Below are 922,746 nucleotides of genomic sequence, written 5' to 3' on the forward strand. Positions count from 1 at the left end.
ACCGCGCGGACCCGCTGGCCCATCGGCCCGATGCAGGCGCCCTTGGCGTTCACGCCCTGCACGGTGGACCGGACGGCGATCTTGGTGCGGTGACCTGCCTCACGGGCGATCGCCCCGATCTCCACGGTGCCGTCGGCGATCTCCGGCACCTCCAGCGCGAAGAGCTTCTTCACCAGCGCCGGGTGCGAGCGGGACAGGGTGATCTGCGGCCCACGCATCCCCTTGGTCACGTGCACCACCACGCAGCGGATCCGCTCGCCGTGGGTGTACCGCTCGCCGGGCACCTGCTCGGACTGCGGCAGCACGCCCTCCAGCTTGCCCAGGTCGACGCTGACGATGCCCTTCTCGCTGCGCGCCTCGTGCGCCTGCACCACGCCGGTGACCAGGTCGCCGTCGCGGCCGACGTACTCGCCGAAGTGCACCTCGTCGGTGGCCTCCCGCAGCCGCTGGAGGATCACCTGCTTGGCGGTCATCGCCGCGATCCGGCCGAAGTCGTGCGGGGTGTCGTCCCACTCCCGTACCACGCTGCCGTCGTCGTCCAGCTCCTGGGCGTAGACCAGGGCGGCGCCGTTCTTGCGGTCGATCTCCACCCGGGCGTACGACTCGGCGCCGTCGGTGTGCCGGTAGGCGGTCAGCAACGCGGTCTCGATCGCCGCGAGGATCGTGTCGAACGGGATCTCCCGCTCGCGCTCCAGTGCGCGCAGCGCCGCGAGGTCGATGTTCACCTCTCCTCGTCCTCCACATCATCGTCGTCATCTTCGTCGGTGTCGTCGCCGACCTCGTCGATCTCGTCCGCCTCGTCGATCTCGTCGAGGCGGTGGAACTCGACCTGCACCCGGCCGGGGCCCAGCTCGGCGTACCGGTGCTCCACCGGACCGGATTCGGTCTCCAGCACCACGCGCTCGTCGTCGGCCGCCACCACCCGACCGGTGACCTGCCGGTCCACGGCGGGCTCCCCGGCCCGGACGGTCACCTTGACCAGTCGGCCGGCGTTGCGCCGCCAGTGCCGGGGCAGGGTCAGCGGGCGGTCCACCCCGGGGGAGCTGACCTCCAACTGGTACTCCCCCGCCACGATGTCCCCGCCGGACTCCTCGGCCGCGTCCAGCGCCGCCGAGACCGCCCGGGAGACGACCGCGACCGCGTCCAGGTTGATCCCGCCGTCGGCGTCCACGATCACCCGGACCACGTGCCGGCGGCCGGCCCGGGAGACCGAGACGTCCTCCAGGTCGTAGCCCGCCCCGGCGACCACCGGCTCGATCACCGCGCGCAACCGGTCACGACGGGCGGCCAGGTCACCCCGGGATGCGCCGGCACGGTCGCCGCCCCGGGGACCGTCGGTGCGGCGGGAGCGTCCCGCCGGCGCCGTCGGCCTGGTGGCACGGCCACGCTGCGTCATCTGGGCACCCTTCTCCTGGTCGGCGGCGGTCGTCGGACCGGCACGCCGGGACGCCACCGGGGCGGCAGCGCCGGTGGCTGCGCAGAGCGTAACGCGCCGTCGGTACGGCGGCCCCGGCGGCGCACCGACGGCGGTCGCCCGGCGGACGGCGGGGATGGTGTTGACTTGTCCGGTGGCCACGGGCAGAACAATGACGCACCACGACGGAACGGGGCAGTCCCGGCGTACCGTGCTGCGGGCCGGCGCGCTCCTGGCGGCCGGCGTCGCCGCCGTACCGCTGACCGGGTGCGGTCTTCTCGACCGCGACGACCCGCCCCCGCCGCCCGACCCGCTGGAACCCCTCGCGGCCGAGGCCCGGTCGCTGGCCGACCGGCACCGGGCCGCGATCGCCGCCGACGCGGGGCTCGCCGCCCGGCTCACCCCGATCGCCGACGCGCACGCCGCGCACGCCGACGAGCTGCGTCGGGTGATCGGCCGCCCCGAACCCTCCGCCGCGGCGTCGCCGGACCCGTCTCCCGCCGGGGGTGACCGGGCCGCCGTGCTGGCCGCGCTGCGCTCGGCCGAGCAGCAGGGCCGGGACAACGCGGCGAAGGCGTGCGCCGACGCGCCGGGCGACCGGGCCGCGCTGCTCGGCGCGATCGCCGCCGCCCGCGCCACCCACCTGGAGGCGTTGAAGTGAACCGCTCCACCGCTCCCGCCACGCCTGGCGACGCGCTCGCCGGCGCGTTGACCGCCGAGTACGCCGCGATCTACGCCTACGGCCCGATCGGGGTGCACCTCACCGACGCCGACCGGCGGGCGGCCCGCGCCGCCGAGGCGGCCCACCGGTCCCGGCGCGACGCGCTGGTGCTCCAGCTCAGCTCCGCCGGGGGGACGGTCCCGGCCGACCAGGCCGGCTACGCCCTGCCGTTCCCGGTCACCGACCGGGCCGCCGCGCTGCGGCTGGCCGTGCAGGTGGAGGAGCGCACCGGGGCGTTCTGGCGGGCGGCGCTGCCGGTGACCACCGGCGCGGACCGCACCCGGGCGCTCAACGCGCTGACCGACTGCGCGGTACGGGCCACCCGGTGGCGGCGCAGCGCGGGCCTGACCCCACTGACCGTCCCGTTCCCCGGCAGCCCCACCTGACCCACCGGCCGTACCCTGCGGTTGCGGTCCGCATACGGGGTATGCATACTCCGTCGCATGTCCATCCGTCACGGCCTGCTCGCCCTGCTGGAGCGCGGCCAGATGTACGGCTACCAGCTCCGGGCCGCGTTCGAGGAGTCGACCGGCTCGACCTGGCCGCTGAACATCGGTCAGGTCTACACCACCCTCAACCGGCTGGAGCGGGACGGCCTGGTCCGTTCGCTGCCCGAGCACGAGGGCGGGCAGCGGCCGTACGCCATCACCGATGCCGGACGGGCGGACCTGGCGCTGTGGTTCGTCACCCCGATCAGCCGCAACGACCGCCCCCGCGACGAACTGTCCATCAAGCTGGCCCTGGCGCTGACCACCCCCGGGGTGGACGTGCGGGCGGTGGTGCAGACCCAGCGTGGCGCGACCATGCGCACGTTGCAGGAGCTGACCCGGCTCAAGTACACCAGCGACCGGCCGGAGGACCTGCCCTGGCGGCTGGTGCTGGACGCGATGATGTTCCAGGCCGAGGCGGAGATCCGCTGGCTCGACCACTGCGAGACCAGCCTGGTCCGGCACCGGCCGGCGGCCCCGACCGCACGCAGCGGGTCACCGCCGGAGGTGGTGGAGCGGGCCGGCGAGGAGGCACACCGGTGACCGGCCCCGGCGGCGCGGTGCTCGAACTGCGCGACGTCCACCGCACCCACGGGGGTGGGGAGGCCGCCGTGCACGCGCTGCGCGGGGTGAGCCTCGCCGTACGACCCGGCGAGCTGGTGGCCGTGATGGGTCCCTCCGGCTCGGGCAAGTCGACACTGCTCACCCTGGCCGGTGGGCTGGACCGGCCGACCGCCGGGGAGGTGCTGGTCGAGGGGGAGACGCTCGGCACGCTCGACGGGCGGCGGCTGGCCCGGCTGCGCCGTCGCCGGATCGGCTACGTCTTCCAGGATCTGAACCTGCTCGGCAGCCTCACCGCCGCCGAGAACGTGGCCCTACCGCTGGAACTCGACGGGGTCGGCGTACGGCCGGCCCGGCGGGCGGCCCTGGCGGCGCTGGAGGAGGTCGGCCTGGACGGGCTCGGCGGACGCTTCCCCGATCAGATGTCCGGAGGGCAGCAGCAGCGGGTGGCGATCGCGCGGGCGCTGGTCGGCGAGCGGCGGCTGGTGCTGGCCGACGAGCCGACCGGGGCGCTGGACTCGCAGACCGGGGAGGCGGTGTTGCACCTGCTGCGCCGCCGGGTCGACGCGGGCGCGGCCGGGGTGCTGGTCACCCACGAGGCCCGGCACGCGGGCTGGGCCGACCGGGTGGTGTTCCTCCGCGACGGTGTCATGGTCGACTCCACCGCGCCGCTGGCCGGGGTTGAGCACCTGCTCTCCGGAATCGGCCGGTGACCGCCCCGCCCCGAACGGCCGCGCGGCCCGACGTGAGGGACCGGGTGGGCCCGCCCGGTCGGCTCGCCGGCACGGTCGGGTCCTGGCGGGCGGCGCTGCGGATCGCCCGGCGGGAGGCGTGGCGGGCGCGGGGGCGTACCGCGCTGGTGCTGACGATGATCGCCCTGCCGGTGGTGGTGCTGAGCTTCGTCGCGGTCACCTACGACATGGCCGACCTCACCCGGGAGGAGAGCTTCGCCCAGCGGGCCGGCACCGCCGACGTCGAGCTGAACTGGGTGGCGGAGAACCCGATCCACCAGGACTCCTGGGGGGACACCAACTGGGCCCGCACGGGTGATCAGGTGACCCGGGAGCGGCCGGTGGGCCGGGCGGAGATCGAGGCGCTGCTGCCGGCCGGCAGCCGGGCCAGCCGGGTGAGCTGGTGGGTGCCGTTCGAGGTGCGGATCGGCGACCGGACCAGGACCCTCGACGGGCGGGCGCTGGACCTGACGGATCCGGTGGCCCGCTCGACGGTGCGGCTGCGGTCCGGGCGGGTCCCCACCGCGCCCGACGAGGTCGCGGTGAGCGCCCAGGCCGCCGCCCGGCTGGGCGTACGGGTGGGCGGGTCGGTCGACGCCGCCGACGGCACCCGCCGGTGGCGGGTGGTCGGCGTGGTCGAGTTCCCCGACCAGCTCGGGGAGATCGTCGCCCTGACCCCGGCCGGGCTGCCCCGGGACGGGCGGAGCTACGACGAGAGCTGGCTGGTCGACCTCCCCGGCCCGGTGGACGCCACGCTGGTGGACCGGCTCAACGCGCACGGCGTGCTGGTCAGTGCCCGGAACCCGGTGCCGGGTGCCCAATCCCCCGACGGGTCGACGCTCGACCTGCCCGACCCGGTGCTGGCGAGCAACGCGGTGCTGGTCGGCGGCCTCGGTCTGCTGGAGGTCGTCCTGCTGGTCGGCCCGGCCTTCGCCGTCGGGGTCCGGCGACGGCGGCGGGACCTGGCGCTGGTCGCGGTGGCCGGCGGCGACCCGGTGCACCTGCGACGGATCGTGCTCGCCGACGGGGTGGTCCTCGGTGGGCTCGGGGCCGCGTGCGGGCTGCTGCTCGGGGTCACCGCCGCGCTCGCCGGCCGGTCGCTGGTCGAGGAGCACCTGCTGGGGACGCGCAGCGGGGGCTACCGGGTCTTCCCGGCGGCGCTCGCCGCGATCGCGGCGGTCGCGGTGCTGGCCGGGGTGCTGGCCGCGCTCGCACCGGCGCTGGCCGCCGCCCGGCAGGACGTGGTGGCCGGGTTGGCCGGTCGCCGGACCGCACCCCCGCACCGCCGCCGGTGGCTGCTCATCGGGGTGGCGCTGACCGTGCTGGGCAGCGGCACCGCCGCCCTGGGCGCCGGCCGGGGCGACACCCCGGTGATCCTCGCCGGGCTGATCCTGGGTGAGCTGGGCCTGGTCTTCTGCACGCCCACCCTGATCGGGCTGCTGGCCCGGCTCGGCCCGCTGCTACCACCCGCCCCCCGGATCGCGCTGCGCGACGCCAGCCGCAACCGCTCGTCGGCCGCCCCAGCCATCTCCGCGGTGATGGCCGCCGTCGCCGGCAGCGTCGCCCTGGGCGTCTACGTGGCCAGCGACGACGCCCGCAGCCAGGCCGACTGGCAGCCGGGGATGCCGCCGGGCCGGGTGCTGCTGCTGCGCGGCGACCGGGACTCCACCGCCCCGCTGCCCCCGCTTCCGCTGATCACCGAGCGGGTCCGGGCCGAGCTGGGCACCGACGCCGTGCTGCCGGTGGCGGTGCCCGGCTGCACCCAGGTGCGACGCCCGAGCGCCTACTGCACGGTCGCGCCGGTGCTGCCCGCCGGCCGGGCCTGCCCGTACGACGCGGAGTCGTACCGGACGGCCGAGGTCCGCCGCGAGGCGCTGGCCGACCCGCGCTGCGTCCCGCCGGTCCGCATCGTCAGCGGTTTCTACCTGCCCGCGATGGTCGACGACGGCGCCGCCCTCGGGGTGCTCAGCGGTGCCCCGGCGGCCGAGGTGGCGGCGGCGACCGCCGTGCTGCGGGCCGGCGGCGTGGTGGTGACCGACCCCCGCTACCTGGTCGACGGCCGGGTGACGCTCCGGGTCGACCGGTCGGTCGACGAATCCCGCCCGACGGTGGCTACCACCGTCACCCTCCCCGGTCACCTGCTGCGCGACGGGCTGCCGGTGGACCGGCTGGTGCTCTCCCCCGCCGCCGCCACCCGGGCCGGCCTGCGCACGGAGCCGCTCGGTTTCGCCGTCGACACCCGGTCCGCGCCGACCACCGCGCAACTCGACCGGGTGGTCACCGCGCTGCGGCCGTTGCTGCCGGTGACGGCGCAGATCGAGCGGGGTCCGCCCCGCTCGGAGCAGCGGCCGGTGCTGCTCCTGCTGGCGGCCGGCGCCGGGGTGATCACCCTGGGCGCGGCCGGGGTGGCCACCGGGCTCGCCGCGGCGGAGGGCCGCCGGGACCTCTCCACGCTCGCGGCGGTGGGGGCCAGTCCCCGGGTACGCCGGGTGCTCTCGCTCTGCCAGGCGGGGGTGATCGCCGTGGTGGGCTCGGCGCTCGGCATCGCGGCCGGACTCGGCTCCGCGCTGATCATCCTCACCTCGACGAACCGCCAGTACGCGCAGACCTGGCCGACCCAGACGCCGTACCCGGTGGTGGTGCCCTGGCAGACCCTCGGCGTGCTGGTGGTGGTGCCGCTGGTGGCGATGCTCGGTGCCGGCCTGTTCACCAGGTCCCGCCTCACGGTCGAACGCCGGCTGGACTGAGCGGCCCGCCGGAAGCCGGTGGGTGCGCACACCGCGTCGACCAGGCAGACTGGCCGGATGCCCGTACTCGGAACCCTCACCCGGCGGCTCGGTCACCACGAGTGGTTCGGTGCCACCATGCGCCTGCTGGTCCCCGCCGACCGGCTGGTCGGGCGGCTGACCCGGGGCCGGGTGGTCGCGCTCGGGTTGGTCCCCTCGCTGATCATCACGACCACCGGCCACCGCTCCGGCCTGCCGCGCAGCAACCCCCTGCTGTACGTGCCGGACGGCGACGGGTTCGTGGTGATCGGCTCCAACTGGGGCCAGCCACGCCAGCCCGGCTGGGTGCTGAACCTGCTCGCCCGGCCGCAGGCGGAGGTCGCCGTCAAGGGTCGCCGGCTCGCCGTCCGCGCCGACCTGGCCGCCGGGGCCGAGCGGGACCGGCTCTGGCAGTTGCTGGTCACCGAGTGGCCGGCGTACCGGACGTACGTGCAGCGGGCCGGCGGCCGGGAGATCCACATCTTCCGGTTGGCCCCGACCGGTCCCGACCTGTCGTGACCGTGCCGGAGCCGGCGGCCGGGGTGGACCCGGACGATCCACGCTGGCGGGTCGCCGGTCGGACTGCCGACGCGGCGCGGCGACGCTTCCCGGCGGACATCCTGGCGGTGGCCGTGCACGGCCCGCTGGCGCACGGCGACGACGACGGTGGCGGGGACGCCGAGGTCGGCCTGCTGCTGGTCACCTACCGGGCGGGCGGCGGGCCGGCCCCGTCGACCCGGCGGGTGGACGGGGTGCTGGTCGCGCTGACCGTGGTCGACGCCGAGAGCTACCTGCGGCAGGCCCGGACGCTGACCCCGGCCTGGCCGCTGACCGCCGACCGGTACGTCACCACCGTCGCGCTCCACGATCCGACCGGCTGGCTGCGTACCCTGCGCGACGAGCACCTGGGCCGGCTGGCCCGGGCCCGGCCGGCCGAGTTCAGTGCCGCCGCGCGGGCGGCCTGGTACCGGGGTTGGGCGGCGCACGCCCGCGCGGCCCGGCTCGCCGAGTGGTACGAGACCGACCAGGCGCTGGTGATGCTGGGCGAGGCGCGGCTGGCGGCGGCCACGGTCAGCGGCCTGCTCAGCCGCACCTACTTCCGTGACCCGGGCGACGCGGTGCGGCGTACCGGGTTGGCCGGCGCGGACATGACCGAGGTGGGCCGGGTGCTGACCGGGCAGGCCGAGGAGCTTGCCGCCCGGGGCCGCCCGGTCGACGGCACGGTGGACGACCTGCTCGCCAGCTGAGCCCGAGGTCAGCCGAGCCCGCCCTGCACCCCGATGAGCATCCCGATCAGGTAGGTCGCGCCGGCCGCCGCCACACCGAGCAGCAGTTGCCGCAGCCCGCCGGCCCACCACGGGCGACCGGTGAACCGGGCCACGACCGCGCCGGCCGCGAAGAGCCCCACCCCACCGACGGCGAGCGCCAGGGCCAGGCTGGTGGAGCCGAGCAGGTAGCTCAGCAGGGGGATCAGCGCGCCGACGGAGAAGCAGAGGAACGACGAGATCGCCGCCGCCCAGGGGCTGGGTTGCTCGTCGGGGTCGACGCCCAACTCCTCCCGGACGTGCACCCGCAGCGCCTCCTCCGGGTTGCGGCGTACCGCCTCGGCGACCTGGTTGGCCAGGTCGCGGGGCAGGCCCCGGGCCACCCAGGCGTCGGACAGCTCGCGGGCCTCGGCCTCCGGGTGGCGTTCCAGCTCGCGGCGTTCCTTGGCCACCTCGGCGGCGACCTGCTCGTTGGCCGACCGGACGCTGGTGTACTCGCCCAGCCCCATCGAGATGGCGCCGGCGACCAGGCCGGCGGTGCCGGTCAGCACGATGCTGTGCGCCGACACCCCACCGCCGCCGACCCCGGCGATCAGGGCGATGTTGGTGACCAGGCCGTCCATCGCGCCGAACACGGCGGGCCGCAGCCAGCCGCCTGACACGTCCGCGTGGTGCGCCTCGCGCAGCGCGGCCGGGGTGTCGGTCACGGCAGGGTGAGGATCTCGAAGCCGTCGTCGGTGACGACGAGGGTGTGCTCGAACTGGGCCGTCCACTTCCGGTCCTTGGTGACGACCGTCCAGCCGTCGTCCCACATGTCGTACTGGTAGGTGCCGAGGGTGATCATCGGCTCGACGGTGAAGGTCATGCCCGGTTCCATGATGTCGGTGGGCCGGGGGCTGTCGTAGTGCGGCACGTACAGGCCGCTGTGGAAGGCCTCGCCGATGCCGTGGCCGGTGAAGTCGCGGACCACCCCGTAGCCGAACCGCTTGGCGTACGACTCGATGACCCGCCCGATCACGTTGATCTGCCGGCCGGGGCGCACCGCCCGGATGCCGCGCATCATCGCCTCGTGGGTGCGCTCGACCAGCAGCCGGGCCTCCTCGCTCACCTCACCCACGCAGAAGGTGGCGTCGGTGTCGCCGTGCACCCCGTCGAGGTAGGCGGTGACGTCGACGTTGACGATGTCACCGTCGGCGAGCACCGTCGAGTCGGGGATGCCGTGGCAGATGACCTCGTTGATGCTGGTGCAGCAGGACTTGGGGAAGCCCCGGTAGCCCAGCGTCGACGGGTAGGCGCCGTGCTCGACGAGGAACTCGTGCACCACCTGGTCGATCTCGTCGGTGGTGACCCCGGGCTTGCAGTGCTCCCCCGCGAGCTGGGTGGCCTGCGCCGCCAACCGGCCGGCGACCCGCATCTTCTCGATGGTCTGCGGGGTCTGCACGTGCGAGCCGCGCCACTGCTGGGGTTGCTTGCGGCCCACGTACTCCGGGCGGGCGATGTGGTCGGGGACCGCTCGCCACGGGGAGAGCGTGCCGGGGGTGAGCGGGGCACGGACGGTCATGACGACAGCCTATCTCCGTAGGGCGGAGGGCCTCCCGCACGGCCCGGCGGTTGTTGCCGCCCACCGGGCTGTGCAATGGTGGCGGGGTGGATCCAGGGGGCGCACCGCCGGTGTTCTCCGCGCGCGCGGAGGTCACCGGGGACCACGTCCGCGTCACGGTGACCGGCGAGGTCGACATGGCCACCGCCGACACCATGGTCCAGACCACCCTCCGTGAGCCGGCCCGGCAGGTCACCCTGGATCTGCGCGCGGTCACCTTCTTCGACTCCGCCGCCATCCACGCGGTGGTCCAGCTCGCCCGGCGTTTCCCGAAGACACTTACCGTGTTCCCGTCCCGGCAGGTCAGCCGGGTGCTGGAGATCTCCGGCCTCGGCGACCAGGAGTGGCTGCGCCCACTCTGACCCGGGCTCCGGCTCAGTCGGCCAGCCGGCGGCGCAGCGACACCTCGGTCCCCTCGCCGGTACGGCGTACCGTCAGCTCGCCCAGCGCCTCGATCAACGCGAGCCCGCGGCCCCGGAACCCGGCCCCGGTCGACTCCCGCCAGCGGCCACTGTCACGCACCGTCGCCACCACCGTCCGGTCGACGATCGACACCTCCACCCCGATCGTCGGCTCCGCCGGCGCGACCGGGTGCTCGATGGCGTTGGCGGCGGCCTCGGACACGGCGACGATCAGGTCGAACAGGTCGTTCTCGCCGACGCCGTGGGCAACCAGGAAATCCTCCAGCCGCTTACGCAGCACGCTGAGCCGGGTCGGGTCGGCGGGCAGCCGCAACGCGAACCGGTTCAGCTCGGCGGCCTCCAGCGCCAGCACCGCGACGTCGTCGTGCCGGTCACGCCCGTCGACCCGCTCCACCACGGCGTCCACCAGATCGGCGACGTGCCCGCCGCCGGTGCCCGCGCCGGCGTCCGCCCGAAGCTGGGCGAGCGCCGCGTCGATGCCGGCCTGCCGGTCCTCGATCAGCCCGTCGGTGTAGAGCAGCAACCGACCGCCGGGGGCGAGTCCACCCTCGACGGTGCGGTAGTCGGTGCCGGTGAGCGCGCCGATGGGCGGCCCGAGGGCCCGCTCGTGCAGGAAGGCCACGTCGTCTCCTCGGATCAGCAGGGGGGACGGATGACCGGCGCTGGCATACCGCAGCCGGCCGGTGCGCGGAGTGAAGGAGAGGCAGAACACCGTGGCGTACGACTGCCGCTCGGTCGAGCCGACCAGCCGGTTGAGCCGGGTCAACGCCTGCCCCGGGTCGTAGCCCTCCAGCAGATAGGCCCGCAGGCCGTTGCGGAGCTGACCCATCGCGGCGGCGGCCTGGACGCCCTTGCCGACCACGTCGCCGATGACCAGCACCACCTCGTCGTCGCCGGTGCCGATCACGTCGTACCAGTCGCCGCCGACCTCGACGTCGGTGCTGCCGGGCAGGTAGCGGCTGGCCACCACCGCGCCGGGGAGCTGGGGCAGCGAACGCGGCAGCAGGCTGTGCTGAAGGGTGGTGGCGATCCGGTGTTCGGCCTCGTAGAGCTGGGCGTTCTCCAGTCGTACGCCGACCAGGCGGGCCAGTTCCCCGACGGCGACGTGCTCGGTGCCGTCGCCCTCCCGCCGCCAGACCCGCAGCTCGCCGAGCTGCCCACCGGTGCTGCCGGTCAGCGGCAGCACCTGGGACGGCTGGTCGGTGCCGGGGCCGCCACCGTCGGCCTCGTGCCGTACGCCGGTGACCGTGGTGACCGACACCCGGGCCGCATCGGCGAGGTGCAGGGCGTGCCGGGCGGCGACCCGGACCACGTCGGCTGTCGACTTCGCGGTGTTGACCGCCACGGCGGCGTCGGCGAGCGCCCGCAGCCGGCGGATGATCTGCCCACGCAGCTGGCCCAGCTCGACGTTGGCCCGGACCCGGGCGATCAGCTCCGCCCCGGAGAACGGCTTGGTGAGGTAGTCGTCGGCGCCCACCGACAGGCCGGCGACCGCCTCGGCGGAACCGGCCCGCGCGGAGAGCAGCACGATCGGCACGTGCCGGGTCGCCGGGTTGGCACGCAGCGCGGTGACCAGGCCGAAGCCGTCCAGCCGGGGCATCATCACGTCGGTGAGCACCAGGTCGAACGGGCCCGCGGTGGCCTGCTGGAGGGCCACCGCGCCGTCCGGCACGGCCACCACCTCGTACTCGGGGCTGAGCAGCCGGGAGACGTGTTCGCGCAGGTCGGCGTTGTCGTCGGCGAGCAGGACCCGGCCGGACCTCCCGGGTTCGCCGGTGGCCGGATCGGGCCGCCCGCCGGCCTGGTCGGGCCGGTCGGTCCACCGGGCGGTCTCCGCGACGTGGAGCGTCGCCTGCGCCGACTCGCCGGTGGGCAGCGGTGCGGCGGCGGCGACCCGGTCGGGCGGCAGGTGCGCGGAGCCGAACGGGACGGTCACGGTGACCGTGGTGCCGTGGTCGACCCGGCTGGTGGCGGCGACCGTGCCGCCGTGCATCTCGACCAGTTCACGGACGAGGGCCAGGCCGATGCCGGTGCCCTCGTGGGTACGCGAGCGGACCCCCGGCACCCGGTGGAACCGTTCGAAGACGTGCGGCACTTCCTCGGCGGCGATGCCGACCCCGGTGTCGGTCACCTCCAGCCGTGCCGCGCCGTCGGCAGCGGCCACCCGGACCCGGATCTCGCCGTCGAAGGTGAACTTCAGCGCGTTGGAGAGCAGGTTGAAGACGATCTTCTCCCACATGTCGCGGTCCAGGAGGACCGGCGCGGGCAGCGGCGGGCAGTCGACCACGAGCCGCAGCCCGGCCCGCTCGGTCGCGGAACGGAAGGTGCTGGCCAGCCGGGAGGTGTATTCGGCCAGGTCGGTGGGCTGGTAGTGGGCGGTCAGCCGGCCGGACTCCAGCCGGGAGAAGTCGAGCACGGTGTTGACCAGCTTGAGCAGGCGCAGCGCGTTGCGGTGCATCACGGTCAGCCGGTCGAGGTGCGCGGCGGACAGCGTCGGGTCGGCCAGCAGGTCCTCCAGCGGGCCGAGGACGAGGGTCAGCGGGGTGCGGAACTCGTGGCTGACGTTGGCGAAGAAGTTGGTCTTGGCGCGGTCCAGCGCGGCCAGTTCGGCGGCGCGGGCCCGCTCCTGCTCGTACACCCGCTGCTGGCCGACCACCCGGGAGACCTGCGCGGCGATCAGGCCGAGGAAGTCGCGGTACTCGTCGGTGAACGGCAGCCGGGCGGACCGGCCGACCACCAGCGCCCCGGCGGGCTCGCTGGTGGCGGTGAGCGGCAGCACCATGGCCCGGGTGGCGGCGTCGCCCGGCACCGCGCCGAGCAGTTCGGCCACCTCGATCTCGGCGGCCACCCCACCGGCGGCGACCCGGGCCAGCGTGGCCGGCAGCTCGGCCGGCACCCGGGCGGGATCGACGCCGCTGACCCCGGCCGGCACCGGCCGATCGGTCTCGTCGGTCAGGTAGACCAGGGCGAACGGGACGTCGGCCCGGTGCCCGTCGAGCACCGCCGCCGTGGCCCGCCCCAGCTCGGCCATGCTGCCGGCCGCGCCGAGCCGGGAGCCGAGTTCGGCCAGGGCCCGCAGCCGGCGTTCCCCGACGACCCGGCCGGTGGTCTCGTTGACGAAGCAGAAGACGCCGTTGACGCTGCCGTCGTCGTCGCGGATCGGGTCGTAGGAGATGTCGAAGTAGACCCGCTCGACGAAGCCGTGCCGGTCGAGCAGGAACGGGTGGTTCTCGGCCCGGTAGGACTCACCGCTGCGGCACACGCCGTCGAGCAGGGGGCCGAGCACGTCCCAGGTCTCGGCCCAGTGGTCCCGGGCCGGCCGGCCGAGCGCGACGGGATGCTTGTCGCCGATGGTGGGCCGGTAGGCGTCGTTGTAGAAGGCCAGTTGGTCGGGGCCCCAGAACATCACGATCTGGGCCCGCGAGGAGAGCATCATGCCGATGGCGTGACTCAGCGCCGCCGGCCAGGTGTCGGGGCTGCCGAGCGGGCTGGCCGCCCAGTCGTGTCCGCGCAGCCGGCGGCCCATCTCGCCGCCGGCCGTGAACGCCCCGGCCAGCCACGGCGGCAGCACGGGGTCGACGGACGACAGCGCGGACCGCCCTCGTCCGTCCTCGCCCCCACGGGCCGAGCTCATCCGCGCCCCCTGCTTCGGCCGGTCGTGCCCCCCATAAACGCCTCGGCTCACGCCGGTCGCGTCCGTCTTCTACCCCGACGGATCAGGAACGTAACGCATGGGTTCGAACGGACGCTGGTAACCCGTGCCTCATCCTGCCGTCATCTGCCCGACAGCGCACGGTGAGGGGCGGTCCGCTCAGAAGATCGGCAGGCCGTCGATGCTGGCCGCGTTCTTGGTCGCCCGGTAGGTGACCAGATCCTCGGCGGTCCGCCGGGAGTGTGAGGTGAGCAACAGGTCCCGGTCGCCGCGGTAGTCCATCAGGGGCACCGCGTAGCCGCAGGAGTCGCTGACCCGCTCCACGGTCACCCCGATCACCGCCCGGACGGCGTGCACGTCGGGCGGCTCGGGGAAGTCGGCCAGCAGCGCCGCGTAGCCGGGGTCGGTGACCGGGGTGGCGACGCCCCGCCCGTGCAGCCGGACGATCTTGGGTGGGCCGTCGAAGGCGCAGAACATCAGCGTGATCCGGCCGTTGTCGCGCAGGTGGGCGATCGTCTCCGCGCCGCTGCCGTGGTAGTCGAGCCAGGCCACCCGGTGCGGGCCGAGCACGACGAAGGTGCCCCGCATGCCCTTGGGTGAGACGTTGACGTGCCCGTCGCCGCCGCTGGGCGCGGTGGCCACGAAGAACATCGGCTGCGCCTCGACGAACTCCCGCAGTCGCCCGTCCAGCGCCGGATACACGGTCCCCATGCGGTCATCCTGCCGCTGCTGACCGCATTCCGGGACAGATTTCCCGCTTTATGGGAAGCGTCAGCCCTCCCGGGCCGCCCTCACCAGGGCGGTCACCGGACGCGGGTCGTCGTCGTTCTCCGGATGCCACTGCACCCCGAGCAGGAACCGTCGCGCCGGGTCCTCCACCGCCTCCACCACCGCGTCGTCGGCCCAGCCGGTGACGGTGAGCCCGCCCGGATCGGCCACCGCCTGATGGTGGTACGAGTTGACCCGGTCCACCCCGGCCAGCACCGACGCCGTCCGGGTCCCCGGCGCGAACCGGACCGGATGCGCCCCGTACACCCCGGGGGCGGGGCGGTGCCGGTCGTGACCCACCACGTCCGGCAGGTGCTGGTGCAGCGACCCGCCGTACGTGACGGCCAGCAACTGCATGCCCCGGCACACCCCGAGCACCGGCAGGTCCACGGCGAGCGCGGCGGCCAGCAGCGCCGACTCACCGGCGTCCCGGTCGGGCCGGGGCTCGGTACGCGGGTCCACCGGCTGGCCGTACCGGTGCGGGCCGACGTCGGCGCCCCCGGCCAGCAGCAGCCCGTCGAGCACGTCGACCACGTCGGCGTCCAGCTCGTCCGGGGGCAGCACCACGGCCCGGCCCCCGGCGGCGGTCACCGAGCGGACGTACGCCTGCGGCACCAGCGACGCCGGCACGTCCCGCCAGACCGCCCAGCTCGCCGGCTCGACGTACCCGGTGATCCCGATCAGCGGACGGGCCCGCCGGCCGGACCCCCCGGGCCGGGTGACGCGGGCTGGCGGGCCGGGCCGGTCGGATCCGCTCACAGGGGGGTGACGTACGCGCCGGTGATGCCACCGTCGACGACGAACTGCGCGGCGGTCATGAACGACGCGTCGTCGCTGGCCAGGAACGCCACCGCGGCGGCGATCTCCTCCGGTGCGCCGAACCGGCCCATCGGCACGTGCACCAGCCGGCGGGCGGCCCGCTCCGGGTCGGCGGCGAACAGCTCCATCAGCAACGGGGTGGCGACCGGGCCGGGACACAACGCGTTGACCCGGATGCCCTCCCTGGCGAACTGCACGCCCAACTCCCGCGTCATCGCCAGCACCCCGCCCTTGCTCGCGGTGTACGCGATCTGCGAGGTGGCCGCCCCCATCAGCGCCACGAAGGAGGCGGTGTTGATGATCGAACCCTTGCCCTGCCGGCGCATGTGCGCAATCGCGTACTTGCAGCACAGGTAGACGCTGGTGGTGTTGACCCGCAGCACCCGCTCCCAGGCGTCCAGCCCGGTGTCGAGGATGGAGTCGTCGTCGGGCGGGGAGATGCCGGCGTTGTTGAACGCCACGTCGACCCGGCCGTGCCGCTGCACCACCCCGTCGAAGAGGTCCCGCACGGCTGCCTCGTCGGCGACGTCGGTGTGCACGTACTCCCCGCCGACCTCCTCGGCGGCCCGCCCGCCGGCCTCGTCGTCGATGTCGACGCAGACCACCCGGGCCCCCTCGGCGGCGAACCGCCGCACGGTGGCCAAGCCGATCCCGCTGCCCGCCCCGGTCACCACGGCGACCCGGTCCTGTAGCCGACCCTGCACGCGCATCACTCCTCTGTGCTGATGAAGACGTTCTTGACGTCGGTGAAGGCGTGCAACGCGTCCGGGCCCAGCTCACGGCCGAGCCCGGAACGCTTCATCCCACCGAACGGGGTCCAGTAGCGCACCGAGGAGTGCGAGTTGACGCTGAGGTTGCCCGCCTGGACCGCGCGGGCCAGCCGCAACGCCCGGCCGACGTCCCGGGTCCAGATCGAACCGGACAGGCCATACTCGGTGTCGTTGGCGAGCCGGACCGCGTCGGCCTCGTCGTCGAAGGGGAGCACCGAGACGACCGGCCCGAAGATCTCCTCCCGCCAGTGCCGGTCGGCCGGGGAGTCGGCGAGCAGCACCGTCGGGGCGTGCCAGAAGCCGGGGCCGTCGGGGCAGGTGCCGGTGAACGCGACAGTCGCGCCGTCGAGGTAGCCGGCGACCCGGTCCCGGTGGGCGGCGGAGATCAACGGTCCCATCTCGGCGGTCTCGGCGGCGGGGTTCTCCACCCGCAGCGCCCGGACCGCCGGTTCCAGCAACTCCAGGAACCTGTCGTAGACCGGGCGCTGCACCAGGATCCGGGAGCGGGCGCAGCAGTCCTGGCCGGCGTTGTCGAACACGGCGTACGGCGCGGTGGCCGCCGCTTTCTCCAGGTCGGCGTCGGCGAAGACCAGGTTGGCGCTCTTGCCGCCCAACTCCAGGGTGACCCGCTTCACCTGGGCCGCACAGCCGGCCATGATCCGGGTGCCGACCTCGGTGGAGCCGGTGAAGCAGACCTTACGCACGGCCGGGTGGGTGACGAACCGTTCGCCGACCACGTCGCCCCGGCCGGGCAGCACGGTGAACACGCCCTCCGGCAGGCCGGCTTCCCGCCCCAACTCCGCCAGGCGCAGCGCGGTCAGCGGGGTCAGCTCGGCGGGCTTGAGCACGACCGTGTTGCCGGCGGCCAGCGCCGGGGCGAACCCCCAGGCGGCGATCGGCATCGGGAAGTTCCACGGCACGATCACCCCGACCACGCCGAGCGGTTCGTGGAAGGTGACGTCCCACCCGCCGGGCACCGGAATCTGCTGCCCGGTCAACCGCTCCGGCGCACCCGCGTAGTAGTCGAGCACGTCACGGACGTTGCCCGCCTCCCACCGCGCATTGCCGATGGTGTGCCCGGCGTTACGCACCTCCAGCTGCGCCAACTCCTCCAGGTGGCTGTCGACCAGCCCGGCGAACCTCCGCAGCACCCGCCCCCGCTCCCCCGGCGCAACCAGACGCCACCCCTCGAACGCACCAGCAGCCCGCCCGATCGCCGCATCCACCTCCCCCAGCCCGGTCTCCCCCACCTCCCCCACCACATCCCCACTAGCCGGATCAACCACCCGCGTCACGCCCCACCCCTTTCCCCGTCGATCTTGGAGTTGTGGTACCCCGCACAAACCACATACCGCCACATATCGTCCACCACAACTCCAAGATCGACACGGGCAAGGGGTGGGGGTGGGGGCGGGGGCGGGGGCGGGGGGTGGGGGTGGGGGTTAGAGGCGTTCGAAGCCACGGGTTAGTTCCCAGTCGGTTACGGCGGCGTCGAAGGCGGCCAGTTCGACCTTGGCCTGGTTGGCGTAGTGGGCGTGGACCTCGTCGCCGAAGGCCGAGCGGGCGATCTCGGAACCCTGCCAGAGGGTCAGGGCGTCGCGGAGGGTTGCGGGGACGCGCTCGGCGGCCGGGTCGTCGTAGGCGTTGCCGGTGCACTCGTCGGCCAGCTCCAGTTCCTGCTCGATGCCGTGCACCGCCCCGGCGACCAGGGCGGCGATCGCCAGGTACGGGTTGACGTCCGCGCCGGGCACCCGGTTCTCCACCCGCATCCCCTGCCCGTGGCCGACCAGCCGCAGCGCGCAGGTGCGGTTGTCGGTGCCCCAGCGCAGCGCGGTCGGCGCGAACGAGCCGGGCTGGTAACGCTTGTAGGAGTTGATGTTGGGGGCGAACAGCACGCTCATCTCGCGCATGGTGGCGAGCAGCCCGGCCAGCACCCGCTGCCCGGTGACGCTGAGCTGCGCCGGCCCGTCGCCGAGCATCGCCGAGCGGCCGTCGACGTCGCGCAGCGAGAAGTGGATGTGGCAGGAGTTGCCCTCCCGGGCGTTGGGCTTGGCCATGAACGTGATCGACACGCCCTCCTGGGCGGCGATCTCCTTCGCCCCGTTCTTGTAGATCACGTGGTGGTCGGCGCAGGCCACCGCCTCGTCGTAACGGAAGGCGATCTCGTGCTGGCCGAGGTTGCACTCCCCCTTGGCGCTCTCCGGGGTGAGCCCCGCGCCGGCCATCTCGGTGCGGATGCGACGCAGCAGCGGCTCCACCCGGGCGGTGCCGAGCAGCGAGTAGTCGACGTTGTACTGGTTGGCCGGGGTGAGGTCGCGGTACCCGCGCCGCCACGCCTCCTCGTACGAGTCGCGGTAGAGGACGAACTCCAGCTCGGTGCCGGCGTACGCGGTCAGCCCGTGGTCGGCCAGCCGGTCGAGCTGCCGGCGCAGGATCTGCCGGGGTGAGGCGACCACCGGGCCCGACCCGTCCAGCCACTCCAGGTCGGCCAGCAGCAGGACGCTGCCCGGCTGCCACGGCATCCGCCGCAGGGTGGACAGGTCGGGGCGCATGGCGAAGTCGCCGTAGCCGCGTTCCCAGCTCGACATGGCGTACCCGTCGACGGTGTTCATGTCGACGTCCACGGCGAGCAGGTAGTTGCAGCCCTCGCTGCCGTTGGCGACCACCTGGTCGAGGAAGAACGGGGCGTGGAACCGTTTGCCCTGGAGGCGGCCCTGCATGTCGGTCAGGGCGAGCACCACCGTGTCGATCTCGCCCTCGGCGACGGCGACCCGGAGCTGTTCCAACGTGAGCGGGGCTTTCCTCATCCGTGCGCCTCCATCACCAAGGTCTACCGGGCCGAGCGGATCACCGTCAATGCCCCGTCCGGGCGGGCCGGCAAACCCCCCGGGCCGGGGTGGTCCGGCCGGTCCCGGTCCGGACCCGGCGGCCCGGTCCGCGAGCGCCCGCCCGCGCCCCGGAGCCGGACGCGACGCGACGCGCGGAACGAGCGGAAATTGTCGTACGCACAACGACGGAAACGCTTTCCCAAAGGCGGGAAAGAAGCGCCGCGACACGCCACTCATCCGTTCGGACACATAGCCGACCACACCGATCGGTAATCGCGCGGCGACCTTGCGTGGAAGTTGGAACCCTTGCCAGAATTTGAGCCGGCCGGTGCGACGCACGGCATTTTGTCGGCCGATCCGCACGACCACTTCCCCTGACCTGCCGCGTATTCGCGCGCAATGCGTCGACCGGTCACCGGAGCGTGGATGTTCGGCCCTCTCGGTCGCACCGGGCCGGCCGGCCCAGAAACACCCGAACTGCTCCATCACGACGCACCGAAGGACGCGTAATGACGAGAGTACGTCCCAGTGGGAAGCCCCGGGCCCTCGCCGCCCTGGTGGCGATCGCCGTTTCCGCCGCGCTGCTCGCGGTGGCCAGCCCGACCCAGGCGGCCCCCCGCACCGCCGGTGCCGATGCCGCGCGGCCGGCGGCCGGATCGTCCGCCACCGACGGCGCGCGGGCCGGTCGCCTCGCGCCGCTGTCCACCGGGGCCACCGGCGTGTCGGCGGGTTCCGCCGGCACCCTCGCCTCGACCTCGGTGACGGGGACCGTCGGTTCCATCACCGTCACCTGCACGCTGACCCCGAGCACCCCGTTCGTCTACTACGGCGGCCCGTACGGCGGCGGCGAGGAGGGCCTGGCGGCGGTGCAGTGCACCTATCCGGTCTGGGCGATCCAGGTCGAGGTCGCCCTGTTCCGCTACGGCACCCAGGTCACCTACAACACCAAGACGGCCTACAGCACCGTCCTCGGCAACGTCGACACCGAGTACCCCCGGTACACCGGCGAGTACAAGACGGGTGCGGACGCCTTCATCACCTGGAACTACGGCGGCCCGACCACGTTCATTCCGCTCACCTTCAGCAACAGCGTCTATCTCTGACGGTCACGCCGGGCGGCCCCGGCCGGAACCCGTCAGGGTTCCGGCCGGGGCCGCCCGTGGTCGCCCCGCAGGGCTCGTGGTCAGGCCGGTCCGTCGACCCGGGCGGCGTCCACCGTCGGTGCCGTCGGCTCGGGTACGTCGACCGTCCGGCGCGGGCCGGTGAACCACTTCCGGGCCGAGGCGTACCACCAGATGCCCACCCCGAGCAGCACCCCGCCGACGGCCAGCGGCGCGTAGTTCACCGCCGACCAGCTGAACTCCGCGTTGCCGGGCACCCCGGCCGGCACGATCGGCAGCACGAAGTACACCGAGATGATCACGATCTCGACCACCGCGATCCAGCCGAGCAGCTTGTATTTCCGGCCGAGCGTCCACGGGCCCGGCTCGAACCGGTCGCCGAGGCGCAGCCGCAGCGCGATCGGGATGACGAAGGACAGGTAGAGGCCGATCACCGCCACCGACACCACCGCGTAGAAGGCGACCGGGATGCCGGACGGGCTCTCGTAGAGCGCCGGCAGGGTGAGCACCAGGCCGGCCAGCGTCGCCCCGATGATCGCGTTGGCCGGGGTGCCGTTGCGGTCGACCTTGGACCACAGCCGCCAGCCCGGCACCGCCCGGTCGCGGCTGAACGCGTACGTCATCCGGCTCATCGAGGTCACGCAGCTCATCCCGCAGAAGAACTGCCCGATGGTGGAGATGATGATGACCGTCTTGAAGAAGAACGGGGTCAGCGCGGATTCGAAGATGGCACCGGAGAATCCGCCGGCCGCGTTGACCGCGTCCACGTCGGTGGCGGCGAACAGGAACGCCAGCAGCAGGATCCACCCGCCCACCGCCGAATAGAAGATCGACCGCCACAGCCCCTTGGCGGCGGCCTGCGACGCGCCCCGGGTCTCCTCGGACACGTGCGCGCAGGCGTCGAATCCGGTGATCGTGTACTGGGTGAGCAGGAATCCCAGCGGCAGCACATAGAACCAGAACGTCAACCCGCCGGTGTCACCGTCACCGAAACCGGAGTTGTTGAACCGCTCGGTGAACACGAACTGGAAACTCTGGTGCCGGTCGGGCACCAGCAGCAGGATGGCCACCACGGCGGCGGCGCCGGCCACGTGCCACCAGACCGACACGTTCTGGAGTACGTCGATGATCCGGTGCCCGAAGATGTTGATCAGCCCGTGCAGGGCCAGGATGATCACGAACAGGACGAACGCCTGCCGCAGCGTCCCCTCCCACCCGTCGAAGAGCGCCGACAGGGTCAGGTTGAGGAAGGTGGCGCAGCCGTAGTCCACCGACGCGGTGACCGCGACCAGGCCGATCAGGTTGAGCCAGCCGGTGAACCAGCCGTGCACCGGCCGGCCCATCTTCGCCGCCCACCAGTAGATCCCCCCGGCGGTCGGGTACGCCGAGACCAGCTCGGCCAGGCAGAACCCGATGATCAGGATGAACAGCGAGATCAGCGGCCAGCCCCAGGAGATGGCGACCGGCCCGCCGTTGTTCCACGCCTGGCCGAAGGTGGTGAAACAGCCGGCCAGGATCGAGATGATCGAGAACGAGATGGCGAAGTTGGAGAAGCCGCTCCACTTCCGGTGCAACTCCTGCTGGTAGCCGAGTTCGGCGAGCCGTCGGGCGTCGTCGTCCGGCGCGTGCGGCCCGGCTGCCGGCGGTTGCCCGTTCCCGGCTGTCGGCGGTTGCCCGGTGGTCGGCGGGGGCGTTGTGGCCACAGCACACCTCCCTGAGGTGGTACCCGGAACTACCCGGGTGATCCCCGGGTGCGCCCGAGTCTCGTCCCGCCGATCACGACGGTCAATCCATTCCCGGTACCGAACCCGTTACATAATGTCACCCGACCGGACGGTAATCAGGTTGCCCCGCACCTCGCACCGACGCATGCTTGAGCCCGTGACCAGGCCCGATCGCGACGGGCCGACGCCGGGCACTCGGCAGGAGCCCGGCACCACGGCGGCGCGGGACGCCCACCTCTCTCTCACGTACGGCGTCGTGCCGTACCCGACGGGCGTCCCGCCCCGCCACCCACTCCCGCCCTGATCCACTCGCCTGGGCCGATGTTGCGGTATCCGCCGGGCGTGGACACCGCAACATCGACCCAGAAGAGTCGATCTTGCTGCCGATCCTGCACGGCCCTCAGCCCCGGGCCCTGGCCCAGGACAGGAAGCGCTCGGTCATCCCGGTGGGCGGGTGGGCCGGGTGGAGTTGGGTGAGCTGGTTGGTGGCCTCGCGCATCAGGGTGCCGAGATAGATCAGCAGGGACATCCGGTCGTGCCGGTACTCGGTGAGCAGCGCGAGCTTGGCCGGCTGGCACGGCCACTGCCGGCCGCAGTTGCGGCAACGCCACAGCGGACGCATCGCGACGTGCGGGACAGGCGGACGAACCACCACCATCACCGCCCCCACAGCGCGGCGGCCTGCGCCTCGTCGTCGATCAGGTCAGCCGACCACAGGAACCGACCGACGCTCCCGACCATCCGGCAGGGCGGCGTCCTCATGCTCCTCCACCACATGACCGAACCCTTCATGTCGACCTCCTCGCGTGTCTGGGAAGGGGCCGCTCCCACTGGCCAGTAAGGGAGCGGCCCCCGCGAAGTCGGCCCCGACACCGTCCCGCCAGAGCCGACCCACCTGAGGCAACCTTGCCCAGCGCAACGGGATCAGTACACGACGTTAATCTATGCTCAGGGACGTTCGTGACATCCATGATGGAGGCGGGATGAACCACGCACTTCAGGAGGCCATGGCCGAGGTCGGCGAGACAGCAGAGAGTCTTGCTGCTCAAACAGGAGTCGACCCCAAGACGGCAGCGCGCTGGATATCGCCGGGACGTGTGCCGCAGCCCCGCCGACGTGTGACCGTGGCCGCGATCCTGGGCCGGGACGTTGGTGACCTATGGCCCGACGTCCTCAAACGCCGCGAGCCACAGTGGCTGAGAAAATGGGTCGACTGGGAGCGCGAAGCGGTCGCGCTGCGGTGGTACGAGCACACCTGGGTTCCCGGCCTACTCCAGACCGAGGGGTACGCCCGAGCCACGCTGGCACACAACCTGCTACCCCCGGACGAGATCGATGAGCGCGTGGCATCGCGGCTCGATCGCAGTTCCATTCTCACCAGCGGCAGGCCACCGCAACTCGTCGCCGTCATCGACATGGCGGCGTTACGCCGCCCCATGAAGAGTCACCCCGCCGCGATGAAGGAACAGCTCATCCACCTGGCCGAGATGGCCGAGCTACCGCACGTACAGATCCTCGTGGTGAGTGAGGAAACCGGGCTCTACCCTGGACTACAGGGCGGCTTCATCCTTGGCACTCTTGCCGACGGCTCAGTAGTCGCGCATCTCGATCACCAAGTGCGAGCACAGGTGGTGGATGAGACCGATGACCTTGTTACCCTCCAGCGAACGTGGGAGATGATCAGAGGCGAAGCCTTCTCCCGCAGGCAATCACTCAACCTGATCAAGGAAGCGGCGCACACATGGACTTGACCGGCGCACAGTGGCGCAAGAGCACCAAGAGCGGCAGCAACGGCGGCTCGTGTGTCGAAGTGGCGGACAATCTGCCCGGCGTCGTCCTCGTCCGCGACACCAAGGACCGTGCCGGCGGCACCCTCGCCTTCGCTCCGGACACCTGGCAGTCGTTCGTCGACCTGGCCAAGCAGATCGGCCCCGCTGCCTGACCTTCCCCGACCATCGCCGGCCCGCCACGTCTTGATCGACTCGCCTGGGCCGATCTTGCGGTGTCCCGGCGGCCGAATACCGCAACATCGACCCAACCGAGTCGACCTTGCCGGGCGCTCCCGTGGGTGGCTCCGGCCGCTGTCGTGGGGGTCAGGTGAAGAGGAGGCCGGCCACCCAGAGGGCGGCGATCACCAGGCCGGCCAGGAACTCCACCATCATCGACAGGCCGGCCGCCTTCAACGCCTGCACGGTCGCCGGCCAGGCGAGCTGGTTGCTGCCCAGCCGCAGCCGCTCGGCCCCCCACACCCCGCCGACGAAACCGATCACCAGGCCCACCACCGGGATGACGAAGAACCCGACCAGCCCGAGCAGACCCCCGACGAGCAGCGACGACGTCGGCACCCCGGTGCGCTTGAGGTTGCGCCCCGGCCAGGCGTACTTGATCACGGCACCGGCGGCGGCGACCACGGTGGCGGCGGCGAGCACCGCCCAACGCCCCGGCCCGGCGCCGCCGAAGATCGCCCAGAGCAGCACCCCGCCCCAGCACAGCGGCAGCGCCGGCAGGCCGGGCACCACCACCCCGGCCAACCCGGCGACGATCGCGATCGCCGCGATCACCGAGAACGCCGCCTCACCGTCGGTCAGGCTCACCCCGCCACCTCTCCCCCGCCCGGTCCCGCCCCGGTCCCGCCGCGCAGCCGGGCGGTGATCTGGTCCGCCGGGGCGGGCGGGCCGAACCAGCGCCCCTGCCCGGTGTCGCAGCGCAACGCCCGCAGCCGTTCGGCCTGTTCCTCCGTCTCCACCGCCTCGGCGGTCACCGACAACTCCAACGCGTGCGCCAACCGGACCAGGGCGTCGACGATCCGTACGTCCCGATGGTCGGGCGAGGAGTCGCCGCCGTCACCCCGGATGCCCTCGACGAACGGGCCGGCCAGCTTCAGGCAGTGGATCGGCAGCCGCCGCAGGTACGCCAGGTTCGAGTAGCCGGTGCCGAAGTCGTCGATGGCCAGCCGTACGCCCAGATCCGCCAACCGGTACAACGACCGTAACGGCTCCCCGGCGGTGCCCATCACGGCGCTCTCGGTCAACTCCAGCTGCAACAGCTCCGCCGGCAGGCCGCTGCGGCTCAGCGCGCTGGCGACGGTGTCCACGATGGCCGGGTCGTCGGCCTGCCGGGCGGCCAGGTTGACGCTGACCACCAGTTTGGCCTCCGGGAACTCCCGGTGCCAGGCGCGGGCATCGCGGCACGCCTGCCGCAGCACCCACTCGCCCAGTCTGACGATCAGCCCGGTCTCCTCGGCCAGGCCGATGAACCGGTCCGGGCCGACCAGGCCCAGCTCCGGGTGGGCCCAGCGGACCAGCGCCTCCACGGCGAGCATCGAGCCGTCCAGCAGGGACACGATCGGCTGGTAGTGGACCACGAACTCGCCCCGGTCCAGTGCCGCCGGCAGACCCGCGGCCAACGCGGACCGGGCGATGTCGGCGGCGCTGCGCTCCGGGTCGTACACCGCCCAGCGGCCCCGGCCCTCCGCTTTCGCCCAGTACAGCGTGGTGTCGGCGGCCTTCATCAGCTCGGACACGCTGGTCTCGCTGGCCGGGCACTCGACCACCCCGACGCTCGCCGACACGGCGAGCTGGTGGTCGCCGACGAGCACCGGGGCGGCCACCGCGGCGAGCGCCAACTCGGCGACACCGACCGCGTCGTCGATGCCCTCGCCGCCGTTGACCAGGATGACGAACTCGTCACCACCCATCCGGGCCACCAGGTGCCCCTGGCCGATGACACAGTCGGACAGCCGCCTGGCGATGGTGACCAGCAGCCGGTCACCGAGGTCGTGGCCGAGACTGTCGTTGACCGCCTTGAACCCGTCCAGGTCGAGGAAGCAGACGCCGATCCGCTGCTCGGGCCCGGCGTCGGCGAAGACCTGGCCGAGCTTCTCGAAGAACAGCGTCCGGTTGGGCAGGCCGGTGAGCGGGTCGTGCAGGGCCTGGAACCGCAGCCGCTGCTGGAGTTCGTACCGTTGGGTGATGTCCTCGATCATCGCCACCGTGAACCGGGGGCGGCCGTCGTCGTGCCGGATCAGCGACACGGCCAGGTCGGTCAGGACGACACTGCCGTCCTTGCGGTAGTAGCGCTTCTCCACCCGGACGCTGTCGTGCTTGCCCTCGATCAGCTCCTGGTACAGCTCCCACATCCCGGCTGCGTCGTCGGGGTGGAACAGCGACGCGACGTTGGTCTGCCGCAGTTCCTCCGGGGTGTAGCCGAGCATGTCGGCGAAGGACTGGTTGACGTCGATGATCTGGCCGTCGATGCCGGCGATGCCGATGCCGATGACCGCCCCGGTGAAGACCGCCCGGAACCGCGCCTCGCTGTCGCGCAGCGCCCGCTCCACCGAGTCCCGCGCCTGCCAGGCCGAGCGGGCGATCCGCTCCTGCTGGCTGAAGGTACGGTCGCGCAGCGCCCGGCCGAACCCGGCGGCCAGCCCACCCTGCAACGCGGCCACCCGGACGGCCAGGTCGGGCGGCGGGTCGTCGGGGGGCAGCACCCGCTGCGGTAGCTGTTCGCCGAGCGCCCGCACCGACCAGTCCAGGATGCGCGGTTCGGTCAGGTGCGCCTCCACCAGCGCCCGGCCCACCTCCTCCGCCGGGGCGGCGGAGAAGTCCTCGGCGAGCAGGGCCCGCGCCAGCCGTACGGTGTGCGTCAGCAGCAGCCGCTCGGTCTCGTCCGTGCTCATCGGCACGAACCCGAGCCGGCGTACCGCCCGTGCCCAGTCGGCGGCGTAGCCCTGTGCGCCCGGACGGGACGCGTCGGTGCCGCCGGGGTCCGGAACGGCGGACATGGTCGGCTCAGCCGGCGGGACGGTCGTACCGGGCGACGCCGCCGAACGCCCCGAACCGCTCGGGATGCTCGTCCACGTCGGACGGGGAGTCGGGCCGCCACAGCGGCATGTGCACCACGCCGGGCTCAAGCAGCGTCCAGTCGCCGAAGAAGCCGGTGATCTCGGCACGGGAGCGCAGGGTGATCTCGGTGTCCGTGCGCGCCGAGAGGCGCTGCGCGTCGAGCATCTCCTGGGGCTGGTCCTCGAAGGTGGAGTGGGAGATGACCAGGAAGCTGCCGGGTGCGGCGGCGGCCCGCAGGGTGGCGAGGACGTCGGCCGGGCGGTCGGCGTCGGGGACGAAGTGCACCACCCCGGCGAGCAGGATACCCAGCGGCCGGTCGAAGTCGATCAGGCCGCTGGACCGGGCCTCGTCGAGGATCAGCTTCGGTTCCCGCAGGTCGGCGTGCACGGCGACGGCCCGGTCGTTGCCGGTGAGCAGTTCCCGGCTGTGCGCCACGGCGACCGGGTCGATGTCGACGTAGACGATCCGGGCCTGCGGGTTGGCCGCCTGGGCGACCTCGTGGACGTTGCCGACGGTGGGGATGCCCGAGCCGATGTCGAGGAACTGGTCGATGCCGGCGTCGAGCAGCGCCCGCACCGCACGGCGCAGGAACTCCCGCCCGGAGCGCATGGTGGCCGCGAGGTTCGGGGTCATGCTGGCGATCTGCTCGGCGAGCCGCCTGTCGATCTCGAAGTTGTGCGCGCCGCCGAGGAAGTAGTCGTAGACCCGGGCGGCGCTGGGCCGGCTCAGGTCGATCTCGGCGGGAAGTCCGTCCGACGTCTGCATCGCTGGCCCCCAGTTCGTCGCCGCGGTGCGGGAGGGCACCGGTGTCGACGGCGTGCGCGGGCACGCGGAGCCGCACCGGCCGACCCGCGGATCGTGTGGTGCTGACCACTCTAGGCCCGTCCGCCCAGGTACGGGAGATCAGCGGAGCCCGATCTGTGCCCGGGACCGGCAGGTCGGAGCCGCCGGACGAACCGTGGTCACGCTGCGCGTCCGCCCGCGCACCACAGGCCACCGTGGCGCGTCCGGATGCCTCAGTCGACGGATTCCAGCAACAGCGAGATGCCCTGCCCCACCCCGACGCACATGGTCGCCAGGGCCCGTCGGCCGCCCCGGCGACGCAGTTCCAGGGCGGCGGTCAACGCCAGCCGGGCCCCGCTGGCCCCCAACGGGTGCCCCAGGGCGATCGCCCCGCCGTTCGGGTTAACGTGCTCGGCGTCCTCCGGCAGGCCCAGTTCGCGCAGCACCGCGATCCCCTGCGCGGCGAACGCCTCGTTCAGCTCGACGACGTCGACGTCGGCGAGGGCGACGCCGAGCCGGTCGAGCAGCCGGCGGGTGGCCGGCACCGGCCCGATCCCCATGATCCGGGGCGGTACGCCGGCCGCCGCCGCGCCGCTGACCCGGGCGAGCGGGCTCAGGCCGTACCGGGCCACCGCCGCCTCGGACGCGACCAGCAGGGCCACCGCGCCGTCGTTGACCCCGGAGGAGTTGCCGGCGGTGACGGTGCCGCCGGCCCGGAACGGGGTGGGCAGCGCGGCCAGCTTCGCCAGCGTCGTCTCCCGGGGGTGCTCGTCGACCTCGACCAGCTTCGTCTCCCGCCGGCCGGCCGGCACGGTCACCGGCACGATCTCCTCGGCGAACCGGCCGTCGGCCTGCGCCTTGGCGGCCCGCTGCTGGGAACGCAGCGCGAACTCGTCCTGCGCATGCCGGTCGACGCCGAACTCGGCGGCCACGTTCTCGGCCGTCTCGGGCATCGAGTCGGTACCCCACCCCGCCGCCATCAGCGGGTTGACCAGCCGCCAGCCGAGGGTGGTGTCGTACACCTCGGCGGCCCGCGAATACGGCGTGGCGGCCTTCGGCATGACGAACGGGGCACGGCTCATGCTCTCGACGCCACCGGCGAGCACCAGGTCGGCCTCCCCGGCCACCACGGCACGGGCGGCGGTGGCCAGCGCGTCCAGGCCGGAGCCGCAGAGCCGGTTGACGGTGCTGCCCGGCACCTCCTGCGGCAGGCCGGCCAACAGCGCCGCCATCCGGGCCACGTTGCGGTTGTCCTCACCTGCCTGGTTGGCGCAGCCGAGCACCACGTCGTCGACCCGCTCCCAGTCCACCGCCGGATGCCGGGCGACCAGTTCGCGCAGCACATGGGCGGCCAGGTCGTCGGGGCGCACCCCGGCGAGGACGCCGGCGTACCGGCCGATCGGGGTACGGACTCCAGACACGAGGTAGGCCACGGTCATCGACGCACGTCCTTCGGGGATGGGAAGGGGCTGGCGGTCCCGGCGTCACCCGGGTCACGGGGGACGTCCGCCGTCAGGATATCCACGCCCGCGCCGGACGCCGCCCCGGCCGGGTCGCACGACAGGTCAGGCGGGCGTACGCCGGATAGGTTGGCGGTATGACCCGGGCCCAGTTCAGCGCAGAGACCTCCGGCGGCGGGGCGTTCGTCCGCCAGCCCAACCGGTTCACCGGCCGGGTCACCCCGCACTCCACCTCACCCGAGGGCGGTGGGCCGGACGACCAGGGGCGCTGGCCGTTGGAGGCCGACCGGTACCGGCTGATCTGGTGCCGGGCCTGCCCCTGGGCACACCGGGCCATGATCGTGCGGGGCCTGCTCGGGCTGGACGGGGTGATCTCGCTGGGCACGGTCGACCCGATCCGCGACGAACGCGGGTGGCGGTTCACCCTCGACCCGGACGGCTTCGACCCGGCGCTGGGCATCGGTTTCCTCTCCGAGGCGTACCTGGCCACCGATCCGGACTACACCGGCCGGGTTACCGTGCCGGCGCTGGTGGACACGCTCACCGGCCGGGTGGTCACCAACGACTACCCGCAGCTCACCCTCGACTTCTCCACCGAGTGGCGACGCCTGCACGCCCCGGACGCGCCCGACCTCTACCCGGTCGCGCTACGCCCGGAACTGGACGCGCTGATGGCCGAGATCCACACCGACGTCAACAACGGCGTGTACCGGTGCGGCTTCGCCACCTCCCAGCAGGCGTACGACGAGGCGTACGCGGCGCTGTTCGCCCGGCTGGACGTGTTGTCGCAGCGGCTGGCCGGCCAGCGGTACCTGATGGGTGACGCGATCACCGAGGCGGACGTGCGGCTGTTCACCACCCTGGTCCGCTTCGACGTGGCCTACCACGGGCACTTCAAGTGCAACAGGCAGAAGCTGACCGAGCTGCCGGTGCTCTGGGCGTACGCCCGGGACCTGTTCCAGACCCCGGGCTTCGGCGAGACGGTGGACTTCGACCACATCAAGCGGCACTACTACGCCACCCACCGTGAGATCAATCCCACCGGCGTGGTGCCGGCGGGACCGGACACCTCCGGCTGGCTCACCCCGCACGGCCGTGCCTGACGCCGCCCGTGCCGTCGCCGGCCGGGTCGCCGCCGGCTTCGTGCTGCTCGGCGCGGTCGCGGTGACCGTCGCCGTCGGGGCCGGTCCGGGTGGCCCGTGGCGCGGGTACGTCAGCGAGGCCGGGGTCAGCGACAGCGCCTTTGCCTCGACGTACCGGATGGGGGTGTTCGCCCTGGCGGCGGCGCTGCTGTCGCTGGCCGCGGCGCTGCCGGTGACGCTGCGGCTCGCGGCCGGCCTGCTGCTGACCGGCGCGGCCGGCACCGTGCTCTCCGGTGCGGTGACGTGCAGCGCCGGTTGCCCGCTGCCGCCGTTCGAGGCGGCGACCCCGGCCGACCTGGTGCACGCCGGGGCGAGCATCGTGGCGGCCGGGGTGACCGTGCTCGCGATGCTGGTGGTCGGGTTCCTCCGGCCGGCGACGCCGGGGCTGCGCCGGGTGGCCCGGGTCGCCGGGGTGGTGGCGTTGCCGGTGGCCGGGGCGGTCGCGCTGGGCCTGCTGACCGTGGGCCGGGGCGACCTGGTGGCCGGGCTGGAACGGGTGTTGCTGGTGCTCTGCGCCGGCTGGGGCCTGTGCACCGCGCTGCTGCTGTCCCGGCACCGGCCGACCGCTGACGGACCGGCCGACCGGGCCGGGCCCGTCGTGCCCGGTGCCCGTGAGCACGTCGAACGTGACGAACGGGTCACCGGGTCGACAACGTCCGTGTAAGGAGCCTCACCCGGATCGGTCCTTCCAGCTCGCGCCCGGCCGGGAGTAGCGTCGACAGGCGATGACCAATGTCTGGCACCTCACCGTGCGCCTGTACGTCGACCTCCGACGGCAGGCCAGTGGGGTCTGTCCGGCGCAGCCACGCTCCTGACGCTGCCGCCGACCGACCCCTACCGACATTGGACCCGCCCTGATGGCTTCCACCCTGCGCAAGTTCCCCTTCTCCGCCCAGATCCTGCTCGGCCTCGTGCTCGGCGCGGCGCTGGGCTTCCTCGCCCGTGCCAACGACCTGAGCTGGCTGGCCGGCACCCTCGACACCGTCGGCGGGCTCTTCGTCCAACTGCTCAAGCTGGCCGTCCCGCCGCTGGTCTTCACCGCGATCGTGGTCAGCGTGGTCAGCCTGCGCGGGGTGGCCAACGCCGCCCGGCTGGCGCTCAAGACGCTGCTCTGGTTCGGCGTCACCGCGCTGATCGCGGTGAGCCTCGGCATCGGCATCGGTCTGCTCACCGACCCGGGCCGGGGGGTGAGCCTGGACGTCGGCGGCGCGACCGCGCCGAAGACCACCGGCTCGTGGACCGACTTCCTCACCGGCATCGTGCCGACCAACCCGGTCGGCGCGTTCGTCGAGGGCAACGTGCTCCAGATCGTCTTCCTCGCCCTGGTCGTCGGTGCCGCCGCACTGCTGGTCGGCGCGGCCGCCGAGCCGTTCGTCGAGGTCAACCGCGCGGTGCTGGCCATCGTGCAGAAGGCGCTGTGGTGGGTGATCCGGCTCGCCCCGATCGGCACCCTCGGCCTGATCGGACACGCCGTCGCCGCGTACGGCTGGGACCTGCTGGCCCCGCTGGCGAAGTTCACCACCGCCGTCTACGTCGGCTGCGCCATCGTCCTGTTCGTGGTCTACCCGCTGCTGCTGGTCACCGCCGGGCGGCTCAACCCGCTGCGGTTCTTCGCCGGCGCCTGGCCGGCGATCGAACTGGCCTTCGTCTCCCGCTCCTCAGTGGGCACCATGCCGGTCACCCAGCGTTCCGTCGAGCGGCTCGGCGTCCCCCGCGAGTACGCCTCCTTCGCGGTGCCGTTCGGTGCCACCACCAAGATGGACGGCTGCGCCGCGATCTACCCGGCGCTCGCCGCGATCTTCGTGGCCCAGGTCTTCGGGGTGGACCTCGGCATCGGCGACTACCTGCTGATCGCCTTCGTCTCGGTGGTCGGTTCGGCCGCCACCGCCGGTCTGACCGGTGCCATCGTCATGCTGACCCTGACCCTGAGCACGTTGGGCCTGCCGCTGGCCGGTGCCGGCCTGCTGCTGGCGATCGACCCGATCCTGGACATGATCCGCACCGCCACCAACGTGGCCGGGCAGGCCGTCGTGCCGACCATCGTGGCCGCCCGCGAGGGCATCCTGGACCGCGACGCCTACGCCGCCGCCGGCCGGCGCGACCTGACCGCCGCCGACCCGGCCGCCGCCGACGGGACCGCCGCCCGGCCGGCCCGCCGCGACGACCTCGCGCCGACGCCCGCCTGAGCACGCCGGCCGCAGCCCCGGCCGGGCCCTCCCCCGGACACGCCGACCCGCCCCGCACCGCCACCCGCCCGTACCGGAGGATCACCCGCATGAGTGCCCTGTTCACCCCGCTCGCCCTGCGCGGCGTCACCCTGCCCAACCGGATCGCCCTCGCGCCGATGTGCCAGTACAGCGCCGGCCCGGACGGGCTGCCCACCGACTGGCACCTGGTGCACCTCGGGTCCCGGGCCGTCGGCGGTGCCGGCCTGGTCGTCACCGAGGCCACCGCGGTCGTTCCCGAGGGACGGATCAGCCCCCAGGACACGGGCATCTGGTCCGACGCGCACGTCGACGCGTGGCGGCCGGTCACCGCGTTCGTCGCCGGCCAGGGGGCGGTGCCCGCCGTGCAGCTCGCCCACGCCGGGTTCAAGGCCAGCACCTGGCGGCCGTGGGCGGCCGAGCGCGGCGGCGTGCCTGACGACGAGGGCGGCTGGACGCCCGTCGGCCCCGGCGTCGAACCGTTCCTGCCCGACTACCGGCGGCCGACCGCGCTGGACGAGGCCGGGATCGCCGGGGTGGTGTCGGCGTTCGCCACCGCCGCCGGCCGGGCCGTCGACGCCGGCTTCGCCGTCGTGGAGATCCACGCCGCGCACGGCTACCTGCTGCACGAGTTCCTGTCCCCGCTGACCAACCACCGCACCGACGGTTACGGCGGCGACCGGGCCGCCCGGATGCGGCTCACCCTGGAGGTCGCCCGCGCGGTCCGCGCCACCGTCGGCGAGCAGGTACCGGTGCTCACCCGGATCTCCGCCACCGACTGGGTCGAGGGCGGCTGGACGGCGGACGACAGCGTCGCCCTCGCCGCCGAGCTGGCCGCGACCGGCGTCGACCTGGTGGACGTCTCCTCCGGCGGGGCGTCGGCCCGGGCGACCATCCCGGTCGGTCCCGGCTACCAGGTGCCGCTGGCCGCCCAGATCCGGCGCGAGGCGGGCGTACCGACGGGTGCGGTCGGCCTCATCGTCGAGCCGGAACAGGCCGAGCAGATCGTCGTCGCCGGTGAGGCCGACCTGGTGCTGCTCGGTCGGGAACTGCTCCGGGACCCGTACTGGCCGCGCCGGGCCGCCGCGAAGCTCGGTGCCGGCCCCGACTGGCCCGACCCGTACGCCCGCGCTTTCTGACCATCCGCCGACCGGCAGGCGGCGACCACTGCGGGGAGAGTTGTTGTCGCTGGAGCGACGACAACTCTCCCCGATCCCGCCCGACCGGGCGGGGGCGGGCGCGGGTGCCCGGGTCAGCCGGCCAGGTGACCCCAGTCGTCCTCCAGGTCCCGCCACCCGCCCTGGGCGGCGACCGTGCCGTCGACCAGCACCACCACGTGGTCGGCGCGGACCAGCGCCGCCCGTTTCGAGGTCGAGCCGACCACGGTCACCCCGTGCTCCCGCAACGCCGCCCACAGCGCCAGCTCGGTGGTGACGTCCAGCGCGGACGACACGTCGTCGGCGACCAACAGTTCGGTACGCGGGGCGAGCGCCCGGGCCAGCGCCAGCCGCTGCAACTGCCCGCCGGACAGCCGGGTGCCCTTGTGCCCGATCAGCAGCCCCAGCCCACCGCCGCCCGCCAGGTCGTGCTCCAGCTGGGCGGTGCCCACCGCCCCGGCCGCGTCCACGTCGTGACCGAGGGCGATGTTGTCGGCGACCGTGCCGGAGAGCACCCGGGGCAGCTGACCGACGTAGCCGACCTGCTGGGGGCGCAGGAACAGCTCCGGCTCGGTCACCGGCTCGCCGTTCCAGCGCAGCTCACCGACGTGGTGCACGATCCCGGCCAGCGCCCGCAGCAGCGACGACTTGCCGGAGCCGACCGGCCCCACCACCAGCACCAGCCGGCCCCGGTCCACGGTCAGGTCGACGTCCCGTACGGCGAGGGTGCCGTCGGAGTGCAGCGCCCCGAAGCCGGCCAGTTCCAGGCGGCGCAGCGGCCGGCGCGGCGGCGGCTGCGGCGTCGGGGCGGTACCGGCGGCGAGGTCCACCCCCGGCACCTCCGCCGAGTACGCCCCGATCCCGGCCATCGCCACCGTCCGGCGGGTCCACACGCGCGCCGACGGGTACTGCGAGACCAGGGACGCGGTGGTCCAGGCGAACCAGCGGGCCGCCCCGAGGGTGGAGACGGCGACCAGGGTGGCACCGGCGGAGAGCCCGCCGGTCAGGTAGAGCGCCCACGCCGCGATCGGCAGCAGACCGCTGGCCACCGAGGGGGTGGAACGCGCCCACACCTGCACGGCGATCTCCCGCCGCTGCCGGTCGCTGCGTACCAGGTCCAGCGCGGAGAGGTGGTCGAGCACCGGCCGGGTCGCCCCGGCGAGCTTGACCGTCCGGGCCGCCGACAGCGAGGAGACCAGCGCGGTGGCGAAGGCGGCGCGGGCCGCCACCGTGTCCCGGGCGGAACGCTCCAACCGGGGGCCGAACAGGGTCGCGGCGAGCCCGGACACGGCCATCGTGCCCACGAAGAACAACGCCGGCACGAGACTGCCCGTGATCAGCGTCATGGTCACCATCGTCACCAGGGCGATGAGCTGGTCCATCAGGTTGTCGGCGAGCTGCACGACCCGTTCGGTGTCCCCGCTCTGCGCCACCACCTCGGCCGGGGTGTGCCGGCTGGTGCGGCGCGGGCCGGTCTGACCGTGCACCAGCCGCAGGCTCATCCGCAGCATCTGGCGTACCCACCACTGGGGGAACCGCAGGTTGGTCCAGTAGGGCAGCGGCAGCACGATCACCAGCGCAGCGGCGATGCCCAGCGCCGGCAGCCACGGGTCACCGCCGTCGACGACGTCCGCCCACAGCCAGGGCAGCACGCTGCCGTCCAGGCCGAGCACGGTGATCACCATGAACAGCGCGACCGACAGCATGCCGAAGCGTGGGTCGTTCAGGCCCAGACGCAGGATCTCCCGCATGGTCCGCGCGGGCGGCAGCGGTGGCAGCGGCGGCGGGTCCTGCTTCGGTACGGCCACCGCCGCCCGCCCGGCCGGCCCGGTCCCCCGCACGGCGGCGACCCGGCCCGGCCCGTCGGGATCCGCCCCGTCGAGACCCGCTCCGGTGTCGTCCGGCCGGGCCGGGGACGTCGCGTCGGCGTCCGGCCAGCCGGCAGGGCCGTCCAGCAGGTCCACGCCGCCCCGGCTGGCGGACCGGCCCGCACCGACCGGGGTGTACGCGGCGGCGTGGCTGGTGGCGAGCAACTCGGCGAAACGGGCCGAGGAGCGCAGCGGGCCGGCCTCCAGGACCGCCCCGTCGGCCATCACCACCACCTCGTCGCAGCGCCGCACCGACGACAGCCGGTGCGCGATGATGATGCCGATCCGGTCGGTGAGCAGGCGTTCGGTCGCCTCGCGTACCCGGGTCTCGGTGACCGGGTCCAGCCGCGCGGTGGCCTCGTCGAGGATCACCACGTGCGGGTCGCGCACCAGGATGCGGGCGAACGCCACCAGCTGTTCCTGGCCGGCGGAGAGCACGTGGCCGCCCTCGCCCAGCCGGGTCCGGATGCCGTCGGGCAGTTCCGCGACCCACTCCGTGAGCCCCAGCTCGGCCAGCGCCCGGGGCGCGTCGTCGAGCAGGTCCGGGTCGAACAGGGCCACGTTCTCGGCGAGGGTGCCGGCGAGGATCTCGGTACGCTGCGGCACCACCGCGATCCACCGGCGCAGTTCCTCGACGTCCAGGTCACACAGGTCGGTGTCGCCGAGCAGCACGGTCCCGCGCGGCACCTCGACCGCCCGGGTGAGCACCTTGGCCAGCGTCGACTTGCCCGAACCGGTCCGCCCCACCAGCGCGTACGACCGGCCGCGGACGAAGCTGAGCCGGACGTCGCGCAGCGCGGGCGCGCGCTCGTCCTCGCCGGTGGCCGGGTAGCGGAAGGTGAGCCCGCGCAGGGTCAGGTCGCCGTCGGTGGGGGTGAGGCCGCCGGAGGGTTCCTGCCTGGAGTCGGAGAGCAGCAGCACCCGGGCCCAGGCACCGAGCGCGTACTGCAGGTGCGGCACCCAGCGGGCGAGGTGTTCGACGGTCGCGCCGAAGCTCAACGCGAGCAGCCAGATCGCCGTCAACCGGGCCCCGTCGACCCGGCCGGTGGTCAACGCCCAGGCCCCGGCGAGCACCACCCCGGCGATCCCGACCCGGATGGTGCCGGCGGCGAAGGCGGTGACCCGCGCCGACATCAGGAAGACCCGGCGGCAACGGGCCAGCACCTCGGCGGCCCGTCGGGCGTACAACCGCAGCACGTACGGCTGGGCGAGACTGGTACGGACGTCGTCCTGGCCGTGTACCGCCTCCTCCATCACGGCCGCCAGGTCCGACCAGGCCTCCTCCTCGGACATCCGGGCCGGGGCGATGGCGGCGGTGGGTCGGCGCAGCAGCGCGACGAGCAGCACCGTGAGCAGCAGCATCGCCACCCCGGCCGGCCACCAGACGAACAGCGCGCTGACCGTGGCGAGCAGACAGAGCACCAACCCCTGTACCAGCCGTACGCCGGTGTTCCGCAGCTCGGAGGCGACCTGGTAGACGTCGTTGTCGATCCGGTCGAGCAACTCGCCGACCGGGGTGCCCTCCAGGGTGGGCAGATCCTGCCCGAGGGCGACCCGGCAGAGCCGGCGACGCACGTCGGCGGACCAGTCGGCGGTGATGCCCGCCATCAACAGCGCGATCACCAACTCGCCGAAGACGGCGACGACCAGCGCGACGACCAGGGCGGCGAACCACCCGGCCGAGCGGTGCACCAGCACCGGGCCGGCGACCGCCGAGGCGGCGGCCTGACCGGCGGCACCGAGGACGACGAGGACGATCACGACCGTCACGCGGCGTGGCGCGGACGCCCAGAGATCACGGAGCAGGCGCATGGAAATTCCCTCCGGAACTCGGGGTGGCGGTACCCCCCAGCCTGACCCCCCGCCCCCCTCCCCTCAACGCATTTACCACCAACCCACCCACCCCCGACCCCCCACCCCACCCCACCCCGCCCCGCCTCGCCCCGCCTCGCCCCACCCCACCCCGCCCCGTCCCGCCCCGGTGATCAAGAGGTTTGCGTCAATGTTGATCTTCAAATTGCCCTAAACCTCTTGATCAACTGACCTAAACCTCTTGATCACCGGGACGGGGCGGGGGCCGAGAAGGCGAGAGGGTGACCAACAGGGTGGGGCCGCGGCCAACCGGAGGGGCGGAGAGGCCGGGACGAGGCGGGCGGAGAGGTCGGGGCGGGGCGAAGAGGTCGGGGCGGGGAGCGGATGAGCGGGTGAACGGGTGAGGGGCGGGGTGGGGTGCCCGGGAAGGCCGGGTGGGTGGGCAAGCGTCCGGGAGATGGCAGGGACCGGAAAGCGACAGGGACCGGAGCGGCGACGGGACCGGTGATGGGTCAGAAGAGGATGGTGGCGAGGGTGCCTACGCGGTGGAAGCCGCAGCGTTCGTAGACCCGGCGGGCGGGGCGGTTGAAGTCGTTGACGTAGAGGCTGACCGTGGGGGCCACCCGGAGCAGCGCGTCGCGGACGACGGCGGCCATCGCGGCGCTGGCGATCCCGCGTCCGCGCCAGGTGGGGGCCACCCAGACGCCCTGGACCTGGGCGGTACGGCGGGTCACCACCGCCAGTTCGGCCTTGAACACGACCTCGCCGTCGACCATGCGGGCGTACGCCCGGCCGGCGCGGACCAGGTCCTCGACCCGTCGGCGGTAGGCCCGGCCGCCGTCCTCGGCCAGCGGCGAGACGCCGACCTCCTCGGCGTACATGGCGACGGCGGCGGGGAAGAGCAGGTGCACCTCGTCGGGGCGGACCCGGCGCACCTCGGGGTCGACCGGGATGGCGGGCAGGGTGTCGACGGCCAGGAGCGGCTGGTTGGGGCGGACGTCGCGGGCCGGCCCCCACTGGTCGGCGAGCCGGTCCCAGAGGCCGAGCACCGCATCGGCGCGTCCGACGATGGAGGAGCAGAGCCGTTCCTCGCCGGAGAGCTGCTCGGCGAAGGCGGCGACGGCGGAGTCGGTGGCGAGGATCGGGGTGAGGTTGCCACCGAGCCAGCAGATCGACTCCAGGTTGCGGCGGGTGCCGTAGCCGAGGATGCGGCCCTCGGCCCGCCACCAGGCGAGACCGCGCGCGGCGACCCGCTCGGCGACCTGCGCGCCCGCGAACGGGTCGAGGTCGAGCAGCCGTTCGACGGCACGCCGCTCCGACTCTCCCAGTTGGCGTACCGGCACCGTCAGCACGGTTACCAGCCTGCCAGATCAGGGCGGTGCTTCGCCGGGTGACCGGCACAGCCACCAGAGGACTTGTCGACAACACATTGCCGATATATCGTTGATGCATCAGCGACAGCACGATGAAGGGACGACATGATGGGATTCCACCGTCGGATCCACGCACTGCAGGAGGCCCGGCAGCGCGGCTTCGGCTTCCCGCCCATGCCCCCCGGCCCGCACGGGCACGGCGGTTGGGGCGGCGGCCGGGGTGGGCGCGGGCGGGGCCGGGGACGCCGACCCAACGTCCGGGCCGCCGTGCTGGCCCTGCTCACCGAGCGGCCGATGCACGGCTACGAGATGATCCAGGAGATCGACTCCCGCACCGGCGGGGCCTGGCGGCCCAGCCCCGGATCGATCTACCCGACTTTGCAACTGCTGGAGGACGAGGGCGTCATCGCCGCCAGCACCGACCCGGCCGGCGGCGGGCGCAAGCGGTTCGACCTGACCGATGCCGGCCGGGAGGAGGCCACCACGGCCGCGCAGACCCCGCCCTGGGCGGAGTTCGCCGAGGACACCGTCAACAGCTGGCACGACATCCGCGACGCGGGCGCGCAGGCCATGCACGCGCTGCGCCAGGTGATGATGACCGGCACCGACGACCAGCGGGAACGCGCTGCCCAGGTGCTCGACGAGACCCGCCGCAAGCTGTACGCGATCCTCGCCGAATCGGAGTGACCGCCGGGCACCCGGCACCCCGGCGACCCGCGACGCCCTGGCCCGGCACGGCGAACCCCGCCGGCCGGGCCAGGACCACCACAACCGCCCGAGCCGGATCTCCTCGAAGGTGCGGGCCACCTTGAAAGTCGCGCCCACCGGTGCCGAAGCATCCCGGCGACGCTCAACCACGTACCCGAAAGGGCGGCCCTCCCGGCGGGAGGACCGCCCTTCTCGACGGTGGGTCAGTGCACGGTGACCGTAGGGCCGGGGACGAGGTCGCGCAGTTCCTCGGGGATCTCCGCACCCATCTCGTCGGCGATCCGCAGCGCCTCCTCGATGAGCGTCTCGACGATCTGCCCCTCGGGGACGGTCTTGACGACCTGACCCTTGACGAAGATCTGCCCCTTGCCGTTGCCGGAGGCGACCCCGAGGTCGGCCTCGCGGGCCTCGCCCGGCCCGTTCACCACGCAGCCCATCACGGCGACACGCAGCGGGACGGGCAGCCCCTCCAGGCCGGCGGTGACCTCCTCGGCGAGCTTGTAGACGTCCACCTGGGCCCGGCCGCAGGACGGGCAGGAGACGATCTCCAGCCCGCGCTCGCGCAACCCCAGCGACTCCAGGATCTGGTTGCCGACCTTGATCTCCTCGACCGGCGGGGCCGACAGCGACACCCGGATCGTGTCGCCGATCCCCTCGGCCAGCAGCGCGCCGAAGGCGACAGCCGACTTGATGGTGCCCTGGAACGCCGGGCCGGCCTCGGTCACCCCCAGGTGAAGCGGGTAGTCGCACTGCTCGGCGAGCTGCCGGTACGCCCGGATCATCACCACCGGGTCGTTGTGCTTGACCGAGATCTTGATGTCCCGGAAGCCGTGCTCCTCGAACAGCGAGCACTCCCACAGCGCCGACTCGACGAGCGCCTCGGCGGTGGCCTTGCCGTACTTGGCGAGCAGCCGCTTGTCCAGCGAGCCGGCGTTGACGCCGATCCGGATCGGCGTACCGGCGGCGGAGGCGGCTGCGGCGATCTCCTTGACCTTGTCGTCGAACTGGCGGATGTTGCCCGGGTTGACCCGGACGGCCGCGCAGCCGGCGTCGATCGCGGCGAAGACGTACTTCGGCTGGAAGTGGATGTCGGCGATCACCGGGATCTGCGACTTGCGGGCGATCGCCGGCAGTGCCTCCACGTCGTCCTGGCTGGGCACGGCGACCCGGACGATCTGGCAGCCGGACGCGGTCAGCTCGGCGATCTGCTGGAGGGTGGCGTTGACGTCGGAGGTGAGGGTGGTGGTCATCGACTGCACCGAGACCGGGGCACCCCCACCGACCGGCACCGAGCCGACCATGATCTGGCGGCTGGCCCGGCGCGGGGCGAGCGGCGGGGGCGGTACTGCGGGCATACCGAGACTGACAGCGGTCACTTCAGGCACTCACCTTGTGAAGAGCGTGATGGGGTTGACGATGTCCGCGGTGGCGGTGAGCAGCGTGAACGCGCCGCCGATGAGGATGACCGCGTACGTGATGGGCATCAGCTTGAGATAGTCGACCCGGCCCGGGTCGCGCCGGCCGATCCGGGCGTAGAGCCAGGAGCGGGCCCGTTCGAACCAGGCGATGGCGATGTGGCCGCCGTCCAGGGGCAGCAGCGGCAGCAGGTTGAACACGCCGACGAAGAAGTTCAGCGAGATGAACAGCAGGACCAGCAGCTGCCAGACGCCGTTCTCCAGGGCTTCGCCGCCGAGCCGGCTCGCGCCGACGACGCTGATCGGGGTGTCCTTGTCGCGTTCGCCGCCGGTGACGGCCGTCCACAGGGCGGGGATCTTGTCGGGGATCCGCTTGATCGCCTCGTAGGTGCCGACGGCCAGGTCCTTGGTGTAGCCGGCGGTGGCCGGGATGGCCTCGACCGGGCCGTAGGTGACGTTCGCCGGGACGCCGGGCGGGAGCATCGGGCCGGCGACTCCGAGGGCGGAGACGGTGACCGGGGCGCCGTTCGGGTCGTCCAGCGGCCTGCGCTGCACGGCGGCGAGGTCGGCCCGGACCTCACCGGACACGCCGTCGCGCTCGTACCTGATGGTCGCGGGCTGGCCCGGCGGCAGGTCGCGGACGGTCTTGACCAGCGCGGTGTAGTCGGCGACCGCCACCCCGTTGATCGCGACGATCTTGTCGTCGTCGCGCAGCCCGGCCTGCTTGGCGGGGCTGACCGGGTCACCGGGGGCGCACTCGCGGACCGCGTCGGTGGGGACGACACACTCGACGACCTTGACGTGCGCCGGGAGCGGGTTGGGAAGGTTCTTGTTGGGCAGGCCCATGAACATGGCGGCCAGCCAGATCGCGACGACGGCCAGCGCGAAGTGGGTGACCGAGCCGGCGGACATCACGATCGTCCGCTTCCAGACCGGGTAACGCCACATCGCCCGCTTCTCGTCGCCCGGTTCGACGTCGTCGTCCTGCGGCGTCATGCCGACGATCTTGCAGAATCCGCCGAGCGGGATGGCTTTGAGGCCGTACTCCGTCTCACCCCGGCGGAACGACCAGATGGTCGGCCCGAAGCCGACGAAGTAGCGGGTGACCTTCATGCCGAACGCCTTGGCGGTCAACATGTGACCGGCCTCGTGCAGGCTCACCGAGATGAGGATCGCCAGGGCGATCACCACCACCCCGAGCAGATAGAGCATCAGGCTTCCTTCCCCGACCCCGAGATGATCTCCTGCGCGTGCGCGCGCGCCCACGATTCGGCGGCGAGCACGTCCTCGACGGTACCTGGTTCACCGAAATCGGGAGCCTCCTCCAACACCCGCCCGAGGGTGTCGACGATGCCGAGGAACGGTAGCCGGCCGGCGACGAACGCCGCCACGCACTCCTCGTTGGCCGCGTTGTAGACCGCCGGACGGCAGCGGCCCGCCATGCCGGCCGCCTTGGCCAGCGCCACCGCCGGGAACGCCTCGTCGTCGAGCGGGGCAAACTCCCAGGTGTGGGCGGTGGTCCAGTCGACGGCGGTGGCGGCGTCGGGCACCCGGTCGGGCCAGCCGAGGCCGAGCGCGATGGGCAGCCGCATGTCCGGCGGGCTCGCCTGGGCCAGCGTGGAGCCGTCGACGAACTCAACCATCGAGTGGATCACCGACTGCGGGTGCACCATCACGGTGATGTCGGCGTAGGGCACGTCGAACAGCTCATGCGCCTCGATCACCTCCAGCGCCTTGTTGACCATGGTGGCCGAGTTGATCGTGACGACCGGCCCCATGTTCCACGTCGGGTGGGCGAGCGCCTGCTCCGGGGTGACAGCGGCCAGCTCGTCGCGCCGCCGTCCCCGGAACGGTCCGCCGCTGGCCGTGACGACCAGCCGCCGCACCTCGCCGCGCGTCCCGCCGCGCAGGCACTGGGCCAGCGCCGAATGTTCCGAGTCGACCGGCACGATCTGCCCCGGCCGCGTCACCGCGGCCTTCACCAGCGGGCCGCCGGCCACCAACGACTCCTTGTTGGCCAACGCGAGGGTACGACCACAGCGCAGCGCGGCCAACGTCGGCGCGAGCCCGAGCGACCCGACGACCCCGTTGAGGACCACGTCGCAGGGCCACTGCGCCAGCTCCGTCATGGCGTCCGGGCCGGCGATGATCTTCGGAAGCTTGAAGTCCCCGGTGGCCCAGCCGCGCCGGCTCGCCTCGGCATAGAAGGCGAGTTGGAGATCCTGCGCGGCGGACGCCTTGGCCACCCCGACCGCGTCCACGCCCAGTTCGAGCGCCTGGGTGGCGAGCAGGTCGACGTTGCCGCCGCCGGCACCGAGCGCCACCACCCGGAACCGGTCCGGGTTGCGCCTGACGATGTCGATCGCCTGGGTGCCGATCGAACCTGTGGAGCCGAGCAGGACGAGATCCCGGGGAGTTGTCACCCGGCCATTCTGCCCCGTACGCGCTGTGCGCCGGCTGGGAGCCTCACCCCTCGACGTCACCCTCCCCGCCCTCCCCCTGCCCCAGCGGTTCCGCCTCCTCGACCGGTGCCTCCTCACCCAGCAGGTCGGCCGGATCGATACTGAACGCGAAGGGCTGCCGCATGACGAACGTCGTCCCGGCGGCAGCCGCCGCGACCGGTCGGTACTCCCCGTCGGCCAGCTCGTAGAGCGCCAGGGTGGGGACCCGGTTGCGCAGGTCGACCCGGAGGAAGAAGGGAACCCCGGCGGCGGCGTACTCCCGGGGGCGGTCGATCACGCCGGGACCTGCGACCTGGGACGGGCCGATCTCGCCGAGCAGCACCGCCGCCGCCACCGGCATGGCTCGTCGGCCTCTTCCCGGTTGGCGCAACACCGCGAGGTGCGGAACCAGGAGATCATCCTGTGCGGTCAGGGTCACCGACCAGCCCGCCCACCACCCGTGGGGTCGGCAGGCCCGGCTGATCAGATACGCCAGCTCCCGCTGGGCGGTCCGCTGGTCGTAGTCGCCATCGGGTGAGATGACGACACTGCCGCGAAGCACCTCCACCCGGGGGCCGTTGTGGGGCGGCACAAGGTCGAGCGCCCGCCGCGCGGTCCATGCCTCGTTGCGCTCCCACAGCGCTTTGTCGTGCCTGGCCCTCATCGCCGCAACCTGCCCCCGGGAACGCACCTATGCCCTGCCCACGAGGCCGGTCGACGCGAACTGCGGGCCGCATGGACCACCGTCACACAGCATCCGCCAGAGCGGTCGCACAGCAGGTGCGGCCGACACCGACGAAGACCGGTGTCACCGAATCCGTCGGAGACGGTGCACACGTACGTGATCCGGGTTCCGCTTCCCCAACGGTCAGACGGAGATGAATTCCCCGACTCGTCCGCGGCGGCCTCCCCTGCCCCGACACCGCAGATGTGCGTCGGCTACCGGCGACTCGCTAGGGTGCCCACCCTGGTCGCGGCTACGAAGCTCGACCAGGCAGCGGGCGCGAAGGTCAGCGTGGGGCCGCGTCGGTCCTTGCTGTCCCGCACCCCGACCACCAGCGGCAGATTCGTCGCCACCTCCACACAGGTGGCACCGCCATTGTCGCTGCGGGTCGACTTGCGCCAGATCGCGCCGATCAGCTCCATGACTCCACAACTCCCGTACGAGATCCCGGGACACGGACGGCCCTCACACCGACACATCGACGTCATCGGGCCGCGACGAGTCGGTCACTGGCGGACGCCGAGGGTGCCCGCCCTGGTCGCGGCCACGAAGCCGGCCCAGGAGGCGGGCGGAAAGGTCAGCGCGGGGCCACCACGGTCCTTGCTGTCCCGCACCCCGACCACCAGCGGCAGATTCGTCGCCACCTCCACACAGGTGGAGCCACCGTTTCCGCTTCGAGTGGACGTGCGCCAGACAGCGCCGGTCAAATCCATGACTTCGCCAACTCCTGTATGAAGTCTCGGGATGCTCGACGGGGCAGTGCTTCGCCGCGCACGGTCTCCCACTTGCGCTGAAGGGTATCAACGTCCTCGGGTCTGTCCGTGACCTGCGCGCGAAGCTGGTTGTCCAGGTGAGCCACGTCCAGCCCCTCTGGTGTCCTTGCCAGGATGAAGGGACCAGCCAGGCCGGCGTGGGCACCAGCCCCAGCCGGCACCACATGCACATGAACGTGCGGCATCCCGGTCACCTTCAACAGGTGCTCGAACTGCTCGACCATCAACGCGGGCTCACCAACGACCCGGCGTAGTGCAGCTTCGTCCACCAACGCGATGAACTGGGGAGCGCTGTCCCTGAGCAGAACCCCCTGCCGCTCCATCCGTGACGTCAGACTCTGCTCCACCTCCGGCGGACGAAGGAGGCCGCCCCACTCCAGGACCGCGCGGGCGTACGCCTCGGTTTGCAGGAGGCCGGGGATGAGGGAGGGCTCGAACCAGCGGATCAAGGTCGCCTCCCGCTCCACGCTGATCCACTCGCGTAGCCACGGGGGCGCGGAGTCGGCGCGGACCAGGGCGAGCAGCCGTTCGAAGAGGCCGCCGGCCTCCAGGGCGGCGTCCGCGCGGGTGATGAAGTCCTGCGAGGGCGTGCGGTGGCCGATCTCGACCATGCCCACCAGCGACGACGAGTAGCTGATCCGTTGGGCCAGGTCCTCCTGACTCAGCCCACGCTCCCTGCGCGCCCGGCGCAGCTCCGCCCCGAGGAATTCCAGGGTCGACATCGGTCCACCGGTCATCACACCTCCACCACAGGTCTGCCATCCGCCGCCAACGTCGACCACCGCACCGCCCCCGGTCGGCACACCCGTCGCTGAGGCCACGCGCCGCCTTCCGACAGTAGTCGCGTCCACAGCAGAGTGTGAACAGGCTCACGGAGGGAGCAGGCGGATGAGGAAGCGCGACAGGCCGGTACCGGTGACGCCACGGCATCGGCGGGACTGGTCCCGGTGGGGTCGGTACTGCACCTGTGGGCTGCGCTGGCCGTGCCCGGACCGGCTGGTCGCCGTACCGCTGCGGGAACCGCCACCGCCCACGTTGCCCGCGCCCCGGCACCACCTGTGGAACGGTCCCACCGCTGTGTACTGGGTGGGCGCGGCGGGCCTGGTCACCCGGGGCCAGGCCCACCGGGCGAACGGCCGACACCGGTGACCCCGCCGACGGGCGGCGCACGGCGCGGGCGACCGGCGTCGGCCGTGACGCCGCCGGACGACGCACGACGGGGACGGTCACTGTCGGCGGTGACCCCACCGACGGACAGCTCACGGCAGGGGCGGCCTGCACCGGTGACCTCGCCGAAGGGTGACGCGCGACGCAGGTGGCCGGCGGGCGGTCGGCCGGACGGCTTCGGTCGGCACGTCTTCGCGCGGCCCGCCTGGCGGTGCCGGGCCTGTGCCGCCCCGTGGCCCTGCCAGCCGGCCAAGCTGGGCCTGCGGCGGGAGTACGCCCACGACCGGCCGGCGCTGGCCATCTACCTCTGCCTGCTGATGCACGACGCGATCGCCGATGCGTTGCGGGTCGGCACCGGCCCGGTCGACCCGGCCGCCTACTTCACCCGGTTCCTCGCCTGGACCCGCCACGACCGGCCACCACCCGACCCGCCATCCGGGTCGTCGCCCGCAGCCGCGCCCGTCGACCTGGGTTGATCGACACAAGAGGGCCGAGGTGGGGGTGTCCTCGCCGACCGGACACCCCTACCTCGGCCCCACTGTGTCGATCATCGCCCCGGGACCGGGCCGGGGACGACGGTCAGGCGTAGGTCTCGAACTCGGCGACCTTCGGGGTGGCGGCAGAGCTGTTGATCCGGAAGGTGACCTTCTTCAGCGAGGTACGGGCGAAGGTGATCACCCCGGCCCGGCTGCCGGAGGCCAGCACCGCGCCGGTGTCGCCGTTGAGCACCTGCCACGAGGTGACGCTGCCGACCGAGCCGGACGCCTCCCGAATGTTGATCGAGGAGATGCTGGTGGCGGAGCCCCACTTGATCGAGATGTCACCGGTCGACCCGGCCGGGGACCAGAAGGTGCCCATGTTGCCGTCCCGCACGTCGCCGTAGCTCGTACCGCTGGCCTTGCTGGAGCCGTCGGAGCCGGCGCCGATGCTGAGGTTGGTCCCGCCGGGCGTGCTGGTGGGCGGCGGGGTGGTCGGGGCCGGGGTGGTCGGCGCGGGCGTGGTCGGGGCCGGGGTGGTCGGGTTCGGGGTGGTCGGCGTGCAGCTTCCGTTCGACTCCTTGAGACCCATGTTCGCGCCGGCCGTCTGCCGGACGATGTCCGGCACGCAGCTCGCCCCGTCCAGCCGGTAGGAGTACGGGATGCTGACGCTGGTGTTCGACGGCATACCCGGGCCGGCGGGGTTGGTCTCGCTGCCGGGGCTGGACCAGGTCACGTTGTCCAGGATGTTGCCGCTGGCCTGCCAGTAGCCGGCCTCGCTGGTGTAGAAGGTGCCCAGCACGTCCCGGGAGTTCTTGAAGTAGTTGCTCTCCACCTTGGCCCGCGCGCCGGCCCGGGAGTTGATTCCCGACTCGTTCAACTGCACGTACGAGTTGTTGTAGATGTGCGCGATCCCGCCCCGCAGCAGCGGCGTACGGGAGTCGATGTTCTGGTAGAGGTTGTGGTGGAAGGTGACGAAGCCGTTGCCCCGGTCGCTCTCGCTGGAGCCGATCAGGCCGCCCCGCCCCGAGTTGCGCAGGATGCTGTACGACAGCGTCACGTACTGGACGTCGTCCTTCATGTCGAACAGCCCGTCGTAGCCCTCCGACTCGCCACCCGACGCCTCCAGGGTGGTGTGGTCGACCCAGACGTTGCGCACGCTGCTCTCCATGCCGATGGCGTCCCCACCGTTGGAGGTCGGCGAGCCCGACTTCTTGACGTTCCGGACCGTCACGTTCTGGATGATGATGTTGCGGGAGTCGCGGATGTGGATGCCGAGCTGGTCGAAGACCGCCCCGCTGCCGACCCCGACGATGGTGACGTTGCTGATCTCCTTCAGTTCGATCTTGTCGGCGGCGGTGTTGCAGCTGCTGCCGGAGACCTTCGTGGTGTTGCCGTGGTTGATGGTGCCCTGCACCTCGATGACGATCGGGGTGCTGCTGCTGGCCCGGTTGCACAGCGCCGCGTGGATCGCGGTGCCGGTGCTGGCCCGTACGGTCTGGCCGCCCGCGCCGCCGGTGGTGCCGCCGTTCTGGGTGGCGTAGCCGCTGGCGCTGCCGGCCGCCGCCGACGCCTGGTGCACCGGCAGGGCCACGCAGATCGCGGCACCGACGGCGGCCGTGGCCAGCCCCGCCTGGACTCGTCGTGCAACTGGTCGTCTCATCCTCGCGTCACCTTTCTCATTACCTGGTGGTGGTGCCGCTGCCGGGTGGTGTGGTGCCCGGTCGGGCGGCGGTGATGACGGTGGTCCTGTCGGACCTCTGCGCGCCGGGGACGGGCCGGGCCTTCGCGGCCGTCAGGCGGAGTCGACGGCCGGCCAGGGATGTCTGCGCCGGTGGTCGGGTCGACCCGCTCGCCGTGCTGCCGCGCACGGCGAACTGGCGCCTGCGGCGGTGGTGGAACTCGCCGTGGCACCCGCACTGAGCATCTGGAAAGCGCTTTCCACAAGCGAGGATAGGGTGGCGTCTATCGATACCGCAAGATGTCGTCCGGAATGCGGCTAATGACCGCCCAACCGCCGGCCAGCCGCTAGTGATCCACTCGCTGGGGCCGATGTTGCGCCATCCCGGCGCCATGACACCGCAACATCGGCCCAGTTGAACCGATCACGGCCGGCACACGGGCGTGACGCGGGATCGTGATGCGTGGCGGCGGGTGACAGGGGGAAGAACATCGCGATGGGCGACGCATGGCAGCGTACGAAGCGGATCACCAGTGCCGCGTTCCGGCCGGTACGCGGACGGGACCTCTCCCTGCACGCCGCCGCGATCACCTTCTACGGGGCGATCGCCGTGGTGCCCGTCGCCCTGCTGGCGATCTGGCTGACCTCACTGGTGGCCGGGGCGGACCGGGTACGCCGGCTCACCGCGTACGCCGTGGAGACGCTGCCGGACGCGATCGGTGCGCCCGACGCGGTGGACGCGCTGGTCAACGCCGGGGTGCAGTTGACCCCGCTGTTGGCGTTGGCCTCCCTGCTGCCCGCCTCGCTCTACGGTGAGGGGCTGCGCCGGGCGTTCGTCTCGGTGGCGACCGCGCCGAACCCGGACGAGTCGCTGGTGGGCTGGCGGGGGCGGTTGCTGCTGCTGCCGCTGCTCGCCCCCGCCCCCGCCCTGCTGCTGTCGATCCTCATCGCGCTGCCCACCACCACCCGGCTGATCCGGCAGGGTGGCTGGGTCGCCGCGCTGGGCATCGTGCTGTCGTTCCTGGCGGTGTGGCTGGTGCTCACCCCGGTCCTGATGTGGGTGTTCCGGGTGGTCGGGCCGGCCTCACCGGACTGGCTGTCGACGTTGGCGGTCGGCTCGTTCACCGCCGCCAACCTCTCCGGCTTCCTGCACGGCTTCGTGCTGTTCTGCTCGCTCCCGCTGGATCTCGGGGTGCCGTTCGGCGGGTTCGACCCGGTCGGGGCCGGCGTCGCGGTGCTGCTCTGGCTCTACCTGTTCCACGTGATCGTGCTGGCCGGCTACTCGGCCACCCTCGCGTTGTCCCGTTGGCGGGTCGGCCGCGCCGCCGCCTCCGGGTCGGCGTCCGGCTCCGAGGCGTCGGGGGTCGGCGACGCCGCCGGGGCGTCGGTCTCGCGCAGGCCGTAGCGGGCCCAGAACCGGGCCAGGGGCGTCGGGGCCCACCAGTTCCACCGGCCCAGCAGCCGCATGGTGGCCGGCACGAGCAGCGCCCGGACCAGGGTTGCGTCCACCACGATCGCCACGATCATGCCGACGCCGATCAGCTTGATGTAGGCCATCCCGCCGGTGGTGAAGCCGGCCACCACGATGATCAGCAACAGCGCGGCGGCGGTGATGATCCGACCGGTGCGTTGCAGGCCGGCGGCGACCGAGGCGGTGTTGTCGCCGGTGCGGTCCCACTCCTCGCGGACCCGGCTGAGCAGGAACACCTCGTAGTCGGTGGCCAGCCCGAACAGCACCGCGAGCATGAGGATGAGGTTGCTCGGCTCGATGAACCCGGTGGAGGTGAAACCGAGCGGCCCGGACAGGTGGCCGTCCTGGAAGATCCAGACCACCACGCCGAACGACGCGCCGATCGACAGCAGGTTCATCAGCACCGCCTTGACCGGCAGCACCACCGAGCCGAAGGCGAGGAAGAGCAGCAGCAGGGTCGCGCCGGCCATCAGCAGCGCCATCCACGGCAGCCGGTCGCCGAGGCTGTCCAGCAGGTCGACGTCGGCGGCGGGCCGGCCGCCGACCAGCACCTGCGCCCCGGCCGGGCCGGGCAGGTCGCGCAGCGTCCGCACCAGGTCCCGGGCGGCGTCGCCGGTCGGCTCCCCCGGGTAGCTCACCGACAGCAGGGTGGACTCCCCCTTCGCCGCCGTGACCTGCACCCCGGTCACCCCGGGCAGCGCCGCGATCCGGTCGGCGAACGGGCGTACCGCATCGGCCGACGCGCCGGAGACCAGCACCTCGACCGGGGCGATCGTGCCGCCGGGGAACTCGGCGGCGATCCGCTCGGAGACCACCCGGGGCGCGGCGTCGGCCGGCAGCACCCGCTCGTCGACCCCGCCGAAGGTGATCCGCGCGAACGGGGTGGCCAGCACGCCGAGCAGCACCGCGACCCCCACCAGGTACAGCACCGGCCGGCGCATCACGCTGCGCGCGATCCGGGCCCAGGCACCGCCCGCCGCACCCGCCGCCGGCCGCCCACCCCGCGACCCCCGCCGCCACGGCAGCGGTACGCGCACCGCGTCCACCCGGTGGCCGAGCACCACCAGCAGGGCCGGCAGCACGGTCAGCGCGGCCAGCATGGCGATCAGCACGGCGGCCATCCCGCCGAAGCCCATCGAGCGCAGGAACGGCTGCGGGAAGATCAACAAACTGGCCATGGCGAGCGCGACGGTGAGCCCGGAGACGAAGACGGTCCGGCCGGCGGTGAGCATGGTGCGCCGGATCGCCTCGGCGACGGGCCGACCGGCGGCCAACTCCTCCCGGAACCGGCTGACCACGAACAGTGCGTAGTCCACCGCCATCCCGAGGCCGATCAGGGTGATCACGTTGATCGCGAAGATCGACACGTCGGTGACCAGGTTGACCAGGCGGACCGCGATGAACGCGCCGAGGATGGCCAGCCCACCCACGAGCAGCGGGGTGCCGGCGGCGACCAGCCCACCGAAGATCAACACGAGCAGCACCAGCAGCACCGGCATGGACAGCAGCTCGGCCCGGGTGATGTCCTCGGTGCTCTGGGTGGTGGCCGCCTCCTGGAACGCCACCAGCCCGCCGACGTCGGTCCGCAGCCCGGGTGCGTCCAGCGCGGGCCGCAACGCCGTGAACTGCGCCGAGCGGGCGTCCTCGTCGCCGCCGGTGAGCTTGACCAGCCCATAGGTGGCCCGGTGGTCGGTGGCGACCAGCGCGGGCGCGGGCGCGTCGTACCAGGTGGTCACCTCGGCCACCTCGGCACGCTGGCGCAGCGCGGCCACCGTGGCGGTGACCGGGTCACGGAACCGCGGGTCCTCGACGGTGACGGTGTCGCTGGACCACAGGACGATCACGTCGGCGCCCTGCCGGCCGAGTTCGACGGTCACCCGCTGCACGGTCCGGCTGGACTCGCTCGACGGATCGTCGAAGCCGCCCCCGCTCAACTCGCCGAACACCCCGGCACCCCAGGTCGCCCCGACGGCCATCAACACCCCGGCGACGGCCAGCACCACCCACCGGGCGCGCACCACCACCCGCCCCCACCAGGCGAACATCGGCCTCTCCCCTCGTCGACCCGCCGACCCGTCGTCGCCCGCCTCCGGGCCGCCGGCCGGCGTCGGCCCCGCAGCGATCGCCGTCCACTATTGCAACAAGCGTTCACGTTCGACGGGCCGGGCCGGTCGCCCCCGGGTGCCGGAGCGGGCGGGGCACCGCTTCCCGTGGTGACCGGTATGCCTGTGGGTCATATTTATGCCGCTCAGGCATACCGGGTTCCGCGCCTGATGCTGCCGACACCCGCTCGCCCCGGGTCAGCCGGACCCCGGCCCGGGTCAGCAGGCCGACCCGGATCAGCCGGGCGGCCCGCAACAGCCGGTCGAGGCGGCATACTTCACGCCCCGCGCCGCACTAGGCTGCGCAGGCATGAGCGATGCGAGTGAGCTGCCGTCCCGCGCCGACGTCGTGATCGTCGGATCGGGGCACAACGGGCTGGTCTCCGCCGTCCTGCTGGCCCGCGCCGGGCTGGACGTGCTGGTGCTGGAGGCAGCGGAGGTGATCGGCGGGGCCACCCGCACCGAGAACCCGTTCCCGAAGGTGCCCGCGCTGCGCCACTCCACCGGGTCGTACCTGCTCGGGTTGATGCCGCCGGAGCTGCTCGCCACCCTCGACGTCCGGATCCCGGTGCTGCGTCGCGACCCGCACTACTTCCTGCCCACCCCGGGTGGGCCCGGTGCGCCTTACCTGCTGTTCGGCAGCGACACCACGGCGACCCGGCGGCAGCTCACCGAGTTCTTCTCCCCCGCCGACGTGGCCGCCGACGACGCGCTCCAGGCCGAGCTGGCGCAGCTGCGCGCCGACCTGGCCCCGGCCTGGCTGGCCGAGCCGCTGCCGGTGGAGCAGACCGCCGAACGCCACGTCCGCCCCGCCCTGCGGCAGGTCTTCGTCGACCTGGTGCGTGGTTCCGTCGCCGACTACCTGGCCCGCTTCGACTTCCGCTCCGAGCTGCTGGTCAGCATGTACGCGGTCACCGACGGACTGTCCGGCCTCAACGCCGGCCCCGACGACCCCGGCACCGGCCACAACTTCCTGGTGCACAACATGTGCCGGCTGCCCGGCGCGGACGGCACCTGGATGATCGCCGAGGGCGGGATGGGCACCGTCTCGCGTACCTTCGCCGAGGCCGCCCGGTCGGCCGGGGCGACCATCCTGACCGGTGCCCGGGTCGACGCCGTCACCCTGTCCGGGGGCGCGGCGTCGGGCGTCCGGCTCGCCGACGGTCGGGAGGTCGCCGCCGAGGTGGTGCTCGGCGCGTGTGACCCGTACCGGCTGATGGAGCTGGTGCCCGACGGCGCGCTGCCGGCGGAGCTGGGCGCGCGGATGGCGGCGGTCCGCCGGCCCGGCACCACCCTCAAGCTCAACCTGGCGCTGACCGGGCTGCCCCGCTTCTCCTGCCTACCGGCCGACGCGCCCAGCCCGTTCGGGTCCACCATCCACCTGCTGCCCGGGTCGGCGTCGCTGGTCGGGGCCGGCGGCGAGTCGCCGATGGCGGCGCTGCGGGCGATGTGGGCCGACGTGCAGGCCGGGCGGCTGCCCGACGAACCGACCATCGAGTGGTACCTGCACACCACCGTCGACCCGTCGCTGTCCGACCCGGCCGGGCACCACTCGTCGGCGCTGTTCGTCCAGTCGGTGCCCTACACGCTGGCCGGCACCGACTGGGACACCGCGCTGCCCGGCTACGTCACCCGGCTGGTGGAGATCTGCGAACGGTACGCCCCGGGCACCGGTGACCTGATCGCCGACGCGGTGCCGCTGCCGCCGCCCGGCATCGAGGCGCACTTCGGCATCACCGGCGGGCACATCCACCACGTCGACAACACCGTCTCGTTCACCGACCGGATGCCGTACGCCACCGGCATCGACGGGGTGTACGCGGGCAGTGCCGGCTGCCACCCGGCGGGCAGCGTGATCGGCGCGGCCGGCCACAACGCCGCCCGACGCATCCTCGCCGACCTGGGCCGCTGACACCCGCCCGGCCGCTGACACCCGCCCGGCCCGTGCCCCCGCTCACGTGGGGGCCGGGCGGGAGGACGGCAGGTCGCCCGGACCCCGGATCAGGTAGAGCCCGGTGAGCAGGAAGTACGCCGCGAGGCTGAGCACCGGGTCGACGAAGGAGATGCCGAACGCGACCACGTAGAGCACCGGACCGAGCAGGAACCGGCGGGCCACGGCGCGGGCCAGCCGGGGGTCCAGCCCCGGGTCGAGCAGCCGGCGGCGGCGGGCCCACCACCAGCTCAGGTTGAAGAACAGCGCCTCACCGAGCACCGTGCCCACGTAGAGCGCGGCGGTCAGCCGCTGGTCGGCGACGGTGCCCCGCAGGTTGTCGGCGAGCAGGCTGGCCGCGAACGGGATCGCCGCCACGAACAGCAGCAACAGCAGGTTGAGCACGAGCAGCAACTGGTCGACCTTGACCACGTACCGCCACATGTTGTGGTGGGTCAGCCAGACCTGCCCGACGATCACGAACGTGATCACGTACGCCAGGTAGGCGGGCCACTCGTGGAACAGCGCCCCGGGCAGATCCTGCCCCTCGGGCCGCTGCGGGCTGAGTTGGAGCAGCTCCACCGCCATCAGGGTGAGCACGATCGCGATCACCGCGTCGCTGAACGCCTCCACCCGCGACGCGTCCCGCTCCTTCTCCCGCCGCTGCCCAAACTCATACTCGTCCTCCCCCTCACCCCCCACCCCCCTCACCTCCCACCCTCCCCCCTCCATTGCCTGTGTCGATCATGGAGTTGTGGTGCCCGGGATGTGCCGGTTCAGGGCCTTTGTGGCCCAGCACAACTCCATGATCGCCGGAAACGGGGGTGGGACGGGGGTGGGGGACGGAGGGGAGGGAGGGAGGGGGAGGGGGTTAGGGGCGGGTGGCGCGGATCTTGTGGCCGACGCTGGTCAGGCAGCGGCCGGAGGGCAGGTCGAACTTCCAGCCGTGCAGCTGGCAGGTGAGCTGGTCGCCCTCGACGATGCCGAACCGGGTCAGGTCCGCCTTCAGGTGCGGGCAGCGGCGCTGCACCACCCAGTCGCCCAGGGTGACGTCCTCGGCGTCGACGGCCCGCTCGTGCTCGTCGTACCAGCCCTCGGCGTACTGGAGGCGCTCGGTGGACAGGCACTTGAAGAAGGCGTAGACGAACTCGTTGTACTGCCCGATCCGGGCCGCCGAGAACCGGCAGGACAGGAAGAGCGAGTTGACCCAGTCAACCTCGTCGATGTACAGCAGGTGCTCGATCAACGCCCGCTCGGTACGGAACCGGTACCGGACCTTCTCCTCGGCGTACGGCCGGACCTGCTTGCCCGGGAAGTCCACGACGATCGACTCGATCTCGGAACCGTCGTAGCCGACCAGGTCGAAGCGGACCGGGCCGCCGACCCCCTTGGCCAGGTAGATCGACTCGTCGAGCAGCGGCTCGATCCGGCGCTTCATCCCGGCCAGGACATCGATCTCGGGGTGCCGCCAGGACGCCTTCTCGGCCTCGATGACGCCGCGCTTACGCTCCCGCATCTCCTCCAGGTGGGCCTTCTTGTTGGCGAAGAACTCCTCGACCGGCTGCGGGTGGGTGGTGGTCGCGCCGGAGGTGGTCACCTCGGCGACGCTGCCCGGCAGTAGCACGATGCCGTTGGTGCCGCCGACCTTCGCGTACTCGGACAGGAACACCGACTGGTCCGGGAAGATATTGCCCTCGTCGCCGTGGATGTCGTTGAACTGCCACAGCGCGTCGTCGAGGAAGCACGGCGGGCCGGCGATCGGGAAGACGTGATCGGCCTTCAGGTCGTCGATGTAGCGCCAGGTGCGGTCGAACTGCCGTTCCCGCTTCTGCTTGCCGAACGCGGTCTTGGCCGCCTGCGGCAGCTCGTAGACCATCGGGTACCAGATCGCGCCGGAGAACTGGAGCAGGTGCGCGTGCACGTGGCCCAGCTCGGCGAAGACGGTCAGGTCGGTGGGGCGGGCGTCGTTCTGGTTGAGCAGGCGGACCCCGTCGTACTCCACCCAGAGCGACGAGTCGCCGATCGGGCCGTCGGTCGGGCTGGTCAACGCCTGAATCATGATCTTCAGGCCGCCGTCCAGCTCCACCACCTGCTCGTTGGGGGCCCGCAGGAACTTCGTGAAGCCCAGCGCCCGCAGCTCGTCCTCCATCTCGGAGGTGGGGAACTCGGGCAGCAGGACGGTGGCGTCCTTACTCACGAACTCGCGCAGGTGCTTGGCGTCGAAGTGGTCCCGGTGCAGGTGCGACACGTACAGGTAGTCGACCCGGCCCAGGGTCTCCCAGTCGAGCAGGGAGTTGTCGGGGAACGGGAACCACGAGGCGAAGTAGGCCGGATTGACCCACGGGTCGCACAGGATGCTGCCCGCAGCCGTGTCGATCCGCATGCTGGCGTGTCCCGTACCGGTCACTCGCACCGCAGTCCCCCTCAAACAGACAATCAAGGTGTACGTCAGAACGCTACCGGAGGCAGTGTGGTCGACGGCCCGCGACGCCGGTAGAGCCGACCCGCCCCACCGGGAAGGGGTCCATCGGCCCGGGTGCCGCACCGGCCAGCCGCCCACCCGGTCGCGTGGTCCTGCGCCGCACCGCGCCCCCAGCAGGGCGGACCCCGCACCGGGCCCGGGGCGGGGCGTGCCAGACTAACCGGAGATCCGATCGCGAGGGAAGGACCGACAGTGGCAGGAAGCGAGCCGGTAACCGCGCCAGATCAGCACAGGCCCGGGCACCGCAAGGCCGGGCGGATCGGCGCGGTGCTCTCCGCGTTGGCGCTGCTGGCGATGCTGTGCGGCAACCACGAGGGCAAGGTCGAGGAGATCTGGCTGGTCGGCCTGGCGGTGCTGTTGCTGGCGATCGTCGTCGGCGACGCCGTGCTGCGTCGCAGCGGGCTGCGCTCCTGACGCACCGCCCCCGCAACGCCACGAGGGCCCATCCCCGGCCGGGGATGGGCCCTCGTCACGTGTGGTGGATCACCTGCCGAAGAGGATGTCCTGCACGTCCTTGAGCGCGGCGTCGACCTCGGCCTCGAAGTAGCCGCCCGGCACCAGCGGAAAGCGCAACGTGTCCAGGTCCTTCGGGTTCACCGGCATCTGGTTGCGGCCCTGCATGCCCCCGAGCAGGCTCTCGAAGAACCGGTCCACCTGGTCCGGGTCGTACCCGCTGCCGAACCGGCGCACCTGGAAGCTGCGTCGGATCTGGTCGACCCGGTACAGCTCGCTGCCCGGCGGGCCGGCCATCGGCGGGCCCACCATCGGCGGGCCACCGACCGGCGGACCCATCGGCGCGGGCGGGCCACCCAGCGGCGGACCACCCAGCGGCTGCGGCGGCATCGGCGGCGGGCCCACCGGACCCCGGCCACGCATGTCCCGTGGGTCGCGCTCAAGCATCCGGTCCCGCTCGGGCATCCGGTCGTGCTCGGGCATCCGGTCCAGCATGCGGTCGTGCTCGGCCATCCGGTCCGGCATGCGGTCCCGCTCGGGCATCCGGTCCCGGTCCAGCATGCGGTCCCGCTCGGGCATCCGGTCCCGGTCCGACATCCGGATCTCGGCGGTCATGTCGGCGCGGCCGTGCCGACCCGCCTCGAACCCGTCGAACCGCTGCTCGTCGGGGGGCCCGTAGCCACTGCCCGGACCGGCCGGCAGGCCACGCGGCGGCGGACCGCCGTGCCCCATCGGCCCACCCGGACCGGGGCCCATCGGCCCACCCGGACCGTGCGGCCCACCCGGACCTGGCCCCAACTGGCCGCGCGGGGCGTCGTAGCCGCCACGAGGGGCGTCGTAGCCACCGGCGAAGGCACCCGTCGGCTCGTCGTAGCGGCTGCCGTAACGGTCGGGCGGGCCGGGCTGCGCCGGCATGGCACGCGGCGGCATCGGCGCTGGGGCCGGCGGGAGGCCCCGGTGGTCGTCACGCATCGGCGGGGCGAGTCGGTCCGCGCCGCGTGGGTCGGCACCGCGGCCACTCGGGGTGGACCGCTCCTCCAGCTCGGCCAACTGCCGCTCCACCCGGTCCAGGTGCAGGTCGACCTGCCACTCGTCGTAGCCGTTGAAGCGGACCCGGAAGACGACGTCGTGCACCTCCTGGGAGGCCACCGGAGCACCGACCGGCTGACCGGCGAGGGTCGCCTCAACCCGATCCAGGAAGGCGTCGACCTCGTCGACCTTGTAGCCCCGGCGGAGCGCCTTACGCCGGAAACGCTGACCCTGACTCGCCACTATGTCTCCTGGTCTCGTACCGCTACGCCCGGTCGCGCCCCACGCGCCGCCTCGCTGTCACTGTCCCCCGCCGCAGCCAACTGCCCGCACGCACCGTCGATCTCACGCCCCCGGGTGTCACGCACCGTGGTGGACACGCCGGACTCGCGTAACCTTCTGACGAACTCCCGTTCCACCGGCTTGGAGCTGGCGTCCCACCGGCTGCCCGGCGTCGGATTGAGCGGGATGAGGTTGACGTGCGCCGACCGACCGGCCAACAGGCGTCCGAGCAGGTCGGCCCGCCACGGTTGATCGTTCACGTCCTTGATCATCGCGTACTCGATCGACACCCGGCGCCCCGTCGTCGCCGCGTAGTCCCACGCTGCGTCCAGCACCTCGGCTACCTTCCAGCGCTGGTTGACCGGCACGAGTTCGTCGCGCAGCTCATCATCGGGCGCGTGCAGCGACAACGCAAGGGTCACCGAGAGGTCTTCGCTGGCCAGTCGGCGGATGGCAGGCACCAGGCCGACCGTGGAGACGGTGATGTGACGCTGCGACAGACCCAACCCCTCGGGGGCCGGCGCGACCAGCCGCCGGATCGCCGTGACGACCCGGGAGTAGTTGGCCAACGGCTCACCCATGCCCATGAACACGACGTGCGACAACCGGGGCGGCGACCCGGCCACCGCGCCCGAGGCGGCGACCCCGGCCAGGTAGACCGCCTGGTCGACGATCTCGGCGGCGGACAGGTTACGGGTCAGCCCGGCCTGGCCGGTGGCGCAGAACGGGCAGGCCATCCCGCACCCCGCCTGGCTGGAGATGCAGACGGTCACCCGGTCCGGGTAGCCCATCAGCACGCTCTCCACCAGCGAACCGTCGTGCAGCCGCCACAGCGCCTTGCGGGTGGCGCCGTCGTCGCAGGCCAACTCGCGGACCGGGGTGAGCAGCCGGGGCAGCAGCGCCCCGGCCAGCCGGTCCCGGCTGGCCGCCGGCAGATCGGTCATCTCGGCCGGGTCGCGGACCAGCCGACCGAAGTAGTGGTGGGAGATCTGCCGGGCCCGGAAGGCCGGCTCACCCAGCTCGGTGACGAGCGCCCTGCGGCCCGGCAGATCGAGATCGGCGAGGTGCCGGGGCGGCATCGCCGGGCGGCGGCCGGGGGCGTCGGGGTCAACGGGGATCACAGGCAGGCTCGTCATGGCTGGTCCAGTCTGTCACGCCGTGTGCCGCAGCCGCCCGGCCGGAGGTGCCGAATCGACAGCCACCGCCGGGACCGCCCGGGTGGTACGGCGTGATTCATCCCTCAGCCCACCACCGGAACGAGGACCGCCAGCAGCAGATAGGCGGTGGGTACGGCGAACAGAATCGAGTCCAGCCGGTCCATCAGCCCCCCGTGCCCCGGCAACAGGCTGCTCATGTCCTTCACGCCCAGATCCCGCTTGATCATGGACTCGGCGAGGTCGCCCAGCACCGCCGCCACCGAGACCGCCATGCCGAACAGCGCGCCCCACCAGGGAGCCACGTCGAAGAGCAGCCAGAGCAGCAGGGCACTGCCGACAGCCGCCGCGACGAGCGAACCGGCGAACCCCTCCCAGGACTTCTTCGGGCTGATCCGCGGCGCCATCGGATGCTTGCCGAAGTTCGCCCCGGCGGCGTACCCGCCGGTGTCGGAGAGCACCACGCCGACCACCGTGACCAGCACCCGCAGGTGTCCGTCGCCGGGGGCAGCCGCGAGCAGCGCCGCGAAACCGCCCAGGAACGGCACGTAGACAGCGATCAGGGTGGCCGCGGTGATGTCCCGTTGGAAACCGGCCGGGCCGTCCCCCAACCGCCAGATCATCGTGCCCAGCACGGTGACCAGCAGGCCCAGGCTGAGCGCATCCGGGCCCGCGAACCAGGCCAGCCCGATGGTGAGCACGCCACCGGCGAGCAGCGGCACCAGCGGCGGACGGGCGCCGCTGCGCCGCACCGCGCGGGCCATCTCCCAGATGCCGACCCCGATCGCGGCGGCCAGCACGGCCAGGAAACCGGGGAGGAAGAAGAACAGCGGCACCAGGACCAGCGCACCGAGCCCGAGACCGACCCCGATCGCGGCCGGCAGGTTGCGTCCGGCCCGGCCGGTCGACGGCTGCGGGGTGGCCGGCCGGTCGGCGCTGGCCCGCCGCCGCCCCGGGGACCGCCGGCCGGGCGGCGGCTCCGGCGGGTCGGCGTCGTCCCCCGGCCGGGCGGCGTCGTCGCGGACCGGGACGAACGGCGAGGTGGGCGCGGCGTCGTCGCGGACCGGCGTCAGGTGGGCGGTCGGGGCGTCGTCGTCGCGGACCGGGGGCAGCTGCGAGGTCGGGGTGTCGTCGGCGAACGGCCGGCCGGCCGCCGGATCGTACGGACCGTCAGGCGACTCGTCGTGCCGACGCACGGGGGGCCGGGGCGGGGCCTGCGGCACCGCGGACAGCTCGGTGCCTGACTGCCGGGGGGACCACGGTTCGACCTCCCGGTCCGGCCAGGGCAGCGCCGGGGGACTGTCGGACCGCTCCCAACCACGGGGCTCGGTGCCGCTGTAGGGGTCGAGGGGGGACATCACGTGCCGGACGACGGTACGAGTGCCACCACATGACGCAAGACCACAACCATCCCCTACCCGCGTGACAACGTCGGTTGACCGGCCCGACGGCCGGTCGATCCCCGCCGTTCACCGCCCGGTGGCCGGGAATCGTGCCGAGCCTACTGCACGGGCCGGCCGGGCACGGTGGACGCCGGGCCCGGCGGCCAGCGGTGGCGTCCGTGCCGCCCGACCGACGCCCCGTGCCGTCGGCCCGTCACCGCACGGAACCGGTGGGCCCCCGCGTGGTCCCCCGCCGGCCGGTGCCCCTCGACGACGACGGCACCGGAGCGACGCCGCCGTGAGGCGGTGCCGCGCCGGTGCCGTGGCAGCCGGGAGGTCAGACCTCGAGCAGCTCCGACTCCTTGTGCTTGACCAGCTCGTCGACGGTGGCGACGTACCGCTGGGTCAGGTCGTCGAGTTCCTTCTCGGCGCGGCGGCCGTCGTCCTCGCCGACCTCGCCGTCCTTGACCAGCCGGTCCAGCTCTTCCTTGCCCTTGCGGCGGATGTTGCGGACCGCCACCTTGGCTTCCTCACCCTTGTGCCGGGCCACCTTGATCATTTCGCGGCGGCGTTCCTCGGTCATCTGCGGGAGCAGGATGCGCAGCTGGTTGCCCTCGTTGTTCGGGTTCAACCCGAGATCCGAGTCGCGGATCGCCTTCTCCATGGCGTTGATCTGCGAGTTGTCGTACGGCTTGATGATGACCATGCGCGGCTCCGGCACCCCGATGGACGCCATCTGGGGCAGCGGGGTGGGCGTGCCGTAGTAGTCGATGACGACCTTGGAGAACATGGCGGCGTTGGCGCGACCGGTACGGATGGCGCCGAACTCCTCCTTGGCGTGCTCGACCGCACGCTCCATCTTTTCCTCGGCCTCGAGGAGGGTGTCGTCGATCACCGGTCTCCTCGCCTCCTTCTGTTGCTCGTCGTGGGCTGATCTGCTGATCTGGTGCGGAGGACCGCTGCGGTGGCCGGCGGGATCGGTCAGGCGGTGATCAGCGTACCGATCTTGTCGCCGCCGACCGCCCGGATGATCGTGTCCTCGCCCTGGGCGCCGAAGACCAGCATCGGCAGCCCGTTCTCCATGCAGAGGCTGAACGCCGCCGCGTCGGCCACCCGCAGGTTTCGCTGCAACACCTCGGAGAAGGTGATCGAGTCGAACTTGCTGGCGGCCGGGTCGATCCGGGGGTCGGCGCTGTAGACGCCGTCCACGCCGTTCTTGCTCATCAGCACCACGTCGGCGCGGATCTCCAGTGCCCGCTGGGCGGCCACCGTGTCGGTGGAGAAGTACGGCATCCCGGCACCGGCCCCGAAGATGACCACCCGACCCTTCTCCAGGTGCCGGATCGCCCGCAGCGGAATGTACGGCTCGGCGACCTGGGCCATCGTGATCGCGCTCTGCACGCGCGTCTCGATGCCCTCCTTCTCCAGGAAATCCTGCAACGCCAGGCAGTTCATCACGGTGCCGAGCATGCCCATGTAGTCGGCGCGGGCCCGGTCCATGCCGCGCTTCTGCAACTCCGCGCCGCGGAAAAAGTTGCCGCCACCGACCACCACGGAGACCTGCACACCACGGCGGACCACGGTGGCGATCTGCCGGGCGATGGCCTGCACGACGTCGGGGTCGACGCCGATCGCCCCACCGCCGAAGACCTCACCGGAGAGCTTCAGCACCACCCGACGGGCACGGCCGGGCGGCGGCGCCGTCGGGTCGTCCGCCTCCAGGCTCCGGTCGTTCACAACCTGCGTCATCCGCCCCGCCCCTCCCGCGCGCGCGTCGACCGCGCCGCGTCACCGCGTACCTGCCCGATGCCGACCCTATGTGACGAGGAGGCCGCGGTGCCTGTCGCGTACACCAGCGGCCTCCTCGTCGACGTTGCGTGCCCGTCCCGGCGCGCAACGCGCCCGGACGGTGGCGGCTCAGGCCTGGCCGACCTCGAACCGGACGAAGCGGGTCACCTCGATGCCGGCCTCGGTCAGCACCTGCTTGACGGTCTTCTTGTTGTCGGAGACCGACGCCTGCTCGATCAGGACGTAGTCCTTGAAGAAGGCGTTCACCCGGCCCTCGACGATCTTCGGCAGGGCCGCCTCGGGCTTGTTCTCCTCGCGGGCGGTCTGCTCGGCGATGCGCCGCTCGGACTCGACGACCTCGGCCGGCACCTCGTCGCGGGTGACGTACTTCGGGCGCATCGCGGCGATCTGCATCGCGGTGCCCCGGGCGTCGGCGTCGGCGGCCTCGTCGGACTTGCCGGTGTACTCCACCAGCACGCCGACGGCCGGCGGCAGGTCCTGGCTCTTGCGGTGCAGGTAGACCGCGACGGTGCCGTCGAGCTTGGCGAAGCGGTTCAGCACCAGCTTCTCGCCGATCTTGGCGGACTGCTCCTGGATCAGGTCGGCGACGGTCTTGCCGTCCAGCTCGGTGGCGAGCAGTTCCTCGGCGGTGCCGACGCCGCTGCGCTCCCCGTGCTCGACCAACTGCTGGGCCAGCGCGACGAACGCGTCGGTCTTGGCCACGAAGTCGGTCTCGCAGTTGAGCTCCAGCAGCGCCTTGCCGGAGTGCGCGACGAGGCCGTTGGCGGCGGTCCGGCCGGCCCGCTTACCGACGTCCTTGGCGCCCTTGACGCGCAGGATCTCGACGGCCTTGTCGAAGTCGCCCTCAGCCTCGGTGAGCGCCTTCTTGCAGTCCATCATGCCGGCGCCGGTGAGGTCGCGGAGCTTCTTGACGTCCGCGGCGGTGAAGTTGGACATGACTCTCTCTTCGGTGTTGAGACTGCGGTGGGTGGTCTGAGGTGGCGGGCAACCCGGCCCCGGGGCCGGAGCTGCCGGCAGTGACCGCCGCATCCCGCCGCCCGAACCGGCGGCGGGATGCGGCGGCGCGGTCACTCGGCGGCGGCGGTGGCCGGCTGCTCGGTGGTGACGGCGGGCTGCTCGGCGGCAGCCGGCTCCTCGGCCTTCTTCGGCTCGAGCAGCTCGCGCTCCCACTCGGTCAGCGGCTCGTCGCTGCCGACCTGGCCCTCCGGCTTCTCGTCGCCACCACGACGCCGGCCGGAACGGGCGATCAGACCGTCGGCGACGGCGGCGGCCACGACCTTGGTCAGCAGCTCGGCGGAGCGGATCGCGTCGTCGTTGCCCGGGATCGGGAAGTCGACCTCGTCCGGGTCGCAGTTGGTGTCCAGCACCGCGATCACCGGGATGCCCAGCTTGCGGGCCTCGTCGACGGCGATGTGCTCCTTCTTGGTGTCGACGATCCAGACCGCGGCCGGGAGCTTCTGCATGTCCCGCAGACCACCGAGGGTCTTGGTGAGCTTGGTCTTCTCCCGGAACAGCTGAAGGGTCTCCTTCTTGGTGTAGCCGGCGGCGGTGCCGGTCAGGTCACCCAGCGCCTCCAGCTCCTTCATCCGCTGCAGCCGCTTGTACACCGTCTGGAAGTTGGTCAGCATGCCACCGAGCCAGCGGTGGTTGACGTACGGCTGACCGACCCGGGTCGCCTGCTCGGAGATGGCCTCCTGAGCCTGCTTCTTGGTGCCGACGAACAGGATGCTGCCGCCCTCGGCCACCGTGTTGCGCACGAAGTCGTACGCCTTCTCGATGTAGTCGAGGGTCTGGCGCAGGTCGATGATGTAGATGCCGTTGCGCTCGGTCATGATGAAGCGCTTCATCTTCGGGTTCCAGCGCCGGGTCTGGTGCCCGAAGTGGACACCGCTCTCCAGCAGCTGACGCATGGTCACGACGGCCATGGTGGGGTACTCCTCAAGATCCCTGGTTGTTCCGCCCGACCGGTGGCCGGGCGTCCTGGCGCCTGGTCGCCGGCCATGGTGGGCCCGACGGGATCGGGACCAGGGAGGCCGTCGCCCCACGACGAGACGTGGGGAGGGCACGCGAGGTCGACCGCGCAAGGCGGTCGCCAAGAGCCCAGTGTACGCCCCCACCCCGCCACCCGGCCCCGGGCTCCCCTCCGGCGAAAGGACGGCCCCGGCACGGCCGGCTGGTGGGCCTGTTTCCCCCCGCATCGACCGGTCCCGGCAGGTGGGCCTGTTTCCCCCGCATCGACCGGTCCCGGCTGGTGGGGTATGGGCGGGCTTCCCGCGCACCGGCCGGTCCCGGCGGTGGTGGCACGCCGGACGGTGCAGGGGGTCAGCGGGCGGCCAGTGCGGCGGCGACGAAGAGGACCAGCCCGACGGTGAGGTAGGCGGTCGGCGGGCGCAGCCAGCCCCGGTCGCCGTCGGCCATCGCCAGCCCGCCGGCACGCAACCCGTACAGGCCACCGGCGAAGATCGGCAACCCGACCGCCAGGAAGATGCCCACGACGACGTGTGACACCGGGACCGGATCGCCGGTCAGGCCGTGCAGCAGCACCCGCAGTGCCGGGATCTCGAAGACCAGCACCGACAGGCCCAGCAGCGCCGCCAGCGCCGGCCGCCGGGTGCGGTAGACGCCGTCGGAGGCCGGCCCACCCGTCCGGTACGCCCCGTCGGGGCCGGCCACGCCGTCGGGACGGGGCACGACCGGCGTCATCGGGCCGGTCGGCACCTCCAACGGGGAGGGCTCGGCCGACCGGTGCGGTTCGACGATCGGATAGTTGCCCAGCGCCGCCGGCCGGGCCGGCTCGGAGCCGGCCAGCGGACCGGCCCCGCCGACCCCCAGCACGCCGGAGTCGGCGGCGAACCGACCCGTGCCGCCGTCAGCCGCGCCGAGCCGACCGGCACCACCCGACCGGCCCGGGTCGCCGCCACCCCGGTCCACCCCGGGGCCGGTCAGCAGGCCCGCCCCGGTGTCACCGGCGCCCCGTACCGGGAGGCCACCGAGCGCCCCGACACCGGTGTCGCCGCTCGACCGGGCCACGCCGAGCGGGCCGGTCCCGGTGTCACCCACGCTCCGCCCCAGGCCGGTGTCCGCCAGACGGCCGGTCCCGGTGTCACCGATGCCCCGGGGCGAGCCGCCGAGCGCTCCCGTGCCGGTGTCCCCGAGCGGACCGGAGTCGGCGACGCCGGCCTCGCGGGCGGCCCGTCGACCCACCCGGTCGGTGGGAAGTTCGCCGGATACCTCCGGTTCGTCCCGACGGAGCCGGGTCGGCCGGTATCCGGCGGAGTCGCCCCCACCGTCACCCAACGGGTCGGCCGCGTCGAAGCGCCCCGGATCGAGGCGGTTCGCGTCCGCGTACCGGCCCTCTTCGGCGGCCCGCTGGTCGGGTGTGCGCAACTCGTCGTACCGGCGCACCCCGCTCGCCGTCCGCCAGTCCGGGTCGTCGTATGCGCGGTCCCGGCCGGCCGGGTACCAACGCGACTCCTGATCTTCGGGGTAGCTCCGTCGTGCGTCCACGTCCGGCACCGTATGCGACCGACCCGTCCGACGCCATTCGCAGGTCGGGCCGCTCGGCAGGACCGATCGGACGGATCATCCCCGGTGGCCGGCCCACCCCGGAGCAGGGCAAATCCGGGTTTCCATAGCACGTCGCGACCTTGATCGTCCGTTCGTCCACAGGCCCCCGGGTTGTCCACAGCCGGGACCACGGGGGTCGCGTCCCGCCCACCACCACCCGGACCCTGGCGGTCATGACCAACCGGAACCAGGCGATCGGCGCGTACGGCGAACGGTGCGCCGTACGCCATCTGATCGGGGCCGGGCTGCGCCCGGTGGCCCGCAACTGGCGCTGCCGCGCGGGCGAGATCGACGTCATCGCCTGGGACGGCCCGGTACTCGCCTTCTGCGAGGTGAAGACCCGCCGGGGGGACACCTACGGCAGTCCCGCCGAGGCGGTCGTCCCGGCCAAGGCCCGACGGTTGCGCGGGCTCGCCGTCCGCTGGTTGGCCGAGACCGGGACCACCGCCGACGAGATCCGGTTCGACGTCCTGGCGGTTCGGCTGCCATCGGCCGGGCCGGCCCGGGTCGAGCACCTCAAGGGGGCCTTCTGATGACCGGCGGGAGCCGGGACGACGACCGGCGGGCCGGCGGGTGGGTCCGGTCGGGGGTGGCACGGTGAGCTACGCCAAGGTGCTCGGGGTGGGGTTGGTCGGCGTCACCGGTCACCTGGTCGAGGTCGAGGCGGACCTCTCCCCCGGGCTGCCGGCGGTGGTCATCTCCGGGCTGCCGGACACGGCCCTGCACGAGGCACGGGACCGGGTCCGGGCGGCCGTGGTCAACTCGGGGCAGCGCTGGCCCAACCGTCGGATCACCCTCAACCTGCTGCCCGCCACGCTGCCCAAGTACGGCTCGGCCTTCGATCTGGCCATCGCGGTCGCCCTGCTCGGTGCCGCCGGTGAACTGCCGCTGCTGCCGGTGGAGGGGGTGGTGGTGCTCGGCGAGTTGGGGCTCGACGGGACGGTCCGGCCGGTCCGTGGCGTACTGCCGATGGTCACCGCCGCCGTGCGCGCCGGGCTGGACCGGGTGGTCGTACCGGTGGGCAACGCGGCGGAGGCGGCGGTGATCCCCGGGGTACGGGTCCGCGCCGTCGACACCCTGCACCGGCTGGTGGCCTTCATCCGGGACGGCACTCCCTTGCTCGAACCACCCCCACCCGGCCCCGTCGAGGCGGTGGCCGGGCCGGATCTCGCCGACGTCGCCGGGCAGGGCCTGGGCCGACGCGCGGTGGAGGTGGCGGCGGCCGGCGGACACCACCTCTCCCTGCTGGGGCCACCCGGTGCCGGTAAGACGATGCTGGCCGAGCGGTTGCCGTCGATCCTGCCGGAACTCGACGACGCCGCCGCGCTGGAGGTGACCGCGCTGCACTCGATCGCCGGCATCCTGCCCCCCGACGGCCGGCTGCTGCGCCGTCCACCGTTTCAGGCACCGCACCACTCGGCCACCGTGGCGTCCCTGGTCGGCGGCGGCTCGGGACTGGCCCGGCCGGGGGCGCTGTCGCTGGCGCACCGGGGTGTGCTCTTCCTCGACGAGGCCGCCGAGTTCAGCAAGGCCGCGCTGGAGGCGTTGCGGCAACCACTGGAGAGCGGGCAGGTGCACCTGACCCGGGCCCGGGGCGGCACCCGGTATCCGGCCCGGGTCCAGTTGGTGCTGGCCGCCAATCCCTGCCCCTGCGCCCGGCCCGGGGGCGACACGCTGTGCGAATGCAGTCCGCTGGCGCGCCGGCGGTATCTCGGCCGGCTCTCCGGTCCCCTGCTCGACCGGATCGACGTACAGGTCAGGGTGCTGCCGGTGCGGGCGGCCGAGCTGATGGGCACCGACCCGGACGGTGAGCCGTCGGCGGCGGTCGCCGCCCGGGTGGCGGCGGCGCGCGGGGCAGCCGCCGAACGGTGGGCTGCGGTCGGGCACCGGCTCAACGCGGAAGTGCCCGGCCCGCTGCTGCGCCGCCCACCGTGGCGGCTCGCCGCCGGGGCGACCGCCGAGTTACGCGGTCGGCTCGACCGGGGTTCGCTCTCGGCCCGGGGCTTCGACCGGATCATCCGGCTCGCCTGGACGATCGCCGACCTCGACGGCCGGACCCGGCCCGACCGTGACGACGTCCGGGAGGCCATCGGCCTCAGAACAGGGGAGGAAGCGTGACCAGCATCGAGGACCTGCACGCCCGGGTGGCGCTGACCTGGCTGGCCGAGCCGGGCACCCGGTCGGTCCACCAGCTGGTGGGTCGGCTGGGTGCGGTGGACACCCTGGAGCTGCTGCTCGACGGTGGGGCGCCCGACGACACGTTGCGGGCGACGGTGGCGGCCCGGCTGGAGGCCGGCGACCCCAGGGCGGTGGCCGCCGAGGCGGTGGCACTCGTCGACCGGCTCGGCGCGCGGATCGTCTGTCCGACCGACGACGAGTGGCCCACCCCGCTGGGTGACCTGGAACGGCTCGAACTGCCCGGGGCGACCCGGAAGGTCGACCGGGAGACCGCCCCACCGCTGTGCCTGTGGGTACGCGGTGGATGGCCGCTGGCCGAGGTGCTGGACCGCTCGGTCGCGGTGGTCGGCGCACGGGCCGCCACCGGGTACGGCGTGCACGTCGCCACCGAACTCGGGTACGGCTTGGCCGACCGGGAGTGGACGGTGGTCTCCGGCGGCGCGTTCGGCATCGACGCTGCCGCCCACCGGGGCGCGTTGAACGCCGGTGGGGTGACGGTGGCGGTGCTGGCCTGCGGGGTGGACCGCCCCTACCCGATGGGCAACTCCGCGCTGTTCGACCGGATAGCCGAGACCGGCCTGCTGGTCAGCGAGTGGCTGCCGGGTGCCGAGCCACTGCGTCCCCGCTTCCTGGTCCGCAACCGGGTGATCGCCGCCGGGACCCGGGGCAGTGTGCTGGTCGAGGCGGCCGCCCGCAGCGGAGCGGCCCAGACCATGCACCGGGCGATCGCCCTCCGCCGTCCCTCGATGGTGGTGCCCGGCCCGGTCACCTCGGCGCTGTCCGTCGGCGCACACGAGCTGCTCCGCGAGTACGGGGACACCCGGCTCGTCACCGGGCTCGCGCACGTGCTGGAGGAGGTGGGCCGGATCGGAGTCGACCTGGCGCCGCCCGCCCGGGGTGCGGCCCGCCCGACCGACATCCTCGACGACGAGGCGACCATGGTGCGCGAGTCGATGCCCCGACGCGGCACGGTTGGCGCGGACGTGCTCGCCGCCCGGGCCGGCGTTCCGGTCCGGACGGCGTTACGCAAACTCGCCCTGCTGGAGGAGTTGGGCCTGGTGGCCCGCCGGGACGACGGCTATGCCCTCACCCGGCCCCCGTCACGCTGAGGTGGAGGCGACGGATGCCACCCGAAGGTGCCACCCCGGTGGACGGGTTGGAGTGCGATGATCGCTGCCGTGTCGATTCCCCGTCGTTCCGTCCTCGGTCTCGGGTTCGCCGCCGCCCTCGGGCTGACCGGCTGCGCGCAACACCCGCCCGCCGGGTCGGCCGGTTCCTGGGCCACCCCCTCCCCCGGTGACGGCCCGCAGGGCGGACAGGGCGCGGCGGCCGGCCGGCCGGGGGCCGCCGCCCGGGGTGCCGCCCCGACCGCAGCGAGCAAGCCGCGCACGCTCACCGTGGCGCTCCAGCGTTACCTCCAGCCCACCGCCGAGAACCCGAAGCATCCGACGTACGCCGGGGCGGTGGTGCTGGCGACGACCGACGGCGAGCCGACCGACCACCTGGCCGTCGGTGAGGCGCTGCGCTACGACGCCGGGCCGGTGCTGCTGCCGGCGGCGAAGCGGGTCGCCATGCGCCCCGACTCGATCTTCGATCTGGCCTCGCTCACCAAGGTCTACACCGCGATCCTCACCCTGCAACAGGTCGACAGTGGCCGGATCGATCTGGACGCTCCCGTGGTGCGGTACCTGCCCGGGTTCACCGGCGTCGGCAAGTCCACCGTCACCGTGGCGATGCTGCTGGCCCACACCAGCGGCCTACCGGTCGGGGCGAAGGTGACCGGCTACTCGACGATGGCGCAGCGGTGGCAGGCGGTGCTGGCCACCCCGCTGGTCAGCGGTGCCACCCCGGGCACGGTGTTCCGCTACTCCAGCGTCGGTCTGATGGTGGCCGGGAAGATCGTCGAGCAGGTCACCGGGCTCACCCTCGACCGGGCGCTGAAGACCTACCTGACCACCCCGTTGGGGCTGCGCTACACCGGGTTCAACCCCAACACCTGGCTCAGCGCGGCCGACCGGGCCAACCGCCTGGTCGCCACCGACGCCCGTTCCTCCCGCGGACTGCTGCGGGGTGTGGTGCACGACGACGTCGCCAACCACCTCGGCGGGGTCGCCGGCCACGCCGGGATCTTCGCCCCCGCCGGGGAGGTGGCGGTCATCGGGCAACTGCTGCTCGACGGCGGCAGCCACGGCGGGAAGCGCATCCTCGCGGAGAACACCGTCGCCCGGATGCTGCGCAACGCCAACACCGGGTTGCCCGCCGTCGACCCGGACCGGCCGGGACGCACCTCCGACCACGGCCTCGGCGTGGTGCTCAACCAACCCTGGTTCATGGGCAGGCTCGCCCGACCCGCCACCTTCGGGCACACCGGGTTCACCGGCACCTCGTTCCTGGTCCAGCCCGACCGTCGCCGGGTGCTGGTGCTGCTGACCAACCGCGCCCACCCGAACTGGAGCTGGGCCGACCCGGACCCGGCCCGGGTCGCCGTGGCCGACACGTTCGCCTGACCGCAGGTCGGCGTCGGTGCCGCCCGCTCGCGCATCCCGCCGGGCGGGCCGCTGCAAGGGAATCCGCACCTGCCCGGCGGACGGACCGGTCTCCGGTGGCCACCGCCGGGAACCTGGCCGGGTCCGGGCCTGTCGCCACCCGTGGTCGTCCGTAAGCTGGCCCGATGGACCCGGACGACCGCGCGGTGACAGGACGGCGACCGTCGATCCGCCGACGCAGGGCCGTCCCGGCCGGGACGGCGCGGTGAGCCGGGACGGCGCGGGGACCCGGGCCACCCATCAGGCGTTGCCACCGGCCATGCGGGACGCGGTCGACGGGTTCGCCGCGCACCTGGCGCAGGTACGCAACCGCTCCGCGCACACCGTCCGGGCGTACGTCGCCGACCTGGTCTCGCTGCTCGACCATGCGGTCCGGATGGGCTGCACGGCCCCCGCCGACCTGGATCTGGGCGTGTTGCGCAGTTGGCTGGCGAAGCAACGGACCACCGGCGCGGCATCCAGTTCGTCGGCCCGACGGGCCGCTGCGGCGCGTACCTTCAGCGGCTGGGCCCACCGGTCCGGCCTGACGGCGACGGACGTGGCCGCCCCGCTGGCCACCCCGAAGACGCGGCGGGAACTGCCTGTGGTGCTTCGCGCCGACCAGGTCGCCACCCTGGTGGAGGCACCGGGCCGGGACCGGTCCGCCGCCCCGGGCCACGACGGCGGTTCCCCGCAGCACAGGTCCCCGGGCGACGGGCCCGGCGGGCCTGGTCACTCCGGTGCCGGCGGGCCTTCGGCGCAGGTGGACCCGGCGGACGAGGCGGTCCTGGTACGTGACCGGGCGCTGCTCGAACTGCTCTATGCGACAGGCGCGCGGATCAGCGAGGTGTGCGGTCTGGACACCACGGACGTCGACCGGGAACGTCGGGTGATCCGCGTCCTCGGCAAGGGCAACCGGGAACGGACGGTCCCGTACGGGTTGCCGGCGCAGCGGGCGGTCGACAGGTGGTTGGCGGCCGGCCGACCCGAACTGGCCGGTCCGGACTCCGGGCCGGCCCTGTTCCTCGGTGCCCGGGGCGGGCGGCTGCACCCGACGATGGCCCGGCGGATCGTCGCCGGGTACGCGCGGGCCGCCGGGTTACCGCCGACCAGCCCGCACGGGCTCAGGCACTCGGCGGCCACCCATCTGCTGGACGGCGGGGCCGACCTGCGGGCGGTGCAGGAGCTGCTGGGGCACTCGTCCCTGGCGAGCACCCAGATCTACACCCACGTGTCGGTGGAACGGCTCCGCGCCGCCTACCGTCAGGCCCACCCCCGGGCCTGAGCGCCCCGCCGGCCGCACGCGGGGTGTGGTGAGCGGCGACGATCGGTCCGGCCGCCCGGCGGGGTGCGGGCTACGATCGCCCGATGAGCGTCCCGACGCCACCCGAGTCGATTCCCGGGGCCCGACTGCTCTTCACCCTCGACCCCTCGGTCAGTTACCTCAACCACGGGGCGTTCGGTGCGGTGCCGCTCAGCGTGCAGCGCACCCAGCAGCGGCTGCGCGACGAGATGGAAGCCAACCCGCAGCGTTTCTTCGGCATGGCGCTGGTCGAACGGTTCGCCCACACCCGACGGCACCTGGCGGCTTTCCTCGGTGCCGATCCGGAGGGCACCGCCCTGGTCGGCAACACCACCACGGGGGTGGCCGTGGTGCTCCAGTCGCTCGGCCTGCGCCCCGACGACGAGGTGCTCGGCACCGACCACGGGTACGGCGCGGTGAACTACTCCGTCGCCCGGGAGTGCCGTCGCACGGGCGCGACCACCCGTACCCTGCACCTGCCCCGGTTTGCCACCGACGCGCAGATCGTGGACATCGTTCGGGCCGGCCTGCGGCCGGGGCGTACCCGGTTGCTGCTGGTCGACCAGCTCACCTCGGCCACCGCCCGGGTGCTGCCGGTCGCCGCGCTGGTGGCGGTGGCCCGGGAGCACGGCATTCCGGTCCTGGTGGACGCCGCGCACGTGCCCGGGATGCTGCCGGTGCAGGTCGACGCGATCGGGGCCGACTTCTGGGTGGGCAACCTGCACAAGTGGGGGTTCGCCCCGCGCGGCACCGCCGTGCTGGTCGTCGCCCCGTCGTGGCGGTCGCGGATCGAGCCGTTGGTGGTGTCCTGGCAGCAGGCCGAGGGTTTCCCGGGCAACGTCGAGTGGCAGGCCACCCTCGACTACACGAGTTGGTTGAGCGCCCCGGCCGGTCTCTACGCGCTGCGCAGCCTCGGCATCGAGCGGGTCCGGGAGCACAATGCCGCACTGGCGGCGTACGGGCAGCGGGTGGTCGGGGACGCGCTCGGGGTGGCCCCGACCGACCTGCCCGACCCGGGCGGGCCGGGGGTGGCGATGCGGATCGTGCCGTTGCCGGCGGGTGTCGCCGGCACCCTGGAGGAGGCTGCTGCCCTGCGGGGCCTGATCGCCGAACGCCTCGCCGCCGAGGTCGCGGTGATGGCCTGGCACGGGCGGGGTTGGCTGCGGCTGTGCGGCCAGGTCTACAACACCCCCGACGAGTACGAGCGGCTCGCGGCCCGACTGCCGGCGTTGCTGGCCGGGCGGGGCTGAGCCGACGCCGGCGGAGCGCCGACCGCACCGGCAGGGTGCCGCGTCGTCCCGCCGGGCGACCCCGTCCGGCCCGGCACCCCATCGTCGACCACCACCGGTGGGGGCGGGCGCGTCGCCGCTGGCCGGACGGCGTCCCGTGGCGGTTTCGCGGGTCGGGTGGAAGCCGGCGTCGACGGTGGAGCCCGGTCCGATGCCGGGGCTGGGGCCGGCCGTCACCGGGAGCAGGCGGACCCGGCCGAGCCCCAGCAGGGCCAGCGGGTCGAGGTACTCCGGGCCGCGTCGGGCACCCCAGTGCAGGCAGCCCTCGGCCGGTACGGCCGTCAGGGGGCAGCCCGGGTGCCCGGCCAGCAGCACGCCCACCGCGGCACCGGCCGCCACCACGTCACCGGTGCGCACCCGGGGACGTACCGGCTCGTAGGTGGTCCGTAGTCCTTGCGGGTGGCCGACGGTGACCACCGGCCGGCCGGCGACCATGCCGGCGAAGAGCACCGTGCCGGCCCCGGCGGCCCGGACGGCGACACCGGGCGCGGCGGCGAGGTCCACGCCCCGATGGCCGGCGAGCCAGGGCATTGGGGGTGGGTCGAACGGGCGTACCGGCCGGGGCGGACCGTCGAGTGGCCACCGGAACGCCGGTGTGGGCGCGGCCCGGAGGGGGGCGGATCGTGGCGGGGGCGGCCGGACGGGGAGCCCGTGTGAGCCGAACACGAGCACGGCGACCCCGAGGGCCGTCACCTGCCGTAGTCCTGTGCGCATCACCGCAGCATGCCGGGATCGCACGCGTCGTGCCGCGCACCCGGTGTCCGCTGTGGATGACGGGGCGGGCTGTGGAAAACGCCCGACGGGCCGGTGGATCTGCTATGCCGCCCGCCGCCGGGGCGGAACGACGACGGTGCCGGCCACCGCCGGGGCGGAGGGAGCACTGCCGGTCGCCGGGGCGGAGCGACCACGGTGCCGGCCGGCGGACCGGTCTAGGCTGGCGGGATCGCAGTGCGGCGCGGACCGGGAGGCCACCGATGACCACCATGGACGACGTGAGCCGGCCCTCGCGGGTCGCCGGGCCGGACGAGGCGATCAGCCCGGAGGAACTCCAGCTGGCCGCCCGCAACCACGGCATACCGCTCGAAGCGTTGCGGTACGACGTCACCCCGGCCGGCCTGCACTATCTGCTCATCCACTACGACATCCCCGACCTCGACCCGGCGGCCCACACGTTGACCGTGGCCGGGGCGGTGGGTCGGCCGCTCCGGCTCGGGCTGGCCGAACTGCGCGAACGCCCCCGGGTGACCCACCGGGTGACGCTGGAGTGCGCCGGCAACGGCCGGGCGCTGCTGCACCCGCGCCCGGTCAGCCAGCCCTGGCTGGTGGAGGCGGTGGGCAACGCCGAGTGGACCGGCACCCCGCTGGCGCCGTTGCTGCGCGAGGCCGGGATCGCCTCCGACGCGGTGGACGTGGTGTTCACCGGTGCCGACCACGGCGTGGAACGCGGGGTGGAGCAGGACTACCAGCGGGCCCTGCCGGTGGACGACGCGCTGCGCGACGAGGTGCTGCTGGCGTACGAGATGAACGGTGCTCCCCTGCTGCCCCAGCACGGCGCGCCGCTGCGGTTGATCGTCCCCGGCTGGTACGGCATGGCGCACGTCAAGTGGCTGCGCACGATCAGCGTGCTGACCCGGGAGTTCGACGGCTACCAGAACGCGGTGGCCTACCGGCTGCGGCGCGACGCCGACGACCCGGGGGTGCCGGTGACCCGGATCGAGCCCCGGGCGCTGGTCCGGCCGCCAGGTTTCCCGGATTTCATGTCCCGGACGCGGATGCTGCGGCCGGGCCCGTGCACGGTGGACGGACGCGCCTGGTCGGGGCACGGCCCGGTGGTGGCGGTGGAGGTGACCACGGACGGCGGGGCGAACTGGTCGCCGGCCATCCTGGACCCGCCCGCCGGCGGCGGGTGGTCGTGGCGACGTTGGCGGTACGAGTGGACGCCGCAACCCGGCCGCTACGCGCTGGGAGCGCGGGCGACCGACGCGTCGGGGCGGACGCAGCCGGTGGAGCAGCCGTGGAACCGGGGCGGGTTCGCCAACAACCTCGTCCAGCGGGTCGACGTGGTGGTCATCGGGGAGTGAGGGCGGTACGGGGCTGGTCGGGGCCCGGCGTCGGCGGGTGGGGCGTCGACGCCGGGCCGCCGGTCAGCTACCGAAGCCCGAGTCGGCGGGCAGCGAGATGTCGGGCTTCTCCAACTCCTCGACGTTGACGTCCTTGAACGTCATCACCCGGACGTTCTTGACGAAGCGGGCCGGACGGTACATGTCCCAGACCCAGGCGTCGTGCATCTCGACCTCGAAGTAGACCTCGCCGTCGGAGTTGCGCACGTGCAGGTCCACCTGGTTGGCCAGGTAGAAGCGGCGTTCCGTCTCCACCACGTAGGAGAACTGACGGACAATGTCGCGGTACTCCCGGTAGAGCTGCAGCTCCATCTCGGTCTCGTACTTTTCGAGATCTTCCGCGCTCATCGCACTCCGCCTTCCATGACCACATCTTCCCCCACCGGTGCCGGAGGCCGAGGCTGCTCGCCCAACGCCACGCCGACGGTACCCCCTGTCGGCCCCGAGCGCTCCATCGGCTCGGGGGCGGCTGCGCCGAGCGGCCGGCGGGCCCGGGGCGGGGCACCCTCCCGGCCGGAGACGGCGGCCACGTTGACGTACGAGAACCGGTGCTCCACGCAGGGCCCCCGCTCACGCAGCGCCTCGGTGTGCTCGGCCGTGACGTACCCCTTGTGCTCGGCGAAACCGTACCCCGGGTGGCGTGCGTCCAGCTCCACCATGATCCGGTCCCTGGTGACCTTGGCCAGTACGCTGGCCGCCGCCACGCAGGCCGCCACCCGGTCGCCCTTCCAGACCGCCAGCCCCGGCACGTCCAGCCCGTCCACCCCGAAGCCGTCGGTGAGCACGTACTCCGGTCGGGTGGTCAACGAGGCCAGGGCCCGGCGCATCGCGGCGAGGTTGCACACGTGCAGCCCCCGGGCGTCGACCTCCTCGGCCGGGATGACCACCACCGCGTACGCCAGGGCGCGGGCGACCACCTCGGCGTAGACCCGCTCCCGGCTGGCCGGGGTGAGCAGCTTGGAGTCGGCCAGTCCCTCGATTTCGCCGCGTCGTCCCTCGGGGAGCACCGCGGCGGCGGCCACCAGCGGGCCGGCGCAGGCCCCCCGGCCGGCCTCGTCCGCGCCCGCGACGTGCCGGAACCCGCGTCGTTGCAGGGCGCGTTCCAGCGCATAGAGCCCACCGTCGCGGCGCACCACCGTGCGCGGCGGGGTCAGCACGACGCCTCCGGGGCCGGGGCGGCGGCCAGCACCTGGGTGAGCAGGGCGGCCAGGTCGGTGGGGTAGAACCGATCGGCGGTGTCGGCCAGTTCGGCCGCCGACCACCAGCGGTGCCCGGTGACGCTGGCCCGCTCGATCGCGTCGAAACCGGCCGTGTCCACGTCCCAGGTGGGCACCCGCACCACGAAGAACTCCTGTTCCTGGCGGTACCACACGCCGTCGAAGGGAAACTCGATCGTCTCGGTGCGGACCGACCGGCCCAGTTCGGCCGGCGTCAGCCGCAGCCCGGTCTCCTCGGCCAACTCCCGGGCGGCACCGACCGCCGGGGACTCCCCCGGGGTGAGCCCACCGCCGGGGGTGAACCAGTACCGGTGACCCGGGCGGGCCGGGTCGACGCCCTCGAAGAGGAGCACCCGGCCGGACGCGTCGACGAGCAGCACCCGGCCCGCACGACGGGGGTGGAAGACGGTCACCGCACCAGCCTGCCAGACGGTGCCGGCGGTCGGCCACGCCCGGGGCGGGCGCAGCCGGTCAGGGGTTGGGAATGTCGTCGAACGACTTCGGCACGGTCAGCCAGGTGGCCCGGTCGAACGGCCAGAACACGGTGAAGGCCCGGCCCACCACCTCGCCCTCGGGGATGGTGGCGCTGTCGATGTTGCGGCCGGACTGCTGCCAGTGCTCCAGGGAGTCCCCGGAGGCCGAGCGGTGGTCACCCATCACCCAGAGCCGCCCCGCCGGGACGGTGATGTCGAACTCCTGGTCGGCGGGCTTGTCCTGCTCGCCGTTGGCGGAGTAGATGTACGGCTCGTCGAGGGACTTGCCGTTGATGGTCAGCCGGTCCTGCGCGTCGCAGCAGACCACGTGGTCACCGCCGACCCCGATCACCCGCTTGATGAAGTCCTCACCGTCGGGGTTGCCGCTCCACTCGGTCGGCGCCTTGAACACCACCACCTCGCCGCGGTGCGGTGAGCGGAAGTCGTAGACCAGCTTGTTGACCAGCACCCGATCGTCGATCTTGAGGGTGTTCTCCATGGACGGCGACGGGATGAAGAAGGTCTGCAGCACGAATGCGCGGACCAGCACCGCCACCAGAATCGCGACGCCCAGGAGAATGGGCAGCTCCTTCCAGAAGGAGCTGCGCGGCTTTTCGGTCTGCTCGTCAATCACGGGTGGAGCCTACGTCGCCGGAGCCGACGGGGCCGCCCGGAACGCCGGAGGTGTTGCGGCCACCCGGCCCGTCGTCGCCGTTCCCGTCGTCGGATCCGCCCCCGGTCAACGGGCCGGGCGGGGTCACGGGCCCACGCCCGTCGCCCGGACCGGGTGACGGCGGCGAGCAGGGCGGCGACCGGGAGGAGCAGGACCACGTCGCCGGTCGGGGTCGGCCGGACCGGGGCCGGGGCGGTGTTCGCGGCGGCGGAGTCGGACAGCTTGGCGAAGGTGGCGGGCACCGGCAGCGACGTCCACCGCGACGACGGCCACACCACCATGAACGCCCGGCCGACCACGTTGTCGATGGGCACCGGGCCCTGGCAGCGGGCGTCCTGGGAGACCAGCCGGTGGTCACCCATCACGAAGATCTGCCCCGGGGGCACGACCACCTCGTCGAAGCGGCGGGACCGGCACTCCTTCGGGTTGGGTGGCACGTCCAGCGGGGAGTCGCGCACCACGTACGGCTCGTCGAGCGGGATGCCGTTGACCATGACCCGACCCTGGTCGTCGCAGCACTTGACCCGGTCGCCAGGGAGCCCGATCACCCGTTTGATGAAGTCCTTCTCGCCGGGGCGGCTCACCCCGACCAGGTCGCCGAGGGTGCGTCCGACCTTGCCGGCGGCACCGGTCGGCGGCACCGGATTCTCCTGGGCGACCCACTTGTCGGTGCCCCGGAACACCACCACCTCGCCGCGCAGCGGGTCGCGCATGTCGTAGACGACCTTGTTGACCAGCACCCGGTCGCCGATGAGGAGGGTGTCCTCCATCGAGCTGGACGGGATGAAGAAGGCCTGGAGCAGGAAGGTGCGGATCAGCACCGCGAGGCAGAACGCCACGATCAACAGCAGGGGCAGCTCCTGCCAGAGGGGCATCTGCCGACGGGCGGGACGGGCCCGCCGACGCCACGGGTCCGCTGTGCCGTTCGAGTCAAGCACCTGCACCACGCCACTCCCCGGTCCGCAGAAACGACACTACCGCCCGGGGGCCTCGTCGAGGCCCCACGGGCGGCAGGGACGATCGGAGCGCCGCGACCTGTCGTCGCGACGCCACCCGCCGGTCTGCGCCCGTACCGATCAGCGTAATGCGCTCTGGTCGATACGACATCCGCGCAGGTCAGGCGGCGTGGCGAACGGAGATCAGCTGGGCTGCTTCTCGCGCTTCTCCTTGATCTTGGCCTTCTTGCCGCGCAGCTCGCGCAGGTAGTAGAGCTTGGCCCGGCGCACGTCACCGCGGGTCACGACCTCGATCCGGTCGATACCCGGGCCGTTGAGCGGGTACGTCCGCTCCACACCCACGCCGAAGCTGACCTTGCGGACCGTGAAGGTCTCGCGCAGACCGTCACCCTGGCGGCGGATGACGACGCCCTGGAAGATCTGGACCCGGGACCGGTTGCCCTCGACGACCCGCGCGTGCACCTTGACGGTGTCACCGGCCCGGAAGTCGGGGATGTCGGTACGCTTCGACTGGGCGTCAAGGGCGTCCAGGATGTTCATCGCTGCGTCCTCGTGATGCTCACGGCGCACCGTCACTCGGTGCGCGGATGGGTGATTCTGATCCCCGGGTGGTTGCCGGCGGGCCGACCCCGGTCGGGAATCCTCGCAGCCATCCGCGGCGCGGACGGATGCGGCAACCCCTCTACTTTGCCACATCCCCCGGGGGCAGGGGAAAGCCACCCCGGTCCAGCGCGGCCACGTCCCGTTTGTCGAGGATCTCCGGGGACAGCGCGGCGATCAGGTCGGGCCGTCGGCGGGCCGTCCGGGTCAGCGCCTCGTCGCGCCGCCAGCGGGCGATCCGCCCGTGGTCGCCCGAGCGGAGCACGTCGGGCACCTCGTGCCCCCGCCAGCTCGCCGGTTTGGTGTACATCGGGGCTTCCAGCAGGCCGTGGGCGTGCGATTCGTCGTCCAGCGAACCGGCGTTACCGAGCACCCCGGGCAACAGCCGGGTGACCGCCTCCAGGATCACCAGCACCGCGACCTCGCCGCCGAAGAGCACGTAGTCGCCGAGTGAGACCTCGGTGACCTTCAGCCGGGTGGCCGCGTGGTCGAGCACCCGTTGGTCGATGCCCTCGTACCGGCCGCAGGCGAAGAGCAGGTGCGACTCGGCGGCCAGCTCGTGCGCCATCGCCTGGGTGAACGGCACACCGGCCGGAGAGGGCACCAGCAGCCGGGGCAGGGTCAGGCCGTCCGGGGCCAGTTCGTCGGGGGCCAACGCGTCAAGCGCCTCGCCCCACGGCTCGGGCCGCATCACCATGCCCGGCCCGCCGCCGTACGGCGTGTCGTCGACCGTACGGTGCACGTCGTGGGTCCAGGCCCGCAGGTCGTGGACGGCCAGCCGGAGCAGGCCCTGCTCCCGGGCCCGCCCGATCAGGGACAGGTCGAGCGGGGCGAAGTACTCCGGGAAGATCGACACGATGTCGACGCGCATGTGGGTGGCTTCCGGCTAGAGGTCGAGCAGACCGGCCGGCGGGTCGACGACGACGCGTCCGCCGGCGAGATCGACCTCCGGGACGATCGCCTTGACGAACGGGATCAGCGCGCTGCCCCCCTGCGGGCGGCGCAGGACGAGCAGGTCGGAGGCCGGCGCGTGGTCGATCTTCGCCACCTCGCCGAGGTGCTCACCGGCCGGGGTGACCACGGCCAGGCCGACCAGCTGGTGGTCGTGGAACTCCTCCGGGTCCTCCGGCGGGGCGACGGAGGCGCTGTCCACCCCGAGCAGGGTGCCGCGCAGCGCCTCGGCGGTCTCCCGGTCGAGCACCCCCTCGAAGGCCACCAGCATCCGCCCCTGGTGCCAGCGCGCCGACTCGATGGTCAGCTCGCCGGGAACCTCGTAGACCACACCGGGATCGACGGTCGGGGCCGGTTCGGCCTCGCCCCGGCGCGGTGCCGCCGCCCGGGGCGTCGCCCCCGGCTCGGTGCTGAGCACCGCGCCGGGGGCGAACCGCGCTTCGGGCTCGTCGGTCCGCACCTCCACGGTGACCTCACCGCGGATGCCGTGCGGCTTGCCGATCCTGCCGACGATGAGCAGCATCAGTACGAGTCGACGATGTCGACGCGCACCCCGCGCCCACCGATGGAGCCGATCACCTGACGCAGCGCCTTGGCGGTCCGCCCGGACCGCCCGATCACCGTGCCGAGATCCTCCGGGTGCACGCGGACTTCCAGCCGCTTGCCCCGACGGGAGTCGACCATGCGGACGCGCACGTCGTCCGGGTGGTCGACGATTCCCTTGACCAGGTGCTCCAGGGCGGGACGCAGCGGCATGTCAGGCCTGCTCACCGGCGTCGGCAGCAGCAGCCGGGGCCTCGGCCGGGGCCTCGGTCTTCGGCGCCTCGGTCTCGGCCGGGGTCTCCGCCTTGGCGGCGGCCTTGCGGGCCGGCTTGGCCGGGGTCTCCGGGGCCAGGCCGGCAGCGGCCTTCGCCTCGGCCTCGTACGCCGCCTTGCGGTCGGCGCGCTCGGCGGCGACCTTGAGCGGCGGCGGGGCCGGCAGGCCCTTGAACTTCTGCCAGTCGCCGGTCAGCTCCAGCAGACGCTGGACGGCCTCGCTCGGCTGCGCGCCGACCGAGAGCCAGTACTGGACCCGCTCCGACTTGACCTCGATGATCGAGGGGTCTTCCTTCGGCTGGTAGACGCCCACGAACTCGATCGCGCGACCGTCACGCTTGGTGCGCGAGTCCGCGATGACGATGCGGTACTGCGGGTTGCGGATCTTGCCCATCCGCAGGAGCCGGATCTTTACGGCCACAGTTGTTTCGCTCCTGTTGCGATTTCACCGACCCGGCGACGGGCGGTGCACGGGTGAGCGTCGACCGACACAGTGGGGTTGGGCCGGAGACTGCTCGATGGACTGGCGACGCGCCCGGGTTAGAGGGCGCCGGACGCGCGCCGGATACCAGCGACCCATTCTGCCAGATCACCCGCCGAACACTCACATCGGGCCGGCCCACCGGCACGGCCGACCGGCCCGACCCTCACGGCGACCCGTCCAGAGTGATCCGCATCACACTTACCGTGCGGGTGGCCGGTCCCAGCCGGGCGGCAGCTCCGTCGGGGTCGTCCAGTCGGCTGGCGGGACGAAGTCGCACCAGGTGCCGTCGAACGGGAACTCGCCCGCCTCGGCGAGGGCGATCACCCGCTCCCCCTCGGCCCGGACCGCCTTCTCGTCGGCCACCCAGTAGTGGTCGGGGAAGGCGAGCCGCTCGGTGAACTCGCCCTCGTCCTTCCACTGCCAACTGAGGTCGGGGCGGACCACCACATCCAGGTCCTGGTCGACCACGTCCACCCCGGCCACCGGTCCGTCGTCCCACCGGACGCCGGGCTCCTCCAGATTGACGTACCAGGCGACGAACCGGTCCTGCTCGTCGCGGAAGAACCAGACCGAGTGGGCCGCGCCCGCAGGCAGGAACTCCAGCAGCGGCGGCCCGTTCCACCGGCCCCGGGCCAGCCGGTACGACGACGCGATCCACTCGGTGAACGGCATCGCCCGCATGCCCAGACCCGCCTCGGACACCTCGTGCGCCACAGGCGTGTCCCGGGCCACCCAGAGCAGCAGGCCCCGGTCGTCGTCGAGCACCACCCGCGCCGGCCGGACCCACCCGATCCGGCCACGCCGCACGTTCCGGTGCAGGATCAACTGACCCGGTTCGAAACGCATCACACCTCCACAGATCGGGACGGGATCGCGACGCTCCGGCCCGGCAGCCCCGCCCCCGGGGCGACGGTGCAGCCGGGACCGACGTGCGGCCGGCTCCGGGTGCCGGTTGCGGAGCGAGGCGGAGCGCCGCGCCCACGGCCGGTCGGGACCCGGACGCCTGACCTGCGGGACCCCGCATACCGGGTCGGCCTGCGGGACCCCGGGGCCGGATCAGTAGGCGCGGGCCAGGATGGCGGTCAGGTCCGGCTCGTCCTCGCTGTCCGGGACGGAGCCGTCGGCGCGCAGCAGGCACCGGACGGTGACGCCCTGGCCGTTGGCCTCGGCCTCGCCCGGCACACCGACGGCCGACCAGGGCACCATGGCCCAGCCGGTGGCCGCCGCCTCGATCGCCTCGGCCAGGGTGGACACCGTGACGGTGCGGGACCGCCGGTGGGCCAGTGCCTCGTCGTGCAGCGCCTGCTGGTCGGCCTCCAGGGCGGCCAGGACCGCGCCGACCACGTCGGCGACCGGGGTGGGGGCCTTCGAGCCGTCCGTCCGGCGGACCACGACCGCGTTGCCGGCCGCCAGGTCGCGGGGCCCGACCTCGACGCGTACCGGATAGCCGCGCAGCTCGGCGTCGACGGCCCGGCGGCCGAACGCGGTGTCGGTCCGGTCGTCGAGCGCGACCCGGACGCCGGCGTCGCGCAGCGCGTCGCGCAGCTTGGCCGCCGCCTCGCCGACGCCGTCGCCCGCCTTGACGATCATGACGTACGCCTGGATCGGAGCCAGTCGTGGCGGCACCCGCAGCCCGTTGTCGTCACCGTGCGCCATGATCAGCCCACCGAGCATCCGGGTCGAGGTGCCCCAGGAGGTCGTCCAGGCGTGCTCCCGGCCACCCTCGGCCGAGGAGTAGCTGATGTCGAACGCCTTGGCGAAGTTCTGCCCCAGCTCGTGACTGGTGCCGAGCTGGAGCGCCTTGCCGTCGCCCATCATGCCTTCGCAGGTGTAGGTGGCGGTCGCCCCGGCGAACCGCTCCCGGGTGGTCTTCAGCCCGACCACCACCGGGATGCCCATGACGTTGACCATCAGGTCCTCGTACGCCTCGTGCAGGATCTTGCGGGCGTAGGCGCGGGCGTCGTCCCGGGTGGCGTGCGCGGTGTGCCCCTCCTGCCAGAGGAACTCGCTGGTACGCAGGAAGATCCGGGGACGCAACTCCCAGCGGACCACGTTCGCCCACTGGTTGAGCAGCAGCGGCAGGTCCCGGTAGGAGTCGATCCACTTGGCCATGAACTCGCCGATCACCGTCTCGCTGGTGGGGCGCACCACCACCGGCTCGGCGAGCTGCTTGCCGCCACCGTGGGTGACCACCGCCAGCTCCGGCGAGAAGCCCTCGACGTGCTCGGCCTCGCGCTTGAGGTAGCTCTCCGGGATGAACAGCGGGAAGTAGGCGTTCTCCGCGCCGGCCGCCTTGATCCGGGCGTCCATCTCGGCCTGCATCCGCTCCCAGATGGCGTAGCCGGCCGGTCGGATGACCATGGTCCCCCGGACCGGGCCGTTGTCGGCCAGCTTCGCCTTGGCGATCAGGTCCTGGTACCAGCGGGGAAAGTCCTCCGCACGGGGAGTGAGCACGCGAGCCATGACCGCACATCCTATGCGCCCCCCGGCGGGTCGGCGCAGCCGGGCGCGCCCGCACTACCATCTGCCGTCATGCTCTGCGACCCGGCACCGGCCCTGGCCCCGCTCGCCGCCCGCTGGGTGGCCTGGGTGGCCGCGCACCGTCAGCCGATCAACCCGGTCAAGGACGACACCGGCCGGCACGGCGGGCGTCACCAGCCAGACGACGTGTGGTTCCTCGCGGGCACGTTCGGTGGCGGGGTCAGCCGGCGCTGTGTGGTGCCGGCGGGCCGTCCGCTGTTCTTCCCGGCGTTCAGCTACTGGCAGCTCGGCCGCCGCGACGAGCCGGCCGAGCCGATGCCCGACGCCAGCGGGCACGCCGAACTCGACGGGGCCGCGGTGCCGGTACAGCCGGCCGGCTCCGCCGCCTCGTTCCCGGTCCGCGGGTTCTTCAACAACGTCGTCACCGCCTGGCCGTGGCCGGTGCAGGTCTCCTGCTGGGGGCTGTGGGGGCTGGTGCCGCCGCCGACGCCGGGCACGCACCGGCTGAGCTTCGCCGGCCACGACGGCGCGCGGTTCTGGGTCGAGGCCGAGTACGAACTCGACGTGCGCTGAGCGGCATCCGTGGCCGTCGACCGCCGTGGTCGGCGGCGGAACCGGCGCGCGGGCCGGGCAGCCGTCGACCCGGCCGGTCAGCGGACCACCCGGCCGCGCAGGACGATCCGGCTGGGCATCCGGACCACCCGCAGGTCGCGGCGCGGGTCGTCCGGGTAGACGACCAGGTCCGCCAGGCCGCCCTCGACCAGGCCGGGGAAGCCGAGCCACTCCCGGGCCCGCCAGGAGGCGGCGGCGAGGACGTCCACGGCGGGCATGCCGGCCTGCTCGTGCAGCAGCAGCATCTCCTCGGCGGCCAGCCCGTGGTCGATCCCGCCGCCCGCGTCGGTGCCCACGTAGATCGGCACCCCGGCCTCGTGGGCGGCCCGGACCACCTCGGGGAAGCGGTCGCGAAGGGCGAGCATGTGGTCGGCGTAGCCGGGGAACTTGGGGCGGGCCGCGGCGGCGATGCCCCCGAAGGTCCGAATGTTGATCATCGTGGGGACCAGCGCGGTGCCCTGCCGGGCCATCAGGTCGATCAGGTCGAGGCTCAGCCCGGTGCCGTGCTCCACCGAGTCCACCCCGGCCCGCACCATGATCTCCACGGCCGACTCGCTGAACGTGTGCACCGCCGCGCGTACCCCGGCGGCGTGCGCGGCGGCCACGGCGGCGGCCATCGTGTCGGCGTCCCAGGCCGGGGCGAGGTCGCCGACGCCCCGGTCGATCCAGTCGCCGACCAGCTTGACCCAGCCGTTGCCGGCGGCGGCCTGCGCGGTGACCGCCGCGGTCACCTCCGCCGCGTCGACCTCCAGCCCGATGTCACGCAGGTAGCGCTTCGGCGGGGCGACGTGCCGCCCGGCGCGGGCCAGTCGCGGCAGGTCCGGTTCGTCGTCGAGTTCGGGGTACGGGTACGGCGAGCCGGCGTCGCGCAGCGCGAGCACCCCGGCGTCCCGGTCGGTACGGGCCAACGTGCGGGCCTGGTCGAGCGAGGTGACCGGGGTGGCGCCCCGGGCGATGCCGAGGTGGCAGTGGGCGTCGACCAGGCCGGGCAGCACGAACCCGGAGTCGGCGACCGTCTCGGCGTCGGGCACCGGGTCGAAGGTGACCCGGTCGCCGTCGAGCCAGACGTCCCGGACCTCGTCGTCGGGCAGGAGCACACCGCGCACATGCAGAGCCATGCGCACAGTCCTACCCGATCACTGCCCGTCGGGGGCGAGCAGGTCGTTCTTCCGGACGGTCAGCGCCGGCAGGTCGACCGAGACCTTCCACGGCGACTCGGTGACGAACAGGTCCTCGGTGTGGGTGATCTGCTCGTAGTCGCGGCCACCGGGACCGAGCGCGTACTCGGTCAGCGTGATCCGCTCCTGGAGCGGGTCGACCACCCAGTACGAGCGCACCCCGGCGTGCGCGTAGACCTTCGCCTTGTCGTACATGTCGCGGAAGGTGGAGGTGGGTGACACCACCTCCACGGCGAGCAGGGCGTCCTCGACGGGGACGGGCGACCGGCCGGCGTGCCGGCGGTGGATCGCCACCACGTCGGGCCGGGGCTCGTTGCGGCGATCGACCCGCATCGACAGGTCGAAACTCACGAGGTGATCCGACGGGCAGTTGACTTCGACAGCGAGCAACAGACGGACGCACAGGTCCTGATGCAGGGCAGTGGGGGACGGCACGATCAACCTTCCGTTGATCAGTTCGTACGGAAGGTCCTTCGGCAGGTCGCCGAGGTCGTCGACCGTCCACTCGTGCCGTTCGGGCAGGATCGGGGCCGCGGTCATGACATCTCCTTCCAGGGGGCGGAACCACCCTAAGCGCCCACCCCGTCGCCCACCGTAACCGACACGCGTCAGCGGGGCCGGTTGTCGCCCCTGCCGAGCTTGTTGAAGTCGATCTTCGGAAGCTTGAAGCCCGGCGGCAGCCCCTGGCCGCCGGCCAGGTCGTTCGGGTCCATCCCCGGCGGGAGCTGCGGCATGCCACCGGGGAAGCCGCCCGGCAGCCCGGCGCCCGCGCCGCTGCGCGGCCGGTTGCCACCCTTGGTGCCCTTGCGCTTGTTCTTCGGCGACTTGGTGGCCTTGCGCCGGCCCCCACCGGGCAGGCCCATCATGCCGCCCATCTGCTTCATCATCTTCTGCGCGTCGGCGAAGCGGTTGAGCAGCTGGTTGACGTCCATCACGGTGACCCCGGAGCCACCGGCGATGCGGGCCCGCCGGGAGCCGTTGATGATCTTCGGGTTGGTCCGCTCGGCCGGGGTCATCGACCTGATGATCGCGGTGACCCGGTCGAAGTGCTTGTCGTCCAGCTCGGCGAGCTGGTCCTTCATCTGCCCCATGCCGGGCATCATGGCCAGCACGTTGGCGATCGGACCCATCCGCCGCACCGCGATCAGCTGGTCGAGGAAGTCCTCCAGGGTGAACTGCTCGCCGCCCATCAGCTTGGCGGTCATCTTCTCCTTCTGATCGGTGTCGAAGGCCTGCTCGGCCTGCTCGATCAGAGTGAGGACGTCGCCCATGCCGAGGATCCGGCTGGCCATCCGGTCGGGGTGGAAGACGTCGAAGTCCTCCAGCTTCTCACCGGTGGAGGCGAACAGGATCGGCTGGCCGGTGACCTCCCGCACCGACAGCGCGGCACCACCCCGGGCGTCGCCGTCGAGCTTGGACAGGACCACACCGGTGATGCCCACGCCGTCGCGGAACGCCTCGGCGGTGCGGACCGCGTCTTGGCCGACCATCGCGTCGATGACGAAGATGACCTCGTCGGGGTCGACCGCGTCCCGGATGTCGGCGGCCTGCTGCATCATCTCGGCGTCGATGCCGAGCCGGCCGGCGGTGTCGACGATGACGATGTCCCGGGCGGCCCGCTTCGCGTGCTCGATCGAGGCGCGGGCCACCTGCACCGGGTCGCCGGTGCCGTTGCCGGGCTCCGGGGCGTACACCTCGACGCCGGCGCGGCCACCGAGCACCTGGAGCTGCCCGACGGCGTTGGGACGCTGAAGGTCGGCGGCGACCAGCAACGGCTGGTGCCCCTGGGCCTTGAGCCAGCGGGCCAGCTTGCCGGCGAGGGTGGTCTTACCGGAGCCCTGGAGGCCGGCCAGCATGATCACGGTCGGCGGCTGCTTGGCGAACTGGAGCCGACGGCCCTCGCCGCCGAGCACGTTGATCAGCTCTTCGTTGACGATCTTGACGATCTGCTGGGCCGGGTTGAGCGCCTGGGAGACCTCCGCGCTGCGGGCCCGCTCCTTGACGTTGGCGATGAAGCCCTTCACCACCGGCAGCGCGACGTCCGCCTCCAGCAACGCCAGGCGGATCTCGCGGGCGGTGGCGTCGATGTCGGCGTCGGTGAGCCGGCCCTTGCCGCGGAGCTTGGTGAAGATTCCGGACAGGCGGTCACTCAAGGTGTCAAACACGCGAACATCCCGTATGTCGTCAGCGGCGGGCACAGGTGCGGCCGGGCCGGCTGTCCAGCCCACCGTTAGGGTAGCCCGCCGGCCGCACGCCCGCTCCGGCCCCGCGCGCCGCGCCCGCACCGTGCCCGAGCACCGGCCGGCGGCGGGCCGCCCACGACGCGCCCGCCGGCCCGACCGGCCGCCGGGCACCGGCGTCGCCCCGGGCGGTTGCCGGCGGCCCTACACGGCGGCGAGGACGGCGGCCTCGACGCGGTCCCGCTCCTCGTCCGACGGCCAACCACCGACCAGGTAGAACGCGTCGACCACGTCGCCGCCGAGGGTGGAGATCCGGGCGGCGCGCACCTGCGCCCCGGCCTCGTCCAACGCACAGGTGACCCGGTAGAGCAGACCTGCCGCGTCGGCCGCGCGCAGCTCCAGCAGCACCGCGTCGGTGGCCGCCTCCCGGTGCCAGACGACCCGGGGAGCCGCTCCCGCACTACGGGCGGCCAGCGCCCGCCCGCGCAGCCGTTGGGTCACCGAGACGTCACCGGTGACCGCGCGCCGCAGGTCGGCGCTGAGCGCGATCGGGTCCGGGGCCAGCCCGTAGCGCGGCTGCACCCGACACTCGACCAGGGCCCGACCGTCGATCGTGGCGGCGTCCGCCGAGATCACCTCCAGCCGGTGCAGGGCCAGGCAACCGGCGACCGTGGCGAGCAGCCCCCGCCGGTCGGCCGCGGCCACCGCCACCCGGTCCTCGGTCAGGTGTACGACCGGCAGCGGCCCGGAGACCAGCGCCGGGTCGGGGGCCGGCGGGGCGGGGACCACGCCGGTGTCCAGGGTGGTCCGGACCCGGGCGACCAGCTCGGCGATCAGCCGCTCCTTCCAGCCGGACCAGGCGGCCGGCCCGGTGGCGGCGGCGTCGGCCAGCACCAGGGCGTGCAGCAACTCCAGGGTGGTGGTGTCGCCGACCCGCTCGGCCACCCCGGCGATCGTCTTCGGGTCGGACAGGTCGCGGCGGGTCGCCACGTCGGGCAGGAGCAGGTGCAGCCGGACCAGCGTGCCGATCAGCGCCGCCTCCTCGGCGGGCAGGCCGATCCGGGTGGCCACCGCCTCGGCCAGCGGCGCTCCGACGGTGGAGTGGTCGCCGTCCAGCCCCTTGCCGATGTCGTGCAGGAACGCGCCGATCAGCAGCAGGTCGGGGCGCTCGACGTCGCGGGTGTGCCGGCTCGCCTCGTACGCGGCCTGCACCAGATGCCGGTCGAGGGTGAACCGGTGCACCGGGTTGTGCTGGGGCAGGCTGCGCAGCCGGGTCCACTCGGGCAGCCAGCCGTCGATCAGGCCGTACCGGTCGCAGGTCTCCCAGGCGGGCACCAGGCCGGGGCCGGCACCGAGCAGGGTGACGAACGCGGCCCGGGCGGCCGGCGGCCAGGGCGCGGGCAGCGGCGGGCAGTACGCGGCCAGCCACTCGCAGGTGGCCCGCGCGATCGGCAGCCGGTGGGTGGCCGCGGCGGCGGCGATCCGCAGCGACAGGCTCGGGTCGGGGCGGGCCCCGATGGCGGTCCGGGCGAGCACCAGCTCACCGTCGTGCTCGACCACGTCCCGGGCGACCGGGCGGCGCAGCGGCCGGCCGTCGGTGCCCCGGCGACGGCCGGAGCGGAGCCGGTCGGCGGCCCGCCAGGCGTCGTCGAGCGCGTGGCTGACGGTGCGCGCGTCACCGGCCACCCGGCGCAGCAGGGCGTCACCGTCGCCGGAGTCCGCCCGCGCCCCGGTCTCGGCGGCCTCGGTCGACGACTGGCGCAGCCCGAGCAGCGCGGCCACCCCGGCGCGTTCCTGGGCGACCAACCGGTCGACCCGGCGGCCCACCTGCTGGTGCAGGGCGTCGCGGGTGTCCAGCAGCCGCAGGTGGGCGGCGCGGACGGCGGGACGCAGCGCGTCGGTGATCCCGGCGGTGGCGATGGCCCGCAGGATGCCCACGTCACGCAGCCCGCCGGCGGCCTCCTTGAGGTCGCCTTCGAGCAGGAAGGCCAGCTCGCCGTGGGTACGCCAGCGCACCTCGGTGATCTCCCGCAGGGCGGGCAGCTGGCGGACGGCGGTCCGCCGCCAGTGGTCGGTGGCGGTCCGGGTGAGGGTGTCGGCCAGCACCCGGTCGCCGGCGACGTACCGGGCGTCGAGCAGGGCGAGGGCGACCTTGACGTCGTCCTGGGCCACCGACAGCGCCTCGGCGAGGGTCCGCACGGAGTGGTCGAGCCGGACCCCGGCGTCCCAGATCGGGTACCACAGCGAGGCTGCCAGCTCGTCCACCCCGGCCACCCCGGCGTGCAGCAGCACCAGGTCGAGGTCGCCGTAGGGGGCGCACTGCCGGCGGCCGAGGCCGCCGACGGCGATCAGCGCGATGCCCTCCCGGGCCGGCAGCAGGTGGTGCAGCCAGGCGTCGAACGCCCCGGCCCGGGCGACCCGGGCCGGTTCGCCGATGCCCGCGGGAACCCCGACGACCCCGTCGACCAGGAGGTCCGTCTCTGCGTCGGTGCTGTCGTCCGACGCGTTCCTCCTGGTCGACGAGGTCATCTACAGGTCCTCCTACAGGGCGTCGAGGCCGCGCTCGCCGGTACGGACCCGGACGACCTCTTCCACGCCGGTCACCCAGACCTTGCCGTCACCGATCTTGCCGGTACGGGCGGCGGCCACGATCGCGTCGACGACCTTGTCGACGTCCATCTCGTCGGTGAGCACCTCGACCCGGATCTTGGGCAGGAACTCGACCGTGTACTCGGCACCCCGGTAGACCTCGGTGTGCCCCTTCTGACGCCCGTACCCCTGGACCTCGCTGACGGTCAGGCCGGCCACGCCGAGAGCGTGCAGGGCCTCCTTCACCGCGTCCAGTTGGTACGGCTTGATGACCGCGGTCACCAGCTTCATGTCCATGCCCTCCATTCTCCGAACGTTAACCGGCGACCTTCTCGTCCACCGGCGCGGCGGCCGGCTCGGAGGCCTTCGCGCCGCCCGGGGTGATCCCGGCCATCGCGAACGCCCCGCCACCGGCACCGCCGGTGCTCGGGGAGAGGTCGTAACCGCTCTCCGCGTGCTCGCTGATGTCGATGCCCTCGACCTCGTCCTCGGCCTTGACCCGGAAACCGAGGGTCTTGTCGATGACGAAGGCGAGCACCCAGGCGACACCGAAGGACCAGGCGGTCACGATCAGGCCGGCGAGGGCCTGGCGGCCGAACTGGGTCACACCGCCGCCGTAGAACAGACCGTCGGAGGCGCCGACCACGTCGCTGATCGCGGCGTTGACCGAGTTGGTGGCGAACAGGCCGAGCCACAGCGACCCGATCCAACCGCCGACGAAGTGCACGCCGACCACGTCGAGCGAGTCGTCGTAGCCGAGCTTGTACTTCAGGCTGATGGCCAGGGCGCAGACCACACCGGCGACGATGCCGAGCAGGACCGCGGCCCAGGGGGCGATGAACCCGCAGGCCGGGGTGATGGCGACCAGACCGGCGACGGCACCGGACGAGGCACCGACCATGGTCGGCTTCTTGTCCTTGATCCACTCCACCGCGATCCAGCCGAGCACCGCCGCGGCGGTGGCGAGCTGGGTGTTGATGAAGGCCAGCCCGGCGACCGAGTCGACGGTGAGCTCCGACCCGGCGTTGAAGCCGAACCAGCCGAACCACAGCAGGCCGGCGCCGAGCGCGACCAGCGGGATGTTGTGCGGCTTCATGCCCTCACGCGGCCAGCCCAGCCGCTTGCCGAGCACCAGGGCGACGGCCAGGGCCGCCGCACCGGCGTTGATGTGCACCGCGGTGCCACCGGCGAAGTCGAGCGCGTGGATCTTGGCACCGATGATGCCGCCGCCCCACACCCAGTGGGCGACCGGGAAGTAGACCAGGGTGGCCCAGCCGAAGGCGAACAGCAGCCAGCCGCCGAACTTGGCCCGGTCGGAGATCGCGCCGCTGATCAGCGCGACGGTGATCACCGCGAAGACCATCTGGAACGCCATGAACACGTACAGCGGGACGCCGATGCCGCTGGGGTTCTCCGCCGTCGCGCCCCACAGGTCGGTCTCGGCGAGGAAGGTCTTGGTGCCCAGGTACGCACCGGGGTCGCCCCAGAAACCGTTGACGTCGGTCCCGAAAGCAATGCTGAAACCGTAGAACCACCACAGAACAGAGATGAGCCCGATGGCAGAGAAGCTCATCATCATCATGTTGAGCACGCCCTTGGCCCGGTTGAGGCCGCCGTAGAACAGCGCCAGTCCGGGGGTCATGAGCAGCACGAGAGCGGTCGAAACCAGCAGCCAAACGGTGTTGCCGCCGTCGATCGTCGGTGCTTCAGGCACGCTGGCCTCCTAAAGGTGAAGTTCCCTCCTTCGCGGCTTCCGGGGCAGCGTCGCCCGTACGCCGGTTGCGCGGAAGCTTGGCCGGCTGCTGTTTCCTGGACCGACACCCCTCGATTTCCGACACGTGACGGGTTGTTTCCGGCGTGTGAAGAACCCCGATCATGAAAACTCGGATACGAAAGAGTGGCCGTTCGGCAACGAACGGCCACTCTTTCCCCGTTGCGGTCGGTCGGAGGGGTGTTCCGGGGCACCGCACGCGCGGCGGGGCCGCACTTCAGCGCAGGGCGTACTCCAGGGCGTGCCGTTCGTAGTCGAGCAGGCGCAGATCGCGCATCGGGCGACGGAGGTGACCCTTGTGCACGATCCGGACGAACGCCGGCTCCCCCGCCGCCGCCATCCGCCGGATGCCCTCCACGTGGTCGACGATCCGCTTGCGGATGGTCCGGATCAGCCGGTGCCGGTCCCGGGGGATCAGCCCGTACGCGTCAGCGAACAACCGCAACCGGCGGGGCCGGTCCGGGTGCTTCCAGCCGAGCGTGATCGAGTCCCGGTCGGCGAAGATCGGCACCCAGGTCCAGGCCGCGTACGCCACGTCGTAGATCCGGGCCCCGGGCGAGGCGAGGTCGAAGTCGATCAGGCCGAGGGTGCCGTCGGGCCGCCAGATCACATTGTGCGGGGCGGCGTCGTGGTGGCAGATCACCTCGGTGTCCGGTGGCGGCGGGCCGAACGAGCGCCAGACCGCGCCGGGCGGCGGGGCGAAACCGTACTGCGCGTCGTGGAACATCCGCAGCATGGTGGCCACCGTCACCAGCGCCTCGTCGGTGACCCAGTGCGGGGCCAGCGGGTACTCCCCGCACTCCCCTTCGAGGTAGGACAGCACCTCCCGGTTGCGCTCGTCCATGCCCAGCGCCCGGGGAGCGCCGGTGAACCCGACGTACTCCAGGTGGCGCAGCAGGGCGTGCACGGAGGGCGTCCACGGGCCGGCGTTGCGCCGGACGGTGTCGCCGACCCGGACCACGGTGCTCACGTTCCCGCCGTGCAGCGGGATCTCCTGCGAGGTCACGTACGGTCTCCCCAGGCCCGGCGACGCATGGCGGGGGTCACGCCACCCGGCGTACGCGCGATCGTCGTTGCTCACCGCGAGGTTACGCGTCCCGGGCGAGCGGCTCGGTGCCGAGCAGCGCGTCGACGAACTGCGCCGGGTCGAACGGGGCCAGGTCGTCCGCGCCCTCGCCGAGACCCACCAGCTTGACCGGGATGCCGAGCTTGCGCTGGACGGCGATCACGATGCCGCCCTTGGCCGTCCCGTCGAGCTTGGTCAGCACCACGCCCGTCACGTTCACCACCTCGGTGAAGACCCGCGCCTGTTCCAGCCCGTTCTGCCCGGTGGTGGCGTCCAGGACCAGCAGTGTCTCGTCGATCGGGCCGTGCTTCTCGACCACCCGCTTGACCTTGCCCAGCTCGTCCATCAGGCCGATCTTGTTCTGCAGCCGGCCGGCGGTGTCGATGAGCACGGTGTCGGTGCCGGCGTCGATGCCCCGGCGGACCGCGTCGAAGGCCACGCTGGCCGGGTCGGCGCCCTCCGCGCCCCGGACCGTCTCGGCGCCGACCCGGCCGCCCCAGGTCTCCAACTGGTCGGCGGCGGCGGCCCGGAAGGTGTCGGCCGCGCCGAGGGTGACCGAGCGCCCGTCGGCGACCAGCACCCGGGCGATCTTGCCGCAGGTGGTGGTCTTGCCGGCACCGTTGACCCCGACCACCAGCAGCACCGCCGGCACGCCGTCGCGGCCGGTGGTGCGCAGCGACCGGTCCAGGCCCGGGTCGAGCGCGGTGACCAGCTCGGTGGCGAGCAGGTCGCGCAGCTCACCGGCGGAGCGGGTGCCGAGCACCCGGGTCCGCTCGCGGAGCCGGTCGACGATGTCCCGGGTGGCGTCGATGCCGACGTCGGCGGTGATCAGACTGTCCTCGATCTCCTCCCAGGCGTCCTCGTCGAGGTGGTCCCGGGCGAGCAGGCCGAGCAGGCCCTTGCCGAAGGCGTTCTGCGAGCGGGCCAGCCGGGACCGCAGCCGGACCAGCCGGCCGGCGGTCGGCTCGGGGACCTCCAGCGGCGGGGCCGTCGCCACCGGCGGCTCGACCAGGACACCGGTGGACAGGTCGGACCCGGCCGCCTCGACGGGCGGCCCGGCCAGGTCCTCCTCGGCCCGGGTGTCGACCTCGGTCTGCGGCAGCGGGGGTTCGGCACGCCGACGCAGCCGGGGCACGACCAGGCCGAGGCCGCCGAGGATCAGCACGCCGAGCAGGGCCAGTGCGACGAGGAGGTAGTCCGTCATGCCGAAATCCTGTCAGATGCCGACGACCGCGTCCCACTCACGCCCTCCAGACCCGGGCGAGCTGCGGGTACGCTCGCCGCTGCCGGGGGTGACCCACCCGCCCGCGGGGTAGCAGAGATGAACCGTCTTCTCCTCGGAGGTGCCACCCATGCCCGAGCCTCGCCTGCTCATCGGCCCGTTGCTGCGCCGGGTCGTCGGCACCCGGGCGACGGTGTGGGTGGAGACCAGCGGGCCCGCGGTGGTCACCGTCCGCACGGCCGACGGCGCCACCGGCTCCGCACCGACCTTCTCCGCGTACGACCACCACTACGCGCTGGTGGTGGTGGAGGGGCTCACCCCGGACCACGCCACCACCTACGAGGTGCTGGTCGACGACGAGCTGGTCTGGCCGGTGGCCCGGGACGGCTTCCCGCCCAGCGTGATCCGGACCAGGGCGGCAGACGACCGGGACCAGCCGGTCAGCCTGATCTTCGGGTCGTGCCGGGAGACCACCCAGCACAACACCGCCCGCAAGCTGCCCCCGGACGCGCTCGACGCGTACGCCCGCCGGCTGATGGCCGCGCCCGACCCGGACGACCTGCCCGACCTGCTGGTGCTGCTCGGTGACCAGGTCTATGCCGACGTCACCTCGCCCACGGTCAAGCGGCTGCTCAAGCGGCGTCGGCGGCGGCCGAAGGACGCCCCGGCCGACCAGGTGGTCAGCTTCGACGAGTACACCAAGCTCTACCTGGAGTCGTGGCGCGACCCGGAGATCCGCTGGCTGCTGTCCACCGTGCCGAGCGTGATGATCTTCGACGACCACGAGGTGATCGACGACTGGAACACCTCGAAGTCGTGGCGGACCGACATGCGCCAGCAGGCCTGGTGGGCCGAGCGGATCCGCAGCGGCCTGGCCTCCTACTGGGTCTACCAGCACCTGGGCAACCTGGCCCCGGACGAGATCGCCGCCGACCCGCTCTACGCCAAGGTCGTCGCCGCCGAGGACGCCACCGACGTGCTGCGCGAGTTCGGCGAGCGGGTCGACAAGGAGGCCGACGAGGCGCACGACACCGAACGCTGGCGGGCCGTGCAGTACCAGTGGAGCTACGCGCTGGACCTGGGCCGCACCCGGCTGGTCATGCTGGACAACAGGTGCAGCCGGGTGCTCGAACCGGGTGCCCGGTCGATGCTGCCGGCCGGCGAGTGGTCCTGGTTCCTGGACCGGGCCCACGGGGTCTACGACCACCTGGTGGTCGGCGCGTCGCTGCCCTGGCTGCTGCCGCCGGGCATCCACCACGTGGAGGCGTGGAACGAGAGGCTGGCCGACTCGGGCCGGCCGTGGGTCGCCGGGCTGGCCGAGAAGCTGCGCCGGGCACTGGACCTGGAGCACTGGGCCGCGTTCCGCCGCTCGTTCGACGCCCTCGGCGCGCTGTTCGTCAGGCTGGGCAGCGGCGTCCCGGCCACCGCCGGGGACCGGGTCGGCGCGGGGCCCGCGTACCCGGCGCCGGCGTCGATCAGCGTGCTCTCCGGCGACGTGCACCACTCGTACGTGGCCCGCGCCCGGTTCGACGATCCGGCGGTGCGTACCCCGGTGCACCAGCTCACCTGCTCCCCGATCCACAACCAGGTGCCGGCGGCGATGCGCCCGCTGATGAAGCTGGGTTGGAGTTCCGGGCCGGCGGCGGCCACCCGGGCGCTGGCCCGCTCCGCCGGGGTACGCCGCCCGACGGTGCGCTGGAAGAAGCTCGCCGGCCCGTACTTCGGCAACGCGGTGAGCACGCTGCGCCACACCGGACGCGAGGCGGTGGTGCTGATCGAGGGCACCACCAGCGACGGGCACCTGCGTGAGGTGGCCCGGCAACGGCTCTCCTCGGCGAAGTGACCTCCGCCACGTACCCTCGGTGCCGTGGACGATCATCTGCCGGAGACGCTGCGCGTGCTGGAGCACGAACTGACCGCGTTGCTCCGCCGGGGGCGGGCGTTGTCCTGGGAGATCGCCCGGGAGGTGCACCCCAACCTGGAGCCGAACGCGTACGGCCTGCTGCTGTGGCTGCGCCGGTCCGGGTCGACCCGGTTGACCGACCTGGCCGCCGAGCTGGGTATCGGTAAGGGCACGTTGAGCCGGCAGATCCAGGGGTTGGAGACGTTGGGGCTGGTGCGCCGCGACCCGGACCCGGTCGACCGGCGGGCGGCGCAGCTGCGGCTGACCGAGGAGGGCACCAGGCGCTTCGACGCGGCCCGGTCGGCCCGGATGGACCAGATCAACAGGTCGATGGAGACCTGGCCGAAACGGGACGTCGAGGAGTTCGCCCGCCTGATGCACCGGTTCAACGAGACCTTCTGAACCCTGGCTCTGTTCCCCGGGCCGGGGGAATAGAGCCACGTCACGTCCGGTTGTTGCTTGAGGCAACGAACGCTTACGGTTGCCCGAGGCACCCTTTTCACCATCAGCGGAGGCAGCGACGATGACCCAGGCGACAGCGCCCACCCGGGCGACCGGCGTCGAGATGACCCACCGGCAGATCCTGGAGGCCCTCTCCGGACTGCTGCTGGGCATGTTCGTCGCGATCCTCTCCTCCACGGTCGTCTCCAACGCGCTGCCGCGGATCATCACCGAACTCAGGGGCGGCCAGTCCGCCTACACCTGGGTGGTCACCTCGACCCTGCTGGCGACCACCGCGACCACCCCGATCTGGGGCAAGCTCGCCGACCTGACCAGCAAGAAGATCCTGGTCCAGCTCTCCCTGGTCATCTTCGTGCTGGGCTCCGTGCTGGCCGGGCTGTCCCAGTCCACCGAGCAGCTCATCGCCTGCCGGGTGCTCCAGGGGGTCGGGGCCGGCGGCCTCACCGCCCTGGCCCAGGTGATCATGGCGACGATGATCGCGCCCCGCGAACGCGGCCGGTACAGCGGCTACCTCGGCGCGGTGCTGGCCCTCGGCACCATCGGCGGCCCGCTGATCGGCGGCGTCATCGTCGACACCTCCTGGCTCGGCTGGCGCTGGTGCTTCTACGTCGGCGTGCCGTTCGCCATCGCCGCCCTGGTGGTGCTCCAGAAGACCCTGCACCTGCCGGTCGTCAAGCGCCAGGTGAAGATCGACTGGTGGGGCGCCACCCTGATCACCGCCGCCGTGTCGCTGCTGCTGATCTGGGTCACCCTGGCCGGCGACAAGTACGACTGGCTGTCCTGGCAGAGCGCCGTCATGGTGACCGGCGCGGTCGTGCTCGGCACGCTCGCCGTCCGGGTGGAGAACCGGGCCAGCGAGCCGATGATCCCGCCGCGGCTGTTCCGCAACCGCACCATCACCCTCGCCGTCGTCGCCAGCATCGCCGTCGGCGTGGGCATGTTCGGCGCATCGGTCTTCCTCGGCCAGTACTTCCAGATCAGCCGGGGCGAGAGCCCGACCATGTCCGGCCTGATGACCATGCCGATGATCCTCGGCCTGCTGGTCTCCTCCGTCGTCGTCGGCCGGATCATCACCCGGACCGGCCGCTGGAAGCGCTACCTGGTCGCCGGTTCCGCGCTGCTCACCGCCGGCTTCGCGCTGATGGGCACGATCCGCTACGACACCCCGTACTGGCACCTTTCCATCTACATGGCGCTGATCGGGCTCGGGCTCGGCATGACCATGCAGAACCTCGTCCTCGCCGTGCAGAACACCGTCGCCGCCCACGAACTCGGCGCGGCCAGCTCGGTGGTGGCGTTCTTCCGCAGCCTCGGCGGCGCGGTCGGGGTCTCCGTGCTCGGCGCGGTCCTCGGCCACCGGGTCAAGGACTACATCGCCGACGGCCTCACCGCGCTGGGCATCCCGGCCTCCGGCTCGGGCAGCGGCGGCGTCCTGCCCGACGTACACACCCTGCCGGGCCCGATCCGGATCGTGGTGGAGAGCGCCTACGGCCACGGTGCCGGGGACATCTTCCTGGCCGCCGCCCCGTTCGGGTTGATCGCCCTGATCGCGGTGATCTTCATCAAGGAGATCCCGCTGCGCCAGCACACCGGGGACGCCGCGACCGACACCGTCACGCAGGAGTCCGCCGTCGCGGCGGGCGCCGGGGCGGCGGTGGTCCGTACCGGGACCGACCGGTGAGCATCCCCGTCGAGCGTGAACAGTACGGCCCGCAGGCCCGCCCGCAGCAGTTCGAGCGGGGCACCGACGGGCCCCGGGTGGTGCTGGTCGGGGTCGACGGCAGCCGGACCTCGCTGCGGGCCGCCGCCTACGCGGCGGGGCTGGCCCGTCGACAGTGCGCCGGACTGGTGGTGGTCTTCGTCAGCGCCCCGGCCGGCTACGCCAGCATGATGCCCGCAGTGGTGGCCGGGGCGGTCCAGCAGACCCACGACGAGTTGGCCGACGAGCTACGGCAGGAGTGCCGCCGGGGTGCGGAGGAACTGGGCCTGCCGGTGACGTTCCTGTGCCGGCGCGGGGACGCGTACACCGAGCTGCGGGCGGCGGCCGACGAGTCCCGGGCGGACCTGGTGGTGGTCGGCTCCTCCGAACAGGCCGGGCACCGGCTGGTCGGTTCCGTCGCCACCCGGCTGGTCCGCACCGGCCGCTGGCCGGTCCTCGTCGTCCCCTGACCGGACCGGGTCCGGGGAATGTCGGACCGGTCGGCGAGGATGCCCGGCATGACCTGGCGTGCACCGGAGATCACCCGGACCCCTGAACTTCCCGTCGGCGACGAGCGGGCCATGCTGGAGAGCTGGCTCGACTACCACCGGCAGACCCTGCTGCTCAAGTGCGCCGGGCTGACCGCCGAGCAGTTGCGCACCCCGAGCGTGCAGCCGTCGACACTGACCCTGCTCGGCCTGGTCCGACATCTCGGCGAGGTGGAGTCCTGGTGGTTCCGGGAGAACTTCGCCGGCCAGCAGGTCGACTACCCGTACTTCACCCCCGACGATCCGGACGCCGACCTCGACGTCAGCCATGCCGACGCCGAGGCCGACTTCGCCACCTACCACCGGCAGGTCGAACTGGCCCGCGCCGCCGTCGCGGGCCGCTCGCTCGACGAGACGTTCACCGAGGTCGGCACCAAGAAACGGACCTTCAGCCTGCGCTGGGTCTACCTGCACCTGATCGAGGAGTACGCCCGGCACAACGGCCACGCCGACCTGATCCGGGAACGCCTCGACGGCGTCACCGGCGAGTGATCCCGCCGCCGGTCGGCGCAGCCGGCCTGGACGTACTCCTGGCCGGCCTTGTGCACCCCGACGACCGTGGTCCCCTGACCGCTCTCCGCCCGTGGGCACGGCACCCGATCGCGGCCCGCGGACACCCGTCGTGACCGGATGACCGACCATCACCGTCCGCGAGATGGCAGCAGCGCTCCGCAGCGCCGATGAGCGGCGTGCGTCCACACCGGATGATGGAGACATGGGTGAGGTCTTCCGCCGCCGCCCGCCCGGCAGGCGGGTGGTGGTGCTGTTGGTGGCGGCGTTGCTGGCCGCCGCCGTGGCCATCGTGCTGCTCCGTCGTCCCGCCGATGGCACAACGCTGCGCCCCGGCTGGGCCGGCACCGAGCAGGCCGGCTGGATCGCCGGCATCATCAGCGCGGTGTTCTCCCTGGTCGGCACCGTCGCCGCCGTACAGGCCCTGCGCGTCGGCCGATCCGACCGCGCACCGGCGACCGGCCGTCTGGTGCAGGTCGGACGAGTGCCGCAGTCCGCATCCTGGTTCCAGGACCGACGCGCGCAGCTGGACCTGACCCGCGTCGCCCGGACCAGTCGCACCGCGGTGCTCACCCAGGTGCTCTCCGGTATGGGCGGTGTCGGCAAGACCCAACTCGCGGCCCAGTTCGCCCGGCGGCTGGCCCACACCGGCGAACTCGACCTGCTGGTCTGGATCACCGCCATCAGCCGGGACGCCATCCTCGCCGGTTACGCCCAGGCGGCCCGGCAACTCCACCTGGTCGATCCGACCGTGGACCCGGAGCAGGCCGCCTCGACGCTGCTGAACTGGTGCGAACGCACCGACCACCGCTGGCTGGTGGTGCTGGACAACCTCGACACACCGGCCCATGCGGCCGGCTGGTGGCCGCCCGACAACCGCCACGGGCGCACGATCGTCACCACCCGCCGACGCGACGCCGTCCTCGCCGCCGAGGGACGCGTCCTGGTCGAGGTGGGGCTCTTCAGCGAGGTCGAGGCCGCAGGTTATCTGCACCGGGCCATCGCCGACCCGGGCCGGCTGGCCGAGGCCGGACAACTCGCCGCCGATCTCGGCCATCTGCCGCTGGCCGTCGCCCAGGCCGCCGCCTTCATCCGGGACCGGGGGCTCGACTGCGCCGGCTACCGCCGGCTACTCACCGACCGCCGGCGGCGGCTCGACGAGTTGGTGCCCCAGCCGGACGCCCTCCCCGACGACCACCGGGCGACGGTTGCGGCAACCTGGTCGCTGTCTATCGACGTCGCGGACGCGGCGGTTCCCACCGGCCTGGCCCGGCCGGTGCTGAACCTCGTCGCGCTGCTCGACCCCAACGGTGTCCCCACCGCGCTGCTCACCACCGCGCCCGTCCTGGCCTACCTCTCCGACGCCCGCGGGGCCGACGGCGCGGTTACGACAGATGTCGACGACGTGGATCGAGCCCTGCACAACCTGCACCGGCTCAACCTGATCACGCACGATCCGCATGGGGGTGCCCTGCGGGCGCATGCACTGGTGCAGCGCGCCACACGCGACCAACTCGTCGAGAAGCAACTCGCCCGGATCACCCGGGTCGCCGCCGGCGCGCTGCTGAGCCGGTGGCCCGAGACCGAGACCCGTCCCGCCGTGAGTCAGGCGTTCCGGGCCAACGCCGTAGCGCTGCACGACCACGTCGGCGACCTGCTGCTCGCCAACGACCTGCACGACGTGTTGATCCGCCTCTACAGCAGCCTGGGGGAAGCTGGACTGGTCCGGGCCGCCTGCGCCGGCTCGGAGCAGGCCATCGCCGACTCCGCCCGGCTGAACGGGCCGGACCATACCGCCACTCTCGCATTCCGCCTGCTGCACGCCTTCTACCAGGGGCGGGCCGGAGATGCCGCCAGGGCTGCGGAGGAGTTCACCACGCTGACTGCCGACTGCGTCCGGGTGCTCGGCCCGGACGCCCACCTCACCCTGACCACCCGGCACAACATCGCCTTCTGGCGGGGGGAGGCGGGCGACCCCGCCGGTGCCGCCGAAGCCACCGCCGAGGTCCTCGCCGACCGGCTCCGCGTGAACGGCCCAGACCATCCGGAGACGCTGAACACCCGAGGAAGCCTGGCCTGGCTACAGGGAGAGGCGGGTGAACATGCCGAGGCAGTCGTCGCACTCCGTGAACTGCTCGCCGACTGCCGGCGGCTACTGGGTCCCGAACACCACGTCACCCTGAAAGCCCGCAGCGGCCTGGCCTTCCAGCTCGGCGCATCCGGAGATCACGCCGCCGCCGTTACCGAGACCCGGACCCTGATCGCGGACTACACCCGGATTCTCGGCGTCGAACATCCACTAACGCTGACCGCGCACCGGAACCTGGCCTGGTGGCAGGGCTGCACGGGAGACCCGCAGGGTGCCACCGAAGCCCTGGAGGAGCTGCTCGCCACCTGCCTGCGGGTGTTCGGATCGGACCATCGGCTCACCGCGGACGCCACCGACGCCTTGACGTACTGGCGGCAGCATGAACAGTCCGACATCATCAGCGACGAGTGACCCGCCCGCCCGGGGTCAGAGCCCCAGCGCCGCCCGCAGGTAGCGCAGACCCTCCGGCCCGCTCCACCGGTACGCCGACAGCCCCGCCGCCCGCGCCCCCCGGACCGCCCAGTCCTCGTCGTCGACGAAGAGCACCCGGGCGGGCGGGGTCTCCAGGGCGGCACAGGCGGCCTGGAAGTACTCCTTCGCCGGCTTGTGCACCCCGACCACCGAGGAGTTGACCACCACGTCCAGCTCGCCGACCAGACCCAGCTCGGCGAGGTCGGTGTCGAGCAGGTCGGTGGCGTTGGTACCGAGACCGACCCGGACGCCACCGGCCCGCGCCGCGCGGACGAGGGCCAGCACGTCGGCGTCGACCTCGCCCCGGTAGCGCTGCCACTGCTCGACCGCCGCCCGCGCCCGCTCCGGGCCGACCGACTCGCTCAGCGCGTCGGCCACACTGGACATCCAGTCGGCGTGGCTGACCTGCCCGGTCAGCACCGGTTGCAGCCGCCCCCAGTGCATGGCGATCTCGCCGAGCACCCCGGCGGCGAGGCCGTACTCCCGTTCGACGCCGGCGGCCACCGCCGGGTCCCAGTGCCGCAGCACGCCGTCGAAGTCGAGCAGGAGCGCCGTCGGCCGTTCCCGTGCCACTAGTGATTCTCCTCGTGTCCGTCGGACCGCTCGGCGTCGGTCCGGTTGAGCCGTTGGCTGATCACCTGGGTGACCCCGCTGCGCATGGTCACGCCGTAGAGCGCGTCGGCGATCTCCATGGTCCGTTTCTGGTGGGTGATGACGATCAGCTGGCTCTTCTCCCGCAACTGGGCCAGCAGGGTGATCAACCGGCCCAGGTTCACGTCGTCGAGGGCCGCCTCCACCTCGTCCATGATGTAGAACGGGCTGGGCCGGGCCCGGAAGATCGCCACCAGCATCGCCACGGCGGTCAGCGACCGTTCGCCGCCGGAGAGCAGCGACAGCCGTTTGATCTTCTTGCCGGGCGGCCGGGCCTCCACCTCCACGCCGGTGGTGAGCAGGTCGTCCGGCTCGGTGAGGATCAACCGGCCCTCGCCGCCGGGGAACAGCACCGTGAAGACCTGCTCGAACTCGCGGGCGGTGTCTTCGAACGCGCTGGCGAAGACCTCCAGGATGCGCTCGTCCACATCCTTGACCACGGTGAGCAGGTCACGGCGGGTGGCCTTGAGGTCCTCCAGCTGCTCGGAGAGAAACTTGAAGCGCTCCTCCAAAGCGGCGAACTCCTCCAGCGCGAGCGGGTTGACCTTGCCGAGCAGGGCCAACTCCCGTTCCGCCTTGGCGGCCCGCTTCTCCTGCACCGGCCGCTCATAGCGGACCGGCTCGGGCACCGGCAGGCCGTCGCGTTCGGCCGCCGCCACGTCCACCGGGGTCGGCGGGACGGGCTGGGTCGGGCCGTACTCGGCGACCAGGGTCTCCACGTCCAGGCCGAAGTCCTCGGCGGCCTTGGCCTCCAACTGCTCGATGCGCAACCGCTGCTCGGCCCGGGCCACCTCGTCCCGGTGCACCTGGCTGGTCAGCCGCTCCAGCTCCGCGCCGAGCCGCTTCGCCGCGCCGCGTACCTCCTGGAGTTCGGCCTCCCGGGCGGCGCGTTCGCGGGCGACCGCGTCGCGGTGCTCCTCGGCCCGCGCGATGGAGGTGCCGAGCCGGGTCAGCGCCTCGCGGGCACCGCCGACCACGGCGCGGGCGATCGCCGCGCCCCGGGTCCGGGCCGCCCGCCGGGCCGCCGCCCGCTCCCGGGCCGCCCGCTCGGCGGTGGCCTGCCGGGCCAGCGAGTCGGCCCGGCCGGCGATCGAGGCCACCCGCTCCTCGGCGGTACGCACCGCGAGGCGGACCTCCATCTCGTTCTGCCGGGCCCGGGGCACCATCGCGGCGAGTTGGTCCCGTTCCTCGGTGGAGGGTTCCGCGTCGATCGGGGTGTCCTCGGCCAGCCGCAGCCGTTCCGCCAGCTCGGCGAGGGCGGCCAGGTCACGTTCCCGGGCCGCCTCGGCGCGGGACCGGCTCTCGCCGAGCCGGTCGGTCTCCGCCTTCGCCGACCGGGCCGCCGCGCCCAGCTCGGCCAGCCGGCGGGCGGCGGCGTTGCGGTGGCTCTCCGCTTCCCGCTTCGCGGCGGCGGCGTGCTGCACCGCCTCCTTGGCCGCAGTCACCTCGGCCCGGGCGTCGACGAGTTGTTCGCGCAGCTCGGCGGCCGTCCGCTCAGCGGTGTGCCGGTTGGTGCGGGCCTCCTCCACGGCGGCCTGCACCTCGATGAAGCTGGCCGCCTTGGCCGACCCGCCGGCCGCCGCGTACGCCCCGACCACGTCACCGTCCGGGGTGACCGCGCGCAGCTCCGGGTTGCCGGCGACCAGCTCGGCGGCGGCGGCGAGGTCGTCGACCAGCGCCACGTCGCGCAGCGCCCGGTGCACGGCGGGACGCAGCTCGGGGGCGCACTCCACCAGGTCGGGCGCCCATCTGGCGGTCTCCGGCAGCCGGGGGCGCAGCGCGTCGGCGGAGCCGGTCATGCCGGGGCCGGCGGGGCTGCCGACCAGCAGGCCGGCCCGGCCGGCGTCGGAGATCTTCAGCAGCCGCATCGCCTCGACGGCCTCGTCGACCCCGGTGACCGCGACCGCGTCGGCCAGCCCGCCGAGCGCGGCGGCGAGCGCGGCCTCGTGGCCGGCGGCGACGGTGAGCAACCCGGCCAGGCTGCCCAGCAGACCGGGCACCTCGTCGGCGCGGGCGAGCAGCGCCCCGGCACCGTCCTTGCGGCGCAGCCCCAGGGCGAGCGCCTCCTCGCGGGCCTTCCACGTCGCGGCGTCCTTCTCGGCGGCCCGCTCGGTGTCGGCCAGCGCCCGGACGGTGGCCTGCGCCCGCTCGTGGGCGGCCACCGCCTCGGCGTGCCGGTCGTCGAGTTCGGCGTTGTCCCGGTCGGCCTCGGTGGACTGTTCGGCGACCGCGTCCAGCTCGGCCTGGGCCTGGTCGGCGCGGGCCAGCGCGTCGGCGTGGGCGGCGGCGAGCCGGTCGATCTCCTCACCGGCGCTGGTGGTCCGCGCCTGCGCCGAGTTCACCTGCCCGGTCAGCCGGGCCAGCCCCTCCCGCCGGTCGGCGATCGCCTTGGCGGCGGCGACCAGTTCCCGCTCGGCGGCGGCGAGCTGCCGTTCCAGCTCCTGCCGGTGCTCGACGGCCTCGGCGAGCCGGATCTGGTCGTCGGTGAGCGCCGCGCGCAGCTCCTCCTCCTGCTCGCGGACCCGCTGCGACTCGGCCTCCAGCTGGTCGGGGTCGCGGCCGGGGCGCTCGTCGTCGCCGGTGGCGCTGAGGTGACGCAGCCGCTCCCGGGCCAGTTGCTCCACCGAGCGGAACCGTTCGGACAGGGCGGAGAGCTTGTACCAGGTATCCTGGGCGGCGGCGAGCAGCGGCGCATCCTCGGCCAGCGCCGCCTCCAGCTCACCGAGGCGGCCCTGGACCTCGACGTGCTCACCCTCGATCTGTTCGCGCCGCTCCCGCAGCGCCGTCTCGTCGGCGATCTCCTTGTCCAGGGTGACCCGCAGGGTGTGCAGGTCGTCGGCGAGCAGCCGGAGCCGGGCGTCGCGCAGGTTGGCCTGGATGGCGGCGGCCCGGCGGGCCACCTCGGCCTGTCGCCCCAGCGGCTTGAGCTGACGGCGCAGCTCGGCGGTGAGGTCGGTCAGCCGGTTGAGGTTCGTCTGCATCGCGTCGAGCTTCCGCAGCGCCTTCTCCTTGCGCTTGCGGTGCTTGAGGACGCCGGCCGCCTCCTCGATGAACGAGCGGCGGTCCTCCGGCTTGGCGTGCAGCATGCCGTCCAGCCGGCCCTGACCGACGATGATGTGCATCTCCCGGCCGATGCCGGAGTCGCTGAGCAGCTCCTGGATGTCGAGCAGCCGGCACGAGTCGCCGTTGATCTCGTACTCGCTCTCGCCGGAGCGGAACATCCGGCGGGTGATGGAGACCTCGGTGTACTCGATCGGCAGCGCGCCGTCGGTGTTGTCGATGGTGAGGGTGACCTCGGCCCGGCCCAGCGGCGCCCGACCGGCGGTGCCGGCGAAGATGACGTCCTCCATCTTGCCGCCGCGCAGCGCCTTGGCACCCTGCTCGCCCAGCACCCAGGCGATCGCGTCGACGACGTTGGACTTGCCGGAGCCGTTCGGGCCCACCACGCAGGTGATCCCGGGCTCCAGCTTCAGCGTCGTGGCGGAGGCGAAGGACTTGAACCCCTTCACCGTCAGACTCTTGAGATGCACCTGTCCGATCCTCGTCCGGTGGCCACCGCAGGCATCGCGGGCTGCGCGGACCTGATGAACCCGCAGACTAACCCGTGGGTACGCGGTGACCGGCACGCGACCCGCCCCGGCATCCCCGGTCGCACCGCGCACTCGGGGGTGGAATTGATCGGAGTGCGCCACGCCACATCGGTTCGCAAGATCGCGAATTGGTGGGCGGTAGAAATGTGGCGGACAGCACTGCGCGCCGGCACAAAAGTGTCGGCGCGCTTTTTCGCGGTGGTGCTGTTCAGTTTTCTGCGATGCCGAGGATCAGGTGAGCGCCGGCTCGGCCAGCCGGAGGAGGTCGTCCACCTCCGCCGCAGCCGCCGCGAGCCGATCGTTGTCGGCACGCAGGCGCGTGATCTCGAACTCCAGGGCCTGGACCCTGGAACGCAGTCGGGTGACCTCGTCGAGCAGACGCCGGTCGGGCGCTGCACCTACGTGGCCGTAGAGGGCCTTCGCCATGCTGACTCCTTGATATGCGCTGCCGGAAAAGCCGGCCAACGCGCGCCCATTTCGTGTTCGCGACTACTACCAGGCCATCGGAATCCGGGCGTGGCTGGGCGCGACTGGCGACACCTACATATTGAGCGACAACCCCTCGTTCGTCAAGTTCTCGCAGGCCGTAGATCATCTCCACGTCTGCCCTGTGCACTTGCCGAGGGGGCCGCAAGGCTCGGACACTCTCTGTCCGGACTTCTTGACTCTACGCCTCCCCCGCCGGGTACGGTGACCCTGAACGGTCGCCCCGCCTTAACTCTTCCTTAGCCACATTGCCGCTGTTCCGTGGCCGCCGTAGCGTCACCCCGGCCCGCAAGCGACCCGTGGAGGCGACAGGCGTGTACGGCTGGACCGATCCGAACGACCCGGACGCCGCATACCGACGGCCGCAGCCGTCGACGGACGACCCGGCCTGGCTGACCGACCGTCCCGAGCCCCGCTCGGCGTACCTCTTCGGTGACGACCCGACGCCGGACGGCCCGGATCGGACCGGCCCCGACCCGGCCGGCACCTCCGCCGGGCGCTTCGCGGGTGGACCCGACCGCTGGGCCGCCGGACCGCCCCCCGCCGGTGACCACCGGACCGACGCGGCACCCGGCCAGCACCCGGCGGAACCGACCGGAACGTGGCGGAACGAGCCGGCGGACCGGTGGCGCGACGAGCCGACCGGCCGGTGGACCGCAGCGGCCGCCGAGCAGTGGCCGGCCACCGACCGGACCGACCGTCGGCAGGACGAACCGACCGGGACCTGGCAGGACGACCGGACCGACCGCTGGCAGGCTGACCAGACCGGTCCCACGCAGGGCGGGCACGCCGGTTCGTGGCAGGACACGCCGACCGGGCAGTGGCAGGGCGAATCCGACGGGCAGTGGCAGGGCGAACCGGCCGGTGGCTGGCAGGGCGGGCACGCCGACCGGTGGCCGGACACGCAGGGCGGGCACGCCGACCGGTGGCACGGCGAGCCGGCCGGGACGTGGGGTGGCGAGCAGGCCGGGCCGTGGCACGGCGATGCCGCCGACCGCTGGCAGGACACCCACGGTGAGCCGGCCGACCGGTGGCAGGACGAGCAGACCGGGCAATGGCAGGGCGAACCGGCCGGGACGTGGGGCGGGGACACGCACCCGGCCACCGAGCAGGACGGGCCCTGGGTGGGCGGAGCGGACGGGCGGCAGGCGTACCTGAGCGGAGCCGGTTCCGGGCCTGCCGACCGGAACGCCACCGTGCTTGCCTCGGCGGTCGTGCCGGCCGGCGGACCGACGACACCCACCGGCGACGGCCGGCCGACACCCACCGGCCCCGGCCGGCCGCGTCGCCGGCTGAAGCGTCCGGTGCTGATCGGTGGGGCCGCCGCGGCGGCGACCCTGGTGGTGAGCCTCGGCATGGGCGCGCTGCTGCTGCCCGACGACGACGGCAACGCCGACCGGGCCGCCCTCGACGAGCCGGTGGCCACCGCGCCGGTCATCCCGGACACCGCCCCGGACACCAGTGCCCCGGCCTCCCCCAGCGCGTCGCCGAGCCCGGCACCGACGTCGGCGAGCCCGTCGCCGAGCCGGACCGCCACCCCGACGCCCACCCCGAGCCGGACCCAGGCGGCGTCGCGGCAGACCGCCCGGGGCGGCTCCGGCACCGTGGCCCCGGCCGCCCCCACCACCACCCGGGCGGCGGCCAGCGGCGGCGGTGGGGGCAGCCAGGCCCAGCAGGTCGTCGACCTGGTCAACGCCGAGCGGGCCAAGGCCGGCTGCGCGGCGGTCACGGTGGACGCCAAACTGACCCTCGCCGCCCAGCAGCACAGCCAGGACCAGGCCGACCACGAGACCATGACGCACACCGGCAGCGACGGCAGCAACGCCGGGCAGCGGCTGGACCGGGCCGGCTACGCCTGGCGCACCTACGGCGAGAACGTCGCCTGGAACCAGCAGACCCCGGCCGCGGTGATGGACGCCTGGATGAACAGTTCCGGTCACCGGGCCAACATCCTCAACTGCGCGTTCACCGAGATCGGCGTCGGGGTGGCCAACGGCAACGGGCCGTACTGGACGCAGGACTTCGCCGCCCCGCGCTGACCGGGGACGGCCGGCCCCCGGCGACGACGTGACCGCGTCGTCGCCGGGGGCTTCTCGTTTGACGGGGTGAGGCGTGCGGCGTACCGCACGGGACCCGGGAGCCGCCGATGCGCATCCGGCCGTCAGCGTCCGCGACGCGCGGCGGGTCACCCCTGCCCACCCGGCCGCCGCGCCACCACCCGGCTCGCCGGGTGCTGCCGGCCACGCTGGCGCTCGCCCTGCTGACCCCGGTGTACGCCTGCCGTCCCGACCTCGGACCGCCCGGTGCACCGACCCCGTGGCCGACCGGCGTGGCCCGGCAGTGGCGGTGGCAGTGGCAGCTCACCGGCCCGGTCGACACCACCGTCGACGCCGACGTCGTGCTGCTCGACCCGGTCCGGGTGAGCACCGCCGAGACCGGGGAACTACGTCGGCGTGACCGGCGGCTGATCTGTCACGTGCCCGTCGGGACGTACGCCGGCACGGACCCGGACGCCGACCGCTACCCGGCGGCGGTGCGCGGCGGTGCCGCCGGACGGCCCGGCACCCGGTGGGTGGACGTCAGGCGGTGGGACCTGCTGCGAGCCGTCCTGGCCGACCGGTTCCGGCTCTGCCGGGGCAAGGGGTTCGGCGCGGTGGCCCTCATCGACGCCGACGGGTACGCCCACCGGTCGGGTTTCCCGCTCGGCTTCGACGACCAGTTGCTGTTCAACCGACGGGTGGCCGGGCTGGCCCGCTCCCTGGACCTCTCCCCCGGCCTGGTCGGCGACGTCGATCAGGTGGCCGCCCTGGCCCCGGACTTCGACTTCGCGGTCGACCAGGAGTGCGTCAGGTTGCGCCGCTGCGCCCGGCTGCTCCCCTTCGCCGACGCACACAAACCGGTGTTCCACGTCGAGTACGCCGGTGACCCGGAGCAGTTCTGCGTGACCAGCACCGGCTACGGCTTCGCCTCGATCCGCAAGCACCGGCAGCTGGACGCCTGGCGGGTGCCCTGTCCCGGCGTCGGCGGGCCGGTCCCCGGCACACCGCGGTGACCCGGACCGCGCGGTGCGGTCCGGGTCACCCGTGCCGCCGGTCACGGCGCTGCACCACCCGGGCGGGCGGCCACCGGCGGCGGGTCGGTCGGCCGGTCAGTGTGCCCCGACCAGCTCCGGCGTCGGTTCGGCCGGCGGGGTGGCGGCCTGCCGGTCGCGGCGGCGCAGGAAGCGGGGGGCCCACCAGTTGGCCTCGCCGAGCAGGGTCATCACCGACGGCAGCACCACCGCCCGGATGATCGTGGCGTCCAGCAGGATCGCCGCCGCCAGCCCGATGCCGAGCTGCTTCATGTCGATCGTGCTGAGCGAGGCGAAGATCGCGAACACCCCGACCATCACGATCGCCGCGCTGGTCACCACCCCGGCCGAGGAGGTGATGCCGTAGGCGACCGCGTCGGCGTTGGACCGGCCGGCGCGGATGCCCTCCCTGATCCGGCTGACCACGAAGACGTGGTAGTCCATCGAGAGCCCGAAGAGCACCACGAACAGGAACAGCGGTAGCCAGGAGACGATCGCCCCCATCGAGGTGAAACCGAGCAGGTCCTGCGCCCACTCGCCCTGGAAGACCAGCACCAGCAGGCCGTAGGCGGCCCCGGCGGAGAGCAGGTTGAGCAGGATCGAGGTCAGGGCGACCACCACCGACCGGAACGTCCAGGTCATCACCAGGAAGGTCAGCGCCAGCACGAACGCCATCACCAGGGGCAGCTTCTCCTTGATGTGCCGGGCGTAGTCCTCGCTGGCGGCGACCCCGCCGCCCACGGCGTACTCGACGCCGGGGATGCCGCGCAGCGCGGCCGGCAGCAGGTCGTCGCGGAGTTCGTGCAGGGAACGCACCGCCCGGTCGTCCCGGCTGGCGTACGGGGTGGCCACCTCCAGCACGGACACCCGGCGGTCCGCCGACACCTCGATCTTCGGGCCGTCCGCCTCGGCCGGGGCGAACAGCGGGTCGGCGGCGGCGGTACGGGCCAGCCCGGTCAGCGCGGCCCGCACCCGGTCGGCCTGCTCGGCGGGGGCCCGTACGGCGACCGTGTGGCTGGTGCCGGTGCTCGGGAAGGCGGCGGTCAAACGGTCGTACGCCTGCATGGCCGGGGTGGTCCGGGGCAGGTCCTCCATGCCGGGGAACTTCAGCTTCATGCCGAGGGCCGGAGCGGCCAGGGCGAGCAGCAGCCCCACCGAGACGATCAGGGTGGCCCGGGGTGCGCGCAGCGCGGGCCGCAGCACCGCCGGCCAGAACCGGGGCCGGGCCGGCTGCCCGTGCCGCCCGGCGCGGGGGGCGGTGAGCCGCCACAGCAGCGGCACCCGGGGCCGGTCCACCCAGCGGCCCAGCTTGGCCAGCAGCGCCGGCAGCACGGTCAGCGAACCGGTCACCGCGACGGCCACCACCAGGATCGAACCGACGGCGAGGGAGGAGAAGACCACGTCGTCGGCGAGCATCAGGCCGGCCATCGAGATGATCACCGCGAAGCCGGAGACGACCACGGCGTGCCCGGACGTCTCGGCGGCGATCTCCACCGCGTCCAGCCCGGACCGGCCCTTGGCCCGTTCCTCCCGTTCCCGTCGGACGTAGAACAGCGAGTAGTCCACCCCGACGGCCATCCCGATCAGCAGGATCACGCTGGAGGTGGTGTCGGTGGCGGGCACCAGGTGGGAGGCGAGGGTGGACAGTCCCATCGCGGCGGCCACCGAGGAGAGCGCCAGCAGCACCGGCACCCCGGCGGCGATCAGCGCGCCGAACGCGACGATCAGGATGGCCAGGGTGACCGGCAGGCTGAGCAGCTCGGCCCGCTTGAAGTCCCGGCCCAGGGTGTCGTCCAGCGCCTGGTTGATCGACGGCCCACCGACCTGCTCGATCCGCAGCTGCGGGTGGGCGGTCTGGACCCCGGCGGTGGCGTCACGCAGCGGCTGCACCCGGTCGGCGGCGGTCTCCGGGTCACCGGCCATGGTGACCGGCACCAGCAGCGCGGCACCGTCGGCCGACGGCACCGGCTCGCCCACCGACGCCACCCCGGTGACCTGCCGCAGCCGGTCGGCCGCGTCGGTCGCCGCGGCCTGCGCGGCGGCCCGGTCCAGGGTGCCGGTACGCGGGGTGATCAGGATGTTCTCCACCGCCGGGTCGGTGAACTCGCCCGAGGTGACGATCACGTCGGCGTGACCGGACTCGCCGATCGCCTGGTCGGCCTGGGTGGCCTCGTTCAGGCCGGCGGCGTTGCCCCCGACGAAACACACCGCCACGAAAACCACCCAGAGCGCGATCGCGCGCCACGGGTGCTCCGCGCTCCACCGTGCCAACCGCACCGTCACCGGTCTGCCGCCCATCTGAGTCGGGCCCCCTTCCCGCCGGCGCCCTGCCGACCGTGCTGACGCTAGGGACGGCGACGCCGGGGCACATCGGGGAACGGCCCCGGCCCGCCCCCGAGGACGCGGGAGCGGTCGGGCCGGGCCGACCGGGACGACCGATCGGGTGGATCGGGGAAAATCCGGCGGCGTCCCGGGGTGGCGGCGGCGCGGCACACCGGCGCAACCCCGAACCGGATCGGGGTCAGCCCCTGAGGGCACCCCGGGGCCGGGGCTGACAGCGGGGGCAGCTGTACGACGACCGGTTCATGAACGCCTCCCGACGGATCGGCGCGCCGCACCGCCGGCAGGGCTCACCCTCCCGGCCGTAGACGTTCAGCGACCTGTCGAAGTAGCCGCTCTCCCCGTTGACGTTGACGTACAGGTCGTCGAAGCTGGTGCCGCCCTGCGTGATCGCCTCGCCGAGGACGTCCCGCACGTGCCCGAGCAGCCGGCCCGCAGCGGGGGCGGTCACCGCGTCGGTCGGGCGGGCACCGTGCAGCCGGGCCCGCCACAGGGCCTCGTCGGCGTAGATGTTGCCCACCCCGGACAGCAGCGTCTGGTCCAGCAGGGCCCGCTTGACCTCGGTACGCCTGCGGCGCAGGGCGGCGACGAACCCGGCGTCGGAGAACTCCGGGTCCATCGGGTCGCGGGCGATGTGGGCGATCTCGGCGGGCAGTTCGGCGCCGCCCTCGCTGACCGCGAGCCCGCCGAACGTCCGCTGGTCGACGAAGCGCAGTTGCGGGCCGTCGTCGGCGAACCGGAACCGGACCCGCAGGTGCAGTTCGTCGGCCGCCTCGGCCGGCTGGAGCAGCAACTGCCCCGACATGCCCAGGTGGCCGACGAGCGCGTCACCGCTGTCCAGTGGTAGCCAGAGGTACTTGCCGCGCCGCCGCACGTCGGTCACCGTCCGGCCGGCCAGCACGTCGGCGAAGTGCGCCGCGCCGGGCAGGTGCCGTCGCACGGCCCGGGGGTGACGCACCTCCACCGTCGCGATCCGCCGGCCGGTGACCCACTGGGCCAGCCCCTGCCGTACGGTCTCGACCTCGGGCAGTTCAGGCACGGCCCAGTCCCGCCTCGGCGGTTTCGTCCCCCGCCGGCACCGCCGCGTCGGCGGCCGGTCCGTCGCCGTCGGCCCCCACCGTGCCGTCGCCGCTGGACCCGGTCGGGCTATCGCCGGTGGACCCGGGCGACGCGTCGGCGTCGGCGTCGGCGTCGGCCGGCCCGGTGCCGGCCCGGTCCTGCTCGGCCTGGGCGGTGAGTTCCCGCCAGGCCGCCTCGGCGGCCCGCTGCTCGGCCTCCTTCTTGCTGCGCCCCTCCGACCCGCCGTAGCGGTTGCCGGCCACCACCACCCAGGCGGTGAAGGTCTTCAGGTGGTCCGGGCCGGTGCCCTCGATCCGGTACTCGGGCACCCCCAGGCCCAGCGCGGCGGTCAACTCCTGGAGGCTGGTCTTCCAGTCCAGCGCCGCGCCCCGGCCCGCCGACTCGGCCATCAGCGGATCGAACAGCCGGTGGATGACGACCGCCGCGGTGTCCAGCCCGTGCTGGAGGTAGATCGCGCCGAGCAGCGCCTCCAGGGTGTCGGCCAGGATGCTCGCCTTGTCCCGCCCGCCGGTGGTCTCCTCGCCCTTGCCGAGCAGCAGGTAGGCGCCGAGCCCGTCCGGGCCGAGGCCCCGGGCCACGTCGGCCAGGGCACGCATGTTGACCACGCTGGCCCGCAGCTTGGCCAGTTGCCCCTCGGGCAGGTCGGGGTGGTTACGGAACAGCGCCGTGGTGATCACTACACCGAGCACCGAGTCGCCGAGGAACTCCAACCGCTCGTTGGTGGGCAGCCCGCCGTTCTCGTACGCGTACGACCGGTGGGTCAGGGCCCGCTCCAGCAGCTCGGCGTCGAGTGTCACCCCGAACGCCGCCTCCAGGTGGCTGACGGGTGCACGCCGCCGCTTGTCGTTGCTCATGTTCCTACCTCTGCTTCGGTCCCGCCGGGGTACGCGGGCGGATGACCCGCGTGCCGGGCGACGGGTGCGTTCTGGACCGCCGGGTCGGCCGGCGCGGGTCCGCTGTCCACGGCCACCCCGTGGACCCGGTCGGCGGCGGAACGGGTGGGGGCGTCCTCCCGCTCCGGGTCTGTTCCATCGTCTGCGGGAACGAGCGCGACCTGCTCCCGGACCTGGTCGGTGGCCCGGCGACGCCAGAGGTGGGCGGCCAGGGCGATACCGGAGGCGACGTCGTCCGGGGTGGCCGCGCCGTGGCAGACCACCACCGTCCCGGCGACCCCGAGCAGGGCCGCCGCCCGCGGCGCCCCGCCGCTGGCCGGTGGGCCCCCGGCCATCGCGTACGCCCCCTCGATGGCCTTGAGCAGGATGTTGCCGGTGAAGCCGTCGGTGACCACCACGTCGGCGCGGATGCCGGACGTCACGTCGTACCCCTCGACCAGGCCGACGTAGCGGGCGTCGCCGGGCAGCGCGGTGGCGGCGAGCAGGGGGTCGGCGGTGCGGCGCGGGCGGTCCCCCTTGCCGGCCTCGGTGCCGACCGAGAGCAGGCCGACCCGGGGGGCGGCGACGGCGTGGGCGACGGCGGCGTAGGCCGCGCCGAGCACGGCGTGCCGGGCCAGGGTGGCCGGGCGGGGTTCCAGCGAGCCGCCGACGTCGAGCAGCACCACCGGGCCGGAGACGGCCGGGAGCGTCGCCACCAGCGCGGGCCGGCGCACGTCGGGCCAGCGGCCGAAGCCGAGGGCGGCGGCGGAGACGGTGGCGCCGGTGGACCCGGCGGAGACGAGCGCGTCGGCGGCGCCGTCGCGGACGGCGGAGACGGCGGCCCGGACGGTGCTGTCGGCGCGGGGCGTGTGCTCGGTCGGCCCGGCGGCGGTACCGGTGGCGCGGATGGTGATCCGGGTCCGTTGCGCCGGGGTCAGGGCGTCGACGATCCCGGCCGCGACCTCGGTCGGGCCGACGAGCAGCAGGTGCAGGTCCGGGTCGGCCCGCACCGCCCGCAGAGCGCCGTCAACCACGACGGCGGGAGCATCGTCCCCGCCGAGGAGGTCAACGGCGATCCGCGCGGTGCCCGGCCCCCTCGTCGCGCCGGCCGGATCAGGCCGGACGGCATCGGAGGGGGCCGGAGCACCGGGCGATCGCCGGGGTGCGCGCGCCACCCGACCTGTGGTCGGGGGTGTCACTCGGCGTCCAGGTCAGACCTCGAGGACCTGGCGGCCGTTGTACGTGCCGCAGACGGAGCACGCCGCGTGCGGCAGCTTGGGGGACTTGCACTGCGGGCAGGCCACGGTCGCGACCACAGCCGCCTTCCAGTTCGCCCGGCGGGACCGGGTGTTGCTGCGCGACATCTTGCGCTTGGGGACGGCCACGGTTCCTACTCCTCTGTACGGTTCAGTTGCGACAGGCTCGCCCAACGCGGGTCGATCTGCTGGTGGCTGTGATCGGCCGGCAGATCGTCCCGGTGCACCCCGCATTCGGGGCACAGTCCCGGGCAGTCCTCCCGGCAGAGCGGGTTGGTCGGCAGCGTGAGCACCACCGCGTCCCGCAGCGCCGGCTCCAGGTCGATCAGATCGTCCTGCATCCGGCCCACCTCGTCCTCGTCGGTCGTGATGTCCGTGGTGCTGTTCTCGTACGCGTACAGCTCCTGGACGTTCACGGTCAACGAGTAGTCGATCGCGCGCAGGCAACGACCGCACTCGCCCTGGACGGGACCGGTCACGGTCCCGGAGACGAGCACGCCCTCGGACACCGACTCCAACCTCAGGTCGAGGTCGAGGTCCGCGCCCTCCGGCACGCCGATCAACTCCACGCCGAGGTCCGCCGGTGCCGGCACGACCCGCCGATGCGTACGCAACGCGCCAGGGCGACGCGGCAGGTCCCTCGTGTCGAGGACCAGCGGCGCCCTGGGGTTGAGTGATGAAGGCGAGTGTTTGGGCATAGTCAGACTCCGGCCGGTGAGAGGCCGACAAAAAAGGTTACCTGGGCGACCGCCGGGTCGTCGAACCGGGGGCGACGCCCGACCCGTCCGTCGGTGGGATGAGGTGCCGCTCAGAAGGGTAACGGGCGTTCCGCCTCGTCCCCACCGAAGGTGCCGATCTCCCGCAGCGCGTGCATCTTGTCCCGCCCGCGCTCGATCGAGGCCAGCGCCCGGGTGAGGAACTGCTCGAAGTTCGCCAGCGCGGTGTCGACGTAGTCGTCGACCTCCTCGCGCAGCCGCTGCGCCTCGGCGCGGGCCTCGGCGATGATCCGGGCCCCCTCGTGCTCGGCGGAGACGGTGATCTCGTTCACCGAGACCAGCCGGGCGTGTTCCGCCTCACCCTCGCTGATGATCCGGTCGGCCTCCCGCTTACCGGCCTCCATGATCTTGTCCCGCTCCTCCAGCAGGGCGGCGGCGCGGCGCAGGTCGGCGGGGAGGTCGGCGCGCATCTCGTCGAGAGCGGCGATCATCTCGCCCCGGTCGACCATGCAGTTGTTGCGCGACATCGGGACGGAGCGCGCCTGCTCCAGCACGCCGATCAGTTCGTCGATGCGATCGAGCGGGTCCACCGGTACCTCACCCCTGTCGTTCGTCTGCCGACCTACATGATGCGGCCTGCGCCCGACTTCGGCGCTGCACCACATGATGTCGTGCCCCGGCCACCACCGCCGCCACCACCCCGCCCCGACGCGCCGCCCGGTCCGCTGCGGCCCCGCCTCCGGCTGGCCGGGGGCGTACGGTCAGGGACGCGGGACGGTCAGCCGGGCCTGCAGCGCCCGGCGGACGGTGTCGGGCACGTGGGAGGAGATGTCGCCGCCCCACTTCGCCACGTCCTTGACCAGGCTGGAGGAGAGGAACGAGTAGAGCGGGTTCGTCGGCATGAACAGCGTCTCCACGCCCGCCAGGCCGATGTTCATCTGCGCCATCTGCAACTCGTAGTCGAAGTCGCTGACCGCCCGCAGGCCCTTGATCAGCACACTCGCCTCCTGCGCCCGGCAGAAGTCGACGAGCAGCCCCCGGAAGGACGCGACCCGGACGTTGCCGTACGAGGAGGTCACCTCGCGGAGCATGTCGATCCGCTCCTCGACGGTGAACAGACCGCTCTTGGACTGGTTCACCAGCACGCCGACGATCACCTCGTCGAAGAGCCGGCTGGCCCGTCCGATGATGTCGAGGTGGCCGTTGGTGACCGGGTCGAACGAGCCGGGACACACCGCACGTCTCATGATCGGCGACCGTACCAAAGAGTGGTCTCGCCGTAACGCCGGCTGCGCCCGGCAGTGATGCCCTGCACCCAGTCGACCGGGCCGCCCCGGGTGGACCGCTCGACCACCACCAGCGCGTCGGGGGCCAGCCAGTCGTGCTCCACCAGCCCGGTCAGCAGGGCGGTGATCTCGTCGTCCGGCACCGCGTACGGGGGGTCGGCGAAGACCACGTCGTACGGCGCGTCGCCGGGCCCGGCCGCGACCACCCCGGCCACCCTGCCGGTGACCAGCCGGGCGGCAGGGGCGGCCCGCAGCGCGGCGACGTTCTCCCGGATCACCCGGGCGGCGCGGGGGTCGGACTCGACGAGCAGCACGTGCGCCGCACCCCGGGACAACGCCTCCAGGCCGACCGCGCCGGAGCCGGCGTACAGGTCGGCGAAGCGTGCCCCGTCCAGGTCCACCTCGGCGCTGACGGCGCTGAACAGCGCCTCCCGGACCCGGTCGGAGGTCGGCCGGGTGCCGCCGCCGGCGGGTGCGGCGATCCGGCGTCCGCCGAGCGTGCCGGCCACGATCCGGGTCACGGTCTGCCCCTGTGCATGCCTGTGACGCTACGCGACGGGCAGCGCGGGCCGGCGACGCGGTGCACCCCGACCGGGTGACGGAGTGATCACTTCGGGTATATCAATGATCTCATATGCATAACAACACTCCGGGTGCCGGCTGTGCACTGTGTCCGTATCGACGGGCCCACTAGGGTCGGCCCGGTGCCGGTGCCGCTCCGCCGGCCAGGGCGCCGCACCGGCGTCGTCACGGCACTCCCAAATCCTGCCGTGACCCGGCAGACGCCACCCCCGCCGCGCCCTGACGCATCTTCACCCCGGGAGTACGCGTGATCCGTCCCCCGCTGTCGCCACGGCGACCGCTCGCCGTGACCGCCGCCGCGCTGGCCGGCCTGGCCACGGCCCTCGCCCTGACCGCCCCGGCGGGCGCCACCTCAGCCTCACCGTCGCCGACGGCCACGCCGACGGCGACCGCCACGCCGAGCGCGACGGCCACCACCCCGCCCGGCGGGGAGCCCGCGCCGTCCTGCGTCGCCGCCGCCGACGCGCGCTACACGCACACCTTCGACGGGCCGGCCGGCAAGGCGTCGATCACGCTGACCAACGGCCCGCTGTGCCGGGGTGAGGAGCAGGACCTGGCCCTGGTGTCGTACGTGACGCCGTCGGCGAAGTTCGCCGTCCCGCAGTACGTGCTCGACAAGTCGATCAAGAAGTTCACCGGGGTGGCCCCGGGCGAGCTGGGCGTGGCCACCCTCGACTTCGCCGTCGAGGTGCCCAACTGCTACACCCAGGTCGACTTCGTCTTCGGCAGCAAGCTGATCGACCCGCTGACCGACACCAGCGACCGGTACGGCGACCGCAAGGTCGGCAGCCCGAGCGGCATCGGCGCCCGCTCCACCGGCCCGAGCGCCTGGTACAACGGCGGCTCGGGCACCTGCTCGGCGGCACCGGAGGTGATCGCCGAGTCCGACTGCGACGGCAACGTCGAGCTGACCCTGGTCAACCGCAGCGGCAACGCCGAGGCGACCTTCGCCATCGTCGGCAGCGGCGGCTTCACCGAGAAGGTGACCGTCCCGCTCCGCAAGATCGAGACCCGCAAGCTCAGCGCCGGCGAGGCGCAGGAGATCACCGTCACCGCCCCCGGCATGAAGGACTTCACCGGCGGCTGGCAGAAGCCCGCCGACTGCCAGCAGCCCGAGGCCGGCACCCCCGACGCCAGCTACGAGTCGAGCTGCGACAAGATGACCTTCCGGATCAGCAACCCGGAGGACGGCACCCCGCTGACCTCGGTGTTCACCCCCAACAAGGGCGAGCCGAAGAAGCTCACCGTCGAGCCCGGCCGGACCGGGACGGTCAGCTTCCCGGCCAGCAAGGGGCTCACCGTCACCGTCACCGGTGACCTCGACTCCGGCGGCCCGCTGAAGTGGGAGCAGCCGAAGGACTGCCCGTCCACCGGCGGCGGCGGTGGTGGTGGCGGCGGCGACCAGGACGGTGGCCTCCCGGTGACCGGTGCGGCGGCCGGTGCCATCGCGGCCGGCGCGGCCACCCTGCTGGTGGCCGGCGCGGTGCTCTTCCTCGTCGCCCGACGTCGGCGGATCCGCTTCACCGTCTGACCGCAACACCGCTGACCCGCACCACGACGCAGGCGCGTGCCGACCGGATCGTCGGCACGCGCCTGCGTCGCTCTCTGGCCCCGGCGCGGAGCCGATTGGACGGAGCAGACGCGGTTGCCGACACCACGACCGCCAACCGCTCCAGCGCTACCGGGTACCTCGCGGGCACCAATAACCTCATGGGCGTCCTTTAGATCTGATGACGTTGACGATTCACCGCACGAACCGACCCGAAACCCACCGAAACGAACCGGACGGAGTGGACCCGACAGCCGCGAACTCCGAGACCGGGCAGGCTGCCACGGCTTGATGCGTCAACGTCATCAGCTCTAAAGGACGCGGATGAACCATGCTCCGCTGCCGTCACTCACCGAGCGCCGCCACCGCGCGCCACCGCCACCCCGCCCGCCAGACACCCGCAGCGGGTGCCGGCACGTCAGCACCCGTCCGACGACCCACCAGCGGCCCCTCGGCCACAGCGGGTCGTCACGCCGGAACCGGGACCGATCGGGGGCGGTCAGCCCTTCTCCAGGTACTCCGCGCGCTCCTCGTCGACCAGGGCGGCGACCGAGGCGGCCAACGCCGGGTGCCGCGAAAGCTCCGGGTCCTGGTCGACCAGGGTGACCGCCTCGGCCCGCGCGTCGCGGATCAGGTCGGCGTCGCGCAGCAGGGAGAGCAGCCGCAGGTGGGAACGGTGGCCGGACTGGGTCGCGCCCAGCACGTCGCCCTCCCGGCGCTGCTCCAGATCCAGCTCGGCCAGCTTGAACCCGTCGGTGGTGGAGGCGACCGCGTCCAGCCGTTCCCGCGCCGACGAGCCCTCGGCCGCCTCGCTGACCAGCAGGCACAGCCCGGGGGCCGACCCCCGGCCGACCCGGCCCCGGAGCTGGTGCAGCTGCGAGACGCCGAACCGGTCGGCGTCCAGCACGATCATCACGGTGGCGTTGGGTACGTTCACGCCGACCTCGACCACCGTGGTGGCGACCAGCACGTCGAGGTCGCCGTCGGCGAAGGACCGCATCACCGCGTCCTTCTCGTCGGCGGGCAGCCGGCCGTGCAGGACGCCGATCCGCAGCCCGTGCAGCGGCCCCTCGGCGAGCAGCGGCGCCACCTCGGTCACCGCCAGCGGTGGACGTCGACCGTTGTCGTCCTCGCGCGGTGGTTCCTCCTCGGCCGCCGGCCCCTCACCGATCCGCGGGCACACCACGTACGCCTGGTGGCCGGCGGTGACCTCCTCGCGGACCCGCCGCCAGGCCCGGTCCAGGAAGGCCGGTTTCTCCGCCACCGGCACCACGTGCGAGGCGATCGGGGAGCGCCCCTGCGGCAACTGGGACAGGGTGGAGGTCTCCAGGTCGCCGTAGACGGTCATCGCCACCGTGCGGGGGATCGGGGTGGCCGTCATGACCAGCACGTGCGGCGGCTGGTCGGCCTTGGCGCGCAGCGCGTCGCGCTGTTCCACGCCGAACCGGTGCTGCTCGTCGACCACCACCAGGCCCAGGTCGGCGAAGTCGACCCCCTCGTAGAGCAGGGCGTGGGTGCCGAGCACGATGCCGGCCCGCCCCTGCGCCACCTCGGCCAGCGCCCGCCGCCGGGCCGCCGCGCCCAGCGAGCCGGTGACCAGCTCCACCCGGGTCGCGTCGTCGGCCGCGCCCAGCTCACCGGCCTGCGCCAGCGGGCCGAGCAGGTCGAGCATGCCCCGGTGGTGCTGGGCGGCGAGCACCTCGGTCGGGGCCAGCAGCGCCGCCTGGCCGCCCGCGTCGACCACCTGGAGCATCGCCCGCAACGCCACCACCGTCTTGCCCGACCCGACCTCGCCCTGCAACAGCCGGTGCATCGGATGCGGGGTGGCCAGGTCGGCGGCGATCTCGACACCGACGTCGCGCTGCCCGGGGGTCAGCTCGTAGGGCAGCCGGGCGTCGAACGCGTCGAGCAGGCCACCCGCCTTCGCCGGGCGCGCCTTCGCCGGCCAGGACGCCGCCCGCAGCTTGCGCTGCACCAGGGTCAGCTGCACGGCGAACGCCTCGTCCCACTTGAGCCGGCGACGGGCCCGGTACAGCTCCTCCTTGCTGGACGGCCGGTGGATCTCGCGCAGTGCGGTGCCGATGCCGACCAGCTTCCGGTCGACCCGCAGCGACGTCGGCAACGGGTCGTCGGGCGGGGTGACGGTGTCCAGCACCACCCGGACACACCTGGCGATCACCCAGGTCGGCACGGCGGCGGCGGCCGGATAGACCGGGATCAGCGCCCCGGCGAACTCCTCGACCTCCTCGGAGGCCGCCACCTCGCCCTCGCCCCCCTCGCCGAGCAGCACGTACTCGGGGCCGTTGAGCTGCCGCCTGCCCCGGAACTCGGTGACCTTGCCGGCGAACAGCCCCCACCGACCCGGGCGCAGCTCGCGTTCCCGCCACGCCTGGTTGCCGAAGAACGTCAACGTCAGCGTCCCGCCGGAGTTGTCGCCGACGGTCACCTCCAGCAGGTTGCCCCGGCGCTGCCGCATCGGGCGCACCGCCGTGCGCTGCACCTGGGCCAGCACGGTGACCTGCTCACCGACGTCCAGCGAACGGATGTCGGTGTGTTCGCCGCGCTCGTCGTAGCGGCGCGGGAAGTGGTGCATCAGGTCACCTGCGGTGTGCAGGTCGAGATGACCGGCGAGCGCCTTGGCGGTCTTCTCCCCCACCAGCTTGGTCAGCGCGGTGTCCACCGTGGCCGGCTCGGACGTCGTCATTCGACCCCCACCAGGAGCGGATAGTGCGGTTGCCCACCCGGGTACGCCTGCACCTCGACGAAGGGCCAACGCCGGGCCACGTGCTCCCGGACCGCCTCGGCGAGCCCGGCCGGGGCGTCCGCGCCGGTGAGCAGGGTGACCAGCTCACCACCGCCGCCGAGCATCCGGTCGACCACGGCGGCGCAGGTGTCGACCAGGTCACTGCCGATCAGGTGGACCTCCCCCTCGACCAGGGCCAGCACGTCACCGGGGCGGCACGGGCCGGCCACGGTGAGCGCCTCCCGGCTGGCATGGCACACCTCGGCGTACCGGCAGGCACCGGCCGCCTCGGCCATCGCGATGACGTCGTCGGTGAAGCGGCGTTGCGGGTCGCGGACGGCGAGCGCGGCCAGCGCCTGCACCGGTGAACGGGTCGGCACCACGCTGACCTTCACCCCGAGCCGGTACGCCTCCCGGGCGGCGGCGTTCGCCACCGCCTGGGTGTTCGGGTCGTTGGGCAGGACCACCACCCGGGCGGCGGCGGTGGCCCGGATGGCGTCCAGCAGTTCGCCGGTGGACGGGTTGCCCGGCACCACCGTCGCCCCCTCCCCGCCGAGGAGGTCGGCGATGCCGACGCCTGTCGCGACCACCACGGCCGCCCGGCCGTCGGGGGCCGGCGGGGCCTGGTCGGCGAAACGGGTCACCGAGATCCGGTACGGCCGGCCGGCCGCCACCCCCGCCTCGACGGCCGCCCCCACGTCGTTGACGTGGACGTGGACGTTCCAGGTGGTGGACCCGGTGGGTGAGCCGTCGTCGCCGACCACCACCAGCGAGTCGCCCAGGGTGGCCAGTTCGGCGCGCAACCGGCTCACCGCCTCGGGCGGGGCGTCGAGCAGGAACTGCACCTCGTAGGCGTACTCGGGGGAACCGGTCTCCCGGACGACGGTCGACGCCGGGCGCACCGGGCGGGCCACCGGCGGCGGCCCGGGCGGGGCCTCCCCGGTGACCACCTCGACCAGCGCGTCGAGCAGCAGGCAGAGCCCCCGGCCACCGGCGTCGACCACCCCGGCGCGGGCCAGCGCGGGCAACTGCTCGGGGGTGCGGGCCAGGGCGCGGGCGGCCTCCCCGGCGGCGGCCCGGACCACGGTGCGCAGGTCGTCGCTGTCGGCCCGTTCGGCGGCGGTCGCGGCGGCGGCGGCCACGCTGAGCACGGTGCCCTCGACCGGCTGGGCGACCGCGGCGTAGGCGGCGGTGCTGGCGGCGCGCAGCGCGGCGGCCAGCGCCCGGCCGGCGACGGTGGGCACCACCCCGAGGGCGTCGGCGAGGCCGCGCAGCAGCTGCGAGAGGATCACCCCGGAGTTGCCCCGCGCACCGAGCAGCGCACCCCGGGCCATCAGCCGCAGCGCCCGCCCGTGCGCGGTCGGGCCGTCCTCGGGCAGGGTGCCGGGTTCCATCGTCAGCGCCTGCTGGGCAGAGGTGAGGGTGAGCACGAGGTTGGTGCCGGTGTCCCCGTCGGGCACAGGGTAGACGTTCAGCTCGTCGATCTCGCCCTGGTGCCGGCGCAGCGCGGCGAGACCGCTCGCGCACCAGCGGCGTACCGCGGCGGCGTCGAGGGTGTCCAGCACGGCCAGAAGCCTACTGGCGGCGACCGACACCCGCCGGGGTCGGCTGGCGTGTCCCGGTCCGGTTCGGGCGTGACGTCCCGGTCCGGGGTGGCCGACCGGGCCGGGCGGCGGGGGCCGGGACGGGCGGTTGGTCCTGCCCGGAGTGCATCGGGTACCCTGGCCAGGTTGTCCGGGCAGCGCCTGCCGGCGACCTCATGAACGTATCAATCTCAGGAGTATCCCGTGGCTAGCGTGTGCGACGTCTGTGGCAAGGGGCCGGGCTTCGGCCACAACGTGCCCTGGTCCAAGAAGAAGACCAACCGCCGCTGGAACCCGAACATCCAGTCGGTGCGTACCCCGGCCGGTGGGGGCACCACCAAGAAGCTCCAGGTCTGCACCTCGTGCATCAAGGCCGGCAAGGTCACCCGCGCCTGACCTGGCGACGCCTCCACCGCCCCAGCTCCGATCAGTACCGGCGGGCCTTGCGGCCCGCCGGTACTGTCGTGTCCCCGCAATCCGGTGGCCGACCCGTACGGAGGACGACCGTTGGACCTCGACCTGGGCCGCGACGAGATGATCGTCGTGGGCGCCTCGCTCGGCATGCTGCACTGGTTCGCCGAGGAGTTGCCGCCGGGCAGCGTGGTGCTCGTCGAGGAGCCGGAGATCATCGCCCGGCGGAACCTCACCACGACGGCCGCCCGGCTGCCGGTGGTCTCCCGGGTGGTGCCCGCCCGCTACCAGACCGGCCTGGACGTCGACGAGCTGCTCGCCGGTGAGCCGGGGCTGGCCTCCGCCCGGCTGGTGATGCCCGGCCTGGAGTACGCGGTCGGGGCCACCGCCCGGCTCGCCGAACGGCTGGGCCTGCCCGGTGCCGGATCGCACGCCGCCGACGTCTTCTCCGACAAGCACCGGATGCGCCTGCTGGCCGACCGGGCCGGGCTGGCCAATCCGGCGTACGAGCTGGTCGGCTCCCCGCAGGAGGCGGCGGCGTTCGCGGCCCGGTTCGGTGGCCGGTGCGTGTTGAAGCCGACCCGTCGCTCCGGCAGCCTCGGCGTGCAACTGGTCGACGCCGCCGACGACGTGGCGGCGGCCTGGTCGGCGACCGCCGCCCCGGAGGCACCGGTGGAGGCGGCCACCGACCTGCCCACCGAGGTGCTTGTCGAGCAGACCCTGTTCGGTCCGGAGTACAGCGTCGAACTGCTGGTCGCCGACGGCGAGGTGTGTTTCGGCAACGTCACCGACAAGCGGGTGCTGCCCGGTCGCCGCCCGGTGGAGACCGGGCACACGGTCCCCTCGGCGCTGCCGGCGGACGGCCGCGCGGAACTCGTCGCGGCGGCCACCCGGCTGGCGGCGGCGGCCGGCTTCGGCAGCGGTGTGCTGCACAGCGAGTGGATCGTCGCCGACGGGGTGCCGACGCTGGTGGAGTGCGCCGCCCGGCTGCCCGGCGACATGATCGCCGCGCTGATCTCGGTGGCGTACGAGTGCAGTTTCATCGACGCCTACCTGCGGACGCTGCGCGGCGAGCGGCCCCGGCTGCCGGCCCGGCCGTCCGGGGCGGCGGCGGTGGAGTTCCTGCTGCCGCCGCCGGGGACGCTGACCGCGGTCGACGGGCTGCGCGACGCCCGCCGGGTGTCCGGCGTCCTCGCCGTGCAGCTCGACGTGGCCGTCGGGGACCGGGTCGGCGAGGTCACCTCGTCGGTACGCCGGGGCGGGCACGTGCTGGCCTGGGGCGTCGACCCGGCCGAGGCGGCGGCCACCGCCCGCGCCGGCGCCGACCGGCTCCGGTTCACCGTCGCCTGACGCCGCCGCACCGGCCGGGTGAATCCGGATTCACCCGGCCCCGGCGGGCGGGTCAGAGTGTCTGGCCGAACGACAGGCAGCCGGGGGCGTCGGCGTAGTAGCCGAAGTTGGCGATCCGCTCGTACCCCGCCGAGGTGTAGAGGGCGACCGCCTCGGGTTGCCGGTCACCGCACTCCAGGATGACCCGCTCGCGCCCGTGCCGACGGGCCGACTCCTCGATGGCGGCGAGCAGGGCGCGGGCCACCCCGCGTCCCCGCACGACCGGGGTGGTGTACATCCGCTTCAGCTCGGCGGCGTCCGCGCCGTGGCTGCGCCACCCCGCACAGCCGACCGGCTCGCCGTCGAGGTGGGCGACGAGGAATTCGCCGTGCGGCGGGACGAACTCGGTGGGGTCGACGGGGGTCTCGTCGCCGCTGCCGCCGTAGCGGACGCCCAGGTCGGCCATTGTCGCCCGGATGAGCGTCTGGGCCACCGGCGCGTCGAAGCCCACCGGCCGGATCTCGATCTCACTCACGGGGTGAAGGGTACGACCGCCCCTTACCGGAAGTGGTCCCAGCCGGCCGGTCCGTCGTACGCGTCACCATCGACTGTCACCCCGCCGCCCTCGACCACCAGGCCCACCGCGCGCCACGGGGGCGGCAACGCCACCGTCGGGGGGAAGGTGGCGGCCAGGGCGTGATCGTCGCCACCGGCCAGGATCCAGGTGTACGGGTCGACGCCGAGCGCCTGGGCGGCGTCCCGCATCTGCGGGGGTACCTCGAAGGCGTCCCGGCGCAGGTCGACACCGACACCGCTGGCCTTCGCCAGGTGCCCCAGGTCGGCCAGCAACCCGTCCGACACGTCGATCATGGCGGTGACGCCGAGCCGGGCGGCCTCCGGTCCGGCCGGGTAGGGCACCTCCGGCCGCCGGTACGCCTCGACCAGCACCCGGGGGGTGCGGAACCCACGGGAGAGCACGGTCAGCCCGGCGGCGGCCCAGCCGGTGCGGCCGGCGAGCGCCACCACGTCACCCGGCCGGGCGCCGGAGCGGACCACCGGGGCCCGACCCGCCAGGTCGCCGAGGGCGGTCACCGCGATGGTCAGGGTGGGGCTGGCGGACATGTCCCCACCGACCACCCCCGCGTCGACCAGTGCCGCCTCGGCGGCCAGCCCGTCGGCCAACTCCTCCACCCAGGCGGTGTCCAGGTCGGCGGGGATGCAGAGGGCGACCAGCAGGGCGGTGGGGGTGGCCCCCATGGCGGCGATGTCGGCAAGGTTGGCCGCCGCCGCCCGGTGCCCGACGTCCCGCGCGCCCGACCAGTCCCGCCGGAAGTGCCGCCCCTCGACCAGCACGTCGGTGGAGGCGACCACCCGCCGGTCGCCGGCGGCCACCACGGCGGCGTCGTCGCCCGGCCCGAGCAGGCAGAACGATCCGTACGTCAGCCGGGCGGTCACCCGGTCGATGAGGCCGAACTCGCCCACGTCCGCGACACCCATGTCTTCCTTCCGACACGCTCGCTAGCTGCTTGACCTCGACCACCGATAGGGATCACGCCTGCTCCGTAGGGTATTTTCACCCTTCGGGCCGCCCCTGGGCGGCGACGGACGGAGGTCGAGTCGTGGTACAGGCGTACATCCTCATCCAGACCGAGGTGGGCCGGGCGCGGGACGTGGCCGGTCTGATCGCGGACCTTACCGGCGTGGTACGCGTCGACGCCGTCACCGGGCCGTACGACGTGGTCGTCCTCACCGAGGCGAACACCGTCGACGAGCTCGGCAAACTGATCGTCAGCAACGTGCAGATGGTGCCCGGCATCACCCGCACCCTCACGTGTTCGGTGGTGCGCCTGTAAGTGGACGAGAAGACCTCCTCCCCCGAGATCCCGACCGACGCCGTGCCCAGCACCGAGCAGACCAGCACCGAGCGGGCCAGCACCGGTGCACCCACCACCGACCGGCCTGCGGCGGACCGGTCGACCCGGCGGGCCGCGTTGTGGGCCACCCTGGTCGCCGTGCCGGTGACGGTGGCCGTGGCCGGCTTCACCTTCGCCCAGTTGTCCCCGGACACCCCTGTCGCCGCGCCGAGCGCGTCGCCGACCAGCCTGCGCCCCCAGTCCGGCGCCCCGGTCGAGATGGCCGCCCCGGCGCTGGCCGAGCGCCCCGGGGTGGTGTGCCGGGCGTTGGTCTCGCAGTTGCCGGCCACCGTCCGGGAGCTCGCCCAGCGCCCGGTCACGGCCGGTGCCGAGCAGAACGCCGCCTACGGCGATCCGGCGTTGACCGTCGCCTGCGGTGTCCCTGAGCCGACCGTGGACGCCACCGCCGACGTGTGGACCGTCAACGGGGTCTGCTGGTACGCCGACGAGCGGTCGGACGCCACCGTGCTCACCACGCTCGACCGGGAGACGGCGGTCACGGTGACGGTGCCCCGGGCGTACGAGGGGCCGTTGCAGTGGCTCACCCCGGTCTCCGACGCGGTGGTCGCATCCGTGCCGTCCGGCGGCGACAGCCCGTCCGGGTGCCGACGCTGAGGTTCCCCTCCGCCCGACCGGGCTCCGGCCCGTGCCCGCCCCACCCGACCGGACCGGGGTGACGGCGACCCGACGGTCCGGACAATCGTGCGCCGGCACCGATGATCTGATCCTCCGTACCTGCGGCTGACCGTGGGTGGCGAAGCGGTGGGTGTGCTCGCCACGGTCGGCGGCGTCGCCGTGCAGGCGTGGCTCTCCCGGATCGTCCGGGCCGAGGAGCAGGGCACCGTGCAGGGGGCGTTGACCGGGATGGGTGCCGCCGCCGAGTGGTGCCGGTCCTGGCCGGCGCGGTGTTCGCCTGGTCGCTGTCCCACGCGTCGCCGGGCCTGGTCCTCGCCGGGGCGGACAGCCGGGCGGCCGGGCCCGGACGAAACTGCACGGCCGATGGCGTCGGGCCCTCTCCACCGCGCCGCCGAGTGGGACCGCGCCGGAGGATGCGCCGATCCGCCGTCTGGCGTTTTGTCCCGGCACCACCGTCGACTCAGGACGCGCACATCCACTCCTGCATTTGCGCCCCGTGGAAGTTCCACGAAACCGATCGGATAGTAAAACGATTTGGCCCGGACGGTGTTGATAGGGGAGACAGCGGACGGCTTCCGGTGACCGGCAATGGGCAACTCCTGAGGCTGGGAACCGCTTCCGCCGAAACTGGCTGATTCGAGGGTCAGCGCCGTGGTATTCGCCATTTCCGTACGGGTTAACCCGCCGTCCCGGCTGCGGAAACTCAACATTCTCCACGATGTGCCGTCGATCAAGCGATTGCCCGACAAAAGGCACGTCCCACCCCCGGCCCACCCCCGTGAAGGTGCTCTGAACTGGGAAAACGGCGATCATTCCCGGCCCCGGCCCACCCCGTGCCGACCGCGCGGGGCACCGTCAACCGAAGGGATGGTCGGGTAATCGGCTGATCGGCGGGCCAGCATGGACTGATCGGCCACTCTTACCGCACCTCAATTGCCGCAGCCGGAGCGAATGGCTGAGGTTCGCCCGGTTCCGCACCCGCCCACGGTCCACATTCTGGCCACGGCCGGCTTCACGCGTGTGAAGTGAACGTGAATGAGGTGTTTCGGCTCCTCCGGAAAAGAGCACGTCAACACACCAGGAACCGACCAGCAACACCATCAAGATCAACCAAAAGCGCGTTACCGGAAGTCACCTCCGGACGAACGGCACTAACACCCGACCCCGCTTGCGTCAATGCTCCACATACGACAGGATCATGCGCGGAATCCGCACCAACAATTGCTAGCCTTCGATGGCAACCCCGTCGTCCATACAGGACCGGCGGCATTGTTCACATCTCCTCATCGGAGGTCACCACATGGTCCACACCGGACCTAAGCGCCGTCGCGCGAACCGATTCGCCCTCGCCGGGCTGACCGCACTCACGGTCCTGCTCGGCACCCAGACCCCGGGCCTCGCCCAGCCGCCGACCGCGCCGCGCACGCTGGCCCAGCCGCCGAGCGCACCCGGCCTCGGCCAGGTGGCGAGCAAGAAGGAGGCCCGGCCCGGCCCGCTGCCCACCCGGGCCGGCACCGTCAAGGTCGCCCCGTCCCCGACGGGTGCCCGCAGCGGCGGCGTGGGCACCCAGGCGATCAACGACAAGGTCGCGCTGAAGGCGCTGATCCTGGCCACCGACCCGGCGGACTTCGGCGTGGCCACGCTCACCACCACCCTCAACCGGATCGGTGCGGGCTACGACATCCTCTACACCACCACCCAGACGCTCTCGGCGAACACGCTCGTCGACGGCAACGGGGTGGGCAAGTACAACGCGGTCCTGCTCACCAACAGCATGCAGCTCTACGAGTCGGGCGGTAACTACCTCAGCGGCCTGACCAGCACGGAGTGGAACACCCTCTGGGCCTACGAGCGCAACTTCGAGGTGCGTCAGGTCGCCCTCTACACCAGCTACGGCACCTGGCCGGAGGACTACTGCCTCGACTCCGCCGGGGAGGGCGCGGTCGGTGAGACCCCGCTGCCCGTCTCGCTGACCAGCAGCGGCGCGGCGGTCTTCGACTACCTCAAGAGCACCGCCCAGATCCCGATCACCCAGTCGTACGTCTACCGCACCTCGATCCGGGCCGGCTGCAACGCCCAGGCCCTGATGACCAACGGGTCCGACGTGCTGGCCGTACGCACCACCTCGACCGACGGCCGGGAGCGGATCGCGCTGACCTTCACCGCCAACCAGTACCTGCTCCACGCGGACCTGCTGGTCTACGGCCTGTTCCGGTGGGCGACCAAGGGCCTGTTCCTCGGTGAGCAGAAGCACCACCTCAACGTCGACATCGACGACTGGTTCGCCGCCTCGGCCCACTACATGGACGATGGCACCGTCGACTACGGCCCCGCGATCCGGGTCACCGGGCACGACGCGGTCAACCTCGACGCGAAGCAGACCGCGCTGCGCACCGCGCACCCGCTGGCCTCGGGCTTCACCGTCAACATCCCCTACAACGGCGCCCAGATCGACCCGTTCGCCGGCAACACGTGCAGCCCGAACGGCGACGCCAACACCCTCACCGCCACCACCAAGTGCCTCAAGAACAACTTCCGGTGGATCAACCACACGTTGAACCACCCCGCGCTGAACACCACGGACTACGCCACCAACCACGAAGAGATCTCCGAGAACCTGACCGCTGGCACCGCCATCGGGCTGACCCCCCCGGCCACCGTGCTCAAGACCCCCGAGTACTCAGGTCTCGGCGTCTACAACAACTCGAGCGGGGTGCTCACCGACCACGGCCTCGCCGCGTCCAACCCGGACCTGATCGAGGCGGCGGCGGATCTCGGCGTCGACACGGTCGCCGGCAACATGTCGTTCGCCAGCCACGTGCCGGCGAACTTCAACGGGTCGACGCCGCACCCGCTGGACCCGAGCATCGTGGTGGTGCCGTGCTGGCCGACGAACATCGCCTACCACACCACCAACCCGGCGGAGGAGGCGCACTTCTACAACTCCTTCTACGGCCCGAACGGCGCCTTCCCGTACTGGCCCACCGACCGCACGTACGCCCAGGTCCTGGACTACGAGTCCACCGTGGGCCTGCAGCACGTGTCGTCGGGCTCGATCTACTCGCACACGTTCCACATCGCCAACGTGCGTGACTACGGCTCGGGCAACACCCTGCTCACCGACTGGGTCGACGCCGTGCTGACCAAGTACGACTCGTTCTATTCGGTGCCGCTGCTCAACTCGGCGTGGACCGACATCGCCGCCTACAGCAGGGCACGGACGGCCCACTTCGCGGCGCTGACCGCCGGGGCGTCGGCGATCTACGACCGGACCACCGGGGAGATCACGGTGAGCTCGCCGGCCGCCGGCTCGCTGCAACTGGGCGGCGTCGCCGCGACCACCACCGGTGCCGGCACCTACGGCACCGACGTCACCGTGCCGGTGACGCTGGCGGCCAACACCGCCGTGACGTTCAACGCCGCTCCCCGTCCGTAGCGCGGACAGCGGCTCAGACAAGCACAGAGGAACGGGGGAAACCGGTGCGGATCGCGCTGGTCTCGGAGGGCACCTACCCGTACGCGATGGGTGGGGTGAGCATCTGGTGCGAACAGCTCATCCGGGGAATGCCTGACTACCGGTGGGAGGTGGTGGCGCTCACCGTGGACGGCACCGAGGAGCCGGTGTTCGACCGGCCGGCCAACCTCGACCGCGTGCACTCGATCCCGTTGTGGGGCGGCCGGCCGAAAGGCCGCCGCCCCCGGCGGGGGGTGCTGGTCCCCTCCGGGCGGCCCGGCGCCGAGTTCATCGAGTCGTACGAGGTGTTCCTGCGTGCCCTGGTCACCCCGCTGGAATCGACCCGTTCCCAGGCCGGGGCGGTCAACCGCAGCACCTTCCTGCTCGCCCTGCGCGGGATGTTCGAGTACGCCTCCGGCGGCGGTGACCTGAGTGCGGCCCTGCTGTCCAACGAGGCGCTGCGGATGATGCTGGAGGCCTGGCACACCCTGCGGGTCGAGGAGACCGGGCCCGCCCCCACCGTCGCCGACGCGCTGGAGGCGGCCTGGCTCATCGCGCACATGCTGCGGCCGTTGAGCGCGCCCCCGGTCCGCGCCGACATCGTGCACTCGTCGATGAACGGTCTCGCCACCCTCGTCGGGATGGCCGCCACCTGGACGTACGGCACCCCGCTGGTGCTCTCGGAGCACGGCATCTACCTGCGCGAACGCTACATCTCCTACCTGCACGACGACGCCCCGCACCCGGTCCGGGTGCTGGTGCTGAGCTTCTTCCGCTCGCTGGCCGGGGCGGCCTACCTGATCACCGGCGCGCTCGCCCCGCACTCGCAGTACAACCGGCGGTGGCAGCTGCACAACGGCGCCGACCCCGAGCGGATGTGGACGATGTACAACGGCGTCGACCCGGACGAGTTCCCGCCCGCGGCCGGCGAACCGGACGTGCCCACCATCTCGTTCATGGGCCGGATCGACCCACTCAAGGACCTGCACACCCTGATCCGGGCGTTCGCGCTGGTCCGGGCGGAGATCCCGAACGCCCGGCTGCGCATCTTCGGCGGAACCCCGGCCGCCAACAAGGTCTACCACGCCAGTTGCGAGGCGTTGATCGACGAACTCGGGCTGACCGGGCACGCCGTCCTGGAGGGCCGGGTCGGCAGCGCCGTCGAGGCGTACCACGCCGGCAGCCTGGTGGCGCTCACCAGTATCTCCGAGGGCTTCCCCTACACGGTGGTGGAGGCGATGGCGTGCGGCCGGCCGACCGTGTGCACCAACGTCGGCGGGGTCGCCGAGGCGGTCGGTGACACCGGGTTCGTCGTCGCGCCGCGCGACGTCGCCGCGATCGCCGCCGCCTGCGTACGGATGCTCAACGACCGGGAGCTGCGGCTGCGGCTCGGGGCGACCGCCAGGCAGCGGGTGCTGGAGCGGTTCACCCTGCAACGGTCGTTACAGGCGTACCGCGACATCTACGAGGGGCTGGCCGCGCCACGCGGGGCGTCGCCCGCGCCGAAGCACCTGCGCGGTCAGGCCCAGGGCTTCGTCCGGGTCCCGAACCGGCCGACCCGCCCCGGGGTGGCGTCGGTCACCGCCCGCCCCGCTGCCGTGCCCACCGCCCGGCCCGGGCTCACCCCCGCCGCCGCGACGCCGGCTGCCGCCCGACCCGAGCCGACGCCCGCTGCCGTCCGCCCCGAGGTGTCGCCGCTGGCCGGGCGGGTGCCCCGCCAGCGGGGACCCGAGCAGTACTCGGCGGCGGCGTACCGGACCCGCCACGACCCGAACTCGGCCACGCCGGAGCTGCCGCAGCCGGCCGCGCCCGGACCGGACGACGACGAGACGACGATCGCCATCGTGCGTACCCCCGGTGGCCGCTGATGACCGAGGCCACCGACCCGGACGTCACCGATCCGTTGTTCCGCTCCGTCGCCACGATGACCACCGAGCCGGGGTCGTCCGACGGCCCCGAACGCACCATCCTGTTGCCCCGGATCTCCACCGACCCGGTGGACGACCTGGTCGAGCGGGTACGGCCGCAGTTGGCCCGCGCGGTGGACGCGCTCCAGGTCGCCGCCGCCCTGGAGGCCGACGGGCACACCGACCGGGGTGCCCAGGTCGAGTACGGCTACCGCGACGTCTTCGTCCTCGCCGCCGAGGTGTTCCGACGGCTGGGTCCGGCCCCGGCACCCGACCAGCGGCCCGCCGCCGCGCCGGGGGCCGGCCGCGACCGGCGGGGCGACCTGCGGACGATCTCCCACGGCCTGCTGTACGTGCTGCCGAGCGCCGCGTTCCCGGCCGTGCTGTCGGTGGTGGGACGACCGGGCCTGGTGGCCGGGATGATCCTCGCCGGGACCCTCGGCTGGGTCTGGTCGGGTGTGGTCGCCTACGCGGCGTTCCGCCTGCTCGGTCTTGGCCGGGCCCGTTCGGCCAGCCGGGTGCTGCGGATCGCCGCGTTGACCGCCGTGCTGCTCGGCCTGGCCGCCGGCGCCCTGATGCTGCCGTACGGCGGCCTGCCGCTGGCCACGATGATGGTCTGCCAACTCGCCTACCAGCTGGCCAGCACCCTGCTGGTCTTCTACCGGCGGGAGGGGTGGCTGGCCGCCGCGCTGGTCCCGGTCGTCCTGGCCAGCGCGGTCTTCCTGGTCGACGGCGGGATGGTGGCGCGGCGCTGGGCGGTGGGCGCGGCGGCCCTCGGCGTGCTGGCCGCGTTCGCCGCCGGGCTCTGGGCCACCCGGGCCGCCGCCCGGTCGACGGAGCCGGCCCCCCGCGACCCGCTCTGGCCGACGTGGCCCGCCCTGCTCGGCGTCGCCGGGTACGGGCTCTGCTCGGCGACGCTGCTCTTCCACGCCCAGGCGCCCTACCTGCTGGGTCAGTGGGACGTCGCGGCGTCGGCGGTGCCGCTGATCCTGTCCATGGGGTTCGTCGAGTGGCGGACCAGCCGGTTCTGGGCGGGCGGGGTCGCCCTGTCCCGGCGGGCCCGGCTCCCGCACGCCTTCGTCGTCGGGATCTGGCGCACCATCGGCCGGGAGTTCGTGGTGTGCCTCGCGGTGCCGGCGGCACTGGGGGTGCTGCTGCTCGTCGTCCTCGGCCGGGCGGGCGTGCTGTCCACGGCGGGGGTGGTGATGACCGCCGCCCACGTGGCCCTGGCCGGGGCGTACTACCTGGCGTTCCTGCTGGCCGGGCAGGGCCGGTACGGCTGGCTGTGCCTGTCGATGACGGTGGTGATCGTGCTGCACGTCGGCCTCGGCGCGTTGCTCGGCGTCGCCCCGCTGCTCGGGCAGGGCGGCGACCCGGTCACCGACACCTCGCTCCACCTGGGCAGCGTGCTGCTGCTCCAGGCGCTGTTCGCGCTCGGTCTGGTTCCGGTGATCGGGCAGGTTCGGCACTACCGGTAGTTCCACTTGAGACCTATGGGGAGGTCCGGTTGCACGCGGTGATCCTTGCCGGTGGCAAAGGGGTGCGGCTCCGGCCGTACACGACGACGCTGCCGAAGCCCCTGATGCCGATCGGGGACAGCCACTCGATCCTGCAGATCGTGCTCGACCAGCTCGCCTCGCGGGGGTTCACCTCGGTGACCCTGGCGATCAACCATCTCGGCCCGCTGATCCGGGCGTTCGTGGGCGACGGCAACCGGTGGGGGCTGGCCATCGACTACGTCGAGGAGGACCGGCCGCTGTCCACGGTCGGCCCGCTGTTCGGCCTCAAGGACCGGCTGCCCGAGGAGTTCCTGGTGATGAACGGGGACGTCCTCACCGACCTGGACTACGGCGACCTGCTGCGCAGCCACCAGCTCTCCGGGGCGGGGCTGACCCTGGCGACCTCCGAACGGGTGCACCGGATCGACTTCGGCGTGCTCGACGTGGACGCCGGCCGGGTGGTCGGGTTCCGGGAGAAGCCGGCGCTGCGCTACCCGGTCAGCATGGGCGTCTACGGGATGTCGCGGCGGACCCTGGAGCCCTACCCGGCCGGGCTGGCCCTCGGTTTCGACCAGCTCGTGCTGGACCTGCTCGCCAGCGGCGATCCGCCGATGACGTACCCGTTCGACGGGTTCTGGCTCGACATCGGGCGGCCGGAGGACTACGACGAGGCGAACCGGTCGTTCCACCAGCTCAAGCCGATCCTGTTGCCGGCCGGACCGGCACCGGTGGAGGTGCCCGTCGGGGAGCCGGTCGGGGAGCCGGTGGTCGTCGACCTGACGGGCGTGGTGGGCGCCGGGGAGCTGACGTGACCCGGGTGCTGCTGTTCGGGGCGTCCGGGTTCATCGGCGGACACGCCCGCGACGCGCTGGCCGCGGACTCCCGGGTGGCCGAGGTGGTCTGCCCGGGACGGACCACCCACGACCTGCTCGACGGCACGCCTGACGCGTTGGCCGGGCTGCTGCGGGAGGTCGCCCCGGACGTGGTGGTCAACTGCGTGGGCGCCCTCACCGGCTCCGCCGGGCAACTGGTCACGGCGAACACCCTGGTCGCGGCGAAACTGTTGGAGGCGACCGCCGTCGCGGCACCGGGGGCCCGGCTGGTCCGGCTCGGTTCGGCAGGCGAGTACGGGCCGGTGCCGGAGCGGGTCCCGGTCACCGAGGACTCCCCCGCCCGGCCGGTCAGCGCGTACGGCGTCAGCCACCTGGCCGGCACCCGGCTGTTCCAGCTCGCCGGGGAGGCCGGCGAGGTCGACGCGGTCTCGCTGCGGGTGTTCAACCCGATCGGCCCCGGCATGTCGCAGGAGAACCTGCTCGGTCGGGCGGCGGCCCGGCTGCGGGCCGCCCTGGACGACGGGGCCGCCGAGATCACCCTCGGGCCGCTGTCGGCGTACCGGGACTTCGTCGACGTGCGGGACCTGGCCGCGCTGATCGTCGCGGCGGTCCTCGCGCCCGAGCTGCGGCACCGGGTGGTCAACGCCGGCAGCGGCCGGGCCGTGACCGCCCGGGAGGCGGTCGCCCTGCTGGCCGACGCGGCGGGCTACCGGGGCCGGGTCCGCGAGGTCGGGTCCGGGCCGCAGCGTTCGCAGGCGGTCGACTGGATCCAGGCCGACATCGGCCGGGCCGCCGGGCTGGGCTGGTCGCCGGTGCGTGACCTGGCCACCTCGATCAAGGACATCTGGGCCGCCGGCGAGGCGCGGTGAGCCGGCGGACCGCTCCCCCTTCACGACACACCCGCACACGAGAGGACAGCAGATGAGCATGAAGATCGGGGTCGTGGGCCTGGGCTACGTGGGGCTCACCCTCACCGCCGCCCTCGCCGACAAGGGCTTCACGGTGTACGGCGCGGACGTGTCACCGGCGGTGCTGGACGCGCTGTCGCACGGCCGGCCGCACATCTTCGAGCCGGGCATCGAGGACGTCTTCGCCGCCCACCTCGGCACCCGCATCCACGTCGCCGCCGACCTGCCGAAGGACACCGTCGACGTGGCGGTGATCAGCGTGTCGACGCCGGTGGACAACATGACCCACCGGCCCAACCTGGCGAACCTGGCCGCCGCCGCCCGGGTGGTGGCGGCGAGCTGCCGCCCGGACACCCTGGTGGTGGTCCGCAGCACGGTGCCGGTGGGCACCAGCCGTCGGGTGGTGCTGCCGGAGCTCCAGGCCGCCTGGGGTGAGCGGGTGAAGCTGGTGATGGCCCCGGAGCGCACCATCCAGGGGCAGGCGCTGCGGGAACTGGTGGAGCTGCCGCAGGTGATCGGTGGTCTGGACGACGACAGCCTGGTCGCCGCGACCGAGTTCTTCAACGGGCTGGTCCGCACCATCGTCCCGGTCTCCAGCCTGGAGGCCGCCGAGCTGGTGAAGCTGTCCAACAACTGCCACACCGACCTGATCTACGCGTTCGGCAACGAGATCGCGCTGGTCGCCGAGCGGCACGGCCTCGACCCGCTGGAGGTGATCCGGGCGGCCAACGTCGACTATCCGCGCCCCGATCTCGCCAAGCCCGGGTACGTGGGCGGTGGTTGCCTCTCCAAGGACCCGTACATCATGATCGACAGCGCGGGTGACCGCCGGCCGTTCCTCGTCGGCAAGGCCCGCCAGCTCAACGAGTACCTGCCGATCCACGTCGGCGAGACCGTGGTCCGGATGCTGATCGAGGCGCGCGGGCGCAGTCTCGGCGCCCGACTGGCGGTGCTCGGCTGGGCGTACAAGGGCTGGCCGGCGACCGACGACATGCGCGGCACGCCGATCGAGCCGATGATGCGGGTGTTCTCCGCCGCCGGGGTCACCGTGCTCGGCCACGACCCGATGGTCACCGACGACGTGATCCGCCAGTACGGCGGCGAACCGGTCAGTCTGGACAAGGCGTTCACCGAGGCGGACGCCGTCCTGATCATCAACGACCACCCGGACTACCGGGCGCTGCGGGTGCCCGAGGTGCTCGGCGCGACGCCACCGGCGTTCGTCTACGACTCGTGGCGGGTGCTCGACGCGGACGCGGTGCTGGCCGCCGGGGTCCGCTACGCCGGGCTCGGCTACCTGCCGCCCGCCCCCGCCGGGGCGGCCGGCGCGGACGCGGCGGCCACCGCGGCGGTGTCGGCATGAGGGCGCTGCTGCTCGGCGGGGCCGGCTTCATCGGCCTGCACCTGGCCCGCCGGCTCGTCGCCGACGGGCACCGGGTGACGATCGTGGACGACTTCTCCCGGGGCCGCGACGACGCCGACCTCGACCGGCTGCGCGCCGACCCGGCCGTGCAGGTGGTCTCCGGCGATCTGACCAGCCCGGACACCTGGGCGGCGCTGCCCACCGGCTGGGACCAGATCTACCTGCTCGCGGCCGTGGTAGGCGTACGCAACGTGGAGCAGGACCCGGCCCGGGTGATCCGGGTCAACACCCTGTCGGCGCTGCACCTGCTCGACTGGGTGGCCCCGGGCGAGCGGGTCTTCTTCGCCTCCACCAGCGAGGTCTACGCCGGGGGCGTGACCGCCGGGGTGGTGCCGGTGCCGACGGACGAGACCGTGCCGCCGATGATCTCCGACATCGCCGCGCCCCGGTTCGCGTACGCGGCCAGCAAGCTGCTCGGCGAGGCCGCCTTCCTGCACACGGCCCGCGCCAAGGGCTTCGCGACCGTGGTGGGCCGGTTCCACAACGTGTACGGCCCCCGGATGGGCGCCGACCACGTCATCCCGGAGATGTCGCTGCGCGCCCTGCGCGGGGCCGACCCGTTCCCCGTCCCCGGGGCCGACCAGTTCCGGGCGTTCTGCCACGTCGACGACGCGGTCGAGGCGATGGTGCGGCTGATGGCGGCACCGGCCGCCGCCGGGCAGATCGTGCACATCGGCAACGACCGGGAGGAGACCAACATCGGCGACCTGGCCAAGCTGGTCCTGCGGGTGGCCGGGGTGAGCCCGGCCATCGCACCCGGGAACGCGCCGCCGGGATCGGTCGCCCGGCGCTGCCCGGACCTGTCCCGGCTGCGTGAGCTGACCGGCTACGAGCCGGCCGTCAGCCTGGAGGAGGGGGTCCGCAGCACGTTCGCCTGGTACCGGGAACACGGGTGGACGTGATGGACCGCCGCCCGATCTGCTTCTACTACGGCGACGGTCGCCTGCCCGAACTGACCCGCTACGTACGGGTGGTGCTGCAACCGGACTTCTACCGTCCGGCCGAGCTGCGCTACCTCGCGGCGCAGGACGTGCAGACCCTCGGCTACCTGTCGCTGTCGGAGGACCAGGGGCCGCCCGCGCCCTGGCAGCGGCAGGAACGCAACCCGGACTGGGGTGGCGCGTTCGTCCACGTCGACCATCCGCTGTGGGTGTCGCACGTGGTGGGGCAGGCGAAGCAGGCGATCGCGCAGGGGTTCGCCGGGCTGTTCCTGGACACGCTCAACGTCGAGCTGACCTTCCCGGAGGACGTGCCGCACCTGCTCACCCTGGTCGCCGCGATCCGGGAGGAGGCGCAACCGGCGTACCTGCTGGCGAACCGGGGGTTCGGCATGCTGCCCCGGCTGGCCGAAATCGTCGACGGGATCGTCTTCGAGTCGTTCTCGGCCCGGTGGACCGACCAGGGTTATGCACCATGGCCGCCCGACGTGCTGGAGTTCCACGCCCAGATCGCCGAGCAGCTGCTCCAGCTGGAGCTGGACCTTTACAGCCTCGACTACGCCGACAGTCAGGGCCTGACCGATTTCGCCGAACGCCGGGCCCGGCAGTTCGGGCTCCAGTCCTCGGTCAGTGACCGCGCCCTGTCGCGTACCTGACCACCTCGCCCGGGGCGGGACCGATGCGGTCCCGCCCCGCGGTACCCCCGCCCCCGTCGGGCCGGATCCGGACCGCGCGTCGGCACCACGCGCGACCGGCGTCCGCCCGGCGGGGGCGGGGCCCACCGTGGTCGTGGTCAGGGCACGGCCGCGTCGAGCGCCGGGGCCAGTGGTCGCAGCACGGCCCGGACGAGGTCCGGCAGCGGCTCGGGCGGCACCACGAAACCGGCCATCGTCGGCACCTCGGTCGTGCCGTGCAGCCACTGCCGCAGCGCCACCCGGGTCGCCGCGCCGACCGCGGCGGCGAGCGCCTGGGCGACCAGCGGTCCGATCCCGGGACAGCGGGTGGCGACCGCCCCGGCCAGGGGTTCCTCGAACGTGGTGACGGCCTCGACGTAGCAGGCCCGCAGCGCGGGGCTGGCGGCGATCATCAGCAACGCGGCGGGCGGCCGGTCGCCGGGGTCGGCGTACAGGCCCACGACGGCATCGACGACCGCGTCGGCGAGGCCGGTCTCCGGCGGCCGGGCGAGCACCGCTGCCGCAACGCCTGCCGCGCGGTCGGCGGCGACCCCGGCGACGATCGCCTGCTCCCGGCTCGGGAAGTAGTTGTTGTAGGTCCGGGGCGACACGCCCGCCGCCTGGGCGATCTCCTCGACGCGGACGTTGTCCGGCCCCCGTTCCAGCGCGAGGCGCAGCGCCGCCGTCTGGAGGGCCTCCCGGGTGGCCCGCTTCTTGCGTTCCCGCAGCGTCGATGGATCGGTCACGGTGCCACTGTCCCACCTTCGGTACGCGCACGCAAAATTGCGTGCGCGCAAAATTATGCTACGGTCCCTCCGAACCGCGGGAGCACCACGACCGAAGGGACCGACATGCGCGCCAAGGGCATGGCCTACGACACCGGATTCGTCACCGACGGCGTCAGCTCGGTGCCGCAGTGGGACCCCGAGATGGTCCGGCGGGAGCTGGCCATCATCCGGGACGACCTGCACTGCACCGCCGTCCACCTGGTCGGCGGCGATCCCGGGCGGCTGGAGTCCGCCGCCCGGATCGCCGCCGGGCTCGGCCTGGAGGTGTGGTTCTCGCCGTACCCCCTGGAGTTGGAACCCGACCTGATCCGCGCCCTGTTCCTCGACTGCGCCGAGCGGGCCGAGCGGCTCCGCGCGGCCGGGGCCGAGATCGTCTTCGTCACCGGTGCCGAGCTGAGCATCATGAACCGTGGATTCATCGAGGGTGAGCGCCTCGCGGACCGCCTCACCCACCTGTTCACCGATCCGGACGGCCGGGCCGAGCGCATCGCCGGGGTCCGTACCCGCCTCGACGGCTTCCTGCGCGCCACCGTGGCGGCGGTCCGCGAACGTTTCCACGGCAGGGTCACCTACGCCGCGATCCCGTTCGAGGGCGTCGACTGGGACCTGTTCGACGTGGTGACCGTCGAACTGATCCGCTCCGCCGAGATCGCCGACCAGTTCCGCGACGGCGTACGCCGGCTCGTCGACCAGCCCAAGCCGGTCGCCGTCACCGGCTTCGGCACCGCCACCTGGCGCGGCGCGGGCGACGTCGCGCCGCGCAGCATGGAGATCATCGAGTACGACCCGAGCGGCAGACCCCACCGGCTGAACGGGGTGTACGAGCGCGACGAACACGGCCAGGCCGCGTATCTCAGCGAACTGCTCGACATCTTCGACAGCGAGGGCGTCGACAGCGCCTTCGTCCACCTCTTCGCGCTGCCCAGCCTTCCGCACCGACCGGACGGCGACCCGCGCGACGACCTGGACCTCGCCAGCCCCGGCATCGTCAGGGTGCTCGACGGTCGTACCGGTGACACGTACCCCGGTCTGCCCTGGGAACCGAAGGCCGCGTTCGCCGCGGTCGCCGCGCACTACGCGCGCTGAGCCGCGGCGCGGACGACCCCGACTCCGGGGACGTCGCCCCTCAGCGCAGCCGCAGCCCCGCGACGAGGAGGCCGACCATCCGGCGGGCGTCGTAGTAGGGGGCACGACCGGCACAGAGGTTGCCGACGGCGAACAGCAGTTCCCGGGGGTCGGTGCCGGGGCGGATCTCGCCGGCCGCGGCGGCGGCGTCGAGCAGGCTGGCACAGGCCGGGACGAGGTGGTCGAGGAAGTACCCGTGCAGCGTCTCGAAGGCGGCGGTGTCGGAGTTCATCGCCCCGGCGAGGCCGTGCTTGGTGACCAGGAAGTCGACGAACTGGTCGATCCAGGCGGTCAGGGCGGCGTGTGGCGTGCCGCCCTCGGCGAGCAGGGCCGGCGCGGCCTCGGCGCAGGCCCGCACCTGGTGCCGGTAGACCCCGACGATCAGGTCGGCCCGGGTCGGGAAGTGGCGGTAGATGGTGCCGACGCCGACGCCGGCCCGCGCGGCGATGTCGCGTACCGGCACGTCGACCCCGGCGGCGAGGAATGCCTCGGCGGCGGCCTCCAGCAGGGCCGCCTCGTTGCGTCGGGCGTCGGCCCGCTTCCGGGGCGCGTCGGTGCGCCCGGGTGGGGTGGGCGGCACCGGTTCACCGTCGACCATCGCGCCGTCACCTCCGGACACCCTTGGCAAACGGAACAGTGTTCCGTATAGTTCAGAGCGGAACACGGTTCCGCTTGAACCATGATGCCAGAGCCGGACGGCCGGCCACCAGCCGCGCCCCGTCCCCTCCCCCACCAGCCCACGGTGCGTCCGCACGCGCCGTGGTTCCCGGCGGCACCGACCGGCCGCCACCCCGTCACCCCGTGGAGGAAACCCTCATGCAGTACCGCACCCTCGGCCGCACCGGCGTCCAGGTCAGCAGCCTCGTGCTCGGCGCGATGAACTTCGGCGTCATCGGCCGCACCGGCCAGGCCGAGGCCACCGCGATCATCGACGCCGCCCTGGAAGGCGGGATCAACCTGATCGACACCGCCGACCGCTACAGCCAGGGCGAGTCGGAGGAACTGGTCGGCCGGGCCATCGCCGGCCGCCGCGACGACATCGTGCTGGCCACCAAGGCGGCCATGCCGATGGGCGACGAACGCAACCACCGGGGCACCTCCCGCCGCTGGCTGCACACCGCGCTCGACGGCAGCCTGCGCCGGCTCGGCGTCGACCACATCGACCTCTACCAGGTCCACCGCTGGGACCCGACGACCAGCGACGAGGAGACGCTGTCCGCCCTCACCGACCTCCAGCGGGCCGGCAAGATCCGCTACTTCGGCTGCTCGACGTTCCCCGCGTACCGCCTCGTGCAGGCCGAGTGGGCCGCCCGGGAACACCACCTGGGCCGGTACGTCACCGAGCAGCCCAGCTACTCGATCCTGCAACGCGGCATCGAGGCCCACGTCCTGCCCGTCACCGCGCAGTACGGCCTGGGCGTGCTCGCCTGGAGCCCGCTCGCCTCCGGGTGGCTGTCGGGCGCGGTCCGGGCGGGCCGGGAGATCACCACCCACCGCGCCGACGTCCTGCCCGAGCGCTTCGACCTCACCATCGCCGCCAACCGGGCCCGGCTCGACGCCGTCGAGCAGCTGGCCAAGGTCGCCGACGCCGCCGGGCTCACCCTGATCCAGCTCGCGCTCGGCTTCGTCACCGCACACCCCGCCGTGACCAGCGCGATCATCGGTCCCCGGACGCTGGAGCACCTGCACAGCCAACTCGCCGCCGCCGACACCGTGCTCACCCCCGACGTGCTCGACGCCATCGACGCCATCGTCGCCCCCGGCGTCGACCTCGCCCCCGGCGAGAAGCACGACACCCCGCCGGCCCTGCTCGACCCGGCGCTACGCCGCCGCTGAGCGCCGGCGCAGCGCACCTGTCGACCGGCCCGGGGTCAGCTCACGCAGAACACGTTGCCCTCCGGGTCGTGCATGGTGACGTAGTAGTAGAGGTCCGCCGGGTCGTCGCCCCGGGTGCGGCGCTGCACGGTCGCGCCCGACGCGACCAGTTCGGCCACCTTCGCCTCGACGATCTCGATCCGCTGCGCCAGGGGAATGGCGTCGTCCCGACCGGTGGGGTAGATGTCCAGGTGGAGCCGGTTCTTCCCGGCCTGTTCCTGCGGCACCCGCTGGAACCACAGCGGCGGACGCAGCCCGGCCGGGTCGAACAGCCGGTCCTCGAACGCCGCCGCCCCGCCCAACCGGCCACGGAAGTGCGCGTTCCAGGTGGTCGACGGCTCGGCCGGCGGCGTCGGCCGGTAACCCAACGCCCGGGCCCAGAACCGGGCCAGCCGGGCCGGGTCGTTCGCGTCGACAGTCAGTTGCCAGAACACCATGGCCCCACCCTAACCACGCGCCGCGCGGTCACCGGGTCGACGCCACCGCCCCCGGTCGGCCGGCCCGCCCCGAACGCTTGAGCAGCACCGCGCCACCCGCGACGAAGCCGACGCCGAGGACGACCCCGACCACGTTGCCCTGGGTCAACGAGGCCAGCGCGCCCAGCACACCCACCACGACCAGCAGCACACCGAGAATCCGCATGAGCAGACCACCGAAGGTCTTCATCTGTCCGTTCGCCATACCGGCCCTGTTCCCCGGTTCCATCCTCCACAAACGACGGACGGTGACCGGCCCGGGTCGCCTACCGGCTGAGCTGGGCGGCCAACGGGAAGGTGACACCGGTCAGCTCCTCGGAGACCGTCCACAGCCGACGGGCGGCGGCACCGTCGCGGGCGGCCTTCGAGCGGCCGACGAGCTTGGGCGCGCCTCGCCCTTCGAACAGGCCGTCCGGCCCGGCGTAGCTGCCCCCCGGGATGTCGGCCACGGCCGCGAAGAGGGTGGGCGACGCGCCGTCGGCGTCGCTCTGCGCGAAGCGGTCGACCATGGCCGTCTGGAGCCGGTTCCACCAGGTACGGTCGTTGTCGAGGTGCCCGAGCAGGTTGGTGGCGGCCAGGCCGGGATGGGCGGCGGTCGCCAGCACCGGTGAGCCGGCCTCGGTGAGGCGGCGGTGCAGTTCGGCGGTGAACAGCAGGTTCGCCAGCTTCGACTGGGCGTACGCGGGGAACGCCCGGTAGGGCCTGCGCACCCAGTTGAGGTCGGCGAAGTCGATCTTTCCGCCCCGGTGCGCGGACGAGGCGACGGTGACCACCCGCCCCCGGATCTGCGGCAGCAGCAGGTTGGTGAGCGCGAAGTGCCCGAGGTGGTTGGTGCCGAACTGGAGCTCGAACCCGTCGGCGGTCCGGGTCGGCGGCGGGATCATCACGCCGGCGTTGTTGATCAGCAGGTCGATCGGCCCGGTCCAGCCCTCGGCGAAGGCACGGACGGAGGCCAGGTCGGCCAGGTCGAGCCGGCGCACCTCGACGTCACCGGTCATGCCCGCAGCGGCGGCGGCACCCTTGGCGGGGTCGCGGACGGCGAGCACGACCCGGGCGCCCCGGGCGGCGAGCGCCGTCGCGGCGACCCGGCCGATGCCGCTGTTCGCGCCGGTCACGATGACGGTGCGGCCGGTCTGGGCGGGGATCTGGGCGGTCGTGAATGTTGTCATGGGAAACAATGTATCCGGCGACAACAATGTTGGCAACAGCGACTTTAATCCGGCTACGATGACGCCGTGCCCACGTACCACCACGGAAACCTGCGGTCGACGCTGCTCGCCGCCGCCGAGCGCAGCCTGCGCCAGCACGGCGCGGGCCAGCTCTCGCTGCGCGAACTGGCCCGGGAGGCGGGCGTCAGCCACGCCGCGCCGCGCCGGCACTTCGCCGACCGGCAGGCACTGCTGGACGCTCTCGCCGAGGCCGGATTCGCCAGGCTGCACACCGAACTGCGCGCCGCGCTCACCGACGCCGGGACGGACTTCGGGGCACGCCTGCACGCCGTCGCCACCGCCTACCTGCGGTTCGCCACCGAGGACGCCGCCCTGCTGGAGCTGATGTTCACCGGCAAGCACCGCGAGGGGGCCGAACACCTCGTCGCCGCAGCCGCCGGACCATTCGGGCTCCTGCACGACCTGATCGTCGAGGGACAGGCCCAGGGGATGCTCGAACCCGGCCCCCCGGACCGCGCCGGCACCGTGCTGTTCGCCACCTTGCAGGGCATCGCCACGCTGGTCAACGGCAACCTGGTCGCAGCCGAACTGCTCGACGGGATCACCCGAACCGCCGTCGACCAGTTCCTCCGGGGAGCCCGCCCCCGGTGACCGCCCCGGCACCGCCACTCCCCCACCGAGCTCCACAGGGGACAGCTTCACGCCGCCGATGACTGTCGGCTTCTCGACTTTCGTTGTGCCCGCTCCCCCGCTGGGTAATGTGGCGATCAATCCCCTCCCTGACGCCGGTCGACGCGTCGACGGCACGTCCCTTCCGACTCGTCGCCTTCGAGACGGGGCCTGCCACCGGGAACACCCGGCGCAGCGGAGTGGGCGTCGGCACGGGGAGGGTCGCGTGACAACTGGTCTGGTGCTCGACGACACCGGTTTCGAGATCCTGGTCGACGGCGAACGGATCGGACCGCGCCGACCACTCGGCCCCGAGGATGCCACCCTGGTGGGCGACCTGGGCACCCGTTACGCGCAGGCGGTCCAGGCCGACGCCGGTGACGACGTGCTGACCGGGTTGGGCCGGTCGCTGTACGCCTGGTTGGACGGCGAGCTGGGGCAGCTGACCGACCTGCTGCACCGGGCAGCGACCCCGCTGACCTTCGAGGTGCAGGGGCCGCGCACCCCGTCCGAGCGGCAGTGGGCGGTGCTGCGGGCACCGTTCGAGCTGCTGGCCCGCCCCGACGGCGGGTTCCTCGCGGCGGACGCCCTGCTGCGCTTCGGTGTCGTCCGACGGCTGGGGCCGCCCGGGGTACAGCCCGCCCTCGACCCGTACCGGCTGGGGTTGGGGTTCATGGCGGCGGCACCGCGCGGGCAGCGCGAACTCGACTTCGAGGCCGAGGAGGCGGCGATCCTGCGTGCGGTCGGCGAGGCCCGGCTCGACCTGATGGTCGAGGACACCGGCGACCCGACGCAGCTGGCGCACCGGCTGGCCGACCTGGGCGGCCTGCCCGTGCTGCACCTGTCCTGCCACGGGCAGAACAACTGGCGGGAGCAGCCCGACCGGAGGGCCGAGCCGGTGCTGATGCTGGAGGACGAGCTGGGCGACGAGCGCCCCACCACCGCCACCGACCTGGTCGGGCTGCTCACCACGATGCCCCGGCTGGTCTTCGTCTCCGCCTGCCTCACCGCGACCGCCGCCGACGCCACCGGCCAACTTCCGCCCGGACCGGGCCGGCGTGCAGGCACCGGTACGCCGACCGCCGGGGCCGAGCTGCTCGCCCACTCACTGGCCACCGCGCTGGTGTCGGCCGGCGTGCCGGCGGTGCTCGGCTGGGACGGCTCGGTCGGCGACCGGTCGGCCACCGTGTTCGCCGAGCGGCTGTACGGGCGGCTGGGCGACCGGGCCGACCTCGCGGTGGCCGTCGCCGACGCCCGTCGGGCGTTGCTGGAGTCGACGACACCGCTGCTGCGGGCCGACTGGCACCTGGCCCGGCTGTGGCTGGGGCCGGCCGGAGGCGGGCCGCTGGTGGCGGGCACCCGGCGACGGTCGCTGGTGTCCGCCGTACGCGGCACCAAGAAGTTCCTCGACCGCAAGCAGCACGTGCCGGTGGCCACGGCGGACATGTTCGTCGGTCGCCGGCCGGAGTTGCAGCAGTCGTTGCGGGCGCTGCGGTCCGGCGACCGGGCCGGCGTGCTGCTGCACGGGCAGGGCCGGCTGGGTAAGTCCAGCCTGGCCGCCCGGATCGTCGACCGCTTCCCGGACCGGGCCGTCGGGGTGGTCTTCGGCGACTACGGCGCGCTGGCGGTGCTGGACGCGGTCGCCGACGCGGTACGGGCCAACCAACAGGCGCGGGAGCTGATCGCCAGGCGGCTGCCGGAGGTGCGCAGCCGGCCCGACGCGCTGGAGGCGGTGCTCATCGACCTGCTGACCGGCCCGTGCGCCCAGACCGGCGAGGGACAGCGCCCACTGCTGCTGATCATCGACGACCTGGAACAGATCCTCCGTCCCGACCCGGCGGGACGGCACCGGGTGACGGCCGAAGCCGCGCCGGTGCTGGCGGCGGTGCTGCGGGCGTTCGACCCCGCCGAGACCGACAGCCGTCTGGTGCTCACCAGCCGCTTCCTGTTCACCCTCGACGGGCTGGAAAGCCGGCTCACCCCGGTGCAGTTGCGCCCGCTGTCCGGGGTGGCCCAGGGCAAGCTGCACCGACGCCAGCAGGCACTCGTACCACCGGACCGGCAGGCCGAACGGGCCAGGCTGGCCCGACGGGCACTGTGGGTGAGCCGGGGCAACCCCGGCCTTCAGGACCTGATCGTGCTGCGGCTGGTCTACAGCGAGCAGGTGCCGACGGAACGGTCCGAGGCGGCGGTGGCCGGCATGGAGGCGTACCTGCGCCAGGGTGACCTGCCCCCGGACGCCGAGGTGCGGACGTTCCTGGAGAACCTCGCCCTGGACGAGCTGCTGGCGCAGGCCGGCCCGCCGCACGTCGCCCTGCTGCGGGCGGTCACCCTCTTCGACCTGCCGGTGCCCGTGCTGGTGGTCGACGCGCTGGCCGGCGAAGTCGGCGGGTCGACGGAGCGGCTGCGCGGGCTCGGCCTGCTGGACACCTTCCCCGACCGGTACGACCCACAACGGCCGGCGGTCGCCGTCAACGCGCTCGCCGCCGGCCGGCTCGCCCCGCTCACCGACGAGGAACACACCACGCTGGCCGCGCTGGCGGTCGAACCGCTCTTCACCGCCTGGGGCGGCACCGCATCCCGACGGCGAGACTCGGCCCTGGACCTACAACTGACCCGCCTGGCCCTGACCGCCGATACGTCGGCTGCCGTCGTCGCGGCCTGCGGAGCCGGGGCGGTACGGGAGCTGCGCGCCGGCCATGCCGGAGATGCCTTCCGGCTCGGTGATGAGGCGATCGCCCTCCTCGACCGGCATCGCACCGTGGTGCCGACCCACCTGCTACGTGCGGTCGCCGACGCTGCGATGACCAGCGGTGACGGCGACACCGCAGAGGAGATGTTCGACCGTGCGGTACGGCAGGCGCAGAGCACCGAAGCGTCGGAAGTGGATCGACTCGAACAGGCACGGGCTATCGGTGAGCAGGCCACTTTTCTGATAACCCGCGGTCAACCCGACCGGGCCGAACAACTACTGCGACACGCCCAACGCCTCTTTACCGAGGGGGGATCAGAGCGGGAAGCCGCGACCTGCCACGGCAACATTGCGGAAATTCTGTTCTATCGCGGCAACTACGACGAAGCACTCCGCATCCGACGCGACATCGAACTACCCGTCTACCAACGCCTCGGCGACACCCGTGAAACCGCCATCACCCACGGCCAGATCGCCGACATACTCCACGAACGCGGCAGCTACGACGAAGCACTCCGCATCCGACGCGACATCGAACTACCCGTCTACCAACGCCTCGGCGACACCCGTGAAACCGCCATCACCCACGGAAAAATCGCCGACATCCACTACCAACGCGGCAACTACGACGAAGCACTCCGCATCCGACGCGACATCGAACTACCCGTCTACCAACGACTCGGCGACACCCGCGCCACCGCCATCACCCACGGCCAGATCGCCGACATCCACTACCAACGCGGCAACTACGACGAAGCACTCCGCATCCGCCGCGACATCGAACTACCCGTCTACCAACGACTCGGCGACACCCGCGCCACCGCCATCACCCACGGCCGAATCGCCGACATCCACTACCAACGCGGCAACCATGACAAAGCGAGAGAGCTGCACCAAAATCGACTTCAAGTACACGAGCAGCACGGCGATCTCGCTGGTATCGCGTCGACGAAATGGGGCCTGGCACAAATCGATCTGGCCCAGCAGAACTACCAGTCGGCCACCGAGCACCTAGACAATTGCCTACTAATACTGCGCCAGCTTCAACGTGCCGACGGGATCGCGATCGTAGGTTTTACATTCGGGCAGCTAATGGCATCCGCAGGCCAGATCGACCAGGCCCGCCATTTTTGGGCAATCAGCCTCGCCGCTGCGGAAAAAATAGGCGCGACTGCCATAATCGAGCAGATCGGGGAATTACTGAATGACTTACCCGACGAAAGCGACGAGCGGTAGCCGCGCGTTACGCGTCAATCGAGCGCCCCTCCGCCGACGAGCCTGGGCAGAGGGGCGAGATCGTCCGAGTGGCTCCTCAGTCGGCCTGACGGACGACAGAGAGGAAATTCCGCCAGGAGGACACGGAAAAGACCAGCACCGGCCCAGCGACGTCCTTGCTGTCCCGCACTCCCACCACAGCGGACAGGTTGTCCGCGACCTCGACGCAGTTGCCCTGGTCGCTACTACGGCTGCTCTTACGCCAGATCAGCCTGTTGAGTTCAGCCATGGCACTCCTCCTTGATCTTCTGCATCAGCCTGCACGACTCCTCCGCGCTCAGTGCCTGAAGATTGAGCGTGTTCCACACCTGGGCGTAAGCCTTGACCTCGTCGAGGCGATCGAGATAGAGCGCTCCGGAGAGCCCTTCGCTGTAGACCGTCGTCGGCTCGGCAGACCGGGCTCCCTTGGTGGGAAAATCCAGGATGACGAAGCTCCCTGCGATCGCTGCGCGACTCAGCCCCGAGGCGACCGGAATGATCCTGACAGTGATGTTCTCAGCCCGGCCAGCTTCGATCAGCCTGTCTATCTGCCCAGCCATACTAGGCACCCGCTTACGTAGTGCTGATTCCTCGATGATCGCCTCGAACTCGGGTGCCGCGGGCCGCTTCCTGGTGAGGAGGCGTTGACGTTCCTGTCGGAGTTCGACGAGTTTCACCACGTCCTCGTCTGCGATACCAGGTCTGGTGCGGGCCACCTCGGCGACGTACTCCGGGATCTGGAGCAGGCCCGGGACCAGGGCGTGTTCGTAGGTGCGGATGCGACTGGCCGCCACCTCCAGGCCGACGTACAACTGGAACCAGCGCGGGATGACCGCGCCATAGGCGTGGTACCAGCCCTTGCTCTTCGACTCCTTGGCCAGGCTGACCAGGACCTCGGTCAGCTCGGACGGGGTGCCGTAGAGGCGGCACATCTGGTCGACGTCGAGTGCGCGCAGCGGTGTCTGCCCGGCCTCTATCCGGTACATCTTGGCACGTGACCACTCCAGGTCGGACGCGGCGGCCTCCAGGCCGAAGCCGGCGACTTCCCGGGCCTGTCTGAGCAGCCGGCCGAGTTCTCGTCTCGGCACGGTCGAGCCGATCTCCGTCACGGACACCATCCTTCCTGTCTCACCACGACACGTCACCAGACGTGCCGTGCGACGGTTTTCGCTTCGCCACCCGCAAGGCGCACCGTTCCGGCGAATGTCTCATCGGGAGCATTGCACGGATCAGCTCTGATCTCGGATCGTGGCTGGCAGAGCGGCCTGTCGACGATCAATGGAGGTGGCCACGTGGCCCGTCGGAAGTGGTTCCAGCGCAAAGATCATCCGATCGATGTCATCGGCCAGCCGTCCCCTGCGCGACGGACCGATCCGCCCGATGCACCGGCCCGGGTGGACGGACCAGTCGGGCGGGGATCCGGCCGTGTTTGAGGGGCGGCCCGAACCGCCGTTCCGCGTCCTGATGGCCGGCTACGTGGTCGACTTCCACCACCGCGACGCCTGCACCCGATGCCTGCCCGACGGCTCCTGCCGCCGCCTCGCCGCAGCCGCCGAAACCCTCCGCGTCTGGCGCGACCGCCCCGACCGGCAGCCCCGGGAACCCACCACCCACGAACACGGCGCGTCGACCGACCGGCCCGCGCAGACCCACCGACCTGCGCAGACCGACCGGGATACGCCGTGAGACCCGGCGACCTGCTGCTGATCACCCGGGCCGCCAGTGTGCAGTTCATCCGCCCGATCAGGTGCCGGCTGATCCGGATCGACGACCGGCCGACGTACGACGGGTGGGTCTGGCTTGAGGTCTACCAGCTCGACGCCCGGGACCGGGCGGTGACCCGGCGGAGCATCTTCGTGCGGCGCGCCGGGGTGCGGCCGGCGGACCCGGGGCACCCGCCGCCGCAGAGCGCCACCCGGCGGCCTGCCCACGCCACGACGGCCCGCAGGCCCTGACCGTTCGTGGACACCGGGCGAGCGCCGCCGAGGCAGCGGGACGGCCGGCGCGGTGGTCAGTGCCGGTGCAGGGCCGTGCGGATCAGCCGGTTGACCAGCTTGGGGTACTCCAGGCCGCTGGCCGCCCACATCCGGGGGAACATCGACGTCGGGGTGAACCCGGGCATCGTGTTGATCTCGTTGAGGTAGACGTCCAGGTCGGGGGTGACGAAGAAGTCGACCCGGGCCAGGCCGGCGCAGTCCAGTGCGGTGAAGGCGCGGGTGGCGTACTCCTGGACCTGGCGGGTGACCCGGTCGGGCAGGCCGGCGGGGACGTCGTACTCGCAGACCTCGTCGGCGAAGAGGTACTTGGCCTCGAAGTCGTACCATTCGCGGTCGCCGACCATCCGGACCTCGGCCAGCACGGACGCCTCGGGCGCACCGCCGGCCTCGCCCTCCAGCACGCCGCACTCGATCTCCCGGCCGACGACCGCGGCCTCGACCAGCACCTTGGTGTCGATCTCACGGGCGGTGGCGACGGCCGCGTCGAGCTGCGCCCAGTCGTCGACCCGGGTGATGCCGAACGACGAGCCGGCCCGGGACGGCTTGACGAAGACCGGCAGGCCCAGCCGCTGCCTGTCGGCTTCGCTGAGGGTCATTCCGTTGCGCAGCACCGCGTACGGGCCGACCGGGATGCCCTCGACGGCGCAGAGCTTCTTGGTGAACTCCTTGTCCATCGCGGCGGCGGAGGCGAAGACGTTCGCGCCGACGTACGGGATGTCGGCCATCTCCAGCATGCCCTGGATGGTGCCGTCCTCGCCGTACGCGCCGTGCAGCACCGGGAAGACCACGTCGACGTCGGCGAGCGCCCGGGGGCCCTCGGTCGGGTCGAGCACCAGCAGGCCACCGGCGGTCGGGTCGGCGCGGAGCACCACCTCGACGCCGGCCCCGGCGGTGACCTCCGGGAGCTTGCGCGCCCGGATCGCCAGCTCGCCCGGGTCCCCGCTGGTCAGCACCCACTGGCCCTGCCGGGTGATGCCGACCGGCACCACGTCGTACTCGTCCGGGTCGAGCGCGCCGAGCACGCTGCCCGCGCTGACGCAGGAGATGCCGTGCTCGGGGCTGCGTCCGCCGAAGACGATCGCCACGCGGGTCTTGCCTGGGGTGGTCACTCGGGTCACCTCTCGGTACGCGACTGCGGAGCCGTCAGTTGCGCTCACCCGACTGACCTTACTGTGGGTTGCGGGGCGCCGATGGTGATACCCGGCAGGAAGCGAGCGACCCTCGCAAACGGTCATCCGACCCGATACGTTACGTCACGATCAGGGCCGGTGGAGGCGGTTGCCACGCCCCCGTCCGACCGCGATCACCTTCACCCGCTGCCGCCCGGCCCGGACCATGCCGAGGGCCATGAACGCCCCGGCTATCCGGTCGGCGGCCTCCCGGCTGCTGGTGCCGACCACCTGCCGCCGACGCTCGGGCCGGGCCCGCTCGTCGCGGGTGGGTGTCTCCACCGGCCGGACGTCGCTGAGCACCACCAGGAACCGCGTCATCGCCGTCACCAGACCCCTCACTGTTGGAAGTCCTTTCTCGACGCATGCGGCGGCGGCACGTGGCGATCGGGAACGGGGGAGTAAACCCGATCGCCACGCGCCTCATCCCCTCCGGTCACTCACCATCGCCGTCGCCACGACAACCGCTGGTGAGGACTCCGTTACAGAGTGACAGGTGGACAGGCGTGAATGCAACTCTCATCGACCTTCTCTCATGCACGTCTTCCCATAGACCTGTGTCACCATCGACGTATGGCACCGAAGACCGCCCGGGCTCGCCGCCTGGGCATCGCCCTGCGCGCCCACCGGGAAGCGGCCGGCCTCACCCTGGAGGCCGCCGCCGACGAGATCAACAGCACCCGCAGCACGCTCAGCCGCTACGAGAACGCGCAGACGCTGGTCAGCCCGGCCACCGTCCGCGCGCTGCTCAGCCTCTACGGGGTCCGGCCCGACGAGATCGCCGCCGCGGTCCAGCTGGCCAAGGACACCCGCAAGCCCGGCTGGTGGGTGCCCTACTCACACCTGCTCGACAAACGCACCATCGACTTCATCGCGCTGGAGGCCGAGGCCACCGCGATCGCCAACTTCGAACCGTCCATCGTCCCGGGGCTGCTCCAGACCGCCGACTACATCCGGGGCGTGATGCGGGGCGGGCCGCACACCCTCACCGACGAGCAGGTCGAACAGCGGGTCAAACTCCGGCTGGACCGGCAACAGCGGATCACCTCCGCCGAACCGCCGATCTTCGACGCGATCATCGACGAGGGCGCGCTGCTGCGTCCGGTGGGCGACCGGACGGTGATGCACGCACAGCTCAGCCACCTGCTCAAGACCTCGGAGCTGCCGAACGTCACCGTCCAGGTGATCCCGCTCGCCGCCGGCTACCACCGGGGCACCCGGGGCTCGCTGCACATCCTGGAGTTCGCCGACCCGGAGGACCCGCTGATCGCCTCGGTGGAGACGGTCGCCGGCCAGATGGTCCTGGACCGGCCGGGTGACCTGCGTACCTGCACCAAGATCATGGAACACCTGCGGACCGTCGCGCTCAGCCCGGCCGACAGCCGCGACCAACTCGTGCAACTGATGAAGGGACGGTAGGAGACCGATGACACCGACGATCGGCGGGGCCCTGTCCGGGGCCGCCTGGCGCAAGAGCAGCCACAGCGGGGACGAGGGGGCCTGCGTCGAGCTGGCGTCGCTGCCGGGCCGGGTCGCGGTCCGCGACTCCAAGGACCCGGGCGGGCCGGTGCTGCTCTTCCCGCCCGCCGCCTGGTCCACCTTCGCCACCGCCCCACCGCGCCGCTGAACACCCAGGCCCCGCCCCGCACCCTTCATGACAGGGTGCGGGGCGGGGCCGGGCGCGTCGGCGGGTGGGGCCGGCCCTTCGGCGGGTCAGCCGGGCCGGGTCGCGGCGGACCGGACCGCCTCGGCGGCGGCGATGGCCACCCCGCGCGCGCCGGCCATGTCCCGGTCCGGCACCAGCGCGAACGTCGCCAGCGCGGCCTGCTCCTCCCGCAGCACGGTGTGTGCGCGGACGGTGTCGAGGAACCAGTCCCGGAACTCCGGTGCCGCCTCCACCACCCCGCCACCGACGAAGTACGCGTGCGGATCGGTGAAGTTGGCCGCGATGGTGAACAGCCGGCCGAGCGCCGTCGCCTGCTGGGCGAAGACCTCCCGGGCCAGCGCGTCGCCCCGCTCGGCGTACCCACGCAGCAGGGTGGCGGCCCGATCCGGCGGCTCCTGCGCCAGCGGATGCCCCGGATACCGCGACAGCCAGTACGGCAGCAGGTTGCGCCGGATCGCGGTCAGCGAGGCGACGCTCTCCGCGTCCCCGGCGAACCCACAGGCGCAGCGCGGTTCGGGCTGGCCGGGGGCGAGCAGTCCGGCCAGCGGGATGTGCACGTGACCGAACTCGCCGGCCATGCCGGCGGCCCCGGTGACCACCCGCCCGTCGACCACCACCGCGCCGCCGAGGCCGGTGCCGACGATCGCCGCCACCGACGACCGGGCCGCCGCGTCGGCTCCGAAATGGACGTGGTGGGCGTAGAGCGCGGCGGCGTTGCCGTCGTTGTGATAGATCACCGGCAGTCCGAGCCGCCGCTCCAGCGCGCCGCGCACGTCGAAGCCGTGCCAGGCGGGCTGGGCGAAGTTCGTCGAGCCCCGCGACGAGATGACGCCTGTCGCGCTGGCCGGGCCGGGAGTGTCCAGCCCCACCGCCCGGACCTGGCCGGGGGAGACACCTGCGTGCGCCAGCACCCCGTCGAACGCGTCGGCCAGCGCCTCGATGGCCGCCTGCGGGCCGGCGGTCACCCTGCTGGGGGTCTCCACCAAGCCGTCGACCAGGAACCGGCCGTCCAGGCGGAGCACCGTGGCGTTGTTGCTGGTGCCACCGTTGTCGAGGCCGACCACCACCGGCACGTCCACGCTGACCATCCGCCACCTCCGACCGGGCCTGATGCGAGGTTAGTTCCCGTTCCCGGCGCCCGTCACGCCCCACGTGCGGCCAGCCCACCGACCGACCGCCCACGCCGGGGCGACCGGCCCCGCGCGTATGGCACGGGACCGGCGCGGACGGCGGCGTCGACCGGCGCGGACGGCACGCGGCCGGCCGGCGCGGCGCTCACTCCGGGCGGCGGGCCAGGACGCCTGTCGCGTCCCACCGGTCGGCGTGCAGGACCGTCGGCAGCAGCCCCAGGTCGGTCATCGCGGCACTGAGCGCCCCGGCCTGCCCGGCGCTGACCTCCACCACCAGGTGACCGCCGGGCCGCAGCCAGTCGACCGCACCGGCGGCGACCCGGCGCAGCACGGCCAGCCCGTCGACGCCGCCGTCCAACGCCACCGTCGCCTCGTGCAGCCGGGCCTCCGCCGGCATCAGCGCCACCGCCGGGGTCGGCACGTACGGGGCGTTGGCGACCACCACGTCCAGCCGGCCCCGCCAGTGCGCCGGCAGCGGGTCGTACAGGTCGCCCTGCACGACGGTGACGTCCCGGCCGGCCAGGTTGCGGCGGGCGCAGGCGACGGCGGCCGGGTCGACGTCGACGGCGGCGAGCCAGCGCGGGGCGAGCCGGTCGACCAGCGCGACGCTGATCGCCCCCGACCCGCAGCAGAGGTCGACCAGCGCCGGGTCCGGCCCGGCGACCGACGCGGCGGTCTCCACCAGCAGCGCGGTCCGGGCCCGGGGGACGAACACCCCCGGGTCGACGGCGACCCGCCGGCCGCAGAACTCGGCCCAGCCGAGCAGGTGTTCCAACGGTTCACCGGCGATCCGCCGGTCGGTGAGGGCGGCGAGCGCCTGCGGCGAGTCGGCGGCGGCGGTGAGCAGCGCGGCCTCGTCCTCGGCGTAGACGCAGCCGGCGGCGCGCAGCCGGGCGACGAGAGCGGCGGGGTCGTGGGGGAACGGATCGGATGCCATGGTGATGCCTTTCGGGAGCGCACGTCGGCGCTCCCACCGTCGCTAGCGCGGCGACGGGGATCCGTTGCCGCGGCGACGGGACTCGACGGGGAGCGCCGGTCCTGACGTCTGATGGATCGGACTCACCTCCTCCGGTCGGGGCCCGTGCGGGCCGGGATCACGATAGCGGACCGGCCGCCCCCGCGTCGTCCAGTGCGGCGGTCACGTCGGCGACCAGGTCGGCGGTGTCCTCCACCCCGCAGGAGAGCCGGACGAACCCGGGGGCGGTGTCGTCGCCCCACTGCGCCCGCCGGTCGGCGCTGGTGTGCAGGCCACCGAACGAGGTCGCGGCGGCGACCAGCCGGGACGCGGCGACGAACCGGGCCACCCGGTCGGCGTCACCGAGGTCGAACGAGAGCACCCCCGGCATCCGGCGCAGCTGCCGCGACGCCACCGGGTACGCCGGATCCTCCGGGCGGCCCGGCCAGCGCAGCCCGGTCACGTCGGGCCGGGCGGCGAGCAGTTCGACCAGGGCCGCCGCGTTGGCGGACTGCCGGGCCAGCCGCAGGTCCAGGGTGGCCAGCGAGCGGTGGGCCAGCCAGGCGTCGAACGCCCCGGGCACCGCGCCGGTGGTGGTGCGCCACCCGGTCACCGTCTCCAGCAGCTCGGTCGACCGGGCGGCCACGTAGCCGAGCAGCAGATCGGAGTGGCCGGTCAACGCCTTGGTGCCGGAGGCGACCACCAGGTCCGCGCCGAGATCCAACGGGCGCTGCCCGAGCGGGGTGGCGGTGGTGTTGTCCACCGCCACCAACGCGCCTGCCGCGTGCGCCACGTCGGCCACCGCGGCGATGTCGGCCACGTCCAGGCCCGGGTTCGCCGGGGTCTCCAGCAGCACCAGCCGTACGTCGTCGAACGACGGGTACGGCCCGGCGGTGGGCACGAACCCGACCCGTACCCCCAGGGCGGCGAGGGTGGCGGTGGCGAACGCCCGGACCGGGAAGTACCCGTCGGCGGGCAGCAACACGGTGTCACCGGGGCGCAGCACGGCCAGCAGCAGCCCGGTGATGGCGGCCTGACCGGAGGCGAAGACCCGGCAGTCGCCGCCCTCCAACTCGCCGATGGCCGCCTCCAGCAGCCGTCGGGTCGGATTGTCCGGGCGGCCGTAGCCGTTCGGTGTCGCGGCCGGCCCCTGCCACGGGTCAAGGTGGTAGGGCGCGGCGAAGACCGGGCCGGGCAGGAACGGCTGCCCCGGCTCCGGCTCGGGCAGCCCGGCGTGCACGCACCGGGTGCCGTCGTGCCAGGGCGTCGCCGGGTCGACGGGTCCGCCGCTCACTCGTACGACTCCGGCTTGGCGGTCCGGCTCATCAGGGCGTCCACCGCGAGTCTCGGGTCCATCCCCTCGTGGCAGATCCGCTCGATCTGTTCGGTGATCGGCATCTCCACCCCGTGCGCGCGGGCCAGGTCCCGGATGGCCAGGCAGCTCTTCACGCCCTCGGCGGTCTGCCGGGTGGCCGCCTGCGCCTGCTCCAGCGTCTCCCCCCGGCCCAGGTGCTCGCCGAAGGTGCGGTTACGGGCCAGCGGCGACGAGCAGGAGGCCACCAGGTCACCCATCCCGGCCAGGCCGGCGAAGGTGATCGGGTCGGCGCCCAGCGCCACCCCGAGCCGGGCGGTCTCGGCCAGCCCCCGGGTCATCAGCATGGCCCGGGTGTTGTCGCCGAAGCCCATCGCGGTGGCGATCCCGTACGACAGGGCGATCACGTTCTTGACCGCTCCGCCCAGCTCGCAGCCGATCACGTCGTCGTTGGTGTACGGCCGGAAGTACGGGGTGCGGATCGACTGCTGCACCAGTTCGGCGCGGCGGGCGTCGGTGCCGGCGACCACCGTCGCGGCCGGCTGTTCGACGGCGATCTCGGGGGCCAGGTTGGGGCCGGAGACCACCACCACCCGGTCCGGGGTGACCCGGGCCGTCTCCACGATCACCTCGCTCATCCGCCTGGTGGTGCCCAGCTCGATCCCCTTCATCAGGGAGACGAGGGTGGCGTCCGGGGCGAGGTGGCCGGCCCACTCGGCGAGGTTGCCGCGCAGCGTCTGTGACGGCACCGACAGCACCACCAGTTCCGCGCCGGAGATCGCCTTGGCCGCGTCGCCGGTCGCGGTGACCCGGTCGGGCAGCCGCAGCTCCGGCAGGTAGTCGGGGTTACGCCGGTGGACGCGGATCGCCTCGGCGACCTGTTCGCGCCGGGCGAGGATGGTCACCTCCCGACCGGCGTCGGCGAGGATCTTGGCGAACGCCGTCCCCCACGAACCGGCCCCCAGCACCGCCACGTGCCCGCTCACGCCACCCCTGCCCCTGCGTCGCGCCGGTCGATCCACTCGCTCATTCGGTCCCCTCGGGAGTACGCGTACGGACGGGACGTTCCCACAGCGGCGGTGGTGTGCCGCCCCGGACCCCGGCGAGCAGGTCCCGCAGGGTCAGCATGATCTGGTCGGTCATCTCCTCCAGCACCATCCGGCTCGGGGTGGCCCCCGCCCACCGGTCCAGGTCGACAGGCGGACCGGCCACCACCGTCACCGGGGTCCGGGGACGCAGCCCCACCCGGCTGGTACGCGGGTCGAAGAGACGTTCCGGACCCCACATCACCACCGGGACCACCGGCGCGCCGGTGGCCAGGGCCAGCCGGGCCGCCCCGGTCTTGCCCTTCATCGGCCACAGCTGCGGCTCCCGGGTGATGGTGCCCTCCGGATAGATCACCACCGCGCCTCCGGCGTCCAGCGCGGCGACCAGCCGGTCCAGCGACTTGACCGCGGTGGCGGTCTCCCGTTCCACCGGGATCTGCCGGCAACGGTGCAGGATGTAGCCGACCAGAGGCACCCGGAACACGCTGGCCTTGCCGAGGAACTGCGGCCACCGGCCGGCGTCGTAGATGAAGTGGGCGCAGACCAGCGGGTCGGCGTGCGAGATGTGGTTGGGCACGATGATGACGCCCCCGGGGCGGCGCAGCTGCTCGACACCGTGCCAGGTGCGCCGGGTCCAGGCCAGCATCACGGGCTTGACCAGCGCCACGGCGAACCGTCGCCAGAAACCCAGCCTGCGCCGCGCCACCGTGCCTCCTCGTCACCCCACCCGCGTGCCGCACCCCCACCGTTGCGTGCCCGCAGCGGAAATCATGCCTGCTCGTCCCGGGTACGGCCAGTGCGGGTACCGCCGCCGCCGCTGGCAGGATTGTCGACGTGGGCCAGGCGAGGTGGGTGGCGGTGGTGCCGGTGAAGCGGCTCCGCGCGGCGAAGAGCCGGTTGCGGGGGGCGCTGCCGGCCGTACCGCACGAGGAGCTGGCGCTGGCGCTGGTGGCCGACACGATCGGCGCGGCGCTGGCCTGCCCGGCGGTGGCCGAGGTGCTGGTGGTCACCGCCGACCCGCAGGTGGCGGCGACGGTCGGCGCGGCGGGCGCGCGGGTGGTGCCGGACCATCCGGACGCCGGGTTGAACGCCGCCCTGCGGCACGGCGTGCAGGCGGCGGCCGACGACGGCCGGAGCTGGCTGGCCGCCCTCACCGCCGACCTGCCGGCGCTACGCCCGGCCGAACTGGCCGCCGCGCTGCACGCGGCCGGCACCGGCCCGACGGGGGTACGCCGGTTCGTGGCCGACGCCCCCGGCACCGGCACCGTGCTGCTCACCACACCCCCGGGGGTGCCGCTTGCGCCCCGGTTCGGGGCCGGCTCGGCGGCGGCGCACCTGGCCTCCGGGGCGGTCCCGCTGCCCGGTGTCTGGCCGAGCCTGCGCCGCGACGTGGACACCGCCGCCGACCTGGCCGACGCGGCCCGGCTCGGTCTCGGCCCGGCGACCGCCGCGCTGACCGGCGTCGTCCCGGCGGCCCCCGGCCGCACCGGCCGGGGGCCGCGTACCGACGGTCAGGTGTACGGTGCTGGCATGCAGGGCACCGTGGCGACCTTCGACGCGCAGAGCCGCACCGGCGTGCTGCTCCTCGACGACGGCACCGAACTGCCCTTCCCGGCCGGTGCCTTCGACGCCTCCGGGCTGCGGCTGCTGCGCCTCGGCCAACGGTTGACGGTGCACACCGATCCGGACGGCGCGGTCGTCCGGGTGACGTTGCCGACGATGGTCTGAACAACCAGGCCCAAGTTCATTTTGCGTTAACCGTAATCGGGTGATTATGAGCGGGTGAGCACCCCTCGCGAGCACCCCACCAGCCCGTCCACCGCCGCCGACCCCGCCCGCAACGGCACCCGCCGTCGCACCGGTTCCCGGACCCGCCGCGCCCCGGAGGAGGTCTCCGCCACCGCCCCCGACTCCCCCGGTGCCAGCGCCGCCGGGGCCTCCGCCGGGCTGGACGAGGTGCTCGACGCCGACGACCGCCCGGCCACCGCCGAGAGGCCGGCCGGCGGCGAGGAGACAGCGACCGACGGGCCGCCCGCCGTCACACCGCTACCGGCGGACCGGTTCCTCAACCGGGAGCTGTCCTGGCTCGACTTCAACGGCCGGGTGCTGGCCCTGGCGGAGGACCCGCGCACGCCGCTGCTGGAACGGGCCAAGTTCCTGGCCATCTTCGCCAGCAACCTCGACGAGTTCTACATGGTGCGGGTGGCCGGGCTCAAACGGCGGCTCTCCGCCGGCCTGCCGGTACGCGGCGGGGACCGGCTGCCGCTGCGCACCCAGCTGGAGCGGATCACCGAGTGCGCCGCCGGGCTGGTCGCCCGGCAGGCCGCCTGCTTCGTCGACGACCTGCTGCCGCAGCTCGCCCGGGAGGACATCCGCATCATCCGCTGGGCCGAGCTGGACGACCCGGAGCGGGAGCGGCTGCGCACCTACTTCCGGGAACACATCTTCCCGGTGCTCACCCCGCTCGCGGTGGACCCGGCGCACCCGTTCCCGTACATCTCCGGCCGGTCGCTGAACCTGGCCGTGGCGGTGCGGGACCCCGACGGCGGGTCGGAGCTGTTCGCCCGGGTCAAGGTCCCCAACAACGTGCCGCGCTTCGTCCGGGTCGGCCGGGACCAACCGGGGCTGCGGATGCTGCCCGTCGAGGACCTCATCTCGGTGCACCTGGGGCAGCTCTTCTCCGGCATGCAGGTGGTCGAGTGCCACCTGTTCCGGGTCACCCGCAACGCCGAGGTGGAGGTCGACGAGGACCGCGACGAGGACCTGCTCCAGGCCCTGGAGCGGGAGCTGGCCCGGCGGCGCTTCGGCCCCCCGGTCCGGCTGGAGGTGGCCGCCTCCATCTCCGACCACATGCTGGAGCTGCTCGTCCGTGAGCTGGACATGGACGACCACGACGTGCTGCGGGTCCCCGGCCTGCTGGACCTGTCGGCGCTGTGGCAGCTCTACGGCGAGGCGGACCGCCCCGACCTCAAGGACAAGCCGTTCGTGCCGGCCACCCACCCCCGGCTGACCGAGGGCGAGGTGCCGCGCAGCGTCTTCGCCACCCTGCGCGACGGCGACGTGCTGGTGCACCACCCGTACCACTCGTTCGCGACAAGCGTGCAACGGTTCGTCGAGCAGGCCGCCGCCGATCCGAACGTGCTGGCCATCAAGCAGACCCTCTACCGCACCAGCGGGGACTCCCCGATCGTCGACGCGCTGGTCGACGCCGCCGCCGCCGGCAAGCAGGTGGTGGTGCTGGTGGAGCTCAAGGCCCGCTTCGACGAGGTGGCCAACATCGGCTGGGCGCGCACCCTGGAACGGGCCGGCTGCCACGTCGTCTACGGCCTGGTCGGGCTCAAGACACACTGCAAGACCGCCCTGGTGGTACGCCAGGAGGGCAACCAGATCCGCCGGTACTGCCACATCGGCACCGGCAACTACCACCCCAAGACCGCCCGGCTGTACGAGGACTTCGGCGTGCTCACCGCCGACCCGGAGATCGGCGCCGACCTGACCGACCTGTTCAACGTGCTCACCGGCTACAGCCGGCAGACCGCGTACCGGCGGCTGCTGGTGGCCCCGCAGGGCATCCGCAGCGGGCTGGTGGAGCGGATCGAGCGGGAGATCGCCCACGTCCGGCTGGGCATGCCGGGGCTGGTGCAGTTCAAGGTGAACTCGCTGGTCGACGAGGAGATCACCGACGCGCTCTACCGGGCGTCGCAGGCCGGCGTCCACGTGGACCTGCTGATCCGGGGCATGTGCACGCTGCGGCCCGGGGTGCCGGGGCTGTCGGAGAACATCCGGGTCCGCTCGATCCTCGGCCGGTTCCTGGAACACTCGCGGATCTTCCGGTTCGGCAACAACGGCGACGCCGAGTTCTGGATGGGGTCGGCCGACCTGATGCACCGCAACCTCGACCGCCGGGTGGAGGCGCTGGTGCAGGTCAGCGACCCGGTCGCCCGCGCCGAGCTGGACCAGGTGATGACCACGGCGATGAGCCCGGACGTGGACGCGTTCGAGCTCGCCGCCGACGGCAGCTGGACCCGGCGGACCGGCACCGCCGAAGAGCCGCTGCACGACCTGCAGGAGCTGCTGCTGCGCCGGGTGGGCAGTTCCGCCGGCTGATCCGCCAGGTGGTCGCGGCGGGCGACAGGTACGCGGTATTCCACGGACGTAGGGTGATCGGATGGTGGACGAGGAACCGGTCGGCATCCGGGCCGCCGGTGGGGTGGCGTGGCGACCGGCCGACGGTGGCGGGGTCGAGGTCTGCCTGGTGCACCGGCCCCGCTACGGCGACTGGTCGCTGCCCAAGGGCAAGCTGGAACGGGGCGAGCATCCGCTGCTGGCCGCCGTCCGTGAGGTGGCCGAGGAGTCCGACGTCCGCGCGGTGCCACAGGTCCGGCTGCCCACCGTGCGGTACCGCAGCGAGGGCCGGCCGAAGGCGGTCGACTACTGGTCGATGCGGGCCGTGGGCACCGGCGGATTCCAGCCGGGCACCGAGGTCGACGACGTGTGCTGGCTCGACGTCGACGCGGCGGTCGACCGGGTGAGCTACCCGCACGACGCGCAGGTGCTGGCCGCGTTCGCCGCCCTGCCGGCGGTCACCGGCACGGTGGCGCTGGTGCGGCACGCGCATGCCGGCAGGCGGGCCACCTGGTCGGGGCCGGACACCGGCCGCCCGTTGGACGCCGAGGGGGTCGCCCAGGCGCGGGCGCTGGCCCCGCTGGTCGCCCTGGTCCGGCCGGTACGGCTGCTGTCGGCCTCGCCCCGACGCTGCGTGCAGACGCTGGATCCGGCAGCCGCCCTGCTGGACCTGCCGATCGAGGTGTGCGGCGACTTCGACGAGCCGCAGCCGGGCCAGCAGGTCGACGAGTGCGCGTTGGCCGCCGCCGGCCGGCTGGTCGAGCTGGCCGCCACCGGGCAGCCGGTCGGGGTGTGCAGCCAGGGCAAGGTGATCCCGGGTGCGTTGGCCCGGCTGGCGGGGCGCGACGACGACTTCGGCACCGCCAAGGGTGGCGGCTGGCTGCTCGCCTTCACCCCCGACGGGCTGCTCGCCGCCGACCGGCTCTGAACACTCGCGAGCCGACCGGGGCTGGACACCGGAAACGGGCGCCCACCATGGCGGTGGGCGCCCGTCGCGTCGTACCGGGAAATCAGCGCTTGGCGGCGGTCCGCTTCGCCGGCGCCTTCTTCGCGGTGGTGGCCTTGGCGGTGGTGGCCTTGGCGGTGGTGCTCTTGGCCGCGGTCGTCTTCTTGGCCGCCGCGCTCCGGGCGGGAGCCGACTTGGTCGCCGTGGCGGTCTTCTTCGCCGGAGCGGCCTTCTTCGTGGCCGCCTTGGTCGCGGTGGCGGCCTTGGTGGCCTTCGCCGCGGTGGTCTTGGCGGCACCGGTGGCCTTGCTGGCCGCGGTCGTCTTCTTGGCCGCGGTGGCCTTGGTCCCGGTCGCCTTGCTGGCCGCGGTCGTCTTCTTGGCCGTGGTCGCCTTGGCCGTGGTCGCCTTCGCGCCCGTGGCCTTGGTGCCGGTCGCCTTGGCGGCGGTGGCCTTCGTGCCGGTGGCCTTGGCGGCCGCCGTGGTGGTGGTCTTCTTCGCCGGAGCGGCGGTCTTCGGCACCTTGCCGGTGGCCACCATCTCCTTGAAACCGGCGCCCGGCTTGAAGGCCGGAACGGATGTCTTCTTGACCTTCACCGCCTCACCGGTACGCGGGTTGCGCGCTGTTCGCGCCGCCCGGACACGCTTTTCGAACGATCCGAAACCGGTGATCGCCACTTTGTCGCCCTTGGTGACCGCCGCCTGGACCTCGGCGAGGACCGCGTCGAGCGCCGCCGTCGCCGACTTGCGGTCCCCCAGGCGAGCGGCGAGTGCCTCGATGAGCTCGGCCTTGTTCACGACTTCCTCCCGATTGTGCAACTGACTCGACGCGAGCCATTCTGCGCGCACCGTATGCCCTGTGCTGCCTGGACACAAACATTCGGTGGAAAAAAGCCCTTGTGTCGTAACGGATTCGCCCCCACCGGATGAACCGGTGGGGGCGAAAACGGTGCCGTGGCCCGGCGTACGGCTAGACCACGGCGGGGGTGAACGACGGTCGGCCGGCCTCGTACGCCTCAATGTCGGCGACGTGCCGCAGGGTGAGTCCAATGTCGTCGAGGCCCTCCATCAGCCGCCAGCGGCTGTGGTCGTCGAGCGGGAACGACCAGGTGGAATCCCCGACCCGGACCTCACGGGTGGTCAGGTCGACCGTCACCGCAGTGGTCGGATCGGCCTCCACGAGGTCCCAGATCTGCTCGACCGCGGCCAGTTCCAATTCGACCGGGAGGAGTCCTTCCTTGAGTGCGTTGCCCCGGAAGATGTCGCCGAACCGGGGCGAGATGACCGCCTGGAAACCCCCGTCGCGCAGCGCCCACACAGCGTGCTCCCGGGACGACCCGGTGCCGAACTCGGGCCCCGCCACGAGGATGGTGGCCCCGGAATACGCCGGGTTGTTGAGCACGAATGCGGGATCGTCGCGCCAGGCCCGGAAGAGCCCGTCGGCGAAGCCGGTACGGGTCACCCGCTTGAGGTACACGGCCGGGATGATCTGATCGGTATCCACATTGGAACGGCGCAGCGGTGCTGCGGTGCCGGTGTGGGTGGTGAACTTGTCCATCTCTCGGCTGCCCTTCTACAGATCGGCCGGGGCGGCGAGCCGGCCGGTCACGGCGGTGGCGGCGGCGACCGGCGGCGACACCAGGTGGGTACGCCCGCCCCGGCCCTGCCGGCCCTCGAAGTTGCGGTTGGAGGTCGAGGCCGAACGCTCGCCCGGCTTCAGGGTGTCCGGGTTCATGCCCAGGCACATCGAGCAGCCGGCGAACCGCCACTCCGCTCCGGCGTCGGCGAAGACCTTGTCCAGGCCCTCCGCCTCGGCGGCCTCCCGCACGGCGGCGGAGCCGGGCACCACCAGCATCCGTACCCCGTCGGCGACCCGGTGGCCGCGCAGCACGTCGGCGGCGGCCCGCAGGTCCTCCAGCCGGCCGTTGGTGCAGGAACCGACGAACACCACGTCGACGGCGAGGTCGCGCAGCGGGGTGCCCGGGGTGAGGTCCATGTACTCCAGGGCCCGGCGCGCGGCGGTCCGCTCGGCGTCGGTGGTGAACTCCTCCGGGTCCGGCACGGCCGCCCCGAGCGGAGCGCCCTGACCGGGGTTGGTGCCCCAGGTGACGAACGGGGTGATCCGGCTCGCGTCCAGGGTCACCTCGGCGTCGAAGGTCGCGTCCTCGTCGGTGGGCAGCGTCCGCCAGTGGGCCAGCGCCGCGTCCCAGTCCGCCCCGGTCGGCGCGTGCGGCCGGCCCTTGAGGTACGCGAAGGTGGTCTCGTCCGGCGCGATCAGGCCCGCCTTGGCGCCCCACTCGATGGACATGTTCGCCACCGTCATCCGGCCCTCCATCGACAGCGCCCGGATCGCCTCGCCCCGGTACTCCACGATGTGGCCGCGTCCGCCGCCCGTGCCCACCTGCGCGATCAGCGCGAGGACCAGGTCCTTGGCGGTGACGCCGGGGGCGAGCTGACCGGTGACGTTGACCGCCATGGTCTTCGGACGGGCCTGCGGCAGGGTCTGGGTGGCCAGGACGTGTTCGACCTCACTGGTGCCGATGCCGAAGGCCAGCGCACCGAACGCGCCGTGGGTGGCGGTGTGCGAGTCGCCACAGACGATCGTCATGCCGGGCTGGGTGACGCCCAGCTGGGGGCCGATCACGTGCACGATGCCCTGGTTCTCGTCGCCCAGGGGGTGCAGCCGCAGGCCGAACTCGGCGCAGTTGCGGCGCAACGTCTCGATCTGGGTACGCGAGGTCGGGTCCGCGATCGTCAGCAGGTCGCCCCGGCGCAGCCGGAACGCGGGATCGTCGTACCCGGTCGGGGTGTTGTGATCCTCGGTCGCGAGCGTGAGATCGGGGCGGCGGACCCGCCGGCCGGCCTGGCGCAGCCCGTCGAACGCCTGCGGGCTGGTCACCTCGTGCAGCAGGTGCAGGTCGATGTAGAGCAGGTCCGGCTCACCCTCGGCGGTCCGTACGACGTGCGCGTCCCAGACCTTCTCGGCCAGGGTCCTCGGTTGAGTGACTCCCACCATCTGGACATCCTAAATTCTGGGAGGTAAATTTCGGCTTGTGGGACACAGTATGAGCGGTGTCGGCGTGCTCGACAAGGCGGTGGTCATCCTGGCCGCCTGTGTCGACGGCGCCAGCCTGGCCGAACTCGTTGAACGCACCAAGCTGCCCCGAGCCACCGCACACCGGCTGGCCCAGGCCCTGGAGATCCACCGGATGCTGGTCCGGGACACCCAGGGGCGATGGCGTCCCGGGCCCCGGCTCGGCGAGCTGGCCAACGCGGCACCGGACGTCCTGCTGACCGCCGCCGAGCCACTCCTGGCCGCGCTGCGCGACGCCACCGGGGAGAGCGCCCAACTCTACCTGCGCCGGGCCGACGAACGGGTCTGCGTGGCCGCCGCCGAACGGGCCAGCGGCCTGCGGGACACCGTGCCGGTCGGCTCGGTGCTGCCCATGACGGCCGGCTCCGCCGCGCAGATCCTGCTCGCCTGGGAGCCGCCCGAGGCGGTCATGCCGCTGCTGCCCCGGTCCAAGTTCACCGGCCGCACCCTCGCCGAGGTACGCCGCCGGGGCTGGGCGCAGAGCGTCGCCGAACGGGAGGCCGGTGTGGCGAGCGTCTCCGCCCCCATCCGGGACCGCACCGGCCGGGTGATCGCCTCGATCAGCATCTCCGGCCCGATCGAACGCCTCGGCCGCCGCCCCGGCGAACGCCACGCCATGGCCGTCGTCCGCGCCGGCCAACGCCTCTCCGGCCTCTAACCACCCACCCCCTCTCCACCCCGCCCACCCCGCCCTGCCCCGCCTCCCCCGCCCCGCCTCGCCTGCCGCGCCCTGCCTCGCCTCGCCCTGCCTCGGTGATCAAGAAGTTTGCGTCATGTTTAGAGATCAAAGTGACGCAAACCTCTTGATCACGTGACGCAAACCTCTTGATCACCGAGGCGAGAGCGGCGGGGCGCAGGTGAGACCGGGGAGGGTGAGCGTGGCAGGGGCGGGTCGGCGCGGCCGGGGGCGAGGGCGGGGGCGGGGGCGGTGTGACCGGCGGGGCGGGCGGCGCGGGGGGAGGCTGGAAGCGAGGGGGAAACGGCGATCGGCCCGCCTCGCGAGGCGAGACGGGCCGATCGTGTGGTAGCCCCGACCGGATTCGAACCGGCGCTACCGCCTTGAGAGGGCGGCGTCCTGGGCCACTAGACGACGGGGCCAGGCACTTTTTCCTGCTTCACCACCCCGTGGGGCGGTGCGGCATTAGTCTAACGGCACCGGCACCCGGCCCCCGAGACGGGGGTCGGCATCCCGGCGAGGTCGGTGCCCGGGTGGCGAAACAGGGGTGTCCAGCGGCCGGGACAGCGCGACATCACCACCCGAGCGGGCTCCACCGCACGCCCAGCCCCGCACGAGCCGAGCCGGGGCCGGGCGCACGAGCCGGGGCCGGGCGCACGAGCCGGGGCCGGGCGCACGAGCCGGGGCCGGGCGCACGAGCGGATCCGCACAAGCCGAGCGGGCCGCACGAGCCGGGGCTGGGCGCACGAGCCGGGGCCGGCCGATCGGGCCGGCCGGGCACGCGCAAGGCCGGGGCTGCCCGGGACGCGAAGAAGCCCGTCCCAGGCAAACGTGGGACGGGCTGTCAGCGTTGTAGCCCCGACCGGATTCGAACCGGCGCTACCGCCTTGAGAGGGCGGCGTCCTGGGCCACTAGACGACGGGGCCAGAACATAGCTAGTGCTTCCCTGCCCTGCCGGGCGGGGAAGCTGCACTCTATCAGAGATCAACTTCGCCCCGACGAACGGGACGGAGCGATCGCCGTCAGAATCCAGCGTCCGCGTATTCGGGTGAACCCGCGGTTGCGCTGGGGTACCAGGACTCGAACCTAGACTAACTGAACCAGAATCAGTTGGGCTGCCAATTACCCCATACCCCATTGGCCCCTTGTGGCGCCGGGAAGGAACTTTACCCTCCCCGCGCCAACAGGCCAAATCCAATCCCCCAAACCGCCCTTGAGCTGCGGAAACAGGGGTGTCGTACGGGTCAGGCGACCGGCACCACCGAGTTGGTGAGCTCGCCGATCCCCTCGATCCGTACGGTGACCGTATCCCCGTCCGTGAGCGGACTAACCCCGGCCGGGGTGCCGGTCAGCACCACGTCCCCGGGCAGCAGGGTCATCACGTGCGAGATGTACGACACCAGCGCCGGCACGTCGAAGACCATGTCCTTGGTCCGGCCGAGCTGACGTACCTCCATCTCGTCCGGGTCGCGCCCCACCTCGCAGCGCACCTCAAGGTCGGAGACGTCGAGCCCGGTGGTGATCCAGGGGCCGATGGGGCAGAACGAGTCGAAGCCCTTGGCCCGGGTCCACTGCGAGTCGGAACGCTGGAGGTCCCGCGCGGTGACGTCGTTGGCGCAGGTGTAGCCGAAGATGGCCTTCGCCGCGGTGGCCCGGTCGACCCGGCGGGCCCCCGGCGCGCCGATCACCACGGCCAGCTCGGCCTCGTGTTCCACCTGCTTGGAGAAGATCGGCAGCCGGATCGCGTCCCGGGGGCCGATCACCGAGGTGGACGGCTTGAGGAAGAGCAGCGGCTCCTTCGGTACCTCGTTGCCGTGCTCGGCGGCGTGCTCGGCGTAGTTACGCCCCACACAGACCACCTTGCTGGGCAGGATCGGCGACAGCAGCCGCACGTCGGAGAGCGCCCACCGGGCGCCGGAGAACTGGATCTGCCCGAACGGATGGCCCTCGATCTCGGCGACGGTCAGGCCCTGTGGCCCGGCCTCCGGTTCGCCCTCGACGACCCCGAACGACATTCCCTTGGCATGAGCGAAACGAGCGATACGCACCGGGCCAATCTATCCCCACCCCCGGCGTCGCCCGTTGACCACCGGGACGTCGGCGCAGCGTAGGCCATCGGTCGGCGCGGCGGGCGGGGTTCGGCGCTTCGTACCCGCCCGGAGGGTGCGCGCTCCTAACGTCGGCTCCGGAGGTTCGTTGGTATGCCTGCATCGAGACGACACCACAGGGCCCTCGCGGTTTTCGTGAACTGCCTGGGCATTCTCGCCGCCGTGCCGGCGCTGCCCGGCGCGGACCCCGCGCCCCGCGCGCCTGCGGCCACCCCGGTGGCGGCCACCACGTCGACCGGCCCGCAAGCGGGTCGGGCACCGGCGGCGGCACCCACCGGCCTGGCGGAACAGGGCCCGGCACCGGCGGGACAGGGCCCGGCACCGGCGGAAGCGGTCACCCGGGCCCGGCCGACGGCCACCGCCCGCCCCGCCGTACCGGCCCACCTCGCCGCCCGGGAGACGCCGTCTCCCCGGCCGGCGCGGGCCGCCCCCGGCGTGGCGGCCAGCGGCGCGGTCGTGCCGGTCACCCCGACCGCGCCCGCCCCCGGGATGACCACCGCCGGCAACCCGGGCGCGCCCCGGCCGGCACCCCAGGTCACGGTGGCCGTGGCACCCGCCGCGACCACGGTGCCGGGTTACCGGATCATGGTGCGCAACACGGGCGGCTCGACGGTGCAGACCATGGTCCGGCAGGAGCTGCCGGCCGGCACCTCGACCACCGCGGTCAGCGCGGGTGGCCTGGTCACCCGGCCGGGTGGGGCGGGCTCGGGCGGGGAGGTCACCTGGCGGCTAGTCCTACCGGCCGGGGCGACCCGGACCCTGGACACCGCGTTGGCCGCCGCCGCGCCGGGCCAGGCGCTCACCGCGCCGGCCTGCGCGTACACCGGTGACGGCGACCAGCCGTACGACTGCGCGACGGCCACCTGGCACAGCGCGGCGACCCCGGAGGCGGTGGTGCCCGCGACGCCGACCTGGCGGCAACCGCCGATCCTGCTCGGCGCGACCCTGGTGGTGCTGGCGCTGCTGGCCGGCGCGCTCTGGTGGTGGCGGCGGGCCCGGCGACGGGTGGGCGGGATCGAGCCGACCGGCACCGCGCCGGTGGCGGCCGGCACCGCGCCGTACGCGGGCGGCCCGGCGGCCCCGGGCGGCGGGACGGTGTACCCGCGCCCCGCCGTACCCGGACAGGTGAGGCGACGCCGCAGCCCGTCGGTGTGGCTGGTGGTGGGGGTGGCCGCGACGGTGCTGGCCGGGGTGGTCTTCGCCGCCGCCTGGACGGCCACCCGCGAGGTCGCCGCCATCGACACCACCAAGCAGCCGACTGCCGGGGCGTGGACGGGCACCACGATGACCGGTCCGGTGGGCACCCCGCTGCGGGAGAAGGCGTTCGAGTTCACCGTCTACCGGGTGGCCTGCGCCACCGCGCGGGTGGCCAGCCAGCAGTGCCAGGCCACGGTCGGGGTGCGCAACCTCACCCCGGAGCAGCAGAGCTGGCACGGTCAGCTCCAGCGCGCGTACCTGCCCGGTGGCAGCTGGGTGAGCACCGACGAGGACGCCACCCGGCTGGCGAACCTGGGACGCGACGTCTTCGCCCAGCCCGTCTCGGCGGGCAGCAGGGTGGTGTTGCCGCTGGTCTTCACCGTGCACGGCGCGCAGAAGCCGAAGCAGTTGGAGTTGCGCAGCGGGGTGTTCTCCGCCGGGGTCCGGGTGGACGTGCCCTGACCGGGGGCGGGCGGCGGTCGTACCCTCAGGGGTGTGACCACCGCCCTCGCCCCCGCCGCCCTCGACGCGGCCGACTGGCAGGCCCGGCGGGCGGCCCACGCGGCGCGGGTGGCCACCTGGCTGGACCACGAAGCGGACAAAAAGGGTCCGAACCGTTGACCAACATCCCCGCCGCAAGCTGGCTTCCCCTCCTGGAAGCTCACGAGAAGCGCGCCGACTCCCTTACCGCAGGCCACCGCGCCCGCAAGGCCACGAGGGAGCGCCACGCGATCGATGACTTCTTATACGACTACTACGGCACCCGACCCTCCGTGCTCCGACGGTGGCACCCCGGCGTGGGCAGCTCCTTGGAACCGGGACCGCACGGCTCTGCCCCACACCGGCAGTGGCGTTGGTATGCCACGGACGCGGACGGGATCGTGAGCTTCGACGTCGCAGCGTTCCTTGCCGACCGGGCTGAGTCGGTGCGCTTCATCCACCGACTGTTGTCCGCCATCTCGTCACGACCGGCCTTCACCGGCTGCTTCGGCCTGCACGAGTGGGCGATGGTGTACCGCCAACGCGAGCATCGGCATCCGCTCCCCCTGCGACTTGGGCAAGAGGGAACTGACGCGGTAGTCGAGTCTCACCAGATCCGCTGCACGCACTTCGATGCGTTCCGGTTCTTCACCCCTGACGCAGTCAGCCTCAACCGGCTCCAACCAACGAGGGAGAGCCAGGTAGAGCTTGACCAGCCGGGCTGCTTGCATGCCTCGATGGACTGCCACAAGTGGGCAACCAAGCTAGGCCCTGCGGTTCCGGGGGATCTGGCGCTCGACTGCTTCGAGTTGGCGAGGGACATCCGGCTGCTCGACATGCAGGCGTCCCCGTACGACTTCTCCTCCTACGGGGAACCGACGGTGGCCATCGAGACACCCGAGGGCAAGGCCGAGTACATCGCTCGTCAACGCGAGTTCTCGCAGCGCGCGGGCCGACTACGCGCCCGGTTGATCGATGTGTGTGCGTCGCTGCTTGAGGGAGCGGAGCCACCGGCAAGGTGGGGGGGCATGACCCCCTGAGACACCCTCTCCGCACCGCTACGTCATAGCATCCGCCATCTTGCCCCGGTTCCAAGGTTGCCCAGGAGCGGGGATCTGGCTCTTGACCTGGGAAGACAGCGCTGCCTGGCTGACGCCCTTGAGGCCGCCGACCCGGGCCAAGGGTGGCGCACCTGGCGGAACGCCGATACGCACCACCACCGCGTAGAGGCCGTCCGCGCTCACTGGCCGCCCTCGGTTACCCGCCGGTGCGGGTGGAGACCGCCGAGGGCAGGGCCGAGTACGCGGCGGCGCAGCGCGGCTTCGCCGAGCGGGCCGCCGTGCTGCGCGCCCGCCTGCTGACCGCCCTGGACCACGCCATGTCGGCTGCCGGCTGACCCGGGCGGGGGTCCGGGCCGGGGCCCGGACCCCCGGGCGGGTCAACTGGCGGTGCAGGTCGCCGTGGGGGCGGTGGCGGTGCCGGTGTTGGTGCCGAGGAACCCGAAGGTGGCCTCGGCGGCCGGGGCGAGCGCCCCGTTCCAGTTCACGTTGCGGGCGGTGACCGCGCTGCCGGTCTGGGTCAGCTCGGCGTTCCAGGTCTGGGTGATCTGCTGTCCGGCGGGCAGGGTGAAGGTGACCCGCCAGCCGGTGGTCCGTGCGGTGCCGGTGCTGCGGACGGTCACCTCGCCCTGGTGCCCGCCCTGCCACTGGTTGGTGATCCGGTAGCTGGCGGTGCAGGCCACCCCGGCCGGCGGCGAGGTGGTCGGCGGGTCGACAGTGGGCGACCCGGTGGGCGGGACCGTGGGGCTGACCGTCGGGCTCGGCGGGCCGGTCGGGGTGGGCGAGCCGGTCGGGGTGGTGCTCGGGGTGACCCCGCCGAGGGCGGCCACCAGCGCCGGGTACCACCGGTCGGACATCTTCTGGTCGCCTGCCGCGTTGGGGTGCACCCCGTCGTAGGTGTCGGTGGTGGTGCTGAACCCGGTCCACTGGTCGACCACGACGATCGGCGACGCGGCGGTGGTCTTCCCCGCCGCCCAGCCGTCGATCGTGGCGTTCAGGGCCACCGCCCGCTGCCCGCACTCGGCGCAGCTCGACGGGGCCATCGGGATGATCTTCGCGACGATGATCCGCATCGCCGGGTTGCTGGCCCGCATCTGGTCCACCAGCTTCGAGTACGCGGCAAGGATGGTGGCCGGGGGAATGTTGCTCCACACGTCGTTGGTGCCGAAGTGCATGAGCACGACGTCGGGGTGGGTCGCGGCGAGCCAGCCGGGCAGCAGGTTCTGGTTGGCGACGTTCGTCACCAGGTAACCGCCGTGGCCCTCGTTGTCCCCGTCGTACGGCTGCCCGCAGCCCTGCGGGCCGAGGGTGCCGACGAAGTCGACGTCGGTGTGGCCGGTGGACTGGAGACGGTTCCACAGCAGGGACCGCCAGCAGCCGGGCGAGCCGGTGATCGAGTCGCCGAGCGGCATGACGCGGACCGGGGTGGCGGCGGCGGGACGGGCCGCCGGGGTGGCGACCAACCCGACGAGCAGGGTGAGCGGAACTGCCGCGAACGCGGCGAGCAGGGCGGAGAGGAAAGGCCTTCGGAGCATGGTGAGGGGACTCCTGTCACGTGACGACGTGCGGTCGGTGACGGCCCGGTTGCTCCCACGGACATCCCACCAGACCGGCCGCCCCGGCTCAACGCCCTCCCGCATCCTGGCGAAGCGCTTCGACACGCAGCCGTTCCTCCAGCTCGGCCGTGGTGTCGACGAACCAGAGCTGGTCGCCCCGGTTGGCCTCGACGACGAAGTCGCGCAGGGCGGTGCTCCGCCCGACGTGCCCCGAGATGTCTCCGACCACGGCCAGCCGCAGCCGGTAGTTGACGAACTTCTGCACCACCGCGCCCGCCACCCCGGTACGCAGCGTGAAGAACTCGACGGCGAGCCGGCGTACCGGAAGCACCACCAGGCCGACCCCGTGACCCAGCGCCGCGCCGATCACGTCGGTGGCGTCGTCGCCGCCGCAGATCCTCGGCCCGTCGGGGGCACCGGCGAGCGCGGTGACGCCGGCGAGGGTGACCAGGGTGTCGGTGGACATGCCCGCCAGCCTAGGCAGCGCCGGCCCGCCCCGGCCCGGGTTTTCCGTCACCGGCGCACCGCACCGCGTCACCGGCGCACAGCACCGCGTCGACGGTGCCGCCGCCGGGACCCGACCGGCGCGGGCGGCGGTCAGTCGCCGTCGGCACGACGGTCCCGTTTGCGCTGGGACTGGCGCTTCTTGTCGGCCAGCCGGCGTTCCTTGGCACCCCGGGAGGGGCGGGTGGGACGCCGGGGCGGCGGGGGCGGGGCGACGGCCTCGCGCAGCAGGGCGACCAGCCGTTCCCGGGCCGCCTCCCGGTTGGCCAGTTGCGCGCGGTGCTCGCTGGCGGCGATGGTGAGCACCCCGTCTACGAGCCGGCCGGCGAGGCGTTCCCGTACCCGCTCGCGCAGCGCCGGGGGCAGGCTGGTGGTGCCGGCCACGTCGAAGCTCAGCTCGACCCGGGAGTCGGTGGTGTTGACCCCCTGCCCACCCGGCCCGGACGAACGCGAGAACCGTTCCCGCAGCTCGGCGGCGGGCACGGTCCACCGGTCGGTCACCCGTAGTCCGTCGTCCATCCGGCGAGGTTAGCGCCCCCGGTCGCCGGTGGGCGTCACGGTCGCCGAGGGTGCCGGTTCGGCCCGGTCGTGGTCGGGCCCGACGGTGGCGTAGGCGACCGCGCCGAACAGCAGCAGCGCGATCACCCCGACCCGGGTGAAGACCACCCGGACCCCACCGCGCCGGTGGGCACGGCGGCCCGGCCCGGGTCCTCCGGGCTCAGCCGCCCTTGCCGATGATGGTGTCGGCGGTCTGCTGCACCTGGTCGATGGGGATGGCGAAGCCGATGCCGATCGAGCCGCTGCCGTCGATGGTGGCGATCGCCGTGTTCACCCCGACCACCTCGCCCCGGGCGTTGACCAGCGGGCCGCCGGAGTTACCCGGGTTGATCGACGCGTCGGTCTGCACCGCGCTGCGCCGGTTGGTGCCCAGCCGTACCTGCCGGTTGAGGGCGCTGACGATCCCGGCGGTCACCGTGCCGGCCAGGCCGAGCGGCGAGCCGACCGCGAGCACCGGTTCGCCGACCCGGGTGGACCGGGGCTTGGCCAGCGGCAGCGGGGCCAACCCGGCGGCCGACGGCACCTTCAGCACGGCCAGGTCGCTGCCGGGTTCCCGGCCCACCACCTCGGCGGCGTACCGGCGGCCGTCGGGCATCTCCACGGTCACCGCGCCACCACCCCCCTTGGCCAGGATGTGGTCGTTGGTGACGATGTGCTGTTCGTTGTCGATGGCGAAGCCGGAGCCGGTCGCCGACTGCCCGTTGGCACCGCCGCCGACCAGCACGGACACCACCCCGGGAACGGTCTTCTGGGCGGCGGTGACCAGTTCCGCCGGCACCGGGGCGGCGGAGGCCGCCGTCGGACCCGCCCCGCCCTGGCCGGCCACCCAACCGCCGGCCGCCGCCCCGGAGACGGTGGACAGGGCGACCACCGCCACGGCGGTCCACAACCGGCCACGCCAGCGCCGCCGGGACGGGTCCTCCCCCGGATCGGGTACGTCCCACCGGTGCCGGCCGTCCGGCCCCAGGTCGGGTGAGAGGAACCAGGGACCCCGGGGTTCCCCCAGACCGGTCTGTACTGCCATACGTCCGCTCCTCACTGTTGCGACGGATCAGGGGCAGGTGGGCCCGCGTCGTCCCGCTCAGGGCAGGCGGGAGAACCAGCGCATCGACCCGGCCGCCGCCCCCATGGCGAAGACCAGCCCGAGCCCGATGAACCGGGCGGAGATGTCCTGGCGTTCCTTGCGGTAGCCGACGGAGGAGCCGATGTCCTCGTAGACGTCACGCAGTTCGGCACTGCTGCCGGCCTCATGGAACCCGCCCCCGGTCTGGTCGGCGACCTCCCGCAGGGTCTGCCCGTCGACCGGCACCTGGATCGGGCGGCCACCGCGGTCGACGAACCCGCCAGGGGTCCCGAACGAGATGGTGTGCACCGGCACCTTCGCCGCGACGGCCGCCGCGGCGGCCTCCATCGGGTCCGCGCCTGACGTGTTCGCCCCGTCGGAGAGCAGGACGACCCGGGCCGGCGGCGGTTGCTTGGCCGCCTTCTCGTCGAGGCTCTTGACCGCGCCGAGACAGGCGCTGATCGCCTCGCCGATGGCGGTGCCCTGCACCCCGGTGATCCCCTCGGCGAGCCGGTCGATCCCGTCGTGCAGGGCACCCCGGTCGGTGCTCGGCGGCACCAGCACCGCCGCGCTGCCGGCGAACGCGACCAGCCCCACGTTGAACTCGTCGGGCAGCCCGTCGACGAAGGTCCGGGCGGCCTCCTTGGCGGCGGTCAACCGGTCCGGTTCCACGTCGGTGGCGAGCATCGACGTGGAGACGTCCACGGCGACCATCACGGTGGCCCGCTCGCGGGGCACCCGTACCTCGGCGGTGGGCCTGGCGAAGCCGACCACCAGCAGAGCCAGCATGGCCAGGAAGAGCCCGGCGGGCACGTGCCGCCGCCAGGCGGGGCGTTGCGGGGCGACCCGGTCGAGCAGCCGCAGGTTGGTGAAGCGGACCGCGTACCGGCTGCGGCGGCGCTGCGCCAGCAGGTAGCCGGCGGCCAGCGCGGCCACCCCGAGCAGCAGCAGGAGCCGGACGGGTGACTGCCAGTTCACGCGGCACCTCCCCGGGAGGCGGCGGGCGCGGCCGCCAGCCGACGCTGGGCGTGCACGTGCCGCACGATGTCGGCGGTCCAGTCCCGGTCGGTGCGCAACGCCAGGTGACCGGCCCCGCTGCGGCGCAGCGCGCGGGTCACCTGGGCGCGTTGCGCGGCGGCGGCGTCGGCGTACCGGCGGCGCAACTCCGGGTCACCGGTCCACACCTCGCGCCGCCGGCCGGTCTCCGGATCGACCAGGGTGATCAGGCCGACGTCGGGCAGCTCCAGCTCACGTGGGTCGGTCACCTCGACCGCGAGCACCTGGTGCCGGGCGGCGAGGCGACGCAGCGCCGGCTCCCACGGGGTGGGGGCGTCGGGGTCGTCGGGCAGCCCGTCGAGGAAGTCGGAGACCACCACCACCAGCCCCCGCCGGACGGCGGTCCGGTGCATCGCCGCGAAGGCCGCGGCCAGGTCGGGGCCGACCGGCGGGCCGGTCGGTGGCTCGGCGTCCGCCCGGGGGGCGTGCAGCAACGCGCGGAGCAGGCTCAGCAGGTGGGTACGCCCGCTGCGGGCGGGGAACCGGCGCAGCCCGTCGCGGCCGAGCACCTGTGCGCCGAGCCGGTTGCCGGTGCCGGCGGTGAGGAACCCGACCGCGGCGACGGCCGCCACCGAGAGTTCCCGTTTGTCCAGTTCGGCGGTGCCGTACTCCATGCTGGGGCTGGCGTCGACCAGCAGCCAGGTGGTCAGCTCCCGGTCGGCGTCGACCTCGCGGACGTGCGGGACGGTGGTACGGGCGGTGACCGCCCAGTCCATCCGGCGTACCTCGTCCTCGCCGGGGCGGTACTCGCGGCTGCCGGCGATCTCGCTGCCGGGGCCGGGCAGCAGACCACGCAACTGGCCCTGGAGCAGCCCGTCCAGCCGGCGGGTGACGGTCAGTTCGAGGCGGCGCAGCCGCCGTTCGGGGGCGAGGTCGGCAAGCGTCGGGCCGGCCAGGGGTGCCGGGGCGTTCACGCCGCCGCCAGGTCGGGCGTGTACTCGGGGTGGCCGGTGGCGAGCACCGGGGGCGGCACCGCCTGGACCAGCCGGTGCACCACCGCCTCGGCGCTGACCCCGTCGGCGACCGCGTCGAACGAGAGCACCAGCCGGTGGGCGAGCACGTCGACCGCGAGTTCGCGGACGTCGTCGGGGAGCACGTACTCGCGGCCCCGCAGCAACGCCTGGGCGCGGGCGGCGGCGACCAGGCCGAGGGTGGCCCGGGGGCTCGCCCCGTACGCCAGCAGCGGGGCGATCTCCGGCAGCCCGAAGCGGCCCGGGTCGCGGGTGGCGAGGATCAGCCGGACCACGTACTCGGCGAGCGCGTGGTGTACGAAGACCTGGGCGGCCCGGCGCTGGTAGTCACGCAGCCGGACCGGGTCGAGCACCTGGCGGGGGCGGGGCCGGTCGCTGCTCATCCGGTAGAGGATGGCCAGCTCGTCGGCGTCGCCCGGGTAGTCGACGACGATCTTCATGAGGAAGCGGTCCCGCTGCGCCTCGGGGAGCTGGTAGACCCCCTCGGACTCGATCGGGTTCTGGGTGGCCAGCACCAGGAACGGCTCCGGCACCGGCCAGCTCCGCCCGCCGATGGTGACCTGCCGTTCGGCCATCGCCTCCAGCAGCGCGGACTGCACCTTGGCCGGGGCCCGGTTGATCTCGTCGGCGAGCACCAGGTTGGCCATGATCGGGCCCAGCTCGACGTCGAAGTTCTCGGTCGAGGCCCGGTAGATCCGGGTGCCGACGATGTCGGAGGGGACCAGGTCGGGGGTGAACTGGATGCGGGTGAAGGTGCCGCCGACGACGGTGGCGAGGGTCTGCGCGGCCAGCGTCTTGGCCACGCCGGGCACCCCCTCAAGGAGGCAGTGGCCGTCGGCGATCAGCGCGGTGAGCAGCCGTTCGACGAGTCGGTCCTGCCCGACGATCACGCGTTTGACCTCGAAGAGGGTCTGTTCCAACTCGGCGCCCGCCGCGTCGGCATCGACCGGGCGGGGCAGGCTGGCCAGGGTGTCCGAGATGTCCGTCACGGTGCTTGCTTCCCGGGGTCACCGCCCGGCAAACGTCGGAATTTCCGGCCCCGACGGGCCGATTCGCCCCGGACAGGGACGACCGGCCCGGCGGGGCGGCAACGCCGTGCGGCGGCGCAATGCGGGTGTCACCGGACGATCCGCGCCCCACCCGTCACGGACAGGAGGTCCACAACGGACGGTGCCGACCCCCGGTGGGGGCCGGCACCGCCGACGGGTCCGCGCCTCAGTTGGCGACGAACAGGTGGAACGGCTTGCTCGACACCGATCCGCTGGAGCTGTACGTCTGGATGAAGACGCCGTTCGGTGTCTGGTTGCGCGGGGCGACCGCGATCTCGCCGGCCGGCGGCACGTTGAACTGGTCGTTGGTGCCGATGGTGGCCTGGAACGCCTTTCCGACCACGCTGTAGTCGAGCAGCACCTGGTACTGGCCGGTGCCGTACTTGGTCGACGACACGACGTTCGCCGAGTGCTGGAGCAGGGTGCCGTCGCTGGCGACGACCGCCCAGGCGACCGAACCCGAGGCCGGCGGGGCGAGCGAAGCCTTCAGCGCCGCGCGGGCCTGCTTGGCTTCGGCCGCCGTCACCGGCGGCTGACCGGTGGCACCGGCCAGCCGCGCCCCGGGCTGAGCCACCTCGGCCGGGGCCTTGGTCGCCGGTTGCGCGACGGCGATCCCGCCGCCGGCCAGGGTGAGCGCCAGGACGCCGAGCGTCACCGCCGCCGCCTTACGCCTGAAGAATGTGGCCATGACAGGTCTCCCTTTTGTGACCGTGGCAATACGGCCGACCCACCGTACGGCGAGCCGGATGGAGATGGTGCGATCGAGCCGGAATGGACGCGGGCGGAAAGCCTTCCACCCGCGCCGGAAATAGTGAAGAAGAAACATTTCCGACCGGCCTGAGCTGGGAAAACTACGCTCTGTTGCGGCACCTCAACGAGGAGGAACGTAGCACCACGAAAAGCGGAGCGTCAATAGCACACCAACCCGTTTTGCCATCTCGAAAACGATGTTGGAAATTGCGAAACGTGAAGTCTCGACCGTTCATGGAACGGCTCCGCGCCCGGCGGGGGCGGCATCGGCCGCTAGGCTGGCCGCCGTGCTGACGACCCCGGCGCCGGCCACCGCCCGCCCTCGCGCCGTCCCGCTGATCTGCTGGCTGGCGGTGGCACCCGGCCTCGTCTGGGCCGTGGTCCGCCTCGTCGGGTTGGACCGGGGCCCGCTCGTGCAGGCGCTCGCCTTCACCCCGTACGTGGCGGGAGGCAGCCTGCTGGCCCTGATGCTGGCCCTCGCCCTGCGGTGCCGGTGGCCGGCGGTGGCCGCGGCGGTGGCGGCGCTGGCCCTCCTCGGCGCGGTGGTACCCCGTGCGCTACCGGACCGGCAGCAGGCGACCCGGGGGCCGCAACTGCGGGTGCTCACCGCCAACCTGCTCGCCGGCAACGCCGACGCGGCCACCCTGGTCGAACTGGTCCGCCGCAACGAGGTGGACGTGCTCACCGTGCAGGAGTTCACCCCGGCGGCGCGGGACGCCCTCGACCGGGCCGGCCTCGCCGACCTGCTCCCCCACCGCCAACTCAACCCCGAGGTGGGCACCACCGGCTCCGGGCTCTACGCCCGGTTCCCCCTCACCGGCGGCGGTTTCCGGCGCAATACCGGGTTCGCGTTCACCCAGGCGTACGCGACGGTGGCGGTGCCCGGCGCACCGGCGCTGCGGGTGGAGTCGGCCCACCCGGCGGCACCCTGGTCGGTCGGGGTGGTCGACGAGTGGCGCACCGACCTGGCGGGCCAGCCGCGCGCCACCCCCGACGGACAGCTCGGCATCCTCGCCGGGGACTTCAACGCCACCCTCGACCACTCCCCGCTGCGTGCCCTCCTGGCCAGCGGCTACGTCGACGCCGCCGACGCCGTCGGGGCCGGGCTGGTGGGCACGTGGGGCCCGTACGACGGCGACCCGATCCCGCCGGTCACCATCGACCACGTCCTGGTCGACCGCCGGATCGCCGTCCGTGCGGTCACCGTCCACCGGGTCCCCGCCACCGACCACCGCGCCGTGCTGGCCACCCTGCGCCTGCCCGCCCCCTGACGCCGGGAGGTCGGCTCACACCGCCGCGCGGTCGAGGCCGTAGGTGAGGGCGTCGACCAGGGCGTGCCAGGACGCCTCGACCACGTTGGGGTGCACGCCGACGGTGGTCCAGTCCCGGCCGGTGCCGTCGGCGGTCTCCACCAGCACCCGGGTCACCGCCCCGGTGCCGTGGGTGCCCTCCAGGATGCGCACCTTGTAGTCGGCCAGCTCGAAGTGACGCAGCTCCGGGTAGTACCGGGTCAGCCCGACCCGCAGCGCCTCGTCGAGGGCGTTGACCGGGCCGTTGCCCTCGGCGGTGGCGATCACCCGCTCACCGCGTACCCGGATCTTGACGGTGGCCTCGGAGACCACCGCGCCGTCCTCCCGGTGCTCGACCAGCACCCGGTACGACTCCAGCGCGAACGGTCGCACCGGGGCGGCGTCCGGCAGCTCGGAGCGGACCAGCAACTCGAACGACGCGTCGGCGGCCTCGAACGACCAGCCGCCCGCCTCCAGCTCCTTGACCCGGGTGGTCACCTTCGACACGGCGTCCGGATGGCCGGCCAGGTCAAGACCCAGCTCGCGGCTCTTCAGCTCGATGCTGGCCCGGCCGGCCATCTCGGTCACCAGGATCCGCATGTCGTTGCCCACCACCGACGGGTCCACGTGGTTGTAGAGCAACGGGTCGACCTTGATCGCGCTCGCGTGCAGCCCCGCCTTGTGGGCGAAGGCGGCGGCCCCGGCGTACGCCTGGTGGGTGTCGGGGGCGATGTTGGCGATCTCGGAGATGGCGTGCGAGACCCGCACCATCTGTTCCAGGCAGCCGTCGGGTAGGACGGGCAGCCCGAGCTTGAGCTGGAGGTTGGCCACGACGGCGAAGAGGTCGGCGTTGCCGGGGCGCTCGCCGTACCCGTTGGCGGTGCCCTGCACGTGCCGGACCCCGGCCTCGACGGCCGCGATGGTGTTGGCCACCGCGCAGGCGGTGTCGTTCTGGGCGTGCATGCCGAACAGTTCCGGGGCGATGCCGGTCCGGGCGGTCAGGTCGGCGATCGCGGCGGTCACCCGGGACGGCAGCATCCCGCCGTTGGTGTCGCAGAGCACGAACCGTTCGGCACCGGCGGCGAGCGCGGCCTCGACCACCGAGGCGGTGTACGCCGGGTCGTGCCGGAACCCGTCGAAGAAGTGCTCGCCGTCGACGAAGACCCGTCGTCCTTCGGCGACCAGGTGGGCGACCGTGTCCCGGACCATCGCCAGGTTCTCCGCGCCGGTGGTGCGCAGGGCGCGTTCGACGTGCCGGATGTCGGCCTTGGCGACCAGGGCGACGGCCGGGGTCTGCGCGTCGAGCAGCGCCCGCACCTGTGGGTCGTCGGCGACGGCGACCCCGGCCTTGCGGGTGGCCCCGAAGGCGACCAGCAGGGCGTGCCGCAGGTCCAGTTCGGTGCGGGCCCGACGGAAGAACTCGGTGTCCTTCGGCACGGCACCCGGCCATCCGCCCTCGATGAAACCGACGCCGAACTCGTCGAGCAGCCGGGCCACCGCCAGCTTGTCGATCACCGAGTAGCTGAGCCCCTCGCGCTGGGCGCCGTCGCGCAGCGTGGTGTCGTAGACCTGGAACGTCATCGCGAGTCCCTTCCTTCGGACCGTCGAACCTTGCGGGGGGCAACAAAAAGACCCCCCGCGGATGCGGGAGGTCTGCGCGCTCGGCAGAGGGGAGGCCGGCGCGCTAGCTGCCAATAATGCGGGCGGAGCTGGTCACGGTCGCCACTCTGCCACTCCCACCCGAATCTGGGAGACAGAATCCACATCCCGGGACGGGGTGTGTGGGACGTCTCCCCTCGGGTACCTCAGATGCGGACACGAAGCGCTTTTCTCCGATAACGACTACGACAGTCGAGGCAGGAGTTCCCATGGACAGGCTCGATCCGCACACCGCCCACGGCACCACCGACCCGATGGTCGACGACGGCCAGGGCGCGATCGCCGGCGGTGCCCCCGGCGGGGCGTTCAACCCCTGGAGCTACCGCGACGAGGCCGGGGTCGCCGACGCCGACCTGGTCGGCTACAAGGTCGAGGCGACCGACGGCGGCATCGGCAAGATCGACGAGGCGAGCCACGAGGTCGGCGGCAGCTACCTCGTCGTCGACACCGGCCCGTGGATCTTCGGCAAGAAGGTGATGCTCCCCGCCGGCACCGTCAACCAGGTCGACCACGACGACCGGAAGGTCCACGTCGACCGCACCCGGGACCAGATCAAGGCCGCTCCCGAGTACGACGAGACCAGCCACGGCGACGCGGCCTACCGCGACAAGCTGGGCGGCTACTACGACGACACCTACGGCAACCTGCCGCCCGGCACCGCCCGGTAGCCGGCAGGCACAACTGTCGATCGACGGTAACGGTCGGCGGGGCGGCGTGCTCGCCCCGCCGGCCGTTACCGTGTGCGGGTGAACCCCACCGAGAACAGCCGGCGTATCCCGTTCTCCGCGATGTTCAACTTCCGCGACGTCGGCGGCTATCACGGCCACGACGCACGTACCGTCCGCTGGGGTCGGCTCTACCGCTCGGACTCCCCGCACCGCATCGACGGCACCGACCGGGAGGCGTTCGCCGCGCTCGGCATCCGTACGGTGATCGACCTGCGCCGCCCGACCGAGGTGGACCGGGACGGCCGGGTGCCCGACCTCGACGGCCTCGCCTACCGGCACATCCACCCCGAGCACGCCGACTGGGCGCTGAGCCGCCACGAGCCGGAGGCCAGCCTGGCCCGCTACCTCGCCGACCGGTACGCCGACCTCGCCGAGACCGGCACCGCCGGGCTGGCCGAGGCGGTCGGGCTGATCGCCGACAGCGGCAACGCGCCCGTCCTGGTGCACTGCGTCGCCGGCAAGGACCGCACCGGCATCGTCTGCGCGCTGACCCTGTCCGTGCTCGGCGTCGACGACGAGCAGATCGCCGAGGACTACGCGCTGAGCAGCGAGGCGTCCCAGCGGTTCAGCGCCTGGCTGGCGGCGTCCATGCCGGAGGCCGAAGCACCGCCCGCGCCCTTCCTGGGCTCCCCCGCCGAGGCGATGTCGCTCTTCCTCGCCGAGCTGCGCCAGCGGCACGGTTCGATCGAGGACTACCTGCGGCACGCGGGCGTCACCGACGACCAGCTCGCCGCCCTGCGCGACCACCTGCTGGAGCCGCCCGCGCTGCGGTGAGCGCACCGCCGACGTTCCGGCAGCGGGCGTCGGGCACGTCGGTGCCCGACGCCCGCTTCTGCCGACGCGCCCCGCGCCACCCGCGCCCGCTTCTGCCGACGCGCCCTGCCAGCCCTGAGAATCGCCACCGGCGGGCGGGGCGACAGGTCGGGGCCCAGACCCTCCAGATGCCCGGGTGCGTCCTTTAGAGCTGATGACGCAAACGAGTCAGCATCACCCCGGCGACCGCGACACCCGCAGCGCGCCGAAGCGAGCCGGGACGAGCCCAAGCGCGACACGCAGCCCGAGCGCGACACGCAGCCCAAGCGGGACGCTCGACCCGAGCGGGACACGCAGCCCGAGCGGGACACGCAGCCCGACCCGAGCGGGACACACAGCCCAAGCGGGACACGCAGCCGGGGTGGAAGGGCGCAGCCCGAGTGGGCCGGTGCGGCGTAGCCCACCGAGCGACGGGCGTCCCCTACCGGCTGTCACCGCCGGCCCGACCGTTGGCGCAGGCAGAGCGGCCACAGCTCGGCTGATTCGTCGACGTCATCAGCTCGAAAGGACGCACAGACATGGTTACCTGCCCGGCCGGGAAGTACCACAGCACGCTGTCCGGAGCAGCCCGTCGGCTCCGGCTCCGGACGCGGGCGGCCGACCGTCGGGGCCCACCCCCACGCCAGCGACGAGGGGCGGGCCGGAGGACAGCCGGGGTGGTCAGCGGATGTGGGTGACCCAGCCGTGCGGATCGGGTGCGTCACCCCGCTGGACCGCCACCAACTGCTCCCGCAGCGCCGCGCTGGCCCGGCCCGGCTCACCGCCGCCGATCACGAACTCGCCGCCGGGGTGCCGTACCCGGGCGATCGGGGTGATCACCGCGGCGGTGCCGCAGGCGAAGGCCTCGCGCAGCCGGCCGCTCGCGGCGTCGGCCTGCCACTCGTCGAAGCTCACCGGACGCTCGACGACCCGGTGCCCGGAGGCGGCGGCCAGGGCGAGCAGCGCGTCCCTGGTGATGCCCGGCAGGATGGTGCCGGTCAGCGGCGGGGTGACCAGGGTGTCGTCGTCGTAGACGAAGAACACGTTCATGCCGCCCAGTTCCTCGACGTAGCGACGCTCGACCGCGTCGAGGAAGACCACCTGGTCGCAGCCGGCCTCGATCGCCTCGGCCTGGGCCGACAGCGACGCCGCGTAGTTGCCGCCGCACTTGGCCGCGCCGGTGCCGCCGGGGGCCGCCCGGGTGTAGTCCGGCGAGACCCAGACGGTGACCGGCTTCACCCCGCCGGCGAAGTAGGAACCGGCCGGTGAGGCGATGACGCAGTAGAGATACTCCCGGGACGGGCGGACGCCGAGGAACACCTCGCTGGCGAACATGAACGGCCGCAGGTAGAGGCTGGCGTCGGCGGCGTCGGGGATCCAGTCCCGGTCGATCTCGACCAGCTTGCGCAGCGACTCGACGAACAGCTCCGCAGGCAGTTCCGGCATGGCCAGCCGCCGGGCGGAGGCGATGAACCGGGCCGCGTTGGCCTCCGGCCGGAACATGGTCACCGAGCCGTCGGCCCTGCGGTACGCCTTCAACCCCTCGAAGATCTCCTGCGCGTAGTGCAGGACGGCGCTGGCCGGGTCCATCGGGATCGGCGCGCGGGCCTCGACCCGGGGGTCGTACCAGCCCTTGCCGTCGGCGTACCGGATGGTCACCATGTGGTCGGTGAAGACCCGGCCGAAGCCGGGGTCGACCAGCAGGGCGGCCCGCTCGGCGGCGGATACCGGCGCGGGATTCGGACGGATCTCGAAATCGAGCATGTCACCACCGCTCATCGCGCTGACCTCCCTGCGGATCGACGGCACGCGGGAACCACGCACCGGGCTGACGTCCCAGAAAACCTACCCCGAACGGTCGTTCAGTGGATAGCTCCACGTCCCGCGGGGTCAGGCCACCGCCTGCGCGGCGAGCCGGTCCCCCACCTCGTCGGTGCGCAACGCCACACCCGGCGTCCGGCCGGCCAGCTCGGCGGCGACCGCGCCGGTCACCCGGGCGGCGGCGTCGGCGTGGCCGAGCTGGTCGAGCAGGAGCGCGGCGGAGAGCACCGCGGCCACCGGGTCGGCGACCCCCTTGCCGGCGATGTCCGGCGCGGAGCCGTGCACCGGCTCGAACATCGACGGGTACGCCCCGGTGGGGTTGATGCAGCCGCTGGCGGCCAGGCCGATCCCCCCGGTGACCGCGGCGGCGATGTCGGTGAGGATGTCGCCGAAGAGGTTGTCGGTGACCACCACGTCGTACCGCTGGGGCTGGGTGACCAGGAACATGGCGGCGGCGTCGACGTGCTGGTACTCGGTGGTGACGTCGGGGTGCTCGGCGGCGACGGCCGCGAAGGCACGGGCCCACAGCGAGCCGGCGTGGGTCAGCACGTTGGTCTTGTGCACCAGGGTGACCTTGCGCCGCTCCCGGCGACCGGCCCGGGCGAAGGCGTCCCGGATGACCCGCTCCACCCCGTGCCTGGTGTTCAGGCTCTCCTCCGTGGCCACCTCGGCCGGGGTGTCCCGGTGCAGGCTGCCGCCGGCCCCGGCGTAGAGCCCCTCGGTGCCCTCCCGGACGACGACCAGGTCGACCTCGCCCGGCTTGACGTTGGCCAGCGGGCCGGGCACCCCGGGCCAGAGCCGGGACGGGCGCAGGTTGACGTACTGGTCGAAGGCGAAGCGCAGCTTCAGCAGCAGGCCCCGCTCCAGCACGCCCGGCGGCACGGTGGGGTCGCCCACCGCGCCGAGCAGGATGGCGTCGTGGCCGGCCAGCTCGGCCAGCACCGAGTCGGGCAGCACCTCGCCGGTGCGGTGGTACCGCGCCGCGCCGAGGTCGTACCGGGTGGCCTCGACGCCGGGAAGCACGGCGTCGAGGACCTTGAGGGCCTGCGCGACCACCTCGGGTCCGATCCCGTCCCCGGCCACCACCGCGATCCGTGCCACCTGCTGCTCCTCACCTCGTCCGCTGAGCGCAACGGTACGTCCCCGTCCCGCCTCCCGGTACGCGCCTTCCACCATCTGGGAGAGCGAAATGCTCAGCAGGCTCCCAGGCAGCATTCATGGTGCGGTCATCTCCACTGCCTAGGGTCGGTGCAGGACGGGTCGTGGGGGCCCGGGACGGACCGGCCGCGACGGCGCGGCACCGTCGGCGAAGGAGCAGGATGATGCGGACCGAGCAGCAGCGGGGGCCAGGCCGACTGGACGAGCAACCGCGCACCCGCTGGGTGGACCAGAAGGCGTTCTCCCGCCGCCGTCCCGACCTGCGCCTGGGCACCCGCAGCCACCGCCTCGACCGCGCCGGTGACCCGTCCGGCGGGCGGATCGCCGTGCAGCACTCCGTCCGGACCGGCACCGCCGAATACTCGCTCCTGCTCAACGCCCCCGAGGAACTGGGCCGCCGGGCGGTCGGCGACGCGCTACGCGACGCCGTCGCCGAACTGCGGGCGATCGACCTCACCTACGGGCCGAACCGGCCGCAGAGCCTGGTCTCCCGGCTGCGGCGCGGCGAGATCAGCCCCGAGTCGTACCCGCCGCTGACCGACCTGGTGGACCGCTGCGCGGCCATGCGGGCCGCCACCGACGGCTGGTTCGACGCCTGGGCCGTCCCCGGCGGCTTCGACCCCGGCGGCCTGCTCAACGGCTGGGCGGTGGAACGGGCCGCGACCCGGCTGCGCGCCGCCGGCATCACCGACTACGCGGTGCTCTCCGGCGCCGACCTGACGGTACGCGGGCACGCCGCGCACGGCGGCCCGTGGCGGGTGGCGGTGCACCACCCGACCGACGGCCGGCGGACCCCGCTGGTGCTGGAGATGACGGCCGGCGCGGTGGGCACCTCCGGGGTCACCGGCCGGCAGGGGCACGTGGTCGACCCGCACACCGGCGAACCGGCCGGACAGCTGGTCGCCGCGACCGTCGTCGGCCCGGACCTGGCGGTGGCCGACGCCTACGCGACCGCGTTGTACGCGGCCGGGCCGGTGGGACTGTCGTGGTTCCGCGCCGACTCGGCCTATCAGGCTCTCTTCGCCCACCGACGCCGCTGAGCGGTGTCGCGGCGTGTCGGCCGACCTGTGGAGGGGGTCCACGGGGTGGCGCGGTCGACGGGCCGGCGATCGGCCCCCACGGTCTCGGCAACGACCGTGGGGGCCGGTCAGCGACGAGTGCGCGTGGCTCGCGCATTCGAGGGGTGCGGACCGGCCGGCCGGACGCTCGGCCCCGTCACCCGAAGACGGGTCGACTTCCGACTTTCCCGATGACCGCACCGGTACGCTAGCGAATCGACGCAACTCGACGCAAGAGTCTCCACAGCGGACCGTGTTTCTCCGTACACTCTCGACCACTCGTGGCGATCACGGCGGGTCAGTGTCGCTCGGGCGTCCGGGTGATGGCACGCTGTCCGCCGTGAGTTTCGATCTGAGCGTGTGGGCCCTGCACGACGGAGCCACGCCCGAGGACGTCCGGGCCGCGGTGCGGCAGTGCCACGAGGGACGGCACGGCGAGCGGTATCCGGACCCCCGGGTGGTCGCCTTCTACCGCGCCATCACCGCCTCGTACCCCGACCGGCCCGCCCATCAGGGCACCCCGTGGGAGGTGTCGCCGCTGCACGCGGCGGCCGACCACGTGGCGCTGAACCTCGTACCGACCTGCGACGACCAGGTGCTGCTCGACATCGAACGGCTGGCCGGGGAGTACGACCTGATGCTCTTCGACCCGCAGGACGGTTCGGTCTACCCGCCGCCGTCGCGCCTGGCCCGCTGACCGCACCACCCGGGACGCTCGGGTGTGGACGGCGGAGGGCCCGGCCGTGCGGCCGGGCCCTCCGTGGTGAACCGTGCGGGTGCGACTACTCGTCGCGCAGGTCGGCCGCGCTGGCGGCGGTCGCCCCGATCGAGTCGGCGGCCGAGGTGAGCAGGTCCGCCCCGAGCGCCTGGTCGACGGTGAGGGTCATCAGGGTCTCGCCGCCGGCCTCCCGACGGGCCACCTGCATGGCGGCGATGTTGATGCCGGCCTCGCCGAGCAGCGTGCCGACGGTGCCGACCACGCCCGGCCGGTCGACGTACCGCAGGAAGAGCAGGATGCCCTCCGCGCCGATCTCCACGTCGAAGCCGTCCACCTCGGTCAGCTTGATGACGTCGCGGGCGCCGGTGTGGGCGACCGTGCCGGAGACGCTGACCGTACGGCCGTCGGGCAGCGCGCCCCGCACGGTGACCAGGTTCGGGTGGTCGACCGTCTCGGCCAGGGTGGCGAGGGTCACCTCGACGCCCCGCTCGGCGGCCAGGTGCGGCGCGTTGACGTAGGTGACCTGGTCCTCGACCACGGAGCTGAACAGCCCCTTGGTGGCGGCGAGCTTCAGCACCGACACGTCGTGGTTGACGATCTCGCCGCGCACCTCGACGGTGACGCTGGCGGCCACCCCGCCGGCCACGGCGGTGAACGCCCGGCCCAGCTTCTCGGCCAGCGGCAGCAGCGGCCGGACGTCCTCGGCGACGACCCCGCCGGCCTGCACGTTCACCGCGTCCGGCACGAACTCGCCCTGCAACGCCAGCTTGACGCTCTTGGCCACGGCCAGACCGGCCTTGTCCTGCGCCTCGTGGGTGGAGGCGCCCAGGTGCGGGGTGGCCACCACGTTGTCGAAGGCGAACAGCGGCGAGGAGGTGCACGGCTCCTTGGCGTACACGTCGACGCCGGCGCCGGCGACCCGGCCCTCGGCGATCGCGTCCGCGAGGGCCTGCTCGTCGACCAGGCCACCCCGGGCGGCGTTGACGATCCGGACGCCCGGCTTGACGATCGACAGCTCCTTCTCGCCGATCAGGCCGACCGTCTCCGGGGTCTTCGGCAGGTGGATCGAGATGAAGTCGGCCTCCCGCAGCAGTTCCTCCAGCCCCACCAGGCGGACGCCGAGCTGGGCGGCGCGGGCCGGCTGGATGTAGGGGTCGTACGCGATCAGCCGGGTGCCGAAGGCGGCGATGCGCTGGGCGAACAGCACGCCGATGCGGCCGAGGCCGACCACGCCGACGGTCTTGCCCTGCAACTCGACACCCGTGTACTTGGACCGCTTCCACTCGCCGGCCTTGAGCGCGGCGCTGGCGCTGGCGGTGTTGCGCGCGACGGCGAGCAGCAGCGCGACGGCCTGCTCGGCGGCGGAGACGATGTTGGAGGTGGGGGCGTTGACGACCATGACGCCCCGCGCGGTGGCGGCCGGGACCTCGACGTTGTCCAGCCCGACGCCGGCCCGGGCGACCACCTTCAGGCGCGGCGCGGCGGAGACCGCCTCGGCGTCGATCTGCGTGGCACTGCGCACGATGACCGCGTCGGCCTCCGCCAGCGCGGAGAGCAGTGCCGGGCGGTCGGTGCCGTCGACGTGGCGTACGTCGAAGTCGTGCGCGAGCACCTCGATGGCGGCGGGGGCGAGTTCTTCGGCGATCAGTACGACAGGATTCATCGGTCCTCGTAGACGTCGTATTAGGTTCGGCCGGGGCGACCGGGCGCCGCGATGCGCCCTGCGCCGATCCGTGCCATGGCCGTCAGGTGCCGGTCACGCACCTCACCAAGGATGGTAGGGGTCGCTCCCGCCGGCAGGTCCCGGTCTACGGGGTGAGGGCCCTCACACAGGGTTGTCGCACGCCTGTCATCCCCCGTTCATCCGGTCCGGGAGCACGGCGCGGGGGCCGATCGCGGTCGATGAGGCGACGATCACCCCGTCCCGCCTGGTGAACCGGCCACCGCGCACGGCGACGGCGACCGGCGGGACGGGTGAGCCGGGGCGGGTCCGGTGGCGGGCCGACGGGACGGGCGGCAGTGACCCGGCCCCGGCGCAGCCCCGGCCGCCCGGGAGATGGTCACGCAGAAAGCGGTATGACTGGCAGGCATATTTATGCCTGCCAGTCATACCGCTTCACGTCAGCAGATCACCCGGCCCACGACACGCCCGAGCCGGGGCACAGGTACGGCCGACGGGTCAGGCGGTCTCGGTGAGCGGGCGGTCCACCCAGCTCATCATCGAGCGCAGCTTCTGCCCGGTCTCCTCGATCGGGTGCGCCGCGCCCTCGGCCCGCCACTTGGCGAAGTTCGGCCGGCCCGCCTCGTCCTCGGCCACCCACTCGCGGGCGAACTCGCCGGACTGGATCTCACCGAGAATCTTGCGCATCTCCTCCTTGACCCGCGAGTCGACCACGCGCGGGCCCCGGGACAGGTCGCCGTACTCGGCGGTGTCGGAGATGCTGTACCGCATCCGGGCGATGCCGCCCTCGTACATCAGGTCGACGATGAGCTTCAGCTCGTGCAGGCACTCGAAGTAGGCCACCTCGGGGGCGTAGCCGGCCTCGGTGAGCACCTCGAACCCGGTCTGCACCAGAGCCGCCGCGCCACCGCAGAGGACCGCCTGCTCGCCGAAGAGGTCGGTCTCGGTCTCCTCGGTGAAGGTGGTCTTGATCGCGCCGGCCCGGGTGCCGCCGATGCCCTTGGCGTACGCCAGGGCGAGCGGGAAGGCGTTGCCGCTGGCGTCCTGTTCGACGGCGACCAGGCAGGGCACGCCCTTGCCGTCGACGTACTGGCGGCGGACCAGGTGGCCGGGGCCCTTCGGGGCGACCATCGCCACGTCCACGTCGGCCGGCGGGGTGATCAGGCCGTACCGGATGTTGAAGCCGTGCCCGAAGAAGAGCGCCTTGCCGGGGGCGAGGTTGGGGGCGATCGACTCGGCGTAGATGGTCCGCTGGGCGGTGTCCGGCGCCAGGATCATGATCACGTCGGCCTCGGCCGCCGCCTCGGCCGGGGTGAGCACCCGCAGGCCCTGCTCCTCGGCCTTGGGCCGGCTCTTGGAGCCCGCCGGCAGGCCGATCACCACGTCGACACCGGAGTCACGCAGCGACAGCGCGTGGGCGTGGCCCTGGCTGCCGTACCCGATCACGGCGACCTTGCGGCCCTGGATCAGGCCCAGGTCGGCGTCGTCGTCGTAGTAAACCTCAACGCTCATTGACTTCCCTTTCGTACGGCGGTCTCGTCGACCGTCGTGGACTGTGTGCGGTGGCGGGTGGGCGGCGCGCTCAAGCGGCGCGCAGCGCCGGGCCGGCGGTGATCGACCGCGAGCCGCGCCCGATCGCCACCGTGCCGGACTGGACCATCTCCTTGATCCCGAACGGCTCCAGGTCGCGCAGCAGCGCGTCGAGCTTGTCGGGGGTGCCGGTGGCCTCGACGGTGAGGGTGTCCGGCGCGACGTCGACCACCCGGGCCCGGAACAGGGCGACCGTCTCCAGCACCTGCGCGCGGGCGGCGCGGTCGGCGCGGACCTTGACCAGCAGCAGCTCCCGCGCCACCGAGACCTGCGGGTCCAACTCGACGATCTTCAGTACGTTGACCAGCTTGTTGAGCTGCTTGGTGACCTGCTCCAGCGGCGACGAGTCGGCGTTGACCACGATGGTGATCCGGGAGACGTCGGGGTTCTCGGTCTCACCGACGGCCAGGCTGTCGATGTTGAAGCCGCGCCGGGAGAACAGGCCGGAGACCCGGGCCAGGACACCGGGCTTGTTCTCCACCAGCACGGACAGGGTGTGCAGGGTCATGCCACCGTCTCGCTTCGCTCGGTCGGGCCGTGCCGGTGCACGGTCCCGGGGAATCGGTCACTCATCTCAGATGTCGTCCTCGTCGAACGTCGGGCGGACGCCCCGGGCGAACATGATCTCGTCGTTGCTGGTGCCGGCGGCCACCATCGGCCAGACCATCGCGTCCTTGCCGACCGTGAAGTCGATCACGACAGGTGCGTCGGTGATCGCCATCGCCGCCTCGATCGTCTTGTCGACGTCCTCGGCGTTCTCGCAGCGTAGGCCGACGCAGCCGAGCGCCTCGGCCAGCTTGACGAAGTCGGGGATGCGGTGCTTGTGGGTGCCCAGCTCGGTGTTGGAGTAGCGCCCCTCGTAGAACAGGGTCTGCCACTGCCGGACCATGCCCAGGTTGCCGTTGTTGATTACCGCGATCTTGACCGGGATGCCCTCCAGCGCGCAGGTGGCCAGCTCCTGGTTGGTCATCTGGAAGCAGCCGTCGCCGTCCACCGCCCACACCACCGTGTCCGGCCGGCCGGCCTTCGCGCCCATCGCCGCCGGGACGGCGTACCCCATGGTGCCGAGGCCGCCGGAGTTGAGCCAGGTGCCCGGCTTCTCGTACGAGATGAACTGGCTGGCCCACATCTGGTGCTGGCCGACCCCGGCCACGTAGATCGCGTCCGGGCCGACGATCTCGCCCAGCCGCTTGATCACGTACTGCGGGGACAGGGTGCCGTCGGCCGGCTCGTCGTAGCCCAGCGGGTACCGCTCGCGCAGGTCGTCGAGCTGGTGCCACCAGTCGTGCAGTTCGGTGCGACGGCCGGCCTTCTGCTCGGTGGTCACCGCCGCGATCAGCTCGTCGATGACGTGCTTGGCGTCGCCGACGATCGGGACGTCGGCGTGCCGGTTCTTGCCGATCTCGGCCGGGTCGATGTCGGCGTGCACCACCGTGGCGTCCGGGGCGAACGAGTCCAGCTTGCCGGTGACCCGGTCGTCGAACCGGGCCCCCAGCGCCACGATCAGGTCGGCCTTCTGCAGGCCGTAGACGGCGGCGACGGTGCCGTGCATGCCCGGCATGCCCAGGTGCTGACGGTGCGAGTCGGGGAACGCGCCCAGCGCCATCAGCGTGGTCACCACCGGGATGCCGGTCAGCTCGGCGAGCTGGCGCAACGACTCGGTCGCACCGGCCTTGAGCACCCCGCCGCCGACGTAGAGCACCGGCCGGCGGGCGCCGCTGATCAGCCGCGCCGCCTCCCGGATCTGCTTGCCGTGCGGGTGCAGGGTCGGCCGGTAGCCGGGCAGGTCCAGGGTGGGCGGCCAGGAGAAGGTGGTCGCCGCCTGCAGGACGTCCTTGGGGATGTCCACCAGCACCGGCCCGGGACGCCCGGTCGCGGCCAGGTGGAACGCCTCGGCGAGGACCTGCGGGATCTCCTCGGCGTTCTGCACCAGGAAGTTGTGCTTGGTGATCGGCAGGGTGATGCCCTGGATGTCCGCCTCCTGGAAGGCGTCCGTGCCGATCATCGGGCGGGCCACCTGCCCGGTGATCGCGACGATCGGCACCGAGTCCATGTACGCGTCGGCGATCGGGGTGACCAGGTTCGTCGCGCCCGGCCCGGAGGTGGCGATGCAGACGCCCACCCGGCCGGTGGCCTGCGCGTACCCGGTGGCGGCGTGTCCCGCGCCCTGCTCGTGCCGGACCAGGACGTGCCGCACCGAGGAGTCGTAGAGCGGGTCGTAGGCGGGCAGGATCGCCCCGCCGGGGATGCCGAAGACGACGTCGACGCCGAGCGCCTCCAACGACCGCACCAGGGAGCCGGCACCGGAGACCGGGACCGGCCCGGACGGCCGTACGGCCGGGGTGGCCGGCGCGGCGGCGCGCGGCGGGGTGGTGTGGTCGGCGTCGCCGGCCGGCTCGGTGACCGTACGGGCCCGCCGGGCGGAGTGGGCGAGGGTCTCTGGCGTGGGTCTCGTCATGGCGGTTCAGGCCTTCGGCTGGAGTTGGGTGGAGCTGCTACGACAGGTGCGACGGGGGCGGCGGCCCGCCCCGGTGGTTCCGACGGCAATAAAAACGGCCCTCGTGCAGATGCACGGGGCCAGCGCACTCTCGACAGCGGGAGAGTGCGCTCAGGTAAGTACTCGCAGCGACCGGTTCGACGACATGGGCCAAGCCTGACGCATCTCACGCGATGAGTCAACTGATCCCACATGTTGGTTCACGAACGAGGGATGCCGTCCCCGTTCGGGGTCTCGTCAACCGGCCCGGCCTGCGTGGACTCCTCATACGCGGGGCGCGGGGCAGGCACCGACGGAGATGCCGGTGGGTGGGATCGCAGCCGGGGCAGCAGCGGCGACGGGGTGGGTCGCAGCGGCGGGGGCGGCGGGGCCGGCGGAGCCGACGCGGGGCGCGCGCCCGGCGAGGTGGCCGCCTCCAGCATCGCCTCCAGATGCTCGGCCGGCACCCCCCAGCCGAAGAGCGCGCCCTGCCCGAACCGGCAGCCGGCGGCGACCACCGCGGCCAGCTCGGCCGGGTTGGTGACCCCCTCGGCGATCACCTCCAGGCCGAACTGGTGGCCCAGCCGCATGACGATGTCGACCATCGGGGCGAACGCCGGCCCGTCCCGGCCCACCGGGCGGACCGGCTCGTGCTCGGCGACCAGACTGTGATCGATCTTGAGGATGTCGATCGGCAGCCGACGCAACTGCCCCAGCGACGAGTACCCCGCACCGAAGTCGTCGAGCGCGATCCGCACCCCGGTCCGCCGCAGCGCGGTCAGCCGGCGGATCAGCTCGTCCAGGTCGGTGGCGACGGCATGCTCGGTGACCTCCAGCACCAGCCGCTGCGGCGGCACGTGGTGGGCGCGCAACGCCTCGGCCACCTGCACCACGTACTCCGGGGCGTGCAGCTCGCGTGGGGAGACGTTGACCGACACCCAGACGTCGTGGCCGTCGGCCAGCCAACGGGACAGCTGCCAGCACGCCTGGTGCAGCACCCAGGCGCCCAGCTTGGCGATCATCCCGCACTCCTCGGCCAGCGGGATGAACTCGTCCGGCCGGACGTTGCCCAACTCGGGGTGGTGCCAGCGGAGCAGCGCCTCGGCACCCACCGGCCGGACCGAGGGCAGCGACGCCACCGGCTGGAAGGCCAGCCGCAGCTCGTCGCGCTCGATCGCGCCACGCATCTCGTGCTCCAGCCGGGTACGCCGGGTCAGCAGCTGGTCGTAGCTGCCGTCGTAGCGTTCGATCCGGTTCTTGCCGCGCTGCTTGGCGTAGCGCAGGGCCAGGTCGGCGTGGCGCAGCAGGCCGACCACGTCCGGGTCGTCGCCGCCCTGGCCGGCCACCCCGATGCTGACCGAGAGGAAGACCGCCCCGCCCTCCTGGTCGTAGGGCCGGCCGAGCACCCCCAGCAGCCGCTCGGCCACCACGTCCGCGTCGGTCGGCCGGCCCCGCATCAGCACCGCGAACTCGTCGCCGCCGAGCCGGGCGGCCAGGTCACCGGGGCGCAGGTTGCTCCGCAGCCGCCGGCCCACCTCGGCCAGCACCATGTCGCCGACGTCGTGGCCACGCATGTCGTTGACGTTCTTGAAGCCGTCCAGGTCGAGGCCGAGCAACACGCAGCCACCCCCCTCGGTGGCGCAGCGCTGCATCTCCCGCAGCAGGCCACGCCGGTTGGCGAGGGTGGTCAGCGGGTCGGTGTGGGCCAGCTCCCGGAAGTGCGCCTCCCGGTCGGCCAGCCGGTGGGCGTAGCTGCGTACGTCGTTGAGGGTGAGGTACTGCCGGGTGACCAGGGCGAAGCCCTCCAGGCTGCCGGCGATGATGCCCAGCGCGTCGAACCGGCCGCCCTGGACGAGGTGGTACATCGCCGAACCGGCCATCGCCACCATCGGGATGAAGGCGTACTCGCCGTCGCGGCTGATCAGGTCGATGTCGACCTGGCCGGGGGCGTCCACCCGGTGCACGGCGAGCGCCCCGGCGAGCATGCCCACGGCGAGCAGTGCGGCACCGGTCAGCGCCATCGCCGAGCCGCCCTGGCAGACCCCGGCGGCCAGGACGAGGCCACCGGTGGCGGTCGCGGTGGTGCCGACACCGAGCACGGCCAGCCGGGTCCGGGGGCCGTCGGCGCGGGCCACCACCATGCCGGTGAGGCCGGCGGTGATCGCTGCGGTCACCGAGGCGAGCAGGATCGCCGGGCAGGCGCTCGGGGTCGCCGGCCCGAGCAGCCGGGTCGGCTCCGACAGGAGCACCCAGCCGACGAACCAGATCGCGGCGGCCACGGTCAGCCCGTCGAGCAGCAGCCGCGCGGCGGCGGCCCGGGCCACCATCGCGCCGGGCAGGCGGAGCAGACCCGCGCAGTAGCCCAGCCCGCTCAGCGCGGTGCCGACCGCGATCAGCGACGCCCAGCCCATTCCCTGACCGCGCCGGTGCGCCCCGTGCTCGGTCGCGCCGAGCACCGCGACGACGCCGGCGACCACGGTGGCCAGGGCGATCGTGGCGGCCACGGCGAACAACAGGTGCGCCTGGCGGTGCGGCCCGCCGCGCCGCCGGGCCGAGTCGGCCAACAGTGCGGCGGCGGCGACGGCGAGCAGGCCGCTCAACACCGCCACGGCGACCATGCCCGGGGGTAAACGCACGACCTCAACTGTGCCGGATCGGCACCCGCTACGGGGTACCGGGTGTGCAACTGTTGGGACACGGCGCGAGCGGTAGGAGCCGCCCGCCGGGCGGTGTAAGACTGGTACCCATGCCTGAGCTGCGGTCGAGGACCTCCACCCACGGTCGGACGATGGCCGGCGCCCGGGCCCTGTGGCGGGCCACCGGGATGACCGACGACGACTTCGGCAAGCCGATCGTCGCCATCGCGAACAGTTTCACCCAGTTCGTCCCCGGTCACGTCCACCTGAAGGACATGGGTGGCCTGGTCGCGGACGCGGTGGCCGAGGCCGGCGGGGTGGGGCGCGAGTTCAACACCATCGCCGTCGACGACGGCATCGCCATGGGCCATGGCGGCATGCTCTACTCGCTGCCCAGCCGGGAGCTGATCGCCGACGCGGTCGAATACATGGTCAACGCCCACTGCGCCGACGCCCTGGTCTGCATCTCCAACTGCGACAAGATCACCCCCGGCATGCTGCTGGCCGCGCTGCGGCTCAACATCCCGACCGTCTTCGTCTCCGGCGGCCCGATGGAGGCCGGCAAGACGGTGGCGATCGAGGGCGTCGTGCACTCCAAGCTCGACCTGATCGACGCGATGGTCGCCTCCTCCAACGAGGCGGTCACCGACGACCAGCTCGGCGAGATCGAACGCTCCGCCTGCCCCACCTGCGGCTCCTGCTCCGGCATGTTCACCGCCAACTCGATGAACTGCCTCACCGAGGCGATCGGCCTGGCGCTGCCCGGCAACGGCTCGACGCTGGCCACCCACGCCGCGCGCCGGTCACTGTTCGTGGAGGCCGGCCGGACCGCCGTCGCGATCGCCAAGCGCTGGTACGACCAGGACGACGCCTCCGTGCTGCCCCGCAACGTCGCCAACCGCAAGGCGTTCGACAACGCGGTCGCCCTCGACGTGGCGATGGGCGGGTCGACCAACACGATCCTGCACCTGCTCGCCGCCGCCCGCGAGGCCGAACTCGACTTCACCGTCGCCGACATCGACGCCGTTTCCCGGCGGGTGCCCTGCCTGGCCAAGGTCGCCCCGAACTCGCCGAACTACCACATGGAGGACGTGCACCGCGCCGGTGGCATCCCGGCCATCCTCGGTGAACTCGACCGCGCCGGCCTGCTGCACCGCGACGTGCACGCCGTGCACTCCCCCTCGCTGGCCCAGTGGCTCACCGACTGGGACGTGCGGGGCGGCTCGCCCCTCCCCGAGGCGGTCGAGCTGTTCCACGCCGCGCCCGGCGGGGTGCGCACCATCGAGCCGTTCTCCACCACCAACCGCTGGTCCACCCTGGACACCGACGCCGCGCAGGGGTGCGTGCGTGACCGGGAGCACGCCTACACCGCCGACGGCGGGCTGGCCATCCTGCACGGCAACCTTGCGCCGGAGGGCTGCGTGGTGAAGACCGCCGGGGTGCCCGAGGAGTGCCTGACCTTCCGGGGCCCGGCCAAGGTCTACGAGTCGCAGGACGACGCGGTCGCCGCGATCCTCGCCAAGGAGGTCGTCGCCGGGGACGTCGTGGTGATCCGCTACGAGGGCCCCAAGGGCGGCCCCGGCATGCAGGAGATGCTCTACCCCACCTCGTTCCTCAAGGGGCGCGGGCTGGGCCGGTCCTGCGCGCTGCTCACCGACGGCCGGTTCTCCGGTGGCACCTCCGGGCTGTCCATCGGGCACGCCTCCCCCGAGGCGGCCTCCGGTGGGCTGATCGCCCTGGTCGAGCCCGGCGACGAGATCGTCATCGACATCCCGGCCCGGTCGATCGAGCTGAACGTGCCCGACGACGTGCTGGAGGCCCGCCGGGTGGCCCAGGAGAAGCGGGACCGGCCGTACACCCCGCTGGACCGGCAGCGCCCGGTGTCCGCCGCCCTGCGCGCGTACGCCTCGATGGCGACGTCGGCCAGCGACGGCGCGTACCGCCGCGTCCCGGAGTAGTCCGGATCCGCGTCGCCAGCGCCCGCGACGCCATATCGGCGATGTAGCGGTATCCCCGTGCGGGGACACCGCTACATCGCCCCGACGAGTCGATCAACCGCCGCTCGCGCACGGCCTGCGGCGCACGCGGCGGCGCGGAGGCGACCTGGTCGGCTCCGGATCTCTCCCGCACGCGTCGAACGTGTGGTCACCCGGCAGGTCACGTCAACCGGGGATCGCTCAGGTCGTCGTCCTCGGCGATCGGGCAGGGGCCGTCGTCGTCGTGCCGGTGCACGGTGCTGCCGGCCCGGGTGAACCGGACGCTCAGCGGCTGCCCGGCATGCCGGGCGGCCAGCCGCCGCAGCCCCGGCACCGGGTCGGACGGCAGCGGACGGGGCACCGACCGGGGTGCCGGGACCGGCACCCCGGGATCGGCCGGCACGGTCTCCGGGAGGATGACGTCGAGACATTCCAGGCAGTGCGCCACGGCCGCCGCGAGGCTGGGCCGGTCGGGCAGGTCGTCGGGGCGCACCGGGGCGTCCGGCGGACGCAGGTCGATCGACCAGAGCACCCCGTGCGCCCGCAGCGGCGCGACCGGATGCCGTCGCAGGTCCAGCACGTTCACGAGCAGCGCGAGGTCCAGTCCGCAGGCGAGCCGGAGCAGCTCGGCCAGTGGCGGCGCGGCGGGGCGGACGGCGGTGACCAGCAGGCGCGCGGCGGGCAACGCCGAGCCGACGGCGGCAACCTGCTCCCCCACCGGGTCCGCGCCCGCCCGAGGCAGGGCGACGAAGCCGTCGCGCACGTCCGGCGGGAGGGCGTGGCCGCCGTCGGCGTCGGCGAGATCCTCCGGGCGTACGCCGAAGACCCTCGCCCAGGCACCCAGCCGGTAACGGTCGGGGAGCCGGACCACCGACCGGCCGCCGGGCCTGGCACTGACCGTCGACACGGGCTCCGGCGTGCCGGCCCGCCACGCGAGGTGGACCACCCGGCACCGCAGGTCGGTCAGGGTGATCAGGGCGGCCTGGTGCATCCGGCCGGTGCCGGCGCAGGTGGCGCAGGGTAGCGCCCACGCCACCCGGCGGCGGGCGGGGCGGCAGGCCGGGCAGGGCCGCGACGGCACCGGGTCGCCGAGCCACGACGGGTCCGGCGGTTCGGCGGCCCGGCGCAGCGGCGTCCCTCCGTCGTGCACGCCGTCGGGCCGGTGCGTCGCGCCACGGCCCGCGCCGTCCGGCGGCCGCGGCCGTTCGTGACGCGGGCCGGCGGGCCGGCCGACCGGGTCGTGCGCCGGGTCATGTGGGCGCAGGGCGGTGTGCCACCAGCGGCCGTCCCGCCACACGGCCTGCGCGCCGGGCAGTCGGCCGCCGCCCGCCCGGCCCGCGCAGTCGGCGCGCACCCGCCGCGCGACCCGCGCCAGGCTGACGGTCGCCGCCGGGGCCAGTGCCCGCAGCGGGTCGGGGCGGAGCAGCCGCGCGGGAGCATCCCGGCCGCGCTCGCCGAGCCCGGTCAGCGCGGCGGCCACGTCGGTGCCGGCCAGGGCCGCCGTCAGGTCGGCGTAGCCCGGCTCCGACGGCAGGCCGGGCACCGGGGAGCCGGGCACCTCGTAGCGGACGGCCCAGCGCAGGGCGTTGCCGTGCCGGCGGGCCTCCACGACCAGGTCGAGCAGGAGCAGATCGGCCAGCGCGCACAGCCGGCCCAGCCGCTGCACCGGGTCGACCGGGGGCGGGGCGGTCGACCGGCCCACCCACACCCGCCATGCCGGCCCGGCCGCCGCCGCGAGGGCCCGCGCCGCCCACTCCTGCCGCTCCGCCGCCGGCAGGTCGGGCCGCCAGGCAGCCGGCATCGGTACGACCACCGGCTCCACGGTGGTGGCGACGCCGGCCTCGGCGGCCAGCTCGCGTACCCGGGGAGTCAGGTCGACCGCCCAGCCACCCGCCGCCTCCGGACGGGGGTCGAGGTTGCTCGGCAGCACCTGGTGGGACGCGACCGCGCCGGTGCCGAGGTTGGCAACGGTCAGCACGAGCTGGGCGCGCCGCCGGCCCCGCCGCCCGCAGCGATGGCATCCGGCCGGGGTGATGCCGTCGCAGTCCGGGCAGGCGACGGTGGGTGCGCCGGTCATCGGGACGGCCGGGCCGTGCAGGGCCCGTCGTGGTCGACCCGGCGCACGCAGCGGGGCCCGCCGGGCAGCGGGAGGTCGCAGAAGACCCGATGGCGTACGCACTGCTCGTCCTCGGCCGAGACGGTCGCCTCACCGGCGTCCACCTGGGACAGGAACGTCACCGACCGGGCCAGTGCGGCCGCGAACCGGTGGGCGGCGGGCAGGTCGGCGGCGGTGAACGGTAGGTGCGCCACCCAGCGCCCGCTCACCGGCGGATCGCCGGGTGGGTACCGACCGGGCGGACCTGATGGGGAATCGCGCGCACGGCGCACCTCCTCGACGACCGTTCGATGCGGCAATTAGTGGGCCGTGGAAATTCCACGACAATCGCCTTGGACAACGCCATCTTGTAAGGTCGGAGGCGCTATCTCAATGAATGCCCCTACACACTGTTCCGCTAATCGTCGGAAACATTCGGCGTTCCATAACGGGACGTCGGGATGTTGCACGACGCAACGGGGAAAGGAGGCCGGATGGCCGAGGACATGGGATCGACGGTGCCCCGTCGGCGGCTCGGCAGGGCGCTGCGTGACCTGCGCACCGAGGCCGGGATCACGCTGGACGCCGCCGCCGAGGCACTGGAGTGCAGCCGACAGAAGGTGTGGCGTATCGAGAGCGGGCTCGGCCCGGCGCGCAGCATCGACGTGCGGGCCATGTGCGAGCTGTACCGGGCGAAGAACGAGCTGACCCGGGCGCTGATCGCGCTGGCCGGCGAGACGAGGGCGAAAGGCTGGTGGCACGCGTACGGCGATGCCATTCCCGACTGGTTCGAGTTGTACGTCGGCCTCGAATCCGCCGCGTCCCACATCCGGCGATACGACGAGGCGCTGATTCCGGGGCTGTTCCAGACCCGCGACTACGCGCTCGCCGTCTATCAACACCGCGAGGAGGTGACCGAGGACGAACGCGAGCGCCTGGTCCAGGTGCGGCTTCAGCGGCAGTCGCTGCTCACCCGCCGGCTGCCGGTGGCACCCCGGCTGGAGGTCGTCATCTCCGAGGCCGCGCTGCTGCGGATCGTGGGCGACCGCCCGACCATGGCCGCGCAACTGCGCCACCTGCTCGACGTCGGCGAGCGGGACCGGGTCGGCATCCGGGTCCTGCCGCTCTCGGTCGGCCTGCACCGGGGCGTCGAGGCGGGCACGTTCGTCATGCTGGAGTTCCCGCTCGGCAACCGGGCGACGCCGGACCCGTCGGTGGTCTACAGCGAGTCGTGGACCGGGGCGCTCTACCTCGACCGGCCGGACGAGTTCGCCGCCTACGAGAAGGTGTGGTCGAGCCTGGATCAGCTCGCCCTCGATGAAGGACAATCAAGAAACCTGATCAACAAGATTGCCACGGAGGTCCACCATGGTTGACCTGACCGGTGCCCGCTGGCGCAAGAGCACCCGCAGCGGCAGCAACGGCGGCGACTGCGTCGAGGTCGCCGACAACCTGCCCGGCCTCGTCGCCGTGCGGGACAGCAAGGACCCGCACGGTCCGACCCTCACCTTCACACCCGCCGCCTGGGTCAGCTTCACCGGCCGGGTCGGGCGCACCCGTTGACGGCCGCCGGGTGCGGTGGGCACCGAAGCCGCCGCACCCGGCCGACCGCCGTCAGTAGTACTCGCGGATGTAGCCGAGGGCCCGCTCGTACACGTCGGGGTCACGGATCTTGAATTTGATGTAGAGCGTCCTGCGCAAGGCCTGTTGGACTTCACGGTCGCCGTCGCGGGTGTCCTGCCAGCCGGTGAAGCGCACCGCCCGCACGACCTTGTCGACCTCGGCGACGATCTTCTCGGCGATGATCGGGGTTCCGTTGCCCTTGAGGGACTCGAACAGCTCGGTCAGCGCCGCCCTGCCCTGGTCCTCGCGGGGGACCTCGGCGGCGGTCTTCTCTGCGGCCACGGTGTCCTTGGCCAGCTGGAACAGCTCCTTGAGAAACTCCAGGCTGGCCTGCTGGGAGTGCGCGTACTTCTCCCGCAGGGCCGTGAGTCGCTTGCCGAGTTCGATGAAGACAGGATTACCGAGGTGCCTGGCGATGCGGGCGGTAATCCACTTTTCCACCTCGACGGGGTCGACGTCCGTTGGCCGGCCCGACATCAGGTCCTCGATCACCTGGGCGTCCAGGACGATCGTGTCGAGGTCGGTGCGGGGCACCTCCACGGTGACGTGCGCGTTGATGAGTTCCAGGGTCTTCGCGCCGAGGGTGTGCCACACCAGCCGGCCGGCGACGTCCGCCGGCCGCACCGACTCGTAGACGTCGGCGAGCCAGCGGTAGTCGGCCTGGTGGGTCGAGAGGACCGGGTCGGGGCTGAGGGTTTCCCAGAGTTGGGCTACGACGCTGAATGCCTGGCCGAAGGCGTCGCGGGCCGCGTCGCCGCTGATCGCGGTCTGGGCGGCGATCAGCCCTTCGTAGCCGCCCACGGTCCGGTCCACGCCGGGGAAGAAGGCCAGCGCGGCCTGGATAGCCGGGCCGAGTTGATTTCGCAGTACGTCGATGTTGCTGATGACCTGCTGGACGCTCTTCTCGTCGAAGGCGAACGCCTTGGCGACGTCGTCAAAAATGCCCAGGTAATCGACGATCAGGCCGTGTGTCTTGCTCGGCGGGTAGACCCGGTTGGTGCGGGTGATCGCCTGGAGCAGATTGTGCTCCTTGAGTGGCTTGTCGACGTACTGCGCGTAGAGGATCGGCGCGTCGAACCCGGTGAGCAGCTTGGCCGTCACGATTATGATCTTCAGCGGGTCGGCCGGGTCGTTGAACCGGGCGGTGATCCGCTCCAGCTCGTCCCGGTCGGGGGTGTACTCCTTCCACTCCTTCGGGTCCCGCGCGCCGTGGCTCATGACGACGGTGCAGGCGTCGGGGCCGAGGAGCTTGTCGAGTTCCGCCTTGTAGGCGACGCAGGTCGGCTTGTCGTAGACGACCACCTGAGCCTTGAGGCCCTGCGGCTCGACCTTCGCCCGGAAGTGCCCGGCGATGTCGGCGGCGATCCTGCGAACGCGCCCGTCGGCCTTGATCAGCGACTCCAGTGAGGCGGCCCGCCGCGACAGGGTGGTCTTGTCGGCCTCGGTGAGCCGGTGCTGCTCGGCCAGTTCCGCGAACGCGGCGTCGATCGCGGCCGCGTCGAGATGGATCTCCGACAGACGCGGCTCGAAGTGCAGCGGCAGCGTCGCCCCGTCCCGGATCGAATCCTGGAACGAGTAGCGCGACAGGTAACCACCTTCATCCAAAGTGGACCCAAACCACATGAAAGTGTTGCGGTCGCGCCTGTTGATGGGGGTACCGGTCAGGCCGAACAGGAACGCGTTCGGCAGGGCCTCGCGCATCTTGCGCCCGTAGTCGCCCTCCTGGGAACGGTGGGCCTCGTCGACCATGACGATGATGTTGTCGCGGTCGTCCAGCACCCCGGGTGCCTCGCCGAACTTGTGCACGGTGGTGATGATGACCTTGCGTGCGCCCGCACCGAGGAGGGCCTGTAGTTCCCGGCGACTGTCGGTCGAGACGAGGTTCGGCACGTCGGAGGCGTTGAAGGTGCCGGTGATCTGGGTGTCCAGATCGATCCGGTCGACCACGATGATCACCGTGGGGTTCGTGAGCCCGGCCGTGGCACGCAGCTTCTGCGCGGTGAACACCATGAGCAGCGACTTGCCCGAACCCTGGAAGTGCCAGATCAGACCCTGCTTGACCGCTCCGGTCAGCACCCGCTCGACGATCAGGTTCGTCGCCTGGAACTGCTGGAACCGGGCGATAATCTTGATCTTGCGGTGCTTCTTGTCGGTGGCGAAGACCGTGAAGAACCGCAGGAAGTCCAGCACCGCCGCCGGGTTGAGCACGCCCACAACGGCCTCGCGCACCGCCGCCAGGCCGGTCGGTGCCGGAGCGTCATCGGCGGCCTCCTCCCGCCACGGACCCCACAGGTCGACAGGCATGCCGATCGAGCCGTAGCGGAAATCCTTGCCCTCGGTGGCGAAGTTGAACACGTTCGGCACGAAGAACGCCGGGACGTTGACCTCGTAGTCCTCGTTGATCTGCGCCGCCGCGTCGATCCAGGTGTACGCCGGCCGAACCGGCGACTTCGCCTCACCGACGACCAACGGGAAGCCGTTGCACCACAGCACCAGGTCGAAGCGGCGCTCGACCCGCCCGACCCGGTAGGTCACCTCCGTGGAAACCATCCACTGGTTGGCGCTCGGCTCCGGGTTGTCGAAGTCGACGAGCCGGACCGTGACGTGCTCCCCGGCCGGGCCGAACGGCATCGACTTCTGCCCGGTCAGCCAGGCGGCGAACTCCTCGTTCGCCACCACCGGGTTCGGCGTGCGTCGGGCGGACAGGATGATCGCCCGCAGGTGATGGATGACCTCGTCCGCACGCCGGGGGTCGGCCTCGATCGCCGGGTTCAACCGCCGCAGGGCCTCCTTGACCGGTCCCTCCAACAGCACCTCGTCCGCTCGACGCGGCAAATCCCTGCCAGCCACGAACTGAACGTCGGTCGGCGCGACAAGATCCCGCACAAAGTCCCGTACGGTGTTCGCCTCGTTGAAGGTCACTCAACAACTCCGAAAATCTCGCGACTCAGCGCGACACAGAGCCTGCCAGCACCCAATAGGAGTCTTTCCGATTCACGTTGCGAAGTTCGAAGTAAATCGATGCGATCAACTATAGAAGCCTGTTCCGCCATCTCGGGCAACGGCATGCGGACCATTTTAAGCTTGCTCGCACTAATGTTTGCCTGCTGCACACCCCTTGAAATGTGCACCCGAATGAGATTTTGCCCAGCCCTCGAATTGATAAAATAGTTGAGAAACCTTGAGTCAACAACGCTCGGGTCGGGCCGCAGCCTCACCAAGTACGAGGCGAAAACAAAATCCCCGTCCAGATCGAAGATACCCGATCGACCCACATGCTCCGCACTGTTGGTGCGATTGAACAGCACATCACCCTTGAGCACACGATGGTTCTCAAACTCAGCCGCACTTATGTCACAGTACTTTAGGCCTCGATCCACCACCGCACCCGCACACAGATTCGTCATGCGCAACATGGGATAGGCGCCATCTTCCCCGGCACGCGTCGAAAGTCCATATTGGCAGACATCGAGGATATCCCCAATAGGGCGTCTAGGGGCACCAGATCCAGATACCAGAGCGTCTACCATTTGTTCGATAGCCACTCCCATGGCCTTGACGGCAGACTTCGCTGCCTGCTTATGACTATTGGCAGCCCACAGAAGGCCGGCGAGGTGTTTCTGCTCGTCGAGAGAGGGGAGGTCGAACCTATAGGAAGCAAGATCACGCCAGTTAGTGCGCGGCGAGAGGGAGCCGGCCGAGGTGCCGAGGGCATGGCCATAGAAACCGTCGCTCTGCACGAGGAAAGGCAGGAACTCGGGAAGAAGCTGCGTGTCGTCTGCCTCGAAGACTAGGATATCGCCCGAGGTGATGGCATCGAACTCAGCGAAGGCCGCCTTACGCTGGTATGCCCGACGCTTACCGAAAAGAGTCTGCCCCGGTTTAACGCGACGAGTGAAGGTACTTCCGTCCTCTGAGCGGCCCCAGCGATTGATCTTCAGCTCGTTAGGATCGAGGTGTTCCATAGCGATCACGCGCTCAATCCCAGCTGCTTGCGCATCTCGGACGGTGATGTTGAGATTTTTCACCACATCACCGAAGGCGATATGCTTCCAGCCGCTTTTGTCGAGGTTGAGGGTCACTGGACGACCTCCTGGCGCAAGAGCGCCAGCACATCGTGCATAGCGGTGTCGGCATGGGTGGCCACAGCTCGCCAGGCAGTCACTGCCTCTTTGAGACCCATCTGCCCCTCCTCGTCAGCCGTTGCATTGCGAGCGACATAGAGCGGGATCGCCAGGCTGTACTGCTTGTTGGCAATCTGGTCGCCGGCAGCGACGGCGGCGAAGCCTTCGTCACCACCGAAGGCCGTGTACGCCCCAAGGATCTTCTGCTGATGGCGCTCGCGCAAGAACGACTGCGCCTGCTCGCGCGCGACCTCGTTGATCGCATTGATGAAGAGGACCTTGCCACGCTGCTCGGTCGGCTTGTTGGCACGGAGCGTGACTACCACGGCTTCCATGGGTGAGTTGTAGAAGAGGCCTGCTCCTAGCCCGATGACAGCTTCCAATAGGTCGGATTTCACCAGTTCCTCCCGGAGAGCAGCCTCTTCGCGGCGGAAGAGCACACCGTGCGGGAAGAGGATCGCGGCGCGGCCGGTCTTCGGGTCGAGGCTGGCGGCGATGTGCTGGAAGAAGGCGTAGTCGGCGCGGCCCTGCGGCGGGACGCCCCACATGTTGCGGCCGTACGGGTCGTTGGTGAACGCGGTGCGGTTCCATGCCTTGATCGAGTAGGGCGGGTTGGCGAGCACCACGTCGAAGGTGCGCAGCCGGCCGCCGTCGAGGAAGGCAGGCTTGGTGAGGGTGTCGCCGTGCGCGACGTTGCCGTCCACGATGCCGTGCAGGAACAGGTTCATCCGGGCGATGGCCGACGTACCGTAGTTGAGTTCCTGCCCGTACAGGCGGAGATTGCGCCACTCCTTGCCCTGGCGGCGCAGCTCGGCGGCGGTGGAGATGAGCATGCCGCCGGTGCCGCAGGTCGGGTCGTAGACCGACTCCCCCGGCTCGGGTTTGAGCATCATCGTCATCAGGTGGACGAGGGTGCGGTTGGTATAGAACTCCTGCGCGGTGTGGCCGGAGTCGTCGGCGAACTTCTTGATGAGGTATTCGTAGCCCTGCCCGAGTTCGTCCTCGGGCAGGTTGGCCACCGAGAGCGTCTTGGTGGAGAAGTGCTCGACGAGCTGCTTGAGGGTCCGGTCGGGCAGCAGGTTCTTGTTGCCCCAGTCACCGTCGCCGAAGACGCCGGTCAGGGTGTCCGGGTTGGCCGACTCGATGGCCCGCATGGCGGCGAGGACCGCCGCGCCGACATCGCTGCTGACCTCGCGGACGTCCTGCCAGTGGGCACCGTCGGGGATGGCGAAGCGGTGGTTCTCCGGCAGGTCGGCCAGCTCGTCGTCACCATAGACCTTCAGCGCGGCGGCGTGCTCCTCGTCGTAGACGTCGGAGAGCCGCTTGAGGAAGACCAGCGGGAAGATGTACTGCTTGTAGTCGCCGGCATCGATGAGGCCGCGCAGCACGACGGCCGCACCCCACAGGTACGACTCCAGTTCGCGCTGGGTGATGCGGGCGCTCACGCCGTCACCTCCGTCGGGGCGAGGCCCCACTTGGCCAGTTCGGCTTCCAGCGCGGCACGGGTCTCCCGGGCGGCGGCGTGGGCAGCTTCGAGGTCGGTCAGGGCCTGCTCCAGGGTCGGCTGGTCGCCGTCGTCGGCGGGGGCGACGTACAACGGGATGTTGAGGTTGTGGCCGTGCGCCTTGATGTCGTCGAGCGTGGCGACCGCCGCCAGGCCGGGCACGTCGGCGAACTCCTGGCAGGCGCGCAGCAGGGCGTCGGCGTGCTCGGGTTCGAGGGTGTTCTGGTTACGGCCGCGCTTGAACAGCGTCTCACCGTTGACGAACAGCACCCGGCGCTTGCGGTCGTCGGCCTTACGGCGGCGCAGGATCAGCACGCAGGCGGCCAGGCCGGTGCCGTAGAAGAGGTTCGGGGCGAGACCGATCACGACCTCGACCAGATCCGCCCTCAGGACAGACTCGCGGATGCGCCCCTCGGCACCCTGGCGGAACAGCGCACCCTGCGGCAGCACGACGGCGACCCGACCGGTCCCCGGCGCTGCAGAATCGATCATGTGCTGGACCCAGGCCCAGTCGGCGTACCCCTTGGGTGGCACACCCCCGAGCCGGTTGCGTCCCCACGGGTCGGTGCTCCACGCCTCCTCGCCCCAGTTTTTCAGGGAGAACGGCGGGTTGGCGATGACGCAGTCGAACCGGGCCAGGCGTGAGCCGTCGTAGAAGGCTGGCGAACGAAGGGTGTCCCCGTGGGCGATGTCGAAATCCTCGACGCCGTGCAGGAGCAGGTTCATCTTGGCCAGGCCGGAGGTGGCGAGCACCTTCTCCTGGCCGAACAGCTTGCCCCAGAGGGTCTGCGGCCGGCCGCCCTGGCGCTTCACGTGCTCGATGACCTCGATGAGCATGCCGCCCGTGCCGCACGCCGGGTCGTAGACCGTCTCGCCCTCCTGCGGATCGAGGATGTCGACGAGCAGCTTCACCACCGGACGCGGGGTGTAGTACTCGCCGGCCTTCTTGTTGGACTGGTCCGCGAACCGCTTGATGAGGTATTCGTACGCCTGCCCGAACACGTCAGGCGCGACGACCGCGTTGCTCAACGTCCTGGTCGAGAAGTGCTCGATGAGGTCGCGCAGCTTGGCGTCGGGCAGCTTGTCCTTGTTGGTCCAGGCGGCGCTGCCGAAGATGCCGTACAGCACGTCCGGGTTGGCCTTCTCGATGGCCCGGAAGGCGGTCACCAGGGCCTGGCCGACGTTCTCGGTGCGCGCACGCACGTCCTCCCAGAGGCTGCCCTCCGGGATGCCGAAGCGGTGGTTCTCGGCGAACGAGGCGTACTCGTGGTCGCCGTCCGACTCCGCGAGCGCGCGCTCGTACTCCTCGGTGTAGGCGTCGCTGACCCGCTTGAAGAACATCAGCGGGAAGATGTACGCCTTGAAGTCCGCCTGGTCGATGCTGCCGCGCAGCAGGTCAGCCGCCCTGGCCAGATACTGTTCCAGCTCTGACAGGCTCAGCGGGATGGCCAGTGTGTCCCGGGCGGACGCGGGGGGTCGCGCGAATCGGTCGGTCATGACGGGTACCCGTTCAAGGTCATGCTCGGTGGTGTCTCCTCGTGAGCGGCGGTCACGTGATCGCGCCGGTACCACCGTAGTCGCAACTACAGACAGCGAGAGTTTCCGGCAGCGGGAGTTCTGCGTGCTGTCGGACGGCCCTCGCGTGCGGACGTATCGGCCCGACGCAGAGCAGCGTCCTACGGCCACCCCGACCCGTCGAGCCATCATCGTGCTTCGCCGGCCGGCCGCAGTCGCCTACCGGACAGAAGTGTCGTCGTGGACCAAAGCGATGATGTCGACGTCTCCGTCCGACGGCCGCAGCCGGCCGGGCGGATCGCCCGACCTCCGATGCGGCAGCTTCTTTGGTGCGTTCGCGCCGACAGTCGCGCCGGTTTCTCCCCGGTTCGCCGGGTAACTTCTCGTACCACCGCCTTCACGAGGAGTCATCGCATGTCCGAGGAGACCTGGCTCGCCGCCCGCCTGATCCCCACCTCAGGCATCAACGGCGCAGAGGAACAGGAACGCCGGGCGACCTCCGCCCTGCTGGCGGTGATGAGCGCGGTACGGGAATTCGGGCGCGTCCTGACCCAGTCCCTCGGTGCACCGGCCGGGACGGTGCAGACCTTCATCGAGGTGCCCTTCAAGCTCGGCACCCAGCAGCTCTTCCCCGACGGCCTGATCCGGGTCACCCGGGGGCAGCGCCAGTGGACCGCCCTCGTCGAGGTCAAGACCGGCAGCAACGCGCTGAAGACCGAGCAGTTGGAGGCGTACCTCGACATCGCCCGGGAGCAGGGCTTCGACGCCCTGATCACGATCTCCAACGAGATCGCCCCCGTACCGGGCCAGCACCCGACCGTCGTCGACCGTCGCAAGCTGCGCAAGGTAGCCCTCTACCACCTGCCCTGGTCGGAGATCCTGACCCAGGCGGTGATCCAGAAGGAGTATCGCGGCGTCGCCGACCCGGATCAGGCGTGGGTCCTCGGCGAGCTGATCAGGTATCTGGAGCACCCGCGCTCGGGCGCGCTGGAGTTCAGCGACATGGGCCCGGCGTGGGTGGCGGTGCGCGACGGGGTGTCCGCCGGGACACTACGGGCCAACGACAGTGGCGCTGCGGAGGTGGCCGGCCGCTTCGACGCGTTGATCCGCTACGCCTGCCTGCGTCTCGGCCGGCAGTTGGGCACCGAGGTCACCCCGGCACTGAGCAGGCGGGATCTCGCCGATCCGGCCGGCCGCACCCAGTCGCTGGTGAACCAACTCGTCACGACCGGGAGCCTGACGGGCAGCATCAGGATTCCCGGCGCGGTCGGCACACTCCAGGTCACCGCCGACCTGCGGGCCGGGCAGGTCCTCTGCCACGTCGACGTGGACGCTCCCCGTTCCGGTCGGCCGACGACGAGGGTGAACTGGCTGGTCCGGCAACTGAAGGACGCACCGGACACCGTACGGATCGAGGCGTTCGCCATGCATGCCCGGGGCGGCGGTGCGACCGATCTCCTACGACGGGTACGCGAGGAGCCCACCACGCTGATCGCCGATCCGGCCCGCGAGCTGCGCGCCTTCCGGGTCGCCCAGAGCACCCCGGCGGGCACCAAACGCGGCACCGGCCGGGGCGCGTTCATCGACTCCGTGCTGCACGCGATCGACGACTTCTACGAGCAGATCATCCAGAACCTGAAGCCGTGGATGCCCGCTCCGCCCCGGCTGCGTACGCCGGACGACGTCGCGCCGGTGCAGCCGGTGGCCGCCAGTCTCGTCTCGACCGCCATCTCGTCCCAGGACAGCCCGGACCTCGACCCGCCGTCCGGGGCGTCGGCAACACCATGAGCCCGTCGGCCGGTCAGAGCAGTGAGGCCGGGTTGATCGTCTCGATGGGGGCGATGTAGCGGTATCCCTACGCGGGGACACCGCTATGTCGCCCCCGAAGAGTCGATCAACCGCCGTGCCCCGCCCGGGACCGCTTCGGGGCCGCGGAGCAGGTCGCGGGCGTGGGCGATCGCGGCCGGGGTGTCGGGAAACACCAGTCCGTCACGGCGCAACTCGTCGGCCACTCCCAGGGTCGAAAGCACCTGGTCGTGGTCGGGGGTGATGCCGGAGAGCAGCACGGTGATCCCCCGTCCGCGCAGCCGCCCGATGGCGTCGCCGAGCACGTGCGCGCCGGTGGCGTCCAGCGCCGACACCCGGGACATCCGCAGGATGACCACCCGGACGTCGGCCACCTCGGACAGTTCCAGCAGGAAGGTGTGCGCGGCGGCGAAGAACAGCGGCCCGTCCAGCCGGTACGCCACGATGTGCTCGGCCAGCAGGGCGTGTTCCTCGTCGCTGTGCTCCCCCCGGTCGAGCGGGACCTGTTCCAGCCGGGCGCTGCGGGCCACCGCGCGCAGCGCGATCACCACCGCCACGGCGACCCCGACGGCGACGGCGGTGACCAGGTCCCAGGCGACCGTGACGACGAAGGTGAGCCCCAGCACCAGGGCGTCGCCCCGGGTGGCGCGGGCCAGCGCCCAGAGTGAACCGGCCTCGATCATCCGTACCGTGGTGGCGAGCAGCACCCCGGCGAGCGCGGCGAGCGGGATCCGGCCGACCAGCGGGGCGGCGGCGAACACGATCGCGGCGAGCGCCACCGCGTGGGTGAGCGCGGCCAGCTTCGACGCCGCCCCGGCGCGGACGTTGACGGCCGTGCGGGCGATGGCGGCGGTGGCCGGGATGCCGCCGAACACGGGTGCGGCGAGGTTGGCCAGGCCCTGACCGAACAGTTCCCGGTCCGGGTCGTGCCGTTGCCCGACGGTCATCCCGTCGGCGACGGTGGCCGACAGCAGGCTCTCCAGCGCGGCGAGCGCGGCCACCGCCAGCGCCGACGGCAGCAGCACGCCGACCGCGCCGGGGTCGAGGAAGCCCAGCGACGGCGCGGGCAGCCCCTGCGGCAGGGCACCGATCCGGGCCAGGTCGAGCGGGAGGGTTTCGGCGAGCACCGTGGCAACGGCCACCCCGAGCAGCGAGAACGGTACGCCGGGCCGGAAGCGTGCGCCGAGCAGCATCAGCGCCGCCACCCCGAGCGCGACCGCCAGCGCCACCGGCCGGGGGTGTACGGCGAACCGGGCGACGGCGTCGGCGGCGACGGCCCACACCCGGTCGCCGTGCGCGTCGGTGACGCCGAGCGCGGCGGGCACCTGTTGCAGGGCGATGACCACGGCGATGCCGGCGGTGAAGCCCTCGATGACGGGGGTGGGCAGGTAGCGGACGTAGCGGCCGAGGCGGGCCAGGGCGAGGGCGATCAGCAGCAGCCCGGCCAGCGCCCCGACCATCAGCACCCCGGTCGGGCCGAACTGCTGCACCACCGGCACCAGCACCACGGTCATCGCCCCGGTGGGGCCGGAGACCTGGAGGTGGGAGCCGCCGAACACGGCCGCCACCGCCCCGGCGACGACGGCGGTGACCAGCCCGGCCTGCGCGCCCAGCCCGGAGGTGACGCCGAAGGCGAGGGCGAGTGGCAGGGCCACCACGGCAACGGTCAGCCCGGCGGCCAGGTCCCGCCGGGGTGAGCGGCGTACCGCCTGCCAGTCGGCGCGGTCGGGCAGCAGGCCGAGGAACCGGTCGGCGACGGCGGCGATGCTCACCGGCCGGGCCGGGTCGGCGAGCCGTTCGTGGGGTTACGGGGCCTGTCGCCGACCATGACGGGACCGGACGGTCCGGCGGCGGGTGCGGCTGCGGGGCTGCCGGCGGCCGGGTCGGCGGTGGCGGTGGCGGTGGCGGCGCGGAGTTCGTCGAGGAGGGCGTCGCGGTCGGTGAGGACGGTGCCGAGGATGCGGCGGCCGGCGGCCAGCAGGTCGGCCACGTCGGGGGTGCTCAGCGAGTACATCACCAGCGGGCCGTCCCGGTAGGAGGTGACCATGCCGGCCCGGCGCAGCACGGCGAGCTGCTGGGAGAGGTTGGACGGCTCGACCTCGATGACGGCGAGCAGGTCGCGGACCGGCTTCGGGCCGTCCTGGAGCAGTTCGAGCACCCGGATGCGCACCGGGTGCCCGAGGGTGCGGAACAGCTCCGCCTTGGCCTGGTACAGCGGGACCGACACCCGGGACCTTCTTCCGTCGACGTCGTGAACACTTTAGCACTTGCGAAATTCTTCAATTTACCTGTCGTGTGGTTCGTGACTCCCGGTTCGCGGCCCGGTCAGGTGGCGTGCCCCCGGCCGGTACGCCGGGGGCACGCCGTACGGGTCAGTCGACCGCAGCCGTGGCGGGCTCGAAGAACAGCCGGGTACGCAACTGCCGGAACCCGGTGCGTTCCAGCTCGGCGACCACCGCCACCCGGTGGGCGTCCACGTCGGCCACCACCTCCCGGGCACCGTCGGCCACCAACGCCGCGACCGAGTCGGCGAGCAACTCGCCCCGCGCCGCCCCGTCCACCACCCCGAGGTAGCCGAGCTGCGGGAAACAGGCGTCCCCGGTCGTCCCGGCGAGCCCGACCGGCTCCCCGTCGACCAGGGCGACCCGCCAGGTCGCGCCGGTCAGCCAGGCCCGTGGATCGGTGGCCAGGTCCACCCCGGCCACCGCCCGGGCGATTTCCCGGCCGGTCAGCACGTCCGGCTCGGCGATCCGGGCGACGAGGGCGTCGACCTCGCTGCCATCGGCGGCCGGGCGGACGGCGTAGCGGCCGGAGGTCGTCGGCAGCGGGGTGCCCGCCCACGAGCAGCGGAGCCGCTCGCCGCGCTCGACCAGCCCGGCGAGCCGGGCCGCCGCCAGCGGTGCCCGGACCACGGCGAGCACCTCCGGCCGCCGCCGCCAGTACGCGGGCAGCCCGGCGTGGTACGGGTGCGGGCCACCGAGCGCCTCGTGGGCCGCCCGCAACAGCGCGGCCCCCACCTCAGGTTCGGCGGTCAGGTCGAAGCGGTCCAGCCAGGGCGCACCGGCGGCCCCGGGCGGCAGGAGCCACGCGGCCCGACCGACCACCCGGCCGTCCCGCAGGGCGATCCAGGTGCGCTCGGGCCGGTAGCCACCCCCGGCGACACCGTCGGCGTAACGGACCTTGCGCAGGTGGGGCAGCGGGTCGGGCATGGACTCGAACAGATCTTCCTCGCCCGCGACGAGCGGGCGGATGACCAGGTGGGTCATGGGGAATCCTCCGGAAGGCGAACGCCCCGGTCAGATCCGCGTGGACGCCGGGACGCGGAGGGGGCGCAGAACATCGGACATCGTTCTGACCTCCTTCCGGCTCGACGGCGTGCCGGAAAACGTACCCAACGCGGCGGCACGGCCGCAACACCGCCGACGGGTCAGGCCGGGACGAAGCGGGCCGCGTCGGCGACCACGTACCCGTCGGTGCCCTCGGTGCGGATCAGCACGCTGCCGGCCGTACCCGCCGGGAACTGGTACGTCCCCAGCGACACCCACTGCCCGCCCGACGTGCGCTGGTCGACCACCCGGGTGGTCACCCCGCCGCCGTGCACCACGTCGACCGGGACGGCGCCGGCCCGGTTCGGGTCGGCGGTCCAGCGCAGGTGGACCGCCCAGCTCCCGGCCGTCGGCAGGGACGGGGTGAACCGCAGCCGGTTGACGCCCTTACCGGTGTTGCCGTCGTGCTCGTAGTCCGACCCCCAGTAGCCGCCGATCGCGGTGCTGCCCACCCAGACGCCGGACCGGGTGACCCCGGCCGACCGGTTGTCCACCACGATCTCGCCGTCGACGGTGGGCGGCCAGGTGAGGATCTGCCCGTCGGCGCGCAGCCGGGCCTGGAGGGCCGCCGCGTCCACCTGCTGCACCGGCACGCCCATGTCGAGCGCCAGTTTCGCCGCCGTCGCCGCCGACTGGGCGAGGATCATGAAGACCGGTTCCATCCGGATCGACCCGTACGCGATGTGGGTGGCCGACAGGCAGACCGGCACGAACAGGTTGGCGCACTGCCCGGCGGCGGGCACGATCGACCGGTAGCTGACCGGGTACGGGCCGGGCACCCCGACCTGCACGTCCCCCTCGTTCTTCACGAATCCGTTCACCACCACCCGCTGGCAGTTGTGCGAGTCCATGGTGTAGCTGGCCAGCCCGACCGAGTCGGCGACCCGCACGCTGCCCCGGCAGTCCCGCTCGGTCATCACGTACGCCGAGACCATCCGGCGGGCCTCGCGGACGTAGAGCTGCGGGGGCCAGTTGCCGGTGGCGGTGAACTCGTCCGCGGCCAGGCCCCAACTGGCGACCCCGGACCGTACCGACGCCGGCAGCCGGGGGTCGTTGGCCAGGAACCACATCAGCCCCTGCTGGTACGTCAGGTGGTCGGCGGTCAGGCTGTCCCGCTGCGCCCGGGTCGCCGTCGGGTAGGTGTGGTTCGCGGCGATGAAGTCGGTGGAGAACGCCCCGGTGTTGTTCGAGTCGGTCTTGCCGCCGCCGACGCTCTGGGTGGTGAAGAACGGCCCGGTGTAGCCGGCCCGCACGTACCGCAGCAGCAGTTCGTAGTCGGCCGGGTCGTAGCCGGCCGGCTGCGGGAACGGGACCCGCCCGGCGGCCTGGGTCAGGCACATCCGGAAGTTGTACGCCTGGATCCGCTCGTCGCCGGTGCCGTTGGGCGCGACCGGGGCGGCGGAGATGCCGGGGAGCAGGCCACTGGCCGGGCTGCCCGGCACCACGTACGGGTCGACCGGCAGGGTGAACTGGTGTGCCCCGCGCAGTTGCACCCCGTTGATGGTCTCGCCGTACGCGGTGTTGGCCTCCCGGCCGACCGTGTACGACACCCCGGCGGCGGCCATCAGGTCACCCTCGTACGTCGCGTCGACGAACATCGGGCCGGTGAAGAGCTGCCCGTGCGCGGTGACCAACCCGGTGATCCGGTCGCCGGCCCGCTCGACGGTGGCCAGCGGGGCGTCCAGGTAGACCGGGACCGCGTGCTCGGTGAGCAGGTCGTCGAAGACCCCGGCGGCGACGTGCGGCTCGAAGACCAGCCGCATCGGCGAGTCGGGGGTGACCGGGGTGCCCTGGTAGCGGGCGTACACCCGGCGGTAGAACTCCCCGGCGAGGCCACCGATGGCGGCGCTGGTGCCGCTGTCGGTGTAGCCGAGCCCGCCGGTGGTGAGCCCGCCGACGTGGTGGCCCGGTTCGACGATCACGGCGGTGCCGCCGAGCCGGCGCATCTGCACGGCGGCCATGATGCCGGCCGAGGTCGCGCCGTAGACCACCAGGTCGACGGTGACGGTGCCGGCGGCCAGGGCGGGCAGGCCGAGACCGGTGCCGGCGGCGACGACGAGGGTGGCCCCGCCGAGGCGGAACAGGTGGCGGCGGGTGAACGCGGACGACATCACGGCTGCCCTTCGAGCGAGGGGAAGGAGCGCGCCGCCGCACCCGGAACGCATCGACCCTCGCTGATCGCACCGGGGCTGTCAAGGGGCGGTCCGCCCCTTGACAGCCGGGGCGGGGCGGCACCCCGTCCGGTCAGCCCGCCGGGATCCCGGTCGCGTCGTCGACCAGGTCGTTGACGCAGCGCAGCACCGGCCGGGTGGTCAACGCCGCCGGGTCCAGCGGCGACCCGGAACTCACCGTGAACGTGACCGACTCCCCCGGCAGCAGGGTGACCAGCGCGGTGTCCACCTCGGCGGCCGGGTCGAGCCGGTCCGGGAACAGCGTCAGGTCCCGCAGCACGGTCCGCGCGGTCACCCGGACCCGCCGGCCGCCGTCGACCGCCTCCACCGCCGCCTCGTAACGGGCCGCCGGCCAGTGCACGTCCCGGTCCTCGGCGAAGAACCACAGGGCCCGCCCGGTGGTGTCACCGGCCTCGGCGACCAGCAGCTCCCGGCGTTCCTCCTCGGCCACCGCCAGGTCCGCCGGCAGCGGCACCGTCACCGCCGCGTACGCCGGCACGTCGAGCGGGTACGACGTCTTCGCCCTCGGCTCGCCGTGCAGGGTGGACCTGGTCACCGTCAGCGGGGCCCGCCACGGGGTGCCGGTCTCGTTCACCGCCACCAGCACCAGCCCACCGTCGCGGGGCTGGACGGTGAGCAGCCGGTCGGCGTACGCCCGGCGCAGCGCGTACCACAGGGGTTTGCGGCGGCCGTCACCGTCGACGGCCGACCAGGAGGTGACCGGCCAGCAGTCGTTGAGCTGCCAGACGATCGTGCCGGAGCAGACGTCCCGGTGCGACCGGAAGTGCTCCACCCCGAGCTGGATGGCCCGCGCCTGGTTGAGCTGGGTCAGGTAGTGCCAGTCGTCGAAGTCGGCCGGGGCGGGCAGGTGCGCGTCGAGCCCCCGACGCAGCTTGGCGTCCCCGTCGGCCGCTTTCTGGTGGTGGGCCATTCCCGGCGAGTCGGGCGCGAGTGGCTCGTCGGACAACGCCCGGCGCAGCGTCGCGTACGCCGGAGGCGCCTGGTAGCCGAACTCGGCGACGAACCGGGGGACGTACTCGCGGTACTTCGTGTAGTCGTCGGTGTTCCAGACGTCCCAGATGTGCGTGGTGCCGTGCGCCGGGTCGTTGGGGTGGACCGCCTCGCTACCCGACCACGGGCTGCCCGGCCAGTACGGGCGGGTCGGGTCCAGCTCACCCACCACCCGGGGCAGCAGGTCGAGATAGAAGCCCCGCCCCCAGCTGCGCCCGGCCAGCGGCCCCTGCCAGTCCCAGTCGTGCCAGCCCCAGATGTTCTCGTTGTTGCCGGTCCACAGCACCAGCGACGGGTGCCCGGCCAGCCGGGTCACCTGCTCCCGCGCCTCCGCCTCGACCTCCGTGCCGAACGGCTCCTCCTCCGGGTAGGCGGCGCAGGCGAACAGGAAGTCCTGCTGGACCAGCAGGCCGTGCTCGTCGGCGAGGGAGTAGAAGTCGGCCGACTCGTACCGGCCGCCGCCCCAGACCCGCAGCAGGTTGACGTTGGCGTCGGCGGCCTGGGTGAACCGGTGGGCCAGCCGGTCCCGGGTGATCCGGGTGGGGAACGCGTCGTCGGGGATCCAGTTGACCCCCCGGACCAGCACCGGCACGTCGTTGACGTGCAGGGTGAACGGGGTGCCGTGGGCGTCGGGGGTGGTGTCCAGGCGTACCGAGCGGAAGCCGATCCGCTGCGACCAGGTGTCCAGCGGGCTGCCGTCGGCCGTCGCAAGGGTCACCGTCAGCGGGTGCAGCGGCTGTGCGCCGTACCCCCGGGGCCACCACAGCTCGGGGTCGGCGACGGTGAGGGTCAGCGCGGCCGTGCGCTGCCCGGCGGGGACGGTCGTGACGGCGGCGACCCCGGCGACCTCGGCCCGGACGGTCAGCGGCACGTCGGCCACCCGCTCGACCTCGACGTGCAGCTCCACCCGCCCCTGCCCGTCGACGACCGTCACCAGTGGACGGACGACGTCGAGCCGGGCGGTGGACCAGGCGTGCAGCCCGATCTCCTGCCAGATCCCGGCGGTGACCAGCGTCGGCCCCCAGTCCCAGCCGAAGTTGCAGGCCATCTTGCGGATGAACCCGAACGGCTCCGGGTAGGCGTTGGGCCGGTCGCCGAGCCGGTCCCGCTGCTCCTCGGCGTACCGGTACGCCGAGTCGAACCGGACGGCGAGGGTGTTCTCCCCCGGCCGCAGCGCTTGGGCAACGTCGAACCGGTACGACCGGTGCATGTTGGCGGTTCGGCCGACCTCGACGCCGTTGAGGGTGAGCGTGGCGACCGTGTCCAGCCCGGCGCAGACCAGCTCGACCCGGTCGTCGTCGCCGGGCCGGTGGACGAACGTGGTCGCGTACTCCCAGTCGGTGCGGCCGATCCAGGCGAGCGTCGTCTCGTTGGCGTCGAGGTAGGGGTCGTCGATCAGGCCGGCGGCGAGCAGGTCGGTGTGCACGCAACCCGGCACGGTGGCGGGCACCGCCCGGCCGGCGACGGCGTCGGGCACCTGCGGCCCGGACACCGCGCGCAACTGCCAACCCTCGTGCAACGCCTGACGGTTCACGACTTCACCGCGCCTTCCATGATTCCCCGGACGATCTGCCGGCCGCCGATGAAGAGCATCACCAGCAGCGGGACCGTGGCGATGAACGCCCCCGCGAGCACCCGACGGTAGATGACGTAGTTGCCGCTCGCCAGATCGGAGACGGCGACCATCGAGGTCGGATAGTCGGTGCCGCTGAGCGTGATCAGCGGCCACTGGAAGTCGTTCCAGGTGGCCACGAAGGTGAGCAGGCCCAGCACCGCCAGGGCCGGGCGGATCGCCGGCAGCGCGATGCTGCGGTAGATCCGCATGGTGGTCGCCCCGTCGACCCGGGCCGATTCGACCAGCTCGTCGGGAACGCTGTTGACGATGAACTGCCGCATGTAGAACACCCCGAACGCGGTGACCAGACCCGGCGCGATGACCGCCAGCAGGGTGCCGTTCCAGCCGAGCCGGCCCATCACGATGTAGAGCGCGACGATGCCGAGCTGGTTGGGCACGGTGAGGGTGAGCACGACGAGCAGCATCAGCGCGTTGCTGCCCCGGAACCGCAGCTTGGCGAAGGCGAACCCGGCCAGCGAGCAGAAGAACAGCACCGAGGCGGTCACCACGGTCGACACGATGACGCTGTTGACCAGGGAGGCGGCGAAGTAGACGTCCTGGAGGGAGAAGACCTCGCGCACGTTGACCAGGAATTGGTCGCCGGGCACCACCGCCGGGGGCAGCTTCGCCAGCGCCTCGTCGTCGCTGGTGGCGATGACGAACATCCAGTACAGCGGGAACGCGGCGAACAGGAAGGTCAACGACAGCAGCAGGTACGTGCCGAGGCCGGCCGGGGTGTCCTGCGGCGCGCGCCCCGACAGGGCGGGCCGGTGCCGGCGGGCCGGCCGGGTGGGTCGCGGCGGGGCGGCGGCGGTCATCGGTGCCCCCTTCCGTTCGCGACTGCGGGACTCCGCTGCGCTACGTTCCTCGCGCTCACCGGCGACCCCCTGACAGGCGGTTGGTGAGCAGGGTGTTGAGCCCGGTGACCAGCAGGATGATCAGGAACAACGCCCAGGACATCGCGGCGGCGTAGCCGAGGTTGAGGTCCTTCCAGCCGACCTTGTAGATGAGCTGGGCGATGGTCTGCCACTCGCCGTTCGGCCCGCCGGTGGCGGCCTGCGCGTTGAGGTCGAACAGCATCGGCTCGGTGAACAGTTGCAGCCCGCCGATGGTGGACAGCACCACCGTGAACACGATCACCGGCTGGATCATCGGCACCGTGATCCGCCACAGCTGCCGCCACGGGCCGGCCCCGTCGATCGCCGACGCCTCGTAGACGTCGCGCGGGATGGACTGCATGGCGGCCAGGTAGAGCAGGGCGTTGTAGCCGATCCACTTCCAGTTGACCATCGTGGCGATGGCGATCCAGGCGTGCGGCTTGTCGGCCCGCCAGTCGATCGCCGCGTCCCCCGTCCCGCCGATGCCCACCTCGGCGAGCAGCCAGTTCGCCATCCCGAAACTGCGGGAGAAGAAGACGCTGAACACCATCGTCGAGGCCACGATCGGGGTGACGTACGGCAGCAGCACCCCGACCCGCCACCAGGTCTGCGCCCGCAGCCTGCGGTTGAGCAGCCAGGCGACCACCAGCGCCAGCAGCAGTTGCGGCACCGAGGAGAGCAGGAAGATGCCGAACGTGTTGTAGAGCGCGTTCCAGAAGTCCTCGTCACCGCCGAGCCGGGTGAAGTTCGCGAGGCCGGCCCAGTAGGGCAGGGTGGGGTCGTCGAGCCGGTAGTTGCGCAGCGCGACGACCCCGTTGAACAGCAGCGGGAAGAGCCCGAAGACGCCGAACAGCAGGAAGAACGGCGCGACCATCAGGTAGGGCAGGTAGCGCAGGTCGAACCGGTACAGCCGGTCGCGCCAGCCGAGCGACCGCTCGCCGGCCCCGGAGGCGTCGCGCTCCGGCCCGGTGCGTCGACTCGACGGCGGCACGGCACGGGTGGTGGACACGGGGCACCCTCCAGGGCCGGGACGGTACGGGGGCGGACGGCGTACGGTCAGGAGGTGCGGGCCTTCTCCGCCTCCTTGACCGCCTCGGCCCAGGCGGCGTCCGGCTTCAGGGTTCCGTTCTGCACCCGGTTGATGACGTTCTCCACGGCCACCCGGGTCGGGCCGTTCTTCCTGCCCAGGTACTGCGGGGTCAGCCCCTGCGCCATCTTCGGGAAGATCTGCCCGACGGGCGCGTCGTGGAAGAACGGGTTCTTGAACTCGGCGATCGCCGGGTCGGCGTAGAGCGCCGGTTGCGAGGGCAGGTTGCCGACCTTCTTGAAGATCTCGATCTGCTGTTCCGGCTGGATCAGCCACTCCAGCAGCTGGTACGCCTCGTCGACGTGCCTGCTCTGCTTGGGGATGGTGAGGAACGAGCCGCCCCAGTTGCCGCCGCCGCCGGGCACCGTGGCGATGTCCCACTTACCCTGGGTGCCGGGCGCGGTGTCCTTGATGTGGCCGAGCATCCACGCCGGGCAGGCGAGGACGGCGAACGAGCCGGCGGTGAAGCCCTTGTCCCAGTCGGCCTGGAAGCTGGCCAGGTTGGCCGAGAGCCCGGCCTGCACCGCCCTGATCGTGTAGTCGAAGGCGACCTTCGGCCCCTGCTCCATCTGGAGCTGTTCCTGCTCGTCGTAGAAGCCGACGGGCTGCTGGCCCAGGATCGGGTTGAACAGGTTGGTGCCGGAGTCGAGGAACTTCTTCTTCGTCCGGCCGGTGTAGTCCTGGCCGACCTGGATGAAGCTGTCCCAGGTGGGCCAGAGAGCGGAGACCTGGTCGCGGTCGGTGGGCAGCCCGGCGGCGGCGAACAGGTCGGTGCGGTAGCACATGGCCAGCCCGCCGACGTCGGTGCCGAGGCCGATCTGCGTCTTGCCGTCGGCCGACAGCGACTGCTTCCACTTCCACGGCAGGTACTTGCTCTCGTACGAGCCGGCGCCCTTGTCGAGGAGGTTGACGAACTTGTCGGACTGGCTGCGGAACTGGACCATGAAGCCCTCGTCGATGGCGGCGATGTCGGCCGCTCCGGAGCCGGCGACGAGCTTCTTCTGGAGATCCTCGTGCTGGGCGTTGTACTCGCCCGAGTTGAGTTGGATCTTGATGTTGGGGTGGTCGGCCTCGTAACGGGCCTTGAGGTCCTGGAGACCGAAATCGCCCCAGAAATTGATCTTCAGGGTGACCTGGCCGCCGCCGTCCGAGCCGGTGCCGCTCCTGCCGCTGCACGCAGCGACGAGCGTCAGGCTGACGACGCCGACCGCCGCCGCGCGGGCCCAGCGGGTCCAGGACCGTGTCATCTCATCCTCCGCGCACGCTTGTGGAACGCTCCACACATCGAGGAACGTCGACTGAACCGGATAAGTGAGGCCACCGTACGGGCCACCCCGTGCACTGTCAACGGCCGGTGAACGACGACCCCGAGCGGTAACCCGGGCCGCCCCGAAAGCCGTTCCGGCATGCCTGTCCACGCCTTCCGGCAGATGGAAAGGCATCGGTCACCGGTGGCGGCGCAGAGGCCGACCGGCACACTTAACCGAGCAAGCGAATCAGGCGCCCCTGCCGAACGGGACCGGCCACGGCCGGGGACGACGGCCGGCGGGGGCACCGGTAGCGTGAGCACCGCCGGTGACCCCGGCCCGAGGACGGCCTGCCCAGGCCGCGAGAAGTGGAGGAAACCGCCGGTGAAGCGGCCGACCATCGCCGACGTCGCCCGACGCGCCGGAGTGTCCAAGGGCGCGGTGTCGTACGCGCTCAACGGGCAGCCGGGCGTCTCGGAAGCCACCCGGCAGCGCATCCTGGCGATCGCCACCGAGATCGGTTTCAGCCCGAGCAGTGCGGCCCGCGCGCTCTCCGGCGCCACCGCCAACGCCGTCGGCCTGGCCCTGTGCCGACCGGCCCGGATACTCGGCATCGAGCCGTTCTTCATGGAGCTGATCAGCGGTGTCGAGGCCGAACTCTCCGCGAGGTCGTACGCGCTGACCCTGCAGGTGGTGGCCGACCAGGAGGCGGAGATCGCGGTCTACCGCCGGTGGTGGGCCGAACGACGGGTCGACGGGGTCCTCGTCTGCGACCTGCGCACCGACGACATCCGGGTGCCCGCCCTGGAGGAGCTGCAACTGCCCGCCGTGGTGATCGGCGGACCGAGGCACACCGGCACGCTCGCCCACGTCTGGTCGGACGACGCGGCGGCGCTCGCCGAGGCGGTGGAGTACCTGGTCGCCCTCGGCCACCGCAAGATCGCCCGGATCGGTGGGCTGCCGTCGCTGCTGCACACCGAGATCCGTACCGACGCGTTCGCCGAGGTGTGCGGCCGGCTCGGGCTCACCGACGCGGCGACCGTCTGGTCGGACTACACCGGCGAGGAGGGCGCGCGCGCCACCCGGCGGCTGCTCAGTTCCGCCCACCGCCCGACCGCGGTGATCTACGACAACGACGTGATGGCGATCGCCGGGCTCGCCGTGGCACAGGAGATGGGCCTCGGCGTTCCCACCGACCTGTCCATCGTGGCCTGGGACGACTCCCCGCTCTGCCAGCTCGTGCACCCGCCGCTGACCGCGCTCGGCCGGGACATCCCCGCCTACGGCGCGCACGCCGCCCGCCAGTTGCTCGGCGTCATCGCCGGTGAGCCGGTGCGCGGGCTCCAGGACGAGACGGCGCACCTCACCCCCCGGGGCAGCACCGCACCACCCCGGACGAGGTGAACCGGTTCATCCTGCTGCGCCCTCCAGGTCAGCGGGACGTCGTCGGGAACTCCGAGAAGTACGCCTCGACCCGCTCGGCGGTGGCCGGACGCGCCAACGCGAACCCCTGGCCGTACCGGCAGCCGGCCCTGGTCGCCCGGGCCACGTCCGGCTCCGACTCCAGCTCGGCCATCACCACGGTCACCCCCAGCCGCTCCCCCAGACCCACCACCACGTCGATCAACGGGCGGGACTCCTCGTCCGGATCGACCGGCCGGGGCTGCACCTTCAACAGGTCGATCGGCAGCCGGCGCAGCTGGGCCAGGGAGGCGTGCTCCGCCCGGAAGCTGTCCAACGCGGTGCGTACCCCGAGCGACCGCAGGCCGGCCAACCGGGCCACCACCGTGGGCAGGTCGGCCCCGAGCCGCGACTCGGCGATCTCCAGCACCAGCCGCTCCGCCGGGACGCCGTGCCCGGCCAGCACCGCCGCCACCCGGGGCACCAGATCCGGCGCCAACAGTTCGGCGAGCGTGACGTTGACCGCCAGCCACAGCTCCCGGCCGCCGACCGACCAGTCGGCGAGCTGCCGGCAGGCCCGGTCGAGCACCCACCGGCCCAACTCCCCCAGCAGGCCGAGATCCTCGGCGACGGGCAGGAACTCGGCCGGCAGCACGGTGCCCAGGACCGGGCTGCGCCAGCGCAGCAACGCCTCGATGCCGGCCGGCCGCCGGTCGGCCAGCGCCAGCACCGGCTGGTAGACCAGATCCAGTTCGCCCCGGTCCGCCGCCCCGGGCAGCTCCCGTTCCAGGTCCAGCCGGCGGACCAGCTCCTCCTCCAGGCAGGCGTCGTACCACTCGACCCGGTTGCGGCCGAGCTGGACGGCCCGGCGGCGGGCCAGGTCGGCCTGGCGCACCGCGTCCTGCGGCGACGTCGCGGCCAGCTCGGTCAGGCCCACGCCGACCCGGAGCCGCCCCATCCCGGTGGCAACCGGGCACGGCTCGGTCAACGCCGCGAGCAACCGCTCACCCAGTGCGTACGCCGGGACCGGGCCGGCGTCGGTGACCACCGCGAACTCCTCCCCGGACAGCCTGGCGACCAGATCCCGGGGGCCGACCACGTCACGCAGCCGGCGGACGGTGGCGGCCAGCAGCGGGTCCGGGCCGGCGGCGTCCTGCGCGGGGCCGAGGCCGTGCACGTCGACCAGGAGCAGCGCGCCCGGGATGCCGCCCCGCTCGTCGAGCACCCGCAGCAGCTCCTGCCGGGTGGACAGGCCGGTGAGCGGGTCGGTGGCGGCGACCCGACGCCGCTCCCGCTCCAGCCGGCGGCGGTCGCCGACGTCGCGGACGTGCAGCACCACCGCGGCCACCTCCGGCACGGCCCGCTGGTCGCTCACCGTCGCCTCGGTCTCCCGCCAACCGCCGTCACCGGTACGCATCCGGGCCACCAGCAGCGGCGCGACGGCGTCACCGGGCCGCCCGGCCAGCCGGGCCAGGACGCCCGGCGCGTCGTCCGGATGCAGCAGGTCGGCCAGCGCCCGCCCACACACCGCCTCCTGACGCAGCCCGAACCAGCGTTCACCGGCCGCCGAGAGCCAGTGCACCCGCAACCCGTCGTCGAGGACGAGGACCAGGTCACGACCCCCGGCGACCAGCGTGCGGAAGTACGCCTCGCGGGCGGCCAACTGCCCGGCCCACCGCCGCTGGTCGGTGACGGAGATGAGCTCCCGGGCCACCAGCGGCGGGATCACCGCCAGCCCGAGCAGGACGGCGGTCGGGGTGAAGCCGCCGACGAACGCCAGATGGCCGGCCGCCGCCACGGTCGCCACCGCCGCCGGTGCGGTCACCCGGGGCCAGGCCGGTGCCGGACCGGCCGGGCCCACCGGGTCGCCCGCCGCGACCCGGGCCATCCCGGCAGCCGTCAGCAACGCCCCACCGACCAGCAGCGGCACCGCGGTCAGCAGGCCCACCGTGGGGGCCCGGTAGGCCAGCAGCACCACCAGGTCGGCGAGGCCGAGCAGGACGGCCGCCACCCCGAGCAGGCACCGGGCCGGGCCGGGGTGCCGACGGAGGCGGGCCAGCGCACCCACCAGCAGCCAGGCCAGGACGCCCGCGCCCGCGACGGTGACCACCCGGACCACCTGCGGCACCGGGCCGGGCGGGACCAGCACCCAGCCGGCGAAGAGCAGGGCGGTGCCGAGGCCGGCCACGTCGACGCCGCGCCGCCACCGGGCCCGGGGGGCCAGCCGGGCGGGACCGGGCAGCAGGAGCAGCCCGACCGTGTAGGCAAGTGTGGCCGCGCCGAGCCCGGCCGCCGCGACCTCGGCGCGTCGTGCCGCCGGCGTCAGCGGTAGCACCACCAGCGCCGTCCCGACGACGGCCACCGCGACGGTGAACAGGACGGCGGCCCGGCGGCGGCGCAGGGCGCGACCGTCCCGCCCGACGGCGGCGAGGCGGAACAGCCGGGTGGCGGCCACGGCGCAGCCGCCCACGCCGGCCATCGTGGTGACGGCCAGCGGCGGGACGGCGTCGACCAGGGCCGCAGCGAAAAGCAGCGCGACCAGCAGGACGAGCACCACGGAAGCGGACGGTGGGCGGCGGAGGGGGTGGGCGACGGTCACGGCGGTCACCTTCGTGAGGGGGACACGGCGCGGTGCGACAGGGGGTTAGCGGTTCAACGAGGCGTCACCATCCCGGTTACGCCTCCCGGTCGTGACCTACGTCACCGGCCAGCGTCGGCCGGGGTCGGGCCGCCGCCCGCCCGGTGCCGCCCCGGCCCCGGGTGGAATCATCGGGGGGTGAGTCGCGCCGACACCATCCGCTTCCGGCACAACCAGGCCATCCTGGTCGCGGCCGTCATCGCCACCATCGGTGCGCTGCCCCTGGCCGCCGCCCGGTGGTACCTGCTGCCGGTGCTGCTGGTCCCGCTGACCGTCGCGGTCTGGGCCTGGCGCTCCGGCACCGACGCCGACCCGCGCGGGCTACGGCTGCGGGCCCTGGCCGGGGGACGGCGCATCGCCTGGGAGCAGGTCGTCGAGCTGGCCACCGACCCGCGCGGCCGGGCCGTCGTCCGGCTCACCGACGGGCACCAGCTGCCGCTGCCCGCCGTCCGGGGTGTCGACCTCCCCCGGCTGGTCGCGGTCACCGGACAGGCCCTGCCGGACGCGCGCTGAGCCGGTACACCCCCGGCCCGACACCGGTCAGTAGCCGTCGACCACCGTGTTGACCAGCGGGGACCCGGCGACGAACCGGCGCACCTGCTCCCCCACCAGCCGGTACGCCCGGGGTAGCAGCCCGCGTACCGAACCGGCGACGTGCGGGGTGAGCAGTACGTTCGGCAGTTCCCAGAGCGGATGGTCCGCCGGCAGCGGCTCCGGGTCGGTCACATCCAACGCCGCCCGTAGCCGGCCCGAGGTCAGCTCCGCGACCAGCGCCGCCGTGTCCGCCACCGGGCCCCGGGCGGCGTTGACCAGCAGCGCCCCGTCCGGCATGGCGGCCAGGAACCCGGCGTCGACCAGCCCCCGGGTGGCATCGGTCAGCGGCACCAGCAGCACCACCACGTCGGCCTCCGGCAGCAGGCGCGGCAGCTCGGTCACCGCGTGCACCCCCTCGTCCGGCCGGGCGGTCCGGGCGACCAGGGTGAAGGTCACGTCGAACGGGGCCAGCCGGGCCCGGACCGCCGCGCCGATCGAGCCGGCCCCGACGATCAGCACCCGCTTGCCGGTCAGCTCGTCGGTCGGCGCGACCCGGTCGTACGCCCACTCCCGGCGGGCCTGTGCGCGGGCCAGCTCCGGGAAGCCGCGTAGCTGGGCGAGGATCGCGGTGACCACCCACTCGGCGGTGCCGGCGTCGTGCACCCCCCGGGCGTCGCAGAGGGTGACCCCGGCGGGCACCCGGCCCGTCCAGGCGTCCGCCCCGGCGGAGAGCAGCTGCACCACCGCCAGGTCGGGCAGCCGGTCCAGCATCGCCGTGGTGTCCACCCCGGCCAGGAACGGCGGCACCCAGAACCGGACGTGGGTCGGGTCACCTGGCGGATTCGCCGGGTCGGTCCACGGCTGTACCGTGACACCGGCCGGAACGGAACCGAGCAGCTCGACCCCTTCGGGGTGCGGAATCCATACCTTCACACGTGCCGACGATAGCCCTGCGGCGACGGGCCACGCCGCCGGGCCGGCAACCCACGCCGGACCGGGCGACGTCGCCAAACGGCCACGGGTGACGGTCGGGCGGGACGGGTATAAGCGGGGGTCGGAGCGCCGAACGGTGTCCTCCCCATCACGGCAGACAGGTGGTCGATGACCGAACGCACCGTACGGCCGGACCTGGACGTCGCCGCGCTGGCCGATCCGGCCCGGCTGCGGTCGTTGACCGAGACCGGCCTGGACGCCACCCCGGACGAGGCGTTCGACCGGTTCGCCAGGCTGGTCAGCGACCTGCTCGACGTGCCGGTGGCACTGGTCTCGCTGGTCACCGAGACCCGGCAGTTCTTCCCCGGCGCGGTCGGGCTGCCCGAGCCGTGGGCCGCCCGCCGGCAGACCCCGCTGAGCCACTCGTTCTGCCAGCACGTGATCGACACGGAGATTCCGCTGGTGCTGCCGGACGCCCGGCTCTACCCCCGGGTGCGGGACAACCTGGCCGTGCCGGAGCTGGGCGTCGTCGCGTACGCCGGGATGCCGCTGACCGACCTGGACGGGCGGGTGCTCGGCTCGTTGTGCGCGATCGACAGCAAGCCCCGGGCCTGGACGAAGGCGCAGCTAAGGACACTTGCCGACCTGGCGGCGGCCTGCTCGTCGGAGCTGCGGCTGCGGATCGCGCTGGACGCGGCCGAGGCGGCCCGCCGGCTGGTCGAGCAGGCACACGAACGGCTCAACCTGCTCGCCTCGCTCAGCGAGGAGCTGACCGGGACGCTCGACGTGGAGACGGCGGTGGGGCGGCTGGCCGACGCGGTGGTGCCCCGGCTGGCCGACTGGGCCATGGTGACCCTGATCGACCAGGGCGGCACACCCCGTTGGGTGACCGCCGTGCACCGCGACCCGGCCCGCGCCGCCGACATCGCCCGGTTCGGCGAGGTGGCGCTGCGCCGGCTCGGCCCCGCCTCGGTCACCCGGACGGTGCTGCGGACGGGCCAGCCGGTGCTGCGCGGTGTGGCCGACCTGGACGACGTCCGCCGGGCCAGCGACGCCCCGGAGCTGGTGGCGCTCGCCGACCGGCTGGGTTTCGCCTCGCACCTGACCGTGCCGGTGCCGGCCCCCGGACGGGGCACGGTGATGGGCGCGGTGACCCTGGTCAACGGGCCGGGCCGACGGGCCTTCGACGACGACGACCTGGGCACCGCCCTGGAGATCGGCCGCCGCGCCGGGCAGGCGGTCGGCAACGGCTGGATCTACGGCGAGCAGCGGCACGTCGCCGAGGTGCTGCAACACAGCATGCTGCCGCAGTTGCCGCGGAGCCCGTGGGTGGAGCTGGCCGCCCGCTACCAGCCGGCCGCCGACCGGGTGGAGGTGGGCGGCGACTGGTACGACGCCTTCGTCCAGCCCGACGGCGACCTGGTGGCAGCGATCGGCGACGTCGCCGGCCACGACATCGAGGCCGCCGCGACCATGGGACAGCTACGCAACCTGGTGCGGGGCAACGCGTTCGGTCGGGACGACCCGGTCGAGGAGCTGATGCGGCGGTTGGACGCCACCATCTCGGGGCTGCGCATCCCGACCGCCGCCACGGCGGTGCTGGCCCGGCTCCGACCGGTCCCGGACGGGGTGGCGGTCACCTGGTGCAACGCCGGTCATCCCGCGCCGCTGCTGGTCACCGCCGACGGCACGGTACGGCTGCTCGACGGCCGGCGGGAGCCGCTGCTGGGGCTGACCCGGCCGACCCCACGCACCGGGGCGGAGGTGCTGCTCGCCCCCGGGGACACCCTGCTGCTCTACACCGACGGGCTGGTGGAGCGGCGGGACCAGCCGATCGACGAGGGCATGGCCCAGTTGTGCGCCCGGGTCGCCGCCGCCGGTACCCGACCTGCCGCCGAACTGTGTGACCTGCTGCTCGGCGCCGGGCACCGGCGCGAGGACGACGTGGCGCTGCTGGCCCTGCGGGCCCGTTGAGGGGTCGGCCGGCCGCCGGTCCCGGCCCGGGTGGCCCGGCCGGTCCGGATTCGCGGGCTAGGCTGGGGCGGGTGAGCGCCCGTCTCCCGTACCCCCGCACCGTCCGGGTCCGCGCGGCCCTGGCGGCCTCCGGTGCCGCGCTGCTGCTGACCGGGTGCAGTTTCGGCCCGCCGGAGCCCGATCCGGCCGGTGAGCCGCCCAACCTGCCGACCCCGTCGGCGTCGGCGAACACCCCCGAGCAGCAGGTGGTGGCCACGGTCCTGGCCAAGGGGCTGCGGGTGCCGTGGGGCATCGCCTTCCTGCCCGACGGGGCGGCGCTGGTCACCGAGCGGGACAGCGGCAGAATCCTCAAGGTCGGGCCGGAGTCGGGGCCGCAGGGGTTGACCGTCACTCCGGCGCAGACCGTGCCGGGGGTGGCCGCGTCCGGCGAGGCGGGCCTGCTCGGCATCGCCGTCTCCCCGGCGTACGCGCAGGACCGGACGGTCTTCGTCTACTACACCACCGAGCAGGACAACCGGGTGGCCCGGTTGACGTTGGGCGGCACCCCCACCCCGGTCCTGACCGGCATCCCGAAGTCCGGCAACCACAACGGCGGCGGGTTGGCGTTCGGCCCGGACGGGCAGCTCTACGTCAGCACCGGTGACGCCGGTGACCGGGACGCCGCCCAGGACCGCGCCAGCCTGGCCGGCAAGATCCTGCGGATCACCCCGGACGGCAAGCCGGCGGCGGGCAACCCGTTCCCCGGCTCGCCGGTCTGGTCCCTGGGGCACCGCAACGTGCAGGGCCTGGCCTGGGACGCCGGGAAGCGGATGTACGCCACCGAGTTCGGGCAGAACACCTGGGACGAGATCAACAAGATCGACAAGGGGGCGAACTACGGCTGGCCGACGGTGGAGGGGCAGGCCGGCGACGGCAGGTTCGTCGACCCGGTCGTGCAGTGGGGCACCGACGAGGCGTCCTGTTCGGGGCTGGCGGCCACGGGCCGGCTGCTGGCCGCCGCCTGTCTGCGCGGGGAGCGGCTCTGGCTGGTGGAGCTGACCGACGCCGGCACCGCGCTCGGCGCACCCCGGGAACTGCTCACCGGGAAGTACGGCCGGTTGCGGGCGGTCGCCGCCGCCCCGGACGGTTCGCTCTGGGTGTCCACCTCCAACCACGACGGGCGGGGTCAGCCGACCCCGGAGGACGACCGGCTGCTGCGGCTGGTCTTCGCCGAGGGTGGGGCCGGCCGGAGCTGACGACACGCCGACGGGCCGGACAGCCGGGCAGGTAACGGGCGGATCGGCTGCCCGTCTGACGGGTTTGCCAAGATCTTTCACGGGGCAGGTCAGAATCTCATCATGGGCGGTCAGGAGAACGAGCAACGCGGGCCTGGGGAGACGGACCTTCCCGCCCGGCGTGAGCGACGCTGGCGGACCTGGTGGTCGGCCCTGCGGTCGACCCGGGCCCGACGGGCCGGCGTGGTGCTGGCGGTGCTGCTGGTCGCCCTGACCGGGACGGTCATCGGGGTGTTCGCCGGCGGCCGGGTCAGCACCGACATCGGCCCGTTCCGCGCCGACCTGACCCTCGCCCCGGCGGTGCGGGGCGGCACCACCGTCGACATCCCCCCGCTGGGGGCGCTCCAACTCGACAGCCACCAGGGCCCCACCCACCTGACGGTCGGCCTCGGCGCGCTGGACCAGCGCAAGACCGAGGCGTTGATCGACGACCCGGCCAGCATCAGCCGGGCCAGCCAGTCGGCGGTGACCGACGTCCGTAACGGGGTGCTGCGGCTCGGGCTGCGTACCCTCGGGGCGGCCGTGCTGGTCACCCTGCTGCTGGCCGCGCTGGTCTTCCGGGACACCCGGCGGACCGCCTGGGCCGGTGGGGTGGCGCTGGCGGTCACCGCCGGTAGTCTCGGCCTGGCCGCCGGCACCATCCGCCCGCAGGCCATCGAGGAACCCCGCTACGAGGGTCTGCTGGTCAACGCCCCGGCGATCGTCGGTGACGCGCGGCGGATCGCCAACGACTACAGCCGCTACGCCGAGCAGTTGCAGCGGCTGGTCGGCAACGTCAGCCAGCTCTACACCACGGTGTCGGCGCTGCCGGTATACGAACCGGCGCCGGGTACCACCCGGGTGCTGCACGTCTCCGACATGCACCTCAACCCGACGGGCTGGCAGCTGATCCGCACCGTGGTCGAACAGTTCGGCATCGACGTGGTGATCGACACCGGTGACCTGACCGACTGGGGCAGCGAACCCGAGGCGTCGTACGTCGGCTCGATCGGGCTGCTCAAGAAGCCGTACGTCTACATCCGCGGCAACCACGACTCACCCCGGACGGCGGCGGCGGTGGCCCGGCAGCCGAACGCGGTGGTCCTGAACAACTCGACCACCACCGTCGCCGGCCTCACCATCGCCGGCATCGGCGACCCCCGGTTCACCCCGGACAAGGAGACCTCTCCGGCCGGCAGCGGGCTCACCGCGCAGGTAGCCAACCAGGTGATCGGGGCCGGCGAGACGCTCGCCACCACGGTCCGCGACTCGCCACGACCGGTGAACATCGCGCTGGTGCACGACCCGGCCTCGGCCGGCCCGCTCTCGGGCACCTGCCCACTGGTGCTGGCCGGGCACACCCACGCCCGGCAGATCTCCAAGCTGCCGCAGGTGGACGGCCAGCAGCCGACGCAACTGATGGTGGAGGGCTCGACCGGTGGTGCCGGGCTGCGCGGCCTGGAGGGCGAGAAGCCGACCCCGCTGTCGATGACGGTGCTCTACTTCGACCAGCAGAAGCTGCTCCAGGCCTACGACGACATCACCGTCGGCGGTACCGGGCAGGCCCAGGTGAACCTGGAACGGCACGTGATCCGCGACCCGGCGAAGGGTGCCGACGTCCCGGTCACCCCCACCCCGACCCGGGGCGGCTCGGAGTCCCCGTCCCCGTCCGGGACCGGCACGGCCCCCACCTCACCGACCCCCAGCCCGACCGGCTGACGCACCAGCGGTCAGCGCAACGCCAGGGCGGCCAGGGCGGCGGCGGTCAGCCGGCCCATGCGGGCCGGCAGCGCAGAGCCGGCAGCCGGGGCTGCGCGCCTCGACCGTCGGGCCGCGACTCACGGATGCGCCCGCCTCACCCGGGCCCCACCCTCCGCCCGACGTCACCGAAGGTGACCGCCACGCCGCCCCCACCTACCCACTCTCGGAGACTTTGCTCTGCTGCCCTCACAGCGACAGTCACCCTGCGTTATGGCACCGATGCTCGACGCCGCCAACAGTCGTCGACATTTCCCCTAATCAGCAGCTTGTCGCCGCCATGGCAGCAGAGCAAAGGAGGCGCACCTGAGTCATGGGAGCCGCCACATTGAACACTGAGGGTGACCACAGCCAGCACCGGTCATGGAAGCACGGAGAGTAATCAGGTCAGCGACGCGTTCCACCGGTGGATGGCGGGGCACGACACCCGCCAGCGGCGGGCAGAGCAGGCGGGGCAGGGAGGGAGAGGCAGGGCAGCGGTCAGCGCAGCGACAGGGCGGCCAGGGCGGCGTTGACGATGCTGCCGGGAAGCAGGTCGTGCAGCTCGTACAGCTCGCGGACGCTGCCGGACTGGCCGAACTCGTCCACCCCCAGCGGCACCGCCGGCACCCCGAGCGCCGAGCCGAGCCAGGCCATCGCGTGCGAGGCGGCGTCGTGCACGGTCACCAGCGGGGTACGGTCCCCGAAGGCCGCCCGCAACGCCCCCGGCACGCTCGGCACGGTCGCCGTACGCACGCCCTGGCGCAGGGTGCGCTGCCAGGCCCGGTAGAGCCGGTCCAGGCTGGTCACATCGACCACGTGCGCGGCGATGCCCTCCTCGGCCAACTCGGCGGCGGCGGCCAGCGTCTCCGGCAGCACCGCCCCGGAGGCGGCCAGGGTCACCACCGGCGCGTCGGCCAGCTGCGGATGCGCCTGGTGCGCGTCCACCAGCCGGTACGCCCCGGCGACCACCTGCCGGCGCAGCACCGCGTCGCCGAGGCGGACCCGGGCCGCCTCGAACGGCGACTGGTCCAACGGACGGGTGCTCAACCGGAAGTAGTAGGCCCCGTCCTCGGCCGGCGCGGCGGTGGCGGCCGGCGCGGCCCCCTGCGCGATCTGCCCGAGCGCGTCGCAGAGCAGCCAGTCGAGACTGGTGGCGTAGGCCGGCTCGCAGAGGGTCACACCTGGCAGTTCCAGGCCGACGGACGCGGTGATGGTGGACTGGTGCGCGCCGCCCTCCGGGGCCAGGGTGACACCCGACGGGGTGCCGGCCACCACGAACCGGGAACCCGAGTAGGTGCCGTAGAGGAAGGCGTCCAGCCCGCGCAGCACGAACGGGTCGTAGACCGTGCCGACCGGCAGCAGCGGCTGCCCGGACAGGTCCCACGACAGGCCGAGCTGCCCCAGCAGCAGGAACAGGTTCATCTCGGAGATGCCCAGTTCGATGTGCTGCCCGGCGGGGCTCTCCGTCCAGCGCAGCATCCGGTCCTGCGACCAGGACCGCCGCTCGGTCGGGGCGAACACCCCGGTCCGGTTGATGAACCCGGCCAGGTTGGTGGAGGTCGCCACGTCCGGCGCGGTGGTGACCAGGTAGGGCGCGACCTGCGGATCCCGGGCCAGCTCCACCAGCACCCGGCCGAAGGCCTCCTGGGTGGAGACCGGCTTCTGCGCGCGTACCCCGGTGGCCTCCGGGACGGTGACCCCCAGCGACCGTTGGCGGGGCGCCCGGGCCAGCGCCTCGCGGCGCGCGCCGGCCCGGATGCCGGCCGGGCTCGCCGGGTCGAGCCGGTCCCACTCGGTCGCGGCGGTCAGGCCGTGCGCCGCGCGCAGCGCGTCGACCTGCGCGGTGGACAGCAGCGCGGAATGGTTGCGCGGGTTGCCGGCGATCGGCAACCCCCACCCCTTGACCGTGTACGCGAAGACGACGCTGGGCCGGTCGGTCACCGCGTCGCACTGGGCGTACGCGTCGAGCATCGCCTCCAGGTCGTGCCCGCCGAGGTCGGTGACGAGTGGGGCCAACTCCTCGTCGGTCAGGTCGGCGATGAACCCGGCGATGCCGTCGGGCGCGCCGTCCAGGAACTGCTGCCGCAGCGCCGGCCCGGTCAGCCCGAACAGCGACTGGTACTGCTCGTTGGGCATCCGGTCGATCCAGTCGCGCAGCGCCGCCCCACCCGGCCGGGCGTACGCCTGCGCGAGCCGGCGGCCGTACTTGACCTCGACGACGTGCCAACCGGCGGCCTCGAACTGCCCCCGCCACTGGTCGATCCGGATGCCGGGCACCACCCGGTCCAGCGACTGCCGATTGAAGTCGACCAACCACATCACGTTGCCCAGGCCGGTGGTGGCCGGGTCGGCGACCGCCTCCCAGATGTTCCCCTCGTCCAGCTCGGCGTCGCCGATCAACGCGACGAACCGCGAGTGCGGGCGGGTCCCGAAGTGGGCGTCGACGTAGCGGCGGGTCACCGCGGCGAACAGCGGTGCCGCCGCGCCCAACCCGACGGAGCCGGTGGAGAAGTCCACCTCGTCCGGGTCCTTGGTCCGCGACGGGTACGACTGCAACCCGCCCCGCGCCCGCAGCCTCGTCAGGTATGACCGGTCCAGGTTGCCGAGCAGGTACTGGATCGCGTGGAACACCGGGGAGGCGTGCGGCTTGACCGCCACCCGGTCCTCGGCGTCCAGGTGGGCGAACCACAGCGCGGTCATCGCGGTGACCAGGGAGGCGCTGGACGCCTGGTGGCCGCCGACCTTCACCCCGTCGCCGGTGTCCCGGTCGTGGTTGGCCGCGTCCACGATCCGGGTGGCGAGCCACAGCACCCGCCGCTGGATCTCGTCGAGGACGTCGAGGTCGTGCTCGTTCACGGGGACTCCATCCGGGCGTCGCCGTTGACGCCCTCGGTGGGGGGTCGCGCGGGTCGCGCGCGTACCCCGGGGGAAGAGGGTGAGGGCCACCGTCGGGTCACGACGGCGGCCCTCGCCGGTCGCGGGCGGGAACCCTCGGCCCCGGCCCGGTCGGGTCAGCCCTGGACGCCGAGGCGCTCCAGGACCAGGTCACGGACGGTCTTGGCGTCGGCCTGGCCACGGGTGGCCTTCATCACCGCGCCGACCAGCGCACCGGCAGCGGCGACCTTGCCGCTGCGGATCTTGTCGGCGATGCCCGGGTTGGCGGCGATCGCCTCGTCGACGGCGGCGGTGAGCGCGCCGGTGTCGGAGACCACCTCCAGGCCCCGGTTGGTCATGATCTCGGTCGGCGAGCCCTCGCCGGCCACCACGCCCTCCAGCACCGTCCGGGCCAGCTTGTCGTTGAGCTTGCCGGCGTCGACCAGGCCCTGGAGCTCGGCGACCTGTGCCGGGGTGGCCCCGATGTCGGCCAGCTCGGTGCCGGTCTCGTTGGCCCGGCGGGACAACTCACCCAGCCACCACTTGCGGGCCGCCGCCGGGGTGGTGCCGGCCGCCACGGTCGCCTCGATCAGCTCGACCGCACCGGCGTTGAGCACCGACTGCATGTCGAGGTCGGACAGGCCCCACTGCTCCTGGAGCCGGCGGCGGTGCAGCCGGGGCAGCTCCGGCAGGGCCGCCTTCAGCTCGGCCACCCAGGCGGTGTCCGGGGCGAGCGGCACCAGATCCGGCTCGGGGAAGTACCGGTAGTCGGTTGCGGTCTCCTTGGACCGGCCCGGCGTGGTGTCCCCGGTGTCCTCGTGGAAGTGCCGGGTCTCCTGGGTGATCCGGCCGCCCGCGTCCAGCACCGACGCCTGGCGCAGGATCTCCGAGCGGACCGCCCGCTCCACCGACCGCAACGAGTTGACGTTCTTGGTCTCGGTGCGGGTGCCCCACTCCTGTCCCGGCAGGTTGAGGGAGGTGTTGACGTCGCAGCGCAGCGACCCCTCCTCCATCCGGACGTCGGAGACGCCCAGCGAGCGCAGCACGTCCCGCAGCTCGGTCACGTACGCCTTGGCCACCTCGGGGGCGAGCGCGCCGGTGCCCGGAACCGGCTTGGTGACGATCTCCACCAGGGGGATGCCGGCGCGGTTGTAGTCGACGAGCGACTCGGTCGCGCCGTGGATCCGGCCGGTGGCCCCGCCGACGTGCAGCGTCTTGCCGGTGTCCTCCTCCAGGTGCACCCGCTCGATGCCGATCCGCACCAGCTCGCCGTCGACCTCGACGTCCAGGTAGCCGTCGGAGCACAGCGGCTCGTCGTACTGGCTGATCTGGAAGTCCTTCGGCATGTCCGGGTAGAAGTAGTTCTTCCGGGCGAACCGGCACCACTGCGCGATGGAACAGTTCAGCGCCAGGCCGATCCGGATGGTCGCCTCGATCGCCGCCCTGTTCGCCACCGGCAGCGAGCCGGGCAGGCCCAGGCAGACCGGGCAGACCCGGGTGTTCGGCTCGCCACCGAAGTCGGTCGGGCAACCGCAGAACATCTTGGTGTTCGTGCCCAGCTCGACGTGGGTCTCCAGGCCGATCACCGGCTCGTAACGCGCAACGACCTCGTCGTACGCGGGCAGTGTCGTCGTCATCTGAACTCCAGCCTCACAGTGCCGGTGGGGTGAACGTGCCGACCACGGACTCCAGCGCGGCGGCGACCCGGTACATCCGGTCGTCGGCCATCGTCGGGGCCATCACCTGCAGACCGACGGGCAGCCCCTCGGACAGGCCGCACGGCACCGAGATGCCCGGCCCGCCGTACAGGTTCGTCGGGATGGTGAACAGGTCCGCCAGGTACATCTGGTACGGGTCGGCGGTGCGCGCCCCGATCGGGAACGCCACGAACGGCGTGGTGGGCGAGATCAGCGCGTCGACCTGCTCGAACGCCGCGGTGAAGTCCCTGGTGATCAGGGTACGGACCTTCTGCGCCTGCCCGTAGTAGGCGTCGTAGTAGCCCGACGACAGCGCGTACGTGCCGACCATGATCCGCCGCTTGACCTCGGCCCCGAACCCGGCCTCCCGGGTCAGCGACATGACCTCCTCCAGCGACCGGTTGCCGTCGTCGCCGACCCGCAGCCCGAACCGGACCCCGTCGAACCGGGCCAGGTTGGAGGAGCACTCGCTGGGCGCGATCAGGTAGTACGCCGGCAGCGCGTACCGGAAGTGCGGGCAGGACACCTCGACGATCTCGGCGCCCAGCTTGGCCAGGGTGTCCACCGACTCGCGGAACGCGGCCATCACGCCCGGCTCCGCACCCTCACCGGTGAACTCCTTGACGATGCCGAGCTTCACCCCGGTCAGGTCGCCCGTCGCGCCGAGTTTCGCGGCGGCCACCACGTCCGGCACCGGCTGCGGGATGGAGGTGGAGTCGCGCGGGTCGTGCCCGCCGATGACCTGGTGCAGCAGCGCCGCGTCGAGCACCGTGCGGGCGCACGGGCCGGGGGTGTCCAGCGAGGAGGAGAACGCGACCAGGCCGTACCGGGAGGTGCCGCCGTAGGTGGGCTTCGCGCCGACGGTGCCGGTGACCGCGCCGGGCTGGCGGATCGAGCCACCGGTGTCGGAACCGATGGCCAGCGGGGCCTCGTACGCGGCCAGCGCGGCGGCACTGCCCCCACCCGAGCCGCCCGGGATCCGGTCGGTGTCCCACGGGTTGTGGGTCGGGCCGTACGCCGAGTATTCCGTGGAGGAGCCCATCGCGAACTCGTCCATGTTGGTCTTGCCGAGCATCACCGTGCCGGCCGCGCGCAGCCGCTGCACGATCGTCGCGTCGTACGGCGGACGCCAGCCTTCGAGGATCTTCGAGCCGACGGTGGTCGGCACACCCTTCGTGGTGAGCACGTCCTTCACCGCCACCGGCACCCCGGCCAGCGGCCCCAGCTGCTCACCGGCGGCCCGGCGCTCGTCGACGGCGCGGGCGGCGGCCAGCGCCCCCTCGGTGTCGACGTGCAGGAACGCGTGCACCCGGTCGTCGACGGCGGCGATCCGGTCCAGGTGGGCCCGGGTCACCTCGACGGCGGAGGTCTCCCCCGAGGCCACCAGCCCGGCCAGGTCGGTCGCGGTCATTCTGGTCAGGTCGGTCATGCCGTCGCCTCGCTCCGCTCACCGGTGCCCCGGGCAGCCGGCGCACTGGGCTCGATGGTTCGCCTGTCACGCCCGGTGTCAACCACACAGCCGCTCACGACGCCACGTCCTCGTCCAGGATGCGCGGGACGCGGAACCGCTGCTCGGCGACGTCGGGGGCACCCGACAGCGCCTCCTGCGGGGTCAGTCCGGGCACCACCACGTCGTCGCGGAGCACGTTGGTCAGCGGCACCGAGTGGGAGGTCGGCGGAATGTCCGCCGCCGTGACCTCGCCGACCTGCGCGACCGACTGGAGGATCACGTCGAGTTGACCGGCGAAGGTGTCCAGCTCCTCCTCGGTGACGGCGAGCCGCGACAGTCGCGCGAGGTGCGCGACCTCCTCGCGGGAGATGGCGGCCATCGGTGCCCCCTTCGTGGCTGTGCTGCTGCGGGCGGGTGGGCCGGCCGCGACGTCGACGGGATGACGCGCGGTGACCGGAGCGAGTCTATTGTCCTGCGCCGGACCCGACGCCTCCGACTCCCCCCGCGTCCGGGCCGCCGGCCGGTCCGGGGCCGCCCACCCGGCCCCTGGGGGTGTGCCGGCGACCGTCAGCGGGCGTGCCGGCGGGGGATCTCGGCGTCCGGGCTGGGGACGGGGCTCAGCGGCCGGTACCGGGCCAGCCAGGCGGTCAACTCGTCGGCGGGCATCGGGCGGGCGTAGAACCAGCCCTGCGCGGCGTCACAGCCGGCCGCGTGCAGCAGCCGCCAGGTCCGCTCGTCCTCTACCCCCTCGGCCACCACCCGCAGGCCGAGCGCGCCGGCCAGCTCGATGGTCGACCTGACGATCGCCGCGTCGTCGGCGTCCCCGGCCATCCCCAGCACGAACGACCGGTCCACCTTCACCTCGGACAGCGGCAGCCGGCGCAGGTGCTGCAACGACGAGTAGCCGGTGCCGAAGTCGTCGAGCGAGATGGCCACCCCGAGCTGGTGCAGCCGGGTGATGGTGGCGAGCACCCGCCGGGGGTCGGCCATCAGCGCCCCCTCGGTGATCTCCAGTTGCAGCCGGTCCGGGCGTACCCCGTGGCCGGCGAGCCGGTCGGCGATCCGGTCGACGATCTCCCCGGTGTGCAGGTCGCGGACGCTGACGTTGAGCGCCGCCCGCAGCGTGGTGCCGGCGGCCGACCACTTCGCCAGCTGCGCCACCACGTCGTCGATCACCCGGTAGGTGAGCAGGCGCATCACGGCGCTCTGCTCGGCGACCCGGATCAGCTCCTCCGGGTCGACCATCCCCCGGCGCGGGTGCCGCCAGCGCAGCAGCGCCTCCACCCCGACCACCTCGCCGGTGGCGATGGCGACCTGCGGTTGGTAGTACATGGTGATCTCGCCGACCTCGGCCGCCGGGGCGGGGGGCGTCGCCGCCGGCCCGGTGTCCGGGGCCGGTCCGGCCGGCGGGTGCTCCGGTGGGCCGTGCCGGCGGACCGGGTCGGCTCCGGTGAGGATGCGGTTCAGCAGTTCGTCGGGGTGCGCCGGGGCGGGCCGGGAGCGCCGCCGGGGCAGCCACCACCGGCCGGTGCCGCCGACGCCCGGGCCGCCGCCGGGGTCGGTGCGCACGCCGCTGCCGGGGCCCCTCCCGAGGCCGGGGCCCGGTCCGCTGCCCGGTCCGCCGCCGACGGCGGGGCGCGGGGCATCGCCGGGTCCGTCGTCGGGGGCCAGCCGGGGTGGCAGCGCCGCGCCGTCACCGCCGCGCACGGTCGGCCCGGCCACCGGCCCGTTCTCCAGTACGCGCCGCAGGTCGGCCAGGAGCGCCAACCGCTCGGCGGAGTTGTGGTCGGACTCGGCGGCGTACACGGCGACGGTGTCGTTGCGGTGCTTCGCGTCGTACATGGCGACGTCGGCGTGACGCATCAGGGTGGCGTAGTCCTCGCCGTGGTCGGGGAAGAGCGCGATGCCGATCGAGCCACCGACGTCGAGCGGCAGGCCGTCCAGCGACACCGGCTCGGTCAGCGCGGCGACCACCCGCCCGGCCAGCTCACGCGCCTCGTCGACACCGTCGAGCCCACCGGCGACGATGGCGAACTCGTCCCCGCCGAGCCGGGCCAGCAGGTCCCGCTCGCCGACCACGCCGGCGAGCCGGGCACCCACCTCGACCAGCAGCCGGTCGCCGACGGCGTGGCCGAGCGCGTCGTTGACGTTCTTGAACCGGTCCAGGTCGATCAGCAGGAGCGCCACCCGCGCCCCCGGTTCCCCCCGGGCGACCCGCTCGGCGTGCCGGTGCACCTGCTCGGCCACCTCGGCGAGCAGCGCCTTGCGGTTGGGCAGACCGGTCAACGGGTCGAGGGCGGCGAGCTGGACCTGTTCGTCGGAGAGGTGGGCCATCCGGTAGACCGCGAACAGCGGCACCAGCACCAGTGGGATCAGCGCGGCGCTGGCCCGCGCGGCGGTGACCAGAACGGGGGCGAGCAGCAGCAGCGAGCCGGTGGAGAGCAACTCGAACGGCAACCCCTGCCGGACCGCCGGCCACCACCGGCCGCCGAAGCGCAGCCGCAGCGCGGTGCTGACCAGGCCGTAGTTGACGACGAACCAGGTGACCGTCGCGCCGCCCACGGCGAGCACGTCGGTCCAGCCCAACCGGTCGCCGTCGAACAGGCCGCCGGGACCGGACCGCAGCACCAGGTGGGCGGCGGCGAGCGCGCAGGCGTACTGGGCGGCGTTGAAGGTGGTCCGCCAGGGGGCGTGCCCCAGCCGGACACCCGACACGGTGACCGCGAGAGCCTGCACGAGCACCGCCGGGCCGAGGCCCCAGCCGAGCAGGATGGCGAAGGTGAAGCAGGTGGACGGGAAGACCGCCGAGGTCTGCCGGCGGCCGGAGGGCACGAAGGGGCGGGCGTCGCAGCCGACCGCGAGCACCGCCATCGTCCAGAACGCCGCCGGCAGCCCGTCGGGCCGGTCGACGAGGTCGACCAGCGACGCGACGGAGACCAGGGCGGCCAGGCCGAGCACCCCGGTGACGAGGCCCAGGAACGGCCCCTCCCGCCCACCCGGGAACGAGTTACGGGGGTCGGCGGTCTCCATCGCACCTCCCGGGCACGCCCATCAGGGTGTACGCCGGCCGTACACCTGCCACCATGAAACGCCCTGGGCGTCGGTGGACCCGCACGACAGCCGCGAATCGGTCGTAGTCGTGACTAAGTTGGTATACGGGCCGAGATTCACCTATGGGTGCAGCGGGCCGGGTGGTCTGGCGGTCAGCCCTCGTCGACCCGGGCCACCTCGCGGGCCGCGTCCGGGCCGGCATCGAGGAGCACCCGGAAACCGTCCTCGTCGAGCACCGGCACCTTGAGGCCGGCCGCCTTGTCGGCCTTGGAACCGGGGTTGTCGCCCACCACCACGAAGCCGGTCTTCTTGGAGACCGAGCCGGTGACCTTGCCGCCCCGGGTCTGGATCGCCTCGGCCGCCTGGTCCCGGCTGAACCCGGCGAGGGTGCCGGTCACCACCACGGTGACGCCCTCCAACGGGCGGGGCCCCTCGTCGACCGCCTCCTCGGCCATCCGGACGCCCGCCTCGGCCCACTTGCGGACCACGTCGCGGTGCCAGTCGACGGCGAACCACTCCGTGATGCTGGCGGCGATGGTCGGGCCGACCCCGTCGACCGAGGACAGTTCCTCCTCGGCGGCCGCCTCGATCGCCTCGACGGAGCGGAAGTGCCGGGCCAGGGCCTGCGCGGCGGTCGGCCCGACGTGCCGGATGGAGAGCGCCACCAGCACCCGCCACAGGTCGCGTTCCCGGGCCACGGCGAGGTTGTCGAGCAGCTTGGTGGCGTTGGTGCCGAGACTGCCGTCCTTGTTGACGAAGAACGGCGACCGGGCGAGCTGCGCGGCGTCGAGGGCGAACAGGTCCCCCTCGTCGCTGATGATCGCGGCGTCGAGCAGCGCGGCGGCACCCTTGTAGCCGAGCACCTCGATGTCGAACGCACCCCGCCCGGCCAGGTGGAAGACCCGTTCCCGCAGCTGCGCCGGGCAGCTGCGGGAGTTCGGGCAGCGGATGTCGACGTCGCTCTCCTTGGCCGGGGCGAGCGCCGTGCCGCAGGACGGGCAGTGGGTGGGCATGACGAACGGGCGGGCGTCGGCGGGACGCAGCTCGACCACCGGGCCGAGCACCTCGGGGATCACGTCGCCGGCCTTGCGCAGCACCACCGTGTCGCCGATCAGCACCCCCTTGCGCTCGACCTCGCGGGCGTTGTGCAGGGTGGCCTGGGCGACCGTCGAACCGGCCACGTGCACCGGCTCCAGCACCGCGTACGGGGTGATCCGGCCCGTCCGCCCGACGCCGACCTCGATGTCGAGCAGCCGGGTGTTGACCTCCTCCGGCGGGTACTTGAAGGCGATCGCCCAGCGGGGCGCCCGGCTGGTCGAGCCGAGCCGACCCTGGATGGGCACCGGGTCGACCTTGACCACCACCCCGTCGATCTCGTGCTCGACGTCGTGCCGGTGTTCGGCGTAGTGGGCGATGTACTCCACCACGCCGGCCAGGTCGGGCACCACCCGCCAGCGGTCGCTGGTCGGCAGCCCCCACGCCTTGAGCGCCGCGTACGACTCGGACTGGGTGGCCGGCCGGAAGCCGGCGCGGGCACCGGTGCCGTGCACCACCAGCCGCAGCGGCCGGGACGCGGTGATCCGGGGGTCCTTCTGGCGCAGGCTGCCGGCGGCGGCGTTGCGCGGGTTGGCGAACGGCGCCTTGCCCTGCTCGACCAGGCTGGCGTTGAGGTCGGCGAACCCGGCGACCGGGAAGTAGATCTCGCCCCGCACCTCCAGCAGCTCCGGCACGTCGGGGAACTCGTCGGAGGGGGTGAGCCGGGCCGGCACGTCGCGGATGCTGCGGACGTTGGCGGTGACGTCCTCGCCGGTACGCCCGTCGCCCCGGGTGGCCGCCCGGACCAGCCGGCCCTTCTCGTAGGTCAGGTTGATGGCCAGGCCGTCGACCTTCAGCTCGCACAGGTAGGGCACCGGGCCACCGGCGTCCCGCTCGACCCGCTCGGCCCAGGCGGCCAGTTCCTCGTCGGCGAAGGCGTTGTCCAGCGAGAGCATCCGCTCGGCGTGGGTGACCGGGGTGAAGTCGGTGGAGAAGGTGCCGCCGACCCGCTGTGTCGGCGAGTCGGGGGTACGCAGCGCCGGGTAATCCGCCTCCAACGCCTCCAGCTCGCGCAGCTGCCTGTCGAACTCGGCGTCGGTGATGGTCGGCGCGTCGAGGACGTAGTAGCGGTACTGGTGTTCGGTCAGCTCCTGGCTCAACGTGGCGTGCCGCTCCCGGGCCTCGGGGGTGGGCTCGCCGCCGGCCGCCGCCTCCTGCTCCGCGCTGACCTGCTGGGGAATCTCTTCTTCCGACACCCTGTCGCCTCCGGACACCGTGCGAACCTCCCCCGTGATCACGCTACTGGTGCACGGTAACCGGCCGGTAGGACATTCGGCCGCCTCCCCCACCCCGCCCGACGGGCGGCCGGCCCCGCAGCATGCGACGATCGCCCCACGTCGGCGGCGGTGGCCGCCCGGGAGGGAGTCGGGGGTACCGATGCCGCAGTGGTTGCTGTGGGGGCTGCTGATCGTCCTGGCGGTCGCCGCCGGCTGGGTGTGGAACGAGTGGCGACGCCGGGGTGGTCGCCCGTCGAGCGGTGGCGGGCGCACCCGGCCGGAGCGGGGCACCCCGCCCCGGGACCGGGCCCGCCCGACCGCGCCGCCCCGCCCCCGCACCCCCACCGGGACGCCCCGGCCGGGTGACATCTGGTGGGCGGACGTGCCGTTCCACGACGGCACCGGCTCGAAGGTCCGGCCCTGCCTGGTGGTACGCGCCGACGACCGGGGCGCGGAGGTCCTGAAGATCACCAGCCAGGACAAGAGCGACCGGGACGACCACGTGCCGATCCCGACCCGGGACTGGGACCCGGACGCCGACCACGACAGCTGGCTGGATCTCGCCGAGCCGCTGCGTATCCCCGCCGACGCGTTCTCCCGCCGGGCCGGTAGCTGCGACCCGGCGCTGTGGCGTCAGGTGACACGCCTGCACGGGCGGCGCAGCCCGGCCTGAGCAGCGCACCGGCCCGGCACCCCCGTTTGTGCCGGCCGGCACCGCGACGGCGCGGCATCCGGCCGATCGGGCGGGTCAGTCCCAGGTCGCGCCGAGGGTGGCGAGCTGGTCGGCGTACTCGATGCGGGTGGACCAGTCGGCCGGCCAGCCGGACATCCCGTGGGCCGCGCCGAGGAACGCGCCGGCCAGCGCGGCGATCGAGTCGGAGTCGCCGGCGGTGCTCGCACCCCGGCCGATCGCGGCCACCGGGTCGTCGGGGTGCCGCAGCACGCACAGCAGCGCGGTCGCCAGCGCCTCCTCGGCGATCCAGCCCTCACCGGTGAGCCGGCAGGGGTCGTCACCGTCGTCCGGCCGGCGCAGCGCGGCGGCCAGCCGGTCCAGCGCCGACAGGCACTCGTCCCAGCCGGCGGCGCTGAACTGCTCCGGGGAGCCCGCACCGGCACGCTGCCACAGGTCGCCCAGCCAGTCGTCCCGGTAACGGCCGCGCTGGCTGCGGGCCCGGTCGACGAGCAGGCCGGGCAGTCGCGCCGGTGCCGCGCCGTCGCGCAGCAACCGCACCGCGTACGCGGTCAGCTCGCTGGCGGCCAGCCCGGTCGGGTGACCGTGGGTGAGACCGGCCTGGAGCTGGGACAACCCGGCGAGGGTGTCCGGGTCGACGTCGAGCAGCCCGACCGGGGTGACCCGCATGTTCGCCCCGCACCCCTTCGAGTCGACCACCGTGGCCTGCTGCCAGGGCAGCCCCCGGCCCAACTCGCCGCACGCCCGCAGGCAGGTCATCCCCGGTGCCCGGTTGTTGTCCGGGCTGGCCGCCCAGTCCAGGAAGCGCCGCCGCAGCAGCGGCTCGACCGCCTCGGCGGTGTGCTCCGGCGCGTCGTGCAACGCCCAGCCGACCGCGAGCGCCATCTGGGTGTCGTCGGTGACCAGCACCGGATCGCCGACGAGTTCCCGTGGCCCGGTCGGGCCGTAGCGACGGTGGATCTCGGTGACGGTGAGGAACTCGGTCGGCTTGCCGAGCGCATCGCCGTAGGCGAGCCCGAACAGCGAACCGGAGGCACGGCGCAGCGAGGAGTCGATCACGCACCCGATCATGCCCCGCCCGCACCACCCCGGCACTCCGGGCCGCCCGACGCGGCAGGTCGGGCCGCCCGGCGACGGCCGACCCGGTCCGGGCCGCCCGTCGCGGGGTCGTGCTCCCGGGAGAGTCAGTCCCAGCAGAGGCAGAACGGGTGGCCCACCGGGTCGGCGTACACCCGGAAGCCCTCCCCCTCGCCGGGCAGCCGGCGGGCGCCCAGGGCGAGCGCCGCCTTCTCGGCCACCTCGATGTCGTCGACAGTGACGTCGAGGTGGAACTGCTGTGGGCGCGCCGGATCGGGCCAGGCCGGGGGAATCAGGTCGGGTGCCTGCTGGAAGGCGAGCCGGGGCTGGTGCCCGACCGGGCCGCCGAGCACCACCCACTCGTTGCCGTCGGAGTCCTCCTCGGCCAGGGGCAGGCCGAGCAGCTCGGCGTAGAAATTGGCCAGGGCTCGCGGGTCGGGACAGTCGATGGCGACGGACCGCAGTTGTCCAATCATGACCGTCATCCTGCCCACCGGGTACGACGGAAAACCTTCACTCCTCGTGCAGCCGGCGGCCGGCGTCCCGGCAGGCGGTGAGTACCGCGCGGGCGTACCCGGGGGTGGCCCCGGCCAGGCCACAGGCGGGGGTGACCACCACCTGCTCGGCGAGTTGGCGGCGCGGAAAACCGAGCCGGTCCCAGAGTCCGCGTACCCGGTCGGCGAGCTGTGCCGAGGTCGGCGCGACGCCGGCCGACGGCGGCAGGGTCGGTGCCACCCCGGCCAGCAGGCCGAGGCCGGCGTCGATCGCCTCGCCCAGCGGGTCCAGGTCGGTGACCAGGGCGAGATCCAGCGCCGCCCCGACCGCCCCGGCGGTACGGATCAGCTCCAGCGGCACGTCCGGGGCGCAGCAGTGCACCACCGTCGGCACCCCGGCCGCCGTGATCACTTCGCCGAGCAGGGTACGGGCGACGGCCGGGTCGACTGGCCGGTAGGTGCCCAGGCCACTCTCGGTGCGGACCCGGCCGGCCAACGCCGCCGGCAGCGACGGCTCGTCGAGCTGGAGCAGCACCGACGCCCGGGGCAACCGGCGGGCCACGGCCGCGACGTGCAGCCGCAGCCCTTCGGCCAGGGACGCGGTCAGCTCCCGCACCGCGCCCGGGTCGCGCAGCAGCCGACCACCGACCGGCAGTTCGACCGCCGTGGCCAGGGTGAACGGCCCGGCCGCCTGCACCTTCACCGGCCCGGCGTACGCCTCGGCCTGCTCGGCGAGCTGGTCGAGGTCGCGTTCCATCAGGTCCCGGGCACGGCGCAGGTCCCGGCCGGGGCGGGGGGCGATCCGCCAGCGCGCGGCGTACAGCTCGACCGGCAGCTCCACGAGCAGCCCACCGGTCCGCCCGACCAGGTCGGCGCCCGGCCCCCGGGCGGGCAGCTCCGGCAGGTGGGGCAGGGCGGGCAGTTCACCCAGGACGATCCGTTGCGCCTCGGCGATGTCGGTGCCGGGCAGCGAACCGATGCCGGTCGCCGCGCCCGCCGGCCAGGGCCAGAGCTGCTGTTGGGTCACGGCCGAAGGGTAACCGGCATCGGTCGGCGCACCCGCCCGGTGGGTCAGCCGGTGATGGTGGCGGAGCCGAGCACCACGTCACCGGCCGGGTCCGACCGGTACGCCACCACGGCCTGCCCGGCGGCCACCCCGCGCACGGGACGGCCCAGCTCGGCGGTGAGGTTGTCGCCGTCCACCCGTACGGTGGCCGGTACGACGTCGCCGTGCGCCCGCAACTGCACCTCGCACCCGGTCGGCACGGTCGGCAGGTCACCCCCGGTCCAGACCGGACGGGTGGCCCGGACCAGGGAGACCTCCAGCGCCTCGGCGGGGCCGACGGTGACCGTGTTGGTCTTCGGGGTGATGGAGAGCACGTAGCGGGGTCGGCCGTCCGGGGCCGGTCGGTCCAGGTGCAGGCCGCGCCGCTGGCCCACCGTGTAGGCGTACGCGCCGGTGTGGCTGCCGACGACCGCGCCGGTCAGCGCGTCGACCACCGCGCCGGGGGTCTCGCCGAGCCGCCCGGCGAGGAACCCCCGGGTGTCGCCGTCGGCGATGAAGCAGATGTCGTGCGAGTCGGGCTTCTCGGCCACCGCCAGGTCACGCCGGGCCGCCTCGGCCCGCACCTCGGCCTTGGTGGCGTCACCGAGCGGGAACATCGCCCGGTCGAGCTGCGCACGGGTGAGCACCGCCAGCACGTACGACTGATCCTTGGCGAGGTCGACGCTGCGACGCAGCAGCCCGTCGGGGCCGAGCCGGGCGTGGTGGCCGGTGACCACGGCGTCGAAGCCGAGGGCCACGGCCCGGTCCAGCACCGCCGCGAACTTGATCTTCTCGTTGCAGCGCAGGCACGGGTTCGGGGTACGACCGGCCGCGTACTCGGCGACGAAGTCGTCCACCACGTCGGCGTGGAAACGGTCGGCCATGTCCCACACGTAGAAGGGGATGCCGATGACGTCGGCGGCCCGGCGCGCGTCCCGGGAATCCTCCAGCGTGCAGCACCCCCGGGCCCCGGTGCGGAAGGTCTGCGGATTACGGGCCAGCGCCAGGTGCACCCCGGTCACGTCGTGCCCTGCGTCCACCGCCCGCGCCGCCGCGACGGCGGAGTCCACCCCGCCCGACATCGCCGCCAGAACCTTCACCAGCCCACGCTCCCTTCCCCACCGAGCCTACCCACCCACCCCACCCCGTCCCGTCCCCCGCTCCCGCCCGCCCCGCGCCCGCCCCCGCTCCGTCCTGCTCCGCCCTGCCCCGCCCCGCCCCGGCCCGGCCCGGTGATCAAGAGGTTTACGTCATCCCAGCGCCAATTCCTGACCTGAACCTCTTGATCACCGAACACCACCACCGCCCCGCAGCCAGGGGAAGCCTGGCAGGCGCGCGCTGGGGTGGGGGTGGACGCCGGCAGAAACGGACCGGTAGGAGCGGGTGATCAAGAGGTTTACGTCAGCATCCGGCCCAGGGGTGACGTAAACCTCTTGATCACCGGGCCGGGCGAGGCGCGGCGGGGCCGGGCGAGGCGCGGCGGGGCCGGGCGAGGCGCGGCGGGGCCGGGCGAGGCGCCGCGGGGCCGGGCGAGGCGCGGCGGGGCCGGGCGCGGTGAGGGAGGGAGGGTCAGTGGGGGGTGCGGAGGGCGGCGGCCCGGCGGGCGCGGTCGACGGCGGCGGGGAGAGCCGCGATGAGGGCGTCGACGTCGGCGGGGGTGCTGGTGTGGCCGAGGGTCAGACGCAACGAGGACCGGGCCCGGTCGTGGTCGGCACCCATCGCCAGCAGAACGTGACTGGGCTGGGCCACTCCGGCCGAACAGGCCGAGCCGGTGGAGCAGGCGATGCCCTGGGCGTCGAGCAGGAGCAGCAGGGCGTCCCCCTCGCAGCCGGGGAAGGAGAAGTGCGCGTTGCCGGGCAGCCGGTCGTCGGGGTCGCCGTTGAACACCACCTCGGGCACCGCCTCCCGGACCCGCCGCACCAGGTCGTCGCGGAGCGCCGCCACCCGGGCCGCGTACTCCTGCTGGCCCTTGACCGCTGTCTCGACGGCGACCGCGAAGGCGACGATGCCTGCGGTGTCCAGGGTGCCGGAGCGGACGTCACGCTCCTGCCCGCCGCCGTGCAGCAGCGGGGTGGCGGCGACGTCCCGGGCGAGCAGCAGCGCGCCCACCCCGATCGGGCCGCCGAGCTTGTGTCCGGTCACGGTGAGCGCGGAGACACCGCTGGCCGCGAAGTCGACAGGCACCTGGCCGACCGCCTGCACCGCGTCGGTGTGGAACGGCACCCCGTGCTCGGCGGCGACGGCGGCCAGTTCCGCCACCGGCTGCACCGTGCCGACCTCGTTGTTGGCCCACATCGCGGTCACCACGGCGACCCGGTCGGCGTGCGCGGCCAGTTCGGCGCGCAGCAGCGCCGGGTCGAGCTTGCCGGCGGCGTCGGCCGGCAGCCAGGCGACCTCGGCGCCCTCGTGGTCGGCGAGCCAGTCGACCGCGTCGAGGACGGCGTGGTGCTCGACCGCGCTGGAGACCACCCGGAACCGGGCGGGCCGGGCGGCCCGCCGGGCCCAGAAGATGCCTTTGACGGCGAGGTTGTCGCTCTCGGTGCCGCCTCCGGTGAAGACGACCTCGGACGGGCGGGCGCCCAGCACGGCGGCCACCCGCTCGCGGGACTCCTCCACCCGACGCCGGGCGCGCCGGCCCGTCGCGTGCAACGACGACGCGTTGCCGACCTCGCGGGCGGTGGCGACGTACGCCTCCAACGCCTCGTCGAGCATCGGGGTGGTCGCCGCGTGATCCAGGTATGCCATCACGGTTCAGCGTAACGGCCAGCGCACGGCCCATCGGATGCCGGACCACCTTTGCCGAAGCGTGGAGGGGCCGGGCCGGGACCGGATCGGCCCCGGCCCGGTCTCAGGCCGGTACGGCGGTGACGACGATGTTGTCCCGGTAGTGCCGGGTCTTCGGGTCGAACGGCCCGCCGCAGGTGATCAGGGTCAGCCGTGGCTTGCCGTCCCGGGCGAAGTACCGGTCCAGCGGGATCTTCGTCTTGGCGTACTCCTCGCGGGCGACGACCCGGTAGGCGCGCTGCTTGCCGTCCGCGCCGGTGGCGGTGACGGTGTCCCCCCGGTCGAGTTCGCGGAGCCGGAAGAACGCCCCCTTGCCCTGCTCCGAGCTGTCGACGTGGCCGGCGATCACCACCGAGCCGGCGTCGGTCTCCAGCCCGGGGCCGTACCGGTACCAGCCGATCTGGTCCACGCTCGGCGGGACGTCGAACTCGTCGGTGCGGGTGTCGACGCCCACCGGGTTGACCGTGGCGGTGACGTCGATCGCCGGGATGCGCAGCTTCACCGGCGGCACGGTCCGTTCGCCGGTCGGCAGGTCACCGGCGGTCACCGGCACCGACGGTGCGCCGCCGGTGCCGGTCGTCGGGCTCGGCGGGCTGCTGCTGGCCAGGGCCGCCGCCTCGTCCGTGCCGACGTCCCCGGCCGGCTGCGAGCCGCAGGCGACCACGGTGGCGACGGTGAGCGCGGCGACGCCGGCGGCCATCGCCGCCAGCGCCCCGCGGTGTCGCACCGTCACCGGCGACCGGTCCGGGTGGCGGCCACCCGCGCCCCGCCGCCGACCAGCAGCAGTACGCCGGCACCGGCCAGCACGTACCACCAGGTGTCGACGCCGGTGCCGGCCTGCCCGCCGGTGCCGCTGGGCACGCCGCCGGGGGCGGAGTGCAGACCGGTGATGGTCTGGGCGACCAGGTCGAGGTTCTTGGCCTCGGCCGAGCCGATCGCGTAGACGATGGTGGCGGTGCCCTCCTTGAGGTTGAGGTCCGCCGGGCCGATCGCCACGGTGTCGGTGCCGGCCAGCACCACGTCGGCCTTGACCGTGCCCGCGTCGACGTCGGCCTTGGCCTCCTTCGGGTTGGTGAGGTCCTCGAAGACCGGCTTGCCACCGGCCCGGACGTCGACCGCCGGGGCGGCGGCGGTGTGCCTGACGATCAGCCGGGCCTTGCCGGCGGCCAGCTTGGCGGTGTCGTTGACGAACGGGGTGATCTGCGGCTTGCCGTCCGCGCCGAGGTGCGCGGCGAGGCTGATGTTGGCGCCGCCCGGCACTTCGGCGTCGTCGACCTTCAGGATCGCGCTGCCGACCGGCTCGCCCGGCTTGGTCAGGGCGATGTCGTACTCGCCCTCGGGCAGGGTCAGCGGGCCGGCGACGTCACCGGGCTTGAAGTTGTCGAGGGTCTTCTTGCCGTTGACGTAGACGTCGACCGGGGTGTCCGGGATGCCGTGCACGACGGAGACCTTGGACGAGGCGGCGTACGCCGGGCCCGTGGTCGCGACGCCGACGCCGGCGAAGGCCAGAGCGGCCACCGCGCCGCCTGCGGCGACCCGACGGAAGATAGCGAGCTGCATGTCTGCCTCCTGGTGATTGGTGCTGGTTCGTCAGGTCTGGCTTGCAGAACGGGTTACGCCGCCCGTCGCGCCGTCGGATGCAGCCCGGCACCACTTTCTTTTTCTTCGCCGGGGGTGCATCCGGGGCCGGTTCCGGCGACGAATAGCTGGTGAGACGAGTGGAGGCGGACCGGACCAGGAGAGTGGGGCGAAGGCTGTGGGCGTTACAGTCGGGCATGCCCCAGGGAAGGCGACCCGCCCGGTGACAGCGGTGGGAACAGCAGGACACGAACCCGAACCACCCCCCGACGAGTTGGCCGCGCGCTTCCGGGCGGGCGACGAGACCGCGCTGCGGGAGGCGTACGACCGGTTCGGCCGCGCCGTGCTCCACCTGGCGACCAGCACGTTGGCCAACCGCAGCGACGCGGAGGACGTGACCCAGGCGACGTTCGTCGCCGCCTGGCTGGGGCGGGAGACCTTCGACCCGGCCAAGGGCTCGTTGATCGGGTGGCTGCTCGGCATCGGCCGGCGCAAGGTGATCGACCGGCTGCGCGCCTCGGCCCGGGAGGCCCGGGTGGTGGAGACGGTGCGGCAGCTACCCGAACCGGTCGGCACCGGCGGGGACCCGGACACGGTGGTCGACCGGTTGGTGGTCGCCGACGAACTGGCCCGGCTCCCCGACGATCAGCGACGGATGCTGGAGCTGGCCTTCTACGACGACCTGACACACCAACAGATCGCGACGGTGACCGGGGTGCCGCTGGGCACGGTCAAGAGCCACATCAGGCGGGGCATGGCGAGCTTGAAACGCAGATGGGAGGTGGACGGTGCAGCACCTGGACCACGACCGGCTGATATTTCTGGCGCTCGGTGAGAGCGAGGCGGACCACGGCGAGACCGACCACCTCGGCGGCTGCGTGACCTGCCGGCACGAGCTGGAGTCGCTGCGGCACGTCGCCGGGCTGGGCGCGGGCACCCAGGGCCTGCACACCCTGCCCGACCCGCCGGCCCATCTCTGGGCAGGCATCCTTGCCGAACTCGACGCCGTCGCGCAGGTGCCGGCGCTGGCCGAGGCGCACCGGCAGGATCTCGCGCCGGGCCCGACACCGGCACGTCCGGCGACCGACGACGGCATCGGCCCGACCACCCGGCTTCCGGCCGGAGTGACGGGCGACCGGCACCCGGCTGCGGCGAGCGGTGACCGGCAGCCGTCAGGGGCGACCGGCGACCGGCAGCCGGCGGCCGTGACCGGTGGCCGGCCGGAGTCCCGGCGGCGGTCGTCGTCCCCCGGCGGGGGGCGTGCCACCCGACCGGCGGGCCGGGCCCGGCGGTGGCCGCGTTGGGCGACCACCGTCGTCTCGGCTACCGCCGCCGCCGCGATCGCGGTGCTCGGCACCGTCCTCGTCCTCGGCGACCGGGGGACGACACCCCGGCAGGACGTGTTGGCCAGCGCGCCGCTGGCCGCGTACGGCAGCACGCCGGCCGACGCCCGGGGCGACGCCCGGGTCTTCGCCGACGGACGACTGCACCTGCACGTCGCGAATCTCCCGGACGTTACGGGGTACTACGAGGTCTGGCTGATCAATCCGACGACCATGGAGATGTTCTCGGTGGGTGTGCTGCGGGGCAGCTCCGGCGACGCCCTGCTGCCCCTGCCCCCGAATGTTGATCTTCAGGCATACTCGGTGGTCGACGTCTCCGCCGAGCAGTACGACAACCAGCCCGCCCACTCCGGCGACAGCCTGCTGAGGGGCACCCTGACGGGCTGATCGGCGGGCCGGCTCAGCTCCCCGGCCCGCCGATCAGCTCCCATCGACGCATCCGCGCGGACCCGCCGGCCGGGCGGATACGACGGAGCCGCCGCCCGGCGGACCGGACGGCGGCTCGGTGCGGGACCCGCGACGGGTCACTTGCGCTTGCGGATCTCCTCGGCGGCCTGCGGGACGACCTTGAACAGGTCACCCACCACGCCGTAGTCGGCCAGCTCGAAGATCGGTGCCTCGCCGTCCTTGTTCACGGCGACGATCGTCTTCGAGGTCTGCATGCCGGCCCGGTGCTGGATCGCGCCGGAGATGCCCAGCGCGACGTAGAGCTGCGGGGAGACGGTCTTGCCGGTCTGCCCGACCTGGAACTGGTGCGGGTAGTAGCCGGAGTCGACCGCCGCGCGGGACGCCCCGACCGCGCCGCCGAGCAGGTCGGCCAGCTCCTCGACCAGCTTGAAGTTGTCGGCGTTGCCGACCCCGCGCCCACCGGAGACGACGATGCCGGCCTCGGTCAGCTCCGGGCGGGAGCCCTTCTGCTCGGCGACCCGCTCGACGACCTTCGCCAGCTTGTCGGTGTCGGTGACCGACACGGTGAGCTGCTCGACGGTCGGGGTGGCCGCCGCCGGGGCCGGGGTGACCGAGTTCGGCCGTACGGTGACCAGCGGCAGGCCCTTGGTGACCTTGGACTTGACGATGGTGGAGCCGGCAAAGGCTACCTGGGTGGCGGTGCCGTCGGCGTCGAGGCCGACCACGTCGGTCAGGATGCCGTTGTCCAGCTTGACGGCCAGCCGGGCGGCGATCTCCTTGCCCTCCTGGGCCGAGGCCAGCAGGACGGCGGCCGGCTGCACCCGGTTGACCAGTTCGGCCAGCACGGTGGCCTTGGGGGCCACCAGGTGACCGTCGATCTCCTCGCTCTCGGCGGCGTAGATCTTCTCCGCGCCGTACTCGCCGAGCTTGGCGGCCAGCGCCTCGGCGGCACCGGGGCCGCCGAGCACCACGGCGCTCGGGGTGCCCAGCCCACGGGCCAGGGTGAGCATTTCCAGGGTGACCTTCTTGACGCCGAACTCCCTGGTGGCTTCGACGACGACGAGTACCTCAGCCATGTTCAGACCCCTCAGACGAACTTCTCGGTGGCGAGGAACTCGACCAGCTGGACGCCGCCGGAGCCCTCGTCGGTGATCTTCGCGCCGCCGGCGCGCGGTGGACGCTTGGTGTGCTCGACGACGGCGCTGGTCGCGCCCTCGAAACCCACCTCGGTGGGCGCGACGCCCAGGTCGGCCAGGGAGAGCGTCTTCACCGGCTTCTTCTTGGCGGCCATGATGCCCTTGAAGGAGGGGTAGCGCGGCTCGTTGATGGTGTCCCAGACCGAGACGACGGCCGGGGTCGAGGCGGTGACCACCTCGTAGCCCTCCTCGGTCTGCCGCTCCACGGTCAGCGTCGCGCCGTCCACGGTGAGCTTGCGGGCACCGGTCAGCGCGGCGACCCCCAGCCGCTCGGCGAGCATGTGCGGCATGACCTGCACCCGGCCGTCGGTCGACTCGGCGCCGCAAATCACCAGGTCGGCGCCCAGCTGCCCGAGGGCGGCGGCGAGCACCTTCGAGGTGGCCACGGCGCAGGACCCGTGCAGGGCGTCGTCGAGGACGTGCACGGCGGCGTCCGGGCCCATGGAGAGCGCCTTGCGGATCGACTCGGTGGCCCGGTCCGGCCCCATGGTCAGGACGGTGACCTCGCCGCCGTGCGCTTCCTTGATCTTCAGCGCCTCCTCGATGGCGTACTCGTCCATCTCGTTGATCACGTTGTTCGCCGAACCGCGGTCGACGGTGTTGTCGTCAGCACGCAGGTTGCGGTCCGCGCCCGAATCAGGCACCTGCTTGACGAGTACGACGATGTTCATCGCGATTCGACAACCCTCCTGTTGGTGGTGTGCGATCTGCTCGCCCGGTTAAGGGCGGAGCTTTGCGCGTCGTTGACACCCGGTCAACCGCGGGCCGCTGTGCAGTTGCCCACGAACGCAATGTTACCTGCCAGTAGGTTAACCCTCTCCACCACCCACGGTGACACAGCTCACCGCGTACCGGCCGGGCCCCGCAGCGGCGTCAGGCCGGACCGGCGGGGTCGGCCAGGGCGGCCCCGATCCGGGCGATCGCGTCCTGCTCGGCCGGGGTCACCCCCCGGTGTGCGCGGGCCACCTGCTCCGCGGCGGCCAGCACCAGCTCGCGGTACGCCGACACGTCGGCCGGGGACTTCTCCCGCAGGATGTCCACCGCCCGCGCCAGCGCCGGCAGCACCACCGACTCGACGTCCAGGGCCGAGTCCCGGGGCAGCCGGGGCAGCCCACCGGCGCTGAGCGCCTCCTTCACCAGCCCGCTGGCCCCGGCGAACGCCCCGGACGCGGCGAAGCTCTCCCGGATCATCGCGAACACCCCCGGGTCGGCGTTCGACACCAGGAAGACCGCGCCGAACGCGCCCGTCTTGAGGACCTGCTGCTCGTCGTCCGTCAGCCGCTGCTCCATGATCACGGAGTGTAGACGTACGGGGTGGTCGTGGTGACCGGGACGAAGCCGAGTCGCTCCAGGATGGGCCGGCTGTCCTCCGACGCGTCCACCTGCAACAACACCTTGCCGCGCTGGTCGGCCAGCCGGGCCCGGTAGACCACCAGCGCCCGGTAGACGCCCCGGCGTCGCCACTGCGCCAGCGTCGAACCGCCCCACAGGCTGGCGAAGCCGGTGCCGTTGAGATAGCGCACCCAGCCGGCGCTGACCACCGTCTCCCCCGCCTCGGCCACCACCACGGTGATCGACCGCGGGTCCGCCTCGATCTCCCGCAGCAGACCGGTGACCAGGTGCGAACGGTCCTCGCCCCAGACCTCCTCCTCCATCGCGGCGATCCGCTCCAGGTCGTCGAGGCCGGTGACCTCGCGTAGCCGTACCCCCTCGGGGAGCACCGGCACGGCGGCGGCCAGCGGCGCGACCGGGCCGATCACGACGGTCTCCCGCTCCTGCGGGACGAAGCCGGCGGCGCGCAGCCGGTCCGGCAGGTCGGCGGGCTCGTCGTGGCTGTTGTGCTTCCACTCCACCGGCTCGCCGCGCTGCCGGAACAGGTCGACCTGGCGGGCGATCAGCGCGTCCAACTCCGGCCCGGCCAGCCCGTCCAGCGTGCGGTAGGTGAGGAAACCGCCGTGGTCCAGGCCCAGGATGCGCACCAGCGGCCCGTCGCGTTCGACGGTCACGCCGGCCGGGACCGGGTCGGGGATCTCCGGCCGGAGCTGCCGGTCGTAGCTGTCGCGCAGGGTGGAGGCATCAAGATCGGTCATCGGTCCAGGCTATGCCGGTGGCAAAGCGGATAATCGGCGTCGTGTGGCAGGCGATCAGACGGTGGTTCGACCCGTCGGACCTCGACTCCGTGGGCACCACCCCCGACTACCGCTTCTCCCTGGCCAACGAACGGACCTTCCTGGCCTGGCTGCGCACCGGGCTGGCGCTGATCGCCGGCGGGCTGGCCGCCGCCCAGTTCCTGCCGCCGCTGCCGCTACGGCACCTGCGGGAGGCGATCGCGGTGACGCTGCTGCTGCTCGGCGGCACCGTCGCCGTCCGCGCGGTGGACCACTGGTCGCGCACCGAACGGGCCATCCGGCTCGGGCGACGCCTGCCGGCCTCCCGGTTCCCGGCCGTGCTCGCCCTGATCGTGGCGGTGGGCGCGCTGCTGCTGGTGGTGGCCGTCCTGGCCCGTGGGGTGAGCGGCAGGTGACCGGACTCCCGGCGGACGACGTCGGCGGACGCGACCCCGGCCTGCAACCCGAGCGCACCCGGCTGGCCTGGCGACGCACCGGGCTGGCGTACACGGTGGTGGCGGTGCTGGCGGTCCGGCTGGCGCTCACCGGTGACGTCGGCGGGGCGCTGCTCGCCGGGGCCACCGTGCTGGCCTGGTGGGCGACGCTGGTGGTGGGCTGGGGCCGGGCCACCGGTCGCCGGCGGTCCCGCCTGGACGCGCGGGCCGTACCACTGGTGGCCCTCGGCACCGCCGGCCTGGCGCTGCTGTGCGTGTCGCTCGTACTGCGCGGGGTGTGGTGACGCGCGCGGCTGCGCCATGATGGGTGCATGGCCCGGCTCTATGTGCTGTTGTTCCTGCTCCAGGTGGTGCTCGCCGCCTGCGCGCTGATCAGTTGCCTCTCCGCCGAGGACGGGACGGTCCGCGGGCTGCCCCGGTTCGCCTGGGTGGTGGTCATCCTGTTCCTCCCGTTGGTCGGCTCGATCGCCTGGTTCCTCGCCGGCCGCCCGGTCGCCGAGGGTGACCGCCGCCGGGGCTGGCCGTCGGCCGGTCGACGGCCCGTCGCGCCCGACGACGATCCCGAGTTTCTCAAGTCGATCGACGAGCGCGTCCGCCGCGACGACAACGCCCTCTTCCAGCGGTGGGAGGAGGACCTGCGTGGCCGGGAGGGCGACCCGCGCCGCCGCGACGGCGGCCCGTCCCCCGACGACACCGCGCCCCCGGCCGGTCCGGCGTCCGCCGACCGCACGCCGCCGCGGAAGGACGCCGCTCCCCGGGAGGGTGAGCGGCCCCGCGACGGCGAGCGGCCCGAACTCTGACGGCGGCCGGGGTCACACCCGCCGGCGCAGTCCCCGCACCGCGAGCGGGGCGAAGACGGCGGCGATGACCGCCGCCCACAGCAGCGACTGGAGCACCGGCGTGGCCACCGGCCCGCCGACCAGCAGCCCCCGCAGCGCGTTCGCCAGGATCGTCACCGGGTTCACCTCGACCCAGTGTTGCAGCCAGGACGGCATGGTCTCGGTCGGCACGAAGGCGTTACTGGTGAAGCTCAGCGGGAAGATCACCGTGAAGCCGAAGATCTGCACCTTGTCCGGCTCGCTGACCAGCACCCCGACCAGCACCGACATCCAGGCGGCGGCGAGCGAGAAGACCAGCAGCAGGACGAACGCGCCGAGCAGGCCGAACACCCCGTTGCCGAGCCGGAAGCCGAGGATCATCCCGACGCCGAGCAGCAGGGTCAACGACCACGCCTGCTTGACCGTGTCGGCGACGATCCGGCCGGCGAGCGGGGACCAGCGGGCCACCGGCAGCGACCGGAGCCTGTCGAACACCCCCTTGGTCAGATCCTGGTTGAGGCCGAAGCCGGTGGTCATCGTGGCGAAGAAGGCGTTCTGCACGATGATGCCCGGCAACGCGAAGGTCAGGTACTCCCCCGGGCTGCCGGAGATCGCCCCGCCGAAGACGTACGTGAACAGCAGCACGAACATCACCGGTTGGATGCTCAGGTCGAGCAGCTCCATCGGGTTGTGCTTGATCTGCACCAGGCTGCGCCAGGCCAGCGTGCCGGTGTGCCGCAGCCCGGCGGTCGGGCCGAGCCGGCGGGCCGGCGTGGCGGGGGCCGCCGGGGCGGAGACGGTCGCGGCGGTCATGCCGGGCTCCCTTCCAGGGCCGGACTGGTCTCGTCCTCGGCCCGGTGGCCGGTGAGGGAGAGGAACACCTCGTCGAGGCTGGACCCGCGCAGGGCCAGCTCGCCGACCTGCACCTCGGCGTCGTCGAGCCGGCGGACCACGGCGGGCAGCGCGTCCGGACCGTTGACCGGCGCGCTGACCGTGGTCTGGGTGACCTCCGGGTCGACCCCGGTCACCGCGCCGACGACGGCGAGCACGGTGGGCAGGTCGGCGGCCTCGACCGGCCGGACGGTCAGCACCTGGCCGCCGGTCTTGGCCTTCAGCTCCTCCGGGGTGCCCTGGGCGATCACCCGCCCGTGGTCGACCACGGCGATCTCGTCGGCCAACTGGTCGGCCTCCTCCAGGTACTGCGTGGTCAGCAGCACGGTCACCCCCTCGGCGACCAGACCCCGGACGATGTCCCACAGGTCGTTACGGCTGCGCGGGTCGAGGCCGGTGGTCGGCTCGTCGAGGAAGAGCACCTGCGGCCGACCGACCAGGCTGGCCGCCAGGTCGAGCCGGCGGCGCATGCCCCCCGAGTAGGTCTTGGCGGCCCGGCCGGCGGCGTCGGTGAGCTGGAACCCGGCCAGCAGCTCGGCCGCCCGGTCCCGGGCACCCCGCCGGGACAGGCCCAGCAGCCGGCCGATGAGCAGCAGGTTCTCGGTGCCGGTCAGGTTCTCGTCGACCGAGGCGTACTGGCCGGTGAGGCCGATCAGCTGGCGGACCCGGTGGGCGTCGCGCCGGACGTCGTACCCGCCGACGGTGGCGTGCCCCTCGTCGGCGGCGAGCAGGGTGGCGAGCACCCGTACCGCGGTGGTCTTGCCGGCGCCGTTGGGGCCGAGCAGACCGAAGACCGTGCCGGCCGGGACCGCCAGGTCGACCCCGGCCAGGGCGGTGGTGTCGCCGAACCGGCGCACCAGCCCCTCGGCGCGGATGGCGTGTGTCATCAGAACTCCCGTCGTTATCGCTGGATCGTCCAACGATGAGCGAGGGGTCTGACGTTACGTGCGTCGCCGCTGACATTCCGCCGATTTATCCGCCCGGCAGAACCCGACCGCCGCCGGGTCCGGCGGCGGTCGCGGGCCGCGTGGTCAGGCCAGGTTGGACGAGCGAGGGTACGCGTCGGCCGGGTCGGTGAGCACGTTGACCAGGTACGGCACCCCGGCGTCGAACGCCCGCCCCAGCGCCGGGCCGAGGTCGGCGGCCTTCGCCACCGTCTCCCCGGCGCCGCCGAGCGCCTCCACCACCTTGTCGTAGCGCAGTTCGGGCTGGAGGTCGGCGGCGACGTCGTAGCCGTACATGGCCCGCATCGGGTGCTTCTCCAGGCCCCAGATGCCGTTGTTGCCGACCACGATCACCACCGGCAGCCGCTGCCGGACCAGCGACTCGACGTCCATCAGCGAGAAGCCGGCCGCGCCGTCGCCCATCAGCACGCAGATCTGCCGGTCGGGGTGGCTGACCCGGGCCCCCATCGCATAGCCCATCCCGGTGCCCAGACAGCCGTACGGGCCGGGGTCGAGCCAGGTGCCGGGCTGCGACGGCTCCAGGTAGCGCCCGGCGTACGAGACGAAGTCGCCGCCGTCGCCGATGGTGATCGCGTCCGGGGCCAGGGCCCGGCGCAGTTCGCCGTAGACCCGGGCGGGGCGGATCGGGTCGGTGTCGGCGGCCATCTCGGCGGCGTCGCGGGCCCGTGCCGCGTCCTCGGCGGTGCGCAGCCGCTCGATCCAGTCGGCGTGGTCGGCCCGGTCGCCGGTGTGGTCGGCGAACGCGGACAGGATCAGCCGCAGGTCACCGGCGGGGCTGGCGGCCGGCTGGACGTGCCCGGCCCGCTGGGTGGGGGCGTCGACGACGTGCACCACCGCCGCGTCGCCGAAGTCGCCGAAGCTGAGCCGGAAGTCCAGCGGGGTGCCGACGACGACCACCACGTCCGCGTCGCCGAGCGCGACCCGGCGGGCCTTGGCGAAGGCGAGCGGGTGTTCCGGCGGGAGCGCGCCGCGTCCCATGCCGTTGGTGAAGACCGGCACCTGCAACGCCTCGGCGGCCTCGCGGAGCGCGGCGACGGCGTCCCCGGCGTACACCTCGGAGCCGGCGATGATCACCGGGCGGGCGGCGGCGGCGATCAACCGGGCCGCCTTCGTCACCTCGTCCGGGTCGGGTTCGACCGGCGCGACGGGCGTCGGGGCGGGCAGGTCGGCGTCGCCGACGGAGAAGATCGCCTCCAGCGGGAAGTCGAGGAAGACCGGGCCCCGGTGCGGGGTGAGCGCGGTGGTCAGCGCGGCGCAGACCGCGCGGGGGATGTCGTCGGCGGTGAACACCGTCTCGGCGTGCTTGGTGACCGGGGCGACCAGCGGCAGGTGGTCCATCTCCTGGAGGCTGCCGGAACCCCAGCGGAACTGCGGGGCCCGCCCGCCCAGCACCAGCACCGGCGAGGCGTTGAAGAAGGCGCTGGTCAGGCCGGAGATGCCGTTGGTGACGCCGGGGCCGGCGGTGAGCACGGCGAGGCCGGGACGGCGCTGGAGCTTGGCCACCGCCTCGGCGGCGAAGACGGCCGACTGCTCGTGCCGGACGTCGTAGAGCGGGAAGCCGGCGGTGTGGGCGGCGTCGTAGAGCGGGAAGACGTGCCCGCCGGAGAGGGTGAACATCTCCCGTACGCCGTACGCCCGCAGTGCCGCCAGCGCCAGCGCCCCGCCGTGACCCTCGACCCGTTCCGTCATCGCCGCTCCCCTCGTCCGCTGACCGGAGTCACACGCTACTGGCCGGTAGGCGGGATGTGAACAGTTCTCGGCACGGTGCCGGCGACGGGACGGTGGCCCGCCCCGGGGCCCACGGATCGCGGTCCCGGGGCGGGGGCGCGGGTCAGCGGCCGGTGAAGTCGGGCTTGCGCTTCTCGACGAACGCGGCCATCCCCTCACGCCGGTCGTCGGTGGCGAAGAGTCCGGCGAAGAGCTGGCTCTCCCAGGCCAGCCCGGAGCCGAGGTCCATGTCCAGCCCGGCGTCGACCGCCAGCTTCGCCGCCCGCAACGCCTGCACCGGCCCGGTCAGGTAGGGGCGCACCAGCGCGACGGCGGTGTCGTAGACCTCGGCCGCCGGGGCGACCCGGTCGGCCAGCCCGATCCGCAGCGCCTCCGCCGCGTCCACCATCCGGCCGGACATGATCAGATCCTTGGCGCGGGCCGGACCGACCAGCCGGGCCAGCCGCTGGGTGCCGCCCGCACCGGGGATGACGCCGAGCTTGATCTCCGGCTGGCCGAGCTTGGCGTCCTCGGCCACGACCCGCCAGTCGCAGGCCAGCGCCAGCTCGCAGCCGCCGCCCAGGGCGTACCCGGTGATCGCGGCGACCACCGGCTTGGGGATCCGGGCGAGCGCGCCGACGGCGCTGGACAGGTCGGCGGCCCGCTCGGCCATGTCCACGTAGGACATGTCGGCCATCTCCTTGATGTCCGCGCCGGCGGCGAAGACCTTCTCCCCGCCGTACACGATGACGGCGCGGACGGCCGGGTCGGCGGCGGCGGCCGTGGCGGCGGCCCGCAGTTCCTCCTGGACCTGCTTGTTGAGCGCGTTCATCGGTGGCCGCTCCAGCCGGATGGTGCCGATGCCGTCCCTGGTCTCCAGCCGCACGAACTCGCTCACGCTGCCCTCACTTCCTCGTCGAAGTCGCGTGCCAACCTTACGACCCGGGTCGTTGGGGTACGTAGTCTGGTGTTCGCCACCCGCGCTCGGGAGTCCAGCGATGATCACGTACTACGACGACCGGTCGGTGCAGGTCACCTCCGCCGCCATCCGGGTCGACGGCCGGGCCTTCCCGCTGGCCGAGATCGGCCTGGTCTGGCACCGCCGGGGCGACCGCTCCTGGCGGGTGCTGGCCGGGCGGGGTGCGATCGGGGCCGCCCTGGCGGGCCCGCTGGTGGCCGCGGTGGTCGGCATCGCGGTGGCGGTCCGGCTGCACCGCTCCCCCACCGTCACGCTCGCCGTCGTGGGGGCGTCGGTGCTGGTCGGGCTGGCCGTCGGGCCGGTGGCCGACTTCCTCTTCGACCGCCTGGACCGCTCCTGGGACCGGGGCAGCCGGCAGCGTGAGCTGTGGGTGCGCTGGCAGGGGCGGCCGGTGCTGCTGCTGAGCACCGGCGACGCGCTGCGCTTCGGCCGGATCTACCGGGCGGTGCAGCGGGCGATGGAGAATGCCGCCCCGCCCCGCCGGCCCGGCGGGTCACCGGCGCGGGCGACGGGGCCGGGCACGCCCGGCCCGGACAGCAGGCACTGACCGCCCCGACGCGGCAGGGTGCCGGGTCGGGGCTGAGTCGGGGCGCAGGGCGGGGCCCCTCGCGCGGACCGCCTGGCGCGCGACCCGGCGCACGATCCGTCGGCCACACAGCGGCACCGGTCGCCTGCGAACGGTTAGGGTTAGTGATGACCCTCTATTACCGGGACGACACGGTGCAGGTGACCTCCGAGTCGATCCGGGCCGGCGGGCAGGTCGTACGGATCGCCGACGTCGCGTACGTCTGGCACGCACGCGGGGCCACCACGATGGCCGTCCGGTCCCGCATCCTCGGGCGCGGGATGCTGGTGCTGCTGCTCTCGCTGCCCCCGTTGATCGCGCTGATCTGTGTGGTCTCGCTGGTCTGGTCGGCGCAGGACCGGGGCGAGTGGAAACCGGCCCTGCTCGTGCTGGCCGCCTGCGGCGTCGGGGTGCTCGCCCTGCTGCCCTTCCTGGAGCTGCCGCTCGGCTGGCTGGACCGGTCCTACGAACGCGGCAACAAGGTCAACGAGCTGTGGGTGCAGCACCTGGGGCAGGAGGTGATGCTGCTGCGTACCCCGGACGCGCTGCGGTTCGGGCAGATCTACCGCGCCGTCCAGCGTGCCGTCGAGCAGCAGGGGGAACCCCGGTGACACCGGCGGTCCGCCCCCGGCCGCGGTCGGCCCCGCCCCGTGGCCACGGGTCAACTCAACGGCAGCGCGGTGGCGAGCGGCCAGGCCACCAGGACCGCACCCACCAGGGCCGGTGCCCACCAGGGCGCACCGGCCCGCCGCAGCACCGCCGCCCAGGCGGCCTGCCAACCGAACAGCACCGCGAACAGCGGCACCACCAGCAGCACGAAACCGGGGGCCACCCCCACCACGGCCGCCCCGCCCAACGCCGGTACGGCGAGCGCGCCGACCGCCGCGTACCGCCAGCTCCGCCCCTGCGTGACCAGCTCCGCGCCGGCCAGGAACGCCAGGCAGCCGACCGCCACCACCGGCAGCAGCCACCACCGGGCGCCCACCGGCCGCGCCCAGGTGAGACCGAGGTGGATCGGCACGGCGACGGCGGCCACGGCGTACCCGGTCAGCAGCAGGGCCGCGACCACCGGCCGCAGCGGTGTGTGCCCGTCGGCCGGGACAGGGTCGTCGGCCGCAGCCGGCCCGACGAGGGCGGGGCCGGCGGGGAAGAGGCGGCCCGGCACGTGCCGGACGGCTGCCAGCAGGACGCCGGTGACCAGCAGGAAACCGGTCAGGTAGTCGCCGACGGCGAGCGGCAGACGGGTGGTCGGCAGCACCCGGGCGAGCAGCACCCCCGGGCCGATGGCGGCCGTCGCCACCGCCAGCACGACGGGTGCCGGGGCGACCTGTCGCCCGCGCCGGGGGCGCGGACGGTGGCCGGTCAGCACGGCCGCCAGTGGCACGAAGCCGAGCCCGAAACCGAGCAGCAGCAGCCCCGCCGGGACCAGTCGGGCGGCCGGACGCGGTGCCGCACCGCCGCCACCACCGACCCATCCGGCGACCTCACGGTGGGTGCGCTCGGCGAAGAGCACCGAGATGTGCTCGACGCCGGGAACGACCACCACCCGTCGCCCGACGCCCCGCCGGGCGGTCGCCTCGGCGGTGGCCCGGAAGGCGGGGAACTCCAGGCCGCCGACGATCAGCAGCAGCCGCTGCGGCCGGGCGTCGGGCAGGTCACCGCCGTCGGGCAGCGAGATGGCGACGGTGCCGGCGATGTCGGGGTGGCCGGCGGCGTACCTGGTCACCGCGCCCGCACCCATCGAGTGTCCGACCAGGACGATCCGTGTCGGGTCGACGTCGGGCCGGCCCCGCAGGTGGGCGACGGCGACCGCCAGGGCGTGTTCCAGGGCGACGCGGGACGCGGCGTCGTCGCCGCCCGCCCCGGGCAGCCCGGCCGGATTGCCGCCGTGCCCGGCGAAGTCGAGCAGCAACGCGACCGCGCCCCGTCGGGCGGCCGTGTCGGCGAGCGGACGCATCAACCGGGCCGAACCGGCGAAGCCGTGCGCGATCACCACCCCCGGCCGACGCGCCGCGCCCGCCCCGTCGTCGGTCCGCACCTCGGTCAGCGGCACCCCGTCGACGGTGACCTGCCGGGTGGCCAGGCCCGCGTCCGCCCGGAACAGTCCGTAGCCACCGAGGAGCAGGGCGAGCACGGCGAGGACCGTCAGCGCCGCGTGGCCCCGACCGGCCGGCGGCTCGCCGGGGGGACGGAGCGACATGCCGGCACCCTACCGCCCATCCGGGCACGAACCGGCACCCGCTTCCCCGCTCGCCCCGGGGCCGGGGCCGTGCTCCGGGCCAGGGCCGCCGATCGTGCTCCCCGGGCCCACGACCCGCGGACCGACCGGGTCGGCCACTGCCCGCCGACCGTGCCGGCGGGCGGCACTGGCCGACCCGGCGCACACTGGGTCACATGGCCATCCCCCTGCCCCGACCGGCCGCCGTCGTCGGCCTCACCCGCTCCGCCCTCGACCAGGCGTTCGGTTCGGCCGCCTCGTTCGCCGCCGTACCGGCCCGCGCCTTCGCCGTGCTCGACGGGGTGGAGGCGCTGCTGGCCCGGATCAACGGGGTGGTGGACCGGATCGAGGGCACCCTGGACCGCACGGACCGGGTGCTCACCGACGCCGAGGAGGCGGTGCGGGAGGTGGCGGTGATCAGCGCGGCGGCGACCACGGCCATCACCCGGGCCACCGACGTCGCCGACGCGGCAGCCGGGGTGGTGGCCGGGGCCGGGCAGGTGTCGAGGGCGGCCGGCGTGGTGGTCGCCGAGGCCGAGGCGGTGGCCGACCGGGCCGCCGGCACCGTGGCCACCGCCGGTAGCGCCGCCACCGTCGCGGCCGAGCTGCTCGCCGCGTACGAGCCGGCGTTGCGGCGGGGTGCGCCGATGGCGAACCGGTTCGTGGCCGAGCTGAGCCACGAGGAACTGGCTGCGGCGATCCGCCTCGTCGACGAGCTACCGAAACTCAAGGAGCACCTGACCTCGGACGTGCTGCCGATCCTGGCCACCCTCGACCGGGTCGGCCCGGACCTGCACGACCTGCTCGACGTGACCCGTGACCTCAAGCTCGCCGTCGCCGGCATCCCCGGCCTGGGCATGCTGCGTCGCCGGGGTGAACGGCTCAGCGACGACCCGGCCGGCTGAGCCGTCGGTCAGGTGGCGGGGGTGTAGAGGGCGTCGATCTCGGCACGCTCGGGCAGCGCCACCGACGCGCCGAGCCGCCGCACGCAGGCCGCACCGGCCGCCGCCGCCCAGCGCACCGCGTCGACCACCGGCCGGCCCTCACCCCAGGCCACAGCCAGGGCCCCGGTGAACGCGTCCCCGGCGGCGGTCGTGTCGACCACGTCCACCGCGACAGCGGGCACGTGCACGGCGGGGGCGTCCCGCTCGACGTACCAGGCACCCCCGCCGCCGAGGGTGAGCACCGCCCGGGGCACCAGGGCCAGCAGCGCCCCCGGATCGTCCCGTCCCCGGCCGGTGAGCAGGTGCGCCTCGGTCTCGTTGACCACCAGCAGGTCCACCGCCGCCAGCAGTTCGGCGGGCACCTGCCGGGCCGGTGCGGCGTTGAGGATCACCCGGGTGCCGGCGGCCCGTGCGGCCAGCGCCGCCTCGGTCACCGTCTCGACCGGGATCTCCAGCTGGGCGACCAGCACGTCCGCCCCGCGTACGGCGGAAAGCTCGGCGGTGGTGAGGGCGGTGAAGGCGGCGTTCGCGCCGGGGGTGACCAGGATGGCGTTCTCCCCGGCCGCGTTGACCATCACCAGGGCGACCCCGGATGCCCCGTAGACCACCCGCAGGTGGCTGGCGTCCACCTGGGCGGCGGTGATCCTGGCCCGCAGGGTGACCCCGAACGAGTCGGAGCCGAGCGCGCCGAGGAAGGTGCAGGCGGCACCGGCGCGGACGGCGGCGATGGCCTGGTTGGCGCCCTTACCACCGGGCACCATCACGAAGTCGTCGCCGAGCACGGTCTCGCCGGGTCGGGGCAGCCTCGGACCGGCCCCGACCACGTCCATGTTCGCGCTGCCCACCACAACGATCCGACTCTGCCGCACTCCACCCCCCACCAAACCCCCACCCTCCCCACCACCCCACCAACCACAACCACGACAAGTCTAAATCCTTACCCCACCCACCCCCCCCACCCATCCCTCCCCACCCCGCCCATCCCGTCGATCATGGACTTACGGTGGCCGCAAAAGGGGCATGGGAGGGCCTTTCCCCCACCACAACTCCATGATCGACGCCGGGGTGGGGGGTGGGGGGTGGGGGGTGGGGGTGGGGGTGGGGGTGGGGGTGGGGGTGGGGGTGGGGGTGGGGGTGGGGGTGGGGGTGGGGGTGGGGGGTGGGGGGTTAGGTGGCGCGGGCGGTCCAGCGGGGGCCGTGGCGTTCGACCAGGAGGGGGAGGCCGAAGGTCTTGCTGAGGTTGTCGGCGGTCAGGGTGTCGGCGAGCAGGCCCTGGGCGACCACCGCGCCGTCGCGCAGCAGCAGGGCGTGGGTGAACCCGGGCGGGATCTCCTCGACGTGGTGGGTGACCAGCACCAGGGCCGGGGCGTCCGGGTCGTGGGCCAGCTCGGCGAGCCGCCCGACGAGGTCCTCGCGGCCACCCAGGTCGAGCCCGGCGGCCGGCTCGTCGAGCAGCAGCAGTTCCGGATCGGTCATCAGGGCGCGGGCGACCTGCACCCGCTTGCGTTCACCCTCGGAGAGGGTGCCGTACGCCCGTTCCGCCAGGTGGCCGACGCCGAGCTGCCCGAGCAGGGCACGGGCGCGGGCCTCGTCGGCCTGGTCGTAGCTCTCCCGCCAGCGGCCGACCACCGACCAGGCGGCGGTGAGCACGACGTCACCGACCCGCTCCTCGGCGGGGATGCGCTCGGCCACGGCGGCGGTGGTCAGGCCGATCCGGGTCCGCAACTCGGTGAGGTCGGTGCGGCCGATCCGCTCGCCGAGCACGTGCGCGACACCGGCGCTCGGGTGCAGTTGGCCGCAGGCGAGGTTGAGCAGGGTGGTCTTGCCGGCGCCGTTGGGGCCGAGCACCACCCAGCGTTCGTCCAGCTCGACCCGCCAGTCGACGTCGTGCAGCAGGGCGGTGCCGGATCGCCGGACGGCGACGCCGTCCAGGCTGACCACCAGATCCGCGTCCACGGTCGGGGGGGTGGCTGCGGCGGGGAACGGGTCACCAGTCACCGCTCCATCCAACCACGCAGCCCGAGGCCGCCCCCCACGGGCGGGTGGCCCGGCCATAGGGTGGGGCACCGTGTCGTTGGTCACCATCCCGGGAGGACGACCCATGCCCGTACGAGACGAGGGGCGGTGCGGATGAGCGCGGTCATCGAGATCGCCGGTCTGCGCAAGACGTTCCGCACCATCCGGCGGGGCAGGCGGGTGGCGGTCGACGGCTTCGACATGGTCGTCGAGGCCGGTCAGGTGCACGGCTTCCTCGGCCCCAACGGCTCCGGCAAGACCACCACGCTGCGTGCCCTGTTGGGGCTGGTCAACGCCGACGCCGGGGAGCTGCGGGTGCTGGGTGCGCCGGCCCCGGAGCAGTTGGGTCGGGTCACCGGGCGGGTGGGCGCGATCGTGGAGAGTCCGCAGTTCTTCGGCAACTTCACCGGGCACCGGACGTTGCGGTTGCTGGCGGTGGCCGGTGGCGTGCCGACGTCCCGGGTGGACGAGGTGCTCGACCAGGTGGGCCTGCGGGAACGGGGCGAGGACCGGGTGCGCAGCTACTCGCTGGGCATGAAGCAGCGGCTCGCCGTCGCGTCGGCGTTGTTGAAGAACCCGGAGCTGCTGATCCTGGACGAGCCGGCGAACGGGCTGGACCCGGCCGGTATCCGGGAGATGCGGGACCTGATGCGGACCCTCGCCGGGTCCGGGGTGACCGTGCTGGTGTCGAGCCACATCCTGGCCGAGATCCAGCTGATCTGCGACCACGTCACGATCATCGCGCGGGGTCGTCGGGTGGCGGCCGGCCGGGTGGACGACGTGCTGGCCGGGCACGACCCGCACGAGTGGCGGGTCCGGGTGGCCGAGTCGGAGCGGGGCGCGGAGCTGCTGCGGGAGGTCGGGCTGACGGTAGCCGTCCACCCCGACGACGTGCTGGTGGTCGGGGGCGCGTCGGAGCCGGAGCTGATCAGCAGCACCCTCGGCGGGCAGGGGTTGTGGGTACGCGAGCTGACCCCGATCCGGCCGGACCTGGAGAGTGTCTTCCTCGACCTCACCGCCGGCGCGGCCCCGCCCCGGCAGGCGGACGACACCGCCGGCGACGAGCCGCTGATCGAACTGGACCGGACCGACGGTCGGAGGGTGGACGCGTGAACCTGGTCCGTGCCGAGGTGGAGCGGTTGACCGCGCGCCGCTTCGTCCAGTTGATGGTGCTGCTGCTCGCGGTGGCTTTCGCGGTGACCACCGCGACCACCCTGATCGGGTCGCACCGGCCGACGGCGCAGGAGTTGTCCGCCGCGCAGCAGCAGGCCGCGCAGGCGGTGGCCGCGATGGAGGCGGAGCACACCCGCTGCCTGCGGGTCCGGGCCGGCGAGATCCCGATCACCGAGGACTCGGGCTACGTGCCGGCCGACTGCGGTGAGCTGGACCCGGCGCGGATGGAGCGGCTGCCGGTGGCCACCGACTACCTCACCTCGGTCTTCGTCTTCTCCCAGGAGGCGCGGGGGTTGCTCTACTTCCTGATCGCGTTCCTGGTGCTGTTCGGCTTCCTGGTGGGCGCGTCGTACATCGGGGCCGACCTAAACTCGGGCGGGGTGGTCAACCTGCTGCTGTGGCGTCCGGGCCGGCTGAGCGTGCTCGGCACGAAGCTGGGCACCCTGGTCGGGGTGGTGGCCGTGCTCGCGGTGCTGGCATCGGTGCTCTATCTGGGCACCTTCTGGACGATCGGGCAGACGGCCGGCGCGCCGGGCCCGCTGGACGGGCAGTTCTGGGGCGGGCTCGGGGCGATCTACGGGCGGGGTCTGGTGCTGGTGCTGCTGTCGACCGTGCTCGGCTTCGGGATCGCCACGCTGGGCCGGCACACCTCGGCGGCGCTCGGCGCGGTCGCCGCGTACGCGGTGGTCTGGGAGATGGGCGTCCGGCTGGTGCTGCAGATCCTCGACGTGGCCCGGGCCGACCTGCTGATGCTCTCCAACTACCTGGGCGCCTGGCTGTCCGGCCGGTTGGAGTTCTGGGACGACCGGGGTTGCGCGCCGGGCAGCGGCCTCTGCGACGGCGGTTTCTACACGATCACCTGGGGGCCGGCACTGCTGGTGCTGCTGGCGCTGACCGGTGCGGTCACCGGGTCCGCGTTCGTCGCGTTCCGTCGCCGCGACCTGGTCTAGGGGCGGCCCGACCCGCGCCGATCACGGCAACATCTTGCCGTGATCGGCGCAGTGGTGAAGTATTCCTTCATGGTGACGGGCGGGCAGGGTGGTCGGTCAGCCGACGGTCGACCCGAACACCTCGTCCCGCACGGCGTCCAGTGCGGTCCGCAGCGCCCCCCGCAGGATCGGCTCCTCGGTCAGCCCGGTGGGCACCACCCGGGGCCGGACCAGGGTGATCGCGGCCACCTCGTGTTGCACCCTTTCGGCCAGCGCCGCCCCGCCGGCCTGCCCCACCTCACCGGCGAGCACCACCAGCGGCGGGTCCAGCACCACGCAGGTGCTGGCCACCCCGAGGGCGAGCCGTCGGGCCAGCTCGTCGAGCAGCGGGCCACCGGCGGTGCCGGCGGCGATGGCGGCCCGCACGGCACCTGCCGCGTCGGGCGCGTCGATGCCGTGCTCCCGGGCCACCGCCTGGACCGCGTCCGCCCCGGCGAGCTGCTGGAACGCCGGCTTGGCCCGACGCGAGACGTCCCGGGGGATCGGCACCCCCGGCACCGGCAGGTAGCCGATCTCGCCGGCCGCGCCGCTGCTGCCGTGGTGCAGCCGGCCCCCCAGCATGATCGCCAGGCCCACCCCGGCACCGACCCAGACCAGGACGAAATCCGCCAGCCCCTGTGCCGCCCCGGACTGCGCCTCGGCGACGGCGGCCAGGTTGACGTCGTTCTCGAAGACGACCGGGGTGTGCAGGTCCTCGCGCAGCGCGGCGAGCAGACCCCGGTGCCAGCGGGGCAGGTTGAACGCGAACGTGATGTCCCCGGTGGCCGGGTCGACCAGACCCGGGGTGCCGAGCACCACCCGCCGTACGCTGTCCAGCTCCGCGCCGGCCCGGCTGGCCGCCTGCACCACCGCCGTGTGCACCACGCCGACCGGGTCGTCGGTGTCCCGGGTGGACTGCTCGACCTGGCTGACCACCGCGCCCGTGATGTCCGCACAGGCGGCCACCACCCGCTCCGCGCCGACGTCCACCCCGACCACGTACGCGCTGCCCGGCCGCACGGCGTACAGCTGCGCGTTCGGCCCCCGCCCACCGGCCTGCTCACCGACCCGGGCGACCAGTCCCCGCTCCTCCAGCCGCTCGACCAGCTGCGAGGCGGTGACCTTGGACAGGCCGGTCAGCTCGCCGAGCCGGGCGCGGGTGAGCGGGCCGCGTTCGAGCAGGAGCTCCAGCGCCGCACGGTCGTTGAGCGCCCGCAACAGTCGGGGGGTTCCGGGCAGCCGGGTCGCACTCATGCCACGTCCTCTGGTTTCCGTAAACTCTGCTAACCGAATCGCGTTGATCAGGGATGTCCGTAGCGTATCGGCCGGCCCGCGGCGGGTAACTCGGACGACCCGGCCGCCCGGGACGACACACGTGCCGTCCACCGGCACACGCCGACATCCGGCCGGTCCGCCCGTGGCGCGGGTTCGGGCGGCGGGAGAGGGGGTTCAGGTGGGGATCGATCCAGGACTGCGCCGGCTGGCGCTGGGCACGCTGCTGGCCGCGTACCCGGGGCCGGTGCCGCCGGACTGGGCGGTCGCGCTGGTCGCCGAGGGGCTGGCCGGGCACACCCTGTTCGGCGGCAACGTGCACGACCCGGGCCAGCTCGCGGCGAGCACCGCCGCGCTGCGCGCCGCCCGGCCCGACGTGCTGCTCGCCATCGACGAGGAGGGCGGCGACGTGACCCGGCTGGCACACGCCACCGGCAGCCCGTACCCGGGCAACGCGGCGCTCGGCGCGGTCGACGACACCGCGCTCACCCGGGAGGTCTACGCGGCGATCGGCGTCGAGTTGGCCGCCGTCGGCGTCACCGTCGACCTGGCCCCCACGGTGGACGTGAACACCGCCGACGACAACCCGGTGATCGGCACCCGCGCGTTCGGGGCCGACCCGGCGCGGGTGGCCGCCCACACGGCCGCCGCCGTGGCGGGTCTCCAGTCGGTCGGGGTGGCGGCCTGCGCCAAGCACTTCCCCGGCCACGGCGCGACCGTCGCCGACTCGCACCACGAGCTGCCCACCGTGGACGCCGACGCGGCGCTGCTGCGGGCCCGCGACCTGCCGCCCTTCGCGGCGGCGGTCGACGCGGGCGTGCAGGCGGTCATGACGGCGCACATCCGGGTGCCGACGCTGACCGGGGACGGTCCGGCCACCTTCAGCCGGGCCGTCCTGGTCGACCTGCTGCGCGGCGAGTACGGCTTCACCGGCGCGGTGGTCACCGACGCCTTGGAGATGAAGGGCGCGGCGGTCGCCGCCGGTGGGGTCGGGCCGGCCGCCGTACGGGCCCTGGCCGCCGGGGCGGACCTGCTCTGCCTGGGCGCGAAGGTCGACGCGGCGCTGGTCGAGCGGGTGGTGGCCGAGATCGTCGGGGCGCTCGGGGACGGCCGGCTGGACCGGGCCCGGGTGGAGCAGGCCGCCGGTCGCGCCGCCGCGCTCGCCGCCTGGACCGGTACCGCCCGCCCGGCCGGTCCCGCCGGCCCGGTCGATGCCGGTCTGGGCTACCGGGCCGCCCGCCTGGCGGTGCGGGTGGAGGGCGACCCGACCGGCCCGGCCCGGCCGCTCGTGGTGCAGGTGTACGCCGCCGCCACCGTCGCCGAGGGCCGGGTGCCCTGGGGACTGGGCCCGCACCTGACCGATGTCGAGCAGCTCCGGGTGGTCGCCACCGAGGTCGACCCGGCCACGGTACGACGGCTCGCCGGGGACCGGCCGGTGGTGCTGGTCGGACGGCACCTGCACCGGCTGCCCGGCGGCCCCGCGCTGGTCGGGGCACTGGCCGCGACGCATCAGGTGACGGTGGTGGAGATGGGCTGGCCGGGGCGGTGGCGGCCGGCCGGGGTACGGGCCTTCGTCACCACCTACGGCGCGAGCCACGCCAACGGCCGTGCGGCGGCGGAGGTGCTCGGCCTGACCGGCTGACCCGCCGTCCCCGACGGGTGGGCGCACCCGCGCGGAAGAGCCGGCCGGGCCGGCGACGTGCCGCTGACCGGTCCGCCTCGACGCCGGCCACGCCCGGGACGGGACCGGAGCGGTCGGCGAGGTGAGGCGGTCAGCGCCGCCAGGGGGCCGGGTCGCCGCGGTCGTCGGGGAGGCCGAGCAGCCGGGCGACCGCGGTGATCCGCAGGACCCGGGACACCACAGGTTGCGGGTCGACCAGTCGCAGGGTGGCCCCCCGGCCGACCGCCTCGGCCGCCCCGCGCAGCAACGCGGCCACCCCCGTCGAATCGAGGAAGGTGACAGCCGTCAGGTCGACAACGATCTCCAACAGGCCCGGGTGGCGCAGCGCCTCGTCGAGGTCGCGTTGCAGCCCGGGGACGGTGGCGATGTCCAGGTCACCCACCGGTGCCAGGACCACCCGCCCGGGTCCCTCGCCCGGCGTCGGCAGCTGCATACCCGTCCACTCCTGGCCAACCGGCCGTCCCCGACCGCGCGCCGGCTCTCGCCGCGACGCCCGACCCTACCGGTGGCCCCTGACACCGCTCTGCCGGGCAGCCACCGCGGCAGGAGACAAGCACGTTGCGTTACCGAGCCCAGCCAGGAAATTTTTCCTTAACCCCAGCTCAAGTCCACTACTGGACAGAGTCGACCCACCGATCACCACTTGCCGGACGGGCATTCGAGTACGTAGCGTGACCAGCACCAAGGGTCGACCGGTGGACGCCGGTCACGGCGGGGCCTGGGGCAGGCAGCGGACCGTGGATCCGGCCCGGGATCCACGGTCCGCGCCGCCGGCCGGCGCGGCGGACAGACGCCGAACACCCGACCCGCCCGCACGGCGGATGGACGCCGTACACCCGGCCCGCCCTCACGGCGGATAGACGCCGTAGGTCGACCAGCCCCGGTCGGCGAACCCGGCGGCCTCGGCGACCCGGGCGGAACCGGTGTTCGCCGGATCGTGCCGGTAGGTGGGGACGGCGCCCTCGTCGAGCACCCGGCGGGCGGCCTGCGCGACGAGCCGTCGGGCCAGCCCCCGGCCGCGCGCCGCGGGCACCGTGCCGACGGCCAGCTCGTGCCCGTACGCGTCGTGCCGTTTGACGCCGACCCCGGCCAGATAGCCGCCGTCGGCGTCGCGCACCACGAGCACCTCGCGGTCGAACAGGTGCAGCCAGGGTGGCAGGGCGGGGTCGGTGGGGGCGGTCCAGACGCCGACGTCGGGCAGCGCGGCCGGCGCGAGGCACCACCGGAACACGTCGTCGTGCGCCACCCAGGAGGGTCGCCCGACCAGTGCCGGCAACGCCCCGTACAGCGCGCAGCGTGGTCCGGCCGCCAACTCCCGGACGGCCGCGACCAGCGCGGGTGGCACGGAGAGCACGGTGCTGCCGGCGACCCGGACCGCGACGGCCGGACGGACCCGGCCGTCCCACGCCGGCCGGGTCCGCCGCCACGAGCCGACCACGTGCAGGCCGGGCGGGGCCGGCCACTGCCCGAGCCAGGTCGCCAGGTGCAGGTACAACCGCCGGTCCAGCACCGCCCGCCCCTCTCACCCCGTGGATCGCTCCATGATCCACGGTACGCCGGGCCGGCCCGGCCGACTCACGGTTACCGGGAGTACGTCACGGGTAGAGGGGAACCGGACCGTGAGCTGCCTCACCGGAACCCGGTCCATCGACCGTGCGTCATATCTATTTCCATACATGGACACCTTTCTTTGGGACGGTAATGGCCATGCCCATGCAGCCGAACGAGCGGTACCAGCAGGACAGCGCACGCGTGTGGAACACGGCGGGGGGTGTCGGCCGGTTCCCGGCCCAGCCGCGCTACCGGGAGGCCCGGCGCGGTCGCGGTGTCAACGCCCGACTGTCCTGGAGCGAGTTGAACATCCTCCCCGCCGGCATCTCCTCCCGACGCGGCCTCACCGCCCACTGACCCGGCACGGCGCGCCCGCGACGACGGCCCCGGTCCGTCCCCCGTGGCCACCGGCGGACGCGCCCGGACCGACGACCGACGACCGCGCCGACCCGCCGGGTGCCACCGCGCTGCCGCCGGCGGCTCCACCACGCGCCGACCGTCCCGCCGGGGTGTCCGGCCGGGGCGTTCGCACACCTGTCGGGTAGCGTCTTGTGGTCGATTCCGGCCAGCGACAGGAGAACCGCAGCGCATGGGCAAGAAGACGATCCACGTCTCCGACTTCAGCGGCACGGTGCTGCGTCCCGACGACGAGGTGGTCCGGGTCGTCGTGCTGGAGCACCCCGACCTGGTGGCCGGGCCCGTGCAGTTGGACGCCACCGCGACCGAGGTGGAGGGCATCGACGACGCCGCGCTCGACGTGGCGGTGGTCGAGATCCACGACCGGCACGCCGGTGGGGAGCCGCGTCGGGTGGTGCTGACCGCCAGCGAGTTCGACGCGATGGCGACCGACACCCCGATGGCCCAGTTGCTGCGTACCGCCGAGCGGGTCCGCCCGCCGAAGGCCCGCAAGAGCGCCGAGAAAATCGACTACGGCACCCTCGACCACGCCGGGAAGCCCCACCGGGGGCGGGTCACCGAGGAGGAGGCCCGGCTGGTGCGCGAGCAGCTCGACGAGGTCAACAAGCGGCTCGCCGACGCCGGCATCCGGCAGATCGACCCGGCCGACCCGGAGCACGCGCTGCGGTACGGCTTCCGCACCGACGACTGACCGGCCCGCCGGGCGCGCCCCCGGTGCCGCGCCCGGCCCCGGCCTGCCCTTCCCTCCCCCGGCCTGCCGTGCGGGACGGCCCCCGGCCAGGTCGGGTTGTTACTTGCCGTCGGCGAATCCGGCGAGGGCGGCGGCCAGGTGGGCCTCGGCCCGTTCCTTGGTCAGGCCGAGGCCGGACAGCACGCCCGTGCCGTCCTCCAGTTCCAGCAGGGCCAGCAGGATGTGCTCGGTGCCGACGTAGTTGTGCCCGAGCCGCAGCGCCTCCCGGAAGGTGAGTTCGAGGGCCTTCTTGCCCTGCGCGTCGTACGGGATCAGGTCGGGGACCTGGTCGGACGCGGCGGGCAGCGCGGCGACGACCGCCTCCCGGACGGTGTCCGGGCCCAGCCCTTCGGCGACCAGGGCCCGGGCGGCGAGGCCTTCGGGTTCGGCGAGCAGGCCGAGCGCCAGGTGTTCCGGGCGGATCTCCGGGTTGCCGGCGCTGCGGGCCTCCTCCTGCGAGGCGATCACCACGTTGCGGGCACGCGGGGTGAAGCGGCTGAAGCCGGCGTTGGGGTCCAGCGTCGCGGCCGCGTCGGCCTTCGCGGCGGAGCGCTTCTGGGCGGCCTGCTTGCTCACCCCCATGCTGTTGCCGATCTCGGTCCAGGAGGCTCCGGAGCGGCGGGCCTGGTCGACGAAGTGGCCGATCAGGTGGTCGGCGAGGTCGCCGAGGTGGTCGGCGACGAGCACCGCGTCGCTGAGTTGGTCGAGCGCGTCCGGCCGGGCCTTCTTGATGGCCTGGATCAGCTCGTCGAGGCGGACAGGGTGCGGGAGCTGAGTGGATTCCGTCATGCGTCAACCATAGGTTGACGCCCTCGCATCGTCAACCGGAAGTTGACGATTGCGACCTCCGGGGCGGGTCCACCGGACCGCCCGTGGCGCGTCGCCGGCGCTCCGATAGCGTGCGGCGATCGGACGGGTCGGGTGGCGTCGCGGGAGGGTCGGGAGCATGCGGTTGCACGTCGGCTGCGCGATGTGGACCCACCGGTCCTGGCAGGGGCGGCTGATCGCCCACCCGCTGCCGGTGCACGAGCGACTGCGGCACTACGCCGGCTGGTGCGACGCGGTCGAGGGCAACACCACGTTCTACGCCACCCCGGCCCGGGAGACCGTGGAGTCCTGGGCCCGGCAGACCGGGCCCGACTTCCGGTTCGTCCTCAAGCTGCCGAAGGTAATCACCCACGAACGGCGGCTCGTCGACGCCGACGCGCCGCTGCGGGCCTACTTCGACGCGATCGCCCCGCTGGGCAGCCGGACGCACGCCCTGTGGATCCAGCTGCCGGGATCGTTCACCCCGACGGACGTCCCCGTGCTCGCCGACTTCCTGCGCCGGCTGCCGCAAGGACACCGGTACGCCGTCGAGGTCCGGCACCCCGCCTTCTTCCGGGAGCCCCGCGCGACGCGACTGCTGGAGGCGGTGCTCGCCGAGGCGTCCGCCGAGTGGGTGCCCTTCGACACCACCGCGTTCTTCCGCACCCCGCCGACCAGTGACGCGGAACGGGAGGCGTGGACGAAGAAGCCCCGGCTGCCGTTGCGGACGGCGGCGCTGACCGACCGGCCGATCGTCAGGTACCTCGGCCGCGACGCCGAGGCGGAGACCGTGGCGGGCTGGCAGCGCTGGGTGGAGATCACCGCCGGCTGGCTGCGGGAGGGCCGCTCGCCGACCGTGTTCGTGCACACCCCGGACAACGCCGACGCACCGCTGCTCGCCCGCCGGTTCCACGCCGAGGTACGGGCCCGGGTGCCCGCCCTGGCGGCGCTGCCCGAACCGATCCCGACCGGGCCGCTCACCCTGTTCTGACACCCGCCGGACGCCCCGTCGAAGGTTCCGGCCATCCCGCGCCGGACGCTCTCGAAAGTTTCGACACCCGGGCCCGGACACTCCGCCGGGCGCGGCCCTCCGCCAGCCGCCCCTCCCCCACCCGGAGCAGCCGTCTCGTCGGCGTCTCACCACGTCACCCACACAGGACAACTGATTGACGTTTCTCAATGTTATGCCTACAGTTCCGAAAGAGTAACCGAAAGTTTACCGAAAAGATGATCGGCTCCGGCTGACCGCCGTGGCTTCTCCCCGGGCTGACGCAGGCGGTGCCGGACCGGCACGCCGACGAGCCGGGAGGAACCAGAGACATGACGCAGGTCGTCCTGTTCGCGATCGACATCTGCGCGGTGGCGCTGCTCGTGTTCGGGCTCTACTTCCCCCGACACCGACGCCGCGACCTCGTCGTCGCCTACCTGGGGGTCAACGTCGGGGTCCTCGCGGTGGCCAGCGCCCTGAGCGCCAGCAACGTCGGTGCCGGAGTCGGGCTGGGGATGGCCCTGTTCGGGGTGCTGTCCATCATCCGGCTCCGCTCGACCGAACTGGACCAGCACGAGGTGGCGTACTACTTCTCGGCCCTCGCCCTCGGCCTGCTCGGCGCGCTGGGCACCCGCTCGGTCTGGCTCAACGGCGGCCTGATGGCGCTCATCCTCGCGGTGATGTTCCTCGGCGACCACCGCCGGGTGTTCCGGCACTACCGGCACCAGATCCTGGTGCTCGACTCGGCCGTCACCGACCACGTCGCCCTCGTCGCCCACCTGGAACAGCTGCTCAACGCCCGGGTGCACGTCGCCACCGCCCAGCGGGTCGACCTGGTCAACGAGACCACCGTGGTCGACGTGCGCTACTCGGTGGCCCACCGCACCCCGGCGTCCACCCCCGGTTCGCCGGTGCCGGCGGGAGCACGTCGATGACCCCGCCGCCGTTCGCGTCGGCGCTGGCCGACCTGCCCCCGGTCGGGCTCGCCGAGCTGATCGACCGGGCCGCGCTGCAGAGCCGGGTGGACCGCAAGTACGTCGTCGCCCTGGACGAACTGCCCGGCCTGCTCGACCGGATCGCCCCGTCCGCCCGGGTGCTGGACATCGACGGCACCCGCACCTTCCGCTACGAGTCGGTGTACTTCGACACCCCCTGCCTGGCCAGCTACCACGGCGCGGCGTACCGGCGGCGGCGACGCTTCAAGGTGCGCACCCGCACCTATCTCGACTCGGCGCAGTGCTGGCTGGAAGTCAAGGTCAGCGGAGCCCGGGGGCTGGTCACCAAGCACCGGCTGCCCTACCGGCCGGAGGACCGTCGCACCGTCCGGTCGGGGCGGGACTTCGTGGACGAGGCGCTCGACCGCGAGTCGATCCGGTCCGCCCCCGCCGGTGGTCACCTCGAACCGGTGCTGGTGACCGGCTACCGGCGTACCACGCTGCTGCTGCCGGCGACCGCGAGCCGGGTCACCATCGACACCGACCTGCACTGGCAGGACGACCGCCGCGCCCTCGGCCTGCCCGGGGTCGCCGTGGTCGAGACCAAGACCCGGTCGGCGGCCGGCCCGGTCGACCGGCTGCTGTGGCAGCGCGGCACCCGACCCGCCCGCATCTCGAAGTACGCGACCGGTCTGGCCGCCCTGCGACCGGAGCTGCCGGACGTGCCGTGGCGACGGACGCTGCGCCGCCACTTCCGCGACGCCACCGGGTCGGCGACACCGGCACCGGCACCCACCACCCCCCGAGTCAACCAGGAGACATCGTGCGTCTGACCGTCCGCCCGCCCACCCGACGTACCGTCGGGATCGCGGCCGTGGCCATGCTCCTCACCGGGCTCCTCGTGCCGCACACGGCACAGGCCGGCCCGTCCGCCGCGACCGCCGGCCCGCCCGCCACCCGCGCCGGGGTCACCACCGGCCTGGACACCTCCGCCGCCGACGCCGTCGCCGCCGCCGGGGCGGCGGACGACCTGGTCGGCGACATCGTCTTCTCCCGGCCGAGCGGCACCTTCCAGGGGGAGGTGACGGTGTCGCTGAGCACCGCGATCGGCGGCGCGCAGGTGCGGTACACCACCGACGGCCGGCTGCCCACCGCGCAGTCGCCGCTGTACGCCGGCACACCGCTGCGGTTCACCCGGACCACCCAGCTCCGCGGGCAGGCCTTCGTCGGCCAGACCGCCGCCGGTGCGCCCGGGACCGCCATGTACGTCGCCCAGAACGTCGCCACCGCCCACGACCTGCCGGTGGTCCTGCTCGACTCGTACGGTGCCGGCAAGCCCGGCCGTGAGTACCTCGACGCCACCGCCATGGTCTTCGAGCCGGGCGGCGGTGGCACCACCTCGCTGGCCGCGACCCCGACGGTCGCCACCCGCGCCGGGTTCCACCTGCGCGGCCAGTCGTCGGCGTCGTTCGAGAAGACGCCGTACCGCGTCGAGCTGCGGGGCAACGACAACGACGATGCCGACTACCCGATGCTCGGCATGCCGGCCGACTCCGACTGGGTGCTGCGCGGGCCGTTCAGCGACAAGGCGTTGATCCGGGAGGCGCTCGTCTACGACCTCGGGCGCGAGATGGGCATGCCGGCGCCGCGGTACCGGTTCGTGGAGTTCTACCTGAACACCGACGCCGCCCCGGTGGCCGCCGGTGACTACATGGGCGTCTACATGCTGGTGGAGACGATCAAGAACTCGAAGAACCGGCTCGACCTCAAGCAGCTCGACGAGGACGACCTGACCCTGCCCAAGATCCAGGGCGGGTACATCTGGAGCTTCGAATGGCTGGCCGCCGAGGAGCCGACGCTGACCTGCACCGGTACGGCGGCGACCTGCTGGAACTACCTGGAGGTGCGCGACCCCTCACCGTTGCAGGCACCCCAGCGGGACTGGCTGCGGGGCTACGTCCAGGAGTTCCACGACGTGCTGCGGGCACCGAACTCCGCCGACCCGGTCACCGGCTACCGGAAGTACATCGACGTCGACTCGTTCGTGGACCAGATGGTCCTCAACGAACTCAGCCGGGAGATGGACTCCTACATCCGCAGCGCGTACTTCTACAAGGACCGCGACACCAAGATCCTCGCCGGCCCGCTGTGGGACTACGACCTCACCTTCGGCGTCGGCGGCTACTTCGGCAACGACCAGATCGCCGGCTGGCAGTACCAGCAGACCCGGCAGCCGCTGGCCAACGACTGGTTCCCGCAGCTGGTGCGGGACCCGGCCTTCGTCAACCAGCTCCGGTCCCGCTGGCAGACGCTACGCCGGGGCCCGCTCGCCGACGCCGCCCTGCAGACCCGGATCAACGCGCTGGCCGCACCGTTGACCAACGCCGCGCAGCGCAACTTCCAGCGCTGGCCCAACCTGACCGCGCCGATGGTCGGCCCGTTCTACACCCCGACCGCGTCCACCTGGCAGGGCCAGGTCCAGGCCATGCGGGACTGGATGCTGCGCCGGGCGGCCTGGTTGGACTCCACCGCCGGCTGGGGTGGCCCGGTCACCACCCCGCCCCCGTCGCCCACGTCACCCGCCCCGACCACCCCGCCGCCCACCACCGCACCGCCGACGACGACCCCGCCGCCGCCCACCACCACCCCGCCCCCGGCCACCGCGCGCTGCACCGCGACGTACACCGTGACCAGCCAGTGGACCGGCGGGTTCCAGGGCGAGGTACGGGTCACCGCCGGTACCTCGGCGATCAGCAACTGGACCGTGACCTGGGCGTACGCCAACGGCGAGCGGGTCACCCAGGCCTGGAACGCGACGGTGACCAGCCAGGGCACGACGGTCACCGCCCGCAACGTCGCCTACAACGGCGCGCTCGCGGCCGGTGCCAGCACCTCGTTCGGGTTCCTCGGCTCGTCCACCGGCAGCCCCGGCCTCCCGGTGCCGAGCTGCACCACGGGTTGACCCCGGGCTACCTGGCACCGGCCGGTCTTTCCGCCGGTGCCAGGTAGCGTCGGACCGTCAGTCCCCGGCCGCGGTCCCGGTCGTGGCCCGGTTCAGCCGCTCCCGGACCCGGGCGGCGTCCGGGTGGCCGAGTTCGTCGAGGATGTCCAGCGCCCGTCGCCAGGTCCGCACCGCCCCGTCGGGGTCGCCCGCCGTGTGCCGGGCCTCGGCGAGCCGGGTCAGGGTGTCCGCCTCGTCGTACCGGTCGCCGATCCGCCGGTACAGCGCCAGCGCCCGGCCGTAGCAGCGGATCGCCTGCCGGTGGTGGCCGAGCCGGTCGTGGATGAAGCCCAGGCTGTCCCAGGTGTTCGCCTCGCCGTGCCGGTCGCCGGTCGGGCGCAGCAACGTCAACGCCCGGGTGCAGTGCTCCAGCGCCGGCCCGTACTGGCCGAGCTGGGCGTGCGCCCACCCGACCGCGTTGCGGGCGCTGGCCTCCCCCGCCGGGTGGCCGGCGGCCCGGTACAGCGCCAACGCCCGCTGCCCGTGCCCCAGCGCCTCGGCGTACCGGCCGAGCCCGTCGAGCATCGCCCCGAACGCCCGGTGGGTACGCGCCTGACCGGTGCGGTCGCCGAGCGCCCCGAACAGGCTCAGCGCTTCCCGGTAGTGCTCCACCGCCTCGTCGACCAGGCCCAGCCGGCTGAGCACCCGGGCGAGATCACGGTGGGCGTTCGCCTGCCCGGGTCGGTCGCCCGCCCGCCGCGCCCCGGCCAGGGCGGCATGCTGGGCGGCGGCCAGGTCCGACCAGTTGCCCCGGCGCTGGAGGAAATCCACCAGGCTCCAGGCCAGTTGCCAGGCGTGACCGTCGAAGCCGTGCCGCCCGGCGTGGGTGACCGCCGACAGCAGCACCGGGTACTCGGCGGTGAACCAGGCCAGCGCCCGCCCGTGGTCGGTCGGCTCCTCGGGGTGCACCCCGGGCAGCGGGTCGGCCAGGGCCACCGGGTCGCGGCCCGGTTGCAGCAGCAGTGCCGCCGCGTGGGCGCTGTGCACGTAGTGGTCCAGCCCCCGCCGGACCGCCGCCCGCCGGTCCTCGCCCGGGTCGAGGTTCTCGGCCAGCTCCCCCGCGTACGCGCGCAGCAGGTCGTGCGCGACGAACCGGCCGGGTGCGTGCTCGGTGACCAGGTGGGCATGGGCCAGCTCGGCCAGCAGCCGGGACACCTGGCTGCGGGGCAGGCCGGCCAGGCTCGCCGCCGCGGCCAGCCCGACGTCGGGCCCCGGATGGCAGCCCAGCAGCCGGAACAGTCGCGCCGCCGCCGGCGTCAGGTTCCGGTACGACCAGGAGAAGACCGACTGCACGTCCGTCCCGGTGTCCCCGCCGTCGAAGGAGTCCAGCAGACGCGGCGACCCGCGTAGCTCGGCGACGATGGTGGCCAGCGGGAACGTGGGGTGCGCCGCCCCCCGCGCGGCGAGCACGGCCAGCGCCAGCGGCAGCCGTACGCAGCGTTCGATCATCTCGTCGACCGCCTGCGGTTCGACGGTCAACCGGTCCGGGCCGAGCCGTCGGGCGAGCAGTTGCCACGCCTCGGCGGTGCTGAGCAGGTCGACGGCGATCTGCCGGGCCCCCTCGGCGGTGATCAGGCCGGCCAGCCGGTTGCGGCTGGTGACCAGGAACAGGCAGCCCGGGCTGCCGGCCAGCAGCGGCCGTACCTGCTCGACGTCGCGGGCGTTGTCCAGCAGCACCAGCATCCGTCGGCCGGCGAGCAGGCTGCGGTAGAGCCCGACCTGCGCGGGCAGGTGGGTGGGGACCCGGTCGGGCGGCACCTCCAGGGCTTCCAGGAAACCCCGGACCGCCTCGGCGGGCGTCACCACCGCGCCGGTGGCGTCGAATCCCCGCAGGTCGACGTAGAGCTGTCCGTCGGGGAAGCGGTCGGCGACCCGGTGGGCCCAGTGCACCGCGAGGGTCGTCTTGCCGACGCCGGCCGTACCGGACAGGGTCAGCGTGGTGGTCGGCTCGCCGTCGCCGGGCGTGCCGTGGCCGGCGCAACCGGCGTCGAGCTGGGCGAGCTGCGCGGCCCGGCCGACGAACCCGGGCAGCGCCGGGGGCAGCTGGCGGGGCACCGGCAGCCGGGTCGGCGGGAGGCCGGCCCGCCCGCCGCCGGCCCGGGAACGGACGACCGCGCGACCGGCCCGGCCGGTGGAGGGGTGTTCCGGGCTGGCGAGCCGGCGGCGCTCCTCGACCCGGTCCCGCGCGGTGGCCAGCGCCCCCTGCTCGGCGGGGCTGGCCCCGAGCAACCGGATCAGGGTGTCGAACCGCTCCGGCGGGGGCAGGATGTTCCCGGCGAAGTACTCCCCGATCACCCCACGTGACCAGCCGGTCTTCGCCGCGAGCTGGCGGTAGGTCAGCGGGGTCTCGCCCTGTTGCCGGGCCTCCCGGCGGCGGAGCTGCCGCAGCAGGGCGGCCAGTTCCTCGACGGTGTGTATCCCGGTGTCCAGTGGGGACATCGGGGCCGCCGCACGAACCGTCCCGGCCGTCGGCTGCCGGATGCCCGAAGGGACCCGTTGGTCGGACATGCGGCCTCCACCCCCGGCCATCCGTCGCCCCGGATGCCGACAGGGGGAGGGTAGGACCGGCGGCACAGCGTCGGGTAGGCGACCGCCGATGTATGACAGTTTCATGTCGGTCCGGTTTCGTCGACCGCAGTCCTCCAGCGTTCGTCCGCCGTCCGTCCGGCGTTGTCCGGGGGTGTCCGGCCGTGTCCAGGATGCGCCGCCGGACACCCGGGGCACCTGCCAATGTCCCCAGGGCGGGTTGAGGCCCGCACCACGAAACCCTGGGGAAGGGGTACGTATGTCTCGTCCACACCCGACCGGGCTGCTGCGCCGGGCCGCCGCCGCGGCGTTCGGCGTCACCGTGCTCGTCACCGCGGTGGCCACCGCACCGGCCACCGCCGCGCCCGATCCCGCCGCCGGGGGCAAGGTGACCGCCGCCGGGTCGTTCGTCGACAGTACGCCGGTGCCGGGCGGCTTCGCCTCCTGGAAGGAGCTGCTCGAACTCCAGCAGCGGATGAACACCGCCGCCGCCCGGATCACGAAGCTCGCGCAGCGCGACGCGAAGTCCGGTTTCGCCGGGGTGATCGCCGATCCCACCACCCGCAAGCTGCAGGTCTTCTGGAAGGGCGAGGCACCGGCCAGCCTGGTGGCGACCAGCCGGGCCACCGTGCCGACCGAGGTGCTGCCCGCCGCGTACACCCGGCGGGAGCTGGACGTCGCGGCGGCCAGGCTACGCCGGGCGGCCGGTGACAAGCTCACCACGGTCGGGCCGCGCGCCGACGGCGCCGGCCTCCTCGTCGGTACGCAGAGCGGCCTGCTCGGCGCGGCCGGGATGGCCGGCGTCCCGGTGACCGTGCAGACCGGTGTCGCCGCCGCGCCCGCCACCCGGTGGGACGACACCGCCCCGTGGTGGGGCGGCGGCGCGTGGCGCAACGCCACCACCGGTGGCGGCTGCTCGACCGGCTTCGGGGTCTTTCAGGGCGGGTCGGCGCGGATGCTCTCCGCCGCGCACTGCGGCAACATCAACAACGCCGCGACCGACCCGACCGGGCAGTCGATGGGCATCGTCGGCACCCGCAACGCCGGCACCGACACCCTGCTGCTGTCGGGCGCCTCGGGCGGACGGGTCTTCAACAACAGCACCGACGCCAACGGCGCGGTGGTCAGCGAGTTCAGCAACCAGGTGATCGGCGCGCAGGCCAGCCAGGTCGGCAACTTCGTCTGCACCTCGGGGGCGTACTCGGGGACCCGATGCTCGATCCAGGTCAAGGCCCGGAACCTGTGCATCAACGTGCGTGACTTCGGCACGGTCTGCGGCCAGGTGCAGGCGGAGAGCACCACCCGTACCAACGCGGTCGGCCAGGGCGACAGCGGCGGCCCGGTGGAGATCGTCAACGCGGCGAACACCCTCCAGGTCTGGGCCACCGGCACCAACACCGCCATCGACGACGGCGGCGCGGTGACCGCCTGCACCGGTTACCGGCCCACCGGTCGGGTCTGCGCCTGGCGGATGTACTACGAGGACATCATCTCCGGGATGGCGGGCGTCGGCGCCTCGGGCGTGATCCTCGGCTGACGGACCAGGTCTCCGGTCGACGGGGGGCCGGCGGAGGAGGGTGGACCGGCGCGGCCCCGTGCGCCGGTCCACCCGACGGCCGGGTCGGTACGCGTGGCTCGCACAAGCCGCCGCACCGGCTGCGCCGCTGGCCCCTGCCGTCGATGGTGATCTGACCGCCCGGCACCGGCCGCGTCACCGACCGCCCGCCCACCCGCCCGCGACCCCGGGCCGGGTGGGCGGGCGGTCTCGCGTCCACCCTCGGCTGGCGGTTCTCGAAAGTTTCGGGTATACAGGGGAGGCGGCCCCCTCGCGGCCGAATTAACACACGCCCCCTGCGGCCCCATCTCGGTGACAGCCGACGTCAACCCGTCGAAATCGGTTCCGCGTCGGACCGCTGCTCAGGACAATGTTTCGGGAAGATTTCCGAAACTTGTTGACAGGTGGAGCATCGACACCCTACCGTCGCCATCGACGGCACTCGATGCTGTCGACACCACCCACCGCGACCCGTCCCCCCGGTTTCTGCTGGACGACCGGCCCACCACCGCGTGGTGGCACACACCGAATGACCGGCTGCCGCACCTGGCCACGGACAGTCCACCGGGTCGTACCGCGTCGCTGGCGTCCGCCAGCTGTCACGAGGAGGAACACGTACATGAGCGACACCTCGACCCGACCGCGAAGGAGCGGTCGCCTGCGGCTGCTGCTCAGCGCCGCGTGCGCCGCGGCGCTCGCCGTCACCGGCACGTTCATCGCCTCGCCCAACGCGTACGCGGAGAACGACCGGACCCTCACCTCGAACCTCACCGGCACGCACAACGGCTACTTCTTCTCGTTCTGGAAGGACAGCGGCAACGCCAGCATGACGCTGCGTGCCGACGGCCGCTACAGCAGCAGCTGGGACCGGAGCACCAACAACTGGGTCGGCGGCAAGGGCTGGGCCACCGGCACCCGGCGGACGGTCAGCTACTCGGGCAGCTACAACCCGGGCAACAACAACACCTACCTCGCCCTGTACGGCTGGACCCGCAACCCGCTCATCGAGTACTACGTGGTGGAGAACTTCGGCAGCTACAACCCGAGCAGCGGCGCGACCCGGCTGGGCACGGTGACCACCGACGGCGGCACCTACGACATCCTGCGCAGCCTGCGCACCAACGCCCCGTCGATCGACGGCATCCAGACGTTCTACCAGTACTGGAGCGTCAGGCAGCAGAAGCGCAGCAGCGGCACCATCACCACCGCCAACCACTTCGACGCCTGGGCCCGCGCCGGCCTGAACCTCGGCACCAACCACAGCTACCAGATCATGGCGACCGAGGGTTACCAGAGCCAGGGCAGCTCCGACATCACCGTCCGTGAGGGTGGCAGCGGCAACCCGACCAGCGGGCCGACCGCCAACCCGACGACCACCCCGCCCGCCGGCGGCAACTGCACCGCGGTGCTCTCGGCCGCCGAGCAGTGGGGTGACCGGTTCAACCTGAACGTCGCGGTCAGCGGCACCAGCAACTGGGTGGTCAGCCTCGGCCTGGGCGGCGGCCAGAGCATCCAGAACAGCTGGAACGCCTCGGTCAGCGGCACCAGCGGCACCGTCACCGCCAGGCCGAACGGCAACGGCAACAACTTCGGCATCACCATCATGGCGAACGGCAACTGGAGCTGGCCGACGGTCAGCTGTCGAACGGCCTGATCCCGACCGGTTCCTGAGCACGACACAGCGGCGGGCGGCCCCGGTGACACCGGGACCGCCCGCCGTGGCGTTGCCTGCGGTCAGCCGCGTATCCACTGCTGGTTGCTGCCGCCGTTGCAGGTCCAGAGCTGGACGGCGGACCCGTTGGCGGTGGCCCCGCCGTTGATGTCCAGGCACAACCCGGAGGCGACCCCGACGATGGTGCCGTCGGCGTTGAGCCGCCACTGCTGGTTGGTGCCGCCGGTGCAGCTCCAGATCCGGGCCCGGGTCCCCGACGCGGCGCTCGGCACGTCCAGGCACTTGTTGCCGTAGACGGTGAGCTGGTTGGTCGAGGTGAGCGACCAACGCTGGTTGGCGCCGCCGTTGCAGTCCCAGATCTGCACCACCGCGCCGTCGGTCTGGCTGGCCCCGTTGACGTCCAGGCACCGGTTCGAGCCCGCGCCCCGGATCTCACCCGTCGGGGTGCCCGGGGAGCCGACGGCGGTCACCGAGAGGTTGTCGAACTGGGCGGTGACGCCCTGGCCGGTGCCGTACCCGATCTGGCCGGCGACCCAGGTGGAGTCGGTGGCCGTGCCGACGGTGGTGCCGTCGATGGCGGCGGTCAGCGTGCTGCCGTTGAGCGTGAACGACAGGTTGTGCCACCGCCCGGTGCCCAGCGCCGAGGTGTTGCCGCTGGCCAGGGTGCGCCAGTTGCCGCTGGTGTTGTTGCTGCGGATCGACCAGGCCCCGCCGTCGGTGACCCGGAAGTAGTACCCGTTCATGTTCTGCGGGCCCTGGTGGTTGTAGGTGTTGCCGCGCCCGATGAGCTGCGCGTAGCCGGACTTCTCCAGCAGCACGTCGGAGGAGACCGTGTAGTTGCGCCAGGTCAGGTCGCCCAGCAGGGTGTACGGCTCGGCCTGCCCGGAGGTCCAGTAGATCGGGGCCTGCTCGGACATCTGGCGGACGCACTGCCCGCTGCGGCCGGCGGCGCACCCGACGATCTCGAACGAGCCCTGCTGGTCCATCAGGTACCGCGCCTCACGGCCGGTGGCGTACGAGTCGAAGGTGTCGGTGTACGGCAGCTTCAGGTTGCCCTGCGCCGGGCTGACCGCCGTGCCCTTGCCCTGCCCGCTGGTGGTGGTGATGCTGTAGACGTAGCCGGGCTGGACGGTGAGCGAGAAGCGCCCGCCGCTCGGGGTGATGTCGCTGCCCCGCACGAAGTGGTCGGCGGTGTTGTTGGAGCGCACGTTGGTCGACCAGACCCGTACCGTGCCGGTGGACAGGCCGCCGGTGACGGTGAAGTCGAGGGTCTGCGCCGCGCTGGCGTCCATCGTCTCGATGATGGTGCTGTAGTCGCTGTTGTTGGTGGACTTCAGCGAGACGTAGCTGCCGTTGTTGCGGTTGCCGCCGATATACCCGCTCGACGCGTCGAGGTAGCGCCAGCCCGGGGCGGTGAACTGGGTGGTCTGCGCCATCACCCAGGCGTTCTTGCCGATCGAGTACGCCCCGGACCAGGGCTGCTGGGCCACCGCCACACCGGTGGTCGCCCACGGGATGTTCGGGGTGATGGCGGCGATGACCGGCCAGTTGATGTACGCGGTCATCTTGCCGTCGAGGTAGCCCCGGTTGATGCCCCGGGCGAGCGCCTGTGCGCCCGCGTTGTAGTCGTCGGAGCCGTTCTCGCTGGCCCACAGCGACTTGCCGGTGGACACCGCGTTGTTCGAGCTGGGGCAGCTGGTCTGAGCGCTGCGGTAGCCGCAGACGTAATGGCTGCCGAAGACCTGCACGGCGTTGCCGAAGGCCGGGTCGCGCAGCGACTCGTCGGCGGCGCCCCAGCCGAAGTCGTCCGACGCGATGATCTTCACGTTGGCGTAGCCCCGGGCGTTGAGGGTGGAGCGCAGGTTCTTGTACCAGGTGGCGTTGTAGCCCTTCTCGTTCCACCCGCCCAGGTAGTTGATGGTCAGCCCGTGGGTGCCCGCGCAGTCCAGCCAGGCCACCAGGTAGTCGATGGAGTCGGTGGACCAGAAGTTGCCGTTGCCGATCCAGCCCGGCGCACCCCAGGCCAGGCCGACCAGGGCGATGTTGGGGTTACGGGCGCGGGCCTGCTCCATCATCCACCACTCGTAGCCCCGGTTGCAGTTGATGCTGCCCCGGGTGTGCTCGTGGCTGGGCTCGGCGCCGGAGGTGGAGTTGGTGTCGCCGCCGATCTCCACCTTCATCAGTTGCATCGCCGCGCCGTAGCCCGGCTTGAACAGGTAGTCCAGGATGTCGCTGCGTTGCGGCTCCGGGTAGTCGACGAGCAGCCGGCTGTTGCCGCCCCCGCCGCTGACCGCGCCGATGCCGTCCAGCGCCCGGCCGCCGGACCCGCCGTTGATCGTGATGGCGGTGGCCGCCTGGGCGGGTGAGGCGAACCCGGTGAGCACGGCCGCCGCCGCGACCGTCGCCCCGAGCAACGATACGGCCCACCGCCGGGGACGCCATCCGCTGTGCCACGGTCCGCGCGGTGCCCCGCCGCCACCCACACCCCGTCGACGACTTGTTGAACTGAACATCTGACTCGCCTCCCCAGCCGGTCTCCGGCCCCGAAGCTCTCCGGCGCGGGACGGGACGCTGCCCGTCGACCCACGCGGCCCTGACATCGTTGATCATCGATGATCAGACGTCACATGCTAGGCACCACAACGCGCTGCGGTCAACGTCACCAGTGGAGCGAAACCGCCGATCAGCGCGCCTTTTGGTGAACGGATCCGGCGGCAGACTTTTGTAATGATCAGACGAATGTTCCGGCGGAGGCCCCACGCCGGCGGGAGGCGGGCACACCGCCGACCCGACCGTCGCCGGATCGGCGGCGGCGCGGGTCGACGGCGTGGCGCGTCCGGATCAGCCCGGCAGGACCAGCTGCGCCGGGGTCGAACGGTGGGTCGTGGTGCCGTCACCCAACTGCCCGGACATGTTGTTGCCCCAGCACCACAGGCTCCCGTCGGTACGCACGTCGCAGCTGTGATAGCTGACGGCCAGGTTCTGCGTCCAGGTGGTCAGGGTGCCGACGCGCAGCGGAGCGGACCGGTGGGTGGTGGTGCCGTCGCCCAACTGCCCGAACCCGTTGTTGCCCCAGCACCACAGGCTCCCGTCGGTACGAAGTGCGCACGACGAGTCCACGCTGGCGTCCACCTTCGTCCAGGTGGTCGCGGTGCCGACCTGGATCGGGCTGGTCTGCACGCCGGTGCCGGCGCCGACCTGGCCGTACCCGTTCTCACCCCAGCACCACAGCGTCCCGTCGGTGCGGTTCGCGCAGGTGTGCGCGTGCCCGGCCGTCACGCCGGCCCACGAGGTCGCGGTGCCCACCTGCGCCGGGGTGGCCCGGTAGCCGAGGATGCCCACGCCGAGCTGCCCGTCGGTGCTGTCGCCCCAGCACCACAGGGTGCCGCCGGTACGCACGCCGCAGCTGTGCGCGTACCCGGTGGTCACGCTCGTCCAGGTGGTCTCCGTGCCCACCTGCACCGGGCTGGTCGCCCGGGAGGGGGACGTGCCGACGCCGAGCTGCGCGTTGCGGTTCAGGCCCCAGCACCACAGCGTGCCCGTGGTCTGGACGCCACAGGTGTGGTTGGCGCCCGCGCTGACGCTGGCCCAGTTGGTGGCGGTGCCGACCTGCACCGGGGTGCTCCGGCTGGTGGTGGTGCCGTCACCGAGCTGCCCGTTGTAGTTGCCACCCCAGCACCACAGCGTGCCGTCGGTACGGATCGCGCAGGTGTTGCTGGTGCCCGCGTCGACCTTCGACCAGGTGGTGGCGGTGCCGACCTGCACCGGTGTGGTGCGGTTGGTGGTGGTGCCGTCACCGAGCTTGCCGCCGTAGTTGTCCCCCCAGCACCAGAGCGTCCCGTCGGTGCGGATCGCGCAGGTGTGCAGGTCGCCGGTGGTGACCTGGGAGACCGTGGCGGCGGCGAGGGCGGCGCTGGACGCGCCCCGTTCCGCGACGGCCGTGCCCGCGACCGCCGCACCCGCCGAGAAGCCCACCGCGAGCGCGGCGACCCCGAGCGAGACCGCCGCGGCGGTGCCCGCGGTGCGGGCCGCCCGTCGCCATCGGGCCCACAGCCGACTGTCCTGTTGTTCGTTCATGTTCTGTTCTCTCCCCAGACGAACGTCGATTTCTGCACGGCGGAGGCAGCGTCGCCCCGGCGGGTCGCATCGACCCACCTCGTACAGCAGTGACCCTATGCATTGAATTGCATCAATGCATAGCTCCCGCCGGGGCAACCTTGGTCCTACCGATGTCCTCCGCTGACGTCCCAGCGGCTCAGCTCCGGCTCCACCGCTGGCCGGCGCTGCCGTTGCAGTCCCAGATCTGGGTACGCGTGCCGTTGGCCGTACCGCTGCCGACCACGTCCAGGCAGCGGCCCGAGCCGACGGCGGTGATCGTGCCGTCGGCGTTGAACCGCCACCGCTGGTTGGCCTGGCCGTTGCAGTCCCAGATGATCACCGAGCTGCCGTTGGCGGTGGCCGCGCCGTTGACGTCCAGGCACTTGCCGCCGAACACCCGCAGCTCCTGGGCGGCCGTCGAGGTCCAGCTCTGGTTGGCCTGCCCGTGGCAGTCCCAGATGATCGCCGCCGAGCCGTTGGTCTGCGTGCCGCCGTTGACGTCCAGGCAGCGCCCGGAGGACGAGTTGCGCACGGCACCCGTGCCGCCCGGGGGCGGGGTGGTCGGGTTACCGGTCGGCGTCACCGTCGGGCTCGGCGTCGGCTCGGTGCTGCCGAACTGGGTGAAGAACCGCCACACCTCGACCTTGGTCCAGGTCCGCACGCCGCTGTCCCCGCCCCCGTCGACCGGACCCGGGGTGTGCCCGCCGTCGAAGGCGGCCCACACGACCGGGTAGCCGGCGCGGCAGCCGGAGTAGGTGGTGGTGATGTGGGTCAGGCTGCCGGCCCGGGGCTCGGGCGGGCTCTGCGCCGTGCACCCGTTGTTGCGCACGAAGGTGTCCCGCAGGGACCGACCGGCCGAGACGTTGAGCACCGGGTCCCCGATGCCGTGGATGCCCATGTAGGCGATCGGCTGGCTGCCACCGCTGCACCCGCTGAGCTGCCCGCCGGAGTAGACCGCGACGGCCCGGAAGACGTTCGCCCGGGAGCAGGCCAACGAGTAGCTCATCCCGCCGCCGTAGCTGAAGCCCAGCGCGAACAGCTGCGTGGTGTCGACGCACAGGTCGTTCTCGATCAGCCGGACCATGTCGTCGACGAAGGTGACGTCCTGGCCGCCGGGGTTGGCCCAGCCGTTGCCGTTGCCCTGGGGGGCCACGAAGATCGTGCTGTTGTTCGCCTGCTGGCGCAGCCCGTAGTAGGACCAGGCGGCCCCGTCCGCGCCGCCCCCGTCGACGTCGTTGGCGGTGCCGCCGTTCCAGTGGAAGCCGAAGATCAGCCGGTACTGGTGGTTGCGGTCGTAGCCGTCGGGGATCCGGAGGATGAAGCTGCGGTTCTGGCCGCTGCTCTGGATGGTCCGCTGGCCGCTGGTCAACGTGGGTGCCCTGCCGCACCCGGCGGTCGCGGCGGCCGCCGAGACACCGGCCGCCGCGGCGGTGGTGCCGGGGCCGCCGGCGAGGGTCGTCGCGCCCACGGTCACGACGAGGGCCGCCGCCGCCGCGAGGGAACCGAGGATGGATCTGCGCCTTGTCACGATGGGGCTCCTGCCACTCGGCATGACTGCTTCGGGGTACGGGGTCCACGACGGTTCCGACGTGTCGCGCCCGAACTGCTCCCGCCGACCGCACCCGCCAAGGACGGCCCACCGGGAGACGCGCGGTACGCGTACGACGCCGACCGGCCCGTCGCCGCAGCTGCCAGCCTTGCGGGGCCCGCTGCCCAGGCGGGACCGGCTGGTCGTCGAATCGGCCGGTGGTCCACGTCGTGCCCGAACGCCACCCGGTCGAGGTCCGGTGTGGTGGCGCCGGACGTCGAATCGATTCGGCAAGACCCTAGGTCGGATAGTGAAATATGTCAATGCTGTGTCGGGCGGGTTGCGGCCCGGGGTCACCCCTCCACGGCGACGGGCCGCAGCTCGCGCAGCGGTTCCCCGGGGCCGGTCGGCCCGGCCCCGGGGACGCCAGGTCAGTTGCGCAGGCTCCACTGCTGGTTGGACCCGCCGTTGCAGGACCAGAGGATGAGCTTCGTGCCGTTGGCGGTGGCCGCGCCGTTCGCGTCGAGGCAGAGCCCCGACTGGGCGTTGGTCAGGGTGCCGTTGGCGTTGAGGTTCCACTGCTGGTTGGCACCGCCGTGGCAGTCCCAGATGATGACCGCGGTGCCGTTGGACGTACCCGCGCCACTCGCGTCCAGGCACTTGCTGCCGTACGCGGTCAACTGCCTGCCGCTGGTGTACGTCCACTGCTGGCCGGTGCCGCCCGTGCAGTCCCACAGCTGCACCTGGGTGCCGTTGGTGGTGCTGGCGTTGGGCACGTCGACGCAGCGGCCGGACTGCCCGCCCACCAGCCGGCCACCCTGCTGACCGCTGCCGGTGCCCTGCTGGCGGACCAGCGAGCCGGACTCGGCCGACCGGTTGCCCTGGGCGTCCACCACGAACAGCCGGTACTCGCCCTGGTTCGTCGGCACCGCGATGGAGGTGGCGGTGCCCGCCGCCCGGGTCATCGTCGGGCCGGCGGTGAAGGTGGTCGTGCCGGCGGGGGCCAGCCAGACCGTCTTGGACGCGTCGCCGGTGCTGCGGATCGGGATGGTCGCCGAGGCGCTGGTGACGAAGGTGCTGGCCGGCAGCACGTAGTTCGGCAACGACAGGTTGGCCGCCGGGACGATGTCCCGGTACGCGTCCTCCAGCCCGGAGGCGGCGGCGATGCCGTACGCCGCCGCCGGCCAGACGTAGTCGGACGAGACCAGGATGTCGTTGACCGTGCTGTTCGGCAGGTTCTTGTTGGACACCTTGTTGATCGGGCCGTAGATCTGGGTGATGCTCAGGTCGTGCTTGCGCCCGAAGTCGTCTGAGTTGATCATCCAGGTGATGTTCTTGTCCACGCTGAGCACATTGTCCCGGAACGTGATGTACGCCGAACCCTCGTCCGGGTGCAGGCCGTACTTGTGCCCGGACGGCACCCCCTGGAGGTAGTTGTTGGTGATCGTCGTCCCCGGCTGCGCGCCCAACGTGTAGATGGGTGCGGTGTCGCTGAGCCGCTGCACCGTGTCGATGATGTGGTTGTAGCTGATGGTGTTGTTCCGGGCCGTCGTGGTGGGCCGGTTCGGCGCGATCGAACCCGATGAGCCGTCGAAGTTCCACCAGCCCCAGCCGAGCGTGATGCCCGACCACGGCGACTTCTCGATCCGGTTGCGCTGGATCGTCAGGGTGTCCACGAAGTACGCCGAGATCGGGCTGTGCCCGTTGAACAGCACCGCGCTGTCGTACAGGTAGTTGTTCCTGATGTCGATGTTCTTCGGCAGCCCCTCGACCTGCGGCAGCCACTTCTCCCGGTTGGTCGACGTGCCGTCGCCGATGTAGACGTGCTGCGGGTGGCCGACGGTGATCGCGGAACCCGCGATGTCGTTGGTGAAGTTCCCGGTCAACTGGCTGTTCTGCACGTCGTTGACCATGTTGACGCCGTCGGCGCCGCTGTGCTGGATGCGGTTGCGGCTCAGCAGGATGTTGTCGGCGTTCTCCACCTGGATCATGCCCGGTGTGACGTCGACGTTGCGGTAGTAGTAGTCGTGGAAGTTGCGTTTGGCGTACGCCTGCGCCCCGAGGTTGCCCTGCTGCGCCTGCTTGTACGACGAACCGGCCACGGAGAACAGGTTCCAGTCGGAGTGCTGCACGGTCAGCCCGGCGAAGGTGAGGTTGCGCGCGTGGCTGCCCGTCGAGGTGCCGGCGACCCGCAGCAGGGTGGTCACGTTGTTCGGCGCGAAGACCGACGCGGTCGTCATGTTCTCGGCGCTGCTCTTGTAGTAGTAGAGCGTCCTGGCGCCCTTGTCGAAGAAGAACTCACCGGGCGCGTCCAGGAACTCGTAGGCGTTCATCAGCTTGTGGCTGCCGCCGCTCTGGGCGTTGCCGTTGAACGCGCCCTGGGCGATGGCGGCACCCGGCTGCTGGAACAACGCCACCCGGTTCGCCCCGTCGGAGGTGACCTGGCGTACCCCGACGATGGCGGTGGTCCAGGTGGTCGCCGTCTCGATCTCGATGTCCTCGGCGTTGCGGGCGATCGCCGGGAAGTCGTTGAGGTTGTACTTCGCGCCGTCGCACTGCGAGCCCGACTCCCACGCCCACGCGGCCTGCCCGGCGGTGATGGTGTACGTCCCGTAGCAACCCGCCGAGCCGACCGTCTTCGTCGCCATGACGGCGCGCTTGTCGTTGACGTAGAGCGCGCGCAGCTTGTTGGCCCGGTCCAGCGGCGCCTTCCAGATGTTCCCGCTGTGCTGGGTCCAGCCGGTGACCGGCACGCCCCCGTCGAGCACCGGGGTCTCACCGGGGTAGGCGGAGTAGCTGACCCGGTAGCCGTTGCTGCCGGAGTCGGCCGCGCCGAACTCGACGGTGCTGCTCACCGGATACCGGCCGCCCCGCAGGTAGACCTGGATGTCCCCGGTCATGTTCACGTTCACAGTACGCACCACGTCCCGGGCGCGTTGCAGCGTCCGCAAGGGCGACTCCATCGTGCCGGGATTGGTGTCGCTGCCGTCCGGCGCGACGTAGTAGGTCGCCTGGACTGCCGCCGACGCCGGCAGTTGATTCGCGATCACGGCCGGACACGCGGCGGCGACGAGCAACGCGCCGGCCAGCAGCGACCTTCGGGCGGTGGAGAGGGCTGTTTTCACGTAGCGTTCCTTTCGCAGGCCACCGACAGACATGTCCGCTGGACAGGTGTCCTGGGGGTGCGACAGTGAACCCGCCGGGCGAACATGGGCCGCCGCGCCGGGAGACAGGGTGCTCCGGCGGGTTCGGCCGTTGGCGGGTTACTGGAGACACCGCGACCGGCAGTGGCAAGGTGCACGTTCGAACGACCGGCATCAGCCGGCGGCAGTGCCCCGCCACAGGGAACTCCCGCCGACCGCCCGAGCGTTCTTGCCCGTGGTCACGGAATTCTGCCCTGAAGCGTAGGCGTCACGCTTTTGGGCCGCAACCACCAATTGTCAACCGCCTATGCGAAATCGTGACCGGACAGACCTGGCCCGGCCCGCGTCGCGCACGCCTGCCGGTCGTCGGACGACCCACGGCCGCCGCCGGGACCGTTACGATCCGTTGCCGTGGAACTGGGCGTGCAACAGTTCCGCCGTCCGGAAGGCCAACTCGATCGACTGGCTGCGGTTCAGCCGGGGATCGCACGCCGACTCGTACCCGGCGTGCAGGTCGTCGAAGGCGATCGGCTCGCCGCCACCGACGCACTCGGCCACGTCGTCGCCCGTCAACTCGATGTGCAGGCCACCCGGATGGGTGCCCAGCGCGGCATGCACCTCGAAGAAGCCCGTCACCTCGTCGACGATGTCGTCGAAACGCCGGGTCTTGTGCCCGCTCGGGGCGGTGATCGTGTTGCCGTGCATCGGGTCGCTGATCCAGGTGACCACACCGCCGGCCGAAACCGCCGCCTCGACCAGTGCGGGCAGCCGGTCGCGGACCGCCTGGGCCCCCATCCGCGCGATGAACGTCAGTCGGCCGGGCCGACGCTGCGGGTCGAGCAGGTCGATGTAGGCGCCCACCTCGTCGGCGGTGGTAGCCGGACCGAGCTTCACGGCGATCGGATTGGCGATGGTGGTCAGGTACGCCAGGTGGGCACCGTCCAACTGCCTGGTGCGCTCCCCCAGCCACAGCAGGTGGCCGCTGCCGGCGTACCGCCGACCGGTGCGCGGGTCCGTCCGGGTCAACGCCTCCTCGTAGTCGAGCAGCAGACCCTCGTGGCTGGTGTACAGGTCGACGCTCCGGGTCCCGGCGAGGTCCATGTTGCAGGCCTGGACGAAGCGCAGCGCGCGGTCGATGTCGTCGGCGAGCCGCTCGTAACGCCGCCCGACGGGCGAGCGGGCCACGAAGTCCTGGTTCCACGCGTGCACCTGCCGCAGATCGGCGTAACCACCGGTCAGGAACGCCCGGATGATCGCCAGGGTCGCCGCCGACGCCTGGTACATCTCGTGCAGGCGGCGGGGATCGGGCCGACGGGCCTGCGCGGTGAACTCGATGCCGTTGACCGCGTCGCCGCGGTAGGCCGGCAGGGTCACCCCGTCACGGGTCTCGGTCGGCACCGACCGTGGTTTGGCGAACTGCCCGGCCATCCGCCCGATCTTGACGACCGGCAGGGAGCCCGCATACGTGAGGACCACCGCGATCTGCAGCAGGGTCTCCAGCTTCCGGCGGACCGCCAGGGACGAGGTGCCACCGAACGTCTCGGCGCAGTCGCCCCCCTGCAACAGGAACCCCGCACCCTGGGCGACCTGCGCCAGGCGGTCGGTCAGGTCGTCGCACTCCTGCGGTGACACCAGGGTGGACGCGGTACTGAGCTCCCCGACGACCCGGTCCAGCAGCCGGCTGTCCGGCCAGTCGGGCGCCTGGGCGACCGGCCGGCCGCGCCAGTGGTCGGCCGTCGGGGCGTCGGTGGTGGGGACGTGGTGCGCAGCAGCGAGCAGAGCGCGGGTCATGGCAGCCTTCCGCGTCGGCAGAGCATGGATCTGTGGGACGGGTCATGGGCCGGCAGGGCTGAGCGTAGGCCCGGCGGACCCGGCCCCGTCAAACCTGCCGCAGTCCACCCCGGCACCCGGCGAACCCGCTGGCACCCCCCGATGACCTGGCGATCCTCTCGGCCGGTCGGTGCCGCGAGGCCGAAGTGGACCGGTCCGGTAGCCGGCAAATGGTCTGGGGTCGCCCGGGGACACCTGCTTGGCTGGCAGCGGCGAAGGGGGATGTGATGCTGACGAGTGGAGTCGCCCGGACGGATCACGACGCGGGGCCGACCACGGGCCTGCTCGACCGACTGAGGTTACCGGTCACGGTGGTGTCGACCGAGCTGGCCGAACGCGATCCGTTGGAGCTCTACGCGGCCCTCGCCGACGGCCTGGGCAGCCAGGAGGTGTTCCTGCTGGAGAGCCTCTCCGGGCCGGAGCCGCAGCGACGGGGATCGGTGGTCGGCTGGGGGCGTCTCGCGCAGGTGCGGCTGTACCGGGAACACCTGGAGTTCGACGGTGTGCCGACGATCGTCGACGCGCTCCGGCAGCTCGCCTCCGGGCTCGGCCTGCGTCCGGACGGGCCGGGCCGGTGGGGATTCGACCGGCCGGCGGGCGTCTGGGAGCTGCTGCGCCACACCCAGGGCCTCTTCGACGTGCAGACCGACGAGCCGAGGCAGGCGTACGCCTTCGGTTTCCTGCTCACCGCCGGATACGGCACCGCCTGGCACATGGAGGAGCTGCCGCCCCGGCCCGCAGGTGACCTGCCGGATCTGACCCTGACCCTGTTCCGGAACTCGGTCTGGTTCGACGCGGGCTCGGGACGGGTCCGGCACCTGCGCGGCGACCACCCGTGCTTCCCCGCCTCCCCCGGCGTGCCGCCCGCCGGCCGACCGGCCGGGCAGCCGACGGGGGTGCCCCCGGCACCGGTCCCCGACGAGGTCAGCGACAACGTCGACCGGGAGACGTTCCTCGGCTGGACGCGCCGCTGCCTGGAGCACATCCGCGTCGGTGACATCTACCAGATCCAGATCGGCCACCGCATCGACGTGCGCACGTCGCTGACCCCGCTGGAGGTCTACCGCCGGCTGCGGGCCAAGAACCCGTCGCCACACATGTATCTCCTGCCGCACCACGGCACCACCCTGATCGGTGCCAGCCCGGAGCTGTTGTTCCGCACCGAGGAGGACCTGCTGGTGATGCGGCCGATCGCCGGCACCACCCGCCGCGACCCCACCGGCACGGGCAATGACGAACGCATCGCCGCGCTGCTCGCCAGCACCAAGGAGCGCGCCGAGCACATCATGCTGGTCGACCTGTGTCGTAACGACGTCAGCCGGGTCGCCCGCCCGCACAGCCTGGCGGTCGACCGGCTGATGGCGGTGGAGACCTTCTCCCACGTGTTCCACCTGGTGTCGACGGTCTCCGCCCGGCTGGAGCCCGGTGCCGACGTGTGGACGACGCTGCGGTCCACCTTCCCGGCGGGCACGATGACCGGCGCCCCGAAGCTGCGGGCCATGGAGATCATCAGCGAGATCGAGCGGGACGACCGGGGCAGCTACGCGGGCACCGTCGGCCTGATCGACCCGCGTGGCTGGAGCGAGCTGGCGCTCTGCATCCGCACCGTCTCCTTCGACGGGGTCCGCTACTCGACCCAGAGTTCGGCGGGGATCGTGGCGCAGTCCGACCCCGAGGGGGAATGGGCCGAGACCCTACACAAGATGTCAGCCGCCTACTGGGCGCTGACCGGAGAGGAGTTGCTGCCGTGAAGGTGCTGCTCATCGACGCCTACGACAGCTTCGTGCACATCATCCAGCAGTACCTGCGCGACCTCGGCGTGCAGGCCGAGACCGTACGGTCGAAGACGCTGCCGGAGGCCGAACTGCTGGCCTGGGAACCGGACGCGGTGGTGCTCGGGCCCGGACCGGGGCATCCGGCCGACTCCGGTCACGTGGAGCTGGTACGACTCTTCGCCGGCCAGGTGCCGGTGCTCGGGGTGTGCCTCGGTCACCAGGCCATCGGGCTGGCCTTCGGCGCCGAGGTGCTGGTCTCCGGCCGGCCGATGCACGGCCGCACCAGCGTCGTACGGCACGACGGGCGGGGCGTCTTCACCGGCCTGACGCCGGAGATGGTCGCCACCCGCTACCACTCGCTGGTGGTCGGCGAGCCGCTGCCGGACGTGCTGGAGGCGACCGCACACTCCGACGACGACGGGTTCGTCATGGGTCTGCGGCACCGGCACCTCCCCGTGGAGGGCATCCAGTTCCACCCGGAGAGCATCACCACCGTCGGTGGCAGACGGCTGCTGGAGAACTTCCTGACCACGTCGGTTCCGGTCTGAGGCCCGGTCGGGGCCGTCAGGCGGTGTGCCGCAGGCGGGGCTGGCCGGGCAGTCCCGCCGCCGTCTCCCCGACCAGCCGGAACGCCTCGAACAGTCCCGAGCGGGGAAGTCCGGCGTACCCGACGACCAGGGCGGCGGACGGCGGCGGACGGTCGACGGCGAAGGACCTGCCACCGGCGACCAGCACCGAGCGGCAGGCCGCCCCGGTCAGCAGCGCGGCCTCGTCGAGCTGCCCGGCAAGCCTCAGGTACGCGTACAGGCCGGCCGTCGAGCCGATCGTGCGGGCCTGGGGCAGGTGGCGTCCGACCGCCTGGTTGAACGCCTCACGCCGGGCCCGGCAGCGGGCCCGCATCCGCCGGGCGTGCCGGTCGAGCAGCCCGCTGCGGATGAACTCGGCGAAGGCCAGCTGGGTCAGGCTGTCCACCGCGAACTCCCGGTCGACGCCGACCCGGTCGACGACGGGCAGCAGCGGCGACGGGACGCAGAGCCAGCCCACCCGCAGCCCCGGGCCGAGGATCGTGCTGGCCGTACCGGCGTAGACGACCCGGTCGGGGGCCTCGCGTTGCAGGGCGAGGGGCCGGGGCCGGGGCTCCATCCACAGATCGCCGTCGTGATCCAACTCGATGATCCACGCGTCGTTGTCGTGGGCCCACCGCAACAACTGGCCACGGCGTTCCCCACTCATGGTGACCCCGGTCGGGAACTGGTGGGCCGCGGTGGTCAGCACCGCCCGCACCCCGCTGGCGGCCAGGGCCCGTACGTCGATCCCCCCGTCGTCGACGGGCACCGGGTGTGGGCGCAGGCCGAACCGGGCGGCGAGGCGTCGGTGCCGGGGGTGGCCGGGATCCTCCACGCCCAACTGGTCGATGCCGATCCGGCGCAACGCGCCGCTCAGCAGCCGCAGCGCCGCCGAGAAACCCGCGGTGACCAGGGTCTGCCCGGGTTCGGCCCGGACCCCGACGACCCGACCGAGATAACCGGCGAGTTCCGTACGCAACGCCGCCACCCCGCAGGACGGCGGCCGGTCCAGATCGGGCAGCCGGACCGAACGCACCGCGCGGTCGTACGCGGTCAGCCAGTCGCTGTGCGGGAAGTGGACCCCGTCGCCGGCGTCCGGCCGCAGATCGAAGCGGACGAGCTGCGCCTCGGGCCGTTGCACCGGCTCGGGTCGGGCCGTGACCGGGCTGATGTGCCGGGCCACCCGGGTGCCCGACCCGCGTACCGCGTCCAGGTAGCCCTCGGCGATCAACCGGTCGTACGCCTCCACCACGACGCTGCGGGAGACCGCGAGGTCGGCGGCGAGTTGCCGGCTGGAGGGCAGTCGGGTCGCCGGTCGCAGCGAACCGGCGACGATCTCCCGCTGGATGGCGTCGTGGATCTGCACGGTCAACGGGGTGCCGCAGTCCCGGTCGACGTGGATGAACAACCGCCAGGCCATCACGCTGCTCCCCGGTCCGCGACGGGGGAAGTGGACCGGCCGTTCGCCGCCGGGGTGGCCTGGCACGACCTGCCGCCCGATCCGACAGTGGGCAGGAGGACGTGAGGGGGCAACTGATGACCGAGACCGATCGGAACTGGGCCGCACTGTTGAGCGCCCTGCTGCGGCGGGAGGACCTGACCGCCAAGGACACCGAGTGGGCGATGGACGAGGTGATGCGGGGTGCGGTCCCGCCGGCCCGGCTGGCCGCCTTCCTGGTGGCGTTGCGCGCCAAGGGCGAGACCGTCGCCGAGGTGGACGGGCTGTTGCAGGCCATGTACGCGCACGCGGTGCCGGTGCCGGTGGCGGGTCCGACGCTCGACATCGTCGGCACCGGCGGCGACGGCGCCCGGACGGTGAACATCTCCACGATGGCCGCGATCGTGGTGGCCGGCGCGGGGATCCGGGTGGTCAAGCACGGCAACCGCTCGGTCTCGTCGTCGAGCGGCTCGGCCGACGTGCTGGAGCGTCTCGGGGTGCCGCTGCGGCTCTCCGCCGCCGACGTGGCGACCCTGGTCGACCAGGTGGGCATCGGGTTCTGTTTCGCGCCGGTGTTCCACCCGGCCATGCGGCACGCCGCCGCCGTCCGTCGGGAGCTCGGCGTGCCCACCGTGTTCAACCTGCTCGGGCCGCTGTCCAATCCGGCCCGGCCGTCGGCCCACGCGATCGGGGTGGCCGATCTGCGGGCCGCCCCGCTGGTGGCGGGGGTGATGGCTCATGCCGGCGGGAGCGCCCTGGTGTTCCGTGGTGACGACGGGCTGGACGAGTTGACGGTGACCACCACGTCCCGGGTCTGGGTGGTCCGTGACCTGGCGGTGCGCGAGGAGGTCTTCGACCCCCGCGAGATCGGTATCGGCTACTCCCCGTTGGCCGCGTTGCGCACCTGCGGTCCCGAGGACAGTGCGCGGGTCGCGGGCGAGGTGCTGGCCGGCGTGACCGGACCGGTGCGTGACGCGGTGCTGCTCGCGGCGGCGGCCGGGATCGCGGCGGCCCGCCCGACCGACGAACCGGTCACCGCCCGGTTGGCGGCCGGGGTACGCCTCGCCGCCGAGTCCATCGACTCCGGTGCCGCCCGCCGGCTGCTCGATCGTTGGCGGGAGGTCGGCGGTGCGCTCGTCGGCGGCGGAACCCGGGATCCGGGCGACGCCGGGGCGGTCGGGGCACGCCCGACCGGTGGGCCCGACCGGGTCCGCCCGGCGGGCGACGGTCACGTGGACACCGCCGGACCGTCGGCCGGACGAGGTGTCGTGGCCGGGTGAGGACGGCGGGCGGACCGACAGCCGTACGTCGGCTGTCGGTCCGCCCGACAGGTCAGGCCGGCACACGGGCATCCCGGATGCTGGTGGCCAACTCGCCGGCGAAGCCGCGGACCGCGTGCAGCCGGGCCCCCGGGTCCTCGTTGTCGATCAGTCGACGGACGAAACCGGCGCCGACGATCACCCCGTCGGCGTAGCCGGCGATCCGGGCCGCCTGTGCCCCGGTGGACACCCCGAGCCCGACGCAGACCGGCGTGTCGGTGACCGTCCGCACCCGGCTGACCAGCGCCTGCGCCGCCTCCGCCGAGGCACCGCCGGTGCCGGTGACGCCCATCAACGCGGCGGCGTAGACGAAGCCCCGGCTGGCCGTGGCCGTGCGGGCCAGCCGCCCGGCCGTCGAGGTCTGGGCGACCAGGTAGATCCGGTCCAGCTGGTACGCGTCGCTGGCCGCCGTCCAGCCGCTGCGGTCCGCCTCCTCCGGGATGAGGTCGGGAATGATCAGCCCGCTGCCCCCGGCGGTGGCCAGTTCCTCGGCGAACCGGTCGACGCCGTACCGCTCGACGGGGTTCCAGTAGGTCATGCAGACGGCGGCGGCTCCGGCGGCGGTGACCGCCTCGACCGCCTCGAAGACGTGCGGTGTGACGGTTCCACCGGCCAGCGCGACGTCCACGGCATGTTGGATGACCGGCCCGTCCATGGCGGGGTCGCTGTACGGCAGGCCGACCTCGACCACCTCGACGCCCGCCTCGACCATCGCCTCCATCGCCGCGATCGAGCCGGCCACGGTGGGGAAGCCGACCGGCAGGTAGCCGATCAGCGCCGCCCGCCCCTGCGCCCGTGCGGCGCTCAGCGTCCGGCTCAGCCTGGTCTGCGGCCCGGTCGGGTCACCCACGGTCGTCCCCCTCCAGGCCCAGGTGCTCGATGGCGGTGTGCATGTCCTTGTCCCCGCGTCCGGACAGGCAGACGACGATCACCGGTGGAGCGCCGTCCGGGCCGGTGGGCAGCGAGGGCGCGATCCGCAGCGCGCCGGCCAGCGCGTGCGCGGACTCGATCGCCGGGATGATCCCCTCGGTACGGCTGAGCCGGGCGAAGGCACGCATCGCCTCGTCGTCGTCGACCGGCTCGTACCGCACCCGGCCGGTGTCGTGCAGCCAGGCATGTTCGGGCCCGACCGCCGGGTAGTCCAGCCCCGCCGAGATCGAGTGGCTGTCCCGGGTCTGTCCGTACCGGTCCTGGAGCAGGTAGGTACGGGCACCGTGCAGCACGCCCACCGAGCCGCCGGTGATCGAGGCGGCGTGCCGGTCGGTCGTCACGCCGGCACCGCCGGCCTCGAAGCCGTACAGCCGCACCCGGTCGTCGGGCACGAACGCGTGGAAGGCGCCGATGGCGTTCGAGCCGCCGCCGACGCAGGCCGCCACGGCCGTCGGCGGTGTCGGGCTGACGGCGGCCAGCTGGGCTTTCGCCTCCAGTCCGATCACCCGGTGGAAGTCGCGGACCAGGGCCGGGAAGGGATGCGGTCCGGCCGCCGTGCCGAGGATGTAGTGGGTGGTCTCCACGTTGGTCACCCAGTCCCGGATGGCCTCGTTCAGGGCGTCCTTGAGGGTGCGGCTGCCCACTGTCACCGGGACGACCTGCGCGCCGAGCACCCGCATCCGGGCGACGTTGAGCGCCTGCCGGCGGATGTCCTCCTCGCCCATGTAGACGACGCACTCAAGACCGAACAATGCCGCCGCGGTGGCGGTGGCGACGCCGTGTTGGCCGGCGCCGGTCTCGGCGATCACCCGCTTCTTGCCCATCCGGCGGGTCAACAGCGCCTGACCCAGCACATTGTTGATCTTGTGGGAGCCGGTGTGGTTGAGATCCTCCCGCTTGAGCAGGATCCGCGCCCCGGTGCCCTCGGCGAACCGGGGCGTCTCGGTCAGCGGGCTCGGCCGCCCGGCGAACCCGGTCAGCAGCGCGGCGAACTCGGCATGGAACTCCCGGTCCTTACGGGCCCGGTGGTACGCCTCCGTCACCTCCGCCAACGCCGCCATCAGCGCCTCCGGCATGAACTGCCCGCCGAACTGCCCGAAGTGGCCGTCCGCGCCATCGGGCAGTTCGGGGCCGTCGAGGGCCTCGGCGACCACCGCCACGTAGGCCTGCGGCGACGCCGCCCACGGGGGCGTCACCGGGACGCTCCCGCCGGCCGACGGCCCGCCGCCACCAGGGCGGCCACCGATGCCCCCGGATCCGCGCTGGTCACCAGCGCCTCGCCGACAAGTACCGCCGCCGCGCCGGCATCCCGGTAGACCCCGACATCGGCGGGGACCCGGACCCCCGACTCGGCGACCCGGACCACGTCGTCCGGCACCAGCGCCGCCAACGTCGCGAACACCCCCGGGTCGACCGCCAGGGTGTTGAGGTTGCGGGCATTGATGCCGATCACCCGCGCGCCGGCGTCGACCGCCCGGCGTACCTCCTCGGCGTCGTGCGTCTCGACCAGGGTGGTCAGCCCCAGGTCGGTGGCCTGGCGCAACAACGACTCCAGCTCGGGCTGACCGAGCGCGGCGACGATCAGCAGCACCAGGTCCGCGCCGTGCGCCCGCGCCTCCCACAGCTGATAGGCGGAGACGATGAAATCCTTACGGAGCACCGGCACCGGCACGGCGGCACGGACCGCGGTCAGGTCGGCCAGGGAGCCACCGAACCGGCGCGGCTCGGTGAGCACGCTGATCGCGGCCGCGCCGCCGGCCACGTAGGCCCCGGCGAGACCTGCCGGGTCGTCGATGTCGGCCAGCGGCCCCTTGGCGGGGCTGCGCCGCTTGATCTCCGCGATGACCCGCACCGTGTCGCCCCGCAGCGCGGCCACCGCGTCCAACGGCGGGGCCGCCGCCGCGACCATCTCCTCCAGCACCGCCGGTCCGACGCGCGCCTCCCGGGCCGCCAGATCGGCGCGTACGTCCCGCACGATCTCCTGCAACACGCTCATCGGTACGTCCTCCTCATCGATTCGGCTCGACCGAGAGCCGGTGCTGGAACAGCCGCAGCGGGTCCCACTGGCTCTTGACCCGCTGCAACCGGGGGTAGTTGGCGCCGTAGTACAGCTCCTGCCAGGAACTGCCCGACCGGTTCCACGCCGGGTCCCGCAGGTCGACGTCGGGATAGTTGATGTACGCGCCACCCGTACCGCGGTCGCGCACCGGGACGCCGCCGGTGCCGGCGTAGACGTCCCGGTAGAACCCGCGGAGAAAGCCGATGTGCGTCGCGTCCTCCGACTCGTCGTCCCACTCGCTCAGATACATGAGCATCAGCGCGGCGTCACGGTGTGAACTCGCGGTGGCGGACCCGGCGACGGCGGTGACCTGACCGCCGTACGGAGCGATCAGGACCCCGCTGCCCGGGTGGGAGTAGTCGGTCGAGGTCAACGCCCGGTGGATGGCTGCCGCCTGCGCCGGCGTGAACGCGGTCCGGTGCAGCGCCGACTTGCCCTTGATCCGGCGACCGACCGGCCGGTCGGCGAACCCGGACCACTGGGTGCCGAGCAGCCAGGGCAGCCTGCGCCGGACGGTGCTCTGCCCGGCCACGCCGACCCCGTCGCCGACCGCCGCCAGGAAGTCGTCGAGCAGACCGTCAGGGTCGGGCGCCTGCCCCGACACCTGCGTGTTGAGCACGACGGCGCCCCCGGAACGGTGAAACGTGATCAGGTGGCTGTAGAGGTGGTTCTCGACCAGGCCCGGACGGTTGCGGGCGACGTACCACCGGCTGTAGTTGAGCAGCAACCGGGTGAACGCCGCCCGGTCCATCGCCTCCCACGGCCAGATCACGGTGTTGACCAGCAGCTCCGCCGGTGGCCGGGGCAGCAGCCGGCGCGGGTCGGTGGTGTCGGTGCCGGGTGACCGGAACCAGTACCTGGTGACCACCCCGAAGTTGCCGCCGCCACCGCCGGTGTGCGCCCACCACAACTCCCGGTGCGGATCGTCGGCCTCCCGGGTGGCGGTCACCGCCCGCGCCGCACCCGATCTGTCCGCCACCACCACCTCCACCGCGTAGAGGTGGTCGACGGTCAGCCCGAACAGGCGGCTGAGCGGGCCGTAGCCGCCACCTGAGATGTGCCCGCCGACCCCGACGCTCGGGCACGAACCGGCCGGCAACGCGACCCCCCAGCCGGCGAAGAGCCGACGGTTGACCTCCTCCAGCCGGGCGCCGGCCCCGACCACGAAGGCCCGCCGGGCCGGGTCGAAGCCGATCTGGTCCAGGCCCCCCAGGTCCAGCAGGATCTCCACAGCCGGATCGCTGACGAAGTCCTCGAAGCAGTGGCCGCCGCTGCGGACCGACAACCGCCGCCCGGTACGCGCCGCCTGCTCCACCGCCCGCACCACGTCCGGGGTCGAGGTGGCCACCACCACCTGGCCGGGGCGGCCCACCCACCGCTGGTTGACGCCCCGCACCAGGTCGGCGTACTGCGGATCACCGGGCCGTACGGTCAGGAGGGTGCCGCCGTCCCCCGCTGCCGGCCGGGCCGACACCGCGGGTGCCACGCCCACGAACGCGGCAGCCGCCGCGCCACCGACCACCGCCGAACCACCCAGCACTCCACGACGGGTCAGTTCCACCGGGTTCACCTTCCTTCCGCTGTCTGTCGGAGCGCCGCCAGCAGGCGGTCGCTTTCCTGCGGGCCGTCGAGCCGACGTCGGCCGTCGACCACGACCAGGGGCACCACGGCGGTCTCCCGCCGGGCCCGCCGGACCAACTCCCGTACCTCGTCCGTGCCCGCGTCGGTGGCGAGCAGGTGGGCCGCCCGCCCGGGTGCCATTCCGGCCCGGATGGCGCGATCGACCAGCACCTCGGGGTCGGACACGTCGACGGCGTCGACGAAGTAGCCCGCGAAGAGCAGTTCCTCCAGCCGTCCCTGGACCTCCTCGCCGTACTCCCGGCCGGCCGACCAGAGCAGCCGGTGGGCGGCCAGGGTGTTGACCGCGTAGCCGGCCTCGTTGGCGAAGGCGATGCCCATGCCGAGGCCGTACCTGGTGACCTCGGCGCTCATCCGGGCCGCCTTCTCCTCGCCGTACTTGCCGGCCAGCCAGGTGAGCATCGGCATCGGCGTGGCGGGGTGTTCGCCGTCGATCTGGTAGGGATGCCGCACGATCCGGACCTCGGGACCGTCGAACTCCCGTACGGCCGCGTCGAGGTGCCGTTTGGTGACGTAGCACCAGGGACACGAGATGTCGAGATAGCTGTCCACCCTCACGGCAGCACCACCCGTGCGGCGTCCGGCACGTCGTAGGACGGGCGGTCGTTGACAGTCGTCACGTCGAAGCCGCCCGACCGGGCGTACCGGTCGGAGATCTCGGCCAGCTCACCTGCCGAAATGACCTCGTGCACGTCGGTGAAACCGTCAGGGGCCAGCCGGGCCGCCAGGCTGATGACGAGTTCCGGCCCGAGCTGCCGGTTACGCTCCTGCAGATCCGTGGTGACCGGCCGACGCCGCTGCTCGTACTCGACCAGGGCGGCGACCGGGTCGGCGTGCCGGGCCAGGCAGAACGCCAGCACCCGGGCGTCCACGATCGACTGGGTCGCTCCGTTGGAACCCATCGGGTACATGGCGTGCGCGGCGTCACCGAGCAACGTCACCGGGCCGAAGGTCCACCGGGGCAGCGGGTCGCGGTCCACCATCGGATAGACGAACGCCTCCCCACCGGCCCGGACCAGTTCCGGCACGTCCAGCCAGTCGAAGCGGAGATCGGCGAAGTCGGACAGGAAGGAATCCGGTTCGACCCTCCGGTTCCAGTCCGCCCGGGCCGGCCGGTCCTGTTCGGCTGCCGGCCGGGCCAGTGCCCAGTTCATCAGCACCGGCTGCCCGGGCCCGGCCGGTCGGGACATCGGATACACCACGGCCCGACGTCGCTCGTCCCCGGCGATGATCATCGTGCTGCCGTTGAGGAACGGCGTCCGCCAGGCGGACCCCCGCCACACCAGCAGCCCGTTCCACGGCGGCTCGCCCTCGTCGGGATAGAGCGCGGCGCGGACCGCCGAGTTGATGCCGTCCGCACCGACCATCACGTCGGCGTCGAACTCGCCGACCCCACCGGCGGCCGGATGATCCACGATCACCCGCACCGAGTCGTCCGCCCGGATGTCGAAGTCGCGCACCCGGGCGTCGGCGACCACCGTCTTGTCGCCGAGCCGTCGGCGCACCTCGTCGAGCAGCACCAGCTGCAGCCGCCCCCGGTGGATCGACAACTGCGGCCAGCGGTAGCCGGCGGCCCGCCCGCGCGGTTCGTTCCAGATCAACGATCCGAAGCGGTTGTAGTACGACAGCTCCCCGGTCTGGACCCCGACCGCCGACAACTCGTCGAGCAGCCCCAGCTCGGCGAGTTCACGCACCGCGTTGGGCAGGATGTTCAGGCCGACGCCGAGCGGCCGGATCGCCGGTGCCGCCTCGACGACCCTGATGTCGGTGATCCCCACCGCGTGCAGACTCAGGGCCAGCGTCAGGCCCCCGATGCCGCCACCGGCGATCAGCACCCTCACAGGGCCACCCCGTCCCGCCAACGCTGCTGCGGAATCCTGCGGTCCGGCCCGGCCGGCGCGGTCGGCCGGATCGTCGGCACCTCGGTCGACGGGTTCGGCCGGCGGGCCTGGACCAGGCCGGCGTTCTGCCGGGTCAGATCGATGATCTGCCGGAGCAGGTCGACGCTGGCGCCGCCGCTGCCCACCGGGTAGAGGCGGAGATCGGCCTGGTACGCCTGCCGGGCGATGCCGAGGTGCCGCCCCCGGAACACCACCACCGTCCGCAGCACCCGGGCGAGCGCCTCCGCGCCGCGGCGCAACACCGGCGACTCCCGGCCGGTCGTCGCGCCGTCCAGCCCGCCGTAGGCGTCGACCAGCCGACTCACCACCGACCTGCCCTCGCTCCACCGTGTGTAGTAGCTCCGCCACCGGGGCAGGCTGTAGGGGACCGAGTGGCGGATGAACTCGTCGTACCCGGGTTCGCTGCGGTCGGTCGCCCAGATGACCTGGTCGACCAGCCAGAGCGGCACCTGCGCGGCGGCCGGCCCGAGCAGTTCCCGGCCCGAGACGGTGATCTCCTCGAAGTAGGGGCGGAGCACCCGGGCGAAGAAGACCGGGCTGACGTGCCGCAGCACCAGGTCGATCGAGTCCACCATCGCGTGCAGCCGGACGTTCAACTCGTCCAGCAGCGGGGCGAACTCCGGATCGGTAGGTGCGGTGTCGGCCAGCACGTCACACGTGTTCAGGCCGGTACGCAGATCCGGAAAGACCATCCGCACCGACTCCTGGAGGAACCTCTCCTGCGGGTCCCCGGTGTACATCCGCTGGCGGTGCCCCACCGGGTTCCAGGTGGTGTAGTGGTGCACGGTGTCCCGGGGCACCATGTCGGTCCGCCGGCCGAGTTCCTCCAGCACCGCGGTGACCTCCGGCACCACCGGCAGCGGCTCCACGCCGTGCCGCTTGAGGGAGCCCAGGAACATGCCGAGGTCACGCATCGCCGAGAGGCACTCGTCCAACGAGTACGTGGCGACCTCGTCGAGGCCGGGTATCAGGGCGCGCAGTGCGCCCACTATCGCTGACACGTCGGTCTGCGTGTTCATGGTGCGCAGCCGGAAACAGGCCGAGTCCGCGTTGAGCGGGTCGAGGAGCCTGACGTTTTCGATCCGGGCCAGGCTGGACAGGTCGGTGATCGCTGCGTTCGCCATTGCTCTCTTTCTGAGGGGACGGGACGGGACGGTGGTTGGACAGAGGGGCACGCACCGGGGCGGCAGGAGACGCCAGGGCACAGCCGCGCCCGGTGAGGTGGGTCGGTTCGGTGGCGGCGGTTACCGCCGGTCAGCCACGGAAGGCGTGCTGCGGGCCCGGCGGCACCGCCCAGTGCAGCCAGTGCCGGGAGGTCCGCCACGGGCGCGGAGGCAGCGGCACCAGTCGGCCCGCCGGCCCGAGGTCGGCCGGGTCCGGCACGCTCTCCCCCGGCCCGTCGGCCAGCACCGCGCGCAACTCGCGGATCAGGTCGTCCCGGGTACGGCCCCGCACGACCGTCAGGTGGGCGTAGCGCCGACGCCTGACGTTGGTGCTGTAACAGATGTCCCGCAGGTCGAACGCGGCACCCGCGCCTGCGGGCGCGAGATAGTCCAGGTAGCTGTGGATCAGCTCGGTCAGGCCGGCCGGGGTGCGGGCGCTGAGCACCAGCGGGTACCCCTCGACGCCCGGGTCGGACGCTCCCGTCGGCCGGGTCGTCCCGGCGTCGGGCCGGTCGGTCGCCTGCGCCTCGGCGAGCACCAGGTGGACGTTGGTGCCGGACATGCCCTGCCCGTTGACCGCCACGACTGCCGGCCGGCCACGGTCGGGCAGCGGGGTCGGGGCACCGGGTACGACCAGGGGCACCCGGTCCCAGTCGACGTCGGACCGGGGGTGGCGGAAGTGCAGGCTCGGTGGCACGAGCCGGTGTTCCAGGCAGAGCATCGCCTTGACCAGGCCGGCCAGACCGGCGGCGGCCTCGGTGTGGCCGATGTTCGTCTTGATGGACCCCACCAGACAGGGCTGGCCGGCGGGCCGTCCCTCGGCCAGCACCCCGGTCATCGCGACGAGTTCGGCCGCGTCGATCCGGGTGCCGGTCCCGTGCGCCTCGACGTAGTCGACCTCCGCCGGGCGCACCCCGGCCGCCGCGTACGCCGCGCGCATCGCGGTCGTCTGACCGGTCACCGACGGCGCGGCCAGCTCGGACTTGGCCCGACCGTCGTTGCTCACCGCGCTGCCGAGCAGAACGGCGCGTATCCGGTCGTGGTCGGCGAGCGCGGCGGTGAGCGGTTTGAGCACCACGACCACGACGCCGTCGCTACGGACGAACCCGTCGGCGGTGTCGTCGCCGAACCTGCACCGCCCGCTGCCGGACAACACCCCCGCCTGGCCGAACATCACCGCCGGTGTGGGCGTGAGGACCAGGTTGATCCCGGCGACGACGGCCATCGTGCTCTCACCCGAGCGCAGGCTCTGCGCCGCGAGATGCACCGCCACCCCCGATGACGCCTGGGCGGCGTCCACGGTCAGACTGGGCCCCCGCAGGTCGAAGGCGTACGAGAGCCGACCGGCGGCCATGCTGCGCTGCTGTCCGCCGAGCACGGCGGCCAGGCCGAGCCGGTCGAGTCGGGCGCTCTGGAGATCCCAGTAGTCGGCCTGGCTCTGCCCGACGAACACCGAGGTCCGGCTGCCGGCGAGGTGTTCGGGCAGTTGACCGGCGTCCTCCAGCGCCTCCCACGCGGTCATCAGCAGCATCCGGTGCTGCGGGTCGAGGCTCGCCGCCTCCTCGTCGTCGATGCCGAAGAACTCGGCGTCGAACTCGGCGGCCCCGGTGACGAACCCACCCCAGCGGCTGTTCGTACGGCCCGGTGGCGGCGGCGCCGGAGCGAAGTAGTCGTCGATGCGAAACCGGTCCGCCGGAACCTCATCGATCAGGTCCCGACCGTCGACCAGGTGTTGCCAGAGTTGCGTCGTGCCGTGCGCGCCAGGAAGGCGGCATCCTGCACCGATCACCGCGATCGGCTCCCCCGACTGCCGTCGTGCTGACCACATGTGTTCGAGTCCCTTCCGCAAAGGTCGTACGGCGGATCCCCCGCGCCGTTGCGAGCGGTGGGTCGTCACTGCCTGGGCAGTCCGGCCGGCACACCGGTGTGCCGGCCGGACTGCCCAGGCGACCCCCTAGGAGGGTTCGGTCTGGTTCTCCTGGGCGAACTGCTGCCACGGCTGGGCCGCGACCCACTCGGCGATCGGCCGCGGACCGACGTTCAACGCCTTCGGCAGCGTTGCCGGGTCGAGGTCGAACAGGTCCCGGCCGGCCTCCTGGCCGACCCAGCGGTAGATGCCGGCGACACCGGTGGCGGCCGGCCCGCCCAACGCGAAGGCCAACCCCTCCTGGAAGGCGTCGACCTCCAACGGCAGATAGCTGATCCGCCTGCCGAGCACCCCGGAGAAGATCTCGGCCAGCTCGGGGCCGGTCACCACCTCGCCGCCGCCGAACTGCACCGACCTGCCGACGAGATCCGGCCGGTCCAGGGCGGCCACCATCGCCGCGGCCAGGTCGCCGTGCGACAGCCAGGCCACCCGGCGGTCGGCGGGCAGCGGATAGGCCAGCACGTTCTGGTTGGCCAACGCTCCGCCCACCCCGGGGTTGAACAGGTTCTCCAGGTAGACCGGCGGGCGCAGCACGATCAGCGGAACACCGCTGTCACGCAGGATCGTCTCCGTGGCCCGCCGGGTCTCGTACGCCGGGTACGGCGTCGCCTCGTCCGGGATGCAGGTGTTGGTGTTGAACACGAGCAGCTGCACACCGGCCTGCCGGGCGGCGTCGGCGATGTTGCGCGCGTAGCCGGCGACCGTCTGTGCGTCGTACACCAGCGGGAGGGTGACGGCGGCGTGGGTGACGCCCGTGAACGCCTCGCGCACGGCGGCCGGGTCGGCCAGGTCGCCGGTGACCAGGCTGACCCCCGGCGGGACCGACCCGGTGTCCCGGCGGGCGAAACCGCGCACCGGGTGGCCCCGCTCGGCGAGGGTCCGGGCGACCGCGCCGCCCTGGGCGCCGGTCGCGCCGAACACCAGATACTGCCTGCCCTGCTCTGTGGTCATCATTCAGTTCCTTTGCATCGTGGTAGACAGCGCCGGTGTCCGGGGACGTGGCGCTTCGTGCAGGACCCGTCGGTGCGGGTCCTCGTGCCGGCCGGGTCCGAGCGGGACCGGCCGGCGGACCGGATCGCCTGCCGTCGCGGACCGGCGTGTCCGACGGGCCCTCGCCCCGCCCGCCGGACGCGCGGTCCCGCTACGGCCTACCGTCCGGAGACTGTCGCGGGACCGGGGGTCACCGGCCGGGCCCGACGGAGCCGGACCGCCACCACCGCCGCGACGAGTGCGACCACCGCACCCACCAGGAAGGCCGCCTGGAAGCCGGCGGTGGTCGCCGCCGGGTCCAGCCGGGCCGGATCGTCGCCTGTCACCTGGCTGGTCCGGGCGGCGGCCACCCCGGCCATCACCGCCAGACCGACGACCGCGCCGATCTGTTGGCTCGTGTTGATCAGCCCTGAGGCGAGCCCGACCTCGGCGACCGTCGCCTCGGCCGTCGCCGCGACGTTCGTCGTCACGGTGACCAGCGGCAGCCCGATGCCGAGCAGGACGGTCGGGCCGAGCACGTCGGAGACGAAGTCGCCGTCGTGGGAGAGCCGGGACAGCCAGAGCATGCCCAGGGCGACCAGGACGAAGCCGGCCGTCATCGCGACCTCCAGGCCGAGCCGGGCGATCAGCCGCTCGCACATCCCGGCCACCCCGATCACCACCAGCGACATCGGCAACAGACCGAGCCCACCGCCCAGTGGCGAGTAGCCGAGCACGTCCTGGAGATAGATGCTGACGAAGAAGAACGTCGGAAAGAGGATGAGCTGGGCCAACCCGCCCAGGACGTTGGCGGTGCGCAGCCGACGCCGCCGGAAGACACCCAACGGCACCAACGGGTGGCTGCTGCGCCGTTCGACGACGACGAACGCCAACAGGCACAGCACCGCCAGCACTGCCGCGCCGACCGTACGGCCGGCGAGCCAGCCGAGGTTGCCGGTGGACACCAACGCGTACGCCAGCAGCCCCAGTCCGGCGGTGACGGTGCCGGCGCCGATCGCGTCGAAGGCCCGGCGGTCCCCGGGCTCGTGCATGTCAGGCACCAGCCGGAGGGCCAGGACGACCAGCACCGCCCCGACGAGGACGTTCATGAGGAACGTCGACCGCCACCCGAGCGAGTCGGTCAGCAGTCCGCCCAGCACGGTGCCGACGGCACCCCCGGCACCGGCCATGGCGGCGAAGATGCCCAGGGCGCGATGGCGTTCCGGACCCTCCGGGAAGATGCCCAGCACCAGCGCCAGGGCGGCGGCAGCGGCCAGCGCGGCGGCCAGGCCCTGGATCGCCCGGCCGGCGATCAGCCAGCCGGCCGAGTCCGCCGCCGCGCCCACCGCCGAGCCGACCACGAGGACGACCAGGCCGATGACGAAGACCCGGCGGCGACCGACGTGGTCGGCGCTACGCCCGCCGAGCAGGAGCAGGCCACCGAAGGTGATCAGGTAGGCGTTGGCCACCCAGGACAGCCCGGTGGGTGAGATGTCGAGATCCGCGCCGATCGAGGGAACGGCCACGTTGATGATCGCCGTGTCGAGGATCAGCAGGAACTGGGTGCAGGCGAGCACCGCCAGCGCCCGCCAGCGGTGGGGCACCCCGACGGCACCGGCCGCCGGGGCGCCGCCCGGGGAGACCTTGCGATCGGTCATGAGGCGCCGTACATCGAGTTGTCCAGCTCGTAGCCGTCCAGGCAGGACTGGGCGAGCTGCTCGCACAGGTCCGGCCGGCCGTCGCGGACCACCGCCGGCAGGTAGACGTGCGGTGCGCCGTGGTAGAAGCGCTCGTACTGCTCGTGCCGGGAGGCGAACTCCGAGCCCAACGCGTCCCAGGCGAGCTTGAGCAGCTTGATCCGCGCCTCGGCCGGGTGGCCGGGCGAGCGGACGTACTTGGCGAGCACCGGCCCCAGCTCGGGGTGGAGCAGGTCGTAGCCGGAGGCGGGCAACTGGATCAGTCCGCCGCCGGCGAGCAGCTTGACCTCGGCGACCGCCTTCGGATAGATGTCACCGGCCATGGCCCGGTGCGCGGAGGCGATCTCAGGGTTGATCATGACACCGCCGTCGGACCCGACCGGCACGAACTCCGTCTCGGCCGCGATCAACATCGAGCGGGCGATGTTGACCCAGCTCATCAGGCGACCGATCTGGATCTGCACCGGAGGGAGCTGATAGGTGTTGTTCGCCTTGGCGATGAGGATCGCCAGACCGGTGAGGAACTCCAGCTTCGTCCAGAAGCGGGTGGCCGACTGGTGGACGAAGTTGTTGTACGCCGGCGTCGCCCACCACTGGTGCAGGCTGGCATCCACGTCGCGGTAGACGAGCACCCGCTCCCAGGGCACGAAGACGTCGTCACAGACGAGCAACGAGTCGTTCTCGTCGAACCGGGAGGAGAGCGGGTTGTCGAAGACGCTCCGGGCGCTGGCCTCGTACGAGGTACGCGACACGAACTTCAACCCGGGGGTGTCGAGGGGAACGGAGAAGCTGAGCGCGTACTCCACATCCTGCGGGGCCAGCGGTTCGATCGTGCCCACCACCACCTCGTCACCGAAGGCCGCGGCCGTGCCGATCATCTTCGCGCCGCGTACCACGATGCCGCCGTCGGTCTCCTTGACCACCCGCAGGTAGAGGTCGTTCTCCTCCTGCTCGGACGCCGACCGGGTCCGGTCGATCTGCGGGTTGGTGATGGTGAACGCCTGGTAGAGGTCACCGGTGGACATCCGCCGGTGGTGCGCCGCGACGTTCTCCCGACCGTCGAACCCGGCACCCGCGAAGACCTCGGGCAGCGCGGCGAACCCGGCGAGCCCGGAGGCCATGTAGTCGGGTGACCGGCCGAGGAACCCGAAGGTCGCCTCGGACCAGATCTTGTGCGCCTTCCGCCTGGCGACCAGGTCCTCGTAGCTGCGGGCGATGTGGAACGCCCGGTGGATCCGCTCGCCCGATCCGGACTCGACCGTCAGGGTCGGGGCGAACCCCGCCTCGTGGGTCAGGTCGTAGAGGTGGGCGATGGACCGGGCCGTGTTGCGGAAGGCGCGGTGCCTGGTGATGTCCTTGACCGGCTCCCCGTCCAGCCAGATCTCCCGGCCGTCGCGGAGGGCGTCAAGGTACTGCTCACCGGTTCGCGTCATGTCTGATCTCCTTGGTTATGGGGTACGGCAGGCGGTCGCCGGCGGGTGGATCGGTGGTCCGGCGAAGGGTCAGGAGCCGGTCTCCTGCGGGGTGGGTCGGCCGGGGCCGGGTCGGCGGCGGACCGAGTAGGACGAGTCGGTGTTGGCCATCGCCACGTCGAAGCCGCCCAGCTCCGCGTAGCGTCGGGAGACCTCGGCCAACTCCCGGTCGAGGGCGCTCGCCGACGGGCCGGGCCGGGTGACGGAGCTGGCCCGGTCCGCCATCGCGACGACCACCTCGGGACCCAACGCGCGGTTGCAGTTCTGGAGCAGGGTCATCCGGTCGAGCCGCTCCCGTTCGTAGGCGGTGAAGGCGGTGTCGACCTCCGGGTGACCGGCCACCGCGGCGGCCAGGGCGCGGGCGTCGACGATCGCCTGGGTGGTGCCGTTGGACCCCATCGGACACATCGCGTGGGCGGCGTCGCCGATGAGGGTCACCGGCCCGAACGTCCAGCGGGGCAGCGGATCGCGGTCGACCATGGCCTGTTCGAAGGGGGCCTTGGCGGCGGTGACGAGGGAAGCGACGTCCAGTGGGCCGAAGACCCAGCCGTCCAGCGCGGCCAGCAGTTTCGCCGGGTCCACCACCCGGTCCCATTCCGCCCGGTCGACCACCTCGTCCGGCCCGAAGGTGCGGGCCACCGCCCAGTTGGTGTCGACCAGCCCGGCGGCGTCCGGCCGGGGCGCTATCGGATAGGCGACCACCTTCCACGTACGGTCGCCGCCGATGAACATCGACCGGTTGTCGGCGAACGGCGGGATCTTGGCGATGCCCCGCCACACCACCTGCCGTTGCCACACCGGGGGCCCCTCACCGGGGTAGAGCACGCGACGAACGCCCGAGCGGATGCCGTCCGCGCCGATCAGCGCGTCCGCCTCGGTGGTGGTGGTGCCGCCGGTGCGGTGGGCCAGGTTGACCTGCACCCGGCCGGTGGGCAGCAGCCGGAAGTCGGTGACCCGGGCGTCGGCCCGGACGCGCTGTCCGCCGAGGCGTTCCTCGACGGCGGCGAGGAGCACCATCTGCAACTTCCCACGGTGCACCGACAGCTGCGGCCATCGGTGACCGGCGGCCCGGCCCCGTGGTTCGCGCCAGATCACCTCGCCGTGCCGGCTGAAGTAGACCAGCTCGGTGGTCGAGACGGCGGACGCGCCGACCGCTTCGTCCAGGCCGAGGGCGGCGAGCTCCCGGACGGCGTTGGGCAGGAGGTTGATCCCCGCGCCCAGGGGACGGATCTCGGGGGCGGCGTCGACCAGCCGGATGTCGTCGAGACCGGCCGCGTGCAGGCTCAGGGCCGCGGTCAGGCCGGCAATGCCCGCCCCGGCGATGAGTATCCGCATCGGCGTCCTCTCCATCTCGTCCGTGCCGGACGGCCGGCTGGCGACGCGTCGTCAGGGCAGGCGTGACCGGACGTCGCGAGAGGCATGCGACCGGGTCGAGCCCGCAAAACTCAGCGTTACGCCAGGAAGGCCCCCCCGTGCATGGAGCTTGTCCTGAAATCCGCAAGTGGTTTACCGATCGTCGCGGCCAAACGGCCCGCTGTCACCCGCAATATTCATGGAAGACTTAGGTACGATCAATTAAGAACTTTCCGCTTCCACTTAAGGATCGTCCATGAATGATCTTGACGTCTTGGCTGAGCTGCTCAGACCGATACGTCTGGTCAGCGTTTTTCACAGCCGCTGGATCGCACGCGGCCCATGGAACGTCCAAGGCGACGACGACCACTGCGCGGTGATGCACTACGCCCTGCGAAATAGTTGTTACGTCAAACTTCCCGGTCGGCCGCCTATTCTACTGCAACGGGGCGACCTGGCGATCTTTCCCTATGGCACCGCGCACACATTAGGGGACGGATCCCCGACCCCGACCCGGCCGTTACGTAGCGTGCTCCCCGAACGCCGCCTCGGCGAGTCGGCGATTGTCCGGATCGGCGAGGCGGGCCCGGTCACCGAGCTGATGTGCGCCAGCCTCAACTACGACCCGGGCGGCGAGCCCCCGCTGTACCGCTCGCTCCCACCGATCTTCATGCTGGGAAAACCCGAGCTCGACCACGAGCCTCTCCTGCTCCGGACACTGGAGTCACTCGTGGCGGAGACCGAACGCCGCGAACCGGGCAGCCCGCTGGTGACCCTTCGCGCTTTCGAGATGGTCTTCGTGCTCGCGCTCCGAGTGGTGTTGCGCAAGCTGACGGTTGACGCACCGGGGCTACGGGCACTCGGCCACCCCGGCGTCAGCCGTGCCCTGTCGGCCATTTACGGGGAGTTTCAACGACCCTGGACGTTGGACCTGCTGGCCCAGCGCGCGGGCATGTCCAGGTCGAGTTTCGCCAAGACATTCCGGGACCTCGTCGGGGAAGGGCCCGCACTGCATCTCACCCGACGCCGGGTGCAGGAGGCCGTTCAACTGCTCACCTACACCAAAACCCCACTGAGTTCGATACCCGAGATGGTGGGATACAAGAGCACGGTCGGATTTCATCTCGCTTTCCGAAAAATCCTCAATGACACGCCTGGCCGATATCGGGCACATCACGGACTGGGTGGTGGGCCGGGTTGCGGGGTCCCCTGCACCGACGAATCATGACGCGCCGCGATCACGGGCAACGGTGGTATCGCCGACAGCACGGAACCATGTCGATCAATTCCACGCATCGTGAGACGCCGATGTCGAGAACGCAGCGGCGCGGGTGGGTTCCCCTCCGGGACTACCCGTCGTCGCGCCGACGACGCGCCCGCTCGATCTCGGCGACATCCGGCGTCCACGGGCCGTGCCGGTCGAGTGCGGCGCAACCACCACGGACGAAGACCCCGACCAGGGTCCGGTACCCGCCGATCCCGTCGACCAGGCGGTACTCGACCCGGTACTGCGGAGCCGACCCCGCCGCCCCGGGCCGCACCGTCGTGATCCGGGCGATGGAGTCGGCATAGAAGTGCAGCTGGATGCCCTCGCCCCGCTCCTCGTCCTCGATGGTGAACACCTCGTTGTCGCCGGCGGAGCGATCGGCGACGAAGTCCCAGAAGGCGGCGGAGGCGGTACGGGGCCCGCCCCGCAGCCACGTCTGCGCGTCACCCTTGTCATCGGTGAACGACAGGGCGGTCTTCCGCGCGCCGTCGTCCACCCCCGGGTGTTCGTCGGCAGCCTCGTCGTCGTCCGCCCGGCTGTTCCGGGCGCGGTCCGCAGCCTCCGAGCACATCAGGAAACTCACCGTCCGCACCGCGTCGTCGACGAGATCGGGGTACGCCCGGCGTACGGCCGCGTCGACGGTCGCCGTCATCCGTTCCCAGTCGCGCTTGTCGGTCGCCCGCTTCCCCCGGCGCGGATCGAGGCCGATCCGCATCCCGGCGCACGCCTGCTCCGCGGTGGCGATCACCTGCATGACCTGGGGCAGCAGGGCAGGGTCGACGGCATCGGGCAGCCGCCTGGGCAGCGTCGCGCCGTGCAGGTACTGGCCCGTGAACCGCAGGACCCCCGCATCGAGGGGCCCGAGGACCACCCCGCGCTCGGCGCGACGGCGGGCCGCGTGGTACTCCTGGGCACGGCTCTCGTCCGGTGTCTCCGTCGCGGCCCGCATCGCCGCGCAGACCTGACCGCGCTCCAGGAGGTCGAGGTCGGCCCCATGGGCGACGAGCCGGCTCCGGTCCCATTCGATACGCCGGAAGAGCGCATCGACGTCCGCAGGCGCGGAGAGCAGCACCGGGTCCAGCAGGGCGACGGCGGCGTCCCCGTCGAGCCCACCCCCGGTCCCGGCGGCGTCGCACAGCGGCAGGAGCGCACTGGACAGCAGCAGGTGTCGGGCCAGGTCCTCCCGGATCACCGCGAGATGGGCCGCGCCGATCGGGACCGTGAACGTCCGGGGCTCGTGGTTGACGTCGGCCCCGGCGGCGAGCCTCAGCCTCAGCTCACCGTCCGTACGGATCACCTGCGGAAGCCAGCCGCTGCCACGGCGCGCGAAGACGACCTCTCTCACCGCTCCGACCTCCCGCGCACCGGCAGCGGCCGGACCCGGCCGCTGCGGGCCCAGGGCGTTGCGCGACCCACCCGGCACCCGCTGCTCACGACCACCTGGCGCACTCGGCGTCGCGGCGTGGCCCGGTGCGCACCCGGAAGGCAGCGGTTGGCCCGGCCGGTCCGAAGGTGTTCCGACCAGGGCTGCTCCCCCTGCCTGATCCGGGAGATCACCCCCGCCCGGGGCATGAGCACCACACTCTGCCCCGCCACCTCGGCGGTGAAGACGAACCGATTCAGTCCGGGCGCGTACGGGCGGGCCATGGGCGTCCTTCGATCGTGGGTGACAGCTCCACCAGGGGGTGGACCAGCGCGGACATGCCTGCGGTCCTGATCATAGGCATGCCCGGCCCGCTCGTCCGGTGCTGGTGATCAAGCGCCCACCAGCACCGACGGGGAACCAGGGGTGAGGTGACCGCGCGAAGGGTGGTCCACCCGGTTGATCAGCTCGTCGTGTCAGGCCCGGGGCGCAGGATTCGCGGCCGGCAATGCGCTGGGCCGGGTCGACCACGCGTTCCCGGGTGCCCGGACGCTCCCGGCATGGTCGATGCCGCCGGCCGCTCCGGCTTTGCCGGCCGACTCGATCCGCTGGTGCAGCAGGACCGCCCCGACCAGGGTCGAGGGTGCGGTCAGCAGGTACAGGGCGATGCCCGGAACCGCGAACACCGGGCTGATCGGCAGCAGCGTGAGCATCCGCAGCGACAACACGGGCAGAATCAGGACGCAGATGCTGGTCATGCCGAAGCCGAGCGTGAAGCCGAGGTTCCGCCAGGCGAAGCGCATCTGCTCGCCGACGCCCCGCACGCCATGATGGTGCAGCGGCACGGCGAGCACCAGCGAACCGATCAGAAAGCCGTTGAACAGCAGACCGCCCCCGAAGGCCACGACGAGATTCACGCCGGGAATCCACAGCAGCGGCAGAACGATCAGCCAGCCCAGGTGCAGAACCAGGGTGACGACGACCGTCTGACGCAGGCAGACCGCCGCCGAGCGGTACCACGACGGTGCGCCCTGGTTCGTCCCGCCGGTGCGCCGGATCACGTCGCGGGTCAGGGCCGGGAAGAACGCCGCACCGAACAGCATGGTCAGCGGAACAGTGAGCGCGGTCATCGCGCCGTGCAGGAAGAGGCTGACCGCGACCCACAGCACCTTGTCGACGATCCATCGCACGACCTCGGGCCAGCCGGATGCGAACCCGAGCAGCCACCCGGTCAGACGCTCGACCAGCAGCCCGGTGGCTTCCTGCAACCCCAGCAGCGCCAGGCCGGTCAGGGTGAGCGGGAGCAGCACGAACGTCCAGAGGCCGGGCGTGGTGACGAACAGCTTGGCACCGCGAAAGAAGTACCCGACACCGATGAAATAACGTCTGATACCGGTACCGGCCGCCTTGGCCCCACGCAGTGTCTGGTATCCCGCGACCCCCACGGCATGCCCGGCGACCCCCGCCATCCGGGCCGCTGCCGGACCGGCCCCGGCCCGGGTGATCGGCCCGACCGCAGCCGACGCCGCCCGTCTCCCCGGTACCACCGGTGCCAACTGCGCACTCGACGGGACCTCGTGGGCCTGAGGGAAGCCACAGACCGACGGGAGGACCTGGGCGGCCGGCGGATCACCAGGCGGAAACGGACGCGGCTGCGGATCCATGCGCCAGGCCCTCCAGGGGTTCGATCGACACGGCGGGCGGCGAGCCCTGGGAGCCGAAAGGCTTCTCAGCAGCCCCATGGCGGTAGCCGATCATGCCCGCACCACCGGAGCGCCGTCCATTGAGGACACTAACGACCCCGGGGTGCCGCCCGCCACCCCGTCCGCGGCGCACCGCGAACGGCCCCCGGAGGACCCGGGGGCTGGTTGGTACGGCCGAGCGACCGGTGGACGCCGGCGGAGATCAACCGATGCCGTCGACCGCCGCCCGGAGCGCGTTGATCGACGGGTCCCAGGTGAAGTTCAGCACGGGCAGGCCGGCGGCGGCGGCGTTGCTGTCGCCGCCGAGGACCACCGCCCGCGGCTTGGCGGTGCCCTGCGGGACGACGAGATACCAGCTGCCCCGCACGTTCGCGATGAACACTTCATCAACCTCCTGGTCCGGTGGGTTCGGGTCGGTGGCGTCCCCGACATGGTTCTCGAAGTCGACGGTCGCGCCGAAGTTCGTCGGAGCGCCGGTGTTCAGCCAGAGGCTCGTGTGCACGTGCGGCCCCACGCCGGACTCGCTGCCGTTCGCCGAGGAGCCGGAGTACGCGATCGTCTGGCCCCGGGAGACGCGTTGGCCGGTGGCGACGGCGATCCGCGACAGGTGCAGGTGCCGGGTGTAGTTGCCGTCGTCGTGGGCCATCCCCACCACGCGTCCGGCCGCGGTCGAGGTGTCCGTCTTCACCAGACGGATCGTGCCGTTCGCCGCGGCCACCACGGGGGTCCCCGCGCCGACCGCGTAGTCGGTGCCCGGCTCACCCGAGGGCGGCGTGCGGCTCCGGTGGTCCTGCCACGAACTGGAGATCCGGACGTTCCCGCACGGCCGCTGATAGTTGCCGGCGGCCCGAGCGGCGTCGGGCAGCACCGCGAAGGCGGCCGACACCCCCGACGCCGCCAACGCCGCGGCCGTGATGAACCCACGTCTGGTGAGCCCCCGCAGGTAGGCGATCCCACCGAGGTCCTCGGGCCGCGGGCCGCCGTGACCAGCATCGCAAGGAGAGCCGGAGCCCGGCTGCCCACTCAGGATCATCAATGCAACCTACGGCCCCGTCCGGCGCGGGGCAAGGTCGTTCTTCGGATACCCGTCACGCCGTGCGCCCACCCTTTCGCCGTGCGCCGCCCCCGCGACCGAGGGGCGGCGGCCTACCCGCACCGCGAAGGAGGGCCTCCTCCCGCTTCGGAGAGTGACCTTAACAACACGGTTCTCTCACGCTGCGGGTACTATGCCTGCGTGGGCGTATTCATACGGCCGGGGAACGTCTTCCTGGCGGACTGCCCGGCACGGCTGGCCATCGAGCTGCTGGCGGACAAGTGGTCCGTAGTGGTCATCTACGGGCTCAGTCAGGGTCCCCGGCGGCACAACGAGTTGAAGGCGCTGATCGGTGGCGTGTCGTCCAAGGTGCTCGCCCAGACGATGCGGCGACTGCAGCGACACGGATTGGTCGGGCGCTCGGCGTTGCCCGAGCAGCCGTCAATCACGCAGTACGAGTTGACCCCGCTGGGGCAGACCCTGGTAGAGCCGGTGGAGATGCTGTCTCGCTGGGCCGAGCGACACGGGTCGGACGTGCTGGAGGCCCACGGGGAGCAGACCGACGTCGTCGCGGTTACCTCGGGGTAATCGCGCGCCGTCTACCGTGGAGGAGACGGATGTGGCAGCGCGATGGGGGAGAGCGGCAGATGGCGGTCGCGTTGGTGACGGGCGGCAATCAGGGGCTGGGCCTGGCCCTGGTGCGGGCGCTGTGCCGGGAGTTGGGGCCCGAGGCGCAGGTCTACCTGACGGCCCGCGACCCGGCGCGTGGTGAGCAGGCGGTGGAGCTGTTGCGTGCCGAGGGTCTCGCCCCGCGGCTGCACCCGCTGGACGTGACGGTGGAGGCCAGCGTCGCGGCGGCGGCCGACATGATTCGCGAGCGGCACGGCGGGCTGGACGTGCTGATCTCCAATGCCGCGGCCCGGATCTCACGGGAACTGCCCCCCGCCGAGCAGGTGGCCGAGTTCGTGGACACCAACAACCACGGCACATATCGCATGCTGCACCACTTCCTGCCGATCCTCAACGAGCACGCCCGGCTGCTGGTGGTGGCCAGTTCGTTCGGCTCGCGGCGGCACCTGCCCAGACCGCTGTGGAGCGCCTTCGACACCGACCGGATGAGCCTGGAGGACGTCGAGAACGTGATGGACGAATACGTCCGCCTGGTGCAGAAGGGCGAGGCCGAGGCCCGGGGCTGGCCGAGCTGGATCAACATTCCGTCGAAGGTTGGCCAGGTGGCGTCGGCCCGGGTGGCCGCCCGGATGATGGAGCGCGACCGGCCCGGGCACGACGTCTACGTCGGCGCGGTGTGTCCCGGCCTGGTCGACACCGATGCCTCGCGCCCCTGGTTCGATGACATGTCGTCGGCGCAGAGCCCGGACGAGGCGGCCCGTGACGTCCTCTGGCTGGCCACCCGGCCGGCCGGCAGCACTCCCCCGGCCGGTGAGCTGGTGCAGCACCGGAGGGTCCTGTCCTTCGGATGAGCTGGCCTCGGACGCCGCGACCGGTTGCCGGTCCGGTCGCGGCGCCCGGGCGCCCGCGCTCAGCCGACCCTCTGCTCCTGCTGCTGGGAGCAGGTCCCCAGCTGGGCGAAGGCATAGGCGGCCGAAACGAGCGTCATGTGGTGGTGCCAGCCACGCGACGAGCGGCCCTCGAAGTCCAGCAGGCCGTACCCTTCGCTCAGCGTGTCGACGTCCCGCTCGCGGCGCGCGGCGAGCTGGGCCAGGGTGAGCACGTGACCCACCTGCGACTCCGGCAGGCCGGTCAGCCAGAAGTTGGCCGCGCTGGTGGCCGCCGCCGACCAGACGGCCACGAGCAGGCAGTCGGCTCCGCCGCCGGAGCCGGACACGGTGCCCGGCAGCCGGACCGGTACGGTGGTGACATACGAGCGGTGCAGGGCGGCGTCGTGCAGTTGCCGCCACATGACCGGTTGCCGGCGCGCGGTCGTCTCCTGCACCAGCGAACGGATCTGGGTCAGCCCGGGCCTGGCCCCGCCCGGGAGCGACGACGGGGGCAGTTGGCGGAGCACCGGCATGCTGTCGTTGACTTCGACAACGAACGGCAGGCCGCGCTGCCGCAGGCCCTGCAACAGTCGTTCCACGCCGGTGACGTGCCGCAGCCCGACCACCAGGGGACGCACTGGCACCGCCGCCGCCACGTCGTCGGCCATCGCGAGCACGTGGCACCACTCGCTCTGCTCGCTCGGGCCCACCTCTCTGCGGCCGGGGAGCCACGAGCGTGCCCCGGTCCCGGCCGGTGAGGGCAGCACCAGCCGCCAGTCGACGGGCGCGCTCGTCTCGGCGTCCGACAAGAACAGGCCCAGGCCGTACTGGCAGTTGAGGGTGCGGCCGGTCCGGGGGACGTAGCGGCGGGCGACACCGGCGGTCTGGCCACCCCGCTTGGGGATGTATATGGGGCGGATGAGCCACGCGTGCGTGGTCATGTGCTCGTCGACATAGCGGGCTGTTCGGCGGCGGACCGGGGCCCAGTCCCAGGGGCTCTGGTTCACGAACTGCTGCAGAGACTGGACGGCGTCCGGGGCGTCAGCACCCTCCGCGATGCTTCGGACCGAACGCCGGCCGTTACCCAGCAGCAGGCCGCGTATGTACGTCTCGCCCCAGCGGCGCTGATCCGCGCGGGGCATCTCGGCCATGATCTGGTGCGCGAACCGGGTGAGACCGTCGCGCGCCGGTAACAGGGCCGTATCGGTCCATGGGCGGTAGGGCATCGTGGTACCTGTCTCTCGTTCACGGTTTCGCAATGTTCATCGATATGGCAGCTTGAGGCGCGATGATTACAAAACGTTGTCGGCATTCCACGGCCGCGCCTCTTCGTCACCACCAGCGCCACCCTTCGTCACGCTCCGCAATGGCATCCGTCATCGCCCTGCTGGGCCTGTCGCACCGGTGCGGCCGTCGTCGCGAGGGGCACCCAGGGACATCCGGTCGGCGAGAAGCCGGTCCGACCGCAACACCTCGGCCATGTCCCGCTCCCGGCCGGCCGGAACGGCGCTGTCAGGCAGCTGCAACCCATCCACTCCGTAGTCGTGCACCCACCACCGCAGCGCCTCCCGCAGGAACCACCCGTCACCCTCCGCGATGCGCGCCACCGAACTGATGTCGAGCAGCACTGCCAGTCCGGCATCGCGCAGGTGGCGGATCAGCGCCCGGCACTCCCCGTCCGGCCGGTTTCCCGGGCCGGCGGCGGCGAACAGGCCCACCGGCAGCCCACCGGCGCCGGGCGCGAAGTGGTGATGGTCGATGGCGAGCACACCGGCGAGCACCACCGCTCGGACGCCGTCGCGGAGGAACTCCGGGATCCGGTCCGCGAGCGCCCGATACCCACCGGCACCCAGCGCCGCCGTGGCCACCGGACCGTCAGGCACCAGCGCACCGGCACCGGGCAGGGCCGGGGCACGCCCCGGCGTGATCCGGCAGCGCCATCCGTCCGGGCCGTTCAGGCTCCGCAGCAGGACCCGGGCGTACGGATCGAGCACCGCCCGGCCGTCCTGGACGTAGTGGTAGTCGACCAGGTCCGGGTCCAGTCCGAGGACGACGACGCTGAGCAGGCCGCCGTCGTGGCCGACGTCCGGCACCGGCACCTCGGTCAGCCAGCGTCCCTCGTCCGGGTCCACCAGGACCAGCGAGGTCTGCCGGGCGACGCCGGCCGGCACGGTGAACTCCACACCCCCGGCCAGCAGCCGGGTGCCACCGAAGCTCGCGATGCCGGGCCGCGACCGCAGGCCCTCCTCACCGGCCACGGTCGTCCGCTCGCAGGGTGGCCTGCACGGTGAGCCGGTGCGCGGAGCGCGGCAGCCGCACGAGCAGCCCCGCGGGGTCGAAGTCGGTGAAGTCGGTGCCGTCGATCCGCACCCGCTCCAGCCGCACCCGGCCCCGGGGCAGCACGTCCGGGGCCACCCGCAGCAACCCGTCCGGGAAACGGGCGTCGGATCGCGGGTTGAACCACAGGTCGAGCGGTTCCCCGCGCACCAGCAGGTCGCCGTACACGGTGGCCAGATAGGCCAGTTCGGCCGAGTGGTACATGCTCATCGAATGGCTGCCCTTGGCGCGCTCGTCGCCGCTGCGCAGATACGGGATGCCCCCGGCCTGCACCGCGAAGTACACGCCGCCGGCCTCCTGATCGAGGAAGAAGGCGTTGTAGAACGCCGCGGCCTCGCGCGCGTGCCGCAGGTAGTCGAGGCCGCCCGGCCCGACCGACCCGTGGTGTGCGGCGCCGCTGAGGTACGCGAGGATGGCCTGTTCCTGCTGCCACCACGCCTTGCGGTCGTGCCAGACGAACTCGTGCCGGCCGCGGTGTGGCCGGCGGTGCAGCACGTCGTACCAGCCGCCGCGGTAGGGGTCTCGGCCGATCGCCGGCAGGTCCGCTGCGAGCCGGGCGGCAACCGCCCGGTATTCGGCCTTGCCTACCAGCGCCTGCATCCGGTGGAGATTCCAGACGATCTTCAGGTTGTGGCCGACCACACTGCGGTCCTGCTGCCATCCCCACCCGGTGTCCGGCGTCCAGTCCTCGTGGAAGCGTTCCCGGACCAGCGGCAACCCTGTCGGATCGGGGAAGTGCTCCACGATCATGTCGAAGGTGTGTTCCAACATCCGCCGGTAGCGTTCCTCGCCGGTTGCCAGGTAGAGGTTGAACAGGTAGGCGGGTGCGTGGTCGCCGACGGAGTTCCAGTTCTTCCGGGACCGGTTCGGCCCCAGCGAGGCGGCGTGCGGGTCCAGCTCCACCGGATCCACATGCGAGTAGTAGCCACCCCGTCGGGGGTCGGCGTAGACCGTCTCGAAGAGCCGGACCGTGCCCTCGATATCGGCCAGCAACGCCGGGTCGCCGGTGACCCGGTAGGTCTGCACCAGCCCGACGAGCGCGTAGATCTGCTCGTAGGCGGCCAGGGCGCCGGCGTCGTCGCCGAACTCGGAGGCGAGCACGGCGCGGCGTGGCCCGGGACCCACGTCCAACGCGTGCTGCCAGTAGGTGACGGCACGCTCGGGATCCACCACCCGCAGGTGCCGCTGCTGGTACTCAGCGCCGCGCTCGGCCACGTCCAGGAAGTCGGCGTCCCCGGTGAGCAGGTAGGCGGTCGCCATCCCGTACACCAGGCGGGCGAGCGTGTCGGTCTCCTGGCGGTCCCCGATCAGCCGGGCCCCGGCCAGGTCGATGCCGGTGCGGTAGGCGGCGAAGTCGGCCGGCCCCGTCCCGAACTGCGCCCGGCGGTAGAACCCGGCCAGTGACCGGAGCTGGTCGACCCACCACCCGGGCCGCTCGAACAGGTACGGCTCGGCGGCGCTACCGACCACCACGATCTCTTGTGACGTGTGGCGCACCGAGCCGGCCTCGACGTACGCCGGGCCGTAGGCGAAGATCAGCCGGCCCGGCACCAGTTCGTCGCCGAGCCGCCCGGTGACCGAGACCCGTTCGGCGCCCAGGTTGGGTAGCAGCCAGGCATCCGTGCTGTCGGTCAGGTGCAGCGACACGACGTCGCCGCCGAAAGTGCGCACCCGGATCCGGCTGCCGTCACCGGCCACGACGTACCCGCCGACGGTGTCGGACATGGTGCGCGTGGCGAGTGGCTCAGCGCTCACCGTGACCGCCCTGGCACGGCTGAGGGTCCCGGTAGCCCTGGCTGACCTCGACCACGACGCCGTCCGGGTCGGTGAGCCAGACGGTACGCCAGCCGGGGATGAAGCCGTCGAAGTCCAGCGGCCCCAGGGTGATCCGCGCGGCGGTGCCCATCGCCCGCACGAACTCGTCGACGTCCTCGGTCTGGAACGCGATGTGGCGCACCGTCCCGGGAGCCGGCGGCCCGTCGGCCGTGGGCCGGCCCGCCTCCTGCACCGGCTCACGCAGTCCGAACAGCTCCAGGTAGACGTCGCCGGAGCGCAGGAAGACGATCTGGCTGTCGCCGAGGTCGAAGTGCTGGGTACGCCGGAAGCCGAACCACCTGGTGTAGAACTCCTCGGTGTCGTCGAGCCGGCGGCAGTTCAGGGCCACGTGCGAGAAGCGGGTCACGGCAGGATCTCCTCGGTCGCGAGAATGCGGTCGATGACGGTGCGGGCGAAGACATGGGCCTGCTCGACGGTGCGCCCGGTCACCAGGTCGCCGTCGACGACCACGTCGCTGCCGACGTAGTTCGCGCCCATGTTGCGTACGTCGCCGACCAGGTTGTTGTGGCAGGTGACGGAGCGGTTCTCGATCAGCTCGGGGGAGGTCGACATCAGCCAGAGGCCGTGGCAGATGAAGCCCTTGACCAGGTGGGGAAGCCGGAACGCGCGGCGCAGCAACTGCACGGCCGGTGCCGGGCGATCGACGTCCTCGGTGTAGCGGAGCCGGTCGGCGACCATGCCGGCCGGCACGATCAGCGCGGAGAGCCGGGCGATCTCGGCGAAGTCGAGGCGTTCCAGGTCACCGTCGACGGTCAGCGGCGCCCGGTACTCGTGACCGGTGAAGGTCAGCGAGTCGTTGCCCCACAGCCGGGTGAGCAGGACGACCTCGGCGCCCTCCTCGGCGAATCGCAGGCGGTAGTAGGAGATCTCCGGCTCGACGTAGTCGCTTTCGAGCAGGATGCCGATTCGGCGTCCGGCGAGGCGACCGCGTTGCGGGTGGTATCCGTGCGTGGTCATCGTGATCCTTCGGGGAAAGGGCCGGGCCGGCCGCCGTCCGGCGGCCGGCCCGGCAGTGCGGGAAGAGATCAGACGGTGACCCGGCGGCCGTCCGAGCCGACCGGCGACCACCACTGGTTGAAGTTGGTCAGGCCGTCGCCGAAGATGGCGCCACGGCCCTCGACGATCCGCCCGTTGACCCACTTGAGCAGGTGCAGGCCTTCGATCTGCAGCCGCTCGTACGGCGACTCGGCGCCGGCCGCGGCGTGCGCCCGGGTGCCGGAGGTCCGGTTCACGTCGATGGAGTAGCCCTCGTCGTTCACCAGGATGGTGACCGGGTCGATGACGAACGAGCCGCCGGAGGCCTCCTGCACCTTGTCGATGAAGTCGAGGAAGGTCTCCAGGCCCTCGTGCCAGCCGGCGTACTGGTGGTTACCGGGGGTCAGGAAGCGGACCTTGGGGTCCCAGTACTCGGCGGCCCGGGCGCGGTCGCCGGACATCAGTGCGTCGTAGGCGTCCTTGACCCGCTGCGGGGTGAGTTCGGACATGGTGGTCTCCTTGTCTCGTGGTGCTCGGTGGTCCCGCGGTGCGCGGGTACCGGAAGGGGTGCCGCCGCGGGTGCGGCGGTCACAGTTGGGCGGAACCCGGCATCGGGGCCAGGTCGTCCACCGCGTAGGAACGGATCCGGGGCTGGCCGTCCTGCAGGACGACCGACCAGGTCTGGCTGGCGTCGAAGCCGAGCCACTCGCTGGTCGCCGCAGGCGGGTTCCACACCCGGGCCTGCCAGTTGACCAGGACCGAGACGTCGGCATGCAGCGGCGAGAGCAGCTCGACGTCGGCTCGCTTGACCTCGTGGATCTCGTCGAAGAACCGGTGGGTGACGGTGTCGTACCAGCCGCGGAAGTCGTCCTCGGTGCGCAGGGTCGCCTCCGGGAACTGCATGGTGAGGCCGTTGTCGGCCAGGTACGGCACCACGGCGTCGATCGGGTCGTGCCGGTCCAGGGCGTCGTACCAGTCCTGGACGAACCGTTGGACGGCTTCGACGCTCAGGGCGTCGGGCATGGTCTGCTCCTTCGGGTGACGGTGGTCAGTCGGTGACCAGATCGATGAGGAACGGGCCGGGGGTGGCGAGCAGTTCCTCGACTGCGGCCGGCACCTCCTGCGGGGTGCTCACCCGCTGCGCGGGCACCCCGAGCGAGCGGGAGAGCGCGGCGAAGTCGATGGCGGGCCGGGACAGGTCGAACGCGTCCGGGTGCAGGTGGGCGGGGATGCCCCCATCCCGCCAGTACTGCTCGATGTTGAGGTCGAGCAGGCGGTAGCGGCGGTTGTTGCAGATCACGAACTTGGCACCGATGTCGTGCCGAGCGGCCGTCCACAGCGCCTGGATCGTGTACATGCTGCCGCCGTCGCCGGTGAAGCCCACCACCTGCTGACTCGGGCGGGCCAGCTTGACGCCGAGCGCGCCGGGGATGCCGACCCCGAGCGAACCGCCCCGGGTCTGGAAGAACCGGCCCGGCACCCGCGGCGGTGCGTGCACCGCCAGCGGACCCGACTCGGTCAGCGCCTCGTCGAAGATCACCAGGTCGTCCGGTGCCCGGCGGACCAGCGTCCTGACGAACCGGTTCATCAGTCCCGCGTCGTCGCCCGGTTCGTCGCCGGGCGGTGCCGCGCCGTCCCAGCGCGGTGGTCGCTGCCGGCCCGGCCGGTCCAACCGGGCGGCCAGGCCGGCGAGGGTGAGCCTCGGGTCGGCGACGACACCCAGCTCGACCGGGTGGTTCTTGGCGATCTCGTACGCGTCCAGATCGACGTGCACGATCCGGGCGTCCGGCGCGAACGGGCTCGTCAGCTCGGGGAACACCTCGGGAAAGACGTAGGTGCCGACGATGAGCACCGTGTCGGCGTCCGCCACCGTCCGGGCACTGTCCGCGCCGAACATGTGCCCGAGTTGCCCGCCGTACAGCGGATGCCGACTGTCGACGTTGACCTCCGAGGAGTTCACTCCCCACATGGGCGCGCCGAGCAGCTCGGCGACCGCGGCCAACTCCCGTTGGGCGCCGCTGGTGGCGACGCCGTCGCCGAAGAGCACGAGCGGCCGACGGCCGGCGGCCAGGATCTCGGCGGCCGCGGCGAGCACGGCGGGCTCGGGCAGCACCCGGGTGTCCGGGATGACCGTCGGCACCACGGGATCGGTGACGTTGGCGTCCAGCACGTCGGCCGGCACCACGACCAGCACCGGGCCCCGGGGTGGGGTCATCGCGATCTTCACGGCCCGCCGCATCACCCGCAGCAGCGAGGCCGGGTCGATCACCCGGGTCGCGTACTTGGTGACCGGACGGGCCATCGCGACCAGGTCGGCGGCCATCTGCGAGTCCATCGCGTCGTACCGCACTCCGGCCTCCCCGGCCAGCACCACCAGCGGTGATCCCCCCCGTTTGGCCTGGTAGAGCATGCCGATGCCGTTACCGAGCCCGACGCCGCTGTGGAGCTGGACCAGGGCGGGGCGCTGGGTGGCCCGGGCGTACCCGTCGGCCATGCCCACCGCCACCGACTCGTGCAGAGTGAGCAGGTAGTCGATCTCCGAGTCGGTGACCTCGTCGATCAGCCCCTGTTCCACGGTGCCCGGATTGCCGAACATGTAGGTCAGGCCGTCCGCGGCGAACTGCTCCACGAGGGCCGCCTTGCCGGTCCGTGGCCGTCCGGCCGGACCGTGGCCCGTGCCCGCCGTGCTCACCAGCCGTCCCGCCGCAATCCCTGCTCCAGCGTCTCGACCAGCTTGGCGCCGGCCAGCGCCGAGTCCGGCGTCGAACGCGCGGTGATGAAGGGGTAGTCGACGATGACCGACAGTTCCTTGCCGACGTTGCCGTGGAATTGTCCGCCCGGTCCGGTGGCGTCGCGCAGGATGTACTCCAGCGGGTACGGCGGCGGGCCCATGTTGAACTCGACGCCCAGAAAGCCGGTTCCGTCCTTGTAGTCGTACTCCTTGGGGTGCCCGGTCACATGCTTGCCCGCGATGATGCTGGCCCGCGTCTCCAGGTCCCGGGCGAAGGCGAGCACCGTAACGCCGTAGCATTCCGCGAGAATGGGCTTGTCCGCGGCCACGAAACCGAGTACGACCTCGTGCAGGCGTTCGTTGTTGGCCATGTCGACGATCGGTCCGCTGCCGCCGACCAGCACCAGGGCGTCGAAGCTGGCGACCAGGTCACCGACCGAGGCACTGAGCTCGCGGTAGTACTCCTCGAGCCGGCGCAGCGGGTTGAGCGAGCTGAGATACGGGCGTTCGGGGATCAGATCCGCGATGCTCAGCGGGTTGTCCAGCCGGGATGACTCGTCCAGCCGGCGGCCACGGTTGGCCATGTCCACCGTGGTGACCGAGCGGCCCAGCGGGGGGTCGATGTAGTCGGGGTCCAGGCTCGGCGGCAGTGCGTGCGCCCGGCGCCCGTTCGCCGTGGCGAAGGTGACCTGGTAGCCGGCGCTGTCGAATGCCTCGACCGGCCCGACCAGTTCCTCCGCCCAGTAGCCGTACTCGGAGAGTACGACGAGAATCCGTCTGCTCATTAGAGCTCCCTTTGGGTTTGTGCGAACTGGACAACCTCGCCGCTGCGTTCGTCGGCGGCTCCGTTGTTCGCCTTGCCCTTCCGAGTTAAGCGACGGACTGCGTCGGAAGCCATGACTGCGGCCCCTTCCGCGAACAAGTTCAGCGACTACACGGAATCGCAGTTGAACAGGACTCACGGAGCCGGTGAAGCATTTGCGCATTCACGCCCGGAACTGCCAAATCATCGATTATGGTCGGTCGTGGCGTTCGCTACGGGCGAACCCGCCATACATTGCGGTACCCATCTGCAACAAGGGGCCAGATATACTGGTATCAGCCTTGCTAGTATCGAGGAAAAAGCCTGCGTGGGGTCGATGATGGGGGCCAGGACAATGGACGACGCGGCACGCCGCAAGGAGCTGGCGGCCTTTCTGCGGGCACGGCGGGCGGAGCTGAAGCCGGGTGACGTGGGCCTACCCGACGGCGTCAACCGACGCCGGACCCCGGGGTTGCGCCGCGAGGAGGTGGCGCAGCTGTCCGGCGTGGGCCTGACCTGGTACACGTGGCTTGAGCAGGGCCGGGCCATCCCCGCCTCGCGTCAGGTCATCGACGCGCTGGCGACGGCGCTGCGGCTGGGCGACGAACACCGTCGGCACCTGTTCGTGCTGGCCAGCCTGTCGCTGCCGCCCGCACCGGGCGACGACAAGCCGGTGCTGGCGGCGGTGCAGCGCATGCTGGACGCGGTCAAGCCCAACCCGGCCTACATCATCGACCATCGGTTCGACGTGCTGGCCTGGAACGCCGCCCAGTCCGCACTGTGGCTCGACTTCGCCGAGATTCCGGAGGACGAGCGCAACCTGGTGCTGCTGCTGTTCCGCGATCCGGGCGTACGCCGGCTGCTGCTCGACTGGGACGAGACCGCCCGCATGATCGTGGCGCAGTTCCGGGCCGCCGCCGGGCAATACCCGGGCGACCCCCGCTTCGCCCAGGTCGTCGACCGGTTGTCCCGCGACAGCACCGATTTCCTGGGCTGGTGGGAGTCCTATCCGGTGGCGGAGTTCAGCATGGCGGTGAACCGGCTCGCGCACCCCCGGGCCGGCGCGCTGGAGCTGGACCTGTCCCACCTGCGGCTGGTGGAGCACCCACAGCTCACCATGGTCCTGCAGACCCCGGTGCACGATGCGGACGCGCGGGCGCTGAGCGACCTTCTGGCCGCCGTGACCTGACCCGCCCCGGGTTACACGTGTCGGTAGTCGACACAACGAGCACCCGTTATTGGCCGTGGCCCCGCGCCGCTCCGCACTGTCGGTGACACACCGACAGCGAAGGAGCAGACGTGAGTCTGAGACTGGCCATTGAGGACGTCGTCCCGGCCGTGGGGGCCGGCCGCTTCCCGGCCAAGGCAGTCGTCGGCGAACGGGTCGACGTGGGAGCGACCGTCTACCGGGAGGGCCACGACGCGGTCCGTGCCGAACTGGTGTGGCACCGCCCCGGCGAACGCGGGGAACACCGTCGGCCGATGGAGCTGACCGACGCGGGCCTGGACCGCTGGACGGGCGCCCTGGTCCCGGACCGCAGCGGCTACTGGACCTACCGGGTGGATGCCTACAGCGCACCCTGGCACACCTGGCTCGACGCGCTGACCACGAAGCTGGCCGCCGGCTTCCCGGCCGACGAACTGGCCAACGAGCTGGCCGAGGGGGAACTGCTGCTGCTGCGGGCGGCACGCCGGGTGCCGGGCGCGGACGGCCGTCGTCTGCGCGCGGCGGCGCGGGCCCTGCGGGACCGGCACGCCGCCCTGCCGCAGCGGACCGGGCCCGCCCTGGACGCCGCCGTACGGCACATCATGGACACCCGCCCACTGCGCGAGCTGCTCACCCGCGGGCCCACCCGGCGGCTGCTGGTCGAGCGGGAGCGGGCGTTGACCGGCGCGTGGTACGAGCTGTTCCCGCGCTCCACCGGTGGTCTCGACCCCGACGGCCGCCCGGTGCACGGCGACCTGCGTACCGCCGTCGCCCACCTGCCCGGCATCGCGGCGATGGGCTTCGACGTCCTCTATCTGCCACCGATCCACCCGATCGGCCGGACGGCGCGCAAGGGCCGGGACAACGCCGCGACCGCCCTTCCCGGCGACGTCGGCTCCCCGTGGGCGATCGGGGCCCGGGAGGGCGGCCACGACGCGATCCACCCCCGCCTCGGCTCGGCCGCGGACTTCCGGGCCTTCGTCCGGGCCGCCGCCGACCACGGGCTGGAGGTCGCGTTGGACCTCGCCCTGCAGTGCGCCCCGGACCATCCCTGGGTCACCGAGCATCCCGAGTGGTTCACCACCCGCGCCGACGGCAGCATCGCCTACGCGGAGAACCCGCCGAAGAAGTACCAGGACATCTACCCGCTCAACTTCGACAACGACCCGGCCGGGCTGCGCGCCGAGATCCTGCGGGTGGTGCTGCACTGGGTGGGCGAGGGCGTCCGGATCTTCCGGGTCGACAACCCGCACACGAAGCCGCTCGATTTCTGGCGGTGGCTGATCGAGCGGGTCAAGCAGACCGACCCGGACGTCGTCTTCCTCTCCGAGGCCTTCACCCGCCCCGCCGTGCTGCACGGGCTCGCCAAGGTCGGCTTCAGCCAGTCCTACACCTACTTCACCTGGCGGACCACCAAGGCGGAGCTGACCGGCTACCTGCGCGAGCTCACCGCGGACGCCGACCACCTGCGGCCCAACCTGTGGGTCAACACCCCGGACATCCTGCCGGGGCACCTGGCCGGCGCGCCACCGGCCATGTTCGCCATCCGCGCGGCCCTGGCCGCCACCCTCGGTCCGTCCTGGGGCATGTATGCGGGCTTCGAACTGTACGAGAACACCCCGGCCGGTCCCGGCCGGGAGGACTATCTGCACAGCGAGAAGTACGAACTGCACTACCGCCCGCCCGCCGACGCCGAGTCCCGGTACTCGCTGCGGCCGTGGATCACCCGGCTGAACCGGCTGCGGCACCGGCACCGCGCCCTCGGCCGGCAGCGCGGACTGGTCTTCCACGACGTGGCGGACGACCAGCTCGTCGCCTATTCCAAGACGGACGACCGCACCGGCGAGATCGTCCTGTGCGTCGTCACCCTCGACCCCGTCCGCCGCCGGCAGGCGCCGCTGCGGCTGGACGCCCAGGCTCTGGGCCTGTCACCCGACCGCCCGCTACGCCTGCGGGATCTGGCCACCGGCCGCAGCCGCACCTGGCACGACAACGCGGTGGTGCGCATCGATCCCGGCGTGGCGGTCGCCCGATTCTTCACCCTGGAACAGGTATGAACACCACCTCACCGGCCGCTCAGGTGTCCATGGTCGCCCCCGAACCCGAGTGGTATCGCACCGCCGTCTTCTACGAGGTCCTGGTGCGTGCCTTCCAGGACAGCAACGGAGACGGGCTGGGCGACCTACGCGGGCTGACCGAGCGGCTGGACTATCTCCAGTGGCTCGGCATCGACTGCCTGTGGCTGCCGCCGTTCCTGCACTCGCCGCTGCGCGACGGCGGCTACGACATCAGCGACTTCCGCCGGGTGCATCCCGCACTGGGCACCCTCGACGACTACGTCCGCCTGCTGGACGAGGCCCACAAGCGGGGCATCCGGGTGGTCATCGACATGGTCATGAACCACACCTCGGACCGCCACCCCTGGTTCCAGGCGTCGCGCACCGACCCCGATGGGCCGTACGGCGACTTCTACGTCTGGAACGACAGCGACGACCGGTACTCGGACGCCCGGGTCATCTTCGTCGACACCGAGACCTCCAACTGGGCGTACGACCCGGTGCGGCACCAGTTCTACTGGCACCGCTTCTTCAGCCACCAGCCGGACCTCAACTACGACAACCCGGCCGTGCAGGAGGCGATGCTCGACGTCCTGCGCTTCTGGCTCGACCTGGGCACCGACGGTTTCCGGCTGGACGCGGTGCCGTACCTGTTCGAGGCCGACGGCACCAACGGTGAGAACCTGCCGGCCACCCATGCCTTCCTGCGCCTGATCCGCAAGGTGATCGACGACGAGTACCCGGACCGGGTGCTGCTCGCCGAGGCGAACCAGTGGCCGGCCGACGTGGTCGAGTACTTCGGTGACCCGGCGACCGGCGGCGACGAGTGCCACATGGCGTTCCACTTCCCGCTGATGCCGCGCATCTTCATGGCGGTCCGCCGCGAGTCACGGCTACCCATCTCGGAGATCCTGGCGCAGACGCCGGCAATCCCCTCCGGCGCGCAGTGGGGCATCTTCCTGCGCAACCACGACGAGTTGACGCTCGAAATGGTCAGCGACGAGGAACGCGACTACATGTACGCCGAATACGCCAAGGACCCGAGGATGCGGGCCAACATCGGCATCCGCCGCCGCCTCGCGCCGCTGCTGGAGAACGACCGCAACCAGATCGAGCTGTTCACCGCTCTGCTGCTGTCGTTGCCCGGCTCGCCGGTGCTCTACTACGGCGACGAGATCGGCATGGGCGACAACATCTGGCTCGGCGACCGCGACGGCGTGCGCACCCCGATGCAGTGGACGCCGGAACGCAACGCCGGCTTCTCCTCCTGCGACCCCGGGCAGCTGCACCTGCCGTTGGTCCTCAGCCCCATCAACAGCTACCAGTCGGTCAACGTGGAGAACCAGCTCGCCCACACCTCGTCGCTGCTGCACTTCACCCGCCAGTTGCTCGCCGTCCGCAAGCGGCACAGCACCTTCGGCGTCGGCGACTTCCACGAGCTGGAGGCCACCAACCCGAGCGTCTTCGCCTACCTGCGCCGGCTGCGCCACGCGGACGGCACCGAGGACGTCGTGCTGTGCGTCAACAACCTCTCGCGGTTCGCCCAGCCGGTCGAGCTGGACCTGTCCGCATACGCCGGACACCGCCTGACCGAACTCATCGGCGGCGTGCGGTTCCCCAGCCCGGGCACCGACAGCTATGTGCTCACCATGCCCGGACACGGCTTCTACTGGTTCGCCCTGCGTCCCACCGAAGAGGGTCGAGATGACTGATCCGACACACGCCCCGGTCAACGCGGCACACCTGGCCGCCTGGTTACCCGAGCAACGGTGGTTCCGCGCCAAGGGCCACGCCGTCCGCGAGGTGCGGCCGGTCAGTTCCGTGCCGCTCGGCGGCGACGGGGACGGGCCGGCGGCCCGGCTCGATCTGCTCGAGGTGCGATTCGACGACCGGGCCCCGCAGTACTACCAGGTGGTACCCGGGCTCGACGCCGTACCGTCGTACCCGGCTGACGTCCCGGCCGCCGCGCTGGCTCTGTTGCGGGCGATAGCCGGCGGCGTCGAGCGCGGTACCAACCGCTTCCGTCCCGAGCCCGGCACCGGCCTGCCGGACCGGCTCGGCCCACGGCTGACCGCCGCCCTGTCGGACTCCGGGCCGCCGGCACCGTCGCTCGTGCGGGTCCTGGCCGCCGAGCAGAGCAACACCTCGATCGTGTTCGACGACGAGGTCATCCTGAAAATCTTCCGCCAGGTCGAGCCGGGGCTGAATCTCGACCTGGAGCTGCACCGGGCACTCACCCGGCTGGGCTCCGACCACGTCGCCCCGCTACTCGGGGCCGTGGAGGGCGAGTTGCAGGGTGAGCCGACCACCCTCGGCATGCTCAGCGGGTACGCCCCGCACGCCGTGGACGGCTGGGCGATGGCCCTGGCCAGCGTCCGCGACGTACTGGCCGACGACGCTCCGGCGGCGGTGGCGCGCTCGGGCGGCGACTTCGAGTTCGAGGCCCGCCGCATCGGAGCCGCGGTCGGTGAGGTGCACGCCGATCTACGTACCGCCTTCGGTGTCGACGTCGCCGACCCCGCAGACGTGGCCGCAGGCTTCGCCGCCCACCTCGACGAGGCCGTCGCTGTCGTGCCCGCGCTGCGGTCGCACGCCCCGTTCCTGCACGCCCGGTACCGGCGCCTCGCCGGGTTGTCCACGCCGGTGCCCATCCAGCGGGTGCACGGCGACCTGCACCTGGGTCAGCTGCTGCGCACCTCGCACACCTGGTGGCTGCTGGACTTCGAGGGTGAACCCGCCCGGCCTCTCGCGCAGCGTCGCGCGCCGCGTTCGCCGCTGTACGACGTCGCCGGGTTGCTGCGGTCCCTCGACTACGCGACCCACTATCCGGTACGCGACGAAGCGCCGGACGCGGACGCGGTCCGACGCCTGAGCCAGTGGTCCGCGCTCAATCGCGAGGCGCTGTGCGCCGGGTACGCGGACAGCACGGGCGTCGATCCGGGGAGCAGCCAGCAACTGTTGGAGGGGTACGTGCTGGACCGGATCGTCTACGAGGTGGTCTACGAGGCCACCGTCCGGCCCGCCTGGCTGCCCATCCCGCTCGCCACGCTCGACCGGCTCGGCGCCGGGATGCCGCAGTGAGCGCCGGTACCGCACCGGCCGTGCACGCGGGGCCGGACGCCCTGTGGCGTCGGATGGGGGCGCACCCGGACGGCGTCGGCGGGCCGACCCGGTTCCGGGTGTGGGCACCGGCCGCCGAGGCCGTCGATCTGGTCTGGTGGCACCCGGGCGGCCGGGCGGTCCACGAGGCGATGGCCCGCTCTCAGGACGGTTGTTGGGACACGGTGGTGCCGCAGGCCCGGCCCGGCGTCCACTACCGGTTCCAGGTTCACGGCCGCGACGGCACGGTCCGGCACAAGGCCGACCCGTGGGCCCGCGAGGTCGTACCCGAGGAGCCGCACACGTCGGTGGTCCCGGCCCCGTCGCGGCACCGGTGGACCGACGCGGGCTGGCTCGCCGGACGCCCACAGCGGCACACCCCGGTCTCGGTGTACGAGGTGCATGCCGGATCCTGGCGTCCCGGCTGCGGGTTCCGGCGGCTGGCCGACGACCTGGTGCCGTACGTGCGCCGGTACGGCTTCACCCACGTGGAGCTGATGCCGGTCACCGAGCACCCGTACGGCGGCTCCTGGGGCTACCAGGTCAGTTCGTACTTCGCGCCCAGCGCACGGTTCGGCGGCGCGGACGAGCTGCGCCACCTGATCGACCGGCTGCACGCCGCAGGTGTCGGCGTGCTGCTCGACTGGGTCCCGGCGCACTTCGCACCTGACGACTGGTCGCTGGCCGACTTCGACGGCGGTGCGCTGTACGAGCCGCCCGACCCGGACCGGGCATGGCACCCGCTCTGGGGCACCAAGACGTTCGACTACCAGCGCCCGCAGGTGCGTGACTTCCTCGTCGCCAGCGCGCTCTACTGGCTGGAGGAGTTCCACTTCGACGGGCTGCGCGTCGACGCGGTCAGCTCGATCACCCGCCGCGACTTCCTGCGCGAACCGGGCGGGTGGGCCGGCGGTGACGTGCTCGACCGGCCCGGAATCGACTTCCTGCGCGAGCTGACCGGCACGGTACGCCGCCGGCATCCCGGCGCGCTCCTGATCGCCGAGGAGGCAGGGCTGACCGACGGGGTCACGGAGCCGGTGGACGCCGGTGGCCTCGGCTTCGACCTGTGCTGGGACCTCGGCTGGGCGCACGACACCTTCACGTACTTCGCCGCCGGCCCGGACCAGCGCCCACACCTGCGGGAAACGCTCGCCGCCGCCGTGGATCGCGCCGCCGCGCGCCCGGTGGTGCTGCCGGTCAGCCATGACGAGATCACCGCGCCGCACCAGCCGCTGTGGCGTCGCGTGCACGGCGACGGCCCGGACGCCGCCGCGGCGCTGCGGGCCCTCCTGGCGTTGCAGTACGCCACACCCGGGGTGCCCCTGCTGTTCATGGGCTCGGAGCACGGCGGTGCCGAACCCTGGCGGGAGTGGGCTCCCGTGGACCCGTCGCCGTTGCTCGACGCCCCGGGCGGCGATCTGTATCGGGGAATGGGCCGGCTGATCACCAGGCTGAACCGGATCTGCCAGCAGGTGCCCGCCGGACCGGAGCCGGTGCGGTGGTGGCGGCGTCCGGGCCCGGGTGAGCCGCTGCTGGCGTTCGCCCGCGACCACGGCGACGGCGTGCTGCTCTGCGTGGCGAACCTGACCGACCGGCCGCTCGGCTGGGACGCGGTCGCCGACCCGCGGGTGTGGTCGGTCCTGCTGGACACGGCGGACGAGCGCTACGGGGGCCCGGGGCGTCCCGCAGGGGCCGGGATCGCCCCGGGTGCGGTCGTCTGGCTCACCGCCGCAGGCACCAACCTGGCACCTACAATGCCAGGATGAACGGTGCCCTGGGTGGCCTGACCGCCCCGGGCAACACTGAACCGCGCGGGCGGGCTTCGTCGGTATGACGGGGCCCGCCCGTTTCCAGTTTCCGGCACGCCGCCGACGCCGGAGCCTTCGCCGAGTCATTGAGGAGCGAGCACCATGCCACTGCGCCAGCCGCCGACCGTGCTGATCACCGGCGCCACCGACGGGCTGGGCCGCGGCCTGGCCGTCGCCCTCGCCCGTCGCGGTGCCACCGTGTTGGTGCACGGCCGCTCGGCCGAGCGCATCGCCGCCACCGTGCGCCAGGTGCGGGCGACCGGTGGCGGTGAGGCGCGCGGCTACCAGGCGGACTTCTCCTCGCTGGCCGGGGTGCACGCCCTCGCCGACCAGGTCGCCGCAGCCGAGCCCCGGCTGGACGTGCTGATCAACAATGCCGGCATCGGCGCCGACGTGCCCGGTGGCACCGCGCGCCTGGAGAGCTCCGACGGCTTCGAACTGCGCTTCGCCGTGAACTACCTGTCCACCTATCTGCTCTCGCACCGGCTGCTGGATCTGCTGCGTCGCTCGGCCCCGGCCCGGGTCGTCAACGTCAGCTCGGCCGGGCAGACGCCCATCGACTTCACCGACGTCATGCTCACCCGTGGCTACGGCGGACGCCGGGCCTACTGCCAGAGCAAGTTGGCGCAGATCATGTTCACCTTTGACCTGGCCGCCGAGCTTCAGGGCAGCGGAGTCACCGTCAACGCCCTACACCCGGCGACGTACATGCCGACGAAGATCGTGTCGACCCCGATCAGCACCATTGCGGACGGGGTCGAGGCCGTGTCCCGGCTGGCTCTCGACGCCGATCTGGATGGCGTCACCGGACGCTACTTCGACCAGCTCCGCGAGGCGCAGGCGCATCCCGCCGCCTACGACGAGGCCGACCGGGCACGCCTGCGGGCGCTCTCGGCGGAACTGACCAACCGATCGCCGGTCTGACCGGATGCACGGCTGCGCGGCGCGGCCGGCAGCCGCGCCGCGCAGCCGGCCCCCCGCCCGTGGGGGGCGGGCGGGGGGCCGGATCGGTGGTCGGTCTCAGGAGGGGCTGTCCGCGCGCGTCCGGAGCATCACGGCGCCGATCACGGCCGCGATCACGGCCGCGATCGCGGTGCACACCAGCGAATACCGGAACCCGGAGAGCAGGGCCACCGGATCGCTGACGCTGCCGGTGGTGCCCTCCGGCAGCAGCGACGCCGTCCGCGACGCGGCGATCGCGGCGAAAGCAGCCGCGCCGATCGCCGCGCCGAGCTGCTGCGAGGTGTTGAGCAGCCCGCCGGCCAGGCCCTGCTGGTGGTCCGCCACGCCGGCGGTGGCGGTGATGCTGATCATGACGACTGCGGCGACGTTGCCGAAGCCGACAAGCGCGGTGCCGACCAGGATGTAGGCCAGGGAGTTCTCGGCCGGGAGCGTGGCGACCACGAACGCGCCGACCGCCTGCAGCAGGACGCCGAGCAGCATGGCCCGGGTCAGGCCCAGCTTGCCGGCCAGCTTGGCCCCGCTGAAGCCGGCGACCATGGCGGTCAGGCCCAGCACCGCGAAGCTCAGCCCGGTCTCCAGCGGGCTGTAGTCCTTGATCCGCTGCAGATAGAGGGTGAGCACGTAGGTGATGCCGACGAACGCGCCGATCAGGAGGACGTTGACCACGTTGGCACCGACGATGCTGCGCACCTTGAAGATCTCCAGCGGCACCAGTGGTTCCGCCGAACGGCGCTCGGCCAGGACGAACAGCGCCAGCAGGACCAGGCCCAGCGCGAACGACCCCAGGGTGCTCACCGACAGCCAGCCCTCGGTGTTGGCGATCGAGAAGCCGTAGACGATGCTCACCGCGGCGCCGGTGATGGTGATCGCGCCGGGCACGTCGAGCCGGGGGCGGGGGCCCGCGGCGGCGGCCGGGCGGGGCACGAGCACCGGGGCGAACACGGCCGTGGCGAGGCCGATGGGCACGTTGACGAAGAAGACCCACTCCCAGCTCAGCCCGTCGGTCAGGACGCCGCCGAGGATGACGCCGGCGACGAAACCGAAGGACAGCACTGCGCCGTACGCGCCGAGCGCCCGGTTGCGCTCCTTGCCCTCGGGGAAGGACGTGGTCAGCAGGGAGAGGGCAGCCGGCGCGACCAGGGAGGCGGCGAGGCCCTGCAGCCCGCGCAGGATGATCAGCTGGGTGGCGTCCTGGGCGAAGCCGGCCAGCAGCGACACCAGGGAGAAGGCGACCAGGCCGATGATGAACAGCCGGCGACGCCCGAACAGGTCGGAGATCCGGCCGCCGAGCAGCAGGAAGCCCCCGAAGCCGAGGGCGTAGGCGCTGACCACCCACTGCAGCGAGCCGTCACTGAAGGAAAGCTCGCGCTGGATCGTCGGCAGCGCCACATTGGTGATGGAGAAGTCGAGCACGATCATGAATTCGGCCATGCACAGCAGGAGCAGCAGCAGGTTGGCGCGCACGCGCGACTGAGGCGCGGGCGATAGGTCCGCCGTCGCTTCCCGACCCGATGGCGCTGATTCGGCGAGATTGGACACCGCGGGACACTCCTTGCAGACAGTGGACAGGTGAGTCTCACTGTCCGCCGGCGCGGCCTGAGCAACCAGATCAGCAGATTTGCTGGTAGCGGTGGTACCACTCAGCAATGGTGCCCGGCGGGTACCTCTATCGTTTCCCCACTTGCCGGACCGCTCGGCCGGCCGAGACAGCGGAGGACATGATGAAAATCGGCATCCTGGGTACCGGCACGATGGCACGCACGTTGGGCGGGCGCTGGGCGGCGGCGGGCCACGACGTGCTGGTCGGCGGACGTAGCGCCGCCAAGGCACAGCAACTGGCGACCGCCCTGGGAGCGCGGAGCGGTTCGCTCGCCGACGCGGCGCAGGCGGCGGACGTCACCCTGTTGGCCGTGGCGTACACGGCCGTCCCGGAGGTCCTCGACGCGGCCGGGGGCCGGGGTGCGCTGACCGGCAAGGTCGTCGTCGACTGCACCAACCCGGTGGAGTTGACGGGCTTCTCGGTCACCTCCGGCGCCACCTCGCTGGCCGAGCAGATTCAGCAGCGCACCGGCGCCCGCGTGGTGAAGGCGTTCAACCTGTGTGAGGCGAAGGTCTGGCAGCTCGACCCGCCCTCCTTCGACGGTCGACCCCTGGTGGTCCCCTTCTGCGGCGACGACGAGCAGGCCCGGGCCACGGTGGGTGCGCTGATCGAGGATCTGGGTTGTGCGCCGTTGGCGGTCGGCGACGTCACGTACGCCCGGCATCTGGAGGCGATGGCCGCGCTGGTCATCTCCCTGCTGTTCCGCGGCCACGATCCGTACACGGTGTTCAACCTCGTCACGGCTGCTGACGAAGCCCGCAGGAAGGTGGCCGGGGCACCTGTGCAGCCCTGAAGAAGCGTCCCATGCCACCCAGGCCCAGCGGTCCTGGTATCCGCCAGGACCGCCGGGCATCATCCGAAGAGCCACGCAACCGCTCCACGTAAAGCAGCGCCTCACCATCGGAGTCGGCTGGACCTGGATTACCGCCTTCGCCCTGAACCTCCGCCGCACAACGTCCACCCACGAAGGCGAAGCAGCCGATCAGCAGTATGCGTCCGAGAGGGAGATTCGGTGGGGCTCTGACCCGTCCAGTATTCGTCCAGCGGGGGTCCAACCACCGCCGATACGTTCCGGACACCCACCGCACAGATTGTGACGGTACGGTTCGAAGGAGCCCCGCGTGAAAAGACTCGCCTGCGCCGCTGTCGTCGGGATGCTGAGCATCCTTACGCTCGCCGCCCCCGGCTACGCCGCGCCTGCCCCGCTCACCGATGCCCAGGTGGACAGGATGATCGCCGAGGCCGCTGCCACCTTGCCCGCCCCGCAGAGCGCCGAGTGGGTGGCACGCAAGGCTGGGCCGCAGACATTCACCCTGCGTCCGAGTGCCGGCACGACCAAGACCACCGCTGCGGTCGTGACCTGCTCGGCATTCAGCCAGGTGCTGCGTAACGACGGTGGTGGCTTTTTCCTCGCCGTCGGTGAGGCGTCCTCGTCCTGCCCGGCACCGGTCGACTACCTCAGCGCGAAGGCCACGCTGTACTTCTGGGTGCCCGATCTGAATCGCTGGGAGATCAGCCAGTACGGCAGCCTGGCCGTAGCGACGCCCTACCGGGAGCCGGGCGAGGCAGTCACCAGTGTCGCCAGTTCCAACTGCCGGGCCGCCTACTTCGCCGTGCTCGGCATCCATCAGGCCCGGCTGGGCAGTTCCACCGCCGCCGCCCGCACCGAGTCGAACTACGTGCAGTTCACCTGCGGCGGCTGAACGACCGCCATCAGGTGGCGGGACTCGGCCCACCGGGGCCGGGTTCCGCCCCGGTTCAGGACGCGGGACCGACGTGCCGCATCCGTTCTGACAGTCATGCCGGCCTATCTGGAATCCAGCCGGGTGACACCTCAGAATGGGGACCTCGGGCATTGCTGCGAGGGAGTGCGGATTGCTTGTCGTCCAGGTCCTCGGTCCCGTCCGGCTCTGGCGCGACGGCACGGAGATCAGCCTCGGTCCGGTCGGCCGCCGCGCCGTGCTCGGCCTGCTCGTGCTCGCGGACGGCCGCCCGCTGCTGGGTTCGCACATCATCGACGTGTTGTGGGGCGAGCAGGCGCCCCCCACCGCGACGAATGTGATCCAGACTCATGTGAAGCATCTGCGCCGCCTCCTTGAACCCGGCCGACGAGCTCACACACCCAGCACGGTCCTGCCCTTTACCGGTGGCGGGTACGCGCTCCGGCTGCCGGCCGGCGCGGTCGACCTCGCTCGGTTTCGCGATCTGCTGACCACTGCGGCGGAGGCGGACCGTCGCGGTGATCCGCAGAGCGTCGCAGCGCAGCTCGCCAACGCGCTCGGGCTGTGGCAGGGGGCACCGTTTGCCGATGTACCCACGCTCGCCGGGCATCCGAAGGTCCGCTCGCTGCTCGACGACCGCCGAGCGGCGATCGTCCGCTACACCGATGCACTGCTGACCCTGGGAGCCGGCGACCGGGCGCTGCCGTTGCTCCGTGAGGAGGCGGCGGCACATCCGCTGGACGAGGCGGTGCACACACGGTTGGTCCTGGCCCACCACTGCGTCGGCCGGCGTGACGAGGCGTTGGCGGCCTACGATGCCGTGCGCCGGCACCTCGCCGACGAGCTGGGCGTCGGTCCGGGACCGGACCTCGTCGCGGCCTATCTACGCGTCCTCGACGATGAGACACCCGCACCGCCGGTGGATCCGCTGGTCGACACCGCCGCCGCCGTGTCACCGGTCAATCAGCTCCCGGCTGAGATCGCCGGATTCACCGGCCGTGCGGCCGAGCTGTCCGCCTTGGAGGAGTTGGTCGAGGACCGGGGCACGGCCGTGCGGATCGCCGTCGTCTGCGGCACCGCCGGGGTCGGCAAGACGACCCTGGCCGTGCGATGGGCACACCGAACGCGTGGACGCTTTACCGACGGCCAGCTCTACCTGGACCTACGCGGCTACGATCCGCAGCGCCCCGTGTCGGCCCGCGCCGCGCTCGGTCACCTCCTGGAGTCCCTCGGCGTTCCCGCCACCAGCATCCCGACCGACCTCGACCGCCGGGCCGCCAGGTACCGGGCCGAGACCGCGGGCCGCAGGCTGCTCATCCTTCTCGACAACGCCGCCTCCGTCGACCAGATCCGGCCGCTGATCCCGGGGACGGGTACGGTCATCGTCACCAGCCGCGACAGCCTCGCCGGACTGGTGGCCCTGCACGGTGCCCGCCGCCTCCTGCTGGATGTGCTCTCCACCCCGGAGGCCCTGACGCTCCTACGCTCACTCGTCGGCGCACGCGTCGATCATGAACCGGAGGCCGCCGCCACACTGGCTCACCAGTGTGCACATCTCCCGCTGGCGCTGCGGGTCGCGGCGGAACTCGCGACCTTCCGAGCCGGGGAGCCGCTCACCGCTCTGGTGGGTGAGCTTGCCGACCGGCAGCGGCGGCTGCGGCTGCTGGATCCGGGCGGTGACGTGCGTGCCGCCGTGCGGGTGGTGTTCTCCTGGTCCTACCGGCAGCTTCCGGCGGCGGCGGCCCGACTGTTCCGCAACCTCGGGCTGCATCCCGGCCCGTCGTTCGACGTTGGCGCCGCCGCCGCGCTAGCCGCCATGGCACGCACCGACACCGCGATGCAGCTCGACGTGCTGGCCCGCAAGCACCTCGTACGCACGGAGTCGCCCGGCCGGTACATGATGCACGACCTGCTACGCGCGTACGCCGCCGAGCTGGCCGCCGACGACGATCCCGGCGGGGCCATCGACCGGCTGCATGCCCACCTGCTCGCCACCGCCGCGGCGGCCATGGACCGGCTGCACCCCGCCGACCGGGCACACCGCCCGGCGGTGGCGCGCGCGCCGAGCTTCCCGGACGCGACCGCGGCACAGGCCTGGCTGGACGCGGAACTACCTGGACTCGTCGCCACCGCCGCCGCCGGTCTTGAACACGACCGACCCCATTTCACGACCGATCTCGCCGCCACGCTCTACCGCCACCTCGAAGGCGGCGCATACATGCACGCCGAGGCGCTGCACGGGTACGCACTCGAAGCGGCACAGCGCAGCGGTGACGCGTCCCGGTACGGCGTGGCGCTGACCAACGTCGGTGCCGTCCACCGGCTCCTCGGCCGCTACGAACTCGCCGAGACGCACCTGTCCCAGGCTGCCGCGATCCTGGACAGGTGCGGCGACCAACTCGGCGCTGCCCGTGCCCTGTCCAACCTCGGCATCGTCTACGAACGTCTCGGCCGTGACGACGCTGAGGCGCACCAACGGGCCGCGCTCGCCGCCTATCGCCGCGTCGGCGACCGATACGGCGAAGCATCCACGCTGGTGAACCTCGGCAACGCCAACACCCGACCGGGCCACTTCGACGAGGCGTACGACCAGTTGCTCCGCGCCGCCGCCCTGTTCCGCGAGACCGGCGCCGTAGTCGGAGCAGCCGCGGCCCTGACCAACCTCGGTGACGTGTGCACCAGCCTCCGGCGGCACGACGAGGCGGCCGGGCATCTGTCGGCGGCACGTGAGATCTTCCGGTCGGCCGGCCACGTCTACGGCGAAGCAGTCGCGCTGACGAACCTGGGACGGGTGCACGGCACTCGCGGCGACCACGCGCGGGCGATCGGTGACCTGACCGTGGCGATCCGCATTCTGCATTCGATCGGGCACCGTTACGGGGAGGCGAGCGCGCTCAACATCCTCGGTGACGTCCTGACGGCCGCGGGGCGTACCACCGAGGCGGTGGCCCGGTACGCCGTTGCGCTGTCGATCGCCACCGCGACCGGTGACCACGACGAGCAGGAGAACGCGCATGAGGGCATCGCCCGGGCCCGACGGAAGGCGGTACACGCCCGAACGTCGCGTACTCCATGAGGAGGGGGGCGGCAGAACTCGACCAGGATGCGCCCGTGTTGTCGCCGCGTCTGCCCGACGGCTTCGGGTCAGGTCCGCTTGCGGCGCGCGATCTCGTCAGAGAGCTGCTGCACACGGGCCGGGTCCGCGTCCCGGGCAAGGGCGACGTAGTGGTCCATGACGGCCGGCCGGTAGCGCACGGGCAACGTCTGCCCTGGGGCGAGTCGGGTGAGCTCGGTGATCGTGAGGTCTTCGTCCGCGATGCCGCGGAACGCGATGTCGTCGGCGGTCTCCACGTCGAACATCAGGACCACGCGAGGGTTGCTGTTCACCTCCCGCCAGTCGACGAGAACACCGAGCGCAAGCACCCCCGTACGCAGTTCCGCGTTGCGCTTGCGTGCATCACCGCTCAGGAGCGGGTTCGGGGCGATGCCCGGGAAGTCGGGCCCGACGCCGAGCGACTCCCGACTCAGGTCGGGCCTGAGCTGCGCCATCATATCGTTGATCTTCTTCTTCGAACCGAACACACCCTGCCCCGTCCCCCGCACCGGTGCCGCAATCCCGGTCTGATGCTTCGCCGTCACCGTGATCGTACGTCGCCGGCGACTCCCGTATTCAACACGGCGGTTCCCACCTGCGCCGTCCGGGATTCCGTGTCTTTCCGGGGTCTTTCGGACCCGACGAGCGACCCGGCCGGTCGTCCGGATCCCGACCGGCCGGCAGCCGTGGTATTCCTGGACGACCGCGAGATGCGCGTCTGGTGCCGCTGCGGCGCGCCGGCGCTCACGTGGACCCTGAGCAAGGAGCGATCGTGGACCATCCCGCTACCCTGCCGCTGCTCCGCGCGTGGTCGGCGCAGGACCGCGCTGCGCGGCTCATGCTGCTCGACGGGGTCGAGCCGCCCGGGCCCGTCGCGCTGCGCAGCCGCTACCGTCACTTGCACGACCCCTGCGCGCCTCTCGGGCCGCTGTCTCCCGGACTGGAAGAGACAGCGTGGCACACGATCCTTGATCTGGAGACCGAGGGCGACCTGGCCCTGCAATCCGGCGATCTGGACCGCGCGGCCGCGATCTTCGAGCGACTGGCGGGCTTCGAGCCCACGGCCGGCCACCGGGTGGTGCTGGTGCACGCTCGGATCGGGACGGGCGACGTCGCGCGGGCGCGCGACCGCATCGACGACGCCATTGACGCGTACGAGGAGGCCGTGTCGGTTGCTGTCGGCGATGGTTACCGGTTCGGGGAGCTGCGTGCGAGCGTGCCTCTGGGGTACCTGTCGCTGGCGTACTCGACGGGCAGGACTGCCGAGGAGTGGTTCCGGCGTGCCGAGACGCTCGCCACCGAGCTCGGTGACCTCCTGTACGGTGCGAACGCTGCGCTGGGCCTCGCCGAGTGCGCCGAGCGCGCGAAGGACCTGGACGGCGCGATCGAACTGGCCCGCACCGCGTTCGCCGCGTTCACCCGGGTCGGTTCGCCGATCGGCAGGGCCAACGCCGCCCACCGGGCGGGTGCGCTCCTGCACCGGGCGGGCCGGCTCGACGAGGCGGTGCCGCTGCTGGAGGAGGCGCACGGCCTGTACACCGAGATCGGCGACCCGGTCGGGCTGACCAATACGCTCAGCGGCCTGGGTGACCTCTTTCTCGACCGCAGGGAGTTCGACGTCGCGCAGCGGTGGTACGCCGAAGGCCTTCGCCAGGCGGAGGCCGCCCGGCTCCCACGTGCCCGGGCCCATGCCCTGCAGGACATGGCCCGCCTCGCCAGGGGGCGGGGCGAGTGGCAGCAAGCGATCGAGGAGTTCGGCCGGAGCCTCGCCGCCTATCGGGAGATCGATGACATCGGCGGCATATGGCACGCCCTCGACAAGATGGCCGAGGCGCAGGCACATCTCGGGCAGGTGGAGGCCGCCGCGCGAACGCGACTGGAGTCGATCTACTCGATCGAAGAGTTCCGGGCCGCGCACCGCGACGAGTCCTCCCAGCGGGAGTACCGCGACCGGTTCGAGCTGGCCTACTCCCGGGCACTCGCGGCAGTGGCGGACGCCGACGATGCGGCGGCGTTCGCCGTGGTGGCAGACTGCCTCGCGGGCCGGCGCCTGGCCGGTCTGATCGCAGGTGGGATGCCGGACAAGGCTTTCGGCGAGCTCGACCTGCTCCAGGACCTTCTGGTACGCGCCGACCAACGGCTGAGGGGCGACCGGCGGGATCGCATCCGCCTGCTCGGCGCCTTTGGGATTCGGCACGGGTTGGCTGGCCAGGCCGAGGCATCCCTCGACGACCAGCTGGCCGCGGTCTACCTGCCACCGGCGCGCGACGGCAAGCCGATGCTGGCCGCCTTACCTCCCGCAGCTCACCTCCTCTATGTTCTGGTCGACCCGGCAGAGGTGAACCGGATCTGGTGGCTGTGGCGCGCGCCGGACCGGCCATACCGGATCGGTACGACCGCCCTCGACGAAGCCGCACGCGAGGTCCTGGGTCGGCTCGGCGATGCCAACGAGCGGATCAACCTGTTTATCGAGGACTTGAGGCCGATGGCCGCGGCCCTACCTCCGGAACTGCTCCGGTCGCTGCTCGATGAGCCCGAGCCGACGCTGCTCATCGTGCCCGTCGGTGCGTTGTGGATGGTGCCGTGGGGCGGCCTGCCCCTCGCCGACGGTGTCGTGCTCGGCGAGCATGTCCGGTACGCGGTCTGTCCGTCGCTGACCGTCCAGCGTCAGCTTGCGGCCCGTCGGAAGGGCCTGTCAGCTTCCTCCGTGACGGCCGACACGTGGCGCAGCCCGTACGTCCTGCACCACGACCTGGCGGGAGTGGACACCCGGAGGCTTGGTCTACGCCCGCTCGCCACCTCGGGTGACGCCCGCGCACGGCTCCGTGATGGCGGCGAGATGATGGTGGTGATCAGCCACGGGCGGCCCGTGCCCGGCCTGGGCCATTACCTTGAGCTCGACCGCGACGATTGGCTCGTGCCGGCTGACCTTATCGGGGCGTCCACTCCCCGTCGGCTGGCGCTACTGGCCTGCGGGGCGGCCTCGATCACTACGATGCGGCCCAGTGACCCGGTGAGCTTGGCGACGCTCGCGCTCGCGTCCCGCTCCGACGAGGTGCTCGCGACGCTGGGTGAGCTGAGCGACTCGAAACAGGCCGCCCGATACGCAGACGAGATCCTGAGTGGCATGGTCAACACCACGCTCCCGGAGGCGGTCCACCGCGCCACCCGGTCCCTGCTGGCGGACGGCGACATGAAGGGCGAGCCGCTCTTCTACTGGGCGCCGTTGGTCGCCATCGGCACGGTTCACCGCTAGGCCTGGCGGAGCAGGTCGGCACAGTGCGCCAGGCCCAACGCACGCAGCGCGCCGTCCAACTCGCCGAGACGCTTACGGCTCTCCAGCCAGTCCCAGACGGCGGACGCCTCCCGGCCCTTGTCGAACCGGGCCCGCTGGGACGGCGGGATCTCGAAGTATTCCGCCAGGTCGGCCCAGTCGCGGTGGAGCGCCCGGCAGACCTGCACCCGGACCGGGCCGGGGTACGAGACGGACTCGCCACGCGGGCGTCTGCCCGGTAGCAGCCCGCGGCCTGAAGTCGTGAATGGGGATTCGTCGGCATGCTGCACCCGCCCATTGTCGCCCACGCGGCCTCGGCGTCAGTGTTCGCTATCGTGGCCCGATGCCCGACGCCGTCCTGGTCCTCGACCTCTACGCCGAGGAACCGGTCCTCGGGGAGCACCGGCTGCTTCGCGAGGCGGCAGTGTCCTTCGGCCGTCCGATGGTCTACCCGGCGGATCACTCCGAGCTCGATCCGGTGCTCGCGAGGCGTCCTGATCTGCACAGCCGCCAGTTCTGGGTTCTGCACTTCCCCTTCGATCTGGAACCCCCGAAACCCAACCGCCGCTACGAGGCCGCGACCATCACCATCACCTTCGACGACGACGGCGTCATCGCACTGGACATCATGCCGATGCAGCCGGATGAGGAGGCCGACATCCGTGGCATCGGCCGCAACGTCATCGCCTGGGATCTGCACCCTGCCGACGCGGAGGCCGGCCTACGCCCCCGCAGCCGGGTCATGCAGGTGGTCCTCGACGCCCCGGCTGACGCTACCGATTTCCACGGCGCCCTGGGCGCGACGCTGACGGTGGCCCGGATTCGCGGCGCCTGGGCCAGGAAGCTCGCCGCCAGCCAGACGCCGCGCCGTTTCCTGCTGACCGTTGACGGCAACTTCACCACCGAGCCGAGCCGTTAGATCCGCCGGGCCCGGGCCCCGGCTCATCCGCAGCCGAGGGTCTGCGGATCTAACGGAGTCATCTCCGCTGGCTACAGAGGGACAGTCCGGTGTCTGGGCACCGCGCTGGACAGTCCGGCAACCGGTCCACCCTTGCCTTCAACAACTCCCGACCTAGATGATGCGACAGCACTCTGTCGATCGGGAGGAACGGATGGCTGATCCGGATGAGTCCGCCGTCCGCCTGCTGCTGGTGGAGTACGAACGCCTGAAGGACGAACAGAAGACCCGGATCGGCCTCCGTGACAACCTGATCTATGTCACGCTCGCCGCGATGGCGGCGGTCATCACAGCCAGTCTGGCCTCCAAAGGCCACGCCAACCTGCTGCTCCTGCTGCCACCGGTGAGCACCGTCCTGGGTTGGACCTATCTGGTCAACGACGAAAAGGTCTCGGCGATCGGCCGCTACATCCGCGATCACCTCACTCCGGATCTCGACCCGACGGGGAAGGCATTCGGATGGGAGCGGACACACCGCTCCGATGAGCGCCGTCGCTCTCGCAAGATCCTGCAGCTCATCGTCGACCTGGGTACGTTCTGCATGCCGGCAACAGCCGCTGTGGTCATCTACTGGGCCAACGGCCCTTACCACTGGCCGTTCGTGGTCGTGTCGGTCGTCGAGCTCGCCGTTGCTCTGGCACTTGCGTGCGAGGTAGTCCGATATGCCGACCTGAACGTGTCGGCTTAGCGCTCGTCGCGCCGACCTCACTCCCGGACCGCCCCTCTGGGGCGTCAGACCCGGTTGTCCCCTGCCTGCCTACCAACCGAGAAATCCGGACTGCTCGGCGCTCGAAAGGGATGGTCCAACAGAGACCGTCAGCCCTTCGCAGAACGCGGTCGGGACCGCGCACGACTAGCATGGTCATAGACCCGCCCGCTGACGCCGATCACCCTCGGCTGAATCGGAGGACACTTGAGCCCCGTTGACGTCCTGATCATCGCCGCTCTACCGGAGGAGCTCGAAGCAGCCCGGTCGGCCACGAACGGTGTCGGGGCGGGGCAGTGGCACGAGCGGAACCCCGAGGGGCTCACCCCGTATCTGACCGGCGAGTACAAGTCGTCGACGGGCAACCGGATCACCGTGGCGCTCGCGCGGCCCACAGGTATGGGCGGGCGTCGAACAGGGCCGATCGCGACTACCCTGACCGACCTACTTCAGCCTACCTGCCTAGCGATGTGCGGCGTCTGCGCCGGCAATCCTGACGACACGGCCCCCGGCGACGTGCTCGTCGCCACGACGGTCTACGAGTACGACGAGGGAAAGCAGGCCGGTGACACATTCCAGGGCGCCCACCAGCAGTACCCGTTGAACGACCGATGGCTACGCGCCGCACAGGACTTCGATCCCTCAGACCTGCCCAGCCACGGGATCGCCACCGAGCAGGAGTCCGCAATCTGGTTGCTGGAGTGCCTCCACAAGGGACAGGACCCCCGCAGACACCCGGCCCGGCCGCGGTACTTCCCCAAGGCCGCCTGGTCGGACCGGCTGGCTCGGCTGGCGGCCGACGATCTCATCGTCTGGCAAGAGGGCGCATGGGCGCTGACCGGTGCCGGTACCGCGAAGATCGAGCGAATTCTCGCCGAGGACGTCGACGGACCTGACCGACTGCCCTTCGCCGTCCACCCCGGCCCGCTCGCCAGTGGCAGCGCAGTGATCCAGGATCCGAGGATCTGGTCGGACCTGAGGAAGATGGGAATGCGGAAGATCCTCGGCCTGGAGATGGAGGCCGCGACGATCGCCACCGTGGCGCACGAGCGCGAGGTGCCGCATTGGCTCGTCGCCAAGGGCGTGATGGATAACGCTGACTTCAACAAGGGCGACCGCCTCAAGAAGTTCGCGGCCCGCGCCAGCGCCGAGGTGCTGTTTAAGCTGCTCGGCCGACTTCTTCCCGCACGAACAGGCGGCCGAGGGGGCACGCCGCTTCCGGCGCCACCCAACGAAGCGATCCCGGGCACCGTGAAAGTCGACGTCATCCGGCGGCTCCACTTCGACTGGCAGGATCTGGCCGACCTGGTCGGTGTGCCCGGCTTCGACCGGGCCCGCTTCGCCCAAGGCGATGAGCCCCGCGAGCTGTGGGAGTGGCTGGAGGTCCGCGGCCGGCTTGCCGAACTGCCTGCGGCCCTAGCCGAGGTTGGCCGCGCTGACCTCAGCGACCTGCTCCGCCCGTACGTGTAACCGTGATCCGCCGCGCTGAGGACCCTACGGCCCCGACCTACCCCGGACGGTGAAACTCGCCGCAAACGATCCACGTCCAGCGTCAGGCTCGACGCCGCCGACAACCCCCACGACGCGATCTTCGCCTCCCGACGCGGCACCTGGCTCTCCCCACCGAACGTGCGCCGGCAGTGGCGTGCAGCCCGCGCCGACACCGGCCTCGAATGGGTCACCCCGCACACCTTCCGCAAGACCGTCGCCACCCTGATCGACAGAGAGGCCAACACCGACAGCGCCGCCGCCCAGCTCGGGCACGGAAGCAACGAGATCACCAAGAAGCACTACATCGTCAAGGCCGCCCTCGCCCCGGACAGCTCAGCCATCCTCGAACAGCTCGGCGGAAGACCAACGTCAGGAGATCCGGAGAACCCCGGCCCCGGCCCGCAGCCGACCGCATAGCCGGGCAGCGGCCGGCAGCACCACCCGCCCCGTCGAATGTGATCGCCCCACGGCGTTACTGAGGGGTTTACGGGGGGCGGTTCAAAACTACATAGACAAACATCAAGGCCCTGGCCAGCTAAACGCTGGTCAGGGCCTTTTTGTGGTGCGCCGCCAGGGACTCGAACCCCGAACCCGCGGATTAAGAGTCCGCTGCTCTGCCAGTTGAGCTAGCGGCGCTCGTTGGCAACGGAGAGAACACTAGCACGGGCCATGAGCGGGGTTCCAATCCGATACCCGGCTCCACCCTTCGGGCGAGCTTAACGGGCAAAAGGCTTCAGATCCCCCTGCCGGAGAGCGTCCGGCATCGAGCTGGTGGCCGCCATGGGGCACGATGTCCGCCAGGTACGCGAGAACAGAGGTGGGGATGGGCAGGTTCACGCGGGGCGGGGCGATGGCGGGCGCTCTCGTCCTGGCGGCGTCGCTGGCTCTGGCCGGCTGCGGCGGCGACCAGAAGAAGGAAGCCGAGTTCGTCGGCGGCACCGGGGCTTCGCCGAGCACCGAGGCGGTGACCCCGACGCAGTCCGGTGGGGCGTCACCGTCGGCACCGGTGGCGGACGGCCTGACGGTCAGCCCGGCGGACGGGGCGAAGAGCAGGCCGGTCAGCACCGAGATCAGCGCCGACCTCCCGGGCGGCGGAAAGGTCTCCTCGGTCACCCTCACCACGGGTGACGGCAAGCAGGTCGGCGGAAAGATGCGTCTGGACGGCAGTTCCTGGGTGCCGTCGTCGGCCCTGAAGTACAACACCAGGTACACCGCCACGGTGACCGGCACCGGCGCGGACGGTCAGCCCCGGCAGGGGGTGAGCACGTTCACCACGATGGCCAAGCCGAAGTCGATGATCGGCTCCGGCCTGTACCTCTTCGACGACCGGACGTACGGCGTGGCCATGCCGGTGGTGGCCGAGTTCAGCCCGGGTATCCCGAAAAAGGACCGGGCGGCCGTCCAGAAGCGGATGTTCGTCAAGACCGATCCGCCGCAGCCGGGGGCCTGGCACTGGGTCTCCAGCGGCACGCAGGCGTACTACCGGGCGCCTGAGTACTGGCAGCCGGGGACGACGTTGAGCGTCCGGATCGCGCTGGCCGGGATTCCGCTGAGCAACGGCCGGTACGGCAACGTGGACCGGTCGGCCACCGCCAAGATCGGGCGGGCCTTCGAGATGAAGGTGGACAACGCCACCAAGCAGATGGAGGTCTTCCAGGGCGGCCAGCTGGTCAAGACCATCCCGGTCAGCCTGGGCAAGAAGAGCACGCCCTCCTCCAGCGGCACGATGGTGGTGATGGAGAAGAAGGAGAAGACCGTCTTCGACACCATGGACGAGCCGGACCCGGCCAACCAGTACCGCACCGAGATCGACTTCGCTCAGCGGTTGACCTGGGGCGGTGAGTACATCCACGCGGCCCCGTGGTCCGAGGGGGTGCAGGGCCGGCGGAACGTCTCGCACGGCTGCGTGAACGTGTCGATGGCGATGGGCAGGTGGCTCTTCTCCCAGACGAAGGTCGGCGACCCGATCACGGTCAAGGGCACTCCGCGCAAGCTCGAACCGGGCAACGGGTGGACGGCGTGGAGCATGACCTGGGCGGATTTCGTCAAGGGCAGCGCGGTGCCGGTGCCGCAGGGCGGCTCGGGTCCACTGGTCTGACCCCGGGTCCGGGTCGGCGCGGCGCGCCGACCCGGACCGGGACGGGCTGATTACCCGGCGTGGTCGCGTCCCGCCCGGCGGCGTGTTTCAGTTCACCGTTCGCAACCGACGGGCGTGCCGCCGCGTCTGTGAGGGACGATGGGACATCGGGGACCACGACTGTGAGGGAATCATGCGAGTTGTCCAGGACCACCTGACCGGGCGTACCGGTCGACGCCGGGTGCTCGCGGCGGGGGTCCTCGCCGCGGCGCTGGCCCTCACCTCCGCCTGCACGGGCTCGGGCGGCGACAAGCCGTCGAGCTGGCAGGGCGGCGGCGAGCAGACCGCGCCGAAGGCCAGCGCGACCATCACCGAACCGAAGGCCGACGCCACCGACGTCCCGGCCTCGACCGGCATCGTCTTCACCGCCAAGGACGCGAAGGACGCCACCGTCGCGCTCACCGACGCCGCCGGCAAGGCCGTCGAGGGCAAGCTCGCCGCGGATGGCGCGAGCTGGCTGCCCGCCGGCGCGCTGGAGTACGGGGAGAAGTACACCGCCACCGTCACGGCGACCGGTGAGGACGGCAAGCCGGCCACGGCCACCAGCACCTTCACGGTGATGGCCAAGCCGGACAAGCAGGTGCGGGTGACCAGCTTCCTCGGCGACAACCAGGTCGTCGGCGTGGGCATGCCGCTGGTCGTGAAGTTCGGTCGGGCCGTCCCGGAGGACTACCGCGACGACGTGCAGCGCCGGATGACGGTCACCAGCACCCCGGCCCAGGAGGGTGTCTGGCACTGGGTCAGCCCCACCGAGGTCCGCTACCGGCCCAAGGAGTTCTGGAAGTCGGGCACGACGGTCTCGTACCGGGTGCAGGCCGGCGGGCTGCCGATGGGCGACGGCTGGTACGGCCGGGCCGACCTGAGCGTGGACGTCAAGATCGGCCCGTCGGTGGTGATGCAGGTCGACAACAAGACCAAGCGGATGACCGTCACCAAGGACGGCAAGGTCGTCAAGACCATTCCGGTCAGCCTGGGCAAGAAGAGCACCCCGTCGTCCAGCGGGACGATGGTGGTGATCGAGAAGCTGCGCAAGACGGTCTTCGACACGATGGAGGAGCTGGGTCCGGAGGAGGGCTACCGCACCAAGATCGACTATGCCCAGCGGCTCACCTGGGGTGGCGAGTTCATCCACGCCGCCCCCTGGTCGGAGGGGCAGCAGGGCACCACGAACGTCTCGCACGGCTGTGTGAACGTGTCGATGAAGGACGGTGCCTGGCTGTTCGCCAACACCAAGATCGGTGACCCGATCACGGTCAAGGGCACCGAGCGCAAGCTCCAGAACGGCAACGGCTGGACCGACTGGAACATGAGCTGGGACCAGTACGTCAAGGGCAGCGCCCTGCCGTACGACCCGGACGCCGGGCAGCCGGACGCCGGTGCCTCGCCCGACGCCACCGGGGAGCCGAGCGCCGAGCCGACCCCCTGACCGACCGCAGCCGGCCAGCCGGGTCCTGATCGACCGGCACGCACCGACCTTCCACGACCGGCCCCCGCCACCAGGCGGGGGCCGGTCCACGTGCGGGGTGTGACGCCCGCCGGGCCAGCCCCCGGTTCTCCCCTGGAACGACTCAGGCCCCCTCGACTGAGGGGGCCTGAGCTGAGGTGGAGCAGATCCATCAACCGGGTGACTGATGGGAATTGAACCCACGACAACCGGGACCACAACCCGGTGCTCTGCCAACTGAGCTACAGCCACCATGCCGTCCGCGCCGGTTTCCCGGGCGGGTGCGGACTAATAATAGCCACACCCGGGCGGGGCCCGTCCAGCGGGTTCGGCCCCTCGGTGACCGCCTGCCTAGAGCTGCGCCGCGATCGCCTTGGCCGTCTCGACGTCCGGGCCGGGCAGCGGCACGAACAGGGTGCGCCGGTAGTACTCCAGCTCGCGGATGCTCTCCCGGATGTCGGCCAGGGCCCGGTGCGCCAGCCCCTTGCGCGGCTGGCCGAAGTACACCCGGGGGTACCAGCGCCGGCACAGCTCCTTGATCGACGACACGTCGATCATGCGGTAGTGCAGGTGGGCGTCGAGCCGGGTCATGTCCCGGGCGATGAAGCCCCGGTCGGTGGCGATCGAGTTGCCGCACAGCGGCGCGGTGCGCGGGTCCTTCACGTGGCTGGTGACGTACTCCAGGACCAGGTCCTCGGCCTCGGCGAGGGTGACCGTGGAACGGCGTACCTCCTCGGTGAGACCCGACTTGGCGTGCATGGTGCGGACGATCTCCGGCATCGCCTCCAGGGCCGCCTCGTCGGCGTGGATGACCACGTCCACACCCTCCCCCAGCACGTTGAGGTCGGGGTCGGTGACCAGTGCGGCCACCTCGATCAGCTTGTCGCTGCCGAGGTCGAGCCCGGTCATCTCACAGTCGATCCAGACGAGAAGGTCAGCCACCGGAACAGACTACGCGCAGCCCAGGTCCCCGCGCCTCGGCACTGTCGCGGGGTGGGACCGCTAGGGTTTCCCCGTGCCCGCCGAATCCGTCGCGTCCCCCGTCACCACCCCGGAGGACCAGCGAAGTCGTACGGTCCGCCGGGTCGTCACGGTGCTGGCGCTGGCGGCCGTGCTGCCGGCGCTCTACCTGCCGGGCCTGGTGCACGACTTCTTCGATCTGAAGATCTACATGCGGGCGATGGACTGGTGGGCGTCCGGGCATCCGCTCTACGACTACGTGCAGCCCGACCGGGTTCAGGGTGAGTTGTACTTCACGTACCCGCCGTTCAGCGCCCTGCTGCTGCGGCCGTTCGGGGTGCTGCCGCTGGGCCTGACCATCGTCATCTTCACGGCGCTGACCTGCGTCGCCGTCGTGGTCACCACCCGCTGGCTGGTGCTGCCGGTGATCGCCCGGCACGGTCTGCACCGCAGGTACGCGCTCACCGTGGCGGTGCTGCTGGTCTTCGCGGTGGAGAGCACCCGCGAGACGATCACCTTCGGTCAGATCAACATGCTGTTGGTGGTGCTGATCCTGGCCGACCTGCTCTTCGCCGTACCGCAGGCACGACGCTGGGCCGGGGTGGGCGTCGGGCTGGCCACGGCGCTCAAGCTGTTCCCGGGCATCTTCATCGTCTACCTGCTGGTGACCCGGCGGTGGCGGGCGGCCGTGGTGGCGAGTGTCACGGCCGCAGCGGCGACGCTGCTGGCCGCCGCGGTGGCCCCCCGCGACTCGTGGCGGTTCTGGACCCACGAGCTGTGGGCCACCGACCGGGTGGGGCGCACCGACTACACCGGCAACCAGTCGCTGTTCGGCCTGCTCAGCCGGATCGACGCGCCGCAGGAGCCGAACCGGCTGCTCTGGCTGGTGCTGGTCGTGGCGATCCTCGGGTACGGGTTGTGGCGGGCGGCCCGCGCCGCCGGGGCCGGCGACTGGCTGACCGGCCTCACCCTCACCGGGCTGGTCGGCGGCCTGGTCAGCCCGATCACCTGGACCCACCACATCTACTGGTTCATCCCGGCGGTGGTGGTGCTGGTGGACGCGGCGCTCGACGCCGACCCTTCGACCCCGGCGGGGGCGCGCCGTCGGCGGCGGCTGCTCACCCTCGCCACCGGCACCGGCCTGGTGATCGTCTACGGGGTGGTCTCGTTCTACGACTGGGGGGTGGCGCCGGCCCGCACGGACACCCCCTGGGAGTTCCTGCTGCGTAACGCGTACGTGCTGCTGGCGCTGCTGCTGCTCGTGCTGCTGCCGGTCCGCCGGGAGCGCAGCCGGGAGCGGGAGCCGGTGCACGCCACAGGCCGGCAGCACCAATAGGACAGATATTCCCTTCTCCGACCTTTGGCGCTAATCTGGGGTCAGTCGGTCACGACCCACAGCACACCGATCCCCCGGTGAGACGGCCCTCCGCGTCGGCAGCGCGGAGGGCCGTCACCGCGTCCGGGCCTGTCCGGCACCGCGTCGGGGGGGGCGGCGACGCGACCGGCCCGCCGGACGGGGTCCGACGGGCCGGTGCGGGTGGTACGGGTCAGGACTTCGGCGTCGGCTCCCGCCTCGTCCGGGCGAAGGCCAGCCCACCGAGGGCCAGCCCACCGAGGCCGGCCAGCAGACCGGCGACGCCCAGCACGACCGCCGTCGAACCCGCGTCGTCGTCATCGTCGTCGTCCTTCGCGGCCGGCGCGCCCGCCGCCGCCGGTGCCGCCGAGGGGGACGCGGCCGCCGCCGTCAGGGTCAGCACCGGCGCCGGGTTCTCCGGCTCCTCCGCACCCGGCGTGGGCTCCTCGATCCAGCGCGACACGTTGCCGTCGGAGTAGGTCTGGAGCGTCTTGAGGACCATCTTGTCCACCTGCGGCAGCGGACCCAGCGAGATCGGGAACTCCTGGAACTCGCCAGGCTTGACGCCGCCACCGGCGGCGGCCGTCCAGGTGAGCTTCGACACCGCCTCGGTGAGCTGGCTGCCGTGCACCTCGATCGGCGGGTCCACCTTGCGCTTCTCCACCGCCACCGTCCACCCCGGCACCGGCATCGTGGAAACCGAGCCGACCGGGGCGTTCTCCGGCAGGTTCACCTCGATCTTGACGGTGGACGCGGTGTCGCTCTCGTTGGGCACCCGGATGGCGAACCGGCCGTAGCTGCCCTGGGTCGCCTCCTTCGGGTTGACCGTGACGTGCGCCGCGGCCGGCCCGGCGAAGCCGAGCACCGTGGCGGTGACGGCGGCGAGGGTGAGCGCGGCGGCGGATGCGGAGCGCCGGAGACGGATCATCGGGGACGGGCCCTTCTCTACGTGATCGGCACGGTGGCGGTCACCGTGGCCTGGTCGATGTCGGACGTACGGACCGTGAAACGCAGTTGCCACTCACCCGCCGACGGGAAGCTGAACTCCCCCGTCGCATGGTTGTCGGTGAGCTTGAGCAGTGGGATGTCGATCGGTTCGACGCCGGCCGAGGGCAGCGCGGCGGTGGCCTTCCACTCCACCACCGGCTGCGGCCGGTTGTCAGGCGTGTAGGCGTACAGGTGCATCGAGTTGTTGCCCCGCTCGGCCGGGTCCAGCTCCACCTGCAGTGAGTAGAGCGGGCTGGTCAGCGTGGTCGAGTAGTAGCCGGCGTCGGCACCGGACCCCCCGTCGACGGTGGTCCGGGCCGGCGGGGTCTGCACCAGGGTCGCCGTCACGCCCAGGATCACCGCGGTGACCGCCAACTCCACCCAGACCGCGCGCCGCACCGGCAGCGGCCGGGCCGCCGCGGTCCGCCGGCGCACCAACTGTCGGGAGTACGCGGCCACAGCCACCACCAGCGCGAACAGCCCGATCTTGGCGAGCAGCAGCCGACCGTACGTGGTGCCGGTGAGCGCCTCGACGCTGGCCACCTCGATCAACCCCTGCACGACGCCGGCCAGCAGCAGCGCCGCCACCGCCAGCGCCGCCCAGCGGGACCAGATCGGCAGGATCGCCCCCAGCTCACGCTCGTCGGCCCGGCGCAGCAGGAACCCGGCAAGCATCACCAGGCCGCCCAGCCAGACCGCCATGCTGCCCAGGTGCACCGCGTCGACGAGCACCGACACCGCCGGGGCCGGGGAGGCCGCCGGGTGCCCGGCCAGCGGCCAGGTGAACAACCCGGCCACCCCGAGCGCGGTCAGGATGATCCCGTCGGTACGCCCCACCGGCCCCCGGGTCAGCGGCCGGAGCAGGAACACCGCCGCCGCCAGCAGGCCCAGCCGGATCAGGTGCGTGGTGCCGTACCCGCTGCCCAGCACCTCGGACAGACCCTCGCCGGTGACGTCGAACAGCCCCCCACCGGCGGTGTACGGCACCTGCATCCACACCTCGACGACCGTCGCGACGGCCAGCAGCCCCACACCGGACCAGAGCAGCCGGGCCGGCCCCCGCCGGGACAGCCGCAACGGCCAGAGCGCGGCGAGCACCAGCGCCGGGCCCACCACCAGCAGCAGGCCGGCGTACCCCAGGTACTTGGCCACCTTCACGCCCACGCCGACCACCGGGTCGGCCCGGCTGTCCGAGCCGGCATCGGTCGGCGGCGTCGACGGCGCACCCACCGAATAGGTGAACGCACCTGACACCGGGTGGCTGTCGGCGGAGATCACCCGGTAGCTGACCAGGTAGGTGCCCTGCGGCCCGGCCGGGTCCACCCCGATCGTCACCACCGAGCCCTCGAACCGGGGCTCACCCCGGTCGGCGCGGGAACCGTCCGGGGCGATGACCCGCACCTTGTCGGGCACCTTGCGGACCGACTCGCTGAAGGTCAGCACCACCTCCGACGGGGCGCTCGGCACCACGGACGAGGCCACCGGGCTGCTGCTGGAGAGCACGGCGTGGGCGCTCGCCGGACCGGCCGGGGCGAGCAGCAGGGCGACGAGGGTGACCAGCAGGCCGGCGGCGGCCCCCAGCCGGGCCAGCCGGCGACGATCGACTGCGTTCATCCCGCCATGCTCGCTGACCACGGGCCGGTACGCCCACCCGGCCACCCCGCGACGGCACGGGGCGACCTCGGCGGCCGGGGGGCCTGCCGCAGGTGGTGGGGCGTCATGACCAGGTAGTCGTCCGGCAGGGGGAAAAAGTTCCCGGCGTGAGCGGGACCATGGAAAGGGCCGAACGACCCTGCCCGCTCCCGCCACGCCGCGTAGCCTGGCTTGACGTGATCCCCGCTCACCGCGACCCCTGCGCCACCGGCCGTAGCGGACCACCGCCCGGCCTCGACCGGCCCCCGGTGCCCCGGCCGGCCACCCGGCGACCGGTCACCCCGGGGAACCCGCGAGCCGGGTGGGACGACCAATGAACGTGACCACCACGCGTACCCCGGCCGGCCGCTGGCCGCTCGTCCGCCCCTGGCTCGGCGTCGTCGCCCGGCTCGGCCTGGCCGCCGTCTGGCTGTACGCCGGCGCGACCAAGGTCGGTGACCTCGCCGCCTCCGGCCGGGCCGTCAACGCGTACCAGGTGATGCCCTACGAGGTGGCCACGGCGATCGGGGCCGCGCTGCCGTTCGTGGAGCTGGCGCTGGGCCTGCTGCTGCTCGCCGGGCTGGCCACCCGGTTGGGCGCCGGGATCTCCGCCGCGCTGCTGGTGGTCTTCGTCGCCGGCATCGCCTCGGCCTGGGCCCGCGGCCTGGCCATCGACTGCGGGTGCTTCGGCAGCGGCGGGCAGCTCGCCGCCGGCCAGTCCCCGAGCTACCTCCCGGAGATCCTCCGGGACCTGGGATTCCTGGCCCTGGCCGGATTCCTGCTGATCTGGCCCCGCACCCCGTTCTCGGTGGACGGCTGGCTCGCGGGCGACCCATCCGTGGAGGACGACGATGAGCAGTCGTAAGGGACGCAACCAGGCCGCGCGGGTGGTCCGCGAGCAGATCGCCCGGGAGAAACGCCGCAAGCGGACCCTCTGGACGTCCGTCGGCGCGGTGGTGGTGCTGGTGGTCGCCGGCCTGATCGGATGGAGCGTCTACTCCAGCCAGAAGTCGGACACCTTCACGGCCCCGCCCGGCACGAACGACGCCGGCACCGGCGTCGTGATCGGCACCGGACCGGTCACCATCGACCTCTACGAGGACTACCTCTGCCCGGTCTGCAAAGAGTTCCAGGAGGCCAGCGGGGAGACCATCAACCAGCTGGTCTCCGCCGGCAAGGCCAGGGTGGTCTTCCACCCGGTCGCCTACCTCAACCGGTTCTCCACCACGGAATACTCCACCCGCTCCTCGGCCGCGTCCGGCTGCGCGGCCAAGGGCGGCAAGTTCAAGGAGTTCACCGACGCGCTGTTCGCCCAGCAGCCGCCGGAGGGCGGTGCCGGGCTGAGCAACGACCAGCTGATCGACATCGGCGCGGGCGTCGGGCTGAACAAGGACGACTTCGGCTCCTGCGTCCGGGACGGGACCTACACGGCGTGGACCGAACACGTCACCGACGACGCCAGCAAGGCCGGGGTCACCGGCACCCCGACCCTCAAGGTGAACGGCACCGTCGTGTCCGACCGCACCCCGGCCGGAATCACCACGGCCGTGGAGGCGGCCGGCAAGTGAACCCGGCACCCCTGCGGCGGGCCGTCCTGCTGGTCACCGCCGTCCTGCTCGGCCTGCTCGGCTGCGCCGTACCGGCGTACGCGCACGGGGCGGACGCCCCCGACGGCACCGACTACCGCACCACGGTGACCGGGATCACCCCGGCCCGGCCGGGGCTGACCGTCCGGGCCGTCGAGGCGGGTGCCCGGCTGGAACTGGTCAACCACTCCGACCGGGACGTCGAGGTGATCGGCTACTCCGGGGAGCCGTACCTGCGGGTCGGGCCGGGCGGGGTGTACGAGAACGTCCGCTCTCCCGCCACGTACCTCAACCGCACCCTCGCCGGGGACACCGCGCTGCCCGCCACCGCCGACCCGGCCGCCGCCCCGCAGTGGCGCAGGATCGGCGACGACAGGCGGGTCCGCTGGCACGACCAGCGGGCCCTGTGGCGGGAGTCCGGGGTGCCCGCCCCGGTGGCGGCAGACCCCGGCCGGGAACACCGGGTCCGGGAGTGGGTCGTGCCGTTGCGCGACGGCGACGAGCCGGTGGAGCTGCGCGGCACCCTCGACTGGGTGCCGCCGCCGGACCCGTACCCGTGGTGGGTGGCCGTCGCCCTCGGCGCGCTGCTGGTCGGCGCGGCCGGGCTGCTGCCGGCCGGCACACCCGCCGGAACCCGGGCACTGCGCGGCGTCGGCGGAGTGCTCGCCGTCGGCGGGGCCGCCGCCGTCGCCCTGGTGCTCGGCCGCGAGCTGGACGCCGGGGCGCAGGGCGTCGGCGGGGTGCTGCTGGGGCTGGCCGCCGGGCAGCTGTGGCCGCTGCTGACCGGGCTGGGCGCGGTGGCTGCCGGGGGGTGGGCGCTGACCCGCCGGCCCGCCGCCGACTTCGTGCTCGCGCTGGCCGGCGCGTGCCTGGCCCTGTTCGTCGGCGTCGCCAACCTGACCGTGCTGTCCCGCGCCGTCGCCCCGGTGCCGTGGTCGGGCGGCGTCGCACGGGTGCTGCTGACCGGGGTGCTGGTCGCCGGGGTGGGGGCGGTCGCCGCCGGCCTGCTCCGGCTGCACACCGCCGCCCGCGCCGCCGCGCCCCGGCCCGCCGTCGAACCGGCCCGCAGCTGACCCGCCTGCCGGCGGTGGTCAGCCGATCGGTCGGGGGTGGAAGCCGTAGGGCAGTTCGAGGCGGTGGCGGGAGAGCAGGTCCGCGTCGGCGAGCAGGTCGACGGTGGGGGCGTCGGCGACGATCCGCCCGGCGTCCAGGATGACCGCCCGCTCGCACAGCTCCGCCGCGTAGGGCAGGTCGTGGGTGACCATCAGCAGCGTCACCGGCAGGGCGCGCAGGATCCCGGCCAGCTCCCGGCGGGCCGCCGGGTCCAGGTTGGACGACGGCTCGTCGAGGACCAGGATCTCCGGGCGCATCGCCAACACGGTGGCCACCGCCACCCGACGCCGCTGCCCGAACGACAGGTGGTGCGGGGCGCGGTCCCGGTGCTCGGCCATCCCCACCGCGGTCAGCGCCTCGTCGACCCGGGTGGCCAGCTCGGCACCGCGCAGCCCCAGGTTGGCCGGGCCGAACGCCACGTCCTCGGCGACCGTGGGCAGGAAGAGCTGGTCGTCCGGGTCCTGGAAGACGATGCCCACCCGGCGGCGGATCTCGGCCAGGGTGTCCCGGTCCCGGGATACCGTCAGCCCGCCCACGCTCACCGACCCCTCGGACGGGGTGAGGATGCCGTTGAGGTGCAGCACCAGCGTGGTCTTGCCCGCGCCGTTCGGGCCGAGCAGGGCCACCCGCCCGCCGCGCGGCACGGCCAGGTCCACCCCGGCCAGGGCGACGTGGCCGTCCGGGTACGCGTACCGGACGCCACGGACGTCCAGGGAGACAGCGGTCTGCACGTACCCGATCATGTCAGGACGACGGCGGTGGCGGCGATCGTCACCGCCGCCAGCGGCACGGTCGCCGCCGCCACCCACTGCCCGGCGGTCGCCGCCCCGGCACCCTGCCAGACCGCAGGCATCCGCCCGGTGTAGCCCCGGGAGAGCATCGCCAGGTAGACCCGCTCACCCCGCTCGAAGGCCCGCAGGAACAGCGCGCCCACCCCGGCGGCGAAGCCGCGCAACTGCCACAGGAAACGCGGGTCGTCACCCCGGGAGATCCGGGCCACCCGCATCCGGCGGGCCTCGCCGACCAGCACGTCAAGATAGCGCAGCATGAACGTGGCGATCTGGGTGATGATCTGCGGGCAGCGCAGCCGGTCCAGGCCGACGATCAGGTCCCGGGTGGTGGTCGTGGCGGCCAGCAGCAGCGACGCGAGCACCCCCAGGGTGCCCTTGGCGACGATGTTCCACGCCCCGTGCAGGCCGTCCACCGACAGGCTCAACCCGACGAACTCGGTACGCGGACCCGCGCCGAGGAACGGCAGGGCCACCGCGAACAGCACGAACGGCACCTCGATCGTGGCGCGCAGCAGCAGCCAGCGCGGGCCGACCCGGGCCAGTGCGGCGACGACCGCGACCAGCAGGGCATAGCCGCCGAAGGCCCAGAACGCCTCGCGCGGGGTGGCCACCACGGCGATGGTGAACAGCACCATCGCGGCGATCTTCACCTCGGGTGCCAGCCGGTGCACCCGGGAGGGGGTGTCCCGGTAGAGCACGTGCGCGTGTCCGGCACCCACGTCGTACCGCCCGGTCAGCCGGCGGTGCCGGCGGGCTGCCGGTCGTCACGCGCGCCGCCGTCGGTGCCGGCCGGCTGACCGTCGCCGCCGGCCGGGCGGCGGCCACGCAGCAGCCAGAACAGGCCGCCGCCGACGGCGAAGGTGAGCAGCACCCCGGCCACCCCGGACAGGCCGGTGGAGAGGAAGCCGTTGTCCACGCCCCGGATGCCGTAGTCGGCGAGCGGGCTGTCCGCCAACTCGTGGTCCCTGGCCTGCTGGGCCGGGCAGGAACCGCCGGTGATCTCGTCGTCGGCGTTGACCGTGCAGCCCTTGAGCAGCGACGAGTCCAGGCCGTCCGGGTGCGACGAGGCGTAGTTGCTGACCACGCCGGCCAGCACCAGGGCGACCAGCAGGCCGGCCGCCACGAAACCCCAGGACCGCTTCCTCACCGGGCACCTCCGACAGCCGGGACGGGGGCCGGCGCGGTCGCCGGCTTGAGCGCGCGCAACGCGTACACCAGGTCGGGTCGGACCTTGGCGACGGTGGCGACGGTGGTCGCGGTGATCAGCCCCTCACCGATGCCGATCAGCAGGTGGACGCCGGCCATCGTGCCGGCCAGGCCGGTCAGGTTGCCGCCCAGGTCGGTGGTGCCGCCGAGCCAGTACTGCACGACGAACCCCTGGGAGGCGACGACCACGCTGACCAGCGCCGAGACGAAGGCGGTCACGGCCAGGCCGGTGGGGGTGCGGGGCAGCACCCGCAGCAGGCCGGCGATCAGCAGGTACGCCGCCGCGGTGCCGAGCAGCGCCATGTTGGTGATGTTCAGGCCGAGCATCGCGACGCCGCCGTCACCGAAGACCAGGGCCTGCACGATCAGCACCACCGACACGCAGAGCGCGCCGACCCAGGGGCCCACCAGCAGGGCGGCGAGCGCGCCGCCGAGCAGGTGACCGGAGACCCCGGCCGTGAAGATCGGGAAGTTGAGCATCTGCACGGCGAAGATGAACGCGGCGACCAGGCCGGCCATCGGCGCGAGCCGGTCGTCCAGGTCACGTCGGCCGCGCAGCACGCAGAAGGTCAGGGCGGCCAACGCGACGGCGGCGAAGATCCCCGCGACCGGACCGTTGATGATGCCGTTCGAGATGTGCATCGCCAGGGTTTCCACATGACCTCCAGTCGGCCGGCAGGCCCAGCCTATTTCCCGGCCCGGGTTGTTGCCAAGATGCGGCAACAAGGCATGGCGTTGTTCACCAGCGGGCCACCGCCGGGCCCCTCACCGGCCGCCGTCCCGCACGCTGCGGGAACGCAGGGACGGGCGCGCGCCGCACCGGGCAGTGCCGGGCGGCGGGGGAACACCCCGGGTGTCCCGGCGGGGATCGGCCGGGGCGGCGCAGCCCGGCGGTAGGGTCGTCGCCATGACCGCGCCCGACCGGCTCGCCCCCGGCGACCCCGCCCCCGACTTCACCCTCCCCACCGACACCGGGGAGACGCTCTCCCTGGCCGCGCTGCGCGGTCGCCGGGTCATCCTGTACGCCTACCCGGCCGCGATGACCCCCGGCTGCACCAAGCAGGCCTGCGACTTCCGCGACTCGCTCGCCTCGCTCCAGGCCGCCGGTTACGAGGTGGTCGGCATCTCCCCCGACCAGCCCGCCAAGCTGGCGAAGTTCCGCGAGCGCGACGCCATCACCTTCCCGCTGGTCGCCGACGTCGACCGGGCGGTGCTCACCGCGTACGGCGCCTTCGGCGAGAAGCAGTCCTACGGCCGTACGGTGACCGGGGTGATCCGGTCCACCTTCGTCATCGACCCGGACGGGAAGATCGAGCACGCGTTCTACAACGTCAAGGCCACCGGCCACGTCGCCAAGCTGCGCCGGGACCTCGGCCTCGACTGAACGCGTCACACCCCGCCGCTACTGTGCGCGCATGACCCGATACAGGTACACGCCGGAGATGCTCGCCGAGGCGGCAGCGCAGTCCCGCAGCGTCGCCGACGTCATGCGTGTTCTCGGGGTGCGGTTCAGCGGGGGTTCGCACGCGCACATCAGTCGTCAGCTCAACCGACTGGGCATCGACACGTCCCACTTCACCCGCCGGACGGGCGGGAGTGGCCGACCGTCCGGGCGGCGCACCCCGTCGGTCCAGGTGTTGCGTCCGCTGCCGGCGGGTTCCCGACGCGTGCCGGGGGCCCGCCTCAAGGCCGCGCTGCGGGACATCGGCGTCCCCGACGAGTGCGAGGGGTGCGGCACCGGCCCGGTCTGGCAGGCCCGGCCGCTGACCCTGCACGTCGACCACCTCACCGGTGACTTCCTCGACAACCGGCCACCGAACCTGCGTCTGCTCTGCCCGAACTGCCACAGCCAGACCCCGACCTACGCCGGACGTCACCGGTCCGGCGTCGGGGCCCGCCCGGCCGCCGCGACGCCCGACATCACCGTCCCGCCACCGACCGCGTCCCGTCCACCGGCTGCGGCACCTGTCGGCGCGGAACGGGTCGCCGAAGTGATCCGGCAGGTCGAGGCGGGTGCCCTCGGGCCGAGCGAGGCGGCCCGGCGAATCGGCTGCCACCGCAACCACATCGCCCGGCTCCGCCGCCGGCTCGCCACCACCGGCACCGTCGCCAGCCCGCTCCGACCGCGCAGCGGCCCGCCGCACCAGGAAACCGTCATCCGGTACGCGCTGGCCCGTCCCGATCTGGGGCCCCGGAAACTCGCCGCGTTCATCCGCGAGGCGACCGACGACGTCTGCGTCGTCAGTCACGGGACGGTATCGAACATCCTGCGCCGGGCCGGGCTCTCCACCGTTTCCGCGCGACGCTCTAAACTCTGACCCGAGCGGGAGTGGCGGAATGGCAGACGCGGTAGGTTTAGGTCCTATTGTCCGAAAGGACGTGGGGGTTCAAGTCCCCCCTCCCGCACCACACGACCCTGTCGGGAGGGTCACGATCGCGGGCGTACGACGCGTCGGCGCAGCAGGATCGGCAGGGTGAGCCTGCGTTTCGTCCTCGACCCCGACCTCACCCCCGCCCTGCGCGAGCAGATCGTCGACCTCTGGGTCGACGTCACCAACGCCGGCGGTGCGGTCGGTTTCGTCGCCCCGGTCACCGCCGCCGACGTACGTCCCGTCGCCGAGGCGACCTTCGCCGCCGTCACCGACGGTCCGGACCGGATGCTGGTCGGCTACGCGGGTGACCGACCGGTCGCGGTGTTGTTCCTCGCCGACAACCGGTTCGGGTTGAAGGCGCACTGGGGCGTCCTCAAGCGGGTGATGGTGCACCCGGGCACCCAGGGGCGCGGACACGGGCAGGCCCTGATGCGGGAGGCCGCCCGGCGCGCGCCCGAGCTGGGTTGGCGGGCGCTGCACGTCACGGTGCGCGGTGGGCTCGGCCTGGAGAGGTTCTACGACCGGCTCGGCTACCGGGAGGTGGGCCGGCTGCCGGGCGCGCTGCGGGTGGCAGCCGGCGACGACCGCGACGAGATCCTCATGTGGCGGGACCTGGACACCCCGGCCTGACCGTCCGACGGACCGCGCTCGACCGGCACCGGGTCGACCGGCGACGTCCGGCGGATCCCGCTCCCGACGGACGGGTCGCTCGGGCGACGCCCGGTGGAGGACGCTTCCGCACGGACCGGGCCGAGGCGGGCAGCGACGATGGAAAGACCGGTGGGGATCAGCCCCGGGACGCGCAGTCGACAGGTCGGCCAGTGCCAGGCTCCGCCGACGCGGCGAGCGCGGGTGGGGCGCTGACCTGCGGTGTGCCGGGCGAGCCGGTGGGGGCGACCGTCGACGGGCTGGCGGTGGCCCGGCTCGGGGTGGCGCCGGGGCTCGGGGAGGACGGCCGGCTGGTCGGGTTCTTCCGCGCGGCGGGGGCGCTGCCGCCGTACATCTTCACGGTGCTGCGCTGGACCCGGCCGGGGGACATGGTGACGCCGGTGGCGGTGACGCGGTGGCCGTACACGTCGGTGACCCGGACGGCGTACGGGCCGGGGCCGGCACCCGAGTCGATCTGCCAGTAGTTGTAGTCCTGCCGGACGGCGGTACGCCAGGCGCCGGAGCCCTGCCGCACCTCGACGGCGCGCAGCGGGTTGCCGTGCCCGGCGACCAGCACGGCGAACCAGTACTGCGACGCGCCCTCCTTGATCCGGAAGGTGAGCGGGCCGGACAGTGGCGGGTCGACCGCCGCGCGGTAGCTGACCCCGACGATGCCCTGCACCGGGTCGGCGATCCGGGCGAACGCCTCGCGGGAGAGGTCGACGTGGCCGGGGGCGCACTCGGGGCACTGGTCCATGATCAGGACACGGACGGTGCCCCGGGGGCCGGTGACGTCGAGGTACCCGCCGCAGGCCGCACCGGCGCTGTACTCGGTGGGGCCGAGGGCCACGTACATCCGGTCGGCCGGGGCGGACGGGTAGGAGCAGTTCCCGCCGGCCCCCTTCGAGTCGTAGAAGGTGGCTTTTCCCTTGTGGACCGTACTGCCGGTGGGTGGGGCCGCCAGTGGCAGCGGCCCGGCGGCGACCGGCCCGGCACCGGCCAGCCCGGCCGGCGGGGCGGCACAGGCGGGGGCGGCTCCGGAGCGTAGCGCGAGGCTCAGCCCGAGCACGGTGGCGAGCGCGGCGACGCCACCGGCGGCCAGCCAGCGGCGACGTCCGCCGCCCCGGGCGCGGCGACGCCCCGGCCCGGGACGCCCGGCGGGGGCGTCGCCGCCCGGCCCGGGGTCGGGTTCCTGGGACACGCTGCCGTCGGTCACGCCGACCGATGCTGCCGCAGGGGACGACCCGGGGACAAGCGGGCTAAGCGAAAGCTAAGCCGGTCAGCCGATCCGGTTGCGGTGGAGGCCCGACGCGATCACGGTGAGCGACCGTAGCGGCTCGGCGGTCTCCGGCCGGGTGCGCAGCAGGTCCTCCAGGCGGACCCGCCAGCGGCCGGCTTCGACGGCGGCAGCCTCGGGCGTGGTCCGGGCCCACGGCTGGAGCCGTCGCCGGGTGTCCTGGAGGGAGCCGGCGTGTTCGGGGCCGAGCAGCGCGCCGATTTCGGCGCACAACCAGTCGAAGAGTCGGTCGTCGGGGACGGCCGAGACGATCAGGCGGGCCATGTCCCAGGCCACGCGGGGATGATGGAGTACCTGCATGCCGGCTCCTGCGTCGAGGGTGGCGGTTCGGCCATCATCGATCCGCGACCGGCCCGGGGGCAACACCCGATCGGCCGGCACCCTGCTGCCGTGGCAGGGGCGTCCGGCGTCCGGCCCGGGTCACCGTCGGTCGGGCCTCACCAGGCGACGCCGATGCCGTCGCCGGGGTACCAGTGGTCGAGCGGGGTCTCCCGGTAGGCGAGGAACCGGCGGCCGGTGCGTTCGGCGTGTTCGGCGAGTACCCCGGTGGTGGTGACGTTGTCGGTGAGCAGGATCGCGCCGGGGGCCAGCTTCGGCTCGACGGCGTCGAACTCGCGGCGTTCGTGGTCGTGGCTGTGGTCGCTGTCGTGCAGGAACAGGTCGACCGGCCGGTCCAGGGCGGCGATCGCGGTGACCGAGTCGCCGACCACCAGGTCGACCACGTCGGACCAGGGCGCGCTGCGGGCCAGGTAGCCGGCCTCGGGGTTGACGTCCAGCGAGGTGAGCCGGCCGGGGTGGCCCTCGGCGGCGTTGCGCAGCAGGGCGGCGGCCAGGACGCAACTGCCCAACCCCTTGTCGGTGCCGGTCTCGACGACGTGGGCGGGCCGGGTGGCCCGGACGATCGCGTACCAGCCGACCCGGCGGGCGTAGCGGACCCGCCGGTCGGCCAGGCCGCGTCGGGCGGACCGGGCGGTGGCCTGTTCGATGTGCCGGCGCAGCTCCGCGTCACCGGTGATCTCGGTGAGGTAGCCCCGGACCCGGGCCACCGGGACGTCGCAGACCACGCTGACGAACCAGGTCAGGTGCTCCCGGCTGAGCCGGGTGAGGTCGTAGGTGTAGTTGTGGTGCTCCCGGGAGGTGGCCAGCCAGCGGGCCGAGGTGCGCAGCACCTTCGCGTCGTAGCGGGCGACCCGGGCGAGCCGTCCGGGGAAGGCGGCCACCGGTGCCAGCGGGGTGCGGGCGATGGCCCGGCGCAGTCTCGTCGCATCCACGGCGCGGTTCTACCAGCCGCAGGTGACGGGCGGCTGAACGTCCAGCGTACGGCGGCTTTTCGGGCCTCGGGCCGTCGGGCGTACGCGGGCTGCCGTACGGGGTGACGGCTCAGTAACATGCGGCCGTGCCCGCAGGTGAGAACGTTTCGGAATCCGCTCCGACCCCGTCCGCTGACGCCCCGGGGTCGCCGCCGGGGCGTCGTCGGGGCTGGCGGATCGCGCTGATCGTGCTGCTGGCGCTGGCCCTGCTCGGGGCGGGCGGCGTCGGCGCGGGCGCGCTCTATCTGCGCTCGGTCGACAACGACGTCGAGCGGGTGGACGCCTTCACCGGCGTGCCGACGCAGGACCGGCCGCCGGTGGTGGCCCGGGACGCCATGAACATCATGATCCTGGGCAGCGACTCGCGGGACCCGGAGCGGACCGAGGGGTCCCGTACCGACACGATCATCCTGGCCCACCTGCCGAAGGACCGGAAGAGCGCTCAGCTCGTGTCGATCCCCCGGGACACCTGGGTCCGCGTACCCCGGTCGGCCGACGGCCGGCACGGCGGCCGGACCGCGAAGATCAACGCGGCGTACGCCTGGGGCGGGATTCCGCTGATGGTGCAGACCGTCGAGGAGTTCACCCGGGTCCACGTCGACCACGTGGCGGTGGTCGACTTCGCCGGCTTCCAGGAGATCATCGACGCCCTGGGCGGGGTGGACATCACCGTCGACCACCGGTTCACCTCGATCCACCCGCCGCTGCGCACCTTCCCGGCCGGCCGGCAGACGATGGACGGGGCGACGGCGCTGGACTACTCCCGCCAGCGCAAGCAGTTCCCCGACGGCGACTTCGCCCGGATCCGGCACCAGCAGCAGGTGATCCGGGCGATCCTCGACAAGGCGGCCGGCGGCGGCATCCTGACCAGTCCGGGCAAGCTCAACGACTTCGTCCGGGCCGCCTCGGCGTCGGTCTCCGTCGACCGGGAGATGTCGCTGCTGGAGCTGGCGACCGAGCTGCGCGGCCTGCGCGGCGGCAACCTCACCTTCGTCACCAGCCCGTCACGGGGCACCGGCCGGGTGGGCACCGAGAGCGTGGTCTTCGCCGACGAGCGCAGGGCCGAGGCGTTCTACGACGCGGTCCGCCGGGACGCCACCGCCGAGATCGTCCGCGCCGCCCGCTGAGCCCGGCGTCAACCCGGTGATCGCCTCCGGGCGGGAAGACAGTGCTTGCCTCTGAAATTTTTCATGCATAGAGTCGCGGCATGAATGAAGGAGCCGTCGCCGCGCCACCGGACCGGCTGCTCGACCTGTTCCACGGGGTCCGGCTCACCCCCACCCAGCGGCGCATCGCACACTGCCTGGTGCAGCACGCCGCCACCGTGGCCTACCTGTCGGCCGCCGAGGTGGCCGAGCTTGCCGGGGTCAGCCAGCCGTCGGTGACCCGGTTCGCCGTGGCGCTCGGCCACGACGGCTACCCGGCGCTGCGCCGCCGGCTGCGCGAGCTGACCGCCGGCCCCGACGGCCGCGCCGACGACGGCAACGAACTGCAACGCGCGGTACGCGCCGAGATGGCGAACCTGGACCGGCTGGCCGGCGAACTGGCCGACCGGGACCGGATCGCCGCCGCCGGCCGGCTGCTCGCGACGAGCCGGCCGCTGCCGGTGCTCGGCCTGCGCGCCGCCGCGCCGCTGGCCGCCTACTTCGCCTACTTCGCCGCCAAGGTGCTCCCCGACGTCCGGGTCCTCGACGACGGCGGCAGCCTGCTCACCGACCGGCTCGAACAGGCCGCCTCGGCGGGGGCGGACGCGCTGCTCGCCTTCGTGCTCCCCCGCTACCCCCGGGAGACCCTCGACGCGCTGCGCGCCGCCCGCGACGCCGGCCTCACCGTCGTCGCGATCACCGACTCCCCGGTCAGCCCCGCCACCGAGTACGCCGAACTGGTGCTCCCCGCCGCCGTCGGCACCGACCTCGTCTTCGACCTGCACACCGCCCCGATGACCCTGGCGATGGTGGTGCTCCAGGCGATCTGCGACGCCGCCCCGATCCAGACCCAGCGCCGCCTGGAGGCGTTCGAGTCGTCCGCCGCCCGCCGTCAGTTGTTCCTCGGCTGAGAGGAGTACGCCATGCACCAGCCCGTCCGTGCCGCCCGTGGCACCACCCGTACCGCGCAGGGGTGGCCGCAGGAGGCCGCCCTGCGGATGCTGATGAACAACCTCGACCCGGAGGTGGCCGAACGCCCCGACGACCTGGTGGTCTACGGCGGCACCGGGAAGGCGGCCCGGGACTGGCCGTCGTACCACGCGCTGGTGCGCACCCTCACCGGGCTGCGCGACGACGAGACGATGCTGGTGCAGTCGGGCCGCCCGGTCGGGGTCATGCGCACCCACGAGTGGGCCCCCCGGGTGCTGCTGGCCAACTCCAACCTGGTCGGCGACTGGGCCACCTGGCCCGAGTTCCGCCGCCTGGAATCCCTCGGCCTGACCATGTACGGGCAGATGACCGCCGGCTCGTGGATCTACATCGGCACCCAGGGCATCCTCCAGGGCACCTACGAGACGTTCGCCGCCGTCGCCGCGAAGTGTTTCGGCGGCAGCCTCGCCGGGACGCTGACCCTCACCGCCGGCTGCGGCGGGATGGGCGGGGCGCAACCCCTCGCGGTCACCATGAACGACGGCGTCTGCCTGGTCGTGGACGTCGACCGCACCCGGCTCGACCGGCGGGTGCACGACCGCTACCTCGACGAGGTGGCCGACTCGCTCGACGACGCCGTCGCCCGGGTGCTGGCCGCGAAGCGGGACCGGCGGGCGCTCAGCGTCGGCGTGGTCGGCAACGCCGCCACCGTCTTCCCCGAACTGCTCCGTCGGGGCGTCGCCGTCGACGTGGTCACCGACCAGACCAGCGCGCACGACCCGCTGTCGTACCTGCCGGAGGGGGTGGAACTGGCCGACGCCCGGGACTACGCGGCGGCCAAGCCGGCCGAGTTCACCGACCGGGCGCGGGCGTCGATGGCGAAGCACGTCGAGGCGATGGTCGGCTTCCTCGACGCGGGCGCGGAGGTGTTCGACTACGGCAACTCGATCCGGGGCGAGGCGCAGCTCGGCGGGTACGCGCGGGCGTTCGACTTCCCCGGCTTCGTGCCGGCGTACATCAGGCCGTTGTTCTGCGAGGGCAGGGGGCCGTTCCGCTGGGCGGCGCTCTCCGGCGACCCGGCCGACATCGCCGCCACCGACCGGGCCATCCTCGACCTGTTCCCCGAGAACGAGTCCCTCGCGCGGTGGATGCGGCTGGCCGGCGAACGGGTCGCCTTCCAGGGGCTGCCGGCCCGGATCTGCTGGCTGGGCTACGGCGAGCGGGACGTCGCCGGGGTGCGGTTCAACGACATGGTCGCCGCCGGGGAACTGTCCGCGCCGGTCGTGATCGGCCGGGACCACCTGGACTGCGGCAGCGTCGCCAGCCCGTACCGGGAGACCGAGGCGATGGCCGACGGGTCCGACGCGATCGCCGACTGGCCGCTGCTCAACGCGCTGGTCAACACGGCCAGCGGCGCGTCCTGGGTGTCGATCCACCACGGCGGCGGGGTGGGCATCGGCCGGTCGCTGCACGCCGGTCAGGTCTGCGTGGCCGACGGCACCGCGCTGGCCGGGCAGAAGATCGAACGGGTGCTCACCAACGACCCGGCGATGGGTGTCATCCGGCACGTCGACGCCGGCTACGACACCGCCCGCGACGTCGCCACCCGCACCGACGTCCGCGTCCCCATGGCGGAGGGGCCCGCGTGAGTGCGAGGAGCGCAGCGCAGCGGAGCACCGCAGTCACGAACAACGGAGGAACCCCGTGAGTGCGAGGAGCGCAGCGCAGCGGAGCACCGCAGTCACGAACAACGGAGGAACCCCGTGAGCGGCCTTGCCGTGAGGTTCCGGGAGTTGTGGGACGAGATCGCGCCGGTCGGCCGGGACGTCGGCAGCGGCGGCTATCTGCGGTACGCGCTGACCGCGCCGGAGCTGCGGCTGCGGGAGTGGTTCCGGGCGCAGGCCGACCTGCGGGGGATGCCGGTCAGCGAGGACGGCAACGGCAACCTGTTCGCCTGGTGGGGCGACCCGGACACCGACGGGCGGGCCGGCAGCGGGGCGGTGCTCACCGGCAGCCACTTCGACTCGGTGCCGCACGGCGGGGCGTACGACGGGCCGCTCGGCATCGTCAGCGCGTTGCTCGCCGTGGACGAGTTGCGGGCCGCCGGCGTCACCCCGGTCCGGCCGGTGGTGGTGGCCGCGTTCGTCGAGGAGGAGGGGGCGCGGTTCGGCGTACCGTGTCTGGGGTCGAGGCTGCTCACCGGCGAGATCGACGCCGACCGCGCGGCCGGGCTGCGCGACGCGGCCGGGGTGAGCTTCGCCGAGGCGCTGGGCCACCGGCCGGCGGGTGCCGACCCGGCGCTGCTCGGCCGGTTCGCCGCCTTCGTGGAGCTGCACGTCGAGCAGGGGCGGGCGCTGGTCGACGCCGACGCGCCGGTCGCGGTGGGCAGCGCCATCTGGCCGCACGGCCGGTGGCGCTTCGAGCTGCGCGGCGAGGGCAACCACGCCGGTACGACCCGGATGGGCGACCGCCGCGACCCGATGCTCACCTTCGCGTTCACCGTGCTCGCCGCGAACAAGGAGGCCCGGCTACGTGACGCGCACGCCACCGTCGGCCGGGTGTCGGTGGAACCCAACGCCACCAACGCGGTCCCGTCGACGGTGACCGGCTGGCTGGATGCCCGCGCCGCCGCGCCGGAGACCCTGGACGGCCTGGTCGAGGCGGTCCGGGCCAAGGCCGCCGAACGGGCCCGCCGCGACGGCACCGAGCTGACCGTCACCCGGGAGTCGGCCACGCCCCTGGTCACCTTCGACGGCGGGCTGGCCGACCGGCTGACGGAGCTGCTGGCCGCGCCGGTGCTGCCCACCGGGGCCGGCCACGACGCCGGGGTGCTCGCCGCGCACCTGCCCACCGCGATGCTGTTCGTCCGCAACCCGACCGGGGTGTCGCACTCCCCCGCCGAGTCGGCCACCGACGACGACTGCGCGGCCGGGGTGGTCGCGCTGGCCCGGGTGCTGGAGGAGCTGGCATGCCACTGACCCGTTGGCTGGCCGAGCAGGCGTGGCTGCCCGACCGTGCCGCGCCGACCCCGGACGTGCTGATCGAGGCCGAGGACGGCCGGTTCACCGCCGTCACCCCGCTGGCCCGGGGCACGTCGCCGCTCACCGGGGTGGAGGTGCTGGCCGAGGCGGTACGGCTACCCGGCCTCACCCTGCCCGGCCTGGCCAACGCCCACTCACACGCCTTCCACCGGGCGCTGCGCGGGCGTACCCACGGCGGGCGGGGTGACTTCTGGAGCTGGCGGGAGGAGATGTACGCCGTCGCCGGCCGGCTCGACCCCGACGCGTACCTGGCGCTGGCCCGGGCCGCGTACGCCGAGATGGCGCTGGCCGGGGTGACCTGCGTCGGCGAGTTCCACTACCTGCACCACGGCCCCGACGGCCGGCCGTACGACGACCCGAACGCGATGGGCGCAGCGCTGGTCGAGGCGGCGGCCCAGGCCGGCATCCGGATCACCCTGCTGGACGCCTGCTACCTGACCGCCTCGGTGGCCGGGGAGCCGCTGGCCGGGGTGCAGCGGCGCTTCGGCGACGGGGACGCGCGCCGCTGGGCGGACCGGGTCGACGGGTTCCGCCCGGCCGGGGCGCACGCCCTGCGCGGGGCGGCGATCCACTCGGTACGCGCGGTGCCGGCCGAACAGCTCGCCACCGTCGCCGGGTGGGCGTACCGGCAGGGTGCCCCGCTGCACGTGCACCTGTCGGAGCAGCCCGCCGAGAACGACGCCTGCCGGGCGGCGCACGGGCGTACCCCGACCGGGCTGCTCGCCGACCGTGGCGTGCTCGGCCCGGACGTCACCGCCGTGCACGCCACCCATCCCACCAGCGCCGACCTGGCCCTGCTGGCCGAACACCGGACCGGGGTGTGCCTGTGTCCCACCACCGAACGGGATCTGGCCGACGGGATCGGGCCGGCCCGGCTGATGGCCGACGCCGGCATCCCGCTGAGCCTGGGCAGCGACAGTCACGCCGTGGTCGACCTGTTCGAGGAGGCCCGCGCGGTGGAGCTGGACGAGCGGCTGCGTACCCGGCGACGTGGGCACTTCACCGCCGCCGCGCTGCGCGACGCCGCCACCGTCTCCGGGCACGCCGCGCTGGGCTGGGCCGACGCCGGCCGGATCGCCGTCGGGGAACGCGCCGACCTGGTGACCGTACGGCTGGACAGCCCGCGTACCGCCGGGGTGCCGCCGGTGGGGGTGTTCTTCGCGGCCACCGCCGCCGACGTCGACCAGGTGGTGGTGGACGGGCGGCAGGTGGTGCGCGACGGCCGGCACCTGACCGTGGACGTGCCGGCGGAGCTGCGCGCGGCGGTCGCGGCGGTGACCGGTGACTAGCCGTACCGGGCCGGCGGCGGTCGCCACGCGGCGGTCGGCGGCGGGAGGTGTGTGGTGAGCAGTCTGCTGGTCGACGACATCGGCGAGCTGGTCACCAACGTGCCGACCCCCGGCGGCGGGCCGCTGGGCCTGCGGCGCGACGTGGCCCTGCTGGTGGAGGCGGGTCGGGTCGTCTGGATCGGGCCGGCGCGCTACGCCCCGGCCGCCGACCGGCGGATCGACGCCGAGGGCGGTGCGGTGCTGCCCGGGTTCGTGGACAGCCACGCCCACCTGGTGTTCGCCGGGGACCGGGCGGCCGAGTTCGCGGCCCGGATGGCCGGTGAGCCGTACACCGGGGGCGGCATCCGGACCACTGTCGGCGCGACCCGCGCGGCCTCCGACGACGACCTGCGGGACACCGTACGCCGGCTGCGCGACGAGGCGATGCGGCAGGGCACCACCACCATGGAGATCAAGAGCGGGTACGGCCTGACCGTCGCCGACGAGGCCCGCTCGCTGCGGATCGCCGCCGAGGTGACCGCCGAGACCACCTTCCTCGGCGCGCACGTCGTCCCCGCCGAGTACGCGGGCCGCCCCGACGACTACGTGGGGCTGGTCTGCGGGCCGATGCTCACCGCCGCCACGCCGTACGCCCGCTGGGTGGACGTGTTCTGCGAGCGGGGCGCGTTCGACGCCGACCACGCGCGGGCCATCCTCACCGTCGGGCAGGCCGCCGGGTTGGGGTTGCGGTTGCACGCCAACCAGCTCGGCCCGGGGCCGGGGGTGCGGCTCGGGGTCGAGTTGGGCGCGGCCAGCGTCGACCACTGCACCCACCTGTCCGACGCCGACGTCGACGCGCTGGCCGGTTCGGCCGGCGCCGACGAGCCCACCGTGGCGACCCTGCTGCCGGGGGCGGAGTTCTCCACCCGGTCGCCGTACCCGGACGCCCGGCGGCTGCTCGACGCGGGGGTGACCGTGGCGCTGGCCACCGACTGCAACCCCGGGTCGTCGTACACCTCGTCGATGCCGTTCTGCGTCGCGCTGGCCGTCCGCGAGATGCGGATGACCCCGGCGGAGGCGGTCTGGGCCGCGACGGCGGGCGGCGCGCGGGCGTTGCGCCGCACCGACGTCGGGGTGCTGCGCCCCGGGGCGCGGGCCGACCTGATGATCCTCGACGCCCCGTCCCACCTGCACCTGGCCTACCGGCCCGGTGTTCCCCTGATCCGCCAGGTTCTGCACAACGGAGTGCCGCAATGTCGACTGTGACCGTCCAGCCCACCGGGATCACCCCCGCCGACGTGCTCGCCGTGGCACGGGGTGACGCCCGGGTCGTCCTCGCCCCGGCCGCCGTCGACGCGATGGCCGCCAGCCGACACATCGTGGACGGCATCGAGGCCGCCGGCCGCCCGGTGTACGGCGTCTCCACCGGATTCGGGGCGTTGGCGAACACGTTCGTCACCCCGCAGCGCCGGGCCGAGTTGCAGCACGCGCTGATCCGCTCGCACGCCGCCGGGATCGGCGCGCCGATGCCCCGCGAGGTGGTCCGGGCGATGATGCTGCTGCGGGTCCGTTCGCTGGCGTTGGGCCGCTCCGGGGTCCGGCCGCTGGTCGCGCAGGCGCTGGTCGACCTGCTCAACGCCGACGTCACCCCGTGGGTGCCGGAGCACGGGTCGCTCGGCGCGTCAGGTGACCTGGCCCCGCTGGCGCACTGCGCGCTGGCGCTGCTCGGCGAGGGATGGGTGCTCGGCCCGGGCGGCGAGCGGGTCGACGCCGCCGACGCGATGCGCGATGCGGGGCTGACCCCTGTCGCGTTGGCCGCCAAGGAGGGGCTGGCGCTCATCAACGGCACCGACGGCATGCTCGGCATGCTGCTGCTGGCCATCGCGGACGCCCGGCACCTGTTCGCCATGGCCGACGTGACCGCCGCGCTGGCCATCGAGGCGATGCTCGGTTCGGAACGGCCGTTCCTGCCCGAGCTGCACACGATCCGGCCGCACCCCGGGCAGGCCGCGTCGGCGGCGAACATCCACCGGCTGCTGCAGGACTCCCGGGTGATGGACTCGCACCGCGACGACCTGGCGCACGCCGTGCAGGACGCGTACTCGATGCGGTGCGCCCCGCAGGTGGCCGGCGCGGCCCGCGACACCCTCGACTTCGTCGCGACGGTGGCCGACCGGGAGCTGGTCTCGGTGGTGGACAACCCGGTGGTGCTGCCGGACGGCCGGGTCGAGTCGACAGGCAACTTCCACGGCGCCCCGCTCGGCTTCGCCGCCGACTACCTGGCCATCGCCGCCGCCGAGGTGGGGGCGATCGCCGAACGCCGGGTCGACCGGCTGCTCGACGTGACCCGCAACCGGGACCTGCCGGCGTTCCTGTCCCCCGACGCCGGGGTGAACTCCGGGCTGATGATCGCCCAGTACACGGCCGCCGGGATCGTCGCGGAGAACCGCCGGCTGGCCGCGCCCGCCTCGGTCGACTCGCTGCCCACCAGCGGCATGCAGGAGGACCACGTCTCGATGGGCTGGGCAGGGGCCAAGAAGCTGCGTACCGTGCTGGACAACCTCACCAGCCTGCTCGCCGTCGAGCTGCTGGCGGCCGTCCGGGGACTCCAGCTGCGCGCGCCGCTGACGCCGTCACCGGCCGGGCGCGCCGCGCTGGACGCGCTCGGCCCGGCGGCCGGAGCGCCCGGGCCGGACGTCTTCCTCGCCCCGGTGCTGGAGTCGGCCCGGTCGGTGCTCGCCGGCCCGGACCTGCGGGCGGCCATCGAACGCGCGGTCGGCCCGCTGCGCTGACCGTCCGCCGTCCACACCGGACGTCGCCGCCCGTACCCGGCGGGTACGGGCGGCCGGGCCGGTCAGGTGGCGGGAAGCACCTTGGCGGCGAGCTTCGCCAACTCGCGCAACGCCTTGCCCCGGTGGCTGATCGCGTCCTTCTCCTGCGGGGTCAGCTCCGCGTTGGTCCGCTCCTGGCCGTCGCCCACGAAAATCGGGTCGTACCCGAAGCCGCCCTCGCCGCGCGGGGCGCGCAGCAGCCGGCCGGGCTGGCGACCGTCGACCAGGTGCTCCTTGCCGCCGGGCAGCACCAGCGCCACGGTGCAGACGAACGACGCCCCCCGGTGCTCGTCGGGCAGGTCGGCGATCTGGTCCAGCACCAGCTGGAGGTTGGCCCGGTCGTCGCCGTGCCGGCCGGCCCACCGGGCGCTGAACACCCCGGGCATGCCGTTGAGCGCGTCGACCGCGATGCCCGAGTCGTCGGCGATGGTGGGCAGGCCGGTGCGCCGGCAGCCCTCCCGGGCTTTGATCAGGGCGTTCTCGCCGAAGGTGAGGCCGGTCTCGGGCAGCTCCGGGTACTCCTCGACGTCGTCGAGGCCGAGCAGGGCGATCCGGTGCGCGCCGAGCGCGCCGTCCAGGATGCGCTGCAACTCCACCAGCTTCTTACGGTTGCGGGTGGCGAGCAGGACCTTGTTCATGATGCGAGAGCCTTCCGCTGCGCCTCGGCCAGTTCCAGACAACCCAACGACGCGACGTCCAACAACGCATCGAGCTGCGCCCGGGAGAAGACACCGTCCTCGCCCGTGCCCTGCACCTCGACGAAATCGCCGTCGCCGGTGCAGACGACGTTCATGTCCACCTCGGCGGCGACGTCCTCGACGTAGCAGAGGTCGAGCAGGGGTTCCCCGGCGACGATCCCGACGCTGACCGCGGCCACCGACCGGTGCATCACCTTCTCCGGCCTGCCGGCCAACGACTTGCGGCCGGCCAGCCAGCTCACCGCGTCGTACAGGGCCACGTACGCGCCGGTGATGGAGGCGGTACGGGTGCCGCCGTCGGCCTGGAGCACGTCGCAGTCGAGCACGATCGAGTTCTCGCCGAGCGCCTTGAGGTCGACGCAGGCGCGCAGGCTGCGGCCGATCAGCCGGGAGATCTCGTGGGTCCGCCCACCGATCTTGCCGCGGACGCTCTCCCGGTCGGAGCGGGTGTTGGTGGCCCGGGGCAGCATCGCGTACTCGGCGGTCACCCAACCGAGCCCGGAGCCCTTGCGCCAGCGGGGCACGCCCTCGGTGACGCTCGCCGTGCAGAGCACCCGGGTGCCGCCGAACTCGACGAGCACCGAGCCCTCCGGGTGGGTGCTCCAGCCCCGGGTCAACGTCACAGGTCGGAGTTGGTCGGGCCGCCGCCCGTCAGGTCGCGCCATCCCTGCACCCTATGCGGTCGCATGATCGGCGCTTGCCCGGGTGTCCGGGTGCGCTCAGATGTCGTAGCTGGCGCCGGCCCGCACCACTTCCAGCGGCCCGGTGAACGACCCGGCCGCCGAGGCGACGGTGTGCGACTCGCTGCCCCAGGCCGCCACCAGGTGGGTCAACAGCAGCCGGCCTACTCCCGCCTTGGTGGCCGTCTCGCCCGCCTCCCGGCCGGTCAGGTGCAGATCCGGCGGGTTGTCCACCCCGTCGAGGTAGCTGGCCTCGCAGAGGAAGACGTCGGCGTCCTGGGCGAGCCGCAGCAGGGCGTCACAGGGTGCGGTGTCCGAGGAGTAGCAGAGCACCCGGCCCTCGTGCTCCAGCCGCACCCCGTACGTCTCGATCGGATGGTTGACCCGGTCGACGGTGACGGTGAACGGGCCGATCGGGAAGGTGCCCGGCTGGAGGCCGTAGAACTGGTAGACGTCCTCCACGTTGCTGTCGTCCTGGCCGTAGGCGGTGGCGAGCCGGTCCGGGGCGCCCGACGGGGCGTAGACCGGCAGCGGCGGGTAGGGCCCGTCGGGGGCGTACCGCCTGACCACCACGTACGAGGCGGCGTCGAGGATGTGGTCGCAGTGCAGGTGGGTGAGGAGGATGGCGTCCGGGGCGTGCAGGCCGGCGTACCGCTGGAGGGTGGACAGTGAGCCCGGCCCGAAGTCGACGAGCAGCCGGAAACCCTGCGCCTCGATGAGGTAGGCGGAGCAGGGGGATTCGGGGCCGGGGAAGCTTCCCGCACAGCCCAGGACGGTCAGCCGCATCCGGTCGCCCCACAATTACGGTATGTAGTCGACACGCCGGAGTCAGCACCGATTATGATCTCTACCGACGCGTACGCCACGGTGCGCAGCCTACGCGCAGCGACGGCAGGGCAAGAATCATCTTCTGGAAGTTGTCATCAACGTGACACCCGGAGGGCCGACCGACGCCTCCGCCGACCGGCCCCACACGGGTCATGCCCAGAGCTGCCCCTCCAGGGCGTTCTCGGCGTCGGCGAGGGTGCCGCCGTACGCCCCGGTGGAGAGGTACTTCCAGCCACCATCACAGACCACGAAGGCGACGTCGGCCCGTCGGCCGTCCCGCACCGCCTCGTGCGCCACCGACAGGGCGGCGTGCAGGATCGCCCCGGTGGAGAAACCGGCGAAGATCCCCTCCACCTCCACCAACTGCCGGGTACGCAGCACCGCGTCCCGGGTGCCGACGGAGAAGCGCCTGGTGAGAACCGACGCGTCGTACAACTCGGGGACGTAACCCTCGTCGATGTTGCGCAGGCCGTAGACGAGTTCGCCGTAGCGCGGCTCGGCGGCCACCACCTGGATACCCTCGACCTTCTCCCGCAGGAACCGCCCGGTGCCCATCAGGGTGCCGGTGGTGCCCAGGCCCGCCACGAAGTGCGTGATGGTGGGCAGGTCGTGCAGCAGTTCCGGGCCGGTGGTCTCGTAGTGGGCGCGGGCGTTGGCCTCGTTGCCGTACTGGTAGAGCATCACCCAGTCCGGGTGGTCGAGCGCGATCTGCTTCGCCGTGGCGACCGCCTGGTTCGAGCCGCCCGCCGCCGGCGAGAAGATGATCTCGGCGCCGTACATCCGGAGCAGCTGGACCCGCTCGGTGGAAACGTTCTCCGGCATCACACAGACCAGCCGGTAGCCGCGCAACTTGGCCACCATGGCCAGTGAGATACCGGTGTTGCCGCTGGTCGGCTCCAGGATGGTGTCGCCGGGGCGGAGCCGGCCGGCCTGCTCGGCCGCGCGGACCATGAACAGGGCCGCGCGGTCCTTGATGCTGCCTGTCGGGTTCCGGTCCTCCAGCTTGGCCCACAGCCGCACCGGCGGCGCCCCGTCGGGCACCGTCGGCGAGAGCCGGGGCAACCCCACCAGGGGGGTGCCGCCGCAGGCGTCGAGCAGGCTGTCGTACCGCGCCATGACGCCCGCCCTCAGCGGGGGGCGACGGCCGCGCGCCGTGCCGCCACCGCCGCGGTGGCCGCACGGTGCTGGCTGATCGCCGCCGCGGCGGCGAAGCCGAACGCCCCACCGGCGACGGCCGGCAGGACGGTGACGCTGTCGCCGTCGTTGAGCTTGGCGTCCAGCGCGCCCAGGAAACGGACGTCCTCGTCGTTGACGTAGACGTTGACGAAGCGGTGCAGCGCCCCGGCGTCGGTGACCAGCCGGGCCTTCAGGCCGGCGTGCCGGGTGTCCAGGTCGGTGAGCAGGTCGCCCAGGGTGTCCCCGGTGCCCTCGACGACCTTCGCGCCGCCGGTGTAGCTGCGCAGGATGGTGGGGATGCGAACCTCGATGGCCATGACGTACTCCTTGGTCGGGTGTGCCTCGGTGCCGGACGGAACAGGGTGTGCGGAGCTGGGGGTCAGCTGCCGGAACACTCGTAGTCGACCGTCGCCGGGCTCTGCCCGAACATGTAGGACTGGACCGCGTGCGGGTCCACCCCGGCGTCCACGATCCGTACCGGCTCCTCGGTCACCACGCCGTCGACGATCCGGAAGGAGCGGATCTCCTCGGTGTCCGGTTCGCGGGTGGAGACCAGCAGATAGTGCGCGCCCGGCTCACCGGCGAAGGCGACGTCCGTGCGGGACGGGTACGCCTCGGTGGCGGTGTGCGAGTGGTAGATGACGACCGGTTCCTCGTCGCGGTCGTCCATCTCCCGCCACACCCGCAGGTGCTCCATCGAGTCGAACTCGTAGAAGGTCATCGAGCGGGCCGCGTTGTCCATCGGGATGTGCCGGGTCGGGGTGTCGCCGCCCACGGGTCCGGCGACCACCCCACACGCCTCGTCCGGGTGGTCCCGGCGCGCGTGGGCGACGATCGCGTCGACGATCGACCGGTCGATGCTCAGCACGTGGCCCAGCCTAGCGCCCACCCGCCGGGCCCGGCGAGGCGGTGACCGTCACAGTTCAGTCGATCATGGCGTTGAGCAGGGATTCCTGGAGATAACCCAGATAGGCGTAGACCGACAGTTGGAACACCCTTGACGAGGTGGGGTCGTCGGCGACCGCGTCGTCGAGTTCCTCGCCCAGGTCGGTGCCGTCCTTGATCTCCAGCCGGACGCCCATTGCCAGCCGGGCGTCGTTGAGCGCCCGCAGCCACGCCTCGGCCGCCTCGGCGTCCAGCCGCACCTCGCCACCGGCCGACTCGGGCAGCGCGGCGAGCACCGCGCCCGCCTGGTCGATCTTGGCGGTCTTCAGGTCACCCTCGGTGTACCGGCGGAACTCCGCCGTGCCGGCCGGATCGTCCGGGTAGGCGTCGGGGAAGAGCCGCCCGACGACCGGGTCGGTGTGGTCGAAACCGTCGGTGAGCAGGCCGACCACCTCGGTCGCGACCTTACGCAACACCCGGACCTCGTCGACGGCGAAGGTCGCCACGTAACAGCCGCCCTGGCGGCGGAACATGCTCACCGCGTCAACCCCCATCGCCACCGCCGGACCCGCGGACCCGGCTCACTCCGCACACTCATGACCACCCTGGCCCGCGACTGCGGGGCTCGCAAACCCGGCTCACTCCTCGCGCTCACGAACGGTCCACCGTCGCCCAGAGGCCGTAGGCGTGCAACTGCGACGCGTCGTGCTCCATCCGCTCCCGGGCGCCGCTGGAGACCACCGCCCGACCCTTGTGGTGCACGTCCAGCATCAGCTTCTCGGCCTTCTCCCGGCTGTACCCGAACAACTTCTGGAAGACCCAGGTCACGTACGTCATGAGGTTGACCGGGTCGTCCCAGACGATCGTCACCCACTGCCGGTCCTCGACCGGCACCTCGTCGGTGTCCGGCGTCTCGACCGGGGCAACCTGTGGAGCGGCCATGTCCCCCATCGTGCCACCGGAAGCGGCGATCCGATGAACCGGAACGCCGGGGCGGCCCGGATCACCCTCCCGAGCTGCGGAAACCGGGCGGGGTGCCGACACGGCGGGGATACGCACCGGGACACCCGGCTCAGGCGAGCAGGATGCCGTGGTCGAGAGCGTCGGTCAGGACCGCGTCGAGCGCCAGCCGGAACGCCTCGAACCGCCGCGACACCTCGCGGGACAACTCCAGCTCGACCTCGCGCAGCGCCCGTTGCACCCAGGAGCGGGCGGCGTTCGGATCGTCGTTGCCGGGGCTGCGCCAGTGCTGCCAGCACCCGCCGGACAGGGCGACCCCGATCCGGGGCAGCACCTCGGTCCGGGGCGCCCCGGGATGACCGAGCAGGGCGTCCAGCGCGCCGGCCCCGGGCAGCACCGCCACCCCGGCGGTGCCGGTGACCAGGAGCACCCGGTCCAGTTCCTGACCGGACGGATGGTCGGCCAACCCCCACCGGACGGCCGCGCCGATGCGCTGGCGTACCCCCTCGGCGACCGGTCCGCCGAAGATCCGGGCGGTGGCGCCGTCGAGGATCTCCCGGACGACCCGGTCCTGCTGTTGGGTCGCGAGCAGGGAGAGCGCCTCCAGCTCCCGGTCGAGCAGTTGCGGCAGGCCCGCGCAGCCCACCCCGAAAACGATCTCCTGGACGGCCCGCAGGTGGATGTTGGCCAGTTCGAGCGCGAGCTGCTGACGGATGCCGCGGGCACGCAGCCGGCTCTGCCGCGCCAACCCGTCGGCCCAGTCGTCACCTGGTGGTTCGGGGGCCACCGGCACCCGCCCGTGCGCGCCGGGCGGCACGGGCGGCCGGGAGCTCGCCCGACGCAGTCCCTCGATGGCCGACCAGCCGACCAGCGCCCGGCGCAGGGCCGGATGCTCGGCCCGGTGCACCGGGTACCAGTCGGCCTCGGCCAGCTCCGGCACCGCCGACAGCAGCGTGGCCCGGTGGGCCGCGACGGTCACCGCCACCGGGTCGACCGGGCCGCCGGCCGGAGGCGCGTCGGGCGGCGACGCGAGCGCCACTCCGGTGTCGTCGGTCGCGGCCGGCTCCGTCGCCGCCCAGCCGCCCGCGCCGGGGGTCACCACGAAGAAGACCCGTACCCGACTCCGCGCCACCTCGGCGATCAGGTGCAGTTCGGCGGCGGTGAAGGTCTGGTCGGCGCCGATCACGAACAGCAGCGCGCCGGCCCGGACAACCGCGTCGAGCAGGATCCGGCCACCGGCGACGCCGAGGGTGTCGGTGTCCGGTGTGTCGAGTACCGCGAAGTGCCGCAGCAGCGGTTCCGGCAGGCTCAGCTCGACCCGGCGGGGCGCGCGGGCCAGCGCCGGGCCGGCGGCGGCCTGGTCGGCGCCGTAGGAGTGCGGCTGCCGGTAGCCGGGCACGTACGCCGCCCGGGTCGCCACCCGGGCGTGCCGGACCAGTAGGCAGCTGCCCGCCGGGGTGGCCAGCATTCCGGAGGGGACCCCGAGCAGCGCGGCGAGCACCTCGCGGCGGGCCGCCCCGGCCGGGCCGGCGGCCACCACGGCCAGCGGCTCGTCGGGGTCGACCTCGACGGCCCACGGGTGCGCCGGGAGCGGGCCGTGGGACGGCAGCCCCGCGGCGTCGGGATGGTCGGACGGGTCGTCGGTCATGTCGACCTCGGAGAGTGGACCGGGCTTCATTCGGCCTCCGCTCGACGCGGGCCTCTGGCTGCACCCGCGGTAGGACGTCCGATCAGTGACGATGGGCTGCGGGAAGGTTACGGGCCGCAGCCGGTTTCACCGGAACATCTCGGGTACTCAGCAGTAACTGCGACATTACTCAACTTCACAGCGTGATCGGGTATCTCCGGACCGATTTACATCGATATGCTGCTCGGATGAGTCGGTGGAGTTTCGTCGGCCGAACGGATGAACTCAACCGTCTGTTGGCAGCGGTGCACGAGAGTCGGGGGCAGGGGCTCTTCTTCAGCGGCAGCGCCGGGGTCGGCAAGAGCCGGCTGCTCCGCGAGGCGGTGGCGGCACTGTCTCCCGAGCGGTACGCGCTGTCGTTCGTCGCGGCGAGCACGGCCACCACGGCGCTGCCGTTCGGCGGGCTCGCCCCGGTGCTGCCGGCCGAGCAGCCACCCGGGCTCTCCCCCGCCGGGGTGCTGCGCTGGGGCGTCGACGTGCTCCAGGAGCAGGCGGCCGGGCGGCGCATCGTGCTCGCCATCGACGACGCCCACCTGCTCGACCCGCCCTCGTCGGCGCTGGTCCACCTGCTCGCCCGCGCCGAGAACACCACCGTGCTGGGCACCCTGCGCAGCGGCGAGCAGATCCCGCTGCCGATCCGGGCACTGTGGACCGACGACCTGGTCGGGCACGCCGAGCTGGCCCCGCTCGGCCCGGGTGAGATCACCGACCTGCTCGCCGCCCTGCTGGACGGGCCGGTCGACGCCGGCTCCGCCGAGCGGCTGTTCCGCCTCTCCGCCGGCAACCCGCTGCTGCTGCGGGAGCTGGTGCTGGCCGCCACCACCGGAGGCGAACTGGTCCGCACCTACGGGGTCTGGCGGTGGACCGGCCGGCTGGAGCTGGCCCCCAGCCTCACCGACCTGATCGACACCCGGATCGGCCAGTTGGACCCCGTGGTCCGGGCGGTGGTGGAGCTGGTCGCCTTCGGTGAGCCGCTCGGCCTGCGCCTGCTCGACCGGGCCGCCGACCCGGCCGCCGTGGAGGTCGCCGAGGAACGCGGGCTGATCGCCGTCGTGCCCGACGACCGGCGGATGGACGTCCGGCTCGCCCACCCGCTGTACGGCGAGGTGATCCGCCGTCGCTGCCCGGTCAGCCGGACCCGCCGCCTGAAGGCCCAGCTCGCCGACGAGGTGGAGGCGGCCGGCGGCCGCCGCCGGGGCGATCTGCTCCGGGTGGCGGTGTGGCGGCTCGATTCCGGCAGCGTCCAGGACCCGGCCCTGCTGCTGCACGCCGCCGTCCAGGCGTTCACCAGGTACGACGTGCCGCTGGCCACCCGGCTGGCCCGGGCCGCGCTCGACGCCGACGGTGGCTACGACGCCGCCGAACTGCTCGCCACCATCCTGATGTTCGGCGACCGACCGGCCGAGGCGATCAGCGTGCTCGACGCGGTGGCCGACGACATCGCCTGCGAGGAGCGCCACAGCCGCTGGCTCACCGTGCGCGGGATGGTCAGCTACTGGGGGCTCAGCGAACGATCCACGGTGGACACCGTCGCGGCGGCCGGGCGGGCCCTGACCGACCCCGGACACCAGGCCCGGGTCCGCGCCTTCGAGGCGATCATGCGGCTGCACGGCCTGGAGGTCGACACTGCGCTGCGGCTTGGCCGGTCGGTGCTGGACCGGCCGGCCGCCAGCGTCGCCGCCCGGGAGCTGGCCCGGTGCACCATCGCCCACGCCGACGCGGTGCACGGCCGGTTCCGGGCCAGCGCCACGGCGATCGACCGGGTGCAGGCGGAGGCGGCGAACTGGCGGGCCGACATGCCGTACCTGCAACTGGCCATGGAACTGGCCCGGGGCACCCGGCTGGCGCTCTCCGGGGACCTGCCCGGGATCGACGCCATCGTGGCCGACGAGTTCGCCGACCAGGCCGACGCCGGGGATTTCCGGCTCGGCACCGGCTACCTGTCCATCCTCCAGGCGTACGCGGCGCGGCTGCGCGGTCGGGGCGACGACGCGCTCAAGGCCAGCCTCGGCGCGTGCGCGGTGCTCGCCACCAGCCGGGTCTTCGCCGGACTGGCGCACGCCGAACGGGCCCAGGCGGCGGTGTTGCGGGGCGACCCGGCGACCGCCGTGGAGGCGATGGCCGAGGCCGACCGGACCCAGGCCCCCGGCATGGCGGTGCTCCAGCCGTGGCTGGAACAGGCCCGGGCCGCCGTGCTGGCCGCCGGGGGTGACCAGGCCGGGGCGGCGCGGCACCTCGGTGTGCTGGTCGACCGGTTGCGCGCCGACGGGTTCGCCGGCCACGAGGTGCTGGTGCTGCACGACCTGGTCCGGCTCGGCCGGGCCACCGCCCCGGTGGGGCCGACCTGCACCGACGGCAGCCGACGTACGGTGGCGCAGCGGCTGACCGAACTCTCCGAGACCGTCGACGGGGCGCTGACCCCGCTGCTCGCCCGGCACGCGCGGGCCGCCGCCGCACGCGACGGGGAGGCCCTGCTGGAGGTGGCGGACAGCCTCGCGAAACTCGACCTGACGGTCTGGGCGGTCGACGCCACGGCGACGGCGCTGCACGGGTGGCGACGGGACCGCTCGACGTCGGCCGCCGCCGCGCACGAACGGCTCGCCGCCCTGCTCACCCGCTGCGACGAGATCCGCACCCCGGCGCTTGACGCGTTGCGGCCCACGCTCAGCGGCCGGGAACTGGAGGTCGCCCTGCTCGCCGCCGCCGGGGTCACCAGCCGGGCCATCGCGGGCCGGCTGTTCCTGTCGCCCCGGACGGTGGAGAACCATCTCCAGCGGGTCTACAGCAAGCTCGGCATCACCGGCCGGGCCGGGTTGGGGGCGGCGCTGCGGGCGATCCCGGGCCACGGCGACGGACCGACCAGCTGAACTCTAGGCTGGGCTGGTGAGCCACCTACGCCCCGCGCTGCTGACCGACCACTACGAGCTGACCATGGTCAGTGCCGCCCTGCGCGACGGCACCGCCGACCGCCGGTGCACCTTCGAGGTGTTCAGCCGGCGACTGCCCGCCGGACGCCGGTACGGGGTGGTCGCGGGGACCGGCCGCCTGATCGACATGGTCAGGGAGTTCCGGTTCGCCCCGGAGGAGGTCGAGTTCCTGCTGCGTACCGGGGTGGTGGACGAGCCGGCCGCCAGGTGGCTGGCCGACTACCGGTTCACCGGCGACATCGACGGGTACGCCGAGGGCGAGCTGTTCTTCCCCGGTTCCCCGATCCTCACCATCTCCGGCGGCTTCGCCGAGTGTGTGGTGCTGGAGACGCTGGTGCTGTCGGTGCTCAACCACGACTGCGCGGTGGCCGCGGCAGCCGCCCGGATGGTCACCGCGGCGCGCGGTCGGGCGTTGATCGAGATGGGTTCCCGACGGGCCCACGAGGAGGCGGCGGTGGCCGCGGCGAGGGCGGCGTACCTGGCCGGGTTCCGGTTCACCTCCAACCTGGCCGCCGGCCAGCGTTACGGCATCCCCACCGCCGGGACCGCCGCGCACGCGTTCACCCTGCTGCACGACGACGAGCGGACGGCGTTCGCCTCGCAGGTCGCCACGCTGGGTCGGGACACCACGCTGCTGGTTGACACGTACGACATCAGGCAGGGCATCCGCAACGCCATCGAGGTGGCCGGGCCGCAGCTGCGGGCGGTCCGGATCGACTCCGGGGACCTGGCGGTCATCGCCCACCAGTCCCGGGAACTGCTCGACTCGCTCGGCGCCACCGAGACGAAGATCATCGTTTCGGGGGATCTCGACGAGTACGCCATCGCCGCGCTCGCCGCCGAACCTGTCGACATGTACGGCGCGGGCACCGCCGTGGTCACCGGCTCCGGCGCGCCCACCGCCAGCCTCGTCTACAAGCTGGTCGAGGTGGACGGGCGGCCGGTGGTCAAGCGTTCCGAGAACAAGGCCACCATCGGGGGCCGGAAGGTCGCGGTACGCCGGCACAAGCCGACCGGCACCGCCACCGAGGAGGTCGTGGTCTCGCAGGGGGTACCGGACCGGCAGGCCAACGACCGGTTGCTCCAGCACTCGTACGTGGTCGACGGCGAACCGGTCGACCTGCCGGGCATCGAGCAGTCCCGCGAGCACCTGCGCCAGTGCCTGATCTCGATCCCGTGGGAGGGGTTGAAGCTCTCCGCCGGTGATCCGGCGATCCCGGTCACGGTCGTGCCGGCTGGTTGAGCCGCCGGGGCAGACTGGGTCGTGCCGCAGGTGGGGTCACCGGCGGTGAGCAGAGAGAAAGGGCACCGATGGCCAACGCGCTGATCATCGTGGACGTGCAGAACGACTTCTGTGAGGGCGGTTCCCTCGCCGTCGCCGGGGGCGCGGGTGTCGCCGCCGGCATCTCGGGTCTGCTGGCCGGGGAGCCGCAGCGGTGGGACCACGTGGTCGCCACCAAGGACTACCACGTCGACCCGGGGGCGCACTTCGGCGATCCGCCGGACTACGTCGAGTCGTGGCCCCGGCACTGCGTGGTCGGCACCCCGGGCAGCGAGTTCCACCCCGACCTGGTGACCGACCGGGTCGAGGCGGTCTTCCACAAGGGTGAGCACGCCGCCGCGTACTCCGGGTTCGAGGGGCACGCCGTCGACGGCGAGTGCCTGGCCGACTGGCTGCGCCGGCACGACGTGGACCGGGTCGACGTGGTCGGCATCGCCACCGACCACTGCGTCCGGGCCACCGCCCTGGACGCCGCCCGGGAGGGCTTCGCCACCACCGTGCTGCTCGACCTGACGGCGGCGGTCGCGCCGGCGACGCTGGACGTGGCGCTGCGGGCGATGGACGGGGCCGGGGTGACCCTGCGCGGGGAGCCGGTGATCAGCGCCGCATGAGCAGGTAATCGCTTGCCGATGTCGTACCCCCGGTCGAGGATGACCGCCGGAGGTACGGAGCATCATGACGTTGACGCCTTACCGGCAGGCCCTGGCCCAGCCCGGTCTGCGGGCCCTGCTGCTGGTGGCGGTGCTGGCCCGCATCCCGCTCACGGCGACGGGGGTGACGCTCACCTTCTACGTGGTGCTGGAGCTGGGCCGGGGTTACGGTGCCGCCGGCCTGGTCGGTGCCGCCTCGGTCGCCGGTGCGGCCATCGGCTCGCCCCTGCTCGGCCGGCTGGTCGACAGGCGTGGCCTGCGCCCGGTGGTCGCGGTGACCACCGTCGTCGAGGCGGCGTTCTGGGTGAGCGCCCCGACGCTGAGCCTGCCGCTGCTGCTGCCCGCCGCGTTCGTGGCCGGCCTGTTCGCGCTGCCGGTCTTCTCGGTGGTCAGGCAGTCGATCGCCGCGCTGGTGCCGGCGCAGCGCCGCCGTCCCGCGTACGCGCTGGACTCGATGTCGATGGAGCTGTCCTTCATGATCGGGCCGGCGCTGGCCGTGGCGCTGGCCACCGCCGTGTCGCCCCGGGTCACGCTCTGGGCGGTCGGCGCGGGCATCGTCGGCGCGGGCATCGCACTCTGGCTACTCGACCCGCCGACGCGCGGCGCCGACGAACCGGTCGGCCCGCAGCCCCGGGTGCCCCGGCGGCAGTGGCTGACCAGCCGGCTGCTCGCGGTGTTCGCGGTGAGCGCCGCTGCGACCCTGGTGCTCGGCGGCACCGACGTGGCGGTGGTGGCGGTGCTGCGGGCCGGCGGTGAGGTCGGCTGGACCGGCGCGGTGCTCACCGCCTGGGCGATCGCCTCGCTGGTCGGCGGCTTCGCCTACGGAGCCGTCCGCCGCTCCTTCTCCCCGCTGGCGCTGGCCGCCCTGCTCAGCCTCTGCACCATCCCGGTCGGGTTGGGTGGCGGCCACTGGTGGCTGCTCTGTCTGACCCTGCTGCCGGCCGGCGCGCTCTGCGCCCCCACCATCGCCGCCACCGCCGACGCGGTCAGCCGGCTCGCCCCGGCCGGGGTACGCGGTGAGGCGATGGGCCTGCACGGCTCCGCCACCACCGTCGGTATCGCGCTCGGCGCGCCGCTGGCCGGCGCGGTGATCGACGCCTCGGCACCGCTCTGGGGTTTCGTGGTCACCGGGGCGGTGGGGCTGCTGGTGACCCTGGCGGTGCTACCCGTGGTGCTTTCCCGCCGCCGCCCACCCGCCGCCCCGGCATCCACCCTGTCCACGCCGGCACCAGAACCGGCACCGGCGGCCTGAGCCACCGCCCGCCGACCCGCCCGTAGCCGCGTCACGGCCGGCACCGCCCGGGTGGCAGGCGGCGCGCGGTGCTGGCGGCACCCGGCTGCCGTAGGTGCGCGGTGGCCGGTGGTGCGCGGCCCGTCGCCACCCGGGATACCTTCACCGTTGAGCGGTATGCCGCAGAGTCATAGATATGATTCTGCGGCATACCGCTCAACCGGGAGTGGGTCACCCCGGCAGGTTCGCACCAATGGCAGGCGGGACCGGAACGTGAGCTCCACCGGGCTCCCCGGCCCCCGTCATCGCGAGTAACGGCGAAGGGCACCGCGCCCCGGTGGGGTGCGGTGCCCTTCGGCGGTTCGTGCCGAGCGTCAGCGCTGGTCGAGGTTCCCGGCGGTGTCCTCCTGGTAGCTGGCACCACCGTTGACCTCGCTGGTCAGTGGCTTGGCACCACCCTCCGGCGGGCCGGCGAGGCTCTGCCCGGCGGCCAGCTCGGGGAACTTCGCGTCGAACGCCGGGCGCTCGGAACGGATCCGGGGCATCCGGTCGAAGTTACGCAGCGGCGGCGGGGAGCTGGTCGCCCATTCCAGCGAGTTGCCGTGGCCCCACGGGTCGTCCACCTCGACGACCGGCCCGGTCTTGTACGACTTCCAGCAGTTCCAGATGAACGGCAGGGTCGAGATACCGGTGATGAACGCGCCAATCGTGGAGATCATGTTGAGCGTGGTGAAGCCGTCGCTGGGCAGGTAGTCGGCGTACCGGCGGGGCATGCCCTCGGCACCGAGCCAGTGCTGCACCAGGAAGGTGGTGTGGAAGCCGATCATCGTGAGCCAGAAGTGAATCTTGCCCAGGCGCTCGTCGAGCATCCGGCCGAACATCTTCGGGAACCAGAAGTAGATGCCGCCGAAGACGGCGAACACGATGGTGCCGAAGAGCACGTAGTGGAAGTGCGCCACGACGAAGTAGTTGTCGTGCAGGTGGAAGTCGAGCGGCGGGCTGGCCAGCAGCACCCCGGTCAGACCACCGAAGAGGAAGGTCACCAGGAAGCCGATGGCGAACAGCATCGGCGTCTCGAAGGTGATCTGGCCCCGCCACATGGTGCCGATCCAGTTGAAGAACTTCATGCCGGTCGGCACGGCGATCAGGTAGCTGAGGAAGCTGAAGAACGGCAGCAGCACCTGACCGGTGGCGAACATGTGGTGCGCCCAGACGCTCATCGACAGGGCGGCGATGGCGATGGTGGCGGCGACGAGGCCCTTGTAGCCGAAGATCGGCTTGCGGGAGAAGACCGGGATGATCTCGGTGATGATGCCGAAGAACGGCAGCGCGATGATGTACACCTCGGGGTGGCCGAAGAACCAGAAGAGGTGCTGCCACAGCATCGGGCCGCCGGTGGCCGGGTCGTAGACGTGCGCGCCGAGCAGCCGGTCCGCGGCCAGCGCGAAGAGCGCGGCGGCCAGCAGCGGGAAGACCAGGATCGCCAGCAGGCTGGTGACCAGCATGTTCCACGTGAAGATCGGCATCCGGAACATGGTCATGCCGGGGGCGCGCAGGGTCAGGATCGTGGTGATCAGGTTGACCGCGCCGAGGATGGTGCCCAGACCCGAGATGGCCAGGCCGACCACCCACATGTTCGCGCCGACGCCTGGCGAGTGCTCGATGCTGCTCAGCGGGGTGTAGGCGGTCCAGCCGAAGTCGGCGGCACCACCCGGGCTGAGGAAGCCGGCGGTGGCCATCGTGCCGCCGAACAGGTACAGCCAGTAGGCGAAGGCGTTCAGCCGGGGGAACGAGACGTCGGGGGCACCGATCTGCAACGGCACGACGTAGTTGGCGAACGCGAACACGATCGGGGTCGCGAAGAACAGCAGCATGATCGTGCCGTGCATGGTGAACAGCTGGTTGTACTGCTCCGGCGACAGGAACTGCATGCCCGGCCGCGCCAGCTCGGCTCGCATGATCAGGGCCATCAGGCCACCGATCATGAAGAACACGAACGCGGTGACCATGTACATGATCCCGATCTGCTTCGCGTCCGTGGTGCGCAGCAGCCGCGCGATGGCCGACCCCTTGACCGGCTCTCGGACCGGCCATGGCCGGGTCACGACCGGCTTGGGTGCGACGGTGGTCACGAATGGCCTCCGGTTCTCGGTTGTCCCGCTCGGCACGCCTCGTCAACTGCGGGCCGTCATCCGAAAGGATGTTAGTCCCCGGCAGGTGGCAGCACCGCTCGGGGTGCTCTGGCACCATGTCCGGTCACCCGGCGCACCTACAGCGGGCCGACCAGGAGCCGGTAGTGCTCGCCGAAGATCCGCCCGCCCCGCCCGCGCAGCAACGGGTCGCGCAGCGCCGGCGGCACGTCCCGGGTGCGGTTGCGGTCGCGGGTCCGGTCCCGCACCCACCGGGTACGCGGACGACGGCGGCTCTCGTACGCGACCAGGGCCGCCTCGACGCTGCCGGCGGCGCGCAGCGACTCGGCGAGGACCACGGCGTCCTCCAGCGCCATCGCGATCCCCTGGGACAGGGTGGGTGCGGTGGCGTGCGCGGCGTCGCCGACCAGCAGCACCCGACCCCGGTGCCAGCGGCCCAGCTCGACCTCGTCGGTGAGCCCGACCTGCACGTCGCGCCAGGCGGCCAGCACCGCCGGGACCGGCCCGCCGTAGCCGCCGAAGAGTTCGTGCAGCCGGCCGACCGGGTCGGCCGGGGCGACGGTGCCGGCCTCGTCGGCGTAGCAGTAGAGCCGGCCGGCACCGAGCGGCACCACGAGGAAGCCGGCCCGCCGGCCGAGCAGCGCCGTCCAGTCGGCCACGTCGGGGCCGTCGCGCACCACGCCGCGGTAGACCACCTGCCCGGCGGGGCGGGGCGGACCGCCGAGCGCGGCCAGGGAGCGGACCGCCGAGCGGGGGCCGTCGGCACCGATCACCAGGTCGTACTCGCCGCCGGTGCCGTCGGTGAAGGTGACCGCCACACCGGCGGGCAGCAGTTCCACGGTGCTCACCTCGGCCCCATGCCGCACGGCACCCCCGGCACCGCTGAGCAGCACCTGGTAGAGGTCGCGGCGGGGCAGCGCCCGGCACTCCCCCACCTCGGCCCAGAGCGTGTCGAGGTCCACCTCGCAGAGCGGGTCGCCGGCGGCGTCGAGGAAGCGTTGCCGGTGGATCACCTGCCCGAGCGGGCGGACCGGGCCGTCGAGGTCGAGCCGGCGCAGCGCTCGGGCGGCGTTGCCGGGCAGGTAGAGGCCGGTGTCGGACAGTTCGTTCGGGGGGAGCTTCTCGGTGACGTCCGGCCGGAAGCCGGCCAACCGCAGGGCCCGCGCGACGGCCAGGCCGGCGATGCCCGCGCCGACGACGAGGATTCGCAGGGGGGAGCCACGCATGGTGGTGTACGCCTCCGGAGGGGATCGGTACGCGGTGAAGGCAAGACACTACTCCGCGCGATCGGCGCACACCAGAGTCGATGTTCCCCCTCCCGGCACCCTCCGGACTGGACAGAAAGTTGTTCAGCCAGCTGAACGAGGTTCGATCGAAGAATACCCATCGGCCGGATGTCGTCCGTCTCACTACAGTGACGACGTGACGACGGACGAGTCATACCGCTCGGTCAAGTCGGCGGGTCGGGCGCTGGACGTGCTGGAGGCGCTCGCCACTCCGGACGGCCCCCGCTCGCCGGTGGAGCTGAGCCGGGCGCTGGGCATCCCCAAGAGCAGCCTGCACGCCATCCTGCGGACCCTGCTGGACCGCGAGTGGGTGGCCGCCGACCCGACCGGCACCCGGTTCTCGGTGGGGTTGCGGGCGCTGGAGGTCGGCGCGACGTTCCTGGCCGGCGCGGACGTCGCCGCCCTGCACGAGGTGACCCTGGACCGGCTGGCGGAGTGTTCCGGCGAGACGGTGCAGCTCTACCGGCTCGACCGGGGCGCGGTGGTGCTGCTGGCCCGGCGGGACTCGGCGCACATCGTCCGGCCGGTCTGCGCGGTGGGTCGCCGGTTGCCCGCGCACGCCACCGCGGCCGGCAAGGCGTTGCTCGCCGCCCGCTCCGACGAGGAGGTCGACAGGTTGCTGCAGTGGCCGTTGCCGGCGGTCACCGGGCGGACGGTGACCACGCCGGAGGCGCTGCGTGCCGAGCTGGCCGCGGTGCGGCGGCGGGGCTGGGCCGAGGAGTGGGAGGAGTGCAGCCCAGGGCTGGCCGCGGTGGCGGTGGCCATACCACTGCGGGAGCCGGCGGTGGACGCGATCTCGGTGGCCGCGCCGGTGGACCGGCTGGGGCCGGAGGCGCGGGCCCGGCTGGCCGCGGTGTTGCGGGAGACGGTGGCGCAGGCCCGGATGGCACGCACCCTGCTCGCACCCAACCTGTAGGACGCGGTTCAGGTACGTGGACAAGATCGGCGGTTAACTTAACCGGTTCAGTTGCATCACAGTTTCAAGTATGTAAATGTGTTCGGGACCGTGGGAGCGCTCCCGGTCACGTCCGAGACACCTCCGGCGCCTCCGCGCCGCAGCCAAGGAGCATCATGAAGCGTCCATTGCGGGCCCTCGCCGCCGCCGGCCTCCTGGCCGTCGGCACGATCGTGGCCGTCGCCACCGGCGGCACCGCCTCCGCCGACACCCAGATCTGTGAGCAGTTCGGCTCCACCGTCATCGGCGGCCGGTACGTGGTGCAGAACAACCGCTGGGGTACCGCCGCCCAACAGTGCATCAACGTCACCGGCAGCGGCTTCAGCATCACCAGCCAGCAGGGTTCCGCGCCGACCAACGGCGCGCCGGTGTCGTACCCGTCGATCTTCGTCGGCTGCCACTACACCAACTGCTCGCCGGGCACCAACCTGCCGGCCCAGGTGAAGTCGATCAGCAGCGCGCCGGGCAGCATCTCCTTCAACTACGTCGGTGGCGCGATCTACGACGCCGCCTACGACATCTGGCTCGACCCGTCGCCCAAGCGGGACGGGGTCAACGCCATGGAGATCATGATCTGGTTCAACCGGCAGGGCAGCATCCAGCCGATCGGCTCGCCGGTGGGCAACACCAACATCGCGGGCCGCAGCTGGGAGGTGTGGCGCGGCAACAACGGCGGCAACAACGTCATCTCCTACGTCGCGCCGTCGGCGATCCAGAGCATGAGCTTCAACGTGCTCGACTTCATCGCCGACACCCGCAACCGTGGGGCGGTCACCAACGACTGGTACCTGACCAGCATCCAGGCCGGTTTCGAGCCCTGGCAGGGCGGTGCCGGGCTGGCCGTCACCAACTTCTCCCAGACCGTCAACACCGGCGGCAACCCGCCGCCCACCACCGCCCCGCCGACCACGCCCCCGCCCACCGGCGGCGGCTGCGCGGTGAAGTACACGTCCAACTCGTGGAACAACGGGTTCACCGCCGACGTGACCATCACCAACCGGGGCGCAAGCGCCATCAACGGCTGGACGCTGACCTACAGCCTGCCCAGCGGGCAGCAGGTCACCAGCTCGTGGAACGCCACCGTCACCCAGAGCGGGTCCACGGTGACCGCCCGCAACGCCGCGCACAACGGCAGCATCTCCCCCGGTGGCACCGCCAGCTTCGGCTACCAGGGCTCGCTGAGCGGGACGTACTCCGCGCCTACCAGCTTCTCGCTCAACGGCGTCGCCTGCGCCCGCGCCTGAGACCCCACACCACCCACCACCACGCGGGGGCGTGACCTGCCGGTCACGCCCCCGCACCCTGTCCGGGCTCAGCCGCCCAGGGCGTCGATGTCGCGCATCTCCTCGGCGGTCAGCGAGAAGTTCCAGATGTCGGCGTTGGCGCGGATGCGTTCCAGGGTCACCGACTTGGGGATCACCACGATCTCGTGGTCGACGTGCCAGCGCAGCACCACCTGCGCCGGGGAGACGTCGTGCGCGGCGGCGATCCGGGTCAGCACCGGGTCGCTCAGGTCGCTGGCCTTGAACGGGCTGTAGCCCTCCAGCACGATCCCCCGGTCCCGGTGCTCGGTGTGCCGCTGCCGGTCGTACAGCGACGGGCTCCACCGGATCTGGTTGACCGCCGGGTTCTCCTCGGTCGCCTGGATCAGCTCGTCGAGCTGGGCGGTGCCGTAGTTGCTCACCCCCACCGCCCGGGTGAGGTCCGCGTCCCGGGCGGCCAGCAGTTCCCGCCAGACCGGGATGCTGTCCGCCGGCGACGACGGCGGCCAGTGGATCAGCCAGAGGTCGACGTGGTCGGTGCCCAGCGCCCGCAGGCTCGCCTCGATCGTCTCCCGTTCCCGGCCGACCCGGTCCGGCGGCAGCTTGGTGGTGATGAAGACGTCCTCGCGGCGCAGCCCGCTCTCCCGCACCGCCCGACCCACCTCCTCCTCGTTGCCGTACATGGTGGCGGTGTCGAGGTGCCGGTAGCCGGCGTCCAGCGCGGCCAGCACGGCGTCGTAGCCGGCCCGGCCGGTCGCCTGCCAGGTGCCGAAGCCGAGCAACGGCATGCGTACGTCGCCGGGAAGCAGGACGGTGGGTTGGTCGAGGTCCATACCGACCGTTCTACCCGTGATCGGCGCGGGCATGCCGGGCGAGCGGCGAACCCGGGCCGATTGCCGGAGAATGCCGGTGTGCCGAGCACCGACCGGGCCGACGGCGAGGAGCATCGTGTACCTGACCCACCTGGAGTGTCCGCGCTGCGGCCGGGAGCACGACGCCCACCGGCTCACCAACCTGTGCGACTGCGGGTCACCGCTGCTGGCCCGCTACGACCTGGCCGCGGTGGCCGCCGCCGTGACACCCGAACGGTTCGGGCTGCGCCCGGCCGACCTGTGGCGCTACCGGGAGCTGCTGCCGGTGGCCGACGAGCGGCACGTCACCACGTTGGGTGAGGGCTGGACGCCGCTGTGGCGCGCGCCGGCGTACGGCCACGAGATCGGCGTAGCCGACCTGATCGTCAAGGACGAGGGGCTCACCCCGACCGGGTCGTTCAAGGCCCGGGGTGCCGCCGTCGGCGTGAGCCGGGCCCGCGAGCTGGGCGTACGACGGTTCGCCATGCCCACCAACGGCAACGCCGGAGCGGCCTGGGCGACGTACGCGGCGCGGGCCGGGATGGCGGCGACCATCGTGATGCCGCTGGACGCCCCGACCATCTGCCGCCGCGAGTGCGTCGCCGCCGGTGCCGACCTGCGCCTGGTGGACGGGTTGATCAGCGACGCCGGACGCCTGGTGGCCGAGCTGGTCGCCGACGCGGACGGGGCGGTCTTCGACGCCGGGACGCTGCGCGAGCCCTACCGGCTGGAGGGCAAGAAGACGATGGGGTACGAGATCGTCGAGCAGCTCGGCTGGCAGGTGCCCGACGTGATCATCTATCCCACCGGTGGCGGGGTGGGCCTGATCGGCATCCACAAGGCCCTGCACGAGCTGCGGGAACTCGGCTGGGTGAGCGACCGGCTGCCCCGGCTGGTGGCGGTGCAGTCGACCGGCTGCGCGCCGATCGTGCGGGCGTTCGCCGCCGGTGAGGAGCGGGCCCGCCCCTGGGCCGACGCGCACACCGTGGCGTTCGGGATCACCGTGCCGGCCCCGCTGGGCGACGAGCTGATCCTGACCGCGCTGCGGGAGAGCGGCGGGACGGCGGTCGCCGTCGACGACGCGGAGATCCTCACCGACCTGCGGGAGTTCGCCACCCGGGAGGGGTTGCTGCTCTGCCCGGAGGGGGCGGCCTGCCTCACCGCCGCCCGGCACCTGCGGGCCGGCGGCTGGATCCGCCCCGACGAGCGGGTGGTGGTGCTGAACACGGGGTCGGGGCTGAAGTACCCGGAGACGGTGGACGTCTCCGCCGTACCCGTGGGCTGACGCCGTGCCGGCGTCCCCCGGTGGGCGGGACGCCGGCACGGCGGCTGCGGGTCAGGACGTCGGCGGTTCGTCCTCGCCGGCCGCCTCGGCCGCGTCGGCCTCCTCCTTGGTGTGGTGCACCACCTGGTCGGCGTGCTCCGGCGGGCCGTAGACCGTGTAGAGGACCAGCGGGTTCGGCCCGGTGTTGACGAAGTTGTGCTTCGTCCCGGCCGGCACCACCACCAGGTCGCCCTGGGCGACGTCCCGGGTCTCCCCGCCGACCCGGGCCTCCCCGGTGCCGCTGACGAAGGTCAGGATCTGGTCGATCCCGTCGTGCACCTCCTCGCCGATCTCCCCGCCCGGCGGAATGGTCATGATCACCAACTGGGTCTTCTCCCCGGTCCACAGCACCCGGCGGAAGTCCGGGCTCTTCTCGGCGACCGTCGCGATCGTGAAATGCTCCATGTTCCGGTCATACCCGCAACGGCAACGGATCACGCCGTGTCGTGCAGATGAGGCAATTCCCGGCCCCGGGCAGGTTTGCGCGCCGACGGATCGGGCATCGAGCACCCCAGACCGGCGCGGGCACCGCACCGGTCGCACCAGGTCCCCGCTGGCGTACCGCCGAATGGCTGCGGTGGTGGGAGACGGTCGGAGCGCGGCGACGGACGGCCGGTGTGCCGTACGGCGCCGTGCGCCCGTCTCCGCCTTCCTCAGGCCAGGACCGCGAGGTGGAACGGACGGTCCGAGACACTGCCGTCGGTGGCGAACGTCCTGACGAACACCCCGTTCGGGATTCCCGTCCGACCGACCACGCTGATCCCGCCGGGCGGCGCGAGCCCGGCGCTGCCGGCCAGCCCGATCGTGCCCACGTAGCCGCCGGTGCTCACGTCCTGGTCGAAGACCACCTGGTACATGCCGGGGGCGAGCCGGGTGGCCGACGCCGCGCCGAGCCCGCGGGCCAGGGTGCCGTTGGCGTGCACCACGGCGTAGAGCATCCGGGCCGAGGCGGGCAGCCCCACCCGCCGGTCGCCGGCCAGTTGGGCATCGGCCAGGGCCAGGTCGGTGCGGCAGGGGACGGGCTGGTTGACCGGGCGACGCCGGGAACCGGTGCTGGACATCGTGGTGCTCCTGCCTGCCGGCCACCTGCTCGGGCCGGGAGCGTTGGGGGGATGGTGACCCGCGCCGACCGAGCGGATCCGTACCTCGAAAATATGTCGGTTACACCTTTTGCGACCACTCACCCAACTGTCCGTTACCTGACAAGCAACCACTATGAGCTGCGGAAACACCCCGGCGCGAGCCGTCGCCCGCCGACGGCGGCGGCAGCGCCGGCCCGTCGACCGGGCGGACAGCGGGACCGGCCGGCCCCGCCCGGTCGACGGTCGGGGCCGCCGCCCGGGGCTAGCCTGCTGGGGTGGCCCGCCTGCTGCTCGTCGAGGACGACCTGACCATCCGCACCCCGCTGGTCCGGGCGCTGCGCGACCGGGGGCACGCGGTGGCCGCCGCGTCGACCGCGATGGAGGGGCTACGGCTCACCCTCGACGACCGGCCCGACCTGGTCGTGCTCGACCTCGGCCTGCCCGACCTCGACGGCGGTGAGCTGCTGCGGATGCTGCGCGCGGTCAGCGCCGTGCCGGTCATCGTGGCCACCGCCCGCGACGACGAGCGGGAGATCGTCCGGCTGCTCGACGCCGGGGCCGACGACTACCTGGTCAAGCCGTTCACCGCCGCCCAGCTCGACGCCCGGGTCCGGGCGGTGCTGCGCCGGGGCGGGGCCGAGCGGCCCGACGGCGAGCCCGTGCTGGTCGTCGGCGGGCTGCGGATCGACCCGCGCGCCCGTCAGGTAACCCTGGACGGCACTCCGGTCGAGCTGACCCCGCGCGAGTTCGACCTGCTGCACCATCTCGCCGGCCGCCCCGGCACGGTGGTGACCAAGCGGGAACTGCTCACCGAGGTCTGGCAGATCCCCTACGGCGGGGCGGACAAGACCGTCGACGTGCACCTGTCCTGGCTGCGCCGCAAGCTCGGGGAGAGTGCCCAGCAGCCCCGCTACCTGCACACCGTACGCGGGGTCGGGGTACGGCTCGCCGCGCCCGGGACGTAGCGCCCGGCTCACGGTGCCCGGGATCGTGGTGCCCCGGGGCCGGTCGACCGGCCCGCCGCCACGGGCGGACCGGTCACCGGTGGTTCACCGCACGGCGCAGGTCGCCACCGTCGGGGGCTGGTTGTCGCCGGTGACGACCATGCCCCAACTGGTGGTCGCGCCGGGGCTCAGGCTCCCGTTGTAGGGGGCGTTGGTCGCGGTGACCTGCCGGCCGGACTGGCTGACCGTGGCACTCCACGACGAGGCGATCTGCTGGGTTCCGGCGAAGGTCAGCGCGGTGGTCCAGCCGGTGATGGCGCTGACGCCGAGGTTGCGCACGGTGACCTCCGCCTGGAAGCCACCCGACCACGAGCCGGTCACCCGGTAGGCGGCCGAGCAACCGGTCACCGGGGCCGGGGTGCCGGTGGGGGTGGGGATCGCGGTGGGGGTGACCGGCGGCGTCGCGGTGGGGGTGCCGGTCGGGGTGCCGGTCGGGGTCGGGGTCGGCCCGTCGGAGGTGGTGTAGTCGACCCGGGTGTACGCCGCCGAGCACGTCCCGCCGCAGGAGGCGGGCAGGGCGAACCGGTAGACCCGACCGTTGTTGATCAGCGTGCCGGCCGCGTCGCGGACCCGGATCTGGAAGTCGGTGCCCCCGGCGGCGGTCGCCCCGATCACGTACGACTGTCCCATGTCGCTGTTCATCGTGGCGGCCGTCCACACCCCACCGGCCAGGTACTCCACCCCGTGGATGCCGTTGGCCAGGTGCGAGACGGCGATCGCCGGCCAGTACCGCTGGGCGCCCTTCATGAAGCCGATCCGGATGTCGCCCGTGTAGTCCGGGGCGGGCACGAACGACCAGGAGACGTGCCGGTTGTTCCAGTGGGTGGGGTTCATGTCCCCCACCGGCGTGCCGTTGCGCACGAAGCGGTTGAGCGAGGCGGTGGAGAGGTCCAGGTGGTAGGGGTCGTCGCGGCACCAGGCGTTGCCGTCGCCGCAACTGTCCGCCACCACCATGGTCAGGGTCGCCCCGCTGTACGCGTCGGCGGTCCACGAGCCGTTTCGGCAGAACGGCTGGCCGGGCGCGCCGTCGTTGACGCCGGTGCAGTAGTCGCCGACGGTGACCCGGACGAACCGGCCACAGTTGAGGCCGTTGTTCCACAGCCCGATCTTCGCCGCCTGGCTGGCCGGGATCGGCCGCATCGGGTACGACGAGTAGTCGCCGGGCAGGTCGTAGGCGTTGAGCGCGACGAAGTCCGGCGCGTCCAGCTCCGCCTGGGGCAGGCCGCAGCCGCCGTACGGTGCGCCGAGGGCGTCGAAGTGGGTGGCGTTGCCGGTGACCGGGGTGGTCGGCTCGGGTACCGCGAGCGCCCCGGCGGGCAGCGGCAGGACCAGCAGCAGTACGGCGGCGGCGGTCAGCGCCGCGAGCAGACCGGCACGGTGACGCGAGGAGGTCATGAGGGGGTACGCCTTCCGGGCAGCAAAAAGCGGGGACATGGGTCTTCGGATGCCCTTCCACGCCCGGCGTACCGCCCACCCATGCCACCACCGGCACCGACCACTGTCAATGTCCAAGGTGGACGGGACCGGGGTCGTGACCGTCGACGGGACCGGATGGTCGGTGACGCGACCGTCGTAACCCCTGTGGTGGGGGCGTCCGGCCCGGTAGATTGAGGTATGGTGCCCGCCCCCGGGGGTCGGGTGGCGGAGCCGGTCTACCGCCCCATCCTCACCAGCAGACGCGGTGAGCTGGAGGCGCTGGGTCATCTGGACAGCGCCCACGCTCCCCTGGTCGTCCCGGTCCTCGACGTGTCCCCGGCCGACACCGGCCTGCCCGAGATGCTGCGCCGGCTACCCGCCGGGCTGGTGCCGGCCGTCGACGTGTGCGCGCTGCCCGACGGGCCGGGCGGCGAGCTGGCCCGGTGGGGCGTACCGGTGCAGCCGGTGGTCGGGCTGGCCTGCGGTGACCGGCGGCTGGCCGCGCACGGCGCGGCGTGCCGGGCGTACGCCCGGGGGGTGGTGGTCCGGCTGCGGCCCGGCCGGGACCGCACCGGCCCGGACGCCACGACGGCGGCGGTGGAGCGGGTGTGGCGGCGCACCGGACTGGTCCCGGAGCAGTGTGACCTGCTGGTGGACGCCGGCGACGTCTGCTGCCTGGCGGACCTGCGCGTCGCCGAGCCCCGGGTACGCCGGGTGGTGGACTGGGCCCGCCGGCACGCCTGGCGCACGGTGACCGTGGCGGCCGGCGGGATGCCGCCGTCGCTGTCCCGGCTGGCCACCGACGAGCCGGTCCGGGTCGACCGCTGGGACTGGCTGTTCTGGCGTCGGCTGGCCGACCTGGGCGTCGGCTACGGCGACTACGGGGTGTCGCCCGCGCCACCGGGCGGGGTGGAGTCGGGCGGGGTGGAGCCGGGCGACCGGCTGCCCACGGTGCGGTACACCACCGAGGACGGCTGGTGGATCTACCGCTGGTCGCGGCGGGGCGGCCGGGGCGACGATCGGTTCGCCGACCTGTGCCGCACGCTGGTCACCTCCGGGCACTGGCCGCCCGCCGGGGCGGGCTTCTCCTGGGGCGACCACGAACTGCTGCGCCGGGCCCGCCGGGTCACCGGCGCGGGCTCACCGGCGAACTGGACGGCGTGGAGCACGTCGCACCACCTGGCGCACGTGCTGGCGGCGCTGACCGGCCCGGCCGACGGGCGGCGTCGCAGCCCGCCGACGCCCACCGACGACCGCACCGGGTTCACCCGCCCACACCGGGGCGGTGAGCACCGGCGGGGCCGGTGACCGGGTCACTCCTGCTCGGTGAACCCGAACTGCACCACGCCCTCGTCGTCGACGGAGGCGTCCACCGAGCTGTCGTTGAGCAGTTCGGCGGCCTCGGCGTCGAGGAAGATGCGCGCCCCCTCCGTGTCGACCACCTGGTCGCCCTGCGCCGGCACCGGCACCAGTTCGATGGTGAGCGCGCCGGCCTCGGTGTCGGCGGCGATCCGCAGCCCACCGTCCTGGGCGACGTCCTGCTGGGCCGCGAGGTCACGGATCACGAGCACGGCGTTGTCGGTCATGGTGAGCATGATGGGACTCCTCGGGAGTTGTCGGGCGGAACGTGGCGCGGCGACAGCTGCGCGCCCCCTGCGGCGGCCGGTGCCCGCCGGACGGTTCCGGGGGCGTCGCCGCGCGGCCCTCTCCCCCACCGTGCCCCCTGGCCAGGGGTTCGTCAAATAGAGCAGGGTCTGTCGGAGATCCCCGTTTCTGCTCCCGGCGACCCGGCGGCTTTCTACGCTGAGCGCATGGACGCTGCCCGACGGTACGCCGCCGAGTTGATCGGCACCCTGCTGCTGGTCTTCGTGGGGGTGGGCACCGCCGTGTTCGCCCAACTCCAGGGCGGCGTGGTGGTCGTGGCGTTGGCCTTCGGGTTCGTCCTGGTGGGGCTGGTGTACGCGATCGGCCCGCTCTCCGGCGCGCACCTCAATCCCGCGGTGACGTTGGGGGTGCTGCTCTCCGGCAAGATCTCCGCGGTCGGCGCGGTGGCGTACTGGCTGGCGCAGTTCGTGGGGGCCACGGTGGCCGGCTTCGCCATCTGGGGGCTGGTCCGCTGGGGCGGCGTGGCGGACCAGACCGGCGTGTTGGGCACCAACGGTTACGGGGTGCACATCAACCAGGGCGGTACGGCGGTGCTGGAGGTCATCCTGACGTTCCTGTTCGTGCTGGTGGTGCTGGTGGTGACGAGCCGGGTCGAGCACGCCGGTTTCGCCGGGCTGGCGATCGGCCTGGCGCTGGTGGCGGTGCTGCTGGTGGGGATCACCCTGGACGGCACCTCGATCAACCCGGCCCGGTCGTTCGGCCCGGCCGTGTTCGAGGGGGGCGCGGCGCTGCGCCAGCTGTGGGTGTTCATCGTCTTCCCGCTGCTCGGCGGGGCGCTGGCCGCACTGGCCGCGCCGCTGCTGGTGAAGCCGAGCCGGCACTTCCGCGCCGAACCCGACGCACCCGACCCGGCCGCGCCGGATCCCACCTGACCCACCGACGGACCGCCCACCCGGGGCCGCCAGCCCTGGAAGAAAACCTCCGGCACCGGGGCTTGCCCGACGGAAACCTTCGTGGCAGCGTCGTCGCATGCATCGTCGTCTCTTCCCCCGGACGCTCGCGCTGGTGGCGCTGGTCGCCACCGTGGCCGCCGCCGGTGCGCTGCCGGCGACCGCCGAGTCCCCCGCCCCGGCGGCCACCCGGCTGCACGCCACCATCGACGCCGTCCTGGCCGATCCCCTGCTCGCCGGCGCACAGGCCGGCGTGGTCGTGGTGGACACCGCCACCGGCCGGACCCTCTACGACCGCGACGGCGACCGCCGCCTGGTGCCCGCCTCCAGCACCAAGCTGTTGACCTCGACGGCGGCCCTGGCGCTGCTCGGCCCCGGCCACCGGTTCGGCACCGACGTGCTCACCGACGGCCGCCGCCGGGCCGGCCTGGTCTCCGGCAACCTCTACCTGCGCGGCGGCGGCGACCCGACGATGCTGGCCGCCGACTACGACGCGCTGGCCGCCCAGGTCGCCGACAGCGGGGTACGGGTGGTGACCGGCAACCTGGTCGCCGACGACACCCGCTACGACGCCACCCGGCTCGGCCCGGAGTGGGCCTGGGACGACGAGTCGTACTACTACGCGGCGCAGGTCTCCGCACTGAGCCTCGCCCCGGACACCGACTACGACGCGGGCACGGTGATCGTGCGGGCCGCCCCGGCGGACAGGGCCGGTGCGCCGCCGGTGGTCACCATGACCCCACCCAACGGCTACCTGCGGATCGACAACCGGGCCGAGACGGTGGCCGAGGGCGGGACGACGTTGTCGTTCGAGCGGACGCACGGCGGCAACACCATCGTGGTCACCGGCCGGATCGCGGCCGGTGCGGCGGCGGTCAGCGACTGGATGACCGTCGGGGAGCCCACCGGTTACGCCGCCGACGTCTTCCGGGACGCGCTGCGCCGCCACGGGGTACGGGTGCTCGGGCGCACGGTGCCCGGCCGGGCCACCCCGGCCGACGCCACCCCGGTGGCCCGGCACGACTCGATGACCCTGGCCGAGCTGCTGGTGCCCTTCCTCAAGCTGTCCAACAACGGGCACGCCGAGGTGCTGACCAAGGAGATCGGCCGGGTCGTCTCCGGGTCGGGAAGCTGGCCGGTCGGGCTGGCCGCGATCAGCGAGTACGTCGCCGACACCGGGGTGGACACCGGCGTCCTGCGCCAGCTCGACGGCTCGGGGCTGTCCCGGCGCAACCTGATCCCGGCCGGCGAGTTCGTCGCGCTGCTCGCCGCCGTCCGCCGGGAACCCTGGTTCGACACCTGGTACGCGGCCCTGCCGATCGCCGGCAACCCGGACCGCCTCGTCGGTGGCACCCTGCGCAGCCGGATGCGCGGCACCCCGGCGGCGGACAACGTGCACGCCAAGACCGGCAGTCTGACCGGGGTGTCCGGCCTCTCCGGTTACGTCACCGACGGCGACGGCCGGCTGCTCGCCTTCTCGGTGGTGCTCAACAACTTCCTGACCTCGTCGGTGAAGGGGCTGGAGGACCAGATCGCGATCGCGCTGGCCGGCTACCGCGAGGGGGACGGCGGGTCGGCGCGGGCCACCCCGCCGGTGGCCCCGGAGGTGCCCCGGGTGCCCGAGGGCCGGGAGTGTTCCTGGGTCAAGCCGATCGTCTGCTGAGCCCGTCGCCCGGTCAGCGCCGGTGCAGCACCACCACCGGGATCTCCCGGTCGGTCTTGCTCTGGTATTCGTCGTAGGCGGGCCAGATGGCGGTCATCGTCGGCCACATCCGGGCCCGTTCGGCCGGCTCGGCGGTGCGCGCCCGCACGCCGAACGTCTCGGGGCCCACCTGCACCTGCGCGTCGGGGTCGGCGAGCAGGTTGAGATACCAGGAGGGGTGCTGGGGCGCGCCGCCCTGGGAGGCGACGACCAGGTGGTCGTCGCCGTCCCGGCCGTAGATCAGGGCGGTACGGCGCAGCCTGCCGCTGCGCCGACCCCTGGTGGTCAACAGCAGGGTGAACACGCCCGGCTGCCACTCGTGCCCCTCTGCCCCGCCGGTGGCGACGTACCGGCGGATGTGGTCGGCGACCCAGCCCTCGGGGCTGTCCAGCACCTGCTCGTCGGTCGGCATCGGCGTCTCCGGGTTGCTCGTGGGCATCGACCCGGACACGTTATCCCGACATAAACCCCAGAAACGGGCGAACAGCTCAACGCACCGCCGCCGCCTGCAGGTTCACGTTGCCGCAGCTGTTGCGGAAGGTTTCCTCGACGGTCCAGCTGATCGACAGCCGCTCACCCCTCGGCACCCGGAACTTGATCACGAACTGGGCGGTGTGCGTGGTGTGCGGGTCCTCCAGCCGCAGCGTGCGGGTCGCCCCGCCGGTGGACAGTCGCACGTCCAGCCGCCCCTGGGCCATCCAGACCCCGGCGAACAGGTGCACCGTACGCGGTTCGCCGTCGCCGGCCACGGACAGCGTGAACCCGTTGCCCGTCCCGCAGACGAACACGCCGACACCGGTGGCGGAGACGGCCGGCACCGGGGTTCCGTCGCGCCACCCGAACAGCTCGGGATTGGTGTCGTACCGGTCGCGTGCGCCCCGGCCGCCCTCGTCCCGGATCTCACCGGTGCCACCGCCCTTGCGGACCACGGTCTCCGGCCGATTGAGCCCCCAGTGCACCCAGTCCCGGGTGCCCAGCGCGGTCAGGTCCACCTCGGCGGGCACGTCGGCCCGGGAGGCGCTCAGCGTCGGCACAGCCGGCGACGGGGCCGCCACCGGGGTGCCTGTCGGCGTCGGCGGTTCACTCGGCGGCGGGGTGCGTTCCCGGGGCTGCAGGCCGGGGGTGGCGATTCCGGCCTCGGCCGACTCGCCCACCCCCGCCGCACCTGTCGGATAGCCGGCCGGGGTCGGCGCGCCCGCCGGCAGCACCAGGTCGGGCTCCGCCGGGTCCGAATCCGGGCCCAGATAGGTCACCAGCACCGCGAGGCAGGCCAGGGCCGTCACCGAACCGATCGCCCAACGGCGGCGTTGCCGACGACGGGCCTCCCGCCGCTGCGCGCTGCGCGTCGTCGGGCCCGGCCCGATCCGCCAGGTCTCTTGGTCGTTCACGTGTGTCCCACTCCCCGGCCCGACGCCCGGGACCGCTCGGGGAGGGGGTGCGGTCGCGGCGTGAGCGTTCTCACGTTTTCATTTCAAGGCCGGGATGCGCCATATGCCAGCGGGAGGGCGTTTCCAGTTTGTTACCAAGTGATCCCGATGGAAAGTTTCCTGCCCGGCAGAAAACCGCAGCTCAGGGCCAGAATGGCAGGGAGATCGACAGCAGGCGGGACGGTCAGCGGATCTGGAAACCCAGCGCCTGCGCCAGGATCAGCGCCTGCTGCGGGTCGATCACCGCGCCGGCCCGTTCGACAGCCGTCGGGTCGAACCCGGCGAGGTCGCTGCCCCGCAGGTCGGCCCCGGTGAACCGGGTCGCGCGCAACTGGGCGGCCGAGAGGTCCACCCGGGCCAGGGTCGCGCCGCTCAGGTCGGCCCCGGACAGGTCGGCCTCGCGCATCCGCACGTCGCTGAACTGCGCGCCCCGCAGGTCGGCGTCGGGCAACCCGACGAACGACCAGTCCCCGCCCGAAACCCGCAGCGGACGCAGCGCGCACCCCTCGAACGTGCTGCCGACCAGCTTGCACCCGGTGAACTCGGCCTCGAACAGGTTGCACCGGCGGAACCCGCAGCGGACGAAGGCCGAGTCGGTGTGCCGGGAGGCGTTGAACGACACCCCGCCGAAGTCGCACCCGGTGAACGAGGCGCCCCGGCTGACCGCCTCGGTCAGGTCGACGTCGATGAAGACGCAGCGCACGAAGTGCCTGTCGGTCAGCTCCTCGGCGTACCAGTCGGTGTGGCGGAACGTCTCGTCCTCGATGGTCTGCGGCACCGCTCCACCCTAGGTGCGAGCACCGACACCACCGCCGCACCTTCCGTCCGGCGCGTACCGGCTAGTAGGTTCGGCGGGTGAGCGTGGCACCCAGCAGCGACCCGGCCCGCACCGGCTTCGACCCGGCCCGGCTAGGGCGTGTCCTGTCGATCTTGTAGCGGTTGGTCGTTGACGATGTGCCGGTGGTACGTCGTGGTGAGCTGACCGATGAGGCGTGGGCGGTGATCGCCCCGCTGCTTCCCGAGCCGGGCGGTGCGCGGGGGCGGTGGCGGGATCATCGCCAGGTCATCAACGGGATCTTGTGGAAGCTGCGTACGGGTGCGCCGTGGCGTGACCTGCCGGAACGCTTCGGGCCGTGGAAGACCTGCCACGAACGGCTGCGCCGGTGGAGCGCTGACGGAACGTGGGATCGGATTCTCGCGGCGGCGCAGGTCCACGACGATGGCACACCGGTGCAGTGGACGATCAGCATCGACTCGTCGATCGTGCGGGCGCACCAGCATGCCGCTGGCGCCCGTAAAAAAGGGGCTCCACGGCAAGTCCGGCGGCACCTGGTACGCAAGATGGCGAGGCCATCGGCCGATCCCGCGGCGGACTGAGCACGAAAATCCACCTGGCTGTCGACGGACGCGGTCGGCCGTTGTCGATCCTGCTCACCCCGGGCCAGGCCGGTGACAACCCGCAGCTGTTGGCGCTGCTGGATGCGATCCGGATCAACGAGCCCGGGCCGGGTCGGCCCCGCAAGCGACCGGAGGTGCTGATCGCGGACAAGGGCTATGCGCATGACTCGACCCGTCGAGCCCTGCGACAACGCGGGATCCGGCACGTCATCCCGGAACGCTCGGACCAGGTCGCCCGCCGGGCCGCCAAGGGCAGCCACGGCGGGCGACCACCGGCCTTCGACAAGGCGATCTACCGCAAGCGCAACGTCGTGGAGCGCTGCTTCAACCGGCTAAAGCAGTGGCGTGACCTGGCCACCCGCTACGCCAAGCGCGCATCCCTCTACCGGTCCGGCCTGGTCCTCATCGCCGCCATCATCTGGCTTCCATGATCGGCAGGACAGGCCCTAGCCCGCATCGACGAGCACTTCGGCAGGTACGTCGACGACGGCCGGCTGGCCGGGTGGCAGATCGTGGTCACCCGCCGTGGCGAGGTCGCGCACTCCTCGGTGTACGGGCTGCGCGACGTGGAGGCGGGCACCCCGGTCGAGCCGGACACCATCTGGCGGATCTACTCGATGACCAAGCCGATCACCTCGGTCGCGGCGATGATGCTGTGGGAGGAGGGTCGGTTCGAGCTGACCGACCCGATCAGCCGCTGGCTGCCGGAGTTCGCCGACGTCCGGGTCTTCGACAAGGGTTCGGCGCTCAAGCCGTACACGGTGCCGGCGGTCGAGCCGATCCGGGTGTGGCACCTGCTCACCCACACCGCCGGGCTGACCTACGGGTTCGCGCAGACCTCGGTGGTCGACGCGCTCTACCGGGCCGCCGGCTACGACCTCGGCGTGCCGCCGGGGCTGGACCTGGCCGGGGCCAGCGCCGGGATGGCGAAGCTGCCGCTGCTGTTCCAGCCCGGCACCGGGTGGAACTACGGGGTCTCCACCGACGTGCTGGGCCGGCTGATCGAGGTGGTCTCCGGGCAGAACCTGGACGACTTCCTCACCGAACGGATCCTCACCCCGCTGGGCATGACCGACACCCGGTTCTGGGTCGACCCGGCCGACGCCAAGCGGCTCGCCGCGCTGTACACGCCGCACCCGGGCACCGGCCACGCGGTCCGCGCCGACCAGCTCGGCGTCGCCGCGCTGACCCGCCCGCAGTGCTTCTCCGGCGGGAGCGGGCTGGTCTCCACCGCCGCCGACTACCACCGGTTCACCCAACTGCTGCTGCGCGGCGGCGAGTTGGACGGCGTACGCCTGCTCGGGCCCCGGACGGTGCGCTACATGACCCGCAACCACCTGCCCGGCGGCGGCGACCTGGCGTCGCTTCAGCCGGAGGGGTTCGCCGAGACGGTGCTGGACGGCATCGGTTTCGGGCTCGGCTTCGCCGTGGTGCAGGATCCGGTGCCGGCCAAGGTGCCGAGCAGCGCCGGCGAGTACTACTGGGGCGGGCTGGCCAGCACCGCCTTCTGGGTCGACCCGGCCGAGGAGATCACCGCCCTGCTGTTCACCCAGCTGATGCCGTCGAGCACCTACCCGTTGCGCTCCCAGCTCCGCCAGCTCGTCTACGCCGCCCTGGTCGGCTGAGCCGGCGGGCCGCCACCGGGTGACGGCTGACGACGCCGGCCGGCACGACGACGGCCGGCGTCGTACCGGAAGGTCAGTCCGCGAGGCGGGGCGGGAAGCCGCCGGTGGCGATCGGGCCCCAGCCCTCGACGGTGATCCGGATCAGCGACTTGCCCTGCGCCACCATGGCCGCCCGGTACTCGTCCCAGTCCGGGTGCTCGCCGGCGATGCTGCGGAAGTACTCCACCAGCGGGTCCAGCGCCTCGGGCAGGTCGAGCACCTCGGCCATGCCGTCGACCTGCACCCACGGGCCGTCCCAGTCGTCGGAGAGCACGCAGGCGGAGACCCGGGGGTCACGACGGATGTTGGCGACCTTGGCCCGTTCCGGGTAGGTGGAGATCACCAGGCGTCCGGCGGCGTCCACGCCGCAGGCGACCGGGGAGGACTGTGGCCGGCCGTCGGCGCGGGTGGTCATCAGCAGGACCCGGTGCCGGGGCCGGACGAAGTCGAGCAGGGCGTCCCGGTCGACCCGGGTGTTGGTTGCGACGCTGCGTGCCATCCCCCGGTTCTACCAGGCCCGACGGGCGTCAGCCGGACCGGCCGCCGACCCGGCCCGGTTGGGCGGGGACCCGGGGTCGGGCGGCGGGCCGCCAGGCACGGCCGTTGGCGTAGATCACCCGAAAGCCGAGGTACGCCGCGAGCGGCGCCCAGTGCGCCGAACCCATCCGCAGCTCGGCGGCGTTGTGCCGCTGGCCGTTGGCGAGCACGTCGAGCAGCACCGTCTCGAAGGCGGCCGACTCGACCCAGTCGACCTCACGGGTGAAGCCGCAGATCAGGGCCGCGCCGGTGACGTCGAGGAAGTCCCGCAGGGTGGCGTCGGAGGCGCGCAGCACCGAGCAGCTGCCGAAGTAGAGCCGCCGGCCCTCGCCCCGGCCGGCCATCCGCTCGGCGACGTCGGCCAGCTCGACGGAGTCCCAGTCGGTGAGGCAGAGCCGGCTGGGTTCACCGTGCATGGCGAAGAAGCCGACCCGGTGGTCGGCGTACTGCTTGAGCAGCCACCGGTCGAGGAAGTAGAACAGCTCGTCACGGGTGGCGGCGTCCTTGTGGATGTAGCGGATGCGGCCGAGCCGTTCGAGCAGTTCGAGGGTGGGCAGCACGGATCCGCGCTCGTTGAGGTCGCGGTGCCACTGCCCCTCGACACAGAAGACCCCGCCCCGCGCCACCGGCCCACCTCCCCGTCCCCGCCGGGACGACGTTACCGGGTCAGGGTCACGGACCCACACCGCCATCGGTGCCCGGCTGATCCGTTTCGGGGCAGTTCACCGGTGTCGGAATTCCCGTCCCTCCCGTCACCGGCTGACCCCACCTGCCCGAATTACCATTCATCGCCATTCACAGGCAATACCCAGCTATCGCCGACTACGAGGACGATTCCCCTTTATTGCCGCGTATCGGCCAGGTAGCTGTCAGGGTGGAAGTTGCAGGACGTCCCGCGCGATGACCTGTTCACCACCCCATTCACTTCCAATCGGGAGGACTTCTGTGCGCCAGAACACTGTGCGGCGGGCACTCGTCGCGTTCGCCCTGGCTCTGCCGGGAGCCGCGATCGCCACGGTGGCCGCCGCGCCAGCGGCCCACGCCGACGGCTGCTACACCTGGAAACGCGACCTCTACCAGGGGCGCTCCGGCGACGACGTCCGCCAGTTGCAGATCCGGGTGGCCGGATGGGCGGCCCGAGGGGGAATTGTCCGGATCGACGGCGACTTCGGACCCGAGACCGCCGCCGCGGTCAAGCGCTTCCAGAGCGCGTACGGGCTGCGCAGCGACGGCATCGCCGGCAAGCAGACCTTCAGCAAGCTCTACCAGTTGCAGGACAACGACTGCACGCCGGCCCACTTCAGCTACCGGGAGCTGGACGACGGCTGCGGCAAGGGCGGCTGGAGCGGCGGTCCGCTCTCCGCCACCGACACCAAGGCCAACGCGGTGCGCACCATGTGGAAGCTGGAGGCGCTGCGGCGCGACCTGGGCGACAAGCCGCTCTACGTCACCAGCGGGTTCCGCGACAAGACCTGCAACAAGCAGGTCGGCGGGGCCTCGAACAGCCAGCACCTCTACGGCAACGCCGCCGACGTGACCTCGCAGAACAGGTCGCTGTGCGAGGTCGCCCGGGCCTCCCGCGACCACGGGTTCAGCGGCATCTACGGCCCCGGCTCCGCCGGGCACGACGACCACGTCCACGTGGACTCCCGGCGGGAGAACAACCGGGACAACCTGACGAACGGCACCAGTTGGGCCGCTCCGGACTGCGGCGTCGGCAACTGACCGACGCGACGGCCGACGCCGGCCCGGCCCCACGGGATCACCAGGGCCGGGCCGGCGTCGGGGCTCAGCTCGCCCGGGGCCAGCGTGGCGCGGCGGCGGGGGGCGTCACCGGCCGGCCGGAAACGCCGGGGCGCACGCCCGGCCGCATCCCTGCCGCGGCGGGCCGCGCCCCGGGCACGACCGGCCGACCGACCTGGCCGCGGGCCGGGTAGCCGGCCGCCGGGGCGGTCCGCGCCGGGGCCGCGCCGGGCCGGGGCGTGGTGTAGGTGAACGGGAAGGGCACGTGCACGAACGGGTTGCCGTGCCGGATCAACGCGTCGATCTGACGCTCGTTCAACCCGTGGTTCTCCAGCACCCGCCGCCCCCAACGGTGCAGCCGGCACGGGTACGACGCGCCGTCGTTGCGGCACAGCGGCCCGTTGGGCCATTCCTCGGCGGCGTGCACCACGACCGCCCGCACCGCGAGCCGGACGTCCTCGGGTGTCAACGAGGCGGGCACCGGCACCTCGCCCAGAACCTGATCGATGGGGTCCGTCGACTGCTCACCAACTCGCACGGCAGGCCTCCCGCAACTCGGCAGCGGCTGCGGCTGAATCGCCACAACGCATCCTCGCGCAGTGGTACGGGCGGTGACCGGCGGCGGTTCAATCCCCCCAGGCGGTGAGCAGATCCTCCGGCGTCACCACCCGCACCCCGTCCACCACCGCGCCGGCCCGGGTCACCGCCAACAGCGGCACCCGTTCGTCAGCACCGGGCAGCCGGGACCGGTGCAGGGTGAGCCGTCCCAGGTCGTGCCCGTCGAAGGGCCGCTTCTCCAGCCACTTCACCGAGCCGACGACGGTGATCCGTCGGGCGACCGGTCCCCGGTCCGCCCCGACCAGGTCGATCTCCGGATCGTTGGTCCGGGTCCAGTAGCCGCCCACCACGCCGGTGCCCTCCGGCAGGTGGCCGGCGGGCAGCCGACGCAACGACTCCCGTATCACCGGCTCGATCGCCCGCCCCCGCCAGGACGTCCAGGAGGTACGCAGCCGGGCCAGGGTGAGATCGCCCCGCCCGCGCTCGATCTCGGGCAGGTACGGACCGAGAAAGGTCAGCCAGAAACGCAGGTACGGGTCGGCCACGGTGTAACGGGTTTCCCGCGAGGGGCGGGTGGACAGCGGGGTGGTCACCTCGACGATGCGCTTGTCGACCAGCAGTCGCAGCGCACGGCTGAGCGAAGCCTGGGGCAGGTCACCGGCGGCCCGTGCGATCAGTGAGAACGTCCGCTCCCCGGAGCCGATCGCCCGCAGCACCAGTCCGGCCTGCGACTGGGTGGGGAACTCGGCCGCCAGCGCCCGTTCCGCACTGACCAGCAGGGCAGAGGTCGGATCGGTCACCGCGTCGGCGAGGTAGTCGGCGAGGCCGGCCCCGCTGGGCCACTCGTCGAGGATCAGCGGCAGGCCGCCGGAGACGAGATAGGCGTCGAAGGCGTCAGCCGGTGCCGCCCCGAGCATCTCCCGGACGTCGGCGGGACTCAGCGGCGGCACCACCAACTCCGTCGCCCGCTGGTGGAACGGCCGGCCGTAATCGTTCAACGCCTCCATCATGGCCAGGTCGGAGCCGATGCCGATCACCAGCACCGGTAACCGGGACAGCTCCCGGTCGAACACCTTCTGCAGGGTGCCCTCCAGCCCGGGGTCCGTGGCGATCAAGTAGGGCAGCTCGTCGAGCACCACCACGGCCGGCCGGTCCGTCGGCAGGGCGGCGACCAGCAGGGTGAGCGCGGCGTCCCAGGTGCCCGGACGCTGAGCGGCGAAGAGGTGCGCGCCGGGCAGGCTGGACCCGACCACCGCCTCGACGAACAGCGCAAGATCGGCAGCCACGGTGGGCTGGGCGGACGCGGTGAAGAACACGTGTGGCACCCCGGCCCGGTCGACGAACTCCTCGACCAGGCGGGACTTGCCGACCCGACGCCGCCCCCGCATCAGCAGTGCCCGCCCGGGGCGGCCCGCCCGCCCTCCCCGGATGACCTTGGCCAGCATGCCGTCGAGCAGGGCGAGTTCCCGGTCCCGGCCCACGAAGCCGCGCATACCCTGCTCCCACGCACTCACAGTTGATACTACCAAAAATAAGGGTATCAAGGCTGAGTGCTACAGATCCTCAGACCAGGCCGGCGTCGTGGACCAGCAGCGCCACCTGCACCCGGTTGTTCAGCTCCAGCTTGGTCAGCAACCGGGACACGTACGCCTTCACCGTCGCCACGCTCATGAACAGCTCCGCCGAGATCTCCGCGTTGGTCCGGCCGTGACCGAGCGCCACCGCGACCTCGTGTTCCCGCTCGGTGAGCCCGGCCAGCAGTCGCAGCGCCCGGTCCCGACGCCGGTCCGGACCCGGCGTGGGCCCCACGGTCAGGTGGCTGATCAACTGCCTGGTCACCGTCGGCGACAGGGTGGCCTCACCGGCGGCCACCCGCAGCACCGCCCGGACGATCTCGGCGGGCGGGGTGTCCTTGAGCAGGAAACCGCCGGCCCCGGCCCGCAACGCCCGCAGCACCTGCTCGTCGGCGTCGAAGGTGGTCAGCACCAGCACCTCCGGCGGGTCCGGCGACGCCCGCAGCGTCTCGGTGGCGGCCAGCCCGTCGACCCGGGGCATCCGGATGTCCATCAGCACCACGTCCGGCGTGCACCTGGCGACGGCGGCAGGCACCTCGTCGCCGTCGGCGGCCTCGCCCACCACCCGGACGTCCGGCACGCCGCCGAGGATCATCGACAGCCCGGCGCGGACCAGCGGGTCGTCGTCGACGATCAACACCCGCACCGGGACGGCGTCGCCGTCGGTCGTCACCGGGCACCGCCGGGCAGCCGGTCGGCCGGGCTGCGTACGCCGGCCACGGCAGCCGGGCTGCTCATGCCGGCCACGGCAGCCGGGCCGCCAGCCGGAAGTCGCCGGTCGCCCCGTCCCGGCCGTGGGTCAACCGGCCGCCGGCCAGGGTGACCCGCTCGGCGATGCCGACCAGCCCGGTCCCGGCACCCGGCAGGGCCGGCGCGGAGCTGCCCACCGGCCAGGGGTTGCGGATCTCCACCGCCAACTCCCGCCCCGGCCCGCCGGCCAGCCGGACGCCGACCGTCGTGTCGGGGGCGTGCTTACGCGCGTTGGTCAGCCCCTCCTGCACGATCCGGTACGCGCTGCGCCCCACCGCCGTCGGCACCCGCGTCGGGTCGGCGACCTCGTCGACCAGGGTGACCCGGACCCCGGCGGCCCGGGACTCGGCGATCAACGCGGGCACGTCGGCGAGGGTGGGCTGGGGGCGTTCCGGTGCGGCGTCGCCGCCGGAGGCGTCGGCCCGGAGCACCCCGATCACCTCGCGCAGGTCCTGAAGGGCGGCGTGGGCGCTGCCCCGGATCACCCCGGCCGCCCGCGCCACCTCCTGCGGCGGCGCGTCCGGGCGGAACTCCAACGCCCCGGCATGCAGGCTGAGCAGCGAGATCCGGTGCGCCAGCACGTCGTGCATCTCCCGGGCGATCCGGGTGCGTTCGAGCTGGCGGGCCTGTTCGACGCGGAGCTGCTGCTCGGCCTCGGCCCGGTGGGCCCGGTCCCGCAGCGACAGCACCAGCTGCCGGCGGGCCCGGACGAACAACGCCCAGGCCACCACGATCCCGACGAACATCACCGTCCAGGCCACCGTCGCCCAGTAGGGCAGCGTCGGGTCGGGGCGCACGACCGTGTAGAGCGGGATGACCGCCAGGTGGAAGCCGACCAGCGCCGCGCCGATCGGCAGCGGCCGGTGGACCAGCACGGTGAAGACCACCACCAGCATCGCCACCCCGGCGGTCACCGAGAACAGCGCCAGCGGCAGGCCGGCCACGGCCAGCCCGACCGGCCAGCGCCGACGCAGCCACAGCGCCGCGCAGTAGCCCAGGCCCGCCGCCAGGTCCACCCCGACCAGCCAGGACGGCCCGGCGTTGTGGGCGAACTGCGGGTCGGGCGACGTCGCGTCGCCGAACGCCAGCAGCGCCCAGCCGACGGCCAGCAGGAAGGCCACCGTGTCGACCAGCCAGTCCCGCGGCGTCCGTCGGGGCGCCCTCGCCTCGGGTGTCAGCGCCCCCGGCAGCAGCCAGGGATGATCGGGTACGACGGCAGCACTCACCCACCCATGCTAGAAAGCCGGACGGCGCCCCGGACACCAACCAAAGTCGAGGTCTGCGGGTAGACCGAGGTAGGGGCGGCTCTCGACGGTCGGCCGCAGCGCCCGGCCGGGTGGCTGGGACAGGCTCGACGGCATGATCGCAGTCGAGCACCTCACCAAACGGTACGGCCCGCACCCCGCCGTCGACGACGTCTCGTTCCGCTGCGAAGCGGGCACGGTGACCGGTTTCCTCGGCCCGAACGGGGCGGGCAAATCCACCACCATGCGGATGCTCTGCGGGCTGACCCGCCCGAGCTCCGGCACCGCCACCGTCGCCGGTCAGCCCTACCGGGAGCTGCCCAACCCGGGCCGCGAGGTGGGCGTGCTGCTGGACGCCTCGGCGCAGCACGTCGGGCGCAGCGGGCGGGAGACCCTGTTCCTGGCCGCCCGCACCATGGGCGTGGACGCCGACCGGGTGCCCGCCGTGCTCGACCGGGTGGGCCTGAACCCGGTGGCGGCGAAGCGGCGGGTCGGGGCGTACTCGCTGGGCATGCGGCAGCGGCTCGGCCTGGCGCTGGCGCTGCTGGGCGAACCCCGGGTGCTGGTCCTCGACGAGCCGGCCAACGGCCTGGACCCGGAGGGGATCTTCTGGATGCGCGGCCTGCTGCGCGACTTCGCCGACCGGGGCGGCACCGTGCTGCTCTCCTCCCACCTGCTGCGGGAGGTGGAGGCGGTCGCCGACCGGCTGGTGGTGATCGGCGGCGGCCGGGTGGTCGCCCAGGGTGGCAAGGACGAACTGCTGGCCGGGGCCGGCACCCTGGTCCGGGCCCGCGACCCCCGCGCCCTGCGGCTCACCCTCGACCGGGCGGGGCTGGACGCCACCGGCAGCGCCGACGGCGGGTGTGTGGTGCACGCCGAACCCGGCGTCGTCGGGCAGGCCGCCGCCGACGCCGGGCTGGTCCTGACCGAGCTGCGGCCGGCCGGCGGCGGTGGCCTGGAACAGCTCTTCCTCACCCTGACCGCCGGCGCGAGCACCAAGGAGGCCGTGCAGTGACCACCATGACGACCACTCCCCCCACCACCGTCCGGCCGGTCGTGACCGGGCCTTCCCTGGCCCGGCTGGTCGGGGTGGAGCTGCGTAAGCTCGGCGACACCCGGGCCGGCCGCTGGCTGCTGGCCTCGATCGGGTTGATCGCCGCCGCGATCGTCGCGCTGCAACTGCGCTTCGTCGACGACGCCGCGCAGACCTTCAGCAACTTCTTCACCGCGTCGCTCGCGCCGGTGGCGCTGCTGCTGCCGGTGCTGGGCATCCTGTCGATCACCGCCGAGTGGTCCCAACGCACCGCGCTGACCACGTTCGCCCTGGTGCCGCGCCGGGAACGGGTGATCGTCGCCAAACTCGCCGCCGTGCTGCTCGCCGCGTTGGCGTCGGTGCTGGTGAGCCTGGCCGTCGCCGCCGTCGGCACCCTACTGGCCGGGATCACCGGCGGGGCGGGCAGCTGGGACCTCGACTGGACGGCGGCCGGGCACGCCACCGTGTTCCAGGCCATCAACGTGCTGATCGGCGCGGGGTTCGGGTTGCTGCTGCTCAACACCCCGCTGGCGATCGTCACCTCGCTGCTGCTGCCGACCGTGTGGGGCATCCTGTCCGCGATGATCACGGCGCTGCACGGCCCGGCCCGCTGGCTGGACACCTCGATCACCATGGAGCCGCTGCTCGGCCCGGACATGACGGCCGGACAGTGGGGTCGACTCGGGGTGTCCCTGCTGGTCTGGGTGGTCGCGCCGATCGCCGTCGGGACGGTGCGCACGCTGCGGCGCGAGGTGCACTGACGATGCGGGCGCAGGAGCCGGGCGGCGCGACCAGGGTCGGTGGCGACGTCGGGGAGCTGCTGGTGATGTGGGTCGGCTTCCCGCTGCTGGGCGGTGCCCTGGGTGGGCGGCTGCCCATGGTCGCCGACTGGGTGGCGGGGCTGCCCTGGGCTCCGGTGCAGGGCTGGTTCGAGCTGGTCGCCGGGTTGCCGTACCGGCGGGCGCTGGCCGGGGGCCTGCTGCTCGGGATGCTGGCCGGGCTGCTCCTGGCCTACGTCGGCACCCGGGAACGGTTGATCGTCACGGTGGACCGGGGCGGTGTCCGGCTACGCCGCGACGGCGTCGACCGCGAACTGGCCCGGCGCACCGTCACCGCCGTCTTCGTCGACGGCCGGGAGCTGGTGCTGCTCGGCCCGGCCGGCGCGGAGCTGGCCCGGGAACGCTCCGACCTGAGCCGGCGGCAGCTGCGGGACGCGTTCGACGGGCACGGGTGGCCGTGGCGGGACGCCGACCCGCACCGGGACGCGTACCGGCGGTGGGTGGCGGGGCTGCCGGACCTGCCACCGGGGGCGGACCCGCTGCTGCGCGCCCGCCAGCGGGCCGTCGACGCCCACCGGGCGCGCGACGTGCGGGAACTGCGCGCGGAACTGGCCCGGATCGGGGTGGTCGTCCGGGACGAGGGTGGACGGCAGTACTGGCGGGCGGCTGCGCACCCGGATGGGCAGGCCCCGCCGCAGCCGTAGCCCGGCGTCCCCGGTCGGACCGCCCGGCACCTCGTTCGAGCGTGACCAAAGTGTCGCCGATTGTGCATCCGCCGCACAGGGAATATCAACCTAGGTGGATGCATTCCCGGCGGAAGGGGACGACGATGGCCGCCACGGTCGACCGCGGTGGGATCTTCCGCCGTAAGCCGGTCGAGGAGATCGCCGACGACTCCGACCAGGGGTTGTCCCGCTCGCTGGGGCTGTGGCAGCTCACCGCGATCGGCGTCGGCGGCATCATCGGCGCCGGCATCTTCGCCCTGGCCGGGGCGGTCGCCAACGAGACCGCCGGGCCGGCCGTGCTGGTGTCGTTCCTGATCGCGGGGCTGGCCAGCGCGGCGGCGGCGCTGTCGTACGCCGAGTTCGCCGGCATGATCCCCAAGGCCGGCTCGGCCTACACCTACGGCTACGCGGTGCTCGGCGAGGCGGTCGGCTGGTTCATCGGCTGGGACCTGCTGCTGGAGTACACCGCGATCGTGGCGGTGGTGGCGATCGGCATCTCCGGCTACTTCGGCTTCCTCGTCGGGCAGCTCGGCGTCGACCTGCCGGCCTGGATGCTGGGCGCCCCGGGCACCGGCGACGGGCACGTGGTGGACCTGTTCGCCGTGCTGCTCTGCCTGCTGATCGCCTTCCTGCTGACGTTGGGCATCCGGACCGCCGCCCGGTTCGAGACGGTAGTGGTCGGGGTGAAGGTGGCCGTGGTGCTGCTGGTGATCGTGGTCGGCTTCTTCCACGTCCGCACCGCCAACTACTCGCCGTTCTTCCCGTTCGGGCTGGGCGGGGCGTTCACCGGCGCGGCCACGGTCTTCTTCGCCGTCTTCGGTTACGACGCGATGAGCACCGCCGCCGAGGAGTCCCGCGACGCCCGCCGGCACATGCCGAAGGCGATCGTCTGGTCGCTGGTCATCTCGATGGTGCTGTACGTGCTGGCCACGCTGGTGCTCACCGGGATGCAGAACTACCGGGACATCGACCCGGAGAGCGGCTTCTCCTCCGCGTTCGCCTCGGTGGGGCTCTCGGGCCTGGCCAGCGTCATCGCCGTCGGGGCGATCATCGGCATCCTGACGGTGATGTTCACCTTCATGCTCGGGGTGACCCGGGTGTGGTTCTCGATGAGCCGTGACGGTCTGCTGCCGGCCTGGTTCGCCAAGGTGCACCCGGTGCGTCGGGTACCCACCCGGGTCACCTGGATCGTCGGCGTGGCCTCGGCGGTGATCGCCGGCTTCCTGCCGATCCGGCAGGCCGCCGAGCTGACCAACATCGGTATCCTGCTCGCCTTCGTGGTGGTCTGCGTCGCGGTGATCGTGCTGCGCTACCGCAGCCCGGACGCCCCGCGGACGTTCCGGTTGCCCGGGATGCCGGTGGTGCCGGCGCTCGGGGTGGTCTTCTCGGTCTGGCTGATCAGCTTCCTCGACCACGTCACGTGGCTGCGGTTCGCCGTCTGGTTCCTGCTCGGCGGGCTGATCTACGCCTGTTACGGGTACCGGCGCTCCGCGTTGGCCGGCCGTGCCGACCCACCGGCCGGTGGTGCCGGGCGGTGACCGGGCCGCCCCGGGACGCCTGCCGTCCGGGCCAGCACCAGCGCGGTGCCGAGACCGGCGACCAGGCCGGCCAGCGCCGGGAGCACATCCGGGTCGCCGCCGCCGACCGGGCTGTTGCCGGCCAGCGCGGTCAACGGCGCACCGGGTGAGAGGGCCGCGCTGACCAGCGACGCGACGTGCCACAGCGCGAGCGGGGCGAGCAGGGCCACCGGCACGAGCAGCGGGTAGCGCCGTGCCGGCAGGGCGGGCCGGGTCAGCAGCGTCACCCCCAGCAGCAGCGCCGCGCCGAGCAACGCCGCCGGCACCAGCCGCTCGGCCGGTCCGACGAGCCGGACCAGCGGCAGGCCGATCCCCCCGGTCACGGCCACACCCGTCGCCGCCGTGAGCCGACGTCGACCCCGGGCGGGGGCGGCGCCCGCCGCCCCGGTGACGGTCACCGCCAGCAACAGCAGGGCAGTGACCAGGGCTGCCGGATCGAGTGCCGGTTCCCGGCCGGTCGGTGACCGGGTCAGCACGGCGGTCAGCGCCAGCACCGCCGCGACGGCGGCCACCCCGGCCAGGACGGCCCGGTCCCGGCCGGCCACGCCGACCGGCCGGTGCGGGTCTGCCGGACCGACGGTCCGGTCCGGCCGGGCAACTGCTGCCGCGCCGGCCAGGCCCGCTCCGCCGGGCGCGTCTGGCGGGCCGGTCCCGCCCGCCCGGCGGGGACCGTCCACACCGGTCGCGCCGTCCCGGCGTACGGCGGACGCGACGGTGATGCCGACGGCCAGCCAGCCGGCGACGACGAGTGCCACCGTCGCGCCGGGGCCGGTGGGGTCGGCCCGGTCGACGGCGACGTCGGCGGCCAGTGCGCCGCCGCCGAGCAGCACGGCCGGCGTCAGCCAGGAGCGTCGGCCCGCACCGGCCAACACCAACCCGCAAACGGCCGCCAGCAGCGCCAGGAAACGCAGGTCACGGGCCCAGTAGGTGGACGACTCGGGGAGCCGTTCCGACCACGGGCCGACCGGTTCGGTGAGTGGTTGCCACACGGTCATGCCGACCGCCCAGAGCGGCACGGCCAGGGCGGCGAGCCCGACGCCGGCGGCGGCGAGCCGGCGGCCCGATCGCGGAGCGTGACCGGCCGGGAGGGGCATCATGGATGCTCAGACGCCGTCCGGGCGGCCACGGTTCCCCTGCGGGGAGGCTCGTCCGTCCGGACAGGGCAGCTGGTCTCAATCTTGTGCGGCACCTGGCCGGTGGATACGCTCCCGCGGCTGTCTCCACCCGAGAAAGGACCGCAGTGACCGCTCCTGTCACCACTCAGAAGTCCTGGGTCGTCACCCTGCTGCTCTGCTTCTTCATCGGCGTGCTCGGCGCGCACCGGTTCTACACCGGCAAGGTCGGCACCGGCGTGCTCCAGTTGATCACCATCGGCGGGTTCGGTATCTGGGCGTTCATCGATCTGATCCTGATCCTGGTCGGCGCGTTCCGCGACAAGCAGGGCCAGCCGTTGGTCAAGTGAAGCGGCGGGAATTCACCTCGGCGACCTCCCGCCGGGCGGGTTGCGGCCGATAACATCGCCGGGCATGGATATGAAGAGCAGCATCCGCCCGCGAACCGGGCGGCTGGTCACCGTGCTCACCGCCGCCGTCACCCTGGCGGTCCCGGTGGCGGTGGCCGCGACGTCGGCGTCGGCGGCGGCCACGTCGACCGTGGCGCAGGCCCTCGCCACCCAGGACGGCCGGACCGCCACCGTCACCGGGTACGTCATCGGCCAGCCGACCGCCACCAACACGGTGCTCACCTCCGGCTACACCGCCGACACCGCCATCGCCCTGGCCGACACCGCCACCGAGACCGGCACCAGCCGGATGCTCTACGTCCAGATCACCGCCGACTACCGCAGCACGTTCGGGCTGCTGACCAACCCGTCGCTGCGCGGCCGGCAGGTCATCGCCACCGGGACGCTGACCGCGTACTTCAGCCACGGCGGGTTGAAGAGCCCGACCGCGATGAGCCTCGGCGGCGGCAGCAGCACGCCGACGCCCACCGCCACCGCCTCCCCCGCCCCCGGGCCGACCGGCTCCACCGGGCCGTACGACTCGACGTACTACGCGAACGCGATGGGCAAGACCGGCAGCGCGCTGCGCGCGTCCCTGCACACGATCATCAAGACCCAGACCAAACTCAGCTACGACCAGGCGTGGGAGGCGTTGAAGGACACCGACCAGGACCCGGCGAACGCCAACAACGTGATCCTGCTCTACAGCGGACGCTCGCAGAGCAAGAGCAGCAACGGCGGCGGGGCCAACGACTGGAACCGGGAGCACGTCTGGGCCAAGTCGCACGGCGACTTCGGCACCGCCACCGGGCCGGGCACCGACGTGCACCACCTGCGCCCCGAGGACGTGACGGTCAACTCCACCCGGGGCAACAAGGACTTCGACACCGGCGGCAGCGCGGTCGCCGAGGCCCCGGGCAGCTACAGCGACGCCGACTCGTTCGAGCCCCGCAACGCGGTCAAGGGCGACGTCGCCCGCATGATCATGTATATGGCGATCCGGTACGAGGGTGACGACGGCTGGCCGAACCTGGAGATGAACAACTCGGTCACCAACGGTTCCGCGCCCTACCTGGGCCGGCTGTCGGTGCTGCTCCAGTGGCACCGCCAGGACCCGCCCGATGCCTTCGAGCAGCGCCGTAACCAGCGCATCTACGAGCGCTGGCAGGGCAACCGCAACCCGTTCGTCGACCACCCGGAGTGGGCCACCGCGATCTGGGGCTGAACGGGCCGGTTGTCACAGATCACCCCGGTCGGGCCGTGAGGACGCGGCCCGACCGGGTAGACACCCGGTATGGCGAATACCGTTCCCGACATCAGTCTCAACGACGGCAACACCATCCCGCAGCTCGGCTTCGGGGTCTACCAGATCGAGCCGAAGGACACCGCCGAGGCCGTCGGCCGGGCGCTGGAGATCGGCTACCGGCACATCGACACCGCCCAGATGTACGGCAACGAGGCCGGGGTCGGCGAGGCCGTCCGCGCCTCCGGGCTGGACCGGGGCGAGGTCTTCGTGACCAGCAAGCTCAACAACGGCTTCCACCGCCCCGAGGAGGCCCGCAGGGCGTTCGAGTCGACGCTGTCCGCGCTGAAGACGGACTACGTCGACCTGTTCCTCATCCACTGGCCGCTGCCCACCCGCTACGACGGTGACTTCGTCTCCACCTGGAAGACGCTTGAGGAGTTCCAGCGCGACGGCCGGGCCCGCTCGATCGGGGTGTCGAACTTCCAGGTGCCGCACCTGGAGCGGCTGGCCGCCGAAGCCGACGTGGTGCCGGCGGTCAACCAGATCGAGGTGCACCCCTACCTCACCAACGAGCAGGTGCGCGCGTACGGCAGCAAGCACAACATCCTCACCGAGGCGTGGTCCCCGATCGCCCAGGGCAGGGTGCTCGACGATCCGACGATCGTGGACGTCGCCGAGCAGGTGGGCCGTACCCCCGCCCAGGTGGTGCTGCGCTGGCACGTGCAGCGCGGCGACATCGTCTTCCCGAAGTCGACCACCCCGAAGCGGATCGAGGAGAACTTCCAGATCTTCGACTTCACCCTGGACGACACGGCGATGGAGCGGATCAGCGGGCTGGACAAGGGCGAGGCCGGACGGACCGGCCCGAACCCGGACGAGTTCGACTACATCCCCGCCTGAGCGGCACCGGCCGCCGCGCGGCGCGACCCACCGGGGCGGGACCCGACTGCACGGGTCCCCGCCCCGGCGGCTCCGCTTCTCGGCGATGCCGACCGGTTCCGCAGGACCGGGGGTGGGGTGGGTGGGGTGGACGCTGTCGAGCTGATGACGCAACCGAATCATCAGTTCCGTCATTGATGAACGTGCATACATGTCCGTAGCATCCGGGTCATGCGTGCCCGCCCCCTCACCGCCACCGCCACCCTCGCCGCGCTGGTGAGCCTGCTCGCGGTAGGCGTCGCCCACGCCGACGACGCCCCGGCGCTGACCACCCCCGGCGCACCCGTGGTGGTCGCCAACGACCCGCACCGGCTCAGCCTGACCTGGACCCCGTCGACGTGGAAGGGCGAGCCGGGCGGCCCGATCACCTACGACGTACGTTCGCCGATCGGGCCGAACGCCTACCGGGGCCTGGGCAGCACGCAGACCAACGCCGTCACCCTGACCGACCTCGCCCCGGGCACCGACTACCGGATCGCGCTCCAGGCGTACGCCCTCGGCGGCTACTCCGACACCTCGGCGGTCACCACCGTGCGCACCGCGTACGGGCGGGCGAAGGTCGACTACCTCAACCTCGACTGGGCACCCACCGACAACCAGGCCCAGTTCCGGATCAACATCACCAACACCGGCGGCCGACCGCTGGACCTGACCACCGTGCGGGTCCGCTACCACCTGCGTTTCGAGAACGGCAACGCCGCCCTGACCACCGAGTGCGACTGGGCGACGCTCGGCTGCGACCACATCCGGCGTACCCTCCAGTATTTTCCGCCGCCCGCGCCGCCGCCCGGCCCCAGCCCGACCCCGACCGTCTACCCGGTGCCCGGCACCCCCTTCCCCGGCTGGGTGGAGCTGACCTTCGACACCGGGATGCTGGCCCCCGGCGCGTCCTCCGGGCCGATCCAGCTCCGGCTGCACCGGCCCAACTGGACCACGATCGACGAACGCGACGACCCGAGCTGGCAGGCGGCCACCGGCGCGTGGACCGCCAACAGCCGGATCACCCTCGACGTCGACGGGGTCCGCGAGTACGGCGACAACTGGGGCTGACCTCCGTCAGGCGTGGGCCTCCCCGGCGACGGCGCGCTGGGCCGCGACGATCATGGCGACCGGCAGGCCCACGCCGCAGAGCACGGCCGCCAGGTAGTCCAGCACCCGCCAGTGCTGCTCGTCGGTCAGCCCGAGCCGCCGCCACGCCCCTGCGGCCGCCCGCCCACCGCCACCGCCGGAGGCCGGGCCGCCCAGGGCCGAGGCCAGCTGGGCGGTCAGCCGGCCGGCCAGCCGGGGCCGGTCCAGCCCGATCAGGTACGGCGCCAGCTCGGCGTCCGCCGCGACCAGGCGCAGCCAGCGGATCACCACCGCGCGCACCCCGGCCGGCCCGAGCCAGTCGAACGCGCTCCGGGGGCAGGTGACCAGTTCCGTCGTCCGCACACCCCTCAGTACGGATCGTCGCGTACCCGCAGTTCACCGTCCCGTCGACGGACGGTGCCCGGCCAGGAACGTCATGGTGGTCTGGTTGGCGGCCCAGCCGTCGGGGAACTTCACCGGCACGTCCAGGTGCACCGACTCCGTTGACGGGTGGGCGTCCAGCAGCTCACCGATGCCGGCGCGGGCCACCACGATGCAGGCGTGCCGGTGCCGGGAGGTCAGCACACACAGCCGGCCCGACTCCAGGTGGAAGTTCGTCGCGTCCCGCCGGCCGGACAGCGGGTGCAGCACGATCGTCACGTCGTACTCCCGGCCCTGGAGCCGGTTGGCGGTGTCCACCGTGACGTCCGCCCCGGCCGGGCCGAGCTGGGCGCGGATCGCGGCGACCTGGTCGCGGTGCGCCGCGCCGACGGCGATCCGGTCGGCGGTCACCGGCACGCCGGCCGGGGCGTGCTCGGAGACCGCGACCGCGCCCCGGGCCAGCACCCGCAGGGCGAGCGCGGCGCACGCCGCGGCGGCCTCCGCATCGGTACGCAGGGTGTGCCGGGCCGGCAGCTCGTGCAACGCCCAACCGACGCCGGCGGCCAGTTCCACCGCCGCGTCGAGCGCGTCGCCCGGCCCCGGCCGGGTCAGCGTCAACGCCCGGTCGGCCGGGCCGGTGCCGGCGCGGAAGCCGGTGAACGGGTAGAACGCCGCCGCGACCACCGGGGCCGCCGACGCCGGCAACCGCCAGGACACCGGCAGCCGGTGCACCGGCAGGTCCGGGTTGTGCCGCAACAGCACCGCCACCGCCGCCTGCATCGGATCCCAGCTCAGGCCCGTCCAGCGCAGCGTCTCGACGGTGGAGAACGGGTCGAGCTGCCCGGGATCACCCACGAACAGCGCCCGCTCGAACCGCCCGGCCACCCGCAGCAGGGCGTCCGAGCGCATCTGGTACGCCTCGTCGACGATCGCCCACGGCCACCGGCCGTCGGTGACCGTGGCCCACTTCGCTGCCGTACCGATGGTGACGGCCGGATCGCCCAGGTCGGCGACCTTCGACGCGACCCGGACCGTGTCGTGCCCCCGGACCCGCTCCGACGGCCGGTAGTCGGTCGCCGACAACCGGCCGATGCGCAGCTCGGGGGCCTTGGTGGCGAGCCGGTCGATGAGGTCGTCGACCTGCTCGTTGGTCTGCGCCACGATCATCAGCGGCTCACCGGCGGCGGCCAGCTCGGCGGCGGCCCGCACCACCAGGGTCGACTTGCCGGCCCCGGGTGGGGAGTCGACCACCACGCCCCGATGGTCGCCCGAGCGCAGGTCGGCAAGGACGGCCGCGACGACCCGTTCCGCCTCGACGGCGGGCGGCACCTCAAGCCCGAGCATCGGCCTCTCCTCCCGATCCGCTGTCGCTTGGCCAGCGGTAGTTCCACCACGATACGGATCGTCGCCGGAGCGGCCGGGTGGCCTGTCAGATGCCCCGTAGCCCATGCCCTAGCGCGGCACCTGCCGGACGAGAGTCAGCTCACGGCACGAAACGTGGTCAGGGCTGGGCACATCGAGGCAGCCCTGCGTTTGTCTGGCATCCGACTCAGGACAGCCCACAGTCAGGAGGAAGTACGCGTAACGCCCCATCGCAATGATCAGCGACGATAGCTGGGGGTATCCACTCAGTCGCTCAATGGCTATGGTGTCGGCTCCGTCATCCCTCGCAACACATAGGACTTACGTGGGCATCCTCCAAGAGATGCAGCGGGCACACGCACGGCAGGTGCGCGCCCAGAAGCAGGCTCAAGCTGCCGCACACCGGCACCACCAGCAACTACGTCGAGATGCCGAACGCGCCTTGAAGGCCGCCCAGCGGACGGCCGTCGCCAACGAGCGCGAGCGCAAGCGGCTGTACGTCGAGGCACGGATGGCCGAGGTAGCCGCCGACAACTCCGGCCTCCAGGCGCACCTCGACGACCTGGACAATCTCTTGGCCGCAACTCTCGACGTCGACGACTACATCGACTTTCGCCGGCTACGTAAGTCGGTTGAGCACGCCCCGTTCAAGCCCGGCAACCTCGGGGTGCCGCTGACACCACCCGACTGGCAGCGGTTCGTGCCGGCCCCGCCCGGGTTCCTGGGCAAGATGTTCGGCGGCCAGGCCAAGTACCAGCAGCAGTTCGCTGCAGCTCAACAGGCATTCGTGCAGGCACAGGCGGAACACGGCGCCACCGAGGCCGAACGTCAGCGGAAGCTGGCCGCCGCCCACCAGCGCTATCTCCAGAAGTGCGCCAAGGTCGACGCGGAGGTGAACGCGCACAACGCGGAGATCGACCGCTTCGCGGCAGCCGTCGCCGCGGCGGAGCCGGCCGCGGTGGTCGATTACTTCGGCATGGTCCTGGGGAACTCCGTCTACCCAGACGACTTCCCGCAGCACTACCGACTGGCCTACGTTCCGGAATCCCGCCAACTTGTGGTGGAGTATCACCTGCCGACGCTCGATGTGATCCCCGCCGTACGCGAATACCGTTACGTCAAGGCCCGCGACGAGATCACCACCACCGCGCGGCCCAGCAAGGAGATCAAGGAGCGGTACGCCGTCCTCGTCGCCCGGGTCACCTTGCGGACGGTGCACGAATTGTTCGAGGCCGACCGGTCCAAGCTCGTCGACACGGTGGTGTTCAACGGCATCGTCGACACGACCGACCCTCGGACCGGAGCGTCCGTCCAGCCGTGCCTGGTGACGCTGCGGACCACCCGCGAGACCTTCACCGCGCTCAACCTGCGCCTGGTCGAGCCGCTCGCCTGCCTGGCGCATCTCAACGCCTCGGTGTCGAAACGGCCCGCCGAGCTGGCACCGGTCCGGCCAGTGCTGGAGTTCGACATGGTCGACAAGCGGTTCATCGACGAGGTGGACGTGTTGGCGGACCTGGACCAGCGACCCAACCTACTCAGGCTGACCCCGAACGAGTTCGAGAGCCTAATCCAGAACCTCTTCGCCAAGATGGGCCTGGACACCAAGCAGACCCGCCCGTCCCGGGACGGTGGCGTGGACTGCGTCGCCTTCGACCCGCGCCCCATCTTCGGTGGCAAGGTCGTCATCCAGGCCAAGCGCTACCGCAACACGGTCGACGTGTCCGCCGTGCGGGACCTCTTCGGCACCCTGCAGAACGAGGGTGCGTCGAAGGGCATTCTCGTCACCACCAGCGGCTACGGACCTGCCTCGTACGAGTTCGCCTCGGGTAAGCCGCTGGAGTTGATCGACGGCTCCAACCTGCTCTACCTGCTCGGCGAACACGCGGGGGTGACGGCCCGGATCGACCCCAGCGATCTGGACTGAGCATGGACATTCGGCGTCCACCCGAACAGGCGCTGATCATGCATTTCACCCATATTGACAACCTGCCGGCGATCCTGGCGGCGCGAAAGCTCGTCGCGGACAGCGTGGTGGGCTCGCTCCTGGTAACCGACGTAGGTTCGGTGCCCATCAAGACCAGCCGACGGACCAAACCGGTACCTTGCCCACCCGGCGGGTTCGTCGCCGATTACGTACCTTTCTACTTCGCGCCCTGCTCGCCGATGATGTTCCGCATCGCTAAGGATCATGAGACCGGTAAGTCTGGTTTCTACCCGGGTGGGGACGACCCGTTGGTTTACTTGGTCAGCTCAGTCGACCGTGTCAACCAGGCGGCCTTGCCGTGGGTGGCCAGCGATGGCAACTGTGCCGCCTCGCCCACCACGTTCTCCCGGAAGCTGGAAGATCTTGCTCATCTGGTGGACTGGCCGCTGATGCTGGAGAAAGATTGGAAGAACACCGATGAAGACCCGGATCGCAGACGGCGACGGATGGCCGAGCTACTGGTGTACCGGGAGTTTCCGCTGGAGCTGGTCGCCGGTTATGCCGTACGGACGACGGCACGGGAGACACAGCTGAGGCGGCTCCTCCGTTCTGCTGGCATCATCAACCCGTACGTCGCTGTCAGACCGGACTGGTACTACGGCTACACCCGGAGGGAGGTGCGCGAATGATCGTCGTTAGCCATGGCAACCTGCTCACCGCCGACGCCGAGGCCCTGGTCAACACCGTCAACACGGTGGGCGTCATGGGCAAGGGAATCGCCCTCCAGTTCAAGCGTGCCTTCCCCGCCAACTACGCGGCCTACCGAGCCGCCTGCACGGCGAAAGATGTCCAGTTGGGCCGGATGTTCGTGTTTGATTCCGGCCTGCTCGGCGCCCGCCGCTACGTGATCAACTTCCCGACCAAGGGTCACTGGAAGGCCAGCTCGAAGTTGTCCGACATCCAGTCCGGTCTCACTGATCTCGTCCGGGTCGTCCGGGAACATCAGATCCGCTCGGTGGCGCTGCCGGCCCTAGGCTGTGGCAACGGTGGACTCGACTGGGGCATGGTCCAACCGATGATCGAGCAGGCTTTCGCCGAACTGCCCGACGTCCAGGTGCTGGTGTTCCCTCCGGAGGGCGCTCCGGAGCCGGCGGACATGCCGGTCGCCACCCGGAAACCGGCCCTGACCGCCGGACGCGCCACACTGCTGCGGGCCATCGAACGTTATCTCGACCGCGCCCGCGCGTTGGAACCCCGGGATGGCATCACCAACCTGGAAATCCAGAAGATCGCCTACTTTCTCCAGGTCTTCGGGGAGCCGCTACGCCTCTCCTTCACCCGGGGCCGCTACGGGCCGTACGCGGAGAACCTTAACCACGTTCTCGATCGACTCGAAGGCCACTATCTGATCGGCTTCGGCGACCGATCCTCCCGGGTCGAGGAGTTGCGTCCCATCCACCTAACCGACGGAACCAGCGAGGCCGTTTCCGCGTGGTTCGCTGCCGGCCACCGGATGCCGGAAGCGCTCGACCGCATCGCTGTGCTGGTGGACGGGTTTGAGTCTCCGTACAGCCTCGAACTGCTCGCCACGGTGCACTTCGCCGGTGAGGTGGAGCCTCCGACCAGCGACCTCGACGAATTGATCGAACGTGTCCAGGCGTGGAGCGGGCGGAAGGCACGCCTGTTCACCCCGGCGCACGTCACCACCGCGTACGAGCGCCTACGGTCCGCCGGCTTGCTGCCGGACCTGGTCGCAGTTCGGTAGCCATTTGCCGGTGGAAACGAGCGGGGACCACCCATTTCGGCTATCGGGCGACCCGTACACTCTTCCCACCTTACAGTCGAACCCCTCGATATCATCCGAAGAGGCAAAGACGCCGTGCTTTAGGACGACGACGCAGCGCAAACCTCGCAATACTGTCATGTCGTCCGGGATGCAACGGCTCGGATGCTTGCCATATGGCCAACCTCGTCCGTCTGGCTGGCCGACGACGAGTTCAGCGGGGGTTCAGGTGTTTATCGACCCAGTCGAGTTGAAGAACGAGCAGGAGTATTTCGACGCCGCGTGGGAGCATCGGGAACGGATGCGGGCCAACCTTGATAGCGCAGCTAACGCCGCCGCAAATAGCGGTGCGGCCGCCCGCATCCGCCGCGACGCGAAAGCCAGGCAGGAAAAACTCGGCAAGCCCGACGAAGCCGTTGCATTCGCCCGAATGGATGATGAATCTGGGGAAAGCCTATACCTGGGCTATCACGCCATCTTCGATGACAAGTCAGACATCGTCGTCGTCAACTGGCAGGCACCGGCTGCCGCAAGGTTCCACAAAGCCACTCATGCTGATCCTTGCGGGCTGCGACTCAAGCGAGACTTCAGCTGTAAGAGCAACATGATTCAAAGCTTCACCGACACGATCCTGGCGGATCTATCGGCTGATATCGCGGAGCTTGAAAGTTGGAAACAGCCATCTGACACTCTGCTGGTAGAGCTAGACCGCAACCGTACCGGGTCTATGCAAGATATCGTCCGAACGATCCAGGCCGCGCAGTTCGATCTGATCCGCACCCCACTCGAAGGCGTGATGGTCGTCCAGGGCGGGCCTGGAACAGGGAAGACCGCTATTGCGCTCCACCGGGTTTCCTGGCTCCTGTTTAACTACCGGGACCAACTCACGGCGGAGAACATTCTCATCATCGGCCCTAACCCAACTTTTACCCGTTACACCCGCACGGTTCTTCCCACCCTTGGTGACATCAGCGTCGAGCAGCTCGATGTTCATCAGCTACACCCCCCGGTTCGCAGGGGTGGCACGGAGCCTGCCGAAATCGCTCGACTCAAGGGCGATCCCCGGATGATACGCCTGGTAGAACGGGCCCTCTACGCGCGAGTGAGTCTTCCCGACAACGAGAAGCACCTCCGTGTCGTGGTCGACGGGCATCGGATCACCCTGCCCGCTGAGGCTATCGCCGCAACCGTTGCTCGCTGCCGGGACAGTGGCGGCACCTACTCGGAGCGACGCCAACTCTTCCGTCAAGTACTGCCTGAAAAGATGTTCGACCTACTGGCCAGGGATGGTTCAAACGATTTCCGCCGAGGGGGAGCCAGCGGCATCCGGCAGGTACTGGATCCCGTGATGGACAGAATCTGGCCCTCAACCACCGCAGCAGCGTTTCTTCGAGAGTTGTACGGCTCGCGAGATCGGCTGATTGCCGCAGCCGGCGACGAGTTCACCGCACGCGAGGTCACCCTATTGCACCGGCGAGCAGCTGACAAGATGTCAGACGAGCAGTGGACCAATGCCGATCTCGCAGTCCTGGATGAGGCGGAGGACCTTATCAATGGGGTTGCGGGTCGATATGATCATGTCGTCGTCGACGAGGCGCAAGACCTTTCTCCCATGCAGTTGCGCTCGATCGCCCGCCGGTCAGCGAATGGCTCCTTCACCGTCGTAGGCGACATTGCCCAGTCGACGGGGCAGTGGGCACGGGACGAATGGGTTGACGTTGTCGAGCACCTAGCATCCGATCTTCCAGTCAATTATGAGGAACTGCGATACGGGTACCGCGTTCCCCGCCAGGTGTTCGAGTTCGCGGCACAGTTGCTACCGATCGCCGCGCCTTTGGTCAGGCCACCACAGGTGGTACGGGAGGGCCCGGCAGATCCCTCGATTCACAAGGTCGACGACGATGATCGAGCAAACGAGGCAGTCCGGGTTGCCATGGGCCATGCCGCCCACGGCAGATCCGTAGCAATTATCTGCCCTGACACGTGTCGTGAGAACTTAGAACTTGTGCTGAATGCCATGGATGTCGCTTGGCGTGCAGCTTCTGAGGGCGAGCTCGGCCCGGGAATCAACGTTGTCGGCCCTCATGAAGCCAAGGGTTTGGAGTTCGATGCCGTCGTGGTCATCGAACCAGCCGACATCGTGGCCGACGACGTTCGCGGCCATCGCCTGCTCTACGTAGCCATGACCAGGACCACCAGGTACCTAGACGTTGTTTGTAGCGGCAATCCACTGCCGACAAGCACCGATGCCGGCCCTTCGCTCACTGGCAGCATAGTGGAGAACCCTCAAGACGATGATCAGCCGGACCCGCTGGACTCGGACATCGACATCAATGCCCTGCTAGAGGCTTTCGAGGCCGAGTTAGCAAAGACGGAACCGGAAGATCAGTCACACGGGAAGCGGGGCGGGAAGATCGGCGATGTGGACCCGCCTCCTCCTGCTCCACGGACCAAAGCCTCCCTCCGGGTGGTCACGGCTTCGGCAGAGGACATCGTCGAGCTCCTACGCGAAAGCGTGGCACCGAACCTATGGCAAGAAGTTCTGAACAAAGCCGCAGAAATCATCCGGCACTCGCGGGACAAGGAGTAGCAAACTGGCGTACGATCGCGCGCTGATCTTTCCCGAAGAACCTTCGGTAGACGGCCTTCATGGGCTGGCCGGATCGGGCAGGTGGAGACGATCCACGGGCACCCCGGCCAGAGGCAGCCAGCGGCGGGCGTCGTCGAGCATCGCGGGCGGGCCGCAGACGTACACCTGCTGGTGGGGTTGGTGGTGGCGCAGCGCGGTGGTGAGCGCGTCGCCCTGCTCGGTCGGGTGCGCCTCGGGGTCGTCGGAGAAGACGGGCACGATGGTCAGCCAGTCGTGGGCGCACTGGAGCTTGTCGAGGACGATCGGGTCGTAGAGGTCGAAAAAGGTGCGGGCGCCGACGACCAGGGTGACCCGGCGGCCGTCGGGGGCGGCGGCGACCTGTTCGACCAGGGCGCGCAGCGGGGCCAGACCGGTGCCACCGGCCACCAGCAGCAGGTCACCGTCGCGCAGGTGCTGGCCGGTGTCGCGGGGCGGCCCGAGCCAGACCACGTCGCCGGGGTTCATCTCGTGGGCGAGGCTGACCGAGACGCTGCCGGCGGGGATGGCACGAACGTGCAGCTCGACGGTGCCCTCGGGGCGGGGCGCGTTGGCGGGGGAATACCAGCGCCACCGACCGGGATTGCGCGCCGTGCTGACGGCGACGGCCTGGCCGGGCCGGTAGCGCAGCCGCCGCCACGGCCGTACCGTCAGGACGGCGATGTGGTCGCCGGGGATGTCGCGGGCGAGCACCTGGGCGGGCCGCCACGGCGGATCGTCGTCGGCCCGCGCCGCCGCCTGCCGCAGCAACTCCACCGGCACCTCGGCACCGGCCAGCGCGCTGATCAGCTTGGCATGCGGCAGCAACGCGAACCGGCGGAAGGCATGGCCCAGCACGGTCAGCGTCACCGCCTGCGCCGCCGGCTCCGGGTCGGTGGCGAGCCGGCGGAGCGTGGCGATCAGCAGCTCGGCATCGTGGGCGGCGAGCCGATCCGGCAGCGCCGACCGCAACTCGTCGGCCTCCCTCACCGGGCCACCGCCCGCCGCACCCGGGCGATCCGTCCTTCGGGCAGGTCGGCTGCCCAGCACACCCCGACCAGGTAGTCACCGATGCGCCGATGCTGCTCCTCGGACAGGCCGAGCCCACCCCAGGCGTCCGCCGGCTCCCCGGCGAGCGCGGCGGTCACGCTCGCCGTGAGATGCGCGGCCAGCCGATCCCGATCCACCCCGACGAGGTACGGCGACAGCTCCGCGTCCGCCGTCACCAGCCGCAACCACCGGTGGACGATCTCCTCCGGCGTCATGGCTGCGCACCGCCCTCGGGTGCCCTGCTCACGATCGGACAGCAGGCACGGGTACGGGGTGTGTTCGCTGGCGCGCTGCGCTTCCTCCTCCTCGTCGGTGGCCGGGACGGGGAGGTCTGTTGCGGCGGTTTTCATGGTGTCTGCGGCCCCTGTTTCTCGGCGGAAGGGTGACGGGCACCGGGGCGGGCGGGGACGAGGTCGCGTCGTTCGGATCGACACGCCCCGGAGCCCAGCACCCGCCCCGGGCCATGCATCAACCCTGGTCGCAGATCCGTAGCTCGCTATGCCTGGATGTTCGCGACGGTCATGCGCCGTGGGTATACGCACGAAGGTGGGATCGATACGCCGACCAGCGACGGGCAGCGGCGAGGAGCGGACCGTGGTGGGGTCCAGGGGCGGTGCGTTGCTTGCGTTCCCAGAGCCGAACGAGCGCATCTGCGAAGGCGGTGACCGCATCGCCGGGCGCTGCCGCGAAGGCGGGGATCTGCCCTGCCCACGTCTCGGCATCGACCGGCTCATGTCCCGCGCGGACGAGCCGCAGGACGAGGAAAGCGGCGTCGATCCAGGCAGCGCCCCTGGCGGGACTGGACCAGTCGACCAGGTGTGGACGATCGCCCAGCAGGAAGTTCCGTGGCGTCATGTCGGTGTGCAGGAGGGTGTCACCGTCGACCAGTTCGGGGGCAATCAGGTCGCGCCATCGGTAGGTGAAGCGCTGGATCGGCACCGGAGGGGCGGGCGTCAACGTGTGCGCCAGCCCGGCCAGCAGATCGGCGAGCGGTGCGAGGTCCGGAGAGCCTGGAGCCAGGTCGGGATGCCGGCCGGCAACGTGGTCAAAGCCGAGCAGCAGCCAGCCGGACTGCTCGACGGTCCAACGCAGGCGTGGCGCGGCGGGCGGGAGCCACCTGTTGACCCTGGCCTCGTTACGGTGGAGCCAATCGGTCGGTCCGTCGACCTGGCAGCCCTTGCAGAAGAACCTGCCGGCAGCGGTGTCCAGGGTGACAGCCAGGTCGCAGTAAGCGCCGGACGGCACCGTCACCGCCGAGCGCATCGGGCCGATGTGGCGGGACACCTCATCGCGAACCCTGTCGGGCAACTCTTCCCAAGGCTGACGGCGTGGCATGTGGGCCTCCGACGGTGAGGCGGTCCCGGAGAGCCTATGCCTCCGGGCCGCCTCACCGTCGCGTCACCGCGTGGGACTGTCAGTGCAGCCCGCGTGGCATTGCGTGCACTCGATCGCCACACCGGCCCACAGCGTTCGGTCGAGCGTGAAACCGGCGGCGACGATCGCGGAGATGGTGCGGGAGAGCGGCGCACCGATCGGCTCCGGCGACGACGGGGGCGGGTCGTCGGAGGTGGGCTCCGGCTCATGGTGGATGAACCGGCCGGCGGTCCGCTGGCAGAAGTCGGCGTAGTCGCGGGTGTGCAGGATGAACGTGTGCCATCCGATGTCCACGATCTCGGAGGGACCGATCGGTTCCGTGGTGACGGCGCAGGCCCCGAGGAAGGCCAGCGCCTGATCCACGATCCGGGGTGGGAGGTCCGGGGACAACTCGGGGTGGTCATGGGCGATGCGACGGGCCAGCCGGGTGAAGAGCTCGTCAGACACGAGTTCCCTCCCGGCACGGGTTGCGCTGATCAGCAGCATGGCGCTCCTTCCGTTGGTGTCCAGCCCAGGCTGGCCCGTTCCGTGTCGCTCCCGCATGACAGTGCGAGCATCATCGATATACGCGCTGCGTATGCCACTCGACCACGCAGCGGGTTCAATGGATAGGCTCAACTTCGGATACAGCCGCCCGCGATTGGCGAGGTTGCCGGTGACACACACCAACTGCCCCAGGTGCGGCGGACGGCTGGCCCGCGACAACGACAGTGGGCGGTGCGCGCCCTGCCAGGCCGCCGAGCGCGACCGGTTGAGCGCGCCACCGGCGGTGCCGGCGTCGTTCTGGGCACATGAGCCGCTACGGCAGGCGCTCGCGTCCCGTCATCTGGGCCGGGTCATCCGGGCGTACCGGTTCCATCCGTACCACGGACGGTCGGCGTTTTCTCAGACCGTGGTGGCTGGGTGGCTCGGGATCACTCAGGCACAGTTGAGCCGGGTCGAGAACGGGTCGCCGGTGGTACACCTGGATCGGCTGGCCCACTGGGCGAAGATCCTCGGGATACCGGACACCCTGTTGTGGTTCAGCCTGCCCGACGCTCGGCTCATCTCGTCTGCGGACCCGGCCAGAAGGACGGCCGCTCCAGAGCCGGATTGCCACAACCGTGGGAACCTCGTGGGGTCACCCACGTTGCCAGCGTCGTTCGAGATACCGATAAAGGAGGTGGTCACGACGGACCGCCGGCAGTTCCATACGCTGGCAGCTTTGGCGGGACTTGGTTCCATGGGCGAGTGGGGCTTCCTCGCCACACTCGCGGACGAGTCTCCGTCCATCGGCCTCGAACACGTCCGCCTGGCCACTTCGTTGGTGAGGGAGTTCCGGCAGGCCGACGCGGTGGCCGGCGCCAATCAGCTATGCGACATTGCCATGCACGTTCATGGCCGCCTCTCATCCTGGGCAGCGAAGGCACGCTACAGCCGAGACGTCGGTGAAGCCCTCCAGGCATCGCTCGCCGACCTCGCCGCACAGACGGCATGGCTGGCGATCGACGCCGGCCGTCGGGTGGTTGCGCGTCCGTATCTGAACGACGCCATCACCAGGGCACGCCTCGCCGACGATCCCCAGGTCGAGGTACGCGCGCTCGCGCAACTCGCACTCCTCAACGGGGATTCCCAACCAACCGAGTCGCTGCACTGCGCGGACGCCGCGCTCCGGATATCCGCCGGCTGGGCCACCCCACGCCTACGGACACTCCTGCACCTCCGCCGGGCATGCGCATTCGCCGCGCTTCAGGACCGCAGCGCGTTTGAGCGCGAGATGCGCAAGGCACGCCAAGAGTTGGAGCGGGGCCCGCACGAGAGCGACCCGGAGTTCATCCACTTCGTCAACTTTCAAGAGGTGCAGGGCCTGGAAGCACTGTCGTTTTTCTCCCTCGACCAACCGAGACGCGCAGCCGAGGCGCTCCGCGACGCCATCGCCAACTCGTCCCCCGCGCACCGGCGCAACCAGGTCTACTACCGCGTCAGACTGGCTGAGGCAACTCACCGAGAAGGCGACGTCAACCAGGCTGCCCTGATGGCGCTTGGCCTCCTACCTGAGGTGAGGCAGATGAACTCCCGGCGCGTAACTCGGCACCTGGCCGACATCCGGTCGGCATTGGGTCAGGTGACCCGGCCGACCGCCCCTGTCCGGAACTTCATCGAAGCCTTCGACGGCGAGGTCGCCTGATGAACGAGAAGCTGACCCTCCGCCGTTACGGCGCGACCGAATCCGAAGGAATCATCGAGCAACTGGTCGACCTCTACCTTGAGGTTCACGCGGGTGCTGGCGGGTTCTACAGTGCGGACCGCTACCGTCGCCAACTCTCGGCCCATCGACAGCGCGCCGGGTGGGTGTTGATCACCGCGAGGCTGGGCGAAGAGTTGATCGGCTACGTGTACGGGTTCCCACTCGCACCCGACACCCGATGGTGGGATGGCATTGAGGAGCCCGTACCGGCCGGCTTCACCGACGAGGACGGGCAACGCACTTTTGCCATCTGCGAACTGCTGGTGCGGGCCGCCTGGCGGCGGCAAGGCGTCGCACGCGCACTACATGACGACCTGGTCAGTAGTCGACACGAGAAGCGAATGACCCTTCTCGCCCGGCCAGACAACGGCCCTGCCCAGGCCGCCTACCGATCCTGGGGGTGGCAGACCATTACCCGACTCAAACCCAACTGGCCTGATGCGCCCGTGTTCGACATTCTCACCCACGATTCGCGCAAGGTGTCCTCGCCTGAGAGGCCGCCGGCCGCTCCGGGCAACCTACGCCCGTGACGGGTGGGTTGCCCAGAGGCGACCGGCTCGGGACACAGCAGCCGAATCTGGGTGGAGACACGGAGTTGCTTCACAATGATCCTCGGTGCGACAGCGGCCCATCCGGGCAGGGCCGTCGCTTTACCGGGTGGCCGCTGGCCACGAGGAGCGACATCGTGGCCAGCGGCAAGCCAGGCCCGACACCCGACGGCAGCCGTGACATGGCTGCCGCACGGCCGGGGTCAGATTCCTCAGAGTAGCTGCTTGAGCAGACCCGAGAACTCCCTCAACTCGTCGATCTGCTGGTCACTGAGCGCCTTTTCGTCAAAGTGAGCAATCTGGTTACGTATGACTCTCACCCTGTCCAGTTGAGCCACGAACTGGGATCTATCCACTCCACCCCAGCCCAGCAGCTTCCAGTTCTCCACCGCATTGAGGCGCTGCTTCCCGTTCCCCTGCTCGCAGTCCAGCAGCCTGACATACTCGCCGAACATCAGCTTGGAGAAGTCGCCTGAGTGATTTTCCCCCTTCAACTTCTTGACCGAATCGCCAGCGAGCTTTGGCCCCAGGCATCTCCGGAGACGGAACTCGATCTCACCGACCAGAAAGAATGGCAATGCAATATTCTGGAATCGCTTGGCGATATCAGAGCCGGTTATTATCCCCACGAAGACGCCGCTGTTCTCCCGAACCAGCAAGTATCCGTGACGTTGAATCTCGGGCAGGCGGGTGAAGAGTTCCTGGTGAACCTCCGCCACGGGGATCGCATCACGGACCATCGACTTTGCGAGCGTGGGATTAGTCTCGCCGATCTCGTACCGCGCAGTGATGGAGTCCCAGGTCACGACACCCTTGAGATCGGCAAGCCCGTCGATCACCGGCAGTTGCGAGTAGTTCTTCACGCGCATCGTATGCGTGGCGGAACGCAGCGACGACTTGGACGTGACCGAGTCGATTCCGGCACGGGCCGAAGGCACGTCGCCGATCCGAAGTGGCTGCTGGGGCAAGGTGCCTGTCTGCACCTCCCCTTCGGCTTCCTCCTCGACGAACGGCACCGCTGCCTGAGGGACGATCAGCATGTCGGTCTTGAGTCCGCAGGTCGTGAAGGAGGGATGAGTGTCGAGGCCCACCTCATGCAACGCATCCTGGATCAGGGGAACGGTCTGATAATTGCGGACACGTTCACCGAACATTTCCAGGAGGGCAGGAACCCGTATGGTCTTCCCCTTGAGGTCGAGTAGTTCCTGACGGCTTGGAAGAGATGGACTCACCGGTCCACCTCGTTACGGAAGACCGTGCGCTTACCCATGGCCTCGTTGACCAGTTCAACCAGTCTAGCCGAGCGGTCGTCGTAGAACTTGTCGAAGTCGTCCTCACGCAGGAAATCCGGATTGATCACGTGAGTGGCGACGACGTCGTCGAACCATTCGGGCCGCGTGCCGGTTTCCCTGGCAAGCACCTGCAGATAGGCCGATGGCGAACCCGTCAGACTCTTGCTCGCCCGGTAGGACAAAGGGGTCTTGTTCACGATCGAATTGCCCCGCCAGTCACCGGGGACATGCCGGGCCAACCACTGCTTCGGGAAAACATGACGAATGTCGACAGCATGCTGCAGGATCGACCCCGGGGTGAAAGGGGATTCGCTGTGGTACCAGTCGACGGCACCCTGCTTGACGAGCAGCGCAAAAATGCCCTTGTAGGCGGCGCTGTTACGGGTGGTCAGGGTATCCAACCGGTCGGCCAGGAAGGCCGCTTCCGCGATGGTGTCGGGCGCGCTCAGCAACTGACCCTTCGCTGCGGCAACGAGTTGTTCGACATCACGGGTGAAGCGACTCTCAGTCGCACCACCGTACATTTCACCCAGCACCCCACACCAGTACCAGCGGGTGAGCAGTTCCCGGGTGCCGACCTCATCGGCCTGGTCACCGAGGATCGCTCGTACCGCAGCCAAGGGCACGAGCTGGGTTCGGTAGGGAAGGTCGGCCTGTCGCACGATGAACTGCTCGTTGAGGAACCCCCCGACCCAGCCGAAGGCACTCGCCACCCTGGGCGCAAGCCGAATGAAGTCGTCCAGCGGCAGGTTCAGGAGATCACGTCGTTTGCAGGAAACAGCCATGTTCGGCTTGGTCCTCTTGCGTTCCCATGTGTTGACCAGGGTGACGGCTTGCAGAAATTCACTGGTGCTCAAGCCATCGTCGACCCCCTGCTCCAGGCGCCCCAAGACCGGGTATGCGGTGGCCAGGGTCCGCTTGATGTCCTGCCACACGTCAGGCAACCGGTAGTAGTCGCCGTGGTTCTGCTCGTACTGACTGTCGCCTGCATAGGTGGCGGTCAACAGTTCGAACACGTTCAACGGAACGCCGCCGGTGTTGACGCGCTCGAACACCGAGCAGACGGCATCCTTGGTGGTGGAGGCCGCAAGCTTGATCATGGGAATCTGGAACGACTTGATGTTGTGGAGAATCAGTTGGTCGAACTTGGCCCACAATTCCCAGTTCGCATCGTCGAGCTTGACGAATTCACGCTGCCATGCGGTGACCTTGTCGCTGTTGAAAACATCGCTCAGTGGAAAGTGCCTCGCGCCGCACTCTTTCGACCGACTACTGAGATCGAGGTTGATCGTGCGAGCGAAGTTCGAACGGAGGACACGGTCCTTCGGTACGGAAACGATGGCCTCGTCCCGGTCGGTGGACGAACCGACAGCCCGCTCCATGTCCACGTAATACCAACGCTCAAGGTCCTTGTTGCGATCATCGACGGTCCGCACCGGCTGGTCAAGGTGCAGGGCCTGGAACAGGGAGGTGAGCCGTTGCTGACCGTCCAATAGCAGTAGGTCAGGAACAACCGCCCGACCGGCCTCCGCACCGGTCAGGGTACGAGGACGAAAGGGCTTCTTACCACCCGTCTCGAGCGTCATCACAACGCCGAGCGGATAGTCGAGGGTTACCGTTGCGATCAACTCCCGGATGCGCTGGTCATCCCACTTCCACTCACGTTGGAAGTCTGGCAGCTGCAATATCCCCGACTTGATGTCTTTCAAGAGGTCGTAAAGCTTCGGACTGTCGAGCGCCATCGAGCGATCTCCCTGGGAACCTATCGTGAGAGCGAACCGGTCAGATTATCGACCGTCACTCTGATGGTCAAGGTCGTCTCAACGGATAATCTCCTGGGGGTAATCGACTGCGGCACACGACGGACACCCCGGGTACCCCCCAGTCGGCGGAAGTCGGCAGAGCTGACACACACGCTAACCTCCACCCTCATGGACGACGACGGGCTTGCGATGGGGATCTACGAACACCTGGTCACCCACCATGTCGCTGCCTGTCTCCAACCCCTGGATCCGGCCCAGGTCCAGCACCATCCCCTGGACCCCGCCGATGCCCACCATCCCCTCACCCGCCACCTCGCCGCGCTCATCGGACGTGCCCTGCAAGCCGTCCCCAACGGCGATGACAAGCTCCGCCACCAGGTCGAGCTGACCAACCGGATCGCGGAGGCCATCGCCACGCTCAGCCCCGCCGCGACCGACCAGCACGACCAGATCGCCGACGCCAGAAACCTCCTGCACGCCATCGCCGCCCCACCCACGCCCCCGGCGCAGCCGACCTTCCCGCAGCGCCCCACCACCCCGCTCTCCACCGGCGCACTGCTGGTCAACGGCAAGCACCAGCCGCGCATCGGCCACGAGGTCAACCACGAGATGGCCTCGGCGCAACGCGTCGACCTGCTCTGCGCGTTCATCAAGTGGCACGGCCTGCGCATCGTCGAACCGGCGATTCGGGAGCTGATCCGGCGCGGGGGCACACTGCGGGTCATCACCACCACCTACCTGGGCGCGACCGACCAACGCGCCCTCGACCGGCTCGCCGAGCTCGGGGCCGACATCAAGGTCTCCTACGAGACCAGGACCACCCGGCTGCACGCCAAGGCGTGGCTGTTCCGCCGCCACCACGGGCTGACCACCGCGTACGTCGGGTCGAGCAACCTGTCGAAAGCCGCGCTGGTCGACGGGGTGGAGTGGAACGTCCGGATCTCGAACGTCGAGCAGCCGCACGTCATCAACACGTTCACCGCCACGTTCGAGGACTACTGGAACGACCCGGCGTTCGAGACCTACGACCCGGGTAGGGACGCCGACCGGTTGCGGCGGGCGTTGAGCGGGGAACGCCGCCCCGACGAACCGACGCAGATCGCCAACCTGGACGTGCGGCCGTACCCGTACCAGGCGGAGATCCTGGCCGACCTGGACGCCGAGCGGCAGGTGCACGGCCGGCACCGCAACCTGGTGGTGATGGCGACCGGCACCGGCAAGACGGTGGTGGCGGCGCTGGACTACCGGCGGCTACACAGAAACAGGACCGTCGACTCGTTGCTGTTCGTCGCCCACCAGGAGCAGATCCTCCGGCAGAGCCTGTCGACGTTCCGGCAGGTCATGGGGGACGGCAGCTTCGGCGAGACCCTGGTGGCCGGCCAGGTGCCGACACACTGGACGCACGTCTTCGCCTCCATCCAGTCGCTGCACCGGCGGGAGATCGACCCGCAGGCGTACGACATGGTGATCGTCGACGAGTTCCACCACGCGGAAGCGCCGACGTACGCCCGGTTGTTGGAGCGGCTTGCTCCGCGCGTACTGCTGGGGCTCACCGCGACGCCCGACCGGGCCGACGGCGGCGACGTGCGGCGGTGGTTCGACGGCCGCGCGGCCGTGGAGCTGCACCTGTGGGACGCGTTGGAGCGGCAACTGCTCGCGCCGTTCCAATACTTCGGGGTGCACGACGACACGGATCTGTCGCACCTGCGCTGGCGGCGCGGCCAGGGGTACGACCTGGCGGATCTCGACGACGTCTACACCGGTGACGACGCACGGGCGCGAATCATCCTCCGGGCCGTCCGGGACACTGTGGACACCGATCGGATGCGGGCGCTCGGGTTCTGCGTGGGCATCGGGCACGCCGAGTTCATGGCGGACTGGTTCACCAGGCACGGCGTACCGTCGGCGGCGGTGACCTCGCGGGTCGACCGGGCGGAGCGCGACCGGCTGCTGCGGGAGTTCCGGGCCGGGACGCTGCGGGTGCTGTTCACCGTCGACCTGTTCAACGAGGGTGTCGACCTGCCGATGGTCGACACGATTCTGATGCTGCGGCCCACCGAGAGCGCCACCATCTTCCTCCAGCAGTTGGGCCGTGGGCTGCGCCTCGACGACGACAAGCCGTGCCTGACCGTGCTCGACTTCATCGGCGGGCAGCACGCCAACTTCCGGTTCGACCTGCGGTGGCGGGCGCTGACCGGGGTCAGCCGCCGAGCCGTCAGAGCCGCCGTCGAGCAGGACTTCCCGTCGTTACCCAGCGGCTGCCACGTGCAGCTCGACCGGGTCGCCAAGGAGATCGTGCTCGACAACCTGCGCACCGCGCTGCCCACGTCCAAGAAGGGCCTGGTGGCCGAGCTGCGGCAGCTCGGTGACGTGAGCCTCGCCGAATTCCTGCGGGAGACCGGCCTGGAGATCGAGGACGTCTACCGGTCGGCGTCGGCCGGCGGATGGACCGGGCTGCGGCGGCTCGCCGGCCTCGACACCTCCGCACCCGGCCCGGCCGACCGCGAGTTGGGCCGGGCCATCGGCCGGATGCTGCACCTGGACGACGTTGACCGGCTCGACCTGCTGGCCCGGGTCGCCGCCGGTTCACCGCCGCCTGCCGGCCGGCTGTGGCACATGCTGCACTTCGACCTGTGGGGGCCGCAGGTGCCGCTGACCGCCCGGGAGGAACGGCTCAAGTGGCTGTGGGCGGAGCCGGCCCGCTGCGCCGAGTTGCGTCAGGTCGCCGAGGTGCTGCGGGAGCGCATCCACCGGGTCACCGCGCCGGTCGGCGTGCTGCGGGTGCACGCCCGGTACAGCCGCAACGAGGCGTGCGCGGCGTTCGGCATGACCAACCCCGGATCGTTGCGGGAAGGGGTGAAGTGGTTGGAGGCTGAACAGGCGGACCTGTTCTTCGTCACCCTGGTCAAGTCGGAGCAGCACTACTCCCCCACCACGATGTACGCCGACCGGGCGATCACCGAGCGGCTGTTCCAGTGGGAGTCGCAGAGCACCACCTCGGAGTCGTCCCCTACCGGTCAGCGGTACGTCCACCACGCGGCACGGGGTTCGACGGTGCACCTGTTCGTGCGGGAGACCCGGATTCCGGATCGGGACCTCGGCGCACCGGCCTACCTGTACGCCGGCCCGATGACCTACCGGCAGCACAGCGGGGAACGGCCGATGCGGATCGTCTGGGAGTTGGCGACCCCGCTGCCCGCCGACCTGTACGCGGCGGCCCGCACCATCGCCGCCTGAGGGGCGATGACAGCAATTCTGGTGGCGGAGGACCCATGGATGGTCCGCCTCGCACGGCTGAGGGAGCGTCGTCGGCACCGGGCGCCCACACCCGTGGCGAGGTGGGCTGCCCGGTACCCAGCCCGAATCAGCTGTGTTGCGCCCGCTCGAAGAGTGGGCGGGTGATCGCCGTGCTGAACTGCGGCCCCACCAGGTAACGCTTCCCCGGAATGTAGCCGTGGGAGTTGTCGCCGACGACGGTGCCGAGCCCGGTGTGCCGGTCGAAGTTCGTGAGTCGCGGGCCGCCACTGGAGCCGCCGCCCATCACGCATGCGGTGCCCCACTGGCCGGGCGGCTCCGGCCAGTCCTCGGTCGACTGCTGCTCCACCGCCCGGCCGGCGCAGTAGGCGAGTCGCTCACCGGTGTATTCCGGCAGCCCCTCGCGGGCCTCGTCGGAACTGGCCCGGGGGTAGCCGAACTGGTGCACCACCCGCGCGCCCGGCACGTCGTAGCCGATCCGCTGGGCGACGCCGACCGCGTCCTGCACCCGGCGTCCGTCGCTGTTCGGGTGGAGCACCACGAACGCCTGGTCGTACGAGTCGTACAGGCTTTCGATCTGGTCGTTGAGCAGCCACGTCGACGGGGCCACCGACAGCCGGGCGACGAACCTGCCGTACGGCGCCCGGCCGTCGGTGTAGCCGGGGACGAACAGCACGTTGGCCGACCACTGGTTGTCCTCACCGATGAGGTCGGTGTTGTTGACGCAGTGCGCGGCGGTCACCACCGTGCTGCGGTTGGCGCTGTCCAGCACCGTCGCCGTGCAGCTGGCGTCCTCGCCGTGGTCGGTGAAGAAGAGCCTGCCGACGGTACGCGACACGGCGTCCGCCCGGGTCCATGGCGCGCCGTCCGGCTTCGCCACGGGCGGCACCTGCGCCGACGGGGTCTTCAGAGCCGCTATCCGCTGCGGCGTCCAGTACGCCAGCACCGCCTGCCGCTCGGCGGCGGTGACGGCGACGGCGTGGGTGGCGACCGTTCCGGGAGCGGCGGTGGCGGGCTGCTGAGCGAGCCCGGTCAGAGTCGTCGTCACGAGCGCGGTGACCGCTCCGGCGACGCCGACGCGACGACGCAGGCCGGGGGTTGGCTTCGATGTCATGACGGGGAACGTACGGCCGGATTGTCAGAAAGACGTTTGTGGAGATGCCCCTTCCGCTCCGGGGTCTGACGCCGGATCCGCTCCGGAAGGTGGATACGGTCGGCGGGCACACCGGCGACCGAGGGGGCGGCGGCGACCTGCTCGACCGGGGCGCGCAGCGGGGCCAGCCCGGTGCCACCGGCCACCAGCAGCAGGTCACCGTCGCGCAGGTGTAGGCCGGTGTCGCGGGACGGGCCGAGGGGCAGCATCTAGCCGGGGCCTACCTCGTGAACGAGGTTGCCCGAGACGGTGCCGGCGGCCACGCGCCGGACATGCAGCTCGACGGTGCCGTCGGGGCGGGGTGCGTTGGCCGGGCAGTACCAACGCCAGCGACCGGGGTTCCGTGGGGTCTCGACGGGACCTGCCTGGCCCGGGCGGTGCGGCAACCGCAACCAGGGGCGCAGGGTCCGCAGGATGGCGATGCCGGGGCACGGCCGGTGGTGACCGATCACCATCGCCGACACGCCGTCACCGGTCGCCCGACAGGAAGTTCCGTGGCGTCATGTCGGTGCGTGCCCGCCGATCCGCCAACGCAACAGCGCTCAAGAGGGCAATCCGCGCGGTCAGCAGGTGCCGAATTTCGGTTTCACAGTCAGATCCGCTCCCGGACGCGGCGTTGCGTCGCGGCTCACCGTCAGGAAACCCGTGAGCATTACGGCGGCTTATGCAGTTTTCGGGAATTCCACGACTGGCCTGCGGTGGGGTACGGGCTCGACCTACCCACGTCCCAACAATATCTAGTGATCTGCGTCACACCGATCAATAAATCCGATCGAAAGATAGATCTGCGACAGTGCAAACGCGTTCAGCTCATGGAAAATAATCGTATGCGATCTGCGCAGCAGAGTGGCAGACTGGCGTTGGGGCATGGAGATTGATGAATCAACGCTGAAGAATGTAGATCATTGCCTCGGGGGAGGGTGAGGAACATTAACGAGCAGAGTCTGTCACCCCGCGAGAAGGAGGTGCTCGTCCACTTTTCGGACGGCCTGACGTATGTGCAGATCGGTCGACGGATGAGCATATCCACCAGAACCGTGGACACCTATCTCCGGCGGATCAGAGAGAAGACCGGCATCAAGATAGGTGCTGATCTCGTGCGCCTCGGAATGGCGGTCGGCAAGGCCCACGGCAAGTGATCTCCAGCCGGATGCGGTTCCCGCAGCCACAGCTGCGGGAACCGTCGTTCAGGACACCTGGCCGGCGAACTGATCTCGGGCCATGACGGCCTGGCGGATGGCGTCGTAGGCGGCGCGGTGCGAGTCGATCTCCCGCCGCTGGTACGCCGATTCCACCGTGAACCAGATGCCCACCACGTTCGCCTCGCCTTTGCAGTGGATGTCCCTGGTGGCCACTGCGATCTCCTGGGAGGAGGCGGCATCCGCCTCGAACGCCGGATCGCCCATCACCGACAGCGGGTCAGCGTAGGAGAAACCGGCCTGCTGCATGCAGTCGGACCAGGCTCGAAACGCTGCGGTCACCCGGCTGTCACGCTTGGACTCCTCGAACGACCACATCTGGAGCCGACTGGCCTTGGCCACGTCGACGCCTGCGGGAACCTGTCGGGCCAGTTCGTCGTCGGCCTCACCCACGCAGCCACCGGCCGGCACCAGCTGGCCGCGAACCGTCGACCGTCCCGTCCCGTGCAGCGCGGTGATTCCGTCCGCGTCGAGGACCGGATTGGCGGGCCTGCCGGCCCGGGCCGGATCGCGGGTGCCGAGGCCATAGCCGTCGGTCCTGGCCAGCGCCAGGTCGGTGATGCCGTACCGACGGTCGGTCTCGCTGCGTGGGCCGTAGGCGCTGCCCGGAACCGCCTTGACCGGATAGCGGACGTCGAACCGGGCCAGGCATTTCTGGATCAGGCGCAGTCGAGCCGTGCCCAGGCGGTCACGTTGCTCGGCCGTGGGCAGGTAGTCCTCGATCGGAAGTCGCAGCTCGACGCTGCGCAGCAGGTGCGGCGGCGGTGCGGTGGAGGGCTCCCCGGCGTGCGCTGGTGTGCCGCTGGGAGTGCTGGTGCACGCCGCGAGGGCGACGACAGCGACGATCGCGACCAGCCCGGCCGCCACGCGATTGATGTTCATCATATCCTCGTTAGTGTCAGTCGGCAGTGGGGTACGAATGCCGCTGCTCCGCCCACTGTCAGTGGGCGGAGCAGCGGCCCGGCTCAGCAGGAGTAGGGCAAGTAGCGCGCCGAGGAGATCTTGTTCCTGAATTCCGTCGACGCGTTCCCGCGATAGCCCGGCGACAGGCAGCCGCTGTTGCCGCCGTAGTTCGCAGCGGTGTAGACCCACCAGTAGAACGTGTCCCGGTTGTGGTAGGACGCCGTGTTGTCGTTCACCGGGATTCCCGTGCCCGGGAAGGAGTCGTCGGCGAAGTTGCTGTCCGAGACGTACAGGTCGAAGACGGGCCCCTGCTGGTTCGGGGAGTAGTAGAGACCGAACTCCCCGCTTTCCAGCACGCCGTTCTTGCCGGTTGCCTGGGCCGGTGCGCCGAGGCTCAGCGCCGCGACACCTGCGGTCGCGATTGCCACCAGTGCGATCATTCCCCGCTTGATGTTCATGACTCTCCTTCTGGTCGTCGTTTTCTGCATGAGGTAATGCTCTCCGAAGTGGCCACGGCGGCGGAAGTCGCGAGGTTTCGCGGCTTGACCGATTGTCTCCACCGTGTTAATGACCTGACCAGATCTATATCGGCAATTGCGGGGTGACCAGGTCGATTGGTCCGGGGCGCGAGGGCTAGCAGGTTCTGGTCGGATGTGCGGTGCCGGACGACGGCGCGGGGTTATCAGAATCGGTCGCCGAGGGTGGTTACGGCGACGTTGGCGACGCCGTGTTCTGATGACGGCCCAGATGCGATCGACAGGGTTTTCCTGGGGTTGTACCGAGTGCCGGTGATGATCGCGCCGTCGGCGTCGGCGTCCGCCAGGTCCGGGGCAACCAGGAGGTCACAGCAGTTCAGGGCCAGTTCGCGGAGCTGTTCGTCGAGACCAGCCTCGGTCCACGACCGCAGTCGGCGGCAGCCCGACGGATGCTTCGGAGTCAGCGCGGCCATCTGGACCGAAACTCGATCGACGAGGAAGACCGTCCAGGCCCGGACTCCACAGTCACGAAGCGTAGAAAGCTCCGATGATTAACGGACCCGTACCCGTCTGCCAACTCAGGGTTCCGTCCACCCAGACACCCTGCCTGTTGCCCGTCGCCCTTAATCGGAGATGTTGAAACTGCGCAGACGCACATCGACGGCCGGGCCAGCTTTCGGTCGGGCAGTCACATTCATGACACTGTCGTGTGTGCCCGGACCACTGCTCGGACGATAAGCAGCCCACGCCCGATGCCGCCTCAGCCACCGACCGATAACACGGTATGCATCAGCGGGTCGTAGGTCTCGGTGCTGCGCACCAGCTCCACGCCGCGTGTTACCCGGACGTAGTGGATTCCCCGGTCCGGCTCCCTCCGATGCCCAACTCCTCGATGAGCTGCCACAGCGGCGTCAACGCCGCCTCCGGGTCCCGGCTGAACACGCTCCCCCGGATCCGGACGAACACGCAGTTGCCGACCCGTTCCAGCACCGCCTGCCGGCGCATGTCACTCTCCCACTGCTCCGGCCCGTGGTAGGCGTCCCCGTCGCACTCGATCGCCAGCCGCCGCCCGTCCGGCGCGGGCAGCACGAAGTCGATCCGGTACGAGCCGATCCGGAACTGCGGCAACGGCCGCAAGCCCCGGCGCAGCATCCGCCGCAGCACCTCGCGTTCGAAGTCGCTGTCGCAGCGCCGCTCCAGGTCGACGTAGGACTCCTCGGCGGTGGTGACGTCCTGGCAGTAGCGCAGCAGCAGCCCTCGGGCGTCGTCGGGGCGCAGGTCGTCGGGCTGCACCGAGTGGAACACCCAGAGCTGGTCGCGGGCCCGGGAGGCGGCGACGTTGACCCGACGGTGGTGGTCGCGTTTGGTGAACGCGGCGACCGGCCCCTGGTGCGGGGAGACGACCGTCGACACCAGCACCACGTCGCGTTCGTCGCCCTGGAAGGTGTAGGAGTCGCCGACGCGCAGCCGACGGCGTTCCATCTCCTCCGCGCCGATCTCCTCGCGCAGCCGGGCCAGCAGGTAGAGGGCCTGCCCGCTGGTGCTGAGCAGGCTGACCACGCCGACGCTGCGGCCCGCGTACGCCGGATCGGCGACGATCGCGGCGACCCGGCCGACAAGAGCTTCGGCCTCGGCGACGTTGACGTTGCCGTAGCCGGGCAGGTCCTGGCGGACGCCCTCGGGCACGTGCACGGCGACGACCGGGTCACCGATGCCGGCGGGCCGGTCGGTGCGCAACGGTTCGATCTCGCCGCCGTAGTAGGTGTCGCTGGAGAACCCGATGATCGCCGGCACCGACCGGAAGTGCTCGGTGAGCAGGATGCGCTCGGGCGAGCGGCGGACCGCGTGGTCGTAGAGGCTGCTCTCCGGGTCGAAGTGCTCGGCCGACGGCACGTCCACCAGATGTGAGTTGATCAGGCCGGTGACGCTGCCGACGAAGGAGAGCTGCGGCCCGATCTGCTGGTCGTCGCCGACCACGACGGCCCGTTCGGCGAGGGTGAGGACGGGCAGGGCGAACAGGTCGGCCTGCGACGCCTCGTCGACGATGACCACGTCGAAGCGCGCGCCCCCGGCGAACTGTTCGATGGCCCGGTCGACGGACATCACCCACACCGGCACGGCGTCCACGGCTGCGGTCATCGCCTTCTGGGCGTGGCCCTGCCACTGGGCGGCGTTCTTCCCCGTGCCCTTGCCGATCTTGCGCAGGGCGGTGGTCCAGTCGGCGAGGGCGGCCCGCCGCCGGTCGTCCAGCGCCAGCGACACCTCCAGCCAGGCGGACGCGACCACGAGTTCCCGGGTGAGCTGGCGGATGCGTTCCCGGGTGCGGTCGGCGCGCCGGCCCAGAGCCACCGGGTCGACGCTGCCGACGACCTGGTCGAACCAGGTCTGCGCGCGCCGCCACCGCCACCGGTCGAGGCAGTCCGCGCCGGTGCCGTGCAGGGCGACGGCGGTGCCGTCCTCGAACTGGGCGGTCCAGTCCGGGGCGACGGGCCGCAGCCGCCCGGTGAGCTGGGCGAAGCGTTGCGCCTCGGGGCGCAGGGCGGCGAGCCGGCGCACCTCGTCGAGCAGGGCGTCCCAGCCATCGAGGTCGCCCTGGTAGGCGTGGTCGAGCAGCCGCCACAGGTCGCTGGCCTCCACCCCGGACATGCCGCGCTGAAGCAGCGCGTCGAGCCGGTGCTCCTCGGCCACCAACTCGTCATGGACGAACACCGCAGTGGCCCGGCCGAGCAGGGCGATCAGCGCCGTCAGCCGGCGTACGTCGACGGTGTGTTCGGCGCGCGGCAACACCCGGCGGACGGTGCGCAGCAGCGTCGGCCAGCGCCGCCGGTCCCAGTCCAGCGCGGTGGCGGCGGCGGTGAGCAGCTGGCCGGTCCAGTATTCCGGCTCGTCGCCGACCTCGGCGGGCAGGCCGAGCGGCGCGCGCCACTGCGCCCACCGGGTGGCCAGCGCCTGCCGCAGCCGACGCCGGGTCACGTACGCGACGACGACGTCGACGTCCTCGGCGCTGCGCAGCACCTCGCCGTCGATCCGGCAGTCGGTGGCGATCCGGGCCAGGGTGCCCTGGAAGAGCTTGTTGACGCCCTTGCCGGCGGCGAAGCGTTGCCGCAGCTCGTCGAGCAGCGCCAGCAGTCGGCGCGGCTCGGTCAGGTGGAGCTCGGCGACGGCGACCTCGTGCCCGGCGACGACCCGGGCGGCGGCGGCCAGGTCGGCCAGCGCCTGCTGGCTGGCGGCCACGTGGTCCTCCCACCGGATCCGCCAGTTCGCGTCGGCCTGCAACAGCGCGCCGAGCCGGTCGGTCCACGCGCCCTCCCGCTCGGTGAGCAGGGTCGCCGCCTCCCGGAGCTGCCCGCCCAGCTCCTCCAGGGCGGGCTGCCCGACGGCGCGTACCTCGGCGATCAGCACCCCGGCGTCGGCGAGCCGGTCCAGTTCGTGCCGGGTCGCGGCCAGCTCCCGGCGGTCGTCCCGGATCGCCTCGGCGGTCGGCAGGTCGGCCACCGTCGGCAGCTCCCGCAACGCCTGCGCGCGGTCGGCTCGCCGGGTACGCCTGGCGATGTCGAGCAGGTCGCTGAACTCCTCCCCGGTCAGCGGGGCGGCCAGGTCGGGGGCGAGCGGGTCGGGGATGTCGCCGTAGCGGTCGGCCCGCTCGCGCAGCCACGCGCCGACGTCGCCGGGGGACAGCCGGATGCCGTCGATCTCGTACCTGGCGGATTCGTGTTCGGCGAGCGCGCGCAGGCCGGCCAGGGCGAGCCCGAGGTCCCGTTCGGCCTCCTCCAGTTGCCGGCGCAGCCGGTCGACCCGCTGCTGTTCGGCGCGACGGTCCAGGGTGGCGCCCCGGTCGGAGAGTTCCCGGGCGGCGAGCTGGAGCTGCACCAGCTGGTCGGCGGAGCGGCCGAGCACGGCCAGGCAGAGCGGCTGGATCTCCGCCGGCAGGCCGTCGCGCAGCACCCGCAGCGGGTCCTCCTTCTGCGCGACGACGAGCACCCGTTTGCCGTGCGCCATCAGGTGGCAGATCAGGTTACGGATGGTGTGCGTCTTGCCGGTGCCGGGCGGCCCCTGCACGGCGACGTTGCGGTGCTGGGCGAGCCGGCGGGCGATGGACTCCTGCGCCTCGTTGGTGGGCAGCGGCATGAGCAGCCGCTCCCCCAGCGGCTGCCACCGCTGCGGCTCGTCGTGCGGCATCTCCAGCCGGCTCGGCTCGTGGGCGAGGATCGCGGCGAGCGCGCCGATGCCGGTGGTGTCGCCGGCGAGCAGCCGGGCCCGCAGCTCCTCCAGGAAACGGCGCAGCATCCGCTGCCGGGGCCGGACGAACAGCACCCCGGTGTCGTGCACGTACCCGCCGGTGGGGGCGGGGGCGTCGGCGTCGCGCAGCACCGGGTCGTGGCCGAGGCGACGCAGCGCCCGTTCGAAGAACTCCCGCCTGTCGAACTCCGCCCAGACGTCGAGGTCGAGCTGCCCGCCGGACCCGGCCAGGGCCAGCAGTTGCCGCAGGTACCGTTCGTCGAGGCCGGTCAGCGGGTCGGTCTGCAACCGGGCCGGCCCCTGCGGCACCACCCGCACGACCGACCGGTCCGGGTCGTACTCGACGGCGACCGGGGTCACCACCAGCGGATACCGCACCTGGTGGCCGGCGACCTCGGTGTGGATGACGCCGTGACCCCAGACGAGTTCGTGGCTGGCGGCGGTCATGTCGACCCGGTGCATCAGGTCGAACAGGGCGCGGTGCAGTCGGCGTACCCGGTCGGTGCGGGCGGCCTGCTCGGCCCAGGGCCGCCAGTCCTGCTCCCGCCACTGCTCGAAGCGGGGTCGCAGCCGCGCGATGGTCTCCTCGTCGCCGGTCAGCCTCGGCTCGGCCGGGTAGGGCGGGGTGTCGGCGAGGTGCGCGACGAACTCGACGGGGGTCTTCAGCCGGCGGGGTGCCGCCGGTAGGCCGACCTGGAGCCAGCTCACCCCGTCGGCCGAGACGCCCACCTGGCAGTCCGGGTGCTCGGGCAGGTCGTGCTGCCAGAACACGTCCGCTGTGGGCACCGCGCGGGCCGGCTTCTCCAGTTGGGCACGCACGGCCATCAGGTAGTCGACCAGCGCGGTGGTGCGCTCCAGGATCAGCGCGGGCGATTCGATGTCGGACGTGGCGCGGGAGAGCATGCGGCACCTTTGCTGGCTGTGGCGGTCCCCGGCACCCTACCGGCGAATTCCTCCCGGACGGGACCTCCGGTCGGCATTCTTCACCCACGGCGGCGGTCAGCCGGTTTCGGCGTCCGCCCTCGCCAGGTTTTCCGGCAGGTCCTCGGCGTGGTAGACCCGTTCGGACGGCTCGATGCCGGCGAGGAACATCGCGTACACCGCCGCCATCCGCAGCCACGCCACCGGCCGCAGCAGCGCCACCGCCCGTTCCGGCCGGCAGCCCGGCACGTCGGCCCGCCAGCGTGCGCACCAGTCGGCGACGAGGGCGGCGGCCGTTCCGGCGGGCAGTTGCTCGGTCAGCCGGAGGATGTCGAAGGCCGGGTGGCCGACGAACGCGTCGCCCCAGTCGATGATGGTGTGTCGGTGCCCGTCGGCGCGGACGTTGCCGGGGTGCAGGTCGCCGTGCACGAGGGTGTCGGGCAACCCGCACCGGGTCACCTCGTCGAGCCGCGTCTCGACGTCGGCGAGCTGCTCGTGCGCCCGGTGCGGGGCGAGGGTCGCGCGCAGCCACCGGGCCAGGGCTGCGCCGCGCAGGTCCGGCACCCCGGCGGCGACGAGCCGGTCGGCGGCGGGCAGCGTGCGGACCTGGAGGGCGTGGTGCCGGGCGGCGATCGCGGCGCGTTCGGCGGGGTCGGCGCCGTAGCGGTCCTCCCCCGGCACGTGGTCGAGCAGCATCCGCCCCTCGTCGTCGGCGGCGAGCAGCCCCGGGGTGTCCGGGTCGTCGGCCAGCAGCCGCAGCACCGCCGCCTCGTGCCGGAAGAACACCGGAACCTGTTTGAGCCAGGCGGTGCCGTGCGGCCCGTCGAGCCGCCAGACCGCCGACAGGTTCCAGGTGCGCTCCTGGGTCGACACGGTGGCCGGCCGGCCCAGCCGGTCGAGCTGCGTGGCGGCCCACGCCAGGCTCGCCGCCGGCCCGCCCGGCTGCGCGTACGGCGCGCGCAGCGGATGCGCCGCCGGCTGCGCCACCTGCGCCGGCAGCAGCGGTACGCGCACCGGGCCGGACACCTCCGCCAGGTAGCTGACGTGGCCCCCGGGTGGCCGGCCGCGCCGCCCGACGAGCAGCCGCAGCACGGTCACCTCGACGCCGTACGCGGCGCGGGCCCCGGCGACGACCGCCGCCGCGTCCTGCCACCAGGGCACCGGCACGTCGAAGTCGGGTAGCGCGCCGAGCGGGCGGCCGGTGGCGTCGACCAGGACGAGGCGGACGGTACGGACCATGGCCGGACGGTAACGAGCCGCCCGGCGGGCGCGCGAGCCGAATACCGGCGGCGGTCAGCTCAGCTGCGCGGTGGCGAGGATGGCGTCGAGACCCCGGACGAAGAGGTCGTCATCGCTCCACCGGCCGTCGTCGAGGTGACCGGAGGCGGTGAGGGTGGGGTAGGCGGCGGCGTTGGCCTCAAGGTGCCGGCGGGCTTCGGCGCGTGCCTCGGGGTCGTCGGTCTGCCGCCAGGTGGCTTCGGTGAGGGCCGCGCCGATCACGTAGTTGGCCACCAACCGGGTCACCACGGCCAAGTGCCGGCCGGTGAGCCCGGCGCGGACCAGCGCGGCCTGGAGGAACTCCGTGCGGGCGAGGACGTGCGGGCCGAGCATGGGGCGGCCGATCAGGCTCGGCGCCCAGGGATGGCGGAGCATGGCCGCCCGCCATCCGCAGGTCAGCGTGCGGACGTCGGCGCGCCAGTCGGGGCCGGCGGCCGGTAGCGGCACCTCGCCGAAGATGTGGTCGACGGCCAGGTCGAGGACGTCGTCCCGGGTCGCGACGTGCCAGTAGAGGGCGGTGGGGGTGACGGCGAGGCGTTCGGCCAGCCGGCGCATGGTCAGCCCGTCGACGCCGGTGCGGTCGAGCAGGTCGACGGCCGCCGTCACGATCCGGTCCCGGGTCAGCGGGGTGGCCCGGCGGTTGCGGGCCGGCTCCGGCCGTAGCCAGATCGGGGCGGCCCGGCCATCCGGTCGTCCAGTGAATTCGGTCGCGTCCACCCGCAGCAGCCTAGTACCGTGCACAGTTAATTTAACGCTGTTAGATTAAGGTTCGCCGGTACCGTCCCCGGTGGACGGTGGTTACTCGCGGAAGGGCGGTGGCGACCGTGCCGCTGATGCGCATACAACTCGACAGCGACAGACACACCGCGCGCCGGGTGGTGGAACTGCACCGGGCCGGGAAGGTGCACCGCGAATCCCGGGACGCCGCCCGCGACGAGGTGTGGCGGCGGGGGCGCACCCCCGCCGCGGAACCCGTCTTCGTCGGCACCACCAACGGCGAGCCCGTCCGGCTCATCTACGACGTCGAGGTCTACCGGGACGTCGTCGCGTAGGCCCCGCCGGAGCCGCGGCCGGACACCCGTCGCGTTCTCCGGGGCCGCCAGCAGTGTCAGCGGACCGGGTCGTGGGTGCCCCGCGGGACGCCCGGCCGGCACCGGCGCAGCCGCTGCGCCGCCATCCGGCCACCCACGGCCAGGCCGTGCCGCTCGACGGCGGCCAGCCCGTACGCGCTGCACGTCGGGGTGTAGCGGCACCGGCCCGGCCAGCGGTGCGACAACCACCGCCGGTAGCCGAGGATCGCCGCCCGGCCCGCCCGGTCCACCACCGACGCCCGGCTCACCCGGGCAGTGGTCGCGCCGAGGGTCAACAGGAAGGAGAACAGGCCGAAGTCACAGCAGGGCAGGCCGTCACAACCGTCGCAGCCGTCGCAGTCGGCGTCACACCAGTCACGCTTCTTCTTGCGCTGCTTACGCTTGAAATGGATCACGCCGTACATGATGCGACGGCCCCGCCACCCTGCTGGCAGGTGCTTCTTCGCCGGCTGGGGTCGTTGCCCCGACGGGGCGCTCCCGAGTGGCGGGAGCGCCCCGTCGGGCTCGGACACGGTCGATGAGGCCCGAAGGCTAACGCCTCCGCTTGACGATCATCAACAATCCCAGCACGAGGCAGGCGACACCGAGCGCGACTGCCACGTACCTCGCTGCCGGGTCGATGTCATCAGCCAGGACCGCGACCCCAGCAGCCGCGAGTGCGCCGAGGAACGGCGTTGCCGTTGCTACGCCGACCTTCCAGTTGGGGCGGTCCCTGCCAGGATTTCCCACGACTTCCTCCAAACCATTAACACATGTCCATGACAGCGTCGATACCGAAAGGCAGCGAGAATACGGAGGCTTCGAAACCTACTACGGTAGCTGCCACCTGAATAGCTGCGGTGCCGGCGGTGATTCCTACCAGCGCAACTGAGCTTGCAACGAGGCTAATTGCTCCGACCGTGAGGAGCATGCCTGCCACGAAGCACTCTGAAGCCGCCCCGGTGGGGTCGATATTGTTCGTCGGATTGCAGGCAGCGTAGGCGTACCGGTTGCCGTGCTTCGGGTTGCCGATGAAGCTGAGGTTGTCCTGTTGGGTGAAGCGGCCCTGCGCCGAGTTGTACCAGCGTTGTCCGAACTTGGTGAAGCCGGTGCCCGAGTCGTACGTGCCGCCGGCGTAGCGGACCACATTGGTGGCCGCGCCGAGGTGGTACTCGTCGGTGAGGGTGCCGTTGCCGTAGGGGTCGTACCGGTAGGTCGCCGCCACGGTGCCGTCGGCCTTGACGATCGCGGCGGTGGAGCCGAGGGCGTCGAGGACGTACGCGTGGTCGGTGGTGCCGACCCGCAGACCCAGCGGGGTCCCGATCCCGTCACGCTCCACATAGGCGGTGGTGCCGCCCGCCGTCCAGGACTGCAACGAGGCCATCCCGTGCTGGTCCTCCAGGCCGTACTGCATGGTGGTGGTGCCGGCCCGGACCAGTTCGACCTGGTCGCTGCCGGCGTAGCCGTAGGTGGTGGCGTTCGCGCCGGTCATCTGCTTGGCCGGGTTGTACGTCACCGGGTTGACCGACGGCGTGCTGACCCGGGTCTGGTTGCCCCGGCCGTCGTAGGTGTTGTTGGTGGTGGTGACCTGGTTGGCGGAGTTGTAGGCCAGGGTCTGGGTGGTGCTGCCGTCGACCTTGACGCTGGTCCGGTTGCCGTTGCTGTCGTACGCGTAGTCGTAGGTCTTGCCGTTGTGGTTGGTGGCCTTGGTCAGCCGGTTGCCCTTGTCATAGGTGAACTGGCTTACCGCGCCGCTGACCTCGTCCTTCTGCCATTGACGCAGGCCGGTGTCGTCGGCCGTCGCCGTCGAGCAGGGCTGGCCGGAGGTGTACTTCGCGTAGCAGTAGGTGACGTCGAAGACGGTGGCCGGGCTCGCCGAGTTGCGGGTGGCGGTGATCCGGGTCGGCCGGTCCGACTTGTCGTACACCGTTTTGATCCGCATGGCGTACGCGCTGTTCGTCTCGTCGCTGGCGAAGTACGTGTTGAGCCGGTTGCCGTTCTTGTCGTACGAGAAGTTGTAGCGGGTGCCCCCGGCGGTGTCCATCCGGACCAGCCAGCTACGGGTGTTGTAGTAGTACCTCGTGGTGCCCCGGCCGTCGGTGAGCTCGGTCAGGTTACCGGCGACGTCGTACGCGTAGACGAACGTCGGGGTGCCCGGGTTGGTGCGCCGACGCAGCCGGTTGAGCTGGTCGTACTCCCACGTGGTGGTGCCCGAGGAGTCGACCCGGCTGATCACATTGCCGGCCCGGCCGTACTCGAAGGTGACCACGGTGAGGGTGCCGCAGCCGGAGTAGCTGATCTTCTGGACCCGGTCGTCCCTGCTCCACTGGTAGGTGGTCAGGCAGCCGTCGTCGACGGTCTCCAGCCGGCCCAGGTTGTCGTAGGTGAGGTTCTTCACGGCCAGCCCGTTGCCGGTCGGCGGGGTGACCTTGGTGATCTGCTTGTCGGAGTCGTAGGTGTAGGTGGTCGGGTTGCCGGTGTTGGCCGGGTCGGTCGAGGTCTTGACGGTGCCGTCGGTGTTGTAGTCGACCTCCGCCTCGGCGGCGAGCGCGTCGGCGGTCGAGGTGCGGTTGCCGGCGCCGTTGTAGGTGTAGGTCGAGCTGTTGCCCTGGGTGTCGATCGACGACGACGGCTGGAAGTTCGCGGTCGGGTTCGTCGCGGTCGCCGCGTTGGCGTAGGCGGCGGAGGCGCTGGCCCCGGTGGGCGAGGCCGACTTGGTCAGCGACTCGCCCGCGTTCGCGCCGTAGGTGTTGGTGACGGTGCCGTCCTCGGGGCTGACCGAGCTGGCCACGTCGCTGAACGGCGTGTACGTCTTGCTCCGGCTGTTGCCGGCCGGGTCGGTGACCTTCGTGACCCGCTTGTCGCCGTTGAGGTCGTAGGTGGTGTTCGGCACGTTCGCCACCGGCTGGGACAGGTCCTGCCGGGGGTCGGCCACCAGCGTCCGCGACGACGTCGGGTAGGCCAGCCGGGTGGTGGCGCCCTGCCCGGTGGCATTGTCGGTGACCTGGGTGAACGAGGTGACCCGGTGCTGACCGTCGTAGGTGATCGTGCTGTAGGTGTCGTCCTTGGTCCAGATCTTCACCAGGTCACCGGCGCTGTCGTACTCGAACGTCCAGCGGCGGGACGACGCCGGTGACTGGATGGCGCTGAGCCGGTTGTCGGCGTCGTACTCGTAGCTGACCTCGCGCAGGACGCCGTAGCCGTCGCTCTGCCGGTATTTCGTCAGCCGGTCACCGGTGTAGACCACGGTGGCCTTGCGGGCGTGGGGGCCACCCCGGTCGGAGGTCACCTGGGTCATCTTGCCGGCGCTGTAGACGAAGTCGGTGACGTTGCCGTTGCGGTCCTCGGTCTTCTCCAGCACCCCGGCGGAGGTGAAGAAGAGCACCCGCCCGCTGTCGTGCTCGGTCAGCTTCCAGCCGCTCCCGTCGTGGGCCAGGCCGGCCTTGAACTCGCCGGGCGTGGAGTAGCCGGAGCCGGAGACGGTGAACTTCCCGACCACCCCGTCGGCGGCGGCGTAGGTGACCGAGCCGTCGTCGGCCGGGTAGAGCCTGACGTCCACCCCGGAGCGGGTACGCCAACCGGGGCCGTGTGCGCCGACGGCCAGGTCGCCGCCGACGAGCAGGCTGTTGAAGCTCGCGCCGAGCGTCACGTTGTCGGCGACGCCGGGCAGGGTGAGGTCGGTGCTGCTCACCATCAGGTTGCCGGAGCCGACGTTGACCTTCGCCTCCAGCCGGTCGGTCAGCGAGAACGACAGTTGGGTGCCGTTGCGGACCGGGCCGGTGCCCCTGGGCACCACGGGTGCCGCCCCCGCGGCGGCACGGGCGGTGCGTCGGGTCGGGCTGTCGTAGAGCCAGACGTTCGTGCCGGACCGGGGGGACAGCAGCGCGGTGTCCGTCTTCGGCGCGGCGGACGTGTGCGCGGCGGCGGACGCCGGACCGCCGACGGGGGTGACGACCATGGAGGCGGCCAGCACGGTGGCCGCGACGCCCACGGTCGTGGTGCGTTTACCCATCAATACTCCCTATGTTTTCCACGGGAGGGATTCCCGTGGACGAAGCCATGCGGAAATTGCGCCCGACCGACCGGGTAAAGGGTCGGAAATGGGCGCACGGATACGACGTCGAGCGCCAATCGAACGGCTACGACGGAACGGTTATCGGTCAGCGCACAATGGCAGCGGGCGTGACCCGGGTCCACCGCCGGGCGGCGTCGAGCCGCTCAGACGTTGATCAGCAGCGGCGGCCCGACGCTGGCGTGAAGACCTGCCCTGCGGGCCGCCGACCAGCACCCCGGTGGGCCGGTGCGGCTCCGCCGGCTGAACAGGGTCGGCGGGCCGGGTTGTGGGCGCCATCAGCACGACGAGGACTTCGCCGATCGGTCAGGGGCGACGCCCGCACCGTGTCGGGCCGTGGGCGGCCGCCCGGCAGTGGGCAGTAACGCCGTCATCGACGGCGATTGTCCAGTACATGATCGACTCCCCCGTGAGTCAATTGCCATTAGACAAGCTTCTACCCGAGAAACTATCCGCCGACCTAATGGGTGTCAATGAAAAACACAATCAGGTAGGAGTAATGCCGAAATTACCATTCAACCGGACACCGATGTGACGATCCGTGTCCGGTCGGCAGGCCCCGCCTCGCGGGAAACACCCCCCGGGGGGTCTAGCGGTGGACGGTGCGGCGGACGCCGTCGTGGCCGGCGCAGGGCTTCGGCCGGCCACCGGTCAGGCTGACCGCGCCGTCGCGGCACAGCACCAGGTAGCCACGCCCGGCCCAGAACTGCGGCACGCAGTCGAACCAGTCGCAGACCCGGTGGTCGGGTTTACGGACGGGTTCGCCGCCGCAGTAGTCGTACCCCATAGGGTTGGCCGGGGCCCCGCAGCGCCGCTCCCGCACCACGGACGGCGACGGCTGCGGCGGCCCGGTACGCGGCCGGGTCACGCCCGGAGCGGGCGCGGCGGTGGCCGCCGCCGCCACCTCGGGGGTGACCGGCGGATCGGACCCGGCCAGCACCACCGGCACCACCAGGGTCAGCGCGGCGGCTACCGCGACGGTCCGCCGACCGCCGGGGACCCGGGCGCTGAACCGGGCCTGCGCGGGAGTGGCGATCGCCGGCCGGAACGGCGCACTCTCGGCATGGGTGGCGATCAACTCGTCGAGCTGGGCGAGGACGGCCGGCCGCTGCTCGATGGCGTCGGCGAAAGCCAGGGTCAGCACGAACCGGAACTCGGCCGCCGCGCCCGGCGGCAACAGCACGCCGGAGGTCTGCCGCCGGTCCAGGACCTGGATCAGGGTGACCGGGGCCGCCGGGTCGTGCAGCAGCCCGGTCATCCTCCCGTACGCCCACTCGCGCCGGCCCCGCCCGCCGACCAGGACCAGCCGACGGTTGGTGACCACCGCGATTCCGGCGTCGGTGGCCCGGACCCCGTCGGGCAGCCGGTGGCGCAACGGCCCCGACGCCGCCTCGACGACCAGGTCGGGGGCGGGCAGCACGGCGGTGTGCCGGACCTCGACCAGCTGCACGCCGGGCATCGTCCAGAGCACCGCCTCGCCGGGGCTCAACGCCAACGGCAGGCCGGCCCCGGCAGCCGCGGTGCCCCGCAGACCGACGGCGAGGGCACGCAGCCGACGCAGTTCGTCGTCGCGACGTCGCCAGGCCCGCTCGACGGTGCGGTAGACCCGCCGCCGTCGTTCGTTCTGCTGCCGTGCCCAGGTGTAGCGCCAGGTGGAACCCGTCGAATCAGTCATCGCCACGCCGACCCCTCCGCCGTGCGAGCCACCAACCGGGGTGTTCACCCGGCTCAACGGCAGGAACAAGACCGGCGGACCCGGCATTAGGGATTTACCACCCGATCGGGGGATGGAAATCTGTCGGACCACGACGAACCGCACGCCGGCTCACCTTCCGGTTCTCCGCCGTGCGGGGCGCTGCCAACGTCGGTAACGTCAGCCGCAGCCGGGCCGCGACGCCCGCACCGCCGATGCGAGGGGGGACCCGTGACCGGTCCGGACCACCGCCGCCGGGTGGTGCTCGGCGTCGACATCGGCACCACCAGCACCAAGACCGTGGCGTACGACACCGACGGCCACCAGCTCGCCAGCCACTCCGTCGGCTACCCGCTCGACGAGCCGCACCCCGGCTACGCCGAGCAGGACCCCCGGCTCATCTTCGACGCGGTGGTGGAGACCATCCGCACCGTCGTCACCGAACTGGGCGACGGCATCGCCGGCCTGTCGTTCAGCACCGCGATGCACAGCCTGATCGGCCTCGACCCGGACGGCGAGCCGCTCACCCCGTCGGTGACCTGGGCCGACTCCCGGGCCAGCAGCCAGGCCGAACGGCTGCGCGCCGCGCCCTGGGGGCTGGCCCTGCACCGACGCACCGGCACCCCCGTGCACCCGATGGCCCCACTGCCGAAACTCCTCTGGTACGCCGAGCAGGAACCGACGCTGCACGAGCGGGTCGCCCACTGGGTCGGCATCAAGGACTACGTGCTGCTGCGGCTGACCGACACGCTGGTCACCGACCACTCGGTCGCCTCGGCCACCGGCCTGATGGACATCCACCAGCTCGCCTGGGACTCCCAGGCGCTCCGCGTCGCCCAGATCACCGGGGAGCAGCTTCCCCGGCTCGTCCCCACCACCACCGTCCTGCCGGGGCTGACCGCCCGCGCCGCCATCGCCACCGGCCTGCCCGCCGACACCCCGGTCGTGGTCGGCGCGGGCGACGGCCCGCTGGCCAACCTGGGCCTCGGCGCGGTACGCCCCGGCGTCGTCGCCTGCTCCATCGGCACCTCCGGGGCGATGCGGGTGGCCGTCGAACGTCCCGCCGTCGACCCGCTCGGCGGGGTGTTCTGCTATGCCCTCACCGAGGACCGGTGGGTCGTCGGCGGGGCGATCAACAACGGCGGGATCGTGCTCCAGTGGGCCGGTGACACCCTCGCCCCCGAGTTCGGCGAGCACGGGGAGGAGGAACTGCTCGCGCTGGCCGCCACCGCACCGGTCGGCTCCGGCGGGCTGATCATGCTGCCGTACCTGCTCAGCGAGCGGGCCCCGCACTGGAGCGCGCTGCCGCGCGGGGCGTACGTCGGGCTGACCCACGGGCACCGCCGCGAGCATCTCGTCCGGGCCGCACTGGAGGGGGTCTGCCAGCAGCTCGCCCTGGTCCTGGCGTCGGTCCGGGCGGCCGGCAACGAGGTCCGTGAGGTACGCGCCAGCGGCGGCTTCGCCCGTAGCCCACTGTGGCGGCAGATGCTCGCCGACGCGCTCGACATGCCGGTGCGGTTCCCCGCCGGCCACGAGGGCTCCAGCTTCGGCGCGGCGCTGCTCGGCATGCAGGCGCTCGGGCTGATCGACTCCGTCGACGTCGCCGCCGACCTGGTCCGCATCGACGAGACGGTACGCCCCGAGCCGGCCTCCGCCGCCACCTACGCCGCCCTGCTCCCCCTGCACGCCGAGCTGTACGACGCACTGGTGCCCACCTTCGCGTCGCTGCGCCGACTGGCCCCCAGCCTGCCGGCGGAGCCACCACCCACCCCCGCACCCATGTGACCGCCCGCCCCACGTCGGGCCGGACCCCGTCCGAAGGTCGTGATCGCCGTGCTCACCCTCCTCGCCGCACCTGCGGAACCGGCCACCAGCGCCGGTGACGCCCAGCTCGTCGTGGCCGCCCTGCTGGGCATCGCCGCGGTCGTCCTGCTCATCGCCTGGGGCAAGGTGCACCCCTTCCTGGCGTTGATCCTCGGCGCGGCGGTGCTCGGCGTGGTCGCCGCCATGGCCCCCGACACGATGATCGAGTCGTTCAGCGCCGGGGTCGGCTCCACGGTCGGCGGGGTGGGTCTGCTGATCGCCCTCGGCGCGATGATCGGCGGGCTGCTCGCCGAGTCGGGCGGGGCGGACGGCATCGTCAACCGGGTCGTCGGGCGGGTCTCCGGCACCGCCCTGCCCTGGGCCATGGCCGGGGTCGCCGCACTGATCGGCCTACCGCTGTTCTTCGAGGTCGGCGTGGTGCTGCTGGTGCCGATCGTGCTGCTGGTCTCGCTGCGCACCGACGTACCGCTGATGAAGATCGGCATCCCGGCGCTGGCCGGCCTGTCGGTGCTGCACGGCCTCGTCCCGCCACACCCCGGCCCGCTGGTGGCGATCTCCTCCCTCGACGCCGACCTGGGGCTCACCCTCGGGCTGGGCCTGATCATCGCCATCCCCACCGTGATCGTCGCCGGCCCGGTGTTCGGCAACTTCATTGCGCGCTACGTGCCGGCCACCGCCCCGGCCGCGCTGCTGCCCACCCGGCAACCGGCCACCACCGGCGGTGGCCGGCGCGGGCCGGGCAGCCCCGCCGTCGGCCGCGGGTCGGACGGCCGGGACACCGGGCGGGGACCGGCCGGCGACGACGACCTGCTCATCGACGACGACCTGGTCAACCCGGGCTCCGGCCGGCCGGGCGCACCGGTCGACGACAGCGGCACCGAGACGGCCCGGCGTACCCCCAGGTTCTGGCCGGCGGTGCTCACCGTGTTGCTGCCGGTGGTGCTGATGCTGCTGCGCGCGGTCGGCGAACTGACCCTGACCGAGGGCACCGTCGCCCGGCAGGCCCTCGACATCGCCGGGGCGCCGATCGTGGCGCTGCTGGCCGGGGTGATCGTCGCCATGTTCACCCTCGGCTACCAGGCCGGGTTCAGCCGCAGCCAGGTCTCCTCGGTGCTCGGCGGCTCGCTGCCGCCGATCGCCGGCATCCTGCTCATCGTCGCCGCCGGCGGCGGCTTCAAGCAGGTGCTGGTGGACGCCGGGGTGGGCGACCTGGTCGCCGACGCGGCCAAGGACGCCAACCTCTCCCCGCTGCTGCTGGGCTGGCTGGTCGCCGTGGGCATCCGGGTCGCCACCGGCTCGGCGACGGTCGCCACGATCACCGCTGCCGGCATCGTCGCCCCGTTGGCGGCCACCCTGGACCGTCCCGAGGTGGCGCTGCTGGCCCTGGCCGTCGGCTGCGGTTCGCTGTTCTTCTCGCACGTCAACGATGCCGGCTTCTGGCTGGTCAAGGAGTATTTCGGGCTGACCGTGGGGCAGACGATCAAGAGCTGGTCGGTACTGGAGACGATCATCTCGGTGGTCGGCTTCGCCGGCGTACTCCTCCTCGACCTGCTCCTGTAGGTCCCCGCGCCAGTGCCGGCCGGGGTCGGGCGGGGTCAGGCGCCGGGGATGTTGCGGGGCGGGTCCTCGCCGATCAGGCCGGCCTCCGGCTGGTCCGCCGACACGGGCAGGCCGAAGTCCGCGTAGGTCAGGTCGAGCGCCGAGGTCTTGCCCGGCTCGCCGGACAACTCGATCCGGTAGCGGACCAGCCGCCCCTGCGCGTCCACCGTCGCGGTGAACGGCACCGTGGCGGCCCGCTCGCCGAGCACCCCACCCACCCCCTCGCCGAGCACCTCGGTGCTGCGCCGCAGGTCCAGGGTCCCGGCGTAGGCCCGTTCGCCGGTGGCGCGTACCTCGGTGGCCGCGCCGAGCGTGCTGGCCAGCCGGGTGTTGTCCAGCCCGGTCCGCTTCCCGGCGGCCGCCTCGACGGTGCCCAGGTGCCACCAGGTACGCCCGTCCCAGACCGGCACCCGCCGGTCCGGGGCGGTCACCTTCACGTAGACGTCGGTGCCGGTGACGAGCCGCTCGATGACCACCTTGCCGTTGGCCACGGCCAACGTCGTCGTCTCCCGCCCGCGCCGCCCCCTCGGGTCCCAGACCAGGGTGGTGGTGTCCCCGCCGCTCGCGCCGTCGCCCAGGGTCAACCGGTAGGACTGCTGGTCGATCCGCTGCGCGGCGGTGGCCAGTACGGCGGCCGGCTCGGTCGGGGCCGCTGCGGTCGTGGACCCGGCGGTCGGTGTCGGTCCCGCACCGCTGTCGTCCGAGGTGCAGCCGGCCGCCGTCACCAGCGCGACGAGGGCGGCCGTGGCGGCGGCCAGCTTCGGGTGCTTCACGGCGGTCTCCCCGGGGTGGCGCGCCCGCCGGCCGAGCCGATCGACGCTGGTGACAGAGCGGTCGCGCCAGCCTAGCCCGGCACCCGGCCACCGACCGGGCACCCCCGATCAGGGGCCGGTCAGGGGGCCTCGACTGCGGAGATGCGGTAGCGGTGCACCTCCGCGCCACGGATCGCCGCGACCTGCTCCTGCTCCGGGCCGGACCCCCGGAACGCCAGCAGCTCGTCGTCGGACTCCCAGCGTTCGTAGACGTTGATCCGGCCCGGCTCGACCAGGTCGGCGCCGATGGCGAAGTCGACGCAGCCGGGCGCCGAGCGGGCCTGCCGGACCACCTCCACGCAGGAGGCCAGGTAGGTGTCCCGCTCGGCGGGGTCGACGTAGAGACTTCCGGCGACGATGAACACGGGCGACCTCCGGTGGGTGGGCGGGACGAACCCCCATCCTCACCCACCGCAGGAGGCACCGTTCAGGCCCGGCTGATCGCGTTGGCGTGGATCGCCTCCGCCAGGTACTCCGCCAACCCCGGGGCGATCGCCTCGTAGAAGGCGGTGAACCGGGGATCGGCCAGGTACATGTCGGCCAGCCCGGTGTGCACCTCGTACGAGCAGTCGTAGAACCAGCGGACGATGAGCTGCCGGTGCTCCTCGGCCAGCGCCATCACCTCCGCCGAGTCGGCGGGCGTCCCGGCGGTCAGCGCCGCCACGATCTGCCGGCCCCAGTCCTCCTGCTCCGCCTTGATGCGCAGCCAGTCCTCCTTCGAGTAGTTCGCCGCCCGCTGGGTCGACACCCGGTACGCCTCGGTGTCGCCCCAGCGCTGCCGCGCCTCCTCGGCGTGCTCCTCCGGATCGACGTCGCCGAAGACCTCGAACCGTTCCTCCGGGGTCAGGTTGATCTCCATCCGTCTCGCCTCCATCGCGATCTCGATCGCGGCGACCATCTCCTGGAGCTTCCCGATCCGCCCGCTCAACAGCTCGTGCTGCCGGCGCAGGTGCGCCGCCGGGTCGGCATCCGGGTCGTCGAGGATCACCGCGATCTCCTCCAGCGGAAACCCCAGCTCCCGGTAGAAGCGGATGTGCTGCAACCGCTCCAGGTCCGCGTCGTCGTAGCGGCGGTAGCCGGCCGGCGTCCGGCCGCTCGGCGAGAGCAGCCCGATATCGTCGTAGTGGTGCAGCGTCCGGACCGTCACCCGGGCCGCCTTCGCCACCTGACCCACCGTGTACGCCATGGTTTCCTCCCTTCCGGCACCAAGGCTCCGGCCTGCCGCGACGTGAGGGTCAAGCCCGATTCTGCGCCGGTGGACCGGGCCGGGCCGGCACGCCTGGCGGATCGGCGGCCGGGCGGGGCGTCAGCGGGCGTCAGCGGGCGTCAGCGGGGGGCGGCGAGGGCGTGCAGGGCGGACAGGCCGCCCGGCCGGCCGTACCGGTAGCCCTGGCCGTGGACGCAGCCGATCGCGGTGACCGCCGCGTGCTGCCCCTCGGTCTCCACCCCCTCGGCCACCACCGCCAGGTCGAACGCTCCGGCCAGCCGGGTGACCATCTCCACCGTGGCGTACGCCCGCGCGTCGGTGTCCAGCCGGGCCACGAACGACCTGTCGATCTTGAGTTCGGTGGCGGGGATGCGGTGCAGGTAGCTCAACGACGAGTAGCCGGTGCCGAAGTCGTCGATGGCGATGCGGATGCCCAGCTCACGAAGCTGGGCGAGCCGTTCCAGCACCGCCTCGCTGCCGTCGATGAGCGCCGACTCGGTCAGCTCCAGGGTGAGCGCGCGGGGGGCCAGGCCGGCCGAGGCGGTGGCCGCCGTGACGGTGGCGATCAGGTCGGGGCGGCGCAGGTGCGCGGCGGCGATGTTGACCGCCACGGTCGCCTCGGGCACCCGGGCCCGCCAGGTCGCGGCGGCCCGGCACGCCTCGTGGATCACCCACCTGTCGATCGGCACGATCAGCCCGGTCTCCTCGGCCAGCGGCAGGAACGCCGCCGGGGCGAGCAGGCCGAGCCGGGGGTGCCGCCAGCGCACCAGCGCCTCGGCGCTGCGGACCGCGCCGGTGGCGAGGTCGACGATGGGTTGGTACTCCAGGTGCAGTTGCCGCTCGTCGACGGCCCGTCGCAGGTCGGCGATCAGCTCGGCCCGGTTCACCGCCGACTCCCGCAGCGCGGGTGTGCAGGTGCGGTACGCGGACTTCCCGGCCGCCTTCGCCGCGTACATCGCGATGTCGGCGTCGCGCAGCAGGTCGGTGTGGGAGGCGTGCTGCGGGCCGAACTCGGCGATGCCGATGCTGGCCGACGGATGGACGCCGCCGTCCTCCTCCCCCGGGGACGGTTGCAGGGCGGCGAGCAGCCGCTCGGCGAGCCGTTCCGGCACGACCGTCCGGTCCCCGTCGACAAGCACCGCGAACTCGTCCCCGCCGAGCCGGGCCACCGTGCCGTCGCCGCCGACGGCCGCACGCATCCGCAGCGCGATGCTGGTCAGCAGGGTGTCCCCGGTGGCGTGCCCGAACCGGTCATTGACCTGCTTGAATCCGTCCAGGTCGAGGAGCAGCACGGCCACCGGCGGCCCCCCGCGCAGCGCCTGGCGCAGCTGCCGGTTGAACATCAGCCGGTTCGGCAGACCGGTGAGCTGGTCGGCGTAGGCGAGCCGACGCAGCCGGGCCACCAGCCGCAGGTTCTCGTTGGCGGCCAGCCCCTGCCGCAGGGCGAGCACCCCGAGCAGCGCCATCATGCCCACGAAGACCAGCGGCGGGGTCTGCCCGGTGGGCCGCCGGGCCAGCACCACCGCGATGATCGCCCCGCCGACCGGCAGGTACGGCAGCGCCACCCGCCACCAGGACGGCAGCGGGGACTCGCCGATCTCCTCGGCCCCGTCGCAGGTCGGCGGCGGTGGCCGGGTGGTGGCGATGCCGATCAGCAGGTAGCTCAACGGCCAGCACACGTCGATCGGGTGCCCGGGGGTGTAGCTGCCGTGCGCGACCAGCGAGACGTAGACCGCGTCCGCGCCGGCCCGGGTGACCAGGCCCGCCCCGATCAGGGTCAGCGGCGGCCACACCGAACGGGCCGGGCCGGCCACCGCCACCAGGATGGTCAGCTGCATCAGGTCGATCATCGGGTAGAGCAGGCCGAGGGTCCGCAGCGGATCGTCGAGGTCGGCGGCGGCGACGTCGCGGAACACCACCACCCACCCGATCGGGATCAGGGCCAGCCCGACGATCACCCCGTCCAGCACGGTGCGGGCCCGACCCACCGCGCTGCGCGGCGCGGTCAGCGCGGCCAGCAGCGCGGCCGTGCCGGTGACGATGCCGGCGGTGAAGACCGCCCCGATCAGCGGGGTGTGCGGCAACTCGTCGGCACGCAGCCGGTCCACCGTCCACAGCAGCCGGCCGGCGGCGGCCAGCCCCATGGTGAGCGCGAGCAGCGCCCAGAACCGGCGTAGCGGGGCGGGATGCCGGCGCATCGTACGGACGCAGGCGTAGCTGGCCCAGCCCGCCACGGCGGTGGCGGTGACGTCACTGACCAGGGCCGCCTCGGGCAACGCGGCGAGCAGCCAGATCAACTCCAGCACGACGGCCACCGCGGCGACGACCGCACCCACCCGGGGAAGGGTCAGCGGTCGGGTCGGCGCGCCGGAGACGGCGTCCTGGGGTAGCACGGTGATCGCTCCGGCTCTCTCTCCAACGCGCACCTCGACCGTGCGGACGGGCCACGGACGGCGAACCATCGAAGCCTAGCCAGCCGGACGGGTCACCGCCACACTCACCGGGTCGGCTATCCGACCACTGAGGACAACACCTCGGGTGGGTCGTAGCTAGGTGGCCCCCCGTGCGTCCACGGCGTCTCCTCGGCCGTGGGGAACGTCCCGGCGGGCAGGTACGCCTCCGACAGGGTGGTCAGACACAGCCGCTCCCCCACCTGCGGCACGCTGCCCGGCGGCGCGGTCAGCCCCCGGCCCATCCCGCCCGACAGCTCCAACACCACCTCGGTCCGGCCGTCCGCCGCCGGGGTCACGAAGACCACCTTTGCCTTCTGGGCGGGCCGCGCCGTCGACCACAGCGTCGCCCCGACCGGCATCCGCACCGGCTCGGTGGTCACCACCTGGATCCGCGGCCGCAGCACCGGCCGCTTGCCGCTGTCGTCCACCCGCCCCGGGTCGGCCAGGGTGACGTCGGCGACGAACGCCTCCCCGGCCAGCCGGTGCTCGGCCATCACCAGCGGGTCGTCGTAGGCGCGCTGCACGGCGTAGCTGGTGGCGGCGCGTTCCAGCCGGTTCAGCCGGACCGCCGCCGCGACCGCGCCGTCGTGCCGGGGCTGCGGCCCGCCGTCGGCGTCGAGGTGCTCGGCGTACGACGTGAAGGCGTCCCGGTCGCCCGCCCAGCGGCCCGCCACCCGCGCCCCGGGTGGCAGCCCGTCGAGCAACCCCAGGCCGCGCCACATCAGCTCCCAGGTGGGCGCGAGCTGCCCGCGTAGCAACCGCACCAGCTCCGCGTACGCCTCGTCGCGCGCGACCGGGTCGTCGTCGGCAGCCGCCCACGCGGCCATCGCCGGGGCGAGCGCCGTGTTGTCGAACTCCGGGTCGGTGGCCGGGCCGGCCGGCGGGCACACCGTCGGGTCCTCGGCCCGCGCGGCGGCCACGACACCCGTCGAGCCGGCCGGTGGGTCGATCCAGCCGAGCAGCGCCGGCAGGTGCTGGTCCTCCACCGCGCTCTGCCCGGTCGCCCAGTGCAGGGTGAGCGCGTCGGTCATCGCCAGCAGCGCCGACGAGCCGGGCTGCTCGGCCCGTTCGGCGAAGAAGGTCAGCCAGCGGCCGAGCAGCGGCACAGCCGGGTGCACCGGGTGTTCGCCGTCCGGGCGACGGAACCGGGTCGAGCGGCCGAGCAGCCGCAGGAAGGTGATCCCGGCCGGGTTCGGCACCCACAGCTGCGGGGCGTCGACGTACCGGTAGCGCACGTCGCGGCCCCGGTCCACGGCCACCGCCTCCGAGACGCCCCGGAAGCCGTCCAGCCAGGGCAGCACGGTCGCGGCCAGCTCGGTGACGAAGCGGAACCGCTGGTCCCGGTTGCGGGGCTGCGGCACGATCAGCAGCCTGACGTCGTCGGGGGCGGTGCCGACCAGCACGGCGAGCGGGGCGTGCGCCTCACCGGCCATCGCCAGCGGCACCAGCACCAGCGGGCGCTGCGCCAGGTGCAGGTGCCGGACGGTGGCGACCGGCTGGGCCACCCCGGCGGCGAGCGCCTGCGCCTTCGCCAACGCGCGCAGCGTACTCATGCCGGGTGGCCGGCGAGGGCGTCGGCGCGCAACCGGGCGGCGGCCCGCAGCAGCGCGGCGGCCTCCTCCCGCTCCGGGTCGGCGGCCCGCTCGCCGGTCGCCAGGGCCAGCACCTCGGACACCTCGGCGATGCCGCCGAGGGCCTCGCGCACCGGCCGGCCCAACGCCCCGGTCTGCCCGCGCGCCTCGTCCCGGCAGAAGTACGCCAGCTCGCAGCCGGCCAGGCAGTCCGGCGCGTAGCGCGCCGGCACGGTACGCAACGCGGCGGTCAGCGTCACCGGGTCGACACCCGGGTCGACGGTGAACCCGGCCGGCACGGTGGTGAGCAGGTCGTCCAGCCGGGCCATCCGGTCCAGTTGGCGACGCAGCACCAGCAGTTGCTTGCGGACGTCGATCAGGCTGGCCACCGGCTGGTTGGCGAAGTCACGCGGGCAGACCAGCACCACCTCGTGCGACACCGACTCCGGGTCCCGCCCGGCGGCGGCGAGCAGGTCGCGCAGCGCCAGCACGTAGACGGCCGACTGGACGGCGGCGGCGGACACCTTCGCCGGGTCGGCCTGGCCGTCGATCACCGGGAACGACTTGATCTCCACCACGTGGAACCGGCCGCCGAGCCGGGCGGCGACCAGGTCCGGTTCCAGGTGCACCCGGTGGCCGGCGACGTCCAGGCCGAGCAGCGGATGGTCGAACAGCGCCGCGTCCGGCCCGGCGGCGGTCAGCGCGGCCCGCGAGCGTTCCCGGCGGTCCGGCAGGTCGTCCGCGCCGCCCAGGTCCGTCCAGCTCGCCCGCTGCGGCACCGGTACGCCCAACCGCTGCGCGACCAGCCGCAGCAACTCCATCCCGCCGTCCGCCTTGACCTGCGCCTCGAACGCGTTGCCCCGGGTGATCGCGAACCGGGACTGGCCGAACCGGGCCGGGAAGCCGACCCGCTGGGCGAGCGCCGTCTTGTCCACCCCGGCCCCGTCCAGCACGGCCCGCCGGGCACAGCCGGGGTTGCCGGTGAGCGCGGCGATCGTCCGGGCGTTGTGGCGTTTCGGGGGCACGTCGCCCCGGATCGCGGCCAGGCGTTGTGCGGTGCTCGTCACGACAGGCCACGATAGCCGCCCCGACCGACCCCGGCCGGCAGCCGCCGGCGCGGGCGGGTCGACAGCCTCCGGCGCGGGCGGGTCAGCGGCCGGCGGACCGGTTCCAGGGTGACCGGGGCGACCGGGTGCCGGCCGACGGCCGGCGGCGGCGCGACGGGCGACGACCGGGGGTGCAGGGCGGGCGGGAGGCGGTGTGCAACGGCGCGGTCGACGAGCCCGGTGGGCGGCCGATCAGCCAGCAGAGGAAGCGGGCCACGGTCAGCCGACCGGGAGGCGACGGGCCTCGTCGGCGTCGACGGCGTACTCGACGCCGCAGAACGAGCACTGCTGCACGTACTTCGTCCGGATCGGGATCAGCGGGACGAAGAACACGGTGAACTTCGTCGACCGGCGACTGATCACCTGTGCGGCCTGGTTGCCGCAGTGCCGGCAGACGGCGGTCACCACCCCCGACCGGGTGACCCGGGTGCGGAGTCCGAAGATGAGGAACATCGCCCCGCAGTACCCAGCCCGACGCCCCGGGAACCCCGGGCGGAAAATTCCGCCCCGCCGCTGTCCGGAACCGGGCCTGCCGTTCGTCACCCTGGTGGTGACAGTCAGCGCGCGTCCAGTCGGGCCACCACCTCGCGGACGGTGTCCACCGCAATGGCGAACCCGAGTCCCACGCTGCCCTCGTCCTCCCCGGTGGTGGCGATGGCGACGTTGATGCCCACCACCCGCCCGGCGGTGTCGACCAGCGCCCCGCCGGAGTTGCCGTGGTTGATCGCCGCGTCGGTCTGCACCAGCCCGGTCAGGCCGTCCACCGACCGGTCCAGGGCCGACACGATCCCGGAGGTGACCGTCCCGGCCAGCCCGAGCGGACTGCCGAACGCCAGGACGGTGTCCCCGACGGTCAGGGTGGCGTCGCTGCCCAGCGTCGCCGGGGTGAGCCCGGTCAACCCGGTCGCCCGCAGCAGTGCCACGTCCGCGGTGGCGTCCTGGGCGACCACGGTCGCCGGGGCGGTACGGCCGTCGGCGAGGGTCACGGTGACCCTGCCGTCGGAGTCCACCACGTGCTGGTTGGTCAGGACGAGACCGTCGGTGTCGAGGACGACGCCGGACCCGAGGCTGGACTCCCGCGCCCCGGTCACCTCGACGGTGACGATGCTCGGCGACACGACGGCGACCACCCTGGCGAGGGAGTCGATGGTGGCGGCGGCGACCGGGGTGACGGCCGTCGTACCGGCGACGACCTGACCCCGGTCGACGACCCGGTCCACGACCAGCGCTCCGGTGCCACCGCCCGCGACCATCAGCACCATCGCCGTGCCGGCGGCCATCAGCCGTCGACGCCAACGCGACGGTGACGGCGGGGGCGGGGACGTCAGCGCGGGCGGGGGCGTCGATGGTGGCGGGGGCGACCACGGCGGAGTCGACGACCGGGGCGGTGGCGCGGCGGCCGGGCTGGTGGGCGTCGGGCGCGGCATGGTGTCGGGGTGTGGCATGGGGCCTCCTCGGTGCGGCGATGCAGCAACCGTGCCGCGTCGGGCTGAGGTCCCCGTGTGCCGTACCTGTGCGTCCGCCGTGCGGGTGTCCGCCCGGGCGACGCCCGCCACCCGACGTCCTGTCGAGCTGATGACGTCGACGTGTCGGCAGCCGACGGGAGCCGCGCCACGGTGGCGCGGCTCCCGTCGGACCGGTACGGGCGGTGCGGTCAGGGCGTCCAGTTCGGGCGCAGCGGGTAGCCGTTCACGCCGTCCGGGCCGTTGCGGGTGGCCAGCACCTGGTGCAGTTGGATGCCGTTGCGTTCGAAGGCCAACCGCGAGCCGGCCATGTAGAGACCCCAGACCCGCGCGGTGCCCAGGCCCACCTCGTCGACGCAGAAGTCCCAGTTCGCCACGAGGTTGCGGCACCAGGCGGCAAGCGTCGACGCGTAGTGCTGCCGCAGGTTCTCCTCGTGGTGCACCTCGAACCCGGCGTCGTGCACCTCGCTGATCAGGCGGCCCGGCCCGGCCAGCTCGCCGTCGGGGAAGACGTACCTGTCGATGAACGCGCCCGAGCGGTGCGGGGCCCGGTTGTCGGCCCGGGTGATGCAGTGGTTGAGCAGCCGGCCGCCGGGCCGCAGCCGGTCCCGCAGCGCCCGGAAGTAGGCCGGATAGTTGCGCACCCCGATGTGCTCGGTCAGCCCGATCGAGGAGATCGCGTCGAACTGCTCGCGGGGGGCGTCGCGGTAGTCGAGGTGCCGCACCTCGGCCAGCCCGGTCAGCCCCTCCCGGGCGATCGCCTCCTGCGCCCACTGCGCCTGCGCCCGGGACAGGGTCACCCCGATCGCCCTGACGCCGTACTCGCGGGCCGCGTGCCGGACCATGCCGCCCCAGCCGCAGCCCACGTCGAGCAGGCGCATCCCCGGCTGGAGCGCCAGCTTGCCGGCGACCAGGTCGTACTTGGCCGACTGGGCCTGCTCCAGGGTGTCGGTCGGGCTGCGGTAGACCGCGCAGGTGTACGTCATCGACTCGCCGAGCACCTTCTCGTAGAAGGCGTTCGACACGTCGTAGTGGTGCGAGATGGCGGTGCTGTCCCGGCTACGGGAGTGCCGCAGCCCACCCATCACCCGCCGCCAGCGGGGCAGCGCCTCCTGCGGCGGGGCCGGCGGCGGACGCAGCCGCTCCCAGCCGAGCCCACGCACCAGGGCCAGCCCCTCGGCCAGCGAGGGGACGCGCAGCCGCAGGTCCTGCAACACCCGCAGGGCCTCGTACGGGTCGCCGGGGTGCACCCCGCCGAGCCCGAGGTCGCCGCTGACGTAGGCCCGCGCCATGCCCAGGTCACCGGGGGCGGTGAGCAGGTAGGACAGCCCGCGCTCGGAGCGGATGTCGAGGGTGATCCCGGCGTCGGCCGGGCCGATCGCGCTGCCGTCGTAGCCGGCGATGCGGACCGGCAGGTCCCGCGTGGTGACCGCGCGGACGACGTCGGCGACTGTCGGTGCCCGCCGGGTCCCTGCCGGCGGACTGGCCGGGGCGCTCGCCGCCCCCTGTTCTCGGTCGGTCAGGCTCATTTCCGTGCAACCGCCTTCTCGTAGAGTCCGGTGAGCCGATGGTCCGGGTCGTAGCGGTCCTTCACGGCACGCCAGGTCTCCCCGCCGTAGAGCCGGTCGAAGGCCGCCCGGTCGTAGTACGCGTCGGAGTAGAGCGATTTGTGGCCGCCGAACTCCGACACCATCCGCTCGATGGAGCGGTTCGCCTCGCCGTCCGCGGCACCCTCCGCGATCGGCAGGGTGCCCCAGAAGCCGATGTTGACGTACGTCTGGCCGGGGCGTAGCGGATACAGCGGCCAGGCGCGGGCGGAGCCGGGGCCGTCGGGCTCACGAAGCCGCAACGGGCACAGCCACACCGGCGTCATCCCCACGTTCCGGTCGAACCAGCGCAGGAAGTCGGCCGTGGCGTCCAGCGGGATCTCGACGTCCTGCACGACCCGTTCCCGGTCCGGCCGGCCACGCCACCGGTCCACCCGGGCGGCCACGTGGTAGCGGTGTTCCAGCCGGACCAGCCGGTGGTAGACGTCGCTGCGTCGCCAGCGGGCCGGCCAGAGCCGGCGTACCACCGGGTGCTGCGCTCCGAACGCGGCCGAGCACCAGAACCAGTCGGTGTCCCACCGCCACAGGTAGTCGCGGCCGCTGAGGGTGTCCCGCACCCGGCGGCGCAACGAACGGTAGTAGATGTCCTGGCCGGTGTAGTCGCTGGTCCGCTCGGGCTCGTCGGTGAACGAGCCGAGCACCAGGTAGGACTCGCCGGGGCTGAACATGACGCCGTCCATCGCGTCGACCGGTCGGCCCTCCCACTCGCCCTTGGCGATCACCTCGGCGACGGCTGCGGTCAGCTCCTCCAGCCGGGTGAACCGGATGTTGCGCAGGGCCACCGTCCGCCCCAGGGGCTGGAGTTCGATGCGCAGCCGGGTGGCGTACCCCAGGCTGCCCAGCGAGTTGGGGAAGGCGGCGAACAGCTCGGCGTCCGGGCCGTCCGGGCGGGTGGTGACGATCTCCCCCGCGCCGGTCAGGACGTCCATCTCGATGACCGACTCGTGCGGCAGCCCGTTGCGGAACGCCGTCGACTCGATGCCCAGCCCGGTGACCGCGCCGCCCAGGGTGATCGTGCGCAGCTGCGGCACGACCAGCGGCATCAGCCCGTGCGGGAGGGTCGCCTCGACCAGGTCCTCATAGGTGCACATGCCCTGCACGTCGGCGGTGCGGGCCACCGGGTCGACCGACAGGACGCCGTCGAGGCCACTGACGTCGAGGCCGGGTGTGCCGGTGGCCGACCGGGGTCGGAACAGGTTGGACGTGCGTTTGGCCAGCCGTACGGGGTGCCCGGGGGGCACGGCGGCGTACGACCGTCGCAACGCGTCCACCGCCAGCTCATGATCACGCAGCGCGCGCATGAGATCACCTTACGCGCGAAGCGCCGCTCCGGGGAACCGCATCGCTGACCGTTTCTGATCAGTAGGCAACCTCGACATCGGCATGGTCGTCCGTCCCCGCCCGACACCGACGCGACGTACGGTCCCCGAGGGGCCCGCGACCGGGGCCCGCCGGGGGCGTAGCGTGGTGACATGCCGAAAGCCGTGTGGAACGACCAGGTCGTGGCCGAGAGCGACGACACCGTCCTGGTGGAGGGCAACCACTACTTCCCCCGAAGCACCCTGCGCGACGACCTGATCACCGAGTCGGCGACGCAGACGGTCTGCCCCTGGAAGGGCGACGCCTCCTACTACTCCCTCACCGACGGAGAGCGCACGAGCGCCGACGCCGTCTGGTACTACCCCGACCCGAAGCCCGAGGCGGAGCACATCCGTGACCGGGTGGCGTTCTGGAAGGACGTCCGGGTCGTCGACTGATCCCACCGGGCGGGCCGACTGGTCGTCGGCCCGCCCGGTGGGTCACCATGCAGCCATGGCCGACCCCGACCCGCACCACGATCCGTCCGGCACCGTGTACGGCGTCCGACGGGCCGCCCGCCCCGGGCTGCCCGCCGATCCGCTGATGCGGTCCGCGCTGGCCGTCGGCCTGGCCGGCGTACTGCTGGGGGTCTTCTTCGCCACCGGCGTGCTCGGCGGCGGCGACGACCGGGCCCCGGTGGTGCCGGCCGCCGCCCCCACCCCGGCTGCCCCCACCCCGGCCGCGTCGACCCCGGCCGCCGAGTCGACCAGCCCGCCGGCCGCGACCACACCGCCGCCCAGCCCGACCCCGCCGCCCACCACCCCGGCCACGGTCACCGGCCCTGTCGTGTTGCGGGCGGTCACCTCCGGCCTCTGCGTCGGCACCGACGGCGCGGGCGAGACGGCCACCGCCGAACTGGCCGGCTGCACCGGCGGCGCGGAGCAGCAGTGGGTCGCCAACCCGGTCGCGCCCGACCTGGTGACGCTCACCAACGCCGGGCACGGCCAGTGCCTCGACGTCGACGGCGGCAGCGGCGACGACGGCGCGCGGCTCCAGCAGTTCGGCTGCCACGGCCAGGCCAACCAGCAGTGGCGGCTGACCCCTGTCGGCACCGGGCCGGTCCTGCTGGTCGGCGTCGGCTCGGGCAAGTGCGCGCAGGTCCGCAACGACGGCACGGCGGCCGGCGACGACCTGGTGCAGGCCACCTGCACCGCCGCCGCCGGCCAACAGTGGACCCTCGGCTGAACGACGGCCGTTCCCGCCCCGGTCAGCCCCGGTAGCTCCAGGCCCCGGCGGGCCGGACCGGCGTCGGCACCGGCACCGGTGCCGCGCGGCGGCGGCGCAGCAGCAGCGACAACAGCCCGGCGCCGATGGAGAGCGCCCCGGCCGCGTACCAGGCCGGCGCGTAGTCACCGAGCCGGTCGCGGACCAGGCCGGCGCCGGTCGCCGCGAACGCCGCCCCGAACTGGTGCGCGGCGAAGACCCAGCCGAAGACCACCGCCGCCGAGTCGCCGAAGTACTCCCGGCACAGGGCCACCGTCGGCGGCACGGTCGCCACCCAGTCCAGGCCGTAGAAGACGACGAAGACCAGCATGCTCGGTCCGGTGCCGCCGGTGAACAGGGCGGGCAGCAGCAGCAGCGACAGCCCGCGCAGCCCGTAGTAGCCGGCCAGCAGCAGCCGGCTGTCCATCCGGTCGGTGAGCCAGCCCGAAGCGACGACCCCGACGATGTCGAAGAGCCCGACCAGCGCGAGCAGGCCCGCCGCCGTGGTCTGCGGCATGCCGTGGTCGTGCGCGGCCGGCACGAAGTGGGTGCCGACCAGGCCGTTGGTGGTCGCACCGCAGATCGCGAAGCCGCCGGCGAGCAGCCAGAACGGGCGGGTCCGGGCGGCGGCGGTCAACGCGGCCACCGCCCGCGCGGCGGCCCCGCCGGCCGACGGCGGCCGGGGCGTCACCCCGGTCGCGCCGTAGGCGGGCAGGCCGAGATCCGCCGGGTGTTCCCGCAGCCACCGGGCCACCAGCGGGACGACCGCGAGCGCCGCCCCGGCCACCACCAGCGCGGCCGTACGCCAGCCGTGGTCCCGGACCAGCACCGCGAGCAGCGGCAGGAAGACCAGCTGGCCGGCGGTCCCACCGGCGGTGAGCACCCCGGTGACCAGCCCCCGGCGGTGGACGAACCAGCGCCCGGTGACGGTGGCGACGAAGGCCAGCGCCATCGAGCCGGTGCCCAGCCCGACCAGGACGCCCCAACAGAGAATGAGCTGCCAACTCGCCGTCATGAAGACGGTCAGGCCGCTGCCGAGCGCCACCAGCGCCAGCGCACAGGTCACCACCCGGCGGATGCCGAACCGGTCCATCAGGGCGGCGGCGAACGGTGCGGTCAGGCCGTAGAGCAGCAGATTGACCGAGACGGCGGCGGAGATGGTGGCCAGCGGCCAGCGGAACTCGGCGTGCAGCGGGTGCAGCAGCACCGACGGGGTGGCGCGGAAGCCGGCCGCACCGACCAGCGCGACGAAGGCGACGGCGGCTACGGTCCAGGCCGGGTGGAGACGACGGGCTCGGGTCACGCTCCAAGTCTCGGCCACGACCCGGCGGGCGACGAGTGGCCGGAAAGCCATGGTGCGCAATAATCGGGCCATGACCATCAGGCCGCACCGGATCGGCGTGCTCGCCCTCGACGGCGTGGTCGGCCTCGACCTGGGCACCCCGGCCCAGGTCTTCGGGGCCGCCCGCACCCCCGACCGACTCCCGCTCTACGCCGTCGACACCTGCACCCCCGGCGGTCGCCCGGTCCGCAGCTCCGCCGGCTTCCGGGTCCTCCCCGACCACGGGCTCGACCTGCTGGCCACCGTCGACACGGTGGTGGTGCCCGGCCTGCACGGCGGCCCACCGATGACCGACGGCACGATCGACCCGGCGGTGGCCGGCGCGCTGCGGGACGCCCGGCACCGGGGCGTACGGATCATGTCGATCTGCACGGGCGCGTTCGCGCTGGCCGCCGCCGGGCTGCTCGACGGCCAGCGGGCCACCACCCACTGGGCGCACGCCGACCGGTTCCGCCGGCTCTACCCGCAGGTGGCCCTCGACCCGGACGTGCTGTTCATCGACTCCGGCCGGGTGCTCACCTCGGCCGGGGTGGCCGCCGGGATCGACCTGTGCCTGCACGTCGTCCGCAGCGACCACGGCAGCGAGGTGGCCAACCGGGCGGCCCGTCGGTGCGTGGTGCCACCCTGGCGCGACGGCGGCCAGGCCCAGTACATCGAACGGCCGGTGCCGCGCACCCCGGCCAGCGGCATCGCGGCCACCCGGGAATGGGCCCGGCAGCGGCTGCACGAACCTGTCGCCCTGCGGGAACTGGCCGCCCACGCCCGGATGAGCGTGCGCACCTTCACCCGGCACTTCCGCTCGGAGACCGGGCTGAGCCCGGCGCAGTGGCTGCTCCAGCAGCGCACCGACCACGCCCGGCTGCTCCTGGAGACCACCGACCTGGCCATCGACCAGGTGGCCCGGCGGGCGGGCTTCGGCACCACCGCCGCCCTGCGCCAACACCTGAACACCCGGATCGGCGTCTCCCCCTCGGCCTACCGGCGCACCTTCCGCCGCACCCCCGCCGCCGGGCCGTCCGGGGTGGAGTCAGGCGGGCTGCGGCTGGTCGCGGAGCATCCGTAGCTGCGCCAGGTGCCGGGGCAGGTGCACCCGGGCGTGCAGGTCGAGGGTGCGCGACCACGGCAGCGGCTCGTCGACGACCAGGTCGAAACCCTCCCGCAGGTGCGTCTCGACCGGGGTGTCGGCGGCCGGCCCGAGCCGGTCCACCAGCCCGCAGAGCCGGCCGCTGGTGGCCCGCAGCAGAGTGGCCAGGCCGGGCAGCCCGCCGCACCCGGCGACCAGGGCGTCCAATTCGGGCCGGTGCACACCGGTCAGGTCGTAGTAGGCGAACGGCGCCCCGGCCAGCACCGCCTCGGTCGCCTCACTCATCAGCTCGTCGTTGGCGACCAGGTGCGCCACGATCCGCTCCGCGCCCCACCCGCCGGGCGGAGCCGGCCGGAACCCGCCCGCCTCGACCTCGGCGAGCAGGATCCGGTACGCCCCGCGCAGCTCCACACCCCCAGTCAACCCCGTGCCACCGGGTCGGGTGGACGGTTGTGCCACCCGGATCACCCGGACGGGCGGCCCGGTCAGCGGGCGGAGGCGCGCCGGGAACGCAGGTAGTCCGAGACCACGTACTCGCCCAGGTCACCCAGGTCCGGGGTGAACAGGCGACCCCGGGAGCGGCGGGCCACCGCGTCCATGAACCGACGCAGTCCCGGGTCCTCACCGAGCAGGAACAGGTTGAGCGTGACCCCGGCCCGGGCCAGCCGGTCCACCTCGCGGACGGTGGCCTGGACCGTCTCCGGCAGCGGCGGCCAGTGGAAGTACGCCTCACCGTCGTCCGGATCGAGGTGGGCGGTCGGCTCACCGTCGGTGACCACCAGCACCACCGGCTCGGCCCCCGGATGCCGGCGCAGGTGCCGGCCGGCCAGCCGCAGGGCGTGCTGGAGGTTGGTGCCCTGCTCCATGTCCGGCTCCACCGCCGCCAGCTCCCGCTGGGTGAGCGTGACCGCCTCCCGACCGAACCCGACGATCTGCAACGCGTCCTGCGGGAACCGGGTCGCCATCAGGTGCGACAGGGCCAGCGCCGTCTGCTTCATCGGCCCCCACCGCCCCTGCGACACCATCGAGTACGACAGGTCGACGCAGAGCGCCACCGCCGCCGACGCCCGCCGCTCCGTCTCCACCACCTCGAAATCCTCGACGGCGAGCGGCAACGGCACCGTGGGGCCGGCCCGACGCACCGCCCGGGTGAGGGTGCGCACCACGTCCAAGGGCTGCTCGTCGCCGTACTCCCACTGCCGGGACGCGCCGCTGACCTCGCCGGCCGCCCCGGCCGTACGCAGGTCGTGCTGGCCGCGCGGGCCGGCGGTGAGGTCGGCGAAGACCCGGCGCAGCGCGGTGCCGGCCAGCCGGCGCAGCGCCTTCGGGCTGAGCGTCAACCCGTCGGCGTCCCGGCTCACCCAGCCCTGCCGGCGCAGCTCCCGCTCCAGCTCCCGCAACCGGCGTACGTCGTCGGCGGCGTCACGGCCCAGCGTCCGGGCGACCGACTCGACGTCCACGTCGTCCAGGGTGGCCCCCGGCTGCTGCTGGTCCAGGGACTCCAGCAACTCGTCCAGCTCGGCGATCTCGTCCAACGCCCCGGTCGCCTCGCCGTAGCCGAGTGGCTGGTCACCCCGGACCCGCTCACCACGCTGCCAGTTCAGGTCGGGACGCAGCGCACGCAGGTGGGCGTCGAGCGCGGACAGCTCACCGGAGAGCCGGTCACCGAGCGACTGCCGCATCAGCCCGGCCAGCTCCTCGCGCTGCCGGTCGGACAGCGACCGCATCAGCCGCTCCCCCGCCGCCGCCCGCCGGGCCAGCACGTCGACCAGTTCGTCGACGCTGCCCGGCTGCTCCGGGAAGAACTCGCCGTGCCGGCGCATGAACTCGGCGAACGCGTCGGTGGTGTCCTCCGCGCGGGCGTGCCGGGCCAGCAGGTCGTTGAGGTCCCGCATCATCTCGGCGAGCTGCGCCTGCACGGCCGGGTCACCGGCGGCCCGCGCGGCGTCGCGCAGCCCGGCGAACCGCTGCTCCAGCACCTCCCCGCGCAGCCCGTCGAGAATCCGCTGGTACGCCTGCCGGGCCTCGTCGCTGGTCCACCGGTACCCGGCCAGCTCCTGCACCGCGCGGGCGGTGGAGCGGGGCAGGTTGTCCAGCACCGTCTCGGCGAACCGGGCGTCGTCGTCGGTACGCGCACGCAACGCGTCCCGTTCCGCCGCGAGCGCCTGGTCGAGCAGCGCCCGGGACCGGGTCACCGCGCCGTCCAGGTCGCCCCGGCGCAACGCCTCCCGGCGCAGCCGGCGGGCCCGGGCGGCCAGGTCGTCCAGGCCGCCCCGGCCCTGCGGGCCCCGACGCAACAGGTCGCGCAGCGCCTCCCGCAGGCTGCCGCCGGCCAGCACCTCCGCGCCGACGGAGTCCACCGCGGCGCGCACGTCGTACGGCGGGGCGAGCGGGTCGGGGCCGCCCTGCCACTGGCCGTACCGGAACCGGTTGCCGGCCATCCTCAGCTCCGACCGCCGTAGACGGTACGACCGGACTCGGTGACGTCCTTGCCGAGCCGGCGGGTCAGGTGCAGTCCCTCCAGCACGAACTCGACCCCGGCGGCGGCCTGCTCCGGGGTGGGCGCGTCGCCCAGCCCCAACCGGTCCAGCGCCTTGGCCAGCCCCGGCACGGTGCCGACCTGGCGCAGCAGTTCCGCCGAGGCGACCAGCTCACCGGTCTCGATCACCGCCCCCTCGGCGACCAGCGCGGTGAACCCGGAGAGGTCCAGTCCGGCCAGCCGGGCCCGGAACGTCTCGGCGGTCGCGGTGCGCAGCAGGTGGCCCAGGATCTCGGTCTCCCGCCCCTCCTCGCCACTCTCGAACTCCACCTTGCCGCGCAACGTCGAGGTCACCGACACCGCGTCACCGACCCGGGCGACCGGTGCCTCCGGCCGTACCGTGGCGTCGTCGGCGGCCGACGCGGGGCCGGCGAGCAGGCCGGAGCGGCGCAACGCGGCGGCGGCGACGGTCTCGGCGGCGGCGATGGCGAACCGGGCGGAGACCCCGGAGCGCGGATCCACCGACGACGACTCGCGCACCGCGCGGGCGAACCGGGCCAGCACCTCCAACACGTGCTCCGGCACCTCCGCGACCAGGTCGGCCTCCTGCCGGATCAACGCCAGCTCCAGCTCCAGGTCGACCGGGTAGTGGGTGCGGACCTCCGCGCCGAACCGGTCCTTGAGCGGGGTGATGATCCGGCCCCGGTTGGTGTAGTCCTCCGGGTTGGCGCTGGCCACCAGGAACAGGTCGAGCGGCAGGCGGAGCTGGTAGCCCCGGACCTGGATGTCCCGCTCCTCCAGCACGTTGAGCAGCGCCACCTGGATGCGTTCGGCCAGGTCGGGCAGCTCGTTGACGGCGAAGATCCCCCGGTTGGTGCGGGGCACCAGCCCGAAGTGGATGGTCTCCGGGTCGCCGAGGGTACGCCCCTGGGCCAGCCGGATCGGATCCACGTCGCCGATCAGGTCACCGACGCTGGTGTCCGGGGTGGCCAGCTTCTCGCCGTACCGCATCGAGCGGTGCAGCCAGCCGACCGGCAGGTCGTCGCCGGCCTCGGCGACCAGCGCGCGGGAGGCCGGGGTGAGCGGGTGCAGCGGGTGCTCGTTGAGCACCGAGCCGGGCAGCACCGGGGTCCACTCGTCGAGCAGCGCCACCAGCGAACGGATGAGTCGGGTCTTGCCCTGGCCGCGTTCGCCGAGCAGCACCATGTCGTGGCCGGCGAGCAACGCGCGCTCGACCTCGGGCAGCACGCTGTCGTCGTAGCCGACGATGCCGGGGAAACGATCCTCGCCGGAACGCATCCGGGCCAGGAGGTTGTGGCGGAGTTCCTGCTTGACGGTCTGGTACCGGTGTCCGGCGGCGCGCAGCGCGCCGAGGGTGCCCGGCAGGTCGGCGGGCGGGACCGGGAGAGCCTGGTTGGGCGCAGTCACCCGACCCACGCTAGCGCGATCCGGGCCGCTGTGCCCCCGGCACCGGAATCGACCCCCACCGGTCCCCGACGCGACGCCTCACCGCCGGGCGCGGGCCCGGATCAGCGTCGGCAGCCCGGCCAGGGGCAGGGGTGTCGAGGGGCACGTGGCGCATGGCTCGGAGCCACCCCGGCGGCGGTCCCACCGGGCTGGTTCCCGCCCGGACCACCGACGGTGGTCGCCGCCGCAGGTCGGGGCGGGGTTAGGGTCGGGGGCGTGACCTACCTCGCCGCGGCCGACCGCTACGACCGGATGACCTACCGCCGCAGCGGGCGCAGCGGCCTGCGACTGCCCGCCCTCTCACTCGGGTTGTGGCACAACTTCGGGCCGGACCGCCCGTTCGAGCGGCAACGGGACATCGTCCGCCGCGCGTTCGACCTCGGCATCACCCACTTCGACCTGGCCAACAACTACGGCCCGCCGCCCGGCGCGGCGGAGGAGGCGTTCGGCCGGCTGCTCGCCACCGACCTCAGGCCGTACCGGGACGAACTGGTGGTGTCCAGCAAGGCCGGCTACCTGATGTGGCCCGGCCCGTACGGCGAGTGGGGCTCGCGCAAGTCCCTGATCTCCTCGCTGGACCAGTCGCTGCGCCGGATGGGGCTGGACCACGTCGACATCTTCTACTCCCACCGCTTCGACCCGGACACCCCGCTGGAGGAGACGATGGGGGCGCTGGACGCCATCGTCCGGTCCGGCCGGGCGCTCTACGTCGGCGTCTCCAACTACGACGCGGAGCAGACCAGGCGGGCCGCCGCGATCCTGCGTGACCTGGGCACCCCGCTGCTGATCAACCAGCCGTCGTACTCGATGCTCAACCGCTGGACCGAGGACGACGGGCTGCTCGACACGCTGGCCGAGGTCGGCGCGGGCTGCATCGCGTACAGTCCGCTGGCCCAGGGGTTACTCACCGACCGTTACCTCGACGGCATCCCGGCCGACTCCCGGGTCCGTACCAGCGTGTTCCTCGGCGAGAGCGACGTGACCGACGAGCGGCTCGCCACCGTCCGGGGCCTCGCCGGGGTCGCCGAGCGGCGGGGGCGGACGCTGGCCCAGCTCGCCCTGGCCTGGGCGCTGCGCGACCCCCGGATGACCAGCCTGGTCATCGGGGCGAGCAGCGTGGCCCAGTTGGAGGGCAACGTCGCCGCCCTGGCCCACCTCGACCTGAACCCCGACGACCTGGCCGAGATCGACCGCCTCCTCGCCTGACGGCCGGGCCGGGTGTGGATCATGACCACCCGGCGCGGGTCACCAGACGCGGCGACGGCCGGCCCGATGGTTGCGGACGCCGCAGGGGCGGCCGGGCGGCACGGGTGCCGGGCGGCGCAGCCGGGTCGCCACCAGCGCCACCAGCAGCACGGTCACCACCGCCGCCACACCCACCGTCAGCCGGAGGTTGCCGCCGCCGACCCGGGTCACCGACGCTACCGGCACGCCGGTCTCCCCGGCGGAACCGTCACCGGCCGCGGTCGCCCCGGCGGAGGTGGCCTGGTCCGCTCCGACGCCTGCCGTCGGGCCGCCGGCCGGGTCGGTAGCAGCCGGGTCGCTGACAGCCTGCGTCGGATCGGTGGCGACCCGCGTCGGGTCGCCCGGGTCGGCCCCGCCCGCCGGGCTGAACAGCACGTCGGAGCAGGAGTAGTAGGTGTCCGGGGTGTCGGAGTTCTGCCACACCGTGTAGATCAGGTGCCGCCCGGTCAACCCGGCGGGCAGCCGCCCCGGAATCTGGTACGACCCGTCACGCAGCGGCGGGTCGGTCACCGACAGGAACGGGATCCTGTCGAGATCCGCCCAGCGCAGCGGGGTGCGCGGGTCGTAGCCGGGACGGGTGGTGTAGAGCCGGAAGGTGCCCTTGTGCGGAATGGTGCCCCGGTAACGGAACGTGTACCGCGCCCCGGCGGTCAACTCGGTCGCCGGCCAGTCCGCCCGCGCCAGGTCCAACCCCCGGTAGGCGGAGAGCCCGCCGCTGCACAACTCGCCGTCCGGGATGCGCTCCCGGTCGCGGCCGTTGACGCCGTACACCCGGATGTTGTCCCACTCGCGCAGCGCCGCGCCCGCCGACACCGCCGCCAGGCAGGCGGGCGTCGAGACGTGCGGCCCCTCCGGGCCACAGGCCGCCGAACGGCTCAACGGGCTGGTCGGTGCGCCGTGCGCGGCGGCAGGAGCCGCATCGAGCAGCACGGTCACCGCCACGACCGCGAGGGCGGCGAACGTTGCGCGTACGGTCATCTGGTCGACCTCCCGCCCTTGGTACGGATGCGGGCGGGCAAAGGTTCGACGGTACGGCGTGCGGGCCGGCGGCGGGGGTCGGTTGCCTCTACAGTGACCGCACGTGCCATATCAAGGAGCGTACGTGTCCGAACCGGAACCGACCTCACACTCCCCCGGGGGCAGCCCGCCGGCCGGAGTGCCGTACCTGTTGACCGTGCCCGCCCAGGAAGGGCTGCCGCCGGCGATCAGGTGGCCCGGTCGGGAGGGTGAGCCCGGCTGGGCCATCCCGGTCCAGGTCCCGGACGGCACCCTCGGGTACGCGCTCTTCCTGCCCCTGGTGCCGACCAGCGGCGACACCGCGCCCGGGGCCGCCGGAGGAGCCCCGGCCCTCCTTGCGGCCGGCCCGGCTGGCGACGGCCCGGCCGGCCCGGTCGCCACTGCGCCACCGGTGCCCCCGCCCGGCCCGGCAGCAGCCACCGACGGCTCACCGGCAACCACGGCACCGGCCCCGGCGACGCCCGCCCCGGCGGCCGACGAGGCAGCGGCAGATGGGTCGGGCCGGTCGGTGAGCGTGCCGGCACCGCGCACCGCGGCGGCCCCGGCGGACGTCGCGCCGACCAAGCCCGCCCCGCTCCCGGCCGCCGCCCCGGTGACGCCCGGCCCGCAGGAAGGCCCGGGTCGACCCGTACCCTCCGGCCAGCAACCGCCACCCGGGACCGGCGTGCCCGGCCCCGGTCAGCAGGCCGTCCTCGGCCGCCCGGGGTCTGCCGCATTCGGCACGCCGCCGGGCGGCGGCCGACCGGCGCAGTGGGGTGGGGCGCCCGAATCCTGGGCCCCGGTCCCGCCCCCGCCGTCGTTCCTGAGCGCCCGGTGGCCCGGTCCCCGGCCCGCCACCGGCTGGGCGGTGCCGGCGGCGGTACTGGCCGGGGCGTTGGGCGTGGCGTTCTTCGTCCCGCTGAGCCGCACCGGCATCGGTTGGTTCCTCGGCTGGCTGGTCCTCACCGTCGGGGTGGTCGCGGCCGTCAGGCGCAACGCCGACGCGCTGACCCGCGCCGACATGCTGATCCGGGGCGGCTGGGCGGTGGCCGCGCTGGCGCTGCTGGCCGTGCTGACCTTCCGTAACGCCTGGTGGTTGGTGACCTTCTGCGTCCTCGGGGCGCTGGGCTGCGCCACCCTGGCGATCGTGGGCGGCAGACAGGTCCGGTCCATCCTGTTCAGCCTGGTCGCGGCCCCGTTCGCGGCGCTGCGCGGGCTGCCCTGGGTACGCCGGCACGTGACCGCCACCGGCGGCGGCCAGCTGGTGCGCCGGGTCGTCGGCTCGGTCGCCGCCACCGCCGTGGTGCTGCTCGTGTTCGGGCTGCTGCTGTCCTCCGCCGACGCCGCGTTCGACCAGGTGCTCGGCGCGGTCGTGCCCGAGGTCAACGTCGGCACGGTGTTCCGCTGGCTCTTCCTGGCCGCCGTCGGCGGGTTGATCGCCGTCGCCGCCACGTACACCCTGGCCGCGCCACCGGACCTGTCGACCGTCGACCGGGAGGGTCGGCGTCGGCTGGGCATGCTGGAGTGGGCCCCGGCCATCGCCGCCCTGACGCTGCTCTTCGTCGGTTTCGTCGCGGTGCAGTTCACGGTGCTCTTCGGCGGTCAGCGGCACGTCCTGCGTACCGCCGGGCTGAGCTACGCCGAGTACGCGCGCAGCGGATTCTGGCAGCTGACCGTGGTGACCCTGTTGACCGTGGCCGTGCTGGGCGGGGTCAGCCGTTGGGCGCGACGCGAGACCCGGGCCGAACGGGTCCTGCTGCGGGCCCTGCTCGGGCTGCTCAGCGTGCTCAGTGTGGTGATCGTGGTGTCGGCGCTGTCGCGGATGTACACCTACCAGAAGGTCTACAGCTTCACCGGGGAACGGATCTTCGTGATGGCGTTCGAGCTGCTGCTCGGCGCGGTCTTCCTGATGATCCTGGCGGCGGGCGTACGGTGGCGGGGCCGGTGGATCCCCGGCGTCACCGTCGGGCTGGCCGTGGTGATGCTGCTCAGCCTGGCCGTGCTCAATCCGGAGGACTACGCGGCCCGCCGCAACATCGCCAGGTACGAGCAATCCGGCAAGATCGACGCCTGGTACCTGCGGGCGCTCTCCGCCGACGCCACCCCCGCCCTGGCCAACCTGCCGGACCGGGTGCGCCGGTGCACGCTGAGCTGGATCGACGACGACCTCGCCGAGCCCGACCCGTGGTACGCCTGGAACCTGGGCCGTAGCCGGGCCCGCGCGGAGTTGAAGCGGCTGGGCCCGGGCGCGGTCGGCGGGCAGAAGGACTGCAAGGCCGCCGACCAGTTCGACCTGCCGAAGACCCGACGCGCCCCGCGCTGACCTCCCCGCACCGCCCTCGCCACCGACCAACGGTTCCACCCCCGCTGCCCCGACATGACCGGGATAAACGGATTGCGGAAATAGCGGTGACCATCCGCAATTCCAGCACCCGTCCGATTACCCGCCGAGTTACCGACGAGGGCGCATTTCCCCTGGTAGGCCAGTATTCGATCAACCGTAAAACTGCTGTCGACGGAAACCTCGGAGAAACGAGGGCTGGTTAGCGTTCGCGACCGTTGAACGCTCAATCTCGCTCCGAGGAGAGACCTTTGAAGGTACGAACATCGAGGAGCACGCGCGTGCTCCTCTCGGTGATCGTCGCGGTGACCGCCCCGGTGGCCCTGGCGGGGCCGGCCACCGCGGCGTCACCCACCGCGGTCGCGCCGCCTGCGGCGTCCACGACCGACCTGCCCGACCCGACGGCCCGTGGCCCCTTCGGACACCAGGCCGTCCAGGAGGCCAAACTCGGCCTCGCCAGCATCCAGGAACCGAACTCCTCAGGCGCCGACCCGACGGCCGGGACGGCGCAGGCCGCGGAGCGGATCGAGATCCGGGGCCAGCTGTACACACCGGACTTCACCCGACGTACCACGCCGTCGCCGGTGCTCGTGCTGGTGCACGGCAACCACGGCTCGTGCGACTCGGGCCAGGACACCGCCCAGCTCACCTGCGCCCAGTTCAAGCACAACGAGAACGGCTACGCCTACCTCGCGGAGAACCTCGCCACCTGGGGTTACACCACCTTCTCGGTGTCCCAGGACCAGCTGATGATGCGGCAGGACAGCAGCAAGGGCAAGGGCATGCACAGCCGGCGGATGCTCATCGCCGCCACCCTGGACGCGCTGAGCGCGGCGAACCGCCCCGGTGGGCTGCCCGTCGACGAGCACACCACCGTCGGCACCACGCTCGCCGGCCGCCTCGACCTGACCCGGATCGGCCTGATGGGCCACTCGCGTGGCGGTGACGCGGTGTCCAGCTTCATCGACTACAACCGCATCCGCACCGACGGCCCGCGGTACCCGCTGCGCGGGGTCATCTCGCTCGCCCCGGTGGACTACGAGCGCAAGGCCCCGTACGGGATGCCGTACCTGTCGATCCTGCCGATGTGCGACGGCGACGTCTCCAACCTCCAGGGCGCGCGGCTGTTCGAACGCAGCCAGTACGTCAACCCGGGCGACCCGTTCCCCCGCATCCAGGTGGAGCACCTCGGCGCGATCCACAACTGGTACAACACCGTCTGGTACGCCGACGGCGGCGCGGACGGCCAGGCCAACAACGACGCGGCCTGCGGCAACTCGGCCCCGTTCGCGACCAACAACATCCATCCGCACAACCTGCGGCTCAGCGGCGCGGCCAGCTACACCGACCCGGCGCTGAACTACGCCATCGACAACTCCGACCCGCTGAACCCCGCCGTGAACACCAAGTTCTCCGGCGACGCGGCGCGGATGGGCGACCAGGAGAAGCTGGGCCTGGCGACGATGGCGGCGTTCTTCCGTCGCTACGTCGGCGGCGAGGGCGCGTTCCAGCCCTATCTGACAGGTGAGCTGGCCAACACCCCGGGTGGCCTCCAGGTCCCCGCGTCGGCCTGCCCGACCAGCCCGTCCGGCACCGCGATCGGATGCGACGAACGGGTCAACACCAGCTACTTCGCCGCCCCGCAGGAACGGGTGGACGTGATCCGGCCCGAGGTCAACAACCCGCTCACCCGTAACGCCCTCGGCGGAACCCTGACCGGCAGCGGCTTCGCCGACCCGTACGCGCAGGCCGCCGGGGTCACCCCGAAACCGGCGAGCACCCCCGGCGGGTACGACTGGTGCAACCCGGAGCCGCAGGACTTCGCCCCGGCGCAGCTCGGTAAGACCGGGCTGCCGACCGCCGCCAAGCCCTGCCCACTGCCGGCGGCCGGCGCGCTCGGCGGGCAGAACGGCACCCGGGAGAACAGCCCCATCAACCACTCCTACGGTCGCCAGCTCACCCTCGCCTGGGAACCGGGCTCGACCGCGTCGCTGACCGCCGCGATCCCGGCCGCGTCCGGCAACGTACGGCACCTGAAGGCGCTGGCGCTCAGCGCCGCCGTGAACTTCTTCGACACCCGCAACCCGGGTGCCGACAACCGGGGCGACAACACCCGGGACACCACCGTCAACGGCACCCCGACCAACCCGGTCTGGCCCAACGAGAAGCCCACGTCGTACGACCCGGCCTCGACCACCCAGCGGTTCGTCATCGCGCTGCGCGACGCCGCCGGTCACGAGGGGACCGTCGACGCCGGTGACCCCCGCTGGGGCAACGCCCTGCACATGTCGACCGGCACGAACACCCCGAACACCCACATCGTCCTGGACCAGATCCGGGTCCCGCTCGCCGAGTTCACGGCGCAGGGCGTCGACGTCGGTGCGCTGGCGAAGCTGGAACTCCGGTTCGGGGTGGGTGACATGCCGAAGTCCGGCTCGATCGAGCTGGCCGACGTACGTTTCCAGGAATCCGACGCGGGGGCACAACTGCTGTCCGACGGCGACCGGGCCGACGGCGCGGGCCACGGCCCGTCCGCCCTCGGCGGCCCCGACCCGGCGACCTACCTCGCGGGCTACGACAACACCCCGGGCAACGTCGCGCTCGTCGACCCGGTGGCCAACCCGCAGGGCAACACCACGTGGACGGTCGACGACGACCGGAAGCAGTGCCCGACGGCCGACTTCACCTCGATCCAGCGGGCCGTCGACTTCGCCTCGCCGTGGGACACCATCGTGGTGTGCGCGGGCGTCTACCAGGAGTCGTCGACGCCGGTGAACCATGCGTCCAACCCGGTGCAGACCGGTGCCCGCAACGGCCTGACCATCACCAAGCCCCTGAAGATCAAGGGGGCCGGCGCGGACAAGGTCACCATCAAGCCCGATCCGTCACTGGGGAACCTGGCCGGCGACCAACCGTACCTGCGCGACGGCGGCGGCAACGTGATCACCGTGTCCCGGCAGTCGCTCGGCTCGACCGACACCAACGAGATGTTCCTCGACCTCTCCGGCGTGACGGTGACCTCCGGCGACGTCTGGGCCGAGGCGGGCATCGCGTTCTTCGGCGCGGCCGGCCGGGTCGCCGACAGCGTCGTCGGCCCGCTGCGGGTGGCGACCACCGAGGCGGAACTCGCCGCGCACCCGCACGGCTGGGGCATCGTCAAGACCGGCATCATCCGGGGGGCCGGCACCGGCACCGTCGAGAGCGAGCTGACCGTCACCGGCAGCGTGGTCAGCGGCTACCAGTCCGGCGGCATCCTCTTCGACGGCGCGCGGGGCCGCGACGGCACCCCCGAGACCACCGTCCGCTCCGGCATCCGCCAACACGGGTACGTGACCGACACCGTGGTCACCGGCGAGCCGAACAGCCGGTTCCCGCAGACCGGCATCGCGTACACCAGCGGGACGGACGGCTTCGTGAACACCAGCCGGATCACCGGGAACTACTACCCGCCCGCACCCCAACGGTCGTACGGCATCCTGCTGACCGACGCCCGCACCGAGACGGCCGGGGCGCTCACCGGCTACCGCAACGTCCTCACCGGCAACGGGTTCGCCGTCTACAACGCCAACGCCGACAACACCGCCGTACGCGAGGGCGCCCCGTTCGCGCTGACCGGCAGCTACCTCGGCAGCGGGCCACCGGTCCCGGGCGGACCGGCGGTCCCGGCCACCGGCATCGAGGCGATCTCCGGCGTGGACGGCACCGGCGCGGCCACGGTCACCGTCACCAAGCGCCGGCCGACCCCACCACCGGCAGTGCCGACCACGGTGGGCCGGGTCGCCGACGCCGCGCCCTCGGCCGAACTGGCCGACCCGGGACGCGGGGCGGTGTTCCAGGTCGGGTCGACCGTGCATCCGCTGATCCGGGGCACCGACGACTTCGCCATCGCCTCGACGAGCCTGTTCGTCAACGGCACCCTGGTCGGCACCAGCACCACCGCCCCCTACCTGTTCGACTGGACACCGGCGGCGAAGGACGCCGGTAGGCAGGTCAGGTTCCAGGCGATGGTGGTCGACTCGTCCGGGCAGTCGACGCTGTCCAAGCCGGTCATCGGCACGGTCGACCCGGCGACCCCGGCCCCGACCGTACGGATCGACAAGGTGGAGGCCGACCCCACCTCGGGTACGGCGACGCTCACCGCGACGGTCAACACCGCCGGCACCCTCACCCTCAGCGGGGAGAAGGTCAACGCGGTCAGCCGGCAGGTGGCGAAGGCGAACACGGTGACGGTGACCGTGACGGTGGCACCCGCGTACCGGCAGACGCTGGTCAAGACCGGTCGGCTGGACGTGACGTTCACCGTCGGGTTCGCCAACGCGGCAGGCCAGAGCCCGGGTGAGACCGTCCAGGTGACCCTGACCAGGACCTGACGGTCCGGCACCGGTAGGACCCCTCCCGGGTCCCTCCGGTGCCGTCAGGTCGGTTGCCGCCCTTCCTGCGGGAAGGAGCATGCTTATCCGCCGTTCCGCTCCCGCGCCGACAGCAACAGGGCGTCGGCCAGCTCCGCCGCCACCTGCTCCGGTTCGGCCAGGCACCGCCACGCGGGCACCCGGCGTACGGGGTGGGACCCGCCGGTGACGTCGAGCCGGGCGAGCACCTTACGCAGCTCGCGCCCTTCGGGATCGCCAGCCGGATCGTCGACTACCACCGCCAGCTCGGCATCCTCGCGCCGCACCACGATGTCGACGGTCTGCCCGGCCAGGGTGACGTCACGCCGCACGGTGAGTCCCACCTGCCGGAGGGCGCGGTGGAGCCGGTCCGCCGGTACGGAATCCGCGCCCGGCCGGGCCCCGGTGGCATCGCCGACCAGCGCCAGGGCGGTCAGCAGACCCCGTTGTGCCGACCACCACGACCGGTCACCAACCACCACGAGCTGGGACCGGGCCCGGGTGATGGCCACGTTCCACAGGTTGGTCTGGTGGGCCAGCCAGCCCCGGGTACGGTCCGGCACCCCGTGCGCCCCGATCGGCGACACGACCATGATGTCCCGCTCGCTGCCCTGGAACTTGTGGATCGTCGCGCAGAGCAGGTTGTCGGTGAGGCCGGCGGCGTTCAGGGCGGCCGCCAGGCGACGCTGGTGCGCGGCCAACGGCGTGACCACCCCGATCGAGACGTCCGGGTACGCCCTCCGGAGTTTCGTCACCTCGGCGACGACCGCGTCGATCTCGACCTGGTTGTACCCGGACCCGGTGGCTCCCGGGCTGTACCGTCCGGGGACGTCGCGCCACCGCACCGCCGGATCGGCCGGCGCGGCCAACCGGGCCGGATCGGTCAGCACGGTGAGCCGGCCCTGGTAGACCTCGCGGTTCGGCACGTCGACGATGTCCGGGTGGCACCGGTAGTGCTCGTCGAGCAGGTGCGTGGACTTCGCTGCGGCGGCGAACGCGTCGTAGGCGGAGTGAGCGGTGTAGGTCAGCCGGCGGGCAGTCAGCCAACCGGTGCTCAGCCCGGCCCGGGCCCGCTCGGTGACGTCGTCGGGCTCGGGTAGGTCGTCGACGGGCGCGAGCTGACGTGGATCGCCGATGATCAGGGCACGCTTGGCGCGGTAGAGCATGGGCAGGATCGCGGGGATGGTGCACTGCGCCGCCTCGTCGATCACCACCAGGTCGTACAACGCGGGGGTTTTCCTCAACCGCCGGGCGGACAACGCGGTCACCGCCCAGCCGGGCAGCACCCGCAGCAGCTCCGGAAAGTAGGCCCAACTGTCGGACTGTGGCCGGGCCATCTCGTCGGCCCGGTCCTGCAACAGCCGCGTTCCGGCAGTCACCCGGCGGGCGATCTGCGCCCGTAGCAGGTCGATGCTGAGGGCGGGCCGGGTGGTGCCGATCAGTTCGACGAGCCGCCGCCAGGTGGCCTCGGCGTCGGGCAGCCCGGCCAGTCGCCGCAGGCTCTCCCGCCACCGCAGTTCGAACACCGCCCGTTCGGCGAGCGCCTCGACACCATGCCGGTCGACGATCCGGTACGGCCGCAGCCGCCACCGGTACCACCAGCCGAACCACCTGCTGGCGAGCGCCTGATCGGTCAGTCTGACAAGTTGCGCCAGCGCCGTGTCGTCGGCTGGCAGCGGGACCGCACCGAGGCCGGCGTCCCGGTCACCCGGGTCGGCGTCGCGCTCGGCGGCCAGGTCCGCGAGGTCGCGTTCGAGCAACCGTCGCTCGTCCAAACGGGCACGGAGACCGGCGGCCTCCTCGGCCAGCATCCGCAACTCGCGCAACGGCGTCCGGTCGTCAGGAAGGGTCGACCGTTCCGCAGCCGGATAGGCGGCCATGATGTCGGCGAGGTACTTCGGCTCCTGCTGGCGGTGTTCCTGGTTGCCCGTCCGCATCAGCAACCCCGGGCCGACCATGTCGGTCACCCGGTGGAGCACCGAGTCGACGGCCTGGTTGCTGGTGGAGCCGATCAGCACACTCTGGCCGGCAGCGGTGGCGGTGGCCAGCAGGGCGGTGACGAGCTGACTCTTACCGGTGCCGGGCGGGCCCTGGGCCACGGTCAACGGCTGCGACATCGCCGCCCGGACTATCTCTTCCTGCGCCTCGTTCACCGCGCTCGTCGCCACCGTCACGACCGGCGGCACGGCTGCCTCGTCGGGGCGGAGCGCCAACGCGCCCAGCGCCGTACCTCCGATGAGCCTCGGATTCTTGATCATGCCGCGCAGGTCGTCGACGAGCTGCCGCTGCGGCGACTGGGCGGCGTCGACGGTGTAGAGGATCGCGGCGTTCTGCACCCCGTTGACGGGTCCGGGGCGGATGGTGCCGCCGAGCGCCGCCGGATCAATCTCCGTCACCGGGTTCAACCCGAACGTTTTCACGAGCACATCGACGGTGGCGGTGAGGGATGCCGGGTCGCCCGGCACGAATGCCTGCTCGACGCGCTGCACCAACTCGTCGGCCTCCACCTCGGAGAGCTGGAGCAGATCGACGAGGGCGGCGCTGGGGCGGGGCGGGAACGAGGCGTGCAGGACGTCGTCCGCGCCGACGGTGACGTCGCAAACCAGAAGCGGAGCGAGCCGGACCTGCCGCTTGCGGTCCGGCTGGACGACGACCACCGGATAGCCGTACTGCAACTCCCGACCGTCGGTACGGGCCCGTTCGGCGAAACCGGCCGCCATACGTCCCAACCGGACGGGCGTCTCGGACGTGAACACGGCTTCGCGCCCCGGCGGTGCCGCCAGATAGGTCCCGGCCGCTTTGGGGTCGATGAACGACTGCAGGACGGTCGACCGCTGCATGCAGTTGACGTAGTAGGTGACCAAGCGACGCCACTGGTCCGCATCGAACGGCGCCTCGTCGGCCGGGCTCGCCGTGACGGCTGTGGCCTGCCGCGCCTCGGCGGCGGAACCCGGTGCCGCGACCAGCTTGATCGGCTCGGTGACCCCCTCGCTCGACTCGACCGGGGTGTGCTGGCGACGCCGGGCCATCTCGGTCAATGCACAGCGGGACAGGTCGTTGCTGGTGATCCAACCGTCGTCGGTAGGCCCCTCGGCCGCACCCCGCAGCCCGTCGAGAAGCACCTCGGTGAAGACCGACGGGCGGTCCGGCCCCTGCGCCTTCGACGCCTTGAGGTGGGTGCTGGAGGTCAGGATGAAGGTGCCACGCTCCCGCTTGAGGCGGCGTGGCTCTTCGCGTACGCCGCCCTGGAAACGGTTGCGGGCCGTGAACGCGCCCGAGAAGCAGCAGTCGAGCAGCACCACCTTCTGACCGGCCTTGGTGCTGTTGAGCAGGTGCCGCAGCGTGCCGTCGGTGTCGAACGCGGTCGCGTGCAGCTGCCCGCTGACCGTGTCGGTCGCGGCTAGGAAAAGCGACTGCCCGTCGCCGTGCAACACACCGTGGCCGGAGTAGTAGAGCAGCGCCAGGTCGCCCCGGCCCCGCGCGCCGTAGAACTCCTCGACGATCTGCCGGAGGTGCGTCGCCGGCAGGTCCACTTCCGCGCGTACGGAGTCGAACTCACCCGCGCCGTCCAGCAGCGCCTTGAGCTGTGCCACGTCCTGGCGTACCGAGGGTAGGGGGGCGAGTTCCCGGTCGGCGTGGCAGGTGGCCGTGCCGAGCAGCAGGGCGTGCCGGCCCATCAGGGGCGGGTCCGCTCGATCGCCGCCCGTACCGTGGCGATCAGTTCGTCGGTCTGGGCGTGGGTGGGCCGGTCGATGGTCAACTCGATGTCGCCGACCCGCAGGTGCACCCGGCGACCGGTGTGCCGTCGCAGGAAGGCCAGCACCACGTCGACGAGCGCCTGCACATAGCCGGGGTCGGTGCCAGCCAGCACGGTGACGACGCCGAGCGCCAGCTCGGCTGCGCCCTTCGTCTCCGGATCGGTCACCGGCCGCTCGGCGCGCTCCACCTCACCGACCTCGCGGAGGTCGTCCGCCAGCTCCTCGGTCAGCTCCCCGAGGACGAACTCGTCGTCGTCGGCCAGCGGAGTGAAGTCGATCCGGACGCGGGCGTGGGACATCCAACCTCCTGGCTCAGCAGTGCTGACCAACCTACGGAAAACGGTAGGTGTCGGACCGGTTCTGTCGGTTAGCCGATCCAACCGACAGTCTGGTATTTCCTATGTGGATCATACGTACGTCCAACGTAGATTCTGGTTCCTGTCTGCCTTCTGAGCGCCTACATCCGCCGGGTCGCTCGACGGATCAGGGACGACGCCCACACGGGCCGAAGGAGCACACCGATGGTTCGAGCCGGATGACCACGGCGATCGACAGCCCTCCGGCGCCAGGCCAGCTCGTCACGGTACGCAACCGGCGCTGGGTCGTCGCCGACGTGGTCCGCAGCGAGGTGACCAGCGGCGACCCGCACGTCTTCACCGGTGTGACCCCGCACCTGGCCACTCTGGTCAGCATTGAGGACGACGCCCGCGACGAGGAGTTGCGGGTGGTCTGGGAGCTGGAGCCGGGGCGGCGGGTGCACGATAGCGCGACGCTGCCGGACCCTCGGCACGGGTTCGACGATCCCGGACAGTTGGCGGCGTTCCTGGATGCGGTGCGCTGGGGGGCCATCGCCTCGGCCGACCGGACCGCCCTCCAGGCCCCGTTCCGCTCCGGCATCGAGATCGAGGACTACCAGCTCGACCCGGTGGTCCGGGCGCTGTCGATGCCGCGGACCAACCTGTTGATCGCCGACGACGTCGGTCTCGGCAAGACCATCGAGGCCGGGTTGGTCATGCAGGAACTGATGCTGCGGCATCGGGCCCGCACCATGATGATCGTCTGCCCGGCCGGGCTGACCCGGCAGTGGCGTGACGAGATGCGCGACAAGTTCGGCCTCGACTTCCGCATCGTCGACGCGCCGCTGCTGCGGGAGCTGCGCCGCACCCGAGGGCTCTACACGAACCCGTGGACGCACTACCCCCGGTTGATCGTCAGCGTGGACTGGCTCAAGCGGGACCGGCCGATGCGGTTGCTGCGCGAGGTGCTGCCGGCGATGCCCCGCTATCCGCGCAGCTTCGACCTGCTGGTCGTCGATGAGGTACACACCTGTGCGCCGTCCGGCCGTGGCCGGTACGCGGTGGATTCGCAGCGTACGAGGGCGATCCGGGCGCTCGCCCCGCACTGCGAGCATCGGCTGTTCCTCTCCGCCACCCCGCACAACGGTTTCACCGAGTCGTTCACCGCGCTGCTGGAGCTCCTCGACGACCAGCGGTTCGCCCGGGGCGTCAAGCCGACCGACGAGCAGTTGGCCCGGGTGATGGTACGGCGGCTCAAGAGCGAACTGCCGCCGAAATGGGACGGCACTGCCCGGTTCCCGGTGCGACACCTGGGTTATGTGGAGGTCGACTACCCGGCTGCCGAGCGGCACGCCCACGCCCAGCTCAGCCGCTATGCGGCGAGCCGCCGGGCGAACGCCGACGGACGGGCCGGTGAGATCGCCGCCGACTTCGTCACCACCCTGCTCAAGCGCCGGCTCTTCTCGTCACCGAAGGCGTTCGCCGAGACGGTGGAAACCCACCTGGCGACGATGACCGCCCGGGATCACGCCGCCCCCGGCGACCCGGCGCGGGAGACGGACCGGGCGGCCGGCGAGAAGGTCCTGCAACCGGTGATCGACCGGCTGGCCGAGACGGCCGAGGACGATACCGCCTACGGCAGTGCCGAGGCGGATGCCCTGACCACCGTCCGGCACTACGCGGCCCCGCTGTCGGCCGAGGAACGGGCACTCCTGGGTGAGCTGCGCACCTGGGCCCGCGCGGCGCAGGACCGGCCGGACGCCAAGCTCGCCGCGCTACATCGTTGGTTGGACCCGATCGTGCGACCCGACGGCGAGTGGTCGGCCGAGCGGGTGATCATCTTCACCGAGTACCGCGACACCCAGCGCTGGTTGCACGAGCGGTTGCTCAGCGCCGGCTACCCGCCGGAGCGGATCGCCCTGCTCTACGGCGGGCAGGACCCGGACGAGCGCGAACACGTCAAGAACGTCTTCACCGAGCACCCCGACCTCGACGACGTGCGGGTCCTGCTCGCCACGGACGCCGCCAGCGAGGGCATCAACCTGCAACGCCACTGTCACCGACTGTTGCACTGGGAGATCCCCTGGAATCCCAACCGTCTTGAGCAACGCAACGGCCGGATCGACCGGCACGGTCAGCGCGCTTCCCGGGTGGAGGTGCTGCACTTCGTGCCGGCCGGTTGGCAGCAGGTCGACTACACCACCGGTTCGTTGGAGGACGAGCTGGCGTTCCTGCGGCTGGCGGTGGAGAAGGTCGAGGCGATCCGCACCGACCTGGGCAGCGCGGGTGAGGTGATCGCCGCCCAGGTCGAGCAGAAGATGACCGGCAGGCAGACCGACTGGCGGGTCACCGACGTCGAGATCGACAGGCGGGCGAGCCGGGCCCGGCTGCGGGTGGAACGTGACCTGGCCCGGGACCTGCAACGGCTCACCGACACGTTGAAGGGGAGCCGGGCGGAGCTGAACCTCACCCCGGCCACCGTGGAACGGGTGGTCCGCACCGGGTTGCGGCTGGCCCACCGCCGGGATCTACTCGACGCGCCGACTCCGGCCGGCGCGTCGGGTGCCTGGTTCCGGCTGCCCGAGCTGCCCGGCGCCTGGGCGACCGCGCGCAACGACGGGTTGCTGCACCCGGTGACCGGCCGGGAACGGCCGGTCACCTTCGATCCGGACGCGGCGGTGGGGCGTACCGACGTGGTGTTCATGCACCTCGGGCACCAGTTGGTGCAGATGTGCCTGCGTCTGCTCCGGGCCGAGCTGTGGGCCCAGGCCCGGGGTGGTGCCGGGTCGGGCGACGCGAAACTCAGCCGGGTCACCGCCCGGGTGGTGCCGGGTGACCTGCTGCATAGCCCGGCGTTGGTCGCCCACGGCCGGGTGGTGCTCACCGGTGCGGAGGGCACCCGGTTGCACGAGGAGATCGTCACCGCCGGCGGCCCGATCGAGGGTGGGAAACTCACCCGGGTCCGTCAGGAGGAGTTGGAGGCGCTGCTCGCCGCCGCGACCGACGAGGTCCCCGCCGAGCAGGTCCGGCAGAGCCTGACCGAGCTGTGGCCGACGCTGGCCGGGCCGCTGAGTCGGGCTCTCGGCACCCGCGCCGACCAGCGCGCCCGCAGCCTGCGTGGGCTGCTCGCCCGCCGCTGCGAGGAGGAGGTCACCGCGATCGGCGCGGTGTTGACCGAGCTGGAAACGTCGATCCGCAGCAAGCTCGCGGACGAGCCGCACTGGGAGCAGCCGACCCTGTTCACCGTCGAGCGCGACCAGTTGCACGCCGACCGGGACGCGTTGCAGGCCCGGCTGCGCGAGATCCCGACGCAGCGCGAGCGGGAGAGCGACGCGCTGCGTCGTCGCTACGCCGAGCCGACACCCCGCTGGTTCCCGGCCGCCGTCACCTTCCTGGTCCCCGCGTCCCTGGCCCGAGGTGCCCGCTGATGCCCGCCATCCCCCGCCAGTCCCGAGGAGCATCCGGCCGTGCCGGCACCGGCCACCGGCCGGCTGGACCGGCAACGCAACGGCACCGAACGCCCGCGCTGACCATCGACGAGCAGCATGCCGAGTGGCTGGGCCTGCTGCGCCCGGAGGGGCCGTTCCTGACGGTGCCGGTGCTCGTCGAGGTGCTGCCGCACGGCCTCGACACCGTGCCGGACGACGTCCGCGACCGGGTCCGCCGGGGCTGGGCGGAGGTGCAGGACGCCCCGGACCTGCTCGGCCCGGCCTGGGTCGAACTGATCCTCGGCGAGTTGCTGCGTTATCCGGCCAGCGTCCGTGCCGACGGTGCGGTCGAGGTCACCGGCGTCGACGGTTTCCGGCCGGACGTGGTGCTGTCCGGTCCGCAACCCGGCGGCGGCCGGACGGCTCGGTTGCACGTACACCGGTTGCCCTTCGACGCCTCGCTCACCGCCGCCCGGGGTGACCGGCCGGGCGCGATCGAGCAGGCCGCCCAGGTGTGCCGGGACACCGGCGTACCGCTGGCGCTGGTGACCAACGGGCAGCACTGGGCGTTGGTGCACGCCCGCCGGGGGGAGCCCACCGGCGTGGGTGTCTTCGACGCCGACCTCTGGTTGGAGGAGCCGGCGCTGCTGCGCGGCTTCGCGACGCTGCTCGCCGCGTCCCGGGTCCTCGTCCCGCCGACCGACGCCGACGGCCGCCCGTCGACCAGCCTCGCCGGGTTGTTCGTCCGCAGCGCGGAGGCGCTCACCCAGATCACCACCACCCTGGGCGATCAGGTCCGCCGGGCGGTGGAACTCTTCGTCGGCGAGTTGGCCCGGCTGGACCGGGAATCCGAGGGAATGCTGCTCGGCAAGGTCAGCGAGCGGGAGATCTACCGGGGCGCGCTGACCGTGCTGATGCGGCTGGTCTTCCTGCTCTATGCCGAGGAGCAGCGGCTGCTGCCGGTGGCCGATCCGCTCTACGCGCAGGCGTATGCGGCGTCCACCCTGCACGGTCAGCTCGGCGCGGTCCGTGACCTGCACGGCGACGAGGTCGGCGACCGTCGTACCGCCGCTTGGCCCCGGCTGCTCGCCCTCTTTGCCGCGGTGTACGACGGCTGCGAGCATCCCGACCTGCGGATTCCCGCCCACGGTGGTTCGCTGTTCGACCCGGGGCGGTTTCCCTGGCTGGTCGACGCGGCGGTCACCGACCGGGTGGTGCACGAGATGCTGGACGCCCTGCTGGTGCTGCGGCACCGGGGCCGGGCCGCCGAGCAGCTCAGCTACTCCAGCCTCGGTGTGGAGCAGCTCGGCCACGTCTACGAGGGCCTGTTGGAGTTCTCCTGCGCCCGGGTGCGGGAGCCGTACGTCGGTCTGCTCGGCAAGCGGGAGCCGGAGCTGCCGCTTGCCGAGTTGGAGGCCGCCGCCGCCCGGGGTGAGGCGGAGCTGCGGGTCTGGCTGGTGGCCCGCTGCGAGCTCACCGTCCGGCAGGTGGCGAAGGCCCTGGCCGCGACGCCCGCGCCGCACCAGCTCGCCGCGCTGCACGCGGCCTGCGACAACGACGCCGACCTGGCCGATCGGGTACGCCCGTTCTGGGGCCTGCTCCGCACCGACCTGCGTGACCTGCCCACGGTCTTCCCCGCCGGCTCGGTGCTGTTCACCCAGTTCGGCGACCGGCGGAACACGGGCACCCACTACACCCCGCGCCCGTTGGCCGAGGAGGTCGTCCGGCACACCCTCGCCCCGCTCTGCTTCGCTCCCGGCCCGGCGCAGGGCGTCACCGACGAGAAGGTGTGGCAGCCCAGGACCGCCGACGAGCTGTTGCGGCTCAGGGTGCTCGACCCGGCGATGGGTTCCGGGGCGTTCCTGGTGGCGGCCTGCCGCTACCTCGCCGAGGTGCTGGTGCGGGCCTGGCAGCGCGACGGGCTTCCCGCCGAGTTCGCCGACCTGGCCAACGGCAACCCGGACCGGGAGGATCTGCTGCTCGCGGCCCGTCGCCTGGTCGCCGCCCGCTGCCTGTACGGGGTGGACCGCGACGACATGGCGGTGGAGCTGGCCAAGCTGTCGCTGTGGCTGGTGACCCTGGCGAAGGGGAAACCGTTCGGTTTCCTCGACCACGCGCTGCGCTGGGGCGACTCGCTGATCGGCATCACCTCCGTCGACCAGCTCACCGCCTTCCACCTGGACCCGCAGGCTGGGCGCTACCAGCACAGCCGCTTCTTCGGCGACCTGGTCGACCGGCTGCACCGGACGGTCGGTGAGATGACCTCGCTACGCGAGTCGATCGGTGCGACAGTGGTCGAGGACACCCGCGACGCCGCCGACAAGGCCGCCACGCTCGCCCAGGTCGACCAACTCGGCCACGGGCTGCGGCTGGCCGCCGACGCGGTGGTCGGCGCGGCGCTCTCCACCGCCGTCCGTCCTCAGCGCCGACCGGGGGATCCGGAGGACGACACCGACGACACCGAGACGAAGTACGACGGCCGTCTGCTCGCCATCAGCGACGACGTGTACGGCCTGCTCGACGGGCCGTATGACACGGAGCTGGAACAGCGGGTCGCGCTGACGGTCGCTGGCTGGCTGCGCGGTTCCCGGCCGGAGCCGATCCAACCGCTGCACTGGCCGTTGGAGTTTCCCGAGGTGGTCAACCGCGCCGGCTTCGACGCCGTCATCGGCAACCCGCCGTTCGTCGGCGGCAAGCGGGTCAGCGGAGCCATCGGCATTGACATGCGAGAATACCTCAAGCGGCAGATCGCCCGCGACAAGCCCGGCAACGCGGATCTCTGCTCCTACTTCCTGCTGCGCAACCTCAGCGTCAGCGGCAAGGGGCGGGTGGGCATCATCGCCACCAACACGATCGCCCAGGGCGACACCCGGGAGGTCGGTCTCGACCAGGCCGTGGACATGGGTTGGACGGTCTACCGGGCGAACAAGTCCCAGCCCTGGCCGGGCACCGCCTCGCTTGAGGTTTCCCTGCTCTGGGTAGGTCACGCCGCCGACGGCGAGCAACGGGTGCTCGATGGCCGAGGGGTACGCGCCATCACCCCGTCACTCGATGCCGAGTCCCGCGTCACCGGCAACCCCCACCGCCTCGCCGCGAATGCCAATCGATGCTTCCAGGGTGCCGTGGTGCTCGGCATGGGATTCGTACTCGAACCAGAGGAGGCTCAGACGCTCCTTGCCAAGGACCCCCGCAACCAGGATGTCCTCTTTCCCTACCTGAACGGCGAAGACCTGAACTCTCGCCCCGACTGCTCCGCCAGCAGATGGGTCATCAACTTCCACGATTGGCCAATCGAGAAGACCGAAAAATACCCAGACTGCTTCGCAATAATCGAACAAAGAGTCAAACCTCAGCGCCTTACTGCAAAGCAGCGCGATTACCGCGAAAAGTGGTGGCAGTATGGGCGCATCGGGTCGACACGCAATCAAGCAACACAGGGGCTAGCTCGTGTCATCGCAGCAACTCTCGTCACCAAGTTCCTAACTCCATGCCTAGTTGAGAACAATCAGGTATTCGCACATAGGCTTGCAGTTTTTGCAACCGATTCGCCGTCGCAGCTATGCATCCTCAACTCAGCACTCCACGAAAAATGGGCAACAGCTAACAGCTCAACCCTAGAATCGAGATTGAACTATTCCCCGTCGGATGCCTTCGAGACGTTTCCTCAGCCGGAGGCGACCGAGCGGATGGAGCGTCTCGGGGCGGAGTTGGACTCGTATCGGCGGTCGGTGATGTTGGGGCGGGAGTTGGGGCTGACGAAGCTCTACAACCTGGTCCACGACGAGCAGGTCACCAGCGCCGACATCCAACGCTTGCGGGAGATCCACGTCGAGATCGACGAGGCGGTCGCCGAGGCGTACGGCTTCGACCTCACGCTCGGGCACGGTTTCCACCGGACCCGTCAGGGCACCCGGTTCACCATCGCCCCGACCGTCCAGGTCGACGTGCTGGATCTACTCCTCGAACTCAACCACCAGCGCCACGAGCAGGAGCAACCCCATCAGGCCACCACCCGCCGCAAGCCGCAGAAGAGGACCAAGGCCGTGCCGCGCGCCAGGTCCGAAGCGGCCCCGGCAGCGATAGAGTCCGCATTGGACGACGGCCTGTTCCCTCTCCCCGACGCTCTCTTCTGAGCGACGAAACAGTAAGGAAGTCTGATGGCTGCGGCGACTCCACGGGTATGGTTGGTGCGAGCGGGGCGGCATGGCGAGCGGGTGAGCTGGGCCATCGACAACCAGGTCGCCGGTGGCGGTTTCAGGGAAGTCAACGACCTCACGAAGGCAATTACCCGGGAGTCGGTGGGCGACCTTGTGCGGGCTGGGTTTCCCGAGGCCAAGGCAAACCTGGTAGCCAACTACACCGGGCAGTTGTGGGCGCTACGGGAGCGTATAGCGGTGGGCGACATCGTCGTGTTGCCCATGAAGATGTCTGGTCAGATTGCCATTGGCAAAGTAGTAGGTGGCTACCAGTACCTGTCCGATCCGGACCCGGAGCGCCGTCACGTCCGACCGGTGCAATGGCTGCGTACGGACATCCCCAGGACCGCGATCAAGCAGGATCTGCTCTACACGCTCGGAGCGTTTCTCACCATCTGTGAGGTCAGCCGCAACGATGGCGCGTGGCGTATGGCCAAGGTGTTGGAGTCGGGCCATGACCCCGGCGCCCGGCCCACCCTTGGCAAGGCGGCACCCGTCGCGCCCGACGTGCCCCAAGCGGGCGATGTGGAGGCAGACGCCTCACCGGCTGTCGACGTGGAGCGCTACGCGCGCGACCGCATCACCAGCACGGTGATCGAGCACTACGCCGGGCACAAACTCGAACACCTGGTCGCCGCCGTGCTCACTGCGGAAGGCTTCACCTGCACGGTGACGAAGGCATCCAGCGACGGGGGCGTGGACGTATTCGCCGGCCGGGGACCGTTCGGTCTGGACAGCCCCCGCCTGGTCGTGCAGGTCAAGAGCGACGCCAACCCGGTCGGCGTCGACGTGGTGCAGAAGCTACAGGGCGCGTTGGGTAGCCACGGCGCGGATCAGGCGTTGCTCGTGGCCTGGGGTGGCATCAATGGGAACGCCCGCGCGTTGCTGATCAACCAGCACTTCCGCATCCGCGTCTGGGACGCCGACGATCTCATCGACGCGGTGTGCCGGAACTACCTCCAGCTCCCCGATGAGCTTCGCGCGGAGCTACCCCTCAAGCAGGTATGGGTGTTGGTCGAGGAGGAGACGCCCTAACGTGCTGCGTCGGCCTTGAGGGCGGTCAGAAAGTTGGCCCATGAGCGACCGTCGAAGGCGAGCATCGGGCCGGTGCGGTCCTTGGTGTCGCGGACGTCCACCGCCCCACCGACGAACCGCACCTCGACGCAGTTGGCATTGTTGGAGCTGCGGGAGGACTTGAACCAACCCTTCCCGGGGACGCTGTCTGACGAGGTCACGTCATCTCCTTGGCGATCCGACGAATCAGGTCGAGCGATTCGTCGGAGCTTAACGCGCGCTCCCATGCCTCGGCGAAGGTCACCTGGTAGTCGGTGACCCGGGTGGACTGGTCGATGATGTCGATCGAGGTCAACACCTCCTGCCAGACCAGGTCGAGCAACCGGGGCGACGGGAAGGACAGGATCTGGAAGGAGCCACCGAGCGCGGGATGCGCGCCAGCGGAGAACGGCAGCACCCGGAGCTCGATCTGCCCCGGCCGCTCGGTCGCCAATCGGACGAGATGAGCAAGCTGAGCGCTCATCACGGCCGGTCCGCCAACCTGCTGGCGTAGTGCTCCCTCACCGAGCAACACGGTCAGCCGCATCGGGTTGTCGGCAAATAGTCGCGCCTGACGGCCCAACCGGACGGCAACCCGCCTGTCGACCTCGGTGAGCCGAATCGTCGTGGTGCCTCCGGCGATGACCGCTCGGGCATACTCCTCGGTCTGCATCAGACCAGGCACCAGCTCGTTGTCGTAGAAGCGGATGTGCCCGGCACCGGCCTCGTAGCCGAGGAATCGGAGGAACTCGGCCGGGAAGAGCTGCGAATACTCGTGCCACCAGCCGCGCTGGCTCGCGCCGACGCGCAACTCCTCCAACTCGGCTGCCTCCTCGGGCTCCAACTCGTAGACCTTTACGATCTGCGCCAACCGGGAGGCCGGGAGCTTCACCTTGCCCGTCTCCACTCCGGAGACGTACGCCTGGATGATGCCGATGGCGCGACCAGCCGCTGCCGCAGTCAAACCAATCTCCTCGCGGCGGTGACGCAACCTCATCCCCAGCTCCCACGCCTGCACCACCGGCGAGAGCCCCTGAGGCACCCGACCCCTACCCGTGCCTGCTGGCGTCACGGACATCGCCTCTCCCTCACCAACACTGATCACTAGAGGTAATTTACTCGACACTCTTGATATCAAAGCTTGTCCGGTGCATCCTCGTCAAGGGAAGGGGCATCATCAATCAACTCAGGAGGAAGCATGTACGACGGGATCAGGCTGGGCCACCAGGAGCCGCAGGTGCGGCATGGCTTCTCGCTCTGCCGGATCGTCGACGCCGGCACCGCCGACCAGTGGTACGACCTGCTCGGCATCGTCCGGGTGCCGGTCGACCGGCTGGCCCCGGACAAGCTGCGCGACCAGCTACGCCCCTGGGCACTGACCACCCTGGCGACCGGCGGCTTCGGCTTCGGCCGCTACTACGCCTGCTACTCCACGCTCGACGAGGACGACGAACCCGACAAGGCCATCGCGCACGAGGACATCAGTTGGTCCGGCAGCACCGTCCTGGTTCCCGCCGACCAAACAGCCATCTCGTGCTGAACCTTGACGCTCACAGAAATCGAACACATGTTCGATCCGTGGTGTCCGCCGATAATCTCCGCCACCAGCAGCCAACGGGATGGCTGAGCCGGAACGGCACGTCAGGGCCTACGATCGTGCCCATGGACACGGCGATGATCGAGCGGGCTGCCCTGGTCGCCCTCCTTCGCCGCCCGCAGGCAAGCTGGTCAGAGACGGCCCTGGACATCCAGGAGAACGGCAGCGCCAAGGCCGTCCTCGACCGCACGGTCGGCCACTGCGACACGCTCTTCCCGCAGGCAGAGTCGACCACCGACCTGATCGACACTGCCACCGCCGAGATTGGCGGCTGGCAGGCAGAGGGGATCGGCGTTCACGCCTTCTTCGACGCCACCTACCCGGCTCAGCTGCTCGGCATCCGAGAGATGCCGCCGCTGCTGTTCAGCCGGGGCGACCTTCGGGTTCATGACCGGGCGGTGGCCGTCGTCGGCAGCCGTAAGGCGAGCAGCGACGGGCTACGGATCGCCCGGGCGGTCGCCACCACCCTCGCCGGGCGTGGGGTGACCGTGGTCAGTGGGCTCGCCAGCGGCATCGACACCGCCGCTCACTCCGCCGCGTTGGAAGCAGGCGGGCGCACCGTGGCGGTCATCGGCACCGGGATACGCCGCTACTACCCGGCAGAAAACAGACGCCTCCAGGACCACATCGCCGATGTCGGGCTGGTGATCTCCCAGTTCTGGCCAGACGCCCCGCCGAGCCGGCAGAGCTTCCCCATGCGCAACGCCATTATGAGCGGATATGCCGTCGCGACTGTCGTCGTCGAGGCAGGCGAGACCAGCGGGGCCCGGATCCAGGCCAGGCTCGCCCTCCAGCACGGTCGTCCCGTCGTGCTGACCAACCAGGTCGTGCGGTGCGACTGGGCCAAGGCCTTCGCCGAGAATCCCGGGGTCTACGTCGTGCACGGCACCGCGCAACTCCTGGAAGCCGTCGACGACATCCTCAGTTACCAGCCCACCGAAGCCGGCCTGGAGAACTTCCCTGACTTCGCCCTCAGCTGACCAGCGCTGGGTCATCATCCGGCGGTACGTCGAAGTCCAGCGCGGATACCTACGCAACCCGCTGCCGGCGTACCCCTGGATCTGCCCCACGTGCCGCGGAGTCCGAGGCGAGGGCTACTCGCTCTGCTTCCGCTGTCAGTCCCACCTGGCCCGGTCGAACGGCGTCCTCGCGGACCTTGTTCTACCGATCTCCTACTCGCCCCGCACCTGGCAGCATCATTACAACCTCCGGATGTACAAGGGCGCGGCTCGGTCCGGGCAGGCCCAGCGGAATCTGCTCGCTCTCCTGCTGCTCTTCCTGCACGACCACATCGCCTGCCTGACGGCCCGTACCGGTGCACCACCCACGCACGTCATCACCGTCCCCAGCACCCGTGTCCGTCCTGGCGTACATCCGCTCACCGAGCTCGTGGGTGGTCAGCTCCGCCTCCCCTGGATCACCAGCGCGGTCAACCCGAGCTACGGACCAGACAATCACGACTTCCACGCCGACTGGTTCACACCGGCCCTGCCCCAGACCCGCCTACCCGTCCACGCACTGATCATCGAAGACACCTGGACCACAGGTGCCCGTGTGCAGTCACTGGCCCACGCCCTGAAGGTCGCAGGTGTCACCTCTGTCGCCGCGATAGTCCTCGGCCGTCACGTCGATCCGACCTACCCGCCGGCAAAGCGACTGATGAGCGCCATCACCGACCCGGTCTTCGACACCAGCCGCTGCGAAGCCGAAGCTGACTGACCAAATGCGACAGAGGGCCTTCTGACTGTCGTGGCTTCCCCGGTCGCAGTGAACCGCTACGGTCACTTTCGTGACTGGGCAGGGTGTGCTCGCCGTACCGGATGAGCGAACAATTCGCGACGAGCTGCAAGGGCTGGTCCTGGCCGACCTGGCCGGGCCGCTCGGCGGGCCGGCGGAAGAGTTCTCCACCAGGGAAAACCCGCTCGACCGCTACATTCTCGGGCGGTTGGCGCCCAACGGCACGTCGGTCGATCCGGCCACTGAGGACACCTTCGTTGAGGCGACCGCCTCGGATGCCGCCGAGGGGGGTGCCGAGCCGACCGCGCCGAGCGTGCCGAGCCTGGCCCCGTCCTCGCTCGGCTTCACCGTCAGCGTGCCGTCGTCGGTCGCCGAGCTGCGGGTCACCGCCGCCTGGGGCAGCTACGACACCGCCGTTGGCGAGCGCGACGGGCACGCGGGCGGCACGGTCTGGCGACGGCAGCAGCGCGGCGGCCCGGTCACCGTGCCGCTGCGGGAAGGGCTGATCACACCGCTGGAGCCCGACGCCGCGCAGCCGAAAATCGTGGTGCGGGGTCGGGTGCGCCGCCTGGGTGAGGTGTGGCTGGTCTCGCTCTTCCTGGAAAACCGGGAGCACAGCGAGTCGGCGCGTCAGCCGAAGCGGTGGATCTTCCAGGTCGAGTTGACCGCGACCGGCCCGACCGACGGCGAGCCGGTCTTCCTGCCCCGGCCGGAGCAGGTCACCGGCGGCGACGACGCCGACCAGTCGGAACGCCGCCGGCTGGCGATGGCCTACCGGTTCCACCCCGAGTTCGCGGTGGGGCACGGCACAGGAGTCGATGCCGAGCCGTCCCCCACCGACCCCCTACGTGCCCTTACGGTACGCACCGCGACCGTCCCCACACACGAGATGCCCTTCACCGACGTGCCCAGCAGCGAGCGGGACGACGACCTGCCCGAGCTGGCCGACGTCGAGCTGGACATGCGGCGGCTGGCCGAGCTGGCCGACGGCCCGGTCGACGCCCTCACGGCGGCGTTGCGACCGCTCGTCGCCGGCTACCGGGCGTGGATCGACCGCAACGAGGCGACCGCCGGCGACCCGTCACGGCGACTCGACGACTACCACCGCCAGGTGCGCGAGGCGCTGCGTGACGCCCGGGAGGCCGCCGATCGGATCGCCGCCGGCATCACGCTGCTCGCCTCCCCCGACCCGTCGGCCCGCCAGGCGTTCGGCTTCGCCAACCGGGCGATGTACCTGCAACGGGTGCACAGCCTCGTCGCCGCCCGGCGGCGGGAACACCCGGGCATTCCGCTGGAGCAGGCGGTCGCCGACGCCGACCGACCGGAGAACCACAGGTGGCGTCCGTTCCAGTTGGCCTTCATCCTGATCAACCTGCCGGCCCTGGCCGACCCCCGGCACCCGGAGCGGGGTGACGACGTGGGCAAGGCGGTCGCCGACCTGCTCTGGTTCCCCACCGGTGGTGGCAAGACCGAGGCGTACCTCGGCCTCACCGCCTTCACCATCGCGGTCCGCCGTCGCCAACCCGACCAGGGCGGGTTGACCGGTGCGGTCGGGCTGGCGGTGCTGATGCGGTACACCCTGCGCCTGCTCACCATCCAGCAGTTCGAGCGGGCCTCGACGCTGATCTGCGCGGCCGAGACCCTGCGCCGCGCCGAGCCGCAGACCTGGGGTGGCACGCCGATCCGGATCGGCCTCTGGGTAGGCGGCCGGGTCACCCCCAACCGCACGCAGGACGCCAAGGACTGGCTGGACGAGCGGCGGCAGGGCCGCTCCAACCGGGCCATCGGCTCACCGCACCAGCTCACCAGCTGCCCGTGGTGCGGCTCAAAGATCAACCCCGGCAGGGACATCGTGGTCGAGCGGGACCACTGGCGCACCCTGGTGCTCTGCCCCGACGTCGAGTGCCCGTTCAGCGAGGTCGGCAGCCTGTCGGCACGCAAGGACGAGGCGGGGCTGCCGGTGATCCTGGTCGACGAGGAGCTCTACCGCCACCCACCGGCGCTGGTGATCGCCACCGTCGACAAGTTCGCCCAGCTGCCGTGGAAGGGCGAGACCGCTGCTCTCTTCGGTCGGGTCGGCAAGCACTGCGACCAGCACGGCTATCTCACCGAGGATCTCGAATCGACCGACTGGGAGCGCAAGCGACACCGGCCGGGCAACAGGGTCGTGACGTGCGGACGGCTCCGTCCACCCGACCTCATCATCCAGGACGAGCTGCACCTGATCTCCGGGCCGCTCGGCTCGCTGGTCGGGCTGTACGAGACCGCGGTGGACCGGCTGGCCAGCTGGGAACCGGTCCGGGGGCACTGGTCCCGGCCGAAGGTGATCGCGTCCACCGCAACCGTGCGCCGGGCCCAGCAACAGATCGGGGCGCTGTTCAACCGGCGGACCCGGGTCTTTCCCCCGTCAGGGCTGGACGCCTCCGACAGCTTCTTCGCCCGGCAGCGCTCGACCGAGGAACGTCCCGGCCGTCGTTACGTCGGCATCTGCGCGCACGGCAACCGGCTCCGGGCCACCCTGATCCGGGTCTACGTCTCCGTGCTCGGCGCGGCGCAGAAGCTCCACGAGACATACGGCCGTAACCCGGTGACCGACCCCTACATGACGCTGGTCGGCTACTTCAACAGCCTGCGCGACCTGGGCGGCATGCGGCGGCTCGTCGAGGACGACGTCTCCAGCCGTCTCATCAAGGCCGACGAACGCGGGCTCGCCCGACGGTACGACCCGTACCTGGAGGAGTTGACCTCCCGGATGCCCTCGGACGCCATCCGGCCGCTGCTGGACCGACTCGCGGTGCGCTTCGACGCCACCCGGGCCAAGGGCGCACCCCGGCCGATCGACGTGCTCCTGGCCACCAGCATGATCGCCGTCGGGGTCGACATCGAACGGCTGGGCGTGATGGTGGTGGCCAACCAGCCGAAGTCCGCCGCCGAGTACATCCAGGCGACGAGCCGGGTCGGGCGTAGGGCACCGGGACTGGTGTTCACCGTCTTCAACTGGGCCCGGCCACGCGACCTGTCGCACTTCGAGCGCTTCGGTCACTTCCACGCCACCGCCTACCGCCAGGTCGAGGCCCTGTCGGTGACCCCGTTCGCCGAGCGGGCCATCGACCGGGGGCTGACCGGGGTGCTGGTGGCGCTGGTCCGCGATCTGGAGGGCACCTACAACGGCAACCTGCGGGCGCGGGAATTCGACCGGCACGGCCAGCTCGCCGACCACGTGGTGCGATACCTCAAACGCCGCAGCGAGGTGGCCGCCGACAACACCGTCCGCCAACGGGTGGAGGACGAACTCGAAGCCCGCCTCGACCTGTGGGCACGGGAACGCGCCCGGCCCGCCCGGCGGTTGGCCTACGACAAGCCGTACCACAGCGACGACATCGCCGGGCTGCTGCACCGCCCGGAGGAGGGCCGGTGGGTGCAGACGACCTGCCCCACCTCGCTGCGGGACGTGGAGCCGGGCATCCAGCTCCAGTTGCAACTCGGTGCCGTCGGGGACGATCCACCGCCGTTCGTTCCGCCCCTCGGAGGCGGTGTCGCAGGGGCATCCTCATGAGCGGGCCGCAGCCGCGCAATCTGCGGGTCGGTGCGTTGCGCCCCAACCAGCTGTTGCACACCTACGGCGTCGGCTCGGTCGCCGACCTGCCCAGCCTGTCGGTGCTGACCCTCGGGTTGGCACACTGGGACCTCACCCACTCGACGCCGGTCACCGAGGACCGACTGTTGACGGCGGTCCGGCGCAGGCTCGGCGACCAGGTGGAGAGTCTTCGGCTCCCTCCGCACCTGCCGGAAACGTCAGACCTGTTCGCCGACTGGACCCGGGTGGGCGTGCCGGTGGCCCTCTTCCCCACCTGGCTGCGCTGCTCGGATACCCGGTGCAACCGGCTCGCGCCGGCCGATTCCGGGCTGTTCGAGCTGCTGACGTCGCCCTACCAGCCGGACCGGGTCCGTTACGTGCACAGTTGCCGGGGCAACGGAAACTCCCGCCCCACCGCCGTGCCGGCCCGTTTCGTGCTGGCCTGCGACAACGGCCACCTGGACGACTTCCCCTGGTCCTACATCGCGCATGGCGGCACGGACCCGGGCGCGGGCCATTCGCTCACCCTTACCGAGCGCGGCAGCACCGGTGAGGCGGCCAACATCTTCATCTCCTGCGAGTGCGGTTCGCGCCGACCGATGTCGGCGGCGATCGGTCTTCTCGCCGAGCGGAGTTTGCCCGCCTGCCGGGGCCGTCACCCCCACCTCGGCAGCTACGGGAGCTGCGACGCGCCTGCCCGTACGCTCGCCCTTGGTGCCACCAACAGCTGGTTCGCCATGCAGTTGCGGGTGTTCAGCATTCCCCGGGCCGAGCATCCGGTCGATCAGGTGGTCGACGACCACTGGCGGGACCTGGGCGTGCTCGCCGGGCTGGACGAGGCCACCGCGAAAAAGATCATGCAGACCCAGAGCTGCTGGGCCGAGCTGAAGCCCTACGGCGTCGACCGGGTCTGGGCGGCCATCCAACGCCGCGACAAAGCTGAGCCTGGCGACGCCCCGGATGACAGCGGTAACCTGCGCAAACCCGAGTGGCGAGCGTTCACCGCCGGCACCAGCACCGACCTGCCCGACTTCACCACCCGCTCGGAGCCGGTGCCACCTCAGCACCGGAGTTGGCTGCGGGAGGTGGTCCTCGCCCCCCGCCTACGCGAGGTTTCCGCGCTGTACGGCTTCACCCGGATCGACGCACCCGAGTGGGACGTGCTCGACACCCCGGAGCGACGGCGTGCCCCGCTCACCGTCGGCAAGCCGACCTGGCTGCCCTGCGCCGAGATGCGGGGCGAGGGGATCTTCCTGCGCCTCGACGAGGAGCGGGTGGTCGAGTGGGAACACCGACCCGAGGTCAAACAACGCGAAAAGCTGCTCGTCCGGGCCCATGACCGCTGGCGGGCACAGCGCAGGCTCGACCCGGAGGAGCACCCCGGCGCCCGATACGTCCTGCTGCACACCCTCGCCCATGTGCTCATCCGCGAGTTGGCCCTGGAATGCGGATACAGCGCAGCCGGCATCGGCGAACGCATCTACGGCCGGATGGACGACACTCTCGGTGCCGGGGTGCTGCTCTACACCTCGGCGCCCGACAGCGAGGGCACCCTGGGCGGCCTGGTCTCGCTGGGACGCAGCGACCGGCTGGGGGGCCTCGTCGAGCGGGCCCTGGAAGCCGCCCGGTTGTGCAGTTCCGACCCGCTCTGTGCGGAACACGACCCGACCGTGCACGCCCGGCTGTCCGCCGCCGCCTGCCACGCCTGCCTCTTCGCCGCCGAGACCTCCTGCGAGCGGGGCAACCACTACCTCGACCGGGCCCTGCTGGTCGACACGCTCAACGACCCCGGCTCCGGATTCTTCGCCCGGTGAGCCATGAGCGGTTCGCGGCGCTGATCGCCGACCTCACCACCACGCTCCCGGCCGACCATCTCGACGTCTGGGCCGGCGTGCTGATGAACGTGGATGCTCCCGATGACGGTGCGGTGGTCGCCGAGCTGGCCGACGCCCGACCCGGGTTCTCGGTCGGCACCCATGCCGAACGGCTGATCCGGAGCTGGCGTACCGACGCACCCGACCTTCCGGGTGCGGCCGTCGCGCTCGCCCTGCGCAGCGCCGCCCTGCTGCAGCGGCGCACCGAGGCCAGGCGCACCGAGTTGGCGGTCAGCGGGCCGACTACCGCCGCCGGGCCGGTGCGGCTCACCAGCTCCGTGGTCGTCGAGGTCATTCGGGCGGCCCGGAGCAGGCTGCTCGTGGCGAGCTTCGCCGCATACGGGGTCGCCGAGGTGATCAACGAACTGCTGTCCGCGGCTCAGCGGGGCGTACACGTCGATCTGATCCTGGAAAGCTCTACCGAAGACGGTGGTGCCTTAAGGGGGTCCGCCGGGGCCGCAGCGACCTTCGCCGCCCTCCGGCATCAGGCGACGTTCTGGCACTGGCCGGCCGCACGACGGGCCGCCAGTGGGAACCCACGCGCCGCGTTGCACGCAAAACTCATCGCTGCTGACGACGAGGTAGCGGTGATCAGCAGCGCCAACCTCACCGACCGAGCACTGTCGCACAACATCGAGGTCGGCGTGGTGCTCCATGATCCAGAGGTGGTGCGTAGGCTCGTCGCGCATTTCCGGGCCCTTACCGATCCACAGACCGGCGTGTTGCAGCGACTCCGCTAAGCGGCATAGAACCTGGCTCATCCCGCGCCTACGTCCTGGGTGGTCCAGCCAGCCCGGCGCTACTCTGTCGAGTCCCGGTGTGCCCTGAGCAGCAGAGCAGACGGAAAGGCGGGACGGCCTCCCCGAGAGGGCCCGTCCCGCCCGTATGCCGCATCGGCGCGACCCGGTCAGCCGGTCAGCTCGGCTCCCCCGCCAGCGAGGTCCGCCGCTGCGACGCCATGACCAGCGAGTAGACGTGCTCGCGGAGTTCACCGAAGAGCGGGGTCTGCTTGGTCGCGATCTGGTCGCGGGGTCGGTCGAGGGTGACCGGCAGGTCCGCCACGACGACGGACGGGCCCTGGGACAGCACGACCACCCGGTCGGACAGGTACACGGCCTCGTCGATGTCGTGGGTCACGAACAGCACGGTCGTACCGGTCTCGGCCCAGACCTTGAGCAGTAGGTCCTCCAGGCTGGCCCGGGTCTGGGCGTCCACCGAGGCGAACGGCTCGTCCATGATCAGCATTTCCGGCCGGACGGCGAGCCCCCGGGCGATGGCGACCCGCTGCTGCATGCCGCCGGAGAGCTGCCACGGGTGCAACCCGGCAGCGTGGGCCAGGCCCACCATCTCCAGCGACTCCTGCACCCGCTGCCGGATCTCGGTTCGGGGCAGGCCCCGGTCGCGCAGCGGGAGGGCGACGTTCTTCTCGACCGTCAACCAGGGGAACAGCGAGCGGCTGTAGTCCTGGAAGACGACCGCCACGCCGTCACGGGGGCCGGACATGCGTTCTCCCCGGAACATGACCGCGCCGCCGGAGATGGGCAGCAGCCCGGCGATGCACATCATCAGGGTGGTCTTGCCGCAGCCGGAGGGCCCCACCACCGACACGAACTGCCCGGCGTGGACGGCGAACTCGATGCTGCGTACGGCGGGCACGTCGCCCTTGCGGGACCGGTAGGACTTGCTCAACTCCTGCACGTCGAGCACGGGGGTGTCGAGGGCGGCACCGGGCTGGTGCGGTCGGGTCGTCACGGGGTTCATCCGGGGCTCCTACGTGGTGTCGGTCAGTGGCTTTCCGCGCTGTCGGGGCGCACGTTGCGGTGCCACCGCAGCAGCACCCGCTCGACCATGGCGAAGACGGCGTTGAAGAGGATGCCCAGCAGCGCCAGCAGGACGATCGCCGACCAGAGTTGCGGGAACTGGAACAGCCGCTGCTGGCTCACGATGTAGAACCCGAGGCCGGCGGTGGCGGCGTACAGCTCGGAGATCACCATCAGGACCAGCGCGATGCCGATGCTGATCCGCATGCCCGCGAAGATGGCGGGGCTGGCGCCGGGCAGCAGGACCCGCAGGAAGTAGCGGCGCCGGGTCAGTCGCAGGCTCCGGGCGGCGGTGACCACCGTCCGGTCGATGCCCCGGACGCCGTCGTAGGTGTTGATCAGGATCGGCCAGAGGCAGCCCAGCGCGATGAGGAAGACGTTCATCCCGCTGGTGATGCCGAACAGCACGATGGCGATGGGCAGCAGAGCGGTGACCGGCACCGACATGCCCAGCCGGATCAGCGGGTTGAAGAACGCGCCGGCCGGCCGCCACACCCCGATCAGGATGCCGAGGCCGACGCCGAGCACCGTCGCCGCGCCGTAGCCCAGGCCGAGCCGGACGAGGCTCGGCAGGACGTCGACCCGGAACTGGGAGCTGAGGAACAGCGACGACGGCGAGGCGGACAGCCAGGTGTCGACGAACGCTCCGAAGATCTGCGACACCGGCGGTACGAACAGGGAGCCCACCATCCGGGCGGCGACCTCCCACACCACCAGCAGCAGGGCGAGCAGCCACAGCGACCGTACCCCGCGTCCCACCGCCAGCGCCGACGTGACCACCGGCCGGCGCAGCCCCTGCCCGCTCATCGCCCACCCTCCCGCTGTGCCTGGCCCCACGGCACCACCAGGCGTTCGACCAGGTTGAAGCCGTAGTAGAGGCCCATCCCGAGCAGGCCGACGAGCAGGATGCCCGCGTAGACGAAGTCGGGTCGCTGCGCCTGCTGGTACGTGGTGATCACCGTTCCCACCCCGTTGGTGGCGCCGAGCAGTTCGGCGGAGAGCACCACGATGAGCGCCGTCGAGCTGGCCACCCGCAGCCCGGTGGCGATGGACGGGGCCGCCGACGGCAGCACCACCCGGGTCAGCAGCCGGGTACGCGTCCAGCCCATGCTGCGCCCCGTGGCCAGCATCAGCGGTTCGGTGTCGCGGACGCCGTACATCGCGTTGAGCAGGATCGGCCAGAAGATCGCGTAGATCGCCAGGGACACCTTCATCTGGGTGCCGAGGCCGAACATCAGGATGGCGATCGGCAGGAACGCCGAGGAGGGGATCGACCGGCCGGCGTGCACCACCGAGGACGACGGCCGGTAGAGGGCGGAGAAGTAGCCCAGGGTCAGCCCCAGCGGAATGCCGACGGCGCTGGCGACGAGCATGGCCAACAGCCACGCCCACAGGGTCTGCGCCACCTCGGTCAGGAACGTCGCGTCGACGAGCAGTTCGCCAGCGCGTTGCAGGGTGTCCACCGGGTACGGCAGGGAGTCCACCGAGACCGCCCCGGCCCGGACCACCAGGTCCCACAGCACGAACATGGTCACCACGCCCGCCACTCCCAGCACCCAGTCGGGTGTGGGGCCCCACCGGCGGGCCGCGACGGGCCCGCCGGTGGGTCGGGCGTCCGCCTCGACCTGGTCAATCACGTGGACGTCCGACGCCATGTCACGTCCTCTCCCCTCATGGTGGCCCGCCTACCGCGACGACAGGACAGGTCAGGACCGCGCGAAGTCGGTGACGAAGGGCCCCAGGTCGGGCTTTTTCTGGAGCATCTTCAGGTCGACCATCTGCTGGGCCATCCGGTCCAGCGCGGCGACGTCGACGTCCGCTTCGAGTGCGTTCTGCGGTTGGGCGGCGAGAGTCTCCGCCGGCACCTTCTGGCACTCGGAGAGCAACCGGAACGCCTCGTCGGTGTTGGCGGGGTCGCTGAGCTGCTGCGCGGTCTCGGTGATCGCCTCGTGGAATCGCTTGGCGGCGTCGCCCTTGCCGACGAAGCTCTTGGCGGCGACGTAGGTCGCGATGTAGATCTTGTCGCTGCTGGCGAAGGGGTCGGCCAGGCTGCGTACGTTGTCGTTGTTGTTGCCCAGCAGCGAGTAGCCCAGCTGCGCGGCGTCGACCCGTCCGCTGAGCACGGCGGGTACCTGCTCGGCGAAGGGCAGCGCCACGAAGCTGACGCTGTCCGGCTCGACTCCGTTGGCCTTCAACCAGCTCGCGGTCACGATCTGGTTGATGCCGTTGATCTCGTTGACCGCGATCTTCTTGCCGGCGAGGTCGGTGGCCGCCTTGATCGGGGAGTCCTTGCCGACGAAGACGCCCTGCGCGGGCTTCGCCGGCGGCAACGCGTTGACGTTCACCCCGGACACCATCTGGATCGGGAAACCGGTGTTGTAGGCGTTGATCGCGGTGTAGCCGTTGACGTAGCCGAAGTCGGCCGCCCCGGACAGGACTGCGGCGACCGCCGCCGAGCCACCTCCGGAGCGGACCAGCTCGACGTCGAGGCGGTGCTTGCCGTAGACGCCCTTCCCGATCGCCCAGGTGTTCCAGATTTCGCAGCCGAACGTCGTGACGGAAACCTTCGTGGTGCCGTCCGCGCTGTCCGCAGCGCCTTCGGCGCCCCCGCAGGCGCTCGTGAAGAGCAGTGCGGCAAGGGCGACCATCGCACCGGTACGTCGTGTGTTCATCGTGATGCTCCTATGTGCTTCGCGCGTGGCCCGACGTCTCCCGCCGCCGACGTCGGCGGCGGGGATGAGGGCTCGGTGGGTACGAAGGGACGGCTCCGCCGCGACGGATACGGCCGCCTGGCTGCTGCGGCGCGGGTCCGACGCGAACTGCATCGACTCGGTGATGGTGCGGAATGCCTGAACTGCCAGATTGGGAGGGATCAATCAGGGCCGCGAGAACCGCAGACGGCGTCACGGCATGGCCGGGCAACGCTGGTCACGGCCGGTTCGGGCGGTCGGGCTGCACCCCAGCAGCACCCTGACGCCTCGCCGACTTGCAGCGAAGGTACGGGGCCCGAAAACCCCTGTCAAGATGCGAAACGATATCTCGCATTACGCCAAGTCGGTGTGTGCCGGTGCCCTCGCAACCCGGCGAACGCGCAGGTCGGCGGGCAGGTAACGATCCATCCCCCGTGGTTGACCGGGCCGGCAACGGCGGCTAGCTTCTCCACCAGATGCCGTCGGCCCCGGGAGTGGACATGAGCGTGGAAGAGCCCGTCGCGGCCGTTCCCGCCATCACCCGCGCGCCGATCGGCCACTGGAAGGGACCGGAGTTCCCCGCCATCCGCCCCGGCACCGGCGCGGGCAAGGCACTCGTCCCGTTCTGATCGGCAGCTCCGCGCCCAGGCGCACCCTGCCCGGATCCGGAAACACCTACCGCACCGGCCGCTGCCGCCCACCGGGTGGCCGGGCCGCCCGTAGTCGGTGACCCCAGCACCCCGGAAACTGCGGCAGTTCCCCGCCCGTACCCCCGACGGCCCCGCCGGCGTCGTCGCGGCCGGCCCCGGCGCAGGAGACCCGCCCACCCCCGCAACCCCAGCCGGGCAGGTGGGCCGGTCCCACACCCCAGCGCGCGGGTGGCCGGCCCGGTACGGGCGCGGTCACGACGACCGGCCACCCCGCGTCACCGACCCGGTGCCCGGGTGGCCGACGACGTCAACCCCACCGTCGAATCAGGCTGCCCGTGCCCCGGGTGGCGTCGTCAACCGGGGCCGGACACGGAAAAGCGGCCCGGTCGATACTCGACCAGGCCGCTGACCTGTTGCCTCAAGGGTGGAGCCGAGGGGACTCGAACCCCTGACCCCCACACTGCCAGTGTGGTGCGCTACCAGCTGCGCCACGGCCCCTTGCGGTCGTCCCGGTCGCCCGGGCACGGAGAGAACTATACACACGCGGCCGAGCATGGTCATCTCGCGGGGGTCCCCTGCCGATCAGTTCAACGCGACGTCCGGCGGGAAGTGCGCGACCGCCGCCATCATGCCACCCTGCCGGCGCAGCACCATCGGCCAGAGGTCGTCCGGGCGGTCGACGAAGGCGTCACCGGGCAGCGCGTCGAGCACGAACCAGGAGCCGTCCTCGATCTCCTGCTCCAGTTGCCCGGACCCCCAGCCGGAGTAGCCGGCGAAGACCCGGATGCCGCCGATGCTGTCACGCATCCGCTCCGGATCGGAGGACAGGTCGATCGTGCCCACCGCGCCGGAGATCGGCTGGAAACCCTTCAACCGGCGCATCGGATGACGCATCCGGGCCAGACAGATCGCCGACTCCGGCTGCACCGGACCGCCCTCGAAGAGCACCGCCGGGTGCCGGGCGAGATCGCTCCACTCGCCGAGGACGTCCGCGACGGCCACCTCGGTGGCCCGGTTGAGCACCACCCCGAGCGCACCGTTGGCCTCGTGGGCGACCAGCAGCACCACCGTACGATCGAAGTTCGGGTCCTTGAGGGCCGGTGTCGCGACCAGCAGCCGCCCGGTCATCGACTCCACGGCACGACCGCTGATCGCCGGTCCCTCCCCCTGCGTCTCGGACATCGTCAGCCGCGCACCGGGTCCGACAACCGGGCACCACCGACCAACTGTGCTGTCACCGCCATGCCTGGCACCATAGCCTGCACCCGGTGCGGTGGCTAAGGTCTGACCGACAGGTGATCGAGGGCGGTCGAGGGAGGATCGATGGGTCCGACGGCGGACATCGCGGTGATCGGCGGTTCGGGGCTGTACGCGCTCCTCGACGACGCCACGGAACACCAGGTCGAGACCCCGTACGGCACCCCCTCTGACGTGCTCACCATCGCCACCGTGGGCGGCCGTTCGGTGGCGTTTCTGCCCCGGCACGGGCGTGATCACCGCCACCCCCCGCACCTGATTCCGTACCGGGCGAACCTGTGGGCACTGCGCACGTTGGGAGTACGCCAGGTGCTCGCCCCCTGCGCCGTCGGCGGGCTGCGCCCCGAGTTGGGCCCCGGCACGTTCGTGGTGCCCGACCAGCTCATCGACCGCACCAGCGGCCGGGTGCAGACCTACTACGACCAGGGCGCGGTGCACGTGACGTTCGGTGACCCGTACTGCCCGGTGGGGCGGCGTACCCTGCTCGACGCGGCGGCCGGGCGCGACGTGCCGGCGGTCGACGGCGGCACGGTGGTGGTGGTCGAGGGGCCGCGCTTCTCCACCCGTGCGGAATCCCGCTGGTACGCCGCGATGGGCGGCACGGTGGTCAACATGACCGGCCACCCGGAGGCGGTGCTCGCCCGCGAGCTGGCCCTCTGTTACACCTCCATCGCGCTGGTCACCGACCTGGACGCCGGGGTGGAGGCGGGCGACTCGGTCACCCAGGAGGAGGTGTTCCGGGTCTTCGGCGAGAACACCGACCGGCTGCGGGGCGTACTGCTGGACGCGGTGGCCGCCCTGCCCACCGACCGCGACTGCCCCTGCGGGCACGCGCTGGACGGCATCCGGACCCCGTTCCCCCTCCCCTGACCTGTCGCCGCACGGCCCGGACGTGCTCCCGGCAGCCCCCGGACAGGGCAATAGCCGGCAAAGCGCGCGGAGCGCCGCCTGCCACCCGATAGATTCGGCAGGTCAGGGACCCGGTCCCGGCGGACACCGGCGGGTCGGGGACGCGGAGGTGGAGGGCGATGGCGACCGTCCGGGAGACCACCTACGATCTGCTCCGCGCCCTCGGCCTGACCACGGTCTTCGGCAACCCCGGCTCGACCGAGGAGCCGTTCCTCCAGGACTTCCCGGCCGACTTCCACTACGTGCACGCCCTGCACGAGGCGTCGGCGGTCGCCATGGCCGACGGCTACGCCCAGGCCACCGGCCGGCCGGCGCACGTCAACCTGCACACCGCCCCGGGCACCGGCAACGGCATGGGCAACCTGGTCACCGCCTGGCACAACCGGACACCGCTGATCGTCTCCGCCGGGCAGCAGAGCCGGGAGATGCTGCTGATGGAGCCCCGGCTGGCCAACCGGCACCCCACCGAGCTGCCCCAGCCGTACGTGAAGTGGAGCCACGAGCCGGTGCGGGCGCAGGACGTCCCGGCGGCGTTCATGCGGGCGTACGCCACGGCGGCGCAACCACCGAGCGGCCCGGTCTACCTCTCCCTGCCGTTGGACGACTGGCACCAGCCGGCGGACCCACCACCGCAGGTGCGGACGGTGGCCACCCGGTTCGCCCCCGACCCGCGTCGGCTGCGGGAGTTCGCCGCGTTGCTGGCCGCCAGCCGCAACCCGGTGCTGGTGCTCGGCGCCGCGGTGGACCGGGCCACCGCCTGGCCGGTGGCGGCGGCGGTGGCCGAGCGGCTCGCCGCGCCGGTCTGGTCAGCACCGGCACCGGAGCGGGCCGCGTTCCCGGAGCACCACCCGCACTACCGGGGGGTGCTGCCGTACGCGATCGCCCCGCTGGCCGAGAAACTCACCGGGCACGACGTGGTGCTGGTGGTCGGCGCGCCGGTGTTCCGCTACTACCCGCACGTGCCCGGCGACCACCTGCCGCCCGGGGCTCGGCTGCTGCACGTCACCGACGACCCGGACGAGGCCGCACGGGCCCCGGTGGGCGACAGCCTGCTCGGTGACGCCGGGCTGACCCTGGCCGCGCTGCTGGACCTGCTGCCCGCTGCCGACCGGCCGACGCCGCCGCCCCGCCCGACGCCGGAACCGCCGGGCACCGACGACCCGCCCGACGCGGACGCGCTCTTCGCCGCGCTGGCCGCCTGCTGGCCCGCCGACGGGGTGCTGGTGCAGGAGTCGCCGTCGAACCTCGCGGCGTTGCGGCGTCGACTCCCGGTGACCCGCCCGGCGTCGTACTTCACCATGGCCAGCGGAGGGCTCGGCTACGGGCTGCCCGCCGCCGTCGGTATCGCCCTCGCCGAGCGGGACACCGGGCGGGGTCGGCCGGTGGTCGCGGTGATCGGGGACGGTTCCTTCCACTACTCGGTGCAGGCGTTGTGGACCGCCGCGCAGCTGCGGCTGCCGGTGGTCGTGCTGGTCCCGGTGAACCAGCAGTACGCCATCCTCAAGGCGTTCGCCGAGCTGAAGTCCACCCCGGGCGTGCCCGGACTGGACCTGCCGGGCCTGGACCTCACCGCCATCGCCCGGGGCTACGGCTGCGCCACCCGCGTCGTCGACGCGCTGCCCGACCTGGCCGACGCGCTCACCGGGGCGCTACGTGCCGACGGCCCCACGGTGCTCCCCACACCGATCAGCACCGCCATCCCCACCCTCCTCTGACAGTGAAGCTGGCCGCACCCCGCTCACTGTTCCCCCGCTCGCTTGTCCGCGTTGATCAAGAGGTTTGCGTCACGTCGGTCGATCAGGATGACGCAAACCTCTTGATCAACGCGAGCGTGCGACGTTCGGACGGGAAGCCCGGAGCGGGTCAGTGGGCGGTCAGGGTGAGCACCCGGCCGGTGGCGACGTCGAGCACCGGCCGTTTCCCGAGCGGGGCCGCCAACGTCACGGTGACCGGTTTGAACACCGCCAGGTCGATGCACTCGCCGGTGCCCCGGACCACCCCGCCGCCGACCACCACCACCTCGTCGCTCTCCCACACCAGGGCGGCGGGTCCACTGTCGCAGGCGCCCAGGCCGACCGCGTACGTCAGTCGCGCGCCATCGACCCGGCGGAGCTGGTCGGCACCGGCCACCCCGTCCGGCAGGGGCCGGTCCGGGGCCGCCGGACCGGGTGCGGCGGTTACCGCCCGGGGCGCCACCGCCAGGCGGGCCACCGGGCTGGTCAGCTCCGCCACGGTGAAGATCCAGGCCGGTACGGCGGCGACCCCCCGACTGGTACGTACCTCGGCGGTGCCCAGGGTGACCCCGGTGACCGTGAGCGGAATGCAGGCAGCCTGGGTCGCGACGGGATCGTCCGGCCGGGTGCCGGCTGTCGGTTCGGGGGGTCGTGGTCCCCGGGGTCGCCCCTCGCACGGCGGCGGGTCCCCCTGGTCGAGCTGCCGGTACGCCTCGGCGGCGCTGATCAGCGGGACGGTCAGGGCACCGTCGGGGAAGCGGATCGCTCCGTCGGCGGGCACGTCGGTCGGCAGCACGATCTGGTCCCGGTACCAGCCGGCACGAAAGGCCGCCTCGGTGCCGGCGTCGAAGCCGGGCTGACCCATCAGCACCGTAGCGTCCTGCAACGGCAGGTATCCGCTCGACCACCCGGGACCGGGCCGCCAGGCCCCGGCGACCTCCACGGCCCTCCCGTCGAACACCTTCCGCTGCTTCCCCGGCTCACCATCCACCGCACCACCGGACACCACACCACCGGGCACCGCGCCACCGGGCACCGACCCGGCTGCCGCACACCCACCCACCGCCACCACGAGCCCCAACCCCCACGCCAGCCCTACGAGTCGCCGCATCCCCCTGAGACGCCCACCCACCCCTCCCGGTTCCCTCCCCTCCCAGCACCACGCCCCGCCCCGCCCACCGCGCCCGCCTCGTTGATCGAGACCATCTCCCCGGGCCCGCCCCGGTGATCAAGAGGTCTGCGTCAAGTTGATCTCCAATTCTGACGCAAACCTCTTGATCACCACGCGCCACCCGTCAAGGCCGGGTGATCAAGAGGTTTGCGTCACCCGCCGCGCCGGGTCTGACGCAAACCTCTTGATCAACAAGGCAAGGCGCGGGCGGAGCAAGGCGGGGCGGAGCACGGCGGGGCGGAGCACGGCAAGGCGGGGCAAGGCGTGCCGGGAGGGGGAACAGTGATGCGCCCCGGTCCTTGGGGACCGGGGCGCATCATCGAGGTGGTGGAGGTGCCGGGAATCGAACCCGGGTCCTTCGCCGGTTTGTCAGGGCTTCTCCGAGCGCAGCTCGCTATGCCTCTACTCGGCCCCACCGCTCACGCGAGCAAGTTGGTGTGACGGGCCCAGTCGCTGATTGATCTCGCCGCACGGACCCCGCGACCGGGTCCGATTGGCCAGCCTTCTAGCTGATGCCGGCTAACTGGGACGAAGGCGTTCCCAGGCCGACAGACTCACTACTCGCCTCAGGCGGCGAGAGCGAAGTCAGCGCGATTTTGCTTGGCGCTTATTGGTTTCCGACGACCGATTCTCGAGACGACGTCGGCTTCCTCGGCTCGCTTCCCCTGTCGCTGCGTACGAAGTCGAAACCAGTCACCCCCTCGACGGGCCGCCGGTTGTGGCGGCACTGACCAGACTAACGCCTGCCGCAACGGGTTTCATCCCGAGCCCCGGTCCGGCCCGTCGAGCCGGACAAAGGGGATGAATCAGTCGTCCATTCCCTTGCCACGCCGACCCGACACCCGGGCGATCTCCCGGTCGGCGTCCCGCTTGGCGAGGTCCTGCCGCTTGTCGTACGACTTCTTGCCCTTGGCCAGGGCGATCTCGACCTTGGCCCAGCCGTCGGAGAAGTAGACCTGCAACGGGACCATGGTCAGGCCCCCCTCGCGGGTCTTGCCGATCAACTTGTCGATCTCCATCCGCTTCAGCAGCAGCTTGCGGGTACGCCGGGGCTCGTGGTTGGTCCAGGTGCCCTGGGTGTACTCCGGGATGTGCATGCCGTGCAGGAACAGCTCACCGTCACGTTCCTGGGCGAACGCGTCGACCAGCGAGGCCCGCCCGGCGCGCAGCGACTTGACCTCGGTGCCGGTCAACGCCATGCCCGCCTCGTACGTGTCGAGGATGGCGTAGTCGTGGCGGGCCTTCCGGTTGGAGGCGACCACCTTGCGACCCTTTTCCCGTGGCATCCGGCGCCACCTCCCTTCCACTACGCGCACCGACCACCCGGCCGGTGAGCGGGGATCATGCTACCCGAACGATAAGGACCCTCCCGCGCCGTTTCTTCCCGGCCCGGGAGGGTCCTTGTCGGAGAGCCCTGCGGTGACCAGAGCCGCAGGCACAAGCGTGACTAGACCCGCAGGTAGAAGCGGAGCGTGACCCAGGCGGTTGCAGCGCTGATCAGGCCACCGACGCCGGCCATCAGCGGGAACATCAGGAAGATGTCCGACCACTGGACCGGCGAGAGCAGCCCCTCCAACGCCTTCAACGAGCCACTGAACAGCAGTTGCTTCGCCCCGATCAGCGCGATCAGGCCCAGCAACGAGCCGATCAGGCCGGCGACCACCGCCTCCAGCACGAACGGCGCCTGGATGAACCAGTTCGACGCGCCGACCAGCTTCATGACCGCGACCTCACGCCGCTTGCTGTACGCGGCCACCTGGATGGTGTTCGCGACCAGCAGCAGCGCGGCGATCGCCATCACCACCGCGGCGGCCAGCGCGATGTTCTGGATCGCGGTGAGCACGTTGAAGATCTTGTCCAGCAGCCGGCTCTGGTCGACGATCACGTCGACCCCCTCGGTGCCCTGGTACTGGTCGTAGATGTTCTTGTACTGCTCCGGGTTGACCAGCTTCAGCCGGAACGACTCGGGCAGCAGGTCCGGCTTCACGGCGTTCACCAGGTCGGGCGCGTCCTGGTACATCTCCTTGAAGGTCTTGTACGCCTCATCCTTGTTGACGTAGAGGACCTCCTTGACCAGGGGATCGCTCTTCAGCTTGGCGTCGAGGTCGGTGCGCTGCTGCTCGGTGACGTCGGTCTTCAGGAAGATCGAGACTTCGACGTTCTTGTAGTAGAGGTCCTTCATGTCGCCGACCTGTTTGTACATCAGGCCACTGGCGCCGAGCATGGTCAGCGAGACCGCCATCGTGATGATCATCGCGACGGTCATGGTGACGTTGCGCCACAGTCCGACCAGTACCTCGGACAGGACATACTTCATCCGCATCGGGTGTTCCTCCGGCTCTCCGGCGTGAGGTGTTCGTCGTCAGGTCGTACGGCAGGGGTGGAGCGCCGGCTCACCCGTAGACGCCGCGGGCCTGGTCGCGCACGATGCGGCCGCTTTCGATCTCGACGACGCGACGGCGCATCTGGTTCACGATGTTGGAGTCGTGTGTGACCATCACGACGGTCGTGCCGGTGCGGTTGATCCGGTCCAGCAAACGCATGATCTCGATCGAGGTGTCCGGGTCCAGGTTTCCGGTCGGCTCGTCCGCCAGCAGGATCAGCGGGCGGTTCACGAACGCCCGCGCCACCGCGACCCGCTGCTGCTCGCCACCGGACAGCTCGTGCGGGTACCGGTGCTCCTTGCCACCGAGGCCGACCAGCTCCAACACCTCGGGCACGACCCGGCGGGCCACCGCCTTGGTCTTGCCGATCACCTCCAGGGCGAACGCCACGTTCTCGTAGGCGGTGCGGTTCGGCAGCAGCCGGAAGTCCTGGAAGACGCAGCCGATGGAGCGCCGGAAGTGGGGTCGCTTCCAGGAGCGCATCGACGTGACGTCCTTGCCGTTGACGATGACCCGGCCCTTGTTGGGGGCGACCTCGTGCAGCAGCATCTTGATGATCGTGGACTTGCCGGAGCCGGATGGCCCGATGAAGAAGACGAACTCGCCCTTCTCGATCGAGACGGACACGTTGTCGAGCGAAGGCCGGGACGCCTTCGGGTACGTCTTCGTCACTTGCTCAAGCTGAATCACGGGTCGTGAGTCTACGCGGTGTAACCGCAGAGCCAAGTGGCACGCCCCGCCGATGCGGGGCGCGTCATCGATTCGCCCGGTCAACCCGGGATCGACGACGCGCCCCGTTCACGCTCGATCACGCAGCGTCGTTGGCGAGCTGCTGCTGCTTGCGCCAGCGGATGCCGGCTTCGATGAAGCTGTCCAGCTCGCCGTCGAAGACCGAGGACGGATTGCCGGTCTCCTGCTCGGTTCGCAGATCCTTCACCATCTGATAAGGATGCAGGACGTACGAGCGCATCTGGTCGCCCCAGGAGCTGGTGCTGCCGGTCTTCAGGCCGGCCAGCTTCGCCTCCTCCTCCTGCCGCTTGCGCTCCAGCAACCGGGACTGGAGCACCCGCATCGCGGAGGCCTTGTTCTGCAGCTGGGACTTTTCGTTCTGGCAGGTCACCACGATGCCGGTGGGGATGTGGGTGAGCCGCACCGCCGAGTCGGTGGTGTTGACGCTCTGCCCACCCGGCCCGGAGGACCGGTAGACGTCCACCCGGACCTCGTTCTCCGGGATGTCGATGTGGTCGGTCTGCTCGGTGACCGGCAGCACCTCCACCCCGGCGAAGCTGGTCTGCCGGCGACCCTGGTTGTCGAACGGGCTGATCCGGACCAGCCGGTGGGTGCCCGACTCGACGCTGAGCGTGCCGTAGGCGTACGGCACCTTGACGGTGAAGGTGGCCGACTTGAGGCCGGCCTCCTCGGCGTACGAGGTCTCGTAGACCTCCGTCGGGTAGCCGTGCCGTTCCGCCCAGCGCAGGTACATCCGCAGCAGCATCTCGGCGAAGTCGGCCGCGTCCACCCCACCGGCACCCGCCCGGATGGCGACCAGCGCCTCCCGGGAGTCGTACTCGCCGGAGAGCAGGGTGCGGACCTCCATCTCCTGGATGGCCTTGGTCAGCGTGGCGATCTCGGACTCGACCTCGCCCAGCGCCCCGGAGTCGGCCTCGTCCTCGGCCAACTCCAGCAGCACCCGGGCGTCGTCGAGCCCGGACCGCAGGCTGCCCAGCTTGCTGATCTCGCCGTTGACGTACGACAACTGCGAGGTCACCTGCTGTGCCTTGGCCTGGTCGTCCCAGAGGTCCGGCGCGGACGCCTGCTCCTCCAGCCGGGCCTTCTCCTCCCGCAGACGGTCGAGGTCGAGCACCGCCTCGATGTTGCGCAGGGTCGCGTCGAGTTCCTTGAGCTGTTCGGCGTAATCGGCAGCGGTCACGACAGACAAGGGTACTGTGCGTACGGCGGTCCGCTCACGTCACACCACCTACCAGGGCCGATGATCAACCGACCGGGGCGGTCTTGAGCCAGGACAGCGCGGCCTTGTGGTAGGCGACGGCGAACTCCAGCGCGCTGGCGTCGTACTCGTCGCCCTCCTTCTTGGCGGTCTTGACCTGTTCGCGGACGTACGCGAGGGCCTCGGTGTGGTATTCGTTGGCCGAGGCGTAGAGGTTCTTGAGCTGGCTGGCCGAGTGCAGGTTGCCGAACGCGATCCGCAGGGCGATCGGGTTGCGGATGGTGTCCCGACCGGGATTCTCCGCCAGCCAGCGGGAGAAGGTCCGCTTGCCGGCCGCGGTTATCGCGTAGGGTTGACTCATCCGCGGCCCGGGCTTGCCCAGCCGCACAAAACCACGCTCAGCCAGCACCGGCAACTCACGGTAGACCTGGCTGCGTGTCATCGACCAGTACGGCGCCAGTCGGCGCTCAGCGGCGGCCATCAGTTGGCCACCTGTCATCGGCCCCTCGTGCAACAGACCCAGCAGGGCCGCCGCGGTGGGGTTGACTCCGGAATCCGCCATGCCGTCTAAGCTGCCACTTTGCCGTCCCGGCGTCCAGGATTTCCGGATTTGCCACCCGGGAGGATTTCCAATGTGCACTGTCGGCCGACGACAGTGCTCCCAGGACCACCCCCGACCGCCGCCCCGCCGACCGCGCAGGGCGTGCCGGCCCGTCGCCGGGGTCGGGCGGGCCCGGCCGGCGGGGACGTCGTCGCACGCCACCGCCGGCCGTCGCCGGTTCAGCCCATGTGCGGGTACGTGTGGTCGGTCGGCGGCACGAACGTCTCCTTGATGGTCCGGGGGGACATCCAGCGGACCAGGTTGTGCCACGAACCGGCCTTGTCGTTGGTGCCGCTGGCCCGAGCGCCCCCGAACGGCTGCTGCCCGACCACCGCCCCGGTCGGCTTGTCGTTGATGTAGAAGTTGCCTGCCGCGTACCGCATCTTCTCGGCCACCGCGTCGATCACCTGGCGGTCGGTGGCGAAGACCGACCCGGTCAGCGCGTACGGCGCGATCGACTCGGCCTGGGCGACCACGTCGTCGAAGCGGGCGTCGTCGAAGACGTGCACGCCGAGGATCGGCCCGAAGTACTCCGTGGTGAACGTCTCGTGGGCGAGGTCGGAGCACTCGAACAGGGTCGGCCTGACGAACCACCCGACCGTGTCGTCGGCGGTGCCCCCGGCCAGCACCCGGCAGCTGTCGTCCCCGGCGATCAGCTCCAGCGCGGCGGTGTGCCTGTCGAACGCGCGGGCGTCGATCACCGCGCCGCCGAAGTTGGCGAAATCGGTCACGTCGCCGTAGGTCAACGCGTCGGCGGTGGCGGCCAGCCGGTCGCGCAGCCCGCCTGACCACAACGACCGGGGCACGTAGGCCCGCGAGGCGGCCGAGCACTTCTGACCCTGGTATTCGTAGGCGCCCCGGATCAGCGCGGTGTGCAGGGCGTCGACGTCGGCGCTGGGGTGCGCGACGACGAAGTCCTTGCCGCCGGTCTCGCCGACCAGCCGGGGGTAGCCCCGGTAGGAGGCGATGTTCTCGCCGACCGTGCGCCACAGCTGCTGGAAGACCTTGGTGGAGCCGGTGAAGTGGATGCCGGCCAGGTCGGGGTCGGCGAGCACCACGTCGGAGACCTCCTCGCCCCGCCCGGTGACCATGTTGATCACGCCGGGGGGCAGGCCGGCCGCCTCGAACAGCCGCATGGTGAAGTGCGCCGCGAACTGCTGGGTGGGGCCCGGCTTCCAGACCACGGTGTTGCCGAGCAGGGCCGGCGCGGACGGCAGGTTGCCGGCGATCGCGGTGAAGTTGAACGGGGTCACCGCGTAGACGAAGCCCTCCAGCGGGCGGTGGTCGAACCGGTTCCACACCCCCGGCGACGAGTTCGGCTGGGCCGCCAGCAGCTCCCTGGCGAAGTGCACGTTGAACCGCAGGAAGTCGATGAACTCGCAGGCCGCGTCGATCTCGGCCTGGACGGCGGTCTTGGACTGACCCAGCATGGTGGCCGCGTTGAGGGTGTCCCGCCACGGGCCGGCCAGCAGCTCGGCGGCGCGCAGGAAGACCGCGGCCCGCTCCTCGAACGGCAACGCCCGCCACATCGGCGCGGCGTCCTTGGCGGCCCGTACGGCGGCGCGGGCGTCGTCGTGGGTGGCGTGACCGGTGACCCCGAGCACGTGCGCGTGCCGGTGCGGCTGGACCACGTCGATCGGGTCACCGCCGGCCATCCGCTGTTCACCGGCGATGGTCATCGGCAGGTCGATCCGGTCGGCGGCCAGCTCGGTCAGCCGCCGCTCCAGCCGCTCCCGGTCGGCGCTGCCCGGCTCGTAGGTGCGTACCGGCTCGTTGCGCGGCTCGGGTACGGAGAACACGGCGTCCATCACAGGCTCCTGGGCGATCTCGACAGCGGCGGCGAAATCGGACCCGCGGGCACCGACCGGACGGCCGGACGCCGGACACCGCGCGGGTAGCTGTTCGCGGCGGCGGGACCTCAGGCGATTCTCCCACGCCCGGCTCGCGGGCCTCACGCCCCGCCCGCTCCGCACCGTGGATCACGAGGCGGACACCCCCCGTACGGCGACGATTCCCCACCGAAAGCGCGATCCGGACGAAGAAAAGCAGGGAGACCGACCCGGTCGGCCGCCCCGGCACGCCCGGGCGTCGGTGCCGGCGGTGCCGCGCCCCGGGCCGGCCAGGGCCCTCCACGCCCAGCCCGGGGCGGTCCGGCCCGCCCGCGTACGCTGGTTCGCGCGAGGGCCCGCCCCGGTGCCGGGGTGGCGCCGTGTCGAAGGGGAGACGATGAGCAACCAGCCCGGCAGCCCGACGGCCGAGTCCATCGACCGGTCGCCGCAGGAGCCGGCCGGGCGCACCGGCTACGCCCCGGGCACGCCCGTGCTGGCGGTGCTGGCCCTCGGCTGGCTGGCGGCGATGCTCTGGTCCACCCGGGAGGCGATCCACTCGGCGGCGGTCGGCCTCACCGCGATCACGCTGTCCGCGTTCGCCCTGCCCGGGGTGATCTCCGCCGCCCTGGTCGCCGGGGCTGCCGTCGCGCTGGCCGCGAGCGAGTTGGCCGCCCGCCGGCTCGGCGACCGGGCCGCGCTGCGCTTCGCCGCGGCGATCGGGGCCGGCATGCTGGTCGGGCTGGGCACCGCGCTGGCGATCAACCTGACGTACGCCGACAACGCCACCACCAACACCATCGCCGGCACCAGCGCGGCGGCGGCAGTCATCGGTGGCGCGCTCGCGGGCGCGCGTACCCCGGGCCCGGTCGGCGCGGTGGTCACCGCCGCCCTCGGCACGCTGCTGTTCGTGGTGCTGTTCAGCCAGGCCCGGGACCCGCTGTTCGACCTGTTCGGCGCGGGAGACTCCCAGGCGTCGCTGGTCGGCGCGGCGAAGTGGGTCTCCCGCACCGAGTCGCTGCTCGGCGGGCTGGTGGCCGGGCTGCTCGCCTTCGGCTATCTCACCTGGGCCCGCCGCCGGGCCGTCCGGCACGCCCCCGACGCCACCGCCCCGCGCTGGCCCGCCTATCTGCTCGCCGGGGCCGGGCCCGGCCTGTTCCTGCTGCTCACCGAGGTGATCATCCGGATCGGCGGGCGGACCCTGCTGGATCTGGCCGGCGCGCTGAGCGAGGCGGACGCGGTGGCCCAGACCAGCATGGGCACCTCGCGGATCGACAACGGCATCTGGGTGCTCTTCGTGGGCGCGTTGACCACGGTCGTCCTCTTCGGCCGCACCCTCGGCCCGGCCCCGCGCGACGACGACCCGCAGGACCCTGCCGAGTCCTGACCCGGCCCCGCCCCGGTCAGGACGCGGTTCGCAGCAGCAGCTCCCACTCGGAGGGGTCGTACCACTCCAGCTCGTGGTCCTCGACCCCGTCGACCGTGAACTGGGCATCCGGGTCACCGGCCAGCGCCTCGACCACCACGTCCACGGCGGCGGCCACGTCCCCGACCGCCTCGGCCCCGTCCACGTGCAGCGCGGCCACCGCCGACGCCGGCAGCGGCCCGTCGAGGTCCACCCCGCTGGAGCCCAGCTCACCGTCACCCCGGCCGACGGCCCCGGCGGGCAGGTCCACCGACACCACGACCCGGCGGCGGGGCGCGTCGGCGTCCTCCCGCAGCAGTTGCAGGGCGTCCTGGGCGGCCCGGGTGAAGGCGACGTACTCCAGTTCCTCCTCGTCGCCCTCGGCGTACCACTCGCGCAGGGCGGGGGTGACCGCGTGGCCGCCGCTGGCCGGCAGCCCCCGCTCCCGCAGCAGGGCCAGCATCGGCACGGTCGCCGGCACGTACACCCGGACCAGCTCGTCGCCCACCGTCGTCTCCCCTGGTCGTCTCCGCCCACCGGGACGGCGGGTGGCCGCCCCGAACGTCGATCATGCCGTACGTCCCGACCGTCATACACCGCGCACCGCCCCGGGGGAAGCCGCCGCACCGGTCGGACACGCGGTGCTGGGCGGGGAAGGCTGTCGGTGGCAAACTGGGCCGAACGACGCCAAGCCGAGGGGTTTCCGTGGAGCCGAGGTTTCTCCTGCTCTCCGACGTGGCCGCCGAGCTGAACGTGTCGGACTCGCAGGTCTACCACATGGTACGCAGCGGCGAGCTGCCCGCCATCAAGATCGGTGGACGGGGGCAGTGGCGGGTGGAGCGGGCCCGGCTGGAGGAGTACATCCAGCTCAAGTACGCCGAAACCGCCGAGTGGGTACGCGGCAACCCGCTCACCGACCGCGACCCGGAGTGACCGGGCCATCCCGCTGAGCCATTGACCCTGGGTGTTGCCGTGTCCGACAATCGACGCTGTCGGAAGCAAACGAAGGCAAACGCAGAGAACGAGGGGGCAACGATGGCCGACTCCCGACGTCCGGGGCCGACCCGGCCGCCGATCCGGTTACGCCCGGCCCCCGTCGCCGACCCGCCCTACGTCGACGAGGCGCCGGATCTCTGGCCCCGGCCACCCGGCCAGCTCGCCCTCGACCTGTTCGGCACCGGTCGGCCCGCCGCCGGCCGACCCGCCGGCCGCCGACCCGATCCACGGCCCCGCCCCGGGCACCCGGCCGCCCCACCCCTGCCGCCGCCCGCCACCAGCACCCCCGAGGCGAACCGGGCCGCCCACCGGTTCGTCGGCACCTGCCTGGAGATCCTCAACGGCTACCGGCCACCCGGCCAGATCCGGGCCCTGGTCGAGCCGGGGCGCACCGTCGAGGTGACCGAGCAGATCGCCCGTGCCGCCGCCCGTACCCCGCCAGTCCGGCGACGCTCCACCCGGCCCGCCGTCCACCTGCTCCGGCTGCGGGTGTGCCAGCCGCGCCCGGCAGCGGTCGAGGTGGCCGCCGTGGTCACCGGCGGCGGCCGGAGCTGGGCGATGGCCCTGCGCCTCGAACACCGTCGCGGCACCTGGCTCTGCACCGCCCTCCAGGTCATCTGACCCACCCGACCCGGCTCGGGTGGGGCTACCCAGCCGTGTTGATCAAGAGGTTTGAGTCAGCTTTGACGATCGAACTGACGCAAACCTCTTGATCACCGGGCAGAAGCGGGTGGGGGCAGCCGGGGAGAGAGACGGGGACGCCCTCCCGCTCTGTCGAGCGGGAGGGCGTCCCCGGCACAGGTTGCGGTGAGGTGTCAGGCGCCGCCGTTGGGGGCACCGTGGCAGCGCTTGTACTTACGGCCGGAACCGCACGGGCAGGGGGCGTTGCGCGACGGGCCACCCTCGGCGGCCCGGTCGACCGGGCCGGTGTTCCGCCTGGCGGTGCTGGCTGCGGCGGCCTGACCGCTCGCCCCGGCGGCAGCCGGCCGACGCGACCCGCCGGCGGCCGGTCGGGCCTGCGACGGAGCCTGCGGCTGCCCACCCCCGATGCCGAGCGCCGGCGCGGACGGCTCGGGCTCGGGCCGCTCCACGGCCACCGCACCGGCACCCGCCTCACCGTCGATCGTGGGGGCGGAGTATTGCAGCCCCTGCTGCTGCGGCGCACGGTTGAGGCCCTTGGCGCGGATCTCGACCGGCTTCTCCAGCAGCTGGACCTCCTCGGCCTCCGGCTCCGGCTCCTGGACCTGCACGTCCAGGTTGTAGAGGAAGCCGACCGTCTCCTCCTTGATGCCCTCCATCATGGTGGCGAACATGTCGAAGCCCTCGCGCTGGTACTCGATGACCGGGTCGCGCTGGGCGTACGCCCGCAGGCTGATGCCCTCCTGGAGGTAGTCCATCTCGTAGAGGTGCTCACGCCACTTGCGGTCGATGACCTGGAGCAGCACCATCCGCTCCAACTGGCGGGTGGCCTCCTCGCCGAGGCTCTCCTCGCGCCGGTCGTACGCGGCGTTCGCGTCCTCCCGGAGGCGGGCGAGCAGGAAGTCCTGGTCGAGGCCGGCCCGGGAACCGACCTCCTCCTCCAGCTCCTCGACGGTGACACCCACCGGGTAGAGCTGCTTGAGGCTGGCCCAGAGCTGGTCGAGATCCCAGTCCTCGGCGTAACCGTCGCTGGTGGCCCCCACCACGTACGCGCCGACGGTGTCGTCGATCATGTTGCGGACCTGGTCGGAGAGGTCCTCGCCGTTGAGCACCCGCAGCCGCTCGGCGTAGATCACCTGGCGCTGCTTGTTGAGCACCTCGTCGTACTTGAGGACGTTCTTGCGGATCTCGGCGTTCTGGCCCTCGATCTGGGCCTGGGCGTTCTTGATCTGCCGGGTGACCATCTTCGACTCGATGGGCACGTCCTCCGGGATGTTGAACCGCTCCATCACCGCCTCGACCGCACCGGCCCGGAACCGCTTCATCAGCTCGTCCTGGAGCGAGAGGTAGAACCGGGACTCGCCCGGGTCACCCTGCCGGCCGGCCCGACCGCGCAGCTGGTTGTCGATCCGGCGGGACTCATGCCGCTCGGTGCCGAGCACGTAGAGCCCACCGGCGGCGGCGACTTCCTCGGCCTCCGCCTCGCACGCCTGCTTCCAGGTGGGCAGGACCTCCTCCATCGCCTTGGCGTACTCGTCCTCCTGCTCGGCCGGGTCGAGGCCGCGCTGGCGCAGCTCGCTGGCGGCGAGGAACTCGGCGTTGCCGCCGAGCAGGATGTCGGTGCCGCGGCCGGCCATGTTGGTGGCGACGGTGACCGCGCCCTTGCGGCCGGCCTGGGCGACGATCTCGGCCTCGCGGGCGTGGAACTTCGCGTTCAGCACGGAGTGCGGGATGCCCCGGCGGCGCAGCAGCGTGGACAGGATCTCGGAGTTCTCCACCGAGACCGTGCCGACCAGCACCGGCTGGCCGGCCTGGTGCCGCTCGGCGATGTCCTCGATGACCGCGTTGAACTTGGCCTTCTCGGTCTTGTAGATGACGTCGGCGCGGTCCTCACGGACCATCGGCCGGTGGGTCGGGATGGTCACCACGCCGACCTTGTAGACCTTGTTGAACTCGCCCGCCTCGGTCTGGGCCGTACCGGTCATGCCGGAGAGCTTCTCGTAGAGGCGGAAGTAGTTCTGGAGGGTGATGGTGGCCAGGGTCTGGTTCTCCTGCTTGATCTCCACCCCCTCCTTGGCCTCGATCGCCTGGTGCATGCCCTCGTTGTAGCGGCGGCCGTGCAGGATGCGCCCGGTGAACTCGTCGACGATCAGGACCTCGCCGTCGCTGACGATGTAGTCCTTGTCGCGCTTGTAGAGCTCCTTGGCCTTGATCGCGTTGTTGAGGTAGCCGACCAGCGGGGTGTTCACCGACTCGTAGAGGTTGTCGATGCCGAGCCGGTCCTCCACCTTGGCCACGCCGCGCTCGGTGACCGCGATGGTGCGCTTGGCGTAGTCGACCTCGTAGTCGCCCTCGCCGTCCTTGCCGGCCTGGAGCCGGCCCACCACGGCGGCGAACTCGCCGTACCAGCGGGCGGAGTGCTCGGCGGGACCGGAGATGATCAGCGGGGTGCGGGCCTCGTCGATCAGGATCGAGTCGACCTCGTCGACCACGGCGAAGTTGTGCCCGCGCTGGACCAGCTCGTCGCGGGACCAGGCCATGTTGTCGCGCAGGTAGTCGAAGCCGAACTCGTTGTTGGTGCCGTAGGTGATGTCGCACTCGTAGGCGGCGCGGTGCTCGGCGGCCGGCCGGTTGGGCAGCACCACGCCGACGGTCAGGCCGAGGAACTCGTGCACCTGGCCCATCCAGGCGGCGTCACGCTGGGCCAGGTAGTCGTTGACCGTGACCACGTGCACGCCCTTGCCGGACAGCGCGTTGAGATAGACGGCCATGACCGAGGTCAGCGTCTTGCCCTCACCGGTCTTCATCTCGGCGATGTTGCCGAAGTGCAGGGCCGCGCCACCCATCACCTGGACGTCGTACGGCCGCTGGCCGAGCACCCGGGCGGCCGCCTCGCGCACCGTGGCGAACGCCTCGGGCAGCAGGTCGTCGAGGGTCTCACCGTCGGCGAGCCGCTCCCGGTACTGGTCGGTCAGTGACCGCAGCTCGTCGTCGGTGAGGTTGACGTAGTCGTCCTCGATCGAGTTGACGGCGGCGGCGATGGCCTTCAGCCGGCGCACCATACGGCCCTCGCCCGCGCGGAGGACCCTTTCCAGAATCGACACGGATCAACGCTCCCCTAGACAGTCTCGAACCATCGTAGGCGCTCAGTCGGCGCGATGGTCACTGGTGGCGGCGGTCCGACCCGACCAAACCGACATAACGCTCGGCTCAACCCGCCGCCCGGCGGTTATCCGGTTACGCCCACCGCGAACGATCCGGCACGATGACTCGGATGGAGCCTGTGGAGATCATCGAGGACGGCCTGCTGCTGCGTCCGTGGCTCGCCTCGGACGCGGACGACGTGCACCGGGCTTGCCAGGACCCGGACATCCAGCGCTGGACCACCGTACCGCGTCCGTACCGGCCTGAACACGCCCACGGCTTCGTCACCGAGGTGAGCCCCCGCGCCTGGGCCGACGGCAGCGGGGCACCGTTCGCGGTCTGCGACGCCGGCACCGGCGAACTGCTCGGCTCCTGTGGGCTGGTCGCGGTCGACCGGGAGGTCGAGACCGGCGAGATCGGCTACTGGACCGCCCCCTGGGCCCGGGGCCGGGGGGTCACCGTACGGGCCACCCGGGCGGTCGCCCGCTGGGCCTTCGACGCCCTGGCGCTGCGTCGGCTGATCTGGCAGGCCGAGGTCGGCAACCACTTCTCCCGGCTGGTCGCCCTGCGGGCCGGCTTCCAGATCTCCGGTGAGCTGCGGCTCGCCCGACCCGCCGGGGACGGCCGGGTCGAGGGCTGGGTCGGCTCGCTGCTGCCCGGCGAGGTGCCGGCGGCCGGCGCGGACGGTCCGGCCGGGCCGGGCACTCTGGACGCCCGGCGGGCCGCCGTGTTCGGCCGGCCGCAGCCCGTCCTGTTCGCCACCGCCGGCGACGTCGAACTCCGGCTGCGGCCGATGGAGGAACGCGACCTGGACGCTGTCGCCGCCACCTGCCGGGACCCGGACACCGTCAGGTGGACCGGCGTGCCGCACCCCTACCAGCGCACCGACGCCGAGCGGTACCTGGCCTACGGCGGGCTGGCCTGGGCCCGGGGCGGCAGCGCGTGCTTCGTGCTGGCCGACCCGGACGACGCCTTCGCGGGCACCGTCGACCTGCGGTTGGACCCCGTCGACCCGCTGCGGGCCGAAGTCGGCTTCATGACCGCACCGCACGCCCGGGGCCGGGGCTGGATGCCGGCCGCGCTGGGCGCGCTCGCCGCCTGGGGTGTCACCGGCCTCGACCTGGCCCGGGTCGAGTGGCGGGCCCACGTCGGCAACACCGCCTCCCGGCGGGCCGCCGAGAAGGCCGGCTTCACCGTCGAGGGCACCCTGCGGGGCGGGGTGTCGCAGCGGGGTCAGCGGGTCGACGCCTGGATCGGCGCACTGCTCGCCGAGGACCTGACGTGACCCCGGAGGTCGTCGAGGCCGGCCCGGTGCGGCTGCGACCGTTCCGGCCGGACGACGCCGAGGACCTCGCCGCCGGCCGCGACGATCCGGTGAACCTGCGGTTCAACCCGGTGGGGATGCCGCATCCCTACACGGTCGCCGACGCGCACTGGTGGATCGCCGAGGGCGCCCCGGCGGCGTGGCGCAGCGGCGGGGCCGCGTACGCGATCGTCGATGCCGGGACCGACCGGCTGGTCGGCGGGGCCGGGCTCAGCCAGGTGGTGCCGGGCCGGGGGCAGGCGGAGCTGGGCTACTGGGTGGCACCGCGGGCCCGGCGGCGCGGGATCGCCACCGCCACCACCCGGGCCCTGGCGACCGCCGCCTTCCAGGCCGGCCTGGCCCGGCTGGAGCTGCTGGTCGGGGCCGAGAACCCGGCCAGCCAGCGGGTCGCGCTGGCCGCCGGCTTCCGCCTTGAAGGGGTACGCCGGGCTGCCGGCCCGGGCCGTGACGGCGACCGGTACGACCTGCTCGCCTGGGTCCGCCTCGCCGACGACCCGCCCGGCCCGGTCCCGCGCCTGCTGCCGGACCTGCCCGACGGGCGGCTCACCGACACGGTGGTGACCCTGCGCCGACTCGCGCCTCCCGACGCCGAGGTGCTGCACCGGTTGCACACCCGACCCGAGGTGGTGGCGACCCGGGTCCGTCCGGGCCCACCTACCAGGGCGGACATCGACCGGCGCTGCGCCGTCGCCGAGAGCGACTGGCTGACCGGCCGGGCGGCCGACTTCGCGCTGTGTGACGCGGTGACCGGCACGATGGTCGGCGGTTGCGCCCTGATCCACGACGAGCCGGCCACCGGCCAGGCGATGATCGGCTACAGCCTGCTGCCCGAGGCGCGCGGCCGGGGGCTGGCCACCCGCGCGGTCCGGCTGCTGGCCGGCTGGGCGTTCGACCAGGTCGGCCTGGCCCGCCTCTGGGCCGGCACGGCCCCCTGGAACACCGCCTCCCAGCGGGTGCTGGACCGGGCGGGTTTCCACCGCGAGGGCGTCATGCGCGCCCGCCTCCCCGCTCCGACGCCGGACACCCCCCGCCCCGACACCGTCCTCTGGTCCTTCCTCCCCACCGACCCCACCGCCCCCCGCCCACTTCCCGGGTGATCAAGAGGTTTGCGTCAATTGGATCTTCCACTCTGACGCAAACCTCTTGATCACCGCCGCAGGACGGCGGGGCCGGAGGGCGGCGGGCCGGAGGGAGGTGGTGCGGGTGGGTCAGGTGTCGAGGGAGATGATGCCGTAGTCGTAGGCGTGGCGACGGTAGACGACGCTGGGGCGGCCGGACTCCTTGTCGTGGAACAGGTAGAAGTCGTGGCCGACGAGTTCCATCTGGAACAGGGCGTCATCGACGGTCATCGGGTCGGCCGGGTGCACCTTCGCCCGCGCGATGTGCCAGGGCTGGTCGTCGTGCTCCTCCGGGCGCTCCTCGACGGCGGTGGCCGTGCCACCGGCGGACACGCCCGCGTCGTTCAGGCCGGCCACCGGCAGACCGGCGGTGGCGGCGGCGACCGAGATCGGCGCGTGCCGACCCCGGTGTACGCGGCGGCGGTCGGCCGCCCGGCGCAGTCGGGTGTCCAGCTTGGCGATCGCGGCGTCCAGCGCGCTGTAGAAGTCGTTCGTGCATGCCTCGGCCCGCATCACCGGGCCCCGGGAGACGCAGGTGATCTCCACTCGCTGGCAGGTGTCGGACTGCCGGGGATTGCGTTCGTGGAACAGCTCCACATCGACCCGGATGAGCTTGTGATCGTAGCGTTCGATTTTTGCGAGTTTCTCCGCTACGTGTACCCGGTAATGGTCCGGCACTTCGACGTTTCGACCCTTGACCACGATGTCCACGTGACCTCCCTTTTCCGGATGGCCGGCTGATCTTCGAATCCGGTCGCGCGACCTCGGGAGGGCCCCTGGGAGCGTCGACCGGTCAGGTACGGCTACGCCTCCTTCCACCGTCGGGGGCTGGTGGGAAACCTTCCTACCCCCGACACGAAAACGCTAACTCCTGTACGGCTGACAGTCACCCCCGGTTGCGGGAAACCCTCAGAGAATTAACAGCAACCAACACCATGGGGTGAAACAGAAACACGAAGCGTCACCGGTGCCGCCGTTTTTGCGTTGCACCCAGCACGGCCGCTCCGTATGGCGTCATTCCCGCCGCCCGCAAAGTCCGACTCACCGCCGCCACTGTCGCCCCGGTGGTCAGGATGTCGTCCAGCACCACCACCGCCCGGCCGCCGGCACCGCGCCCGGCCCAACCGGGCCGCAGCCGGAACGCCGACTGGGCCGCCGCGGCCCGACCCGCCCGGTCCAGCGCCACCGAATCCGGCCGGGGCAACGCCCGCACCGGCACCGCCGTCCGCACGTCCCAGCCGGCCCGCCGCAACCGGGCCGCCGCGTGCCGGGCCAACCGGGTCAGGTGGTCGCCATAGCGTTCCCGGGCCGCCGCCGCCCGGTCCGGCACCGGCACCAGCAGCACCGGCCGGGCCTGGCCCACCGAGGCCGCCACCACCTCCGCCAGCAACCCGCCCAACGGCCGGGCCAGCCCGTGCCGACCCCGTTCCTTGTACGCCAGCAGCGCCTCCCGCAGCGGTCCCGCGTACGGGCCGAGGGCGTGGCACGGCGGCAGGTCGGGCGGGGCCGGGGTGGGCCGCGCCGGCACCGGGCGCAGCGCGGCGAGCCGGCGTACACACTGCGGGCAGCAGCCCTGCCGCAGCCGCGCGTCCCGCCGGCCGCACCCCGCGCACCCGGTCGGCAAGACCAGATCGGTCAGGTCGGCCCAGAGCCCGCCCACGTCCGGCACGGCCGGCTCAGAACAGGAAGAACGGCGCGGTCGGGCTGCCCGCCCGGCCACCGGCGGGCGGGGGTGGCGCATCCAGCACCTGCTCGCTGCGGATCGTCTCGGCCGACGACGAGCGGTAGCGGTAGGCGACCCCGTTGGCCTCGTACATCATCATCACCGTCGGCAGCACGTACGTCGGGTTGGCCGGGTACACCGACAGGTGGGTCACCCGGGCGCCCACGTCGGTGACCAGGGCGGTCTGCAGCGCCCCGTCCACGCCCACCTCGTACACGGCGGAACGGTTGGTGGAACCGGCCACGGCCAGGGTGTTCTCCTGCGCCCAGTCCACCGCCGACAGGTCGGTCAGCGTGGTGGCGACCTGGCGTACCGGGCCGAGCGAGACCACCCCGCCGTCGAGGCTCGCCGCGCTGAGACAGAGCCGGCCACCGACGACCAGCGCGATCCGGTGCCCGTCCAGCGAGGCGGCCACCGCCGTGACCTGGCCCGCCACACCCACCGGCACCGGCACCATCCGGGCCCGGTCGTCGAACCGGTAGAGCCGCCCGTCGGCCACCACCAGCCCGTACGGCTGGGCCGTGCCGAGCGGACGCAGCCAGACCGGCCGGCCGATCGCCGTGAAGGTCTGCGTCGCCGGGGTCATCACCGGCACCGGTGCCGCCCCCGACCCGGTGACCAGCCGCTGCCGGCCGCCCGGGGCGGCGGTGACCAGGGCGGCGAGGGTCTTCTCCCCGGCCGCCCGTCGCACCGCGGCCGAGACGATGTCGTGGTTGTCCTCGGTGCGGATCGGCACGGTGCCGATCGCCTCGGCCTCGAAGACGAGCGGGTGGATCGCCCCGGCGTAGACGGTGAACCGCTGCGGCCCCTCGGTGAGCGGGTAGACCGGGTTGGCGAGGCGGTGCGCGGCCAGGTCGTCGATGGTCACCCGGGACTGGTTGCGGGTGGTGAGCTGGAGCGGCCCGTTCAGGTCGGACAGCGACCAGGCCAACTGGATGCCGAGCTTCTCCAGCTTGCGCCGGTCGTCGCCGGGCAGGTCGAGGTTGACCTCCCACCGGCCGTCGGTCTTGACCGCGTTGTTGATCAGGGCGGTGCGGTCAGGCAGGCCGCTCACCCCCTGCCGCAGCCACTCCGACGGCCCGGCGATCAGCCACTTGACCGCCTCGCTGACCAGCCGTTCGGTCGGCACGGCCAGCGGCAGGTAGCGCTGGTCGGCGACCAGCCGGGTGGCGTCGGAGTTCCAGAAGTAGACCGTGTGGGGCTGGAAGTACAGCTGTAGGGCGAGCGCGTCCAGCAGCAGCACGGAGGGCGGGTCGGTGACGTAGTAGCCGCCGGCCTCCGTACCCTCCCCCGGCTCGGCGGAGCCCCGCAGCGAGAACTGGTACTCGGTGTCGGTCACCACCGGCGGGCCGAGCACGCCGTTGGCCCGCAGCACCCCGACCTGCTGCACCGGCACCCGCACGGTGAGCAGCCCACTGGCGTTCTCGGTGATCACCGGGTCCTCGGTCAGCCGGACCACGTTGATCGCGACCTCGCTGCCCTGCTTCTCGGCGAGCCGGTTGCGGTCCTCCCGGGCGATGAACTGCTTGACCCGGGCGTACGCCCGCTCGGGCTCGCCGGCTGCGGCGGACAGGAAGTTGCGGACGAAGGTCTCCCGGTCGGTGCCGCTGGCCGTCCGGGTGGGGGGTTCGCCCCGACCGAAGCTGGACGCGCCCGCCGAGACGGCCGGTCCGGAGCCGTCGACCTGGACGTCGGTGTGGTCGGGGATGCCGCAGCCGGCGGCGGTGGCCAGCAGTGCGGCGCAGAGCAGCCCGGCCAGGGCACGCAGCCGGCTCACGACCGGGCCCGGGCGCGCTCGTCGGTGCCGGCGGTCGGGCCCGGGCCGATGGCCAGCGCACCTCCGCCGGCCGGGCCGATGGCCAGCAGGTCGCCGTCGCGGGGGCCGCCGAAGGGCAGGGTGGCGTCGGCGGGCACCAGCCGCAGCGGCGAGGTGGTGAGCCGGTCCCCGGAGCGCACCGGCAGGGTGAGCCGGAACTGGGCGCCCTGCCCGGGAGCGCCCCACGCCTCCAGCCAGCCGCCGTGCAGTCGGGCGTCCTCCAGGCTGATCGACAGGCCCAGCCCGGTGCCGCCGGTCTGCCGGGCCCGGGACGGGTCGGCCCGCCAGAACCGGTTGAAGACCAGTTTCTCCTCGCCCGGTTTGAGCCCGACACCGTGGTCGCGGACGGTGACCGCGACGGCGGTCTGGTCGACGCCGAGGGTGATCACCACCGGCTTCGCCTCGCCGTGCTCCACCGCGTTGCCGACCAGGTTGCGCAGCACCCGCTCGACCCGGCGCGGGTCCACCTCGGCGATCACCGGGGTGGTCGGCACGGCCAGCTCGATGGTGACGCCGACCCGTTCGGCCAGCCCGGCGAGGCGGTCGGCGACCCGGTGCACCACCGGCACCAGGTCGGTCGGCTCGGAGTCGAGCATGGCGAAGCCGGCGTCGAAGCGGCTGATCTCCAGCAGGTCGGTGAGCAGTTCCTCGAACCGGTCCAGCTCCGCCTGGAGCAGTTCGGCGCTGCGCGCCACCGCCGGGTCGAACTCGTCGCGCTCGGCGAAGATCAGGTCGGCGGCCATCCGGACGGTGGTCAGCGGGGTCCGCAGTTCGTGCGACACGTCGGAGGTGAACCGGCGTTGCAGGCGGGACATCTCCTCCAGCCGGAGGATCTGCCGTTGCAGGTTGGTCGCCATCTGGTTGAACGAGGCGGCGAGCAGGGCGAGGTCGTCCTCGCCGTCGACCACCATCCGCTGGTCGAGCAGGCCGGCGGAGAGCCGTTGGGCGGTGCGCGCGGCGACCCGGACCGGGGTCACCACCAGCCGGGTGACCAGGGCGGCGAGCAGGCCCAGCAGCAGCACCAGGGCCACCCCGGTGGCCAGCACGGTGGCCCGTGCGTCGGCGGCGGTGGCGTCCTGCCGGTTGAGCGGGACGAGATAGTAGAGCTCCAGCTGGCCGAAGCGGGTCGGCACCGGGGAGCCGTAGACCAGGTATTTCGTCCGTTCGCCGGCGAGTCGTCCGGTGCGGATCTGGTGGGCCACCTTGCCGTCGGCGACGGCGGCCCGCAACTCCCGGCTGACCAGCGGGCGGACGTCCATCGCCGGTGAGGTGCGGGTCTCGATGATGCCGGCGTAGTTGTCGGCGGTGATCGCGACCACCACCCCGCTGGTCTGCTGTGGGTCGCCCCCGGCCAGGTAGTTGACCGTGCCCTCGATGGTGTCCTGGAGCTGCGCCTCCTGGGGCTGGCTGTAGAGGAAGAACTGCTTGGCCGAGTAGTCGCTGCCGTTGCGCAGCCGCAGCAGGACGTCGGTCTCGGCGTTGTCGAGCAGGATGTTGGTGATCTTGTCAGCGATGAGGTAGGCGAAGCCGCCGACCAGCAGGCTGGACACCACGAGCGTGATGGTCACCACCCGGACCTGCAACGACCGTCGCCAGGTCTGGCGCACACCGGCGGTCACCCGCAGCGCGCGGCCCACCAGCACGCGCCGCAGCGCCCGCGCGGCGGGACGCCAGCCGGCGGTGTGCTCGGGGGTGTGGGCGGGTGCACTGGTCACGGTGCGACCCAGGCTATCCGGTGCCCGCCTTGTAGCCCACGCCCCGCACGGTCAGGATGATTTCCGGCCGCTCCGGGTCCGGCTCGATCTTGGCGCGGAGGCGCTGCACGTGCACGTTGACCAGCCGGGTGTCCGCCGCGTGCCGGTAGCCCCAGACCTGCTCCAGCAGGACCTCCCGGGTGAAGACCTGACGCGGCTTGCGGGCGAGCGCGACCAGCAGGTCGAACTCCAGCGGTGTCAGCTTCACCTCCTCACCGTCGCGGCTGACGGTGTGCGCCGGCACGTCGATGGTGATCTGGTTGCCGGGCGGGCCGATGGTCAGCATCTCCGGTGCCACGTCCTCACCCCGACGCAGCCGGGCCCGCATCCGGGCCACCAGCTCCTTGGGCTTGAACGGCTTGACCACGTAGTCGTCGGCGCCGGACTCCAGGCCGAGCACCACGTCGACGGTGTCGCTCTTGGCGGTGAGCATCACGATCGGCACGCCCGATTCGCCACGGATCGCCCGTGCCACGTCGATACCGCTCATTCCGGGCAGCATCAGGTCGAGTAGTACGATGTCGGGGCGACTGTCCCGGAACGCGGCCAGCGCCCGTTCCCCGTCGGCGACGAAGGAGGGCAGGAAGCCCTCGCTGCGCAGGACGATGCCGAGCATCTCGGCGAGCGCGGGGTCGTCGTCGACCACCAGTACCCGGGCTCTCATGGGGTTTATGTTTCCATCCCCGTTCAGTTGGTGGGATCGGCGTCTGGATGGCACGGTACTGCCGGGAGAGGTGCCACCGCACGTCCCACGCGCGATATCTGCCCCGATGACCGCATCGCGTTGGGCCGCACGGCGGGTCCACCCGGCCGGTCGTGCCGTGTCACCATGATCCCCGGGCAGGTCGCCGCCCGCCAGCCACCATCCGCAGGAGTACGCGTGCCCGACGTCGGCCCGACCACCGTGCTCCCCCGGCGTCCGCTCACCGTCGGCGAACTGCTCGACTCCGCCGTCCTGCTGCTACGCGCCCAGGGCCGGGTGCTGATCCCGCTGGGCGTCCTGCTCGCCGCCGGTGAACAACTGCTGCTGTACCCGCTGCGCCGGCTCGCCGACGCGCTGCCCCCGGTGTGGTGGAGCGACAACGGGGTGTTCCCGCTGTGGTGGCAACTGCTCGCGGTGGGCGCCGCCACCGAGGCGGTGCTCGTCCTGCTGCTCGGCAACCCGGCCGCGCGGGCGGCCGGCGCGGCACTGCTCGGCCGCCGGGCCACGGTGGCGGAACTGCTCCGCCCGGCCGGTGCCCGCTGGGGCGTCACCCTGCTGCTCGCCCCGGCGGTGGGCCTGCTGATGCTGACCGCGGCGCTGCTCGGCCCGGCCTGGCTGGTCGGCTACGGGCTGCTCGGCTCGGTCGCCGCAGCGGTGGTGCTGGACCGGGTGCCAGGCGTGTCGGCGGTGCCCCGGGCGGCCCGCGTCGCGGTACGCGGCCGGGCCGCCGCCGTCCGGCTGCTGGGCTACCTCGGCTGGTGGGTGCTGCGGGTCGGGCTGGCCCTGGGCCTCTTCTTCGGTGTCGAGTCGCTGCACCTGGTCGACCTGGCCGACCCGGACCTGCGGGTCGCCGCCGCCATGCTCGCCTTCGGCACGGTGAACAGCGTCGCCTACCCCGCCCTGGCCTGCCTGGACGCGGTGATCCACCTCGACACCCGGATGCGCACCGAAGGGCTGGACATCCAGCTCGCCCGTACCCCCGCCGGGCTCGTCGCGGCCGGCCTGCCGGCGGTCGAGCGGTGAGCCGGTGGTGGACGGAGGCCGTCGCCGCGCTCGGCGACGTGCTGCCGCTGCCGTTGCTGGCGCTGCTGGTGGTGCTGCTGGCCGGGGTGGTCGCGCTCGCCTGGTACCACTTCCCGGCCTGGGTGCCCCGCCGGCTGCCCCGGCTACGGCTGCCCCGCCTCCGATGGCCCCGGTGGCGGCTGCCCCGGCGGCGACGCCGCACGGCCGACGGGCCGGGCGCGGTGACGCTGCCCCGCCCCCGTACCGCCGACGACGACCTCCCGGCCGACGCCGCGCGTTCCCTGGCCGACCGGCTGGCGGCCGAGGGCCGGTACGCCGAAGCCGTCCGGGAGCGGCTGCGTGCCATGATCCGCCGGCTGGTCGCGGTCGGTGCGGTGGCCCCCCGGGCCGGGATGACCGTCACCGAGCTGACCGACGCGGCGGCCCGCGCCCGGCCCCCGGTCGACCCGCCGATGCGCGCCGCCGGGGCCATCTTCACCGAGCTGTGGTACGCCCAGCGCCCGGCCGCCGCCGACCACGACCGGCGGATGCGGGAACTCGCCGACGACCTGGACCGGGCGCTGGCCGCCCCACCACCTGACGGGGGCACACCGTGACCGGCCCGGCCACCCCGACGACCGCCGGCCCGGCACCGGCCCCGACGGGTCCCGGCGGCCCGGCACCGGCGGTGCGTCGGCGTCGACGCCGGCACCGGGTGATCGTGCCGTTGGCGCTGGCCGCCGCCCTGATCGCCGGCACGATCGGCGCCCACGCGCTGGACCAGCCGGACCCGACCGAACCCGGTTTCCTCTCCCCGGTCGCCACCGACGACGACGGGGGCGCCCGCCTCGCCGACGCGCTGCGCGCCCGGGGCGTCACCGTCACCCGGGAGACCGACCTGCTGCCCGCCCTGCTCGGCCTCGACCGTGGCCCGGCCACCCTGTTCGTCCCGGCGGCGGAGCTGCTGCACCCCGACACCCTCGGCGCGCTCGGCGAACTGCCGGCCGGTCGGCGACTGGTCCTCGTCGACCCGTCCCGCCGGGTGCTCGAATCCGCCGGCCTGCCGCTGGTGCCGACCGACCGCCGCTGGGCCACCAGGGCGGTCCGGCCGACGGCCGACGGCCGGCCCTGCGCGCTGCCCGAGGCGGACCGGGCCGGGGTCGCCGCCGCCGTGCTCCAGCGGTACGCCGCCGCACCCGGCACGGCGGCCGCCGTCGACCGTTGCTACGCCGACGGCCTGGTCCGGCTGCCCGGCCGGGCCGAGGTGGTGGTGATCGGCGCCAGCGACCCGTTCCGCAACGACCGGATCACCGAACACGGCAACGAGGCGCTCGGCACCGGCCTGCTCGGCGTCCACGGCCGGGTGGTCTGGCTGGACCTGGACGGCCCGGCACCGGCCCCCACGTTCGGCCGTCCCGGCGGCACCGGCGAGCCGGCCTGGTCACCCACCCCCGGCGGGTCCACCGGGTACGACGGCGACGGCACCGGCGAGGGCGGTCCGGGCGGCCCCGGCCCCGCCACCGGCGACGGCGACGGTTCGGGGGACGCCCCCGACTCGGCCGGTCCCCCACCGCCCGACGACCATCCGCTGCTGGACGCGTTCCCGCCCTGGTTCTGGGCGCTGCTGCTCCAGCTCGCCCTGGTCGCCCTGCTGATCGTGCTCTGGCGGGCCCGCCGGCTCGGCCCGCCGGTGACCGAGCCGCTGCCCGTCGAGGTCCGCTCCGCCGAGACCGTGCTCGGGCGGGCCCGGCTCTACCAGCGGGCCCGTGCCCGGGGCCCGGCCGCCGCGACCCTGCGGACCGCCGCGTTGGGGCGGTTGCGCGGCCGGCTCGACCTACCCGCGACGCTCGGGCCGACGGAGGTGGCGGCCCGGGTGGCCGGGCCCGCCGGCGGTACCCCGGAGCAGATCCACGAGCTGCTGTTCGGCGCGGCCCCGCAGACCGACGCCGAACTGCTGGAGCTGGCCCGGTCGCTGGACCGGCTGACCCGTACCGTGGCGGCAGCGCCCGGCCGCCCGACCGAAGGAGACCCCCGGTGACCCGACCCGCCACCACCGCCGAGCCCACGGCCGGCCCGGACGACGCCCGGGCCGCCCTGCACCGGCTGCGCACCGAGGTGGCCAAGGCGGTCGTCGGTCAGGACTCGGTGGTCACCGGCCTGGTGATCGCATTGCTCTGCCGGGGCCACGTCCTGCTGGAGGGGGTGCCCGGGGTGGCGAAGACGCTGCTGATCCGTACCGTCGCCACCGCCCTGGACCTGGACTCCAAGCGGGTCCAGTTCACCCCCGACCTGATGCCCGGCGACGTCACCGGATCGTTGATCTTCGACCCGCGTACCGCCGCGTTCACCTTCCGGGAGGGGCCGGTCTTCACCAACCTGCTGCTCGCCGACGAGATCAACCGGACGCCACCGAAGACCCAGTCGGCGCTGCTGGAGGTGATGGAGGAGCGCCAGGTGTCGGTCGAGGGCGCCCGCCGGCCGCTGCCGGACCCGTTCATCGTGGCCGCCACCCAGAACCCCGTCGAGTACGAGGGCACCTACCCGCTGCCCGAGGCGCAGCTGGACCGGTTCCTGCTCAAGCTGACCGTGCCGCTGCCCAACCGGGACGAGGAACTGGGGGTGCTGCGCGCCCACCACGCCGGGTTCGACCCGCGTGACCTCGGCGCGGCCGGCGTACGCCCGGTGGCCGACGCCGCCGACCTGGCCGCCGCCCGGGAGGCCGTCGGCCGGGTGCACGTGGCCGAGCCGGTGCTCGGCTACATCGTGGACCTGTGCCGGGCCACCCGGGCCACCCCGGCGCTGGAGCTGGGCGCGTCGCCCCGGGGGGCCACCGGGCTGCTCAGCACGGCGAAGGCGTGGGCCTGGCTGGCCGGCCGCGACCACGTCACCCCCGACGACGTGAAGGCCACCGCCCGGCCGACGCTGCGGCACCGGCTGCGGCTGCGCCCCGAGGTGGAACTGGAGGGGGTCGGGGTCGACGCGGTGCTGGACACGGTGCTGGCCACCGTGCCGACCCCGCGATGACCTGGCGGGCGGCCGTCCTGCTGCTGGCGGGCGTGCCCACCCTGCCGTTCTGGCCGGACCCGGTGCCCGCCGTCGCCGTGATGACCGCCGTCGTGCTGCTGCTCACCGCCGTGGACTGGACGCTCGCCGCCCCGCTGCACGGGCTCACCCTCGACCGGGAGGGCGACCGGGCCGTCCGGCTCGGCCACCGCGCGACCGTCACGCTGCGCCTGGCCAACACCTCCGGCCGTACGCTGCGCGCCCAGGTGCGCGACGGGTGGGTGCCGTCGGCGGGGGCCCGGCCGGACGTACCGCCGGACCGGGTGTCCCGGGTCGGGCCGGGCGGGGTGCTGGTGCTGCCCAACCGGCTCACCCCCACCCGGCGCGGCGACCGGCCGGCGGTGACGGTGACGGTGCGGTCGTTCGGGCCGCTCGGGTTGGCGTTCCGGCAGCGGGCCGGGCGACCCGCCACCCCCGGCTGGACGCTGCGCGTGCTGCCCCGGTTCGACTCCCGGCGGCACCTGCCGGAAAAGCTGTCCCGGCTGCGGGTCATCGACGGCACCCAGGTCACCCGGGGTCGGGGCCAGGGCACCGAGTTCGACACCCTGCGCGAGTACGTGGTCGGCGACGACGTCCGCTCGATCGACTGGCGGGCCAGCGCCCGCCGCTCCGACGTGCTGGTCCGCACCTGGCGGCCGGAGCGCGACAGGCGGTTGGTGTGCGTGCTGGACACCGGCCGCACCTCGGCGGTACGCGTCGGCGACGTACCCCGGCTGGACGCCGCCATCGACGCGGCGTTGCTGCTGACCGCCCTGGCCGCCCGCGCCGGCGACCGGGTCGACCTGCTGGCCGCCGACGCCACGATCCGGGCCACCGTCACCGGCACCGGCCGGCGGGACCTGCTGCACCGGCTGGTGGACGCGCTCGCGCCGGTGCACCCGGCGCTGGTGGAGACCGACTTCGACCTGATCGTCGCGGAGATCCTGCGCCGGCACCGGCGGCGCAGCCTGGTGGTGCTGCTGACCGCGTTGGAGCCGGGCGCGCTCGCCGAAGGGCTGCTGCCGGTGCTGCCCCGGCTGGCCGCCCGGCACCGGGTGGTGGTGGCGGCCGTGCACGACCCGGTGCTCACCGCGCTGACCACCGCCCCGCCGGTACGCCCCGAGGACGCCTACGCCGCCGCGGCCGGTTGGCGGGCGCTCGCCGAGCGGGACCGGGTCCGCGCCGTCCTCGGCCGGTACGGAGTGACCGTGGTGGACGCCCCGGCGGACCGGCTCGCCCCGGCCCTGGCCGACACCTACCTGCGGCTCAAGGCCCTCGGTCAGCTCTGACCCGGGCGGGTCACCGGGGCGGGCGGGAGGTGGGGTGCCAGGCGCGGGCGGGATCGGTCGACGGCCAGAGTTCGGCCAGCCACGGGTCGGTCCGCTCGGCCGGTGCCCGCTCGGCGGCGACCGCCCGGCGGCCGAGCAGCACCACGTAGGCGAAGAAGCCCAGCCAGACCGCCGCGCCGACGGCGACCCGCAGCGCCACCGGCACCGGGGCCGGGGTGACGAACGCCTCCAGCAGCGCGGAGACCGCGAACAGCCCGACCAGGCCCACCGCCACCAGGATCGCCGACCGGCCCGCCTCGGCGACCGCCCGGCCCCGGCCCAGGTGCTCCGGCGGCGAGATCCACGCCCAGGCGGTCCGCAGCCCCACCCCGGCGGCCACGAAGACCCCGGTCAGCTCCAGCAGCCCGTGCGGGGTGATCAGTCCGAAGAAGACGTCGGAGCGGCCGTAGGAGACCATCACGCCGCCCACCACCCCGATGTTCAGCGCGTTCTGCCACAGCAGGTAGAGCACCGGCACCACGAGCACCCCCGCGGCGAGGCACTGGGCGGCGATCCAGGCGTTGTGGGTCCACAGGTGGAAGGCGAAGGTCGGCGCGGCGAACTCGGTGTAGTAGCCGGCGAAGCCGGAGTCGACCAGGTCGGCGGCGGCATCCGGGCCGATGAACGCGGCGGCGGTGTCCGGGTTGCCCGCCACGTACCAGATGAGGAAGCCGCTGAGCAGGCTGAACCCGGTCGCCACCGCGCACCACCACGGCCAGGCCCGGTAGACCGCGCCGGGGAAGCCGACGGTGAGGAACCGCCCGACGGCCGACCAGGAGGCCCGCTGCCGGCCGGTGATCCGGGCCCGCGCCCGCAGCACGAGCTGGGAGAGCCGGCTGACCAGGGCCGGGTCGGGTGCCCGGCTGCGCAGCGCCGACAGGTGGGTGGCGGTGCGCTGGTAGAGGACGATCATCTCGTCGATCTCGTCGACGTCGAGCCGGCGACGGTCGCAGAACAGCTCCAGCCGTCGCCACTCGTGGCTGTGCTCGGCGACGTACGCGTCGAGATCCACTGGTCCTCCCCCGTCCGGCGACCATAGTGTTCACTGTCCGGGTGAGCGCGCAACCACCGGTGCCGGCCGGCACCGTCCCGGCCGGCGTCGACCCGGCGGGACGCTGGGCGGACGCGGGGCTGGTCAGCGGCGAGGCCGTCGCGCTGGACGTGCGGGCGGCACGGCTCGGCTCCCGGGTGTTGGCGCTGCTGATCGACGTCGTCGGGCAACTGTTCTGCGCGGCGTTGCTGGCCCTGACGCTGACCCCGCTGGTGCTGATCGTGCTCCCCGACCAGGTGGTGGACCGGGCACTGACCGGCGCGTTGGAGACCCTCGGCCTGGTGCTGGTGGTGGTCGGCTACCCGGTGCTGTGGGAACGCCTCAACCACGGCCGGACGCCCGGCAAGCTCGCCGTGGGGCTGCGGGTGGTCAGCGCCGACGGCGGCCCGGTGCAGTGGCGTCAGTCGCTGACCCGGGCGCTGGTCGGGGCGGCCGTGGAGTGGCCGGGGCTGGTGCTGCCGCTGCTGAGCTGGGTGGCCGGGGCGACGGTGATGCTGACCGACCCGCGGGGCCGACGGCTGGGTGACCTGGTGGCCGGCACGATGGTGGTGCATACCCGCACCACGTACCCCTGGCGGCCGGCCCCGGCGATCGTCGCGCCACTGGCCGGCTGGGCCGCCACCCTGGACCTGACCCGGCTGGACGACGCGCTGGCCCTGGCGGTACGGCAGTACCTGACCCGGGGGCAGCAGATCGTCGAGCCGCACCGCAGCCGGCTGGCCCGGGAGTTGTGGCGCGAGGTGGCGGCGGTGACCGCCCCGACGCCGCCGCCGGGCGTACCGGAGCCGTTGCTGTTGGCGGCGGTGCTCGCCGAACGCAACCGGCGCGGCTCGCTGCGGCTGCGCCACCAGCGGGCGCTCACCGCCGCCCTCTGGCCCGACCCGGCCACCCCCGCCGTCGTCGCGCCGGCTGCCGCCGACCGACCCGCCCCGGCCGGGGTACGACCGGCCGCGCCGGCGCTCCGGTCGGCGTCGCCGGACCACCCGGCCTGACCGGTACGCCGGTCAGCCGAACAGGGTCCGACCCCACCAGTCGGCGGCGTCGCGGACCCCGGGTGGGCAGGCGAACAGGCCGCTGGAGACGTGCCGCAGGTACTCGTTCATCGCGTCGTTGCGGGCCAGCCGGGTCTGGATCGGCACGAACTGTCGGCGCGGGTCCCGCTGGTAGGCCATGAAGAACAGCCCGGCGTCGAGCCGGCCCAACCCGTCCGAGCCGTCGACGTAGTTGTAGCCCCGGCGCAGCAACCGGGCACCGTCGTTGAGGGTGGGGTGGGCGAGGCGCACGTGCGAGTCGACGGCGATCACCGGCTGGCCGTCGTCGCCCTTCGCGGCGAAGTCCGGCTCGTCGAACTCGTCGCGGCGGCCCAGCGGTGCTCCGCCGCCCTTGGTCCGGCCGACGATCTGCTCCTGCTCGGCCAGCGAACTACGGTCCCAGGTCTCGATCTGCATCCGGATCTTGCGGGTGACCAGGTAGGACCCGCCGGTCATCCAGTCCGCGCCGTCGTCGGGCTGGGCCCAGAGCTGCTCGCGCAGCAGCCCGGCGTCCTCGGCCTTGAGGTTGGCGGTGCCGTCCTTGAAACCGAAGAGGTTACGCGGGGTCGCCTGGTCCCGCGACGTCGACGAGGTACGCCCGAAGCCGAGCTGCGACCAGCGGACGCTGACCACGCCCATCCCGATCCGGGCCAGGTTGCGGATGGCGTGCACCGCCACCTGCGGGTCGTTGGCGCACGCCTGCACGCACAGGTCGCCGCCGGAGATCTCCGGGCGCAGCGCGTCCCCGGCGAAGTGCGGCAGGTCGGCCATCGCGGCGGGGCGGCGGCCGGCGATGCCGAACCGGTCCCGGCCCTGCGCGTCGCGGAACAGCGTCGCGCCGAAGCCGACGGTCAGGGTGAGCTGCGACGGGGGCAGGCCCAGCGCCTCGCCGGTGTCGTCCGGCGGGGCCTCCGGCATACCGCCGACCGCACCGATCACCCCGGCGTCCTTCCCGCCGGTCATCCGGGCGGCGGCGGCCGTCCACTCCTGGAGCATCGCGACCAGCCGGTCCCGGTCCTTGGTGATCACGTCGAAGGCGACGAAGTGCAGCCGGTCCTGGGCCGGGGTGGTGATCCCGGCCTGGTGCTCACCGTGGAACGGCACCGCACCGGCGGCCCCGTCGTACGCGGCGGCCCGGTCGCCGTCGCGGGCCAGCGCGCCCGCTCCGGCAGCCACCCCGGCCACCCCGGCGGCACCGACCCCGACGAGGGTGATCGCCCGCCGGCGGGACAGCCGGCGGCGTCCCCGGCCGGCGGTGCTGTTCTGCTCGCTCATCGACTCTCCTGGGAGGGACCGGCCGGACGACGGCCGTGCTGACCCGTCGTCATCGGGCGACGGCGGCGGCGACCTTGCTGACCGGCTCGGCGAGGGCGTTGATGCTGTCCGACAGCTCCTTGAGGTCGGCCTTGCTCAGCTGGGTGTGCAGCTTCCAGCCGTCGCCGTCGCGGTGCTTGCCGAGCGCCGCCTCCACGTTGGCGAACTCCTTGTCGAGCTGGGCGACCAGTTCCGGGGCGCGCTGCTCCAGCGCCGGCCGCAGTGCGGCGACGGCCGCCTTGGAGCCCTCCAGGTTGGCGTTGAAGTCCCAGAGGTCGGTGTGCGAGTACCGCTCCTCCTCGCCGGTGATCTTGCCGCTGGCCACCTCGTCGAGCAGGGCCTTCGCCCCGTTGGCGAGCTGGAGCGGGGTGAGCTTCTCGGCGTTGGCCCGGCTCACGATCTCCTTGACGTCGACCAGCAGCCGGTCGGCGATCGGACCGTCCTTACTGATGTCGCCGGTGGTCCAGAGGTCCTTCTCGATCCGGTGGAAGCCGGTGAACTCCATGCCCTCCTCGATGACCTCCTCCCGACCGTCGATCTTCGGGTCGAGGTCGCCGAAGCTCTCCGCGACCGGCTCGATCCGCTCCCAGTAGGTGCGGGCCACCGGGTAGAGGGCCTTGGCCTTCGGCACGTCGCCGGCCTTGACGGCGGTGACGAACTCCTCGGTCTTGGTCAGCAGGGCGGCGGTCTGGCTGGTCACGTACCGCTGGTAGCTGGCGGTGGCCTCGGTCAGCGCGGCGTCCGGGGCCACCGTCGCGGCGGTGCCGCTGACCTTCAGCGCACCCCGGATGCCCCGGCCGCTCATCCCGGGCTTGCAGGCCGTCTCGTACGTCCCCGCCGGCAGCTCCACCCGCAGTTCCCGGCTGAGCCCCGGGGCGATGTTCTCCACCTCGCCCATCACCCGGTCACCGGCGGCGTAGACGTAGAACTCGTTGACCTTGCTGCCGGAGTTGGTCACGGTGAAGGTGGCCTGGCCGGCGTCCAACTCGGTGACGTCGACCTCGCACACGCTGTCGGTGGCCTTGACCTTGACCGTGTTGGCGGCTCCGGCGTCCTGCCGCTCGCCCTTGCCACAGGCGGTGACACCGGTGACGGCCAGCGCGCCGACGGCGGCGAGCACCAGGAAACGGGTGGTACGCATCGTTTGCTTGTCTCCTTGGAGAGGGCGGTGGATCAGGCGCGGCGCGACCCGGCCGGCTGCGCGGTGGCGGGGCCGTCCGGCGCGACGGTGGCGTCGCCGTCGGCGGCGGTGGCCGTGGGGCCGTCGGTGCCGGTGGTCGTGGGGTCGGCGGCGGGGGCCGAGGGGCCGTCGGTGGCGGGGGCCGGGGTGGGCTTCGCCGGGGCGGCCGGCCGGCGCAGGAAAAGCACCAGTACCGGTACGGCGTACGCCACCCAGGCGAGCATCTCCAGCACGCTCGGCGCGGCGGTGACGTTGAACATCCCGGCGAGCAGGGCGGCGTACCAGGTGTTGGGGTCGAGCACGCCGGTGATGTCGAAGGCCAGGTCGTTGAGGCCCGGCAGCACCCCGGCCTCCTGGAAGTCGTGCACGCCGTACTTGAGGATGCCGGCGGCGACCAGGATCAGCAGCGCGCCGGTCCAGGTGAAGAACGTGGACAGGTTGATCCGCAGGGCGCTGCGGTAGAGCAGGAAGCCGATCCCGACGGCGGTGGCGATGCCGCCGATCAGGGCCAGCAGCGGCCCGGAGCCGGTGCCACCGGTCGCGCTCTGCGCCGCCGAGTAGAAGATCAGCGCGGTCTCCAGGCCCTCCCGCACCACCGCGAGGAAGGCCATCCCGGCGACCGCGAGCGAGCCGACCGCGAGCGCCTCGGTCAGCTTGCCGCGCAGCTCACCGGCGATCGTCCGGGCGGCCCGTCGCATCCAGAAGATCATCCAGGTCACGAAGACCACGGCGGCGACCGAGGTGACGGCCTCGAACAGCTCCCGGTCCTCCGACCGGGCCAGCAGCGAGGTCGACGTGTACTCGATCAGCCAGCCGAACAGCACCGAGAGCGCCACGGCGAGCCCGACACCGGCCCACACCTGCGGCAGCCGGTCCCGGCGCTGCGACTTGACCAGGAAGGCGACCAGGATGCTGACGACCAGCGTGGCCTCCAGGCCCTCCCGCAGGCCGATCAGGTACGTGGCGAACATCGGTGCTCCGTGTCGTGGTCAGGCTTGCCTCAGGCAACTTAGGGCAGCCATACCTTCCTCCCGATCGGGGGTTCAGTCAAGTCGTTCTTGACAGCTTCACCCTGGTCGGGACGGTCGGCCCGGACCCGTCGGCCGGGGATGCCGCCCCGCCGCCCGACGTGGCAGGATGCGGCATACCCCCAGGACAGGACGCCCCGTGAACGACGCGCCCCGCATCCCCGCCCGCCGTCCCGCACACGCCCCCGCACCAGGCCGGTGTGGGCCACGCCACCGTCGGCCGGGACGGCACCGGTGAGGGGCTTCGGCCCGTGGCTGGCCGTCCTCGCGCTGGTGACCGTCCTCAGCGCCCTGCGGTTGCGCCCGTTGGCCCTGGCCGTCTCCGTGGCCTGGCTCGCCTGGTGCGTGTGGACCTGGGTCCGCCCGACCCGCCGCGGCCCCGGCCCGTCCTGACCCGACCGGCCCCGGCACGCCCCGACCCGGCCGCCCCGGTTGCGGTCCGACCCGCCTACGGGCGAGGGGGCCGGCCACGTCGTGACCGACCCCCTCCTGTGTCCGCGTCGCTCAGTAGCGGTAGTGCTCCGGCTTGAACGGGCCCTCGGGCGAGACGCCCAGGTAGGCCGCCTGCTCCTTGGTCAGCTCGGTCAGCCGGGCACCGAGCGCGTCCAGGTGCAGCCGGGCGACCTTCTCGTCCAGGTGCTTGGGCAGCACGTAGACGCCGACCGGGTACTCGTCGGTCTTGGTGAACAGCTCGATCTGGGCGATCGTCTGGTTGGCGAACGAGTTCGACATCACGAAGCTCGGGTGGCCGGTGGCGTTGCCCAGGTTCAGCAGGCGGCCCTCGGACAGCACGATGATGGCGTGGCCGTCGTCGAAGCGCCACACGTCGACCTGCGGCTTGATGTTCTCCCGGGTGACGTCCGAGCGCTTCATCAGGCCGGCCATGTCGATCTCGTTGTCGAAGTGGCCGATGTTGCCGACGATGGCCTGGTGCTTCATCCGGGCCATGTGCTCGTTGGTGATGACGTCGAAGCAGCCGGTCGCGGTGATGAAGATGTCGGCCTGCTCGACCACGTCCTCCAGGGTGGCGACCTGGTAGCCGTCCATCGCCGCCTGGAGCGCGCAGATCGGGTCGACCTCGGTCACCACGACCCGGGCGCCCTGGCCGCGCAGCGACTCGGCGCAGCCCTTGCCCACGTCGCCGTAGCCGAGCACGACGGCCATCTTGCCGCCGATCAGCACGTCGGTGGCCCGGTTGATGCCGTCGATCAGCGAGTGCCGGCAGCCGTACTTGTTGTCGAACTTGCTCTTGGTCACCGAGTCGTTGACGTTGATGGCCGGGAAGAGCAGGGTGCCGGCCCGGTGCATCTCGTAGAGCCGGTGCACGCCGGTGGTGGTCTCCTCGGTGACGCCCTTGATGCCGGCGGCGATCCGGGTCCAGCGCTGGTTGTCCTCGGCGAGGCTGCGGTGCAGCACCTCAAGGATGACCGCGTACTCCTCGGAGTCGGCGGTCTCGACCGCCGGGACGGCCCCGGCCTTCTCGAACTCGACGCCCTTGTGCACCAGCAGGGTGGCGTCACCGCCGTCGTCGAGGATCATGTTCGGGCCCTGCCCGTCCGGCCAGGCGAGCACCTGCTCGGTGCACCACCAGTATTCCTGGAGGCTCTCACCCTTCCAGGCGTAGACCGGGACGCCGGACGGCGCGTCGGGGGTGCCCTCGGGGCCGACCACGATCGCCGCGGCGGCGTGGTCCTGGGTGGAGAAGATGTTGCAGGACGCCCAGCGGACCTGCGCGCCGAGGGCGACCAGCGTCTCGATCAGGACGGCGGTCTGGATGGTCATGTGCAGCGAACCGGTGATCCGGGCGCCGGCGAGCGGCTGGGCGTCGGCGAATTCGCGGCGGATCGCCATCAGGCCGGGCATCTCGTGCTCGGCGAGGCGGATCTCCTTGCGCCCGAACTCGGCGAGCGACAGATCCGCCACCTTGTAGTCGCCCTCGGCGAGGGTGGCCGGCCGGGCGTCGCTGGATGACGCCGGGAGGGTGCTGGTCATGAAGGCTCCTGTCGAACGATGGCTGCGCGACCATCAACCTTACGCCCGCCTCCTCGCGGCGCACGGTGGGCCGTCCGGAGACAGCGCACGGGGCGGTCGGCGTGGGACGAAACCTCCGTCCACCTGCCGGCCGCCCCGTGCATCCCCCCGGTTTGGTTACCCCCGCGCGCCGCCGGACCTTCGTCGCGACAACGCTGCGTACTCATGAGATTACCGTGAGACACGGATCGGTCAAGCAATTCGGGAAAGTCGGACTTGTGGCGTGGCGCAGGTGGTCCCGCGGTACCGTCAACCGCCGCAGGTCGCGACGAACGCCGTGCCCGTACCGGACAGCACCAGCGCCGCACCCGCGGCCGTGCCCACGGCGGCCTGCCCCGGGCCGAGCATCACCGCGCCCTCCCCGTCGTCCACCCCGACCTTGCCCTGGTGGCAGAACACCACCCGGGGGCCGGGCCGCGCCAGCCGGACCTCCGGCCCGGCCGCGTCCACCGTCACCCGGTGCAGCGCGAAGTCGTCCACCGGAACCGGCCAGCAGACCACCCCGGGCGTCACCGGCCGGGCGACGAGCACCGGATCGTCCAGCACCTCGAACCGCAGCACCCGCAGCAACTCGTCGACGTCCACGTGCTTCGGGGTGAGCCCGCCGCGCAGCACGTTGTCACTGGCCGCCATGATCTCCACACCGGTGCCGCTCAGGTAGGCGTGCAGGTTGCCGGCCGGCATCCAGATCGCCTCCCCCGGCGTCAGCCGCACATGGTGCAGCAGCAGCGCCACCAGCACCCCCGGATCGGCCGGATAGCGGATCGCCAGGTCCCGGGCCAGCTCCGCGTCCGGCCCGGCGGCGTCCGCCGAGAGCACCGCCCCGATCAGCCCGGCACGCTCGGCGTCCGGCCAGGTCAGCAGCACACGTACGGCCTCCCGCAGCCCCGCCGGCCCGGCCCGCAGCGCGGCCACCACAGGCGACAGCTCCGGTACGCCGAACCCGGCCAACGCCGTCGCCGACAGCTGCGGATCCCGGAACCCGCAGAGCGCGTCGAACGGCGTCAACGCGACGAGCAACTCCGGCTTGTGGTACGGGTCGACGTAGTTGCGCGGCCCCTGCCCCGGCCCCGCCATCCCGTCGACCCACCCGTCACCGGCCCGCCCGGCACCGGCCGGCTGGACGCCAGCCTGCTCGACCCCAGCCTGCTCGGCGGCGTAGCCGGCGCGGGCCTGCTCGGCGTCGGGGTGGGCCTGGAGACTCAACGGGGCCTCCGCGGCGAGCACCTTCAACAGGAACGGCAGCCGGGTGCCGAACCGGCCGACCTGCTGCTCGCCGAGCCAGTGGTCCGGCTCGGCCACCAGCAGGTCGGTCAGACTGACCCGCTCGCCGTCCCGGTCGACCGTGGCCGGGCCACCCGGATGGGCACCCAGCCACAGCTCCGCCTCCGGGCCGTCGGTCGGCGCCGGTCGCCCCTGCAACTCGGCCAGCGCCGAGCGGGACCCCCAGGCGTAGTCGCGGATCGACCCGTGCAGCAGTTCCACGGTCAGCCTCCGGCCCGCCCGGCCACCTCACTCGACCCAGCCGACGCCGGTGCCGCGGCGGTCGGCGCGGCCGTGCCGGTGCCCGCCCGCTCGGCGGCGACGCTGTAGATGTCCGGCTCCAGATAGATCACCCGGGCGATCGGCACGGCCGCCCGGATCCGCGCCTCGACCGCGTTGATGCCCCGGGCCAGTTCCTCCGCGCTCTCCCAGGCCGGCACGCCGATCTTCGCGGCCACCATCAGCTCCTCCGGGCCGAGGTAGAGCGTCTTCATGTGGATGATCCGCTCGACCTCGGGACCGTCGGTGACGGCCCGCTCGATGGTCGCCAGGTCGCCCGGGTCGGCACCCTCGCCGAGCAGCAGGCTCTTCGTCTCGATCGCCAGCACGATCGCGATGATCACCAGCAGGACGCCGATCATCGCGGTGCCCGCGGCGTCCCACATGCCGTTGCCGGTGATCAGCGTCATCCCCACACCGAACAGCGCGAGCACCAGGCCGACCAGCGCGCCGAAGTCCTCCAGCAGCACCACCGGCAGCTCCGGCGCCTTGGCCCGACGGATGAAGTTCACCCAGGACTGGCTGCCCCGGGTGTGGTTCGACTCCTTGATCGCGGTGCGGAAGGAGAAGCCCTCCATCACGATCGCGGCCAGCAGCACCGCCACCGGCACCCACTGCCACGAGGTGATCGGGTGCGGGTCGGCCGCCTTGTGCCACGCCTCGTAGAGCGCGAACAGACCACCGAGGCTGAACAGCACGATCGACACGATGAACGCGTAGATGTAGCGCTCCCGGCCGTACCCGAAGGGATGCTCCGGGGTGGCCGCCCGCTTGGCCCGCTTACCGCCGAGCAGCAGCAGCGCCTGGTTGCCCGAGTCGGCCACCGAGTGGATCGACTCGGCCAGCATCGACGACGAGCTGGTCAGCAGGAACGCGATGAACTTGGTGATGGCGATACCGACGTTCGCCAGCAGGGCGGCGATGATCGCCTTGGTACCGCCGTTCGCGCTCACTGGTTCGACAGCTCCTTCATCTCGGTGACGGCCGGAACGGCCATCGGGTCCAGCCCATGGGCCAGGGCAAGATAGACCGACGCGAAGTCGGGCACCGCGACGAGGGAGGCGAGCCGTTCCAGCGCGGAGCCGCCCTCGGCGGTGACCACGTCGCAACGCACCCCGCGCCGCTCGGCGAGGGTCTGCACCGCGTCGGCGCGACGCTCCTCGACGGCCAGCGGCTCGTCGGTGTCGTCGTCGGCGTTGAGGCCACCGTCACGCAGCAGCACCAGCCGCAGCCGGGTCGGATCGGGCTCGGCCTCCCCCGGATCGGCGAAGATGTCCCGGGTCGACTCCACCAGGCCGCCGAAGACACCGTCGAGCAGGCCGACCCGGCCCCGACCGGCCTCACCCAGCGCCCCGGCGACCACCGGGTAACGGGCGTTGGCCGACAGCGTGTCACCGAAGCGGCGGGCCGCCACGGTGGCCAGCGGGGACGAACCCCAGACGATCGGAATCGACCCGGCCAGCCCGAGGGCCAGCGACTTCGCCGGGTTGACGAAGGACTCGGCGGTCGACCGGCACCGGTCGGCGTCGGCGTCCAGCCGGGCCGCCGTCTCGGCCAGATCCGCCTCGTTGACCTTCACCAGGCCGAGCGTACGGGCGGCGAGCAGAACCGGCACGGTGAGCGCCCAGAGACTGGCCCGGGCCGGGGCGCGGCGGGGCACCGGGATGAACGGCGCGCGGGCCCGCTCGGCCACCGACTGCAACTGCGAGTCGGGCGCACCGACCGCGACCAGCCGGGCACCCCGGCGGTGCGCGGCCTCGGCGGCACCCAACGCCTCCGGGCTACGGCCGGACGCGCTGACCGCGATCACCACGTCGGCCGCGCCGACCCAACCGGGCACCCCGGCGCTGCGGTGCGGGATCACCGGCACCGGGCAGCGCGGCCCGGCGACCGTGGCCAGCACGTCCCCGGTCCGCCCGGCGGTGCCGATGCCGGCGATGACGACAGCACGCGGGCGGCCCTCGTCCTCCAGCAGCGCCAGGTTGGCCTCGGCGGCCAGCGCGGCGGACTCCCGCACCTGGGCCCCGGCCGAGGCGGTGAAACGCAGCATGCCGCCCGGATCGTGGGCGGCGACCGCCTCCGGGTCGTCCAGGATCGACTCGTCGGCCACCCGCCGGCCGCTGACGCCGGCCGTTCCCTCCATCACCGCTGCGCCTCCGGCCCGCCACGAGCCTCGTCCAGCAGCAGCACCGGCACGTCGTCGCGCACCTCGAAGATGCGACCGCACTGCGTGCAGGTGAGGGTCTGGGCCTGAGCGTCGTAGTCCAGCGGTGCGTGGTGTGTGTCCGGGCAGGCGAGGATTTCGAGCAACTGCGGGTCCAGGGCCACGGCGCGGCTCCTTCCACGTGTGTGGTCTGTGCCGGTCGGCGGTGCCGACCGGCGGAGGGGATCCTATCGGCGAACCCGCTCCAGCACCTCGTCGCGCAGCGAGGTCATCCGCTCCGCGGTCGGGCCCTCGACGTTGAGCCGCAGCAGCGGTTCGGTATTGGAGGCGCGCAGGTTGAACCACGCACCGTCGGGGAACCGCAGGGTGAGCCCGTCCAGTTCGTCCGCTTCCGCCTGCGGGTACGCCGCCCGCACCGCCGCGACCCGGGCGGCCTGGTCGGTGACCGTGGAGTTGATCTCGCCGGAGGCGACGTACCGCTCGTAGCCGCTGGCCAGCAGGGACAGCGGCTGGGACTGCTCACCGAGGGCGGCCAGGGTGTGCATGGCGGCGAGCATGCCGGTGTCGGCGAACCAGAAGTCCCGGAAGTAGTAGTGCGCGGAGTGCTCCCCGCCGAAGATAGCGTTGGTCCGGGCCATCTCGGCCTTGATGAAGGAGTGCCCCACCCGGGCCACCACCGGCACGCCCCCGTGCTCACGGATGATCTCCGGCACGGCCCGGGAGGTGATCAGATTGTGGATCACCGTGGACCCCGGGTGCTTGGCCAGCTCGCGGGCGGCGACCAGGGCGGTGATCGCCGACGGGGAGACCGGCTCGCCCCGCTCGTCGATCACGAAGCACCGGTCGGCGTCGCCGTCGAAGGCCAGGCCGAGGTCGGCGGAGTGGGCCACCACCGCCCGCTGGAGATCGACCAGGTTCCTCGGGTCGAGCGGGTTGGCCTCGTGGTTGGGGAAGGTGCCGTCCAGCTCGAAGTAGAGCGGCACGATCTCCAGCGGCAGGGCCGGCAACGCCGCGTCGCCGAGCACGCTCGGCACCGTGTAACCGCCCATCCCGTTACCGGCGTCCACCACCACCTTGAGCGGGCGGATGGTCGACAGGTCGACCAGTTTGCGCAGGTGGGCCGCGTAGTCGGGGAGCAGGTCACGCCGGTCGGCCGGGGCCGGTGACGCGGCGGCCGGCCGGGTGCCGGCGTCCAGCAGTGCCTGGGCCCGGACCCGGATGTCAGCCAGGCCGCTGTCCTGGCCGATCGGGCGGGCCCCGGAACGGCACATCTTGATGCCGTTGTACCGCGCCGGGTTGTGGCTGGCGGTGAACATCGCCCCGGGCAGGCCGAGCGCACCGGAGGCGTAGTAGAGCATGTCGGTGGAGGCGAGCCCCAACTCGATCACGGCCCGCCCCTCGGCCCGCACGCCGTCGGCGAAGGCGGCGGCCAGCCCCGGGCCGGTGGCCCGCATGTCGTGCGCGATCAGCACGGCCCCGTCCGGCTCGCCGGCCTCGTCGAGCACCCGGGTGAGGGCCGCGCCGAGGGCTTCGGCGACCCGTTCGTCCCACTGGTCGGGCACCGTCCCACGGACGTCGTACGCCTTCACGATCTGGGACAGGTCAGACACCGGTTTCAGCTCCTCGACAGGGGTCGTCAACGACCCTGAGCGTATCGGAGCGGTGGCGTCCGTCCCCTCCTAGCCGGGGAGCTCGGGCATGATCGTCGTCGCTTCGCCGCCGGTGGCGGGCGGTGACGCCGGCCGGTCCGGGGCGGGCGGCGCGGAAACCGGCGGGTTCGGGACGGGCGGGACGGCAGCCGACACGGGCGGGACGGCAGCCGGGGCGGGCGGCGCGGAGACCGGACCGCCCGGGGCGGGCGGGGCGGCGGCCGGACGGCTGCCATACACCCCGCCGGCCGGGCGGGGCGCGGGCGTCACCGTCGGGTAGGCGGCCGGTGCCCCGTACAGGCTGCCGGGGCGGGCCGGCGCGGGCGGCTGCGGCTGCCCGTACACCTGCCCGGAGGGGGCCGGGGCCGGACCCGCCGCCACACCCCCGGAGCGGTAGGTGGTCGGGGTTACCGGGTTACGGGGTTGCGGCAGGGCCGGAAGGTCGACCGGGTCGACGGCCCGGCCCGGGTCGACGGCGGCCCGGTCGGCGCGGGACCGGAAGATCAGCAGGGCGATGAGCCCGGCACCCAGGATCACCAGGGCGATGCCGGCAAACATGGTCATGGATCCTCCGGAGGTCTCTGCGGCGGCGGTGGTGGGGCCGGCCGCCGGGGCGGCGAGCGCGGCCCCGGCGGTCACCGTCGTCGGCGCGGGCGCGGGCGTGGTCGCGTCGGGGGTGGGCGTGGGCTTCCTGGTCGGAGTGGGACTCGGCGTGGGGGAACCGGCGGCCCGCCCGCCGACCCGGGACGTGTCGGCACCCCGGCCGATCAGCCGGCCGGCCGCGGTCGTGGCCTCACCGACCACGTCCAGCCGACCCGCCGGCGCCCCGGCGAGGAACGCCACCCGGTAGCGGACGGTGCTGCTCTTCCCCTTGCACAACGGTGGACCCGCCGACGAGGTACGGGAGACCTGGAGCACGCCGCCGCCACCGGTGACGGACACAGTGGACCATCGCCCCCCGACGTTCACCTCTACCCGCACCTGGTCCGCGCCAACCCCGGCCAGGCTCAACCCCAGCCCGGTCCGCAGCAGCACGCACCCGTCGGTGCGTTTGCGCACCTCGATCGCGACCCCGCCCGGGGAACCCCCGGCGGAGAAGCCACCCGAGGCCCGCACCCGCACCCGGTCCTCGTCGGCATGGGCGGGGAGCGCGCCGACCGCCACCAGGCCACCGAGCAGCGCACCGACGGTAACCACCCGTGCCGCCTGCCGACGCACGGACATCTCCCACCTCCCCCTCCGCCCCGGCGGGGGCCGCCGGCCAGGTTACTACCAGCGCGACAGGTCACCCGGTGACAGAGCGCCCCACATGTGGGCCGCGTTACCCCCTCCACCCGACCGGGCAGCTCCGGCCCGCCGGGCCCCTCAGCCGGCGGCGCGGGCCGGGCCGACGGCGGCGGCGAGGGTCGCGCGGCAGAGCCGGTCGGCGGTACGGGTGGTCTCCGGCAGCCGGTACCGCGGGGTCAACGCGAGCACCTGCGCGACGGCGTTGTCCAGTCCCATCCGGTGCCCGACGCTGACGAACACCGGCTTCACCCCGTCCCGGGTACGCACCACCCGGCCGACGACCTCACCGGCGTCGACCAGGGCTGCGGTGTCCCCCCGGTGCAGGCCCGGCCCGGTCCACCCGCCGACCAACGGGGTCTTGCCCACCCCGATCGCGGGGAGCCCGGTCACCACGCCCAGGTGGCTGGCCAACCCGAACCGGCGCGGGTGGGCCACCCCGTGTCCGTCGCAGACCAGCAGTTCGGGGCGGGTGGTCAGCCGGTCCAGGGCGGCCAGCAGGGCGGGCAGCTCACGGAAGGCGAACAGCCCCGGCACGTACCCGAACGCGGGCCGGCCCACGCTGACCGCGTGGTCCACCACCGTCAGGGTCGCGGTGTCGAGCACGGTCACGGCCGCGGCGAGCAGGTCGCCGTCCGGCGCGTACGCCACGTCGAGGCCGGCCACCGTCGCGGGCCGGCAGGGACCCGGACCGACCAGGTCCACCCGGGGCCGCAACCGGTCCTGTACGGCCACCGCCTCGGCGACGGTCAACCCGGGCGACCCCGTGTCCCCGTGCTCCAGCCGTCCCTCGGTCTCAGCCGGGCTCACCGTCGCGTCCGTCCTCCTTCTTGTCGAAGGCACCGAAGGCGATCGCGAAGGCGATGCCGATGGAGATCCCGAACGCCACACCGACGGCGTCCCGGAACATGATCAGCCCGATGACGATGCCGATGGCCAGGCCCGACACCCAGGCGGCCGTCTGACGCTTCTTGGCAGCAGGGTCCGTCATCGCCCCACCCTAATCGGCGTCCCCCACGGCCGCCTGAGCGAAAATCCGTTCGATGGCGTCGACGTCCGGGAGCCGCTGCCCGCCCGAGACGTCCAGGGCAGCACGATCGGCAACCGACCGGTCGACCTCGCGGTACCGCCCGAAGTTCCGATGATCATCGAGGAAGCGAGTGACAAGGTCCGGGTTGTACGTCCACGAACGGCGTCGGTGATCCCACAGTAGGGCGTTCCCCCTGGCCGCGTCGACCACGAAGATGCCGGCCGGATCAGCCGTTTCGGCGCTACGAAACAGAACGTAGTAGGTCAGCAACCGGAGGCTCCAATTGGGGTTCCAACTCGGGAGAAACGGGGAAGTCCTTCGCGGTAAGGCCGAACCGTGCCGCGATGTCGGTGAAGACTGAGCCCTCCATTCGGAGCGCCTCAAGGTACGACCGCCGGACGCTGCGGTTGAGGTGTAGCCACCTGGCGAAGCTGGCATCCTTCGCTGGGAAGGACTCCGCGAGCCGAGCGGGGACCTCGGACGGCATCCCGTGCCGGCGGTTTATCGACAACATGTCGAGGAACGCCTCGACACGTCGCACCGGCGACTGGGTCGTACGACGCAGCACCTCGTACGCGTGATGGGTCTCCAACCATGCGGCCCGGGACGAACGGCTGTGCACCTGCAACTCGAAAAGCTGCCCCTCCGGGGAACGGACGGTGCAGTTGAAACCGTAGAACCGGTTACCGGCACGCCAAAAATTCTTGCAGGAACTCCCGTCGACAGCGAATCCGGCACCGTTCAACTCCGCAAGGGTCCTGCGTACCGCCGGCTCGTAACACTCCGGCTGTGACACGACGAGACAGAACCGGAGGACGTCGTTGACCTCCACGCTGAAATCCTCCACCGAGATGCCGACCGCACTTGCCTCGTCGAGGAACTTGCGCGCGAGCGACACCTCACTCTTCACCCGGAACTCCCGGTCGGACAGCGCAACGGCATCATCGACTCCCAACGCCCCGGTCACCCGGGCGGCAAGCCGATCGAGCGCACTCTCCACCGCGTCGGCCGCCACCGTCGCCTGCTCACAAATGCCGTGCAGCACGTTGCGCTCATGGACGGACAGTTGGGTCATCACCCCGGCAGGGTCCGCATCCCGACCACGCGCCGGCACCCCGCTCCCGACGTCCGGCGCACCACCAGGCCCGTCGAGCAGGTGCATGCGGTTGAGATACGGGTCGCCGTACCCTTGCTCGTCGTCCGGCACCGCAGGGTGTTCGGGCAGATCGGGACGGGCGCTGAACCGGCCCCGCGCCAGCCCGCCCAACGGCATCGGCCGGCCGTCGCCGCCGAGGATCAGCGCGTCGATGCCGACGACGTTGTCAGGTCGCCGCCGGCCCGCGTGCCCGTAGAGCGGGCGGTCGTGCACCGTGCCCGCCTGCGGGTCGAGATAGAGCACGGTGCCGTTCTGGTTGAGCGCCACCCAGGCGTGCGAACCGCCGTTCTCCCACTCCGTGATCAGGAAGGCGTAACTGCCGTGGCCACCGAGGACGAGTTGGTCACGCAGGTTGCGGTATCCCCGCTCGACGGACGTGCGTAGCGCCGCAGGCCCTGGCGAGCGGCCCTCGTCGACCGCGAACAGCTTCTGGAACCGCCCGCCGGTGACCTCCTCCACCCGGCCGGGTCCACCGGTCTCACCGTTGACGGGACGCCGGACGTCGCCCTGCAGGTAGCCGTCGAACGTACGGGGTGCGGCCACCCTGGGCCGGCCGTGCAGCCACGTCTCGTAGAGGGACAGGGTGCAGTCCAGGCAGTTGATGCCCCGGGTCGGATCGGCCTGCGGCCCCCCGTCGTTGGCCAGCGCGAACCAGCCGCCCTGCCGGGGATCGGCGGTACGCACGACGCCGCCGTCCGGAGTGCGGGGCATCTGCCGTTCGAGGTCGGTCTGGTGCAGCGCGAGGGGAGGGCGCAGCCCGCCGAACTCCCCGTACCGGCGGGAACGGTCGATGGGCGGTGGATCGTCGTCGCCGGTCAACGCCGACCTGTCACCCGTCTCGACCCCACCACCGGCCAACTCCGCCACATCGTCGTTGATGCGAGAAAAATCGGCACTGTCGGCTACGAACACCGCCTCCGGAGCGACCCGGCCGGCCAGGATCTCTTCCGCGAGATCCTGGTGACGGTAGGCGTCACGCTCCGCTTGGCGGGCTATTCCCTGGAACCTCTCGGCCAGGTCCGGCCGACCCGCACGCTGGAGTTCGAACGCCTGCCGGGCGGCACGTCTGGCGACCCCCTCGCGCCTTCGGGCCGTCTTCTGCCGGCGGGCTGCCGCGTCCGTGCGTCGCCGGTCCTCGAACCAGTGCCGCTGCGACTCGAAGTAGCCCTGATAGCGACGCCGTTCCAGCGCCTCCCGCTCGGCCGCCCACCTGACCGCGTACCACTCGGGGGTCCTGGGGGAAGGTGGCTGGTCGTTCGCCGACGGCCCGGAGACGGATCTCCCGGTGGCGGGGGAGGCCACGGGTGCAGGTGCCAGTGTTGTCAGGAGTGGCAACCGCCCACCCCGCTGCCGCCCCGGGTCACCGCCGCCCGGCGATCGGTCCCGGTCGGCCGGGGGCGGCGCCGTGACCGGGGTGCTGCTGTTCGGTGGCCCCGCCGCCGGCGCCGCGCCTACCGGAGGGCCGGTGGGCGGCCCGGACGGAACGCCGGTCAGGGCCGTACCCGTCACGGGCGTGGGCGTCGCGGCCGTTCCTGCGGGCGGTCCCGCTGTCGTCACGCTCGCGGTCGGGTTGACCTGCCCGGCGTCGGCACCCTGGGGTGCCGCGACCGGGGCCGTCGTCACCGGGTCGGCGGTGCGGCCCGCCATCGCCAGGGAACTCTCCCGGTCCACCGCGATCGATGACAGGGTGGGGCTGTCGGGCACCGGACCGGCGGCGACCGGCGGTGCCGCAGCACCGATGTGGTGCTGCGCCTCGGGTTCGGACCGAAGCGGTGCGGTCGGGTTCGGCTCGGCCGACCGGTCGATCTGACCTGTGACAGCCGTCCGCCCGGAGTCGACCGGTGCCTGCGGGTCCCGGGGTGGCGACGTCTCGACACCCACGTCCGCGCCGCTGCCGGTCATGACGGCCGGGTCGACAGGCATCGTCGGCTTCGGTGCCGGAGCGTCCCCGGGCGACCGCATGAGGGCATCGACGGCCGGCGGCACCTGGTCACCGGCGGGCACGGGTGGCGGGATCGGGAAAACCCCGGGCGGCTGGGAGACGTCGGCCAGTGAATGCAACCGCGCGTCGAGCCGGGCCTGTAACGCGGTGTCCGCCTGCCCGGTCGCCGAGCCGGCGACCCCGGACACGGCGGCCCGGCTGGCGTCCTCCAGCGACGGCATCCCCTGGCCGGTGGCCAGACCGGCCGCGCCCTCCGCCAGCACCTCGCCTGTCATCTCGCGGCCGACGTGCTCACCGACCCGGGCTGCACGCCCGGTAGCCTGCCGTCCCAGGCCCGCGAGCGGCGCGACCGCCCCACCGGCCAGCCCGCCGATCGCCGACGCACCGAGATCGGCAAGATCCAGGCCGTGCCGGCGACCTGTGGAGTTCTGGTACGCCTGCGTCGCCAGGCTCACCCCGGCTTCCTGCCCGGCCTCGAACAGGCCCCCCTTGACCGCCCGCCTGCCGAGCCCGCGCACGCCCTGCCTGGCCACTTCCTTGGCGGCCCGCTCGCCTGCCTCCTTGAGGCCCTGCCGGAGCGCCTTCTTGGCCAGTTGGGCAAGTAACCGACGGAAGATCTGCTGGATGACCAGCCGGCTGGCGGTGATCGCCGCGCCGGCCGCCGGTGAGGCGGCACCAGCGGTGAGCGCGGCCGCGACGGCGAGCGCGAGCAGTTCCGCGACCAGGATGCCGAGTTCGATCCACACTTCGAGCTTGGCGGCCTCGATGTCGCTGCCGCACTCCTCGACCAGCCGCCCCAGGTCGGTGCTGACCGCCAGCAGCACCGGCAACGGGGCCTCGTCGCCCTCGGCCAGCCGCCGCCACGCCGCCTCGAACGCCTCCGGCACCGCCCCGGTCCCGCCGTACCCGCTGCGGACCTCGGCGGCGGCGGCGACCGCATCGGCCCGTGGCCCGGCCAGGGCCCCCGCGACCGCGTACCACTGGTCGGCGAGATCCCAGACGGTGCGTTCGTTTCCCTCCGGCCACTGCACCCCGACCACCCAGTCGAGCGCCTCGTAGGCCCAACCCGGCAGGTCCCAGGGGCTGTAGTCGAGGGGATGCGGGATCGGGCTCGGCAGCACGCTCAAGGCTTCTCCCGGGTCAGCGCCGGTGGTCGCGCCGGTCGACCACCCCGTCGAGCCGCCGACCGCTCGCCGCATCCGTCCGGACGTTGGCGTCCACCGAGGTCACCACGTCGGACCCGAGCCCTTCGATGGTGCGACCCAGCCCCGACCAGGCACGCAACAGGGTCTCCTCGTAGGCCCGGTAGCTCTTCTCGAAGGCCGCGCCGATGTCGTCCCGGCCCCACGGACGGGTGGCGCTGGCCGCCGCGATCTCCCCACCGAGGGTGGCACGACGTGCCGACACCGAGGTGCCGGCCAGGCGCAGGTCTGCCCCACCCCGTCGGGCCCGGTCGGGGTCCAGCCACAGGTTTCCCTCACTCATGCCGTTCCGCCTCCCGGCGGAGCACCGCGTCGGCGCGGCCGAGCAGCGCGCCGAAATCGCCGGTACGCAGGAACTCCACCGACCCCGAGCCGGCCGGCAGGTACGCGGTGACCAGTTCCTGGGTCGCCGTGGCAGCGCGGGTGCAGGCCCGGTGCACGGTTGTGGTGATCTTCCGACTCAGCGCGTGATGATCGCGGTCGTGGTAGACGGCCGGGGTCAGCTCCACCGAGATCAGCTCGCCGCGCGCCCCCACCGTCGCGGTGACCTGGCCGTCGTCCGAGCGTTCCGTGACCCGCAACTCCGCCAGTTCGGCGCGCAGGTCGTCCACACCGGACCGCAACCGCTGGTACTGGCCGTACACCTCGTCGAACCGCGCCCGGAGCGCCTGGTTCACGTCCCGGTCCACCCTTTCGGCCAACGCCACCCTCCCCCGTCACCGTCAGTCAGGCGAACCATACCGGGCGCCACGATCCCGTGGGGTCCGGTAGTTTCGGGCCGTGATCGATCGTCAACAGGCCGAGCAGCTCGCCGACGTGTGGGCGCGGCGGGACTCGCAGCGCCTCGGCTACGAGTGCCGGCCCGCGCTCGACGAGTTCGACCTGGGCTACGTGATCCGGTCGACCGTCGACCGCGCTGTCGACACGAACCCCGGCGATCTGCCCACCACCGTCGTCGACAAGCAGACCGGTGAGGTCACCACCTGGCCGCGGGTGCCGGCGGCGGTAGTGCAGCAGATGTACCGGCGCAGCCGCCCCACCGGCACCCCCGCGCCGCGCACCGTCGACCCGGCCAGCCTGCTGCTGCGCGAGATCCGGCGGCTGCCGACGCCCGCCGTCGTGGCCCACCTGACCGTCGAGGGTCGCACCTACGTCGGGCACGGCGTCAAGGGGGACGTGCCGCTGCGGCACCACCCCCTGGTCCGGGCCTACCTGGACGAACTACCCGTGGGGCACCTGGTCCGTGGGGGCGACCGGCACGCCGAGCTGGTCGTCGTCTCCGACGTCCTGCACGAGTACGACCATCGACGCGCCGCCGCCGGCCTACCCCCGCTGACCATGCGCGAGGCGGAGTCGCTGTTGACGGCGACCGGAATCGACGTGTTCCTGGTCCGCGAGCCGGGCGATCCGGACGCCGGCCCGGCGGAACGTCCCTGCGACTCCTGCCTGAACTTCCTGGTGCACTTCGCAGTCGTCGGCTGGTCGGAACTGGCGTTCACCAGGCAGTGGCGGCCGGAGCCCGCAGAAGCCCCAGAACCCGGCCGGTTCGTCGCAGAGGTTGCTCACGCGCTTGTCGAAGGGGGCTGGCAACCCACGCTCGGTGACGAGGGTCTGGCGCGAATGGCCATTCTGGAAGCCCACGAGTTGCGAAGAGGGCACCCTGAGATCCCTGCCGCGTTGGACACGTTGACCCGCTTCCCCTCGTTGGAGAGCAGCCGGCGCGGGCCCGGTCGGGAGGTGTGGATCTCCCGGTTCTCCGTCGACCCGGTGCACGCCGCGTACACCGCCGACACCCTGGCGGACTTCGGTGCCGTGCTCGGCGTACGGCTCTTCCCGATCGGCGCGGGTCATCCGGACGCGATCCTGGCCGTGGACGACCACGGCCGGGTGTTCGCGCTCGACCAGGCGGGCGAGTGGTTCCTCGGCGGCGACGTCGACGCCGCGCTGACCACCCTGCTGCTCGGCCTCGCCCCGCCCCGGGTCCGGGACGACGGCACCTGGTGACGAGGGAGGTGCCGGGGTTACAGCGGCATCCCGGTCAGCACCAGCACCCTGGGCTCGGTGTAGTCGTCCATCGCCGACCGCACGCCCTCCCGGCCGACCCCGCTGCCCTTGACGCCCCCGTACGGCATCTGGTCGGCCCGGTACGACGGCACGTCACCGATGATCACTCCGCCCACCTCCAGCACCCGGGCGGCGGTGAACGCCACGTCGAGCCGGTGGGTGAACACGCCGGCCTGCAACCCGTACGCCGAGTCGTTGACGGCGGCGAACGCGGCGTCGTCGCTGTCCACCGGGGCCACCACCAGCACCGGCCCGAAGACCTCCTCGGCGCTGACCTTCGCCGAGGGTGGCACCCCGGTCAGCACGGTGGGCGGGTAGCCGGCACCGTCGCGGCGGCCTCCGACCTCGACGGTGGCCCCGGCGGCGACGGCCTCGTCGACCCACGTCTCGACCCGGCGGGCCGCCTCGACGGAGACCAGCGGCCCGACGTCGGTCGACTCGGCGAGCGGGTCGCCGGTGCGCAGCGCCCGCACGGCGGCAACCAGCCGGGGCAGGAAGTCGGCGTAGCGTCGCTCGTGCACGAGGACCCGCTGCACCGCGATACAGGACTGCCCGGCCTGGTAGTTGCCGAAGGTGGCGATCCGTCGGGCGGCGAAGTCCAGGTCCTCGTCGGACGCCCAGTCGGCGCAGATCACCGCCGCCGCGTTGCCGCCGAGTTCCAGGGTGACGTGCTTGGCCGGCACCCGGCTGCGGATCTGCGCGCCGACCGGCCCGGAGCCGGTGAACGACACCACCGCCAGCCGGGGGTCGTCGACCAGGGTGGCGGTGCGGTCGTTGGGCAGCGGCAGCACCGACACCATGCCGTCCGGCAGGTCCGTGCCGGCGAGGATCTCCCCGAGCAGCAGCGCGGACAGCGGCGTCGCCGGGGCCGGTTTCACGATGATCGGCGCACCGACCGCGAGGGCCGGGGCGAGCTTGTGGGCCACCAGGTTGAGCGGGAAGTTGAACGGGGTGATGCCCAGCACCGGCCCCCGGGGGACCCGCCGGACCAGGGCGATCCGACCGGTGGCGGCGGGGTCGGTGTCGAGCCGCTGCAACTCGCCGGAGAACCGTCGGGCCTCCTCGGCCGCCCAGCGGAACGTGGACACCGCCCGGCCCACCTCGGCCCGCGCCCAGGTGATCGGTTTGCCGTTCTCGGCGGTGATCAGGTCGGCCACCTCGACAGTCCGGGCGGCGAGTTCCCGGGACACGTGGTCCAGGGCCGCCGCCCGGACGTGCGCGGGCAGGGCCGCGGCCTCCGCCGCCACCCGGGCCGCCGCGGCGACGGCCTCCTCGACCTGGTCGGGCGTGGCCCAACTGGTACGCCCCACCGCCCGACCGTCGTACGGGTGGGTGACGGTCACCTCGTCGTCGCCGTGCACGGCCCGACCGGCGACCCAGAACGCTCTCGGCTCCACGTCGGCAGCGTAGACGACAGGCAGCCACACGGAAACAGTCGCTCAAGCCCTTGTCTGCCGCGAATTCAGTAGCGAAGATGGCAGGCAGACTGCGATTACGTCCGCTGACTCCACTCCCAGCCACCCCTGGAGAGACCTCACCATGAGCGACCAGCAGCAGCTCCGCAACTTCGTCGACGGCGCGTACGTCGACCCGGTGGACGGCCGTCACGCCGACCTGATCGACCCCTGCACCGGTGACGTCTTCGCCCGGGCGCCCGTCTCCGGCCCGGCCGACGTGGACGCCGCGATGCGGGCCGCCGCGACCGCCTTCGAGACCTGGCGGGACACCACCCCGGCCGAACGGCAGCGGGCGATGCTGAAGCTCGCCGACGCGGTGGAGTCGCGGGCCGCCGAACTGGTCGACGCGGAGGTACGCAACACCGGCAAGCCCCGGCAGCTCACCGCCGAGGAGGAGCTGCCGCCGGCGGTGGACCAGTTCCGGTTCTTCGCCGGGGCGGCCCGGCTGCTGGAGGGCCGCTCGGCCGGGGAGTACCTGGCGGGGCACACCTCGTACGTGCGGCGGGAGCCGATCGGCGTCTGCGCGCAGGTCACCCCGTGGAACTACCCGCTGATGATGGCGGTGTGGAAGATAGCCCCGGCGTTGGCGGCCGGCAACACGGTGGTGTTGAAACCGTCGGACACCACACCGGTGTCGACGCTGCTGCTGGCCGAGATCGCCGCCGAGTTCTTCCCGCCGGGGGTGTTCAACGTGGTCTGCGGTGACCGGGACACCGGTCGTACCCTGGTGGCGCACCCGACCCCGCAGCTGGTGTCGATCACCGGCTCGACCCGGGCGGGCATGGAGGTCGCCTCGGCCGCCGCGCCGGACCTCAAGCGGACGCACCTGGAACTGGGCGGCAAGGCCCCGGTGGTGGTCTTCGACGACGCCGATGTGGCGGCGGCGGCCGAGGCGATCGCGACGGGTGGCTACTTCAACGCCGGCCAGGACTGCACCGCCGCGACTCGGGTGCTGGCCGGCCCCGGCGTGCACGACGACTTCGTGGCAGCGCTGGCTGAGCAGGCCCGCAACACGAAGACCGGCGGCCCGGACGACGCCGACGTGCTCTACGGCCCGCTGAACAACGCCAACCAGCTCGCCCGGGTCAGCGGCTTCGTCGACCGGCTGCCCGACCACGCCGACCTGCACACCGGTGGCGCGCGGGTGGGCGGGCGCGGCTACTTCTACGCCCCCACCGTGGTCTCCGGGGTACGCCAGGCCGACGAGATCATTCAGCAGGAGGTGTTCGGCCCGGTGATCACCGTGCAGCGGTTCACCGACGAGGACGAGGCGGTGCGCTGGGCCAACGGCGTCGACTACGGCCTTTCCGCCTCGGTGTGGACCCGTGACCACGGACGGGCGATGCGGATGACCAGGCGGCTCGACTTCGGCTGCGTCTGGGTGAACACGCACATCCCGTTCGTCTCGGAGATGCCGCACGGCGGTTTCAAGCACTCCGGCCACGGCAAGGACCTCTCGGTCTACAGCCTGGAGGACTACACCCGGATCAAGCACGTCATGCACCACATCGAGGGCTGAGCCCCATGGTTTCCAGCGCGGAGCTGCACCGGCGGCGGGGTGCCGCCGTGGCCCGGGGCGTCGGCAGCGTCATCGACTCCTACGTCGACACCGCCAGCGGCGGCACGATCACCGACGTCGAGGGGCGGGAGTGGATCGACTTCGCCGCCGGCATCGCGGTCACCAGCGTCGGCAACGCCGCCCCGCGCGTCGTCGAGGCGGTACGCGCCCAGGTCGAACGGTTCACCCACACCTGCTTCATGGTTGCGCCGTACGAGTCGTACGTGGCGGTCTGCGAGCAGCTCAACGGGCTGACCCCGGGCACCTTCGAGAAGCGGTCGGCGCTGTTCAACTCGGGTGCCGAGGCGGTGGAGAACGCGGTGAAGATCGCCAGGCACGCCACCGGACGACAGGCGGTGGTGGTCTTCGAGCACGCCTACCACGGCCGGACCAACCTGACCATGGCGTTGACCGCGAAGAACATGCCGTACAAGCACCGGTTCGGGCCGTTCGCCGGGGAGATCCACCGGGTGCCGATGTCGTACCCACTGCGCGACGGCGGGTTGTCCGGGGCACAGGCGGCGGCGCGGGCGCTGGAGTTGGTGGACAAGCAGGTCGGGGCGGAGAACGTGGCCGCGCTGCTGATCGAGCCGATCCAGGGTGAGGGCGGTTTCGTCGTACCGGCCCAGGGTTTCCTGCCGGCGCTGCGGGAGTGGGCGACGGCGGCCGGGGCGGTGTTCGTCGCCGACGAGATCCAGACCGGTTTCTGCCGTACCGGCGACTGGTTCGCCTGTGACCACGAGGGCGTGGTGCCGGATCTGGTCACCCTGGCCAAGGGCATCGCCGGCGGGTTGCCGTTGGCGGCGGTGACCGGCCGGGCGGAGCTGATGGACGCGGTGCACGTCGGTGGTCTCGGCGGCACCTACGGTGGCAACCCGATCGCCTGCGCGGCGGCCCTGGCCAGCGTCGCCACCATGCGGGAGCTGGACCTGGCCGCCGCCGCGCGACGGATCGGGTCGGTGCTCGCCGACCGGTTACGGGCCATCGCCGCCCGCGATCCCCGGATCGCCGAGGTACGCGGCCGGGGCGCGATGCTGGCGGTGGAACTGGTCCGGCCGGGCGGCCTGGTTCCGGACCCGGCCGCCGCCAGCGCCGTCTCGGCGGCCTGCCACGCCGCCGGCCTGCTCACCCTGACCTGCGGCACCTACGGCAACGTGCTGCGGTTCCTGCCGCCGCTGGTGATCTCCGACGACGAACTGGCCCGTGGGCTGGACATCCTGGACGCCTCCTTCGGCTGACCGCCCACCCCCCGACCGTGGCACGACCCCGGGCACCGTCGGCCGGGGCCTGCGGTCGGGGCTGCCAGGGCCGGGGCCTGCCCTGGGGCCCCGGCCGGTGCGGGCCTGCCCGGGGTGACGGCCGGTGCGGGGCTGCCGGGGGTGACGGCCGATGCGGAGCTGCCCAGGGTGCCGGCCGTGCGGAGCTGCCCGGGGTGACGGCCGGTGCGGAGCTGCCCAGGGTGCCGGCCGTGCGGAGCTGCCCGGGGTGACGGCCGGTGCGGAGCTGCCCAGGGTGCCGGCCGTGCGGAGCTGCCCGGGGTGACGGCCGGTGCGGAGCTGCCCAGGGTGCCGGCCGTGCGGAGCTGCCCGGGGTGACGGCCGGTGCGGAGCTGCCCAGGGTGCCGGCCGTGCGGAGCTGCCCGGGGTGACGGCCGGTGCGGAGCTGCCCAGGGTGCCGGCCGTGCGGAGCTGCCCGGGGTGACGGCCGGTGCGGAGCTGCCCAGGGTGCCGGCCGTGCGGAGCTGCCCGGGGTGACGGCCGGTGCGGAGCTGCCCAGGGTGCCGGCCTGCCCGGTGCGGTCAGCGCACCAGCTCGACGAGGTTGCGCCGGATCACGTTCTTGCCGGGCTCGCGCAGCAGCTCCATCGCGGCAGCGTTGAGCAGCACGCAACTGCCCGACGGACCGCTCACCGACACCGTCGCCACCTTCCCGTTGTCCAGGTTCGTCACCCGCAACCGTGTCCCCACCGGGAACCGGTCGCTCGTCGCTGCGGGTGCGCCGGTCTCGGCGGAGAAGGTGACCGAGCCGGTGCACGCGGCGGGCAGGGCCGTCAAGCCGGTCGCCGAGGGCTGGGCTGCCGGGGGCTGGGCGGCACCGGGCCTGGTCTCCCCGGGATCCGGGGCGGCAGGTACGTCGGCACCGACCCGCTCGACCACGTTGCGCCGGATCACGTTCTTGCCGGGTTCCCGGACCAGCTCCATCGCGGCGGCGTTGAGCAGCACGCAACTGCCCGACGGACCGCTCACCGACACCGTCGCCACCTTCCCGTTGTCCAGGTTCGTCACCCGCAGCCGTGTCCCCACCGGGAACCGGTCACTTGTCGCGGCAGGCTCGCCGCCCTCGGCGGAGAAGGTGACCGAGCCGGAGCAGAGGCTCGGCCGGGCGGACGTGGTGTCGGCGAACCCGAACCCGGTCCCCACCGCGACCACCGCCGTGGCGACCACCGCCACCCCTGCCGCCAGTACGTGCTTGCGCTGCACCTTCACCACGTCTCCCGTCGTCGCCGTTGCCGTTGCCTGCACCGCCTGGTACGGCCCAGGAGCCCCTCCCGTTCAAACCAGCCTGCCGGCATGCCGTGGTCCCGCTGTCGATCAAGGAGTTGCGGTGCACCTTTCAGCCCTTTAATGACCCTTTCCCCTCCCCTCAACTCCATGATCGACTAGTCAGGTTCGGAGGAGGTCGGCTATCTGGGTGGTGATGAGGGAGGGGCGTTGGTAGAGGTCCCGGGCGGTGAAGTGGCGCATGCGCCAACCGTGCGCCGCCAGCCAGTTCATCCGGGCACGGTCGTGGTGCAGACGGTCGGGGTCGAGATGGGACAGCCCGTCGTACTCGATGCCGACCCGTGACCGCCGGTATCCGAGGTCCAATCGGTAGCGCCGGAAGCCCTCGTCATCCGACACCCAGACCTGTGGTTCCGGGGCCGGCAGCCCACCGTCGATCAGGACGAGCCGGAGTTGGCTCTCCTGCCGGCACTCCGACCTGGGATCGGCGAGCCGCACCAGTTGCCGCGCCTGGTCGACACCCCGCAACCGCGCGTGCAGGGCGAGCTCGGCAGCCAGATCCCCGGGGAGACAGGCTCCCACCCGCAGGCACAGGTCGAGAAGTGGCAGTGCGTCCAGCCGGGTGACCGTCCGGGCCAGGTCCACCGCGCACCGCTCCGCAGGTGCGCACGGCAGGCCGGCCAGCAGCACCGGCTCGGGTACGGCAAGGACCGCCTGATGGACCACGACACCCCGGATCTGCGGCACCCTTCCACCGGCCGGCACGATCACGTGGAGATCCTTGCTGGCTACGGCACCGAATCCGTGCAGTTGAGCACCCGAATGGAAGCCGACGACCGCGCCCTCCGGAAGCCGATGCAGGAGCGCCTGCCATCGACCACTCTCCGCACCCCCACCGACATCCCCCGGCCGCCGGCCACTCCAAGACGACCGCACACTCCCCAGCGGCCGCACACTCCCCAGCGGCCACGCACTCCCCAGCGGCCGGCTGCTCCCGGCCGGCCGACTACTCCCGGCCGGCCGACTACTCCCCGGCGACCGGGCTCTCCCCGGCTCACCGACCTCCCCCAGCCCGTAGACACCCCGCGACCACCGGCGCAGTTCCCCCTTGACGACCGCCCGCCGAACCCCCTCCCGACTCCATCCCGCAGACAACAACTCCGAGTACCGAAACAGCCGCCCCGCCACAGTCACCACCCTGCCCACCACCCCACCCCTCCACCACCCCCTGTGGACAACCCCCACCCGCCCCACGCCACCCCCCTGTGGACAACCCCCTCCCGCCACCCCTCCCCCCGCCACCCCTCCCACCCTCCTCCCCGTCGATCATGGAGTTGTGGCACCGCGCAAAATCCGCAAAAACCAACCAATCACCCACCACAACTCCATGATCGACGGGAGGAGGGCGGGCGGGAACGAGGGCGGGAGGAGGGGCGGGGGCGGGGAGGAGGGGAGGGGGCGGGGAGGGGAGGGGGTTGGGGGGTCAGCGTTCTTCGAGTGCCCAGGGGGAGCCGTAGGTGGTGAGCAGGTCGAGGAAGGGGCGCGGGGGCAGCGCCTCCGGGCCGAGCACGCCGATTCCGGACCAGCCGCCGGTGGCGAGCAGTTCCAACGCCACCACCGGGTTGACCGCGGTCTGCCAGACCACCGCCTGGTGGCCGTACTCGCGCATGGACCACTCGTTGTCGACGACGTGGTAGAGGTAGACCTTCCGGGGCCGGCCGTCGACGCCGGTGCCGGTGACGTACGTGCCGGCGCAGGTCTTGCCGCGCATCCGGTCGCCCAGGGTGGCCGGGTCGGGCAGGCTGGCGGCGACCACGTCGCGGGGTGAGACCTGCACGCCGCGCACCGACACCGGGGTGGTCGAGTCGAGGCCGACCTTGTGCAGGGCCTTCAGCACCTCGATGAACTCGTCGCCGAGGCCGTACTTGAAGGTGACCCGCCGGGCCCGGACCCAGCGCGGGATCAGCAGCACCTCCTCGTGTTCGACGTTGACGCACTCGACCGGGCCGATGCCGGCCGGGAAGTCGAAGACCTCCGGTTCGCTGAACGGTTCGGTGGTGAACCAGCCCCGGTCCCGCTCCCAGATCACCGGCGGGTTCAGGCACTCCTCGATGGTGGTCCAGATGGAGAACGACGGGGCGAAGTCGTAGCCGTCGACGGTGAGGTTCGCGCCGTCGCGGATGCCGATCTCGTCGATCTCGCTGAACAGTTCGTCGGCGGCGTACCTGGCGAACACGTCGGACAGGCCCGGTTCGATGCCGATCCCGCACAGCGCCAGCCGACCGGCGCGCGCCCAGGTGGCGGCGGCGGCGAACTGCTCGTCACCGAGCTTCACCCCGGTCTGGGTGTAGGGCCGGGCCGGGTGCGGGTGGGACAGCGACATCGCCATGTCCAGGTAGTCCGCCCCGGCGGCGAACGCCCCGTCGAAGATCGGCATGACGAAACGCGGGTCGACGGCGTTGAGTACGTGGGTGATCCGGTGTTCCCGGCAGAGCGCGGCGACCGCGTCCGCCGAGGAGGCGTCGACCCGGGCGGCGACGAACCGGTCGCCGTGTCCGGCGACGGCCCGCTCGGCCCGGATCGGGTCGTAGTCGGCGACGACCATGGTGTCGAAGAAGGAACGGCGGGCGGCGATGGCGACGGCGGCGGAGCCGACCCCGCCGGCGCCGACGAGCAGGATACGCATCAGGAATCGAACCCCAAACCAAGACGATCGAGCGTACGGAACCAGTGCTGACGCCGGTCGTCGTGCGCGTACGCGTCGGCGCGGTCCGGCGACCAGCGGGTGAGGTGGATGTCGGCGGCCGGACGGGGCAGGTCGGGGCGGTGGTGCGCATACCGGCCGGACGTCGCCTCGGCGAGCGCCCGGCCGGTATGCGGGAGGGTCATGACGGGCCTGTCGCCCGTCGGCCGGCCACGTCGGCGACCGGGACCGCCAGGCCTGTCGCCCGTCGGGTGGTCGGGTCGGCGACCGGGAGCGCGGCGCGTCGGGCCCGCCGACCGCGCAGCGTACTCAGCCCGACGAGCAGCAGGGCGATGCCGAACATCGCCGTCCCGATCACGTTGACCTGTGGGGGGATGCCCCGTTGGGCGGCACCCCAGACGTACATGGGGAAGGTGACGGTGGTGCCGGCGTTGAAGTTCGTCACGATGAAGTCGTCGAAGCTGAGCGAGAAGGCGAGCAGGGCGGCGGCGACGATGCCGGGCAGCACCAGGGGCAGGGTGATCCGCCGGAACGTCTGCCACTCGCTGGCGTAGAGGTCCATCGCGGCCTCCTCCAGCCGCCGGTCCATCCCGGCGAGCCGAGCCTTGACCGTCACCACCACGAACGACACGCAGAACATCACGTGCGCGATGACGACGGTCCAGAAGCCCTGCGGCACCCCGGCGGAGACGAACAGGGCGAGCAGCGAGGTACCCAGCACCAGCTCCGGCGTCGCCATCGGCAGGAAGATCAGCAGGTTGATTCCGCCGCGCCCCCGGAAGCGGTGCCGGACCAGGGCGAACGCCATCAGCGTGCCGATCACCGTGGACCCGACGGTGGCGAGGAACCCGATCTGTACGCTGCGCACCACCGCGTCGCACATCTCGGGGGTGGCGCAGGGCTGCCGCCAGTTGTCCAGGGTGAACTCGTTGAAGTCGTACGACAGCCGGCTGGACGGGCGGTTGAGGGAGAGGCCGGCGACCACGGCGATCGGCAGGAAGAGGTAGCCGAGCACCAGCAGGGCGACGATCATCACCCACCGGTCGGCCAACCACCGCGACACCCTCACCGGAACCCACCTCCGTTCGCGACTGCGGGGCTCCGCTGCGCTGCACTCCTCGCGCTCACAGGACTTCCTCCGTGCCGGCCTTGCGCAGGTAGACGAAGACGACCGCGAGGATCGCCGCCATCAGCAGGAACGACAGGGCGGCGCCCTGCGGGTAGTCCAGCCGGACCAGGAACGCCGAGTCGATGACGTTGCCGATCATGTACTCGTTGGGGGTGCCGAGCAGTTCGGCGTTGATGTAGTCGCCGGTGGCCGGGATGAAGAACAGCAGCGTGCCGGCGATCAGGCCGGGCATCGACAGCGGCAGGGTGACCGTGCGGAAGGCGTGCAGCGGGCCCGCGTACAGGTCACCGGCCGCCTCCAGCAGCCGGTGGTCGAGCCGCTCCAGGCTCGCGTACAACGGGAGGACCAGGAACGGCAGGAAGTTGTACGTCAGCCCGAGCACCACCGCGACCGGGGTGGCGAGCAGCCGCCCGTCCGGGCCGAGCAGGTGTACGTCGCGCAGCAGCCCGACCAGCGCCCCGTTGTCCGACAGGATGGTCTTCCAGGCCAGGGTACGCACCAGGAAACTGGTGAACATCGGGGCGACCACGCAGACCAGCAGCAGGTTCTTCCACCGGCCGGCCTTCTGCGCGATCGCGTACGCCAGCGGGTAGCCCAGCAGCAGGGCCAGCACCAGCGCCGCCCCGGCGTAGCCGAACGACCTGGCGAACTGCGGCGCGTACGCCTGCAACGCCTCCGGATAGTTGCCGAACGCCCAGGTCAGCACGTACCCGGTGGACAGCGAGCCGGTCGGGTCGTAGAGGCTGGCGGCGGCGAGTTGCACCAGCGGTACGACGAAGAACAGCACCAGCCAGGCCGCCCCCGGCAACAGCAGCAGGTACGGCAGCAGCCGGTGCCGGCCCGGCCGGGCCGGTGGTGCCGCCCCCGAGGCGGGCACCCCGCCGCCGAGCTGCGCCAGGGCGGTCACGACGGCACCTTGACCGGCTCGTCGAGCAGCGGGGTGGTGCGGTCGTCCTGGCCCGGCTCGCGGGGCAGCAGGAAGGCGTGCCGGGGGTCCCAGTGCGCCACCACCGACGCGCCGACCGGGTGTTGCCGGCCGACGCCGCTGTTCGCCGCGAACGCGGACAGTTCACTGCCCCACCCGGTGCGCACCAGGTACTGCGTGCTCACCCCCACGTACGACGCGTCGGTGATCACCCCCGGTACGTGCTGGTGGCCGGCGGGGACCTCGTCGGCGGCCTCGGCCAGGTGCAGCTTCTCGGGGCGTACCCCCAGGTAGACCGCGCCCCGGTCGACGCGGGCGCGGTCGACGGGCACCGAGAAGCGCGTGCCGTGTGCGGTGACCGGCACCTCGGACCCGGCCGGGCCGGCGGCCTCGGCGGCGAGCAGGTTGGACTGGCCGAGGAAGTTCGCCACGAACGCGGTCGCCGGGTACTCGTAGAGTTCGGCCGGTGCGCCGAGCTGCTCGATCCGGCCCGCGTTCATCACCGCGACCGTGTCGGCCATCGTCATGGCCTCCTCCTGGTCGTGGGTGACGTGCACGAAGGTGATGCCGACCTCGGTCTGGATGCGTTTGAGCTCGATCTGCATCTGCCGGCGCAGCTTCAGGTCGAGCGCGCCGAGCGGCTCGTCGAGCAGCAGCACCTGTGGGTGGTTGATCAGGGCGCGGGCCAGCGCGACGCGTTGTTGCTGGCCGCCGGAGAGTTGGGCCGGGCGACGCCGTTCGTAGCCGTCGAGCTGGACCAGCGACAGCATCCGGCGGACCTGGTCGCCGACCCTGCGGATGCCCCGCCGCCGCAGCCCGAAGGCGACGTTCTCGGCGATGTCCAGGTGCGGGAAGAGCGCGTAGCTCTGGAAGACCGTGTTGACCGGCCGCTTGTACGGCCGCAGCCGGGCGATGTCCCGGTCGCCCAGCAGCACCTGGCCGGCGGTGGGCTCCTCCAGCCCGGCGATCATCCGCAGGGTGGTCGTCTTGCCGCAGCCGGACGCCCCGAGCAGCGCGAAGAAGGACCCCTGCGGGACGGTCAGGTTGAGCTCGTCGACGGCGGTGAAGATGCCGAACCGTTTGGTCAGCTGGACCAGCCGCAGGTCACCGGTGGGTGCCTCGTTCGCCATCCCGCTCACGCCCCGATGACCTGCTGGAACTTCGACTCGTATTCCTTTTCCTGTTTCTCGTCCAGCGCCATGAAGACCTTGGACTTCGCCAGCAGGGCGTCGTCCGGGAAGATCAGCGGGTTGGCGGCCAACTCCGGGTCGATCTTCTCCATCTCGGCCTGGGCGCCCTTGACCGGGCAGATGTAGTTGACGTAGGCGGCGAGCTTCGCCGCCACCGCCGGCTGGTAGTAGTAGTCGATCAGCGCTTCGGCGTTGCCCCGGTGGGTGGCCTTGTTGGGCACCAGCATGTTGTCGCTGAACAGCATCACCCCCGAGTCCGGCGCGACGAACTTGATCTTGGGGTTGTCGCCGGCCAACTGGATCACGTCACCGGACCAGCCGACACACGCGGCGATGTCGCCCTTGGCCAGGTCGGGGGCGTAGTCGTTGCCGGTGAACCGGCGGATGTGCTTCGACTCGACGGCCTTACGCAGCTTGGCGAGGGCGTCGTCGAACTGGGCGGCGGTGAAGTTCGACGGGTCGTGCCCGTTGGACTGGAGCAGCAGGCCCATGGTGTCGCGCATCTCCGACAGGGCGGTCACCTTGCCCTTGAGGTCGGAGCGGGTGAGCAGTTCGTCGACGGTGCGGATCTCCCCGGTGACGCTGCCGTTGTAGGCCAACCCGGCGAGGCCGGACTGCCACGGGATGGCCACCCGGTTCTCCTGGTCGAAGGAGCGTCCACGCAGCGACGGCAGCAGGTTGGCCGCCACGTTCGGCAGCTTGGCCGGGTCGAGTTTCTGGATCCAGCCGAGCCGGATCATCCGGGCGGCCATCCAGTCGGTCAGGACGATGATGTCCCGCCCGGTGCTCTGACAGCCGGCCAACTGGTTCTGCACCTTGCCGAAGAACTCGTTGTTGTCGTTGATGTCCTCGGTGTAGGTCACCTTGATGCCGCTGGCGGCGACGAACGCGTCGAGGCTGGGCCGCTTGGCGGCGTCCTTGTCGTCCACGTCCATGTACTGCGGCCAGTTGGAGAAGGCGAGGGTCTTCTCCGTGGCGGACAGGTCGTCGCTCGTGCAGCCCGCCTCGGTCTGGGTGGCCGCCTTGGTGCCGCAGCCGGTGAGGCTGCCGCCCGTGGCGAGCAGGGCGGCCGATCCGAGGGTGCCGGTGAGCAGTCCACGCCGGGTGAGGGGCCGGAGGGGAGTACGCATGTGACGACTCCTAAGGGTCGTCCGACGGCGGCGGGGACGGGGGTGCGGCGCCGGCGGGAAGGTCGGGTGCCTGAGACGAATGATCCTGGCATGAGGTCACCGCCCCCACAAGGGATTCCGTTGCTGGAATAGGCTGTGACGACGAATTACGCCAGCCTGTGCGGGTGGGACTAAGCTCGGCCGGGGGAAACGGACATGGGGAGCGAACGATGACGATCCGGCAGCAGGAGCACGGCACCGGCGGGCGACGCGTCGCGGTGCGTGAGGGTGCCAGCCACGCGCTGTTGGACGACGTGGCGAAACAGATCATCGAACAGTTGCAGGAGGACGGCCGCCGGCCGTACGCGACGATCGGCAAGGCGGTCGGGCTCTCCGAGGCGGCGGTCCGCCAGCGGGTGCAACGGCTACTCGACGCCGGGGTGATGCAGATCGTCGCGGTGACCGACCCGCTCCAGCTCGGCTTCCCCCGCCAGGCCATGATCGGCCTGCGTACCGACGGCGACCTGGAGGCCGTCGCCGACCGGCTGGCCGAGTTCGACGAGATCGACTACGTGGTGATCACCGCCGGCTCGTTCGACCTGCTCGCCGAGGTGGTCTGCCGCAACGACGCCCACCTGCTGGAGATCCTGCAACGGCTGCGGTCGGTGCCCGGGGTGCTCGCCACCGAGGCGTTCGTCTACCTCAAGCTCCGCAAACAGACCTACACCTGGGGTACGGCCTGAGCCCGCCCACCATGGTCCACTCCCCCGGACTCAGCGGGAGGCGACGAAGGCACGCCAGGCGTCGGGGGTGAAGGTCAACGTGCCGCCGGCCCGGTCCTTGCTGTCCCGCACCAGCACCCGACCCGGCAGATTGTCCGCCACCTCGACACAGTCGCCGCCGTTACTGCTGCTCCGAGTGGCCGTGCGCCAGCGGGGCTCGATCAGGTCCATCTCTGCACCGCTTCCCGGGTCAGCTCAATCGATCGGCGAGCGGGCAGCGCCTCGCCGGCCACGCTCTCCCATCTCCTGCCCAGGCTAGCAATTTCGGCACTCTCAGTCACCACCTCGCCACGGAGCTGATTGTCCAGATAGGCCACCTCGGCTCCGTCGGGCAGCCGCGCCAGCATGAACGGCCCGGCCAGACCGGTGTGCCAGGGTCCGTCGAGCGGGATCACTCGTAGCTGCACGTGCTCCCGCCCCGGCGACGGCCACCAGATGGGCCACTTGTCGGGCCATGATCACGCGGCTGCCCACCATTCGATGAAGCACCAGCTCGTCGATCATGAACACCACCTGAGCCGGCGGGTCACGATCGAGCAGAACCTGTCGCTTTAACCGTCCGCTCACCAGTTGCGCAACCTCGTCGGGCGGGAGCAGGCAGCCGGTCCCCAACACCGCTCGGGCGTACTCCTCGGTCTGGAGCAGGCCCGGCACGAGCAATGACTGGTACGAGCGAATCGAGACGGCGTCCTGCTCCAGTTCTACCCACGGGCGGAACCAGGGCAGGTCGCGGCGGCGGTAGGGCTCGGGCCAGAGTTCGGCGGGTTCCCGACCGAGAATCCCGGCCACCGCGACCCGGGTTCGGGGATGCGGCACCCGCCCGGCGCTGAGCCACCGGCCGGCCGTCTTCGGATCGACCCCGACCCGGTGCGCGAGGGATTCCACCGTCTCCCCGCGTTCCGCCATCGCCACCCGAAGCACCTCGTTCACCGGCAGTTCCTCCCGCCCGATCGACACGCTCCGGCGCACCCTGGCGACAGTGCGTGTCGATGTCCGCCCGCCACCGGCGTGTTGGCCCGGGACCTCTCCGAAAGCCCCCGAGGTGCACCGGAAGTGCACCGGAAATGCCCCACCCCGGTCCACCCCTCCCACCTCAATCACTCCGGGATGCCGGAGTAGCGCTGCCCCACGCCCGGACGCCACCGTCCACCCCGCAGGCTCGCTTCATCCACCCCCGCGGGCCGGAGTAGCGGCACCCCGCACCCGGACGCCCCATGCCCGGCCCGCAGGATCGCTTGATCCACTCCTGTGGGCCGAGGTTGCGGTGTCCCGTGACCCGGATACCGCAACTTGGCCGATGTTGAGTCGATCATGGAGCCGGCAGAGGTCGAGTGGGGCACACCGTCGCAGAGGGTCTGCGGATTCCGTCGCCAACTACCCGGAGTCACGCTGAATCCGTCGCCTCGAAGGCGAAGTGGGCTTGCATTTCGCGGTCGGGCTGTGGGATAACCGAGGGCAGAGCGGCCGGTTTCCCCTCCTGACCGGCCCAAGACCCGATGGGGCTGACAATGGCTGCCGACGCCACCGACCACCTCTGGATGCACTTCACCCGGATGGCCAGCTACGCCGCCGGGGAGGTGCCGACCATCGTGCGCGGCGACGGCGCGTACGTCTGGGACGCGCAGGGCCGTCGCTACCTGGACGGGCTCGCCGGGCTGTTCGTCGTCAACGCCGGACACGGGCGCACCGAGCTGGCCGAGGCCGCCGCGAAGCAGGCCGGCGAGCTGGCGTACTTCCCACTGTGGTCGTACGCCCACCCGAAGGCCGTCGAACTGGCCGAGAAGATCGCCTCGCTGACGCCCGGCGACCTCAACCGGGTCTTCTTCACCACCGGCGGATCGGAGGCCGTCGAGTCGGCGTGGAAGCTGGCCCGCGCCTACTTCAAGCGCACCGGCCGGCCCACCAAGCACAAGGTGGTCAGCCGGTACCTCGCCTACCACGGCACCTCGATGGGTGCGCTGTCGATCACCGGCCTGCCCGGCATCAAGAGCGACTTCGAGCCGTTGGTGCCCGGCGGGATCAAGGTGCCGAACACCAACTTCTACCGGGCGCCCGAGCACGGCGACTCGCCCGAGGCGTTCGGCGTCTGGGCCGCCGACGAGATCCGCCGGGCCATCGAACGGGAGGGGCCGGACACCGTGGCGGCGGTGTTCCTGGAGCCGTTGCAGAACTCCGGCGGCTGCTTCCCGCCGCCGCCCGGCTACTTCCAGCGGGTACGCGAGATCTGCGACGCGTACGACGTGCTGCTCGTCTCCGACGAGGTGATCTGCTCGTGGGGCCGGCTCGGCGAGTACTTCGGTGCCGTCCGGTACGGCTACCAGCCCGACATCATCACCACCGCCAAGGGCATCACCTCCGGCTACGCCCCGCTCGGCGCGATGATCGCCAGCGACCGGCTGATGGAGCCGTTCCTCACCGAGACCGGCATGTTCGCCCACGGGGTGACCTTCGGAGGGCATCCGGTGTCCTGCGCGGTGGCCCTGGCCAACCTGGAGGTGTTCGCCCGGGAGGACCTGATCGGCCACGTCCGGGCCAACGAGGGCGCCTTCCGGGCCACCCTGGAGAAGCTCACCGACCTGCCGATCGTCGGCGACGTCCGGGGCGACGGCTACTTCTACGGCATCGAGTTGGTCAAGGACAAGACGACGAAGGCCACCTTCGACGAGGCCGAGTCGGAGCGGCTGCTGCGCGGGTTCCTGTCCTCGGCGCTGTTCTCCGCCGGGCTCTACTGCCGGGCCGACGACCGGGGTGACCCGGTGGTCCAGCTCGCCCCGCCGCTGATCGTCGGGCAGGAGCAGTTCGACGAGATGGAACAGATCCTGCGCGCCGTCCTCACCGAGGCGTGGGCCCGCCTGTAGACCACCGGCGCTCTCCCCCGGAGCCGCACATGCGCTACCAGAAGCTGTCCCACTGGATGTCCACGGTGGACGAACCGTTGACCCCACGGCCGGCGTTGCCCGCCGACACCGACGCCGACGTGGTGGTCGTCGGCGCCGGCTACACCGGACTGTGGACGGCGTACTACCTCGCCCGTGCCGATCCGACGCTGCGGATCGTCGTGCTGGAGGCGGAGATCGCCGGGTACGGCGCGTCTGGGCGTAACGGCGGCTGGTGCTCGGCGCTGTTCCCCACCGCGCTGCCGGCGTTGGCCCGTCGGCACGGCACGGCGGCGGCGCTGGCGATGCATCGGGCCATGCGGGACACCGTCGCCGAGGTCGGTCGGGTGGTCGCCGCCGAGGGGATCGACTGCGACTGGCGGCACGGCGGCACGGTGCTGCTGGCCCGCACCGACGTGCAGCTCGGTCGGGCCCGTGCCGCCGTCGCCGAGGCCCGGGAGCACGGCCTCGACCCCGACGACCTGGTGCTGCTCGACGCCGCCGGGGCCGCCGCCAGGTGCGCCGCCGAGGGGGTACGCGGCGGCACGTACACCCCGCACTGCGCGGCCGTGCACCCGGCGAAGCTGGTCCGGGGGCTGGCCCGCGCGGTGTGCCGGCTCGGGGTGCGGCTGCACGAGCGCTCCCCGGTGACCGCGATCCGGCCCGGCGCGGTGGTCACCCCGCACGGCACGGTACGGGCGGAGGTGGTGGTGCGGGCCACCGAGGCGTACACCCCGGCACTGCCCGGCCACCGCCGTACCGTCGCCCCGGTGTACTCGCTGATGGTGGTGACCGCGCCGCTACCCGGGCGCACGTGGGAGCGGATCGGGCTCACCGGCCGGGAGACCTTCTCCGACTACCGGCACCTGATCGTGTACGGCCAGCGCACGGCCGACGGGCGGCTCGCCTTCGGCGGGCGGGGTGCCCCGTACCATTTCGGCTCCCGGGTCTCCCCCGGCTACGACCGGGAGCCCCGGGTCTTCGCCGCGCTGCGCCGGACGCTGGGTGAACTCTTCCCGGTGCTCGGGCCGGACGTGCCGGTCGACGACGCCTGGGGCGGCCCGCTCGGGGTGGCCCGGGACTGGTCCGCCTCGGTCGGGCTGGACCGGTCGACCGGGTTGGCCTGGGCCGGCGGCTACGTCGGCGACGGGGTGGGGACGAGCAACCTGGCCGGTCGTACCCTCGCCGACCTGGTCCGGGGCGTGGAGTCGGAGTTGACGGCGCTGCCGTGGGTGGGCCACCGTTCCCCCCGCTGGGAGCCGGAACCACTGCGCTGGCTGGCGATCAACGCCGGTCTGCGGGTGATGTCCTCGGCCGACGAGGTCGAACGCCGCACCGGCCGCCCCGCCCGCCGCGCCACCGCCCTCTCCCCCCTCCTGGGCCACTGACCCCCCCGCACCTTTCCCCACCCACCCGCCCGCTCACCCGCCGCCGACGCCCCGCCGACGCCCCGCCGACGCCCCGGTGATCAAGAGGTTTGCGTCAGTCTGAAGATCGACCATGACGCAAACCTCTTGATCACCGGGGAGATCCTGGCGGGGAGGCGGCGAGGCGGGAGCGGTCAGTGGTTGGGGGGGATTACGCGGAGGTGGCCTCGGCGGCCGGTGGGAGGCGTCTGGGGGTTGGGGTGGTGGGGGTCGTGGTCGTCCTGGGGCGGGCGGGGGGCGACCGGGCGGGCCGCCTCACGGACGGCTTCGGCCAGGGCGACCAGGTCGTCGGTGGTGGGCGGCGGCGGCTCGAACTCGCCCTCGTGCCGGACGACGTCCCAACCCCGGGGGGCGGTCAGGCTCCGCGCGTGCTGCTCACACAGGTCGTACGTGTGCGGCTCGGCGAATGCCGCCAGCGGGCCCACCACCGCCGTCGACTCGTTGTAGACATAGGTCAATGTGGCGACCGCTTGCCGGGGGCAGCCGTTACGGGAGCAGCGCCGTGGTGACCTCACGTGCGGCAGGGTATCCCCATTACCGGGTCCGGCGCACCGGTTCGCTTTGCGACACGCCCGTCACCGTGATCACAATTCGCACCTGGTGCTCCCGCCGCGCCCGTCGACGCGCGCCACCACCGGCCGGGGCGGGCCGAGGGCTACCCTTTTGCTCATGACGAGCCCGGAACACCGCCGCCCCGGCTCCGGCCGGCGCAACCACCGCGACCGCCACGGACGTGGCCTGCGCGGGCGGCTGGTGCCGGCGACCGTGCCGCTGGCCCGGACCAAGGCCGAGATCTTCGACGACCTGGTGCTGGACACGGTGGAGACGCTGGAGCGCCGGTTCGCCACGGAGTTGGCAGGCGTCGAGTTCGCCGTCGAGGACGTCCCCCCGGACCTCAACGTCTACGACTCCGACGTGCTGGAGGACGGCGAGGTTCCGCTGGCCCGGCTGCTGCCCGGCCGACCCGGTCGGCAGGAGGTGCCACCCCGGATCGTGCTCTACCGCCGGCCGCTGGAGTTCCGCGCGATGGACCGCGAGGACCTGGCCGACCTCGTCCACGACGTGATCATCGAGCAGGTGGCGAACCTGCTCGGGGTCGACCCGGACGAACTGGCCTGACGGCGGCGACCCGGACCGACCCGGCCGCACCGACCCCGCCCCCCATCGCACCGGCCGACCGGTGCGGTGGGGGCAGATGCCCTGCTCACCGGCTTGTCTCCCGTCCGTGGACGTGGCCGGCCACTCCCATGGATGCGGCCGGCCACTCCCCGGTGGCCGACCACCGGCCCGACGTCGGTCACCCCCGCGACCCCCGTCGGGCGTGAGCCGGGCGGCCCCCACCGCCCCGGCTCGACCCGTCGACTCAGGCGGCCCGCCGCTTGAGCTTGCGCCGCTCCCGCTCGGAGAGCCCACCCCAGATCCCGAACCGCTCGTCGTGCCCGAGAGCGTATTCGAGGCATTCCGTCTTGACCTCGCACCGCGAACAGATCCGCTTCGCCTCGCGGGTCGAGCCGCCCTTCTCGGGGAAGAACGCTTCCGGGTCGGTCTGCGAGCACAGTGCCCGCTCCTGCCACTCCGGTGCGTTTCCGAGCAGGTCGGCCACCTCAAGCTGGCCGTCCATCAGATGCCTCCTTGTCGCGCACCGACGTCACCGCCGCTGCAACCCCCCACGCGAAAGGCGTGCTTGTCCGTCCGGTCCTATTTGTGCGTTCCGCGCGAACAACCCCATCGAAATTACACGCGTGTAATGCGTGCGCCGTCAAGCCGAACTTGATAATGGAGTCGCCCTCCCGACACGCCACCGGACGGTCACCCGGACCACCCGGCCCTCGCAACCTGCCCTATCGATTCAGACCCCGGGCGAGTAACGCCCTCTCCGGCGAGTTGCCCCAGATTTCTGCCGTGGCGTCGCCGCCGACGGACGACACCCGGGAACGCCGACGGACGCCCCGTCCGACCGTCTCGCCAAGATCATGAGCATGGTGGGGGACAGGTTAACGCGGATGGCCCCGGACCGCCCGTCCGGCCGGAAATGCCGACAGCGCCCCGTCCACGATGTGGACGGGGCGCTCGGGTCGGTAAGGCTGTCGCGGCGCTCAGGCCGACCGGGTTGGGCTGCTCGGCCAGACGAATTCGGCGATCGCCCCACCGTTCACGGAGATCGTTCCGGCGGGTGTCTCCTCGTCCCACCAGACGGTATAGAGACCCGCGGTCAGATCCGGGTAGACGGCACTGTGGAACACCCCGTCCCGGACGATCCGCTCCCGGACGGCCGAGTGCGTCCGCACCGTACCGTCCTGGTCGACCCGGCTGATCTCGATCTCCCGACCGTGCAGGTCACGTCCGGTGTAGATGATCAGGGCACCCATCTCCCCGCCGACGTCGAGCATCACCGTGCCGCTCTCCGTCGGCCCGTACTGGTGATGATGGTGGTGGTGGTGTCCGTTCACGCCGCGCTCCGTCCGGTCAGGAGTTCGCCGCGGGCGGGTTGTTGAACCCGTCGTACGGCGTACCGAGGAAGGGGAAGTCCCGCAGGAACGGCGCGGTCACGTCGGCGGCGCTCAACCCGGGGGTCACCGCGCCGGCCGCCGCGTCCGGCTTGAACTTCTTGTCCACCAGCGGCACGGTCACCCCGGCCACCGCCCGCAGCGCGATGCTCACCACGTCGTCGACGACCCGGCGGCCGTTGGGGAACCCGGCCAGGTCCCCACCGAGCAGACCGAACTGGTTCGGCTTGCTGCTCGGCTTGATCGCCGTGTTCAACCGCAGCATGTCGGCCTGCACGTCACCGGTGAGGTTGGTGAAGCCGTCGATCAGCCCGGACGGGATGCCGGTCAGCAGGATGGCGAGCAGGTCGGCCCGGGGCTTCTTGGACTTGTTCAACGCGTCCAGGTTGGGGAACACCCCCGGGTAGAGCACCGGCAGCAGCGCCGCCAGCTCCGGCTGCTCGACGAACCGGGCGAACCGTTTGTCCTCGGTCGGCGGCAGGGTGTTCCACAGGTCCTTCTTGGACATCGGCACAATGACCTCGTTGAACAGCGGGTTGCCCAGCCGGGACACCTGGGTCCACGGGCCGACCGCCGCGTCCGCCGCGACCCGGTCGCCGAGCACCCGCACCTGCTGCCGGGAGGCGGTCGTCCACACCCCGATCGTCGAGGCCCGGTCGTCCACGCCGTACCGGTTGGCCCGGCGGCGCACCTTGCTCAGCGGCACCTGCACCGCGATGCTGTGCACGTTCATCCGGTCCACCGCGTTGACCGGCTCGCCCTCGGTCTTGAACAGCTTCTTGCCGGCCACGTGCAACTGCTGGAACGGGCGCAGCGTACCCAGGTCGAAGATCGCGCCCAGGTCGACGAAGAAGCCGTCCGCGCGCTGCCCGGCGAACACCTTCTCCCCCGTCGACAGCTTGAACGTCGCCTGCCGGACCAGGTCGTTGTACTTGGGGATGGACAGCGGCCCGACGTTGCACGGCGGGCAGGGCAGCTTGTGCGCGAGCACGTGCTCCTTGCCGTCGGTCACCCGGGTCAGCTTGTAGAACTGCCGCCGGTTCCAGTTCTTGCTGTCCAGCGAGTCGATCGGGCCGGTGTTGTAGAGAAAACTGTTCTGGTTCGTGATCTCGGTACGGAATTCGAACCGGTAGGTCACGTCGGGATGGCCGTCACCGTCGTTGTCGATATGGATCTCGTACCGCACGTCGTCGCCGAACTCGAAGAAGTTCGGGCCGCCCGAGGGGAGCTGCAACGGCACGTAGTTGGCGATCAACGTCACCGAGTCGGGCCGGTCGGGGCTGACGAAGGCGTAGAGGTCGGAACTGTCGGCGACCGGGTCCTTGCTTATTTCCGGTGCTTCGCGGTGGGACGACATGGCGGACCAACCTTTGCGGGATCATGAGGAATCAGGGCATGACGAACCGGGCGCGGGAGCCTGCGCCTGGCGGTGAAGGGGAAGGAACGCGGCAGGTCAGCGCCGCACGGCAGGGGCGGACGGGTCAGACCGCCCGCTGACGGTTCTCCGGGCGGCCCGCCCGGACGACGGACAGGTCAGTCCGGCCCGACGGACAGGTCAGCCGCGCCCGGCGGCGCGGCGCAGCCGGTCGGCCAGCCCCCGGTCGCGTACCTCGATCCGGGACGAACCGACGAAGACGTCCATCGTCCCGGACCTGGCGTCCCGCAGGTGGACCACGATCGGGCCGTCCGCGCCGGCCGCCGCCGGGGAGTTCTGCGCCACCGACACACCGGTGACCGTCAGCGCCGCCGCACCCAGGGTGGCGCTCGCCGCGGCGGTCAGTGTCTGCCGGCGGGTCAGTCGCGGCCAGGAACGCTTCCGCACTTCGCTCGTCATGGGGAACCTTTCCTCCGGCGGCGCGTGAGCGCGCGCGGTGTGGAGCGCGAGGTCGCCGGCGGCGGCCCTCGCCTCAACCGCCGCCGGCGAACACTGGTACGGCCCGCACGCGCGAAAGGTTCGATGTCATCGCGACGGATGACCGTAGGCGGTCGTCCGTTTGCGCGCCGGGCGTCCGGCGGCGGCGGCGATCGCCCGCAACTGCTCCTCGGTACGCGCCGACCCGTTGCCCGAACCGGCCATCCGGGAGATGGTCTCCTCCATCAGGGTGCCGCCCAGGTCGTTGCAGCCGCCCCGCAACATCGCCACGGTGCCCTCGTCGCCGAGCTTCACCCAGGAGCACTGGATGTTGTCGATCCGCCCGTGCAGCAGCAGCCGGGACATCGCGTGCACCACCCGGTTCTCCCGCCAGGTCGGGCCGGGCCGGGCGATGCCGGCCAGGTAGATCGGCGCATTGGTGTGCACGAACGGCAGGGCCACGAACTCGGTGAACCCGCCGGTACGGTCCTGCACCCCGGCGAGGACCCGGAAGTGGGCCAACCACTGCCCGGGGTGGTCGACGTGGCCGTACATCATCGTGGAGCTGGAGCGGATGCCCAGCTCGTGGGCGGTGGAGACCACCTCGACCCAGGCGGCGGCCGGCAGTTTGCCCTTGGTGAGCACCCAGCGCACGTCGTCGTCGAGGATCTCGGCGGCGGTGCCGGGGATGGTGTCCAGGCCGGCCTCGCGCAGCATCGACAGCCAGTCCCGCACCGGCACACCGGCCTTGGCGGCGGCGGTGACGATCTCCATCGGGGAGAACGCGTGCACGTGCATGCCGGGCACCCGGGCCTTGATCGCCCGGACGATGTCGGCGTAGCCGGTCACCGGCAGCTTCGGGTCGATGCCGCCCTGGAGGCAGACCTCGCCGGCGCCGGCCGCCCACGCTTCCTCGGCCCGGTCGGCCACCTGCTCCACCGACAGCCGGAACGCGTCGGCGTCCCGTTCCCGCTGGGCGAACGCGCAGAACCGGCAGCCCACGTAGCAGACGTTGCTGAAGTTGATGTTGCGGTTGACCACGTAGGTGACGTCGTCGCCGACGGTGTCCCGCCGCACGTCGTCGGCGAGCCGGCACAGCGCGTCCAGGGCCGGGCCGTCCGCGCCGAACAGGGCCAGCGCCGCGTCGGCGTGCCGGGGCTCCAGCAGCGCCGCCGGGTCGTCGGCCGCCAGCCGCAGCCCCGCCCGCAGGTCGCCGTCGCCGACCGGCACCGGTCCGCCCGACGCGGCGGGGCTCACCTTGCCGGCGACCTCCGCCCAGTCGCCGTAGACGCTGTCGAAGTCGCCCCGCCTGTCGTCGGTGCGGCCGGTGGAGTCGATGGTCGCGTGCAGGTCGGTCCGGCCGCCGCCGAAGACCTCCTCCGGCTCCTGCCAGGGACGGCCCACCGGCCGGGCCGCCTCGACGGCCAGCCCGGTCGCCGGGTCGGCCAGCGCGCCGACGTGCGGCGACAGCCGGGGGTCCAGCCACGGGTCGCCGGCCCGCACGTACTCGGGGTAGATGGTCAGCCGCTCACGCAGGGTGAAGCCGGACTTCTCGGTCTGCCGGGCCAACTCGTCGAGCTGCGGCCAGGGCCGCTCCGGGTTGACGTGGTCCGGGGTGAGCGGGGAGACCCCGCCCCAGTCGTCGATGCCGGCCCGCAGCAGCAGGTCGTACTCGTCCTCGATCAGGTTGGGCGGGGCCTGGATCCGGGCCTTGGGGCCGAGCAGCAGCCGGGCCACCGCCACGGTGGCCGCCAGGTCGTGCAGCTCGGCGTCGGGCAGGCCGCCCATCGCCGTGTCCGGCTTGGCGCGGAAGTTCTGCACGATCACCTCCTGGAGGTGGCCGTACTCCCGGTGCGACCGGCGGATCGCGAAGATCGCGTCGACCCGTTCGGCCGGGGTCTCGCCGATGCCGATCAGGATGCCGGTGGTGAACGGCACCCCCACCCGGCCGGCGTCGTCGAGCACCCGCAGCCGGACCGCCGGCTCCTTGTCCGGGGAGCCGAAGTGCGGGCCGCCCGGCTCGGACCAGAGCCGGGTGGCGGTGGTCTCCAGCATCATCCCCATGCTCGGCGCGACCGGCTTGAGCCGTTGCAGCTCCGACCAGGAGAGCACCCCCGGATTGAGGTGCGGCAGCAGGCCGGTCTCCTCCAGCACCGCGACCGCGCAGGCGCGCAGGTAGTCCAGGGTGGAGTCGTAGCCCCGCTCGTCCAGCCAGGCGCGGGCCGCCGGCCAACGTTCCTCCGGCCGGTCACCGAGGGTGAACAGGGCCTCCTTGCAGCCCAGCGCCGCGCCCTGCCGGGCGATCTCCAGCACCTCGTCGGTCTCCAGGAAGGCCGCCGGCAGCCGGTGCGGCACCGTGGCGAACGTGCAGTAGTGGCACCGGTCCCGGCACAGCCGGGTCAACGGAATGAAGACCTTCTTCGAGTACGTCACCACGCCCGGCCGGCCGGCGTCGCGCAACCCGGCGTCCCGGACCTCCCCGGCGATCCGGAGCAGCTCGTCCAGCTCAGGACCCCGGGCGGTCAGCAGCGCGGTGGCCTCGTCGACGTCGAGCGCCCGCCCGGTGGCGGCCCGGCGCAGCGCCCGACGCACAGCCGCCGGGGTCGGGCCGGAATCGGTGCGGTCAACCATCCGACCAGCCTAGGCGCTCGCGGCGGTTATCCGGCAGGCACGCGAGCCGGGTGTGACATCTCCCCGTCGGGTGGTACACCGGCCGGGTCGGCACCGCGCGCCGCAGCGCACCGGCAGACCCGGCCGGGACGGCTCAGTGCGGGGCGTTCGGGTCGTCGGGGCGGAAGGTCCGGGTACGGTCGCCGTCGGTGTCCGCCGGACCGGTGGTCGGCTCGCCCGGCTGCCGCGGGATCGCCTGGGTCGGGTCGGCCGACGGGGGCTGCCCGAACGGCGGGGCCACCGGCTGGCCGGACTGCGGGGCACCGAACGGCGGGGCGGACTGCGGCGTGCCGAACGGCGGAGCCGACTGCGGCGCGGCACCGGCCGGCGGGGCCGACTGGGGCGCACCGAACGGCGGGGCCGACTGGGGGGTGCCGAACGGCGGAGCCGACTGCGGGGGCGGGGCGAAGCCGGGGTGGCCGTACTGCCCGGTGCCGGGCTGACCCGGGTAGCCGGCGGCCGGGTAACCGCCCTGCGGCTGTCCCCAGCCGGGCTGGGGCTGCCCGTAGACGCCGGGCTGCGGCTTCGGCTTCGGCACGTGGTAGAGGGTGCGCCAGATCCGGTAGACCACGAAGGCGGCCACCCCGAACAGCGCGAACCAGGCGGCCCGGGTCAGCATGCCGAGCAGGGCGTCCAGCACCTCCGCCTCGGCCAGCCGGCCGACCAGCCAGATCAGGAAGGTCAACACGCCGAACAGGGCGGCGAAGGCGTACTCGCCGATGGCGACCTGGGTGAACTGCCGGGCCCGGCCGGACACCGGCGCGAGGTGGGTGACCAGCAGCACGGCCAGCAGCGGCAGCACCGTCGACTCGACGCCGACGAAGGCGAAGAACTCGCTGCCCGCCCGCCCCGAGAAGGTGCTGTAGTCCGATGTCGGTACGAGCAGCCGGACGAACCCGACGAAGAGCAGCACGGCGTTCGCGCCGAGCAGGACGAGCGCGGCGAGTTCGCGCTGGGGTGCGGTGATCTGGCGGGCCCGCGACGCGTCGTGCGACGCGGGCTCGGCGGGGCTGGTCACGAACTCTCCCTCGGGGCGAAACGGACAGAGGCCGACGTGAGCCTAGTCTCCCGGGCCGCCCGACGGCGGGACACGTCCCGTACGGGAGGATGGACGGCATGCGCATCGTGGTTCTGACCGGCGGGATCGGGGGTGCCCGATTCCTGCTCGGCGTCCGGGCGTACGCCCGCGAGGTGGGCGCCGAGGTGACCGCCGTGGTCAACGTCGGCGACGACCTCTACCTGCACGGCCTCAAGGTCTGCCCCGACCTGGACAGCGTCCTCTACACCCTCGGCGGGGGCGCCGACCCGGAACGCGGGTGGGGGCGGGTCGGCGAGAGCTGGACGATCAAGCAGGAGCTGGCGGCGTACGGGGCCGAGCCGGGCTGGTTCTCCCTCGGTGACAAGGACGTCGCCACCCATCTGGTGCGCACCACCATGATCAATGCAGGTTATCCGCTGTCGCAGGTCACCGAGGCGCTGACCGCGCGCTGGCAGCCCGGCGTACGGCTGCTGCCGGCCACCGACGACCGGCTGGAGACGCACGCGGTGGTCGACCTGGACGGCGAGCGGCGGGCCATCCACTTCCAGGAGTGGTGGGTCCGGTACCGGGCGGGCGTGCCCACCGACCGGTTCGTCTTCGTCGGCGCGGACAGCGCCAAGCCGGCCCCCGGGGTGACCGAGGCGCTGGCCGCCGCCGACGTGGTGCTGGTCGCGCCGAGCAACCCGGTGGTGAGCATCGCGCCGGTGCTGGCGGTCCCCGGGCTGCGCGACGCGGTCGCCAGCGGCCCCGCCCCGGTCGTCGGGGTGTCCCCGATCATCGGCGGCGCACCGGTACGCGGGATGGCCGACCGCTGCCTGGAGGTGCTCGACGTCGAGTGCAGCGCGGCAGGGGTGGGCCGGCTCTACGGTGGGCGCAGCGAGGGTGGCCTGCTCGACGGCTGGCTGGTCGCGCCGGAGGACGACGGGGTGGCGGTGCCCGGGGTGACCGTCCGCGCGGTCCCGCTGCGGATGACCGACGAGGCGGCGACCACGGCGATGGTCCGGGCCGCGATGGAGCTGGTGTGAGACTGGAGATCCTGCCGGTGCCCGGCATCGGCGACGTGACCGAGGGTGACGATCTGGCGGTGCTGATCGGCACCGCCGCGCCGTGGCTGCGCGACGGTGACGTGCTGGTGGTCACCAGCAAGATCGTGTCGAAGGCCGAGGGGCGGCTGGTGGACGTGCCGGCCGACGGGCCGGAACGGCTCGCCGCCCGGGACGAGGTGCTGGCCGCCGAGACCGCCCGGGTGGTGGCGACCCGGGGGGCGACCCGGATCGTGCAGACCCACCACGGTTTCGTGATGGCCTCCGCCGGGATCGACGCGTCGAACGTCGACAAGACCCGGCTGGTGCTCCTCCCGGTCGACCCGGACGCCTCGGCGCGGGCGCTGCGCGCCGCCCTGCGGGACCGCTACCGGATCGACGTAGCGGTGATCATCAGCGACACGATGGGACGGCCGTGGCGCAACGGGCTGACCGACGTGGCGCTCGGGGTCGCCGGGATGCCCGCGATCCGGGACCACCGGGGTGAGGTCGACCCGTACGGCAACGAGCTGCAACTGACCCAGATGGCGGTGGTCGACGAACTGGCCGGCGCGGGCGAGTTGATCAAGGGCAAGTGCGACCAGGTGCCGGTGGCGGTGGTCCGTGGCTACCTGCCGTCGTCGTCGCCGGCCGACGGCGGCGGTCGGGACGACCGGCCGGCGGTCCGACTGGTCGACGACGGGGTCGGGGCTGCCGCCCTGGTGCGGGAGAGTGCGCTGGACCTGTTCTCCCTCGGCACCGCCGAGGCGACGGCGGCCGGGTTGCACGCCGCCGCGACGCTGGCCGACGGTCGCGGCGAGGCACCGGCCGACCCGGCGGCCGTCGACCGGGCGATCGCCGCGGTGGCCGAGGTGGTCGCCCCCGGCACCACGTTCACCCACGTCACCGACGACGAGGTACGTTCCGGCCTCGCCGCGAGCGTCGACGGATGGCCGGCCGGGGCCACCGGACTGGTGCTCGGCGCGGCACCCACCCCGGTCGACCAGCCCGACCTGGTGCGCTTCGGCGCCGACCTGCACCGGCTGCGGATCGCGCTGGCCGCCGAGGGGGTCCCGTCCACCCTGCTGCCCCCGCCGACGGGCAGCATCGCCAGCGCCTGCCTGGCCCTCTGACCGGCCGGCTCCCGCCGTCGTCGCCGGCCGGGCCGGGGGCGATCGACACGCGGTCGTCGACGTTGCGGTATCCCCCGCACGGGATGCCGCAACTTCCGCCCCGTTGCGCCGCCCGACGGGCCGGTCACGCGTCGAGCATGGCCCGGCCGAGGGGGGTCAGGGTGTGCAGGACCGTGTTGCGGTCCCGGCGGCTGACCAGCAGCCCGGCGTTGCGCAGCACGGCGGTGTGCTGACTGGCCGCGGCGGCCGAGATGTGCAGCCGGCGGGCCACCTCGCCGGTGGTCGCGCCGTCGTCGCTGGCTTCGAGCACCGCCGCCCGGGTGCGGCCGAGCAACGCCGCCAGCGCCTCCCGGCCGCCGCCCCCGGCGGGCCGGCCGCCCTCCCCCGGTGCCGGGTCCAGTCCGCCGAGCCGGTCGGCCGGGTAGACCAGCACCGGCGGCAGCGCCGGGTCGAGCAGCGCGACCGGGGTACGGGCGCAGAAGAACGACGGCACCAGCAGCAGCCCCCGACCGTCCAGGTGCAACTCCCGCCGGCTCGGATAGTCCACCACCTGGAGCACACCGGAGTCCCAGCGCATGCCCGGCCGCAGGCTGGCCAGCAGCCCCTCCGCGCCACCGTCGAGCAACGCCCGGGCCCGGACCGCGCGGTCGGCCTCCACGGCGGCCCGGATCCGCTGCCAGTACGGGTCGATCGCCACCGACCGGTACTGCGTCATCGACTCGGTCAGGTGGCGCAGCACCTCCGGCTCACCCCGGGCGAGCGCGGCGGCCGAGGACGGCAGCAGGTTCGCCTCGGCCAGCAGGTTCAGATCGCGACGCAACAGCTCGGTCGGGGTGGACCGGACGGCGTCCAGGCCCGCCTCGAAACCGTCGAGGCTCTGGTAGGGGGTGAGGAAGTCGGGAAAGTAGCCCCGGGGCGGGTTCAGCGCGAACAGCAGACGGAACTGGTCGGCGGCGGTGTCCCGGCGCAGCCCGGCGGCGACCCCCCGACGCCAGTGCGCCATCAGCGGGTCGCGGGTCCGCCCCTGGAGCAGGTGCAGGCTGAGGACCAACTCCCAGACCGGGTCGGCGGCGGGGGCCACCCGGGTCCGGAGGATGTCCTCCCGGGAGAAGTGGATGGTCAGCATGGGGCACTCCTGGGGCGGGGCAGGGGGAGGCCCGCCGACCCACTGAACTGTACCGGGCGGCACTTATCTCCACTTTTAAGCGTGGACTGAAAGACCTCGACGCCCGTCCCGCCGGTTGGCATGCTCCTACTGCCCGGTACGACACGCGGGGTTCTTCCCGCTGCCGGTCGGGCGGGCCGGGGCCCACCACGGTGGTGCCCGGGAGGCACCACGAGGGTCTGCGGCCCTGGTTCCGCAGAGGTGTCACCCGGGCCCCACCGTCCCCCTCCGGTGGGCGGGGTCAACCGATCCAGAGCGCCACCCGGTGGTCCTCGTCGGTGACATAGAAGCTGCGTCCGTCCATCTCGGCTACCCCCTCGACGTTCCGGAACGGCGTCAGCTCGGCCGCCACCTCGCCGGCGATCCGGCCGTCGTCGGTCGGCTCCCACCGGAACCGGACGTGCCGCGAGGTGACCTCACCGCCCGTGGGGTGGTCGTCCAGCAGCACCGAACCCTTGCCCAGCGCGTCGATCGAGCCGACCACCGCCGCGTACCCGCCGTCGGCCGTCGGGGTGACCGCGCGGAAGCCGACCAGCGCGCCGGGCGGCGTCACCCCGGTCAGCACGTACGCCCGGCCGGCGCGCGGCCAGCCGCCGCCCGGGGTGAACATCTCCGGCACCCCGGCCAGCTCGACCAGGACCGGTTCCCCGTCCACGGTCACCGGGAAGCGCAGCCCGAGCAGCACCGTCCCCTGCGCGGTGAACGCCGCCGCCTCCACGTTCAGCGGCAGGTCGTCGTCGGCCAGCCGGCGTACCCAGGACTTGGCCCGCGCGGTGCCCCGGGCGACGGTCTCCCCGATGAACCGCTGGCGCACCCGGTCACCCGGCGGCAACGGGGTGAACGCCGCCTTCACCAGCGCGTCGTTGACCGCCCGGTGCACCCGGAACCGGTTCCGGACCACCTGCACCGGCAGCGTCCCGGTGGCCGCGTCGTCCTCGCGGAAGCGGGCCACGAACGCCCGGCGGGGGCGCAGCGGGCCGGCCTTGGAACCGAAGTGCGACCCGAAGACGTACACCCAGCCGTCGTGGGCGGCGAGCGCCTCGCCGTCCTCGGTGCGGCCGTTCTCGACCCCGGCGTCGGCCGGCACGTGGTGGGCGACCCACTCGCCGTCGGTACGTTCCAGCAGCAGGGCCAGGCAGTGTTCCACAGGGCCCTCGTCGAGCACCGTCCAGAAGCCACGTACCGCGTCGTGTGCCCGCAGCAGGGACCGGGAGCGGACCGGCAACAGGTCGCTGGCCTCGTTACCGGCGACCACGAACTCCAGAAGTCTCAGGTTCACCGCGCCAGGGTACGGATCGCGCGCTCGTAGAGTGTCGGAATGCCCGACGCCTTCCCCACCCGTCCCCCGGCCGCCACGACCACCCCGCCCCACCCCGGCGGGCCGGACGGCGCCGGCGGAAACGGGGCGCTGCACGCGGACGCGGTGGCGGTGCTGACCGGGTGGACGCCGACCGGGCCGGCCGCCGCCGGGGCCCGCGACCGCACCCTCGACCTGCTCGCCGACGGTCCGGCCGCGCTGACCCGCCACCACCTGCCGGGTCACCTCACCGCGAGCGCGCTGATCCTCGACGCCGCCGGTGAGCGGGTGCTGCTCTGCCTGCACGGGAAGCTGCACCGCTGGGTGCAGTTGGGCGGGCACTGTGAACCGGGCGACGAGACGCTGGCCGGGGCGGCGTTACGCGAGGCCACCGAGGAGTCGGGCATCCCCGGGCTGGTCATCGACCCGGTACCGATCGACGTGGACATCCACCCGGTGCGCTGCCAGGGCGGCTCGCTGCACCACGACGTCCGGTTCGCGGTCTTCGCCCCACCGGGTGCGGTCGGGCAGGTCAGCGACGAGTCGGAGGCGCTCGGCTGGTTCCCGACCGGTCGGCTGCCGGAGCCGCTGGCCGGAGGGACCGCCCAGCTGGTTGCGCCGGCCCTGGCCGCCCACGCCCGCCGGAGCCGGTGACCGCGCCGCCGCCCGGCTCCGCTGACCGCGTCCACCGGCCCCGTGGCAGCGTTCAGGGGTCGCGCCGCTGACCGTGCTCCGCCCCCGCCCGGGGCCAACCCGCCCGGCGGTCGGCGGGTGCCGCCGGGCGGGGTCAGGACATGCGGTGGTTCAGACCAGCCCGTCCTCGCCCCGGGCCTTCAGCTCGTCGACCAGGGCCTTGACGTCCTGCGCCCGGTCACGCGGGCACACCAGCACCGCGTCGGGGGTGTCCACCACGATCAGGTCACGGACTCCGACGGCGGCCACCAGCCGACCCGACTGCGGCACCACCACCAGGTCGTGGGCGTCGTGCAGCAGCACCCCCGGCTTGGCGTCGGCCCCCAGCACCACGTTGCCGTCCGGGTCGGCCGGCAGCACCTCGCCGAGGGTGTGGAAGTCGCCGACGTCGTTCCAGCCGAAGTCGCCAGGCACGGTGGCGACCCGGCCGGCGGTGGCCGCGCCCTCCATCACCGCGTAGTCGACGGAGATCTTCGGCAGGGTCGGCCAGACCGTGCCGAGGACGTCGTCCTGCTCGGGGCCGCCCCAGGCCGCGGCGATCGCGGTCACGCCGGCGTGCAGGTCCGGCTGCTGGCGGGCCAGCTCGGCGAGGAAGACGTCCACCCGCCAGACGAACATGCTGGCGTTCCAGAGGTGCCGGCCCGAACGCAGGTACGCCTCGGCGACCGGCGCGGCCGGCTTCTCCTTGAACTCGGTCACCGGGCGTAGCGGGCCGTCCCCGGTCGGCTCCCCGGTCTCCAGGTACCCGTAGCCGGTCTCGGCCCGGGTCGGGGTGATCCCCACCGTCATCAGCAGACCCTGCTCGGCCCCCTGCACCGCCGCCCGGACGGTCCGCACCCAGGCGGCCGGATCCCGGATCAGGTGGTCGGCGGCGAACGAACCCATCACCGCCGACCCGTCGCGCCTGGCGATCACCGCCGCCGCCAGCGCGATCGCCGCGCAGGAGTCCCGGGGGGACGGCTCCACCAGGATGTTCTCCTCGGGCACCCCGCGCAGTTGCCGGGCCACCGCCGCCGCGTGGGCGACGCCGGTGACCACCAGGACACGCTCCGGTGTGGTCAGCGGCGTCAGCCGGTCGACGGTCGCCTGGAGCAGCGACGCGTCGGTGCCGGTGAGCGGGTGGAGGAACTTGGGGTGCCCCGCGCGGGACAGCGGCCACAACCTCGTGCCGCTGCCACCCGCCGGGATGACGGCGTAGAGCATCAGCACATCATGCCCGAACCGTCCCAGGTCGGATGGCGGCTCGGCCGTACCGTCAGCGACCACTCAGGAACGGGCCCGGCTCCACGCGGCGATGTGCACCTCGGCGCTCGACGCCCAGGTGAACTCCTTGGCCCGGTCGAAACCGGCCTTGGCCAGGGACAACCGGCGCTGCTCGTCGTCGAGCAGGGCGGCCAGGTCGGTGGCGATCTGGTCCGGGTCCTCGCTGGTGTAGGCGACCGCGTCACCGCCCACCTCGGGCAGCGACAGCCGGGGCGTGGTGAGCACCGGCGCGGCGCAGGCCATCGCCTCCAGGATCGGCAGGCCGAACCCCTCACCGTACGACGGGTAGGCGGCGACCAACGCACCGCCGAGGAAACCGGGCAGGTCGGCGTAGCGCAGGTAGCCGGGTCGCAGCAGCCGCAGGTGCGAAGGGACCTCGGCCACCGCGCGGTCGATGTCGTCGTCGTGCCCCTGGCCGCCGGCGACCACCAGGGCCGGCGGGTCCTCCCGGTCGGTCACCGCCCGCGCCCAGCCCCGGATCAGATTGGGTACGTTCTTGCGCGGCTCCTTGGCGCCGAGGAAGGCGACGTAGCTGCTGCCGCCGAGCCCGAGCCGGGCCCGCACCCGGGCCTTCTCCTCCTCGCCCGGGGCGTGGAACGCCTGCTGGTCGACCCCGTGGTAGGCCACGTCGATCCGGGTCGGGTCGGCGTCGAGCAGCCGGATCAACTCGTCGCGGGTGGCCTTGCTCGGCACGATCACCCGGCTGGCCCGGCGCAGCGACGTCTTGATCGCGCTGCGGAAGAACGTCCGGCGCGACTTGTCGTAGTGCTCCGGCTCGGTGAAGAACGTCGCATCGTGCACGGTCACCGTGACCGGGCAGCCGGCCCGCAGCGGGCAGGTGTAGAACGGCGAGTGCAGCACCTCGGCGCCGACCTGCTGGGCGAGCAGCGGCAGGCCGGTCTGCTCCCAGGCGAGCCGGGCCGGACGGTGGGCGACCGCGGCCGGAGCGGGGATCACCTCGGCCCCGGGCAGCATCCGGGTGTAACGCTCCAGGTCGGTGCGCAGGCTCACCACGACCAGGTCGACCGTCTCCCCGCACACTGTGCCGAGGGCGCCGAGCAGACCATCGACGTATCTACCGACGCCGCCTCGGTCGGCGGGGACACTCGTGGCGTCGATGAGCACGCGGGGCGGGCGACCGGCGGTCACGGGGCGACTCCTTGCAGTGGCGGGTCTGTGGGGAACAACACTCCGGGCAAGCCTACGCCGGAGCCCGGCGCGGACGCTGACTCCGACCCGACCGTACGCCGACTTGTCATCGCCATCGGATACGGACGGCAGGGGCGTATCGTTCGCGCCGATGGCCGACAACATTGCCCGGGTGTTCGCCGCCGCGATCGCGGCCGACCCCGCCCGCCCCCTGCTGACCTGGTACGACGACGCCACCGGGGAACGCACCGAACTCTCCGGCGCGACCCTGGCGAACTGGGTGGCCAAGACCGCCAACCTGCTCGTCGACGAGCTGGCCCGCAGCCCCGGCGATCCGGCCGGGGTGCTGCTGCCACCGCACTGGCAGACCGCCGCGGTGCTGCTCGGCTGCTGGTCCGCCGGGTTGACGGTGCGTGACGAACCGGGTGCGGTGGACGTGCTCTTCGCCGCCGCCGACCGGGTGGCCGAGGTGGACGCCTGGCCGGCCGGCGACCGCTACGCGCTGGCGCTCGCCCCGTTCGCCGCCCCGCTGCGGGAGGTCCCCGCCGGGTTCGCCGACTACGTGGTCGAGGTACGCACCCAGGGTGACCACTTCACGCCGTCCACCCAGGGTGGTCCGGCCGACGCGGACCTGCTGGCCGAGGCGGACGCCCGCGCCACGGCCCTCGGCATCTCCCCCGGTGCCCGGCTGCTCGTCGACGCGGCGGTCCACCCCGACCCGCGCGACTGGCTGCTCGCTCCCCTGCTCCGCCGGGCCACGATCGTGCTGACCGGCAACGCCGACCGGTCCCGCCTCGCCACCCGCGCCGACACCGAACGCACCACCCAAACCCTGACCTGACCCCGATCCCGCCGCGCCCCCGCCCTGTCGCCCCCGCCCCGCCCTGCCCCGACTGGCACAGCCCCGGTGATCAAGAGGTATGCGTCATCTGTTCGCGGTCGGTTGACGCATACCTCTTGATCGCCAGGCTTTGACAGCGCTGGGGCGCGTTGATCAAGAGGTATGCGTCAAGGATGGCGGGTGGGGTGACGCGAAGCTCTTGATCACCGCGGCGGCCGGGGGGATCGGGCGGGGCCGGTGGGGATGGGAGACAGGGTGGGGTTACGGGGTGGGGCGGGTCTGGGCGAAGGCGGCGAAGGCGGTCAGCGACTCCGGGTTGGCCAGGGCACCCTTCGCGGCGGCCGACTCCACCGGGGTGCCGGTGAGGATCTTCTTGACCGGCACCTCCAGCTTCTTGGACGACAGGGTGCGCGGTACCGCCCTGACCTGGTGGATCTCGTCGGGAATGTGCCGGGGCGACAGGGCCGTACGCAGCTCGCGGGCGATCTTGCGGCGGAGCGTGTCGTCGAGTTCCAGGCCCTCGGCGAGCACCACGAAAAGCAGCAGCTCCCCCGCACCGCCCTCGTCGTCCTCCAGGTGCACCACGACCGAGTCGACCACCTCGTCGAGGCCCTCCACCACCGAGTAGAACTCGGCCGTGCCGAGCCGTACGCCGCCCCGGTTGAGGGTGGCGTCGGAGCGGCCGGTGATCACGCAGCCGCCCCGCTCGTTGATGGTGATCCAGTCACCGTGCCGCCACACCCCGGGATAGACGTCGAAGTACGCCTCGGCGTAACGGCTGCCGTCCGGGTCGTTCCAGAACCCCACAGGCATGCTCGGCATCGGCGCGGTGATCACCAACTCGCCCAGTTCGCCGAGGACCGGGGTGCCGTCGGACGAGCGGGCCTCCACCTTCGCACCGAGCGCCCGGCAGGTGATCTCACCGGCGTACACCGGCAGCAGCGGCACCCCGCCGACGAAGCCCGTGCAGACGTCCGTCCCACCGGACAGCGACTGGAGCTGGAGGTCGGTGCCGACCGTGTCGTACACCCAGGTGAAGCCCTCGGCGGGCAGCGGCGCGCCGGTGGAGCCGACCCCGCGCAGCGCGGACAGGTCGGCGACGTCCTTCGGCACCAGGCCGGACTTGCGGCAGGCCAGCAGGAACGGCGCGGACGTCCCGAAGTACGTGGTGCCGGTCTCCTCGGCCAGCCGCCACAGCGCGCCCAGGTCGGGGTGGCCGGGGTTGCCGTCGAACAGCACGATCGTCGCCCCGACGGCCGGCCCGGAGACCAGGAAGTTCCACATCATCCAGCCGGTGGTGGTGAACCAGAAGAACCGGTCGGCCGGGCCGAGATCATGGTGCAGGGCCAGCATCTTGAGGTGTTCCAACAGGATGCCGCCGTGGCCGTGCACGATCGGCTTCGGCAGGCCGGTGGTGCCCGAGGAGTAGAGCACGTAGAGCGGGTGGTCGAACGGGACCGGGGTGAAGGTCAACCCCTCGGTCGTCTCCGCCGCCAGCTCGGCCCAGCTCAGGCTGCTCTGCGGTACGCCGCCCGGGGCGACCGGCTGCCCGTCGGCTGGTCCGCCGGGCAGCACGGCTGCCGGGGCAGCACCGTCGGGGGCGGTCGGAGCAGGGCCGGCGGAACCTACCGGGGCGGAACCATCGGAGGCGGTCGGGTGCAGGTAGGCAATGGTGACGGTGTGGGTCAGCGACGGCAGGGCAGCCCGGATGGCGGCCACCTCGGCCCGCCGGTCGACCGGCTTGTCGCCGTACCGGTAGCCGTCCACGGCCACCAGGACCTTCGGGGCGATCTGCTGCCAGCGGTCGACGACACTGCGGGTGCCGAACTCCGGGGCGCAGGACGAGAAGATCGCCCCCAGGCTGCTGGTCGCCAGCAGAAGCACGTACGTCTCGGGGACGTTCGGCGCGTACGCCGCCACCCGGTCCCCGGCCACGACGCCGAGCCGACGCAGCCCGGCCGCCACCCGACGGACCTGCTCGCGCAGTTCGGCAACGGTCAGGGTGACCGGCGGACGGGTCTGGGAGTGGGCGACCACCACCGGGTCGTCATCGGCGCGGCCGGGCATCCGCAGCACGTTCTCGGCGTAGTTGAGCATCGCGCCGGGGAACCATCTGGCACCGGGCATCGTCGCGTCGCCCAGTGTCGCCGTCGGCGGGGTGTGCGACACCACCTCGAAGTGGTCCCAGATCGAGCGCCAGAAGGCATCCAGGTCGGTGACCGACCACTGCCACAGCGCGTCGTAGTCGGCGAAGTCCAGCCCCCGGTGCTCCCGTAGCCACCGCAGGTAGCCACCGATCCGGGACCGTTCGCGTACGTCCGCCGGCGGCGTCCACAGCACGTCACCCACCGCTCCACCCTCCCTGAGGCCCCACACGGCACTGTGCCCGGCCATGCCGCCATCTTGCCTACCTCGCAGCGCCATCATCCACACCGGGGCCCGACACGGAAACGTGCCCCGCGCACACAATCCGTCCCCACCTGCACACACAGCCCCCCTCCCGAACTCGGGCCGAACTCGGGCCGGACTCGGCTGGACTCGGGCCGGACTCGGCTGGGGTCGGGGCTGGGCCGTCCCCGATCTGGGCCGGGCCCGAGGGCTGGCTCGGACTGACGCCAGGTCGGGTTCCCCCCGGGTGCCGGGCTCGGGCGGAACTGCGACCGGGCTCGGGCGGAACTCGGGCCGGGCTCGGTGATCAAGAGATTCGAGTCAGCCTTCAGCCCAAAGTTGACGCAAACCTCTTGATCAACAGCCCTCGCCCCGGTGATCAAGAGGTTTGCGTCAGTCTCCGGGCTGAGATTGACGCAAACCTCTTGATCACCGGGCGGGGGCAGGGGCGGGCGGGCGGCGAGGCGAGGCGAGGCGAGGCGGGGGGAAGGAGGGCGGGGGGCGGGGAGGAGAGCGGGGCAGAGCGAGAGGGCCGGTGACTGGACGGGAGCGGGGGTCAGGAGGCGCGGTGGGCTTGGATGGCGCGGCGTTTGGCGAGGCGGTGGGCGCGGCGGATCTCGGCCTCCTTGTAACGGCGCTCGTCCTCGGCGGTCTCCGGGAGCACCGGGCGGACCATCCGGGGCGCGCCGCCCACGTCCACGCCGACGAACACGAGGTACGCGGTGGCCACCCGGACCGGTTCGTCCTCGGCCGAGTCCCACCGCTCGGCGATCACCTTCACGCCCACCTCCATCGAGGTGTTGCCGGTCCAGTTGACCTGGGCGTGGGCGTGCACCAGGTCACCTACCCGGACGGGCTCGGAGAAGACGATCTCGTCGATGGAGGCGGTCACCGCCGTACCGCCGCTGTGCCGGGCCGCCGCCGCGCCGGCCACGTCGTCGACGAACTTCATCAACACCCCACCGTGCACGGTTCCGTACAGATTGACATCGACAGCGGTCATGATGCGACTCAGCGTGACCCGGGAGTACGACGTCGGCTTGCCGGCAGGGGTGGTGGGGTGCTCGGTCATGGCAGAAACGGTACGGTGCGCCAATGCGACATCTCTGGAGCTTCCTCGCCGGGTTGGTGGTGGCACCCGTCACGTGGGTGTTGATCACTCTCGGGCAGGACGGGTCGGGCCGGACCGTGGACCGCTGGGTGGAGATCGGCACGTACAACACGGCCAACCTGATCGAGCCGGCCGTCTACCTCGGCGTCGCCGGCATCCTGCTGGGCCTGGTCGGCACCCTGCGCACCTCGCCGGTCGGCCCGCTCGTCGCCGGGCTGCTGCTGGTCACCCCGTACGTCGGGATGTTCATCGCTCCGTTCACCGTGCTCGACCGGATTCCCGACGACTGGAAGGTGCTCGGCGATCCGCTGCCGCTGCGCCAGCCGGTGCAGGACGGCACTCTGTTCCTGGTCGGTCTGCTGCTGCTGGTGGCCGTGTTCAGCGCCCAGCGGTGGCGGCGCTGGCCGCAGCCGGCGACCGGTCTGGAACCGGCCCCGGCGGACGACGACACTCCGCCGCCGCCCAGCTTCGCCACGAGCGACTGGCCGCCACCCCCACCGGCCCGCAGCGAGCCGGACACCGCCCCGCTGACCCTGGGCTACCCCGATCTGGACACCCCCACCGAGCCGCTGCCCCGACGGACCAGCAGCGAGTCGCCGTGGTCCGCGCCGCCGCGCTACGGCGCGAAGCCGGAGAACAGCACCGACAACCGTTGACGCCGCCGGGTGGGCCGGTCCGACCGGCCCACCCGCACCACGATGATCAAGGCCCGGTCACCGTCAGTCGCGACCGACGGCGCGGCAGGCGTCCGGACCGGAAGAGCCCCGGGACGGCCCGGCTTCAGCCAGACGCCGACGCCTGCGCAACGGAGGAGTGACGCGTCTGCCCGTCAGTCCTTGAGGAGTTGGCGGGCCATGACGATGCGTTGGACCTGGTTGGTGCCTTCGTAGATTTGGGTGATCTTGGCGTCGCGCATCATGCGTTCGACCGGGTAGTCGCGGGTGTAGCCGTAGCCGCCGAGGAGTTGGACGGCGTCGGTGGTGATCTCCATCGCGGCGTCCGAGGCGAAACACTTCGCGGCCGCCCCGAAGTAGGTGAGGTCCGCGTCGCCACGCTCGGACTTCCCGGCCGCCGCGTAGGTCAGCTGCCGTGCCGCCTCCAGCTTCATGCCCATGTCGGCGAGCATGAACTGGATGCCCTGGAACTCGGCGACCGGTTTGCCGAACTGTTTGCGTTCGCGGATGTAGCCCTTGGCGTAGTCCAGGGCGCCCTGGGCGATGCCGACGGCCTGGGCGGCGATGGTGACCCGGGTGTGGTCGAGGGTGCGCATGGCGGTGGTGAAGCCGGTGCCGGGGTCGCCGATGATGCGGTCGGCGGGGATGCGGACGTTGTCGAGGTAGACCTCGCGGGTGGGGGAGCCTTTGATGCCGAGCTTCTTCTCGGGTGCGCCGAAGCTGACGCCGGGGTCGGACTTCTCGACGACGAACGCGGAGATGCCCCGGGAGCGGGCCGCCGGGTCGGTGACGGCGAACACGGTGTAGAACTGTGAGACGCCGGCGTTGGTGATCCATCGTTTGACGCCGTTGAGGATCCAGTGGTCGCCGTCGCGGACTGCTTTGGTGGTCATCGATGCCGCGTCGCTGCCGGCCTCGGGCTCCGACAGGCAGTACGAGAACATCGCCTCACCCGCCGCCACCGGCGTCAGATAACGCCGCTTCAACTCCTCCGACCCCGCCAACAGCAGCGGCATCGTGCCCAGCTTGTTCACCGCCGGGATCAACGACGACGAGGCGCAGGCGCGGGCGACCTCCTCGATGACGATCGCGGTGGCCAGGGCGTCCGCGCCCGCACCGCCGTACTCGACGGGGATGTGCGGGGCGTGGAAGTCGGCGGCGCGCAGCGCGTCGTACGACGACGTGGGGAACTCCCCCGTCTCGTCGGCCTCGGCGGCGTACGGGGCCACCTTGGCGGCACAGACCTCGCGGACCGCCTCGCGGACCGCCTCGTGCTCCTCGGGCAACCGGTAGACGTCGAACGTCTGTTCTGCGGCCATGTCGGCCCTCCCCTTTCACCGCTATCATGCGCAGTCTGTGTGCCGTCTCCAGGCCGCCGACTGCCGCAGACTGAAGGATAGCCATCGTGGCTCCCCACCACGTTACCGGCCGGTAGGATCGTGCCGGGCAGGCGTCGACAGCGCACAACTACGCTGACCGAACGACAGGTTTTCCATCGGTGCCCGGCCAGGCGCCGCAGCCGATTGCGACGCAGTGAAGCGCCGCCAGTGCGAGCGGAGAAGACAGGCGTGACGATCCCGTACCCGAACATTCAGCCGGCGCCGACCATCTCCCCGGTGACGCCCCCCTCGGGTGCGCCGCGTCCCCGGGTGACGTTCCTGGGCACCGGCTACCTCGGCGCGACGTACGCCATCTGCTACGCCGAACTGGGCTACGAGGTGCTCGGCTTCGACGTCGACGCCGACAAGATCGCCAAGCTGAACGCGGGCGAGGTGCCGATCCACGAACCGGGTCTCGACGAGCTGCTGCGGCGCAACCTGGCCGCCGGTCGGCTGCGGTTCTCGACCGACATCGCCGAGACCGCCGAGTTCGGCGACGTGCACTTCATCTGCGTCGGCACCCCGCAGCGGGCCGACGGCATGGGCGCCGACCTGTCGTACGTCGAAGCCTCGGTGACCGCCCTGGCCCAGCAGCTGACCCGCAAGGCGCTGATCGTCGGCAAGTCCACCGTGCCGGTCGGCACCGCCGAGTGGGTGGAGCAGCTCGTCGGCAAGCACACCCCGGACGACCTGGGCGTCGAGGTGGCCTGGAGCCCCGAGTTCCTCCAGGAGGGCTTCGCCGTCGACGACGTGCTGCGCCCCAACCGGATCGTGGTCGGCGTCAAGACCGAGTGGGCCAACGCCATGCTCTACGCCGCCCACAAGGGCGTCTTCGACCTGGCCGCCACCGAGGACCGGGAGGTCCCGCTGGTGATCACCGACTTCGCCACCGCCGAACTGGTCAAGGTCGCCGCGAACGCCTTCCTGGCCACCAAGATCTCCTTCATCAACGCGATGGCCGAGGTCTGCGAGGCCAGCGGCGGCGACGTCACCCAGCTCGCCCGCGCCATCGGCTACGACCCCCGGATCGGCAACCGGTTCCTCCAGGCCGGACTCGGCTTCGGCGGCGCGTGCCTGCCCAAGGACATCCGCGCCTTCCAGGCCCGCGCCCAGGAGCTGGGCGCGGGTGAGGCGCTGCGCTTCCTGCACGAGGTCGACCTGATCAACCTGCGTCGCCGTACCCGGGTGCTCCAGCTCGCCGCCGACCTGCTCGGCCGCCGCTCCGGCCCGGCCGGCCCGGACTTCTCCGGCACCCGGATCGCGGTGCTCGGCGCGACCTTCAAACCCAACACCGACGACGTCCGCGACGCCCCGGCCCTCGCCGTCGCCGCGCTGCTCGCCAAGGCCGGCGCCGACGTGCACGTGTACGACCCCCAGGGCACCGGGAACGCCCGCCGGGTCGCCCCCGAGCTGGTCTACGAGTCCAGCATGAACGACGCCGTCTCCGGGGCCGACCTGGTCTGCGTACTCACCGAGTGGGCCGACTTCCGCAACGCCGACCCGGTCGCCCTCGGTGAGCTGGCCGCCGGGCGCAAGGTCGTCGACGGCCGCAACTGCCTCGACGCGGCACTGTGGACACAGGCCGGCTGGGAGTACCGGGGTATGGGCCGCCCCTGACGACACCGCGACGCGCCGGCGCGGGAGGTGATCCTCCCCGCGCCGGCGCTTTTTTGTACCCCTAACGGAGCGGCAGGTGTCGAAATCCACGCCCGCTCAGGGCATGCTGCGTGGGGGCGGCGTCCACAGTGCGTCCGGCCGGGTGGAGGGATGTCGTGGAGAGCTTCCAGTGCTCCTCGTGCGGGCGGCAGATCAAGCCGGCGGCCCGCTGCCCCAACTGCGGGGCCGAGCAACCGCAGTGGCGCGAACACCTCGCCGAGATCGAACGTTCCATCGCCGAGATGAAGGCCCGCGACGCCGAGATCGCCCGGGAGCAGCGGCAGATCGCCGCCAAGATGCAGGCCGCCCTCTTCCAGCGGGACATCCTCGCCCACGCCGGTGAGGAACGCATCAAGCAGGCCACCCGGCCGCGCCGGGTGCTACGCCGCAAGGCGGACCGGCGGCCACCCACCGCCACCACCGGTGCGCCGCCCCGGGTGCCCCGGCAGGGTGCCCCCGCCGGGCCGGACGGTCCGGACGAACCACCGCTCCCACCGCCGTACCGGACCGCCACCTGGCTGGGCGCGGACAACCCGGAACACCCGGCCGAGGCGTCCTCCCGGGAGGTGCAGAACATCCCGCTCGGGCTGGGTGCGCTGGTGCTGGCCGTCGCCGCGGTGGTCTTCGCCGCCGTCGCGACCAGCTCGATGGACGCCCTCGCCCGGCTCGGCATCCTGCTGGTCGCCACCGTCCTGCTGCTGCTCGCCCCGCCGGTGCTGGCCCGCCGGGGGCTGACCTCCACCGCCGAGACGATCTCGACGGTCGGCCTGCTGCTGGTGCCGCTGGCCGGGTACGCGCTGTGGGCGGTGGACCGGATCGGCGCGTCCGGGGCCGTCTTCTCCGGCGTGATCTTCGCGCTGACCACGGGCGTCGCCCTCGCCTACGCGGTGGGCACCGGCCTGCGGGCACCCCGGTTCGCGGCGGTGCTGGCCGCCCAACCCGTGGTGCCGTTGCTCGTCTACGGGTGGATCAGCGGCCCGACCGGCTGGGCGGTGGTGTTCACCGTGGTGGCCGTGCTCGACCTCGCGCTGGTCCGCTCCGGCATCATGCGGGAACGGCAGGCCCCACCGGAGTCCACCGCCGACCGGCCCTCGGGGCCGCCCCGGCAGCGGGTCGCCCCGGACGGACGGCCGGAGGGGGCACCCGAGGAGTCGGGCGAGGTGCTCGACGGCACGACGGTCCCCCGGGGCGGTGCCCCCCGGCCGGTGCCGTGGCTGCCCCAGACGACCTGGCTGCTGCACGGGGTGGCGGTGGCCCTCGCCCTAGCGTACGCGGTCACCGCGCTGCTGCGGGCGCAGACCGTACCGACGGCCACCGCTGCCGGCGCGGCGCTGCTGCTGGCCGCGGCGGTGGGCCTGGCCGGCACCCTGCTGCTGCGCCGACCGCCGTTGCCCGACCTGGGTGCCGGCATCCTCACCCTGGCCGTGATCGGCGCGCTGGGCCGGATCGCCTCGGTGGCCTTCCCGGGCCGGGCGCTGCTGCTGATCGCCGCGGTGATCACGCTGACCGGGCTGGCCGTGCGGGCCGTACCGGAAGCCGCCCGGCGGGGGCCGCAGCTCGCCTCCGCCGCGGCGCTGACCGTCAGCGGCCTGGTGGTGGCCGGCGGCGCGCTGCGGGCCGGGCTGGCACCGGTCGAGGCGGCGCTGCCCGCCTGGCGGGCCGACCTGGCCGCGTTCCCCGGCGAGGTGGCCGCGGCGGCCGGCCCGGCCGCCGGGCAGCTCGCCGCCAGCGCCCTGCTGCTCACCATCGCGGCGGTGCTCGCCCTGCCGCCGGAGATCCGCCGCGAGTTCGCGGTGGTCGGCGCGGGGTTGACCGCGCTGGCGGTGCCCGCCTCGCTGAGCCTGGGCTGGGCGGCGGCACCCTGGCCGATGGTGCTGGCGGCGGTCGCGATCGGCGTCGCCGGGCTCTGGGCGGCCACCACCCGGGCGGCCGTGGTGCACGCCGGGGCCGCCACCGTGGTCGGGTTCCTCGGGGCCGGTGCCGCGCTGAGCCGGCCGGCGCTGACCGCCGCCGCCCTGGCGGTGCTGATGCTGGCGGGCGTACTGGTGGCGCTCGCGCCGAGGGTACGGATCGCCCCGGCCGCCGCCGACGTCCTCTCCGGCTGGGCGGCCGGCGGCGCGGCGTTCGCGCTGCCCGGCGCGGTCGCCGCGTTCGTCGCGGCCACCGAGCCGTCCGGGCCGGTGCTCACCCCGGCGGTGCTGCGGGAGCTGACGGTGCCGATCCTGGCGGCGGGATTCCTCGCCGTCTGCGTCACCCTCGGCTACGCGGCGGTGATGCAGGTGTCGCAGCGGCACCTGAGCCTGCCGCACGCCGTCGGCACCGGACTGGGTGCGCTGGCGGTGATCGGGGCCGCCTTCTTCGCCCCGGGCCGCACGGCCGCCGACGCCTGGCTCGGCGGGCTGGTCCTGATCGCCACCCTGCTACTGCTCTTCGCCGGCCGGATCGACGCACGTCGCCCTTCGGACCTGGCGTTCGACGGCGCCGACCTGGCCGCTGCCGCCGTCACCACGGCGCTGATCGCCACCCTGGCCAGGATCACGGCGGTCATCTCGCCGGGCGGGCAGCTCGCGGTCGCCGCCGTGCTGGTGCTGGTGGTCGCCGTCGCCGCGCGGGCGATGCCCGAGGAGTGGCGGCGCGGGCCGGTGCTCGGCATCGCCGTCGGCGCTGCCCTGATCGGGGTGCTGGCCGGCTGGTCGGCGCTGCGCGGCGGGGTGGGCGTGCTGGCCACCCCGGGGCCGATCTGGGCCGGTGACCTCACCGGCTGGCCGGCCGCGCCGACCGGCGGTTCGACCTGGCAGGCCCCCGTCGCGCTGGCGCTGCTCGCGCTGGCCGCCGCGATCCTGCTCCCCACCCCCTGGAAGTACGACGTGGCCGGGGTCGGCGTGGTACTGGCCACCGTCGGCCTCCCGGCCGCCTTCGACCTGCCCTGGTGGTCCCCCGTACTGGTGGGGCTGGCCGTCGCCACCGCCTTCGGCACCGCCGCGGTGGCCTCCGCCGACCCGCGCGCCGGGTTGTCCCGGGCCACCGTGGCCGGGGTGGTCGCGCTGCACGCCGCCGGGGCCGGGCTGGTGCGCCCGTGGACCACCGCGCTCGCCCTGGGCGGCATCGCGCTGATCGGCCTGACCGTGGCGGCGATGGCCCGTTCCCTGGCCCCCTCGCTGGTCGAGGACGTCGAGACCGAGGGGATGCCGCCGCACCTGGTGCAGATCGGCGGCCTGGCGACCGCCGCCGCGCTGCTCGCGCTCCCCGGCGCGGTCGCCGCGCTGGCCGCCGAGTTCGGCCACGGTGCGCAGGTGGTGCTGACCGCCGCGCTGGCCGCGTCCAGCTTCGGGCTCGCCGCGGTGGCCGCCGTCCGCCGGCAGGTCCCGCAGTATCTGCCGTACGCGAGCGCGGCGGTCGCCGGCGGGGCGACCGTCAGTGCCGTCGCCGCCATCTTCGTCGACCTGCCGTCCGGGGTGTTCGCCGCCGCGGCGGCGTTGCTCGGGGTCCTCGCCGAACTGGTGCGGGCGTCGACCGTGCCACCGGTCGGGTCCGCCCAGCCGGTACGCCGCTGGGCGGTCCTGTTGGACGGTGCGCTGCGCCGGCTGCCCGACGACGGTACGCAGCGACGCTGGCGGATCGACCCCGCCGCCGGGGCGCTGGCCGCCGCGGCCGTGCCCACCGTGCTGGCCCTGGTGTCCCTCGCGCCGCTGCTGTTCGTGGCGCTGGTCGAGCCGCACCGGATGCTCGCCCACGTCTGGCAGGGGCCGCCGCCGCAGCTGCGGACCCCGCCACCGGAACTGGTGGACCCGACGCACGTGCTCACCGCTCTGCTGCTCACCGGCACCGCCGCGCTGGCCGCCACCGGTCTGGCCGGTGGCCGCCGGTCCCGGGCGGTGCCGGTGGTGCTGCCCGGTCTCGCGGTGACACTGCTGATCACCCCGATCGCGCTGGGCCTGGCCTGGCCACAGAACGCCCTGGCCGCGCTCGCCGTGTTCACCATCTCGATGCTGGGGCTCGCGTTGACCCCGCCGCCCCCACTGGCCGAGCGGGCCCGGTCGCTGCGGCTGGCCCGGGTACTGGTCTTCGTCATCGGGCTGGCCGGTGGCGGCGCGGGGCTCGCCGGCAGCCTGGCCAGCCGGGGGTTGACCCTGTTCACCCTGGGTGGCGCGGTCGGCGTCGGGGTGGTCGCCGCGCTCTTCGGCACCACCGGGCGGGCCCGCATCCTCGGCTGGTTGTTCGCCTCGCTGATGGCGCAGCTGTTCGTGCTCACCGCCGGTCTGGTGGCCGGCTTCCCCGCCGTCTGGTCGGCGTTCGGGGTGCTCGCGGTGGGCGCGGCGTTGCAGGTCTTCGCCGCGACGCTGCCCCGGCTGCGGCGACCCGAGGCGTACCGGGAGGCCGCCACCGTCGAGTGGAGCGGGTACGCCGCCGCGCTCATCGCCCTGGCGTTGGCGTTCGACTCGCCCCGGCACATCGCCGCCCTGCTCGCCGCCTGGGGTGCCGTGCTGGGCGTGGCCGCCGTCCGACCGGGGCGGCGACCGGTGGAGCGGCGGATCCTGTTCTGGGCGGTGGTCGCCTGCGAGATCGTCGCCTGGTGGATCATGATGCGGGTCGCCGACGTGGCGCTGCCCGAGGCGTACACGTTGCCGTTCGCGGCGCTCGCCCTGCTGGTCGGCATCCTCGAACTACGCGACCGCCCCGACCTGTCGAGCTGGGTGGCGTACGGCCCGGCGTTGATCGCGGCGTTCGTGCCGACGCTGGCGATCGTGCTCGCCACCGACTCCAGCATGATGCGCCAGGTGCTGCTGCTGCTCGGCGCGGTAGCGGTGCTGGTGTACGGCTCGACCAGCCGGCAGCAGGCCCCGGTCATCGTCGGCGCGGCGGTGACCGCGATCGCGGCGGTGCACGCCCTGTTCAGCCTCGGCCCGTGGCTGGTGCTCATCCCGGTCGGCCTGGTCCTGCTGGTGCTCGGGGCGAGCAACGAACGTCGCCGCCGAGCCCAGGACAGGCTCCAGACCGCCCTGCGCTCCATGAGGTGAATCGGAGGGTCACGGCGGGGTCGGACGTGGTCGGATACCGCAACATCGACCCCATTGCGCGGGCAGCCCGCCCCGACGGGCGGCCCCGCCGCAAGGTCAGGTCAGGGAGGCGCGGAGGGCGGCGTCCTTCTCGGCCACCAGGTCCTCCAGGTCGGCCTGGAAGGCGGTCATCCGGGCGCGTAGGGCCGGGTCGGTCGCGGCCAGGATGCGGACCGCGAGCAGGCCGGCGTTGCGGGCGTTGCCGATCGACACGGTGGCCACCGGAATCCCCGCCGGCATCTGCACGATGGACAGCAGCGAGTCCATCCCGTCCAGGTGCTTCAGCGGCACCGGCACCCCGATCACCGGCAGCGGGGTGACCGAGGCGACCATGCCGGGCAGCGCGGCGGCCCCGCCCGCCCCGGCGATGATCACCTTGAGGCCCCGGTCGGCGGCGTCCCGGCCGTACTCGATCATCTTGACCGGGGTGCGGTGCGCGGAGATCACCGCCACCTCGTACGGGACGTCGAACTCGTCCAGGGTGGCGGCGGCGGCCTTCATCACCGGCCAGTCCGAGTCGCTGCCCATGATCAGCCCGACGGTGCTCACCCGTGCCCCTCCCGCAGCCAGCGGGCGGCCCGCGCCGCCCGCGCCCGTACGTCGTCCAGATCGTCGCCGAGCACCGTGACGTGCCCGATCTTGCGGCCGGGCCGGACCTGCTTGCCGTACAGGTGGACCCGGGCGCCCGGTTCGGCGGCGAAGAGATGGTGCAGCCGCTCGTCGAGGGAGATCCCGCCCGGCTCACCGCCGAGCACGTTCGCCATCACCACCACCGGGGCGGCCAGCGAGGTGTCCCCCATCGGGTAGTCGAGCACCGCCCGTAGGTGCTGCTCGAACTGGGAGGTCCGGGCCCCCTCGATGGTCCAGTGCCCGGAGTTGTGCGGGCGCATCGCCAGCTCGTTGACGACCAGGCCGGCGTCGGTCTGGAACAGCTCCACCGCCAGCAGGCCGACCACACCCAGCGCGGTGGCCAGGTCGATGGCGAGCTGCTGGGCGGCGACGGCCAGTCCCTCCGCCAGGCCGGGCGCGGGGGCGAGCACCTCGACGCAGATCCCGTCCCGCTGCACGGTCTCCACCACCGGATAGACGGCGACCTGCCCGAACGGCGAGCGGGCCACCTGCACGGCCAGTTCCCGGCGCAGCGGCACCCGTTCCTCGACGAGCAGCGAGGTGCCGCCGGCGAGCAGGGTCGCGGCCAGCTCGGCGGCCTGTTCGGCGTCGGCGACCAGCCACACGCCGCGCCCGTCGTAGCCGCCCCGCGCCGCCTTGAGCACCACCGGCCAGCCGTGCTCCGCGCCGAAGGCGAGCAGGTCCGCCGGGTCCTCCACCGGCCGCCACGCCGGGTTGGGGGCACCGAGCGCGCCGAGCCGTTCCCGCATCACCCGCTTGTCCTGGGCGTGCAGCAACGCGTCGGCGGGCGGGAACAGCTTCACCCCCTCGGCGGCGAGGGTGCGGATGTGCTCGGTCGGGACGTGCTCGTGGTCGAACGTGACCACGTCGCAGCCCTTGGCGAAGGTACGCAGCGCGGCGAGGTCGGTGTGGTCGCCGTACTGCACGTCGGCGGCGACGAGCGCGGCACCGTCGTCGGGGGTGAGCGCCAGCACGCGCAGTGACTGGCCGAGGGCGATGGCGGCCTGGTGGGTCATCCGGGCCAGTTGGCCGCCACCCACCATGCCGACGACGGGCAGACCGGTACGGGAGTCCATAGCGCCGCCAGCCTAACCGGGCCGGGCCGCCGGCCGACCCGAGGGCCACCCCCGGCGGTCGGACCGGCCCACGCGACCCCCGCCAGCCGGGGACCCGCCCAGCCGGCCGGGGACCGCCGGAAGCCGAGGACCGCCGACGCCGGAGCCCGCCGGAAGCCGGGGCCGCCGGGCCGGCTCAGGTGAGCTGGGCGACCAGGTCGTCGACCGAGGTCACCGGCCGCTGGCAGACGAACCCCCGGCAGACGTACGCGGTGGGGCGCCCGTCGAGCAGCGGCCGGTCGGCGAGCAGCGGCACGCCGGGCTGGTCGGTCCGGCCGGCGACCACCACCGCACCGGGTGGGGCGTGCCGGTGCGCGGCGGCGACCAGCGGGTCCCCGGCCGGGTCGTCGGTGACCACCGCGATCTCGTACGGCCCGGACAGCAGCGCCTCCCCGGTGGTGGCCGCGTACCCGGTGAACCGGGCGTGCCGGCCGACGATCGGCGCGACCGTGGACAGGGCCGCCTCCGCTGCCTCCCGGTAGCGGGTCTCCCCGCTCAACGCCGCGTACGCGGTCAACGCCGCCGCGATCGCCGACCGGCCCGACGGGGTGGCGTTGTCGGTCGGGTCGGCCGGCCGGGCGACCAGCCGTTCGGCGTCGTCGGCGGTGTCGTAGAAGCCGCCGTCGGAAGCGGCGAACCGGGCCAGCGCCACGTCGAGCAGGCCGCCGGCCAGTTCCAGCCAGCGTCCCTCGCCGGTGAGCTGGTGCAGCGCGCAGAACGCCTCGGCGACGCAGCCGTAGTCCTCCAGCACGCCGGCCGGTTCGCCGACGACGCCGTCGCGGGAGGCCCGCCGCAGCCGGCCGTCGACCAGGTGCACGTCGGCCAGGTGGGTGGCGGCGTCGCGCAGCGCCCCGTCGGCGACGATGGCGATCCCGTCCATCAGGTTGGCGTCCTCGTCGTCGGAGGTCACCCGGATCGCGACGACCTGGAGGAACTCGACGAGGGCGGTGATCGCCAACCCGTTCCAGGCGGCCACCACCTTGTCGTCGCGGGCCGGTTGGGGGCGGGTGTCCCGGGCGGCCAGCAGCCGGCCCACCACGCTGCGCCAGCGGTCCCGGACCTCCGGGTCGGCCTCGTCGACGTCCCGGGCCAGCCGCAGCACGCTGGTGCCCGCGGTGCCGTGCCCGGCCGTATCCGTGGCGGTGTCCGACCCGGCGTCCGGGCGGGGTTCGAAGGTGCCGACCTCGGTGACATCGAACAGGTCGGCGGCGAAGCGGCCGTCGTCCTCGCCGAGCGCCTCGACGAGCTGCGCCGGGGTCCAGACGTAGGTGAGGCCCTCCACGCCGTCGGTGTCGGCGTCGAGCGCGGAGGCGAAACCCCCGCCGGGGCGGTGCAGTTCGTCGGCGAGGAACCGGGCGGTGTCCCGGGCCACCCGGCGGGCCAGCGGGTCGCCGGTGAGCCGCCACAGCTGGGTGTAGACCCGCAGCAGCAGGGCGTTGTCGTAGAGCATCTTCTCGAAGTGCGGCACCGTCCAGTGGGCGTCCACCGAGTAGCGGGCGAACCCGCCGGCGAGCTGGTCGTGCAGGCCGCCCCGGGCCATCGCCTCGGCGGTGTGCCTGACGATCTCCAGGCTGCGCGCCGAGCCGGTCCGTTGGTGGTGCCGGAGCAGGAAGAGCAGGTTCATGTGCGGCGGGAACTTCGGCGCGCCGCCGAAGCCGCCGTTGGTCTCGTCGTACTCGGTGGCGAGTTGGTCGGCGGCGGCGTCGAGCAGTCCGGCGGTGAGCGGGGCGGTGGGGCCGCCGACGGCCTGGGCGCCGCCGATCGCCTCGACCACCGCGGCGCCCTGCCGCAGTACGGCCTCCCGCTGCTCCCGCCACGCGGTGCCCACCGACTCCAGCAGCCGGACGAAGTTGGGCTTCGGGAAGTAGGTGCCGCAGAAGAACGGAGTGCCGTCGGGGGTGGCGAAGACCGTCATCGGCCAGCCGCCCTGGCCGGTCATCGCCTGGGTGGCGGTCATGTAGACGGCGTCGACGTCGGGCCGTTCCTCACGGTCCACCTTGACCGCCACGAAACCGGCGTTGACCAGCGCGCCGACCGTCTCGTCCTCGAACGACTCGTGGGCCATCACGTGGCACCAGTGACAGGCGGCGTAGCCGACCGAGATGAGCACCGGGACGTCCCGCCGCCGGGCCTCGGCGAACGCCTCGTCGCACCACGGCCACCAGTCGACCGGGTTGTCGGCGTGCTGGAGCAGGTACGGCGAGGTGGCCTGGGCGAGTCGGTTCACCCGACGACCCTATCCACCCCCGGGCGCACCCGCCGGGGCAACCGTTGCGCCGATATCGGGTCTTCCCCCGTTCACATTCATCGACTTTGATCTGTTCGGGTCCGGTGATCGGCACCGGGCCGCGAGGAGGTCCCCATGCGCGGTTCCCGTCTCCTGTCGGCGCTCACCTCGGTCGCGGTCGTCGCGGCGGTGTTCACCACCGCCGCGCCCGCCTCGGCCGCGGTGGACCCCGGCACCCGGGTCTCGGCGACCACCGTGGTCGGTACGCACAACGCGTACGAACGCGGCACGTACACCTATCTGGCGCAGGCGCTCGACGCCCGCCCCGGCCTGATCGAGCTGGACGTCTGGCCGGACATCATCACCAAGCAGTGGCGGGTCAGCCACTCCAACCCGCTGGGCAACGACAACAACTGTGTCGCCGCCACCACCCCCGCGCAGCTCTACACCGGCACCCGCAACAAGAACCTGGAGAACTGCCTGGACGACATCCGACTCTGGTTCGACGCTCACCCCGACGCCGGGCCGCTCCAGCTCAAGCTGGAGTTGAAGATCGGCTTCAGCAGCCGTACCGGGCAGGGACCGGTCCAGCTCGACGCGGTGCTCGCCGCCCGGCTCGGCAGCCGGGTGTTCCGCCCCGCCGACCTGCGCGGCGGGTACGCCACCCTGGACGCCGCCGCCCGCGCGAACGCCTGGCCGACCCGGGCGCAGCTCGCCGGGAAGGTGATCGTGGAGCTGATCCCCGGCACCGTCGAGGAGGGCAACCCGACCGACACCCTGTGGACCGACATCGAGTACGCCCAGCACCTCGTCGGCCTGGCGGCGGCCGGCACCCTCGGCCAGGCCCAGGCGTTCCCGGCGGTGCACCGGGCCCAGGCCGGCGACCCGCGCACCAGGTACGCCGACACCAGCCTGCGCCCGTGGTTCGTCCTCTTCGACGGGGACGCCAGCGCGTACGTCACCGGCGGCATCGACACCTCCTGGTACGACACCAACCACTACCTGCTGGTGATGACCGACGCGCAGAACGTCCCCCCGGCGGTCGGCAACACCGACCCGACGGCCGCCCGCGCCCGCCTCGCCCAACTCGCCGCCGCCCACGCCAGCGTCGCCTCCGCCGACTGGGCCGCGCTGCCGACGGTCGTCGCCGAGGTCCTCCCCCGAGGCTGACCCACCCCCACCCCCTCCCCCACCCCCACACCCCGTCGATCATGGAGTTTCGGTGGTCGCTCTGTGTAGATTTGGGCGCTTCCAGGGCGCCACAACTCCATGATCGACGGGGTGGGGGTGGGGTGGGTTAGGAGGCGCCGTCGGCGCGTAGGGGGAAGACGTTCGACTCGGCGGAGTCGCGCAGCGAGCCGAGCACCGCGCCGATCTTGTCGGCGGGCATCGGCTTGAAGAAGTGGTAGCCCTGGGCGGCGGTGCAGCCCAGCGCCACCAGCGCGGCCCGCTGCTCGGCGGTCTCCACCCCTTCGGCGACCACCCGCAACCCCAGCTCGTGGGCGAGTCCGACGGTGGCCCGGACGATCGCCGCCGCCTCCGGCGAGTCGGCCATCCGGATCACGAAGGACCGGTCCACCTTCAGCTCGTCCACCGCGATCCGGGTCACGAACGACAGCGACGAGAAGCCGGTGCCGAAGTCGTCGACGGCCAGTTGGACACCCATCCTGCGCAGGTTCGCCAGCACCTCGTCGATAACTTCCAGCTCGCTCATCACCACCGTCTCGGTGATCTCCAGGACCAGCTTGTGCGCTGGCACCTGGTGCCGGCGCAACGCGTCGGCGATCTCCGAGGGCAGCCGTGGGTCGAGCAGGCTGCGCGCCGAGAGGTTCACCGAGATCGGCACGTCCAGCCCGTCCCGGGCCCAGTCGGCGGCCACCGAGAGCGCCTTGTCCAGCACGTACCGGGTGAACGTGCCGAGCTGTTCGCTGTTCTCCACCGGGCGGATGAAGTCGGACGGGCCGAGCCAGCCTCGCCGGGGATGCTGCCAGCGGATCAGTGCCTCCACCCCGGTCGGCGCTCCGGTGGCCAGGTCGACCGCCGGTTGCAGGGCCAACACCAGCTGGTCGTCGGCCTGCAACGCCTCCCGCAGCTCGGCCAGCAGGGCCAACTGGTCGGTGCTGGCCGCGTCCCGGGTGCTGTCGTACGCGGCGACGCTGCCGCCGCCCTCCTTCGCCTGGTACATGGCGATGTCGGCCCGGCGCAGCAGCTCGGTCAGGTCGGCGGTGCCCGCCCCGGCCACCACCACCCCCACCGCGACCTCCACCGACATCCGCACCCCGGCCACCTCGGTCGGCGCGGCCAGCCGTTCGGCGATCTCCCGGGCCTGCCGCAGCGCGTACGCCATCGGGGCGGCCCGGTCGCCGATCACCGGGACCGACGTCAGCAGCAGCGCGAACTCGTCGCCGCCGAGCCGGGCGAGCAGGTCACCGGGGCGGGCCAGGGTGCCCAGCCGGTTGCCGGTGAGCCGCAGCAACTGGTCACCGGCGGCATGCCCGAGGGTGTCGTTGACCTCTTTGAACTGGTTGATGTCGAGCAGCAGCAGGGCCACCGGGTGATCGTGGGCGAGCTGCCGCAGCGCCTGGTCGCCCTTGCTCAACATGGCCGTGCGGTTGGCCAGCCCGGTCAACGCGTCGTGCACCGCGTCGTACGACGAGCGGGCGCTGACCAGGCGCAGCTCCCGGTGGGTGGCCGCGTCGTGCAGGGCGGCGGCCAGGGCGTCGGAGTAGGCCGCCAACGCGTCCCGTTCCCGGTCGTCGGGCGGCCCGGAGACGGGGAACCGGACCCGGATCTGGCCGACCCGGACGTCCCCGACGGCCAGCGGTCGGACGAGTTCGTGGGCGTCCGGGGCCGCGCCGGCCGGCGGCCCGGCCTCCCGGTCGCGGAGGCGGCCGGAGGAATCCCCCCGGTAACGCCGCCACCGGCCGTCGGCCCGGGCCACGTCGACGTCGACCAGTTCCGCCCCGAACAGGGCCAGCGCCCCGGTCACCGCGGCGGTGGCCACCCCCCGCTCGTCGAGCTGGTTGAGGGCGGCGGTGGCCTCGGCGAACGCGCGCCAGGTGCGCTGTTCCTGGTCGGCGCGCAGCCGGTGCCGGTAGGTCTGCTGGAGCAGCCAGAGCAGCGGCGGGAGCAGCAGCAACCAACGCGGGTCGACCTCAAGCAACGCCACCACGACCAACCCGACCATCACGTTGCCGACGAACATCAGCACCTTGCCGCGCAGCGCGACGAGCAGCGCCGGGCCGACCGCGACGCCGTGCCGCAGCGCCAGGGTGGCCGCGCCCAGCCCGGCGGTGGTGAACAGGTAGGTGACCGCACCGGCGACGAGGGCGGGCACGAGCGTCGGGGTGGGGCCGGCCAGGAACGGCTCACCCAACGCGGTGGCGACGGTGACGGCGAGCGCGGTGGCCGCGGTCAGCGAGGCGGCGATCCGGACCAACTCCACCGGAGGACGACGGTCGGCGGCCAGCGACATCGCCGTCCAGGCCGCGCCGGTGCCGAGCAGCGCGGCAGCCGGCAGCCAGCCGGCCGGCGCCAGGTAGAGGCAGCCGATCAGGGCGGCCTCGCCCCAGGTGATGCTCACCATGCCGGTCGCGGTGCGGAAGCGCAGCCGGGCGAGCTGGGCCAGGGCGAACACGGCGGCGACGATGCCGAACCGGGCGACGGCCGGGAGCGGATCGTCGGCCGGCAGGGCGGTGGGCAGGCGCAGGCCGACCAGCACCGCCACCAGGGCGGTCACCGTCACCGCGAGGGTGAGGACGCGCACCCGCAGCGGAGTCTCCGTCGGCGTCGATCCGTCGTCGGACGCGCCGGCCCTGCCGGAGGTCACCGCCCGGCTCCGTCCGCGGGGCCGTCGACGGCGCGACGGACGAACGCGGCTACGACGGTCATGGCACCCCCTCCCGCGCACGGCTCAGGGACTTTCGTCCCCCGGCGGAAGGCTAAGCCAATCCGGGTGGCCGCAACAGGGGGCGACGACCCGGATCGACGTGATTCACGCTGCGGTCACCCCACTCAGGGCTGCTGGTGGCCGCTGGGCGGGTTCGTACGTGATTCCTGCCCCGTCGTCGCGTCCGACGGGCCGGTGGCAGACGAATCGGTCCCGACCGGACCACCCTGGTGGGGGAACCGGTCGGGCAGCCGGCGCAGCCGGGAGTTCATGTTGCGGATGAGCAGGACGGTGGCGGTGCCGAGCAGCACGATGAGGAAGAGGCCCATCGGCCCGGCCAGGCCGCCCGTGCGGGTGTCACCGAAGTTGTTCTCCGCGAGCACCTGGACAGCGTTCAGCATGGTGTTTCTCCGATGTGCGGTGGAGTGTCAGCGTAGCCCCGGCCGCCGGTCACCCGGCATGGGCCGCTTCCCGAACCCCCGCGAACAGGTCGGACTCGGGCAGTGGGGACTCGACCGTCGAGCGGGCGAGTTGGAAGTCCTCAGTCGGCCAGGCGTGCTGCTGGATCTCCATCGGCACGTGGAACCAGAAGCCGTCCGGGTCGACCTGGGTGGCGTGGGCGCGCAGCGCGTCGTCGCGGACCGGGAAGTACTCCGCGCACTCCACCCGGGTGGTGATCCGCGAACCCTTGTCCGGCCGCTCGTCCCAGCGCTTGAGCCAGTCCTCGTACGGCGAGGGGAGGCCCGCGGCCAGCGTGCCCTCGTGCAGGGCCAGGAGCTTGGCCTTGGAGAAGCCGATGTCGTAGTAGAGCTTCGACGGCTGCCAGGGGGTGCCCAGCTCCGGGTAACGGGTCGGGTCGCCGGCCGCCTCGAACGCGGCCACGCTGATCTTGTGGCACATGATGTGGTCGGGGTGCGGGTAGCCGCCCTCCTCGTCGTACGTGGTGACGACGTGCGGGCGGAACTCCCGCATCAGCTTCACCAGCGGCCCGGCCGCCACCTCGACGTCCTGGAGGGCGAAGCACCCCTCGGGCAACGGCGGCAGCGGGTCGCCCTCGGGCAGGCCCGAGTCGACGAAACCCAGCCAGGCCTGCTCGACGCCGAGGATGGCCCGCGCGGCGTCCATCTCGGCCCGCCGGATCTCGCCGATGTTGGCCCACACGTCGGGGCGGTCCAGCTTGGGGTTGAGCACGCTGCCCCGCTCACCCCCGGTGCAGGTCACGACCAGCACGTCCACCCCCTCGGCGACGTACTTCGCCATGGTGGCGGCACCCTTGCTGGACTCGTCGTCCGGGTGTGCGTGCACGGCCATGAGACGCAGCTTCTCTGCCAACGTGGGCGCTCCTCGTCTGTGCCCGGCGGCGGCCCGCTCCGGGTCGCTCGCCCGACCTGCCGCGGTGACCTGCCGGCGCGGTTGCCGACCTGCCGGTCCGGGCGCGGCCCCGGGCTGGGAAGATGGACCCTGTCATTCTTGCCGATACCCCCGACAACAACGCCAGGAGATACCCGCCGGTGACCGAGACGCACGCCACAGTTCCCTCGGCCGCGCCGGTGTTCCCGCCCGGCCGGTACGGCCGCAGGCGGGAGCCCAGGCGTCGACACCCGGCGCTGAGCTGGGCACTGGTGGCCGTGCTGATCGCCGGGTTGGTCCTGGCCGCGACGCAGCTCTACCAGCGCTACGGTGACCCGGAATACCAGCCCGAGGTGATCACCTACACCGACGTCAGCGACACCGGCGTCCAGGTCGACTTCCGGGTGACCGTGCCCGCGGGCGGCTCGGCGGTGTGCCTGGTCCGGGCCCGCTCGCACGCCGGGGCCGAGGTGGGCCACGAGGAGGTCACCGTGACCGCGGCCCCCGGCCAGCGGCACGTCACCACCCGGCACCGGGTCGCCACCACCGAACGCCCGTTCATCGGCGAGGTCGTCCGCTGCCGTCCCGCCGGCTGAGCGACGACGGGACCGACCCGGCGTCGCGGCGGGCCGCCGGCCGTCCCCCGACCGAGTGATCGACGACGCCCGGCAGTGCGGGCCACTGGTAGGTTGGTAAGTCACCTGTCAGCCAGCACGCACATCCGAGGAGTACGCCTGTGTCCACCAATGACCACAAGGCGCCCGCCACCTGGCTGTCCCAGGACGCGCACGACCGCCTCCAGGCCGAGCTCGACGAGCTGATCGCCAACCGGCCGGTCATCGCCGCCGAGATCAACGCCCGGCGGGAAGAGGGCGACCTGCGGGAGAACGGTGGCTACCACGCCGCCCGCGAGGAGCAGGGCAAGGCCGAGGGCCGGATCCTCTACCTCAAGGAGCTGCTGCGCACCGCCCAGGTCGGCGAGGCCCCGACGGCCGACGTGGTGTCGCCCGGCATGGTCGTGACGATCTACTTCGACGACGACGAGGGTGACACCGAGACGTTCCTGCTCGGGTCGCGGGAGATCGCCGCCACCACCGAGCTGACGGTCTACAGTCCCGAGTCGGCGCTCGGCAAGGCCATCCTGGGCGGTCGTCCCGGCCAGGCGTGCACCTACACCGCGCCCAGCGGGGCGGACATCAAGGTGACCATCGTCAGCTTCGAGCCGTTCTCCGGCTGAGCCGCACCGCCGCCGGGTCCACCGGGCCCGGCGGCGTGGGGCTCACGCCTCCGCGCTGAGCACCACCTCGTAGCCGCTGGCCCGCAGGGCGCTGATCAGCGTGTCGGAGTGTTCGACGCCCCGGGTCTCCACCGACAGGGCCACCTCCACCTCGCCGAGCCGCAGGTGCGGGTTGGCCCGCTGGTGCTCCACGTCGACCACGTTGGCGCGGTGCTCGGCGATCTCGGTGAGCAGCGAGGCGAGCTGACCGGGCCGGTCCGAGCAGCGGACGGTGACCCGCAGGTAGCGGCCGGCGGCGGCGAGACCGTGCTCGATCACCCGCATCATCAGCAGCGGGTCGATGTTGCCGCCGGAGAGCACCGCCACCGTCGGGGTCCGCACCTGCACCGCACCGGCGAGCAGCGCGGCCACCCCCACCGCACCGGCCGGCTCGACCACCTGCTTGCCCCGTTCCAACAGCATCAGCAACGCCCGGGAGATGTCCTCCTCGGCGACGGTGACCATCTCGTCGACCAGCTTGCGGACGTGGTTGAAGGTGATCTCCCCGGGCCGGCCGACCGCGATGCCGTCGGCGATCGTGGCGAACGCCGGCAGCCGGACCGGTTCCCCGGCGGCCAGGGAGGGCGGGAACGCGGCGGCGCTCTCCGCCTGGACGCCGATGATCCGCACGTCGGGCCGCAACGCCTTCGCGGCCACCGCCATCCCGGAGATCAGGCCACCACCCCCGACCCCCGTGATGATCGTCTCGACCTCGGGGCACTGTTCGAGGATCTCCAGTGCGACGGTGCCCTGCCCGGCGATCACGTCCGGATGGTCGAACGGGTGGATGAACACCGCGCCGGTGCGCTCCGCGAAGGTCTGCGCGGCCACCAGCGACTCGTCGACGGTGTTGCCGATCAGCTCGATCCGCGCGCCGTACCCCTTGGTGGCGGCCACCTTCGGCAGCGGCGCGTTGACCGGCATGAAGACGGTGGCGTGGGTGCCGACCAGGCCGGCGGCGAGCGCCACCCCCTGGGCGTGGTTGCCCGCGCTGGCCGCGACCACGCCCAGCTGCCGTTCCCGTGCCGACAGCCGGGAGATCCGCACGTACGCGCCGCGCACCTTGTACGAGCCGGCGCGTTGCAGGTTCTCGCACTTGAGCCACACCGGCCCGGCCAGCGCCGCGCTCAACGGTCGGGACGGCTCCAGCGGAGTGGTCCGGGTGACCCCGGCGAGCAGCTCCCGGGCGGCCCGTACGTCGGCGAGGTCGACCAGTTCCGTCATGCCCCGATCGTGCCACCCGCCCCGGCAACGACCGGCGGCGACACCGCCCACCACCAGCGGCGACGAGGCGCTCACCGGGTGGTCAGGTGACGGCAGGGGAGCCCGTGTCGACCCGGGGGTAGCCGGGGGCGTGCCGGGTCCACGGGGCCTGCATCTCGAACTGCCCGGCGACGCCGAGCAGCAGCAGCTCCGAGCCGGGCGGGCCGACCAGCTGCGCGGCGACGGGCAGGCCGTCCGGCCGACGACCCACCGGCACCACGATCGACGGCAGGCCGGCGACGTTCCACGGGGCGGCGAACGGGGCGTACCGGATGTTGGTCCGCATGTTCGCCAGCCAGGAGCGGCCGGACCAGGTGGTGGCCTCCGGCGGCGGTCCGGCCAGCGCCGGGGTGAGCAGCAGGTCGACCCCGTGGTCGGTGAAGAAGCCGACCGAACGGTCCCGCCAGGCGGCCCGGTCGGCCTCCCGCACGTACCCCCGGCGTTGCGCCCACTCCCCCAGCGCGACGTGCCGGCGGCTGCGCCGTTGCAGGCTGCGCCGGTCGATGCCGGCGGCCCGCACGTCGGCCGCGGCGGCGGCGAGCCAGGTGGCGATGCCCTGGAGGCCGCGCGAGGTCGGGTAGACCGGGTCGGCGGGCACGGTGTCGTGGCCGGCCGCGGCGAGCAGGCGGCCGGCGGCGGCCACCGCGTCCCGGTTGGGGGCGTCAGGTGCGACGCCACGCACCGGCGAGCGCAGCGACACACCGACCCGCAGCCGGGACGGCGGGACCAGCTTGTCCGGGCGACGCCCGGCGAGCACCTGGAAGCCGACTACGGCGTCGGCGACCGTGGTGGTGAGCATGCCGTGCTCGGTCAGCCCGAACCAGTCCTCCGCGCCGAGCTGGCACGGGACCACGCCCCGGCCGGGCTTGAGCCCGACCAGGCCGCAGCAGGCGGCCGGGATGCGGATCGACCCGAGCCCGTCGTTGCCGTGGGCGATCGGCACCAGGCCGGCCGCCACCGCGGCGGCGGCCCCACCCGAGGACCCGCCGGGGGTACGCCGCACGTCCCACGGGTTGCGGGTGACGGCGGACGCGTCGTCGGTGATCGCCCAGAGCCCCAGCTCCGGCATCCGGGTCACCCCGAGGATCACCGCGCCCGCGCCGCGCAGCCGGCGGACCACCTCGTGGTCGGCCTCCGCCACCGCGGTACGCGCGGCGGCCGACCCGTTCCAGGTGGGCAGCCCGGCGACCGGGGTGTTCTCCTTGACCGCCACCGGCACCCCGGCGAGCGGGAGGTTCGCCAACTCCTCCTGCTCGTCGACCTTCTCCGCCTCGGTGATCGCCTCGCCGCCGCGGACCACCCGGAACGCGGAGAGGGCGCCGTCGACCCGGCCGACGTGGTCCAGGTGGTCGGCGACGACCTGGGTGGCGGAGACGTCACCCCGGCGTACGCCCCGGGCGATCTGCTTGGCGGTCGCCCCCACCCAGGTCGGCATGATGTCCTGCACGGCCACCTCTTCCCAGCCCGCGGTCAGCCCAGCGCCTGCTCCAGATCGGCGAGCAGGTCGTCGACCGTCTCGATGCCGACAGACAGTCGCACGAGATCGCCGGGAACTTCAAGCGGCGAGCCGGCAGCACTTGCGTGTGTCATCCGGCCCGGGTGCTCGATCAGGGATTCCACCCCGCCGAGCGACTCGGCGAGGACGAACAGCCGGGCCCGGTTGCAGATCTGCACGGCGTGTTCCTCGCCGCCGGCGGCCCGGAAGGAGATCATTCCGCCGAACCGGCGCATCTGCTTGGCGGCCACCTCGTGCCCGGGGTGCGACGGCAGGCCGGGGTAGATGACCTGGGCGACCTTGGCGTGCCCGTCGAGGAAGGCGGCGATCCGTTCGGCGTTGTCGCAGTGCCGGTCCATCCGTACCCCGAGGGTCTTGATGCCGCGCAGGGTGAGCCAGGCGTCGAACGGGCCGTTGATCGCGCCCATCGCGTTCTGGTGGTAGCGCAGCTCGTCGCCGAGGGTCGGATCGGCGACGACCAACGCGCCACCGACCACGTCGGAGTGCCCGCCGACGTACTTGGTGGTGGAGTGCACCACCACGTCCGCGCCGTACGCGAGCGGCTGTTGCAGGTACGGCGAGGCGAAGGTGTTGTCGACCACCAGCAGCGCTCCGGCCTCGCGCGCCACCCCGGCCAGGGTGGCGATGTCGGCGATGCCGAGCAACGGGTTGGTCGGCGTCTCCACCCAGACGATCTTCGTCTCGGGGCGGATCGCCGCCCGGACCGCGTCGACGTCGGAGACCTTCGCCGGGGTGTACGTCAGCCCCCACCGTTCGGCGACCCTGGCGAACAGCCGGTACGTGCCGCCGTACGCGTCGTCGGGGATCACCACGTGGTCGCCGGGCGAGCAGACCGTCCGCAGCAGGGTGTCCTCGGCCGCCAGGCCGCTGGCGAAGGCGAGCCCGACCCGACCCCCCTCCAGTGCGGCCAGGCACTCCTGGAGGGCGTCGCGGGTGGGGTTGCCGGAACGGCTGTACTCGTAGCCCTGCCGGGGCGCGCCGACGGCGTCCTGGGCGTACGTGCTGGTCTGGTAGATCGGGGGGATCACCGCACCGGTGCGGGCCTCCGGGTCCTGGCCGGCGTGGATGGCGAGCGTCTCGAAGCCGTGACTCATCCCGCAGACGTTAGTCCGCCGCCCCCACCGGTCGGCCGGAACCCGTCCCGGCTCACCCGCGCCTGCGCCCCGGCGCGTGGTGGGTGGGCGCGTGGGGCTTTACGCTGCGCGGGTGAGCGGGTGTGTGTTCTGTCAGATCGTGGCCGGTGAGGTGCCGGCGTTCCGGGTGGCCGACGAGCCGGGAGGCGTGGCGTTCCTGGACACCCGGCCGGTGTTCAAGGGGCACGTCCTGGTGGTGCCCCGCACCCACCTGGTCACCCTGACCGACCTGCCGGCGGCCGACCTGCCCGGCTACTTCGGCCTGGTGCAGCGCCTGGCGGCGGCCGTGGAATCCGGTCTGGGGGCCGGTGGGACGTTCGTGGCAATGAACAACCGGGTGTCCCAGTCGGTGCCGCACCTGCACACCCACGTGGTGCCGAGGACCAAGGGCGACGGCCTGCGCGGCTTCTTCTGGCCGCGTACCCGCTACAACGACGACACCGAGGCCGCCTCCTACGCCGGGCGGGTCGCCGCCGCCCTGGCCTGAGGCCCGCCGACATTCGGCGAGGCCCGGGGGCGAGAGCCGGGACGCAGCGGGTAAGGAAGGCGGGCCCGCCGGTGTTGCATGCGGGGAGAGGTACGAGAGGAGTTCCACCGTGTTCCTTCGCCGCATGAAGGCCGAGATGATCAGCCCCGACCAGGCCCTGCCCGGCCGCCCGATCGCGATGCCGATCGGGGACCGGCACGAGGTGTTGGCGTCGTCGCTGAAGGGCCCGTTCCCGCAGGGCGCCCGGGTCGCCGTGTTCGGCATGGGGTGCTTCTGGGGCGCCGAGCGGCTGTTCTGGACCCTGCCGGGGGTGCTCACCACCTCGGCCGGTTACGCGGGCGGCTACACCGCCAACCCCACGTACGAGGAGGTGTGTTCGGGGATGACCGGGCACGCCGAGGTGGTCCAGGTGGTCTACGACCCCGCCGTGATCGGCTACGAGGACCTGCTCAAGGTGTTCTGGGAGAACCACGACCCGACCCAGGGCATGCGCCAGGGCAACGACGTCGGCAGCCAGTACCGCTCGACGATCTACACCACCACCGACGAGCAGCTGGCCACCGCGCAGGCGTCCCGGGACGCGTTCGCCCCGATCGTGGCGCGGGCCGGCAAGGGTGAGATCACCACCGAGATCGCCCCGCTGGGCGACTACTTCTTCGCCGAGGACTACCACCAGCAGTATCTGGCCCCGACGAAGAACCCGAACGGCTACTGCAACCACGGCCCGAACGGGTTGAGCTGCCCGGTCGGGGTGGCCCGTACCGCCGGCTGAGCTGCCGACGTCCGGCCGTCGGGCGACCCGCCCGGCGGCCGTTTTCCGGGCCTGCGGTGTTTGTCACATCGTGGGCCCGGGGCGAATCGGGCACCGGCCAGGCACCAGGCAGAAACGTCGGCCCACGCGGGGCCGTCACGGTGAGTGGCGCACATACTAGCAATCCCGTAACACGGCCGACATCGGCTCAACAGGCGAAGTGCAACAACCTCTGGCAGCATTGGCTGGCATGTGCGGACTTGCGGGAGAGTTCCGTCGTGACGGTTCCCGGGCCGACGTGTCGGCGGTGGAACGCATGGCGGCCACGATGAGTGACCGGGGGCCCGACGACAGCGGAGTGTGGTCGCAGGGGCCCACCGCCCTGGGGCACCGCCGCCTCAAGATCATCGACCTCTCCGCCGCCAGCGGGCAACCGATCGTCGACCCGGCCGCCGGCCTCACCGGTGTCTTCAACGGCTGCATCTACAACTACCGCGAGCTGCGCGAGGAGTTGCAGGCCCTGGGGCACCGCTTCTTCTCCTCCGGGGACAGCGAGGTGGTGGTCAAGGCGTACGCGCAGTGGGGGCTCGACTTCGTCGACCACCTGATCGGCATGTTCGCCGTCGCGATCACCGAGCGGGACACCGGCCGGCTGGTGCTGGCCCGGGACCGGCTCGGCATCAAGCCGCTCTACCTGGCCGAGACGCCGGGCGTGGTGCGGTTCGCCAGCACCCTGCCCGCCCTGCTGGCCGGCGGCGGGATCGACACCACCATCGACCCGGTGGCGCTGGCCCACTACCTCAGCTTCCACAGCATCGTGCCGCCGCCGCGCACCATCCTGCGCGGGGTCGCCAAGCTTCCCCCGGCCACCGTCCGGGTCTACGAGCCCGACGGCCGCACCCACGAACGGGTCTACTGGGACCCGTCGTTCACCCGGGACGCGTCGCACGCCGACTGGTCGGCGCGGGACTGGGAGGACGCCCTGCTGGAGTCGCTGACCACCGCGGTACGCCGGCGGATGGTCGCCGACGTGCCGGTGGGTGTGCTGCTCTCCGGCGGACTGGATTCCAGCCTGGTGGTGGCGCTGCTGGCCGGCGAGGGGCAGACCCGCTCCGGGCTGTCCACCTTCTCCATCGGCTTCGACGCGGTCGGCGGGCGGGAGGGCGACGAGTTCGTCTACTCCGACCTGGTGGCCAAGACGTTCGGCACCGACCACCACCAGCTCAAGGTCGCCGCCGGTGACCTGGTGCCGCCGTTGGAGGCGGCGGTGGCCGCGATGAGCGAGCCGATGGTCAGCCACGACTGCGTCGCGTTCTACCTGCTCAGCCAGGAGGTCTCCAAGCACGTCAAGGTGGTCCAGTCCGGGCAGGGCGCGGACGAGATCCTCGGCGGCTACCACTGGTACCCACCACTGGCCGGCATCGACCGGGAGCAGGCCCTCGACTCGTACGCGAAGGCGTTCTTCGACCGGGACGCGGCCGGGCTGGCCCGGGTGCTCAACCCGGCCTGGCTGGCCGACGGCGACCCGGCGCGCGAGTTCGTCGCCGCCCACCTGGGCCGGGCCGGGGCGCAGACCGCCGTCGACGCCGGCCTGCGGATCGACACCCAGATCATGCTCACCGACGACCCGGTGAAGCGGGTCGACAACATGACCATGGCGCACGGCCTGGAGGCCCGGGTGCCGTTCCTCGACCACGAATTCGTGGAGCTGGCGGCGAGCTGCCCGCCCGAGCTGAAACTGGCCCAGGGCGGCAAGGGAGTGCTCAAGGAGATCGGCCGCCGGGTCCTGCCGCACGAGGTGATCGACCGCCCCAAGGGCTACTTCCCGGTGCCCGGCCTGACCCACCTGGAGGGCAAGCTCCTCGACCGGGTCCGCGACGCGCTCACCGCGCCGCAGGCCCGCCGCCGCGACCTGTTCCGTGCCGACTACGTCAATGCGCTGCTCGCCGACCCGAACGCCGAACTGACCCCGTTGAACGGAAACAAACTGTGGCAACTGGGACTTCTGGAAATGTGGCTCCAGAGCCACGGAATCGACTGACCGTGAACGAGACCCTCGCGACCGGCACGGCCCGTACCGACCGGGAGCGGGTGCTCGGCCGCCGCCGGGAACGGACCGGTCCCGGCGGCGACCCGGTCGCGCCGGGCGTCGCCCCGGAGCCGCGCCGGGAACCGGCCGGGCCGTCCGACGTGGTCCTGGACTGCGGCTGGGGGCGGCTGGTGTTCGGCCAGACCTTCCACGAGCAGGTCGCGGTGGCCCACGTGCTGCGCTCCGAGGCGGCCGGCTCCCGGGACATCTGCATCTACCTGCGCGACCCGCACGTGCTGGTGTCCCGGCTGCCCGACGAGCTGTTCATCGACCCGTCGCTGACCTACCGGCTGCCGCTGGGTGAGCGCCGCCCGGAGGCCACCGAGCGGATGGAGATCCCGGGGCTGGTCGTCCGGCCGCTGCGCGACGCCGACGACGCCGACGCGGTGAACCGGATCTACGCCCGCAACGGCATGGTCACCGCGCCGGTGGACGTGCTCGTCGACAACGCCGGCACCGACCGGTTCCTGCACCTGGTGGCCGAGGCGAGCACCGGGGAGGTCGTCGGCACCATCACCGGCGTCGACCACGTGGCGGTCTTCGGCGACCGGGAGAACGGCGCGAGCCTGTGGTGCCTGACGGTGGACTTCAACACCGCCCCGCCCGGCACCGGGCAGGCCCTGCTCACCGAGCTGGCCGACCGGCTCGACGAGCGGGGTCGCGCGTTCGTCGACCTGTCGGTGCTGGCCGAGAACTCCGGCGCGATCCGGCTCTACGAGCGGTTGGGCTTCCACCGCACCGGCACGCTCTGCGTGAAGCGGAAGAACCCGATCAACGAGCGGCTGTTCCTGCCGTCCGCCCCGGCGGGCTACGACGAGCTGAACCCGTACGCCAAGATCGTCGCCGACGAGGCGATGCGGCGCGGCATCCGGGTGGAGGTCACCGACGCGCACTGGGGTGAGCTGCGGCTGACCAACGGCGGCCGGACGATCGTCACCCGCGAGTCGCTGTCCGAGCTGACCTCGGCGGTGGCGATGAGCCGCTGCGACGACAAGCGGGTCACCAGGCGCATCCTCACCGAGGCGGGACTGTCGGTGCCACGTGGCCGGACCGCCACCGGCGACGCCGACGACCTGGCCTTCCTCACCGACGTCGGCCCGGTGGTGGTCAAGCCGGCCCGGGGTGAGCAGGGCAACGGCATCACCGTCGGGGTACGCACCGCCGAGGCGCTGGCCACCGCCGTCGAGCTGGCCCGCCGGTTCTGCCCGGACGTGCTGATCGAGGAGCTGCGCGCGGGCGAGGACCTGCGGGTGATCGTGATCGACCACGAGGTGGTGGCCGCCGCCGTCCGCCGACCGGCGCAGATCACCGGCGACGGGGTGCACGACGTCACCGAGCTGATCGAACGGCAGAGCCGACGGCGGGCCGCCGCCACCGGTGGGGAGTCCCGCATCCCGATCGACGACATGACCCGCGAGGTGGTGGCCGAGGCGGGGCACCGGATGCACGACGTGCTGCCCGAGGGGCGGGTGTTGGCGGTGCGCCGGACGGCGAACCTCCACACCGGTGGCACAATCCACGACGTGACGGCCGAACTGCACCCGGCGATCGCCACTGCCTGCGTGGCGGCGAGCCGGGCCCTGGACATTCCGGTGACCGGGCTGGACCTGCTGGTCCCCGCCCCCGACCAGCCCGAGCACGTGTTCATCGAGGCGAACGAGCGGCCGGGGCTGGCCAACCACGAGCCCCAGCCGACCGCCGAACGCTTCGTGGACCTGCTCTTCCCGGGCACCCGGGCACCGCAGCGCCTCTGGAGCCCGGCCGGGCCCGGAGGGGTCGCGTGAGCCTCAAGCCCCTGGAGATCGATCTGGACTACCTCCGTCAGGTGCTGGTGGAACTGCTGGACATCCCCAGCCCGTCGGGGCGTACCGACCACGTGCAGCAGTACGTGGGGGAACGCCTGTCCGCGCTGGGCATCCCGTCCACGCTGACCCGGCGGGGGGCGCTGAGCGCCTGCCTGCCCGGCCCCCGGCAGACCGGCGCCGACCGGGCCATCGTGGTGCACACCGACACCATCGGCGGGATGGTCAAGCGGCTCAAGGAGAACGGCCGGCTGGAGCTGAAGACCATCGGCACCCACTCGGCCCGGTTCGCCGAGGGCGCGCACGTGCGGATCTTCACCGACGACCTGGACCGGGTGGTCACCGGGCAGGTGCTGCCGTTGAAGGCCAGCGGGCACCGCTACAACGACGACGTCGACCTGCAGGGCGTCGGCTGGGAACACGTCGAGGTCCGGGTCGACGAGCCGGTCGAGGACATCGCCGGCCTACGGGCGCTCGGCATCGACGCGGGCGACTTCGTGGCGTTCCTGCCGAACCCGATGGTCACCCCGTCCGGGTATGTGAAGTCCCGGCACCTGGACGACAAGGCCGGGGTGGCGGCGGTGCTGACCGCGTTCAAGGCGGTGGTGGACGCCGGTATCACCCCCACCGTCACCGCCCACCTGCTGGTCACCGTCACCGAGGAGATCGGCCACGGGGCGAGCCACGGCCTCGACCCGGACGTCGCCGAGATCGTCTCGGTGGACGCGGCGGTGGTCGCGCCCGGCCAGCAGTCCCGGGAGAACGCGGCGACCCTGGCGATGGGCGACGGGGTCGGCCCGTTCGACTACCACCTGACCCGCAACCTGGCCACGATCGCCCGGGAACACGGGGTGGACCTGGTCCGTGACGTCTTCGACTACTACCGTTCGGACGTGGCGGCGGCGGTCGAGGCGGGCGCGCACGCCCGGGTGGCGCTGCTCGGTTTCGGGGTGGACGCCACCCACGGTCACGAGCGCACCCACCTGGACGGGCTGCGCCACCTGACCCAGCTGCTCTGCCTCTATCTCCAGAGCGACCTGGTCTTCCCCGAGTGGGACGCCGAGCCGGAGGGCGACCTGGCCGACTTCCCGTCGCTGGCGGTGCAGCCGGCCAACGAAGACGGCCCCCGGGAGGGCCCGATCGGCATCGACTGACCGCCGTCGCCGCCCCCCGGCTGGCGCGGTCTCACCGGCCGGGAGCACAGCCGTCGTGCCGGTGTAACCGGTGGGCGGCGGGCCCGACGTCCTCCGTCGTGCCCGCCGCCCACCCGACGCCCCGGCCCCTCACCGTGGCATCGGTCCTCACCGTCGGGTCACCGGTTGCGGCGGTCCGCCGCGTCGAGCAGGGTGATCAGCGCCTCGGTCACCCGCAGCACCGCGTCCCGGGCGGCCGGGTCGCCGGTGATCCGCTGCCGCGCCCGGTCGGCCAGCTGTGCCAGCAGTTCGGCGGCGCGGGCCGCGTTGCCGGCGGTGCCGGCCTGCTCGGCGCGCTGGAGCCGGTCGGTCAGCCGGGCCGCCACGTACTCGGTGATCCGGCCGGCGGCGACGTACTCGGCGATCAGGTCACGCAGGTCGGAGTACCAGGCGGGATCGCGGGTGAACTGCGCGGGCAGGTAGCCGGCGTCGGCGGCGGCGAGGGTGGCCGCGACGCTGGCGTCGACGTACGCCCCGACGGTCGGGTAGCGAGCGGCGAGCTGCGCATCGGTCAACGGCACCGAACTGCCGTCGAGGAAGCAGAAGCCGGGCCCGGTGTTGCTCCCGCTGTTGACCCGCAGCGGCACCTCATGCTGGGCGAGCCGGATGCCGCCGAGGGCGAGTCCCAGGTCGTCGCGGGCGACGGCCGGTGGGGTGGTGGTGGTCGTCCGGATCGGTGGGGCGTTCGGCGGGGTGGTCCCCTGGGCGACCCAGGCGACGGTGTGGTCGTAGCCGGCGTTCTGCACCATGTGCTGCGGGATGCGCGACAGCGAGGGCAGCGTGCAGGTCTGCGGCTCACCCGGGTAGCCGCCCGGGTAGCTGCCGATGTCCCGCTTGCGCAGCGGCCCGTAGTCGGTGATCAGCTTCCAGTCGCCGTGCGAGGCGCCGGCGACCTCCCAGGAGCGCAGGACGGCCGAGTCGGCCTGGGCGCGGGCCGCCGCGGGCAGGATGCCGCTGGCCACGTCCCCCTCGGAGTTGATCCGGAACACCGGCGTCGCCAGGTCGGTGCGCAGCACCCCACCGCCGCCGTGCAGGACGACCGCGTCGAGCACGTTCGCCGACTGCTGGACGCCGTTGTAGTAGTTCGCGAGCCGGCCGGCCGACTGCGAGTGGCCGGTGGCGATCACGTACTGCGGGGCGGGCAGCTTGCCCAGCGGGTCGACGCCGGTCGGGTTGCGGACCGCCTTCACCGCCTGGCTGAAGATGTCGTACGAGAGGCTGTCGTCGGTGACGGTGCCGCCGACGGTGACGTCCAGCGGGCCGTACCGGGTGGGGCTCCACGCCTTGAGCCCGGTGGCGGAGTGCAGCCCGGCCCGCTGGGCGGAGACCCCGACCCAGGCGTAGCCCGAGCGGATCAGGTGCTCGTGTGACTGGAACCAGTCGACCTCCTGGTCCCACTGGTTGCTGACGTTGTTCCACTCGGCGATGACGACGCCGTTGAACTTCTTGGTGTTGGCGGGCCGACGGACCACCAGCCGGGTGCCGTACGGCTGGTCGGTGCCGAGGGTGGTCGCGTTCTGGGTGCCCTGTACGGCGTACCGGGTGGCGGTGCCGAAGAGGAAGAACTCCTCCTCGACGTAGCCGGCGGCGGCCAGGTTGACGTCGGTGGCGAGGAACGGGTAGCCGTGACCGGGGTCGCCGACCGGGGTGGTCCGGGCGATCGGCCCGGCGACCACCGGGTTCGCCACGGTCGCGCCGGTGGCGGTGGACGGTCGGGTGGTGGCCGGCGCGGCGGCACCTGCCGGGGGGACCGGGCCGGCGGCGACGGCCAGCGCGCCGACCAGGCCGAGGGTCAGGGATCGTCGGGTGTTCCTGGATCGTCGGGTGTTCCTGGGGGTGGTGGGCGGGACGGGCACGGTTCACCTCACGGGGGATCGACCGAGGGGACGGCTCGGGCGGGCAGCGGCGGGAGGTGGCCGCTGTGGGGCAGAGAGTAATGCTCACTTCAGGCGAAAGATAGGCCAGATGTGCACGAACTTTTGCATCGTCGAGCAAAAGTCGCCCCGGATCGCCCCTCCGCCGACGGGCGACCCCCGGCCGCAGGACCGCGCGAAAAATCACTACCGGCACCCGGGGTGCAGTGGGTAGCGTGGCGGTACACGGGAAAGGAGGTGGTCCAGACTTGTATAGCAATCGGACTCGTGAGGTGGCTGTCCGCTAGCCGCTGTCCTCGACAGTGAACGACCAGCATGATCGTCGAGACCGTGTGGCAGCGGTGCGGCGAATCCACGACAGCCACCCGACCCCCGGGGTGCCGACCCAGTCCAGTCGGCCCGTGCGCGAGCACGGAAGCCCCGGGGGTCGCTTCGTCTCCGGGGGAGGCCGGCGGTGTCCATGCGGGAGCTGACCGTGCTCGGCACGGCCAGCCAGACCCCCACCCGGCTGCGCAACCACAACGGTTACGTGCTGCGCTGGGACGACGAGGTGATCCTCTTCGACCCCGGCGAGGGCAGCCAGCGGCAACTCCTGCACACCGGGATCACCGCCACCGACCTCACCCGGATCTGCGTCACCCACTTCCACGGCGACCACTGCCTCGGCCTGCCCGGGACCATCCAACGGCTCTCCCTGGACCGGGTGCCGCACCCGGTGGCGGTGCACTTCCCCGCCGGCGGCGCGGAATACTTCGCCAGGCTGCGGCACGCCAGCAGCTTCCACGAGACCGCCGAACTGGCCGTCGAGCCGGTCACCGCCGACGGGCAGCGGATCACCCTGGGCGTCGGCACGCTGGAGGCCCGCCGGCTGCGGCACCCGATCGAGACGTACGGCTACCGGCTGGTCGAGCCGGACGGCTGCCGGATGCTGCCGGAGCGGCTGTCCGCGTACGGCATCGGTGGGCCGGCCGTCGGGAAGCTGCTGCGCGCCGGTTACCTGGACGTCGGCGGACGCCGCGTCACCCGGGACGAGGTGAGCGTCGTCCGGCCGGGGCAGCGGTTCGCCTTCGTGATGGACACCGGCCTCTGCGACGGGGTGTACGCCCTCGCCGAGCACGCCGACCTGCTGGTCATCGAGTCGACGTTCCTCGCCTCGGAGGCCGCGCTCGCCGCCGAGGTCGGCCACCTGACCGCCGGCCAGGCCGCCCGAGTCGCCACCGAGTCCGGGGTACGCACGCTGGTGCTCACCCACTTCTCCCAGCGGTACGCCGACCCGCGCCGCTTCCACGACGAGGCCCGCGAACACTTCACCGGGGAGCTGGTGGTCGCCGAGGACCTGACCACCGTGCCCGTCCCGCCCCGGCGGGTAGCCTCGGCCGGGTGACCGTCACGCTCCGTCCCGCCGTCGCCGACGACCTGGTGCCGGTGGGTGCCCTGCACCAGCGGTCCCGGGTCGCGGCGTACTCGTCGTTCCTGCCGCCTGCGGCGTTGGCCGAACCGACGCCCGAGGCGATGGGGGCGTACTGGGTCGAGCGGTGGACGTGGGAACGCGACGAGCACCTGATGACCGTGGCCGAGCGGGACGGCCGGCTGGTCGGGTTCAGCTATCTCGGCCCGGACGACGCGGGCGACCCGGCGACCGGGCTGCTCAACGCCATCCACCTCGACCCGACCGAACGGGGCCGGGGCACCGGCCGGGCGCTGATGGTCGACGCGTTGGACACCATGCGCACCCGGGGCTGGCGTCGCGGGGTGCTGTGGGTGCTGGAACGCAACCTCGCCGCCCGGCACTTCTATGAGCGCGGCGGCTGGCAGGCCACCGGCGAATGCCGGGAGGAGCGGATCGGGCGCGCCCCCACCGCACAGCTCCGCTACGCCCGGCAGCTACCGGGCTGCTGACCTCAGGTGCCGTCCCGGTCCGCGTCGACCGAGAAGTTGATCACCGAGAGGTAGCCGTCGCCGTCCTCGACGACCTTCATCAGCATCGTCTCGGCAAAGATGTTGTCGTTGTCGTTGAAGGTGTCCCGCCCGGTGTGCGCGGCGTACGGCGCGGCGGCGTACACCTTGCTGTTGAGGGCCTCGTCGAACATCATCTGGGTGGTGAGCACCCGGTTGTCGCCCACGTGCACCATCGCGTGGATGTGCGTGGTGCGGCCCCGGTACCAGCCCGGCCAGATGGTGGTGAACTCGACGATCCCGTCGGCGTTGGTGACCTGCGCGCCGCGCAGGTAGCGCTTGTCGTCGGTCGGCGTCAGGTCCGCCGCCGATCCCTCGGCACCGCCACCCGGGGCCGCCCCACCCCCGGGCGGGTTGCCGGTGGGCGGGTTGCCGGTGGGCGGGTTGCCACCGGGCGCGCCGCTGGGCGGTGTGCCGCCGGACGACGTGCCGCCGCCGGACGCGCCGGACGACTGGGCCTCCGCCCCCGAGTAGAGGCCGGCCGCGTCACAGTGCCAGATCTCCACGACCGCGTTGGCCAGCGGCCCGCACTGCTCGCTGTCCTGCACCCGGATCGCCACCCGCAGCCGGGTGCCCGCCCGGTCCTCCCGGATGTCGCTGCGGATCTTGTCGGCGTCGAAGTAGTACGGGCCCTGCGTGGTGCTCGCGGTCAACGTGCAGGTGTTCGCCGTGCCGAACAGCGCGGCCAGGTCCGTCGACGTGCTGGCGGTCGCCTGCGGGGACACGGTCTCGCCGGTCGACGTGGTGACCGTGCCGCCGTCCCGGCCGCAGGCGGCGAGCAGACCGGCCAGGCCGATCGAGCCGACTCCGGCGATCAACCGGCGGCGGCTGACCCGCTGCCCCTCGTGGTGGTCGAGGTCGTGGCGCATGTCGTTCCTCCCGTGGGTCGGTGCCTCGCGGCTGGTCCCGACGGTAGGCAGGCTGCACGGACGCCCTCTGTGCTGCTCCTGTGCCATCGCTGTGAATGGCCGCCCCCGACACGACCCCGGACACGGTGCGGGGCCGCTCCCGTCGGAAGGGGCCCCGCCAGCAGGTCGGATCAGTGCGCGCCGAGGTGGGCGAGCAGGTCCTGCCGGGTCAGCACGCCCTTGGGCTTGCCGTCGACCAACACCAGCGCCGCGTCGGACTTCTCCAGCATGCCCACCGCCTCGCTCACCGGCTGACCGCCGCCGATCATCGGCAGCGGGTCGGCCATGTGCCGTTCGATGGTGTCGTGCAGGTGCGCCTGGCCGGTGAACAGGGCGTCCAGCAGATCCCGCTCGGCGATCGAGCCGGCCACCTCGCCGGTCACCACCGGCGGCTCGGCCTTGAGCACCGGGAGCTGGGAGACGCCGTACTCGCGCATGTAGTCGATGGCGTCGCGGACCGTCTCGGTGGGGTGCACGTGCACCAGTTCGGGCAGGCCACCCGGCTTGCTCGCCAGCGCGTCGGCGACCGTCGGCTCGGTGCCCGAGTGGTCGAGGAAGCCGTACCGGGCCATCCACCGGTCGTTGAAGATCTTGGACAGGTAGCCCTTGCCGCTGTCCGGCAGCAGCACCACGACCACGTCGTCCGGGTCGGCGGCGCGGGCCACCTCCAGCGCCGCCACCACGGCCATCCCGCAGGAGCCGCCGACCAGCAGGCCCTCCTCGCGGGCCAGCCGCCGGGTCATCTCGAAGGACGCCTTGTCGGAGACCTCGACGATCTCGTCGGCGATACCCCGGTCGTACGTCTCGGGCCAGAAGTCCTCACCGACCCCCTCGACCAGGTACGGCCGGCCGGTGCCGCCGGAGTAGACCGAACCCTCCGGGTCCGCCCCGATCACCCGGACCCGTCCCTCGGACGCCTCCTTGAGGTAGCGCCCGATGCCGGAGATGGTGCCGCCGGTGCCGACCCCGGCCACGAAGTGGGTGAGCCCGCCCCCGGTCTGCTTCCACAGCTCCGGGCCGGTGGTCTCGTAGTGCGAACGCGGGTTGGCCGGGTTGCTGTACTGGTCGGGCTTCCACGCGCCGGGGATCTCCCGGGCCAGCCGGTCGGAGACGTTGTAGTAGGAGCGCGGGTCCTCCGGCGCGACGGCGGTCGGGCAGACCACCACCTCGGCCCCGTACGCCCGCAGCACGTCCTGCTTGTCCTGGCTGACCTTGTCGGGGCAGACGAAGACGCAGTGGTAGCCCTTGAGCTGCGCCACCAGGGCCAGCCCGACACCGGTGTTGCCGCTGGTCGGCTCGACGATGGTGCCACCGGGGCGGAGGATCCCGGCGGCCTCGGCGTCCTCCACCATCCGCAGCGCGATCCGGTCCTTCACCGAGCCGCCCGGGTTGAGGTACTCCACCTTGGCCAGCACGGTCGCCCGGATGCCCGCGGTGACGTTGCGCAGCCGCACCAGCGGGGTGTTACCGATCAGGTCGACGACGTTGTCGTAGTACTGCACCTCGTTGTGCCCTTCGTTGCGGCGCCGACGACGGCGGCCTGGCAGACGGTCCTTCGCCGCCCAGCGTACGTGCCCTCAGGGCATCACATGACCGGGGATGACGGAGGCCCGACGGGCCTCCCACTCCAGGAAGCGCTCGGTCTCCGACAGCACGCTGCCGGCCAACCAGGTGACCATGACCGCGTCGTCCACCAGACCGAGCACGGTCAGGAACAGCTCCGGGACCAGGTCGACCGGCGACACCACGTAGACCGTCGCGGCCGTCATCATCGCCAGCCGGAGCCCGCCGTCGTACTCGCCCCGGGCGGTGGCCCGGATCATCCGGGGCAGCGCCGCCAGCCGGGCGCCCAGCGACGGACCACCCCGGGCGCCGGCCGCCAGCGACCGGGCCAACGCCGTGAACGCCGCGGTGCGCTTCAATGTCCTACCCATCTCATCCAGCCCCTCTCCACCGACCAGCGTGACTGGCCCGTGCAAGCCGTCGCCACCTGCGGCGGGACACCCACCGGTGATCCCGCCACCCGACCAGGTACCCAGAACCGTCGCCGCCCAGCCCGAAAACCGGCCGTCCCGACGGAGGCGGGGTGACGCTGCGGCGCGATAATGTCGCTGTATGGGGGTGGCAGGTTCCGTCGTACCGCTCGGTCCGCGCTGGCACCGCGCCCGGCAGGTGGCCCGGCTGGCGGCGATCGGCACGGGTGCCACCGCGGCGGCCGTCGCCGCGACCGGCGGCGTGCTGCTCGGGCAGGCCCGGCAGGCCCGGCGCACCATTCCGATGGCGCAGGCCCCGCCCCCGCGCTGCGACGGCGTCTACGGTGCCAAGATCCCCGGCCCGCCGCTGACCATGGTGATCCTCGGTGACTCCTCCGCCGCCAGCTACGGGGTGGCGCGACGCCGCGAGACCCTCGGCGCGCTGCTGGCCACCGGGCTGTCCCGGCGGCTGCACCGGGCCGTACGGGTGCACCGCTTCGCCGTCGTCGGTGCGCTCTCCGCCGGGCTGCGCCCGCAGGTCGAGGCCGCCCTGGAGTGCGCGCCTGACGTCGCGGTGATCCTGATCGGCGGCAACGACATCACCAACCGGTCGCCCTACTCCGTGGCGGTCCGGCACCTGGTCGACGCGGTCCGCACGCTACGCGCCGCCGGCTGCGAGGTGGTCGTCGGAACCTGCCCCGACCTGGGGGCGATCCGGCCGATCCAGCCCCCGCTGCGCTGGTTGGCCAGGCGGTGGAGCCGGCAGCTCGCCGCCGCCCAGACGGTCGCGGTGGTCGAGGCGGGCGGCTGGACGGTCTCCCTCGGTGACCTGCTCGGCCCCCGGTTCTCCGCCGAGCCGACCCGGATGTTCGCCTGGGACCGGTTCCACCCCTCCGCCGAGGGCTACGCGATGGCCGCCGCCGCGCTCCTGCCGACGGTGCTGTCGGCGCTCGGCAGCGGGGAGCGCCGGCCGACGCTGGCCCCGGGCGAGGGCGTACGGTCGCTGCCCCGGGCCGCCCACGAGGCGGCCCGCAACGCCGGCACGGAGGTCAGCGGCACCCAGGTCAGGGGCCGGGACCACGGCCCGGCCGGCCGCTGGGCGCAGCTGCGGCGGCGGGCCTTCTTCGGCGTCGCCCCGGTGCCGCAACCCGGCACCGGCGCCGACTCACCCCAACTGGAGGGACTGGCATGAGCGAGCACAGCGAGCGAACCACCTGGTGCCGCAGACGCCCCGCCGGGCCGGTCCCCGCCGCCGTGGACCTTCGGGCGGTGACCCCGTGACGGGCCGCTCACTCGGCGGCGAGCTGGCCGTACGGCTCGGCAAGGCCGCAGCGGTCTCCCTGGTCGCCGGGACGATCGGTGGCGCGGCGGTGCTCGCCGGTCAGGCGGTGGCGGCCCGCAACCGCGACTACGCCCAGCCGGAGCTGGGGCTGGCGCTGCGGGCCACGGTCGGCCGGGCCGGTGCCCCGCTGCTGCGGCTGGTGCTGCTCGGTGACTCCTCGGCGCTCGGCGTCGGGGTGGCCCGCTTCGACGAGACGGTCGGCGGTCAGCTCGCCCACCTGCTGACCGAGGGGCCGACCGGCCGGCGGGTGCACCTGTCCAGCGTGGGGGTGTCCGGTTCCCGCTCCACCGACCTGGCGACCCAGGTGGCGCGGGCGCTGCTGGGTGACCGGCCGGACGTCGCGGTGGTGCTGATCGGAGCGAACGACGCCACGGCCATGCGGCGGCCGGCGGAGGCGGCGGCGTACCTCGCCTCGGCGGTGCGTCGGCTGCGGGAGGCCCGGGTCGAGGTCGTCGTCGGCACCTGCCCGGACCTGGGGGCGGTACGCGCGGTGGCCCCGCCGCTGCGGCAGGTGATCGGCTGGTCGGGCCGGCGGGTCGCGCGGGCACAGACCGCCGCCGTGCTGGAGGCCGGTGGCACGGTCGTCGACCTGGGCACGGAGACCGGGCCGGTGTTCCGGGCCGACGCCGGGACGCTCTGCCACGACGGTTTCCACCCGTCCGCCGACGGTTACCGGGTCTGGGCGCACGCCCTGCTGCCGGCGGTCGTCGCCGCCGCGAACGTCGCCTCCCGGCACTGAGCGGTCTCGATCCGTTCCGCCGGCTGCGAGGAGTCGCGGCCGGCGGGCGGACCGGCCGGGCCGACACGGGTGACATTTCCCGCTGGCCGGCGTCCTTCCGCGCCAAGTTACCGTCAAGTTAACGTTGGTTCATGCCGATTGAGTCGTCCCGCGACGCCGTCATCGTCGCCACCGCCCGGTCCCCCATCGGCCGCGCGTTCAAGGGTTCCCTGCGCGAGGTCCGCCCGGACGACCTCGCCGCCACCATCGTCCAGGCCGCGCTGGACAAGGTCCCCGGCCTCGACCCCACCACCATCGACGACCTCTACGTCGGCTGCGGGCTGCCCGGCGGCGAGCAGGGCTTCAACCTGGCCCGGGTGGTCGCCACCCTGATGGGCCTGGACGGGCTGCCCGGGGCCACCCTGACCCGCTACTGCGCGTCGTCGTTGCAGACCACCCGGATGGCGATGCACGCGATCCGGGCCGGCGAGGGCGACGTCTTCGTCTCCGCCGGGGTCGAGATGGTCTCCCGGTACGCCCGGGGCAACTCCGACACGCTCCCGCCCGAGGCCCAGACGCTGGTCGGCGGCGGCTGGGAGAATCCACGGTTCGACGCGGCCCGGCAGCGGTCGGCGGCCCGCGCGCAGGGCGACGCCGAGGTGTGGACCGACCCGCGTGAGGCCGGTCAGCTCCCCGACATCTACCTGGCCATGGGTCAGACCGCGGAGAACCTGGCCCAGGTGTACGACATCACCCGCGAGGAGATGGACGCGTTCGGCGTACGCAGCCAGAACCTCGCCGAGAAGGCCATCGCCGACGGCTTCTGGGCCCGCGAGATCACCCCGGTCACCACCCCCGACGGCAGCGTGGTCGACACCGACGACGGGCCGCGCGCCGGGGTCACGCCGGAGGCGGTGGCCGGGCTGAAGCCGGTGTTCCGCCCGGACGGCCGGATCACCGCCGGCAACTGCTGCCCGCTCAACGACGGTGCCGCCGCCGTGGTGGTGATGAGCGCCCAGCGGGCCGACGAGCTGGGGCTGACCCCGCTGGCCCGGATCGTCTCCACCGGCGTCACCGCCCTGTCGCCGGAGATCATGGGCCTCGGCCCGGTCGAGGCGTCCCGGCAGGCGCTGCGCCGGGCCGGGATGACCGTGGACGACGTCGACCTGGTCGAGATCAACGAGGCGTTCGCCGCCCAGGTGATCCCGTCGTACCGGCAGCTCGGCGTCCCGGAGGAGAAGGTCAACGTGATGGGCGGGGCGATCGCCGTCGGCCACCCGTTCGGGATGACCGGTGCCCGGATCACCGGCACCCTGCTCAACGCCCTGCAGTGGCACGACGCGACCATCGGCCTGGAGACCATGTGCGTCGGTGGCGGTCAGGGCATGGCGATGGTGCTCGAACGGCTCAGCTGAGCCCTACAGCGCGCCGCGGGTCGCCGTCACCAGGGCGGCGGCCCCGGCCAGCACCGCCTCCGGCGGGCCGGCGGCCACCAGGTCCGCCGCGACCACCCGGAGCTGGTCGGGCAGCGCCATCGGGTGCGCCAGCCGGGGCACGTCCCGCCGGGGCTCACCCTCGGCGTCGGCCGCCAGGTCGGCGACCTCCTGCACCAGCTTGTGCACCAGGTCGGCCCGGGACACGTTGCCGCCCGCGGCGACCGCCGCCCAGCGCGGCTGCTGCCAGTGGCCCACCTGACGGACCAGCAGGTCCACCGCCCGACCCAACTCCGCTGCGCTCATCGTCGGCGAGTCTACGCACCACCGGCCGGAGGTGCGCAGACGACGACGCCCGCCGCCGCAGGGTGCGCGGTGGCGGGCGTCGGGTGCGAAACCATCAGTCGTCGCCCTGGAAGTAGCTGATCAGGCGGAGCATCTCCAGGTAGAGCCAGACCAGGCTGACCACGATGCCGAACGCGGCCGTCCAGGAGTAGCGGGCCGGCAGCCCCATCCGGACGCCGTCCTCGACCTCCTTGAAGCTGAGCACGAAGCTCAACGAGGCGACCACGATGCAGACCAGGCTGAACCCGATGGCCAGCGGGCTGCTGTCGCGCAGGCCGGTGTTCACGCCGAACAGCGCGAGCACCAGGTTGATCAGCATGACGGCGAACAGGCCCGCCATCACAGCGATCATGCCCTTGACGAACTTGGGGGTGGCCCGGATGACGCGCGCCTTGTAGAGCATGGTCATCACGAAGAAGACGCCGAAGGTGGCGACCACGGCCTGGAGCACGATGCCCTGGTAGGCCGTCTCGTAGACCTTGCTGACCAGGCCGACGAACGCGCCCTCGACGATCGCGTACACGACGACCAGGGCCGGGTTGGCGACCCGGGAGAACGAGATGATCAGGCCGAGGACCAGGCCGACCATCGCCGCGCCGATCCACGCGACGCCGAGCACCGAATCCGGCACCAGGATCCAGGCGGCGGCGGCGGAGACGCCGAGGATGGCCAGGAGCGCGACGGTCTTGACGACGACGTCGTCGACGGTCATCGTGCCGGACACCGTCGGGGCGACCGGGGAGCCCGGCTGGCCCGGGTACTGCTGCGGAATGCCGGGCTGTCCGTAACCGTACGGCCCGGGCTGGGCGTACCCGGCGGAACGCTCCCGCTCGGCCGCCTGGCCGAGCCGGGCGAGCACCGGGTTCGAGGTCTTCACTGTCTCAGGCCTCCCTCAGGGGGTCAGTCGCACGCAAACGTGCACTCCCAGGGTAGACGGCGGGGCCCTACCGCCGCCGGTCGGGAGGCTGTGGGAAAGCTGAGAGTGTGGTGCCCGGGGCGGGTCTCGAACCCGCACGCCTTGCGGCAGCCGCTTTTAAGGCGGCCGTGTCTGCCGTTCCACCACCCGGGCGGGAGCGCGTCACGTCGATGCGCTGCGGTGCAGTCACACGGTAACCGGTCCGCGTCGCCCCGACGTACCCCGCCGACGTCGAACGCCCCTTCCCGCGAGGCGGAAAGGGGCGTTCGGCGTCGGACCGGACGGTCAGGCCGCCCTGCTGGTGATCGGGATCGGCTGCGACGCCTCCGCGAACTCCTCACGCGGGTCGTGCAGCTGACCGAGCGCGACCACCTCACGCTTGAGGAAGAAGGCCAGCGACCAGTCCACCACGACCCGGACCTTGCGGTTGAACGACGGGATCCGGCTCATGTGGTACGTCCGGTGCATGAACCAGGCCGGCCAGCCCTTCATCTTGATGCCGTACACCTGGGCCACGCCCTTGTGCAGGCCGAGGCTGGCCACGCTGCCGGCGTGCTTGTGCTTGTAGTCGACAGGCGGCCGGCCCCGCACCACCAGCGCGATGTTGTCGGCCATCCGGGCGGCCTGCCGCACCGCGTGCTGGGCGCTCGGCGAGCAGTAGTTGCCCGGTTCCTTGGTGAGGTCCGGGACGGCGGCACAGTCACCGGCGCTCCACGCCCCCTCGACCACCCGGTCGCCGTCGACGACCTGGAGGGTGGGCAGGCAGGTGACCCGCCGCCGCTCGTCGCGGGGGAAGTCGGTGCGGTCCAGCATCGGCGACGGCTTCACGCCGGCCGTCCAGACGATGGTGTCGGAACGGAAGCTGTCGCCGTCGGAGAGCTTCACCACACCGTCGACGCAGGACTCCAGCCGGGTGTCCAACCGGATGTCCATGTTCCGCTTCAGCAACTGCTGCACCGTGTACGCGCCCATGTCCCGGTCGACCTCGGGCAGCACCCGCTGGGTCGCCTCGACCAGCACCCAGCGCATGTCGTCGGGCTTCAGCTCCGGGTAGTAGCGCAGCGCGTCCCGGGCCATGTCCTCCATCTCGGCCAACGCCTCGATGCCGGCGTAGCCGCCGCCGACGAAGGTGAACGTCAGCGCGGAGCGGCGGACGTCGGGGTCCGGCGTGGCGGCGGCCACGTCGAGCCGGTCCAGCACGTGGTTGCGCAGGTAGATGGCCTCGCCGATGGTCTTGAACCCGATCCCGTGCTCGTGCAGGCCGGGGATCGGCAGGGTGCGGGACACCGAGCCGGGGGCCACGACCACGTGGTCGTAGGGGATCTCCCGGGTCGGGCCGGAGATCGGCTGCACCACGGCGGTCTTGCGGCTGTGGTCGATCCGGGTCACCGCGCCCGCGACGACCTTGCACTTGCGCAGCTCGCGTCGCAGCGGCACCACGGAGTGCCGGGGGGAGATGTTGCCGGCCGCCGCCTCGGGCAGGAACGGCTGGTACGTCATGTGCGGCTGCGGGTCGACCACGACGACCTCGGCCTCACGGGAGCTCAGCTTCTTGGACAGGCGCAGAGCGGCGTACAGGCCCACGTGCCCGGCACCCACGACAAGGATCCGCTTCGGATTCACGTCATCCATCTTTCCCCGGGCGGCTGCGGAAATACCCTTCGAGACCCCCATCTGTGACGGAGCACAACAGCTGTGAGCTGCGCAACGTCGCCTCACCGACGGCGCAGCAGCCAGCCCAGCAACCCGCTCAGACCCACCGCCACCAGCAGTCCCACCACTGTGGCGAGCTGGAAACCGTCATCCGGGCCGAGTTGCCCCGCCCGGGTCAGCAGCACCCCGGCCACCGCGGAGGCGAGCACCACCGCGCCGGCCCGGATGAGCCAGCGCAGCACCACGTCCGGGTCGACCGCCCCGTCGTAGGGCAGCACGGCCAGCAGGGCACAGAGGGTGTGTCCGAGGTAGAGCAGGGTCGCCACCACCAACAACCTCCACAACGCGATCGGCCTGTCGTAACCGGCCGAGGCGAACACCCAACCGCCCACCGTGACCAACGCGGCGAAAGTCGGCCAGATCCGGCGCGGGGCCACCGCCGGCAGCACCGCCACCACCGTCAGCGCGAGCAGCGACCGGGCCTGGAACAGCTCCACCGGGTACGCCAGCAGCAGGCCGGCCAGCACCACCAGGAAGACCAGGCCGCGCACCAGCAACGGCAGCAGGGCCACCCGGCGCACCGCCGTACCCGCCTGGCGGACCCGTTCCCGGGCCGCCTCGACCGGGCTCACCGGCCACCCACCCGGGGTGCGGTCGCCAACCGGGCGACGTCCCGCAGCACCTGGTCCAGGCTGCCCGCGCCGGCCCACCCGACCACCGGCACCCCGTGCTCCCGGAGCTGGGCGATCATCGTGTCCCGGTCCAGCCGCCACAACCGGTACGCCACCGGCGCCCACCCCCGGTCACCGGGCGGGGCGAGATCGGTCGGCAAGGTGTCCACCGCCACCACGAAGCGACCGCCCCGGGCCAACCGGGCCAGCATCTGCGCGGACCGCTCGTCGAGCAGCGGGGTGAGCACCACCACCAGCGCGTCGGCGGAGAGCACCTGCGGGCCGAAGACCTGGTCGTACGAATCGTGCGGGGCCGACTCGGCGTGCACGTCGAGCAGCCACTCCAGCACCGTCAGGTACTGCCGGCGGCCGGTGGCCGGGCGCAGCCGGCGGGCCGCCGGACCGTACTCCAGCAGCGCCACCCGGTCACCCCGGTGCAGGTAGTGCTCGGCGATCGCGGCGGCGGCCCGGACCGTGGTGTCCAGCACGGACGCCGCCCCGGCCACCCCGCCGGAGCGGCCCGCCTCGGCCAGCACGTCGAGCAGGACGACCACCTCGGCGTCCCGGTCGGACAGGGTCGACGCCACGTGCAGTTGCCGGGTCCGCAGCGACACCCGCCAGTCGATGCGGCGCAGCCGGTCCCCCGGCCCGAAGACCCGTACCCCGGCCAGTTCGCCGCCCTCCCCCGGCCGCCGCGAGCGGTGCGCGCCGACCAGCCCGGCGGCCCGGGGCATCGCCTCCACCGCCTCGAACGGTTCGGTCTTCGGGTAGACCCGCATCCGCACCGGTTCGGTGAGCACCGCGCGGGAGACCAGCAGCCCGTCGGCGGCGGCGGCGCGGGCACCGGCCGGGCCGATCGGGTGCCGCCCCCAGCGCAGCGCGGTGCCGGTCAGTTCCAGGTCGACGGCGGTGCCGCTGGACAGCGCCGTCACGAAGGGCCGGTCCATGCCACCGGAGCGGCTGACGTCCAACCCGATCCCGCCGAAGTCGGCCCGGCGTACCGACAGCCACGGCGAGACCCGGGTCCGGACCACCACCACGTCGTACGGCACGGTGTCCGGGTTGCCCACCGCCACCGCGCCGGCCAGGTCACCGCCCTCGACCAGTTGGGCGTCCTCGGCGGTGATCGCCAACTGCGGGGCGGCGGTCGGCCGGCGGCGCAGGGCGTACGCGGTGCCGAGCGCGAACGGGGTGGCCAGCACCACCAGGTCGACCCGGCCGAGCAGCACGGCGGCGATCAGCAGCAGTCCGGTGAGCAGCACCGCCCGGCCCAGCGCCCAGGTGGGCGACCAGCCCGCCGTCGGCTCCTGACGGTCCGGCACGACGATCAGCGCCCGGCCCGGCCGGCCGCGTAGCTGGGCAGCGCGCCGCTGGCCGGGGCCGGGGTCTGCTCCAGCACCTCACCGACCACGAACGACGGGTCCACCCGGCGTAGCCACATCTCCGGACGCAACGTGATCCGGTGCGCCAGTGCGGGGGCGGCCACCTCCTTGACGTCCTCCGGCACCACGTAGTCCCGACCGGCGAAGACGGCCCGCACCCGGGCCAGCAGCAGCAACGCCAGCGAGCCCCGGGGGGATGCGCCGACCAGCACCGACGGGTGCTCCCGGGTGGCCGCGGTGAGGTCCACGATGTACCTGCCGACGGAGTCCTCCACCACCACGTCCTCCAGCGCGGCCTGCATGGCCCGCAGGGTTCCGGCGTCGACCACCGGTTCGATCTGCGCCTCCTCCCGGCGGCGGTCCATCCGGCGACGCAGCACCTCCCACTCCTCGTCGCGCTGCGGGTAGCCGAACGACACCCGCAGCAGGAACCGGTCGAGCTGCGCCTCCGGCAGCGGGTACGTCCCCTCGTACTCGATCGGGTTGGCGGTGGCCAGAACGTGGAACGGCTCGTCGAGCCGGTAGGTGACACCCTCGACGGAGACCTGCTTCTCCTGCATCGCCTCCAGCAACGCCGACTGGGTCTTCGGCGGGGTCCGGTTGATCTCGTCGGCGAGCAGCAGGTTGGTGAAGAGCGGGCCGGCCCGGAAGGAGAAGTCGCCGCTGCGCTGGTCGTAGAGGAACGAGCCGGTGACGTCGGCGGGCAGCAGGTCGGGGGTGAACTGGAGCCGGCGGAAATCCAACCCGAGGGCCTGGGCGAAGGACCGCGCGGTCAGCGTCTTGCCCAGGCCGGGCAGGTCCTCCAGCAGCACGTGCCCGCCGGCCAGGATGCCGGCGAGGACCAGTTCCAGGGCCTCCCGTTTGCCGACCACGACCGTGCCGACCGCGTCCAGCACCGCCCGGGCCAGGTGGCCGACCTCCGTGGCGGGAATGCTGCGGTCCACGTCGTTCATCAGATCTTCTCCAGTTCGGCGACGATCGCCGCGAGGTCGCGCGGCGACGGGGGACGGCGGGAGGGGGTGTCGAGGAAGCTCCACAGCGGCTCCCCAAGCAGGGCGCGGGCCCGGGTCGGGTCGGATTCCCGGGTCAGGCCGTGGCGTTGGCGCAGCCGCTCGTCGGCCAGTTCGCCGAGACGGGGCAGGATCCGCTCGGTGAACCGCTCCTGGTTGCCCGACGACCAGTCCAGCGGTCGTTCCCAGCCGTTGATCGCGGCCCGCAGCGCGTCCCGGGCCGCCCAGTTGTAGGCACCCGGTTCCTCCCCGGCGGGGGTCCGGGCACCGCTGCGGGGCGGGGGCGGCGGGGACAGCGCGGCGGTGACCCGGCGGACGGTGAGCACCGCCAGCACCCCGGCCACCACGATGCCGAGCGACAGTTGCAGGCCGACCGCGCGCAGCCCGACCACGACCACGGCGGTCACCCCGGCGGCGGTCAGCAGCAGCCGGAACAGCCAGCGCACGCGCCCGCCCCGGGCCCGACCGGACCGGGCCGGCGGCTCCTCCTCGAAACTGAACAGGTCGTCCAGACCGGCCGACTCGCTCACCCCGACACCCCGCCGGGTGCGTGGCGGGCGGTCACGCCGGCACCTGCGGGTCGGCCAGGGCGGCGAGTTCACCGCGCAGCCGGCGCAGCGCCCCCCGGGCCTGGTCCCGCATCCGCGCGTCGACGCTGCGGGTGGCGTAGCGGGCCTCGCGGTAGACGTGGGCGAAGCCGTCCAGCACGTCGGCGCTGGCGATCGCGGGCACCCCGGCCGCCGGGTCGCCGCGCAGCAGCCGGGTCACCAGGTCGGTCGGGGTGTCCCCGGTGAGCCTCGGCACGCCCGCCTCGGTGGCGGCCTCCTCCAGCCGCACCCAGCAGGCGATGACGGCCGTACGCGGGTCGGTGTCGGCGTCGTCCAACTCCTCCAGGCCGGCGTCGAGCGCGGCCACCACCTCCCGCGCGGTGCCCTCGGCGGTACGTCGGGCCCGCGCCACCGGGACCGTCCGGGTGGTCCGCCGCAACGCGCCGCGCAGCAGGGTGAAGGCCAGGTAGCCGAGGGCGGCCAGGATCGCCGTGGCGAGCAGCACGATCGCGGCCGTGGCGATCCACTGCGGGACGCTCGGCCGGGTCTGTGCGGCCTCGGTACGCGGCTCGATCGGGATCGACGCGGCCGGCTCCGCCGTGGGGTAGTCCGGGACGTAGGGGATGTTGTCGGCGGCCGGCGGGATGCGGCTCGCGCCGATCGAGGAGTGCCCGGCGGCGAGCGCGGCGGCGAGCAGCAGCAGCGTCACCAGGGCGACGGGCCACCACCTGCGCAGTACGCCGAGGTCCATCGCCACCGTCCCACGCTGCTCAGTCCACCCCCGCGAGCTGTTTCGCCCGGGCGAACACATCGTCCAGCATCTGTGTGGTCAACCGCCCGGTGAAGGTGTTCTGCTGGCTGACGTGGTAGCAACCGAGCAGATCGGGAGCGGCCGACCCGGACCAGTGTGCCCCATGGCCGAAGACCGGTCGCGGGCTGGGCGGCCGGACGCCGTACACCTGGCGTAGCACCGGCCACCACGCCGCCCAGGCGAACGCGCCGAGCGCGACGACCACCCGCAGGGTGGGTCGGATCAGCGCCACCTCCCGGTGCACCCAGGGGGCGCAGGTGTCCCGCTCGGCCGGCGTGGGCTTGTTGTCCGGCGGGGCGCAGCGCACGGCGGCGAAGATCCGCACGCCGGCCAGGGTGAGACCGTCGTCGGCGGCGACGCTGGTGGGTTGGTTGGCCAGCCCGGCGCGGTGCAGGGCGGCGAAGAGCACGTCGCCGGAGCGGTCCCCGGTGAAGACCCGGCCGGTCCGGTTGCCCCCGTGCGCCGCCGGGGCCAGCCCGAGGATGGCGATCCGGGCCTCGGACGCCGGACCCGGCCCGGTGGCCGGCGGGCCCGCGCCACCGCGCCCGGCACGGTTGTCCGGGGCACCGAAGCCGGGCACCGGGCGACCCCAGTAGTCCTGGTCGCGGAACGCGGCCCGCCTGGTGCGGGCGACCTCCTCCCGCCAGTCGACCAGCCGGGGGCAGGCGAAGCAGTCGGTGATCGCGCCGTCGAGGTCGGCCAGGTCGGTCGCCCGCGCGGCGCGGGCGACCACCTCGGCGGGGGTACGGGACCCGGCCGGCCCGGGCACCGTCAACGCCCCCGCCCGTCGGCTGGCCGGTGCTCAGCCAAGCTTGGCCCGGAAGAGTTCGAGGGTACGGGCCCAGGCGGTGGCGGCGGCCCGCTGGTCGAAGTTCTCCGGCCGGTCCTCGTTGAAGAACGCGTGCGCGGTGCCCGGGTAGTCGTACGTCTGGCAGGTGCCGCCGGCGTTCTCCACGGCCCGGCGCACGGTCTGCACGCCGTCGGCGGCGGACAGGCCGTCGGCCTCGGAGCAGTGCACGACGGCCGCCTTGCCCGCGTAGTCGGTCCACTCGGCGGGCATCCCGTCCCACGGCAGCCGGGGATAGAAGGCGGCGGTGGCGACGATCCGCTCGGCCCGGGTGGCCGCCCACAGCGCCAGGCTGGCCCCGGCGCAGAACCCGGCGCAGCCCACCTTGCCGGTCACCTCGGCCCGGCCGGCCAGGTATTCCGCCGCCACGGCGATGTCGGCCGCCGCCTCGTCCATCTGGGTGCTGTTGAGCATCTGCCGGGGCTCGCTCGGCTTGCTGGCCGGCTGGCCGTGCCGGAAGTCGGGGGCCAGCGCGACGAAGCCGGCGTCGGCGAACCGGTCCACCACCGAACGGATGTGCGGGACGAGGCCCCACCAGTCCTGGATGACGATGACCGCCGGGCTGGCCGTGCCGCTGGACGGTATCGCGAGATACCCCTCGCCGGTCCCCGCGTCACGGCGGTAACGCACCATCTCACCCATCGGCCCGTCCTCCTGTCGGTCAGTCATCGTTGGCTGGTCGCAGGGCGTTCCTACGTGTCGGTAGCCTGCCACGCCGTACGCGTGCCGGGAAGATGCCGGAACAGTGGCATATACCTCCCGTTCACCGGACGGTGGCATGCAACACGCCGACGGCGGCGCGGGATTCCCGCGCCGCCGTCGGCGGATCGTCGTCCGGCCGGGCTATCCGTGCCCCGACCTGGCCGCTGGGCCTGCCGGTCAGGCCTTCTTGGTCAGGCAGAGCAGGTAGCCCTTGCCGCCCGGGGCGATGTTGTAGAAGACGTAGCCGTCCTCACCCTCCTTGATGTACTGCTCGCACGCCTTGCCGGTCTTGGCCTGCGCCTCGGTCTGCTCCTCCACCCGGCCGACCACGTTGTAGACGGCCTCGGTCGAGGTGCACGTGACCACCTTGGCGTCGCTCACCGACTTCTCCTGCGTGCCGGTCACCTCCGGCAGCTCGGCGATGCAGTCGCCGGCCTTCGCCTCGGCCGTCTCGTCGGGGTTGAGGAAGTTGCCGATAGCGCTGGCGACGCCGAACTTCAGCGCCGCGATCACCAGGAAGGCGACGATCGCGCCGATGATGCCGAGCGCCTTCTTCGCGCCGCCACCCTTCGGCTCCTCCGGCTGTGCGGCGGGGGCCGGGGTGACCGACTCGGACTGGGCCACCTGCTCCGCCTGCGGCGCGGGGGACGATGCGACCTGCTCTGACACTGAATTTCCTTCCGAGGGGGGATGAGCAGACGACAACGTAGCGACGAAGATCAGCGCGTGCTGCCCCGTCCCCATCGTCCGTTCAGCCATTTCCCAGGAACGACAGGTCAACCGCTGGTGGTGGGCAGAGGCACCCCCGCCGACCTGGACACCGAGGGTGACCCGACCGGCACGGATGCGGTGGGCACCGGAGCGCCCGGTACGGTGGCCGTCGGCGTCACCTCCGGCCCGGTGGCCGTCGGCTCCGGACCGGGCCCGGTCGGCGTCGGCGACCCGCCGGACCCGGGCGGCAGCGGGACGGCGGCCGGCGGATGCGGCCGGAACGGCGCCTGCTGCGGGCAGTACGGGTAGGCGCGCTGCACCGGGTTGACGTCCGGCAGGGCGGGATCGTCGCAGGCCGGCCAGCCCAGCCGGATCGGGGTGCCGTTCTGGTCGAAGAGCCTGGCGTTCTCCACCAACCGCCCCTCGCTGTCGTAGACGTAGACGTCCTGCACCTCGTTGTAGGGGTTGTCCACCGAGGTCGACTCGTAGCCGTAGTCGTAGCCGGAGCGGGCGTGGTCGTCCACGTCCGCCACCGCGGCGACCGCGAACAGCGCCAGCACCGCCGAACTGGCGTGCAACGCCCAGCGCCGCCAGGACCGCAGCTCGTGGGTGCGTCGCCCCAACCAGACGGAGCCGTACAGCAGGCCGACGAACATCAGCAGGCCGACGAACCCGTGGCCGTCGAGCCGGGGCAGCAGGCCGAGCGGGCCGTCGGTGCTGATCGCGGTGAGCAGCATCGCGGCCAGGTAGGCGCGGGCCACCCACCACGCCGGGCGCAGCAGCCGCAGGAACTCCCCCGCCGTGTCGTGACCGAACACGGGGCCGAACCGGCTGTCGAGCCGGTCGATCCGGGCCCGGGCCCGCCCCAGCACGGTGGCGATCCGCCGTTCCAGCGCCCGCCGGCCGGCCGCCGGGTCACCCGCTCCGGCGGCGGCGCGCAGCTCCGCCGCGTACGCCTCGGGGGTGCCGAGCCGGTCGACCAGCGAACCGTCGGCCTCGGCGGCGACCTCGGCGAGGTGTTCCGGAAGGTCCTCGGTCAACTCGTCGCGGGCCTGCGGTGGCAGGTCGGCAAGCGCCGCCCGCACCCGCTCGACGTAGTCCGTGATTTCCTGCCCAGTGACGGTCATGCCGCCATCCCCCGATCGTCGAGCAGTTGGTCCATCGTCGTGGCGAACGCGCGCCAGGTCTTGCCGGAGCGGGTGAGCTGGTCACGGCCGGCGGCGTTGAGCGCGTAGTACTTGCGGTGCGGGCCGGCCTCGCTCGGCACGACATAGGTGGTGAGCAGGCCGGCGGCGAAGAGCCGGCGCAGGGTGCCGTAGACCGAGGCGTCGCCCACCTCCTCCAGCCCGGCCTCGCGCAGCCGGCGCAGGATGTCGTAGCCGTAACCGTCGGAATCCCGCAGCACGGCGAGCACGGCCAGGTCGAGCACACCTTTGAGCAGTTGTGTGGTGTCCACGCAACACACACTACTGCGCAGTGCGAAGTACCGTCAACAACGCAATAGCAGGCCCGGCCCCCCGCCCTCCCCGGCCACCCAGTGCCGCCCCCCGCCCCCACTCCCCGCCCCGCACCCGCTCCCCTCCCCGCTTCCCCGGCCCCCGGCCCCGGTGATCAAGAGGTTCGCGTCATCCCCGCCCGGATTCCCGACGCAAACCTCTTGATCACCACGCCCTTGCCCCGTGATCAAGAGGTTTGCGTCATGATCCGACGGGGTTTTGACGCAAATCTCTTGATCGCCAGGCTCGATGTCGAGCGGGCGAGGGCGGAGAGGGCCGGAGAAAGGGTGGTGGTCAGGCGTCAGGCGGGTTGCTGGCTCCAGGCGATGCCGTCGAGGATGTCGTGTTCGGAGGCGACCACCGAGGACATCCCGGCCCGCTCCATGATCACCTTCAGCACCAGCGCACCCGCCCCGATCACGTCCGCCCGGCCCGGGTGCATCACCGGGATCGCCAGCCGCTGCGCGGCGGTCTTCGCCAGCAGGTCGGCGGTCACCCCGGCCACCCGCTCGTACGACACCCGGGCGTGGTGGATGCGCTCCGGGTCGTACTCCTGGAGGTCCTGGGCGATGGCGACGACGGTGGTGACCGACCCGGCGAGGCCGACCAGCGTGGCGGCCTCGCGACCCGGGACGGCGGCCAGCGCCAGGTCCACTGCGGTGGCGATGTCGGCCTGCGCGGCGGCGACCTCGTCGACGGTCGGCGGGTCGCCGTGCAGGTGCCGCTCGGTCATCCGGACGCAGCCGATGTCGACCGAGATCGCCGACTGCACCCCACCCTCGCGGGTGCCCACCACGAACTCGGTCGAACCACCGCCGATGTCGACCACCAGGTACGGCGGCTCCGCGTCGGCGGGCAGCCCCCGGACCGCGCCGGTGAACGACAGCCGGGCCTCCTCGTCGCCGCTGACCACCTCGGGCGCGACCCCGAGGGTCTGGGTGACCATGGCCCGGAAGTCGGCCGCGTTGCTGGCGTCGCGGGACGCCGAGGTGGCGCACATCCGGACCCGGTCGACGCCCAGCCGCTCGATCTCCGCGGCGTACCCGGCCAGCGCCACCCGGGTCCGCTCGATCGCCTCGGGGGCCAGCCGACCGGTGCGGTCGACCCCCTGCCCGAGCCGGACGATCTCCATCCGACGGGCCAGGTCGACCAGCGGGGCCTGCGGCCCGGCCGACGGGTCGGGCAGGTCGGCGACCAGCAGGCGGATGGAGTTGGTCCCGCAGTCGATGGCGGCCACACGCGTCGTCACGGCAGCAACCCTACGGCAGCCGCCGACCACGCGCGGCAGCGCCGACCAGGCACGCGCCGCGCCCGACCACGCACGGCAGCACCGACCAGGCACGCGCCGCGCCCGACCACGCACGGCAGCGCCGACCAGGCACGCGCCGCGCCCGACCAGCCACGGGGGCACCGACCGCGCGCAACCGCCGGCCGGCAACGGCCGGCACCGAACGGCAGCGGTCACCGACGCCGGGAGAGCCGTCGCAGCAGCAGCCACGGCGCCCAGGCCAGCACGGCGAGCAGCACCAGCAGCGCCACCAGCGGCGCGCGCCACCACGGGTCCACGGTCGCCGGTGGCGGGTCGGCGGGCGCGGAGACCCATGGGCGGGCGGTCTTCGACCAGGCCAGGAAGGCGTCGCCGATCGGGAGCAGGCCGAAGGCGTACCGGCGGGTGTGCGGGGTGTCCAGCGGGAAGCCGACCAGTTCGCCGTAGTTGGCCAGCGCCCCGGCCAGCGCGTCGTCGCCCTGCACCTGGGCCGCCCCGAGGGTCACCACGGTGGCCGAGAAGCTCACCCCGAGCGGCAGCGGCCCCGAGTCGACGTCACCCGGGCCGTCCAGGCCGCGCGGGTACTCCCGCACGGCCGGGCCGAGCCCCAGCGGGGACACCACGAACCCGGTGCGGAAGCGCAGGTACTGGTCGCGGGCGAAGGTCGGGTCGATCTCCGGCAGGAACCGCTGGATGACACTCTGCGAGGTGCCCCGGGCCACCTCGGCCGGCGCGCCGCTGCCCGGGTCGACCCGGTGCGGCAGCAGGCCGGTACGCGGGTCGAGCCGCTGGCGTACGCCGTCCAGCCAGCGTGCCGTGGTCCGCTCGAACCGGGGCGGCAGCAGGTGGTCGTGCAGCCGCAGCGAGGCCACCGCCACCGTCGAGTCGACCGGCCACGCCTGCCCCGGGTAGGCGGCGAGGTACGGCGTGGCCGAGGCGTCGAACGCGGCGGCCAGCGTCGCCGACGTCTCGGCGAACCGGCGTACCTCGGCCGGGTCCCGCCCCGACGTCGGTTGCAGGGCGAGCACCCCGCCGCGCAGCCAGTTCGTCCAGCCGGCGTGGAACACGCCGTACGCCGGGGTCAGGTCGGCGCTGAACGGGGCCGTGCCGGCCGGGGACTCCAGCCGGGCCAGCGCCCACCGGGCCTCCCGCAGCACCTCGTCGCGCTCCTGCGGTGGTTGCCGCAGGCCGGTCTCCACCCGGGCCAGCCCGTACAGCGCGTGGGCGAAGAACCAGCCCTCCGGGAACATCGCCTGGGCGTCCTCACCGGCACCGTCGTCCAGTTCGGCGCGCAGGTAGTCGAGTTGCCGGTCCACCCCGGGCGGCTGGCGGTCGACGCCACCGGTCGCCGGGGCGATCAGCCGGGCCACGCCCACCAGCGCGAACAGGGTCACCAGGGCGGCGGGCACCGCAACCAACCGACGCAGGATCGTCACCGGCCCAGGGTGCCGGGCCGGGTCAAGACCGGGCCGGGTCCCGGCGCGCCGCCGGGCAGCAGCACCGGGCCCGGGCCCGCCCGACGGTTAGAGGCGCAGCAGCATCCGGGTGTTGCCCAGGGTGTTCGGCTTGACCCGTTCCAGGTCGAGGAACTCGGCGACGCCCTCGTCGTAGGAGCGCAGCAGTTGCTCGTAGACGGGCTGGGGCACCGGTGCGCCGTCGATCTCGGTGAACCCGAACGCGCCGAAGAACGCCGTCTCGAAGGTGAGCACGAAGATCCGGGCGATGCCCAACTCCCGGGCGGCGTCGATCAGCTCGGTGACGATCCGGTGGCCGAGCCGCCGCCCCCGGCAGGCCGGGTCGACGGCCACGGTACGGATCTCGGCGAGGTCCTCCCACATCACGTGCAGCGCGCCGCAGCCGACCACCCGCCCGTCGGCGGTCACCGCGACCCGGAACTCCTGCACGTCCTCGTAGAGGGTGACGGTGGCCTTGCTGAGCAGCCGCCGGTCGTCGGTGTAGGTGTCGACCAGCCGGCGGATGCCGCGTACGTCGCCGGTGCGGGCCCGGCGTACCACGATCTCGTCGGTCATCTCACTGCGCCGTCGGCACGTCCACGCACGGCCCGGCCGCCCACCACTTCTCCACCAGGGCGAGCGTCTCGTCGCCGAACGGGTTGACGCCGGGCCCGGCGCCGAGCGCGTGGCCCACGTGCACGTGCAGGCACTTCACCCGGCCGGGCATCCCCCCGGCGGAGATGCCGGCGATCTCCGGCACCTCGCCGATCGCGGCCCGGCGGGCCAGGTAGTCCTCGTGCGCGGCCCGGTACCGGTCGGCCAGCTCCGGGTCGTCGGCGAGCCGCTCGGCCATCTCCTTCATCAGCCCGGCCGACTCCAGCCGGCTGCACGCCGCCGTCGCCCGGGGGCAGGTCAGGTAGAACAGCGTCGGGAAGGGGGTGCCGTCGGCCAGCCGGGGCGTCGTCTGCACCACGTCGGGCAGGCCGCACGGGCAGCGGTGGGCCACCGCCCGGGTGCCCCGGGGCGGGCGGCCGAGCTGCGCGGCCACCGCGGCCAGGTCGGCCTCGGTGGCCGGCTGGTGCTCCGGCGGGGGTACGGAGTCCGCCGCCGGCTCCTGCGGTGGTACGACAGTCACGGTGCCCATCTCTCGTTCGGTACGCGGGTGCTGCTCACTGGTCGGCGGCTTCGCCGTTCGCCGCCCGGACGCTCGACCACAGGGTGTCGTACCAGGGGACGGGGGCCTTGGGCGTGGCTGGCGGCCGACCGCCGTTGGCGTCGCGGGCCGCTCCGTCGGCGTCGTTGAGCACGATCACCGGCGTCTCGCCCGGGGCCACCATGTAGAACCGTTCCCGCGCTTTGATCTTGATGTATTCGGGGTCCTGCCACTTCGCCGCCTGGGCGGACAGCTCGGCGATCTGCGCGCGTTGGGCGGCCTGGCTGGCCTCCATCCGCTCGATGTCGACCTGCTGGTCGAGGTAGACCCGGACCGGGTAGGTGTAGGCCAGGGCGAGCGCGAGCAGCACCGCGAACAGGACGGTGGCCCGCCCGGTGAACCGTCGGGGGTGGGGTGCGGTGAGCCGGCGGATGGTGCCGCCGGCCGCCGTGCGGCGGGCCGCCGCCGGGCGGTTGGCCGACCGGACACCGTCGACACCGCGCGAGCGGGCCGCGGTGGTCCGCGTCTCGGCACGGACCCCGCCGTCGCGCACCGGCGTGCGGGCACCCCGGGCCCCGCCCGGCCGACCGGTCGGCCGGCGGGCCGGGCGCTGGCCACCCGGTGTGCGGCGCTGCTGCATCGTCACACCCCTCCCCCCGAGGTTCGCCCGGGTCAGGCCGAACGGTAACGCGGGAACGCGCCGACGCCGGCGTACCGCGCCGCGTCGCCCAGCTCCTCCTCGATCCGCAGGAGCTGGTTGTACTTGGCGACCCGGTCGGACCGGGCCGGGGCACCGGTCTTGATCTGGCCGCAGCCGGTGGCCACGGCCAGGTCGGCGATGGTGGTGTCCTCGGTCTCGCCGGAGCGGTGGCTCATCATGCACTTGAAGCCGGCCCGGTGGGCCAGGTCGACGGCGTCCAGCGTCTCGGTCAGCGAGCCGATCTGGTTGACCTTGACGAGCACCGCGTTGGCGGCCTTCTCGGTGATGCCCCGGGCGATGCGCTGCGGGTTGGTGACGAACAGGTCGTCGCCGACGATCTGGATCCGGTCGCCGACGGCGGCGGTCAGGGTGGCCCAGCCGCTCCAGTCGTCCTCGGCCAGCGGGTCCTCGATGGAGACGATCGGGTAGTCGCCGATGAGCTTGGTGTAGTAGTTGCTCATCTCCTCGGCGCTCTTGGCAGCGCTCTCGAACGTGTAGGTGCCGTTGTCGAAGAACTCGGTGGCGGCCACGTCGAGGGCGAAGACGATGTCGGTGCCCAGCCGGTAGCCGGCCTTCTCGACCGCCTCGGCGATCAGGTCCAGCGCGGCGGCGTTGCTGGGCAGGTTGGGGGCGAAGCCGCCCTCGTCACCCAGGCCGGTGGAGAGCTCCTTCTTCTTGAGCACCGACTTCAGCGCGTGGTAGACCTCGGCCCCGGAGCGCAGCGCCTCCCGGAAGCTGGGTGCCCCGATCGGCGCGATCATGAATTCCTGCACGTCGACGTTCGAGTCGGCGTGCGCCCCACCGTTGAGGATGTTCATCATCGGCACCGGCAGCAGGTGGGCGTTGGGGCCGCCCAGGTAGCGGAACAGGCTCAGCTCGGCGCTGCCGGCCGCGGCCTTGGCCACCGCCAGCGAGACCCCGAGGATCGCGTTCGCGCCCAGCTCGCCCTTGTTGTCGGAGCCGTCGAGGTCGAGCATCTTCTGGTCGATCAGCCGCTGCTCGCTGGCCTCGTAGCCGATGAGCTGGTCGACGATCTTGTCCTCGATGTTGGCGACCGCGTTCTCGACGCCCTTGCCCAGGTAGCGGCCCTTGTCACCGTCGCGCAGTTCGACCGCTTCGAAGGCGCCGGTGGAGGCGCCGGAGGGTACGGCGGCGCGGGCGATCGTGCCGTCGTCCAGCCCTACCTCGACCTCGACCGTGGGGTTGCCCCGCGAGTCGAGAATCTCCCGGGCGACGATTCCCTCGATGGTTGCCACTGAGTCGCTCCTCGTTCGTGTGTGCGAATCCGGTTCGGGCCGCGACGGTGCGGCTGAGGCAGGTGTGTTGAACGCAGCGTATCGGGCGGCGTCCGGCCGCACGGCGTCCGGGGACACGTAGCCCACCCCTAATCGGTACGCCGGGACGGACATTCCCGGATTCTCACCCCTGAACCGGCAACCGGTTTGCGCCGGGTGGACCCGATCGACCACGCTGGTCGCCATGCCCGCCGTCTCGACCACCCTCCGCGTGCTCGCCGTGTCGGTCATCGCGTCGCTCACCGTCACCGGCTGTCAGACCCTCGACGACGCCGGGCGCACCCTCGGCCGCGCCGATCTGATCAACGATCTCGCCACCCGGCTCGACGAGTCGCTGGTGCGGACCTGGACCGCCGAGTACCGGCTCGCCGGTGGTCGGGACTTCACCATCGCCCAGACGAAGGAGCCGGCCCGGTCCGCGTACACCTGGACGGCCGGCAAGATCACCGTCTCCGAGCAGGCCATCACCAGGTGCGCGACCACCGCCGGGCGGACCACCTGCACGGTCGAGCCGCCGGTGCTGATGTCCGGCAAGGCCGCCGTGCCGCTGTTCACCGAGGCCCGCAAGGCCGGACTGGTCACCCCGCCGGCGGTGATCGGCCTGCTCACCGAGGCCGCCCTCGACCCGGCAGCCCAGGTCAAGCAGACCGACACCACGATCACCGGGCACCACGCCACCTGTGTCGAGGTCCGCCGGGCCGCCGGGAACTTCGACACCTGCGTCACCAGCGAGGGTGTGCTCGGCAGCTTCACCGGGGTCCTCGACGGCCAACCCGTCGAGTTGACCCTGGACCGTTACACCGACTCGGTGACACCGACAGCGTTCGACCTGCCCGCCGGCGCCGGGGTGACCGACCGCCGGCCGGCGACGTCGTGACCGTCCCTCCACCCGCAGACCCCACCCCAGCCGCCGACCCGTCGCCCGCGCCCGGCGACCTGGGCCTGCTGGTGGCCGGCCACCGGCTCCTCACCACCCCCGACGGGGGCCTGCCCCGGGTCGGCGAGCTGCCGGACGGGACCGGCTGGGTGCCGGTGGGCACGCTGGACGGGGTGCCGGCCTGGGCGGCGGCGGCACCGGACGAGGCGACCCGACCGGCCGGGCGCTGGCGCAGTTGGCGGGCGCTCGCCGCCGAGCTGCCCGAACCGCTCGCCACGCTCGCCGGACGGGCGGTGGCCGTGGTCACCTTCCGGCGTACCCACCGCTGGTGCGGGGCCTGCCGGGCGGAACTGGCCGACCTGCCCGGCGGGACGGCCCGGCGCTGCCCCGCCTGCGACCTGTACGTGCCGCTGCGGCTCTCCCCGGCGGTGCTGGCGGCGATCACCCGTCCGGGGCCGGCCGGCGGCCCCACCGAGCTGCTGCTGGTGCGGCACGCGTCCGGCCCGACCGGGCTGTGGGCGCTGGTCGCCGGCTTCGTCGAGGCCGGCGAGTCGTTGGAGACGGCGGTCCGCCGCGAGGTCACCGAGGAGGTGGGGCTGGCCCTGGGCAGCGTCGACTACTTCGGCAGCCAGCCCTGGGCGATCTCCGGGCCGGGGGTGCTGCTCGCCGGCTTCTTCGCCACCGCCGCCGACCCCACCGCCGAGCCGGAGGTGGACGGGCGGGAGCTGGTGCGGGCCCGCTGGTTCCCGGTGGACGCGCTGCCGGCCGAGCTGCCACCGGCGTACTCGATCTCCCGCTGGCTCATCGACGCGGTCGTGGCCCGGGGCTGAACCCGGGCGGGCTCAGACGCCGAGCAGGGTACGCAGGTGGCGTGGCGGCGGGCAGTCGTGGGCGAGCATCGCGTCGTGCCACCCGCGCAGCGGCACCCCGGCCGGGCGGGCGGCGGCGATGTCGGCCAGCTCGCTGTAGCCGACAAAGTACGTGGAGAGCTGGGTCGAGGTGAGCAGCGCCCGCCGCCACTTGCCGGCCGCCTCACCCTCCTCCTGAAAGCCGCGTTCGGTCATCAACGCCAACGCGTCCGCCTCGGTCATCCCGTCACAGTGGACCAGCTGGTCGAGCAGCGCGTTGATGGTCATCCGCAGCTGCATCTTGAGCTGCTGGAGGCGGACCGGCAGGCCACCGAAGCCGAGGCCGGCCATCAGCTCCTCGGTGTAGACCGCCCAGCCCTCGATGAACACCCCCGACTCGGTCAGCGCCCGGACCCGGGTGGGCCCGGCGTACCGGCGGGCGTGGGCGAGCTGGAGGAAGTGCCCCGGCATCGCCTCGTGCACGGTCAGGTTGCGGATCATGTGGTCGTTGTACTCCCGGTAGAACGAGTCGACCCGGTGTGCGGGCCAGTCCGCCGGGGTGGGCGCGATGCAGTAGAAGGTGGGCAGGTCGGCCGGCTCCAGCGGGCCGGGCGAGTCGCAGTAGGCCACCGCGACGCCCCGGGCGAACTCCGGCATCTCCTGGATCACGCACGGGTCGTCGACCAGGCTGACCAGGTCGTGCGCCCGGACGAAGTCGACGGCCTCGTCGAGGGTGACCGAGGCGAGGTCCACGATGGAGTGGTCGTCGGGGTGCTCGGCGGCGAGCAGGTCCAGCGCCCGGCGTACCGTCTCGTCGTCGGACGGGCCACCGACCAGCTCGACGGCGGCGGCGCGGATCTCGGCGGTGACCCGGTCCAGGTTGGCCCAGGCGCGGCGCTGCACCTCGGCCGCGCCCAGCTCGGTGTCGAGGGTGTGCCAGAGCCGGGCCTCCCAGCGGCGGCGGCCCAGCCGGGGGTCGCGGCCCGGCCCGGCGTCGGCGGCCAGCCCGGCGCGCAGCCAGCCGACGAACTCGTCGAGCGCGGCGATCGCCGCCGACGCCGCCGGCTGCACCGTGCCGGCCAGCGCGGGGGCCTGGGCGAGCAGCAGCGGCACCTCGTCGCGGATCAGCGCGGCGCTGCCGGCGAACTGCCCGACCGCCGTCTCGGCGTGCACCCGGGGCATGTCCCGTAGCGTCGCCCGTGCGGTCGCCAACGCGTCGGGTACGGCGGTCAGCCGCCCCACCAGGTGCGCCAGCCGCTGCTCCACCGGCGCGTACGGGCGGGCGAGCAGGGCGTGCAGCAGCGGGCCGGGGTTGTGCACCAACGGGTCCCACTCGAAGGCCCGGATCTCGCTGCGCTCGAACAGTTCCCGGTCGACCAGGGCGGCGAGCAGCGAGTGGTCGACCTGTTCCTCGACGTCGAGCGAGTCCGCGTCGACCTCGGCGAGCGCGTCGGCGGCCTCGCGCAGCATCGCCTGGTCGGCGGCGACCGCCGGGGCGGACAGGTCGGGCAGCCGGTCGTCATAGCGGTGGTCACCGGCCGACGTGGCGAACCCGGGTCGGCTCTCCAGCACGGCCTCGACGATCCGCTCCGCCAGCGGCACGAATTCACCCATCCCCCGACCCTACCCACCCCACCGGCCCCCCACCGGCCGCGCGCCGGCCCCGCGCCGACCCCGTCGATCAAGAGGTTCGCGTCACCGCAGCGTGCGGGGATGACGCATACCTCTTGATCAACTCGACGGAGTGGGGGGTTCGGTGGTGCGGAGGGTGTGGGTGTGCGCCAGGGTGGTGCGGCGCAGGGCGGCCTCGGGGTCCAGGCCGGCGTGGCGGGCCTCGGCGACCAGGGCCAGCAGGGTGGCACCGAGGCGGGACTCCGGGTCGGGCTGGGTGTCGGGGGACGGCGGCGGCACGGTCAGGCCGGCCCGGCCGGCGCGGTCCAGCACCTTGGCCGCCAGGGCCAGGGCGGGCTGGCTCAGGGCGATGCCGTCGAGCACCGACGCGCGGGCCTTCTCGGCCTGCTTGATCCGCTCCCAGTTCGCCTCGATCTCGGCCAGCGAACCCGCCTGCGCACCGGAGAAGACGTGCGGGTTGCGGCGGACCATCTTGTCGACCAGGGTGCCGGCCACGTCATCGACGCTCCACCGCTCGTCCTCGGGCAGGTTCTCCGCGAGGCGGGCGTGCAGCAGCACCTGGAGCAGCACGTCGCCCAACTCCTCGCGCAGCGCGTCGGTGTCGCCGTCGCTGATCGCGTCGTACGCCTCGTAGCACTCCTCGATCAGGAAGCCGGCGAGGCTGCGGTGGGTCTGCGCCCGCTTCCACGGGTCGCCGCCCGGCGAGGCGAGCCGGTCCATCACCTCGACCGCGTCGAGCAGCCGGGCCCCCGGCGGGTCCCACGAGCCGTACATCAGCTCCAGCTCGGCCAGCCCCGGCTGGCGGGCCAGCCGCAGGCCCAGCTCCCGGGCCAGGGACTCGTCGCCGGTCGGGCCGGCCAGCCAGACCGCCGTACCGTGCGCCGCCGCCGCGTCGAGCAGCGCGTCGCCGGCCCCGGCGGGGACGACGGTGACCGGTACGCCGGCCGCGCGTACCGCCGTGACCTGGGCGCTCTCCGCGCCGGTCAGCACCGGCGCGGCGCGCAGCGTGTCCCAGGCGGCGGCGGTCAGCAGACCGGCCGGCAACCGGGGCGAGGTGACCAGCAGGACGATCTGGTCGGACATGCTCAGGAGGCCGCCGGTCCCTGCTCCGGGGTCGGGCTGGCGACCGGCTCGGGGGTCGACACGTCGGTCACCGGGCCACTCGCGTCGATGTACGGCAGCGCGTAGAAGACCAGCTCCTGGCCCTTGTTGACCCAGGCGGGGACGCCGAGCGGCCGGTAGCGGGGGTTGACCTCGACGTCGACCTTGTCGGCCTGCTCGCCCAGCGCGGCGCTCAACGCCGACGAGCTGCGGACGAAACCGCCGTCGCCGAAGAGCTGCCGCACCTGCGCCACCGACAGCCCCTTGTCGATGCCGCCGGTCTTCTCGATCGCGTGGTAGACCGCCATCACCGACTCGTCGCTCAGGTCGGCCGGCGGCAACTGCTGGCTGAGCACCACGAACAGGTCGGCCCACTCGCCCCACAGCTTCGCGAACTCCGCCTGCGGCGGCATCTGGAGCTGCTGGGCCAGCTGGTCCGGGGTGATCTGGTCGGGGACCTGGAGGTTCTTCTCGGCCGCGACCCGCTTGCCCAGGTCGATGCTGACCAGCAGGTTCACCACGTCCTGCCGGGTCAGCCCGGCCCGCAACTGCTCCGGGCCGGGAGTCTGGCCGGACTGGGCCGCGCTCTGCCGCACCGCCTCGGCGTACCTCGTCTGCGCGTCGTCGTAGATCGCGTCGACCCGGGCCACCGAGTAGCGACTGTCGCCGATGTATGCGGCCACATCAGGAGATGCCTTGCCGCAGGCGGTGAGGGAGAGGACACCCAGGGCCGCGACGCTGGCGGCGGCGATGAGACGGCGTGCACGCATGACGGTCACTCTCTCATGCCTGCCTGTGTACGGTGACGCCGCCCACCGTGCGCCCCGGCCCGCCCGACGCCCCGCACCGGGCGGGCGACGGACCGCTCATCCCCGCGCCCCCGCCAGCGCGGCCGGTTCGCCGAGGACGTCGGAGAGGAGTTGGGCGCACCAGTCGAGCAGCGCCTGGTCGCGCAGCGGCTCGCCGCCGACCCGGCGGGTGCTCGGCCGGGGCACGCTGACCTGGTCGGTGGCCTGCTTGTAGACCGAGTCCGGGTGGTAGCGCTTGAGCCGCAACTGCTTGGAATCGGGCAGCGGCAGCGGGCCGAACCGCAGGTGCTTGCCCTGCATGCTCACGTCGGTCAGGCCGTACCGGCGGGCCAGCAGCCGGAACCGGGCCACCGCGACCAGGTTCTGCACCGGGGCGGGCGGCTCGCCGTACCGGTCGGTCATCTCGGCCACCACCTCGCGCAGCCGGGCGTCGTCGCGTGCCTCGGCGAGCTTGCGGTACATCTCCAGCCGCAGCCGCTCCACCCCGACGTAGTCGTGCGGCAGGTGGGCGTCGATCGGGAGGTCGATCTTGACGTCCGTCTCATCCTCGGCGCTCTCCCCCTTGAACGCCGACACCGCCTCGCCGACCATCCGGACGTACAGGTCGAACCCGACGCCCTCGATGTGCCCGGACTGTTCGCCGCCGAGCAGGTTGCCGGCGCCCCGGATCTCCAGGTCCTTCATCGCCACGTACATGCCCGCGCCCAGCTCGGTGTGCTGGGCGATGGTGGCCAGCCGCTCGTGCGCATGCTCGGTGAGCGGCTTCTCCGGCGGATAGAGGAAGTACGCGTACGCCCGCTCCCGGCCCCGGCCGACCCGACCCCGGATCTGGTGCAGCTGGGCCAGGCCGAGCAGGTCGGCCCGCTCCACGATCAGGGTGTTGGCGTTCGGGATGTCGATGCCGGACTCGACGATGGTGGTGCAGACCAGGACGTCGAACTCCTTCTCCCAGAAGCCGACCATCACCTTCTCCAGGGCCTCCTCGCCCATCTGCCCGTGGGCCACCGCCACCCGCGCCTCGGGCACCAGCTCGCGCAGCTTCCGGGCGGTCCGGTCGATCGACTCCACCCGGTTGTGCAGGTAGAAGACCTGCCCGTCGCGGAGCAACTCCCGGTGGATCGACGCGGCCACCTGCCGGCCGTCGTACGCCCCGACGAAGGTCAACACCGGGTGCCGCTCCTCCGGCGGGGTGGCGATGGTCGACATCTCCCGGATGCCGGTGATCGCCATCTCCAGCGTCCTCGGGATCGGGGTGGCCGACATGCTCAGCACGTCGACCGAGGCGCGCAGCGTCTTGAGGTGCTCCTTGTGCTCGACGCCGAACCGCTGCTCCTCGTCGATGACCACCATGCCGAGGGACCTGAACCGGGTCGCCGCCTGGAGCAGCCGGTGGGTGCCGATGACGATGTCGACCGTGCCGTCGGCGACCATCTCCAGCGTCCGCTCACTCTCCTTGGCGGTCTGGAACCGGGACAGCTGCCTGATGGTCACCGGGAACTGGTTCATCCGCTCGGCGAACGTGTTGTAGTGCTGCTGCACCAGCAGCGTCGTCGGCACCAGCACCGCCACCTGCTTGCCGTCCTGCACCGCCTTGAACGCCGCCCGGACGGCGATCTCGGTCTTGCCGTACCCGACGTCGCCGCAGATCAGCCGGTCCATCGGGACGGTCTGCTCCATGTCCCGCTTGACCTCCTCGATGGCGGCCAGCTGGTCGGGCGTCTCCTGCCACGGGAAGGCGTCCTCCAGCTCCCGCTGCCACGGGGAGTCCGGGGCGAACGCGTGCCCCTTGGACGCCTTGCGGGCGGCGTAGAGCTGGATGAGCTGGGCGGCGATCTCCTTGACCGCCTTGCGGGCGCGGGCCTTGGACTTCTGCCAGTCCGAGCCGCCCATCTTGTGCAGGGTGGGCTGTTCGCCGCCGACGTAGCGGGAGAGCTGGTCGAGCTGGTCGGTGGGGACAAAGAGCCGGTCGCCGGGCTGGCCGCGCTTGCTGGCCGCGTACTCGATGACCAGGTATTCCCGGGACGCGCCGTTGACGGTGCGCTGCACCAGCTCGACGTACCGGCCGATGCCGTGCTGCTCGTGCACGACGAAGTCGCCGGCCTTCAGCTCCAGCGGGTCGATGGTGTTGCGTCGCCGGCTCGGCATCTTGCGCATGTCCCGGGTGGTGGCGCCCCGGCCGCCGGTGACGTCGTTGCCGGTGAGCAGCACGAACTTCGACGCCTCGTCGACGAAGCCGGCGGTCAGGCGGCCGCAGGAGACCAGCACCTCGCCGGGGGCGGGCGCGGCCGGCACCTGCTCGGTGAGCCGGGCGCCCAGGCCGGCGTCGCGGAGCACCTCGACGGCCCGTTGGGCGGGACCGTGCCCCTCGAAGACCAGCGCCACCGACCAGCCCTCACCGGTCCAGCGCTTGAGGTCGTCGACCACCCGGTCGGTCTCACCGTGGTAGAGCGGGGCCGGCTGGGCGGCCAGGCTCACCGCGATCGCGTCGTCGGGGGTCACGTCCGCCTGGGCCGGTGCGTCCTCCCAGGGCTGCCGGACCGGTGCGGCGGCGTCCGCCTCGACCAGTCCGAACGGGGCGAGGGTCCACCAGGGCTGGCGCAGGGCGCGGGCGGCGGCGCGTACCTCGGCCAGGGATTTGAAGGCGGCGGCGCCGAGGTCGACCGGGGCCTGGCCACCGACGGCGGCCGCGGCCCAGCTCGCCTGGAGGAACTCCTCCGAGGTACGCACCAGGTCGTGCGCCCGGGTGCGGATCCGCTCCGGGTCGCAGAGCAGCACGTGGGTGCCGGCCGGCATGGTGTCCACCAGCAGTTCCAGGCTCTCGCTGCCGAGCAGCGCCGGCACCAGCGACTCCATCCCCTCGACCGGGATGCCCTCGGCCAGCTTGTCGAGGATCTCGACCAGCTCCGGGTGCTCCCCGGCGAGCGCGGCGGCCCGCCGACGCACCGCCGGGGTCAGCAGCAGCTCCCGGCACGGCGGGGCCCAGAGCTGCGGTACGCCTTCGATGGTGCGCTGGTCGGCGACGGCGAAGGTGCGGATCTCCTCCACCTCGTCGCCCCAGAACTCGACCCGGGACGGGTGCTCGTCGGTGGGCGGGAAGACGTCCAGGATGCCGCCGCGTACCGCGAACTCGCCGCGCTTGGTGACCAGGTCGACCCGGGCGTACGCCAGGTCGGTGAGCCGGCGGGCGACCTCCTCCAGGTCGGCCTCCTCACCGGCGGCGAGCTGCACCGGTTCCAGGTCGCCGAGGCCCCTGAGCTGCGGTTGCAGCAGCGAGCGCACCGGTGCCACCACCACCCGCAGCGGGCCGGCGTCGGCGTTGCCGTCGGCGCGGGCGGTGTGTGGGCCCGGCGCGTCCGGGTGGGCGAGGCGGCGCAGCACGGCCAGCCGCCGGCCGACGGTGTCGGAACGGGGCGAGAGCCGCTCGTGCGGCAGCGTCTCCCAGGACGGGAAGACCGCGACCTGCCCGGCGGGGAGCAGGCTGCCCAGCGCGGCGGCCAGGTCGTCGGCCTCCCGGCTCGTGGCGGTCACGGCGAGTACCGGCCGGCCGGCCCCACCGGCGGCCGGGTCGGCGGCGACGGCGGCCACGGCGAACGGGCGCAGCGCGGTCGGGGCGGTCAGGTCCAGCCCGTCGACCTGGGCGGCACCGGAGCGCGCCAGGTCACGCGCCCGGGTAAGCCCGGGGTCGGCCAGGGCGGCGGAGAAGAGTCCGGTGAGCATCAGTGATCACTTCCAGAGGAGTCGACGCGCACGACTGCTGCCCCTCGTCCGGCCGGACGGGGGGTGCACGTCGACCAGCCTATCCCCGCCCACCGCCCTATCCCCGCCCACCCGAGGAGCCCCTCACCCCACCCAAGATCATCTTGATGTCGCGGATGTAGCGGCATCCCCGCTCGCAGACACCACTACATCCATGACATTGCGACGCCCCACCCGCGAGGTGTTCAGGCGGCGCGGGTCAGGCGCGGGTCGAGCTGGCTGATCAGATGGTGGGACAGGCGGGCCAGGCGGCGGGACTGGGCGAGGCCGATCGGCCAGCGGTCGACCTCCTCGCCGGCCGAGCACTCCAACAGCAGCCCGGACGGCGGGGTCGGGCCGATATCCATGCACCACAGGCCGAGCCGGACCTGGATCACCTCGTCGCCGTGTACGGCCGCGTCGAGGAGTCGGGACAGGTGCAGGTCGTTCGGGCCGGCGCAGTCCGGACCACGCAGGCACCACGGCGGATGGCCGGAGCCCGACGGTCGGACGGGACTCACCAGGTGCGGGGAATTCGGTAGGTTGCCCATGGGCCAGGGTCCTTTCCTGGTCAAGGCCCGGGGAGCGGAGTGCCAGCTCCACCCCGGGCCGCCCTGTTTCGACGGGCGGTCCTGCCACGGCCACCCGGTACCGACGCGGCGGACCTGCCACGGTCGCCACCCTCAACCTATGACTACCTGTCATGCCAGGTCAATACCTGTGAGCACTCCTGATTGACGCTCTGCCGGCCACCGTGATCACATGGGCTTCACCTGCCACGGAAGTCTGCCCATGCCTGCCTACACGAAGAAGCAGCAACTCATCGACACCCTCACCCACCGCATCGAGTCGGGCGAGTACCCGCCGGGCAGCAAGCTGCCCTCGGGCACCGAGCTGTGCGCGGAGTTCGAGGTGTCGCGCCAGGTGGTGCGCTCCGCCATCGACTGGCTCAAGGCGCGCGGACTGGTGGAAGGCGCACCAGGTGCCGGTGTCTTCGTACTGAAACGAGATGCCCGGTAGCGCGGATCACGGCGACCGGAGCCGTCAGTAGCGCACCATGATCCGGCGTTCGACCGCGTCGACCCGGATCTCCCCGCCGTACGGGACGATCAACTGCGGGTCGGTGTGGCCGAGGTCGACGTCGAAGACCACCACCGCGTCCGGGTGGTAGGCGGCGAGCGCCCGGACGATCGCGCCACGCTGGGCGGAACCCCACGCCAGCCGGTCCGCCACCGGCAGCGGTCGGTCGAAGTCCCACGCCTTGGGCCGGCCGACGACGACCGCCGGGAAGGCGGCGAGCAGCCCCCGCTCCCCCATGTTCCGCATGATCCGGAACACCTCCTGCGCGTCGGGCAGCTCGTTGGAGGTCTCGACGACGAGCACCGAGCCGGCCAGCTCGGCGGCCGACGGGACCCGGTCGGCGGCCATCAGCCAGTGCAGGATCTCCAGGCAGCCGCCCCAGGTCCGGCCCTCGACCACCGTCGACGGGCCCCGCCAGCGCCAGCCCTCGCCGGGCAGCATCGGCGGTTCGACCGCGAGCGTGGCCGGGTTCCGCCAGTCGCCCGGCTCGTCACCCCACTGCGGCGCGGCTGTCAGCTCGTACCAGTCGGAGGTGAACAGGGCGGCGCGCAGCGAGTCGAGGGTCAGCGGGTGCGGCGCGCCGGGCCGGCCGAGGTGCACCAGCACCGAGCCGCCGTGGTAGGCCACCATCCCCAACCGGTAGAGGTGGTTGAGGACGTTGGTGTTGTCCGAGTAGCCGAAGTAGGGCTTCGGGTTGGCCCGCAGCACCGCGTCGTCGAGGTGCGGGGTGACGGTGATCAGGTCGTCGCCGCCGACGGTGGCGAGCACGGCGGTGACCGTCGGGTCGGCGAAGGCGGCGGTCAGGTCGCGTGCCCGGTCCCGGGGGTCGGCCCGGGTCTGCCGGGTCGTGGGGTACTCCACCGGCTCCAGGCCGAACTCCTCGCGCAGCCGGCGCAGGCCCAGCTCGTAGACGTGCGGGAAGAGACCCGCCAGGCCGGCGGAGGGGGAGACCACCGCGACCCGGTCGCCCGGCTTCGGCTTGGTGGGGTATTCGGGAAGGGCCACGAGCGGAACCTACCGCCCACCACCAGCGCTTTTCGCCCGGCAAAGCCCTACAGGTCGGGCATTGCGGCCATAGGCTGGGCCGGTGGACGAGGAGCCGCGGACCCGGGACTGGCTGCCCCGCACGGCGGCGCTGCTGCTCGGCACGCTGGTGCTGGCCACCGCGTTCATCGCGGCCTACGTGGGCGCGTTGCACCAGCCGCGCCCCCGGGACGTGCCGGTCGGGGTGGTGACCGGCGACCAGCGCGCCGAAGCGCTGCTGACCGCCGTACGGGCCCGCACCGACACGATCAAGTCCGTCGGGTACGCCGACCCCGGCACGGCCGACGACGCCCTCACCGCCCGCCAGGTGTACGCCGTACTCACCTCCGCCCCCGACGGCACGCTCACCCTGGCCACCGCCAGCGCCTCCGCGCCGGCCGCCACCGAACTGGTCACCGGGGTCCTCACCCCGGCCGCCCGGCAGGCCGGGGTGCCGCTCACCGTCACCGACCAGGTGCCCGTCTCCCCCGACGACCCGCGTGGCCTGGTGCCGTTCTACCTGGCCGTCGGGCTGGTACTCGGCGGCTACCTGGCCTCGACCGCGCTCGGCGTCTCGCTCGGCACCGCCCCGCGCGGGCTGCGCCGGGCCGGACTGCGGATCGGCTCGCTGGCCGTGCACGCGGTGCTGCTCGGCACCATCGGCGCGGTGCTGGTCGGCCCGGTCCTCGACGTCTGGGACCACGACCTGGTCACGGTGGCGGCGGTCGGCATGCTCACCGTCTTCACCGCCGCGATGGTGGCCGCCGCCGTGCAGGGCTGGCTGGGTCTGCTCGGCACCGGGCTGGTGATCCTGCTGCTGGTGGTGCTCGGCAACCCCGGCTCGGGCGGCATCTACGCCCCCGAGTTCCTGCCCGCCGCGCTGCGCGGCATGCACCGCTGGAACGTCCCCGGCCTCGCCACCGACCTACTCAAATCGGCCGTCTACTTCGACTGGCGGTCGGCCCGCTGGCCGCTGGCCGGGCTGCTCATCTGGGTCACGCTCGGGCTGTTCGGCCTGCTCACCGCCGCCCTGTTCCGGGAACGCCGGGCCGGGGCCGGGCGGGGCGGGCGGTGATCGTGGGGAAGGTGACACACCGAACCCCTTCCTCCCGGACCGGGCCACGCAGATACCATCCAGGGAGTCGGACAGCGCTGTCCTTCGTACTCACGTAAGGAGCGCACGGTGACCGACCAGCATGATCACGACGGGCCCGACGCCGCACTGCGGGCCGACATCCGTCGGCTCGGCACCCTGCTCGGCCAGACCCTGGCCCGGCAGGAGGGGCGACCGCTGCTCGACCTGGTCGAGGAGATCCGCGCCCAGGTCCGCTCCGACGCCCCGGCCGCCGCGCAGCGCCTCGGCGGGCTCGACGTGTCCACCGGCACCAAGCTGGCCCGCGCCTTCTCCACCTACTTCCACCTGGCCAACATCACCGAGCAGGTGCACCGGGCCCGCGACCTGCGGCGCCGCCGGGCGATCCAGGGCGGCTGGCTGGACCAGGCGGCCAAGATGATCGCCGAGCGCGGGGTGCCGGCCGAGGAGATCGCCGCCGCCGCCCGCCGCCTCGCGGTACGCCCCGTCTTCACCGCCCACCCCACCGAGGCGGCCCGCCGGTCGATCCTGTCCAAGCTGCGCGCCATCGCCGACGAGCTGGACGCCGAGACCGCCAACGCCATCCTCTACGGCGCCAGCGACGAGGCCCCGGCCAACCGCCGCCTCGCCGAACTGCTCGACCTGATGTGGCAGACCGACGAGCTGCGCCTCGACCGGCCCGACCCGACCGACGAGGCCCGCAACGCCATCTACTACCTGCGCGACCTGTACGCCGAGGCCGCCCCGCAGGTGCTCGACGACCTGGCCGACACGCTGCGCACCCTCGGCGTGGAGACCTCGCCGACGTCGCGCCCGCTGACCTTCGGCACCTGGATCGGCGGCGACCGGGACGGCAACCCGTTCGTCACCCCCGTGGTCACCCGGGAGGTGCTGCGCATCCAGCACGAGCACGGCATCGCGGCCACCGAGGCGGCGATGGAGCACCTGGTCAACGAGGTCTCCGTCTCCCGCCGGCTGCGCGCCGTGTCGCTGGACCTGTCGGCCAGTCTCGCCGCCGACCTGGACGCGCTGCCCGAGGTGGCCCCCCGGTTCCGCCGGGTCAACGCCGAGGAGCCCTACCGGCTCAAGGCCCGCTGCGTGAAGGCGAAGCTGGCCAACACCCGGGAGCGGCTGCGCGCCGGCACCCCGCACGTGCCGGGCCGGGACTACCAGGGCTCCGGCGAGCTGATCGCCGACCTGGAGCTGCTGCGCGCCTCCCTGGCCCGCAACTCCGGGCAGCTCACCGCCGTCGGCCGGCTCGCCTCCACCATCCGTACCGTCTCCGCGTTCGGGCTGCACCTGGCCACCATGGACGTCCGGGAACACGCCGAGAAGCACCACGAGGTACTCACCCAGCTCTACGCGGCGGTCGGCGAGGTGTCGGACTACCCGTCGCTGACCCGGCTGGAGCGCACCAAGCTGCTCGCCGACGAGCTGACCGGCCGTCGGCCGCTGTCCGCCCTGGACACCCCGTTGACCGAGGGGGCGCGCAAGACGTTCGACGTGTTCGGGACGATCCGCGAGGCGCAGGACCGGTTCGGCGGCGAGGTCATCGAGTCGTACATCATCTCGATGACCCTGGGTGTGGACGACGTGCTCGCGGCGGTGGTGCTGGCCCGGGAGGCCGGCCTGGTCGACGTGCACACCGGGCGGGCCCGGATCGGCTTCGTCCCGCTGCTGGAGACCCCGGCCGAGCTGAACGCCGGCGGCGAGATGCTCAACGAACTGCTCTCCCTGCCGGCCTACCGGGCGCTGGTCGCGGCCCGGGGCGACGTGCAGGAGGTGATGCTGGGCTACTCCGACTCCAACAAGGAGGCCGGCATCACCACCAGCCAGTGGTCCATCCACCGGGCCCAGCGGGCGCTGCGGGACGTGGCCGCCCAGCACGGCGTGCACCTGCGGTTGTTCCACGGCCGGGGCGGCACCGTCGGGCGCGGCGGCGGCCCCACCCACGAGGCGATCCTGGCCCAGCCGTACGGCACCCTGGACGGCGCGATCAAGGTGACCGAGCAGGGTGAGGTCATCTCCGACAAGTACACCCTGCCGGCGCTGGCCCGGGAGAACCTGGAGCTGACCGTGGCCGCGGTGCTCCAGGCGACGCTGCTGCACACCGCCCCCCGGCAGCCCGCCGAGCAGTTGGAACGCTGGGACGCGGCGATGGACGTGGTCTCCGAGTCGGCCTTCCGGTCGTACCGGGGCCTGGTGGAGGACCCGGACCTGCCGGCGTACTTCTGGGCGTCCACGCCGACGGAGCTGCTCGGCGCGCTGAACATCGGCTCCCGGCCGGCGAAGCGGCCGAACACCGGGGCCGGCCTGGGCGGGCTGCGGGCAATCCCGTGGGTATTCGGCTGGACGCAGACCCGGCAGATCGTGCCCGGCTGGTTCGGGGTCGGTTCCGGCCTCGCCGCCGCCCGCGCCGCCGGGCTGGAGGACGTGCTGGCCGAGATGCACCGCAACTGGCACTTCTTCCGCACGTTCCTGTCCAACGTGGAGATGATGCTGACCAAGACCGACCTGAGCATCGCCCGCCGGTACGTCGAGACGCTGGTCCCCGAGGAACTGCACCCGATCTTCGACAAGATCCAGCAGGAGTACGAGCTGACCAAGCAGGAGGTGCTGGCGGTCACCTCGTCGCCGGCCCTGCTGGAGAACTCGCCGGTGCTCCAGCGCACCCTGGCGGTGCGCGACACCTACCTGGAGCCGCTGCACCACCTCCAGGTGGCGCTGCTGCGGCAGTACCGGGACTCCGGCGCCGCCGGTCGTGCGGTGATCACCGCGCCGGGCGGCCGGCGCGCCCCCAGCGACGGTACGGCCCTGGAGCGCGCCCTGCTCACCACGGTCAACGGCATCGCCGCCGGGATGCGCAACACCGGCTGACGCGCCGGGCCCCTGCCGACGCCTCGGCTACCGCAGGGGCCCGCTCCGCACCGGCCGCCGGAGCACATCCGGGCCTGCCCGGGACCCGTCCGGGCCTGCCCGGAAGCACGTTGGGTGCGCGGCGGGTGGGGACCGGTCGGACGCCACGACGGCGGCCCCGGCGTCAGAAGTCGCCGCCACCGCCGAAGTCGCCACCGCCGAAGTCGCCGCCCCCGAACCCGCCGCCGCCGAAGTCACCCCCGCCGAAGTCACCGGCAGTGCCGAAGTCGCCGCCGCCGACGTCCCCGGCGCTGCCGAAATCACCGCCGAAGTCGGTGCCGTCGCCGAAACCCTCCTGGTAGCCGGCGTCGTAGCCCGGGTCGGCGAAGGCCGGCGAGAAGAGTGCGTCGGCGATCAGCATCCCGCCGACCACACCGACGCCCGCCCCCAGCGCGGTCTTCCACCACGGCGTCGAGTACCAGCCGGCCGGCACCGGCCGGCCCTGGTAACGGCCGCCCGGGTAGTAGTACGGGGTATCCCGGCCGGGCTGCGGGCCGGCCCTGAACGTCTGCCCCTGCACGTCCACCTGACGCTCCCGGGTGATCTCCCCGGCCCCCTGCGCGGCGGCCAGCGGGGGCAGCTCCGGGCCCGGGTCCAGGCCGAGCGCCACCCGGGCCGCCCGCGCGTAGGCGAGCCCCTCCAACGCGGTCTCCCGGGCCAGCCGGAACTGGTGCACCGTACGGGCCTGCTCCAACTGGCTGCCCGCCGCGTTGTACCGCTCACCCGCGTCGACCAGCGCCTGGCGTACCGCCGGGTCGTCGCCGTGCAGGTTCATCACCTGGCCACCGAGGCGTTCGTACCAGCGTTGGGCGTCGGCGCGTACGTCGGCGAGGCTGCGCGCCTCCCGGGCCGCCTTCTCCCGCCGCCACCAGACGAAACCACCGGCCAGCATGGCGACCAGGATGAGCACGAGCAGAAATTCCATTCTCCGAACGTACCCGGGGGCGTCGAGTCGTACCCGTTTGGCAAGCTCTGGTGATGGACTTCTCGACGCTGGCCGTGGTGGTGGTCTGCCTCGCCGCCGGCGGGGCGGTCGGCTGGTACGCCGCCCGCTCCCGGTCGGCCACCGAGATCGCCCGGCTGGAGGCCACCCTCGCCGCCACCCGGGAGGGCGAGGGCCGGCTGGAGCAGTCGATGCGGGCGCTGAGCTACGAGGCCACCGCCCAGTCCCAGGAGGCGGTGGCCCGCGCGGTCGCCCCGCTGCACGACACCCTGCGCCGCTACGAGACCCGGGTCGGCGAGCTGGAACGCGACCGCGTCGACGCCTACGCCGAGCTGCGCGAACAGGTCCGCTCGATGGGTGCCGTCTCCAGCGAGCTGCGCACCGAGACCAAGCAGCTGGTCGCCGCGCTGCGCGCCCCGCAGGTACGCGGACGCTGGGGCGAGCACCAGCTCCGCCGGATCGTCGAGGCGGCCGGCATGCTGGAACACTGCGACTTCAGCGAGCAGGTCACCGCCGCCACCGACCACCAGGGGGTCCGCCCCGACCTGGTGGTCCGGCTGCACGGCGGGCGCACGGTGGTGGTGGACGCCAAGGCGCCCTTCGACGCCTACCTGACGGCGATGGAGGCACGCGACGAGCGCAGCCGGGACACCCACCTCGACCGGCACGCCAAACACCTGCGTGGGCATGTCGACGCGCTGGCCGCGAAGACCTACTGGGCGGCGTTCGACGACAGCCCGGAGTTCGTGGTGCTGTTCGTCCCGGCCGACCCGTTCCTGGACGTGGCGTTGCAGCGCGACCCGACGCTGCTGGAGCACGCGTTCGCCCGCAACGTGGTGCTCGCCACCCCGGCCACCCTGGTCGCGCTGCTGCGCACGGTGGCGTACTCGTGGCGGCAGGAGGCGCTGGCCCGTAACGCGGTGGCGGTGCACGCGCTGGCCCGCGAGCTGTACGGCCGACTGTCCACCCTGGGCGAGCACGTCGGCAAGCTCGGCAGCTCGCTCGGTGGCGCGGTGACGGCGTACAACCGGGCGGTCGGTTCGCTGGAGGCCCGGGTCCTGGTCAGCGCACGCAAACTGGCCGAGCTGGGCGTCTCCGACCAGGAACTGACCGTCCCGGCCCAGGTCGAGCTGACCCCCCGCCAACCCCAGGCCCCCGAACTCCTCGACGACCGCCCCTGACCCGGACGGGCACACGGGCGGGACGGGTCAGGAGCGGCGGGCCGATTCCACCAGGAACGGGACGCCCTGCTGGCAGGTGCTCATCAGGTCGGGTTGGGCCCGGCCGGTGACGGTGACCCGGGCGCCCTTCACGAGCACGTCGGTGGGGCCGCCTACCAACTGGTGGCCGTCGAGCAGCAGGCACCCCGGCTCGACGCCCGCCTCGACGGTGCCGGTCAGCTCCGTCGCACCCGGACCGGGCGGCAGCCGTGGGCCGCCGGGCGGCGGCTTCAGCCCGCCGGGCGGCACCGACCCGGCCGGCGGCGCGGACGGGGCCACCGAGGCCGACGGCGCGGACGGCGGCACGGTCCCCGTCGGGGTGACCGGGTCCGTCGGGGTGACCGTGAGGGTGGGGGAACTGGTCGGCGTGGCCGGCGGGCCGGTGACGTCGGCACCGTCGCCACAGGCGGCGAGCGCCACACCGGCGGCCAGCAGCACGACGACCGCCATCCGAGGAGTTCTCATACCCACTGGGACGTACCCCTCCCGTGATCCGTTCCGTCCGCCGGGAACCCCCCGACGACGGACACCGGTGCCGGCAGGCCGCCGACGAGCACGCCGACCCACGATCGGCGCGCCACCCGGTGCCTGGGGCGGCGCGAGGCTTCCGTGCCGGCTCGACCCCGCCGCAGCCGGCCCGTGGTCAGCCGCGCGCGGCGGCCTTCATGTCACGCTTGAGTTCCTGCGGCAGCGAGAAGGTCAGCCGCTCGTTGGCGGTGACCACCTCGTCGACATCGGTGAAGCCCCGCTCGGCCAGGTGGGCCAGCACCTCGTGGACCAACTCGTCGGGCACGCTCGCGCCGGAGGTCAGGCCCACCGTCCGGGCGTCGGCCAGCCAGGCGTCGTCGATCTCGTGGGCGAAGTCGACCAGGTGCCCGGCGCGGGCCCCGGCGTCCAGGGCCACCTCGACCAGGCGTACCGAGTTGGACGAGTTGCGCGAGCCGACCACGATCACCACGTCGCAGTCGGGGGCGATCTCCTTGACCACGTGCTGCCGGTTGGAGGTGGCGTAGCAGATGTCGTCGCTGGGCGGCGACTGGAGCAGCGGCAGCCGGGTCTTGAGCCGGGCCACCGTCTCCAGCGTCTCGTCCACCGACAGCGTGGTCTGGGAGAGCCAGACGACCTTGTTCGGGTCACGCACGGTGATCCGGTCGACGTCGTCGGGGCCGTCGACGAGTTGGATGTGGGCGGGGGCCTCCCCGGCGGTGCCGATGACCTCCTCGTGCCCCTCGTGACCGATCAGCAGGATGTCGTAGTCCTCGGCGGCGAACCGCTTGGCCTCCTGGTGCACCTTGGTCACCAACGGGCAGGTCGCGTCGATCGCCCGCAGCGACCGGGCCCTGGCCTGCTCGTAGACCTCGGGGGCGACGCCGTGCGCGGAGAAGATGACGGTGGCGCCCTCGGGCACCTCCTCGTTCTCCTCCACGAAGATCGCGCCCCGCGCCTCCAGGGTCTGCACCACGTGTTTGTTGTGCACGATCTGCTTGCGGACGTAGATCGGCGCACCGTAGAGCTTCAGCGCCTCCTCGACGGTCTGCACCGCCCGGTCCACCCCGGCGCAGTAGCCGCGGGGCTTGGCCAGGAGCACGCGCTTGCCGGTCTTGGGGGTCGCCTCAGCCTCGGTCACCCGACCATCGTACGTGTCGACATCTCCCCCGGCAGGAGCTGCGACCCGTACCACAGCGGGGGTACGGGTCGCGGCGGGCGGCCCGGCAGCGGCGGGTCGTCGGAGGCGGACCGTAGGGTGGGCGGGTGACCGACGCCCCGCGCAGCACCCCCGAGGAACCCTGGCCGGTCCGGGTGGTCAGCCAGAAGGTCGGCGCGTGGATCGCCAAGCTCGGCTGGGTCTGGGTCGACGGGCAGGTGGCGCAGATCAGCCGCCGGCCGGGGGCCGGCACGGTCTTCCTGACCCTGCGCGACCCGTCGGCCGACCTCAGCCTCACCGTCACCACCAACCGGGACGTCCTCGACTCGGGCGCGCCGGAGCTGCGCGAGGGCGCCCGGGTGGTGCTGCACGCCAAGCCGGAGTTCTACGCGGCGCGGGGCACGCTCAGCCTGCGCGCCGACGAGATCCGCCAGGTGGGGCTCGGTGAGCTGCTGGCCCGGCTGGAGAAACTCAAGAAGCTGCTCGCCGCCGAGGGGCTGTTCGACCGGGCCCGCAAGCGCCGGCCGCCGTTCCTGCCGCAGCGGATCGGCCTGGTCACCGGTCGGGCGTCGGCGGCCGAGCGGGACGTGTTGACCAATGCCCGGCGGCGCTGGCCGGCGGTGGAGTTCCGCACGGTCAACGTGGCGGTGCAGGGGCCGGGCGCGGTGTCGCAGATCGTCGACGCGCTGCGGGTCCTCGACGCCGACGAGACCATTGACGTGATCATCCTGGCCCGGGGTGGCGGTGGCATCGAGGATCTGCTGCCCTTCTCCGACGAGGCGCTGTGCCGGGCGGTCTTCGCCTGTCGTACCCCGGTGGTGAGCGCGATCGGCCACGAGACGGACGCTCCGCTTGTCGACTACGTGGCCGACGTCCGCGCGTCCACCCCGACGGACGCCGCCAAGCGGGTCGTGCCCGACCTGGCCGACGAGGTACGGCTGATCGGGCAGGCCCGTTCCCGGCTGGAGCGGGCGGTCCGCAACCTGGTCGACCGGGAGTCGCACCGGCTGACCCTGCTGCGGTCCCGGCCGGTGCTGGCCCGCCCGCAGGTGATGGTCGAGCAGCGCGCGGCCGAGGTATCCGCGTTGCGGGACCGGGCCGGCCGCACCCTCGACCACCGGCTGGACGCGGCCAGCGCCGACCTGCGGCACACCCTGGCCCGGCTGCGGGGGCTCTCCCCCGCCGCCACCCTCGACCGGGGCTACGCCATCGTGCAGCGGGCCGACGGACACGTGGTCCGGGCGGCCGGCGAGGTGGCCGCGGGCGACCCGCTGCGGATACGCCTGGCCGAGGGCGAGCTGACCGCGACCGTCGAGCGATGAGGAGGACGAGATGAGCGACCGGAAACCCGACGAGCAGCTCAGCTACGAGCAGGCCCGCTCCGAGCTGGCCCAGGTGGTGGAGCGGTTGGAGGCCGGCGGCACGTCGCTGGAGGAGTCACTGGCGCTGTGGGAGCGTGGCGAGCGGCTCGCCGCCGCCTGCCAACGCTCCCTCGACGGTGCCCGTGCCCGGATCGACGCCGCGCGGTCCTCCGCCGACGCCTGAACCGGGGTCAGCTGACCAGGCGGATGCGGACCCGGCGGTTCTGCTTGCCCTTGCTCTCCACCTTGACCACCTGGATCCGCCCGACCTGCCCGATGGACGCGACGTGGGTGCCGCCGTCGGCCTGCACGTCGAGACCCTCGATGTCGACGATCCGGACCTCCTGCTCGTCCGGCGGGATGAGGTTGGTCTGGGTGCGGACGATGTCCGGGATGGCCAGCGCCTCGTCGCGGGGCAGCACCCGGACGGAGACCCGCCGGTCGGTGGCGAGTTCCTTGTTGACCGCCTCTTCGAGCAGGCCCTTGAAGCCCTCCGGGGGCTGCGGCAGGTTGAAGTCCATCCGGGCCTCGCCCGGCTCCATGTTGCCGCCGGTCACCAGCGCGCCGAAGTCGCGGAACACCACGCCGCAGAGCACGTGCAGCCCGGAGTGGGTGCGCATCAGGGTGAACCGGCGTTCGTCCTCGATCGCGCCCCGGACCTCGGCCCCGACCGGCGGCGTCGGGTCGCCCTCGGCGGGGATCAGGTAGAGGTCGTCACCCTTGTGGGTGCCGACGATCCGGGTCTGCACCCCCTGCCACAGCAGCACGCCGTGGTCCGGCGGCTGGCCGCCGCCACCGGGGTAGAAGGCGGAGCGGTCCAGCACGATGCCACGTTCGGGATCGACGTGCACGACTCGGCAGGTCCACTCGCGCAGGGACGGGTCGGCGAGGTCGAGACGCTCGGTGCGTCCGTGGTGGGAGATGCCCATGGGGGCGCAGCGTACTACCGATCGTCGCGCACCGTGAGACTAGCCACGCCCGGCCTCGGCCCAGTAGCCGGCCAGCCGCCTGACCACCTCGGTCAGCTCCGCCTCGTCGAGGGTGAAGGGCAGCCGGACGTGGTCCAGGTAGGAGCGTGCCCCCACGGCGAAGTGCGAACCGAGCATCAGCTGCATGCCGTGGTGCTGGGCGACGTGGTTGAACTGTTGCAGTGGCCGGGGGGTGGCGCACCAGACGCTGAGCCCGCCGTGGGGTGACTCGTACCGCCACTGCGGCAGGTGTTCGGCGAGCGCGGCGAGCAGGGTGTCGCGGCGGCCGAGCAGTTCCCGCTGCCGGTCGAGGCGGATCTGCGGCAGGTCGTCGAGGAGCTCGACGGCGAGCAGTTGGGTGGGCAGCGGGCAGCCCAGGTCGTACATGGCCCGCAGGTGCACGATCCGTTGCAGCTCGCGGCGGGGGCCGACCAGCCAGCCGATCCGCAGCCCCGGCCAGCAGACCTTGCTGAGGCTGCCGACGGTGTATATCTGCCCGCCGGGGGCGTACGCGCCGATCGGGGGCGGCGGGACCGGACCGTCGATCCGGGTGTCGGCGAGGGTGAGGTCCTCGACCAGCGGCACCCCGTACCGGCGGGCGATGGAGGCGAGTGCCGCACGCCGACGTTCGGTCATCGTCCACCCGGTCGGGTTGTGGTATGTCGGGATGACGTAAATGAAGGAGGGTTCGTACCGGCGGACCGCCGCCTCGACCGCCTGCGGGTCGGCGCCCTCCCGCTCGATCGGCACGACGACCAGCCGCAACCCGGCGGTACGCAGCGACGCCAGCACCGTCGGGCAGGTCAGCTCCTCGACCAACACGGTGTCGCCCCGCCGGGTCAGCACCCCCGCCAACAGGGACAACGCCTGGGTCGCGCCGTTGGTGACGATCACCTCTTCGGCGGCGGTGACCCGGCCGTCGGCAGTCAGCTTGCCGGCGATCCGGTCCCGCAGCGCGGGATAGCCGGCCGGCTCGTACACCCGGCCGGGCAGCGCGGCGGCGGCCAGGGCGGGCAGCCGGGACATCGCCGCCATCAGCCACGGGCCGGGCGGGGGCGACGGGACCGTCAGGTCGACGGTACGCACCCGGTCACGGACGACGTCGGCGATGAAGCCGCTCGCCGCCGCACCGTAGTCGGAGGGGGGCGCGACGGCGGGCTGGGCGTGCGCCACCCGGGTCCCGCTGCCCTGGAGGCTGACCAGCCAGCCCTCCTCCTTGAGCGAGCTGTACGCCTGGGCGATGGTCGTCCGGCTGACGGCCAGCGCCACGGCGAGCCGGCGTTCCGGGGGCAGTTCACTGCCCGGGGGCAGCGATCCGAGCCGGATCAGCAGCCGCAGCTGCTCGGCCAGCCCGCGGTAGAGCCGGGTCTGGTCGTTCTTCCACGTACCGAGCTGAGCGGCCAACTCTTCCGCGTTCATGCTCTCCCCCCAATGGACTGAGGATTGGCTATTTCCCTCAGCCACTGACTTGAGCAATAGTCCATCGTCACGTTAGCGGGGGGCTGTGACTACGATCTGGCACCGCACCCGCCCGCCCTGCGGCCTGGTCCGCTTCCGAGGCGTGACGCCGCACCGAGTGTCACCTCACTTGAGCCGCCGAAGGAGACGGTTCCAGGCAGAACGGGGAGCGGGAGCCGCATGGAGTCGTCGCTGCACGCAACTGCGGGCTCGAACGGCACGGGGCAGCGCATACCGGCCCCCCGCGCCGCGTCCGGACCGGCCACCTCTTCCGGCGGCACACCGCCGCCGGCCGATCCGGCGTCGACCGAGGCCCTGCTGCCGCTGCTGCGCACGGAGGTCGTCCGCCTCGTCGAGGCCGAGGCGTCCTCGGCGGTGACCCAGACGCTGCTGACCCCGCAGCGGCTGCGCGCCATCTGCGAGCTCGCCACGGAGGATCTGCTGGCGCTGGCCCGCCGGGATCCGGCCGCCGGCAACTCGTGGCAGTACGTCTGGGACAGCTACGTCGCCTACCGGGCGACCCTCGCCTACCGGGTGGCGCACGCGGTCCACCGGGCCGAGGACACCCCGCTGGGCCCGGACGTCCGGCTCGCCCTGGCCCGCCGGGTCTCCGAGGCCGCCAAGGTCCGTACCGGCGTGGAGATCCACCCGGCTGCCAGCATCGGGCGGCGACTGGTCATCGACCACGGGCTCGGCACGGTGGTCGGCGAGACCACCGAGATCGGCGACGACGCGTACATCCTCCAGGGGGTCGTGCTCGGCGCGCGGGGTATCGCCGACAACCCCAGCGGCCGACGGCACCCCCGGCTCGGCGACCGGGTCGAGGTGGGCGCGTTCGCCCGCATCCTCGGCGCGGTGACGGTCGGCGACGACGTGCTGATCGGGCCCGGGATCATCGTCACCAACGACGTGCCGAGCCACCGCCGGGTCCGGCTGCTCAACCAGTACCAGGGCACCTCCGGCGAGTGCAACGTCCGGGTCTTCGGCGTCGTACCGGTCTGCGAGGGTGTGGTCGAGGTGCACGGCACCGGCCTCGCCTCGATCGAGGTGGACCTGGTGACCAGCACCGGCCAGCACCGGCCGGTGGTGGTGCTCGAACGCGACGACCGGCGGGTCCGGTGCGCGGTGAACCGTCCCGGCACCGACGAACGACTGCGGATCATCGACACCTGCGGGAACGAGACGGTCCTCTACAACCTCCAGCAACTCTGGCGGGCGCTCGACGAGTTCGGCTTCGCGTGACCAGGAGATGACATGACGAACCACACCGGTCCCCGCGCCGGCCGCTGGCAGCTCGGGCTGCTCTACCTACTGGTGTGCCTGATCTGGGGCACCACCTGGTACGGCATGAAGATGAGCGTGGAGACGCTGCCGCCGATCACCGCGGCCGGGCTGCGCTTCCTGGTGGCCTTCCCGTTCCTGCTCGCCGTCTGCCTCGCCACGCCCGGGGTGTCGCTGCTACCGCCGCCGGGCCGGCGCTGGGTGGTGCCGTTCATCGCGGTGGTCTACATCGCCGTCCCGTACGCACTGATCAACTACGGCGAGCAGCACATCAGCTCCGGCCTGGCAGCGTTGATCTTCTCGTCGGTCGTGGTCTTCCTGCTGCTCTTCTCGGTGCTGATCTCGCGGATCGCGGTGAGCTGGACGCAGTGGGCCGGCGTGGTGGTCGGGCTCGGCTGCCTGGTCGGCATCGTCCAGCTCACCGCCGGGATCAGCGCCCGGGGCTTGCTCGCCCCGGCCGCCGTGCTGCTCGCCGCGGTCATGCACGCCCTGACGTACGCGGTGATGGCCCGCTACGGCGGCACGGTGCACGTGCTCACCCAGGAGACCCTGCCGATCGGGCTCGGCGCGGTGGGGCTGGTGGTGCTCGGGGCGTTCGTCGAGCGGCCCGACCTGGGCGCGATCTCCGGCCGGTCCCTCACCGGGGTGCTCTACCTCGGCCTGGTCGGCTCGGTGATCGGCTTCGCCGCCTACTTCTACCTGCTCCAGCACGTCGACGCGGTCCTGGTGTCGTACGTCTTCGTGCTCTTCCCGGTGGTGGCGCTGTTCGGGTCGGCGCTGTTGGAGAACGCCACGCTGCCGGCCCTGGCGGTGGTCCTCGCGGTGGTCATGCTGGCCGCGTTCGGGCTGACCAAGAAGGCCACCGGGGGTGGGTCGGCGGCGACGCCCGCACCGGTGACCCCGGACGACGGGGCGGCGCTCGACGGGTCCGCCCTCGACACGATCTACGAGCACGCCCGGGTCGCCTACCCGGGCGAGGCGTGCGGTTTCGTGCACGCCAGCGGACGGGTGCACGAGGCCCGCAACATGGCCGACGAGATGCACCGCAAGGACCCGGCCCGGTTCCCGCGTACCGCCGCCACCGGCTACGTGCTGGCCCCGGCCGACCTGATGTACCTGGAGGACAACCTCGACGTGGACGACCCGGTGGTGGTGCTCTACCACTCGCATCCCAACGGGCGGGCCTACTTCAGCGACGAGGACCGGCGCAACGCCCTGGTCGACGGGGTGCCGCTCTATCCGACGCTTACGCAGTTGGTGGTCGGCATCGACGACACCGGTGTCCGGGAGGCCCGGTTGTTCCGGTGCGTCGACGGGGACTACACCGAGCTGCGTTTCCTGCCCGGCCCGCAGCGGCGGACGGCGGAGGTGGGCTGAGATGGGCATCCGTGACTCGATCCTGGACACCGTGGGGGGCACCCCGCTGGTGCGGCTCAGCCGGCTCACCGCCGACCTGCCCGGGGAGATCCTGCTCAAGTTGGAGCTGAACAACCCGGGCGGCAGCCACAAGATGCGCATCGCGTTGAACATGATCCGGGCGGCGGAGCGGGACGGCCTGCTCAAGCCGGGCTCCGGGCAGACCATCCTGGAGCCCACCGGCGGCAACACCGGGATGGGGATCGCGATCGCCGCCGCCGTGCTCGGTTACCGGGTGGTGCTGGTCATCCCGGACAACTACAGCGAGTCGAAGCGTCGCCTGCTGGCCAGCTTCGGGGTGGAGGTGCGGCTCTCGGACAGCACCCGGGGCAACAACTCGCACGGCGAGCTGGCCACCGAGATCCAGTTCGAGCACCCCGAGTACGTGATGCTCAACCAGGCGGCCAACCCGGCCAACCCGGAGATCCACCGGCTGACCACCGTCCGCGAGATCATCGCCGACCTGGACGGCACCCAGGTGGACTGCTACGTGGCCGGCATCGGCACCGGCGGTCACCTGACCGGCATCGGCGAGGTGCTCCGGCAGCACCAGGGCGGGTTGCGCATCCTCGGCGTGCAGCCGGAGGGGTGCGACATGTTCGCCGACGTGTTCGTCCCGCACCGCATCCAGGGGCTGTCCATCGGCATGATCCCGCCGGTGCTCAACACCGAGATCATCGACGAGATGGTCACGGTGAGCGAGGCGGACGCGATCGACGGGATGCGCCGGCTGATGGCGTCCGAGGGCATCGGCGCGGGGCCGTCGACCGGCGCGAACATCGCCGCGTGCCGCCGGCTGCTGGCCGCCTCGCCCGAGCCGCTGACCCTGCTGACGGTGGCCTACGACCGGGTCAACGACTACCTGGAACTGCTCTGAGCCGGGGTTGACCGCAGCCTGCCGGGCGGGGCGGACACGACGACGGCGGGGTGGCCCGGGGGCCGCCCCGCCGTCGGTGCGCCGGCTCAGCTGAACAGGTTGTAGAACTCCTGCGGCGCCTCGACCACCTGGTCGGCGGCGGGCTTCTGGGCGGCGGTGGCGTTGCCGTAGTCCGAGTAAGTGATCTTGATGTCCTGCGCGGCGCTCTGGCCGGCGGCCGGGATCTGGAGCACCAGCTCGCTGAGCCGGCCCTGCGGGTCGAGCTTCGCGGTGAACGGCACCGACTGCGCCTGCGCGCCCAGGGCGCTGATCAGCGTCTGGTCGACGGAACCGGCCTCGGCGGCCTTCGACACGTCCAGGGTGCCGGCGTAGCTGCCCTCGCCGGTCTGCCGGACCTCGGTGATGCCCTGGGTCAGCACGGCGCTGCCGGCCGGGTCGAGCTTCTCGAAGTCGAACCCGAGGGACTTGTTGCCCTTGATCCGGGTCTGGTCGAGGTGCTGGTACTTGCCGAGGTTGAGCTTCTGCGCGCCGGGGATGCTGCTGGCGGACTTGCCGCCCAGGTCGAGCTTGACCCAGCTGTCCGGCTTGGCGTGGATCAGGTCCAGGTTCATCATCAGGTCCGAAGACGCGTCACCGATGCTCAGCTTCATCTGGGCGCTCTGGCTGGGCTGGTGCACCTGCCCCTCGGCGGTCGACCCCACCCCGCTCATGGTGAACCGGAAGTTGCCGTTGCGGATCTCGTTGGTGGAGTTCAGCAGGGCCTGCTTGGCCTCGGAGGTGCCGGGCGAGGCGCTGCCCGGGGCGACGCTGCCGGAGACCGACGGGGACGCGGACGTCCCCGCCTCGCCGGTGCCGGAGTTGTTGCAGGCGGCCAGGCCGGGGGTGAGCAGCGCTGCGGCGAAGACCGCCGTACTGAAACGTCGAATGGTCACGTCAGGTTCTCCAGTCGGGTCGTCCGACCCCCGGCGGGCACCGGGGGCGTGCCGGCGCGGGCGTGACACTTCCCGCGCGGCGCACGGTCCCCGCCCGGTCGGGCCGGCCCGGGGTCGTGTCCCTTCTGTTCCCGGACGTCGCCTTCCGCAATCCCCCTCGGCACGGTCCACCCGCGCCGCCGGTCAGCGCAGCGCGCCGGCCAGCTCACGCAGCTCGTTGTCGCGGGCGTCGCCCACCACGATCACCGTACGGCCCGGTTCGAGGAGCACCAGGGCCTGCTCGTTGCCCCGCCCGGTGTACCGCTGCCAGTTCGCCCCGCCCAGGTCGGCCGGCCCCTGCGGCTGACCCTCGGCGGTCAGCTCGGCGGGGATCAGCCGCTGCGGCGGCACGTTGCTCTGCACCAGCTGGGCGCCCCGCCCCTCCGGGGTGAGATACCCCACCCGCAGGTTCGCGCCGTCGTCGACGGTACGGAAGCTGGCGCTGACCGTACGCCAGCCGTCACCGAGCCCGGACGGCTCGGTGACGGGGAAGACGTTCGCCGCGCGGGCCTGCTCGTAGGCGGGGGCGGCGTCGACCGTGGTGGGCTGCTCGCCGCCGAGGAAGCCCCGGTAGAAGGCGAGCAGCAGGGCGATCGGCACCAGCAGCACCAGCAGCGACAGGGCCATGTCCTTGGGTGAGCGCTCGGAGCGGGGCCGCTCCGGGCGTCCGGGGCGTACCGTCGCCGCCCGGCCCGGCGACCCGTCCCCGGCGACCGGCGTCGGCCCGGGGTCCCCGGCGACGGGCACCGGCTCCGGGTCGCCGCCGACGAGGGCCGGCTCGGGCCCGCCGCCGGCCGTCGTGGCCGCGCCGCCGCCGGGCGCGGACCCGGTGGGTGCGTCGGCGGCGGCCGGGGGCACGGGCGGCCGGCCGTCCGGCGGGGTCGGGTCGGCGGGTACGCGGTCGGCGGGCTGGGCGGCTTCCACCGGCCCATTCTCGCAGCCGCCCGGTGGGGCGAACCCGCGCACCATCGCCCCGCCCCGTCCCCGGACCTGGCATCGTGTGAGGATCAGCGACACAGCCGGCCGGGGCGACCGGCGTCCCGCCGGCCCACCCCGCACCGTCGCGAGGAGGAAGCCGCCATGACGAACACCAGGACGCGGGTCCCGCAGGATCTCGACCGCAACCTCGCCCTCGATCTGGTCCGGGTCACCGAGGCCGCGGCGATGGCCGCCGGTCGGTGGGTCGGCCGGGGCGACAAGGAGGGTGGCGACGGGGCAGCCGTGGACGCCATGCGCAAGCTGATCAACTCGATCCAGATGCGCGGCGTCGTGGTGATCGGCGAGGGCGAGAAGGACAACGCGCCGATGCTGTTCAACGGCGAGCAGGTGGGCGACGGCACCGGCCCCGAGGTGGACGTGGCGGTGGACCCGGTCGACGGCACCACGCTGATGAGCAAGGGCATGCCCAACGCGCTCGCCGTGCTGGCCGTCTCGGAGCGGGGGGCGATGTTCGACCCGAGCGCCGTGTTCTACATGGAGAAGCTGGCCGTCGGCCCGGAGTACGCCGACGTGGTGGACATCGAGGCCGGTCCGGCCGAGAACATCAGGCGGATCGCCAAGGTCAAGGGCACCGAGGTGGCCGAGGTCACCGTCTGCGTGCTGGACCGGTCCCGGCACGACGACCTGGTCGGGCAGATCCGGCGGACCGGGGCCGGCATCCGGTTCATCTCCGACGGCGACATCGCCGGGTCGATCGCCGCCGCCCGGGGCGAGTCGGGCGTCGACGTGCTGATGGGCGTCGGCGGCACCCCGGAGGGGATCATCTCGGCGTGCGCGCTCAAGTGCATGGGCGGGGCGATGCAGGCCAAGCTCTGGCCGCAGGACGCGCAGGAGCGGGAGAAGGCGCTCGCCGCCGGGCACGACCTGGACCGCGTGCTCGGCACCGACGACCTGGTCACCGGGGACAACTGCTTCTTCGTGGCGACCGGGGTGACCTCCGGTGACCTGCTGCGCGGGGTGCGGTACCAGGCGGGCGGGGCGTACACCCAGTCGATCGTGATGCGCTCCAAGAGCGGCACGATCCGGGTGATCGACTCCTACCACCGGTTGGAGAAGCTGGCCCTCTACTCGGCGGTGGACTTCGACGGCAGGCCCCTGGCAGAGCAGGAGTGACAGTTTCCGGCACCGCCGCCCCTCCCGTCCTGTCCACCGCCCGGCGGATCGCCGGCATCGGGTTGGCAACCGCCGCCGGCGTCGGCGTGGCCGTGCAGTCCCGGATCAACGGCGAGCTGGGCGTACGCCTGGCCGACGGCATTGCCGCCGCGGTGGTCTCCTTCGGTCTCGGGTTGCTGGTGCTGCTGGTGCTGGTCCCGGCCCTGCCCGGGGGGCGGCGCGGGTTGGCCGACCTGCGCGGGGCGTTGCGGTCCGGGGCGTTGCGCCCCTGGCAGTTGCTGGGCGGGGTGTGCGGGGCGTTCCTGGTCGCCACCCAGGGGCTCACCATCGGGACGCTCGGTGTGGCGGTGTTCACCGTGGCGGTGGTGGCCGGGCAGTCGGCCAGCAGCCTGGTGGTGGACCGCGCGGGCATCGGGCCGGGCGGGCGGCAGCCGGTGACCGTCCCCCGGCTGGCCGGTGCGGTGCTGACCGTGCTGGCCGTGCTGCTGGCGGTCGGTGACCGGCTCGGCGACCCGGGCACCCTGGCGCTGGCCCTGCTGCCGTTGCTGGCCGGGTTGGGGCTGGCCTGGCAGCAGGCGGTCAACGGGCTGGTCCGAGGGGCGTCGGGCAGTGCGCTCGTCGCCACCGGAGTCAACTTCGCCGTCGGTACGGTGGCCCTGCTGATCACCTTCGGTGTGGACCTGGTGGTCCGGGGTGCTCCCGGTGGCGCGCTGCCGACCGAGCCGTGGCTCTATCTGGGTGGCCCGATCGGCATCGTCTTCATCGCGGTCGCGGCGGCGATCGTCCGGTTCACCGGGGTCCTGCTGCTGGGGCTGGCCACCATCGCCGGTCAGGTCGTCGGGGCGGTCGTGCTGGACGTGGTGCTGCCGACGTCGGCGTCGCACCCGGGCCCGGCCACCCTGGCCGGCGCGACGCTCACCCTGGTCGCGGTGCTGGTGGCGGCGCTGGGCCCGGCTCCGCGCCGCTGACCCGGCCTGACCGTCCGCGCGGGCCGGGACGGTCGGCGGGGGCGGCGGTCAGTGGGTCGCGCCCGCCGGGGTGGGCGTCCCGAGGGTGGCGGTGAGGGTACGGACGGTGGCGGTCAGCGCCTCGTCCACCGGGGTCGGGGTGATGCCGAGGACGGTGGTGGCCCGGGTCGAGTCCATCACGAACGGCCCGGCGAACTGGTGCGCGGTCTCCCGCAGCTCGCGGGCGAAGGGGTCGGTCAGGCCGCCGAGCCAGAGCAGCGGGTAGGGCAGGCGGGTCAGCTTCGGCGGCGGTGCGTCGGCCAGCTCGGCCGCCCGGACGGCCAGCTTGCGGACGCTGGTCGGCGGTCCGCTCGGCACGTGCCAGGCGTGTCCCCAGGCCCGCTCGTCGGTGGCGGCGGCGACCAGGGTACGCACCACGTCCCCGACGTACGTCCAGGTGTGCGGGGCGTCCCAGTTGACCGGCAGGACGACCCGCTGGCCGGCGAGCACCTTCGGCAGCACCAGCGGCAGCAGCGAGTTGCCCTCGGCACCGAGGTAGTCCGAGCCGCGTACCTCGGTGGTCCGGACCCGGCCGGCGCGGTGGGCGGCGAGCGCCTCGGTCCACATCCGGTTGCGGACCCGTCCCTTGGTGCCGGTGGCGGCGAGCGGGGTGTCCTCGGTCATCGGCGCGTCGACCGGGCCGTAGCCGTAGAGGCAGCCGACGGTGGCGAGCACCGCGCCGGTGCGCTCGGCGGTGGTGAGCAGCGCATCGGCCAGCGGCGGCCAGTCGGTGGCCCACCGGTGGTAGGCCGGGTTGGCGCAGTTGTAGAGCGCGACCGCCCCGTCGGTGAGGGTGGTCAGCCGGTCGGTGTCGGCGGCGTCGGCGGCGATCCGCTCGATCGCCGGGTCGACGGGGCCGGTGCCCCGCCGGGTAACAAGCCTGACCTGTTCGCCCTGCTGGGCGAGGTGCTGTGCGGTGGCGGTGCCGACCGGGCCGGCGCCGACGATCACGTGCAGCGACATGGGAGAACCTTTCGAAGCAGGAGACCGGATCGAGAGCACTGCTCTCGGTGAGCTGCATCCAGCATGGCCGACCTGGTCCATCGAGTCAAGAGCAGTGCTCTCTCTTTTGATTGGCGCTCTGATCCGTGGCAGAGTGGGGGCATGCCGGCTTCCTCGATCCGCGCCCGGGTCCGTGCCGAGATGATCGACGAGATCAAGGCGGTGGCCCGCCGCCACCTCGCCAGCGACGGCGCCGACCTCTCGCTGCGGGCGGTCGCCCGGGACATGGGGATGGTCTCGTCGGCGATCTACCGCTACTTCCCCAGCCGCGACGACCTGCTCACCGCGCTGATCATCGAGGCGTACCAGGCGCTCGGCGACGCGGTGGAGGCCGCCGACGCCGCCGTCGACCGGGCCGACCTGCGCGGACGCTGGCACGCCGCCTGCCGGGCCGCCCGCACCTGGGCGCTGGCCCACCCCGCCGAGTACGCCCTGCTCTACGGCAGCCCGGTGCCCGGGTACGCCGCCCCCGTCGACACCGTGCTCCCCGCGCAGCGCCCACCGCTGACCCTGCTCGGCATCCTCGCCGACGGGGTGGCCGCCGGCCGGATCACCCCGCCCGACGACGACCTGCCCGAGCCGGTCCGGGCCGACCTGGCCGAGATCGCCGCCGGGCTCTTCCCCGGCCTGCCCGAGGCCCTGCTCGCCCGGGGCATGGCCGGCTGGACCCAGCTCTTCGGGCTGATCAGCTTCGACCTCTTCGGCCGCCTCGACCCGGTCGTCCCGCACCGGGACGCCTACTTCGACCACCAGACCGCCCTGATGGCCGACCTCGTCGGCCTCCCCTGACCCGGCCCGCCGGGCACCACCCCCGCCCGGCCGGCCCCACGGCCAGGCTGCGCACGGCGGACCGGGCGGGCACCACGGCGGATCGGGCGGGCACCACGGCCAGGTCGGCACGGGAGGCGCAGCGGCCCCGCCGGCCCGCGCAGTGCGGGCCCACGGCGGTGTGCGGTGGGTCAGCCGGCGTCGGAGGAGTGGCCGGGGAAGAGGTGGGCCGCCGGGTCGATGGCGACGGCGGCGTTGTTGACGGCGGTGGCGGCCTCGCCGAAGCCGGTGGCGATCAGCCGCACCTTGCCGGGGTACTCGGTGATGTCACCGGCGGCGAACACCCGGGGCAGATTGGTCGCCATCGCGCTGTCCACCACGATGTGCCGGCGGTCCAGCCGCAGCCCCCACTCGGCCAGCGGCCCCAGGTCGGCGGTGAAGCCGAGCGCCGCGACCACCGTGTCGACAGGCAGCGTCTCGGCCGCCCCGCCCCGGACGGTGATCTCGGCGGCGGTGACCGTGTCGTCGCCGTAGAGCCGGGTCACCTCGGCGTTGACCACGACCCGTACCGGCAGCGACAACACCCGGGCCACGGTCGCGGCGTGCGCCCGGAACCGCTCCCGGCGGTGCACCAGGGTCACCGAGCGGGCCAACGGTTGCAGGGTGGCCGCCCAGTCGAACGCCGAGTCACCGCCGCCCACGATCAGCACGTCCCGGTCGGCCAGCGCGGTCGGTTCCGGTACGAAGTAGACGATCCCGCCGCCGACGAAGCTGTCCGCGACCGGCAGCGGGCGCGGGGTGAAGCTGCCCAGCCCGCCGGTGACCAGCACCGCACCGCAGCGCAACTGCTCGCCGCCGGCCAGGCCCAGCACCGGCCGGCCGTCGGTGTGGGCGAGCTTCTCGGCCCGGGTGCCGAGCAGGTACTCCGGGTGGTAGGGCGCGGCCTGGGCGAGCAGGTTGGCGACCAGGTCCCGGCCCTTGACGGCGGGGAAGCCGGCGACGTCGAGGATCAGCTTCTCCGGGTACATGGCGGTGATCTGCCCGCCCGGCTCGGGCAGCGCGTCGACCACCGCCACCGACAGCCCCCGGAAACCCGCGTAGTACGCGGCGAACAGCCCGGTCGGGCCGGCTCCGATCACGGCGACATCGACCTCGCGCATGGGCGTACCGTCGCTTTCCGCTGGCGGTCAACGTGCGCCGCGCCGGTGGCGGGCGACGCGTGCTGCTGCCGACGGTAGGCCCGACGTGCGGTCCGGGCAAGCATTCCCGCTCCCGCCACGCGGGTCGGGCGGGTCGTCCGCGTCAGGGGCTCAGGGTGGACTCCACCCGGTACTCCCGGTACGGGTCGTACGGGCGGCGACGCCGGAAGAGGATCGCCGCGACCACCCCGCCGAGCAGCCCGAACAGGTGACCCTGCCAGGAGATCCGCTCGTCGGTGGGGAGGATGCCGAGCAGCTGCCAGCCGTAGAGCAGGCCGACCAGCAGCACCACCCCGAAGTTCCACCAGCTCCGCTCGACGATGCCCCGGGTGAACAACAGGCCCAGGTAGCCGAAGATGACCCCGCTCGCCCCGACGACCACCGAGTTGGGCGAGCCGGTGAACCAGACGCCGAGCCCGCTGACCAGGATGATGACCAGGGTGGACCAGAGGAACCGGCGGGTGCCGGCGGCCAGCACGAAGGTGCCGAGCAGGATCAGCGGGATGCTGTTGCTGTAGAGGTGGTCGAAGCCGTGGTGCAGGAACGGCGAGAAGAACACCCCGTCGAGCCCCTGGATGCGCTGCGGGATGATCCCGGCGGCCACGTCGAGCCCGAAGCCGAGCCCCTGGTCGAGGGCCTCGATGAGGAAGAGGAACGGCACCACCGCGCACATGGCGACGAAGGCCCGGCCGAGCGACGCGTAGAACGCCTCGGTGCCGAACCGGTCGGGGTCGCCGCCCGTCGGGTGCAGGGTCACCCCACCATGGCTATCAGCATTCTCCGCCGACCGCCACCCGGGTCCCGTGCCGGGCGGGGCTACGCAGACGGCGGGGCGGGTGGTCGCCCACCCGCCCCGCCGTCTGTGTCGTCGCTCAGTACCAGCCTTCGCTCTGGCTCTTGGCCCAGGCGCCGCACGGGTTGTCGTACCGGCCCTCGATGTAGCCGAGGCCCCACTTGATCTGGGTGACCGGGTTGGTCCGCCAGTCACTGGCGACCGAGCTCATCTTGCTGCCCGGCACCGCCTGCGGGATGCCGTACGCGCCGGACGAGGAGTTGCTGGCCTTGGGGTTCCAGCCGCTCTCCTTGTTCCAGAGCTTGTCCAGGCAGGGCATCTGGTCGATCTTGAAGCCCGCCTGGAGGAGCATCGCGCAGCCGGTCTTGCGGTGCCCGCTGTAGGAGTTGCACGAGGCGGGGACCGGGCCGGCGTACGGCTTGATCTTCCCGTCCTCCTCCTTGGCCTTGGCCTCGGCCTCGCGTTCCTTCTTCCGCGACGCGGCGGCGGCCTCGGCGGCCTTGGCCCGCTGGGCGGCCTCCTTGGCCGCCGCGGCGGCCCGCAGCTTCGCCTGGTACTCGGCGGCCCGCTGCTTGGCGGACTCCCGCCGATGGTCGGCCTGCCGGTCACGCTGGTAGTCGTACTCGGCCTGGTCGACCTGGAGGCCGACCTGTGCGGTCAGGCCCTGTTGCTGGGTTTCCCGGTCTTCGCCCAGATAGAAACCGCCGGCAACGCCCACGGAGAGCAGTGCGACGGCGGCCGTACGGGCACCGAACCGGCTCCACAGCCGACTCACGAAGTGTCCCTTCGTCGGGGGCAAGGACGCGGCACGGACCGGCCGTGAACGGGCGCGGCCGCGCCACGAGCGCCCCGACCTGAGCCGGTCGCCACCGACGCACCGGCAGGGGGGTGGCTGCCCGTCCTGAGAAGGGGACGAACGGTCACCAACACCCCCACCGGGACGTGGGCGCTCGTGGGACACCATCGCGCACAGTGAGGCTGATGGGAAACCCACCGGCCAATTTGTGACCTGCGCCACAAAGTGAATGCGGACGATGAGGGGCGGACCTCGCCCCCGCGCGGGTCAGCCCGGGATGTCCTCCAACAGATCCGTCACCATCGCCGCGATCGGGGACCGCTCGGACCGGTTCAACGTGACGTGCGCAAAGAGCGGGTGGCCCTTCAACGCCTCGATCACCGCCGTCACCCCGTCGTGCCGCCCGACCCGCAGGTTGTCCCGCTGAGCGACGTCGTGGGTGAGCACCACCCGCGAGCCCTGCCCGATCCGGGACAGCACGGTGAGCAGCACGCCCCGCTCCAACGACTGGGCCTCGTCGACGATGACGAACGCGTCGTGCAGGCTCCGGCCCCGGATGTGGGTCAGCGGCAGGACCTCCAGGATGCCCCGCGAGGTGACCTCCTCCAGCACGTTCTCGTGCACCACCGCCCCGAGGGTGTCGAACACGGCCTGCGCCCAGGGCGACATCTTCTCCGACTCGGACCCGGGCAGGTAGCCCAGTTCCTGCCCGCCGACGGCGTAGAGCGGGCGGAACACCACCACCTTCTTGTGCCGGCGGCGCTCCATCACCGCCTCCAGCCCCGCGCACAGCGCCAGCGCCGACTTGCCGGTGCCGGCCCGGCCACCCAGCGACACGATCCCGATCGACTCGTCCAGCAGCAGGTCCAGCGCGATCCGCTGCTCGGCCGAGCGGCCGTGCACACCGAACGCCTCGCGGTCGCCGCGCACCAGCCGGACGGTCTTGTCGGGCAGCACCCGCCCCAGCGCCGACCCCCGGGTGGAGTGCAACACCAGGCCGGTGTGGCAGGACAGGCCGGCGGCGGCGTCCAGGTCGAGGCAGTCCCCGGCGTAGAGCCGGCCGATCTCGTCCTCACCCAGCTCCAGCTCGGCCATCCCGGTCCAGGTCGGGTCGCTGGCCTGGCCGTGCCGGTACTCGTCGGCCCGCAGCCCGACCGAGGCGGCCTTGACCCGCAACGGCATGTCCTTGCTGACCAGCGTCACCTCCCGCCCCTCGGCGGCCAGGTTCAGCGCCACCGACAGGATGCGCGCGTCGTTGGACTCGTTACGGAACCCGGGGGGCAGGACGCCGTCGTCAGAGTGGTTCAGCTCCACGGTGAGCGTGCCGCCGGACTCGTTGGCGGGCACCGGACGGTCCAGTCGACCGTGCCGGACCCGCAGCTCGTCGAGCATCCGCAGGGACTGGCGGGCGAACCAGCCCAGCTCCGGGTGGTGTCGTTTGCCCTCCAGCTCCGAGATCACCACGAGCGGCAGGACCACCTCGTGCTCGGCGAAGCGGTGGAAGGCCGCCGGGTCGGACAGGAGCACCGACGTGTCCAGAACGAACACCTGGCCGGTTGGTCCGGGCTCCTCGGGGCCGGGCGGGGCGGCGGCCGCCGGACGGCGGCTCCGGGTGGCTCGGCGGGTCGTGGCAGTCGCGGCCGGGATCTGGTCGACACCGGCGGGCGTACGGCGAGTCGTCACAGGCCTGCTCCGACGGACGGGCATCCGCCATCCGCGTTCCGCCTCCTCCGGTGCCCGGTGACACGGGGTCGGATGCGGAACCCCGTGCGCGAGGTCGCAGATCCGGGCGGCCGGCTGACCCGGGAAAACCCCGGGTCATGCCTAGACGCTAGCGGCGTCGGGCCGCCTCGGCTAGAGGGTGGACGAGGATCTCCCCGCACCGGGTACGCCCCACCCGGCGGGCGGCGCGGACCCGGCCGGGATGCCTGCCCCCTGCGCGCATCCCGGCCGGTGGAACCGCGTCACCCGTCGACGCGGTCGGTGTCGGCACGCCGCACCGACGGCTGTCGGCTCCCGCCGGTTCAGCCGGGCCGGCGGACCAGCGTGCCGGTCGGGTGCCGACCGGCGACCGGGCCCGGCGGGCTGGCGAACGAGGAGCCGGTGTACGTGGTGCCCTGGCGGACCGCGGCTGTGGGACGCCGCGCGGCGCTGGCCGGCACGGCCGGGGCGGTGAGCGCCGAGGCGAGCACGGCCTGGGCGTCGCGCCGGCGCCGGTTCCAGGCGCCCCGGTCCCCGTCGAAGTAGCCCTGCCGGTAGCCGAAGCGGTACCCGATCCGGTAGCTGAGCTGACCGTGCAACCGGCCGGCGGCGTAGCTGGTCGCCCCGAGGACGAGGACGAGGAACAGGGCGAGCAGCGGGCTCATCGGGCGGCTCCGGTGGGCCGCGGCGACGGGGTCACCGGTCCTCCGGCTCGGCCGGAGTCGGGTCGACGACGAGCAGCCGTTCCAGGTCCTCGGTGCTGACCTCCTCGACGAGTTCGACGCTGATCCGGCAGCCGTCCAGGACGACCTCGGCCATCGAGGAGCGGCGGATCTCGCCACCGGAGTCGTAGACCCGCACGCTCATCTCCGGGCAGCCGAGATGGGTCCGCCAGGCGTTCCACTCGTCGCGGTCGCCGACGCTCAGTGACAGGTAGCGGCAACCCCGGGCGAGGTAGAGCCGCCAGGGCGCGCTCAGGCCGGCGGCGACCCCCTCCGCGATCAGGCCGAACGCCTGGGCGCGGGTCGCGAGTTCGGTCACCTGGTCCCCCTCGCACCGGGAGCGTGACGCATGTGAGCACTGATCGTCTCAAGCACGTGACACACCGTAGATTGTCCCATGAGCGTGACAGTATCAGCTTTTCGTCCGGTTCCTGACCACCTCGCTCGGCGGTATTATGCCCAGGTGAGACCCCTTCGCACCGGTTCCCGGGCCGGTCCGGCCGCTCCGGCGAGGCCGTCTCATATGCGTGACAAAGATCTGCCCCGGGCAGCCTGGACGAGCGCTACGGTCGTACGGTTTCGGGGTGACCGAGACCGCCCCCGCCCGGAAGATCGCATTCGCCACCTTCGTTCGTCGGGCGCTCGACGATGCCCGGGCGATGCGCGCCTGGACCGGCACCGAGGTCTCCCGGCGCACCGGCGTCTCCCGCCAGACGATCAACAGGTGGGTCCGCGGCGACTGGGCCAGCGACCCGGAGGCGGAACGGGTGGTGGCGTTCTGTGAGGGGCTGGGCCTCAACCCGGCCGCCGCCTTCGCCGCCCTCGGCTGGGACCGGGCCGCCACCCCCCGGGGCGCCCCCGGCGCTCCCCCGATGGACCCGGACGTCGAGGCGCTGCTGCGCCGGCTGGTCGACCCCGCCGTGTCGGACGCGGAGAAGTTCCACATCAGGGAAACCATTCGTTACCTCGCATACCGCCCCACGCTTCCGCTCGATGTCCGAAAGGGCGAAGAGCAGGCCGGGTAGTTCCTCAGATGGCGAAAGAACGCCTGAGCAGACCCGATCGTTTCGCTCCGGGCCGGCAACGGGCACGCTAGCGTCCCTATTCGTACTGCTTGGGCTCGTCGTCGGCGGGGGGACGGGACAAGGCCGAACTCAGCCCTGCGGGACAGAAGGAGGGGTCTGTCCATGACCCTGAAGTGGTGGGCAGTCGTGGTCGCGGCAGTCTCCCTGACCGCGTGCGTGACCGCGAACCTGGTGGCCGGCCTGGGCGGGGGCGGGCAGATCCCGCTGGTGGTCAACCTCTTCGCCCTGACCGTGGCCGGCACCGCCGTCGTCCTGGCGGTGGTCGCCGAACTGCACGACCGGCTCGACGACCGGGTCAGCGCGCTCACCGAGTTCCTGGTGGCGCGGCTCAACGAGATCGAGACCCGCACCGGCGACCGGAACACCGGTTTCGTCGAGGGTTACCTGCTCAACCAGGGCCGGGAGGCAACCGTGGTGCCCCTGGGACGGCGGGGGCGGGGGGCCGCCGAACGCTGAGCAGCACTCACTGACCACATACCCCGGCGGTGTCAAGAAGCCACTCCGAAGCCACGAATCATCCACCGCCTCCGGGGTACGCTGTCGCGCGTGCCGCCGTTGAATCTGGGTAACCAGCAGCCGCAGACCCCGCTGGATGCTGAGCACGCCTGGCGTACCACCGCCGAGCGGGCCGCAGACACCGTCCTCTTCTTCGACTTCGACGGCACCCTCGCGCCGGTCGACGACGACCCCACCGCGGTACGCCCCGCACCCAAGGTGCTCGCCGCCCTGGAGGCGCTCGCCCCGGTGGTGCAGCGGGTGGCGATCGTCTCCGCCCGTCCCGTCGACTTCCTCCGTGACCACCTCGGTGGCCTCACCGGGATCGACCTCTACGGACTGTACGGCCTGGAGCACAGCCACTCCGGCGGCGAGACCGTCACCGAGCCCGCCGCGCTGCCCTGGGTGCCCACCATGGCCGAGCTGGCCGACCGGGCCCGCGCCGAACTGCCCGCCGGGGCGCTGGTCGAGTTCAAGCGGCTGAGCGTGGCCCTGCACTGGCGTACCGCACAGCAGCTCGGTCCGGCGGTCGAGCAGTGGGGGCGGGCGCAGGCCGACCGGCTCGGGCTGCGGGTGCAGGCCGGCCGGATGGTGCTGGAGCTCAAGCCCCCCGTCGACCGGGACAAGGGGCTGGTCATCGGCGAGGTGGTCCGGGACGCCGGCGGCGCGTGGTATTTCGGCGACGACGTCTCCGACATCAAGGCGTTCGCGGCGCTGCGTGCCCGCTCCGCCGCCGATCCGGGGTTCCTCGGCATCTGCGTGGCGGTGGCCAACCCGGAGACCGGCCGGGAGGTCGCCGAGGCCGCCGACCTCACCATCGACTCCCCCGCCGCGCTCGGCGACTTCCTCACCCGGGCCGTGCATCACCTGACCTGACCGTGCGCGCGGGGGCATCGGCCGACATGCCCGCAGCCCCCGCCCGTCGCGTCGGCCGGTCAGGTGCCGTAGCGGCGTTGCCGGGTGCCGTAGGAGCGCAGGGCGCGCAGGAAGTCGACCCGGCGGAAGTCGGGCCAGTTCAGCTCGCAGAAGTAGAACTCCGAGTGCGCCGACTGCCAGAGCATGAAACCGGACATGCGCTGTTCGCCGCTGGTCCGGATGATCAGATCCGGGTCGGGCAGGCCCCGGGTGTAGAGGTGCTCGGAGATGTGGTCGACGTCCAGCGTGCCGGCCAGTTCCTCGATCGTGCCGCCCTTGGCCGCGTGCTCCACCAGCAGCGACCGCACCGCGTCGGTGATCTCGCGCCGGCCGCCGTAGCCGACGGCGATGTTGACCTGCGCGCCGCCGGTGCGTTCCCGGGTGCGTTCCTCGGCGGCCTTGAGCGCCTGGGCGTGCTGGTTGGGCAGCACGTCGAGCGCGCCGACCATCCGCAGCCGCCAGGGGTTGCCCTCCTCGGCCAGCTCGGTGCTGAGATCCTCGATGATCTGGAGCAGCGGGTCCAGCTCCTCCGCCGGCCGGGACAGGTTGTCGGTGGAGAGCAGCCAGAGCGTGACGTGGCCGACGCCTGCCGCGTCGCACCAGCGCAGCAGCTCCTTGATCCGCTCGGCACCCATCCGGTGCCCGTCGTTCGGGTCGACGAAGCCCATCTCCCGCGCCCACCGGCGGTTGCCGTCGCACATCACGCCGACGTGCCGGGGCACCGGTCGACCCGCGAGCCTGGCCGTCAGCCGGCGCTCGTAGACGGAGTAGAGAAGTTTCCGCAGAGTCATCACCTTGCAGGGTAGCGACCCACACCGAACATCAGTGCCTCGGTGGCGCACTCCGTGCGCGATCAAGAGAAATACGTCGTCGATGGGCCGTCCACTGACCGAAACCTCTTGATCACCGGGGCGGGGCGTCGGGGGCGTCGGCGGAGGCGGGGGTGGCGGGAGCGCGGTGCAGGGCGTAGAGGGCCAGGGTGGCCGCCGCCAGCAGGGGTGCGCCGTCGCGGACCAGACCGTCCAGGCCGAGCAGCCACCAGCACAGCGGCAGGTTCACCGCGAGCACGCCGAGGGTGACCGTCACCAGCAGGCGGCGGGCCCACCGCCTGCCGCGCAGCAGGAACGCCGTACAGAACAGCACCAGGTAGCTCACCACGATGCCGGCGGCGAACCAGGCCAGCACCACGGGTACGACGCCGAGCCGGCCGTCCAGCACCGCGCCGCCGGCCACCAGCGCGGGCACCAGCATCAACGGGCTGTACGTGAACGCGGCCACCCGGGCGGTGAGCAGCCAGGCGGTGACCTGGGGGCGTTTCGGGGCGACCTCCCGCCAGGCGATCGTCCCGCCCTCGACGACCAGGCCCCGGCGGTGGCGCACCAGGTGCCCGACGACCGCGTCGCAGCGGTAGAGCAGCACGACCACGGCGACGCAGAGCGCGGTGAGCACGGCGAAGCCGAGCAGGCCGGGCAGCGGCGGGACGCCCTGCCGGGGCACCACCAGCCGGCCGACCGCGAACACGGTGGTCACGGCGAGGATCAGCCCGAACGGCTTCGCCCCGGCCCGCCCCCGGTTCACCTGCCCGATCAGCACCAGGAATCCCAGCGACCGCAGCATCGCCCAGCCGGTGCGCACCGCGAGGCCGAACTCCTGCTCCGGGGCGTACCACCAGTTGAGCAGCTCGACCCCGACGGTGGCGGCGGCGGTCACCGCGAGCAGGGTGGTCAGCGCCCGGACGGCGGACGGCCGCCGGACCGGTGGGGTCACGGCGGCCGTCCTCATGGTTTCCGGTCTTGCCCGGTACGGGCGGCCGGCACACCTGTCAGCGCGGTGCCTGCCGCCTTCCGGCGGGCGGTGCTGGGCGTCGGGTCACCGCGACCGGTCCTCGTCGAGCCGGGCGCGCAGCGCGTCCAGCTCCGACCACAGGACGGCCGGCAGCTTGTCACCGAACTTCTCGAACCACTCGGTGACCAGCGGCAGCTCGTTGCGCCACTCCTGCGGGTCGACCTTGAGGGCGATCCGGACGTCCTCCGGGGTCATGTCGAGCCCGTCGACATCCAGCGCGTCGGCGGTCGGGACCATGCCGATCGGGGTCTCGACCGCGTCGGCGCTGCCCTCGATCCGCTCGACGACCCACTTGAGCACCCGCGAGTTCTCGCCGAAGCCGGGCCAGAGGAAGTTGCCCTCGGCGTCCTTACGGAACCAGTTCACGTAGTAGATCTTGGGCAGCTTGGCGGCGTCGCCGTCGACGCCCTTGCCCATCTCGATCCAGTGGTTGAAGTAGTCACCGGCGTGGTAGCCGATGAACGGCAGCATCGCCATCGGGTCGCGGCGCACCACGCCCACCGCGCCGGACGCGGCGGCGGTGGTCTCCGAGGACAGCGTCGCCCCCAGGTACACCCCGTGCACCCAGTCGCGGGCCTCGGTGACCAGCGGGATGGTGTCCCGGCGACGGCCGCCGAACAGGATCGCGTCGATCGGCACCCCGTTCGGGTCGAAGTAGTCGTCGGCCAGGATCGGGCACTGGGTGATCGGGGTGCAGAACCGGCTGTTCGCGTGGGAGGAGAGGTTCTCGCTCTCCGGCGTCCAGTCGTTGCCCTTCCAGTCGATCAGGTGGGCCGGCGGCTCGCCCATGCCCTCCCACCAGATGTCGCCGTCGTCGGTGAGGGCGACGTTGGTGAAGATCGAGTTGCCCCGGTCCAACGTCCGCATCGCGTTGGCGTTGGTCTTCCAGTCGGTGCCCGGGGCGACGCCGAACAGGCCGTACTCCGGGTTGACCGCGTAGAGGCGGCCGTCGGGGCCGAACCGCATCCAGGCGATGTCGTCGCCGATGGTCTCGACCTTCCAGCCGGGGATGGTCGGCTCCAGCATGGCCAGGTTGGTCTTGCCGCAGGCGGACGGGAACGCGCCCGCCACGTGGTACACCTTCCCCTCCGGCGAGGTGATCTTGAGGATCAGCATGTGCTCGGCGAGCCAGCCCTCGTCGCGCCCCATCACGCTGGCGATCCGCAGCGAGTAGCACTTCTTGCCGAGCAGCGAGTTGCCGCCGTACCCGGAGCCGAAGGACCAGATCTCCCGGGTCTCCGGGAAGTGCGAGATGTACTTCGTCTCGTTGCACGGCCAGGCCACGTCGGTCTGGCCGGGGGCGAGCGGGGCGCCGATGGAGTGCAGCGCGTGCACGAAGTCGGCGTCGTCGCCCATCGCGTCGAGCACGCTCGCGCCCATCCGGGTCATGATCCGCATCGAGGCGACCACGTACGGGCTGTCGGTGATCTCGACGCCGAACATCGGGTTCTCGGCCTCGACCGGCCCCATGCAGAACGGGATGACGTACATCGTCCGGCCGCGCATCGCACCCCGGTACAGCTCGGTCATCGTCCGCTTCATCTCGGCCGGCGCCATCCAGTTGTTGGTGGGGCCGGCGTCCGCCTCGTCCACGGAACAGATGAAGGTGCGCTCCTCGACCCGGGCGACGTCCGTGGGGTCGGTGCGGGCGTAGAAGGAGTTCGGCTTCTTTTCCGGGTTCAACCGGACGAGGGTCCCGTTGTCGACGAGTTCGTCGGTGAGACGCCGCCACTCCTCGTCGGACCCGTCCACCCAGACCACCCGGTCGGGGGTGGTCAGTTCCGCGATCTCCCGGACCCAGGCGAGCAGCTTGGGGTGGGTCGTGGGGGCCTGATCGATCCCCCGCACAGTAGCCGGAGCAACCATGACTCATCTCCTTGTGGTCGACGCTGACCGATTTATGGGATGCACGAGTCTCGGCGGACGCCTGCCGCGTCGCCTTCGTGGAAACCTGGGATTGGCCTCAGCGTAAACCGGGCGGACCCGCGAGTCAGTGGGACTGGTTGTGAAGAACTGCACAAGGTACGGCCCGGCTGCGGTAACACGAGCTGATACCCGCTTTCACGCGCACTTTCACGCAAATCCTTCGACGAACTGCCGGCGGGCGCGGGAACGGCCCCGGGACAACGGGGGACCCGGGTCGACCCACGGCGCGGCGGCGGGTCGCCGGTGGCACCCCGTCCGATCAGCCGGCAACCGGTACGCTCGCGAGGTGGCCGCGACGATGACCGGGGACCAGCCGGGTGCCCCGCAGACCCGCCCGGGTCTGGTCCGTTCGTTGTTGGACCGGTTCGGCCACCTGCTGCGTGAATTGAGCAAGTTCGCCACCGTGGGCGGGGTGGCCTTCCTGGTCGACTTCGCGCTGTTCAACTACCTCACGCTGGGGCGTGGCGTCGAGCCGGTGACCGCGCGGGTCGTCTCCACGGTGATCGCGGCGACCGTCGCGTTCGTGGGCAACCGGTTCTGGACCTGGCGGCACCGGGTCCGCTCCAACCCGGCCCGCGAGTACGCACTGTTCTTCTTCTTCAACGCGGTCGGCCTGGGCATCGCGGTGGCCTGCCTGGCGGGCAGCCGGTACGGGCTGGGCAGCATCTGGCCCGGCGTGTTCCGCACCCCGCTGGCCGACAATATCGCCAGCTACGTGGTGGGCACCGCGCTCGGCACGATGTTCCGGTTCTGGTCGTACCGACGGTTCGTCTTCGTCGAAGCGGGAACTCCCGCCGTCACGGAGGCGACCAGCGACCCGTCGTCCGGGTCGTGACCGGTCGCCCATCCCGTCCAGCCGGAGTTCCCGGCACCGTCCTCAGCCCTAAGGTGTTGCGCATGCGTCTTGTCCGTCTGCTGCCCGAGCGCTGGCAGAAGTTCATCCGCGAGGCGCTCAAATTCGGCATCGTCGGGGGCGTCAACACCGTCATCAATTACGCGGTGTTCAATGCTCTGGCACTCACCGTTTTCGTCGACGGTCAACTGAAGGCGACGGTCATCGCCACCATAGTGGCGACGATCACGTCGTATCTGATGAATCGCCACTGGACGTACCGGGATCGACCGAAAGCGGCACTCCAGCGCGAATACGCCCTGTTTTTCCTGTTCAACGGCGCCGGTCTGATCATCGAACTCGGCGTCCTCGCCGCCGCCAAGTACGGCCTGGGGTTCACCAGCCTGCTCGCGCTCAACGTGGCCAAGACCGGGGGCGTGCTGCTCGCCACCCTGTTCCGGTTCTGGTCCTACCGGACCTTCGTCTTCCAGCCGGTCCCCCAGCACGCCGAGGAGACCTGGCACTCCATCAAGCGCGACGAGTGGGACACCATGGCCGAGCTGGACCCGGTCGCCGAGCTGGCCGAATCGGTGAGCGAGCTGGAAGAGGCCCAGAGCCAGGCCGAGGACCGCACCGCCCCGGCGGCCGGAACGCCGGCCCCGACCGTCGAACCGGTGTTGAAGCAGGGCCGGGGCGGCACCCTCGGCCCGGCCGTCGCCGGCGGCGACCTGGAGGCGGAGCTGGCCGCCGAGCTGCACGCCGGCACCACCCGCCGCACGCCGCGACCCTGATCGGCCCCGGGTACACCCGGGGCCGGCGGGCCGCCAGGATCAGCCGCTGGTGTCCCGCAACGGCTTGCCCTCCCGCATGTCGGCGAGAATGTCGCGCATCTCCCCGTCGCCCAGCGTGTGCTTGTCGTGCTGCGCCTCCACCAGCTCGTAGAGGGTGGTCTGCACCCGGTCGACCCGGGGCACGTCGACGAGCACCGACTGCCCCCGCTCGCCTGCCGACTCGATGGTGAGCGTGCCGCAGCCCAGCAGCCGTTCGGTGAACCGCTGGGTCATCGAGTGGTCGTTGATCCGGGCCAGCGGCAGGTCCCGCCGGTGCCGGGAGAAGACGCCCTCCTGGAGCAGCACCCGCTCGTTGGTGAACAGGTAGTGCGTGCTGTGCCAGACCAGGAACGGCCACAACCCCAGCCAGAGCACCGCGATCAGGAACAGACCGGCGAGCACGGCGAGCACGAGCGCGCCACCGTCGCCGTCGGGCAGCAGGAGCCAGCCCGCCACCACCGCCGCGACACCGACGACCAGCACCAGGACCGGCCGCAGCAGCGCCTTCCAGTGCGGGTGCAGGTGCAGAACGACGTGCTCGTCCTCGGTGAGCACGTCTTCGGGGAACGCCACGGGTACCTCCTCGGCGACAATCGGACGCGCTGACCGTAACCGGTCGGGGCGACCCGCCGGATCAGCCGGGCGGTCGGCCGTGCACCCCGCGCACGAACCGACCGCGGGCCCGCCGGTCACCGCAGGTGCAGCACGTCCCCGGCGGCCAGCCGACGCTGCCCGGCGGCGGTCTCGACGAGCAGCTGCCCGTCGGCGTCCACCCCGGTGGCGAGCCCGGTCAGGTCGGTGCCCTCGGGCAGCAGCACCCGCACCTGGCGGCCCACCGTGACGCAGGAGGCCAGGTACGCCGCCCGCAGGCCGCACGCGTCGGCGTCCCCGCCGGCCAGCCGCCACCTGTCATACCAGTCGGCAAGGGCGCGCAGCAGCGCCCGCAGCAGCGGGTCCCGGTCGGTGGCGGTGGCCCCGGCCAGTTGCAGCGAGGTCGCCGGCAGCCCGGTCGGGTTCTCCGGCAACTCGTCGGCGCGCAGCGTCACGTTCAGCCCGATGCCGAGCACGATCGCGGGAGGCTCCGCCGCACCGGCGGCCGGCACCGCCTCGGCCAGGATGCCGGCGCACTTGGCCTCCCCGATCAGCAGGTCGTTGGGCCACTTCAGACCGGCGTCCAGTTCGGCCAGCCGGGAGACCGCCTCGACCAGCGCGACCCCGGCGAGCAGCGGCAGCCAGCCGTACCCGGTGGGGGCGGCCGGCGGCCAGTCACGGGCGGTGACGGCCTCGCCGGGCCGCAGCAGCACGCTCGTCGCGAGCCCCGCCCGGGGCGGCGACTGCCAGGCCCGGCCGCGGCGGCCCCGGCCGGCGGTCTGCCGCTCGGCGACCACGACCAGGCCCTCCGGCTCGCCGGCCCGCGCGGCGTCGGCCGCGTCCGCGTTGGTCGAGCCGGTCTCCGGCCGCAGGTCCAGCCGACGCCAGGGGCCCGACGGCGCGGTCAACGCCCGGGACAGCCGCGCCGCCGACAGCGGCGGGCGGTCCAGATCGGTGTACGGCGAACCCGGCATCCCGCCAGCCTACGGGCCCGGTCGACACGTGCGCCCGACCAGCCTCCGGCGGAAGCTACTGAGGCGTACTGCACAGCGGCGTCGGCCTGAACCATCGTTATATTCCCAGGGTGACTACCGAGACCGGGACCAACATCCACAGCACCGCGGGCAAGCTGGCGGACCTGGAGCGCCGGGTCGACGAGGCGCTGCACGCGGGCGCACGCGGCGTCGAGAAGCAGCACGCGCGGGGCAAGAAGACCGCCCGGGAGCGGATCGACATGCTCCTCGACGAGGGCTCCTTCGTCGAGCTGGACGAGTTCGCCAGGCACCGGTCCACCAACTTCGGGCTGGACCGCACCCGCCCGTACGGCGACGGGGTGGTCACCGGCTACGGCACCGTCGACGGCCGGCAGGTCTGCGTCTTCGCGCAGGACTTCACGGTCTTCGGTGGCTCCCTCGGCGAGGTCTTCGGCTCCAAGATCGTCAAGGTGATGGACCTGGCCATGAAGATCGGCTGCCCGGTGGTCGGGATCAACGACTCCGGCGGGGCACGCATCCAGGAGGGCGTCGTCTCGCTCGGCCTCTACGGCGAGATCTTCTTCCGCAACGTCCGGGCCAGCGGGGTCATCCCGCAGATCTCCCTGATCATGGGGCCGTGCGCGGGCGGCGCGGTCTACTCCCCGGCGGTCACCGACTTCACCGTGATGGTCGACCGCACCTCGCACATGTTCATCACCGGGCCGGACGTCATCAAGACGGTCACCGGCGAGGACGTCGCGATGGAGGAGCTGGGCGGCGCGCGTACCCACAACACCCGCAGCGGCAACGCGCACTACCTCGCCACCGACGAGGACGACGCGGTCGACTACGTCAAGGCGCTGCTGTCCTACCTGCCGTCGAACAACCTCGACGAGCCGGTCGTCCTCGACGCGCCCGCCGACCTCGACGTCACCGACGCCGACCGGGAACTGGACACGCTGATCCCCGACTCGGCCAACCAGCCGTACGACATCCACCGGGTCATCGAGCACGTCCTCGACGACGGCGAGTTCCTGGAGGTCCAGCCGCTCTACGCGCAGAACATCGTGGTCGGCTACGGCCGGGTGGAGGGCCGCCCGGTGGGAGTGGTCGCCAACCAGCCCATGCACTTCGCCGGCACCCTGGACATCGCCGCCTCCGAGAAGGCCGCCCGGTTCGTACGCACCTGCGACGCGTTCAACATCCCGGTACTGACCTTCGTGGACGTTCCCGGGTTCCTGCCCGGCACCGGCCAGGAGTGGGACGGCATCATCCGCCGGGGCGCGAAGCTGCTCTACGCGTACGCCGAGGCCACCGTCCCGAAGGTCACCGTGATCACCCGCAAGGCGTACGGCGGGGCGTACGACGTGATGGGCTCCAAGCACCTCGGGGCGGACCTGAACTTCGCCTGGCCGACGGCGCAGATCGCGGTGATGGGCGCGCAGGGCGCGGTGAACATCCTCTACCGGCAGGAACTGGCCGCCGCCGACGATCCGGCCGCCGTCCGCGCCGAGCGGATCGCCGAGTACGAGGACACCCTGGCCAACCCGTACGTCGCCGCCGAACGCGGGTACGTCGACGCGGTGATCCCGCCGCACGAGACCCGCACCCAGATCGTCCGGGCGCTGCGGGTGCTGCGGACCAAGCGGGAGACGTTGCCGCCGAAGAAGCACGGCAACATCCCGCTGTAGCCGCAGGTCGGCGCGTCCCGGCGGATCAGCAGGGGGTGTCGGCGGCCGGGCAGAGGCGTTTCGCGGCCCGGTCGGCCAATGCCATCAGGTCGGCCTGGCCCATCCCCGGCCCGGCGCCGTCGACCCGGTCGGCGACCGTGTCCGGGGCGGGCACCACCACGGTGACCAGGTCACCGACCCGGACCACCAGGGTGGTGTCGACGCTCGCCGCCGCGCCGACCGGTTTCCCGCCGGTCCGCGCCCGGGGCTGCGACGCGACGTGCCGCAGCAGCACCGACTGGTCACCGGCGAAGTCCCGCGCCGACGGCTCCCAGCGGTGTTCCTGCTCGGTGGCCACCGGCTGCTGGTCGGCGGCGAGCGTGGACGCGTCGAGGGTCCACTCGGCGCAGGCGTTGAGCAGCCGGTCGATCTCACCGAACAGCCACCGCCCCCGGGCCAGCTCGATGCGGTAGACGTCCTGGCTGAGTACGGGCGTGGCCGGCCGGCCGGCCCGGGTCGTCGGGCGGAGCAGGGTCTGCGACCGGGAGGCGCGGGACACCGACAGTTGGGCGTCGACGTCGCGTTCCCGCCCGCACGATTCGAGCAGCGGGTCGATCCGGACCGTCTCCCCCAGGCCGGTTTCGCCGAGCCGCACGCCGGTCTTCATCGGCAGGTCGGCGGGGGACAGCAGGGCGTCAAGGGGGATCTCCGTCCGAGCCGGGGTCGACGCGGGGGCGGACCCGGGGGCCGCGACCGGGGCGGTGGGCGTCGCCGGCCCGGTGGGTCGCTCCCGTACCGCCACGGCGGCACCGACCAGCACGACCAGCGCCGTCGCCGCCGACAGCGCCGCCCGACGGCGGCTGCGGCGGCGGGCACGGGCCCGCAGCTGCGCCGGCTCGGGCCAGCGGACCTCACGCAGGTCCCGGTGCAGCCGGTCGACGAAAGTCGGCTCCTCACTCATCGGACCTCCTCCAGGTCGCCACCGGCGAGCAGCCCGGCGAGCGCGGCACGCCCCCGGGAGAGCCGGGCCTTGACCGTGCCCACCGGGGCGGCGGTCTCCCGGGCCACCTCGGCCACGGGCATGCCGAGTAGGTAGTAGAGGGCGAGCGCGGTGCGCTGCTCCTCGGGTAGTTGCCGCAGGGCGGCGACCACCTCCAGGGTTTCGGTGCCGGGGCCGGGCACGCTCTCGGTCGTCACCCCGTGCCGCAGGTAGGCGCGGGCCCGGCTGCGCAGGCTGCGCCACCGGCTCACCGCGATCCGGGAGGCCACCACCCGTACCCAGGCCTCCGGGTCGTCGTAGCCGCTCACCGTCGACCAACGTTGCCAGGCCCGGATGTACGCCTCCTGCACGGCGTCCTGCGCCTCGGCGAGGTTGCCGGTGAGCGCGTAGACGAAGCCGAGCAGTCGTTGCCGGCTACCCCGGTAGAACTCGTCGAAGCCGTCGACGTCCGGCACCCTGGTTACCTCCCCCGTGGCGGTCAGAGGTGACACGCGTGCCGCGCCCCGGTGGGTTGCGTGCTCAGCCGGTCATTCTGCCCGGTCGAGCAGGTCGGTCAGCTCGGCGAGCGGGAAGCTGCCGGCGGGGAGGCGGTCCCGGGCCAGCCGCCGGACCGCCGTCTGCACGGCGGCGTTGGCCGGCGTGGGCACCCCGAGCCGTCGGCCGAGCAGCACGATCTCGCCGTTGAGGTGGTCGACCTCGGTGGTGCCGGCCGCCCGGGTCAGGCTCTGCCAGGTGGAGCTGCCGCTGCGCGGTTGCCCGTCGACCGGCCGGGTGCCGACCCGGTCCCCGCGTTCGGTGCGTTCCTCCTCGTCGGTGGGGTGGGCGATGCCCGCGGCGGCGAGCACGGCGGCCCCCTCGGCCCGGACCCGGTCGAGCAGCCAGTCCGGCAGGCCGGCGCCGAACAGGGCCTGCACCCCGTTGCCGAGGTTGTTGAGCAGCTTGCCGTACTTCCACCGCATCACGTCGTCGCGGACGGGGGCGAGGAAACCGGCGGCGGTCAGGTCCGCCGCCACCGCCGCGTCGATCTCGTCGGCACCGCCCGGGTAACGACCCACGTGCAACATCCCCGGGTACGGGTGGCCGCTGGCGATCACCACGCCCGGGTCGAGGTGGGTGGCCGGCAGCCACACGCAGACCGGATGGACGTGCGCGAACAGCCGCAGCGCGGTGGGCTCGTTGGCCACTCCGTTCTGCGCGGTGAACAGGGGCAGCCGCTGTCCCGCCGTACCGCCGCCGGCGACCGGGGCGTCCGCCCAGGTGTCCAGGGCCGCCCAGGTGTGCTGCGACTTGACCGTCAGCACCAGCACGGTGTCGGCGGGCAGCGGCTCGGGCCCCGGCCCGTCGGTGGCCGGCCCCCGCCAGGTCACCGCCCGGTCGGGGGTACGCAGGGTGAGCCCGTCACGCCGGATCGCCGCCAGGTGCGGTCCGCGCGCCACCAGCGTCACGTCCCGGCCGGCCTCCCCCAGCAGTACGCCGATGGTGCCGCCGACCGCGCCCGCTCCGATGATCAGGTATCGCACCCGACCGATTCTGCCCGCATCCGCCCAGGTAGGCGACCCGACGTCGGGGTGCCACCGGTCACCCGGGCCCGGCCGGCCCGCCCCCGCTCGGGGCGGGATGCCCGCCCGCCGGTCAGAGCGGGACATCCCGTCGCTGAGTCAGAGCGGGATGCCCCGTTCAGAGCGGGATGCCGGCCTCGGCGAGCAGCGGGCCAGCGAGCAGGACCGCGCCGACGGCGAGGGCGAACAGGTTGACCAGCCCGAAGACGACCACCCAAAGCAGCGCCGGGAAGGGCGTCAGGTGGGCCAACTGGTCGGCGTCGGACTCGGGCATCCGGCCCCGGCTGCGCAGCCGTTGCAGCTCGAAGACCGGCCGGACGCCGCCGAACAGCAGGAACCAGACCGAGGTCCAGGCGAACACGGCCTGCACCTGCGCGGTGGCGTACCAGGAGACGACGAGCACCACCCCACCGGTGACCAGCAGGGAGAGCACCCCGAAGACGTTGCGGACGAGCAGCAGCATGGCGAGCAGCAACGCGACCGCGACCCAGAGCAGCAGGGTGATCCGGTTGCCGCCGAGCAGCCAGGCACCGCCCAGGCCGACCAGCGAGGGCGCGACGTATCCGGCGAGCAGGGTGAGGATCATGCCGGGGCCGGTGGGGCGGCCGGCGCTGAGGGTGAGGCCGGAGGTGTCCGAGTGCAGCCGGATGCCGTGCAGCCGCCGTCCGGTGAGCAGCGCCGCCAGGGCGTGACCGCCCTCGTGGGCGATGGTCACCGCGTTGCGGGCGACCCGCCAGGACGACCGGACCGCGACGACCACCAGAGCGGCCATGGCGGTGAGCACCACCAGCAGGGGCGGCGGGTCGGGTTGGGCGCTGAACAGCCGGTCCCAGAGATCGCCCAGCCCGTCGATCGACACCATGGCCGGGGAGCCTACCCGGCCGGATCGTGTCGCTCGACGGTCGTCGCCTCGTATCGTGTGAAACTGACCGGCGGCGAGCGGAGCGGGAGGTGAGGGCCGGTGAGCGCGGCTCCCCTGGAACACCACGTCGGCCTCTGGACCGAGGCCGACTACCTCGCCATGGGCGACACCCCCAACCGGATCGAACTGCTCGACGGGAGCCTGATCGTGAGCCCTGCTCCGAGCAAGCGGCACCAGTTGGTGTCGTGGAGCCTTGTCGACAGTCTTCGGCCAGCCGCCCGGCCTCTCGGTCTGCTGGTGTTCGAGGCGGTGAACGTGCGGCTCGGGGTGGACCGGATCGTCATTCCCGACGTGGTGGTCGCCGACACCGACGACGAGGGCACGGTGGTCGAGGCCGGTGAGGTCGCGCTGGTCTGCGAGATCGTCTCCCCGGGCAACGCCGCCGCCGACCGTCTGGTCAAGATGCAGCTCTACGCGATCGCCGGCATCCCGTGGTACCTACTGGTCGAGCAGGACGGTGACGCCCACTCGTTGCGGCTCCACCGGCTCGACGGCACGCACTACGTGGAGGACCAGGTCGCGAAGGCTGGCGAGACGCTGACCCTGGCTGAGCCGTTCCGTTGGCAGCTCGACCCGGTCGCGCTGCGCTGAGCCGATCGGCTACCTGATACCGCCGCTGGCCTGCCCTGACCGGTTCGGATCACCAGACGTCAGCCCGACCCTTGTCGATGAAAGTTTCCTTAGGCCCCCTTGCGATCAAGGGCAGGAATCTCCAAAGATTGGCGTCAATCGATTGGCGTCCCTGGAGGAATCCATGACCCGTACCAGATTCTCGTTGCGCCGGCTGTTCGCCGCCGGTCTCACCGTGGCCGCCACCGCGGCCACGGCCCTCGTCGCCACGGCCGGACCCGCGGCCGCCGCCACCACCGCCGGCGTCGACGTCTCCCACTACCAGGGCTCCATCAACTGGACCAGCGCCCGCAACGCCGGAATCGAGTTCGCCTTCATCAAGGCCACCGAGGGTACGAGCTACAAGGACCCCAACTTCAACACCAACTACGTCAACGCCTACAACGCCGGGGTGATCCGGGGCGCGTACCACTTCGCCCGGCCGAACATCTCCTCCGGCGCAACCCAGGCCAACTACCTCGCCAGCAACGGCGGGGCCTGGTCGGCGGACAGCCGCACCCTGCCGGCCGCGCTCGACGTCGAGGCCAACCCCTACAGCGGTGGCACCTGCTATGGGCTGACCACCACCGGGATGCGCAACTGGATCCAGGACTTCCTCAACACCTACCGCTCCCGCACCGGCCGGTACGCGGTCATCTACACCACCACGAGCTGGTGGAACCAGTGCACCGGCAGCTGGACGGGCCCGTGGGCCAACCACCCGCTCTGGGTGGCCCGCTGGGCGAGCTCGGTGGGCACCCTGCCCGCCGGCGCCTCGGTCTGGAGCTTCTGGCAGTACACCAGCACCGGCAGCGTCTCCGGGATCAGCGGCAACGTCGACCGCAACTACTGGAACGGCACCCGGGCCCGGCTGGTCGCGCTCGCGAACAACACCTGACCGCCCTCGCCACCGGCTCGGCGGCAGCGGGACCGGTCATCACCGTACGGTCGATGGCTGGTCCGGCTGCCGCCGTCGCCGGGCCGTGGACCCGTCGGCTCAGGCGCTCTTCCGGCTGGTCAACGGCATGGTCACGGCATCCGTGGCGGTAGCCGTCGCAGACCGTCGGCTCAGCCGCCAGGCGGCGAGGACGGCGGCGGCGACCGTCACGACGGCGATCGACACGACCAGCGCGGCCACGCCGGCGCTGAGCAGCAGCAGGACGACATCGCCGAGGGCGACGAGCATCCACAGTGCCAGTCTCGGCCGGGCGTCCCTGCGTCGGTAACTCATCTCGCTACCTCCTTCCGTCGTCCCGGGTCAGATACCCCGTACGACGGAAAGTCATGCGAAACGATTTCACCCCCAGCGGGAATCCCCGGGATCAGTTCCTCCGGTCCGGCACGAACCGGCTGGTGATCAGGGCGAAGTTGTCCAGGTTGGCGTTCCAGTCCTTCGCCGCCACCTCCCACCGGATCGCGTACCCCCGGTTGGTGGCGGTGACGAAGCCCCGGTTGCGGACGTGGATGCGGGTGTTGTCCCGGGTCTCCAGCCAGTCCCAGTCCGCGCAGGTGCGGTAGCCGCCACACGCCTTGATGTCGAGGTACTGGTAGTTGCTGACGAAATTCCTCCGGTCCGGTTCCTTGCTCTTCCAGTCGGCGACCGCGTCCTTGAGCGGGCTGGACGTCCACTGGATGAACAGCTCCCGCACCCCGTTCGGCTCGGTGATGACGACCGCATCGGAACGGACGCTGCGTCGCCAGCCCTTCGGCACCGGCACGCTGAACGTCGGCCCCTGGTACATCTCCCAACCCTCCGGCAGCGCGTTCGGGTCGGTGGAGGGGCTGGCCGACGGCGTCGGGCTGGGCGCGGCGCTGGTCGGGGGCGGAGCCGCCGGAGCCGACGTCGGGGCGGCAGAGGAGGCGGCGGCGCTCGTCGGGTCGGCGGCCGGCGGCGTGCCGTTCTCCGGGTCGTCCGAGCGGGTGAGCAGCGGGACGGCCAGCGCCAAGCCCACCAGCAGCACCGCGACCAGCGCGCCGATCAGCAGGTTACGGCGCTTGTGGTCCGGCGGCGTCCCGTCGTACACCGGGACGGGGGCGACCCCGGCGGCCCCGGCGGGCGGGCTGACCGGCGCGTCGAGCACGGCGGTGGGGTTGGCCGGCGGGGGCGGGTCTTCCCGGCCGGCACGGACCGGTGGGTCGATCATGCTGGTCGGCGCGGCGTCCGCGTCGGCCGGTGCGACAGCCTCGCCGGTCGACCCGGCGTCCTCGGCGGCCGACCCGGCCTCTGCGCCGGTCGCCGGAGCGTCGGCCGAATCCGCCGGGCCGGGCGGCGCGGCGTCGGCACCGGCCGGCGGGGTGACCTTCGTGGTGGGCCCGGCGTCCACCCCGGCCGGCACCACCGCGGTGGCGTCCGCACCCACGGTCGACGCCCCGGTGACGACCGTCGGCTCCGCCGCGCCACCAGTCGTGGTGGCACCGCCCGCCGTGACCCGAGTGGCGTCGCTGTCGTTCGCGGCGCTGTCCGCCGCCGCCTTCGCGGCTGCTGCCTTCGCGGCTGCGGTGCCGGTGGCGGCTCCCGCTGCGGCGGCCAGGGACGACGAGGTCTTCGCGCCGGTCCCGCCCTGCGCCGGGCGGGGCGCCGGCACCACCGGGGTACGCGGCTCACGTGGACCGTTCGGCCCCGGTCGGCGTACCCCGTCGAGCAGGGAGATGCCCCTGGCCCGCTTGCCGGCGGCGCGGCGCAGCATACGCTCGGCCACCTCGGCGGTGATCCGCTCGGTCGGGTCCTTGCGGAGCAGGCCGGTCAGCACCGGCTTCAACGGGCCGGCGTTGCGGGCCGGCGGCAGCGGCTCCGTGGCCAGCGCGGCCAGGGTGCCGATCGCCGACGGCCTGGCGTACGGCGACTTGCCCTCCACCGCCGCGTAGAGCGTCGCCCCCAACGACCAGAGGTCCGCCTCCGGCCCGGCGGTGCCGTCCCGGGCCCGCTCCGGCGCGATGTACGCGGGCGAACCGAGCACCATGCCGGTGCGGGTGACGTTCGGGTCGCCGGGAATGGTGGCCAGTCCGAAATCGGTCAGCACCACCCGGCCGTCGGTGCCGAGCAGCACGTTGCCCGGCTTGACGTCCCGGTGCATGACGCCGGCCTTGTGGGCGGCCTTCAACGCGCCCAGCACGCCCAGCCCGATCTCCACCGCGCGGGCCGGCGGCACCGGGCCGTCCTCGGCGAGGGTGTCCTGCAACGACTTCGACGCCACGTACTCCATGACGATCCACGGGTCACCGTCGGTGCGCAGCACGTCGAAGATGCGGACCACGTTGACGTGGTTGAGCCGCGCGATCGCCCGCGCCTCACGCAACGACCGCTCCCGCATCTCGCGGCGCTCGTCGTCGGTCAGGCTGGGCGGCGGGACGAGTTCCTTGATGGCGACGTCCCGGTGCAGCACCTCGTCACGGGCCTTCCAGACCCGGCCCATGCCGCCCTGACCGAGCGGCGAGAGCAGCCGGTACCGGTCAGCGACGAGTTGGGAAGGCACGTCAGACATCGGTGAGACGGTACCCGGCCCCACCAACGCGTACACCGCCGGCACGCCACTGTGCGACGTGGGTCAACTTGTCGACGCGTACCCTGGCGTCATGTCTGCCGAAGAGCCGCTGTTCCGGGTCGTCCGGGGAGTCCCGACCGCCGAGGAACTGGCCGCGCTGGTGGGCGCGATCGCGCTCCGTTCCCGGCCGGCGGGTCCGCCCCCGCCGGTGACGAAATCCACGTGGGCGCACCGCGCCCGGCCGGCCGGCGCAGCCCCCGCACCCGGTCGCGGTGCCTGGCGCGTCTCCGGCCTGCCCCGCTGACGCTCTCCCCCACCGCACGGTCCGTCCCCGCTACCCGGCTCGGGGCTGCCGAGATCGACGCCTTGCCACTAATCTCACCCTGGGAGACGGCGTCGTGACAGTCGGGAGGGCCAGTGATCCCAGAGGAGGGCCGCCCAGCTTCCGGGGTGGGTAACTATGGCGGCATCGAGGCCGACATCCGGCAGATGCGGGAGTTCGCCGACCGCCTCCAGGACGAGGTCGACCGGAACTACACGCCGCACCTGCGCTACATCGCCGACGACATGACCGCCGCCGTGCCCAACCCGTGCGACGCCTTCATCGAACTGGTGCACTTCCTCCAGGCGCACTGGGAGACCCAGCAGGCCACCTCCGATCTGGTGCACGGGCTCGCCGGCAACACCGGCCGGCTGGCCGCCGCCGCCCACCGGATCGCCGCCGACTACCAGGGTTCCGACGCGTTCGCCGACGCCCGGGTGGCCGACGTCGAACGCGCCCTGCACGACCCGCGGATCGCCGCCTCCACCCTGCCCACCGACCGTCCCTCGTGGACGACCCCCGAACCCAACAGTCCGGAGAACCCGGGCCCCGTGGTGCTGCCGTGATCGAACGGGGCAGCGGCCGGACGTCCGGCCTCACCGACTGGCAACTGATGGACGTGCTCAGCATGTGGGCGTGCCTCCAGGACCAGGACACGCCGGGGCACTGGAAACACGTCGCCGGCTGGCGCAAGGTCTGCGAACTCGCCCAGAACCACCTGCGGGAACTCCGGCGGTACCGCGCCGGCCTCGCCGAGGCGTGGCCACCGGCGACGAACGCCGCCGCCAGGACGTACCTCGGAGAACTGGACGAGTTGATCAGCAAGGTGCAGCGCACCCACGACACGGCCGCCGCCAACCACGACGCCCTCGCCGCCGTCGCCCGCGCCATCGACAGCACCAGGCCGGAACTCAAGCGGATACGCGACGACTACGCCGAGAAACTCGCGCGCAAGCGTGGTTACGAGGCGACGCTTGCCGACCCCAGGGCGGCGGCGGGCAGCCGGGTGGTGGACCCGCCGGTGACCGATGCGGACCTGGAACGGCTCAACGTGCAGGCACGGGGGTTGATGTTCGGGCTCAGCGGTGAACTCCAACAAGCCCAAACCATGCTCCAAAAACCCCCACCTAGACCTAGACCAATCCCAGGGGTAGATCAGAGCAATCCTGACATATATGGATCTTTTCCAGAACCTGCGATTCCACCGATTTTGCCAGTGCCCATTGCTCGCCAGGAGGGTCAACCAGCAAAGACCACGGCAGGCATGCACACGAGAGTGGCATCGACCACAGAAATTTCTCACAAGGGCCCTGTTCTGGGGAGCGCAGGCAGCGGAACCTTATTTCCACCCTCGGCCACACAAGGGACCCCCGGCACTACCCCACAAAACATCCCCGGATCCTCCTCTCCGCCTCCCCCACCCTCCTTCCTGGGTAGCACGCCCCAAAGAGACGGCCAACCAAGGCCGCCACGGCATTCCAGCAACACCCCCGCTCGCATGGAATTTGGAAGCCCTCGCGGAGCTTCGCCTAATCCTCCTCCCCCAACACCTCCTGGAGGGATAATTGGAGGAGCACCTGGAAATGGACTTGGGCAGCCAAATGGCATAAATTCACCGCGTCGCATTAATCCCGTCGGCGGAGTCATCGGCGGCGGTGGGGCCGGAACGGGACCTACAGGTGCAGCGGGATCAAGACCTCGCGGTGGACGCATCGATCACCTTAGCAACATGCATATTCCTCCGGCCGCCGGCCTTCAACCCGCTTCACCTAGGCACCCGAGCCACGGCAGCCCTTCTGTCGACAGACAAGAACGTCGCTGGGACCCAGATCATCCATGGGAGATAGATGAAGGCGTCCCTCCCATTGTCAGCCCTCCCGAAGAGCAAGGCCCCATTGATCCCGGACCAGCCATCGGCTTCGAGCGGTGACAGCAAAAACCGCCTATTCAATCTTCGCTGCAGTCGCACTGCTAGCGACATATTTGCCGGCAAATCCGTTCGAAATTACAAAGCAAGATAACTATCCCACCAGGAAAATCCGCGAAGATCAGTGGCATCTTCGATACCTGAGGGCTGACCAAGCGCATAGGATTAGCCAAGGTTCAGGGGTCTTGATCGCAGTTCCCGACACAGGAGTTGACAAGCATCCCGACCTGCAGCAGAACCTACTCGAAGGGGTCGACCTTACCGTCGACAGCGACAGGGACGGCCTTCGCGACATCGACAGCCACGGCACCGGAATGGCAGGATTAATCGCAGCACACGGCCAGACAATCGGAGGCGCACTGGGAATCGCCCCAAGATCGAAGGTATTACCGATCAGAATCAAGCCTGAAAACGATCTAGGCAGCACTGAAAAATTAGCCATTGGGATCGACTACGCTATATCAATGAAGGCGCAGGTCATCAGCATCTCCATGGCAGGGGATCCTGATACTCGACTACAAAAATCGATTAAGAGCGCTATTGACGCCAACATTATTGTTGTAGCTGGGGCGGGAAATCGCCCACATCTACACAATGTCGGATATCCGGCGGCATACCCTGGCGTCGTAGCGGTCGGAGGAGTCGGCCGAGACGGCGCACACGCATCGATTTCTGTCAGTGGGCCAGAGATTGATGTTGTTGCTCCGGCGGTGGACATCTACAGCACCAGCATCAACGGCAAATACCGCAAGGGCACCGGGACGTCCGATGCCACCGCCATTGTGGCTGGGGCGGCGGCGTTGGTCCGGTCGAAGTACCCCTACCTCCCCGCCGCCGAGGTCGTCCACCGGCTCACCGCGACCGCTGTCGACAAGGGTCCACCCGGCCGGGACGACGAATACGGCTACGGCGTCATCGATCTGGTGGCCGCGCTTACCGCCGACGTACCGCCGCTGGGTTTCGAGGGTGCGACGGTGACCCCGCCGAGCGGTGCGACGAGCGCCGCCGCCCAGCCGGCCGGCGACGGTGGTGACGGGGGTGCGGTCGTGCGGGGGTGGGTCACGTTGGGGGTGATCGTGGCGGCCGGCGGTGGGTTCCTGGTGTGGCGTCGACGTCGACGTGCCGACGACCCGCCGCCGAGAATCAGCCGGTAGCGTCGGGCCCGTGTCGAACTCCGTGCCGCTCCGTCTCGTGCTCGCCTCGCAGAGCCCCGCCCGCCGCAAGTTGCTCCAGGCTGCCGGGATCGAACCCGACGTGCTGGTCAGCGGCGTCGACGAATCCCTGGTGGTCGCGGAACGGGCCGAGGACCTGTGTCTGGAGTTGGCCCGGCGCAAGGCGCAGGCCGTCGCCGGGCGGCTGCGTTCCACTCCGGACGAGCGGACGCTCGTGTTGGGCTGTGACTCGGTGCTCGCGTTCGACGGTGAGATCCTCGGCAAGCCGGCGGACGCGGCCGACGCTACCCGCCGTTGGGAGCGGATGCGCGGACGTAGCGGGGTGCTGCACACCGGGCACTACCTGGTCGACGTGGGGCACGAATCACGGGCCGGGGCGGTGGCCTCGACGGTCGTGCACTTCGCCGACGTCACCGATGCGGAGATCGCGGCGTACGTGGCCACGGGCGAGCCGTTGGCGGTGGCCGGCGCGTTCACCATCGACGGGTTGGGTGGGGCGTTCCTGACCGGGATCGAGGGTGATCCGGGCACGGTGGTCGGGTTGTCGTTGCCGCTGCTCCGTCGGCTCCTGCACGATCTGGGGCTGAGCGTCACGGACCTGTGGACGAAGGTCGCGCCGGGTGGCCAGGAGGTCCGGCCGCTCGGCTAACGTCCGGTCATGACCACGAAGCCGTTGCCGCTGACGCCGGAACTACAGGCCTACATCGTCGCCCATGGTTCTCCACCTGACGAGATCATCCGTGACCTGGCGGAGGAGACGCGGGCGGTGCTGCCGGCACACGCCGAGATGCAGGTGGCGCCGGAGCAGGCCGCGTTCCTCACCTTCCTGACCCGGCTGCTGGGGGTCCGGCAGGCCGTCGAGGTGGGCACGTTCACCGGGCTGTCGTCGTTGGCGATCGCCCGGGGGCTGCCCGAGGACGGCCGGTTGACCTGCTTCGACATCTCCGAGGAGTTCACCGGCATCGCGCGGTCGTACTGGCAGCGGGCGGGGGTGGCCGAGAAGATCGAGCTGCGGATCGGCCCGGCCGCCGAGACGCTACGGGAGTTGCCGCACGAGCGTCACCTGGACTTCGCCTTCATCGACGCCGACAAGGTCGGCTATCCGGTGTACTGGGCGGAACTGGTGCCCAGGATGCGGGCCGGCGGGGTGATCGCGGTCGACAACACGCTGCGCGCCGGCCGGGTGCTCGCGCCGCGCGACGAGGCCGACCGGGCGATCGCCGCCTTCAACGACGAGGTGCTTGCCGACGTACGCGTCGACGCGGTTCTGCTGCCCCTCGCCGACGGCGTCACCCTCGCCCGGGTGCGTTGACCGGCCGGTCGGGGGAACCCGGCACGATCGACTCCCCTGGGCCGATGTTGCGGTGTCCACCTCGCACCGATACCGCTACGTCGGCGACAGGAAGTCGATCACCTCCCCGGAACGGGGCACCGGTCCGACGCGACGGGCGCGTGACCGGGCCCCGCCCGGGGCGGAGACACGTCAGCGGACGCTGCGGGCGAACTGGCGGGCCGCCCAGTAGACGCCGGCGGCGGCGAGCACCGCGATGATGGCCAGCCCCTGCCACACCTTGTCGTTGCCGAGGTCACCGGCGAACAGCGCCCTGGTGCCGTCGACCGCCCAGGAGAACGGGTTCCACTCGGCGACCCCCTGAAGCCAGCCGGGGGCGAAGGTCAGCGGCAGCAGGATGCCGGAGAGCAGCAGCACCGGCTGGGCCACGGTGTTCATCAGCGGGGCGAGCGCGTCCTCGCTCTTGACCTTGAGTGCGACGCCGTACGAGACGGCCGAGGTCATCAGCGCGATCAGGGCCAGCAGCAGGTACGCCAGCAGCAGGTCGCCGATGAAGACCCGCAGATCGAACAGGAGCGCCAGCAGGGTGATGATGACCGCCTGCGTGAGCAGCGAGACGACGTCGCGCAGGGAGCGGCCGAGCAGCAGGGCGAGCCGGCTGATCGGGGTGACCCGGGACCGCTCGATGACCCCGGCGCGCAGCTCGGCGATCAGGCCGAAGCCCTGGAACAGCCCGCCGAAGATGGCCAGCAGCACCAGCAGGCCGGGGACGAAGATCTTGTAGGCGGCGGCCTGGGTGGGCGCGTTCAGGGCCGGCTTGAGCAGCGGGGCGAAGAGCAGCAGGTACATCACCGGCTGGAAGACGCCGACGAAGACCCAGACCGGGTTGCGCAGCAGCAGTTGAAGTTGGCGTTGGAAGATCAGCCAGGTGTCGCGGGCGAATTTCATCCGTGGTCTCCGGTGTCTCAGGACTCGCGCAGCGAGCGGCCGGTCTTGGTGAGGAAGACGTCGTCGAGGCTGGGGCGGTGCAGCTCGATGGAGCTCATGGCCAGCCCGGCGTGGTCGAGCCGGCGCAGGATCTGCGGGATGGCGGTGGCGCCCTCGTCGACGTAGAGGCGCAGCCCACCCTCGTCGGTGGTCTCCAGCTTGTTGAGGTATTCCTCGCCGTCGAGGAGTTGGGCGGCCTGCGGGGTGCTCGCCAGGTCCAGGCCGACGAACACCACGTCCCCGGAGATCTCCCGCTTCAGCTCGGCGGGGGTACCCTCGGCGACCACCTCGCCGTGGTCCATGATCGCGATCCGGTCGCAGAGCGCGTCGGCCTCGTCGAGGTAGTGGGTGGTGATGAAGACGGTCATCCCCTCGGTACGCAGCCGGCGGATCTCGTCCCACATGTGCGCGCGGCTCTGCGGGTCGAGGCCGGTGGTCGGCTCGTCCAGAAAGACGATCTTCGGCTCGTGGATGATGCCGAGGGCGATCTCCACCCGTCGCCGCTGACCCCCCGAGTAGGTCTTGCACTTGCGGTCGGCGTACTCGGTGAGCTGGAAGGCCTCCAGGGCGCGGACGGCGCGGCGGTGTGCTTCGGCCTTGCCGATGCCGTACATCCGGGCGTGCAGGACGAGTTCCTCGCGGGCGGTGCTCTCGTCCCAGGTGCTGCCGCCCTGGGCCACGTAGCCGATCCGGCGGCGCACCTCGGCCGGGTCCTTGCGCAGGTCGGCGCCCGCGATGGTGGCCTCGCCCCCGTCGGGCTCGATGAGCGTGGCGAGCATTCGCAGGGTGGTGGTCTTGCCGGCGCCGTTGGGGCCGAGGAAGCCGAAGATCTCCCCCGCCTTGACCTGAAGGTTCACCCCCCGGACGGCGTCGACCGTTTTCGTCTCCCGACCTTGCCGGGAGCGGAACGACTTCCGCAGCCCCCTGGTCTCGATCATTTCTGCTCCTGGTCGTCCGGGCCGGGTCGTGCCGGCCGCTCTCTGCCCCGAGGCACCGTGCGGCGCACTCCCCACCATCGGGTCGGGAGCAGGCTAACGCGATATAGCTTCTATGGTCAACTTTGATTATTACTTTTCCGGTCGGACGGCGAACCACCATCGGTCCAGCCGGGCCAGACGTCCGCCCCGGCCAGCCCAGCAGGCAGGTACGACACCCCCGAGTCGATCCGGTCGGCGATCCGCCCGCACCACGCCATCTCCGCCTCGGCCCGGGCCAACCACAGCTCGAACATCCAGGCCACGTGCACCGGCCTGCTGTTGCGTGCCCAGTCGGAGTCCAACGAGGCACGCATCCACTCGACACCGGCACGCAGCAGGTTCGCCCGGTTGCGCAGCGCCGCCGCCGCCTCCTCGCGGGGCATCGCCGGCAGGAACGAGAAGGCCGCCGCGAACGGGTCCGGCACCTCGTGCAGCTGCCACCACTGCGCCCGCAGCAACGTCTCGAACTCCTCGTCCCCCTTGGGCGTCACCTCGTACGTGGTACGCGCCGGACGGGCCCCGACCTGCTCGGTCGCGACCGTCCGCAACAGCCCCTCCTCGGCCAGCTTGCGCAACGCGTGGTAGATCGAGCCGGGCTGCACGTTCGCCCACTTGTCGGCACCCCAGCTCAACAGCTCGCGGCGCACGTCGTAGCCGTGCACGGGCTGCATCCACCGGACCAGCCCCAGGATCATCATCCGAGTCGCAGACACCGCACAAGCGTAATAGCCAAGTTTGACTAACCCATCGGGCCACAGTGCGACATCCCACACTGAATGATCGTTAGGGGGCCTCCGGGCTGCCGATACACTCCCGAGGCAACGACCCCGGGAGGAGCACCAGGTGCGCAAGGTACTCATCGCGAACCGTGGCGAGATCGCCGTCCGCGTCATCCGGGCCTGTCGCGACGCCGGTCTGGGCAGCGTCGCCGTCTACGCCGACTCCGACCGGGACGCCCTGCACGCCACCCTCGCCGACGAGGCGTACGCCCTGGGCGGCGACACCGCCGCCGACAGCTACCTGCGCATCGACAAGCTGATCGAGGTGGCCCGGCGGGCCGGCGCGGACGCCGTACACCCGGGTTACGGCTTCCTCTCCGAGAACGCCGACTTCGCCCAGGCCGTGCTGGACGCGGGCCTGACCTGGATCGGCCCGACCCCGCAGGCGATCCGCGACCTCGGCGACAAGGTCACCGCCCGGCACATCGCCCAGCGGGCCGGCGCACCCCTGGTCCCCGGCACCGCCGACCCGGTCGCCGACGCCGACGAGGTGACCGCCTTCGCCGTGGAGCACGGCCTGCCGGTCGCCATCAAGGCCGCCTTCGGCGGGGGTGGGCGGGGCCTCAAGGTGGCCCGCACCCTGGAGGAGATCCCGCACCTGTTCGAGTCGGCCACCCGGGAGGCGGTCGCCGCGTTCGGGCGTGGCGAGTGCTTCGTCGAGCGCTACCTCGACCAGCCCCGGCACGTCGAGGCGCAGGTCCTGGCCGACCGGCACGGCAACGTCATCGTGGTCGGCACCCGGGACTGCTCCCTGCAACGCCGGCACCAGAAGCTGGTCGAGGAGGCCCCCGCGCCGTTCCTCACCGACGCGCAGCGCCGGCAGATCCACGACAGCGCCAAGGCGATCTGCCGGGAGGCCGGCTACCACGGCGCCGGCACGGTGGAATACCTGGTCGGCGCGGACGGCACCATCTCCTTCCTGGAGGTCAACACCCGGCTCCAGGTGGAACACCCGGTCACCGAGGAGACCGCCGGCGTCGACCTCGTCCGCGAGCAGTTCCGGATCGCCGACGGCGAGAAGCTGCGGCTCACCGCGGACCCGACCCCCCGTGGGCACGCCATCGAGTTCCGGATCAACGGCGAGGACCCGGGCCGCAACTTCCTGCCCGCCCCCGGCACCATCACCGCGCTGCGCCTGCCCACCGGCCCCGGAGTCCGGGTCGACACCGGGGTGAGCGCGGGCGACGTGATCGGTGGCAACTTCGACTCGCTGCTGGCCAAGGTGATCGTCACCGGCGAGACCCGGGACGAGGCGATCGAGCGGGCCCGCCGGGTGCTCGACGAGATGGTCGTCGAGGGGATGGCCACCGCGCTGCCGTTCCACCGCCTCGTCGTCCGCGACCCGGCGTTCACCAGCGAGCCGTTCACCGTGCACACCCGGTGGATCGAGACCGAGTTCGACAACACCGTCCCGGCGTTCACCCCGACCGCCGCCCCCGCCGAGACGGCGGCGGCACGCGAGACCGTCGTGGTCGAGGTGGGCGGCAAGCGGCTGGAGGTCACCCTCCCCGCCGGCCTCACCGGGGGTACGACCACCGCCGCCCCCGCTGCCCGCCGGCCGGCCCGTCGCGGCAGCGGCACCGGCACGGGTACGGCGGTCAGCGGCGACGCGCTCACCTCCCCCATGCAGGGCACCATCGTCAAGATCGCCGTCGCGGACGGGGACACCGTCGCCGAGGGGGACCTGGTGGTCGTCCTGGAGGCGATGAAGATGGAGCAGCCGTTGCACGCCCACAAGGCGGGCACGGTCGCCGGGCTCGCCGCCGAGGTCGGTGCGGTGCTCACCGCCGGAGCGGCGATCTGCACCATCTCCTGAGCCGCTTCACGACCCCGCCGTCGGTTCCGTCCTTTCGCCGTACCCCCTGGTGGGCCGACGGATCCCCGGTCTCCCACCGCCGGACGGCTCCCGCAGCGGTGGGGTGGTGTGAGCCACCGACGGCGGCGGGACGGGCCGGAAGCGGGAATGATGGTCGGGTGAGGTTCCTTCATGGCGCGGTGCCCGCGCACGACCTGACCTACAACGACGTCTTCATGGCGCCGGCCCGCTCCGAGGTGGGTTCGCGCCTCGACGTCGACCTGTCCACCGGTGACGGCACCGGCACCACCATCCCGCTGGTGGTGGCGAACATGACGGCGGTGGCCGGCCGCCGGATGGCCGAGACGGTCGCCCGACGCGGCGCGATCGCGGTCATCCCGCAGGACATCCCGATCGAGGTGGTCGCCACCGTGGTCGAGTGGGTCAAGCAGCGGCACCTGGTGCACGACACCCCGATCACGCTGGGCCCGACCGACACCGTCGGCGACGCCATCCACCTGCTGCCCAAGAAGTCGCACGGCGCGGTGGTGGTGGTCGACGAGGCCGGCCGCCCGGTGGGGGTGGTCACCGAGGCGGACACCCACGAGGTGGACCGGTTCGCCCAGCTCCAGCACGTGATGTCGACGGAGCTGCACACCGTGCCGGCCGACGCCGACCCGCGTACCGGATTCGAACGGCTCAACGCGGGACGGCGGCGACTGGCCCCGGTGGTCGACGACGACGGCCGCCTGGTCGGGGTGCTCACCCGGCAGGGTGCGCTGCGGGCCACCCTCTACAAGCCGGCCGTCGACGACCGGGGGCGGCTACGCATCGCGGCGGCCGTCGGCATCAACGGCGACGTCACCGGCAAGGCCGAGGCGCTGCTCGCGGCGGGGGTCGACACCCTGGTGGTGGACACCGCGCACGGGCACCAGGAACGGATGATCTCCGCGCTGCGGGCGGTCCGCAAGCTCGACCCGCCGGTCCCCGTGGCGGCCGGCAACGTGGTCACCGCCGAGGGGGTACGCGACCTGGTCGAGGCCGGCGCGGACATCGTCAAGGTCGGGGTGGGCCCGGGGGCGATGTGCACCACCCGGATGATGACCGGGGTCGGCCGGCCGCAGTTCTCCGCCGTGCTGGACTGCGCGGCGGCGGCCCGCGCCCTCGGCCGGCACGTCTGGGCCGACGGCGGGGTACGCCACCCCCGGGACGTGGCGCTGGCGTTGGCCGCCGGAGCGTCCAACGTGATGGTGGGCTCCTGGTTCGCCGGCACCTACGAGTCGCCCGGTGACCTCTACACCGAGCCGGACGGGCGGCGCTACAAGGAGAGCTTCGGGATGGCCTCGTCGCGGGCCGTCAGCGCCCGGACCGCCGAGGACAGCGCCTTCGACCGGGCCCGGAAGGCGATCTTCGAGGAGGGCATCTCCACCGCCCGGATGTACCTGGACCCGGCCCGTCCCGGCGTCGAGGACCTGATCGACGAGATCATCTCCGGGGTACGCAGCGCCTGCACCTACGCCGGCGCCCGCACCCTGGACGAGTTCCACGAGCGCGCCCTGGTCGGCGTCCAGAGTCACGCCGGCTACACCGAAGGCATGCCCCTCCCCACCAGCTGGTAACTCCCCCTCCCACACCCCCGCCCTTGCCCCGCCCCGTCCCGCCCGCTCCCGTCCCGCCCCGTCCCGCCCCGGTGATCAAGAGGTTTACGTCACCCGCGCCCCACCAGCTGACGCTTTCCTCTTGATCACCGCCCAGCAACCCGCCCCGCCTCGGTGATCAAGAGGTTTACGTCATCCATCCCCCACCAGCTGACGCTTTCCTCTTGATCACCGCACCAATCACCCCACCGGCGCCGGTGATCAAGGGATTTGCGTCAGATTATCGCGCCGAGTTGACGTAAACCTCTGATCACCGGGGCAAGACGGGGCGGGAGCGGACGGGGCGAGACGGGGACCGGGGGCGGAGACGGGGACCGGAGGCCTGGGTGAGACGGGCGGGGGTGGGGAGGGTCAGGGTGGGGGGAAGAGGCGGCGGATGACGGTGCGGGCGGCGGCGCGGGGGTCGGCCTCGACGTCGGGGGGTAGTGCGCCGGAGAGCCAGAGGGTGGCGAAGCCATGCACGATCGACCAGGCGGCCAGCGCGTCCGTGCGCGCTTCGCCCGGTTCGGCCCGGTCGGGCGGTAGGGTCGCCACGCCGGTGTGCAGCGCCGCGCCGGCCCGTTCCCGGGCGGCCCGGACCTCGGGGGCGTCGGCCCGGTAGAGGTCGGGTCGGAACATCACCTCGAAGTGCGCGCGGTGACGGACGGCGAAGTCCACGTACGCCACGCCCACGTCGAGCAGGTCGTCGCCGGCTACGGTCAGGGCGGCGGCGAGCAGGTCGAACCCCTCGACGGCGAGGGCGGTGAGCAGTCCCGCCTTGTCGCCGAAGTGGTGGGTCGGTGCGGCGTGGGAGACGCCGGTACGGCGGGCGAGGTCGCGCAGGCTCAGGGCCGCCGGCCCGGCTTCCTCGATCGCCGCAACGGCCGCCTGGAGCAGGACGCGGGGCAGGTCGCCGTGGTGGTAGGGCCGGGTGACGGTCATGACACCAGAATAACTTTGCATTGACAAGAAGGCCATCGGCGATCCAATCTTGTCAGCATAAAGATTTGCGACCAAGGAGGCATCCATGGTTCCGTTCATCGCTCTGCTCGTCGGCACCGTCGCCGCACGCCTGGCCGGACTGGCCGGCGTGGACGCGCTCGACGGCTGGCACCCCGCACTCCGTGTCGGGCTGGCACTACTGTTCATCATGACCGGTTTCGCCCACTTCGTCTCGCCCCGTCGGGAGGATCTGATCGCCATGGTTCCGCCCCGGCTACCCCGACCCGGCACGCTGGTCACCGTCACCGGGGTGCTGGAACTGGCCGGCGCGGTCGGGCTGCTGATCCCGGCCACCGCCCGTCCGGCCGCCGCCGGGTTGGCGCTGCTGATGGTGGCGATGTTCCCCGCGAACGTCTCGGCGGCCCGGCGACGCCTGACCCTGGCGGGCCGCCCGGTCACCCCGCTCGGCATCCGTACGGCGATGCAGATTCTCTACGTCGGCACCGCGTTGACCATTCTGTTTGGCCCCTGACGATTTGGGGGCTAACATACTCAGCGTGCAGAGGGAACCACTCATCGTCTTTCCCGCCGTGCTCCGTGACGTGCCGCTCGGGCGACTGCTGTCAGTCGCCGGCCACCTCGTCGACCAGCACTGGGGTCGATACCTGGCCGAGCACCACGGCCTGACCCCGGCCGGGATGCGGGTGCTGTTCACCCTGAACCACCTCGACGACGCCACCCACCGGGACGTCGCCGACCGCTGCTTCGTCCGGCCCGCCACCCTCACCGGGATCGTCGACACCCTCGAACGGGACGGCTTCGTCGAGCGTCACCGCGACGACGCCGACCGGCGCAGCGTACGACTGGCGCTGACCGACAAGGGGCGGGAACACCTCCGTTCCCTGGCCGGCCGGATGCGCACCGACACCCCGCTCACCTCCGTCGACGCCGACCCGGCCCGACGTGAGGTGATCCGGGATTTCCTGATCGAGGTCATCACGACCATGTCCGACGGGGAGGACAAGAGGTTGACAACAACACAGGACCAGGAATCGACCGACCACCCGAAGCCCGGGAGCCATCCGTGCTGATCAGCCTGCTGCGCCGCTACCTGCGGCCCTACCACCGGCCGCTGGGCTTGGTGGTGCTGCTCCAGTTCGTCGGCACGATGGCCTCGCTCTACCTGCCGAGCCTCAACGCCGACATCATCGACCTGGGGGTGGCCCGGGGCGACACCGACTACATCATCCGTACCGGCGGCTGGATGCTGCTGGTCAGCCTGGTCCAGATCGCCTGCTCGGTGACCGCTGTCTACTTCGGCGCGCGGACCGCGATGGCCTTCGGCCGGGACGTCCGCGCGGCGATCTTCGGGCAGGTCAACCGGTTCTCCGCCCGCGAGGTGGCCCGCTTCGGCGCGCCCTCGCTGATCACCCGCAACACCAACGACGTGCAGCAGGTGCAGATGCTCGTGCTGATGAGCTGCACCATGCTGGTCGCCGCCCCGATCATGAGCATCGGCGGGGTGGTGATGGCGCTGCGGGAGGACATCGGCCTGTCCTGGCTGATGCTGGTCAGCGTGCCGGTGCTCGCCGTCGCGCTCGGCCTGGTCATCCGCCGGATGGTGCCCGGTTTCCGGCTCATGCAGACCCGGATCGACACGGTCAACCGGGTGCTCCGCGAGCAGATCACCGGCATCCGGGTGGTCCGGGCGTTCGTCCGCGAGCCGTACGAGACGCAGCGGTTCGGGGTGGCCAACGCCGACCTGACCGCCACCGCCCTGCGGGTCGGCCGGCTGATGGCGCTGATCTTCCCGGTGGTGATGCTGGTGCTCAACGTCTCCAGCGTCGCCGTGCTGTGGTTCGGGGCGCAGCGGGTCGACTCCGGGCAGATCCAGATCGGTGCGCTGACCGCCTTCCTGGCGTATCTGATGCAGATCCTGATGGCCGTCATGATGGCCACCTTCATGCTGATGATGGTGCCGCGCGCGGCGGTCTGCGCGGAACGCGTCACCGAGGTCCTGGACACAGAGTCCACTGTGGTGCCACCGACCGACCCGGTCACCCGGGTGGACGGGCACGGTGAGTTGGAGCTGCGCGGGGTGGCCTTCCAGTATCCGGGGGCCAGCGCGCCGGTGCTGCACGACATCTCGTTCCGGGCCACCCCGGGGCGGACCACCGCCGTGATCGGCTCGACCGGCGCCGGCAAGACCACCCTGCTGACCCTCATCCCCCGGCTGGTCGACCCGACCGCCGGCACGGTGCTGGTCGACGGGGTCGACGTCCGCGAGCTGGCCCCGGAGGAGCTGTGGCGGCGGATCGGCCTGGTGCCCCAGAAGCCGTACCTGTTCACCGGCACGGTGGCCAGCAACCTGCGCTACGGCAACCCCGACGCCACCGACGAGGAACTGTGGACGGCGTTGGAGATCGCCCAGGCCCGCGACTTCGTGGCCCAGATGCCCGGTGGTCTCGACGCGGCGATCGCGCAGGGCGGCACGAACGTCTCCGGCGGGCAGCGGCAACGCCTCGCCATCGCGCGGGCACTCGTCCGTAAGCCGGAGATCTACCTGTTCGACGACTCGTTCTCGGCGCTCGACCTGGGCACCGACGCCCGGTTGCGGGCCGCGCTGCGCCCGGTCACCGCCGACGCCGCAGTGGTGATCGTGGCCCAGCGGGTCTCCACCATCATCGACGCCGACCAGATCATCGTGTTGGAGGACGGAGGCGTGGTCGGGATGGGCCGACACGACGAGCTGCTCGACACCTGCCCGACGTACGCCGAGATCGTGGCGTCGCAGCAGACGGCGGGGGTGCCGGCATGACCGCCGTACCCGAGCAGAAGAAGGCCCCGGAGGAGACCACGCCGAAGCGGCTGCCGGCGGCCGGCCGGCGCACCGGCGGCCCGCCGTGGATGAGCGCCGGCATGCCGGCGGAGAAGTCGATGAACTTCGGGCCGTCGGCCCGCCGGCTGCTCGGCCGGCTGCGACCGCACCGGGTCACCTTGACGGGCATCATCGCCCTGGCGGTGACCAGCGTCGGGTTCGGCGTGATCGGGCCGAAGATCCTCGGCCACGCCACCGACATCATCTTCGCCGGGGTGATCGGCCGGCAGTTGCCGGCGGGCAGCACCGTCGACCAGGCGGTCTCCGGGATGCGGGCCGCCGGCAACGACAACCTCGCCGACATGGTCGCCCGGATGGACGTGGTCCCCGGGGCAGGCATCGACTTCGACGCCCTCGGCCGGACCCTGCTGTTCGCCCTCGGTCTGTACGTGGTCGCCAGCCTGCTGATGTGGTGGCAGGGCTGGCTGCTCAATGGGGTCGTGCAGGCCACCGTGCTGCGGCTGCGCGCCGAGGTGGAGGAGAAGCTCAACCGGCTGCCGCTGCCCTACTTCGACAGGCAGCCGCGCGGTGAGCTGCTCAGCCGGGTCACCAACGACATCGACAACATCTCGCAGACCCTGTCGCAGACGCTGAGCCAGCTGCTCACCTCGCTGCTGACCGTGGTCGGCGTGCTGGCGATGATGTTCTGGATCTCGCCGCTGCTGGCGCTGGTCGCACTGGTCGCGGTGCCGCTGTCGGTGATCGTGACGCAGCAGATCGCCAAGCGGTCGCAGCGGAAGTTCATCGCCCAGTGGACCCACACCGGCGAGCTGAACGGCCAGATCGAGGAGGCGTTCACCGGGCACGAGCTGGTCAAGGTCTTCGGCCGCTCGCCGGAGGTGGAGGCCAGCTTCCACGCCAAGAACGAGGAACTGTTCCGGGCCAGCTTCGGCGCGCAGTTCATCTCCGGGATCATCATGCCGGCGATGATGTTCGTCGGGAACCTCAGCTACGTGGCGATCGCCGTGGTCGGTGGGCTGCGGGTGGCCTCCGGGTCGATGAGCCTCGGTGACGTGCAGGCGTTCATCCAGTACTCGCGGCAGTTCACCCAGCCGCTGACCCAGGTCGCCTCGATGGCGAACCTGCTCCAGTCCGGGGTGGCCTCCGCCGAGCGGGTCTTCGCCGTGCTCGACGCCGACGAGCAGAGCCCCGACCCGGCCACCCCGGCCCGGGTCGTCGAACCGCACGGCCGGGTCGAGTTCGAGAACATCTCCTTCCGGTACGACCCGGAGACGCCGCTGATCGACGACCTGTCCCTGGTCGCCGAACCCGGTCACACCGTGGCGATCGTCGGCCCGACCGGCGCCGGCAAGACCACCCTGGTCAACCTGGTGATGCGCTTCTACGAACTGGACGCCGGGCGGATCACCCTCGACGGGGTGGATATCACCACGCTGCGCCGCGACGACCTGCGCGGCCGGATCGGCATGGTGCTCCAGGACACCTGGCTGTTCGGCGGCACCATCCGGGACAACATCGCCTACGGCCGGCCGGACGCCACCGAGGAGGAGATCCTCGCCGCCGCGCGGGCCACCTTCGTGGACCGGTTCGTCCGTAGCCTCCCCGACGGGTACGACACCGTCATCGACGAGGAGGGCAGCAACGTCAGCGCCGGGGAGAAGCAGCTCATCACCATCGCGCGGGCGTTCCTGGCCGAGCCGTCGCTGCTGATCCTGGACGAGGCGACCAGCTCGGTGGACACCCGTACCGAGGTGCTGCTGCAACGGGCGATGGCGGCGCTGCGGTCGGACCGGACCAGCTTCGTCATCGCGCACCGGCTGTCCACCATCCGCGACGCCCACCTGATCCTGATGATGGAGAACGGGCGGATCGTCGAGCAGGGCACCCACCAGCAACTGCTCGCCGCGCGGGGCGCGTACCACCGGCTCTACCAGGCGCAGTTCGCCGCGGCGGTGGTCGACGACGAGGCCGAGCCGGCAGCGGCGGCACCGGCCCGGGGCTGAGTGACAGACGGTGCGGGGGCCGGGGCGTCGTGCCCCGGTCCCCGCACCGTCAGCCGGCCGGGAGCAGCTGCGCCGAGCGGGCCGCCACCACCGCGCCGATCAGCCGCACCGCGTCCACCCCCGGCATCGGGTCGAGGCTGCGACCGTCGCGCAGCCGCAGGGCGACCGCGTCGTCGGCCGCCTCCCGGGCCCCGACCACCCCGACGTACGGCACCCGGCGGCGGGCCGCGTCGCGGACCCGGGCACCCAGCGAGCCGCCCGCGTCCACCTCGACCCGCAGCCCGGCGTCGACCGCCCGGCGGGCCACCCGGTCCACCGCACCGGACTGCCCGGCGTCGACCGGCAGGAGCAGCAGCTGCACCGGGGCGTACCAGGGCGGAAACGCGCCCTCGTGCTCCTCGATCAGATAGGCGAACAGCCGTTCCATGCTCCCGACCAGGCTGCGGTGCACCAGCACCGGCCGTTGCCGGGCACCCGCCGCATCGGTGTACGACAGGTCGAACTTCTCCGGTTTGTCGAAGTCGATCTGCACGGTGGAGATGGTCGACTCCCGGCCGGACGGGTCGACGATCTGGATGTCGATCTTCGGGCCGTAGAACGCGGCCTCGCCGGGTGCCTCCTCGTGCTCCACCCCGTCGAGCGCGGCGCGCAGCAGTTCCTCGGCGCGGGCCCAGGACGCGTCGTCCCCGACGTACCTCGCACCCGGCCCGCGCAGCGACAACCGGAACCCGGCCGGGCGGACGCCGAGCGCCGCGTGCGCCTGGCGGATCAACCGTAGGATCTCCCGGACCTCGTCGCCGACCTGCTCCAGGGTGCAGAAGTTGTGCGCGTCGTTGAGCGAGATGGCCCGCACCCGGGCCAGCCCGCCGAGCACCCCGGACCGTTCCGCCCGGTACATCCCGCCCAGCTCGCCGACCCGTAGCGGCAGCTCCCGGTAGGAGCGGCCCCGGGCCCGGTAGACCAGGGCGTGGTGCGGGCAGAGCGCCGGCCGGAGCAGCAACTCGTCGTCGCCCATCCGCATCGGCGGGAACATCTCGTCGGCGAAGTGGCCGAGGTGCCCGGACAGCGCGAACAGCTCGCGCCTGCCCAGCGGCGGGGAGTAGACGTGCTGGTAGCCGGCCCGGCGTTCCAACTCGCGGACGTACTCCTCGACGGCGTGCCGGGCCGCCGCGCCGGCCGGCAGCCAGATCGGCAGCCCGGCGCCCGCCAGCGGGTCGGAGACGAACAGGTCCAGTTCGCGGCCGAGCCTACGGTGGTCGATCATGTCGCGCTCCTTGATCGGGTACGACCCGGAGGCGACCGTGCCCGCGACGCCACGAGGCCCCGGGCGGATCGCCCGGGGCCTCGTCGACGGTGAACGTCAGTGCGGCACGCCGGGATCTCCCGGCGTCGTGGTCACCACGGCACTGCGCATGCGGTCACCGTACGACCTCCGCGACGCCCGGCGCGACCGTATTCTCCGCGCTGTCCAGCGCGGGCGTGCAGCACAGGCAGTGACGCGTGGCACCCGTCGGTGCCGGAAAGGGGGAGGGTCGCCGGCACGGGACCTGCCGGCGACCCTCGGCGGCCCGCTCGTCAGGAACGGGGGACCTGACGGTGTGGGGGCCGCGTACTCAACGGTACGCCGACGCCCTCCGCTTCGCCGACCCCCTCCCGCCGGCCGCGCCGGACGGCAGCCGTCGTGCGGCGGGCGGCACACCACCCTGGTGTGCGCAGCCACGCGGTCACCGACGGTGGCCGTGGCCAGCGCGACCAGCCCGGTCTCCGGTGCGGGAAACCTCGGCAAGCCCATAAGGATCGCTTATATTTGGCAGGTGTGGGACGGCAGGCTGCATCCCGAGGTGGAGGCGTGGTTCCTCGACCTGTGCCGCGTCGATCCGGCCAGCGCGGATCTGGTGGGTGAGGCCATCGACCTGCTCGCCGAGCACGGCCCGGCGCTGGGACGTCCACTGGTGGACCGGCTCAAGGCAGATCGTTCCATCACATGAAAGAGCTGCCACCAGGGTCGAGTGGCACCACGGAGATCAGGATGATCGTCGCCTTCGATCCGCTACGTGAGGCGGTCTTCCTGGCCGCCGGCGACAAGTCGGGTCAGTAGCAGAGCTGGTACCGGAAGGCCGTGCCGCTCGCCGACACAAGGTTCGAGGAACACCTGATCGCACTTAAGGAAGCGCGACGATGAGCAACGGTTCCGATTGGCGTGAGGTCAGGGCCAAGGCGCGTGAGATCGACCCATCCTGGGACGACCCCGAGCGGGTCACCCGTCGTGGTCGGTTCCGGGAAAGGATGCTCGCCTCCGTCAGCGGCGCGCAACTGGCCGACATCCGCCGGCAGCTCGGCATGACCCAACAACAGCTCGCCGAGGCCGCCGGCCTGTCCCAGGCCCGAATCAGCCAGATCGAGAACGGCGAGCACACCAGCCTGGAATCGCTCCGCGCCTATGTCACCGGCCTCGGCGGCCAGGTGGACGTGGTCGCCCGCATCGGAAACATCCGGCTCAACGTGGCCTGACCGCACGCCGTCCCGGCCCGGGTCGGATATCGGCCGGAGCACGACCGACGCCCGACCCGGGCCAGGGGGTCATTCGAGTTCGTGGAGCATGAGCTGGCGGGCGGCCTCGGTGATCGAACCGGACAGGCTCGGGTAGATCGTGATGGTCTGGGCCAGTTCGTTGACGGTGAGGTTGTTCTCGATCGCCATGGTGATCGGCAGGATCAGCTCGCTGGCCTTGGGGGCCACCACCACGCCGCCGACCACCTGCCCGGTGGACGGGCGGCAGAACAGCTTGACGAACCCGTCGGCCAGGTCGTCCATCTTGGCGCGGGCGTTGCCGGTCAGCGGCAGCATCACCTGACGGGCCAGGGTACGGCCGGAATCCGCCTCGTCCTGGGAGACGCCGACGGTGGCCAGCTCCGGGTCGGTGAACACGTTCGCGGCGACGGTACGCAGCCGCAGCGGCCGGACCGCCTCGCCGAGGGCGTGCCACATCGCGATCCGGCCCTGCATGGCGGCGACGCTGGCCAACGGCAGGACCCCGGTGCAGTCGCCGGCGGCGTAGATGCCGGGGACGTTGGTACGCGACACCCGGTCGACGGTGACGTAGCCGCCCTTGGCCAGCTCGACGCCGTACTCGGCGAGCCCGAGGTCGGCGGTGTTCGGGATCGAGCCGACGGCGATCAGGGCGTGCGAACCGGTCACCACCCGGCCGTCGGAGAGGACCACCTCGACGCCGTCGCCGACGCGTCGGACCGCGTCCGCCCGGGAGTTGTTGAGGATGCTCATGCCCCGGCTGCGGAAGACCTGCTCGATGGCCATCGCCGCGTCGGCGTCCTCGTGCGGCATCACCCGGTCCCGGCTGGAGACCAGCGTCACCTCGACCCCCATCGCCTGGTAGGCGCTGGCGAACTCGGCACCGGTGACGCCCGACCCCACCACGATCAGGTGGGTGGGCAGCTCGGGCAGGTCGTACACCTGCCGCCAGGTGAGGATCCGTTCCCCGTCGGGCAGCGCGGTGGGGAGCTGACGCGGGGTGGCACCGGTGGCGATCAGCACGGTGGAGGCGTCGATCGGGTATTCCCCGCCGCCGTCGGCGGGGGTGACGACGACCCGGTGGGTGTGACCGAGAGTGTCCTCACCGAGCCGGGCGGTGCCGGCGACGAAGGTCACACCCGCTTTGATCAGCTTGGTGTGGATGTCGGCGGACTGGGCCAGGGCGAGCCGCTTCACCCGCTCGTGCACGGCCCGCGCGTCGACGGTGACCGCCTCCAGGCCGTCGGAGTGGATGCCGAACTCCTCGGTGTCCCGGTAGCCGGTCACCACCTCCGAGCTGGCGATGAAGGTCTTCGACGGGACGCAGTCGGAGAGCACGCAGGCCCCCCCGGCGCCCTCGGCCTCCACCACGGTGACGTCGGCGTCCAGCTGCGCGGCGACCAGGGCCGCCTCGTAGCCGGCCGGCCCCCCGCCGATGATCACGATGTGGCTCACAGCCCTCGCCCTTCCTCGGTGCTCATAGTGACTTTCTTCTCCCGAACCCGTCCGACACGCACTGTCGTATTCTCCCCCACCCGTCCGCCGGGCTATCGTCATCGCCGTGCGTCACTACGCGGCCTACGGCTCAAACCTGGACCCCGCCCGGATGCGGGCCTACTGCCCGCATTCGCCCATGGTGGGCGTCGGCTGGCTGGAGGGGTGGCGGCTGACCTTCGCCGGTGAGGACGTGATCGGCTGGGAGGGTTCCGTCAGCACCGTGGTCGAGTCCCCGGGCGACCGGGTCTTCGTGGCGCTGTACGACATCGACCCGTACGACGCCGCCCAGCTCGACGAGTTGGAGGGCGTCACCGCCGGCACGTACCGCAAGCTCACCGTGCGGGTATCGACGCTGGACGGGGACGTGACCGCCTGGGTGTACGTCTTCGACGGCTACGAGGGTGGCCTGCCGACCGCCTGGTACCTGTCGGAGATCGCCAACGCCGCCGAGAAGGCGGGCGCGCCCGACGACTACGTCTCCGAGCTGCGGTCCCGCCCCACCGGCACCGCCTCGGCGTAACGCGTATCGCACCCGTCCAGTGTGCTCCCGGCGGCGGGACCACCCGACGGCGACCCCGCCGGGCGTCACCCGGCACACACCGGGGCCGGCTGCCGACAGCCGGGCCAGCGAGGGCAGCCGGGCCCGCCGATGGCAGCCGGCATACACCTGGCCCGTTGACGGCAGCCGGCCCGTACCGGGTCGGCGTGCTCAGGCGGCGGGCACGCTCCGCTCGTACAGGTCGATCCAGCGGGTCTCGTGCAGCCCGACCGAGCGGTAGAGGGTGACCGGGGTGGTCGGGTTGGCCAGGTCGAAGCCGAGCCCGGCGTGGCCCCGGCCCTTGGCCGCGTAGACCGCGAACGCCCGCCGCAGCAGTGCCGCCCCGACCCCGCGCCGCCGGTACGCGGGCAGCACCGACAGTGTGCGTACCCAGCCCATGTCCTGCTCCAGCGCCTGGTCCGACGAGTTGAGCGCGCCGGCCGGCTCGCCGTCGACCTCGGCGATGAACCACTCGTCCCAGACCCGCCCGCCGTCGGTGAGTCGGTCCCGCCAGCCCTCGAACCCGGCCGGCTCGTAGTCCGGGGTGTCCCGGAAGGCGGTGTCGTGGATGTGGTGGAACAACCGCAGGTCGGCCTCGTCACCGGCGTGCAGCGGCCGGACGGTCACCCCGGGCGGGGGCGGCGGCTCGGCGGGCAGGTCGGCCAGCGACCGGCTCATCCGCACGTACCGTTTGGCCCGGGTGAACCCGGCGGCGGTCAGCTCGCCGGCCCAGCGGGTCTCCGGCGCGCAGACAGCGGCGCGGGCGGTGAGCGCGGGCCGGCCCCGCTCGGTGGCGCGTTCGGCGACCCGGTGCAGCATCCGGTCGAGCAGCACGGCCCGCAGCGCCGTCGCATGCTCCGGGTCGACGAAGACGTCGAGGTACTCGCGGCCCACCCCGGTCGGGTTGTCGACCACGCTCCAGCCGACCACCCGCTGATCAGGATCGGTCAGCACCCAGGAGTCCTGCTGCGGGTCGAAGAACGGCGCGGTCAGCGCGGCCCGGACGTCGTCGGCGTCGAAGTCGGGGTGGCCGATGGCGAACGTGTCGGCGGCGTGCACCACGGCGAGCAGCGCGGGCACGTCGTCCAGGGTGGGGCGGCGGGCGGTCCAGCCGGCGGGGAGCGTCACACCGCAGATCCTGGCAGCCCGCCCACCGCTGCGCCGCCGATTTTCCGGGCCGCCGGCCGGTCAGGCCGGGCCGGGACCGCCAGCCGCCCGGCGGAGTGGGGCCGGACCGGCAGCCGCCCGGCCGCGTCGGGCCGGGCCGCCGTCGGACGGTCCCCGGTCGGCAGGTCAGCCGTCCGCGTCGGCGCGGAGCCGGGCCCGCACGTCGGTGAGCAACGCGATCAGTTCCCGACCCTCGGCCGGGCGCAGCGCCCGGAAACCGGCCGAGGCCAACCGGTCGGTCACCGCCTCGGCCCAGAGCCGCCGCCGCACCAGCGGCCCGACCGGCGGGTACGGCGGGGACCACCCGCACGCCGCCGCCCCGGCCTCCCCCTCCGGCCCGGCCAGCACCGCCTCCAGCGGGGTCATCCCGGCGGCCCGCACGGCGAGCAGGTAGGCCCCGGTGAAGTGTTCCCGCAGCAGCAGGAGCGCCACGGCGGCCCGGGCACCCTCGGCGTGCACGGGCAGCGGCATCGCCCGCCAGGCGGCGAACAGCGGCATGCCTGTCGCGTCGGCGGCGGCCACCACCCGTTCCAGCAGGGCGGTCAACCGGGGTGTGCCGGGCAGGTCGTCGAGATGCTGGGCGCCCCACCGGCAGCACTCGGTCAGGTGGGCGGTGGCCACCTCCAGCGGCCGGACCACCCGCACGGCGGTGTCCCAGCCGTCGGCGACCGCCTCCGGGGCGAGGAAGCCGAGCGCCGCCGCCACCGTCTCGGCCCGGATGTCGCCCAGTGCGCCGGCCCGCCCGGTGACATAGAACGCCCAGCTCGGGATGCCCATCGTCCTGGCCCGGCGCAGGGTCCCCGGGCAGCGGCTGAACAACTCCCCCAGCTCCAGCACGGCGGGTTTGCTCCCGGCGGCCACCTGTTCCGGCGTCATCCCGCACGCCCGTAACACGCATTCATCGCGTTCAGTCTGCCTCCTCACCGCCCGCCGTGGGGTCCGCCTCTTCGGCGTCCACCGCCTCGATCGCCCCCTCGACCTCACCGGTGCGGCGGCGGGCCGCGGTGAGCGTCCGCTCGGCCGCCCGGCGGGCCAGTTTCGCCCGGCTCAGCTCCTGTTCGGCGACGGCCCGACGACGCTCCAGTTCGGCCAGTTCCCCCTCGATCCGGTCGAGCGCCGCGACGCTGTCCCGCTCGGCCGTGGCCGTGCCGTCCAGCTCCCGTTCGGCCTGCCGCTGGGCGGCCCGGGCCGCCGCCAGCTCCCGGTCCAGCGCACGGCGACGCTTCGCCCGTTCGGCCCGCGCCGCCAGCCGCTCGGCACGGGCCTGTCGCGCACCGCCCCGGTCGGTCTCCCGCTGCGGTACGACGTCCGCCGCACCGCCACCGGGGGGCTCCGCCACGCCACCGGTGACCAGTCGCAGTTGGGGACGGGGCACCTCGCCGAATCCGGAGTGGTGCACCGCCCGCAGCAGCCGTCCGGTGCGGACCTGTTCGGCGACTGCGGTGTCGGCGAGTGCGGCGTGCAGCGTGGCCTCGACCTCGGCCAGCGGCAGCCGGGCGGCCGGCGGCGCGTCGGGCCGGCCGGCGGCGATCCGGCGTACCTCGGCGACCAGGGCGGCGACCAGTTCCCGCCGCTGGGCGGACAGTTCGCGCAGGCGGGGGCCCTTGAGGTCACGCTGGGCGGTGCGTAGCGCCTCGGCCAGCGGCCCGAGGTCGGCGACCAGTTCGGGGCGGTCCAGGGCGAGCAGGTTCACCAGCCAGGCCGCCACCGTGGGCCGTTTCCAGCCGGCGATTCGCCGGGCGGTGGCCGGGTCGCCGGCCCGGCGGGCCTCGGCGACGGCGGCGTCCCGGGCGGCGACGAACCGGTCGGGCGGGGTGCGGTAGAGCTGCCGGACCAGCTCGGACTCGTCGACGGCCACGACTCAGACGTCGATCCGGCTGCCCGGCTCCAGCCGCTGGTAGTCGGTCCGTGACAGTGCCGTGTACTGCCGGTCGAGCACGCCGTAGCCGTTGTCGTTGAGCAACGCGTCGTGCAGGGCGTACGCCCGGCGCGGGGCGACCGCCCGGATGAAGTCGACCACCTCGGAGAACTTCGACCAGGGCGCGTGGATCGGGGCGAAGAGCGTCTGCACCTCGACGCCGGTGGGGACGTACAGCGCGTCGCCGGGGTGGTAGACCGTGTCGTCGAACAGGTAGCCGACGTTCTCCACCACCGAGATGTCGGGGTGGATGACGGCGTGCCGGCCGCCGACGGCACGCACCGGGATGCCGGCGGCGGTGAACGTGTCGCCCGGGGCGACCGGGGTGAGCGCCTGCGCCGCGTCGCCGAGCACCGCCCCGAGCGCGGCCGGCCCGTACACCGGCAGTGGTGCCCGGTCCAGCCGCCGGGTGAGCGCGGCGACGTCGAGGTGGTCGGGATGTTCGTGGGTGACCAGCACCGCGTCCGCCCCGTCCAGCGCCGCCGCCTCGCTGAACACGCCGGGGTCGACGACCAGCACCGCCCCGTCGCGTTCGATGCGGAGGCAGGAGTGCGTGTACTTGGTGAGCCGCATCGTGACTCCTCGAATATCGAATCGTGATCTCCTCAGCGCAGTCTGCCGGAACCGGGGCGGCTGTGCGCCGCGTCCGAGCTAACGCCCCGCGACCGGGGCGCGGACGACGACGGGAGCGGGGATGACACTGAGGACGGCGGGAACCGGGGCGCGGGCCCTGGCGGCGATGGGGTTGGCGGCGCTGCTGCTGGCCGGGTGCGGGGCGGCCGACCGCGACGGCAGTTCGGCCGGTTCCGCGCCACAGGAGAAGGCACCGGCGCAGGGGGCGCCGGGTGGGGCGGCGCCGGACCGCGACGCGGCTGCGGGACAGGCCGGTACGGGCGCTGCCGACCTGCGGGTCGACCAACGGGCGATCATCTACACCGGAACGATGCGGGTGCAGGTGGACGACGTGGAGGCGGCGGCCCGACGGGCGGTGGCGGCGGTCACCGCGACCGGCGGGTTCGTCGGCGGGGACCAGCGGCGCAGTGTCTCGGCGTCCGCGCAGGCGGAACTGGAGTTGCGGGTGCCGGCGGCGAAGTTCACCGCGCTCGTCGACGAGTTGGCCACCTACGGCCGGCAGCAGCGCCGCGAGATCCGTACCCAGGACGTCACCGAGGAGACCGTCGACCTGGACGCCCGGATCACCACCCAGCGGGCCCGGGTGGACAGTGCCCGCCGGCTGCTGGCGCGGGCCGACACGGTGGCCGAACTGGTCTCGCTGGAGAACGAGGTGAGTCGTCGGGAGGCGGACCTGGCCTCGCTGGAGGCGAAGAAGCGTCGGCTGGCCGACCTGACGGCGCTCTCCACGGTCACGGTGACCTTCGTCGGCCGGGACGCCTCGACGGCCGACGACGAGCAGGCCGAGGACCGGACCGGCTTCATGGTGGGTCTGCGCGGCGGCTGGACCGTCTTCCTCGCCTCGATGGGCGTGCTGCTCACCGTGCTCGGGGCGCTGCTGCCCTGGCTGCTGCTCATCGGGGTGCCGGTGACGGTGGCCGTGGTGCTGCTGCGTCGGCGACGCCGTCAGCGGCGGCCCGCGCCGCCGGTGGGACCGGTCGGCGGGGGCCACCCGCCCATGGGACCGGGCGGGGGCCACCCACCGGCGCCTAGCGGACCGCCGCCAGTGCCCGCAACGCGGTCTGCACCATGAGCCGTACCCCGACCGGGACGGCCCGCTCGTCGACGTCGAACGACGCGCGGTGCAGGTCGACGGTGGGGCCGCCGACCCGGCCGACGCCGAGCCGGGCCAGCGCGCCGGGAACGTGTTCGAGATACCAGGAGAAGTCCTCGCCGCCCATGCTCTGCGGGGTCTCCGCGATGCCTTCCGGGCCGAGCGCGGCGGCGGTGGCGGCGGTGAGGATGCCGATGGCGCGGGCGTCGTTGCTGACCGGTGGCCGGCCCCGCAGGTATTCCAGGTCGACGGTGGCGCCGGTGGGCGCGATGACGTCCCGGACGACCTGAGCGACGATCTGGGGGGCCTGCTCCCAGGTGTCGCGGTCCATCACCCGCAGGGTGCCGGCCGCGCACGCCTCGGACGGGATGACGTTGTACCGGGTGCCGGCCGAGGCGTGGCCGAACACCAGCAGCAGCCCGCTGTTGGCCGGCACCCGGCGGTTGACCAGGGCCGGAACCTCGGTGACCAGGCGGCCGAGTGCGTCGACCAGGTCGACTGTCAGGTGCGGGCGGGCGGTGTGCCCGCCGGGCCCGGTGAGTTTCACGGTGACGTTGTCGGCCGCCGCGGTGATCGGACCGACCCGCAGCCCCACCTTGCCCACCGGCTGGTTGGGGTCGCAGTGCAGGGCGAAGATCTGCACGACGTCATCCAGACCACCGGCCTCGATGACCTCCAGCGAGCCGCAGGGCAGGATCTCCTCGGCCGGCTGGAAGATGAGCCGGACCCGGCCGTCGAGCTGGCCTGAGTCGGCGAGCTGGGCCAGCAGCATGCCGACGCCGAGCAGAACTGCGGTGTGCACGTCGTGACCGCAGGCGTGGCAGACCCCCTCCACGGTGGACCGGTAGGGGACCTCCTTGACGTCGGTCAGCGGCAACGCGTCGATGTCGGCGCGGAGCGCGACGATCGGGCCGTCCGGCCGCCCGTCGATGTCGCAGATCACCCCGTTGCCCTTGGGCAGCAGTCGGGGGTGCAGCCCGGCGAGGGTGAGTTCCCGGGCGATCAGCGCGGCCGTCTCGAACTCCTCCCCGGACAGTTCCGGGTGGGAGTGGAGGTGGCGGCGGGTGGCGATCAGACCGGGTACCCGCAGCGCGAGCAGGTGATCCAGATCGTGGGGCAGGGGCTGGGACCCGGACGGCGCCTCCGGCCAGGACGACGCCAGCTGGCTGCCGTTCGGCAGCGTCAACGCACTCGTCACGTCGAATTCTCGATCACTAGAAATGGATGGATCTTCGGGGAGGACAGCAGACAGCCTAGACCTCCGATGGTGACGCTGCGCAACCTCGTTACGGTAGCGATCAGAGCGCACAGCGTCACGTAAGCCCTGGTGGGAGGGCTCGAATATCTGCGGGATAGCAGGTAGATCGCGGTCGGACGCCGTCATCTGCCCCCCACCTCCTACAACGCGTAACCGATTGGGCGGTCGCGAAATCGGCATCGATCCGGGGCCGTCGTATCCGAATTGTCGCATTCGTCGCCCCGGTTGGCCGCCGCTCCGACAATTAGCCGACGCCGCCGGGTGATCAACCGACTCCCGACGGTGACACACCGTCTCCGGGCCCGCCCGGACATGCTGTCCGTCCCGTTCACCTGCCCGGACTTACCCACGAACCACGCACCGCACGCCCCGGTCAGGCGGGCCGCCCACCAGGCGGGCGAACCGACCGGCACAGCACCGCCAGACTGTCACCGACGGTAGCCCCACGGGCGTCGGGTGGCGACCCCTAGCGGCCCCGACCGGACGACGACGGCGACCCCTGCCGGCAGCGGACTGCCGGCGGAGGTCGCCGTGCGGATCAGCGTCGGGGGTCGGCCCGTCCGCCGGGTCGCGGGCGGCGCGCCGACCCGGGACCGTGGTGGTCCGACCAAGATCAGAAGCGGTCGCTCGGGCGGTACGTCCCCCAGACCTGGCGCAGCGTGCCGCAGACCTCGCCCACCGTGGCACGGGCCCGCAGCGCCTCCTTCATCGGGTAGAGCACGTTCTCGTCGCCCTCGGCGGCGGTCCGCAGCTCGGCCAGGGCCCGTTCGACCGCCGCGCCGTCCCGCTCGGCCCGCAGCCGGGCCAGCCGCTCCGCCTGGGTCGCCTCGATCGTCGGATCCACCCGCAGCGGCTCGTACGGCTCCTCGGTGTCGATCTGGAACCGGTTCAGCCCGACCACGACCCGCTCCCCCGCGTCGATCTGCTGGGCGAACCGGTAGGCCGACTGCTCGATCTCCCGCTTCTGGAACCCGGCCTCGATCGCGTCCACCGCCGAACCGTGGTCGAAGACCCGGTCCATCAGGTCGTTGACCGCCGTCTCGATCTCGGCGGTCATCGCCTCCACCACGTACGACCCGGCGAACGGGTCGACGGTGGCGGTCAGGTCCGTCTCGTACGCCAGCACCTGCTGGGTGCGCAGCGCCAGCCGGGCGGCCTTCTCGGTGGGCAGCGCGATCGCCTCGTCGAAGCTGTTGGTGTGCAGTGACTGGGTGCCGCCGAGCACCGCGGCGAGCCCCTGGATCGCCACCCGGACCAGGTTCACCTCGGGCTGCTGGGCGGTGAGCTGCACCCCCGCCGTCTGGGTGTGGAACCGCAGCATCATCGACTTCGGGTCCTTCGCGCCGAAGTCGTCACGCAGCAGCCGGGCCCAGATCCGCCGGGCGGCGCGGAACTTCGCGACCTCCTCCAGCAGGGTGGTGCGGGCCACGAAGAAGAACGACAGCCGGGGGGCGAAGTCGTCCACCGCCAGCCCGGCGGCCAGTGCGGCCCGGACGTACTCCACGCCGTTGGCCAGGGTGAACGCGATCTCCTGCGCGGGCGTCGCACCGGCTTCGGCCATGTGGTAGCCGGAGATGGAGATGGTGTTCCACTTCGGCACCTCCTTGCGGCAGTACGCGAAGGTGTCGGCGACCAGCCGCAGCGACGGCTTCGGCGGGAAGATGTACGTCCCCCGGGCGATGTACTCCTTGAGGATGTCGTTCTGGATGGTGCCGTTGAGCGCCGATCCCGACAGGCCGTTCTCCTCGGCGACGAGCTGGTAGAGCAGCAGCAGCACCGAGCCGGGCGCGTTGATGGTCATCGAGGTGGAGACCTTGTCCAGCGGGATGCCGGCGAAGAGCAGCCGCATGTCCTCGATGGAGTCGATCGCCACCCCGACCTTGCCCACCTCGCCGTGAGCGATGGCGTCGTCGGAGTCGTAGCCCATCTGGGTGGGCAGGTCGAAGGCGACCGACAGGCCCATCGTGCCGGCCTTCAGCAGCTGGTGGTAGCGCGCGTTGGACTCGGTGGCGGTGCCGAAGCCGGCGTACTGCCGCATCGTCCACGGCCGGGAGGTGTACATCGTCGGGTAGACCCCGCGGGCGTACGGGTAACGACCCGGCTCGCCCAGGCGGGAGTCCAGCTCCGGGGGGAGGTCCGCGGCCGTGTACACACCCTTGATGGCGAACCCCGACTCGCTCGCCCGCGCTTCACTCATCCACGGATGGTAGGACGCGGGGGGCCGTCGGTGGGGTGAGGGATGGCGCACATCTCGGTTCGGCATCGGTCGACGGGAGGTGAACGGCCAGGTACACACCGTTCGACCCGGGGGTGGGTACGGTCGGATAGCACAAAGGTCCGCCGCGTCGGGTTTCGCATCGGGCGTCGGAACCAGCAAGATAGAGAGGTTGTGTCCCAGCCCCCTCGACTTTCCCGGTGGCTTTTCCTGTGACTCAGATCCCGACGTGGAGCGGCGGACCAGTGAGTCCTCCCAACGGACGCGCAGCACCCGGCACCACCATCGGCGGCCGGTACGAGTTGCGCTCCTCGGTGGGCAACGGCGGCATGGGCACGGTCTGGCGCGCGACAGACACCCTGCTGCGACGTGACGTGGCGGTCAAGGAGGTCGTCCTGCCGCCGGGGCTGGCCCCCAGCGACCGGGATGCAATGTACGAACGCACCCTGCGCGAGGCGCGCGCCGCCGCCGCGATCCAGCACCCGGCCGTGGTCCAGGTGTACGACGTGGTCACCGAGGGTGGCCGGCCGTGGATCGTGATGGAGCTGCTGGACGCCCGCAGCCTCGCCGACATGGTGATCGAGGACGGCCCGGTGGCCGGGCGCGCGGTCGCCAAGATCGGCATCGCGCTGCTCGGCGCGCTGGAGGTGGCGCACGCCAACGGGGTGCTGCACCGCGACGTCAAGCCGGCGAACGTGCTGATCTGCACCGACGGCCGCTGCGTGCTGACCGACTTCGGGGTGGCCCGGATGCCCACCGACGTCCAGCTCACCACTCCCGGGATGGTGCTCGGCTCGCCGCACTTCATCTCCCCCGAGCGCGCCATGGGGCAGGATTTCGGGCCGCCCAGCGACCTGTTCTCGCTCGGCGTGACCCTCTACACGGCGGTCGAGGGGCGTCCCCCGTTCGACAAGGGCGACCCGATCGAGACCATGCATGCGGTCGTCGAGGATCCGCCGGCCACCCCGCAGCGCAGCGGCCCGCTGACCCGGGTGCTGATGGGCCTGCTGGAGAAGGACCCGGCCCGCCGGCTCGACGTGCACACCGCGCGGGCGATGCTGCGCGAACTCCTCGCCGGCCCGCTGACCAGCACGGCGACGGCGGTCAACTCGATCACCGACCCGTACTCGGTGGTGCCGGTGCAGCGTCCGTCGACGCCGCCGGCCATCGCCGCGCCGCCGGCGGAGTCGAAGCCGAGCGGGCAGATCGGCGGGCGGGCGATGCTGGCCGCCGGTGAGTCGCTGACCGACCGGCTGGCGAAGCTGCGCCGGGGTGAACGCCCCGAGCCGGTGGCGACCTCGTCCGCCGCCGCCCTCGACGACACCAGCGCCGACGCGCTCGCCGGCCCGCTGCACACCCCGACCGGCGCGATGCCGCCGCCGACCGCCGGCGCGTTGCCGACCGGGCCGACCGCCGGGACGTACGGCAGGACCGAGGCCACCCAGCGGATCACCCCGGACGCCACCCAGCGGATCGCTCCGGGCACCCCGGAGGCCACCCAGCGCATCGGTGGCGGCACCACCGACGCCACCCAGCGGATCGGCACGGACGCCCCGGGCGGCCGGCCCGCCTACGGGGCGGCGGAGCCGACCCAGGCCATCTACGGTGGGAACGCCGAGCCGACCCAGGCGGTGTACGGCGGGCAGTGGTCCATCCCCGGCACCGGCCAGTCGTGGACGTCGCCGCCCCCGCCGCCGGCCGGGGCCGACGGTGGCGCGCTCGGCCGGGCGAAGGGCGCCGGCGGTCGACTGGTCGGCACGGTGAAGGGCTGGCCCCGCAAGCTCCAGCTCGCGGCGGCCGGCGGTGTGGCCGTGGTGCTGCTGATCGGCGCGGTGGCGCTGTTCAGCGGCGGTGACCCGGAGCCGACCCCGCCCCCGCAGGCGGGCCCGAGCGCACCCACCGCCGGGGGCGGTTCGCTGCCGCCGATGCAGGAGCACAGCGCCCGGGGCATCCGGGTGAACGTGCCGAAGGGCTGGCAACGGGCGACCGGCGGGGTCTACATCGACTACGTCGACCCGCAGGACAAGGGCCGCAAGGTGCGCATCCTCACCGAGAAGTTCGGCAGTTCCTCGACCCGCTGGGCCGAGGTGGCGGCGGACAACCTCCGCAAACCGAAGAGTTCCTGTGCAAAGCCTTACGAGCAGCTGGCGATGGGCGAGAAGGACCTGGCGGGCAAGTCGGCCGCCGAGTTCGAGTACACCTGCGGTGAGGGCGACGACAAGCGGCACGGGGTCTGGCGCGGGGTGGTGCACGAGGGGAAGGTCTACTCGTTCTACCTCACCGCGAGCGACGCCAAGTTCGCCGAGAGCAAGCCGATCTTCGACGAGATGGTCAAGTCGTTCCAGCTCACCGGGTCGAGCTGAGCCGGCTCCCGGGGCGGCCCGGCCCGCCGGACGGGGTGATCCGGGTCGACCGGACCCGGTGATCCGCCGCCGTGCTATCAAGGGGCATGGCGGCGGAAAGCACTGACCTCGACCGGATGCGCGACCAGGCTCGACGCTGGCTCGACGACGACCCCGACCCGGCCAGCCGGGACGAGCTGCGGGCCGTGCTCGACCGGCTGCCGGCCAGCGCGCCGGAGCTGGCCGACCGGTTCGCCGGCCCGTTGACCTTCGGCACGGCCGGGTTGCGCGGCCCGCTGCGCGCCGGGCCGAACGGCATGAACCTCGCGGTGGTCACCCGGGCGGCGGCCGGGCTGGTCGGCTGGCTCGCCGCCGAGGGCGGCGAGGGTCCGCTGGTCATCGGGTACGACGCCCGGCACGGTTCCCGGGAGTTCGCCGAGCGCACCGCCCAGGTCGCCACCGGCGCGGGCCGGCCGGCGCTGCTGCTGCCCCGGCCACTGCCCACGCCCGTGCTGGCCTACGCGGTGCGCAAGCTCGGCGGCGTGGCCGGGGTGATGGTGACGGCCAGCCACAACCCGCCGCAGGACAACGGCTACAAGGTCTACCTGGGTGCCCAGCTCGGTGGGGCGCTCGGCGCGGGGGCGCAGATCGTGCCGCCGGCCGACGCCGGTATCGAGGCGGCCATCCGGGCGGTCGGCCCGCTGGCGCAGGTGCCGCTGGGGCCGCCCGGCCAGGTGCTCGGCGACGACCTGGTCGCCGCGTACGTGGAACGGGCCGTCGCGGTGATCGCCCCGGACGGGCCGCGTGACCTGCGGGTGGCGTACACCCCACTGCACGGGGTGGGGGCGGCGGTGCTGACCGCGGCCTTCGCGCGGGCGGGTTTCCCGACCCCGGGCGTGGTGCCCGACCAGGCGGAACCGGACCCGGCCTTCCCCACCGTCAGTTTCCCCAACCCGGAGGAGCCCGGCGCGGTGGACCGGTTGGTGGCCCTCGCCCAATCCACCGACGCCGACCTGGCGATCGCCAACGACCCGGACGCCGACCGCTGCGCGGTGGTGGTCCGCGAGCCGGCCGGCACCGGGACGGGGTGGCGGATGCTCCGCGGGGACGAGGTGGGGGTGCTGCTCGCCGACCACCTGATGCGGCGCGGCGTCGACGGCCTGTACGCGACCACGATCGTGTCGTCGTCCCTGCTCCGGGCGATGTGCACGGCCCGGGGCCGGGCGTACGACGAGACGTTGACCGGGTTCAAGTGGATCGTCCGGGCCGGGGGTGGTACCCCGCCGCTGGCGTACGGCTACGAGGAGGCGCTCGGCTACTGCGTGGCCCCCGACCACGTACGCGACAAGGACGGCATCACCGCCGCGCTGACCGTCGCCGAGCTGGCCGCCGGGCTGAAGGCGCAGGGGCGCACGCTGACCGACCGGCTGGACGAGCTGGCCGCCGAGTTCGGCGTGCACCACACCGACCAGTTGTCGGTCCGGGTGGACGACCTGCGGATCATCGCCGACGCGATGGCCCGGGTCCGGGCGGCCACCCCGACCACGCTGCTCGGTGCGCCGGTCACCGAAGCGCAGGATCTGCTGCCCGACGCCGACGTGGTGATCCTGCGGACCGCCGCCGCCCGGGTGGTGATCCGTCCGTCGGGTACCGAGCCGAAGCTCAAGGCGTACCTGGAGGTGGTGGAACCGGTCGCGGAGGGGGACGTGCCGGCGGCCCGGACCCGGGCGGCGGCGGCGCTCACCACGCTGCGCGGCGAGGTGGCCACCGCCCTCGGCATCTGACCCCGGCCCGCCGCGTGCTTCGCCGCGCGTCCGGCGCATGATCAACTCAGTGGGACCGATATGCGGTATCCGGACGAGGTGGATACCGCTATATCCGCGACATCGTGCGGCCTTATCCAACGAATCGGCCGACCGCGATAGGGCGGTCTCGGCCGTGCAGTCAACTCGATGTGGGTTAAATAGCGGTATCCGCGTCCGGGGATGCCACTGTATCGGTGACATGACGCAGCTCTTCCCCGAATTCGCCCGATCCCGCCCCGGGCTGGTGGGCAGCCTGCCGAAGGTGGCTGGGCAGGGCTCGGTCGGGGCCCGCAACCTGGGACCGGCAGCGGCATCACCGGGTGTCACCTCTTGCACACCGACCGCTTGCGTGATTAGCATCAGCGCATCGATCTCGCCATTTTCCCGACGTCACCGGTATGCGTTCTCTCTGATGTTGCATCGGCGGCGACCCGTTGTTTCATTTCAGCCGGAAAGGTGTTGCACGGTGCGTGAAACAAACAGTTCGACCGTGCCGCGACGGCAGCTCGGCAGGCTGCTCACCCAATTGCGGGAGGACGCCCGACTCAGCATCGAAGCGGCGGCCGGGGAGTTGGACTGCTCACGGCAGAAGCTCTGGCGCATCGAGCGGGGTCTGACGGCGGCCAAGACGCCTGACGTCCGGGTGCTCTGCGAGCTTTACCGGGCCACCCCCGACCAGACGAGCGTGCTGCTGGGGCTGGCCGAGGTGAGCCGGGCCGAGGGCTGGTGGCACGCCCACGGGAGCGCCGTGCCGGCCTGGTTCTCGCTCTACGTCGGCCTGGAGAACGTCGCCAGCAGCATCCGCTACTACAACGCCGAGCTGGTGCCGGGGCTGTTGCAGACCCCCGGCTACGCCACCGCGCTCTTCCAGCACAACCGGCCCGAACTGGGCGAGGAGGAACGACGGAAGATCGTCAGCCTCCGCATCCAGCGGCAGGGGCTGCTGGCCCGGCGGCTCCCACCGGCCCCCGCGCTGACGGTGATCCTCAGCGAGGCGGTGCTGCGCCGCCCGGTGCCGGGCCGGTCGGTGATGGCCGACCAGCTCCGGCACCTGGCGGCCGTCGGCGAGCGGCACAACATCACGATCCGGGTGCTGCCGCTGGCCGCCGGGCCGCCGCTGGCCGCCGAGGCCGGCACCTTCGTGCTGCTCGACTTCCCACCCTCGGCGCTCGGCAGCCCGAGCGAGCCGCCGACCGTCTACGTCGAAGGGCTCACCGGCGCGCTCTACCTCGACCAGCCGGCGGAGATCGCCGCCTACGAGCGGGTATGGAAGGGGCTGGATTCCCTCGCCCTCGACGCGGGACAATCGACCGAGCTGATCGACGCGATCCGGGGAGAGTGCCATGCCTGATCTGACCGACGCCCGCTGGCGCACCAGCACCCGCAGCGGCACCAACGGCGGCGAGTGCGTCGAGGTGGCCGACAACCTCCCCGGCATCATCGGCATCCGGGACAGCAAGGACCCGACCGGCCCGACCCTCACCGTCGCACCCACCGCCTGGTCCGCCTTCGTCACCGACGTCAAGGCGCACCGGCTCACCCGCTGAGGACCGGTCCTCGCGTATCCGCCAAGGCCGCCGCACCCGCCGGGAAAGCCGGGTCAGCCCACGGTGCGCTTGCCGAGTGCCTGGTCGACGGCCTGGCCGAGGGCGGTGACCACCAGGGCCACCGACGGGCGGACCACCGACTCCTCCAGGCTGATCGTGCCGGAGAACCCGGCCCCGCCCGCGATCTCCTCCAGCCGACGCCGGGCGTCCTGCGCGGCGCTGCCGGTCAGGCCGAGCGCCGGTTCCATCCGCAGCACCGCCACCAGGGTGGCCAGCGCCGCCGTCCGCTCGTCGGGAAGCTGCTCGCCGGCCAACGCCTCGGCCAGCCGCCGCCGGCTGTCCTGCTCCACCGACGGGTCGGTGGTCGGGTAGCGGTGCACCACGATGAAGTCCAGCTCGGTCTCCTCGACGTCGCGCACCACGCCCCGGTCGACGAGGTCGCCGAGGATGCGGTCACGCAGGCCGTGCCGCAGCCGCTGCACCCAGGAGGAGGGGCTGTGCGGGGTGTCGGCGGCCATCCGGCCCAGCACCCCGTCCAGGATCGGTTCGCCGACCGGCGTCGGGTCGGTCACCGCCAGGTTCCCATCGACGTACGCGATCCGGCCGGCAAGGGCCAGCTCGACCAGGACGGCGGCGGCCATCCCCAGGTCGAGGCTGATCCGGGGCATGGTCGCCTTGCCGGTCTCATCGTCATACGCGAGGAGCAACAACTCCTCCGCCAGCGCAACACCAGTCATGGCCCGAGACGGTAGCGCCTGAACGCACCCCGCGCTCACCGACTCGCTCTGGGTGGGAGGGCGACCCCCGCGGCCGGTCCGACCACTCCCCCGCGACGTGCCGGCCGGCCGCCTGCCCAGCCCGGAAACACCGGAGCCGGGCGGGCCGGAAACGGGGCCTGCCGGCCACAAACTGAGCGGGGCATGCCGGCCGCACGCCGGGCCGGTCAGAAGCGGGGCATTCCGCCGAACTGGCGGTCACCGGCGTCGCCGAGGCCGGGGACGATGAACATGTTGTCGTTCAGCCCCTCGTCGATCGACGCGGTGACCAGCCGCAGCGGCAGCCCCGACCGTTCCAGCCGGGCGATGCCGACCGGCGCGGCGAGCACGCAGAGCACGGTGATGTCGGTGCAGCCCCGGTCGGCGAGCAGCCGGCAGCAGTGCTCCAGCGAACCGCCGGTGGCCAGCATCGGGTCGAGCACCAGCACCGGCAGGCCGGCCAACTCCCGGGGCAGCGACTCCATGTACGCGCGCGGCTCGTACGTCTCCTCGTCGCGGGCCAGGCCGACGAAGCCCATCGACGACTCCGGCAGCAGCCCGAGCGCCGCGTCGGCCATCCCGAGCCCGGCCCGCAGCACCGGCACCAGCAGCGGCGGGTTCGCCAGCCGGGTCCCCTCGGCACCGGTGACCGGGGTCTGCACCGGGTACTTCTCGACGGGGAAGGTACGCGCGGCCTCGTACACCAGCATGGTGGTGAGTTCGTGCAGCGCGGCCCGGAACGACGACGAGTCGGTCCGGGCGTCCCGCATGGCGGTCAGCCGGGACTGGGCGAGCGGGTGGTCAATGACGTGTACGTCCACGATCGCTCAACCTACCGGTCCCGGTCGGCCGGCAGTACGGGTGCGCGGCGGGCGGCGACGTCGCTCACCCCCGGCCCGGCGGGTCGGGCCGGTCACCCCGAGGCGCTGTGACCAGGATCACCCGACTCGCGGCTGCGTAGTATTCGGGGCATGACGGCGACAACGACGTCGGCCCGGTCGGACCTGTCCGAGCTGGGGCGATCCGAGACCGCGTTGCGGACCTTCCTGCACGGCCTGCCCGGGGTGGACCAGGTCGGCGCGGAGCAGCGGGCGGCACAGCTCGGCACCCGCTCGATCAAGACCACCGCCAAGGCGCAGGCGATCGACCTGGCCATCCGGATGGTCGACCTGACCACCCTGGAGGGGGCCGACACCCCGGGCAAGGTCCGCGCCCTGGCCGCCAAGGCGCTGCGGCCGGACCCGGCCGACCCGACCTGCCCGCACGTCGGCGCGGTCTGCGTCTACCCGGCGATGGTGCCGCACGTGGCCGAGGTGCTGCGCGGCAGCGCCGTGCACCTGGCCAGCGTGGCGACCGCGTTCCCGTCCGGGCAGGCCCCGTTGGACGTCAAGCTCGCCGACACCCGGGCGGCCGTCGCCGCCGGGGCCGACGAGATCGACATGGTGATCAACCGGGGCGCGTTCCTGGCCGGCCGCTACGCCGAGGTCTACGACGAGATCGTGGCCACCAAGGAGGCGTGCGGGGACGCCCACCTCAAGGTGATCCTGGAGACCGGCGAGCTGGCCACCTACGACAACGTCCGGCGGGCCTCCTGGCTGGCGATGCTGGCCGGCGGCGACTTCATCAAGACCTCCACCGGCAAGGTCCCGGTCGCCGCCACCCTGCCGGTGACCCTGGTGATGCTGGAGGCGGTCCGCGACTTCCGGGCCGCCACCGGGCGGCAGGTCGGCGTCAAGCCGGCCGGCGGGATCAAGAACACCAAGGACGCGATCAAGTACCTGGTGATGGTCAACGAGACCGTCGGCGGCGACTGGCTTGACCCGGACTGGTTCCGGTTCGGCGCGTCCAGCCTGCTCAACGACCTGCTCATGCAGCGCACCAAGCTGACGACCGGCACCTATTCCGGTCCCGACTACTTCACCCTGGACTGAGCATGATGTTCGAATACGCCCCTGCGCCCGAGTCGCGTGCGATCGTCGACATCAGGTCGTCCTACGGGCTGTTCATCGACGGCGAGTTCGTCGACGGCGAGCACCTCGACAAGACGGTCAACCCGGCCACCGAGGAGGTGCTCGCCGAGGTCACCTGGGCCGGCACCCGGGACGTCGACCGGGCGGTCCGCGCCGCCCGCACGGCGTACGACACGGTGTGGGGTCCGATGCCGGGCCGGGACCGGGCCAAGTACCTGTACCGGATCGCCCGGCTCATCCAGGAACGTTCCCGCGAGTTGGCGGTGCTGGAGTCGCTGGACAACGGCAAGCCGATCCGGGAGTCCCGGGACGTCGACCTGCCGCTGGTCGCCGCGCATTTCTTCTACTACGCCGGTTGGGCCGACAAGCTGCCGTACGCCGGATTCGGGGCGGACCCACGACCGCTCGGGGTGGCCGCGCAGGTCATTCCGTGGAACTTCCCGCTGCTCATGCTGGCCTGGAAGGTCGCCCCGGCGCTCGCCGCCGGCAACACGGTGGTGCTCAAGCCCGCCGAGACCACCCCGCTGACCGCGCTGCTGTTCGCCGAGATCTGCCAGCAGGCCGACCTGCCGGCCGGCGTGGTCAACATCGTCACCGGCGCGGGCGACACCGGCCGGGCGCTGGTGGAGCACCCGGGCGTGGACAAGGTCGCGTTCACCGGCTCCACGGAGGTCGGCAAGGCCATCGCCCGGTCGGTGGCCGGCACCGGCAAGAAGGTCACCCTGGAGCTGGGCGGCAAGGCCGCCAACATCGTCTACGACGACGCGCCGATCGACCAGGCCGTCGAGGGGATCGTCAACGGCATCTTCTTCAACCAGGGTCACGTCTGCTGCGCCGGTTCCCGGCTGCTGGTCCAGGAGAACGTCGCCGAGCAGGTGCTCGACGCGCTCAAGCGGCGGATGGCGCTGCTGCGGGTCGGTGACCCGCTGGACAAGAACACCGACGTCGGGGCGATCAACTCGGCCGCCCAACTCGCCCGCATCCGGGAGCTGTCCGACGCCGGAGCCGCCGAGGGTGCCGAGCGGTGGTCGCCGCCGTGCGAGCTGCCCGAGCGGGGGTTCTGGTTCGCGCCCACCATCTTCACCGGGGTCACCCAGGCGCACCGGGTGGCCCGCGAGGAGATCTTCGGCCCGGTGCTGTCCGTGCTGACCTTCCGCACCCCGGCCGAGGCCGTCGAGAAGGCCAACAACACGCCGTACGGGCTGTCGGCGGGGATCTGGACCGACAAGGGCTCGCGCATCCTGTGGACCGCCGACCGGCTGCGCGCCGGGGTGGTCTGGGCCAACACGTTCAACAAGTTCGACCCGACCTCGCCGTTCGGCGGCTACAAGGAGTCGGGTTACGGCCGCGAGGGTGGCCGGCACGGGCTGGAGGCGTACCTCAATGTCTGAGCGGGTCGCGGTACGCAAGACGTACAAGCTCTTCATCGGCGGGAAGTTCCCGCGCAGCGAGTCGGGACGGTCGTATCTCGTGCAGGACTCGAACGTGTCACTGGCCTCCCGCAAGGACGCGCGGGACGCCGTGGTCGCCGCCCGCGCCGCCGTGAAGGGCTGGGCCGGCGCGACCGCGTACAACCGGGGTCAGATCCTCTACCGGGTGGCCGAGATGCTGGAGGGCCGCCGCGAACAGTTCGTCGCGCTCGGCGTGCCGGCCGACGAGGTGGACGCGGCGGTCGACCGCTGGGTCTGGTACGCCGGCTGGGCCGACAAGCTCCCCCAGGTGTACGGCGGCGCGAACCCGGTCGCCGGGCCGTACTTCAACCTGTCCGCGCCCGAGCCGACCGGGGTGGTGGCCGTGGTGGCCCCCGAGGCCCCGGCACTGCTCGGCCTGGTCAGCGTGATCGCCCCGGCCATCGTCACCGGCAACACGGTGGTGGTGGCGGCCTCCCCGGCGGCACCGCTTGCGGCGGTGACCCTGGCCGAGGTGCTGGCCACCTCGGACCTGCCCGGCGGGGTGGTCAACCTGCTCACCGGCCGGATCACCGAGACCGCGCCGACATTGGCCGCGCACCTGGACGTCAACGCGATCGACCTGGCCGGGGTGGCCGATGCCGAACTGGCGACAGACCTGGAGGCCAGGGCGGCGGAGAACCTCAAGCGGGTGCTCCGACCGGTCCCGGCCGACCACGACTGGACGGGCGACCCGGGTCTGGGCCGGATGACCGCGCTGCTGGAGACGAAGACGGTCTGGCACCCCAAGGGGGTGTGACCACGGGTGTCCTGCCCCCGGAGGGGTTCTACTACCGGGGGTAGGATTACCTGGTGACTCGGTTGGGCGATCTTGAGCGGGCGGTGATGGACGTGCTCTGGGACGGGGTCCCGGGCACGTCGGACGGGGTGACCGTGCGCGAGGTCGCCGAGGCGCTGGACGGGCGCGAGTTGGCGTACACGACGGTGATGACGGTGCTGGACCGGCTCGCCGGCAAGGGCATGGTGCAGCGCGAACGCGAGGGGCGGGCCTGGCGTTACCGGGCCGCCGCCAGCCGCGAGGCGCACATCGCCCAGCTCATGCTCGACGCCCTCGACCTCGGTGGCAGCCGGGACGCCGCACTGGTGCGGTTCGCCCGCTCGGTGACCGGCACCGAGGCCGAGGTGCTGCGGGCGGCGCTCGGCGCGGAGGCGGGGCTGACCGACCCCGCACCGGCCGGACCCGACGCCGGGTCGACCGGGGCCGGGCTGACCGACCGGGTCGGTGACCCGCGCGCCGGCCGGGCCAGGGCCGTCGACGAGGCCACGGACCGGTAGGGCGAGCGCCGTGGCGTACGCCGTGCACTTCGCCGGGGCGGTCCTGGCCTGCTGGCTGACCGCCCAGGTGCTGGCCCGCGCCACCTGGACGTGGCGGGCCCCCCGGGTCGCGATCGTCTGCTGGCAGGCGGTCGGGCTGGCGCTCGGCCTGTCCGCGATGGGCCTGCCGATGGCGTTGGGGCTGACCGCGTACGACCGGCCGACCGGCGGGGCGCTGCTGGCCCTCGCCGACGACCTGGCCCACGGCACGCTGCCGGCCGGGGTGACCGCCGTCCACCTGGGTCTGGTGGGGGTGGGTTTCGGCATCGGCGCGGTGCTGCTCGGCACCACCGTCCGCAGCGTGTACTCCACGGTGCGGGCCCAGCGCCGGCACCGGGACCTGCTCACCCTGGTGGCCCGCCGGGACCCGGCGATCCCCGGCGCGCTGGTGCTCGACCATCCCGGTGCCGCCGCGTACTGCCTGCCCGGGGTGCGGCCCCGGGTGGTGGTCAGCGCCGGCACCCTCAGCCTGCTGGACCGGGCCGAGTTGGCGGCGGTGCTCGCCCACGAGCGGGCGCACGCCCAGGAGCGGCACGACCTGGTGCTGTTGCCGTTCACCGCGCTGCGCCGGGCGCTGCCGTGGTTCCGCTGGGTCGGTGCCGCCCACGAGCGGGTCGCCCTGCTGGTCGAGATGCGGGCCGACGACAAGGCCCGCGCGCTGCACGCCGAGGCGCCGCTGGCGGGGGCGCTGCGCCGGTTCGCCGCCGCCGGGCACCGGATCACCCCCGCCGGCACGCTCGGTCTCGGTGACCGGGACCTCGACGTCCGGGTGCAGCGGCTGCTGGTCGCCGACCGGCCGCCCCGGCTGCTCGGGGCCGCCGCGCTGGCGGTGACGACCACCCTGGCCGCCCTGCCGATCTCGCTGTTCCTGAGCTGACGCCGCCCGCGTCGGCCGGCGGTGCCACGCGCGCCTATAGGTAGTCAGGCTACGTGTAGCATCGCTACGACAAGCGGGACTACCTCTGGAGAGGTCCATGGACACCCTGCTCCTCGCACGCCTCCAGTTCGCCACCACCACCTCGATCCACTTCCTCTTCGTGGCGGTCACCCTCGGCCTGGTCACCCTGCTGGTCGGCCTCCAGACCACCTGGGCGCTGACCGGGGACCCGAAGTGGGAACGGCTGACCCGGTTCTGGGGCCAGCTCTACGTGATCAACTACGTGCTCGGCATCGCCAGCGGCATCGTGATGGAGTTCCAGTTCGGGCTGAACTGGAGCGGGCTGTCGCGCTACGTCGGCAACGTCTTCGGGGCCCCACTGGCGATCGAGACGCTCGTGGCGTTCTTCCTGGAGTCGACGTTCCTCGGCATGTGGATCTTCGGCTGGCAGCGGCTGCGGCGCGGCGTCCACCTGGCGCTGCTCTGGGGGGTCGCGCTCACCGCGTACGCCTCCGCCTTCTGGATCATGGTGGCGAACGCCTGGCTCCAGCACCCGGTCGGCTACCGGGTCGACGACGGGGTCGCCCACCTGACCGACATCGGGGCCCTGCTCACCAACCCCACCCTCGGCATGGCGCTGGGCCACGTGATCGCCGCCAGCCTGCTCACCGGCGGCATGCTGATGGCCTCCGTCAGCGCCTGGCACCTGATCCGGCGGACCGCCGACGTCGCCCTGCACCGCACCGCGCTGCGGATCGGGCTGGTCACCGCCGCCCTGTCGGTCAGCCTGCTGCAGGGCTTCGGCTTCGCCCAGTTCGGGCCGGTCGGCGAGCTGCAACCCACCAAGTTCGACACCGGCCCGACCGCCGACGCCCGGATCGCCGAGTGGACCACCCGGTTCGGCCCCGGTGACTACACCCCACCGGCGCTGTCCAACGTCGGGCTCGGCTTCATGATCCTGATCGGGTTCACCCTGGGCTGCGTGTGGCTGCTGCTGCCGCTGCTCTGGCGGGACCTGGTGATCCGGCTGCGCTTCCCGCTCTGGCTCGTCCTGCTCGCCCTGCCGCTGCCGTTCGTCGCGGTGATCCTCGGCTGGCTCGCCCGGGAGGTCGGCCGCCAACCCTGGGCCGCGTACGGGCTGCTCCCCACCGACCAGGCCGTCTCCCGGGTCGACCCGGGCCTGATGCTCGCCTCGCTGATCGGGTTCAGCCTGCTGCTCGGCGCGCTCGCCGTCACCAACTGGACGCTGCTCGCCCGGCACGCCGCCCGAGGCGCCGTCGACCCGGCCCTCGGCCGCCCGCCCGGCACACCCGACGACGACCGCTCCCGGCCCGTCCCCGCCCTCGCCTGAGAGGACCCCCCGATGCCCCTGCTCTGGTACGCCCTGCTCGGCTTCTTCTTCGCCGGCTACCTCGTCCTCGCCGGCTACGACTACGGAGTGGGGCTGCTGCTCGCCCGGCGCGACACCCCGGCCGCCCACCGCGCCCGACTCACCGCGCTCGGCCCGTTCTTCCTCGGCAACGAGGTGTGGCTGGTGGCCGCCGTCGGCATCCTCTTCGGCGCGTTCCCCACCCTGGAGGGCGAACTCCTCTCCGGCCACTACCCCGCCGTGGCCGGGGCGCTGGTCGGGGTGATCCTGGTCACCGCCGGGGTGCAGCTCCGCAGCCGGCCGACCGGCCCGGCCGCCCGCCGCGGCGGGGACCGGGTGATCGTGACCGGCAGCGCGCTGGCCGCCTTCGGCTGGGGCGCCCTGCTCGCCGGGCTGCTCCAGGGCCTGCCGATCGACGCCACCGGCCACGTCACCGGGCAGACCCACCTGGCCACCCCGTTCGTCGCCGCCACCGGGCTCGCCCTGCTCACCCTGGCCGCCGCGCACGGTGCGACGTTCCTCACCCTGCGCCTGCCGGCCGCCGACGCACCGGCCACCGCCCGGCTGGCCCGCCGGCTGCTCGTCGGGGCGCTCGCCGCGGTCGCCACGGCCACCGCGCTGGGCCTGCTCTCCGACCGGGTACGCGCGGCGACCCGCCAGCCGCTGCCCGCCGTACTGCTGGTGGTGGCGCTGGTCGGGGCGCTGCTGGCGGCCCGCGCGGCGCTGCGCCGGGGTCGGCCCGGGGTGGCCCTGGTCGCCACCGGCGCGGCCCTGGCGCTACCGGTGGCCCTCGTCGGGGTGGCCCGCTGGCCGGCCGTGCTGGTCTCCACGGTCGACCCGGCGGCCACCGTGACCGTCACCGACGTGGCGGCCAGCGGGCCCACGTTGCAGCTGCTGGGCTGGCTGCTGCCGCCCCTCCTGCCGGCCCTACTAGGCTTCCAGGCAATGTGCTGGTGGGTGTTCCGGGGACGGACCGACGGCAGGGCACCGGTGTACTGGTGAACCGCCGTCCCTTCGACCCGCGTCTGCTGCGCCGGGTCCCCGCGGCCCGGCGCGACCTCGCCGTGCTCGCCGCCCTCGGCGGGCTCACCGCGCTGCTGGTCGTCGCGCAGGCCACCGCCCTGGCCACGGTGCTCGCCGCCGGCATCGACGGCCGGCTGGACACCGGCGCGCTGGCCGGCTTCGTCGCCGCCGTCGGCGGCCGGGCCCTGGTCACCTGGGGGCAGGGCACCGCCGCCGCACGGGCCGCCGCCACCGTGAAGGCCACGCTGCGCGCCGACCTGCTGGCCGCCGTCGGCCGGCACGGGCCCGGCTGGGTCGCCGGGCAGCGGGCCGGCCAGCTCGCCACCCTCACCGGGCGCGGCCTCGACGCGCTGGACGCCTACTTCACCGGCTACCTCCCCCAGCTCGTGCTCAGCGTCACCGTGCCGGCCGCCGTGCTGGCCCGGCTGGTCTTCGCCGACTGGAGCTCTGCCCTGATCATCGTGCTCACCCTCCCGCTGATCCCGGTCTTCGGCGCGCTGCTCGGCTGGCAGGCCCAGGCCGCCACCGAACGGCAGTGGCGGCGGCTGTCGATGCTCGGCGGGCACTTCCTCGACATGGTGGCCGGGCTGCCCACCCTGCGCGCGTTCGGCCGGGCCCGGACCCAGACCGGGGTGGTCCGCCGGATGGCCGACGGGCACCGGATCGCCACCATGAAGACCCTGCGGATCGCCTTCCTCTCCGCGCTGGTGCTGGAACTGGTCGCCACCCTGTCGGTGGCGCTGGTCGCGGTGCCGGTCGGCATCCGGCTGCTCGACGGCGGCATCACCCTGGCCACCGCGCTGCTGGTGCTGCTGCTCACCCCGGAGGCGTACCTGCCGTTGCGGGCCGCCGGCAGCCGGTTCCACGCCAGCATGGAGGGGCTGACGGCGCTGGACGAGGCACTGACCGTCTCCGCCGTACCCGCCGACGCGGCAGAGGGTGCCCCGGCAACCGCCGGACCCGCCCGGACGCCGGCCGGCGACGGCGAGATCGTCTTCTCCGGTGTCACCGTCGCCTACGAGCGGACCACCGCACTGCGGGACGTCACGCTCACCATCAGGCCCGGCGAACGGATCGCCGTCGTCGGGCCGAGCGGCGCCGGCAAGAGCACCCTGCTCGGCCTGCTGCTCGGCTTCGTCACCCCGACCGCCGGCCGGATCACCGTGGCCGGGGTCGACCTGGCCGACGTCGACCCCGACGACTGGCGTCGGCAGATCGCCTGGGTGCCGCAGCGGGCCCACCTGTTCGCCGCCACGCTCGCCGACAACATCCGGCTCGGCGCGCCCGACACCCCCGACGCCGACCTGGCCCGCGCGGTCACCGACGCCGCGCTGGACGAGGTGGTCACCGCCCTGCCCGACGGGCTGGGCACCCTGCTCGGCGAGCGCGGCCACGGGCTGTCCAGCGGCCAGCGGCAGCGGGTCGCCCTGGCCCGTGCCTTCCTCCGGGACGCCCCGCTGGTGCTGCTCGACGAGCCGACCGCCCGGCTGGACACGGCGAGCGAGACGACCGTCCTGGACGCCACCCGACGGCTGGTCGCCGGACGTACCGCCCTGCTGGTGGCGCACCGGCCGGCCCTGCTGGCCGACGCCGACCGGGTGCTGCACGTCGCCGCCGGCCGGGTCACCGAGCTGACCCCGACCGCGGAGGCCGGCCGATGAGCACCGTCCCTCCCCCCGGCGCGGGAGGCCCGCCGCCGGGCACCGGACCCGAGCGGGTGGTGCTGCGGCTGGCCCGACCGTACCTGGGCCGGCTGGTCGGGGCCGGGCTGCTCGCGTCGGCCACCGAACTCGCCGGCCTGGCCCTGATGGCCACCGCCACCTGGCTGCTGATGAGCGCCGCCGGCCAGCCACCGCTGGACCGGCTCACCGTCGCCATCGTCGCCGTCCGGGCACTGGCCGTCAGCCGGGGCGTGCTGCGCTACACCGAACGGCTCGCCGGTCACGACGCCGTGCTCCGCTTGATCACCGACGTCCGGGCCCGCGTCTTCGCCAGCCTCGCCGCCCGTTCCGGGCCCACCGGCCAGCGCAGCGGGGACGCCCTGAGCCGGCTGGTCTCCGACGTCGAGGCGGTCCAGGACCTGCTGCTGCGGGTACTCGTGCCCGGGGCGGCGGCCGCCCTGGTCGGGGTACTGGCCGTCGGCGGGGCCGCGCTGGTCTCGCTGCCCGCCGCCGGGGTGCTCACGGTCGGGTTGCTGGTCGCCGGGGTGGCACTGCCGGTGCTGGCCACCGCGCTGACCCGCCGGGCCGCCGACGAGGTCGCGCCGCTGCGCGGCGCGCTCGCCACCGATGCCGTCGACCTCACCCACGGTGCCGCCGACCTGGCCGCCTTCGGGGCCACCGGGCAGGCGCTACGGGCCGCGACCCGGCGCGCCGACCGGCTGGCCCGGCTGGAACGCCGGCTCGCCGCGACCGGGTTCGCGGTGGACGCGGCCGGGGTGCTGGTGGCCGGGCTGACCGCCGCCGGGGTGGTGCTCGCCGCGCTCCGGGCCGACGTGGCCGGGGTGCTGGTCGGGGTGCTCGCTGTCGGCACCCTCGCCGCGGTGGAGATCGCGTTGGCGCTGGTCGGCGCGGCACGCCAGCACACCCAGCTCCGCGCCGGCCTGGCCCGGGTGGCCGCCCTGCTCGCCGACGGTGACCCCGGGGCCGGGCCCGGTCGGCAGCAGCCGACCCCGGAACCCGGCACCGACGCGGCGGACGGTGTCCCGGTGGACGCGACCACGACGGGGTCCGACGTGCGGTTCGAGGGGGTCGTCGTCCGGTACCGGCAGGGAGCCGCGCCCGCGCTGGCCGGGTTCGACCTCGACCTGCCCGCCGGACGCCGGATCGCGGTGGTCGGGCCGAGCGGCGCGGGCAAGAGCACCCTGGCCGCCGTGCTGACCGGGGCGGTACGACCCGACGCCGGCCGGGTCACCCTCGCCGGCCGGGACGTCGCGACGTACCCGCCCGAGGCGTTGCCCCGGGCGGTCGGTGGCCTGCTCGCCGAGGCGTACGTGTTCCACGCCTCGGTCCGCGAGAACCTGCTGCTCGGCCGGCCGGACGCGGACGAGACGGAACTGGTCGGGGCGACCCGCGCCGCCGGCCTGCTGGACTGGGTACGGGAGCAGCCGGACGGCTGGGACACCGTGGTCGGCGAGGAGGGCGGACAGCTCTCCGGTGGGCAGCGGCAGCGGCTCGCGCTGGCCCGGGCCCTGCTCGCCGCGCCCGGCGTCCTGGTGCTGGACGAGCCGACCGAGGGGCTCGACCCGGTCGCCGCCGACGCGGTGCTGGCCGGGACGTTGGCGGCCACCCCCGCCGGGCGCTCGGTGCTGGTGATCAGCCACCGGCTCAGCGGCCTGGCCGGGCTGGACGAGATCGTGGTGCTCGACGCCGGGCGGATCGTCCAGCGGGGACGGCACACCGACCTGGTCGCCACCCCCGGCTGGTACCGGGAGCAGTGGCTGCTCCAGACGGCCGCCGAGCGCGGTTACCTGGCCCTGACGCCCTGATCCGGCACGACGGTCGCCGGCCGGCCCGGAGCGCGGGTCCGGGGATCTCCCCGACGCGCGGGCGTACCGGCGCGTGACAGGGTGGTGTCATGCGTGCCTGCGACGGGACGGGGATCGACGAGCGGCTACGGGATCTGGGGTCCCGGCTGCGGGGTCCGGCACGGCTGCGGACCGAACTGCTCCACGAGGTACGGGACGCGCTGGACGACGCCACCGAGGCGTACCGGGAGCGGGGTCTGCCGGCGCGGGAGGCCGAGCGGCGGGCCGTGGCCGACTTCGGGACGCCGGCCGAGCTGGCCCCGGCGTACCAGGCGGAACTGGCCGCCGGGGCGTTGCGCGGGCTGTCCCGGCGGGCGCTGCTGATCGCCGTGGTGCTGACCCTCGGCGGCGACCTGACCTGGCGGGGGTCGAGTTGGAGCGGCGGGCCGGCACCGCCGCCGGCCTACCAGGTGCTCGCCGCCTCGATGAACGGGATCTGGCTGGTCGTGGCCGGGTTGGCGCTGGCGGCCCTGGTGGGCGGGCGCTGGGCGGCCCGGCGGGGCCGGGCCAACCCGCCTGTCGAGCGGCTGCTCGGGTTGGGGCTGGCCGGCACGCTGGTCGTCGGTGCGGTCGCCGGGGTGGCGCTGTTCGCCTGGTCCGTCGGGCTGTGGGACGCCGCCCTGACCTGGCCGCCGATGATCATCGGGTCGGTGCTGGCCGGATCCGCCTACTTCACGCTCTTCCGGGCCACCCGGCTGTGGCTGGTGGCCGCCCGCTGACCCGCACCCGGGCGAGGGTCGACCGGCCGGGGCGGGGTCAGGCCGGTGCGGCGGGTGGGGTGGCGGGGTCGAGGAACCGGCCGACGGTCGCGCTGAACTCGCGCCAGCCGGCCCGTTCGCCGGCCAGCGACGTCCGGCCGGAGTCGGTGAGCCGGTAGGTGCGCCGCTCCCGACCGTTGACGGTGCTCCACGAGCTGGCCACGTGGCCCGCCCGCTCCAGCCGACGCAGCGCCGGGTAGATGGTGCCCGTCGGCAGGTCGAGCTGCCCGTCACTGCGGGCGCGCAGGGCCTCGATGACGGCGTAGCCGTGCAGTTCCCCCTGCTCCAGCACGGCCAGGAGCAGGGCGTCGAGATGGCCGTGCAGCGCCTGAGCCTTCATGTGTAGTCACGCTACTTGTCGGCCCGCCGGACCGCCAGCACCACCCGGCTCGCGACGCCGTCGAGGTGCTGGTGCGCAGGGCCGCCGAGGTGCGGGTTCACGGCGTCGTCGGGGTGCGGGGTCCGCCGACGCAGGGACGCCCATTAGGGTATGTGCCCAGAGTCACTCGGCGACCGCGAGGCCGTCGGGTGGGCAAACCGACGCACACGGAGGTCAGCGTGGCCCGCCAGTCGCCCCAACGGCCCGACGCCGACGAACCCGAGCTCGACGACACCGATGGGCCGGCCGAGCCCGACGTGGAGCCCGGCCCGGTCGACCGCTCGCTCTGGGACGAGCTGAACATCGATCCGGTCGAGATCGCCCTGCCCGCCGGCACCGGCTTCACGCTCCGGGCGTACCGGCCGGCGCGTGAGCTGACCCCGACGGACGTCGTCGAGCGCGACGAGGACGACCCCTTCCTGGCCCGGCGTCAGGTCGTCGAGGCCGAGGACGACGACGAGGTGATCATCCTCGACGAGGAGTTCGCCGCGCTCACGGCCGAGGACGACGAAGCGGACGCCAAGGCCGGGGGCGACGGCAAGCGGTCCGACCGCAAGCGCGACACCGACGACGCTGACGCCGACCCGGACACCGTCGACGCGGACGCCGCCGACGACGACACGGACACCGACGGCGGCGACGACGAAGCCGACGCCGAGGGCGACGAGGAGGTGCCGGTCTTCCTGAGCCACAAGGGCCGGCTGCTGCTGTTCAAGACGCCCGAGTCGTTGGTCAGCTTCGTCCGCTCCGGCGCGCCCAACGACATGTCCCAACTGGACGGTTGGAATGAACTGTCCGAACGGGTGGAGCCCGCCGACATCGCCCCGCGCGACGAGGACACCTACGAGCTCGACCTGGTCGTGGAGAACCTGCGCGGCGGGCACGACACGTGGGACCCGACCCTGCTCATCGAGGCCGGCGAGGTCGCCCGCGACCTGTCGTACGCGCTGCGGCTGCCCGCCGTACTGGACATGCTCTCGGCCGGTTCCAGCCTGGACGACCTCGATGAGGCCCTGCGCGCTTCTGTCAACGGCGGAGTCGGTGGTTTTCTCGGCCGTAGGCGGCTGAAAAAAATCGGGGCCCAGACCGCAAGCTTGGGATGGCGCACCATTGTCGGCAAGATCTCTGCCGTCGTGGACTGGCGCGACTGACCCCGAGCGGGGAGCATCAGTGGCTGGCAGTGAATAGACCGGTGTCCCGGGAGGAGGACGACGCCTTGGCGCTCGTGCGCGTGTACTGCGGTCTGGCCTCGGCAGATCCGGCCGACCGACCGGCCGCGGCCGGATCGACGCTGACGTCCGCCGTGGTCGACGACGCAGGCCGTCTGCTGCATGTCTACGAGGTCAGTGACGACGCGGCCGGCTACGCCAGGCTCGTCACGCTGTTCGTGGAGCGGTCGGGCGGGCCGAGTGGCGTGGCGATCGCCGCGGACAGCGACGACCACGCGGTCACCTCACTGCTGAGCGCGGCCGGCCGTCCACTCGCGATAGCCGACGACGACTCGGTCGACGATTTCGCCGAGCGGTTCGCCGACGACGACTCCCTGGAGGAGATGCAGTCCGCGCCGGCCGAGCGGCGGGCGGTGGGCCTGGCCCGTGCCCTCCAGGCCGGTGCGCTCTCCGCGGTCACCCTGCCGGCACCCCGGGACCTGGCCGGTTTCAAGCAGGTCCTCGCCGCCCACGCCGCCCTGTCCAGCGGCCGGCACTCCGCGGCCGTGGCGCTGCGCGAGGTGCTCCGCGAGCTCTACCCGGCGGCCCTGCGGGCCTACCCCGACCCGGCCGAGCCGGTGGCCCTGGCCGTCCTCGACGCGTTGCCCGAGCCGAACATGCTCACCGGCACCTCGGCGCGGGGCCGGGACATGTCGGTGGCCGCCGAGGCGGTCACCGCACGGCTCACCGCCGACGGGCTCGCCGAGGCCGGGGAGATCGAAGCGGCGGTCACCGCGCTGCGGGTGGCCGTCTCCGAAACCCCGCGCCGGGCCACCGTCAACCGGGCGCTCACCTCCGCCGTCGCCGAGACCGTCCGGCAGTCGGTGGCCGCGGTACGCGCCTGCGACGCCGGCTGCGAGGCCCTGGTGGGCGCGCTCGCCACCCGGGTCAGTGCCCCGAACCCGCTGCCCGGTCGCCGCGCCGCCGCCCGTCGCGGCGAGCAGGTCGCCGAGCTGACCGGAATCAGCGGCACCGGCCCCGGGCTGCGTGCGGTCCGGCCCGCCGAGCCGGCACCGCCGGTACCGACAGGTCGTCGTAGCCGCCCCGAGCCGGTCCCCGGCAGTGGCATGCCTGCCGCACCCCGCCCGCTCGGCCCGCCGCCGGTGGCACCCGCCCCGGTCACCCCGCCGCCGGTGGCACCGGCCCCGGTCACCCCGGCCGCCGCCAGCCTGCCGACCTCGGTGCCGCCCGCGCGTACCGACCCGGGGATGCCCGCGGCCCGTCGCGCGTCGGAAGCGCCGACCACCATGATCCCGCCGATCCGGCGCGGAATGGACGCCCCGACGAACCGGCCGGTCTCGGCACCGCCGCCGCCCCCGCCGGGGATCACCCCGATCGCTCCGGCGCAGCGCGGCACCGTGCCCCCCGCCGAGGCCGGCGAGCCGTTCCGGCCGACGCTGACCACCGCCGCGATCAACAACGCCCGCGCCGAGCGGCAGCGCACCGTGATCCCGCCCCGGCCGAAGACCACCGGCGCGCTCTCCACCCCCACCGGCGGATTCAGCGCCACCGACCTGAACGTCCCGGTGCCGGTCGGCCGGCCCGAGCCGGAGCAGCCCACCGCCCCGCCCGGGTCGCGGGCGAACTGGCCGCTGGTCAACAACCCGGAGGACCCGGCCGACAGCTCCGCCAACAATCCGGTGGTGCCGGCGTACGGCGAGCGGGCCGGCCGGCCGGCCGCCGCCCCCACCGACGCGGGTGCCGGACGCCGGATCACCCCCCCGTGGCTCGCCGACGACCTGCCCCAGGAACCGCCGATGCTGCGGCTGGTGGAGCCGCCGCCGCTGGCCGACCGGGCCCTGCGGGACGGGCTGGACAACGCCCCCGCCGACCCGCACCTGGACACCCCGCCGCTGCGGCTGGTCGACCGGGACGAGGCCGGCCGGGCCGGGCGACCCCATCGGGCCGACCGGGTGGAGCAGGTGGACCGCCCCACCCGGGCCGAGCGGCCGGGTCGACTGGACCGCCCCGTCGACCGCCCCGAACGGCTGGACCGCCCCGAGCGGCTCGACCGGGCCGAGCGGCTCGACCGGGCCGAGCGGCTCGACCGGGCCGAGCGGCTCGACCGGGCCGAGCGGCTCGACCGGGCCGAGCGGCCGGAACGACTCGACCGGGCCGACCGCCCCGACCGGCTCGACCGGTCGCCGGCACGCGGCGAACGGCCGGGCCTGGAACGGCGGCCGGAACCTGTCGAGCGCCGTCCCGCGCCGATGGAGCACCGGCCGCCGCCGGTCTCCGACGAGGGCGACGGCGACCTGCTGATCTTCGCTCAGGCCAAGTCGGCGTGGTTCGTCGGGCACGGCGACGAGAGCGACCTGGAGTGGTCGTCCACCGCGGACACCGGTTGGCAGGCCGCCGAGAAGGTGGCGCAGCCGGCCGTCGGTGCGGAGACCTCCGCCGGGCTGCCCAAGCGGGTCCCGCAGGCCAACCTGGTGCCCGGTTCCCCGCTGCGCGAGGAGCGTCCGCTGCGGATCGTCCGGGACGCGGCGAGCCTCGCCGAGAACACCACCGGCTACTTCCGCGGTTGGCGTCGCGGCCAGGAGATCGGCGGTTTCGCCGTCGGCGGTCGGCCCGGCCGGGAGGCGGCCGGCGGCTGGGACTTCAGCCGGGACCCGACCGAGCGGGAAGACGACCGGGAGTACGAGTTCCGCTCCGCCGGCTACCGCTCCTGACCCTCTGACGGCTCACCGCTGGCCCGACCGGTGCATCCGGTCGGGCCAGCGACGTCGTACGGGCCTAACCGCAGCCGCCCTGTCCCGGAGACCCTCTCGCAGGCCGTCCGCCCGCCCAGCGGCCCACAGAGCCGGCGTACCGGCTGGGACGCCAGACCTCTCTGCGGGCGGGGCCTCAGGCATCTCCATGCCATGCGGACACGACCGCCGGGGACGTGCCTCCCGTGACGGGTGGGCCGCCGGACCGACTGGGGCGAAGGAGCGGCGGCGGGAGCCGGCTCCCGGCGTACCGGGGCGGGAAATGCGTACGCGCCCGGTCGCGGCCGGAGCCGCCACCGGGCGCGTACGGAGTCGGTCAGGCCGGCGCGACCGCGCGCGACCGACGCATGGTCAGCACGTACTCGACCAGCGAGATCAGCACGTGCTTGGTCGACTCCCGGTTCCGGGCGTCGCAGGCCACCACCGGCACGTCGGTCGAGATCGCCAACGCGTCCCGGACGTCCTGCGGGTCGTGGTACTGCATTCCGTCGAAGCAGTTGATGGCCACCAGGTACGGCAGCCGCCGGTGCTCGAAGAAGTCGATGGCGGCGAAGCAGTCGGCCAACCGGCGGGTGTCGACCAGCACCACGGCACCGATGGCGCCCCGGACCAGTTCGTCCCACATGAACCAGAAGCGTGTCTGGCCCGGGGTTCCGAACAGGTACAGGATCAGATCCCGGTCGATCGAGATTCGACCGAAGTCCATCGCCACCGTGGTCGTCGTCTTGCCCGGCACCTGCCGGGTGTCGTCGACGCCCACGCCGGCGGAGGTCATGATGGCCTCGGTGGTCAGCGGCGTGATCTCCGAGACCGAGCCGACCAGCGTCGTCTTGCCGACGCCGAACCCACCGGCGATAACGATCTTCGCCGACGTCACGCGCCCGTTCGGGGCAGGCGGCCGCTGCGACATGTCAGAGCCTGCGAAGTCCACTCAGCACCCTCTCCAGCAGTTCAGTGCCCACCGCGTCATCCGAGTCGTCCAAGATGGTCGGCTCGTGGACCGCGACCAGGCCGTCCGTCGCCATGTCGGCGATGAGCACCCGGGCCACGCCGAGCGGAAGCTGCATCCGCGCCGCGATCTCGGCGAGCGACTGCACACGTCCGTCACACAGCGCGGCGATGTACTGGTGCTCCCGGCCCTGACCGCCGTTGCCACCGGCAGCAGCGCGACCGCGCACCGTCGTCTCGACGAGCGCCTCCAGGGCGATGTCGAGCCGGGGACGGGTACGACCACGGGTCACAGCGTATGGCCGGACCAACGCACCTGTCGGTTCGTCACGATCGACCATGTCGCCGCTCACCTCCTTCGTCCCCGGCACCGGCTCTCACCCGGTGGAACCCGTCGTTCTTGTCGTCCCGTGCCGACCAGGCGGTCAGCCCGGTCAGCCCATCATCCCGACAGCCGTACGGGTCTGCGGTGTGAGCGCGTCACCGACCCGGTCGACCAGCAGCGCCATCTCGTACCCGACCTGACCGACGTCGCAGCTGCGCGCGGCCAGGACGGCGAACGACGACCCGTCCGAGATGGACATCAGGAACAGGAAACCGTTGTCCATCTCGACGACGGTCTGCAACACCGCGCCGCCCTCGAAGCAGCGGGCCGCACCCTGGGTCAGGCTGACCAGGCCGGACGCGATCGCGGCCAGCTGGTCGGCCCGGTCCCGGGGCAGGTCGCGCGACGAAGCGAGGAGCAGGCCGTCGGCGGAGACCGCGACCGCGTGCGCGACACCCGGCACCCGGTCGGCGAAGTTGGCCAGCAGCCAACCCAGATCCTGCGTAGTTGTCATCCTTCTTGCTCCTTCTGCCCGCTCCCGCCCGCCAGGCCGGAGCCAGACGACGAGGATTGCTGCCCGCCCGGAGTCGCGTCCGGGTTGGTGGGGTTGTCCGAGGTGGTCCGGCCGCGTTGCACACCTCGATGGTAGGCCGAGAGCAGACCCCTGACCGCTTCCGGTGTCCGCCGCTGCACCGACGTGGTCGGCTTCTCGATCGCCCCCGGCACGAGCTGCGCCATCGGCGTCCGCTTCGGCAGCCCGGTCTGGGTGGTGCCGGCCACCGGTGCCTCGGTCGCGGCCACCGCCGCCCGCCAGCCCTCGTCGGCAGCGGTCTGCCAGCCGGCCGGCGGCGCGGCGGAACGTCGGTTCGCCGGGCCGTCGCCGCGACCGGGGAACCCGCCGCCGTTCACTGTCGACCCGTTGTCACGCGGCACGCCCCCGGCCGGCGCAGTGTCTGCCATCGGTGCGCTACCTGTCGTTCCTGGTGCGGTGTACTGGGCCGGCTGGCCGGCGGTGTCGACGGCCGCGTGGCTGGCCGTCGTGCCGTTGGCCGCCTGCTTGGCGCCGGCCGCGTCCTCGGGGCCGGGCTTGCGGGTACGGAACCAGGCCGACTCCAGCTCCCGGAAGATCGGCAGTTCCATCGTCTCGTCCGCGTACCGCTGCTGGGGAGCCTGCTGCGGTGCCGACAGCCGGTTGGCCGGCGTGGTCTGGGCGGTCCGCACCGGCGGCGCGGGCTGCCGGGTGACGGGCGCTGCCGGCTCGGCGCGCGGCACCCGGGGCAGCTCGGTGGTCATGTCCAGCGCGGCGGCGAGCCGCTCGGGGACTGGCGGGGTGGCCGTGTCCCGCTCGGGGTTCGCCACCGGCGGCCAGGCCGGCGGGGCGGCGGGGCCCGGCGCGGCCCCGCCCGAGGCGGGCCGGGACGGCAGCGGACCGGTGGGCGGCCCGGAAACCGGCGCGGACGGCCCCGGCAGGCCGGCGTACGGCGACGCCGACACCGGGTAGCCAGGTGCGGGCTGACCCGACACCGGGTAGCCGGAGGTCGGCTGGCCCGAGACCGGCTGGCCCGAGACCGGGTAACCAGAGACCGGCTGGCCCGAGACGGGCTGGCCGGACACCGGCGCGACCGGGTACGCGGGCGGCAGCGGCGGTGCCGACACCGGCGGTACCGGCGGTGAGCTGTACGGCCGGGCCTCGGGGCTGCTCGGCAGCTGGCGCGGGATGACCGGCTGCTGGCCGGTGCTGTCCGGGTCGTCGGTGCTCCGGCGCTGCGGCAGCGGGTCGATCGCCTGTCCGTTGGTGGCACGCGGGGCGAAGCCGTCGCCACCGTTGATCCCGCTGGCCCCGGTGAGGTCGGACCAGGCGGGCATCCCGCGCCCGCCGTTGGCGGGGGCGGCGGAACCGTTGCGCGGTGCCGGGTCGAAGGGCCGCCCGCCGAGGGTGACCTGGTTGCCGGACTCGCCCGGTCGGGGGGCCGGCGGCTGGCCGTTGCCGAGGGCGGGAAGCGCACCGAAGGCCGGCGCGGACCCCGAGCCACCGAAGGCCGGCGCGGCGCCACCGAACGCCGGGGCGGACCCGGAGCCGCCGAAGGCCGGAGCGGCGCCACCGAACTGCGGCCCGGCCGCCGGCAGTCCCGGCGTGCCGGGGGCCCGACCGCTGAGCGCCCGGGGCACCAGCACCGACGTGGGCAGGACGACCTCGGCCACGGTGCCCCGGTCGGTGCCGGGACGCAGCTCGACCTTGACGCCGTGCCGGGACGCCAGCCGGGCCACCACGACCAGGCCCATCATCCGGGAGACGGCCACGTCCACCTGGGGCGGCGTCGCGAGCCGCTCGTTGAGGTCGGTCAGCTGCTCGGCGCTGATGCCGATGCCCCGGTCCTCGACGTAGAGCGACGCGCGGTCGCCGACCCGACGGGCCTCGACCATCACCTGGGAGTCCGGCGGGGAGAACGCGGTCGCGTTGTCGAACAGCTCGGCGACCAGGTGCACCAGGTCGTTGACCGCGTGCGCGGAGACCTCGATGTCCCGGTCGATGACCCCGAACTCGATCCGGGTGTAGTGCTCGACCTCGGACTGGGCGGCGCGCAGCACGTCGATCAGGGCGGCCGGCTCGCGCTGCACACGCGTCGAGTCGGCACCGGCGAGGACCAGCAGGTTCTCGTCGTTGCGGCGCATCCGGGTGGCCAGGTGGTCGAGCTGGAACAGCTCGGCCAGGCGGTCCGGGTCCTCCTCGCCGCGCTCCAGCCGGTCGAGGTGGCCGATCAACCGGTCGACCAGGATCTGCGAGCGACGGGCGAGGTTGACGAACATCGTCGCGACCGAGGAGCGGAGCGCGGCCTGCTCGGCGGCCGTCCGGACGGCCTCCAGGTGGACGGCGTTGAACGCTTCGGTCACCTGGCCGAACTCGTCGCGGCTGCGGACCGGCAGCGGCTCGGCGATCTGGTTGGCCAGCTGGGCCGGCGACTGCTGCCCGGTGAACTGCGGGTCCCGCAGCCGGGCCACCGCCTGCGGCAGGCCGAACTGGGCGATGGACAGGGCGCCCTGACGTAGCTCGCGCAGGGAGCGGGCCATCGACCTGGCGACCAGGTAGGCGAAGAGGATCGCCAGCAGCAGCATGCTCAGCAGCAGGCCGGTCTCCAGGAAGACCTGACGTTGCACGTCGGAGCGCAGCTCGTCGGCCTTGGCCACCACGTCGCTGTCGAGGCGTACCTCGACGGCCCGGTTGAGCTGGGCGTACGCGACCATGGCCGCGTCCCACTGGTCGGTGCTGAAGGTGATGCCGTCGAGCTTGTCGCTGTTGAGCGCGCTGACCTGGCCGGCGTAGATGTCGGCCTGCCGCCGGTCGGAGCCGGAGACGGTCTGGTCCTGGAACTCGCGCTCGGCGCGGCTCGCCACGGCCTGGAAGCTCTGCAGGGCCTGCTGCTCACCGGTGTTGCTGGAGATGTACAGCTCACGCAGGGCCGGGGTGTACGCCTTCTGGAGCAGCACCTGGTGCACCGCGATCCGGCGGACGGAGGCGTACTCCTTGGCGCGGGCCATCGCGGCGGCGGCGCGCATCTGGTCGCTGAGGTCGTTGTCGCCGGCGAGCTGGGTGGCCGAGTCGCGGATGGTGATCAGATTGTTGATCAGGCCGGTGTACCGGCTGACCGCCTCGCTGAGCCGCAGCTTGCCGTTGTAGACCTGGCTGCGGATGCCTGGCATCTCGGTCAGGTCGCTGTCGATCCGGTCGAGCTGCGTCTCCAGGGTGGCCGGCAGGCCCTCGATCTCGGCACGCTGCTGCGAGTACGGCACCTTGGACTGGTCGACCCGCTGGTTGACCCGGTTGTACGCCTCCTGGTATTGGGCTCGGGCCTGCCCCTTGGGCGAGCCGAGCAGCAGTACGGCGTTGGTGCGCTCGTCCTGGAGGGTGTTGACGAGGTCGCCGGAGTAACCCACCAGGTTGGCCAGGTCACCTGCCCGGTTGGCGTTGTTGAGCGTCTGCAGGTGGTCCACCAGCCCGCTGGTGCCCACGACGACCGTGGCGATGGTCGGCACGATCATGATCAGCCCGAGCTTGGACCAGATCGGCATGTCGCGGAGCCGGCCGGCCGGCCGACGCAGACGCGACAGGAAGGAGTTCGCCGTCGTTGGCCGTTTGCTCACGTCACCGCCCTCGCGATTACAGCGTCTCCGCGTTGCCACGGGCAACGCCCAGCGGCCGACCCGGCGGGTCGGACCTCCGAGATTCCATCACGCCTCCCCTGAAAGAGAAAGCCCAGGTTGTCGGTCGCCGGAGGTGTGATGAGATGTTGATGCAATTTGATCGCAATCCGTCTTTCCGGAGTCACCCAAAGTAATGGAATATCGCCACCGCGTCGTCCTCCTCGCCGGCCCCTCCGGGTCCGGAAAGTCGTACATAGCGCAACGAACCGGCCTTCCCGTGCTCTGCCTGGACGACTTCTACAAGAACGGCGATGACCCTACGTTGCCGCGACAGAACGGACTGGTCGACTGGGACGCGCCCGAGTCGTGGGACGCGGGAACGGCGGTGGAGACAATTGTCCGACTGGCCCAGCAGGGCCGGGCCGATGTGCCGGTCTATGCGATCGGTGCGGATCGACGGGTGGCCACCCGGCCATTCGAGGTGACCGGATCGCCACTCTTCATCGCCGAAGGGATTTTCGCCGCCGAGATCGTCGCGGAATGCCGCCGCCGGGGACTGCTCGCCGGGGCGTACGCGCTGCGCCGGCCGCGTGGGGCGACCTTCGTCCGGCGGCTGGCCCGGGACCTGTCCGAGCAGCGCAAGGCGCCGAAGGTGCTGATCCGGCGCGGGCTGGCGCTGCTGCGCGCCGAACCGGCGGTGCTGCGGCGGCAGACCGGCCTCGGTGCCGAGGCGGCCCACGCCCGGGAGTTCCTGCGCCGGGTGGCCGACCTGGTCGCCGGCCACCCGCACCGCTGAGTCAGCCGATCAGCTTCGCGTACGCCGGCTTGATCACCTCGTCGATGATCGCCAACCGCTCGTCGAACGGGATGAAGGCGCTCTTCATCGCGTTGACCGTGAACCACTGGAGTTCCTGCCAGCCGTAGCCGAAGTTCTCCACCAGCAGCGCCATCTCACGCGACATCGAGGTGCCGCTCATCAGCCGGTTGTCGGTGTTCACCGTCACCCGGAACCGCAGCTCGCGCAGCAGCCCGATCGGGTGTTCGGCGATCGACGCCACCGCCCCGGTCTGCACGTTCGACGACGGGCACAGCTCCAGCGGGATGCGCTTGTCCCGCACGTACGCCGCCAGTCGGCCGAGCGTCGGCACCGGGCCCGGGGTGATGTCGTCCACGATCCGCACCCCGTGGCCGAGCCGGTCCGCCCCGCACCACTGGATCGCCTGCCAGATCGACGGCAGCCCGAACGCCTCGCCGGCGTGGATGGTGAAGTGGAAGTTCTCCCGCTGGAGGTACTCGAAGGCGTCCAGGTGCCGGGTGGGCGGGAACCCCGCCTCGGCACCGGCGATGTCGAAGCCGACCATCCCGGCGTCCCGGTGCCGGACGGCCAACTCGGCGATCTCCTGCGACCTGGCGGCGTGCCGCATCGCGGTGAGCAGGGTGCCGACCCGGATCGGGGTGCCCGCTGCGGCGGCCTCGGCGCTGCCCTCGACGAAACCGGCGACGACCGCCTCGACCACCTCGTCCAGGGTGAGGTTCTGCTCCAGGTGCTGCTCGGGGGCGAACCGGACCTCGGCGTAGACCACGCCGTCGGCGGCCAGGTCGAGCGCGCACTCCCGGGCCACCCGACGCAACGCCGGGGCGGTCTGCATGACCGCGACGGTGTGCGCGAACGTCTCCAGGTAACGCTCCAGCGAACCGGAGTGCGCCGCCTCCACGAACCACCGGCCGAGCGCGTCGGGATCGGTACTCGGCAGCTCGTGCCCCACCTCGGCGGCCAGCTCGACGACCGTCGCCGGCCGCAGGCCGCCGTCGAGGTGATCGTGCAGCAGTGCCTTCGGGACCTTGACGATGTCCTCGTATCGGATTGCGACCATCCCCCGACCCTAGTCACGCCCCGCGCCCGCCCGCGATCAGGCTCGCGCGCGGCGCGCGCCGTAGGCTGCTGCGGGTGACCGCGCCGCACCCGTTCGAGCAGCCCGTCGACGCGACGCATCCGCAGATCGTCGCCCGGCTGCGCTGCCCGGTCTGCGCCCAGCCGCTGGCCGCCGCCACCGACACCCGCGCCCTGCGCTGCCCCCGCCGGCACAGCTTCGACCTGGCCCGCCAGGGGTACGTCACACTGCTCGCCGGCCGCGCCCCGCACGTCGGTGACACCGCCGACATGGTCGCCGCCCGGGCCGACTTCCTGGCCGCCGGACACTACGACGTGATCTCGTCAGCCCTGGCCGAGGCGGCGGCATCCGCCCTGGCGACACCGACCGGCCCGGCCGAAGCCAACGGACCGGCCGGCCCGCCGGGACCGGTAGCGGCGAACCCACAGCCAGCACCGACCGGCCCGGCCGAGGCGAACGGACCGGCCGAGGTGGGCGGGCGGGCGGAGCGGGCGGGCTTCGGGGCGTACCCGCTGGTGGTGGAGGCCGGGGCGGGGACCGGCCGGCACCTCGCGGCGGTGCTTTCGGCGTGGCCCGACACCGTCGGCCTGGCCCTGGACGTCGCCAAACCGGCGCTGCGCCGCGCGGCCCGCGCCCACCCGCGCGCCGCCGCCGCGCTCGCCGACACCTGGCAGCGGTTGCCGCTGGCCGACCGGTCGGTCGCCGTGCTGCTCGACGTCTTCGCCCCGCGCAACGGCGACGAGTTCCACCGGGTGCTGCACCCGGCCGGGGTGCTGCTGGTGGTCACCCCCACCGACGCCCACCTCGCCGAACTGGTCGACGTGCTCGGGTTGCTGCGGGTCGACCCGGCCAAGGCCGACCGGGTCGCCGACAGCCTCGCCGGGCGGTTCACCCCGGCGCACACCGCCGTGCACACCGCCCGGCTCAGCCTCGACCGGGCCGAGGTCGGCACCCTGGTCGGGATGGGGCCGAGTGCCTGGCACACCGACCCGGCGCGGCTCGCCGCGGCGATCGACGCGCTGCCCACCCCGGTCGCCGTGACCGCGTCGGTACGCCTGACCACCTGGCGTCCCCGCTGACCCACGGGGGCCTCACGGTCCACCGGCTCAGGTGGAGAGGTCGACCTCTTCCCAGCCGGGCGGCTCGTCGTGGTAGGGGCCGCGCAGCACCACCGCCCACTCCAACGCCCACCGGCGCTGGCCGATCGCGTTCGCGTCCACCAGGCCGGGCAGTCGGTGCCCCGACTTCTCCACCTCCAGGTACGCCCAGTCGAGGCAGTAGTGCAGGTCGAGCAGGGCGGCGGCGTCCGCCGGGTGTTGCGGGGCGGCCAGGATGCGGGCCTGCCACTGGCCGAAGGTCTCCCCACCGGCCAGGTACGGCATCCGCTCCACCAGCCGTTCGTCCACCGGGACGGTCGGGTCGAGCTGCTTGCTCAGGCCCAGCACCCAGGACAGTGAGAACAGCGCGTCGTGGTGCAGGACGAACGAGCGGTGGTCACCCTTGCCGCCCACCACGAACTGCCACTCGGGCGGGGTGACCATGTCGACCAGGTGGGATTCGAGCAGCCAGCTCATCGCCGTCTGCGCGGGCATCCCGAAGCACCGGGCCAGGATCAGGTGCAGCACCGCGATGCGCGCCTCGATCTCCCCGGTGGGTCGCAGTTCGATCTCGTCGCCCGGCTCCCAGACCAGGGGAAACTGGGCCGGCGGCAGGGGCAGGCGCAGCCGGGACAACTCGTCGAGGCTCGCCTCGCGGACCTCGCGGGGATCGGGCGCGGCTACCAGCACGATCGGATTCCCTGTCTGCTCACGCGGCGTCACCGCCGTTCGGTCCCCCTGACCAGGGAGGATAGCGTTCCGTCGCGACCGGCACCATGCCGGCCGCCCGCCGTCGGGCGGTGCCGCAGGCGGTCAGCCGATCCGCTCGATGACCAGCGGCGGCGTCGCCGGCGCGGTGGCCGACACCCGGACCGCCAGGGCCGCCTCGGCGCGTGCCGCCGGCAGCCGGGTGGTGTCGTCGGCGCGCAGTTCGTACAGCGGTTCGCCGACCCGGACCGGGTCGCCGGGCCGCTTGTGCAGCACCACCCCGGCGGCGGCGCTGACCGGGTCCTCCTTGCGGGCCCGCCCCGCGCCGAGCCGCCACGCGGCCACCCCGATCGCGTACGCGTCGACGGACTCGACGAAGCCGTCGGTGTCGGCGCGGACCACCTCCACCTCGTTGGCGGTGGGCAGCTTGGCGTCCGGGTCGCCGCCCTGGGCGCGGATCATGGTGCGCCACGCGTCCATCGCCCGCCCGTCGCGCAGCGCGGCGGCCGGGTCGGCGTCGGGCAGGCCGGCCGCGTCGAGCATCTCCCGGGCCAGGGCCAGGGTCAGCTCCACCACGTCGGCCGGGCCACCGCCGGCGAGCACCTGCACCGACTCGGCCACCTCGACGGCGTTGCCGACGGTCAGGCCGAGCGGGGTGGACATGTCGGTGAGCAGGGCGACCGTGCGTACCCCGTGGGCGTCGCCGAGCGCCACCATGGTCCGGGCCAGCTCGCGGGCGTCGGCCACGTTCTTCATGAACGCGCCGGAGCCGACCTTGACGTCGAGGACCAGCGCCCCGGTGCCCTCGGCGATCTTCTTGCTCATGATCGACGAGGCGATCAGCGGGATCGCCTCGACGGTGCCGGTGACGTCGCGCAACGCGTACAGCTTGCGGTCGGCCGGGGCGAGCGCGGCGCCGGCCGCGCAGATCACCGCACCCACGTCGCGGAGCTGGGCGATGAACTCGTCGTTGCTCAGCGCCGCCCGCCAGCCGGGGATCGACTCCAGCTTGTCGAGGGTGCCGCCGGTGTGCCCGAGCCCCCGGCCGGAGAGCTGCGGGACCGCGCCGCCGCAGGCCGCGACCAGTGGCGTGAGCGGCAGGGTGATCTTGTCACCGACGCCGCCGGTGGAGTGCTTGTCGACCGTCGGCCGGTCCACCGCCGACAGGTCCAGCCGTTCCCCGCTGGCGATCATCGCGGCGGTCCACCTGGCGATCTCCGGAACCGACATGCCGCGCAGCAGGATCGCCATGGCCAGCGCCGACATCTGCTCGTCGGCCACCAGCCCTCGGGTGTACGCGTCGACCACCCAGTCGATCTGGCCGTCGCTGAGCACACCCCCGTCCCGCTTGGCCCGGATGACGTCGACCGCGGTAAAAGCACTCACCGTTGAGTTCCCTCTGAAGTCGTTGCAGTGACCGGCACGAGGGCCGGACGGGTCAGGAGGCGGCCCAGCGGGCCGGGATCTCCAGCGGCGGTTCGCCCTCGCCGGCCCAGAAGATGGTGCCCTCCGCGTCCACCACCACGACCCGCGGCGTCCGGGCCAGCCCCCAGGTGATCGCCTCCGCCGGGTCGCCCCAGCTCGGGCCCTCCTCCAGCACCCCGGGCCCGGCCTCGTCGCTGTCGCCCGCCGACCGTTCCCAGTACGCCGTCCAGATCTGCTGCCCGGCGGAGAGGTCCGGGTGCACGAAGACGGTGCCCCGCCCCCGCCAGGCGGCCAACCGGTCCGGCACCACCGGCACCGGGCTCTCGCCCACGACCGCCTCGATGTCGGCCACGTCGAAGGCGTGCGGCAGCAGCTCCGCCATCCGCAGCGGACCGGTCCTCGACTCGACCAGGCACTCCGGGCCGCCGTTCTCCCAGAGCAGTTGCCGGCACCTGCCGCACGGCATCAACGGCTCCCCGGTGGCGTCGACGCAGGACATCGCGACCAGCCGGCCACCACCGGTGGCGTGCAGCGCCGAGACCACACCGCACTCGGCGCACAGGGTCACCCCGTAGCCGGCGTTCTCCACGTTGCAGCCGACCACCACCCGGCCGTCGTCGACCAGCGCCGCCGCGCCGACCGGGAACTGCGAGTACGGCACGTAGGCGTGCCGCATGACCTCGGTCGCGGCGGCCCGCAGGCGCTCCCAGTCGATCTCGCTCATCCTTCCATTCTGCCCAGGTCACCCCGCCCGGGTGCGGGAAGGGTGCCGGTCAGCCGGCCGCCGGCTGTGGACCGTACCCGGACGGCGTCGCCGAACGGCGCGGGCCCGGCGGGGGAGCTCCCCCGCCGGGCCCGCGCCGGGTCGTCGTTCAGCCCTTGACGTACGGCTTGCCGTCGGCGGCGGGCGCCCGGACCCGACCGACCAGCCCGGCCACCGCCAGGATGGTCGCCAGGTAGGGCAGCATCGCCAGGAACTGGTTGGGGATGCTGCTGCCGATCGCCCCGAGGTAGGTGGCGAGCTGGTCGGCGAAGCCGAAGAACAGCGCGGCGAGCAGCGCGCCGGTCGGGCTCCACCGGCCGAAGATCAACGCGGCCAGCGCGATGAAGCCCTTACCGCCGATCATGTTCTTGGTGAAGCTGTAGAGCGCCAGCGTGTACGACGCACCGCCGATGCCGGCCACCACGCCGGCCAGCAGCACGTTGCGGTACCGCAGGCTCAGCACCTTGACCCCGAGGGTGTCGGCGGCGGTCGGGTGCTCACCCACCGACCGGGTCCGCAGACCCCACCGGGTACGGAACAGCGCGAGGTGGATAACCAGCACCAGCAGCAGACCGAGATAGAGGAAGATGTTGCCCCGGAACAGCGCCGGACCGAACAACGGGATGTCCTTCAGCAGCGGGATCTCCCAGTTGCCGAAGCGCGGCGCGCTGTTGTACCTGTCCGCGTCGGTCTGCATCAGCCGCTCGTAGAGGAAGCCGGTGACGCCGACCGCCAGCAGGTTGAGCACCACCCCCATCACGACCTGGTCGACCAGGTAGCGGATGGCGAAGACGGCGAGCAGCAGCGAGATGAACGCGCCACCCACCGCCGCCGCCACCAGGCCGACCCAGACGTTGCCGCTGAGGCTGCCGAACAGCGCGCCGCTGAACGCGCCCATCAGCAACTGCCCCTCGATGGCGACGTTGACCACGCCGGACCGCTCGCAGAGCACCCCGGCCAGCGCACCGAAGATCAGCGGCAGGGCCAGGACGAACGTGCCCCGGACGATGTTGACCATCGGCATGAAGTTGCGGCCCTCGGGGGCGGCGGAGACCTGCCAGCACAGGAAGCTCAGCACGAAGCCGACCAGCCCCACCCCGAGGACCAGGGTGAACCAGCGCTTCGGGACCCCGGCCAGCAGCGCGCCGCCGGCTGCGGCGGCGACGACCCCGAACAGGATCGCGCCGAAGGTGCCCTGGATCTCCAGCGCCGCGCCGCCCTCGGTCTCGCTGAGGGTGAACCGGGCCTGTTGGCCGGTGGCCAACGCCCCGAACAGCACGGTGGCGAGCACGCCCAGCGCCAGCAGGACCAGGCCGACCTTACGGGGGCGGGTCCAGAAACCCTCGTCGACCGCGGCCACGGCGACGTCGGGAACAGCGGTGGTGGACATGCCTCACCAGCCCTTCGCGAGGCTCGTCTGCAACCGGGCGGCACGGGCGGCCCGGAGCTGGAAGATCGCCTTCACCAGGGCCGGCGCGGCGATGAAGATGACGATCAGCGCCTGGAGCACGGTGACCAGCTCCAGCGAGATGCCGGAGTACGACTGCATCCGGTTGCCGCCGGCCTGGAGCGCGCCGAACAGCAGCGCGGCCAGCAGCACGCCCCACGGCTTCACCCGGCCGAGCAGCGCCACCAGGATGCCGTCGAAGCCGATCTGCGCGATCACCAGCGGGGTCAGCGCGTTCGCGGTGGAACCCAACACCATCTGGCTGCCGCCGAGGCCGGCGAGCATCCCGGCGATCACCATCACCAGCACGTACGTCTTGGTGACGCTGATGCCGGCGGTCCGCGCCGCGTCCGGGCTGGCCCCGACGGCCCGCAGCTCGAAGCCGAGCGTCGACCGGTTGAGCAGCCAGGCGATGGCCCAGGTGGCGAGCACCGCGAGCAGGATGCCGGCGTGCACCCGCAGGTTGTCGCCGAGCAGCCGGGGCAACGCGGCCGAGGAGTCGACCGGACGGCTGATCGCGTCCGCCCGGTCCGGGTTCTGCACCCCGTTCTGCACGATGATCCACGACAGGAAGTAGACGGCGACGTAGTTGAGCATGATCGTGTTGATCACCTCGTGGGCGCCGGTCCGGGCCTTGAGGATGCCGGGGACGAAACCCCAGACCGCACCGCCGACCGCACCGGCGATCAACGCGACGACCAGGTGCACCACCGGCGGCAGCGGCAACGCGAAGCCGGCCACCGCGGCCAGGACCACGCCGATCGTCGCCTGCCCCTGGGCACCGATGTTGAACAGGCCGCCCCGGAAGGCGAGCGCCACCGACAGGCCGGTGAACACCAACGGCGCGGTGTAGGTGAGGGTCTCCGAGATCGGGCTCAACGCGGCGGTGAAACCGGACGCCTCCGGGTCGAAGACCGCCCCCTTGAACAGGTTGGCGTACGCCTCGCTGACCACCGTCCAGCTGGCGTCGAGGGCGTCGGTCGGGCGGGCGGTGATGTAGCCGTAGGTGGCCAGCACGTCCGGGTCCGACACGATGATCAGGACCGCGCCGACCAGCATCGCCAGCACCAGGGCCAGCACGGTCACGGTCACCGTGTTGGCGGCCCACAGGTTGTCCAGGAACAGCCGGCCCAGCGTGGGTCGGGGCCCCGGCGCGGGCTGCTTGGGCGAGGTCGTCTCGACGATCCGGTCGGCCCTGCCGGTCAGAGCCAGCTCCGCCTCGGTCGCCGGTTCCTTGTCCGGGGAACCGGACACCGGGTTGGGGTTGCTCATGCCTCGTCCTCGTTACCAGGGCTCTCGGGGGCCGGTGCCACGCCGCCGGCCGTACCGCCCGGGGTGACCGCGCCGTCGGTCGGGGCCGTCGCGGGGGCGTCGGGGGTGATGCCGGCCATCAGCAGGCCGATCTCCTCGCGCGGGGTGTCCGGGCCGACGATGCCGATGATCCGTCCCCGGTACATCACCGCGATCCGGTCGGCGAGGCCGATCACCTCGTCCAACTCGCTGGAGACGACCATGACGGCGGTGCCGACGTCGCGCTCGCGGATGACCCGGCTGTGGATGAACTCGATCGAGCCGACGTCCACGCCCCGGGTGGGCTGGGCGGCGATGAGGAGCTTCAGCGGCCGGGACAGCTCCCGGGCCACGATCACCTTCTGCTGGTTACCGCCGGACAGGGTGCCGACCGCCGCGTCCGCCGACGGGGTACGCACGTCGAACTGCTCGATCCGCTCCTTCGCCGAGGCGGCGATCGCGTCCGGCCGCAGCGCCAGGCCCCTGCCGAACGGCGGCCGGTCGTAGATGTCGAGGACCAGGTTCTCGGCGACGCTGAACTCCTTGACCAGGCCGTCGACGCTGCGGTCCTCGGGTACGTAGCCGACCCCGGCGCGGAGCACCTTCTTGGTGGACCAGCCGTGGATCGACTCGCCGTCGAGGGTCACCGTGCCGGCGAGCGTCGGGCGCAGCCCCATGATCGCCTCGATCAGCTCGGTCTGCCCGTTGCCCTGCACGCCGGCCACGCCGAGCACCTCACCGGCGCGTACGGTCAGGTCGACGCCGTCCACCGCGCGGATCTGCCGGTCGTCGTCGACGACCAGGCCGGCGACCTCCAGGATCGGCCGGCCCGGGGTGGCGGGCTGCTTGTCGACGGTGAGCCGGACGTTGCGGCCGACCATCAGCGCGGCCAACTCGTCCCGGCTCGCCTCGGGGGAGGCGGTGCCGACGGTCCGGCCGCGCCGGATCACGGTGATCCGGTCGGCGATGGCCTTGACCTCGCCGAGCTTGTGGGTGATGAAGACGATCGACTTGCCGGCCGCCTTGAGCGACCGCATGACCGTGAGCAGTTCCTCGGTCTCCTGCGGGGTGAGCACGGCGGTCGGCTCGTCGAGGATCAGCAGGTCGACGTCGCGGGTGAGCGCCTTGACGATCTCGACCCGCTGCTGGATGCCGACCGGCAGGTCCTCGATCACCGCGTCCGGGTCGACCCGCAGGTTGTACCGCGCGGAGACCTCGGCCACCTCGCGGCGGGCCCGCCGCCGGTCGAGGAAGCCGACGATGCCGCCCCGGACCTGCTCCGCGCCGAGCATGATGTTCTCGGCGACGGTGAAGACCGGCACCAGCATGAAGTGCTGGTGCACCATGCCGATCCCGGCCCGGATCGCGTCCGAGGGGCCCTTGAGCTTCAGCGGCTTTCCGTCGACCAGGATCTCGCCCCCGTCGGGCTGGTAGAGCCCGTAGAGCACGTTCATCAGGGTCGACTTGCCCGCACCGTTCTCGCCGAGCAGGGCGTGGATCTCTCCAGGCTCCACCGTCAGGTCGATGTGATCGTTGGCGACCAGATCACCGAACCGCTTGGTGATGCCGCGCAGTTCGAGTCTCAGCGCAACCTCCTGGAGTGCGAGCGATGGTGCAGCCTAGCTGCCGGTCGACCGGTCACCGGGGTGCCGGCCGACCGGTGCGCGGACCGGCCGCCCCGACGCCCGTGGGTTGCCCACGTACGCCCGGACGGCCGGTCGTCATGCCTGGTGCCCGCCGGCCTCCGCTGCCGATGATCCCATCGCGGCGGCCGGCGCGGCGGTCACTTGGTCGGCTGGGCCTTCGAGGTGACCGTGATGGTGCCGGCGGCGATGTCCGCCTTGATCTTCTCGACCTCGGCCTTGAGGTCCGCCGGGACCTTGCTGTCGAAGTCGTGGTACGGGGCGATCGACACGCCGTTGTTGGCGAGGTTGCCGACGAAGCCCGGGGTGGCGGCGAGCTTCTCGCCACCGGCGGCCTTGAGCACGGCGTCCTTGACGGCGTCCGGGATGTTCTTGACCACGGTGGTCAGCAGCGCCGCGCAGTCCGGGGTGCTCTCGCAGCCGTCGACGTCGACCCAGACGACCGAGTACTTGCCGCCCGACGCCTTCGCTGCGGCGGTGGTGCCGAGGCCCGCGCCACCGGCGACCGGCATGACGATGTCCGCGCCCTGGGCGACCAGCGCGTCGGAGACCTTCTTGCCCTCGTCCTGCTTGGCGAAGTCGTTGGTGAAGGAACCCTTCTGGGTCGCCTTGTCCCAGCCCAGCACCTGGACGTTCTTGCTCTTGGTCTTGTTGTAGTGCGCCACGCCGTCGGCGAAACCGTCCATGAAGATGGTCACCGGCGGGATCGGCAGACCGCCGTAGGTGCCGACCTTGCCGCTCTTGCTCATCCCGGCGGCCAGGTAGCCGGCCTGGAAGGCGGCCTGGGCGGTGTCGAACTGCATCGGGTAGATGTTCGCCGTGCCCGGGTTCGCGTCGACGATGCCGAACTGCTGGTTCGGGTTGGCCTCGGCGATCTTCTTGGTGGCGTCCGACATCAGGCCACCGACGGCCAGGATGAAGTCGCACTTCTGGTTGACGTACCCGGTCAGGTTGACCTCGTAGTCCGCCTCGGCCTTCGACGCGACGTACTTGATGTCGATGTTGTCGTTGGCCTTCTTGGCCTCCTCCAGGCCCTTCCAGGCGGAGGTGTTGAACGACTTGTCGTCGATGCCGCCGACGTCGGTCACCATGCAGGCGCTGTACTTCTTGTCGCCGCTGCCACCGGCGTTGTTGTCGTCGTCCGGGGCCTCACCACACGCGGCAGCACCCAGCACGAGCCCACCCGCCGCGATGGCAGAGGCGATCCGCATCCCACGCACAGAGCGCAAGACGTCTCCTTCCATTGCTCACCGCCTCGTGCGGTGGCAGCCCTTGAACCGACCAGCGTTGTGCTGCCGGCATCCCACGTTACGGACGGGAGCGTAGCCCCACGTCCACCCACCGGCCGCCAATCGTGCACGACTGTTGAACGCTCGTTATCCCGGCGTAACCCTGGCGTGGGGCACATCACTCAGCGTGCCAGTGCCGACCGGTCCGGTGTCACGAACATCCGTTTCCGGCGGCCTCCGCCGGCTACCGCCAGAACACCGCCACAGCCGCCGTGACCAGGGTCAACCCGACGATCGCCAGGAAGTGACCCCGGGCCACCTGCGCCCGCTTCCGGGAGAAGAAGACCATGACGAAGATGAGCAGGGCCAGCACCAACTTGGTAACAAGCTTCGCGGGGGCCGGCTCGTCGCCGTCGCGCAGCGGCGCGGACAGGCCCACACCGGTCAACAACTGGATCACCGAGCCCCAGAGCATGGCCGGGTTGATCCGCAGCCGGCCGCTGAGGTACTGGGCGACGGCACCGCCGAGCAGCAGCGCGAACCCGATCAGATGGACGTAGAGAAGGACCAGTCGGAGAGCTTCCACGCCGGCCATCCTCCCCCATCAACGACACTTTGTAGTAGTTGCCCCGCCGGCTGAGTTCAATCCGTGATCTCGCCGCTTGCGCCACCCGGCGTCCCGGGCCGCCGGGCGCAGGGCCGCCGTCAGAGCCGCCAGACCTGGAAGGTCGGGCCGTCACCCGGCAGGGTCACCCCGCCGTCGGCGGCGGGCCGCAGCGCCGGGGCGCCCCCGTGGAGGTTCTCCCCCGCCGGGCCCGGAACGGTGGTCGGCAGGCCGGCCAGCCGGACCGGCGGGCCGGCCGCCCGCCGGGCCAGCACCAGCACCGCGCCGGTGGTCGCCTCGCGCAGGAAGACCAGCGTGTCGGCGTCGGCGTACACCCAGCGCAGGCCACCGTGCCGCAGCTCCGGGGTGTCCCGGCGCAGCGCCAGCAGCGCCCGGTAGGCGGCGAAGGTGCCGGCATCGCGTCGCTGCGGCCGGTGCCACGGCATCGGGGTACGCGAGGACTCGCCGTTGCCGCCGGTCAGGCCCCACTCGTCACCGGCGAAGACGACCGGGGTGCCGGGCAGGGTGGCGAGCAGCCCGGCGGCCACCTCCTGCCGGGCGGCGTCCCCGACCACGGTGCGGATGCGGGCCGAGTCGTGCGAGCCGAGCAGCTGCCACGAATGGGTGTACGACCGCCAGGAGATCAGCGACCGGAAGCTGTCCATGGTGGCGAGCACCGCGTGCGCGTCCCGCCGCCGCACCCCGCCCGGGGTGCCGAGGAAGTTCGGCACCGGCTCGCCGCCCCCGGCGTCCCCGGGACCGGTGCGCAGCCAGGACCAGACCGGGTCGGTGAAGCCGACGTAGTTCATCGTGCCGTGCCAGCCGTCGCGGTCCAGGTCACCGGTGTGGTCGTGACCGTGCTCGGCGAGCAGCAGCCCGTCGGCGCGGGTCTGCGTGACCACCTCGCGCAGCAGCCGCGCCACCTCGTGGGTGTACGCGTCCGCGCCCCGCCGGCCGGTCATGTTGGCCACGTCGACCCGCCAGCCGTCCAGCCCGTACGGCGGGCGCAGCCAGCGGCGCAGCAGCGAGTCCGGGTCGGTGGCGAAGCGGCGGCGCAGCTCGGCGCTGCCCCAGTTCAGCTTCGGCAGCGACCGCACCCCGTTCCACGACTCGTAGGTCGGCTCCCCGCCGCCGGTGGGCACGTCGAAGTAGTACAGCTCCCGCTCGGGGGCGTCGGCGTCGGCCAGGGCACGGGTGAACCACCCGTGCGCGTCGCCGGTGTGGTTGCTGGTGATGTCGCCGATCAGCCGCCAGCCCCGGGCCCGGACGGCGTCGGCCAGCCGGACCAGTGCCGCGTCCCCGCCGAGCAGCGGGTCGACGGTGTCGAAGCCGGCGGCGTCGTAGCGGTGGTTGGAGCGGGCCGGGAAGATCGGCGTCAGGTAGACGGTGTTGACGCCGAGCCGGTCCAGGTGGTCGAGGCGTTCGGTGATGCCGTCGAGGTCGCCGCCGTAGAACTGGCGTGGGGTCTGCGGGCCGTACCCGACGACCGGGGTGTCCCAGTCGCAGGGGACCGCCCAGTCCGGCGGGGTGCGCCCGTCGGCGGCGGCGGAGCGGGCGAACCGGTCGGGGAAGATCTGGTAGATCAGCGCGTCCCGGGCCCAGGCCGGCGGCGGCGCGTGGCTGACCAGCTTGAAGTCGCCGTGGTCGGGCACGTCGTGGTCGACCTGGCCGGCGGCGTTGAGCCAGCGGTAGCCGCCGGTCGCCCCGGTCAGCATGAACCGGTAGTTGCTGACCGGGTTGCGGACCTCGACGTCGGCCCGCCACCACACGTCGTGACCGTCCCGACGGTCGACGGTGGCCGCGACGAAGCGCGGCTCACCGTCGCCCGTGGTCCGGACGTGCACCTGCCGGACGTCGACGCCCTCGGGCACCCGGACGAACACCGGCACCCGCTGACCGAGGACGGGTTCCTGCTCGGGCACGTACAGCGCCGAGCCGTCGTGGTGCGGCGACAGGGACATGGCGTGGCCTTTCGATTCAGCCCTTGACCGCCCCGGCGGTGAGGCCGGAGACGATGTAGCGCTGGAGGAGCTGGAAGACCAGCACGGTGGGGACCGCGGTGAGCAGGGTGCCCGCCGCGAAGATGCCGAAGTTGTTGTTCCGCTCCCCCGCGACCAGGCCGAACATGCCGACCGCGAGGGTCTTGGACCCGGGATCGGTGAGGAACACGTTGGCGATCATGAACTCGTTGATCGTGCCGATGAACGACAGCAGCGCGGTCACCGCCAGGATCGGCGCCACCAGCGGCAGCATGATCCGGAAGAAGACCTGGGCGTGGCTCGCGCCGTCCATGGTGGCCGACTCGTCCAGTTCGCGGGGCAGGGTGTCGAAGAACCCCTTCATCAGCCAGGTGTTCATGCCCAGCGCGCCGCCCATGTAGAGCAGGAACAGGCCCCACGGGGTGTTGAAGCCGATCGACGGCCACAGGTCGGTGACCCGGGTGAAGATCAGGAAGATCGCCACGATAGCCAGGAACTGCGGGAACATCTGGATCAGCAGCAGGGTCAGCAGCCCGAACCGCCGTCCGGCGAAGCGCATCCGGGAGAACGCGTACGCCGCCAGCGAGGACAGGAAGATCGACGCGAAGCTCGCCCCGCCCGCGATGAGCAGCGAGTTGAGGAACCAGCGGGCGAACTCCGTCCGCTCGAACAGGTTGCCGAAGTTGGTGAGCGACGCCCCGGTGGGCAGCAGCTCGGTCGACGAGAGGGTGCCGAGCGGGTTGAGCGCGGCGGAGAGCACGAACAGGATCGGGAAGAGGCTGAACGCCACCGCCAGCAGGCCGACCACGTGCCGCCAGCCGACCTGGGTGAGCCACCGGCGCCCGCGCCGGCCGGCGGCCTTCGGGTGGGTCGTCACGAGTAGACCTCCTCCTGCTGGCGGGTACGCCGGAAGCTGACCGCCGACACCGTGGCCACGATCGCGAAGATGAAGATCGACACCGCGGCGGCCAGCCCGAACTCGGCGCCCTGCGCGCCGAAGGCCAGCCGGTAGGTGTACGTGATCAGCAGGTCGGTGGCCCCGTTGGTCGGGTTGTCCGGCGCGAACGGGCCACCCTCGGTGGTCAACCAGATCGCGTTGATGTTGTTGAAGTTGTACGCGAACGACGCGATCAGCAGCGGCGAGAGCGCGACCAGCAGCAGCGGCAGGGTGACCGCCCGGAACGACTGCCAGGGCGACGCGCCGTCGACCGAGGTGGCCTCGGTCAGCTCCTTGGGGATCGCCTGGAGCGCGCCCGTGGTCACCAGGAACATGTACGGGTACCCGAGCCAGAGCTGCACCAGCAGCACCGCCAGCCGGGCCGACCAGGCCTCGCCGAACCAGTCGACGCCGAGCCCGAACAGGTTGTTGACCAGGCCGAAGTCGGTGTTGAACATGTCCCGCCAGACCAGCAGCATCGCGAACGACGGCATCGCGTACGGCAGGATCAGGAAGACCCGGTAGAGGTTGGTGCCCCGCATCCGGGGCGAGTGCAGGGCCAGCGCGATGGCCATGCCGAGTCCGAAAGTGAAGCCGGTGGAGCCGATCGCGAAGGCGAAGTTCCACAGCAGGGTGCCGAAAAACGGGCCGGAGATGTCCGGGTCGGTGAGCACCCGGGCGAAGTTCTTCAGCCCCACTCCGACCTGCCAGCCCTGGGCGAGCCGCTCGCCGTCGGCGGCGACGAAGGAGCCGGTGTCCGGGTCGGCCGTCCAGGTCCTGCCGGTCTCGTTGTCGGTGACGCAGTCACAGCCCCGGTCGTACGCCCGGACGGCTTTGCCCTCGTAGGCGCGGGACAGACCGGTGGAGCGCACCGCGCCACCGGGGGTCGGCACGACCAGGGCGGTGATCTCCTCGCTGCGTACGCTGGCCTGACCGACGTTGAGCACGGTGTAGCCCTTGGCGGCGGTGACCCGGCCGCTGGCGGCGACGGTCACGTCGGCGGCGTCGAGCGGGCGCAGCCCGGCGGCGTCCCCGGCGGAGACCCGGCCGGTCCCCGGGTCGGTGAGCAGGAAGACCAGTGGCCCGGTGGCCGGGTCGCCGGTGGTGGCGATGGCGAGGGCGTACTCGGCGGAGCCGGGGACCTGCTTGACCGAGGAGGTCTCGATGGCGACGACCGCGTCGGCCTTGGAGCCCCGGTGGCCGTCGCCGAAGTTGGTGAACGCGGTGCTCGCGGTGTAGAGCACCGGGAAGACCTGGAAAGCGATCAGGAAGATCGTTCCTGGCACCAGGTACTTGGCCGGGATGTGCCGGCGGGTCAGGTAGAGGTAGCACAGGCCGGCGGTGGTGGCCGCCAGGATGGCGAGACCGACCCAGAGCCGGGCGGCGACGAGCGGGAAGGCCGCCCAGATCGCGATCCCGGCCACCAGGCCGAGCAGGACCACCTTGACGGCGAGGCCGGTCGCGGTGACCGGCGTGTGCTGGCGCGCGGCACGGGAGGTGTCCGGGGGCCCGGAGCGCGCGGGCCCCCGGCCCGGGGCCTGCGGGGCAGGTCCCGGGCCGGACAGCGTGCTCATTACTTGATCTGGCCCGAGATCGTCTTGCCGGCTGCGGTGACGGTCTTCGCCGGGTCGGCACCGCCGATGACGGCGGCCTCGGCCTTGCCGAACGGATCCCAGATCGCGGCCATGGCCGGGATCGCCGGCAGCACCTGGCCGCCCTTGCCCGCCTCGGAGAACTTGGCGAGGTCCGGGTCGGTGCCCTTGACCTGGTCGAACGCGGCGGTCAGCGCCGGCGGGCGGGGCTCGGCCTGATAGAGCGCCACGGCCAGCTCGGGGGTGGTCACGTAGTTGGTGACGAACTCCTGGGCCAGCGCCTTGTTCTTGCCCTTGGCGGCGACGTAGAACGCCTGGACGCCGACGAACGGCTGGGCCTGCTTGCCACCGGCGAAGCCGGGGACCGGGGAGATGTCGTAGGAGATGCCGGCCTTCTTGGCGTCGGCGATCGCCCACGGGCCGGAGACCAGGAAGGCGCACTTCTTGCCGGTGAAGGTGGCGATGGAGTTCTCGCCGGTGATGGAGCGCTTCAGCGCGCCGTCGCCCTTCTCCCCCAGCTTCGCGATCTTCTGGAAGGCCGCGACCGACTCCGGCTTGCCCACGCCCAGGTCCTTGGGGTCGTAGTCGCCGTTGGCGGCGGTGCCGAAGAGATAGCCGCCGGCCGAGGTGTACAGCGGGTAGATGTGGTACGCGTCGCCGTTCTGTCCGGACTGGAGGCAGAGGATCTCGCTGGCCTTCTTGTCGGCCTTGAGCTTCTTGCCGGTGGCGACCAGGTCCTCGATCGTCTTCGGCGCCTCGGGGGCCAGCGCGGTGTTGCGGATCAGCGCGATGTTCTCGGTGGCGTAGGGGACGCCGTAGAGCTGCCCGTTGAACGTGACCGCCTTGATCGCGGTCTCGTTGAAGCCGGACTTCTGCTCGGCGGCGAGCTGCACCGGGTCGATCGCCCCGTTCTGCACGAGGTTGCCGATCCAGTCGTGCGCGCCGACCACCACGTCCGGGCCGCTGCCCTGCTGGGAGGCGGTGACGAAGTTGGTCTGGAGGTCCTTGGAGACGGCCTGCACCTCGACGGTGACGCCGTTCTCCTGGCCGAACTTGTCGGCGAACGGCTTGAGGGCCGCGGTCCGCTTGTCGTCCGCCCAGATGACGAGCTTGCCGCTCGCGGCCGGGGAGGTGGCCTTGGCGGCCGGTTCGTCCTTGCTGTTGTCGCCGCCGCAGCCCGACGCGGCGAGCGCCAGGCCGAGAACGGTGACCACACCCGCGGTACGGATGCGCATCGGTACTCCTGTCGTCATGACGGGGCCGGCCACCTGAGGAAGGGCGGCCTCGCCGTAGGAAACTCTGCAAGTTCTTGCTGACCGGCGTCGGGAAGGCCGCGCCGCTGCTGTCGCGTGTTGCCGGGACGTTAGCAATAGGTTGCAGATATTGGAAGGGCTTGCAGAGACGTACGCAAGAACTTGCCCTTGGGTTAAAGTTCCGCCATGCGCGCTCGACTGTCCGACATCGCCCAACAGGCCGAAGTCAGCGAGGCCACGGTGTCGCGGGTGCTCAACGACCGCCCCGGCGTGGCCCCGGAGACCCGGCAGGCCGTCCTGACCGCCCTCGACGTGCTCGGCTACGAGCGCCCCGCCCGGCTGCGCAAACGCAGCGCCGGGCTGGTCGGGCTGGTGGTGCCGGAGCTGGAGAATCCGATCTTCCCGGCCTTCGCCCAGGTGATCGAGTCGACGCTGGCGCAGAGCGGCTTCACCCCGGTGCTGTGCACCCAGACCCCGGGCGGGGTCACCGAGGACGAGTACGTGGAGATGCTGCTCGACCGGCAGGTCTCCGGCATCGTCTTCGTCTCCGGCCTGCACGCCGACACGGCGGCCAACCACGACCGGTACCGCGCGCTGATCGCCAGGCCGCTGCCGGTCGTCATGATCAACGGGTACGCCCCGGGCATCGCCGCGCCCTTCGTCTCCTGCGACGACCGGGAGGCCACCGAGCTGGCCGTGGCGCACCTGGTCGCGCTCGGGCACCGGCAGATCGGCCTGATCACCGGGCCGGACCGGTTCGTGCCGGTGCAGCGCCGGGTGGCCGGCTTCCGGGCCGCGATGACCCGGCTCGGCACCACCGGCGGCGACCTGGACGCGCTCGCCGAGCTCTCGCTGTTCGGGGTCGAGGGCGGCGAGGCCGCCGCCGGCCGGCTGATCGAGCGCGGGGTCACCGGGATCGTCTGCGGCTCCGACCTGATGGCGCTCGGCGCGGTGCGGGCCGCCCGGCAGCGCGGCCTGTCCGTGCCCGGCGACCTGTCGGTGGTCGGCTACGACGACTCGCCGCTGATGGCCTTCACCGACCCGCCGCTGACCACCATGCGGCAGCCGGTGGCCTCGATGGCGGTGGCCGCCGTCCGGGCCCTGGTCGACGAGATCAACGGGCACGCCGCGCCGCACTCGGAGTACCTGTTCCGCCCGGAGCTGGTGGTCCGCGGGTCGACCGCGGTGGTACGCCAGACGGGCACCGGCCGGCAGCGCCCGGCACCGCCCGCCCTCGCCGTCCCCGCCTGAGCCCCCGCCGCCGCCCGGCCGCGCTCCCCCGTCTCCCGGCGGAGGGGACGCGCCCACGAACGACCCGCCCCGAGCGCCGGTGACGGACGTCATTTCTTGCGCAAGGCATGCTTGACTCTTGCAGCATCCGGCCGGCATTCTCTCCACACCCGCGTCCGTCACCCACCGCCGCGCGGGCACCGCCGTCCCGCCACAGAACGGGGATCTCCGCCGATGACCGCCACCGACCCCACGCCGCTGGCCTCCGACGACGACTGGTGGCGCGCCGCGGTCGTCTACCAGGTGTACGTCCGCAGCTTCGCCGACTCCGACGGCGACGGCGTCGGCGACCTCGGCGGCATCCGGCAGCGGCTGCCGTACCTGCGTGACCTCGGGGTGGACGCGCTCTGGCTGACCCCGTTCTACACCTCGCCGCAGATCGACGCCGGCTACGACGTGGCCGACTACCGCGACGTCGACCCGCTCTTCGGCGACCTCGCCGACTTCGATGCCATGATCACCGACGCGCACGCGCTGGGCCTGCGGATCATCGTGGACCTGGTGCCCAACCACACCTCCAGCGCGCACCCCTGGTTCACCGCCGCCCTCGCCGCCGGCCCCGGCTCCCCCGAGCGGGCGCGTTACCTGTTCGCCGACGGCCGGGGCATCGACGGCGAGTTGCCCCCCAACGACTGGGAGAGCATCTTCGGCGGCCCCGCCTGGACCCGGCTGCCCGACGGCCAGTGGTACCTGCACCTGTTCGACCCGGCGCAGCCCGACCTCAACTGGCGGCACCCGCAGGTGCGGGCCGAGTTCGAAGACGTGCTGCGGTTCTGGCTCGACCGGGGCGTCGACGGGTTCCGGATCGACGTGGCCCACGGCATGATCAAGGCGGAGGGGCTGCCGGACGTCGGCTTCAGCTCGATGACCACCGGCCGCCGCCAGTCGGAGTTGCTCGGCAAGGGCCGGCTGCCCTACTTCGACCAGGACGAGGTGCACGACATCTACCGGGCCTGGCGACCCATCCTGGACAGCTACCCCGGCGGCCGGATGGCGGTCGCCGAGGCGTGGGCGGAGACCCCGCAGCGGCTCGCCCGCTACATCGGCCCGGACGAGCTGCACCAGGCGTTCAGCTTCGACTTCCTCGACGCCACCTGGTCGGCCGACTCGTTCCGCAAGGTGATCGACACCGCCCTGGCCGAGGCGACGATCGTCGGCGCGCCGACCACCTGGGTGCTGTCCAACCACGACCGGCAGCGGCACGTCACCCGCTACGGCGACGGCGAGGTCGGCCTGCGCCGGGCCCGCGCCGCCGCCCTGCTCATGCTGGCCCTGCCCGGCTCCACCTACCTCTACCAGGGCGAGGAGCTCGGCCTGCCCGAGGTGCTGGACCTGCCCGACGCGCTCCGGCAGGACCCGGCGTTCCTGCGTACCGGGGAGAGCCGTGACGGCTGCCGGGTGCCGATCCCGTGGGGCGGCGAGCTGCCCCCGTACGGCTTCGGGCCGGACAGCAGCGAGCTGAGCTGGCTGCCGGCCCCGGCCACCTGGCGGGCCCTGTCGGTGGCCGCCCAGACCGGGACGCCCGGGTCGACGCTGGAGCTGTACCGGGCCGCGCTGCGGGTCAGGCGTACGCACCCGGCGCTGTCGGCCACCGCCGGCCCGGTGCTCTGGCAGGAGACCGGGCCCGGGGTGCTGGCGTTCCGCCGCGACGCCGACGACACCGCGCTGACCTGCGTGGTCAACCTCAGCGGTGCCCCGGTCCTGATCGACGGGTACGGCCACCCCCTGGTGGCCAGCGCCGACCTCACCGAGCAGGACGCCGGACACGTCCTGCCGGTGGACGCAGCCGCGTGGTTCGAACGGCGCTGAGCCGGGTAACCCGCCATTGACCTGGTCGTCCGTTGTGCCCCGCGCCGACGGGCGGCTGGGCTGCCGACCCCTTGTGGTGGGGGGTGAAGGTGGCACCGGCACCCCCGGGGAGGTCCGCTTCCCGGGGGTGCCGGTGCACCACCACGCACACCGGCGTCACCCGCCCCGTCACCGGCCGCGCAGCAGCCCCGCGATCCGCCCGAAGCCCGCCCGCACCTGCGCCTCGGTCGGCACGGGCGGTGGCTGCGGCCGGTCGGGCCCGGCGACCGGCTCGTCCGCCTGCTCGTCGAGGACGTCCTGCTCGTCGAGGACGTCGTCGAAGTCCCCGTAGAGGTCGGCCGCGGAGATCCGGGCCTCCTCGTCGGCGGCGGCGAGCTGCGACGCGGCGATCTCGCCCCGGATCTCCTCGGCCGACAGCGCCGGCACCAGCGGTTCGACCACCGCCATGAACCGTTCGTCGGCCACCACCGCCTCGGCCAGGGCCAGCGCGTGCGGTCGCTCGTACGGCCCGCAGACCACGGGTTCCCATTCGGCCGGATCGGCGAGCGGGCCGAACGTGATGATCCAGGGCAGGGTGAGCAGCGGCGAGTCGTCCGGCAGGTCCAGCGTCACGAGTGCGCCCACCGGCTCATCATGGTCGTTCCGGCCGGCGCACCGGGCGGCATTTGCCCCATTCATCTTTTCCGACGACTGTCGGCATCCTGCTTTCCCTCCGGGCGGCCCCACCGTCGACCCCCCGACCGTCCTCCCGACCCCAGCGCCGGCCGGGCCGGGATCGACGACGCGGGCTCACGCCGGGGGTGGACCGTCCAGGGCGGCGCGGACCAGGGCCAACGCCCGGTCCGGCGGCACGCCCAGCCGGGTCGCCTCCTCGGCGTACCGGGCCGCCGCCCGCTGCAACCGGTCGACCGCGTCGTCCCGCCCCGGGGCGACGAAGCTGCCGTGCCGGCCCCGGGTCTCCAGCAGCCCGGCCGACTCCAGCTCCCGGTAGGCGCGGGCCACCGTGTTCACCGCCAACCCCAACTCGGCGGCGAACTGCCGCACCGGGGCCAGCCGGGTGCCGACCGTCAGCCGGCCGTCGCCGATCATCGCGGCGAGCTGCGCCCGCACCTGCTCGTACGGGGGCACCGGGGAGCCCGGATCGATCTCGACAGGCATCAGCCCGCTCCGCCCGGCGTACCCGGATCGGTTTCGGTGTCGACGTCGGCCTCGACGTTGACCTGCCGCATCACCGCCCCCTCCGACAGGTCGACCACCCGGCCGTGCCGGCTGGTGGCGGCCAGCGCCGCACCGAAGAGCACCAGTTGGTTGAGCAGGTAGAGGTAGAGCAGCACGGCCACCGCGCCGGCCACCACCGCGTACGCCGGGTTCCGCTCGGTCCGCACGATGTAGAACCGGCCGACGGTGTTGAGCAGGGTGATGCCGACCGCGACCAGCAGCACCACCGGGCGCAGCCGGCGGCGGCTCATCCGCAGCCGGGGCACCGCCACCAGCAGCGCCGTCGCCAGCACCGCGTTGACCAGCACGCTGAGCACCGCGCTGACGGTGGTCAGCCCCACCGACCCGGTGGCCCGCAGCAGGAACCGCAGCACCGACTCCAGCGCGTCCACCGCCGCCACCGAGATGCCCAGCATGACGAAGACCAGCAGCAGCACGCCCAGATCCACCAGCCGCCGGACCACCAGGTTGCCCGGCTGCTGGTTGAAGCCGTACATCAGCCGCTGCGACGACCGGATCGCCTCCACCCAGCCGATCCCGGTGAAGAACAGGATCACCAGGCCCACCACCCCGACCGCGTTGCTGCTCTCGGCGATCTGCTGCGGGTCGAGGAAGGGCAGGTTGTCCCGCAGGAACTCCGCCACCGCGTCGGAGACCTCGTCGTTGTCCTCCAGGATCGCCCCGAACACCGAGTACGCGACCAGGGCGAGGGCGAACACGGCGAAGAAGCCGTAGTAGGCGATGGCAGCGGCCAACCGTCCGCCCAGCACCTCGCCGTAGAGGTCGACCGCCCGCCAGAGGTGGTCGAGCCGGGGCCACCGGTGCCGGGCCACGGTGACCCGGCGGTCGATGCCGGCCGTCCACCGGCCCCACGCGTCCACCACGTCATCCTCGCCGATCTGTCGTCACCGGTGCCGACCAACAGGCGGTCGGCGGAAGCGGGTGCCGGCCACCAGCGTCCCACCGGCGGGCGGGGTGCCGCAGCGGGGGCACCTCCGGCCGGCCACGGGACGGGTCAGCCGCCGAGCCGGAAGTCCCGGCGCGGCTGCCACCGGGTCTCACCGCTGTGCGAGAAGAGGGTGAAGCTCTCCACCTCGAACATCGCCGAGAAGTCGGCGAGATCCTCGTAGGCCCGGTCCAGCGCCTCCGGGGCGACGTCCTGCGCCACGGTGACGTGCGGGTGGTACGGGAAGCGCAGCTCCCGGTGCAGGTGCGGGGCGGCGCTGATGGCGGCGGCGAGCAGCTCGCACTCGCTGATCCCGGCCGCGACCGCGACGAAGACCACCTGGGTCACCGGCCGGAACGTGCCCGTCCCCCGCAGGTGCAGGGTGAACGGCAGGTGGGCGGTGGCCACCTCGGCCAGGTGCGCCTCGACCGACTCCAGCGCGGCCAGGGGGATCTCGGTCGGGCCGAGCAGGGTCACGTGCGCCGGGACGACCTGCGGGTCACCCGTCTGCACCCGGCGTCGGGTGAGCAGCCCGCCCCACGGCTCCGGGATGTCCACCGCGATCCCGATCTGGATGGTCTCGCCGGCCACCGGTATCCCGTCGCTGCGATCCACGCTCCGCGCCACCCCTCCGGCCATCGTCTCGACCCGTACCGCCGACCCGCCCACCGTTACGCCACGGGGGCCGACGCCAGGAACCCGACCCGCTCGTACGCTGTACGCAGCGTCGGCACGGTCACCGCGCGGGCCTTCTCCACCCCGACGGCGAGCAGCTTGTCGAGCTGCGCGGGGTCGTCGAGGTAGGCCCGGGTGCGTTCCTGGATCGGGGTGACGAACTCACGGACCACCTCGGCCAGCTCCTTCTTGAGATCGCCGTAGCCCCGGCCCGCGTACGCGGCCACCAGGTCGTCGATGCTCCGGCCGGACAGGGCGGAGTGGATGGTGAGCAGGTTGGACACCCCGGGCTTGGTCTCGGTGTCGAAGACGATCTCCCGGCCGGTGTCGGTGACCGCCGAGCGGATCTTCTTGGCCGAGCGGGCCGGGTCCTCCAGCAGGTCGATGATGCCGGCCGGGGAGGACGACGACTTCGACATCTTCGCCGTCGGCTCCTGGAGGTCGGTGATCTTGGCAGTGTCCTTCACGATGTGCGGGGCGGGCACCGTGAAGGTCGGCCCGAACAGCGAGTTGAACCGCTGGGCCAGATCCCGGGAGAGTTCCAGGTGCTGCCGCTGGTCCTCGCCGACCGGCACCGCGTCGGCCTGGTAGAGCAGGATGTCGGCGGCCTGGAGGATCGGGTACGTGAACAGGCCGACGCTGGAGCGCTCGCTGCCCTGCTTCTGCGACTTGTCCTTGAACTGGGTCATCCGGCTCGCCTCACCGAAACCGGTGATGCAGCCCAGCACCCACGCCAACTGCGCGTGCTCGGGCACCTGCGACTGGACGAACAGGGCGCTGCGCTCCGGGTCGATGCCGACCGCGAGCAGTTGCGCGGCGGCCACCCGGGTGCGCTGGCGCAGCACCGCCGGATCGTGCCCGGCGGTGATCGCGTGCAGGTCGACCACGCAGTAGAACGCCTCGTGGGTGTCCTGCAACGCCACCCAGTGCCGCACCGCGCCCAGGTAGTTGCCGAGGTGGAACGAGTCGGCCGTCGGCTGGATGCCGGAGAAGACGCGGGGGCGGGCGGGAGCGTCGGACATGCCGGCAATTCTGTCAGCAACCCCGGGCGTCCGTCATGACGGGCCGGCGGGTCGGCTCGCCGCCGGTTCCACCGGGGCGGTGACCTCCCGTCCCGCCGCTTGCGACCACCCGGGCGGACCGGTGGCCGGCACCCCCGGCGACGCGGTGACCGCCGGCCCCGGCGGCGCGGTGACCTCGCGTCGTGGCTCGGGCAGGCGGGCGGTGGAGACCGCGACCCGGGACACCCGACGGCCGTCGAGGGCGAGCACCCGCAACAGCCAACCGTCGGCCGGGGCGGCCGGCGGCGGGTCGGCCGGCGCGGTGACCGGCACCTCGTCGCCAGCCACCGGGAGCCGGCCGAGCGCCGCCATCACGTACCCGCCGACCGTCTCGTACGGGCCGGCGGGCAGCGGCACCCCGGTCCGCTCGGCGAAGTCGGCCAGGTTGAGTCGACCGTCGACCACGGCGGGCAGGCCGGCCGACGCCGGCTCGGGTGGGCCGGCGTACTCGTCGTGGATCTCCCCGACCAGTTCCTCGATCAGGTCCTCGCAGGTCACGATGCCGGCGGTGCCGCCGTACTCGTCGACCACCACGGCGAGGTGGTGGCCCTCGCGGCGCATCTCGGTCAGCGCGGCGAGCACCCGCTTGCTGCCGGGCAGCCGCTTGACCTCCCGGCTCAGCCGGCCCACCGTGGTCGACGGGTCCAGGTCGGGGCGGAGCAGCACGTCGCGCAGGTGCACGAAACCGACCACGTCGTCGTGGGTGCCGTCGACCACCGGGTACCTGGTGTGCGGGTCGATCCGGACCAGGCGTTCGGCCTCGGCGAGGGTCAGCCCGGCCGCGAGGAAGACCACCTCGGTGCGGGGCATCATCACCTCGCGGACCAGGCTGGCCCCGGCTACCAGCACCTCGTCGATGATCCGCCGTTCGTCGGGGTCGAGGACGGTGTTCGCGGCGACCAGGTCGCGTAGCTCGTGCTCGCTGATCCGTTCCCGGCCGGCGGTGGGGCTGGCACCGAGCAGGTCGGTGACGAGCCGGGTGGCGCCGTCGGCGGCCCGGACGACCAGCCGCGCGACGCTGCGGGCCACCGGCCCGGGTACGCGCCGGCTCCGCCCCGGCGCGCGTCTCCGGGGCCCGGGACCACCCGCTTCCCGCATGGAAGTGATGGTAGGGCCGACGGACCCGGCCGGTGGGCAATGTGCGGATCTGTTCAATCATGAAGGTTCATGATGGGATGGGGTTGACCCCGCGACGCACAGCGCGGCGACAGCACGCGGCCGTAGGGTGATCACGAACGGCCGCAGCGGGCGCGGCCAGGCAGGAGGACCGACGTGAAACTGCTCGTCACCGGCGGCGCCGGCTACATCGGCAGCGTGGTGACCCGGATGCTGCTCGACGCCGGACACCAGGTGACCGTCCTGGACGACCTGCGCACCGGCCACCGGGCGGCGCTCGCCCCCGACGCCACCCACGTCGACCTGCCCGTGCACGAGGCGGCCCAGGTGCTCACCCCCGACGCCGGCTTCGACGGGGTGCTGCACTTCGCCGCGCTGATCGCCGCCGGCGAGTCGATGGTCCACCCCGAGCGGTACTGGCACGCCAACACGGTCAGCTCGATCGCCCTGGTCGACGCCGTCCGGGCCGCCGGGGTGCCGCGCCTGGTCTTCTCCTCCACCGCCGCCGTCTACGGCAACCCGGTCGAGCTGCCCATCCCGGAGACCGCCGTCAAGGCCCCCTCCAACACGTACGGCGCCACCAAACTCGCCGTCGACCTGGTGCTCACCTCCGAGGCGACCGCACACGACCTCGCCGCCGTGTCGCTGCGCTACTTCAACGTCGCCGGGGCGTACCTGCGCGACGGCCTCGCCATCGGCGAACGGCACGACCCGGAGACCCACCTCATCCCGATCGCCCTCGACGTCGCCGCCGGCCGCCGGGAGAAACTCCAACTCTTCGGCGACGACTACCCCACCGTCGACGGCACCTGCGTCCGCGACTACATCCACGTCGAGGACCTGGCCCGCGCCCACCTGCTGGCGCTCACCGCCGCCGTGCCCGGCCGGCACCGCATCTACAACCTCGGCAACGGCAGCGGCTTCACCAACCGGCAGGTCGTCGACGTGGTCCGCGAGGTCACCGGCCACCCCGTGCCGGTCGAGACCGCCCCCCGCCGCGAGGGCGACCCGGCCGAACTCGTCGCCTCCTCGGCGCTGGCCCGGCAGGAACTGGGCTGGGTGCCCGAGAAACCCACCCTCACCGACATGGTCGGCGACGCCTGGGCGTTCTACCGCGCGCACGTGCTGGGGCAGTCGTGACGGGCCGGCCCGACGTCGCCGACCGCGCCACCGCCGGCTTCACCTCCGGGTACGACGCGACGCCCGCCGGACGCTGGGCGGCACCCGGACGGGTCAACCTGATCGGCGAGCACACCGACTACAACGACGGATTCGTGCTCCCCTTCGCCCTACCGCTGCGTACCGTGGTCGCCGCCGACCCGCAGCCCGGCGAACGCTGGACGGTCCGCTCGGAGATCAGCGACCGGCCCGTCGATTTCGGAGCCGCCGAGGCCGACGCACCCGGCCGGGTCGCCGGCTGGGGCGGCTACGTCGCCGGGGTCGTCTGGGCCCTGCGCGGGGCCGGGTACGCCGTCCCCGGCGTCCGGCTGGCCGTCGCCTCGGACGTGCCGCTCGGCTCCGGGCTGTCCTCCTCGGCAGCCCTGGAGGCGGCGGTGCTCGCCGCCCTGGCCGACCTGGGCGGGCTGGACCTGCCCGCCGAGCGCCGGCCCCGGCTGGCCCAACGCGCCGAGAACGGCTACGTCGGCGCGCCGACCGGCATCATGGACCAGTCGGCGGTGATCCGCTGCCGCGCCGGCCACGCCCTGTTCCTCGACTGCCGGGACGAATCCGTCGACCACGTCCCGTTCGACCTCGACGCCGCCGGCCTGGCCATCCTGGTGATCGACAGCCGCGCACCGCACCGGCACGCCGACGGCGAGTACGCCTCCCGCCGCGCCTCCTGCGAACGGGCCGCCGACCTGCTCGGCGTGCCCGCCCTGCGCGACGTGCCGGTCGCCGACCTCGACGCCGCACTCGGGCGGCTGCCCGACGACGAGACCCGACGCCGGGTCCGGCACGTGGTCACCGAGAACCAGCGGGTGCTCGACACCGTCGCCCTGCTGCGCGCCGACCGGGTCGCCGAGATCGGGCCGCTGCTGACCGCCTCGCACGCCTCCATGCGGGACGACTTCGCGATCACCGTCCCCGAGGTCGACACCGCCGTCGAGGCGGCGCTCGCGGCCGGTGCGCTCGGTGCCCGGATGACCGGCGGCGGCTTCGGCGGCTGCGTCCTCGCCCTGGTCGAGGCGGCGGCTGCGGAACCGGTGGCGGCAGCCGTCCGGGCCGCCTACGCCGAACGAGGCTTCACCGCCCCCGACACCCTCACCGCCCTCCCCGCCCCCGGCGCCACCCGCCTCCCCTGACCCACCCCGGCCCCACTCCCGCCCCCGCTCCTACCCCCCGTTCGGGCGCCGGTGATCAAGAGGTTTACGTCAATCCATCAACGAAACCTGACGCAAATCTCTTGATCACCAAGGCACAGCCGGGCGGGTGGGCGGGCATGCTGGTATGCGGTGATCAAGAGCTTTGCGTCATCCGTCGAGCGGAAACTGACGCAAAGCTCTTGATCACCGAGAGCCGACAAGGCAGGGTGGGTCAGGCGGTGTCGACGATCATGCCGGCGGCTACGGTGCGGTTCGTGGCCTCGTCGATGATGATGAAGCCGCCCGTGGTGCGGTTACGGCGGTACTCGTCGGCCAGCAACGGGACGGTGGTCCGCAGCCGCACCCGGCCGATCTCGTTGAGCCGCAGCTCGGTGGCGGTCTCGTCGCGGTGCAGGGTGTTGACGTCGAGCCGGTAGTACAGGCCGCGCACGATCGTCCGGGCCGTCCGCGTGGTGTGCTTGATGGTGTACTTGCCGCCGACCTGGAGCGGCCGGGTCTCGTCCATCCAGCAGACCATCGCCTCGATGTCCTGCGAGACGGTCGGTGCGTTGTTCGGCCGGCAGATCATGTCGCCGCGCGAGATGTCGATCTCGTCGTCGAGGCGGACGGTGACCGACATCGGGGGGAACGCCTCGTCGACGGGGCCGTCGGCGGTGTCGATGGCGGCGATCCGGCTGGTGAACCCCGACGGCAGCACCATCACCTCGTCGCCGGGCTTGAGCACCCCGGAGGCGACCTGCCCGGCGTAACCCCGGTAGTCGGTCACCGTGGTCGACTGCGGGCGGATCACGTACTGCACCGGGAACCGGACGTCGACCAGGTTGCGGTCCGAAGCGATGTGCACGTGCTCCAGGTGGTGCAGCAGCGACGGGCCCTCGTACCACGGCATGTTCTCCGACCGGGTGACGATGTTGTCGCCACGCAACGCGGAGATCGGCACCACGGTCAGATCCGGCGCGTCGAGTTTCGCCGCGAAGGCGGTGAACTCGTCGGCGATGCGTTCGAAGACCTCCTGGGAGAAGTCGACCAGGTCCATCTTGTTGACGCACAGCACCAGGTGCGGCACCCGCAGCAGCGAGCACAGGAACGCGTGCCGCCGCGACTGCTCCACCAGCCCCTTACGGGCGTCCACCAGGATCAACGCCAGATCGGCGGTGGACGCGCCGGTGACCATGTTGCGGGTGTACTGGGTGTGCCCGGGGGTGTCGGCGATGATGAACTTCCGCCGGGGCGTGGCGAAGTACCGGTACGCCACGTCGATGGTGATGCCCTGTTCCCGCTCGGCCCGCAGACCGTCGGTGAGCAACGCCAGGTTGGTGTACTCGTCGCCCCGGGCCGCGCTGACCGCCTCCACCGCGGCCAACTGGTCGGTGAACAACGACTTCGTGTCGTACAGCAGCCGCCCGATCAGGGTCGACTTCCCGTCGTCCACACTGCCTGCCGTGGCGAACCGCAACAGGTCCATCGGCCGGGCCTCGACCTCGGGCGACACCGTCTCGGTGCTCATCAGAAGTAGCCCTCCCGCTTGCGGTCCTCCATGGCGGCCTCGCTGACCCGGTCATCGCCCCGGGTGGCACCCCGCTCGGTGATCCGCGTCGCGGCCACCTCGTCGATCACCTTCTCCACCGTGTCCGCGTCCGAACGCACCGCCGCCGTGCAGGAGGCGTCGCCGACCGTGCGGTACCGCACCCGGGCCTTGAACTGCTGCTCACCGGCCCGGGGCCGGAAGAACTCGTTGACGGCGTAGAGCATGCCGTCGCGTTCGATCACCTCGCGGTCGTGCGCGTAGTAGATCGACGGCAACGGCACCCGCTCCCGGGCGATGTAGTGCCAGATGTCCAACTCGGTCCAGTTCGACAACGGGAACACCCGGATCGACTCACCCGGATGATGCCGACCGTTGTACAACGACCACAACTCCGGCCGCTGGTTCTTCGGATCCCACTGCCCGAACTCGTCCCGGAACGAGAACACCCGCTCCTTCGCCCGCGCCTTCTCCTCGTCCCGCCGCGCCCCACCGAACAACGCGTCGAACCGGTGCTTCTCCACCGCGTCCAACAACACCGGCGTCTGGATCCGGTTGCGCATCCCGTCACCCGACTCACGGACCGTCCCGGCGGCCAGGGCGTCGGGCACGCTCGCCACCACCAGGTGCAGCCCCAGTTCGGCGACCCGCTGGTCGCGGTAGTCGAGCACCTCGGGGAAGTTGTGCCCGGTGTCCACGTGCATCACCGGGAACGGGATGTTGGCCGGGGCGAACGCCTTCTGCGCCAGCCGCAACATCACGATCGAGTCCTTGCCACCGGAGAAGAGCAGCACCGGCCGCTCCATCTCGGCGACCACCTCACGCATCACGAAGATGCTCTCCGCCTCCAACTCGTCGAGGTGGGAGACCTGGTAGAAGCGGCCGGGGGCGGTCATGCCACGGGCTCGATCGGCGCGGATCCGTACATGGATTCCAGACCTTTCCGGTCGGACAAATCAAAAACAGCGCTCAGGCTACCCGGAATGCCTCTGCAGCGCTGCAAGCAACCGGCTGGCGAGATCCTTGCGGCAGACCAGCAGGTCCGGCAGGCGCGGATCCGCCTCGTTGTATCTCAGCGCAGAACCGTCGATTCGGGAAGCGTGCAGCCCGGTGGCCGTCGCCACAGCGATCGGGGCCGCCGAGTCCCACTCGTACTGGCCGCCCGCGTGGATGTAGGCGTCCACGTCACCGGTCACCACCGCCGCGATCTTCGCCCCCGCCGAACCCATCGGCACCAACTGCGCGCCCACGTCCTCGGCCAGGGCGGTCAGGAACGCCGGCGGCCGGCTCCGGCTCGCCGCCAACCGCAGCGTACGGTCGCCCGAGGTCGCCGCCTCCACCGTCATCGGCGGGTACGCCGGCGGATAGTCGGTACCCAGCACCCGGTGCTGGGCCGGCAACCCCACCGCCCCCGCCACCAGACCGTGCGGCGTCGGCGCGTTGCGCGCCCAGAGCGCCACGTGCACCGCCCAGTCGGCGCGGCCCTCCTCGGAGAACTCCCGGGTGCCGTCCAACGGGTCGATGATCCACACCCGGTCGGCGGTCAACCGGGACACCCCGCCCGCGGTGCCCACCAGCCGCGACCCCTCGTCCTCCTCGGAGAGGACGGCGTCACCGGGTCGCCACTTCGCCAGCTCGCTGCGGATCAGGTCGTGCGAGACCTTGTCCCCGGCCGACTTCAACGCCGCCGCGTCCGCGAACCCCATCTCGGCCCGCAGCTCCAGCAGGGCCTGCCCGGCCCGGTCCGCCAACCAGCGGGCGAACGCGCCGTCGATCATCGGAGGACTGCCCACGAACTCGCTCCCGTCGCCTACCACGGCCCGCGCGGGGTCGCGCCACGCCAGAACGCGCAGACTACCGCCCACCCGGGCAGGCCACGAGTACGCCCCCGCGACTCAGACCCCGTGGTAAGCGTTCTGGGTCGGCTCGACCCCCTTGGTGACCACCGACTCCACCACGTCAGCGGCCCGGTCGACCAGGAACTCCAGCTCCTTGCGCTCCGCGGCACCGAAATCCGACAGCACGAAATCCGCCGGGTCCTGCCGCCCCGGCGGCCTGCCGATGCCGAACCGCACCCGCACGTAGTCCTTCGTCCCCAGCGACTTCGACATCGACCGCAGGCCGTTGTGCCCGCCCTCACCGCCGCCCAGCTTGACCCGCAGCTGCCCGTAGGGGATGTCCAGTTCGTCGTGCACCGCGATCACCCGGTCGGCCGGGATCTTGTGGAACTGGGCCAGCGCGGCCACCGGCCCACCCGACAGGTTCATGTACGTCTGCGGCTTGAGCAGCACCAGCTTCGGCCCACCGAAACCGATCCGCCCCTCGGCGACGTCCGCCACCACCCGCTTGTACCGCCCGAACCGCCCACCCAGCCGTACGGCGAGCAACTCGGCGACCATGAAACCGACGTTGTGCCGGTTCCCGGCGTACTCCCGACCTGGATTGCCCAGGCCGACCACCAGCCACGGCCCCGTCTCGTCCGTCACGTCACGTCCCTCCCGCTCGCCGTCTGCGCGCCGACCGTGCCCCGATACGCCGGCAGGCGCCCCCGCGACGGGAGCGCCTGCCGTGAACGATGCGACCGGTCAGGCCTCGGTCTTCGCCTCGGTGCTCTGCTCGCCCTCGGCGGCCGGAGCCTCGGCGCCCTCGGCGGTCTCCGCACCCTCGGCGGCCTCGGCGGCTTCCTCGGCCTCCGTCGCCGGGGTCTCGACCTCAGGCAGGGTGGCCTCCAGCTGCTCGGCGGTCGGGGCGGCGGTCACCGAGGCGACCGTCTGCTCCGCGTCGGCGACAAGCTCCACACCCGCAGGCAGCTCGACGTCAGCGGCGGTGACCTGACTGCCGGCCTCCAGACCCTCGATCGACGCCTCCAGGTGGTCCGGCACCTTGGTGGCGTCGGCGGTCACCGAGAGGGTGTCGTGGTCGTGCACGATCAGGGTGTCCCGCGCGGCCTCACCGGTCAGCTGCACCGGAACCTCGACGGTGACCTTCTCGCCCCGACGGACCAGCAGCAGGTCCACGTGCTCGAAGCTGTCCCGGATCGGGTCACGCTGGATCGCCTTCGGCAGCGCCAGCACCTGGGTGCCGTCGCTGACCTCGATCGCGAAGAGCTGGTTGGCGCCGCCCTTACGGATCGCGGCGGCGAACTCCCGCGCCGGGAGCGCGATGTGCTTGGGCTTCTCGCCGTGACCGTACAGCACGGCGGGCACCTTGCCGGCCCGACGGGTACGACGGGCACCACCCTTGCCGAACTCCGTACGGGGCTCGGCGCTGATCTTTACCTCGGACACGGGGAAACTCCTGATGCTAACGCTACGGCGGCTTGTCGTCTGGCGGTGCTGGGGCGAGGGGCTCGCTTGGGGCTCATGCGTCATGAACGACTGCCCGGAGCACCGCGTCGATGACGGTGCCTCCGTGCGGCGCTCGATCAGCGGCCCGCCGGGCACCCTCGCCGTGGCAACCGCACCAGTCTACCCGAGGTCTTTCCGCGCCTTCCGGCAGTCCCCCGGGTCCGCGCGTCAGCTCAGGCCACCGAAGAGGGTGGTCACCGACCCGTCGTCGAAGACCTCCCGGATCGCCCGCGCCAGCAACGGCGCGATCGACAACACGGTGAGCTTGTCCAACTGCTTGTCCGGCGGCAACGGCAGCGTGTTCGTCACCACCACCTCGGTGATCGGGCTGTTCTTCAGCCGCTCGGTCGCCGGGTCGGACAGCAGGGCGTGGGTGGAGGCCACCACGATCTCCGCCGCACCTGACTCCTTGAGGATGTCCGCCGCCTTGGTGATCGTCCCACCGGTGTCGATCATGTCGTCGACGATCAGGCACACCCGGCCCTCGACCTCACCGACCACCCGGTTCGCCACCACCTGGTTCGGCTTCAACGGATCCCGGGTCTTGTGGATGAACGCCAGCGGGCAGCCACCCAGGCGGTCGGTCCACCGCTCCGCCACCCGTACCCGGCCCGAGTCCGGCGCCACCACCGTCATCGGCCGGCCGGCGAACTTGTGCTCCACGTACTCGGCGAGGATGTCCATCGCGAACAGGTGGTCCACCGGGCCGTCGAAGAAACCCTGGATCTGCGCGGTGTGCAGGTCGACGGTGAGGATCCGGTTCGCCCCGGCCGTCTTGAGCAGATCGGCCACCAGCCGCGCCGAGATCGGCTCCCGCCCCCGGTGCTTCTTGTCCTGCCGGGAGTACGGGTAGAACGGCAGGACCACGGTGATCCGCTTCGCCGAACCCCGCTTCAACGCGTCGATCATGATCAGGGTCTCCATGACCCAGGTGTTGACCCCGTGCGTGACGGACTGCACCACGAAGGCGTCCGAACCACGCACCGAGTCCCGGAACCGTACGAAGATCTCACCGTTGGCGAACTCGTACGCGTCGGAAGGGGTCGGCGCCACGCCGAGCACCTCACCGATCTCCTTGGCCAACTCCGGAAAGCCACGTCCGGAAAAGAGCATCAGGCTCTTGCGGTTTTCGGCGACGATGCTGCCCATGGGCCCGTCTGCTCCCGTTGGTCGGTGGTGCCCGGCTGCGGTGGGCCGGGGCTACTCGGTTGCAGTATGCCCCGACCTCGGCGACCCTCACACCGTCTCGGCACCCCCGTGGATTGCCTCACCTTCACTTGCCGACACCGGCCCACCCGACGCATCCTCACCGGCCGTCCGGGCCTGCTCGGCGGCCCGCGCGGAGACCGTGCCCGGCCGGTTACGCAACACCCATCCCTCGATGTTGCGCTGTGGCGCCCGGGTCACCCCCAACGCCCCCGGCGGCACGTCCTGACTCAACGCGCTGCCCGCCGCCACGTACGCCCCCGCGCCCACCTCGACCGGCGCGATCAGGTTCGTGTCACAGCCGACGAACGCACCGTCACCCACCACCGTGCGGTGCTTGTTCACCCCGTCGTAGTTCACGAAGATCGTCGCCGCGCCGATGTTCGCCTTCGCCCCGATCGTCGCGTCCCCCACGTACGACAGGTGCGGCACCTTCGCGCCCGGCCCGACCTCGGAGTTCTTGACCTCGACGAACGTGCCCACCTTCGCCTTCTCGGCCAGCCGCGCCGCCGGCCGCAGGTAGGCGTACGGGCCGACGCTCGCCCCCGCGCCCACCTCGGCACCGGTGGCGTGGCTGCGCAGCACGGTCGCCGCCGGCCCCACCACCGTGTCGATCAGCGTGACGTCCGGCCCGACCACCGCCTCGGCCCCCACCACCGTCGTGCCGCGCAGCTGGGTGTTCTGGTCGAGCACCGCGTCCCGCTCGACGGTGACGGTCACGTCGATCCAGGTGGTCGCCGGGTCGAGGATCGTCACCCCGGTCCGCATCCACGCCTCGTTGACCCGGTCGCGCAACAGCCGACGCAGCCCGGCCAGCTCCACCCGGTCGTTGCAGCCCAACGTCTCGACATGGTCGGCGGCCACGTGCACACCCACCGGCTCGCCGGCCGAGACGAGCAGCCCGAAGACGTCGGTGAGGTACTCCTCGCCCTGGTCGTTGTCGGTGGAGAGCTTGCCCAGCGCGGCCCGCAGCCGGGCCACGTCGAAGGCGTAGATGCCGGCGTTGATCTCCCGCAGCGCCCGCTGGGCGGGGGTCGCGTCACGCTCCTCGACGATCTGCTCCAGCCGGCCGGCAGCGTCCCTGACGATCCGGCCCAGCCCGGTCGGGTCGGGCACCTCGGCGGCGAGCACCGTGGCCGCCGCGCCCTCACCCTCGTGCGCCGCGACCAGCGCATCCACCGTCCCGGTACGCAGCAGCGGCACGTCCCCGTTGATCACCACGACGGTGCCGGCGGCCTCCGGCACCGCGTCCAACGCGATCCGTACGGCGTGCCCGGTGCCGAGCTGCTCGGCCTGGAGCACGGCGGTGGCCTCCGGGGCGACCTCGGCCAGGTGGGCGCGGACCTGCTCGGCCCCGTGCCCGACCACCACGACGGTCCGGTCCGCGCGCAGCGGCCCGGCCGCGGCCAGCACGTGACCGAGCAGCGTCCGGCCGAGCAGTGGGTGCAGCACCTTGGGCAGCGCCGACTTCATCCGCTTGCCCTCCCCGGCGGCGAGCACGACGACGGTACGGCGGTGGGGCTGGGACACGGGTGGGCTCCCGTCGGGGAAGGCGAACAGTCTCGCCGCCATGCTAACCAGACTGTGGGGGCGGATCAGCGGAAGCTCCCGGGAGAGGACTCGAACCCCTACAATCAGGACCAAAACCTGACGTCCTGCCATTAGACGACCCGGGAAGGTCTAAACGGGCAAACCGAATAGCTTGGCAGACCTCCTACACCTTAGCGCCCCCCGCCGCCCGTGCCATCGCCCATTCCCTTCATGATCCCCTCTATCCGCCAGTACAACTGCCGGGACCTGGGCACTTCGACGATCAGACAACCCCGATAGTCCTCACCCGTGTTGCGCCGCACGGTGGTCGGCCGATGGCGTTTGAGCGACGTGGGGCGGAACGTCTCGGCCGGAACAGCCACCCGCCCGGCCCACCACCGCACGGCCGCCTCGGCATCAGCGGTCTCGTGGATGCTCACCCGGAAACGCAGGGTCTCCCGGGGCACACCCATCGCCTCGACGAAACGGACGAAGATGTCGACCAGCCCGGGATCACTGTTGATGAACCTGACCCGGCACTCGTGGGGCCGCCAGGGCTTGGCCTTCTCCCCCTCCGCCCAGTAGAGCGCCGCCCCCACCATGACCAACTCACGGTTCCCCATCGACCCGACCCAGGCCGCGGCGTCCGCCACGGCCGCTGCCCGGGCGGCATCCCGTGCCTGCCGGTGGGCCGACCACCGGGCATCCGTCATCGCCTTGGAGTGCGCCCGTCGGCGCTCGCGGGCGACCTCCTCGTCCGGGTCGAGGGGGAGGTGGCGTACCCAGAGATAGGCGGTGGACTTCGCGACGCCCAACCGGGCCGCGATGTCGCCGACCGAGCAGCCCTCGCCGCGCAGTGCCACCGCCACCGCGCGCAGCTCGTCGCGGGCGGCGGGTCGTCGGGTGCGGGCCGGGGGCACACCGGTACGCAGCCGGCGCACCTCGGCACCCGTCGGATCGGTCATGACCGGCAGGTTAAGACAAACGTATGACACTGAACTCATTCATGTACGCCACTGTTCACTCCACTGTGGCCGGCCCGTAAGTTACGGTGACGTAGGCGTATCCGATCGCTGCGAGGTGCCATGTCGACCACCCTGCGGGACGCCGGTGCCGCCGGCCCGAAGCCGCTCACCCAGGGTCCCCAGTCGCGGGGCATCCTGATCGCCCTCTGGATCTTCGTGGTGGTGCCGTTCCTGGCCCTGCTGGCCGCCGTGCCGGTGGCCTGGGGCGGCTGGCTGCACGCGACCGACGTGCTCGTCGCGGCCCTCTGGTACGTGGTGTCGGGGCTGGGCATCACCGTCGGCTACCACAGGTACTTCACCCACGGCGCGTTCAGGGCCCGCCGCCCGGTCCGGGTGGCCCTGGCGGTCGCCGGGTCGTTCGCGGTGCAGGGCGAGATCATCCAGTGGGTGGCCGACCACCGGCGGCACCACGCCTTCGCCGACCTCGACGGCGACCCGCACTCCCCCTGGCGGTACGGCGAGAGCGTGCGGGGCCTGGCCAGGGGGCTGTTCCACGCGCACCTGGGGTGGTTGCTCGGCCGGGAACTGTCCAACCGGGAGCGGTTCGCACCGGATCTGCTCGCCGACCCGGACACCCGCCGGGTGGACCGGCTCTCGCCGCTGCTGGTGGCCGGCTCGCTGCTCGGCCCGGCGCTGATGGGCGGTCTGCTGACCTGGTCGTGGGCCGGCGCGCTGAGCGCGTTCTTCTGGGGCGGGCTGGTCCGGATCGCCCTGTTGCACCACGTGACCTGGGCGATCAACTCGGTCTGCCACGTCTACGGTGAGCGTCCGTTCGCGATGCGGCCGGGCGACCGGGCGGCCAACTTCTGGCCGCTGGCCCTGCTGTCGTTCGGGGAGAGCTGGCACAACCTGCATCACGCCGAGCCGACCAGCGCCCGGCACGGGGTGCTGCGCGGGCAGTGGGACCCGTCGGCCCGGGTGATCTGGTTGCTGGAGCGGGCCGGCGCGGTGCACGACGTGCGGTGGCCGAAGCCGGAACGGGTGGCGGCCAAGCGGGTACGGGAGACGCTGCCGCGCTGAACCCGGCGGTGCCCCGGGGCGTCACCTGGCAGGATGGCCGGGTGACCGAGACAGACGGGCACGACCGGAGCATTCCACGACAGGGCGTCACCGAGCGCCGGCGAGGTGACGAGATGGCGCAGCCCCCGGCTGGGGAGAACACCGGCACCCGACGGCCGGCGGCGGGCGCGAAGCCGGCGGCGCGGGTACGGATGTCGGCCGCCCAGCGGCGCGAGCAGTTGATCGCGATCGGTCGGCAGGTCTTCGCCGAGAAGGGGTTCGACGCGACCTCGATCGAGGAGGTGGCGGCGCGGGCCCGGGTCTCCAAGCCGGTGGTCTACGAGCACTTCGGCGGCAAGGAGGGCCTGTACGCGGTGGTCGTCGACCGGGAGGTGCGGGCCCTGCTGGACCGGATCGCCGCGGCGCTGACCGCCGGGCACCCGCGGGAGTTGCTGGAGCAGGCGGCGTTGGCGTTGCTGGGCTACATCGAGGAGGAGACGAGCGGGTTCCGGGTGCTGGTGCGGGAGTCTCCGTTGATGTCGGCGGCCGGCAACTTCAGCAGCGTGATGAACGACGTGGCGCACCAGGTGGAGCACATCCTGGGGGCCGAGTTCTCCAGCCGGGGTTACGACCCGAAGCTGGCCGAGCTGTACTCGCAGGCGCTGGTGGGGATGGTGGCGTTGACCGGGCGTTGGTGGTTGGAGGTCCGCCAGCCGGGCAAGGAGACGGTGGCGGCGCACCTGGTGAACCTGGCCTGGAACGGGTTGTCGCACCTGGAGGCGGGGCCGGGCCTGATCACCGAACGGCCGGGTGGCTGAGCGTCGGGTCAGCGGGCCGGATGGAGCCGGTCGGCGCGTTCCCGGGCGGCGTGCTCGTCGGTGCCGATCTTGTCGTACAGGCCGGTGGCGAGGAGCAGCAGGCCGAACAGCAGCGAGACGATCACCGTCGACATCGAGAAGTTGAGGATGTTGGCGCGGGTCTGGAGCACGCTCATCATCGCGAGGCCGGTGACCATGAAGACCACCCCGGCGGTGAGGTTCATGACGTGCCCGAGGTTGCCGCGCCGGGACGCCCCGATGATCAGGACGACCCCGAAGACGACCGAGACCAGCGAGAACGCCAGGTTGGTACGCAGCCCCAGGGCCCAGTGGCTGCCCCTGGCGAAGAGCGGCTCACCCCAGGTCTGCACGATGCCGAACACGCCGAAGACCAGGATGTAGAGGCCGACGAGGCCGGCGAAGACCCGGTACAGCGGGCGGGCCGGGTGGTTGACCGGAAAGTGCGCCATGGCCCCTCCTGCGCGGACGACGTGTCGGGACGATTGTCTCCCGTCGCGCCGTCCGGCGTCGGAGAAACGCCAGGTCACGCCGCCTCCCGGCCCGCGAGCGGGAGCGGTCAGAGCACCAGGCGGGCCTTCTGCCAGGCTTCCTTCTCGTCCTCGGTGCCGACCTTGCCGTACATGCCGACCATCAGCAGGACGAGGCTGAGGGTCATCAGCACGATCACCGTCAGGATGCTGAAGTTGACCACGTTGGCGTCGGTCTGGAGGAAGGCCAGGCCGGCGAGGCTGATCACCATCAGGGTGTAGGCCAGCCACTGGTTGATCGCCACGTCGAGGTTGCGGCCGATCACCGTGCCGACCAGGATGACCACCCCGAACAGCACGGACAGCAGCGAGAACCCGAGGTTGGTGCCCTGGCCGAGGACCTTGGTGTCGTCCTGGGCGAAGATGTCGTTGCCGGCGCTGGCGATGACGCCGAGCGCGCCGAAGACCACGAGGTAGAGACCGATGAGCCCGCCGATCGCCCGGTAGACCGGCCGCGCGGGGTGGTTGACGGGGGTGTGGGCCATGACTGTGTCTCCAACGCCGTTCGGGTGAGGGTCGCCGACGATTGTCCCGTACGGCGGGGTGTGACGCCGCACACGGGGTCGTCCCTGCTCTACAGGGGCGGGATCTCCTCGGCCAGGGTCAGCCAGGTCTCCTCGGTCCGTTCCCGTTCGGCGCGTACCTCCTTGAGCTGAGCGTCGAGGTCGGCGACCCGGGCGTAGTCGGTGGCGTGCGTGGCGAGCTGGTCGAGGAGGGTGGCCTCCTTCTGGTCGAGCTTGCCGATCTGCCGTTCCAACCGGGTCAGTTCCTTGCGGGCCTGCCGGGCGTCGGCGGCGGACATGCCGCCCGGGGCCGGGGCCTCGGGACTTTCGGCGGGGCCGGGCGTGGTGCGGGCCGGACCCGGGCCGGCGGCGCGGGCCAGGTACTCGTCGACACCGCCGGGTAGGTGCACCAGCCGGCCGTCGCCGAACATCCCGTACGCGGCGTCGGTGACCCGTTCGATCAGGTACCGGTCGTGGCTGGCCACGATGATCGTGCCGGGCCAGGAGTCGAGCAGGTCCTCCAGGGCGGCGAGGGTGTCGGTGTCCAGGTCGTTGGTGGGCTCGTCGAAAAGCAGCACGTTGGGTTCCCCGGCGAGCAGCCGGAGCATCTGCAGGCGACGGCGTTCCCCACCGGAGAGGTCGCCGACCGGGGTCCAGAGCCGCCGGTCGTCGAAGCCGAACACCTCGGCGAGCTGGGCGGCGGAGATCTCCCGGTCGCCGAGCTGCACCCGGCGGGCGACCTCCTCGACGGCCTCCAGGACGCGCAGGTGGCCGGGGAGTTCGGCGAGTTCCTGGGAGAGGAACGCCGGCTTGACGGTGGACCCGGTGTGGAACCGGCCGCCGTCGGCGCGGGTGATGCCGGCGAGCAGCCGCAGCAGGGTGGTCTTGCCGGCCCCGTTGCGCCCGAGGATGGCGATCCGGTCGCCGGGGCCGACCTGCCAGGTGGTGTCGTGCAGGATCTCCTTGGGGCCGGCGTGCAGCCGGACGTGCTCCAGGTCGTACACCTGCTTGCCGAGCCGGGCGGTCGCCATCCGCTGCAACGACATGGTGTCGCGTGGAGGCGGCACGTCGTCGATGAGCGCGTTGGCCGCGTCGATGCGGAACTTCGGCTTGGAGGTGCGGGCGGGCGGGCCGCGCCGCAGCCAGGCGATCTCCTTGCGGAGCAGGTTCTGCCGGCGGGCCTCGGTGGCGGCGGCGACCCGTTCCCGTTCGGCGCGGGCCAGCGTCCAGGCGGCGAAGCCGCCCTCGTAGGCCCGGACGGTCTGGTCGGCGACCTCCCAGGTGGTGGTGCAGACCGCGTCGAGGAACCACCTGTCGTGGGTGACCACGACGAGTGCGCCCCGGCGGCCGACGAGGTGCCGGGCGAGCCAGTCGACGCCGCCGACGTCGAGGTGGTTGGTGGGCTCGTCGAGGATGAGCAGGTCGGATTCGCGGACCAGCAGGGCGGCCAGGGCCACCCGGCGGCGCTCGCCCCCGGACATCGGGCCGACCGGCTGGTCGAGGCCGAGGTGGGGCATGCCGAGGCCGTCGAGGATGGCCCGGACCCCGGCGTCGCCGGCCCACTCGTGTTCGGCGCCCATCCCCTCGGCGAGCCAGGCGGTGCCGAGCACCACGTCCCGGACGGTGGCCTCGGGGGTCAGGGTGAGGGCCTGCGGCAGCCAGAGCACCCGCAGGTCGCGGCGGTGGGTGACCCGGCCGTCGTCGGGGTCCTCCTGCTTGGTGAGCATCCGCAGCAGGGTGGACTTGCCGGCGCCGTTGAGGCCGACCACGCCGATCCGGTCGGCGTCGTCGAGGCCGAGCGAGACGTCGGTGAGCAGCGGCCCGGCGGCGCCGTACCCCTTGGACACCCGGTCCAGGTTGACGATGTTGGCCACGGTCCCACCTTTCATGATCAAGGCGTCCCGGTGCCGGCGGGCACCTCGGGACGCCTGGGGCAAGGGTACGCGGACACCCGCGCCGCCCCACCCGCCCGTGCCGCAACCGGGGCCGGGCCGCCCCGGACAGCAGGTCGGGGCACGATGATCACCTCATCGGGGCCGATGGTGCGGGTTCCCGGTCGCCGGATACCGCAACCCCGGCCCACGGGAGTCGATCTCGGTCCCGGGGAGGCTCAGCCGACGCGGGCGCCGGGCACCGGGCCGTGGGCGACCCGGGTCTCCCGGCACACCTCGGCGGCCTGCACCTCGGTGGCGATCCGCTGCGCGTCGGCGGCGTCACGGGCGAGGAAGACACAGGTCGGGCCGGAGCCGGAGACGATCCCGGCGAGCGCCCCGGCCGCCTCCCCCGCCTTCAACGTGTCGGCCAGGGCCGGACGCATCGACAGGGCGGCGTCCTGCAGGTCGTTGCCGAGGCAGCCGGCGAGCACCCGGGGGTCGCGTTGGCGCAGCGCGCCGAGCAGGCCGTCGGTGCTGCCCAGCGGGGTGCCGGCGGTGCCGGCGGCACGCAGCCGGTCGAGTTCCCGGTAGGCGGCGGGGGTGGACAGGCCGCCGTCGGCGACGGCCACCACCCAGTGCCAGGAGGTGGGGCGGGCCAGCACCGGGCTGACCGCCTCGCCCCGGCCGGTGCCCAGCGCGGTGCCACCGTGGATCAGGAACGGCACGTCGGAGCCGAGGTCGGCGGCGATCCCGGCCAGTTCGTCGCGGGACAGCCCGGTGCCCCACAGGGCGTCGCAGGCGACCAGCGCGGCGGCGGCGTCGGCGCTGCCGCCGGCCAACCCGCCGGCGAGCGGGATCTGCTTGCGCAGGTGCAGCCGGGCGTGCGGCGGCACCCCGGCGTAGCCGGCGAGCGCGTGGGCGGCGCGGATGGCCAGGTTGGAGTCGTCCAGGGCCAGCTCGCCGGCACCCTCGCCCTCCATGGTGAGGGTGAGGGTGTCGCCCCGGCGGGCGGTCAACTCGTCGTAGATCGAGATCGCGTGGTAGACGGTGTTCAGCTCGTGGTAGCCGTCCCGGCGCAACGGGCCCACCCCGAGGTGCAGGTTGACCTTCGCGGGGACCCGGACCCGCACCGGGCCGCTGCTGCCCCGACGCTGGTCGTCATCGTCGTCCGGTCGCCAGGCCTCGGTCACCGGGGGACGTCCCACCGGCACGGGCGGATGTCGAACGGCATCTCCACGATCAGCTCCTCGGCGGCGTCGGCGGCCGGCGGCGTACCGGCCGGCAACCAGGTCGTACGCGCAGGTGCGGCGTGTCCCTCGGCGGGCACGCCGTCAGCCTACTGCGCGGTGGTGGCGACGGTCGGAGCCGACGCGGCGATCGCGGCGAACTGCTCCACGGTGAGTGACTCCCCGCGTGCGCCCGGGTCGACCCCGGCGGCGGTGAGCGCCGCGGCGGCCCGGTCGGGGCCACCCGCCCAGCCGGCCAGGGCGGCCCGCAGGGTCTTGCGGCGCTGGGCGAACGCGGCGTCGACGACGGCGAAGACCGCCTGCCGGGGCACGTCGTCGCGGGGCGGTTCGCGGCGGGTGAAGGCGACCAGTCCGGAGTCGACGTTCGGCACCGGCCAGAACACGTTCGGTGGCACCCGGCCGGCGGAGCGGGAACGGGCGTACCAGGCGAGCTTGACCGACGGGATGCCGTACACCTTGGAACCGGGACCGGCGACCAGCCGGTCGGCGACCTCCTTCTGCACCATCACCAGGCCGTGCCGCAGGGTGGGCAGCTCGGCGAGCAGGTGCAGCACCACCGGCACGGCCACGTTGTAGGGCAGGTTCGCCACCAGCGCGGTGGGCGGCGGGTCGGCCAGGTCGGCGGCGGTGATCCGCAGCGCGTCGGCCCGGTGCACGGTGAGCCGGGCGGCGTCCGGGCCGGCGTGGGCGGCGGCGGTCTGCGGCAGCGCGCCGGCCAGCACCGGGTCGATCTCCACCGCGTGCAGGTGCGCGGCGGCCGGCAGCAGGGCCAGGGTGAGCGAGCCGAGCCCGGGGCCGACCTCCAGCGCCACGTCGTCTCCGGTGAGCCCGGCGGCGGTGACGATCCGGCGGACGGTGTTCGGGTCGTGCACGAAGTTCTGGCCGAGCTTCTTGGTCGGGTTGACGCCGAGACGCGCGGCGAGTTCCCGGATCTCCGCCGGGCCGAGCAGGCCGGTCACGCCCCGCAGCGTAGCTGCGGGGTCCGGGCCGGTCACCACGGCCCGAAGGCCCGGTCGCCGGTGGCGGAGATGGCGGCGCACAGCTCGTCGAGGTCGAACCCGGTGGTCTCGGCCAGCGACCGGACCGTCAGCGGGATCAGGTACGACGCGTTGGGCCGTCCCCGGTGCGGCATCGGCGTCAGGTAGGGCGCGTCGGTCTCGACGAGGAGCTGGTCGATCGGGGTGAGCGCGGCGGCCTCGCGCAGCGCGGCGGCGCTGCCGAAGGTGACCGTGCCGGCGAAGCTGAGCAGGTGGCCCCGGCGCACGCACTCGCGGGCGAAGTCGGCGTCGCCGGAGAAGCAGTGCAGCACCACCGTGTCCGGGGCGCCCTCGTCGTCGAGGATGCGCAGCACGTCGGCGTGGGCGTCCCGGTCGTGGATGACCAGTGCCTTGCCGTACCGCTTGGCGATGGCGATGTGGGCGCGGAAGCTCTCCTCCTGGGCGGCCCGGCCGTCGTCGCCGGTGCGGAAGAAGTCCATCCCGGTCTCGCCGACGCCCCGGACCCGGTCCCGGGCGGCCAGCGTCTCGATCTCGCGCAGCGCGGCGTCCAGGTCGGCCAGCCGGGGGGCCTCGTTGGGGTGCAGCGCCACGGTGGCGAGCACCGCCGGGTACCGGTCGGCGACGTCGGCACCCCAACGGGACGAGTCGACGTCCACGCCGACCTGCACCAGTCGGTCCACGCCGACGGTGGCGGCCAGCTCGACCACGGCGGCCACCGGGTCGGCGGCGTCGCCCCCGCCGGGCACGCCGGCCTCGCTGACGGTGATGTCGAGGTGGGTGTGGCTGTCCAGCACGGGACGGGGCAGCGGCGGCGGGGCGGGCGGGAACTCGCCGGCCCGGCGGGCGGCACGCTGCTTGCGGGATTCGGTCCGTTCGGTCATCGCGGCCAGCATCACACACCGGGGGTCACCGACGGCACCGACCCGTGCGGGTGTGGGCTGTTCCCGGGCGGCCACCGGACGTTCACCGGGGCGGAATCTGGCCGGCCTAGTCTCGCCGGGATGAGCGTCACCGACCGGGCCGACGGCGCGGCCTTCGAGCGGACCGGGTTGCGCGTGACGTACGGCGGGGTGGTCCACCCGGCCGAGGAACTGGCCCGGGGCGCGGCCTACGAGCTGTTCAGCGCCGAGGAGGCACCCGGCTTCGAGTGGGCGCCCCGGCCGGGCGTCAGTTGGCCGTGGCGGCGGTTCGTGCACGTGACCGAGGTCACCGAGGTGCGTGGGGGCACCCCGCCGGTCGAGGAGCCGGAGGCGGCGCTGCTGATGCCGGTGCACCGCGACCGGGGCTGGTCGTACGTGCACCAGCTCAGCCAGCAGCCGACGGCGGCCGGCGATCCGACGCTGGCCGCGGTGCGCGCCTCGGCGGTGCTGCGGCGGGGCACCCGGATGGTCAAGGTGCTCTCCGCCCGGCAGCTCGCCGGGTACGTGCGGGGGTGGCTGCCGCACGGGTTCTGCTACCGCGAGTACGACGTGGCGCACCTGCGTACGCCGGCCGCGCTGGCGGTGCTGCGCGGTGACGGCACCAGCGGCGACGGCACCGACGTCGGGTACGCGTTGCGCTGGCGGGCCGCCGACCCGGGTGACTACGGCGTGCCGGTCGGCGAAGCGCACCGGGGCCTGCTGGAGTTGCCGCCCCGGGACCGGCTCGGCCCGCCGGTGCTGGGCACGGGGTTCGTGCCGAGTTCGGCGCAGTTGATCCCGGAGTTCGTCACCCGGGACTTCGCCGACCTGCCGATGCCCGCCAACGCCAGCCTGCTGGCGTACCCCGCCGAGGGGGTCGAGGTGGTGCTCTACAGCTACCAGGCGGAGCAGCGGGGCTGGTTGCGGATGGTGGGGCCGCAGTGGCGGCACCTGCTGGCGGCGGTGCCGGGGCTCTCCCCCGACCAGGAGTACGTGCCGACCGGCGAGGTGCCGCGGTCGACGCAGCTGGTCGGCGGGTTGGCCGGCGGCGAGTACGAGGCGGTGGCGGACCTGCCGGGCGGGTTCCGGGTGCTGGCGATGACCCGGGCGGCCCGCTATCCGGTGGAGTCGGTCAGCCGGCGGCTGCGGCACGCCCGGTGGCGGGGCGTGGCGTGCCTGGTGCTCCGGGAGGAGGCGGGCTGGCTGCGGTTGCGCCTGCGGCAGCCCGATCCGGACGCGGTGGTCGCCACCGGGGCACAGTGCCACGAACGGGGCGTGTACGAGACGTGGGCACCGGCCGCCGAGGTGACCGACGACCGGGTGGTGGATCTGCCGTACGTGCTGTGAAGGCATGACGGCGGCGGGCCGGGGAAAGCGCGGGTCGTCCGACACCGACGGATCAGGAGAAGAGCATGCCCTTCATCACCGTGGGTACGGAGAACTCCGCCCCCATCGACCTGTACTACGAGGATCACGGGCAGGGTCAGCCGATCGTGCTGATCCACGGCTTCCCGTTCAACGGGGCGACCTGGGAGAAGATGTCGGGTCCGCTGCTCGCGGCCGGGTACCGGGTGATCACCTACGACCGGCGGGGCTTCGGCAGTTCGGCCCAGCCGGCCATGGGTTACGACTACGACACCTTCGCCGCCGACCTCGACGTGCTGATGACCGAGTTGGACCTGCGCAACACGATCCTGGTGGGCCACTCGATGGGTACCGGTGAGGTGACCCGTTACCTCGGCACGTACGGGTCGAGCCGGGTGGACCGGGCGGTGCTGATGGCCCCGCTGGCGCCGTACCTGTTGCAGACGCAGGACAACCCGGAGGGCGTCGAGAAGAGCCTCTTCGAGGGGTTCCAGCAGGCGATCCTGGCGGACCGGTTCGCCTACCTGACCCAGTTCTGCGACGCGTTCTTCAACTACAGCGAGAACAAGGGCAAGTGGGTCAGCGAGGAGGCGTACCGGGCGCACTGGCAGATCGGCGCGCAGGCGTCGGCGAAGGGCACCCACGACTCGGTGGACGCCTGGCAGACCGACTTCCGGGGCGACGTGCCGAACATGGACGTCCCGGTGCTGATCATCCAGGGCGACAAGGACAACGTGCTGCCGTTCCCGAAGACGGGTCAGCGGTTGGCGTCGATGCTGCCCAACGGGACGCTGGTCACCCTGAAGGGGGCGCCGCACGGTATCCCGTGGACGCACCCGACCGAGGTGAACCGGGCGCTGATGGAGTTCATCGGCGCACCGGCGATGGCCCGCGCCTGACGTCGTGCCGCGCCGGCCCCGGGGGTTGCCCCGGGGCCGGCGCCCGGCCGGTCAGCTCTCCAGCCGGGCGAGTTCCTCGTCGACGATCGACGGGTCGAGCTTGCGGAAGACCGGTTTCGGCGCGGCGAGCGGCCGGCCGGCCGGCAGCGGTACGGACTCCCAGCGCGCGCCGACGGTGTAGTCACCGGTCAGCACCGGGTAGCCCGGCCCGCCGTCGAGGTCGTCGACCTCTTCGAGGACCGGCATCGGGGCGTGTACGCCGGTGCCGCCGAGCAGTTCGTGGATCTGCTGCGCGGAGTGCGGCAGGAACGGGGTGAGCAGGGTGTTGGCGTCGCTGACCACCTGGAGGGCGACGTGCAGGATGGTGCCCATCCGGGGCTTGTCGGCCTCGGCCTTGAGCTTCCACGGGGCCTGCTCGGACAGGTATTTGTTGGCCTCGGCGACGACCTTCATCGCCTCGCCGATGGCCTGCTTCTGCCGGTGCCGGGCGATCAGGTCGCCGACCGTGGCGAAGCCGGCGCGGGCCACCGCGAGCAGCGCCTCGTCGGCCTCGGTGAGCCCGGCCGGGTCGACCGGGGGGATCGCGCCGAAGTTCTTCGCCGCCATGGAGACCGACCGGTTGACCAGGTTGCCCCAGCCGGCGACGAGTTCGTCGTTGTTGCGGCGGAGGAACTCGGCCCAGGTGAAGTCGGTGTCGTTGCTCTCCGGGCCGGCGACGGCGATGAAGTAGCGCAGCGCGTCGGCGTCGTAGCGCTCCAGGAAGTCCCGGACGTAGATGACCACCTTGCGGGAGGAGGAGAACTTGCGTCCCTCCATGGTCAGGTACTCGCTGGAGACGACCTCGGTGGGCAGGTTGAGCCGGCCGAGGTCGCCGGGCTGGCCGTCGCGGCTGCCCGCCCCGGAGTAGCCGCCGAGCAGGGCCGGCCAGATCACCGAGTGGAAGACGATGTTGTCCTTGCCCATGAAGTAGTAGCCCGGGGAGTCCTTGCCCTGCCCGTCGGCCGACCACCACCTGCGCCAGGCGTCCGGGTCGCCGGTGCGCCGGGCCCACTCGATGGACGCGGAGAGGTAGCCGATCACCGCGTCGAACCAGACGTAGATCCGCTTGTCGCCGCGGTCCTGCCAGCCCTCCAACGGGATCGGCACGCCCCATTCGAGGTCCCGGGTGATGGCCCGGGGCTGGAGGTCGTCGAGCAGGTTGCGGGAGAAGCGCAGCACGTTGGGCCGCCAGCCCTCGCGGGTGTCGAGCCACTGGCGCAGCGCGTCGGCGAGGGCGGGCAGGTCGAGGAAGAAGTGCTCGGTCTCCACGAACTCCGGCGTCTCGCCGTTGATCTTGGACTTGGGGTTGATCAGGTCGATCGGGTCGAGCTGGTTGCCGCAGTTGTCGCACTGGTCGCCGCGGGCGCTGTCGTAGCCGCAGATCGGGCAGGTGCCCTCGATGTAGCGGTCGGGCAGGGTCCGCCCGGTGGACGGGGAGATCGCCCCGGTGGTGACCCTGGGGACGATGTAGCCGTTGCGGTGCAGCCCGGTGAACAGCTCCTGCACCACCGCGTAGTGGTTGCGGGTGGTGGTGCGGGTGAACAGGTCGTACGACAGGCCCAGCGCCAGCAGGTCCTCGGCGATCACCCGGTTGTACCGGTCGGCCAGCTCGCGGGGGGTGACCCCCTCGGCGTCGGCCTGCACCTGGATCGGGGTGCCGTGCTCGTCGGTGCCGGAGACCATGAGCACGTCGTGACCGGCCATCCGCATGTACCGGGCGAAGACGTCGGAGGGTACGCCGAAGCCGGACACGTGGCCGATGTGGCGCGGACCGTTGGCGTAGGGCCAGGCGACCGCGGCGAGAACGTGACTCATGACCAGCAAGCCTAGTGACCCGGGTCGGCGGCCGGCGAACCAATAGGGGCACCGCGCCACGCGGGCGTCGAATCGCCGTCCGCGGGAATTGCCCAACGACACGCGGAGTCAGCTGACGGACACCGACCGCAACCCGGTGTCCAATGGCTGACGTGACGGGTAGACGATCGGGGCACGACGAGTCGACGGCGGGCACCCGGCGGCCACCGCGTCCCGGTCCCGGGGACGGCCCGGTGGCGCGCGGTTCGGCCGTCGCGCCGCAGCCCCGACCCGGCCCCGGCCCCGGCCCGGACGACACGACCGTGGAGGTCGAGCCGACCACCGGCGCGCCGGTCGACGCGCTGCCCCGGCGGGTGCCGGTCCGCCAGCCGCGGGCCCACCGGCGGGACGGGGAGAAACCGGACGACGACGGGTTCTTCTGGGCGCCCATCGAACAGGTGCACTGGGACGGCACCCCGCTGCGCAAGGAGCCGAAGCAGCGGCTGCGGACCCCCCGCCGACGTCGCCCGACCCGTGCCCCGACCGCCCCGGACCCGATCCGGGGACTCGCCGTGCTGCTGGCGTTGAGCCTGGTCGCGGCGTTCTTCGCCTGGGTGAGCGCGGGGCCGCTCTGGTTGGCCGTCGGGCACTCCACGGCGGGCACGGTGGTGGTCACCGACTGCTCGGGCGGCGGGTTGACCCAGCGCTGCCGGGGCATCTTCACCGCCGCCGACGAGCGGTTCCGCACCCACGGGGTACGGGTCAGCGGGGTCCCGGCCGAGCGCACCGCCGCCGGCTCGACCCTGCCGGCGCGGGTGACCGGGCCGGACGCGGATACCGCGTACGCCGACACCGGGGTGGGCCGACACCTGCGCTGGCTGCTCGGCCTGCTGGCGGTGGCCGGCTGCACGGCCGGGATCGTCAGGTGGACCGGGGCGACCCGGCTGGCCGACCCCCGGCAGCGCCGCTGGGCCACCGGCGGCGGCTACGCCGGACCGGTGCTGATCACCCTGGGCTTCCTGGTCGCCGCCTGGTGAGCGCCGACGCCGCTCAGCGGTGCACGACGGCGTAGACGTCCCGGCGGCGCAGCCCGTACCCGGTGGCGACGTCGCTGATCGCGTCCCGGCGGGACATGCCGGCGGCCTCCCGGTCGGCCACCTGGGCCCGCAGGGTGTCGTCGTCGGGGCGTTCGGCGGGGGTCTGCGGCGCTCCCGCGACGACGAGGGTGATCTCGCCGCGCGGTTCCTCCCGGGCGGCCCATTCGGCCAGTTCGCCGAGCGGCCGGCGGACGACCTCCTCGTAGGTCTTGGTTAGCTCCCGGCACAGCGCGGCCGGCCGGTCGGCGTCGAACGCGGTGGCCAGGTCGGCCAACGCGGCGGCGATCCGGTGCGGGGCCTCGAAGAAGACGAGGGTGCGGGGTTCGGTGGCCAGGGCCCGCAGCCGGGCCCGCCGGCCGCCGGGTGAGCGGGGCAGGAACCCCTCGAAGCAGAACCGGTCGCAGGGCAGCCCGGACAGGGCCAGGGCGGTGGTGACGGCGCTCGGGCCGGGCGCGGCGGTGACCGGCACCCCGGCGTCGAGAGCGGCGGTGACCAGCCGGTACCCGGGGTCGGAGACGCTGGGCATGCCCCCGTCGGTGACCAGCGCGACCAGGTGTCCCTCCCGGAGCACGTCGACCAGTTCGGGGGTGCGCCGTTCCTCGTTGCCCTCGAAGTAGGAGACGATCCGCCCCGCCACGGTGACGTCGAGGTCGCGGGCGAGCCGGGCGAGCCGGCGGGTGTCCTCGGCGGCGACCACGTCGGCGGTGGTGAGGACGTCGCGCAGCCGGGGGGACGCGTCGGCGGGGTTGCCCAGCGGCGCGCCGAGCAGAATCAGGCGCCCGATCTCGGACATTTCACCCACGTGACGCGCTCCTTCATCGATACTCGTACCAATCTCGGGGACGACGGGCGCCACCGGGCACCTTCGCAGCCTACGATCGCCGGGTGACGAGTGCGTCGACAGCACAGAGTGCGAGCGCGGACCGGACCGACCCGGAGGCACCCCCTCCCGAGGCCGGAGGGGGCGGCGTGCCGGCGATCGTCAGGCGACGACTCGCCACCGTCGAGTCCCGGCTCGACGTGAACTCGTGGATCGCCACCGCCGTCGTGGTGACGATCGCCGCCGTCCTGCGGCTGCTCGGGCTGAGCAGCCCCAAGGGCAAGATCTTCGACGAGATCTACTACGCCCGCGACGGCTACGGCCTGATCGACAAGGGCGTCGAGTGGAACTACAAGGACAACGGCCCGTCGTACGTGGTCCACCCGCCGCTGGGCAAGTGGCTGATCGGGCTCGGCGAGTGGGCCTTCGGCTACCAGGACGCGGAGACCAACATCTCCGTGCCGGGCCACCTGATGACCACCGCCCCGGAGTTCGGCTGGCGGATCGGCTCGGCGATCGCCGGCATCCTCACGGTGCTGATGATCACCCGGATCGCCCGCCGGCTGTTCCGCTCCACCACGCTCGGCTGCGCCGCCGGCCTGCTGCTCGCCCTGGACGGCTTCCACCTGGTGCTCTCCCGCACCGCGCTGCTCGACATCTTCCTGCCGCTGTTCATCCTGGCCGCCTTCGGCGCACTGGTGCTCGACCGGGACGCCCGCCGACGGCGCTGGGCCCGCGCGTTGGACGCCGGCCTCGACCCGACCGCACCCGGCCGGGCCGGCCGCCCCGCCGGTGGCTGGCGGAACTGGCCCTGGTGGCGGCTGCTCGCCGGGGTGCTGCTCGGCTGCGCGTGCGCGGTGAAGTGGAGCGCGATCTGGTTCGTACCGGCCTTCGGGCTGCTGGTCCTGCTCTGGGAGGTCGGTCTGCGCCGGTCGGTCGGGGTCCGCCGGCCGTGGCGCGACGCGCTCCTGGACGAGCTGCCCTGGCTGGTGCTCGCCGGGCTGCTGGTGGTCGGCACCTACCTGGCCACCTGGTCGGGGTGGCTGCTCTCCGACCAGGGCTACTACCGGCTCGCGTCCAGGTACCCGAACGTGCCGGGGCTCAGCGACACCCCGGTCATCGGCGCGCTGACCAACCTGTTCCAGTACCACAAGGCGGCGTTCGAGTTCCATACCGGCCTGGAGACCGCGCACAAGTACCAGTCCTGGCCGTGGCAGTGGTTGCTGCTCGGCCGGCCGGTGGCGTTCCACTGGTCCGGCGACGGCGCGTGCGGCGCACCCACCTGCGCGTCGGAGATCCTGCTGCTGGGCACGCCGCTGCTCTGGTGGTCGTTCCTGCCGGCCCTGGCCGCCACACTCTGGCTCGGCATCGCGCGCCGCGACTGGCGGGCCGGGGCGTTCCTGGTGGCCGTGGCCGCCGGCCTGCTGCCCTGGTTCTGGTACGCCCTCGACGGCCGGACGATGTTCTCCTTCTACGCCGCCCCGGCGCTGCCGTTCCTGGTGCTGTGCGTGGTGTACGTGCTCGGCGCGATCGCCACCCCCACCGTGCCCGAGCGTGCCGCCCCGGCCGGTCGGACCGGCACCGCACCGGACGGCACGGCGCGCGACGGCACCACACCCGACACCGGCGAGCCGGCCGAGCCGAAGGCCGTCGTGGTCGTCGCGGAGGCTGACGCGGCGGCGGCGGAGCAGCTGGCCGACCGGCGACTGGTCGGCGGGGTCATCGTCGGCGCGTACGTGCTGCTGGTGGCGCTCTGTTTCGCCTACTTCTACCCGATCTTCGTGGGCAACATCCTGCCGTATGACGACTGGTCCGCCCGGATGTGGCTGGACGGCCGCTGGATCTGACCGGCCCGCATCCGCTTCCCGCCCCACCGTCCCTGCCGCCCGGGTCCCGAGCCCGGCCGGCAGGGACGGTGGGGCGGATTTCTTGTGGGGCACCCGCCCGCACCCACCTCCACCGCCCGTCGCGGCTCCCCAGTGGACGTGACGCGGGTTGCGGGCACGACACGGCGCGGGGCGCGGGAGCGACGCCGGCGGGGATTCACCCGTGCCGCGCCGCCGGGGCACGGGCCCGACCGGGGGCGGTGGGGACCGACGACGCCGGGAGGTGTCCCATGAGTGTGCCGGAACAAAAGGGCGCGCCCCGATCGCCTGCCACGGGGGAAGCGGGCGATTGGGGCGCGCAAGGAGAGCTTAACCACGTTGTGCCACCGGCACAACGGGTCGACTTGGGTCAGATTTCCGACCGATGCGTCGCGTGGCAAATGGTTTACATCTAGCATCTAACGGACGGTCATCGAGCCGGGCCCGAGCGACCACCCGCGCTCCCGCCGCCCCACCGGCCCCACCTGTCGTGGAATCCCGTCGTCGAGACTCGCGCCGTGCCGCGCACCCCGATGAATCTCCACTGTGGATCTCACTACACTTCGCCCGGTGATCAACACGAGACGACGATCAACGGCCGTCCTGATCGGAGTGTTGGCGGCGACCACGCTGACCGGCCCCGCACCCGCACGCGCCGAAGGCGAGGAGCCCACCGAGCCGCCCAAGGTCGAGCTGGTGCTCGACGTGAGCGGTTCGATGCGGGCCAACGACATCGACGGACGCAGCCGGATCTCGGTCGCCCAGCAGGCGTTCAACGAGGTGGTCGACGCGCTGCCCGAGGAGACCCAGCTCGGCATCCGGGTGCTCGGCGCGACCTACCGGGGCGAGGACAAGAAACAGGGCTGCCTGGACACCCAGCAGATCGTGCCGGTCGGGCCGGTGGACCGCACGGCGGCCAAGGCGGCCGTGGCCACGCTGCGCCCGACCGGCTTCACCCCGGTCGGGCTGGCCCTGCGGTCCGCCGCCCGGGACCTCGGCACCGGCACGACCGCCCGCCGGATCGTGCTGATCACCGACGGCGAGGACACCTGCGCCCCACCCGACCCGTGCGAGGTGGCCCGGGAACTGGCCGCGCAGGGCACCAAACTGGTGGTCGACACGCTCGGCCTGGCCCCGGACGCCAAGGTCCGCAAGCAACTGCTCTGCATCGCCACCGCCACCGGCGGCACCTACACGGCGGCACAGAGCGCCGACGAGCTGACCGGCCGGATCAAGCAGCTCGTCGAACGGGCGAAGGACACCTACACCGCCGCCCCCACCGTCGTCACCGGCCGGGGCGCGTGCGCGGACGCGCCGCTGCTCGCCCCCGGCGTCTACGCCGACCGGGAGGCGTTCTCCGAGCACCGGTGGTACCGGGTGCCGGTCCGGCCGGGCCAGGAGTTGCGGGCCTCGGTCAGCGTGGCGCTGGACCGCCCGGTGAACCCCGACCACGCGGTGCTGCTGCGGGCCACCGCCACCGACGGGCGGGAACTGGTCCGGGGCGTCGACGCCGGCAGCGGCCGTACCGACGTGGTGTCGGCGGGGCTGCGCTGGTCGCCGACGGAGGACGACGGGGCCTCGCCGAGCCCGTCGGCCACCGACGCGCCGGTGCCGGCCACCACGGTCTGCCTGGTGGTCAGCAACGCCTTCGCGCCGCGTCCGGGAACCCGGGCCGAACCCGGCATGCCGGTCGAGCTGACCATCGACGTGGTCGCCTCGTCACCGGCACCGGCCGCGCCGGACCTGGGGCGCGGCTGGGTGCTGCTGCTCCTGCTCACCCTGGCCGGCCTGGTCACCGGCCTGGTCGTCGGACTGCTCACCCGCTGGTGGGTGGCGACGTGGAGGACGAACTGATGCGTACCCCGATCATCCGGGGCGGTGCGGCGCTGGCCGCCGCCGGCCTGACCCTGCTCGCCGCCCCGGCCCCGGCCACGGCCGCGCCCACCCCCTCCCCCGGGGCCACCCCGGTCACCCGGGCCGGGACGTCGTTCCTGACCGCCACCGGCATCACCGCCGGCCAACCGGTCCGGGTCGACGCCTCCACAGGTGACTTCCTGTACTGGTCGTTCCCCGCCTCGGCCGGGCAACGGCACGAGATCACCGCGACGGTGTCGCTGCCCAAGGCCCGCACCGGCGCGTCCACCTGGACGGTCGAGGTGTTCGACGGGCTGCGCCGCCGGCAGGCGTGCACGGCCGGGGCGCAGACCCCGACGGTGGCCGCCTCGGCGGGCAGCGTGGCGCTGGGCTGCACGCTGCGGCAGGTGCGCTCCTGGGCGGAGCCCTGGTCGGCCGACCCGCTGCCCGGCACCTACTACGTCCGGCTGTCGGTGACCGACCTGCCCGAACCCGACCTGGGCCAGCCGGTCGACGTGGAACTGCTGCTCTCGGCAGCGGGCGAGGGCTCCCGCGACGACGGTGAGCTGAAGGCGCCGCTGGTGCCGAACACCAGGGCCGGCACGGTGCTGACCGGCGACCCGGCGGCGGCCCCCGCCGAGGCCGACGACGACTGGTTCGACGGCGACTGGCTGCCCGCGCTCGGCTCACGCTGGGCGTGGAGCACCGTCGGTGGCGCACTCGCCGCCGTCGCCGGGGTGGTCGGTTTCGCGCTGACCCGCCGGCCCCGCCGCCCCTGACCCACCCGGTGCCCGGTCCCCTCGGCGTGGCCACCGCCGCGCCGGACGGGACCGGGCCGCCGGGGGGCCCTGCGGTGTCGCCCGCTTGCGGTACGTTCACCAGCCATGGCCGTTGCGCGCGCCGGGCGGACCGGGCGTGGTCGTACCGGAAAGGGGTGGGTTGATGCGTGACCTGCTGCCGGCGGCCGTCTCGGTGGCGGTCGCCGGGACCGCCGACTGGGTCGGTGAGCTGCTCCCGGAGGAACGGGCCGGGCTGGGCGAGCGGGCGGTGGAGCGCCGACGGCGGGACTTCACCGCCGGTCGGGTCTGCGCCCGGCGGGCGATGACCGCCCTCGGCCTGCCGGCCACACCGGTCCCCGCCGCACCGAACCGGGCACCGGTCTGGCCGGACGGGCTGGTCGGCACCATCACGCACACCCGGGACTACTGCGCCGCCGCGGTCGCCCGCCGCGCCGACCTGCGCGCGGTCGGCATGGACGCCGAACGGCAACGCGACCTCAACCCGGGGGTACGCCGGATGATCCTGCACCCCGAGGAGGAGGACCGGCTGGCCCGGCTCCCCGGCGGGGTGAACTGGCCGATCGTGGTGTTCAGCGCCAAGGAGACCGTCTACAAGGTCTGGCATCCGGTGGTGGGCTCCTGGTTGGACTTCCTGGACGCCAGCGTCGACCTGGACCCGGACGCAGGGGTGTTCACCGCCCGGATCGACCCGGCCCGGGTCTCGGCGGCCACCGTGGCGGACCCGCCCACCGTGGTCACCGGCCGGTTCGCGGTCGAGGACGACCTGGTCCGCACCGCAGCCGTGCTGCACCTGCCCTGACCGTTGCCGCCGCCCAGCTTCCCCGAGTGCCGACCGTCGAACGAGGAGTACGGTGAACCAGCCCCAGCCCCCCTACGGGCCGCAGGACCCGCACCAGCAGCCCCCCGGGCAGTACTACCCGGTCGACCCGACCGCCCCACCGCCCCCGGTCCCCGAGCCGCCCTACTCCGACCCGTACGCCCCGCCGTCGCCGTACGCGCCGCCGCCGGTGTCGGGGGCACCGCAGCCGTCGTACGAGCCCGGGGGCACCCCGCCGGTCTCCGGTGCCGGCTATCCGCCGGTGTCGGGCGCGGGCTACCCGCCGGTGTCCGGTGGGGGCTATCCGCCGCCGCCCGGTGGCGGGTACCCACCGCCCGCCGGGGGTTATCCGCCGCCGCCCGGTGGGGGCTATCCGCCGCCCGGTGGGGGTTATCCGCCGCCGCCCGGCGGGCCCGGCTACCCGCTGGGTCCGGCGAAGCCGGCCGGTTCGTCGAACAAGAACGTCTGGATCGTCGTCGGCCTCGTGGTCGCCCTGGTGGTGTTGCTCTGCTGCGGCGGCATCATCGCCCTGGCGGTCGCCGGCGGCGACAAGGCCGACGAGGCAGCCGGGGAGTTCGATCCCTCGCCGCCCACCCCCGGCGTCACGGCGGCACCGGGGCTGCCCGGTGACCCGCCGTCGTCGGCGGCGCCGTCGTCCACCGACGAGTCGTTCAACCTCAAGGCCGGTCAGACGCTGGTGATCAGCGACAACGACGGCACCATCGAGATCACCGTCCGGAGCTTCAGCACCTCGACCAAGGGCTGCCGCTCGTACGCGCCGCCGCCGAACAAGGGCTTCTACCTGATCGCCGACGTCACCGCCACGGTGACCAAGGGCACCTCGTCGATCAACCCGTTCTACTTCCAGTGGGTGGCCGACGACGGGACCACGGTGAACGGCCTGGCCGGCGCGTTCTCCGGCTGCGGTGGGGACCTGCTCGACTCGGGCAGCGGCATCCCGGCCGGCAGCAAGCGTTCCGGCTCGGTGGTGTTCGACGTGGCCGACAAGAACGGCGTGGTCGAGTACCAGCACAAGTTCAAGGCGGCCGGCTCCTGGAAGCCCTGATCGCCGATCCGCCGACGGGCCGGTCCCCCCACCGGGGGCCGGCCCGTTCGCGTCGCGCGGGGTCGGGATCGCTGCCGTGCCTTGAATCGGGTCCGGCACCGGCGGATGCTTGACGCATCGACCATCAGCGATCGATTTGGAGGTGGGGGATGCGTCGTCTCTCGCTCGTCGCCCTGGCCCTGACCGTCACCCTGTTGCCGGCGACCCCGGCCGCCGCGCACCCCGACGTCGACCGGCCCGCCGCCACCCGGGCGGACCTCGGCGGCCCGACGGCTGCGGCGGAGCTGGCACAGGTACGGACGGTCGGCACCGCCTGGGGTCCGGACCCGACGACCGGACGGCCGACGCTCACCGTCGACGACACCGTCACACCGGAGCAGCTACGCGTGCTGCGCGACCTCACCGCGCGGGCCGACGCCGACCTACGCCGCGAACCCGGCCGGCTGCGCATCCTCATCGCCGGTGGGCAGGGCATCTACGGTGGCGGCGCCCGGTGCTCACTCGGCGCGAACGTGCACAGCGGCAGCACCTGGTACTTCCTCACCGCCGGCCACTGCACCGCCGCCGCGACCACCTGGTACGCCGACAGCGGTCAGACGGCCGTACTGGGCACCCGTACCGGCAGCAGCTTCCCGGTCAACGACTACGGCCTGGTCCGCTACACCGGCAGGGTCAGCCACCCGAGTGCCGTCTACACCTACCCCGGCCTGCTCACCGTCAACGCCGTCGGCACCGCGTACGTCGGGCAGGCGGTGTGCCGCAGCGGGTCCACCACCGGCGTACGGTGCGGCACCGTGACCGCCCTCAACCAGACGGTCAACTACGCCGAGGGCAGCGTCACCGGGCTGATCCGCACCAACATCTGCGCCGAACCGGGCGACAGCGGCGGCCCGCTCTACGTCGCCGCGACCGGGGTGATCATCGGCATCCTCTCCGGTGGCAGCGGCAACTGCACCAGCGGTGGCAGCACCTACTACCAGCCGGTCGCCGAGATCCTCGCCGCCTACGGCGTCACCCTCCCCTGAGCGACCCCAAGAAATGATCCAGGGCGGGTCTCCCGCCGGGAGACCCGCCCTGGATCATGAACTTGCTGGTGGAGCTGAGGGGATTCGAACCCCTGACCCCCTCGATGCGAACGAGGTGCGCTACCGGACTGCGCCACAGCCCCTCCGCCGGTGGACCGGCTTCGGTCCCACCCGGCTTTCACCGGGCGGGCCGGCGCCAAGACTAACAGCCCACCCGCCCGCCGGGCGAATCACCCCTCCCGCCGGGCGGGCCCGAGGTGCCACCCGCGCCCGTGCGCCCAGCTAGCGGCATCCGACCGCCCGGACACCACCGTTCCGGCCACGCGAGTCGATCATCGGGATACCCCGACGGGCGGACCGATCACCCGGACACCCGCCCGGGCGGGCCGATCACCGGGACGGTCAGCCCGGGGGCGAGGTCAGCGGGAATCCCGGCCGGACTGGTAGGGGCGGCCGCGCAGGCCGCCGGAGCGGCGGTAGGACACCGAGCCGCCCCCGCTGGCCGCCGCCGGCAGGTCGGTCGGCCGGTCCAGGCCCATCGCGGTACGGCGTACCGCCTCGCGTTGCGCGGCCAGGCGGCGCTGCGCCTCCCGGCGGGCCGCCGCCCGACGGGCCTGCTCCCGGCGTACCTCGGCCTGCCGGGCGGCCAGCCAGGCGGCCTCCCGGGCGCGCAGCCGCCGCCGACGCCGCTCGGCCAGCGCCCGCCGCCGCAGGTGTACGACGTACACTGCGAGCAGGCCGGCGGTGACCGAGAAGCTGATCCAGAAACCGGGGCTGACCACGATCACGCCCACCAGCTCGACGAAGTTGAGCAGTAGCAGCGCGGCGAGCACCCGACGCCGCCGGTAGACGGCCGGGGTGTGGTGCCGGGGCGGGCGGCGGCGGGCCTGCCGGGGGGCGGGCGGCACGGCCCGCAGCCGGCCGGAACGGCGAGCGGTAGCCGGCTGGGCGACACCACGGGCGGTAGCCGGCTGGGCGACACCACGGGCGGTGGCCGACGGCGCAGCCCGGCGGCCGAGGGCCGGGGGCGCGGAGACCGGGACCGCCAGACTCCCGGTGGCGGCGTCCTCGGCCAAGGTGACCACGAGCGCCCGGGGCTGGTTGACCGGCCGCCTCCCGGGGACAGTACGACGTCGCCGGCGGCGCTGGAGCACCCGCGCCGTCGACTGCGCCCGCTCCGCCACCAGCCGCTCGGTGGCGTCGTACCGACGGACCAGGGCCGGCGCGAGGGCGAGCAGACCGGCGGCGGCGAGGACGGCGAGGAGCACCGAGGTCGGCACCCTCACCCCTCCCGTCACCGAATTCGGGGCACCCGCCGGTCGGCAGCAGGATCTTCCCCGAAATCTCGCCCTGGGCGCAGATCCTGCAGCCGAGCAGCGCTTGCCACAGCTTGCAGTTACTTGAGGTTACGGGCCACCGACCGGGATGCCGACACGCCGCGCCGCATCCCACGCGTGGGACGACTCATCCGGCCTCGTGACGCATCCGGTGCCAGCGGGCCAGCAGGCCGCCCTCGGCGGCCACCTCCTCGCTGGTCATCGCGTATCCGATGTGGTCCCGCCAGGCCCCGTCGATGTGCATGTAGCGCACGTGGTACGCCTCCTCGCGGAAGCCCAGCTTCTCCACCACCCGCCGGGACGGCTTGTTCTCCGGCCTGATGTTCACCTCGACCCGGTGCAGCCCACCCGGGCCGAACGCGTGGTCGACGGCGAGCGCCATCGCGGTGGGGATCACCCCGCGCCCGGCCACCCGGGAGTCCACCCAGTAGCCGACGTACCCGGAGCAGAACGCCCGCCGGACGATACTGCCCACGTTCAGGTGTCCCACCAGCCGCTCCTGGCCGTCCTCACGCAGGCAGACCGCGAACGGCATCCCCTCACCGGTACGCGCCGAGCGCCGTTGGTCGGCGTGCACGTAGCGGAACGCGGCAGGGGAGTTCGTCTCGTCCCAACTACCGGGCAGGTGCGATTCCCAGGGCGCCAGCCAGGCCCGGTTCGCCCGACGCACCGACGACCAGGCGCCGGCGTCGGAACGGCGGTACGGCCGCAGCACCACCGGACCGTCCATCAGCACCACCGGCCACCCCGGTGCCCGCCCGAACCAGCTCACCGCGCCGACCTCCCGTCCACGCCCGGGGCGTCGGCACGCCCGGACCGGCTCACCGCCGCCGGTCCAGCAGCAGCACGTCCACGGTGGAGCCGGCCGCCGCGGTGGTCACCCGCTCACCGAGCACCATCAGGCCGTTCGCCTCGGCCAGCCCAGACAGGGTGTACGGCCCACCGCTGAGCGGCTGCACCGTGTAGCCCCCGCCGCGCCGCTCGGCCACGTGTGCGGGCCGGAACTCCCGCAGCCCGCCGGGCGACGAGATGGTCTCCAGCAGGTGCGCCCGCACGCTCGGCCGGAACACCGGCTCCGCACCGGCCAGCAGCTGGATCGCCGGCCGGGCCAGCACCTCGAAACCGATCAACGCCGCACCGGGCTCACCGGGAAGACACACCACCGGCACCTCCTCGGCGCCGACGGTACCGAACCCGAGGGCCGTGCCGGGGTACAGCGCCACATCGGTGAACGTCACCGGCCCGGCCCGGCCGCCCTCCCGGCGCGACAGGATCCGCCGGACCATGTCGCCGGGGCCGGTGCCGGTGCCGCCGGTGGTGATGATCAGATCGGCCCGCAGGGTCTGGTCCTCCAGCAGCCCACGCAGCCCCTCCGGGTCGTCGTCGCAGATCCCCACCCGGTACGCCAGCGCGCCCACCTCGGCGGCGGCCGCGGTCAACGCGTGCGAGTTGGCGTCCACCACCTGACCGGGCTGGCTGCCCCGGCCGACGTCGACCAGTTCGTCACCGGTGGCCACGATGACCACCCGGGGGCTGGGCCGCACCACCACGTGCCCGATGCCGGTGGCGGCGAACACGGCCACCAGCGCCGGGGCGACGTACGTGCCGGCCCGGGCGAGGACGGTGCCGGCGGGCAGTTCCTCACCGGCGCGGCGGACACCGTACCCCCGCTTGGGGGTGCGGAAGATCTCCACCGCGGCCATGCCCTGGTCGGTCCACTCCACCGGCACCACCACGTCGGCGGCGATCGGCATCGGCGCACCGGCGGCCACCGAGAAGCACGAGCCGGGGGTGAGCCGGACCGGCCGCCAGCTCGCCGCCCCCAGGTCACCGACCACGTTGAGCCGTACCGGACGGCCCGGCCCCTGCGTGGGGACCGGGCCGTACCCGACGAGGTCCTCCCAACGCGCGGCGTACCCGTCCACCGCCGCCTGGTCGAAGGCGGGGAACGAGTGCGGGGCGACGACGTCGGAGGCGAGGACGTTGCCGTACGCCTGGGTGAGGTCGAGGTCGAGCGGGGGCAGCGCGCGCAACCTGCGCAGCACGCTGCCCAGGTAGTCGGCGAGCGGCGTCAACTCGTTCGCGGCCGCCTCGGCGTCGGCCGTCGAGGTCATGTACCGGAGCCGCCCGCCGCGTCGCGTACCCCGTTGAGGATCGCCGCCGTGACCGTCTCGTCGCCGTTGTTGACGAACTCGGTCAGCCAGGCGCGGAACTCGGTGCCGAGGTCCTCCCGCTCGGCGGCGATCTGCACGACTGTCTGGAGGTAGCCCAGCGGCATGCCGGTGTCGTAGCGGGTGCCCCGGTAGACGATCGCGTGCACCGGCACCCCCTCGCTACGCAGCAGCTCCATCGCGTCGGTCAGCTGGATCTCCCCGCCGCTGCCCGGTTCGGTACGCCGGATCGCGTCGAAGATCCGCCCCGGCAGCACGTACCGGCCGAGGACCGCCAGGTTGCTCGGGGCGTCCTCCGGTTGGGGCTTCTCCACCATGCCGGTGACCTTCACGACCTCGCCGATGTCGGTCAGCTCCGCCTCGGCCGGCTCGACCGAGGCGATGCCGTACCGCTTGGTCTCGGCCGGGTCGACCTCGAAGAACGCCAGCACCACCCCACCGGTGCGGGCCTGGAGCTCCAACATGGCCGGCAGCAGCGGCTCGGACGGCTTGACGAACTCGTCGCCGAGGAGCACCGCGAAGGGCTGGTCGCCCACGTGCGACTCGGCGTACCCGACGGCGTGGCCCAGGCCGAGCTGCTCCGGCTGGCGGCAGGTGTAGATCTCGGCCAGCTCGCTGGGACGCTTGACCGCGGCCAGCCGCTCGGCGTCGCCCTTGGCCTCCAGCCGGGCCTCCAGATCGGGGCGACGGTCGAAGTGGTCCACCATCGACGTCTTGCCCCGCCCGGTGATCAGCAGCACGTCACCGATGCCGGCCTGTGCGGCCTCCTCGACGATGTACTGGAGCACCGGTCGGTCGATCACCGGTAGCAGCTCCTTGGGCACCGCCTTCGTGGCCGGCAGGAACCGGGTGGCCAGGCCGGCGGCCGGGATGACAGCCTTGACCGCGCGGGCGCGACCGGTCGCGGCGGTCGCTGAGGGGTTCGCTGAGTGCTCCGACATGCCGCGAGACTATCGGCCACGGCTCTGCCGCGGCGGGTGAGGACCGGAAGACGCGCCGCCCGGCTGCGTCACACCGGGAGCGCCGACGGCGTGCCGACCGGCCGACCCGTCGGCCGGCAGGTCGTCGACGGAACCCCGGTCGGGGGGCGGCCGACGGATAGGTGGCCGGTCGGCGGGGGGCGGCCCGGCGCGGGGCAGGCCGTCGTCCGGGCTGGTCGCCCCCGCCGGCACGGCGATCTCCCCGACCGCGCCGTCAGCTGCCGGCGTCGGGCGGGGCCGGGCGGTCGCCACCCGGTAGCCGTCCCGGCCGGCACCCTTGGCCGCGTACAACGCCTCGTCGGCGGCGTCCAGCACCTCCGCGCCGGTGCTGGCGTGATCGGGATAGACGGCGATGCCGATGGAGACCGACACCGCGATCGTCGTCGGGACCCCCGCGTGACCGACCACCACGACCGGGGTTTCCCGCACCGCCGCACCCAACCGCTCGGCCACGGTCGCCGCGCCCCGGGCGTCGGTCTCCGGCAGCAGCACCACGAACTCCTCACCGCCCTGCCGGAAGGCGAGGTCCACCTCGCGGATCTCGCCGCGCACCCGACGGGCGAACTCGGCGAGCACCGCGTCCCCGGCGGCGTGCCCGTAACCGTCGTTGACGGCCTTGAAGCGGTCCAGGTCGAGGACGAGGATGCTGAGCATCCGACCGAACCGGCTGGCCCGTTCCACCTCCCGACGCAGCGACTCGCGCAGATAGCGGTAGTTCCACAGCCCGGTCAACGGGTCGGTCAACGACAGCCGCTGCGCCTCCTCGTGCACCCGGACGTTCTCCACCGCCACCGCCGCGTGCCCGGCGAAGGTACGCAGGGTGGCCAGGTCGTCGTCGTCGAACTCGTCGCCGCCCAGCCGGTCGTAGAGGACCAGCACGCCGCCCGCAGGCTCCCGACCGGTGACGTCCCCGCCGGGCGCGGTGAACGGCACCGCCACGTACGTCTCGCACCACGGTTCGCCGGGCGGCGTCGACCCGGGCGGCACCCGGCCGCGCTGCGGTTCCCCGGTGGCGGCGACCGCGCCGACCACCCCCGCGCCCACCGGCACCCGCAACTCCTCCGGCTCGGTGCCCGCCGGGCAGCGCCCCGCCAGCCCCTCGGCGCACCGCCCGACCAGCGTCGCGGCGTCGTCGCGCAGCAGCACCGCCCCGGCCCGCGCCCCGGTCGCCGCGATGGCGCTGTGCAGGATCACCCGCAGGATGCGTTGCAGGTCGTGGGTGCTGGCCAGGGTGTCCCCGAGCACCCCGAGGTGCCCGCGCAGCTGGTCCCGGCTGCTGGTCAGCGCGGCCACGTACCCGGCGGTCTCCCGGATCATCCGGTTGAACGCGGCGGCGAGCCGGCCGATCTCGTCCCGGCTGCGCACCGGCACCCGGGCGGTCAGGTCGCCCCGGGCCACCCGGTCCACCGCCCCGGCCAGTTCCACCAGCGGCCGGGTGGTGACCCGGGCCAGCCGCCACGCGGTCAGCACGGCCAGCACGGCGGCCAGCAGCACCGCCCCGACCAGCGCCGCCGGCAGACCCGACGGCCGTTCACCGGCGACCGAGAGCAGCAGCGGCAACGGCTGCCCGGGGGCCGGCCCGAGCCGCCGCACGTACCGGCCGTCGGGGGTCGTCGTGACCCGGTCGCCGTCGAGGCCGCCGGCGGCGGCGAGCACCTCCCCGCGTACCCGCCGGGTCTCGGTGGTGTGGGTGATCCGGTCGGGGCCGTCGGCGTCGTCGAGCAGGGTGACCGCGACGCCGGTCGCGGCGGCCAGCCGGGCCACGAACGCCGGATCGACGATCTCGGCGGCGGCCACCGCGCCGAGCGGCGCGCCAGCCGGGTCCCGCAGGTCCACCCGGGCGCTCAGCGCCCGCACCGGCCCGCCGGTCCGGGCCGTCCCCGTACAGTCCCGCCAGGGGGTCGCCGGCCCGCCAGGGGTGGCGTACGTGGTGCCGCCGGCCACGTCGGTGACCAGCACGGCGGCGGCCAGCCCTCGGCTGACCACCTGACCGGCCGCGCCCGCCCGGGTCGCCGGGTCGGGGCGCAGGGCCACCGCGTCGGCGGCGGCCCGCAACTGCTGGCAGAGCGCGTCGATCGAGGTACGCACGGCGGACGCGGCCAGGCCGAGGCGTTCGGTGGACCGGCTGCGGTCCACCGTCGACAGGGTGCTGCCGACGAAGACCGCGCCGAGCAGCACCGGACCGAGCACCACCGTGAGGAAGGCCGCCGTCAACCGCCCGCGTAGCGTCAACGCTGTCCCCCCGGAAGTTCCAGGCCCGTTCCTGCGATGCTGACACAGAGCAACCGATTTGACAGCGTTGCGTCAGGAGTGTTGCGTGCCCGATTTTTCTGATGGAGCGGACGTCGCCCACGCGGCCAAACGCGAGACACGGACCGCGCTGCTCGCCCGCCGCCGGGCGCTCACCGCAGCACAGCGGGCCGCCGCTGCGGCGCGCGTGCAGGCCGAGCTGACCGCACTGGTACGCCGGCTGCGGCCGACCAGGATGACCGGGTACGTGCCGGTCGGCTCCGAGCCGGGCGGCCCCGACCTGCCCGACGTGCTGCGGGCCGCGTTGCCGGCCGGGGCGGAACTGCTGCTGCCGGTGCTGTGCGACGACCTCGACCTGGACTGGGCCCCGTACGCCGGACCGGACACCCTGGTCGCCGCCGGCCGGGGCATGCGCGAACCGGACGGACCCTGGCGGGGGCGGGCGGCGATCGTCGGGGCCTCCCTGGTGGTGGTGCCCGCGCTGGCGGTGGACCGGCGCGGGCTGCGGCTGGGTCGGGGCGGCGGCTCCTACGACCGGGCCCTGGCCCGGGTGCCGGCGACCACCCTGACCGTGGCGCTGCTACACGACGGCGAACTGCTCCCGGAGCTGCCCGGCCAGCCGCACGACCGGCCGGTGGGCGCCGCGCTCACCCCGGCGGACGGGTTGCTCACGCTCCCGCCGCCCGGCCCCGTCGATCATGTGGTGGGTTGACCCCGTGGTCCGGGTCGATGCTGTGGTCGGGTTCATGCTGTGGTCGGGTTCATGCTGTGGTCGGGCTCGATGCTGTGGTCGGCTCGATGTCGGGGCGTCGGCGGGTGCGGGTCGGCTGATGTGTGGGCTTCGGCCGGGTGCGGGCCGGCCGGCGATGTCGTGGGCTTCTGCCGGGTGCGGGCCGGTCGGCGGTGTCGTGGGCTTCGGCCGGTTGCGGGCCGGTCGATGTGGTGGTCCGGCACGATGTCGGAGCCCGGGCCGATGTCGGGGCCACTGGTGGAGTGTGGTCCGCAGCTGGCGGGCCGGGGTGCACGGACGCCCGGCGGGCGGATGACGATCACGTCCGCTGGACGAACCCGGGTCCGATGACGCACCATTGGCACTCGAATACGTCGAGTGCCAACCGGCCGTACCAGATCCGGAGGAGAACGTGCCCACGTACCAGTACGCCTGCACCGCGTGCGGCCACCAGCTCGAGGCGGTGCAGTCGTTCTCCGACGAGCCGCTGACCGAGTGCCCCGCGTGCGAGGGGCGGCTGCGCAAGGTCTTCAACTCGGTCGGGGTCGTGTTCAAGGGCTCCGGCTTCTACCGCACCGACTCCCGGGCCTCCGGCAGCGAGGGCAAGAGCGGCGCGGCGAAGCCGACGAAGTCGGAGGGCTCCTCGTCCGGCGGAGACTCCTCCGGTTCCGGCTCGTCGTCCAGCTCGGGCTCGTCCAGCTCGGGCTCGTCGCCCAGCTCGGGCGGGTCCTCGGCCTCCGGCTCGCCGTCGTCCGGCTCCGGTTCCCCCAGCCCCACCAAGTCCCCCGCCCCCAGCACCTCCTCCTAACCCCTCCCTCCCCCCACCCCCACCCCCACCCCCGGCCACCCGAGGTTTACGTCAAGTTGATCTCTACGGATGACGTAAACCTCTTGATCAGCTGACGCAAAGCTCTTGATCACCGAGCTGGGCCGGGGTGGCGGGCGGGGTGGGGTTTTCCACAGGGCGAGCCGTTGTCCACAGGCTGTGGACGACGGCTCGTGAGGTGTGCAGTTTCCGCCTAACCTGCTGAGCCGGGACGCCACCGCGGCGTCCCGGTGGACAGCGGAGGTGGAGCATGGCGGCCAGCGGCGCGGACGGTCACGGCTCGCTACGACCGTTCCGCTGGCCGCGTCGGCCGGGTGGGGCGACCCTGCTGCGTGCGGCACTGGTGGCCGTTCTGCTGGGGCTGGCGGTGATCGTCCTGGACGCTCCGGAGGACTGCGCCCCCGGTGCTTCCCCGACCATGAGGTTCCCGGTCGCGGCGGGGATCTACGACGCGAAGGGCCCTACCGGGTCGACCGGCCCCACCGGTACGCAGGAACCTGCCGGTACGCGAGGCCCCACCGGCCTGGAGAGACCTGCCGGTACGCAGGAACCTGCCGGTACGCGAGGCCCCACCGGCCTGGAGATGCCTGCCGGCGTGACGGGTCTTGCCGTTGTGAAGGGACCTGCCGACAGGCGGGGGCCTGCCGATTCGGTAGTCCTCCCGGGCACGACATTCAGCGCGATCGGCTGCACTGCCGCACCGGACCGCGGGGCGGACGGTTCTGCCTCCGCGGACCCACCCGGCCCCGCCGCGCCCCACAGGCGTACGGGTGCCGACGGGGTCGCCGTCCCCCATGGGCAGGATGGCGGCCGGTCCCCGGCCAACCGTGATCGATCCGTCGACGGGGTCGCTCCGGCTGCACTGCCACTGCCGAGCGGCTTCGTCGGCGTGCCCGTACGCCTGGCCGAGCCGGCCGCCCTCGCGGTGTTGCGCCCCGGCGCGCGGGTCGACCTGCTCGTGTTACCGGCGGGACGGGACGCCGGCGAGACGGTCCTGCTGGCAGCCGACGCGCTGGTGCTCGACGTGGTGGGTGGGGACGCCGCCGACGGCTCGTCCGCGCTCTACCTGGCGGTCCCGCCCGATCAGGCGCAGCGCTCCGTCAGCCAGCCGGAGGGCAGCCGGTTCAGTGTCGTCATCCGGAGATGATCCAACCGCCGGGGGGTCTGCGGCGTGCCGCCCGGCATCAGGTCGGTCCACGAGGCCAGGTCACGCTCCCATGCGGACGACACGATCACGCTGGCCGGCTCCGCCGGCCCGTCAGCGCGCACCCGTAGCGCGTCCGCGACGGGCACGCCGGTCGACCCTCGGCACCTCGTCGTAGCCCGTCCGGCAAGTCCCGGTGCCCTGCGGATCCATGCCGACGGCCAGCACCCGGTGACCCCGTTCAGCGCCAGCCCCGCCAGTGGGCGCCGCACCGGGTGGAGGCCAGTGGATCTTGCCAAGATCATGCCCGGCCGGGGGCGGCTCCGGGTGGTCAGCTCCAGTGCGGAGGGCGTTCGGCGAGCAACCAGTCGTCGTTGCCGCCCCGGCGCTCACCCCAACCGAAGTCGGTGTCGTCGGTGGTCTGCTCGGGCAGCACCACGAAGTCGTCGCTGAGGTCGACCGTACGGTCGTCGTCGCCGGGCACACCATGCCCGGCCGGGTCCTCGGGGATCACGATCGGCAACACTACCCCGCACCGGTTCCACCCCGACGTACCCCGGAAGGTTCCTGTCCGGCAGCCGTCCGAACCGCAGCGGACCGGACCCCGACACCGACCCCCCGGCGAGTCAGGCCGCAGGCCGGAGATGAGCCGCCAGACTGGTGGGGCCACCCCGAGCCGGGATGAAGCCGACCGTACCGCCGTCAGTCCGCAGGTTGCCCCAGTCGAAGACCGCCGGGTCGAACCGCCTGACCGGGTCGCCGCGTTGGTAGCGTCGGACGGCGTGACGACGCCCAGCGGTGCCAGCCCCGAGGACGAGTACTGGCGACGCCCACCCACACAGCCCCCCACCGGACCGACGCCCCCGTCGGGCGACGCGGGTACGACGGAACGGACGGGCCCCGCCCCGTCCCCCCGGTCACACCCGCCCACCACCGACGGGTCGGGTACACACGGGACTACCCCAACAGGTCCCGGGCAGGCATCCAGCGGAGCCGAAGCCGACGCGGAAAGGCCAGACTCCGCAGCCGGCACGGGAGTGAGCAACGCCGGAGCCGGCATGAAGGAGGGAACCACCGCAGCCGCAGCCGGCCCGGAAGAGGGAACAGGAGCCGGGTCCGGAACCACGACCGACGTGGAACCCTCGCCCTGGACCGTCCCGGCCGACGGGTCCGCGTCGGGTCTTCCGGCTTCCTCGTCCGCTCCACCGCCCGCCCAGCCCGCCCCACCGCCCGTCCAGCCCGCTGCGGACACGCCGGCCAGGACGGGACCCGGGACGGGAACGTCCGAGCCGGGGACGGGCCCAGCGGTACCGGAACCGAGCAGGCCGGCACCGGGAGCAGGCAGGCCCGCGTCAGGGCCACGGTGGGCGGGCGCGGGGCAGGCGGGCACGGCTGGTTACGCCGGGCCGCCGCCGACCACGCCCCCGCCGCCGGGCTGGCGTCCCCCCGTACACCTGGCGGCGACCCCGGCCCGCACCCTGCCGGCGCAGGACATGGAGGCGATGGACGCCGCGGAGCAACAGGCGCAACGGATCACCTGGAGTGTCGGCGCGGTGGTCGGGGGCGTGCTGCTGGTGCTGCTCTGCCTGCTCTGTTCCCGAGCGCTGTTCTGACCGTCGCCGGACGGCGGGGCGCCCGACGACACCGCCGTCCGGCGCGGCCCCGACCCGCCCGGGTCACCGGTCAGAAGGTGTTGCTCCACACCGAGGCGGCACCGCTGTCCCCGGTGAGATAGACGTAGACCAGGGCGAACACGGCCAGCACCACGGTGATCGCGGTCAGGGCCCAGGTCGTCCAGGCGGGCAGGTTCGGGGTACGCACCCGGTTGCTGGTCACCGCCAGCAGCAGCAACGCCGCCACGGCCAGGCCGATGGTGAACCATTGCAGCGTCTCGCCGTACTCGGAATGCTCATGGATCTTGGCGAGCAGTTCCGGCGAGTAGCCCTTCGCCCGCAGCGCCGCCTCGAACGCCTCCCCCGACTCGGTCGCCACCCAGGCGAGGACCGGGGTGACCACGGCCAGGATGGCCACCGCCCAGTCGAGGCGGGGCCGCCAGCGGGGCATCAGCCCGTACGCGCTGGCCAGCAGCGCGAGCAGTGGCACGAACACCACCACGGCGTGGACCACCAGGACGTGACCGGGCAGACCGTTGATCTCCTTGAACACCGACACCTCCGAGCGTGGAATGCGGGTTGCGGCAGACAGCGTACGTCGCGACCTGCCCCTCAGGCGTACACGCGGCGAAGACCGGTCCGGTTCATCCCGCCCGGTGGCGTCCCGGGCAGCGTCCCGACGGCCGGCGGTTCCCGTCCGGGCGTGGCACTGTTGACGGGTGGACACCGACGATCTCGGCCTCTTCGGTCCCGGTTCGGTCACCTGGAAGGTGCACGACGAGCCGATCCTGATCGTCGCCGGCCTGCGTTCCCTCTACCTCCAGGCCCTGCACCCACGGGCGATGGCCGGGGTGGCCCAGAACAGCAACTACCGGTCGGACGCCTGGGGGCGGCTGGTCCGCACCGGCACGTACGTCGACACGGTCGTCTACGGCACCACCGCCGAGGCCGAGCGGGCCGGCCGGCGGTTGCGGGCCCTGCACGGCCGGCTGCGCGCCACCGACCTGTTCACCGGGGAGCGGTTCCGGATCGACGAGCCGGACCTGCTGCGCTGGGTGCACGTCACCGAGGTCGAGTCGTTCGTCAGCACCGCCCGCCGGGCCGGCCTGTCGCTGACCGACGCCGAGGTCGACGGGTACTACGCCGAGCAGCGGCGGGCCGCCGCGCTGGTGGGGCTGGACCCGGCCGGGGTGCCGGGCAGCGCCGCCGAGGTGGCCGACTACTACCGGACGGTCCGGCCCGAGCTGCGGATGACGAAGGAGGCGGCCGAGACCGCGCTGTTCCTGACCGCCCCGCCGATCCCGTGGAAACTCAGCCGACCGGCCCGCCTGGGGCTGAGTCTGGGGCCGCCACGCTGGGCGTACTTCGGGGTGGCCGGCACGGCGCTCGGGCTGCTGCCGCCATGGGCGCTGCGGCTCTACGGCGGGCTGGGGCTGCCCACCACCGCGCTGTCGGCCGACCTGAGTGTCCGGACGTTGCGGCTGGCCCTGGCGGCGCTGCCCCGCAACTGGCGGGAGAGCCCGATCCAGCAGGCGGCGAAGACCCGTGCCGCCCGCCTCACCGCCGCCGCCTGACCACCCCGGTCGGATCGCCACGACGCGGACGGCCGGTCACTCGGCCACCGGAGCGGCGGGGCGGTCGATCGCCGACCACGGCTCGCGGCCCGGGGTCTGCGCACCGACCGGGCAGGTACGCCGGTAGTCGCACCAGCCGCAGCGGGGCCCGGCGACGGCGGGGAACGCCTCGTCCGGGTCGGCCCCGTCGGTGACCGCCCGCTCGGCGGCCATGATGTCCCGGGCGGTGTCCTCGGCGCGGCTGAGCTGCCGGGCCAGCGACTCGTCGGTGTGGTCGTGCCCGGCGACGGTGCCGGTCGGCAGGTGGTGCAGCTCCACCCGGCGGCAGGGCCGGCGGAACGTCCGCTCGGCGGCGTACGCGTAGAGGGCGAGTGCCTGCGAGCCGCGTGCGTCGTCGGCGTCCAGCCCGGTACGGCCGGTCTTGTAGTCGACGATGACCAGTTCGGGGCCGTCCGGGCCGGGGCGGGAGTCGATCCGGTCGGCCCGCCCGTTGAAGGCCAGCACCGCCGTCTTCACGGCGACCACCCGTTCCACGCCCAGCGGGTCGTCGCCGGGGTCGAGGGTCGCGACGTAGCCCTCCAGCCAGCCCAGCGCCCGCTGGTAGGCCGCGTGTTCCTGCTCGTCGTCGCGGTAGCCCTCGCGGACCCAGGTGCCCTTGAGCAGGGCGGGCAGCGCCTCGGGACGCCGCCGGTCGGCAGGCAGCGCATACCAGTTCTTCAGGGCGGTGTGCACGCTCGCGCCGAGCGAGTTGTGCGCCCACGGCGGGCCCTTCGGCGGGGCGGGCCGGTCGAGGTAGGCGTAGCGGTAGCGGCGGGGGCAGTCGGCGTACGCGCCGAGCTTGCTGGGTGTGCAGGTGAAGAGCCGTTCGGGCATGCCGGCGAAGCCGAGTTGCTCGGGTTGGCCGGAGCGGGGCCGGGGGGTACCGGCGGAGGAGGCTCGTCGCACCCCCGTGATCCTGCCAGCCCGGTACGACAGCCCGACGGCGGCACGACGGCGGATCAGCTCATGTTCACGTACTGGGTGACGAAGGCGGCCACCGCGTCGGCGATGAGCTGCACGGCGATGGCCGCCAGCAGGAGGCCGGCGATCCGGGTCAGCACCTCGATGCCGCCCGGTCGGAGGATCTTGACGATCCCGCCGGAGAACCGCAGCACCACCCAGACCGCCAGCATCACCGCGACGATCGCGGCGGCGATCGCCGAGACCTGCCCGACGCCCTCCGACTGCTGCACGAAGAGCATGGTCGCCACGATCGCGCCGGGACCGGCCAGCAGCGGGGTGCCCAGCGGCACCAGGGCGATGTTGGAGGTGACCTGCTGGCTGGGGTCGTCGGCCTTGCCGGTGAGCAGTTCCAGCGCCACCAGGATCAGCAGCAGGCCACCGGCCGCCTGCAACGCCGGCAGGTCCACGTGCAGGTAGGCGAGGAGGGTCTGGCCGGCGACGGCGAAGACCACGATGACGCCGAGCGCCAACGCGACCGCCTGCCAGGCGGCCCGGTTACGGTCACGGGCCGGCAGCGGGCCGGTCAGGGCGAGGAAGATCGGCATCATGCCCGGCGGGTCGACGATGACCAGCAGGGTCACGAAGACCTCACCGAAGAGCTTGAGATCCACCGGACGAGGGTAGCGGTGCCGCTGGCAGGCGAAACGCGGATCACCCGGAAGCGACGCCGGTCACTCCGGAGGCCGCCGCGACGATCCGCTCGTACGCCTCCACGGCGGTGGTGTGCGCGCCCAGCCGGACGGTCTTGTGGCTGCCGTGGAAGTCCGACGAGCCGGTGACCAGCAGGCCCAGGTCGGCGGCGAGCTGCCGGACGTGCGCCGCCTCTTCGGGGGTGTGGTCCTCGTGGTCGGCTTCCAGGCCGGCGAGCCCCGCCTCGGCCAGCTCGGCGATCAGCGAGTCGGGGGCGATCCGCCCCCGCCGGCTGGCCCGGGGGTGGGCGAACACCGGCACGCCGCCGGCCGCCCGGACCAGGGCGACGGCCCGGAACACGTCGGTGTCCTCCTTGGGCAGCCGGTACCGCTGCCCCAACCACTGCGGGCCGAACGCCTCGGTGGTGGTGGCGACCAGGCCGGCCCGGATCAGCGCGGCGGCGATGTGCGGGCGGCCGACCGTGCCCCCGTCGGCGGCGGCCATGATCTGCGTCCAGCTGACGTCGATTCCGTCGGCGCGCAGCAGCTCGACGATCCGTTCCCCGCGCACCTCCCGGGCCTGCCGTACCCGGGCCAGCTCGGCGACCAGTTCGGGATGTTCCGGGTCGAACAGGTACGCCAGCAGGTGCAGCGGGAGCGCCGGCTCGGCACCCTGCCAGCGACAGGACAGTTCCGCACCCCGGACGAGGCTGAGCCCGGCCGGCAGCGCGTCGACCGCCGCCGCCCACCCGGCGGTGGTGTCGTGGTCGGTGATCGCCACCACGTCCAACCCGGCGTCGGCGGCGGCCCGGACCAGTTCGGCCGGGCCCAGCGTGCCGTCGCTGGCGGTGGAGTGGGCGTGCAGGTCGATCAACGGGCGCGCGGGCATGATCCCGACGCTACCCGGGCAGGTCACCCCGGATCGGCACCGGTCACCAGCACCGGCCGGACGCCGTCACCGGCCCCGGCGACCGGGGTCGAGCTGGTCGGCTGGCCCGCCAGCGCCTCGTCGGGGCGCAGCCGGACCAGTGCACCGTCCCGGTCGACGTACGCCGCCGTGCGGGTGTCCGTCCAGGTCACCACGCCGTCGATCACCGGGCCGACGGTCCGCGACGGCGGGGCGGTGCCGGCCAGGTCGACCAGGACCGCGCCGTCCGCCCCGGCGAGCCGGCCGTTGACCAGCAGCCAACGCCCGTCGGGGGAGACCACACCCCGGCCGTCGGCGGCGGGCGTCGGCGCGCACCTGGTGGTGGCCGGGGTGAGGTCGGGGTCGAGCACGGCCAGACAGTTCCGGGCCCCGGCGCGTACCCGGGCGACCAGCCGGCCGTCCGGTCTGGTCCCGTAGACGTCGAGGACGTCCGGGGCGACGGGCCCGGGTGACCCGCCCGGCGTCGGCCGCCACCACCGGTGCCCACCTGCGGAACCGGCCCGCAGCAGCACCCGGTCGCCGACGAACCGGACCGGCACCGCGTCGGCGGGCGGTCCCGCGACGAAGGCGACGAGCTGACCGGCGACGATCCCGGCGGCGAAGAGCCGGCCGTCGTCCCGCCAGGCCACCTGCCGCCCGTCGGGTGACAGGGCGATCTCGTCCACCCCGGCGAGCAACGCCCGGGACTCACCGCCGGCGGGCACCATCCAGAGGGTACGGCCGGCCGCGGTGACCGCCCCGGTCAGCAGCCAGCCGCCGTGTTCGGGCAGCCGTTGCGCGCGTTCGACCGGCCCGACGCCCAGGTCGTACCGCTGCCCGGCGACGGTGACCAGGGCACCGGCGACGATCAGGTCGACCCCGCCGTCGGCGGGTGTCTGTGGCGGGGCGGGCGCGACCGGGCCGGCGGACAGGCTGGCCACCCCGCGCGGGTCGCCGAGCACCACGGCCGGAGTGGTGGGGCGGCCCGCCTGCCCAGCGAGCTGGGTCATCCCCCCGGTGAGCAGGGCGGTCGCCACACCGGCCAGGGCGAGTCCGGCGGCCGTACGCCGTCGTCGCGCCCGACGGGCCCGCCCGAGCGCCGTCCCGGCCGGGTCGACGGGCAGCCGGTGCGGTACGGCGACCCGCTGGGCGAGGGTCTCCCGCAGCGCCTGCTCCAGCGGCTCGTCGTGCGTCACGGCGAATGGACGCTCGGGGGTGCCGGTCTGGTTGTCCGACCGGGGTGAGGAGGGTTTCATCGGCTCTCCGCAGCGAGCGCGGTGGTCGGTTCGGGTCGGGTCCCCGCGCCGACCGGCCGGGCCGTCGCCGGGTCGTCGCCGGTCCCGGCGGGTGCCGCTACCGACGGGGTGGCCCCGGCCCGGGTGGGCCGCCCACCGGCGGGGGTCAGGGCGGACGGCGTGCCGGCGCGGTCGGGCAACGCTCCGGCGTGCTCCGCGGCGGGCGACCCCGCCACCTGCACCGGCGGGCCGGCGCGTCGGCGTCCACCGGCCGAGGTCCGGCCCGGCGTGGGCGTCGGGGTGCCGCCGGTTGCCCGGTCGGACGACGGGGTACGGGCGGCGCGGGAGGGCCGGGCGGTGGTGGCCGGGCGGGCCGTCGGGGTGGGGCGGCCGGTCGGGTCGGCGGCGAGGTCGGGCAGTCCTTCGGCGGCGAGCCGGCGGCGCAGGGTGTTCAGGGCGCGCGACGTCTGGCTCTTCACCGTGCCCGGGGAGATCTCCAGCAGGGCCGCCGTCTGGGCCTCCGACAGGTCCTCGTAGTAGCGCAGCACCAGCACCGCCCGCTGCCGGGCAGGCAACCTGCGCAGGTGCCGCCAGAGGGCGTCCCGGTCGAGCTGCTGCTCGATCTCGTCCACCCCGGCCCGCTCGGGCAGCACCTCGGTGGGGCGCTCACCGTGCCACCGACGCCGCCACCAGCTCGTGGACGTGTTGACCATGACCCGCCGGGCGTACGGCTCGACCGCCTCGATCCCGCCCAGCCGCCGCCAGGCCAGGTACGTCTTGGTCAGCGCGGTCTGGAGCAGGTCCTCGGCGGTGGCCCAGTCCCCGGCGAGCAGGTACGCGGTACGCAGCAGGGCACCGGAGCGCGCCGCGACGAAGTCGCGGAACTCGTCCTCCAGCGGATCCCGGCCCACCGCTCACCTCCGCACCCCGTCCTGCCTGGCAGGCTGTCACGCCGGACCGGGTCCGGTCGACGGCGGAAGGGAGGCAGTTCGCCCTCCGGACGGACGAAACCGTTCAGGCGCCGTCGTCGGCCTTCGCCTCGTCGGCCTCCTTGCCCAGCCGGGCCTCGACCGCCTGCGGCTCGTACATCTCCTCGACGACCCGCAGGTAGAGCTCGTTCGGGTTGGGCAGATTCTTGATCTCCCGCAGCGCCTGCTCCTGGCCGGCGGACTCCAGCACGAAGGTGCCGTAGTTGAGGGCGCGGCCGGTGGGGGTCTGCTCGTACTTCATGTCGGTGACCCGGGCCAGCGGCATCATGGCGACCTTGCGGGTGACGATGCCGTTGACCACCATGACCCGCTTGTTGGTCAGGATGAACCGGTCGTACCACCAGTCGGCGACCTTCCACGCCACCCAGCCCATCACCGCGAACCAGAGCAGCACGGCGATGGTGGTGAGGGCGCCGACGTCCTGCCCGGCGAGGAAGCCGGAGAGGTAGCCGAGAACGAAGGTGGCCGCCACGCCGACGACGATCGGGGTGGCGAGGTGGATCCAGTGCCGCTTCCACTCGCCCCGGTAGCGCTCGGTGGGGAAGAGGTAGCGGGCGACCAGGGAACTGGGCTCGTCCTCCAGGGGCAGCACCCGGCGGGGTGTCATGCCCTGGGCGTCGGACCGCAGGCCGGCCAGCTCCTCTTCGGAGATGACCGGCTGTTGGTAGCCGGCTTCCGGATCGCGGACCCAGGTCCGCCCCTGACCACCGAATCCCGGGACGTCGCCGTAGCCGGCGTCGTCCGAGAAGGACGGTCCGCCGGTGGGTCCCGCCCCGGCCCCGTAGGCCGGCCCGTCGTCGGGTCGGTACCTCGGGATCGGCTCGGTGTCCCGCTCCCGGCGGTCCCGGCCGGGATCGTCCGGGTCGAACGGGGGTCCGGAGGGGCTGCCCATCGGGGGTTAGGCGACGAGGCTCGTGAAGAAGTCGCCGAAGCCCTGGGCGATGTCCACGATGCCACCGCCGAGCGACTTGAAGACGTCCGCTGCCGAGTTTGGCCGGTAGGCAACGAAGAAGATCAAGAATGCGATACCGGCCCAGGTGAGGACCTTCTTGACCATAGCGGGCCATCCTCTCGCGCGGCGCCGGGTCCGTTTACCGCAGCGGCACCCAGAGTATCAGCATGATGCCGTAGCGTGAATATCTGCGTCCCATCTCCGACTCGCCGGGAGGGCCGTCAAGCCCCTCCGTGCAGGTACGGGGACGGAGCGCCGTACACGAGCTCGGGCGGAGTCCACTCGGTGAGGTCGTGCAGGACGACATCTTCCGCGAGGAGGTGACCCGCGCTCGCCGGCCAGGCTATCGCATGGAGCCACATTCCCCGAGCCTCACCGGCGTACGCGCTTCGATCCGTTGCCGAATTGATTAACCACAGTGGAGTCGGATGGCCCCCGACCCTGATCCGCGCCGGCTCGACATGCTCGGGGTGACCAGGGCCGGGACCGGGCCCGGCCAGCACCTCCGTCAACTCTGGACCGGGATCCGGGCCGGCCACCCCGGCGAACCGGGTGCCCAATCCCACTCCCGGCTCCTCGGCCACCAGGACCAGTTCGGCCGGTCCACCGCCGAGCGGGGCCGGCCCGGCGCACGCGACGGCCGTGGCCCGCACGCCACCGGCCTCGTCGCCAGCCCAGGCCACCCCGGTCACCGTCCAGCCGGACGGCAGCGGCCACGGGCACCACAGGGGCAGCGCGGGCCGCTGCGGGTCGCTCTCTGCCGCCACCCGGTCCACCACGCTCGCCACGATGTCGGCGTCGATGTGCTCGGGCACGTGCAGCGGGGCCACCGGTCCGCACCTGACGCAACGCGACTCACCGTGCATCAGGTCCGGTGGGCGTACCTGACCCGCACACCTCGGACAACTCACCACGACACTCACATCCCCACCGTGGCCCGGCGACGCGCCCGGCGTCAAGCCGCCGCCACGACCGTGCCGCCCCTTTCCGCACCTCAGCGCCCACGCGGCGATTTCCCGGGGCCGGCCGCCCGGCGCGAGTGCCGGTCGCCCGGGCGGGGACGCCGGCCCGGTGCGGGGCGGGCGGGTGCGGGCCAGGCGGGCGGGTGCAGGGCGGGCGGGTCAGGCGGGCGGGGCGGCGGCGTGGGCGCGTACCCAGGCGTGCATGGCGATGCCGCTGGCCACCCCGGCGTTGATCGACCGGGTCGAGCCGTACTGGGCGATCGAGAAGAGCTGGTCGCAGGCGGCGCGGGCGGCGGCGGACAGCCCCGGCCCCTCCTGGCCGAAGAGCAGCACGCAACGCCGGGGCAGGGTGATCGTCTCCAACGGCCGGGAACCGGGCAGGTTGTCGATGCCGACCACCGGCAGCTCCTGCCCGGCGGCCCAGCCGACGAACTCCTCGATGGTCGGATGGTGCCTGACGTGCTGGTACCGGTCGGTGACCATGGCACCCCGACGGTTCCACCGGCGCAGCCCGACGATGTGCACCTCGGCCGCGAGGAAGGCGTTGGCGTTGCGCACCACCGTGCCGATGTTGAAGTCGTGCTGCCAGTTCTCGATGGCCACGTGGAAGTCGTGCCGCCGGGCGTCCAGGTCGGCCACGACGGCCTCCCGCCGCCAGTAGCGGTAGCGGTCCACCACGTTGCGCCGGTCGCCGGCGGCGAGCAGCTCCGGGTCGTAGCGCGGGTCGTCAGGCGGGTCGCCCGGCCACGGTCCGACACCCACGTCGAGCTGGTCCTCGGTCACGGTTCCAAGAGGGTACGGCCGCCGCCGCGACCCCCGTAGGCCACCCCGACCGGTGTCACCCCGGGGGGTGCGCACGGGTCCGGGGTGCCCTCACCGCCCGCGCAGCCCCAACGCGTCGCCGAGGCGTTCCAGGAACCACCTGTCGGTGGGGTCGGGGGCACCGGTCCGGCAGACCCGGACCGCCACCGACTCCACCCACTGCCGGTACGCGGCGGAGTCCGCGGGGTCGGCCCGTCGACGCAGCACCCGGACGGCGGCCCGGCAGGCCGGTGGCAGGTCGGCCGGGCCGGTGGGCCCGCCGACCGCGGCGGTCGCGCCGTCGTGCCGGGCGTAGATCGCGGCGACCACGGCGCGGACGAGGTCGCTGTCGGAGGCCCGGCCGGCGGCGAGAGCGTCCAGCCCGACGAGGCCGGCGGTGACGTCCCGGGTCGGGCGACCGGGGCCGGGTGAGGCGGCGGCCACCAGCACCCGGCCGGGCAGCGTGGTGAGCAGTTCCCACTCGGTGGCGGAGTAGGTGGCGGTGGTCAGCGGTGCGGCACGCCGTCCGGCAGAGGGCGGCTCTCCGGCGCGGGAGTGGCTCATCAGGACCTCCGCCGTCAGCATAAGCCCGCCGGACGGGTGACGGGCTCGTCCCGGCGCGATCCGCGCCCGTGGGCCGTTCGGTGTCGCGGCCGGGGTGCCCGCGCGCCGTCGTCGACGGGCAGCGGCGAGTACGACTCGACACGCCTTACCGCTGATTAAGGAGACCTCGGCTGGCGGGTGACAGGAAAATGTCACTCCCGGGCCCATCCGGGGGGAGACGCAATGAGCGGCGGGGCCCTCCCCGGCACCCGCCGCCCACGCTCTGATGTCGAAGATTCTGCCCCACCACGACGATGAACGAACAGAGACGGAGGTCACATTTATCTTTTCGTAACAATACTCAGAGTCACTAACGATCAACGAGAGAGCGATCTCTGCAGGTGAAGTAGTACCTTGTCAGGCGACAAGTTCGCGCATGTTGGCTGCTCCGGGCGGCGATCTCCCTGGAAACGCTCCCATCACGGGCCGTCACGCAAATGCGTCGTGCAAGTGCAGTCCGCACACGCGCATCGACAGATGCAGCTCGATGAGCATGATCGGAGCTCCGGAGCGGCCCGGTTTCGGCACGCCCCACCCGGGAATTTGCCGGGGTACCACCTGGTTCTACCGGACGGAAAAAGCAATCCGCGCTGATCGGAGAGTCCAATGGCAACCGTTGAGCTGACCACGGCCAACTTCGACGAGGTGACCGAGAGCAGCGGCATCGTGCTGGTCGACTTCTGGGCCGAGTGGTGCGGCCCGTGCAAGCGGTTCGCCCCGGTCTACGAGCGCTCGTCGGAGAAGCACCCCGACATCACCTTCGGCAAGGTCGACACCGAGGCGCAGCAGGAACTGGGCGCCAAGTTCGACATCCGCTCGATCCCGACGATCATGGCGATCCGGGACGGCGTGATCGTCTTCGCCCAGCCCGGCGCGCTGCCCGAGTCGGCCCTGGAGAACCTGATCGAGCAGGTCCAAGCCCTGGACATGGACGACGTCCGCAAGCAGCTGGCGAACCACCAGCACTGAACACCGCCGCCGGCGGTCGGGCCCCACGGTCCGGCCGTCGGCGTTTCACTTGCGTCGCGCTCGCACACATGTTCGAATAACGACATGCGCTGGGACCACCTCTCCGCTCCCCCGGACGAGGAGCGTCCCGACCGGGCAGCGCCAGCGACGCCACCCCTGCCGCTGGCGCTGCCCGGCGCGGTCACCCGCACGTTCGACACCCCCGACTTCGCCGGCATGACCTTCTACGAGGTGCAGGCCAAGTCGATCATCAACCGGGTGCCGACCGGGTCGCGGGTGCCGTTCAGCTGGACGATCAATCCGTACCGGGGCTGCACCCACGCCTGCGTCTACTGCTTCGCCCGCAACTCGCACACCTACCTCGACCTCGACGCGGGCGCGGACTTCGACCGCAAGGTGGTCGTCAAGGTCAACGCCGGGGAGCTGGTCCGGCGCGAGTTGGCCGCCGCGCGGTGGCGGGGCGCACCGATCGCGATGGGCACCAACGTCGACTGCTACCAGCGCGCCGAGGGCCGCTACCGGCTGCTGCCGCCGATCATCACGGCGCTGCGGGACTTCGCCAACCCGTTCTCGATCCTCACCAAGGGCACCCTGATCCTGCGTGACCTGCCGCTGCTGTGCCAGGCCGCCGAGGTCACCCGGGTCAGCCTGTCGTTCTCGGTGGGCTTCGTCGACGAGACCCTGTGGCGGGCGGTGGAGCCCGGCACCCCGAGCCCGCGTCGCCGGCTCGACGCGGTCCGCCGGCTCACCGACGCCGGCTTCGAGGTGGGGGTGCTGATGGCGCCGATCCTGCCCGGCCTCAGCGACGACGACGCGTCGATCGACGCCACCCTCGCGGCCATCGCCGCCGCCGGCGCCACCGGTGTCACGCCGCTGGCCCTGCACCTGCGCCCCGGTGCCCGCCAGTGGTACGCGCACTGGCTGGGCCGGGAGTTCCCGCACCTGGTCCCCCGCTACCGCGAGCTCTACCGCGCCGGGGCCTACCCGCCGCAGGCGTACCAGCGGGAGTTGACCGCCCGGGTGCGGATCGCGGCCCGCCGGCACGGCCTGCACCGGAGCGAGCGCGGCGACAGCCATCGGGTGCCGGCCCCACCGTCCGCACCCGCCCCCGAACAGCTCGCCCTGCTCTGAGCAGGCCCGTCGAGCGCGCGCGACGGGCAAGCAGAGCCGTGCCCCGGCGGCCGGGCCGGTCCCACCCGCCCGGAATCGGGCTAGGCTCGGCGGATGCGGACCGCACAGCAGCTCCTCGCCGACTCCGCCGTGATCGCCGTCGTGGGCGCTTCCCGCGACCCGGGCAAGGCCGCACACCGGGTGCCGGCACAGATGCAGCGGTACGGCTGGCGGATCATTCCGGTCAACCCGACCGTGGACGAGTTGTTCGGTGAGCGGGCCTACCCGTCGCTCGCCGACATTCCGCACCCGGTGGACCTGGTGAACGTCTTCCGCCCGGCCCGGGACGCCGTCGAGGTGGTACGGCAGGCGGCGACCATCGGCGCACCGGCGGTCTGGCTCCAGCTCGGCATCGTCTCCGCCGAGGCGCGGCGGATCGCCGAGGCGGCCGGCATGGACTACGTCGAAGACCGCTGCCTGATCATCGAGCGGGCCGCCGCCGACCTCTCCCGGCTGCCCTGACCGGTCCGCCACCCGCCCCGACGAGGTGACGTGGCGTCAACCGGGTGAAAAGCCGCGCCGCCAGCCGGTAGCGTCCGCCGTAGAGAGGCCACTGACCTGCGGCGGAGGGCGGGCACCGTGAGTACGCCACCGGGGGAGCCGGAGCAGCCGCCGTCACCGTACGAGCCGCCCCGACGTCCGTCCGACGAACCGGCCTCCCCGCCCGCGCCCACCCCGCCGGACGGACCGTGGAGCCCGAGCGGGCCCGAGCCGTCAGCGTGGGCCCCACCTGCCGAGCCGTCCCCCTGGGCGCAGCCGTCCGCGCCCTCCGAGCCGTCGGCCCCGGCCCGGCCGCCGGAGCCGGGTCGCATCGGTGAGTTCCCGGGCGGCGGCGAGCCGGGCGGGTCGGCCCCACCGTCCGGGTCGCCCGGCTGGAGCCGGCCACCGTCGGGCGAGCAGCCGGCGGTCACGCCGCCGGGCGGGCCAGCAGCCTGGGAACAGCCGTCCGCTGGGGAACAGCCACCGCCGTGGGGGCAGCCGCCGGGCGGACAGCAGTGGGGCCACCCGCCACCCGGGCCGTACGGACCACCCGGTGGCGGCGGGACCAACGTGCCGGCGATCCTGTCCCTGGTGTTCGCCTTCGTCTTCGCCCCGGCCGGCATCGTCCTCGGCCACCTGGCGAAACGGCAGATCCGGCGGACCGGCGAGGACGGCGACCAACTCGCCACCTGGGGGCTGGTCCTCAGTTACGCGTTCACCGCGATCGGGGTGCTCGTCTGCTGCGGCTGGCTCGCCCTGGTCGTGGTGGCCGGCGTCGGCAGCAGCACCGGCACCGGCTACTGATCAGCGGAACTGCGCCTCCCGGACGCTGTTGCCACCGTCGACCACCAGCATCTGCCCGGTGATGTACGACGCCGCGGGCGAGCAGAGGAAGCTGATCGCGGCAGCCACCTCGTCGGGGGTGCCGGGGCGGCCGACCGGGGTGCCGAGCCCCTGCTTGAGCTCCGCCATCGTCGAGGCCGCCGTGTAGATGGTGCCGGGGGCCACCGCGTTCACCGTCACCCCGTCGGCGATCATCTCCATCGCCAGGGCCCGGGTCAGCCCGACCACCCCCGCCTTGGCCGCCGCGTACGCCGCCTCGGTGGGCAGGGCGTTGACCGGGCCGGCGGTCGCCGAGAGGTTGACGATCCGCCCCCAGCCCCGCTCGGCCATCCCGCTGATGAAGGCCCGGCTGCACAGGAACGCGGTGGTCAGGTTTCGGTCGATCTCGCCGCGCCACTCGTCGTAGCTGAGCTGGGCCACCGGGCGGAGCACCTCGGGGCTGGCCCGGCTGGCCAGGCCGGCGTTGTTGACCAACACCTCGACGTCGCCGAGCTGCTCGGCGACCGCGTCGGCGAGCGCGCCGACCTCGGACTCGTCGGTCAGGTCGGCGACGAACCCGGTCACGCCCAGCTCACCGGCCCGCTCGTGGATACGCCGGGTGGTGGAGACGATCGCCACCCGGGCGCCCAGGTCGGCCAGGCGGCGGGCGGTGGCGTACCCGATGCCGTCGGCGCTGCCCGCACCCGTGACCAGGGCGACCCGGCCGTCCAGCCGCATGGTCACCGGGTCCGGCAGCGGCACCGGCTCGTCCTGGCCGGGTTGGCTGCCGCCGGTGGTGGCACGGGTGCGCCGGGCAAGGCCGGGGCGGCTCACGTCCCGCCTCGGTCGGCTGCCGGATCGGTCGGCCCCACGCGCGTCGATAGCCATGCCGGCATCCTGCCCGCTCGACCGGACGCGGGCAACGAGCCACCACGGGGCCGACCCCACCACTGTGCGGTCCTGGCTACCCTGACGGCGCACCTACATGCGACGGAGAAGATCAGATGACCTACCCCCCGCCCTCCGACGGCTGGTCGGACCCGGCCTGGTCGGCCCAGCAGCCCGACCCGACACTGCCGGCCAGTGGCCCGCCGATCTCCGCCCCACCGGTCGGGAAGGACCCGTACGCCCCGGCCGACCCGTACGCGGGCGCGCCGGGCATCCCCGCCCAGGCCGCCCCGGTCGACCCGTACGCCGCCGCTGCCGCCTACCCGCAGCCCGGCTACCCGCAGCCGATGGGGTACGCCGGTTACGGCGGCTACCAGCCTCCGCCGCCGCAGAACGGCCTCGCGATCGCCTCGATGATCGTCTCGATCATCGGCGCGATCGGGCTGTGCGGTTACGGACTCGGCGGCTACATCGGCCTCATCGGCGCGATCCTCGGCCACGTGGCCCGGCGGCAGATCCGGGAGCGGGGGGAGGGCGGTGCGGGCTTCGCCACCGCCGGCATCATCGTCGGGTGGATCTCCACCGTCATCGCGGTGCTGGCCACCATCGCCATCGTGGTCTTCTTCGTCTGGCTGGCCAACCAGGAGTCGACGACCGGGTACGGCACCTCGTACTGAGCGGTGGGGCCGCCCCGGGCACCCTGGGCGGCCCACCCGGTCACCCGCACGTGACGAGAACCCGTACGGCCCCGGTGGGCGTGGTGACTCCACGGTAACCTCGTGCCGTGACCGGGGTGAATGGACCTGTGGAAGATGCCACCGGGCGGCGGACCGTGGTGGTGACCGGGGCCAGTTCGGGCATCGGCCTGGCCGCCGCGGTGGCGCTGGCCCGGCGCGGCGACCGGGTGGCGCTCGTCGGCCGGGACCCGGCCCGCCTCCAGGCCGCCGGTGACCGGGTACGCGAGGCGTCCGGCGAACGCCCCGAACTGTTCCGCGCCGACTTCGCCGTGCTCGACGACGTACGCGGGCTCGCCGAGCGGCTGCGGGCGACGTACGACCGGATCGACGTGCTGGCGAACAACGCCGGGGCGATCGTGTTGGAGCCGCTCACCACGGTCGACGGGTTCGAGCTGTCGATCCAGGCCAACCACCTGGCCCCGTTCCTGCTGAGCAACCTGCTCGTCGACCGGGTCGGCCGGCTGGTGGTGACCGCCTCCGGCGCGCACCGCAGCGGGACCCTCGACCCGGACGACCTCAACGCCGCGCTGCGCCGGTACCGGCCGATGCGCGCGTACGGCACCAGCAAGCAGGCCAACATCCTGTTCGCCGCCGAGGCCGCCCGGCGCTGGCCCGACGTGCCGGCGTACTCGTTCCACCCGGGGGTGGTGCGGACCCGGTTCGGCGCGGACAGCCGGCTGGTCGCCCTCGGCATGCGGGTGATGCCGTTCCGCAGCCCGGAGAAGGGCGCGGAGACGCTGGTCTGGCTGGCCAACCAGCCCGCGTCCCGGCTGGTCGACGGCGGTTACTACGCCGACCGGCGACTGCGCCGGCCCTGGCCGCGTGCCGCCGACCCGGCGCTGGCCGCGCGCCTCTGGACCGCCAGCGCCGCCGCCGTCGGCCTCGACACCTGACCGCGGCGGCAACGGCCACCCACGCCTGCGATCATGACGCCGGGGGAGACAGTTCGTCGTATTCAAGCAGTCCGTTCTCCAGAACATGGCGACGGAACCCACCGACACCGAACGGTAGGAAGTACTCGCCTTCCAGAAGCCGGTCGACCAACTCCTCCACCGTTTCACGGCGAGCATTTTCGTGCGGACCGCCTGGCACAGCAGCGGGACAGTCGCCGTGACCCGGATGCCCTTTTCCTCGGCGATCTGGCGCGGCGTGGCATCGTCCAGCACCACCTCGCACTTGTAGACCTGGCCCATGGCGAGCACCCCGCACTCGCCGATGTTCCTGCCGTCGACCACCAACCGATCGGCATAGTGGGCGAAGGCTTCGGCGAAACCGACATCGGTCGACCGGTGGACCTTGATCCAGTCTGCGTCGAGCACCGCGCGGGCGGCCGGCACCTGCTCGACGGCACGCTGGAGTTCACGCTCCACGCTGTCGGGGACGTAGACAGGGCGGTCCTCGGCGAGAAAACGCAGGACCCCCAACCATCCCTGCTGAGCGAAATGACGCAGCGGCCCGGTGTCGAAGACCAGGGCGTTCTCGGGAACCGTCACGACACGAAACGCCAGATCTCGTCGGCCCGTCGCTGCCGGACCTGCGGCAGGTCCGCCTCGTCGAACGTGCCCTGTAGTAGGTCCAGGGCACGTTCGCGGCTGATCCGCTCGTCCCGTACCAGCCGCAGCACCGCGCGGGCGAACGGGCGAGGGACCGTCGTTCCCGCCAGTTCCTCCGGGGGGACGTTGAGACCCATCTCCACGATGTCGGTCTGGGTCGTACGGTATCGGCGTACCGCGGCCACCCGCTCGGCGTCGGCCAGGCCCAGTTCCTTCAGGCGGGTCGCGAGGGTGGCCATGTCGACCCGGTAGGCACTCGCGAGGTAAATCGCCGCAGCGCGTTCCCCGGACCGGGACGCCTTTTCCTGCCACTGCGGGGTGATCGCGGCCTCGGGTAGCAGAAACGCGCGGGCGAAGCGGTCGAGGCGTGACTCCAGGGGGACCACCTGATCGGAATGGTCGGCCACCCGCCAGTCGACGGTGTAAGTGTCCGCGATGAGATAGTGACCGAGTTCGTGCGCGAGGGCGAGTCTCCTACGACCGACCTTCATATGGCTGTTGACGAGGCACACACCGCCCCGGGGCAGCAGGACCGACCCGGCGTCCGCCGTGTCCTTGCCGATGTCGCGAGAGAACGCCAGGAGCCCGACGGCGGCGACCCGTTCGACGAACCGACTGATCGGTTCCGTTGCCGAGCAGGCCAGCAGGCCACGCGCCTGCGCCGCGAACGCCTCGGCCTCGGCATTGGTCGACGGTGTCGTGATACCGGCCTGGGTGACCGCCTCGGCACCGTCGAGCCCCAGTTCGTCGACGCCCAACGACGCGACGAATGCGACCTCGCTGGCGAACGTGGTCAGCAGGGTGTCGACCTGCGAGTCTGCGGTGTCCAGCCCCTGACTGGACCGATGGGCGACGAGCGCGGGGACAGGCTCCTCGAAGAACGTGGACATGCGTACACCGATCGCCCCGGCGATGTCCGCCAGTTCGAGCGCGGTGACCTTGCGTATGCCACTCTCGATCTTGTTCATGACCGTTCGTTCGATGCCTACCGCGTGCCCGAGGTCCTCTTGACTGAGGCCTGCACGCTTACGCGCATCCCGGATGCGCTCCCCCAGCGTCCGCGCGTCGATGTCAGCCACCGTGCGATTCTCGCACACCCGAACTGTGACACAGGACACCATCGGTCGAATCGCCGGTCGTCTTGCCGCCTTCACTCAAGCACGTGGACGGGGACGGTGGTGACCACCACACCGGGCAGGGCGCGCAGCGCCCGGCGCAGCCGCTGGCCGGTACGGCTGTGCAGCAGGCGGTGCCACGGCCGGCGCAGCACCACCTCCGGCACCACCACGGTCAGCACCAGATCCGGCGCGGCGGCGTGCAACGCCTCCAGGTAGTGCGCCAGCGGCCCGACCACCGCCCGGTACGGCGAGACGATCGTCTCCAGCCGGACGTGGTCCCCCCAGGCCCGCCACTGCTCCCGGAACCGGTCCGCCTCGGCGTCCTCCGGGGCGAGGTGCACCGCCAGCGTCGGTCGGCCCAGCGACACCGCGTACGCCAGGGCCCGCATCGAGGCGCGGTTGAGGCGTACCACCGGGACCACCACCAGGTGACGCAGTTCCTGCGGCACCTCCTCGCCCTCGACGGACCGGCCCGCCGGTGCGCCGGACGGCCCGGCGGCGGGTCCGCGGGCGGCGGCCGGCGGGACGGGGTCGGCAGGTGGCGGGCGCAGGGCCAGGGCGGCGTGCAGGGTGCGGTAGTGCCGGTGGATCCGGGCGAAGAGCAGCACCAGCAGCGGTACGGCGACCACCACCACCCAGGCACCCTCGGTGAACTTCGCCACCGCCGCGGTCAGCAGCACCAGCCCGGACAGCACCGCGCCCACCCCGTTGACCAGCGCCCGCCGCCGCCAGCCACCGCCCCGGTGCCGCCGCCAGTGCACCACCATGCCGCTCTGCGACAGGGTGAAGGCGAGGAACACCCCCACCGCGTACAACGGGATCAGTTTCTCGGTGTGCCCGCCGAACGCGACGAACACCACGACCGCGGTCGCGGCCAGCGCGACCAGGCCGTTGCCGAACGCCAACCGGTCGCCCAGGTGCAGGAAGCGGCGGGGCGCGTGACCGGCGCGGGCCATGAAGAACAGCAGCCGGGGAAAGTCGTTGAACGCGGTGTTCGCGGCGAGCAGCAGGATCAGCGCGGTGGTCACCTGGACGACGGCGTACCAGGGGCCGGTGGGGAAGGTCACCCGGGCGAGCTGGGACAGCAGCGTCTCGCCCGGTCGGGGCACCAGCCCGGCCAGGTGGATCAGCAGGGTCAGCCCGGCGAACAGGACCACCAGCATCGCCACCATCCAGGTCAGCGTGGTGCGCGCGTTGCGCCACTCCGGCGTACGGAACGCGGGCACCGCGTTGGAGACCGCCTCGATGCCGGTCATCGACACCGCCCCGGAGGCGAACGCCCGCAGCACCAGCAGCAGCCCCAGCCCCTGGGTCGCCGGCACCACCGGCGGGGCCACCGACGCGAACCCCCGGCCCGCCGCCCGCAGGTAGCCGACTACGAGCAACCCCAGCACGGCGGCCACGAAGGCGTACGTCGGCAGGACGAACAGGTTGCCGGCGGCGCGTACCCCGCGCAGGTTGCCGGCGAGCAGCAGCAGGATCACCAGCACCCCGAGCGGCACGGCGAACGGCGTCAGCCCCGGCAGCGCCGAGGTGATCGCGTGCACGCCCGCCGCGATCGACACCGACACGGTCAGCACGTAGTCGAGCATCAGCCCGGCGGCGGCGGTCAGCCCCGCCCTGACCCCCAGGTTGTCCCCCGCCACCAGGTACGACCCGGCCCCGTGCGGGTACGCCGGGATGGTCTGCCGGTACGAGATCCCGACGGCGACCATCAGCAGCACCAGCCCGGCCGACAGGGGCAGGGCCAGGCCCAGTGCCCCGCTGCCGGCCAGCACCAGCACGGTCAGCAACGCCTCCGGCCCGTACGCGACCGAGCTGAGCAGGTCGGAGGAGAGCACCGGCAGCGCCACCAGTTTGCGCATCCGCTCGTGCAGCACGGCGGCGCTGGCCAGTGGTGGGCCGAGGAGCACCCGGCGGACCCGGCCGAGCCGCCGGCCCAGGGGCGAGTCCGGCTGGTCGGCCCGTTCGGCGGCGACCAGCCCGTCCCGGCCGGCCGGTGCCCCCGGTGCCGGCCGGAAGAGCGCGATCGGGGCCAGCCGGCTGAGCCGGCCCGGGGCGGGGTGGTTGCGGTAGCGGTCCAGGGTCGGGTCGACCGGCAGGGCGGGCGGCGCACCGACCCGCCAGTGCGCGCCGACCCGGCGCAGGGCGTCCACCTCCGCCGGCGTGAGCGGCGGGAACTCGGCCGACGGGGTGACCACGGTGCCGCTGCGGTCGTCGTCCGCGCTGCGCCCCGCCATCGCCCCACCTCCCCCCGCACTCTCACGTGCGGACGGGACCCGTGCCCGCCGTTCCGGCGGAATCGCGGCGAACGGATCGCGGGCGGGCAGCCGGACCGGGTGGTCAGGGTGCCGGCGGGACGGCGGTGGCGGGCAGCGTGGCCGGGATGGCCCGCCGACCCGTACGGGCACCGCCGAGCACCACCACGACCACCCCGGCGAGCAGCAGCGCCAACCCGGGCAGCGCGTACGGGCGGGGCAGCTGCCCCAGCCACGCCCAGGCGATCAGCGCCGCACCGGGGGCCTCCAGCAGGATCAGCACGCTGATGGTGGTCGCCGACACCCGGCGCAGCGCGTGGTTGAACATCGAGTGGCCGAGCAGTTGGGCCCCCACCACCAGCCCGACGATCGCCAGCCAGGTGCTGGTGCCGTACCCGTGCAGCCGTACCCCGCCGACCAGGCAGCCGACCAGCAGGATCGCCGCGCACACCCCGTAGCAGATGGTGGTGTAGGTGGCGGTGCTGATGGTGGCGCGGGCGCGTTCGCCGAACGCGGTGTAGACGGCGGCGAACATCCCGCCGACCACCGCCAGCAGGTCACCGGCGAAGGCCCGGCCGGAGACGCCGACGTCCGCGCCGGTGGCCAGCACCGCACCGGTCACCGCCACCCCGATGCCGACCCAGACGGGGTACGACAGCCGCCGGCCCTGCCAGCGGGCGATCAGCCCCTGCCAGACCGGTTGGGTGGCGCCCAGCGCGGTGGCTGCCGCCACGGAGGTGAGCTGGGCGCTCGGCATCCAGGTGGCGAAGTGCGCGGCCAGCGCCACCCCGGACAGCACGCAGTACCAGCCCTCCCGGCGACCCGCCCCCACGGTCAGGGCCCGCAGTTCGGCCCGGCGACGGGCCACCGTGAACGGGGCGAGCACGGTGACCGCGAGCAGGTTGCGCCAGCACGCCACGGCCAGCGCCGGTGCCGCCGCGAACGCGATCAGCGGGGCCGACGACGAGACCGAGGCGACGGCGAGCACGAGGACGCCGACGGTGAGCGGATCGACGGGCGGACGCGGCGGCGGTGCGGCGGAGGACACGGTGGGTCATCCTCACACGGGCGGCGACGGGTCGGGTGCACGCCGGGCGGCGGGTCGACCCTGCCGGGCGGTGCCCCGGAGCGCTGGTCAGCGGTGCCCGGCGGCGACGGCCGGTGGGTCAGCGGCGGCGAACCCGGTGCAGGCGGAACGGTTTGCGGGTGGCCCGGACCACCGCCGCGCCCCGGGGCTCGGCGGCCAGCGAGGTGTCCGGCAGGGCGTCCCCGGCGTCCGGCGTGCCGTCCGGGACGAGCCGGGTCAGCGCGCAACCGTCGGCCGCCCAGCGGGCCACCAGGTCGGCGGTCGGACCGGAGGCGTTGAGCCGCTTCGCCGCGACCAGCGGCGCGGAGGTCTCCCACTCCGGGCTGCCCGGGGCCAGCCGGATCACCCGCGCCGGCCAGGTCACGATGCGCCCGCCGTGGTCGCCGCGCAGGGTCACCCGGGCCGTGGCGGCGTCGGCCAGCCCCGGCGCGGTCTGCTCCCCCGGCCCGCTGACCACGAACAACGACCCCTCCAGGGGTACGCACCACAGCGCGACCGCCGGCCCGTCACCGACCCCCACCCAGGCCACCGCCGCCTTCTTGACCGCCTCGTCGACCAGTGGCGTCGACCGGGAGGCGTCCACCTCGTCCGTCACACCCGCATCCTCTCGCAGCTTCCACCCGTCCGGCACCCGAGCGCCGTCACCGGCCCCGACGGTGCCCGGTCACCCGACGAAGGGCGGCACCAGGATCTCGCCCCGGGCGACCGGCATCACCTGGCCGGTCACCGTCGCGCCGACCGCCGTCGCGTCCTCGGCGGTCACCGTGCAGTCCAGGGCCGACGGGCGGCCGATCTCCGCGCCCTGCCGGACGGCGTACCCGCTGCGGCCGGTGCCGGGGAGCAGACCGCTGGCGACCAGCCACACCCCCAGCCCCAGGGCGGCCGAACCGGTGGCCGGGTCCTCGGACACGCCGAGCCCCGGCACGAAGACCCGGGCGTGGGCGGTGCGCGTGTCGGCGTCCCAGGAGAAGACGCTGACGTGCTCCACCCCGTACCGCTCGGCCGCCGCCAGGTTGACCCGGGCGCGGGCCACCGCGTCGGGGTGCACCGGCAGGTAGGGGAACTCCAGCCCACAGCCGGCCACCCGGGGGGCCGGGCCGGCGTGGTCGGCGGCGGCGAGCCCGGCCATCTCCAGCAGCGGTTCCGGGTCGAGTTCCGGCCCGAGGGTGGGGGTGCCGCCGGTCAGCGTGGCACCGGTCGCGGTCACCTCGACCGGCAGCACCCCGGCGTGACACTCCTGGCTGACCGGTCCGGCGGGGAACAGGCCACGACGGCTGGCGGCGACCGCCGCGCCGACGCTGGGGTGACCGGCGAAGGGCAGTTCCCCGGTCGGGGTGAAGATCCGGGCCCGGTAGGTGGCGCCCACCTGGGTCGGCGGCAGCACGAACACCGTCTCCGAGAGGTTGAACTCCACCGCCAGCACCTGCATCTGCTCGGTGGCCAGCGCTTCGGCGCCGAACACCACGGCCAGGGGGTTGCCGGCGAACGGGCGGTCGGTGAAGACGTCCACGATCTCGTAGGCCAGGGTCGACATGGTGGTAAACACTAGGCGCTTAGGCTGGTGGCCGTGAGCACGCCGAACCGGGTCTACATCGCTCGACTCGCCGGAGTCGCCGTCTTCGACCCGAACGGCGACCAGGTGGGGCGGGTCCGCGACGCCGTCGCCCGGATCCGGCCGACCCAGCGTCCACCCGAGGTGGTGGGTCTGGTGGCCGAGATGCCGATGCGCCGCCGGATCTTCCTGTCCATCAACCGGATCACCTCCATCGACCCCGACGCGGTCGTCCTCGGCAGCGGCACCCTCAACCTGCGCCGCTTCTCCAAACGCCCCAACGAGCTGCTCGTCCTGCAGGAGTTGCTGGACCGGCGGGTGCAGCTCGACCCGGGCGGCCAGCCCGGCGCGGTGGTGGACGTGGCGATGGAGTGCAGCCGGGGCGGCGAGTGGTCGTTGTCCCGGGTCGCCGTCCGCGAGCAGACCAGCCGGTTGACCCGCCGTGGCCACCTGCACCAGGTGGACTGGGACCGGGTACGCGGGCTGAGCGGCATCGCCGACAACCGGGGCACCGCCAACCTGCTGGCCGTGCTGGAGGACATGCGCCCCGCCGACCTGGCCAACGCGCTCCAGGACCTGCCCGACGCCCGGCGCAACGAGGTCGCGGCGGCCCTCGACGACGAACGCCTCGCCGACGTGCTCAGCGAGCTGCCCGAACGCGACCAGGTGGAGATCCTCGCCGCGCTGGACCGGGAACGGGCCGCCGACGTGCTGGAGGAGATGGACCCGGACGACGCCGCCGACCTGCTCAACGAGCTGCCCCCGCCGGAGCAGGACGTGCTGCTGGACCTGATGGAGCCGGACGAGGCCGACCCGGTCCGCCAACTGCTGAAATACACCTCCGGGACGGCCGGCAGCGTGATGACCTCCGAGCCGGTGATTCTGCCGCCGGACGCCACGGTCGCCGAGGCGCTGGCCCGGATCAGGGAGGAGCAACTCTCCCCGGCGATCGCCGCGCAGGTCTTCGTGACCCGCGCCCCGATGACCACCCCGACCGGCCGCTACCTGGGCATCGTGCACTTCCAGCGGCTGCTGCGCGAGCCCCCGGCCGACCTGCTCGGCGGGGTGGTGATAAACGACATCGACCCGCTGCGCCCGACCACCCCGCTGCCGGAGATAACCCGTCGGATGGCCACCTACGACCTGGTCGCGATGCCGGTGGTCGACCGGAACAACCGGCTGGTCGGCGCGGTCACCGTCGACGACGTGCTGGACCACTCGCTGCCCCGGGACTGGCGGGACCGCGACGCGGTGTCCACCCCGGGCGCGGACGATGCCCCGGAGCCGCCCACGACACCGGTAGGCGGTGGCACCGATGGCTGACCAGCGGCGGACCGAGCGGCTGGACCAGCCGCGCGAGCCCCGGGGCGTCAAGCTGCCCCGGTTCGACCCGGAGGCGTTCGGCCGCTGGTCGGAGGGGATCGCCCGGGGCATGGGCACGGCGAACTTCATCGTCTACATGACGGTGGTGATCGCGCTGTGGTTCGGTTGGAACACCCTGGCCCCGGCCGACCTGCGCTTCGACCCGTACACGTTCACGTTCCTGACCCTGGTGCTGTCGTTGCAGGCGTCGTACGCGGCCCCGCTGATCCTGCTCGCGCAGAACCGGCAGACCGACCGGGACCGGGTGGCGCTGGAGGAGGACCGTCGCCGGGCGACCATGCAGAAGGCGGATACCGAGTACCTGGCCCGGGAGGTGGCCGCGCTACGGATCGCCCTGGGTGAGGTGGCGACCCGGGACTTCCTCCGCTCGGAGCTGGCCCGGCTGGCCGAGGAACTGGACGCGGCGGCGCAGCGGCGGCAGAAGCGGGAGTTGCGGCAGCCGGAACGGCCGGTGGGGCGCGGTGAGGGCCGCTCCGGCGGGGGTGAGCCGCCGCTCGACGAGCCGCGCGACGATCTCGACGGCGACTACGCCCGCGACGGTCTCCGCCCGGAGAGCTGAGCGGGCCGGGATCTCGTACCTGATCGTCCAGCTTTGTCCGGGAGGGCGGGCTGACCCCGGCCGGCCGATCGATTCGCTCACACCCGGCCCCGCTGTTGTCGGACGCCCCGCGCCGCCGACGTAGCATTGCCCGCATGTCAGCTCCCGTCAGCACCATCTCCGACGCGATCCAGGCCGCGCTGGCCACCGTCAACGACCCGGAGATCCGTCGGCCCATCACCGACCTCGGCATGGTCCGCTCCGCCGAGATCGGCGAGGACGGCGTGGTCCGGGTCGGGCTGCTGCTCACCGTGGCCGGCTGTCCGCTGAAGGACAAGCTGCGCGGGGACATCACCGCCGCCGTCGGCGCGGTGCCCGGGGTGAGCGGTGTGGAGATCGACTTCGGGGTGATGAGCCCGGAGCAACGGCAGGAGTTGCAGGGCAAGCTGCGCGGCGGTGCCACCGACGAGGCGGTGATCCCGTTCGCCCAGCCCGGCTCCCGTACCCGGGTCTACGCGGTGGCCAGCGGCAAGGGCGGCGTCGGCAAGTCCAGCGTCACGGTCAACCTGGCCGCCGCGCTGGCCGCCCGGGGCCTGTCCGTCGGTGTGGTCGACGCCGACATCTACGGCCACTCGGTGCCCCGGATGCTCGGCGCGGACGGCAAGCCCACCCGGGTGGAAGACATGATCATGCCGCCGCAGGCGAACGGCGTGAAGGTCATCTCGATCGGCATGTTCACCCCGGGCAACTCGGCGGTGGTGTGGCGCGGCCCGATGCTGCACCGGGCGTTGCAGCAGTTCCTCGGCGACGTCTACTGGGGTGAGCTGGACGTCCTGCTGCTCGACCTGCCACCGGGCACCGGCGACATCGCCATCTCGGTCGCCCAACTGCTGCCCAACGCCGAGATCCTGGTGGTGACCACCCCGCAGGCCGCGGCGGCCGAGGTCGCCGAGCGGGCCGGCGCGATCTCGTTGCAGACCCACCAGCGGATCGTCGGCGTCATCGAGAACATGTCCTGGCTGGAGCTGCCGGACGGGACCCGGATGGAGGTCTTCGGGTCAGGTGGCGGCGCGGCCGTGGCCGAGTCGCTGACCCGGACGATCGGCGCGCAGGTGCCGTTGCTGGGCCAGATCCCGATGGACAGCCGGGTCCGTGAGGGCGGCGACGCCGGCACCCCGATCGTGCTGGCCGCGCCGGACGCGCCCGCCGCGAAGGCGCTGCACCAGGTGGCCGACCGGCTGGCGGTACGCCGCGAGTCGCTGCTCGGCAAGTCGCTGGGTCTCAAGCCCGCCGGGCGCTGACCGCGTCCCGGGCGGGCCGCCGCTCAGGTGGCGTCGTCGTAGCTGGGGCGGGGGGCCGGCGCGGGCGTAGGAGCGGCGGTGCTCGTCGCGGTGCTCTTACGGGCGGCGGCCCTCGGGTCGATCCGGTCGGCGACGCCCTTGAGTTCCTCGTGCACCCCGGTGACGTCCGCCCGCAGGTCGTCGTAGACACCCTGGAGGGGCTTGCGGATCGCCTGCTCGTCCTCCTCGCTGAGCAGGTGCTTGCGGATGAACGCCTTCGGGTGGAGGTCCTCCAGCTGGATGTCGGTGCCCAGCTCACGACTCAGGTCGCCGGTCGCGTTGCGGGCCATCGTGCGCAGGTTGCGCACCATCCGCAGACCGTCGCTGATGACGTTGGGCAGCCGGTCACCGAAGATCAGCAGTGCCAGGAGCAGCAGGACGCCGATCTCCCACCAGTTCAGGTTGTCGAGCACCGCAGGGCCTCCTCGTCACGTCGACCCAAGCCTACGCACGTCAGGCCCCGGTCCGGGAGGGGGTGAAGGGACCTCACTTGGCGTCCGCGGCGAGCGTCACCGAGGCGTTCTGCCGGGTCGACCCGCGCCGGTACTCCACCGTCACCACCGACCCGGGGGCGAACTTGCGGACCAGGGCGATCAGATCGGTCGGATCGTTGATCGGCCGACCGTTGAGCCTGAGCACGACGTCGCCGGTCTTCAGCCCCGCCCCGGCCGCCGGACCGGCCGGTTCCACGGCCGCCAGGCGGACCCCGACGCCGGCCCGGGTGGCCGTCCCGGTCCCGGCGACCTGGGCCCCGATCACGGTACGCCGGGCCTTGCCCGTGCCGATGATGTCCTGGGTGATCCGCTTCGCCTGGTTGATCGGGATGGCGAAGGCGAGCCCGATGTTCCCCGCCTCCTGCCCCTCCGCCACCAGCGACTTGATCGTCGAGTTCACCCCGATCACCCGGCCGGCGGAGTCGACGAGCGGGCCACCGGAGTTGCCGTGGTTGACCGCCGCGTCGGTCTGGATCGCCGCGTAGTAGCGGACCGGCCCGCCCGGCTCCCCCGCCTGCATGGTGCGGTCCAGCGCGCTGATGATGCCGGCGGTGACCGTGTTCGCCAGGGACAGCGGCGAACCGATGGCCAGCACCGGGTCCCCCACCGCGAGCGCGTCGGAGTCACCGAACTCGATCGGCCGCAGCCCCGTACGGTTCACCTTGATCACCGCGATGTCCGACTCCGGATCCTGGCCGACCACCGTCGCCGGGGAGCTGCTGCCGTCGTTGAAGGTCACCGACGCCCGGCCGGTGCCGTCGGCGACCACGTGGTCGTTGGTGACGACGTAGCCGTCGGTGCTGACGATGAACCCGGACCCCTCGCTGGTGCCGACCGGGCCGGCCACCCGGATCGTCACCACGCTGGGCAGGACCCGGCCGGCGACCCCGGCCAGCGAGTCCGGGCGACGCTGGGCCAGCGCGGGACCCTCGGCCGGGCCGGCCCCCAGGGTGACCCCGCCGCCGACACCACCGCGCACCGCGAAGGCGTAGCCGAGGGCGCCACCCAGGGTGCCGGCGAGCAACGCCACGATCAGCGGGACGAGCAGCAGTTGGCGCAGCCGTGGCCGGCCGGGCGCGTCCGGGTCGGTGACCGGCTCCGGCGCGGCACCGGTGGCCGGTGCGCCGGGCAGCACGACCGCCGCCGGGGCGTACGGGTCCCGCCAGGGGTCGGCGAGCGCGTCGGACCACCAGGGCGACGTCGACCCGCCGTACGGTGCAGCCGACCCGCCGTACGGCGTCGTCGGGGCCGTCTGCGGCGGACCGGGCGGCGGCCCCGCCGAACCCGGAGTCCCGCCGGGCGCTCGCCAGTCCCAGCCGTCGGTCACGTCGGTGCCTCCCAGTCGTCCCCCGGTGCCCCGGGCCACGACCGGGGGTGGCGGTCACGGCGCAGGGGGCACCCCGTCCAGGATTGCACGGATGCGCCGGACGGAGTCAGCTCTTGTCCGCCCGGACCGGTGCCGTACCCGCCGCCGCGCCGCCCGGACCGGCACGGGTGGACTCGCGGCTGCGCCGAAGGAGCCTCGCCTCTAGGCTCATAGCGCCCACCCGCTCCCCGCACCACCGCCCGGAGGTGTCCCATCGCCACGGTCGCCAGTTCCGGCAGCCCGACGGCGCAGTCGTTGCAGTTCGCCGAGTCGTACGTCGGAGAGGACATCGTGCTGGCCACCGCCCGGAGCCTCGCCCGGGAGGTCGGCCTCGACGCGGTCACCCCCGGGGCCGGGGCGGCGCTGCGCCTGCTCGCCGCCGCCGGTAACGCCCGCGCGGTGGTGGAGATCGGCACCGGCACCGGGGTCAGCGGGGTGTGGCTGTTGCGCGGGATGCGCGCCGACGGGGTGCTCACCACCATCGACGTCGAGGTCGAGCACCAGCGGATCGCCAGGCGGATCTTCGTCGAGGCGGGTTTCCCGTCCGGCCGTACCCGGATCATCACCGGCCGGGCGCTGGACGTGCTGCCCCGGCTCGCCGACGGCGCGTACGACCTGATCTTCGTCGACGGTGAGTCGACCGGCTCGGCCGCGTACGTCGACGCCGCCCTGCGGCTGCTGCGCCCCGGCGGGGTGCTCGCCCTCAACGGCGGTTTCGCCGGTGGCCGGATCGGTGACCCGGCCGCCCGGGACGCCGAGACGGTGACCATGCGGGAGACGGTCAAGGCGATCCGGGAGGCCGAGCAGTGGATCCCAGCCCTGCTCCCGGTCGGCCACGGCCTGCTGGCCGCAGTCAAGTGCTGACCACGGCCGGACACTGACCACGGCCGGGTGCCGACCGGGGCCGGGACGCGGGGCGCGGGCACCCGGCCCGGCGACGGCTCAGTCCAGCGTCGCCAACCAGCGCAGCAGGCCCCGCACGCCCCAGCCGGTCGCGCCCCGGGTCAGCTCCGCGTCGTCGCCGTCGGCCCAGGACGGCGCGGACATGTCGATGTGCAGCCAGCGGTCCCGTAACTCCCCGGTGAACTCGCGCAGGTAGAGCGCGGCCATCACCGAACCGGCCCCCCGGTCCGGGGAGCTGTGCCGGTCGGCCAGGTCGCTGCCGAGGTGTTCGAGGTAGTCGGCGGGCAGCGGCATCCGCCAGGCCGCCTCGCCCGCGTCGGCCACGGCGGCCAGCACGGCGGCGGCCAGCTCGTCGTTGTCGCTGTACAGTGCGCCGGTCCGCTTGCCCAGCGCCACCGCGTTCGCACCGGTCAGGGTGGCCAGGTCGATCAGCAGGTCGGGGCGGAGTTCCCGGGCCGCGTAGCCGAGCGCGTCGGCGAGCACCAGCCGCCCCTCGGCGTCGGAGTTGGTGGTCTCGCTGGTCGTCCCGTCGTAGTGCCGGATGATGTCGCCGGGACGGAACGCCGACCCGCTGACCATGTTCTCGGCCAGCGGGGTCAGCGCGGTGACCCGGACGGGCAGCCGCAGCGCCGCAGCGCCCAGGGTGGCCGCGACCACCGCCGCCGCGCCTGCCATGTCCTTGCGCATCAGCTTCATCGCCGGCACCGGCTTGATCGAGATGCCGCCGGTGTCGAAGGTGATCCCCTTGCCGACCAGGACGACGTGCTGCCGGGCGTCGGCGGGCCGCCAGTCCAGCTCGACCAGGCGGGGGCCGCTGGCCGAGCCGGCGCCGACGGCGAGGATGCCCCCGAAGCCCTCGTCCGCCAGCTCCTGCGGCCCGCGTACCCGCAGGTGCAGGTCGGGTTGGTCGGCGGCGGCTTCGGCCACCTGGGCGGCGAACCACTGCGGGGTCTTCACCGCCGAGGGGGTGTTGGTCAGGTCCCGGGCGAGGCGGGTCATCGCGGCGGTCGTCCGGGCCGTCTCGACGGCCCCGGTGTACGCGTCAGGAGTGGCGGTCAGCAGGGTCACCCCGGCCAGCGCGGGCGTCGTCCCCGCCTCGGTCAGCCGGAACCGGTACGAGGCGAGCAGCAGCCCCTCGACGACAGCCCGGACGACCTCGGCGGACGCGTCGACCGGCACCGCCAACGTGACATGTGTCTCAGCTACGGCGGCACGGGCCAGCGCGGCCCCGGCCGTCCGCCAGGCCCGTTCCCCGCCGTCGCCCACGCCGAGCAGCAGCAGCCGGGCCGGGGAACCGCCGGGGCGGAGGTGGGTCAGCGTCTCGCCCGCCCGCCCGGTCAGCCGGGCGACCGGCAGCAGCGCCCGCGCCTGTGCCCGCACCTCGTCGGTGGGCGGCGGCGCGGTGGCGACCAGCGCCGGTGCGGCGTCGTCCGGGTCGGTGGCGGCGCGGACGGGCAGGACGAGGACGTCCGACCCGTCGGGGGCGGCGGCGAGACTGATGGCGAGCACGCTGGACCGTACCTCCGGAAGAAGTTGGCGGTGCGGGACCTCGACGACCCGCTGGGGACAGACGAAGTCCCTGAGTCACCGGCGGTGCCGGTGACTCAGGGACCAGGGACCTTCCGCGCGGCACCGCGCGGAGTGTCGGCCGATCAGCCGGCAGCCGCCTTCAGCGCGTCACCGAGCGCGTTGGCCTCGTCGGGAGTCATCTCGACGACGAGCCGGCCACCGCCCTCCAGCGGGACCCGCATGACGATGCCCCGACCCTCCTTGGTGACTTCCAGCGGACCGTCGCCCGTCCGCGGCTTCATCGCCGCCATGTTGTCTCCCCTCAGACCTATACATCAGGGTCGGTGTACTGCCCCACAGCCACTTCGTATCGACCACCCGCAAGGTGCACGGGGGCGTCGACCACGATTTTCCCTGATGAACACCGCCGGACCCAAACCGGAGCAGCATTGATGTAACAGCATCTAGCTTATCTTGAGAAGGCCTGTCACAATGTGCGGTCATGCAGGCACGGTCGGCACTCTTCGACCTGTACGGCGACCATCTCCGCACGCGGGGTGGGCGCGCACCGGTCGCCGCCCTGGTGAAGTTGCTGGCCCCGCTCGGCGTCGCCCCGCCGGCCGTCCGGACCGCCGTCTCCCGGATGGTGCGCCAGGGCTGGCTGGAGCCGCTGCGGCTCGCCTCCGGTCCCGGGTATTCGATCACACCGAAGGCGGTCCGTCGGCTCGACGAGGCCGCCGCCCGGATCTACCGCACCGGCCGGATCACCTGGGACGGGCGTTTCGACCTGCTCGTCCTGTCCACCCCGACCGCCCGGCGGGACCGGCAGCGGCTCGCCGCCAACCTCAGCTTCCTCGGCTACGGCACCCTCGACGAGCACACCTGGGTGGCCACCCGGGCCAGCGACGACGTCGACCTGCTGCTGGAGGAGGCCGGGGTGCGCTACGAGCGGTTCACCGCCGCGCACGCCGCCGGCACCCCCGGCGCGATGGGCGTGGTCCGCCGCGCCTGGGACCTCGGCGAGATCGGGCACGCCTACGAGCGGTTCGTCGCCGAGCAACGCGCCCAGCTCGCCGGGGTGACCGTACGCAGTGGTGACGAGGAGGCGTACGCGGCCCGGTTCCGGCTGGTGCACGCGTGGCGTACCTTCCTGTTCCAGGACCCTCAACTCCCTCCGGCACTGCTTCCCGAACGCTGGCCCGGCACCGCCGCCGCCAGCTTCTTCGACCGGCACGCCGCCCGGCTCCGGCCGGCCGCCGACCGGTACGTCGAGCAGTGCCTCGACGCCGGCAACCGGGTCCCCCGACAGAAGGGCCGTTAGAGACGTGACCGAGCCGCTGCTCGTCGACCGCACCGATGGCGTGGTCACCCTGACCATGAACCGCCCCACCGCGATGAACGCGCTCGACGTGGCGCTCAAGGAGGCGCTGCGGGACGCGCTGGCCGCGTTGGAGACCGACCGGTCCTGCCGGGCGGTGGTGCTGGCCGGATCGGGTGGCTCGTTCAGCGCCGGCCAGGACCTGCGCGAGCACGTGCAGATCCTGGAGTCGCCGGGCCGGGACCCGCTGGACACCGTCCGGGCGCACTACAACCCGATCGCCGCCCGGCTGGCCAACCTGCCCAAGCCGGTGGTCGCCGCCGTCCGGGGCATGGCCGCCGGGGCGGGCGCCTCGCTGGCGTTCCTGGCCGACTTCCGCATCGGCGGGCCGAAGACGAAGTTCCTGATGGCGTTCGCCGGGGTGGGTCTCGCCGCCGACACCGGGGCGTCCTGGACGCTGCCCCGGCTGGTCGGCCACGCCAAGGCCGTCGAGCTGCTGATGCTCGCCGAGCCGGTGGACGCCGCCGAGGCGTCCCGACTGGGCCTGCTCACCCGGCTGGTCGACGACGACGAGCAGGTGCTGCCGACAGCGCACGAGCTGGCCGCCCGGCTCGCCGCCGGCCCGACCGTCGCGTACGGGGCGATCAAGCGGCAGCTCTCCATCGCCGACGCGGGCACCCTCGCCGACGCCCTCGCCGCCGAGGCGCAGGCCCAGTCGATCTGCGGGGGCACCGCCGATCACCGGGCCGCCACCCTCGCCTTCGTCAACAAGCAGAAGCCGGTCTTCCAGGGCAACTGAGCCGGCCGGCCGGGCGCGCGACGACATGCCGGCCGTCAGCGCGCCACGTACCCGCCGTCGATGGGCACCGTGTGGCCGGTGATCCAGGCCGCGTCGTCGGAGCAGAGGAACAGCACCACGCCGGCCACGTCGTCCGGGCTGGGGATGCCGGGTTTCGGGTTGAACGACTCCATCCGGGCCCGCATCTCCGCCGGGTCCGGCGCGCTGTCGATGAAGTGCTGCACCAGCGGGGTCATCACCACCGTGGGGGCGACCGCGTTGACCCGGATGTCGCGGGCCGCGTACTCCACCGCCGCCGACCGGGTCAGCCCGACGATGCCGGCCTTGGTGAAGGTGTACGGGGAGATGTTCTCCTGTGCCGCCAGGCCGGTGGTGGACGAGGTGTTGACGATCGCGCCGCCACCGCCGCGCAGCATCGCCTCGATGCCGTACTTGAGCACGTGGAAGACCCCGTCGCCGTTGATCCGGCGGACCTTCTGCCAGTTCTCGACGTCCATCTCGTGCAGGGGCTGCTGCCGGCCGTCGATACCGGCGTTGTTGAAGATCAGGTCGATCCGGCCGTAGCGCCGCACCGCTTCGGCGATGCCCTGCTCCACCGCGTCGGCGTCACCGGTGTCGACGGTGACCGCGAGGGCGTCGGGCAGGTCGGCGGCGAGCCGTTCGGCACCCTCGGTGTTGATGTCGGCGACCACCACCCGGGCACCCTCGGCGGCGAACCGCCGGGCGGTGGCCTCGCCGAGCCCGGAGGCACCACCGGTGACGAATGCGACCTTGTCCTGGAACCGCATCGGCCCTCCCTCGACCGGCCGACCGGGCGTCGGCACCGGTGCGCCATACCCGGTGGGTGGGCGGCTAGTCGTCCTCCTCCGGGTCCTGGTTGGCCTCGACGCCCAGCACGAACGCCTGCATGGCCAGCTCGTCGCCGCTGGGCGAGACGAACGCGGGCAGCTCGGCCGGGCCCAGCTCCTGCACGTACGACCAGAAGAGCCGGACCGCCTCGGCCCGCGACTCGGCCTCGATCGGCAGGTCGAGGCTGACCAGCCAGGTCCGGCGCGACGGCGGCGGGCCGAGCCGGTCGACCAGGTCGCGGTAGGTGCCCGGGTCGAGCGCGGTGACCGGGCCGGCGACGGACACCTGCCCGGCCGGCACCGGCGCGTCGAACGACCGCCGGGTGTAGGTCACCAGCAGCGCCCGCCCGTCGTGGCGGGCCACCCGGCCCAGCGCCACCAGCCGGGGCGGCCCGTCGGCCAGCACCGCCACCGGGTCACCGGGACGCGGGGCGGGCCCACCGGCCGGGACGGCCAGCTCCAGGGTGTCGTGGTGGACGAGGCGTTCGGCGTCGTGCCGCCCGGCCGGGAGCAGCACCGCCCAGGCGTCGCCGTCCGGCCCGCCGTCGACGTCGGTCGGGCCGGTGCTGCGGTGATCGGTCACGGTCATGACCCCATCTGATCACGGGCCACGGCGGTGCCGGCGTGGCAGCCCGCGAGATGGTCGTCGACCATGCCGGTGGCCTGCATCAGCGCGTACGCCGTGGTGGGGCCGACGAAGCGGAAGCCCTGCTTCTTGAGTGCCTTGGCCAGCGCGACGGACTCCGGGGTCGACGCCGGCACCTCGGCGAACGACCCGGGCCGGGCCGGCCGGGGCGGTGGCGCATACGACCAGAGCAGCGCGGAGAGCCCGTCGGGCAGCGTCAGCGCGGCGCGGGCGTTGGCGATCGCCGCCTCGATCTTGGCGCGGTTGCGGACGATGCCCGCGTCGGCGAGCAGCCGGGTCACGTCCGCGTCGCCGAAGGCGGCGACCCGCTCGATCCGGAAGTCGGCGAAGGCGAGCCGGAACGCCTGGCGTTTGCGCAGGATGGTCAGCCAGGACAGCCCGGACTGGAACGCCTCCAGGGTGAGCCGTTCAAAAAGGGCGTCGTCGCCGCGCAGCGGGCAGCCCCACTCGGTGTCGTGGTAGATCGCGTAGTCCGGGGTGCTCGCCCCCCAGGCGCAGCGGGGCAGGCCGTCGGGGCCGGTCACCAGGTCAGTCACCCGTCACACGCTAGGCCAGGGGCCTGACACCCGGCGTCGGGGCCGGGTGGCACGGCCCGGCGTTCTCCCGCCGGCCCGTTCCGGGGCACGTCAGGGCGTGGCCGGACGGGCAGCCGGCCGGCCGCACGCCGGGGCGTCAGGGCGTCGGCGGGCGGGGCAGCCGGCCGGACTCGACCAGCCGGGCGAAGCGCTTCAGGGCCAGCGTCAGGCTGGCCTTGGAGCCCGGCCAGAGCAGCGGCCAGGCGACCCGGCCGGCCGCGCCGCCGGGCAGGTGGAACCACTCGTGCCAGACCACCTGGGTGCGGTCGTCGGCCAGCGGGGTGCAGCGCAGCACCCCCGGGCCGCGCAGGAGCCTGCCGCAGTGCACCACGCCCACCTCGTACGGCGCGTCGACCCGGACCACCCGCATCTCGTCGCGCAGCGCCGCCGGACCGAGCGCGGTGACCGCCTCGATCAGGCTGCCCTCGCCGCCGTCGCCCTCGACCACCCGGACCCGGGTCAGCGGAATCCAGTCGGACTGCCCCTCCCAGTCGGTCAGCGCGGCGAAGACCCGTTCGGCGGGGGCGTCGACGATCACCGTGGCGGTGAACTCGCCGGCACCGGGCTGGGCCGCGTCGTCGGCCAACCCGCCGCCGGCCGGATCGGGACCTGTCACACCGGCTCCGAGCGGACCACCGCGCCGCCGGGGCGGTCGGCGTCGGACTCCCCGGGGCGGTCGTCGGCCGGCGGGTCGTCGGTAGCGGTCGCCTCGGTCGGCGGGTCGGCGGTCGGGTGGGTCGTCCCGGTGGACGGGCGGACGGCGTCGGCCGGTGGCTGCGTCGTCGCGGCCCCGGTGGCCGGCCCGTCCGGGTCGGCGGGCACGTCGGGGTCGGCCGGTGTCGGGGAGTCGTCGGGCGCGGTGCCGGCGGCCTCCTCCCGGGTACGACGCAGCGCGTCGGCGTCGGCGGTACGGCCCTCCCGCAGCGCGGCGATCTCGGCCTCCAGCACCCCGATCAGCTCGGTCTTGTACCCGATGTCGTAGCCGGCCCGGCGCACCGCCTGGTCGACCTGGTCCATCCGGTAGCCGCGCAGGGCGGTGTCGAAGCGCAGCGCGCCGACGTCCGACTCCCGCAGCGGCCGGCCACCCGGCAGCGGGACGGCTCTGCCGTCGGGCTCGGCGGGCGCGAGGCCGTCCCGACCCGAGATCAGCACCGTCACGCCGAACACGACCGCCGCCACGGTCAACGCGACGACCAGAATGAGCAGAGTCTGACCCATGAGGAGATCGTGGCACGGGGACGCCCTCCGGAGCGACCCCAACCACCATCATCGTCACCGATCTTCTGGCCGGAACGGCCCGGCGGCGGGCCGGGTCGTCGGGGTCGTACCGCCCCGGAGGCGGGTCGGGCGACCGGATAGCGTCGGCGTCGGCCGGGTAGTCCGGCCGGTGACCTGCGGGAGGCGGAATTGGCCGGGGCGCTGCGACTCGGGAGGCGGAGCTTCGCCCCGGGCGAGCCGGTGGTGATGGCGATCGTCAACCGGACGCCGGACTCGTTCTTCGACAGGGGCGCCACCTTCGCCCAGGACAGCGCCCTGCGCGCGGTGGAACGGGCGGTCACCGAGGGCGCGGAGATCATCGACATCGGCGGGGTGAAGGCCGGGCCGGGCGACGAGGTCGACGTGGCCGAGGAGATCCGCCGGACGGTGGACACCATCGCCGCCGTCCGGGCCGCGTTCCCCGAGGTGGTCATCTCGATCGACACCTGGCGGGCCGAGGTGGCCGTCGAGGCGGTGGCGGCCGGCGCGGACCTGCTCAACGACACCTGGTCCGGGGCCGATCCGGCGCTCGCCCGGGTGGCCGCCGAGACCGGCGTCGGGCTGGTCTGCTCGCACGCCGGTGGGCTGACTCCCCGGACCCGGCCGCACCGGGCCGCCTTCACCGACGTGGTCGCCGACGTGGTCGCGACGGTGACCGGGCTCGCCGAGCGCGCGGTGTCCCTGGGGGTACGCCCCGACGGCATCCTGATCGATCCGGCGCACGACTTCGGCAAGAACACCAGGCACTCGTTGGAGATCACCCGCCGGTTGGACGAGCTGGCCGGCACCGGCTGGCCGCTGCTGGTGGCGCTGTCGAACAAGGACTTCATCGGCGAGACGCTCGACCTGCCGGTGCCGCAGCGGTTGGAGGGCACCCTGGCCGCGACGGCGGTGTCGGCCTGGCTCGGCGCACGGGTGTTCCGCGCCCACCAGGTGCTGCCCACCCGGCGGGTGCTGGACATGGTGGCCTCGATCCGGGGCGACCGCCCACCGACGCTCAGCCGGCGCGGCCTGGCCTGACCGGTCACCGGGCGACCCGGCCCGGCCGGCACGGGTGGTCGGGGCCCGGTGCGGTGGCCCGGCCCGGTGCGGTGGTCGGGTCCGGCCCGGCCGGCGCGGCGGTCAGGTCCAGTTCAGGATGCGTTTGCGCCAGGCGTAGAGGATGCCGAGGGCGACCACGGCCACGAAGACGCCCATCTCGGCGACCGTCACCGCGCCGAACCCGGGCCGGTCGAAGACCATCGCCCAGGGGAACAGGAAGACCGCCTCGACGGCGAACAGCACGTAGAGGTACGCGTACACGTAGTAGCGGATCTGCATCTGCGCCCAGTCGCCGCCCACCGGATCGAGGCCGCACTCGTAGCCGGCCCGCTTGCCGACCGGGTCGGCCGGCCGGCCGGGACGTAACACCCGGTTGGCCGAGAACGCCGTAACGAAGAAGAGGACCGCAGCGAGCAGCAGCAGCCCGAGCGTCGCGTACGAGCCCAGGTAACCGGTCACGGTGGCTGAGCCTACCGGTCGGCGGGCCGTACGGGACGCGGCGAGGGCTGCCCGACCGTCACCGAATATTTTCCACCGGAACTAGTGCCCCGCCGCAACTGTTACCGAATAATGAACTCTCACCCAGGGTCACGGAGGTCAGATGCCCGGCGTGGACGCGCGTGCCGTCCGGCGGCTCCTCGCCCGGCGTACCCCCGCTCTGGCGGTGGCGACCCTGGCGGCCGGGCTGGCGGTCACGCTCGGGGTGACGCCGGGCCTGGCGGCCCTACCCACCGTGACCAGGGCGGTGACCGACCCGACCGACGCCGGGACCCCCGGCGGCCCGACCACGCCTGCGGTCGAGCCGACGGCGACCGGGGCGGGCCCGACCAGCGCCCCACCGACGCTGCCGCCGGACCCGGACCCGACCACCGCCGCGCCGGAACCGACAGGCACCCCGCCGCCGCCGACCACCGCGCCCGCACCCACGGCCACCACCGCGCCGACCGCCCGGCCGCCGCGGCCCGGCCGGCCCACCCGCCCCGGCCAGCCGGACGGCGGCCGGCTCGGGGTCCAGGTGGGCACCGGGGACGTCACCCTCGACGACGGTTACTGGGCGGCCGGCAGCACCGTCACCGACCTGCGGGTCACCGTCACCAACACCGGGTCCGTGCCGGCGCGGCTCCGGCTGGCCTACACGCTGCCGGCCGGGCTGACCGACGCCGGGACGCCGGGGTGCGGGGCCACCGGCGACGGATGGCACTGCGGCGAGTGGGCCACCGCGCCGGGCGACCAGTTCAGCAGCATGATCCGGGTACGGGTCAGCGGCACCGCCTGGCGGCAGATGCCCCTCAGCGGCGCGGTACGGGTCACCGCGACCGGCCCGGACGGCGGCACCGCACAGGACGACGAGGGGTTCGCGGTGCTCTTCCCGGCCGGCCCGCCGGTGCCCGGGATACTGCTCGATGCCGACGAGGTGGCGTTCGACATCAGCGGCGGGCCCACCGTGCTGACGGCCCAACTGGGCAACACCGGCCGGGTGCCGGCCGCCGGGCGGGTCGAGGTGACGTTGCCGGAGGGGGTCAGCGTGTTGGACCCGCCGGACGGCTGTGCGCCGCTGGCTCCGACGCGTACCCGCTGCGACCTCGGCATGCTGCCGGCGGGGCGGACGCAGTTGCTCCGGTTCACCGTCGCCGCCACCCCGGACGCCCAACGCGAGGCCCCGCTGGCCGGGGCGCTGACCGGCCGGTTGACCCCGGAGAGCGGGCCGGCCCGGCAGGTCCAGATGAGCTTCCGGATCACCGCCGCCGCCGCGTTGTCCACCCCACCGGTGGCCACGCCCGCGCCGACCGGTTCACAGGGGCTGATCGCGGCGCAGGGCGGGACGGTCACGCTGAGCGGGATGTCCTCCGCCCGGCGGACCGCGCTCGCGCTGATCACGGCCTCCGTCCTGCTGGTGGTGCTGGCCCTCGGGCTGGCGACCGCTGCGCTGCGCCGGCGCTCGGCCGAGGTCGCGGGGGACCTGCCGCCGACGGGACGGCCGGACTGACCGTCAGGCGGTCGGGGCGGGCGCAGGGGCCAGCCGGACGATCGCGGTGATATCGATTACGGCGGGCACCACAAATCGCCGCATAGTCGTACAGATTTCGCCGACCAGGTTCCCAGGTGTCGGACCTCCACCAAGGATGCCCTAAGCCCGGGACGTAGGCTCGGAGGCGAGAGATGACAGCGGTCCGGCCCGCCACGGGCGGACCGGGCGCAGCGGCGCATCAGGGAGGTCGCGTGGCCGGGCAAGGCGGGGTCACCATCATGTGCAGCCGCACGCGCGGCGGGGCCGAGCGAAGCGAGGTGCAGGCGTGACCAAGCAGATCCGTCAGTTGGACCGGGTGGTGATCCGGTTTGCTGGTGACTCGGGTGACGGGATGCAGTTGACGGGGGACAGGTTCACCTCGGAGACGGCGCAGTTGGGTAATGATATTTCGACGTTGCCGAATTTCCCGGCGGAGATTCGGGCGCCTGCGGGGACGTTGCCGGGGGTGTCGAGTTTCCAGGTGCATTTCGCTGATTACGATATTTTGACGCCGGGGGACGCGCCGAACGTGTTGGTCGCGATGAACCCGGCGGCGTTGAAGGCGAATGTGGGTGATCTGCGTCGGGGTGCGGACATCATCGTGAACACCGATGAGTTCACCCGTCGGAACCTGACGAAGGTCGGGTATGCGGTGTCGCCGTTGGAGGACGACACTCTGGATGGGTTTGTGGTGCATCCGGTGGCGTTGACGTCGATGACGGTGGGTGCGTTGGCGGAGTTGTCGGTGTCGAAGAAGGACGCCGAGCGGGCGAAGAACATGTTCGCCCTGGGGTTGTTGTCGTGGATGTACTCCCGCCCGTACGAGTCGACCCTACGGTTTCTGGAGCGGAAGTTCGTCAAGCGGCCGGATCTGGTCGCGGCGAACATCGCGGCGTTCAAGGCGGGCTGGAACTACGGCGAGACGACGGATTCGTTCTCGGTGCGGTATGAGGTGAAACCCGCGGCGATGCTGCCGGGCACCTACCGCAACATCACCGGTAACGCCGCTCTGTCGTTGGGGTTGGTCGCGGCGGGGGTGCGGTCGGGTCTGCCGGTGTTCCTCGGCGCGTATCCGATCACCCCGGCGTCGGACATCCTGCACGAGTTGTCGAAACACAAGCGGCTCGGTGTGGTCACCATGCAGGCCGAAGACGAGATCGCCGCGGTCGGCGCCGCTCTGGGCGCCTCCTACGGCGGCGCCCTGGGAGTGACCACCACCAGCGGCCCCGGTGTCGCCCTGAAATCCGAGACGATCTCCCTGGCCGTCGCCCTGGAACTCCCCCTGGTCATCGTGGACGTGCAACGCGCCGGCCCGTCGACCGGTCTACCGACGAAGACCGAGCAGGCGGACCTGAACATGGCCCTGCACGGCCGCCACGGTGAGGCCCCCGTCGCGGTGATCGCCGCGAAGTCCCCCTCGGACTGTTTCCACGCCGCCCTCGAGGCCGCCCGGATCGCCCTGACCTACCGCACCCCGGTGATCCTGCTGTCGGACAACTACGTCGCCAACGGCTCCGAACCCTGGCTGCTACCCGACGTCGACGACCTGCCCGACCTGCGCGTCGACTTCGCCACCGCCCCCAACGGCGACGACGGCGTCACGTTCCTGCCCTACCTACGCGACCCGGACACCCTGGCCCGTCCCTGGGCCGTGCCCGGCACCCCCGGCCTGCAACACCGCATCGGTGGCCTGGAAAAAGCCGACAAGACCGGCGACATCTCCTACGACCCGGCCAACCACGACTACATGGTCCGCACCCGCGCCGCCCGCATCGAAGCCATCGACGTGCCCGACCTCGACGTCGACGACCCCGACGGCACCGCCCGGACCCTCGTGCTCGGCTGGGGCTCCACCTACGGCCCGATCGGCGCCGCCTGCCGCACCCTGCGCCACCACGGCCAACCCATCGCCCAAGCCCACCTACGCCACCTCAACCCCCTGCCCGCCAACCTCGGCGACGTCCTTTCCGCCTACGACCGCGTCGTCATCCCCGAGATGAACCTCGGCCAACTCGCCCAGATCATCCGCGCCCGATACCTGACCGACGCGATCACCTACAACCAGGTCCGCGGCCTACCCTTCACCGCCGCCGAACTGGAGACGATGCTGGAAGAGGTCTGCAAAAATGCCTGAACCCGTCGCCCTGAAACTCACCGGCAAAGACTTCAAATCCGACCAGGAAGTCCGCTGGTGCCCCGGCTGCGGCGACTACGCCATCCTCGCCGCCCTCCAACAATTCATGCCCGAACTCAACATCCCCCGCGAAAACACCGTCTTCATCTCCGGCATCGGCTGCTCATCCCGCTTCCCCTACTACATGAACACCTACGGGATGCACTCCATCCACGGCCGCGCCCCCGCCATCGCCACCGGCCTCGCCGTCACCCGCCCCGACCTGTCCGTCTGGGTCGTCACCGGCGACGGCGACGCCCTGTCCATCGGCGGCAACCACCTCATCCACGCGCTGCGCCGCAACGTCAACCTCAAAATCCTGCTCTTCAACAACCGCATCTACGGCCTCACCAAAGGCCAATACTCCCCCACCAGCGAAACCGGCAAAATCACCAAATCCACCCCCGCCGGCTCCACCGACGCCCCCTTCAACCCCCTGTCCCTCGCCCTCGGAGCCGAAGCCACCTTCGTCGCCCGCACCATCGACTCCGACCGCAAACACCTCCAAACCATCCTCCGCGCCGCCGCCCAACACCACGGCACCGCCTTCGTCGAGATCTACCAAAACTGCAACATCTTCAACGACGGCGCCTTCGACCCGCTCAAACAACCCGACACCCGCGACGACTACCTCATCCCCCTCGAACACGGCCAACCCATCACCTTCGGCCGCAACAAACAACACTGCCTCGTCCACCCACCCCACAGCTTCGGACTCGACATCCGCGACACCGCCACCACCCCACCCCAAGACATCATCACCCACGACACCACCATCACCGACCCCGCCTACGCCTTCGCCCTCACCCGCCTCCCCCAACCCGACCACCGCAACACCCCCATCGGCATCCTCCGCCAAACCCAACGCCCCACCTACGACACCCTCGTCCAACACCAAATCACCACCGCCAAAAACACCACCACCGACACCCCCGAACAACAACTCACCACCCTCCTCCACACCGGCGACACCTGGACCATCAGCTAGTCGTCCGCCGACACGTCGAAGTGGCCGTTCCCCGCGTCGGGGGCCGGCCACTCGTCGGTGGGGAAGACCAGCGGTGTCAGGCGCACCGGCCGGCGTCAGGAGCGGCCAGCCGGAGAGCAGGGGCCGGCCGGGCTCAGGAGGCGGTGGTGGTGGCGGTGGGGCGGTCGTCGCGCACGTGCACCAGCATGTCGCCGGTCTCGATCACCGCGCCGGCCTTGTCCGCCAGGGTGACCACCTTGCCGCGGCGTACCAGGGCGATGACCAGGGACTCCAGCTCGCGGGGGGACTTACCGACCTCGTGCCGCTCGGCGGAACGCATCGCCAGCGCCATGCCCTGCCCGGGGGTGAGCAGGTCCTCCACCACGTCGATCAGGGGCGGCGCGGAGGTCGAGAGGCCGAGCAGCCGACCAGCGGTCGCCGAGGACACGATCACGTGGTGCGCGCCGCTCTGCCGCAGCAGCGGGGCGTTCTCGGCCTCCCGTACGGCGGCGATGATGCGTACCTGGCCGGCGGTGAGCTGCCTGGTGGTCAGCGCCACCAGCACCGAGGCGTCGTCGCTGTCGGTGGCGATGATGACCGCCTTGGCGTTGCGGACGTGCGCCTCCTCCAGCACCGACGAGCGGGTCGCAGAGCCCTCGATGGCGACCAGTCCGGCCGAGGTGGCCTGCCGCAGCGCCGTCCCGTTGCGCTCCACCACCACGATCCGGGACTTGTCCAACCCGTTCTCCAGCAGGGCGGAGACCGCGCTGCGGCCCTTGGTGCCGTAGCCGCAGATGATGACGTGGTCCTTCACGGTTCTCCTCCACCGCCCCAGCCGACGGCCGGTCCGGTACTGCTCGGTCAGGACTTCCAGGGTGGTGCCGACCAGGATGATCAGGAAGATCACCCGGGCCGGGGTGATGAACAGGACGTTCACCAGCCGGGCCGACTGGTCGAACGGGGTGATGTCGCCGTACCCGGTGGTGGAGAGGGTGACCACCGCGTAGTAGAAGCAGTCGAGCAGGGTCAGCCCGTTCTCGTCCACGTCGCGGTAGCCGCCACGGTCCAGATAGACCACCGCGACGGTGACCAGGACCAGCCCCAGGGCGGCAGCCAGGCGGAGACTCAACGCGCTGAGCGGACCCCGCCGCTGCGCCGGGAAATGGATCACGGTCGGTCCTGCTCCCCCTGGGTCGCCTGCACGAGCACAACATAGCGGTTGGCGGGCCGGTCGACCCGCCGGGCCGACGACCCGCACCAACGGTGAGCACCCCGTCACCTTGCACCGGCCGGGGTCAGGTGACCGGCCGGGCCACCGCCGGTGCCGGGCTCCCCGGGCCCGCCGATGCGGTCGGCCTGTCGTGACCCCGCCGGGCCGGTGCCGGGGCCACCGACGGGGCATGATGGGAGGGTCCCGGGACACCGGCCACGAGGAGGCCCGCATGTCGCTGCTGCGTCGGGTGATCGGCGGGGTGCTGCGCCGGGTACGACTGCGTCAGGGCCGCACCCTGCGCGAGGTGGCCGCCGCCGCCGGGGTGTCCCTGCCCTACCTCTCCGAGGTCGAGCGTGGGCGTAAGGAGGCCTCCTCCGAGGTGCTGGCGGCGATCTGCCGGGCGCTCGGGATCAACCTGTCCGACCTGCTCGAAGAGGCCCGCGACGAGTTGCGCCGGGTCGAGCGTCGGGTCCCCGTGCCGCCGGGCGGCAGCCTGGCCCGGCTGGACCGGGTGCCGACCGCCCGCCGCGACGGCACCACCGCCCACCTGTCGATCGGTCGGCCCACCGTCGGGTCCGGCCGTCCGGGTGGCGGGGTGCCGTCCACCGTCGGGGGCGCCGGGTTCGCGGTGACGAGGGTCGCCACGCCCGTCCGGGTGGTCGCCGTGGCGTCGGCCGCCCGCCCCGCTGCGCGTACCGCCGGGGTGCCGGCGCGGCGGTGGGCCCGGACGGGCCGGCGGCGGCTGCCGGTCGGGTAGGCCGGCCGGGTTCTGCCGACGGCGGATCTGCCGGGGGCAGAAAGGCTGGGCCGGTGACCGCCCGGCGGCGCAGGCTGGACCCGCCGGTTCCCGGGGCGGAGCGAGGTCGCCCACCGGCGACGCGGAGGGTGGTCACCATGATCGGGTACGACGTGCGCATGCTGGACGGCGGGCAGCCGGCCTTCGGCGACCAGGTCTTCGAGCGGCTGCTGCGCGAACGCATCATCTTCCTGGGCACCGAGGTCACCGACGCCTCCGCCAACCAGATCTGTGCGCAGATCCTGCTGCTCGCCGCCGAGGACAGCAAGCGGGACATCTACCTCTACATCAACTCGCCGGGTGGTTCGGTCAGCGCCGGCATGGCCGTCTACGACACCATGCGGTACGTCCGCAACGACGTGGCCACCCTGGCGTTGGGGCTGGCCGGCTCGATGGGGCAGTTCCTGCTCTGCGCGGGGGCCGCCGGCAAGCGGTTCGCCCTGCCGCACGCGCGGATCATGATGCACCAGCCGTCCGGGGGGATGGGCGGCACCGCCGCCGACATCACCATCCAGGCGGAGAACATGCTGCACGTAAAGCGGACCATGCAGGAGCTGATCGCCGGGCACAGCGGGCGCACCCTCGACGAGATCCAGGCCGACTGGGACCGGGACCGGTGGTTCACCGCCGAGCAGGCCCGGGAGTACGGCCTGATCGACGAGGTGCTCACCCGGGTCGACCAGCTTCCCGGCTGACCGTGGCTGCCCCGGGACGGTGCCGGCCCGGGGGAGCACGTGCCGACGGCCGGCGGCGGGTGCCGCCGGCCGTCGCGCCTTGACCCGCCGACAACGTCGTGACAGCCTCACCCATAGATAGGTGTGCATGGCTCGGTAGGTCGACGAGGGGGTCGCCGTTGAGCGACACGGACTTCGCCCCGGTGAGCGACCGGGTCTCCATCCTCGCCCGCCGCTTCCCGCACCGGGTGGCCCTGGCCGACCGGACCGCAACGGTCACGTACGCCGAACTGGAACAGCGGGTGGACAGACTCGCCGGGACGCTGTCCGGAGCCGGAGTCGGGCCGGCGACCATGGTCGCGGTCGTCCTGGAACGCGGCCTCCCCCTCGTCACGGCGGCCCTCGCCACCTGGCGCAGCGGCGGCGTCCTGCTCCCGCTCGACCCGGCCAGCCCGCCGTCATGGAACCAGGCGGTCGCGACGGCGGCGGACGCCACGGTGGTCGTGTCGACGTCCGCGCTCCACCGGGCCCCGGGCATGCGTCAGGTGGACCCGACCCGGCCCGGTCCGACGCCACCGGGTGCCCTGCCGGCCACCGTCGACCCGACCGGGCTGGCCTACGTCATCCCCACCGCCGGCACGACCGGCACCCCGAAACTGGTCATGATCGGCCACGACGCGGTCGCCAACCTCCTGGCGGCCCAGCGTCGCTGGTTCGGTGAACTCGGCGACGACGCCCGCGTCCTGCTCCACTCCGGCCCGGCGGCGGACGGCTGGATCTTCGAACTCCTGCTCGGTCTCGGCGCCGCCTGCCCGCTGGAGGTCGCCGACCCGGAGTCGCTTGTCGGTGCGCCGCTGGTGCGGCTGCTGGCGGAGCGGGCCGTCACCCACGCCGTCCTGCCCGCCGCCGTGCTCGACACCCTGCCGGAGGACGACCTCCCCCGGCTCCGCACGGTGCTCAGCGTCGGCAGCGCGTTGTCGCCGGCGACGGCGCGTCGCTGGGTCGACCGGTGCGAGCTGGTCAACGGCTACGGACCCACCGAGGCCACCGTGGCCAGCACCCTGCACCGGGTCACCCGCGCCGACACCACCGGCGAACACGTGCCCGTCGGCCGTCCGATCGCCGGGTACGACGTCCTCGTCGTCGACCCCGACGGGCAGGTCGTCGCCGACGGCCGGCCCGGTGAACTCGTCATCGTCGGTGTCGGCGTCGCACGCGGCTACCTCGACGCCCCCGACCTCACCGCCGAACGGTTCCGCATGCTCGACGGGCACCGCTCCTACCGCACCGGGGACCGGGCCCGCCGGGACGCCGACGGCACGGTCCACCTGCTCGGTCGGCTCGACACGCAGGTGAAGGTACGCGGCTTCCGGGTCGAGCCGGCGGGCGTCGAGGCGGCGCTGCGCCGGCTGCCCGGGGTCCGGTCGGCGGCCGTCTCCCCCGTCCCGGCGGACGCCGATCCGGTGTCGCTGGTGGCGCACGTCGTGCCGGCACCAGGCTACCGACCCTCAGGCACGGCGCTACGGGCGGCCCTCGCCCGTGCCGTCCCCGCCCACCTGGTGCCGGACGTGGTCGTGGTGGTGGACGCCCTGCCGCTCACCGCCGCCGGCAAGGTGGACAGGCGGCAGCTCGCGGTGCCGGCGCGACCCCGACCGCCACACACCCCGACCGAACGCGCGATCACCGCCATCGTGGAGGAGCTGGTCGGCGTCGACGGGGTCGGCCTGGACGACGACCTGACCGACGTGGGCTGGCACTCGCTGCTGACCACCCAGGTCGCGTTCCGGATCGAACGGCGGCTGGGCATCCGGCTCACCATCGAGGAGATCGTGCGGGCCGGCACCGTGGGACGGATCGCGGCGGTGGCCGGCGGTCGGACGCCGGACGCCCGATGAACGGCAGGTCGACCGTGCCCGGCCTGTTGCGGCAGCGCGCGGCGGACACCCCGGACGCCGTCGCCCTGTGCCACCCGGACGGTTCGACCCTGACCTTCGGGCAGTGGGACCGGTCGACGGACGCGCTCGCCGCCGCGCTCGCCGCCGACGGGCTACGGGTCGGCCAGCGGGTCGCGCTGCTCTTCGACGAACGGGAGTGGTTCGGGTTCGCCACCGCGTTCTGCGGCGTGCTCCGGGCCGGTGGGGTGGCGGTGCCGCTGTCGGCCCGGCTGCCGCCGGGGCAGCTCGTCGACCGGGTCACCGTCGCCGGGGCGGTCGGGACCATCCGGGAGGGCTGCGCCGTGCCCCCGGAGCTGGGCGGTTGGCAGCGCGGGCCGGCCGACGCCGATGCCAACGCCGACGCCGTCCCCGACCGGGCCACCCCGGCCGGCCCGGCCCAGATCATCTTCACCTCGGGAACCGAAGGGTCGGCCCGGCCGGTCGTCGCCACCCACGGCAACCTCACCCACGGGCACGACGCCACACCCGGCCGGCGGCAGCTCGCCCACTCCCGTCACTTCCTGCACGCGTTCCCGCTCGGCACGAACGCCGCCCAGACCATGCTCCTCACCGGCCTGACCGCCGAGCCCGCCGCGCTCGTCATGCCCCGGTTCGACGCCGCCGAAGTCGGTGCCGCCGTCGAGGAGTTCCGGGTCGGCACCCTGTTCCTCGTCCCGGCGATGGCCCGGGAACTGCTGGACTCCGGCGAACTCCACAGTCGGGACCTGTCGTCGGTGGTGCTCGTGGGGACCACCGGCGACGTGCTGCCCGGGTCCGTCGCCCGGGCCCTCGCCGAGGCGCTGCCGTACGCCACCATCGTCAACACCTACAGCTCGACCGAGGCCGCACCGGCCCGGACGACGATGGTGTTCGACAGCAGACGCCCGGACGCCGTCGGCCGGGGCCGGGTACGGATCACCGACGATGCCGGTCGGGAGGTCCCCACGGGCGAGGTGGGTCACGTCTGGATCGGATCCGCCGCGCCGCCGCGCCGCTACCTCGACGGCGGTGACACCGGGACGTTCCGCGACGGCTGGACCCGTACCGGCGACCGGGGCCGGCTCGACGACGAGGGCTACCTGCACCTCGCCGGCCGCGACTCGTCGACCATCCACACCGGCGGGACGACGGTCTCCCCGTTCACCGTCGAACAGGCACTGCGCGAGCACCCCGACGTCCGGGACTGCGCGGTGACCGCCCTCGCCGACCCGGTGCTGGGCGAACGGCCCGCCGCCGTACTGGTGACCCGTACCGGTGCCGTACCTGCCGACCTGCGGACCTTTCTCGCCGGCCGGCTGTCCGGTGCGGAGATCCCGCAGCGGGTCGTCTGCGTGGCCGCGTTGCCGCGCAACGACGGCGGCAAGGTGGTGGTACGGGCGCTGCGCGACCTCTTCCCGCCGGTCGGGTCGACGGCCACCGCCGCCCCGGTGACCGTGGTCGAACGGCACCTGGCCGACATCTGGGCCACCGTGCTCGGCGTGGCCGCCGTGGGCCGTGACGACGACTTCCTCGCCCTGGGCGGGAACTCGATGTCGGCGTTGCGGCTGGCCCGCCTCGTCGCCGACCAGTTCGCGGTCCCCACCCCGGTGTCGGCCCTGTACGCCCGGCCCGGCCTGGCCGAGCAGGCCGCCTGGATCGCCGACCGGATCGCCGACTCACCGTGACGCACCTCGTGCCGACCTCACCGCTGCAACGGGGCGTCTGGTTCAACGAGCAGGTGACCGCCCTCGGGCCGGCGTACACGGTCGCGGTCACCGCCGACCTGCGCGGCCCGCTCGACGTGGGCCGGCTGGCGCGGGCCTGCACGGCGCTGGCCACCCGACATCCGCTGCTGACCGCCGGCTGCCACAACCTCGACGGCCTGCCCTGGCTGGCGGTCGACGAGCACCCGCTGACGCTCACCGTCGAACCGGTCACCGACGGGACCCTCCGGGGGCGGGTCGAGCGGGCCACCCGAACCCGGTTCGACCTGTCGGCCGGGCCGCTTGCCCGGGTCTGGTGGTTCGCCCCCGCCCACGACCGGGGGGTGCTCGTCCTGGCCGCCCACCACCTGATCGTCGACGGCCGGTCCAAGGACGTGCTGCTGCGGGACCTGGCCGACTGTTACGGCCACGACGCCCCGGCGACGGCGGCGCACCCCGCCGGGCCGGATGGGCCCACCGACCCCCGGGAGCCCACCGACCCCGGTGACCACGGGGAGCCCGCCGGCCCCGGGGCGCACCGGCCGTCGGAGGACCTGGTCGTCGCCGCCGCCGAATACTGGTGGCGGAACCCTCCGCGACCTGTCGAGCTGCCCCGCGACGGCGGTGCGCGGCCCGGCGACCGGGTCGTCCGGACCCTCACCCCCCGGACCCGTACGCTGCTGGCCACGGCGGCCGTCGCCCTGGCCGCGACCCGGTTCGAGCTGCTGCTCACCGTGCTCACCTGCTGTCTCGCCCCCGCCGACGGGCCCACCTCGATCGCGCTCGAACTGTCGACGCGTACGCCGGCCGAGGCGGGCCGGATCGGCATGTACGTCAACGAGCTTCCGTTCACCCTTCCCACCCCACCGGCCGGCCCGTACGCGGCGGCGCTGGCGACCGTCCGCACCGGCCTGCGCCAGCTCTACGCCCACCGTACGGTCCCGTTGGCGATGTGCCGGCCCGGGACGCGGCCGTTCCTGGCCACCGCCGCCGTCTCGGTCAGCTACCGGCGGATCGCCCCCGGCCCGGTCTTCCCCGGCCTCACCACCACCGTGGACTGGTCACCGTTCAACGGGGTCGCCCGCAACGCCCTGCACGTCATGATCGCCGACGGTGAGCAGACCCGGGTCACGTTCCAGTTCCCGGCGTCGACCGGGGCACGCCGCCGGGCCGGCACCCTGATCGACCACGTCCTGGCCGGGCTCGACCGCAGCCTCGCCGCGCCGGAGTCACCCGTCGTCCGGCCGCCGCAGGAGCCGCCCCCGTGGACCTGAGCCTGTTCTTCTTCTCCGCCAGCGACGGCGACGCCCACGACCTGCTGCTCGACAGTGCACGGTTCGCCGACCGGCACGGCTTCACCGCGGTCTGGACGCCGGAGCGGCATTTCCACGAGTTCGGCGGCCCCTACCCGAACCCGGCGGTGACCGGTGCCGCCGTCGCGGCGGTCACCAGGCGGGTCGGGGTACGCGCCGGCAGTGTCGTGCTCCCGCTGCACGACCCGTTGCGGGTGGCCGAGGAGTGGGCGGTGGTGGACCGGATCTCGCACGGCCGGGCCGGGGTCGCGTTCGCCTCCGGTTGGCACGCCGTCGACTTCGTCCTCGCCCCTGACCGGTACCCGCACCGCAGGGCGGCGCTGCCGGAGCTGATCGACCAGGTGCGCGCCCTGTGGCGGGGTGGCACGACGTCCCGGCCCGACGGTGCCGGCGGTCTCGTCGACGTCGAGGCGTTCCCCAAGCCGGTGCAGACCGACCTGCCGGTCTGGCTCACCAGCGCCGGTGACCTGGCCACCTTCGAACTCGCCGGGCGGCTCGGCGTCGGCGTCCTGACCCACCTGCTCACCCAGAGCCTCGACGAGCTACGTCCCAAGATCGCGCGGTACCGGCGGCTGCACCCCGGGCGGGGCCAGGTCACCCTCATGCTGCACACCCTCGTCGGACCTGACGACCCGGGCGTGGCCGCGCTGGCCCGGGAGCCGATGACCAGGTATCTGCGGTCCTCGCTCGACCTCGTGGCGGGGATGCTGCCGGGTTCCCCGTTTCACGACAGCACCGTCACCGACGACGAGGCGGACTTCCTCATCGGCCGGGTGCTCGACCGGTTCCTCATCGAACGCGGGCTCTTCGGCTCGGTGCCGACCTGCGCCCGTACCCTGCGCCGGCTCGCCGACGCAGGCGTCGACGAGGTCGCCTGCCTGGTCGACTTCGGCGTGCCGGCCGAGGCCACCCGGTCCGGCCTCACCCACCTGGCCCGGCTGGTCGGGCGGTGACCCCGACGCCGGCCCCGGCCCGCGCGCACCGGCAGCGCCTGCGCCACCGCCCGCCCGGTGGTGCCGCCTCCGCGCCGGCCGGTGCCCACACCCGCCGTCCGCCGATCGAAGGAGCGCTGATGGACGACGACCTCCCCGGTTTCCCGCTGCCGCCCGCAGCGGGGCTCGCCCCCGCCGCCGACTACGCCCGGCGACGTGAGCAGTGCCCGTTCGGCCGCGTCCGCCTGCCCAGCGGCGACAGCGCGATCCTGCTCGTCCGGCACGCGGACGTCGCCGCCGCCGTCACCAGCCCGGCGCTGTCCCGCAACCACCTGCTCACCGACGCGCCCAGGCGCAGCGGCGAACCCAACTTCCTGTACGACCCGGATCTGCTGATCAACCAGTCCGAGCGGTCCCACACGGCGGTGCACCGGGTCGCGACCCGGGCGATGAACCACGAGCGGGTCGCCACCCACCTGCCGGTGGTCAGGCAGGTCGCCGACGACCTCGTGGACGCGATGACCGCCGACGGACGCCGCGGGGGCGACCTCGTCACCGGGTACACCGACCGGCTCCCGCTGCTGTCGATCACCCGGCTGCTCGGCATCCCGGACGACGACTGCGACCGGATCCGCCGCTGGTCGGGGGCGTACACCCACTCGCATCCCGGCACGCCGCAGGAACGGGCCCGGCTCGTCGACGAGTTCGGCGGGTACGTGCGTGGGGTCGTCACCGGCGGGTCCGACACCGCGCTGCTGGCCGACCTGGTCGACCCACCGGACCCCGGCCCCCGGCTGTCGACCGACGAACTGGTCAGCCTGACCCGGCTGATGTTGTCGGCGGGGGTGGAGGCCCCGGCGACCGTGCTCGGCCGGGCGATGCTGCGGCTACTGGGGGACGACGCCACCGACTGGCGGGCGTTCGTCAGGCGGCGGACCGACCCCGTGGCCATGGCCGACGAACTGCTCCGTCTGGTGTACGCCGGCAACGTGGCCGCCCTGCGGACCGCGACCACCGACCTGGCGCTGCCCTCCGGCACGGTGCCCCGGGGCACGGCGGTGCTCCTCGCCTGGATCTCCGCGCTGCACGACCCGCAGGTCTACCGCCAGCCGGAGGCGCTCCTGCCACACCGCGGCGGGCCGAAGTTCGTCGGGTTCGGCGGGGGCCGCCACTACTGCCCGGGTCGGCGGCTCGGCCGGGCGATCCTGGCCGTGGGGCTGGCCCGGCTGCGGGCCCGGTTGCCCGGTCTGCGGCTGGCCGCCGACGGGCCGTTCCCCATCGTGGAGCGGGAGGTGGGTGGGATGGTCACCATGCTGCCGGTGCGCTGGTAGCGGGCGCCCAGGCCAGCGTGGGTCACCCGCCCCCGTCGGCCCGTCCGTCCGCCACGTCCCGCCCTCCCGAGCGTCAGATCAGCCCCTCCCGGACCGCGTACGCCACCGCGTGGGTGCGGTTACGCAGCTGGAACCGGCTGGTGATGTCGTGCAGCACGTTCTTGACGGTCCGCTCCGAGTAGCTCAGCCGGGTCGCCACCTCCCGGGTGTCCATCCCGTCCGCCACCAGCCGCAGGATCTCGCTCTCCCGTACCGAGAGCCCGTTGACGTCGATGCCGCGCGGGGCGAGCACCGTCTGCTGGAGCCGGGTCACCTGCTTGACCAGCAGCCCGAGCACCTCCGGGGGCATCGCCGCGCCACCGGAGGCGGTGCTGACCACGAGCTGGGCCAGCCGGTGGCCGGTCGCCTCGGTGCGCGAGGCGAGGGCGCGTACCCCCAGCTCCACCGCGGGGATCAGCGCCGAGTCCGACTCGACGGCGGCGACCAGCACGAACCGCCGGCAGCCCAGCCGGCGTACGGCCCGCAGCACGTCGAGCGTGCCGTGGTCGAGGGTGTCGGCGGCGACCACGCCGACGGTCTCGGCGGTGATCATCTGCGCGGGCACGACCTCGATCTCGGCCCGGCCCCGCAGCGCTGCGGTGATGCCGGCCGTGGAGATCGGGTCGGGGGTGCGGATGTAGGTCTGGGCACGTCCGTTCATGGCGGTTCCTTAGCTTCCGGGCTGAGTCGAGCGTCAGCTGCCAGGCTGCCGTTCAGCAGGGGACAGATCGGTGGTCCGGAGGCCGGTGCCGTGCGGTTCCGTGACCGGTGCAAGTCGCTTCGCCGAGGTGGACACCGGCCGACGGGTGGCGGCCGTGTCCGTCGTCCACGGTAGAGACGGCGGTCGGCCGGGCACTGGAGGCCGACTGGACGCCATCGAATCGACATCCTTGCCAGGCGACAACGTTTTGAGCTGCCCAAATGCCCGACCGTCCAGAAGTGAGCCGCCGGAGCACCGGCAGAACCGGCAGAACCGTTGCCCCGACGGGCGACCACTGGTGCCCGATCGGCAGGTTTCGCCGGTGTGTCACCCGGTGAATGAGTGTCGAAGATCATGGTCATCCGACCGGCCAACCGGCAGAATCATGTGCTGGCCGCGCTGGTGGGAAGGACGCGCAGCCATGACAGGGAGGCCGGTTGATGGCCGACGGCGGTGGTGAGATCCGACGACGACGACTGGGTGCCGGGTTGACCCAGGAGCAGTTGGCCGAACGGGCAGGAATCAGTGTCCGGGCGGTGCGCGACATCGAACAGGGCCGGGTACGCAACCCGCGCGCCGAATCCCTCCGACGCATCGCCGACGCCGTCGGGCTGCCCCACCTCGATCCGCCCGGCCCCGCGCCACCCGCCGCGTCGGCACCCACCCTCCGCATCGACGTGCTCGGCCCGCTGCGCATCCAGATCGGGGCCGAACCGGTCGCGCTCGGCGCCAACCGGCAACGGATGCTGCTCGGCCTGCTCGCCCTGCACCCGGACACGATCGTGTCCCGCCACGAGATCGTCGACGTGCTGTGGGGTCACGACCCGCCGGACAGCTGCCTGAACCTCGTCCACACCTATGTCGCCCGGCTGCGCCGGGTGCTGGACCGGCCCGGCAACGCCGGCACCACCATCACCCACGTCGGTGGCGGCTACCGGCTCCGGGTCGACCCCACCCAGCTCGACCTGAGCGAGTTCGCCACCGTGATCGAACGCGCCGAGGGCAGCGTCGCGGGCGACCTGGCCAGCCTGGACCGGCTGGCCGGCGCACTGGCGCTGTGGCGCGGGCCGGTCCTGGCCGACGCGGCACCGAGCCTGGCCCAGCACCCGACCGCCGTCGCCCTGAACCGACGCCGCATCGCCACCGCCGTCACCTACGCGACGCTCGCCGTCGACCTGGGACTGCCCGACCGGGCGGTCCGGGAGCTGCACGCGGTGGCCCGCCACGAACCCCTGCACGAACAGGTGCACGCCCGGCTCATGCTCGCCCTGGCCGCCTGCGGCCAGCAGGCCCGTGCGCTGACCCTGCACCGTAAGCTGCGGGACCGCCTCGCCGAGCAGCTCGGCGTGGAACCCGGCCCGGAACTACGCGAGGCACAGCTACGCATCCTGCGTCAGGACCTGCCCCGGGTGGTCGCCCGCCCGGCCGCCGGTGACGCCCCGGCCGTACGCCCCGGCGTCGCGCCGCACCGGCCCGAGGCGTCACCGCCGGCCCGCCCGCCCAGCCACCGCCCACCGGCACAGCTGCCCCCCGACGTCGCCTTCTTCACCGGGCGCGACACCCAGATGGCCGCGCTCGACGCGCTGCTGACCGGGGAGACGGCGACCCGGGGCCCGGTGGTCATCTCCGCCATCACCGGGATGGCCGGGGTCGGCAAGACCGCCCTGGCGGTGCACTGGGCCCACCGGGTGCGCCGGCACTTCCCGGACGGGCAGCTCTACGTCAACCTGCGCGGCTACTCGACGGCCAGCCCGGTACGCGGGGAGGAGGCCCTGGCCGGGTTCCTGCACGCACTGGGGGTGCCGGCCGAGCAGGTGCCCGTCGACGTCGGACAGGCCGCCGCGCTGCTGCGTACCATGCTGGACGGTCGCCGGATGCTCGTGGTGCTGGACAACGCCGCCGGCGCCGACCAGGTACGCCCGCTGCTGCCGGGCAGCGCCGGCTGTCTGGCGTTGATCACCAGCCGGGACCGGCTCAGCGGGCTCGTCGCGGTCGACGGCGCACGCCGCATCGACCTCGACGTGCTCACCGCCGACGAGGCCGGCACCCTGCTCACCCGGATCATCCCGACCGGACGGGTCGCCCACGCCACCGAGATCGCCGAGCTGGCGACCGCCTGCGCCCGGTTGCCGCTGGCCCTGCGGATCGCCGCCGCCAACCTGATCGACCAGCCCGACCAGTCGATCAGCGCGCACACCGGCCGGCTCACCGCCGGTAACCAGCTCGCCGACCTGCGCATCGAGGGCGACGACCAGGCGGCCGTCCGGGCCGCGTTCGACCTGTCGTACGCCGCCCTGCCCGCCCCGGCGCGGCGGCTGTTCCGGCTGCTGGGCACCGCCCCGGGGACGGACGTCACGGTGGCCGCCGCCGCCGCGCTGGCCGGGATGGACGAGCCGACGGCCGCCCGCGAGCTGGACCGCCTCGCCGCCGCGCACCTCGTCGGGCAGGTGGCTCCCGGCCGGTACGCCTTCCACGACCTGCTGCGTCTCTACGCCCGGGAACGGGCCACCGCCGAGGACCCCGGGCCGGAGCTGCGGGCCGCCACCCGCCGCCTCTACGACTGGTACCGGCAGCGCACCGAGGCCGCCGCCGTCGCCGTCTACCCGCACCTGGTGCGGTTGCCGCCCGACGGGACCGGGCCGGTCGCCGGGTCCCCGCCGTTCCCCACCCCCGCCGGGGCGATGGCCTGGCTGGAGGAGGAGCACACCAACCTGATGCGGGTGATCGCGCAGGCCGCCGAGGACGACGCCGGCCCGGCCGCCTGGCGGATCCCGGACGCGCTGCGCGGCTACTTCCAGTTCCGCCCGCACAGCGACGGCCTGGTCGCCGCGACCAGTGCGCTGCGCGCCGCGCAGCAGTCCGGCGACCACGCCGGCGAGGCCGCGAGCCGGCTCGGGCTGGCAAGCCTGCACCTGCGTCGCGGCGAGTACGCGGTGGGCCTGTCGCACGCCACCGCGATGATCGACGCGGCACACCGGGCGGCCTGGCCGGAGGGCCTGGCGGCGGCGTACGGCACCTGCGGGCTGGTGCACCTGCGGGCCGGGCGGCTGGCCGAGGGGGCCGAACTGACCCGGCTCGCGGTGAGCATCCACGAACGCCTCGGCGGTCCGGAGCGGCTCAGCACCAGCCTCGGCAACCTCGGGGTGATCTACCGGGACATGGGACGGCTCCGCGAGGCCGCCGAGGTCTTCCGGCAGGCGTTGGCGTTGACCCGCAGCACCGGGATGCGAATGAGCATCGGGATCAGCCTGAGCAACCTGGGTGAGGTGCAGCATGCCCTGGGCCAGCACGACGAGGCCCTCGACCACCTGCGGGAGGCGCTGGAGCTGAGCCGGCGCACCGGCTACCGGCCGACCGAGACGGAGAGCCTGCGCCGGCTGGCGGCGCTGCGCGCGCAGACCGGTGACCTGGGCCCGGCGACCGAACTGGCCAACGCCGCGCTGGCCCTCGCCGACCTGATCGGCGACACCGCCCAGCAGGCCGCCGCCCGTAACGTGCTGGGCGCGATCCACCTGCGCAACGGTGATCCGGCCGCGACCACCGAACACCGGCGGGCGCTCGAACTCGCCCGCGCCGGTGGGGCCCGGGGTGAAGAGGTCGAGGCGCTCATCGGGCTGGCCGAGGTGCACCGGGACACCGATCCGACGGAGGCCCTCGCGCTGGCCCGGCAGGCCCGCGCGGTGGCCCGCGCCGCCGGCTACCGGGTCTGGGAGGGGCACGCGCTGATGGTGGCGGCCGAGGCGTTGCGGGCCACCGGCCCGATGACCGCCGCCCGGACCGCCGAGGAGGCGTTGGCGACCCACCGGGAGACCGGGCACCTGCTCGGCCAGGTCCGCGCGTTGCGGTTGCTGGTCGCGCTCGGCGCGGACGGCGGTGTCGACGCGGCCCAGCAGGCGACGTACCGGCGGGAGATCGCCGAGTTGTCCCGGCGGCTGCGGCCCGCCCGGGACGAGGACGTGCCGGTCAGCCCGTGACGGTGAACCGGCGACGGCTCTCGTCGTCCAGCGGGGTCAGGGTCGGCCGGCCGGTGGGGTCCACGTCGAACGCCAGCCGGCCCTCGACCGGGGCCGTCTCGTCCTGGTGCGAGACATGCCAGCCGATCCGGAGTCGCGGCGCGCGGTCGTTGCCGCCCGGCTCCCAGTCGGGAGTGAGGACCAGCCGCGTCCACGCTCCGGTGCTGTTGCGCACGGCCTGCGGACCGGGCCCGCCGTCGACGCCGGACACCGACAGCCCCACCTGCCGCAGGCCGGTGTGCCGCCGCCCCCGGTGCCACAACACCGGCCACGCCTCCCGGTTGGCCGTCGGGTCGTCGCCGTAGTAGGCGTCGACGTCCGCGCCGTCCTCGGGGGGCTGGTGGGCGGTGCCACGATCGACCCCGGCCGGAGCGACCAGGTAGCGGTGCATGGTGAACCGGAACCCCAGCAGCAGCCGGACGCCACCAGCCCGCCCCGGTCCCCGGTCGGCCCGGTAGGCCAGCAGCAACGCGCCGGGTTCCGGGGCCGCCTGGTCCAGCATCGCCGTCCGCTGTTCCCCGGCCGCGTCGCGGACCGTCAGCGTCTGCGGGCCGTCCAGCCCGTCGAAGCCGGTCACCACGACCGTGTCGTCGGCGTACGGGGTCAGCCGGGGCCCGGCCAGCTCTTCCGGGGCGGCGGTGAGCCCGGTCGCGTGCCACACCGGGCGGGCCGCGTCGGATCGCCGGGCAGCGGCCGGGGCCACCGGCGGCCGGTCGTGCACCCCGGCGTCGACCGGCGTGACGAGGAAGTGGGTCCGGGTCGCCAGGGACCGGTCGGCCACCTCGAACAGCCCGTCGCTGTGCACCAGGAACGAGCCCACCTCGTCGTGTTCCGGGGTCAGCAGCACCCCGTCGACAGTGGTCCGCTCGTGGTGCACCCGGTAGCCGACCCGGACCGCCGGCATCGTCCCGTGGCCGGCCTCCAGCCGGGCGGTGAACACCAGCGAGCCCACCTCGTTGAACTTGTTGAACGGGTTACGCCCGGCCGTGACCGCGTGCGGCGTCACGCTCAGGTCGGTGACGCCCCAGCAGGGGAAGGACGCCAGCGCGGCCTGCCGGGACGACGCCGGGCCGGCCCCGACGTCGGCGGCCACGTAGTCGAAGGTGGTGAACCGGACCAGCAGGTCCACGCAGACCCGCTTCGGGCCGGTCGGGCCGCCGCGCCGACGCAGGTAGCGCAGCCAGTACGAGTGCCGCCGCTGCTGGTCGCCCCGGACCATCCCGGTGCCGGCGAGGTAGGGCTGGGCCGGAGTGACCAGGTCCCGCAGCGTCGCCTGCTCGGGAAAGCCGGCGTCACCGAACCCGGTCACGGTGAAGGCGTCACCCACCGGCGCGTCGGTCCGGTAGCCGACCAGCCGCATCCGACTCGGCACGGTGTCCTCCGCTCAGTTCGTCACGGTCAGGTACTGGTAGGTCTGCTCGTCGCCGAAGCGGACCAGCGGCCCGCCGGAGGCGTCCACGGTGATCAGGAACGCGCCGCCGAGCGGTGTGCCGGGGCCCGTGGCCGGGGCCACCGCCACCTCGGACCAGCGGACGAGCAGGCCCGGCACGTCGCCATCCGGGCCGTCGTACCACTCGGGAACGAACCGCAGCCGCGAGCCGACCGTCCCGGGCGGGGCGGGGTCGGCGTCGTCGGGCAGCGGGCGCAGCGACACGTCGGCGAACCCGGGGTGCCGACGGCCGTGGTGGAAGACCACGGCGTCGGCGAACTCGTTCGACTCGACCAGGTACGAGCAGGTGAGCAGGCGCAACGCGAGACGGGCCCGGACCCGGCCGGCTCGCGGCCCCTCGGCCGGGTCGCCGGGCCGGGCGTACTCCACGATCATGCCGTCGTCCCGGGTGTCGACGCCCATCGACGCGCGGTGCCAGCGCGGATGCCCGTCGTGCCACACCTCGATCTGCGGCGGGCCGGCCACCCGCTCGAAGCCCTGCACCTCGACCGCGCCGCGGCGGGCCCGGCCGGTGAGCACCCGCATCGCGGTGACCGGCGGCGGGACGGTGACGCCGGTGGCCTGGTAGACGGTGAGGCTGCGGGTGGGCGGCGGGTCGGCCCCGACCAGCGGTCGCCCGTGCACCTCCCCGCTGACCGGGACCAGCCGCCACGACGAGGGCCCGGACGCCGGTTCCAGCGTGATCCCGCCGTCGCTGTGCACGGTCAGCGCCCCGGTCTCCTCGTGGCCCGGGGCGACCGCCGGGCCGAGCACCGGGTTCTCCGCGTGCCGGACCCGGTACCCGATCCGGATCGCCGGCACCGGGACCCCGGTGCCGGCGGCGGGGGCGAACACCATCGTCGGCTCGAAGACGAGGTGGCCCGGGTCGTTGAACTTGTTGAACGGGTTCCGGCCGCCGGCACCGGTGTCCCGCAGCGTGATGCTCAGGTCCTCGATCCCCCACAGGCCCGGCGGCGGTGCCGCCGAACGGGGCGAGTACCTGTCGGTGCCGGGGCGGGGCTGGTAGGGGAAGGTGACGAACCGGATCAGGAACTCCGCCGCGACCAGCTTGCGACCGTCCGGCCCCTGGTGGCGGTAGCGCAGCCAGTAGCAGTGCCGGTGGGTCCGGGTGCCCCGGTCCAGCCACACCGCGCCGTCGAACCGGTCGGGCCACAGGTCGTCGGCGAGGAACTCCCCGACCGGCAGGCCGGCGTCCCGGAAGCCGGTCACGGCGAACCGGTTGCCGGACAGTTCCTCCGGCTCGTACTCGATGCTGGTCACGGGGTGACGTCCCTGCTCGACCGGTCGACGGGGGCCGGGCACGACGATGGCCGGTCGGTCCATCGGGCCCGCCGGTGCCGGGCCGGGAACCGCTGGTGACGCGGTCCCGGCCCGCCACCGGGCGGGTCACACCAGGTCGTACTCGCGGGCCAGGTACTGGAACTTCTCGACGGTCAGCACCGTGGCCAGGACCCGCTGGTCGGCCACGGAGAGGTCGTCCACCTCGTCGTCGACCACCCGGTCGAGCACCTCCCGGGCGGTCTGCGGGTCGAGGTCGGCGAGCGGCTCCGGCGTCGGCCCGACCGGCTCGACCTGGTCGGCCGCCCCGACCTGGTCGGCCGGTTCCGGTTCCCCGCCGGGGTACGCCGACCCGGCCGGCCCGTCGTCCTGTTGCCCGTAACCGTCCTGGTCGTAGCCGTGCTGGTCGTGGCCCTGCTGGTCGTAACCCTGCCCGTCGTGGGACTGCCCGGCCTGCTCGTAGCCGGCCTGCTCGTAGCCGTCCTGGTCGTAGCCGGCCTGGTCGTAGCCGGCCTGGTCGTAGGCTTCCTGGTCGGCGGCCTGGTGGGCGGCGGCGATCCAGTTCTGGGTCACCGAGTCGATCACCCGGGCCATCTCCGTCGCCGGCTCACCCAGCTCGTCGACCGCGAAGATCTGCACCGGCGGGAAGGCGCTGGCGTGGTGGTAGACGGTGTCGTAGAAGTCGGCCAGCCAGCCGTTGCGCTGGTACCAGCCCGGGTCGCCCCAGCCCTGCCCGAGCAGGTCCGGCACCAGCTCCCAGCCGGCCTCCGGCTGCTCGGCGAGGATTCCGTGCGCGCTGACCGCCGCCCAGCACAGATAGGCGTACGCGTCGTCGAGGCCGGCCGGGCCGGTCGTGTCGAAGGTCTCCGGATAGTTCATCGGTCGTCTCCCACTCAGCCCGTGACGGTGAAGTACTTGTTGCTGTCGGCGTCGAGCAGGCGGAGCACCGGGCTGCCTGACGAGTCGATCCCGAGGCGGAACTGCCCCTTGTTGCTGTGCTGGCGGCTCCGCCCGTCGGCACCGGCGTGCTCGGCCGTCCAGTCGATGCGCAGCTGCACCCCGACCTGCCCCGGCACCTCCTCGACGTACGGCCCGAAGAACAGCGTCGACTCCTCGTGGTGCCGGTTCTTGACCGCGTCGACGTCGTACTGCCGGCCCTTCTCGCCGACCACCACCGGATCGCCCTGTCCCACCTCCAGCACCCGCAGCGACACGTTGCGGAAGGCGGTGTAGCGCACCCCGCCCACGTAGACCATCTGCCGGTGGCCGTCGTCGGGCGCGGTGACGTACTGGACCATGGTGAACCGCAGCAGCAGCAACGCCTTGATCTTGGTGCGGACCTTCCGGCCCAGCACGGCCCCGTCGCGGACGTACTCCAGCCGCAGCGACGTCTCGTGCCCCTCGTCGTCCGCCGCCGAGGCGACCACCGGCGGTTGACCGTCGTTGAGGACGGTGATGGTGTTCGGGCCGTCCATCCGCTCGAAGCCGATCACCTTCATGCCCTTGTGCGCGTGCGGATCGAGCATCCGGCCACCGTGGTCGATGCCACCCAGCTCGATGCGTTGCGCCCTGAGCACGCCGGTCGTGACCGGCTGGCCGTCCTCGTCAGCCGGAGCGACGCGGGTCGGGCGGTCGTGCACGCTGCCGCTGAGCGGGGTGATCCGGAAGTGCTTCTCGGTCCGCCCCTCCCCCGGATTGATCTCGAAGCTGCCGTTGCTGTGCACCAGGAACGCGCCGACGTCGTTGTGGCTCAACCCGAGGGGCGCGCCGAGCAGGTTCTTCGCCTGGTGCTGCACCCGGTAGTTGATCCGCAGGTGGGGCATGCCGCCGTTGACGGCGGCCACCTCGAAGGTCAGGCTGCCGGACTCGTTGAACTTGTTGAACGGGTTCCGCCCCCGGCCGGTCGCCATCAGCGACACGCTCAGGTCGGTGATCCCCCAGAGCGGGTAGTCGCGCAGGATCTCCAGCTCCTGCTCGGTCGGGCCCCCCTCACCGTCCTTCGGTACGTAGTCGAAGGTCGTGAAGCGCACCAGCAGCTCCACGCAGACCCGCTTCTTGTCGGTGACCCCGATGCCCCGGCGCAGGTAGCGCAGCCAGTAGACGTGCTGCCGGGACTGGCCGCCCTGGACCATGACGAGCTGGCCGTGGGCGATCGGCACCGGTGAGATCAACTGGTTCAGCGGCAGCTCGGTCCGGAACCCGGCGTTGCTGAACCCGTTGACCTGGAACACCCCGTCCGTCAGACCCTTGGCCTGCCCCTGCGCGAACCCGATCATGTTCGCGGTGGTGTTCAGGGCGATGGCGACTTCTGTCACGGATACACCTCCGACGTGGGACCGTCGGGCCGGTCGGCCGACGGTGGTGGTGGTTGTCGGGTGCCGCCGCCGGGGCCCGGTGCCCCGACGTCACCCACTGCCCGGCACACTCACTCCCGGGCGAAGAACTCGAACTCGCTGACCGTCACGTCGGTGCCCTTCTCGGCCCGGTGCACGTCGGTGACCTGGATCTGCACGCTGGTGACCCCGTCGGCTTCGTCGAGGCTCAAGGTCTGGGGCTCCCCGGTGTCCTCGACGGTGAGGGTGTCCGACCGGTTGGTGGAGTAGACCAGGTGCAGGGTCATCGGCCGGTGGGTCGCGGTGTAGTCCTCGGCCGTACCGGCGGTCACGATCAACCGCTCCAGGTCGACCTTCGCCGCGAAGCGTAGGGTGACCGTCGGCGGCTTCTCCTTGTCCCAACGCACCTGCCAGTGTGTGTTGCGGTACTGGTCCACGCTCAGTTCCGGACCGTGGTCGCGGACCGACGCACCGCCGGTCACCTCCACCGGCCGGACCGCCACGAACCGGGGGTTGATCTTCCGGTCGGCCCAGTCCCGGGCCCCGGTCACCGGCCCGGAGACCGCCCCGTTGATCCGTTCCCGCAGCGGCGGGTAGACCAGGTACGCCACCCCGATCGCGAAGAGCAGCACCGCGGCGACCGCGTTCGACCGCTGGTAGATGGTGTGCAGCACACCGCCGACCCCACCCGGTCGGCCGCCGCCGGGCGCGCCGGGGCGGGTCCCGGCCGCGGTGACCCGGGGGCCGCGGCGTGGCAGCAGGCGCTGCCACCAGCGCCGACGCACCACCTCGGCGGTCCGCAGCGAGTCGCCGCACCGGCTACAGAACCGACGGGTCGGCGCGTTGCCCTCACCGCACCCGCCGCAGATCAGGTCACCGGGTTGCCGTCGCCGGGTGGGTGCCTTCGCGCCGACGGTGGCCACCCGGGGCCGGACCGCCTGCGGGCTGACCTCCTCGGGCTCGACGGTCGCGGCGGTGGCCCGGGAGCCGACCCGTCCGCCGGTGGCCGGCGCGCCGGGCAGCACGGAGTCGACCGACCCGTCGGCGGCGACCAGGGCGCTGGTGTGCGGCGCGGCACGCGTGTCGCGCCGGGGTGGGGAAGCCGGATTCCTCGGAGCGGTCGGCAGCTTCGCCCCGGCCACCCCCGGCGGCGGGGGCGGCAGCCGACGCGGCGACCCGGCGACGCCGGTCGGGGCGATGACCGGCACACCGGCCGGGGGGCCGCCGGTCGGCGACGACGCGGCGGCGCCCGCCGGGTCCGCCTCGGACGGGTCGGGGCGGGCAGCGGGCGGCACGGTGCGGGCCGCCCGGTCCGGTAGCCGGGCCGCCGGCACCCCCGGCGGCGGCGGTGGCAGCCGGCGCGGCGGCGTCGACCCCGACGCCGCGCCGCCCTCGGACGCAGCCGTCACGGTCGACGCGCCGGCGGCGGAGGGCCCGGTCGGCGACGTGCCGGGCGGCGCGGACCGTACCCCGGGAGCGCCGAGCCCCGGCGGTGCGGACCGGACACCAGGCGGACCGGACCCCGGCGGACCCGGCCGCGCCCCGGGCGGACCGGACCGGACACCAGGCGGCGTCGTCCCCGGCGGGCCGGAACGCACACCGGGCGGCACGGCACCGGGCGGCATTGCACCAGGCGGCGTTGCACCGGGCGGGCCCAGGCCGGGCGGACCCGGCCGCGTCCCCGGCGGACCCACCCCGGGCGGACCCGGGCGGACCCCCGCCGGACCGGCCCCCGGCGGCCCGGGACGCAAACCCGGTGGGCCGCCGGGCAGGCCGGACGCTCCCCGGCCCGTCCCGCTGCCGACCCGCACCACACCCTCGT

796 protein-coding genes, 10 tRNA genes, 1 other RNA gene and 11 pseudogenes (1 of these 818 only partly in view) are annotated in these 922,746 nt (G+C 72.8%); 326 read left to right on the top strand and 492 right to left on the bottom strand.

Going from position 1 to position 922,746, the window contains the following annotated elements; all coding sequences use genetic code 11:
• Both nusA and rimP read right to left on the bottom strand, forming a co-directional pair.
• Positions 1-725: the 5' portion of a transcription termination factor NusA gene (nusA, locus tag ACN267_RS16785; RefSeq protein ID WP_421489092.1), read on the bottom strand. Its footprint begins 319 nt before the window's first position; only the first 725 of its 1,044 coding nucleotides appear in the window; its start codon is at positions 723-725; the stop codon falls past the left edge of the window.
• Positions 722-1,396, bottom strand: a complete 675-nt coding sequence (gene rimP / locus ACN267_RS16790; RefSeq protein ID WP_204956926.1) for a ribosome maturation factor RimP — start codon at positions 1,394-1,396, stop codon at positions 722-724. The genes nusA and rimP overlap by 4 nt, the downstream gene beginning before the upstream one ends.
• A 190-nt stretch (positions 1,397-1,586) precedes the next feature.
• Here rimP and ACN267_RS16795 point away from each other — a divergent pair, with 190 nt between their 5' ends.
• Genes ACN267_RS16795 through ACN267_RS16825 form a run of 7 tightly spaced genes read left to right on the top strand, consistent with a single transcriptional unit; the run spans position 1,587 to position 7,927 of the window.
• The gene (locus ACN267_RS16795) at positions 1,587-2,075 is read left to right on the top strand and encodes a hypothetical protein (protein WP_421489093.1); all 489 of its coding nucleotides are present in this window, start codon (positions 1,587-1,589) and stop codon (positions 2,073-2,075) included.
• Complete coding sequence (locus ACN267_RS16800) at positions 2,072-2,521, top strand: ferritin-like domain-containing protein (protein ID WP_281899736.1); 450 nt, start codon at positions 2,072-2,074, stop codon at positions 2,519-2,521. The genes ACN267_RS16795 and ACN267_RS16800 overlap by 4 nt, the downstream gene beginning before the upstream one ends.
• A 57-nt stretch (positions 2,522-2,578) precedes the next feature.
• The gene (locus ACN267_RS16805) at positions 2,579-3,166 is read left to right on the top strand and encodes a PadR family transcriptional regulator (RefSeq protein ID WP_281899738.1); all 588 of its coding nucleotides are present in this window, start codon (positions 2,579-2,581) and stop codon (positions 3,164-3,166) included.
• Positions 3,163-3,897, top strand: coding sequence for an ABC transporter ATP-binding protein (locus ACN267_RS16810; RefSeq protein WP_204956923.1), 735 nt, complete (start codon positions 3,163-3,165; stop codon positions 3,895-3,897). The genes ACN267_RS16805 and ACN267_RS16810 overlap by 4 nt, the downstream gene beginning before the upstream one ends.
• A 32-nt stretch (positions 3,898-3,929) precedes the next feature.
• Positions 3,930-6,662 (top strand): FtsX-like permease family protein, encoded by a 2,733-nt coding sequence (locus ACN267_RS16815; RefSeq protein WP_421489094.1) that lies wholly within the window; start codon positions 3,930-3,932, stop codon positions 6,660-6,662.
• Between the two features lie 57 nt (positions 6,663-6,719).
• Entirely contained in the window at positions 6,720-7,199 is a 480-nt protein-coding gene (locus ACN267_RS16820; protein ID WP_204956921.1) for a nitroreductase family deazaflavin-dependent oxidoreductase, read from the top strand.
• Positions 7,196-7,927 carry a nucleotidyltransferase domain-containing protein gene (locus ACN267_RS16825; protein ID WP_421489095.1) on the top strand — a complete coding sequence of 244 codons (732 nt, stop codon included), beginning with the start codon at positions 7,196-7,198 and terminating at the stop codon, positions 7,925-7,927. Before ACN267_RS16820 ends, ACN267_RS16825 begins: the two co-directional genes overlap by 4 nt.
• A gap of 8 nt (positions 7,928-7,935) precedes the next feature.
• Here ACN267_RS16825 and ACN267_RS16830 read toward each other — a convergent pair whose 3' ends face one another.
• On the bottom strand, positions 7,936-8,652 hold the full coding sequence (locus ACN267_RS16830) for a VIT1/CCC1 transporter family protein (protein WP_421489096.1): 717 nt from the start codon (positions 8,650-8,652) through the stop codon (positions 7,936-7,938).
• Entirely contained in the window at positions 8,649-9,506 is an 858-nt protein-coding gene (map, locus tag ACN267_RS16835; protein ID WP_204956919.1) for a type I methionyl aminopeptidase, read from the bottom strand. The genes ACN267_RS16830 and map overlap by 4 nt, the downstream gene beginning before the upstream one ends.
• Before the next feature lie 86 nt (positions 9,507-9,592).
• On the opposite strand from map, the gene ACN267_RS16840 reads away from it, so the two are divergent.
• Positions 9,593-9,907 carry an STAS domain-containing protein gene (locus tag ACN267_RS16840; RefSeq protein WP_204956918.1) on the top strand — a complete coding sequence of 105 codons (315 nt, stop codon included), beginning with the start codon at positions 9,593-9,595 and terminating at the stop codon, positions 9,905-9,907.
• 13 nt (positions 9,908-9,920) lie between these two features.
• Here the strand turns inward: ACN267_RS16840 and ACN267_RS16845 are convergent, their stop codons facing one another.
• The 6 genes from ACN267_RS16845 to ACN267_RS16870 all read right to left on the bottom strand — a co-directional run bounded on the left by ACN267_RS16845 (position 9,921) and on the right by ACN267_RS16870 (position 18,783).
• Positions 9,921-13,601, bottom strand: a complete 3,681-nt coding sequence (locus ACN267_RS16845) for a SpoIIE family protein phosphatase (protein WP_421489097.1) — start codon at positions 13,599-13,601, stop codon at positions 9,921-9,923.
• Positions 13,602-13,778: 177 nt separating this feature from the next.
• The gene (locus tag ACN267_RS16850; RefSeq protein ID WP_204956916.1) at positions 13,779-14,330 is read right to left on the bottom strand and encodes a pyridoxamine 5'-phosphate oxidase family protein; all 552 of its coding nucleotides are present in this window, start codon (positions 14,328-14,330) and stop codon (positions 13,779-13,781) included.
• 60 nt (positions 14,331-14,390) lie between these two features.
• A complete protein-coding gene (locus ACN267_RS16855; RefSeq protein ID WP_204957315.1) occupies positions 14,391-15,071 on the bottom strand; it encodes a gamma-glutamyl-gamma-aminobutyrate hydrolase family protein in 681 nt (226 codons plus the stop codon).
• Between the two features lie 71 nt (positions 15,072-15,142).
• Positions 15,143-15,916 (bottom strand): 3-oxoacyl-ACP reductase, encoded by a 774-nt coding sequence (locus ACN267_RS16860; RefSeq protein WP_239484647.1) that lies wholly within the window; start codon positions 15,914-15,916, stop codon positions 15,143-15,145.
• A complete protein-coding gene (locus ACN267_RS16865; protein ID WP_372445909.1) occupies positions 15,916-17,262 on the bottom strand; it encodes an aldehyde dehydrogenase family protein in 1,347 nt (448 codons plus the stop codon). The genes ACN267_RS16860 and ACN267_RS16865 overlap by 1 nt, the downstream gene beginning before the upstream one ends.
• Positions 17,263-17,418: 156 nt before the next feature.
• On the bottom strand, positions 17,419-18,783 hold the full coding sequence (locus ACN267_RS16870) for a glutamine synthetase family protein (RefSeq protein ID WP_204956914.1): 1,365 nt from the start codon (positions 18,781-18,783) through the stop codon (positions 17,419-17,421).
• A gap of 530 nt (positions 18,784-19,313) precedes the next feature.
• Here ACN267_RS16870 and ACN267_RS16875 point away from each other — a divergent pair.
• Positions 19,314-19,907: a hypothetical protein gene (locus ACN267_RS16875; RefSeq protein WP_204956913.1), complete on the top strand. Its 594-nt coding sequence runs from the start codon at positions 19,314-19,316 to the stop codon at positions 19,905-19,907.
• 80 nt (positions 19,908-19,987) lie between these two features.
• Here the strand turns inward: ACN267_RS16875 and ACN267_RS16880 are convergent, their stop codons facing one another.
• On the bottom strand, positions 19,988-21,628 hold the full coding sequence (locus ACN267_RS16880) for an amino acid permease (RefSeq protein ID WP_421489098.1): 1,641 nt from the start codon (positions 21,626-21,628) through the stop codon (positions 19,988-19,990).
• A gap of 421 nt (positions 21,629-22,049) precedes the next feature.
• Positions 22,050-22,301 (bottom strand): flavin reductase, encoded by a 252-nt coding sequence (locus ACN267_RS16885; RefSeq protein WP_421489099.1) that lies wholly within the window; start codon positions 22,299-22,301, stop codon positions 22,050-22,052.
• 331 nt (positions 22,302-22,632) lie between these two features.
• On the opposite strand from ACN267_RS16885, the gene ACN267_RS16890 reads away from it, so the two are divergent.
• Positions 22,633-23,400 (top strand): DUF5753 domain-containing protein, encoded by a 768-nt coding sequence (locus tag ACN267_RS16890; RefSeq protein ID WP_421489100.1) that lies wholly within the window; start codon positions 22,633-22,635, stop codon positions 23,398-23,400.
• Positions 23,391-23,591 carry a DUF397 domain-containing protein gene (locus tag ACN267_RS16895; RefSeq protein ID WP_357758667.1) on the top strand — a complete coding sequence of 67 codons (201 nt, stop codon included), beginning with the start codon at positions 23,391-23,393 and terminating at the stop codon, positions 23,589-23,591. The genes ACN267_RS16890 and ACN267_RS16895 overlap by 10 nt, the downstream gene beginning before the upstream one ends.
• 151 nt (positions 23,592-23,742) lie before the next feature.
• Here ACN267_RS16895 and ACN267_RS16900 read toward each other — a convergent pair whose 3' ends face one another.
• The 4 genes from ACN267_RS16900 to pcaF all read right to left on the bottom strand — a co-directional run bounded on the left by ACN267_RS16900 (position 23,743) and on the right by pcaF (position 28,715).
• Positions 23,743-24,243, bottom strand: coding sequence for a DUF456 domain-containing protein (locus ACN267_RS16900; RefSeq protein ID WP_204956909.1), 501 nt, complete (start codon positions 24,241-24,243; stop codon positions 23,743-23,745).
• Positions 24,240-26,432, bottom strand: coding sequence for a putative bifunctional diguanylate cyclase/phosphodiesterase (locus ACN267_RS16905; protein WP_281899764.1), 2,193 nt, complete (start codon positions 26,430-26,432; stop codon positions 24,240-24,242). Before ACN267_RS16905 ends, ACN267_RS16900 begins: the two co-directional genes overlap by 4 nt.
• 7 nt (positions 26,433-26,439) lie before the next feature.
• Positions 26,440-27,258 carry an SAM-dependent methyltransferase gene (locus ACN267_RS16910; RefSeq protein ID WP_204956907.1) on the bottom strand — a complete coding sequence of 273 codons (819 nt, stop codon included), beginning with the start codon at positions 27,256-27,258 and terminating at the stop codon, positions 26,440-26,442.
• Positions 27,259-27,509: 251 nt separating this feature from the next.
• The gene (gene pcaF, locus ACN267_RS16915; RefSeq protein WP_281899768.1) at positions 27,510-28,715 is read right to left on the bottom strand and encodes a 3-oxoadipyl-CoA thiolase; all 1,206 of its coding nucleotides are present in this window, start codon (positions 28,713-28,715) and stop codon (positions 27,510-27,512) included.
• A 158-nt stretch (positions 28,716-28,873) separates the two neighbouring features.
• On the opposite strand from pcaF, the gene ACN267_RS16920 reads away from it, so the two are divergent.
• The 4 genes from ACN267_RS16920 (at position 28,874) to ACN267_RS16935 (ending at position 33,221) form a co-directional block, all read left to right on the top strand.
• Complete coding sequence (locus ACN267_RS16920) at positions 28,874-29,839, top strand: glutathione S-transferase family protein (protein ID WP_204956905.1); 966 nt, start codon at positions 28,874-28,876, stop codon at positions 29,837-29,839.
• Entirely contained in the window at positions 29,832-30,542 is a 711-nt protein-coding gene (locus tag ACN267_RS16925) for a DUF998 domain-containing protein (protein ID WP_421489101.1), read from the top strand. Before ACN267_RS16920 ends, ACN267_RS16925 begins: the two co-directional genes overlap by 8 nt.
• 205 nt (positions 30,543-30,747) lie before the next feature.
• Positions 30,748-32,064 (top strand): dicarboxylate/amino acid:cation symporter, encoded by a 1,317-nt coding sequence (locus tag ACN267_RS16930; RefSeq protein WP_421490434.1) that lies wholly within the window; start codon positions 30,748-30,750, stop codon positions 32,062-32,064.
• Positions 32,065-32,153: 89 nt separating this feature from the next.
• Positions 32,154-33,221 (top strand): NADH:flavin oxidoreductase/NADH oxidase, encoded by a 1,068-nt coding sequence (locus tag ACN267_RS16935; protein WP_421489102.1) that lies wholly within the window; start codon positions 32,154-32,156, stop codon positions 33,219-33,221.
• A 113-nt stretch (positions 33,222-33,334) separates the two neighbouring features.
• Here the strand turns inward: ACN267_RS16935 and ACN267_RS16940 are convergent, their stop codons facing one another.
• Together ACN267_RS16940 and ACN267_RS16945 are read right to left on the bottom strand one after the other, a co-directional pair.
• Positions 33,335-36,919 (bottom strand): ATP-binding cassette domain-containing protein, encoded by a 3,585-nt coding sequence (locus ACN267_RS16940; protein ID WP_204956902.1) that lies wholly within the window; start codon positions 36,917-36,919, stop codon positions 33,335-33,337.
• 512 nt (positions 36,920-37,431) lie between these two features.
• Positions 37,432-38,271, bottom strand: a complete 840-nt coding sequence (locus ACN267_RS16945; RefSeq protein ID WP_204956901.1) for a DUF4081 domain-containing GNAT family N-acetyltransferase — start codon at positions 38,269-38,271, stop codon at positions 37,432-37,434.
• A 129-nt stretch (positions 38,272-38,400) separates the two neighbouring features.
• Between ACN267_RS16945 and ACN267_RS16950 the strand changes: the two genes are divergently transcribed.
• Entirely contained in the window at positions 38,401-38,979 is a 579-nt protein-coding gene (locus ACN267_RS16950) for a PadR family transcriptional regulator (protein ID WP_421489103.1), read from the top strand.
• 224 nt (positions 38,980-39,203) lie between these two features.
• Here the strand turns inward: ACN267_RS16950 and ispG are convergent, their stop codons facing one another.
• The 7 genes from ispG to ACN267_RS16985 all read right to left on the bottom strand — a co-directional run bounded on the left by ispG (position 39,204) and on the right by ACN267_RS16985 (position 45,075).
• Entirely contained in the window at positions 39,204-40,376 is a 1,173-nt protein-coding gene (gene ispG, locus ACN267_RS16955) for a flavodoxin-dependent (E)-4-hydroxy-3-methylbut-2-enyl-diphosphate synthase (RefSeq protein WP_204956899.1), read from the bottom strand.
• A 9-nt stretch (positions 40,377-40,385) separates the two neighbouring features.
• Positions 40,386-41,627, bottom strand: a complete 1,242-nt coding sequence (locus ACN267_RS16960; RefSeq protein ID WP_204956898.1) for a M50 family metallopeptidase — start codon at positions 41,625-41,627, stop codon at positions 40,386-40,388.
• Positions 41,627-42,838, bottom strand: a complete 1,212-nt coding sequence (gene dxr / locus ACN267_RS16965) for a 1-deoxy-D-xylulose-5-phosphate reductoisomerase (protein ID WP_421489104.1) — start codon at positions 42,836-42,838, stop codon at positions 41,627-41,629. Before dxr ends, ACN267_RS16960 begins: the two co-directional genes overlap by 1 nt.
• A 43-nt stretch (positions 42,839-42,881) precedes the next feature.
• Positions 42,882-43,520: a Uma2 family endonuclease gene (locus tag ACN267_RS16970; RefSeq protein ID WP_421489105.1), complete on the bottom strand. Its 639-nt coding sequence runs from the start codon at positions 43,518-43,520 to the stop codon at positions 42,882-42,884.
• A 275-nt stretch (positions 43,521-43,795) separates the two neighbouring features.
• On the bottom strand, positions 43,796-44,002 hold the full coding sequence (locus tag ACN267_RS16975; RefSeq protein ID WP_421489106.1) for a DUF397 domain-containing protein: 207 nt from the start codon (positions 44,000-44,002) through the stop codon (positions 43,796-43,798).
• Positions 44,003-44,086: 84 nt separating this feature from the next.
• The gene (locus ACN267_RS16980; protein WP_421489107.1) at positions 44,087-44,293 is read right to left on the bottom strand and encodes a DUF397 domain-containing protein; all 207 of its coding nucleotides are present in this window, start codon (positions 44,291-44,293) and stop codon (positions 44,087-44,089) included.
• Positions 44,284-45,075, bottom strand: a complete 792-nt coding sequence (locus ACN267_RS16985; protein WP_421489108.1) for a Scr1 family TA system antitoxin-like transcriptional regulator — start codon at positions 45,073-45,075, stop codon at positions 44,284-44,286. The genes ACN267_RS16980 and ACN267_RS16985 overlap by 10 nt, the downstream gene beginning before the upstream one ends.
• 166 nt (positions 45,076-45,241) lie before the next feature.
• Between ACN267_RS16985 and ACN267_RS16990 the strand changes: the two genes are divergently transcribed.
• Complete coding sequence (locus ACN267_RS16990) at positions 45,242-45,502, top strand: hypothetical protein (protein ID WP_421489109.1); 261 nt, start codon at positions 45,242-45,244, stop codon at positions 45,500-45,502.
• Positions 45,503-45,636: 134 nt separating this feature from the next.
• Positions 45,637-45,996, top strand: a complete 360-nt coding sequence (locus tag ACN267_RS16995) for a hypothetical protein (protein ID WP_421489110.1) — start codon at positions 45,637-45,639, stop codon at positions 45,994-45,996.
• Positions 45,997-46,099: 103 nt separating this feature from the next.
• Here ACN267_RS16995 and ACN267_RS17000 read toward each other — a convergent pair whose 3' ends face one another.
• Positions 46,100-47,659: a pectate lyase family protein gene (locus tag ACN267_RS17000; RefSeq protein ID WP_421489111.1), complete on the bottom strand. Its 1,560-nt coding sequence runs from the start codon at positions 47,657-47,659 to the stop codon at positions 46,100-46,102.
• Positions 47,660-48,173: 514 nt separating this feature from the next.
• Here ACN267_RS17000 and ACN267_RS17005 point away from each other — a divergent pair.
• Positions 48,174-49,082: a YhjD/YihY/BrkB family envelope integrity protein gene (locus ACN267_RS17005; RefSeq protein ID WP_239484645.1), complete on the top strand. Its 909-nt coding sequence runs from the start codon at positions 48,174-48,176 to the stop codon at positions 49,080-49,082.
• A gap of 26 nt (positions 49,083-49,108) precedes the next feature.
• Here the strand turns inward: ACN267_RS17005 and ACN267_RS17010 are convergent.
• A pseudogene (locus tag ACN267_RS17010) lies at positions 49,109-51,193 on the bottom strand (MMPL family transporter); the annotation flags it as partial.
• A 367-nt stretch (positions 51,194-51,560) separates the two neighbouring features.
• On the opposite strand from ACN267_RS17010, the gene ACN267_RS17015 reads away from it, so the two are divergent.
• Positions 51,561-53,162 (top strand): phytoene desaturase family protein, encoded by a 1,602-nt coding sequence (locus tag ACN267_RS17015; RefSeq protein WP_421489112.1) that lies wholly within the window; start codon positions 51,561-51,563, stop codon positions 53,160-53,162.
• Positions 53,163-53,204: 42 nt separating this feature from the next.
• Here ACN267_RS17015 and ACN267_RS17020 read toward each other — a convergent pair whose 3' ends face one another.
• Positions 53,205-53,882 carry a TMEM175 family protein gene (locus tag ACN267_RS17020; RefSeq protein ID WP_281899803.1) on the bottom strand — a complete coding sequence of 226 codons (678 nt, stop codon included), beginning with the start codon at positions 53,880-53,882 and terminating at the stop codon, positions 53,205-53,207.
• 169 nt (positions 53,883-54,051) lie between these two features.
• The gene (locus tag ACN267_RS17025) at positions 54,052-55,593 is read right to left on the bottom strand and encodes a Rieske 2Fe-2S domain-containing protein (protein ID WP_204956888.1); all 1,542 of its coding nucleotides are present in this window, start codon (positions 55,591-55,593) and stop codon (positions 54,052-54,054) included.
• A gap of 261 nt (positions 55,594-55,854) precedes the next feature.
• Between ACN267_RS17025 and ACN267_RS17030 the strand changes: the two genes are divergently transcribed.
• Complete coding sequence (locus ACN267_RS17030) at positions 55,855-56,076, top strand: DUF2631 domain-containing protein (RefSeq protein WP_204956887.1); 222 nt, start codon at positions 55,855-55,857, stop codon at positions 56,074-56,076.
• A 69-nt stretch (positions 56,077-56,145) separates the two neighbouring features.
• On the opposite strand, the gene ACN267_RS17035 is transcribed toward ACN267_RS17030, so the two are convergent.
• From ACN267_RS17035 to ACN267_RS17070, 8 genes are all read right to left on the bottom strand, one after another.
• The gene (locus ACN267_RS17035; RefSeq protein ID WP_421489113.1) at positions 56,146-57,387 is read right to left on the bottom strand and encodes a DivIVA domain-containing protein; all 1,242 of its coding nucleotides are present in this window, start codon (positions 57,385-57,387) and stop codon (positions 56,146-56,148) included.
• Complete coding sequence (rlmN, locus tag ACN267_RS17040; protein WP_204956885.1) at positions 57,387-58,562, bottom strand: 23S rRNA (adenine(2503)-C(2))-methyltransferase RlmN; 1,176 nt, start codon at positions 58,560-58,562, stop codon at positions 57,387-57,389. The genes ACN267_RS17035 and rlmN overlap by 1 nt, the downstream gene beginning before the upstream one ends.
• Before the next feature lie 104 nt (positions 58,563-58,666).
• Positions 58,667-59,938 carry a phosphatidate cytidylyltransferase gene (locus ACN267_RS17045; protein WP_421489114.1) on the bottom strand — a complete coding sequence of 424 codons (1,272 nt, stop codon included), beginning with the start codon at positions 59,936-59,938 and terminating at the stop codon, positions 58,667-58,669.
• Positions 59,939-60,299: 361 nt separating this feature from the next.
• Complete coding sequence (gene frr, locus ACN267_RS17050) at positions 60,300-60,857, bottom strand: ribosome recycling factor (RefSeq protein WP_204956883.1); 558 nt, start codon at positions 60,855-60,857, stop codon at positions 60,300-60,302.
• An 86-nt stretch (positions 60,858-60,943) separates the two neighbouring features.
• Positions 60,944-61,711, bottom strand: a complete 768-nt coding sequence (gene pyrH, locus ACN267_RS17055) for a UMP kinase (protein WP_239484643.1) — start codon at positions 61,709-61,711, stop codon at positions 60,944-60,946.
• A gap of 168 nt (positions 61,712-61,879) precedes the next feature.
• A complete protein-coding gene (tsf, locus tag ACN267_RS17060; RefSeq protein ID WP_204956882.1) occupies positions 61,880-62,707 on the bottom strand; it encodes a translation elongation factor Ts in 828 nt (275 codons plus the stop codon).
• Between the two features lie 131 nt (positions 62,708-62,838).
• Complete coding sequence (gene rpsB / locus ACN267_RS17065; protein ID WP_204956881.1) at positions 62,839-63,696, bottom strand: 30S ribosomal protein S2; 858 nt, start codon at positions 63,694-63,696, stop codon at positions 62,839-62,841.
• Between the two features lie 397 nt (positions 63,697-64,093).
• Positions 64,094-65,278, bottom strand: coding sequence for a hypothetical protein (locus ACN267_RS17070; RefSeq protein WP_421489115.1), 1,185 nt, complete (start codon positions 65,276-65,278; stop codon positions 64,094-64,096).
• Between the two features lie 233 nt (positions 65,279-65,511).
• Here ACN267_RS17070 and ACN267_RS17075 point away from each other — a divergent pair, with 233 nt between their 5' ends.
• The 6 genes from ACN267_RS17075 to ACN267_RS17100 all read left to right on the top strand — a co-directional run bounded on the left by ACN267_RS17075 (position 65,512) and on the right by ACN267_RS17100 (position 72,594).
• Entirely contained in the window at positions 65,512-65,871 is a 360-nt protein-coding gene (locus ACN267_RS17075; RefSeq protein WP_421489116.1) for a YraN family protein, read from the top strand.
• A 64-nt stretch (positions 65,872-65,935) separates the two neighbouring features.
• Positions 65,936-67,456, top strand: coding sequence for a YifB family Mg chelatase-like AAA ATPase (locus tag ACN267_RS17080; RefSeq protein ID WP_281899812.1), 1,521 nt, complete (start codon positions 65,936-65,938; stop codon positions 67,454-67,456).
• Positions 67,453-68,625: a DNA-processing protein DprA gene (locus ACN267_RS17085; RefSeq protein WP_421489117.1), complete on the top strand. Its 1,173-nt coding sequence runs from the start codon at positions 67,453-67,455 to the stop codon at positions 68,623-68,625. Before ACN267_RS17080 ends, ACN267_RS17085 begins: the two co-directional genes overlap by 4 nt.
• 69 nt (positions 68,626-68,694) lie before the next feature.
• Positions 68,695-70,023, top strand: coding sequence for a serine hydrolase domain-containing protein (locus ACN267_RS17090; RefSeq protein WP_421489118.1), 1,329 nt, complete (start codon positions 68,695-68,697; stop codon positions 70,021-70,023).
• 298 nt (positions 70,024-70,321) lie between these two features.
• A complete protein-coding gene (locus ACN267_RS17095; RefSeq protein WP_421490435.1) occupies positions 70,322-71,326 on the top strand; it encodes a tyrosine recombinase XerC in 1,005 nt (334 codons plus the stop codon).
• Between the two features lie 83 nt (positions 71,327-71,409).
• On the top strand, positions 71,410-72,594 hold the full coding sequence (locus tag ACN267_RS17100) for an aminotransferase class V-fold PLP-dependent enzyme (protein ID WP_204956875.1): 1,185 nt from the start codon (positions 71,410-71,412) through the stop codon (positions 72,592-72,594).
• Positions 72,595-72,798: 204 nt separating this feature from the next.
• Here ACN267_RS17100 and ACN267_RS17105 read toward each other — a convergent pair.
• Positions 72,799-73,347, bottom strand: a pseudogene (locus ACN267_RS17105) (M23 family metallopeptidase); the annotation flags it as partial.
• Between the two features lie 260 nt (positions 73,348-73,607).
• Here ACN267_RS17105 and ACN267_RS17110 point away from each other — a divergent pair.
• Positions 73,608-74,714: a sulfite oxidase gene (locus tag ACN267_RS17110; RefSeq protein ID WP_421489119.1), complete on the top strand. Its 1,107-nt coding sequence runs from the start codon at positions 73,608-73,610 to the stop codon at positions 74,712-74,714.
• A gap of 63 nt (positions 74,715-74,777) precedes the next feature.
• On the opposite strand, the gene ACN267_RS17115 is transcribed toward ACN267_RS17110, so the two are convergent.
• The 12 genes and pseudogenes from ACN267_RS17115 to proS form a co-directional block, all read right to left on the bottom strand.
• The gene (locus ACN267_RS17115) at positions 74,778-75,101 is read right to left on the bottom strand and encodes a DUF2469 domain-containing protein (RefSeq protein WP_011905215.1); all 324 of its coding nucleotides are present in this window, start codon (positions 75,099-75,101) and stop codon (positions 74,778-74,780) included.
• Positions 75,098-75,910, bottom strand: coding sequence for a ribonuclease HII (locus ACN267_RS17120; protein WP_421489120.1), 813 nt, complete (start codon positions 75,908-75,910; stop codon positions 75,098-75,100). The genes ACN267_RS17115 and ACN267_RS17120 overlap by 4 nt, the downstream gene beginning before the upstream one ends.
• Positions 75,904-76,383 carry an NUDIX hydrolase gene (locus ACN267_RS17125; protein ID WP_204956872.1) on the bottom strand — a complete coding sequence of 160 codons (480 nt, stop codon included), beginning with the start codon at positions 76,381-76,383 and terminating at the stop codon, positions 75,904-75,906. The genes ACN267_RS17120 and ACN267_RS17125 overlap by 7 nt, the downstream gene beginning before the upstream one ends.
• Positions 76,384-76,441: 58 nt before the next feature.
• Positions 76,442-77,077: a signal peptidase I gene (lepB, locus tag ACN267_RS17130; protein ID WP_204956871.1), complete on the bottom strand. Its 636-nt coding sequence runs from the start codon at positions 77,075-77,077 to the stop codon at positions 76,442-76,444.
• 164 nt (positions 77,078-77,241) lie between these two features.
• Positions 77,242-78,063 (bottom strand): annotated as a pseudogene (lepB, locus tag ACN267_RS17135) (signal peptidase I); the annotation flags it as partial.
• 192 nt (positions 78,064-78,255) lie between these two features.
• Positions 78,256-78,612, bottom strand: a complete 357-nt coding sequence (rplS, locus tag ACN267_RS17140) for a 50S ribosomal protein L19 (protein ID WP_088646705.1) — start codon at positions 78,610-78,612, stop codon at positions 78,256-78,258.
• A 142-nt stretch (positions 78,613-78,754) separates the two neighbouring features.
• Positions 78,755-79,543 (bottom strand): tRNA (guanosine(37)-N1)-methyltransferase TrmD, encoded by a 789-nt coding sequence (trmD, locus tag ACN267_RS17145; protein WP_204956869.1) that lies wholly within the window; start codon positions 79,541-79,543, stop codon positions 78,755-78,757.
• 15 nt (positions 79,544-79,558) lie between these two features.
• Positions 79,559-80,143: a ribosome maturation factor RimM gene (gene rimM / locus ACN267_RS17150; protein ID WP_204957309.1), complete on the bottom strand. Its 585-nt coding sequence runs from the start codon at positions 80,141-80,143 to the stop codon at positions 79,559-79,561.
• 2 nt (positions 80,144-80,145) lie between these two features.
• Positions 80,146-80,406, bottom strand: a complete 261-nt coding sequence (locus ACN267_RS17155; RefSeq protein ID WP_172862164.1) for an RNA-binding protein — start codon at positions 80,404-80,406, stop codon at positions 80,146-80,148.
• The gene (rpsP, locus tag ACN267_RS17160; protein ID WP_204956868.1) at positions 80,381-80,860 is read right to left on the bottom strand and encodes a 30S ribosomal protein S16; all 480 of its coding nucleotides are present in this window, start codon (positions 80,858-80,860) and stop codon (positions 80,381-80,383) included. Before rpsP ends, ACN267_RS17155 begins: the two co-directional genes overlap by 26 nt.
• Positions 80,861-81,121: 261 nt before the next feature.
• Entirely contained in the window at positions 81,122-81,769 is a 648-nt protein-coding gene (locus ACN267_RS17165; protein ID WP_204956867.1) for a DUF402 domain-containing protein, read from the bottom strand.
• Positions 81,770-81,979: 210 nt separating this feature from the next.
• Complete coding sequence (gene proS / locus ACN267_RS17170) at positions 81,980-83,386, bottom strand: proline--tRNA ligase (RefSeq protein ID WP_204956866.1); 1,407 nt, start codon at positions 83,384-83,386, stop codon at positions 81,980-81,982.
• A 69-nt stretch (positions 83,387-83,455) separates the two neighbouring features.
• Between proS and ACN267_RS17175 the strand changes: the two genes are divergently transcribed.
• The gene (locus ACN267_RS17175) at positions 83,456-83,977 is read left to right on the top strand and encodes a hypothetical protein (protein WP_421489121.1); all 522 of its coding nucleotides are present in this window, start codon (positions 83,456-83,458) and stop codon (positions 83,975-83,977) included.
• A gap of 77 nt (positions 83,978-84,054) precedes the next feature.
• Here ACN267_RS17175 and ACN267_RS17180 read toward each other — a convergent pair whose 3' ends face one another.
• The 8 genes from ACN267_RS17180 to ftsY form a co-directional block, all read right to left on the bottom strand.
• Positions 84,055-85,134 carry an amidohydrolase family protein gene (locus ACN267_RS17180; RefSeq protein ID WP_421489122.1) on the bottom strand — a complete coding sequence of 360 codons (1,080 nt, stop codon included), beginning with the start codon at positions 85,132-85,134 and terminating at the stop codon, positions 84,055-84,057.
• 18 nt (positions 85,135-85,152) lie between these two features.
• A complete protein-coding gene (locus ACN267_RS17185; RefSeq protein ID WP_421489123.1) occupies positions 85,153-85,734 on the bottom strand; it encodes a Uma2 family endonuclease in 582 nt (193 codons plus the stop codon).
• Between the two features lie 68 nt (positions 85,735-85,802).
• On the bottom strand, positions 85,803-87,359 hold the full coding sequence (ffh, locus tag ACN267_RS17190; protein ID WP_204956862.1) for a signal recognition particle protein: 1,557 nt from the start codon (positions 87,357-87,359) through the stop codon (positions 85,803-85,805).
• A 219-nt stretch (positions 87,360-87,578) separates the two neighbouring features.
• Positions 87,579-89,903 (bottom strand): [protein-PII] uridylyltransferase, encoded by a 2,325-nt coding sequence (locus ACN267_RS17195; protein ID WP_421489124.1) that lies wholly within the window; start codon positions 89,901-89,903, stop codon positions 87,579-87,581.
• Positions 89,904-89,915: 12 nt separating this feature from the next.
• Positions 89,916-90,254, bottom strand: coding sequence for a P-II family nitrogen regulator (locus ACN267_RS17200; RefSeq protein WP_067307311.1), 339 nt, complete (start codon positions 90,252-90,254; stop codon positions 89,916-89,918).
• 25 nt (positions 90,255-90,279) lie between these two features.
• Complete coding sequence (locus ACN267_RS17205; RefSeq protein ID WP_204923816.1) at positions 90,280-91,677, bottom strand: ammonium transporter; 1,398 nt, start codon at positions 91,675-91,677, stop codon at positions 90,280-90,282.
• 274 nt (positions 91,678-91,951) lie between these two features.
• Positions 91,952-92,815: an aminoglycoside phosphotransferase family protein gene (locus ACN267_RS17210; RefSeq protein ID WP_204956860.1), complete on the bottom strand. Its 864-nt coding sequence runs from the start codon at positions 92,813-92,815 to the stop codon at positions 91,952-91,954.
• 7 nt (positions 92,816-92,822) lie between these two features.
• Positions 92,823-94,004, bottom strand: a complete 1,182-nt coding sequence (gene ftsY, locus ACN267_RS17215) for a signal recognition particle-docking protein FtsY (RefSeq protein ID WP_204956859.1) — start codon at positions 94,002-94,004, stop codon at positions 92,823-92,825.
• A 148-nt stretch (positions 94,005-94,152) separates the two neighbouring features.
• On the opposite strand from ftsY, the gene ACN267_RS17220 reads away from it, so the two are divergent.
• From ACN267_RS17220 to ACN267_RS17245, 6 genes are all read left to right on the top strand, one after another.
• Entirely contained in the window at positions 94,153-95,865 is a 1,713-nt protein-coding gene (locus tag ACN267_RS17220; RefSeq protein ID WP_204956858.1) for an alkaline phosphatase D family protein, read from the top strand.
• Positions 95,866-95,889: 24 nt separating this feature from the next.
• Positions 95,890-96,327, top strand: coding sequence for a MarR family winged helix-turn-helix transcriptional regulator (locus ACN267_RS17225; protein WP_281899846.1), 438 nt, complete (start codon positions 95,890-95,892; stop codon positions 96,325-96,327).
• Between the two features lie 121 nt (positions 96,328-96,448).
• A complete protein-coding gene (locus tag ACN267_RS17230; protein ID WP_421489125.1) occupies positions 96,449-98,068 on the top strand; it encodes an MDR family MFS transporter in 1,620 nt (539 codons plus the stop codon).
• Positions 98,065-98,556, top strand: a complete 492-nt coding sequence (locus tag ACN267_RS17235; protein ID WP_421489126.1) for a universal stress protein — start codon at positions 98,065-98,067, stop codon at positions 98,554-98,556. Before ACN267_RS17230 ends, ACN267_RS17235 begins: the two co-directional genes overlap by 4 nt.
• Positions 98,557-98,604: 48 nt before the next feature.
• On the top strand, positions 98,605-99,126 hold the full coding sequence (locus ACN267_RS17240; protein WP_421489127.1) for a DinB family protein: 522 nt from the start codon (positions 98,605-98,607) through the stop codon (positions 99,124-99,126).
• 223 nt (positions 99,127-99,349) lie between these two features.
• Positions 99,350-101,644: a tetratricopeptide repeat protein gene (locus ACN267_RS17245; RefSeq protein ID WP_421489128.1), complete on the top strand. Its 2,295-nt coding sequence runs from the start codon at positions 99,350-99,352 to the stop codon at positions 101,642-101,644.
• A gap of 15 nt (positions 101,645-101,659) precedes the next feature.
• Here the strand turns inward: ACN267_RS17245 and ACN267_RS17250 are convergent, their stop codons facing one another.
• The 3 genes from ACN267_RS17250 to ACN267_RS17260 all read right to left on the bottom strand — a co-directional run bounded on the left by ACN267_RS17250 (position 101,660) and on the right by ACN267_RS17260 (position 106,371).
• On the bottom strand, positions 101,660-102,277 hold the full coding sequence (locus ACN267_RS17250; RefSeq protein ID WP_204956854.1) for an HAD family hydrolase: 618 nt from the start codon (positions 102,275-102,277) through the stop codon (positions 101,660-101,662).
• Positions 102,277-105,885: a chromosome segregation protein SMC gene (smc, locus tag ACN267_RS17255; protein WP_204956853.1), complete on the bottom strand. Its 3,609-nt coding sequence runs from the start codon at positions 105,883-105,885 to the stop codon at positions 102,277-102,279. The genes ACN267_RS17250 and smc overlap by 1 nt, the downstream gene beginning before the upstream one ends.
• A 291-nt stretch (positions 105,886-106,176) precedes the next feature.
• Positions 106,177-106,371: a hypothetical protein gene (locus ACN267_RS17260; protein WP_067305353.1), complete on the bottom strand. Its 195-nt coding sequence runs from the start codon at positions 106,369-106,371 to the stop codon at positions 106,177-106,179.
• 308 nt (positions 106,372-106,679) lie between these two features.
• On the opposite strand from ACN267_RS17260, the gene ACN267_RS17265 reads away from it, so the two are divergent.
• Together ACN267_RS17265 and ACN267_RS17270 are read left to right on the top strand one after the other, a co-directional pair.
• Positions 106,680-108,470 (top strand): CAP domain-containing protein, encoded by a 1,791-nt coding sequence (locus ACN267_RS17265; protein WP_421489129.1) that lies wholly within the window; start codon positions 106,680-106,682, stop codon positions 108,468-108,470.
• A gap of 107 nt (positions 108,471-108,577) precedes the next feature.
• Complete coding sequence (locus ACN267_RS17270) at positions 108,578-109,483, top strand: endo alpha-1,4 polygalactosaminidase (protein WP_421489130.1); 906 nt, start codon at positions 108,578-108,580, stop codon at positions 109,481-109,483.
• 96 nt (positions 109,484-109,579) lie between these two features.
• Here ACN267_RS17270 and ACN267_RS17275 read toward each other — a convergent pair whose 3' ends face one another.
• The 9 genes and pseudogenes from ACN267_RS17275 to rsmD form a co-directional block, all read right to left on the bottom strand.
• Positions 109,580-111,799 (bottom strand): MMPL family transporter, encoded by a 2,220-nt coding sequence (locus ACN267_RS17275; RefSeq protein WP_421489131.1) that lies wholly within the window; start codon positions 111,797-111,799, stop codon positions 109,580-109,582.
• Positions 111,800-112,022: 223 nt separating this feature from the next.
• Positions 112,023-112,880: a bifunctional DNA-formamidopyrimidine glycosylase/DNA-(apurinic or apyrimidinic site) lyase gene (gene mutM, locus ACN267_RS17280; protein ID WP_204956850.1), complete on the bottom strand. Its 858-nt coding sequence runs from the start codon at positions 112,878-112,880 to the stop codon at positions 112,023-112,025.
• Entirely contained in the window at positions 112,873-113,775 is a 903-nt protein-coding gene (gene rnc, locus ACN267_RS17285; RefSeq protein ID WP_239484641.1) for a ribonuclease III, read from the bottom strand. The genes mutM and rnc overlap by 8 nt, the downstream gene beginning before the upstream one ends.
• A gap of 143 nt (positions 113,776-113,918) precedes the next feature.
• Positions 113,919-114,869: pseudogene (locus ACN267_RS17290) on the bottom strand (phosphate acyltransferase PlsX); the annotation flags it as partial.
• Positions 114,870-115,004: 135 nt separating this feature from the next.
• A complete protein-coding gene (gene rpmF, locus ACN267_RS17295) occupies positions 115,005-115,178 on the bottom strand; it encodes a 50S ribosomal protein L32 (protein WP_088646032.1) in 174 nt (57 codons plus the stop codon).
• Between the two features lie 5 nt (positions 115,179-115,183).
• Complete coding sequence (locus ACN267_RS17300) at positions 115,184-115,747, bottom strand: YceD family protein (RefSeq protein ID WP_204956849.1); 564 nt, start codon at positions 115,745-115,747, stop codon at positions 115,184-115,186.
• 110 nt (positions 115,748-115,857) lie between these two features.
• Positions 115,858-116,355 carry a hypothetical protein gene (locus tag ACN267_RS17305; RefSeq protein ID WP_204956848.1) on the bottom strand — a complete coding sequence of 166 codons (498 nt, stop codon included), beginning with the start codon at positions 116,353-116,355 and terminating at the stop codon, positions 115,858-115,860.
• Between the two features lie 171 nt (positions 116,356-116,526).
• Positions 116,527-117,012, bottom strand: coding sequence for a pantetheine-phosphate adenylyltransferase (coaD, locus tag ACN267_RS17310; protein WP_088646035.1), 486 nt, complete (start codon positions 117,010-117,012; stop codon positions 116,527-116,529).
• On the bottom strand, positions 117,009-117,572 hold the full coding sequence (rsmD, locus tag ACN267_RS17315; protein WP_204956847.1) for a 16S rRNA (guanine(966)-N(2))-methyltransferase RsmD: 564 nt from the start codon (positions 117,570-117,572) through the stop codon (positions 117,009-117,011). The genes coaD and rsmD overlap by 4 nt, the downstream gene beginning before the upstream one ends.
• 308 nt (positions 117,573-117,880) lie before the next feature.
• Here rsmD and ACN267_RS17320 point away from each other — a divergent pair, with 308 nt between their 5' ends.
• Positions 117,881-119,164, top strand: coding sequence for a hypothetical protein (locus tag ACN267_RS17320; RefSeq protein WP_421489132.1), 1,284 nt, complete (start codon positions 117,881-117,883; stop codon positions 119,162-119,164).
• Positions 119,165-119,681: 517 nt separating this feature from the next.
• Here ACN267_RS17320 and recG read toward each other — a convergent pair.
• Both recG and ACN267_RS17330 read right to left on the bottom strand, forming a co-directional pair.
• Complete coding sequence (gene recG / locus ACN267_RS17325) at positions 119,682-121,886, bottom strand: ATP-dependent DNA helicase RecG (protein WP_421489133.1); 2,205 nt, start codon at positions 121,884-121,886, stop codon at positions 119,682-119,684.
• Complete coding sequence (locus ACN267_RS17330; RefSeq protein WP_204956844.1) at positions 121,883-123,490, bottom strand: DAK2 domain-containing protein; 1,608 nt, start codon at positions 123,488-123,490, stop codon at positions 121,883-121,885. Before ACN267_RS17330 ends, recG begins: the two co-directional genes overlap by 4 nt.
• 222 nt (positions 123,491-123,712) lie before the next feature.
• On the opposite strand from ACN267_RS17330, the gene rpmB reads away from it, so the two are divergent.
• Positions 123,713-123,904 carry a 50S ribosomal protein L28 gene (rpmB, locus tag ACN267_RS17335; protein ID WP_046569512.1) on the top strand — a complete coding sequence of 64 codons (192 nt, stop codon included), beginning with the start codon at positions 123,713-123,715 and terminating at the stop codon, positions 123,902-123,904.
• A 111-nt stretch (positions 123,905-124,015) separates the two neighbouring features.
• A complete protein-coding gene (locus tag ACN267_RS17340) occupies positions 124,016-125,269 on the top strand; it encodes an ATP-grasp domain-containing protein (protein WP_421489134.1) in 1,254 nt (417 codons plus the stop codon).
• Positions 125,270-125,321: 52 nt separating this feature from the next.
• Here ACN267_RS17340 and ACN267_RS17345 read toward each other — a convergent pair whose 3' ends face one another.
• Together ACN267_RS17345 and ACN267_RS17350 are read right to left on the bottom strand one after the other, a co-directional pair.
• Positions 125,322-125,783, bottom strand: a complete 462-nt coding sequence (locus ACN267_RS17345; protein ID WP_204956842.1) for a GNAT family N-acetyltransferase — start codon at positions 125,781-125,783, stop codon at positions 125,322-125,324.
• 23 nt (positions 125,784-125,806) lie between these two features.
• Positions 125,807-126,745, bottom strand: coding sequence for a thiamine-phosphate kinase (locus ACN267_RS17350; RefSeq protein ID WP_204956841.1), 939 nt, complete (start codon positions 126,743-126,745; stop codon positions 125,807-125,809).
• Positions 126,746-126,867: 122 nt separating this feature from the next.
• Here ACN267_RS17350 and ACN267_RS17355 point away from each other — a divergent pair, with 122 nt between their 5' ends.
• The 10 genes from ACN267_RS17355 (at position 126,868) to ACN267_RS17400 (ending at position 139,415) form a co-directional block, all read left to right on the top strand.
• Positions 126,868-127,101: an Lrp/AsnC ligand binding domain-containing protein gene (locus ACN267_RS17355; RefSeq protein ID WP_067305404.1), complete on the top strand. Its 234-nt coding sequence runs from the start codon at positions 126,868-126,870 to the stop codon at positions 127,099-127,101.
• Positions 127,102-127,776 carry a DUF3515 family protein gene (locus ACN267_RS17360; RefSeq protein ID WP_374760047.1) on the top strand — a complete coding sequence of 225 codons (675 nt, stop codon included), beginning with the start codon at positions 127,102-127,104 and terminating at the stop codon, positions 127,774-127,776.
• Between the two features lie 1,321 nt (positions 127,777-129,097).
• Positions 129,098-131,233, top strand: a complete 2,136-nt coding sequence (locus tag ACN267_RS17365; protein ID WP_204956839.1) for a hypothetical protein — start codon at positions 129,098-129,100, stop codon at positions 131,231-131,233.
• A gap of 44 nt (positions 131,234-131,277) precedes the next feature.
• Positions 131,278-133,119 carry a GT4 family glycosyltransferase PelF gene (gene pelF, locus ACN267_RS17370; RefSeq protein WP_421489135.1) on the top strand — a complete coding sequence of 614 codons (1,842 nt, stop codon included), beginning with the start codon at positions 131,278-131,280 and terminating at the stop codon, positions 133,117-133,119.
• Positions 133,119-134,636 carry a hypothetical protein gene (locus ACN267_RS17375; protein WP_281899879.1) on the top strand — a complete coding sequence of 506 codons (1,518 nt, stop codon included), beginning with the start codon at positions 133,119-133,121 and terminating at the stop codon, positions 134,634-134,636. Before pelF ends, ACN267_RS17375 begins: the two co-directional genes overlap by 1 nt.
• Positions 134,637-134,698: 62 nt before the next feature.
• On the top strand, positions 134,699-135,469 hold the full coding sequence (locus ACN267_RS17380; RefSeq protein ID WP_421490436.1) for a sugar phosphate nucleotidyltransferase: 771 nt from the start codon (positions 134,699-134,701) through the stop codon (positions 135,467-135,469).
• On the top strand, positions 135,466-136,359 hold the full coding sequence (locus ACN267_RS17385) for an NAD-dependent epimerase/dehydratase family protein (RefSeq protein ID WP_421489136.1): 894 nt from the start codon (positions 135,466-135,468) through the stop codon (positions 136,357-136,359). The genes ACN267_RS17380 and ACN267_RS17385 overlap by 4 nt, the downstream gene beginning before the upstream one ends.
• 52 nt (positions 136,360-136,411) lie before the next feature.
• The gene (locus tag ACN267_RS17390) at positions 136,412-137,761 is read left to right on the top strand and encodes a nucleotide sugar dehydrogenase (RefSeq protein WP_281899881.1); all 1,350 of its coding nucleotides are present in this window, start codon (positions 136,412-136,414) and stop codon (positions 137,759-137,761) included.
• Positions 137,758-138,723, top strand: a complete 966-nt coding sequence (locus ACN267_RS17395; RefSeq protein ID WP_204956834.1) for an NAD-dependent epimerase/dehydratase family protein — start codon at positions 137,758-137,760, stop codon at positions 138,721-138,723. Before ACN267_RS17390 ends, ACN267_RS17395 begins: the two co-directional genes overlap by 4 nt.
• Entirely contained in the window at positions 138,723-139,415 is a 693-nt protein-coding gene (locus ACN267_RS17400; RefSeq protein ID WP_281903186.1) for a hypothetical protein, read from the top strand. Before ACN267_RS17395 ends, ACN267_RS17400 begins: the two co-directional genes overlap by 1 nt.
• A gap of 137 nt (positions 139,416-139,552) precedes the next feature.
• Here the strand turns inward: ACN267_RS17400 and ACN267_RS17405 are convergent, their stop codons facing one another.
• A complete protein-coding gene (locus tag ACN267_RS17405) occupies positions 139,553-140,179 on the bottom strand; it encodes a TetR/AcrR family transcriptional regulator (protein ID WP_307820971.1) in 627 nt (208 codons plus the stop codon).
• 105 nt (positions 140,180-140,284) lie between these two features.
• Between ACN267_RS17405 and ACN267_RS17410 the strand changes: the two genes are divergently transcribed.
• Positions 140,285-141,307, top strand: coding sequence for a hypothetical protein (locus ACN267_RS17410; protein ID WP_421489137.1), 1,023 nt, complete (start codon positions 140,285-140,287; stop codon positions 141,305-141,307).
• Between the two features lie 40 nt (positions 141,308-141,347).
• On the opposite strand, the gene ACN267_RS17415 is transcribed toward ACN267_RS17410, so the two are convergent.
• Complete coding sequence (locus ACN267_RS17415; protein WP_204956832.1) at positions 141,348-141,944, bottom strand: TetR/AcrR family transcriptional regulator; 597 nt, start codon at positions 141,942-141,944, stop codon at positions 141,348-141,350.
• A 218-nt stretch (positions 141,945-142,162) separates the two neighbouring features.
• Here ACN267_RS17415 and ACN267_RS17420 point away from each other — a divergent pair, with 218 nt between their 5' ends.
• Complete coding sequence (locus ACN267_RS17420) at positions 142,163-143,182, top strand: aldo/keto reductase (protein WP_204956831.1); 1,020 nt, start codon at positions 142,163-142,165, stop codon at positions 143,180-143,182.
• Between the two features lie 35 nt (positions 143,183-143,217).
• On the opposite strand, the gene ACN267_RS17425 is transcribed toward ACN267_RS17420, so the two are convergent.
• The 3 genes from ACN267_RS17425 to ACN267_RS17435 all read right to left on the bottom strand — a co-directional run bounded on the left by ACN267_RS17425 (position 143,218) and on the right by ACN267_RS17435 (position 144,866).
• Positions 143,218-143,658 carry a VOC family protein gene (locus ACN267_RS17425; RefSeq protein ID WP_421489138.1) on the bottom strand — a complete coding sequence of 147 codons (441 nt, stop codon included), beginning with the start codon at positions 143,656-143,658 and terminating at the stop codon, positions 143,218-143,220.
• A 28-nt stretch (positions 143,659-143,686) separates the two neighbouring features.
• On the bottom strand, positions 143,687-143,902 hold the full coding sequence (locus ACN267_RS17430) for a hypothetical protein (protein ID WP_421489139.1): 216 nt from the start codon (positions 143,900-143,902) through the stop codon (positions 143,687-143,689).
• Positions 143,903-143,963: 61 nt separating this feature from the next.
• A complete protein-coding gene (locus ACN267_RS17435; RefSeq protein WP_204956828.1) occupies positions 143,964-144,866 on the bottom strand; it encodes an oxidoreductase in 903 nt (300 codons plus the stop codon).
• Between the two features lie 66 nt (positions 144,867-144,932).
• Here ACN267_RS17435 and ACN267_RS17440 point away from each other — a divergent pair, with 66 nt between their 5' ends.
• Together ACN267_RS17440 and ACN267_RS17445 are read left to right on the top strand one after the other, a co-directional pair.
• Positions 144,933-145,517: a TetR/AcrR family transcriptional regulator gene (locus tag ACN267_RS17440; RefSeq protein ID WP_421489140.1), complete on the top strand. Its 585-nt coding sequence runs from the start codon at positions 144,933-144,935 to the stop codon at positions 145,515-145,517.
• 244 nt (positions 145,518-145,761) lie between these two features.
• Positions 145,762-149,463: a tetratricopeptide repeat protein gene (locus ACN267_RS17445; protein WP_421489141.1), complete on the top strand. Its 3,702-nt coding sequence runs from the start codon at positions 145,762-145,764 to the stop codon at positions 149,461-149,463.
• 76 nt (positions 149,464-149,539) lie between these two features.
• On the opposite strand, the gene ACN267_RS17450 is transcribed toward ACN267_RS17445, so the two are convergent.
• A complete protein-coding gene (locus ACN267_RS17450; RefSeq protein WP_421489142.1) occupies positions 149,540-149,731 on the bottom strand; it encodes a DUF397 domain-containing protein in 192 nt (63 codons plus the stop codon).
• A complete protein-coding gene (locus ACN267_RS17455) occupies positions 149,724-150,590 on the bottom strand; it encodes a helix-turn-helix domain-containing protein (protein WP_421489143.1) in 867 nt (288 codons plus the stop codon). The genes ACN267_RS17450 and ACN267_RS17455 overlap by 8 nt, the downstream gene beginning before the upstream one ends.
• Before the next feature lie 316 nt (positions 150,591-150,906).
• Between ACN267_RS17455 and ACN267_RS17460 the strand changes: the two genes are divergently transcribed.
• Together ACN267_RS17460 and ACN267_RS17465 are read left to right on the top strand one after the other, a co-directional pair.
• Positions 150,907-151,167, top strand: coding sequence for a hypothetical protein (locus ACN267_RS17460; protein ID WP_421489144.1), 261 nt, complete (start codon positions 150,907-150,909; stop codon positions 151,165-151,167).
• Positions 151,164-151,436, top strand: coding sequence for a hypothetical protein (locus ACN267_RS17465; protein ID WP_204956822.1), 273 nt, complete (start codon positions 151,164-151,166; stop codon positions 151,434-151,436). Before ACN267_RS17460 ends, ACN267_RS17465 begins: the two co-directional genes overlap by 4 nt.
• Before the next feature lie 56 nt (positions 151,437-151,492).
• Here the strand turns inward: ACN267_RS17465 and ACN267_RS17470 are convergent, their stop codons facing one another.
• Positions 151,493-152,587 carry a D-alanine--D-alanine ligase family protein gene (locus ACN267_RS17470; protein ID WP_421489145.1) on the bottom strand — a complete coding sequence of 365 codons (1,095 nt, stop codon included), beginning with the start codon at positions 152,585-152,587 and terminating at the stop codon, positions 151,493-151,495.
• 150 nt (positions 152,588-152,737) lie between these two features.
• Positions 152,738-152,968 (bottom strand): hypothetical protein, encoded by a 231-nt coding sequence (locus ACN267_RS17475; protein ID WP_204957300.1) that lies wholly within the window; start codon positions 152,966-152,968, stop codon positions 152,738-152,740.
• 252 nt (positions 152,969-153,220) lie between these two features.
• Here ACN267_RS17475 and ACN267_RS17480 point away from each other — a divergent pair, with 252 nt between their 5' ends.
• Together ACN267_RS17480 and ACN267_RS17485 are read left to right on the top strand one after the other, a co-directional pair.
• Positions 153,221-154,066 (top strand): helix-turn-helix domain-containing protein, encoded by an 846-nt coding sequence (locus tag ACN267_RS17480; RefSeq protein ID WP_204956820.1) that lies wholly within the window; start codon positions 153,221-153,223, stop codon positions 154,064-154,066.
• Positions 154,067-154,073: 7 nt separating this feature from the next.
• Positions 154,074-154,274 (top strand): DUF397 domain-containing protein, encoded by a 201-nt coding sequence (locus tag ACN267_RS17485; RefSeq protein ID WP_421489146.1) that lies wholly within the window; start codon positions 154,074-154,076, stop codon positions 154,272-154,274.
• 86 nt (positions 154,275-154,360) lie between these two features.
• On the opposite strand, the gene ACN267_RS17490 is transcribed toward ACN267_RS17485, so the two are convergent.
• The 5 genes from ACN267_RS17490 to ACN267_RS17510 form a co-directional block, all read right to left on the bottom strand.
• Positions 154,361-155,401 carry an ROK family protein gene (locus ACN267_RS17490; RefSeq protein WP_281899897.1) on the bottom strand — a complete coding sequence of 347 codons (1,041 nt, stop codon included), beginning with the start codon at positions 155,399-155,401 and terminating at the stop codon, positions 154,361-154,363.
• Between the two features lie 187 nt (positions 155,402-155,588).
• Positions 155,589-156,380, bottom strand: coding sequence for a putative protein N(5)-glutamine methyltransferase (locus tag ACN267_RS17495; RefSeq protein WP_204956818.1), 792 nt, complete (start codon positions 156,378-156,380; stop codon positions 155,589-155,591).
• A gap of 157 nt (positions 156,381-156,537) precedes the next feature.
• Positions 156,538-157,692 carry a cystathionine gamma-lyase gene (locus tag ACN267_RS17500; protein WP_204956817.1) on the bottom strand — a complete coding sequence of 385 codons (1,155 nt, stop codon included), beginning with the start codon at positions 157,690-157,692 and terminating at the stop codon, positions 156,538-156,540.
• The gene (locus tag ACN267_RS17505) at positions 157,689-158,696 is read right to left on the bottom strand and encodes an NAD(P)H-dependent glycerol-3-phosphate dehydrogenase (protein ID WP_145918311.1); all 1,008 of its coding nucleotides are present in this window, start codon (positions 158,694-158,696) and stop codon (positions 157,689-157,691) included. Before ACN267_RS17505 ends, ACN267_RS17500 begins: the two co-directional genes overlap by 4 nt.
• Before the next feature lie 40 nt (positions 158,697-158,736).
• Positions 158,737-159,462 carry a lysophospholipid acyltransferase family protein gene (locus ACN267_RS17510; RefSeq protein WP_204956816.1) on the bottom strand — a complete coding sequence of 242 codons (726 nt, stop codon included), beginning with the start codon at positions 159,460-159,462 and terminating at the stop codon, positions 158,737-158,739.
• Between the two features lie 128 nt (positions 159,463-159,590).
• Here ACN267_RS17510 and cofC point away from each other — a divergent pair.
• From cofC to ACN267_RS17525, 3 genes and pseudogenes are all read left to right on the top strand, one after another.
• Positions 159,591-160,244 (top strand): annotated as a pseudogene (cofC, locus tag ACN267_RS17515) (2-phospho-L-lactate guanylyltransferase); the annotation flags it as partial.
• A gap of 459 nt (positions 160,245-160,703) precedes the next feature.
• Positions 160,704-162,863, top strand: coding sequence for an RNA degradosome polyphosphate kinase (locus ACN267_RS17520; protein ID WP_239484816.1), 2,160 nt, complete (start codon positions 160,704-160,706; stop codon positions 162,861-162,863).
• A 61-nt stretch (positions 162,864-162,924) separates the two neighbouring features.
• Entirely contained in the window at positions 162,925-163,809 is an 885-nt protein-coding gene (locus ACN267_RS17525; protein WP_204956813.1) for an NUDIX hydrolase, read from the top strand.
• An 82-nt stretch (positions 163,810-163,891) separates the two neighbouring features.
• Here the strand turns inward: ACN267_RS17525 and ACN267_RS17530 are convergent, their stop codons facing one another.
• From ACN267_RS17530 to leuC, 3 genes are all read right to left on the bottom strand, one after another.
• Positions 163,892-164,623 carry an HU family DNA-binding protein gene (locus ACN267_RS17530; protein ID WP_281903191.1) on the bottom strand — a complete coding sequence of 244 codons (732 nt, stop codon included), beginning with the start codon at positions 164,621-164,623 and terminating at the stop codon, positions 163,892-163,894.
• A gap of 172 nt (positions 164,624-164,795) precedes the next feature.
• The gene (leuD, locus tag ACN267_RS17535; protein ID WP_204956812.1) at positions 164,796-165,383 is read right to left on the bottom strand and encodes a 3-isopropylmalate dehydratase small subunit; all 588 of its coding nucleotides are present in this window, start codon (positions 165,381-165,383) and stop codon (positions 164,796-164,798) included.
• A 15-nt stretch (positions 165,384-165,398) separates the two neighbouring features.
• Complete coding sequence (leuC, locus tag ACN267_RS17540) at positions 165,399-166,841, bottom strand: 3-isopropylmalate dehydratase large subunit (RefSeq protein ID WP_204956811.1); 1,443 nt, start codon at positions 166,839-166,841, stop codon at positions 165,399-165,401.
• 49 nt (positions 166,842-166,890) lie between these two features.
• On the opposite strand from leuC, the gene ACN267_RS17545 reads away from it, so the two are divergent.
• The gene (locus tag ACN267_RS17545; RefSeq protein WP_088646078.1) at positions 166,891-167,577 is read left to right on the top strand and encodes an IclR family transcriptional regulator; all 687 of its coding nucleotides are present in this window, start codon (positions 166,891-166,893) and stop codon (positions 167,575-167,577) included.
• A 364-nt stretch (positions 167,578-167,941) separates the two neighbouring features.
• On the opposite strand, the gene ACN267_RS17550 is transcribed toward ACN267_RS17545, so the two are convergent.
• The 4 genes from ACN267_RS17550 to ACN267_RS17565 all read right to left on the bottom strand — a co-directional run bounded on the left by ACN267_RS17550 (position 167,942) and on the right by ACN267_RS17565 (position 169,643).
• Positions 167,942-168,017: transfer RNA gene (locus ACN267_RS17550), tRNA-Glu, on the bottom strand.
• A 431-nt stretch (positions 168,018-168,448) separates the two neighbouring features.
• A tRNA-Glu gene (locus tag ACN267_RS17555) sits at positions 168,449-168,521 on the bottom strand.
• Positions 168,522-168,660: 139 nt separating this feature from the next.
• Positions 168,661-168,732 (bottom strand) — tRNA-Gln (locus tag ACN267_RS17560).
• A 107-nt stretch (positions 168,733-168,839) separates the two neighbouring features.
• Positions 168,840-169,643, bottom strand: coding sequence for a fumarylacetoacetate hydrolase family protein (locus ACN267_RS17565; RefSeq protein WP_204956810.1), 804 nt, complete (start codon positions 169,641-169,643; stop codon positions 168,840-168,842).
• Between the two features lie 153 nt (positions 169,644-169,796).
• Here ACN267_RS17565 and ACN267_RS17570 point away from each other — a divergent pair, with 153 nt between their 5' ends.
• From ACN267_RS17570 to ACN267_RS17585, 4 genes and pseudogenes are all read left to right on the top strand, one after another.
• Positions 169,797-171,362, top strand: a complete 1,566-nt coding sequence (locus ACN267_RS17570) for a hypothetical protein (protein WP_421489147.1) — start codon at positions 169,797-169,799, stop codon at positions 171,360-171,362.
• A 33-nt stretch (positions 171,363-171,395) separates the two neighbouring features.
• Positions 171,396-171,521 carry a hypothetical protein gene (locus ACN267_RS17575; protein WP_255553770.1) on the top strand — a complete coding sequence of 42 codons (126 nt, stop codon included), beginning with the start codon at positions 171,396-171,398 and terminating at the stop codon, positions 171,519-171,521.
• Positions 171,479-172,420, top strand: coding sequence for a 3-methyladenine DNA glycosylase (locus tag ACN267_RS17580; RefSeq protein ID WP_421490437.1), 942 nt, complete (start codon positions 171,479-171,481; stop codon positions 172,418-172,420). The genes ACN267_RS17575 and ACN267_RS17580 overlap by 43 nt, the downstream gene beginning before the upstream one ends.
• A 185-nt stretch (positions 172,421-172,605) precedes the next feature.
• A pseudogene (locus ACN267_RS17585) lies at positions 172,606-172,776 on the top strand (3-methyladenine DNA glycosylase); the annotation flags it as partial.
• A 42-nt stretch (positions 172,777-172,818) separates the two neighbouring features.
• Here ACN267_RS17585 and ACN267_RS17590 read toward each other — a convergent pair.
• From ACN267_RS17590 to ACN267_RS17630, 9 genes are all read right to left on the bottom strand, one after another.
• Positions 172,819-173,973: a cellulose binding domain-containing protein gene (locus tag ACN267_RS17590; protein ID WP_421489148.1), complete on the bottom strand. Its 1,155-nt coding sequence runs from the start codon at positions 173,971-173,973 to the stop codon at positions 172,819-172,821.
• Positions 173,974-174,061: 88 nt separating this feature from the next.
• The gene (locus ACN267_RS17595; protein ID WP_204956806.1) at positions 174,062-174,460 is read right to left on the bottom strand and encodes a DUF4180 domain-containing protein; all 399 of its coding nucleotides are present in this window, start codon (positions 174,458-174,460) and stop codon (positions 174,062-174,064) included.
• A gap of 131 nt (positions 174,461-174,591) precedes the next feature.
• Positions 174,592-175,017 (bottom strand): alternative ribosome rescue aminoacyl-tRNA hydrolase ArfB, encoded by a 426-nt coding sequence (gene arfB, locus ACN267_RS17600; protein ID WP_088641642.1) that lies wholly within the window; start codon positions 175,015-175,017, stop codon positions 174,592-174,594.
• Between the two features lie 9 nt (positions 175,018-175,026).
• On the bottom strand, positions 175,027-175,164 hold the full coding sequence (locus ACN267_RS17605; RefSeq protein ID WP_204956805.1) for a hypothetical protein: 138 nt from the start codon (positions 175,162-175,164) through the stop codon (positions 175,027-175,029).
• Positions 175,165-175,216: 52 nt separating this feature from the next.
• The gene (locus ACN267_RS17610) at positions 175,217-176,080 is read right to left on the bottom strand and encodes a S1C family serine protease (protein ID WP_204956804.1); all 864 of its coding nucleotides are present in this window, start codon (positions 176,078-176,080) and stop codon (positions 175,217-175,219) included.
• Between the two features lie 57 nt (positions 176,081-176,137).
• Positions 176,138-177,097, bottom strand: a complete 960-nt coding sequence (locus tag ACN267_RS17615) for a VWA domain-containing protein (RefSeq protein ID WP_421489149.1) — start codon at positions 177,095-177,097, stop codon at positions 176,138-176,140.
• The gene (locus tag ACN267_RS17620) at positions 177,094-178,089 is read right to left on the bottom strand and encodes a DUF58 domain-containing protein (protein WP_421489150.1); all 996 of its coding nucleotides are present in this window, start codon (positions 178,087-178,089) and stop codon (positions 177,094-177,096) included. The genes ACN267_RS17615 and ACN267_RS17620 overlap by 4 nt, the downstream gene beginning before the upstream one ends.
• On the bottom strand, positions 178,086-179,135 hold the full coding sequence (locus ACN267_RS17625; protein WP_088641647.1) for an AAA family ATPase: 1,050 nt from the start codon (positions 179,133-179,135) through the stop codon (positions 178,086-178,088). Before ACN267_RS17625 ends, ACN267_RS17620 begins: the two co-directional genes overlap by 4 nt.
• Before the next feature lie 226 nt (positions 179,136-179,361).
• Complete coding sequence (locus ACN267_RS17630) at positions 179,362-179,883, bottom strand: hypothetical protein (RefSeq protein ID WP_204956802.1); 522 nt, start codon at positions 179,881-179,883, stop codon at positions 179,362-179,364.
• A 397-nt stretch (positions 179,884-180,280) separates the two neighbouring features.
• On the opposite strand from ACN267_RS17630, the gene ACN267_RS17635 reads away from it, so the two are divergent.
• Positions 180,281-181,216 (top strand): endonuclease/exonuclease/phosphatase family protein, encoded by a 936-nt coding sequence (locus tag ACN267_RS17635; protein WP_281903194.1) that lies wholly within the window; start codon positions 180,281-180,283, stop codon positions 181,214-181,216.
• Positions 181,217-181,231: 15 nt separating this feature from the next.
• Here the strand turns inward: ACN267_RS17635 and cimA are convergent, their stop codons facing one another.
• Complete coding sequence (gene cimA / locus ACN267_RS17640; RefSeq protein ID WP_204956800.1) at positions 181,232-182,815, bottom strand: citramalate synthase; 1,584 nt, start codon at positions 182,813-182,815, stop codon at positions 181,232-181,234.
• A gap of 287 nt (positions 182,816-183,102) precedes the next feature.
• Here cimA and ACN267_RS17645 point away from each other — a divergent pair, with 287 nt between their 5' ends.
• Together ACN267_RS17645 and ACN267_RS17650 are read left to right on the top strand one after the other, a co-directional pair.
• A complete protein-coding gene (locus ACN267_RS17645; RefSeq protein WP_204956799.1) occupies positions 183,103-183,561 on the top strand; it encodes a PRC-barrel domain-containing protein in 459 nt (152 codons plus the stop codon).
• A 78-nt stretch (positions 183,562-183,639) separates the two neighbouring features.
• Positions 183,640-184,395 (top strand): tyrosine-protein phosphatase, encoded by a 756-nt coding sequence (locus ACN267_RS17650; RefSeq protein WP_421489151.1) that lies wholly within the window; start codon positions 183,640-183,642, stop codon positions 184,393-184,395.
• Between the two features lie 699 nt (positions 184,396-185,094).
• Here ACN267_RS17650 and ACN267_RS17655 read toward each other — a convergent pair.
• Together ACN267_RS17655 and ACN267_RS17660 are read right to left on the bottom strand one after the other, a co-directional pair.
• Positions 185,095-186,192: a branched-chain amino acid aminotransferase gene (locus ACN267_RS17655; protein ID WP_204956797.1), complete on the bottom strand. Its 1,098-nt coding sequence runs from the start codon at positions 186,190-186,192 to the stop codon at positions 185,095-185,097.
• 111 nt (positions 186,193-186,303) lie between these two features.
• Complete coding sequence (locus ACN267_RS17660; protein ID WP_204956796.1) at positions 186,304-187,335, bottom strand: 3-isopropylmalate dehydrogenase; 1,032 nt, start codon at positions 187,333-187,335, stop codon at positions 186,304-186,306.
• Positions 187,336-187,556: 221 nt separating this feature from the next.
• Here ACN267_RS17660 and ACN267_RS17665 point away from each other — a divergent pair, with 221 nt between their 5' ends.
• Entirely contained in the window at positions 187,557-188,432 is an 876-nt protein-coding gene (locus ACN267_RS17665) for an FAD:protein FMN transferase (protein WP_421489152.1), read from the top strand.
• Positions 188,433-188,790: 358 nt separating this feature from the next.
• On the top strand, positions 188,791-189,147 hold the full coding sequence (locus ACN267_RS17670; protein WP_204956794.1) for a hypothetical protein: 357 nt from the start codon (positions 188,791-188,793) through the stop codon (positions 189,145-189,147).
• A gap of 85 nt (positions 189,148-189,232) precedes the next feature.
• On the opposite strand, the gene serA is transcribed toward ACN267_RS17670, so the two are convergent.
• The 5 genes from serA to ACN267_RS17695 all read right to left on the bottom strand — a co-directional run bounded on the left by serA (position 189,233) and on the right by ACN267_RS17695 (position 197,551).
• Positions 189,233-190,831 carry a phosphoglycerate dehydrogenase gene (gene serA, locus ACN267_RS17675; RefSeq protein ID WP_204956793.1) on the bottom strand — a complete coding sequence of 533 codons (1,599 nt, stop codon included), beginning with the start codon at positions 190,829-190,831 and terminating at the stop codon, positions 189,233-189,235.
• A 516-nt stretch (positions 190,832-191,347) separates the two neighbouring features.
• Complete coding sequence (gene ilvC, locus ACN267_RS17680) at positions 191,348-192,361, bottom strand: ketol-acid reductoisomerase (RefSeq protein WP_204923743.1); 1,014 nt, start codon at positions 192,359-192,361, stop codon at positions 191,348-191,350.
• A gap of 70 nt (positions 192,362-192,431) precedes the next feature.
• Positions 192,432-192,947 (bottom strand): acetolactate synthase small subunit, encoded by a 516-nt coding sequence (gene ilvN / locus ACN267_RS17685; RefSeq protein ID WP_204923742.1) that lies wholly within the window; start codon positions 192,945-192,947, stop codon positions 192,432-192,434.
• 66 nt (positions 192,948-193,013) lie between these two features.
• Complete coding sequence (locus tag ACN267_RS17690) at positions 193,014-194,897, bottom strand: acetolactate synthase large subunit (RefSeq protein ID WP_204956792.1); 1,884 nt, start codon at positions 194,895-194,897, stop codon at positions 193,014-193,016.
• A gap of 239 nt (positions 194,898-195,136) precedes the next feature.
• Entirely contained in the window at positions 195,137-197,551 is a 2,415-nt protein-coding gene (locus tag ACN267_RS17695) for a putative bifunctional diguanylate cyclase/phosphodiesterase (RefSeq protein ID WP_281899935.1), read from the bottom strand.
• A 110-nt stretch (positions 197,552-197,661) separates the two neighbouring features.
• Here ACN267_RS17695 and ilvD point away from each other — a divergent pair, with 110 nt between their 5' ends.
• Positions 197,662-199,509: a dihydroxy-acid dehydratase gene (gene ilvD, locus ACN267_RS17700; protein WP_421489153.1), complete on the top strand. Its 1,848-nt coding sequence runs from the start codon at positions 197,662-197,664 to the stop codon at positions 199,507-199,509.
• Between the two features lie 199 nt (positions 199,510-199,708).
• Here ilvD and ACN267_RS17705 read toward each other — a convergent pair whose 3' ends face one another.
• Positions 199,709-201,604, bottom strand: a complete 1,896-nt coding sequence (locus ACN267_RS17705) for a hypothetical protein (RefSeq protein WP_421489154.1) — start codon at positions 201,602-201,604, stop codon at positions 199,709-199,711.
• A complete protein-coding gene (locus ACN267_RS17710) occupies positions 201,601-201,852 on the bottom strand; it encodes a hypothetical protein (protein ID WP_421489155.1) in 252 nt (83 codons plus the stop codon). The genes ACN267_RS17705 and ACN267_RS17710 overlap by 4 nt, the downstream gene beginning before the upstream one ends.
• 264 nt (positions 201,853-202,116) lie before the next feature.
• On the opposite strand from ACN267_RS17710, the gene ACN267_RS17715 reads away from it, so the two are divergent.
• Together ACN267_RS17715 and ACN267_RS17720 are read left to right on the top strand one after the other, a co-directional pair.
• Positions 202,117-202,998 (top strand): helix-turn-helix domain-containing protein, encoded by an 882-nt coding sequence (locus ACN267_RS17715; RefSeq protein WP_363795154.1) that lies wholly within the window; start codon positions 202,117-202,119, stop codon positions 202,996-202,998.
• Complete coding sequence (locus tag ACN267_RS17720; protein WP_421489156.1) at positions 202,991-203,185, top strand: DUF397 domain-containing protein; 195 nt, start codon at positions 202,991-202,993, stop codon at positions 203,183-203,185. The genes ACN267_RS17715 and ACN267_RS17720 overlap by 8 nt, the downstream gene beginning before the upstream one ends.
• A gap of 51 nt (positions 203,186-203,236) precedes the next feature.
• Here ACN267_RS17720 and ACN267_RS17725 read toward each other — a convergent pair whose 3' ends face one another.
• The 4 genes from ACN267_RS17725 to ACN267_RS17740 are packed head-to-tail and all read right to left on the bottom strand — an operon-like array spanning position 203,237 to position 210,370.
• Positions 203,237-206,167 carry a type I restriction endonuclease subunit R gene (locus tag ACN267_RS17725; protein ID WP_421489157.1) on the bottom strand — a complete coding sequence of 977 codons (2,931 nt, stop codon included), beginning with the start codon at positions 206,165-206,167 and terminating at the stop codon, positions 203,237-203,239.
• Positions 206,164-207,327 carry a restriction endonuclease subunit S gene (locus ACN267_RS17730; RefSeq protein ID WP_421489158.1) on the bottom strand — a complete coding sequence of 388 codons (1,164 nt, stop codon included), beginning with the start codon at positions 207,325-207,327 and terminating at the stop codon, positions 206,164-206,166. The genes ACN267_RS17725 and ACN267_RS17730 overlap by 4 nt, the downstream gene beginning before the upstream one ends.
• Entirely contained in the window at positions 207,324-208,814 is a 1,491-nt protein-coding gene (locus ACN267_RS17735; RefSeq protein ID WP_421489159.1) for a type I restriction-modification system subunit M, read from the bottom strand. The genes ACN267_RS17730 and ACN267_RS17735 overlap by 4 nt, the downstream gene beginning before the upstream one ends.
• The gene (locus ACN267_RS17740; protein ID WP_421489160.1) at positions 208,811-210,370 is read right to left on the bottom strand and encodes an N-6 DNA methylase; all 1,560 of its coding nucleotides are present in this window, start codon (positions 210,368-210,370) and stop codon (positions 208,811-208,813) included. The genes ACN267_RS17735 and ACN267_RS17740 overlap by 4 nt, the downstream gene beginning before the upstream one ends.
• 432 nt (positions 210,371-210,802) lie before the next feature.
• On the opposite strand from ACN267_RS17740, the gene ACN267_RS17745 reads away from it, so the two are divergent.
• Entirely contained in the window at positions 210,803-212,176 is a 1,374-nt protein-coding gene (locus ACN267_RS17745) for a stress response protein (protein ID WP_421489161.1), read from the top strand.
• A gap of 83 nt (positions 212,177-212,259) precedes the next feature.
• On the opposite strand, the gene ACN267_RS17750 is transcribed toward ACN267_RS17745, so the two are convergent.
• The 8 genes and pseudogenes from ACN267_RS17750 to ACN267_RS17785 form a co-directional block, all read right to left on the bottom strand.
• Positions 212,260-213,966 (bottom strand): SulP family inorganic anion transporter, encoded by a 1,707-nt coding sequence (locus ACN267_RS17750; RefSeq protein ID WP_421489162.1) that lies wholly within the window; start codon positions 213,964-213,966, stop codon positions 212,260-212,262.
• A gap of 131 nt (positions 213,967-214,097) precedes the next feature.
• Positions 214,098-214,421, bottom strand: a pseudogene (locus ACN267_RS17755) (ArsR/SmtB family transcription factor); the annotation flags it as partial.
• Between the two features lie 145 nt (positions 214,422-214,566).
• Positions 214,567-215,460: an acetyltransferase gene (locus tag ACN267_RS17760; RefSeq protein ID WP_421489163.1), complete on the bottom strand. Its 894-nt coding sequence runs from the start codon at positions 215,458-215,460 to the stop codon at positions 214,567-214,569.
• Positions 215,461-215,621: 161 nt separating this feature from the next.
• Positions 215,622-217,631, bottom strand: a complete 2,010-nt coding sequence (locus tag ACN267_RS17765; protein ID WP_421489164.1) for an FAD-dependent oxidoreductase — start codon at positions 217,629-217,631, stop codon at positions 215,622-215,624.
• Positions 217,632-217,764: 133 nt separating this feature from the next.
• The gene (locus tag ACN267_RS17770) at positions 217,765-220,236 is read right to left on the bottom strand and encodes a glycoside hydrolase family 2 protein (protein WP_421489165.1); all 2,472 of its coding nucleotides are present in this window, start codon (positions 220,234-220,236) and stop codon (positions 217,765-217,767) included.
• Positions 220,233-221,135 carry a carbohydrate ABC transporter permease gene (locus ACN267_RS17775; RefSeq protein WP_421489166.1) on the bottom strand — a complete coding sequence of 301 codons (903 nt, stop codon included), beginning with the start codon at positions 221,133-221,135 and terminating at the stop codon, positions 220,233-220,235. Before ACN267_RS17775 ends, ACN267_RS17770 begins: the two co-directional genes overlap by 4 nt.
• A 55-nt stretch (positions 221,136-221,190) precedes the next feature.
• Positions 221,191-222,204 carry a carbohydrate ABC transporter permease gene (locus tag ACN267_RS17780; protein WP_204956783.1) on the bottom strand — a complete coding sequence of 338 codons (1,014 nt, stop codon included), beginning with the start codon at positions 222,202-222,204 and terminating at the stop codon, positions 221,191-221,193.
• Positions 222,205-222,251: 47 nt separating this feature from the next.
• The gene (locus ACN267_RS17785; RefSeq protein ID WP_421489167.1) at positions 222,252-223,529 is read right to left on the bottom strand and encodes an extracellular solute-binding protein; all 1,278 of its coding nucleotides are present in this window, start codon (positions 223,527-223,529) and stop codon (positions 222,252-222,254) included.
• A gap of 384 nt (positions 223,530-223,913) precedes the next feature.
• On the opposite strand from ACN267_RS17785, the gene ACN267_RS17790 reads away from it, so the two are divergent.
• Positions 223,914-224,933 carry a LacI family DNA-binding transcriptional regulator gene (locus ACN267_RS17790; RefSeq protein WP_204956781.1) on the top strand — a complete coding sequence of 340 codons (1,020 nt, stop codon included), beginning with the start codon at positions 223,914-223,916 and terminating at the stop codon, positions 224,931-224,933.
• Between the two features lie 28 nt (positions 224,934-224,961).
• On the opposite strand, the gene ACN267_RS17795 is transcribed toward ACN267_RS17790, so the two are convergent.
• Positions 224,962-227,529 carry a putative bifunctional diguanylate cyclase/phosphodiesterase gene (locus ACN267_RS17795; protein WP_421489168.1) on the bottom strand — a complete coding sequence of 856 codons (2,568 nt, stop codon included), beginning with the start codon at positions 227,527-227,529 and terminating at the stop codon, positions 224,962-224,964.
• Between the two features lie 177 nt (positions 227,530-227,706).
• Here ACN267_RS17795 and ACN267_RS17800 point away from each other — a divergent pair, with 177 nt between their 5' ends.
• Complete coding sequence (locus ACN267_RS17800; RefSeq protein WP_281899953.1) at positions 227,707-228,081, top strand: PH domain-containing protein; 375 nt, start codon at positions 227,707-227,709, stop codon at positions 228,079-228,081.
• Between the two features lie 27 nt (positions 228,082-228,108).
• Here the strand turns inward: ACN267_RS17800 and ACN267_RS17805 are convergent, their stop codons facing one another.
• Complete coding sequence (locus ACN267_RS17805) at positions 228,109-229,035, bottom strand: 2-hydroxyacid dehydrogenase (RefSeq protein ID WP_281899955.1); 927 nt, start codon at positions 229,033-229,035, stop codon at positions 228,109-228,111.
• Positions 229,036-229,203: 168 nt separating this feature from the next.
• Here ACN267_RS17805 and ACN267_RS17810 point away from each other — a divergent pair, with 168 nt between their 5' ends.
• From ACN267_RS17810 to ACN267_RS17820, 3 genes are all read left to right on the top strand, one after another.
• Positions 229,204-231,009 (top strand): GAF domain-containing SpoIIE family protein phosphatase, encoded by a 1,806-nt coding sequence (locus ACN267_RS17810; RefSeq protein WP_421489169.1) that lies wholly within the window; start codon positions 229,204-229,206, stop codon positions 231,007-231,009.
• Positions 231,010-231,080: 71 nt separating this feature from the next.
• Complete coding sequence (locus ACN267_RS17815; protein WP_194821141.1) at positions 231,081-232,244, top strand: PQQ-dependent sugar dehydrogenase; 1,164 nt, start codon at positions 231,081-231,083, stop codon at positions 232,242-232,244.
• A 102-nt stretch (positions 232,245-232,346) separates the two neighbouring features.
• On the top strand, positions 232,347-233,981 hold the full coding sequence (locus tag ACN267_RS17820) for a metallophosphoesterase (RefSeq protein ID WP_421489170.1): 1,635 nt from the start codon (positions 232,347-232,349) through the stop codon (positions 233,979-233,981).
• Between the two features lie 519 nt (positions 233,982-234,500).
• Here the strand turns inward: ACN267_RS17820 and ACN267_RS17825 are convergent.
• The 6 genes from ACN267_RS17825 to ligA all read right to left on the bottom strand — a co-directional run bounded on the left by ACN267_RS17825 (position 234,501) and on the right by ligA (position 245,365).
• The gene (locus ACN267_RS17825) at positions 234,501-236,858 is read right to left on the bottom strand and encodes a transketolase-like TK C-terminal-containing protein (protein WP_421489171.1); all 2,358 of its coding nucleotides are present in this window, start codon (positions 236,856-236,858) and stop codon (positions 234,501-234,503) included.
• A gap of 155 nt (positions 236,859-237,013) precedes the next feature.
• Positions 237,014-238,513, bottom strand: a complete 1,500-nt coding sequence (gatB, locus tag ACN267_RS17830) for an Asp-tRNA(Asn)/Glu-tRNA(Gln) amidotransferase subunit GatB (protein WP_204956775.1) — start codon at positions 238,511-238,513, stop codon at positions 237,014-237,016.
• Between the two features lie 13 nt (positions 238,514-238,526).
• A complete protein-coding gene (gatA, locus tag ACN267_RS17835; protein WP_204956774.1) occupies positions 238,527-240,002 on the bottom strand; it encodes an Asp-tRNA(Asn)/Glu-tRNA(Gln) amidotransferase subunit GatA in 1,476 nt (491 codons plus the stop codon).
• 94 nt (positions 240,003-240,096) lie between these two features.
• The gene (gatC, locus tag ACN267_RS17840; RefSeq protein ID WP_088641698.1) at positions 240,097-240,402 is read right to left on the bottom strand and encodes an Asp-tRNA(Asn)/Glu-tRNA(Gln) amidotransferase subunit GatC; all 306 of its coding nucleotides are present in this window, start codon (positions 240,400-240,402) and stop codon (positions 240,097-240,099) included.
• A gap of 188 nt (positions 240,403-240,590) precedes the next feature.
• Complete coding sequence (locus ACN267_RS17845) at positions 240,591-243,053, bottom strand: putative bifunctional diguanylate cyclase/phosphodiesterase (protein WP_421489172.1); 2,463 nt, start codon at positions 243,051-243,053, stop codon at positions 240,591-240,593.
• Between the two features lie 173 nt (positions 243,054-243,226).
• Entirely contained in the window at positions 243,227-245,365 is a 2,139-nt protein-coding gene (gene ligA, locus ACN267_RS17850; protein ID WP_421489173.1) for an NAD-dependent DNA ligase LigA, read from the bottom strand.
• A 181-nt stretch (positions 245,366-245,546) separates the two neighbouring features.
• Here ligA and ACN267_RS17855 point away from each other — a divergent pair, with 181 nt between their 5' ends.
• Positions 245,547-246,059 carry a type II toxin-antitoxin system PemK/MazF family toxin gene (locus ACN267_RS17855; RefSeq protein WP_421489174.1) on the top strand — a complete coding sequence of 171 codons (513 nt, stop codon included), beginning with the start codon at positions 245,547-245,549 and terminating at the stop codon, positions 246,057-246,059.
• Positions 246,060-246,134: 75 nt separating this feature from the next.
• On the opposite strand, the gene ACN267_RS17860 is transcribed toward ACN267_RS17855, so the two are convergent.
• From ACN267_RS17860 to ACN267_RS17890, 7 genes are all read right to left on the bottom strand, one after another.
• Positions 246,135-247,148: an ADP-ribosylglycohydrolase family protein gene (locus ACN267_RS17860; protein ID WP_421489175.1), complete on the bottom strand. Its 1,014-nt coding sequence runs from the start codon at positions 247,146-247,148 to the stop codon at positions 246,135-246,137.
• Between the two features lie 113 nt (positions 247,149-247,261).
• Positions 247,262-247,630 (bottom strand): VOC family protein, encoded by a 369-nt coding sequence (locus ACN267_RS17865; RefSeq protein ID WP_204956769.1) that lies wholly within the window; start codon positions 247,628-247,630, stop codon positions 247,262-247,264.
• Between the two features lie 37 nt (positions 247,631-247,667).
• Complete coding sequence (locus ACN267_RS17870) at positions 247,668-248,675, bottom strand: methionine synthase (RefSeq protein ID WP_204956768.1); 1,008 nt, start codon at positions 248,673-248,675, stop codon at positions 247,668-247,670.
• A gap of 44 nt (positions 248,676-248,719) precedes the next feature.
• On the bottom strand, positions 248,720-249,793 hold the full coding sequence (gene mnmA, locus ACN267_RS17875) for a tRNA 2-thiouridine(34) synthase MnmA (protein WP_204956767.1): 1,074 nt from the start codon (positions 249,791-249,793) through the stop codon (positions 248,720-248,722).
• 469 nt (positions 249,794-250,262) lie between these two features.
• On the bottom strand, positions 250,263-251,438 hold the full coding sequence (locus ACN267_RS17880) for a cysteine desulfurase family protein (RefSeq protein WP_421489176.1): 1,176 nt from the start codon (positions 251,436-251,438) through the stop codon (positions 250,263-250,265).
• Between the two features lie 103 nt (positions 251,439-251,541).
• A complete protein-coding gene (locus ACN267_RS17885; RefSeq protein WP_421489177.1) occupies positions 251,542-252,210 on the bottom strand; it encodes a class F sortase in 669 nt (222 codons plus the stop codon).
• Positions 252,207-253,037, bottom strand: coding sequence for a DUF4397 domain-containing protein (locus ACN267_RS17890; protein WP_204956764.1), 831 nt, complete (start codon positions 253,035-253,037; stop codon positions 252,207-252,209). Before ACN267_RS17890 ends, ACN267_RS17885 begins: the two co-directional genes overlap by 4 nt.
• Before the next feature lie 250 nt (positions 253,038-253,287).
• On the opposite strand from ACN267_RS17890, the gene ACN267_RS17895 reads away from it, so the two are divergent.
• A complete protein-coding gene (locus tag ACN267_RS17895; RefSeq protein WP_281899975.1) occupies positions 253,288-253,890 on the top strand; it encodes an RNA polymerase sigma factor in 603 nt (200 codons plus the stop codon).
• Positions 253,844-254,785, top strand: a complete 942-nt coding sequence (locus tag ACN267_RS17900) for an anti-sigma factor (protein WP_204956762.1) — start codon at positions 253,844-253,846, stop codon at positions 254,783-254,785. Before ACN267_RS17895 ends, ACN267_RS17900 begins: the two co-directional genes overlap by 47 nt.
• Before the next feature lie 137 nt (positions 254,786-254,922).
• On the opposite strand, the gene ACN267_RS17905 is transcribed toward ACN267_RS17900, so the two are convergent.
• The 4 genes from ACN267_RS17905 to ACN267_RS17920 all read right to left on the bottom strand — a co-directional run bounded on the left by ACN267_RS17905 (position 254,923) and on the right by ACN267_RS17920 (position 258,092).
• Complete coding sequence (locus ACN267_RS17905; protein WP_204956761.1) at positions 254,923-255,882, bottom strand: electron transfer flavoprotein subunit alpha/FixB family protein; 960 nt, start codon at positions 255,880-255,882, stop codon at positions 254,923-254,925.
• 11 nt (positions 255,883-255,893) lie between these two features.
• Positions 255,894-256,673: an electron transfer flavoprotein subunit beta/FixA family protein gene (locus ACN267_RS17910; RefSeq protein WP_204956760.1), complete on the bottom strand. Its 780-nt coding sequence runs from the start codon at positions 256,671-256,673 to the stop codon at positions 255,894-255,896.
• Positions 256,674-256,875: 202 nt separating this feature from the next.
• Positions 256,876-257,298, bottom strand: coding sequence for a hypothetical protein (locus tag ACN267_RS17915; RefSeq protein WP_281899981.1), 423 nt, complete (start codon positions 257,296-257,298; stop codon positions 256,876-256,878).
• Entirely contained in the window at positions 257,295-258,092 is a 798-nt protein-coding gene (locus tag ACN267_RS17920; protein ID WP_421489178.1) for a GNAT family N-acetyltransferase, read from the bottom strand. Before ACN267_RS17920 ends, ACN267_RS17915 begins: the two co-directional genes overlap by 4 nt.
• Before the next feature lie 11 nt (positions 258,093-258,103).
• On the opposite strand from ACN267_RS17920, the gene ACN267_RS17925 reads away from it, so the two are divergent.
• From ACN267_RS17925 to ACN267_RS17935, 3 genes and pseudogenes are all read left to right on the top strand, one after another.
• Positions 258,104-258,526, top strand: a complete 423-nt coding sequence (locus ACN267_RS17925) for a YidH family protein (RefSeq protein WP_374760048.1) — start codon at positions 258,104-258,106, stop codon at positions 258,524-258,526.
• A complete protein-coding gene (locus ACN267_RS17930) occupies positions 258,523-258,849 on the top strand; it encodes a DUF202 domain-containing protein (protein ID WP_204956756.1) in 327 nt (108 codons plus the stop codon). Before ACN267_RS17925 ends, ACN267_RS17930 begins: the two co-directional genes overlap by 4 nt.
• Positions 258,850-258,876: 27 nt before the next feature.
• Positions 258,877-259,260 (top strand): annotated as a pseudogene (locus ACN267_RS17935) (PLD nuclease N-terminal domain-containing protein); the annotation flags it as partial.
• Between the two features lie 117 nt (positions 259,261-259,377).
• Here the strand turns inward: ACN267_RS17935 and ACN267_RS17940 are convergent.
• The 4 genes from ACN267_RS17940 to ACN267_RS17955 form a co-directional block, all read right to left on the bottom strand.
• Positions 259,378-260,196 carry an ABC transporter permease gene (locus ACN267_RS17940; RefSeq protein ID WP_204956754.1) on the bottom strand — a complete coding sequence of 273 codons (819 nt, stop codon included), beginning with the start codon at positions 260,194-260,196 and terminating at the stop codon, positions 259,378-259,380.
• Entirely contained in the window at positions 260,193-261,161 is a 969-nt protein-coding gene (locus ACN267_RS17945) for an ATP-binding cassette domain-containing protein (protein WP_204956753.1), read from the bottom strand. The genes ACN267_RS17940 and ACN267_RS17945 overlap by 4 nt, the downstream gene beginning before the upstream one ends.
• Before the next feature lie 144 nt (positions 261,162-261,305).
• Positions 261,306-262,928 carry an acetolactate synthase gene (locus ACN267_RS17950; protein ID WP_421489179.1) on the bottom strand — a complete coding sequence of 541 codons (1,623 nt, stop codon included), beginning with the start codon at positions 262,926-262,928 and terminating at the stop codon, positions 261,306-261,308.
• A gap of 142 nt (positions 262,929-263,070) precedes the next feature.
• On the bottom strand, positions 263,071-263,844 hold the full coding sequence (locus ACN267_RS17955; RefSeq protein ID WP_204956751.1) for an enoyl-CoA hydratase-related protein: 774 nt from the start codon (positions 263,842-263,844) through the stop codon (positions 263,071-263,073).
• 100 nt (positions 263,845-263,944) lie between these two features.
• Here ACN267_RS17955 and ACN267_RS17960 point away from each other — a divergent pair, with 100 nt between their 5' ends.
• Together ACN267_RS17960 and ACN267_RS17965 are read left to right on the top strand one after the other, a co-directional pair.
• Positions 263,945-264,472, top strand: a complete 528-nt coding sequence (locus ACN267_RS17960; protein ID WP_421489180.1) for a DUF6232 family protein — start codon at positions 263,945-263,947, stop codon at positions 264,470-264,472.
• Between the two features lie 146 nt (positions 264,473-264,618).
• Positions 264,619-265,101, top strand: coding sequence for a DUF6232 family protein (locus ACN267_RS17965; RefSeq protein WP_204956749.1), 483 nt, complete (start codon positions 264,619-264,621; stop codon positions 265,099-265,101).
• A 50-nt stretch (positions 265,102-265,151) separates the two neighbouring features.
• Here ACN267_RS17965 and ACN267_RS17970 read toward each other — a convergent pair whose 3' ends face one another.
• Complete coding sequence (locus tag ACN267_RS17970; protein WP_421489181.1) at positions 265,152-266,690, bottom strand: dienelactone hydrolase family protein; 1,539 nt, start codon at positions 266,688-266,690, stop codon at positions 265,152-265,154.
• A 194-nt stretch (positions 266,691-266,884) separates the two neighbouring features.
• On the opposite strand from ACN267_RS17970, the gene ACN267_RS17975 reads away from it, so the two are divergent.
• Positions 266,885-267,613 carry a hypothetical protein gene (locus ACN267_RS17975; protein ID WP_204956747.1) on the top strand — a complete coding sequence of 243 codons (729 nt, stop codon included), beginning with the start codon at positions 266,885-266,887 and terminating at the stop codon, positions 267,611-267,613.
• Between the two features lie 8 nt (positions 267,614-267,621).
• Here ACN267_RS17975 and ACN267_RS17980 read toward each other — a convergent pair whose 3' ends face one another.
• Entirely contained in the window at positions 267,622-268,521 is a 900-nt protein-coding gene (locus ACN267_RS17980; protein ID WP_281903199.1) for a ribokinase, read from the bottom strand.
• Positions 268,522-268,819: 298 nt separating this feature from the next.
• A complete protein-coding gene (locus ACN267_RS17985; protein ID WP_421490438.1) occupies positions 268,820-269,707 on the bottom strand; it encodes an ABC transporter ATP-binding protein in 888 nt (295 codons plus the stop codon).
• A gap of 75 nt (positions 269,708-269,782) precedes the next feature.
• Between ACN267_RS17985 and ACN267_RS17990 the strand changes: the two genes are divergently transcribed.
• Both ACN267_RS17990 and ACN267_RS17995 read left to right on the top strand, forming a co-directional pair.
• Complete coding sequence (locus ACN267_RS17990) at positions 269,783-270,781, top strand: ABC transporter ATP-binding protein (RefSeq protein ID WP_204956746.1); 999 nt, start codon at positions 269,783-269,785, stop codon at positions 270,779-270,781.
• On the top strand, positions 270,778-271,791 hold the full coding sequence (locus ACN267_RS17995; RefSeq protein WP_204956745.1) for an ABC transporter permease: 1,014 nt from the start codon (positions 270,778-270,780) through the stop codon (positions 271,789-271,791). Before ACN267_RS17990 ends, ACN267_RS17995 begins: the two co-directional genes overlap by 4 nt.
• Positions 271,792-271,887: 96 nt before the next feature.
• On the opposite strand, the gene ACN267_RS18000 is transcribed toward ACN267_RS17995, so the two are convergent.
• Positions 271,888-273,063 (bottom strand): ROK family transcriptional regulator, encoded by a 1,176-nt coding sequence (locus ACN267_RS18000; RefSeq protein WP_088641729.1) that lies wholly within the window; start codon positions 273,061-273,063, stop codon positions 271,888-271,890.
• A 199-nt stretch (positions 273,064-273,262) separates the two neighbouring features.
• Between ACN267_RS18000 and ACN267_RS18005 the strand changes: the two genes are divergently transcribed.
• Entirely contained in the window at positions 273,263-274,723 is a 1,461-nt protein-coding gene (locus tag ACN267_RS18005; protein WP_421489182.1) for a glycoside hydrolase family 3 N-terminal domain-containing protein, read from the top strand.
• Between the two features lie 130 nt (positions 274,724-274,853).
• On the opposite strand, the gene ACN267_RS18010 is transcribed toward ACN267_RS18005, so the two are convergent.
• Entirely contained in the window at positions 274,854-275,195 is a 342-nt protein-coding gene (locus tag ACN267_RS18010; protein WP_204956743.1) for an STAS domain-containing protein, read from the bottom strand.
• Positions 275,196-275,609: 414 nt separating this feature from the next.
• Positions 275,610-276,272 carry a GNAT family N-acetyltransferase gene (locus ACN267_RS18015; protein WP_204956742.1) on the bottom strand — a complete coding sequence of 221 codons (663 nt, stop codon included), beginning with the start codon at positions 276,270-276,272 and terminating at the stop codon, positions 275,610-275,612.
• 197 nt (positions 276,273-276,469) lie between these two features.
• Here ACN267_RS18015 and ACN267_RS18020 point away from each other — a divergent pair, with 197 nt between their 5' ends.
• Together ACN267_RS18020 and ACN267_RS18025 are read left to right on the top strand one after the other, a co-directional pair.
• Positions 276,470-276,670 (top strand): DNA repair protein, encoded by a 201-nt coding sequence (locus ACN267_RS18020; RefSeq protein WP_204956741.1) that lies wholly within the window; start codon positions 276,470-276,472, stop codon positions 276,668-276,670.
• Between the two features lie 232 nt (positions 276,671-276,902).
• A complete protein-coding gene (locus tag ACN267_RS18025) occupies positions 276,903-277,421 on the top strand; it encodes a hypothetical protein (protein WP_204956740.1) in 519 nt (172 codons plus the stop codon).
• A 99-nt stretch (positions 277,422-277,520) separates the two neighbouring features.
• Here the strand turns inward: ACN267_RS18025 and ACN267_RS18030 are convergent, their stop codons facing one another.
• Positions 277,521-278,249: a Clp protease N-terminal domain-containing protein gene (locus tag ACN267_RS18030; protein ID WP_421489183.1), complete on the bottom strand. Its 729-nt coding sequence runs from the start codon at positions 278,247-278,249 to the stop codon at positions 277,521-277,523.
• Positions 278,250-278,430: 181 nt separating this feature from the next.
• On the opposite strand from ACN267_RS18030, the gene ACN267_RS18035 reads away from it, so the two are divergent.
• From ACN267_RS18035 to ACN267_RS18050, 4 genes are all read left to right on the top strand, one after another.
• Positions 278,431-279,258: a DUF72 domain-containing protein gene (locus tag ACN267_RS18035; protein WP_421490439.1), complete on the top strand. Its 828-nt coding sequence runs from the start codon at positions 278,431-278,433 to the stop codon at positions 279,256-279,258.
• Between the two features lie 329 nt (positions 279,259-279,587).
• A complete protein-coding gene (locus ACN267_RS18040) occupies positions 279,588-280,190 on the top strand; it encodes a DUF4956 domain-containing protein (RefSeq protein WP_204956738.1) in 603 nt (200 codons plus the stop codon).
• A complete protein-coding gene (locus tag ACN267_RS18045) occupies positions 280,187-281,023 on the top strand; it encodes a polyphosphate polymerase domain-containing protein (RefSeq protein ID WP_421489184.1) in 837 nt (278 codons plus the stop codon). Before ACN267_RS18040 ends, ACN267_RS18045 begins: the two co-directional genes overlap by 4 nt.
• Entirely contained in the window at positions 281,014-283,152 is a 2,139-nt protein-coding gene (locus tag ACN267_RS18050; protein ID WP_421489185.1) for a CotH kinase family protein, read from the top strand. Before ACN267_RS18045 ends, ACN267_RS18050 begins: the two co-directional genes overlap by 10 nt.
• A gap of 57 nt (positions 283,153-283,209) precedes the next feature.
• On the opposite strand, the gene ACN267_RS18055 is transcribed toward ACN267_RS18050, so the two are convergent.
• Positions 283,210-285,699: an ATP-binding protein gene (locus tag ACN267_RS18055; RefSeq protein WP_421489186.1), complete on the bottom strand. Its 2,490-nt coding sequence runs from the start codon at positions 285,697-285,699 to the stop codon at positions 283,210-283,212.
• Between the two features lie 277 nt (positions 285,700-285,976).
• Here ACN267_RS18055 and ACN267_RS18060 point away from each other — a divergent pair, with 277 nt between their 5' ends.
• Both ACN267_RS18060 and ACN267_RS18065 read left to right on the top strand, forming a co-directional pair.
• On the top strand, positions 285,977-287,254 hold the full coding sequence (locus ACN267_RS18060) for a hypothetical protein (RefSeq protein WP_421489187.1): 1,278 nt from the start codon (positions 285,977-285,979) through the stop codon (positions 287,252-287,254).
• Between the two features lie 637 nt (positions 287,255-287,891).
• Entirely contained in the window at positions 287,892-288,926 is a 1,035-nt protein-coding gene (locus ACN267_RS18065) for a glycoside hydrolase family 11 protein (RefSeq protein WP_421489188.1), read from the top strand.
• Between the two features lie 80 nt (positions 288,927-289,006).
• Here the strand turns inward: ACN267_RS18065 and ACN267_RS18070 are convergent, their stop codons facing one another.
• The 5 genes from ACN267_RS18070 to ACN267_RS18090 form a co-directional block, all read right to left on the bottom strand.
• A complete protein-coding gene (locus tag ACN267_RS18070; protein WP_421489189.1) occupies positions 289,007-291,457 on the bottom strand; it encodes a ricin-type beta-trefoil lectin domain protein in 2,451 nt (816 codons plus the stop codon).
• Between the two features lie 328 nt (positions 291,458-291,785).
• A complete protein-coding gene (locus tag ACN267_RS18075; protein ID WP_421489190.1) occupies positions 291,786-293,021 on the bottom strand; it encodes an RCC1 domain-containing protein in 1,236 nt (411 codons plus the stop codon).
• 178 nt (positions 293,022-293,199) lie between these two features.
• A complete protein-coding gene (locus ACN267_RS18080) occupies positions 293,200-294,570 on the bottom strand; it encodes a lectin (protein WP_421489191.1) in 1,371 nt (456 codons plus the stop codon).
• Between the two features lie 431 nt (positions 294,571-295,001).
• On the bottom strand, positions 295,002-297,695 hold the full coding sequence (locus ACN267_RS18085; RefSeq protein WP_421489192.1) for an RICIN domain-containing protein: 2,694 nt from the start codon (positions 297,693-297,695) through the stop codon (positions 295,002-295,004).
• Positions 297,696-298,109: 414 nt separating this feature from the next.
• Positions 298,110-299,504: a class II 3-deoxy-7-phosphoheptulonate synthase gene (locus ACN267_RS18090; protein WP_421489193.1), complete on the bottom strand. Its 1,395-nt coding sequence runs from the start codon at positions 299,502-299,504 to the stop codon at positions 298,110-298,112.
• Positions 299,505-299,770: 266 nt separating this feature from the next.
• On the opposite strand from ACN267_RS18090, the gene ACN267_RS18095 reads away from it, so the two are divergent.
• Together ACN267_RS18095 and ACN267_RS18100 are read left to right on the top strand one after the other, a co-directional pair.
• Positions 299,771-301,294, top strand: coding sequence for an anthranilate synthase component I family protein (locus tag ACN267_RS18095; RefSeq protein WP_421489194.1), 1,524 nt, complete (start codon positions 299,771-299,773; stop codon positions 301,292-301,294).
• Positions 301,291-301,866: an anthranilate synthase component II gene (locus tag ACN267_RS18100; RefSeq protein ID WP_421489195.1), complete on the top strand. Its 576-nt coding sequence runs from the start codon at positions 301,291-301,293 to the stop codon at positions 301,864-301,866. Before ACN267_RS18095 ends, ACN267_RS18100 begins: the two co-directional genes overlap by 4 nt.
• Positions 301,867-301,882: 16 nt before the next feature.
• On the opposite strand, the gene ACN267_RS18105 is transcribed toward ACN267_RS18100, so the two are convergent.
• Positions 301,883-303,304, bottom strand: coding sequence for a PLP-dependent aminotransferase family protein (locus tag ACN267_RS18105; protein ID WP_421489196.1), 1,422 nt, complete (start codon positions 303,302-303,304; stop codon positions 301,883-301,885).
• Between the two features lie 116 nt (positions 303,305-303,420).
• Between ACN267_RS18105 and trpD the strand changes: the two are divergent.
• Positions 303,421-304,446, top strand: a pseudogene (gene trpD / locus ACN267_RS18110) (anthranilate phosphoribosyltransferase); the annotation flags it as partial.
• A gap of 208 nt (positions 304,447-304,654) precedes the next feature.
• Here the strand turns inward: trpD and trpA are convergent.
• The 12 genes from trpA to ACN267_RS18170 all read right to left on the bottom strand — a co-directional run bounded on the left by trpA (position 304,655) and on the right by ACN267_RS18170 (position 319,732).
• Positions 304,655-305,491, bottom strand: a complete 837-nt coding sequence (gene trpA / locus ACN267_RS18115) for a tryptophan synthase subunit alpha (protein WP_421489197.1) — start codon at positions 305,489-305,491, stop codon at positions 304,655-304,657.
• Complete coding sequence (gene trpB, locus ACN267_RS18120) at positions 305,484-306,725, bottom strand: tryptophan synthase subunit beta (RefSeq protein WP_307821023.1); 1,242 nt, start codon at positions 306,723-306,725, stop codon at positions 305,484-305,486. The genes trpA and trpB overlap by 8 nt, the downstream gene beginning before the upstream one ends.
• A 38-nt stretch (positions 306,726-306,763) precedes the next feature.
• On the bottom strand, positions 306,764-307,567 hold the full coding sequence (gene trpC, locus ACN267_RS18125; protein WP_421489198.1) for an indole-3-glycerol phosphate synthase TrpC: 804 nt from the start codon (positions 307,565-307,567) through the stop codon (positions 306,764-306,766).
• A gap of 13 nt (positions 307,568-307,580) precedes the next feature.
• Positions 307,581-309,191 (bottom strand): FAD-binding oxidoreductase, encoded by a 1,611-nt coding sequence (locus ACN267_RS18130; RefSeq protein ID WP_421489199.1) that lies wholly within the window; start codon positions 309,189-309,191, stop codon positions 307,581-307,583.
• 5 nt (positions 309,192-309,196) lie between these two features.
• Positions 309,197-309,826 (bottom strand): DsbA family oxidoreductase, encoded by a 630-nt coding sequence (locus tag ACN267_RS18135; protein ID WP_421489200.1) that lies wholly within the window; start codon positions 309,824-309,826, stop codon positions 309,197-309,199.
• Complete coding sequence (locus tag ACN267_RS18140) at positions 309,823-311,109, bottom strand: flavin-dependent oxidoreductase (protein WP_421489201.1); 1,287 nt, start codon at positions 311,107-311,109, stop codon at positions 309,823-309,825. The genes ACN267_RS18135 and ACN267_RS18140 overlap by 4 nt, the downstream gene beginning before the upstream one ends.
• Positions 311,106-312,293 (bottom strand): monodechloroaminopyrrolnitrin synthase PrnB family protein, encoded by a 1,188-nt coding sequence (locus tag ACN267_RS18145; protein WP_204956715.1) that lies wholly within the window; start codon positions 312,291-312,293, stop codon positions 311,106-311,108. Before ACN267_RS18145 ends, ACN267_RS18140 begins: the two co-directional genes overlap by 4 nt.
• Before the next feature lie 130 nt (positions 312,294-312,423).
• Entirely contained in the window at positions 312,424-314,121 is a 1,698-nt protein-coding gene (locus tag ACN267_RS18150; protein ID WP_204956714.1) for a beta-ketoacyl synthase N-terminal-like domain-containing protein, read from the bottom strand.
• A 165-nt stretch (positions 314,122-314,286) separates the two neighbouring features.
• Positions 314,287-315,210, bottom strand: coding sequence for an SDR family oxidoreductase (locus ACN267_RS18155; RefSeq protein ID WP_204956713.1), 924 nt, complete (start codon positions 315,208-315,210; stop codon positions 314,287-314,289).
• A gap of 197 nt (positions 315,211-315,407) precedes the next feature.
• Entirely contained in the window at positions 315,408-316,886 is a 1,479-nt protein-coding gene (locus ACN267_RS18160) for an MFS transporter (protein WP_421489202.1), read from the bottom strand.
• Positions 316,883-318,358: a 4-hydroxyphenylacetate 3-hydroxylase family protein gene (locus tag ACN267_RS18165; protein ID WP_204956711.1), complete on the bottom strand. Its 1,476-nt coding sequence runs from the start codon at positions 318,356-318,358 to the stop codon at positions 316,883-316,885. Before ACN267_RS18165 ends, ACN267_RS18160 begins: the two co-directional genes overlap by 4 nt.
• Positions 318,359-318,427: 69 nt before the next feature.
• Positions 318,428-319,732 (bottom strand): FAD-dependent monooxygenase, encoded by a 1,305-nt coding sequence (locus ACN267_RS18170; RefSeq protein WP_204956710.1) that lies wholly within the window; start codon positions 319,730-319,732, stop codon positions 318,428-318,430.
• A gap of 274 nt (positions 319,733-320,006) precedes the next feature.
• Here ACN267_RS18170 and ACN267_RS18175 point away from each other — a divergent pair, with 274 nt between their 5' ends.
• The gene (locus ACN267_RS18175) at positions 320,007-320,978 is read left to right on the top strand and encodes an AraC family transcriptional regulator (RefSeq protein WP_204956709.1); all 972 of its coding nucleotides are present in this window, start codon (positions 320,007-320,009) and stop codon (positions 320,976-320,978) included.
• Between the two features lie 121 nt (positions 320,979-321,099).
• Here the strand turns inward: ACN267_RS18175 and ACN267_RS18180 are convergent, their stop codons facing one another.
• The 3 genes from ACN267_RS18180 to ACN267_RS18190 all read right to left on the bottom strand — a co-directional run bounded on the left by ACN267_RS18180 (position 321,100) and on the right by ACN267_RS18190 (position 325,116).
• Positions 321,100-322,362: a DUF6357 family protein gene (locus ACN267_RS18180; RefSeq protein WP_421489203.1), complete on the bottom strand. Its 1,263-nt coding sequence runs from the start codon at positions 322,360-322,362 to the stop codon at positions 321,100-321,102.
• Positions 322,363-322,856: 494 nt separating this feature from the next.
• A complete protein-coding gene (locus ACN267_RS18185) occupies positions 322,857-323,849 on the bottom strand; it encodes an EI24 domain-containing protein (protein ID WP_421489204.1) in 993 nt (330 codons plus the stop codon).
• Positions 323,850-324,285: 436 nt separating this feature from the next.
• The gene (locus ACN267_RS18190) at positions 324,286-325,116 is read right to left on the bottom strand and encodes a M23 family metallopeptidase (protein WP_281900025.1); all 831 of its coding nucleotides are present in this window, start codon (positions 325,114-325,116) and stop codon (positions 324,286-324,288) included.
• Positions 325,117-325,317: 201 nt separating this feature from the next.
• Here ACN267_RS18190 and ACN267_RS18195 point away from each other — a divergent pair, with 201 nt between their 5' ends.
• Both ACN267_RS18195 and ACN267_RS18200 read left to right on the top strand, forming a co-directional pair.
• Positions 325,318-325,704, top strand: a complete 387-nt coding sequence (locus tag ACN267_RS18195) for a winged helix-turn-helix transcriptional regulator (RefSeq protein ID WP_421489205.1) — start codon at positions 325,318-325,320, stop codon at positions 325,702-325,704.
• Between the two features lie 59 nt (positions 325,705-325,763).
• Positions 325,764-326,597 carry an SDR family NAD(P)-dependent oxidoreductase gene (locus tag ACN267_RS18200; protein ID WP_421489206.1) on the top strand — a complete coding sequence of 278 codons (834 nt, stop codon included), beginning with the start codon at positions 325,764-325,766 and terminating at the stop codon, positions 326,595-326,597.
• A gap of 59 nt (positions 326,598-326,656) precedes the next feature.
• On the opposite strand, the gene ACN267_RS18205 is transcribed toward ACN267_RS18200, so the two are convergent.
• From ACN267_RS18205 to ACN267_RS18245, 9 genes are all read right to left on the bottom strand, one after another.
• Positions 326,657-327,841 carry an IS701 family transposase gene (locus ACN267_RS18205; RefSeq protein WP_421489207.1) on the bottom strand — a complete coding sequence of 395 codons (1,185 nt, stop codon included), beginning with the start codon at positions 327,839-327,841 and terminating at the stop codon, positions 326,657-326,659.
• Positions 327,842-327,991: 150 nt separating this feature from the next.
• Entirely contained in the window at positions 327,992-328,873 is an 882-nt protein-coding gene (locus ACN267_RS18210) for a hypothetical protein (protein ID WP_421489208.1), read from the bottom strand.
• Positions 328,863-330,707, bottom strand: coding sequence for an AGE family epimerase/isomerase (locus ACN267_RS18215; protein ID WP_421489209.1), 1,845 nt, complete (start codon positions 330,705-330,707; stop codon positions 328,863-328,865). The genes ACN267_RS18210 and ACN267_RS18215 overlap by 11 nt, the downstream gene beginning before the upstream one ends.
• Entirely contained in the window at positions 330,697-331,134 is a 438-nt protein-coding gene (locus ACN267_RS18220; RefSeq protein WP_204956700.1) for a VOC family protein, read from the bottom strand. The genes ACN267_RS18215 and ACN267_RS18220 overlap by 11 nt, the downstream gene beginning before the upstream one ends.
• Positions 331,131-331,745, bottom strand: a complete 615-nt coding sequence (locus ACN267_RS18225) for a DJ-1/PfpI family protein (protein WP_204956699.1) — start codon at positions 331,743-331,745, stop codon at positions 331,131-331,133. Before ACN267_RS18225 ends, ACN267_RS18220 begins: the two co-directional genes overlap by 4 nt.
• 68 nt (positions 331,746-331,813) lie before the next feature.
• Complete coding sequence (locus tag ACN267_RS18230; protein ID WP_204956698.1) at positions 331,814-332,272, bottom strand: nuclear transport factor 2 family protein; 459 nt, start codon at positions 332,270-332,272, stop codon at positions 331,814-331,816.
• Positions 332,273-332,351: 79 nt separating this feature from the next.
• Positions 332,352-332,786, bottom strand: coding sequence for a nuclear transport factor 2 family protein (locus tag ACN267_RS18235; RefSeq protein ID WP_204956697.1), 435 nt, complete (start codon positions 332,784-332,786; stop codon positions 332,352-332,354).
• 25 nt (positions 332,787-332,811) lie between these two features.
• Positions 332,812-334,455, bottom strand: a complete 1,644-nt coding sequence (locus tag ACN267_RS18240; RefSeq protein ID WP_307820957.1) for a thiamine pyrophosphate-binding protein — start codon at positions 334,453-334,455, stop codon at positions 332,812-332,814.
• The gene (locus ACN267_RS18245) at positions 334,452-335,279 is read right to left on the bottom strand and encodes a type 1 glutamine amidotransferase domain-containing protein (RefSeq protein WP_204956695.1); all 828 of its coding nucleotides are present in this window, start codon (positions 335,277-335,279) and stop codon (positions 334,452-334,454) included. The genes ACN267_RS18240 and ACN267_RS18245 overlap by 4 nt, the downstream gene beginning before the upstream one ends.
• Positions 335,280-335,633: 354 nt before the next feature.
• On the opposite strand from ACN267_RS18245, the gene ACN267_RS18250 reads away from it, so the two are divergent.
• The 6 genes from ACN267_RS18250 (at position 335,634) to ACN267_RS18275 (ending at position 344,391) form a co-directional block, all read left to right on the top strand.
• A complete protein-coding gene (locus tag ACN267_RS18250; protein ID WP_421490440.1) occupies positions 335,634-336,485 on the top strand; it encodes a helix-turn-helix transcriptional regulator in 852 nt (283 codons plus the stop codon).
• 110 nt (positions 336,486-336,595) lie between these two features.
• Positions 336,596-338,560, top strand: a complete 1,965-nt coding sequence (locus ACN267_RS18255) for a maltotransferase domain-containing protein (RefSeq protein ID WP_421489210.1) — start codon at positions 336,596-336,598, stop codon at positions 338,558-338,560.
• Positions 338,557-340,272 (top strand): maltose alpha-D-glucosyltransferase, encoded by a 1,716-nt coding sequence (gene treS / locus ACN267_RS18260; RefSeq protein ID WP_204956692.1) that lies wholly within the window; start codon positions 338,557-338,559, stop codon positions 340,270-340,272. The genes ACN267_RS18255 and treS overlap by 4 nt, the downstream gene beginning before the upstream one ends.
• On the top strand, positions 340,265-341,641 hold the full coding sequence (locus tag ACN267_RS18265; RefSeq protein ID WP_421489211.1) for a maltokinase N-terminal cap-like domain-containing protein: 1,377 nt from the start codon (positions 340,265-340,267) through the stop codon (positions 341,639-341,641). The genes treS and ACN267_RS18265 overlap by 8 nt, the downstream gene beginning before the upstream one ends.
• The gene (locus tag ACN267_RS18270; protein ID WP_421489212.1) at positions 341,638-343,425 is read left to right on the top strand and encodes an alpha-amylase family glycosyl hydrolase; all 1,788 of its coding nucleotides are present in this window, start codon (positions 341,638-341,640) and stop codon (positions 343,423-343,425) included. Before ACN267_RS18265 ends, ACN267_RS18270 begins: the two co-directional genes overlap by 4 nt.
• A gap of 144 nt (positions 343,426-343,569) precedes the next feature.
• Positions 343,570-344,391: an SDR family NAD(P)-dependent oxidoreductase gene (locus ACN267_RS18275; RefSeq protein ID WP_204956689.1), complete on the top strand. Its 822-nt coding sequence runs from the start codon at positions 343,570-343,572 to the stop codon at positions 344,389-344,391.
• A gap of 96 nt (positions 344,392-344,487) precedes the next feature.
• Here ACN267_RS18275 and ACN267_RS18280 read toward each other — a convergent pair whose 3' ends face one another.
• Positions 344,488-345,894 (bottom strand): MFS transporter, encoded by a 1,407-nt coding sequence (locus ACN267_RS18280; protein ID WP_204956688.1) that lies wholly within the window; start codon positions 345,892-345,894, stop codon positions 344,488-344,490.
• Positions 345,895-346,151: 257 nt separating this feature from the next.
• On the opposite strand from ACN267_RS18280, the gene ACN267_RS18285 reads away from it, so the two are divergent.
• The 3 genes from ACN267_RS18285 (at position 346,152) to ACN267_RS18295 (ending at position 350,827) form a co-directional block, all read left to right on the top strand.
• Positions 346,152-346,823, top strand: a complete 672-nt coding sequence (locus tag ACN267_RS18285; RefSeq protein WP_204956687.1) for an NADPH-dependent F420 reductase — start codon at positions 346,152-346,154, stop codon at positions 346,821-346,823.
• A 328-nt stretch (positions 346,824-347,151) separates the two neighbouring features.
• Entirely contained in the window at positions 347,152-347,733 is a 582-nt protein-coding gene (locus ACN267_RS18290) for a hypothetical protein (protein WP_204956686.1), read from the top strand.
• Between the two features lie 172 nt (positions 347,734-347,905).
• A complete protein-coding gene (locus ACN267_RS18295) occupies positions 347,906-350,827 on the top strand; it encodes an AfsR/SARP family transcriptional regulator (RefSeq protein WP_421489213.1) in 2,922 nt (973 codons plus the stop codon).
• A gap of 68 nt (positions 350,828-350,895) precedes the next feature.
• Here ACN267_RS18295 and ACN267_RS18300 read toward each other — a convergent pair whose 3' ends face one another.
• The gene (locus ACN267_RS18300; RefSeq protein ID WP_421489214.1) at positions 350,896-351,390 is read right to left on the bottom strand and encodes a hypothetical protein; all 495 of its coding nucleotides are present in this window, start codon (positions 351,388-351,390) and stop codon (positions 350,896-350,898) included.
• Between the two features lie 227 nt (positions 351,391-351,617).
• Here ACN267_RS18300 and ACN267_RS18305 point away from each other — a divergent pair, with 227 nt between their 5' ends.
• Positions 351,618-354,101: a CHAT domain-containing tetratricopeptide repeat protein gene (locus tag ACN267_RS18305; RefSeq protein ID WP_421489215.1), complete on the top strand. Its 2,484-nt coding sequence runs from the start codon at positions 351,618-351,620 to the stop codon at positions 354,099-354,101.
• Here ACN267_RS18305 and ACN267_RS18310 read toward each other — a convergent pair.
• Complete coding sequence (locus ACN267_RS18310; RefSeq protein ID WP_204956683.1) at positions 354,098-354,307, bottom strand: hypothetical protein; 210 nt, start codon at positions 354,305-354,307, stop codon at positions 354,098-354,100. The two genes, ACN267_RS18305 and ACN267_RS18310, sit on opposite strands and share 4 nt — an antisense overlap.
• A 155-nt stretch (positions 354,308-354,462) precedes the next feature.
• On the opposite strand from ACN267_RS18310, the gene ACN267_RS18315 reads away from it, so the two are divergent.
• The 4 genes from ACN267_RS18315 to ACN267_RS18330 all read left to right on the top strand — a co-directional run bounded on the left by ACN267_RS18315 (position 354,463) and on the right by ACN267_RS18330 (position 357,691).
• Positions 354,463-355,038, top strand: coding sequence for a hypothetical protein (locus ACN267_RS18315; RefSeq protein WP_204956682.1), 576 nt, complete (start codon positions 354,463-354,465; stop codon positions 355,036-355,038).
• A gap of 193 nt (positions 355,039-355,231) precedes the next feature.
• Positions 355,232-355,765: a hypothetical protein gene (locus ACN267_RS18320; protein ID WP_281900067.1), complete on the top strand. Its 534-nt coding sequence runs from the start codon at positions 355,232-355,234 to the stop codon at positions 355,763-355,765.
• Positions 355,766-355,990: 225 nt separating this feature from the next.
• Positions 355,991-357,253, top strand: coding sequence for a hypothetical protein (locus tag ACN267_RS18325; protein WP_421489216.1), 1,263 nt, complete (start codon positions 355,991-355,993; stop codon positions 357,251-357,253).
• Positions 357,254-357,268: 15 nt separating this feature from the next.
• The gene (locus ACN267_RS18330; protein WP_421490441.1) at positions 357,269-357,691 is read left to right on the top strand and encodes a tyrosine-type recombinase/integrase; all 423 of its coding nucleotides are present in this window, start codon (positions 357,269-357,271) and stop codon (positions 357,689-357,691) included.
• Between the two features lie 143 nt (positions 357,692-357,834).
• On the opposite strand, the gene ACN267_RS18335 is transcribed toward ACN267_RS18330, so the two are convergent.
• Positions 357,835-357,910: transfer RNA gene (locus ACN267_RS18335), tRNA-Lys, on the bottom strand.
• A gap of 187 nt (positions 357,911-358,097) precedes the next feature.
• Between ACN267_RS18335 and ACN267_RS18340 the strand changes: the two genes are divergently transcribed.
• Together ACN267_RS18340 and ACN267_RS18345 are read left to right on the top strand one after the other, a co-directional pair.
• Positions 358,098-359,372, top strand: coding sequence for an Ig-like domain-containing protein (locus ACN267_RS18340; protein ID WP_421489217.1), 1,275 nt, complete (start codon positions 358,098-358,100; stop codon positions 359,370-359,372).
• A gap of 172 nt (positions 359,373-359,544) precedes the next feature.
• Positions 359,545-360,837 (top strand): L,D-transpeptidase, encoded by a 1,293-nt coding sequence (locus ACN267_RS18345; RefSeq protein ID WP_281900123.1) that lies wholly within the window; start codon positions 359,545-359,547, stop codon positions 360,835-360,837.
• 197 nt (positions 360,838-361,034) lie between these two features.
• On the opposite strand, the gene ACN267_RS18350 is transcribed toward ACN267_RS18345, so the two are convergent.
• Together ACN267_RS18350 and orn are read right to left on the bottom strand one after the other, a co-directional pair.
• Positions 361,035-361,107, bottom strand: a tRNA-His gene (locus ACN267_RS18350).
• Positions 361,108-361,206: 99 nt separating this feature from the next.
• Positions 361,207-361,797 carry an oligoribonuclease gene (orn, locus tag ACN267_RS18355; protein WP_088641757.1) on the bottom strand — a complete coding sequence of 197 codons (591 nt, stop codon included), beginning with the start codon at positions 361,795-361,797 and terminating at the stop codon, positions 361,207-361,209.
• A gap of 73 nt (positions 361,798-361,870) precedes the next feature.
• On the opposite strand from orn, the gene ACN267_RS18360 reads away from it, so the two are divergent.
• Positions 361,871-363,151: a glycosyltransferase family 87 protein gene (locus ACN267_RS18360; protein WP_421489218.1), complete on the top strand. Its 1,281-nt coding sequence runs from the start codon at positions 361,871-361,873 to the stop codon at positions 363,149-363,151.
• A gap of 211 nt (positions 363,152-363,362) precedes the next feature.
• Here ACN267_RS18360 and ACN267_RS18365 read toward each other — a convergent pair whose 3' ends face one another.
• Both ACN267_RS18365 and ACN267_RS18370 read right to left on the bottom strand, forming a co-directional pair.
• Positions 363,363-364,097 carry a YcnI family protein gene (locus tag ACN267_RS18365; protein WP_421489219.1) on the bottom strand — a complete coding sequence of 245 codons (735 nt, stop codon included), beginning with the start codon at positions 364,095-364,097 and terminating at the stop codon, positions 363,363-363,365.
• A gap of 17 nt (positions 364,098-364,114) precedes the next feature.
• Positions 364,115-365,770: a copper resistance CopC/CopD family protein gene (locus tag ACN267_RS18370; RefSeq protein ID WP_421489220.1), complete on the bottom strand. Its 1,656-nt coding sequence runs from the start codon at positions 365,768-365,770 to the stop codon at positions 364,115-364,117.
• A gap of 352 nt (positions 365,771-366,122) precedes the next feature.
• On the opposite strand from ACN267_RS18370, the gene ACN267_RS18375 reads away from it, so the two are divergent.
• From ACN267_RS18375 to ACN267_RS18385, 3 genes are read left to right on the top strand one after another with little or no spacing between them, the layout of a single operon-like run.
• Positions 366,123-366,653, top strand: a complete 531-nt coding sequence (locus tag ACN267_RS18375; RefSeq protein WP_204956660.1) for a MauE/DoxX family redox-associated membrane protein — start codon at positions 366,123-366,125, stop codon at positions 366,651-366,653.
• Positions 366,640-367,356, top strand: coding sequence for a DsbA family protein (locus tag ACN267_RS18380; RefSeq protein WP_204956659.1), 717 nt, complete (start codon positions 366,640-366,642; stop codon positions 367,354-367,356). Before ACN267_RS18375 ends, ACN267_RS18380 begins: the two co-directional genes overlap by 14 nt.
• Positions 367,353-368,447 carry a hypothetical protein gene (locus tag ACN267_RS18385; RefSeq protein ID WP_204956658.1) on the top strand — a complete coding sequence of 365 codons (1,095 nt, stop codon included), beginning with the start codon at positions 367,353-367,355 and terminating at the stop codon, positions 368,445-368,447. Before ACN267_RS18380 ends, ACN267_RS18385 begins: the two co-directional genes overlap by 4 nt.
• Positions 368,448-368,465: 18 nt before the next feature.
• Here ACN267_RS18385 and ACN267_RS18390 read toward each other — a convergent pair whose 3' ends face one another.
• Genes ACN267_RS18390 through ACN267_RS18405 form a run of 4 tightly spaced genes read right to left on the bottom strand, consistent with a single transcriptional unit; the run spans position 368,466 to position 371,141 of the window.
• Complete coding sequence (locus ACN267_RS18390; protein ID WP_204956657.1) at positions 368,466-369,230, bottom strand: energy-coupling factor ABC transporter ATP-binding protein; 765 nt, start codon at positions 369,228-369,230, stop codon at positions 368,466-368,468.
• On the bottom strand, positions 369,227-369,997 hold the full coding sequence (gene cbiQ / locus ACN267_RS18395; protein WP_204956656.1) for a cobalt ECF transporter T component CbiQ: 771 nt from the start codon (positions 369,995-369,997) through the stop codon (positions 369,227-369,229). The genes ACN267_RS18390 and cbiQ overlap by 4 nt, the downstream gene beginning before the upstream one ends.
• A 14-nt stretch (positions 369,998-370,011) precedes the next feature.
• Positions 370,012-370,425 (bottom strand): PDGLE domain-containing protein, encoded by a 414-nt coding sequence (locus ACN267_RS18400; RefSeq protein WP_204956655.1) that lies wholly within the window; start codon positions 370,423-370,425, stop codon positions 370,012-370,014.
• Positions 370,422-371,141, bottom strand: coding sequence for an energy-coupling factor ABC transporter permease (locus ACN267_RS18405; protein WP_145918134.1), 720 nt, complete (start codon positions 371,139-371,141; stop codon positions 370,422-370,424). The genes ACN267_RS18400 and ACN267_RS18405 overlap by 4 nt, the downstream gene beginning before the upstream one ends.
• Before the next feature lie 250 nt (positions 371,142-371,391).
• On the opposite strand from ACN267_RS18405, the gene bcp reads away from it, so the two are divergent.
• The 4 genes from bcp (at position 371,392) to ACN267_RS18425 (ending at position 373,486) form a co-directional block, all read left to right on the top strand.
• Positions 371,392-371,868, top strand: a complete 477-nt coding sequence (gene bcp / locus ACN267_RS18410) for a thioredoxin-dependent thiol peroxidase (RefSeq protein WP_088641767.1) — start codon at positions 371,392-371,394, stop codon at positions 371,866-371,868.
• A 31-nt stretch (positions 371,869-371,899) separates the two neighbouring features.
• Complete coding sequence (locus tag ACN267_RS18415) at positions 371,900-372,802, top strand: hypothetical protein (protein ID WP_421489221.1); 903 nt, start codon at positions 371,900-371,902, stop codon at positions 372,800-372,802.
• Positions 372,803-372,807: 5 nt separating this feature from the next.
• A tRNA-Leu gene (locus ACN267_RS18420) sits at positions 372,808-372,893 on the top strand.
• A 65-nt stretch (positions 372,894-372,958) separates the two neighbouring features.
• Positions 372,959-373,486 (top strand): GNAT family N-acetyltransferase, encoded by a 528-nt coding sequence (locus ACN267_RS18425; protein ID WP_281900142.1) that lies wholly within the window; start codon positions 372,959-372,961, stop codon positions 373,484-373,486.
• Positions 373,487-373,643: 157 nt separating this feature from the next.
• Here the strand turns inward: ACN267_RS18425 and ACN267_RS18430 are convergent, their stop codons facing one another.
• From ACN267_RS18430 to ACN267_RS18440, 3 genes are all read right to left on the bottom strand, one after another.
• Positions 373,644-374,720 carry an expansin EXLX1 family cellulose-binding protein gene (locus tag ACN267_RS18430; protein ID WP_421489222.1) on the bottom strand — a complete coding sequence of 359 codons (1,077 nt, stop codon included), beginning with the start codon at positions 374,718-374,720 and terminating at the stop codon, positions 373,644-373,646.
• A 63-nt stretch (positions 374,721-374,783) separates the two neighbouring features.
• A complete protein-coding gene (locus ACN267_RS18435; protein WP_281900146.1) occupies positions 374,784-375,101 on the bottom strand; it encodes a hypothetical protein in 318 nt (105 codons plus the stop codon).
• A gap of 137 nt (positions 375,102-375,238) precedes the next feature.
• Positions 375,239-376,072 (bottom strand): O-methyltransferase, encoded by an 834-nt coding sequence (locus ACN267_RS18440; protein WP_204956653.1) that lies wholly within the window; start codon positions 376,070-376,072, stop codon positions 375,239-375,241.
• Positions 376,073-376,293: 221 nt separating this feature from the next.
• On the opposite strand from ACN267_RS18440, the gene ACN267_RS18445 reads away from it, so the two are divergent.
• The 7 genes from ACN267_RS18445 (at position 376,294) to hutH (ending at position 385,287) form a co-directional block, all read left to right on the top strand.
• Positions 376,294-377,238 carry an LCP family protein gene (locus ACN267_RS18445; RefSeq protein WP_421490442.1) on the top strand — a complete coding sequence of 315 codons (945 nt, stop codon included), beginning with the start codon at positions 376,294-376,296 and terminating at the stop codon, positions 377,236-377,238.
• Between the two features lie 80 nt (positions 377,239-377,318).
• Complete coding sequence (locus tag ACN267_RS18450; protein WP_281900152.1) at positions 377,319-378,167, top strand: MurR/RpiR family transcriptional regulator; 849 nt, start codon at positions 377,319-377,321, stop codon at positions 378,165-378,167.
• Between the two features lie 12 nt (positions 378,168-378,179).
• A complete protein-coding gene (hutU, locus tag ACN267_RS18455; protein WP_421489223.1) occupies positions 378,180-379,835 on the top strand; it encodes a urocanate hydratase in 1,656 nt (551 codons plus the stop codon).
• A 114-nt stretch (positions 379,836-379,949) separates the two neighbouring features.
• Positions 379,950-381,164: an allantoate amidohydrolase gene (locus ACN267_RS18460; RefSeq protein ID WP_421489224.1), complete on the top strand. Its 1,215-nt coding sequence runs from the start codon at positions 379,950-379,952 to the stop codon at positions 381,162-381,164.
• Positions 381,161-382,516: a formimidoylglutamate deiminase gene (locus ACN267_RS18465; protein WP_421490443.1), complete on the top strand. Its 1,356-nt coding sequence runs from the start codon at positions 381,161-381,163 to the stop codon at positions 382,514-382,516. The genes ACN267_RS18460 and ACN267_RS18465 overlap by 4 nt, the downstream gene beginning before the upstream one ends.
• A gap of 54 nt (positions 382,517-382,570) precedes the next feature.
• Entirely contained in the window at positions 382,571-383,761 is a 1,191-nt protein-coding gene (gene hutI / locus ACN267_RS18470; RefSeq protein WP_281900157.1) for an imidazolonepropionase, read from the top strand.
• Positions 383,749-385,287, top strand: a complete 1,539-nt coding sequence (gene hutH, locus ACN267_RS18475) for a histidine ammonia-lyase (protein WP_421489225.1) — start codon at positions 383,749-383,751, stop codon at positions 385,285-385,287. Before hutI ends, hutH begins: the two co-directional genes overlap by 13 nt.
• 62 nt (positions 385,288-385,349) lie before the next feature.
• Here hutH and rdgB read toward each other — a convergent pair whose 3' ends face one another.
• The 9 genes from rdgB to ACN267_RS18520 form a co-directional block, all read right to left on the bottom strand.
• Entirely contained in the window at positions 385,350-385,964 is a 615-nt protein-coding gene (gene rdgB / locus ACN267_RS18480; RefSeq protein ID WP_088641776.1) for an RdgB/HAM1 family non-canonical purine NTP pyrophosphatase, read from the bottom strand.
• Positions 385,961-386,689 carry a ribonuclease PH gene (rph, locus tag ACN267_RS18485; RefSeq protein ID WP_204956647.1) on the bottom strand — a complete coding sequence of 243 codons (729 nt, stop codon included), beginning with the start codon at positions 386,687-386,689 and terminating at the stop codon, positions 385,961-385,963. Before rph ends, rdgB begins: the two co-directional genes overlap by 4 nt.
• Before the next feature lie 54 nt (positions 386,690-386,743).
• Positions 386,744-387,490 (bottom strand): MBL fold metallo-hydrolase, encoded by a 747-nt coding sequence (locus ACN267_RS18490; protein WP_204956646.1) that lies wholly within the window; start codon positions 387,488-387,490, stop codon positions 386,744-386,746.
• A gap of 192 nt (positions 387,491-387,682) precedes the next feature.
• Complete coding sequence (locus ACN267_RS18495) at positions 387,683-388,648, bottom strand: PLP-dependent cysteine synthase family protein (RefSeq protein WP_204956645.1); 966 nt, start codon at positions 388,646-388,648, stop codon at positions 387,683-387,685.
• A gap of 11 nt (positions 388,649-388,659) precedes the next feature.
• Complete coding sequence (locus tag ACN267_RS18500) at positions 388,660-389,025, bottom strand: MoaD/ThiS family protein (protein WP_204956644.1); 366 nt, start codon at positions 389,023-389,025, stop codon at positions 388,660-388,662.
• Between the two features lie 62 nt (positions 389,026-389,087).
• On the bottom strand, positions 389,088-389,576 hold the full coding sequence (locus ACN267_RS18505; RefSeq protein ID WP_204927214.1) for a Mov34/MPN/PAD-1 family protein: 489 nt from the start codon (positions 389,574-389,576) through the stop codon (positions 389,088-389,090).
• A 55-nt stretch (positions 389,577-389,631) separates the two neighbouring features.
• Positions 389,632-390,126, bottom strand: a complete 495-nt coding sequence (locus tag ACN267_RS18510) for a DUF2017 domain-containing protein (protein WP_204927332.1) — start codon at positions 390,124-390,126, stop codon at positions 389,632-389,634.
• 118 nt (positions 390,127-390,244) lie between these two features.
• Positions 390,245-390,535, bottom strand: a complete 291-nt coding sequence (gene clpS, locus ACN267_RS18515; RefSeq protein ID WP_088641781.1) for an ATP-dependent Clp protease adapter ClpS — start codon at positions 390,533-390,535, stop codon at positions 390,245-390,247.
• A gap of 130 nt (positions 390,536-390,665) precedes the next feature.
• Complete coding sequence (locus tag ACN267_RS18520; RefSeq protein WP_204956643.1) at positions 390,666-392,231, bottom strand: hypothetical protein; 1,566 nt, start codon at positions 392,229-392,231, stop codon at positions 390,666-390,668.
• Between the two features lie 197 nt (positions 392,232-392,428).
• Here ACN267_RS18520 and ACN267_RS18525 point away from each other — a divergent pair, with 197 nt between their 5' ends.
• The 4 genes from ACN267_RS18525 (at position 392,429) to ACN267_RS18540 (ending at position 398,351) form a co-directional block, all read left to right on the top strand.
• A complete protein-coding gene (locus ACN267_RS18525; RefSeq protein ID WP_421489226.1) occupies positions 392,429-395,107 on the top strand; it encodes a LuxR C-terminal-related transcriptional regulator in 2,679 nt (892 codons plus the stop codon).
• A 16-nt stretch (positions 395,108-395,123) separates the two neighbouring features.
• A complete protein-coding gene (locus ACN267_RS18530) occupies positions 395,124-396,410 on the top strand; it encodes a nicotinate phosphoribosyltransferase (protein WP_204956641.1) in 1,287 nt (428 codons plus the stop codon).
• 68 nt (positions 396,411-396,478) lie between these two features.
• Positions 396,479-397,060: an isochorismatase family protein gene (locus ACN267_RS18535; RefSeq protein ID WP_421489227.1), complete on the top strand. Its 582-nt coding sequence runs from the start codon at positions 396,479-396,481 to the stop codon at positions 397,058-397,060.
• Positions 397,061-397,124: 64 nt separating this feature from the next.
• Positions 397,125-398,351 carry an MFS transporter gene (locus tag ACN267_RS18540; RefSeq protein ID WP_204956639.1) on the top strand — a complete coding sequence of 409 codons (1,227 nt, stop codon included), beginning with the start codon at positions 397,125-397,127 and terminating at the stop codon, positions 398,349-398,351.
• Positions 398,352-398,704: 353 nt separating this feature from the next.
• Here the strand turns inward: ACN267_RS18540 and ctaD are convergent, their stop codons facing one another.
• The gene (gene ctaD / locus ACN267_RS18545) at positions 398,705-400,462 is read right to left on the bottom strand and encodes a cytochrome c oxidase subunit I (protein ID WP_204956638.1); all 1,758 of its coding nucleotides are present in this window, start codon (positions 400,460-400,462) and stop codon (positions 398,705-398,707) included.
• 137 nt (positions 400,463-400,599) lie between these two features.
• Positions 400,600-401,706, bottom strand: coding sequence for an FAD-dependent monooxygenase (locus ACN267_RS18550; protein ID WP_204956637.1), 1,107 nt, complete (start codon positions 401,704-401,706; stop codon positions 400,600-400,602).
• A gap of 196 nt (positions 401,707-401,902) precedes the next feature.
• Between ACN267_RS18550 and ACN267_RS18555 the strand changes: the two genes are divergently transcribed.
• Both ACN267_RS18555 and ACN267_RS18560 read left to right on the top strand, forming a co-directional pair.
• Positions 401,903-402,682: an IclR family transcriptional regulator gene (locus ACN267_RS18555; RefSeq protein ID WP_204956636.1), complete on the top strand. Its 780-nt coding sequence runs from the start codon at positions 401,903-401,905 to the stop codon at positions 402,680-402,682.
• Positions 402,683-402,837: 155 nt separating this feature from the next.
• Positions 402,838-403,965 carry a GH12 family glycosyl hydrolase domain-containing protein gene (locus ACN267_RS18560; RefSeq protein ID WP_421489228.1) on the top strand — a complete coding sequence of 376 codons (1,128 nt, stop codon included), beginning with the start codon at positions 402,838-402,840 and terminating at the stop codon, positions 403,963-403,965.
• Positions 403,966-404,033: 68 nt separating this feature from the next.
• On the opposite strand, the gene ACN267_RS18565 is transcribed toward ACN267_RS18560, so the two are convergent.
• Positions 404,034-404,816, bottom strand: coding sequence for an aldo/keto reductase (locus ACN267_RS18565; RefSeq protein WP_421489229.1), 783 nt, complete (start codon positions 404,814-404,816; stop codon positions 404,034-404,036).
• Between the two features lie 115 nt (positions 404,817-404,931).
• On the opposite strand from ACN267_RS18565, the gene ACN267_RS18570 reads away from it, so the two are divergent.
• A complete protein-coding gene (locus ACN267_RS18570; RefSeq protein WP_421489230.1) occupies positions 404,932-406,119 on the top strand; it encodes a threonine synthase in 1,188 nt (395 codons plus the stop codon).
• Between the two features lie 51 nt (positions 406,120-406,170).
• Here ACN267_RS18570 and ACN267_RS18575 read toward each other — a convergent pair whose 3' ends face one another.
• Both ACN267_RS18575 and ACN267_RS18580 read right to left on the bottom strand, forming a co-directional pair.
• Positions 406,171-406,563, bottom strand: a complete 393-nt coding sequence (locus ACN267_RS18575) for a cupin domain-containing protein (protein ID WP_204956633.1) — start codon at positions 406,561-406,563, stop codon at positions 406,171-406,173.
• A gap of 248 nt (positions 406,564-406,811) precedes the next feature.
• Positions 406,812-407,219 carry a hypothetical protein gene (locus ACN267_RS18580; protein WP_281900178.1) on the bottom strand — a complete coding sequence of 136 codons (408 nt, stop codon included), beginning with the start codon at positions 407,217-407,219 and terminating at the stop codon, positions 406,812-406,814.
• Between the two features lie 296 nt (positions 407,220-407,515).
• Here ACN267_RS18580 and ACN267_RS18585 point away from each other — a divergent pair, with 296 nt between their 5' ends.
• On the top strand, positions 407,516-408,205 hold the full coding sequence (locus tag ACN267_RS18585) for a response regulator transcription factor (protein ID WP_204956631.1): 690 nt from the start codon (positions 407,516-407,518) through the stop codon (positions 408,203-408,205).
• Positions 408,206-408,289: 84 nt separating this feature from the next.
• Here the strand turns inward: ACN267_RS18585 and ACN267_RS18590 are convergent, their stop codons facing one another.
• Entirely contained in the window at positions 408,290-409,639 is a 1,350-nt protein-coding gene (locus tag ACN267_RS18590) for a cellulose binding domain-containing protein (protein WP_421489231.1), read from the bottom strand.
• A gap of 219 nt (positions 409,640-409,858) precedes the next feature.
• Between ACN267_RS18590 and ACN267_RS18595 the strand changes: the two genes are divergently transcribed.
• Positions 409,859-410,968 carry a beta family protein gene (locus ACN267_RS18595; RefSeq protein ID WP_204956629.1) on the top strand — a complete coding sequence of 370 codons (1,110 nt, stop codon included), beginning with the start codon at positions 409,859-409,861 and terminating at the stop codon, positions 410,966-410,968.
• Positions 410,969-410,973: 5 nt separating this feature from the next.
• On the opposite strand, the gene ACN267_RS18600 is transcribed toward ACN267_RS18595, so the two are convergent.
• Positions 410,974-411,255, bottom strand: a complete 282-nt coding sequence (locus tag ACN267_RS18600) for an adhesin (RefSeq protein ID WP_088641796.1) — start codon at positions 411,253-411,255, stop codon at positions 410,974-410,976.
• Between the two features lie 216 nt (positions 411,256-411,471).
• On the opposite strand from ACN267_RS18600, the gene ACN267_RS18605 reads away from it, so the two are divergent.
• Complete coding sequence (locus ACN267_RS18605) at positions 411,472-412,197, top strand: MIP/aquaporin family protein (RefSeq protein ID WP_204956628.1); 726 nt, start codon at positions 411,472-411,474, stop codon at positions 412,195-412,197.
• A gap of 97 nt (positions 412,198-412,294) precedes the next feature.
• Entirely contained in the window at positions 412,295-413,878 is a 1,584-nt protein-coding gene (gene dacB / locus ACN267_RS18610; RefSeq protein WP_421489232.1) for a D-alanyl-D-alanine carboxypeptidase/D-alanyl-D-alanine endopeptidase, read from the top strand.
• 13 nt (positions 413,879-413,891) lie between these two features.
• On the opposite strand, the gene ACN267_RS18615 is transcribed toward dacB, so the two are convergent.
• The 3 genes from ACN267_RS18615 to ACN267_RS18625 all read right to left on the bottom strand — a co-directional run bounded on the left by ACN267_RS18615 (position 413,892) and on the right by ACN267_RS18625 (position 416,122).
• The gene (locus ACN267_RS18615; protein ID WP_421490444.1) at positions 413,892-414,329 is read right to left on the bottom strand and encodes a nitroreductase family deazaflavin-dependent oxidoreductase; all 438 of its coding nucleotides are present in this window, start codon (positions 414,327-414,329) and stop codon (positions 413,892-413,894) included.
• Between the two features lie 76 nt (positions 414,330-414,405).
• Positions 414,406-415,305, bottom strand: coding sequence for a hypothetical protein (locus tag ACN267_RS18620; RefSeq protein WP_421489233.1), 900 nt, complete (start codon positions 415,303-415,305; stop codon positions 414,406-414,408).
• Positions 415,306-415,528: 223 nt separating this feature from the next.
• Complete coding sequence (locus ACN267_RS18625) at positions 415,529-416,122, bottom strand: pentapeptide repeat-containing protein (protein ID WP_204956626.1); 594 nt, start codon at positions 416,120-416,122, stop codon at positions 415,529-415,531.
• A 182-nt stretch (positions 416,123-416,304) separates the two neighbouring features.
• Here ACN267_RS18625 and ACN267_RS18630 point away from each other — a divergent pair.
• Both ACN267_RS18630 and ACN267_RS18635 read left to right on the top strand, forming a co-directional pair.
• Positions 416,305-417,173 (top strand): IS5 family transposase gene (locus ACN267_RS18630; protein WP_282273828.1). Its coding sequence is split into 2 segments (ribosomal slippage): positions 416,305-416,647 and positions 416,647-417,173, totalling 870 coding nucleotides; the frame shifts between segments, so codons are not numbered across the junction.
• A gap of 24 nt (positions 417,174-417,197) precedes the next feature.
• Positions 417,198-418,367: a serine hydrolase domain-containing protein gene (locus ACN267_RS18635; protein ID WP_421490445.1), complete on the top strand. Its 1,170-nt coding sequence runs from the start codon at positions 417,198-417,200 to the stop codon at positions 418,365-418,367.
• 73 nt (positions 418,368-418,440) lie between these two features.
• Here ACN267_RS18635 and ACN267_RS18640 read toward each other — a convergent pair whose 3' ends face one another.
• Both ACN267_RS18640 and ACN267_RS18645 read right to left on the bottom strand, forming a co-directional pair.
• The gene (locus tag ACN267_RS18640; protein WP_204956624.1) at positions 418,441-418,905 is read right to left on the bottom strand and encodes a PPOX class F420-dependent oxidoreductase; all 465 of its coding nucleotides are present in this window, start codon (positions 418,903-418,905) and stop codon (positions 418,441-418,443) included.
• 28 nt (positions 418,906-418,933) lie between these two features.
• Positions 418,934-419,569 carry a DUF6642 family protein gene (locus ACN267_RS18645; protein WP_204956623.1) on the bottom strand — a complete coding sequence of 212 codons (636 nt, stop codon included), beginning with the start codon at positions 419,567-419,569 and terminating at the stop codon, positions 418,934-418,936.
• Between the two features lie 319 nt (positions 419,570-419,888).
• On the opposite strand from ACN267_RS18645, the gene ACN267_RS18650 reads away from it, so the two are divergent.
• Positions 419,889-420,668 carry a D-Ala-D-Ala carboxypeptidase family metallohydrolase gene (locus ACN267_RS18650; protein WP_281900192.1) on the top strand — a complete coding sequence of 260 codons (780 nt, stop codon included), beginning with the start codon at positions 419,889-419,891 and terminating at the stop codon, positions 420,666-420,668.
• Positions 420,669-420,732: 64 nt separating this feature from the next.
• Here ACN267_RS18650 and ACN267_RS18655 read toward each other — a convergent pair whose 3' ends face one another.
• From ACN267_RS18655 to ACN267_RS18670, 4 genes and pseudogenes are all read right to left on the bottom strand, one after another.
• The gene (locus tag ACN267_RS18655) at positions 420,733-421,224 is read right to left on the bottom strand and encodes a hypothetical protein (protein WP_421489234.1); all 492 of its coding nucleotides are present in this window, start codon (positions 421,222-421,224) and stop codon (positions 420,733-420,735) included.
• An 88-nt stretch (positions 421,225-421,312) separates the two neighbouring features.
• Entirely contained in the window at positions 421,313-422,737 is a 1,425-nt protein-coding gene (locus tag ACN267_RS18660) for an ATP-binding protein (RefSeq protein ID WP_421489235.1), read from the bottom strand.
• A 70-nt stretch (positions 422,738-422,807) separates the two neighbouring features.
• Positions 422,808-423,556 (bottom strand): annotated as a pseudogene (locus ACN267_RS18665) (response regulator).
• Positions 423,553-424,794 carry a sensor histidine kinase gene (locus ACN267_RS18670; RefSeq protein WP_204956620.1) on the bottom strand — a complete coding sequence of 414 codons (1,242 nt, stop codon included), beginning with the start codon at positions 424,792-424,794 and terminating at the stop codon, positions 423,553-423,555. Before ACN267_RS18670 ends, ACN267_RS18665 begins: the two are co-directional and overlap by 4 nt.
• Before the next feature lie 133 nt (positions 424,795-424,927).
• On the opposite strand from ACN267_RS18670, the gene ACN267_RS18675 reads away from it, so the two are divergent.
• From ACN267_RS18675 to ACN267_RS18690, 4 genes are all read left to right on the top strand, one after another.
• A complete protein-coding gene (locus tag ACN267_RS18675; protein WP_204956619.1) occupies positions 424,928-425,827 on the top strand; it encodes an ABC transporter ATP-binding protein in 900 nt (299 codons plus the stop codon).
• 5 nt (positions 425,828-425,832) lie between these two features.
• Positions 425,833-426,606 carry an ABC transporter permease gene (locus tag ACN267_RS18680; protein WP_421490446.1) on the top strand — a complete coding sequence of 258 codons (774 nt, stop codon included), beginning with the start codon at positions 425,833-425,835 and terminating at the stop codon, positions 426,604-426,606.
• Between the two features lie 2 nt (positions 426,607-426,608).
• Positions 426,609-427,328, top strand: a complete 720-nt coding sequence (locus ACN267_RS18685; protein WP_204956618.1) for a YqeB family protein — start codon at positions 426,609-426,611, stop codon at positions 427,326-427,328.
• Between the two features lie 125 nt (positions 427,329-427,453).
• The gene (locus tag ACN267_RS18690) at positions 427,454-428,887 is read left to right on the top strand and encodes an amino acid permease (RefSeq protein WP_421489236.1); all 1,434 of its coding nucleotides are present in this window, start codon (positions 427,454-427,456) and stop codon (positions 428,885-428,887) included.
• Here ACN267_RS18690 and ACN267_RS18695 read toward each other — a convergent pair.
• Positions 428,821-430,020 (bottom strand): hypothetical protein, encoded by a 1,200-nt coding sequence (locus ACN267_RS18695; RefSeq protein WP_421489237.1) that lies wholly within the window; start codon positions 430,018-430,020, stop codon positions 428,821-428,823. The genes ACN267_RS18690 and ACN267_RS18695 overlap by 67 nt on opposite strands.
• Before the next feature lie 146 nt (positions 430,021-430,166).
• Here ACN267_RS18695 and ACN267_RS18700 point away from each other — a divergent pair, with 146 nt between their 5' ends.
• The 4 genes from ACN267_RS18700 (at position 430,167) to ACN267_RS18715 (ending at position 433,662) form a co-directional block, all read left to right on the top strand.
• The gene (locus ACN267_RS18700; protein ID WP_281900201.1) at positions 430,167-430,388 is read left to right on the top strand and encodes a TM2 domain-containing protein; all 222 of its coding nucleotides are present in this window, start codon (positions 430,167-430,169) and stop codon (positions 430,386-430,388) included.
• A 64-nt stretch (positions 430,389-430,452) separates the two neighbouring features.
• Positions 430,453-431,652, top strand: a complete 1,200-nt coding sequence (locus ACN267_RS18705) for an endonuclease (RefSeq protein ID WP_421489238.1) — start codon at positions 430,453-430,455, stop codon at positions 431,650-431,652.
• Positions 431,653-431,721: 69 nt separating this feature from the next.
• Positions 431,722-432,573 carry an aldo/keto reductase gene (locus ACN267_RS18710; RefSeq protein WP_204956613.1) on the top strand — a complete coding sequence of 284 codons (852 nt, stop codon included), beginning with the start codon at positions 431,722-431,724 and terminating at the stop codon, positions 432,571-432,573.
• A gap of 210 nt (positions 432,574-432,783) precedes the next feature.
• Entirely contained in the window at positions 432,784-433,662 is an 879-nt protein-coding gene (locus tag ACN267_RS18715; RefSeq protein WP_421489239.1) for a cellulose binding domain-containing protein, read from the top strand.
• Between the two features lie 6 nt (positions 433,663-433,668).
• On the opposite strand, the gene ACN267_RS18720 is transcribed toward ACN267_RS18715, so the two are convergent.
• Positions 433,669-434,043 (bottom strand): globin, encoded by a 375-nt coding sequence (locus ACN267_RS18720; protein WP_421489240.1) that lies wholly within the window; start codon positions 434,041-434,043, stop codon positions 433,669-433,671.
• A gap of 33 nt (positions 434,044-434,076) precedes the next feature.
• The gene (locus ACN267_RS18725; protein ID WP_421489241.1) at positions 434,077-435,405 is read right to left on the bottom strand and encodes an AAA family ATPase; all 1,329 of its coding nucleotides are present in this window, start codon (positions 435,403-435,405) and stop codon (positions 434,077-434,079) included.
• A 361-nt stretch (positions 435,406-435,766) separates the two neighbouring features.
• Here ACN267_RS18725 and ACN267_RS18730 point away from each other — a divergent pair, with 361 nt between their 5' ends.
• From ACN267_RS18730 to ACN267_RS18745, 4 genes are all read left to right on the top strand, one after another.
• Positions 435,767-437,347: a restriction endonuclease gene (locus tag ACN267_RS18730; RefSeq protein WP_232378469.1), complete on the top strand. Its 1,581-nt coding sequence runs from the start codon at positions 435,767-435,769 to the stop codon at positions 437,345-437,347.
• 2 nt (positions 437,348-437,349) lie between these two features.
• Positions 437,350-438,036 carry a type II toxin-antitoxin system toxin DNA ADP-ribosyl transferase DarT gene (gene darT / locus ACN267_RS18735; RefSeq protein ID WP_357657933.1) on the top strand — a complete coding sequence of 229 codons (687 nt, stop codon included), beginning with the start codon at positions 437,350-437,352 and terminating at the stop codon, positions 438,034-438,036.
• Positions 438,033-439,112, top strand: coding sequence for a type II toxin-antitoxin system antitoxin DNA ADP-ribosyl glycohydrolase DarG (gene darG / locus ACN267_RS18740; protein WP_421489242.1), 1,080 nt, complete (start codon positions 438,033-438,035; stop codon positions 439,110-439,112). Before darT ends, darG begins: the two co-directional genes overlap by 4 nt.
• Positions 439,113-439,380: 268 nt before the next feature.
• A complete protein-coding gene (locus ACN267_RS18745; protein WP_421489243.1) occupies positions 439,381-441,720 on the top strand; it encodes a HelD family protein in 2,340 nt (779 codons plus the stop codon).
• A gap of 57 nt (positions 441,721-441,777) precedes the next feature.
• On the opposite strand, the gene ACN267_RS18750 is transcribed toward ACN267_RS18745, so the two are convergent.
• From ACN267_RS18750 to ACN267_RS18765, 4 genes are all read right to left on the bottom strand, one after another.
• Positions 441,778-442,725, bottom strand: coding sequence for an FAD-binding oxidoreductase (locus ACN267_RS18750; RefSeq protein ID WP_421489244.1), 948 nt, complete (start codon positions 442,723-442,725; stop codon positions 441,778-441,780).
• Positions 442,722-443,000 carry a hypothetical protein gene (locus ACN267_RS18755; protein WP_421489245.1) on the bottom strand — a complete coding sequence of 93 codons (279 nt, stop codon included), beginning with the start codon at positions 442,998-443,000 and terminating at the stop codon, positions 442,722-442,724. The genes ACN267_RS18750 and ACN267_RS18755 overlap by 4 nt, the downstream gene beginning before the upstream one ends.
• Before the next feature lie 304 nt (positions 443,001-443,304).
• Complete coding sequence (locus ACN267_RS18760) at positions 443,305-444,069, bottom strand: hypothetical protein (protein WP_357657936.1); 765 nt, start codon at positions 444,067-444,069, stop codon at positions 443,305-443,307.
• Positions 444,070-444,183: 114 nt separating this feature from the next.
• The gene (locus tag ACN267_RS18765; RefSeq protein WP_307826335.1) at positions 444,184-444,606 is read right to left on the bottom strand and encodes a hypothetical protein; all 423 of its coding nucleotides are present in this window, start codon (positions 444,604-444,606) and stop codon (positions 444,184-444,186) included.
• A gap of 208 nt (positions 444,607-444,814) precedes the next feature.
• Here ACN267_RS18765 and ACN267_RS18770 point away from each other — a divergent pair, with 208 nt between their 5' ends.
• Both ACN267_RS18770 and ACN267_RS18775 read left to right on the top strand, forming a co-directional pair.
• A complete protein-coding gene (locus ACN267_RS18770) occupies positions 444,815-446,326 on the top strand; it encodes a helix-turn-helix domain-containing protein (protein WP_421489246.1) in 1,512 nt (503 codons plus the stop codon).
• On the top strand, positions 446,326-446,916 hold the full coding sequence (locus tag ACN267_RS18775; protein WP_204927263.1) for a GNAT family N-acetyltransferase: 591 nt from the start codon (positions 446,326-446,328) through the stop codon (positions 446,914-446,916). Before ACN267_RS18770 ends, ACN267_RS18775 begins: the two co-directional genes overlap by 1 nt.
• A 230-nt stretch (positions 446,917-447,146) precedes the next feature.
• On the opposite strand, the gene ACN267_RS18780 is transcribed toward ACN267_RS18775, so the two are convergent.
• Together ACN267_RS18780 and ACN267_RS18785 are read right to left on the bottom strand one after the other, a co-directional pair.
• On the bottom strand, positions 447,147-448,166 hold the full coding sequence (locus tag ACN267_RS18780) for a CBS domain-containing protein (RefSeq protein ID WP_421489247.1): 1,020 nt from the start codon (positions 448,164-448,166) through the stop codon (positions 447,147-447,149).
• Entirely contained in the window at positions 448,163-449,968 is a 1,806-nt protein-coding gene (locus ACN267_RS18785; RefSeq protein ID WP_421489248.1) for a GmrSD restriction endonuclease domain-containing protein, read from the bottom strand. The genes ACN267_RS18780 and ACN267_RS18785 overlap by 4 nt, the downstream gene beginning before the upstream one ends.
• 189 nt (positions 449,969-450,157) lie before the next feature.
• On the opposite strand from ACN267_RS18785, the gene ACN267_RS18790 reads away from it, so the two are divergent.
• Positions 450,158-453,226, top strand: a complete 3,069-nt coding sequence (locus tag ACN267_RS18790) for a DUF3427 domain-containing protein (protein ID WP_421489249.1) — start codon at positions 450,158-450,160, stop codon at positions 453,224-453,226.
• A gap of 127 nt (positions 453,227-453,353) precedes the next feature.
• On the opposite strand, the gene ACN267_RS18795 is transcribed toward ACN267_RS18790, so the two are convergent.
• Positions 453,354-454,358: a trypsin-like serine peptidase gene (locus ACN267_RS18795; protein WP_204956603.1), complete on the bottom strand. Its 1,005-nt coding sequence runs from the start codon at positions 454,356-454,358 to the stop codon at positions 453,354-453,356.
• 89 nt (positions 454,359-454,447) lie between these two features.
• Here ACN267_RS18795 and ACN267_RS18800 point away from each other — a divergent pair, with 89 nt between their 5' ends.
• Positions 454,448-454,573, top strand: coding sequence for a hypothetical protein (locus tag ACN267_RS18800; protein WP_421489250.1), 126 nt, complete (start codon positions 454,448-454,450; stop codon positions 454,571-454,573).
• A gap of 33 nt (positions 454,574-454,606) precedes the next feature.
• Here the strand turns inward: ACN267_RS18800 and ACN267_RS18805 are convergent, their stop codons facing one another.
• Positions 454,607-454,852: an FAD-binding oxidoreductase gene (locus ACN267_RS18805; RefSeq protein WP_421490447.1), complete on the bottom strand. Its 246-nt coding sequence runs from the start codon at positions 454,850-454,852 to the stop codon at positions 454,607-454,609.
• Positions 454,853-455,317: 465 nt separating this feature from the next.
• Between ACN267_RS18805 and ACN267_RS18810 the strand changes: the two genes are divergently transcribed.
• On the top strand, positions 455,318-455,536 hold the full coding sequence (locus ACN267_RS18810; protein ID WP_421489251.1) for a response regulator transcription factor: 219 nt from the start codon (positions 455,318-455,320) through the stop codon (positions 455,534-455,536).
• Positions 455,537-455,584: 48 nt separating this feature from the next.
• Here ACN267_RS18810 and ACN267_RS18815 read toward each other — a convergent pair whose 3' ends face one another.
• From ACN267_RS18815 to ACN267_RS18840, 6 genes are all read right to left on the bottom strand, one after another.
• Entirely contained in the window at positions 455,585-456,478 is an 894-nt protein-coding gene (locus ACN267_RS18815) for a hypothetical protein (protein WP_421489252.1), read from the bottom strand.
• Positions 456,479-456,561: 83 nt separating this feature from the next.
• Positions 456,562-456,957: a peptidase inhibitor family I36 protein gene (locus ACN267_RS18820; protein WP_421489253.1), complete on the bottom strand. Its 396-nt coding sequence runs from the start codon at positions 456,955-456,957 to the stop codon at positions 456,562-456,564.
• 224 nt (positions 456,958-457,181) lie between these two features.
• Entirely contained in the window at positions 457,182-457,448 is a 267-nt protein-coding gene (locus ACN267_RS18825; protein ID WP_421489254.1) for a hypothetical protein, read from the bottom strand.
• A 364-nt stretch (positions 457,449-457,812) separates the two neighbouring features.
• A complete protein-coding gene (locus ACN267_RS18830) occupies positions 457,813-462,117 on the bottom strand; it encodes an AAA domain-containing protein (protein WP_421489255.1) in 4,305 nt (1,434 codons plus the stop codon).
• A gap of 96 nt (positions 462,118-462,213) precedes the next feature.
• On the bottom strand, positions 462,214-463,374 hold the full coding sequence (locus ACN267_RS18835) for a phosphotransferase family protein (protein WP_421489256.1): 1,161 nt from the start codon (positions 463,372-463,374) through the stop codon (positions 462,214-462,216).
• 54 nt (positions 463,375-463,428) lie between these two features.
• On the bottom strand, positions 463,429-464,130 hold the full coding sequence (locus tag ACN267_RS18840; protein WP_421489257.1) for a TetR/AcrR family transcriptional regulator C-terminal domain-containing protein: 702 nt from the start codon (positions 464,128-464,130) through the stop codon (positions 463,429-463,431).
• A 116-nt stretch (positions 464,131-464,246) separates the two neighbouring features.
• On the opposite strand from ACN267_RS18840, the gene ACN267_RS18845 reads away from it, so the two are divergent.
• Positions 464,247-464,465: a hypothetical protein gene (locus ACN267_RS18845; RefSeq protein ID WP_421489258.1), complete on the top strand. Its 219-nt coding sequence runs from the start codon at positions 464,247-464,249 to the stop codon at positions 464,463-464,465.
• Positions 464,466-464,521: 56 nt separating this feature from the next.
• Here ACN267_RS18845 and yidD read toward each other — a convergent pair whose 3' ends face one another.
• The 3 genes from yidD to ACN267_RS18860 form a co-directional block, all read right to left on the bottom strand.
• The gene (gene yidD / locus ACN267_RS18850) at positions 464,522-464,908 is read right to left on the bottom strand and encodes a membrane protein insertion efficiency factor YidD (RefSeq protein WP_421489259.1); all 387 of its coding nucleotides are present in this window, start codon (positions 464,906-464,908) and stop codon (positions 464,522-464,524) included.
• 341 nt (positions 464,909-465,249) lie between these two features.
• Positions 465,250-468,495: an RHS repeat domain-containing protein gene (locus ACN267_RS18855; RefSeq protein ID WP_421489260.1), complete on the bottom strand. Its 3,246-nt coding sequence runs from the start codon at positions 468,493-468,495 to the stop codon at positions 465,250-465,252.
• A gap of 649 nt (positions 468,496-469,144) precedes the next feature.
• Entirely contained in the window at positions 469,145-470,236 is a 1,092-nt protein-coding gene (locus ACN267_RS18860) for a hypothetical protein (protein WP_204956598.1), read from the bottom strand.
• A gap of 243 nt (positions 470,237-470,479) precedes the next feature.
• Here ACN267_RS18860 and ACN267_RS18865 point away from each other — a divergent pair, with 243 nt between their 5' ends.
• On the top strand, positions 470,480-472,033 hold the full coding sequence (locus ACN267_RS18865) for a gluconokinase (protein ID WP_421489261.1): 1,554 nt from the start codon (positions 470,480-470,482) through the stop codon (positions 472,031-472,033).
• 48 nt (positions 472,034-472,081) lie between these two features.
• Positions 472,082-473,632 carry an SLC13 family permease gene (locus ACN267_RS18870; protein WP_421490448.1) on the top strand — a complete coding sequence of 517 codons (1,551 nt, stop codon included), beginning with the start codon at positions 472,082-472,084 and terminating at the stop codon, positions 473,630-473,632.
• 35 nt (positions 473,633-473,667) lie between these two features.
• Here ACN267_RS18870 and ACN267_RS18875 read toward each other — a convergent pair whose 3' ends face one another.
• From ACN267_RS18875 to ACN267_RS18920, 10 genes are all read right to left on the bottom strand, one after another.
• Positions 473,668-474,444 carry a hypothetical protein gene (locus tag ACN267_RS18875; RefSeq protein ID WP_204956597.1) on the bottom strand — a complete coding sequence of 259 codons (777 nt, stop codon included), beginning with the start codon at positions 474,442-474,444 and terminating at the stop codon, positions 473,668-473,670.
• A gap of 119 nt (positions 474,445-474,563) precedes the next feature.
• A complete protein-coding gene (locus tag ACN267_RS18880; RefSeq protein WP_204956596.1) occupies positions 474,564-474,848 on the bottom strand; it encodes a putative quinol monooxygenase in 285 nt (94 codons plus the stop codon).
• A gap of 62 nt (positions 474,849-474,910) precedes the next feature.
• Positions 474,911-475,669 (bottom strand): MerR family transcriptional regulator, encoded by a 759-nt coding sequence (locus ACN267_RS18885; RefSeq protein WP_281900270.1) that lies wholly within the window; start codon positions 475,667-475,669, stop codon positions 474,911-474,913.
• Between the two features lie 140 nt (positions 475,670-475,809).
• Complete coding sequence (locus tag ACN267_RS18890) at positions 475,810-478,083, bottom strand: putative bifunctional diguanylate cyclase/phosphodiesterase (RefSeq protein WP_421489262.1); 2,274 nt, start codon at positions 478,081-478,083, stop codon at positions 475,810-475,812.
• 116 nt (positions 478,084-478,199) lie between these two features.
• On the bottom strand, positions 478,200-479,696 hold the full coding sequence (locus ACN267_RS18895) for a hypothetical protein (protein ID WP_281900274.1): 1,497 nt from the start codon (positions 479,694-479,696) through the stop codon (positions 478,200-478,202).
• Positions 479,693-480,781: a hypothetical protein gene (locus ACN267_RS18900; RefSeq protein ID WP_204956593.1), complete on the bottom strand. Its 1,089-nt coding sequence runs from the start codon at positions 480,779-480,781 to the stop codon at positions 479,693-479,695. The genes ACN267_RS18895 and ACN267_RS18900 overlap by 4 nt, the downstream gene beginning before the upstream one ends.
• A 258-nt stretch (positions 480,782-481,039) precedes the next feature.
• Positions 481,040-481,273, bottom strand: coding sequence for a zinc-ribbon domain-containing protein (locus tag ACN267_RS18905; RefSeq protein ID WP_204956592.1), 234 nt, complete (start codon positions 481,271-481,273; stop codon positions 481,040-481,042).
• Positions 481,274-481,377: 104 nt separating this feature from the next.
• Positions 481,378-482,265 carry a S1C family serine protease gene (locus tag ACN267_RS18910; RefSeq protein ID WP_421489263.1) on the bottom strand — a complete coding sequence of 296 codons (888 nt, stop codon included), beginning with the start codon at positions 482,263-482,265 and terminating at the stop codon, positions 481,378-481,380.
• A gap of 209 nt (positions 482,266-482,474) precedes the next feature.
• The gene (locus ACN267_RS18915; RefSeq protein ID WP_421489264.1) at positions 482,475-483,812 is read right to left on the bottom strand and encodes a class I SAM-dependent methyltransferase; all 1,338 of its coding nucleotides are present in this window, start codon (positions 483,810-483,812) and stop codon (positions 482,475-482,477) included.
• The gene (locus ACN267_RS18920) at positions 483,809-485,191 is read right to left on the bottom strand and encodes an FAD-binding oxidoreductase (protein ID WP_421489265.1); all 1,383 of its coding nucleotides are present in this window, start codon (positions 485,189-485,191) and stop codon (positions 483,809-483,811) included. Before ACN267_RS18920 ends, ACN267_RS18915 begins: the two co-directional genes overlap by 4 nt.
• Before the next feature lie 171 nt (positions 485,192-485,362).
• On the opposite strand from ACN267_RS18920, the gene ACN267_RS18925 reads away from it, so the two are divergent.
• Together ACN267_RS18925 and ACN267_RS18930 are read left to right on the top strand one after the other, a co-directional pair.
• On the top strand, positions 485,363-485,647 hold the full coding sequence (locus tag ACN267_RS18925) for a DUF427 domain-containing protein (protein WP_281900284.1): 285 nt from the start codon (positions 485,363-485,365) through the stop codon (positions 485,645-485,647).
• A 55-nt stretch (positions 485,648-485,702) separates the two neighbouring features.
• A complete protein-coding gene (locus ACN267_RS18930) occupies positions 485,703-486,434 on the top strand; it encodes an RICIN domain-containing protein (protein ID WP_204956588.1) in 732 nt (243 codons plus the stop codon).
• 22 nt (positions 486,435-486,456) lie between these two features.
• Here the strand turns inward: ACN267_RS18930 and ACN267_RS18935 are convergent, their stop codons facing one another.
• Complete coding sequence (locus tag ACN267_RS18935) at positions 486,457-487,755, bottom strand: MFS transporter (protein ID WP_281900287.1); 1,299 nt, start codon at positions 487,753-487,755, stop codon at positions 486,457-486,459.
• A 70-nt stretch (positions 487,756-487,825) separates the two neighbouring features.
• Between ACN267_RS18935 and ACN267_RS18940 the strand changes: the two genes are divergently transcribed.
• Positions 487,826-488,857, top strand: coding sequence for a GlxA family transcriptional regulator (locus ACN267_RS18940; RefSeq protein WP_421489266.1), 1,032 nt, complete (start codon positions 487,826-487,828; stop codon positions 488,855-488,857).
• On the opposite strand, the gene ACN267_RS18945 is transcribed toward ACN267_RS18940, so the two are convergent.
• The 3 genes from ACN267_RS18945 to ACN267_RS18955 form a co-directional block, all read right to left on the bottom strand.
• On the bottom strand, positions 488,822-489,289 hold the full coding sequence (locus ACN267_RS18945) for a hypothetical protein (RefSeq protein ID WP_421489267.1): 468 nt from the start codon (positions 489,287-489,289) through the stop codon (positions 488,822-488,824). The two genes, ACN267_RS18940 and ACN267_RS18945, sit on opposite strands and share 36 nt — an antisense overlap.
• Positions 489,290-489,363: 74 nt before the next feature.
• Positions 489,364-491,319, bottom strand: a complete 1,956-nt coding sequence (locus tag ACN267_RS18950; RefSeq protein ID WP_421489268.1) for a VWA domain-containing protein — start codon at positions 491,317-491,319, stop codon at positions 489,364-489,366.
• A 2-nt stretch (positions 491,320-491,321) separates the two neighbouring features.
• A complete protein-coding gene (locus ACN267_RS18955; RefSeq protein ID WP_421489269.1) occupies positions 491,322-492,794 on the bottom strand; it encodes a magnesium chelatase in 1,473 nt (490 codons plus the stop codon).
• 246 nt (positions 492,795-493,040) lie between these two features.
• Between ACN267_RS18955 and mgrA the strand changes: the two genes are divergently transcribed.
• Entirely contained in the window at positions 493,041-494,030 is a 990-nt protein-coding gene (gene mgrA, locus ACN267_RS18960) for an L-glyceraldehyde 3-phosphate reductase (protein ID WP_421489270.1), read from the top strand.
• Positions 494,031-494,069: 39 nt separating this feature from the next.
• Here the strand turns inward: mgrA and ACN267_RS18965 are convergent, their stop codons facing one another.
• Positions 494,070-495,047: a lytic polysaccharide monooxygenase auxiliary activity family 9 protein gene (locus ACN267_RS18965; RefSeq protein WP_204956582.1), complete on the bottom strand. Its 978-nt coding sequence runs from the start codon at positions 495,045-495,047 to the stop codon at positions 494,070-494,072.
• Positions 495,048-495,171: 124 nt separating this feature from the next.
• On the opposite strand from ACN267_RS18965, the gene ACN267_RS18970 reads away from it, so the two are divergent.
• A complete protein-coding gene (locus ACN267_RS18970) occupies positions 495,172-497,388 on the top strand; it encodes a DUF4153 domain-containing protein (RefSeq protein WP_421489271.1) in 2,217 nt (738 codons plus the stop codon).
• 299 nt (positions 497,389-497,687) lie between these two features.
• The gene (locus ACN267_RS18975) at positions 497,688-501,776 is read left to right on the top strand and encodes an Ig-like domain-containing protein (protein ID WP_421489272.1); all 4,089 of its coding nucleotides are present in this window, start codon (positions 497,688-497,690) and stop codon (positions 501,774-501,776) included.
• An 83-nt stretch (positions 501,777-501,859) separates the two neighbouring features.
• Here the strand turns inward: ACN267_RS18975 and ACN267_RS18980 are convergent, their stop codons facing one another.
• Complete coding sequence (locus ACN267_RS18980) at positions 501,860-505,471, bottom strand: AAA domain-containing protein (protein WP_421489273.1); 3,612 nt, start codon at positions 505,469-505,471, stop codon at positions 501,860-501,862.
• The gene (locus ACN267_RS18985; RefSeq protein ID WP_421489274.1) at positions 505,471-505,851 is read right to left on the bottom strand and encodes an effector-associated constant component EACC1; all 381 of its coding nucleotides are present in this window, start codon (positions 505,849-505,851) and stop codon (positions 505,471-505,473) included. Before ACN267_RS18985 ends, ACN267_RS18980 begins: the two co-directional genes overlap by 1 nt.
• Before the next feature lie 236 nt (positions 505,852-506,087).
• Between ACN267_RS18985 and drmD the strand changes: the two genes are divergently transcribed.
• The 3 genes from drmD (at position 506,088) to ACN267_RS19000 (ending at position 514,507) form a co-directional block, all read left to right on the top strand.
• Positions 506,088-509,276, top strand: a complete 3,189-nt coding sequence (gene drmD / locus ACN267_RS18990) for a DISARM system SNF2-like helicase DrmD (protein WP_421489275.1) — start codon at positions 506,088-506,090, stop codon at positions 509,274-509,276.
• Complete coding sequence (locus ACN267_RS18995; RefSeq protein WP_421489276.1) at positions 509,276-513,409, top strand: Eco57I restriction-modification methylase domain-containing protein; 4,134 nt, start codon at positions 509,276-509,278, stop codon at positions 513,407-513,409. Before drmD ends, ACN267_RS18995 begins: the two co-directional genes overlap by 1 nt.
• A gap of 81 nt (positions 513,410-513,490) precedes the next feature.
• Entirely contained in the window at positions 513,491-514,507 is a 1,017-nt protein-coding gene (locus ACN267_RS19000) for a restriction endonuclease (RefSeq protein ID WP_421489277.1), read from the top strand.
• Here the strand turns inward: ACN267_RS19000 and ACN267_RS19005 are convergent.
• Together ACN267_RS19005 and ACN267_RS19010 are read right to left on the bottom strand one after the other, a co-directional pair.
• Positions 514,504-514,707: a DUF397 domain-containing protein gene (locus tag ACN267_RS19005; protein ID WP_421489278.1), complete on the bottom strand. Its 204-nt coding sequence runs from the start codon at positions 514,705-514,707 to the stop codon at positions 514,504-514,506. The genes ACN267_RS19000 and ACN267_RS19005 overlap by 4 nt on opposite strands.
• On the bottom strand, positions 514,704-515,522 hold the full coding sequence (locus ACN267_RS19010; protein WP_421489279.1) for a DUF5753 domain-containing protein: 819 nt from the start codon (positions 515,520-515,522) through the stop codon (positions 514,704-514,706). Before ACN267_RS19010 ends, ACN267_RS19005 begins: the two co-directional genes overlap by 4 nt.
• 201 nt (positions 515,523-515,723) lie before the next feature.
• On the opposite strand from ACN267_RS19010, the gene ACN267_RS19015 reads away from it, so the two are divergent.
• The 6 genes from ACN267_RS19015 to drmC all read left to right on the top strand — a co-directional run bounded on the left by ACN267_RS19015 (position 515,724) and on the right by drmC (position 524,050).
• On the top strand, positions 515,724-516,065 hold the full coding sequence (locus ACN267_RS19015) for a hypothetical protein (RefSeq protein WP_421489280.1): 342 nt from the start codon (positions 515,724-515,726) through the stop codon (positions 516,063-516,065).
• A gap of 122 nt (positions 516,066-516,187) precedes the next feature.
• The gene (locus tag ACN267_RS19020; protein WP_421489281.1) at positions 516,188-517,102 is read left to right on the top strand and encodes a DNA-processing protein DprA; all 915 of its coding nucleotides are present in this window, start codon (positions 516,188-516,190) and stop codon (positions 517,100-517,102) included.
• Between the two features lie 232 nt (positions 517,103-517,334).
• Positions 517,335-517,841 carry a hypothetical protein gene (locus ACN267_RS19025; RefSeq protein WP_421489282.1) on the top strand — a complete coding sequence of 169 codons (507 nt, stop codon included), beginning with the start codon at positions 517,335-517,337 and terminating at the stop codon, positions 517,839-517,841.
• A 70-nt stretch (positions 517,842-517,911) separates the two neighbouring features.
• Positions 517,912-521,415 carry a DISARM system helicase DrmA gene (gene drmA / locus ACN267_RS19030; protein ID WP_421489283.1) on the top strand — a complete coding sequence of 1,168 codons (3,504 nt, stop codon included), beginning with the start codon at positions 517,912-517,914 and terminating at the stop codon, positions 521,413-521,415.
• The gene (drmB, locus tag ACN267_RS19035; RefSeq protein ID WP_421489284.1) at positions 521,412-523,250 is read left to right on the top strand and encodes a DrmB family protein; all 1,839 of its coding nucleotides are present in this window, start codon (positions 521,412-521,414) and stop codon (positions 523,248-523,250) included. The genes drmA and drmB overlap by 4 nt, the downstream gene beginning before the upstream one ends.
• Positions 523,247-524,050, top strand: a complete 804-nt coding sequence (gene drmC, locus ACN267_RS19040; protein ID WP_421489285.1) for a DISARM system phospholipase D-like protein DrmC — start codon at positions 523,247-523,249, stop codon at positions 524,048-524,050. The genes drmB and drmC overlap by 4 nt, the downstream gene beginning before the upstream one ends.
• Before the next feature lie 175 nt (positions 524,051-524,225).
• Here the strand turns inward: drmC and ACN267_RS19045 are convergent, their stop codons facing one another.
• The 4 genes from ACN267_RS19045 to ACN267_RS19060 are packed head-to-tail and all read right to left on the bottom strand — an operon-like array spanning position 524,226 to position 527,802.
• Positions 524,226-525,071 carry an ABC transporter ATP-binding protein gene (locus tag ACN267_RS19045; protein ID WP_364311221.1) on the bottom strand — a complete coding sequence of 282 codons (846 nt, stop codon included), beginning with the start codon at positions 525,069-525,071 and terminating at the stop codon, positions 524,226-524,228.
• A 23-nt stretch (positions 525,072-525,094) separates the two neighbouring features.
• Positions 525,095-525,937 carry an ABC transporter permease gene (locus tag ACN267_RS19050; protein WP_421489286.1) on the bottom strand — a complete coding sequence of 281 codons (843 nt, stop codon included), beginning with the start codon at positions 525,935-525,937 and terminating at the stop codon, positions 525,095-525,097.
• Positions 525,934-526,785: an ABC transporter permease gene (locus ACN267_RS19055; protein WP_421485732.1), complete on the bottom strand. Its 852-nt coding sequence runs from the start codon at positions 526,783-526,785 to the stop codon at positions 525,934-525,936. Before ACN267_RS19055 ends, ACN267_RS19050 begins: the two co-directional genes overlap by 4 nt.
• A 51-nt stretch (positions 526,786-526,836) precedes the next feature.
• Positions 526,837-527,802: an ABC transporter substrate-binding protein gene (locus ACN267_RS19060; protein ID WP_421489287.1), complete on the bottom strand. Its 966-nt coding sequence runs from the start codon at positions 527,800-527,802 to the stop codon at positions 526,837-526,839.
• Between the two features lie 518 nt (positions 527,803-528,320).
• On the opposite strand from ACN267_RS19060, the gene ACN267_RS19065 reads away from it, so the two are divergent.
• A complete protein-coding gene (locus tag ACN267_RS19065) occupies positions 528,321-528,449 on the top strand; it encodes a hypothetical protein (protein WP_255553766.1) in 129 nt (42 codons plus the stop codon).
• Between the two features lie 446 nt (positions 528,450-528,895).
• Here ACN267_RS19065 and ACN267_RS19070 read toward each other — a convergent pair.
• Positions 528,896-528,968 (bottom strand) — tRNA-Ala (locus ACN267_RS19070).
• 84 nt (positions 528,969-529,052) lie between these two features.
• On the bottom strand, positions 529,053-529,652 hold the full coding sequence (locus ACN267_RS19075; protein WP_204956574.1) for a YqgE/AlgH family protein: 600 nt from the start codon (positions 529,650-529,652) through the stop codon (positions 529,053-529,055).
• 141 nt (positions 529,653-529,793) lie between these two features.
• Between ACN267_RS19075 and ACN267_RS19080 the strand changes: the two genes are divergently transcribed.
• Together ACN267_RS19080 and mdlC are read left to right on the top strand one after the other, a co-directional pair.
• Positions 529,794-530,597 carry an S-methyl-5'-thioadenosine phosphorylase gene (locus ACN267_RS19080; RefSeq protein ID WP_421489288.1) on the top strand — a complete coding sequence of 268 codons (804 nt, stop codon included), beginning with the start codon at positions 529,794-529,796 and terminating at the stop codon, positions 530,595-530,597.
• Between the two features lie 158 nt (positions 530,598-530,755).
• Positions 530,756-532,351, top strand: coding sequence for a benzoylformate decarboxylase (gene mdlC, locus ACN267_RS19085; protein WP_281900321.1), 1,596 nt, complete (start codon positions 530,756-530,758; stop codon positions 532,349-532,351).
• Between the two features lie 148 nt (positions 532,352-532,499).
• On the opposite strand, the gene ACN267_RS19090 is transcribed toward mdlC, so the two are convergent.
• The 8 genes from ACN267_RS19090 to pruA all read right to left on the bottom strand — a co-directional run bounded on the left by ACN267_RS19090 (position 532,500) and on the right by pruA (position 540,281).
• The gene (locus ACN267_RS19090; protein WP_421489289.1) at positions 532,500-533,480 is read right to left on the bottom strand and encodes a hypothetical protein; all 981 of its coding nucleotides are present in this window, start codon (positions 533,478-533,480) and stop codon (positions 532,500-532,502) included.
• A 385-nt stretch (positions 533,481-533,865) separates the two neighbouring features.
• Positions 533,866-534,241, bottom strand: a transfer-messenger RNA (tmRNA) gene (ssrA, locus tag ACN267_RS19095).
• A gap of 105 nt (positions 534,242-534,346) precedes the next feature.
• On the bottom strand, positions 534,347-534,826 hold the full coding sequence (gene smpB, locus ACN267_RS19100) for an SsrA-binding protein SmpB (RefSeq protein WP_204927317.1): 480 nt from the start codon (positions 534,824-534,826) through the stop codon (positions 534,347-534,349).
• Between the two features lie 161 nt (positions 534,827-534,987).
• Positions 534,988-535,863 carry a permease-like cell division protein FtsX gene (gene ftsX / locus ACN267_RS19105; protein ID WP_204956570.1) on the bottom strand — a complete coding sequence of 292 codons (876 nt, stop codon included), beginning with the start codon at positions 535,861-535,863 and terminating at the stop codon, positions 534,988-534,990.
• Positions 535,864-535,933: 70 nt separating this feature from the next.
• Complete coding sequence (gene ftsE, locus ACN267_RS19110; RefSeq protein ID WP_088642977.1) at positions 535,934-536,614, bottom strand: cell division ATP-binding protein FtsE; 681 nt, start codon at positions 536,612-536,614, stop codon at positions 535,934-535,936.
• Positions 536,615-536,732: 118 nt separating this feature from the next.
• Positions 536,733-537,854 (bottom strand): peptide chain release factor 2, encoded by a 1,122-nt coding sequence (gene prfB, locus ACN267_RS19115; RefSeq protein ID WP_204956569.1) that lies wholly within the window; start codon positions 537,852-537,854, stop codon positions 536,733-536,735.
• Between the two features lie 64 nt (positions 537,855-537,918).
• Positions 537,919-538,434: a PadR family transcriptional regulator gene (locus tag ACN267_RS19120; RefSeq protein ID WP_067306179.1), complete on the bottom strand. Its 516-nt coding sequence runs from the start codon at positions 538,432-538,434 to the stop codon at positions 537,919-537,921.
• Between the two features lie 218 nt (positions 538,435-538,652).
• Positions 538,653-540,281: an L-glutamate gamma-semialdehyde dehydrogenase gene (pruA, locus tag ACN267_RS19125; protein ID WP_281900327.1), complete on the bottom strand. Its 1,629-nt coding sequence runs from the start codon at positions 540,279-540,281 to the stop codon at positions 538,653-538,655.
• 418 nt (positions 540,282-540,699) lie between these two features.
• On the opposite strand from pruA, the gene ACN267_RS19130 reads away from it, so the two are divergent.
• Complete coding sequence (locus ACN267_RS19130) at positions 540,700-541,686, top strand: hypothetical protein (protein ID WP_204956567.1); 987 nt, start codon at positions 540,700-540,702, stop codon at positions 541,684-541,686.
• 16 nt (positions 541,687-541,702) lie between these two features.
• Here the strand turns inward: ACN267_RS19130 and ACN267_RS19135 are convergent, their stop codons facing one another.
• Entirely contained in the window at positions 541,703-542,212 is a 510-nt protein-coding gene (locus tag ACN267_RS19135; RefSeq protein WP_204956566.1) for a DUF6912 family protein, read from the bottom strand.
• Positions 542,213-542,409: 197 nt separating this feature from the next.
• Between ACN267_RS19135 and ACN267_RS19140 the strand changes: the two genes are divergently transcribed.
• Positions 542,410-542,637 (top strand): helix-turn-helix domain-containing protein, encoded by a 228-nt coding sequence (locus ACN267_RS19140; protein WP_067306191.1) that lies wholly within the window; start codon positions 542,410-542,412, stop codon positions 542,635-542,637.
• A 102-nt stretch (positions 542,638-542,739) separates the two neighbouring features.
• Positions 542,740-543,321, top strand: coding sequence for an Rv3235 family protein (locus ACN267_RS19145; protein ID WP_421489290.1), 582 nt, complete (start codon positions 542,740-542,742; stop codon positions 543,319-543,321).
• Between the two features lie 194 nt (positions 543,322-543,515).
• Here the strand turns inward: ACN267_RS19145 and secA are convergent, their stop codons facing one another.
• Positions 543,516-546,443, bottom strand: coding sequence for a preprotein translocase subunit SecA (gene secA, locus ACN267_RS19150; RefSeq protein ID WP_281900333.1), 2,928 nt, complete (start codon positions 546,441-546,443; stop codon positions 543,516-543,518).
• 170 nt (positions 546,444-546,613) lie between these two features.
• Here secA and ACN267_RS19155 point away from each other — a divergent pair, with 170 nt between their 5' ends.
• Both ACN267_RS19155 and ACN267_RS19160 read left to right on the top strand, forming a co-directional pair.
• Positions 546,614-547,768, top strand: a complete 1,155-nt coding sequence (locus tag ACN267_RS19155; protein WP_421489291.1) for a GNAT family N-acetyltransferase — start codon at positions 546,614-546,616, stop codon at positions 547,766-547,768.
• Complete coding sequence (locus ACN267_RS19160) at positions 547,765-548,904, top strand: GNAT family N-acetyltransferase (RefSeq protein WP_421489292.1); 1,140 nt, start codon at positions 547,765-547,767, stop codon at positions 548,902-548,904. The genes ACN267_RS19155 and ACN267_RS19160 overlap by 4 nt, the downstream gene beginning before the upstream one ends.
• Positions 548,905-549,015: 111 nt before the next feature.
• Here the strand turns inward: ACN267_RS19160 and hpf are convergent, their stop codons facing one another.
• From hpf to mtrA, 5 genes are all read right to left on the bottom strand, one after another.
• Entirely contained in the window at positions 549,016-549,636 is a 621-nt protein-coding gene (gene hpf / locus ACN267_RS19165; protein ID WP_204956561.1) for a ribosome hibernation-promoting factor, HPF/YfiA family, read from the bottom strand.
• Between the two features lie 250 nt (positions 549,637-549,886).
• A complete protein-coding gene (locus tag ACN267_RS19170; RefSeq protein ID WP_421489293.1) occupies positions 549,887-550,594 on the bottom strand; it encodes a ComF family protein in 708 nt (235 codons plus the stop codon).
• Positions 550,595-550,601: 7 nt separating this feature from the next.
• A complete protein-coding gene (locus ACN267_RS19175; protein WP_281900341.1) occupies positions 550,602-552,425 on the bottom strand; it encodes an LpqB family beta-propeller domain-containing protein in 1,824 nt (607 codons plus the stop codon).
• The gene (mtrB, locus tag ACN267_RS19180) at positions 552,422-554,101 is read right to left on the bottom strand and encodes an MtrAB system histidine kinase MtrB (RefSeq protein WP_281903216.1); all 1,680 of its coding nucleotides are present in this window, start codon (positions 554,099-554,101) and stop codon (positions 552,422-552,424) included. Before mtrB ends, ACN267_RS19175 begins: the two co-directional genes overlap by 4 nt.
• A 91-nt stretch (positions 554,102-554,192) precedes the next feature.
• Positions 554,193-554,882 (bottom strand): MtrAB system response regulator MtrA, encoded by a 690-nt coding sequence (gene mtrA / locus ACN267_RS19185; RefSeq protein WP_067306208.1) that lies wholly within the window; start codon positions 554,880-554,882, stop codon positions 554,193-554,195.
• A gap of 216 nt (positions 554,883-555,098) precedes the next feature.
• Here mtrA and ACN267_RS19190 point away from each other — a divergent pair, with 216 nt between their 5' ends.
• From ACN267_RS19190 to ACN267_RS19210, 5 genes are read left to right on the top strand one after another with little or no spacing between them, the layout of a single operon-like run.
• Entirely contained in the window at positions 555,099-555,944 is an 846-nt protein-coding gene (locus ACN267_RS19190) for a hypothetical protein (protein WP_204956558.1), read from the top strand.
• Positions 555,941-556,540 (top strand): DUF4129 domain-containing protein, encoded by a 600-nt coding sequence (locus tag ACN267_RS19195; protein WP_204956557.1) that lies wholly within the window; start codon positions 555,941-555,943, stop codon positions 556,538-556,540. Before ACN267_RS19190 ends, ACN267_RS19195 begins: the two co-directional genes overlap by 4 nt.
• A complete protein-coding gene (locus ACN267_RS19200) occupies positions 556,537-557,961 on the top strand; it encodes a DUF4350 domain-containing protein (RefSeq protein WP_421489294.1) in 1,425 nt (474 codons plus the stop codon). The genes ACN267_RS19195 and ACN267_RS19200 overlap by 4 nt, the downstream gene beginning before the upstream one ends.
• Positions 557,958-558,947, top strand: coding sequence for an AAA family ATPase (locus tag ACN267_RS19205; RefSeq protein ID WP_145918022.1), 990 nt, complete (start codon positions 557,958-557,960; stop codon positions 558,945-558,947). The genes ACN267_RS19200 and ACN267_RS19205 overlap by 4 nt, the downstream gene beginning before the upstream one ends.
• On the top strand, positions 558,944-560,254 hold the full coding sequence (locus ACN267_RS19210; protein ID WP_204956556.1) for a DUF58 domain-containing protein: 1,311 nt from the start codon (positions 558,944-558,946) through the stop codon (positions 560,252-560,254). The genes ACN267_RS19205 and ACN267_RS19210 overlap by 4 nt, the downstream gene beginning before the upstream one ends.
• 10 nt (positions 560,255-560,264) lie before the next feature.
• Here the strand turns inward: ACN267_RS19210 and ACN267_RS19215 are convergent, their stop codons facing one another.
• Positions 560,265-561,305 (bottom strand): stage II sporulation protein M, encoded by a 1,041-nt coding sequence (locus tag ACN267_RS19215; RefSeq protein ID WP_281900354.1) that lies wholly within the window; start codon positions 561,303-561,305, stop codon positions 560,265-560,267.
• A gap of 41 nt (positions 561,306-561,346) precedes the next feature.
• Between ACN267_RS19215 and ACN267_RS19220 the strand changes: the two genes are divergently transcribed.
• Positions 561,347-562,336, top strand: coding sequence for an RDD family protein (locus ACN267_RS19220; protein ID WP_307820938.1), 990 nt, complete (start codon positions 561,347-561,349; stop codon positions 562,334-562,336).
• A 12-nt stretch (positions 562,337-562,348) separates the two neighbouring features.
• Here ACN267_RS19220 and efeB read toward each other — a convergent pair whose 3' ends face one another.
• The 3 genes from efeB to efeU are packed head-to-tail and all read right to left on the bottom strand — an operon-like array spanning position 562,349 to position 565,840.
• Positions 562,349-563,650, bottom strand: a complete 1,302-nt coding sequence (gene efeB, locus ACN267_RS19225; RefSeq protein WP_421489295.1) for an iron uptake transporter deferrochelatase/peroxidase subunit — start codon at positions 563,648-563,650, stop codon at positions 562,349-562,351.
• 49 nt (positions 563,651-563,699) lie between these two features.
• Entirely contained in the window at positions 563,700-564,830 is a 1,131-nt protein-coding gene (gene efeO, locus ACN267_RS19230) for an iron uptake system protein EfeO (RefSeq protein ID WP_421489296.1), read from the bottom strand.
• A gap of 32 nt (positions 564,831-564,862) precedes the next feature.
• A complete protein-coding gene (efeU, locus tag ACN267_RS19235; protein WP_421489297.1) occupies positions 564,863-565,840 on the bottom strand; it encodes an iron uptake transporter permease EfeU in 978 nt (325 codons plus the stop codon).
• Positions 565,841-566,131: 291 nt separating this feature from the next.
• On the opposite strand from efeU, the gene ACN267_RS19240 reads away from it, so the two are divergent.
• Positions 566,132-566,290, top strand: coding sequence for a hypothetical protein (locus ACN267_RS19240; RefSeq protein ID WP_204956551.1), 159 nt, complete (start codon positions 566,132-566,134; stop codon positions 566,288-566,290).
• Positions 566,291-566,401: 111 nt separating this feature from the next.
• On the opposite strand, the gene ahcY is transcribed toward ACN267_RS19240, so the two are convergent.
• The 13 genes from ahcY to ACN267_RS19305 all read right to left on the bottom strand — a co-directional run bounded on the left by ahcY (position 566,402) and on the right by ACN267_RS19305 (position 580,574).
• Positions 566,402-567,889, bottom strand: coding sequence for an adenosylhomocysteinase (gene ahcY / locus ACN267_RS19245; protein ID WP_204956550.1), 1,488 nt, complete (start codon positions 567,887-567,889; stop codon positions 566,402-566,404).
• Positions 567,890-568,177: 288 nt separating this feature from the next.
• Positions 568,178-569,413: a mannose-6-phosphate isomerase, class I gene (gene manA, locus ACN267_RS19250; protein ID WP_421489298.1), complete on the bottom strand. Its 1,236-nt coding sequence runs from the start codon at positions 569,411-569,413 to the stop codon at positions 568,178-568,180.
• A gap of 2 nt (positions 569,414-569,415) precedes the next feature.
• A complete protein-coding gene (locus ACN267_RS19255; protein ID WP_204956548.1) occupies positions 569,416-570,423 on the bottom strand; it encodes a cation diffusion facilitator family transporter in 1,008 nt (335 codons plus the stop codon).
• On the bottom strand, positions 570,420-571,616 hold the full coding sequence (locus tag ACN267_RS19260; protein ID WP_204956547.1) for an SIS domain-containing protein: 1,197 nt from the start codon (positions 571,614-571,616) through the stop codon (positions 570,420-570,422). The genes ACN267_RS19255 and ACN267_RS19260 overlap by 4 nt, the downstream gene beginning before the upstream one ends.
• The gene (locus ACN267_RS19265) at positions 571,613-571,798 is read right to left on the bottom strand and encodes a Trm112 family protein (protein WP_088642951.1); all 186 of its coding nucleotides are present in this window, start codon (positions 571,796-571,798) and stop codon (positions 571,613-571,615) included. Before ACN267_RS19265 ends, ACN267_RS19260 begins: the two co-directional genes overlap by 4 nt.
• Positions 571,799-571,861: 63 nt before the next feature.
• A complete protein-coding gene (locus ACN267_RS19270; protein WP_421489299.1) occupies positions 571,862-573,244 on the bottom strand; it encodes a phosphomannomutase/phosphoglucomutase in 1,383 nt (460 codons plus the stop codon).
• A gap of 69 nt (positions 573,245-573,313) precedes the next feature.
• Positions 573,314-574,507 (bottom strand): hypothetical protein, encoded by a 1,194-nt coding sequence (locus tag ACN267_RS19275; protein ID WP_421489300.1) that lies wholly within the window; start codon positions 574,505-574,507, stop codon positions 573,314-573,316.
• 141 nt (positions 574,508-574,648) lie between these two features.
• Positions 574,649-575,350 (bottom strand): endonuclease V, encoded by a 702-nt coding sequence (locus ACN267_RS19280; RefSeq protein ID WP_421490449.1) that lies wholly within the window; start codon positions 575,348-575,350, stop codon positions 574,649-574,651.
• A gap of 13 nt (positions 575,351-575,363) precedes the next feature.
• Positions 575,364-575,558, bottom strand: a complete 195-nt coding sequence (locus tag ACN267_RS19285; protein WP_281900373.1) for a hypothetical protein — start codon at positions 575,556-575,558, stop codon at positions 575,364-575,366.
• A gap of 9 nt (positions 575,559-575,567) precedes the next feature.
• Positions 575,568-575,867: a hypothetical protein gene (locus tag ACN267_RS19290; protein ID WP_421489301.1), complete on the bottom strand. Its 300-nt coding sequence runs from the start codon at positions 575,865-575,867 to the stop codon at positions 575,568-575,570.
• On the bottom strand, positions 575,839-579,816 hold the full coding sequence (locus tag ACN267_RS19295; protein WP_421490450.1) for a toxin glutamine deamidase domain-containing protein: 3,978 nt from the start codon (positions 579,814-579,816) through the stop codon (positions 575,839-575,841). Before ACN267_RS19295 ends, ACN267_RS19290 begins: the two co-directional genes overlap by 29 nt.
• Positions 579,817-579,835: 19 nt before the next feature.
• Positions 579,836-580,180 (bottom strand): hypothetical protein, encoded by a 345-nt coding sequence (locus ACN267_RS19300; protein WP_204956540.1) that lies wholly within the window; start codon positions 580,178-580,180, stop codon positions 579,836-579,838.
• Complete coding sequence (locus tag ACN267_RS19305; RefSeq protein ID WP_307820937.1) at positions 580,173-580,574, bottom strand: YbaB/EbfC family nucleoid-associated protein; 402 nt, start codon at positions 580,572-580,574, stop codon at positions 580,173-580,175. The genes ACN267_RS19300 and ACN267_RS19305 overlap by 8 nt, the downstream gene beginning before the upstream one ends.
• A gap of 103 nt (positions 580,575-580,677) precedes the next feature.
• Here ACN267_RS19305 and ACN267_RS19310 point away from each other — a divergent pair, with 103 nt between their 5' ends.
• On the top strand, positions 580,678-581,901 hold the full coding sequence (locus ACN267_RS19310) for an SUKH-3 domain-containing protein (RefSeq protein ID WP_421489302.1): 1,224 nt from the start codon (positions 580,678-580,680) through the stop codon (positions 581,899-581,901).
• A gap of 17 nt (positions 581,902-581,918) precedes the next feature.
• Here ACN267_RS19310 and ACN267_RS19315 read toward each other — a convergent pair whose 3' ends face one another.
• The gene (locus ACN267_RS19315) at positions 581,919-583,358 is read right to left on the bottom strand and encodes an aldehyde dehydrogenase family protein (protein WP_421489303.1); all 1,440 of its coding nucleotides are present in this window, start codon (positions 583,356-583,358) and stop codon (positions 581,919-581,921) included.
• 142 nt (positions 583,359-583,500) lie between these two features.
• Between ACN267_RS19315 and ACN267_RS19320 the strand changes: the two genes are divergently transcribed.
• Complete coding sequence (locus ACN267_RS19320; protein WP_421489304.1) at positions 583,501-584,937, top strand: gamma-aminobutyraldehyde dehydrogenase; 1,437 nt, start codon at positions 583,501-583,503, stop codon at positions 584,935-584,937.
• A 5-nt stretch (positions 584,938-584,942) separates the two neighbouring features.
• Positions 584,943-586,214 (top strand): 4-aminobutyrate--2-oxoglutarate transaminase, encoded by a 1,272-nt coding sequence (gene gabT, locus ACN267_RS19325; protein WP_421489305.1) that lies wholly within the window; start codon positions 584,943-584,945, stop codon positions 586,212-586,214.
• Between the two features lie 560 nt (positions 586,215-586,774).
• Here gabT and ACN267_RS19330 read toward each other — a convergent pair.
• From ACN267_RS19330 to ACN267_RS19370, 9 genes and pseudogenes are all read right to left on the bottom strand, one after another.
• On the bottom strand, positions 586,775-587,461 hold the full coding sequence (locus tag ACN267_RS19330) for a hypothetical protein (protein ID WP_204957265.1): 687 nt from the start codon (positions 587,459-587,461) through the stop codon (positions 586,775-586,777).
• Positions 587,462-587,638: 177 nt separating this feature from the next.
• Entirely contained in the window at positions 587,639-588,247 is a 609-nt protein-coding gene (locus ACN267_RS19335) for an endonuclease domain-containing protein (protein ID WP_421490451.1), read from the bottom strand.
• A gap of 309 nt (positions 588,248-588,556) precedes the next feature.
• A pseudogene (locus ACN267_RS19340) lies at positions 588,557-588,787 on the bottom strand (type IV toxin-antitoxin system AbiEi family antitoxin domain-containing protein); the annotation flags it as partial.
• Between the two features lie 172 nt (positions 588,788-588,959).
• Complete coding sequence (locus tag ACN267_RS19345; RefSeq protein WP_421489306.1) at positions 588,960-590,162, bottom strand: saccharopine dehydrogenase family protein; 1,203 nt, start codon at positions 590,160-590,162, stop codon at positions 588,960-588,962.
• Positions 590,162-590,365 carry a hypothetical protein gene (locus tag ACN267_RS19350; RefSeq protein ID WP_204957354.1) on the bottom strand — a complete coding sequence of 68 codons (204 nt, stop codon included), beginning with the start codon at positions 590,363-590,365 and terminating at the stop codon, positions 590,162-590,164. Before ACN267_RS19350 ends, ACN267_RS19345 begins: the two co-directional genes overlap by 1 nt.
• Entirely contained in the window at positions 590,362-591,249 is an 888-nt protein-coding gene (locus ACN267_RS19355) for an ABC transporter permease (protein WP_421489307.1), read from the bottom strand. Before ACN267_RS19355 ends, ACN267_RS19350 begins: the two co-directional genes overlap by 4 nt.
• 55 nt (positions 591,250-591,304) lie before the next feature.
• Positions 591,305-592,207: an ABC transporter permease gene (locus ACN267_RS19360; protein ID WP_204957263.1), complete on the bottom strand. Its 903-nt coding sequence runs from the start codon at positions 592,205-592,207 to the stop codon at positions 591,305-591,307.
• A 5-nt stretch (positions 592,208-592,212) separates the two neighbouring features.
• Complete coding sequence (locus tag ACN267_RS19365) at positions 592,213-593,364, bottom strand: ABC transporter ATP-binding protein (protein WP_421490452.1); 1,152 nt, start codon at positions 593,362-593,364, stop codon at positions 592,213-592,215.
• Positions 593,365-593,369: 5 nt separating this feature from the next.
• Positions 593,370-594,554: a polyamine ABC transporter substrate-binding protein gene (locus ACN267_RS19370; protein ID WP_421489308.1), complete on the bottom strand. Its 1,185-nt coding sequence runs from the start codon at positions 594,552-594,554 to the stop codon at positions 593,370-593,372.
• 209 nt (positions 594,555-594,763) lie between these two features.
• Here ACN267_RS19370 and ACN267_RS19375 point away from each other — a divergent pair, with 209 nt between their 5' ends.
• Positions 594,764-595,276, top strand: a complete 513-nt coding sequence (locus ACN267_RS19375; protein WP_204956531.1) for an Lrp/AsnC family transcriptional regulator — start codon at positions 594,764-594,766, stop codon at positions 595,274-595,276.
• A 30-nt stretch (positions 595,277-595,306) separates the two neighbouring features.
• Here ACN267_RS19375 and ACN267_RS19380 read toward each other — a convergent pair whose 3' ends face one another.
• Genes ACN267_RS19380 through ACN267_RS19390 form a run of 3 tightly spaced genes read right to left on the bottom strand, consistent with a single transcriptional unit; the run spans position 595,307 to position 596,245 of the window.
• Complete coding sequence (locus tag ACN267_RS19380) at positions 595,307-595,486, bottom strand: DUF397 domain-containing protein (protein WP_421489309.1); 180 nt, start codon at positions 595,484-595,486, stop codon at positions 595,307-595,309.
• A complete protein-coding gene (locus ACN267_RS19385; RefSeq protein ID WP_421490453.1) occupies positions 595,477-595,677 on the bottom strand; it encodes a Scr1 family TA system antitoxin-like transcriptional regulator in 201 nt (66 codons plus the stop codon). Before ACN267_RS19385 ends, ACN267_RS19380 begins: the two co-directional genes overlap by 10 nt.
• Positions 595,589-596,245: a Scr1 family TA system antitoxin-like transcriptional regulator gene (locus ACN267_RS19390; RefSeq protein WP_421490454.1), complete on the bottom strand. Its 657-nt coding sequence runs from the start codon at positions 596,243-596,245 to the stop codon at positions 595,589-595,591. Before ACN267_RS19390 ends, ACN267_RS19385 begins: the two co-directional genes overlap by 89 nt.
• Positions 596,246-596,823: 578 nt before the next feature.
• Here ACN267_RS19390 and ACN267_RS19395 point away from each other — a divergent pair.
• Both ACN267_RS19395 and ACN267_RS19400 read left to right on the top strand, forming a co-directional pair.
• On the top strand, positions 596,824-598,173 hold the full coding sequence (locus tag ACN267_RS19395; protein ID WP_204956528.1) for an aspartate aminotransferase family protein: 1,350 nt from the start codon (positions 596,824-596,826) through the stop codon (positions 598,171-598,173).
• Between the two features lie 29 nt (positions 598,174-598,202).
• Positions 598,203-599,579, top strand: a complete 1,377-nt coding sequence (locus tag ACN267_RS19400; protein ID WP_421489310.1) for an NAD(P)/FAD-dependent oxidoreductase — start codon at positions 598,203-598,205, stop codon at positions 599,577-599,579.
• A gap of 173 nt (positions 599,580-599,752) precedes the next feature.
• On the opposite strand, the gene ACN267_RS19405 is transcribed toward ACN267_RS19400, so the two are convergent.
• Positions 599,753-600,133 (bottom strand): DUF3499 domain-containing protein, encoded by a 381-nt coding sequence (locus tag ACN267_RS19405; RefSeq protein ID WP_194822950.1) that lies wholly within the window; start codon positions 600,131-600,133, stop codon positions 599,753-599,755.
• A 154-nt stretch (positions 600,134-600,287) separates the two neighbouring features.
• Between ACN267_RS19405 and ACN267_RS19410 the strand changes: the two genes are divergently transcribed.
• Complete coding sequence (locus ACN267_RS19410; protein ID WP_088642935.1) at positions 600,288-600,737, top strand: metallopeptidase family protein; 450 nt, start codon at positions 600,288-600,290, stop codon at positions 600,735-600,737.
• Positions 600,738-600,981: 244 nt separating this feature from the next.
• Here ACN267_RS19410 and ACN267_RS19415 read toward each other — a convergent pair whose 3' ends face one another.
• From ACN267_RS19415 to ACN267_RS19440, 6 genes are all read right to left on the bottom strand, one after another.
• Complete coding sequence (locus ACN267_RS19415; protein ID WP_007455784.1) at positions 600,982-601,239, bottom strand: WhiB family transcriptional regulator; 258 nt, start codon at positions 601,237-601,239, stop codon at positions 600,982-600,984.
• A 475-nt stretch (positions 601,240-601,714) separates the two neighbouring features.
• The gene (locus ACN267_RS19420) at positions 601,715-602,008 is read right to left on the bottom strand and encodes a phospholipase (RefSeq protein WP_204957260.1); all 294 of its coding nucleotides are present in this window, start codon (positions 602,006-602,008) and stop codon (positions 601,715-601,717) included.
• A gap of 76 nt (positions 602,009-602,084) precedes the next feature.
• A complete protein-coding gene (locus tag ACN267_RS19425; protein ID WP_204956526.1) occupies positions 602,085-603,482 on the bottom strand; it encodes a DUF4331 domain-containing protein in 1,398 nt (465 codons plus the stop codon).
• A 198-nt stretch (positions 603,483-603,680) separates the two neighbouring features.
• Positions 603,681-603,959, bottom strand: a complete 279-nt coding sequence (locus tag ACN267_RS19430) for a hypothetical protein (protein WP_088642933.1) — start codon at positions 603,957-603,959, stop codon at positions 603,681-603,683.
• A gap of 126 nt (positions 603,960-604,085) precedes the next feature.
• Entirely contained in the window at positions 604,086-606,608 is a 2,523-nt protein-coding gene (locus ACN267_RS19435) for a bifunctional FO biosynthesis protein CofGH (protein WP_281900407.1), read from the bottom strand.
• 133 nt (positions 606,609-606,741) lie between these two features.
• Positions 606,742-607,665, bottom strand: a complete 924-nt coding sequence (locus ACN267_RS19440; protein ID WP_421489311.1) for a hypothetical protein — start codon at positions 607,663-607,665, stop codon at positions 606,742-606,744.
• Between the two features lie 98 nt (positions 607,666-607,763).
• Between ACN267_RS19440 and cofD the strand changes: the two genes are divergently transcribed.
• Both cofD and ACN267_RS19450 read left to right on the top strand, forming a co-directional pair.
• Positions 607,764-608,711 carry a 2-phospho-L-lactate transferase gene (cofD, locus tag ACN267_RS19445; protein ID WP_204956522.1) on the top strand — a complete coding sequence of 316 codons (948 nt, stop codon included), beginning with the start codon at positions 607,764-607,766 and terminating at the stop codon, positions 608,709-608,711.
• On the top strand, positions 608,708-609,841 hold the full coding sequence (locus ACN267_RS19450) for a coenzyme F420-0:L-glutamate ligase (RefSeq protein WP_421489312.1): 1,134 nt from the start codon (positions 608,708-608,710) through the stop codon (positions 609,839-609,841). Before cofD ends, ACN267_RS19450 begins: the two co-directional genes overlap by 4 nt.
• Positions 609,842-609,965: 124 nt before the next feature.
• Here ACN267_RS19450 and ACN267_RS19455 read toward each other — a convergent pair whose 3' ends face one another.
• Both ACN267_RS19455 and ACN267_RS19460 read right to left on the bottom strand, forming a co-directional pair.
• A complete protein-coding gene (locus ACN267_RS19455) occupies positions 609,966-610,967 on the bottom strand; it encodes an ArsR/SmtB family transcription factor (RefSeq protein ID WP_204956520.1) in 1,002 nt (333 codons plus the stop codon).
• Positions 610,968-611,247: 280 nt separating this feature from the next.
• Positions 611,248-612,285 carry a hypothetical protein gene (locus ACN267_RS19460; protein ID WP_421489313.1) on the bottom strand — a complete coding sequence of 346 codons (1,038 nt, stop codon included), beginning with the start codon at positions 612,283-612,285 and terminating at the stop codon, positions 611,248-611,250.
• 39 nt (positions 612,286-612,324) lie between these two features.
• On the opposite strand from ACN267_RS19460, the gene ACN267_RS19465 reads away from it, so the two are divergent.
• Positions 612,325-612,957, top strand: a complete 633-nt coding sequence (locus tag ACN267_RS19465; RefSeq protein ID WP_204956518.1) for an NUDIX hydrolase — start codon at positions 612,325-612,327, stop codon at positions 612,955-612,957.
• A 150-nt stretch (positions 612,958-613,107) separates the two neighbouring features.
• Here ACN267_RS19465 and ACN267_RS19470 read toward each other — a convergent pair whose 3' ends face one another.
• Together ACN267_RS19470 and ACN267_RS19475 are read right to left on the bottom strand one after the other, a co-directional pair.
• The gene (locus ACN267_RS19470) at positions 613,108-614,199 is read right to left on the bottom strand and encodes a mannose-1-phosphate guanylyltransferase (RefSeq protein WP_204956517.1); all 1,092 of its coding nucleotides are present in this window, start codon (positions 614,197-614,199) and stop codon (positions 613,108-613,110) included.
• Positions 614,200-614,262: 63 nt separating this feature from the next.
• Positions 614,263-615,408, bottom strand: a complete 1,146-nt coding sequence (locus tag ACN267_RS19475) for a glycosyltransferase family 4 protein (protein WP_204956516.1) — start codon at positions 615,406-615,408, stop codon at positions 614,263-614,265.
• A 151-nt stretch (positions 615,409-615,559) separates the two neighbouring features.
• Between ACN267_RS19475 and ACN267_RS19480 the strand changes: the two genes are divergently transcribed.
• Entirely contained in the window at positions 615,560-616,249 is a 690-nt protein-coding gene (locus tag ACN267_RS19480) for a TIGR03089 family protein (protein WP_204956515.1), read from the top strand.
• A gap of 261 nt (positions 616,250-616,510) precedes the next feature.
• Here ACN267_RS19480 and ACN267_RS19485 read toward each other — a convergent pair whose 3' ends face one another.
• A complete protein-coding gene (locus ACN267_RS19485) occupies positions 616,511-618,598 on the bottom strand; it encodes an acetoacetate--CoA ligase (protein ID WP_421489314.1) in 2,088 nt (695 codons plus the stop codon).
• 595 nt (positions 618,599-619,193) lie between these two features.
• The gene (locus ACN267_RS19490) at positions 619,194-619,709 is read right to left on the bottom strand and encodes an acyl-CoA thioesterase (RefSeq protein ID WP_204956513.1); all 516 of its coding nucleotides are present in this window, start codon (positions 619,707-619,709) and stop codon (positions 619,194-619,196) included.
• A gap of 23 nt (positions 619,710-619,732) precedes the next feature.
• Between ACN267_RS19490 and ACN267_RS19495 the strand changes: the two genes are divergently transcribed.
• The gene (locus tag ACN267_RS19495; protein WP_204956512.1) at positions 619,733-620,404 is read left to right on the top strand and encodes a hypothetical protein; all 672 of its coding nucleotides are present in this window, start codon (positions 619,733-619,735) and stop codon (positions 620,402-620,404) included.
• A gap of 173 nt (positions 620,405-620,577) precedes the next feature.
• Here the strand turns inward: ACN267_RS19495 and ACN267_RS19500 are convergent, their stop codons facing one another.
• Positions 620,578-621,741, bottom strand: a complete 1,164-nt coding sequence (locus tag ACN267_RS19500) for an acyl-CoA dehydrogenase family protein (protein ID WP_421489315.1) — start codon at positions 621,739-621,741, stop codon at positions 620,578-620,580.
• A 249-nt stretch (positions 621,742-621,990) separates the two neighbouring features.
• Between ACN267_RS19500 and ACN267_RS19505 the strand changes: the two genes are divergently transcribed.
• Together ACN267_RS19505 and ACN267_RS19510 are read left to right on the top strand one after the other, a co-directional pair.
• The gene (locus ACN267_RS19505) at positions 621,991-623,418 is read left to right on the top strand and encodes a UDP-glucose dehydrogenase family protein (protein ID WP_204956510.1); all 1,428 of its coding nucleotides are present in this window, start codon (positions 621,991-621,993) and stop codon (positions 623,416-623,418) included.
• Between the two features lie 155 nt (positions 623,419-623,573).
• Complete coding sequence (locus ACN267_RS19510; protein ID WP_421489316.1) at positions 623,574-628,475, top strand: SCO7613 C-terminal domain-containing membrane protein; 4,902 nt, start codon at positions 623,574-623,576, stop codon at positions 628,473-628,475.
• Positions 628,476-628,571: 96 nt separating this feature from the next.
• Here ACN267_RS19510 and purE read toward each other — a convergent pair whose 3' ends face one another.
• From purE to ACN267_RS19525, 3 genes are all read right to left on the bottom strand, one after another.
• A complete protein-coding gene (gene purE, locus ACN267_RS19515; RefSeq protein WP_204956508.1) occupies positions 628,572-629,063 on the bottom strand; it encodes a 5-(carboxyamino)imidazole ribonucleotide mutase in 492 nt (163 codons plus the stop codon).
• Positions 629,060-630,220 (bottom strand): 5-(carboxyamino)imidazole ribonucleotide synthase, encoded by a 1,161-nt coding sequence (locus ACN267_RS19520; protein ID WP_281900432.1) that lies wholly within the window; start codon positions 630,218-630,220, stop codon positions 629,060-629,062. Before ACN267_RS19520 ends, purE begins: the two co-directional genes overlap by 4 nt.
• Positions 630,221-630,395: 175 nt before the next feature.
• The gene (locus ACN267_RS19525; protein WP_421489317.1) at positions 630,396-632,486 is read right to left on the bottom strand and encodes a thioredoxin domain-containing protein; all 2,091 of its coding nucleotides are present in this window, start codon (positions 632,484-632,486) and stop codon (positions 630,396-630,398) included.
• A gap of 135 nt (positions 632,487-632,621) precedes the next feature.
• Here ACN267_RS19525 and ACN267_RS19530 point away from each other — a divergent pair, with 135 nt between their 5' ends.
• Positions 632,622-633,656: a phosphatidylinositol-specific phospholipase C domain-containing protein gene (locus tag ACN267_RS19530; protein WP_421489318.1), complete on the top strand. Its 1,035-nt coding sequence runs from the start codon at positions 632,622-632,624 to the stop codon at positions 633,654-633,656.
• 127 nt (positions 633,657-633,783) lie between these two features.
• Here the strand turns inward: ACN267_RS19530 and ACN267_RS19535 are convergent, their stop codons facing one another.
• The 3 genes from ACN267_RS19535 to mca all read right to left on the bottom strand — a co-directional run bounded on the left by ACN267_RS19535 (position 633,784) and on the right by mca (position 637,707).
• Positions 633,784-636,231, bottom strand: a complete 2,448-nt coding sequence (locus ACN267_RS19535) for a putative bifunctional diguanylate cyclase/phosphodiesterase (RefSeq protein ID WP_204957259.1) — start codon at positions 636,229-636,231, stop codon at positions 633,784-633,786.
• 269 nt (positions 636,232-636,500) lie between these two features.
• The gene (locus tag ACN267_RS19540; protein ID WP_204956504.1) at positions 636,501-636,776 is read right to left on the bottom strand and encodes a hypothetical protein; all 276 of its coding nucleotides are present in this window, start codon (positions 636,774-636,776) and stop codon (positions 636,501-636,503) included.
• A 49-nt stretch (positions 636,777-636,825) separates the two neighbouring features.
• Complete coding sequence (gene mca / locus ACN267_RS19545; protein ID WP_281900438.1) at positions 636,826-637,707, bottom strand: mycothiol conjugate amidase Mca; 882 nt, start codon at positions 637,705-637,707, stop codon at positions 636,826-636,828.
• Between the two features lie 179 nt (positions 637,708-637,886).
• On the opposite strand from mca, the gene ACN267_RS19550 reads away from it, so the two are divergent.
• The gene (locus ACN267_RS19550; protein WP_421489319.1) at positions 637,887-638,321 is read left to right on the top strand and encodes a DUF4307 domain-containing protein; all 435 of its coding nucleotides are present in this window, start codon (positions 637,887-637,889) and stop codon (positions 638,319-638,321) included.
• A 140-nt stretch (positions 638,322-638,461) separates the two neighbouring features.
• A complete protein-coding gene (gene greA / locus ACN267_RS19555) occupies positions 638,462-638,962 on the top strand; it encodes a transcription elongation factor GreA (protein ID WP_204928278.1) in 501 nt (166 codons plus the stop codon).
• 42 nt (positions 638,963-639,004) lie between these two features.
• Here the strand turns inward: greA and ilvA are convergent, their stop codons facing one another.
• From ilvA to ACN267_RS19570, 3 genes are all read right to left on the bottom strand, one after another.
• Positions 639,005-640,225 (bottom strand): threonine ammonia-lyase, encoded by a 1,221-nt coding sequence (gene ilvA / locus ACN267_RS19560; protein ID WP_204956501.1) that lies wholly within the window; start codon positions 640,223-640,225, stop codon positions 639,005-639,007.
• An 82-nt stretch (positions 640,226-640,307) separates the two neighbouring features.
• Positions 640,308-641,717 carry an amidase gene (locus ACN267_RS19565; protein ID WP_421489320.1) on the bottom strand — a complete coding sequence of 470 codons (1,410 nt, stop codon included), beginning with the start codon at positions 641,715-641,717 and terminating at the stop codon, positions 640,308-640,310.
• A 17-nt stretch (positions 641,718-641,734) separates the two neighbouring features.
• Positions 641,735-642,874: a cystathionine gamma-synthase gene (locus ACN267_RS19570; RefSeq protein WP_204956499.1), complete on the bottom strand. Its 1,140-nt coding sequence runs from the start codon at positions 642,872-642,874 to the stop codon at positions 641,735-641,737.
• 124 nt (positions 642,875-642,998) lie between these two features.
• Between ACN267_RS19570 and ACN267_RS19575 the strand changes: the two genes are divergently transcribed.
• The 5 genes from ACN267_RS19575 to ACN267_RS19595 all read left to right on the top strand — a co-directional run bounded on the left by ACN267_RS19575 (position 642,999) and on the right by ACN267_RS19595 (position 649,196).
• The gene (locus ACN267_RS19575) at positions 642,999-643,400 is read left to right on the top strand and encodes an HIT family protein (RefSeq protein ID WP_421490455.1); all 402 of its coding nucleotides are present in this window, start codon (positions 642,999-643,001) and stop codon (positions 643,398-643,400) included.
• 109 nt (positions 643,401-643,509) lie between these two features.
• A complete protein-coding gene (msrA, locus tag ACN267_RS19580) occupies positions 643,510-644,172 on the top strand; it encodes a peptide-methionine (S)-S-oxide reductase MsrA (RefSeq protein WP_204956497.1) in 663 nt (220 codons plus the stop codon).
• Between the two features lie 229 nt (positions 644,173-644,401).
• Entirely contained in the window at positions 644,402-646,192 is a 1,791-nt protein-coding gene (locus ACN267_RS19585; protein WP_421489321.1) for an N-acetylglutaminylglutamine amidotransferase, read from the top strand.
• 2 nt (positions 646,193-646,194) lie between these two features.
• Positions 646,195-648,024, top strand: coding sequence for an N-acetylglutaminylglutamine synthetase (ngg, locus tag ACN267_RS19590; protein WP_421489322.1), 1,830 nt, complete (start codon positions 646,195-646,197; stop codon positions 648,022-648,024).
• On the top strand, positions 648,021-649,196 hold the full coding sequence (locus tag ACN267_RS19595) for an osmoprotectant NAGGN system M42 family peptidase (protein WP_204956494.1): 1,176 nt from the start codon (positions 648,021-648,023) through the stop codon (positions 649,194-649,196). The genes ngg and ACN267_RS19595 overlap by 4 nt, the downstream gene beginning before the upstream one ends.
• 158 nt (positions 649,197-649,354) lie before the next feature.
• On the opposite strand, the gene ACN267_RS19600 is transcribed toward ACN267_RS19595, so the two are convergent.
• Positions 649,355-651,091, bottom strand: a complete 1,737-nt coding sequence (locus tag ACN267_RS19600; protein ID WP_421489323.1) for an alpha/beta hydrolase domain-containing protein — start codon at positions 651,089-651,091, stop codon at positions 649,355-649,357.
• A 472-nt stretch (positions 651,092-651,563) separates the two neighbouring features.
• On the opposite strand from ACN267_RS19600, the gene ACN267_RS19605 reads away from it, so the two are divergent.
• Both ACN267_RS19605 and ACN267_RS19610 read left to right on the top strand, forming a co-directional pair.
• Positions 651,564-652,493: a ribonuclease Z gene (locus tag ACN267_RS19605; protein ID WP_421489324.1), complete on the top strand. Its 930-nt coding sequence runs from the start codon at positions 651,564-651,566 to the stop codon at positions 652,491-652,493.
• Entirely contained in the window at positions 652,490-653,008 is a 519-nt protein-coding gene (locus tag ACN267_RS19610) for a GNAT family N-acetyltransferase (protein WP_421489325.1), read from the top strand. The genes ACN267_RS19605 and ACN267_RS19610 overlap by 4 nt, the downstream gene beginning before the upstream one ends.
• 2 nt (positions 653,009-653,010) lie before the next feature.
• On the opposite strand, the gene ACN267_RS19615 is transcribed toward ACN267_RS19610, so the two are convergent.
• The 3 genes from ACN267_RS19615 to ACN267_RS19625 form a co-directional block, all read right to left on the bottom strand.
• Positions 653,011-653,934 carry a hypothetical protein gene (locus tag ACN267_RS19615; protein ID WP_421489326.1) on the bottom strand — a complete coding sequence of 308 codons (924 nt, stop codon included), beginning with the start codon at positions 653,932-653,934 and terminating at the stop codon, positions 653,011-653,013.
• Positions 653,935-654,104: 170 nt separating this feature from the next.
• Positions 654,105-655,475 carry a cystathionine beta-synthase gene (locus tag ACN267_RS19620; protein ID WP_204956489.1) on the bottom strand — a complete coding sequence of 457 codons (1,371 nt, stop codon included), beginning with the start codon at positions 655,473-655,475 and terminating at the stop codon, positions 654,105-654,107.
• A 75-nt stretch (positions 655,476-655,550) separates the two neighbouring features.
• Entirely contained in the window at positions 655,551-655,907 is a 357-nt protein-coding gene (locus ACN267_RS19625) for a YkvA family protein (protein ID WP_421489327.1), read from the bottom strand.
• A 181-nt stretch (positions 655,908-656,088) separates the two neighbouring features.
• Between ACN267_RS19625 and ACN267_RS19630 the strand changes: the two genes are divergently transcribed.
• From ACN267_RS19630 to ACN267_RS19640, 3 genes are all read left to right on the top strand, one after another.
• Complete coding sequence (locus tag ACN267_RS19630; RefSeq protein WP_204956487.1) at positions 656,089-657,138, top strand: SGNH/GDSL hydrolase family protein; 1,050 nt, start codon at positions 656,089-656,091, stop codon at positions 657,136-657,138.
• A gap of 85 nt (positions 657,139-657,223) precedes the next feature.
• Positions 657,224-658,027 (top strand): SGNH/GDSL hydrolase family protein, encoded by an 804-nt coding sequence (locus ACN267_RS19635; protein WP_204956486.1) that lies wholly within the window; start codon positions 657,224-657,226, stop codon positions 658,025-658,027.
• A 131-nt stretch (positions 658,028-658,158) separates the two neighbouring features.
• Positions 658,159-659,421 (top strand): acetyl-CoA C-acetyltransferase, encoded by a 1,263-nt coding sequence (locus ACN267_RS19640; protein WP_281900461.1) that lies wholly within the window; start codon positions 658,159-658,161, stop codon positions 659,419-659,421.
• A gap of 3 nt (positions 659,422-659,424) precedes the next feature.
• On the opposite strand, the gene ACN267_RS19645 is transcribed toward ACN267_RS19640, so the two are convergent.
• From ACN267_RS19645 to eno, 20 genes are all read right to left on the bottom strand, one after another.
• Positions 659,425-659,745, bottom strand: coding sequence for a hypothetical protein (locus ACN267_RS19645; protein WP_204956484.1), 321 nt, complete (start codon positions 659,743-659,745; stop codon positions 659,425-659,427).
• A 94-nt stretch (positions 659,746-659,839) separates the two neighbouring features.
• Positions 659,840-660,661 (bottom strand): Bax inhibitor-1/YccA family protein, encoded by an 822-nt coding sequence (locus ACN267_RS19650; protein ID WP_204956483.1) that lies wholly within the window; start codon positions 660,659-660,661, stop codon positions 659,840-659,842.
• A gap of 108 nt (positions 660,662-660,769) precedes the next feature.
• Positions 660,770-660,853: transfer RNA gene (locus tag ACN267_RS19655), tRNA-Leu, on the bottom strand.
• Between the two features lie 132 nt (positions 660,854-660,985).
• Positions 660,986-662,323 carry an NAD(P)/FAD-dependent oxidoreductase gene (locus ACN267_RS19660; RefSeq protein ID WP_281900467.1) on the bottom strand — a complete coding sequence of 446 codons (1,338 nt, stop codon included), beginning with the start codon at positions 662,321-662,323 and terminating at the stop codon, positions 660,986-660,988.
• A 92-nt stretch (positions 662,324-662,415) separates the two neighbouring features.
• The gene (locus ACN267_RS19665) at positions 662,416-662,985 is read right to left on the bottom strand and encodes a hypothetical protein (protein ID WP_204956481.1); all 570 of its coding nucleotides are present in this window, start codon (positions 662,983-662,985) and stop codon (positions 662,416-662,418) included.
• On the bottom strand, positions 662,982-664,346 hold the full coding sequence (locus tag ACN267_RS19670) for a DUF58 domain-containing protein (RefSeq protein WP_372445865.1): 1,365 nt from the start codon (positions 664,344-664,346) through the stop codon (positions 662,982-662,984). The genes ACN267_RS19665 and ACN267_RS19670 overlap by 4 nt, the downstream gene beginning before the upstream one ends.
• A 5-nt stretch (positions 664,347-664,351) precedes the next feature.
• Positions 664,352-665,359 carry an AAA family ATPase gene (locus ACN267_RS19675; protein WP_145917951.1) on the bottom strand — a complete coding sequence of 336 codons (1,008 nt, stop codon included), beginning with the start codon at positions 665,357-665,359 and terminating at the stop codon, positions 664,352-664,354.
• A complete protein-coding gene (locus ACN267_RS19680) occupies positions 665,359-665,946 on the bottom strand; it encodes a hypothetical protein (RefSeq protein WP_204956480.1) in 588 nt (195 codons plus the stop codon). Before ACN267_RS19680 ends, ACN267_RS19675 begins: the two co-directional genes overlap by 1 nt.
• Positions 665,947-665,977: 31 nt before the next feature.
• Positions 665,978-666,715: a DUF4129 domain-containing protein gene (locus tag ACN267_RS19685; RefSeq protein ID WP_204957257.1), complete on the bottom strand. Its 738-nt coding sequence runs from the start codon at positions 666,713-666,715 to the stop codon at positions 665,978-665,980.
• 19 nt (positions 666,716-666,734) lie between these two features.
• Positions 666,735-667,544, bottom strand: coding sequence for a uracil-DNA glycosylase (locus ACN267_RS19690; protein ID WP_372445864.1), 810 nt, complete (start codon positions 667,542-667,544; stop codon positions 666,735-666,737).
• Positions 667,545-667,577: 33 nt separating this feature from the next.
• The gene (locus ACN267_RS19695; RefSeq protein ID WP_204957255.1) at positions 667,578-668,264 is read right to left on the bottom strand and encodes a dienelactone hydrolase family protein; all 687 of its coding nucleotides are present in this window, start codon (positions 668,262-668,264) and stop codon (positions 667,578-667,580) included.
• A gap of 237 nt (positions 668,265-668,501) precedes the next feature.
• Positions 668,502-668,993: an LppU/SCO3897 family protein gene (locus tag ACN267_RS19700; RefSeq protein ID WP_281900470.1), complete on the bottom strand. Its 492-nt coding sequence runs from the start codon at positions 668,991-668,993 to the stop codon at positions 668,502-668,504.
• Between the two features lie 107 nt (positions 668,994-669,100).
• On the bottom strand, positions 669,101-670,162 hold the full coding sequence (locus tag ACN267_RS19705) for an HAAS signaling domain-containing protein (RefSeq protein WP_421489328.1): 1,062 nt from the start codon (positions 670,160-670,162) through the stop codon (positions 669,101-669,103).
• Positions 670,159-670,491 carry a PadR family transcriptional regulator gene (locus tag ACN267_RS19710; protein ID WP_088642881.1) on the bottom strand — a complete coding sequence of 111 codons (333 nt, stop codon included), beginning with the start codon at positions 670,489-670,491 and terminating at the stop codon, positions 670,159-670,161. Before ACN267_RS19710 ends, ACN267_RS19705 begins: the two co-directional genes overlap by 4 nt.
• A 341-nt stretch (positions 670,492-670,832) precedes the next feature.
• A complete protein-coding gene (locus ACN267_RS19715) occupies positions 670,833-671,768 on the bottom strand; it encodes an exopolyphosphatase (protein ID WP_421490456.1) in 936 nt (311 codons plus the stop codon).
• A gap of 224 nt (positions 671,769-671,992) precedes the next feature.
• Positions 671,993-673,234: a hypothetical protein gene (locus ACN267_RS19720; protein ID WP_421489329.1), complete on the bottom strand. Its 1,242-nt coding sequence runs from the start codon at positions 673,232-673,234 to the stop codon at positions 671,993-671,995.
• 87 nt (positions 673,235-673,321) lie between these two features.
• Positions 673,322-673,828, bottom strand: a complete 507-nt coding sequence (locus tag ACN267_RS19725; protein WP_204956474.1) for an amino-acid N-acetyltransferase — start codon at positions 673,826-673,828, stop codon at positions 673,322-673,324.
• 1 nt (position 673,829) lies between these two features.
• Complete coding sequence (locus ACN267_RS19730; protein WP_281900476.1) at positions 673,830-674,387, bottom strand: DUF501 domain-containing protein; 558 nt, start codon at positions 674,385-674,387, stop codon at positions 673,830-673,832.
• A 34-nt stretch (positions 674,388-674,421) separates the two neighbouring features.
• Positions 674,422-675,045 (bottom strand): septum formation initiator family protein, encoded by a 624-nt coding sequence (locus ACN267_RS19735; RefSeq protein WP_421489330.1) that lies wholly within the window; start codon positions 675,043-675,045, stop codon positions 674,422-674,424.
• A 32-nt stretch (positions 675,046-675,077) separates the two neighbouring features.
• Positions 675,078-676,361 carry a phosphopyruvate hydratase gene (gene eno, locus ACN267_RS19740; protein ID WP_204956472.1) on the bottom strand — a complete coding sequence of 428 codons (1,284 nt, stop codon included), beginning with the start codon at positions 676,359-676,361 and terminating at the stop codon, positions 675,078-675,080.
• Positions 676,362-676,584: 223 nt separating this feature from the next.
• On the opposite strand from eno, the gene ACN267_RS19745 reads away from it, so the two are divergent.
• Positions 676,585-677,277, top strand: a complete 693-nt coding sequence (locus ACN267_RS19745; RefSeq protein ID WP_204956471.1) for a hypothetical protein — start codon at positions 676,585-676,587, stop codon at positions 677,275-677,277.
• On the top strand, positions 677,274-678,107 hold the full coding sequence (gene nudC, locus ACN267_RS19750; protein ID WP_421489331.1) for an NAD(+) diphosphatase: 834 nt from the start codon (positions 677,274-677,276) through the stop codon (positions 678,105-678,107). Before ACN267_RS19745 ends, nudC begins: the two co-directional genes overlap by 4 nt.
• A 12-nt stretch (positions 678,108-678,119) precedes the next feature.
• Here nudC and ACN267_RS19755 read toward each other — a convergent pair whose 3' ends face one another.
• The 5 genes from ACN267_RS19755 to ACN267_RS19775 all read right to left on the bottom strand — a co-directional run bounded on the left by ACN267_RS19755 (position 678,120) and on the right by ACN267_RS19775 (position 685,953).
• The gene (locus ACN267_RS19755; RefSeq protein WP_421489332.1) at positions 678,120-679,739 is read right to left on the bottom strand and encodes a DUF885 domain-containing protein; all 1,620 of its coding nucleotides are present in this window, start codon (positions 679,737-679,739) and stop codon (positions 678,120-678,122) included.
• A gap of 117 nt (positions 679,740-679,856) precedes the next feature.
• Entirely contained in the window at positions 679,857-680,840 is a 984-nt protein-coding gene (locus tag ACN267_RS19760) for a nucleoside triphosphate pyrophosphohydrolase (protein WP_421489333.1), read from the bottom strand.
• 2 nt (positions 680,841-680,842) lie between these two features.
• Positions 680,843-681,628 carry a hypothetical protein gene (locus ACN267_RS19765; protein ID WP_204956467.1) on the bottom strand — a complete coding sequence of 262 codons (786 nt, stop codon included), beginning with the start codon at positions 681,626-681,628 and terminating at the stop codon, positions 680,843-680,845.
• A 96-nt stretch (positions 681,629-681,724) separates the two neighbouring features.
• Entirely contained in the window at positions 681,725-685,384 is a 3,660-nt protein-coding gene (mfd, locus tag ACN267_RS19770) for a transcription-repair coupling factor (protein ID WP_421489334.1), read from the bottom strand.
• A 224-nt stretch (positions 685,385-685,608) separates the two neighbouring features.
• On the bottom strand, positions 685,609-685,953 hold the full coding sequence (locus tag ACN267_RS19775) for a hypothetical protein (protein ID WP_421489335.1): 345 nt from the start codon (positions 685,951-685,953) through the stop codon (positions 685,609-685,611).
• Between the two features lie 211 nt (positions 685,954-686,164).
• Between ACN267_RS19775 and ACN267_RS19780 the strand changes: the two genes are divergently transcribed.
• Positions 686,165-686,422 (top strand): winged helix-turn-helix domain-containing protein, encoded by a 258-nt coding sequence (locus ACN267_RS19780; protein WP_281900490.1) that lies wholly within the window; start codon positions 686,165-686,167, stop codon positions 686,420-686,422.
• A gap of 24 nt (positions 686,423-686,446) precedes the next feature.
• Here the strand turns inward: ACN267_RS19780 and ACN267_RS19785 are convergent, their stop codons facing one another.
• Positions 686,447-687,487 carry a S66 family peptidase gene (locus tag ACN267_RS19785; RefSeq protein WP_204956465.1) on the bottom strand — a complete coding sequence of 347 codons (1,041 nt, stop codon included), beginning with the start codon at positions 687,485-687,487 and terminating at the stop codon, positions 686,447-686,449.
• An 82-nt stretch (positions 687,488-687,569) separates the two neighbouring features.
• Here ACN267_RS19785 and ACN267_RS19790 point away from each other — a divergent pair, with 82 nt between their 5' ends.
• Positions 687,570-688,580, top strand: a complete 1,011-nt coding sequence (locus tag ACN267_RS19790) for a hypothetical protein (RefSeq protein ID WP_281900494.1) — start codon at positions 687,570-687,572, stop codon at positions 688,578-688,580.
• Positions 688,581-688,688: 108 nt separating this feature from the next.
• Complete coding sequence (gene ppc, locus ACN267_RS19795; RefSeq protein ID WP_204956463.1) at positions 688,689-691,475, top strand: phosphoenolpyruvate carboxylase; 2,787 nt, start codon at positions 688,689-688,691, stop codon at positions 691,473-691,475.
• Between the two features lie 163 nt (positions 691,476-691,638).
• On the opposite strand, the gene ACN267_RS19800 is transcribed toward ppc, so the two are convergent.
• Entirely contained in the window at positions 691,639-692,439 is an 801-nt protein-coding gene (locus ACN267_RS19800) for a hypothetical protein (RefSeq protein WP_281900497.1), read from the bottom strand.
• Between the two features lie 53 nt (positions 692,440-692,492).
• Between ACN267_RS19800 and ACN267_RS19805 the strand changes: the two genes are divergently transcribed.
• Positions 692,493-693,638 (top strand): DNA recombination protein RmuC, encoded by a 1,146-nt coding sequence (locus ACN267_RS19805; RefSeq protein ID WP_281900499.1) that lies wholly within the window; start codon positions 692,493-692,495, stop codon positions 693,636-693,638.
• Positions 693,639-693,665: 27 nt separating this feature from the next.
• Here the strand turns inward: ACN267_RS19805 and ACN267_RS19810 are convergent, their stop codons facing one another.
• Together ACN267_RS19810 and ACN267_RS19815 are read right to left on the bottom strand one after the other, a co-directional pair.
• Complete coding sequence (locus tag ACN267_RS19810; protein ID WP_204956460.1) at positions 693,666-694,142, bottom strand: hypothetical protein; 477 nt, start codon at positions 694,140-694,142, stop codon at positions 693,666-693,668.
• Positions 694,143-694,320: 178 nt separating this feature from the next.
• Positions 694,321-695,304 (bottom strand): 4-hydroxy-3-methylbut-2-enyl diphosphate reductase, encoded by a 984-nt coding sequence (locus tag ACN267_RS19815; RefSeq protein WP_204956459.1) that lies wholly within the window; start codon positions 695,302-695,304, stop codon positions 694,321-694,323.
• A 125-nt stretch (positions 695,305-695,429) separates the two neighbouring features.
• Here ACN267_RS19815 and xseA point away from each other — a divergent pair, with 125 nt between their 5' ends.
• The gene (xseA, locus tag ACN267_RS19820) at positions 695,430-696,644 is read left to right on the top strand and encodes an exodeoxyribonuclease VII large subunit (protein ID WP_204956458.1); all 1,215 of its coding nucleotides are present in this window, start codon (positions 695,430-695,432) and stop codon (positions 696,642-696,644) included.
• Positions 696,645-696,654: 10 nt separating this feature from the next.
• On the top strand, positions 696,655-696,867 hold the full coding sequence (locus ACN267_RS19825; protein ID WP_204956457.1) for an exodeoxyribonuclease VII small subunit: 213 nt from the start codon (positions 696,655-696,657) through the stop codon (positions 696,865-696,867).
• A 7-nt stretch (positions 696,868-696,874) separates the two neighbouring features.
• Here the strand turns inward: ACN267_RS19825 and ACN267_RS19830 are convergent, their stop codons facing one another.
• Both ACN267_RS19830 and ACN267_RS19835 read right to left on the bottom strand, forming a co-directional pair.
• On the bottom strand, positions 696,875-697,612 hold the full coding sequence (locus tag ACN267_RS19830) for an alanyl-tRNA editing protein (RefSeq protein WP_204956456.1): 738 nt from the start codon (positions 697,610-697,612) through the stop codon (positions 696,875-696,877).
• Between the two features lie 39 nt (positions 697,613-697,651).
• Positions 697,652-699,070: a PLP-dependent aminotransferase family protein gene (locus ACN267_RS19835; RefSeq protein WP_204956455.1), complete on the bottom strand. Its 1,419-nt coding sequence runs from the start codon at positions 699,068-699,070 to the stop codon at positions 697,652-697,654.
• A gap of 219 nt (positions 699,071-699,289) precedes the next feature.
• On the opposite strand from ACN267_RS19835, the gene ACN267_RS19840 reads away from it, so the two are divergent.
• From ACN267_RS19840 to ACN267_RS19850, 3 genes are read left to right on the top strand one after another with little or no spacing between them, the layout of a single operon-like run.
• Positions 699,290-700,351, top strand: a complete 1,062-nt coding sequence (locus ACN267_RS19840) for a serine O-acetyltransferase (RefSeq protein WP_204956454.1) — start codon at positions 699,290-699,292, stop codon at positions 700,349-700,351.
• 12 nt (positions 700,352-700,363) lie between these two features.
• Complete coding sequence (locus ACN267_RS19845; RefSeq protein ID WP_204956453.1) at positions 700,364-701,767, top strand: EamA family transporter; 1,404 nt, start codon at positions 700,364-700,366, stop codon at positions 701,765-701,767.
• A 1-nt stretch (position 701,768) separates the two neighbouring features.
• On the top strand, positions 701,769-702,683 hold the full coding sequence (locus ACN267_RS19850; protein ID WP_204956452.1) for a PLP-dependent cysteine synthase family protein: 915 nt from the start codon (positions 701,769-701,771) through the stop codon (positions 702,681-702,683).
• An 86-nt stretch (positions 702,684-702,769) separates the two neighbouring features.
• Here ACN267_RS19850 and ACN267_RS19855 read toward each other — a convergent pair whose 3' ends face one another.
• Positions 702,770-703,615 (bottom strand): hypothetical protein, encoded by an 846-nt coding sequence (locus tag ACN267_RS19855; protein ID WP_204956451.1) that lies wholly within the window; start codon positions 703,613-703,615, stop codon positions 702,770-702,772.
• Between the two features lie 183 nt (positions 703,616-703,798).
• On the bottom strand, positions 703,799-704,578 hold the full coding sequence (locus ACN267_RS19860) for a DUF4245 domain-containing protein (RefSeq protein WP_421489336.1): 780 nt from the start codon (positions 704,576-704,578) through the stop codon (positions 703,799-703,801).
• 156 nt (positions 704,579-704,734) lie between these two features.
• Here ACN267_RS19860 and glpX point away from each other — a divergent pair, with 156 nt between their 5' ends.
• Together glpX and ACN267_RS19870 are read left to right on the top strand one after the other, a co-directional pair.
• Positions 704,735-705,766: a class II fructose-bisphosphatase gene (gene glpX / locus ACN267_RS19865; protein WP_204956449.1), complete on the top strand. Its 1,032-nt coding sequence runs from the start codon at positions 704,735-704,737 to the stop codon at positions 705,764-705,766.
• A complete protein-coding gene (locus tag ACN267_RS19870) occupies positions 705,763-706,734 on the top strand; it encodes a DMT family transporter (protein ID WP_421489337.1) in 972 nt (323 codons plus the stop codon). The genes glpX and ACN267_RS19870 overlap by 4 nt, the downstream gene beginning before the upstream one ends.
• Positions 706,735-706,782: 48 nt before the next feature.
• Here the strand turns inward: ACN267_RS19870 and ACN267_RS19875 are convergent, their stop codons facing one another.
• Positions 706,783-707,736: an NAD-dependent epimerase/dehydratase family protein gene (locus ACN267_RS19875; RefSeq protein ID WP_421489338.1), complete on the bottom strand. Its 954-nt coding sequence runs from the start codon at positions 707,734-707,736 to the stop codon at positions 706,783-706,785.
• A 141-nt stretch (positions 707,737-707,877) separates the two neighbouring features.
• On the opposite strand from ACN267_RS19875, the gene ACN267_RS19880 reads away from it, so the two are divergent.
• Positions 707,878-708,564, top strand: coding sequence for a TetR/AcrR family transcriptional regulator (locus ACN267_RS19880; protein ID WP_421489339.1), 687 nt, complete (start codon positions 707,878-707,880; stop codon positions 708,562-708,564).
• Positions 708,565-708,734: 170 nt separating this feature from the next.
• On the opposite strand, the gene ACN267_RS19885 is transcribed toward ACN267_RS19880, so the two are convergent.
• From ACN267_RS19885 to ACN267_RS19910, 6 genes are all read right to left on the bottom strand, one after another.
• Positions 708,735-709,703, bottom strand: coding sequence for an NAD(P)/FAD-dependent oxidoreductase (locus ACN267_RS19885; protein ID WP_088643981.1), 969 nt, complete (start codon positions 709,701-709,703; stop codon positions 708,735-708,737).
• A gap of 142 nt (positions 709,704-709,845) precedes the next feature.
• Positions 709,846-710,499 (bottom strand): rhomboid family intramembrane serine protease, encoded by a 654-nt coding sequence (locus ACN267_RS19890; protein WP_204956445.1) that lies wholly within the window; start codon positions 710,497-710,499, stop codon positions 709,846-709,848.
• 115 nt (positions 710,500-710,614) lie between these two features.
• Positions 710,615-711,310, bottom strand: a complete 696-nt coding sequence (locus tag ACN267_RS19895) for a transglycosylase SLT domain-containing protein (RefSeq protein ID WP_204956444.1) — start codon at positions 711,308-711,310, stop codon at positions 710,615-710,617.
• Positions 711,311-711,598: 288 nt separating this feature from the next.
• Positions 711,599-713,014 carry a PhoH family protein gene (locus tag ACN267_RS19900; RefSeq protein ID WP_204956443.1) on the bottom strand — a complete coding sequence of 472 codons (1,416 nt, stop codon included), beginning with the start codon at positions 713,012-713,014 and terminating at the stop codon, positions 711,599-711,601.
• 341 nt (positions 713,015-713,355) lie between these two features.
• Positions 713,356-713,697: a hypothetical protein gene (locus ACN267_RS19905; RefSeq protein ID WP_204956442.1), complete on the bottom strand. Its 342-nt coding sequence runs from the start codon at positions 713,695-713,697 to the stop codon at positions 713,356-713,358.
• 31 nt (positions 713,698-713,728) lie between these two features.
• Positions 713,729-714,073, bottom strand: a complete 345-nt coding sequence (locus ACN267_RS19910; protein WP_204956441.1) for a hypothetical protein — start codon at positions 714,071-714,073, stop codon at positions 713,729-713,731.
• A 265-nt stretch (positions 714,074-714,338) separates the two neighbouring features.
• Between ACN267_RS19910 and ACN267_RS19915 the strand changes: the two genes are divergently transcribed.
• The 3 genes from ACN267_RS19915 to otsB all read left to right on the top strand — a co-directional run bounded on the left by ACN267_RS19915 (position 714,339) and on the right by otsB (position 716,210).
• The gene (locus ACN267_RS19915; RefSeq protein ID WP_204956440.1) at positions 714,339-714,779 is read left to right on the top strand and encodes an XRE family transcriptional regulator; all 441 of its coding nucleotides are present in this window, start codon (positions 714,339-714,341) and stop codon (positions 714,777-714,779) included.
• Between the two features lie 162 nt (positions 714,780-714,941).
• A complete protein-coding gene (locus ACN267_RS19920; RefSeq protein WP_204956439.1) occupies positions 714,942-715,295 on the top strand; it encodes a hypothetical protein in 354 nt (117 codons plus the stop codon).
• Between the two features lie 90 nt (positions 715,296-715,385).
• A complete protein-coding gene (gene otsB, locus ACN267_RS19925) occupies positions 715,386-716,210 on the top strand; it encodes a trehalose-phosphatase (protein ID WP_204956438.1) in 825 nt (274 codons plus the stop codon).
• Positions 716,211-716,269: 59 nt separating this feature from the next.
• Here otsB and ACN267_RS19930 read toward each other — a convergent pair whose 3' ends face one another.
• The 3 genes from ACN267_RS19930 to ACN267_RS19940 form a co-directional block, all read right to left on the bottom strand.
• Positions 716,270-717,040: an isoprenyl transferase gene (locus ACN267_RS19930; protein ID WP_204956437.1), complete on the bottom strand. Its 771-nt coding sequence runs from the start codon at positions 717,038-717,040 to the stop codon at positions 716,270-716,272.
• 112 nt (positions 717,041-717,152) lie between these two features.
• Positions 717,153-718,031 carry a hypothetical protein gene (locus ACN267_RS19935; protein ID WP_421489340.1) on the bottom strand — a complete coding sequence of 293 codons (879 nt, stop codon included), beginning with the start codon at positions 718,029-718,031 and terminating at the stop codon, positions 717,153-717,155.
• Positions 718,032-718,118: 87 nt separating this feature from the next.
• Positions 718,119-719,960, bottom strand: coding sequence for a phosphoenolpyruvate carboxykinase (GTP) (locus ACN267_RS19940; protein ID WP_281900531.1), 1,842 nt, complete (start codon positions 719,958-719,960; stop codon positions 718,119-718,121).
• 139 nt (positions 719,961-720,099) lie between these two features.
• Here ACN267_RS19940 and ACN267_RS19945 point away from each other — a divergent pair, with 139 nt between their 5' ends.
• A complete protein-coding gene (locus ACN267_RS19945) occupies positions 720,100-720,855 on the top strand; it encodes a GtrA family protein (RefSeq protein ID WP_204956434.1) in 756 nt (251 codons plus the stop codon).
• Positions 720,856-720,917: 62 nt separating this feature from the next.
• Complete coding sequence (locus ACN267_RS19950; protein ID WP_204956433.1) at positions 720,918-721,643, top strand: GtrA family protein; 726 nt, start codon at positions 720,918-720,920, stop codon at positions 721,641-721,643.
• A 39-nt stretch (positions 721,644-721,682) separates the two neighbouring features.
• Here the strand turns inward: ACN267_RS19950 and ACN267_RS19955 are convergent, their stop codons facing one another.
• Together ACN267_RS19955 and ACN267_RS19960 are read right to left on the bottom strand one after the other, a co-directional pair.
• The gene (locus ACN267_RS19955; RefSeq protein WP_421489341.1) at positions 721,683-722,255 is read right to left on the bottom strand and encodes a PH domain-containing protein; all 573 of its coding nucleotides are present in this window, start codon (positions 722,253-722,255) and stop codon (positions 721,683-721,685) included.
• A 116-nt stretch (positions 722,256-722,371) separates the two neighbouring features.
• Positions 722,372-723,247, bottom strand: a complete 876-nt coding sequence (locus tag ACN267_RS19960; protein WP_421489342.1) for a biotin--[acetyl-CoA-carboxylase] ligase — start codon at positions 723,245-723,247, stop codon at positions 722,372-722,374.
• A 110-nt stretch (positions 723,248-723,357) separates the two neighbouring features.
• Here ACN267_RS19960 and ACN267_RS19965 point away from each other — a divergent pair, with 110 nt between their 5' ends.
• Positions 723,358-724,938, top strand: coding sequence for an acyl-CoA carboxylase subunit beta (locus tag ACN267_RS19965; protein ID WP_421489343.1), 1,581 nt, complete (start codon positions 723,358-723,360; stop codon positions 724,936-724,938).
• 25 nt (positions 724,939-724,963) lie between these two features.
• Here the strand turns inward: ACN267_RS19965 and ACN267_RS19970 are convergent, their stop codons facing one another.
• The 4 genes from ACN267_RS19970 to ACN267_RS19985 form a co-directional block, all read right to left on the bottom strand.
• Complete coding sequence (locus ACN267_RS19970; RefSeq protein ID WP_421489344.1) at positions 724,964-725,878, bottom strand: hypothetical protein; 915 nt, start codon at positions 725,876-725,878, stop codon at positions 724,964-724,966.
• Positions 725,875-726,372, bottom strand: coding sequence for a SigE family RNA polymerase sigma factor (locus ACN267_RS19975; RefSeq protein WP_145917901.1), 498 nt, complete (start codon positions 726,370-726,372; stop codon positions 725,875-725,877). The genes ACN267_RS19970 and ACN267_RS19975 overlap by 4 nt, the downstream gene beginning before the upstream one ends.
• A gap of 72 nt (positions 726,373-726,444) precedes the next feature.
• Positions 726,445-727,437: a ketopantoate reductase family protein gene (locus ACN267_RS19980; RefSeq protein WP_421489345.1), complete on the bottom strand. Its 993-nt coding sequence runs from the start codon at positions 727,435-727,437 to the stop codon at positions 726,445-726,447.
• Positions 727,438-727,594: 157 nt separating this feature from the next.
• Entirely contained in the window at positions 727,595-728,338 is a 744-nt protein-coding gene (locus ACN267_RS19985) for a M50 family metallopeptidase (RefSeq protein WP_204956427.1), read from the bottom strand.
• A gap of 99 nt (positions 728,339-728,437) precedes the next feature.
• Between ACN267_RS19985 and ACN267_RS19990 the strand changes: the two genes are divergently transcribed.
• Complete coding sequence (locus tag ACN267_RS19990; RefSeq protein ID WP_421489346.1) at positions 728,438-728,989, top strand: Uma2 family endonuclease; 552 nt, start codon at positions 728,438-728,440, stop codon at positions 728,987-728,989.
• A 163-nt stretch (positions 728,990-729,152) separates the two neighbouring features.
• Entirely contained in the window at positions 729,153-729,905 is a 753-nt protein-coding gene (locus tag ACN267_RS19995; RefSeq protein WP_204956426.1) for a GH25 family lysozyme, read from the top strand.
• 99 nt (positions 729,906-730,004) lie between these two features.
• On the opposite strand, the gene ACN267_RS20000 is transcribed toward ACN267_RS19995, so the two are convergent.
• Both ACN267_RS20000 and ACN267_RS20005 read right to left on the bottom strand, forming a co-directional pair.
• Complete coding sequence (locus ACN267_RS20000) at positions 730,005-730,238, bottom strand: hypothetical protein (RefSeq protein ID WP_204956425.1); 234 nt, start codon at positions 730,236-730,238, stop codon at positions 730,005-730,007.
• 91 nt (positions 730,239-730,329) lie between these two features.
• Positions 730,330-732,489: a serine/threonine-protein kinase gene (locus ACN267_RS20005; protein ID WP_421489347.1), complete on the bottom strand. Its 2,160-nt coding sequence runs from the start codon at positions 732,487-732,489 to the stop codon at positions 730,330-730,332.
• 91 nt (positions 732,490-732,580) lie between these two features.
• On the opposite strand from ACN267_RS20005, the gene ACN267_RS20010 reads away from it, so the two are divergent.
• From ACN267_RS20010 to ACN267_RS20030, 5 genes are all read left to right on the top strand, one after another.
• Entirely contained in the window at positions 732,581-732,793 is a 213-nt protein-coding gene (locus ACN267_RS20010; RefSeq protein WP_204956423.1) for an acyl-CoA carboxylase subunit epsilon, read from the top strand.
• Between the two features lie 146 nt (positions 732,794-732,939).
• A complete protein-coding gene (locus tag ACN267_RS20015; RefSeq protein WP_421489348.1) occupies positions 732,940-733,377 on the top strand; it encodes a hypothetical protein in 438 nt (145 codons plus the stop codon).
• 1,360 nt (positions 733,378-734,737) lie between these two features.
• Entirely contained in the window at positions 734,738-735,892 is a 1,155-nt protein-coding gene (locus tag ACN267_RS20020; protein ID WP_374760051.1) for a S8 family serine peptidase, read from the top strand.
• 10 nt (positions 735,893-735,902) lie between these two features.
• Positions 735,903-736,559: a Maf family protein gene (locus ACN267_RS20025; protein WP_421489349.1), complete on the top strand. Its 657-nt coding sequence runs from the start codon at positions 735,903-735,905 to the stop codon at positions 736,557-736,559.
• 9 nt (positions 736,560-736,568) lie between these two features.
• Positions 736,569-737,222, top strand: coding sequence for an O-methyltransferase (locus ACN267_RS20030; protein WP_204956419.1), 654 nt, complete (start codon positions 736,569-736,571; stop codon positions 737,220-737,222).
• Positions 737,223-737,393: 171 nt separating this feature from the next.
• Here the strand turns inward: ACN267_RS20030 and ACN267_RS20035 are convergent, their stop codons facing one another.
• The 3 genes from ACN267_RS20035 to ACN267_RS20045 all read right to left on the bottom strand — a co-directional run bounded on the left by ACN267_RS20035 (position 737,394) and on the right by ACN267_RS20045 (position 739,863).
• Entirely contained in the window at positions 737,394-738,149 is a 756-nt protein-coding gene (locus ACN267_RS20035) for an ABC transporter permease (protein WP_204956418.1), read from the bottom strand.
• 17 nt (positions 738,150-738,166) lie between these two features.
• Entirely contained in the window at positions 738,167-739,126 is a 960-nt protein-coding gene (locus ACN267_RS20040; RefSeq protein ID WP_204956417.1) for an ATP-binding cassette domain-containing protein, read from the bottom strand.
• A 116-nt stretch (positions 739,127-739,242) separates the two neighbouring features.
• Positions 739,243-739,863: a PadR family transcriptional regulator gene (locus ACN267_RS20045; RefSeq protein WP_204957250.1), complete on the bottom strand. Its 621-nt coding sequence runs from the start codon at positions 739,861-739,863 to the stop codon at positions 739,243-739,245.
• A gap of 145 nt (positions 739,864-740,008) precedes the next feature.
• Between ACN267_RS20045 and ACN267_RS20050 the strand changes: the two genes are divergently transcribed.
• Positions 740,009-741,760, top strand: coding sequence for an acetyl/propionyl/methylcrotonyl-CoA carboxylase subunit alpha (locus ACN267_RS20050; protein WP_421489350.1), 1,752 nt, complete (start codon positions 740,009-740,011; stop codon positions 741,758-741,760).
• Positions 741,761-741,918: 158 nt separating this feature from the next.
• Entirely contained in the window at positions 741,919-743,358 is a 1,440-nt protein-coding gene (locus tag ACN267_RS20055) for a GuaB1 family IMP dehydrogenase-related protein (protein WP_204956415.1), read from the top strand.
• Between the two features lie 390 nt (positions 743,359-743,748).
• Here ACN267_RS20055 and ACN267_RS20060 read toward each other — a convergent pair whose 3' ends face one another.
• Positions 743,749-744,318, bottom strand: a complete 570-nt coding sequence (locus ACN267_RS20060) for a TetR/AcrR family transcriptional regulator (RefSeq protein ID WP_421489351.1) — start codon at positions 744,316-744,318, stop codon at positions 743,749-743,751.
• 85 nt (positions 744,319-744,403) lie between these two features.
• On the opposite strand from ACN267_RS20060, the gene ACN267_RS20065 reads away from it, so the two are divergent.
• From ACN267_RS20065 to ACN267_RS20080, 4 genes are read left to right on the top strand one after another with little or no spacing between them, the layout of a single operon-like run.
• Positions 744,404-744,850, top strand: a complete 447-nt coding sequence (locus tag ACN267_RS20065; RefSeq protein WP_204956413.1) for a DoxX family protein — start codon at positions 744,404-744,406, stop codon at positions 744,848-744,850.
• A gap of 25 nt (positions 744,851-744,875) precedes the next feature.
• The gene (locus ACN267_RS20070) at positions 744,876-745,409 is read left to right on the top strand and encodes a MarR family winged helix-turn-helix transcriptional regulator (protein ID WP_204956412.1); all 534 of its coding nucleotides are present in this window, start codon (positions 744,876-744,878) and stop codon (positions 745,407-745,409) included.
• Positions 745,403-747,136 carry an ABC transporter ATP-binding protein gene (locus tag ACN267_RS20075; protein WP_204956411.1) on the top strand — a complete coding sequence of 578 codons (1,734 nt, stop codon included), beginning with the start codon at positions 745,403-745,405 and terminating at the stop codon, positions 747,134-747,136. Before ACN267_RS20070 ends, ACN267_RS20075 begins: the two co-directional genes overlap by 7 nt.
• Positions 747,133-749,160, top strand: coding sequence for an ABC transporter ATP-binding protein (locus ACN267_RS20080; RefSeq protein WP_421489352.1), 2,028 nt, complete (start codon positions 747,133-747,135; stop codon positions 749,158-749,160). Before ACN267_RS20075 ends, ACN267_RS20080 begins: the two co-directional genes overlap by 4 nt.
• A 49-nt stretch (positions 749,161-749,209) precedes the next feature.
• Here ACN267_RS20080 and thrS read toward each other — a convergent pair whose 3' ends face one another.
• Positions 749,210-750,424: a threonine--tRNA ligase gene (gene thrS / locus ACN267_RS20085; protein ID WP_421489353.1), complete on the bottom strand. Its 1,215-nt coding sequence runs from the start codon at positions 750,422-750,424 to the stop codon at positions 749,210-749,212.
• A 442-nt stretch (positions 750,425-750,866) separates the two neighbouring features.
• Here thrS and ACN267_RS20090 point away from each other — a divergent pair, with 442 nt between their 5' ends.
• Positions 750,867-751,148 (top strand): hypothetical protein, encoded by a 282-nt coding sequence (locus ACN267_RS20090; protein ID WP_421489354.1) that lies wholly within the window; start codon positions 750,867-750,869, stop codon positions 751,146-751,148.
• Positions 751,149-751,338: 190 nt separating this feature from the next.
• Entirely contained in the window at positions 751,339-751,671 is a 333-nt protein-coding gene (locus tag ACN267_RS20095; RefSeq protein ID WP_088643940.1) for a helix-turn-helix domain-containing protein, read from the top strand.
• Positions 751,672-751,740: 69 nt separating this feature from the next.
• Here the strand turns inward: ACN267_RS20095 and ACN267_RS20100 are convergent, their stop codons facing one another.
• Positions 751,741-753,144, bottom strand: a complete 1,404-nt coding sequence (locus ACN267_RS20100) for an NAD(P)H-quinone dehydrogenase (RefSeq protein ID WP_204956408.1) — start codon at positions 753,142-753,144, stop codon at positions 751,741-751,743.
• 106 nt (positions 753,145-753,250) lie between these two features.
• Here ACN267_RS20100 and ACN267_RS20105 point away from each other — a divergent pair, with 106 nt between their 5' ends.
• Positions 753,251-753,706 carry a gamma-glutamylcyclotransferase gene (locus ACN267_RS20105; protein ID WP_067304651.1) on the top strand — a complete coding sequence of 152 codons (456 nt, stop codon included), beginning with the start codon at positions 753,251-753,253 and terminating at the stop codon, positions 753,704-753,706.
• Between the two features lie 189 nt (positions 753,707-753,895).
• Here the strand turns inward: ACN267_RS20105 and ACN267_RS20110 are convergent, their stop codons facing one another.
• From ACN267_RS20110 to ACN267_RS20125, 4 genes are all read right to left on the bottom strand, one after another.
• On the bottom strand, positions 753,896-754,852 hold the full coding sequence (locus ACN267_RS20110) for a GNAT family N-acetyltransferase (protein ID WP_204956407.1): 957 nt from the start codon (positions 754,850-754,852) through the stop codon (positions 753,896-753,898).
• Between the two features lie 165 nt (positions 754,853-755,017).
• Positions 755,018-755,767 carry an SCO6745 family protein gene (locus ACN267_RS20115; RefSeq protein ID WP_204956406.1) on the bottom strand — a complete coding sequence of 250 codons (750 nt, stop codon included), beginning with the start codon at positions 755,765-755,767 and terminating at the stop codon, positions 755,018-755,020.
• 31 nt (positions 755,768-755,798) lie between these two features.
• Positions 755,799-756,749, bottom strand: coding sequence for a hypothetical protein (locus ACN267_RS20120; protein ID WP_421489355.1), 951 nt, complete (start codon positions 756,747-756,749; stop codon positions 755,799-755,801).
• A 3-nt stretch (positions 756,750-756,752) separates the two neighbouring features.
• Complete coding sequence (locus tag ACN267_RS20125) at positions 756,753-757,382, bottom strand: MBL fold metallo-hydrolase (RefSeq protein WP_421489356.1); 630 nt, start codon at positions 757,380-757,382, stop codon at positions 756,753-756,755.
• A 121-nt stretch (positions 757,383-757,503) separates the two neighbouring features.
• On the opposite strand from ACN267_RS20125, the gene ACN267_RS20130 reads away from it, so the two are divergent.
• The gene (locus ACN267_RS20130; RefSeq protein ID WP_421489357.1) at positions 757,504-758,514 is read left to right on the top strand and encodes a DUF4349 domain-containing protein; all 1,011 of its coding nucleotides are present in this window, start codon (positions 757,504-757,506) and stop codon (positions 758,512-758,514) included.
• On the opposite strand, the gene ACN267_RS20135 is transcribed toward ACN267_RS20130, so the two are convergent.
• Both ACN267_RS20135 and ACN267_RS20140 read right to left on the bottom strand, forming a co-directional pair.
• Complete coding sequence (locus ACN267_RS20135; protein ID WP_204956403.1) at positions 758,471-759,733, bottom strand: amidohydrolase; 1,263 nt, start codon at positions 759,731-759,733, stop codon at positions 758,471-758,473. The two genes, ACN267_RS20130 and ACN267_RS20135, sit on opposite strands and share 44 nt — an antisense overlap.
• 673 nt (positions 759,734-760,406) lie before the next feature.
• The gene (locus ACN267_RS20140) at positions 760,407-761,990 is read right to left on the bottom strand and encodes an acyl-CoA mutase large subunit family protein (RefSeq protein WP_204956402.1); all 1,584 of its coding nucleotides are present in this window, start codon (positions 761,988-761,990) and stop codon (positions 760,407-760,409) included.
• Positions 761,991-762,220: 230 nt separating this feature from the next.
• Between ACN267_RS20140 and ACN267_RS20145 the strand changes: the two genes are divergently transcribed.
• The 4 genes from ACN267_RS20145 to ACN267_RS20160 all read left to right on the top strand — a co-directional run bounded on the left by ACN267_RS20145 (position 762,221) and on the right by ACN267_RS20160 (position 767,702).
• Positions 762,221-764,371: a protein kinase domain-containing protein gene (locus tag ACN267_RS20145; protein ID WP_421490457.1), complete on the top strand. Its 2,151-nt coding sequence runs from the start codon at positions 762,221-762,223 to the stop codon at positions 764,369-764,371.
• An 86-nt stretch (positions 764,372-764,457) separates the two neighbouring features.
• Positions 764,458-766,134: a phospho-sugar mutase gene (locus ACN267_RS20150; RefSeq protein WP_421489358.1), complete on the top strand. Its 1,677-nt coding sequence runs from the start codon at positions 764,458-764,460 to the stop codon at positions 766,132-766,134.
• Positions 766,135-766,621: 487 nt separating this feature from the next.
• Positions 766,622-767,506 (top strand): helix-turn-helix domain-containing protein, encoded by an 885-nt coding sequence (locus ACN267_RS20155; protein WP_421489359.1) that lies wholly within the window; start codon positions 766,622-766,624, stop codon positions 767,504-767,506.
• Positions 767,499-767,702 carry a DUF397 domain-containing protein gene (locus tag ACN267_RS20160; protein WP_421489360.1) on the top strand — a complete coding sequence of 68 codons (204 nt, stop codon included), beginning with the start codon at positions 767,499-767,501 and terminating at the stop codon, positions 767,700-767,702. The genes ACN267_RS20155 and ACN267_RS20160 overlap by 8 nt, the downstream gene beginning before the upstream one ends.
• A gap of 53 nt (positions 767,703-767,755) precedes the next feature.
• Here the strand turns inward: ACN267_RS20160 and ACN267_RS20165 are convergent, their stop codons facing one another.
• Positions 767,756-768,439 carry a GOLPH3/VPS74 family protein gene (locus ACN267_RS20165; protein ID WP_204956398.1) on the bottom strand — a complete coding sequence of 228 codons (684 nt, stop codon included), beginning with the start codon at positions 768,437-768,439 and terminating at the stop codon, positions 767,756-767,758.
• A 206-nt stretch (positions 768,440-768,645) separates the two neighbouring features.
• Positions 768,646-769,278, bottom strand: coding sequence for a uracil phosphoribosyltransferase (gene upp, locus ACN267_RS20170; RefSeq protein ID WP_088643926.1), 633 nt, complete (start codon positions 769,276-769,278; stop codon positions 768,646-768,648).
• 150 nt (positions 769,279-769,428) lie between these two features.
• Here upp and deoC point away from each other — a divergent pair, with 150 nt between their 5' ends.
• The 10 genes from deoC (at position 769,429) to ACN267_RS20220 (ending at position 780,724) form a co-directional block, all read left to right on the top strand.
• A complete protein-coding gene (gene deoC, locus ACN267_RS20175) occupies positions 769,429-770,388 on the top strand; it encodes a deoxyribose-phosphate aldolase (protein ID WP_204956397.1) in 960 nt (319 codons plus the stop codon).
• 5 nt (positions 770,389-770,393) lie between these two features.
• On the top strand, positions 770,394-771,818 hold the full coding sequence (locus ACN267_RS20180; RefSeq protein ID WP_421489361.1) for an aldehyde dehydrogenase family protein: 1,425 nt from the start codon (positions 770,394-770,396) through the stop codon (positions 771,816-771,818).
• Entirely contained in the window at positions 771,811-772,635 is an 825-nt protein-coding gene (locus tag ACN267_RS20185; RefSeq protein ID WP_421489362.1) for an aldehyde dehydrogenase family protein, read from the top strand. The genes ACN267_RS20180 and ACN267_RS20185 overlap by 8 nt, the downstream gene beginning before the upstream one ends.
• A gap of 53 nt (positions 772,636-772,688) precedes the next feature.
• The gene (locus tag ACN267_RS20190; protein WP_204927437.1) at positions 772,689-773,171 is read left to right on the top strand and encodes a BlaI/MecI/CopY family transcriptional regulator; all 483 of its coding nucleotides are present in this window, start codon (positions 772,689-772,691) and stop codon (positions 773,169-773,171) included.
• Positions 773,172-773,181: 10 nt separating this feature from the next.
• Positions 773,182-774,087, top strand: a complete 906-nt coding sequence (locus tag ACN267_RS20195; protein ID WP_204956395.1) for a M56 family metallopeptidase — start codon at positions 773,182-773,184, stop codon at positions 774,085-774,087.
• Between the two features lie 97 nt (positions 774,088-774,184).
• Positions 774,185-775,438: a cytochrome ubiquinol oxidase subunit I gene (locus tag ACN267_RS20200; RefSeq protein ID WP_281900597.1), complete on the top strand. Its 1,254-nt coding sequence runs from the start codon at positions 774,185-774,187 to the stop codon at positions 775,436-775,438.
• 12 nt (positions 775,439-775,450) lie between these two features.
• Positions 775,451-776,458 (top strand): cytochrome d ubiquinol oxidase subunit II, encoded by a 1,008-nt coding sequence (locus ACN267_RS20205; protein WP_421489363.1) that lies wholly within the window; start codon positions 775,451-775,453, stop codon positions 776,456-776,458.
• On the top strand, positions 776,455-778,140 hold the full coding sequence (gene cydD / locus ACN267_RS20210; RefSeq protein ID WP_421489364.1) for a thiol reductant ABC exporter subunit CydD: 1,686 nt from the start codon (positions 776,455-776,457) through the stop codon (positions 778,138-778,140). Before ACN267_RS20205 ends, cydD begins: the two co-directional genes overlap by 4 nt.
• On the top strand, positions 778,137-779,966 hold the full coding sequence (gene cydC / locus ACN267_RS20215) for a thiol reductant ABC exporter subunit CydC (protein WP_421489365.1): 1,830 nt from the start codon (positions 778,137-778,139) through the stop codon (positions 779,964-779,966). Before cydD ends, cydC begins: the two co-directional genes overlap by 4 nt.
• Positions 779,967-780,055: 89 nt before the next feature.
• Entirely contained in the window at positions 780,056-780,724 is a 669-nt protein-coding gene (locus ACN267_RS20220; RefSeq protein ID WP_421489366.1) for a permease prefix domain 1-containing protein, read from the top strand.
• 37 nt (positions 780,725-780,761) lie between these two features.
• Here ACN267_RS20220 and ACN267_RS20225 read toward each other — a convergent pair whose 3' ends face one another.
• Complete coding sequence (locus ACN267_RS20225; RefSeq protein WP_204956389.1) at positions 780,762-781,103, bottom strand: PadR family transcriptional regulator; 342 nt, start codon at positions 781,101-781,103, stop codon at positions 780,762-780,764.
• Positions 781,104-781,291: 188 nt separating this feature from the next.
• On the opposite strand from ACN267_RS20225, the gene ACN267_RS20230 reads away from it, so the two are divergent.
• Together ACN267_RS20230 and ACN267_RS20235 are read left to right on the top strand one after the other, a co-directional pair.
• Positions 781,292-782,293: a DNA primase gene (locus tag ACN267_RS20230; protein ID WP_204956388.1), complete on the top strand. Its 1,002-nt coding sequence runs from the start codon at positions 781,292-781,294 to the stop codon at positions 782,291-782,293.
• 41 nt (positions 782,294-782,334) lie between these two features.
• Positions 782,335-785,022 (top strand): transposase, encoded by a 2,688-nt coding sequence (locus ACN267_RS20235; protein WP_421489367.1) that lies wholly within the window; start codon positions 782,335-782,337, stop codon positions 785,020-785,022.
• Positions 785,023-785,377: 355 nt separating this feature from the next.
• Here ACN267_RS20235 and ACN267_RS20240 read toward each other — a convergent pair whose 3' ends face one another.
• The 4 genes from ACN267_RS20240 to ACN267_RS20255 form a co-directional block, all read right to left on the bottom strand.
• Positions 785,378-785,971 (bottom strand): GTP-binding protein, encoded by a 594-nt coding sequence (locus ACN267_RS20240; protein ID WP_088643912.1) that lies wholly within the window; start codon positions 785,969-785,971, stop codon positions 785,378-785,380.
• A 1-nt stretch (position 785,972) separates the two neighbouring features.
• Positions 785,973-786,350, bottom strand: a complete 378-nt coding sequence (locus ACN267_RS20245) for a DUF742 domain-containing protein (RefSeq protein ID WP_088643989.1) — start codon at positions 786,348-786,350, stop codon at positions 785,973-785,975.
• A gap of 93 nt (positions 786,351-786,443) precedes the next feature.
• Positions 786,444-786,848, bottom strand: a complete 405-nt coding sequence (locus ACN267_RS20250; RefSeq protein WP_204956386.1) for a roadblock/LC7 domain-containing protein — start codon at positions 786,846-786,848, stop codon at positions 786,444-786,446.
• A complete protein-coding gene (locus tag ACN267_RS20255; protein ID WP_204956385.1) occupies positions 786,845-790,474 on the bottom strand; it encodes a nitrate- and nitrite sensing domain-containing protein in 3,630 nt (1,209 codons plus the stop codon). Before ACN267_RS20255 ends, ACN267_RS20250 begins: the two co-directional genes overlap by 4 nt.
• Positions 790,475-790,751: 277 nt before the next feature.
• Between ACN267_RS20255 and ACN267_RS20260 the strand changes: the two genes are divergently transcribed.
• Positions 790,752-791,270: an ATP-binding protein gene (locus tag ACN267_RS20260; RefSeq protein WP_307820919.1), complete on the top strand. Its 519-nt coding sequence runs from the start codon at positions 790,752-790,754 to the stop codon at positions 791,268-791,270.
• 1 nt (position 791,271) lies between these two features.
• On the opposite strand, the gene ACN267_RS20265 is transcribed toward ACN267_RS20260, so the two are convergent.
• Positions 791,272-792,348, bottom strand: a complete 1,077-nt coding sequence (locus tag ACN267_RS20265) for an adenosine deaminase (protein ID WP_421489368.1) — start codon at positions 792,346-792,348, stop codon at positions 791,272-791,274.
• 125 nt (positions 792,349-792,473) lie between these two features.
• Between ACN267_RS20265 and ACN267_RS20270 the strand changes: the two genes are divergently transcribed.
• The gene (locus ACN267_RS20270; protein ID WP_421490458.1) at positions 792,474-793,445 is read left to right on the top strand and encodes a putative RNA methyltransferase; all 972 of its coding nucleotides are present in this window, start codon (positions 792,474-792,476) and stop codon (positions 793,443-793,445) included.
• Positions 793,446-793,472: 27 nt separating this feature from the next.
• On the opposite strand, the gene ACN267_RS20275 is transcribed toward ACN267_RS20270, so the two are convergent.
• The 12 genes from ACN267_RS20275 to ACN267_RS20330 form a co-directional block, all read right to left on the bottom strand.
• Positions 793,473-794,153: a DUF4272 domain-containing protein gene (locus ACN267_RS20275; protein ID WP_204956381.1), complete on the bottom strand. Its 681-nt coding sequence runs from the start codon at positions 794,151-794,153 to the stop codon at positions 793,473-793,475.
• 123 nt (positions 794,154-794,276) lie between these two features.
• A complete protein-coding gene (locus ACN267_RS20280) occupies positions 794,277-795,557 on the bottom strand; it encodes a thymidine phosphorylase (RefSeq protein WP_204956380.1) in 1,281 nt (426 codons plus the stop codon).
• 52 nt (positions 795,558-795,609) lie between these two features.
• Entirely contained in the window at positions 795,610-796,320 is a 711-nt protein-coding gene (locus ACN267_RS20285; RefSeq protein ID WP_204956379.1) for a cytidine deaminase, read from the bottom strand.
• Between the two features lie 148 nt (positions 796,321-796,468).
• Positions 796,469-797,749 carry an ABC transporter permease gene (locus ACN267_RS20290; protein WP_204956378.1) on the bottom strand — a complete coding sequence of 427 codons (1,281 nt, stop codon included), beginning with the start codon at positions 797,747-797,749 and terminating at the stop codon, positions 796,469-796,471.
• Positions 797,750-797,752: 3 nt separating this feature from the next.
• Complete coding sequence (locus ACN267_RS20295; protein WP_281900624.1) at positions 797,753-799,078, bottom strand: ABC transporter permease; 1,326 nt, start codon at positions 799,076-799,078, stop codon at positions 797,753-797,755.
• Positions 799,075-800,682 carry an ABC transporter ATP-binding protein gene (locus ACN267_RS20300; protein WP_204957246.1) on the bottom strand — a complete coding sequence of 536 codons (1,608 nt, stop codon included), beginning with the start codon at positions 800,680-800,682 and terminating at the stop codon, positions 799,075-799,077. The genes ACN267_RS20295 and ACN267_RS20300 overlap by 4 nt, the downstream gene beginning before the upstream one ends.
• A 197-nt stretch (positions 800,683-800,879) precedes the next feature.
• Entirely contained in the window at positions 800,880-801,950 is a 1,071-nt protein-coding gene (locus tag ACN267_RS20305; RefSeq protein WP_204957245.1) for a BMP family lipoprotein, read from the bottom strand.
• 262 nt (positions 801,951-802,212) lie between these two features.
• A complete protein-coding gene (locus ACN267_RS20310; RefSeq protein ID WP_204956376.1) occupies positions 802,213-802,554 on the bottom strand; it encodes a hypothetical protein in 342 nt (113 codons plus the stop codon).
• 119 nt (positions 802,555-802,673) lie between these two features.
• Positions 802,674-804,533 carry a glycoside hydrolase family 13 protein gene (locus ACN267_RS20315; RefSeq protein WP_421489369.1) on the bottom strand — a complete coding sequence of 620 codons (1,860 nt, stop codon included), beginning with the start codon at positions 804,531-804,533 and terminating at the stop codon, positions 802,674-802,676.
• Positions 804,534-804,549: 16 nt separating this feature from the next.
• The gene (locus tag ACN267_RS20320; protein ID WP_204956374.1) at positions 804,550-805,428 is read right to left on the bottom strand and encodes a sugar ABC transporter permease; all 879 of its coding nucleotides are present in this window, start codon (positions 805,426-805,428) and stop codon (positions 804,550-804,552) included.
• Entirely contained in the window at positions 805,425-807,062 is a 1,638-nt protein-coding gene (locus ACN267_RS20325) for an ABC transporter permease subunit (protein WP_421489370.1), read from the bottom strand. Before ACN267_RS20325 ends, ACN267_RS20320 begins: the two co-directional genes overlap by 4 nt.
• The gene (locus ACN267_RS20330) at positions 807,062-808,315 is read right to left on the bottom strand and encodes a sugar ABC transporter substrate-binding protein (RefSeq protein WP_204956372.1); all 1,254 of its coding nucleotides are present in this window, start codon (positions 808,313-808,315) and stop codon (positions 807,062-807,064) included. The genes ACN267_RS20325 and ACN267_RS20330 overlap by 1 nt, the downstream gene beginning before the upstream one ends.
• Positions 808,316-808,519: 204 nt before the next feature.
• Between ACN267_RS20330 and ACN267_RS20335 the strand changes: the two genes are divergently transcribed.
• Positions 808,520-809,584, top strand: coding sequence for a LacI family DNA-binding transcriptional regulator (locus ACN267_RS20335; protein ID WP_421489371.1), 1,065 nt, complete (start codon positions 808,520-808,522; stop codon positions 809,582-809,584).
• Positions 809,585-809,797: 213 nt separating this feature from the next.
• Positions 809,798-811,432, top strand: a complete 1,635-nt coding sequence (locus tag ACN267_RS20340) for a glycoside hydrolase family 13 protein (RefSeq protein ID WP_204956370.1) — start codon at positions 809,798-809,800, stop codon at positions 811,430-811,432.
• 168 nt (positions 811,433-811,600) lie between these two features.
• Here ACN267_RS20340 and ACN267_RS20345 read toward each other — a convergent pair whose 3' ends face one another.
• From ACN267_RS20345 to ACN267_RS20370, 6 genes are all read right to left on the bottom strand, one after another.
• On the bottom strand, positions 811,601-812,056 hold the full coding sequence (locus tag ACN267_RS20345; RefSeq protein ID WP_421489372.1) for a hypothetical protein: 456 nt from the start codon (positions 812,054-812,056) through the stop codon (positions 811,601-811,603).
• Between the two features lie 165 nt (positions 812,057-812,221).
• Entirely contained in the window at positions 812,222-812,590 is a 369-nt protein-coding gene (locus ACN267_RS20350; protein WP_204956368.1) for a GntR family transcriptional regulator, read from the bottom strand.
• The gene (locus ACN267_RS20355; protein ID WP_281903241.1) at positions 812,590-813,501 is read right to left on the bottom strand and encodes a YihY/virulence factor BrkB family protein; all 912 of its coding nucleotides are present in this window, start codon (positions 813,499-813,501) and stop codon (positions 812,590-812,592) included. The genes ACN267_RS20350 and ACN267_RS20355 overlap by 1 nt, the downstream gene beginning before the upstream one ends.
• 164 nt (positions 813,502-813,665) lie before the next feature.
• Positions 813,666-814,235 carry a 2'-5' RNA ligase family protein gene (locus ACN267_RS20360; RefSeq protein WP_204956366.1) on the bottom strand — a complete coding sequence of 190 codons (570 nt, stop codon included), beginning with the start codon at positions 814,233-814,235 and terminating at the stop codon, positions 813,666-813,668.
• A 32-nt stretch (positions 814,236-814,267) separates the two neighbouring features.
• Positions 814,268-815,293: a tryptophan--tRNA ligase gene (gene trpS / locus ACN267_RS20365; RefSeq protein ID WP_204956365.1), complete on the bottom strand. Its 1,026-nt coding sequence runs from the start codon at positions 815,291-815,293 to the stop codon at positions 814,268-814,270.
• A gap of 33 nt (positions 815,294-815,326) precedes the next feature.
• On the bottom strand, positions 815,327-816,430 hold the full coding sequence (locus ACN267_RS20370; RefSeq protein ID WP_421489373.1) for a hemolysin family protein: 1,104 nt from the start codon (positions 816,428-816,430) through the stop codon (positions 815,327-815,329).
• Between the two features lie 228 nt (positions 816,431-816,658).
• Here ACN267_RS20370 and galE point away from each other — a divergent pair, with 228 nt between their 5' ends.
• A complete protein-coding gene (gene galE / locus ACN267_RS20375; protein WP_421490459.1) occupies positions 816,659-817,588 on the top strand; it encodes a UDP-glucose 4-epimerase GalE in 930 nt (309 codons plus the stop codon).
• Positions 817,585-818,751: a galactokinase gene (gene galK, locus ACN267_RS20380; protein ID WP_204956362.1), complete on the top strand. Its 1,167-nt coding sequence runs from the start codon at positions 817,585-817,587 to the stop codon at positions 818,749-818,751. The genes galE and galK overlap by 4 nt, the downstream gene beginning before the upstream one ends.
• A 232-nt stretch (positions 818,752-818,983) precedes the next feature.
• On the opposite strand, the gene cysN is transcribed toward galK, so the two are convergent.
• The 9 genes from cysN to ACN267_RS20425 all read right to left on the bottom strand — a co-directional run bounded on the left by cysN (position 818,984) and on the right by ACN267_RS20425 (position 827,345).
• Complete coding sequence (gene cysN / locus ACN267_RS20385) at positions 818,984-820,279, bottom strand: sulfate adenylyltransferase subunit CysN (protein WP_281900647.1); 1,296 nt, start codon at positions 820,277-820,279, stop codon at positions 818,984-818,986.
• A complete protein-coding gene (cysD, locus tag ACN267_RS20390; protein WP_281900649.1) occupies positions 820,279-821,193 on the bottom strand; it encodes a sulfate adenylyltransferase subunit CysD in 915 nt (304 codons plus the stop codon). Before cysD ends, cysN begins: the two co-directional genes overlap by 1 nt.
• A gap of 78 nt (positions 821,194-821,271) precedes the next feature.
• Complete coding sequence (locus ACN267_RS20395; protein WP_281903247.1) at positions 821,272-822,075, bottom strand: 3'(2'),5'-bisphosphate nucleotidase CysQ; 804 nt, start codon at positions 822,073-822,075, stop codon at positions 821,272-821,274.
• Positions 822,076-822,192: 117 nt separating this feature from the next.
• Positions 822,193-822,783, bottom strand: a complete 591-nt coding sequence (gene pth, locus ACN267_RS20400) for an aminoacyl-tRNA hydrolase (RefSeq protein ID WP_204961949.1) — start codon at positions 822,781-822,783, stop codon at positions 822,193-822,195.
• Positions 822,784-822,882: 99 nt separating this feature from the next.
• Positions 822,883-823,584 carry a 50S ribosomal protein L25/general stress protein Ctc gene (locus tag ACN267_RS20405; protein ID WP_204961948.1) on the bottom strand — a complete coding sequence of 234 codons (702 nt, stop codon included), beginning with the start codon at positions 823,582-823,584 and terminating at the stop codon, positions 822,883-822,885.
• 228 nt (positions 823,585-823,812) lie between these two features.
• The gene (locus ACN267_RS20410; RefSeq protein ID WP_088647399.1) at positions 823,813-824,793 is read right to left on the bottom strand and encodes a ribose-phosphate diphosphokinase; all 981 of its coding nucleotides are present in this window, start codon (positions 824,791-824,793) and stop codon (positions 823,813-823,815) included.
• A gap of 87 nt (positions 824,794-824,880) precedes the next feature.
• Positions 824,881-826,422, bottom strand: coding sequence for a bifunctional UDP-N-acetylglucosamine diphosphorylase/glucosamine-1-phosphate N-acetyltransferase GlmU (gene glmU, locus ACN267_RS20415; RefSeq protein WP_204961947.1), 1,542 nt, complete (start codon positions 826,420-826,422; stop codon positions 824,881-824,883).
• A 33-nt stretch (positions 826,423-826,455) separates the two neighbouring features.
• Positions 826,456-826,526, bottom strand: a tRNA-Gln gene (locus ACN267_RS20420).
• 45 nt (positions 826,527-826,571) lie between these two features.
• On the bottom strand, positions 826,572-827,345 hold the full coding sequence (locus tag ACN267_RS20425; RefSeq protein ID WP_421489374.1) for a resolvase: 774 nt from the start codon (positions 827,343-827,345) through the stop codon (positions 826,572-826,574).
• A gap of 120 nt (positions 827,346-827,465) precedes the next feature.
• On the opposite strand from ACN267_RS20425, the gene ACN267_RS20430 reads away from it, so the two are divergent.
• Together ACN267_RS20430 and ACN267_RS20435 are read left to right on the top strand one after the other, a co-directional pair.
• The gene (locus tag ACN267_RS20430; protein WP_421489375.1) at positions 827,466-828,425 is read left to right on the top strand and encodes an acyl-CoA desaturase; all 960 of its coding nucleotides are present in this window, start codon (positions 827,466-827,468) and stop codon (positions 828,423-828,425) included.
• A 113-nt stretch (positions 828,426-828,538) separates the two neighbouring features.
• On the top strand, positions 828,539-829,222 hold the full coding sequence (locus ACN267_RS20435; RefSeq protein WP_204961962.1) for a TetR/AcrR family transcriptional regulator: 684 nt from the start codon (positions 828,539-828,541) through the stop codon (positions 829,220-829,222).
• A gap of 8 nt (positions 829,223-829,230) precedes the next feature.
• On the opposite strand, the gene ACN267_RS20440 is transcribed toward ACN267_RS20435, so the two are convergent.
• From ACN267_RS20440 to ACN267_RS20470, 7 genes are all read right to left on the bottom strand, one after another.
• On the bottom strand, positions 829,231-829,692 hold the full coding sequence (locus ACN267_RS20440) for a DUF4383 domain-containing protein (protein WP_421489376.1): 462 nt from the start codon (positions 829,690-829,692) through the stop codon (positions 829,231-829,233).
• Positions 829,693-829,799: 107 nt separating this feature from the next.
• Positions 829,800-830,255 (bottom strand): DUF4383 domain-containing protein, encoded by a 456-nt coding sequence (locus ACN267_RS20445; protein ID WP_204961943.1) that lies wholly within the window; start codon positions 830,253-830,255, stop codon positions 829,800-829,802.
• Positions 830,256-830,344: 89 nt separating this feature from the next.
• Positions 830,345-832,147 (bottom strand): ABC-F family ATP-binding cassette domain-containing protein, encoded by a 1,803-nt coding sequence (locus ACN267_RS20450; protein ID WP_204961942.1) that lies wholly within the window; start codon positions 832,145-832,147, stop codon positions 830,345-830,347.
• Positions 832,148-832,383: 236 nt separating this feature from the next.
• Positions 832,384-833,337 carry a 4-(cytidine 5'-diphospho)-2-C-methyl-D-erythritol kinase gene (locus ACN267_RS20455; RefSeq protein ID WP_204961941.1) on the bottom strand — a complete coding sequence of 318 codons (954 nt, stop codon included), beginning with the start codon at positions 833,335-833,337 and terminating at the stop codon, positions 832,384-832,386.
• On the bottom strand, positions 833,334-833,474 hold the full coding sequence (locus ACN267_RS20460; RefSeq protein WP_204961940.1) for a hypothetical protein: 141 nt from the start codon (positions 833,472-833,474) through the stop codon (positions 833,334-833,336). Before ACN267_RS20460 ends, ACN267_RS20455 begins: the two co-directional genes overlap by 4 nt.
• A gap of 9 nt (positions 833,475-833,483) precedes the next feature.
• Positions 833,484-834,353, bottom strand: a complete 870-nt coding sequence (gene rsmA / locus ACN267_RS20465) for a 16S rRNA (adenine(1518)-N(6)/adenine(1519)-N(6))-dimethyltransferase RsmA (protein ID WP_421489377.1) — start codon at positions 834,351-834,353, stop codon at positions 833,484-833,486.
• A 32-nt stretch (positions 834,354-834,385) separates the two neighbouring features.
• On the bottom strand, positions 834,386-835,285 hold the full coding sequence (locus tag ACN267_RS20470) for a TatD family hydrolase (RefSeq protein ID WP_204961938.1): 900 nt from the start codon (positions 835,283-835,285) through the stop codon (positions 834,386-834,388).
• Positions 835,286-835,393: 108 nt separating this feature from the next.
• On the opposite strand from ACN267_RS20470, the gene ACN267_RS20475 reads away from it, so the two are divergent.
• Together ACN267_RS20475 and ACN267_RS20480 are read left to right on the top strand one after the other, a co-directional pair.
• Positions 835,394-836,638, top strand: coding sequence for a hypothetical protein (locus ACN267_RS20475; RefSeq protein ID WP_281900667.1), 1,245 nt, complete (start codon positions 835,394-835,396; stop codon positions 836,636-836,638).
• A 65-nt stretch (positions 836,639-836,703) separates the two neighbouring features.
• On the top strand, positions 836,704-837,555 hold the full coding sequence (locus ACN267_RS20480) for an alpha/beta fold hydrolase (RefSeq protein WP_204961936.1): 852 nt from the start codon (positions 836,704-836,706) through the stop codon (positions 837,553-837,555).
• A gap of 51 nt (positions 837,556-837,606) precedes the next feature.
• Here ACN267_RS20480 and metG read toward each other — a convergent pair whose 3' ends face one another.
• Positions 837,607-839,409: a methionine--tRNA ligase gene (gene metG / locus ACN267_RS20485; RefSeq protein WP_204961935.1), complete on the bottom strand. Its 1,803-nt coding sequence runs from the start codon at positions 839,407-839,409 to the stop codon at positions 837,607-837,609.
• A gap of 143 nt (positions 839,410-839,552) precedes the next feature.
• Between metG and ACN267_RS20490 the strand changes: the two genes are divergently transcribed.
• On the top strand, positions 839,553-840,425 hold the full coding sequence (locus ACN267_RS20490; RefSeq protein ID WP_421489378.1) for a hypothetical protein: 873 nt from the start codon (positions 839,553-839,555) through the stop codon (positions 840,423-840,425).
• 13 nt (positions 840,426-840,438) lie between these two features.
• Here ACN267_RS20490 and rsmI read toward each other — a convergent pair whose 3' ends face one another.
• On the bottom strand, positions 840,439-841,278 hold the full coding sequence (rsmI, locus tag ACN267_RS20495) for a 16S rRNA (cytidine(1402)-2'-O)-methyltransferase (protein ID WP_421489379.1): 840 nt from the start codon (positions 841,276-841,278) through the stop codon (positions 840,439-840,441).
• Between the two features lie 92 nt (positions 841,279-841,370).
• On the opposite strand from rsmI, the gene ACN267_RS20500 reads away from it, so the two are divergent.
• From ACN267_RS20500 to ACN267_RS20525, 6 genes are all read left to right on the top strand, one after another.
• Positions 841,371-843,152 carry a dolichyl-phosphate-mannose--protein mannosyltransferase gene (locus ACN267_RS20500; protein ID WP_308447878.1) on the top strand — a complete coding sequence of 594 codons (1,782 nt, stop codon included), beginning with the start codon at positions 841,371-841,373 and terminating at the stop codon, positions 843,150-843,152.
• Between the two features lie 588 nt (positions 843,153-843,740).
• Complete coding sequence (locus tag ACN267_RS20505; RefSeq protein WP_204961932.1) at positions 843,741-845,024, top strand: VWA domain-containing protein; 1,284 nt, start codon at positions 843,741-843,743, stop codon at positions 845,022-845,024.
• Positions 845,024-845,803 (top strand): peptidase, encoded by a 780-nt coding sequence (locus ACN267_RS20510; protein WP_421490460.1) that lies wholly within the window; start codon positions 845,024-845,026, stop codon positions 845,801-845,803. The genes ACN267_RS20505 and ACN267_RS20510 overlap by 1 nt, the downstream gene beginning before the upstream one ends.
• Before the next feature lie 163 nt (positions 845,804-845,966).
• A complete protein-coding gene (locus ACN267_RS20515) occupies positions 845,967-846,623 on the top strand; it encodes a 4'-phosphopantetheinyl transferase family protein (protein WP_204961931.1) in 657 nt (218 codons plus the stop codon).
• Between the two features lie 52 nt (positions 846,624-846,675).
• Entirely contained in the window at positions 846,676-847,707 is a 1,032-nt protein-coding gene (locus tag ACN267_RS20520; protein ID WP_421489380.1) for a hypothetical protein, read from the top strand.
• Between the two features lie 149 nt (positions 847,708-847,856).
• Positions 847,857-848,732 carry a S1 family peptidase gene (locus ACN267_RS20525; protein ID WP_421489381.1) on the top strand — a complete coding sequence of 292 codons (876 nt, stop codon included), beginning with the start codon at positions 847,857-847,859 and terminating at the stop codon, positions 848,730-848,732.
• 66 nt (positions 848,733-848,798) lie between these two features.
• Here ACN267_RS20525 and ACN267_RS20530 read toward each other — a convergent pair.
• The 6 genes from ACN267_RS20530 to ACN267_RS20555 form a co-directional block, all read right to left on the bottom strand.
• Positions 848,799-848,875, bottom strand: a tRNA-Ala gene (locus ACN267_RS20530).
• Between the two features lie 276 nt (positions 848,876-849,151).
• Positions 849,152-850,012 (bottom strand): hypothetical protein, encoded by an 861-nt coding sequence (locus ACN267_RS20535; protein ID WP_421489382.1) that lies wholly within the window; start codon positions 850,010-850,012, stop codon positions 849,152-849,154.
• Between the two features lie 184 nt (positions 850,013-850,196).
• Positions 850,197-850,799 carry a GNAT family N-acetyltransferase gene (locus tag ACN267_RS20540; protein ID WP_421490461.1) on the bottom strand — a complete coding sequence of 201 codons (603 nt, stop codon included), beginning with the start codon at positions 850,797-850,799 and terminating at the stop codon, positions 850,197-850,199.
• 91 nt (positions 850,800-850,890) lie between these two features.
• The gene (gene glp, locus ACN267_RS20545; RefSeq protein WP_204927381.1) at positions 850,891-852,183 is read right to left on the bottom strand and encodes a gephyrin-like molybdotransferase Glp; all 1,293 of its coding nucleotides are present in this window, start codon (positions 852,181-852,183) and stop codon (positions 850,891-850,893) included.
• Positions 852,180-853,181: a UTP--glucose-1-phosphate uridylyltransferase gene (locus ACN267_RS20550; RefSeq protein ID WP_204961928.1), complete on the bottom strand. Its 1,002-nt coding sequence runs from the start codon at positions 853,179-853,181 to the stop codon at positions 852,180-852,182. Before ACN267_RS20550 ends, glp begins: the two co-directional genes overlap by 4 nt.
• Positions 853,182-853,190: 9 nt before the next feature.
• A complete protein-coding gene (locus tag ACN267_RS20555; protein WP_281900688.1) occupies positions 853,191-855,452 on the bottom strand; it encodes a diguanylate cyclase in 2,262 nt (753 codons plus the stop codon).
• A gap of 85 nt (positions 855,453-855,537) precedes the next feature.
• Between ACN267_RS20555 and ACN267_RS20560 the strand changes: the two genes are divergently transcribed.
• The 3 genes from ACN267_RS20560 to ACN267_RS20570 all read left to right on the top strand — a co-directional run bounded on the left by ACN267_RS20560 (position 855,538) and on the right by ACN267_RS20570 (position 858,173).
• Entirely contained in the window at positions 855,538-856,182 is a 645-nt protein-coding gene (locus ACN267_RS20560) for a 5-formyltetrahydrofolate cyclo-ligase (protein WP_421489383.1), read from the top strand.
• A 430-nt stretch (positions 856,183-856,612) separates the two neighbouring features.
• Complete coding sequence (locus tag ACN267_RS20565; protein WP_421489384.1) at positions 856,613-857,008, top strand: FmdB family zinc ribbon protein; 396 nt, start codon at positions 856,613-856,615, stop codon at positions 857,006-857,008.
• Positions 857,009-857,915: 907 nt separating this feature from the next.
• A complete protein-coding gene (locus ACN267_RS20570) occupies positions 857,916-858,173 on the top strand; it encodes a hypothetical protein (RefSeq protein ID WP_239486457.1) in 258 nt (85 codons plus the stop codon).
• Positions 858,174-858,501: 328 nt separating this feature from the next.
• On the opposite strand, the gene ACN267_RS20575 is transcribed toward ACN267_RS20570, so the two are convergent.
• Together ACN267_RS20575 and ACN267_RS20580 are read right to left on the bottom strand one after the other, a co-directional pair.
• On the bottom strand, positions 858,502-858,693 hold the full coding sequence (locus tag ACN267_RS20575) for a hypothetical protein (RefSeq protein ID WP_372444632.1): 192 nt from the start codon (positions 858,691-858,693) through the stop codon (positions 858,502-858,504).
• Between the two features lie 1,160 nt (positions 858,694-859,853).
• Positions 859,854-860,336, bottom strand: coding sequence for a DUF2231 domain-containing protein (locus tag ACN267_RS20580; protein ID WP_281900695.1), 483 nt, complete (start codon positions 860,334-860,336; stop codon positions 859,854-859,856).
• A gap of 166 nt (positions 860,337-860,502) precedes the next feature.
• Here ACN267_RS20580 and ACN267_RS20585 point away from each other — a divergent pair, with 166 nt between their 5' ends.
• Positions 860,503-861,357: an oxygenase MpaB family protein gene (locus ACN267_RS20585; RefSeq protein WP_204961925.1), complete on the top strand. Its 855-nt coding sequence runs from the start codon at positions 860,503-860,505 to the stop codon at positions 861,355-861,357.
• 36 nt (positions 861,358-861,393) lie between these two features.
• Here the strand turns inward: ACN267_RS20585 and ACN267_RS20590 are convergent, their stop codons facing one another.
• From ACN267_RS20590 to ACN267_RS20635, 10 genes are all read right to left on the bottom strand, one after another.
• On the bottom strand, positions 861,394-862,230 hold the full coding sequence (locus tag ACN267_RS20590; RefSeq protein ID WP_421490462.1) for a RecB family exonuclease: 837 nt from the start codon (positions 862,228-862,230) through the stop codon (positions 861,394-861,396).
• Between the two features lie 125 nt (positions 862,231-862,355).
• Positions 862,356-862,970, bottom strand: a complete 615-nt coding sequence (locus tag ACN267_RS20595) for a MarC family protein (protein ID WP_204961924.1) — start codon at positions 862,968-862,970, stop codon at positions 862,356-862,358.
• A 40-nt stretch (positions 862,971-863,010) separates the two neighbouring features.
• The gene (locus ACN267_RS20600; RefSeq protein ID WP_421489385.1) at positions 863,011-863,877 is read right to left on the bottom strand and encodes a PHP domain-containing protein; all 867 of its coding nucleotides are present in this window, start codon (positions 863,875-863,877) and stop codon (positions 863,011-863,013) included.
• 23 nt (positions 863,878-863,900) lie between these two features.
• The gene (locus ACN267_RS20605; RefSeq protein ID WP_421489386.1) at positions 863,901-865,151 is read right to left on the bottom strand and encodes a hypothetical protein; all 1,251 of its coding nucleotides are present in this window, start codon (positions 865,149-865,151) and stop codon (positions 863,901-863,903) included.
• A complete protein-coding gene (locus ACN267_RS20610) occupies positions 865,148-866,041 on the bottom strand; it encodes a SigE family RNA polymerase sigma factor (protein WP_421489387.1) in 894 nt (297 codons plus the stop codon). The genes ACN267_RS20605 and ACN267_RS20610 overlap by 4 nt, the downstream gene beginning before the upstream one ends.
• A 103-nt stretch (positions 866,042-866,144) precedes the next feature.
• On the bottom strand, positions 866,145-867,011 hold the full coding sequence (locus tag ACN267_RS20615) for a PH domain-containing protein (protein WP_204961921.1): 867 nt from the start codon (positions 867,009-867,011) through the stop codon (positions 866,145-866,147).
• 6 nt (positions 867,012-867,017) lie between these two features.
• Entirely contained in the window at positions 867,018-867,176 is a 159-nt protein-coding gene (locus tag ACN267_RS20620; RefSeq protein WP_165942702.1) for a hypothetical protein, read from the bottom strand.
• A 116-nt stretch (positions 867,177-867,292) separates the two neighbouring features.
• On the bottom strand, positions 867,293-867,994 hold the full coding sequence (locus ACN267_RS20625; protein WP_307821490.1) for a DUF6758 family protein: 702 nt from the start codon (positions 867,992-867,994) through the stop codon (positions 867,293-867,295).
• Positions 867,995-868,192: 198 nt separating this feature from the next.
• The gene (locus ACN267_RS20630; protein ID WP_204961920.1) at positions 868,193-868,816 is read right to left on the bottom strand and encodes a TrmH family RNA methyltransferase; all 624 of its coding nucleotides are present in this window, start codon (positions 868,814-868,816) and stop codon (positions 868,193-868,195) included.
• A gap of 90 nt (positions 868,817-868,906) precedes the next feature.
• Positions 868,907-869,398 carry a hypothetical protein gene (locus tag ACN267_RS20635; protein ID WP_281900708.1) on the bottom strand — a complete coding sequence of 164 codons (492 nt, stop codon included), beginning with the start codon at positions 869,396-869,398 and terminating at the stop codon, positions 868,907-868,909.
• 645 nt (positions 869,399-870,043) lie between these two features.
• Here ACN267_RS20635 and trxA point away from each other — a divergent pair.
• The 4 genes from trxA to ACN267_RS20655 all read left to right on the top strand — a co-directional run bounded on the left by trxA (position 870,044) and on the right by ACN267_RS20655 (position 872,860).
• Positions 870,044-870,406 (top strand): thioredoxin, encoded by a 363-nt coding sequence (gene trxA / locus ACN267_RS20640; protein ID WP_088647038.1) that lies wholly within the window; start codon positions 870,044-870,046, stop codon positions 870,404-870,406.
• 84 nt (positions 870,407-870,490) lie between these two features.
• The gene (locus tag ACN267_RS20645) at positions 870,491-871,537 is read left to right on the top strand and encodes an Rv2578c family radical SAM protein (protein WP_204961918.1); all 1,047 of its coding nucleotides are present in this window, start codon (positions 870,491-870,493) and stop codon (positions 871,535-871,537) included.
• Positions 871,538-871,630: 93 nt separating this feature from the next.
• Complete coding sequence (locus tag ACN267_RS20650; protein WP_281900713.1) at positions 871,631-872,038, top strand: CoA-binding protein; 408 nt, start codon at positions 871,631-871,633, stop codon at positions 872,036-872,038.
• Between the two features lie 588 nt (positions 872,039-872,626).
• A complete protein-coding gene (locus ACN267_RS20655) occupies positions 872,627-872,860 on the top strand; it encodes a DUF4190 domain-containing protein (RefSeq protein WP_307821489.1) in 234 nt (77 codons plus the stop codon).
• On the opposite strand, the gene ACN267_RS20660 is transcribed toward ACN267_RS20655, so the two are convergent.
• Positions 872,861-873,766 (bottom strand): SDR family NAD(P)-dependent oxidoreductase, encoded by a 906-nt coding sequence (locus tag ACN267_RS20660; RefSeq protein WP_204961915.1) that lies wholly within the window; start codon positions 873,764-873,766, stop codon positions 872,861-872,863. It abuts the gene before it with no gap.
• Between the two features lie 116 nt (positions 873,767-873,882).
• Between ACN267_RS20660 and ACN267_RS20665 the strand changes: the two genes are divergently transcribed.
• Positions 873,883-874,443 carry a DUF4190 domain-containing protein gene (locus tag ACN267_RS20665; protein ID WP_204961914.1) on the top strand — a complete coding sequence of 187 codons (561 nt, stop codon included), beginning with the start codon at positions 873,883-873,885 and terminating at the stop codon, positions 874,441-874,443.
• Positions 874,444-874,571: 128 nt separating this feature from the next.
• Positions 874,572-875,396 (top strand): SDR family NAD(P)-dependent oxidoreductase, encoded by an 825-nt coding sequence (locus tag ACN267_RS20670; protein WP_421490463.1) that lies wholly within the window; start codon positions 874,572-874,574, stop codon positions 875,394-875,396.
• 596 nt (positions 875,397-875,992) lie between these two features.
• On the opposite strand, the gene ACN267_RS20675 is transcribed toward ACN267_RS20670, so the two are convergent.
• From ACN267_RS20675 to ACN267_RS20695, 5 genes are all read right to left on the bottom strand, one after another.
• Complete coding sequence (locus tag ACN267_RS20675) at positions 875,993-877,135, bottom strand: helix-turn-helix domain-containing protein (protein ID WP_421489388.1); 1,143 nt, start codon at positions 877,133-877,135, stop codon at positions 875,993-875,995.
• A gap of 71 nt (positions 877,136-877,206) precedes the next feature.
• Positions 877,207-879,414: an APC family permease gene (locus ACN267_RS20680; protein WP_421489389.1), complete on the bottom strand. Its 2,208-nt coding sequence runs from the start codon at positions 879,412-879,414 to the stop codon at positions 877,207-877,209.
• Positions 879,415-879,517: 103 nt separating this feature from the next.
• Positions 879,518-880,480, bottom strand: coding sequence for a DMT family transporter (locus tag ACN267_RS20685; RefSeq protein ID WP_421489390.1), 963 nt, complete (start codon positions 880,478-880,480; stop codon positions 879,518-879,520).
• Between the two features lie 118 nt (positions 880,481-880,598).
• Positions 880,599-881,132 carry a hypothetical protein gene (locus tag ACN267_RS20690; RefSeq protein WP_239486468.1) on the bottom strand — a complete coding sequence of 178 codons (534 nt, stop codon included), beginning with the start codon at positions 881,130-881,132 and terminating at the stop codon, positions 880,599-880,601.
• A 51-nt stretch (positions 881,133-881,183) separates the two neighbouring features.
• A complete protein-coding gene (locus ACN267_RS20695) occupies positions 881,184-882,053 on the bottom strand; it encodes a PhzF family phenazine biosynthesis protein (RefSeq protein WP_421489391.1) in 870 nt (289 codons plus the stop codon).
• Positions 882,054-882,086: 33 nt separating this feature from the next.
• Between ACN267_RS20695 and ACN267_RS20700 the strand changes: the two genes are divergently transcribed.
• The 3 genes from ACN267_RS20700 (at position 882,087) to ACN267_RS20710 (ending at position 885,293) form a co-directional block, all read left to right on the top strand.
• Positions 882,087-883,394 (top strand): magnesium transporter MgtE N-terminal domain-containing protein, encoded by a 1,308-nt coding sequence (locus tag ACN267_RS20700; RefSeq protein WP_204961908.1) that lies wholly within the window; start codon positions 882,087-882,089, stop codon positions 883,392-883,394.
• Entirely contained in the window at positions 883,387-884,013 is a 627-nt protein-coding gene (locus ACN267_RS20705; RefSeq protein WP_204961907.1) for a DUF1003 domain-containing protein, read from the top strand. Before ACN267_RS20700 ends, ACN267_RS20705 begins: the two co-directional genes overlap by 8 nt.
• A 134-nt stretch (positions 884,014-884,147) precedes the next feature.
• Positions 884,148-885,293: a P-loop NTPase gene (locus ACN267_RS20710; protein ID WP_204961906.1), complete on the top strand. Its 1,146-nt coding sequence runs from the start codon at positions 884,148-884,150 to the stop codon at positions 885,291-885,293.
• A gap of 23 nt (positions 885,294-885,316) precedes the next feature.
• Here ACN267_RS20710 and ACN267_RS20715 read toward each other — a convergent pair whose 3' ends face one another.
• Both ACN267_RS20715 and ACN267_RS20720 read right to left on the bottom strand, forming a co-directional pair.
• The gene (locus ACN267_RS20715) at positions 885,317-885,745 is read right to left on the bottom strand and encodes a preprotein translocase subunit TatB (RefSeq protein ID WP_421489392.1); all 429 of its coding nucleotides are present in this window, start codon (positions 885,743-885,745) and stop codon (positions 885,317-885,319) included.
• A 73-nt stretch (positions 885,746-885,818) separates the two neighbouring features.
• Positions 885,819-887,168, bottom strand: coding sequence for a S1C family serine protease (locus ACN267_RS20720; protein ID WP_204961952.1), 1,350 nt, complete (start codon positions 887,166-887,168; stop codon positions 885,819-885,821).
• Between the two features lie 279 nt (positions 887,169-887,447).
• Here ACN267_RS20720 and ACN267_RS20725 point away from each other — a divergent pair, with 279 nt between their 5' ends.
• Positions 887,448-888,056: an O-methyltransferase gene (locus tag ACN267_RS20725; RefSeq protein ID WP_239486455.1), complete on the top strand. Its 609-nt coding sequence runs from the start codon at positions 887,448-887,450 to the stop codon at positions 888,054-888,056.
• Between the two features lie 78 nt (positions 888,057-888,134).
• Here the strand turns inward: ACN267_RS20725 and ACN267_RS20730 are convergent, their stop codons facing one another.
• Both ACN267_RS20730 and ACN267_RS20735 read right to left on the bottom strand, forming a co-directional pair.
• Positions 888,135-889,604: a leucyl aminopeptidase family protein gene (locus ACN267_RS20730; RefSeq protein ID WP_281900730.1), complete on the bottom strand. Its 1,470-nt coding sequence runs from the start codon at positions 889,602-889,604 to the stop codon at positions 888,135-888,137.
• A gap of 143 nt (positions 889,605-889,747) precedes the next feature.
• Positions 889,748-889,915, bottom strand: coding sequence for a DUF3117 domain-containing protein (locus ACN267_RS20735; RefSeq protein WP_007455245.1), 168 nt, complete (start codon positions 889,913-889,915; stop codon positions 889,748-889,750).
• Between the two features lie 191 nt (positions 889,916-890,106).
• On the opposite strand from ACN267_RS20735, the gene ACN267_RS20740 reads away from it, so the two are divergent.
• Entirely contained in the window at positions 890,107-890,925 is an 819-nt protein-coding gene (locus tag ACN267_RS20740) for a PaaX family transcriptional regulator C-terminal domain-containing protein (RefSeq protein WP_204961903.1), read from the top strand.
• A gap of 4 nt (positions 890,926-890,929) precedes the next feature.
• On the top strand, positions 890,930-891,721 hold the full coding sequence (locus tag ACN267_RS20745; RefSeq protein ID WP_421489393.1) for an enoyl-CoA hydratase/isomerase family protein: 792 nt from the start codon (positions 890,930-890,932) through the stop codon (positions 891,719-891,721).
• Positions 891,722-891,756: 35 nt separating this feature from the next.
• Here the strand turns inward: ACN267_RS20745 and ACN267_RS20750 are convergent, their stop codons facing one another.
• From ACN267_RS20750 to ACN267_RS20770, 5 genes are all read right to left on the bottom strand, one after another.
• A complete protein-coding gene (locus tag ACN267_RS20750; RefSeq protein WP_204961900.1) occupies positions 891,757-892,509 on the bottom strand; it encodes an SDR family NAD(P)-dependent oxidoreductase in 753 nt (250 codons plus the stop codon).
• Between the two features lie 64 nt (positions 892,510-892,573).
• Entirely contained in the window at positions 892,574-893,158 is a 585-nt protein-coding gene (locus ACN267_RS20755) for a hypothetical protein (protein WP_421489394.1), read from the bottom strand.
• Positions 893,155-893,751, bottom strand: coding sequence for a DNA-3-methyladenine glycosylase I (locus ACN267_RS20760; protein WP_421489395.1), 597 nt, complete (start codon positions 893,749-893,751; stop codon positions 893,155-893,157). Before ACN267_RS20760 ends, ACN267_RS20755 begins: the two co-directional genes overlap by 4 nt.
• Before the next feature lie 136 nt (positions 893,752-893,887).
• Positions 893,888-894,406: an SRPBCC family protein gene (locus ACN267_RS20765; RefSeq protein WP_281900743.1), complete on the bottom strand. Its 519-nt coding sequence runs from the start codon at positions 894,404-894,406 to the stop codon at positions 893,888-893,890.
• Complete coding sequence (locus ACN267_RS20770; protein WP_421489396.1) at positions 894,403-895,008, bottom strand: DivIVA domain-containing protein; 606 nt, start codon at positions 895,006-895,008, stop codon at positions 894,403-894,405. The genes ACN267_RS20765 and ACN267_RS20770 overlap by 4 nt, the downstream gene beginning before the upstream one ends.
• Before the next feature lie 189 nt (positions 895,009-895,197).
• On the opposite strand from ACN267_RS20770, the gene folP reads away from it, so the two are divergent.
• Positions 895,198-896,067 (top strand): dihydropteroate synthase, encoded by an 870-nt coding sequence (folP, locus tag ACN267_RS20775; protein ID WP_204961894.1) that lies wholly within the window; start codon positions 895,198-895,200, stop codon positions 896,065-896,067.
• A 102-nt stretch (positions 896,068-896,169) separates the two neighbouring features.
• On the opposite strand, the gene ndhC is transcribed toward folP, so the two are convergent.
• Entirely contained in the window at positions 896,170-896,547 is a 378-nt protein-coding gene (gene ndhC, locus ACN267_RS20780) for an NADH-quinone oxidoreductase subunit A (RefSeq protein WP_204961893.1), read from the bottom strand.
• A 142-nt stretch (positions 896,548-896,689) separates the two neighbouring features.
• Between ndhC and ACN267_RS20785 the strand changes: the two genes are divergently transcribed.
• The 3 genes from ACN267_RS20785 (at position 896,690) to ACN267_RS20795 (ending at position 901,257) form a co-directional block, all read left to right on the top strand.
• On the top strand, positions 896,690-898,075 hold the full coding sequence (locus tag ACN267_RS20785) for a hypothetical protein (protein WP_421489397.1): 1,386 nt from the start codon (positions 896,690-896,692) through the stop codon (positions 898,073-898,075).
• A 307-nt stretch (positions 898,076-898,382) separates the two neighbouring features.
• Complete coding sequence (locus ACN267_RS20790) at positions 898,383-900,230, top strand: 2-oxoacid:acceptor oxidoreductase subunit alpha (protein WP_421489398.1); 1,848 nt, start codon at positions 898,383-898,385, stop codon at positions 900,228-900,230.
• Positions 900,223-901,257 (top strand): 2-oxoacid:ferredoxin oxidoreductase subunit beta, encoded by a 1,035-nt coding sequence (locus ACN267_RS20795; RefSeq protein ID WP_421489399.1) that lies wholly within the window; start codon positions 900,223-900,225, stop codon positions 901,255-901,257. The genes ACN267_RS20790 and ACN267_RS20795 overlap by 8 nt, the downstream gene beginning before the upstream one ends.
• A 133-nt stretch (positions 901,258-901,390) precedes the next feature.
• On the opposite strand, the gene ACN267_RS20800 is transcribed toward ACN267_RS20795, so the two are convergent.
• Positions 901,391-902,407: a potassium channel family protein gene (locus ACN267_RS20800; protein WP_421489400.1), complete on the bottom strand. Its 1,017-nt coding sequence runs from the start codon at positions 902,405-902,407 to the stop codon at positions 901,391-901,393.
• A gap of 271 nt (positions 902,408-902,678) precedes the next feature.
• Here ACN267_RS20800 and ACN267_RS20805 point away from each other — a divergent pair, with 271 nt between their 5' ends.
• The 7 genes from ACN267_RS20805 (at position 902,679) to ACN267_RS20835 (ending at position 911,111) form a co-directional block, all read left to right on the top strand.
• Positions 902,679-903,206 carry a helix-turn-helix domain-containing protein gene (locus tag ACN267_RS20805; protein ID WP_421489401.1) on the top strand — a complete coding sequence of 176 codons (528 nt, stop codon included), beginning with the start codon at positions 902,679-902,681 and terminating at the stop codon, positions 903,204-903,206.
• A gap of 137 nt (positions 903,207-903,343) precedes the next feature.
• Positions 903,344-903,940 carry an ATP-dependent Clp protease proteolytic subunit gene (locus ACN267_RS20810; RefSeq protein ID WP_204962052.1) on the top strand — a complete coding sequence of 199 codons (597 nt, stop codon included), beginning with the start codon at positions 903,344-903,346 and terminating at the stop codon, positions 903,938-903,940.
• Between the two features lie 158 nt (positions 903,941-904,098).
• Positions 904,099-905,814 carry a non-ribosomal peptide synthetase gene (locus tag ACN267_RS20815; protein WP_421489402.1) on the top strand — a complete coding sequence of 572 codons (1,716 nt, stop codon included), beginning with the start codon at positions 904,099-904,101 and terminating at the stop codon, positions 905,812-905,814.
• Positions 905,811-907,517: an AMP-binding protein gene (locus tag ACN267_RS20820; RefSeq protein WP_421489403.1), complete on the top strand. Its 1,707-nt coding sequence runs from the start codon at positions 905,811-905,813 to the stop codon at positions 907,515-907,517. Before ACN267_RS20815 ends, ACN267_RS20820 begins: the two co-directional genes overlap by 4 nt.
• Positions 907,514-908,809 (top strand): condensation domain-containing protein, encoded by a 1,296-nt coding sequence (locus tag ACN267_RS20825; protein WP_421489404.1) that lies wholly within the window; start codon positions 907,514-907,516, stop codon positions 908,807-908,809. The genes ACN267_RS20820 and ACN267_RS20825 overlap by 4 nt, the downstream gene beginning before the upstream one ends.
• On the top strand, positions 908,800-909,801 hold the full coding sequence (locus ACN267_RS20830) for a MupA/Atu3671 family FMN-dependent luciferase-like monooxygenase (RefSeq protein WP_204962056.1): 1,002 nt from the start codon (positions 908,800-908,802) through the stop codon (positions 909,799-909,801). Before ACN267_RS20825 ends, ACN267_RS20830 begins: the two co-directional genes overlap by 10 nt.
• A gap of 119 nt (positions 909,802-909,920) precedes the next feature.
• Positions 909,921-911,111 carry a cytochrome P450 gene (locus ACN267_RS20835; RefSeq protein WP_421489405.1) on the top strand — a complete coding sequence of 397 codons (1,191 nt, stop codon included), beginning with the start codon at positions 909,921-909,923 and terminating at the stop codon, positions 911,109-911,111.
• Between the two features lie 73 nt (positions 911,112-911,184).
• On the opposite strand, the gene ACN267_RS20840 is transcribed toward ACN267_RS20835, so the two are convergent.
• Positions 911,185-911,811: a helix-turn-helix transcriptional regulator gene (locus ACN267_RS20840; RefSeq protein ID WP_088647552.1), complete on the bottom strand. Its 627-nt coding sequence runs from the start codon at positions 911,809-911,811 to the stop codon at positions 911,185-911,187.
• Positions 911,812-912,290: 479 nt separating this feature from the next.
• Between ACN267_RS20840 and ACN267_RS20845 the strand changes: the two genes are divergently transcribed.
• A complete protein-coding gene (locus ACN267_RS20845; RefSeq protein WP_421489406.1) occupies positions 912,291-915,824 on the top strand; it encodes a BTAD domain-containing putative transcriptional regulator in 3,534 nt (1,177 codons plus the stop codon).
• Here ACN267_RS20845 and ACN267_RS20850 read toward each other — a convergent pair.
• The 5 genes from ACN267_RS20850 to ACN267_RS20870 all read right to left on the bottom strand — a co-directional run bounded on the left by ACN267_RS20850 (position 915,814) and on the right by ACN267_RS20870 (position 922,333).
• Entirely contained in the window at positions 915,814-917,235 is a 1,422-nt protein-coding gene (locus ACN267_RS20850; protein ID WP_421489407.1) for a hypothetical protein, read from the bottom strand. The two genes, ACN267_RS20845 and ACN267_RS20850, sit on opposite strands and share 11 nt — an antisense overlap.
• Positions 917,236-917,247: 12 nt before the next feature.
• Positions 917,248-918,573 (bottom strand): hypothetical protein, encoded by a 1,326-nt coding sequence (locus ACN267_RS20855; protein ID WP_421489408.1) that lies wholly within the window; start codon positions 918,571-918,573, stop codon positions 917,248-917,250.
• Positions 918,574-918,699: 126 nt separating this feature from the next.
• Complete coding sequence (locus ACN267_RS20860) at positions 918,700-919,470, bottom strand: hypothetical protein (RefSeq protein ID WP_421489409.1); 771 nt, start codon at positions 919,468-919,470, stop codon at positions 918,700-918,702.
• Between the two features lie 14 nt (positions 919,471-919,484).
• Positions 919,485-920,906, bottom strand: a complete 1,422-nt coding sequence (locus ACN267_RS20865) for a hypothetical protein (RefSeq protein WP_421489410.1) — start codon at positions 920,904-920,906, stop codon at positions 919,485-919,487.
• Between the two features lie 110 nt (positions 920,907-921,016).
• Entirely contained in the window at positions 921,017-922,333 is a 1,317-nt protein-coding gene (locus ACN267_RS20870; protein ID WP_421489411.1) for an NADase-type glycan-binding domain-containing protein, read from the bottom strand.
• Between the last annotated feature and the right edge of the window lie 413 nt (positions 922,334-922,746).

Origin of the sequence: Micromonospora sp. WMMD734 (assembly GCF_049178975.1) — a bacterium.
Taxonomy (GTDB): domain Bacteria; phylum Actinomycetota; class Actinomycetes; order Mycobacteriales; family Micromonosporaceae; genus Micromonospora; species Micromonospora wenchangensis.

Excerpts from the sequence above, each read along its gene's own strand:
- rimP (WP_204956926.1), bottom strand. The coding sequence starts at position 1,396 with ATGACGCAGCGTGGCCGTGCCACCAGGCCGACGGCGCCGGCGGGACGC.
- ACN267_RS16795 (WP_421489093.1), top strand. The coding sequence starts at position 1,587 with ATGACGCACCACGACGGAACGGGGCAGTCCCGGCGTACCGTGCTGCGG.
- ACN267_RS16805 (WP_281899738.1), top strand. The coding sequence starts at position 2,579 with ATGTCCATCCGTCACGGCCTGCTCGCCCTGCTGGAGCGCGGCCAGATG.
- ACN267_RS16820 (WP_204956921.1), top strand. The coding sequence starts at position 6,720 with ATGCCCGTACTCGGAACCCTCACCCGGCGGCTCGGTCACCACGAGTGG.
- map (WP_204956919.1), bottom strand. The coding sequence starts at position 9,506 with ATGACCGTCCGTGCCCCGCTCACCCCCGGCACGCTCTCCCCGTGGCGA.
- ACN267_RS16845 (WP_421489097.1), bottom strand. The coding sequence starts at position 13,601 with ATGAGCTCGGCCCGTGGGGGCGAGGACGGACGAGGGCGGTCCGCGCTG.
- ACN267_RS16850 (WP_204956916.1), bottom strand. The coding sequence starts at position 14,330 with ATGGGGACCGTGTATCCGGCGCTGGACGGGCGACTGCGGGAGTTCGTC.
- ACN267_RS16860 (WP_239484647.1), bottom strand. The coding sequence starts at position 15,916 with ATGCGCGTGCAGGGTCGGCTACAGGACCGGGTCGCCGTGGTGACCGGG.
- ACN267_RS16870 (WP_204956914.1), bottom strand. The coding sequence starts at position 18,783 with ATGAGGAAAGCCCCGCTCACGTTGGAACAGCTCCGGGTCGCCGTCGCC.
- ACN267_RS16875 (WP_204956913.1), top strand. The coding sequence starts at position 19,314 with ATGACGAGAGTACGTCCCAGTGGGAAGCCCCGGGCCCTCGCCGCCCTG.
- ACN267_RS16890 (WP_421489100.1), top strand. The coding sequence starts at position 22,633 with ATGAACCACGCACTTCAGGAGGCCATGGCCGAGGTCGGCGAGACAGCA.
- ACN267_RS16895 (WP_357758667.1), top strand. The coding sequence starts at position 23,391 with ATGGACTTGACCGGCGCACAGTGGCGCAAGAGCACCAAGAGCGGCAGC.
- ACN267_RS16905 (WP_281899764.1), bottom strand. The coding sequence starts at position 26,432 with ATGTCCGCCGTTCCGGACCCCGGCGGCACCGACGCGTCCCGTCCGGGC.
- ACN267_RS16910 (WP_204956907.1), bottom strand. The coding sequence starts at position 27,258 with ATGCAGACGTCGGACGGACTTCCCGCCGAGATCGACCTGAGCCGGCCC.
- pcaF (WP_281899768.1), bottom strand. The coding sequence starts at position 28,715 with ATGACCGTGGCCTACCTCGTGTCTGGAGTCCGTACCCCGATCGGCCGG.
- ACN267_RS16920 (WP_204956905.1), top strand. The coding sequence starts at position 28,874 with ATGACCCGGGCCCAGTTCAGCGCAGAGACCTCCGGCGGCGGGGCGTTC.
- ACN267_RS16935 (WP_421489102.1), top strand. The coding sequence starts at position 32,154 with ATGAGTGCCCTGTTCACCCCGCTCGCCCTGCGCGGCGTCACCCTGCCC.
- ACN267_RS16940 (WP_204956902.1), bottom strand. The coding sequence starts at position 36,919 with ATGCGCCTGCTCCGTGATCTCTGGGCGTCCGCGCCACGCCGCGTGACG.
- ACN267_RS16950 (WP_421489103.1), top strand. The coding sequence starts at position 38,401 with ATGGGATTCCACCGTCGGATCCACGCACTGCAGGAGGCCCGGCAGCGC.
- ACN267_RS16960 (WP_204956898.1), bottom strand. The coding sequence starts at position 41,627 with ATGCTCTATCTGCTCGGGGTGGTGGTGATCGCCCTGGCGATCCTCATC.
- ACN267_RS16970 (WP_421489105.1), bottom strand. The coding sequence starts at position 43,520 with ATGAGGGCCAGGCACGACAAAGCGCTGTGGGAGCGCAACGAGGCATGG.
- ACN267_RS16975 (WP_421489106.1), bottom strand. The coding sequence starts at position 44,002 with ATGGAGCTGATCGGCGCGATCTGGCGCAAGTCGACCCGCAGCGACAAT.
- ACN267_RS16980 (WP_421489107.1), bottom strand. The coding sequence starts at position 44,293 with ATGGATTTGACCGGCGCTGTCTGGCGCACGTCCACTCGAAGCGGAAAC.
- ACN267_RS16985 (WP_421489108.1), bottom strand. The coding sequence starts at position 45,075 with ATGTCGACCCTGGAATTCCTCGGGGCGGAGCTGCGCCGGGCGCGCAGG.
- ACN267_RS16990 (WP_421489109.1), top strand. The coding sequence starts at position 45,242 with ATGAGGAAGCGCGACAGGCCGGTACCGGTGACGCCACGGCATCGGCGG.
- ACN267_RS17000 (WP_421489111.1), bottom strand. The coding sequence starts at position 47,659 with ATGAGACGACCAGTTGCACGACGAGTCCAGGCGGGGCTGGCCACGGCC.
- ACN267_RS17005 (WP_239484645.1), top strand. The coding sequence starts at position 48,174 with ATGGGCGACGCATGGCAGCGTACGAAGCGGATCACCAGTGCCGCGTTC.
- ACN267_RS17015 (WP_421489112.1), top strand. The coding sequence starts at position 51,561 with ATGAGCGATGCGAGTGAGCTGCCGTCCCGCGCCGACGTCGTGATCGTC.
- rlmN (WP_204956885.1), bottom strand. The coding sequence starts at position 58,562 with ATGACGAGCCTGCCTGTGATCCCCGTTGACCCCGACGCCCCCGGCCGC.
- ACN267_RS17045 (WP_421489114.1), bottom strand. The coding sequence starts at position 59,938 with ATGTCCCCCCTCGACCCCTACAGCGGCACCGAGCCCCGTGGTTGGGAG.
- pyrH (WP_239484643.1), bottom strand. The coding sequence starts at position 61,711 with ATGACGCAGGTTGTGAACGACCGGAGCCTGGAGGCGGACGACCCGACG.
- tsf (WP_204956882.1), bottom strand. The coding sequence starts at position 62,707 with ATGTCCAACTTCACCGCCGCGGACGTCAAGAAGCTCCGCGACCTCACC.
- rpsB (WP_204956881.1), bottom strand. The coding sequence starts at position 63,696 with ATGGCCGTCGTGACCATGCGTCAGCTGCTGGAGAGCGGTGTCCACTTC.
- ACN267_RS17075 (WP_421489116.1), top strand. The coding sequence starts at position 65,512 with ATGACCAACCGGAACCAGGCGATCGGCGCGTACGGCGAACGGTGCGCC.
- ACN267_RS17095 (WP_421490435.1), top strand. The coding sequence starts at position 70,322 with ATGCGGGACGCGGTCGACGGGTTCGCCGCGCACCTGGCGCAGGTACGC.
- ACN267_RS17100 (WP_204956875.1), top strand. The coding sequence starts at position 71,410 with ATGAGCGTCCCGACGCCACCCGAGTCGATTCCCGGGGCCCGACTGCTC.
- ACN267_RS17110 (WP_421489119.1), top strand. The coding sequence starts at position 73,608 with ATGACCACCATGGACGACGTGAGCCGGCCCTCGCGGGTCGCCGGGCCG.
- ACN267_RS17115 (WP_011905215.1), bottom strand. The coding sequence starts at position 75,101 with ATGAGCGCGGAAGATCTCGAAAAGTACGAGACCGAGATGGAGCTGCAG.
- rplS (WP_088646705.1), bottom strand. The coding sequence starts at position 78,612 with ATGAACATCCTGGACGCCCTTGACGCCCAGTCGAAGCGTACCGACATC.
- trmD (WP_204956869.1), bottom strand. The coding sequence starts at position 79,543 with ATGCGCGTCGACATCGTGTCGATCTTCCCGGAGTACTTCGCCCCGCTC.
- ACN267_RS17165 (WP_204956867.1), bottom strand. The coding sequence starts at position 81,769 with ATGCGTTTCGAACCGGGTCAGTTGATCCTGCACCGGAACGTGCGGCGT.
- proS (WP_204956866.1), bottom strand. The coding sequence starts at position 83,386 with ATGGCTCGCGTGCTCACTCCCCGTGCGGAGGACTTTCCCCGCTGGTAC.
- ACN267_RS17175 (WP_421489121.1), top strand. The coding sequence starts at position 83,456 with ATGCTCTGCGACCCGGCACCGGCCCTGGCCCCGCTCGCCGCCCGCTGG.
- ACN267_RS17180 (WP_421489122.1), bottom strand. The coding sequence starts at position 85,134 with ATGGCTCTGCATGTGCGCGGTGTGCTCCTGCCCGACGACGAGGTCCGG.
- ACN267_RS17185 (WP_421489123.1), bottom strand. The coding sequence starts at position 85,734 with ATGACCGCGGCCCCGATCCTGCCCGAACGGCACGAGTGGACGGTCGAC.
- ACN267_RS17195 (WP_421489124.1), bottom strand. The coding sequence starts at position 89,903 with ATGACCTCGTCGACCAGGAGGAACGCGTCGGACGACAGCACCGACGCA.
- ACN267_RS17200 (WP_067307311.1), bottom strand. The coding sequence starts at position 90,254 with ATGAAGCTGGTGACCGCGGTCATCAAGCCGTACCAACTGGACGCGGTG.
- ftsY (WP_204956859.1), bottom strand. The coding sequence starts at position 94,004 with ATGACGGACTACCTCCTCGTCGCACTGGCCCTGCTCGGCGTGCTGATC.
- ACN267_RS17220 (WP_204956858.1), top strand. The coding sequence starts at position 94,153 with ATGCCCGAGCCTCGCCTGCTCATCGGCCCGTTGCTGCGCCGGGTCGTC.
- ACN267_RS17230 (WP_421489125.1), top strand. The coding sequence starts at position 96,449 with ATGACCCAGGCGACAGCGCCCACCCGGGCGACCGGCGTCGAGATGACC.
- ACN267_RS17240 (WP_421489127.1), top strand. The coding sequence starts at position 98,605 with ATGACCTGGCGTGCACCGGAGATCACCCGGACCCCTGAACTTCCCGTC.
- ACN267_RS17245 (WP_421489128.1), top strand. The coding sequence starts at position 99,350 with ATGGGTGAGGTCTTCCGCCGCCGCCCGCCCGGCAGGCGGGTGGTGGTG.
- ACN267_RS17260 (WP_067305353.1), bottom strand. The coding sequence starts at position 106,371 with ATGGCGAAGGCCCTCTACGGCCACGTAGGTGCAGCGCCCGACCGGCGT.
- ACN267_RS17270 (WP_421489130.1), top strand. The coding sequence starts at position 108,578 with ATGCGCATCCGGCCGTCAGCGTCCGCGACGCGCGGCGGGTCACCCCTG.
- ACN267_RS17275 (WP_421489131.1), bottom strand. The coding sequence starts at position 111,799 with ATGGGCGGCAGACCGGTGACGGTGCGGTTGGCACGGTGGAGCGCGGAG.
- rnc (WP_239484641.1), bottom strand. The coding sequence starts at position 113,775 with ATGAGCAACGACAAGCGGCGGCGTGCACCCGTCAGCCACCTGGAGGCG.
- ACN267_RS17300 (WP_204956849.1), bottom strand. The coding sequence starts at position 115,747 with ATGCCCAAACACTCGCCTTCATCACTCAACCCCAGGGCGCCGCTGGTC.
- coaD (WP_088646035.1), bottom strand. The coding sequence starts at position 117,012 with ATGAGACGTGCGGTGTGTCCCGGCTCGTTCGACCCGGTCACCAACGGC.
- recG (WP_421489133.1), bottom strand. The coding sequence starts at position 121,886 with ATGACGACGTCCGAGCCGGCCACGGTGGACACCGCGCTGACCAAGCTG.
- ACN267_RS17350 (WP_204956841.1), bottom strand. The coding sequence starts at position 126,745 with ATGGGTGTCGCGGACGTGGGCGAGTTCGGCCTCATCGACCGGGTGACC.
- ACN267_RS17365 (WP_204956839.1), top strand. The coding sequence starts at position 129,098 with ATGGTCCACACCGGACCTAAGCGCCGTCGCGCGAACCGATTCGCCCTC.
- ACN267_RS17375 (WP_281899879.1), top strand. The coding sequence starts at position 133,119 with ATGACCGAGGCCACCGACCCGGACGTCACCGATCCGTTGTTCCGCTCC.
- ACN267_RS17390 (WP_281899881.1), top strand. The coding sequence starts at position 136,412 with ATGAGCATGAAGATCGGGGTCGTGGGCCTGGGCTACGTGGGGCTCACC.
- ACN267_RS17395 (WP_204956834.1), top strand. The coding sequence starts at position 137,758 with ATGAGGGCGCTGCTGCTCGGCGGGGCCGGCTTCATCGGCCTGCACCTG.
- ACN267_RS17400 (WP_281903186.1), top strand. The coding sequence starts at position 138,723 with ATGGACCGCCGCCCGATCTGCTTCTACTACGGCGACGGTCGCCTGCCC.
- ACN267_RS17410 (WP_421489137.1), top strand. The coding sequence starts at position 140,285 with ATGCGCGCCAAGGGCATGGCCTACGACACCGGATTCGTCACCGACGGC.
- ACN267_RS17415 (WP_204956832.1), bottom strand. The coding sequence starts at position 141,944 with ATGGTCGACGGTGAACCGGTGCCGCCCACCCCACCCGGGCGCACCGAC.
- ACN267_RS17420 (WP_204956831.1), top strand. The coding sequence starts at position 142,163 with ATGCAGTACCGCACCCTCGGCCGCACCGGCGTCCAGGTCAGCAGCCTC.
- ACN267_RS17425 (WP_421489138.1), bottom strand. The coding sequence starts at position 143,658 with ATGGTGTTCTGGCAACTGACTGTCGACGCGAACGACCCGGCCCGGCTG.
- ACN267_RS17430 (WP_421489139.1), bottom strand. The coding sequence starts at position 143,902 with ATGGCGAACGGACAGATGAAGACCTTCGGTGGTCTGCTCATGCGGATT.
- ACN267_RS17435 (WP_204956828.1), bottom strand. The coding sequence starts at position 144,866 with ATGACAACATTCACGACCGCCCAGATCCCCGCCCAGACCGGCCGCACC.
- ACN267_RS17450 (WP_421489142.1), bottom strand. The coding sequence starts at position 149,731 with ATGGCTGAACTCAACAGGCTGATCTGGCGTAAGAGCAGCCGTAGTAGC.
- ACN267_RS17475 (WP_204957300.1), bottom strand. The coding sequence starts at position 152,968 with ATGACGCGGTTCCTGGTGGTGCTCAGCGACGTCCGGCCGGTGGAGACA.
- ACN267_RS17480 (WP_204956820.1), top strand. The coding sequence starts at position 153,221 with ATGGCACCGAAGACCGCCCGGGCTCGCCGCCTGGGCATCGCCCTGCGC.
- ACN267_RS17485 (WP_421489146.1), top strand. The coding sequence starts at position 154,074 with ATGACACCGACGATCGGCGGGGCCCTGTCCGGGGCCGCCTGGCGCAAG.
- ACN267_RS17490 (WP_281899897.1), bottom strand. The coding sequence starts at position 155,401 with ATGGTCAGCGTGGACGTGCCGGTGGTGGTCGGCCTCGACAACGGTGGC.
- ACN267_RS17495 (WP_204956818.1), bottom strand. The coding sequence starts at position 156,380 with ATGGCATCCGATCCGTTCCCCCACGACCCCGCCGCTCTCGTCGCCCGG.
- ACN267_RS17525 (WP_204956813.1), top strand. The coding sequence starts at position 162,925 with ATGGTGGACGAGGAACCGGTCGGCATCCGGGCCGCCGGTGGGGTGGCG.
- leuD (WP_204956812.1), bottom strand. The coding sequence starts at position 165,383 with ATGGACAAGTTCACCACCCACACCGGCACCGCAGCACCGCTGCGCCGT.
- leuC (WP_204956811.1), bottom strand. The coding sequence starts at position 166,841 with ATGGTGGGAGTCACTCAACCGAGGACCCTGGCCGAGAAGGTCTGGGAC.
- ACN267_RS17545 (WP_088646078.1), top strand. The coding sequence starts at position 166,891 with ATGAGCGGTGTCGGCGTGCTCGACAAGGCGGTGGTCATCCTGGCCGCC.
- ACN267_RS17570 (WP_421489147.1), top strand. The coding sequence starts at position 169,797 with ATGCCTGCATCGAGACGACACCACAGGGCCCTCGCGGTTTTCGTGAAC.
- ACN267_RS17590 (WP_421489148.1), bottom strand. The coding sequence starts at position 173,973 with ATGCTCCGAAGGCCTTTCCTCTCCGCCCTGCTCGCCGCGTTCGCGGCA.
- ACN267_RS17595 (WP_204956806.1), bottom strand. The coding sequence starts at position 174,460 with ATGTCCACCGACACCCTGGTCACCCTCGCCGGCGTCACCGCGCTCGCC.
- arfB (WP_088641642.1), bottom strand. The coding sequence starts at position 175,017 with ATGGACGACGGACTACGGGTGACCGACCGGTGGACCGTGCCCGCCGCC.
- ACN267_RS17610 (WP_204956804.1), bottom strand. The coding sequence starts at position 176,080 with ATGGCAGTACAGACCGGTCTGGGGGAACCCCGGGGTCCCTGGTTCCTC.
- ACN267_RS17630 (WP_204956802.1), bottom strand. The coding sequence starts at position 179,883 with ATGGCCACATTCTTCAGGCGTAAGGCGGCGGCGGTGACGCTCGGCGTC.
- cimA (WP_204956800.1), bottom strand. The coding sequence starts at position 182,815 with ATGACGTTCCAGGTCTACGACACCACGCTGCGCGACGGCGCCCAGCGC.
- ACN267_RS17645 (WP_204956799.1), top strand. The coding sequence starts at position 183,103 with ATGGACAGGCTCGATCCGCACACCGCCCACGGCACCACCGACCCGATG.
- ACN267_RS17655 (WP_204956797.1), bottom strand. The coding sequence starts at position 186,192 with ATGAGCGGTGGTGACATGCTCGATTTCGAGATCCGTCCGAATCCCGCG.
- ACN267_RS17665 (WP_421489152.1), top strand. The coding sequence starts at position 187,557 with ATGCGGACCGAGCAGCAGCGGGGGCCAGGCCGACTGGACGAGCAACCG.
- serA (WP_204956793.1), bottom strand. The coding sequence starts at position 190,831 with ATGAATCCTGTCGTACTGATCGCCGAAGAACTCGCCCCCGCCGCCATC.
- ilvC (WP_204923743.1), bottom strand. The coding sequence starts at position 192,361 with ATGAGCGTTGAGGTTTACTACGACGACGACGCCGACCTGGGCCTGATC.
- ilvN (WP_204923742.1), bottom strand. The coding sequence starts at position 192,947 with ATGACCCTGCACACCCTGTCCGTGCTGGTGGAGAACAAGCCCGGTGTC.
- ACN267_RS17690 (WP_204956792.1), bottom strand. The coding sequence starts at position 194,897 with ATGACGAGACCCACGCCAGAGACCCTCGCCCACTCCGCCCGGCGGGCC.
- ilvD (WP_421489153.1), top strand. The coding sequence starts at position 197,662 with ATGCCTGAGCTGCGGTCGAGGACCTCCACCCACGGTCGGACGATGGCC.
- ACN267_RS17705 (WP_421489154.1), bottom strand. The coding sequence starts at position 201,604 with ATGACCGGCGCACCCACCGTCGCCTGCCCGGACTGCGACGGCATCACC.
- ACN267_RS17715 (WP_363795154.1), top strand. The coding sequence starts at position 202,117 with ATGGCCGAGGACATGGGATCGACGGTGCCCCGTCGGCGGCTCGGCAGG.
- ACN267_RS17720 (WP_421489156.1), top strand. The coding sequence starts at position 202,991 with ATGGTTGACCTGACCGGTGCCCGCTGGCGCAAGAGCACCCGCAGCGGC.
- ACN267_RS17740 (WP_421489160.1), bottom strand. The coding sequence starts at position 210,370 with ATGACCGACCGATTCGCGCGACCCCCCGCGTCCGCCCGGGACACACTG.
- ACN267_RS17745 (WP_421489161.1), top strand. The coding sequence starts at position 210,803 with ATGTCCGAGGAGACCTGGCTCGCCGCCCGCCTGATCCCCACCTCAGGC.
- ACN267_RS17760 (WP_421489163.1), bottom strand. The coding sequence starts at position 215,460 with ATGACCCACCTGGTCATCCGCCCGCTCGTCGCGGGCGAGGAAGATCTG.
- ACN267_RS17765 (WP_421489164.1), bottom strand. The coding sequence starts at position 217,631 with ATGTCGTCCGCGTTCACCCGCCGCCACCTGTTCCGCCTCGGCGGGGCC.
- ACN267_RS17775 (WP_421489166.1), bottom strand. The coding sequence starts at position 221,135 with ATGACCGCCGCCGCCCCGCCGCGACCCACCCGGCCGGCCCGCCGGCAC.
- ACN267_RS17785 (WP_421489167.1), bottom strand. The coding sequence starts at position 223,529 with ATGACACGGTCCTGGACCCGCTGGGCCCGCGCGGCGGCGGTCGGCGTC.
- ACN267_RS17810 (WP_421489169.1), top strand. The coding sequence starts at position 229,204 with ATGACCGAACGCACCGTACGGCCGGACCTGGACGTCGCCGCGCTGGCC.
- ACN267_RS17820 (WP_421489170.1), top strand. The coding sequence starts at position 232,347 with ATGGGCGGTCAGGAGAACGAGCAACGCGGGCCTGGGGAGACGGACCTT.
- gatB (WP_204956775.1), bottom strand. The coding sequence starts at position 238,513 with ATGACGACGACACTGCCCGCGTACGACGAGGTCGTTGCGCGTTACGAG.
- gatA (WP_204956774.1), bottom strand. The coding sequence starts at position 240,002 with ATGACCGACCTGACCAGAATGACCGCGACCGACCTGGCCGGGCTGGTG.
- gatC (WP_088641698.1), bottom strand. The coding sequence starts at position 240,402 with ATGGCCGCCATCTCCCGCGAGGAGGTCGCGCACCTCGCGCGACTGTCG.
- ACN267_RS17845 (WP_421489172.1), bottom strand. The coding sequence starts at position 243,053 with ATGGAGACCGCCGACCCCCGTAACTCGTTCCCGGGTGGGCGGGAGGGG.
- ACN267_RS17855 (WP_421489174.1), top strand. The coding sequence starts at position 245,547 with ATGCCGCAGTGGTTGCTGTGGGGGCTGCTGATCGTCCTGGCGGTCGCC.
- ACN267_RS17860 (WP_421489175.1), bottom strand. The coding sequence starts at position 247,148 with ATGATCGGGTGCGTGATCGACTCCTCGCTGCGCCGTGCCTCCGGTTCG.
- ACN267_RS17865 (WP_204956769.1), bottom strand. The coding sequence starts at position 247,630 with ATGATTGGACAACTGCGGTCCGTCGCCATCGACTGTCCCGACCCGCGA.
- ACN267_RS17880 (WP_421489176.1), bottom strand. The coding sequence starts at position 251,438 with ATGGCATACCTGGATCACGCGGCGACCACCCCGATGCTCGACGAGGCG.
- ACN267_RS17890 (WP_204956764.1), bottom strand. The coding sequence starts at position 253,037 with ATGCAGCTCGCTATCTTCCGTCGGGTCGCCGCAGGCGGCGCGGTGGCC.
- ACN267_RS17905 (WP_204956761.1), bottom strand. The coding sequence starts at position 255,882 with ATGGCTGAGGTACTCGTCGTCGTCGAAGCCACCAGGGAGTTCGGCGTC.
- ACN267_RS17910 (WP_204956760.1), bottom strand. The coding sequence starts at position 256,673 with ATGAACATCGTCGTACTCGTCAAGCAGGTGCCTGATTCGGGCGCGGAC.
- ACN267_RS17920 (WP_421489178.1), bottom strand. The coding sequence starts at position 258,092 with ATGACCGATCTTGATGCCTCCACCCTGCGCGACAGCTACGACCGGCAG.
- ACN267_RS17925 (WP_374760048.1), top strand. The coding sequence starts at position 258,104 with ATGCCGGTGGCAAAGCGGATAATCGGCGTCGTGTGGCAGGCGATCAGA.
- ACN267_RS17940 (WP_204956754.1), bottom strand. The coding sequence starts at position 260,196 with ATGACCGCCGCGACCGTCTCCGCCCCGGCGGCCCCCGCCACGCCGGCC.
- ACN267_RS17945 (WP_204956753.1), bottom strand. The coding sequence starts at position 261,161 with ATGACACACGCCATCCGCGCCGAGGGGCTGGTGCGCCGGTTCGGCGAC.
- ACN267_RS17950 (WP_421489179.1), bottom strand. The coding sequence starts at position 262,928 with ATGACGGAACGGGTCGAGGGTCACGGCGGGGCGCTGGCGCTGGCGGCA.
- ACN267_RS17960 (WP_421489180.1), top strand. The coding sequence starts at position 263,945 with ATGATCACGTACTACGACGACCGGTCGGTGCAGGTCACCTCCGCCGCC.
- ACN267_RS17965 (WP_204956749.1), top strand. The coding sequence starts at position 264,619 with ATGACCCTCTATTACCGGGACGACACGGTGCAGGTGACCTCCGAGTCG.
- ACN267_RS17970 (WP_421489181.1), bottom strand. The coding sequence starts at position 266,690 with ATGTCGCTCCGTCCCCCCGGCGAGCCGCCGGCCGGTCGGGGCCACGCG.
- ACN267_RS17975 (WP_204956747.1), top strand. The coding sequence starts at position 266,885 with ATGGCCATCCCCCTGCCCCGACCGGCCGCCGTCGTCGGCCTCACCCGC.
- ACN267_RS17985 (WP_421490438.1), bottom strand. The coding sequence starts at position 269,707 with ATGGCCGGGCCACCCGCCCGTGGGGGGCGGCCTCGGGCTGCGTGGTTG.
- ACN267_RS17990 (WP_204956746.1), top strand. The coding sequence starts at position 269,783 with ATGAGCGCGGTCATCGAGATCGCCGGTCTGCGCAAGACGTTCCGCACC.
- ACN267_RS18000 (WP_088641729.1), bottom strand. The coding sequence starts at position 273,063 with ATGAGTGCGACCCGGCTGCCCGGAACCCCCCGACTGTTGCGGGCGCTC.
- ACN267_RS18010 (WP_204956743.1), bottom strand. The coding sequence starts at position 275,195 with ATGCAGCTGCCGACGCCGGGCGAGGGACCCGGGCGGGTGGTCCTGGCA.
- ACN267_RS18020 (WP_204956741.1), top strand. The coding sequence starts at position 276,470 with ATGCCCATGCAGCCGAACGAGCGGTACCAGCAGGACAGCGCACGCGTG.
- ACN267_RS18025 (WP_204956740.1), top strand. The coding sequence starts at position 276,903 with ATGGGCAAGAAGACGATCCACGTCTCCGACTTCAGCGGCACGGTGCTG.
- ACN267_RS18030 (WP_421489183.1), bottom strand. The coding sequence starts at position 278,249 with ATGACGGAATCCACTCAGCTCCCGCACCCTGTCCGCCTCGACGAGCTG.
- ACN267_RS18035 (WP_421490439.1), top strand. The coding sequence starts at position 278,431 with ATGTGGACCCACCGGTCCTGGCAGGGGCGGCTGATCGCCCACCCGCTG.
- ACN267_RS18040 (WP_204956738.1), top strand. The coding sequence starts at position 279,588 with ATGACGCAGGTCGTCCTGTTCGCGATCGACATCTGCGCGGTGGCGCTG.
- ACN267_RS18045 (WP_421489184.1), top strand. The coding sequence starts at position 280,187 with ATGACCCCGCCGCCGTTCGCGTCGGCGCTGGCCGACCTGCCCCCGGTC.
- ACN267_RS18055 (WP_421489186.1), bottom strand. The coding sequence starts at position 285,699 with ATGTCCGACCAACGGGTCCCTTCGGGCATCCGGCAGCCGACGGCCGGG.
- ACN267_RS18060 (WP_421489187.1), top strand. The coding sequence starts at position 285,977 with ATGTCTCGTCCACACCCGACCGGGCTGCTGCGCCGGGCCGCCGCCGCG.
- ACN267_RS18065 (WP_421489188.1), top strand. The coding sequence starts at position 287,892 with ATGAGCGACACCTCGACCCGACCGCGAAGGAGCGGTCGCCTGCGGCTG.
- ACN267_RS18070 (WP_421489189.1), bottom strand. The coding sequence starts at position 291,457 with ATGTTCAGTTCAACAAGTCGTCGACGGGGTGTGGGTGGCGGCGGGGCA.
- ACN267_RS18075 (WP_421489190.1), bottom strand. The coding sequence starts at position 293,021 with ATGAACGAACAACAGGACAGTCGGCTGTGGGCCCGATGGCGACGGGCG.
- ACN267_RS18090 (WP_421489193.1), bottom strand. The coding sequence starts at position 299,504 with ATGACCCGCGCTCTGCTCGCTGCTGCGCACCACGTCCCCACCACCGAC.
- ACN267_RS18095 (WP_421489194.1), top strand. The coding sequence starts at position 299,771 with ATGCTGACGAGTGGAGTCGCCCGGACGGATCACGACGCGGGGCCGACC.
- ACN267_RS18105 (WP_421489196.1), bottom strand. The coding sequence starts at position 303,304 with ATGGCCTGGCGGTTGTTCATCCACGTCGACCGGGACTGCGGCACCCCG.
- trpC (WP_421489198.1), bottom strand. The coding sequence starts at position 307,567 with ATGAGCGTGTTGCAGGAGATCGTGCGGGACGTACGCGCCGATCTGGCG.
- ACN267_RS18145 (WP_204956715.1), bottom strand. The coding sequence starts at position 312,293 with ATGGCGAACGCAGCGATCACCGACCTGTCCAGCCTGGCCCGGATCGAA.
- ACN267_RS18155 (WP_204956713.1), bottom strand. The coding sequence starts at position 315,210 with ATGACCACAGAGCAGGGCAGGCAGTATCTGGTGTTCGGCGCGACCGGC.
- ACN267_RS18160 (WP_421489202.1), bottom strand. The coding sequence starts at position 316,886 with ATGACCGATCGCAAGGTCTCCCCGGGCGGCGCCCCGGCGGCCGGTGCC.
- ACN267_RS18165 (WP_204956711.1), bottom strand. The coding sequence starts at position 318,358 with ATGACGCGAACCGGTGAGCAGTACCTTGACGCCCTCCGCGACGGCCGG.
- ACN267_RS18170 (WP_204956710.1), bottom strand. The coding sequence starts at position 319,732 with ATGCGGATACTCATCGCCGGGGCGGGCATTGCCGGCCTGACCGCGGCC.
- ACN267_RS18175 (WP_204956709.1), top strand. The coding sequence starts at position 320,007 with ATGAATGATCTTGACGTCTTGGCTGAGCTGCTCAGACCGATACGTCTG.
- ACN267_RS18185 (WP_421489204.1), bottom strand. The coding sequence starts at position 323,849 with ATGGCGGGGGTCGCCGGGCATGCCGTGGGGGTCGCGGGATACCAGACA.
- ACN267_RS18190 (WP_281900025.1), bottom strand. The coding sequence starts at position 325,116 with ATGATCCTGAGTGGGCAGCCGGGCTCCGGCTCTCCTTGCGATGCTGGT.
- ACN267_RS18200 (WP_421489206.1), top strand. The coding sequence starts at position 325,764 with ATGGCGGTCGCGTTGGTGACGGGCGGCAATCAGGGGCTGGGCCTGGCC.
- ACN267_RS18205 (WP_421489207.1), bottom strand. The coding sequence starts at position 327,841 with ATGCCCTACCGCCCATGGACCGATACGGCCCTGTTACCGGCGCGCGAC.
- ACN267_RS18225 (WP_204956699.1), bottom strand. The coding sequence starts at position 331,745 with ATGACCACGCACGGATACCACCCGCAACGCGGTCGCCTCGCCGGACGC.
- ACN267_RS18230 (WP_204956698.1), bottom strand. The coding sequence starts at position 332,272 with ATGTCCGAACTCACCCCGCAGCGGGTCAAGGACGCCTACGACGCACTG.
- ACN267_RS18235 (WP_204956697.1), bottom strand. The coding sequence starts at position 332,786 with ATGCCCGACGCCCTGAGCGTCGAAGCCGTCCAACGGTTCGTCCAGGAC.
- ACN267_RS18245 (WP_204956695.1), bottom strand. The coding sequence starts at position 335,279 with ATGAGCAGACGGATTCTCGTCGTACTCTCCGAGTACGGCTACTGGGCG.
- ACN267_RS18250 (WP_421490440.1), top strand. The coding sequence starts at position 335,634 with ATGATGGGGGCCAGGACAATGGACGACGCGGCACGCCGCAAGGAGCTG.
- treS (WP_204956692.1), top strand. The coding sequence starts at position 338,557 with ATGAACACCACCTCACCGGCCGCTCAGGTGTCCATGGTCGCCCCCGAA.
- ACN267_RS18265 (WP_421489211.1), top strand. The coding sequence starts at position 340,265 with ATGACTGATCCGACACACGCCCCGGTCAACGCGGCACACCTGGCCGCC.
- ACN267_RS18275 (WP_204956689.1), top strand. The coding sequence starts at position 343,570 with ATGCCACTGCGCCAGCCGCCGACCGTGCTGATCACCGGCGCCACCGAC.
- ACN267_RS18285 (WP_204956687.1), top strand. The coding sequence starts at position 346,152 with ATGAAAATCGGCATCCTGGGTACCGGCACGATGGCACGCACGTTGGGC.
- ACN267_RS18315 (WP_204956682.1), top strand. The coding sequence starts at position 354,463 with ATGCCCGACGCCGTCCTGGTCCTCGACCTCTACGCCGAGGAACCGGTC.
- ACN267_RS18320 (WP_281900067.1), top strand. The coding sequence starts at position 355,232 with ATGGCTGATCCGGATGAGTCCGCCGTCCGCCTGCTGCTGGTGGAGTAC.
- ACN267_RS18340 (WP_421489217.1), top strand. The coding sequence starts at position 358,098 with ATGGGCAGGTTCACGCGGGGCGGGGCGATGGCGGGCGCTCTCGTCCTG.
- ACN267_RS18345 (WP_281900123.1), top strand. The coding sequence starts at position 359,545 with ATGCGAGTTGTCCAGGACCACCTGACCGGGCGTACCGGTCGACGCCGG.
- ACN267_RS18365 (WP_421489219.1), bottom strand. The coding sequence starts at position 364,097 with ATGATCCGTCTCCGGCGCTCCGCATCCGCCGCCGCGCTCACCCTCGCC.
- ACN267_RS18370 (WP_421489220.1), bottom strand. The coding sequence starts at position 365,770 with ATGAACGCAGTCGATCGTCGCCGGCTGGCCCGGCTGGGGGCCGCCGCC.
- ACN267_RS18375 (WP_204956660.1), top strand. The coding sequence starts at position 366,123 with ATGAACGTGACCACCACGCGTACCCCGGCCGGCCGCTGGCCGCTCGTC.
- ACN267_RS18380 (WP_204956659.1), top strand. The coding sequence starts at position 366,640 with ATGAGCAGTCGTAAGGGACGCAACCAGGCCGCGCGGGTGGTCCGCGAG.
- ACN267_RS18390 (WP_204956657.1), bottom strand. The coding sequence starts at position 369,230 with ATGATCGGGTACGTGCAGACCGCTGTCTCCCTGGACGTCCGTGGCGTC.
- bcp (WP_088641767.1), top strand. The coding sequence starts at position 371,392 with ATGACCGCGCCCGACCGGCTCGCCCCCGGCGACCCCGCCCCCGACTTC.
- ACN267_RS18415 (WP_421489221.1), top strand. The coding sequence starts at position 371,900 with ATGACCCGATACAGGTACACGCCGGAGATGCTCGCCGAGGCGGCAGCG.
- ACN267_RS18435 (WP_281900146.1), bottom strand. The coding sequence starts at position 375,101 with ATGCAGGTACTCCATCATCCCCGCGTGGCCTGGGACATGGCCCGCCTG.
- ACN267_RS18450 (WP_281900152.1), top strand. The coding sequence starts at position 377,319 with ATGAATGAAGGAGCCGTCGCCGCGCCACCGGACCGGCTGCTCGACCTG.
- hutU (WP_421489223.1), top strand. The coding sequence starts at position 378,180 with ATGCACCAGCCCGTCCGTGCCGCCCGTGGCACCACCCGTACCGCGCAG.
- hutH (WP_421489225.1), top strand. The coding sequence starts at position 383,749 with ATGTCGACTGTGACCGTCCAGCCCACCGGGATCACCCCCGCCGACGTG.
- rdgB (WP_088641776.1), bottom strand. The coding sequence starts at position 385,964 with ATGAACAAGGTCCTGCTCGCCACCCGCAACCGTAAGAAGCTGGTGGAG.
- rph (WP_204956647.1), bottom strand. The coding sequence starts at position 386,689 with ATGGCGCGACCTGACGGGCGGCGGCCCGACCAACTCCGACCTGTGACG.
- ACN267_RS18490 (WP_204956646.1), bottom strand. The coding sequence starts at position 387,490 with ATGCGGCTGACCGTCCTGGGCTGTGCGGGAAGCTTCCCCGGCCCCGAA.
- ACN267_RS18495 (WP_204956645.1), bottom strand. The coding sequence starts at position 388,648 with ATGGCGCGGTACGACAGCCTGCTCGACGCCTGCGGCGGCACCCCCCTG.
- ACN267_RS18500 (WP_204956644.1), bottom strand. The coding sequence starts at position 389,025 with ATGGCCATCGAGGTTCGCATCCCCACCATCCTGCGCAGCTACACCGGC.
- ACN267_RS18510 (WP_204927332.1), bottom strand. The coding sequence starts at position 390,126 with ATGTTCCGCCGCCAGGGCGGCTGTTACGTGGCGACCTTCGCCGTCGAC.
- clpS (WP_088641781.1), bottom strand. The coding sequence starts at position 390,535 with ATGGCCGCTCCACAGGTTGCCCCGGTCGAGACGCCGGACACCGACGAG.
- ACN267_RS18520 (WP_204956643.1), bottom strand. The coding sequence starts at position 392,231 with ATGAAGCCCGGTCCACTCTCCGAGGTCGACATGACCGACGACCCGTCC.
- ACN267_RS18525 (WP_421489226.1), top strand. The coding sequence starts at position 392,429 with ATGAGTCGGTGGAGTTTCGTCGGCCGAACGGATGAACTCAACCGTCTG.
- ACN267_RS18535 (WP_421489227.1), top strand. The coding sequence starts at position 396,479 with ATGGCCAACGCGCTGATCATCGTGGACGTGCAGAACGACTTCTGTGAG.
- ACN267_RS18540 (WP_204956639.1), top strand. The coding sequence starts at position 397,125 with ATGACGTTGACGCCTTACCGGCAGGCCCTGGCCCAGCCCGGTCTGCGG.
- ACN267_RS18550 (WP_204956637.1), bottom strand. The coding sequence starts at position 401,706 with ATGCGTGGCTCCCCCCTGCGAATCCTCGTCGTCGGCGCGGGCATCGCC.
- ACN267_RS18560 (WP_421489228.1), top strand. The coding sequence starts at position 402,838 with ATGAAGCGTCCATTGCGGGCCCTCGCCGCCGCCGGCCTCCTGGCCGTC.
- ACN267_RS18565 (WP_421489229.1), bottom strand. The coding sequence starts at position 404,816 with ATGGACCTCGACCAACCCACCGTCCTGCTTCCCGGCGACGTACGCATG.
- ACN267_RS18575 (WP_204956633.1), bottom strand. The coding sequence starts at position 406,563 with ATGGAGCATTTCACGATCGCGACGGTCGCCGAGAAGAGCCCGGACTTC.
- ACN267_RS18580 (WP_281900178.1), bottom strand. The coding sequence starts at position 407,219 with ATGTCCAGCACCGGTTCCCGGCGTCGCCCGGTCAACCAGCCCGTCCCC.
- ACN267_RS18590 (WP_421489231.1), bottom strand. The coding sequence starts at position 409,639 with ATGACCTCCTCGCGTCACCGTGCCGGTCTGCTCGCGGCGCTGACCGCC.
- ACN267_RS18595 (WP_204956629.1), top strand. The coding sequence starts at position 409,859 with ATGGTGCCCGCCCCCGGGGGTCGGGTGGCGGAGCCGGTCTACCGCCCC.
- ACN267_RS18600 (WP_088641796.1), bottom strand. The coding sequence starts at position 411,255 with ATGCTCACCATGACCGACAACGCCGTGCTCGTGATCCGTGACCTCGCG.
- ACN267_RS18605 (WP_204956628.1), top strand. The coding sequence starts at position 411,472 with ATGGACGCTGCCCGACGGTACGCCGCCGAGTTGATCGGCACCCTGCTG.
- dacB (WP_421489232.1), top strand. The coding sequence starts at position 412,295 with ATGCATCGTCGTCTCTTCCCCCGGACGCTCGCGCTGGTGGCGCTGGTC.
- ACN267_RS18615 (WP_421490444.1), bottom strand. The coding sequence starts at position 414,329 with ATGCCGACCGACGAGCAGGTGCTGGACAGCCCCGAGGGCTGGGTCGCC.
- ACN267_RS18640 (WP_204956624.1), bottom strand. The coding sequence starts at position 418,905 with ATGGCACGCAGCGTCGCAACCAACACCCGGGTCGACCGGGACGCCCTG.
- ACN267_RS18660 (WP_421489235.1), bottom strand. The coding sequence starts at position 422,737 with ATGCGCGGCTTCGTGGGCCGGGACCGGGAACTCGCCCTGCTCGACGGC.
- ACN267_RS18675 (WP_204956619.1), top strand. The coding sequence starts at position 424,928 with ATGATCGCAGTCGAGCACCTCACCAAACGGTACGGCCCGCACCCCGCC.
- ACN267_RS18680 (WP_421490446.1), top strand. The coding sequence starts at position 425,833 with ATGACGACCACTCCCCCCACCACCGTCCGGCCGGTCGTGACCGGGCCT.
- ACN267_RS18685 (WP_204956618.1), top strand. The coding sequence starts at position 426,609 with ATGCGGGCGCAGGAGCCGGGCGGCGCGACCAGGGTCGGTGGCGACGTC.
- ACN267_RS18690 (WP_421489236.1), top strand. The coding sequence starts at position 427,454 with ATGGCCGCCACGGTCGACCGCGGTGGGATCTTCCGCCGTAAGCCGGTC.
- ACN267_RS18695 (WP_421489237.1), bottom strand. The coding sequence starts at position 430,020 with ATGCCCCTCCCGGCCGGTCACGCTCCGCGATCGGGCCGCCGGCTCGCC.
- ACN267_RS18705 (WP_421489238.1), top strand. The coding sequence starts at position 430,453 with ATGGATATGAAGAGCAGCATCCGCCCGCGAACCGGGCGGCTGGTCACC.
- ACN267_RS18710 (WP_204956613.1), top strand. The coding sequence starts at position 431,722 with ATGGCGAATACCGTTCCCGACATCAGTCTCAACGACGGCAACACCATC.
- ACN267_RS18715 (WP_421489239.1), top strand. The coding sequence starts at position 432,784 with ATGCGTGCCCGCCCCCTCACCGCCACCGCCACCCTCGCCGCGCTGGTG.
- ACN267_RS18725 (WP_421489241.1), bottom strand. The coding sequence starts at position 435,405 with ATGCTCGGGCTTGAGGTGCCGCCCGCCGTCGAGGCGGAACGGGTCGTC.
- ACN267_RS18730 (WP_232378469.1), top strand. The coding sequence starts at position 435,767 with ATGCAGCGGGCACACGCACGGCAGGTGCGCGCCCAGAAGCAGGCTCAA.
- darT (WP_357657933.1), top strand. The coding sequence starts at position 437,350 with ATGGACATTCGGCGTCCACCCGAACAGGCGCTGATCATGCATTTCACC.
- darG (WP_421489242.1), top strand. The coding sequence starts at position 438,033 with ATGATCGTCGTTAGCCATGGCAACCTGCTCACCGCCGACGCCGAGGCC.
- ACN267_RS18755 (WP_421489245.1), bottom strand. The coding sequence starts at position 443,000 with ATGACGCCGGAGGAGATCGTCCACCGGTGGTTGCGGCTGGTGACGGCG.
- ACN267_RS18775 (WP_204927263.1), top strand. The coding sequence starts at position 446,326 with ATGAACGAGAAGCTGACCCTCCGCCGTTACGGCGCGACCGAATCCGAA.
- ACN267_RS18785 (WP_421489248.1), bottom strand. The coding sequence starts at position 449,968 with ATGGCGCTCGACAGTCCGAAGCTTTACGACCTCTTGAAAGACATCAAG.
- ACN267_RS18790 (WP_421489249.1), top strand. The coding sequence starts at position 450,158 with ATGGACGACGACGGGCTTGCGATGGGGATCTACGAACACCTGGTCACC.
- ACN267_RS18795 (WP_204956603.1), bottom strand. The coding sequence starts at position 454,358 with ATGACATCGAAGCCAACCCCCGGCCTGCGTCGTCGCGTCGGCGTCGCC.
- ACN267_RS18805 (WP_421490447.1), bottom strand. The coding sequence starts at position 454,852 with ATGGTGATCGGTCACCACCGGCCGTGCCCCGGCATCGCCATCCTGCGG.
- ACN267_RS18815 (WP_421489252.1), bottom strand. The coding sequence starts at position 456,478 with ATGAACATCAATCGCGTGGCGGCCGGGCTGGTCGCGATCGTCGCTGTC.
- ACN267_RS18820 (WP_421489253.1), bottom strand. The coding sequence starts at position 456,957 with ATGAACATCAAGCGGGGAATGATCGCACTGGTGGCAATCGCGACCGCA.
- ACN267_RS18825 (WP_421489254.1), bottom strand. The coding sequence starts at position 457,448 with ATGGCCGCGCTGACTCCGAAGCATCCGTCGGGCTGCCGCCGACTGCGG.
- ACN267_RS18830 (WP_421489255.1), bottom strand. The coding sequence starts at position 462,117 with ATGCTCTCCCGCGCCACGTCCGACATCGAATCGCCCGCGCTGATCCTG.
- ACN267_RS18835 (WP_421489256.1), bottom strand. The coding sequence starts at position 463,374 with ATGGTCCGTACCGTCCGCCTCGTCCTGGTCGACGCCACCGGCCGCCCG.
- ACN267_RS18845 (WP_421489258.1), top strand. The coding sequence starts at position 464,247 with ATGCGCATACAACTCGACAGCGACAGACACACCGCGCGCCGGGTGGTG.
- yidD (WP_421489259.1), bottom strand. The coding sequence starts at position 464,908 with ATGTACGGCGTGATCCATTTCAAGCGTAAGCAGCGCAAGAAGAAGCGT.
- ACN267_RS18855 (WP_421489260.1), bottom strand. The coding sequence starts at position 468,495 with ATGGGTAAACGCACCACGACCGTGGGCGTCGCGGCCACCGTGCTGGCC.
- ACN267_RS18885 (WP_281900270.1), bottom strand. The coding sequence starts at position 475,669 with ATGGCGTACACGGTGGGTCAGGTGGCGAAGGCGGCCCGGGTGACGGTC.
- ACN267_RS18895 (WP_281900274.1), bottom strand. The coding sequence starts at position 479,696 with ATGAGTACGCTGCGCGCGTTGGCGAAGGCGCAGGCGCTCGCCGCCGGG.
- ACN267_RS18905 (WP_204956592.1), bottom strand. The coding sequence starts at position 481,273 with ATGTTCCTCATCTTCGGACTCCGCACCCGGGTCACCCGGTCGGGGGTG.
- ACN267_RS18910 (WP_421489263.1), bottom strand. The coding sequence starts at position 482,265 with ATGCCACACCCCGACACCATGCCGCGCCCGACGCCCACCAGCCCGGCC.
- ACN267_RS18915 (WP_421489264.1), bottom strand. The coding sequence starts at position 483,812 with ATGAGCCTGACCGACCGAGAACAGGGGGCGGCGAGCGCCCCGGCCAGT.
- ACN267_RS18920 (WP_421489265.1), bottom strand. The coding sequence starts at position 485,191 with ATGCGCGCGCTGCGTGATCATGAGCTGGCGGTGGACGCGTTGCGACGG.
- ACN267_RS18925 (WP_281900284.1), top strand. The coding sequence starts at position 485,363 with ATGCCGAAAGCCGTGTGGAACGACCAGGTCGTGGCCGAGAGCGACGAC.
- ACN267_RS18930 (WP_204956588.1), top strand. The coding sequence starts at position 485,703 with ATGGCCGACCCCGACCCGCACCACGATCCGTCCGGCACCGTGTACGGC.
- ACN267_RS18940 (WP_421489266.1), top strand. The coding sequence starts at position 487,826 with ATGACCATCAGGCCGCACCGGATCGGCGTGCTCGCCCTCGACGGCGTG.
- ACN267_RS18950 (WP_421489268.1), bottom strand. The coding sequence starts at position 491,319 with ATGGCCGGCAACCGGTTCCGGTACGGCCAGTGGCAGGGCGGCCCCGAC.
- ACN267_RS18965 (WP_204956582.1), bottom strand. The coding sequence starts at position 495,047 with ATGACCGTACGCGCAACGTTCGCCGCCCTCGCGGTCGTGGCGGTGACC.
- ACN267_RS18980 (WP_421489273.1), bottom strand. The coding sequence starts at position 505,471 with ATGGGCCGGCACGCCCTGCTGCTCGGCACGGCCACCTGCCACGCCGAC.
- ACN267_RS18985 (WP_421489274.1), bottom strand. The coding sequence starts at position 505,851 with ATGTCCCACGCCCGCGTCCGGATCGACTTCACTCCGCTGGCCGACGAC.
- drmD (WP_421489275.1), top strand. The coding sequence starts at position 506,088 with ATGACCACGGCGATCGACAGCCCTCCGGCGCCAGGCCAGCTCGTCACG.
- ACN267_RS18995 (WP_421489276.1), top strand. The coding sequence starts at position 509,276 with ATGCCCGCCATCCCCCGCCAGTCCCGAGGAGCATCCGGCCGTGCCGGC.
- ACN267_RS19010 (WP_421489279.1), bottom strand. The coding sequence starts at position 515,522 with ATGAGGTTGCGTCACCGCCGCGAGGAGATTGGTTTGACTGCGGCAGCG.
- ACN267_RS19015 (WP_421489280.1), top strand. The coding sequence starts at position 515,724 with ATGTACGACGGGATCAGGCTGGGCCACCAGGAGCCGCAGGTGCGGCAT.
- ACN267_RS19020 (WP_421489281.1), top strand. The coding sequence starts at position 516,188 with ATGGACACGGCGATGATCGAGCGGGCTGCCCTGGTCGCCCTCCTTCGC.
- ACN267_RS19025 (WP_421489282.1), top strand. The coding sequence starts at position 517,335 with ATGTACAAGGGCGCGGCTCGGTCCGGGCAGGCCCAGCGGAATCTGCTC.
- drmB (WP_421489284.1), top strand. The coding sequence starts at position 521,412 with ATGAGCGGGCCGCAGCCGCGCAATCTGCGGGTCGGTGCGTTGCGCCCC.
- ACN267_RS19045 (WP_364311221.1), bottom strand. The coding sequence starts at position 525,071 with ATGAACCCCGTGACGACCCGACCGCACCAGCCCGGTGCCGCCCTCGAC.
- ACN267_RS19050 (WP_421489286.1), bottom strand. The coding sequence starts at position 525,937 with ATGAGCGGGCAGGGGCTGCGCCGGCCGGTGGTCACGTCGGCGCTGGCG.
- ACN267_RS19055 (WP_421485732.1), bottom strand. The coding sequence starts at position 526,785 with ATGGCGTCGGACGTCCACGTGATTGACCAGGTCGAGGCGGACGCCCGA.
- ACN267_RS19060 (WP_421489287.1), bottom strand. The coding sequence starts at position 527,802 with ATGAACACACGACGTACCGGTGCGATGGTCGCCCTTGCCGCACTGCTC.
- ACN267_RS19065 (WP_255553766.1), top strand. The coding sequence starts at position 528,321 with ATGAGCGTGGAAGAGCCCGTCGCGGCCGTTCCCGCCATCACCCGCGCG.
- ACN267_RS19075 (WP_204956574.1), bottom strand. The coding sequence starts at position 529,652 with ATGTCCGAGACGCAGGGGGAGGGACCGGCGATCAGCGGTCGTGCCGTG.
- ACN267_RS19080 (WP_421489288.1), top strand. The coding sequence starts at position 529,794 with ATGGGTCCGACGGCGGACATCGCGGTGATCGGCGGTTCGGGGCTGTAC.
- mdlC (WP_281900321.1), top strand. The coding sequence starts at position 530,756 with ATGGCGACCGTCCGGGAGACCACCTACGATCTGCTCCGCGCCCTCGGC.
- ACN267_RS19090 (WP_421489289.1), bottom strand. The coding sequence starts at position 533,480 with ATGCGGCGACTCGTAGGGCTGGCGTGGGGGTTGGGGCTCGTGGTGGCG.
- smpB (WP_204927317.1), bottom strand. The coding sequence starts at position 534,826 with ATGCCACGGGAAAAGGGTCGCAAGGTGGTCGCCTCCAACCGGAAGGCC.
- ftsX (WP_204956570.1), bottom strand. The coding sequence starts at position 535,863 with ATGCGGATGAAGTATGTCCTGTCCGAGGTACTGGTCGGACTGTGGCGC.
- ACN267_RS19120 (WP_067306179.1), bottom strand. The coding sequence starts at position 538,434 with ATGGCGGATTCCGGAGTCAACCCCACCGCGGCGGCCCTGCTGGGTCTG.
- pruA (WP_281900327.1), bottom strand. The coding sequence starts at position 540,281 with ATGGACGCCGTGTTCTCCGTACCCGAGCCGCGCAACGAGCCGGTACGC.
- ACN267_RS19130 (WP_204956567.1), top strand. The coding sequence starts at position 540,700 with ATGAGCAACCAGCCCGGCAGCCCGACGGCCGAGTCCATCGACCGGTCG.
- ACN267_RS19145 (WP_421489290.1), top strand. The coding sequence starts at position 542,740 with ATGGCCGACTCCCGACGTCCGGGGCCGACCCGGCCGCCGATCCGGTTA.
- ACN267_RS19155 (WP_421489291.1), top strand. The coding sequence starts at position 546,614 with ATGGAGCCTGTGGAGATCATCGAGGACGGCCTGCTGCTGCGTCCGTGG.
- mtrA (WP_067306208.1), bottom strand. The coding sequence starts at position 554,882 with ATGAGAGCCCGGGTACTGGTGGTCGACGACGACCCCGCGCTCGCCGAG.
- ACN267_RS19210 (WP_204956556.1), top strand. The coding sequence starts at position 558,944 with ATGACCTGGCGGGCGGCCGTCCTGCTGCTGGCGGGCGTGCCCACCCTG.
- efeB (WP_421489295.1), bottom strand. The coding sequence starts at position 563,650 with ATGAGCGAGCAGAACAGCACCGCCGGCCGGGGACGCCGCCGGCTGTCC.
- efeO (WP_421489296.1), bottom strand. The coding sequence starts at position 564,830 with ATGCGTACCACCCGTTTCCTGGTGCTCGCCGCCGTCGGCGCGCTGGCC.
- efeU (WP_421489297.1), bottom strand. The coding sequence starts at position 565,840 with ATGTTCGCCACGTACCTGATCGGCCTGCGGGAGGGCCTGGAGGCCACG.
- ahcY (WP_204956550.1), bottom strand. The coding sequence starts at position 567,889 with ATGACCAGCACCCTCCCGGCGTCATCCAGCGACGCCCGGCCGGCCACC.
- ACN267_RS19275 (WP_421489300.1), bottom strand. The coding sequence starts at position 574,507 with ATGTCCGTGCGTCGGCAGGCGGCACGGGTGGTTACCGTCGGTGCGCTG.
- ACN267_RS19285 (WP_281900373.1), bottom strand. The coding sequence starts at position 575,558 with ATGACGGACCCTGCTGCCAAGAAGCGTCAGACGGCCGCCTGGGTGTCG.
- ACN267_RS19300 (WP_204956540.1), bottom strand. The coding sequence starts at position 580,180 with ATGAGTGAGGGAAACCTGTGGCTGGACCCCGACCGGGCCCGACGGGGT.
- ACN267_RS19320 (WP_421489304.1), top strand. The coding sequence starts at position 583,501 with ATGAGCGACCAGCAGCAGCTCCGCAACTTCGTCGACGGCGCGTACGTC.
- gabT (WP_421489305.1), top strand. The coding sequence starts at position 584,943 with ATGGTTTCCAGCGCGGAGCTGCACCGGCGGCGGGGTGCCGCCGTGGCC.
- ACN267_RS19345 (WP_421489306.1), bottom strand. The coding sequence starts at position 590,162 with ATGCGTATCCTGCTCGTCGGCGCCGGCGGGGTCGGCTCCGCCGCCGTC.
- ACN267_RS19350 (WP_204957354.1), bottom strand. The coding sequence starts at position 590,365 with ATGACCCTCCCGCATACCGGCCGGGCGCTCGCCGAGGCGACGTCCGGC.
- ACN267_RS19365 (WP_421490452.1), bottom strand. The coding sequence starts at position 593,364 with ATGGCGAACGAGGCACCCACCGGTGACCTGCGGCTGGTCCAGCTGACC.
- ACN267_RS19370 (WP_421489308.1), bottom strand. The coding sequence starts at position 594,554 with ATGCGTACTCCCCTCCGGCCCCTCACCCGGCGTGGACTGCTCACCGGC.
- ACN267_RS19375 (WP_204956531.1), top strand. The coding sequence starts at position 594,764 with ATGACGATCCGGCAGCAGGAGCACGGCACCGGCGGGCGACGCGTCGCG.
- ACN267_RS19380 (WP_421489309.1), bottom strand. The coding sequence starts at position 595,486 with ATGGACCTGATCGAGCCCCGCTGGCGCACGGCCACTCGGAGCAGCAGT.
- ACN267_RS19395 (WP_204956528.1), top strand. The coding sequence starts at position 596,824 with ATGGCTGCCGACGCCACCGACCACCTCTGGATGCACTTCACCCGGATG.
- ACN267_RS19400 (WP_421489310.1), top strand. The coding sequence starts at position 598,203 with ATGCGCTACCAGAAGCTGTCCCACTGGATGTCCACGGTGGACGAACCG.
- ACN267_RS19410 (WP_088642935.1), top strand. The coding sequence starts at position 600,288 with ATGACGAGCCCGGAACACCGCCGCCCCGGCTCCGGCCGGCGCAACCAC.
- ACN267_RS19415 (WP_007455784.1), bottom strand. The coding sequence starts at position 601,239 with ATGGACGGCCAGCTTGAGGTGGCCGACCTGCTCGGAAACGCACCGGAG.
- ACN267_RS19420 (WP_204957260.1), bottom strand. The coding sequence starts at position 602,008 with ATGCTCGACGTCGGCGGGGAGATGGGTGCCCTGATCATCTACACCGGA.
- ACN267_RS19425 (WP_204956526.1), bottom strand. The coding sequence starts at position 603,482 with ATGTCGTCCCACCGCGAAGCACCGGAAATAAGCAAGGACCCGGTCGCC.
- ACN267_RS19430 (WP_088642933.1), bottom strand. The coding sequence starts at position 603,959 with ATGACGAGCGAAGTGCGGAAGCGTTCCTGGCCGCGACTGACCCGCCGG.
- ACN267_RS19435 (WP_281900407.1), bottom strand. The coding sequence starts at position 606,608 with ATGGTTGACCGCACCGATTCCGGCCCGACCCCGGCGGCTGTGCGTCGG.
- cofD (WP_204956522.1), top strand. The coding sequence starts at position 607,764 with ATGCGCATCGTGGTTCTGACCGGCGGGATCGGGGGTGCCCGATTCCTG.
- ACN267_RS19455 (WP_204956520.1), bottom strand. The coding sequence starts at position 610,967 with ATGCTGACCATCCACTTCTCCCGGGAGGACATCCTCCGGACCCGGGTG.
- ACN267_RS19465 (WP_204956518.1), top strand. The coding sequence starts at position 612,325 with ATGCCCGACGCCTTCCCCACCCGTCCCCCGGCCGCCACGACCACCCCG.
- ACN267_RS19470 (WP_204956517.1), bottom strand. The coding sequence starts at position 614,199 with ATGCTCTACGCCGTCATCCCGGCGGGTGGCAGCGGCACGAGGTTGTGG.
- ACN267_RS19480 (WP_204956515.1), top strand. The coding sequence starts at position 615,560 with ATGGCCGACAACATTGCCCGGGTGTTCGCCGCCGCGATCGCGGCCGAC.
- ACN267_RS19490 (WP_204956513.1), bottom strand. The coding sequence starts at position 619,709 with ATGACCGAGCACCCCACCACCCCTGCCGGCAAGCCGACGTCGTACTCC.
- ACN267_RS19495 (WP_204956512.1), top strand. The coding sequence starts at position 619,733 with ATGCGACATCTCTGGAGCTTCCTCGCCGGGTTGGTGGTGGCACCCGTC.
- ACN267_RS19500 (WP_421489315.1), bottom strand. The coding sequence starts at position 621,741 with ATGGCCGCAGAACAGACGTTCGACGTCTACCGGTTGCCCGAGGAGCAC.
- ACN267_RS19520 (WP_281900432.1), bottom strand. The coding sequence starts at position 630,220 with ATGGACTCCCGTACCGGTCTGCCCGTCGTCGGCATGGTGGGTGGCGGC.
- ACN267_RS19530 (WP_421489318.1), top strand. The coding sequence starts at position 632,622 with ATGCGCGGTTCCCGTCTCCTGTCGGCGCTCACCTCGGTCGCGGTCGTC.
- ACN267_RS19540 (WP_204956504.1), bottom strand. The coding sequence starts at position 636,776 with ATGCTGAACGCTGTCCAGGTGCTCGCGGAGAACAACTTCGGTGACACC.
- ilvA (WP_204956501.1), bottom strand. The coding sequence starts at position 640,225 with ATGACGGAACTGGTCGACCTCGCCGACGTACGGGCCGCCCGGGAGCTG.
- ACN267_RS19570 (WP_204956499.1), bottom strand. The coding sequence starts at position 642,874 with ATGAGTCACGGCTTCGAGACGCTCGCCATCCACGCCGGCCAGGACCCG.
- ACN267_RS19585 (WP_421489321.1), top strand. The coding sequence starts at position 644,402 with ATGTGCGGACTTGCGGGAGAGTTCCGTCGTGACGGTTCCCGGGCCGAC.
- ACN267_RS19615 (WP_421489326.1), bottom strand. The coding sequence starts at position 653,934 with ATGCGCCACGACCTCGACCACCACGAGGGGCAGCGGGTCAGCCGCCGC.
- ACN267_RS19625 (WP_421489327.1), bottom strand. The coding sequence starts at position 655,907 with ATGGGTAGGACATTGAAGCGCACCGCGGCGTTCACGGCGTTGGCCCGG.
- ACN267_RS19630 (WP_204956487.1), top strand. The coding sequence starts at position 656,089 with ATGGGGGTGGCAGGTTCCGTCGTACCGCTCGGTCCGCGCTGGCACCGC.
- ACN267_RS19640 (WP_281900461.1), top strand. The coding sequence starts at position 658,159 with ATGCCGATTGAGTCGTCCCGCGACGCCGTCATCGTCGCCACCGCCCGG.
- ACN267_RS19645 (WP_204956484.1), bottom strand. The coding sequence starts at position 659,745 with ATGAGCGCAGCGGAGTTGGGTCGGGCGGTGGACCTGCTGGTCCGTCAG.
- ACN267_RS19675 (WP_145917951.1), bottom strand. The coding sequence starts at position 665,359 with ATGAACGACGTGGACCGCAGCATTCCCGCCACGGAGGTCGGCCACCTG.
- ACN267_RS19685 (WP_204957257.1), bottom strand. The coding sequence starts at position 666,715 with ATGGACCTCGGCGTACTGCGCAGGTGGTGGCCCGTCGCCCTGGTGACG.
- ACN267_RS19695 (WP_204957255.1), bottom strand. The coding sequence starts at position 668,264 with ATGGGTGAGATGGTGCGTTACCGCCGTGACGCGGGGACCGGCGAGGGG.
- ACN267_RS19705 (WP_421489328.1), bottom strand. The coding sequence starts at position 670,162 with ATGACCGTCACTGGGCAGGAAATCACGGACTACGTCGAGCGGGTGCGG.
- ACN267_RS19725 (WP_204956474.1), bottom strand. The coding sequence starts at position 673,828 with ATGACCGACGAGATCGTGGTACGCCGGGCCCGCACCGGCGACGTACGC.
- ACN267_RS19735 (WP_421489330.1), bottom strand. The coding sequence starts at position 675,045 with ATGCAGCAGCGCCGCACACCGGGTGGCCAGCGCCCGGCCCGCCGGCCG.
- ACN267_RS19745 (WP_204956471.1), top strand. The coding sequence starts at position 676,585 with ATGCCCGCCGTCTCGACCACCCTCCGCGTGCTCGCCGTGTCGGTCATC.
- ACN267_RS19755 (WP_421489332.1), bottom strand. The coding sequence starts at position 679,739 with ATGGGTGAATTCGTGCCGCTGGCGGAGCGGATCGTCGAGGCCGTGCTG.
- ACN267_RS19760 (WP_421489333.1), bottom strand. The coding sequence starts at position 680,840 with ATGTCCGACCAGATCGTCCTGCTGGTCACCTCGCCCCGGTTGCCGGCC.
- ACN267_RS19765 (WP_204956467.1), bottom strand. The coding sequence starts at position 681,628 with ATGCGTGCACGCCGTCTCATCGCCGCCGCCAGCGTCGCGGCCCTGGGT.
- mfd (WP_421489334.1), bottom strand. The coding sequence starts at position 685,384 with ATGCTCACCGGACTCTTCTCCGCCGCCCTGGCCGACCCCGGGCTTACC.
- ACN267_RS19775 (WP_421489335.1), bottom strand. The coding sequence starts at position 685,953 with ATGGGCAACCTACCGAATTCCCCGCACCTGGTGAGTCCCGTCCGACCG.
- ACN267_RS19780 (WP_281900490.1), top strand. The coding sequence starts at position 686,165 with ATGGGCTTCACCTGCCACGGAAGTCTGCCCATGCCTGCCTACACGAAG.
- ACN267_RS19800 (WP_281900497.1), bottom strand. The coding sequence starts at position 692,439 with ATGGAATTTCTGCTCGTGCTCATCCTGGTCGCCATGCTGGCCGGTGGT.
- ACN267_RS19805 (WP_281900499.1), top strand. The coding sequence starts at position 692,493 with ATGGACTTCTCGACGCTGGCCGTGGTGGTGGTCTGCCTCGCCGCCGGC.
- ACN267_RS19810 (WP_204956460.1), bottom strand. The coding sequence starts at position 694,142 with ATGAGAACTCCTCGGATGGCGGTCGTCGTGCTGCTGGCCGCCGGTGTG.
- ACN267_RS19825 (WP_204956457.1), top strand. The coding sequence starts at position 696,655 with ATGAGCGACCGGAAACCCGACGAGCAGCTCAGCTACGAGCAGGCCCGC.
- ACN267_RS19830 (WP_204956456.1), bottom strand. The coding sequence starts at position 697,612 with ATGGGCATCTCCCACCACGGACGCACCGAGCGTCTCGACCTCGCCGAC.
- ACN267_RS19835 (WP_204956455.1), bottom strand. The coding sequence starts at position 699,070 with ATGAACGCGGAAGAGTTGGCCGCTCAGCTCGGTACGTGGAAGAACGAC.
- ACN267_RS19840 (WP_204956454.1), top strand. The coding sequence starts at position 699,290 with ATGGAGTCGTCGCTGCACGCAACTGCGGGCTCGAACGGCACGGGGCAG.
- ACN267_RS19845 (WP_204956453.1), top strand. The coding sequence starts at position 700,364 with ATGACGAACCACACCGGTCCCCGCGCCGGCCGCTGGCAGCTCGGGCTG.
- ACN267_RS19850 (WP_204956452.1), top strand. The coding sequence starts at position 701,769 with ATGGGCATCCGTGACTCGATCCTGGACACCGTGGGGGGCACCCCGCTG.
- glpX (WP_204956449.1), top strand. The coding sequence starts at position 704,735 with ATGACGAACACCAGGACGCGGGTCCCGCAGGATCTCGACCGCAACCTC.
- ACN267_RS19875 (WP_421489338.1), bottom strand. The coding sequence starts at position 707,736 with ATGTCGCTGCACGTGATCGTCGGCGCCGGCCCGGTCGGCACCGCCACC.
- ACN267_RS19880 (WP_421489339.1), top strand. The coding sequence starts at position 707,878 with ATGCCGGCTTCCTCGATCCGCGCCCGGGTCCGTGCCGAGATGATCGAC.
- ACN267_RS19885 (WP_088643981.1), bottom strand. The coding sequence starts at position 709,703 with ATGCGCGAGGTCGATGTCGCCGTGATCGGAGCCGGCCCGACCGGGCTG.
- ACN267_RS19905 (WP_204956442.1), bottom strand. The coding sequence starts at position 713,697 with ATGAGCCCGCTGCTCGCCCTGTTCCTCGTCCTCGTCCTCGGGGCGACC.
- ACN267_RS19920 (WP_204956439.1), top strand. The coding sequence starts at position 714,942 with ATGACCCTGAAGTGGTGGGCAGTCGTGGTCGCGGCAGTCTCCCTGACC.
- ACN267_RS19930 (WP_204956437.1), bottom strand. The coding sequence starts at position 717,040 with ATGACTCTGCGGAAACTTCTCTACTCCGTCTACGAGCGCCGGCTGACG.
- ACN267_RS19935 (WP_421489340.1), bottom strand. The coding sequence starts at position 718,031 with ATGAGGACGGCCGCCGTGACCCCACCGGTCCGGCGGCCGTCCGCCGTC.
- ACN267_RS19940 (WP_281900531.1), bottom strand. The coding sequence starts at position 719,960 with ATGGTTGCTCCGGCTACTGTGCGGGGGATCGATCAGGCCCCCACGACC.
- ACN267_RS19950 (WP_204956433.1), top strand. The coding sequence starts at position 720,918 with ATGCGTCTTGTCCGTCTGCTGCCCGAGCGCTGGCAGAAGTTCATCCGC.
- ACN267_RS19960 (WP_421489342.1), bottom strand. The coding sequence starts at position 723,247 with ATGCCGGGTTCGCCGTACACCGATCTGGACCGCCCGCCGCTGTCGGCG.
- ACN267_RS19970 (WP_421489344.1), bottom strand. The coding sequence starts at position 725,878 with ATGAGTGAGGAGCCGACTTTCGTCGACCGGCTGCACCGGGACCTGCGT.
- ACN267_RS19985 (WP_204956427.1), bottom strand. The coding sequence starts at position 728,338 with ATGGTGTCGATCGACGGGCTGGGCGATCTCTGGGACCGGCTGTTCAGC.
- ACN267_RS19995 (WP_204956426.1), top strand. The coding sequence starts at position 729,153 with ATGACCCGTACCAGATTCTCGTTGCGCCGGCTGTTCGCCGCCGGTCTC.
- ACN267_RS20000 (WP_204956425.1), bottom strand. The coding sequence starts at position 730,238 with ATGAGTTACCGACGCAGGGACGCCCGGCCGAGACTGGCACTGTGGATG.
- ACN267_RS20005 (WP_421489347.1), bottom strand. The coding sequence starts at position 732,489 with ATGTCTGACGTGCCTTCCCAACTCGTCGCTGACCGGTACCGGCTGCTC.
- ACN267_RS20010 (WP_204956423.1), top strand. The coding sequence starts at position 732,581 with ATGTCTGCCGAAGAGCCGCTGTTCCGGGTCGTCCGGGGAGTCCCGACC.
- ACN267_RS20030 (WP_204956419.1), top strand. The coding sequence starts at position 736,569 with ATGACCACGAAGCCGTTGCCGCTGACGCCGGAACTACAGGCCTACATC.
- ACN267_RS20035 (WP_204956418.1), bottom strand. The coding sequence starts at position 738,149 with ATGAAATTCGCCCGCGACACCTGGCTGATCTTCCAACGCCAACTTCAA.
- ACN267_RS20040 (WP_204956417.1), bottom strand. The coding sequence starts at position 739,126 with ATGATCGAGACCAGGGGGCTGCGGAAGTCGTTCCGCTCCCGGCAAGGT.
- ACN267_RS20045 (WP_204957250.1), bottom strand. The coding sequence starts at position 739,863 with ATGATGATCCTGGGGCTGGTCCGGTGGATGCAGCCCGTGCACGGCTAC.
- ACN267_RS20060 (WP_421489351.1), bottom strand. The coding sequence starts at position 744,318 with ATGACCGTCACCCGGCCCTACCACCACGGCGACCTGCCCCGCGTCCTG.
- ACN267_RS20065 (WP_204956413.1), top strand. The coding sequence starts at position 744,404 with ATGGTTCCGTTCATCGCTCTGCTCGTCGGCACCGTCGCCGCACGCCTG.
- ACN267_RS20080 (WP_421489352.1), top strand. The coding sequence starts at position 747,133 with ATGACCGCCGTACCCGAGCAGAAGAAGGCCCCGGAGGAGACCACGCCG.
- thrS (WP_421489353.1), bottom strand. The coding sequence starts at position 750,424 with ATGATCGACCACCGTAGGCTCGGCCGCGAACTGGACCTGTTCGTCTCC.
- ACN267_RS20095 (WP_088643940.1), top strand. The coding sequence starts at position 751,339 with ATGAGCAACGGTTCCGATTGGCGTGAGGTCAGGGCCAAGGCGCGTGAG.
- ACN267_RS20115 (WP_204956406.1), bottom strand. The coding sequence starts at position 755,767 with ATGACGCCGGAACAGGTGGCCGCCGGGAGCAAACCCGCCGTGCTGGAG.
- ACN267_RS20125 (WP_421489356.1), bottom strand. The coding sequence starts at position 757,382 with ATGCGGCTCACCAAGTACACGCACTCCTGCCTCCGCATCGAACGCGAC.
- ACN267_RS20130 (WP_421489357.1), top strand. The coding sequence starts at position 757,504 with ATGACACTGAGGACGGCGGGAACCGGGGCGCGGGCCCTGGCGGCGATG.
- ACN267_RS20140 (WP_204956402.1), bottom strand. The coding sequence starts at position 761,990 with ATGAGTGAAGCGCGGGCGAGCGAGTCGGGGTTCGCCATCAAGGGTGTG.
- ACN267_RS20150 (WP_421489358.1), top strand. The coding sequence starts at position 764,458 with ATGGCGGCGGAAAGCACTGACCTCGACCGGATGCGCGACCAGGCTCGA.
- ACN267_RS20160 (WP_421489360.1), top strand. The coding sequence starts at position 767,499 with ATGCCTGATCTGACCGACGCCCGCTGGCGCACCAGCACCCGCAGCGGC.
- ACN267_RS20165 (WP_204956398.1), bottom strand. The coding sequence starts at position 768,439 with ATGACTGGTGTTGCGCTGGCGGAGGAGTTGTTGCTCCTCGCGTATGAC.
- deoC (WP_204956397.1), top strand. The coding sequence starts at position 769,429 with ATGACGGCGACAACGACGTCGGCCCGGTCGGACCTGTCCGAGCTGGGG.
- ACN267_RS20180 (WP_421489361.1), top strand. The coding sequence starts at position 770,394 with ATGTTCGAATACGCCCCTGCGCCCGAGTCGCGTGCGATCGTCGACATC.
- ACN267_RS20185 (WP_421489362.1), top strand. The coding sequence starts at position 771,811 with ATGTCTGAGCGGGTCGCGGTACGCAAGACGTACAAGCTCTTCATCGGC.
- ACN267_RS20200 (WP_281900597.1), top strand. The coding sequence starts at position 774,185 with ATGGACACCCTGCTCCTCGCACGCCTCCAGTTCGCCACCACCACCTCG.
- ACN267_RS20205 (WP_421489363.1), top strand. The coding sequence starts at position 775,451 with ATGCCCCTGCTCTGGTACGCCCTGCTCGGCTTCTTCTTCGCCGGCTAC.
- cydC (WP_421489365.1), top strand. The coding sequence starts at position 778,137 with ATGAGCACCGTCCCTCCCCCCGGCGCGGGAGGCCCGCCGCCGGGCACC.
- ACN267_RS20220 (WP_421489366.1), top strand. The coding sequence starts at position 780,056 with ATGCGTGCCTGCGACGGGACGGGGATCGACGAGCGGCTACGGGATCTG.
- ACN267_RS20225 (WP_204956389.1), bottom strand. The coding sequence starts at position 781,103 with ATGAAGGCTCAGGCGCTGCACGGCCATCTCGACGCCCTGCTCCTGGCC.
- ACN267_RS20240 (WP_088643912.1), bottom strand. The coding sequence starts at position 785,971 with ATGTCGCAGCGGCCGCCTGCCCCGAACGGGCGCGTGACGTCGGCGAAG.
- ACN267_RS20245 (WP_088643989.1), bottom strand. The coding sequence starts at position 786,350 with ATGGTCGATCGTGACGAACCGACAGGTGCGTTGGTCCGGCCATACGCT.
- ACN267_RS20250 (WP_204956386.1), bottom strand. The coding sequence starts at position 786,848 with ATGACAACTACGCAGGATCTGGGTTGGCTGCTGGCCAACTTCGCCGAC.
- ACN267_RS20265 (WP_421489368.1), bottom strand. The coding sequence starts at position 792,348 with ATGGTCGCAATCCGATACGAGGACATCGTCAAGGTCCCGAAGGCACTG.
- ACN267_RS20285 (WP_204956379.1), bottom strand. The coding sequence starts at position 796,320 with ATGAGCGAGATCGACTGGGAGCGCCTGCGGGCCGCCGCGACCGAGGTC.
- ACN267_RS20290 (WP_204956378.1), bottom strand. The coding sequence starts at position 797,749 with ATGTCCACCACCGCTGTTCCCGACGTCGCCGTGGCCGCGGTCGACGAG.
- ACN267_RS20295 (WP_281900624.1), bottom strand. The coding sequence starts at position 799,078 with ATGAGCAACCCCAACCCGGTGTCCGGTTCCCCGGACAAGGAACCGGCG.
- ACN267_RS20305 (WP_204957245.1), bottom strand. The coding sequence starts at position 801,950 with ATGCGGATCGCCTCTGCCATCGCGGCGGGTGGGCTCGTGCTGGGTGCT.
- ACN267_RS20315 (WP_421489369.1), bottom strand. The coding sequence starts at position 804,533 with ATGTCCCTGTCGCCGCACCACGACGGCTCGGCGCTGTACGTGCCCGAG.
- ACN267_RS20325 (WP_421489370.1), bottom strand. The coding sequence starts at position 807,062 with ATGAGCACGCTGTCCGGCCCGGGACCTGCCCCGCAGGCCCCGGGCCGG.
- ACN267_RS20330 (WP_204956372.1), bottom strand. The coding sequence starts at position 808,315 with ATGCGCATCCGTACCGCGGGTGTGGTCACCGTTCTCGGCCTGGCGCTC.
- ACN267_RS20335 (WP_421489371.1), top strand. The coding sequence starts at position 808,520 with ATGCGCGCTCGACTGTCCGACATCGCCCAACAGGCCGAAGTCAGCGAG.
- ACN267_RS20340 (WP_204956370.1), top strand. The coding sequence starts at position 809,798 with ATGACCGCCACCGACCCCACGCCGCTGGCCTCCGACGACGACTGGTGG.
- ACN267_RS20350 (WP_204956368.1), bottom strand. The coding sequence starts at position 812,590 with ATGCCTGTCGAGATCGATCCGGGCTCCCCGGTGCCCCCGTACGAGCAG.
- ACN267_RS20360 (WP_204956366.1), bottom strand. The coding sequence starts at position 814,235 with ATGGCCGGAGGGGTGGCGCGGAGCGTGGATCGCAGCGACGGGATACCG.
- trpS (WP_204956365.1), bottom strand. The coding sequence starts at position 815,293 with ATGTCCGACGCTCCCGCCCGCCCCCGCGTCTTCTCCGGCATCCAGCCG.
- ACN267_RS20370 (WP_421489373.1), bottom strand. The coding sequence starts at position 816,430 with ATGCGGGAAGCGGGTGGTCCCGGGCCCCGGAGACGCGCGCCGGGGCGG.
- galE (WP_421490459.1), top strand. The coding sequence starts at position 816,659 with ATGCTGCTCGACGCCGGACACCAGGTGACCGTCCTGGACGACCTGCGC.
- cysN (WP_281900647.1), bottom strand. The coding sequence starts at position 820,279 with ATGAGCACCGAGACGGTGTCGCCCGAGGTCGAGGCCCGGCCGATGGAC.
- cysD (WP_281900649.1), bottom strand. The coding sequence starts at position 821,193 with ATGACCGCCCCCGGCCGCTTCTACCAGGTCTCCCACCTCGACGAGTTG.
- ACN267_RS20395 (WP_281903247.1), bottom strand. The coding sequence starts at position 822,075 with ATGATCGACGGCGCGTTCGCCCGCTGGTTGGCGGACCGGGCCGGGCAG.
- ACN267_RS20410 (WP_088647399.1), bottom strand. The coding sequence starts at position 824,793 with ATGGGCAGCATCGTCGCCGAAAACCGCAAGAGCCTGATGCTCTTTTCC.
- glmU (WP_204961947.1), bottom strand. The coding sequence starts at position 826,422 with ATGGCGGCGAGACTGTTCGCCTTCCCCGACGGGAGCCCACCCGTGTCC.
- ACN267_RS20425 (WP_421489374.1), bottom strand. The coding sequence starts at position 827,345 with ATGACCGATCCGACGGGTGCCGAGGTGCGCCGGCTGCGTACCGGTGTG.
- ACN267_RS20430 (WP_421489375.1), top strand. The coding sequence starts at position 827,466 with ATGTCGACCACCCTGCGGGACGCCGGTGCCGCCGGCCCGAAGCCGCTC.
- ACN267_RS20435 (WP_204961962.1), top strand. The coding sequence starts at position 828,539 with ATGGCGCAGCCCCCGGCTGGGGAGAACACCGGCACCCGACGGCCGGCG.
- ACN267_RS20440 (WP_421489376.1), bottom strand. The coding sequence starts at position 829,692 with ATGGCGCACTTTCCGGTCAACCACCCGGCCCGCCCGCTGTACCGGGTC.
- ACN267_RS20445 (WP_204961943.1), bottom strand. The coding sequence starts at position 830,255 with ATGGCCCACACCCCCGTCAACCACCCCGCGCGGCCGGTCTACCGGGCG.
- ACN267_RS20470 (WP_204961938.1), bottom strand. The coding sequence starts at position 835,285 with ATGCTGGCCGCGATGACCGAACGGACCGAATCCCGCAAGCAGCGTGCC.
- ACN267_RS20475 (WP_281900667.1), top strand. The coding sequence starts at position 835,394 with ATGAGCGTCACCGACCGGGCCGACGGCGCGGCCTTCGAGCGGACCGGG.
- ACN267_RS20480 (WP_204961936.1), top strand. The coding sequence starts at position 836,704 with ATGCCCTTCATCACCGTGGGTACGGAGAACTCCGCCCCCATCGACCTG.
- metG (WP_204961935.1), bottom strand. The coding sequence starts at position 839,409 with ATGAGTCACGTTCTCGCCGCGGTCGCCTGGCCCTACGCCAACGGTCCG.
- ACN267_RS20490 (WP_421489378.1), top strand. The coding sequence starts at position 839,553 with ATGGCTGACGTGACGGGTAGACGATCGGGGCACGACGAGTCGACGGCG.
- rsmI (WP_421489379.1), bottom strand. The coding sequence starts at position 841,278 with ATGTCCGAGATCGGGCGCCTGATTCTGCTCGGCGCGCCGCTGGGCAAC.
- ACN267_RS20510 (WP_421490460.1), top strand. The coding sequence starts at position 845,024 with ATGCGTACCCCGATCATCCGGGGCGGTGCGGCGCTGGCCGCCGCCGGC.
- ACN267_RS20515 (WP_204961931.1), top strand. The coding sequence starts at position 845,967 with ATGCGTGACCTGCTGCCGGCGGCCGTCTCGGTGGCGGTCGCCGGGACC.
- ACN267_RS20525 (WP_421489381.1), top strand. The coding sequence starts at position 847,857 with ATGCGTCGTCTCTCGCTCGTCGCCCTGGCCCTGACCGTCACCCTGTTG.
- ACN267_RS20540 (WP_421490461.1), bottom strand. The coding sequence starts at position 850,799 with ATGGACGGTCCGGTGGTGCTGCGGCCGTACCGCCGTTCCGACGCCGGC.
- glp (WP_204927381.1), bottom strand. The coding sequence starts at position 852,183 with ATGACCTCGACGGCCGACGCCGAGGCGGCCGCGAACGAGTTGACGCCG.
- ACN267_RS20550 (WP_204961928.1), bottom strand. The coding sequence starts at position 853,181 with ATGTCGGAGCACTCAGCGAACCCCTCAGCGACCGCCGCGACCGGTCGC.
- ACN267_RS20590 (WP_421490462.1), bottom strand. The coding sequence starts at position 862,230 with ATGCCCGAACGGCTCTTCACCTGCACACCCAGCAAGCTCGGCGCGTAC.
- ACN267_RS20600 (WP_421489385.1), bottom strand. The coding sequence starts at position 863,877 with ATGCCCGCGCGCCCGTTGATCGACCTGCACGCCCACTCCACCGCCAGC.
- ACN267_RS20605 (WP_421489386.1), bottom strand. The coding sequence starts at position 865,151 with ATGAAACCCTCCTCACCCCGGTCGGACAACCAGACCGGCACCCCCGAG.
- ACN267_RS20615 (WP_204961921.1), bottom strand. The coding sequence starts at position 867,011 with ATGGGCAGCCCCTCCGGACCCCCGTTCGACCCGGACGATCCCGGCCGG.
- ACN267_RS20620 (WP_165942702.1), bottom strand. The coding sequence starts at position 867,176 with ATGGTCAAGAAGGTCCTCACCTGGGCCGGTATCGCATTCTTGATCTTC.
- ACN267_RS20635 (WP_281900708.1), bottom strand. The coding sequence starts at position 869,398 with ATGAGCCACTCCCGCGCCGGAGAGCCGCCCTCTGCCGGACGGCGTGCC.
- trxA (WP_088647038.1), top strand. The coding sequence starts at position 870,044 with ATGGCAACCGTTGAGCTGACCACGGCCAACTTCGACGAGGTGACCGAG.
- ACN267_RS20645 (WP_204961918.1), top strand. The coding sequence starts at position 870,491 with ATGCGCTGGGACCACCTCTCCGCTCCCCCGGACGAGGAGCGTCCCGAC.
- ACN267_RS20650 (WP_281900713.1), top strand. The coding sequence starts at position 871,631 with ATGCGGACCGCACAGCAGCTCCTCGCCGACTCCGCCGTGATCGCCGTC.
- ACN267_RS20660 (WP_204961915.1), bottom strand. The coding sequence starts at position 873,766 with ATGGCTATCGACGCGCGTGGGGCCGACCGATCCGGCAGCCGACCGAGG.
- ACN267_RS20665 (WP_204961914.1), top strand. The coding sequence starts at position 873,883 with ATGACCTACCCCCCGCCCTCCGACGGCTGGTCGGACCCGGCCTGGTCG.
- ACN267_RS20680 (WP_421489389.1), bottom strand. The coding sequence starts at position 879,414 with ATGGCGGGGCGCAGCGCGGACGACGACCGCAGCGGCACCGTGGTCACC.
- ACN267_RS20695 (WP_421489391.1), bottom strand. The coding sequence starts at position 882,053 with ATGTCGACCCTGGCCTACGAGATCGTGGACGTCTTCACCGACCGCCCG.
- ACN267_RS20705 (WP_204961907.1), top strand. The coding sequence starts at position 883,387 with ATGGCTGACCAGCGGCGGACCGAGCGGCTGGACCAGCCGCGCGAGCCC.
- ACN267_RS20710 (WP_204961906.1), top strand. The coding sequence starts at position 884,148 with ATGTCAGCTCCCGTCAGCACCATCTCCGACGCGATCCAGGCCGCGCTG.
- ACN267_RS20735 (WP_007455245.1), bottom strand. The coding sequence starts at position 889,915 with ATGGCGGCGATGAAGCCGCGGACGGGCGACGGTCCGCTGGAAGTCACC.
- ACN267_RS20740 (WP_204961903.1), top strand. The coding sequence starts at position 890,107 with ATGCAGGCACGGTCGGCACTCTTCGACCTGTACGGCGACCATCTCCGC.
- ACN267_RS20750 (WP_204961900.1), bottom strand. The coding sequence starts at position 892,509 with ATGCGGTTCCAGGACAAGGTCGCATTCGTCACCGGTGGTGCCTCCGGG.
- ACN267_RS20755 (WP_421489394.1), bottom strand. The coding sequence starts at position 893,158 with ATGACCGTGACCGATCACCGCAGCACCGGCCCGACCGACGTCGACGGC.
- ACN267_RS20770 (WP_421489396.1), bottom strand. The coding sequence starts at position 895,008 with ATGGGTCAGACTCTGCTCATTCTGGTCGTCGCGTTGACCGTGGCGGCG.
- ACN267_RS20785 (WP_421489397.1), top strand. The coding sequence starts at position 896,690 with ATGCCCGGCGTGGACGCGCGTGCCGTCCGGCGGCTCCTCGCCCGGCGT.
- ACN267_RS20795 (WP_421489399.1), top strand. The coding sequence starts at position 900,223 with ATGCCTGAACCCGTCGCCCTGAAACTCACCGGCAAAGACTTCAAATCC.
- ACN267_RS20805 (WP_421489401.1), top strand. The coding sequence starts at position 902,679 with ATGTCGCTGCTGCGTCGGGTGATCGGCGGGGTGCTGCGCCGGGTACGA.
- ACN267_RS20810 (WP_204962052.1), top strand. The coding sequence starts at position 903,344 with ATGATCGGGTACGACGTGCGCATGCTGGACGGCGGGCAGCCGGCCTTC.
- ACN267_RS20820 (WP_421489403.1), top strand. The coding sequence starts at position 905,811 with ATGAACGGCAGGTCGACCGTGCCCGGCCTGTTGCGGCAGCGCGCGGCG.
- ACN267_RS20835 (WP_421489405.1), top strand. The coding sequence starts at position 909,921 with ATGGACGACGACCTCCCCGGTTTCCCGCTGCCGCCCGCAGCGGGGCTC.
- ACN267_RS20840 (WP_088647552.1), bottom strand. The coding sequence starts at position 911,811 with ATGAACGGACGTGCCCAGACCTACATCCGCACCCCCGACCCGATCTCC.
- ACN267_RS20845 (WP_421489406.1), top strand. The coding sequence starts at position 912,291 with ATGGCCGACGGCGGTGGTGAGATCCGACGACGACGACTGGGTGCCGGG.
- ACN267_RS20860 (WP_421489409.1), bottom strand. The coding sequence starts at position 919,470 with ATGAACTATCCGGAGACCTTCGACACGACCGGCCCGGCCGGCCTCGAC.